This window comes from Nonlabens agnitus, assembly GCF_002994045.1.
Taxonomy (GTDB): Bacteria; Bacteroidota; Bacteroidia; order Flavobacteriales; family Flavobacteriaceae; genus Nonlabens; species Nonlabens agnitus.
In genome coordinates this window covers 2,144,973-3,067,718 of the sequence record NZ_MQUC01000003.1, presented here as the reverse complement: position 1 = coordinate 3,067,718, position 922,746 = coordinate 2,144,973, and the positions used below count along the sequence as shown (strand labels likewise).

The following is a 922,746-nucleotide window of genomic DNA, read 5'->3' as shown; positions in this document are numbered from 1 at the left end:
CAACACACGTATTGAATCCATTGCCTTGCACCGCATAGGTAACAAGAACAAAGGTGAAAAGCTACAAACCAGCAATGAAACCATTGAGCTCGATGACGAAATGCATTCACTGCTCAAGGAATATTTCCTAAAAGCATTTCGCTCTACAAAGGAAGAATATCAAGCCTTTTACCATGAAGAAGATATTGCCTTTCATGAAATGAATTCAATAATTCAATCCATGTTTGAGCGTACAGAATCCTTTGTAAATAACAGTCAAGCAATTGCCAGTAGGTTATACGATCAATCTGTTCACCCACATATACGCAGCGGTGAACTCTATGTTGTTGAATTTTCCAATTGTGTTGTTGATAATGAAAAATGTAACGCGATTGGGATCTTTAAATCTGAGGTAAAACAAGATTTCCTGCAGTTTGATGAAGGTGCTCCCAATATTAGAATGTTGTTGCAGCAAGGTGTGAACCTCAATAAACTTGATAAGGGTGCCATCATTTTCAATACCCCAAGCGATGGTCATAAGATACTAACTGTGGACAGCAACCGGTATGATGCAAAATACTGGCTGGATGATTTCTTAGGCGTTGATGTGTTTGAGGATTCCCATTTCTTCACTCGCAAGTATCTAAAGTTTTGCACTGCATTTGCAGACGACGTGATCCTGCCAGCTGAGGATAAGAAGGAACAAATCATGTTTATGAATCGCACGATCAACCATTTTGCAAAGAATGATGATTTTGACGAAAGCGCATTCCTGATTGAAGTATTGGATAATCCAGACCTATTGCCAGAATACCACCATTACAAATCTGAGGTAGGACCTAAATACAGTATTGAGGACCTAACCCACTTCCCTATTTCAAACACGGCCGTAAATGAATCTCGCAAATTGATCAAGGGAACGATCAACCTGGACACTAATATTTCCATTAAAGTAGGACACGTCAATAACGAGACAGCAGATAAATACCTCGAGAAAGGATGGGATGAAGATAAACAGATGTACTACTACCTAGTGTACTATAACCGTGAAGAAAAGAAGTGATGTGTAAAATAGAAATAAAGCCAATCAAAAGGCTCAATATTAAGCAGCAGAGATTATGTCTTTTAAAAATGTATGAAGACGAAATTGTTGATAATCTAAAATTTAGATCTGAAAGGTCTGAAGGGAGAATATCAGGAATTAAAACAGGGCTATTTATGATGGGATTCACACATAAAGACTTAAAAAATTTAAGAGAGCAAATAGAAAAAACTAATGAGCAATAACAACAATTCCTTATGGTTTAAAACCATTGTAATGATCATAATAATAATGGTCATGGCCGTAATCATTCTATCAACTAGTAACAACCTAACAACTACCACATGAGTTTACTTTATAAAGATCCTCAAAATTTTAAATACACGGTTGACATTGAGCAAAATGATGGAGAGGTCAACATGGTATTTTGGAGCGATAGCGGCAAGTTTGGAACTGATGAAATAGTTGATGAATACCATTTCACACCCAAAGAATTATTAGAGGTTCTACAAACCGAATCGAATAAAGATGTTGAACTCGATGATGAAACGCCACTATTATCAAAAGAAGAAAAGATCACGTTTGCCGTAATCCTAGCAGCTATCATAATAGGGTGGTACTGCAACGTGATTCTATCTAACTATTTAGACAAACAATAACCTAACAACTACCACATGAGCATGCAACTAGCAATTTTTGACAATCACAAAGTTGGTGAACAGCAAATAACATTTTTTGAACCCAACAACAATGAAACCTTTATAGGTGAGACTTTCCACGGTCGTGGCGGTGATTATACCATCAAAGAAATTATTAATCGAAGGGATTCTGTTGTTACTGGTCACCAATATGTGACAGCAATAGCAAATCGTACTCCTAACAAATTTGGTGTCAATTAAAACCAATCAACCATGGAAAAACTAACAATAAAGCAAGCGTTAAAAGAAGGTTACACTCATTGTGGCAGCCCTTCTAAAGAATGGCAGTCACTTCATAAAGTTGAAGAATTAACCATAGCAGATTTTGATCATCAAACTTTTGTTTTAGCAAGCAAAATACCTAAAACATTCACTTTTTCAAATGATCAAATCAAAGAACTCTTAATTGATGTTATCTCTGACAATGAAGCTGAGGAAAGTGGACGGGATGACGACAATGTGTATGAAGCATTAAAAGAGCTGGATTGTACAGATATATCTAATCAAGTGGATGCTATACTCAAAAAACATTGCTATTGGACTTTGACCGATATAGAATTAACCTTCTAAAACCACTACTAAATGAAAATATTGACACCAGCACATAGCTATTTCTTACAACACGATTCAAGCGCTGAATTTCCAGAAAATGGTCAACATTTAAGATTTGTTCATAAGACCTTCAATGATGATGGAACTGAAAAATATGTTTTTCCAGGTACCACTGATGAAGAGGTTTTGGATGTACTCATTGACCGCATAACCACTCTCAATGACAGAAATTACAGCGGTTACAACATAGAAGCATTAGTAGGACTTAAAAGAGCCAAAGCCGCTTTGCAACAGCGCACTAACGACCGCAAAGCGCGAGGCGTTGAAGGAACTTCAAAAGCATAACCATGGACTTACATTTCAACCTATCCTTACTCAACCTCATAAGTCTCGCCTTTATAGCGGTAATGATTGTACTATGCCTATTGAGCATAAGAGCAGAAAAAGTAAGGGTATTCACATTTCAAAACCAGTTCATCTATAAAGAGAAGCTGCGGCGTGATAAGGATCCTGAGCATTTTACAAAGTTCCTGGACTTTGTGGAGAATAGCCCAGGGTTTTATGAGATTCTGCTTTCGCGAAAGCGAATTAAAACGTCCAACTTCTATACAAAAGAGGAACAACAACAATATTTCGCATGATCATTGACTATAACATACAACTCAATCCAGCGGTATCGCTTAATGTGATCACCACACCAGCTACACTAGACGATCAACAACAATTCATCAACGGTGATCCCATGGCCAACTATGGCGAGATCTACATTACCAGCGCATGCCGGCAAGCTACCATTGATAATTACCTACTCTATGCACAGCAGTATAAGAGGTACGTCATGACTTATAACGCCATGGGCGACCTGGTTAATGAAAAGGTGCAACAACAACATGAGAAAGGATTGACGACCACGCAACAAACTTTCCTTAACGCATGGATCAGGAAGAACTGGAACAAACCGGTAAGGTGGAGCGATGACAAATGGAATCAGGCCACTTTTGACATGAAAAAGGCGATGAGCATCAAGCCTAAAAATGTTTACCTCTATAATCAGGCCGTGCGTGAGTTTAATATTGCACATGGGAACATACTGCCTATGGCCAAAGCCTATGCATTAGGTAAAACCCATAAGGACACGTTTATGACGTTGTTGTATTGGTATAGTGGTGCGATCAAAAAACACACTCAAACGTGGCGCAGGATTGCCAACAGGCCGCCAAAGGCATTGATCCCATTAGAGTTTAATTGTCATAACCTAAGTGTATCAAAAAGAGCCAATGGAGCGCTTAACAGCGATGTTTGCAAGAAAACCATGTACAACCACCGTCAACGATTAGAAGAAGCTGGCGTGCTTGTATATGGTGCTTTCCATGGCTCTAATGATGGTCGCAGTGCCTACATTAACAAGGAAATTTTGATCCTTTGGGATCCTTCGAGCTCTCAAAAACGCACCACTGATAATCAGTTAGTTAATTCTGAAAGTAAGAAAGAATTGCAAGATAGATGTGTAAGTACTTTTCTTAAAGATAATATTAAAAATAATGGAGCTCTAACGAGCTCTGGAAAGGATTCGCTACCGCTCATTCCTTCAAATGATTTTTACTTAAACACTCCTCTGCAAGATGTCAAAAAAATTGAAGCGCCAGCGACCACCGAAAAAAAAGAGGCGGTTTATCGCAATCCTAGGGAAAGAGAATTGGACCAGCTGCTTGCTGCAACAACAACCATCCCACAACTAGCAAAGGAACTGAGCGCTGGCCAGCACGATTACCACCAGATCATTAAGCGTGACCAGGTAGAATCGATGGTTAAAAATGACTTGATCAATGAGGAACGGTTAGCCATTTTCTTGAGCCAGGAATTTGCTCGTGCCGCTGCTCGTATCTGGATAGGTAAAACCGTATTCATGCCAGTGTGGATTACTGCCTTGAAGTTGATTACAAAGAATTTTTACCGTTCAAACGGTGATTTAGTCGGTAAAAACACAATGTTAGAACATTTTGCAAAGCACATGGAACGATTGCGCATTGTTGTTGACTTCATGAAAAACAACCCAAAATGGAACCCATTGTTCCCTTCAAAATACTTTGATCCCTTGCGCACCAAGCCAGATGATGGCGGTTATGTAGTCACCAACAAACTGCATCGATATGCCGAAAAAGAGAAAGAACAATCCCAAAAATTGAAAGAACAAAGGGAAAGTGAAGCACGTCGCCGCGTTTATCGCAGGTCCAGACGTACCAAAATGATACGGGTAACACGCAAATACCTACGCAACAAAATCACGTACAACGATTTCTATTACCACGTGAGTAAAAACCTAGCAGAATATAAAAACCGCATTCCAGAATTTGAACAGCAGGAACGCATTAATTTAAAACTTGAAGGATGATCCAGCAACCATTTACGGCAGCATCACTATTCACTGGATTAGGTGGTTTTGATATTGCTGCAGATGAAATGGATTGGGAAACATTATTTCAATGTGAAATAGATCCTTTTTGTCGTCAAATATTAAATCATTACTGGCCTAACGCAACACTTTACAATGACATCACAACAACAGACTTTAGATTTTGGAGACACAAGGTCGACATTCTTACAGGTGGTTTCCCGTGCCAACCATTCAGCCTTGCAGGAAACAGAAAAGGAACGACAGATGACCGTCACCTCTGGCCGCAAATGCGCCGCGCTATTAAAGAAATCATGCCGCCATGGGTTATTGCAGAAAATGTTGCTGGAATCACCAGTATGGTTTTCCCAACGGGTAAAACTCAAGTGGAAACCCAGCACCGTACTGGCGGCAAAGACCATTATAGATCAGTGGAACGAGAAACCGTCATCAACAGAATTTGTAAAGATTTTGAAGAAATGGGATACGAGGTCACACCGTTTATTATACCGGCTGCAGGTGTCAACGCACCGCACAAAAGAGATCGATGCTGGTTTATTGCCTACAGTAACGACGGATTCTGCAAACGAGCGAACTATAAACTACGCACAAGGCGGCCAGCCGCTTACCGTCGCAGCACAGTTACTACCTACAGTTCAAACACAAGGCTTGAAGCAATGCGACAAAGGCCAAAGCAAACCAATCGATTTGAGTTTACTTCCTACACCAACAACAACTGGCCAAGAAGGTTACAAAACACGAGCAGCAAGGCAAGGGCATTCCAAGGCCATGACTTACCTCGAGGCAAACGTAGAATATCAAATGGGAAAAGGATTGTTACCAACGCCATCAACCATGGATCACCGTACAGATGTAAGAAAGCCAGCAGAACGCAGCACGGCAGCAAATCAAGGAGGTTGCAGCAACTTGAGGGAAAAGGTTCACGAAATGTGGCCAACCCCAACGGTCAACGATTTCAAAAATATAACCTTACCACCATCACAAGCCAAAAGGCACGACAGCATTGTAGAACGCATTACAAAAATGGATCCAACAATTGGCGAGACTTCCCGACTGAATCCCCTATTTGTGGCAGAAATGATGGGATTCCCGACGGACTGGACGGTATTACCTTTTCAAAATGGCGACGTGAAACGATCAAAGGATATGGCAATGCTGTAGTGCCGTTAGAAGTACTAGAACTTTTTAAAATGATTGAAGAAATTAATAACCTAAAATTGTAAATTACAACCTATTAACCAGCGCACTACCACCATCGCGCTATAAAACAACAACAACACCTTAACCCTTCGACAATGACATCTTATTTAAAGCAAACGTGGCATTTCTATGCCACCATACTAGTCACGTTAGCTAGTGGCCTAGCCCTTATTCTCTTACGCAATCAACCTTTATCCTTCTGGCATTTGCTATTGTTGGTCACGTTGTTGTGCAGTTTTTCATTCTTTAGCTACATGTTCATTCGTGGCCTGGACACCTTTGCAAATCGTGATAAGCATATTGAGATCATGCATAAAATGAATCCAGATGTACAGGCACAATTGAATGAAGAACGCCGCAGGAAACATTATGCCAAAAGACAACCTGCAGACCAGCGTGAGATCTTCTTCTTTGGCAGTCATAAGCAGGTGACAATAACGGCACCAGATTACAAACGGGCGCTCAAGTACTTCTATACCATATCCCATGATCTACGTCGCGAGGGCGGCATATTTAAGTATTCACCGGTAGGTCATTCCACAAACAAATAGGATCATGGCAAAGAAGAAATGCGACCGGTGCGAGATAAGTTGCACCGTACACAGTGAATATAAAATGGGAATCATGCTACATGTGAAGGGGAAACACTTAAAGCATAATGGACATAATCCCTACCTCTTTTCCATGCTGGCACACAATGCCAAGGATTTTGAGTTCAACAAACAAAAGTTGCTCAAGTTCCTGCATGAGAAAAAAGCACACCTGTTGCCCTATACTAACTGGCTCTATTTCTATAACAATAGAACAGGTTCCTTTATTGAGAAAATCAAACCAGATAATGCGATAAGTACGCTTTCGCGAAAGCTAACCCACAACAATTAATATGCAAAGAGACAAGATCACCGTTACCCAAATCCCTAGAACATTACTCTACGACCTGCGTGACGTGGTAAAATGGAAAACCGTGCAGGTCAACAACCTACTGGCAAGTCAAAACACCTATGAGGGCTATATAGAGATCATCTACAGCATAGGCATACACCTATGGTATAACCTTAACGCGAGGCTCAATAAACGGTACCCACCTAATCAGTATCGATTGACCCTAGAGTTACACGATGCCCGGTTTATCTACAATGCCATTCTTGAATATCAAAAGTCACATGGATTGGATGCACAGCTTGACAAGTTCAAGAATGCAGTTCACTCACAATTACCGGTACATTATGAATCTATCCAGTTGTCAAAAGATACTCAACACCTACCGCCGCACCGTCAAGAAACGAATCGTGAACCTGGAACGATCACAAGCCTCTCCATTGGACCCATGGCACCGCATTGAACTGGATAACGAACTATCAATGGCTCAACAACAAAATGAAGTGCTTATTGATGCCATCGAGATACTACAACGTGAAATGAATAAAAGAGATAAAAAGGCGTAACAGTCGGCCATAATGGACTGTAATATTTAATTCAACAATCATGAGTACAGAAGAAACAACCCAGAAAAAAGAACCCAGATTCAATGCCATACGAGAGCATGGCCGCAATTGGGTACGCGATGGACTAACTAGGATCAAAGAGATACCTGGTGAGCTCAAAGATGCCAAAAAGGTAGCCAAAACCGCTAACAGCCGTGAAAACCTAGGCGACGATCGCGGTTTGAACTACTTGAAGAAACTCTAAAAATGAAATATCCAGCGCCAACAATGGCGCTGGATATTTTCAACAACAATAACCTTAATACTACCACAAATGAAATTTAAAGACACCGTTACAGCCGTAGGCAAAAGCATGTTATCAACGCTCGTACCCTATGAGATTGAAAAAAACATTGAAAAGCAATTCAAGACATTTCCTGATGTTGAAGAATTATCCATCATTGAAGAATACGAGATCCAGTTAAAAAAATTGCGGTACCGCTTTTCTGAATCTATAAAGTCTGCAGTAATTATAATGCTGCTATCCATAGGATCACTGCAGGCACAAAACAGCATTCGACCGCAAAAAAATGAGCAGTTTTTAATATCTACACACGTGGATCCAGTGGCATCGATCAAAGAAAAAGGTTTTAACCAGGCATTTGAGTTTGAGTATGCAGGTCCATGGATCTACACAAAGGCCGGCATTGAATATTTTACAGGTTTACCCGTGACCACCTATTTTGACTGGCACGGTGCCATAGGTATTAATGTTGTTGCTGGTTATGATGAGTTGTTGCGCTTCTATGCCGGCGGTCGTATAGGTCGCATCTATCGCGGTAGTTATGGAGCAAATCCCTTTAGAGGTTTTGAAATGGGCGGTACCATAAAGCTCAGCCCTTCATTTAGAATTGGATTACGTGGCACCTATGACCGCCGCAATGATCAAAAGCTATTCAACGACCCTGTTATCTATAGAGAAAGTGGCTACGTCACATTGACGTGGATGGTTAAAAATTTGAGGTGATGGATAGGATCAACGAACTCACAAAACTTGATAAGCCTATTAGCAAATTTCTGTAGCAGAAGATTAATGTTTCATTAGTGAACGAGATTTTTTGCTTACTTTTAAGTTCAAAATATATATTATGGCTGGTAAATATCTTTTCAAAGTTTGGCAGAACGGGAATAACAAAAAATATTATTGGAATGCCAAGTCAACTAACAATGGTGAAATTGTGGCCTCATCCAGTCAAGGCTTTGCTTCAAAACAAAGTGCGATCAGGAATGCTGGATTAAGTGGATTTAAACCCTGATTTTATTCATAAGCTAGGTTTTCATATAGTTTAATTTGCTTTATAGTCCTTTTGGATTTTTTACTATCATCATAGTCAGAACAACTATTTGAAATATAGTGCTTGACTCAATTATAGTAATTTGTGATAGTCCCTTAAAATTATGAAGATGACTTTTTCATCCTGAATCTTATACAAATACGTAATAGACTTGGACTATTTTATACAAAATCAGCCTTGATTTAGTTCCGAAAACGATTTTATTTTAATGCGCTATTACCAAAATATCTTTACTCAGGTTTACATATGAATTTAATGTTCAAATTCCTTATGAATTCAAAATCATCTATCCACTTAACATTCATATTATCGCAAACATGAGGGATTTTAATTTTAGTTGGTTTTTTAAATTGGTCCTTAATTTCCTTTGTGACTACCGTTGCATTCTCCTTGATCGCGTGAGCAATAACCCAAGGGTCAGCTAATGAGTGAATACCGTTGCTGGAAACGAGATATTTATGACTAGAATCAGAGGCATAAATTGATTTTAAACAGCTAGTAACCTCTTCGTCAATTTTTTTGATTGGAATATCACTATTTTTTAGCCAGTCAAATAGATTGTCTTCACCTTTCCCAATTTCTTCATAGACTAATTGGGGAATAAAGATTATACCTTTTCTACCTAAGTCATTCAAAATCTCCCAATAAGATGGACAAATTTCTGGTGAGTAATATTTTTGCCAAGCTTGAATCAGAATATTTGCATCAATACAATACACTACTTTTTCATCTTCAAACATTAGGCAAGCAGTTTTTCAAATTTTTGGAATTTATTAATCTGCGTGTTAAGAAGATTACTAGCAATAGTTGGCGACAATGAGCCATTATTGAAAGAGTCCATTACAATTCTCGTGAACAATTTACTGTTTTTATTTAGGCGTAGGAGATAAGTATCTGGCCCTCCCTCTCTTGCTCTTTGCTTTTCTTTTTTAATCTTTTCCTTCTCCAAAAACTTCTCAAATTGGTCTTGAGCACTTTGTTTCAAAATCTTATATTGAGGTTGAGAGATTAAATTTAAGTTTAAAGCTCGAACCAACAAGGCAAAAGAACTTATACCAAATTGTTTTGCTTGTTTCAAAATCAAGTCATTAGAATCAAATGAATCCGCACCTAACTGGATCATTAGCTCCCTAGGCATTAGCGAATTAGCTGCAACTTGATTGCAAAACATTTCTACAGGATGAAATTTTGATTTTGGCTTATCTGAAAAATCGAAATCAACCTCGTTTGATATACCGGATTTAGCTATCCATATATGTGCTAACTCGTGAACCAATGTAAACAATTGAGGAGCATTCCAATTTTTTGAGTTCACAAATACAAAAGGGGCAAAACTATCAGCAATCGCAAAACCTTGAATTAAGTCTCTATCTAGAACTAAACGCGAATGCAGGTAACTAGCGCGGGTTATGAATATACCTGCAGTCTCAGCCTTTTCAATCCAGACATTTATCGGTGCTTTTTGATAATTACCAGGATTAATTTTTAAGGTGTCCAATATATCCTTAGCAACAATTTCTGGATTATCATTAATAGAATATTTCCCGACAAAAGGAAGTTTGTCTTCACCAATTTCTTCGAATAATTCACTTATCCAATTCTGCTTTTCTTGTACATCACGAATTATGAATAATGACGCCGTATCCAACTCTTGCGCATCATTTCTTCGATAGTCTTGTAGAGGCTGAAAGTCCTTTGGTATTTCTGGTAAAAACAAAAGCGAAAATGGTCTCCTAAAGCTTTTTGATAAGATCTGAGCTTGTCTAATTGTTGGAAAGTCGTCACCATTTTCCCAAGACAAGTACCTTTCAGGAGATACAGGGACTTTTTTTGCAGCATCTATAACGGAGATATTAGCGGACTCTCTAGCCCATTTTAAAATCTCGGATGTTATGTATGCTTTATCAGCCATTACTTTTTAAACAAATGTAGAGTTTAAATTCCTAATGTAATCAATTCAACCTGTTGCTAACTCGATGAAAGATGTTAATAACGTCAAAATGACCCAAGGCATATTTATCGTAAATTGCGATGTAATTAACACCTATGCATTATGGACAAATTTTAGGGTAAGAACAACGCCCTTTTGAGTTGTTCAGTTTCAAGTTTAGCAAATGGCTAAAAATGAAGAAAGACGACCCTGGTGGATCGTCTTTAAAAAAGAGATAAAAATGTTTTTGCGTGGCTGCATCCATTTTATCTTCGACTGCTTGTTGTAGTTGATCACCAATTCCTGACCATCGTGGCAGGTCTTAAAAATGTTCAACCTTTAATTAAAAGCTCGTTGTTTCAGCAACGGGCTTTTTTTTGTTTAAAATATCAAATACAACTGTCGTGCATAGGATAGTTCAAACTCTTGAACAAATATAACAATACTTATAAAAGTAATTAGTAGTTGTACTAATTTAAATTAGTTAAAGCTTGAATAGAAATAAAATACAATCAGTTAATTATTTCAACTATACTTGATACTGTAATACATCAAATAGAAAGCTATATTTATAAGCAAACAAAACTACCTATGGCCTTAAATAATTTGTTCAAGATCAACTTACCCTATGGACTTTATGTTCTACAAGACGGCCGTATAGCCTTTTTTAATCGTGAATATCAACCGTTAGGTTATGGAGAAAGATATTTGAGCGGTAAAGAACAAAGAGAGATTTTTAACAGAATAGCAATTGATGTTCCTAAACTGACTATAGATCGGATCAGAAAGATTTTAGATGAATCTGAACTAAAAACCTCATTTAAATTACATGATGACGCAGATTACAAATATCAGGCACATTTTTATTTCGATGGTGATAACCCGGTAAATACTGAGAAAGCAAGTCATTACAAAGAGTACTTCAAAATTTTGAAGGAAATCACTAAGTATCAAGTTAAGAAATAGAAATTTCGACTTGGACTACATCGACATCAATAACGTATCAAATCAATAAATTTGTTCAAATATTAATTCTCATCAATATGCAATCATTTTTTAACAAGATTAAAGAATACCAAAAAGAATATTTTAATCAGCTGAATAACAACGGGTATTTCCTTTCTAAGAAGTACCACTTGGTTTTTGGGTTTAATATTGTTTCTCAAGAATCTGTTGCTTTGAAAAATGAAAAGCATCATGAAGTTACCTTTAGAGATGAAAAAGATTTAGAAGATTTTATAAACGAATTGAAGTTATATTCTCGTGATGAATTTAGGAATAGAGTAATGTCAAATACCAAGCAATTTCCGGTAATAATTCAGATAAAGAGAATACGAAATCTCGAAGCTCAAGAAGAGCAAAAGTAAAAAGGATAATTATGCAACATTTCTATCTATCATATATTTTTCTATCAACGGTTTTATTAAGTCCGTTGAATTTTTCGAGATAGGGAGTTCTATAAAGTAACCTGAGCTCAAAAGTTCTGAAGGCAGTATTCTTTTTAAATCACTATCATTATAGAGATCTTCAATAGAAATTGAGTGTAAAGATGCGTATGATCTCAAATACCTTTTCATCCTCTCCAGCCTAAGAGGTTTAAGAGTTAATAAGGATTCAAAACCCCAATCTTCCAACTTCAAATATTCTTGATTATTATAGAGGTGACCACGAATAACTTTGATGCAAAAGCCTACACAAGTTGTTATATCAAACTTTGCATTTTTCAAAAATGATTCCTTTGTGACTGAATCGTAATATGAGTCACTAAATGCAAAACCAAATAATGGGCTAATCCCTTTTTTCAAAAGTATCTCACAATGTGTCAAAAATGCTGGAACTTCCTCTTCAAAGATAATATCTAAAACCTTAATATGTAATTGATTAAGGGTTTCTTCCTTACCAGTAATTTCGACTAAAACAACGTTTTGTGAATCAAAGTGAAACGCATATTGCTTTTCATCAAAACAAATAAATAATCCAGCATGATCCGCAACACCATTAGTCATTGTACTGTAAATAGCTACGAAATCAACTGAAAAATCAAACTCATTGGCGCTTGTTAATTCATCATCAGTAAATAATTTTAATCCTTCATCCATCCTTAATAAACTTTACCAACTTGATTCTCTAGAATTTTTTCAATTTGTGCCAGAACTCCAGTCAAATCTTCTTCTTCACGCAATCCTTTAGAAATTGTCAAGATTATTCTTAAATAACTAGGTAGGGCAAAATCATTAATGAAACAACGAATAAATTTTTTTGCTTTTATATATTCTTTATTATCATAATAATCCATTAATTTCTCACTGATAGCATGGTATGGCTGAGTACCTTCCAATTGCTTTAATTTTTTAAAAAAAGAATCAAACTCTTGAAATAAATCTTCTGAAGAACCTACGTAAATATCACAATATTGATACTCTATATTATATTTCAATTGTTTAGCCCATGCAGATATATGAACCTTTCTATACAATAGGGTATTAATTTTTTGAGCTTCTTCCTTTGTACACTGAATTGTAAACGATCGATCATCTGGAAGTACTAAATGAAAATTAGGTTTGGAACCGCCATTCTCCTGAAGAACTCCAGAAATAAATTTAATATTGTAATTATTGGGTAGTTTTACTCTTTTCCTAGTCTTCCTAAACTTTTTGGAAAATAGCGGTTTGATACTTTCGGTTTTTTCATCAACCGTATAATTAACCTCAAATTCCTGGAATTTTTCAACATTATGAAGAACCTTGTTAAGCTTTCCAATGTAAAAATTATCACGATCTTCTTTGCTCTCAGCAGCAGTTTGAATTTTTTTAAAAACTACCTCTAGCCCTGGCTCCTTTTGTATTGTTGAATTTTCAAGAGTTGGACGATCGTAAAGAGCTATAGCGGCGCTTGATTTTTTTAATCCAATTTGAAGGTTCAAACCAGCTTCATGTTGTGCTATGGACAATAATGCGTCTAAAATCTCTCTAACAGCTAAAGTGTCAGCAATTGACATTCTGTTCAGATTTACATTATTTCCGTCAGCATCCTTTTTAAGGATAAACTCTATTTTGTCCATGAACCGATTTGGGAGTTTAAAAATATACCTTTTTTAAAATGCAAAACAACAATTATTGATAATATTTCATTTCTTTCCACTATTATACATACGACCGTAAGTAGGTTGTGGCGCTGCGGTACTTATAGTTACTCGCACTACTCCATTATAGGTGGTACTGAGGTATCGCACACGGCTATCATGTTCCTGCGGTACCAGATCCAGGTTGATAAGGCAATACAACAACGTGGACCGCTCATACCTAAATTCCCTAAACATATCCGCATTCATAGCCATGAGTTCACAAAGAAACTCAACATCTTTATTGGGTACTGCCATAGTTCTAACTTAATCGCCTGTACACCTCGAGAGCCTCACTATATTTTATAGCGTGTAGATTTTTGGCCTGTTCTTCGGTTATAGGCACCTTGTCATTTTTGCGATATTCAACAACAACTTCCCAGATGGTCGTTGCAACGTCCTTTTCACTCAGGTTGCTGAATTTTCTTTTGATTGTCTTCTTTTTGACGGCATTGTTAAACTCATCCAGATCGTTTTTAGGATCAGATGCATGAGCCGCATTGGTGGTACTTGCGTTCATATAATAAGGTTATTGTTGTCTCAAAAATACGGGATTTAGATGTTTTTCGCTTTCGCGAAAGCGAAATAACTGTGAGAAACTGTAGAAAACTGCGTGAAACTGTTTAAAGCTGTTCAAAACGTCCAACAACTGCCTAAAACTCTGATAACGTTATTGTTGTTGCCCTCATATTTGTCTTCAAGTTTTTGGTAGGACTAAGGTTAATAGGCGCATTTCCAAAACTGGCAATGCGCTTTATTTCTTAACCACCATAACTAAAAACACAGATCATTGACATGATGACACGCAATGAGGTTAATGCATTATTAAGAAGGGAAATCATACAGGATGGATCTTTGTACGATGCATTGATTCCAGTTACAGATTGCCAGGTATTTGCTCAAGGTTCAGGAAATCCCAAAAGGATTTTAAAAGAAATGGCAACATACGCCAGCAAGTACGCACACCAGATTGAAAAGGTAGCTAGAAAGCTGCAACAACAATCACTGGAACGCACTTGTGAGGCATTCTACCAGTTCCAGCGTGACTATTTCCAGTATGATGTTGACGGTAAGGCGCAACGATTGCGCACACCAGCATGTGCATGGGCAAATAGACGTGAAGGAATGGATTGTAAAAGTTTTGCAATCATGAGCGCTGCACTTTGTGCCTCTATAGGTATAAGGTCAAAAATGCGCCAGATCAAAATGGTAGAAACAGGCGACCGGATTAGTCACGTTTATGTGATTGTTCCCATAGATCAAAAAACTGGATCCCTCAACAGCGGTTATTATGTAATTGACGGCAGCGCACTAGAGAATAGAGAAGCGCCGCATTATTGGAACAACGATATGGAGATATTACCATTTTACGGGATGAATGCAGCACTGGCAGGTATGAACTGCGGTTGCAAAGAAAGTAACAACAATGCGCTAGAACTTACCTCTAACGAGTACCATCGACTACAAAATTTCATTCAAGAAAAAGTTGACAACGGTGCATGCCCTGAAATGATGCAGAAAGCAGCAGAAACCTGCTGGAATAAACTTACCAATAATATTACCCCTAAGGTCATCGCCACCGACACCTGTATAACAGTTGACGGTATGGCGTTCCCCTATAACTATATAGGTGACCAACATCAAGGAATGAACCTAGACCCCTTTACAATGAGCCTAATTGCAGGATCATTAGGCGGCGGTGGCGGTGCAGAAGGTGGCGGCACTGGTGGCATTCTAGGTGGTGCAGGCGGTTCTTTTGATTTAAGTCAATTAACTGGTGCATTAGATGGAATAGTAGGAATCTTTGACAGTGGTACAGGTGCCTGTGGTATTAGATTTGAAAACGAACGTAAAAAAGGTCACCCTTTCTTCCACGACAAGCGTGTTCACCTTAAATGGCGTGATGCAGAATTTGTATTGGCTCATTTTGGCGACAGCCTTTTAAAGCATGGATGGCGTACCAACCACTGCCCTAGTAGCAGCGCTCAAGGAGATTTTAAAAGAGCCGAGGATGCTTTCTGGACAGTTCTAGCAAAGTTTCTTGACGATGTTATTGCAGGTAAGACACAATTGCCAGAAAGTCTGGCAAACGATGATGATCTAGTCATCAGGGATTACATACTACAATTTGTAGATAAGTTGCCTCAAAACAACAATACTGGAAATGCCTATGTAGATCAAAATGGCAATCTAGGTGGTTTTGACAATCCTTACAACGGCTATGATGGTGGTGGTGTTGAGAATGGCGGTTCATGGTCAGGAAACCCATACAACAATTACAACCCTAATAACCCCAACAACATACCGCCTAAAACCGCAGGAATAGGTGGTAAGGAAGTATTGATAGGAATAGGACTCCTTGCAGCCGTAGGCGCTGGAGCCTATTATTTTAAGAATAACTCTAAGCCTACCGGCAAATCAAAATAATCACTAAAACCCAACGCTATGAAATTTGGAACTCCAGATAGCAAAACATTCAAAACCGACGGCGTGATGCTAGGCGGTATTGCTGTAGGTGGATTAGTTCAGGAACCAGCTCAACAGCTTATTACTGGAAAATTTCCACAGGCAAGCAAGAAATTAGTAAATATGGCACTGGCAGTCGCCGGTATAGGCGCAGCCCTAGCCATTAAATCAAAGGACACTACCAGCAATGGCCTTAAAGGTCTTGCCGCAGGTACAGGTGTTGCCGCTTTAATCGCTGTAGGACGTGAAATGGTTCCTGCAAGCACAAAGGCAGAAGTTGCCGCAGGTCAAAACGGCTTCATGAAATCCCTATTGGGAATGAATAGCACCTTCCAGTTTCCTACCATACGTCGCACTGCGCAACGTGAGGAACCTATTAGAAGAATCGAAAACCGTCAAACTAGCGAGAACCCATTTGAGGGAATGCGCATAGCACAATAACCCGTTCTACCACCGGACAAAAATTCAATTTAAACCTTCAACAATAATCTAAAAAAGTAAAAATGAGAACATTTGTATTACTAACAGCACTAATGAGTTTCTTCGGGAACCTAAGCGCACAAGGCGGCCTAAGTCCTAAAACCAAGAACACTCTAGCAGACTGGAAGCAAAAGAACGAGATTAACTACAACTCATTCATTAGTGATGAAGTGTATGTTAAGGCTTTGATAGGCCTCAATGGTACTGAAAACCTAATTGATGCCAATACCAAAAAAGTAGAAGGTATTTCTTCTACAGATGCTGGTGAACTTGCCAGAGCTCATAGGGTAGATGGTATTCAAGTCACTTATTCTGTACTCGCAGCAGCAGCAGCAGATGCAGGTGTACCAGCCTATACTGATGACCTACCCGTTAAATTGAAAAATGCGGTATTGATTTTCAAACAAGGTGGTAAAGTGTTACAATCTGGACTTGTGGAAAGCTATATCAATGCAGGATCAACTAACGTGAATGAGCGTTATACTGAGGTATTCCCTTTTGCACTTTCAAATAACACCCCATTGGAAATTGACATTAAGTTCCCACCTAATGGTGATGCAGATGCTAATAATTTCCACTATGTGCAGGTTAAGTTGCGTACCATCGCACTTGATGCATAATAATTAAGCTACCCTCTTTTCAATTCTAAAACGCCTAGCCTGTGTAGGCTAGGCGTTTTTTTATTAACGCTTTCGCGAAAGCGAATAATTCACAATCAGATGAACACACAACCTTTTAAATTATTCAATATTGACATTGCTGCCGGTACCAGATCAGGCCAGTCAGGTAATGTAAAATTGGATCCAGGTACATACGACCGCATTCACATCGTCAATAGGTTCAACAACAACTTGGACAAAGCGGCAGAAATTAAAGTAACAGATGCAACCGGCAGTGAGATCATGCCTAAGATTGATACTCGCGGCCTAGAGCAAACTGGTGGTGAATTTCTTGAGGCAAAGGCACCTTGTCATGTAGAAGGAAACCAGTCCATCAATATTGAGTTTACAACTCATGCAAACGTTGATGCTGATACTAGCTATCAAGTAATTTTTTGGAGAAAAGATGCTTGTAAAAGGTAGTAATAAGGTACAGCAGATAACTAGAAGTGGTTCATGGACCGCTGATAATTTCTTGAACCCAGTTTTCTATAATGCTGGTGGCACTGCAGTAACCGTCAAGCTATTGGATCTTAAACCTAATATTCCTTATGTAGGATTCACAAATGATAATCTCATTCTCAATGATGAGTATGACATAGAGTTTGAGGATCCTGCCAACCCTGATAACCTAGTCTTAGTGTATTACCAGTTGGTAAACGTTGACTTTGAGGCAATGCAGCCCAAGCCTAGTTGCCCTTAACCATTCATAACCTCGCATTTTATGAGTAATCGAATACAAGAAATAGAAGATTTTATTGCCAACGATCCCAAAGCATTGATGAAAATCTATGCTAAGGGTGATCGTAGCAAGAAATCTCCTATCAACAAGCCTAACGTTAAGGAAAACCCTGCAGAACCTAGCAATATCTACTATAAGGATTTTCTAACCACAAATAAGTCATTCAAGCAGTATCTGGATGATCTTATTGCGGTTCATGGACAACCTATATATATCCAGGCTAGAAAAAAAAACGGCAATACAACCACACCTTCCAGTATTCCAGTAATTGAATACTCGTTGGGAAATCAGGATAGCGCACCAAAGCAACAACCCAGCAACAACATGAACCACAATCAACAACCACCACAGCAATTTCAACAACCGGTTCAACAGCAACCACAAATGATGGATTTTCAATTTGGTGGAATGAATGCAGGAATGAGCGCCATGGTGAGTGAAATGGCAGATTTGAAGGCTAAAGCACAGCGCAGTGATGACTACCTACGTGATATGAACGACTTGAGAAAAGAGTTGTATGAAGAACGTACCAAAAATTTAAATCTGACTGCAGAGAAAAACGATCTGACTGTTTTTAAAAATAACGCAGAACGTGAAAAGGAACTGGCCATTGCCCTCTTGAAATCTGAAAACAAATCATTCATGGAAAGTGAAGGGTTTAAAACCATGATGGAGCAATTGCCAGGACTTTTACCATTGCTCGCTGGTAACGGCGGTCAAATACCTGAATATGCTCAAGGTCAAGGAAATCCCAACCCTAGACTATCTGAGGTCAAACAACAATTCATCGCAACGATTTCCATTCCACAAGTAAGTGATGGGCTTGTAGAGTTGCTGCAGGAAATAGCGCAACGATTGAATATTGAAGAATACTTAACAGAGCTCTATGCATTGAACGATAAATACCCTAATCAACAATGAGCGCATTAATTGAACAAAAAAACCGAGAGAAGTACGCCAAAAAGTTTGCTGAGCTCTCCACTGAGGATCAAAAAACGCTATACGAACTCGCAAACGTACCCAAAGGCATTGCCCTATTGCGTAAGAACAAAAGCAAGCTAATGATGTTTGCAAAATTAGGTTAGAATGAAAAACGAAGGAATGAATAATCCATTGGTGGTTGCATCAGCTGCTGAGGCTGGAATTGAAGTTGTAAAAGACAATTTTAAGCCCATTGTAATAACTGGTGCGGTTATTCTAGGTCTTATTTTTCTTCCTAAAGCCTACAAAAATTGGAGAGCTGGCGCATATGCAAGAGCCAACGCAGGTAGCCCAAATGTTGTTGCCGCTGGCATTATAGCTAATTCTTTTACAAGGTTTGAATTTCCAGGCACATTGAGTTGGATTCTTCCTGATATTAATATCTCTACAAATGAAACTGCATTGAATGATATTGCTAGTCGTGTCACAAGTTTCAAGGATGTAAGTGATGCTTACTATATACTATTTGATAGGACTTTGGATAAAGATATTCAGGAAGGTTTAGACACTGAGGAAATGCAAACCTTCTATGATATTTTAAGAGCAAAGCAGTACAACGAGGACACTCAAACCTATGCGATTGGAAGCGAACTATACTGTGCCGCAAAAAATGGAATACAAGTTTTTCAAGCTGTAAAAATTGGTAATGGATGGACAGGAACCGGTGAACTCTACGATAATTTCAAGTTTAGAGACTACGTAGGTAAAGTGGTTGCTTACGGCATAGTTCCAAAAGGTGATGCTAATGGTAATGATGGTAAAACTTACTACATAGTTGAGGATTGTTTCGCTTTTGGATTGGGATGCTCATTCGGTGTCGTTTTACAAAGTCAAATTAGTAATAAAAAACTGTAATGGACACAAGACAAATAGCATACATAAGTGGTTTTGACGATTCATTATCCATGGACGGGTTGAAATACCGCAATGATCTTAATCTAGAGAATAGTTTGATGGCTCAATCTGGAAACTATCAATTGCCTACCAATGATTTTGTAGTAGAATATCGATTACCAGTTCAACCAGTTTATAACATTGACACGGTTCCTTTAGAAAATCATGTAGTTGAGCATCGCCTACCTATTGAAAAACCTTTACAAGATGTATTGCTTGATAAGCCATTAACTATAAAACCTACTTATCAACCGCTAGTGAGCCATGTTGAATCACCAATCAAACAACCTATGATGACGATAACTGCACCTAAAATAAAAATCACTGGACGTATTGTTGATGCTTTTGGATCACCTATACCTAAAGCCCATATCTACGTTGATTCTAAGACAGGTACCGTTTCTGATAATTCAGGACGTTTTACACTGTACAACGTACCTCAAGATGCATTGGTAGAGATTAGTCACATAGGCTACACAACTGAGTTGAGAGATGCAAGCTCAAATATGGGCGATATCGTTCTTGATGTTTCATTTGAACAATTAGAACCCATTGAATTGACAAATGAAAAGCCAGTGATTACTTCTTCACCTTCTAAGCCTATCAACTGGAAACTTTATGGATTAATTGGAATAGGTGCCATTGCCATAGGTCTATTCATTTATTCTCAACCTAAGGTCAAAAACGTCTCAATGTAATGGGAGCAATAATAGGATTATTACCAGATACCGGTGGCGACCAAAACAACAAAGTAGAACAGTATTTTGTTGATGCGTTGCGCGTGCCTTTCGTTTCAGATGCAATGAATCTTGTAGGTAATCTGGAAGTGGCTGGCGATGAAATCTATATCGTTAACCATACCGTTGCGAGAGACGTGGTAGAAATAGGCGAACCACCTGCAGTGCAGCTGGTCCAAACGTCCTATTTATTCCAACCAGGTAAAGGAACGTATGGCGGTATCTTAGGCACTAAAACTACAGAAGCCGACTACTTTTTTCTTAAAGAAACTTCTACAGATCCTTTTCCCATTGCAGATGGAGTAGATCCAGAAAACGTTGAGATAAAAGAAATATTTATTGACGACGTGAATACACCAGTTGATGATCTTATCAATGAGGTGGTACCATCCTTTGGCCTAGAAACCTACGAGGTTGTAGCTGGTCAAGACTGGTATTTTAGAGTAACGCAATTTGCAAAGATCGCACCTAGACCCAGCAAAGTTTACAGATATGTAGGCGCTGCAGGAACCTATGGAGTAAATGGCGATCCAGTAGCACCAGAAGATTTTATACTGGTATCTGACAACTCAAATGTTGAAATCAAACGCGAGATCACAAAATTATCGCAGCTGCTTGATGATATTGGCGCAACAGAGCCAATAGTTAAAGACACTTTTTTTGTTGATAGGTTTATAGGTAACGATCTAACAGGACAATTTGAAAACGCTAACAAGCCATTTAGAACGCTGGATGCAATCTTTGATTTATTTACACGTAATTCCACGTCAAATGAAACTGTAAAAATTCAGATTTTATCTGCTGGGGATCACCCAATTATAAACCCTATTGGATATTATAATTTGGAAATTACATCTACCAAAGCGGCATTTGTTGATTTAACCAATTATGGCGATCCTGCCGGTGGCACACAAAACCTTTATTATGCTAGCAATGTTTCCGGGAGATACACCTTGCGATTGAATCTGCCAAACGGTGGAATCAAAAATTTATCCAATAATAATGGTGGTCATATCAGTTCAGAGGATGTTGATGCTTATATCAATTGCAATGAGATCTTATGGACTGCTGGCTTTCGAGTAATATCTGTAGCCAAAATAGTTATTGAAAAATTGAACATATTTGATTCAAACGGCATATTAGCATTACCAACAGGGTCTATAATTGAATTAAACGAACTGACTATTTCAGGCTCGGCAATTTTTGGTAATAATGAGATAACAGTTAAAGCCAATACCTTAAACATCATTGGGAGCATTTTTAATCCGTTAGGTAATAACAATACCTGGGAGTTAGGAGATATTAACGGAGATATAAAATTTTCATATTCTCATAATAAAAACCATCACATTGTTTTCAATAATTCCAATTTTAATGGAGATCTAAATTTTAGCCAGCAAAACGGTAAAATCACGTTATCGGGTACGGCAAACAATTTAAACATAACAGGTTCTACTGATAGTTATGCAGGACGAGTATTTGATCTGAACTTAATAAATTTCAATTGCTCCGACCTTACAGGGTATTTTAGGTTGACAGGTAATAGTTTCCCTAAAATAACTGCCGTTAATTGCTATATCCGTAAGTCTGACGCTTTACCCCTTTTTGTAGCGGATAACATCACAGATTTAACAGCAGTAATTCAAAAAACAATACTGATACAATCGGCTCCAGGCTTTTTATTACGCACTAATTTATCATCTGTTAGAACAAATATAGAGGTAGGTGGATTTGAAAGTAATTGCCAATCGATCACAAATGATCCTGCCGTAGGTGTTGATTTTAACGTGGCATCGTTTAAAGATAAATTACAGGAACTTGTCATTAGGTCAAAAACAGATTTGATAAATCGATCTTTAGATCTCAAAACAACCTATACCATTGATGGCGATCTAATTCTATTGGCCGGAGAATTTATAGAGGTGCCAGCTGGTGGAAATCTAACCATAAACGGCTACGGTCTTGAAGCGTCAAAAATAATTAAGAACGTTCCAGGCGAAAGTATTTTTAAAAGTCCTGCTGGTGGATCTGGTGGGCTGCAAATGCAGGGATTATCATTTACCACCACAGGCAGCGTTTTTGATCTTGTTGATGCAACAGGTTTTAATGCTATAGAGTGCAACGTTATAAATTTTGATGGTTGCAATAGCTTAGGTGTAATTAATGACTACAGACAGTTTTTAGGCACCACTATAGGGATTTATGGCTGTAACGATGGCTTTACATTATCTGGATCGTGGAACGGCTTTAAAATAACAAATACCAACGCCTTTGGCTTTGGTGCTGCTGGAACCTTGTTTAAAAAAGGTGTCGATCTAACTTTTTCAAGTAGATTTTTTGCGGAGTTAAATGTTTCCTTGCCAGCGGGTGCCATCCTTTCAGATTTTGATAATACTAATTTCCTATCGGACAATTTGTTTCAATTAAAAGACGGTCAATATACGTTAGACGGCAATTCTGATGCCGTGGTAAATACGCCGTTACTTTTGCCAAACATCACCGCAAAGGACAGTAAAACGCTATGGGAGCAAAACGTAGGTCTTGAAGATAGTTACGAGCCATTCACAAGGCTAAAAGGCGAGGACGGCAAATTTTATGAATTATTCATCACTGCAGCTGGTGTCATTGATAAACGAGAAATTTTATAACCCTTTCGCGAAAGCGAACTAAAAACAAAATAACCACAACCCATGAAATTAGCCTATGCCGTCTTACTATTATTAGGATCTGCGCTATTTGCATACTGTTACTTTTCGCGTAACAAGGCCATTGCAGACAGTGGTAGGTTTTGGCGTGGTTTGACTTTTATGTTTTTGTGCCTATCGATCAATTTTACACTACGTCATTTTGAATTGCACAACCCATGGTATCACTCGGTGATCTTTTCTGTTTTTGGCTACTACCTGCACGACACTTTTAAATCCAGTTACAAGAACATTAAAAGCAGCTGGGCCACTATGAAAAGCAAGGAACAGGTGGACGAGATCACCGCAACGCTGCAGGCCGAAAACCAACGGTTAAAGGAAAAAGTAAATCAAGAATTAATTAAGGCTAACGTATCGGCTCATGTAAAGGAAATGATCACAGTCGCAATAACAGAATAATGAAATATGAGCGAACCTGTTATCATCGCGTTGTTCGGTTCTTTAGGTGGAATTATAGCAGCGTTTAACTTACCTAAGATCCTGGAAGCCATGAGAGCCTACAGGGAAACCAAACATAAAAACCTAGTGGCAGAACTTGCCATTGAAAAGGAAAAAACAGAGCAGTTAAAAGTAGAACTGCAAAAAGTAAAAGAACAGTTAACTGAATTGCAAATAAAATTATCCATCGTGGTACCCATCGTCAAAAATTTGAATAAGGACGATAACGACACGCTGGAACTAATGAAGATCATAGAGCGCAACACAGGCATTAATCTAACACCAGAGATATGAATAGAGCCATTGATATAGCATTACAGGATTACGGCCTTAAAGAGGTGCCAGGTGCAAACCATGAGCAAAAGATCATTCAAATGTTCAAAGATGCCGGCCACAGCTGGGTGCAGGATGATGAAACGGCATGGTGTAGCGCATTTGTAAACAGCGTGCATCACAAGGCCTGTTTACCGCTTTCGCGAAAGCTAAATGCAATAAGCTGGCTGGAAATAGGCGAGCCGGTTACAGATCCAGTCGTGGGCGACGTGGTAGTGTTCTGGCGCAAGTTTAAAGGCAGCGGTTATGGCCATGTAGGTTTTTATATCAATGAGACTGACACGCACATAAGAGTATTGGGCGGCAACCAGTCCAACGAGGTCAACATAGCATTATACCCAAAGGATCGACTAGAGGGATATCGCAGGTTTAAGCAAATAGAGGAATGAGAAAAGTAGGCAACATTATACTAAAAGTCGTTTGTGCAATTCTATTGCTCTCATTTCTTATGGCCGGTACCAGCTGCAGATCTAAAAAGAAAGTGAGTGAAAAACTCATTGAAAAAACCACCGTTGACAAGTCCAGCGAAAGCATAAGCGAGAAAGAAACGGTTAAAAGTCTTGCCATTGAGGACCAGCAAACCATACCGGTACCAGCTGCAGATACTGGCGATCCTATTCTGGATAAAAAAGTGAATAAAGAAGTGGACCAGATCCTTAAAAAAATAAAGTCCAGAAAAACCAGCGGTTCCAATAGCAGTACCGTTGATTATGACGAGCAAAAGCGCGAGATCAACATTAATACAACCGTTGGCCCAACTGAAAGCAAAAAGCAATTAGAAGTAAAAAATGATAGCCTGGCCACCACTAAAAATAAGCTAGATCAAGGCACAAGTGAAACCGTGCGCACCGTCTGGCCGTGGTGGTTATGGGCTTTATTGATAGGCGGCTCAATTGTGCTATTAATCCGTATCTATTTAAAATACGGTACGCCTACAAACAGGATCAAATAATTAATCATAAAGAATCGAACTAATGAGCAACACACAAAAAGCCGTACTGGCAATAATAGGATTAGGAGCCGCTGGGTATGCTGCATGGTATTACTTCACGCCACCAATATTTAGAATTTTAAGATGGGATCATCAAAAACAGTCTGGTGAAATCCTCTTTAGTGGTAAAAGATACTGGCTTCTACCTATCGATGATGATGTAGAATCTAGGTTCCCTGGTCGTAATAATCACATGCTCGCCCGTAGGTTGGACAATGGAAAAACTGTTTTTACTATAGAGAAAAACGGTGAGCTTATTGAATTAGTCAATACGCAATCCCTATTGAGCTAGATATGAATCAAAAAGCGATCTATACCATTGCTGGAATTGCCGCTGGTAGCCTCTTACTCATGAGCGCCACCAGCGTTAAAAACAGTGCGCTTTATAAAAAGTCGCTAGCTGGTATGGAATCACTTGCCCGTAGTCAAGGCATTACGTTGACTAAAGAGCAAAAGGATAATCTGGCGTTGATTATCGCGGCTAACAATAAGCACAACCCAAAGGATAATGGGTCGCAGTTGGCGTATATCATAGCAACGGCATGGCATGAAAGTAAGTTGATGCCCGTGCGAGAAGGAACTAGAAGTTCACCACTCACAGATGCTCAAGCAAGGGCCTATGTAAATCGTCAAGGTTATGATTATGCCAGGGTTCTAAATGGCCACGTTTACTACGGGCGTGGTTTTGTTCAATTGACCTGGCTTGAGAATTACATAAAAATGGGATTAAGACTAGGTTATGATCTTGAGAACAATCCAGACCTAGCAATGAATCCTAAAATAGCAGCCGAAATATTAGTAGTCGGTATGCTCGAGGGAATTTTCACCGGTAAAAAACTAGGTAATTACGTTGGTAATTATGATTACAATGATTTCTACCAGGCACGTCGTGTGGTAAATCATTTGGATCGTGCTTCACTTATTCAGGATTACACAATAGAAATAATTAATGGCTCCATGGCCGCATAGAAAAATTTAATCACGCTTTCGCGAAAGCGTACTAAACACAAAAAGATGAATACAATAGTCTCAGTCGCATTAGGAGTTGGATTAGGAATTTGGTGGTGTAGATCAAATCATGATAAGGTTTCAGATATAAAAGGTGGCGCAGCGGTACCGCCCAATTTGCCTAAACCTGCATTCATTGAGGACACTTTTTTTATTCCTAAATCACTTGTAGTGAATGAAGGTTCAAGTGTTAATCCAATCGACTGTCAAAACATTAATCGATGCGTATCATGAGCATTTTGACTGGTGTGGTATCGTCCATTTTTATTAATAAAATATTGTCATGGTTGGATGGTCTAAGTTCAACCGGTGGTTTTACCTATGATATTTCCATGTTGGATCGTACTTCAACAAATGTATCTATGGAGTTTATTATTAAAAACGATACTGGCGATATCGCTCACATTCAACCTTCCTCAATAAAACTTTTTGGCATCAAATCCTTGCAGCAGGATCCTGAGCTCTTAGGTCAAAAGGATTTGCTTTTTGATAAAATCCTACTTAAACCCAACGAAAGCCATCTATTCACAAATATTGTTTTGCCATTCTCCATCGCTCCAGATATGGAACCATTATTTGAATTGAGCGGCGTTACTGGTGATAAAACCAAAATTTTAAAGCCTATACAATCGTTTAAAAGCCTAGCGGTATTTGATGAGCGTAATGCTCAAATCTATAAAAGCATCAATCATGAATAAATTATTACTAATAGGCGGTGCAGCTGCACTAGCGGTAACCGCTTTTTCATTTAAAAAGGTGACTGACTACAGTGACATCATTGACCAACTGGAATTTAAGCCTTTAGACATCTCTAATATTGATGTGGATTTTGAGAAGATTTCATTCAAATTAAAAATGTTGATCAACAACCCTAGTCATAAAAACTTGAACCTAGATACATTGGGAGCGATCACCCTAAAAGAACTGGTAATCAATAATTCATTAGGTAATCAAGTGGCGCGAGTTTTTGTAAATCAAAGCAATATCAACATACCGGCAAACGGTGGTTATCAAACTGGATGGCTACCAGTTAGCATACCACTGGCAAATGCTGCAAGCATGTTGCTAGGTGGTTTTGATTTTAATTACATGGCCTATGATTACAAGGGAGTTTTGACAGTGCCAGCAGTAGGAAATTTTGTAATAGGATAATATGAACTTGATAGAGCAATTTAACGCATTTGATGGCCAAAAGGTGAGCCGTGAAGATCTAGAGACATTCTCAATTAAGGCGCTCAACGCTGGATTGATTGTTGTTCCTAATAGAGTTATTGAGGTATTAGAAAATGATCCTGATGTAAAGTATTTCCGTATCGCGATCGATGAGCCGGTTACCATGACCCAAGAAATGGATTATGTGGATTTTGAAATTGAAGGCATGGCCGCGCTCTATCCTAATGCTGATCTAGTCAAAATTGATGATACAGAAAGCCCAGGAATGGGAAAAGCGGTATCACCAGAAGACATTTACAACTATATAACTGAAACGGTAATTAATACGATTCAGGAAGTAGGTCATCTACCCTGGCAAAAGAACTGGAATTCGTCTAGCTTATCCGCTGGTGACGTGGCCACAAACTTTGTCTCTAAAAAGCCTTACCGTGGCATCAACTTTTTCATGCTAAACTATGAGATTGTTCCAAGTGAAAAAGATCCTAGTAAATATTTGATGGTACCTAAAATATGGAATATTCCCTATTTCCTGACATTCAAGCAAATTGAAAAACTCAAAGGGAAACTAAAAAAGGGATCTAGCGGCCACCGTGTCATTTACTTCACCATGCTATACTCATTTTCACAAAAGGAAATGAATGGTTTTCCTGCACTGGATTTCTCAACCTACTCTCAAGAAAAGATGAAAGGATGGTTGAAAAAGAACAGATCCAAGATTAATAATTTCGGCCAAAAAGGAAGTACAATTGAAGAACTATCCAACAACTATATTCCCATTTTGAAATACTACAATGTTTTCAACGGTGAAGACATTGAAGGAATAGACTTTGGCGGTTATGAAGGAAATGACAATGCTGACAAGCCTCTAGTTGAGCGTATGGAGATTGGAGAAGCTATTGTTGATAGCTATCCTAACCCACCAGAAATTAGATATGAAGGTGATCAACCAGCTTATTTCAAACAAACCGATACCGTACTACAAACGCCTATAGAGGCGTGGAAGGATAAAGAAGAATACTACTCTACTCTATTTCATGAATTAGTGCATAGTACGGGTCACAATTCAAGGCTTAAAAGAGGTTCGCTATATCGTGATAATGTTGATAGTTCATTACAGAAATTCCTTAAAAAGAAAGAAGAATTGACTGCTGAAATGGGCGCAGTTTTTCTAAGTGCAGAAAGTGGAATTTTATTCAATATTATTGACAATAGCGCAAAGTATCTCAAATCATGGAATCAAGGTCTAGTCACTTTGATGAAAGAAGATAATAAGTTGTTTTTTAGAGCAGCTAGCGCGGCACAAGCTGCAGCAGATCATATTTTAGATCGCGATAAAAATGGAGATCCTGCCTATTTCAAAAAACTGAGCAAATCAGAAAAAATTAAAAAGGCTAAGGATTCTGAAAATGTGTCAGTTGAAAAAAGTGAGTCAATTGATGTGAAAAAGGAACCTTCAAAACTTTCTGATGTTGAGCTTCAAAAAGTTATCGATGTTTATAAGAGCGATATTCTTTGGAACGACGACATCAATCAATACATGAAAAAGGTTGCTGTTGAGTTCAAAAAAAGAAAAGTTGCTAAGGATAAATTGTATAAAGAAATTTTTGAAACAGATGAAAAACCTAAGTCAAGTCCTAAAAAGCCTATCGCTAATAAATCACGCAAGGCATCTAGCAAAACGTCAAAGACTACAAGACCAAAGGTTGTACAAAAAAGCAGAACGGCTAAGAAAACGAAAGCTAAAAAATCTTCCGACCCTAAACCTGTAAGTATAGACGATAACGGACAATATGGTATGCTGGGCCAGCCGGTTGTAAGTGAATCAGTTCAGGAACCTGTTATTCAACAACCCATAATTAATCAAGTACAAGAAATTAGCGAGACTACCTCGCAGGTACCAGTTAAGGCCGTTGCGAGGGCGGCCACTGGTACTAATTCTAAGTCCTTGAGACATTCTGGACCGTCTAATCCTTTATTTCCCTTAGTTGGTGCTACTAGTCAGTTCTTAGGAAAACTAGAACGTAAACCACAAGGATCCATCATAGTTGCACTTGATGCAAAGCAAGGAGCAGGAAAAACTACCACTGGATGGAAATGGCTCAATGATTTTGCAAGTGCTGGTAATCAGTGTTTGTTTGCCAGTCTCGAAGAGCATCCTACCAGCAACCTGTTTCAAGAGAAAATTGATAAGTATATAGACCCTTCAAATGAAGGTAGGATTGCAGTTGCAGATCATTTTGAAAATTTGAAGGATTTTCAAGATCAAGTGAACGCTGCAGATTTTATATTGATAGACAGCTGGCAGAAATTGGAAAAAATGATCAAAGATCTTGATTATGATGACCAGGTAAGGAATGGATTTGACGGTAAGGTATTTGTGATCATTTTCCAACAAACTACAACTGGTAGAACGAAAGGTGGTGCAGACAAAGTATTTGATGCTGATATCGTTGTAAAAGGCTATCCAGGTGAATCATTTGACCAGAATTACTTCATAGCTGAAAAGAATAGATACACTTTGATTGATACTTCAACTAATGCGTACAACGTGGCAGGTCATTATACATACGATCCTACTTTAGAAGAATCTGATGATATTATTGATTTTACTCGTAGTGAAAAAGTATATGGATAGTGCGCTTTCGCGAAAGCGTACTACAGATCAAACTTGAATCTGGATCCGTAATCTGGTGGTAGAAATGCTCCTATATCACGCAAATAACTGGAAAGGGATTCTTCATCCCTATGTCTGGTTATTGGAAGCATTTTTAAAACAGCCTCGCGTGGGGTCAAGCCATCTTTAATGAAACTGGTGTATAGCGCAAAAATAGCACTATGCCTCAAGGAATACCAGCCATAACGATGATCAAAGCCTAGAGCATCCTTCATCACCTTGAAACGGCGCTGGAAAAAGCCGTAGCGACCTTGAGCGCTTGCGTTATAAGGACCTGGCTTAAAATCTTTCGTAATTATAAAATCACTGGAATGTGTGGACTGTTTGATAATAGTATCAATAGTGGGTTTTAATTTGTCAATTATGCGTATAGTCGCATAGGAATCTGTTTTGGTTTCGACCTTTAATTGATCGCCGTTGCAGTCTCTCACCCTCAATCGAACCGTCTCAATAGGCCTGAGCAACGCAAAAACGATCAACCTTAAAGGAATGAGCATGTATGGCTCATTAACGGTAAACCAATCGACTACGTTTTTAAATTCTTCGGCAGTAAAAGGTGTGTTTTTCTCTGGCTTGCCCTTGGGAGTTTTTATACCAGCTGCAGGATTCTCTTTAATGTGATAATCTTGCACGAGTTTAGAAAATAAGGCACTAATACTGCGTTGATAATTACGCACACTAGTTTTTCCAGCACCTTCACTTGCGATTTGGTTAAGAAACGCCGCAAACTGTTTTTTTGTGAATTGATCTACCGGTAGTCCTGATATCAATTTGCTGTCGGTGTATTCAATAAACTTTGTTAGTCGATGTTCATAACCTTTGTACGTGGAATCCTTGACCCTTGATTTCTTGTGTGACAACGCTAATTTTAAGGCATTTTCTAATGTAAGAACTGGTGCGCTTTCAGTCTCATTTTGTTTGGTGTCTGGATTCCAACCACGTTCTAGCATGATCGTGTAGGCTGCTACCATAGCTTTTCCTACCCTACGTCGATCTTTTACCGTTTTGAGTTTATTGATGCCGTTTTTGAATGCGTAACGTTTGCCTTTATAGTTAAACCACACATACCATCGCGCTCCTGGATCCACTGATGCAACCTTGCGACCATCAACAATCTTTTTAGCCTCATATAATGCAGGAACGGTGTAATCTGGCATCTTAATAGCGATTTCAAATGTGTAACCCTTATCGTAACCCTTTTCCATTTTTCAATTGGTAAAAAAGTACAGACAAAAAACAAGGAAAGCCCTATTTAAAAGGGCTTTCAAGCTAAGTACCTCAGGCCGGAATCGAACCGGCACGCCTTGCAGCATTGGATTTTGAATCCAACGTGTCTACCAATTCCACCACTGAGGCATAAAATTGGGTTGGCAAAAGTAACAAATAATATCAATGCGCAATGCGATTTATATAGCTTTTTATCTTTCCTCACAGAAAATAGTTTTACATTTGCAGCCTTAAAATCAAGACCCTAAACCTTTGACAATGCCATATTCTATCTCTGAAGCAAAACTTTTTGGTTGTAGACAAAGCATGGATCTAGCAAAATCCATCGCTCAAGAGTATGGTGCTCCACTAGGTCAAGTAAACTTCACCACCTTTAGTGATGGTGAATTCCAACCTTCTTTTGAAGAATCCATAAGAGGTAGACGCATCTTTTTAATAGGCTCCACACATCCTAGTAGCGACAACTTGATGGAGTTACTGTTGATGATTGATGGTGCAAAAAGAGCCAGTGCAAGACACATTACGGCAGTCATTCCTTATTTTGGTTGGGCACGTCAGGACCGCAAGGATAAACCACGCGTCCCAATAGGTGCAAAAATGATTGCGAAAGTACTGGAAGCAGCTGGTGCGACACGCATCATTACCATGGATCTTCACGCAGATCAAATTCAGGGATTCTTTGAAAAACCGGTAGATCATTTATTTGCTTCTTCTCTATTCATACCTTATTTGAAAAGCTTAAATCTTGATAATCTTACCATCGCCTCACCTGATATGGGTGGTTCTAAAAGAGCTTATGCATATTCTAAAACATTAGAAAGCGATGTAGTGGTATGTTATAAACAGCGTCAAAAGGCAAATGTCATTTCCCATATGGAATTGATTGGTGATGTGACTGGTAAAAATGTGGTGTTAGTAGATGACATGGTCGATACGGCCGGCACACTTACTAAGGCAGCAGATGTAATGATGGAACGTGGTGCAAAGAGCGTTAGAGCTATTTGTACTCACGCGATACTTTCTGGTAAAGCCTATGAGCGCATTGAGCAATCAAAACTTGAAGAGCTTATCGTTACAGACTCTATTCCATTGAGACAACAAAGCGAAAAAATTAGAGTACTATCCTGTGCAGGCTTGTTCTCTGGCGTTATGAAGAGCGTCCAGAACAACGAGTCCATCAGCGATAATTTTATAATGTAATTTCAGATTAATAATTAAATAACCCAAAATGAAATCAATCACGATCAACGGATCTAAAAGAGAAAGCGTGGGCAAAAAGGCAACTAAAGCCCTACGTAATGCTGGATTGGTACCTTGTGTAATCTACGGAGGAGACGAGCCCATACATTTTTCAGCAGAAGAAAAAGCGTTCAAAGACTTAATCTACACACCAGATGCACACCTTGTGGTTATTGACCTAGGTAAGGACGGTAAATTCAACGCTATCGCACAAGACATGCAATGGCACCCAGTAAGAGAACTTTTGCTACATGCAGATTTCTACCAAATCTTTGATGACAAGCCAGTAACCATGGAAGTACCAGTGCGCAGCACAGGAACTGCTCGTGGTGTATTGAATGGTGGTGTACTGAGAAGAAACCTACGTAAATTACGTGTTAAGGCACTTCCAGGAAACCTTCCTGACTTTATCACGATGGACATCTCCAATATGAAGATAGGCCACAAAAAATATGTGCGTGACCTAAGAGTAGATGAGTATGAAATCATGCATGCCGACAATATCGTTGTATTGATGGTGAAAAACTCTAGAACTGCCGTCGCAGATACAGACGATGATGAAGACGTACCAGCAGATGAGGTACCAGCAACTGAAGTTAATGACGAGGCTGCTGTTAAGGAAGGAACTGACGAATAGTTCAATTCCTGAATATTATACAAGCCGTTCCCGCAATTGCTGGAACGGCTTTTTTATTTTTGACTCATGAAAACCTTATGGAACAAATGGTTTGGAAATTCAAATTCCAACGATGAACCGCTACAAGACGATCGCATGAAAAAATTCCTACTGGTAGGTCTGGGAAATCCAGGAGCTAAGTATGCAGAAACGCGCCACAACATAGGCTTTAAGGTTCTGGACCATCTGGCACAAGAAAAAGAAGTTACTTTTGAGACCTTAAAACTGGGCGATGTGGCCAGCACCACACATAAGGGAAAATCCATACTGCTTCTCAAGCCCAATACCTTTATGAACCTTTCTGGCAAGGCCATAAAGTATTATATGAAGCAAGAGAATATTCCAAAAGAGCAAATTCTCGTCATTACAGACGACCTAAATCTAGAATTTGGCACCATACGCATGAAGGGAAAAGGTAGTGATGGCGGCCATAATGGACTTAAAGACACACAGGTCCAACTCAACACGCCTAACTATCCACGATTGAGATTTGGGATTTCAGATGCCTTTTCAAAAGGCAGACAGGTGGATTACGTACTAGGAGAATGGGATGATGAGGAGCGCAAATCCCTTCAGGAGCGCATAGAAACAGCAGCTGCCGCAGCGCTGGCCTTTGTACATGGTGGTCTCGCAAATGCCATGAACCAGTACAACGGTAAATAAATGCAGTGGTGTTTGAGGTTAATTCGCTTTCGCGAAAGCGAACTAAAACAAACCGCCTTTTAGCTAACTTTAAACCTCACACTTTGCGTTATTTTGCAAGTAGTGACTCAAACTTTAAGTGAATTGAACACCTATAAAAACATTGATCAATACCAGGCTCAAAAAAAAGCAGTGGTCACCATTGGCACATTTGACGGTGTACATTACGGTCACCAGCAAATCCTAAAAAAGATGGTGGATCGCGCCCGCGCAGAAGATCTCACGACCATCCTACTCACTTTTTTTCCACATCCCAGAATGGTACTGCAGCCAGAATATGACCTAAAACTCATAAACACTATTGATGAGCGTGTTGATCTAGTGGCCCAAACTGGTGTGGAGCACATGATCATACACCCGTTTTCCAAAGAATTCTCCAGAACATCTGCCAAGGAGTACGTCAAGGATATCCTGGTGGATCAACTTAATGCCGGTGTAGTCGTGATAGGTTATGACCACCATTATGGCCGCAATAGAAGTGCAAACATCACAGACCTGCGCAAAGATGCGATTGAATATGGTTTTGAACTGATTGAAATCACCAAGGAAGAAATTGATGAAGTTGCGGTGAGTAGCACTAAAATACGCAGCGCCATCAACGATGGCGACGTGCAAACGGCTAACCAGTACCTGAGCAGGAATTTTAGCATTCATGGCACCGTCGTCAAAGGAAAACAAATAGGCCGTACCATAGGATATCCAACCGCAAACCTCAAGGTTGCTGAAAAGTATAAGTTGATACCTAAACTGGGCGTTTATATCACGAGTAGTATCATCGATGGTGAGACTGTCTATGGTATGACAAACATTGGTAAAAATCCAACGGTCACCACATCTGATGGTAGCATTACCATAGAAACCTACTACCTGGACTTTAATAAAGACCTATACGGTCAAGACATGGAACTTTTCTTTCACACGCGATTGAGGGATGAAGAGAAGTTTGAGTCACTGGAAGACTTAAAAAAGATCATGGCTCAAGATGAATTGAACACGAGAACCTATGCGAGCAACTCTTAATTCGTGGCTGTTTAAACAGGTAGATAATTCTGCTCTGGTCGCTTTTAGAATCATTTTTGGGTTGCTCTTGGCTTGTGAGGCTTTTGGATCCATTGCAACCGGAATGGTAAGACGCCAGTTTATAGAGCCTGAATTTACATTTACGTTCATAGGTTTTGAGTTTTTGGAACCGCTGCCCGGCAATTGGATGTATGTTTTTTACAGTGTCATGGGCGTTGCTGGTCTTATGGTAATGGTAGGTTATAAATACCGCATCGCCATTACCTACTATGCCATTACTTGGACTTATGTGTATTTGTTGCAAAAATCCAGCTATAATAACCACTGCTACCTATTGATGCTGCTCAATTATATTATGATTTTCTTGCCAGCGCATAGGTCGGTATCTGTGGACAGCACAATAGATCCAAGCATAAAAAGAGAACACATGTCGCGTGGTATCTATGTCTTTATCATAGGCTTGATATGGATCGTGTATGCATATGCTACGGTAGCCAAGTTTTATCCAGACTGGTTGGACGGCAGCTTCCCTAGATATTTGATGAGTACGCGTGGTAAGAACTGGGATATCCTTCAATATGAATGGGCGCATGAGGCGATAAAATATTTCGGGTTGACGTTTGATTTATTGATCGTACCCTTTCTTTTGTGGAAAAGAACCAGATGGATCGCCGTTGCGGCATCGATTTTCTTTCACTTGTTCAACAGCGTGGTGTTCAAGATTGGAATCTTTCCCTATATGGCACTATCGTTCCTATTTTTTTTCTTTTCAGTACAAAAGGTGCACCAGTGGTTCTTATGGAAAAAACCATTTTATGATAAGGGCGAGATCATCGTTCCAAAATATCGCAATGTCATTCTTGCTGCTGGAAGTATTTTTCTTGTCGTGATGCTATTGTTACCTCTACGTCACTGGACTATAAAAGATGACGTTTTCTGGACTGAAGAAGGCCACCGATTAAGCTGGCGCATGATGCTGCGCAGCCGTACCGGTCGCGCAACGTTCATCGTTCAAAATAAGGATACAGGCGATCGCAGCATTGTGAACCTTAGCAATTACTTGTCAAGTAAACAGGAAAGATCTGTACAAAGCAAGCCCGATTTTATGTGGCAATTTGCACAAAAACTAAAACAGGAATACAAAGCAAAAGGCGAGGATATTGCGGTTTACATTGACGCTCAAGTAGGCATTAATGGTAGGCGTCCCTCACAATTTACAGATCCTACTGTCGATATCGCCGCTACAGAATGGGACCAGTTCAAACACCATGAATGGATCCTACCGTCTCCTGGATATGATCGCCCAAAGCCACCAAGTAAGTAAAGCAGTGATTACCTGCTATTTTTCTTGATAGAAATAGTAATTTTGACACTTACTATTTAACGATTCCCATGTTACAGATTGCAGCCATTCGTGAGCATAAAGATGACTTTGTAAAAGCATTAAAAAAGAGAAATATCGACGCCGCACCGCTTCTTGAAAAAGCGATCGCGATGGATGAAAAACGTCGTTCCTTGCAAACTCAACTGGACGAGACGCTGGCAAAAAGCAATCTGTTATCTAAGGAAATAGGAAATCTATTCAAATCTGGAAAGGCAGAAGAAGCCAACAATCTCAAAGCACAAACCGGAGAACTAAAGGAAAAATCAAAGGACCTGAGCGAGCAGCTCAACAACGCCGTTGAAGGATTGCAGTCTGTTCTTTATTTAATTCCCAACATACCACAAGAAAGCGTTCCTGCTGGAAACAGCGATGAAGATAACGAGGTTGTTTCTCAACATGGCACGATTCCAACCCTGGTAGGGAACGCGCAGCCGCACTGGGAACTTGCAAAGAAATACGATATCATTGATTTTGAATTGGGTAATAAAATCACAGGTGCTGGTTTCCCAGTTTATAAAAGAAAAGGTGCCAGATTACAGCGTGCCTTGATCAACTATTTTCTGGATAAAAACACCGCAGCTGGTTATGAAGAAATGCAGGTGCCTCACCTAGTCAATGAAGAAAGTGGTTATGGAACTGGACAGCTGCCAGACAAGGAAGGTCAAATGTATCATGTAGGTATAGACGATCTTTATTTGATACCTACAGCAGAAGTTCCTATTACAAATCTATATCGTGGTGATTTATTGGAACAAAAAGATCTGCCTATTGCGATGACAGGTTACACACCATGTTTCCGTCGTGAGGCTGGTAGTTATGGAGCACATGTACGCGGACTTAACAGACTGCATCAATTTGACAAGGTTGAAATCCTCAGAATTGAGCATCCAGATCAAAGCGATAGCGCGCTTGACGCGATGGTCGTTCATGTCAAGGGAATTTTGGAAGAACTGGAGTTACCTTATAGAATTTTACGTCTTTGCGGTGGCGATCTAGGTTTCACCTCTACACTTACTTACGATTTTGAGGTCTACAGCACCGCACAGGAAAAATGGTTGGAAGTAAGTAGCGTATCAAATTTTAAGACCTTCCAGGCCAATCGTTTGAAATTGAGATACAGAAACGGTGATAATGGCACAGAATTGGCTCATACGTTGAACGGTAGCGCACTGGCGTTACCACGCATTTTGGCTTCCATTCTAGAAAATTTCCAAGAAGAAGACCACATCAACATACCTAAAGTACTCATACCCTATTGCGGGTTTGATCGCATAGATTAGAACTATATGAAGTATATCTTTCTTTTTCTCATAATGTCCTTTACCAATTTGGGTCATGCCCAAAACTTGCAACTGGCAGACAACTATGCAGATCAAGGAGAATATGAAAAAGCCTATGCCATATATGCAAAGGCGTATGCTACCAACAATCGGAATTTTAATATCCTATTTCGCATGGTAGGTTTCCAGCAACAGTTGGAAAATTATCAACGTGCAGATAGTTTATTGGACACAGGTGAAAAAACGGCCTACAACAAGCTCTTGTTCCCTATAGAAAAAGGTTACAACGCCAGTCTGCAAGGCAAAGACAGTCTTGCTAGCAATTATTATCAAATCGCAATACAGCAAATTGATTCCATTCCTAAATATGGATACAACATTGCACAGTCATTTGAAAGACGCAGTCTTCTTAAAGAAGCCATAGAAAGTTATGAGCGCACCATGAAAGTAGATCCCAGTATGGACTACAACTTCCAGACCGCAAGGCTGTATGGTGAGCAAGGTGAGCTGGAGTTGATGTTTGAAAAATACATCGACCTCATGGAAAATAATGAGCAGATCGTGCCGCGCATTCAGGCAGTGTTCTCACAGTATGTTACTGACGATGCTGCTACAGAAAGTAACCAGGCACTACGTAAAGCTTTGTTACTGCGCCTGCGTAAAGAACCCAAACTATTGTACAATCAGATCTTGAGTTGGCTGTTTGTGCAGCAAAAGGATTTTAACGCGGCCTTTATCCAGGAAAAGGCGATTTATAATCGGACTAAGGAAAATATTTTTGGCTTACTGGATCTGGCTGCCACAGCAAATGAAGAGAATGACGATCTAGCGGCACAAAATATTCTGCAATACATTATCGAGACCAGCCAGGTGGAGCGTATTAGATATCTCGCTCAAGTGCTACAACTCAAAATTGAAACGGCAAACACCCAAGTTACAGACTACACAGTAATAAAAACAAAGTATGAATCCATGCTGGAACAGTATGGTAAAGCAGAAGAATCCTTTTTACTACAGCTGGATTATGCCAACTTTATGGCGTTCAAATCTGGTGATTACCAGCAGGGAATTGATCTGTTGACAGCGCTGGAGCAACAAAAACTAGCCAGCTTTCAAAAGGCAGAAGTAAAAATGCTACTGGCAGATATTCTCGTGTTGCAGGAGCAATTCAATCGTGCCCTCATTTTGTACAGCCAGATACAAAATGACCTACCAGATTCTGAAATCGCCCAAGAATCCCAGTTCAAGGTGGCGCGTACCAGTTATTTTCAGGGTGATTTTAAGTGGAGCCTGACGCAACTCAAAGTCTTGCGTGGTGCGACCAGTAAGTTGATCGCAAACGACGCCATGCAATTAAGCCTGACCATAAGTGATCACTCTTTATATGACACGACGTTTGTTGCGTTGAAAGCTTTCGCGAAAGCGGAACTAAAACAATATCAAAACAAAAATCAGGAGGCCTTATCTCTCTACGAGGCCTTATTGCAAGAGCACAAAGGAGACGACATAGAAGACGAGGCGCTTTTACAACAGGCAAAGTTGTTTGAACTGGATGGGAAATGGCAAAAAGCACAAGAAAATTATAGGTCGATTATAGACAACTTCGGCGATGGAATCCTGGCAGACGATGCTCTCTACCGCTTGGGAATGCTGCTGGAAGAAGAATTGCAGCAACAAGAAGAGGCTCAAAAGATTTATGAGAAAATCATCTACAACCATGCAGACAGTATCTTTTTTATTGATGCCAGACGTCGCTACCGCAGGTTAAGAGGTGATTTTGAAACTAGCGAAATATAAGTACATGGTAATTTACAACGTGACCAGTAACATGGCACAATCACTGGAAAAAGAATGGCTGGAATGGACGCGTGAGCACATCGCACAGGTGTTGGGCACTGGCTTGTTTATGGACGCGCGATTGACTAGGGTCATGGTAGAAGAGCAAGATGGCAGCAGTACTTTTTCCATTCAATATAAAGCTTCCAGCCGTGAGGCATTGGAACTATACTATGAGAAGCACGCACCGGCATTGCGCCAGGAAGCCATCAAGAAATTTGGGGACAGAGTGCTCTCTTTTAGGACAGAACTGGATATGATCGATGAATATCGAGTGACTGGAAACATGAATTAATTAGGTTAGAAAACCAAGATTTGGCTAAAAAGCAATTTAAAAAATACACCACACAGGATAAAGGCGTTACCGCCAAAAAGCATCTGGGACAACACTTTCTCAAGGATGAAAACGTCGCCATACAGATTGCAGACTCGCTTTCTTATGAAGGCTACGATCAAGTGCTGGAAATAGGTCCTGGAACAGGTGTCCTTACAAAACACGTTATAAGAAAAGGCATTAAGGTTACCGCGCTGGAACTGGACAGCGAATCTGTGGTGTATCTCAAACATTCCTTTCCTATTGAGCATGCAAAAATTGTGACGCCTCAAACTTTTGAAGTTATTGAAACAGACTTTTTGCAAAAGGATTTGACGGAGATTTATGGTGACCAACCGTTTGCGATCATAGGTAATTTCCCATATAATATTAGTACTCAAATCGTTTTCAAAACAGTTGAAAATCGGGATCAGATTCCTGAATTTGGTGGGATGTTTCAAAAAGAAGTGGCGCAGCGCATTTGCGCGCAGCACGGCTCAAAAACCTATGGAATCCTATCGGTTTTGACGCAAGCTTATTATGATGCTGAATATCTTTTTACGGTAGGTCCAGAAGTTTTTGATCCGCCGCCACGAGTACATAGCGGTGTGTTATCGCTCAAGCGAAAGCCCAATCACGACCAGCTCTCCTGCTCTTATGACAAGCTTAGACAAGTTGTAAAACTGGCATTTAACCAGCGACGCAAGACCCTAAGAAATTCCTTGAAATCTATGGACTTACCAGATGATATGAGGGAACGTGAGATATTTGATTTGAGGCCAGAGCAAATATCAGTTCAGGAATTTGTGGATTTGACTACAGAAATTGAGGCCTTGTCCTAAAGGATCGGTGTATCATAACATTGATCGACCGTCTCAGCAGCAGCCTCATTGATGGAGCATTAAATCTGCGTTAAGCAGCGTGTTGATCTCAAGTTCATAGGTTACATTTAAGGTATGAGCAAATTTCTTTTCTACAAACTCATCCTAATCACAGCCACTATGAACTCTCAAGATCTTAAAACGCATCAATGGAAAAACCGATTGATTCTAGTATTCAATAATGGTTCAGATGCAACAGAGTACCGCAAGCAGATTTCTGATCTTAAGGAAGCCAGCGTAGGTTGTGAAGAGCGAAAGTTACTAATGTATCAAGTATTGCCCAGCGAGGTGAGATTGAACGATTTTACTGGAGCAAAATCTGAAAAATGGAATGCCACTACAGATCTCTTTACAGAATTCATGCAAAAGGATGATCGATTTAAAGTCGTACTCATTGGTCTAGACGGTACCGTCAAAGAGGAACGCGATGAACCCATCAGTTCAAAAGAATTATTTGAAATCATTGACGGTATGTCTATGAGACAGGCAGAAATGCGCCGACAAGAATAGCTTTTGAGATTACTATAGGTTTAGCGATTGTTTTTACCTTTCTTTTTGACTTAGCTGTGAATCAGCCATTATCTTTACCATTATGGATGCAAAGATTTATGATGTATTAATTATTGGAGCTGGACCTATAGGTATTGCTTGCGCGCTAGAGGCTAAAAAAGCAGGCCTAAATTATGTAGTTGTTGAGAAAGGTCCTATTGTCAACTCCTTATATCACTACCCTACAAATATGCATTTCTTCTCTACCAGTGAGAAACTGGAAATTGATGAAATTCCATTTATTTCTAAAGAAGCCAAACCCAGCAAACAAGAGGCTTTAGAATATTACCGCCGCATTGCTACCTCCAATAAGCTGAACATTTCCCTTTTTGAGAAAGCCCTTAAAGTGAACAACAACGATTTATTTGAAGTCATCACCGACAAAGGGAAATGGTACGCTCAAAACATCATCATTGCAACCGGTTTTTACGACATACCCAACAAACTCAAATTACCTGGCGAGGACCTCAAAAAGGTCACGCATTATTATGATGATCCGCATTTGTATGCCTTCCAGAAAGTAGCTGTCGTTGGAGCCAGTAATAGTGCCGTAGATGCTGCTCTTGAAATTTACCGTAAAGGTGGTGATGTTACGATGGTGATACGTGGTGAATCCATAGGAGAGCGAGTGAAATACTGGGTCAAGCCAGACATTGAAAACCGCATTAAGGAAGGTAGCATCAAAGCTTACTTCAATTCAGAAATTACCGAAATAAAAGAAGATGAAATCACCATTTCCCATAATGGAGAATCGATTGATCTGGAGAATGATTTTGTGGTGGCGTTAACTGGCTACAAGCCTAATTTTGCCTTTCTAACCATGATGAGAATCGACCTGCAAGGTGACAAGATGATACCTAAGTATGATGAGAACACCATGGAAACCAATGTTGAGAATGTTTATCTAGCAGGTGTTATTTGTGGCGGTAAAGAAACGCATAAATGGTTTATAGAAAATAGCCGTGTGCATGCTTCCATGATCATAGAAGATATCAAGACCAAAGAAAAAGCTGCGGTCTAAACCTTTAGACCACAGCTTCACTTTTCAATATTCTATCAAGTCAATCTCAAGATTACTTCGCGGCATAACCACTGGCTGCTCCTGTTGTTATGACTGTCTTTTTCATGATTTTACTTCTAATTAAGAAACAAAATAAAGGCAAGGCAGTTAAGGAACTTAGAAAATCTGATGTCTAGAAAATGATGGATGATGTATTCGCTTTCGCGAAAGCGAACTCTCTAAACAGTTTTCTGCAAAATAAAATCAACGGTTCTTTAAGCAGATTTGTGATCGCTCAACAAGGCCATCAAATCTGGATCCTGACCCAACAAAACAGCCTCGCTATTGATGCGACCTTCCATGGGACCGTTTTCTAATTTCAAGACACCACGTGGACACACGGCACTACAAATACCACAGCCTACGCAGCTGGAGCGCACGATGTTCTCACCTTTCTGGGCATAGGCACGTACGTCGATTCCCATCTCACAATACGTCGAGCAGTTACCACAAGAAATGCATTGACCGCCATTGGTAGTGATTCTAAATCTTGAGAACATACGCTGTTGAAAGCCTAGGATTGCCGCCATGGGACAGCCAAAACGACACCAAACGCGGTTCCCAAAAATGGGATAAAAGCCAGTACCTATCACTCCAGAAAACACAGCGCCTATCAAAAACCCGTAGAACTGATTAAGCTTCCAGGATTCAAACATAAAGAGTTTCCCAGAGCCATCCATATAAGTAAAAAGCAATAGTCCAATGACAATCACAAAGTAGGCAACGGCACCTATTTTAGCATCTTTGGCAAGCTGTTCCCGACGGAATAAAAACACTAGACCAAAAACCAGAGTCAACAATCCAACAACGCCCCAAACAAAGAATTCCTTGCTTAGCCAGACGTTATCATAAATGACACTTTCTGTACCCTTCTCGATGAAAATATCATCTTTACTGCGATCCATGGGTAATAACGTAGCCTGTTGTTGGTCCATGATCTGGGTAAGGCCTTGAGAATTATTTTCTTCCTTGACCACATCAAATGGGATGTTGATACCTTCTGTAGACTGTAATTCTATAGGCGTGTCACTTTCGGTGCGATCTAGATAAACCACACGTGATGCACCAGCTTCTTGTGCAGCAAGGACCACTTCATGAACTGGTTTTTGATCTTGAGCGCCTATAAAAACCACTTTGTTGCTAAAGTCATTCCAGCTACCTATACTGCTCGCCGATTCATTTCCTTTTAAATACGAGTACACTACTGCGGTCGTCATGACCACAGCAAATACGACCACGCTGTGAATGACCCATCGCTCGACGTTCCAAGCGTATTTCTTTTTATTGGATAGTTGTCTAAAGGAATCTCCAGCAGTTTCTGCCAGACCACCGCAGCCACAAACCCAGCTACAATACCAGCGTTTCCCGTATTTGTAGGTAAGAATAGGTGTGATCACAAAAATAGATGCCACACCAAAAATCAGCATCGCAACCCCAAAATTCCCAGCACGTAAAAACTCATCTATTTTATATCCATTAAACAGATCGTAGTTCAATGGCCAGATATTTTTAAAATCATAATACGGCTTGTTCAAACCTGTCATGATTTCAGGGATGATAAACGCAAAGGCTGTCTGGAAAAACATCACACTACCGGTGCGTATCATTTCATATCTATTGTGGCGGTATTTCCAGATAAACTTGATCCCAAAGGAAAGAATGGCAATCGTGTATAACGTACCGTAGACAAACCACTGGCTCGCTGGTCCACCATTTAGGAAATAGGACAAAGGATCAAACAAGGCAATCACTCCAGTGTTATCTCCATCTTGAACCAGTCCCAAATACTGCGGATAAAAATAGAGTATGACATAAAATCCGCTAAATGCGAGTATGGCACACCACGCCCAGAAACCACGACTGGAAATCGATTTGAACCAGACACCATCATTCTTGATTCCTGCGCTTTTGCCAGCATACGCAGACCAGGCAAACCCAACGACTCCAGCAAATATGCTACCTAGAGCAATGGACAGCCACAGCGTTTTATTGGGAAAACTCAGGTTGAAATTGGCTAGAATCAAAATGGCCAAGCCAAACAACCCTAAGGCTGTGAAGATCTTTTGACCAGCGGTGAGCGATTTAGGCGGCTCGCCGGTAAGCGACATATTACGTTGAAATATAGACATAAATGATATTTATAAAATGTGATTGGTAAAGCAGCAATGGTTTAATGCTAAAAGGCAATGACAGCTTCACCGTTATTGTGATCTAGGCTTCTACCGTTTTTTGTGATGTTGCAAAATCCTTTTTGATGCTTTCAAATGGTTTTTGATAGAACTCTGGATTGAAGCAGGATTTAGATAGATGCTTTACCACGTGATCTACAGACTGTTTCTCTGTAAGCCACTGGTCAAAAACCTCGTGCTTCATTCTAATGCCAAAGGTGTTGATCCCGATAAATACTCTTGAAGCTACATCATATTCTATGGTGATGGCGCGTTCATTTTTTTCGTCCTGCCAGTGGTAGTGCTCGTGACCTTCCTTTGGTTTGCTCCATACCCAGCCGTAGGTTTGATATTCAATATCCATAAACTTGGCACTATTGAACCAGTGTCCGGGATTCCATGGTGTAGGATTGCCGCATATGGTTTGAGCCAGGGTTTCTCCCATCATGCGACCGGTGTACCATACCGCTTCTACCGGTTTGCGCTCACCTACCGGCTCGCGTTGCTGGGCACAATCGCCTATCGCGTACACATCGGGAACATTGGTTTGTAGTAGGCGATCCACCAAGACACCTCTATCTGTGTCAATGCCGCTGGAGGCTAGAAAACCTATTTGTGGCTTCACGCCAGCACAAAGACCCACCAAATTACAATTTATCGTTTTTCCTGTTTTGGTTTTGATAGCTTTCACGCGACCATTTTCATCGCCTATGATCTCATCCAGTTCTTCTTCATGGCGCAGATCAATATGGTGTGACAAAATGTGATCAGAGATCATGGTAGCATCTGGCATAGGTAGAACACCACTCCAGAAAGCCTTTTCCCTAACTAGGAAAGTCACTGGAATTTTCCTGGTATGAAGCATTTCTGCAAGCTCCACGCCTATCAGTCCACCACCTATGATGACGGCTCTTTTACATACATCGTTATTGGGCGCATTTACTTCCAGTAGTTCCAGATCATTGCGAGTAACAAGACCTTGAACGCCATGCAGATCTTCACCTTTCCAGCCAAATTTATTAGGAACGCTACCCGTTGCAATGACCAGTTTATCATAAGAAAACTGCTCGCCAGATTCCAGCGACAATATTTTAGTATCGGTATGAACGTGTTTTACATAATCACGCTTGAGTTCGATTCTATTCTTTTCCCAGAACCAGTTCTCATACGGTTGCGTGTGCTCAAACTTCATGTGTCCCATGTATACGTACATCAAGGCCGTGCGTGAGAAGAAGTAATCCGTCTCGGCAGATATGACCGTGATGCGTTTGTCAGAAAACTTACGCACGTGTCTAGCCAGCGTGATTCCTGCGATCCCATTTCCTATGATAACAACGTGCTCCATACCTTACTTTGGTTTTGATTCAACAATGTAGCATTAAAGCTACAATAAATCACGATGAAACTAGCCGTAAGTCATGTTACATACTTCCGTGATTCGGGTTCATTTTTCCTGAATTTTAGCGTCGTAGTAAATGGCTTGATTGTTGTAAATTACTAAGGCGCAAGAGCGTGTAACAATCAATTTATGAGTTTAAAAATTAGAATGATAGTCTTGATGATTTTGGGGAGTTTCGCTTTCGCGAAAGCGCAATTATCCACCTTCTCCACAGCCACAAAAGAGTTGCTCAATAACCAAGTAGCCAATGGCAATGTGAACTATGCGGCCATCAAAAAGAATCCGCAGAATCTGGATCTGGCCTTAAAATCATTGGAAAAGATCGAGTTGGATCAATTGACCAACAATGAAAGTAAAGCACTGCTAATTAACGCCTATAATTTATTTGTTATCAAAGGTGTGGTAAATCACTATCCCATCAAATCGGTCATGGATAAGGCCAACTTTTTTGACGAAAAGGTCTATGGATTAGGAAGTCAGAAGGTTTCCTTGAATCAATTGGAGAAAGAAATACTGTTCAAAAAATTCCCAGACGAGCGCCTACATTTTGCGCTGGTTTGTGGCGCGGTAAGTTGCCCGCCATTATCCATGAAACCCTACACAGCAGAAAATGTAGAATTCATGCTCAAAAAAACGACCAAAGCCGCTATAAACAATCCCAACCTGGTAAAGCTAGACATGCATGAAAAAAAGGTCTATGCCTCCAAGATTTTCGACTGGTACAATTCAGATTTCACTAAAAACCAGACCTTGATAGAATACCTGAATCGCTACCGTGAAGACATGATACCTGATGGATTTACCGTTCAATTCATGAATTATGACTGGGCTTTGAACGGTAAGTAGCGGTTTATGGAGTAATTTTAAAGCCATTAGTAGCAAGCCTATTAAAATGACGATGTTACCTATGAATAAATTTCTATCGCTTTGCTTTTTAGGCATTTTACTTAGTGCCTGCAATGCTCAAACTGAACCACCTGCTGCGCCAGAATTAATTAGAGGTGTCTCTTTTGTGGCCACTAGAAATGCCATTACTGACGAGATCGTAAAACCTTTACTCAATTACAACGCCAATTATGTCGCGGTGCATCCTTACGGATTCATGCGGGATCTTGAGAATCCTGCCGTGATTCATAACAGTGAACGGCAATGGTGGGGCGAGCGTGTCGATGGCACCACAGCCACCATAGAAACATTTCAATCCAAAGGTTTGAAAGTCATGCTCAAACCTCAAATATGGATAGGCCGCGGTATCTATACCGGCACGATAGACATGCCAGACGATTCCAGATGGGATACTCTTGAGGTGACCTATGAGAAATTCATTCTGGACTATGCTCAAGTCGCCCAAAACACAAACGTAGCCATGTTCTGCATCGGGACTGAGCTGGAGTCTTTTGTAGCTGCGAGACCCGAGTTTTGGAACCGATTGATCCAGAAAATACGAGCCATTTATAAAGGCAAATTGACTTATGCCGGCAATTGGGACAGCTATAAAAACGTTCCTTTTTGGGATCAAATGGATTACATAGGCGTCGATGCTTATTTCCCGGTAAGCGACCAAAAAACTCCAGATGTTTCATCTGCCATGGAAGGCTGGAAGAAATGGATGGTTGAGTTGAGTTCGCTTTCGCGAAAGCATGATAAAAAAATCCTGTTCGCAGAATATGGATATGTCAGTGCAGATTATGCCGGTAAGGAACCATGGCTAACCGCAGATGAAACCAGAGAATCTAATGAGGAAGCGCAAAAGCATTTGTTGCAGGCTCAATACGATCTAGTCTGGAAACAAGACTGGTTTGCTGGCGGCTTTTTATGGAAACACCATTCAGAATATGGCAGGCGTGGCTTTGAGAAAAGATTTACGCCACAGGACAAACTGGCCCAGCAGACCGTTAGCGATGCCTACGGCGCCATGAAACCTAAAGAATAAACCTGTTCTCAAAGGAGAGCCTCAGGTTAATCAATAAATGATAGACATTTCCATATCCATCCAGAATAAGCTTTTAGTATCCAAAAAATGAAGAAACAATTTGCCCTTTTACTATTGATCATGAGCTGTATTACTATTGCAGAAGCTCAGGTACTGACCAATAAGTCCCAATTTACACATCAGGACACCTTGCGTGGCTCCATCACTCCAGAACGTGCTTGGTGGGAACTAACCTATTATCATTTAGATATCAAAGTAGCGCCAGACGGCAAGTTTATCTCTGGATCCAATACGATAAGTTACCAGGTCCTAGAACCTTATCAAACAATGCAAATTGATCTTCAAGAACCTATGCGCATTACAAAAGTATTGCAGGATGGTCAGGAACTAGAGGTGCGCCACGATGGTAATGCTCATTTCATCAACCTAGAGAAAGAGCAAGTCACAGGAGCTAATGATAGCATTCAGGTATTTTATGAAGGTCACCCGCGAGAGGCAAAAAATGCGCCTTGGGATGGTGGTATCTCTTGGGAAAAGGATAAAAATGGAAATCACTTTATTGCTTCTAGCTGTCAGGGATTGGGCGCCAGTGTATGGTGGCCTAATAAAGATCATATGTACCAAGAGGCTAATGGAATGACTATAAGCGTCAATGTACCCAGTGGTTTGATGAATGTCTCAAACGGTCGATTAGAATCGGTTGAAGCGCTGGAAGATGACACTACCACCTACACGTGGAAAGTAGAAAATCCCATCAATAATTATGGAGTCAACATCAATATAGGCGATTATGTCAACTTTTCTGAAACCTACAAAGGCGAGAAAGGTGATCTAGATATGAATTATTACGTACTGTCGTACAATCTCGAAAAAGCCAAAAAACAATTTACAGATGCGCCTAGAATGATGGAAGCATTTGAACACTGGTTTGGGCCGTATCCTTTTTATGAAGATAGTTTTAAGTTGGTTGAGGTTCCTTACTTAGGAATGGAGCATCAGAGTTCGGTCACCTACGGTAATCAATATGCGAATGGTTATCTGGGTCGCGACCTATCAGGTACCGGTTGGGGAATGAAGTTTGACTTTATCATCGTTCATGAAGCTGGACATGAATGGTTTGCAAACAATATTACAAACAAGGACATTGCAGATATGTGGATCCACGAGAGCTTTACCGCATATTCGGAAAATTTATTCCTGGACTATTACTATGGCAAAGAAGCCAGCGCAGCCTATGTCATAGGCACACGTCGCAGCATAGGCAACAGAACACCTATTATAGGAACTTATAACGTCAACAGTGAAGGATCTGGAGATATGTATTATAAAGGTGCCAATATGCTGCACACCATACGCCAACTGGTAAATGACGATGAAAAATGGCGACAGATCTTGCGCGGCTTGAACAAAGAATTCTACCACCAAACGGTGACTACAGAACAAATAGAGAGCTATATATCTGACCAAAGCGGCATGGATCTAAGTAAAGTCTTTGATCAGTATTTGCGCACGGTGAAAATACCGGTGCTGGAAGTACGACCCGATGAATCCGGAATTTCCTATAGATGGAACAATGTAGTGGAAGGTTTTGAAATGCCCATTGAAATAGAAGTCAACGGTAAAAATCAACGCATCATCCCAACAACTGAATTCCAAAATCTAGATCTTGACGGCAAAGAAGCAGACATTGCTGTAGATGAAGATTACTACGTGGAATTTGAAGTGATGAAAAGTTAGAATAATGAATACTGATCAACCCATCATTACAACCACCATCAACTTTGTCAAACAACAACTCGCTGATGCCGAAGGCGGTCACGACTGGTTTCATATCGAGCGTGTATGGAAAAATGCGCAGCTCATCGCGAGGAATGAATCTGGTGCTGATCTTTTGGTGGTCGAATTAGGAGCCTTGCTGCACGACATTGCAGATTCTAAGTTCCATAACGGTGATGAAACGGTTGGGCCTCGCGTTGCCAGTGAATTTTTAATGAAGCAAAACGTAGAAGTGGAAGTAATCAATCACGTGGTCAAGATCATTGAAAACATCTCTTTCAAAGGTGGAAATCAGTCCCAAAAATTCAAAAGCTTAGAACTAGATATTGTTCAAGATGCCGATCGATTGGATGCTCTAGGAGCGATAGGGATTGCCCGTACCTTTAATTATGGAGGCTTCAAAAACCGACCGCTGTACAATCCAGCCATTAAGCCAGACCTACATATGGATGTAGCAACTTATAAGAAAAGCAACGCACCTACCATCAATCACTTTTACGAGAAATTATTGCTTCTCAAGGATCGAATGAACACGCAAACAGGAAAGGATTTAGCTCAGGAAAGACACGCCTTCATGGAGCATTTTCTGGATCAGTTTTATCAAGAATGGAATGGTATGGTCTAGTCGATCTAATCAGATACTTGCTCTACAGCATCTTTAGAAACACCACACCATTTGAGATAATATTCATAAATCTCATCAATGCTGGAACCGCTACGTTTTTTCCAGTAGATGGTGAGGTAAAACCACTGTAACTTTAAAACACCTACTTCTTCGTAACGTCTCGCGCTGGTCGTGAGCCATTTCTGGATCACGTGATAGGTGTCGATCTCGTAAAGCTTGTTGATTAATAGGTAATCCTCATAAATAGGCACAGTAGTGTCATAACCGCCTATTTGATGATAAAGTTCGCGAGTAATGTATTGACTCTGGTCACCGCCACGACTAGCTTTCCAGCTAAATCTAGAGAACCAACCTATGATAATCAACCACCAATGCCAGCTCCTGAACCGCATACGGAAACAGCCTGCAGGATGGCCTGCAGCGATGGCTTTTAAAATATAGGAATCAAAATCCTTAGGTGGATGAGAGTCTGCGTGCAAGAAATAGAAAATATCGTGACTTGCGGCGAGTGAGCCATTGTGCAATTGCACGCCGCGACCTTTGGCAGAATCCACACACTTCACCGTTAGATCTTGAAATGAAGATGAAAAACGCTGCACCTCGCTAACGGTATTATCAATACTGCCACCGTCAACGACTATAAACTCAAGCTTTTGAGGATCACTAGCACGATCCTTCAAAAGTTCCAATAAATTAAAAATCCCATGCTCTTCATTAAGCACGGGAATAATAATGCTCATCATATGTTTAAATATACGATGAGCTTTTCAATATAGTTTTTGATTTTATGACTGTTTATTAAGAGACCAATCATAATCCTTGTAAGTCACCTTTGCACCAGCATTCAATCTATTACTGGCAAACTGATTGACATATTCAACAAGCGTCATCCCATTAGATGTAAAGTCGCTAGTGTAGAATTTGAAAATACTGCTCAATTTAGGATTGTTGGGGTCGCTCAAATCGTTTTTATCAGAATTCACAAACTCTGTAGCTGCGCGATCCATAAGTTCATCCACATTTTTACCGGTATAAGCCGTTCTCAACAGTTTAGGGCAAGAATAGCTTGCACAATTGATCGCAAAGTGAATTCTGGGATCGCCCATTTTTTGAAGAACACTTTTTTCAATATCGGCCAATGCGTATTGCTTTCCATTGACGGTGATAAAATCCTTAAGCCATACTTGACCCAGCGGTCCATCAATATCCTTGATACTGCCAGGCATGTCGTTGTCAATGATCAAATCTAGTGTCGATGCGTTGTACAGGTTGATGTAATAGGCAAATTGCTCTCCTGTTTCCCAGTCAGATTTTGGTGGGTTTACGCTCAAGTAAGTCAAATACGATTTTAGTTTTGCCTGTTCTGTCGCTAGGCCTTGATAGTCTACAAAGCCAGCCTCATTGACATATTTCTTCAATAACTCATCATAATTGGAGTGATCCAGCTTTGCTCTAGAGGTTTCCATTTGTTCACCATTTTGTAGAGAGTCGTAGTGTAATCCACCAGAACTCACGCAGGATGCTGCTATCAACAATACGGCTATTAGGTATGCAATCTTTTTCATAGTGTAGTTCGCTTTCGCGAAAGCGAAATAAGTTCCACTTTCAATCTTCATCTAAAAGTAGTAGGAAAACATGTCAACCCTGCTGGGCTTAACAACAGAATAACACTACAGCGACTCGATAAGACCCTTGAACAACTGCACCAGTTTAGGCTCTGCCTTGCCCGCGATTTCAATGATCTCTGGAACACTGATGGGTTGTAGATTCTCCGGATCGCACTCGTCTGTCAGGACGCTTACCGCACACACAGGAAGCTTTAGGTGGTTTGCAACGATCACCTCTGGAACGGTGCTCATTCCTACGGCATCTGCTCCTAGGATCTTGAGCATGCGATACTCTGCTCTGGTCTCTAGCTGTGGTCCTACCACACTGGCATATACACCTTTGTGTAAGGTAATATCGTGTTTTTGTGCCAGGCTTTTTAGAGTCTCGTTCATATCTTGATCATATGGTGCGCTCATGTCCGTAAAACGATCGCCGAACTCTGCAATATTTTTCAATGCCAGCGGGCTGCCGCCTTGTAAGTTGATATGGTCATCGAGCTGCATCAAATCTCCTTTTTTCATATCCAGGTTGACCGCACCTGCAGCATTGGAAATTAATAAGTTCTTGATACCAAGACCATGCATCACTCGTATGGGATAAGTAATGTCCATAAAATCATAGCCTTCATAAAGATGGAAGCGACCTTGCATCACCACTACTTTTTTGCCACCTAGATCGCCATAGATCAGTTTACCGGTGTGAAATTCAACGGTCGCCAGCGGGAACGATGGAATATTGTTATAGTGAGCCACCTTCTGATCCTCGATTTGATTTACCAATTGTCCTAGACCAGTTCCCAGCACGATACCTACGTCAGGATTTTCAAAGCCTTGTTGTTTAAGGTATTCTATGGAGTTGTTCAATAATTTTCTGCTAAGCATAATCTTAATTTAATAGTATTTGAAAATCTGGATGGTCCTTGATATCATCTTCTGTATCGACATCATTGCGCTCTTCCAGCATGACATAATCCAGGTTTTTTAAGTCTTTAAGTGTTTCTTCCAGTACGGTAGATGTTCCCCAATCTTTATTCTCAAAAATCCCTTGTGGTATTTTGTTCTTGAATCCCAGCAAATAATATCCACCATCTGTTGCAGGACCTATGATGGCGTCCTTTTCATTAAGCTTTTTAAAGGCATCATCGATTTCTAAGGCGCTCAAGTCGTACATATCTGATCCTATGATTATGACGCTTTCATGTCGTTCCAGCGCCTTTTCAAATGCATACTTCATACGTGCGCCTAAGTCTTCACCTTTTTGCTGATACTTTTCATAAGCCAAGTTATCCCAATCATCGTCTTCATGCACCTCTTCTGAATACCAGACTTGCTTCACGCCGTAAATATTCTTTGTAATCGATCGTGTATGCTCCAGCAAGAATTTATAGATCTCGAGAGCCTTTTCATCGCCTACTGTGGCAGCAAGTCGTCGCTTTCCTTTTCCTAATTCTGGGTTACGGGTAAATATGATAAGGCAGTTGGTCATGTTGCAGCTATACGTTAAATGCTTCTAAGTAAAACAAATTGCCATCTATTGGGGTTAAATCACTGTTATGATTGCTTCATAAAACAGAGATGGACAATTTTGATAAAGCTAAAGATTGAAAAATCGCTGTACTACTTTTTAACTCTTTTTTCGTTTTGTTTTACAAACGCAGCCCAACCTGTGTAGCTCTTGCCTACTTCAACCCTACCGCTGGAATAAAAGTGACAAACGGCTGCGGCGAGTCCGTCGGTCATGTCAAGGTTTTTAGGAAGTTCTTTGAGATTTAGAGTGCTCTTGAGCATTAGTGCCACCTGTTCCTTGCTCGCTGTTCCCTTACCCGTAATGGATTGCTTGATGCGTCGTGGTGCATATTCAGTAACTGGAATGTCTCTAGAAAGCCCAGCAGCCATGGCGACACCTTGAGCTCGTCCCAATTTGAGCATGGATTGCACATTTTTACCAAAAAAAGGTGCTTCTAGTGCGATCTCGTCTGGATGGTGCGTATCGATTAATTCTAGGGTACGCTCAAATATTTTTCGCAGTTTGACATAAGGATCGGTCACCTTACGCAGGTCCAATTCGTTCATCTGGATAAAAGACATGGTTTTTCCAGTGATCTTAATGACTCCAAATCCCATGATCGCCGTTCCCGGATCGATACCCAAAATGATACGTTCTCTTGCCAATTGTTGTAATTTCCAGCCGTGATAGCCGTGTCCCACAAATCTAAGCAATTCCTATGGCAGGCCTGCAAGATAGCAGTGGCGTTATTCACGGTAGGATACATTGTTTGGTACCTGCAACAAATCGATTTTCAAGAGCAGAATATCTTGGGCTATTTGAATTCACTGCCATTGTATTTCTGGATGCTATTACCGGTGTTTTCGATTTCCAGTTGGATGATGGAAACGATTAAATGGCAGCTGCTAGCAACGTCCAGCCAACGCCTCACTTTTACCCAAAGCCTTTACCAAAACCTTACCAGTCAAGCTGCCAGTTTTCTAACGCCTTTGCGGGCCGGAGAATTTGCCCTCAAGGCTTCCTATTTCCAACAACACCAGCGCAAGAATATCTTGAAGGCCGTAGCCTACGGCAACTTTTGCCAGATGACAGTTACCGTCATCTTTGGAGCAATCGGTTGGTGGTATTTAGCAGATTTGCCTTGGTGGATATTTTTTATAGGCATTTTTATTCTTCTCATACTTATGCACTTGTCGCCACGATTGCATCAACGGCTTTCCCTATCGGCTGGCATTGCTCCAATTTTGGGATTATCAGCATTGCGATATGTCTTATTTTCAAGCTGTTGGTTGCTTTTGTTAAGCTATTCCAGTACGTCGCCAACACCTACGGTAATAAGCTGTATTACAGCGATGTACCTTACCGTATCCATCGTTCCCAGCATGCAACTTTTTGATCTGGCACTCAAATGGAGCGTGGCTAGCTTTTTTGCAGATTCTTTGGCAATTCCCATGGAGTCCATGACCGCCATAGTTGCGGTGGTCTGGTTATTTAATACGGTATTGCCAGTTATTATTGGCAGCCTAATGTTGCCATTTCCTCAATTTCAAAAAGCTGCGATCTCATGAGTTTTGTGGTACTTCTCATCAGTTTTGGGTACTGTTTGATCCTATTAGGGCTCGCCATGCCAGCATTGAGGTATATGCCTAGTTCGCTTTCGCGAAAGCGAACTCAACACCATCATCGCTTTTCCATCATTGTCGTGTATCGAAATGAGGTACGTGCGCTGCCCCAATTACTGGAGTCCATCCGGCAAATGGATTACCCTAAAGATGCCTGCGAATGGTGGTTTGTCAACGATGAATCTACCGATGGAAGCAAAAGTCTGGTTCAGGATTTTGCTGCTGGAAATCCGTCCATACAGATTCATTTACTGGAACGACCCAAACGCAGCGCCAGTGCCAAAAAAGACGGGATCACGGCTGCGGTTTCACAATCCAGCTATGATCACATCATAACCACAGATGCCGACTGTCTCCTGCCTAAAACCTGGCTATTAAGCTTTAATAATCACTACCAACAATTTGCCGATGCGATGCTGGTTGCCGCGCCAATACAATTATCTGGAAAAGGCTTTATTGCAGCCATACAACAGCTGGAAATGATGGCACTACAAGCCATCACGGCTGGATCATTTGCCATGCGCCAACCTTTTATGTGCAATGGCGCCAATCTTTCCTTTTCCAAAAACGCTTTCAATCTAGTTGATGGTTATCTCGGGAACGACCAATTTTCAAGTGGTGATGATGTATTTCTTTTGGAAAAATTAGCCGCCGAAGATGTCTTACAGTGCCATTACCTCAAAAGCGAAGAAGCTATCGTAACCACACCTGCCAAAAGTTCTTTTAATGCTCTCATTGAACAACGCGCTCGATGGTCACGTAAGGGAAAGCACACTAAAAGCCTACTCAACAAACTGGTAAGCGCTCATGTATTCTTGATGAACCTGCTGTTTCTGGGCGTTCCCGTATTACTCTTACTGGATTTGATGGACTTCAAATTAGGCGTCATGGTCATCCTCATCAAGTTTTTTACAGATGCGGTAGTGCTACTGGTAGGCAACCAAGTGACACCATTTTTATGGGCGCGGTATTTTTTAATTCAGTTTTTTGTGTATCCGTTTGTTGTCATCGCTGTTGCGGCGCGCAGTCTAGGCACTATTGAATGGCATGGCAGATCTATTGATCAAGAGTAGTCCCAACGGGTTGCACCACAATAGGAACCAGATAGGACGATGACACTGGTGTGCCTTGCTTTAATGCACTATCGATAGTAGGCAGATCCTGAAATTTTTGCTGCATGATAGAATCCAGGTACTTTTTATCCAGATGGTTGGCACATCTGGAAATACTGTCGTAGGAAATACGTCCAATCTTATTCACGGTAAATTGTGCAACCAGACTGTCTTTTGCCTTGATCTCCATAGATAAGGTATCACTGGATAATCGGGACTTGATCAATTGGTGAAGGTTCTTATAAAAACAGTCTGATGAGGAGAGCAACTCATCGCAATCCTTAAATTGTGGATAGACGTCCACGGTAGTTGTATCCAGCTCTTGAAATCGCTTAGAGGCAATTTGAGCTGCTTCTCGATCCTTGTCCAACTCTGATTTACAAGCTGTGACGGATAGTAGCAATACAAACGCAAATGAGAGAGTAAAAGCGATATGTTTTGAAACTAGCCTCACTTTTCTATGTTCATGAAAATTTCCTTCTTGAGGTCATTAGCTCGGGATTCAGCGATCTCTGCATAATCACTGGACGTTCCAAATTTGTCAAGAAAACGCTCATAGTACTTCAGAATGGACTTTTTATCCTTAAAATAACGGTCTGCCGCAACAACTAATTGGTAAGCGGCGACATCATCTTCTGGATTTTCTTTGACAGCTAATTGCATCGTTTCAAAAGTACCTTTAAAATCCTCTCTTGCCGCCATAATAGATGCCATTTGAAGATATTCCTGTGCAATAGATGGCCTTTTATACATGATGGCATATTCAATGGCATCTTGAGCCTCATCATATTCCTGAAGTCTCAGGTGCGCTTTTGATTTTAGAAAATATAGGTCTGCATCCTTATCGTTATACTTCTCCAGAAAGATCTGAATGTTCTCAATGCCTTTTTGCCATTGAGCATCCTGGATGTAACTGATCGCCAGCGTACGGCGATTGAACTCTGTATCATTTCCCAATTCCAAAAGCCGCTCTAGGTGTTCAATGGCTTTTGAGTAGATCTTGGCGTGATAATAGGCCTGAGCAATAAGACTATTGAATTTGATATCATCAGGGTTTTCATTTAAAACCTCAATACAGTATTTGATCGCTGGTCCTGTTTCCCTGTTTTTAATTAACAATGGAACCAGTTCCAATCTTGCCCTGCGATAATCAGGATCCATTTTGAGGACATTCTCATAAACGTCCATGGCCAGATCATCTGATTTTAATTGTTCATGAGCTTGTCCCTTATAAAATAGATAGGTTGAGTTTTCTGGAAACTCTTCGTTTAACTGTTTGAATAACCAAAGGCTTTCAAAAACATTGCTGGTCCCTAAATATAAGCGCCCCAATTCAAACCGTGGTCGTATCGCTTCTGGTTCCATTTCTAGGCCTTGCTTGTAAGAGTTGATGGCTTGATCTGTGTCGCCTAATACGACGTATGCTCGAGCCGTCTTAAACGTATTGTCAGCAGTGGTGTCAAGTTCACGATAGGAATTTAATGCCTCACGGTAATTTCCTATTGCCATCAAGCTATCTGCTTCATACTCTTGAGCGGTCGTATTCAAGAAGTTTCCTAAATAAAGTACAATTAGAGTGAGGTAGGTTTTCATAGATATTAATTTAGGCATACTTATTGAACTCTCAAAAACCTAAAATACTACATTATGAAAAAAATACTATTACTATTAGCTATCGCCGTTGGTTTTGCTTCTTGTGAAGGCGACCAAGGACCTCCAGGATTTGACGGGCGTGATGGTCTTGATGGTCTGGATGGTCTGGATGCAGAAACCGCATTGATTTTTGAGACCACTGAGGATTTCACAGCACCAGATTATTCTGTACCTGTGAATTATCCTAATAATTTTGAACTTTTTGACACTGATGTAGTTCTTGCTTACATCTTGTTTGAACAAGCTAGTACTGATGATGGTCGTACCGTTGATGTATGGAGAGCTTTGCCACAGACCATTTTTAGCGATTTTGGAGATTTCCGTTACAATTATGACTTTACTATCGTAGATGCAAGACTATTTATCGACGGACCTATTTCTACTGATTTCAATAACTTGACAACAGCAGATCTGAACAATCAAACTTTTAGATTCGTAATTTTACCGTCAGAGGTTGCCAGCGATCCAAGACTGGATGTTAGTGACTATAACTCTGTTATCAATATAGCAAATCTAGGATCTGCAGATGTGATCCAGATCCAGAACTAAGTTGACAACTTATAAAAGACATCAAAAAGCGACCTACAGGGTCGCTTTTTTGTTGAGTATAAATTCCTCCAGCCATAGGGCCACGCCATCTTCTTTATGATGGGCCGTGACGTGATTTGCGGCCTGTTTGACCTCATCACGGCCATTGGCTACCGCAATTCCATATCCAGCGCCAGCGAGCATCTCAGTATCATTATAATTATCGCCAAAGGCTGCCACGCCAGACATAGCGATGGATGGATAATTGCGCTGGATCAATAATTCCAGGGCTGATTTTTTGGAGATGTTCTTAGGCGATATTTCAGTATAGGTATCTTTTGAGCGGTACAAATGAACCATTGAGGAGTGATGTTTTTCCGCTTTCGCGAAAGCGAGTTCCATACGATCTGCATTGCCCATGAACATGATCTTGTGGGCACCACCAGCATCTTGAGTTTTTTTGAAATACGCCATGGTATCTTCCAGATCCTGAACGGTAGGCTCTACACGCGTGTTGTTGATTTCCCTAAGTGTCCACTGGTCCCGTTGGGTTACAAACCACTCCTTGCCACGATACAAACTCACGTGAATATCGTGATCCACACCTATTGCAGCAAGATCCTTGATGATATCAAAAGAAATACTATCACTATGGAGAACCTCTTCTTGATGCAGCACTAAGGCGCCGTTATAACAGACGATAGGCAGCCCTTGAATATTAAGCGCTTCCTGCAGGTAGTACATGGCTTGCGGCATGCGCGCAGAAATGAGGATCTTAGGCAGCTCCAGTTGATTGAAGATTTCTGCAGTTTTTGCAGAAATAAAACGGTTTCCATCCAGTAGCGTACCGTCGATGTCTGTGGCGATGAGTTGTATCATGTTGTAAAACTACATCTTACCCATCAGGCGGCATAAGTATTTCAACTTTTTTCAAAAATCATGGGTAAGAACTTGCTAGATTAAAAAACCTAGGTATATTTGCATCCGCTAAAGCAGAAATGTGATAGCATCGTTCTATAAGAACACGGTCTGGTAGTTCAGCTGGTTAGAATGTCGCCCTGTCACGGCGAAGGTCGCGGGTTCGAATCCCGTCCAGACCGCTATCCCGATAGCAATCGGGAGCAATTCAAGTTGTGTGTCCCCTAACAAAATTGGGGATTTGAAGGCCTCGGTAAACCGAGACTTTTTGAGAAGCTTTTCCGAATAGGAGAGGCTTTTTTGTTTTTGGGTTAATTTGGTATCTTCTCAACCATAGTTGATTCAAAGTCATGTGCATTAAACATTATGTTTATGTAATTCACTCAAAAGCCATGGATTGTTATTACAAAGGCTACAGCCAGCACCCTGAAAATAGACTGGCACAACACAACGCTGCTCAAAGCAAGTTTACTTCAAGAGCAAATGATTGGGAATTAGTATTTAAAGAAGAGTTTCCAACTAAGAAAGAAGCATTGATAAGAGAAAGAGTCCTTAAAAAATATAGTAGATCCCAAATCGAGTATTTGATTAATTCAGACCGGAATATGCTTTGACCTGAAAGGGCTCACAAGTTATCTCCACCTAAATATTACGTGCTGCGCCTATAGTTAGGAGAAAAAATGACTTCCAATTTCAGATAGTACTTCTTTATAAGCTTGATGAAATCATCAGTAAACCGAGACTTTTTGATCCCCAAATTTTGGGGACGAATAGGAGAGGCTTTTTTGTTTTTGGGTTGATTGACTTATTAGTTGATTTGGCTTTCTAAGGAAAACCTTTTCTAAGTAGAGCGTTAGTGCGCAGCCATTGCTCGCAGGCTGCTGGCCAATTCCTGGCAGGCCCATCTTCATTGAGTCCAAAACCGTGTCCACCTTTTTGATACAGGTGGATCTCTGACGCTATATCGTGCTTTTGCAATCCTTCAAAATATATCACACTATTTTGGTATGGCACAGATGTATCATCTAAAGCGTGAATCAAAATCGTTGGTGGCGTTTGTTGGTTAATTCTGTTTTCAGTGGAATACATTTCAATTTGATCTGCAGTAGGGTTGTCACCTAGAAGATTGGATTTAGATCCTTGATGTGTAAATTCATCGTGCATAGTGATCACAGGATAAATCAACATAGAAAAATTAGGTTTTGCACTTACATAGCTATTCTCAATATACACCTCATCATCGTATCCAGTGGATAAGGTAGCGGCTAGATGTCCACCAGCTGAAAATCCCATGACCCCAATTTTCGCCGGATCAATTCCCCAAGTAGCAGCGTTGCTCCTTATGACTCTCATCGCCTTTTGAGCATCTTGTAAAGGACCAATGCTTTTTTCATCCATGATAACATCTGATGGCAGACGATATTTAAGAACAATTCCCGTAATGACCAAGGTATTCAACCATCGTGCGATCTTGGTTCCTTCCTTATGAATGGCAAGATGTTTATAACCACCACCAGGTAAAATGAGTATAGCCGTACCGTTGGGGTTTTCTGGCTTAAAGATGGTCAAGGTAGGTGCAGTCACCTGAGACGTTTTCATAAGCTCTTTGCCTTCTATTATCGGAGATTCCTGATAGTTTGGGTTATTGATAGCATTAGGGATATTAGTTTCCCATAAATCAATTTCAAAAGACTGTGCGATCATAAAACTGCTGCTTATCAAGGAGCAAAATAGAAAGGTAGAAGTGAGATAACGCATATTAATCTGCTTTTAAATAAACGGATAATACTGGTACTTTTTGTATCAGGCTGGCTACTGCCAGTCGCGCCACATGAGTGGCTCCCAAAACAGATAAATGTGTATCATCCTCGTTACCTTCTGGGTAATATGCTATTTCTTTAGGCTTATAATGCAGGTAAAGATCCTTTGAGTCTTCCTGACCAAAGGACTCCACCAATAATTCGGTTTGATATTGAAGGTCAATCAAAGGGACATTGTATTCTTGAGCCACCTGACGGACTTCTACTGGGTAATCACCATGTGTATCGACTAGGGTTCCGTTTTCATTGTAATTGCGTCTTACAATCGATGTGAACAAAATTGGAATGGCTCCTTTAGCTCTGCTATCCTCCACAAACTTGATGAGGTTCGCACGATATGCGGTATGCGGATTGGTATATCGTTTAGGATCATTTTCCTTTTGATCATTGTGACCAAACTGGATAAATACATAATCACCCATTTTTAAATTTTCGAATACTTTTTCCCATCGTCCTTCTATAATAAAGCTGCGTGTGCTCCTGCCGTTGACCGCATAATTTTCTAGGGCAATGTTACCCGATAAAAATCCTGGTAGCATTTGCGCCCAGCCGCGTTCTGGATTTTCATCTGGGTTCGGTTTTATCGCCATGGTAGAATCCCCAATGCTATGAATGGTAATTACCGAAGATCCTTCCACATGCTCTTGTGCTATTGCAAAGGAGCATGTCAAAAGCAGTAGCAATGCAAATTTGTTATAGAGTTTCATACCACTCCTTTTTTGATGATTTTTTATGTTCACCCAATATATTTTTGAGGTTGTACTTTTTAGCTTGGGACTTTTTCAATTGCTTGGACCATGAGACGCGGCGTTCTGGAGCAAATCCTTTTCCACGATTTTTGTATTCCGCATAAAAAGCTGTTTTTTCCGCTTCAGGTTTGGACCAATTATCCCAACCTACCGGTAATATGTGATCACCCATATCGCTATCCGTAAAAACAGTTTGGGCATAAATTCTCCATGGTCTGCCTAGGTAGACTTCATCTACGTTTTCAGCAGCAGTTAGCTTACAGTTTTTGAATACAAAACCAAAATCTGCCATCTCACCGGTAGAAGCGGCTGTGATATAAGAGTCCTTTTTACTGTGAATCTCACAGTTCTCAAAGAACGCCGTGGAGTTGCCAAAAATGAAATCCGTTGTTCCTTCAATAAAGCAATCCTTGAAATATTGCTTACCGTTTCCAGAGGCGTAAACCGTGTCTTGATTGCCTAACAAGTTGCAGTTGACTATCGCTACCCTATTTGAATTGATCGCTAATGCCACGGCTTGCCCAACTTCTCCAGCCGAATTTTCAATCGTCAAATTTTTCACCAAAACATCATCTGCATCTATGGATAATGTTGGTGTATGGAAAGTGCTGTTGCGGCCTATGGCCATTTTATCAAAATAGTCATCAAAAGTAATGATGGTTTGCTCCTTACTTTCTCCTATCAAATTGATGTGCGTATTCCATTCGTAGATTCTGACCTTTTCTTTATAAATTCCATTCTTAATCGTAATTGTGATCCTTTCATAAGGAAAGGATTTTGCATTATTAATGGCATCCTGAATGGAAGAATAGTCGCCAGTGCCATCTTTTGCCACCGTTACGTTAAAAGGATCCTTTGGCGCAGCGGTCTTGGCTTTTAATTTTTCAATCACATCATGAGCTTTCACCCATCGGTCATAGGTTTTAAGTACTTCTTTAGGCTCGTCAGTGTACCAACCGTAACCATTCCTGCGCTCTGCTCCTATCTCATCCAAAGAATATTTTTTGATTCCATCTCTATCACAAAAGAAAGGTCTATTGTTTTCCAGTTCCATAAAACGTGCCCACAATGTTGGTGCCTCTTCATCCTGAACTATTACTTTATTGATCACCTTGCCCTCATCATCATAGGTTCTCACTTCTCTCAAGCCTTCAATCTTTACACGTTGCAACCACGCGTGAGCGCTGGCAACAGATTCCATCACCGCGATCGATGGATTCTCGATGGACATGAGTAGAAGAACGATTTTAGCAGACTCCTTTCCGCTTAATGATGGTAATTCATAAGCTCTTCCCATTGCAGGTTCAAGAGTCACCTCATCATGCTGCGCACACCAGCCTGTCAATATACCATCCTGCACATATTGAGTTTGTAAGATGCAAGAGACACCTTTGTCAAAAGCTTTTTTGACCCGTTCCAAAGTCTCCTTGGGCGGCTGGATGGAATAATAGCCAGAATTATCTTTTACCTCTTTCAATACATTCAAAATATTGACCATGCTATCATCATTATAGGTGATGTGAGTAGCATAACCCTTCTTAAGCGGATAGAACTGAGGCCAGCCGCCATTAGGGTATTGTGCTTCTAGCAGGTAGTCCAACGCTTTTAAAAATGCAACCCTGTATCTTTCATCAGGCTGTTGCTCGTGAATCTTTGATAGGAAAAGCATTTCTTGAAAAGTGGCACCGTTATCGGTGGTGACCCCTTTGGCAGTGGATTGTAACTCTCTTAACTCTTGCTTTTCTTTAGTAGAGAGCACTTCCTGCATCTGGATATTTTTAGGCCAGCCACCTATATCTCTTTGATACAGCAAAACGTTTTCTGCTATTTCACGAGCTTCCGCAGACGCATACCATTCAGCGCTACTGTTTGTTATAATATCTCTCCAGGATTTGTCCAGGATTTGCGACTGTACAGCTTGAAAAAACAGGAAGCAAACTAATGACGTGAAAACTCTCATAAATTGATGATTTTTTTTGGCTATCCTAAGAAGGATGAATTTAAAGGTAAACGCTTGATTTTTATTTGCTTTATACAACTTTGGTGATTGATAATCGTCACATCCATGGACCACTTTTTATTAGGTGATTGATAAAGATCTCGCTTTCGCGAAAGCGAAATTCTTCAACCACCAACCTACTTCTCATCCTGAGTGGTATTCTTGAAGTTTACAGCAATATTATATTGTATTCAAATCCAAGATATCTAGCGTAACCTCATGAAACATCGAGATTGATTAGCCACTTAATTATTTTATTTTCAGTTGTTTGAACAATTTATATTCTAATGATAGCACGCTAAGGTAAAAAAATTATATTTACTAATGCAATCGATTACATTAAGAACGATGTAATCCTAAATGAATTGTTATGAAAACAGTTTTACTTTTTAAAATGTTTATGATGGCTTGCGCTTTGTCGACCGCCCAATCTGTCAATATCACGGCCGCTACAGGATGGCTGGAGTCTGCATATGTGACTTGGGAACCAGTGGCCGGCGCAAACCGTTATGACGTTTTTTACAGCGGTAATGGCATGACTGATCAACAGATCGACACCCAGCTCATACGCAGTTATGGCAGCTATTACCGTGCAGACATTATAGGTCTTGCCGCTGGAGATTATACGTTTAAAATCGTTCCCGTCACTTCAAACAATCCTGGAGCAGCAGCGGTCACTGGTGTGGTCACCGTTATGGCTCACGACCGCAATGGATTTGCCCATGAAGGTGGTTATGTACCTGGAGCCTATAATTTGGACGGAACATTAAAGGATAATGCTGTTGTTATTTACATTACTGAAAATTCTAAAAATACGGTCACTTTGAACGTTACTGGTGCCAATAGTAACCCTTGTGTAGGTCTACAAAATATTCTGGATGGATTTAAAAAAGGTCGCGATAATCGACCTCTCGCGATACGACTTATAGGTAATATTACAGACCTGGACTATATGATTAATGGAGACCTTGTCATTGAAAACGACAACAATGCTAATGGATCCATCACATTTGAAGGTATAGGATCTGATGCGGTAGCTAACGGTTGGGGACTTAGAATCAAACGAGGCACCAACATTGAAGTACGCAATCTTGCTTTTATGCTCACTGATGCCGCCGAAGGTGATAACGTAGGGCTACAACAAGATAACGACCATGTATGGGTTCATAATTGCGATATGTTTTATGGAGCGCCTGGTGGCGATGCTGATCAATCTAAAGGCGACGGTGCGCTGGATTGCAAACGTTCGACTTATGTAACCATGTCTTATAATCACTTTTGGGATACTGGTAAAAGCAATTTGCTGGGATTGAGCGAGGACACTACCACTGGTTTATATATTACCTATCATCACAATTGGTACGATCATTCTGATTCTCGTCATCCACGAGTTCGATTTTATTCTGCGCACATCTACAATAATTACTTTGATGGTAATTCCAAGTATGGCTCTGGATCAACTAACGGCTCTTCCTTATTCATTGAGGGAAATTACTTTAGAAAGTGTAAATACCCTATGCTTACTTCACGACAAGGAACTGACATCTCTGGCGGTTCTTCTGGTACCTTCTCTGGTGAAGATGGTGGCTTTATCAAAGCATTTAATAATACTATAAGTGGTCAACAACGTCTCGTTTATTATGACGCCGTCAATGCGCCAGTACAATTTGATGCCTATCAAGCTGCAGCTAGAAGCGAGCAAATCCCATCAAATCTCACCTCTTTCAAAGGAAATAATGCTTACAACAATTTTGATACCGACGCCAGCCTCTATGTGAATACCATTAGTATAGATACACCCGAAGACGCGCGTGACAAGGTCATGCAATATTCCGGCAGGGTCAGTGGTGGCGATATTACTTGGACTTTTAATAATGCGGTCGATGACAATGATTCTGGAGTCAATTCTGGACTTGCGGCTCTATTGCAGTCCTACAGCACCAGTGTTGTCTCCGTTCAAGGTGATCAAGGAACTAATCAAAGCGCTCAAACCTTGACAATCCCAAACAATAACGAACAAGCTGTAAATAGCGGTGAAAGTATTGAAGATATGGTATTTGTTTGGGGCGGCGATGCTACGTCTGCCAGCGTTTCAGGTTTGCCGAGCGCTGGGATTGTTTTTACAATTGATTCTTCTTCAAAGACAGTGACCATAAGCGGAACTCCTACTGAAAACGTGAGCTTTACAGTAACAACCACAGGTACAGCAGGTTCACCAGTTTCTGGAACTGGATCTATTAGAATTAATGGAGTCGCAGGTGATGATGAGGTCCACAATTTTACGGCCTCTGGTTTAACCAGTAATTTCTATTCATTTTCAGGTGCAAACATCAACTCAACAGCAGGATCTACCACTTATGATGGTCTTACTTTGACGACACGACTCAAAATTGAGTCTTCCACAAACATATCCTACTCAACATCTACAGAGTCAGAACTTACACTGGTATTTGACCTTACTTTTAACGGTACGATTAAACTAGACAACACGAGCTACACCGCATCAAATGGGTTGCTATTGATCCCTTCAATAAACAGCGGTTCACATCAGATCACCAAAGGCAGCGTTGCTAACTTATTTTATATTAAAACGGCTTACACGTTAAGTATGGGAAACATTGAAGAACTTGAAAATGTCAGCCTATATCCTAATCCTACATCTGGAATAGTCTCCTTAAAACATAGCTTAGATCGCATCGAGCGAATAGAGGTGTATAATGTTTTAGGATCACTAATCAATGCAATGGAAAACCCAATCGATACCGTAGATCTTAGGTCCTTTAGCGCTGGTATCTACTTGATGAAGATCGTTACTCCTAATGGATCGATTACCAAGCGGATGATTAAAAAGTAATTCGATTTCATTTATTTTAAATCGCCCTGCTAACACAGCAGGGCGATTTTTTGTGCCTACCATATCAAAAATATGCGTTCTTAGAATAGGTTACTATGCGGTACATGCGTTTGACACTTATTCCTAACCGTACTTAGAAGTAAAGCTTACAAACACAATTAATGTGTATGATTAGGATGCGCAGGATGTTGTCCTATTCTTGTTTCGCCTTGAAGGGTCGCGAAAACGAGCTCAAAATAAAAGGCCCAATGAAAGGAATCATTGGACCTTCTAAACTCTAATTAACAATGAAGCTATTGTACTTGTAGCTTGACAGACTTACTGCCAGCTGAAGTATTTATTTTTCCTATATACAATCCTGAAGAAACGTTGAAATCAAAACTAGCATCTTGATCAACACTTACAGATTTTACTAAAGCACCACTTAAATTATAAATCTCAATTTGAGTTTTTGCTGTAACGTTAGAAACCAAAACTTGGCCGTCACGACTAATTAAGGTAGTTGGTATTTTGATTGCATTGTCCACACTCAACAATCTGCTTGCTCCAGTTCCAGTCACTTCAATTTTGTGAAGGCTGAAATTGTTATCGCCATATACATATAGATCTGCGTCTGCACCTGTATAAGATACTTCAAAAATTTTAGGAACGTCTTGTTCTCCATCGGTTGGTAATGTGCCTAAAATGATAGATCCATCTGAAACGAAAAGGCTTCTTGCGCTACTTCCACCGGCAGCACACCAGATAGTAACGGTCACATCTCCTGAAACCGGTATTTTTAGATATCTACGAACTGGAAGTTCTGCTGTTCCTCCGGCGCTTCCATTAGTTCTAAATCTTAAGCTAGAAGTGAATCCATCAGAGAAATCTAGAACGCTAGTGGTGATCTGTCCCATGTTGTTATTGGACGTATGTGGTTGTATCACAAGATTATCCACTACCACAGGATTTGTCCCATCAGGATCAGCAGCATAACCAGGAAACCCATCGGTTTCTGGCCATCCATCAGAAAAGTTCCAGGTTTTAGTTTGAGCTGTTGTCATTGCACTTACAAATAGTAAAGGCAAGAAGAATAGTAAAGTTTTTTTCATGTTTTTGAGTTTAGGTTAATCGATTACATTGTAAATATAGAAGTAATTTTGAAATAGTTAATATTTTGATTGGCAATTCATTGCACCCTATTGATCACTCATATAGTTTGTACGTCCTTTTTACTAGAAAATTGACATAAATACATTCCAAGTCGTTGCTACACAAAATCAACATTGATCTTACCACCTACCTTTTCAAGGTTGAAATTGGTATATATTTTTTTCCGTCAAGCGAAAAAATGCTCAACGAAGATCCTTTTAGGTCTAGATCAACTAGTTCAAAAGATAAAAGACTTTCAATGGTTGTGGGATAAATTTGGAATTTTGGCGAATTGACATCGCCGTATCCCAGTTTAGGGCATTTAGAGCTTATCATACCAGAATTACTTATTTCTAAGTAGCTCTTGCTCCATATTTTTCATCCTTAGGAGTAGCAGAAAAATCCGCTGTCGCGAAAGATGTGTACGTAGAAACGGTCATTGGATCAGCATTTCCTCCACCTGTTTCTGCAGCACTAAAGCCTTATAGGTAATATTCGGCGTATTGCAGTGATCCACCTATTGTAGCACTGATTATTAAGATGCTATGGACAAAACTTTTCATAGAGTTAAAAAGAAATATACTTATATAATCGATTACATAAAGAACATTGTTAATTCTATTTTGGAAATCTGCAAATTTTATTTGTAGAAATCATATTGTTAGCTGACCTATCCAAAAATTAAGATTAATAAAAAGATTAAGATATAATTTGCATAATTCAAAATATGCAATACATTTGGGTAATCGATTACATTTCAGTAATAGTTTAATTAAATCAGCTTATGGTTTTTAATTTATTTCATTCGTTGTTATTCGGATCAAAGGAGAAAAGACACTCTCGTTTTACTCAAGGATTAGCAAGAACATTCCTTTTTGCAACCTTATTTTTATCTGCAAGTTCAGTGGTTCAAGGTCAAAACCTTATCACTGGAACGGTAAAAGCGGCAGATACAGGTGAACCCTTATTGAACGTGACCGTTTCTGTCAAAGGCAACCCTCAATTAGGGACTGTGACAGATTTTGATGGTAACTTTACCTTAAGTACGCCAACTGAGAATCCGATTCTGGTGTTCTCTTACGTAGGGTATTTGAGTAAAGAAGTTTCTATAGCTAATGAAAGCTCCATCACTGTCTCTCTTGATCCTAGCACTGAATCATTAGATGAGATTGTGATCATAGGATATGGCAGTGTTAAAAAATCAGATTTGACAGGTTCTGTGGTATCTGTAGGTGGTGAAGCACTGACTAAACAACCTATTTCTAATGTAGCTGAAGCCTTAACGGGACGATTGGCTGGTGTACAGATTTCATCATCAGAAGGTTCTCCAGATGCAGAAATCAACATTAGAGTACGTGGCGCAGGCTCTCTAACACAAGATAGTTCACCTTTAGTTATTGTTGATGGTTTCCCTATCAACAGTTTAAATGACATTTCTCCAACAGATATCGATACAATTAGCGTTCTTAAAGACGCATCTGCAACAGCAATTTATGGTTCTCGAGGAGCAAATGGAGTTGTTCTCGTGACTACCAAAAAAGGAAAAGCAGGAAAAATTAGTGTGAATGCTAATGCCTATTTTGGTTATAGTAAAATTGCTAATACTATTGATGTCCTTCAGCCTGATGACTTCGTTTTATGGCAACGTGAATATGCCTTGTTGAGGGACCTTCCAGAATCTTATGAAAGATTCTTTGGTGAGTGGCAAGATTATGATCAATATATTGGTCTTAAAGGCAATGACTGGCAAAAGCAAGTGTATGGCGAACAAGGTACACTTAATAGCAGAGACTTTGCCATAAGAGGCGGATCAGATGCTATTAACTTTAATTTCAACTATGCGCATTTTGATCAAAAAGCCATACAAATAGGATCTGATTTTAAGCGTGACAACTTATCGCTAGCCTTGAGAAGTGAAGCCAGTGAAAAAATTGATCTATCATTTACCATAAGGTATTCAGATACAGAGATCAATGGTGGTGGTGCAAATGAGCAGAATGAATTCTCATCTGCTGATGCTCGATTGAGAAACAGTGTTGGATACTCTCCTATTCCTCTTCCAGGAATTACGACAACTAATACTGATGAGGCGTTAGCTGGTTACCTAGTCAACCCATTAGTATCAGTTGCTGATAATCAAAGACAACAATTGAGAAGGAATTACAATCTGCTAGGAGGTTTAGGTTGGGAAATTATAGATAATCTTAAGCTTCAGTCTGACTTTGGTATAGATTTTAGAAATGATCAGGATTTCCGTTTCTACGGTCGTTCTACCTACTATTCCAATAACGTTCCTTCGGTAGAGAATCTTGGACTTCCATCCTTGATCTTTTCTGATCGCAAACGAGAATCGTTCAGAAATGCGAATACCTTAAACTATGATTTCGAAAAGTTTTTGAATAATGATCATCGTTTACAGCTATTGGTTGGGGAAGAAATCATCATCAATAAAGACACGCGTACTACAACAGAAATAAATGGCTACCCAGCTGATTTTGATTTTAATAATGCTGTGAGTTTAACCACTCAAGGGTCACCAAATCTAGTAGATAACTTCATTAGTGCAGATGATAAGCTACTATCCTTCTTTGGTCGCGCCAACTATAGTTTTCTAAATCGTTATTTGCTAACCGCTACTTTTAGAGCAGACGGTTCTAGCAAATTTGCTAAGGGTAATCGATGGGGTTACTTTCCATCAGCAGCCGTAGCTTGGAAGTTAGACCAAGAGAATTTTTTAAACGAGGTAGATTGGGTTGACAACTTGAAACTAAGAGTTAGTTATGGTGCTGTAGGTAACAACAACATTCCTCCTAATCAAGCAGTTCAAACCTTTGAATCTAACGACACAAACTACTTAAATAACATTACAGATTACTGGTCTACATCTCGAACATTGTTTAATCCAGATTTAAAATGGGAAACAACGGTAACACAAAATGCTGGTTTAGACTTCACACTGTTCAATGGTCGCTTTTCAGGAACCGCAGAGGTTTACAAAAATCTAACAAAAGATCTATTAGTTAATTTCCCAATACCTGGAACCGGATATATCAGTCAATTCAGGAATTTGGGAGAAGTTCAGAATTCTGGTATAGAGTTGACATTGAACTATACACTATTCAATGAGCAAGATTATGGAGCAGACCTTTCGTTTAACATAGGATTTAATAACAACAGGATCAATTCATTAGGAGGTGATCTAATAAACTTTGGAGCAAACACCAATTGGGCATCCTCTCAAATTGGGAACGATTACCTAGTTCAGGTAGGCCAACCCATAGGAATTATGTATGGTTATCAAAGTGACGGAAGATACGAGATTGACGATTTCACTTATGACCCAACTGCTGCCGAACCTTACACCTTGATTGATGGTGTTCCAAGCAATGAAGGTATTGTAGGAACTCCAAGACCAGGAAACATGAAGTTGAAAGATATCAACGGTGACGGAGTGGTAGATGTTGACGATCGAACGATCATAGGTGATGCAAATCCAGACGCCGTAGGTGGTTTTACTTTAAATGCCAATGCTTATGGTTTTGATTTAACCGCTGCTTTTAACTTCAGCATTGGGAATGATGTCTACAATGCCAATAAAATTGAATTCACAACATCAAACTTAAATAGTCAATATAGAAATTTAAGCACGATGCAAGCAGACGGTGTGAGATGGACTAATTTAAATCCTGAAACGGGTTTACTCGTACAAGATCCTCAGGAACTTGCAGCTTTAAATGCAAACACAACCATGTGGTCACCGTTCTCGAATAACTTTGTATTCAGCGATTGGGCAGTTGAAGATGGATCATTCTTACGTTTGAACACCTTGAGTTTAGGTTATACATTACCAGAAACGATCATTTCAAACTACGGGCTTACCAAGGTTAGGTTTTATGCTACAGCCAGCAACGTATTTATACTTACTAATTATTCGGGTCTTGATCCAGAGGTTTCAACTCGAAGAAGAACGCCTCTTACTCCAGGTGTAGACTTTTCTCCCTACCCTAGAAGCAGACAAATCGTGTTCGGACTTAATCTTAATTTCTAATTAAACATTTTACAAAAGATGAAATATATAAAACTTGCTATAGTAATATTTACCATCAGTCTTTTAAGTTCTTGCGAGGATGTTGAAGGAGAGTTTTTGGAAGCTCCAGCGCAATCGACCTTGAATGAATCCGTAATATTTTCCACGTTCGATTTGGCAAAGGGTGCTGTTGATGGAATATTGGAGCCTATGGGGCAGACCAACTCGTATAGAGGTAGGTTTCTACCATACTATGGATTTAATACCGATGCGGAATGGAATTATAATTCTGACGAAGCAAATAACCCAACGGGCGAATTGATGATCTATGATGCAGAACCTACCAATTCGCAGATGAATACCGAAAACAATGCGTGGGCTCAAATGTATTTGGGTATCGAGCGTGCTAATATTTGTATCAAAGGGCTTCGCAGCTTTGGGAATACTGATGTAAATGAGGATTTAGGTCAGCTTTTAGGTGAAGCCTTAACCTACAGAGCTGTTTATTATGCGGACCTAATGAAAGCTTGGGGTGATGTCCCTGCCAGATTTGAACCTATTACCCCAGAAACTCTATATCTTCCTAAAACTAATAGAGATGAGATCTACAAACGACTATTAGATGATCTCGCTGAGGCTTCGGAACTGGTAGCTTGGCCTAATGAAAATTCACTTACAACTTCCGTTGAAAGAGTGAACAAAGCTTTTGTAAAGTCTCTAAGAGCGCGCCTAGCGATGGTCGCTAGTGGATTTCAACAGTATCCTGATGGAGTAAGGAGATCCAACGATCCAGAGCTTTCGGTGACTAACATGTATACTTTAGCATTGAGAGAGGCAGACACAGTAATTACTAGTGGGCGAGTTCAGCTATCATCGTCTTTTGAAACACTTTGGAGAAATTATAATGAAGAAGTCTTGAGTGCAGGCAGAGAGTCACTCTGGGAAATACCTTTTGCGGCAGGTAGAGGCCGAATGCTTTTTTCTTTTGCGATTAGACATCGTGGAGTAGACCAACATACTGGTCAGGCACGTGGTGGTATCGCTGGCCCATTACCTAACCTATTCTACGATTACGATGAAGATGATTTACGTAGAGATATTACGTGTATTCCATACCAATGGGGTATACCAATAGATGGTTTTGCAAAACAAGAGCTTGTAGGACTCAACACGTGGTATTTTGGAAAGTATCGTTATGAATGGATGAATAGATATGTTACATCAACTAATGATGATGGAGTTAATAAGATTTACATGCGTTATGCAGAAGTCTTACTTATAGCTGCAGAGGCTGCCAATGAATTGCAAGGCCCAGGTGCAGCTGCTCCATACTTGAAAGAAGTTCGTAGAAGAGCATTCCCATCTGCTTTACAAGCGCAGAAAGTGGACGGCTATGTGGATAATTTAAATTCACAACAGGCAATGTTTGACGCTATCGTCCAAGAAAATAAATTTGAATTCACTGGTGAGGCAGAAAGAAAACAAAACCTCATTCGGTGGAATTTACTAGGTGAAAATTTAAGAGAAGCAAAAGTAAAATTAGGAAACCTTCAAACGCGATCAGGAGAATATGCAGATGTCCCGACCACGGTTTACTTTAGATATGCTGAGGATAATGAAACATTGGAAATATATGGACTAAACAGAGGTGAGACCCAACAACCAGGTCCAGAATTTTCAGCTTTTGATTGGACGACATTGACAGATGTAGAAGTAAACAGCTTGTTTAAGGAAGGTGTTGATCCAGATGACCGACAGTTCTGGCCTATCTGGCAAACTTTCATTGACGGTAGCAACGGTCAATTAACCAACGATTACGGATACTAAACGTCAACAAACTAATAACGAGTTATTATGATGAATAAAACCACAAAGGTCTTTAAAATCTTTTTAGGAGCACTATTGTTCCTTTTAGTGACCACCAATTGTACGGATGATGATGAATTAATCACAGAGCTAAACGTTAAAAGAGAATTTGCTCCTGTGAACGTTCGAGCTCAGATAAGAACTCAAACGACAGTAGAGCTAACCTGGAATGCGGACGAGAATGTAAATGACTACATTGTAGAGGTTAGTGAAGACCCTAATTTTGGTACGTTGACCGAATCTAGAGAAGTCACCTTTAACGAGCTTCCTGTTAGAATTCTACTAGCAGCAGAAACCCTTTATTATGTTAGAGTAAAAGCGGTGAGTTCTAGAGGGCTCGAGGATTCAAAATATTCGACGGCAGTTATCGCGCAAACCTTAACAGAGCAGATATTTTTACCTACCCAAGATGGAGACATCATGGCTAACCAAGCTTTATTGAGATGGGTTCCCAATAGTACCGTTACTACAATAATCCTGAACAGAGAAAGTAACAATCCTATTACTCGTGAAATCACACCACAAGAAGTGATTGAAGGGACAGCTATAATTACAGGTCTAACCGGAGAAACCCAATATAGAGCTACTCTTTTAAATGGAAATAACATTAGGGGAATTATAGACTTTACAACAGAGGTTGATGCCAATTCTGGAAACGTGGTAACTCCTGCTGATGATCTTTTTCAAAAAGTAGCTGATGCCAACCCTGGTGACGTTCTGCTTTTAGAAGCTGGCGATTACACAGATCAAGTAGGAACAATTACTCTGGACAAATCCCTGACCATTAGAGGTCTCCTAAGCTATGACAAACCGTTGCTCAAAGTAAGCATCTCTATTGTTGGAGGCGCAACTGATGTGAATTTAATCGACTTAGACCTATCTGGTGACATAGCCACAGATCTTACAGATACTGTACGATACACTGGCGCTGGTGCCTTTAATACATTGGTTCTTGATGGCTGTAATGTTCACGACTATAATAGGTCGTTTGTTGCAGGCAATCAAACTGGAGCGATCTTACAATCCCTTACCGTTAACAACTGTATAGTAACAGACGTTCTTACCTCAGGTGGAGACTTCATCGATTTTAGAAATTCAGATGTATTGGATACTGCTGTTACCAACAGTACTTTCAATAATTGTGCTCCTGGACGTGACTTTTTAAGGTTGGATGCTGCTGGTGATTCTAACGGCACCACTAACATCAACGTGCTTTTAGAAAACTGTACGTTATATGGCGTTTCTGACACGTCAGACAGAATTCTATACGTGCGCTTTGAAACAAACACCATAACCGTGAGAAACAATCTGTTTGCTCAAACATCGGCATACTACTCTAACCAAAGTAGAACAGACCCGAACACTCTATTTGACAACAACAATTATTTCAATGCAGAAGGTTTCTATGATGCCGGTAATACTGTTTTTGATGCTACTTCAACCTACTTTACTCTAGATCCAGAATTTGAGAATGTGGAAGAAGGAAACTTCAGCGTGTCTAACCAGACCTTAATTGACAATAATATAGGTGACCCTAGATGGTTGCGATAAATAATTTTTAAAATGAGTTAGCAATGAAAAGAGGTATCCATTTTATGCATACCTCTTTTTAATTAAGCTAATTTTCTAAAAGCCCATAATTGACAAAAAGCCCATGTTTAAAAACCAAACTTCTAATCTCAAGATTTATTTGTTGACCCTGCTATCGTTCCTTACGCTTTTAAGCTGTAAGACATCAATTACTAAAGACAATACAGCCGTCGATAATTTTGCTGCTGCAGATCAAATCATTGAGGATATCATCATACCTACCTTTCCTGAGGCCACCTTTAATATTTTGGATTATGGAGCCGTAGCAGATGGCGTTACGAAAAACACAGTTGCCATTAAACTGGCAATAGAAGAGTGTAACGCTGCCGGTGGCGGTACTGTCCTAATACCTAGCGGAAAGTTCCTGACGGGCGCCATTTATTTAAAAAGCAATGTCAATCTACACCTAGAAGATGGAGCTGTCGTTTTATTTTCTACGGAAACAAAAGACTTCACTCCATTGGTTCATACATCTTATGAAGGCCAGGAATTGATGAATTACTCGCCACTCATCTATTCCTATAAAGAGAAAAATATTGCCATTACAGGCAAAGGCGTATTTGATGGACAAGCGAATAACGCGAACTGGTGGAAATGGGCCGGCAAAGAAGAATATGGATATGTAGAAGGAGAACCTAAACAAGGTGACGATCATAACCTACCACGATTATGGGCATTCTCTGATAAAAACAAACCTGTCAGTGAGCGTGTCTTTGGTGAAGGGCATCAATTACGTCCGCAATTTATTCAGCCATTTGGTTGTGAAAATGTACTTATTGAAGGTGTCACGATTTTAAATGCTCCATTCTGGGTAATTCACCCTATCAAATCTAACAATGTTACGGTTGATGGAGTAACCATTAATAGTCATGGACCCAACAATGATGGCTGTGATCCAGAGTATGCAAAAAATGTTCATATCACAAACTGTACGTTTGATACCGGTGATGACTGTATCGCAATAAAGTCTGGTAGGAATAACGATGGGCGTCAGGTCAATATTCCCAGTGAGAATATTGTCGTAGAAAACTGCGACATGAAGGATGGACATGGTGGTGTTGTGATGGGCAGTGAGATATCTGCTGGAGTTCGCAATGTATATGTGAGAAATTGTACCATGGACAGTCCAGAGCTGGATCGAGCCATACGTATCAAAACCAATACTCTTAGAGGTGGTTTTGTAGAAAACGTTTTTGTAAAAGATATTAAAGTAGGCAAGGTTAAGGAAGCCATGCTTAGAATCAATGCTTATTATGGCACTTATGCAAATCAAGAAGGTGACTTTATTCCTTCCATTAAAAACATCCATCTAGAAAACATAACGGTGGAAGATGGCGGTAAATATGGAGTGCTGATCAAAGGGCGACCAGAAAATATTGTCAAAAATGTGACGCTTAAAAACATCACCATCAAAAGTGCAGATACAGATCTTTCGGTAGAGAATTCTGAGCCACTTCAATTTGAGAATGTGACCATCAACGGTAAAAAATACTAATTCAAGATCTTTTAGAAATGAAAAAAATATTGCTACCAGCTATGATTATCTTGATTACGCTTTCGTGTAAACGAGAACAAACAGAGCAGCAGGCTACCAACGAAAACCAAGAAGCAATTACAGCAAGCACGTCCTATGCAGAGATTTCTAGAAAGGAAGGTGGCTACTGGGAAGGCCGCGAGTACATGGAAGGCTACTTCAAAAACGTAGATACGCTCGTGGTACCTGCAGAGCATACAGACCACTCGTGGTTCATACGTTATGAAGGTCCAGGATGGGAAAATAACCAGATAGGTTACAGGCTATATCTTGACTGGCGCAATGCGATTGACATATTTGGAAAAAAGGTAGACACGCTTGTGCTACCGTATGTAGGTCAGGATGGATTTGACTCCTATCATGAAGAGCAACCCTGGGGACAGGACATCTTGAAGGCTGGTAAATCCATGGGAATAGGTGGTTACGGTCGCATCTTAAATGACACCGTTGCGCATTTTAGAAACGTTTCCAATACTACTGCGGTAATAGAAAATCTTGAAGGAAAATCAACCATTCACATTGATTATGAAAATTGGAAAACTGGCAACGACAGTATCAATCTCAGCACCCAATTAAGCATCCTAGCCAGTGATAGGTTTACTAAGGCCGTTTTGAAACCTTCTCGAGAAATTGAAGGCCTGTGCACGGGAATCGTAAAATTTGAAAATGTGCCCTTATCAAAAAAAGAAGGTGCAAAGTGGGCTTACATTGCCACATACGGGAACCAGACCTTAGTGAGTGATGACGATAAATTGGGCATGGCTTTGTTTTATCGTTTGGGTCAGGTAGAACAGCAAAAAGAAGGAGTCAACGACCACCTTGTCATTTTCAAACCTACCACTCAGGAACTCACTTATTATTTTTTGGGTGCTTGGGAACAAGAGCCTAATGGAATCAAAAATGAAACAGACTTTTTTGCTGACCTAGACCAGAAATTAAATACTCTAGAAAACACAAACTCCCTATAATGGACCGTACTGATTTTGCCCGATTGGGCCTGTTATTCCTTTTGTTCACCTCTATAATTGCCTGCAAACCTACCGACGAGTCTTCTAAGAGCAGTGCCACAGCTAGCAAATCGGCAGAGCTGACCGTGCCTAAAGATCTCAAGTGGTCAGAGCGCATGATGCTTTCTGAAATGGAACGTGTGCCAAAGGCTTCCATGCTAGATTTTCAAGAAAAGCCGCGTTGGAGCTATACTAACGGTTTAGTTCTTAGCGCTTGCGCGAAAGTGTATGAGCAAACAGGCAAAGAACAATATTATGACTACATCTATGCCTATGCAGATGAACTCATTGACAGTACAGGTACCATCGAAACCTATAAGTTATCCAACCAGAACCTAGACATGATCAAGTCTGGTGATGTGTTGCTTTATCTATATCCTAAGACAAAAGAAGAACGTTTCCTGCTCGCGATGCAAACACTGGATGATCAAATGGAATCACAACCCAAAACATCTGACGGTGGTTACTGGCACAAAAAAGTATATCCATACCAGATGTGGCTGGACGGTCTATACATGGCAGAGCCTTTCCATATAAGATATGCACAAGAATATATAGATGATGAGGCTGAAGTACAGCAAATCTATGACGACGTGGTGCTGCAATTTGATCTTATTCAAAAGCATAGCCGTGATGAAGAAACCGGATTATTATATCATGGCTGGGACGAGAGCAAAGAACAACAATGGGCTAACAAGGAAACAGGCAACTCACCTCATTTCTGGTCCAGAGCCATGGGCTGGTATGGTATGGCGATGGTAGATGTATTGGACTTCTTGCCAGAAGAGCATCCAGGTCATGCAAGAATAGTCACTTACCTCAATCAGTTTGCAGAAGCGATTACAAACGTTCAACACGAGTCTGGCCTATGGTATCAAGTGATCGATCAAGGCGACCGCGATGGTAACTATCTGGAAGCTTCTGGATCCTCTATGTTTACCTACACATTTGCCAAAGCGGTAAGTAAAGGCTACTTACCTGAAAAATATGAGGACGTAGCCCAAAAGGCGTATCAAGGGATTATCAACAACCTCATCACAGTTGAAGAAAATGGACTAGTCAATCTCAATCAGGTTTGTGGTGTGGCCGGACTAGGTGGTAACCCGTATAGAGATGGTTCTTACGAGTACTATGTTGGAGAAATCATTAGGCCTAACGACCCTAAAGGTACTGGACCATTCATTTTGGCAAGTTTAGAATTGAATCGCTAAAAAACTTGGAAAAGCTGTTAGAGTTTTAAGTTTTCATTAATCAAATCATTCATTTAAAAATGATGTTGATCTTTTACATTTAAATTTTGGCTCCATCGATCTTTAACTCAGGGCAATAATTAGAAGATTTAATGAAGATCCTATTTTATTGTTTAACTGTATCAAATCTATTGCTGGGGACTATAGCCAACGGTCAACAGCAAGAGCCAGAATTCAAGCCCTATTCTGCCGAATCCACTTTCCAAAAACTAAAAAAAGACCATCCGTTCATAAAGCCTATCAAATCCATCGATGGTACTCTTTTACGAAGTAAGGAAAATAAGACCTATAAAAAGGCAGGTGGAAATAAATTAAAACTCGATATCTATCGTCCTCAAAAAACTTCAAAAGACCGATTTCCTGCCGTCATTTTAGTTCACGGTGGCGGCTGGCTCACGGGAAGCAAGGAAAACCAACGAGCGATGGCGCAGCATCTATCTCAAAATGGATTTGTTGCGATCACCGTTGCTTACCGTTTAGGGCTTGAAGCTCCCTATCCTGCTGCTGTGCTTGACATAAAAGATGCAATCAAATGGAGCAGAAAGAATGCTAGAAAATATAATATTGATCCTGATCGTATCGCTATCCTTGGTGCTTCAGCGGGTGCGCAACTGGCCACACTGGTTGGAGAAACTGCAGACTCCAATATTTACGAAGTAAATCCAAAGGTTTCAGATAACGTGCAGGCTATCGTGAATATTGATGGGATTGTGTCTTTTATCCATCCAGAAGCCGCTGCAGAAGGTAAGATGGCAGGAATATGGCTCAATGGCTCTAAAGAAGATAATTTCCGAAATTGGAAAGAAGCTTCTCCTCTAGAATACCTGTCTCCCGAGTCACCTCCTACGTTATTCATAAATAGTACTCAGCCGCGATTTCACGCTGGTCGTGATGAAATGATTGCTTATTTGAAGCAGAACAACATCTATTACGAGCAATATACCATTCCAGGAACTCCTCATTCCTTCTGGTTGGTAGAGCCTTGGTTCCAATCAACTTTGGAATACACTATTGCCTTTTTGAATAACGTTTTTGAAATCAAAACTGAATAGCGCTAAACTATTCAAATTCAAAAGCACCTATATCAGGTGCAGGTCCATTGAACGGTAGACCTACATCAACTCCTTTATCGATCAAATCACTGCCAGCAATAAGTCTCAAGGCGTCTACTTTGGGCAAATTACCCTCTGCATCTCTAGCTGACAACAATAAGCTGATGTCTAAGTTTTTGAAGTCTTGGTCGTTAGTTACTAGTCCATTTTGCCATCCATTGTTAGTGATGTCCGTTTGTGTGGCGTTGTAGCTATCTGAGTTAGTACCGTCAAATGATAAGGAGTTCTTGATTAACAAGGATGCCGCAATATTAGTAGTACTGAAACTGAAGTTTCTTCGATTATCGTAAGCTGAACTATTGTAGATCTCTATGTTTCCTCGGTTGCTATTGTGATCAAAACCGTCCTGAGTATTTCCTACCGCTACACAGTTTTTGTAGATAGCATTATGTCTAAGTTGCTTGTCATCACTACCGCCAGTTTTAAAGCCGTTTCCATCACCAGCACCGACACTACCATCTTGCAACCTGCCGTTGTTGATGGACCAGCAATCTTCATGTGTTGTGGTTATATTATCGGTATTGCGTAAATAACCATCCCAACCGTCATCAAGATTTTGCCAGGCTCTACAACCTTTGAATTTATTGCCTGTTCCTGCATCGAGCTTACAAGCAAAACCATCTGCGTTTTCTAGGGTTGAATCTGCATTAAAATACGAGTCGCAGTTCAAAATAAAATTATTGCTGGCACCATTGTCAAGTTGTAATCCTGTATCCGCATTCTCGCTAAATGTGCAAAATTCAATGATGTTGCTGTCTCCAGTAATATGTATTCCGTTGTCTCCTGCGGCATAGACATCAATGCCTTTGACATGCCAAAAGTCTGCAGATAACTCAATGCCTCTATTGGACGAGTTTTCGCTCATAGCGGAAAAATCAAACTTAGGCCTTTCACTATCTAATGGATAGGCATAAAATATAATAGGATTGGTACTGGTTCCATTTTTTGTGATTCTGATAGGTGAACTAAAAGTATAAGTCCCACCACGTACGTATATTTCTTCACCAGGCGTTGCGTTAGCAAGCGCATTGATGATTTCTTGAGAGGTTTGAACGATCGTGCCCTCAATTGCTTGAGCAACACCTGAGATCGTAAATGTTTTGCTTCCGGACACATTTGAGCCATCCTGAGCTGTTACCGTGATGGTGACGTTACCATTTGACACCGCGCTAAGAACACCTGTTTCAGAAATAGTGGCGATTTGAGGGTCCGAGCTGCTCCAAGTGACTGTTTTATTGCTAGCATTGCTAGGAATAAAGCCTACAGACAGCTGGTTGGTGCCACCATCTGTTATATTTCCTCCATAGATTACCAATGTTTCAATCTTGATCTCAGTTTCCTCAGACATGCTTTCTGAATCATCAGTACTACAAGTGATCATTGTGAAGGCGATTAAGCACAATGACATTATTTTCAAGACACTTTTAAATCTCTTCATATTTTTTAAAATTGGAATCTATCCTTGTATCGAAGGTAATCGATTACATTAAATTAGTCAATCTAAAATCATATTATATTGTAAAGCTCCTCGCACTAATACCGCGAGTACACGACATATTTATTCCATATTAAAGTTTCGTATTTTTACCGACTACCTCCTTACCATTGATGAAGAAAAAAACGACTATTTACGATATAGCGGCAAAACTCAATCTTACCGCAGCCACTGTATCAAGGGCACTAAACAACAACAAAAAAATAAGTGAAAACACTCGAAAGCTTGTAAAGCAAACTGCTCTAGAAATGAACTATGAGCAAAACACGCTTGCTCGCGCTCTTAAAAGCGGTAAAAGCTTTAATGTTGGAGTGATTGTACCCAGAGTGGATAGTAATTTTTTTGCTTCAGTTATTAGAGGGATTGAAGAGGAATTATATCCTAAAGGGTATCATGTGATCATATGTCAAACCCACAATCAGGAAATACTAGAAACCAGCAATATTAACTCTCTGCTAAACGCTCAAGTAGATGGTGTTTTAATGTCTATAAGTAATGCAAAGACAAACATAGAGGTCTTTGACAGCCTACTGCAAAAACAGGTTCCTTTAATATTTTTCGATAGAAAAAGAGAAATGGACGGAATAAGCTCCGTAACTATAGACGACTTCAATGGTGCTTATACCGCTACAAAGCATTTAATTGATCAGGGCTGTAAAAAAATCGCACATTTATCTAATGACCGGTCCTTTGAAATATTCAAAGATCGTTATGCAGGTTACAAACAGGCTATTCTGGATCATGGGTTAGAATTTGATGAAAGTCTAGTCGTAGAATCTGCAAGTAAGATTGATGAGGGAAAAAGAATAACTAAGACCTTTCTAGAAATGCAGAATAGACCTGACGGAATCTTCTCTTCTAGTGATTTTACAGCCTTAGGTGCTATTCAAGAAATCAAAGCTCATGGGTTGAGGATTCCACAAGATATTTGTGTTGTAGGATTCAGTAATGAGCCATTTACTAGATTCATGGACTTATCTATCTCATCAGTCGATCAATCACCAATTGAAATGGGGCGACTTACAGCTCAAGCATTTTTAGAAGAAGTAAGTATTAAGAAGAAATTAAAGGTTCAGAAAAAAATTGTCCTTCAACCCGAACTAATAATTAGAAAATCTTCCACTAGATATTAATCTGAACACAGAATTTTATAAGATATATTTCGCTTAAAGCGAAACACCACGTTTCCACGGAATGAAATCATTTTGATTTAAAAGATTTGCTTTGGAAGGCACCTTACCTGAAGCAATTTCTATGATGGTATTGAGAGTTTCCTCTGCCATTTCTTCGATTGTTTTTTCTCCCGTAATAATACCACCGGTATCAATGTCGATGATGTCGCTCATTTTACGAGCTAATTCTGAATTCGAGGACACCTTTACAATAGGAGCAATTGGGTTTCCTGTTGGAGTTCCTAATCCGGTGGTGAACAAAACAATATTTGCTCCTGCACCTACCATCGCCGTAGTGCTTTCTACATCATTACCTGGTGTACATAACAGATTCAAACCTGGTTTAGTCACGTATTCACCATAATCCAAAACATCCACTACCGGTGATGTTCCGCCTTTTTTTGCAGCACCTGCAGACTTCATGGCGTCTGTGATCAATCCATCCTTGATGTTTCCAGGTGACGGGTTCATATCAAAACCAGAACCAGCATCTACCACAGATTTTTCAAATGCCTTCATTAAGTCTAGGAACTTATTGGCAGATTCTTCTGTCTCACATCGATTGACCAGTTCCTGCTCTACTCCACACAATTCTGGAAACTCTGATAATATTGCGGTACCACCTAATGCCACAAGCATATCTGATGTATAACCTAATGTTGGATTAGCAGAAATACCAGAAAATCCATCTGATCCACCACACTCTAATCCTAATTTAAGTTTTGACAGCGGTGCTGGTTTGCGTTCCAATGTATTGGCTTCTTTGATGGCCTCAAATGAACTCTTTATAATGCTATTAAGCATATCATCCACTGTTCCCATCTTTTGTTGCTCATACATCAAAATAGGTTTCTTGTTGTTGGGACTAATGGCTTTCAAGGCATTTTCAAAAACTTCTATTTGAAGGTTTTGACACCCTAGACTAAGTACCGTTGCACCTACCACATTGGGATTGTGTACGTAACCAGCAAGCAATCTAGCGAGGCTTTCTGAATCTTGTCGTATACCGCCACAACCTCCAGGATGCGTGATGAACTTCACGTCCACATTTTTAAAAACTCTTTCTGGTTCATCAACCTCTACCGTTTCTGTATCACCTCCATTTTGAACCAAGGATCTCAAAAGGTTGCGGTAGTTGTTTTTGGGTTGTGTGAGCAGTTCCTTTTCAAAGACTTCTTTAAGAGTCTCGATATTTCTGTTTTCGCAAAATACCAATGGGAAAAACAGCCAGACATTAGCTGTTCCTACTTGTCCATCTTCTCTGTGATATCCCATAAAGGTGCGATCCTTCCATTGCTCTACGTTAGGTGGATTCCAGCCTAAGGTAGCGGTCTTCTGAGAAACTTCAGCACTTTGGTGCTTGACGTTTTCAATCGTGAGTACAGCTCCTCTTTTAATGGGTGAACTCGCTTTACCTACGAGAACGCCATACATGAAAATATCATCACCTTCATCAAGGTCTACCAGCGATATTTTGTGTTTTGCCTTGACATTTGTAACCGCTACTATGGATTGATCTTCAAAAGAAATTAAATCGCCAGCAAGAATGTTTACTAAGGCTACGGCGACATTGTCTTCTGGATGTACCTTGATCAGTTTCTTTTGCATGATGTTTCTATTGATTACTGTTTTTTGTAGCGTAATTTTTAAATCCCTTTTCTATTCCGTGGGATTCGATTTCATCCAGGGCTAAAACGATGGCGTTAGATAAGTGAGGTACTTTTGTCAAGTCTTCATCCCAAAAGTCAGTATTTGATAAGGTCTGTTCCACCACTTGATTCAAGTCATTTGTTGACCAAACTTTTTTGAAAAAAGCAACCACCTCGTCACTATCTTTTATCGGCAGGTCTTCGCCTTTCCAGGTTCCTTTGTAGAACCTGATCAGACAGGCAAAAGCAAAGGTCAAATGAGTAGGCAATCGATTGTATTTCTCAACATATTCTAAAAGGCTAGGTAACACGCGTACCTTAAATTTAGAAACAGAATTAAGGGCAATATCTGCCAATTGATGTTTAATAAATGGATTTCTAAAACGATCTAAAATCTCGTTAGCAAAACTGTCTAGTTCTGCTTTATTCATAGGCAACACATTATTGATCTCTTCAAAAATCGCGTTATTCACGAAAGTACCCGTAAAATCATTGTCTACCGTTTCTTTCACGGTCGCATTTCCATAAAGTAATGAGAATGGTACCATTGCGGTATGCGCTCCATTTAATATACGCACCTTGCGCGTTCTATAAGGTTGCATATCCTTTACAATTTTGACATCTAGGTCAGTTTTATGGAAAGGTAATTTAGCCTTGAGCTCATCACCACCTTCTATCACCCAAAGTAAAAAAGCTTCAGCACTCACGATTAAGTTATCCTTATACGATAGCTGTGCGTTGTATGCTTCAATTTCATCCTTAGGATATCCTGGAACGATACGATCCACAAGCGTGCTGTGAAACGAACAATGGTTTTCTAACCATTGTTTAAAACTCTCATCAAGTTTCCAGTCTTCACAATATTTATAGATGATTTCCTTTAAAGTTTCAGAATTATGATTGATCAACTCACATGGGATGATGGTCAATCCTTTCTCTGGGTTCCCTTGGAAATACTGGAATCTCTCGTGCAATAAAACAGTAAGCTTTGCAGGAAATGATGATGGTGGCTTCATTTCCATCGAGTCTGTAGCGACATAAGCAATCCCAGCTTCTGTCGTGTTGGAAATAATAAATTGAAGTTCTTCTTCCTTGGCTAGACTCAGATAGTCTGCAAAATTCTTATAAGGATCTACGCCTTTTACAATATTGGTCATCAACTCTTGATGCTGTATTTCTTCACCTTTTTTGATTCCCTTTAAAAATAAGGTATAGAGTCCATCTTGATCATTCAGCATGTCGACCATACCGCGATCAATGGGTTGCACTACGGCGATGCCGGCATTAAAGTTTGTTTTTTGATTGAGTTTTTGAAAAGCATATTCAATGAATGCTCTTAGGAAATTTCCCTCGCCAAACTGCACCACCTTTATAGGCAATTTCCTGCCTGCATCGACATTGGTTCTGTTGAGTGCCGTCTTTTTTTCTACAACTTCAATCATGATTTTTGGTATTTTAGGTTGGAAGAGGTTCAATAGGTTCTATCCTATCACAGCTTCGCTGAGTGTTTTATCAACTTTTAAAATCAAAGTATTCGTTAGCGTTGTGGTAGCAAATATCAGACACCATCTTGCCTACTAGCTCCATGTCATGAGGCAACTCGCCTCGCTTCATTTCATCACCCAGTAGGTTACAAAGCACGCGTCTAAAATATTCGTGTCGTGGGAAGGAAAGGAAACTTCTGGAATCTGTAAGCATTCCAATAAAGCAGCTTATCAATCCCATATTGGATAAGGCATTCATTTGTTTGATCATGCCATCCTTTTGATCCAGGAACCACCATCCAGAACCAAACTGTACCTTACCCTTGACACTACCATCATTAAAGTTCCCAATCATGGTGGCGATCACTTCATTATCGGCAGGATTGAGGTTGTAAATAATAGTTTTTGTCAATTTATTGGTGCTGTCCAATCGGTTTAAAAAGGACGATAATTGCTGGGCTTGAGAGTAATCACCTATGGAATCCCAACCGGTATCAGGACCCAACAATTCGTGCATTCTTTTATTATTGTTGCGCAATGCTCCTAGATGGAACTGCTGCACCCAGCCGTGTTTGTGATAAGTCTCGCACAAGAAAATCAATAGAGCGCTTTCAAACTTCAAACGCTCTTGATCTGATAGTTCCTGACCGTTGCGTCTCTTTTCAAATATAGTTTTCACCTCAGACTGCGTAAAAGGAACTGAAGAAATCTGGTTGAGTCCATGATCACATAGTCTACAACCATGATCATGAAAATATTGTATCCTAGATTCTAGCGCAGCGCATAGATCTTCATAACTACGTATATCAGTATCTGCAGCCTTTGCCAAAGCATCGATGTATTCATTATAGCCGTCATTAGCAATCATGATCGCCTTGTCAGGTCTAAAAGCGGTGCTCACCGTGACCTTATAATCACTGTTTCTTAATTGCTTGTGATGCTCAAGTGTGTCGATGGGATCTTCTGTGGTACACACTACTTTAGCATTTGCCTTAACTAACAAGTTTCTGCAGCTATATTCTGGCGAGCTAAGTTTTTCCTGAGTTTGATTCCAGATACCTTCAGCAGATTTTTCATTGAGCAGATCATAAATATCAAAGTAACGAGCCAGTTCCAAATGTGTCCAGTGATATAGTGGGTTTCTTAGCGTATAAGGAACCGTTTTTGCCCATTTCATAAACTTATCCTTGTCAGAAGCATCACCAGTGATGAATTTCTCATCAATGCCCAGCGTGCGCATTGCTCGCCATTTGTAATGGTCACCATCGATCCACACATTGGTACAGTTGCCAAAAATATGATCCTCGGCAATCAGCTTAGGTGACAAGTGATTATGGTAATCAATGATGGGTTGATCCTTGGCAAACGTGTGGTACAACTCTTCAGAATAGGAGTTGTCCAACAGGAAATTCTCGTTTATAAATGTTTTACTCATTGCTATCTGCTATATAATGGATTACAAGTTTTAATGAATCTATCGCTTTCTACCTAGATTCCTATTTTGAAAATATAATTCACAGTAAGTTATCGTCCCGCATTATATTATTAAAAACAGCTTTGTAATCGATTACACAAATGTATAGATATTTTCTAACACGTTAAAATTTCTTAATAAACGTTTCCATTGGTATTAATGAAGAATAACCCTACAAAAGGAGAATGTTCATCATTAGATCAGTTCTTGGTGAATATCCTTTGAAGCACACTCGCAACGACTGCTGGACTATTTGATGCTGTTTGTCCCTGTAGAAAAGGATGGTAGATGTTTTCGCTTTCGCGAAAGCGAACTCATTAAAATCCAATCGTTAAAAGACCATCTCTCTTTATTACACCAAGGAATTTTCTGGTGGCGCTTGGGTTTTAACAATCAAATGGGAATCTGAAAGGCGTTGCCACGACCGATTTCTTTAATTTTAATATCAAAACTACATGCCAGAATTACCAGAAGTACATGGTTATAAGGTGTACATCGACAGCACGATCCTGCACAAGACGATCATATCTATGGATTGTCGGGACAAGAAGCTGCTCAAGAAAGCGTACGGTGATTTTGAAAAATTCCTAGTGGGCGAGCAGCTGACATTTACACGGCGTATTGGGAAATATTTGTTTGTCAACACGACTGGGCCTAAGGTGCTGGTGATGCATTTTGGCATGACCGGTAGGCCCAGTTATTATAAGGAAGCAGATGACCGACCTAAATTTGGCCATATCGTATTGGCCTTTGACAACGATTTTCACTTTGCGTTTGAAAACAAGAGAAAGTTCGGCTGGTGGGATTTGATAGATTCTATTGCAGATTATAAACAGGATCATGGCTTGAGCGATGATGCTCGCGAGCTGTCCTTTGAGGACTTTAAAAATTCCCTAAGCACCCGAAAAACCGACATCAAAAAAGTTTTGCTGGATCAGAGTGTTGCGGCTGGCGTGGGCAACTGGATGGCAGATGAGATCCTGTATCAGGCAAAAATGCATCCGCAGAAAAAGATCGAGAACATGACCGAAACTGACGTCAAAGCCGTTTTTGACGCCATGAAAAAGGTTATCGAGGTGGCCATTGAAAACGATGCGCATTACGACAGTTTTCCAGAGGATTTTCTCATGCATTTTAGAGAAAAGGAAGGCACCTGTTTCCACACCGGTGGACCCATTGAGAAGATCAAAGTAGGTGGCCGCGCGACCTATTTCTCGCCTAAGTGGCAAGAGAAATAGGACATACTAATTCGATCTCTTTAAAACTGAGTTTGATAAACAAAAAAGCCCTTCAAAATTGAAGGGCTTTTCTTGGTGCGGATGACAGGAATCGAACCTGCACGCCGTGAAGCACTAGATCCTAAGTCTAGCATGTCTACCAGTTCCATCACATCCGCATACTGGTATTCCCTATTTGGGACGGCAAATATACATACTTTCCCGATATTACAAATTCTTTGTAATAAGAAAATTTCCTGCTGCTTATCTTTACATCAAACTCCTATTGAATGAATACCAAAACGTACGTTGAACAGCATAAGGACAGATTCATAAATGAACTTGTCGATCTTCTCAAAATACCGTCCATAAGTGCAGACAAAGCCTATAAGGACGACGTCATAAATACAAGCGAAGTTGTAAAAACTGCTCTTGAAAAGGCAGGATGTGACCACGTAGAGATTTGCGATACACCTGGTTACCCTATTGTTTATGGAGAAAAAATTATCGATAAAGATCTACCTACGGTTTTAGTCTACGGTCATTATGACGTTCAACCGCCAGATCCTATTAATTTATGGGACAGTCCTCCTTTTGAACCGGTCATTAAAAAAACCGACCTACATCCTGACGGCGCCATATTTGCCCGCGGCGCCTGCGATGATAAGGGACAAATGTACATGCATGTCAAAGCCATGGAATTCATGACGGCTAATGATGCTTTGCCCTGCAACATAAAATTCATGATTGAAGGTGAAGAAGAAGTAGGTAGCGAGTCACTCGGTTGGTTCCTAGAACGCAATCGTGAGAAACTGGCTAATGATGTGATCCTTATTTCTGATACCGGAATGATTTCAAAGGAAAATCCTAGTATTACAACAGGACTGCGAGGCCTAAGTTATGTAGAGGTAGAAGTCACAGGTCCTAATCGCGACCTGCATTCTGGCTTGTATGGTGGCGCGGTGGCAAACCCCATCAATATATTATGTCAGATGATCGCTTCACTGCATGATGAAAACAACCACATTACCATTCCTGGCTTTTACGACAAGGTAGAAGAATTGAGTAAGGAAGAACGCGCCGAAATGGCCAAAGCTCCATTCTCTCAAGAAGAATACAACAAGGCGCTCAACATAGCCTCAGAACATGGTGAGAAAGGTTACACCACCAACGAGCGCAATAGCATACGACCAACGCTGGATGTCAATGGCATTTGGGGTGGTTATACTGGCGAAGGAGCCAAAACCGTAATCGCCAGCAAGGCTTTTGCGAAGATCTCCATGCGCCTGGTTCCAGATCAAAACTGGAAAGAAATCACAGAACTTTTCAAAAATCACTTTGAAAGCATCGCTCCAGACAGCATTACAGTAACGGTAAAACCGCACCATGGTGGCACCGCTTATGTAACTCCTATCGACAGCATAGGCTATCAGGCCGCCAGCGCTGCTTATAAAGACACCTTTGGGAAAACACCAATACCACAACGCAGTGGTGGTTCCATTCCTATCGTCGCGCTGTTTGAAAAAGAATTGAATTCCAAATCCATCCTGATGGGCTTTGGACTTGACAGCGATGCGATTCACTCGCCTAATGAGCATTTTGGTATATGGAATTATCTGAAAGGTATAGAGACCATCCCACATTTTTACAAGCATTTTGCGGCGATGAGTAAATAGATTTCGGTTAGAAGTCATTTTCAAAAAGTCTCTTTGATTATTCATAGGGACTTTTTTTATGAATGTATACTGGATAGAAGTTCGCTTTCGCGAAATTAAAACCGAAATTTTATTAGAAAATGGTCAGATTAAGAGAAACTGTTAGAACCCTACCACTACCACTAAATCTCTGAACCCAAACCTCAACATACTCTCCTGGTTCTAAATTAATTACACCTGTTATTGGGACAGCACCAAGGTCTCCACCAGTAATTACCTGTCTCCAAACACGAGTTTCGTTCAATACAGCCGCGGGATTTCCAGGTGCTGGACCACCTTTTGCTAAATAAAAAATAAACCGATCATTTGGCATATCACCTTGAAAAGATAAACTCGCATTAACATTAAAGAATCTTTCTTGTTTGCCATCGTAAACAATTCTATTGTTACCAGAAGGAATAAATCTAAAACTGTTATTTGTCGTTGTAAATCCTTCTAGTTTCTTAGGAATGTTACTTGTAAAGGTAGTGGGTGCTCCCGTAGTAGGTCCAAAATCAAAATTAAGATCTCCAGTAGCCTGTACGTCTGTTTCTGCAGGTATTCCAGAACAATTAACATTCCAATCATTTGTAAAATTAAAGCCTGTGTAGGAACCTACGGTATATCCTTCTACGAAAGTTCCATCACCCACAAAACTTAATTCAGCTAAAGTGGCATCGTTTACAATATTTGGATTAGCGCTCACATCAATTCCGATTTCTCCAGAATCTGTCACTACGCGACCTCCATTCATTTGAAGATCTTCGAAAGAACCTGTAAACTCCATAAAAGTACCCGTGTTTGTTTCTGTCCAAAAGATATTGCTAACAAAGAAGTTATCAATATTATCAATAGTAAGTCCATCCATATTAGAAATATACTGTGTGACGCTTAGAAACACTGTGCCTAAACCACTCAAGGTTCCTACCGTGCTGGCACCTGCAATGACGGTATTATTGATCAATAACAAATCTGTTGCGGTACCGGTGATGTCAAAGAGTTGCTTGCCGTTACCTGACAAGGTCAGGTTGCGCAAACCGCCACCACTAGTCCCTTCAAATAGACTACCACTGGAATTATTTACAAGTATATCTTCTGAAGAATCTACTCCTTCTATATAAGCGCCGTTCAAATCAATCGGGAAATCAAAAATGATGGTCCCGTTAATCTCATAAAGAAAATCTGTGTTTAATACATATTTAGATCCACTTCCTGCAGTAAGCTCATCGGTGAGATCTGCAATAGACTGGACGAGCTTGTAATTGGTTCTTTTCTTTACTGGGTCTAATGACGACCAGGAATCATCTTCATAAAAGAAAAAGCGATTCTCGTCTGTATCATAAACTAACAACCCATTGGCCGGTGAAACAATAGCTAGCCGTTGGGTAGTAGTCATTCTAGGAGCCAGCATTCCTTGAGTAGAAGAACTTATATCTAACAAAGCTGAAGGGTCTGGCATTGCCGTACCTATTCCCACTTGTGCGAACGAGATGACAAAACACAGAAAGCAAAAGATGAATAGGGACTTTTTCATAAATTCATTTTTATAAACAATTGCGAATCATTTTACTTTTAATCATTCTAATATATATTAATTAGACCCAATATTCATTATTTCAGCTTTATAAAATACTTTTTATCTTGTTTTAATTCTTTTTATCTGTTAATAGATTATTTATACCAGTTAATAAGGCATAATTTGATGCATAAAATAGGTATATGGTTAAATTTATCATCTCTATTTCGGCATAACTCTAGCAGAATTACAATCTTTTACTTCTACACTTGTAGAATCAAATTATTATTCTACATTTGTAGAGTGTATTCTAAAATTGTAGAAATGAAATTGTCAAAATCTGAAGAGGAATTAATGAATGTGCTTTGGAAACAAGAAAAAGCCTTTATGAAAGATTTGCTTGATGCTTATCCAGAACCCAAACCTGCCAATACGACTATTGCTACCATGCTCAAACGCATGACCGATAAAGGTTTTGTTGGATATGATATTTTGGGGAATAGCCGCCAGTATTATGCACTGGTAGAAAAGAGCACCTACTTCTCCAAACACATGAACGGTCTGATCAAAAATTTCTTTAACGATAGCGCCTCACAATTCGCATCCTTTTTTACAAAGGAGACCAACCTGTCTCAAAAAGAATTGAAGGAACTCAAGAAGATTATTGATGACCAAATTAAAGATCAATAGCCATGGAACACTTCTTAATCAATAGCTCAGTGTGTTTGTTCAGCCTGTGGCTGGTGTACAAACTCTTGCTGGAAAATACGAGTTGGCACCAGTTCAAGAGGTTTTATTTCTTGGCGGCCATTATCATTTCGGCCATAGTTCCTTTCGTGGTGGTCCGTACAGTAGTAGTTCCTTTAAATTACGGACCTGCACCAGATTTCACTACCGTAGAATTGAACCCTGATACCGTTGTAGACACTGGTTTCACACTGGACTGGAGCTGGATCTTATGGGGTGCTTATTTGATGGGAGTTTTGATTATGGGGTACCGATTTATGAGAAACCTATATGATCTACGCATCAAAACCGCTGATGAAGTTACTACTTACGCCACTTATAAACTGATTTTAAGGGAATTGGTTCAAGTGCCTCACTCCTTCTTCAGCAGTATCTATGCTTCAAAGAAGGATTACCACGCAGGCGATATTCCAGATGCCGTATTGCAACATGAAAAGGCACATCTGGATCAAAGACACAGCGTCGATATCTTATTTATTGAACTTCTTATTGTTTTGTTTTGGTTCAACCCGTTGTTGTATCTGGTCAAATATTCCATGAAACTGAATCATGAATTCCTCGCAGATCAAGCGGTGCTTTCCAGTGGCGTACCCACAAAAGCATATCAAGAAACATTACTCGCCTATTCTTCCAGCAGTCAACATCAAGCGCTAGCCAACACTTTTAACTTTCCCATCATCAAAAAAAGATTTACCATTATGAAAACACACACCACCACCGCCAGCGGACTCTTAAGAAGTCTTGCTCTTATTCCAGTTCTTGCATTGCTCATCATTAGTTGCGGGCAGGAAGAAATCGTAACAGAACCAGAGCTAATTGAGATTGTTGAGGAGCCTGAGGTCAATCTAGTTGATAAAAAAAATAAAATATTCATAATTGCTGGTCAAGAAAGCGGAATAGCCTTGATTGATAGAGCGAAGTTTATCTTTAAAAGAGAAAACGATCGTATTGTTATTTATGATAACGATGGTACTGTACAAAACTTTCAAGAACGAGGTTACGAGATTGTAGAAGTTGACGAGATCAGTGAAGAGATTGAAGAAGTTGAGATTGTCGAAGTTTTACCAAACATAACTGTAGAGGACATCACAGAATACAATCGCCTCGCAAAAAAACACGCAGCCATGATTGAACAAAAAGGTCACTCCATTTATTTCAAAGATGAAACAACACACATGCAAACCATCTGGAATACCATGAACGAAGAGCAACGAGCAAATGCCGAGCCATGGCCGTATTTAGGAATTGATGGTAATAAAGCGGGTGAGATTGCGCCACCTCTACCGCCAACGCCACCAGCGCCAAAAGTTCTAAGTATAGAAAAGAATAAGAATCAACGTTCAAATAGTTCTAATAAAGAACAATCACTGAGCCAATCTTTGAGTACATCAATCTATTCAGTTTCAAATGGAGATATAAATACTTTATACGCTTCAAATATAAATCAAGGCCAGGATTCAACTTTTGCAACAAAGGAAATGATGCAAGAATATAAGAAGCTTATGCAGCAGTCTTATAGAGGTGACAGCCGCATTTGGAAAAATTCTGATTTGGAAAGAATGCGAAATATTTATGTAAAGATGTCCCCAAAACAAAAGAACACCGTTGAGAAATTACCGATGCTTCCCTCTATTGATTTAAGCGAAGTACAGCCAATTAAACCTAACGATCAACAGTTTGAATCCTGGAAGAATTCTAAAAACTATGCGGTTTGGATAGATGGAAAAGTAATTACTGATTTGAAAGCTGGAAAATATCAGCTTAGCGACATTACTCACTATCATGTAAGCAAAGTTTATAAAAATGCTCAGTCCCAAAAATATCCACAACCTTTCCAGGTAAATCTTTATACGAAAAAAGGATTTGAAAATGCCTTTAGAAATAAAACAGAGATTAGATAAACGATATTGAAAACATAGTATTTAACAAATAAGACTCTAACCGCTATCACGCTATATATTTAAAAGCCACAAATATTATGGATTTGTGGCTTTTCATTTTTGATGTGATTATGCTATAATTTCAAATCATCCATGTAACATTTTACCGCCTAGAGCGTTATAACCTCCTAACTTAATGTTTTCATGCAATCATTTTTCATTTTTTGTAGCGGTGCAGATGCAGATCTGCTGGATAAGTGTAGCGCTGGAGAGCGCAACAAATACGCCGGTATAGGCGCCACCGTTTTCTTTACCGCGCTCATGGCCTTTTTTGCCTCGGCTTACGCGCTTTTTACCGTTTTTGACAGCTATCTGGTCGCTACGGCTTTTGGCCTGGTTTGGGGATTGTTGATTTTTAACCTGGATCGTTATATCGTTTCCACACTCAAGAAAAGCGACAAGAAAATCAACGAGATCTGGCAGGCGACGCCACGTATTTTGCTGGCCATCATCATTGCCGTAGTGATTTCAAAACCTCTAGAACTTAAAATGTTTGAAAAGGAAATCGACCGCGTGCTCCTTGCCGAAAAGAACGAGATGACCCTCGAGAATCAGGAGCAAGTTGGATTACTGTTTGCTGCTGAAGAGTCCGCTTTCGCGAAAGCGATACAAGATTTAAAAGACGAGGTCACCAACAAAGAGGCCGAAGTCGATGCGCTCTATGCCACCTACATCGCAGAGGCCGAAGGTACCGCAGGAACCAACCGCCTAGGGAAAGGACCAGTCTACAAAGAGAAGCGCGACAAACACGACGCAGCCCTAGCCGAATTACAGGCACTGAAACCCGTCAATGCAGAAAAGATCCTAGCGCTGGAAACCCAGCTCGCCGAAGTCCAGGAACGTGAAGCAGCACAGTTGCTCGCTACCCAACCCATCATCGATAACTTTGATGGACTTATGGCACGCATCAGTGCATTGAACAAATTACCGTTTTTGATTTCGTTCTTTATTTTCCTGCTATTTCTAGCCATCGAGACCTCGCCCATTATTGCAAAACTACTCGCTCCTAAAGGTGAGTACGACTTCAAACTGGCAGAGCGTGAAGAACTGGTCAAATCATGGGTCACCCAGCAAAAACAGCAGCAAACCGTCATGGTTCAAACCGACCGCGACCTGAACAATCGCGTCTATGCCGACATAGCCGATGAGGAAGAATTGTACAACTACAAAAAGAAAACCGCACGCCAGCTCATGCAAAAACAAGCCGATGCTTTTTATGAAAAGCAGAAAGGGATTTTGGGTTAGATTTCAAACCCTCTTGACAGGAAAATGGAATATAGATTATAGAACATAGACGTGAGTAGTAAGGCTACATCTATACTCCATATTCCAACAGCGAAGCGGTCCTAGGTCTGTCCCGTAAGTTAGTGTGCTGAAAAGATGCCATTTTTACTATAATATAAAGTAAGTACCATTGTAACTTGTAAAAATGTTTTTTTTACCTAAAGATCTAGACGACTATATCGTCAACCATTCACAAGATGAGCCGCAGATTCTAAAGGATCTGACTCGGGAAACGCATTTAAAAGTGCTGCAACCCATCATGTTGTCTGGCGCTTATCAAGGTCGCGTGTTGAGCATGATCTCGCATTTACGCGCTCCTAAACGTGTTTTGGAAATAGGTACGTTCACTGGTTATTCGGCGATATGTTTGATGGAAGGCATGCCGTCTGGCAGTGAATTGGTGACCATCGATATCAATGAAGAATTAGAGGATTTTGCAGGCAGGTATTTTTCTCGCTTTCGCGAAAGCATAAACCCTAAAATCACGGTGCATCAAAAAATAGGCGATGCCACCCAAATCATCCCGCAGCTTAAGGGAACTTTTGACTTGGTCTTTATTGATGCCGACAAACCCAACTATGTCACCTACTTACATCAGGTGATGGAAAAGGTGAGCTCTGGATCCTTGATCATTTCTGACAATGTGCTATGGCATGGAAAAGTGGTGGAAGAGGTACAGCCTAAGGATACCTCAACACCGGTACTGCTGGAATATAATAGACTGCTCAAGGAAGACCCTAGGTTACAAACGGTGCTCCTGTCCGTACGTGATGGTTTAACGCTTTCTCGTGTTCTCTAGCACCTCAAAGAGAAACAGCGTCAGCTTGTAAAAAGCATAGCCGGTGAGAAGCCCGACGATCATTCCCACGGTGACATCTGCCGGGTAATGCACGCCCACAAATATTCTGGAAAGCGCAAAAGTGATGGGCCAGATATAAAAAAGATAATACCACTTGCTGGGCTTATAATGCTGCAGCAATAGCACCACAATCGTTGTGGCTGCAAAACTCACGGCACTATGTCCGGACCAGAAACTAAAGTTTTCTGGCTTTTGTAGAATGTTGATGCTGTCCATCAACATGGGTTCATTGTTGGGTCGCAGGCGCTCCACATTATTCTTGACAAAATTGGTACACCACAAGGTAAAAACAGCAGTGGTCAACACCATGCCGATGCTGGCCAATCCTTTGCGCCAAGACATGGATTTGTAGAGTAAATAAAAGAAGAAAAGGTAAAGCGGTATCCAGTGTTCTATCTGGGTAACAAACAGCCAAAAGTCGGTAAATCTACCTATCCAAAGACCATTGATAAAACTGAATATATCACGATCTAACTGGACGAGTTCTTCCCACATTAGAACTTGCGTTTGATGGATCCAGAATCTTCAATCTGATCCTTGACTTGCTCAATTTGTTTGGTGATTTCCTTGATATCTTTTGAGAAACCGTGCTCATCGGCAGATTTGGTGATCTCATTTTTGATATCGTCAGTGGCATTACGCACGGTATTCATAGCCTTTGCGATACCTCGAACAATTTCGGGTAGCTTATCAGAACCAAATACCAAAATAATGACCAATCCTACGATCATCATTTCTGGCATACTTATAAAAAGGGGCAATGAAACCATGATGCAAATATACGATCCCAGCAAGATCTTAGATATTCAAAAGCGTTAATTAAGGCATGTAGATAAAAGTCTCTACCGTGGTTTGAGTACCGGTTGCCGTAGTGGACGATACGGTTCTAGAACTGGGAAAATCGTCTTCCTGCAAGGTGTAATCGTAAGACACAAACCTGCCATCTACAGGTGGACCGTTGGAATTGAATCGCTCTTCCAGCGTTGCCGGTAAATACCTGGTATAAGGAACGAACTCTTCGAAAATCAAAAACCTTATCACATCGTTCATATCCCTAAACGGATTGTTGTTGAATAGATAAGTAAGCTCTGTAGTGGATTCAATAGAGTTTCCCGTTGGTCTCAGATCGTTGATACGCTCCACATTGAAGTTTTGCGAGTACACGTATTGGGTTTGATCAGTGGCAGTTCTTGAGCCGTTAGTGGCACTATCAAAGGTTCTAACGAAGTTGATCCTGTTTTGAAAGTCAATACTTAATTCCTTTTGCTGTACGGTAGCATCTGGAAATGTTGTAGTCAAGGTGATGAGGTTATTATTATAATTCAGCGTGTTGCTAGTCGTTTGACCATTATGCACTTTCTCAAAGGCTATCAACCGATCATTAATCGCATAAGTCATCGTATATAAGGCGTTTTCCATGCCTGAGAACGTGATCTGCCTGATCAATGAATCTTCATCGTAATCAATCTCTATTTCCTGAATCACGGTAGCTGCATCGTCCTCTATTGTGATGCCCTGCAATCTCACAAGATCATCTACAGGCTCAATGACTTCGACCAACTCGTCATCACTAATGATATCATCATCACAAGCAACAAAGCTTAAAGCCAGAAAACTAACCACGATATAGAAAAAGTGTTTTCTCATAACGTACAAACATAAAAAAGCCAGATTCATTGTGAATCTGGCTTGATAATTATTCCATGAGAATTTTTAGTTTTTCATTTCTTCGAACTTGTCTACTGTAGCTTCTTGTGGCCATGCGTTGTTAGACACGTCGATATCTGCTGTTTCAAGATCTGGATCGATAACGATTTTAGTGATCTCCTTAGCAGAACCTTTAGACAAGGTTACCTGCTTATCATTGTATCTCCAAATTTCTGCTGGGTGCGTTACTTTTTCAGTAGAACCATCAGCATAGGTGTATTCTAAAATAATAGGCATTACCAATCCACCTGGTTTGTCAACAGTGATTTGGTAGAAGTACTTAGGGTTTTTAAGCTGTGCTCTTTCTTCTGGTGTGAAGTTGTCCATCAAGTATTCTTTCAAAGCAACCGCATCTTCTTTAGGATCTTGACCATTCATTTCGGCCTTATAGTCTTCAGAGTCTTTTTTGACCATGAATACCAAACCTTTGAATCGCTCAAGTGGTATGTTACGTTCTGCCGCTAATTCTTTCATCTCAGCATTTACTTCATTGGAAACGTAGTATTGATCAACACCACCTATCGCCATATCTGTATATTGAGTAGAATAGAACCAACCTCTCCAGAACCAGTCTAGATCCACTGCACTGGCATCTTCCATAGTACGGAAGAAATCCTCTGGCGTCGGGTGCTTGAACATCCATCTGTTGGAATACTCACGGAAGGCGTAGTCAAACAAGTCTCTACCCATGATCGTTTCACGCAAGATGTTTAGACCTGTAGCAGGTTTCGCATAAGCGTTAGAACCAAACTGATATGTGTTCAAACCTTTGGTCATAATAGGTGCGATATAACGCTGGTCACCGCCCATGTAAGGAACGATGGCTGCTGCTGGACCGCGACGTGATGGATATTTATCAAGATCTGTGTCACCCTTAAGGGCTTCTGGATAGCTTTCACCAAAATCTTGCTCTGCTACATACTGTACAAAAGTGTTCAAACCTTCATCCATCCAGGTCCACTGGCGCTCGTCAGAGTTCACGATCATCGGGAAATAGTTGTGTCCTACCTCGTGAATAATTACGGAAATCATACCATATTTCACACGGTCAGAATAAGAACCGTCTGGCTCTGGACGACCATAATTCCAACAAATCATAGGATATTCCATCCCTTGATTCTTAGCGTGTACAGAGATCGCCTTGTGATAAGGATAATCAAAAGTCATTCTTGAGTACGACTTCAATGTTTGTGCAACGGCATAAGTGGACCATTGTTCCCATAGAGGATTACCTTCTGGCGGATAGATGGAAACTGCCATCACATCGCTCTTACCTACTTTTACCGCCATCGCGTCTGCAATGTATCTTCTAGAAGATGTCCATCCAAAGTCACGTACGAAGTCTGCTTTTAACTTCCAGGTTTTGGTAGTCGTTGTGGTTTCTGCACTTCCTTGAGCAAACTTTTCAGCTTCTGCTTGTGTTCTAATGATCACAGGCTTCTCATAAGACTTCATCGCTCTTTCATAGCGATTCATTTCTTCTTTGGTATAAACATCCTTACGGTTAGTCAATTTACCGGTACCGTCTAACCAGTGGTCAGAAGGCACAGTGATATTCACTTCAAAAGAACCGAATGGCAATGCAAACTCATCACGTCCCCAGAACTGGCTGTTTTGCCATCCTTCAACGTCATTATAAACTGCCATACGTGGATAGAATTGAGCGATAACATAAGAGCGGTTCCCATCTGGAGTTTGCTCATAACCACTACGGCCGCGGCCGTTCACGTGATCGTTGATGTTATAATCCCATTCAATATCAAATTCAAAATCGTCACCAGACTCTAGTGGCTCTGGCATCTCTACACGCATCATGGTTTGGTTGATAGTGTATTTTAAGGGATTTCCTTTACTGTCCAAAACCTTGGTGATGTTGAAACCACCATCAAATGGCTGCTCCAAGAAGCTACCGGTAAATCCGGCTGGAGTTGCATAGGGATCGATTCTTCCACCTTCAATCAAAGGGGTTTTACTGTCCTTGGCACGCATATTTTGATCCAGTTGCACCCACAAATAGCTTAGGACATCTGGAGATTTGTTAGTATAGGTAATGGTTTCATAACCGTATAGGTGATGGTTTGCATCATCCAGGCGTACGTCCATTTTGTAGTCTGCGCGCTGTTGGTAGTACGCTGGACCTGGAGCACCACTGGCGCTACGGTATTCGTTAGGAGTTGAGAACTCCTGATACATTTGACGGAATTTGTTCTCGTTGTAGTGTTCTGGTGCTTTTTCTTCGGCAGGTGCATCTTGTGCAAAAGCGCCAAAAGAAATGAGCATCATACTCATGAACAAAAGTTTGATTGCTTTCATTAATTGGTGTTTTTTTCTAGTTGCTGCTAATTTAAGAATATTAGGATCTAATTACGGTATCCCTTTAAAAGTTTACGCGATCTGTAGGCGTATCCATGCTGTTAAGCAGTGATTTACGCTGGCTGCCCATTTTGAAATGCACAAGATTTTTTTGCTCGGGAAAAAGTTCGAACAAGGCCTTATAACTCACCTCAACAGTTTTGGGCTGTTTTGCGGCCGGTAATTCTATGTAGATGATAATTTGGTCAGCATCATATTCTGCACCTATAACGGTAGGATCTGTAGTGGTTCCATCGGCCTTAACACGCAGTCTACTATTGATGTAACGATTCAAGATCGGTTTGAGTTCTTCAAGACCATCGGGATTTCCCAGCGTGACCTTTTTATCCATGCGTTCATTGAGAACATCTTCTAGGTCATCAATAAAAAATCGGGAAACCATTTGCAGGGCCTTACTTTTCTCGTTGTATTTCACGTTGGAAACAGACAGATAATATTTGTGGTATTGTTGGATGAGTTCGCTTTCGCGAAAGCGAGAACCCTCAACAACTATGGGTAAATCAAAAGCCTCCTTGATAGTGGAAGCGGTGCTTGCAAGGGCACCAAAAAGAACCGTGATGATTACGGCTACTTTAGTCAATTTCATAGAATGTGTATTCAATTATGGCGATTGCCAATCTTTTTTGAGCAATAACAATGCCTAAAAATGAACCTTTTATTCTTTTGTAGCAATCCTTTTCTTGAATGTGGTCGCCTGCTCATCCAGGAATTGTAGCAATTGAAATTCATTTTCTGGCAACAACATGGCTTTATTCAAACCTTTTTCTTGAGCAAATACCATGAATTCAAAAAGTTTGTCCTCTGGAATGTCAAGGTAATCCACAAGATACTCGGTGCTGTACTCATTTTGAAGCAGCGTCTCTTTGAATCGAGTTTCTTGTTTGCTAGGTGCGTCCACAGATAGGTCGACGTTGCGCAATGCGCCTTCAATCAACAAACCACCCAGCAAACCCACAAGATTGAAGGAATTGTATCGCAGCTGGCTCTGATTGAACGCTGTATTTTCCAACGGGATTTCTTCTGGCTGGCGTATACGGTCAGAAAAAGTGTTCTCGATGCGGTCTACCGCAGCAGTTCTTATGTTGCGCTCGCTTACCTTGTCCAGTCCAGTTTCTGGCATTTCAGTCTTTTTGACCGCTACTACAATAGACTCATCGGTCACAACGACTTCATCCAGCAAGTTGACGCCTTGAGTAAAAACGAGCTGGGTTTTTCTGTTTTCTACCGTGGTTTCTGTCACGGTCAAGGTAAATGGATCGTATTGCAAAGCGCTGAAGGACAATTTGTCGCCCACACGCACATCCATATAAAACTTCCCGTCTAGATTAGTCACCGTACCTTCTAAGGTGTTCCCATTAAAAATGGTGATGCCGTCCAGCGGTTCTTTAGTCACGCCTAGGATGGTTCCTTCTATCTGGACGCGATCTTGTGCGAACGCAGCGCTGGTTATCAATAAAAAAAGTAAGAGATATTTCATGGGATGGGATTAAATACTAATATAAAGTTATAAAGAGTGCGCCGTGCATACTGCCTGAAAATTGTTAAATACCTTTGGTTAAAACCAACTCATCGCCATGAGAAATATGATTGTTGCCAGTACCTCGACGCTTTATGGCGGTGGCTATCTGGAGTATCTGACACCTTTCCTTTCCAAAAGATTAAAAGCAGCGTCTATCAAAGAGCTTCTTTTTATTCCTTTTGCAAGACCTGGTGGCATTAGCCATGATGATTATACCAGTAAGGTTAGAGCTGTTTTTCAAACGATGCATGTGAACGTAAAGGGTATTCATGAATTTGAGGATCCCATTAAAGCCATTCAAGATGCTCAAGGAATCTTTACTGGCGGCGGCAACACTTTTCAGTTAATCAAAATGCTTCACGATTTGCAGTTAGTCGAACCGTTGCGCAAAGTCATATATCAAGGTGTTTTTTATCTGGGCACTAGTGCCGGCAGTAATATTTGTGGGCTCAACATAAGAACCACTAATGATATGCCGGTCGTACAACCTTCCAGTTTTAAGGCTACTGGAGCTTTGGCCTATAATATCAATCCGCATTATCAAGATCCTATTGAGGGCGACCAGCACATGGGCGAGACTCGCGAGCAACGCATTAATGAATTTCACATATACAATCACATTCCAGTCATAGGGCTGCGTGAAGGTAGTTTTATCGATGTCCAAGGAACGACCGAAATCCTTAAAGGCACGCTCAAAGCCAGGCTTTTTCAGGCAGGAAAAGCACCCATGGAAATTGAACCAGAAACTGATTTTGCAACCCTTAACTTAAACCACTAAATTTATCTAGACACCATGAATACAGACAATATCCAACATAAACAGAACGACCGTCGCGGTATTTTTTACCTCAAGCAAGACGATCAAACCATTGCAGAATTGACCTACTCACTGGAAGATGGCGTGATGACCATTGACCATACAGAGGTACAGCCAGAACATGAAAATCAAGGCCTAGGCAGCAAAATGATTGAGGAGAGTTACGCTTACGCGAAAGCGAACCACTTAAAAATCAATCCGCTATGTCCATTTGCCGAAGTCGTTTTTGACCAGCATGAGGAATGGAGTGACGTGCGCGTGGGATGAATCTAAATTTTGAAACGGAAAGATTGTTGTTGCGTCCTTTTGAAAAAAGGGATGCTTCTCATTTCTATCTCATGAACAATGATGAGGAAGTGATGAGATATACTGGCGATGTGCCCTTTGAATCCATTGCCGCTGCAGAGGATTTTATTGAAGACTATACCAACAATCCAACGGGACAAATTCAAAAATATCACATGGGACGCCTGGCGGTAATTGATAAAACATCCAAAGAGTTTGTTGGGTTTTGCGGCATCAAAACACACGAGGCCTCACAGATTACAGACATAGGCTACCGTCTGCTAAGATCCCAATGGGGAAAAGGGTATGCCACTGAGGCTTGTCACAAAATGCTGAAATTTGCCTTTGACCACCATCAAAAAGATCAAATCATTGCTCATGTACATGAACAAAATATTGGATCACAACGCGTGGCCGAAAAGTTGGGGTTTCAACTAGACCATCGATTTTTATGGGATGGATTATTGCCTGGACGTTATTATAAATTGACTAGAGATGCCTATTACAATTAAGGAAATTACCACGTTAGAAACCTACAGCGTGCGCCATGCTGTTTTGAGAGTAGGACGACCGCTGGAGGAATGCGCAATGGACGGCGATGATTTGTCAACCACCTTTCATTTAGGTGCTTTTGATGGTGACCTGCATGTAGGTGTCGCGACCTTTTTGAAATCGGAAGCTGTGGATTTACCCATAAATTTCCCTGCAGAAACCACGTATTATCAATTGAGAGGAATGGGCGTTGTAGCAGACCACCAAGGAAAAGGCATTGGAGCAGACATAGTCACCCAAGGCATCCATCGCCTAAAAGAACTTAATATTGACATCCTATGGTTCAATGCACGCATCAAGGCCGTGCCGTTTTATGAACGTTTAGGTTTTACCAGTTATGGTGAGCCGTTTGAGGTCAAAAACATAGGCACTCATTATAAAATGTATGCAGCATTATGAAACTTTTATTAGCATTATTCTGTTTGTCTGGCTTCCTAACTACCGCTCAAATCACGCCAGCAGTATTGACTGGTCAATCTGTAAATCCATCCAACTCGTTAGAGAAAGAAACCCAAGCGGCATTGAAGGAAATGCAGGCGGCAGCGCTTAAAGACGGTATAAAAATAGAAGTGGCTTCTGGATACCGCAGCTTCAATCGCCAGCGTCAAATCTGGAACGGTAAATACTCAAAGTATGAAGCACAAGGCTTAACACCTGATGCCATTTTTGATAAAATCGTAGAATATTCGACAGTTCCAGGAACATCCAGACATCATTGGGGAACGGACATGGATTTGATCGACGGCAATGCCAAGTACAGTGGTTCTGTTCTTGTGACCGATAAATTTCACGGTGATGGCCCGTTTTGTAAATTAAAGGATTGGATGGATCAACATTCGACGGAGTATGGATTTGAATTGGTCTATACCATGAATAATAATCGTACAGGTTTTGAATATGAACCTTGGCATTATAGCTATGCTCCAGTTTCCAAAAAATACCTTGAGCAATATCTGAATCAAATAGACTTCGTCAAGTTTCTCCGCTCTCAAAATATCATGGGAATGGACGACATAAGCGATGCCAGGTTAGAACGCTACTATAAGGAACATATTCAAGGGATTAACGCAGCGCTACTTTTAGAAAAAGAGTAGATTTAAATTTCTAATCCATCTTATATGAAACGCCGCTCTGGTACCATTAGACTCTTCATAGGCCTAGCCATTGTGGCTTTTGCTGTATTTAAATTTTGTTCCAGTGAGACAACCAATGAATACACAGGTCAAAAACAATATGTAGATCTAACCGTAGAAGAAGAAATAAGTATGGGTTTGAGTGCCGCACCCAGCATGATGCAGCAACACGGTGGTTTACTTCAAAATCAAGCGGCTCAAGACCAATTGGATCGTATAGGTTATCAATTAGTGCAAAGTAGCGTTGCTAAAAACAGTAACTATAAATGGGACTTTCATTTGTTAGCAGATGACCAAACCATCAATGCCTTTGCATTACCCGGCGGCCAGTGTTTTATTACTGCGGCATTGTATGCACAACTTGAAGATGAAGATCAGCTTGCAGGTGTGATGGGCCATGAAATAGGTCACGTGATCGCAAGACACAGCGCAGAGCGCATTCAACAACAAGGACTGGCTAATGGTGTCATCACTGGTGTTTCCGTTGCTGCAGAAGGCGGCGGCGAGGCCGCTCAAGCGATCGCCCAGATGCTTACCATGAAATACGGTCGTGAAGATGAATTACAAAGCGACGAACTAGGCGTCAAAATGATGATCGATGCCGGTTATGATCCCTATGAAATGATAGGCGTCATGGAAATTCTTGCTGCCGCAGGCGGTCCTAACCGAGTGCCAGAATTCCAATCCACACATCCAGATCCAGAAAATCGCATCCAGAAGATCAAGGAAGCTATAGAGAAGTATCAGTAGAAAGAGGCAAGAGAAAAATTTAATGTCGGGTTGTCTGTTGCCCTGAATTTATTTCAGAGTCGTCCTTCTTTAAACAATTTTAACCAACACCTATGAGATGCTGAAACGAGTTCAGCATGACAGATGTTATTTTTTCAACTACAACCGATTCGACCTACAGTCGAGAAGGAGTGGTTCTTTAGCAAAAGAATGATTTCAGAACAACCATATCTCTACTGTCGCTCGATACTGGTTTACAAGCTTCGACTTTATAAAACCAAACATAGCCGCTTAGAGCGATAGTCCAGAATAAGCTTTGAATTGGCAACAACAATCTTGTCAGAAAAACCATATCTCGACTGTCGCTCGATACTGGTTTAAAAGCTTCGACTATATAAACGCAAACACAGCCGCTTCGAGTGATAGTCGAGCAGTTGTGTTGTGTCTGCAACAACAATCTTTTCAGAAAAGCCATATCTCCACTGCCGCTCGATACTGGTTGAATAAGATTCGCAGTCAATAAAAAGCACGTTCCTTTACTATTAAGCAATGATTAGATCTTCATACTGGTTTAAAAGCTTCGGCTTTATAAACCCAAATGCAGCCGCCTCGAGCGATAGTCGAGCAGTTGTGTTGTGTCTGCAACAACAATCTTTTCAGAAAAACCATATCTCGACTGCCGCTCGATACTGGTTTACAAGCTTCGTCTTTATAGAACCAAATACAGCCGCTTCGAGAGATAGTCCAGCAGTTGTCTTGAGTTTGCAACAAAAATCTTTTCAGAAAAACCATATCTCGACTGTCGCTCGATACTGGTTTAAAAGCTTAGGCTTTATAAACCCAAATGCAGCAACTTCGAGCGGTAGTCGAGAAGGAGCGTGTCTATGACACCTACTCTTTAATCGTCACACGCACGCCTTCACTGTGGCTGGAGAATTCTGGTGCGTACATGCATTCCAACTGAGTGATACCGTTAGAGAATTGGCCGGCGTTGTTGGCCCGTACATCGTATTCAAAAACGTAGGTTCCCGGTTTTAACTGGTCAAAGAAAAAGTGTGTGGCCACATCTTTGGTGCTTTGGTAGTAACCCAATCCATCCTGGTATTTGTATTGCGAGATCACGTCTACCGGCTCAAAACCGCTGGCGCGCATATCCTTCAAATGAACAAAATCCAAATCCTTGGTGGATCGTATCTCCATGCGTACGGTAACCAGATCGCCTATTTCCAATGCATCCTCTGTAGTAATTTCTACCAGTTTCTTGCCACCGTCTGTATTGACCTTCTTGAACAATCGTTTTTTGATCGACATGGGCAGGTCATCGTCAACGGTGATCTTGTCCAGGTTTTCAAAATATTGCCAGTACAACCCACCATATCCTGTGACTTCACTCTTGTTTTTTACCTCAATAGTGGCATAGACAGGCTTTACTGCTTCTTCATGGAGCGACACCTTGAAATAACCAGTTCCAGCTTCTTTTTTTACGTCCTTCATCAGCGATTCTGGGATAGGCTTGTCGCCCCATTTGATCACGTTACTTTCCTGGACATCGAGCCATTTGTTGCCCTGCAACAGCAATGCATAGGTAGCATCTGCCGTGGCTTTGGTAGATTTCCAGCGGTTGGTACGCTTGTTTTGCAGCAACCAGACTTTGAGTTCCTCGACATTTTTGAGATCATTTACCACCTCGCCAAAAGTCTCAATCGCCAATGCCTGTGTCTCAATATCGCTGGAATACCAGTTGTAACCGGTCACGTTTTCCTTCCAGTACATACCGTTTTCACGGCTGTTGACGGCGCTTTGGCGCAATCCTTCCACGATTTTTTGAGCGGTTGCCACATTTCCGTTGCGGTGCAGGCTTATGGACATCAACAACTGCTGGTAGATGGATTGTGAGGAGAATGAGGTATTCGCTTTCGCGAAAGCGAACTCACGACCAGCTTTCAAAACACCGGTCAAGTTCTTGTCCTTCTTGAAACTACGTGAATATTGATAATGCCAGTAACTCACACTATAGTTGAAATTCTCCAGGGTTTTGTTTCTCTTCAAGTGTTCATTGAAACTGTTTTCCCAAGAACGATCCAGCGCCTTGATGGCGTTTTCATAGATGCGGTCGGTTTGTGGGCGATCGCCATCGTTGACCTGCAACTGATTCAAATGACCTATTCCAGCGGCGATGTGACGGGTGATGTACTCGCTCATGCGGCCACCTGCAAACCACGGGAAACCACCATTGGGAAGTTGTTGCCCTTCCAATTTTGCCAGCGTTTTCTTTTTCTCTCGAGCCGTTCTGGCCAAATCAAACAAGGTAGCCAGACGCTTTTGCTTTTCGGCTTCTGACTGTGCGTCGCGCAGCCATGGCGTGTGGGCAAGAATTACGCTTTTTAATTCTTCGTTCTTCTCCAGATTGCTGGCAGGTATATCGTTTGCTGCCCAGGTGTCAAACACCTCTTTGACCTTAGGGTTGCTGTTCAAGATGTGCGCTGCCATAGCATTAGCATAATACCTAGAGAAGGTTTGCTCTGCGCAATCGTGCTCATACTCCATCAAATAAGGTAATGACTGGATGGCGTACCATGATGGGTTTGAGGTGTATTCAAAGGTCAACTGGTGGTTGGTTCTGGAATCTGACGTAGTGTTTGCCAGCTTGTCCATGGTAACGCTTTGGGTCTCGCCTGCTCGTACCCAAAGAGCGCGACTTTCCGTGACTAACATGCGGTTAGTGAGCACGGGCAGCGTATTTTCCTCACCATCAGAGAAGTTTCCAGATGTGGCGAGCACTCTATAGGTTACGGCTTGCGTGCCTTTAGGGACATGAAACGTCCAGTTGAGACTGGCGTTGCCACCAGTGGCCGCTTCAAAAGACTGAATGTTTTGAGTGTTGCCTAATTCTGCATCAATAGGCTGCATAGTTAACGCGTCAAATAATTGCAACGTTGCTTTACCGGTCATGGGTTTGCCAGAGAGGTTAGCTACTTTAGTAGAGAATCTGATGGTATCTGTTTCCCTCAGGAATCGCGGCGAATTAGGAACGAGACTCAGCTCCTTTTGAGTTTGCACCAGTGCTTCATACTGCGCCGTTTGCCCTTGCTTATTGTGCGCAAACAGTCTTAACTTCCATTGGGTTAAAGCCTCTGGCGATGTAAAGCTGAATTTTAAATTCCCATTTTCGTCTGTGTAGAGCTCTGGTAAGAAGAAGGCGGTTTCGTCTAGGTTTTTGCGGAGTTGTACGTTTTGCAATGCGAGATATTCATTGACAATGTCTGCAGTGGAAACTCCTTTTTTGGTGCTGATAATAATCACTCCATTGGCTCCACGGCTGCCGTAAATAGAAGTTGCAGCAGCGTCTTTGAGTACTGCCATTTCTTGAATATCATTAGGATTTATTGCTTGGTATTCTGACTGAGTTAAAGGAACGCCGTCTACTATGATCAACGTATTCACATCAATGCTTGAAGTACCGCGAATACGAATATTTCCATTTGCTCCAGGCTGACCTTTTTGATAAGTGACCTCAACACCTGCCGCTTTCCCAGATAAGGTTTCAGAAATCATGGCCGGCGCGATTGCATCACTGGACATCATTTCAGTTTCTTCCATAACCGTCACGGAAGACGTGCGGGATTTTTTAGTTTGAGCTGCATAGCCGACAACAACAACCTCATCCAATGAAGAATTTAAAGAAAAGTTCATGATTGAATTATCTACATCTTTATTTTCCGTTTCGTAACCTGGAAATGATACACGTATGCGATCTCCTTTCTTACCTTCCAACATATATTTTCCATCAAAGTCGGTCGTCGTGGATCTATTTGTGCCTTGAATTTTTACAGTTGCACCTAAGATGGGCTCACCAGAAGCATCAGTGACCTTTCCAACTATCTTACCTGCAATAGGTTTGACGGGTGTCAGCTTTCGCGAAAGCGAATTCTTATATGTTCTATAACGATATTCAAAATTTTGGAACGTCAATCCAAATAAATGTAGTTGTTCTTTTTCCAAGGCAAATACAGGATCGATTTGATAATATATTCGACTGTAAAGATTAATTATCGTTGCACCCGCTAGATCATTTGCAGATGACGGATAAAAATCGCGACCGCCGTTATAGAAGTTAAATCCACTCCAATAACTGTTTGCAAACTCATCCAGGCTCTTGTCGTACATGCTGGCGAGAACTTCTGCCTGCATGCCCGTGCTGTCCTGATCCTTAATGGTAAAAGACCACTCTTCTTCCACGCCAGGATACAACTTATTGCGGAAGGTTTGCGTAGTGATCGCAAACTGCTGAGTTGGTTTTACGGGTTTTTTGGCCTCAAAACTTCCAGACCTAAAGTCATTGTATTTATAGGTGTAGTATTGGAACTTCAAAGAATTTCCAATGGCCTGACCCATAGGAAACCTCATAGTGGTTTTTCCAGCAGGCAAATAGACCCATTGGGATTCTAGAACGCGTTTGCTGTCATAGGTTGTAAGGTAGATGTAGATGCCATCTGTACTGGTGTAGAAGTCAACAATAGCCTGATCTCCATCGACGTTTACATCTTGACTTACAATAGATGGTGTGGCTGGTACATCCTTATTGGCCCAGATTTGAACTTCTTGTTTTTCTTCCACATAATCTTTCTCGTCATCTAGACTTAGCTTTTTGTCTGCTTCAACAGCCTTTGCATAAAGGATATAGTTCCCATTCTTCCAATCCAGAGTAATTGGAATTTCTATGGTAGCGAGCGAATCTGTGGTAATCGTCTTTTTAAAAGTGATGGGTGTTTGTTTCCAGTCTTCTATCTTTTCTTCCCTGCGTAATTCGGCTAATGGGAACTGATCGCGGTACGCTTCCAGACCTAGTTCGTGAAACTCCGCATCCTTAAGGTTACTGTTGACGATGACATGATCGCTCTCGATATTCTCGCGCACTTGTATCTCAATAGTGGCATTGATGGGTTTACCATTAAGATTACGAGCGATTACTTGAAGCTGATTGTTTTGAACCGTGAGATTTCCTGTGGTAGAAATCTGTACCTCGATCGGTTTGTAGCCTACTCGCACACTGGTCTGTGCGGTTCTGGTCTCGCCATTCACGTCTGTGACGCTAGCCTCGATGCGGTAGTTGTAGTTGGATTCAATATCCTTAGCCACCAGCGTGGAATCTGGCAATGCTTTAAAAGGTATCGTAAAAGTTCCGTCTGATTTTGTAAGCGTAGTATCATTTGCCATTACTTGCTGGTCGACCGGCACATACCCGTATTTCCAGTAAGGTACGTTAGCTACTCGCGTTACGGTATAGACAACTTGGGCGTCTGTGATATTACTGCCTAATGAGGCTTTGGCAAATCCTTCTACTTTTACACTATCACCTATAATGTAGGTTTCAGTAATGTCTTTGAATTCTGTTTTAAATCTGGGACGTTTGTATTCTTCTACTTGGAAACTTATTCCGCCTTCGTCGAAATTATCTACACCATCCCAATAGCTTCCATCTTCATCAGATTCTAGATAAATGTCAAATCTTCCCGTAAGTACCTCAGACGGTAAAGTGAATGAACCATTGATACTTCCATATGCGTTAGTGGTAAGCTCCTGAGTGAAAACCTCTTCTCCATTGACGTCCTCTACTATGACCTTAAACTTTTCATTGGAAAGCACTCGAGATTTGTTATTGTCATTCTCCACTACAATGGACTTGAAATAGACCTTTTGTCCTGGCCTATATATCGCTCGATCTAGATAGATAAATGCTTTAACCTGTTTCTCTGAATCTGCATAGGAACCTCTATAGTAGCCGCGATTGACGTAAGTCGAAATCGTATCGCCATTTTTAGAAGCTTCTACTCTATTTCTGTAATAACGATCTGCAAACAAAAATGAAACCTGACCATTCTTATCTGTTTTACCTCTGTAGATGGTGGATTTATCATCCCCAAAAATCTTGACGGAAACATCTTCCATGGGTTTTCCTGTATTGCGATCTGTAGCTGTTATCACGGTTTTACCAGATACCGTATTACTCGTCAGCGCGATTCCTGAAACCGTCATGAACCTGCCAGAGGTGACTTCTTTTTGATCCTTTTCTCTAATCAACACAAGATATTTGCCGGCTTGCAATCCCGGAATCGCATATTCATACGTATGGGAAAAGGTGTCGTCGCCCTGCGGTAAACGTGTTTGTTCTATGTGGGCAAAGTCGTTGTTTTGGTTCGCTTTCGCGAAAGCGGCATTGTGAATGGAGTCTAGATTTCCCTGTACCTCATCAAAATCCTGAGCGACTTTGAGGTAATAAATCGAGGCGTCTCTGGCATTGCGATAGGATATCACACCACGACTGGGCTGGTTGGGAATGACATTAGTTTGCAATTGGGAACTTAATTCTGGCTGATAGATCTGTGACAATAGCCTCGTACATTGCAAGCTACCGTAGGTTTCTGGGTGCTTCTCGATAGCATCTTTGGCAATGCGTACGGCTTCTTTACGGTCAGAAAGTTTGTTGTCATTCTCATCATCGTTGGACCTTCCATAATAGTATTGGGCAAGGCTGTACTGTATCATGGTGATCGCACCATTATCCTTATACTGATCGATCAGATTCTCATAGATCTTTACCAACAGTGGTAAATCTTGGTCGTTACTTAATTGGTCTTTTGCAAATTCCAGTCGCTCATCAATGGCTGCGAGATAGGCTGGAATTTCCTTACGCTTTTTATGCAAGTTTTCCAGCTGTCCATAAAGCTGTAACACGTCATAGCTGGAATAAATGGTATCATTTACAGATCGTTTGAGTTGGATCAGTTCTTCAGTAGGTAGAAATCCGTTCTCCTTAGTGACCGTGAAATTTTCTCGTGGCATGGTAACGCCGTAGGCGCTGGTTTTATAAAATTCCAGCGCATGATGGGCAAGAACATCCAGTAAGCTGGGTCGCAACTCACGCCCTAGAGGTTTGATATGCAAAATCGGGTCGTAGCTGGCTACATTGATTTTGGAAAGCCTGTCACCATCAACTAACGATTTTTGGAAAACATCAGAAATCTCACTGTAAAATCGTTTAAGATCCCAAGCCATGAAATCATCGCCACCAGCATCAGTACTGGTGCGATTATTTATGCGGTATCTATTTTCCTGCAAGTATTGCTCAAAAAGCTGTCCTTTGATAGAATAATAGATGTTGCGCTCTGGGAATTTAGAAGCTGTAATGCGCTTGTCCAAAGCTGCGATGATCTTTTTCTGCGCATCTTCTTCATTGATGAGCCAGAATTTTGATTGAAAAATGAAGGCTTTGATAAGTTGTGCCTCGTCGTTTTTACGCGATGCTTTTTTAAAAACCTCATCGAGTAACTCTTGGGCTTCCTCAATTTTATTCTCTACTTCCAATTGTTCAATGGCGCGCCATTGCTCTTGATAATCTTGTCCAGAAACATTTTGAAATCCTAAAATAGTTAGGACGAGAATGATGAGATAGTTCTTCATAGCAGATTGGAATTATTTAAAGTTAGCCAAATTCTGGGCGCTCCTCTTTTAAAAAACACTCCAATTCCCATACCACAACTTAATTGGTATTCTTTTTGCTAGTTTTGCCACACATGAGACATCTATTGATCATTTTAGGGGTATTGGTTTGCACTGGCGTTAGTGGTCAGTCCGCTTTCGCGAAAGCGGAACAGCTATTCAAACAATCCAAGTACAAAGCAGCCTTGCCAATATATCTGGACCTATTGGAAGAAAAACCACAGGACCAAAAATTATTGCGCAAGACTGGTCAGACCTATGGCGAGATGGAACAGTTTGAAAAAGCCACGGCCATCTATAAACGATTACTGGCTACCGATGATACCAATGCAGATTATCATTTCTACTATGGTGGTTCCATGGGTTTATGGGCCAAGAATGCATCTAAATTCAAGGCGCTGGGATTGGTGGACGACGTCAAGTTCCATCTAAAAAAAGCAGCCGAACTTGATTCAAAACACGTCGACACGCGATGGGCGCTGGTCCAGTTGTATACAGAATTGCCAGGTATTATAGGTGGCTCACTAACAACTGCACGCAATTATGCAGACCAGTTGAAGAAAATCTCACCCGTCGATGGTTATCTGGCTCACGGTTATGTTGATGAGTATGACAAGGAATACACAGATGCCGAAACGGCTTATAAAAACGCGATCAAAGTAGGCGGCTCACCGCTTACTTACATGAAGCTAGCCACGCTCTATGCAGACAAAATGGATCGCACCGCAGATGCTAAGGCCATTTTAAAAAAGGGCTATGAAATCCATAAGGATGCCCAATTGCTGGCCCAGTTGGAGAAATTGGATTCGTGATTTGGAATGTTGCAATTAGAATCGTTTCATTTTTTCTAACCACATTTATATTATGTGATTTTCTTATTTTCTTGCGTATTCTCTTGAGGAACTATGGAGAGCCATTAAAAACTGAAAATATCAGAGATACCGTTCTGGTTTTAGGAATTGCAACGATTCTTCTTTTCTTATTAAAGAAGATATTGATTCTACTGGAGCAAAGGTATAAGTGACAACCATACTTCCGATTAATGTTTTTTACCTTTTTACGATCTTCTAGCTTTTATCAAAACCTTATTTTTACGGTAAATCCATAAGTAATGCGCGTACACTTTATCGCGATAGGCGGCAGCGCCATGCACAATCTAGCACTTGCTCTTCATCAAAAAGGGTATCAAGTAACAGGTAGCGACGATGCTATTTTTGAACCTAGCAAAACACGGCTTGAAAAAAAGAAGCTACTTCCTAAAAAAATGGGCTGGTTTCCAGAAAAAATTACTGCAGATCTTGACGCAGTAATCCTAGGCATGCATGCCAAAGCCGATAATCCCGAACTTCTCAAAGCTCAAGAACTTAATCTTAAAATCTATAGCTATCCAGAATATCTGTATGAGCAGTCCAAAGATAAAACGCGTGTCGTCATAGGTGGCTCGCATGGTAAGACCACCATTACTTCCATGATACTTCACGTGATGCATTATCATAACAAAGAAGTGGATTATATGGTAGGAGCGCAACTGGAAGGTTTTGACACTATGGTTCATCTTACTAATGACAATGAGTTTATTGTTCTGGAAGGTGATGAATACTTATCCAGTCCCATCGATCGCAGACCTAAATTTCACTTGTACCAACCTAACATCGCTTTGATTTCTGGGATCGCCTGGGATCACATCAATGTTTTTCCGGACTATCAGAATTATGTAGAGCAGTTTGAAGAATTTGTGGATCTCATGAAAAACGGTAGCATTCTGGTCTACAATGAAGAAGATCCAGAAGTGAAACGCATTGCAGAAGCCAGCACCAAACCTACCAGAAAACATGCCTACAACGTACCACATCATACGGTAGACAACGGCACGACTTATCTTGAAACACCAGAAGGTGATATGCCTATAGAAGTTTTTGGCAAGCACAACTTGAGCAATCTTGCTGGAGCCAAATGGATTTGCCAGCACATGGGAATTGATGAAGATGATTTTTATGAGGCCATAGCAAGTTTTAAAGGAGCTTCAAAACGTCTAGAAAAAATTGCAGGAAATCAGCGGTCGGTGATCTACAAAGACTTTGCTCATTCGCCCAGTAAGGTTCAAGCGACTACTAATGCCGTTGCAGAACAATACAGCGAGCGCAAAATCATTGCCTGTCTGGAATTACACACCTATTCCAGCCTCAACCCTGAATTCCTCAAAGAATATGCTCACACGTTAGACGCTGCAGATGTTGCCGTGGTGTTTTATAGCCCAGATGCTGTGGAATTGAAAGGTTTGGATCCCATTAGTAAAGATCAGATCAAGGAAGCATTTAACAATGAAGATCTTATCGTCATGACAGATCCTGCAGCTTTTAAAGAATGGTTGTACAAGCAAAAACTAGCCCATGCCGTTCTTTTGCTTATGAGCAGCGGTGATTACGGCGGTCTTGATTTTGATAAGCTGGGTAAACTACTTTAAACTATACCCATTTTCTTCAATAGAAAACTAGCATTCATATTAGTAGCGACGCCATACTTGAACGTATAGTCAAAGAACAATTCATCGTCAATGATTTGTGCGTCAAAATAATAGTTGGAAATATGCTCGTGATCTTTGGCGACTTCGGTCAGGCTTAAGTCATGCGTAGCGATGATGCCGGTTGCCTGATTGAGCGTTAACTTCTCAATGAGTTTTCTAGAGCCACTCGCCTTGTCGACACTATTGGTTCCTTTGAGGATCTCGTCCAGAACAATGAAATATTTTTCTTGTTCCATTTTGTCCACGATAAATTTCAAACGCTTCAACTCACTGAAGAAATAACTCTCATCGTCCTTTAAGGAATCGCTGGTGCGCATACTGGTAATAAGTTTGATGGGCGAATAAATCGCGGATTGCGCACAGATAGGCAAACCTGTATTTGCCATCACGATGGACATGGAAACGGTTCTTAGGAACGTGCTCTTTCCAGCCATGTTGGCACCGGTAATAATGAAAAACTCACCAGAATGGATATGAATCGGGTTCCCTACCGCTTTATCAGGATTAAGCAACGGATGCACCGCTTGAGCGGCTTGAAACTTAAAGTCGCCTGTTTTGATTTCAGGAAACACATAATTGGGATGGTTGTAGGCAAAATTCCCTAGAGAATTTAAAGCATCCATTTGTGCAACGGCTTCCAGCCATGGTGCGATGTAGTTTTTATTAGAAGTCAACCAGGCCTCAATACTGTGGACTTGCTTCAAATTCCACAACGCAAATGCATTGATAAACACACCGACGAGTAAATTACTGCCTTGGTCCAGCCTTACCAGTGCTCTTCCCAGATCGTACAGCCGTCGTGATGCCGGTTTGCCATCAGTTAGCACATTGCTCTTTAAGGTTTGCAGCACTTCTCCATTAAAGTCAGCCTTTTCAATAAGTTCCAGGAGCTTTCCATACTGGGTAAAGAAATCTTCCAACTCTGAAATGTACTTGTTGAGTTCAATAATCTTGGCAGCATAATTACCCGAGACCAATAAGCCCACTAGGAAAATACCCAGAAGCCACCAGCCACTTAGCACATCGATCGCATAAAGAACCCCAATCGCTACCGAAACCGCAAATTGAACATAACACAACCACGAGAACACATTCGGCACAAAATTTTGATAGCTCTGTATCCAGCTCTTGATGGCAGCTGGCTTCGTGTCGTTCTCCAGCAATCTTGCCGTCGCCTCATACTCTTGACGATAATCCAGCATTTTGGCTAGCTCTTGAACAGCATCTTGTCGCTTGGGAATATCGTGAATATCATTTGCCATCAAACGAGCAGCCAGCAACTTCTTGCCTTCTTTTAATGCCGTTCTATTCATGAACTGAAAAAACGAACCCATACCGAACAAGTCTATATCACGGCTGTAATCGTGATCGTCATCGTTAAATTCTGCTCCATCTGGAAGGTCTGTATAGTTGCCTTTGCCTACCTCAATTTCCTGCTCGTTAATGCGTAGCAACTCTTCATAATAGTTGCGCTTCTTTTTAAGATCCTCGTGACGTGAAACTAAATAAAGAAAAAGCGCAATACCGCCTACAGCAATCAATACAGCCGTCAAGGTAGAACTCCAGAAAAAATAAATTCCCGCAACAACGGCGATAAAGACCAGCAACCGGACCACACCGGAGATGCGCAACTGTTGATTGTATCGCTTTCGCGAAAGCGAAAACCCATCAACTCGGGCTTCATATATAGATAGTAGTTCCTTCAATCAGATGGTGTTTAATTGGGCTTGTAGTTTTTTAGTCAATCCAGCTACAACAAGTGCATAACTGTGGTCGATCCATTTCAGGACTTCAGCATCAGTCATGGACTGATTCAAATGTATGGTGTTCCAGTGGGTTTTATTCATGTGCCAGGCGCTGGTAACTACACCGTCATATTGCTCACGCAATTCAATGGCTTTTTGGGGATCACATTTGACATTAATGGATGGCTCGCCGCGTTCCCATCGTTCCAGTCCCAGCAGCATGAACATCTTCCCCATAACTTTAAATACCAGTGTCTCGTTGTCAAAGGGCATTTCTTGCGTGGTTCCTTTTTTTGCCAGGCAATAGTCCTGAAGCTGGTCAATTTCCACTATTCTGGTAGTTTTTTGGTGTCCATCGCCTTGTCCAAAATCAAGGCAGTGTAATCCAATTTCCAGCCTATGGTTTGCGCCAGTCCTTCCATGAGTTGGATGGTATTTAGGGCTTCTTTTTTAGCTTGTTCCATAAGACCGCTTTCTGGGATCTTATCGACGATGTGCTGTTTTGCATTGCGAGTGACCTCAGTCAAATCATCGCTGGTAAAATAGTTGGCCCAACCTTCGCTCTTGTCGTAGTAATTAAAATCGGTCTCGATACTCATGAGTTGTGGTTGTGGGAACTCGGTCAAGCGTATGATCTTGTTGTCAGTATCGCTCTCCATACGGATTTTTGTCAGGTCAAATCCTATGTGAGCTTTGGCATTGATAAGGATGATGGCTTTTTTCTTGCCCAGCAAGAAGTTGGCTATTTTGTCCTTGACATTTTGATAATGGTAGATTTCGGCAAAGTCACCTTCTACGGTGATGAATTTACAGACCGTCCTGATTTTTTCCATCAACACGACGCTTTGCTCCTTCCGGTTGTCTTTAGAAGATCCACCGAACCATCTAAAAATAAAGAATGCAGCTACTGCTCCTACTGCAAGACCTATGAATAAATACTCCATATGACAAAGTTAGGATTTAATCGCATATAGGATAGGTCGCGATGGCGCGGCGTCATTTTCAATTGGTGCCACCTGCAGGTCTAGAATATATTTCCCGTCAGCAACAGCGCTAGGCACGTAGATCAACTCTGTGATTGTGGCATTTAATCTTTGGTTTCCATCAAAATCCCAGAAGGCTTTATGAGCCAGCAAGGCACCGTTGTCTCTTTCTTTATCAACGCTGGGTAAATCGATGAGGACGTGTTGGATGCCGCTTTCGCGAAAGCGTAACATCACCTCTTCCATCAAATATGGCGGATTTGTATTGCTGTAATTCTTGCTTTTCTTGTCATCTGTGTTAGGCAGCGTACGTATGATCACTGCATCTACCTTATCTAGATCCTCAAACATAGCGGCCCTGATTACCTGGTCGCCATCACGATTTTCTGGAGTCACCGTGATCAGTTGAGCCGTGAAAAAGCTTTTTTCCAGCGCATTATTCACGCTATGAAATTCTTCGGTTATGTGACCTATGCATTCTGTATGCGTCCCATGACTGTGCGGGTTGAAAAACACATCATTGAAATTAGTGCTGCCGCCCATGGAAACCTTGCCCACATAACCGTCCACCTCAACATGTGTAATTTTGGGCTGATCGATGTACCAGGCGCCAACGCCGGCATTATTTTGTACCGCAAGACTAATGTCAATAGGATTGTTCAGATCGATCGATAACGGCTTGTCGTCGATGAATAAGGTAGTTTCCATAGGGTCGTTTTTTGTTGTGGTACAAGAGACCAACGTAGCCAGAAGGAATAGAGTTAAAGCTTTCATTAGTTCAGTGGTTTTTGGGCAACGCTAAATTCAATGTCCCAATGCGCCAGATATTCTGATAACGGGCCTAAGCCAACGGTGGCTCGTCTTGCGTCTACCGTTTCTGGATCTTGTAACTGGTACAACTCATAGATGCCGTCATTGATCAAAACTTGAGAACCGTAAATTTGAGGTTCATTCTTGTCCAGTAGCATGCGGTCCTTCATCAATGCGATGTCCTGCAAATCCAGATCGCCTCTTTGCGCTGCCTTTTCCAATAACGGAAAATATTGCTCACGTTTGTCGGCACCAGCGTGCTGGATAACCAGCCAGATGGCTTGAAGGGATTTGCTACTGCTGGTATCACTGGTAGGCATGCCGCACTTGTCCAGAATAAGCTCAATAGCTTCCAAATTGTTCTGGTCGATGGACTCGTCCATCAAATTATCGGTTCTATTTTGTTGATCGCGATCGTAGATCTCTTCAAGAATAGCATCAAGCCTGGCACAATCCACGTTATCGATGCTGGTAAATAAGGGCTCTTTCTTGCGACGTTTTCTTTCGGCATCAGAATCGTTTAATTGAACCTTAATGAGCTCCAACTCGTTATTGATATACCAATCTGCATAAAGCAGATCTTCAGACGCAGCTTCTCGTTCCTCTTCACTGAGCAATGTACCGTCCAGCCCATAATACTTCACATCATCAGGTAGTAACAATGCATTAGAAATGACTAGATCTGTCATTTGATCATAAGTCAACCTGGTAAGCTGGTCTTCTTCCTCAGTTTTACAAGATGAAAAGATGAATAAGGAAATGGAAAGGAGTAAGAAATATTTCATGAATTAAGGTTGAGCATGAAGAGTTCACTGGCGATACCATCACTTAGGAATTTTCCCTTGCGAGTGACGCGCAATGTATCATCATCTAAATATAACAAATGATCCTTGAGGTAGTTTGTGGATTGCTGTAAGAGGTACTCTTTAAATTTGGAACCGTATTCAAGTTCCACATGCGATAAGGAAACTCCATAAATGGTGCGCAGGCCGGTCATGATGTATTCGTTGTAACGATCTACTACCGTAAGCTCTTCTGTTTCCTGAGGCAAGTCTCCAGCCTCAATGGCTTTTAAATATTTGACATTGTTGTTGATGTTCCAGGCGCGCCTTTTACCGTCAAAACTATGCGCGCTGGGACCAATACCTATATAGGATTTACCTGTCCAGTAAGCGGTATTGTTGCGAGAGAAAAAGCCTTCTTTGCCAAAGTTTGAAAACTCATAATTCTCATAGGAATGCAACTGCATGGTATCCAGCAAAATATTGAATTGGCGTTGTGCCTGTTCATCGTCGACCTCATCAATAATTCCTTTCTCAATAAACGTCTTGAGTGCGGTATCATCTTCCACGGTAAGCGCATAACTTGAAATGTGCGGTACTTTCAAGTCAATGGCCTTGAAAAGATTTTCTCGCCAGCGGTCGTCAGTCAATCCTGGAATGCCATAAATAAGGTCAATGGATATGTTGGGAAATCGCTTTCGCGAAAGCGAGATACACTCCATCGCTTCTACCGCATTATGAGCTCTGTTCATTAACTTGAGATCTTCTTCAAAAAAGGATTGCACACCTATGCTCAATCTGTTGATTTTAGTCTTTGCCAGTGCGGCTATCTTTTCTGGTGTCAAGTCGTCAGGATTTGCCTCAAGAGTGATTTCTGGGTCAGCAATTACCTGATAATTGGAATAAACGGTCTCAATAATAGCATCGATAGCGGTGCTTTCCAGAACGCTAGGAGTTCCACCGCCAAAATAAATCGTTTCAATACTGGTATTTTTTGCCTCGCTGCTGCGCAGCCGTAATTCTTCCTGAAGCGCCGCTACTACACGATTCTTGTGTTTCATGGAGGTCACAAAATGAAAGTCACAATAGTGACAAGCCTGCTTGCAAAAAGGAATATGAATATAAATGCCGCTCATGTGCAACAAATGTAACGTTCAATCGTTAAAAGGATGGTTCAAATCATGGCCTAAGGATAAAAAGTGTTAAATGTTGGTTTTTAACGTTTTAAAACCATATCATTAAATACATTCGGCATGGTTTATGAATCTTTTAACATGAATCGAAAAACCCTAAAAATCAGTATGTTAAACAGAATTCTTATTTTTCTATTCCTAGCAGCTTCTTGGAATATGAGTGCAGCAGACGATGATGCACCGCTAGTAAACTTAGCATTGAATAATAAAGATGTTAAAACGTTTCAAAACACTACCCTACAACTCAATCTCAAAGCTCAATTGATGGCAAATCCTGACTGGAGGAAGTTGATCCAGCAAAAAAGGATGTCAGTAAGTCTAGTTGATCTTAATGATGCAGAGAATATAAAATACGCCAGTATCAATGGTAGCAACATGATGTATGCCGCCAGCCTTCCTAAAATTGCCGTTTTATATGCAGCAATGGACGCGATTGAAAATGGTGAACTAAAAGATACGCCTAAGGTTAGAGATGACATGTGGTTGATGATTTCAAAATCAAACAACGCGGCATCTACCAGAATGATTGATCGCGTAGGTTTTCAAAAGATTGAAGACTTGATGTGTGACCCTTCCAATCCATTTTATGACAAAGATGGTGTTGGTGGTCTTTGGGTAGGTAAAAGATATGCCGCTCAAGGAAAAAGAAATCCAGAACCTATAAGAGGTTTAAGCCACGCAGCAACAACAGATGCAGTAGCAAAATTCTACTATCAATTGGCTACCGGTCAATTGATCAACAAAACCAGAAGCAAGGAAATGTTGGACATTATGGAAAATCCATCATTGCACCACAAGTTTGTAAATACCCTTGATCGTATTGCGCCAGACGCACGACTTTTTAGAAAAAGCGGATCATGGAAAAACTGGCATTCTGACTCTATCCTAGTTTGGGGAGAAGATGGCAGAAAGTACATTCTTGTTGCGTTGATTGAAGATCCTAATGGTGAACAAATTATCAGAAATTTAGTACAGCCAGCAGAATTGGCATTACGCAAATCTGTTATCTTGCCTGTAGAATTAGAACAAGAGAATGAAGTGGTTGTCCGACAGGATACGTAAAGTTTTTGACATAAGGAGTGGCGAGCTTTCGATCTCGCTTCTCATGCAACTCTACATATTTTTAATTATAAGTGCGTTACTCGTAGTCAAACCTACGGTTAACGCACTTTTCCTTTCTGAACTGGGCGCAGATGCCCTAGCCGAAGCTTTTGTGATCATCGCCCTTGCTGCAGTTGCAGGATCATTGCTCTACAACAAGTCATTAGAGCGGTTCAAGCTCAAGTCACTCATACGCTACACATTGATGGTGTTTACCGTGATCTTTATGATCATGGGTGTCCTAATCGCTGTAGGTTACTTTAACGGTTTTCTAGCCTATTGTTTTTATACGATCGTTGCCTTGTTTGCCCTATTGGCTACCAGTCAATTTTGGGTCATGGCAAACGTTGTCTTCAATGTTAGAGAAGCAAAGCGACTTTTTGGTTTCATAGGTGCTGGTGGTATCGCTGGTGGTATTGTAGGTGGTTATCTCACGTCCCTACTGGCAGAACATGTAGGGAATGGCGCGCTATTGATACTGGCAAGTTTCATGATCATGGGCTGCATCTTTGTGATGAATTCCATCTGGCGCAACCGCGTTGATAAGTTGAGTTCTTTTAAACGTAAGGAACGTGCGACAGTTTCTAGCGAGAGCAGTGTCAAACTTATATTTAACTCAAAACACCTGTCTGCTCTGGCAGCAGTCATTGGGATAGGCGTTCTGGTGGCAAAGCTTGTGGACTATCAATTTAGCTACATCTCTTCGCGCAACATTCCAGACTCGCAAGAATTAGCTTCCTTTTTTGGATTTTGGTTTTCTACATTCAACATTGTTTCTCTGGTTATCCAGCTATTTATTACCAGACACATTTTATCAAAAAGTGGCGTAAGTACTGGTCTTGCCGCACTTCCTATAGGAATCGTATTTTGTTGCGTCATCTTATTGTTCATACCAGAATTATGGGTAGTGATTGTTCTTAAAGGCCTGGATGGTAGCTTGAAACAGTCCCTTCACAAAAGCGCGGTAGAACTACTCGCACTACCTATTCCTAGCGATGTAAAAAACAAAACCAAAACCTTTATCGATGTCGTTGTGGATAGCGTTGCCACTGGGCTAGCAGGTTTAATCCTGATATTCATCGTAAGGGCGTTTGATCTGTCGCCTGTTTTTATCACCATACTTATTCTGGTATTAGTGGTTGCATGGGTGGTCATGATCATGAAGGTACGTGATGCGTACTTTGGCACCTTTAAGGAAATGATCGTGAGCAGGGAACAGATCAAACTCGAGAAACGCTCGAACAGTTTGATACGAAACAACATGAAAGTAGTTTTTGAATCTGGTGGGTCCAAAGATATTCTATACATGCTGGATCGCGTCCCAGAACTGGCACATCGATCTCTCAAAGCCCCTATCATCAACCTTTTGGAACATTCAGATCCACACGTGGTGGCCAGTGCGATTGCTAACTTGAAGTATGTTGATCGAGGCCATCCCGTAGGTAAAGTTCATGACCTGATTTATACTGAAAATGACGAGGTCGTCCTAGCGGCGATGCAATACCTAATGAGCCAGGACACTAAATTCCCAGAGCAGTTTTTTGAGAATTACCTGGATCACGAGAGCGACTACATTTCTAGTGCAGCATTATTATGTCTTGCTCAGGAAACCGAAGACAATCCCAAACTGGCCGCAAAATATAACCTAGACCTGCGTATCAATCTATTTTTGGACGAACTGGACCGCAATGAAGGAAACTTCAGGAAAGAAGAGGTCATCGAACTGGTCAAGGCTATAGGGTATGCAAAAGGTGAAAACAGACACCGCTTTATCCTTAGGTATTTTGAAAATCCAGATCACGAGTTGCGCACTGCAGCCATACTTGCAGCAGGAAATACCGCTCATGAAAACTTTTTGCCGTTGTTGATCAATGAGTTGGATGATGCACGCTTTCGCGAAAGCGCCATTATAGCCATCTCCAATTATGGAAATAGCATTATTACATATTTGATAAAGCGTTACAAGGATCCAGTGGCTCCCAAAGCCGTTAAGAAATATTTGCCAGACATTCTTTTAGAACTAGGAACTACCAAGGCAGTGCGAGCTCTCTTGAGCCTGAGTCAGGAAGGCAGCCTGAAATTGCGTACGAGGATCACCAACGAGCTTTCGGTTTTCAAAAAGGTCCAAGGTGACCTTCACATTCCGCAACGCGTGTATTTTAAAATCATTAGGTCTGAATGTGAACAATATCGTCTCTTAGAAGCCTGCTATTACTGCCAGCGCATTGTAGAACGATCCAACTTACATCCAGAAAGGGTGATTGACATCCATGAGACAGGTTCCAGAAAAGAACTCATAATAGGATTGCGCAAGGCGCTAGACAATAACTTGAAGAGAATCTTTAATATCCTGGCGCTACATTTTAATTCTAGGGATGTTTTTATCGCCTATCGTGGACTACAAAGTGAAAAAAAGGAAACTCGTAGAGCCACCATGGAATTTCTAGAAGGGCTTATTTCACGTAATTTCAAAACCCAGCTGTTTCCTATCATTGAATCTTCCATAAGCAGCCATGATGCAAACCTATCAGAGATAAATGACCGCATTCATTTGCCTACTGAAAAGCAATGTTATCTACAATTACTAGAGCTACAGGATCGCGCTCTCAACAAACTTGTCATTCAAGTCATAGTAGATTCAGGAAACGAAGATTTCATGCCTTTACTGGTTAGAGCCACAACAAAAAAAGACCCCATAGTTGCTGCTGCAGCTAGTGAGGCCTATTTGAAAATACGCAACATTAGAAATATTGCGTAATCCTTATTTAATCTTCTGAGCGGATAGCTTTATCGATAGCACTTGCTAAATACATGTGGTCTCCAGCAGAGTTCTTACCCAAGATATTTGACATCAAACAAACAATGTAATTCGTTCCATCTGGATGTTCTACCATGATAACACTATTCATATAATTGAACTTTGTCCCTGCATATTTTACACCACCACCGCTGTAATAGCTTCCTGATTTAAAATATACAGAAGCATCGTTTAACCGTGAACTGTACGCATATCTTATACGGCGGTCTGTCATGTACATCAATCTTTTCAATTCAAGACTGGATTGACGATCTACAATTTGACCTTGTTCCAGCTTGATGAACCATTTCATCAATCCCGCAGGTGTTCCTATGCTTCCTCCAGTTGCTCTAGCAATACGGTCAGGACCATTAGTGAAGAAACTACCCAATCTCCATTCATCATGAGTGATGCCTAAATCACGTAAGGGTTGATTGACCAACTCTGTAGCAACCTCGCTCAACATTTTCTTATCTGCAGTTTCCCAGTACTCATCGGCCTCTTCTTGAGTGAGATCAAAGTACTCATCCCCAAATAGCTTCATCAACAAGGCCTCTCTCCAGACTATGCTGGCTGCTCCATTATTACTCACGCTTAACATATGGTCTACCCATTCATACAAGCTAAATTCATCACTGGCAATAACTTGTCTTTTGACTAACTTATCTTTTTCGATATTGTAAATAGGAACGGTATGGTGATCACCAACTCCCCAAATTCCAGAGCGTACCACTTTCTCACGCATCAGTTTTGTGCGTACTTCAAAGTCGTCTGGACACAGAGCTGCCAATTGTGTGAAGAAAGCAGTCGCTACCGCTAGTTTACCTACACTACCTGGCTGGAAGCCACTGTTCTCGTTCATCTCTGCATAACGCATGTTCTCAGGATCTGTAATATCCAATACGGTAATCGCATATCCACCGCGTCTGGGAAAGAGTCGAGTCATTTTGTTTTGAAAGTCCTCGTCGACGATCATGATACTGTCCGTCGCGACGGTGTCCTCGCACAACCATAGATTGATTTCATCTGTTTTTTTGAAGGAACCTGGTTTTAGATAATATTCCGTTATGGTGCTATCAAGTGTTTTTTCCAATCGCTTGAGGCGTTTTATTCTTGTTCTTTCATATCCATCTATGGGATAGATTGCCATAGTGATTACGGCAATGATCAAAATAGATGTGATGTAATAATGCTTTTTCAATTTCTTATATTTTTATTGAGATACAGCTCTGTGTTTAGATTTACATCACTGTCTATCGATGATAGATATTCTGAGTTTTTTGCTTGATTGTTTTCTACAAACGGTCTGATCTGGAAGAGATACAACTTACCATCCTTAAAGCCTAATTCAATATCCCAAGCTCCAGTATAACTACCGTTCTTGGAACCAGGCATGGTTTTATGAGCTTCTTCTGCAAATCTTTTAATCGTCTTTAAGTTTTCTGGAGTCAATATGCTAGAATTAAAATCTGCATGCTCCATGATAGAACCGCCAGTGACCGGTAATTTACGCTGCTTGTTTTCTCGTGCCGGTGATATGAGTTGGCCCATTCCGTCGTTATCGATGAGATAGGTTTCCGCAGATTGACCATCTACTGCACCACCAGCACCACGACTCATGGCAACGGTTACCCTATCATCACTATTATTGATAAAATCCTTAGTGATCAAAACACCGCTGTAGTCCACATCAACGGTTGGTATGATTAGGATCGATGGGTACACATTTTCTGGATTCTCTAGATAGGCTTGTCTCCATTTAAAACTACGTTCTGTATATGGAGATGCCCAGACGTCTCTGATACCTTGAATGATCTTATCACGCTCTACAGCATTGAAAACGGTAAGATTCAATCCAGCACCTGTAAACTCTTCCAGGTCTTCCATATTGGTGTCACTGCGCAAAAACACAGGAACAGTTCCTATTTTACCGTTAAGAATGGTTTTAAAATCACTCTCCAATTGACCTATGAAAGCTGGCTTCATTGGCATTCTATTGATCTCGGCTCTTAGCTTTGTAAATTCTGCTAGTTGATACTTGATCACTTCAGCCTCATCAACTTTTGCTTCACGCATAGATTTGGCCGTGTTGAATATTTGAGTGAGGTATTGCCAATACGTTTGATCTTGACCAGGTATCTGCTGATTCATATGATCCTTAAAGACACCAAAAGGAATCACAATGCCGTTGACCACATGTTCTGGAAATAATTGTTTGAGTTGTCCTAGATTAGCTGCTTTAGGGCCGCTCAATATGCCACTATCCGCACTAGAAACTTTACTCATATCAAGTGGCATAGTGCCATCTAACTTTAACTTACCTTCAGGAATGCGAATGGTCTTCTTCTCCTTTTTGTTATTGCTAAAGAGTGCTTTCTCAGTTTCAGACATCTCTTCAGCAGATTTGATCACTACCGTTCCACGACCACTTACAGCATAAAATATTTCCTTGCCATTAAATGCTTTCAAGTCGGCTAGGTTATCTGTAGAGATAGCTGCATTAGGAATCCCTAGATTTCTAGCTAATAATTGCACGTGCGACACTAAGTTACCTTCTGAGACGGTTGCGATTCCAGCCACTGGCTTCAAATCACTAGGTGGTCTATCAAAAATGTAGATCTTATTAGGGTCGACGGTCATGCCTTCTGCATTTCCTTCAACAACTACGAGTTTTCCTTTAGCATATCCAGCATTCAAACCGCGAACCGTTGATGGGTTACTTATCTTTTCGACTTGACTGGTCAAGCCTATTTGTCGGGAAACCAATCCACCCAAATCGCCAATAGCATCACCTAACGGCAGTAATAATGAACTGCGTATGCGGTCGTCATAGAATCCATAAGCCAAAGGTTCAAACTGCACATATTCTTCCACCACATCGCCATAGATGGCATTGACCATTCCTGTTCCCCATTCTACCTGACTGCGAGCTGCAGCGATAAAATCCAGTAACTTGCTTGTTTTAATGGTCTCACCTTCTGTTATGAAAAGCCTAGGTTCTACCGCATCCCATTCCCATTGTTCTACGTAACCACCAGCGGCTAAAGCCTCGCTGATTGCATAAATCTTGTCTAGATGTTCCTGTAGTGTATTCGGCTCCCAGTTGGGCACCGTTTGAAAAATCAATTCTTCTAACCTCAAGCTCAGTTCCAATGCAGAAGTCCTGCGTGTACCGCGCTTATCGTCCTTTATGTTGTTTCTGATATCACACATCAATCCAGCAGCTGCGGGAACTAAAATGGAAGGCTCTGTGTCGTTTGTATATGTAGAAGAAAACAATATTGCTTGCTGTCTTATGTAGGAATCTTTATCCCAGTCAGCCACCATTTTTTCTAGACCAGCTACTGGCACCGGTACAAAAAACTCCTGCATCACATCAATGAGTTTTTCAAATTCTTCACGCTCCTTAAAGCTCAACTCATCATTATGCTCTTTAACCCATTCGCGTGTGGAGGCAATGTCCTTAGCCTCTGGATTGCCATGAATCTTGATGCGCAAATCCATGAATTTGGGATGCTTTTCGGCAAGCGTTTTACTGATGCTACGTACTTCCTGCGCCAGGTTGGTATCGCCATCGTGTGGCAGATCGCGCAGGCTTTCTCTTAAAAGGAAAAAATCACGATCGATTAAATCATTGTCACCCAGCACGGTATAATAAAACTTGCGACCCCATTCCTCTTCGTCCTCAATTTGCTTGGCACCACGGTAAAATCTGGATTTTTCCTGGATCCAACCATTGTCTGCCGCCACTAGATAATTATTAAGCTGGTATTGCTTCAATCTAGAGTGGTCGTTGTCACCATCCCAAAAGCTCCACAAGTCTGCCGCTGCCAGAATCTCTCCAAAATAAATGTGGTTTCTCTTGGCAAGTTGTTCCACTTCGGTTTTATAGCTTGCATGCTGTATACCGCCGCCTATGGCGTCAGGACATGGATCCTTAGAGTCGCGACGCGTCCCATCTGCACAAAACCATTCGATTCTTTTATAGGGACCACGATCCAGATCGCGATACTCTTCTATCATGGCTGCAATACGGTCGTTAGTAAATTCTTGAGCTAGTGCTGGAGTGGATAAAAGCAGCACTGCAAATAGTAGTAGGGTAATGTTTTTCATTGTTCAAAAATAGGATTTTGAATGTAAGTAAATACTGTTTAAGAGCGGTTTAACTAGGTAAAAGTCAATTACCGTACCGTAATGATGAAGATGTTTTCGCTTTCGCGAAAGCGAAATTACCTACAAGCCTAATGATAACGAAGTACAAGTGACTGACACCAGCGCATCGACCTAATATTACGCTTTCATTAACACGGCGATGCTGCCCTCTAAAGTAAATTGAAACAAAAATTAGAACTATGTCCATTTTCAGTAAAATAAAGGGAACCATCGATTTGATGAAAAATATTGACCTAGAGAAACTCGCGGCGCTCAATGCCAAGGTGGACTTGTCAAAAGTGATGGATACAGTTGGTGAACTGGATGATCGACAACTTGCGGGATTGATGAAAATGCTGTCGACCAAAAAGAAAAAAGGACAACACAAACTGCCACCTATTGATGGTGATTTTTACAATCTAAGCCTAGAGTTGACAGAAAAGCAACGCGAGGTGCAAATGAAGGTGCGCAATTTTATGGAAGATGAAGTGCAGCCTATTGCTAATGATTACTGGAATAGAGCCGCTTTCCCGCACGATCTTATTCCTAAAATGGCAAAACTGAACATCGCAGGTATCGCCTATGAAGGTTATGGTTGTCCCGCAATGGACTTTGTGACTGAAGGTATCATTGCAGAAGAAATCGCACGTGTGGATGTGTCTATTTCGACCTTCTTTGGTGTTCATAGCGGTCTTGCCATGGGATCCATCTACTTATGTGGTAGTGAGGAACAGAAACAGGAATGGCTGCCTCAAATGGCCCGAATGGAAAAGATCGGTGCCTTTGGTCTTACAGAGCCAGAAACTGGTAGCGGCATCGCTGGTGGTATGGAAACCACTTGCAAATGGGATGGTGAGAACTGGATCCTCAACGGTCAAAAGAAGTGGATAGGTAACGCCACTTTTGCAGATGTGGTTGTGTTGTGGGCACGAGATGTGGACTCCAACCAGGTAAAAGGATTTTTGATACGTAAGGGCAATCCAGGTTTCCATGCAGAAAAAATGGAAGATAAAATGGCCTTACGCATCGTGCAAAATGCGATTATCACGCTAACTAATTGCGTGATACCAGAAGGTGATCGCCTGCAACAAGCAGAGAGTTTTAAAGACACGGCCAAAGTATTACGCATGACTCGTGCTGGTGTGGCATGGCAAGCAGTAGGATGCGCTCGTGGCGCCTATGAGAACGCGTTGAAATACACTAAGAAGCGAGAGCAATTTGGTAGACCCATCGCAAGCTTCCAACTGGTCCAAAACCACCTGGTAGAAATGATATCCAATCTCACCAGTATGCAGACACTTTGCTTTAGACTGAGTGTAATGCAGGATCAAGGAATTTTGAAGGACGAGCACGCATCACTTGCAAAAGTAATATGCTCTATGCGCACTAGAGATATCGTATCTCGTGCCCGTGAAGTTTTAGGCGGAAATGGAATCCTATTGGAACACAACGTCGCCAGATTTGTCGCAGATGCTGAAGCCATCTACAGCTATGAAGGAACGAAGGAGATTAATTCCCTAATTGTAGGTCGAGCGATCACTGGTTATAGCGCATTTGTGAGCTAAAGTATTAAGCTTAACATAAAACCGTAATAAGGTTGACTTAAAGACAACTCTTGTGCTCTAGTAGGATTGTACCTTCATAAGGTAAACAATCAAACGATAAACTATTATGAGCGATAAAGGAATAACCACCATCAATCCAGCTACGGAAGAAAAGCTAAGTTTCTATCCATACATGACAGACCATGAGCTAACTGGAGCTATTGAAAAATGTCACAAAGCTTTTTTAGAATGGAAAACCAAAACCGTTGAAGAACGTGGCGAAGTATTAAAAGCCATTGGTAAAAAATTAAAGGAACACAAAAAAGAGCTTTCCCAACTGATGACCGCAGAAATGGGAAAACTTTTGTCCCAAAGTGAATCTGAAGTCGATCTTTGTGCCGGTATTTGTGATCATACGGCGCAAATTGCCCCTAAAGAATTAGCAGATGAAAAGCGTGAGTTGCCCAATGGTGGTCGCGGATTAATCACCTATTCTCCTATTGGTGTTATTTATGGAATACAGCCATGGAATTATCCAGCATACCAAGTTATAAGATATGCAATTGCTAATCTAGCTGCTGGAAATGGAGTTCTACTAAAACATGCGGAATCAGTTACGGGATGCGGTGAGAAAATCAGAGAGATTTTTGAAGAAGCTGGATTACCTAAAAACTTATTTACCACATTAGTCATCAATCATGACCAGTCTGACAAGGTCATCAACAACGATCTAGTACGCGGTGTGACTTTGACTGGAAGTCCTGTTGCGGGAGAAATCATTGGGGAAAAAGCTGGAAAAGCCTTAAAACCTATGGTATTGGAACTAGGATCAAATGATGCGTATTTAGTACTTGAAGATGCAGACCTTGATGTAGCCGTGGAAGCTTGCGTGAAAGGAAGAATTTATAATAATGGTGAAACATGTATCGCAGCAAAACGATTTGTAGTGGTAGAGGCTGTCTATGAAGAATTCAAGAAAGGATTTGTAAAGGCGATGAAAGACATCAAGCATGGAGATCCTACTAGCGATGAATTTGACATGGGACCTATGGCTCGTAAAGATTTGAGAGATGACTTGCATACGCAGGTTAAAAATAGCGTCACTAATGGAGCCAAAGTATTATGCGGTGGTGAGATGCCAGATGGAAAAGGATTTTATTATCCATCTACCGTTCTAGAAAATGTTCATCCAGGACAGCCAGGATATGATGACGAACTATTTGGACCGGTTGCTTCATTGATCAAAGCAAAAGATGCTGAAGATGCTATGCGCATTGCCAATGATAGCCGTTTTGGTTTAGGTGGCGGAATCTTCACTAAAGATGAAGACAAAGCCTTTGAACTCGCCAGCAAGCATTTTGATACAGGTATGGTATTTATCAACTCCTTTGGACTAGCGCAGCCTAATATGCCATTTGGTGGTGTGAAGCGTTCTGGATATGGACGTGAGCATGGCGGGTTTGGTATCAAAGAGTTTGTAAATGCTAAAGCAATTATGAGATTAGAAAACTAATCTGTACTCACAGTAATAGAAAAGCCACAGCAATGCTGTGGCTTTTTTTTATGACTCATTTTGTGACTATTCTAGTGGATCCAATTCGTCTGTAGGGTCCCAGAAAATAGATTCAAGATCTTGTACCTGATCTTCCTTTACCTTAACGCCTTCACTCTCCAAAAGCTGCACCATTAAATTAGAACCTTGAAAATGGTGCTTGCCCGTCAATAGACCTTTGCGATTGACGACGCGATGCGCCGGAACATCTGTTTGGGAATGTGAAGCATTCATGGCATAACCTACCGCACGACAACTGCGCGGCGCTCCTAAATAAGCAGCTATGGCACCATAACTAGTTACTCGACCTGCAGGAATTTGTTTGACAACTTCGTATACCTTTTCAAAGAAATCTCCCGCCATTAGTTAATTCTTATCAAGGTAAAAACAGCAATTGCCAGCGTTAATGCCGACAATAGATAATGGATTTTTCTTGCAAAAGTGTCGCTGTCAAACTTTAGCCTCTTAACATACTTAATATAGGCACATAGCATTAAAAATGTTCCTGTTGTGGCTCCTATGATAAAGAGATGCGCCATGGGAAATTCAAAAGTAAAGGCATTCCTGCTCGCTAGAAAGGAGCTAAATCCTATATAAAATGGTATAGGAAATATATTGAGCGCCGAAAGAATAATTCCCTGACCAAAAACTTTATAATCTGACTTGTGAACCGTTTTAAATTCTGGTTTGCTATCTAGACGTGCGCGTATAAAAAAGAAGATGCTAAGACCAAAGAATATGATGATCGCAAAACGCTCTACCATCAACAACACATCTGGATTGAGACTTAAAAGCTTAGAAAAGAAAACACCTATGTAAACTTGCGCGATCACTACTGAAGAGGCTCCTATCGCAAAAATAATCGCCGCTCTTTTTCCACTCTTTACACTAATTTTTGCCGCGGTCAAATTAAGGAGTCCTGGTGGTATAACACCTATGAACCCTATGGTAAAACCGAACAATAAGTGTAAAAAATAGGTCATCTACGCAACTTGAACTTCATATAAGTTATGGCTTTGCCAGCCTCAAGGTACTGCTTTTCATAGAATGTTTGCGTTCCTATGACCTCATCAGGTGCCTCGGTATTTGTATAGATGTTATGGTGCGCATAAAGAATCTCTTCTCCTAGTCCTTCCAGCAAACCTAGTGTGTACCCATGCATGTACTCAGAATCGGTTTTGAGGTGGATGACGCCATCGGGCTTTAGGATGGTCCTGTATCGATCGAGAAATTCTGGATTTGTCATGCGGTGTTTGGTACGCTTGTATTTTATTTGCGGGTCTGGAAAGGTGATCCATATTTCTGATATTTCCGCTTTCGCGAAAGCGAGATCCACCAACTCAATCTGGGTTCTCAAAAAAGCAGCATTTTCTAGTTTCTCCTCTACAGCTGTTTTTGCACCACGCCAAAAACGAGCTCCCTTGATATCAATCCCTATAAAGTTGCGGTCAGGATACTTGCGGGCCAGCGCCACGGTATACTCGCCTTTTCCACAGCCCAATTCTAGTGTTATGGGGTTGTCATTCTTGAAGAACTGAGACCATTTTCCCTTCCATTCAAATCCGTTAACCATCTGTTCTCTAGAAGGCTGGACCACATTGGGAAAGGTTTCATTCTCCCTAAAACGCTTCATTTTATTCTTACTTCCCACAACAATTATTTAAAGGTTAGATAAAGTGCAATTTCCACACTGCACAAAGGCAAGGTGTATTTTTACTGCATGCAAATATCCAAAAACATTTTGGTTGCACCTCTTAATTGGGGTTTGGGTCACGCAACTCGCTGTATTCCCATCATAGAAGCCTTGCTGGATAATGGTGATCGCCCTATCATTGCCAGTGATGGTGATGCGCTGGAACTGCTTAAGAAGGAATTTCCCAATCTGGTTGCCGTTGAGCTTCCTGCCTATGATGTCGCTTATGCAGAAAAAGGCGAAAACCTCAAGCTCAAACTGCTCAAAGACTCGCCTAAAATTTGGAATGCCATACGGTTGGAGCATCAATTACTGCAACACCTTATTTTAGAACACGATCTACACGGTGTCATTAGTGACAATAGGTTGGGGCTTTATACAAGAACCATCCCATGTGTAGTCATGTCGCACCAGCTGCAGGTATTGTCAGGTGGTACCACGTGGTTAAGCACCCAATTGCATTTGCACTACATTAAAAAGTTTGATGCCTGCTGGATTCCAGACCATCAAACGGCACCTAACCTGACTGGAAAACTTTCTCTAAACACAGACCCTACATTACACAAAGTCTACCTAGGCCCCATAAGCCGATTCAAAAAATCGAACGATGCCAAGGTCACTTATGATTTGCTCATCCTTTTGTCAGGTCCAGAACCTCAACGCAGTATTTTAGAAAAGAAATTGTTGCGTCAAATAAAAGATTATCAGGGCAAAGTCCTGTTTGTCGCTGGTGTTATTGAGCCAGAGCAGCGCGTAGAAATAAAAGGTAAAGTCACCTATTATAATTATCTATCTACCAGCGGCCTTCAAAAAGCTATAGAAAGGTCCAAAGTCGTTCTATGCCGCAGCGGTTACACAAGCATTATGGATTTGTGTGAATTAGAGAAAAAAGCGTTTTTAATACCAACGCCAGGGCAATTTGAGCAAGAGTATCTGGCAAGACATCTTAAGCTACAAAGAGTTGCTCCTTTTGCCACACAAGATGAGTTTGAAATAGAAATGCTAGAGCAGCTAAATGATTATGAAGGCTTAGCTAAACTTCAAGATGATGCTGCTTCTTTAGCCTTTTTGATCGAGTTGACTTTTTCTAAAGTAAATGAAAACTCAGACCCTATTCCCAACTCGCTATCCACGTAGATTCTTTCCTGGTGTGCCTCTACAATGTGCTTCACGATCGCAAGCCCTAATCCAGAACCACCTTCACGCCTTGAACCGGTGCGGTCCACTCTAAAGAAACGCTCAAAAAGTCGTGGTATGTAGGTCTTGTCGATTCCCTCGCCGTTATCGGTAACTCTTAGGATAATCTTATTGTTGATGAGATCTTCAATAGCGACCTCTGTGGTTCCATTAGGCTTACCATACTTTATGGAATTCACCAAGAGATTAGAAATGACCTGCTGGATGCGTTCCTGATCTGCATGCACCATGATAGGTTTTGAATAGACCATGTCAAATACTAGAGAGATGCTCTTCTTTGCGGCTTTCATCTCAAACTGATCAAAAGTCTGTCTCACCAATTCTACAATATCAAAATCGGTTTTTTCAAGGTTCATGTCACCTATCTCCAGTTTTGTGATCATGTCCATATCGTTGACGATATAGGTAAGACGTTCCACACCTTTTTGAGCACGCGCCAGATATTTCTTGCGTATGGCCTTATCCTTATGCGCTCCTTCAATAAGCGTATCAATATATCCTTGAACTGTAAAAAGCGGAGTTTTTAATTCGTGTGAGATGTTACCCAGAAATTCCTTCCTATAGGCTTCACGCACCTTAAGTGTTTCAATCTCAATTTTCTTGTTGCGTGCAAATTGCTCTACCTGCCTGGTAAGTGTGCGCATGTCTGTCGCGATTTCACGATCTGCAAAGTTGGTAGACTCCAGTAAGGACACATCTTCGTAAATCTTTTTGATACGGCGGTAGATGAATTTCTGAACGCGATATTGAATGACCAGAAAGCAGATAATAAAAATCCCGGGAAGCATCACACCAAAGTGCCACACTTTAAACGTTGCCCCAAATAACTGAAGTGCCACCATCATTAGTAACACAATAAGCACTATGAAAATAGAGGATCTTAAAGCAAATCTATAACTAGGTCTGGTGCTGCTCTTATTTGGACTGGACATATTTGTAGCCTACTCCTTTGACGGTTTTAAAACGCTTATCGCCTAGTTTTTCACGTAGTTTTCTAATATGAACATCTATAGTTCTGCCACCTACTACGACTTCATTACCCCAGACGACATCCAGAATTTCTTCTCTTGTGTAGACCTTTCCCGGTTGACCCGTAAGTAAGGAAAGAAGTTCAAACTCCTTGCGTGGCAATATGAGTTCTTCCTTTTTGAAGAAGATTTTATACTGGTCACGATCAATGACAAGATCTCCCAGCTTCTTCACATTGTCTTCGGTTTCCTTCTCGGCCACGTTGCGTCGTAGTAGGGATTTTACTTTGGAAACCAAAACACGTGGTTTTACAGGTTTTGTAATATAATCATCTGCACCTGCGTCAAATCCTGCAATCATGGAGTAGTCCTCGCCTCTTGCGGTAAGGAAAGTGATAATGGTCTTATCCAGCTCTGGCATCTTGCGCATCTTCTCGCAGGCCTCGATACCATCCATTACCGGCATCATGACATCTAGAATCACAAGGTCTGGTTTTTTCTTTTTCGCCTTTTTGATGGCTTCCTCACCATTTTCGGCGGTATATACTTGATAACCTTCGTTTTTGAGGTTGTAGCTCACTATTTCCAGGATATCCGGCTCATCATCAACCAGTAGGATTTTTGCTTTGGATTCTTTCATAGATCAGATTAATAAAGGGCTAAGTTACTCAACTTTACAAACACTTAGGTTAGCATATGGTTAAGTGTCACATTGATAATTTATACCAGGAATTCTTGATGATATCGCTTTCGCGAAAGCGACCTACATCTCATCCCGTCGCCTAACAATGTAGTTTATCGAACATAGTGTTATCTAATCATTAAATCCAAAAAACCAGCATTCTATAATAATTTGAACCCCATATTTTTGTGAAAAACATATTCAAATGAAACAAACTTACTCTTTGATCGTGATGTTCTTTATGGCCGCGATCGCCTTTGCTCAACAACCAATTATCACTACGATAGTAGATGGTAGCTGTTCAAGTACACCCAAATTTTTCGAAATTTATGCTGATGTAGCGGTAGACCTGTCTCTCTATGCAGTTGAAATTCAAAGCAACAGCAATACTACATGGGCAAGTAATACCCAATTAGAATTCGCCTTTTCTGAACCGCGAACTACTAACTTTGTTTACGTCATCGCAAATAGTGCAAGCGCCACCACTTTTCAAGCTGAGTATCCTGACGTGGATACTGAAGCAACTTTGATATCTGGTGCTGCTAACTTCAATGGCGATGATCGTGTACGTATCATAGAAATCTCAACTGGTTTAGTGGTAGATCAATACGGTACAGATAATACTGATGGTACAGGGACTGAGTGGGAATATGAAGATACTTATGCAAACAGAATTGATGGAAGTGGTCCTGACTCTGGTTTTAATTCTGGAAACTGGTCTTACGGTACTTTGCAAGCTCTGGATTCACAAGGTATTTGTAACGGTGGTGGCCAAAACCTTCAAACCGTAACTCAAACAGGCACTTATTCAACCACTGCCCCTTCAGGACCTGCTCTTAATGTAAACGGTTCACCGGTAACAGGTCTGGACTACTTTGAAAACAACGGTCCATCCCAGGAAGGTCAATTCACGGTTTCTGGTATGAATCTGGAAGGTTCTGTTCTTGTTTCTTCAACTGTTTTTGAAGTTTCCTTAACGAGTGGCGCTGGGTTTTCTGAAAGTGTAGAAGTAGCTTTTCCTTCAAACGGTGAACTTCCTATTACAGATATATATGTAAGATTGCCTGCCGGTCTAACCGCAGGTGATTATGCAGAATCTATTGAGGTAAGTTCTGTAAATGCAACCACGCAAACGGTTGCCGTAGCAGGAACCGTTACCGCAGACGATCCATTTATTACTCTTGCAGGTAATGTAGAGGGATTAAGTTACAACGAAGGATCAGGTCCTTCTGGATTGGATGCATTTGGAGTATCTGGTATGTTTTTGACTGAAAGCATAACGGTTGCCGTAGATAACGAGTTTGAAGTATCCCTAGATGAAGAAGGTTCGTTTTCAAGCGCGGTTTCCATTGCACCAGTAGATGGTACAGTTGAAAATACAACAGTGTTTATACGTTTGAGGGCTGGTGAGACTGCTGGAGATTACACAGGTACGATAACAGCAACGTCAACTGGAGCTGAAAACCAGACTTTATCTGCTAACGGAAGTGTAAATGCAGCAGCAACCTGTGCTGCGGTAGGTAGTATTATTGTCACAGAGGTACTACCTAATCCTGGAGTAACGACCGATGGGAATGGAGAATTTTTAGAATTATATAATACTACAGACACAGATATTGATATCCAATCTTGGATTCTGAGAGACCAAGACGATGATACTCACACTATTACTGAATCTGTAATAGTTCGGGCAAACGGTTATGCATTACTTGCTAGAAGTGCTACCGAAAATGGTGGACTTTCACCTCTTTATATTTATGATTCATTTGCACTTGCAAATAGTGGCGATGAGATTGTTATTGAATGTGGAGGCACTGTAATTGATGAGATTGCATACAATAGCACAGATTGGCCATATTCTAATGGGATTTCTATGGAACTTGCTAATAATAGCTTAGACGCCACTGCAAACGACGACCCAAGCAACTGGTTTGCCGCTACTTCAACCTTCGGCGATGGTGATTCGGGAACTCCGGGAGCAGTGAATGATGCTACTCTCTCCAGTGATAGCATTGAAAATCCACAGTTCTCTATGTATCCTAATCCAGCAACTTCTGGAACGCTGAATATTAGTGTGACTAATGGTGGTAGTGTAGATGTAGAGATCTTCTCCACATTAGGACAAAGAGTCGTGAACCAAAAAGCAGTAACGACTTCTGTTAACATCAATGGCCTAAACACAGGTCTTTACATTGTGAAATTGACTCAAGGAGAAGCTTCCCAAACTAGAAAATTAGTAGTGAAGTAGTTTCTTTAAAACAGATTATATCAAGAGCGCCGCAGGATATCCTGCGGCGCTTTTTGTTTACTTTTGACTCAAAACAGTTCAAGTGAGGTTTCCCGTTTTTGATATTGAAGATAATGTTCAGTTCGAACAGCTCGCTTTGGAAATCTACCAGTATCAACTAGAACACAATACAGCTTACCAGCAATATTGTTCATTTTTAAGGAAACCACTGGCTAGTCAGGTTAGCGACATTCCTTTCCTGCCTATTTCCTTTTTCAAAACGCACAAGATAACTACAGAGCCAGAAAAAAAACCAGAAATAGTATTTACGAGTAGCGGCACCACAGGAACCTCAACTTCAAAGCACCTAGTCCACAATCTGGAAATCTACAATCAAAGCCTTGATCATAGTTTTAAAAAATTCTACGGCAATCCTGAGGAATACACCATCCTCGCGCTTTTACCCCATTATCTAGAGCGTACAGGTTCTTCATTGGTCTATATGGTAGATCGATGGATCAAACATTCTAATAATTCAAAAAGTGGTTTTTACCTGAACAATCTTCAGGATCTATCTGTGATCCTCAAAGAATTACAACAATTAGATCGCAAGGTAATTTTGATAGGAGTCACTTTTGCGCTTTTACAGCTGGCAGAGCAATTCCCAATGGCCCTTGATAATACGATCATTATTGAAACTGGCGGCATGAAGGGAATGCGAAAAGAAATCGTCAAACCAGAATTGCATAAAATTCTAAGCAGCGCTTTCCCAAAAGCGCAAATTCATAGTGAATACGGCATGACGGAATTGCTATCCCAAGCCTACGCTCCAGACGGCATCCACTTCAAACTACCACCATGGATGCAAGTAAGTGCAAGAGACACCAATGATCCCTTGAGCAGCATCGCTCATGGAAAAACTGGCGGACTCAACGTCATCGACCTAGCAAATATTGAATCCTGCTCTTTCATCGCCACTCAAGACCTTTGCAAAACGTATGCAGATGGAACTTTTGAAGTTTTGGGCCGATTCGACAATTCTGACATTCGCGGCTGTAACTTGCTAGCAATAGGCTAGCGCATCAATTTAATAATAACCTCATTTTGAAAGATGTAGCTTGGGTCAAGTAAGCTACTTTGTCTTTTTGATCACTAGCACGGCAAATCCTATGAATATGAGAAATCCTGCAAGCGCAGCAAAAGCCTGCCATGAACCTGGCTTGTCAAGCTGTTGGATGAAGAAAAAGCCACCAACAATACAGGCAGCAACCACCAGTATTCTTGCCATTATTGACTGTGATTTTTTCATGTTTGTTAGTCGACTAACACCAAGAAATAATTCTTTTTACCACGTTGCAATAATATCAAACTACCAGCAATCACATCGTCTAAGCCCACAACCTTATCGTCTTCAAACTTTTCCTTGTTAATGGCGAGACTATTTTCTTTTAAGGCTCTACGCGCTTCACTGTTGGAAGGTAAAAAGCCTGTAACGTCAGTGAGGAAAGGAACGATTTCAATACCTTTTTCAAGATCTGATTTTGAAATGGTAGTCTGTGGAACGCCTTCAAAGATTTCTAATAGGGTTTCTTTATCAAGCCTGTTCCATTGCTCCATGGACACTTTCTTACTGAACAAAATCTTACTGGCCTCTACGGCAGTTTCGTAGGCCTCTTGACCGTGAACCATGACAGTTACTTCTTCAGCCAGTCTTTTTTGTAAAATTCTAAAACCTGGATCCTTGGCGTGTTGCTCGATCAAGTCATTACAGGTTTTCTCATCCAAAAATGTAAAAATCTTGATCCAATTAATCGCGTCCTCATCAGTTGCAGTGATCCAGAATTGGTAGAATTTATAAACACTAGTCTTATCAGCATCCAGCCAGATATTACCAGATTCTGTTTTTCCAAATTTTGTACCGTCAGCTTTAGTCACTAATGGAGTCGTCAAAGCATAAGCCTTGCCACCAGTGATTCTACGAACTAATTCTGTTCCCGTCGTGATATTTCCCCATTGATCAGATCCACCTATCTGTAACTTGCAATTGAGGTTTTTATAAAGGTGTACAAAGTCGTAACCCTGAAACAATTGGTAGGTAAACTCTGTAAAACTCATTCCATCGCCTTCGCCAGAAACTCTCTTTTTGACAGAATCTTTGGCCATCATATAATTGACTGTGATATGCTTACCTATATCTCTGGCAAAATCAATCAAACTGAAATCCTTCATCCAGTCATAATTATTTACCAGTATGGCACGCGTTTCTTCTGGACCATCTTCAAAATCAATAAACCTAGAGATGACAGATTTTACACCAGCGATGTTTTTATCTAGAATTTCCTGAGTGAGCAAGTTGCGCTCTGCACTTTTACCAGATGGATCTCCTATCATCCCAGTCGCACCACCTATCAACGCAATGGGTCTATGGCCAGCACGTTGCAGGTGCATGAGCAAAATGATTTGGACCATACTACCTATGTGCAGGGAATCTGCCGTTGGGTCAAAACCTATGTAACCACTTACCGTTTCAGCGTTGAGTAATTCTTCCGTATCAGGCATGATATCGTGAATCATACCGCGCCATTGTAGTTCTTTTACAAAATCGTAGGACATAATCTAGCTTTAAAACCTGCAAATATATGGGCTTTACGCAACTTGCGGGCGCACAACGGCGGCTATTGTGTATTTTTACAGACATGATTCTAGTCACAGGAGGAACTGGTCTGGTAGGCGGCCATTTATTATATCGCTTTCGCGAAAGCGAACTAACCATTAACGCCATTTACAGGACCAAAGCCTCTATTGATAAAACCAGGCGCATCTTTGATTCCTATGAGGATGGAGCAGCCTCGCTGGTGGATAACATCAACTGGATCCAGGCAGATATTCTGGATTTACCCAGCCTTGAAAATGCGATGGAAGGTGTGAAGCAGGTGTATCACTGCGCCGCGGCACTGGATGCCGATTCCTTTGAGCAATTGAAAAAAGTGAACGTCACGGGAACCCAACACTTGATTGATCTATCCATTGCTCGTAAGGTGGAAAAGTTTTGTTATGTAAGCAGTATTGCGACGCTGGGAAATCCTCTAGGCGACCAATCCATCAATGAGGAGGATTTTTTCAATCCAGATGCTAAAAATACCGATTATGCCATTTCGAAATACGGCGGTGAGATGGAAGCCTGGCGAGCTTCGCAAGAAGGATTGCCAGTTATCATAGTAAATCCTGGAGTGATTCTGGGAGAAGGTTGCTACGATACGGGTAGTGGTCAATTGTTTAGCAAGACGGCCAATAACCAACCTTTTTATGTCTCCGGAAGTTCTGGTTTTGTGGATGTGAGAGATGTGGTGAGTATCATGCAGCAACTCATGGAATCCAGCATCAAAAATGAACGCTTTATTCTAATTGCAGAAAACCAGCTTTTTAAAGATTTGCTAGATCTTATCTCTACATCACTCAACTCAAAGAAACCCTATTTCAAATTGAGAAAATGGATGTTGTATACGGTCTACGCGCTTCTTAAAATCCCATCTTGGCTAGGTATTGTAAAGGGTTTAAGTATCGCTCAGATTGAAACGTTTACCTCAAGAACCATTTACAGCAATGATAAGGTAACCGAAGCCCTATCCTACGAATTTAAGGATCTCAAACAAACCATCGAGCGCGTTGCTTTAAATTACCAGAAGCAGAAAAATTAAAACGATTAATCGTTATCGGGATCCTCTTCTAAGGATACCTTAGGTTCCAGGCTTGCTGAACCTGATGTTTTTTGCGTGCTCATATTAGAGTCTATGGTATCCCGCAAAACTTCCATCTTAGTTTTTACCTGCTCCATCAACTCCAGATATTTGTCGTTGCGGTCTGTGTAATACTCAAGATTTTCTGCAAATGTGAGGCTATCTGTGTCGTATTTATCGTAGATAAATTCATGAGGCAGCACCTTTAAATCTGTAAAAGTTACTCGATTTGTAGTCATGGAAGCTTCCATTAGATAAAGATCTGCCATGATCTCAATCATCTTGTCATCGCCATAGAAATCATCAGGTTTAGGTGACTTTTCTATATTTTGACAGCCAGCCAACCATAACAATATACTACACGTCAATAATTTTCTCATCGCTTGAAAGTTAGAGCCTGAGCAGCTTTGTTTTCATTGACTTTGAAATTCTGATACACTACATGACCATTGACAAGCGTGTGTGAGATTCTGCTTTTAAAAGTGACTCCTTCAAAGGGTGACCAGCCACATTTAGCAAGGATGTTTTCTTTAGTCACCGTCCATGGATTATTTGTGTCTACAACAACCAGATCTGCTTTGAAACCTTCACGTATAAAACCTCGATCTGGAATATCAAATAGGATGGCAGGATTATGACACATTTTTTGTACAACCTTCTCTATGGTGATGCGTTCCTGGTGGACAAATTGCAACATAGCTGTAAGTGCATGTTGTACAAGCGGTCCACCACTAGGTGCTTTAAGGTATTTGTTGGATTTTTCTTCTAATGTGTGAGGTGCATGGTCTGTCGCAATAACGTCGATCCTATCGTCCAGTAAGGCCTTCCATAGCTGCTCACGATCGTCTACAGACTTGACGGCTGGATTCCATTTAATTTTTGATCCCTTTGACGCATAGTCTTCGTCAGTAAACCACAGGTGATGTATACAAACCTCTGAAGTGATTTGCTTGTCCTTTAGAGAGGCCTTTTTCTCAAACAAAGCCGTTTCCTTTCCTGTGGAAAGATGGAACACATGAATACGGGCTCCTGTCTTTTGTGCTAGTTTGATAGCTTGGGAACTGCTCTTGTAACACGCTTCCACATCACGTATTACTGGATGTTGATCAAACGGAATGTCCTCGCCATATTTATCAATGGCTTTTTGCAAATTAGCCTTGATCGTACCTTCATCCTCGCAGTGTAGCGCGATTCTTAACTTGACCTTTGAAAATATTTTCTTCAGGACTTCTACATCATCGACCAACATATTACCAGTTGAAGATCCCAAAAACAATTTGAGCGCTGGAATACGTGAGGTATCCGCTTTAAGGATCTCTTCTAGATTATCGTTTGTACCACCTAGCATAAAGGCATAGTTTGCATAACTATCTCTAGCGGCAATGTCCATTTTCTTTTGCCATTCTTCCATACTGGTGGTTTGAGGAATGGTATTGGGCATTTCCATGTAGGACGTGATTCCGCCAGCAACGGCGGCAGCGCTTTCACTAGCGATGTCACCTTTGTGTGTCAATCCAGGCTCTCTAAAATGCACCTGATCGTCGATCACTCCTGGAAGGACATATTTACCTTCTACATCAATGATGGATGTGTCACCACTTTTGGCACTGATGCTATCTGCTATCTCAACAATGGTGTCGCCTTCAATATATATATCACCATCGAACACTTTCATGTCTGTAACAATCCTAGCGTTCTTTATCAATGTCTTTTTCATATTTCCAACGTGCCTAAAAGGCTTTTCAATTTCATTTTCAAAATGCCGGTAACGGCTTCTCCAATAATACCTGTACTCATTTTTGATTGTCCTCTAGAACGGTCTGTAAAAATTACAGGTACTTCAATAATCTTTGCCTTCAACAAGTAGGCCTTAAATTTCATTTCTATCTGGAAGGCATAACCTACAAACTTAATCTTGTCGAGATTCAGCTTTCGCAAAAGCGACATTCTAAAACATTTAAATCCTGCTGTAGTGTCATGTATATCCATTCTTGTGATGAACCTTACATATTTTGAAGCCGTATAGGAAAGTAGTACTCTGGACATGGGCCAGTTCACAACATTTACTCCTTTTACATATCTACTGCCTATGGCCAGATCTGCACCGTGAACCGCGCAGGCTTCATACAAGGTTTGAATATCTGCCGGGTCGTGAGAGAAATCTGCATCCATTTCAAAAACATACTCATAATCTCTAGCCATCGCCCATTTAAAGCCATGAATGTAAGCAGTTCCCAATCCAGATTTTTTTGTACGGTTTTCAAGAAAAAGCCTATTAGGGAAATCCTGCATTTTTTCTTGCACCAATGCTGCCGTACCGTCTGGCGAATTGTCATCTACAATCAACAAATGAATCTCTGGATGGTCCCCTAAAATAGCATCGATAATCGGCTTAATATTCTCGCGCTCGTTATAGGTTGGTATAATGACTAAAGTGTGATTCATAGCAACCCACAAAAGTAAGAAAATATAGTGCCGCCTTATCCTCACGATTATAAAATCCTCTTATTTTTACGTTCCTATGGACGCGTTGTATCGTATTACAGAATCCCTTGACTGGATAAGCATCATCATCTTTATGTGCCTGCTTTCTTTTGCAGTCGCAAGGCAGTTTACGACGCTACCGGTAAGTGAATTCTTGAGCGTTTACGTAAGCTCCAGATTTATTAAAATTTCTAGAGATGGCAGGATAGACAATCACCATGGCTATAAATATCTGGGCTTGATCATTTATGGAATAAGCATAGCCTTGATTTTATTTAAACTATCCACAGTACAGAATGGCTCTCAATCCTTGACCAATTTCATCCTGATTCTTACAGCCGTAAGCACTTTTTTGATCTTTAAACACTACCTGTCAAAGCTTCTTTCAACTATCGCAAATTTTGAAGATTTATTGATTTCCATTGACCATGAGCGCAATCTTTACCGGGCAGCATTAAGTGTTTTATTGATGGTTATCGTGATCTCGATTTACTACATCTTTCCTACATCAAACGGCTTTATTCAAATCACGGCAGCCGTTGCTGGCGCTGTGATTATCGTCTATCATTTTTTGGTTTTTTATAACCATCGCAACGCCTTGTCTGCTTCATTTTTCTATTTTATTTTGTATCTTTGCACGCTTGAAATCGCACCCTACCTGCTTTTGTATAAGTATATTACAGTGTGAACCCTTTACTAATAAAGAAAATAGTGTATGAAAGTGAAAACGATTTTAGTTTCCCAACCTGAACCTAAAATGGAAAATTCACCTTACCAGAGTCTCGTTGATCGGACAAAGGTAAAGATAGATTTCCGCTCCTTTATTCATGTAGAAGGCGTGTCTGCAAAAGAGGTGCGTGAGCAAAAAGTGGACCTCAACAAATACACCGCCATAATTCTTACCAGCCGCAACAGTGTTGATCACTTTTTTAGAGTGGCAGAAGAGATGCGGTTCAAAATTCCAGACACCTTAAAATATTTTTGTCAGAGCGAGGCTGTTGCCTACTACCTACAAAAATATGTGGTCTATAGAAAGCGTAAGATTTACGTAGGGAAACGTACGTTTCCAGAATTGATGCCTCTTATCAAAAAGCATAAAAACGAATCTTTCCTATTACCTACCACCGACAAGCTCAAGGACCTTGTTCCAGAGCAGTTGGATGAGTTGGGCATCAAATGGAAAATGGCGACGTTTTTCAGAACCGTTATAAGTGACCTTTCAGATCTTGCAGACGTGAAGTATGATGTACTGGTATTCTTCAGCCCTAGTGGTATTGAATCCCTTTTCCAGAACTTCCCTGATTTCACGCAGGATTCCACAAGAATAGCGGTTTATGGCAACACAACCAGCCAGGCGGCAAAGGATAAAGGATTACGCATCGATATTCAGGCACCTACACCAGAGTCTCCATCCATGACCATGGCCATTGAAAACTACATCAAGTCCTTAGATAAGGCTTAGAATGTTTTCGCTTTCGCGAAAGCGAAACTTCTCAAAAATCATAGCATAAAAAAAGCGTCCCATTCAGCTGAATGGGACGCTTTACTTTTAAGGTATGTCTGATCTTATTTGAGTGGACCACCAGCGATAATCTCTGGAGATGCCTGCGCCTCAAACTTCTTGAAATTCTCTCTAAAGAATCTGGTCAGTTTTGCGGCGGTCTCATAGTAGCCGGTATCATTATTCCAAGATTTACGCGGGCTCAAGACTTCAGTCGGGACGTTAGGTACCACGCGTGGTTGCGCCAGTCCAAACATGGAGTGAATGTGGTAATTGTCCTTATTTGCAGCTTCTAATGAGCCATCTAAAGCGGCCGCAATCATCGCTCTGGTATATTTGAGTGGCATGCGGTGACCTACACCATACGGGCCACCGGTCCAACCTGTATTGACCAACCATACGGTAACGCCTTGCTCCTTCATCTTGCGACTCAACATCTGTGCATATTTAGTAGGATGCAACGGCATGAAGGGTGCACCAAAACAAGCCGAGAAACTAGGTTGAGGCTCTGTAACACCAGCTTCAGTTCCTGCGACTTTTGCAGTGTAGCCACTTATGAAGTGGTAAGCCGCCTGGCCTGGAGTTAGTTTTGAAATAGGAGGCAATACGCCAAAGGCATCTGCTGTAAGAAAGAAAATATTCTTTGGATTCTTACCTACTGATGGTTCCTTGATGTTATCAATGTGGTGTATAGGGTAACTCACACGTGTGTTTTGTGTGATGGAAGTGTCCTCAAAATTTACGGTTTTGTCATCATTCAAAACTACATTCTCGAGAATAGCACCTGGCTTTATGGCATTAAAGATTTCTGGCTCTTGCTCTGCATTAAGATTGATGACCTTTGCATAACAGCCGCCTTCAAAATTAAAAACTTCATTATTAGAAGTCCAGCCGTGCTCATCATCGCCTATCAATTCTCTTTCAGGATCTGTAGATAATGTGGTTTTACCAGTACCACTCAAACCAAAAAAGATAGCCGTATTCCCATCCTTCCCAACATTTGCGCTACAGTGCATAGGCAAGGTGTTTTTGTAGACTGGTAAAATAAAATTAAGGGCACTGAAGATTCCTTTTTTAATCTCTCCAGTATAACCTGTACCGCCTATAAGCGCGATTTTTTCGGTAAAATTTAGGATAGCAAAATTATGCTGGCGAGTACGATCCAGTTTGGGATCTGCCATAAATCCTGGCGCATTGATGATCGTCCATTCTGGTGTGAAAGATTCCAGTTCACTTTCTTCAGGTCTTAGAAACATATTGTGAGCAAACATGTTGGACCATGGATACTCATTAATGACTCTCAAATTCAAACGATAATCTTCATGTGCACAAGCATAAGCGTCTCGTACAAAGAGTTCTTTTCCATCCAGATAATCTGTCACCCGAACAAGTAGGTTGTCAAAATCTTTCTTATTGAATGGGATATTTACATTTCCCCACCAGACCAGCTCTTCAGTGACGTGGTCTTTGACGATAAATCGATCTAGAGGCGATCGACCTGTAAACTCACCTGTGTTGATGGCGAGAGTACCATTTTTTGTTTCTCTGCCACCATAATCTTCCAGAGAACGTGACTGTAACTCTTCTGGACTGAGTTGATAATTGATTTTTGAATTGTTGATACCAAAATTAGATAACGAAATCGTTTGCGTTGCTACCTTGTTAGAAGCCATGATTTAGTAATTATTCAAGTTGTTTTTGCAAAAGTAGAGATATAATGTGCTCTTCAACAACTATTCTACAATTTATATAGGCAAATTTTAACTATTCCATAAATCCAGCCTGAGATAAGGAGCAATCCGCCTAGAGGTGTAATGGGACCTAAAAAACTAGCGTCAATGCCATAAATAGAGCCCGTCGACAACAAGAATATACTCCAACTAAATAGGACCATACCCGTAGAAAACAAGATCCATAGCACTTTTTTTGAAGAATTCGATAAAAGTTTTACCTGGGAAAAAATCAATAAGGCCAGACCATGATACATTTGATACCTCACGCCTGTTTCAAAACTACGCAACTGATCGATAGTAAGATAGTTTTCTAAGGCATGGGCAGCAATGGCACCTAGAACGACTGCCATTAAAATGAAACCACAACCTGTTACCAATAACTTATTTTCCATTTGAAGGGTTATTAAAGTGAAGAATTTTAACTTCAACCAAAATTACGACAGGCATGCGTTACATTCTGATTATAGGTGCTGGAAAATCCACCGGAGTTCTAGTTGATTATCTTTTAAAAAAGGCAAAAAAGGAACAATTTCATATCACTCTGGCAGATAAATCTCTTGAGGCTGCTCAAGCACTTATAGATGGAAATGATAACGCCAAAGCTATGGAGTTGGACATCTTCAATGCAACAGCAAGAACGCAGATTATTGAAACAGCAGACATCATCATTTCCATGTTGCCAGCACGATTTCATATAGAAGTGGCAAGAGATTGTGTCAAACTGGGAAAAAGCATGGTTACCGCAAGCTACGTGAGTCCAGAAATGCAGGAACTGGATGGTCCAGCAAAAGAAAAGAAGCTGGTATTGATGAATGAAATAGGCGTGGATCCAGGAATCGATCATATGAGCGCCATGCAGGTGATTGATCGTATTCAAAACAAAGGTGGCAAAATGATTCTTTTTGAATCCTTTACCGGTGGATTAGTAGCGCCAGAAGATGATAACAACCTATGGAATTATAAGTTTACCTGGAACCCACGTAATGTCGTGGTTGCCGGTCAAGGAGGTGCAGCAAAGTTTATACAGGAAAATAAATACAAATACATCCCATATCACAGGTTATTCCGTAGGACGGAATTTCTAGATGTGGATGGCTACGGTCGTTTTGAGGCCTATGCCAATAGAAATAGCTTACAATATCGTGAGATCTATGGACTGGACGATATTGCCACGCTGTATCGTGGTACCATGCGTCGCGTAGGTTACAGCAAAGCATGGAATATGTTTGTTCAACTAGGAATGACAGATGACTCCTATATTTTGGACAATTCAGAGAACATGACCTACCGGGAATTTGTAAACAGCTTCCTGCCCTATTCGCCTACAGATAGTGTCGAGCTTAAAATGCGCCATGAACTCAAAATCGATCAAGATGACATCATGTGGGAAAAATTGATGGAACTGGACCTTTTCAATAACGAAAAAACCATAGGTATCAAGGACGCCTCACCAGCCATGGCGCTTCAAAAGATTTTGGAAGACAGCTGGACGCTCCAAAAAGGCGAAAAAGACATGATCGTGATGTATCACAAATTTGGCTACGAACTAGGTGGTGAGAAGAAGCAAATAGACAGCACCATGGTGTGCCTAGGCGATGGCGACCGACAAACGGCCATGGCCAAAACCGTTGGCCTACCTGTCGCGATGGCAGCCTTGGCTATCCTAAACGGCACCATCAAAACCTACGGCGTGCAGATCCCAATTTCTAGAGAGGTTTACGAGCCTATATTATCAGAACTGCAGGAATATGGAATTCGCTTTCGCGAAAGCGAAACTCCGTATCTGGGCTATAATGCTTTGAATCGCTAGCGTCTGCGCATATAAATCGACAGGAAATAAAGTAAGGTAGCAAGTGAACCAATGGCAGCGACCAAATAAGTGCGTGCAGCCCATTTGAGGGCATCTTTTGCACCAGCGTGCTCATTTTGAGTGAGCATGCGCTTATTTTCCAACCAGGCCAATGCTCTATTACTGGCATCATACTCTACCGGCAAGGTGATGAACGCAAACAGCGTTCCCATGGCATACATGATAATACCTATCAAGAGTAAGGTGTTACCAAAAGCGGTGCTGGCCGCAAGTGCAATTCCACCTATAATAACCCATTGGGAATACTTAGAGGCGATACTTACCACAGGAACCAGTTTTGAGCGCATTCCCAACCAGGAATAGGCACGCGCGTGTTGCACGGCGTGACCTACCTCATGTGCTGCAACGGCTGCTGCAGCAGCATTGCGCATGGAATATACAGGTTCACTTAAGTTCACCGTTTTATTGGAAGGATTATAATGATCTGTTAGTTGACCTTTTACAGAGATCACATCAACATCTGTAATACCATGGTCAGACAACATTTTTTGAGCGATTTGCGCGCCAGTCAACCCATTTTGCAGTTGTATCTGCGAGTATTTCTTAAATTTTGATTTGAGCTTATTGCTTACAAACGCACTGATCAGAAATACCAGTCCGCCAATTATATAATATCCTATCATGACAAAAAAATGAGTTTAAATGTAGCTCAATCTCACTGGATCTAATGATAATCTGTTCTTAAAACACTATTTCTAGCGATCAAATCCCCAATTACTGATGTCTGTTCGTATACCAAAATTGAACCAGGTTGTGGTGGCATCCTGGACCACGGCGTTATCAATCTCTGGCGATATGTTGCGATAAATGAATTGACCATAGACCTTCAAATTACTTGCTGGATTGATAAGGTAACCAGCCTCCAATTCCGCATAGGAAAAAGGTGCATTGTTACCTTGAGCTAGAGTGTTTCTATTGTCTGCGATGCGATCATCTTCAGTTCTATAGATATTACCACCATAATAGGCGTTATCACCGTTGGACAAGATGTCAAAACCTCGTTCACCTATAATCGCTTTGGCGATTCCATACCAGCGATCTTTAGTATATCTACTTATGAGTATGGCTTCATAAAAACTAGCGCCCCATGGATGCGCAAGCGCTTGATTGCTGTTCCCATAATTAAGCACGATGGTGTTGTGACTATACGTATAAGGTCGCACTCGGTTATATTCTGCCTGAAGCATCAAATTAGGAACTGAAAATGCATTCTGGTACTTAACACCTAATTGGTAGGCACTTTTATTTTGATAGCTTCCATCACCGCTAATGACAGAGCTGCTGGCAAATTCATCCAGTACCAATTGACCGTATGCCGTAACACGATCGCTTATCTTGTACTTACCAGTGATTCCCAGCAAGGCGTTTCCACCTCTGGATCCGGTTTCTAGTTCTACGGTTTGATAGAATATCAATGGATTGATGTAATTGAAATCAAAACCACGACCATTGTCGTCTTGCCATAAAACGCTCTCAAAAAAACCAAGTGTCAAACGTTTAGTAGCATTCCAACTCAAATAATGATGCGTCATATACTTCGTCCTGAAAGAATCGTCTGCCGTCACTTCAGGTCGTACATCTCTTAAGGAAGTGTATAACACCGTGTAGTCGATCTTCCAGAATTTGGCATTCACTTTTACGTATGGAAATGGTTGTGAGTTATCACTCAAGACCAAAGACCTGTAACCATCACCTATAAAGTGCTGCCCATGGCCTATTTGTAGATCAAAATATTTACTGGGCTTATAATTGACATAGCCTGTCGCTACTGGGTAGTCATAGATGTTCTCGCCGCCATCCTCGGCAATACCACGGCCAGGAACAATTCCAGGATTACCACCATCTGGAGCACGCTGCGTGATCTCGCGATTAAAATACTGTGCAAACCGTCCTTGGGATTCTTGAATGGTTGCACCAAAGGTAATCTGTTTGCCTACGCCACCGTTTAGGGCTACCAGTCTCGTGTTGTTAAAGGTATTGACATCTTCGCCAGTATCCTTTCCCAATTGTAAATCCACACCTGGATCGATAACAAACCAATAATCCTCGCCTGCCACTTCAAAGAAATGCTCATTCCAGAACTTGCGACCCAGCCATGTACCGCTATCCTTTAATAAGGAATTGCGTTCTTCTTCCATATCAAAATATTGATTCACATAGTTAAATGTGTAGGGTTTGACCGCTGTATGCGCATTATTTCCCACCTTATTCATCGCGGCCTCATAGCGATGATACCGCTGGTAAGAAAATGGAATGGTCGCATTGGACTTCAATTCTTGTCCATCGTATTTGTTAGATGTAATGCTGTTGTAATTGTTGTTCGCTTTCGCGAAAGCGATATCACTACCATCATCTTGACCAGCATTGGCCTTTACGTCCTCATTCTGATTGATAATGTAGAAAGATCCATTCTCCTTCATAGGCAACTGGACATTGACGATGAACTGCATAAACGTCGGGCTGCCATTGTAGACCGCAGGAGTGATAGGTTCCAGTTTACCGAAAGCCTCGTAGAGTGACTCCTTGAGAGCTGCGGTAGGCGCATCAAAAATGATAGGCTCAAATTTGCCCTCGCGACTTACCTCAAAACGCAAAGTAGCCTTACTTGAAGTGCTGTCCATAGCAGTCTGATCATAGGCTTGGTACAGGTTTTTGTATAGTTCACGGTAGAAGCATTGTTCCAGTGCAGCATCGTTATCTATTCGATCACAGGCCGGAAATATGGGAAAGGTCTCCAACTCGCTTTGAGCAACTGCAAAACATCCAAAAAAAAGAGCCCAAATGGCGCATATCATTCTCATAGAACATGGCAAATTTGGGCTAAATATACTGGAAATCCTTTGTGCAGTTGACATTAAGGCTTTGAATTCAATAGCAAAGGTATCGAATGTAGCACCTTACTCCATCCAGATTTATTCTACGATTGAATTGAAAGTGTCACCGTACAATTGTTTTTACTGTATCCTAAAAATGATAGGTAGGGCATAAGTCGTATTGACGTCTGCACCCTCAAATTTTCCTGGTGTCATTTTAGGGAGTTTTGAAACTATGCGATAGGCTTCTTTTTTCAATTCTTCGCTAGGCGCTCGCACAAGGATGTCTTTAGGTAAACCATCAGTCCCGATGGTAAAAACCACGGTGATATTGACTTGTTTTGTATTGTTTAACTCATTGGCAAGGCTTAAATCAAAACGTCTTTGAACAAACCGCTGCATTTTTTCATTTAAACAATTGATACGCTCTTCGTTATTCAATGAAGCACTACAACCTGGGAACAAAGGGACTTCGGTAACACTCATGACATTACGAGGCTCGTTGGAAACAGTTGCTGTTTTTGACGGTTCAGACGTGTTAGTTGTGGGTGAGTCTTCTGCAGGCTCGTGTAAAGGTGTATCGCTGGGCTCTGGATCTTCAGTTGGTTCTGGATCGCTATTGTCAACAATTACCGGTGGTTTGATTTTATTGACTTTAGGTTCTTGAACTTTTGGCTCTTTAGGCTGTTTTACAGGACGTGGCTCTGGCTGTGGCTTTTCAATCCTGAACCTGTCCAGATTTGACTCGATCACATAATCATCCCGTAGGCTTATGGTATATTCCCGATCGATTTTAGGAGTTTGTAATTCAATAACCACAAAGGAAAACATCATTACCGCACAGAGCCCGATAAGGAAGTTGATGGATGAATTGGTCTTGATGCTCACGGATTTCTTGTCCGCTCTACTGGTTCCAGTTGGTGTTGCAGCACCTACTTTGGAGTCTAGATTTCTCATAATAATGGTTTTATGTTATTTAAAACCATCTTCAAGAAACATACCATAAAAAAATCCGCTCCATAAACATGAAGCGGATTTTTGTTAATTCTTTAAAGATTCTTAGTCTTGAACCTCAAAAATGATAGGAAGTCCATAAATAACACCTACTGGTTTACCTCTTTGCTTACCTGGCGTCATTTTAGGTAATTTATTCATAACCCTTGCGGCCTCTGTCTGTAGTTTAGGATCCTTTGCTCTAGATACAATATTTACAACATCTCCGTTTCTATCAATTTTAAATTGAACGCTAATCGTTTGTTTTCCTGAAAGACCAACTTCATTTGCAATACCAGTATCAAACTCTTTTCTCACAAAACGTGTGATTTTCTCCTGCATACACTTTTTACGATCTGCATTGTTTTTCTCGCTTTCACAACCAGGATAAACAGGTACATTTTCAATTATTGCAAATGGTACGTCAGCAATTTCTTCTACAACACCAACTTCTTCAGCTACTTCATCGATTTCTACGATCTCCTCTTGCTCGTCAGTTTCAGTATCTTGAATTTCAACCTCTTCAATTTCTACTTCATCCTCAACAACCTCTATTACTTCGGGTGCTGGTGGCGGTGGTGGCGGTGGTGGTGGTGTATCCATCATCTGTGTGATAGGAATATCTTCCACTTCTTCCATAACCATAGGCTCATCGTAGATTTCTTCTACATCGACCTGCTTAGATTCATACTCTAGTCCTTGCCATGAGAGCAATAACATAAATGCTAAACCCATTAAGGCATAGATGGTAATGTTTTTACGCAAATCTGCGTTTTCTGATTTTTTTACTTCCATGATGGATAAAAATTAAAGGCTAAAAATATATAAATACTATTTCAAATAAAAGCAAATGAAGCTTTATCTAGGACTCTTCATTAAAGATATAACCCGCATTATCAAAACTGCAATTATAATGCCAGTCCCATTTGCTAGCATATCATAGCCGTCCATTGTTCTATTTTGCGAAATAAATCCCTGACCCAACTCTAAAAGACCACCTATAACTAAGGAAAAAATAGAAGCTGCCACAGCAATTGTTCTTGACCATTGCGACAGAATCATACCCAGATTGTATTCAAAATGAACCTGACGCTCTAAATATCTATGGTAAAAAAACAAATACCACACCACCATCATCAAAAAATAGGCGCCGGCATGATACGCTTTATCAATATTTTCAACATCAATAGAAGGAACTGTACTACTGGACAGAGAACCGTAGGCAATCAACGCCGTATAGAATGGTGCTATCCAGTAGAGAAGCTTTTGCATCTACCCGACTAATTCCTTATACGCGTCTGCGCTTAGCAAACTAGACAGTTGGGAATCATCTGAAATTTTCATTTTGATCATCCAGCCATCTCCATAAGGATCAGAATTCACCAATTCTGGTTCATCTTCTAGTTTCTCATTGAATTCCAGAATTTCCCCAGACAGCGGCAAGAAAAGATCAGAAACAGTTTTTACGGCTTCTACCGTACCGAATACTTCTTCTTGTTCAAGAGTTTCATCTATAGTTTCTACCTCTACATAAACGATATCACCCAACTCGCCTTGAGCGAAGTCCGTAATACCTACCGTTGCGATATCACCATCTATTTTGACCCACTCGTGATCCTTTGTGTATTTTAATTCTGCTGGAATATTCATAGTATAATTTGTATGAGACAAAAGTAAAAAAGTATAACGTTATTTAGGCGCTGTACCTCTTAATTCCCAAAAGTATATTGAAGGGTGATACCACTTCTAATGGTGGTTTGCGGGAATGCTGTAGAAATAGCAAATTCAGAAAACGTGTGATCGTAGTAAAAGAGCGCTTGAAATGCTCTACTAAAGGCATACTCTGCCGTGAATTTAGCGCCATAAATGGTTTGTCCAGCTGTTGCTTGACTGTTTTCCAGATCCAAATATCTTATGATCGTGATATTATCCCTGACGCGTCCATCCAACTGTAGGTTGAGGTCGCTTTTGATAACCCTACTGCGACCACCTACACTCGTTCTAAATGGCACGTCTTTGACCCGGTATCCTACACCCACAACAAGTTCATTACCGCTTATCTCCGTCAATAAGTTGTTGTCAAAGCTCAAGGATATCGCTCGATCTTTTCTCCACTCGGCTGCTATGGACAGCGAGTTTCTCATTTCAAAATCTACCTTGATCAACGGACTAAAACTTTCGGTTAAATTGATGTTGTAATACAAATTGGCAGGCTTATAATCTCCGTTTTGATTCAATACCTGCTGATTTTGCTGCTCATATTCTAAAACACCGTTTCCTGCAGAAAAATTCAAATTAGTCTGGAACCTGTTGATGGTATAATCAGAACGGTAACCATGTTGTAGGCTAAAGCGCTTGAAGGTTTTTCTAAACCAGGCCAACTTCATGAGACCTGTGTATTTGATATCCCAGTTAGGCAATGGGATATCCTTAAAGGCATTATCATCCTGGTCGTTGACATCACGACCTTCATAGGCCGCTAAAAATGATGGCAACAATACGTTTTGACTATTGCGGCTAAACCCGTTAGGGAAACCATCGCCATCACGTGAGAAATTATCAGTCCCGTAAAATTCTCTTGCAAGCCTGTTTGCCACCTGCAATCTATTGTCTCTAAACTGGTCAAAAGTCTGGGAATCCTCGATACTACTTTTAGAAAAAGCCGTCCCTAACATAAGTGTTGAAATACTGAAGTTACCAAAGGTTTGTGGCGTTAATGATTGATACGTCAGATCATCTGGATCTACTCTATAATTTTCATTAAAAGTCTCTTGGTACTGTCTGTTGGAAACGATGTCGATCTTAAGGTCTGGCAACAAATCCACACTAAAGTTCACGTTCAGTTTACGTCGCTCGATTTCTGCATATTGCTCGTTGAAGTCTTGGTACAACGTCAACCATCCACGTCTAGCGGCGAGATCCCTAATTTCGGCCTGACTACCAAAGGTAAATCCTGTACTAGGCCTTAAAGTCCCAATAAATCCGACGCTAGGTGTATATCCTGGCAAGAAAATACCGTTACCTTCTTCATAATTAATGGTCGCACGTTTTACGGATGTTGCGATCCCTATCAGCGTGTTGTATGCTTGGTTGGCAAAATTCTTCTTTGGGATTTTGATCTCTTCAGTTTTTTCTTGCTCTTCACCTTTTTCCTGTCTGGCTGTAGGCAGTCGATTGCGAGATCTACTTGCCGTGCGTTGCTGTGCTTCTTTACGCGCTGCGGCGCCAAATTTCTTCTTCTCCAGTCCTACGTAGGAATACAATTTACCCAAATCCAAATTACCATTGATACGGTGCGTATTAGCGTTCTGGACGCTGTTTCCTAAGTTGGGAATGCCGTCTAGCTGTGCAAATTGTTGTGAGTTACGCTGCCAGTTGAAATCTGCAGTATAAGTGTATGTCGCTTTCGCGAAAGCGAGAAAAGGAAACTTCTCGAAGGGCACCTCATAAGTCGCTCTAAACTGTCTGGTGTGCGAGTCTGGTATACCTTCATCCAAGAAATTAGTCCACAAGGTATAGCTCTCGTCAATGGTGTTGTCCTCTGTATTGATGTAACTACGTATGATGCGATCATTGTTAGCCGTCAGGTTCAAGTTCAAGGAATTGGTAAGGTCCCAAGTGATGGCATATTGATTGGCCAGTGTAAAATTACGATTGGTCAATGGTGCCAGAGCGATGTTTTGCGCATCTGGGATACCATCACCATCTAGATCTACTGGGTTGGTATCCAACTGTAAATCCCTGAAGGTTTGTGTGTTGAATTGACGACGTACGGTACCGCTGGCAGTAAACACATTAGGCAACAGGTTGACGTTGAAATCCCTAAGGAATTTGAAATAATCACCTGAGAATGTAGTGTCTGCCTTTACGAGTGGCTCAAATTTCAACTCAGGAAATGCGTAGTTATAAGTAGCATTCACATTCACGGATTGATCCTTGAACTCTTCGATTTCAAAATTGCGCTGGTCAGTCTGATTGTATGATCCAGAGAACACAAAGTTTTCTATATCATAAGGCATAGGCTTGCTGTCGCCTGTTCTGGCCTTACTGACACCTATAAGGTTGACGCTTTGTCTCTTTGTATAATCTTCTGACTGATTTCTAATCGCCTCACGTTCCTGGTCGCTGGTAGCATTTGCCAGTCTTGTATCCAACTCAATATCTTCAAACTGAGGATCAAATTGAGGTGTCACCGTTTCTTCTTCTATGCGATAGGAGAACGGCAAGTTCAATCCCCATTTTTGCGGGAACAACTGTCCTAGACTTAGACTTGTAGTGACATCATACTGGGTCACATCTTCACGACTGCGCTCATTGGGACCTTGTTCAATGGATCCAAAACCTATAGTACTGCGTCTACCGTTGGCACTTACCGTGGCAAAATCTGCCATGTTTGCATCCAGATTTAGAATGGCCGCATAACCACCTTGGTTTTGAAGTCCAGATAGGCGCAATTCATTAAACCATACCTCACCACTAATGGAGCTTTTGACATTGTTGCGCACACCCAACATCACCGCTCGCACATCTCCATAATTAGGATTTCCTTTAATACCATAGATCTGCTGGTTGGGTTCACCTGCAGAATCTGGATCAAGATCTGCCTGATTAAAGAAGTTTACCTCACTATTGATCAAAGCAGGATCACTCAATACTCTAGACTTAATCTCCTGCAACAATGAAAGATCGATGTCAAACCGGTTTGCGGCAGGCCAGATCTCTTCTGGACTAGTACTATTGAATGGTGTAGGCGTTAAGGGTAGTCGTATCTCGTAGTAATTTTCAGTAAAGTCAACACCTATACGTATAAAGGCTTCCAGTTCACCATCAAGAAGCGGCTGCTTGTCCACCATAGATTCTGCATGTACGAACATCTCAAGATTTTCGTACTGCCTCATGTCAATTCTAATGTTTTTGAAAACGGCTCTTCTATCAAAAGCCTCTAGATCTTCCACTAAAAGAGCTAGTGACTGCTCATTCTGGCGAATGTTTTGGTTTTGAGTTCTCAATTCTTCTCTGATCACACCTGGCGGCAATACATAAGGAATAGGTTCTCTTCTATCGTTATTCTCAATGTTGACGGCTTGAACTTCAAACGAGGTCTGATCATTATCAACGTTAGGATCATTAGGGTCTAGTGAAGCCGTATATCTACGATAATCACCACGAACTAAATCCATCGCTCCAAACCTCAAAAAAGTATCTACCTCAAAGTCTGACAGGTACATTCTCATAAAACGAATCGCCCTGAAATCTGCTATTTCTCCAATGGATTCACGAGTAGGATCATTCAATGGCACTCTAAATTGAACCCATCTAGTATCGATTGTAGAACCGTTAGGCAAGGTTGATGTGACAAGCCTTGAGTCTGATACATAAGGATTAGTACCTACTTGCATTCTGCCTGGTGCGATCTCAATCTCGTACTCAAAGTAACTGTCGATGGTATTCATCGTGTTGTCACGGTTGATGTCTTCCACATCTGGTTGAGTGGTAGATCCACGGTCTGTTTGGGTGACATCTGTAGGTGAGTTTCCTTCAGTATTGTTGTATCGTTTGTAGCGCTCCAAGATATTTCCATCTGCAGCGATGAAATATTCATAGTTATCTGCCGCAGGGTCCGGACCAAATTGAGGGAAATTTGCAATTTCTTCGGCATCGCTAAATCCATCGAGACCAATATCTTGATTGATACGTTCCTGACCTTCTGTATCAAAAGCATAAATCAGTGATTGGTTCAAGGGAACTTTTCCAAAAGCCGTTGAAACCGTCAAATCAGTGCCGCCATCTTCTGGCAACCCGTTTTCATATTGTTTACGGTTATCCTTTAAAATATCTTCAGAGATACTTCCCAAGTTGATGGAGATCGTTCCACCATCATTTGTTTGATCATACATGAATGGATCCATGACCCAAAACTGGATGTACTCCACATTAGTAGCCTCAAAATCTGTACTTAAGAAACTGCGTGTGATTCCGCCCCAACTGTCTGCTGGATTAGGAAGAATATCGGTTCCAGCTGCTGCAGGGTTGTAATTGTAGGATCCTCGTTCATCCGGATAGAAAGATAAGTCCAAGGTATTGATCACTTGAGTCTGTCCTTGCTGAATATCTACCTGTGGGAAAATCTCATCTATAAACACGCGTCTTGTACGGTAGTCAGAAACATCTGCATCGGTTATCTCATCAGGACGTTGATTACCATAAAATATAGGGTCAATAGTATACCAAGCCAGTCGACCACGAGAATAATTGTAGGCCAACGGGTTGGAAGGTGATCCTGCTCCTTCAAAGGCTACTGGTGTACTCGCTAGGTTCCAAGCTAATGGAGATAAGATATTTATGGATGTTTGAGATCCTTCAAAATCATCCACATAGGCTGCGGCTCTACCATCAAAATTATCACTGTCTGGTGATCCCGGAAATAAATACGCAGCTTCACCTCTAATGGATAAATTGGAGATGACATCCGTATCGATATTGGGTAACTTGTTGGCCAACCTTGTCAAAAACGGAACTTCTGTATTATAAAGAAAATTGGCACCTATGATCGTATTGTTGATAGGCTCGGTACCGTAGTTAGACTTTTGGGTAATAGGTCGCTCTTTAAGGTTCAAAAATGTTCCACCTACGATAAAGTTTTCATTGAAAGTATGCTCTACATTGATACCAGTAAATCTTTTGGTTTGCTGGTTAAACGTTGAGTTATTTTCGGTAGAAACCTGTATAGGAGTATTTGAGTTCAAGAGCGCTTGATCTAGAATGATAACGCTGCCTCGCGCATAATCCACTGTATAATCAATACCTTCTTGTAGCGTTCGACCACCAGCGGTCACCGTAACCGAGCCTCGTGGTATATTGAAACCACCTATGGGAATTCCCTGCTGACCTGTCGCTTTGTATTCACCCTTGATGAGATATTTATTCTTTTCGGCCGTTTGTAGTGCCTGTGCCTTGGTAGTACGATACATGTCTCTATAAACATATTTCGCTTGGTTCGCATTGTACGTATCTGGATTATTATACACTTCGGGACCTCCATTGGGCGTATTGTCCAGCTTATTAAAGAGGTATTCTCCAAAAGGTTCTACGCTGGTAAAGATGATTCGGCCTGTTTCAGAATCAATGGTGAGTCCTTCAACATAATCAAAGAATCCATCACCTTCTGGTTGCGGGTCGTTTTGCTTATTCAAACGGTCCAGATTAAATACACGTATCAGGGTCGTCTCTTCCACATCATCAGGCAGTGGCACTGCAGGATTTGCCAATGTACCTTCTGCTGGAGTGATGTAATTTAATTCTGGTGGGAATTGATAAAATATATTAAGTTTGAAATCTTCCTGAGATAATCTAGAACCTCCTAAGTTGTAAATATTCTTCATCATCAAATCCCAAATAGGTTCTGATACATTAGTAAGATTACCTTTCAATAACTTGACGACGAGATTTTGATTGGTTACCGCTTGCTCATTTGCAGCTGGATTCTGGTTGACCTCTGTGGCGTTGACACCATCATTGGCAAATTCACCTACTTGAAATACCTGACCGCCTACCGTGTATTGAAATGCTACGGCTACGATTTCATCATTACTCAGTCGTTGGTTCAAAGAAATGTAACCCAACTGTGTATTGAGTTTATATTCATTGGGATTAAGCTGGCGAGCATTTTCAAGAGTAACATAATCAAAGCCTTCATTCACCTGCACACTTCCAAAACCTTGCTCTACAGTTGCGATATCTCTTATTTGACGATTAAGAACAGTCTCACCGCCAGAATTAATTGCGATTGGATTAAAGTCATTATTCCCATTGCTAGGGAAACTACCAGCAGGAACATTGAGAAATCCTGGTGGCTGCTGGTCCAGACCTATATTGGTAGGATCTGATTCTCCAAGATCCTGGATCGCCACAAGATTACGAACGTCTTCTGTACGATTGCCACGATTAGTGATCCAAACTTCAGCTCTTGTGATCTGTATGTTGTTATTGATAAAGGGATAGTTGATCAGCGATTGATCGTAGGTATCTCTAAAATAATGCGCTAAAAAGAAGTGTCTGTTCTCGTCATAGTCCAGCGAGAAAAAGTCAAAATCGTTGACGGTGGCTCCACCAGCAGCCTGCACTGTACGGGATTCTGATTGCTGTTCTGAAAAGACGGTTGTGATGCGTGTTTTACCAAATTGCAAATCTGCCTTCACACCAAAAAGACTTTGAGCACCACGTATCAACTGGGAATTGAGCGGCATGCTCACATTACCTACTTCGATACCTTGAAGGATATCATCCTCAGTAGGCGTGTAGTCCAGTTTTATTTGATTTTGGAAATCAAAGGAACCTTGCGTGTCATAATTGGCGTTCACATTCAGTCGGGTTCCAACGGTTCCCGAAAGACTTAGGTTAATTCGCTGGTTAAAATCAAAAGTGACGTTTTGCCTATTTCTAGGAGAGAAACTAGGGTTATCTGTCTTGTTATACAGCACGCCCAGGTCGATCGCCACATTTCCCTGCGGAATAATACTGATCTCCGTACCGCCAAAGATGCTCTCAAAAAGATCAGAATCCACATAGAAATTAGGCAACAAATTCTTTTGCTTCTCCTTGTCTGCTTCAGTTTTACCGGCAAGAAGTTTTGATTTCTCTCTAAAGTAGGAACGCATCTGTTCCTTGATCACGATTTTTTGATATTCCTCACGGGTCAACGTGAATGGGTAATCGATACGATATTCTCCAAAACGCTGGTTAAAAATATACCGATCCAGATCTGCATCATAGATGTACAGCGAGGTGATGCTAGGAGGATCAGGCAAGTTGATTCTTCCTAACTGTATTTGAGATGCTGTGGTATCTGCAGGAGTGGTTGTGGGTTGTTGCGCTTTCGCGAAAGCGAAAACAATGAAACACATTACGACATATAAATACTTGCGTATCAGGTTAATATATACGTATCTCAAATCCTATAATTGTTTAAGTGCTTCCTTAATGAGTTGTTCTGTGCTGGCATCTGGATTGCTGGAAAGGATCTTATCGACCACCTTTTGAGCTTGTTTGCGCAGATAACCTAGGGTTTCCAATGCAGATAACGCCTCTTCGCGGCCCCTATTGCTCGGCAATACAGAAATCTGTGGATCTTCCAGTACTTGAAGAATTTTGTCGCGCAGGTCCAGAATGACACGTTGCGCCGTTTTTGCTCCTATTCCCTTGACACTTTGGATGGTTCTAACGTCACCATTTGCAATAGCTTGTGCGATCTGGGATGGATCTAGACTGGACAACATGGTACGCGCCGTGTTTGCCCCTATTCCAGAAACTGAGATGAGCAGTTTGAAAACTTCCCGCTCACTTTTTTCCATAAAACCAAAAAGTCGGTGCGCATCTTCCCGCACCAGCATATAGGTGTATAGCTTGACAAGGTCACCATCTGGAATTAAAGAATAGGTATGAAGCGATATCTCTACAAAATAACCTACGCCTGCACAGTCTATAATGACATCAGTAAGATTTTTCTCGACCAGCTGGCCTTGCAATTGGGCTATCATTTAACAGGATATTAGCAATCGATCAAATGTAACAAAATAAATACAAGGATGCCGATAATATCTACCGGCATCCTTGTGGTCCATGAGAAGATGGTATGACTATGCCGTCTTCCCGCTTTTAGAAAGTTCTGCTGCTCTTTTTTCCTTTTGTTGTGCATCGATCACGGCCACAGCGGACATGTTGACGATTTCATCAACACTAGCACCCAATTGTAGTATATGACAAGGTTTTTGCATACCCATCATGATAGGTCCTATGGAGTCAATGCCACGCAATTCTTTCAACAATTTGTAGGTGGAGTTACTGCTTTCAAGGTTAGGAAAAATAAGCGTGTTGACTTTTTTTCCTGCCAGTTTTGAGAAAGGAAACTTTTGCTGGAGCATATCGGCATTTAAGGCAAAGTCCGTCTGGATCTCTCCATCTACCACTAAACTTGGATAATATTGATGCAGGTATTTCACGGCGTCGGTCACCTTTGAAGCATTAGGGTGTTTGCTCGATCCAAAGTTAGCATAAGAGATCATGGCCATTACAGGATCAATACCAAACATGGCTGCAGTCCTGCCAGTCATTTGAGCAATTTTGGCCAACTCAATAGCGTCAGGATCTATATTGATGGAAGTGTCAGAAATGAACAACGGCCCACGATCTGTGATCATCAGGTTTGTCGTAGCGATTTTATCCACACCAGGAGCCATTCCAATAATTTCCATCATGGGTCGCACAGATCGCGGATACGATTGTGCCACACCAGTGATTAATGCATCTGCATCTCCTACCTTAACCATCATAGCTGCAAAATAATTGCGCTGTCGTATGGTTTTGCCTGCATCAAATTCGGTAACTCCTTTACGCTGGCGCAGTTTCCAGAATTCATGAGCATATCGATCACGTCTCGCAGACTCCTCATCGGTTTTAGGATCAATAATCAAACACGGCTGATCAAAATCCAGATCTGCCATCATCTCTTCAATGACATCTTTTCTTCCTAAAAGTATAGGTGTTCCTATACCTTCTTCCAACACGATTTGTGCTGCTTTGAGAACGTCAACATTATCTGCTTCGGCAAAAACAATTCTTTTTGGATTTGTTCTGGCACGATTAAGCAATAATCTTACGAGCTTATTGTCAGATCCCATACGGCTAAGCAATTGCTCCTCGTATTTTTCCCAATCTGTAATAGGCTCTTGAGCCACTCCAGATTCCATTGCCGCTCTAGCGACTGCTGGTGGTATGGTAGATATCAATCGTGGATCGAATGGCTTAGGGATAATGTAATCACGGCCAAAGTTGAGCTTCAACTCTCCATAGGCAATATTTACTTGCTCTGGTACGGCTTCTTTGGCAAGGTTAGCCAGTGCATAAGTCGCCGCCAGCTTCATTTCTTCATTGATTTTTGTGGCGCGAACGTCCATCGCACCCCTAAAAATAAATGGGAAACCCAATACATTATTCACCTGGTTAGGATGATCGCTGCGACCTGTAGCCATAATGATATCTTCACGAGCCGCCATGGCTAGATCATAATCAATTTCTGGCGTTGGGTTTGCCATCGCAAAAACAATGGGGTTATCGCTCATGGATTGCACCATCTTTTGCGATACAATATTACCTGCAGAAAGTCCCAAAAAGACGTCTGCACCTACCATAGCCTCTTCTAAAGACATCGCCTCGCGACTGGTGGCAAACTGCATTTGCATCGCCCCTAGATCTGTGCGTGATTTTGTGATCAAACCATCTATATCAAACATCATGATGTTCTCCAACCTCGCTCCTAGTTTCACGTAAAGTGATGTACAGGAAATCGCTGCACTTCCAGCACCAGAAACGATAATCTTGACGTCTTCAATGTTTTTTTCGGCGAGTTCTAGGGCGTTCAATAGCGCTGCACTGGAAATAATTGCCGTACCGTGCTGGTCATCATGCATGACCGGTATGTCCAGTTCTTCCTTGAGTCTGCGCTCAATTTCAAAAGCCTCTGGAGCTTTGATGTCTTCCAAATTGATCCCACCAAAAGTAGGTGCGATATTTTTGACCGTCGCGATAAACTCTTCTACGTCTTTGGTATCTACCTCAATGTCAAAACAATCAAGGTCTGCAAAGATTTTAAACAGCAGTCCTTTTCCTTCCATGACGGGTTTACTGGCCTCAGGACCTATGTCGCCCAAGCCCAAAACAGCGGTACCGTTACTGATCACGGCCACTAAATTCCCTTTAGTAGTGTATTTATAGACGTTTGCTTTATCCTTGACAATTTCCAGACAAGGCTCTGCAACACCAGGACTGTAGGCCAGCGACAAATCTCGCTGACTGCTATATTTTTTGGTAGGTACTACCTTGATTTTTCCAGGTGTAGGTTTGGCGTGATAAACCAGTGCTTCTCTTCTTCTGCTAGGTTTGCTGCTCATAGGTTGCTTTTTAGGCTGTGACAAAGGTAGCGATTATAGGGCTCAACCTGTTTTATCAAAACCGCATATATAGGTAAGAAATGAGTAGTTTATAAAGAATTCGCTTTCGCGAAAGCGAACTCATTTACACATTCATTTTCCTGGCAAACATTTGAACTAGCAATTCGCTAAGCTCTAACAGTGAAGGTGACAAGGGCGTTTTTGGGTCGTAAAGTGATCAACGGATGGTACTCGATGGTCTCGCCAATAGGCTTGAGATCATAGTTTTTCAGGATATTCTTGATGACCAAAGCCATCTCGTACATCGCAAAATTATTACCTATGCACATGCGTGGCCCAGCGCCAAATGGAAAGTATTGGTCGTTCCATTGCTTTTTGATTTCGGCATTAAAGCGTTCTGGCAGGAAGGTTTCTGGCTGCTCCCATAAATCCTGACGGCGATGCATCTCATAAAAACTGATGAGCCAGATGCTGCCAGCAGGTAACGAGATATCACCGCAAAAATCGTCTTCTACCGCCACGCGATCTGTCACATAAGCTGGTGGGTACATTCTCATGGTTTCTTCAAGGACTTGTCGTGTGTATTCCAGTTCCTTCATCTGGACCATGAGGTCATCGCTTTCCAGTTGGTCAATTTCGGTTCTAGCAACGGCAGCCTTATCTGGATGATGTGCGAGCAATTGCGTCGCAAAAGTCAATGCGTTTGCCGTGGTTTCATGGCCTGCGATAAAAAGCACAAGGATCTCGTCTATCAATTGTGGGTCGGTCATGTGGGATCCATCTTCATAGGTGGATTGCAACAGCATGTCCAGTAGATCGCCGTATTCCTTTTTCTCTGTCCTGCGCTGGTTGATGATTTCCTGCAAAATGGATCGTGCCTCTTCTATCAATTCCATGTGATAGGGAATGCTCGAGGTTCCTGAAAGCCATTTACTATTGAAGTACCAAAGCATCCACGGCACACGTAGTTCTTTGATCAACATTTTTTGAGCCGTCTCGGTAATATATTGCAAGCGTGCGATGCGTTCATCCATATCTTCCAGATAGAACAGGCTACGCGCGACTACTTTAAAAGCTAGATCACTGAATATTTCATGAATATCAACGGGTTTATCCAGAGCAATCCTGGACAGCTCTTTTTGAATCACCTGATCCATGGAATCCATGAGTGTGGCAATTTGTTTCTTGTAAAATGCCGGCTGGACCAGTTTACGGTTGGCACGCCATTTCTCGCCGTTTTCAGTTAATAATCCGTGACCTATGTATTTACCAAGGTCATCTGTTTGTAAGCTGGACTTGTTGTAATTGCGCTGATTGGTTTGCAGGATATGCTTTGAAAGCTCTGTATCGCAAGTAAAGTGGATGGTCAAGCCAGGCTTAGGACTTATCTTAAATGTATTGCCGTACCTCTGGAAATTCTCCCTATGAAAAGGCAGCGGATCTTTATAAATCTGCCTGGTTTTTGACAAAAACCGTAACGTGGGTACTTTTTCAATAGATCGCATAGGCTATTGGTCGAAAAGGCCACCCATTCTTGCATTAGGCGTTCTGCCTAGATGTTTGTAGGCATGCTCTGTCACTTCACGGCCACGAGGAGTCCTGATAATAAAACCTTGCTGAATCAAAAATGGCTCGTAAACTTCCTCGATGGTTTCCGCACTTTCTGAGACAGCTGTGGAAAGCGTGGTGATACCTACAGGTCCACCTTTAAATTTATCGATGATGGTTGTCAATATCTTATTGTCCATTTCATCCAGACCGTGTGCATCTACGTTCAATGCTTTAAGCGAATATCTGGAAATGTCCAGATCGATATTTCCAGTTCCTTTTATTTGAGCAAAATCACGAACTCTTCTAAGCAAAGCATTTGCAATACGCGGTGTACCACGACTGCGTCCCGCAATTTCAATGGCAGCTTCCTGATCAATTTGTACCTGTAGGATCTCGCTACTACGCTCGACGATGGTGGATAAAAGTTCTGTAGTATAATATTGTAATCTTGATGAAATCCCAAATCTGGCTCGCATGGGTGCCGTAAGCAAACCGCTACGGGTGGTCGCTCCAATAAGGGTGAAAGGTGCAAGATTGATCTGTACCGTGCGTGCATTGGGACCAGTCTCGATCATGATGTCGATCTTATAGTCTTCCATCGCGCTGTAAAGATATTCTTCTACAATAGGACTAAGCCTATGGATCTCATCTATAAAAAGTACATCGCGCTCGTCAAGATTGGTCAACAATCCAGCGAGATCACCTGGTTTATCTAGCACAGGTCCAGAAGTCACTTTGATGCCTACGCCTAATTCTGCAGCGAGAATATGCGCCAGTGTGGTTTTTCCCAATCCTGGAGGACCATGAAAAAGAGTGTGGTCTAAAGCATCACCTCGTTGATTTGCCGCCTGGACAAATATTTTTAGGTTCTCCAATATTTGGTCCTGACCAGCAAAATCGTCAAATGATAACGGCCTTAAAGCACGTTCTATGTCGTGCTCTTCATTAGAAAAATTATCGCCGCTTGCGTCTAGGTGCTCATTCATAGTTTCAAAGATAGTCGATAGTGAAATTGTTAGTCGTGTTTTTGCTTTCGCGAAAGCGTAACTATTCTCAACATTTTATCAATTAGCTTGAATTTAGTAGAAAAAGGAAAAGGCAGCGCTATATTGAAAATAAAAATATGAAACCTACTGAAAAAGTACCGCATCTAGAACTCGATCTCATAAACGATACCCAATGGTCTATGGCAAAGCAGAACCCAGAAAAGTATACTTTGATCTTATTTTATCGTGGCTATCACTGCCCAGTTTGCAAAAAGCAATTGGAATCTTTGAAAGATAAATTGACAGATTTTGTAGATCGAGGCGTGAATGTTATCGCGATAAGCATGGACACTGAAGAGCGCGCCAAAAAAACGGGTGATGAATGGGATATTGAAAGCATTCCTGTAGGATACAATCTAACGAAAGAACAAGCCCAAGAATGGGGTCTCTACCTATCTGAAGGTATTAGCGAGAAAGAACCTGAATTGTTCTCTGAACCAGGACTGTTCCTCATCAAAAAAGACGGAACGTTATATGGTAGTACCGTGCAAACCATGCCATTTGCTAGACCGCAACTGGATGATCTTTTAAAGGCAATCGATTTTATTGAAGATAAGGGTTATCCTGCTCGTGGAGGAGCTTAAGTCAAATTTCAATATATGACACAAAAAAGGTGGAGCGTTTGCTCCACCTTTTTGTATTTAAGATCTATAATTTCTTAGTGATTCATTTCTTCTTCCTTAGGCTGTAGTGGAATGTGCTGTGGCACATAATCCTGTCCAGCAATAACATACTCATCATCTTCATTAAGTTTTGAGTAGTCATAAGGCCATCTGTGTACATGAGGTATGGCTCCAGCCCAGTTACCGTGTATGTGCTTGTCACCAGTCGTCCATTCTAAGGTGTTGGATTTCCAAGGATTTGCTGGCGCTTTCTTACCAAAGAAAATACTCTTAACGAAATTATAGGCGAAGAACAACTGCGCAGCTGCAGTGAATAATGCGAAATAAGTAATCAAAGAGTTAGTATCTGCTAAGTCATCAAAGTAAGGGAAATTTGTATTGGTATAGTAACGTCTAGGTAATCCTGCCATTCCTACAAAGTGCATTGGGAAAAATACACCGTACGCTCCTATGGCAGTTAACCAAAAGTGTGCATAACCTAAATTCTTATCCATCATGCGGTTAAACATTTTAGGGAACCAATGGTAAACCCCAGCAAATAATCCATACAGTGCAGATATACCCATTACCAAGTGGAAGTGAGCTACCACGAAATATGTGTCGTGTACGTTGATATCCAGTGTACTGTCACCTAATATTATTCCTGTAAGTCCACCTGTAATAAATGTTGATACTAGTCCTATAGAGAACAGCATCGCTGGATTCATCTGGAGATTACCTTTCCACAACGTGGTGATATAATTAAATGCTTTAACTGCGGATGGTATCGCAATCAATAAAGTTGTGAAAGTAAATACAGATCCTAAGAAAGGATTCATACCAGAAATAAACATGTGGTGACCCCAAACAATTGTAGATAAGAATGCGATCGCAAGAATGGATGCAACCATGGCACGATAACCGAAGATCGGTTTACGAGAATTGGTAGCAATAATTTCAGATGTGATCCCTAATGCAGGTAGCAATACAATGTAAACTTCTGGGTGACCCAAGAACCAGAATAAGTGTTCAAACAATACTGGAGAACCACCTTGGTTTGCTAAAACTTCACCTTGGATATAGATGTCGGATAAGAAGAAGGAAGTTCCGAAACTTCTATCCATAATCAGCAACAAAGCTGCAGCGAACAGTACTGGGAACGAAACAATACCAATAATTGCAGTAACGAAAAACGCCCAGATGGTCAATGGCAATCTCGTCATTGACATTCCTTTGGTTCTTAAATTGATTACTGTTACTACATAGTTCAAAGAACCTAATAACGATGAGGCAATAAAAATCGCCATGGATACCAGCCACAAGGTCATACCCATCGCAGAGCCTGGCATAGCCTCTGGCAATGCACTAAGCGGCGGATAAATAGTCCAACCAGCAGCTGCAGGACCTAACTCAACGAATAATGAACCAATCATTATAGCGGAGGAAAGGAAGAACAACCAATAAGATACCATGTTTAAGAATCCAGATGCCATATCTCGAGCACCGATCTGTAATGGAATCAAAAAGTTAGAGAACGTACCACTCAAACCAGCAGTAAGTACAAAGAATACCATAATGGTACCATGAATGGTAACCAGTGCGAGATAAATACCTGGATCCATAACCCCATCTGGAGCCCATTTCCCAAGTAGAGCTTCAAAGATTACGTTTGGCTCTTCGGGATTGGCAATTTGCATTCTCATTAAAAGAGACATGGCAATACCAATAACACCCATGATTAACCCAGTAATAAGATATTGCTTTGCAATCATCTTATGATCCTGAGAAAAAATATATTTAGTTACAAAGGTTTCTTTGTGGTGGTGATGCCCATCGTCATGTCCGTGGTCATCATGTGCAACTGCAACAGCTTGTCCCATAAATACTAATTTTCAGCTTTCGCTAACGTTTGTTCAAATGTTTCCTGAGCAGCTAGCCACTCATTAAATTCTTCTTCAGTCTCTACAACTATTTTTGCTTGCATATTGTAGTGGGATTTTCCACAGATCTTATTACAAAGCAAATAGTATTCAAATTCATAAGGATCTAAACCAACATCTCCTGCGGCTAAAAGCTCCTTGCTTTTTTGTCGTCGTATCTCATTAATCTTACGAACTTTTTCAGTCATAAATTCTGTAGACCTATAATCTTCAGAAGTTACTGTTGGCGTGAATTTGAATTGCGTGACCATTCCAGGAACTACGTTCATCTGTGCTCTAAAGTGTGGCATATATGCAGAGTGCAACACGTCCTGAGAACGGAATTTAAACAACACAGGTCTATTTACTGGCAAGTGCAATTCTTGTGCAAGCGCGTCATCCATACCATCTGCATCCGTTGGGTCTATACCAACAAGGTTAGTACCTTCAATGAAACGGACGTTAGCATCTCCCAAGGTATTATCAGCGCCGCTATAACGAACTCTCCAACCAAATTGATAGGCATATACTTCAACGATCAAAGGATCATCATCTGTATTAGCATCCATGATATCATTCCATGAGAACAATCCCCATAAAATCAATCCAGCTAACACTACAACTGGTATTGCCGTCCAAATAAACTCCAGACGATCATTATCAGCATAGAATAAGGCACGTTGACCTTTCTTTCCGTGATATTTATAGGAGAACCAGTGTAACAATGCTTGAGTCAAGAACTGTACAATCATGATAACCACTGTTGTTAGTAACAGTAAGTTGTCATATTCTGCACCGTGCTCAGATCCAGCATCTGGTAAAAAATAGTCTTGATACCCTATGAAACAAGCTATCATCATGATGTACATGGCGATTACGAATAAGAGCATTCCTTGCCCGTTACGCTTGTTGTCATTGTCGTTAGCAACTTCGCTCTGATCCGTATCAGGATCTGGAGCCTTACCTAGTTTAACAATCTTGGATATTTGCCAGATCGAAACGGCAAGAAGTGCTGCAATTAATATGATTAGAAATGCTGTCATTACAGTTTTTTTCTATGAAATTTTAATAATGAAAATGTTTGCTCTCACCTAGGAAAGGATCTCCTTTAGCCAATAGCGGTGCCTTAGTCATGGTATTGAAAACGTATAGCAAGAATAGACCTGCAAAAAACATAAATGCTCCTATCTCTGGGAAACCAATAAACCAAGATGCTCCTACAGTACCTGGCATCACCATCACGTAAATGTCAAGATAGTGACCTATAAGGATGAAAATACCAGCCGTTACAACAAACCAATTCACACGTTTAAAGTCGGAATTCATCAGAATTAATAACGGGAAAAGGAAGTTAATTGCAACCATTCCAAAGAACAAAATGTTATAGTCGTTGATACGTGTAACAAAGTATGTTACCTCTTCTGGAATATTAGAGTACCAGATCAACATGAACTGTGAAAACCACAGGTAAGTCCAGAAAATACTGAAACCAAACATGAACTTTGCAAGGTCATGGATGTGGGAATCATTAACGAACTCCAAGTAACCTTTTCCTTTAAGAAATATAGTTACTAAAGCGATGACCGTTATAGCAGAAACCAACATGCTTGCTAGAACATACCATCCAAATAATGTAGAGAACCAGTGTGGATCAAAACTAAGGATCCAATCCCAAGCCATGATAGATTCCGTAACAATAAAGAATACTAAAAACATAGCACTGTGCTTAAATGCCTTCTTGTACCAAACGTTACCTTCTGGGCTCTCGTCTTGTTTTAAACTGAACTTGCGAATGTTCATTCTATAGATATTCCAACCTACCAAAAAGATACCAGCACGGATCAACCAGAATGGAACATTTAAAAATCCAGTCTTTCCGGCTACGATATGATCATAGGCTTCACTCGTTGGATCATCAATTCCTGGAGTCATCCAAGTAAAAATATGGTTCAAGCCTAGGCCTGTTACGAGTAACAATAAGAACATAAGGATACCACCAGGCAGTATGTAACTGCTGATTCCTTCCATCACTCTAAATAGTACCGGAGACCAACCTGCTTGTGATACTTTCTGGATGGCGTAGAATGCTAAAACACCCAAACCAATCATAAAGAAAAAGAAACAAGCTACATATACCGCAGACCATGGACGATTGACCAACTGGTGATAAACATGCTCTGCATGAGAACCAGCGTGATCTTCAGCTTCGTGTGGTGTCGTGGAATGAGCGTCGTCAGCATGAGCAACGTCGTTATCCGTAACATAACCCGTTTCCATGTGCATGTCTTCCGTATCATGAGACTCCATAGCATGATCACCAGCTGCACCTTCGTGTGTGGATCCAGAATGATCTTCACCGACTTGATGTGTTTCACCATGAGCACCGCTGTGAGCTGCTTCTTCTTTAGCAAGCATTTCTTCTACAGCTGCCTCATCTGCGGGAACAGCAAGAAAGCCAATAGCTGTAAACACAGCGCCAACAACCATTAGGATTATGGCAAATACTTTTAATTTAGTTGTAAGAGTATACATATATAATATCTTCTTGAATCCTTTTACTGGCCTTGGTTCATATTATCACTTTGAGCGTTCGCACTACCAGTTGTAGGCGGCACATCTGCTTCGATTTCAGAATCCTTATCAGTGTTTTGTGTAGAAAGTGAATCTGTTTCTTCTTGCGCGGCTGGAGTTTCAGGTGCTACCATCTTACCGTCTTCGGTTAAGACAGGTTTGCGAGCAACACCCATAAGGTCTGCTCTTAAGGCTTCCACATAATGAGTAATTTCCCAACGCTCTTCAATACTGGTTTGAGAAGCATAAGATCCCATATAGTTGATACCGTAATACATGACGTGATAGATGGACCCTTCCGTAATCTCACGAGCATCATAACTAGGGACACCTAAAATCTTCTCTGTAGTTACTAAATGACCTTGACCATCTCCTTTTGAACCATGACAAATCGCGCAGTATATACTGTAAAGGGCTTGCCCGTTCGTCAAATGAGCTTCAGTTAATGGTACTGGATTTTTTAAGTTCGCTTTCGCGGAAGCGTAACCATCATTATCATCTTCATAATCATAAGGCATCCAGCCTCTGGAAACCGTTCCTTCTACTGGCTTTTGAGCCTCGACATCTCCTGGGAAAATGTCGCCTTCCTGATAAGTCTCATAACCTACAGATTCATACATGTTAGGAAAGTACTGAACGCTACGGTCAGATTTAGGACTCACTTCCTTAGTGCTACTGTCTCCACAGGAAACAAGCACCAGAGCCAAAATGGCAATCAGAAATGTGTTTGATATCTTATTCATCAGTGATTTTCTTTGTCAATTAGTACAAGTTCTACAGCACCTGTATCATATAAAAACTTAGTAATGGAATCAATGTCCTCACCATGTGCATCCAGTTCCATCAAGAAGTGATCGTCTGTAGTTCTTACATCTGGATTCTCTGCCTTTTTGAATGGCCACAACCTACTGCGCAGGTAAAAAGTAATTACCATAAGGTGTGCAGCAAAAAATACCGTCAATTCAAACATGATAGGCACAAAGGCTGGCATGTTTTCCAAATAGGAAAAACTAGGTTTTCCACCTATGTTTTGAGGCCAGTCTTCAATCATTATATAGTTCATCATCACGGTTGCTACCGCAAGACCCACGATTCCATAAAGAAATGCGTTGATAGCTAAACGAGTGTCTGCAAGTCCCATGGCTTTTTCTAGACCATGTACGGGAAAAGGGCAAAAAACCTCTTCTATGTGATAATGTTGTTCTCTAATTTGCTTTACAGCACGCAACAAAACGTCATCGTCGTTGTATAAAGCATGTATTTTGTGTGTCGCCATATTAATTTACTCGCTAGGATGAGCTATCGGGTCACCGGAAGCTTTATCGTGATTAGACGTCATTTTACTTTCTCTCAATTCCTTGTACTTATTTCCACTGGATTTAAGAATGGATTTCACCTCTGCCTGAGCAATTACTGGGAATGTTCTAGAATACAACAAGAATAGTACAAAGAAGAATCCAATAGTACCTATGAAGATACCTATATCAACAAACGTAGGTGAGAACATCGTCCATGAAGATGGTACGTAGTCACGGTGCAATGATGTGACAATAATTACGAAACGTTCAAACCACATTCCTATGTTTACTACAATAGATATTGCGAAGGAGAACATAATACTTGTTCTTAACTTTTTAAACCACATGAACTGCGGTGAGAACACATTACAAGTCATCATTGCCCAGTATGCCCATGCATAAGGACCAGTTGCTCTGTTCAAGAAGGCGTATTGCTCATACTCTACTCCAGAATACCAAGCCATGAATAACTCTGTGATATAAGCGACACCTACGATGGATCCCGTAATCATAATGACCAGGTTCATCAACTCAATGTGTTGAATAGTAATATAGTTTTCTAAGTGACATACTTTTCTCATCACTATCAAAAGCGTATTTACCATGGCAAAACCAGAGAATACCGCACCAGCAACGAAGTATGGTGGGAAGATAGTCGTGTGCCATCCTGGAATAACTGATGTTGCAAAGTCAAAGGATACGATGGTGTGTACCGAAAGTACCAATGGTGTTGCCAAACCTGCAAGTACCAGAGAAACCTCTTCAAAACGTTGCCAATCCTTAGCTCTACCTGACCATCCAAAAGAAAGGATGCCGTATATCTTTTTGTTAAAAGGAGTTATCGCTCTATCGCGTATCATGGCAAAATCAGGAAGCAATCCTGTCCACCAGAATACCAGTGAAACCGAGAGGTACGTAGAGATCGCAAATACGTCCCAAAGCAATGGTGAGTTAAAGTTCACCCATAAGGAACCAAACTGGTTAGGTATAGGTAATACCCAGTAAGCCAACCATGGACGACCCATATGAATAATCGGGAACAAACCTGCCTGAATTACCGAGAAGATTGTCATCGCCTCTGCAGAACGGTTGATCGCCATTCTCCATTTTTGACGGAACAATAACAGTACCGCCGAAATCAATGTCCCTGCGTGACCGATTCCTACCCACCAAACGAAGTTGGTAATATCCCAAGCCCATCCAATGGTCTTGTTCAATCCCCAAACTCCAATACCGGTAGATATTGTGTAAGTAATACATCCTATTCCATAAAGAAAAGCAATAAGAGCGATGGTAAATACCAGCCACCATTGCTTATTTGCCGGACCCTCAACAGGAAAGGCAATGTCCTTAGTAACATCAGCATACGTTTTGTCGCCGGTTACCAGTGGTCTTCTTATGGACGCTTCGTAATGAGCCATAATGCGTTGATTAGTTTCTTAATTATTATACGTTTCTTACCTTAACCTGATACATCACGTTAGGCTCTGTTCCTACTTCTTCCAACAAGTGGTACATACGATCTTGTTGCTTCAATTTAAATATCTCAGACTCCTTATCGTTGATATCACCAAATTTGATAGCTCCATTGTAACAAGCGTTGGAACATGCTGTTGCAAATTCACCGTCTTTGATCATTCTTCCGTCTTTCTTGGCCTCTAGAATGGTCATTTGCGTCATTTGCATACACATAGAACATTTTTCCATCACACCACGAGATCTCACGGTAACATCAGGATTGATCACCATACGACCTAGATCATTATTCATGTGGTAATCAAACTCGTCATTGCCGTTATACAAGAACCAGTTGAATCTACGTACTTTATATGGACAGTTGTTAGCACAATATCTTGTACCTACACAACGGTTGTAAATCATGTGGTTTTGACCTTGACGACCGTGTGACGATGCTGCGACTGGACAAACCGTCTCACATGGAGCGTGGTTACAGTGCTGACACATCAAAGGCTGGAAAGCTACCTGCGGTTGGTCTGCTGGAATTTCCAACTCACCAAAACCACCTAGAGAACCATTCTCACCAAACAATCCTGAGAATCCATCTTTTTTGGATTCATCATCTTCAAAACTATCTGTGGATGAGTAATATCTGTCAATACGCAACCAGTGCATATCTCTGGATCTTCTTACTTCTGTTTTTCCAACAACAGGTACGTTATTTTCTGCATGACATGCTACAACACATGCACCACAACCGGTACAAGCATTCAAGTCAATAGACATATTGAAATGATGTCCTACTGAGCGGTCAAAACTTTCCCAAAGATCAACATCTGGTGATGTCACTGGAGTTTCAATGTGATTCAAGGAAACTTCAGGCATTGGGTTAAACTCATGCTGATCACCTGCAATATAAGTAGCTAGGTCTGTCTCACGAATAATATCGCGACCCATCATGGTATTTTGCAATTGTGTACATGCAAATTCATGAACTTCACCTGCAGCTTCAACACTTACAGATTGAACTGAAATCCCATCTTTATAGAAAGGGAAAGCATTAACACCGGTTTGCATTTCTTCTTGTATGCCCGAAGTTCTACCATAACCTAAAGCGATACCTATAGTACCTGGCGCTTGTCCTGGCTGGATCAAAGCAGGAATCTTACGTTCCACACCGTCCATTTTCACGATAGCATATGTACCATCAAGAGCACCGTTGGCAACGTTGAAGTTTTCAATACCTAAAGCATCTGCATCCTTTTGCGAGATGGTCAGGTAATTATCCCAAGTCGTTCTAGTGATAGGATCTGGTAATTCTTGTAACCATGGATTATTGGCTTGTGTACCATCACCCATTGATATTTTAGTGTACAATACCAACTCAAAATCACCAGCAGCGGTAGCTCCAGAAAGATCTCTTAAGGCAGAAGTATTATTTATGTTAGGAACTTGATCGCCAGAGGACAACGTTTCAGAGCCTGCCGCAGCATAAAAACCATCCTGTAAGGATTGATTCCATGAAGCACCATTTCCAGTGGAGAAGGTTTTGATATAATCTTTATAAGACACATCACTTCCAGACCACTTCAAAAGTGAATCTTGCATTTGGCGCGTGTCAAACAATGGCTTGATCGTAGGCTGCATCAGGGACACTGTTCCCTTTTTCATTTCTACATCACCCCAAGATTCCAGATAATGAGGCGTTGTAGCCACATACATCGACTCCTTTGCAGTTGCATCTAACCTAGATGCAAATGAAACGGTTAAGGGTACATTTTTCCACGCTTTCGCGAAAGCGTCACTATCAGAATAGCTATATACTGGATCAACTCCAGCTACAAAAACAGCACCTACAGCACCGCTTTCCATATCTTTTACTAATTGAGCTACGGCGCGACGGTTACCTTGACGGGTCATCACCGGCGCTGCTGTATCAATGATCGTACTACCCAATCGCTCATTGATTTCCAATGTCAATTGTTGGGCACCTTGATCAGGCAATCCACAAAGAACGACGGCTTTACTACCAGCTCTTCTCAATTTTTGAGCAGCTTCTTCAACTGCTTTATTCACTTTTTCAGAAAGGTTATTGTTAGCCGAACCGCCTACCAACTTGCTGTAAAGCGCAGCAATAATTTGTTTTTGCTCTGTAGGAGTTACAGGATAACGCTTGTCTGCATTAGCACCAGAAAGAGTCATGTTAGCCTCAAACTGTATGTGGTGCGACATTTTATCATTCTTGGGAACTCTAGACTGTGCGTAGTTGGTATCAAAACCACCACCTTGCCAGTCACCTACAAAGTCAGCACCTACACCTACAATACACTCTGCATCCTTAAAATCATAATCTGCAAGACCACGCTGGAAGTATTTTGCCTCAAATGCATCAAGAGCAGCTTCTTCACCAACAGTATCATAAATCACTTGACGTACGTTAGGATAAGCAGCTTTAAAGTCTTCAATAAGTCTAGCTGTTGATGGGCTAGCAAATGTCTGTGTCAAGAAAACAATTTGTTTCCCAGCATTGGCATTCAATTGCTGACGCACTTCTTTGTCAAGCTCTGACCAGGTTGCTTCTTTACCTTTAACTAAAGGAGTCTTTAATCTGTTGTTGTCATACAATCCCAAAACAGAAGCATGAACTCTTGCGTTTGCGTTACCACGTGCAGGAATATCACGATTCCCTTCAACCTTGATAGGTCGACCTTCACGTGTCTTGATGACAACACTGGCAAAATCATAACCATCTGCTATGGTAGTGGCATAATAGTTTGCCATACCAGGAATGATACGATCTGGTTGGTTCACATAAGGAACCGAGTGGATCACAGGACCTTCACAGGCAGCAAGTGATGCCGCTGCAGTACTGAACCCAACATATTTCAAGAAGTCACGACGCGTAGTGCTGGAGGCTTCCAACACTTCATCATTTCCTAAAAATTCTTCAGTAGGAATAGCTGTAGCAAACTCGTTTTGCTCGAGATTTTTAACCATCTCATTGCTCTCATCGAGTTGTGCTGTGCTCTTCCAGTATTTTTTAGTAGTAGCCATAAATTTCTTAAGCTATAATATTAATAGTGGCACTTACCACATTCAAGTCCTCCTAAGTCTGCGATAGTCAATTGGCGACCGCCACGCTTTTCAGATAACTCCTTATGAATCTCTTCGTAATACCCGTTTCCTTGTAAGTCAACATTAGTCTCACGGTGACAATTGATACACCAGCCCATGGTTAATGGTGAGTATTGGTACATGATTTCCATTTCCTGCACTTCACCATGACACGTTTGACATGCTATGTTACCCGCTTGTACGTGCTGTGCGTGATTAAAGTAGGCAAGATCTGGTAAGTTGTGAATACGCACCCATCTTACAGGCTCCTCTTCACCTACAAACGCTTGCTCTGCATCAGACCAACCCGTGGCTTTGTAAAGCTTTTGGATCTCTTTGTTATAGTCGATACCGTATTCTTCCATTCCTTCTGCATACGTAGATTCGGCAACCTCAGCGATGGACTTGTGACAGTTCATACAGACGTTAAGCGATGGAATACCTGCATGCTTAGATTCTCTTACACTGGAGTGACAATATTTACACTCTATCTGACTCACACCTGCGTGAATCCTGTGTGAGTAGTGAATAGGCTGCACTGGCGCATAACCTTGATCCACGCCTACACTCATCAAGCCGCCATACACAAAGTAGGCACTTGCAAGCAATAGAAACACTGCAGACACTAACACCAGGAATTGATTTTGTATAAATAATTGCCAAATAGGTGTACGAGCAGGCTTTTCTTCTTCAAACTCCGTTTGTATACCGTTAGCTGCAGCAAATCTTTTTAAAGTCGTGTTGACAGCAAAAAGAACAACGATCAAAACTACAAGAACTAAAGCAAGAGCACCCAAGACCAAATTGTTGGTCATCGTATTATCGACGGTTCCACCACCAACTTCTTCAGTTCTTTCGATTGTTGTAGCAACTGGCTTAGGTGTATCCGTATAGGCAAGAATATCGTCAATATCGCTGTTGCTCAATTGCGGGAAAGCGTTCATGTTGGACTGTCCCCATTCATTGTAAAGAGCTACAGCTTCTGCATCACCACTTGCGATAAGTGCAGATGAATTCTTGATCCATTTATACAACCACTCGCGATCGTGTCTTTGCGTCACATTAAATAACGCAGGACCTACTGCATCTTTATACAGCCTGTGGCAGGATGCACAATTAGCTTTAAATAGCGCTTCTCCTTGAGTCGCGTTTCCTCCAGCGCCTGAATCTGCAGGAGCGTCAGTGGCTTCTACAGGAGCTGAAGATTCACCATCAGAGGTCGTTGCATCCTCTTGTGCAGCCGCTCCAGAAAAGGAGAAAACCACAAAAAGGGAAGCGATAATAAACTGATATAGTGAAATATGTAATTTCTTTTTTGTCATCTCGTTCTATAATTATTACGATAACTTTGGCACAATATTTACAGTAGTCAACTGTTTCTTTAATGCCTTGCAAAAATAGGTCATAAATGGTTTAATTTTGAGAGGAGATAATGAAGAAATTAATTTATAAAGGTTCTAAATAGATGTTCGCTTTCGCGAAAGCGAATTCACCAAACATACTGCTATGATTAGAAAAACTATCAAAAACACATTATGCGCTGGCGCTCTGATTTTTACACTTCAGATGACCACGGCACAGACAACCGACAAGGTGAGCGAGAGCACTCTTGAGCGCTTAATTACCACCAAAATTTCCATGGATAAGGAAGGTGCATTCAACGATCGTTATACCATACACATCTTCCAAGGAGAAAATCAGCCGGCCAATGCCGCGAAGTCTAGATATGATGCTCTAGACCTGGTCTGGAAATCGGAATTAAGGTATGAGTCGCCCAACCATAAAGTTTGGGTAGGAAAATACAGTAGCCGATTAGAAGCTGACCGCGCATTACTGGAGATCAAAAAAACCTTTCCAAACGCTAAGGTTTTAAAGCCTTAAGAAGTTGATCATTTTAAAAATGACCTAGTGGCAGTGATCTGACAGAAATTGATAACCAAGCCACCTCAATAATTTCAAAGCATAAAAAAGCCGTTTCAAATACTTGAAACGGCTTTCTTTTTATAATGACCTCAAGGTTTTACTTGAGCTTCTTTCTTACCTCCACTTCACGGAAACTTTCTATCACGTCACCTTCCTGTAGGTCGTTGTAGTTCTTGATTTGTATACCACACTCATAGCCTTTGGCCACTTCCTTGACATCGTCCTTAAATCTCTTCAAGGTAGCGAGCTCACCTGTGTACACCACTACTCCATCGCGTATCAATCTCACGCCGCTGTTGCGGTAGATTTTCCCGTCTTGAACCATACAACCTGCGATGGTTCCCACTTTGGAAATCTTGAAGGTTGCACGAACCTCTGCAGATCCTGTGATCTCTTCTTTGAGCTCTGGAGAAAGCATTCCTTCCATAGCATCTTTAAGATCGTTGATCGCGTCATAGATGATGGAGTACATTCTAATATCGACTTCTTCCTGATCTGCAACTGATCTAGCATTCCCTTGCGGACGAACGTTAAATCCAATGATGATCGCGTCTGAAGCACTTGCAAGAAGTACATCACTTTCAGTGATCGCACCTACAGCCTTGTGAATAATATTCACCTGAATCTCTTCAGTAGATAATTTCTGGAACGAGTCCGTCAATGCCTCTACAGAACCATCCACATCACCTTTAAGGATCAAGTTCAATTCTTTAAAGTCACCTAGTGCAATACGTCTACCTATCTCGTCAAGAGACAATGTTTTCTGCGTTCTAACCGACTGCTCACGTTGTAATTGAGTTCTACGGGAAGCAATAGATTTAGCCTCTCTTTCATCTTCAAATACATGGAACTTGTCACCTGCCTGTGGCGCACCGTCCAGACCTAGTATAGAAACTGGAGTCGATGGACCTGCTTTTGCCACATCATGACCACGCTCATCCTGCATCGCTTTTACCTTACCATGCGTGCGCCCTGCGAGTACATAATCTCCAACTTTAAGCGTTCCTGCTTGAACTAGAATGGTAGATACATATCCACGACCTTTGTCAAGGAACGCTTCTACAACCGTACCTGTCGCTTGCTTATTAGGATTAGCTTTAAGATCCAATAATTCTGCCTCCAACAACACTTTCTCTAGAAGTTCTTCAACTCCTAAACCAGTTTTTGCTGAAATATCTTGAGACTGGATTTTTCCACCCCAATCTTCTACCAACAAATTCATGTTAGCTAAAGATTCTTTAATCTTCTCTGGGTTTGCCGCATCACGGTCCACCTTATTGATAGCAAAAATGATCGGCACATTAGCCGCTTGAGCGTGACTTATCGCCTCCTTAGTTTGAGGCATCACATCATCATCTGCAGCAATTACGATAATAGCAAGGTCGGTTACTTGAGCACCACGTGCACGCATAGCGGTAAACGCCTCGTGACCTGGTGTATCAAGGAATGCAATTTTTTGACCGCCTTTCAGTTCCACACCATAAGCACCAATGTGCTGTGTGATACCACCACTTTCACCTGCTATTACATTCTCTTCACGGATGTAATCCAGTAAGGATGTTTTACCGTGGTCAACGTGACCCATTACGGTAACAATAGGAGCACGAGAAACCAGATCCTCTTCAGAATCTTCTACCTCTGCAATACTCTCTTCAATGTCTGCATTAACGAAGTCCATTTCAAAACCAAACTCCTCTGCAACGATTGACATTGTTTCTGCATCCAGACGTTGGTTCATGGTCACCATCATACCTAATGACATACAGGCGCCAATTACTTGGTTCACTGGCACATCCATCATGGTAGATAAATCGCTTACGGTTACGAACTCTGTAACCTGTATTTTCTTGTCTTCTGCTTGCTCTTGTTCTTGAGCCTCCACTTTTTCACGGTGCGTATCACGTTTATCACGACGATATCTTGCAGCTTTAGACTTAGAAGATTTCCCTTGAAGCTTCTCAAGAGTTTCTCTTACCTGCTTTTGGATTTCTTCTTCAGTAGGCTCTGCCTTGACAATATTTTTACGACCACCACTTGGTGCGCCACGTCGATTACCCTTAGCACCACCAGCGGCAGCTCCAGGTTTTGTAATACGTTTGCGCTTACGTTTGTCGTCCTTCTTCTTAGGTTTGGCAAATTTGGAAAGGTCGATTTTTTGACCTGTCACTTTTAAGCCTCCTAATTTTTTGTATTCTGTTTTGATGACCTCAGACTCTCCTGATTCTGCGTCAGCAGTTGCAGCAGGCTCTTCTTTCACTGGAGTCTCAGCAGCTTTTGCTGTAGGCTCATCAGTGGTAATTTTTTCAGCTGGCTTAGAAGTCTCTTTAGATTCAGGTGCTTTTGCAGTTTCTGCTTTTGCCTCTGGAGCTGGCTTATCTGCTGCTTTCTTAGGCTTGTCCTTATCTAAATCAATTTTACCCTTGATGGTAGTTCCACCTGCCTTAGGCCTATTGGATACCACTTCTGGCTCTTGAACAGCTTCCTTGACGGCCTCAGCCATCTTTTCTTCAGGCTGCTTGTTGACCTCAACGTTATCCGTCGCCTTTTCAGGAGCCGTTTTTTTAGAGGCATCAAGATCGATACTTCCAACCGTTTTAGGGCCAGTAACCTCAGCCTTGGCCTTGATGACCTGTTGCTGCTTGCGCTGTCTCTCTTCCTGTTCCTGCTCACGTTGGATGCGCAGTTCTTCCTGCTCTTTCCTGCGTTCTGCACCAACTTCTTTGGAGGCTACTTTTTTGCTTTTGTCTGTTTGAAACTCATCAGCAAGTGCTTGATAGACCGTCGCATCTATTTTTGTGGTAGGACGAGCCTCGATCTCAATACCTTGGGCATTGAGATGTTCCACTGCGCGATCTAAGGAAATATTGAATTCCCTAAGAACTTTATTGAGTCTCATGTTTTTTACTTCGGCCATAAATACCTAAAAGTTGTCTTTAATTTCTAATCTTCAAATTCTGACTTGAGGATGTTCATCAATGCTACGATGGTTTCCTCTTCCAGATCTGTACGCTTTACTAAATCGTCTACATCCTGCTCCAATACACTTTTTGCAGTATCTAGACCTATTTTACTAAGTTCTTCTATGATCCATCCTTCGATTTCATCAGAGAACTCTGTCAATTCTACATCTTCCTCAACTCCTTCTCTTATCACATCAATTTCATAACCGGTAAGCTTACCAGCTAGTCTAATGTTATGACCTCTACGACCTATGGCCTTAGAAACCTCTTCTGGGTTGAGTCTAACTTCTACCTTCTTGTTTTCCTCATCGATCACCATGGAAACGATTTTGGCAGGACTTAAAGCACGTCCTATATATAATTGAGTATTTGCTGTCCAGTTGATGACATCAATATTCTCATTACCTAACTCACGAACTATACCATGAATACGGCTACCCTTAACACCTACACAGGCACCAACCGGGTCAATTCTATCGTCATAACTATCAACAGCAACTTTAGCCTTTTCGCCTGGCTCACGAACTACCGCTTTTACAGTAATCACACCATCAAATACTTCAGGAATCTCTTGTTCAAAAAGCTTCTCCAAGAATCGTGGAGATGTTCTAGAAAGAATAATATTAGGCTTGTTACCTCTTAACTCTACACTTTCAATGATACCACGCACACTTTCTCCTTTACGGAAGAAGTCTGAAGGTATTTGTCGGTCTTTAGGCATGATAATTTCATTACCGTCGTCATCCAACAAAATAATAGCGCGATGTCTTATGTGGTGCACCTCTGCATTATACAGCTCACCTTCTAATTCTTTAAAGTGCTTGAAGATGTTCGTATTATCGTGCTCGTGAATTTTGGAAATTAGATTTTGACGTAATGCCAGTATCGCTCTACGACCCAACTGGATCAGTTTTACTTCTTCTGCAACGTCCTCGCCCACTTCATAATCCGGCTCAATTTTTCTCGCTTCAGTCAATGAAATCTCAGAATTGTCATCTTCAACCTCACCATCTGCCACAACCACACGATTACGCCATATCTCTAGGTCACCTTTATCTGGATTGATAATGATGTCAAAATTGTCATCCTCACCATATTTCCTTTTCAAGGCACTTCTAAAAACGTCTTCCAAGATCGCCATCAACGTGACGCGATCTATCATTTTATCATCTTTAAACTCAGAAAAAGACTCGATCAGTGCGAGATTTTCCATATTCACTTTTTAATTAAATGTTATAACAACTTTTGCTTGCTTAATTTTATCGTACTCTATTGACCATTCCTTGTCAACGGTAACTTTGCCTTTTCCTACTGGTTTGGGCTCTCTAACTTTCCAGACGATCTTGATACCATTTTCATCGGCAGCTTCAAGGGTTCCTGTCTCCTTTACCTTCTCACGATCCAGAACTTCCAGCTTTCTACCAATGTTTTTGACAAATTGCCTGTGGTGCTTTAACGGTTTACCTACTCCAGCACTAGTGACTTCAAGAGAGAAATCTTCTTCTTCTCTATCTAGTTGATGTTCAACGGCGCGAGACACAAAAATACAATCTGCAACCTTAACATCCTGATCACCATCGATAATCACCTTAATGATATTTCCAGATGTGATATCCAGATCGATCAAAAACAGGTCTGGTCTTTCTTCAAATGCTGCGTCTAGCAGCTCACGAACTCTCTTTTCCAACATATTTTATAAAAAGAGGGGACTTTTTGTCCCCTCATATTGCTCAAATACCGTGCAAAGATAGTAATTTTTTAAGGTTCTGCAATAGGTCTGTAACGCATTGCTTTTTAAAGAGTTATTTTAGGTGGACAATTTTAAAAACAATGACGGTTTCAAAACGGCTGGAGATTATTTTTAGTTCGCTTTCGCGAAAGCGAAACCCATCAACAATCTACCTCATTCATCTTCTAGCTTCTCTGCAGGAAAGAGCTTTTGAAATGAGTTTGCTTAATGTGCAGCATTTTGAATAACAAACTACTTCCAACTTTTATGCTCGCCGGTCATAGAGGCACTCGCGGGCTCATGCCAGAAAACACCATTCCCAGTATGATCAAAGCCATTGAAGACGGCGCAAACGTGCTGGAGATGGACATACAATTTACTGCAGACGGAAAGGTGGTTGTAGCGCATGATCCCTTTATCAATCATCGTTATAGTCTCGATCCTAAAGGACAGGAAATACCCCAAAAGCAAAAACTTGTCATCTACCAAATGGATTACCAGCAGGTGCGTCAGTACGACGTGGGCAGCAAGCATTATCCCTCATACCCCAAACAGTGCAAATTAAAAACCCATATCCCAGAATTGGGTGAGCTTATTGATGCCGTAGAAGAATTTACAGAATCCAGCAAACGAGATCCTATTATCTATAACATAGAAATCAAAGCCAGCCCTAAAACCGATGGAATGTATCATCCATCTCCACAGCATATAGCTACTATGGTTGTATCTCTATTAAAACAAAAAAACATCAATAACCGATTCTACATTCAGTCATTTGATATACGCCAACTTCAAGAAGTGAGAAGGCGGGACAAGTCCATTCCTTTGGGTTTTCTGACCGAGGATAAAAGAAAGACCGTACAGGATCAAATAGATAGACTGGGTTTTAAGCCCAACTTTTATAGTCCTTACTACAAATTAGCCCATCAGGAACTGGTCAATGAGGTCCAATCGATGGGTATGAAATTCATTCCATGGACGGTTAACCAGAAAAAAGACATGAAAACGTTGCTACACATGAATGTAGATGGCATCATCACCGATTATCCTGGAATGCTGCACGAGATAATAACTGGTAAACAGTAAAAACCTGATCATATAAGCTTGAGTTTAGGTATCTCAGATACATGCAGAATCCATCAATGATTTTAAAGACCGTGGATTGAGGCAATAAACTGCTTACACAGCAACCGTCTGAAAGACAGTAAACTAATTAAAATAAACGCAACAAAAAATCCCGATTCTAAATAGAATCGGGATTTACCAGTTGTCCCACAAGGATTCGAACCTTGAATGACGGTACCAAAAACCGTAGTGTTACCATTACACCATGGGACAATTGCGGCTGCAAATTTAAAACAATTCTTTTTTTATGCAACTACTTTTAAATTTAATCTTGCATAAAATGAAAATAGACTAGCTGCGTTGTTATTACTCGTGTCCTTATAGTTTTACTATTTTAGCAGCTGTTAAAAATTCCCATGAACCTAAGTTACAATCAACTCAACAAAATATTAGGCTGGACGGTCTTCTTGATCGCCCTAACCATATACTGGATCACCCTAGAACCTACAGTAAGCTTCTGGGATGCTGGAGAATACATTACCACCTCAGCAAAATTAGAAGTAGGCCATCCACCTGGTGCACCACTGTACCAAATGATGGTAGCGACCGCAGCCATATTTGCCACAGACGTGACTAACATCGCTTACATGGTCAACTGGATGGCTGGATTTTCCAGCGCTTTGACCATTTTATTTATGTTCTGGTCGATGACATTGTTGCTCAAACGCCATATTTTGAAGGGAAAATTTGATACCACTGTCGTTTTGGGATCGGCATTTGTAGGTTCGATTGCCTTTGCGGTATCCGACAGTTTTTGGTTCAACGCCGTTGAGGCAGAAGTCTATGCACCAGCAGCGCTGATCATGAGCAGCATGTTCTATCTGGGCTTGTTGTGGGAACGCGACATGATGGAGCCGCGCGGTAATCGCTGGTTGATCCTCATGTCTTTTATTATAGGGCTATCGTTTGGAGTTCACTTCTTGGGGATTTTAACCATTCCTGCCATAGGAATGATGTGGTTCTTTAGACACTATAGAAAAGTCACACCACTCAATTTTACCGTGGCATTAATTGCTGTGGTAGCCGTGTTGCTGTTTGTCTTTAAATTGCTGTTGCCTACTACGCTCAGTATCTTCGGTTACCTTGAGGTCTTTTTTGTAAACGACATAGGGTTGCCCTTCAACAGCGGTACTATCATCGCCTTTATCATGATCGTGGCAGCTTTTGTGGGATTGATATCGCTTTCGCGAAAGCGTAACAAACCACTTCTCAACACCATCACTATCTGCGTCATGTTTGTCCTTATAGGTTTCTCTAGCTGGACCATGCTGCCTATAAGAGCCAATGCAGGAACACCTATTAATGAGAACAACCCTAATGATGCGCGTGCGCTGCTCGCCTATTACAACAGGGAACAATATCCATCGCCCGCATTATTTTTTGGAGAAGCCTTTACAGATATGTATGCCGGTCTAGATCCAGATGATCCATATATTGATGAAAAGCCCAAGTATGAGCGCGATTATGAGCAAGGAAAATATGTGATCGTCAACCAGTTTGAAAACGCGCTGCAAAACACGCATGACGATCATAAAGGCTTCTTTCCCAGAATGACAGATGCCAGTCGTGCCAGCAATTATGTAGAGTTTATGGGTGGTCTAGAATATGAAATCAAGCCAGGCTATCAAGGGAACCAAGAGCTCATAAGTGTGCTTGACGATTATGAGCGTCAATTTGATCGTGGGCGCATTAGTGCAGATGAGTATATACAGACCATCGCTTCCCTTTCTGAAGCTGTAGATATCAAGAAACCTAGTTTTGGTCAGAATTTAAGTTACCTATTTAACTACCAGATTAGTTACATGTACCTGCGGTATTTCATGTGGAATTTTACCGGTAGACAGAATGATATTCAGGGAATGGGTGATCGCTTTAATGGTAATTGGTTAAGCGGTATAGACTTCATTGACGAGCTGCATATAGGTTCGCAAGATGAATTGAGCGATGACATGCTTAACAATAAAGGTCGCAACCTCTATTATTTCCTGCCGTTGATCTTGGGTATTTTAGGCGCTGTGTTCCATGCCAAAAAAGATTGGAAGTCTTTTGTAGTGACCATGATGTTATTCCTCTTCACGGGTCTGGCGATCATCGTGTACCTTAACCAGAGCATGTACCAAGTGCGTGAGCGTGATTATGCCTATGTGGGATCCTTCCTAGTTTTTGCCATGTGGATAGGAATGGGCGTTTATGCGATCTATGAAGGCCTGCTGGAGTATACCAAAAGTAAAGTTGTCAAATTTGCCACGATAGCGGTGTGTTTTGCCGCTGTGCCTCTATTGATGGGCTTCCAGAATTGGGATGATCACGATAGGTCTGAAAAATATACGGCACTAGCCAGCGCCAAAAAATATCTGGACAGCTGCCTGCCTAACGCGTTACTGTTTACCATAGGTGACAACGACACATTCCCATTATGGTATGCTCAAGAAGTAGAAGGTTACCGCACAGATGTTCGCATCGTTTGTACCTCACTATTGAGTACTGATTGGTATATGGACGACATGAAGAAAAAGGCCTATGAGAGTGAGCCAGTGCCATCTACCTTGACGCATGACAAATATGTCTACGGTACGCGCGATGCCTTATGGTATACAGAAAAGGAACGCATCCAAGAACGCTTGCGTCAAGCCCAACAAAATCCAAACTATGTATTTCCAGACACCATGGATCTCAAAGACTGGATGGAATGGGTAGCGAGTGATAGCAAAATCACGCAAGAATTGATGCGCAACGATCACTACGAGCATACGTTCCCAACTAAATACATTCGCATTCCAGTAAATAAAGAAGCTGTTTTGAAAAACGGTGTGGTAGCTGCCAAGGATGCTAATAAGATCGTGGATGAGATTATAATCAACATAGAATCCGATCTGGTTTATAAAAACCGCATGTTTATGCTGGACATCATCAATGCTAACAACTGGGAACGACCGGTGTATTTCTCTGGTGGTGCCTTTGGAGATGAAGATTACATCTGGATGAAGGATTATTTGCAACTGGATGGAACCGCCTACCTATTGACGCCTATTTATACGCCGCCGGTAGATCAAAGGGATCCATTTGATATGGGACGCATCAATCCAGATAGAGCCTATAAAATCATCAAAGGATGGGATTGGGGCAACAGCGGTAGTCCAGACATCTATCATGATGTAGAGACCCGTCGCAACAGTGTTGGATATAGAAGTAATGTAACTAGAGCTGCGCAAGCGCTTATTGCAGACAACCAGCTGGAAAAAGCAGAAGAAATTCTTGACCTAGGTATGGAAAAAATGCCATTGGAATATTTTGAGCACTATTCCATGATCGAGCCTTTTGTAAGTAGTTATTATGAAATAGGCACTACCGCAAAGGCTCAGGACCTACTCAACCGTGTGGTCCTTAAATACCAAGATGAGTTGGATTATTATAAAGCCATGCCGCTGGAAGAGCAAAGCCTAATAAGTCGCGAAATCATCACCGCCATAGAGCGCTATCGTGGTTTAGTACGTACGGCGATCGACAATGATGATGACCTAATGATCGAGAAACACCTAGATGCTTTCAATAGTTATGTGAAGTCGTTCCCTAGGGTTTACAATGATAACGAGCAGTTGAGATTGCCTGGTGAGGTTGGAGATGAAGAGCTGATCAAGCTATTGGAGAGCGAAATCGACAATGCAGACGCCGAAAGAACAATTGAACCTGTAGGCGATACCGTTAACGAATAATGTGGTATCCAGATCGCATACCAGACTGGTTAAGCGGTTTGTTTCCCAAATATCACTGGCATGGTGACCGCAACAAATCGCAAGTGTACCTCACCTTTGATGATGGTCCTACACCTATGGTGACGCATTTTGTTCTGGAGCAACTAGAGCGTTTTGGATTTAAGGCCACCTTCTTTTTAATAGGTGATCGCGCCCAGCGTTTTCCCGGCCTAAAAAAGGAAGTCTTGGAGGCTGGACATTCCATTGGGAATCATACCTTCCACCATTTGAACTCATGGAAGGTTTCCAGTGAAATGTATTTGAAGGATATCGCTTTCGCGAAAGCGAACACCAGCAACAGCCTATTCAGACCACCATACGGCCGCATCCATAGAAAAGTTGCCCAACAACTCGTGGCTGATGGTTATAAAATTGTTCTTTGGGACGTACTATCAGGAGACTTTGACACCAGCAGATCTCCTGAAAGTAGTTTGAAAAGCCTTAAAAGACACACTAGAAATGGAAGTGTAGTCGTATTTCACGACAGTGAGAAAGCGTTTCCCATTTTAAAAGAGGTACTTCCAGAATACTTAGAATGGTTACAGGAGCAACAATTTGAGTGCCTACCTATTTCTTAGGACGCGTACTGCTTCAATAAATTGATGAGCGCCTCGCTATCCTGGGCACCGCTTTGTCGCCACTTCATCTCGCCCTGTTTGTAAATGATCAAGGTAGGCAAACCTTTGATGCGCAAGGCATCAGAGAGTTCTGGATTTTTATCTACGTTGATTTTTATGATTCTGGCGTTATCACCTATTGCGGCAGCTACTTCACGCAATACGGGATGCATGCTCGTACTTTCCTCGTTCCAATCTGTAAAGAAATTGAATAGAACAGGAACATGGGAACTGATTAACTCACCAAATTTTGACATAGAAAGCCGTGTTAGTATGGTAAATGTAATGAAATTGAATAATTATGCTGTAAACGTCTTCTTAACGGTATGATTTAAGAACCACACTGACCGCCATATTATGAATCTGTGCCCTTTCTTAATGTGATTACGGTAATCTCTGGCCAGATCCCAGCGCGGCCAGAATATCCCAAAAATCCAAAGCCTCGATTCACGTTCAAGAATCTGTCGTATTCCTTATAAATACCAGCCCATTTCTTGTAGACAAACCATGCCGGGCTCAGCTTGATCCAACCTGGGATCTCAATTCCCATTTGCATACCGTGCGTATGTCCGCTCAATGTCAAGTGAAAGTTAGTTGGATTATCCTTTACCTGTGCATCCCAATGGGTTGGGTCGTGAGACATCAATACTTTAAAATCTTGAGGCTGCAAACCGGCAGAAGCCTTCTTGAGATCACCATATTTAGGAAAACGGCCGCCGCCCCAATTTTGAACACCTACCAGCTTTAAGGAATCCGCACCACGATCGATGGAAACATTTTCATCAAGCAGCAATCGCCAGCCCATGGATTTTTGAATATCAAGAAGTTCTTGGAGGTTGGCTTTCTTTTCTGCTTCAGATTCCCAGGTGGCATAATCTCCATAATCATGATTCCCCAGTATGGAATAGACACCATCTTTGGCACTCAAGGAACCAAATAGTTCTTCCCAGCCATACATTTCTTCTGACACGTTATTGACTAAATCGCCTGTAAATAATATAACGTCAGATTTCTGTTTATTTACCAGGTTCAGTGCATAACCTACTTCTTCCCTATCATCAAAAGACCCTACATGGATGTCACTTATCTGGGTAATCTTATAACCTTCAAATGCATCTGGCAAGTCTTTAAAAGTCAATTCGTACTCACGTACCTGATAATCGTATTTGCCTTTAAAAGCGCCATACAGTATCGCACCAAAAGGCAGCGCCGCCACGCCCAATCCAACCATAGAAATGAATTTGCGCCTGCTGGAAAGAAAAGCATCACTTGTGGAGTCACCTTTGATTTTATGAAACAGACCTTCGGCCAGTCGATACAGGTCTTCTCCTAGCATAAAAATTGTGAAAATCACTTTAGCAAGTAGCAAGGCAAGAAACAAGGTTACTGCAAAATCTCGTGCTCCAGAGACTATGGTACGGTCTGGATGCAGATAAAATTGCAGAATTAAGTTTGCAAACACGCCTATGGATATGGCGAGGTAGACCCATTTCCACCAGTGGCCACGTGACAAGGTTCTGATAAGTTGAAACGAATAAAATTCAAATACAACTACAACTAATAAGGCTACAATCCATCTCATACTGCGAAACTACTAGGAACAAACCCTGCAACTACCTTTTGCTCACTTAAGTTTGTCATAAATCCATTCTAAAAATTAAAAATGCCCGCAGTACTTAGCGAGCTTTTACAACTAAAGAACAAAGATACAGCAAGATGAAAACCATTGTTCGCATGCTGGAACGATTACACGTCTCGTCGGTCATTGTTGCACACTACAAGGCTAGCCGGTAACCACTCGTGCGGTCAAAGATCAAAGTATCTCTAAAGTTTCATTTTTAATAGCCGCTTGTAAATTGTTTCGCTTTCGCGAAAGCGAACTACCTCAACATCAATCTTATAAATGTTAAAGTTGTTGACGTGCCTAGACTTTGAGTAACTTTAATGGTCTTAGTACAAATCACTGATATGAATAAGCAAGCCATATGGTCGCTACGGCTGGGATTCAGCACCGCGCAACAAGATTTGATTAGTGATTTGGGGCTTGCTGGATATCTTGCAAAATCCTTTGCCTATAACGATCCAATGGATATTCCAGAGTTTTTGGAAGGACAGCCCATGGATTTTCAATCGATCAGGTCTCGCCGCAGGGAACTGAACCAATTATCTCCAGAGCAAAAAGCCGAAGCCCGACGGGAACAACGGCAAAACCTGCGCAGTATAAGCCTTGACTGGATACAGCGCATGCAGGATGCCCAATTCCCTTTGCGCGAAAACATGGTGTGTTTCTGGCACAATCATTATGTGGCTACTTACCAGAAAGTCAAGGTAGCTCCATGGATTTTTGAACACTATACAGCACTGTATGAACAAGCCTTCGGCAACTTTAGGGAATTGACCAAAACGATGGTTAAGTCCAACGCAGTGATTTCCTATCTGGACAATGATAAAAACCGAAAGGGCAGCAATAACGAAAATTTGAGTCGTGAACTGTTGGAGCTTTTCACACTAGGCATCGGCAACTATACAGAAATAGATGTAAAAAGTGGTGCCAAAGCTCTGGCTGGACTTACTTATGGTAATCAAACAGGTAACTACCGCAATAGACAGCGAGAAAATGAAGAAATCACCTATTTAGGGCAAACTGGTTTTTTTGATAGCGATGCCATCGTGGATATTATTTTTGAACAAGAAGCCATTCCTTTTCTTATTACAGAAAAGATCCTCAAGTGGTTTGTATACGACAATCCATCTATTGCATTGATTAAGGAATACGGTGATTATTTTAGAGAGCAGGATTTTGAAATCCAACCGCTTCTTGAGAAAATATTCCTATCGGAATACGATAAAAACCCCATCGCTACTAAAGTAAAGGATCCATTACGGTTTGCACTACAAACCATACAGGAGCTTCAAGTTGAGGATCGTATAGAACCCAAACAAATTGTGACATTCCTGCGCGATCAATCCATGGATCTTTATAATCAACCGAATGTTAAGGGTTGGGAAGGCGGCAATTCCTGGATCACCTCTTCCATTTTATTAAGACGCAATCAAGTCGCTCGTATGTTAGCTTCTGGGGAACGCATTTCCAAGCGCAACATGATGAATAGAACTGAAGATCCTGAATTGCCCGATTTACAAATTCCAAAAGAATTGGAAAACAACAAGCAAATCATCGCGTACCTATTGGATCAGACCTTAACCATCACGACACCTACCATACAAGCAGATTTAGAAGAAATATTGAAGTATGACTTCCAACCCCATAAAGAAGGCTCAGAATTAGGGATTTTACGAGCCTATGAATACATCATCACCACACCAGAATATCAGGTGATTTAAAAGGCAACCTCATGAACAGAAGAAATTTTATGACTTTCACCGCTACCGCATCCAGCGGTGCCATGATGCTGCCCAACTTTTTAAAGGCAGCTGCCCATAAATATGCTTCTATGGGTGAGCAATCCTTAGTTTTTCTACAATTGGATGGTGGTAACGACGGGCTCAATACCTATGTGCCATTTGAGGATCCTTTATATCAGGAATATCGTCCTACCATAAAACTATCTGCAGATGATGTGATCAATAAAAACAAAGGAATGGGCTTTCACCAAGCATTGAAAGGCCTTGCGGCGATCCAGCAAGCTGGTGATTTAACAGTTCTTCAAAATGTGGGCTATCCAGAACCGGTGAAATCACATTTCCGTAGTCAGGAGATCTGGCAAACATGCAGTAAATCCAATGAATACCTACGCAATGGATGGTTGGGACGTTATCTGGATGTGCAGTGTGATGACATCATCCCAACCGCTGGTATGAATGTGGATCGCATCGATAATCTCGCTTTAAAAGGATCTGAACCCAACAGCATCACGGTACGAGACGTCAATAGATTCAAGACCAACCTGCAAACTGAAATGGACCTATCTGGTCATCCATCACTAGACTTTGTACGCACAATCGCGGCAGGAACTCAAGATGGAAGCAAGGAAATCCAGAAAGCATTGAAAAAAGCTGGGCAAGAATATGGTTATCCAAAATCAGCTCTTGGCGTACAGCTCAAATGGATTGCCCAACTTATCAAAGGCGAGTTGAATTCTAAGGTCTACTACACATCCTTGGGTGGTTTTGATACGCACAACAATCAATTGGGAACCCATGCGAGAAAACTAACTGAGGTAAACGATGCCGTATTTTCCTTCTATAAGAACTTGAAGAGTGCCGGACTTATGGAGCGCATCACGCTGGTGATTTTCTCAGAGTTTGGTCGTCGCGTCAAGAATAACGGCAGCGGTACGGATCACGGTACTGCCGCACCGGTATTTATCATAGGCGGCAAGAATCGCGGCCGCGTGCTGGGTAAGAATCCTGATCTCGCCAACCTATCTGATGGTGATCTCATTCATGACATTGATTTTAGAAGCGTTTATGCCTCTCTATTGAAAAATAAGCTAGACTTTGATCCGTCACTCATCGGGATTAACAATAGCGTTTACTCAGGAATTTTCTAAATATCATTCCATTTTTTCCTGCCTAAAAAGTAACAATGAACATGCTCGTGGGCAATTACTTTTTTGTTTCTAGAAACAACATCGATATCGGGATGTAACTCTCGACCACAGTAGATGTAGCACAAACACTTATTTCTTTGTAATTGATTTAATTTCGCATTCAAAAAAAATTCCACCTTGGCCAAAAACGATCCTTACGCAGCACTGCGATATAGAGAATTCAACATTTTCCTGCTCATGCGTTTTTTGCTGGTCTTTGGGTGGTCCATGCAATTTATCGTCATAGAATGGGAAGTGTATTCGTTGACTAAAGATCCGTTGTCGCTTGCCATCATAGGTTTGATGGAGTTTATTCCAGCATTTGGGATGGCACTTTTTGCCGGTCATATCGTGGATCAACGAGAAAAACGGAATTTACTGGCTCTCATCATTGGAGCATTTTCATTGATCAGTTTGGGTTTGTTTTTATTGACCTGGCCAGCATTTATTGATGGCTGGGAAACCAACACTATTTTATATTCTGTGTATGCGTTGGTGTTTTTTGGTGGCTTTTTAAGATCCTTTTTCGGTCCTATTTTGTTCTCGTTAATCGCGCTTATCGTTCCCAAAAAAGTCTACCCCAATGCAGCGACTTGGAGTAGCTCCTCGTGGCAAATCGCCTCAGTAGTAGGACTGGCCTTTTCAGGCTTTGCGATAAGCTGGTTTGGTGTGCACTGGTCGCTACTCATTGTATTTAGCCTCGTGATGCTGGCGTTATTAGCTGTCATGTTTATAGGCAAGAAACCCATCCTCAATACCAAAATCAACGAACCCATCAAACAAAGCCTTAAAGAAGGTTTGACCTTTGTATTTAAAACCAAATCCATCTTAGGCGCGCTCACACTAGACATGGTATCGGTACTTTTTGGTGGTGCCGTGATCCTACTGCCCATTTTTGCACAGGATATTCTTAAAGTAGGAAGTGAAGGTTTTGGCGTCCTGCGAGCGGCACCATCGGTTGGAGCGATATTGACGATGATTGCTACCGCTTACATTCCCATCAGTAAAAATGCAGGTAAGAAATTACTGGTAGCCATCTTTGGGTTTGGGCTTTGTATCATCGCATTTGGACTGTCCTCCATTTTTTGGGTGTCTCTGGTCGCGCTCTTTTTTAGCGGAGTCACTGATGGGGTTTCCATGGTCATACGCCAGACCATCCTGCAACTCAAAACACCAGATCACATGCGCGGTCGGGTCGCCAGCGTGAATTCCATGTTTGTGGGATCTTCCAACGAGTTGGGTGCTTTTGAAAGTGGCGTCACCGCGAAGCTTATGGGTACGGTGACCGCTGTTGTCTTTGGTGGTACTATGACGCTCATCACGGTGATTACTACAGCCGTGGTATCGCCTACTTTTAGAAATCTGGACTTGACCAAAGACTTTGAGGACAACGATAAGGATTGAATTATAAATCTGACTTTTAATTAGTTCGCTTTCCTGCCTGCCGGCAGGCAGGCGCGAAAGCGAGATAAAATTTATTTTCTCTTATTCGAGCTGCGTCGAGCGACTGTCGCTCGATACTGTTTGACAGACCTCAAGTTATTTTTTCCAGCCCAAGTTCGAGTTCAATTTCAAGTTCATTCTCGCAAGAGAATTTTATCTTAGCATTCCTAAAATCCACACACTTTGACAAACGACGGAACTGACGATAAAAGACTGTTTTTACTTGATGCCTATGCCCTAATTTTTAGAGGCTATTACGCACTCATCAAAAACCCAAGAATCAATTCACAGGGCATGGATACCAGTGCCATCATGGGTTTTACCAACTCTTTATTTGACGTCATACGCCGTGAGAAACCAGAATATCTTGCCGTTGCTTTTGATAAGGAAGGAAGCGCAGAACGTACCGAATTGTACGAGGATTATAAGGCGAATCGCGATGAAACTCCAGAAGCCATACGACTAGCCATTCCGTACATACAGCGCATACTCAAAGCCATGCACATTCCTATCGTCGTAGAAGCTGGTATCGAGGCAGATGATTTGATTGGGACACTTTCAAAACAAGCGGAAAAAGAAGGGTTTACCGTCTATATGGTCACGCCAGATAAGGATTATGCACAATTGGTTTCTGAAAAGATTTTTATGTACAAGCCAGCCCGCATGGGTAATGGCATTGAAATATGGGGCATTCCAGAGGTTCAAAAGCGATTTGAAGTAGAGCGACCAGAACAAGTGATTGATTATCTAGGAATGATGGGTGATTCCAGTGATAATATTCCAGGATTGCCTGGTGTAGGTGATAAAACGGCCAAAAAGTACATCAAAGAGTACGGCAGTATGGAAGCCTTGCTGGAAAATGCAGAGAATATCAAAGGCAAACTGGGCGAGAAAATAAGAGAGAATGCGGAATTGGGGCGTCTTTCCAAACAACTCGCTACCATTAAATTAGATTGTCCCGTCACCTTTAGTGCCGACAAATACACTCTGGACGATCCAGATGTGGAAGCCGTTCACGAGATTTTTGACGAGTTGGAATTTCGTAGGGCTAAGGAGACGCTAGCTAAGATTTTTTCTAAAGAAATCCTTGAATCTGCAGATTCAAATTCCAATTCAAGTTCAGATTCATCAGCAGGAGCTGGTCAGTTTTCCTTGTTTGATACGCCTGGTTCTGGAACCAAAGCCGAAGCCCAAGCCACTGGCAGACAAACGCTAGCTACTACAGACCACCTATACCAAGTCGTACAGGAAGGAATGGGAACCAAGTTGTTCCTTCAAACCCTCATGAAGCAAACCAGCGTCTGTTTTGATACAGAGACTACCAGTCTGGATCCACTAGCTGCAGAACTTGTTGGGATCGCCTTTTGCTGGGAAAAAGGAAAAGGATACTACCTGCCTATTCCTCAAGATCGCGAGCAGGCTCAAGCCGTGGTGGATCAACTCAAGCCATTTTTTGAATCGGCAGAAATTGAGAAGATTGGACAGAATTTAAAGTATGACATCAAGGTGCTGGATAAGTACCAGGTAGATGTTAAAGGACCCATTTTTGACACCATGCTTGCGCATTATCTCATCAATCCAGACATGCGCCACAACATGGATATTTTGGCAGAAACCTATCTCAACTACACGCCTCAATCCATCGTGGAGCTGATCGGTAAAAAAGGCAAGAACCAAAAATCCATGCGTGATGTGGACGTGGAAAAAGTCAAGGAATATGCGGTAGAGGATGCAGATATCACCTTCCAACTCAAGCAACATTTTACGCCAGAGCTCAAAGCCGCAGGCACCGATAAACTCTTTGCAGACATCGAGATCCCGTTGTTGAGAGTGCTTGCTGACATGGAAATTGAAGGAATCAATCTGGACGAGGATTATTTGAGTTCGCTTTCGCGAAAGCTAACAGAAGATATCGCTGCGCTGGAAAAAAACATCTATAAGGAAGCTGGCGAAGAGTTCAACATAGGCTCGCCGAAGCAGTTGGGAGAAATCCTTTTTGGGAAGTTGAAGCTGGTGGACAAGCCTAAAAAGACTAAGACCGGTCAATATTCCACCGCTGAAGATGTGTTGAGTTACCTTGCCAAAGACCACCAGATCATCGCAGATGTCCTGGAATATCGCGGTCTGGCAAAGTTGCAAAGCACCTATGTGGATGCCTTGCCTAATCAGGTGAATCCAGACACGCAACGCATCCATACCAATTACATGCAAACCGTGGCGGCAACCGGTAGATTGAGCTCGACAGATCCCAACCTGCAAAATATTCCTATCAGAACTGAACGTGGTCGACAGGTGCGCAAGGCCTTTGTCCCACGTGATGAAAATTACACGCTTCTCGCAGCCGATTACTCGCAAATTGAATTGCGCATTATCGCAGCGTTGAGTGAAGAAGAAAACATGATGGCTGCGTTCCAGAGTGGTGAAGATATTCACGCCTCTACGGCAGCTAAAGTTTTTGACGTCGCTCTGGAAGACGTGACTAGAGAACAACGCAGCAATGCCAAAACCGTGAATTTTGGAATCATCTATGGAGTTTCGGCATTTGGGTTGAGCAATCAAACCGACCTGGACCGCAGTGAAGCCAAAGAACTGATCGACACCTACTATAAAACCTATCCCAAGCTGCGCGCCTATATGGATGATCAGGTCGCCTTTGCGAGAGAGAACGGTTATGTGGAAACGGTGCTAGGCAGACGTCGCTATTTAAAAGACATCAATAGTTCTAACGCGGTCGTGCGAGGCGCTGCCGAGCGTAATGCCGTGAACGCACCTATACAAGGTAGTGCGGCAGACATCATCAAGATTGCGATGATCAATATTCATAAGAAACTTGAGGAGCTCAACTGCAAATCAAAAATGTTGTTGCAGGTACATGATGAATTGGTCTTTGACATTCACAATGATGAATTGGAAGACATGAAAAAACTGATTCAGGAAGAAATGCAAAACGCCTATAAAATGAGCGTACCGCTAGATGTAGAAGTTGGAGTTGGTGAGAATTGGTTAGAGGCGCATTAAATCTTGCCTAGGCGGAGATCTCTCTATTGGCTAGAGAAATGCGGAGTAGTTCAAAAAATCAAAAAAACCAGAAGCAGCTGCCTCTGAGTTTTATTATCATGAGTGATAATTAATATTTAATATTTGTAGGCTTTAAAAAGTACCACTAAATCTTCTCCAGAGATAAAACTTCGAACATTCAATGAGAATCCATTGACGTCAAAACTGGTCAGTTCAGCTTCCGTTACTCCTGCCTCTGTAATAGAACCATTTGTTGTACCTATAGGTAAACCGTTATTATTGACATAATAAGCCGCAATACAACGATCAGATGCAGAATAAGCCCCAATATTATTAATACTACTTCCATTATGTCCTTCTGCAATCGCTTGCTGTTGAATATTCCCTCCAACCAATGTTGCATAACCCGTTGAGTAACCAGCTGCCATTCTTAAGTCGTTAGAATTATTATTTCCAGATCGATATTTTACATTATAGGCAGAAACTTTATTATAGGCTGTAAATTCTATAGATTTCGGTCTAAAAGGAATTCCTGTGATCGTTTTTGAACCAGCTGCATCTATTATCATCTTACCAAAATAGACCTGTTGTTCGTTGTCAGCTAGCAATTGATTCCATTGACCGTTTTGCCAGTAATAAAAGCCCGCAGGCTGCAACGCTCCTAATCCTGTATTCCACACCATGGTGCCATCTACTAGAGATCCACCATTGGGATTAGTTACTGGAGCTGCGCTCGTCCTATTGGTTAATGTGATTCTAGGCAACAATACACCGGCATCTGTAGAGGCGACATCAAGAAAAGCTTCTGGAGTGATTGTATTAAGTCCTACCTGAGCCTTTACGACAATCAAGCTGAAACAAACTAATACAGCAATAAAAAATCTTTTATTCATTTTTACAAAACTTGTGAACAGCATAGATAAATCTTTTAATCGATAAAAAGCATTATTTTTCTGCTTAATGTACAAGATGAGAAAACATTTTTGCTTTAATGTTTTGATTTTACGTGGTTTATAAAATTTATTATCATTTGATAATTTAATAGATAAACTGCAAAATACTACGCTGTTGAAAGATGTAGTCGATAGAAAAGCAACAACTTACATCCTCAATTAGCAGGTGTCGAGAATTGATCGAATTTGTGTCAGACGTTTTATTACTATCTCGATCATTAATTTAAAAGTTGAAATGAAGCGATTAAGCAATAGATCACTAGCCAAATACTTGCCTATAAAAAAAGCCCAGAAACATTAGTTTCTGGGCTTCCTTATTAAAAATGGTTTTTCTTAATAAGTCACTGATGTGGTATCTACATTGATATACACCTCATCATCCTGTGATGCGTTCATCACATAGAACCCTAGATCTGTAATCATTTGGGTTTGACCTTGATGGTTAGTGAATACAATACCATCTGCAATGGTTTCAAACTCCATATCTGCATCATACTCGCTATTGTATGTCAAGGTGATTTTCTTATCATAAACACCATCGACATCTTTATCGATCCAAACGGTTTTGATGATTTTAGTAGGTGAACCATCTAGGTCCAATTCTTGATTGGTATCGTTAGCGTCTTCTTTTTTGAACTGTAGGTTTTTAATCTCTTCGGTAATTACTTTATATTCAAAGACTTTTTTGCCGTCCTGCATCACTTCTTTAGTGACGGTTTCAGTAGACTTGTCTTTAATCTGTTGACCGGTAGCGATAAATGAGGCACATAAAGCCACAAACACTGTTACAAGTATATTTTTCATAATCTTTCTGTTTAGTTACGCTAAAATTATAGATAAGCTGGATATAGCAATTAAGCTTTAACCACGTTTAACCTTGATTCACAGTATTTAACAGAACAAATCTTTAAAGAAAAACAGTTCGATTAAATTGATATTGGTCTTAAAATTTCACTATCGCGCCTGCCTGTCGGCAGACAGGAAAGCGAATCACTAAAGATATTTTACTTCACCATCAATCTCTTTGTGCTAGTTGCAGTTCCTGAAAATAATTTTACCAGATACATTCCACTAGACAGACTGCTGACTGAGAAGCTATTGTTTGACGTTTGCAATGTTTGAATTTTAGAGCCTAGTATAGAATAAATTTCTATGGTCTCAATAGGATTGACTGACTGGATGCTCACCAGGTCTGTGGCTGGATTAGGGAACAATTGTATTTTATTTAATTCTTCATCACCTATGCTGGCAGTGCCTTGTTGATAGACTCGCACATAATCGATTACCATAGGGCTTTCTGTAAAGTTAGGGTCGATGTTGCCGGCGATGCCTCCCATTGCAACATTCAGTAAAATGTATTGATCCTTTGTAAATGGATATGTGCTATCATCCTTGACTGTTGGACTGTAGGTGTAATAAGGAACATCGTCAATCAAAAAGGTGATTTGGTTAGGTGACCAATTCATGGAGTACACGTAAAAATTGTCTGCTACATTTTCTAAAATACGTTTCTTCACATTGACCGTATTTCCAAAACTACTAGGTGTGTGTAGCGCACTTGAAACTTCGTTAGGTGCCGCAAGACCGTGTTCCATAATGTCTATTTCTCCAGGAGCAGGCCAGTTCACCGTACCAAATTCATCATCCCAAAATCCACCATCTTCATTGATGTTTTTGCCTAATGTCCAGATTGCTGGCCAGGTACCATCACCTAAAGGCAGTTTTGCTCTCACGTCAACACGGCCGTAAGTAAAAGCAAATTTTGAATTCAATCTGGCAGATGTGTACTGTTTCGTTTCTCCTTGATCTGTAAAAGTCTCCCGTTTAGCATTGATGTACAAAAACCCATCTTCCATATAGGAATTATCAATGCGGTCCGTATAATGCTGTTGCTCACCATTAAACCAGCTACCACCAGCAGGCAATTGAGTTTGATGAAACCAATTCTCTGGATCGATAGGTTGCTTTGCTCCGGCAGTGGTTTCAAATTCATCACTCCACACTAACTGATCATAAACGATATCAATCATATTCTGACCTGTTGGGGTAGAACCGTCATCGATATCATCAATGAAGAAGGTTCCTGCCTTATTTTCATTAGGTTCCAAGAAAATGGTGAGTCGGTCATAAGAACCATTGGCATTTATTACCGTGTTGGTACCGCTTACTACTGCATTCCCAAAATCAAAGCTTAGATCTACCCAGCGATTTGCCGCTCCTGCTGGGATCCCTTTAGGGACTTCAATATCGTTATCTGTTCCGCGTTCTAATTTTAGAAGGATGCTGTGCGCTTGTGCATCTGTCACATAAACTCTTAGATTGATGATTTTATCTTCGTCAGTATCGATAGGACGATCTAAATCTATAAAGAAACCCTCGAAAGCCTGGTTCCCTGAATTTTGAAACCTGCCTACAGGATTTGAATTATTTTGAGGATCGTTTGCTTGCGAAAATACAGCTCCAGAAAAACCAGTGAAGACGTCTTCATCTTCTGAAAAATCAACCGGCATTTGCTGCGCCTGAGCAGATGAAAAAGCTAGTAAGACCGCAAAGAGAAAACTTCTATAAACAAACATGGAGTACAATTTTATCAAACTTAGAGCTTAGGCTAGCCATTTTCAAAGAAACCGACTATACATGACCACAACACCCTTTAAAGTTTAAGATATGATATTACAGTCGTAATAAAAGCGCTTTCTTTAAGATCCATCTTGACAAATGGTTGACTCAAATCAATCTCCATTTTTAAGGTGACGTCTGCATTAACCTTAATGGCTGTCGATCACATCCAGCAAACGATGCAGGTCATCCATCGAGTTGTAATAGGAAAAGCTCACGCGCAAGCCATCGCCACGCTGTGATACGATGATGTTTTGATCACTTAGACGTTCCATCAAGACCTCATCACCGCTAATATTAAAAATAGAAGAATGACGATCGCGTGCCGTTACTTCAGGCTTTAAAAGGTTACGTTGTGTAAAGGCATCCATCGCGGCATCAGTAAGGATTTTTATTTGCTTTTCAATGTGCTGCATACCGTATTCATCGCAAAACTCAACAGCTTTTTGCAAACCACCGAAGGCCATCATGTCCTGATGTCCAGGCTCAAAATGCCCCATAAAACTGCCGCGGTCGTTCTTGAAATCCTGCACGCTATTGAATCCGGTAAATTTTGGTTTGATCCGTTCCACCACATCTTCTTTGAAGGTGATAAAAGCATTACCGTCGCCAGCGTCGAGCCATTTATAACAGGATGCGGCGAGTATGTCTATTCCGCTTTCGCGAAAGCGAAATTCTTCCACACCTATATACTGGGTTCCATCTGCGATGATGATCAAGTCCGGAAATTGGACTTTTAGATCCTTCAAAAACTTCAAGCTTATCCTAATACCAGAAATATATTGGACTATGGACAATGCCAAGAAATCTGGCTGGTGTTGCTCACAGGCTTGCCATATATTTTCTTCTAAAGAGGCATTGAGGTCTGCATAACAGCATTGAAATTTACGAGCCTCTACCGGCCAGTTGACGGATGGGTAATCACCTTTGACCAGTAAAAACTTCTTTGTGGCTGGAATACCTTCCAGCAATGCATTGAACGCGAGTGAAAAATTAGATACTAGAGCCGTGAGATGGTAATGTGAATCAAGATAGCTGGAAAGACTGTTGCGCACTTCGTTCATAAATGGTGTGCGCCGCTCAGCAAAATAAGCTGGATGATGAAGTAGCTCATGATTTAGGGAAGCCTTATAATCTACCACCACGGTACTAATCAATCCATGAGCTGCGGTGTTGAGATAGGTGTAATCCTGGAGCGCAGGATAGTGCGTTCTTAAATTATACATAGGTTAAGAAAGTGAATGGCGTGTAACACGTAAATTTGATATAAATGTAATCCAATGTTAGGTAGTAAGAAAAGAGAACGTAAGGCAATCGATCCCGATCAAAAGGAGATGATTGAGAATGCGAGATTGCGCATCAAGCAAAAACGTAGATTATTCACGCATTTTGTGGTTTTCCTAATAGGATCAGTAGGTTTGATCATTGCGAGCCAGTTGTTAATCCAGGAAGAAATACCGCAGTTTCTAGGTATTGACTGGTGGATCTGGGTTATCATGGTCTGGTTCCTACTTCTTGCCTATCACGCCTTTAATGTATTCATCACTAAGAGAATTCTAGGTCCCGAATGGGAAAAGCGACAGTACGAGAGACTGGTTCAAAAGCAAGTGGACAAGATCCAAAAGCTCCAATCCAAAGTGGACAAAAATCATCCATTGCCTGAGGTGAAACTGGATAATCCCATGGCTCCACTTCCCAATAGCAAAACAATCACCATGATCGCGGCCGCTGGAGAAAATAATGAGCTAGGTAAAAATGGCGAGATCGTCTGGCATTTACCAGATGATTTCAAGAGGTTTAAAGCTTTGACCACAGGTCACCATATCATCATGGGTCGCAAAACCTTTGACAGCTTTGACAAGCCATTACCTAATCGTACTCATATCGTGATTACACGTGATAAAAATTATACCAGTGATCATGCCATCATCGTTCACGATATGGACACGGCACTAGCTGCTGTAGGTAATGATGCTAGTCCATTTATTATAGGTGGCGGCGAGATCTACTCGCTAGGTATGTCATATGCCAACAAAATCGAACTGACCAGAGTACATGGAACCTTTGATGCTGATGCCTACTTCCCACGCATCGACAAGTCCAAATGGAAACTGGTAAACAGTACTTCTCACGGCACTGATGAGCGCCACAAGTACTCTTTTGATTATGAGACTTGGGAGCTTCGTTAGTTCTTAGGTTGTTTGCATTACAACATTCAGGATTTAGTTGTTTTAGACGAGTATTCCTAGAACGGATAGCTAAAGCCAAACTCCAAATAATCCCTTAAATTTGAATTAAGAAAGTAATATATGAAAGCATACGTATTTCCTGGTCAAGGAGCCCAGTTTACGGGAATGGGAAAAGACTTATATGACCACTTTGAGGTGGCTCGAGATCTATTTCATAAAGCCAATGAGATTTTAGGCTTTGATATTTCTAAAATCATGTTTGAAGGCACTGCAGAAGAGCTCAAAGAAACCAAGGTGACACAACCTGCGGTTTTTTTACATTCGGTTATTCTAGCTAAAGTAATGGGTGATGATTTTGCTCCAGATATGGTCGCAGGTCACAGTCTAGGCGAATTAAGTGCTTTGACTGCCGTTGGCGCATTGAGTTTTGAAGATGGATTACGCATTGTTAGCGAACGCGCTCTTGCCATGCAAGATGCCTGTGAGATGCAGGCCAGTACCATGGCTGCCATATTAGGTTTGCAGGACGACATTATTGAACGTGTCTGTAGTGATACTCGTGGTGTTGTGGTTGCGGCCAATTATAATTGTCCAGGCCAGTTGGTGATTTCTGGAGAAATTCCTGCCGTTGAGGCGGCTTGCGAAAAACTCAAGGAAAAAGGCGCCAAGAGAACTTTGGTCTTACCTGTTGGTGGTGCTTTTCATTCTCCATTAATGGAACCAGCCAGAGAACGCCTTGCCAAAGCTATTGACGCAACAGAATTTGAGAAGCCTAAATGTCCCGTCTATCAGAATGTGACGAATCTAGCTACCACAGCTACAGACGATATAGTGACTAATTTGATCTACCAGCTTACAGCTCCCGTAAAATGGACGCAGTCTATTCAAGAAATGATCAAAGATGGTGCTACTGAATTTATCGAGGTTGGCCCAGGTAAGGCTTTACAAGGTATGATTGGAAAAATAGATCGCAACATTCCAGTGAGTCAAGCTTCAATTGCTGATAGGATTTAGTCTCATCTTAAAACCTACAACATCAAGCCATCTTGAAAAACCTACCGTTTTTCAGATGGCTTTGTTTTTTTACTGTATTAGTTGCTTTTGCCGAAAACAGCACTTTTTACTCCTTGTACACCAGGTTTCACCACAAAAACAGAACCTGCCAGAGGATATTTTTCAATCTCTTCATCTGTCATATCTTGGGTTGCGGTTGTGATGTAAAGCTCGTCCAGATTCTCGCCGCCAAAAGCGCAAGAAGTCACATTATGTGCAGGAACTTCAATTTTAGATAAAAGTTCGCCGCTTTTAGGGTCATAGTGGGCAACGATACCGCCGTTCCATAGTCCAATCCAGAGCTGGTCATTTTCATCAATCGCCATACCGTCTGGATTTCCCAATTCTTCCGGAACTTCAACAACGACACGCTCGTTACTTATGGTACTGGTAGCGACATCATAATCAAAAGCTCGCACGTTATTGAGCTTGGTGTCTATAGAATACATGGTCGATTTATCCTTTGCCCATACAATACCATTGGATATACCTATACCAGTAAGCATTACTGTTGCATTTCCTTCACCATCGATTTTATAGAGCTTACCCATTCTAGCTTCTTGATCCCATGGCATGGATCCTACCCAGAAATTCCCATTGGGATCTACTTTGCCGTCATTAAATCGACCCGGAACTTCAGTATCCGTGGTGTCTGAAAACAACTCAACAGCTCCAGTAGTTAAATCAATAGAAAAAATTCCCTCTACCAAAGCGACCATCACTTTCTCATCATTTACGGAAACTACCGTTCCTACAACCGATCCTGTATCATAGGTTTTGTCTGTATGGGTTACTGGATCAAAAACATGGAGTTCCTTTCCAAAAATATCGATCCAATAAAGCCTCTGCGTTGCGGCATCCCATAAGGCACCTTCACCTAGTTGGGCCTTATATTCATAGGCTAACTCGGCTTGATAGGTTTTTACCTCGTTTTCTGATTGTGGGATTTCTAGTTGCTTTTCAGGCTGATTTTCATTTTTGCAAGAGAAAAATAATACGGGTAAGATGAATAATAGGCACCTCATGTATTTGGATTGTTTTGAACGGCAAAATATACTGCGCCATTCCATGAAAATGACCTCAGCGTCTGAATTATTTCGCATTCTCGTCTGCAGATAGGCAGGCGCGAAAGTGAAAAAATAAAAAGCGACCTCGATTGAGGTCGCTTTTTAAACATATTTTATAGTAAAACCATATTTCGACATTTCGACACGCTCGGTGCGATGCTGTCGCTCTTTATTGGTTCAACAATATTTCTATAGCTCCAATGCCTTCTTGACATCGTTATCCATCAACAGCTCAATGGGATTTTCCAGTGCTTCTTTGATCGCTACTAAGAATCCTACCGATTCCTTACCGTCGATGATTCTGTGATCATAAGAAACCGCTAGGTACATCATAGGTCTTGCAACAATATCGCCATCAATAACCACTGGTCGCTCGATAATATTGTGCATTCCTAGGATCGCACTCTGCGGCGGATTGATAATAGGTGTACTCATCATGCTACCAAAGACACCACCATTTGTGATGGTAAATGTTCCACCAGTCATTTCGTCCACGGTGATCTCACCGTCACGAGCTCTTAGTGCCAGTCGTTTTACTTCTTGTTCTACACCTCTAAAAGATAGGTTCTCTGCATTTCTAATCACGGGAACCATCAATCCTTTAGGTCCTGATACAGCAATGGAAATATCCTTAAAGTCATAAGACACCATCTCCTTACCGTCGATCATAGAGTTCACTGCTGGATACATGTCTAATGCTCTGACCACTGCTTTTGTGAAGAAAGACATAAACCCTAGAGAAACGCCATGCTTAGCTTTAAAGGCGTCTTTATATTCTGTACGCAATGCAAAAATTGCGTGCATGTCTGCCTCGTTGAAAGTGGTAAGCATCGCTGTTTCATTCTTGGCACTTACCAGACGTTCTGCTACTTTTCTACGCAACATAGAAAGCTTGGAACGTGACTCGCCACGTGATCCATTTCCTGGAGTTCCCATAGATGCCTTTCCTTCTGCCTTTACAGCATCGTCTTTAGTGATGCGGCCATCACGACCAGAACCACTAACAGAATTGGTATCAATTCCTTTCTCATCAAGTACCTTTCTTGCAGCAGGACTAGGTGTGCCGCTGGCATAAGTATCTTTGGCCTGATTAGGCTGTGGTGCCTTTTCAGAATTCTTTTTGTCCGCAGTTTTGTCATCTTTTTTGGCGATCTCTTTTTCTGGAGCCTTGCCGCCACCTTCATCACCTTTACCCATGGACGATGGTGCTTTTTTAGCATCTTCTTCATTGCTATCTGCTTCAGACTTTTTGTCTGATGAGCCGCCAGCGTTAGGGTTTTCTGCTTCAGTATCGATAAGGCAAACGACGGCACCTACGGCAACAGCGTCTCCTTCTTCAGCTTTAAGCGTGATGATACCGCTGGCCTCTGCTGGTAATTCCAGTGTGGCCTTGTCGCTATCTACCTCTGCAATGGCCTGGTCTTTTTCAACCCAGTCACCATCGGCAACCAGCCATTCTGCTATTTCTACTTCTGTAATCGACTCGCCCGGTGAGGGCACTTTCATTTCTAGAGCCATAATGCTATTTGTTGGTATTAAATACGTCTTCTATTACTCGTGCCTGTCTAGCTTTGGATCTTGTAGAGCTTCCACTAGCTGGTGCGGCATACATGTTTCTTGAGCACACGCGCCATGTTCTGGTTTCTGGCATGTGCAACATTAAATGGGAATAAGCTCCCATGTTGCGCGGTTCTTCCTGCGCCCATACGACATCCTTGGATCCGTATTTTTTGATCACTTCCTTGATCTGCTCCACCGGTAGCGGGAACAATTGTTCCACACGTACAAGGGCAACATCATTGCGGTCGTGTTCTTCTCTATATTCCAATAGATCATAGTAGAATTTACCACTAGTGAATACTAGGGTTTCCGCTTTCGCGAAAGCGTCACCATCCACATCGATCACTTCTTGAAAATGACCATTGACAAACTCATCAATAGAGCTCACTGCACGTGGGCTTCTCAACAATGATTTAGGAGTAAAAACGGTCAACGGCTTGCGGTAGTTGACCAGCATCTGGCGTCTCAATAGGTGAAACATGTTTGCTGGCGTCGTACAGTTTGCCATCCACATATTGTCCTTAGCACACAATTGTAAATAACGCTCCATTCTCGCACTGGAATGCTCTGCGCCTTGGCCTTCATAACCATGTGGCAATAGCAATACCAGTCCGTTTTGATTTTTCCATTTGTCCTCACCAGCACTGATGTACTGGTCAATCATGATTTGTGCACCGTTTGAGAAATCACCAAACTGTGCTTCCCAAATGGTCAAGGTCTCTGGCTGTGCCATGGCATAACCATACTCAAAACCTACTACTCCATATTCTGAAAGGTGTGAGTTATAGATTTCCATCTTACCTTCTGCATCTAGGAAATTGTGCAGAATAAATTCGTTCTCATGATTCTCGGATTTTACTACCGCATGACGGTGAGAAAAAGTTCCACGTTCCACGTCCTGACCGCTCATTCTTACATTGTAGCCTTCTAGCATCAAGGAACCGTAAGCTAGGTGCTCGCCCATGGCCCAATCCAGTTTGTCCTCATCCCACATTTGCTGACGGGATTCTACAATCTTCTTGATCTTGCGGATGAAGTTTTCATCCTTAGGTAATGTTGATATAGTTTTAGTGATCTCTTCAAGGGTCTTTTTCTTCACGCCAGACTTGACGACCTTCATCATCAATTCTTCATCTGCCGTTTCATAACCTTCCCATTCATCCTGCATGAATGGCGTGATCACCGTGTTTTCTTGTTTTCTGGAAGTGATCAATTGATCCTCTAATTTGTCTTTGTAGGCCTTCTCTAGATCTGCCACTGTATTTTCCTCAATGAATCCAGCTTTCAACAATTTATCTGCATAAATATCTCGCGGATTCTCATGCTTGCTGATGGCTTTATACAATTGTGGTTGCGTGAATCGTGGCTCGTCACCTTCATTGTGACCGTATTTTCTATAACCCAACAGGTCGATAAATACATCACTCTGAAACTGCATTCTATATTCAAATGCAAAGTTCATGGCGTGTACCACAGCTTCTGCATCGTCTGCATTGACGTGAAGTACAGGCGATAAAGTCACTTTAGCAATGTCAGTACAATAGGTGCTTGATCTAGCATCCAGATAATTTGTAGTAAAGCCTACCTGGTTGTTCACCACTAGGTGAATGGTACCAGCGGTTTTATAGGCATCCAGTTTTGCCATTTGCACCACTTCATAAACTACACCTTGCCCTGCGATCGCCGCATCACCGTGCAGTACGATAGGCAATACTTTAGAAAAGTCGTCTGGCGTATGCATGTCTTGTTTTGCTCGCGCAATACCTTCTACTACGGCGCCTACGGTTTCTAAGTGTGATGGGTTGGGAACAATGTTGATGTTGATTTGATTCCCATTATCGGTTTTACGTTTGCTGGTATAACCTAAGTGATACTTAACGTCACCATCAAAAATATCCTGCTCGTAATCCTTACCATCAAATTCTGAAAAGATATCAGACACCGGCTTGCCGAAGATGTTACTCAACACATTCAAACGACCACGGTGCGCCATTCCCAGCACAAACTGATTCACGCCTTTATCTGCAGCGTTTTCAATCAAGCTGTCCAATGCAGGAATCAACGACTCGTTCCCTTCTAAAGAGAAACGTTTCTGTCCTACGTATTTTGTATGCAAAAAGGATTCAAAAGAAACTGCTTCATTAAGCTTCTTAAGAATCTGTAATTTTTGGGATTTATCAAAATCTGGGTGATTGTTGTTTCTATGCAACCAGCTCTGTATCCATTTGACCTGCTCTGGAGAACGCACATACATATATTCTACACCGATACTGTCACAATACACTTGCTTCAAGTGATTGACAATATTCTTCAAGGTGGTTTTACCTAAACCGATCAATTCGCCAGATTCAAACTCTGTATTCAAATCTGCATCAGAAAGTCCAAAGTTGGATAGTTCTAAAGTAGGCTCGTATTTGCGACGTTCCCTTACTGGGTTTGTTTTGGTAAATAAGTGACCACGAGTCCTGTAGCCATCAATAAGCTGGACCACCTCAAATTCCTTGCGCATCTTTTCAGACACGTCCACTGTTTTGGTCTCGCCTCTATCTTCATAAACTACCTGTACTTCACCATCACCAGCAGACTCCATTCCAAAATCAAAGCCTTGGAAAAATGCGCGCCACGATGGCTCCACGCGGTCTGGATTGATTAGATATTCATCGTAAAGTTGTGCAAAGAATGCAGTGTGTGCTGCATTTAGAAAAGAAAATTTATCCATAAATCTATCGGGAAAAGTCCCGTTTTCGATAATTACAGCAAAAGTAAAGAATTGGCTTTGTACGGCATAGCGTTTTGTATATTTATAACGATTGCACTATAACTTCAGACAATGGCTTCTATTTTTTCTAAAAATCTGATAATCACTTTACTTTTTGGGATCTCGATTTGCAGCGGCATGGTTGCTCAAGATGCTGGTTCAGACTTTTGGAATCGCGTGCGTTATGGAGGTAATCTAGGTCTCAATTTTAGCACTGGATACACCGCAATTCAAGTAGCACCGCAGGCAATCTATCAGGTCAATCCATATGTAGGCGTTGGCGTCGGTCTCAATGGTAGTTATGTAAAGCGCAATTTTGATAACCGCAATGGCTTTAACGATGGGCTGGATTTTACCAGCACCATTCTAGGTGGTAGCTTTATCGGTATCTTTCAACCCATTCGTGAGATCCAGCTTAGCTCTGATTTTGAATTGCTTAATGTAAATAGAAATTTTGAGGACGATCAATTTCTCGATGACAATTACTGGGTTCCTGCATTATTCCTGGGCGCTGGTTATTCTAATGGTCCTGTGGTCATAGGCGTTCGCTATGATGTATTGTTCAATGAGGATCGCAGTATTTATAGAAACGGGTTGCAGCCGTTTGTAAGAGTGCTTTTTTAAGAGTTCGCTTTCGCGAAAGCGAAATCATCCTACACATCCCAACTCCTTTCCATGCAGATGCTTCCCATCTCATGATCTCGGTATGTTAATTCGGTTTTAATGCGATAATAATATGTGTTAATTATCAAGCGGTATAGACTTCCACACGCTAGACTTATGATTAAATTAAGGGTAATTCCTACACAATGGTCGTATGTTGCTATTACAAAACCAAAAACTATGAAAAAGATATTTATAACAATGATTGCTGTTTCTCTAGCGATGACAGCATGTAAAGAAGAAAAAACGGATGAGACGCTCGTCATGGAAGTGTATGATGAAGACGACGCAACGGAAGATGATTCTGACGTCGTTGCTGTTGTAACCCGTGAGGATGCCGAAACGATGGCAAACGAAATGAAAACCAATGTAAACGTGGATAAGGATAACAACTTAACCATTACAGGTTTTGAGGAATATGGCCAATTGCAGAATGACATTAAAAATCTTTCTACAAGTCCCAATCTAAGAGACAAGATGAATGGTGAAAAAGCATACGCTTCTTTTGAAACTTTTGTAGCACAAATGCCGGCTTATTTAAAAACTAATCTGGTCATGAAGGAAGTGAAAGACGTAAGAAATAGAATGGATCGTTTAAACGCTACTTTAAGCAATGATAATGCTACAGAAGGTGCTATCAAAAGCCGTATTGCCGATGTAGAAGAAGCGGTGCAGGATCTTAACGAGGAGATTGTGGACATACGCTTAAGTCTTGAAAACGATACTTCCATAGATTATGATGCGTACAGAGATTTTGTAGACAATGTGAATTATGACGATACTGGATATGTGACCATCATCAATTTTGATAATTATGCTAAAGTACAGGATGACCGCATAGCCTTGTACGAAGCTGCAGACGACGAAAAAAATACCTATCAAAAAACCTTGAGAGCGAGTTTTAATGAGATGGTGAATAGAATGCCAGCTTACTTAAAAATTGACGATGTGATGGATGCTGTTGCAGACGTGCAAAAGGAGATGAAAGAGTATGAGATGGAGAAAAACAATGCCGAAACAGACCTTGATGAGAATCTAGAAAACCTAGAGGAAATTGACGAGGCATTATACGACCTAAACAAGGAATTGATCAAGTCACGTAAAAAATATGACGATCAAAAAAGTGATGCTATTGAAGAATTTATGGAAGAATTCAACAGCAATAGCAATCAGACTATGAGTGAGCGTATTAAAGATGCTACTGAAGAATATAATGAAGAGATGAACAATTAAAATTATTGTTGATGATTGGTTTGGGCTGGTACGCCAGCCCTTACTGATTCAATCGATACTTAATTTTGATCCATTCTCTGGATAAGAAACCTAGAACGATTCCATGTTCTAGGTTTTTTTCTTGGACATCGGCGAGATAATAGAGTTGCTTTAGCTTAGGGTCTCGATCTTCAATCGCCTCATTCAACAAGTCGATCAAAGCTCCTAAAAACTCTTGCGGATTATTCTCTACAATCGCATCATAACCAGATCGCTCCAGATCTTTATTCACCTGATTGCGGTACACCATAAAAATGTGATGTTTAGCTTCCAGCTGTTCTTGAATGCGCGCCAGTTCCATGGTTAACTTATTCTAGACGTAAGATCTTGAGAGAACTTTTTCAAGATGGTTTTGTGCTCTTTTTCCATATCGAGTGACTCAACGGTTTTGAGGGCTTTTTGAGTGTAATCTTCAATCGCTTCCAGTGTGCGATTAGCGCCACCACTATTGACAAAAAGTTCTTTTGCTCGGGCCTTTTTATCTTCAATTTCTTGATCAGTCAAGCTGCGGTAATCTTGAGCGAAAAGATCTTTAAGTTCTGCAGCAAAATCTTTGTTGTCAATAGATTTTAAGTACAAGTAGGTCTTCTTGTTTTCTCTAATATCGCCGCCTACTTCCTTTCCAAAAGTCTCTGGATCACCAAAGGCGTCCAGATAGTCATCCATCAATTGAAACGCCATTCCCAACTCGATACCATAGTTGTAGATTTTTTCCTGCTCCACAATATCTTTTTGCGCAATAATCGCTCCCATTTGCAGGGCACAACCCACTAAAACCGATGTCTTGAGCTTGATCATTAATAGATATTCATCAACAGTAACATCATCCCGAGTTTCAAAATCCACGTCATATTGCTGGCCTTCACAAACCTCAAGTGCTGTCTTTGAAAATAGTTTGTTTAGATCATAGAAGGTCTTAGGCTCATAGGATAGAAACTGTTGATAGGCCATGATCATCATCGCATCACCACTCAAAATACCGGTATTGACATCCCATTTTTTATGGACCGTGGCCTGGCCACGACGCAAGTCTGCAGCATCCATAATATCATCATGCAGCAAGGTGAAGTTGTGAAAAACCTCAACCGCTACGGCGGCATCCATGGCGCTAGTGACAGGCGCACCATACATCTGCGCGCTCATCAACGTCATTAATGGTCGCAATCGCTTGCCGCCTAGTTGTAGGATATAATGTACGGGATCGTAAAGCCCGGCAGGCTCTGTTAAAGTTACCTTTTGCTGTAGGTATTCTAGAAATTGGGATCGCAAGTTTTCCATTGATGTCATGGTTTCAAAAATAGGCAAGGTTACATACATCTTCTATGAAAAATAGTCCAATGTTAAATAAATATAAAACTTTGGAAACTTTATTAGTTTTTAAAGTTTCCTAGGTGTACTTTTGCAGCTTCAATTATGGAAACTAAAGAATTAATTTTAACAGAGTCGCTGGACATGTTCATCAACCATGGTTTCAAAAGTGTAACCATGGACGAGATTGCCAACAAGATGGGAATGAGTAAGAAGACGCTCTACACCCATTATAAAAACAAGAGCGAACTGGTCGCAGCCACCTCTCTGCACATGTGTCATCACATATGCAATGGTGTTGAAAAAATCTCTACCTGTGAGGACCGCAACCCCATTGAGGAGCTCTATGAGATCAAGAGCTATGTCATGCGGGAACTCAAAGGTGACAACACCTCTTCTATTTATCAGCTTCAAAAGTACTATCCAGAAATACACAAGCTGGTCAACAAACAGATGTACGATTTTATGGATAATTGCATTTATCGCAATGTAGAAAGAGGCATCGACCTGGGACTTTACCGCGATAATATTGACAAGACCTTTGTTGCACGCATGTATTTTATTGGCATTCAAGGAATAAAGGATATTTCCATTTTTCCAGTAGATCAGTTCCCACAAGACAAACTGTACGATCAATATCTGGAATATCACCTGCGCGGTATCGTCACGCCTACCGGACGTAAAATATTGAACCAACTAACCCAATCAAACCACGACTAAATGAACAGATTATCCTATGTGACGTTGATTTTGATGTTTTTCGCTTTCGCGAAAGCGAACTCACAACAAACCACAACTGGTCTGGAGAGTTATGCTTTCACGCTGGAAGAAGCCATCGATTTTGCGCTCAACAACAACTACCAAGCCTTGAATGCCAAGCGAGATATCGCTGCAGCGCTCAAGCAAAAATGGGAAACTACAGCAACTGGCCTGCCGCAAGTCACTGGTACGGCAGACTATCAAAATCAGCTGAAACAACCCATTACGCCACTACCAGGAGAGATTGCTGGCGGCGAACCTGGAACTTTTGTTCCCGTAGCATTCTCGCCTAGACAGAGTGCTAATCTTACGGCCACTCTTTCCCAGATCATCTTTGACGGTAGCTACATTGTGGCGCTAGAAGCCTCAAAAACGTTTCTGGATTTTTCTGAAAATGCCAATAACAAGACTAAACTGGAAGTGCGCAAAGGTGTCATCAACGCTTATGGTGGCGTGCTATTATCCCAAGAAAACGTAGATATCGTGACCCGCAATCTTGAGACGGTAGAAAAAAATCTCAACGAGACTCGCAAGATTTACGAGAACGGACTTACTGAAGAAGAAGATGTCGAGCAATTACAAATCACATATTTACAGTTGACCAACCAGCTCAATAGCGCGCGTCGACAAACTGAAATTGCGATGAATATGCTCCAACTGGCTTTAGGAATTGATCTTAAGGAAACCATTACCCTAAAAGATGACTTGGAAAGTCTTGCCTTAAAAACCATCGATCCTGCGCTAACCAATGAGAATCTCAACCTGGAGCAAAGTGTGGATTATCAAATTGCTAGAAACCTTTCTGAACAACGCAGACTGGAATACAAACTGGAACGCAGCAAGGCGTTGCCTAAAGTCACTGCCTTTGTGAATTATGGGACGCAAGCATTTGATGATGATTTTGTGTTCTTTAATAGCAACACGCAATGGTTCCAACAGTCCATAGCTGGATTGAGCATCAACTGGCCCGTGTTTACTTCTTTTGGTAGAAAGGCACGAGTGGACCGCGCAAAGATTGCATGGGATCAAGCATTGACAGATCAAGTACGTGCAGAACAAGAAATTGAGTTGGAATATGAACGTGCCGTCAATGAATATCAACTGGCGATAGACACTTATTTCACCAGCAAACAAAACCTGCAGCTCGCAGAGCGCATTGAAAACAAGAACGAAATAAAATTTACCGAAGGTATCGCTACCAGCTTTGATTTGAGACAGGCACAAACCCAACTTTATGAAGCACAAAGCGAGTACCTCAACAGTATGTATCAGGTCATCACTAATAAGGCTGCCCTAGAGACCGTACTCAATACACCAGAATATCTAACCAACAATGACCAAGACTGATTCCATTATGAAAACTAAATATTTATACCTGCTGTTATTGCCTGTAATCGTTGCCTGTGGTAGTGGCGAGCCCAGTGTGGACGAACTTATTGCCAACGGTGATACAGAATCGATCTCCCAAAAGAAAACAGAATTACTCAACCAGAAGAAGGAACTGGAAGATGAGATCAAAGCCATTGAATCCTACCTGGACAAAAACAGTGTAAAAAAAGAAGGATCGCTCGTGAGTGTGGAACCTATTGAGGATACGTTGTTCAACCACTATATCGAACTTCAAGGTAGTGTAGATACTAAACAAAACATCACCGTAAAGGCAGAAACTTCAGGAATACTGCAGCGCGTCTATGTGACTGAAGGTCAAAAAGTCTCTAAAGGACAAACTCTTGCCAAAATTGATGACGGTGGTCTCTCTCAACAGATCGAACAAATGAAAGTCCAGGCGCAACTCGCTAAAACGACATTTGAAAGACAAAAGAGATTGTGGGATCAAAACATAGGGTCTGAAATTCAATATCTACAGGCAAAAGCTAACTATGAATCCCAACAAAACGCGATTAATTCCATGCAACAGCAACTTGCTAAATCTATCGTAAAAGCACCATTTGCTGGAGTAATTGACAATGTAATGACAGAACAAGGCAATGTCGTGTCTCCTGGTATGACAGAACTTTTCAGACTTGTCAACCTAGATAACATGTACATCGAGGTAGAAGTGCCAGAAACCTACATTGCATCCATCAATGAAGGTACTGATGTGCAAATTGAATTCCCGGTTTTGGGTGAAAAAATGGACAGTAAAGTGCGTCAGGCCAGTTCATTTATCAATCCTGCCAACCGTTCGTTTTCTATTGAAGTTCCCGTAAAGAATGAAAAGAAGAACGTGAAGCCTAACCTAACGGCCAAACTAAAAATCAACGACTACACCAATAAAGAGGCCATTTTGATTCCTCTTGCCGTGATTAGTGAAAATCAAGATGGTGAGCAATATGTGATGGTAGCCGTAAATCGTCAATCTGGAGATGATTTTGATACCGCTGTCGCGAAAAGGAAACTGATTAAAACCGGTAAAACAAGCGACAACATGATCGAGATCGTAAACGGTCTGGAAGTAGGCGATGTCATTATCGTTGAAGGAGCACGTAGTGTGAAGGACGATCAACAAATTAGAATAAAAGCATAACAATGGGAAAGAAAAGCGAAAAGGAATTTGGTCTCTCCTCATGGGCGATCAATAATTCCACAGTGATATGGATCATAATAGGCTTGGTTCTCGTGCTGGGAATTCAAGGCTATTTTGCCATGCCTAGAGAAGACTATCCAGAGGTAAAAGAAACGAAAATCTACATATCCAGCGTCTACCCAGGTAACACTGCTGAAGATATTGAGCGGCTCATCACAGAGCCATTAGAGGACAAATTAAAAAACCTCTCTAATGTGGTGGAGATTCTTTCTACCTCACAAGAGGATTACTCCATCATCACGGTAGAGTTTGATGAAAAGGTAAGCGTTGAAGAGGCTAAACAAAAAGTAAAAGATGAAGTTGATGTAGAGACCTCTAATGAGGACTGGCCTACTTTCAATAATGCCAAGATCGAGCCCAACATTTTTGACCTTAAGCTGAGTGAAGAAATGCCTATCATGAACATCAACTTGCGTGGTGATTATACAGTACGTGACCTCAAGGAGTTTGCAGAATACCTGCAGGATGAGATTGAAGGTCTGGACCAGATCAAAGAAGCCAGTATACGTGGTGCTCAAGAACTAGAGGTTGAGGTTGCCGTAGATATCTACAAAATGACGGCAGCTCAAGTGAGCTTTGATAATGTAATCAATGCCGTTTCTGGTGGTAATGCTACCATGAGTGCCGGTAATATCAAAACCGAAAGTCAGCGACGTACCATCCGTATTTTAGGAGAAATTACTCGACCTGACCAGCTGGAAAACTTTGTGGTCAAAAATGAGAAAGGCCCCATTTACCTTACTGACATTGCAGAGGTTCGCTTTCAAGAAGAAGATAAAACAACCTTCGCACGGGAATTTGGTGATCCAGTGGTGATGATTGATGTGAAAAAGCAGTCTGGTAAAAACACCATTGAAGCTGCAGAAAGCATTCGGGAAATCATTGCCGCATCACAAGAAAACGACAGGATTCCAGATGATGTGGAGATCACCATCACGAACGATGGTTCCAGCCGCACGCTCAATCAAGTAGACGACCTTGTAAACAATATCATTTTTGGGGTGATTCTCGTGGTCACGGTGCTGATGTTCTTCTTGGGCTTTAGAAATGCCTTATTTGTTGGTTTTGCGATCCCTATGTCCATGCTTATGAGTTTTATTATTCTAAGCTTTTTAGGATACACCTTAAACACAATGATCCTTTTTGCCATGATTATGGGACTAGGAATGCTTGTGGATAATGGTATTGTAGTCGTTGAGAACGTCTACAGATTGATGGATGAAGAAGGAATGTCACGCATTAAAGCGGCAAAAATTGGTATTGGTGAAATCGCCGTGCCTATCATCATCTCGACATTGACTACCGTGGCGGCTTTTGTCCCAATCGGTTTATGGCCTGGCGTCATGGGAGAATTTATGAAGTACTTCCCTATCACACTTTCCATTGTGTTAGGTAGTTCACTGATAGTGGCCATATTCTTCAACTCCATGTTAGTGTCCAAGTTCATGAGTGTGGACGAGAAAAAGATTCCTTTCACGAACTTGATATACATCACGGCCATCATGGGCGGCATAGGAATACTCATCATGATTTTTGGTGGTGCGATACGTGGTATTGGATCTGTGATGGTGGTGACCGTTATTCTTTTATGGCTTTACAAATACGTGGTAAAAGGATGGACTCTAAGATTCCAGAAGAACACGTTGAAAAGACTGGACAATGCCTATGAGCGCTTTTTGAAATTTGCCTTGAGAGGTAAGAAGCCCTACTATCTTACAGCAGGTATGTTGGTCATGTTTGTAACGGTGTTGTTCCTATACTTTGGTGTATCTGTAGCCAGTGGTAGAACAAAAGTGGAATTCTTCCCAGAAAACAAACCCAACCAGATCATCGTTTATATTGAGTATCCTGAAGGTACCTCTATTGCCAAGACCAATAAGACTACCAAAGAGATTGAAGATGTCGTTTATGAAGTTCTTAATGATCCAGAATACATTGAAGACGGTGAAAACTTCCTCGTAGAAAGCGCTGTTTCACAGGTAGGTGAAGGTGCTGGTAATCCACAAACCGATGGCGGTAGCGCTGCCGAAATGCCTAACAAAGGGAAAATCACAGCTTCCATGCGAGAATACAAATATCGCAATGGAAAAGACAGTGAGGTACTGCGTAAAAAGGTCCAAGAAGCCGTTCAAGGCAAGTTTCCTGGTATCGCTATAAGTGTTGAAAAAGACCAAGCAGGACCACCAGCAGGTTATCCTGTGAATATTGAACTGCAAGGTGAAGATTATGGTGAGCTTATCGCAACGGCTAACCGTATGGTGAAATTCTTGAATGAGAAAAACATCGCACCGGTAGACGAACTTAAAATCGATGTGAACAAAAGCAAGCCTGCTTTACAAGTAAAAGTAGATCGCGAGAAAGCAGGAGAATTAGGCATTAGCGCTGGACAAGTAGGACAGCAATTGCGCAGATCTATTTTTGGTGAAAAAGCTGGTGTCTACAAAAAAGATGGTGAGGACTATGACATCTATGTTAGGTTCAATGACGAGAACCGCTATGATCGCAGCGCGCTATTCAATCAGCGTATTACCTTTAGAGATATGGCGAGCGGTCAGGTGCGTGAAGTGCCTGTAAGTGCAGTGACTACACAAGAGAATGTTAGTGGCTTTAGTGCCATCAAGCACAAGGACAACAAACGTGTAGTAACCGTGTACAGTGCGCTCAAACCAGGTTATACCGATGCTGGCGCCGCTGTGGCACAGATACAGAATGAGATGCTGGATTTTGAAAATCTTCCAGATGATATTAAAATCGACTATACTGGGCAGCTAGAAGAGCAAAACAAGCAGCAAGCCTTCTTGATGACGGCTCTTTTAGGCGGACTGGCTCTGATTTTCTTCATTCTGATCTTTCAGTTTAGCGGTATTTCAAAACCTACCATTATCATGATCTCCATCTTCCTAAGTTTTATTGGAGTATTTCTAGGCTTGATGATTACAGGATGGCCATTTGTGATCATGATGACCATGATGGGAATTATCTCGCTCGCTGGTATTGTGGTAAACAATAGTGTGGTTCTTATTGACTACGTGGACATTCTAAAACTTAGAAGACGTGAAGAGCTGGGAATCGATGATGACAAATACCTTATAAGTAAAGAAGATTCATTTAACGCGATCGTTCAAGCTGGAAAGGCCCGTTTGCGACCTGTATTGCTTACTGCAATCACAACAGTTCTAGGACTTATACCACTGGCCATAGGTTTGAATATTGACTTCTTCTCGCTATTTAGTGAGTTTGACCCTAATATTTACATGGGTGGTGACAACGTGATTTTCTGGGGACCACTGGCCTGGACGGTAATCTTTGGATTATTATTTGCCACATTCCTGACGCTTATCATCATACCAGTATTGCTTTACTTGGTACACAGAGCAAAGCTAAGATTCCGTAGGAAGTTTGGGGATCAACCTGAAGAAGGTGAAGAAATCCCAACCCAAACGGCAGCATAACTTAAAAGTGCTTAAAAAGTAAATCCCAACCGGTTCATGGTTGGGATTTTTTTGTTGTCCTGAATTCGGCAATGTGAGGTACTGTGTTTGTAGCAAAGAGGTGTTGAAGTAGTTCGCTTTCGCGAAAGCGAACCCTATTCAATCCTTACTGCGTTTACTCGCTTTCCTCGTTATCGAACCTACTGGCGTCGTACTCTGAATAGTACTGCTCTGCCACCTGAATGGTTACATTCATAAGGTCTCTGGTCTCGAGCAACAAACCGAAGTATAACGTGGTGTTTTTAGGAGACTCGTCAGTATTCTTTGTGCGCTTGACCTGTTTTTCAATCTTGCTGTCGACCAGTTGTAGCAACTCGCGCTTCTCATATATGATCTTCTCAAGACCGCTAAATTCTTTAGACTTAAAGATCTTTTTAGAGTCGTCAAAAATCTTCTGGATGCGCTCAATGATCTCTTTTAAGTCCTTGATCTGCGTAAACTTAAGGCTCTTGTGATTGTTGTTGATGTGGTCTGTACTGGAACGCGAGATGTATTCTAATGACTGGGAAATGTCTTGTAAATGTCCCAATACGTCGATGTAGAATTTACTTGCACCTATACTTTTTTCATCAAGGTTTTTGATAAAAAAGTAGATATTGTTGCGCAAACCATCAATTTCTACCGCCAGCTTTTTGGTGGCCTTGCGACCCGATTTAAGACTACCCAGATCTTGGGTAATCAATCCTTCCAGCGTGTTGCTATACATGTCTCTGGCGCGTTTGAAGACGGTAGCGACCGTTTCAGAGCTTTCCTCAATGATTCCTTGAATGGTGTTGCTTTCGGCCTTTTGAAGCTCGTCAGTCACCTTTTGTTGTGTCTGTGATCTCTTGTGCATGATAAAACTGCGTGTGATCAAGACCACGGCAAGAACGACCAATCCTATAATAGCATAAAAGCCACCCCAATAAATGATATAAGCAAATATCGCAGCTGCGGTAAACGCGCTAAAGGCAGTAAAGAACCAACCACCTATAACGTTAAGGACTCCAGCAATACGGTACACCGCGCTTTCTGTTCCCCAAGCTTTATCTGCCAGCGAGGTTCCCATAGCCACCATAAAGGTCACATAAGTCGTGGATAATGGTAACTTATAGGATGTTGCCAAAGAGATAAGTATACTCGCCACCATAAGATTCACGGATGCTCTAACGTAGTCAAAGGCCGGTTTGTCTGCATTTTTTGAAACAATTCCCAGCGATGGTGCCTTCTCAAATCTTTTTGAGATGTAGGCACTTGCTTTTGCAGGCATGATGCGTTGAACGCCTTCGGCCGCTAAAATGGAGTAACGTACAAGGTATCTAGACAAGGCGTTAGATTTGAAACGCTCTGTACCGCTGTCTTGTCTCGCGAGGTCTACAGAGGTTTTCACTACCGCTTGAGCTTTGGATGAAAACCATAAGGTCAATACCATTACAACACCCGCGAGTAGTAATAACCATCTCTGGCTAGGCAGTTGACCTGCAAGTGCATCCATGGCAAAGTCTGCTGGTGAACCTGCTGCAGACCATACGTTGTAAGCATCATAAGCACCTATAGGCACACCAATGAAATTCACAAGGTCATTACCGGCAAAAGCCATCGCAAGACCAAAGGTTCCCAAAATGATAATCAATTTATAGATATCCCATTTCAAGACGTACACATAGATCAAACTGAACACCAACCAGAATATGAATCCATAACCTAAAGTGGTATAAACCTCTGTCGTGTAATCAAATATAAAATTAAGCGCGCCCAGGTCTGCACCTTTAAGTCCTTTGACAAGGATGAAGTAATACAAGCTGGTTAGGGAAAGACCACCAAAAATACCGGCCAGAAAAGCGGGTCTTTTGCTATAATTAAAGGTCAACATCAATCGCGATAAAAACTGCACCAGCGCACCTATGGTAAAGGCGATAACCACCGATAGTAGTATACCGCTCACAATCTCTATGGCCGTATCACTAGCGATATACTTGCCCAGATCCAGAAAAGTCTCTGTCTCGCTCTCGCCTATCTTGAGTAACGACATACAAACCGCGGCACCCAGCAATTCAAAAACAATAGAAACCGTAGTGGATGTAGGCAATCCCATACTATTGAAAAAGTCCAACAAGAGGACGTCTGTAATCATCACAGCCATGAAAACGATCATGATCTCGTCAAAATAGAACTCACCTGGATTAAAGATTCCCTTACGTGCCACTTCCATCATACCGCTGCTGGATAGCGCGCCCAGCGCGATTCCCAGACTGGCAATGATCATGATGGTCTTGAAGCTTATGGCCTTGGAACCTATGGCACTGTTCAAGAAGTTTACCGCATCATTACTAACACCAACGACAAGGTCAGTGATCGCCAGACCGGCAAGAATAATGAGCATGTAGATATAAATGTCTCCCATTTTTATAGAAATATTAATCCGCAAAAATGGTCTTTTGCTGGAACTTGTACGTTATGATAAGGTTATAAATATAGGAGTGTTTTAGTTCGCTTTCGCGAAAGCGTATTCCATACCAGCTTTACCGCAATAAAAAAGCTGCCCGTTTGAGGGCAGCTTTCTTTAAATTTACATGCAGGATGTCTTTATTGATACTTAGTTTCTAGTCCAACCTGCACCCCAAGTAGCATAATCTGTACCTGTTGCATTTGCAGAGGTACCTTTTATAACATCAGCTTGAGTTGGTGCTGGGTTTGCGGTTCCTACTCCAGCTTCAAATCCATAAGAATACTCTGTAGTCACGTTTGTAAAGGCTACATCAGTAAACAATAAGTCGTCTGGTATGTTATCGCTTGTTCTAAAGGCAGACTCGTCATCTTCTACTACAACACCTCTACCTGTGTTTGATATTAAGACATTTGTGAAGATCCCGCCAGATCCTGCACGAACTCTAAATGCTCTACTGTTGTCATTGTTACCAACAATACTTACGTTACTCACGGTTGGTCTTGATAGTAAAGAAGTGTCTTCTAGAGAGAAATCTGTATTGAATCCATCCATTTCAAATCCACTGTCTCCATCTGCACTAGCTAGCTGCTCTACATAAACGTTAGACAAGTTACCTCTATAACCTTCTGTCCAGTCAATAGAATCGTCCTCTGCTCCAACTACTGAAACAAAATCAAGATTTACAGTACCACCAAAGAATTCGACACCATCATCAGACCCTAAGTAAACCTGGACGTGATCGATACTTGTTCCATTTCCAACTGCATATAAAGAAAGACCGTTCAATTCTGCATTTCCATCGATTGCTCCACCCGCATATTCAATACGTAGGTAAGAAATAGTTCCAGAATTATCTGCTACTTCATTACCACCATAAGAAAGTTGTCCAACTTCAGAAGTTGCAGTGTCTGTAGAACCAGCAGCAGTCGAATTGATAGGTGCATTTCCTAATATGATCAAGCCACCCCAATCTCCAGATTGAGGATCTGCTGCTGCAGAAGTCAATACGATAGGATTGCTTTGAGTACCGCGAGCATCAATTCTTGCTCCTTGCTGTATTGCGATATACGCATTAACACCTACTGGCTGTGCTTTAAGTGTAGTACCTGCAGGAATTGTAAGCGTAGTACCTCTACTCATCAACAATGGACCATTGATAAGATATTCTGTGTTTGCATCAAGTGTTAAGTTCTCGGTATAGACACCGCTAATATTCACAGCACCACTCGTACCTGTACCGCCATTATTTATGTTGATTACGATATCTGCAGTATCATCGCTCGTACAATTAGTAAGTGCAATAGCAGATAAAAACAGTATTAAAAGTTTATTCAGTTTCATTGCTTCAGTTTTTATTGATTATTTGATTGTTTTAGAATTTATATTTAAGACTCATGCCTAAGTTCACACCAACTTTAAAGCTACTTATGGTAATATCACCACTACTGGTTTCTTCTCTAACATACTCGATGTCAGGATTAAGTAGGTTTTTAGCGCTAAATTTCAGACTTAAGTTTTCAGATAAAGGACTGCTCCATACAAAATCAAGAGTTGTCACTGATTTTTCTACTATATCTCCCAATGAACCAGCACCAATCGCAGAAATACGATCACTAAAATAGGATGCCACTAGTGATGCTGTAGGCTTGTAGGTATTGAAAGTTGGAGTATAGGTCAAGTCTGCATTGAATATAAATGGAGACGCGCCTTGCAGTTCAATCTCATCACGGTCAAAGGACGTGGTATAAGTCACGTTATCTCCTGATATATTTTTAAGATCCTGAGTGGTATGCGTATAAGCCATGTTAAGGCCAGCAACTAATACATTGTCATCCTCTTGATCTTTGATGACTCCAATTCTAGTTTCCAATTCAACACCTACAACATCTGCACTATCACCAGTCCTGAAATAACGCTGTGTCCCAGTAGCATCTGCTGCAACAACTCTGTTGACAGGATCGTTAATTTGTTTGTAAAAACCTCCAACAGACAGCACTTCTGACTTATTGAAAAACCATTCAAACTTTAAGTCAACATTGTTAATGGTTGAGTAAGTTGGGCCGCTGCCATCTCTACCACCAAGTAAGTCTGGGTTACCACCATATCTAACGGTTACATCTTCATAGACAAAAGGTGCCACTTCTTTAAACTCTGGTAATGAGGCTGTCTGACTGTATGATCCTCTCAAGTTGATATCATCAGTTAAGGCATATTTCAAGTTCAAGCTAGGTAACAAGATGTTTTCATAAACACTTCTCAAGCCTGGATCATTAGGTGGTAAATTCACTACGTCGTAAGTAATACTTTGATCCCACGTTTCAAAGCGTAATCCTGGGATTACTAATAATTTACCTATGTTGATTTCTGCATTTGCGCTAACACCTTGGTAGCTCATCTCACCGTTATAGATATTTTCTGGCAGTCCTGGAACATTCGTGTTTCCAATTTCATTAGAAATAGGATTGAGTACTACAGTATTATAAACACCATTCCCATCTGTATTTAGGTTATTCAAGTTGAAGATCGCATCAAGATTATTGACGTCAAGAACTGGAACGTCGCTTCCATTAAGTTCTACCTCATACCCATATCTATAAGACGTAAAATCTCTCTCCTTTACCTTACCGCTATAGCGCAGATTAAGCTTGACTTTATCATTTAATTTTTTCTCTACGTTAAGGAAACCAGTCCATTCGTCATCCTGAACTGCCTGAGTAAATCTCTGGTTATCAAAGGCAATGTTTGAGAATAAATTTGGATTTGTTGTAGGGTCATTATCAAGGGCAAACTGATAATCCTCAAGCGTATTTCTACGTCTGTCTGGTTCGTCAGAAAAAACTTTGTTGTACGCAGCTCCCCAATTGATTGTCCAACTATCTGTCACTTCATGCTCACCTAATAATTGGGTTACGTGAACTCTGTCTTGGTTGAACTGTGTGTTTCTTACAAAATATCCATCTTCACTATCGTTAGCATCACGATTAAAACCTAAACCATTGATACCATAATTAGAAACCTCATTTGCTGATTTGTTTACAAACAAATTCACCAACTTAAATCGATTATAGCTATCAATACTAAAATCAATGTTAGCCTGTGCGGTAGTTCTTGCCGTATAACTAAATTCTTCGACTGCAGGAAAGTCCACCTTTAGAACGTTTGTATAATCGCGCGCTACACCAGTCTGGAAATAAGAACCATTAGAAAAACTTGCAGATCCATAAATACTCAATCTCATATCGTTATTAAACTTAATGGTATGACCACCATCAATACTCGCGTCAATGTTCACTGGAGCATATCCATCTACTGGATCAAGACCATGGGATAATAAAACAGCAAATGGATCATTGTCATATTTATTGTAGTAACCAAAGAAACTCGCGCCATCCATTCTTAGAAAATCCTCTCCTATGGCATTAGTATTTGCACCACTTCCCAGTGAAATGTTGATGAAACTATTACCCGTATGTTTTTTAGATCTTACATTCACATTTCCTGCAGAAAAATCTCCAAAGAAACGGACGTCATATGCCTTACTCACATCAATACTCTCAATAACATCAGAAGAGAAAATATCAAGATCAATGTTTTTTTTATTCACATCAGTTGATGGAAGTGATAAACCATTTAAGGAGGAGTTTTGGTAGCGGTCACCTAAGCCTCGAACATAAACATTGCTGCTGCTTTCCTGTTTTGATACTCCAGATATTTTTGCAACTGCTCCAGAGGCATCACTTACCCCTTTTTGAGAAAGCTCTTCTGCACCAATAGACTGTACGATCGTTACTGATTTCTTTTGCTCTTGTAGCAAAGCCTCTGCGCTCTCGCGGGATTTCGTCACTGTTATGGATACCGCATCTAGAGATGCAGCCTCTGCACTCATCGCTACATCAACGGTTGTGGTAAATCCGTTTCTCACGACCACATCTGGGATCTCCACTGTCTTCATACCTACAAAGGAAACTACAAGAGTGTAAGTTCCTGCAGGAGCTGTGATGGTATACTTACCATCAATATCTGATTGAGCGCCATAGTTAGTGCCCTTTAATACCACAGACGCAAACGACACTGGTTCATCTGCAGTTTGAGAATCTTTGTCTGTAAGCAACCCATTTACCTTACCTGTTTGGGCAGAAGCCACCACAGTTATAAAAAAAGATAAAATGAAAATCAATCTGTTCATTACGCTTCGTTTTGAGGTTACAAAAAAACAATCTTAATGCACTTGGATAGGTTATTACAGTATTAGCTTTATGATCGGGATTGTTAAGAAACGGTTAAGCCATGTTATGCTCTTGATTTACCTCATGGTACTTATCTTGCAACAAAAAATAATATGAACTGGCTACAGCTCCTTTCCCTTAAAAAACATGGCGATACCATGCCCAGGCACAGAAAGGATCAGGACGATTTGCGACTGGGATTTGAGGTGGATTATGACCGTATTATTTTTTCCTCACAGTTCCGCAGCCTGCAGGATAAAACGCAGGTAATTCCTTTAAGCCAGACGGGTTTTGTGCATACGAGGTTGACGCATAGCTTAGAGGTTTCGGTAGTAGGGCGATCCTTGGGTCGTATGGCTGGAAAGCACCTGCTGGAAAAGCATCCAGAATTACAGGAAAACGGGTATCAGCATCAAGATTTTGGCGCCATTGTGGCAGCAGCAGCGCTAGCTCACGATATAGGAAATCCACCCTTTGGTCACAGTGGTGAAAAGGCTATAGGCAGTTATTTTGCCAATGAAAAGGGAAATGCTTTAATGAGTTCGCTTTCGCGAAAGCAACAACAAGACCTGCTTGATTTTGAAGGAAATGCCAATGGATATCACCTACTTAACAAAACGGTAGCTGGATCTCCAGGTGGTCTTAGACTTTCATATGCGACCTTAGGAGCTTTTGTGAAATACCCGAAAGAGTCTTTGCCAAAGAAGCCCACCACACACATATCTCAAAAGAAATATGGGATTTTCCAGGCAGATGTGGAACATTTTAACGATGTCGCTCTAGAACTAGGACTTAATTCCACAGATGAAAATCAGCCATTTCATCGCCATCCATTGACCTATCTGGTTGAGGCTGCAGATGATATTTGTTACACCATTATTGATTTTGAGGATGCCATCAACTTAGGCCACATTGCCGAAGATCATGCACTGGAACTGCTCATCAATCTGGTACGTGACAACATAAAAACGGAAACCTACACGGCCCTGACCACCACGGCTGATCGCATCGCATATTTAAGATCTCTCGCCATCGGTAGCTTAATAACGGATTGCGTAAATGTGTTTATGGAGAGGCAAGATGCTTTATTGACTGGCAGTCTCACTACATCTCTTACAGATTTGTCCAGGTTCAAGCCACAAATTGAGGACATACTTTCCATTACCAGAGAGCAACTGTACCGCCATCCAGATGTGGTGGAAAAGGAAATTGCGGGATACAAGATATTGACATCTATCCTTGACGCCGTGATCACAGCAAGTGTCAATCATTTGAATAGTCAAGTCTCCAGTTATGATCGATTGATTTTGGAAATTTTGCCCGCATCGGCATTAGTTTCAGAAGATCTATACGACAGATTACTAGCGGCTTGCTGTTATGTAGCATCACTCACTGATACCAAATCTTCCCGATTATTTCACATCATCAACGGGAAAATTTAACGATCAACTTGTAATCACTATAAATTAATCGGCTCCAAATAAAATTTTAGTCAATTTCTTAAAAAGAGGGCTTAAACTGTTGCTTTCCTCTTCTCTAATCTGCTTGAAAACATAATTTAGTTATGGTACATTAAAATTGAAATAATAAGTCTTTCTAACTTTTTTCCACCAATGATTTTGATAGCGCGAGTCCTACCTGGACACCTTCTATCAACGGTATGACTAATGTTCCTGTTTACGACTTAGACTTAAGAACTGCAGACAATACCGTTCTAGCGACCACACATGGAAGAGGCTTATTTACCGGTAAGTTCACTGCAGATACTGCCAGCATCACGGCGCCTTTGGATGAAAATCAGTTAAAGGTGTTTCCAACTCAAGCCACCTCAGAGATATTTATTTCTACTAAACTGAACTACAACAACGCAGATGTTACCATTTTCAATCTTAATGGCCAGCAAGTGTATCAGCAAAAGAAATCCTTGTCTTCCAGCCGTCAACGCATTGACGTTTCTGGATTAAGCACTGGATTGTATCTATTGAAGGTGCACGGCAACGGCATCGACCAGACCGTCAAATTCGTTAAGGAGTAATAATTATAGGCTTTTGATAAGGCTCAACAAGGTCCCACGATCGATTTCTGCTATTTGTTGCAGGTCGCTTGTGGGACCTTGTTCTATAAAAGAATCTGGTAAACCTAGTTTATGGATGGATCCTTTGTACGCTTTCGCGAAAGCGTAATCTCCAACAGCACTACCCATTCCACCTACCATGGTGCCATCCTCAATCGTGATAACATGATCATGATTTTCAAAAACTTCATCCAGCTGACTCTTATCCAACGGCTTTAAAAACCTTAAGTCTACGTGCGTGACTTCGAGCTTTTCTGTTTCTATCAGCTCCTGTACCATTACTCCTATCGTGCCTATACTAATAACCACAATGCGATTGCCAGTAGTTAATAATCTAGACTGGCCTATTTCCAGTTTTGAAAAGGGTCGTTGCCAGTCCATAAGATGACCGCGACCTCGCGGATAACGTATAGCAATAGGAAAGCCCAAGCCCAATTGTGCAGTGTACATCATATCGCGCAGCTCAATGGCGTCCATAGGTGCAGCGATGGTCAAATCTGGAATACAATTAAGAAAGGCAAGATCAAAGGCACCGTGATGCGTCGCTCCGTCTTGGCCTACCAGACCAGCACGATCCAGACAGAAAACGACCGGCAACTTTTGCAGTGCCACATCGTGTATCACCTGATCGTAGGCGCGCTGTAAAAAGGTGGAATAAATATTACAAAAAGGAATCAGTCCTTGGGTTGCCATTCCAGCTGCGAGCGTGACCGCATGTTGCTCTGCAATGCCTACATCAAAAGCACGATCTGGATAGGCATCCATCATTATTTTCATGGAGCTACCCGTAGGCATGGCAGGAGTGATACCAACGATCCTTTCATTTTGCTGGGCAAGTTCTACTAGCGTATGCCCAAATACATCTTGAAATTTAGGCGGTAACTTACTGTCATCTTTGGCAGGAATGTCGCCGGTAATTTTATCAAACTTTCCAGGAGCGTGGTACCGCACTTGATCGAGTTCAGCTTGTTTGAGGCCTTTGCCTTTTGTGGTTCGCACATGCAACAGTCGCGGCCCATCAAGAGTTTTTTGCCTTTCTAATTCCTTGATCAAGGCTGGTAGATCGTGCCCATCGATGGGTCCTGAATAATCAAAATTGAGCGATTCAAAAATGTTATCGCGACCTGTTTCTTTACCGCTTTTGGTTTTAGTCAAATAATCTTTGAGCGCACCAACCGCTGGATCAATCCCTATCGCATTGTCATTAAGAATCACGAGCAAATCGGCACTGCTCACACCGGCATGGTTGAGCGCCTCAAAGGCCATACCGCTGGCAATACTCGCATCGCCCACCACGGCAATGTGTTTACGGGATTCGGCTTTTAATTGGCTCGCCATCGCCATTCCTAGCGCAGCGCTAATGGCTGTAGAACTGTGGCCTACACCAAAGGTATCGTACTCACTTTCAGATCGTTTTGGGAAACCAGAAATACCACCTAGTTCACGATTAGTGTGAAACACATCGCGCCGACCCGTCAATATTTTATGCCCATAAGCCTGATGACCTACATCCCAAACCAGCAGATCTTGCGGTGTATCAAACACATAATGTAACGCAATGGTAAGCTCGACAACGCCTAAACTAGCGCCCAGATGACCTTCCTTTGCAGCCACAGCGGCGATGATAAACGCTCTCAATTCTTGAGCTAGAATGAGGAGTTCGCTTTCGCGAAAGCGTCTTAAATCAACCGGTGAATCAATCTGGGAAAGTAGGTCTTGTGCCATGATTCAAAGGTAATTCTTATTGAAACTGAATGCGAACTCCTACCTGAAATTTGAATTTCTTATTTGAGAATCCTGTGGAAGTTGTAATTACACGTACTTTTATATCATGTTAGAACCTTTTGACGATGCCTATTTCATGAAGAAAGCCCTGCAAGAGGCAGAAGCTGCACTGGATCGCGGAGAAATTCCTGTGGGTGCCGTAATCGTCAGCGATAACCGCATCATCGCCAAAGGTCACAACCTCACAGAAACCCTAACAGACGTCACGGCTCATGCCGAGATGCAAGCCATCACCGCTGGTTCAAGCTTTCTAGGCGGAAAATATCTAAAAGATTGCACGCTCTACGTGACGCTGGAGCCTTGCCAGATGTGTGCTGGTGCACTTTACTGGTCACAGATTTCACGAATCGTCTTTGGTGCCAGTGATGACCATCGCGGGTATCGTAAAATGGGAACGCAACTACACCCTAAAACACAAGTTAGCCATGGGATTCTAGCCAGTGAATGTTCTAAAATTTTAGATGATTTTTTTAAGGCTAGAAGACGGTTGAACTAATTCCACCTGCTTTTATCATCCCAATCCTCATCTTGTTCCTCTTCCTGCTCTTCTTTACTCTTGTTATTGAAGTTGAATTTTGACAAATCCTTGTTCTTGTATCGCACTACAATAAACGCTGGCATCAATATGAGAAACATAAACAAGGTAGAAAAGCCTACAAGTTTGTTCCCTAAAACAGGATCGCCATTATTGACAAAGTAAAATCCCAATCCTATCACGCCTAGCGTGCATAGAAGAAGAATTCCAATAAATTTTGTGGCGTTCAAGTTAGGCTCAGGATTTATTTAGACGGTCACTTTTAAGTTGAGTTCCTTCAACTGCTCATCATCAATTTTTGAAGGTGCGTCAATCATGACATCGCGGCCATTATTGTTTTTAGGGAACGCGATAAAATCACGTATGGTTTCCTGACCACCCAGAATGGACACCAGTCGGTCAAAGCCAAAAGCTAATCCTGCATGCGGTGGCGCTCCATATTCAAAAGCATCCATCAAAAAGCCAAATTGCGCTCGAGCTTCTTCTGGTGTGAATCCTAGATGATCAAACATCAAAGACTGTAGTTTTTTATCAAATATCCTGACAGATCCACCACCTATCTCGTTACCATTAAGGACAAGGTCGTAGGCATTTGCTCGCACATTGCCAGGATCTGTCGATAGTTTCTCGATATCTTCTGGTTTGGGCGATGTAAATGGATGGTGCATCGCGTGGTAGCGGTTGGTTTCTTCATCCCATTCTAACAACGGGAAATCCACTACCCATAACGGAGCAAATTCATCAGCGTTTCTTAGGCCTAGACGCTCTGCCATTTCCATTCTTAGGGCACTCAATTGCGCTCTAGTTTTGTTAGCTGGCCCAGAAAGTACACATATCAAGTCGCCTGGTTGTGCGCCAGTGGCTTCAGCCCATTGGGCTAGGTCGTCTTGATTATAGAATTTATCTACGCTGGATTTAAAGGTGCCATCTTCGTTGTATTTGGCATAGACCATTCCCATAGCTCCTACCTGCGGGCGTTTTACCCAGTCGATCAATCCGTCGATTTCCTTTCTGGTCATGGATGCACCGCCAGGAACTGCGATGGCGACAACTAACTCGGCTTCATTGAAGATTTTGAAGTCTCTCGCTTTCGCGAAAGCGGAAATATCACCAAACTCCATCCCAAAACGAATGTCTGGTTTATCGTTACCGTACTTCTCCATCGCCTGCTGGTAGGTCATGCGAGGAAATTCTGTCACATCCACATTTTTCACTTTTTTAAGCAAGTGGCGTGTCATCTCTTCAAATATATTGAGCACATCTTCCTGCTCTACAAAGGACATCTCGCAGTCGATTTGCGTAAACTCTGGCTGGCGATCTGCTCGCAAATCCTCATCTCTAAAACATTTCACAATCTGGAAATATTTGTCCAATCCACCTACCATAAGCAGTTGCTTAAAGGTTTGTGGCGATTGTGGAAGGGCATAAAATTGGCCTTCATTCATTCTGGATGGCACGACAAAATCACGGGCACCTTCTGGAGTGGATTTGATCAGCACTGGTGTTTCCACCTCAACAAAATCCTTACCTGCAAGGAAATTACGCACCTCCATCGCCACCTTGGAACGGAAGATCAGATTCTCACGCACAGGATTACGGCGTATATCTAGATAACGGTATTTCATACGCAGTTCCTCACCACCATCGGTTTTATCTTCTATGGTAAAAGGTGGCGTTTTGGACTCGCTCAATACTTTAAGTTCTTTTACAAGAATCTCGACATCGCCAGTAGGCATTTTGTCGTTTTTGGATTCACGTTCAATAACGGTCCCTTTGACCTGAATCACAAACTCGCGTCCTAGTTTTTGGGCTTGTTCGAGTACGGCTTTGTTGGTACGTTCTTCATCAAAGATCAATTGCGTGATGCCGTATCGATCTCTTAAATCTACCCAAACCATGAATCCTTTATCGCGGCTCTTTTGAACCCAACCGGCAAGTGTAACTTCCTTATTGATATCGCTGGAGCGCAAGCTGCCACAATCGTGTGATCTGTACATAATTAATTCTTGTAATAAGCCTGCAAAAATAAGCCGATTCTACCCATTTTATAGCTTAAACCTACAGAGAATAGCTGCCAAAATAGTTCAAAGCCCTATTTAATGGTATTTAATATTTATGTTTATTTACTGATTGTTAGATGTTTATATAAGTAATGTAAATTTAATGTTATCTAATAATGTATTTAATGTATATTTATGTTTAAATTTGAATGAATTAAACGGCATAACTATGAAGAATTTATTGATCCTATCTGTGATGATGTTAAGCATGATCACATTTGCACAAGAAGTTAAGCCCAAATTTGACCAGTTAAAAGATGGCAAGATTGCGGCAACTTATTTCCACGAAGATGGAACCATAGCCCAACAAGGCTTTTTCCTGAACAACAAACGACACGGTGAGTGGATAAGCTACAACAAAGAAGGCCAGAAGACAGCGCAAGCAGAATTCGACAACGGCAAGAAAACGGGTAAATGGTTTATCTGGAACGGTGATGAATTGACTGAGGTTGATTACCAAAACAACCAAATTGCATCTGTAAACACGTGGATCGATAAAGATCCAGTAGCAAGCAACAAGCCATAATCGGTAAAACACATTTTGTAAAAACCGCCTTTCTTGTTTGAAAGGCGGTTTTTTTATGGAATCGTTTTAAAAACGATACAGCGCACTGCAATTTATACGCACTTTTAACGACTTAATCTTAACACAGTTTTGTTTAATAAAATATACAGAAACATTAAACAGACTGTATCTTTACCTAAAGATTTGATATTATGGCGACTGTGAAGAAAACCACAACAAAAAAAACAACCCCAAAAAAGGAAATCAATCGTCAAGATGTGATTACCGCTTATATGGAATATGTGCTTGAGCATGAGAAGACACCTAAAAGTGTCTTCAAGTTTGCCAAGGATAATAATATGACTGAAGCTGATTTCTACGGTTTTTTTGGAAGTTTTGAAGGTTTACGCAAAGAGATTTGGAATACCTTCTTTACCATGACGATGGATGTGGCTCATAAAAGCGAGGATTACCACAGCTTTTCCAACCGTGAGAAAATGCTCACCTTTTTCTATACTTTCTTTGAATTGTTGACACTCAACCGCAGTTATGTCCTGTTTGCATTGCAAGAGAATCAGCACATGATGAGCAAGATGGAACAGCTTAAAGGTTTGCGCAAGCACGTGAAAGGTTTTGCCAAAGAATTGATTCAGGATCGTAACGAGAATAAAACCAACATACTTCTAGAACGCTCTGAAACTATATATAGCGAAGGTGCATGGGTACAAATGTTATTCCTACTCAAATTCTGGATGGACGACGACAGTGCTGGTTTTGAGAAAACAGATATGGCGATCGAGAAGTCGGTCAACACCATTTTTGATGTTTTTGATAACACACCACTGGATGCTGTCTTTGACTTTGGAAAGTTTTTGTGGAAAGAGCGAATGGCCTAAACCTAGGTCCATCGGCTAAATTTTAAATATTACTGACTGTAGGTTGAAAATGATTTTTGAAAAGTTCGCTTTCGCGCCTGCCTGTCGGCAGAAAGGAAAGCGATAACATCAACCAACAGCAGCACAAGATTCAGTGATCTGAATTCATAATCAAGCAATGAAAACACTAGATAAAATACCCACCAGCAAAATAGGTCGCACAACAGAGCTTGTGAAGACTGGAGTGAAAATAGGTGGGAATTATCTTAAATATTATTCCAAGAAGGCTGTTAATCCAGGCATGGATCGCAGTGAGCTGGATGAAAATAATGCCAGCGATATTTATGACGGCTTGAAGAGTCTTAAGGGCAGCGCGCTCAAGGTCGCACAAATGCTGTCCATGGATAAGAGTTTATTGCCTGGCGCGTATGTGGAAAAGTTTAGCCTGGCTCAGTTTAGTGTGCCACCACTATCGGCACCGCTGGTACGCAAAACGTTCAAGCGCTATCAAGGAGCTTTTCCTGAAGAGATCTACGATACTTTTTCTAAGGATTCCATCAATGCCGCGAGCATTGGGCAAGTTCATAAAGCTACTAAAAACGGTAAGGAGCTCGCAGTTAAGATTCAGTATCCTGGTGTTGCAGATTCCATAAGTAGTGACCTTGCGATGGTAAAGCCTATTGCTATCAAGATGTTCAACTTAAAGGGTGAAGATTCCAAAAGATACTTTGCCGAGGTTGAAGACAAGCTCCTAGAAGAAACCGATTACAATCTTGAAGTTGAGCAAAGCATCGCTATAACTGAGGCTTGCTCGCACATACCTCATTTACATTTCCCTGAATACTACCCAGATCTATCCAGTAAACGCATTATCACGATGGACTGGATGAACGGCCAGCACTTGAGCGAATTTGCCCTAACCGAATTTGCTCAAGAAACTGGCAACAAACTGGGACAGACGTTATGGGATTTTTATATGTTCCAGATGCACGGCCTAAAAGCAGTTCATGCAGATCCACATCCTGGGAATTTCTTGATCTCAGAAAACAATGAGTTGATTGCGATTGACTTTGGTTGTATCAAGCAAATTCCAGATGAATTTTATCAGCCGTACTTTGAACTAGCGGTTCCTGCAAGTATTAATAATCCTGAAATCTTTGAGCAGAAACTCTATCAATTAGAGATTTTACGTGAGGACGATAGCCAGAAGGAAGTCAAGTATTTCTCTGCGTTGTTTCATGAGATGTTGAGTTTGTTTACCAAACCATTTCAAGAAGAAACCTTCAATTTTGCAGATGAATCCTTCTGGGATCAGATCAGTTCGCTAAGCGAGAAGTATAGCAACGATAAAGAGTTGCGTAAAATGAACGGTAATCGTGGTAGCAAGCACTTTTTGTACATCAACCGTACGTTCTTTGGTCTTTATAATTTGTTACATGATCTAAAGGCAACCGTGAATACTCGGGATTATGTGCAGTATCTAGTAGACAAAGGATTCAAGAACCATCCAGCTTTGTAGAGTTCCTATTGACACAAAAGTTTTTACATAAACTTATTACTGTTAAGTGTATTTAATCTCATAATAATTTATTTGACTTTATAATCATTAGGCTTAAAGCAATGCATTAAATACTTTTAGCGCCTAAAGTTTTTATTGAATTGACCGTGAGGCTATATCAAATTTTTGTCCTGATTTCTGTGAATGTACTGAACATCCTGTCATTATATTCACAGAGTTCACATGAAGAAAAGTATATGGACCTAGCAAGCAAAGCGATTGATGCTAATTATCGCTTGGCAGAAAATTACTTAGATTCTATTGCTAAACCTCTGTCTGATAATATAAAGGGACATCTAGCTTGTTATTACAAGTTGAGAGTAATAATTAATTCTAGAAATCAAGAAACAGCTCAACAATATCAGAATACTATATTGGCAATGAAATATGCTGAATCTGAAAAGAACTATGATATAGCTGGTTGGGCTTCTCTAGAACTCTTTTACAATTTATACGTAATAAAAAAAGATTCTAGCGCATATCACTTTTTAAATAAAGCTCATAACTATTATAATTTGGCTGGTAATAGCCAAGGACTAGCTGAAGTTACCCAAATGGAAGCTTTAGATCAATTAAACAAAGGAAACTTTATTAATAGTAATAACATATTACTTGATAATTTAGAACATTATAAAAGTTTCAAAGATGATGGTTATTATCAATTGTACGGCTTGTTTTTAATAACAACTAATTATCTTGAATTAGACAATCTAGCAGAAGCTCACGTTTATTTCAATAACCTTAAAAACTTAAAGGACGATTCCAGTATAACACCTGCATTATATAAATCACATTTAGCGACCCTTTATGGAGATTTTGGGGAATTTCATTTCGATAAAAAAATGATGGACTCCACTCTTTTTTATCTTAATAAATCCAAGAGGGTTAAAGACGCTATGACTGATGAAGATAAAAGAAACTATTTTAATCTTTACGCAGACTATTTTGATTACAACAAGGATTATCAATCCAAAAACAAGTACATAGATTCTTTGCGCTTCTTAGAAGATAATATCTTGAGAAAAACAATGGATGCGAGTTTACTCATCGGAGATGTGTTATTACAATCTGAAAATGAATTAAATGTAGAAAAAAGAAAAAAAGAATTAAATAAAACATGGGCCTTATCGCTTTCCGCAGTTTTACTTCTAGGTTTAAGTTATTATCTAATTAAGAATAAAAGAACTAAGCAAATAATTCGAAATTTCAAAAAAATAAAGATGAGTTTGCCTATTTAAAAGATAATCACGAGAAATTAAAAGTAAAGGTAAAAGGAATTGAAGGTTACCTTTCAGAGATAAAAATGGAAATAAAAAATATTGCAGCTATTTCTGAATTAAAGGAGCAACAAAACAGAGTCAAAGAGTTGTACAAAAAGATTCAATTAAACTCTTCAACGCTATTTTCGAGTGGCGAAGATCATTTAAATTTAATAAATGATCTTAACGTAAACTTTTTCAATCAACTTTCTACAAAACATCCAAAACTAAATTCATCAGAAAAAATTATATGCTATTATTTGTTTATGGATTTTACAAATAAAGAAATCAGTTCATTTACAAATTCTTCTGTCAGGGCTGTGGAAAGTAAAAGGTATAGAATTAGTTCAAAACTTAATCTAAAGCAAAATAATATTAAGCTAAGTGATTATTTAAAAGACTCATTTTCCTAAAGATCAAAAGAATAAGAAATTTCTATGTAGGAGTAAATTAATTTATGAGTAGTACTTGCGTAGTCTTTTTGTTAATGCTTTCTTAACGCTTATTTACATTTGTAGCCTAAACTTTTAAACACATATCTAGGTTATGAAACATTTATACCTAACTGCATTAACATGTCTGTTTTCATTGTTGATGTTTTCTCAAGGCGACAAAAGCTGGTCTAAAATGGCTGCTAGTGAAAAATCGTTTTATGAGCTTCAAAAAGAATTTAATAATTATTGGTCTAACAGAATACCTGAAAAAGGTCAGGGATATAAAATATTTAAAAGATGGGAAAATCAGATAGCAGATAAAGTTTATCCTACTGGAGATTTATCTTTACCTTCTAATACGTACCCTAATTTCATTCAGTGGCAGAAAGAATACAATAATGAGTTAGCAAAAGATGCAAATAGTCAAATGAAGGCTACATCAGCAACTTCTAGTTGGACGACTTTAAATCAAGGTACAGTAGCCTCAGGTTATGATGCGGGATCAGGTAGATTAAACTTCATCACATTTGATCCTCTAAATCCCACAACAACTATGTACGTAGGTGCGCCAGACGGTGGACTATGGAAGACAACAAATGGTGGTGTATCATGGTCTACTAATACTGATTACTTATCAATCATAGGTTGCTCTGGTTTAGTGATTCATCCTAGTAACCCTAATTTAATGTACTTAGCAACGGGAGATAGAGAAAGCGATAGACGAAGTATAGGGGTTTTAAAATCGACAGATGGTGGTGCTAACTGGCAAACCACTGGTTTAGTCTGGACGGTAACAGATAATTACAGAATATCCAAAATAGTAATGGATCCTAACGATCCTTTGGTTATGATGGTCTCAACCGATGGTGGTGTATTTAGAACAACAGATGGCTGGGATACAGTATCTTCTCACACACTACCTACTAAGGCTTTGTCTGATGTTAAGTACAAGCCAGGAAGTTCAACAATTGCATATGCCGCAGGTAAGCAAATTTATAAATCCACTAATGGTGGAATTAGTTGGATAGCAAACACTTCTACTGGCTTACCTAATCCAGTCGATGTTGAGCGTATTGAAATGGCTGTAACACCAGCTGATGTTAATTACGTTTATGCAATTATAGGTAAAAGCAGCGATCAAGGATTTGAAGGGTTTTACCGTTCCACAGATAGTGGTAATACATTTACTAAACAATCAACGGCGTCTACACCAAACATCTTACACTCCAGTGCTCATCCTACTGCTGACTCTGTTGGTGGGCAAGCTTTTCATGATTTGGCTATTGCGGTCTCTCCTGTTGATAAAAATAAAGTAACCATAGGTGGCGTTAATCAGTGGCAATCAACGGATGGAGGCGTAAATTGGACACGGATTACTTATTGGCTGGGTGCAAACCCAGCTTATCCAGGTCAGAACACTGAACCAGAGCCCTATATTCATGCGGATATACAATATATAGCATATATGCCTGGAAGCAGCACTACATTTTTTACAACTTGTGATGGTGGTGTTTCAAAAACTACCGATGATGGCGTCACCTGGACTGATATTACAAATAACATTGCAGTAAGTCAACAAACTAATATTGCTTTATCTCCTTCAAGTCAGGATTTTTTCTTTGCTGGTTTGCAAGATATAGGTTCATTAAAATACGACGCTGGGTCATGGTCGGTATTGAGCGGTGGCGATGGTGAAGACGGTTTTATAGATCACTCTAATGACAATGTTTTGGTCTCATCTACTGTAAATGGTCAATTTTTTATATCAATGGATAGAGGTTTGACTTCTAGTAATTTAACCTTTACACCTGCATTACCTAGTGGTGATTGGTTCACACCGATAAAACAAGATCCAGTAGATGCAGATAAGATTTATATAGGAAGCGGGAAAGATTTATATGTCTCAAGTAATTGGTTTACAGCAAACCCAACAGCTTCAAAAACAGGAACTACGGCACCAGCACCAATAAATGAGAATATTTTGAAATTTGAAATAGCCCCAAGTAGTTCTAGCACTATTTACGTTATTAAAGATAATATCATTTCAAAATCAATTAATTCGGGATCCACTTGGTCAGATATTACAAATGGTTTACCCGTGGCTTCTGCCAAACTAAAGAATCTAGCAATTTCAAATACTGATGCTTCAAAGATATGGGTAATATTTTCTGGCTATGCTGCAGGTGAAAAAGTTTATAAGACGACAGATGGTGGTAACACTTGGATAAATGTATCAAATGGTCTACCTAATATACCTATGAATACGATCGTTTATCGAAAGAACAGCCCAAATGATGAAGTATATATTGGTGCAGATATAGGGGTTTATGCTATTGATAATTTAACAACCTCAGCTGTGCCATTTCTTACGGATTTACCGAAATGCGCGGTCACTGATTTAGAAATATTTTACCCAACTTCTTCTACAGGTATACTTAGAGCTGCAACTTATGGTAGAGGTAGTTGGCAAACTAGCTTGAGTAATCAATCTCTACTTAGCATAAACGATGTATCCAATATTACTGCCCCTATTTTATTTCCTAATCCCATAAACAATGGTGTTTTAAATGTAGAAATCAGTAATTTTAATAATGAGTATACTTTTCAAGTATATAACTTACTAGGTGAACAAATCTTGACTGGTGATCTTAAAAGGTCGAAAACCGAAATATCTATGAATGAAATAGGATCCGGTATGTACATCATAAAAATTATGGATGAACGTAATGTTTACACTCAGAAAATAATTGTTGAGTAAAACTGAGATTAACTTAATTTTTGAAAAACGTTTGTAACTAAATGCCGTGGAATGACTCCACGGCATTTATATTTTGAAGTAATTCTAAAATCATTCTTTCTGAGCAAAATACTTCACTAAAGTTTAATTCTACGGTAAGATTCTCATTGACGCAACATTTAAAAAGCTAAGCTGGTTCGACAAACCATTACTAAAACTATCACTTGGTTTCGCTATAGAATCTCTCTGGGACGTTATCCCATCATTAAGCAAAAAGTATAGTATGATTAAAAGTTGCGTAAAATGAATGGTAATCGTGGTAGCAAGCACCTTTTATACATCAACCGTACGTTCTTTGGTCTTTATAATTTGTTGCATGATCTAAAGGCAACCGTGAATACTCGGGATTACGTGCAGTATCTAGAAGACAAAGGATTCAAGAACCATCCAGCTTTGTAAAGGATTTATTTATAAAACAAGAAACGCCGCGATTCGCGGCGTTTCTTGTTTTAGCGGAATTCAAGTTTTTTTTGAACTAATCCTTGTAAACTTTACCGTCTTTCATCACAAACTTGACGTCATTAAGTGTAGCCACATTCTTTTCAGGATTATCGGAAACAGCGATAATATCAGCAAAAAAGCCTTTTTGGACTTGACCTATCTGATCTTCCATCTGTAGGATTTTCGCAGGTGTGATGGTCGCACTTTGAATCGCTTCCATGGCGGGCATTCCTGCTTCTACCATATAACCAAATTCCATTGCGTTTTTACCATGCTTAAACACGCCTGCATCAGTTCCAAAAACGATAGGCACTCCACGTTTGTAAGCACGACCAAAAGTTCCTTGAATTTGCGGACCAACTGCTTTTGCTTTAGGCACAACAATGTCTGGATAGAAACCGTCTTCTTCGGCTTTCATAGCGACTTCCTTTCCAGCTGTGATTGTGGGAACTAAATAACAGTTCATTTTTTTCATGAGGTCCATAGTTTCCTCGCTCATATAAGTACCATGCTCAATGGTCCTAACGCCACCTTCTACCGCGCGACGCATTCCTTCATCACCATGTGCATGTGCCGCCACGTGAAAACCATAATCTGCTGCGGTACTTGTGATGGCTTTGATTTCTTCAACAGTAAATTGCGGGTTGCTACCATTTTTTGCAACGCTCAAGACGCCACCAGTAGCGGTAATCTTAATACAATCGGCGCCATTTTTATAGCGGTGACGCACAGCTTCACGAGCTTGGTCAGCACCATCGGCTACTCCTTCACGTGGTCCAGGATTTCCCATAAATGCTGCATTACCACCATTAGTAGGATCTGCGTGACCACCAGTAGTAGCGATGGATTTACCAGCCGTGAAGATTCTAGGACCTACCAGCTTTCCTTTATTGATGGCATCTCTCAAACTAATGTTGATACCGCTACCGCCTAAATCACGTACAGTAGTAAATCCTTTCATCAAAGTAGTTTCTGCAAAAGCGACCGAGTTGTATGCGACGTCTGCTGGATCGTCTACAAATTTTGAGATGTACGCCTGTGGATTATATTCTGTTTCCATATGGACGTGCATATCAGTCAAGCCTGGCAGCACCCATTGGTCTTTCAAATCAAAATATTTGACATCTTGAGGTATGGCGGCATAGCCTTTAGAAACATCTGTAATTTCAGTACCGCTTACCTTGATCGTCATCTCATCCATCCACTTACCAGATTTTGTGTCCAGTAAATGACCTGCATGTATAAATGTAGTGGTTTGTTGGGCAAACGCAGTAAAACTGAGCATTACCGAAAAGAGAAGCGCAAATAGATGTCTCATAATAGGATTTTAAAGTTTAGTTATAAGGTTGTTTATGAGTTCGCTTTACCGTCTGCAGACAGGCAGGCGTGAAGCGAATTAAAAACTACCCATTTACAAAGTCAATAACGGTTTTAGTAATAAAGGCGATCTGCTCGTCATCCAGCTCTGTATGCATAGGCAACGAGATACATTCTTGAACCAGTTTGTTCGTAACAGGGAAATCTGCCTCGTTGTAGCGCTCGTCCTGATACGCTTTTTGTTTGTGTAGTGGGATTGGGTAATAGACACCACATGGAATCCCTTTTTCATTCAAGTGCTTGACCAGTGCGTCGCGGTCTGCATCCTTGATGGTCAAGGTATATTGATGGAACACATGGCAATCGCAATTATCGCAAATAAGCGGTGTGATGATTTTTTCTTCCTGCGCAAAAGCAGCGGTGTATTTTCTTGCTGCACTGCGTCTCGCGTCATTGTAATCGTTCAAATGGCGCAACTTAATGCGCAACACGGCCGCCTGCATGGAATCCAATCTTGAATTGACACCAACCACATCGTGGTGGTATCGCTCATACATACCATGGTTGACGATCCCACGTATGGTGTGCGCTAGATCATCATCGTTGGTAAAAATAGCACCACCATCGCCGTAACAACCTAGATTCTTAGAAGGGAAAAATGAAGTCGTTCCTGCATGGCCTATGGTTCCCGTTTTGGACTTAGAACCGTTGGAATGCATGAAATTGGCACCTATTCCTTGAGCGTTGTCCTCAATGACATAAAGATCGTGCTCTTCGGCAAGCTTCATGATCTCGTCCATATTTGCTGCTAGACCAAATAAATGCACCGGTACAATAGCCTTTGTTTTAGGAGTAATAGCACGTTTAACGGCCTCTATGTCAATATTGAAATCAAAAGGGTTCACGTCGACTAGAACCGGCGTGAGTTGTAGCAATGCGATGACTTCTACCGTGGCTGCAAACGTAAAATCTGCCGTGATGACCTCGTCGCCGGGCTTGAGCCCTAATCCCATCATGGCAATTTGCAAGGCATCGGTACCATTGGCACATGGAATCACGTGTTTAACGTTGAGATATTCCTCGAGTTCCTTTTGAAAAGCGTGTACCTCTGGTCCATTGATAAAGGCGGTCGTCTCAATGACATCCATCACGTTTTTATCAACTTCTGGTTTGATCTTTTCATACTGACCTTTTAGGTCTACCATTTGAATCTTGCGCATGCGATTTTCTAGATTAACAGCTGTAAACAGCGACATTATTGTAAAAATACGATATAAGTAGCGCATCACCCAACGGCTATTTTATGCTATTTTTACTGCCTATGCCTATTTTAAAAAGTTTGTATGATACGGGTTCCGCTTTCGCGAAAGCGGCACTTCCCATCGCCGGTTTCTTTAACAAGAAAATGAAGCTGGGATCACAAGGTCGGGAACGATCCTGGGACATTCTGGACACCAAAGTAAAGAGCACGATACCAAAAATCTGGGTGCACGTGGCCTCTCTAGGTGAATATGAACAGGTGGTCCCGATCTTAGAGAAATTGAACCGAAAGAAATATCAGGTGGTGCTCACCTTTTTCTCACCATCTGGATACGAGAATAAAAAGAACACCCAACTTGCTGATGTGGTTTGTTACCTACCTATTGATGCAGTCTCAAACGTTTCAAAGTTCATGGGTCTGGTCGAGCCATCGCTGGCCATAATGGTCAAATATGAGTTCTGGCCCAATTATTTGAATGCGCTCAAGTCACATAAGGTTCCCACCATCCTGGTAAGCGGAATCTTTAGAGAAAAGATGAGTTTCCATAAATGGTACGGCTCGTGGATGACCAGCTCTTTAGAAGCCTTTGACCATTTTTTCCTGCAAAATGAATCGTCCTTAAGAGAGCTCAAAAAGCTGGGTTTTGAAAATGCCAGTGTAAGTGGCGACACGAGATTTGATCGCGCCAGCCAGCTTATTGAACGAGATAATCGTATACCGGCATTGGAAAAGCTCATCAATGGCAAGCCTTGTCTTGTGGTAGGCAGCAGCTGGCCCAAGGATATTGAGGTGATGAAAAAATGGCTTGTAGGGAATGACCAGACAAAAGAGATCAAAGTGATTATCGCACCGCATGAGGTGCATGAAGAAAAGGTTACAGAGTTAGAAAATAGTCTGCCCTTTGACACCTTGCGATGGACGGAAACCAAAATTCACGAGAAGTTACTGACTTCCAACAAGAGCGTTCTTGTCATAGACACCATAGGATTACTCACAAAAATATACAGCTATGCAGATGTCGCCTATGTAGGTGGCGCCATGGGTAATTCTGGCCTGCATAATATTTTAGAGGCAGCCACCTTTGGCGTTCCTGTGGTGATAGGTAAGAATTATGACAAGTATCCTGAAGCTGGAAAACTGGAAGATCTAGGTGGACTTTTCTCCATATCTAACGCGCAGGATTTTGCAGATACAGTCAACAAACTATTTGAGGATGATTTTTTAAGGGAGAAAACAGGCATGGTTTGTGGGCATTGGGTCAATAGCAATACTGGCGCGACAAATCACGTGCTCGAACAATTAAAAACCATTGATGAAGAACTTATTACTTCTTAGCCTACTATGCACTGCGGTTCTCTCGAGCGCACAAAAGATCACACTCTTGGACTCGATTTCAAAGGAGCCAGTTTCTTTTGCGACCATCAGCTTTGGTAATGGGAAAGGCACCTTTGCAGATGGCGATGGAGTGTTTACGCTTTCGCGAAAGCGATATCCAGACGTAGATTCTCTAACAGTATCATCCATAGGTTATGAAGACTTGAAGGTTGCTACAGTAAATGTGGTTGATAAGCTGTACATGAATCCATCAACAGCGCAGATGGATGCGATCGTGGTACTCGCAAAACTGGAAGGAAAATTTAAGGAAGAAGAGATTGATGCGATCGTTCATGACAATTATTTTGATTGCTGGCTGCCTACCGTAGAATCTGAAATTGCGGTAAAATTTGAACGACAGGATGGACGCCGCACATTAATCAAAACCCTACAAATACCGGTTGTTCTTGAAGAAAGTCAGGCCAGTAAAAAGGGAAAGTTGCGAGCATTTTCTACTATGTTTAGGGTGCAATTCTACAACGTCAACGGCGATGGATCGCCCACGAGACAATCCAATTATCCTGCGCAAACTTTTGTAATCACTCAAGAAACCGACGAGATCCATGAACTGGATGTAGAGGAACTGGGAATTCAGATTCCTGAAAACGGAATTTTTGCCGCCATTCAAGTGTTGGGATACACTTATCCAGACGGCAGATTGATAGACGCCAAAAAATATAGAGAGATCAAAACCCGCCGCGGTATGGAAAAAGTATCCACGACCTATAGGCCACTCTTACCGTTTACCGATGAAATTGATGGTAAGCAAACCTGGGTACGTCGTATTTTTTTCAACAACAAAACCTGGCAGCTTTTTGACCTGACTTACAATCCTAACAGCAAGCTGGTACGATCTGGTCATGACAATTACGGAATGGGTGCGGTTCTTAAAGTGTACGAGCCAAAAGATTAAACTGTCACGGCCTTATTCAAATATTTTCTAAAGGGCAACATTTCCTTGTATATCTCTACACATTTTTCCTTGAAATCATCCTGCATGACTTCTTTTTGGGTCACGTCATGTTTTACTGCAAAACTTTTACGTCGTAGTAGATCTATGTGTTCATGATCTTGTGAATAGCCTTTGGGCGAGGTCTTGAGTTTATTCTCATCTTCAATCATTTCACCAAAGGTTTCTTTGAAAGACTTTTTAGCCATGATCTTTTTGAATTCGGCACCATTATAGTCGATAGCGTCGCGTATGGAGTCAAGAGTTTCCTTTTTGGGATTGTAAAAACCGCCAGCGATAAAGGAGCCGTTGGTCCCTAGATGAATGTAAAAATCACCTTGTTTGCCATTTTCTGATAGATCCAGTCCAGCGCCAAAATGGTCTTTGTAGATAGGTTTATTGGGATGATAAAGTAGGTTGTTGTTGATACGGTTGATGGCTCTTTTGCCTTCGGTAGAATGATAGTCCTTGTCAATTTTGCCTAGTTCTGCATCCAGCTCATTGAGCCAAGATTTATACCAGTCGCGCACTTCTTCATAGGTGTCGCGATGTGCATCCATCCATTCCTTATTGTTATTTTTTTGTAGCTCTCTTAAGAAAGAAAACATTTTATGAAAACTCATCTACTTTTTGCTATAAAGATAGAAATGAGCCAATTAAATTGTTAATAAGTTATGAGAACATTAGTAAAAGTTTTGAGCAAAAAAAATACTTTTGCCGCTTTAATCATTTAATCATCAACAATGAAAAAAGTTGTATTAACCCTAGCGGTATTTGCTACATGTGCTACTGCATTCACCTCTTGTCGTGAGACTGAAACTGAGACTATCGTTAAAGAAGTAGAAGTTGAAACGGAAGAGGCTGCTGAAGAAGCTGGCGGTATTCTTGAAAGAGCTGGAGAAAAAGCTGATCAAGAAGTAAACAAAGAAATCGATCAGGCTATCGACGAGATAGGCGACGATAACTAATTGATCGTAGAATCTTGCCGCAAGGCAATGATTTTGATCAACTATTATATATTTATCATCATTTAACTTAAAAACTATTACAATGAAAAAACTAAATTTATTATTTATCGCTCTTTTTGCAGTTGCTTTATTCACTACTTCTTGTAGAGAAGAGACTACAGTTGAAGAAACTAACATCGAAGAATCTATGGAAGAAGTAGGTGAAGATATGGAAGATGCTGCAGAAGATGTAGAGGACGCTGTTGAAGATGGCGCTCAAGAAGTTGAAGACGAAGTAGAAGGAAACGATGACGCTGCTTAATTAGGCGTTTACCATCTTATACTTAAAAGCTGTCTCAAAAGGACAGCTTTTTTAGTTTAACAAAAATCCTTTAAAACGTCTCAATATTTTATATTTACCTCTTAACCAAAACTTTTTAATTATGAAAAAATTAAACCTACTCTTCATTGCGCTATTCACAGTGGTGTTATTCACTACTTCTTGTAGAGATGAGGCAGATAGTGCAGAAGAAAAAATGGAGCAAATGTCTGACGACATGGAAGATGCTGCAGACGATGTAGAAGAGGCAATGGAAGAGCGTGCTGATGAATTAGAGGAGCAAGCTGAAGAGGTTGAAGACGCAATGGACGATCGCGCTGATGATTTAGAAGATGCAGCAGACGACATGTAAAAACCACGTGTTTTTATAATCCTTATAGAAAAGCTGTCTCTCGAGACGGCTTTTTTGCTTTTGTTACTATTGGTTTGCCCTACAATAATTTATATTTAGCATTGTTGGGGTTGATCACTATCGTGATCGATTATCAAACTGAATTATATTTAAAATAAACAAAACTTTCCAATTACTAGAAATTAAAAACCGTGACGAGAACGACGCACAAAAATTAAAAACATGAAAAGACTATTTATTGCTTGCGCATTATGCGCGATACTAGCACCGGCATTGAACAGCTGTCGTGAAGAAAAAGAAATCGAGGTAGAAACATTAGCACCAGATGCAGATGATAGCAGCGATGATGGCTACGACACAAACCCTACACCTAGTGATCCAGATTAAATAAAATCATAGATAACAAAGAAGGAACCTAATCAGGTTCCTTTTTTTATGCTTGCAATCTCGTCTCTTAGACTATCGAGTCCTTGTTTGAGCGATATCATCGCCTCTTGGCCTTCATGAACATCCAGGTCAAAACTCAATTTTGAATTGACTTCCCAAAGTTCAGATATCTCTGCCACGTCCTGCTCGATAATAGGATATTCATTGTTCAGGGAAATAAGCATCACGCGCTCTTGTGAATCTTTACGCAACTTCTTGACGACGACAGTGTCACTGGTAACAACGACATAGATCTTACCGTCGTTTGCCTGGCGTAAGCTTTCTACCGCACGACCCATCACCCATTCATTAGGCTGTAAAACGGGCAACATGCTGTCGCCCTTTACCTGGAATGCGCGATAACTTCCTTCTCTATATTGTGGCAACGGTATATTAAAAGCTGGCAACTCATTGAACCAGTCCGTATCCTGTAGATTGTTGGCATAACCGGCACTGGCTTTGATAGGCACCATGATCATATTCTCACGCTCACTTACATCCATGGTGATGATTTTGGGAGCGGTGCTTTGACTAGTTTCTAGGTGCTTGTTATAACTATTTCCATACAGCCATAAAGGGTTGATGTTGAACTGGCGTAACAGCTCGGTCACAATCTTACCCGTGATCTTCTTTTTACCACGTTCAATGTCTGCCGTGGATGATCCCGCATCCAGCATTTGTGCAAACTCGGCCTGCGTTTTGCCTAGACCTTCACGTACGATTTTGAAGCGCTGTGCCTCTATAGAAATATCTTGTCCCATAGTTCAAATATACTCCTTTTGGGAATTATTCCAATTTTAACACTGGAATATTTCCATATATTAGGAATTATTCCATACTTTTGAAGTGTAAACAGAACTATTCCTAGGAATATTTCCAAAATCGAAAGTTATGTGTGGAAGAGCATCAGTTATAACACCAGCAGCATTGTTGGAGCAGCGTTTTAATGCCGCTTTCGCGAAAGCGGAACAACTATCAGAAAATGTGAACATAAGTGCCGGCAATAAAATACCGGTGATCACCAGTGCAAGACCCAACCATATACAGATGTTTACCTTAGGTTTTACGCCACACTGGGCACACAAGCAAACCTACATGATCAATGCCAGGGCAGAAGGAAGTTACAACCCTAACAACGACCCTAATTATGATGGACCGGCAGGCATCTTTCAGAAGCCTATGTTTAGACACGCCATCAAATCACAACGATGCCTTGTACTTGTAGATGCTTTCATTGAAGGTCCTAAACTGGAAAAACTCAACAAACCACATCTGGTTTATCCCAATAAAGATCGTGGGCCGTTTGCACTAGCTGGTATCTATGATGTATGGCAACATCCCTTAACTGGTGAGCAGCATCATACCGTTGCCATAGTGACCACGGCGGCTAACAGGCTTACACAACGTATAGGTCACCATCGTGCACCAGTGGTATTGACTAGAAAACAAGAAGAAGAATGGCTGGATAAGGATCTTTCCATGGCAAGATTGACAAGTATCATGAAGCCATTTGATGACAAAGGATTCAATGCCTACCCTATCTCGCAAAAGATCAAGAATCCAGAACAAAATGGATTGGAGCTCTTAAAGCCTATAGGCGAGAAACTCTTTAAGGATTATGACCGCAGTTTGTATGAGCGTTTGAAGTATGTGGAAGAAAAACCATTTACCATACGCGAGGAGCGACTCGTGGCTGGAGATCAATTTGTATTGTTTTAAATAAAGATGATGGACATTGAGCACATAAAAGCAGATCTAGCCCTAAGAGTCCAGAACTTGATGGCTTCCAGGCGCAAAGCAAACTCCACTATTCCACTTAAAACCTGGAAGGATAAAGTGGCAGATGCAAACAACCTTGTCAAAAAAGTATACGAGACTCTGTATGAGGTGTTACAGACGAACGGTATCGAGTTCTCCAGCAATAAAGAGCTGGATGGATTGATCAGTATGCTGGAGCCCAGCGTCAACGATATCATCATTAAAAACATAGAGGACTAGAACCACCTCTCATTATTTGAAATACCGTCAACCTCACAGTTTTTACTGTGAGGTTTTTTGACCACTTATTTTAAAAATACCAATACCGAGTAACTATCATGGCTGACAAGAATATCATGCATATTGATCTGGATACATTTTATGTTTCGGTAGAGCGTAAGATGGATGCACGGCTTAAAAACAAACCGCTTCTAGTAGGTGGTACCAGTGATCGTGGTGTGGTGGCAGCCTGTAGTTATGAGACGCGTGGTTATGGCGTCCATAGTGGTATGTCTATGAAACTCGCACGCCAGTTATGTCCAGAAGCCATTGTCATACGCGGTAATGCAGGTACCTATTCAAAACATTCTGACGAGGTGACTGAAATCATCAAAGAGCAAACACCGCTCTTTGAAAAATCCAGCATTGATGAGTTCTATGCAGACCTCACAGGAATAGACAAATTCCACGGCTGCTATAAACTAGCCAGTGAGGTGCGCAGCAAAATCATTAAAGAGACTGGTTTGCCCATATCTTTTGGACTGTCTATCAATAAAGTGGTTTCAAAAATTGCGACTGGTGAGGCAAAACCCAATAACCAGCTTATGATAGAGCACGGGCATGAAAAACAATTCATGGCACCATTATCCATCAAGAAAATACCGCAGGTAGGCGATAAAACCTATCAAACATTAAGGCATCTGGGCGTGAGAAGAATTCACACGATCCAGGAAATGTCAGAAGAGATGCTCATCAACGTACTGGGCAAAAACGGTAGTCTTATCTGGCGCAGAGCGCAAGGTGTCGATAATAGACCCGTGATTGCATTCAATGAGCGCCAGTCCATCAGTACAGAACGTACGTTTGACAATGACACCATAGACGTCAAAAAGCTCAAGTCCATATTGATTGCGATGACAGAAAACTTGGCGTATCAATTGCGCCGTGGTGATAAACTTACGGCATGCATTAATGTGAAAATCAAATACTCTGATTTCAATACCTATTCCAAACAAATGCGCATTCCCTTTTGCAGTGCAGACCACATATTGATTCCTAAAATATTGGACCTTTTTGACAAGCTGTACAACCGCAGAATTTTGGTGCGTCTTATTGGGATACGCTTCTCGCATCTTGTAAGCGGTCATTATCAAATCAACTTATTTGAAGATGACGAAAGTGCGTTGAATCTATATAGTGCCCTAGATAAAATCAGGGAAAAGTACGGCGACCGTATGGTTGTCAAAGCCGCTGGAATGGAAGCCAAAACCATAGGTAGAATGGTCAACCCATTCAACGGTTTGCCGCCAGTAGTTCTGGCGCATAGAAAACAGTAGAGAGTAGAGCGTAAGCAAATGCTTGCTCGAGCGTAGTCGAGAACTGCCTAGAAGTAAAATATTTAAGCCATTTGTCCATTGTAGATAAGCTTGTTTTTAAAAATGTACCTGAATAACCACACCTATTATTCCATGCGATACGGCACCTTTGATGAAGAGGCGCTCATCGACCTTGCGATAAAAAGTGGGCTGGAAACCATTGTACTAACAGACATCAACAACACCAGCGCCTGTCTCAACTTTGTGCGCCTGCTGGAGAACAAGCCGCAAAAACCGGTAATAGGCATCGACTTTCGTAATGATCACCAGCAGTTGTATGTAGGACTTGCAAAAAACAACGCTGGCTTTCAAGAACTCAATGATTTTTTGTCACCGCACCTTCACGGGAAGACAGCCCTGCCAGAGGTAGCGCCTGCATTTGAAAATTGTTTTGTCATTTACCCACTGGAGAAAGTGGTAGCGTTGAGGAAAACTCGCTTTCGCGAAAGCGAATTCATAGGAGTCTCCATAACAAGCCTACGTAAACTACCCTTTACCGATTATCTCAAGTACAAGGATAAATTGGTGATCCTGCAGCCTGTTACGTTTAGAAACAAGAAGGATTTTAACGCACACCGATTGCTGCGCTGCATCGACCTGAACATTCTCTTGAGCCAGCTGCCCACACAACAACAAGGCACTGAAGCCGATAAAATGATTCCTGTTGATGAACTGGAAGCCCTGTTTAGCGAATATCCATTCATCATTGAAAACACCAAAAAACTGCTGGACCAGTGCAGCATAAGTTTTGATTACGACAAGTCGCAACTCAATGCCAACCAGAAGACCTACCACCGCGACGGTACACCAGAAGAAAACTCAATAGCAGATTTCAAACTGCTCCAGCAATTGGCTCAGGAAGGAATCCCATTGCGGTACGGCGCATCAACACCAGATATTGACGCACGCATTGAAAAGGAAATCACCACTGTGGTAAAAAAAGGATTTGTTGCCTATTTCCTGATCAACTGGCGCATTTGTCAATATGCTCGTGAGCAAGGTTATTTTTATGTAGGCCGTGGTAGTGGCGCTAACAGCATCCTTGCCTACCTATTGCAAATCACTGAGGTCGATCCCATTGAACTGGATCTATATTTTGAGCGGTTTATCAATGATTACCGTACCAGCCCACCAGATTTTGACCTTGATTTTTCATGGGACGATCGTGAGGACATGACCCGATTCATCTTTGAGGAATTCGGGAAGCGAGCTAATGTCGCGTTGCAGGGAACCTATGTCACTTTTCAATATCGCGCGGTACTGCGAGAATTGGGTAAAGTATTTGGGTTGCCACGAGCAGATATTGACATGCTCACCTCTGGAAGTTGGAATTTTGCGCTACTGGATCACATGCACCAGTTGGTGATCAGGTATTCCAAATATTTGATGGACATGCCCAACTATACCAGCATTCACGCTGGTGGTATTCTCATTACAGAGCGTCCCATTCACTATTACAGTGCCACCAACCTGCCGCCCAAAGGTTATCCTACCGTACAGTTTGACATGCATATTGCAGAGGATGCCGGCATCCATAAGTTTGACATCCTGGCACAGCGCGGTCTGGGAAAAATAAGGGACGCCATCCAGATCATTAAGAACAATCAGCCAGATGCTGTACTGGCAGATGTGCGTCGTGACGTGAAAAAGTTTATGAAGGACGAGAGCATCAACGCCATGATCTCACGCGCAAAATGCATAGGTTGTTTTTACATCGAGTCACCAGCGATGCGCATGCTTTTGAGTAAACTGGCCACCAATGATTACATAGGACTGGTCGCAGCCAGCTCTGTCATCAGGCCTGGCGTGGCGCAAAGTGGTATGATGCGCGAGTTTATCCTGCGCACGCGCTATCCAGAAAAGCGTGCCGAGGCACATCCCATCCTACAAAGTATCATGCCAGAAACCTATGGTATCATGGTCTATCAAGAAGACGTGATCAAGGTGGCTCACCATTATGCAAAGCTCGACCTGGGCGAGGCAGACGTGCTGCGACGCGGTATGAGCGGTAAATACCGTTCTCGAGAAGAGTTCCAAAAGGTGGAAGAAAAGTTTTATAAAAACTGTCGCAAAGAAGGTCACGATCCAGCAGAATCCCAAGAGATATGGAACCAGATCAAGAGTTTTGCTGGGTACGCTTTCGCGAAAGGTCACTCTGCCTCATACGCCGTGGAAAGCTACCAGAGTTTGTACTTAAAACGATATTTCCCGCTGGAGTACATGACCGCAACACTCAACAATGGTGGTGGTTTCTATAAACCAGAACTCTACGTACACGAGGCAAGAATGTGCGGCGCCACTATTGAAGCACCTTGCATCAATAACAGTGATGTGGCAAATGTGATCAAAGGGACCTCGATATACTTGGGTTACAGCTACATCAATGAACTGGAGAAAAAAGCAATGTTGTCCATTGTAGCATCCAGATGGCGAGATGGAGAATTTACATCGCTGGATGATTTTATCAATAGAGTCGCGATAAGCATAGACCAGATGAGTTTATTGATACGCATTGATGCCTTTAGGTTTACAGGAATAGATCGATATGAACTCTTGTGGCAAGCACATTTCAAGATGGATAAAACACCTAAAAAGGCGTTGCAAAAACAGCTGTTCGTGCCCAAGTTTAGACAAGCACATATTCCTAAATTGACGACCACACAACAAGAACTGGCTTTTGAGCAGATAGAACTTCTAGGGTTTCCCTTGTGTTCCCATTTTGACTTATTGGTAGATGAGCCGCGCAACAATCATACGTGCAAGGACCTATCGAGATATCTCAACAATAAAATCTTGATTTACGGCTATGTGGTAAACATCAAAACGACACATACGGCCAAAGGCAAGCGCATGCAGTTTGGGACCTTTCTGGATCGAGACGGTCATTTTTTCGATACCGTAATGTTTCCACCTGTGGCGGCAAAAATCAGCTTTCGCGGCAGCGGTATTTATGCAGTATATGGCAAAGTAGTTGAAGAGTTTGACTTCTGTTCCATAGAGGTTGAGGACATGAGAAAAATGGATTACATACAAGATCCACGGTATGCAGAGGATAATCCGCAAACCATGCAGCGGCTGGATAAACAGGCAAGCCTGCGCGATCGCCGCATGGGAAACGGCAATGGGTACCGTCGCTTGGAACTGCCGCATGAGAATGCAAACATTCATCAGCCTGGTGCTGGTCGCAAACCAGGTAAGGTTAGAGAATGATGGAGTCACTGATGTTCTTTCAAGGAGCGTTGAGATCACTTCTAACCAGTGCCACTATGCGGCGGCGTGACATAAAGAAGATTTGAACTAAGCAAAAACACTCACATACGTGGGCAACGATTATGAATTACGAGAGAATAAAGGAAAAACTGGAGATACTGGCAGATGCTGCAAAGTATGACGTGAGTTGCAGCAGTAGCGGCAGCAAACGACAGAACAAAAACAAAGGACTGGGCGATTCCAGCGGTATGGGAATTTGCCATAGCTATACTGAAGATGGTCGTTGTGTATCACTGCTCAAGATTCTATTGACTAACGTTTGCATCTTTGACTGCGCCTACTGCGTGACCCGTAAATCAAACGATATAAAACGTGCTGCATTTACCGTTCAAGAAGTGGTAGATCTTACCATCAATTTTTACAGACGCAATTACATTGAAGGCCTTTTCTTGAGCTCTGGAATCTTCAAGAGTCCAGACGCCACCATGGAACGGTTGATACGTGTGGCAAAAAAACTGCGCCTGGAAGAAAACTTCAACGGCTACATTCACCTCAAGTCCATACCTGGCGCGAGCGATGAGCTGATGCAGGAAGCAGGATTGTATGCAGATAGGCTATCAGTCAATATTGAGATCCCAACAAAAGCTGGCTTGAAATTACTGGCGCCAGATAAGGACCACAAGGATTTTATACAGCCCATGAAAGCAGTTCAAAACTCGATCCAGATTTATAAGTCAGAAAAAAAGATCATCAAGAGCACGCCAGTTTATGCACCTGCTGGGCAAAGTACCCAAATGATCGTGGGCGCCACTGGTGAGAGCGATCGCGATGTTATGTACAGCGCCAACTATTTTTATAACAAGTTCCAGATGAAGCGCGTCTATTATTCTGGTTACGTGCCGGTAGCAGATGACTCCAGATTGCCTGCCCTAGGAACTGAAGTTCCCATGATGCGTGAGAACCGACTCTATCAAACGGACTGGCTATTGCGGTTTTACGGTTTTGACGTGCGGGAAATCCTGAACGACCAGCACCAGAATCTAGACATGGATATTGATCCTAAACTTTCGTGGGCACTACGCAACCTTGATCAATTCCCTGTAGACATCAACAAGGCAGAAAAGAGAATGCTCGCTCGCATTCCTGGAGTTGGATTAAAATCAGTAGGCAAAATATTGAGTGCACGTCGTTATAGAAAACTCAACTGGGAACACTTAAAAGCCATTGGGATCTCCATGAACCGTAGCAAGTATTTCATCACGTGCAATTCAAGGGAGTTTGAGACGCGAGACCTTACGGGCATACAAATAAAGAACCAGATCCTATTGTCAGGCAGTAGCAAGTACAGCAAGAACTTCACCAATCAATTAAGCCTATTTTCATGAACAATGTCTTGACTTATGATGGCTCTTTCAATGGTTTTTTGACCACGGTTTTTACCATTTATGCCCACAAGATCAAAAGCCCCATCATCCAGCCAGAATCGCAGGTGCAGAATCAGCTGTTTGGTGAGGCACATACCGTAATTACAGAACACGACAAGGCAGAACGTGTTTTAAAAAAACTGCAGGAACTCACCAGCAAAAGCGATTTTTACGATCTCTATCGCGCCTTTTTAAGTGAGATCATTGGGATCGAGAATACGCTTTTTGAGTATTGCAGGACCACCTTTGAGAATAACAAAGCACCGTCTGGAGATTACGGGAACTCCACCGTTTTGAAAATTTCGCAAGCTGCCAAAATGGTAGGCCGCGAGAAGCACCGCATGGAAGCCTTCATACGCTTTCACCTGATTGACGGCGACGTGTATTATGCTAATTGCGAGCCAGATTTTAATGTGTTGCCGCTCATAAGCAGCCATTTTAAAAATAGATATGCAGATCAAAAATGGATCATTTACGATTTGAAGAGAGATTTTGGGATCTCGTATGACTTGGAAAAAGTAGAAGAGATCACCATAAAATTTGACGATCCTATAGCAAAAAGAGGCGTAACCAATAAGTTAGCTGGTCAGGAATCTCGCTTTCGCGAAAGCGAAAACAACTACCGTGATCTGTGGAATCAATATTTCAAGAGCGTCAACATAGAATCGCGCAAAAACATGAAACTGCACCTGCAACACGTCCCAAAACGATACTGGAAATACTTGAGTGAAAAAATAGACTGACCCATTCATATTCAGAAAGGTAAAAGTCACAATCGTAACCTCACAATCAAAAAGCTGAAATTGATGGCTGGAAGCGTGCTTTCACGTTTAAGAATAATGACCTAGATTTAGTCATCCATTAAACAACATTATTATGAGAAAAATATTCCTAAGCAGCGCTGTCCTAGGTTTGTTACTGGCGACCACTTCTTGCCGTGAATCCACCGCTGAAAAAGCAGAAGATGCCATCGAGGCCGCTACAGAAGATACTGAGGATAACCTAGAAAAAGTAGGTGATGAAATCGAGGAACTGGGCGACGAGATCGAAGAAGAAATACAGGAAGAGCGCACTGATGCAGATGATAATTAATCAGTGAGCCTTTAATTTATAGAATGCAGCGGTAATCGCTGCATTTTTATTTGCGTAGGTTTTTATAAGTATGCGCTTTAGCGTTTGCCAGTCGGCAGAAAGGAAAGCGAACTCTAATGTATTGCTAAACAGTAACAGATCTAGTCGATTCTCGTTTTACCAGTGCGGTATCCAGCACTTTGATTGTGGGCGGCAATTGCTTTTTTGACTTGACGGCCTGCATTTCTTTGTACAAACGTTTGAACGCTACTTTACCCATCTCAAAACCCGGCTGATCAATGGTGGTCAACGATGGAGAAATCGCCGATGACATGAACCAGTTACTAAAACCTACAATGGATATTTGACCAGGAATATCGATTCCCATATCTCTAAGTCTGGTGATGGCGCCTATGGCAACCATATCTGTATTGATAAAAACACCGTCGACATCTGGATGTTCCTTGACCAACTGCTCTGCATAATTACCACCTTCTTCATAGCTCATGTCGTTGCATATATAGACTAAAGACGGGTCGTACTCCATATGGTTATCACGCAGTGCCTTGCGATATCCCAAGAACCGGTCGATAGAGTTTTGAGGCAACAACGGCCCTCTAAAATGGGCAATGCGTTTACAACCGGTATCGATGAGATGCTGTGTGGCAGTCTCTGCAGCCTTGCGATCATCAATGATGATTTTTGAGCAGTTGACAATCTTTGCCACTTTATCAAAGAGCACTAAAGGTTTTCCTTGTTCCATAAAATTGGTCAAGTGATCAAAGTCTGCTGTGGCATTTGCCAAAGAGATTAAAAGTCCATCCACATTTTTGTTAAGCAGCAACTCCATTTGCTTTTTCTCTAGGACGTAGGATTCATCGCTTTGTAAAATAATGACCAGATAGCCCTTCTTTTCTGCCTGGCTAATGATTCCTTTAATGACACTTGAGAAAAAATGATGGACAATCTCAGGGATGATCAGACCTATGGTTTTGGATTCCTTGGTACGCAAATTCACGGCAAAGGAATTAGGCCTGTAATTCATGGTGACCGCGAGTTCCTTAACCATGGCTTTGGTCTTCTTGCTTACATCAGGATAATCCTTTAAAGCTTTAGAAACCGTAGTGATGGAAATGCCTAGGATTTCTGCTATTTCTTTGAGTGTGGTAGGTTTCATAAATGATGCGTTGATCGAATTTAAGAAAATTTATCGAAAACGTTTTCGGTACTTTCGAAAACGTTTTCGTTTTCTATTTCGCTTTTTTAACTGCCTAATGCCAATAGATTAGCAACCACAATAGGAATTATTCACAAATCCATAATGCATCATGAAAACAAATACTTCAATTCATAAGATTGCCTTTCTACTGGCATTCTTTGTTTGTCTAGTAGGTTTCTCACAGTCCAAGATCACTGGGAAAATCACAGACGCGAGCGGTACGCCATTACTTAATGTCAATGTTGTACTACAAAACACTACAAAAGGAGCTATTACAGATTTTGATGGGAACTACACCATTACTAATGTAGAAGACGGCGATTACATTGTTGTTGCCAGCTCCATAGGTTACACCAAAGTAGAAAAGTCCTTAAGCATTATAGGTGTTGACCGTGTGCTCAACTTTGAACTTGCCGAAGATGCTGCTTCCCTAGACGCCATCGTCGTTACTGGTGTGGCAAACCCAAAGTCAAAATTAGAATCATCTGTATCGATCACTACCCTAACGCCTACAGTGATAGAACAATCTGCACCTAGAACAACAGCAGAGATCTTCAGAACCATTCCAGGAATACGCGCAGAATCCTCTGGTGGAGAAGGTAATTCCAACATTGCTGTTCGTGGTGTGCCGGTTTCTTCTGGTGGATCAAAGTATGTACAGATTCAGGAAGATGGTTTACCGGTGCTGCTTTTTGGGGATATGTCTTTTGCAACTGCAGATATTTTTACCAGATACGATTCCAACATCGCTAGAATTGAAGCCATACGTGGTGGATCTGCATCAACACTTTCTTCAAATTCTCCTGGTGCCATCATCAACTTGATTAGCAAAACAGGTCGTGTAGAAGGTGGATCTCTAGGGACAACCTTTGGAGCAGATTACAATAGTTTTAGAACTGATTTTGAGTACGGCGCTCCTATCGCCGACGGACTGTATTTTCACATGGGTGGTTTCTACCGTGTGGGTGAAGGCATACGAGATGCTGGTTATACGGCTAACAATGGCGGTCAGTTTAAGTTTAATATCACTAAAGAATTTGAAAAAGGATACGTAAGACTATATGCTAAACACCTAAACGACAAGGCTATTGCTTACTTGCCTAACCCTATTGCTGTTTCTGGAACAAACGCCGATCCTGATTTTAATGACATCGCAGGATTTGATGCTAATGGTCAAACATTACACACACCATTCTTACGTCAAAATGTAGGTCTAGGCGACAGTGGAGAATTGAGAAGATCTGATGTGGCAAACGGTATGAATCCTATTTCAAGCTCAGTAGGTGTTGAGGCTTCCTTTGATCTGGTAGACGGTTGGAGATTTGATAATCGCGGCAGATTTTCCTTCAATAAAGGTGGATTCAACTCACCATTTCCAGCGAGCGTCTTGACGGCCAACGATTTTCTTGCCGGTGATTTTGCTACCTCACGTGACTATGCAAACTTGACTTTTGCAAACGACGGCAGCCCAGTTCCTGGCAACACCATTCTTGCTCCAACGGTATTGTTTGATACACAGCTCAATAACTTCAACAACTTTATGAATGATGCGAGGTTGTCCAAATCATTTGACAATATCGATATCACCTTGGGATACTTCAAATCCTATCAAAATGTAAGCATGTCCTGGTTGTGGAACTCCTATTTGCTGGAAGCATCTGGTGACCGTGCTCGTTTGATCAACGCTACAGCGGCTAATGGCGACGCTCGCAGTGAAAACGGACTTATTGGCTATGGCGCTACCCTATTCGGTAACTGTTGCCAGCGCAACTACGACACTGATTATAATGTGAGTGCTCCTTATGTGGACGTTTCCATCGAGGCCAATGAAAATCTCAACTTCAATGCAAGTGCTCGTTTTGATAAAGGTCGTGTAGATGGAACTTTTGCAGGACCAGTTCAAACCACTTATGACGTGAACAATGACGGTGAAATTTCGTTTATCGAGCAGTCTGTTTCTGCTATTGACGTGGCAAACCCTACCACTGTAGATTATGACTATGACTATTTCTCTTATTCCTTAGGTGCTAACTTGAAGTTGTCAGAGTCTCAAGCTGTGTTTGGAAGATATTCTAGAGGCGCTTCCGCGAAAGCTGACAGAATACTCTTTGCGGGACTCAATTATCTAGATGGTGATGCGATCAACGCATTGGACTTTATCAACCAAGCAGAAGTAGGTTACAAACAAGGATTTGAAAACGGTGCATTGTACGCAACTGCTTTCTATGCAAAAACAACAGAAGAAGGTGGTTTTGAAGCAACCTCACAGCAAATTATCGAGAACGATTATAAGTCCATAGGTATTGAACTAGAAGGTACCTACAGATTTGACAACCTCAACCTGCGTGGTGGTGTAACCTACACCAATGCCGAAATTGACTCTGGTGACAATGCAGGAAACACTCCTAGAAGACAGCCAGACTTTATCTATAACTTCTTGCCATCCTACAGCTTTGGTGCTGAGTCACAAAATAATGTAGGTCTAAGTTTTATAGGACAGTCTAAGGCTTTTGCACAAGACAGCAATCAGTTGGTATTACCTGCATTCTTAATTGTTAGTGGTAACGTGAACTTCCAGATCGCAAACAACTTGACGGCAAACCTATCTGCCAACAACATCTTTGACACCTTAGGGATCACAGAGTCTGAAGAAGGCGCAATTACTGAAGGTCAAACCAATTTCATTAGAGTACGTCCAGTACCTGGAAGATCCATTTCATTAGGATTAGGATACCGATTCTAAAAATTAGCCTTTTTACTTTAGTTTAGATCAGTACCTTGGAGTTGCTGAAAGCGAGGTTTTCAGCAACTCTTTTTACCTAAAGCCTTTCTCATGAAATCCCTTTTTGTCTTACTCTTCTTGTTCACAACGGCGCATGCGTTCTCACAAACCGAAACGTCAACGCAGCAAGAAACCCAGCTCATCGTTTATGGAATAGACGACTGTCATTACTGTCACGATTCAAGGGCTCTACTGGACAAAAACAAAGTGGAATACACATTTTATGATGTGGATACGAATGTTGCCAAAAGAAAGGAAATGATCGAAGGGTTGAAGGCAGCGTCCATTGACCTAAAAAACTTAAACATGCCAGTGATCAAAAAATCTGGCGAATACCTCATCAATGACGGTGACTTTGACCAATTTCTTGAAAAATTAATCCCTTTTACAAAAGATAATGTTTCAAAAAGCTAAACTAAGTTTCTGGCAAATCTGGACCATGAATTTTGGATTCTTCGGGATTCAATTCAGTTTTGGGTTGCAACAAAGTAACATGAGCGCCATTTATAAATATCTGGGTGCTGAGGAAAGTGAGATTCCCATTTTGTGGCTTGCCGGTCCTGTAACCGGATTGATCTTGCAACCTATCATAGGTGCCATAAGTGATGGTACCTGGTCGCCACGATTTGGTCGTCGCAAGCCTTTCTTTTTGATAGGTGCGATCTGTGCCAGTGTAGCGCTTTTATTTATGCCCTACTCGCCTTCCATCTGGATTGCGGCAAGTTTGTTATGGATACTTGATGCAGGAAACAATATAGCCATGGAACCCTACCGGGCTTTTGTTTCTGATATCTTACCTAAAAAGCAACATTCTCTTGGATTTTTGATGCAGAGCTTTTTTACCGGCTTAGGAACCACGTTAGCCAATTTCACGCCAGCTATCTTGATCTCCATAGGTTTCTTTGCTTTGACAGACACCATGGATAACGGTATACCAGTAGCGACGTACTGGGCTTTCTTCATTGGTGCCTTTGCCTCCATTGCCAGTATTCTGGTATCGGTTTATACTACCAAAGAATACCCACCAACTCCAGAAGAGCTCGCTGCGATTAAAGCCGAAAAAGAACACGGCAATATCCTGACAAGAACCTGGAAGGATATCGTCACGGCCTTTAAAGAAATGCCACTCACCATGAAGCAATTGATACCGGTAAAATTCTTTACTTGGTACGCTATGTTTTGCTATTGGCAGTACTTGACCTCTGCAATGTCTTTATCGTTTTTTGGAACGTTAGATACCGATACGGCCGGTTTTAAAGAAGCCCAAGTGCTGACAGGTCAAGTGAACGGCTCCTATAACATCGTTTGTTTTATGGTGGCTTTTGCGTTAGTACCGTTAGCATACAAAATTGGAGCAAAAGGAGTTCATTTCTTTGCTTTGATCCTAGGTGGTATAGGTGTGTTTTGTATTCCATACTTAAGTGTTACAGAAGTTTTGTTCTCGATCCCTAACCCATTCGGTAGTGGTGCGACGCCTATTTACACCTTGTACCTAGCAACCATAGGCTTAGGTATCGCTTGGGCATCGATGCTGGCAATGCCTTATCAATTACTAGCCGGATCCATTCCAAAAGAGAAAACAGGAGTCTACATGGGTATTTTCAACATGTTCATTGTAATTCCTATGATCATCCAGATTTTGACCATGCAGGGATTTGTCTATGAATTGTTGGGTAGCAACCCTATCAACGTTATCAAAATGGCAGGTGTGTTTCTGGGACTGGCAGCGGTATTTACCCTATTTATCAAAGTAAAACGCAAGAATCAAGTAGTTCAATAATTATGGAAATCACTCAAGATCCATCAAGTCTTTTGGCCGCTGCACGATCAGATCGCGGTTTTCTCGCCAGCGCTTCAGATATTTCCAACTACAAGCGCATCTGGGCTAGAGACGGCGTTATTTGTGGACTTGCCGCATTGCTGGATGGTGACGACTCGTTGATCGCGACCTTTAAGTCTACGCTAGAAACCCTAGCCAGCCACCAGCATGAATTGGGTCACGTACCTTCAAACGTCCACTTTAAAGAAGATGGAGCTAGTGAAGTAAGCTTTGGCGGTCTTGCCGGCCGTGTTGATACCATTTCCTGGTTTATTATAGGAGTCTGCAATTATGAATCACATACTGGTGAAAAGGACTTTTTTAAAAAAATGCTTCCCAAAATTCATAAAGGACTCCAGCTACTCAAGGCTTGGGAATTCAACAACAACCATTTGATTTACGTTCCCAGATCAGGAAACTGGGCAGATGAATATATTACGGAAGGTCACATCTTCTACGATCAGGTATTACGCCTTTGGGCGTTACGCTGCGTCCATATTTTGGAACCTTCAAGTGCCTTGGAAGAACAAATTAGTACGATCACTACGATACTGGAAGGCAACTATACCGCAGGAAATTTTGAGCATCCGTTTCATCCTAGGGCTTATAAATCAATGGAAGACAAACCTTATTGGATGGCTTCCATCAATCCGTCGGGTTATCAGACCATGTTTGACGCCTTGGGAAATTCCATTGCTTTGTTACTGGGATTGGGTTCAGTTCGCTTTCGCGAAAGCGTCATTACCTACTCAGAACAGCTGCGCTGTACCTTGCCGCTCAACTTGTTACCAGCTTTTTGGGAACCTATCCAGGAAGGCGACAAGCATTGGGAATTATTGACGGACAATTGCAAGTATGAATTCCGCAACCATGCTTATGAATTCCATAATGGCGGCACCTGGCAAATGGTCAACGGCTTTTATGGAATGGCACTGGCCGGACAGCATGAAAACAAGAGCCAAGAAATCCTAGCTCACATTAAACAACTCAACAGCGCCGAAGATTACGGCTATTACGAAAACTTCAATACGCAGACGACAGCCGCGATAGGAATCAAATATTGCACCTGGAGCGCTGCTGGAGAGATTCTCGTGAGAGAATACATGAACGGTAAAAGACTGCTATCCTGATGAAAGACAACAATAAACAAGTCATTTGCATAGGCGAGATCCTGATCGATTTTATAGGCTTGCACCGCAGTCCAGACATCGCCCATACAGCAGAATTCAAGCGTTTTCTAGGTGGATCACCAGCAAATGTGGCGATGAATCTCACCAAGCTGGGTTTTACGGCTACGCTGGTAGCAACCATAGGAGACGATGGTTTAGGGGATTTTCTATTGCAGGAAATGCAATCGCTGGGCATGAATCAGGATCATGTGAGAAAAGTAACTGACGTTCCCACGAGCACCATACTGGTCTCAAAAACTTCTGAAACTCCAGACTTTATAGCCTATAGAGAAGCAGACTGTGAGATCATCAACTCACAACTTCCTGACGATGTCATCAAATCAGCCGCTGTATTTCACACGACTTGCTTTGCTTTAAGCCGCAATCCGGCACGTGACACTATTTTAGAAAAGGTCAAGGTGGCCGCTACTGCAGGTTGTTTGATAAGCATCGACCTCAACTATTCTGCGAGGATATGGCCCGATAAGGATCAGGCGATCAAAACGATTAAGGAATACTGCTCCTACGGCGCCATGATCAAGATAAGTATGGATGACATGCAGCGTCTGTATGGCAATGCGATGACCAGCAGTGAGCTTTTTGAAACACTTCACGGTTACGGCGCAAATTTGATCTGTCTTACTCGTGGCAGTGATGGAGTAATTGTTTCCCGTAAAGATCACGCCTTACTTGAAATGCCTGCCATTCCCATCACATCTGTAGAAGATGCTACTGGTGCTGGTGATGCATTCTGGTCTGGATTTTTATGCGCCATGCTGGAGAATCGCAGTTTAGAGCAGTGTGTTGAATTTGCGCTTAAAGTAGCTTCCATCAAACTGACTACCATCGGCGGCTTACCTGCAAACTTATCGCTACAACCGTAGATTAATATTGTGAAAAATGTGTCTTTAGTTCGCTTTCCTGTCTGCCGACAGGCAGGCGCTAAAGCGAAATTCATCATCAACCTCATCTATCAAACACCTAGTATTTTACTCAAAAAGGTCTGAAGAAAGATAACGGTCGCCGCGGTCACAGATGATACTCACGATCACGCCGCTCTCCAGTTCACTGGCCAGTTTCAAGGCTGCTGTAGTGGCTCCACCACTACTCATCCCAGAAAAAATGCCTTCTTCCCTAGCGAGACGTCTGGCCATAGCTCTTGCTTGCTCTGTACTTACTTCCATCACACGATCTACTTTTGAGGCGTCAAAGATGGCGGGCAGGTATTCTTTGGGCCATTTACGTATTCCCGGAATGCTGGAGCCATCTGTAGGTTGTACGCCGACGATCTGGACGTTTTTGCTTTGCTCCTTCAAATAGGTAGAGGTTCCCATGATCGTTCCCGTGGTTCCCATCGAGGAGACGAAATGCGTGACCTTGCCATCTGTGTCTGCCCATATTTCTGGGCCAGTGGTTTTGTAGTGCGCCTTCCAGTTGTCCTCATTAGCAAACTGATTGAAGGAAAAATATCCTTCTTTTTCTACTTTATCTGTGGCATAATCTCTCGCGCCTTCAATGCCATCTGGATGCAGGGTAACTTTTGCGCCATAGGCTTTCATGGTTTGCACACGTTCTATTGTGGCGTTCTCTGGCATGACCAGTTCTATATCCAGTTGATAGATCCCAGCGATCATGGCTAGAGCGATACCAGTATTGCCGCTGGTTGCTTCAATTAGTTTGGAATTCTGATCAATCTCACCTCTTTCCAGCGCACTCTTGATCATGTTAAATGCAGCTCTATCCTTAACACTGCCACCTGGATTATCACCTTCCATTTTAAAATAGAGTGTGACGTTGGGATTTGTATTAAGTACCATGGATTTTACCAGTGGCGTGTTTCCTATCTGATCTAGAATCGAGTGACTCATGAATGTGTTTTTTGGGTTGATGTTTTTACCTGTGCGGTATAGATCGCCACCGTGTTTTTATCTACAGACGAAGTTATCCAAGCGTTTCCACCAATGGTACTATGTGCGCCTATTACGGTATCGCCGCCTAGAATAGTAGCGTTAGCATAGATAGTGACGTGATCTTGTATGGTAGGATGTCTTTTTTGATCTTGAAGGGATTTTTTTACCGTGAGCGCGCCTAGTGTTACCCCTTGATAAATCTTTACATGATCATGGATCTCTGCCGTCTCGCCTATGACGACACCTGTACCATGATCAATGAACAAAGATGCTCCTATGGTTGCTCCTGGATGGATATCGATTCCTGTAAGCTGGTGCGCATATTCGGTCATGAGCCTAGGAATAAGTGGTAAGCCTAGTTTGTAAAAAACTCTAGCCATTCTATAAATAGCAATGGCAAAAAATCCAGGATAGGCCAAGTAGATTTCTTCCAGAGATTTTGCTGCTGGGTCATTCTCATAAATGGCAGTAGCATCCTTTTTTAAACTGCAGAATAGATCTGGTATCGCGACCGTAAAGTCTTCCCAAGTCTTGCAGGGCTTGCCTTTGATATCTGGACAGGCTAGATTTCGTATGACCAGAAAAAGATCTTCCAACTCTCTTAATGCAGCAATGGTATCTGTTTCTGAATCAAAGAATACATGGAACAGTAGCTGACTAAAGCGTTGTGATTCGCTTTTTAATCTCATGGAAACCGAAACTTCCTTCTTTTGGGCGGTGATCGCGTCTATGAGTTGAGTCGAAAGCATGTTTTATTAAGTTTTGAGTGCAGCGGTCAGCTAGGTAATCAATTAATCCAAAATCGTCAAATGATCGAAAACCATTTGCATATCCCATTTGAGTTTACCACTAGCTATTGCTGTAAAGATAATATAGCACTAAGTTTTGATAAGAAGCTGGCTGAGAATGTTACGTTAAGATTGGACCATTTGTTTGGGGTAAAGATATCAGGAGCAGACAACTTATATTTCTGCGTACAAGCGAATATCAATCTCAAAAGAAGTTTTAAAATCGAAAAAAGCATTGTTAAACCTAACGAGCTACTGTCTTGAACCTCATAATAACTTGATATCAAATAAGTATCTTTATGATTTAAAATAGGATGGAGATGAACTTATATAAAAGGTTGAGAATTAAAGACTATCTATACACTTTCTGCTTTTTTGCACTTGCCCTAGCAAGTTGCGAGGAGCAGGAAAAAATGAGTTCCGTCAATCCAGAGAACTGGTCCAAAAGAGCTGCTGATACCTCTCAATTAGATTCTTTAGAAATTGGAAAGACTTATCTTTCTATCTATTCGCAGATTTATAACCTATCAGAACATAAGCGTATCAATCTTACCGCCACGGCAAGCCTGCGCAACACCAGCGATACGGATTCTATTTACGTACTCAGTGCCAAATATTTTGATACGCATGGTAAAATGATCAGGACCTATTTTGATCAGCCCATCTATCTAGCACCTATGGAAACTGTGGAAATTATCATAGACGAAGAAGACGTCACTGGTGGCACAGGATCAAATTTCCTTTTTGAATGGAAAGCCTCAACAACGACTCCAGAACCTATGTTTGAAGGTATCATGAACTCTACCAACAGGCAGCAAGGCCTTTCCTTTACCACACAGGGAAAAAGAGTGCAGTAACATGACAGAAATCATCACCACCATTTTATTCCTGATTGCGGTAATTGATCCGTTGGGATCTGTACCTGTATATCTGGAAGCTACCAAAAACTTTGACAAGAAACACAAACGTAAGATTGCCCTGCGAGCATCCTTCATCGCCTTCTTGATCCTATTGTTTTTCATAGTGGTAGGCCAACTTATACTGGAAGGAATGGAAGTCTCCTTGAATGCCTTTCAGATTTCAGGTGGAGTTATTCTGTTTCTTTTTGCCTTGACCATGATTTTTGGAGAAGGAAAACCCGAAAGCGAAAAAAGTAAAATCACGGACTATAAACACGTTTCCATCTTTCCCATTGCGATCCCATCCATCGCATCACCTGGTGCGATCATGGCCGTGGTACTCATGACCAACAACAACCTGTATAGCATAGAGCAACAAGCCATAACCACGGTCCTCGTTCTTATCGTCATCACTTTAACAAGTCTACTGTTGATTGCTGCAAATGCCGTTCAAAAAAGAATAGGTTCCTACGGGATTACAGTCATCAGTAAAGTGATGGGTTTGATCCTCGCATCCTATGCGGTACAAAGCATTCTTACCGGATTAAAGGATTTCTTCACCGTCCTTAATTAAGCTGAACTTAAGTTTATAATCCACCTCGATTTGAGCATTGTTTTGGTTAATTATTTCGCTTTCGCGAAAGCGAAAACCCAATACACATTACACCTTCCCGTTAAAGAGGCTGCAGTTGAAAACTAAGTAGGAAAAGATGCGAGTGAAGCCGAGTAATTATAAAATGCAACAAAACTAAAAAAGCCTCTCTAAAAGAGAAGCTTTTTTGTACTCGAGACGGGACTTGAACCCGTACGAACATTACTGCTCATTGGATTTTAAGTCCAACGTGTCTACCAATTCCACCACTCGAGCGATTGTGTCAGCGACACATCATTGGTATGATCAAAAAAGCCGACGTTGAATCGGCTTTTTCTAGAGCGAAAGACGGGATTTGAACCCGCGACCTCCACCTTGGCAAGGTGATGCTCTACCCCTGAGCTACTTTCGCATTATTGTATTTCAAAATTTGAAGAACAATCACTTTCAAACTAAGTTTCAAAGCGGATGCAAATTTAATAACTTTCCTTATTCTGCAAAGGATTTAATGTAAAATTATCCTGTGGCTTTATCCTTTCCCACAAGCATGCGTTTTATCTCGTTCAATTTCATCAATGCCTCGACTGGCGTTAAGGTGTTGATGTCAACTTGCAGTATTTCATTGCGCACTTCCTCCAACAATGGATCATCTAGGTTGAAGAAACTCAGTTGCATTTCTTCATCTTGCACCGCTTTCATGGCAGCTTTAGAGTCTTCTCGTTGATGCGACTTTTCAAGAGTTTTTAAAATCTTTTGAGCTTTATGAATCACTTGTTGAGGCATGCCCGCCATTTTTGCTACGTGAATTCCAAAACTATGATGACTACCGCCAGGAATGAGCTTGCGCATGAACAGCACTTTATCCTTCAATTCTTTTACCTCAACATTATAATTTTTGATGCGGTCAAACTGTTCGGTCATTTCATTGAGCTCGTGGTAATGGGTAGCAAATAGGGTTTTTGCTTTAAATGGATGCTCATGAAGATATTCTGTGATGGCCCAGGCGATGGAAATACCGTCATAGGTACTGGTTCCACGACCTATCTCATCCAGCAAAATCAAACTGCGATCGCTAACGTTATTTAAAATGCTGGCACTCTCGTTCATTTCTGTCATGAAGGTGGATTCACCTTGAGATATGTTATCGCTGGCTCCAACTCTCGTAAATATTTTATCTACGATTCCCATCTTGACCTCATCTGCAGGAACAAAACTTCCTATTTGAGCGAGTAGGACAATCAATGCCGTTTGTCTAAGGATCGCACTTTTACCACTCATATTGGGCCCAGTGATCATGATGATTTGCTGTTCCTCACGATCGAGTTGTACATCATTAGGAATATAAGGCTGATCTGCGGGCAGCATTTTTTCTATCACTGGATGCCGTCCACCTTTAATGACCAATTCATCAGTCTCTAAAATCTCTGGTCTCGTGTAATTGGACGCCACAGCATGATCTGCAAAGGACAACAAACAGTCCAGCTGGCCGATCAAATGTGCATTGTTTTGAATGGCCTTGATAAAAGGAATGATTTCTTGAACGACCTTTTCAAACAATTCTTGCTGCAGCGCATGAATACGCTCTTCAGCACCCAGTATTTTTCCCTCATATTCTTTGAGCTCCTCGGTGATGTAACGCTCTGCGTTGACAAGGGTTTGTTTACGTGTCCAAGATTCTGGGACTTTATCTTTATGGGAATTGCGGACTTCTATGTAATAGCCAAATACATTATTGCTGGATATTTTTAGGCTGGAAATACCAGTTTCCTTACTGTGTCGATCCAGCATCTTATCTAGATAGTCCTTTCCAGAAGTTGCTAGACCACGCAGCTCATCCAGCTCTTCATGAAAGCCATTAGCGATGGTTTTTCCTTTTAAGATGTTGACAGGTGCCTCTTCATCCAATCGTTCTTGAATGAGTTCAACAAGATGCTTACAGTTGTTGAGGCTCTCTCCCAAGACCTGTAATGAACTGTCTGGAGCTTCCATTGCCAGTTTTTTGATGGGAGCTATGGCCAACAAACTATTCTTCAATTGAATCACCTCTCGCGGACAAATCTTACCGACCGCCACTTTTGAAACTAACCGCTCAAGATCATTCATACTCTTGAGCTGAATCTTGATAGCTTCTCTGGTGTGAGGCTGAGCTTTGAAATAAGCGACCACATCGTGTCGCTTTTTTATTTGATCTGCATTTTTAAGCGGGAATGCCATCCAGCGCTTGAGCAAACGAGCGCCCATGGATGTTGTCGTCTGGTCAATGACATCAATCAACGTAACGGCACCAGAACTGAGAGCCTGATACAGCTCCAAATTACGCACCGTGAATCGGTCCATCCAGACGAAGCCATCATCTTCTATTCTAGAGATAGTAGCAATGTGATCAATTTGATGGTGTTGTGTTTCTGCGAGGTAGTGTAGTATGGCTCCTGCTGAAATTAGGGCTTCATCCAGCTTTTCCACTCCATAACCTTTTAAGGAATTTACCTTAAAGTGTTTGAGTAGACTTTCTCTGGCATAATCAATCTGGAACACCCAATCTTCTAAGTAGAAAAAAGGCAAGTCATAAGGAAAGTCTTGAGCCAGTTGCTTTTTATCGCTGCGAGATACCAGAACCTCACTAGGATTGAAGTTCTGCAATAGTTTATCGGCTTCTTCTTTGGTGCCTTGGCTGATCAAAAACTCACCGGTTGATATATCCAGAAATGCCACGGCATAGACATTTCGCGAAAGCGATATTGCTGCCAAGAAATTGTTACTGCCAGCTTGCAAGACCTCATCGTTGAGGGAAACGCCTGGAGTGATCAACTCTGTAACTCCACGTTTAACGATGTTTTTAGTCTGTTTAGGATCTTCCAGTTGATCACAAATGGCCACGCGTTCACCAGCACGGACAAGCTTAGGCAAATAGGTGTTCAAGGAATGGTGCGGGAAACCTGCCAGCTCTGTGCGCTCGCCACCGTTGTTCCTATTGGTCAATACAATATTGAGGATGCGAGCGGTCTTGACGGCGTCCTCTCCAAAAGTCTCGTAAAAATCACCCACACGGAAGAGCAACAAGGCATCAGGATATTTTACCTTGATCTTGTTATATTGCTGCATTAAGGGTGTGACCTTCTTACTTTTGGCTGCCAATGTGCTTGATTTTAGGAGGTTTAAAAATACAATTTAGGTAAGGGAAGCGCGATGGCTCGTCCCTAGACTTTTCAACAGTGGGCAGAAGTTATTCAAAAATCCAACGAGGCAATTGTAGCATTTTCTACAGGCTGAATAAGCTCTTCCAGAATCGTAGGATCTGCATTCGAAAAGAGCCGATGCTGTCCTGAGTCACTACTTGTATTGAGAAGATTCTGCTCTTGTAAAACCGCCAAGGTCTGCCTTGCCACGGCTGCACCAGAATCTATGATCTTAACGTTTTTAGGTAGCAATTCCTGCAAGGTGGTTTTAATATATGGGTAATGACTACAGCCCAAAACCAGGTAATCAATGCCGGAGGTCATGAATGGCTGTGTGATTTCCTGCAGCAGGGATTTCATCTCACGACTGTCTTTCTTACCAGATTCAATAAGTTCCACAATGCCGGTACCCGTGACTTCAATCGTGGCAATATCTCTTGTGAATTTTTCTTGTGTGGTTTTAAACAACTGGCTGGACAAGGTACCTTTAGTAGCTAAAATGCCAATTTTTTTGGTATCAGAATTTAGGGCTGCGGGCTTTATGGCCGGTTCTATACCTATAAAGGGAACGTTATACTTAGCCCTCAAATAATCAATGGCATTTGTGGTTGCCGTGTTACAGGGAACGGCAATCAACTTACAACCTTGGGCAAGCAGATACTCTGTGTTCTTAATGCTTAAATCAATGATCTCTTGCCTGGATTTAATGCCATAAGGTGCATTTTTAGAGTCGGCGAGATAGATAGTGTTCTCATGTGGCAAAAGCTGAACCACTTCTTTCCAAACTGAAGTGCCGCCAACGCCGCTATCAAAAAAACCTAAGGGAGCCTTACTCAAAATGATGTGTTGTTTGAGATCTTAATTTACGCCAAAAATAAAACCGCCTCTACATTGTAGAGACGGTTTCTTATATATTTAAGCGTATTCCTATTGGATACCTAATGCTTTCTTCACGTCTGGCATCAAATCATAACCGTCTGCCATGATCACACCAGTTCCCGTAGTAGAATCAAGAACATAGTCAAAACCTTTTGCTCTAGCTACTTTAAAGATCGCTTGTCTTGCCTCTTCATAAACTGGCTTTAATAGATCCGTTCTTTTTTGAGAAAGAGACTTTTGAGAATTGGTATAAAACTCTTCGATAGTCTTGCGGTCTGCCTGGATTTGCTCCAAGATACGCTGGTTCTCCTCATCAGTACGTGTTGGAGCTTTTTGCTGTGCTTCTTGGGACTTCGTCTGTAAAGCTTTATCCATGTTTACAAGCTCTGCCTCATAGGTTTTTGCAAGGTTTCTCAATTGCTTCTCGGCTGCTTTTGCCTTAGGCATGATTTCAACCAATTCTTGAGATGCAATGTGACACACTTTTGAAGCGGCTGTCTGCGCGGTCGCTGTAAAAGTTCCTGCAACTACAAATGCAGCAATGGCTATTAAATTTCTTACTTGTTTCATTATCAACTTTATTATTTTATTTTATGGTAACGGGCTGCAAATATAATGGGTTTGAAACCTTTATTTATTGTCTGGAGGATTGTTATTTTCCTTCTTTTCTTTATCTGCCTTGCGAGCAGCTAGAATACTATCTTTTCTACGTTGACGCTCTTTGATACTCGCTTCTCTACGTTCCTGATATTCTCTTGCTCTTGCTTCTTTTATACTGTCTCTAAATCTTATTTTTTCGGCTCTAGCGGCTTGCTTCTCGTCAATGATCGCCTCTTTTGCAGCTACTTTTTCCTGACGATCTGCAGCTTCTTGTACTGACATATACGGCTCGTCCTTGACATCCTCAACTGGAGTGTTCCTGGTCTGATTTCTTTCTTCACGATCTGCCTTCTTGCCAGTACGACCTATGGCTCTTAATACATCATCACTCAAATCATGACGGTCATCGCTGTAAAGCATGGTCGTCTCTGATCGCTCAAGGATCATGTCATACTTCTTTTGCTCACCTATCTTTTGCATCTCATTGAATACCTGATCTTGTACGGGTTGAATCAACTGTTGTTTTTGCTTGATGAAATCACCTTGAGCACCAAATCTTTTTTGCTGGTAATCATTCAGAGCTTGTCGCTTGATGCCTATTTCTTCTTCACGCTCCTCTATCAATTCCTTAGTCAACAAAACGCGTTCGTTCTTGAGAGAGGTTTCCATTTGGGCAATTTCAGACTCCATCTTTTCGATTTCGGTCTTCCATCCTTGCATGCGCTGCTCTAATTGCTCTGACGCTTTCTGGTATTCTGGAACGCTTTCTAAAATGTACTCCATATCAACGTAACCAACTCTTATGCCTCTTTGCGCTTTCGCGAAAGCGAAACATAAAACCATCATTGACAGTAAAAGGTAATTCTTGATTCTCATGATTATATCATTTAAAGAAATAACCGTGCCATTTTAAAATTGTTGCCCGATTATAAAGTGAACATTCCAGCCACTAGGATCTGTACTGTTTGAAATAGGTGCTGGATCAAATCCATAACCGAAGTCAATACCCAACAAACCGAAGGCTGGCATAAATACTCTAAGACCTGCACCTGCAGATCGCTCTACATCAAACGGATTATAACTCCTAAAAGTATCGTAGGATCCAGCAGCCTCTGCAAAGGTCAACACATAAATGGATGCCGCCTGCTCTAGCGTGATGGGATAACGCATCTCTAAAGAGAATTTGTTATACACGGTATCACCATCTGCACTGGTGGTCAACGCACTGTTGTCATAACCACGCATTCTAATAATATCGCGACCGTCTAACGAGAAAGCTCCCAATCCATCACCACCTACAAAGAATCTCTCAAATGGGACTAGACCGCGATCGTTGTTGTATGCTCCCAAAAATCCAAATTCTGACTTAGTCTGCATAATTAATTTGTCATAAATCTGAGTATACCAAGTTCCCTCAAATTTGATCTTGTAGTATTCCAAGAAACGGAAGCGTTCCTGATCGATCTTGGCAAGGTCTGGCGCTCCATTCGTCTGGAAGTTAGGGTCGTTTTCTAGGTTCTCATAATCCACACCATTCCATAAAGAGTAAGGCAAGGTCATTTTGGCCGTAAGGGCAAAACGCGAACCATAGGTAGGGAAAATGGGGTTGACACCTACATTATCTCTAGTAAGGCCTAAGGTATAAGCAAAGTTGTTTGAGAAACCATTAGGGAAATTAAATAGATTGGTCTGGTAGTTTTTCAAGTTATAGTGTTGGAATGATAGCGCTTGTGAAAACTGGAAGTATGGATCTGGCCACTCCAGCCTTTTAGCAAGTCCTATGGTAGCCCCAGAAATCAAGAAGCGCTGGTTTCTATCGACCTCTCTAAAGTTCTGAGCATTTACTCTAAACTGCTCACTATGCGAGAAAGAAACGTTGAAGGAAACAGGTTTTCTACCACCTAACCATGGCTCTGTAAAATTCAAAGAGTACGTACGGAAAATAGTACTTGCCTGTGCTCTCAAGGCAAGTGTCTGTCCATCACCTTGTGGTACTGGTTGATAAGCCTCCTTATTGAAAATATTACGTAGCGAGAAATTGTTGAACCTCAAACCTAGAGTTCCCACAAAACCACCACCACCATAACCACCTTGTAATTCAATCTGGCTGGCACCAGCCTCTTCTAGCTCATACTCTACATCTACGGTACCATCTTGTTGTGATGGGTTCAAAATACGCGGATTGATATTTTCTGCATTGAAAAAACCTAGCTGTCCCAATTCCCGTATGGAGTTGATGATAGCTGCTTTTGAGTACTTATCGCCAGGATTGGACTGTATGTTACGATAAATCACATGGTCATTAGTACGTGTATTACCTTTAACGCTAATGTGATTGAAGTAGGCTACATTATCCTCAATAATGCGAATTTCAAAATCAATGGTATCGTTTTCTACTTTAGTCTCGACGGCATTGATGCGTGAGAAAAGGTAACCGTTGTTTTGGTATTCATTCTCTAAGGTTCTCGCATCTGGATCTGCAGGATCAGAGATTTGATTGTCAAAAGCAACTCCATTGTAAACATCTCCTTTTTCAACTTTCAATAAGCGCTGCAGATAATCATCTGAATAGACCGTATTCCCAATAAATTTGATATCTCCAAAATAGTACCTGTTCCCTTCTTCTACTTTGATGTCCAGTGCGATGGTTTTATCATCGATTTTAGTAAGTGTGTCACCTACTACTCGCGCATCTCTAAATCCATTTTCCTTGTAGGTTTCCACCAAGTTTTTTAGATCTTCTTGATAGTCTTCTTCTACATACTTGGATCTTTTTAAAACACGCAAGAAGTTTTTCTGCTTCGTGTTTTTCAAGGCCTTTCTTAACTTTTTATCAGATAATTGCGTGTTACCTTCAAAGTCAATGCTCTTAATTTTTACCTTTTCATTCTTATTTACCTCGATCTTCATATCGACGTAATTGTTCCCTAGCGTATCCTGCGCATCACGTGTGCGTACCAACGCATCTGCATATAAAAAGCCTTTGTCTTGATACTTTTTCTCTATGAAATTGCGCGTCGTAGTAACCAGGTTTTCATTTGCCTTAGTTCCTTTTGAAAGATTGAGCTCTTTCAATAGATCTTTAGATTGGTTCTTTTTTAAACCATCAATCTCGATTTTATTCAAGGTGGGCACTTCAATGATATTGAATTCAAGATCAATCGTATCCACAATGTCGTCATTAGGGTCACCTTTAATCCCTACGGCGTAAACTCTAATATCACTAAACAATTTAAGATCCCAAAGCTTTTTGACGACTTGACTCAAACGCTCGCCTGGAACGAAAATGCGGTCGCCTTTACGTAGGCCTGTAAAAGCAACAACAGTGTTTTCATTATAGCTTTTAGTACCAGTGACGGTGATGTCTCCCAATATATATTCCGTAGATTCTCCTATAGGAATATCGCCTGGTCTTTGTGAAAAGGAAATGGCACTTGTGAGAAGTAGTATTACTAAAAGTAGCTTAGGTGCTAACTGTTTTGTCATGTTGTTATAATTGTTCACTCGTTTTACCGAATCGCCTTTCGCGATCTTGATAATTTTTTAAGGCCATCATCAAATCTTTTTTACGAAAATCTGGCCACAGCGTGTTTGTAAAATAGAGCTCTGCATAGGCTATTTGCCAAAGCAAAAAGTTGCTGATCCTGTGCTCACCACTGGTACGTATCAATAAATCCACGTCTGGCATATCCTTGGTAAATAGATAGTTCTCAATGGTGGACTCTTCTATTTGTTCAACTTCTAGGTCACCTCTGACCACATCTTTAGCTATTAGTTTAACAGCATTTGTTAATTCTTCCCTAGATCCATAGCTTAAAGCAAGGACGAGATTCATCTTATCATTGTCTTTAGTAAGTTCGACAACCTCGGCAAGTTCCTTTTGGGCTTTATCAGGCAATTGGTGCAATGACCCTACTGCCTTAAGTCGGATGCCATTCTCTCTAAGAGTAGGTAATTCCTTGCGTAAACTGGAAACCAAAATTCTCATTAAAGTATCCACTTCTAACTTGGGCCTCTTCCAGTTTTCTGTACTAAAGGCATAGAGTGTCAGGTATTTGATACCTAACTTTGCACAAGTCTTTACGGTCTGACTCACAGCTTTCGTACCTTTTTCATGGCCACGCACTCGCATCAAACCTTGATTTTTTGCCCAGCGGCCGTTACCGTCCATAATGACAGCAACGTGTTTTGGCAATTTAGTCTGATCAAGTAAAATTTCTTCCATTTCTAAAAGTTGCAATAACATGGTTTGCGTCCAAAGGTATAAGTTATGGTCACTCCACTAAAGACATACCAATCATTGTTGTTTAAATTCCCGAATTTTAGTTCTTCAAATTCATCCTTTGATTCATCTGGATTACTGCCATCGAGGTTATCTGTAAAGGTATATCTTGCTCCTATTTCTGCAGCTAGAATTAGATGCTCTGTTAAATTTGTCTTTACACCTAAGATAAATGGAATAGCAAAATCTATTCTTCTACTGTATCGTTCTAGTTGATTGTTATTGGTATTCTCATTTAGTGCCAGGCTTCCATAACTATAGGTTGAAAATCCTGTATACATATAGGGAGTAATGTGTCTCTTTCCAGAATACAGTTCCCATTCCCAAAATGTGTATTCCACACCTAGTGAGGCTTCCAACATACTGTACTCGTATTCCAAGCCTCTCAATTCTCTAGACCTATCATCACTCTTGCTATCATCACCATTAAGCCTGGTGTAAATTAAGGAACCTCTAAAACTATGTCTATTACTGCGATTCCATTTTGCCACGCCACCTATGGCTATCCCAGATGGATTTACATATTTTGTACTCCCAACATCACCAATCACGTTTGAACCACCAGCCCATACACCTAACTCGTAGGTCTGCGCTTTAGCGAAAGCGAAAACAAAAAAAGCAATCAATAATAGTACTAACCGCATTGGTTTTTTTTCAAACGTGCAAATATAACAATTCTCACAAGGCAGCATAGGTAAACGCCGCCCATTGTGACTCATGTTAAAACAAAGGAAGCGTCAAATTATTGTCTAATTGCGCTTATCTTCTCCCCATAACAATTTATGGCGTAGCGTTTCTATAAAGCTTTGATCTTCCAACTCGATGAGATCGATGGTGAAATCTGCCTTTTGCAATGTGATTTGGGTGCCGTCTGGATAAGAAGCGATGCGATTGTCTAGTGATGCGAGAAATTCATCTTCACGACCTATGACCTTGACTTTGATTACGGTAGTATCAGGAATAACAAGCGGTCTCGCATTTAAATTATGAGGCGCGATGGGTGTGATGACAAAAGCATCTGTATCTGGAGAAATAACGGGACCACCACAACTCAAACTGTAACCGGTAGAACCAGTTGGTGTAGAAACAATCAATCCATCTGCCCAATACGAAGTGAGAAACTCGTCATTCAAGTAAGTTTCAATCTCGATCATAGAGGTCGTGTTCATGCGGCTTACCGTGACCTCGTTAAGCGCAAAATTATTTGGTGGCAAGTGGTTCTCTTCATGTTTTGAAGACGCAGTAATGAGAGATCTTTTGGATAGCTTATAATTTCCATCCATCACTCGCTGCACGACTTTTTCCACCTCGTCTTGCTGTACCGTGGCGAGAAAACCCAGCCTACCCGTATTAATACCTAAAATGGGAATATTGAGACGGCCTATGTAGGTCACGGCTCTCAAAATTGTTCCATCGCCACCTATGCTTATGAGCAAGTCATAGCTTTCATCCAGCTGTTCAAAACTATCGATGGGTTTACTTAATTCTAAGTCGTTAAGAATACCTGCAAATTTTGATTCTATTTTTACATCGCAGGATCGCTGGAGCAATGCCTCTACCATACTGCTTACCGTTTTATGTGAACCGGTATGCAGATATTGTCCATAAATGGCGATTTTCTTCATCAAATATTGAGGTATTTATCCAGGTAATCTGACCGCTCTTTGAGAGCATCCAGATAGGAGTCATCTTCTGCAGCACTTACCACTACATAACTGTAGCGTCTAAAGGTTTGCAGTAGTGCGTTGATGTTATTGGGACTAACTTTAAGGGTAATCTCTGTGACGTGATCTTTATAGTTGCTAACAAAACAGCCATAGACCTTACAGTCATTGGATTCTACAATCTGGGCGATCTCGCTAAAACTATAGTCTGTTGCACCTTTCTCCAGCACAATCACCGCACCAGATTCATATAAGAAAGGAGAATCGCTAAAATGCTGCATGATGTCCTTCAACTCATAATAACCCAAATATTCATTTTTGTCATCGAGCACCGGCATAACATTGGAATTGTGCTGCGCAAATGCCTCAAGCACGTCTAGCCAGTGCGTATCTGGTTTTACCATAAAGGTATCCAGCGAATATTTGACGTCCCGTAGCGACTGACCGTCTTCAAAACAGTATACATCAGTTTCTGATACGCAACCCTGATAAACTTCATTATCCATGACAGGTAAATGCGAAAACGTGAGCTGCTGGAAGAGCTTCTGCGCCTGGCGCACATCGTCATCCATTTTTAAGGGTGCTACATCGCTTATGATATACTCCTGAATATTCATAACTGGCTTTTCCTGCAAATTAAACATTTCTCCAGTTATAGGGTGCAGCCTTAGTTTGTATTTTTGATGTTCTAAACTATTGTTATGGCTATTTTAAGCGTGAATATTAATAAGATCGCAACCTTACGTAACTCAAGAGGTGGCAATGTTCCAGACCTACTTCAAGTAGCGATGGATCTTGAGAGATTTGGTGCGCAAGGCATTACGATCCATCCACGTCCAGACGAGCGTCACATCAAGTACCAGGATGCACGAGATCTCAAAAAAATAGTCACTACAGAGCTTAATATTGAAGGGAATCCCATTGACAGTTTTGTAAAACTGGTCGATGAAGTGCGCCCAGCACAGGTAACATTGGTACCAGATGCACCAGACGCCATTACCTCAAATGCAGGTTGGGACACCATCAAGCACGCCGATTTTCTCAAAGACATGGTCGCACATTTCAAAAGCAATGGCATACGCACCAGTATTTTTGTAGATCCCGTAGAAAAAATGGTAGAAGCTGCAGCACAGACTGGTGTTGATCGTATTGAGTTGTATACTGAGGACTATGCGCGTCAATACAGTACCGACAAAGAAAAAGCTATCGCTCCTTATATCAAGGCTGCACAGGTGGCCACTCAAGTAGGATTGGGCATCAATGCGGGCCATGACTTATCGCTAGAGAACTTAAAATACTTTAGTGAGCAGATTGTTGATTTGAAAGAAGTAAGCATAGGCCACGCATTAATTTCTGAAAGCTTGTACTTAGGCCTTGAGAATGTGGTCAACATGTACAAACATAGACTGGCATGATATTACACAGCATAATATTAGGACAAGGCAAGCCATTTATCATCCTTCATGGGTTTTTAGGAATGGCAGACAATTGGAAAACACTAGGTACACAATGGAGCGAATCTGGATTTGAGGTTCACCTACTGGACCAGCGCAACCACGGCCGCAGCTTTCATAGCGATGAACACAACTATGATGTGATGGCAGCAGATCTTAAAGTGTATTGCGACCATCACAACCTTGAAAACATCATTCTTTTAGGTCACAGTATGGGCGGTAAGGTCGCCATGCGCGCTGCCGTATTGTATCCAGAATTGATCGATAAACTCATCATTGCAGACATCGCACCTAAACCATACGATCCACACCACAGCGACATCATCCATGCGCTCGAATCTGTCGATTTTACTACGGTCAATTCTCGTAAAGATGCAGATGCAGCAGTAGGCCGCACCATTAGCGACAAAGGAACCAGACAGTTTCTACTCAAGAGCCTTTTCAGAAAAGACAAGACCAGTTATGGCTGGCGTTTCAACTTACCGGCGTTGTCTCAAGCCCAAAGTATGGTAGGCAGCCATGAGCCTATTGAAATTCCCGTTCAAATTCCAACCATGTTCGTACGTGGTGGTAAGTCTGGTTACATTCTGGATAGCGATAAGGCTGTTATTGATCATGCTTTCGCGAAAGCGGAACTCCACACCATCCCTAATGCGGGACACTGGTTACATGCCGAGCAACCTGATGAATTTAACAGACTCGTTGAGAATTTCGTAAAATAAATTTGTTATGCTTGCATAATGATTACGAAAACGCTTGCGTAATATTAATTTAATATTAAATTTGGTCAATAATAATCCTTATCCCTTTTTAAACAACTGAATATGAACAAATTAAAAGTTTTTGCTGTGCTTTGTTTGGTTTCTGCCCTTTCCTATGCTGGTGGTTACCGTGTAAGTACGCAAAGTAACAAGCAACTTGCGATGGGACACACTGGTGTGGCTGTCGTTAATAGTGCAGATGTACTATTCTTTAACCCAGCAGGTCTTGTACATTTAGAAAATAAACTTAATGTGAGTGTAGGTGGTTTTGGAGTATTTTCAGATGTGAATTATCAAAACTCTGACACAGGAGCCTTTGCCGAAACAGAGAGCCCTGTAGGAACTCCTTTTTATGCTTACGCAAGCTATGCATTGAGCGATAAGTTTGCAGTTGGATTAGGGATTTATACTCCTTACGGTAGTAATGTTACCTGGCCTACAGATTGGGAAGGTTCACATTTGGTAAATGAAATCGAGTTACAAGCGATTTTTATCCAACCTACTCTTTCTTACCAAATTTTTGAAAATGTAAGTTTAGGTGTTGGTGCCATGATTGCTATAGGTTCCGTAGACTTTAATAGAAATGCTTCTAGATCATTGACTGACGAGCAAGGTAACAGATCAAACGTTGCTATTAGTGACAGTGGTGTTGTAGGTGTAGGCTGGAATGCTGGTATAATGTTCACGCCAACGGATAACCTATCCATTGGATTTAACTATCGTTCCCTAATCGACATTGAAAGTGAAGATGGAGAAGCTACGTTTTCCAACTTCCCAAATAGCCCACTAGTTCCAGCAAATGGGACACAAGGGTTCACGGCTACACTACCGTTACCAGCTGAAGCTACTTTAGGTATTGCATACTCCTGCGACAAGTGGTTATTTGCATTTGATTACAATAGAGCCTTCTGGAGTGAATATGAAAACCTTGATATTGACTTTGAAAATGGCACTTCATCCATCAATCCTAGAAATTACAAGGATGCTTCATCGTACAGATTAGGTGTACAATACCTAGCAACAGACGCATTGACCTTGAGAGGTGGTTGGTATTTTGATGAATCACCGGTTCAATCTGGATTCTTTGCTCCAGAAACACCGCGTAATGATTCTGTAGGTTACACAGCGGGATTATCATATTCCTTCTCTCCAAGATTCTCGATCGATGCTTCATTCTTATACTTGAGGTTTAAAGAAGTTACAGAGTCTTATGACTTCTACGCAGATCCAGGTGGACAACCAGCACCATTTAGAGGTTCGTACAAGTCCAGAGCACTTATTCCAGGGATAGGTATAACATATAGTATGTAATGAAAAAGATAAACATGAAAAACAGTATAAAATATATAGCTTTATTTGCAGCAGCTGCTGTTTTGGTAAGTTGTGAAAACGAATTTGACGAATCTATAGAAGACGGTGGCGTTTATACCGCTGGAGAAGCTGATTTTACCAAATTCGTAAGTGTTGGTAACTCGTTAACTTCTGGATTTGCTGACAACGCGCTCTACTTAGAAGGTCAGCAGAACTCCTTTCCAAATATTATGGCTCAACAGTTTGAGCTCGTTGGTGGTGGCGAGTTCAATCAGCCATTAGTAAATGACAACATAGGTGGTCTGTTATTTAATGGAGCTCAATTACCTGGGTTTAATACTAGGTTAGTCTTGACTGCAAACGCAATGGGACCTGTTGGACCATCAAATATTGCTGGAACTCCTACGACTGATATTTCAAACGTTTTTGACGGACCATTGAACAACTTTGGTGTTCCAGGAGCAAAAAGCTTTCACTTGGGAGCCTCTGGTTATGGTAATCCACAAGCACTACCTAATGCAAATCCGTTTTACATTCGTTTTGCCTCAACTCCTGATGCAACGATCATACAAGACGCTGTGGATGCTGATGGAACTTTCTTTACGTTATGGATTGGTAACAATGATATATTAAGCTACGCAACCTCTGGAGGTTCTGGTGTAGATCAAAATGCAGCAAACAATACTGATCCAACTACATATGGCCCAAATGACATTACTGATGATATTGTATTTGCAAGCGTTTATTCTGGCTACGTTCAAGCATTAACAGCTAACGGTGCAAAAGGTGCTCTTATCAACATACCAGATGTAACTTCAATTCCGTTTTTTACCACGGTTCCATTTGCCCCATTTAGCCCACTTAATCCAGATTTTGCGCCTCAGATTCCTGCTTTAAATGCCTTTTATGCAGACTTGAACCAAGCATTTACAGCATTTGGGTATCCAGAAAGATCTGTTACTTTCTCAACAACTGCCGCAAGTCCAGCCGTTATATTTGACGAGACTTTAGATGATATCACTCCGCAATTGACGTTAGCTTTGACACCTCAATTCGGTCCACTAGCGGGATTAATTGCTCAGCAGTTCGGGCAGATAAGACCAGCGACTGCAAACGATTTGATCACCTTCCCAACAGCACCTATCTTGGGACAAGTAAATCAAGCAAGATTTACGCAACTTACAGGAGCTGGTGTTCCAGCAGCAACGGCTGGCTTATTATCAGCTAACGGTTTGACTTTTGCTCTACAAGACCAGTCTACCTTGACGCCAAGTGAGCAGGCTAGCGTCTCAGCTGCACAAGCTGCTTACAATGCGACGATCGCCGCTTTAGCTCAAGCAAACGGTCTAGCCCTAGTAGATGCTAGAACTGCGTTACAAGGTGTGGCACAAGGTGGTGTTGCCTTTAACGGTGGTACGCTAACGAGCACTTATGCTTCTGGTGGTGCGTTCTCTTTAGATGCGGTTCACCCTACACCTAGAGGTTATGCGTTTACTGCAAATACAGTTATCAATGCGATTAATGCTACCTATGGTTCGACTATACCTACGGTAGATATAGGTCAATACAAATCTGTACAGCCTAGTAATAGTGTAGCTCAATAACTCATACTCCCATTTTTCAAACATCCGCTGGAATGTATTTTCCAGCGGATGTTTTATTTTTATAAAAAACCAATCCCATGAAATTTATTCTCAAGTTGCTTCTTACCGCAGTATTGGTGATACTCTTGTCCTACATTTTACCTGGTGTTTCTACAGATGATTTTCTAACGGCGGTCTTTGTGGCGCTCGCCTTGTCTATACTCAATTTTATAGTAAAACCTATATTGGTCATCCTTACTTTACCCGTGACGGTACTTACTTTAGGGATATTCCTTTTATTCATAAATGCTTTCATCATCATGATTGCAGACTGGTTAGTGGACGGTTTTCAAGTGGATAATATTTGGTATGCGCTCATCTTTGCATTTCTATTGGCCTTGGCTAGATCTCTTCTTTTCAAGACAACAGAAAGCGAAGATTAACTCACAGTCACCTATCGTTTTGATAACATGCAAATAAAGACTAATTTTGCAGCCCGAATTTAACAGCATAAAAGTCTTTAAATGAATATCAAGCGCACTGACTCAGACGCACTTAATGCTACTATCACCATTGAAGTGGCACAGGCAGATTATAAAGAAAAGGTGGACAAGATTCTTGCAGATTACCGCAAGACAGCAACCATTCCAGGTTTTAGAAAAGGACACGTTCCAGCAAGCCTGATCAACAAAAAATATAGAACACCAGTATTAGTTGATGAGATCAACAAAATCATTCAAGAACAATTGAATGAATACATCACTAAGGAAAAACTAAATATTCTGGGGAATCCGCTTCCTGTAGAACAAGAAGAAATTGACTGGTCCAGCGACGATTTTAAATTTGATTTTGAAATAGGCCTTGCTCCAGATTTTGAAGTGGATGTAAAAGGAAAAAAATCAGTAACGCATTACCAGATCAAAACCGATGATGAAACGATCAACAAGCAGATCGATCGCATTAGACAGCAATATGGTAAGCTCGTAAGTAAAGAAGTTGTTGAAGAAGGTGATCAAGTGACTGGTATCTTCCGCAACGACGATGAGGACATCAATACTGATGCTACTTTCTCAATAGATAAGATCAAAGGTAAAACCAATACCAAAAAATTCATTGGCGCTAAAAAAGGGGACTCTTTAGAGCTGAAGACAAAAGGTCTTTTTGAAGACGATCATGATTTGATGTCCAACCTTAAAATCGAACATGATAAGGCGCATGACCTAGACGTACCTGTAACTTTTGAAATTACAGAAGTCAACAAGCGCGAGATGGCAGATTTGAATCAAGAGTTCTTTGATAAACTTTTTGGTCCAGATGTAATCAAAAGTGAGGATGAGCTTAGAGAGCGACTAAGAGAAGACGCTAAGAAGCAGTTTACGCAACAAACCGATCAAAAGCTTCTTACTGATATCACTGAAGGTCTGATAGAAGACACGAAGTTCGACCTTCCTGCAGACTTCCTGAAGAAATGGATCGCAAACAATGGCGAGAACGAATTGACAGAAGAAGAAGCTGCAGCAGAATATGAGCGCTCTGAAAAAGGATTGAGATATCAATTGATTGAATCCAATATCCTAAAGGCAAATGAAGACCTTCAACTCAAGTTTGAAGAGCTTAAGGATTATGCCAGCGCGCAGATAAGAGAACAGATGAAGCAGTATGGACACACTAACGCTACTGATGAAGAAGTAGACCAAGTAGTGGCCCGTATCATGCAAAATCAAGAAGAAGTAAAAAGAATGAGCGAGCAACTTCAAAATGAAAAAATGTTGAAGTTCTTCAAAGACAATGCAAAGCTCAAGGTTAAAGAGGTTACTTATGAAGATTTCATAAAAGAGGCTTACGACGCCTAGGCGCTCTTTAATCATTATCTTTAGGCGTTGACTTTACAATTAGGTTAACGCCTTTTTCATTCATTAAAAAGTAATATTACGGTTATGGATATAGCTAAGGAATTTGAAAAATATGCGGTTAAGGATCGTGGTGTAAATCCCATGTATTACGATAAACTAGTAGGCAGCATGACGCCTACTAACCTCACTCCCAACATTATTGAAGAACGTCAAATGAACGTTCTCGCCATGGATGTCTTTTCACGATTGATGATGGATCGCATCATCTTTATGGGAACCGGCGTGAACGACCAGGTGGCAAACATCATACAGGCACAACTTCTATTTCTTGCCAGTACAGATGCAAACAAGGACATACAGATCTACATCAATTCTCCAGGCGGTAGCGTCTATGCAGGATTGGGAATCTATGACACCATGCAATTCATCAAGCCAGATGTGGCAACGATCTGTACGGGAATGGCAGCCAGTATGGGCGCTGTTCTATTGTGCGCCGGTGAAAAAGGAAAGCGCAGCGCGCTACCTCACAGCCGTGTAATGATACATCAAGTGTCCAGTGGCGCTCAAGGTCAGGCATCTGACATTGAGATCGCCATTAAGGAAACCATCAAGCTCAAAGAAGAGTTGTACGAGATCATCGCAAAGCACTCTGGAAAGACATACGAGCAGATCAACGAGGATAGCGACCGTGATTTCTGGATGCGCGCAGACGAGGCAAAGGAGTACGGCATGATCGATGAAGTACTAACGAGAGATAACTAATAGTACCGCGGTTGATGACAGGTTCGCTTTCGCGAAAGCGAACTCATCCATCAGCACCCATGCAATAAGAAAGTCATTATAAAGGTTTTCAACATTGTAAAAACGCAACATTTATGAGTAAGGAACAACTAGAATGTAGCTTTTGTGGCCGCAATAAAGCAGAAACCAATCTGCTCATTGCCGGTCTAGATGCGCACATTTGTGATCGATGTATTGAGCAGGCGCACGGCATTGTTATAGAAGATAGCAAGGATGAGGAAAGTGGCGTGTCAAAGGCAGATTTGACCCTTAAAAAACCTAAGGCGATCAAGGATTTTCTGGATCAGTATATCATTGGTCAGGAATTCACTAAAAAAGTGATGTCTGTAGCGGTATACAACCACTACAAAAGACTTTTGCAACCATCAACTGACGATGATATCGAGATCCAAAAGTCCAACATCATGATGGTGGGACAAACAGGAACCGGTAAGACACTTATTGCAAAGACCGTTGCCAAAATGCTTAACGTGCCTCTTGCCATTGTGGATGCCACAGTGCTTACCGAGGCTGGTTATGTAGGTGAAGATGTGGAAAGCATCCTTACCAGGTTATTGCAGGCTGCAGATTACAACCTTGAAAAAGCACAAACAGGAATTGTTTTTATCGACGAGATTGACAAGATCGCCCGTAAGAGTGATAATCCATCGATTACTCGCGATGTTTCTGGAGAAGGCGTACAGCAAGGATTATTGAAACTGTTGGAAGGAACCGTTGTGAATGTACCGCCTAAAGGTGGTCGCAAGCATCCAGATCAAAAGTTCATTGAAGTCAATACAGAAAACATTCTGTTTATTGCTGGTGGTGCCTTTGACGGTATTGAAAAAGTCATACGCAAGCGATTGAATATGCAGGCCGTAGGTTATGCCGCCATTAAGTCAAACGACCTTGTGGCAGATCAAGAAAACATCCTGCAATATATTATCCCTAAGGACATCAAGGATTTTGGGATGATTCCAGAAATCATTGGACGTCTTCCAGTTCTCACGCATATGAATCCGTTGGATGCTGGAACGTTGAGAGCTATTCTAACCGAGCCTAAAAACGCCATTATCAAACAATATGAAAAGCTGTTTGAAATGGATGGTATTAAATTCACGTTAACTGATGGTGCCTTGGATTACATCGTTGATAAGGCTATTGAATACAAATTAGGTGCTCGCGGACTGCGATCTCTATGTGAAGCCATCCTAACAGATGCTATGTTTGACATGCCCGGTAGTGAAGAGAAGGAATTTAAAGTCACAAAACATTACGCAGAATCAAAACTAGATAAGAGCGGCATTCAAAAATTGAAAGCGGTATCTTAAGCTACTTATAGGCAAAGGTTCAACCGTTAAGGACTCCATTCTTAACGGTTTTTTATTTTTAATAATTTTCACGCAACCTTTATCAAATTATTGCATCTGGTTAATAATAGGGTTAAAGATTTATCTATGAAATTATTTATGTCAACAAAGATTCTGACGATATTACTTTTTGCAATGTTCCTTTTATTTTCATGTTCCGATACAGATGACGATATTATCATCATTGATTCTGGTGGATCATCAGAGTATTTTTTAAATAATCAAACCAATAAAAGAATCATAGCCATTTTCCAAAAATCTGAAAGCTTAGGGCTGGGAATCGACACCACAGACATCTTAGAGATCAATACATCTAAAGAAGTCTTTCAAGATTTTATGATTGGTGTAAATCCAATGCCCACTGATTCATTCAACGAAATAAAATTTTTTGAAGCTGACGATTTAGACAATCCAATTCTGATTTTATCACCAATTCAAAATCAGGATTGGACACTCAAAAGCCAAGATTTGAACGATTCAGGTTACGGTTTATCAACTTTTGAATTTACAATTACCAATTGAATTCATTTAAAAGGTGTAGACTATCAATTTGAATTGTCTAAGCTCTAGGAAAACACCTATGCCTTATCCAGCACGATTTCAAAAGTCGTCCCTTGATCTGGTTTGCTTTCCTTAACCCGCAACTTTCCTTTATGGTAGTCGCTAATGATGCGTTGCGCTAGCGATAGACCTAAACCCCAACCGCGCTTTTTTGTAGTGAATCCAGGGTTGAAAATGCGTTTCCACAAACGTTTAGGGATTCCTTTACCGGTATCGCTCACAGTGATGTAGACTCTACCGGCGGCGTCTTTCAAACGCACCACAATATTTCCTTTACCGCGCATGGCATCAATTCCGTTTTTGATCAGATTTTCAATGACCCAGGCAAAAAGTTGTTCATTCACCATGACGTCAATGCTTTTATCAGGCACTTCAATAACAAATTTGATCAAATTGGAAGATCGGGATTCAATGTAATCTGCTGCACTTTTAGTTTGCTGGACAATGTCTAGCTTTTTTAGGGTTGGTATGGATCCTATTTTTGAGAATCGCTCAGTGATCATCTGCAAACGGTTGATATCCTTGTCCATCTCATCCACATAACTGGGATCTACGTCTGACTCTCTTAAAATAGCAGTCCAACCTACTAAGGATGATAGTGGTGTTCCTATCTGGTGAGCACTTTCTTTGGCCATTCCAGCCCAAAGCTTGTTCTGTTCTGATGCCTTGGTGGATCTGTAAAAAAACAAAACCACGGCGCCAAAAAGAAATATGATCAACAACAACGCTAGCGGGTAATACTTCAGCTTATTGATAATCACACTATCACCATAGTAAATCGTGTTCAAGACTTTACCTTGAAACGTTGTCACGATGGGCTGGTTTTGACTTTTATACTCAATGATGAGTTCCCGCAGTTTAGCGGTGTCTTTCATCACTTCTTCAGGAAGATTACGTGCGTTAAGTTCTCCTTTGTAATCTTCGCTTATGATGGGTGCACCAGTAGTGTTCCCAGCCACAGTCAACCCTAACTCACCTATATCTGCATCCAGCGACTGGTTACTCAAGTCCTTGAGCATGATCGCATATTCCTGCATATTCTTACGCTCAGATTCCTTCAGCTTTTGAAAGAATAGATAGGTATTCCATAAAATGATTGAAGTAATAAATATGGCAAAAGCAATGATGATCCATCGCAGTATATTCCTGTTTGAAGTAAAATTCATGAAGTGAACTATCCTATTTAAGGGCTGCCTCAAGCTGCTGTGCCTGCCTATGCCCTACTAAAAATACAACTATTCCATTAACGTGATAATCTCTTCAAAAGTACATGCAACTATCGCAGTTGATATTGCAAACAGCTTACAGAATCTGTACCTTTGAAATCTTGCAGCAACCGCATGAAAATTAGACCAGAAGATATCGAGAATCCGCAGTTGTATGGCCACCTTGTAGGTGCCGTACAGCCACGACCTATTGCGTTTGCGAGCACGGTTGATAATGATGGCAAGGTGAATCTATCACCATTTTCATTCTTTAACGTGTTTAGCGCAAAACCGCCTATACTTGTATTTTCACCGGTGCGCCGCGGTCGTGATGGAACGGTAAAGGATACGCTCATCAACGTCCAGCAAAATGCCGAGGTGGTGATTAGTGTGGTCAATTACAACATGGTACAGCAAATGTCGCTTGCCAGTACAGAGTATGCTACTGGCGTTGATGAATTTGTAAAGTCTGGTCTTACTGCTGTAAAAAGCGAACTGGTCAAACCACCTAGAGTTGCAGAAAGTCCCGTTCAATTTGAGTGTAAAGTCATTGACATTAAAGAATTGGGAGACAATGGTGGCGCCGGAAGCCTCGTTATTTGTGAAGTCGTGATGATTCACATTGACGACCAAATATTGGACGAGAACGATAGCATCGACCCGTTCAAGATCGATACGGTCGCGCGCATGGGCGGCAACTGGTACTGCCGTTCTAAAGATGCCATGTTTGAAGTAGAAAAACCTACCAGAAATCATGGCGTAGGCGTTGATGCCTTGCCAGAACACGCTAGAAACAGCGAGGTACTTACCGGCAATGACCTGGGCAGACTAGGAAATTTGAGTGAAATACCTGAGGATGATGAGGTTCTCGCTTTCGCGAAAGCGGAAAACCTTTCACACCTCAACACAAAAGATAAACATAAGAAAGCAAAGGAACTGATCGCTAAAAACCAGATCGCCGATGCTTGGAAAATTTTATTATCATAACTATGGAAGTTCAAGGAAAAATCAAACTAATAGGAGAAACCAAAACTTATGGATCGAATGGTTTCCAGAAACGCGAGATGGTCGTAACGACTGAAGAGCAATACCCACAACCCCTTATGATTGAGTTCGTACAGGACAAAACGAGCCTGTTAGACGCCTTCAATGTAGGCGACCCAGTAAAGGTTGGTATCAATTTACGCGGTCGTGAATGGCAAAGCCCTCAAGGCGAGATCAAATATTTCAACTCCATCACAGGATGGCGTATTGAGAAAGTAGGTGCAGCTGCGCCAGGCGCTGGTGAAGTACCACCGTTTGATGAGTATGAGCCCATCAAGAATTCTAGCGATGAAGATCACGACGATCTTCCTTTCTAGATAAATAAATTATTGAAATAAAAGCTGCTTCACGATGAGGTTGCCTATGTTGTGTCACGAGTTGCTCATCAATTTTTTTGATGGCGATCGCAGCACGCTAGGGCAAACATTGAGAAGCAGCTTTTTTTATTAACCACACTGTTTTAGACATTTAAGTAACCATGAAAATTTTAGGACCTGATCTTGAATTCCCGCATCCCAACACGGCAGATGCTCACGGTCTACTGGCCATAGGCGGTGATTTGAGTGTAGAGCGCCTGATGCTCGCCTACAGGTCTGGAATTTTTCCCTGGTACAGCGACGGTGATCCTATCTGCTGGTGGTCTCCAGATCCCAGAATGGTTTTTGACCTCAAGTCTCAAAAACCCATGAAGATTTCAAAATCTCTAAGACAAAGCCGCAGAAACAAAAGATATCACATCAAGGAAAACACCTGTTTTGAAGACGTGATGCGCGCCTGCATGAATGCCAAAAGAGGTTTACATGAAGGTACCTGGATCAATGAAGAGATGATTACCGCATACACAGCACTACATAAATTAGGAATGGCAAAGAGCATCGAGGTTTTTGAAAATGACCGGTTGGTAGGTGGTTTATACGGTATAGACCTTAAAACTCAAAAAAATTTTTGTGGTGAGAGCATGTTCTCCCATAAAACCGATGCTAGTAAAATAGCGCTATGGTATCTGGTAGAGAAATTGGCCAAAGACGATTATAACCTGATCGACGCACAACTGTACAATGATCACCTCGCCAGCTTAGGCGCCATGGAGATCGATAGAAAGGTTTTTCTATCCTATCTATAGGCTGGCATAAAGAGCCACATTCAAAAATAAAGATGTTGTCGTCGCAGCTGTTATATCCAGCCATCGATACTGTGTGTTGAGTTGTAACTTGTAGCTAGACCCGATTTGCCTACCTATTCCTAAACCGACGCGCTGTTCATAGATAGGGCGTAAACCATCTTCCGCAATGAATAAGGTTTCTAGATGGGAAACCACATAATATTCTGACGGATTCAAGTCATTACCGTTGAGAGGTATAGATCCTGAAAGACGATAACGCCAGCGATGTGTCAAACGATCACCTCGCAAACGCTGGTCCCAGCGCAGTCGATGAGCTAGTTGTAATTGATTGTATTTTTTAGTGTAAACATATTGTCCCATGAACCGTACTTCCTCAGGCAGGTTGTCATCAAATAATTCTCTATACATCACGCCTATTCCTATCAGGGAATAAAAACCTACTTCATACTGTCCAAATTGAGTGAGCTGCATACTAATAGCTTGGGCATCATCATTAATCTGCGTTCTTTGTTCTACCGCTGTGTTAAAGCTCCATCTGGAAGCTGGGTTCCACGAGACTTTGATCGCTGGCTGAAAGACCACTTGATCTGCCACCTGACCTAAGACCAGCGTAGGCAGCAAGAATAGAAGAACCCTAAAAAAGTAGGAAGTCATAAGCTATTCTTTTTACGTCTCTGGATTGTATTAAAAACCCGTTAGTGTCAAACAATAATTCCTTTCTGTATATTTTTCCATCTGTTTTAAAAGCTACGATAAGCTCGAGATTGTCAAAGGTGCGTTGATCGATATTTTGATTTAACTGCGATATGCTTGACTGTGGCAAATATTGCTCTTGCATCTTCTCGATGCGCCAGCGACTTGCAATACTATCCAGCCTAGTAGTGATGGCAGTACGTAGGTTTTCATCCAACGATTTTTTATCCACCTCAACTTCTACATCTTCCAGTATTCCTGTGACATTGAATTCTGCACTGTACCGGTTACCTTCTTTTTTGAATTTACCTTCAAAGCTTACTCGATCGTCGTCTGTTTCTTTATAGTATTTGACGTTAGTGTCTTTGGCTAGATCTGCAATGGTAGCAATGATGGGTGCTGGAACGTCAGATTGATCAATGCGTTCTTCCTTTTCGATTTTTACTTGAGAAGATTGCGCTTGTAATGAGTTCGCTTTCGCGAAAGCGATTACCATAAAAAACCACCAACTATACTTCATCATAACGGTAACAATTGATCTCGTGATCGTTAACCATTCCTGTCGCCTGCATGAAGGCATAGACAATGGTGCTGCCTACAAACTTAAACCCCATTTTTTTAAGGTCCTTAGAAAGTTGGTCTGAAAGTGGTGTGTTTGGCGGGATGTCCTTATAGGTTTTCCAGTGATTGGTAATGGGTTCGTGATCGACATAGGACCAGATAAATTTTGAGAAACTGCCGTGTCTTTGCTGCAGGTCTAAGAATATCTGCGCATTTGTGGTGATGGATTTTATCTTGAGCTTGTTTCTTATAATCCCAGGATTTGAGAGTAGTTCTTGATGCTTCTCATCATCGTATTCGGCAATTTTTACAGCATTAAAATGATCCAACGCTTCCCTATAATTTTCTCTCTTTTTAAGAATGGTAATCCAGCTTAATCCTGCCTGCATGGTCTCTAGAATAAGAAATTCAAACAGCCGCTGGTCATCATAAACGGGAACGCCCCATTCTTGATCGTGGTATTGTTGATACAAAGGGTCTTGCCCGCACCAGCCACAACGATGTTTTTTATTGTTGATTTCCATGGTATGAAAATACCTTTAATTATATTGAACTTCAATTTATCGATATGAGATCTTTTCTTTTTGCAGCATTCCTCGCGTTTTTCATCACTGGCTGTTCAAGCTATCAAACCATACCTGAAACTCAAGTGAACCAGGTCATAGATCAATGGCACGAAGCTGCTGCTAATGCGCAATTTGAAACCTATTTTGATCTTATGTCAAATGATGCCGTTTTTATAGGAACTGATGCAACAGAAAACTGGCAACTAGAAGAATTTAAAGCATTTGCAAAGCCTTTTTTTGATAAAGGAAAAGCCTGGTCTTTCACCTCGCTGGAACGTAATATTTACAGCGTTAATGGTGTCACTTATTTTGATGAGCTGCTGGACACACAAATGGGAGTATGTCGTGGTAGTGGCGTGATTAAAAAGCAAAATGGCAAGCCTGTCATCGCTCATTACGTTTTGTCCATCGCGGTACCCAATGACAATGTAGCTAGCCTGACTGAAATGAAAAAAATCTGGGATGCTTCCTACATCAAAGAATTGAAATCCCGATAAGGCACAAATTAAGACTCTTGTGTCAATCGCCGATGAAGGAAACCTTTTCTCTGGTCACCTGAAACCACTCCAAAGTCTTATTATACAAGAGTTTCAAAACGCATCCCGATTTTTATTAACACATTTTAACACTTGATTTCATCGTTTAACGGACATCTACACGCACCTTTAATCGAGTATTGTTGCCATTGAACTCATAACGCTACTTGCTACAGAATAGTGAAAACCGTACGCCTCTTACAGGAGTATATTGCTTGAACATTGAGCACAGATTTATGAGAATCATTACTTTAATTATCCTACTAGTATCTTTTACGGTTTCGGGCCAATTGGGAACCGATGCTCCATGGATGAAAGACATCGCGGTACAAAAAAGTACTGGCGAGATCAAGTATGATCAGGTCAAAATGGCTGGAGAACAATACTGGTCTTCTCATAACAAAAACGCCAAAGGAAGTGGTTACAAACCATTCCTAAGATGGCTTGAAAGAGCAAAACCTTACGTAAAACCTGATGGTACTGTACAGTCAGGTCAAGAAGTAGCTGAGCAACTTCTAGGGTTTGTGCAACCCAAAGATGGTCACGTAGATACATCCAACTGGAATCCAGTTGGACCTTTTACTTATGAAAACACTTCTTCCTGGTCACCTGGTCAAGGAAGAATAAATACTATAGCGGTAGATCCTAATAACAGTGATGTGTATTATGTGGGCGCACCTTCTGGTGGCTTGTGGAAATCTACCACTGCAGGTCAACACTGGACTCCACTAACTGATTTTCTTTCCCAAATAGGAGTTAGCGCTATCGCAATTGACGCTACTGATTCTAACGTTGTGTATATAGGAACTGGTGATGATGACGCTGGTGATTCTTCAAGCATAGGAATGCTTAAGTCTACTAATGGTGGCGACAGCTTTACAACAACTGGACTTACTTTTAATGATCCTGGTGCCAATATAAGCGAGATTTATATTGATCCATCTAACAATGACAACCTCTACATTGCATCCAACAAGGGATTGTTCAAATCCATGAACGCAGGAACTACCGTGAAGAAAATTTTTAGCGGTAACGTAAAGGATGTCAAGATAAATACGAGTAACCCCAACATTATATACCTAGCAACGCCCAACTCTTTCTTTAAGTCGGTTGATGCTGGTGAGACTTTTACCCAAATCAATTTAGGATTACCTACGGGCATCACTAGAATGGTGATAGGTGTTACAAAAGCAGATGCGTCAGTAGTCTATATTCTGGCAGCAGGTGTTGAAAACAGCTTCATGGGCGTTTACCAGTCTACTGATGGTGGTGATTCTTTTGCTAGAAAAGACGATGGTGTTGATATTCTTGAGAATAAACAAGCTTGGTACAACCTAGCTTTGGAAGTATCACAATCTGATGCCAATGTAATTTATACTGGAGCACTCAACGTGTGGAAGTCTGTTGATGGCGGTAGTAATTTTGATCGCATCAACACTTGGAACAATCCAGAATCACCTACCTACACACATGCAGACATTCACCAAATAAGAGAGTTTAATGGTGAGCTGTTTGTTCTTTCTGATGGTGGTGTTTATAGAAGTAGTAACGAGGCCACCTCATTTACAGATCTGACCAGTGGTCTTCAAATAGGCCAATTTTATCGTATCGCTGTAGGGTCTAAATCCAGTAGCAATATCACTGGTGGTTTACAGGATAATGGTGGGTTTACTCGCAGTGGCAATACCTGGAAAAATTTTCATGGAGCTGATGGGATGGATGCTGGTATAGATCCTAACAACTCTGATGTACGTTACAGTTTTACACAGTTTGGTTCTGGTCTTTACATTACAGACGACGCTGGATCATTTAAGAAGAAAATAGAAGGACCTACACAAGGGAACTGGATCACTCCTCTTAAAACTACCAGCACAGGTGATATCTATGCTGGTTATAACAAATTATACAAAGTAGACGGCGATAGGTTTGTAGCCGTATCCTCAAGCTTTACGGGTAATATCGATGTTTTGGAAATCGATCCTATCAATGAAGATATCATGTATGTGGCGGTTGATGCGCAATTGTTTAGAAGTACAGATGGTGGTAAGGAATTTACCTGGATCAAAGAACTTCCTGGAGAAATCACAGCGATTGAAGTAAACAACAATAACGATAATATCCTTTATGTAGCTACCGGATCAGCTTATGGTAAAATAATGATGAGCAATGATATGGGTGCTAACTTTGAAGACATTACTTCTAATTTACCACACTTAGGTAAAAACACTTTGGCTCACCTGGCAAACAGTGCAGACAATGCCTTATTTGTTGGAACAACGGTAGGTATTTTCAAATATCTGGAAGCGTCTGGAAATTGGGTTAAGTTTTCCAATAATCTTCCTAATGTAAATGTTCGTGACATCGAGATCAATCCTAATGATATGATCATGACCGCTGGAACCTATGGTCGTGGTGTATGGCAAACTAAAGTAGAGTTTGTACAACCTATGGATGACATTCGCATGAAATCTGCCTCTAACAATGATGGTGGTTCCATCGATTGTGGCAGTAACATCGTAGATGTTCTGCTTGAGAATACAGGTATGAATCCTATCAACAAAGTAACTCTTACTTATTCCATCAATGGTGGTGCAGACCTATCTAGAAATTACGAGCTAGAAATCGACCCTCAAGAAGAAGTAATCGTCACTATTGATGATTTAAATCTTGAACCAGGATCGTACACTCTTAGATTACAAGTATCTGCAGACAACGATGAATTTTTGAGCAACAATTTCAAAACATTGACCATCGTTCAAAACAATTCTGCAAATCTTAACCGGAACTACGGTTTTGAACAAGAAACTCTGGTTACTTTAAATGAGAAAAGCGCAAACGTCCTTTGGGAGCGCGGTACTCCTAAAGGCAGATTGTTGAATAAGGCGGCAGATGGTCAACAAGTATATGCCACAAATCTAGATGGTAATTATACAGACCTAACCGTAGCCTACCTATACACTGGATGCTACAACCTAGCTGATGTAGATACGGCCCAGTTCAAGTTTGATATGGCCTATGACCTAGAGCAGGATTGGGATATATTCTATGTGCAATACTCGACAGATAATGGGAATAACTGGAACCTACTAGGCAATGCAGATGATGAAAACTGGTACAGCTCAAACAAATCAAATGAAGGCAATAACTGCTTTAGCTGTCAAGGTGGACAATGGACAGGTACTAACAGCCAGATGACCACTTACAAGACCTCACTGGACGATCTTGTAGGTAACGAACGTGTCATTTTTAGATTTGTGTTTCACTCTGATCAGTCGATCAATCAAGAAGGTGTTGTGCTTGATAATGTTATGATCACAGGAAAAAACACCAGCACAAATGCAAAGCAGGAGCTTCAGTACACCGTTTATCCTAATCCATCCAACGGTATTTTCAACCTTAATTGGAAAATGGATAGTGAATATAACTATCAGGTAACAGACATCACGGGCAAGCAAATCTTGCGATCTGCAACGATCGACAATAAAAAAGAAACATTGGACCTTACTGGTTTCGCACCAGGAATGTACTTCTTGACCCTATCATCTAACGGCGACTCGACAACTCAAAAACTACTAGTACGCTAACAACGCTTTATTTACTCTACATTGAAGAGCTTTCCATAGAGGAAAGCTCTTTTTTATTGTAACAAATCCTAGTCAAGATGCACCTATAGATTGGAAAGTATCGCTTTCGCGCCTGCCTGTCGGCAGACAGGAAAGCGAACTCTACTACAACCACTCCATTACAACCACATTGTTAAATCCGTTTAGTAATGTTGTTGCAACGGTGGAAAACAAATTACATTTATCACACTAAAATTTCAATACAATGAAACACCATTGGAGCGCTGTTAGATCACTTATGATCATAGCCATAATCACCGTTTTCGCATCCTGTAAAGATGAAAAGGAAACCGAAATCGCTGAAAACAACACCTATCCCGGCATAGACTTTACCGCCATGGATACCTTAGTGAGTCCTAAGGATGACTTTTATAGATATGTCAACGGTACCTGGATCGATTCAACCGAAATTCCAGCAGACCAAACCGTTTGGGGCGGCTTCAACAAGCTGCGCAAGCAAACAGACGCAGACGTACTTGCCATTCTAAGAAAAGCTGAAAAAGATGAGAATCTAGACCCAGCGTCTGACCAGGCAAAGGCTGTGTACCTGTTTCAATCCATCGTCGATACAGAAAATCGTGACAACACGGGCTACGAACCTCTTCTTCCCTATTTACAGCAGGTCGATGCGGTGACTAACATCAACCAATTGCCAGAATTGCTAGGTGATCTTTCCGCTTACGGGATTAACGGTTTGATATCATTCTATGCATCACCAGATGCCAAGGACACCAACATCAACGTTGCACAATTAGGAACAGGTAGCCTAGGAATGGCACGTGAATACTATGTGGAACAGGACGAAGATAGCAAGCAAAAGCTTGAAAAATACAAGCAACACGTGGCTCGCATGTTGAGCCTAACAGGAACGGATAGTCTTGCTGCAAAAACCACCGCTGCAGAAATTGTAGCCTTTGAAGGGAAATTAGCCAAGCCTATGATGAATAAGGTTTCTAGTAGAAACCCTTTGCTATCTTACAATCCTATGCCTAAAGAAAACTTGAAAAAACTGGTTCCAGCGATGGACTGGGAACGTTATTTTGAAACCTTAGGTGTAAAGGATTTTGATACCATTATCGTTTCACAACCAGATTATTTGAAATCCCTACAGCCTATGATCGCGCAAAAGAATCTGCCAGTGATCAAGGATTATTTAAAATGGACCATCATCAATCGATCGGCCAGCAGCTTGTCCAGCACCTTGGAAGATGCCAACTGGGATTTTTACAGCAAAACGATGCGCGGTGCCGTAGAACAAGAACCTTTGGAAGAACGTGCCCTAGATGTGGTCAATGGAACTGTTGGTGAAGCTTTGGGTAAACTGTATGTAGATGAAAAATTCCCTAAAGAAGCAAAGGACAAAGCTTTAGAGATGATCGACTATGTCAAGAAAGCTTATGAAGTGCGCATCAATGCCTTAGACTGGATGAGTGCAGACACCAAGAAAAAAGCCATTGACAAACTTAACGGCATGACGATCAAAATAGGATATCCCGACAAGTGGAAGGATTACAGCGCTCTGGAAATAAAAAGCCCAGAAAATGGCGGTACTCTTTTTGACAACATGATGGCGGTAAGCAAATGGAACCGTCAAGATAACCTCAACGATTTAGGCGAGTCTGTGGATAAGACAGAATGGTTCATGTCTCCACAAACAGTGAACGCCTACTACAATCCATATTATAACGAGATTGTTTTCCCGGCAGCGATTCTACAACCACCCTTTTATGATTATAACGCAGATGCGGCGATCAACTTTGGCGGTATGGGCGCAGTAATTGGCCACGAGATCTCTCACGGTTTTGATGACAGTGGCGCTCGTTTTGACGCATCTGGAAACATGACCAACTGGTGGACAGACGAGGATAACACAAAATTTGAAGGATTGGGAACCAACCTTGCAGACCAGTACAGCGCCATTGAAGTAATGCCAGATGTTTTCATCAACGGTAAGTTCACTTTAGGCGAGAATATCGGCGATCTAGGCGGTGTGAATGCGGCCTATGATGCCCTACAAATGTGGCTGGACGATAAAGGCAGACCAGAAGAAGATATTGATGGATTTACTCAAGAGCAACGCTTTTTCATAAGCTGGGCAACGGTATGGCGTACCAAGATGCGTGATGAGGCACTCCAACAGCGCATCAAGGGTGATACTCACTCACCTGGTATGTATCGTGGCTATGTGCCGCTTCAAAATATCCAGGCGTTCTATGATGCTTTTGACATCAAAGAAGGCGACGGAATGTACGTCAAACCAGAAGATCGCGTGATAATCTGGTAACACCATTTGAACACTCAAGAAAGGTCTCCTAGTTGGAGGCCTTTTTTTGTCGCATTGACTATCTTTAAGCCATATCTATTTCTTATGAAAAACATTTTCGTTACCGTATTGTTGGTTGTTGGGTTCGCTTTCGCGAAAGCGCAATCCTCATCCACCTATGTACAAGACAATTACACTAAAACCGTACAATACATTCCGATGCGTGATGGTGTGAAGCTGTACACCGTAATCTATGCGCCAAAGGACACCTCAAAAAAATATCCCATAATGATGCAACGCACCTGCTATAGTGTGGCGCCTTATGGTGAGAATGAATTCAAGAGATCATTGGGTCCCAACAAATACATGATGGAAGATGGCTACATTTTTGTCTATCAAGATGTGCGCGGTCGATGGATGAGTGAAGGTACCTTTAACAACATGACACCTAATATTCCAGGGAATGATATCAAGAACACTAAGGATATCGATGAAAGTTCAGACACCTATGATACGATTGACTGGCTGGTGAATAACCTTAAGAACACCAATAAGAAAGTAGGTCAATGGGGTATTTCCTATCCAGGATTCTACACCGCAGCGGCCTTGCCAGATGCGCATCCGGCACTAGTGGCCTCATCACCACAAGCACCTATTGGTGATTTCTTTTTTGATGACTTTCATCACATGGGCGCCACTTTGCAAAGCTATTTGATGGCCTATCCAGTATTTGGACATCAAACGGAAGGACCAACTACAGAGAGCTGGTACAACGATAAATGGGAAGCCATGCGAGCTGCAGGAAACACAAAGGACTCTTATGCCTATAACATGGCGTTGGGCCCTTTAAAAAACGTGACCGAGAATATTTATCCAGACAACGAATTCTGGAAGCAAGTAACAGAACATCCCAACTATGACGAGTTCTGGCAAAAAAGATCCATCGTCAATCATCTGGAGAACGTGGACCATTCGGTCATGACCGTAGGTGGATGGTTTGATGCAGAGGATTTGTATGGACCGTTAACCATCTATAAAAATGTGGAACGCAACAATCCAAAAAACAAAAACAACACCATCGTGATGGGTCCATGGAGCCACGGTAACTGGGCTCGTGAACCAGGCACGCAAATGGTTAACCACATCGTTTTTGGTGACAGTATCTCGACATTTTACCAGCGTAATATTGAAACACCATTCTTTGAGCATCACTTAAAAGGTGCCAAGAATCCGCAGTTGCCAGAAGCTTATATGTTTGATACAGGCTTGAAGCAATGGGAACAGTTCAATGTATGGCCGCCTAAACAAGAGCAGATCGTTTTTGGTTTTGGCAAAAACGGCAAATTGTTGATGAACGAAAAAGAAGACGAGACCGCTAGCTTTGATTATGTTAGCGATCCTGCTCATCCAGTACCTTTTCGTAGTGAGGTAACGCCGGTGACTTTCACGCCTCGTGCCTACATGACAGACGACCAGCGCCATGCCTCTAGAAGACCTGATGTGCTTACTTTCCAGACAGACGTCCTAGAAGATGACACCAGACTTGCAGGCGAGATACAAGCCAATCTGGACGTGATTCTCAAGGACATCACAGATGCAGATTTTATCGTCAAGGTCATCGATGTCTATCCAGACACCATGCAAAATGAGGAAAAGACTCCAGACCATGTGACTCTCGCGGGATACCAACAATTGGTACGTGCAGAGACTTTTAGAGGCCGTTTCCGTAATGACTTTTCAAAGCCAGAAGCTTTTGTAAAAGGTCAAAAAACATCAGTGAACTTTCCATTGCAGGATGTACTGCATACCTTCAAAAAAGGGCACCGCATCATGATCCAGATTCACAGCACCTGGTTTCCATACATTGACAGAAATCCACAGAAATACGTGGACAACATCTTTGACGCGACCGAGGAAGACTTTACAGCAGGAACCGTTCAGATTTTGGGTTCTAGCGAGGTAAGCGTAGGCAAGAGACCAAACTTTGAGATCACGCCTTCCAGCCCTAAAAATTAAGATGATGGTTTCAAAAATATACCTCGTTGCAGTAGTGTTTTTGGGAAGTTTCGCTTTCGCGAAAGCGCAAAAATCCACCAACCAGTTCACTAAAGAACAGCAAAGCATGATCATGGATGCTGGAACGACAGTACCCATGCGCGTTTTCAAGATTACCAAAGAGTCTGACTCGCTGCTGTTGCGCAAGAATAGTATCGCAGTTGATGTCGATCCCAAGGATGCAACCCTTAAAAGACTGGTGGATCGCATGTACGCCACCGTGCGCGATAGCCTGTCGCTAGGTGCTGGTATCGCCGCGCCGCAAGTTGGGATTTTAAAACGTATCGCTTGGGTGCAACGTTTTGACAAGCCTGATTTCCCGTTTGAGGTAATCTTAAATCCAGTGATCAAACAGTACTCTGAAAAGAAGCAAGAATGTGCAGAAGGCTGTCTTTCCATTCCTGATCGACGCGAGACGCTTAATTCACGAGCCTACGCGATCCTGGTAGAATATGATACGATGGATGCAGGTCATAAAATCGAGATGGTAGAAGACTTTACCGCGGTGATTTTCCAGCATGAGATTGACCACTTGAATGGAATTCTATATCTGGATCACCTAGCGCAGGAACAGCGTGATGCAGAGCGCTCCAATTAACATATTATGTAGATCAAAAGTGCTTTTAATCGAATAATTATGCACTTATACTGTTTTATTAGGTTTTAATTATGATATTAGAGCTTCCTAATCACAAAATTATATATCGTGCAAACTTCCATTCAAAAACCCAATAGTATTGTTTCTACCTTTAGATTTATTAAAGGTCTTTGTAAGCTAGTGGCGCGAACGTTTTTTGCGTTTTAGGCTGTTGCTTTCAAATTCAAATCCCATCTAGGAATACCGCCTGGATGGGATTTTTATTTGGTAGAATTCTTAGGGAATTGCTTCAATAAGCTTTTTGGTATATTCTCTTTGCGGGTTTGAATAGAGTTCATCTGCCTCGTTTTGCTCCTCGATTTTTCCTTTATTCATCACGATCACCCTATCGCAAAAATACTTGACCACGCCTAGATCGTGTGAGATGAAAATATAGGAGAACCCAAGATCTTCCTTAAATTCATTGAGCAGGTTGAGCACCTGTGCTTGCACACTTATATCCAGTGCACTAACAGACTCATCACATACAATCAATTCTGGTTCTAAGGCGACCGCTCGTGCAATGCCTATGCGTTGTCGTTGACCACCACTAAATTCATGCGGATAGCGTTCAAAATAGCCGCTGTCGAGCCCAACACGCTCCAGCAACTGCTCGACACGATGCCTGCGGTCCTTATCGCTGGATCCTATGCCGTGCCACTTCATGGGCTCCATAATAGCATCGCCTATCTTCAAACGCGGATTGAGCGACGCAAATGGATCCTGAAAGATGATCTGGATCTTTTTGCGCAATTTTCTCAACGCGTTAGAAGAAATCTGACTCAAATCTTGATTTTCAAAAACAATCTGGCCGCTTGTTACGGGAAGCAGTCCCAGAATCATGTTGCCCAGCGTACTTTTACCACAACCGCTCTCACCTACCAGTCCAAGGCTTTCGCCCTTGTAAAGTTCAAAACTGACATGATCTACCGCTCTAAAATATTGCCGTGGCTGGAACAGCTTTTTCTTAAGTGCATAATCCTTCACAACGCTATCTACTTTTAAAATAGGAACGCCGCGATACATCTCGTGATGCCGTTCCTTACGTTGGGAAGTACTTTCTACTTGTTCCACCAGTCGCTTTTCCATAAAATCCCTAATGGTAGGCAGTCGTTTTAATCGACGATCTGTTTCTGGTCTGGCAGCTATCAATGCTTTGGTATACAGTTCTTGTGGATTTTGAAAAAGATCTTGAGCATCCTTGGTTTCTACGAGACGACCTTGATACATCACCATGATACGATCTGCAATGGATCGCACCAGCGATAGATCGTGGGAAATGAACACAATACTCATTCCATATTCCCTTTGCAGCGATTTGAGTAGTAAGATGATCTCTCTCTGGACCGTAACATCTAGCGCCGTGGTAGGTTCGTCTGCGATCAAAATTTTTGGTTTGCAGGCCACTGCCATAGCGATCATGACGCGTTGCATCTGGCCACCACTTATCTCATGTGGGTATTTTTGGTACGTGACCTCGGGCGATGGTAGCTTGACTTTCTCAAAAAGTTCCAACACGGTTTGGTGCCGTTCCTTAGCATTGAGCTGGGTATGAATCTTCAATATTTCGGCGACTTGTTGACCGCAAGTGATGGTGGGATTGAGCGAACTCATGGGTTCTTGAAAGATCATGGAGATCTCGCTTCCGCGAAAGCGAGCCCATTCACCAGCATCCATCTTTAACACATCTTTTTCTAGTACAATAGACTTTTTTGCATGCACCTGAATCTGCCGCGTGTCCAGCAAGCCCATAAGTATTTTACTAGTAATCGATTTACCGCTACCGGATTCTCCTACAATCGCGAGTATTTCATCCTTGTGTAACTGGATATCGACATCATGCAGCACTTGCGTGAATTGGTTACCGTTTTTGAAGGAAAGGTTCAATCCCTTCACATCAACCTGGAGGTTATTTGGAGATGATCTGGTCATCCTGCAGTAGGTTTTCATTGCGCAATTTGAGAATCACTTGCGCGACTGCGATCACGTCACGCTCGCAATAACGTGTGATGCGATCGAGATCCTTTTCTTTGTAATAAACGTCTCGTACTTGGGAACCGTCTATATCATCCTTGGGCGATTCTATACCTAGAATACGAGTGAGTAATTTAAGACTGGTGAAGTGTTTATAGTCGCCAAACTTCCACAACTCCATGGTGTCCAGATGCGGTATTTCCCAAGGTTTTTTCCCGAATAGATTAAGCTTAGTAGGCAATTCCAAACCGTGAATGATCATACGTCTAGCGATAAAGGGAAAATCAAACTCTTTGGCATTGTGACCGCAGAGTAGATGTTCATTTCTGGAGAAGTGTTCTTCCAGCATCTGAGCAAATTCCTTCAATAATTGAGATTCTTCACCTTTATAGCTGTGGATCCTGAAAGTCCTTTTAGATCCAGTATCCCTAAAAAACCCAACTGAAATACAGATGATCTTACCAAATTCTGCCCAGATACCAGCACGGTCATAGAACTCGGCCGGCGTGAATTCTTCCCGGCGTTGATACTGTGTTTTTTGAGCAAATAATTCTTGATCCAACGACTCTAAGTCCTCAAAGTTTTCATGTTGAGGAACTGTTTCTATATCCAAAAAGAGGATATTCTCAAGAGTCAGTTTGTGTATCATAATTACATATCTAGCTCACCACCATCATCTTCCTCGGTTGGACTGCCATTTTCTTGTTGATAAACGTCACAATCTGTTTGTATAGAGAGGTTGGCTGGTCTTGGGAAGCTTCCTTTAGAAACTTCTAGGTTTTCATTTTTGTACACACCTTTCATATAAGATCCCCAAATAGGCAATGCCATGGAAGCTCCTTGACCATAAGTAATGGTAGGAAAGTGAACGGCGCGATCTTCACCACCAACCCAAACTCCAGTTACTAGATTAGGTACCATTCCCATGAACCATCCATCACTTTGGTTTTGGGTTGTTCCCGTTTTACCGGCGATATCATTTTCAAAGGCATAAGGATAATCAGTCAAAATACTAGCATAGGATTGATTACCACGCCATTTGTCGCGCAATCGTGCACCACTACCAATTTGAGTAACACCTTCCATCAATTTGACGGTGGTATAGGCCACTTCTGGGTTCAAGACATCTTTAGAATCTGGCATGTATTGATACAATACCGTTCCATTTTTGTCCTCGATACTAGTCACTAACACAGGCTCATTATAGATACCACCATTAGCAAACACACCATAAGCCGCTACCATTTCATAAAGGCTCACGTCTTCCGTTCCCAAAGCTAGTGCTGGTTGAGCGCTCATGTTGCTCGTATCGATGCCCAACGTTTTGACTCTGTCAAGCACTGCTTGTGGACCAACGTCATCCATTAACCTTGCAGAGACCGTGTTCACAGAATTAGCCAAAGCATCTTTCAAAGTTCTCATATTTCCATAACCACCGCTGGAATTTTTAGGTGTCCAGTCTCTCATGTTTCCATATCTACCTGCTGGAATGGTGTATTCTCCATCACTAAACTCTCGACATGGTGAATATTTAAGTAAATCTATGGCCGTGGCATATAAAAATGGTTTGAAAGTAGAACCTGGCTGGCGCTTTCCTTTTTTGACATGGTCAAACTTGAAATTTTCATGATTGATACCGCCAACCCAGGCTTTAACGTGACCTGTTTGCGGCTCCATAGACATCATACCAGCTTGCAAGAACTTTTTATAATACCTAATACTGTCAATAGGCCTCATGAGCGTGTCGATAGGTCCGTTCCATGAAAAGACAGTCATGTCTGTTTTCTCGAGGAAGCTGTCCTTTATTTCTTGATCACTCTTGCCATCTGCTTTAAGAATTCTCCATCGCTCTGATCTGCGCATGGCAGATGCTAGGATCTTCTCGTCCACTTCTTTCTCTGTAACATCTCTAAATGGTGCCGTCTTCAAGTTTCGGTTTTGATAATCAAACTCGGCTTGTAGGTTTTTCATGTGATCCTTAACCGACTTTTCTGCGATGGCTTGCATGCGGCTATCAATGGTCACGTTGACTTTAAGTCCATCGCGGTAGATGTTGTACTTCTCACCGTCTGCAGGATTTGGGTTATCCTCTATCCAGTCATCCAGCCAGCTTCTTAGGTATTCCCTAAAGTAAGTCGCCATTCCATCGTTATGGGTTTCTGGGCTAAAGTTGAGTTCAATAGGTTGTTCTCTAAGGCTATCTTTCATAGCCTCAGTCATCTTATCATTACGCACCATTTGCACAAATACCTGATTGCGGCGTTGGAAAGATTTCTCTTTGCTTATTTCCCTACGCGGATTGTACTGTCGCGGATTTTTAAGCATGGCAACGATGACCGCACTTTCTTCCACATTAAGGTCTTTGGGCTCTTTTCCAAAATAAATCCTTGAGGCAGATCTAACACCATCTGCATTGTATAAGAAGGTGATCTGATTCAAATATTGAGCGATGATTTCTTGCTTGGTGTACTGTTTTTCCAGCCTAATGGAAATGATCCATTCCTTCAGCTTTTGACCTATACGAGCAACGATATTAGTAGCTGGTTTCTCTGTAAAATAGTTTTTAGCCAGTTGTTGTGTAATGGTACTAGCACCACCGCGCTGTCCTAAGAAAACGACCGCTCTCAGGGTTCCAAAACCATCAATACCACTATGTTCAAAAAAACGCTCATCTTCTGTAGAAACGAGCGCGTCCACCATGTTTTGCGGTAAGTCCTCAAAATTTACTGGCGTACGGTTATCCTTGTAGAATTTACCTAACGTGATACCGTCAGATGCGACAATCTCTGTAGCGAGGTCTGTATCTGGATTTTCCAGTTTTGTGTGGTCTGGCAAGGAGCCAAAAACGCCCCAACTGGTCAATAAAAATAGGAGCACCAGCAATCCTATTGCCGTACCGACGAGTTTCCAGAACAGAATCACATTAGCTCGCAAGTCTTCTTTGCGCTTTGCTTCCTGGGCTTTACTTACTGCCATTTTGTATTTCTTTTTCAATAGTATATCCTACGTCAAGCACGCCTTCCAGCTGTTCCAATGGTTGGGCACTACCGCTTTTTCTCATGGCTTGTTGTAGGGTAAGTTGATATGTTCCGCTTTCGCGAAAGCGAAATTCTTTCTTATATATTAATTTGTTTTCCACCACATCGCTACCGGTACCCAAAAATGCACCTCTAGCATCTGCCATGGCATACTCCAATGTATCTGTAACGATCTTTCCCTGCGGAAATTTCATTTGAGTGATCAACCAAAGGTTTTTATACGCATAACTCTTGTTGTTGCGCATATTCAAATATATCTGAAAATCAGTAACCGTATCAACCGGTTCGATCAAAAACTGGGCTGGTTCACTAGCGGGCCAGGATGCGCCATCAAAGGACTTACTGTCTGTAGCCACCAGATTGTCGTCACATCCTATGATCACCGGGATCGCCAATAAACCGAAAGCAAGTCGACGTACCAGATTCATTTATTTCTTCTCGTTATTGTTGTTGCCACCCTTAGTTGCGCGACGTTTATTCCTGCGAGGTTTGTTGGGTTTGCTCTGGCCGCCTTTGCTGGCTGGCTTAGGAGATGTCTTGGCAGCCGTTTTTGCTGCTGGAGCATTTCCTGCTGGCGCTTTCTTCTTATTGCGGTTGTTGCGACGCTTTTTGCGTTTATTCTTGCCACCGCCAGATTTATTGTCAAAACGGGTAAGGCTGTCTTGACCTACCACATTCTCAAAACTTACTTTTTCTTCTATGACCAGTTCACGGGCGTATTCTTCAATACCAGCTACCTTTTCCTTGGCCTTATTTTTAGCCACAATCTCGTGAACCTGTTCAATGGTTAAGGTGTGCCAGTTCATCCACTCGCCATCGTAACAATACCACATGAGGCCTTTGAAAATATCAACCTTTTGGCACAAAGCAACTCCTTTCTCTGTGTAGAGCTTTTGATTTTGCTTAGGGAATGTACTTAATGCATCCAGATAGGAATCCAACTCGTAATTCAAACAGCATTTCAATTTACCGCACTGACCCGCCAATTTTTGCGGATTGAGCGACAGGTTTTGATAACGAGCAGCGCTGGTGGTAACAGATCTAAAATCTGTCAACCAGGTGCTGCAACACAATTCGCGACCGCAAGATCCTATACCGCCCAATCGAGCCGCTTCCTGACGCAGCCCTATTTGACGCATCTCAATACGCGTACGGAATGTTCCAGCATATTCCCTAATGAGCTCTCTAAAATCGACGCGCTGATCTGCCGTGTAAAAAAAGGTGGCTTTAGAGCCATCTCCTTGAAACTCAATATCTGAGATTTTCATTTTGAGCTTTAATCGTATAGCGATTTCTCTGGCCTTAATCTTCATCTCATCCTCACGATTGCGGGCTTCTTTCCACTTGTCTACATCGTTTTGATTAGCAATGCGATAAATTTGTAGCACCTCTTCACTGTCAGGCTTGACGCGCTTGCGCTTCATCTGTACACGTACTAGTTCGCCGGTAAGTGTCACGATACCTACATCATGACCCGTTGCGGCCTGGGTTGCTACTACATCGCCAATTTTCAAAGGCAGGTTCTCGTGATTGTGAAAGAACTCTTTGCGGCTGTTCTTGAAACGAACTTCAACATAAGGGAATTGTTCTTGTCCTTCTGGCAATTCCATGTTTGCCAGCCAATCAAAAACGGTGAGTTTATTACATCCTGAGGTACCACAGGTACCGTGATTCTTACATCCACCTGGCGCACTATCGCCAGTTCCACAACTATTACAGCTCATTCTCCTATGTTATATATTGAAATCCAATTACTTGAGTAATGGATTGAAAGTTTTTGCACTAATCGTAAATATAGGGAATCTGAAAATGGTATTGAAGCCGCAGTTTTCAAAAATTGAGATCACTTTAAACCGTTACCATCATCAACTTTCTAGTTCAGCCCCAACAAAAATCCCAACCATTGCTGATTAGGTTTTTGTTCTTTTTTCCCGATAACCATCGGGACAGACAATAGGCTTACCGTACCATATGCGGCAGAGGCTTATTGCCCAATATGTTGCACAAAAAAACCAGCCTTTTCAGACTGGTTTGTTTTGCTCCTCTTCTTGGGCTCGAACCAAGGACCCTCTGATTAACAGTCAGATGCTCTAACCAACTGAGCTAAAGAGGAATGTGATATACACATGCTCAAGCTATTTGCTTAAGCGGATGCAAATATAATAGGTTTTGGATTTTACGCCAATATTTTTCAATAAAAATAAAAGGTTGATTTTTATCCAAACAACCATTTGTAAACGTCGTTCCCGTTTGCATATAGCATCAAGACTAATAAAATCAAGATCCCAATGATCTGTGCGCGCTCCATAAACTTATCTCCAGGCTTGCGTCCCGTGACTATTTCATACAGCAAAAACATCACGTGACCACCATCCAGCGCAGGAATAGGCAAGATATTCATTACCGCTAGAATGAACGAAATCAAAGCTGTGGTACCCCAAAATTCAATCCAATTGAAGGTATCTGGATATAATTTGGCAATGGTTCCAAAGCCACCCAATTGTCCAGCACCTTTTTTAGTAAATACATATTTGAACTGTGCGATATAGTCATGCATGGTCCAGTAACCACGGGAAACACCCGCAACCAGACTTTCACCTATGCTGTAATCACGACGTGTGAATCTAGCAAAATCATCATCTGTAGACCGCATTGTTATACCAAACCCATTGGCCATTTCAGCTTTGGTGAGCGTTAATTCAATATCTCTTTGACTACCGTCAGATAGAATAGAGAGAATAAACGGTTGACCTGGTTTTACAATATTATTCATGGCATAGGTAACATCGGTCTGAAATTCTATAGGAGAACCTGCTAAAGCAATGATCTCATTTCCTTTTTTTAATCCTAAGGAATCAGCTAGTCTACCAGGAGCAATAGAATCTATAGCAAACGGATATCTAAATTCTGGTCTTCCCATAATACCATCCTCAAACATTCGGTCGCCTATGTCTTCAGGAATGTTGATCTCTACAGGTGCGCCATTTCTTAAAACAGTAACAGTCTCTACATCTCTAAAAACAAGCATTTTATTGAGGTCCAATGCATTTTCAAGCGTGTCACCATTGATGAGCATAGGTTGGTCTCCTTGCATGAAACCTACTTCTTCCAGTGTTTTTGAATACCCAAAACCGTACTTAAAATCATCACCATGAGCTACCTGTGTTCCCTGGGAATACATGATCCCGGCATAAATGATAAATCCTACGAGCACGTTAACGATCACACCACCCAGCATCACGATCAATCGCTGCCACGCCGGCTTGGATCTAAATTCCCATGGTTGCGGTGGTAGCGCCATTTGCTCCTTGTCCATGCTCTCGTCGATCATTCCAGCGATCTTGACATAACCACCTAGTGGCAACCATCCTATTCCATAAACGGTCTCGCCTATCTTTTTCTTAAAAAGGGAAAATTTGATGTCAAAAAACAAGTAGAATTTCTCGACTTTGATTTTAAAAAGTCGGGCTGGTATAAAATGACCTAATTCGTGAAGAACGATGAGTAGGGAAAGACTCATCAAGAAGTTAATAATCAATACAATCGTGGGATGCATGTGTCTAATCGGTTTTCAAGCGGCAAAAATAAGGGATTCGGCTTTGTAAAAGCAAAAATCTCAAAACTAACAGATAACATCATCCATGCCGCTGTTGATCTTCCTGCCACACAGGTGATTTTTTTTAAAAGTTTGATTGTGGTTAGTTCGCTTTCGCGAAAGCGAAATTCCCATCATCTACCCTACTAGTTCCGGCCTCAATAGGAGCCATAATTATGTTAGGAAAGCCTTATACACACCACTAAACTTACAATAAGGTCGTAATTTTGTATTTAAGCTAAACGATGAAAGAATTTTTGATACATAATAAGTGGCGCATCCTGTTTATGGTGGTGCTTTGTGGTGGGATTTTGGCGGCATTTCAATATGCGCTTACTCCAGATCGCCAGCTTGCCGTGCTACAACCAGACCAGTTTGATCCTTCATTAGTGGACGACAGCATGCTTTTTGTCAAGAAATACCACAAAATTGCTCCGTTTAAATTGATCAATCAAAATGGAGACACGATTACCCAGGCAGATTATCAAAACAAAATCTACGTAGCCGATTTCTTCTTTACCACATGTCCCAGTATTTGTCCCGTGATGACCAAAAATATGACGATGCTACAGGAAGAATTTAAAAATGATCCAGAGGTCTTGTTACTCTCGCACAGTGTCACTCCAGAGATTGATAGCGTCCAGGTCTTAAGAGAATACGCAGATCGCAAAGGTGTGATCGATGCCAAGTGGAATCTGGTCACAGGCGATCGCAAACAGATCTATGATCTGGCAAGAAAATCCTACCTAGCTGCAAAAAAGAACAAATATGGCGGCGAGAACGCCATGATACATACAGAGAATTTCTTGCTAGTGGATAAAGAAGGTCGCCTGCGTGGTCGTTCCTATGACGGCACTGATGAAGAAGATATCAAAGCACTCATTGAGGATATTTATGTGCTTAAGGAGAGTTATCAAGTTGAGGAATAAGAACATTTTACAAAGCGTTGAAAGCCGTTAGTGTATTCCTTATTTTTGCGGGCTAATTGTATCCATGAGCTTTTTCGGTTATATTTTTCTTTTCTTGGTACTGCGATGGTTGTACTCGCTATTTGTAAATAGTTCCACTACAACCCAGCGTACTGGAGCACCTTTCCAGCAGCGCTCTACCACAGTAAGTCCAGAGGATTTTGAGCTGCACTTATTGACACTTTCCTCCATCGTCATGAAGGCTGATGGCAAGGTCACGCAAAACGAGATGCAGTACGTACAACAGTATTTTGTAAGCAGCTATGGTAAAGATCGCGCTAATGCGATTTTCAAGGTATTCAATGAGGTTGTCAAAAAAAGGGAAATCAATCCTGCTAGGGTTTGTCAATACCTCAACGCCAGGACCCGATATGAGTCCAGGTTGCAGATTCTGCATTTTCTATTTGGTATTGCGCAAGCAGATGGCCATGTAAGCTCTCCAGAAGTGAACATGCTACAGCAAATTGCCGGTTATTTGAGATTAACGCAGCGTGATTTTATCTCCATCAAGGCCATGTTTGTCAAGGATCAGGACAACGCCTACAAAATCCTTGAGATCGACAAATCTGTGCCCGATCATGAGGTGAAAAAAGCTTACCGTACCATGGCCAAAAAATACCATCCAGATAAACTTATCGATATGGACGAGGCTTACAAAAAAGGCGCCGAGGAGAAATTCCGCAAGGTGCAGGAAGCTTATGAGACCATCCAGAAAGAACGCGGAATGGTGTAAATCTTAATAGCTAATCACTTCAACCTTAATCATTAATCGATTAAGGTTTTTATTTGCTACTATTTTTAGACAAGACTAAAAATATGTTTTTACCGTTCAAATTAATAATTTACCTTTACCGCATGCACTCAGTATCAGAAGAGAACTATATCAAAGCCATTAATCACCTGCAGCAGGGCGATGAGCTGGTATCTACTAATGAAATTGCGGGACAGATGAATACCAAAGCCTCATCTGTTACCGACATGCTCAAAAGACTAGCAGATAAAAATCTTGCCGAATACATTCCTTACAAAGGTTCCAGGCTCACAAAATTAGGAATGGATCACGCTAACCAGATCGTGCGCAAGCACCGGTTGTGGGAAGTGTTTCTGGTACAAAAACTAGGTTTTAACTGGGACGAGGTTCATGATGTGGCAGAACAGCTGGAGCATATACAGTCCCGCAAACTCATTGATGAGTTGGACAAACATTTAGGCTTTCCCAGAAAAGATCCACATGGTGACCCTATTCCAGACCGTGATGGGAATTATGAAGAGGTGCAGCAAGTTCCTTTGTCCAAACTTGTGAAGGGCGATCATGGCGTTATCACTGGTGTTGTGGACACCTCTCGCAAGTTTCTAAAGTATCTGGACAAACACCAGATAGAGCTAGGTAGTAAGGTAGAGGTTTTGGAGCGTGAGGAATTTGATGGGTCGTTTCTTATCAAAACCGACCATAAGACGCTCCACATTTCAGAAAGTATCGCCAGCAATATCTATTTAAAAACAACATGATGAAAAAACTATTATTTCTAATTACTCTTACTATAAACCCTGCGGTCTTTGCGCAGACGACAGATGACGTGGATGGCGCACTTATAACTGACAGACCAGACGCGACAGAATCACCTAGTCTTGTGCGCCGTGGTTATCTTCAAATTGAAACAGGCGGATTTTATATAGATAGTGAAGAAAACGGCGTTGACATTAAAGAAACTACATTCAACACAACCTTGTTACGATACGGGCTGCTCAATAATCTCGAATTACGATTAGGACTTGATACGCGCCGTACTCAGTTTGAAATTGACGGTCGAGAGCTGGAAGGCGATCTAAGTGGCACCTCGCCATTACTTTTAGGAGCAAAAATTGGTATCGCGCCAGAAAATGGCTGGATGCCACAAATTGCTATTTTGGGGCATTTATACTTACCATTGACCGCTAGCAGCGATTATCAGCCTGAAACGACCGGAATGGACTTCAGGTTTGCCTTTAACCATACGTTATCAAACAGGTCTGGACTTGCATATAATCTAGGTGCCAGTGTTGGTCCCAACAATCCAGAGTTGAGTTATTTATACACCATTGCCTACGGTTACAGTCTTACTGACAAGATCGGTTCCTATATAGAAATATACGGTGATTTCCCTGAAAACAGTAGCGCTAATCACCTTTGGGATGCAGGCTTTACCTATCTCGCAAACGATGATTTGCAATTTGATGTCACTTTTGGATCTGGATTTACAAACGGCCAAAATCTTTTATTAAGCGCTGGCTTAAGCTACCGCATTAGAAACTTATAAACATTATATAGGGACCGCGGCGGCTCATAAATTAGCTTTCGCGAAAGCGAACTCACCCAACAACCACATTACCTATGAAAAACATTGTTTACATCCTATTAGCTTTACTGCTCATTTCCTGTGGCAACCAAAGTGACAGCAACGATAAATTGCTAATTGTCACCACCACCACCATGATTACTGATATGGTAGAAAACATAGGTGGTGATAAAGTAAACGTACAAGGATTGATGGGTAGTGGCGTGGATCCACACTTGTACAAGGCGAGCGAAGGCGATGTTTCCAAACTATTTAATGCAGACATCATTTTTTACAGCGGCCTGCACCTGGAAGGAAAGCTGGTAGAGGTTTTTGAGCAAATGGCTTCACAGGGAAAGAATACGATCGCCATAAGCGATGCGCTGGACAAAAAGACTTTGATAGGCAGCGAGTATTTTGCCAGCAATTACGATCCACATATTTGGTTTGATGTGGATTATTGGACTACGATGACCGCATATGTTAGCCAGCAGCTATCAAAAGCAGATCCAGAAAACGCCGATTATTATGCCGCTAACCGTGATGCCTATCTTGAAAAAATCCAGCAATTAAAAACAGAGCTTACCGCCAAAATCAATGAGTTACCTCAAGACAAACGCATTTTAGTTACTGCACATGATGCCTTTAATTATTTCGGGAGGTCGTTTGACTTTGAGGTCGTGGGACTGCAAGGCATCTCAACCGCAACAGAAGCTGGTGTGCAGGATGTACAGCGCATCACTCAATTCATCATCGATAATAAAGTAAAAGCCGTTTTTATAGAAAGTAGCGTGCCACGACGTACGGTTGAGGCCTTGCAAGCCGCTGTAAAAGCCCAAAACCATGAGGTAAGCATAGGCGGTGAATTGTACAGCGATGCGCTAGGCAGCGCAGGAACCGCAGAAGGTACATATGTGGGAATGTACAAACACAATGTAGAAACCATAGTTAACGCCTTAAAGTAATGGAAGATAAAATCGCAGTTGCGGTAGACGATCTAACCGTCGCCTACAATTACAAACCAGTGCTTTGGGACATCGACCTTTCCATTCCAGAAGGTGTGTTGATGGCTATTGTAGGACCTAATGGCGCTGGTAAGTCTACTCTAATCAAGTCCATATTAGGCATCATCGATCCCATTGCGGGATCTGTCGCTATTTATGGAAAACCCTATGTAAAACAACGCGATAAAGTCGCTTATGTACCTCAAAAAGGTAGCGTGGATTGGGATTTCCCTACCACGGCACTGGATGTGGTTATGATGGGGACCTACGGCTCGCTAGGCTGGATCAAGCGACCTGGTGCCAAAGAAAAGAAACAATCCCTGGAAGCATTAGAAAAAGTAGGTATGCTAGCATTCAAAAGCAGGCAAATAAGTCAGCTTTCTGGTGGGCAGCAACAACGCATTTTCTTGGCAAGAGCTTTGGTTCAAAATGCCGCCATCTATTTTATGGACGAGCCCTTTCAAGGTGTGGATGCCACGACAGAGATTGCCATCATCAACATTTTGAAGGAGTTGCGCAAGGCTGGAAAAACCGTCATTGTGGTGCATCATGATTTGCAGACCGTTCCCGAATATTTTGATTGGGTAACATTCCTCAACGTGAAGCACATCGCGACCGGACCTGTCAAGGATATTTTCAATGATGATAATTTGACAAAAACATACGGTATCAATTACAAAGTGGCCGTACAGCAATAAAGATTAAAGTTGGCAGGCCTTGTATTAAAATAATTTCGCTTTCCTGTCTGCCGACAGGCAGGCGCGAAAGCGAGAATACAACTATCTAATTGAGCACGTAGATGCTGAAATGAATTCAGCATGACAGAGAAAAAGGGTAAAACTTAAAGATTAAAAAAACAGAGTGGACATCACACAATACTTCACGGACTATACACTACGTACCATCACACTGGGAACAGCTGTGCTGGGCGCTATTTGTGGTATGCTGGGTAGTTTCGCTGTGTTGCGCAAGCAAAGTCTATTAGGTGATGCCATCTCTCATGCCGCTTTGCCTGGTATCGCTATTGCCTTTTTAATTACAGGTGCCAAGGACTCAAATGTGCTCTTGTTAGGTGCTCTAGTGAGTGGATTGGTAGGTACTTGGTGGATTCGTGGGATCACCACAAAAACTCATTTAAAAACCGACACAGCTCTAGGTCTGATTTTGAGTTTGTTCTTCGGTTTTGGAATGTTATTGTTGACCTATATTCAAAAGCAACCCAATGCCAATCAAGCTGGACTGGATAAATATTTGTTTGGACAAGCAGCAACTTTAGTAGAAAGTGATGTGATGCTTATGTCGGCAGTTACGAGTATCAGCTTGATTGTGATGTTACTGTTTTGGAAGGAATTCAAATTGCTATTATTTGATAAGAACTATGCCATGACTTTAGGCTTCAACACAAAGTTTATCGATGGTCTGATCAGTTTCTTTATCGTGCTGGCGATTGTTATCGGTTTGCAAACCGTTGGTGTGGTGTTGATGAGCGCGATGTTGCTGGCGCCAGCGGCAGCGGCGCGACAGTGGACCAACAGTTTAAGCGTTATGCTCTTGCTGGCGGCGATTTTCGGTATGTTTTCAGGAGTGTTTGGAACGGCCATAAGCGCGAGTCAGCCTAATCTTTCTACGGGTCCGGTTATAGTTTTGGTGGCCGCTGTTTTTGTGGCAGTTTCATTCATCTTCTCGCCAGGTCGTGGGATTCTTTTTAAACAATTGCGTCTGTTGCGCAACCGCCGCGAACTTGAACTGCAAAAAACACTCTATTTCATGTATACCATCGTACGCAAGCACGATGATATTTCCAGACCACACGCCATTAAAATCCTGAACAATTTCCAAGGCTTTACTAAAAACACCTTGTCCCAACTGGAGCAAAAACACTGGATAGAAATCAAGGGAAACCAATGGTCAATGACCCATTCTGGTTTTGAAACCGCATCCAATTTGTACAATACTAATCTTCCAGAATCATGAATCCTTCGATAGAAATACAACTTATCGCTGCAGTTACCGCTGCTGCCTGTGCGATTCCAGGAGTTTTTCTAGTGTTGCGAAAAATGGCATTGATAAGCGATGCGATAAGTCACTCGATCTTACCGGGAATCGTGATAGGTTTCATGATCACGCAAGATCTTGCCTCACCGTGGCTAATTCTTTTGGCAGCTGTGAGCGGTATCATTACCGTTGTACTGGTAGAAATGATTCAAAAAACTGGACTAGTCAAAGAGGACACCGCTATTGGCCTCGTTTTTCCAGCGCTGTTTAGTATAGGTGTGATTTTAATCGCCCAAAATGCCAATGACGTTCACCTAGATGTAGATGCCGTATTGTTGGGTGAACTGGCATTTGCACCCTTTGATAGATTATACATAGGCGGAACAGATGCAGGACCTAAAGCTCTTTGGGTTATCTCAACGATTTTGTTGATTACTGTTGGACTCTTGCTCGCCTTCTACAAAGAATTAAAACTGAGCACCTTTGACATAGGACTTTCATCAGCATTAGGATTCTCGCCGGTGGTTCTGCACTATGGTTTGATGAGTGTGGCCTCTGTAACTACCGTTGCAGCCTTTGATGCGGTAGGCGCGATCCTAGTGGTCGCCTTGATGATCACACCAGCTGCTGCGGTCTATTTGTTGACCACAGATTTGAAAAAGATGCTGTGGTTGTCTTTGCTATTTGGTGTTGGTAGCGCCATCGGTGGTTATTGGTTTGCAAAATGGCTGGACGCGTCTATTTCTGGCTCCATCACCACGGTGTTGGGAATATTATTCTTTGCGATTTATCTCTTTGCGCCCAGTAAAGGATTGATCGCCGTACTGTTACGTCAAAACAGACAGCGCAAAGAGGTTTCACTATTGACATTTCTATTGCACCTTAATAACCATGATAGCCTGGAAGAGCGCCATGTCTCACATTTGCAAGAACACATCAATTGGCGCAAAGTAAAAGCAAAATCAGTACTCGATCTCGCCGAACAAAATAATATGATCACCATAGAAAATCAGGTGGTCTCCTTAACAAAAAAAGGCTTGGAATTTACCGAGAAAGCGCTGGAGTACATCATCACCAACAAGGATGAGAAGATCGAAGATATGAAGGACGATTTCTTCTTATTTAGGGGTTGATGTATGTTTCGCTTTCGCGCCTGCCTGTCGGCAGACAGGAAAGCGAACTAAAACTCGGCTTTACGCTTTTCCAAAAAGGCTGTGGTTCCTTCCACAAATTCATCAGTCCCAAAGCAGCTCCCAAAATTGTCGATCTCTACCTGGTAACCATCAGTGCCATCGACAAAGCCGGCATTAATCGCATCAATGGCCGCCGCAATAGCCATAGGGCTGTTGCGCATGATTTTTTTGGCGATGCTATAGGTAAAGTCCAATAGTTCTTCCTGTGAGACCACATGATTGACCAGACCGTATGTCAACCCCTGGTGGGCATCGATCATTCCTGCCGTCATTACCATTTCCATAGCGCGGCCTTTACCAACCAATTGTGGCAAACGCTGCGTACCTCCATAACCAGGAATGACGCCTAAAGAGGTTTCTGGCAAGCCTAGCCTCGCATTGTCACTGGCTACTCTAAAATGCGCTGCCATGGCCAGTTCCAGTCCACCACCTAGAGCAAAGCCATTGACGGCTGCAATTACTGGAGTGGAACAATTTTCAATCACATCAAAAAGATCGTTCTGACCTTTACCGGCTAGTTTTTTTCCTTCCAGCTCATCAAAATCTGCAAACTCAGAGATGTCTGCACCCGCGACAAAAGCCTTCTCGCCAGATCCAGTCATGACAATGACGCGTACATCTTCGTTTTCTTCCAACTCGCTAAAAGCCGTTCCCAATTCTTCAATAGTTTCCTTATTGAGCGCATTGAGTTTATTGGGCCTATTAATGGTAATCGTGGCAATCTTGTTTTCTATATCAACGATGATGTTATTCATGGTGTTCTATTTTGATTCTTCTCAAAAATACAGAGAATTTGATAGTTCCGAGTTGGGGATTTGAGACTTTATCACAGGCGATTAAGTGCTGCTTTAATGAAATCAACATGGATTCTTCACATGTGGCTCACCTATTTACTTTTGGGCAGGCAAACGGTAAAGGTCGTGCCGTACCCATAATCCGTTTGCATGGCGATGTTCCCGTTGAAGTTTTCTACGATTTGTTTGACCATGGCAAGACCCAAGCCCATACCGCTATTCTTCGTGGTGAACTTAGGCTCAAAGATCTTGAATTCATTTTCTGGCGAGACGCCGGTACCATTATCGGTTACTTTGAGGTAAATATTGTCCTTATCATGAGTGACTGATACAATAATTTTGGGATCTCGATCTGGATGTGATGCCTGTATAGCATTTTTCACGAGGTTAGTAACCACGCGTATCAATTGCGTGCGATCAAATATCGCGAACAGTTCTTGTGCGTCCTCGTAATATTCTATATGTGAATCGTTGAAGATGTCCAGCGCCAGCTGTGTGATTTTAGGGACATTAGTCTCTTCAGACTGCTGTGCCGGCATGGTGGCATATGTGGAAAAGGCACTCGCGATGTTGCTCATCACATCAATCTGTTCAATGAGTGAGTTGGAGTATTCGGCTAGTTTTTCCTTTGCTTCTGGATCTTGAGGATCAAATCTGCGCTCAAAACTTTGCACGGTCAAACGCATGGGCGTCAATGGGTTTTTGATCTCGTGCGCTACTTGCTTTGCCATCTCTCGCCAGGCCTGTTCTCTCTCGCTGGTCGCTAGTTTGACCGCACTTTCTTCCAGCTCATCCACCATGCCGTTATAAGATTCTACCAGTGTGTTGATTTCTTCAGTTCCAGAGACATCCACATCAATCTTTTTGTTGCGTTTGGCGATGCTTAAATTCTTGATGCGTTCGCTTATTTCCCTAATGGATTTTGTAATGTATTTTGACAACACATATGCGATCAATATGGAAAACAGAATCATCAAAATATAGACGATACCTATGCGGTACAGAAACTCTCGCAATTCATAGTCTATAAAATCATCGTTCTCCAAATATGGCAAGTGAATGATCGCAATATTCTTGAATTGGTTGTCTTTCAAATAGGTATAACTGGAGCGATAATTTTCATTATGATCCTCAAATTGCGTTGTATATCTACCAGAATCAGAGTTCTTGAGTTCCCTAAGGATTTCTGCATCGATATGGCGGCGTAGGCTATCTGTAGTGAGTTCCCTGCTGCTGGTCTTGATCAAGTTCCCACGCAAATCATACATATTGATGGGCAGCTCATGAATGTCGCTTATATCAGATATCAAGGTCCGGAAAATAATGGGCAAGTTGGCCGTGTTGACCACAAAGTCTGTTTTTCTAAGCTCATATTTGAAACTCTCCAGCACCGCTGCTTCCTTACGTTCCAGTCGCTTGTTATGGTAATCTTTCCCTTGTTCAGAAAACTGGTAGATCGACATCCCAGCAATCAGGATACTGGAGATAAGAGTCAGCAGGATCATGGAGAAGAAGATCCTGTTGCGCAGGCTGTTTCGGTACATTTTCATGGCTTTAAATGTAGCAATTATTGAGCCAGTCGTGCGTCGATGGTGGATTTGAAAATTTAAGATGGCTTTTAGTCCGCTTTCGCGAAAGCGAAACTATCTTAAACCAAAAAACAAGATTATGGCTTTGGAACGATACTATACTTTGGGAAATACGGGACTGCGCGTGAGTAGGCTTGCGCTGGGAACCATGACCTTTGGTAAAGAATGGGGTTGGGGAAATGAGAAAGCAGACGCCAAAAAGATTTTTGATTATTACCTGGATCATGGCGGCAATTTTGTGGACACAGCAGATATGTATACGGGCGGCAGCAGCGAGGAATTTTTGGGAGATTTTATGCACGCGCGAAAGAATCGCGAAGAAGTCGTTTTGGCGACAAAATTCACATTCAATACCAGTCCCAACGGACACGTTAATGGTGGCGGCAACTCGCGTAAAAACATACGCCGCACCCTAGAAGAATCTCTAAAACGACTCAAAACCGACTATATCGACCTATACATCATGCACTGTTGGGATCGCATGACGCCTGTAGAAGAAGTGATGCGAACGCTCAATGATTTAGTGAGTGAAGGCAAAGTCTTGCATTATGCGTTTTCCAACGTACCAGCATGGTATGCCAGCAAGGCGCAGATGATCGCACGCTACAATAATTATGAGCCTATAAGTGCATTGCAGCTGGAATATTCCATGATTCAGCGCACGATCGAACATGAATATATCGACTTGTGCCAAGACATGAATGCTGGTATCATGGCGTGGTCGCCTCTAGGTGGTGGATTACTTTCTGGTAAATACAAACCCGGCATTGATGATCAAAGTGATGTAGAAGGCCGTCTTAAACATATTACCGAAAATGGTGGCGAGGTAACTTCCAAGGACAACGAGCGCAACTGGAATATTGTCAAGGCGCTGCACGAGGTAAGCGAAGAAATCAATCAGCCGATGGCGAGCGTGGCATTGAACTGGACGGCCAATCAACCAAGTGTTGCGAGTGTCCTTGTAGGCGCCACTAAAATGAGTCAGATAGAGGCCAACATGAAAGCGCTGGATTTTAATATTCCAACCGAATTAATGAAGAAGCTAAATGATGCGAGCGCTCCAGATATTCCTTATCCGTACACATTTTTCCAGCCCAAAATGCAGGAACGCATCTATCCAGATACTAAGGTGGGCTTGAAACCCGATGGCTATTGGAAGGATTTGAGGATTGGGTAGTGTTGTGGTCACTTCGACTTCGCTCAGTGACCTTAAACTCTTATAAAAGCAAAAGGCTTAAATTAAAAACTCCCATCGAGGCTAGCCTCGATGGGAGTTTTTGAGCTTATCCTTCTTATGAAGAATTGTAATTATGATACCAGCGCCGGCTGTACCCATTTAAATTTATGGGACTCTGCTGGGATTTTCATGCGTTGTGCGATTCGTTCCATACGTGCTGGTAATTTCATCAAGTAATCACGGGCTTTCTCTGCATCTTCAGTAAGGTCAGACATCTTTCCAATTTCCCACTGATCGATAAGATTTTGTAGGATGTCAATATAGTCTTGAGCGGTGTAAACACCTATGCGCTGTGCACTGTTTGAGAAATCTTCAAATGCGGCACCTATGGACTGTCCAGATTCACGCAAAAAGTGTGCTGGCATCACAATCTTATGTACCATCATTTCTTTAAAGGCGATCATCATATTGCTAGGATCAACCTTAAAGATCTCATCCACAAAGGTGGAATAAGCTTTATGGTGACGCATCTCGTCACCAGAAATGATTCTACACATACGTGATAGAGCGGTATTGCCGTACTCACGGGCCATTTTTGCCACGCGGTTGTGTGATATGTAAGTCGCTAGCTCTTGGAAGCTAGTGTATACAAAGTTTTTGTAAGGATCACGATCTGTACCTATGTCAAAGCCGTCTGCGATCAAGTGTTGGGTAGTCACCTCAACCTCGCGCATGTTGACACGACCAGATAAATAAAGGTATTTGTTAAGTACATCACCGTGGCGATTCTCTTCAGAGGTCCACTGGCGCACCCATTTAGACCAGGCATTGCCTTTTCCTTCCATCTGGTTGATGCCTTCTACATCCATTAACCAGGATTCATAGGTAGGAAGTGCTTCTTCTGTAATAGTGTCGCCCACGAGCGTCACCCAGAAATCGTAAGGTAGCTCCTTAGCCAACTCTCTCATTTCCTTAAGCTTGTCTAGAAATCCGTCTGCCTGGGAATCTGGAAGAAAGTCAGTAGGTTGCCAAATTTTCTCTACCGGAATCAGGAACTTGTCCATGAAGGACTCCACCTTGGACTCCAGTGATTGCATTACTTCTATGCGAATATTTTTTAAGGGTTGAACCATTTTAAAAATTTGATTTGTAAAGGTAAGATTTTGAGCTTGGTACGCTTTCGCGAAAGCGAAACATTAACAACTATACTGCACTTAAACGGCAGTACTCGTGATACTGCTATGTACCACAGATTGTGCCGCTTCTATAATTTCATTAGGATCTGCGCCCGCTATAGGCATAGGTTTATGCACCGTAACGCTTATATGGTTGCCTATCCCAAAGGGAAACTTACCATATCTGTCGACTTTCCAGCTATTGTTTACAGTAACGGGCACAACAACGGCATCTGGCACATGACTAAAAATAGTCAATAATCCACCACGCTGGAAAGGTTTAGGCACGCCAGTACGGCTGCGGGTTCCTTCTGGAAAGATGACGACGCTGCGTTTTTTTCATGGACATTTTTTGCAAACGCCGTTAACGCCTTCAAGGCTTGAAGTCGATCCTTGCGGTCAATGGCGCAGTTCTCTCCTATTCTTAAATTTAGGGAAATGCTAGGAATGTTTTTTGCTAATTCCTTCTTTGCCACAAACTTAGGGTAATACTTTCTTAAATAGTAGATCAACGGTGGTATGTCAAACATACTCTGGTGATTGCTGGTAAAAATATATGACGGCCCTACAGGTAATTCCTGCTCATAAGTAATGCTGAAGGTGTTGAATAATGGTAGTTGCGTACCCATCAAACACAGGTTGAGGAGTGCCACGCTTTTTTGATGTAGGTTATGACCACCTATCCAGTGACAAATCAACTGGATGGGATGAAAAATCAGTAGCATCAGGAAAAACAACACCAGATGTATGACTGACAAAGGGTACGAAAGAATTTTCTGCATCAGGCAAAGATAGGATGCTTTGAGATGCGCGATATCGATTGCGTCATGAATCAGTATGCATGCATAGTAAATTGTGGAGACTTATTCTTACTTAAAAAATGATTAAAGACTTGTACCGCAATTCACACAAACATACTCTCGTTTATCAAAAGCACGGTATGAGATTTTTTTGCAGTTTTCCGTCGTGCATTTCTTCACATATTTTGAAATGAAATCATCTAGGGATATAGAATTGCAAGCGTATCTTGCAAAGCGAATATCAATGAATGCATATTCGTTAACTGCTCTTTTATTACGGCGATTTACCAATCCAATTTTTTGTAACCAACCTGCTGTTTGCCAAGGTCTGATAATATTTCTAATAGCTGCGCTATCCGCTGCAACTTTAGAACTTACCAACTCTTCGATAGTAAATGATGCTGAATTAACTTTGCTCAAATGACTCAAATTACCTCTATTGTCAATCAATTCTTGTACTTTTTCCTTTGAAAATAAATCAATTGCAACATTGGTTGACCATGCGAATAGCTTTCGGGATTCCTTGTCTAGTTTGAACTGTTCTGATAATATCCGATTACAAATTCTAATACAATCTCTGGGAGAAAGTTCAGAAAATAAAATAACCCTTCCTAAACTTTTTAGTTCATGAAAAAGAGCTTTAGCGTTACCTACATTGCCATCGCTATAGGCTGAAAGTCTTTCATTTAACATCTCTTGTAAATCAGCAGATTTCCATTCTAGTTTGTACGAAAAAACTCGGTCTGGTCTTGCAAATCTTGCGCAGAAAGGTTCAAGTTTATCCCATAGAAAGAACTTAAAAGCCATACCAGGAGTTTCTAGTAATTCCAAATCTTTGATCAAATCAGCTATCAAGTCATAGCTTGCCTTTGGGTCATTCCCGGTTAAGCTTTGCTCATCAACTTTATCGATTAATACATAAATAGTAGTAAGTCCTAGACGATTTAATAGCTGACGAATATTATCGAAATTGTCCTTGTGGGACATTTTTAATTTTTTATCTAAATCAATTTTAGAAATATCAACCTCTAGGCCTTTTGCCTTAGTGATTTTTTTTATGATCTCCGAAATAGGAGTCTTAAACTTATTCCAGACGTCTACGGCTCTATCCGAGATCGTTTTAAGAGAGTTAATGGCTTGTTTAGGAAATGAAGCAGGTGTTTCGTAAAGGTATATTCTGCACAACTTATAAATATATTGCCTCTCTGAGTTAGAAAATTCAAACATATACCGGAAATCATCCAAAGAATTTAATCTATCAAAAAAAGCAAGTAGCATTAATCTATTAAGATATTCTAGATGATATAGTAAAGTAACATCCGAAGCCGTTTTAAAGGATGTTAAGTCATGATTAGTGTATGTTATAGTTAAAACATTGTCATGTTGCAATGCTCTTTCTTCAATCATTAGTCTTTGTGCAGTCTTACCACCACCTCTAGGTGCGTAAATGATGTTTGAAACGGGACTGTCTATATCTCCCCATACATCTTCAAAATAATCTGGTTGGATAAAATATTTAGATAGATAGTCCTTTTCCTTATCCGCATTAGTATGTTGAAAAGGATTTTCTTGAAACCCTAAACCAGTGATATATTCTTTAAATGTCATTTTATAATTATTGCTGCATGGTAATTTACTCACAAATAAATATAGACTAAAAAAACGCATCCCTTTAAAGGATGCGTTTCTGGAATTTAAAAGAATGGCCTGTTTTAGCAATTCTCGTTGTAGGCTTCTTTAAGGTTTTCTGCAATCATTTCTGCAGGGCGACCTTCAATGTGGTGACGTTCCAACATGTGGACCAACTCACCATCCTTGAACAATGCCATGCTAGGTGAACTAGGTGGAAAAGGCACCATGGCAGCTCTTGCTGCATCGACGGCCTCACGATCCACACCTGCAAATACGGTCACGATATGGTCTGGTTTCTTATCATTTGCAAGAGACATTTTTGCTCCTGGTCGTGCATTTGCTGCGGCACATCCACAAACAGAATTTACAACCACTAGAGTTGTTCCTTCTTTATTGATGGCTTTGTTTACTGCGTCTGCTGTATATAAGTGTTCAAAACCTGCGTTTCCTAAATCGTCACGCATGGGTTGAACTAATTCTGCTGGGTACATAATTTAAATTTTTACAAAGTTATGGATTGATAGAGAGTCTGCGATTACTGTACCATCGTTTATAACTATGACACATTAGCACTTGACTTATTCCTCGTCTTCGTCTTCTTCAAGTAATTCGTCCAGCTCCTTTTTGTAGAGGGTTTCTGCAAGATCTTCTGCAGTGCGCTCATAAAGGTTCTCGATCTCTGGATCTGCTCCATGCTCGATAAGCTGGCGCACGAGTCTAAAGTCACCTTTAGAATTCATTAGAGCTACCCATAATGGACCATTCTCATGCTCGTCCAGTAGATTGGGATCTGCAAAGTTGTTCAAGAGGATCTGTGCGGTGCCGGTTTGCTTTTCCAAACTGCAGTGATGCAAGGCGCTATAGCCTATCTTGTCTTGATGGTTGACATCTGCACCACGCTTGATCAATTCTTCCAACAATTCTTCCTTGCCAAAAAATGAGGCGTGCATCAATGCCGTTCTACCGTCCGAATCCTTGGCATCTACGCCGTGGTCATCCAGTAATTGTTTTAATTCTTCTGTCGCATCGCGGTCCACGAGACTGCGCATACGTCTCAACGCATCGTAGGGGACCAATGGTTGTTTGTCTTCTGCCATTTTTATTTATAACTATTATTAAATCGTTCCTGCACTCGATCTGCAATGTCTTGCATGGTTTCTTTATCGAGTGAAACCTTGTTGGAAAACCTCATGTCTTCCATATCTCTCAACGGTATCAAATGAACATGCACGTGAGGTACTTCCAGTCCTATGACAGACATGCCTATACGCTTGCACGACACTTCTTCTCGCAGACACAACGCCACTTTGCGAGAAAATTGCATGAGTTCATTGTACGTTTTTTCGTCTAGGTCAAATAATTTGTTCACTTCCTTCTTGGGAACACACAAGGTGTGTCCTGGTGCATTAGGATTGATATCGAGAAACGCAAAAAAGTCGTTAGTCTCTGCCACCTTATAGGATGGAATCTCTCCAGAAATGATTTTAGTGAATATGCTCATTATTAGTCTCTGCTTATTTCAAGGATTTCAAGCTTGATGGTTCCCACGGGAACGGTAACCTCTGCCACATCGCCTACTTCCTTACCCAGCAATCCTTGACCTATAGGGGAATCCACACTTATGTGACCCTTGGAAAGGTCTGCCTCACTTTGCGCTACCAGCTTGTAATTCATCACCATATTGTTGTTATGGTTTTTGATTTTTACCGTACTATGAATCAAAGCTTTAGATAAATCTAGTGTATTTTCATCAATAATACGTGCATTTGAAACAATAGCCTCCAATTTTGAGATGCGCATTTCAAGCATTCCTTGAGCTTCCTTGGCCGCGTCGTATTCTGCATTTTCACTTAAATCGCCCTTATCGCGGGCTTCTGCGATGGCTTGTGAGGCTGCTGGTCTATCGACGTCCTTCAATTGTTTAAGTTCGTCTTTAAGCTTTTTAAGTCCTTCTTCAGTGTAGTATGAAACGTTACTCATGATCAAAAAATATTAAGATGTTTGCGGGATGATTAGGCTTTCTTACCATGATGGTGCAAAGCGTGAACATTTTGTTTAGTTCGCTTTCGCGAAAGCGAAACAACCATCCCAACTTCCCTTACAAAGACATAGGTCTCTACAAAACAGAAAATCCCACGATTGCTGCGGGATTTCTATGCAAATATACGAAATATGGAAATGAACGTTATATTTTTAGCATCTTACCGCTGTGCCTTTATGAAAAAGATCCTTTTTGCGCTTGCCCTAATATGTATTCTTGCCTGTCAAAGTGATGACGATGCAAGGCGCAATCCCTTTTTGATCGATCTTTCCTTTCAAACAGCTTTGAACACAGACTTACCGCAATATTCCAGTCTCAATTTTGCAAATAACTATGTTGTGGTGCGTGGTCAAGGCATAAGAGGTATCGTGGTGTACCATCTAGGGAACGACCAGTTTGTGGCCTATGAGTTGAGTGATCCCAACCACTCGCCCAACTCCTGCTCGTCCATGAATATTAATGGAATTATTGCCACTTGCAGCTGTACAGATGACAACAACACGTACAACATTATTGACGGCAGGCATCAAACAGATCCCGAATTATTCCCTATGAAACCTTATCGTGTCTCGCGTGTAGGTAATAACGTTGTGGTGTCCAATTAAAGGAATGCTTGCGGCGAATAGCATTTTGAACACCTTAGTTTTCACAACGGTTTCCTGAAAAATGTATGCATAAAAAAATCCGATCATCAGCGGCGCTGACCATCGGATTTCCATGTTTATAACTTGTGCAGTCTATTTAATACCGCATCTTAAAAGGTAAACGTCACACCTGCTAGAAAATTAATTCCCGCTTGCGGATAATATCCAGCTCCTTCTTGTGTGGCAATAGTTCCTGGGTTTGAAAAATCATCATCAAACGTGAAGTAATAGCCGTTAGAGACATATTGCTCATCAAAAATATTGTTGATCAATCCTGTGAAAACGATGGTGTCAAAAATAGATTTGGGCTGTATGGTATATATTAGATTGATATCGTTCACAAAGTAGTCAGCGAGTTTTGAAGCTCGAGCCTCTGTATTGCTCATGAACTGCTCACCTACATATTTACTCAATAAAGAAACCTGAAAATCCCTCACTGGCTGGAACACGATGGCATTGGCTGCGATAACATTAGGAGAAAAAGCAATGTCAGTACTGCCTAGATTTTGAAGACCGCCATCAAAAGAGCGTATGGTCTCCACATTCTTGTTGCTACTCAAGGTAAGATTGGGCTGCAAGGTGAGTTGTCTGGTGACAGGTATAATTGCTTCCAACTCTACTCCTAATCGATAGCTTTCACCGCTATTGGTTCTCAAAGGTGCTCCTACATCATTGATCTCGCCACTCAAGGTCAACTGCTCTTCATATAGCATCAAGTATCCATTGGCATTAAAGGTGAAGTTCCCTTTGTTGTGACGCCATCCCAACTCAAAATCGTTGAGCTTTTCTGGTTTGATATCTGGATTGCTTTCAAAATCATTCCTGTTAGGTTCTCTATTAGCTCTAGCATAGGACAAGTAAAGATCATTGTCGTCGTTCAGTCTATAAGTAACACCAGCTTTAGGATTGAAAAATGTATAGTTCTCATCCACTTCAAGTTCCACAAGGTCAGACGTGATACCAGATGTCTCATAATTCACATTTCTCACCTGTAGATCTCCATAAAGTTGCACACGATCATTGAGTTTATAGGTCGCTTTCGCGAAAGCGGAAAAATCGTTTTTCTTTCCATTACCGTCGTAATAGCGATCTCTTATCTCGCTTTGGCTCGCAAAACGCGCCCAGATAATCTCACCAAAATGATCTCCATCATAATGACTAAATGAGGTCCCAAAAATCAAATCAATCTCGTTGTTTTTATAATTGGCACTGGCATTAATCACATAGTAGTCATTGTCCAGCCATCTGCGGCGTATAAGATCTGTAGTGTTTACTGGCTGGCCATTTACTGTAAGTGGATCAAGGCCATAGGTGGCAAAATCGTCATCTTCTCGATACTGCTCAAAGAAACCGCGACCATAGGTATAGTTCAAACCTACGTTTGTGGACCAGTTTCTATTGTAACGTTCGTTCCAGTGCAACTGGTAGTGATCCTGACGGTAGTCGTCTACTTCATTGTCATAAAATCTGGTGATCCCATTCTCATCTTCATATTGTCCTGCAGGATTGAACCTGCGATCGTCACGCAACTGGTCCCTATCGATACCAAACCACGATTGATACGTGACATTGTTACCTCCAAAGAGCACTGCCTTGATCAATCGATTATCATCCACATAGGAACCTTGCAGGAAATAAGATTTTAAAGAAGTGCTGGCTCGATCTATATAACCGTCAGATTCTATGTTAGAAAGTCTACCGGCGATTTCAAAATGATCATTCATCAATCCGGTAGAATATTTAACCGTGTGTTTTCTACTATTGAAACTACCAAAGGAGTTAGCAATCTCTCCTGTAGCTTCTTTTGAAAAAGCATCGGTCAATAAGTTGATACTCGCTCCAAAGGCTCCACTACCATTAGTACTGGTACCTACACCACGCTGTACCTGCAGATTTTCTACAGATGATGAAAAATCGCCCAGGTTTACCCAGAAAGTACCTAAAGACTCTGCATCAGAATAAGGAATACCATTGATGGTCACATTAGTAGATTGCGAACTCACACCTCTTATCCTCAATCCTGTGTATCCTATTCCAGCACCAGCGTCACTGGTGGTCACGACAGATGGCAAGAAGTTGAGGAGAATAGGAATGTCCTGTCCCAGATTGCGCTTTGCAATTTCTTCCTTGGAGAGGTTGCTGTGTGTGATGGGCGAGTTGGCATCTACACGCACGGCTTTTACCAGCACCTCATCAAGCTTCTCTGCCTTGGTGGTGTCTTGTGGTTGTTGGTTTTGTGCTGTTACCGTGCTGGATAGTGTTAACGCAACGGCAATTACAGCGACTGAAAAATGTTTCATATGAACTTAAATTAGTTCAAATAAAAGGGGCATTTATTCGGTCTTGGTTAAAATAAAATGTTGAGAGGATTCTCGTTTATTGCCATAAAGTCATTCTCGACTGTCGCTCGAATCGGCCTTATGTCAAATCCCTTGGCAGCATTACCTGCCCAGGTTCCTCGGGTATAATCTCAGCCCTTTTTAAGAAGCACCCCTTGAGATGGTGCAAAAGTAGTATGCAAAATGAAAACTACCGTAAAAAGTGAAGATAATTTGTGTAGGTTTTCGCTTTCGCGCCTGCCTGTCGGCAGACAGGAAAGTGAACTAAAAACAGCATCAAAAATCCTAAAAAACGGTTTAGCAAAAGTTAATTGCTGCTGTAAATTTCTGGCAGAGATTAATTTTATAGAAATTGATTGAGCTATGTATTCTGCGCCCATTTTCTATATCATGCCTTTATTTATAGTGTTGTGGATCTACTGTGTTTATGACATCGTGACTCATAAATATCAGAATGATAGGGACAAACTGATCTACCTATTATTGGTAATCGTGGTGCCCGTGATAGGCATCCCTTTGTATCTCATATTCTGGAGGACTAAAAAAACGGGTAAATTGAACAAGTCGATCTTTTAATTCCCAATTTACTTTAATCCCATATCTTTAATTTGAAGAACAGCTAAAACTCTGCCTCAAGTTTCTATCCATTTAATTTTTTAAAGATGTCCAACACGGGTTTGATTATAGAAGAGCGCAGTCGCGACATAGGCGACTTTTTAGTAGGTAGGTTGATACCATTCCGTAAGAAGCGCATGGTAGGTCCCTTTATTTTTATTGACCACATGGGTCCTGAGGCGCTGGGTCCTGATAAATATATGGATGTGGATCAGCATCCACATATTGGACTATCAACATTGACCTATTTGATGGAAGGCCAGTTGCAACATCAAGACGGTATAGGCACAGATCAAACGATCTTGCCAGGATCAGTCAACTGGATGGTAGGCGGTAAAGGCGTCACGCATACGGAGCGTACACCGCAAACCTTGCGCGACTCCAAAACCGAATTCACGATGCATGGTTATCAGATTTGGGTAGCGTTGCCTAAAGATCTGGAAGATTGCGAACCCGAATTTCATCATATCGAGGCAGATGCCTTGCCTACCTGGCAAGATCAAGGAGCAACTTTTACATTAGTTGCTGGAAAAGGCTATGGCAAAGAATCGCCAGTGCCTGTGCATTCTGAGCTTTTTATGATCGACATCAAAACCACTGCAGATTATCCCTTTCACGCTGCTGGGAATCTGACGGGTGAAATAGGTATCACAGTTGTCACTGGTAGTGTGACTGCTTGCGGTGATGTGATAGAAGAAGGAAATATGCTGGTAAGTAAAACCGAGGACGTTTGCGATCTGGTCATCGCTGCGGGTAGTCACATCTTGATTTTTGGCGGTGAGCCGTTCCCAGAAGAGCGCCATATCTATTGGAATTTTGTGAGTCATTCCAAAGAAAAGATTGAAGCCGCTAAAGCCGCTTGGAAAAACAAAACGTTCCCCATGATGGCGAACGATGATAGTTATGTGGCTTTGCCGGATTGATCTCATCAGGTTACTCGAAATCTTTATCTTTTATTTTATTTTTATTTAAAATTTTTTTCAAATGATTCCTGCCTCTTTTATTATCATCATCGGATTAACTTTTATTGGTTTATGGGTGTACTGCATCGCAGACATTGCTAAAAGCAGGTTTGTGAATGAAAACAATAAATTGATTTATATCCTGGTAGTGGTACTTGCACCAGTAATCGGAATTCTGCTCTATCTAGCCATGTGGCAAAAAGAAAAGGTGACAATACCAAGGGACATTTAAAGCATGTGCTTCATTATGAAGTGCCATTTGATCCTGTTTATGTTGATCTCATTTTTGAGTTTTGCCCAAGAATCTCAGACAGACCATAGTTATTACGACTCTGTTAATCTTCAAGTTGGGTACCAATTCAGTTTCGAAGGACCCAACGAACGGAATTACCATTTACTTGAAATAGGTGTCAATAAATTACATTATGGCGGTCGTCACGGTGGTGGATTTCAATATGGGATAGGTTCAGAAATAGGTTTGAATACAGAAGATTTTCTTCTAGGTCCCAAAATAGGCGGCGTGATTTACTATCAGTTTGTGGTTTTAGGAAGTGAGTTAGTTACCTATACTAATTTCGATTCTTGGACTTTACGATATGTGCCAATTATTGGCTTGGGCGGTAATGGATATTCTCTCACTATAAAACCGCAAGTCATTTTAACAAACAAAAATTTCAATCCTATTAATAAAGTCAGCGTACAACTAAGCGCTAGTATTCCGCTGTGGAAGGAAAAAACAGATCGTTGAGAATTATGAGATGATAAAGTATTGTTAGCAACCACGTGTACTGGCATTCGTTTCTTTAACTTGTAGGAAATTGCTGTAGAGCGATGAACTAATTAAAAAAGAATACTATGAAAACGCCAAACTTTGAAGAAACAAAAGGAAAACACCCAATACCTCACGCTAAAGGAATTGCCAAAGACGATAACCTAGAGCCTAAATCCATCAAGACTGGTGATGATGCAAAAAGTGAGGAAGAGTAGTTAAAACTATTTCTTAACACATAAAAAAGGCGCAGAATTAATTCTGCGCCTTTTTTATTTTTAAAATTTACGTTTGAGGTAAACTATCTTTCCTCTACATATTTAAACTTTTCCCATTTCTCAGGAAGCTCATTGGTGACCTCTAATTTGTTGGAAGTTATATTTGGTTTGATCATAATAACTTTAGTTTGTGAATCCACGGTCACTTGATGCGAACTTCTCATATTCACCATATCTAGGTGCAACACATCAAATTTATAATCACCATCAGCAAGGTTGATAATCACGTATTCACTACCTCGTAACTGCCCTAGAGCTTTATCGTTGATATGAATATTTAGCCTTTCTGTATTATCGGCTTTATGAAATACATTGGATCCATTATAGATCATCACCTTTCCATTTCCAAGTTGATCTAATTCAACATTTTCAATTTTTTGATATTCCATTTGAGATGGAATAGGCTTCAAGGCACAAGAAGTCAACAGAACAAATGAAGCAATTAGTAGTAAGCTTTTAAAATTCATAAATCAAGATTTATTTTAAATCTACGCTATCGTCGCCCCATTCACAATCGCATCATCTGGATTGACAAAAACCAATTTCCCATCTGGATCTTCGGCGAGTAGAATCATTCCTTGAGATTCAACACCCATTAGTTTTCTGGGCGCGAGGTTGGCAAGGACGGTTACTTTTCTGCCCACCAATTCTTCAGCCGTGAAGTGTTTTGCGATACCGCTCACGATGGTTCTTTTGTCGATGCCTGTATCCACTGTCATCACCATTAGTTTGTTGGACTTCGGTAGTTTTTCAGCAGTCAGGATTTCTGCGACACGCAGGTCCATTTTCATGAAATCATCGTAATTGGTTTCTTCTTTTTGTGGCATAAGATTAGGTGTTGTGGATTTGTTGGAGGCTTTAGTAGCTTCTAGTTTGGCAAGTTGTGCTTCTATTTGTTCGTCCTCTATTTTAGAGAAAAGTAATTCGGCTTTATTGATTTTATAGCCGTGATGGAATAGCTCTTGTTTTTGAGCGATGTCGTTCCATTCAATCTTTACTAGATCTGCACGCAATCGTGCAGCTGGATTAGAAGCGATGTTGAGCATGTCCTGTAATTTCTTTGCGGTATGTGGCAAGAATGGTTCTGCAAGAACGGCAAGCGCTGCAGCGATTTGAAGTCCAACAAACATCACGGTTTTTACACGTTCTGGGTCGGTTTTGATGATTTTCCACGGTTCTTCATCGGCTAGGTACTTGTTTCCCAATCTTGCAAGATTCATGAACTCGTTGGCGCTTTCGCGAAAGCGATATCTCTCCAGACTGCTTTCTATACTGGCTGGAAAGGCATTGACAGCGTCTAGTGTCTCTTGATCTACCTGTGTAAACGCACCAGGCTCTGGCACGACTCCATCGTAATATTTGTGTGTCAACACCAGCGCACGATTGATGAAGTTCCCAAGAATGGCGACCAATTCATTGTTGTTGCGCGCCTGGAAATCCTTCCAGGTAAAGTTATTGTCTTTAGTTTCTGGAGCATTAGCAGTCAACACGTAACGCAATACGTCTTGTTGACCCGGGAAATCCTCTAGGTATTCATGCAACCAGACCGCCCAATTACGCGAGGTGGATATTTTATCATCTTCCAGATTCAAAAATTCGTTTGCTGGCACGTTGTCTGGCAAGATGAACTCGCCGTGCGCCTTGAGCATCGCCGGGAAAATGATACAGTGAAAAACAATGTTGTCCTTGCCTATAAAATGAAGGAGTTTGGTATCCTCATTCTTCCAGTAATCTTCCCAATTCTTGCCTTCACGAGCTGCCCATTCCTTAGTAGAGGAGATGTAACCGATAGGCGCATCAAACCAGACGTACAACACTTTGCCGTCTGCACCTTCTACGGGAACAGGAATTCCCCAATCCAGATCTCGAGTTACCGCGCGTGGCTTTAAACCATCTGCGATCCAGCCCTTGACTTGCCCTAATACATTGGTTTTCCAGTCGGCCGCATGGCCATCTACGATCCATTCATTGAGCCACTCGCTGTACTGGTCCAGTGGTAGGAACCAGTGTTTGGTCTCGCGCAATTCTGGGACGTTGCCGGTGATGGCACTTTTAGGCTCGATCAAATCGGTGGCATTGTGGGAAGTCCCGCAACGCTCGCATTGATCACCGTAAGATTCTGGATTGCCGCACTTGGGACAGGTTCCCACGACAAAACGATCGGCTAGAAACTGGTTGGCCTCTGCATCATAAAGCTGCTCCGTAACCTGCTCGATGAACTTGCCATCGTTATATAATTTGGTGAAAAAATCACTGGCCGTATCATGATGGATGGGCGCGCTGGTGCGGCTGTAATTATCAAACGAGATCCCAAATTCTTCAAAGGAATCACCAATAATTTTATGGTAGCGGTCCACAATTTCTTGTGGGGTGACGCCTTCTTTTTTGGCCTTTAAGGTAATGGGCACACCATGCTCGTCACTACCGCAAATAAAGGCAACATCTGCACCTTTTAGTCGCTGGTAGCGCGCATAAATATCTGCCGGGACATAAACGCCTGCTAGGTGACCTATATGGACTGGACCGTTAGTATACGGCAATGCCGCTGTAATCGTATATCGTTGTTGATGGTTCATGAAATGGTTTCAAAGCCACAAATTTACAATAACTGTCGCAGCTTTAATGTTCCATTGGGAGCAGTAAAGCTTGTAATTTGTTAGCTTTCGCGAAAGCGAACTACTCAACGATCCCCATGAAAAATCATATTCTTCTTCTTACCGTTGTGCTGATTGCTATAAGTTGTAAAAACCAAGAGCGACCAGCGCTGGAACCAGCCATACCTATTGCAAAAATCCCTGAAGATGCCGACTACTGGACGCTGGAACACCTTGCGGAATCCCTGAAGGACGGCTCCTACCTTGACATTTATCAAGAGCTGGACATGAATGAGACCAGCATGCAATTTGAAGAAGGAAGCGTGAGACGTAAAGTAATGTTTATGGGTGAAGGAACGTCTAACGAGCTTTTTATATCCTTTGAAAATGAGGCACCTTTTGAGATTTTTGTCTTGAAACGCGGTCCATGGCGCACTAGGGATGGTTTAAAGGTAGGCAGCTCCATTGAACAATTGAACGAGATCAACGGTGTGCCGGTACAATTTGCAGGTTTTGAATGGGATCATAGTGGTTATGTGATTCTAGGTGGTGGCTTCATTGACGCAGATCGTTACTCGATTTCCCTGTCGCCCAGTTATGTCGATATACCAGAAGATGCTGTGAATGAGTTTATAGGAGACCAAATTTATGATTCAAAAGATCCAGATGTTGAAAAACTACAACTTTACGTAGATCGTATAGTCTATAAGTTCTAAAAAGCACGGCTATATTTGCAACTGGTAAAATGATTTCATGAAAAAGATATTGCTCGTATTTATAGCTATTGCTATTATTTCCTGTCAAAACGATAAAGAACCCGCTAACCCATTTGATGCGCAACAGCTGGTAGAAGCAATCTCTACCAATCCTGATTGGGAAGAGGAATACAGCGATGCCAACATAACCAAAGAAACCAAATTTGTAGACGAATACAACGGCATTAGAACGGTTGTGACCCTATATCCCGAAACGCTTGACGAATTGAAGGTCATCTACAATGATTCCCTACCACAAGAACTATACTGGGATAAATCTGGTCAGTGGACTACAGATTATGGTAAAGTAGGTGATCCCATCGAAGTATTGGAAAAAGCCAATGAAGCGCCTATTGCTTTCTATGGCTTAGGATATGATTTGCCAGGTAAAGTAAAAGCGGACAAAGGCATTCTTGCCGATAAGAAGATCACGTACACCGTTAGACCAACATCTGACATGATCCCAGCAGAATATTACAGTTATGATCTTTTTGATCTTTCTTCTGCAGCGTCCAAAGATTTGAAACTCTACATCAATAGGATTCAAATGGAGATTCCTAAGCCTGGAACTTCCACTGCCGTCGAATAACTATATTGTCTTAATTGATTTAGATTGCTGATTGCAAAGTGATTCACAGCCTTTGTGCTTCTCGCACAAAGTGTTTTCATTTATTTTATCGCTGCTATTATTTCCAGTACTTTTAGAGGAAAGCTTGAGGCATAATCCAATCCATGTAGTCTATTGAAGACCGTCCTTTTATGAAAGCATATCAACCATTTCCATCGCTGTGTGAAGGTGACCATATTAGGATCTTATGTACAGCGCGATCTGTTGAAGCGGTAGACTTACAGCCAGCTACAGAATGGTTAAGCTCTTTGGGTTTTCAAGTTAGTTTAGGAAAAACCATTGGTAATAAAGATCACCAATATGGTGGAACCAATGAGAAACGTCTACACGATTTCATGGATGCCCTGAAAGATGAGAACGTCAACGCTATATGGATTGCTCGTGGTGGTTATGGCACGGTTAAAATTGTGGATCAAATTGATTTGAACGTTTTGAACGGCAAGAACAAACTCTTGATAGGCTACTCTGATGTCACTCATCTTCATGGTTTATGGCAGTGCAACGGCCTTCAAAGTATGCATGCTTTTATGCCTAGGGAAATAGGAGAAAAGTCTAAAGCCGTTCGAGAAAGCTTTCAATACGCAGCTACCCAAAGTCCACAAAACTATACAATACCAAATACACAACATCTAAAGCCTGTCACTCTCAAGGCGCCGATTGTAGGCGGAAATCTATCTGTCCTAGTAAGTATGTTAGGTTCTGCTACGTTTCCTGAACTGGATGGACATTTTCTGTTTATAGAAGACCTTGATGAATTGTTGTATCACGTGGACCGTATGGTCACCGTCTTAAGTAGAGCTGGAAAACTAGCCCACTTGAAAGGTCTTATCGTTGGCGGCTTTACCGACATCAAGGATCACGACACACCATTTGGAAAAACGGTGGAAGAGATTATTCAAGAGCACACGGCAGACTATTCGTACCCTGTAATCTACGGGTTTCCAGCTGGCCATGTGGTAGATAATTATAGCTTTGTTCTAGGGAAAGACATTACAGTAGCTATCAAAAAGGAAAACATCACTATCTCGCAATAATCTTTGATATGGCGCAGCACAATGAATTAGGTTCTGTAGGTGAAGATCTTGCGGCTGCACATCTTCTTAAAAAAGGATATCAAATATTGACGCGTAATTACACCTATCAAAAAGGTGAGATCGATATTATCGCCAGGTTGGATGACCTGATCGTGATTGTCGAGGTGAAGACAAGGTCCACACCAGATTTTGGTGATCCACAAGATTTCCTGAAACCACTACAAATCAAAAGGCTGGTAGAGACTGCTCATCATTTCGTAGAAGAATTGGAAGAGCCCGATGTTGAGGTACGCTTTGATATCGTTGCCATCATAAAAAACAAGGCAGGAACGAGGATAGAGCATCTAGAAGATGCCTTTTACCATTTCTAAAAAACAATGCGCTCAAGGAGCGCATTGGTTTTAAGGACTAGGCCTTGAATAAATATCGTATTTCTAGTGCTAGTCGCGATCTACGTTGGTTTGATCGTCATTAGTTATTTCCTTGACGACATACACATATACAGGAAAGTGGTCGCTAAAACCACCTGTAAAAGTGCTCCCTAAAAAGCTTCGGTAAGGATAACCTTTATATTGTCCCGTTTTATTGCTCATAAAACTAGGATTATAAATATGGGATTGCCAGTACTGATAACCGGACTGGTTCGCCTCCATTAGCATAGGATAAGTAAACATAATCTGGTCAAATAGGTTTCCCGCATCTCTGTAGAATAGTGTAGAATAACCATCTCTATGCATTTGTAGATAGGGATTATAGATCATTTGTGGCTTTACCTCTTCTCTATTTTCTTGAGCATTGAGGATATCCTTGACGCTTTCATTTGTTGGGTCGTCGTTAAGGTCACCCATAACAAATATCTTAGACATAGAATCTATACTGTGCAGACTGTCAATAATGGATTTGTTAAGTTCTGCAGCTGCATTTCTTTTACTTCGGCTTTTTTGCTCTCCACCACTGCGTGATGGCCAGTGATTAACGATAAAGGTCATCTTGTCACCATTGAGCTCGCCTGTAACGATAATCGGGTCTCTGGTATAAATACGATCTCCATCTACAGGATCGTAAATCAACAGTTCTTTAAGGGTACTATTCAACACCTTGAATTCGCGCTTTTTGTATAAAAAGCCCGTATCAATACCGCGACGGTCTGGAGAATTGAAATGTTCTATACCGTAATCAAACTCTCGCAGCAATGGATGATTCACCAAGTCTTCAAGAACCTTACGGTTTTCCACCTCGCAAACGCCTAGAATGGTAGGTGCAGATTGAGATTTTTCTGCTCCTATTTTGCGGATGACTCTGGCCATGTTAGACAGCTTCTTTTGATACACTTCTTCACGTATACCTTCGTCCATCTCCATAATAGGGCTAGCCTCATCAAAAATGGTGGTATCATCTTCAGTGTCAAAAAGGTTTTCCAGATTGTAGAAGGCAATGGTTTGAACCTTATACTGCTTGGCTTCAGTGGTTTGTGCGGTTGTCGCTTTCGCGAAAGCGAAATAAGCCAAAGCACTCATTATCAAATATTTGTACATATCTTGAATAGTTCTAAGTTTATGTTTGTGTAAAATCTAAACCAAACGATAGGCCAAAGGTACGTTAGCCAATATAATTATGTAGTTTTGCCCGCTCATACATAACGTTATAATAATATTAACTAAAAATGAATCAATTCTACTCCAGATTTTTACTGGCTGTCATGATGCTCACTTCTACTCTAGGGATGGCACAAGAACTGCTTAAAGGTCGCGTCATTGACGAGACTACCGAAGAACCCATTCCTGGTGCCATCATCACGATAAGAGGTTCAAACCAACAAGCAACTACAGACGCGCAGGGATATTTTGTTTTTGAACAGGACCTTGAAGAAGGTGACCAAATGGTGATCATCGAGTCCAATGAATACCTAACCCGCAACATTCCAGTGGTGATCATTAAAGGTTCCATAGTAAATCTAGATCCTCTTTATTTAAAGGTGGATAACATACAGCAAGAACAGGCTCAAGGAATCGTTTCCCTGACAGAGAATGACCTCGCTGATGACGATAACGCCGCAAACAATGTTTCTGGATTATTACAAGCCACGAGAGATCAATTTTTAAGAGCAGCTGCTTTCGATTTTAGCGCGACATTCTTTAGACCTAGAGGTCTTAATAGTGAAGATGGTAAGATTCTTATCAACGGTCTTGAAATGAACAAGCAATTCTCTGGTAGACCACAGTGGTCCAATTGGGGCGGCATCAACGATCTGCAACGCAACCAGACCTTTACCATGGGACTGGCACCTGCAGACGACACTTTTGGTGGATATGGTGGTGTACAAAGTATTGACATGAGAGCTTCACAACAACGTGCAGGTTCACAGATTTCCTACGCCAGTGCCAATAGAAGTTACCGCGCCCGCTTTATGGGAACCTATAAAAGTGGTTTGCTTAGCAGCGGTTGGGCTTATGCGATTACTGCTTCCAGAAGAAGCGGTGAAGAAGGTTTTGTAGATGGAACTTTATACGATGCAAATTCAGTCAGTCTTAATGTAGAACGTAAGCTGAGCGAGAATCACTTCTTGAATTTTACCGGTATCTATGCCTCTAACAGACGTGGACGTAGAACTGCGATTACAGAAGAGATCAAAGACCTTAAAGGTATAGAGTACAACCCATTCTGGGGACTACAGGACAATGCACAACGCAATTCCAGAATAAGAGAGATTGACGAGCCTATCTTGATGTTGAACCACTACTGGACAATCTCTCCTAAAGTACAGTTACAGACCAATGCTTCTTACCAGTTTGGTAAAATTGGAAACACCAGAATTGATAATGGTGGTACTAGATTGGACAACACTCTAGGCCGCGACGTTTATATAGGTGGCGCACCTAACCCTAATCCAGATTATTATCAAAATCTACCTAGCTATTTCTTGAGAAATGGAAATACTTCTTTTGACCTTGCCTCTGCGTTCAGAGCAGAACAGGAGTTCATCAATGATGGGCAGTTGGATTGGGAAGATTTATATAGGCAAAACTTGACTGTTCGAGAAAATGGAGGAAACTCCATTTATGCAATTCAAGAAGACAGAATCGATGACAATCAATTTCAAGCTAGTACCATCCTTACAGCAGACCTAGCAGACAATATCTTACTTACTGCAGGTGCTAATTACAGAAAGCTTAGAAGTGAAAATTATGCATTGTTACAAGACCTCCTAGGCGGAACTGGTTTTCTAGACGTAGATTTCTTTGCAGAAGAAACCGCTAACATAGATCAGGTACAAAATGATGCTGCTCAATCTGATGTTAGAAACCCTAATAGAATTGTCACCGAAGGTGACCGTTATAAATACAACTATATTATAGATGCTAATGTAGTCAACGCATTTGCACAAGCACAGTTCAAGACCAATAAAATCGATTACTTCGTAGCAGGATCTGTAACTCAGACAGACTACCAACGTGATGGACTTTATGAAAATGGAAACTTTTTAGGAAACGAATCTTTTGGAAAAAGTGAGAAGGTTGACTTTACGAACTTTGGTGTAAAAGGTGGTGCTACCTACAAAATCAATGGTTTGAACCTACTTAACTTCAATGGAGCATATATAACAAGAGCACCTTACATAAGAAACACCTTTGTTAACGCTCGCCAAAACAACCTTATCGTTGACGGTCTAGAGTCAGAGAAGAGTTACAGTTTTGACGGTAGTTATATCTATCGTTCTCCTATTCTAAAATTGAGAGCTACCGGTTACTATACCCAGTTTGAGGATGGAAATGATATCAATTTCTTCTTTACAGAAAATTTTGTTGGTGAACAAGGTGGATTTATTCAAGAGGTAGTGACTGGAATTGATAGAAGAAACTATGGTCTGGAACTAGGTATTGAGTATCAAATCACTCCTACCATCAATTTGAAAGCTGCGGTTGCGGCAGGACAAAATATATACTCTGACGATGCACAAGTATATTACACTACTGATGATCAATTACGAGAAGATTTATTTGGAGGTGGCATCGTTCGAGATGGTAACAGAGTAATCTATGGTGATGGATCTGTAAATCTAAAAAACTACCATGTAGCTGGCGGTCCAGAAACAGCAGCACAAATAGGATTTGAATATCGTGATCCAGAATATTGGAACATTGGAGTTACTGCCAACTATTTTGCTAATGGCTACATAGACCCAAGCATCATAAGAAGATCTGACAGATTCAGACTTGACGAGGACGGGCAAGAGTTCAATGATTTTGATCCTGTGCTTGCCAAAGAACTTTTAAAGCAGGAACAATTTGATGATTATGTCCTAGTGAATGTGATTGGTGGAAAATCTTGGAGAATTGATGACAAGTACGTAGGGTTCTTTGCTACCATCAACAATGTATTTAACATCGAATACAAAACAGGTGGATTTGAGCAGTCTCGTACTACAAACTTTCAATCTGTACGAGACGACAGAAACAACCCAACGGAGGTCTTTGCACCAAGATACTTTTTTGGTAATGGGGCTACCTACTATCTAAACGTTTACCTAAGATTCTAAAAAAGCTTTAATGAAATTTATAAATAACAGAGAAATGAAAAATTTAAACAAACTCTTTGCTTTGCTAGCAGTAGTTGCGATCTCTTTTTCTTGTGTGGAAGATGATGATTTTGCAATACCAGATTTGAATGAGGTTGTGGTAGAAGCTCCTGCCGGCACCGCTAATCTCACCACAATTATTAACCAGTACGAGAACACCTTTGGTGGGCAAGATCCAGAGCCTATCACATTTGATGCAACAGACGGCTTTGTTGAAGGTTATGTCGTTTCTAGCGATGAAGGTGGTAATTACTTCAAAGAATTAGTGATCCAGAATGCTCCTGAAAATCCTACCGTTGGTGTAAACGTTCAGGCAGATCTTAGTCCTTTGTTCACCCGTTTTAACTTTGGTCGTAAAGTGTATATCAAACTAGATGGTTTGACTTTAGGAGAATCAAATGGTGTGTACACACTAGGTATAGGCGAGGATCTTGAAAGAATATTTGCTTCAGAAGTTTTGAATACCATCCTGCGCGATGAAGAAACAGCGGCTATTGTTCCCAAGGAAGTTACTTTGAACGAGGTTAATGAATCACTAGAAAACCAATGGGTAAGAGTTTCTAATGTTCAGTTTTTAGATTCTGAATTAGGAAAGACATTTGCGACAGAAAGAGGTGACACCTTTGACGGTGACCGTCTGATTCAAACCTGCGAAGACTTCTTTGCAACACCTTTAGTTTTTCAAACTTCAACCTTTGCAGATTTTAAATCTATCAGAGTTCCTGAAGGTAGTGGCTCCATCGATGGGCTTATCTTGAGAGATTTTAGAGATGAGTTTTTTGTATTGAAAGCAAATGCTCCATCAAATTTTGATTTTGATCCAACTACTCGTTGTGAGTTTGACGTGGTTGCCTGTGGCACTGCTAATGGACCTGGAGCTAATTCGTTAATTAATGAAAACTTTAATGGTGGTGTGAATAATACTGCCACCATGCCAGCCGGCTGGACCAATTATGTACAAGCTGGTACCGTGGAATGGGAATCTTATTTTGACGGCGATAGAAACAGCCCTGCAACAAGAGCTACTACATTTAGAAGTGGTGATGAGAGCTCTATCGCATGGTTGATCACTCCACAAATAGACTTTGATGCACAAACCGGTGAGGTACTCAACTTCTTTACTTCAAATGATTTTGCAGATGCTTCGACTCTAGAGGTTCTTTTCTCCAATGACTGGGATGGAACACCTGCAGGTGTTGAAACCGCGACATGGAGCGCATTGGCAGACGCCACTGTAGTTCCCAACAGCGAGTTTTTTAGAAACTTTGTTTCTTCAGGAAATATTTCTCTTGACTGTGTTGACGGTACCGGTGCGATTGCATTTAAGTACACGGGCAACGATGTTGATGGCGGTACGGCAAACGGTGGTTATCAATTAGATGATGTTACCATTACCAGCAACTAAGACTTGATGGATTACGCTTTCGCGCCTGCCTGACGGCAGTCAGGAAAGCGTAACAAATACAAAGAACCACTGCTTTGATGGCAGTGGTTTTTTTATGTAATCAATTACGTCTCAACACGGTGTACACAGGAAAGTGATCACTATATCCACCAGCATACCTACCACCAGCAAAAGTGCGTGCTGGCTGCCCGCGGTATTTTCCTTTCCACTGGCGCAACATAATGTCGTCAAAAATATCTGCCTTATGGACAAACAAATCGCCAGGTATATCATTGTGGAGGTTCTCACTTACCATGATCTGGTCAAAAAGATTCCATTTGAACTTATGGTTGAGCGACCCACGATGAAAGTTCTTGAGAGGTGCTGTTATATTGTCAAAACCATGCGGTAAAATACCTTTGGAAATACTGTCGTTTTCAGGATCGTCATTAAAGTCACCCATGATGATGATAAAAGTATTGTCCTTTTCCAGTCGTTGCCTACGGTTTCCTGCATCGTCTATCTGGTCTATGTGTTGCATGAGCTGTTGGGCAGCAAGTGCCCTTTTGTACTCTGTCGTTCCAGAACCATCACGCCTGGACGGCCAGTGATTCACATAGATATGTAGCGTGGTGCCTGCAAGCTTGCCTTTCACATACAGAATATCCCTAGTGGTGTCCCTTATTCCCATATCATCTTCAATCAACAAAGTGATAGGTCGTGATTCCAGGACTTCAAAAACATCGGTCCTATATAGTAGGGCCACATCAATACCGCGTTCATCCGGACTATTGAAATGCACGTAGCTGTATTTATGATTACGTAGCTTGGGTTGTTGGATCAAGTCGTTCAGGACTTTTTTATTCTCTACCTCGGCAACGCCCAGGACCGCTGGAAGGTTACCGGTATAATCAGCACCTATCTGGCTTATGGCATCACTTATTTTTTGGAGCTTCTTGTTGTACCTATTTTCATTCCATTCATTACGACCTAGTGTGGTGAAGTCGTCATCGAGGATATGTTGGTCATTCTGAAAATCAAAGAAGTTTTCTAAGTTGTAAAACCCTACAGTATATTGCTCAAATGCTTGTGATGGAATGCTCAAAAAAACCGATTTATGTTCAAATCTAAGGATTATTAAAATTGCCCACCTTAAAAGATGAACGGCAATAGCGAGAGAAGCCTAAGTCGCTCAAAGCTAAGTTTAGCGTTATATCCCATGTCCATCTCAATCCAGATTATCTTTGCCCTATGACGCATGACAGACTTCTTACACTTCAATGCCTGCCTAAAACAGGTCCTACCATCCTATTCCTTCACGGCTTTTTAGGGAGCAGCGATCAATGGAGCAGGATGGTCGAGCACTACAAAGAGTCGTATCAAATACTACTGTTGGAGTTGCCGGGTCATGGCGACAATTCTTGTGAGAAGAAGTACACGCTAGATGACCTGGCTCAAGAGATCCATCAGGTATTGTTGCAATATGCTGTTGACGAAATTCACTTTGTGGGTCATAGCATGGGCGGCTATGTGGGGTGCGCTTTCGCGAAAGCGTACCCTTCAAAGCTTCTGTCACTCACATTAATCAACAGTTGCGCTACAAATGATTCTACCAGTCGCGTGGAGCAGCGCGACAGATCTTTAACATTGATCCAGAAATATCCACAAGCATTTACTAAAATGGCCATTTCCAATCTTTTCACCACGACCGAAAGGGAAAACTATAAGGCAGAAATAGAATCCATGAAACAACAAGCCGCTCGTATTTCCATGGCCAGCATTAGTAATGCTCTCATTGCCATGAGAGATAGACCATCGTTTTTACCAGTTCTCGAAGACACTTCCATCCCACTTCAGTACATATACGGTTCACGTGATGAGATCATACCACCAGCTACTATTGAAGTGGAAATAGAAAAATTAAAGGCTATTAACTACGAGCTGGAATCAGGACATATGAGTTTAGTCACGCATCCCAATGAAATAATAAAATTGCAGTTAGTCGAAAAAACAGTTCGTTAAACGTAATTTGTGAATAACTTTCTCTAGATTTAACAATCCTTTTAAATCAGAATTACCTCCAACTCCAAAAAACGACACATGCAAAACCCCTTTAAGCGTCTGGTCTGCTTCATTTCTGGGCATCAAATGGAAATTTCTCACGTGGTCAATGATCGCGTCAATGAATGGTGTTGCACCAAGTGCAACAAGCAAGTTACTAACAATATCTATGGTGAGACCGTACCGCTTAATGACATTTATGAGCGTATCAACAAGTCACTAGCACAGCTGGCTCGTAAAAAAGCCGGTCGCCCAGCCAGAGTTATTCAAAAGGCAAAAGCGGCCTAGCTTTCAAAACTGTTCCATCCCATTGCCTTAATGGCAACCTGCTCGCCGCCTCGCGTGACCAGGTGTATACCATCACTTTGAGGTAAAACGTGCCCTATGATGGATAGGTTAGGATTTGCTTTAATCTTAGGGAAATCTTCCTGCTTCACAGTAAACAATAGCTCATAATCCTCGCCACCACTCAAAGCCACGGTTGTACTATCCAGATTGAATTCTTCACAAGAACTAATGACTGTTGGGTCCAGCGGGATTTTATCCTCATAGATTTTCATCCCAACACTAGATTGCTTGCACAAATGAATCATTTCAGAGCTTAAGCCATCACTTACATCAATCATGCTGGTAGGTAATACGTCCAGCTCTTCTAATAGTTTAGGAATATCCTTTCTAGCCTCAGGCTTGAGTTGACGCTCAATCAAATAACTGTACGCCTCGATATCTGGCTGGTTATTTGGGTTAGCTTTAAACACAGCTTTCTCGCGCTCAAGGATTTGCAATCCCATGTAAGCCGCACCTACATCGCCAGAAACTACCAGCAAATCACCATCTTTAGCACCAGATCTATACACAATCTTGTCTGGTTCCTGTTCTCCCAGCGCAGTTACTGAAATGATCAAACCACTATTGCTGGCCGTAGTATCACCACCTATAAGGTCGACACCATAATTTTGACAAGCCAGTGCGATACCATCGTACAATTCTTCTACCGCTTCTACAGGAAAACGGTTGGAAATGGCAATGGAAACCGTCACTTGTGTCGCGATGGCATTCATGGCATAGACATCTGACAAATTGACCATCACTGCTTTATAACCCAAATGCTTGAGAGGCACATAACTTAAATCAAAGTGGATGCCTTCCACAAGCATATCTGTTGTGACAACCGTGTGCTTATCGTGCTTGATGACGGCCGCATCGTCGCCTATGGCTCTTACGGTTCCCGCATTTTGGGTCGCAAAGTTTTTAGTAATATGGTCTATCAAACCGAATTCGCCCAGTTGCTCAATCGGTGTTCTTAAGGGATTTTTATCTTCAATCATGCTACAAAATTACAATTATGATTCGGGATGGACTAACGATCTGACAAGTGCGTTCATAGGCATAGTCTTTGCACATACTACCATATGAGATTATCATTGCATCCTAGCGTTTACCGCTGTTTGTATCGTATCTTTGTACACATTTATTTAATCAATTAGTACTATGATTAATGTTTCTGAAACAGCAAAAAATAAACTAACCTCGCTCATGAGTGAGGAAGGTTACTCCATCGACAAGGATTTTGTTCGTGTGGGCGTCAAGAGTGGCGGTTGCAGCGGTCTGTCCTATGATTTGACCTTTGATAAAAATACCGTTGAGACTGACAAAGTATTTGAAGATAACCAGGTACGCATCGTTGTTGACAAGCGCAGCTTTCTGTATCTAGTAGGAACGACCCTAGAATTTAGTGGTGGTTTGAACGGTAAGGGTTTTGTTTTCAATAATCCCAATGCGCAACGCACCTGTGGATGTGGAGAAAGCTTTTCTCTATAACAATAGAAGTAGAATGAGTTCGCTTTCGCGAAAGCGAAACACGCCTTAAGCTATCAGGTAAAACAATGAATAGCACCTAGGTCCTAGTTTTGGACTTAAAATAAGCAACAGATTATGGCAAAATATACTGAGGAAGAATTACAAAAAGAACTCGAGACTAAGGAGTACGAGTATGGATTCTATACAGATATTGAATCTGACACCATTCCCGTAGGCTTAAGTGAAGATGTGGTGCGCATGATAAGCGCTAAGAAAAATGAGCCGCAATGGATGACAGAATGGAGACTTGAGGCATATCGTCACTTTGTAAGCATGCATGAGCCAGAATGGGCAAACGTGACTTATGAAAAACCAGACTTACAAGCCATTTCATACTATTCTGCACCTAGTAAGAAACCGAAATATGAAAGTCTTGACGAGGTTGATCCAGAATTGCTGGACACTTTTAAAAGATTGGGTATTTCCATTGATGAGCAAAAAATGCTTGCTGGTGTAGCGGTAGATATCGTGATGGACTCGGTTTCTGTAGCAACGACATTCAAGAAAACACTCGCCGAGAAAGGCATTATCTTCTGCTCCATTTCTGAAGCTATTCAAGAGCATCCAGAATTGGTAAAGAAATACTTGGGAACCGTGATCCCGCAAAAAGATAATTACTATGCGTCCTTGAATGCAGCCGTATTCTCTGATGGTTCTTTCTGTTACATTCCTAAAGGCGTACGTTGTCCTATGGAATTGAGCACCTACTTCCGTATCAATCAAGCGGGAACAGGACAATTTGAAAGAACCCTTGTAGTGGCAGATGAAGGTAGTTATGTGAGTTACCTAGAAGGTTGTACTGCACCATCACGTGATGAAAACCAATTGCATGCGGCTTGTGTGGAATTGATTGCCCTTGATGATGCAGAAATCAAGTATTCTACCGTACAAAACTGGTATCCAGGAAACAAAGAAGGAAAAGGTGGCGTCTACAATTTTGTAACCAAACGTGGTATTTGCGAGAAAAACGCTAAGATCTCTTGGACACAAGTAGAAACTGGTAGTGCCATCACATGGAAATATCCTAGTTGTATTTTGAAAGGTGACAACAGCGTTGGGGAATTCTACTCTATCGCGGTAACCAACAACTTCCAGCAGGCAGATACGGGAACCAAGATGACGCACATTGGTAAAAACACCAAGTCTACGATTATCTCAAAAGGTATCAGTGCCGGTAAATCGCAAAACTCTTATCGTGGCCTAGTACAAATCAACTCAAGAGCCAGTAATGCCCGTAACTTTTCACAATGTGATAGTTTGTTGATGGGTAACGAGTGTGGTGCACACACGTTTCCGTATATCGAGACTAAAAACAACAGTGCCAAAGTCGAACACGAGGCAACGACCAGTAAAATAGGTGAAGACCAGATTTTCTACTGCAATCAGCGTGGTATCGATACTGAAAAAGCAATTGCACTTATCGTCAATGGCTTTTCCAAAGAAGTATTGAACAAGCTACCAATGGAGTTTGCCGTAGAAGCACAAAAACTACTAGAAATAAGCCTAGAAGGATCTGTAGGATAGAAGATTCCAATTATTTCAAAATCAATCAAAAAAAACCAAAAACAATGAAAAACATAATTTACATTATTGCAACAGTGTTGTTGCTTACTTCATGTAACGACTTCAAAAAAGGTTTTGAAGAAGGAATGACAAATGCAGAGGCTGAGGCAGCCCAGCAAGATAGCCTTGCCAATCTACCAGAGGTAAAACTCCACATTTTTGATGGTGGTAGTGTTTTGGCAAAACAAAAAGTCATGTTCTCTGAAGGTGATCGTTATGAAGGAGAATCCATCCAACTAGCGGCACCGTTTTATATCATACAGCACCCAGAAGGAACTTTATTATGGGACACAGGTCTTCCAGAAGGACTTGTAGGTCAAGGCGATGTCACTCCAGAAGGTGACGCGTTTACCATTTCACGCAGTGAGAAAATTGTTGATCAATTAAAGTCGGTAGGATTAACTCCAGCAGATATTGACATGATTGCGTTTTCACACGTACACTTTGATCACACTGGTGCTGCAAACAATTTCCCAAATGCAAAATGGTTAGTACAACAAACTGAGCTGGATTTTATCAATAGCGACGCCATCAAAGGCAATCCGTTTTATGCTCCAGATTCATTTAGCGAGTTGAAAAACACGCAAGTGCTTAATGGAGACTTTGATATCTTCAACGACGGTAGTGTGGTGGTTAAATCCTTTCCAGGTCACACCGCAGGACACCAAGCGCTATTCCTTAGCTTAAAGGAATCTGGTCCGACCCTATTATCCGGTGACACGTACCACTTTGAGCAAAACCGTGAGGATGCTGTCGTTCCACAATTTAACTATGACATTCCAGAGAGTAAGCAAAGTATTGAAGAGTTTGAAGCTTTCGCGAAAGCGAAAAACGCAACAGTCATTATACAACATGACCTAGATGACTTCAAAAATACAGTCGCCAAAACACCGCTTAAGTAATGAGAAGCCTTCTCCTTTCACTCTTCTTATGCATCGGTCTACTGGTAGGTTGCAAGAATGAATCTGAACCAAAAAGTACAGAGGAAAACGTGCTTACCTATGATGAGCCACGGTACAAAGGCGATTTCATTTATCTAGCAGATGCGGCGGTACTTTCCACCAGCGACGATATTTATGCGGTGAAAATTGACGAAAAGGCAACAGAGCTGGCCAGCAAGGCCAAAGAGTTTCAAAGAACACCATACGATATGGTACAAGTAGTTGTGACTGGCGAACTAGTTCCGAATCCACTAAAGGCAGAAACCGGCGAAGGCTGGGATCAAATGCTGGTCATTGATAAAATTATAGAAGTGCGCAAATCAAAATCATCCAGTGTGATTCAAGCGCAAGAACAAGAAGATAACTAACAGATATGTTGAAAGTAAAAAACCTGCACGCCACTATCGACGGCAAGGAAATATTAAGAGGAATCAATCTAGAGGTAAAAGCTGGAGAAGTCCACGCGATCATGGGACCTAACGGTTCTGGAAAATCTACGTTAGCAAACGTGATTGCCGGTCGTGAGGAATACGAAATGTCAGAAGGTGAAATCTCTATGAACGATGAAGATATTACGGAGCTTGATCCAGAAGAAAGAGCACACAGAGGCGTTTTTCTATCCTTTCAATATCCTGTAGAGATTCCTGGTGTAAGCGTCACCAACTTCATGAAAACGGCCATCAATGAGACGCGTAAGGCTCAAGGTAAGGACGAGATGCCTGCAAAGGACATGTTGAAGATGATACGCGAGAAGTCAGAACTTCTTGAAATCGATCGCAAATTTCTTTCCAGATCATTGAATGAAGGTTTTTCTGGTGGTGAAAAGAAGCGTAACGAGATATTCCAGATGGCTATGTTAGAGCCTAAACTGGCCATTCTTGACGAGACTGATTCTGGTCTTGACATCGACGCTTTACGTATCGTTGCTAATGGTGTCAACAAATTGCGCAGTAAGGACAATGCGACTATCGTGATTACTCACTACCAGCGTTTGCTTGATTATATCGTTCCAGATTACGTACATGTTCTTTTCAATGGACGCATCGTGAAATCTGGTGGTAAAGAATTGGCGCACGAGTTGGAAGAGCGCGGTTACGACTGGATCAAAGAAGAAGTAGAAGCATAGATTGAATAAGTAAAGCTTTGATGATTTTGCTTTATCGCTTTGCTGTCTACCAACAGCGAGGCACGAAAGTCAAATCATCATCCAGCTTAAAAGTAAAACTATATGAGTTTTAAAGATAACATCCTTTCCTCTTTTATGGCCCTTGAAAATGAGGTCGATACAGATAGCTATGTGCATGAACTGCGCAACAAGGCCTTATCTGATTTTGAGGAAAAAGGACTGCCGTTACGTAAGGATGAGGCCTACAAATACACATCCTTAAAAGCGCTTTTCAATAAAGATTACAGCCTATTCCCTAAAAAGGAAGTCACGCTGGATTATGCAGAGATCAAAAAATACCTCATCCATCAAATCGATGCTTATCGTGTGATATTTGTTGATGGTGTTTACAGTTCGCAGCTTTCTCAAACCACACACGAGCAGTTTGATGTGTGTTTGATGTCCAGCACGTTGAACAATCCAAAGTATGCTCCGATAATTGAAACCTATTATAACCAGTTAGCAGGTAAGGATAGCTTAACGTCTCTCAATACGGCTTTTGCCAGAGAAGGTGCCTATATCCATATCCCTAAAAACATAGCCGTCAATAAGCCTATAGAGATCGTTTATTTCTCCACAGGTAGTGAGGCAGCTATGATGGTCCAACCACGTAATCTTGTAGTAGTAGGTGAAAATTCACAAGTACAAATTATAGAGCGCCACCAAAGCTTGACTGAAAACAATGTACTAACTAACAGCGTAACTGAAGTTTTTGCAGATCAACGCTCTTTAGTGGATTACTATAAGATTCAAAACGACCAACAAAGCGCATCCCTTATTGACCATACCAACGTGCAGCAACAAACCAATAGCGAGGTGCGTTTGCACACGTTCTCATTTGGCGGTGCTTTGACACGTAACAACTTGAACTTTTTCCAGTTGGGTGAGCACTGTAACTCACTGCTCAATGGTGTGACGATTATAGGTGATAAGCAACATGTGGATCATTCCACGTTAGTGCACCACACCGCGCCTAATTGTGAGAGTTATCAAGAATACAAACAGATTTTTGATGATCGTGCTGTAGGTGTCTTTAATGGTAAGGTACTGGTAGATAAAATTGCCCAAAAAATCAATGCCTTCCAGCAGAATAACAACATTTTGGTTAGTGATAAAGCTACTATAAATGCCAAGCCGCAACTGGAAATATTTGCAGATGATGTGCGCTGTTCACACGGTTGTACTATAGGACAACTGGATGAAGAAGCGATGTTCTACATGCAGTCTCGCGGTATAGGTAAAAAAGAAGCTAGAGCACTATTGATGTTTGCTTTTGCAAATTCAGTCTTGGAAAGCGTCAAGATTCCTGAAATCAAATCGCGCATCACAAAATTGATCGCCATGAAATTAGGTGTAGAGATTGGGTTTGATTTATAGATTCAAATCAACATAAATTTAAAGCCCGATCTGTTGATCGGGCTTTTGTTTTCAAGGTTATGAATGCATCACATCGTACCTTTACATTATGCTAGACATCAAAAAAATACGTGCCGATTTTCCCATTCTCAACCGTGAGGTGAATGGACAGCCTTTGGTTTATTTTGACAATGCAGCGACTTCACAAAAGCCATTGCAGGTCATTGAAAAAATCACGGAATACTACACACTTTACAATGCCAATATCCATCGCGGTGTTCATGCCTTAAGTCAGGAAGCCACAGATCTATTTGAAGCTTCCCGAGAAAAGTGTCGCGCATTTTTCAACATCCCAACCGCTAGACAGTGCATTTTCACCTCGGGAAACACACATAGTATCAACGCTGTTGCTAGTGGTGCACATGTGTTTGTGAAAGAAGGTGATGAAGTCATCGTTAGTGCGGTTGAACATCATTCCAATATCGTTCCATGGCAAATGCTGTGTGAACGAGTTGGTGCTTATTTAAAGGTCATTCCAGTAATGGATAACGGCCAGCTGGACATGAAGGCCTATCACGATTTGTTGAATCCCAAAACCGCTTTTGTCGTTGTCAATCACATTTCTAATGCCTTAGGTGTCACAAATCCAGTAAAAGAGATCATTGCTGGCGCTCATAAACATCAAGCTAAAGTGCTTATCGATGGCGCACAATCTTGTGGTCACATGAAAGTTGATGTGCAGGAACTCAATGCAGACTTTTATACCATGGCAGGTCACAAAATGTGCGGTCCAACAGGAATAGGACTACTTTATGGAAAAGAAGAGGCATTAAACGAACTCCCACCATATCAAGGCGGCGGCGAGATGATTGATCAGGTGAGCTTTGAAAAGACGACTTATGCAGGATTACCTCACAAATTTGAGGCTGGTACGCCTAATATCGCTGGTGGTATCGCCTTAGGTGCTGCAGTAGACTACCTCAATAGCATAGGCATGGATGCAATCGCTGCCTATGAACATGAATTACTGGTTTATGGGACAGAGCAAATTAAAACCATTCCAGGAGCTACCATTTACGGTGATGTGGCTGACAAAGCGGCGGTAATTTCATTCAATGTTGATGGGATTCACCCATATGACATAGGAACGATTGTTGACAAGTTAGGTATTGCTGTGCGCACGGGCCACCACTGCGCGCAACCAGTGATGGATCGCTATCAAATAGCAGGAACCATAAGAGCCAGCTTTGCATTCTATAATACAAAGGAAGAGATAGACGTTATGGTACAGGCTTTGCACCGTGCAGTAAAGATGTTATCTTAACATCATTAACCTATGCTAATTGAATAGCTATGAAAACTAAATTTCTACTTTTTGGGATGATGATTTTGACACTTGTTGCCTGCGATGAGCTGGAAGATATCAATGGGTCTTATGAGGTCGTTACCATTGATGGTCAAAATATGGCCGGTCAAGGCATCACTATCAATATAGATATGTCAGAAAAAGAAAATCGTATCTCTGGAAACAACAGCTGTAATGAATACAGCGGTACGTTTGAAAATCCAGAAGCAAATAATGTGGACATTGGAATGATCATGGCAACTAAGATGTACTGTGAAGAAAAGGCAAAAACAGAGCAGTTATTCATGAATCAGCTGGCGTTAGTCAAAAAAGCAGAATACAAAAACGATCACTTGAGATTGATGGATGAAGATGGAATGGTATTGATCAAGGCAAAAAGAGTCAATGAGTAGCATAAAAGAAATACAAGAAGAAATCGTAGACGAGTTCGCCATGTTTGACGACTGGATGCAACGCTATGAATACATGATCGATCTAGGTAAAAGTTTGCCCATTATTGATGAGCAATACAAAGACGAGGATCACATCATCAAAGGTTGTCAGTCTAAAGTATGGGTTCACGCAGATCTTGACCAAGACAAAGTCGTTTTTACCGCAGACAGTGATGCCATTATAACAAAAGGGATAATTGCTATTCTCATACGTGCCTGGTCCAACCAAAAACCGCAGGATATTCTGGAAGCAGATACAGATTTTATTGATGAAATAGGCCTTAAAGAGCACTTATCTCCTACTCGAGCAAATGGCTTGGTATCAATGATCAAACAACTTAAAATGTACGCAGTGGCGTATCAATCACAACTTAATTAAACCATGGAAGAAATCAACGGACAAGAACTAGGTGAAAAGGTCATACGCGTTATCAAAACCATTTATGATCCAGAAATTCCAGTGGATATTTATGAACTGGGATTGATCTATGACGTGATGGTAAGTGAAGAAGCAGAGGTAAAAGTGCTCATGACTTTAACATCACCCAACTGCCCAGTAGCAGAATCACTGCCTGCCGAGGTTGAGGAAAAAATTAAGTCTCTTAAAGAAGTCAAGGATGCAGAAGTGGAGATCACTTTTGATCCACCATGGAACAAGGACTTGATGAGTGAAGAGGCAAAGCTAGAACTGGGAATGCTCTAAAAATGAGAGAAGAAATCATCAATCGTGTTGCAAATTCCAAGCTCAAGAATTTTGACCTTGAGGATTATTATGTCGCAGGACCGCGCACAGAGATTGATATCTCGCAATGGTTGATGGAAGGATTAGTGTTGATGGAAACTCGCTTTCGCGAAAGCGTAAAAAACACAGACTTCACGGTCTATAAAAATCATCACGTTGCCCTTAATTGCAGTACAGACGCCATAGTGCCGCCGTGGGCATGGATGTTACTGCAATCTCAATTGACTGGAATAGCCGAGACCGTAGTCCTTGGAACTCTTGAAGACCTGGAGACTCATTTGTACCGCAATGTAATGGCTCATATTGATCTGTCCAGTTATAAAGACCTGCCGGTAATTGTAAAAGGCTGTTCTAAAAAGCCAGTTCCCGTTGCAGCATACCTAATGATTACAGAGAAGCTTCAAGGCATCGCCAGCAGCGTGATGTATGGAGAAGCCTGTTCATCGGTTCCTGTTTACAAAAAACGCCGGTAGCACGCGTCTTAAGCCTTTCCACGCCACAGCTTTCATTTTTCTATTTAGGATTTATAAAAAGAACCTTAGTTTTGGGATTTACTTAAACTAGGTTATATGAAAAAACTTCTACTTTCTGCCCTGTTGCTAGCAATGATGGCAACCACACAGGCACAAGATGCAGATCCTGATGCTCAACCACAAGGTTGGTCAAAAGGCGGTACGTTTCAATTACTGTTCAATCAATCTGCCTTTAATGCAGAATGGACTGGTGGCGGTACTTCCAGTATTGCTGGAAACGCGGGAATCAATTACGATTTTAATTACCTAGATGGTCGCACCACTTGGGACAGTAAGATCATTGCAGAATACGGTATCACTAAGCAAGACGGTGATGACTTCACTCGCAAGACCAACGACAGGTTGGAATTCAATTCGGTTTATGGGTATAAAGTGTCTGAGGAAAGCAAGTGGTCTTATTCCTTCTTCTTTAATGCACTTACTCAATTTACTAAAGGATACACATTTAGTGAAGATCCTGATACTGGCGAGACGATACGCACCGAGCGTACCCATATTCTTTCTCCAGGATACTTCCAGGCTGGTCCAGGTATGTTATATAAGAGAGACGAAAACTTCTCTGTAAACATCGCACCTGCAACTGCAAGATTGATCGTTGTTGACGATCAGTTTACATCTGGAGTTGATTATCAGGATGGTGCATACTTTGGTGTAGATGCAGGTGAGAGTTCCAGATTTGAATTTGGTGCCTCTGTAAATGCATTGTACAAATTTGATATTGCAGAAAACATCACCATGGACAATGTTCTATTGCTGTACTCCAACTACCTGGACAAACCAGGAAATGTGGACATCAACTACTCTGCAGCAGTAAACATGAAAGTCAACGAATGGCTAAGTGCCAACTTGATTTTCCAAGCAATTTATGACGACAATGCCGTTGGAGCCTTCCAGATACGTGAGGTGTTTGGATTGGGACTTAACTACAAACTATAGCTTTGTATTCTACAGAGATATCAAAAGCACCCTAATTGGGTGCTTTTTTGGTTTTGGTACATCAAAAAATCCCAGAAGACACAAGAAGTCCAAAAATCATTCGTTTTTAGAAAAAACAAGAAGATTCTATCTTTGCCAAAATCGAAAACCACCACCTATGAGAATATTGATGTGCCTTTTACTTTTTCTAACCTCGATGGTAAAGCTACAGGCTCAAGATGCTGGAGATGATGATGTGAATCAAAACGGCTGGAAAAACACCGGCAAACTCCAGTTTCTATTCAATCAATCTGCCTTTAATGCAGACTGGACCGGTGGCGGTACATCCAGTATTGCGGGCAGTTTTGCAGCAGACCTTGATTTTAATTATACAGAAGATCGCATCGCATGGGAAAACAGCATTAGTGCAGAATACGGTCTAACCATTCAAGAAAATGAGAAGTTTACCCGCAAGACCAATGATAGAATAGAGCTTAACAGCGTCATAGGCTATGAAGTCAATGAAAATGACGACACGGCCTACTATTCGTTCTTTATCAACGCAATGACGCAAGCGACTAAAGGCTATGTCTATGCCACAAATGAAGATGGTGAGATCACAAGAACAGAGCGCACTAACATGTTTTCTCCAGGGTATTTTCAAGCCGGCCCAGGATTTTTGTACAAAAAGAATAAGGTGCTTACGCTTAATGTAGCGCCATCGACTGCACGATTGATCATGGTGGATGACATGTTTACCAGTGCAGAAGATTATGAGGACGGCAGTTACTTTGGCGTGGCAGCTGGAGAAAGTAGACGTTATGAACTAGGCGCCTCCATTAATGCGGTGTACAAGCTCAAGATCATGGACAACATTACCATGGACAACAAGCTGCTCATATATTCTAATTACTTGGATAAACCAGGAAACGTCGATATCAATTATGCGACTAACATCAACATGAAAGTCAACGATTATATTAGTGCCAAGTTGATCTTTCAAGCCATCTATGACGATAACGCCGTTGGTGCCTTCCAGATACGCGAGGTTTCAGGATTAGGGTTGAATTATACCTTGTAAAGAGTATTAAAAGAGTTCGCTTTCGCGAAAGCGAAACTTCTCTAAGTCATCGTCTTAATCAAGGCCGATAGAATACTGATCCACACAAAATTGAACACAGATTGCGTCTTGTTGCGGTCTGCTTCACCATTTCCCTCACGATATTTCTCACCGTTTTTACGGCTATCATTAGCAACAAATAGATTGGCGATACCAGAGAGCAACTTATTGATTCCTGTACCATCCTTTTTCATCAGGTCGATCTTAAAGTCTTCATAGGCCATTTTCATCGCGGTCTGTGAGCGGTTATTGTTCCCTGAAATGTCAAAATAGATTTCCTGCAGTGTGCCTTCAAATCCTACATTGAGGTTGGGACCTGTGAAAGAATTGATATTTGCAGCAGGCAGTTTCCCTAGATTTCCACTAAATCTAAAGGCATCACTGGTGTCATGTACATCAAAAGCCCAATCCACATGCAGATTGCTTTGTTGGAAAAGACCATCGGCTGTGATTTTTGTGAGCTCTCCAGCGTGTTGCGTGTTACCTACGGTGGACATATTCAAATCCAGATTTGTGAATTTGATGGAGCCTGCAGGTTGATCTGCCTTAAGCTTTTCTTCATAGGTAATCACACTGTTGGAAACCGTGATGCTATCTACCATGAGATCCATATTTAAATCTCTCAGCAATTTACTGTACAGAGGTTTGAAGCTTGGATCGTCTGCTACCAGCTTATCTCGATATATGGATAACTCTGGTGTTTCTAGATGGATCTTGTCCACCTTAGTAAACAAGGTTGAGCCATTAAACCCGAAGTTGTAGCCTAGAAGTTCAACGACCGGAACGTCAAGAACGGTATAATCGCGTTCCTTATCAATAAGTCTTTTGTACTGCGTTTTAGAGAATTTAGGTTTGATGGAAAGCCTATCGATCGTGATGTCTTCTTGGGTCAAACTCATATGCCCGACACTAAGCGTTTCAAAAGGGCTGATTTTTAAAAATAATGAGTCGCTTTCCAAATGCACGTCCTCGTAAGTAACAGGAATACGTTTGCGTATGGTTTTCCCATCAGTACGAACGTCTCTCGCTGCAAATGCAGCTTTGGCAACATGCAACACCACAGAATCTTTGGAAGAGTCATAAATAGTAAATGATGTAGCTCCAATATCCACATTCTCGATAAGTACGCTTTTATCCAGCGTCGCCAGCGGATTTGCCTTTATCGTGTCAATTTGCGCAGTAGATTTGAATTTATCCTTGAAATAGACAATGTTGTTTCTATCAATATTGATTCTCTCAAACTGGATTTGATCCTTGACAAAAAACTTCCAATAGCCAAAACCAGATAAGGACAACTTATCTACGGTAGCTCTGGTGTGTACTAGAGTATCGGTTTGATTGGAGAGTTCAACATTGATATCCTTAATCGAGATGGTTCCTGTGAAGGTACTCATATACAGATCTCCATATTGAAAATCAAGTTCAGGTGAAAGCTGTTCTGCTAGAAAAGATTCCAGCTTGCTTTTCACAAGATAATTGGCATAGAAATAACCTCCAACCACCACTGTCAAAAGGCCTATAAAAACGTACAGTAGTGTTTTTTTCATGTATTTCTAGCTATAAATGGGACCTTTTACTCTTCTTCTCCCATAATATCGGGATATAGAAAAGCATTGTATGGGAATCGAGAAACGTGTATTTCTCTCACTTTATCATACACCTTCTTCCGAAACTGCTCCATATTCTCCTTCTCGATAGCGCTTATAAAAATCACATCGTCGCCAGTTCTCGACATCCAGGTGTTTTTCCATTCTTCCAAAGAATAATGAACTGAGGTGCGCTCTACCATAAGATCAGCTTCATCATAATCTTCTGGTTGGTATTTATCGATTTTGTTGAACACCATAATCGTAGGCTTATCAATGGCATCAATCTCATCCAAAATTTTATTCACTGACGCTATGTGATCTTCAAAGGACTCGTGTGAGATATCAACCACATGCAACAGTAAGTCAGACTCTCTTACCTCATCTAGAGTTGATTTAAAGGACTCTACCAGCTGTGTAGGTAGTTTGCGTATAAACCCAACCGTGTCTGTTAACAGAAAAGGTAAATTCCCGACTACCACTTTTCTCACGGTGGTATCCAGCGTTGCAAACAGCTTGTTTTCGGCAAAAACATCGCTTTTTGATACCACATTCATCAATGTGCTTTTACCAACGTTGGTATATCCTACTAAGGCAACACGCACCAGTTGACCGCGATTACCGCGTTGAGTGGCCATTTGCTTGTCAATCTTAATCAGCTTTGCTTTGAGTAAAGTGATTCGGTCCCTTACGATACGTCTATCTGTTTCAATTTCTGTCTCACCTGGACCACGCATACCTATACCACCTTTTTGTCTTTCAAGGTGAGTCCATAATCCCACAAGTCTAGGTAAAAGGTATTCATATTGAGCCAGCTCCACTTGAGTACGTGCATAACTGGTTTGTGCGCGTTGGGCAAATATGTCCAGGATCAAATAGGTTCGATCAATGATTTTTGCCTCCAGTGCTTTTTCAATATTGCGTTGTTGAGCCGGCGATAGTTCATCATCAAAGATGACGGTATCTATATCGTGGGCCTTGACATAGGCTTGTATCTCTTCCATTTTTCCAGTCCCAATAAAGGTCTTAGGATTGGGCTTTGCCATTTTCTGGCTAAATCGTTTACGCACCGTCGCACCTGCCGTATAGGCAAGGAACTCCAGCTCGTCCATATATTCATTGAGCTTTTCCTCATCTTGTGATTGCGTGATCACACCTATGAGAATGGCTTTTTCGTATTCGTGATTATCAGTTTCTAGCATATGTATAAAACAACTTATCTCAAAGATACCTTTATAACGAAGCTTAAAGGTGTCTTTGAGATAAGGTTAAGAGTTTGTAGGAAAAGTTATGAGTTGGCCAGCAACTCTTCTGCATTTTTAATTGCGGCTTGCGTGTCGTTCTTCACCTTTATTATTTCATTATAAGATGCTTGTAGGATAGGCATCTTCTCTTCCAGTTCTTCTATGGTAGATGGAGTTTCTGCTTCATAAGGAAACTTTTCAGAATAGTCTTTCATCCAGTCCATCATGGCATCGTGAGCCTCATCCAGCTGTACCTGTGCGTCAAACAGTTGTTCTACTTGAGCGTCGCTTAACGCTGCATCTTCCATTTTTGAGTCAATTTCAATGCTCAAGTCCATGAGGCGTCCCATTTCTGGCATGACTTCATCGTGGACTTCCATGGTTTGTTCTGTCAATTGATCAAAAGATGCGATTTCTTCTTCTAGCGGATCTTCTGCAACGTTTTTACAGGAAAATGCGATCATCACTATCGCAAACAAATAGATTATTTTTTTCATAATTTAGAATTAGTACCAGCTGCAATCTCAATATTTAAAAAACTCACTGTCAACATTTTGAGCTATTACAAGAGTTCTGTTTAAGTTACCACAAAGGTACTGGCAAAATCGTTGCCTATCGAATTTATCAATTACAATCTTCTTAAGTCTTTCCATATTTTCAAGGCTTAATTTTGTAAACACTGTCGCTGGTTAGCTGTTGTGATCAATCACGACCATTAATAGCAGTTTGCCGTATTGAATTCCAAATTGTACATCCACTCGCATGCTTCCTATCGCATTTCATCCTATTTATAAGCATCCGTTACCAGAAGGGCATCGATTCCCCATGATCAAATATGAATTGCTGCCAGAGCAATTAAAATTAGAAGGTATTGCAACAGAAGCCGATTTTTTTGAACCCAGCAAGTTGTGCGAGGATGTTGATGTCCTACGGGTTCACACGGCTGATTACCTGGACGACCTTAAAAACTTGACGCTGGACAAGCGTGCCGCGCGCAAACTGGGCTTTCCTTTAAGTAAAGAATTGGTCAGTAGAGAATTGCGCATCGCTCAAGGCACTATTGAAGGCTGTCTCAAAGCTATCGACCACAAGGTCGCCATGAATATTGCTGGTGGCACGCACCATGCCTATACAGATCATGGTGAGGCGTTTTGCCTGCTCAACGATCAAGCCATTGCTGCAAGGTATTTACAACACCATGGACATGCTGAAAAGATTTTGATCGTGGATCTGGACGTACATCAAGGAAATGGAACGGCAGAAATCTTTACCGGCGACGACAGCGTGTTCACTTTTTCCATGCATGGCGCGAGCAACTATCCGTTTAAAAAGGAAACTTCAGATCTGGATATCGCCTTGCCTGATGGTACCAATGACGAGGCTTTCCTGAAAGAGTTACGCCACCATCTACCAGATTTGATTGCACAACAAAAACCTGACTTTATCTTCTACCTCGCTGGCGTTGATGTGTTGAGCACTGATAAACTGGGCAGATTGGGCCTGACACCTCAAGGTTGTAAGATGCGCGATGAGTATAGTTTTTCCGCTTTCGCGAAAGCGAACCACATTTCAAAACCCTTCATACCAGTACAATGCAGTATGGGCGGAGGCTACTCACCAGAAATCAAGATCATCATAGACGCACACACTAATACCTATCGCGCTGCACGAGATATTCTATTGTAATCTATGCGATCCAATTTTTCCACTTGCTATAATGGGTGAAAAACAGCAAGGTCAAATCAAAGAATAGGATGATATATAAAACATCCCAATTGTAAAGGCTATTGTCCACCAGGCTGAAGGCAAATTGAGTGAATGCAACATCCATGATTACAGCCACAAATGAAATGGAGGCCAGTAGTGCAGCTATCTTTTTGCGCATGATGAGAAATATGCTGGATGCCGTACCAGTGACGATCGCAAAAGCCAAAACCCCAACATACCATAGTGGCAGTTCATCATTAGCAACATTAGTTACAGAATTGTTATCGAAAGATGGCGGGTTTGCCATAAAAGTATCCAAAACAAAAACGGTGAGGTCTGCGACACTCCACAACAGCATGAGAAATGAAATAATCCAAAATACGGTAGGTGGTGCTGTTCTTGTCGTCATTGAAAATTGATCTTATGTATTTCTAAAAATAAGGATGTTCCTGTAAAAACAATTCATGACCATTTAGATATTTCATATAATCGGCAACGGTCTTAAACGATCCAGCGCTTTCTTGTGGCAAACATGGCAAAAAGCACCAATATAAAACCGAAAACAAATACGAGATAAAACAAGACTTTATCAGACATTCCAACGAGATCCAAGGCGCCAGAATAAACAGTATAACCTGTACTAATAAGCACCGCTAAAAAAGAAAAAATGGCCAAAGTAACGGCAAATTTCTTGCGCGCGAGCAACATAATACAAGAGAAAGTGCCTGCAAATACGGCTATGGCAAAATTGTACATGTACCACGATGGCCGGTTATTGTACATTTCTAGTTGTTCTTGATTAAAGGTTTCTGTCATGAGTTGCGGCGCAACGGCTTCAGTTAAGAAGGCCAGAAGCCCCATGATATTCCAAAGGAGTAGCAGCACGGCAACGATCCAGAACCAGACTGCTGGTTTTTTCTTGAATTTCATCGGTTCAGTTGGTTTGGTTTGGTTTACCTTAAAACTACAGAATTTTTTCAATTCGTATCAATTACAGTTTTTGGACGTTATTGCTTTGGCACTCTTTTCGCAGGTCAGGTTCTGTTATATTTGAAACTATCTATGAAATACCTTTTCACCATTTTACTCGCAAGCTTCTCTGTGGTAGCTGTGGCTCAAAATAAAGTCTCCATGAGCATTGACAAGCCGCAAAGCTGTGGTGATGTACAAAATGAAATCATGACCTTTCTTGTAGATGGATCCCTGCAAAGCGCTGCCGTGGTAAAAAGAGAAGTATCCAGGTTGAGTTCCTGCGGTCTTGACGAGTATGACATTCGGTTTTTTGGTCGTATTGAGGCGCTATCAACACTACTCAAAAAGCTAACTAAGGACAAGCTTATCGACAACTTGACTTATGGAGATCTACTCACCGGCATCAACGATATGAAGCAAACTACCAACTATACAGAGTTGAAACAGATCGCACTCCTAAGTCAAAAACTTGCTGAAACCAAAGGAGATATAAGAACCTGGGAAACCGACGTTCGTTTATTCCAAGAATTGGGAGCCTCACAACAGGTGATCGATAAAGTGTACAAATACTTGCGAGAAAATCCAGAAAATGAATTGTCGTATCAGGAATTGCTTATGCAGATTAGGAATTAGATTTAATTTCTAATTTTAAGACGTGACCTACATTCGACTTAAATTATGGTTTGCCGTTAGAGTAGCCTTCTTCTCTGCGGTGATTTCCTTTCCAACTTTAGCAAGTGCTATGCCTCAAATAACGCTAGCAACATTTGCTACTTTTGGTATTCCTATCGGTATTCTTGCCTATCATTATTTCTATAAACAAGAGCGTTTTGTGTTCCAAAATCTCGGGATTAGAAAACGGGAATTGTACTTGTTTGCCTCTGTTTTTATTTGGATCATCACGATACCATTGTGGGCCTTAGTGACTTTGATATATGGATAAGCATACACTTTATATCAAAAACCTTCAACTTTCCTACGGTCGCAAAACGATTCTAGACCAGATCGATTTCAAATTAAAAACCGGTGACATCCATGGCTTGTTGGGTTTAAATGGTGCTGGAAAGTCTTCGCTCATGCAAAGCCTCTCTGGCAGTAACAAAAAAGCAGATTACCATGCGTTTGTTGACGAGCACTCGGTTGATTTGACCCAACAGCATCTGCAGCATGTAGCTTATTTACCGCAGGATCCGTTTGTGATAAAAGGAGTCAAGGTGACAGATGTAGTTCAATTTTGGTATCCAGATCACGAAAATCAAGACAAGATCCTCTACGAGCCCATGTTGCATTCCATGCACCACAAAAAAGTGGGTATTCTTTCCATGGGCGAGCGCCGCTTTTTAGAGTTTTTATTGGTGTTCTATTTGCCGCATCCATTCCTGATGCTGGACGAGCCGTTTTCTGGACTAGCACCTTTACAAATCCAGCGCGTGCAAGAACTCATCAAAGAAAAAGGATCCCAAAAAGGAATCCTTATATCTGATCATTACTATAAAAACATTCTACAAATCACCTCACACAACTGGATGTTACGGCATGGGAAATTATCCTTGATAAAGACAGATGAGGTTGACAAGGTTTACCGCAAGAAATAATCAATCCGCCGTCACATATTTCTTAGGCGTCGTTCCATATTTCTTTTTAAAGGCACTAATAAAATGGCTGCCGGTACTGTATCCTACCTTTAGACCAACTTCATTGACATTGTGCTGACCGCTGTCCAGCAACTGGCGTGCATATTCCAGTTTATGATCCAGCAAAAATCCATAAACCGTGTCACCGTACACTTCCTTGAAACCTTCTTTAAGTTTCTTGAGCGACAAACCTATTTCCAGTGCCAGGTCTGATAGTGATGGTGGATCTGTCATGCGCTCGATGATGATGTCTTTGGCCATCTTGATTTTGGCCATGTTTTTTTCATCGACTAGAAATGGGCAGGACTCTGTATCTGGATCATCTTTAGTATTGAAATACAGCGAAAGCAATTCATAGGATTTTCCCTTAAAATACAAACGCTTGATCGCGTCGTTCAAATTATAATTCATCAATTGGTGTAGCGCCACAGCCATAGATGGTGATACCTTTCCATCCACATAATATTTTTTGTCCCTATTTTCTGTACTTAAAAAGCTCACGTGATCTGCATCTGGCGAGAACAACGAGTGAAATTTTTTGATGGAAACCAGCACAACGATTACCCAGCTATTGGTCGATACATCGATGTTTACTGGCAAATCCCTGGTAGGATTGTACAACAAATAAGAGTTTTGTTCTAAAAGTGGCAATTGATAGCTGCCCTCGTTAAAAGCCAGCTGGACGTTACCTTTCAAACAGAAGTGAAACTGTATAAAAGTACGGTCCACGGCATGCTCAAACCTCACATTTTCAATGGTTTCATTCTTGATGCGCACCACTTGAAACCCATCTTCAATATGCGTTACTTCTGCAGCTCCTTTAGCGGTATTTTTCATAGATATTTTTATTTGTAATGATTATAAATAGCACGCTTTCGCGAAAGCGTAACTTCTCAAAACCATTGTTAATAGTGATAATACACCATTTGACATCAAAATTAGCACATTGCGACGAAAATGAAACCTCTAGCGTTATTTTTAACGAAATGCTACCATTAATTTTGCGACTTATTGCAAAAGCAATCCATGCCGCAAGTTTCGGGAAAATCTTATAAGTTCTATGCCATAGGCATCAGTTATCGCAAAGCCGATGCTGAGATGCGTGGTTCGTTCGCATTGAGCGATACCGGCATATCCAACTTATTGGAGCAGGCAAAAGAAGAAAAAATCCCATCACTTGCTGTCATTTCTACCTGTAACCGTACAGAGCTATATGGGTTTGCCCAGCATCCCAATGATTTGATTCAGTTACTTTGTGCCCATTCCCATGGAACCATGGAAGAGTTTGAGCAAGTAGCCTACATTCATGAAGAAGAAGCTGCAATCCAGCATCTATTTCAAGTAGGAACAGGTCTAGACAGTCAGATCTTAGGTGATTTTGAAATCATTGGACAGCTTAAGATGACTTTTAAAAAGTCCAAAAAATTGGGCTTGCTCAACGCCTATATGGAGCGTTTGATCAATGCGGTGATACAGGCCAGCAAACGCATCAAAACCGAAACCCAATTAAGCAGTGGCGCGACATCGGTTTCCTTTGCCAGCGTTCAATATATTTTGAATGAGGTAGAGCGCGCTCAAGAGAAGAAGATTTTGCTTTTTGGAACAGGAAAAATAGGTCGCAATACCTGTGAGAATCTGATCAAACACACGCAAAACAAACAAATCACACTAATCAATCGTACCAAAGATCGCGCAGAGCGCATCGCTGGTAAGTTTGACCTGGTCGTGCGAGATTATGCACAATTGGAAGAAGAAATCGCAGGAACTGATATTATGATTGTCGCTACTGGCGCACAAAACCCTACGGTTTCTAAAAATCTTATTGTTACCAATAGGCCTTTATTGCTATTGGATCTTTCCATACCACGCAATGTAGATCCTGATGTAAGCGAACTGGAAAATGTGACGCTTATTCATCTGGACGAGCTTTCTCAAATCACCGAAAGCACACTCCAAAACCGAGAGCATTTTATACCACAAGCGCAAGAAATCATTGCAGAGATCACGGCAGAGTTTGACGCCTGGCGCGAGTCTCGCAAGTTTGCGCCTACCATGTTTGCCCTCAAGAATAAACTGTCCTTACTCAAAGAGGCAGAAATCAAGAGCAACCGCACCAAAATTGACAACTTCAATCAAGAACAAGCCGATGTTCTTGCAGATCGTATCATTCAGAAAATTGCAGGTCATTTTGCTAACCATTTGCGCGATGAAGATGAAAACACACAGCAAGCCATTGAATTGCTCAACAAAGTCTTCAAACTAGACGCACAGACCATTGCGCATGACTAAACAGATACGCATAGGAACTCGCGATAGCGAGCTGGCCATGTGGCAAGCGCGCACGGTTCAAAACGAATTGGAATCACGAGGACATCAAACCCTACTTGTTCCCGTAAAATCCCAAGGTGACCTCAATCTGGACGAGCCGCTGTACGAGATGGGAATTACAGGCATCTTTACCAAAACACTGGATGTTGCTCTTGTTAAAGGTGAGATCGACATTGCCGTTCACAGTCTTAAGGACGTGCCTACACAGCTGCCCAAAGGCATGATCCAGGCAGCGGTCCTGGAACGCGCTGACCAGCGCGATATCTTGGTTTATAAATCGACCTTCAATCCTGACGATCACATGACGATCGCAACGGGTAGTTTGCGCCGCAAGTCACAGTGGCTCAACATGTATCCTTTGCACAAGGTGGTGGATTTGCGCGGTAATGTGAACACTAGGCTTGCAAAACTTCAAAACAATACCGACTGGCATGCTGCTATATTTGCCAAAGCTGGTCTGGAACGCATCAATATCCTCAAGAATTTGCGCGGTTCCTATAGTCTAGAATATTCACATCTAGATAGTTTTATCCCAGCACCAGCGCAAGGTGCCATGATGGTAGCCGCGATGAAGGAAAACACAGATGTGGTAGATGCCGTGGCACAGCTCAACCATCTCGACACTCAAAAATGTGTGGATGTAGAGCGATTCTTTTTACGCCGTCTGGAAGGCGGTTGTACGGCGCCCATAGGTGCATATGCGGTCATTAAACAAGGTAGATTGCATTTCACGGGCTGTTTGTTGTCGCTTGATGGAAAACAACGCATTCAGACTACCGGTATTTCAGAAAGCTTGGACTGGCACGATTTGGAAGAGTTCGCTTTCGCGAAAGCGGAACACATCCTCAACAATGGTGGTTTGAAGTTGATGGCAGATATTAAGGAGAGTTTGAAGTAATATTCCTGTCGCATTCTACAACACTTGAAATAGGTAATATTCTGCAAACGCTATGGTCACTTTCAGCTTGTCTGAGCAAAATTAGCGGTAAAGTATTTTGAATAAAAAACAATTATATACTTAACGATAAATCTAATCCGCTTATCTTCTATTCCTCTATTCTTCATACCTACGATCAAGCTTTACAATAAATGTGTTACCGCATACCTAGTACCTATTGCCTCATGCCTTTTATTATCTTAGCAATATGAATTGGTTAGACATTGCATTATTGATATTTCTATTGGTTGGATTCTGGAAAGGATACCTCAACGGCTTTTTTGTAGAATTGACCTCGCTGGTCGCTCTTGTAGCAGCCATTTACGGGTCCATTCACTTTTCTAATTATGCAGGCGACTGGCTCATGTCCCATACGGAATGGGATGATTCTACCATCACCATCGTGAGTTTTATCATCACGTTTGTGGTGATCATTCTGGTTGTGACCTATGTTGGTAAGCTGGTGACCAAGCTGGTCAAAACCGTCCAGCTCAGCTTTCTGAATAAGATTGCTGGTGGCGCATTTGGGCTGGTAAAACTAGCCTTTATCGCCAGCGTGATTTTGATGTTTGTCAACAGCGCTGCCGGTGAGATCCAAATCATCGACCGCGAGGTCAAGGAAGAAAGCCTAGTATATCCTTATGTTGAACCAGTGGCGCCGTATTTACTTCCTAAAATTCTAGAACAAGCTGACGAACTGGATCGTAAGATACGCGGTGAAGAAAAGGAATGGCGCACTCAACGAGATACCGTGCAGCCTGATACAATTTATTAATTATTCCCATTCCTCAAAGAATCGCATTCTATCATAAGGTGCAGAATTAATGCCGCACCTTATGATACGTCTGATTTGCAATAATGCGATTAAACATTATTCAAATACATCCAAGAATTTTAATCAAACCTCATCAGGTCCAACCGTATCTGCAACGTTTTGCGACACCCAACCTACACATTCTTCATAGGTGTCAAATACATGATCATTGCTAATCAAATCTGGTATGATGTCAATAGCCTCCAGTCGGTAGCGTGGTTGTTCCTTCAAACCAGCAAGTAAAGGCGTAACACCTTGCTTGATCAATGCCTGTGAGACATCTTCAAACGCAAACAATCCTGATTGATCCATGAAAGGTACTTTCTCCATCCTTATGATCACGTGCGTGGCTTTGGGCGGAATGATTTGTGACATGGCCTGAAAGTCTTTGGTAGATCCAAAAAATAATGGCCCATCCAGCTCTTTGATAAACACCTCTTCGCGTAGGTCCAATGGTACTAAGGAGTAATCCTCGTTAGTGTATTCATCCTTTCGCGAAAGCGTTTTTATTTTACTTTTTGCAGCATTTGCGTCTCCCATTTTTTTCATGAAAATTAAACTGGCAATGACCAGTCCTATTCCAACGGCATAAACCAGATCCCAAGTAACGGTCAAAATAAGCACGATAAACATGATGATGACGTCGCTTTTAGGGATGGATCTCAACGCTTTCAAACCTTTGTAATCCATCACGCCTATACCAACGGTAATCAATATTCCTGCTAGAACTGCATTGGGAATCTCACTGGCAAAACTGCCTAAAGCGACCACAATAATGAGCAATAAAACGGCGGCGATCATTCCCGATAGTTTGGTCTTACCACCAGAATTGATATTGACTACGGTCCTAATCGTGGCACCAGCGCCTGGAATACCTCCAAAAAGCGATGCGATACTGTTCCCTATTCCTTGACCTATCAATTCCTGATTGGGGTTGTGTTGGGTTTTGGTCATGTTGTCTGCAACAACGCTGGTAAGCAAAGAATCTATGGCGCCCAATAGGGAAAGCGTTAGTGCGGTGAGAATATAGGGTGAAACCTCTGCAAAACTAAAACCCGTGATGATCTCAAAATTGGGCATGGGAAAACCTGACGGAATCTCACCCAATTTCATCGCGTCCACATTTAAAAAGTACACGGCTCCAGAAACACCCAACAAGGCTATTAAAGTAGACGGAATGGCGGTAGTGATTTTCTTGAATCCAAAAATGATCACGATGGTAACGAGCGCAGTGATTAACTCTGTCCAGTTGATATTTTGTATCGCTCGCGGTAAGGTTTTAATAGTACCTATAACGCCTTTACTGGAGCTTTGGGCCATGGATTTGGCTTCGGCAGCTATTTCCTCATCGGTGATATTTTGGGCACGTGCAATTGCCGATTGAAAGTCATCGATGACGAGTACGTCCTCATCGACCTCATCTGCTAGAATACCATTGAGAATGGATTCTTGAGCGACAGGCTCAAAGGTTCTCACGTATGCTTCATCTGCTCCTGCATTATAACCTATGGCTGGCAGAATTTGGGTAATCAAGATGATCACACCTATTCCTGTCATAAATCCAGAAACCACTGGATATGGAATGTATTTGATGTATTTACCCAACTTGAGCGCTCCCAAACTTACCTGGAAAATTCCTGCCATAAGAAAGACGGCAAGTATTGCTGGTAAGGCATTCTCAATACTGCCTTCGTTCAATTGTAGTATTCCCGCAATAACCACCATACTTACGGCAGTCATGGGCGCTGTAGGCCCAGAAATCTGCGTGTTCGTGCCACCAAATAATGATGCGAAGAATCCAATGAATATAGCGCCGTATAGTCCTGCAACAGCTCCCAATCCAGATTGAACCCCAAAGGCAAGCGCCAGCGGTAATGCGACAATACCTGCGGTAAGACCTCCAAAAAGATCTCCTTTAATGTGACTAAATAGCTTCATGAATTAAGAAGATTTAAAACAGGTTTGTGTAAAATAGAATTAAGATATGTTCCTTTGATTATCAGAAAGATGCAGTTTCTCCTGCTCAAAGAACTGAAAGTAATTTTCAGGATCTTTTAAAGTACCGCGTTCAGAGACAAGAGTAATATTAATATTACGATTTATGGCTTTTTGCTTAAAGTCCTGTAATATTTCAATAATATCGTAGTCCATGTACGTGGTCTTTGTGATATTAAGTTCTAACTGTGTTCCTTCTGGAAGTTCTTCAAGCTCTCTCTTAATAGCAGCTTTATTGAAGAAAGTCACCTCTTCTGCTAGCGTCATTTTTAATCTGGGACCGCCTTGATCAGGATCTTCTTTATGCAGGAAGTGACTGTTCTTATAACTTTGATATAAGGTCATTACAATTCCCAGAGCCAATCCAACGCCTATTCCCCAAAGCAAATCCTTGAATACAATAATAATTACTGTAACTATAAAGGGTACGAATTGTTTTAAACCAGCATCCCACATAGCCTTGAAGGTGGATGGCTTTGCGAGTTTATAACCCACAATAAATAAAATCGCGGCAAGAACCGATAGTGGTATCATATTCAACACCACAGGAATGAGTACTACACATATCAATAAAAGAAAACCATGAATAATCGCACTCATTTTGGTCTTTCCGCCAGATTGTATATTGGCACTACTTCTCACAATTACCTGAGTAATGGGAATACCTCCTATCAATCCAGATAGAATGTTTCCAGTACCCTGCGCGTACAATTCGCGATTTGTAGGTGTGATGCGCTTTTCTGGATCCAGCTTGTCGGTAGCTTCGACACAAAGTAAGGTTTCCAAACTGGCTACGAGCGCAATGGTAAAACCAGTGATCCAGACTTCTGGCATGCCTATCACACTAAAATCCGGAAAGGTAAATTGACCTATAAAAGAGTTAATACCATCAGGAATAGGAACATTTACTAAGTGTAAACTAGATATCTCTAATGATTTGCCAGTAGTCAAGGCGTAGAAAATGATTCCTAAAACCACCGCTACCAGTGGTCCTTGAATCAAGGTGAAAAATTTACCTTTTTTAGACAAAACATTAGACCATAGGATCAGAGTCAACAATGCAATCACCGCTATCAAGGTGCTTCCCCAACCTATGCTGTCGGTTATATTGAAAATTTCAGTAAACGTATTCTCACCATCAGGCTGATTGAATCTAAAATCGCCTTCTGGATCCTTATCAACTCCAAAAAAGTGCGGAATCTGCTTCAGGATAATGATGATACCTATTCCCGTAAGCATTCCCTTGATCACTGAAGACGGAAAATAATACCCAATAACACCAGCGCGCGCGATACCAAAAACAATCTGAATCACGCCACCCAATACCACGGCAACCAGGAACTTCTCATAGCCCAAAGAGGCAATGGCAGCCAAAACAATGGCAGCAAGACCGGCAGCTGGTCCACTCACACCTACTTGCGAGCCGCTAATAGCTCCAACTACAATACCACCTATGATACCTGCAATCAATCCAGCAAATGGAGGCGCGTCACTCGCAACTGCAATACCTAAACAAAGCGGCAATGCCACAAAGAAAACGACGATACTGGCAGGAATATCCTTGGCAAGATGTTTAAACATAGAGGAAGCTTTAAGAAATAATAGTAATACTATTAGGCAATATCCTAAAATTTTTTAGGAATTCTTAAAGATCGGTTAAGAAAAGAAGAAAAACTTTAGAAGTGACTATAACTTTTTTAAGTCTGCAGACGGTAGCCAGGCTCTAGATCCATTGGCCACCTCGATGTGAGTCCAACCTTCATATTCTTCCAGCACCGTTACCTTAGTGCCTTCATGAATGGTAAAACTCGCCGTTCCGCTGTCCTTGGGCTCTGTTCTAGTGATGGTTTCTTGAGAATAGATGATAGCTTGCTCATTATCTTCCATCAAATTCTGGGAATAATTAGCCGCTACAATCGACAGCGTCATCAGGATTAAACCTATCAAGGCTAATGTAAAAAACAAACGTTTCTTGCCCGTAGTCATCGCATAATGATAAAGTAGAAACATCAAAATCGTTACTAATGCGAGCATGATGCTTACATAAGCCCAGTTGTCGACCGATAATGATCCCGCAAGATTATTGAGAAATTCCTGTACTGGGTTCTTTGCTGCATCTTCCACCGCATCCACTCGCAATTGCTCGGCAAATTTCAAGTTATTTTTGAAATCCTTGTTGGACGGCTCCATTTGCAACGCCTTTTCATAATTGTAGATCGCAGGACCTACCTGATTAAGCTTGTAATAGGAATTACCAAGGTTGAAATACACCTCTGCGCTGTGCTGGCCGGATTGCAGTATGGATTCATAGGCATCGATGGCTTCTTGATAGTTTTCTGCAGTGTAGGATGAGTTCGCTTTCGCGAAAGCGGAATCACCATCAACACCATTGCTGTTCTGTGCCATGGTCACCTGCATCAAACCCACAAAAAATATGTACATCCAGAATCTCATCGCCCTAATTTATTTGTTTGTCCAATTGATTGATCACCTTGCTCGCCTTGTCATAATCCTGCTGCATTCCTGTTGCGGTTGACGGCGCATATCGTGCCATTTCTGCGGCAGAAAGCAACGAGATAAACTCTACACGAACGTCGTCCTGTACACGTCGTTGTTGCAGCAATTCATCCACGCGCTGCTTAGTCATTTCGGCAGTGGTGATCTTGAGTTTTGACTTCAGGAAGTTGTGTAGTGCGCGTTCCAGACTTTCATAGAACAGCTCTGCATTTCCTATATTTCTACGAGCCTCAGACAGGTATTTCTTGCTCAGCTTATTGGCCGTTTTGACCTTTCTTCCCTGTACGTCAGATTCCAATACCTCACGTCGTTTCTTAAACAGTAACACTACCGGAATAAGCAAAAACAGACCGCCCAAAACCGCCCAATATACCGTTGTGCCGAAAAAGCGTTCCTGCTCAATCGATTCCAGTTCCGTATTTGTTTTGATAAAAGCAAAGGTATCGCCAGCACTTAAAACGTTAGTCCCACCAGAACTATTTGCAGTCACCGCTGGACCGCTTACCTCAATACGGTTCTCACCGCTATTGATGGTTTTGTACCTGCCGGCCGCTGGATCAAAGTAGCTGAACTCAACATCTGGCAAGGTGAACGTACCTCCAGATTGTGGCACGATCGTATAATTATCTGCGATGCTGCCGCGCACGCCACTGTATGTGGTTTGGGTTTTATCAACACGTTCTGGTTCATAGACTTCCAGTTGTGCGGGAACGTCCAGTTTAGGCAATTGCATGAGTTGCAAATTACCAGTGCCTTTGACCTCAACACTGGCCACAAGGCTTTCACCAGATTCCAACTGTGCACGTGTCAAATTCACTCCAAAATCAAATTGCCCAACTGCACCTGTAAAACTCGCAGGTCGCCCTTCTTGTGGTAAGCCTTTGACATTAATGGCGCGTGCTCCAGCAGTCACACGCAACTTCTCGGTCGTCATGAAGGACCTTCCAAAGAAATCTCGCCTACCCGATGGCACCTGAACATTGACATCCAACACCAGCGGCTCGATGGTCAATCGTCCCGTTTTCTGCGGATATAAAATGGCTTCCCTCAAGACCAAATATCTATATTCCTGGCCTTGATACGTGCCGGTACGCACCTGCTGGTCGCGCTTATCTATATTCTGTGACCAGAAATCAGCATACTTGGGACTGTCGGTTTCTGTCCAGCCGTTGATTCCAGAATTGTTGGACACGTAGAGTTTATAGACCACTCTAATGGCTTCGTTCAAGTAAGGTGATGCGTTGGAAACCTCAGCTACCAAATGAATGTTTTGTTCTGCTATTTCACGAACAGGCTCATTTCCCGTAGTTTCTCTGGGTTCTTCAATAGCCTTGGTAACGCTCACGGTGAACGGTGCGGTAGAAAATTCCTCACCTTTGTAATTCATGGTAGCTGCACCTATGGTTTTGGTGCCTGTACTTTCTGGTGCGAGGATATAGGTGTAGGATTTTGTAAAGGTTCCTTTCCCGTTGACGTAGCTTTGAGAAATTCCCTGAATAGGACCACTGGCCACTCTAAATCCAGCAAAGTTGGGTGGCGAGAAACTGTCGCCATCCACGTTCATTTTAAATTCAACTCGCAACCTTTCATTTAACGCAATAGCATCTCTAGTCGCCGTTCCCGTAAAGGAAACTTGCGCTTGCACCGTAGTTGCTATCAACCATAATAATAGAAATGCTAGTCTTTTCATTTACCAGTCCTTCTCTGTTTTCTTCTTGGTTCCCTTTACTTTTTGAGCATTGATCTTATCCTGAATCTTCTGCTCTTCATTATTCATGGCTTCCAGAATCTGGCGTATTTGCTGTGGCGTCATTTGACCTTCCACACGTTGTTGCGGCTGTTTGCCTTCTTGCTCCTTAGGCTTGCCATCACCGTCTTTTCCTTCTTGGTTCTCACCTTTGGGGTCGTCCTTACCTTCTCCTTGATCGCCTTTATCCTTGTCGCCTTCTTTTTCTTTATCTCCTTCATTGTCGCCACCAGACTTATCGTCTTGATCGCCATCCTTGTTGTCGTTCTGGTCCTCGTTATCTCCCTTGTCTTTCTTGTCCTGATCATCGCCGCCACCGCCGCCACCTTGCTTTTCTTCTTCCTGTTTGGCAAGTGCTAGATTGTAGCGGGTCTCATCGTCTGTTGGGTCGTTTCTTAAAGCGTTTTTATAGGCTTCTACCGCTTCAGAGAAGCGTTTGTTCTCCATAAAAGTGTTGCCCAGATTATGAAACGCCTTGTGTTTTTCGGCCTTGGTTTTGGCCGTTGTTGCCGCTGTGGTATAATTCTCTGCGGCGTTGTAGCCTTTTTTGTTTTTATAGTAAAGGTTGCCCAGATTATAGGAAGCCTCAGTACTTTCCGGTTGCAATGCTTTGGCCTTGCGGTAGGATGCTTCTGCTTTTGGGAAATTATTGTCTGCGGCATAGTCCACGCCTTGTGCCATCGCAGATTCATAAGCTGTGTTATCAGGTTGTTGTGATTGCGCTTTCGCGAAAGCGAAACACATCAAAAACATCCCTAAAAAGCCAATATATTGTTTCACGTTATTCATTGAATAAATTCAGTTTTTTGATCCAGCCCGTTTTGCGGTTGGTGTAGATCATCTCCAGCACCAAAAAGAACAAACCGATGCCTAAAAACCACTGGAATTGCGAGGCAAAATCTGCATATTGTTGGGACTCAAAGGCCACCTTATCAATACCAGAAAGCTCGTCCTGCAACGCCTCGATAGCATCTGCAGTAATCGTACCATCGATGTAAACGCCATTGCCGGCGTCTGCGATTTCTGACAAAGTTTCAGTATTGAGTTTTGTGATGACGGTGTTGCCATCGTTGTCCTTTTTGAAGGACTGCGTGACGCCGTTGCGCTTGATGGGAATGGTGCCTCCTTTTTCTGTACCAACGCCTATGGTGATGATGCGCACGCCGTTGTCTGCAGCATCCTCGGCCATGCTTATCGCCTCGCCTTCATGGTCCTCACCATCGCTGATGATAACGAGAACTTTGGCGGCTTCACTGTTATCGCCGTAGTAGCTTTCGGCCAGCTGGATTGCCTCTGCTATGGCGGTTCCTTGACTGGAAATGAGGTCTGTGTTGAGTGCTTGTAGGAACATTTTGGCACTTCCGTAATCGGTCGTGATGGGCAGTTGCGGTACGGCACTACCGGCATAAGCGATCAAACCAATTCTATCACTCGCCAGGCTATTTAAAATCTGGGTGACGAGTTGCTGGGATTTTTGCAACCTATTGGGCGCAATGTCTTCGGCCAACATAGACTTAGAAACGTCCACGGCAAAAACGATGTCCACACCTTCACGATCGACGGTTTCCAGTTTGGTTCCTGCCTTAGGATTAACCAGCGCGATCGTGATGAACAAAATCGCCACACAAACGGTCACCAATTTCAAAATAGGCTTGAACCAAGATCGATCTGGAATCAAATGATCCAACATCGCCTTTTCTGCAAACTTGCGCTGCGCACGCACCTTCCAGAACGAAAGTCCCAAGAATAACAGCACAATCACGGGAATCGCGAGGAGTAGCCAGAAGTATATTTTTTGTTCTAGGATCATTTAGTTGTTTCTATTCTTTTCAATCATCATTGTTTTCACTCATGCGCAAGCCCCATTGTCCTACGGACATTTCCCCAAAGGGGAAAATTTACTCTTTCTTTTTTCTTGTCTCTTGTTTCCTGTTTCTTCGTAACTAACTGTTCTCGACACTTCGACTAGCTCAGTGCGGCACTATCGCTCGAACTGACATTGTCATTGTTTTCAATACAACCGTCTTTGTACTAAGTACTAAACACTTGATACTATCATCACGCCGCCGTCCTAAACAACGTATACCTTAATAACAATTCCAATCCCAACAATCCCAAGGCGATCAACACCAATGGCCTGAACATCTCCTGCACATTATAAAACTTGAATTCTTCGATCTCTGTTTTTTCCAGCTGGTCGATCTCTTCATAGATTTCTTCCAGTTTGCTGTTATTAGTCGCTCGATAGTATTTCCCGCCAGTGTCTGTAGCGATTTGTTTCATGAGTCCTTCATCAATTTCTACGGGCGTCATGGCAAATCTAAAAGCACCGGTACGCTGGTCTTGTCCAACCGGCGACATCGCGTTGCCGTTGGTTCCTATTCCTATGGTATAGACTTTAATGCCAAATTCAATCGCGAGTTCTGTAGCGATTTTAGGATCTATGAATCCGCTATTGTTGACACCATCGGTCATTAAAATGATCACTTTGCTGTCGCTGGTGCTTTCTTTCAATCGGTTGACCGATGTGGCGAGTCCCATTCCAATAGCAGTACCGTTTTCCAAAACATTGCTGTACTCGATGCTCTCCACGGCGCGCAGCGTGATGCTTTGGTCTGTGGTGATAGGTGTTTTGGTATAGCTTTCTGCAGCATACACCACTACGCCTATTCTATCGCTGGGTCGTCCTTCTATAAAATCCAGTGCCACTCGTTTTGTGGCTTCCAGTCGGTCGGGTTTGAAATCTCGGGCCAACATACTCGCACTTACATCGACCGCGAGGACGATGTCGATACCTTCAGTAGAGCTTGTTTTTGTATTGACATCTGTGGTTTGTGGTCGCGCCAGGCCTACAATGATAAATGCCAAGGCCAGCAGTCGCAGCACCAGCAATACAGGTCGCAATCGCGCCAAAAACGAATCAGATCCTTCAAAACCTTTAAGTGATGAGATACGCACATCTGCATTTTGCTTTTTGCCTTGCCAGATGTAGTAGGCGATGATCAACGGCAACAGCAGCAACAGCCAGAAAAATTCTGGGTCCACAAACTCCATCTTATTCCACCATTGTATCATTCTTGATCTTTTTTAGCGGGTTGTGGTTTGTTCAATTGTATGGAGCTAATGATTTGCTCGCGCAGCAATCTGCCATATTCCTGTTCTGGAGATTTTGCCTCAAGATCTGCCGTGCTTATGATGATCGCTTGTACAGCATTGCCATTCAAGTAAATAAAGGCTTCATACTTAAATTCATCGCCGTCACGATCATAGCTTCCTTCTACCTTAGTTCCCTTCACGCCATTACGTTCGATCTCTTCATCCAGCGTGGTGATATTGGTGGCACCAACTTGCTCCAGTTCCTTCAACAATGGCGAAATCATGACGGATGCGCCAACCTCAGCTCCTTTTTTAGCCGACTCTTCATCCAGCTGCAAGGTCGCGACCATGATGTAGAAATCATCTTCCAGATCACCAGCGGTAAAGGCATTCAAGGCATTTGCAGATTCTGCTGGAATTAAATCACTGGCAAAATCAATATCACGTTCCAAAATAATAGGTGTAGTGATCGTCACTTCTGGAATACCATATTGACTAGTGTAGCGCTCGCCTTCATAATATTCACGCAACTCATTCCCAAAAATCTGATCCTTGACGTTGTCGTACCCAACAATCACGATCCAGGCTGCGATCGCAATCGCCAGTCCTAGAACGACACCAGCCACGTACATGAGTATTTTGCGTATTCTCGCCTTACGTGCCTGCTCCTTGCGGTATTTGACATCCAGTAACAATTCTTCCTCGCTAGGTGGCGGCAACACTTGATGGATGTTGTAGATAATATCGTTGATCGCCTCACGATCTTCTTTAGCACTAATTCCATCGCCAGACATTCCCGCAAACTTGATCAAGTCTGCTTTTTGCAGGACGGCTTCCAGTCGTTGCTTGGTTTTATCGGTGATGGACACGCCTTTGGCAGCGGTTTCTCTTTCAATGTTTTGGATCAGCTCTGCCGTGGTGCTCTCCATGGCATGTCCATAGACTTTGTTGTCAATATAGCGGCGCACGATGTAGGATAGCTCTGTGTAGTACGCTTTCCATGCACGATCTTCGACCAGATTGCTTTCGGCCAGCTTGTTCAAACGGTATTTTGACCACTCATAAGGTGGTAGTGTTTGCTCGTATGTTTTTTGAGTTCGCTTTCGCGAAAGCCACCAAAACAAAATCCCCAATGGTATCCACAACAGCAGTAATATCAAGCCTTTCCAGTTGAATGGTCGCTCGTATTCATTCTCAATATCGGGTTTGATATCATACATACCTTGCACGGTTGTATCGGTTTGCACCTCGCGCACCTTGACCAAAAGGCTGTCTGTAAAACGCTCCTTGTTGTTGATGAACAATTTGAGACGCGGCACGTAGTAATCACCACTGTCAAACTGCGTGATTCCATACTGTTTGAACAATCTGTATCTATCATTCTCGCGTATCGTATCTACCGGATAATCCTCAATCACTTCCAGCGCGCCCATCGCCTGCTGGATAGGAAAAATGATCAGGTCCTGTGGCGTGGCGTCCACGGTGATCTGCAACTTGATTTCTTCACCCATCATGATGGAATCACGATCCACTTTTGTGATAAGGCTATTGGCAGTTTGCGCTATTGCAGGAATAGCGGCTAGAAAACATAACATGTAGGATAGCTGTCTGATCATCTTCTTTTAAAGTATCCCAATAATTTTGTGGTGTAATTATCTCTGGTTTCTAAATCGATGGCGCCGGCATCTGCCTTAGTAAAAGCGGTTTTGAAATAGGCGGCGTTTTCTTTGTGATAGGCCGCATATTTGGTACGTACCGCTCGAGAACTAGTATTGATAATGCGTTGCTTGCCCGTTTCCTGATCCACAAAAGGCACCAATCCCATGGATGGAATTTCTTCTTCACGCTTGTCAAAAACGCGAATTCCCGTCACGTCGTGTTTGCGCCCAACAATCTGTAACGCTTTTTGATAGCCGGTACTCATAAAGTCTGACATCACAAACACGATAGCTTTTTTCTTCAGGACACCTCCTAGATATTCCATGGCGGCACCTATGTCTGTAGTATTTTTTTGTGGTTTGTATTCCAGCAGCTCGCGTATGATTCTCAAGATGTGGAACTTCCCTTTCTTGGGCGGAATGAACAATTCTACCTGATCAGAAAACAGCAGCAATCCTACTTTATCGTTGTTCTGCAAGGCGCTAAAGGCCAGTGTTGCGCTGATCTCGGTAATGATTTCACGCTTCAACTGTTCCTGCGTACCGAATAAGGTCGAGCCGCTCACATCTGCCACCAGCATCAACGTGAGCTCACGCTCTTCTTCAAACACCTTTACAAAAGGCTCTGAATATCTCGCTGTCACGTTCCAGTCAATATTACGCACATCGTCGCCATACTGGTATTGACGTACTTCACTAAAAGTCATCCCACGACCCTTGAAGGCACTGTGGTATTCACCTCCAAAAACGGCATCGCTCAACCGCCGAGTCTTGATCTCGATCTTGCGTACTTTTTTAAGAAGTTCTTTAGTGTCCATTGCTCGCTGCGCTCGCAGTATTTAGAATGTAGTAGTTAGTAATTAGATTTTTTGCTTTCATTCGAACAGCTTCTCAACTGTCGCTCGGTTTGATTGTTTTGATTTGTATCAATGGTACTTTCCTCTTGTCCTGAAGCGGACTGCGCATATGTGCTGTAAAAGCAAGTTCGTATTTTAATCATTCTGTAATTTTCATTCCTTCCGTTCTGTGAAAGTCACATGACTATTCCACTCAATTACACAATTTTCATATTTAAAAGACCATTCTATCCAGAAATTTTCTTTCTCCGTGCTATACATTCCATCTAGTTGAATTTGATTCGATACTTCATCAATTTCAGTGTTAGCTATTTGTTCCCATGAATTCACAAAATCAATTGGTTCAGATATAGGTTTCCATTTCGTTCCATCAAAATAACCTCTGAATTTTTCTTTTGAAATTCCCTTAATTCTCAATTTTGTTTCACCTAAGACTAAACCATCATCAATCCCACTTTCATTAAAGTTTTCCAACTTAGCCCAGTCAAATATTAATTCAATATTATTTCCTAAACGCTCCACATTTTTAAAATGAGAATCGTGTAAAGAAAGTCGTTTGATATTTGAACTAATATTCAATGGTTATGGTTTTCTATTCTTTATCATTATTGCAAACCGCTTCTCGACTGTCGCTCGAAGTGTTTCAAAGCATTATTGGGATTTGAGATTTGGAGCTTGGAATTTGAAAACTCTGAACTCATAACTCCGAACTCATAACTTGCTACGGTACCTCAATCGTATTCACGATCTTGTTCACGATATCTTCCGTGGTGTAGTTCTCGGCTTCGGCCTCGTAGGTGATGCCTATACGGTGACGTAATACATCTAGAACAACGGCGCGTACATCTTCTGGGATGACATAACCACGTCGCTTGATAAAGGCATAACATTTTGCCGATTTCGCTAAACTAATGGATCCACGCGGTGATGCACCAAAGCTGATCAACGGCTTCAAGTCGGGCAGGTTGTATTTTTCTGGATAACGGGTCGCAAATACAATATCAAGAATGTATTTCTCGATCTTCTCATCCATGTAAACCATTTCCACCGCTTCCTGAGCGCGTAAAATTTGCTCTGGCGTCACTACTGGATTAGGTTTTGGGAATTCTTTCTTGAGATTGGCCCGCATAATGAACTGCTCGTCTGCAATAGTTGGATAATCGATCACGGTCTTGAGCATGAAACGGTCCATTTGCGCTTCAGGCAATGGATAGGTTCCTTCTTGATCTACTGGGTTTTGTGTTGCCATTACCAAGAACGGTTTCTCTAGTGGGAACGTGGTGTCGCCTATGGTGACCTGCTTTTCCTGCATCGCCTCCAGAAGTGCCGACTGTACTTTGGCCGGTGCACGGTTGATCTCATCTGCGAGAACAAAGTTGGCAAAAATGGGTCCTTTACGTATGGAGAAATCGGCGTCCTTCATGTTGTAGATCAAGGTTCCCACAACGTCTGCCGGTAAAAGGTCTGGTGTGAACTGTATTCTTGAAAAACTAGCGCTCACGGCTTGTGATAGTGTGGTGATGGCAAGTGTTTTGGCCAGACCAGGAACACCTTCCAGCAATATGTGACCACGTCCCAGTAACCCTATCAACAAACGGTCGATCATGTACTGCTGTCCCACGATTACCTTATTCATCTCTGCCACAAGCGGCGCTATAAATGCGCTTTCTGCCTGGACTTTGTCATTGATACTGGCAATATCTACTGCCGTATTCTCTTGATTCATATGTTCCACTTTTATAATCGTTTCAACTCCTAAAAATACTTTTTCTTGTACGGTTGCTCCCTAAAATGGGCATAAAATTAAAAATCACTTACAGATCTAACAATCTATAAATGAAGTCCCTTTAAAGCAACGACCAGCGGTGCGCGATATGTCCCATACCATGTGGTTCATGGCATAGATGGCGCTGTTTTGGATGTTCTCTTTCGCACCTCGAAACTTTGACCGGTAAACCGCAGGCGGCGCTCAATGTGAACTGACTTTTACTTATTTCGCTTTCGCGAAAGCGAAACAATCAAAAATAAAGCGATTCCATACACCATCTTCAATCCTTCACGCATACGGCAGTTGGACAAAAAATCATGCCAAAAGTTTAAGCCGTCACCACTGCAATCGCATTCTTTTTACCTTTACAAAAAACGAGTCATGAAAACTGTATTGATTACTGGCGCCACGAGCGGTATAGGCCTGGCCACTGCCCAACTGCTGGCCCAAAACAATTACCGACTGATCCTATGTGGTCGCAATGCTGAAAAATTGGCAGAGCTTGAAAAGGAACTGGGCGCTCAAACCGCTATCACCACGCTGGAATTTGACGTACGTGATAAAGAAGTTGTGGCAGAGAAAATCAAAAACCTGCCAGCAGATTTTGCCACGATCGATGTGTTGATCAACAATGCGGGTAATGCCCATGGATTAGACCCTATTCATGAGGGTAGCATTGAAGATTGGGATGCGATGATGGATATCAATGTGAAGGGTTTGCTGTACGTGAGCCATGCGGTGATTCCACAAATGAAGGAGCGCAAATCTGGCCAAGTAATCAATATAGGATCCACGGCTGGTAAAGAAGTATATCCTAACGGCACGGTTTATTGCGGCAGTAAACACGCGGTAGACGCTATTACTACTGGTATGCGCATGGATCTAAATCCCTATTCCATACGTGTAGGCGCTGTGAATCCGGGACTGGTGCATACCAATTTTAGCGAAGTGCGATTCAAAGGAGATTCTGAGCGCGCTGAGAAAGTGTATCAAGGTTTCCAGCCCTTGTTGCCTGAAGACATTGCTGATGTCCTGCATTTTGCGATAAGCAGACCACCACACGTCAACATTGCAGATTTGACCGTGATGTGTACCGCACAGGCGAGCAGTAAGGTCTTGAATAAGGATTGATGTTTTGATGGGTTGATTTGATAACGTATTGATTAAGGTATGTGGCAACTCCAGCTAGAGTGGAATGAGAACAAAAGCGCTTGACCAAGCATTGAAATTTAAAGTATGAAAAAGTTAGTCCTTTTCTTAAGCGTCATCCTGACGGTATCCTGCCAGCAGGAATTGGAACCCAATGTTGAAAACATCAATTCGATTTTTGAGACTCAGGATTTTCAAATCAAGTTCACGTTAGCCAACGGCGATGAATATCGCATGGGATTCCTGAATAATGAGATGGCGTTTTTTAGTCCTAAGGAAACCATAAGACGTGAGCTTTCTTATAAAGATGCGCAGTTGATCAATACCTTTGTGGAGTTTCGCTTTCGCGAACTTGAACTTGAACGTGAACTTGAACTTGAATCTGAAAATGATGGGACCATTGCAGAGCCAAGTCAAATAGAAATCTATAACGACAGTAAAAAAGTAGTTTTTGAAACACCAGACTATGACGCTGATTTTCAACAACTACTCACACAATTAAAACTACCCTATGTATCCACTGAGAAGAAATAGAAGATTACGTACAAGTGAAGCCATCAGGTCGTTAGTGCGTGAGACCAGCATCACACCTAATGACTTTATCGTGCCGTTGTTTGTTGTGGAAGGAAAAGGAATACAGGAAGAGATTGCGAGCATGCCTAACTATTATAGGTTCAGTCTGGATTTGCTGGTAGATGAAGTTCGCCTGCTGTGGAAGATGGGATTGAAAAGCGTCTTGTTATTTGTGAAAGTACCGGACAACCTAAAAGACAACAAAGGAACGGAAGCCTTGAACAAAGACGGATTGATGCAACGCGCCATCAAAACCGTAAAAGATGCCGCTCCAGAAATGTATGTGATGACTGATGTTGCACTGGATCCTTATTCCAGCTACGGCCATGACGGCATCGTGGAAAATGGCAAGATCATCAACGATGCCACGAGTGAAGTTCTAGCACAAATGAGCGTTTCCCACGCACAGGCAGGCGCCGACATGGTCGCACCCAGCGATATGATGGACGGCCGCATTCTTTATATTAGAGAAGCCCTAGAAGAAAACGGATTTACCGATACTGGCATCATGAGTTATAGTGCCAAATATGCCAGTGCTTTCTACGGCCCATTTAGAGATGCGCTGGATAGCGCACCAGGTTTTGGCGATAAGAAAACCTACCAAATGGATCCTGCCAACAGATCTGAAGCCATCAAAGAATCCCTAATGGATATCGATGAAGGTGCGGACATTCTAATGGTAAAACCAGGATTGTGTTATCTGGATATCGTTCGAGATCTACGCAACGAAATTGAACTGCCCATTGCCGTGTATCAAGTAAGCGGTGAATACGCCATGCTCAAAGCGGCTGCAGAAAAAGGCTGGTTGGACCACGATGCGGTGATGATGGAACAGGTCACCGCCATCAAACGTGCTGGCGCTGATTTGATAGCTAGTTATTTTGCTAAGGATGTGGTGAGGACGATTTCCTAACAGAAAAAACAATCCATCTTCTATCATTAAATTTCATCAATCCATCCAGCTTCATACTTCATTACTCTGCTATCAGAAGTTTTCTCATAGAAGTACATCTTATAAAAGGCTTGATGTTTTTAAGCCTAGATGAATGATTCGTAGAGGTTTAAATTGGAGATGCAGTTGTTATATTGTTTGGATTACCTCCATATACACTTTTAAATTTCAATTCATTTTCACTAACATTAATTAGCTCTAAACAAGATTTTTCAGATATAAGATACTTTCCGCTTAATGTGTCACCTACATTATTTTCATTAAATCCATTGGGAGAACAATCGTTTAAAGTAGTAGAGAAATAATATTCCAGTTCACCTATCAGCTCATTATTATGGTGAACAATTATCGCAGTGTTGGTAAATTTAATTTTATAAATATTTTCAACTCCATAACCGTCAATTTTCCAATCTTTGGAAGTTAAGATTTCTTTAGCATTAGGAGGTACTGATTGTGCTGCACAACTAAAGCTGAGCATTGAGACAAGTACGATATATAATATTTGTATTTTTTCATAATTATAATTTTTGATTGATTTAGTAATTTATCTTACTCCAGTAATCATACCTCCATAGCTAAAATCGTTAGGAAAACTTGATGGTGGTGCTTCTCTAAGCGATCCTGCTAGAGGATCCATAAATATATAATCTCCATTCGGGTGATAACCCACAATAATAACCATATGGCCATCTATAAAAATATTACCTTCAGCATCTACAGTTCTGGATAATTCGATATTAGTTAAATATGGGTTTCCAGCATCAATAGCTTCTTTTATACCTATAAAAGGGCCAGTTGTTAAGTAATGGCTTACAAGTATAGATACTTTATCAAATGGCACTCCTTGTATAGGTATCATTATTTTAAAGGTATTTAAAAACCAATTATCAATCTCGTTTCGAGTAGTTTCTCCTCCCAAAACATTTGCAACGTACTCTATTGAGGAACTTACACAAGATGCACCAACTTGTTTAGACATAGTTGTTGGTATATCAGATAATACAAATACGTCATCATCATTCGGAACGTAAGGATCGCCTCCAGGAGTATTATTAGTGCTACCAATAATAATATCATTTGTTGGATCATCATCAATTGGTTCTAAATTATCCTGAGCGTCATAACAACCACCTTCGGTTAAACTCAATGGATCTTGCTCGCAGGGTGGATCAGGTACAGGTGTTGTGACATAGTTGTGCTCAGGATCTCCTATATTACCTACCCATGGTGATCCATCATGATAGAAATTACCAGGTTCCGTTCCATCTCCATTGGTTGTACCACCTGTAGTACCTGACCCTTCATTTAATGAGATATCAATTATTTTGTCCCCATCGGGACAAAAGGTAAACCGCATGGAGGAAATAAATGCAGCGGTACAATTAGCTCCTGCAAAATACAAACCGCCACCTTCATCAGGGTCCACCCAACTGCAAACTAAAATATCAATAGGGTAACAACTAGAGGTTTTAGCAAATAGATCTATATTTTGATCAACACTTATTATTTGTAGCTGGCCATAGAATAAAATTCCAGATTTTCGATTTTCCAAATCATTAAACCCTAAATCCCCTTTATATTTGAAAATATGTGACTTGACCAATGTATCATTTTCATAGCTCAATACAAGGTTCGATAATTGATCTTTTTTATTTGTGGCCTGCTTTATTGGTAACGTGTAGGTTGTTACTTCATTAAGTGTTACAGATATTATTTCAAAACTCTCAAATAATTCAAATTGAACATCAGTATTTGCACCAGAATCTTTTGTCCTGCTACTATTTACAATTGCTGAAAGCTTCTCCCTTAATATTGGAAGGTCGTTAATGCTATGAGATTGCAGAACGTCGCTCTGGGAGGCATTATGCTTGCAATTATCATATTCAACAACAAGATCCTTTTCACAACCAAATAATGATGCACTTAATACGATCAAAAAGACAAATGTAATATACCTAAAATATAATTTTCGAATCATTGGTTGGATTTAATTCGAGCAAACTAGGGAATTAGGGAATTAGGGAATTAGGGAATTAAATCTTAAAAATTCAATGTTATGAAATTGTTAACAAAAAAATTCTTACGCTATCAACTATACATTGTTTTCTATTTCCCAAAAACTTAACGAGCACCACCACAAGGTTTTCCTATTTTTACCGTAAAACCAACTTCTATGGGATTACTAATCCTTTATGCAGTAGTATCGATATTTTTCTCATTTATGTGTTCCATACTTGAGGCCGTACTGCTTTCCATCACTCCTACGTTTATCAAAATGAAAACGACTGAAGGAGCCAGCTACACCACAGCATTGACAAACCTTAAGAACGATGTGGACAAGCCGCTTATCGCGATTTTGACACTCAACACACTGGCACATACAGTTGGTGCGATTCTCGTGGGTGTACAGGCAGAAAGTATGGTGTCCGACGGTTTTCAAGCGGCAGTATTTGGGATTCCTCTTGTAGGTGTTGTATCTGGTATCATGACGATTTTGATTTTAGTGGTATCTGAAATCATCCCTAAAACCATAGGTGCTACCTACTGGCAAAGTCTGGCAGGCATTTCTACTCGCATTTTGGTAGGAATGGTAGCCTTTTTGAAATACACAGGTATTCTTTGGGTACTTCAATTAACGACAAGAGCCATTGGTAAAAGCGCGCATATGAACACCATGACGCGTGAAGAGTTTCTTTCCATTACAGAAACTGCCGAGGAAGAAGGCGTATTCCATCCTTCTGAAGGTCAGTATATCAAAAGCTTGATGAACTTTAACAAGATTGAGGTGAAGGACATCATGACGCCACGATCTGTGATGTTCATGGCGTCGCAAAAGATGTTGATCAAAGACTTTTTTGCAGCAAATCAGGAATTGCGATTTTCACGCATACCAGTTTATGGAGCTAATCGCGACGACATCACGGGTTACGTTTTAAAAGACGCCATTCTTGCAGATATCATTCACGATAAACCCGCCGAAACCCTGGAAGATCTGCGCCGTGAAATCGCGCTCGTTCGCTTTGACATGCCCATCACACAGCTTTTTGACCAGATGATAGCCAGCAAGGAACATATTGCGCTGGTCCTGGACGATTATGGTAGCGTGCAGGGTCTTGCCACCATGGAAGACGTGATTGAGACCATGTTGGGTCTTGAGATAATGGATGAAAGCGATAATGTCGAGGACATGCAGTTACTCGCTCGCAAGAACTGGGAAAAGCGCAGCAAACAACTGGGCATGGAAACCCAATCTGAAGAAGATCTTCCCGCAGATTCCTAATCTTAAATAGCGATTAGAATTTTTTGTTCTCAAATGGTTTTTTTGAGAAGTTAGGCTTGAGGTTAATTCGCTTTCGCGAAAGCGAACTCCTTTAAAATCTGGTTACCTATAAACCATCAATCGATCACGCCAGCGTCCATCATGTAGTTGACGATCGCCTCTTTCATAAGTAGGGACTGCTCACCAGCCTTGAGCGCAGGTAATTTTTGGACCACGGCATAATGCGGCCATTTTTCTTCGTCAAAATGGGAAAACTCATAATACCCATAGGGTTCCAGCACCCGACAAATGGCGATGTGCATCAACTGGTATTTTTCATCTTTCTGGAATTTGCGGTGCAGCTGTCCCAATTCCTGTACGCCTATCAAAAACAGGATGGCATCCAGATCCATTGCCTCGCCATCGCTAAAACGCTCCTGAAAAAAAGCCGTTGTACGTTCCCATCGATCCCTAAGTTGCTCGTCTCTCGCCATGGCTGCAAAGGTACACCAACCTTAAAATGCCAGACAAGAATATAGGAGGCTCTTTTTGAAGGGCTTGATCAAAAAGAGTTTTCTTATTTTTTACATTTGGTGAAAATTCAAACATGAAAACATTACGCTTTTTGCCTATCGCGCTTTTACTCATCTTGAGCAGCTGTAAAAAGGATAAATCCCATACTGATATTGAAAACACCACTACAGAAAATAGCACTGCGAGTACGGCTAGCCAGGAAAAGGCCAATGTGGATCCCAATAAAACGGTCAATAGCAAAAGTCTAAATAGCGGTACCACCTTGAGTTATCAATCTGCAGTGTTGACGCCTACTTCCATCAACTTTGTAAAAAGTGACGGCAGCCAGGACATCATTATGTTTGGAAGAAATGAAAACATGGTACTGGAAAAAATGAACGCCTTGATAGGTAGTCCCAGCATCACAAAAATTATAGATGACTGTAATGGGAACCCGGTAAAAACCTTTTACTGGGATGAAAACTTGACGCTTAACTTTAATAACCGTGAAGCCGAGTGGCGTCTAGGTGGCTGGAACCTTCAATCTCGAGACAGTAAAGCTTCAAATTATCAACTGGCCAGTGGACTTACCGTCAATCGCAAACGTAAGGATTTGAGCAAGCCATTAACGGTCAAAGCCAAGAAAACCAATCTAGGATATTCTCTCAATCTTGATGGTGTTACGGCTGTTCTGGACAGCGATGCAGATGATGCTACGGTAACCTATGTGTATTCTGGAGTAAACTGTAACAACCTCAAAAGCGGCGTGACTCCAGAAGGAGAAATCGATTACTAGTCCTTTTCAAGACAACACATAAAAAAGCCAGTGCTTTGATAAGCACTGGCTTTTTTTATATAGAAAGAATATTATTGATTCATTAAATCTTCAATTTCATCAGCTTCAATAGGAATGTCACCCATCAAATTTTTGGGACTGCCCTTTTCTTGAATCACTACGTCATCTTCCAGTCGTATCCCAAAGCCTTCTTCTGGAATGTAAATTCCAGGTTCAACGGTAAATACGTTGTTCGCCTGCATAGGTTCCCATAGTAAACCATAATCATGCGTGTCCAGACCTATGTGGTGTGATGTCCCGTGCATAAAGTACTTTTTGTAAGCTGGCCATTCTTTGTTTTCGTTTTGAACATCAGCCTTATCCAGTAATCCTAATTGGAGCAGCTCTCGAGTCATGATGTTTCCAACCTCTACATGGTATTCCTTCCACAAGGTTCCTGGAACGAGCATTTCGGTAGCTTCGTTTTTGACCTTGTTGACTGCGTTGTAAACCTCCTTTTGGCGTTTGGTAAACTTTCCACTTACGGGAATCGTACGTGTCATGTCTGCCGAATAATTTGCATAGGTTGCCCCAACATCCATGAGGATCAAATCGCCTGCCTTGCACTCTTGATTGTTCTCTATATAATGCAATACATTAGCATTGTTGCCGCTAGCTATGATAGGCGTATACGCAAAACCATCGCTGCGGCTTTTGATAAATTCATGCAGGTATTCTGCTTCTATTACATATTCCATGACGCCTGGCTTGACAAAGTCCATCACCCTACGGAAACCAGCATTTGTAATGTCACAGGCTCGCTGCATCAATGCCAATTCAATAGGATGTTTGACGGCACGCAATCGCTGCATGATGGGTGCGCTTTTGGCATAATTGTGCGCTGGATATTGCGCTTTGGTCTTTAGAATAAATCGATCTTCACGAGTCTGCATCTCTACCGCTTGACGGTAATGCTCATTAGTGTTGAAATAAATCGTCGACGCCTGCGTCATCATTTCAAAGAATTTCTTGTCAAACTCCTTGAGCCAGTAAACGGTCTCGATTCCAGAGATTTCAGTCGCCTTTTCCTTAGTCAACTTCTCGCCTTCCCATACGGCGATATGGTCATTAGTTTCCGTCACAAAAAGAACCTCACGGTGCGCTGGGTCTGGACAATCAGGAAATAGCACTAATATGGTATCTTCTTGATCTGCACCGCTTAGATAAAAAATATCTCTGTGCTGTTTGAATGGCATGGTGCTGTCTGCACCTGTTTTGAATACATCGTTGGAGTTGAACACCGCAAGGCTTTCTGGCTTCATCTGTGCCATGAAATTTTTACGGTTGATCTTGAAAAGTGTGTTGTCGATGGGATCGTATTTCATAAAAATGGATTGTTTTGAAGCAATTGAAGAGGTTGTGTTAGGATTCGCTTTCGCGAAAGCGTAAACATTATATGCCTTTCTCGTTTAAAACAAGATGGACTCTAATCCTACATGCCATTTCCCAAAATTAAGAATATGTGCCGCTTATCTTGTTATAATATTTGTAAATGACCAGGTTTCCATAAGTATGATGGCTTGCGTATCTTCACGGCACTAAAGATTTTCACATGAAGCATACCTTACTACTCGCGACCCTATTTGTATCTATAGGCGTAATGGCACAGCAGCCCACCAGCGCTGAAACTTACATCAATGACCTGAAGATGCAGCAAGAGTCTGCCTCAACTTCTCTGTATAAGAACCTAAAATTTGAGAATGTAGGACCTACCATCATGTCGGGCCGTGTGGTAGATGTGGACGTCAACCCTACAGACCCTACTGAGATGCTCGTGGCTTATGCCAGCGGTGGTCTATGGCACACGACTAACAACGGCACCAGCTTTACTCCTATTATGGACAACGCGATGACCATCAACCTGGGCGATATCGCCGTTGACTGGAATTCCCGTACCATCTGGGCAGGAACTGGTGAGAACAATTCAAGCCGCAGCAGTTATGCAGGAATAGGACTTTTAAAATCTACTGATTGGGGAAAGACCTGGAGTGAGCCCATGCTGCCAGCATCACATCATATAGGTCGCATTTTGATCGATCCAGCAGATACTAATCACGTCGTGGTTGCAGTAACTGGTCCTTTGTATAGTTTGAGCGACGATCGTGGGATCTATACTACCATGGATGGTGGCGATAGCTGGAAAAAGACGCTTTTTGCTACTAATATGGCTGGGTTTATCGACCTGGCAGCAGCTCCTGAAAATTTCAATGTGATGTATGCCGCAAGCTGGGAAAAGGATCGCAAAGCCTGGAATTTTGATGGTGATGGTGAAGCTAGCGCAATCTATAAGAGCACAGACGCTGGTCAGACCTGGAATAAGATCTCTACTGCCGCAAGTGGCTTCCCAACTGGTTCAGGTGTTGGAAGAATAGGTCTTGCCGTGTATGATGAGAATACAGTGTATGCCATTCACGATTCTCAATTTAGAAGAGAGAAGAGTGATGATGATTCCGCTTCCGCGAAAGCGAACTCCAAAGACATCCTTACCAAAGACGATTTTCAAGGAATGACCATGGACGCCTTTTTGCAACTGGAAGACAAAACACTAGACAAGTATCTCAAAGAGAATGGCTTCCAGGAAAAATATCGCGCCCAAAATGTTAAAAACATGGTGCGCAGCGGTACCGCAAAACCTGCAGATCTTGCATTGTACCTAGAGGACGCTAACACTCAATTATTTGATACACCTGTCAAAGGAGCAGAATTGTACCGCTCTAACGATGGCGGCGCTACCTGGTCTAAAACCCATGAAGGACAGATTGACGATGTGTTCTACAGTTACGGATATTACTTTGCTCAGGTACGTGTCGACCCAAAAGATGTCAATAAGGTGTATGTCATGGGTGTGCCCATTATCAAATCTGCCGATGGTGGAAAGACGTGGATCAATATCTCAAGAGAAAATGTGCATGCAGACCATCATGCCCTATGGGTTGATCCTAACGACAGCGGTCACCTAGTAAATGGAAATGATGGCGGTTTGAATATTTCTTATGATGATGGAGAAACGTGGATCAAAAACAATTCGCCTAGTGTAGGCCAGTTCTATGCGATCAACTATGACCTAGAAGAGCCCTATAATGTATATGGTGGTTTACAGGACAATGGTGTATGGGTTGGTGCTCACAATGCTCGTGAGAACCGCGCATGGCAACAGCAAGGTCAATATCCATGGGAATCCATAATGGGTGGTGATGGTATGCAGATCCAGATCGATTCTAGAAATAGCGATATTGTATACACTGGATATCAATTTGGAAATTACTACAGAATCAATAGGGAAACAGGCGATAGAACCTACATCCAACCCAAGCATGAGTTAGGTGAATCTCCTTATAGATTTAACTGGCAAACACCTATACTGCTAAGCCCACACAACCAAGACATTCTTTACCTGGGCGGTAATAAACTACACCGCAGTTTCAATCAGGGAACTGATTTTACTGCGATCTCTCCAGATTTGACTCAAGGTATCAAAGAAGGTAACGTTGCCTATGGCACTTTGACGACCATAAGCGAATCTCCGTTTCAATTTGGGATGATCTACACTGGATCTGATGATGGATTGGTACAATTGACTAAAGATGGTGGTGTTGAATGGGAGAATTTAAAAGGTCCATGGCCAGCAAATTTATGGGTGAGCCGTGTCGTTGCCTCGCAACATAAAAAAGATCGTGTATATGTGACTCTAAATGGCTACCGTAACGACGACTTTACTCCTTACGTCTTCATGAGCGATGACGCTGGTGCAACCTGGAGAAGCATTGCAGTGCAGTTGCCAGCGTCACCTGTGAATGTCATTATAGAACACCCAAAAGATGAGAACATGGTGTTTTTAGGGACCGACAATGCCGTGTGGATTGCAGAAAATGGCGGCGCATGGTCACTATTGAATCCAGACATGCCACCTGTAGCCGTTCACGATCTAAAGATCCAACCAAAAGCCAATGACCTGCTAGTTGGAACGCATGGTCGTTCTATTTATAAAGTAAATCTAGATGCGCTTACTCTTGTAAAAGCAGGGCCAGCAGAGAACGCAATGGGCTACTACAGTAAAAAGATCCGTCTAGCTCCTATCGATGGTTTTAGAGCAAGCAATCGCTATGGTGCCGTTAGATTCTTAAGTGATGAAAGTCCAGAGCCATCCGTAGAAATCGCCTTTTATAGCCCTGAAGCTGGAAAAGTCAAAATGGAAGTCCTCAATGCTGACGGTAAAACCATACAGGAGAAAACCATTGATGCCATTGACGGCCTTAATTTCTATGAATACAATGGATCTGTTTCTGAAGCTGGTGTAAAGCGTTTTGATAAAAAAGACGCTCCTAAAAAAGCAGACAACGGGAACTATTATCTACCCGCCGGGACCTACTCTATCAAACTTTCTGGAAAAGGTGGTAGTGCCAGTGAGAAATTTGAAGTGAAGTAAACTACCATACCATATTTATCAAGGGAAAGATCAACTTCTTTCCCTTTTTTTATGCCGTAGATTCTGGCTTCCGTTGGGATTTAGAAAGCTTAGAACCCACAAAATCTTTTCAAATCAGACCTTTTTATCTCAAAATAGATCGATAGATCTAAACTATTAGTAGTAGTTCGCTTTCGCGAAAGCGAAAAAAATACACGCAAATTCACGATAAATTTCTAAACTGACGATGTCGCAATGTTATCGTGTAATATTTACCAAATACGTTTAAATACGGCTGATGAAATAGGATATTCTTGACTTCCAGCAATCAAACACGTTTAAATCGTGCCTGTCGTAAGTTCTGCTGATTTTCTTGACGAACTATACATTACCTCATCATGCAGCTAGATTATGTTAACAACACAAAATTTAATTTGGCTATATTTAGTTGTTTTTCAATTGTTTAACTACGTTTTTTAAACTTTACACTTTGTTGCACTTTTTTATAGGTGCTTTTGCGTGAGGTCAAGTAGAAATCTTAATATTTTTATAAAACTTTACTACAACGTTGTAGCTAACCAAACGTTCACTAATATCAATTTCATGAACAAATTAACTTTTTTACTCATTTATCTTATTGCGTTAGTAGGCATTGCTCAGGAAAATATTATTACAGGAAAAGTTCTAGAGGAATCAACTGGAGAGGTTTTGCTAGGTGCAACCGTTCAAAACCTTACTAACAACAACGCGACGACCACTGATTTTGATGGTAATTTCTCCATTCCTGCATCCAGCGGTGATGTCCTTAAAATCTCCTACATAGGTAAGGTTGCACAGCAGATAACAGTCTCTGACAATTCTGTTCTTACCATTAGATTAATGGACGATGTAGCTTCCCTAGGTGAAATCGTGGTGGTAGGTTATGGAACCCAAGCGGTGAGAGAGATTACTGGTGCGGTTAGTATTGTAGATAGTGAGGTAATTGAAAACCTCAAACCTACCCGAGTAGAAGAAGCGCTGCAGGGTCAAGTTCCTGGTGTCAATGTTACTTCTTCATCTGGCTCGCCTGGAGCTGGTTTAAATATTAGAATACGTGGTATCTCCACAAATGGTGATAACCGCCCATTGATTTTAGTTGATGGAAATATTATAGAGGATTTGAGTGTTATCAATCCTGGAGATATTGAAAGTATCTCTGTATTAAAAGACGCCACTGCTGGTATTTATGGGGTACGAGCGGCGAATGGGGTAATTATCATAACTACCAAAGGTGGTCGCAAAAATCAAGACTTGACAGTAGAGTTCAATTCTTGGGGTGGTTTTCAAGAAACTTCTAGAAGGCTACCAACCTTGAATGCACAACAATATGCTCTTTTAAAGAATGAAGCTTTTGCCAACAATGGTGAAGCGTTACCATTTACAGACATTTCCAACCTTAACAATACAGACTATCAGGATGAGGTTTTTGACAATGCGTTCATCTTAAACAATGATGTGTCTGTTAGAGGTGGAACTGAGAAATCTGTCTATGCTTTTGGCATGGCTGCTTTACTTCAGGACGGTATCGTTGGAAGCGATAAGTCAGATTTTGATCGATTCACTTTACGTGGAAATTTTGACCACGACTGGACAAAAAATTTAAAAATGAAGACCGGTTTTTTATATTCTCATACCAGTAATAAAGGAATTAATGAAGGTGGATTAGGTTCTGTTCTTTTTAATGCATTGAACATGGCGCCTACCATTCCTGTTCGTGATGAAAATGGAGACTTCTCAATTGCAGAAGGCTTAGGGAATGAAGTCATCAATCCCGAGGCACAGCTAGCAAATACCTTCAATAGAAATTATGTTGGGAAAATCAGTGGTAACTTTGGTCTTACCTATTCCTTCTTGGATAATTTTGAGGCTACGGCGAGGATTCAAGCCAATTACTCAGAAGCTACTGGAAACAATTTTAATCCACGAGCATTCTACGGATCTGGAAAAGTGTTCAACTTAACAGAAAACGTCTACAGCGAGTATGAGAACTTTTTCAGTGATTATACTTATGATGCCTTTGTAAAATACGACAACACCTTCAACGATCTACATAATGTAGAAGCTACCGTTGGTATGAGTGCGTTTAGAACTCGTGGAGATTTCAATGGTTTTACAGGTTTTGGAAATGTAAGCAACGACTATAATGAGGTGAGTCTTCAAGATGCTGATCGCGTTATTGATGGTGATGAAAATGGGGCGCGCCGATTTGACCAGCGATTATTATCGCACTTTGTACGAGTTCAATATGATTACGATGGGAAATATTTATTTTCTGGAGTTTTACGTCGTGATGGTAGTACCATTTTTGGTCCTGAAAACAGATTTGGTTACTTCCCATCTGCCAGTATAGGTTGGGTAGCTTCTGATGAAGAATTCTTAGCAGACAGCGAAGTATTTGACTTTTTGAAATTTAGAGCATCTGCTGGTATTATAGGGAATGATAGAATTCCAGCTTTCGGTTATGTATCTCTTTTAAACGGTGAAGGTCAATATGTGTTCAATGGTCAAATTGTAAATGGAACCGCTGGCGGAGCGTTAAGCAACCCTGAAATCAAATGGGAAGAGCAGTTCACGACTAACGTTGGTGTTGATATGCAGTTCTTATCCAACAAGATGAATGTTACCATTGATTACTTCAATAGAGAAACCAATGATTTATTAATTGCTCCTGCCGTTTCAGGAGTATTGGGATCTGGTGCTCCTGGATCTAGTGCTCCGTTTATTAATGGTGGTGATATCAGAAACCGAGGTCTGGAGTTTTTGATTGGATATTCAGACAAGTTATCTGACGATTTTAGCTTTAATGTTAGTTACAATTTTGCCACGTTAGATAATGAAGTCCTATCGGTTAACAATGACAACGGCTTTATTGAGGCTGGTGGTTTTGGAGTAGGTCAACCTCCTATCACTAGATTTCAAGAAGGATTTCCAATAGGATATTTTTATGGATTCCAGACTGATGGTATTTTCCAAAATACCGCCGAAGTAGCAGCTCATCCTTCTCAAATTGCGCTAGGAGCAAATGCGCAACCTGGAGACATTAGGTATCTAGACTTGAATGAAGATGGTATAATCAACCTTGACGACAGAACTGAATTAGGCAATCCAATACCAGATGTTACAATGGGTATGAATTTGAGTTTCAATTACAAAAATTGGGATTTCCAGAGTTACTTCTTCGCCTCTATAGGCAATGACATGGTGCGCAATTATGAACGTAATCAGGCACTCACAAACTTAACAACCAACGCCTTGAACAGATGGACTGGTGAAGGCACTTCTAACTATTTTCCCAGAGTTACTACAGGAGCCACGGCTAATCAAGTGTTCTCTGATTTTTATGTAGAGGACGCATCCTTCGTTAGAGCCCAAAATATACAATTGGGATACACTCTTAATGAAGGTTTATTAGATAACTTACAACTTAGCAGCTTGAGAGTCTATGCTTCAGTGAGAAATGCTTTTACATTGACAGAATATAGAGGTTATGATCCTAGTGCAAGTTCAGGAGATCCATTAGCAAGTGGTATCGACAACGGCTTCTACCCAGTAGCTAGAACATTTTTAGTAGGATTAAATGCAAAATTTTAAAAATATAAAGATGAAAATTTACAAAATTTACATTCTATTATTTCTTGCGGCGTTAGTATTTAACGCATGTAGCGAAGACTACCTAGAAATCGAAAGTGAAGACGCAAACTCTGAAAACTTCTTCAATTCCCAAGCTGATTATGAGAACGCTCTGGTTGCAGCTTATGATTTATTACAATCCACTTACTTGAATGTGATGTTGGGAGAAATTGCTTCAGACAACACATTAGCCGGTGGAGAAAGTGCTACGGACACTCCAGGAATACAGCAAATTGATGATATGATTCATACACCAGTGAACGATCAGCTATCTGATATATGGAGATGGATGTTTGCCGGCGTCAATAGAGCAAATTACATTCTGGAGTTTCAAGACAAAACTGATTTTCCAGACAAGCCAAGAGTTCTAGGCGAGGCAAGATTTCTAAGAGCATATTATTATTTTGAATTGGTAAAGTTCTTTGGAGATGTTCCACTGGTAGTGGACCAGCGTTTATTATTTGGCGATCAGTTTGCAGTGGATCGCACTCCTAAAGAAGAAGTTTATGCTCAGATAGAGCTTGATTTACAATATGCGATCGACAATTTAGAATATTCGACTCCTGATGTGGGTAGAGCCACTAAGGGTAGCGCTCAGGCATTATTGGGTAAAGTGTACCTATTCCAACAAAAATATGGTGATGCAGCAGATGTTCTTGACGATTTGATATTATCCAATCAATACTCACTAGTGGAAGACTATTCCACGATTTTTGAAAATGATAATGAAAACAATTCAGAGTCTGTGTTTGAGATCCAGTATTCTGATTTAGAAGGTGCGGGATTTGGATGTTTACAGTGTAGCGAAGGTAACGTTGCAGTAGGGTTTAATGGAATAAGAAGTTATGATGGTCCTCTTTTTGAGTCTGGATTTAGCTTTAATGTTCCGACGCAAGAGGTGGTCGATTTATTTGAATCAGAGGATATTAGAAAAGAAACAGCCATACTAGATATTGATGCTTTTGCCGCAGCCAATGGAGCAACGTTTAGCGTAGGTTTTGAGCACACTGGATATTATAACAGAAAATATATCGCAAGAAAAGGAGACCTCAATACAGGTGACGCTAACTTAACGAATCCAAATAATTATAGAGCAATACGGTTAGCAGATGTATACCTTATGGCTGCCGAGGCTTACAATATTGGCAATCTGGGCGATGGCACAGCTCGCGAATATTTGAACATAGTTCGTAGAAGAGCTAATCTAGATGATGTGGATCTCTCTGGTACAGCATTGCGGGACGCTATTTTTAAAGATCGTCGCCTAGAGCTAGTAGGTGAAGGCCATCATTTCTTTGATCTGGTAAGAACCGGTAGAGCGGCAAATGAAATTGACGGATTTGTGCCTGGCAAACATGAGGTGTTTCCTGTACCGTTGGAAGAGATACTGCTAGCGGGTAATCGCTGGGAACAAAATCCTAATTATTAAAAAAATTGAAATGAAGAATATTAAATATTTTCTAGTTGCATTCATAGCAATAGGTAGCAGTGTTTTTTACAGCTGTGAAAACGATGATGCAGATGATCTTTCATTAGATTTTCAGGCTCCATCCAATCTTGATCTAACCTTCAATATTTCTCAAGATAATAGCGGTTTAGTGATCATATCGCCTTCAGGTACAAATGTTGGTAGCTTTGAGGTGTTTTATGGAGACGGGACAGGAGAGTCTGTTATACTTCCTTTAGGCGATAATGCACAGCGCAACTATCCTGAAGGTTCGTTCACTGTTCGTGTTGTTGCTAAGAGTTTAGGCGGGCAAACAGCCGAAATCGTGAAAGACCTGTCTGTTTCTTACAGAACCCCTGAGAACTTGCAAGTAACAGTCACTGAAAGTACCACTTCAAATTTTGGAGTCATCGTGACCGCCACAGCCGATTTCGCGTCTTCTTTTGAAGTTACTTTTGGCGAAGACCCTACACTAACACCTATAACATTTACAGAGGATGAGTCTGCCTCGTACGAATACTCGGCAATTGGTGAGTACACAATTACAGTGACTGCATTAAGCGGTGGTGCAGCAACTACTCAAACCACAGAAACGATAACTATAGACAATCCACCAGAACCAATCCTCCTGCCACTAGATTTTGAAGATGACAGAAGGCAATATGATATAGGAACAAATAATGGGTCGTTCTCCATCGTACCTAATCCTGTTCCAGGAACAAATAATAACTCATCGACGGTTGGACAGTTCGATAGAAATCAAACAGGTGGTAATAACTTTGCTTTGGTTGCTATAGTTATTGATGAAGCTCCATCTTTTGACGCTAACACCACATTTACTTTAAAGGTGTATTCTCCTAGAGCAGGCTTACCGGTTTGGCTTAAGATTGAAAGAGTTGGTAACAACAGTTTGTTTCAGGAAGTGACAAACGTCACAACAACAGTAGCAAACGCTTGGGAAACACTAACGTTTACAAACTTTAGCGGTAACACTACCGAAGATCTTAGGAACGTAGTCATTTTCTTTGATCCACTGGGAGCAACCTCAGCGGCAGAGACGATCTACATTGATGAATTGATACAAACAAACTAAAAGACATTGCAATGAAAAATTATTATAAGCTATTGTTGATGTTGGTACTAGGAATTTCCATCCAGTCCTGTCAAGATGATGATACTGAGTTTGGAGAGATCATCACTCCTAGCAATCTTAATATAAGTGTTTCCATACAAGGTCAAAGCGTCGCAGATCCTAATGGTGACGGTACTGGTATTGTTGTCTTTAGTGCCGCAGCAGACAATGCATTGAATTACACCTACGACTTTGGTGATGGGCGTACAGGTTCTACCTTCAATGGTGTTATTGAACATCGATTTGTACAATTGGGTGTTATAAGTTATAACGTGACAGTAACGGCGACTGGAACTGGCGGTGCTGCTTCAACAGAAACCATCGTTATCGATGTATTGAGCACATTTGACGATGCCGAAGCCAAGCAATTCCTGACTGGCGGTACAAGCAAAACTTGGTACTGGTCAGTGGCAGAAAGTAGCCATTGGGGTGTTGGACCTAGTAGTCCGGATCGAATTGCAGATCAGGCTCCAGCAGCTTATTATACACCAGCCTTTTTCTCTGTTCCAGCTTTTGGAAGGTATTGTAATGATTTAACGGAATGCTTCTATGAAGATGAGATGACCTTCACACAAGATGGAATTGATGTCATTTTTGAGTTGAACAATTTTGGGAGCACATACTTCCATAACTCATACCTCAGTCAATTTGGCGGGCCATCTGCAAATAATCCAGATAATGCAGATGAGTGTTTACCATTTGATGCGCCAGCGCCAGGAGTGATCACATTCGTTCCTACAACAGACACCGTTGTTCCAGTGGAAGAGTCCAGAAAAACCACCATGATTTTACCTAATGACAATTTCATAAGTTGGTACGCTGGTAGTAGTGAGTATGAAATTTTAGAGATTTCTGAAAATAGAATAGTATTGCGATGCATCCAAGGAAACAATCCTGACCTCGCTTGGTATCATACGCTTACCACAGATGTTCCTGTGAACCCTAATCCCACTTGTTCTTAATAAAAATTTAGTCCCATTTAAAAGCCGTTCTTGATAGAGCGGCTTTTTTTATGTTCGCTTTCGCGAAAGCGAACTGCTTCCAACCACCTTATCTATCGATAAACTGTAATTGTATTAGGAGATCACCGACTTAAATTAGGCAAAGTAGAGTCAGTTTTTATTTAGATTATTAAGATTGAATCAAAATAAAGCCGGTAGTTATGATATTACAAAAGCCTTAATTGAATATAGCAGCTTTCCCAACTATCTTTGCGGCAATTTAAAAATCGATACATGAGCGCATTAGTTAAATCTTCTCTTGCACGTAAATGGGTAATGGCACTTTCAGGTTTATTCCTGGTAGTATTTCTTACCCAACACTTTACCATCAATATCACATCGGTCATCGCTCCTGATACCTTTAATGAGTGGTCCCATTTTATGGGATATAACCCATTGGTACAGTTTGTACTGCAGCCTATCTTGATCGCTGGTGTCGTTGTACACTTTGTGATGGGAATCATTCTCGAAATTAGAAACAGTAAGGCCAGACCTATCAAATACAAGAAATTTGATGGTAATGCCAACTCTTCATGGGTCTCTAGAAACATGATTTTGACAGGTGCGGTTGTACTTGCTTTTTTGGGATTGCATTTCTACGATTTCTGGATTCATGAAATCAACTATAAATACATTGCAGTAGGCGTTGAGGATTCCACACGCTATTTACCTGAATTGAAGGAAAAATTTGTGGATCCAGTGAGAACTTGGATTTATGTAGGTTCGTTTGTTCTACTAGCACTACACTTATGGCATGGGTTCAATAGCTCATTCCAGTCCATGGGTGTGAAAAGCGTCAAGAAAGGTGATGGCTTGAGAAAGTTCACTTATGCATGGTCAGTTTTGATCCCAGCTGGATTTATTTTCATTGCTCTTTATCACCATTTTAATCATATAACAGCATAATTATGGCAGTTTTAGATTCTAAAGTACCTGAAGGACCATTAGAGGAAAAATGGGTCAATCATAAAAACAATATTAACCTGGTCAATCCAGCGAACAAACGTAACATTGACGTGATCGTTGTGGGAACTGGACTTGCGGGAAGTTCTGCTGCTGCGACTCTAGGTGAGTTAGGTTACAACGTTAAGACATTTTGCTACAATGACTCGCCACGTCGTGCACACTCCATTGCGGCACAAGGCGGTATCAATGCTGCAAAAAACTATCAAGGTGATGGTGACTCTAATTATCGCTTGTTTTACGACACCATCAAAGGTGGAGATTACCGCTCAAGAGAGGCTAACACATATCGCCTAGCCGAAGTTTCTTCCAATATCATTGACCAGTGCGTGGCACAAGGTGTTCCTTTTGCACGTGAGTACGGTGGATTGTTGGACAACCGTTCCTTTGGTGGAGTTCTTGTTTCAAGAACTTTCTATGCTGCAGGACAAACTGGACAGCAATTATTGCTGGGAGCATATTCTGCATTGAATAGACAAATCAATCGCGGTAAAGTACAGCCATTCAACCGTCATGAGATGTTAGATCTTGTGGTTGTGGATGGAAAAGCTCGTGGTATCATCGCTCGTAACCTTGTTACAGGAGAAATAGAGCGTCATGGTGCACATGCCGTAGTGATCGCCTCTGGTGGTTATGGAAACGTATTTTTCCTATCTACTAATGCGATGGGAAGTAACGTGATGGCGGCATGGAGAACACACCGCCGTGGTGCTTTCTTTGCAAACCCATGTTATACTCAAATTCACCCAACTTGTATTCCTGTAAGTGGTGAACACCAATCCAAATTGACCTTGATGTCAGAATCATTGAGAAATGATGGACGTATCTGGGTTCCTAAGAAAAAAGAAGATGCCGAAGCTATCCGTGCAGGAAAGCTTAAAGGTGTCAACATACCTGAAGAAGATAGAGATTACTACCTAGAACGTCGTTATCCAGCCTTTGGTAACCTAGTGCCACGTGACGTGGCTTCTAGAGCGGCCAAAGAGCGTTGTGATGCTGGTTATGGAGTGAACAAAACGGGTCAAGCCGTTTATCTAGACTTTGAAGCAGCCTTCAAACGTTATGGTAAAGTAGAGGCCTTGACGCGCGGTCACAAAAATGCCAGTGAAGAGGAAATGATCAAGCTAGGTAAGGAAGTCATCAAGAAAAAGTATGGTAACTTATTTGATATGTATCAGAACATCTCAGATGACAATCCATATGAGGTGCCTATGAAGATTTTCCCTGCGGTTCACTACACCATGGGTGGCCTTTGGGTAGATTATAACCTACAAACCACCATTCCTGGTTGTTTTGCAGCTGGTGAGGCTAACTTCTCTGACCACGGCGCCAACCGTCTAGGAGCAAGTGCATTGATGCAAGGTCTAGCAGATGGTTACTTTGTACTTCCATACACCATAGGTGATTATTTGGCTAACGAAATACGTACCGGCGAAATCTCTACAGATACTCCAGAATTTGAACAAGCAGAAAAAGACACTAAGGAGCGTATCGAGAAATTGATGAATGCTTCTGGAAAGCACTCTGTGGATTATTATCACAAGAAACTGGGTCTAATCATGTGGAACAAATGTGGAATGTCTCGCAACGCGACAGATCTACAAAAAGCCATGGATGAAATCAGTGAGCTTAGAGCAGACTTCTGGGCAAACGTGAGAGTGACCGGTAGTGCAGATACTAAGAACCAAGAGCTTGAGAAAGCTGGCCGTGTGGCAGACTTCTTGGAGCTAGGTGAATTGTTTGCAAAAGACGCCTTGGACCGCAACGAGAGCTGTGGTGGGCACTTCCGTGAGGAGTATCAAACGCCTGAAGGTGAAGCCTTGCGTGATGACGAGAACTATGATTATGTGGCCGCATGGGAATACAATGAAAACCCACGTGATGCCAAGCTCCACAAGGAAGAACTCGTCTTTGAAAACGTAGAATTAAAAACTAGATCTTATAAATAAGATTGTAATTAGTTCGCTTTCGCGAAAGCGAATTATTCAAAATAACACTGTGGTATCAACAGCAGTTGCACACCACGACTAACAGACAGCAGATATGAAATTAAACCTAAAAATCTGGAGACAAGAAGGACCTAACGTAAAAGGAAAGTTGGTAGATTACCCGCTGGACGGCGTTGATGGTGACATGTCTTTTCTTGAAATGATGGACATCCTTAATGAGGAGTTGATCAACAAAGGTGATGTCCCAGTAGAGTTTGACCACGATTGTCGCGAGGGAATCTGTGGGTCTTGTAACATGATGATCAACGGCGAGCCGCATGGACCGCAAAAATTGACCACAACGTGTCAATTGCACATGCGTAAATTCAATGACGGTGATACCATTACCATCGAGCCATGGAGAGCCAAGGCTTTCCCTGTGGTAAAAGACTTAATCGTGGACCGTTCTGCTTTTGATAGAATCCAGCAAGCTGGAGGTTACATTTCTGTCAATACTTCTGGTAACACTCAAGATGCTAATGCCACACCTATTGAAAAAGAAAAGGCAGATGAGGCGTTCTGGTCTGCAACCTGTATAGGTTGTGGAGCCTGTGTAGCGGCGTGTAAAAATGCAAGTGCTATGCTGTTTACCAGTGCAAAAATTTCTCAATACGCTTTATTACCACAAGGAGAGTTAGAAGCTACTCAACGTGTAGAAGCGATGGTGCGCCAGATGGATGAAGAAGGTTTTGGTAACTGTTCTAACACTGGAGCCTGTATGGTAGAATGTCCTAAAGGAATCAAACTAGAAAATATTGCCAGAATGAATCGTGAATACCTCAAAGCTGAAGTTGTAGGTTAAACCATCATTCAAATCATTTAAAAAACCCGATTCTTTAAGAATCGGGTTTTTTGATATTAACCAGTGCTTTTGTAATCAATCCCTCAAAAACTCCTGCGCATCTACGACATTATATCTAGGGCTATTCTTCATAAACTCATGGAAGAACGCCACGTGTGCGCCGCCGTTCAATACTAGGACACGATCCTCTGGCGTGATCTCAAGTCGGTTGATGTTTGCAAAAATCCTTAGGTTTCTTTTATAGAAATCTGCTGCGGTATCGGCGCCTTCAAAGTTGTCATCTGTATTAACATAGGTCATGAGATCTGCATTCACGTTTTTAAGAAAGCTTAAATATTCTGGTGTATTGGTAAAACGATACAACTGTTTAGTACTCGCTGTTTTTTCTAATTGCTGTGCTTGTCCTAATACAGGCATGAGCTGCCCATAATAATCCTGCATAATGGTATTTCCAGTAGCCGCTGCTAGTTGAGCAATACTATTATAGTCATACCCCATTTTGTGATCTATGGCATGTAGCGTTGCACCGCTAGCTCTGGCAATTTGAAATGCTAGAAGGCCAACCTCGCCATGATAGGTGCTTATTTTCTTGGGATTTTTAAGGTACGCGGCATATAGAGAATCCATAGTTTGCTGCTCTTCAGGAGTTACTTCAACCAATATTTTAGTGGGTTTGAATTGGCTCGCAAGTTGAACCGCCAGTTCGGCTATTTCATCTCTTCTTTGAGGCAAACTAGCGTCATAACTTGATTTATTGGCATCGCTTGTGTAGCCCATGTGCCAGGTGCCCAATAATAAAACGTCTGCACCGTCAAACTGGAAAGCCTCCTTGCTTTGTTGTAAAAATTGCTCCTCATTAAAGTCTTGGGCATAAGTTGTGAATGTTGCGGTTGCGATAAATGCGATGGATAGAATAAGTGTTCTCATGATATGTTGTTTTTGTTTGTTGAGCCAAATCTATCACCACATCAAAGCGTCCAAAGAGCCAACTCTATCAAGCCTTGAATTGACTCGACCAAACCCCTAAAAAGAGAGCTGCCCATTTCATAGACACAATCCTCGAGTTCATAGATACTCGCGCTGCGTTTCCCTTACACTTTGCTAACTTCACTTCATGAAATTAAGATTGGGACGTTTTATTGCATCGTTTTTTGGATTCTTCCTCATTATGGAAGCGCTACGTGATTTGATGCGCTCACCAGAATACTGGCAAAGATTTTTGGAAAACCCCATTGAATTCACGCTATCCATACTGCAGTCTGCACTGCTATTCATTTGCTACGCGCTTTTTTCTTACCTATTTCTCTATTCCCGTTACAAAAAACAACCTAAGTGGATTACCGTTGCCGGTATTATTACGATCGCTTTGGGCGTCATTGGGCTGCGTTACCTGGTAGAAGAAGTCATCCTCAAGGCCATCACTGGTTATGGCAATTATTACGAGGGCACGACCGCGCTTTACTACATCAGCGACAATCTATATTATGCGATTTTGTACACCGCATTTGGGGTTTGTTGGTTCTTTGTCAACTATGCCGTGATACGCGACCAGCAGCAACAGGAATTAGTTCTCGAGAACAAAAAGTCTGAGCTGGCCTTTCTCAAGTCGCAGATCAATCCGCATTTTTTGTTCAACATGCTCAACAACATCTACTCCTTGATCAATATGGGTTCTGACAAGGCATTGGCAGCTACCGAGAAGTTAGGCCAATTACTTCGGTACAGCCTTTATGAGACCGACAAGCTGGTGACGATTAGTGAAGAACTCGATGCTGTCATGGGTTATGTAGAGTTGGAGAAGTTACGCTTTCGCGAAAGCGTACAAACCACCATCCACTGCGATCCACAAGCACTGCATCTTCAAGTAACGCCATTTCTGCTCATGCCACTCGTGGAAAATGCCTTTAAACACGGCGTGGTAACCAATCCTAATCTGCCGATTACCATTCATATAGGTTTGGAACAAAAAATACTGCAATTAAAGGTGTCCAACGCGATCGCACAACGCGAAAAAGACAGCGTAGGCGGCATAGGTGTAGAAAACCTGCAAAAGCGCTTACAACTTACCTATGGCAGCGATTATAGCTTTGAAAAGACGATTGCGGATGAAGTCTTTACCGTTGTCATCAAAATCCATTTTCCATCATGATCAAATGCATCCTTATAGACGATGAGCCACTTGCGCTAGAATTGCTGGAATCGCACATCAAACGCACGGATGGTGTTGAGTTGTTGCAATCGTTTACCAATCCTATTGAAGCGCTGCAAGAACTGGAACGGCTACAACCAGATCTTATTTTTTCTGACATTCAAATGCCAGAACTTTCTGGCGTGCAGTTCTCTAAAATCGTCGGGAACAAATTTCCCATCATTTTTACAACTGCCTATGATCAATATGCCGTGCAGGGATACGAACTGGACGTGGTGGATTACCTGCTAAAACCCATCTCTCTGGAGCGCTTCCAGAAATCTGTTGCTAAGTTTCAAAGCCGTAACACAACCACAGCTACCGTTCATGCCGCCAGCGTACCAGACTATATTTTTGTAAAAAGCGAATATAAAACGCTCAAGATCAATCTTGCAGATATTCACTACATCAAGGGAATGGCAGATTATGTGACCATCGTCACGGCAGATAAAAAAATCCATACGCTGGAAAACCTGAAGTATTATGAGAAGACCTTGCCTGCAACAAATTTTATGCGTGTGCACAAAAGCTTCCTCATCGCCATGGATAAGATCGAGTTCATTGAGCGTAACCGAGCTGTGATTTTAGGAGATTACATTCCCGTGAGTGAGACCTATAAGAAAGCCTTTTTTGATAGGGTGAATGGGTGATTATCTCTTATTTTTATGGGATGACTCGCTCTAAACTTCCAGAAAACCCTAGATCCATTTTCGCCGAAATGACGCAACTGGCGATCCAGCATGGTGCACTCAATATGTCACAGGGATTTCCCAGTTTTCCAGCAAGTCAGGAACTTAAAGAGCTTGCTTCACAAGCCATTCTAGAGGATCATAATCAGTACGCGCCCATGACGGGTTTGCTGGCCTTGCGTGTGGCCATAAGCCAGATGTTTGAATCACAACATCAAGCATTTTACGATCCCAATCAGGAAATCTGTGTCACGGCTGGCGCTACACAAGGGATTTTTACGGCCATTCAGGCTACCGTTTTTAAGGGCGATGAGGTCATATTGTTCACGCCAGCTTACGATTGTTATGAACCTGCCATAAAAGTGGCTGGTGGTATTCCCGTAAAAATTCCCATGAGGCTGCCTGATTTTACCATCGACTGGGATCAGGTGCGAGATGCTATTACTTCCAAGACAAAGATGATCATCATCAACTCGCCGCACAATCCCAGCGGGAAGTTAATGACCCACGAGGACATGCTCCAGCTGGAAAAAATTGCCGTAGAAAACGATCTAATTGTTTTGAGCGATGAGGTTTATGAGTTCATGGTTTTTGATGATCTCGAGCATCGAAGCGCTAGTCGCTATCCAGGCTTGAAAGAGCGCAGTTTTGTTATGGGTAGTTTTGGTAAGACGTTTCACGTTACCGGTTGGAAAACCGGGTTTTGCCTAGCGCCGCCAGAACTTATGAAAGAGTTTTTGAAGGTGCACCAACAGGTTGTTTTTTGTGTCAATCAACCCATACAACATGCGATTGCCCATTATTTAAAGCAACCACAGCATTATCTGGATTTGGGTGAATTTTACCAGCGCAAACGCGACCTGTTTCTCAATCTGATTAAGGATAGCAGGTTCCAATTTACGCCTTCAGAAAGTACCTATTTCCAATTGCTGGATTACTCCGATATTACAGATGAAAGTGATCTCGCTTTCGCGAAAGCGATAACCGTCAACCACAAGATTGCCAGCATTCCTATATCGGTTTTTATGCAAGGTCGTGATCCTAAAATGCTGCGATTTTGCTTTGCCAAAGAAGATGAAGAGCTGGTTGCAGCCGCTAAAATTTTAAATGAATTGTAAAAGCTATGTCTGAAAAACTAAAAGTATCTCTGATCCAAACTACGTTGATTTGGGAAAATCCAGAAGCTAACCTCAACGCTTTTGATCAAAAGCTAAAGGCGCTTTACGGCAAAACAGATCTTGTGATCTTGCCTGAGATGTTTACCACAGGTTTTTCCATGAAACCAAAAGATCTAGCGCACTCCTATTCCATCTATGACTGGTTTAAGGACCACGCCATGGCCGGCGACTTTGCTATTTATGGTAGTGTCATGTTTGTAAAAGACAATGGTGGTTACTGCAATAGGGGTGTTTTTATGAAACCTGACGGTGATTTCACATTATATGACAAGAGGCATACGTTCACCCTAGCTGGTGAACATGAAGTCTTTGACGCTGGTCAAAAACCTGTCATCGCAACCTATAAAGACTGGAAATTTAATCTGCAGATTTGTTATGATTTGAGGTTTCCGGTTTTTGCTCGTAATGTACAGGATTATGATGTTCTGCTTTATGTGGCTAACTGGCCCGTACCAAGAGTGAACGCCTGGGATGCATTATTGAAAGCACGTGCGATAGAAAACATGGCCTATTGCATAGGTGTCAATCGAGTAGGAACCGACGGCACAGGTATGGACTACAGCGGTCATTCTCAGGTTTATGATGTATTGGGTCATGAATTACTGGATCATCCCTGGGAAACCGAAGACGTTAAAACCGTCGAATTGGACAAGGAAAACATTCATTACAATCGTAATAAACTAAGATTCTTAGAAGATCGTGATGGCTTTACTCTAGCTTGACCGTAGTGATATAATCCCAATTGGCCTGTAATGGTATCAACTCTGGATAGTACACGACTTTTTCAGGTTGCCGGTTCAGTAGCCAGTTGCCTGGATCGTAGCGTCCATTATTGTTACTGTCGTAGATGACTCTTATGTAATAATTGTTGGGGTCTAGGTATTCAAAGTTATAGGTGTCGTTCTTTGATGCCGTTATGGAGGCTACGACATCCAGCTTTTCTGTGACGATTTGTATGATTACGGGAAATTGCGAGCCACCTTCTAATGTGACAGGAATATTCCCAAGATCTGATGCCGCTTTAGTCGTGTACACGCTCGTTATGGTATCGTTGGTATAGCCATAAAAATCAGTGACCGCGCCTGGAAGCAACCTCAAGTTATAACGTTGCTCTGGCTGGACATTAAACGAATACGTCATTACATTTTTAAGGGAATCCAATCGTATCCCAAAATCCTGCGGAACCGAATCCTTATCGATCAAGTCCATCAACAATGGGTTGATATCTGCAATAGGCGTATTGGCATTTAATTGTAATGGCGAGCTTAATTTAAACTGTCCATACTTTTGAACGGAAAGGCTGTCGACGTCTAGATTTTCTTTCAATCTAGCCGTTAACGTGTCCTGAAAACTACCATAGGATGCCAGTAATACCAGACTGTCCTGCTCAATTACCGGTTTGTACCAGTATTCTAAAGTGTCTGTTTTTTCAAGTTTTGTGATTCTGCTTTCACTAATTAACGACTTATCCAGTGGTTCGACATTCAGGCTGTCCAGCTCTCCATAATAACCAATTTGTATACGGCTCTGTCCCACATGAGTGGCACGTCTCAATGCTTTGTCCTGAATGGGCTCATACATCTGGATATTATAGATCTCATCAGTTGGTACGGTGATAGGTTCGCTAATGAATCCTATCTTATCTCCTTGAGGATCAAATTTTAAATTACTGGATTTTTCCTTAAGCGCTACCAGCCTATAGGTGCCCGCTTTTAAATTTTCCATGGTAAAAGTGGTGAGACTGTCCAGCGTATTCACGACATACCTAGGCGTTTCTTTATAAATAACAGAATCTGTATAGGCACTATCCACTTCATACAACATGACATTGACAAAATCATCTGCCTTGTTATTAAGCGCATCACTTATGCTTCCACTCAATTTTAAGGAGTCAATGTAGCTTCCCGTACTAAAAACATATTTGAAAAATGGGTATGGATTACCTTCTGTATTATCAACGATACTCTGGCCGAAATTGAGTACATAAGTCGTATTCTCCAACAAGGTATCTGTAATCTCGATCGTCAATTTTTTAGACACACCACCTTGAGGTCGTATGAGTGGACGATTCTTGAGCGGTGGCGAGATGACCAGTTGCTTTTGTAAATCCTTCAGTTTGATATATTCATCAAACGTGATTTCAATCTTCTGGTTCGTAAAATTGACCGTGTAATTATCTGGAAAAGCACGCAGGATCTCTGGCGGCGTCTCGTCGATAGGACCACCGCTGGGCGATCCGCGTTTGGCACACTGCACCAGTAAAATGGCGATGGCAATGGTCCACAAGTAATGGCTGTATTTCTTTCTCACAATTTTCAAAACGCTCGCAAGTTAACAGATATTTTATACTGATATTCCCATAGTCGCCATAGAAATGCGCGTGCCCTTAATTTTAAGCAATTCACGTGCACACAAGGTCAAGGTCGTTCCCGTGGTGACCACGTCGTCGACTAGTAAAACGTGCTGGTTTTCTGCAATTTCTTCAGCGATGGCATAGGGTGATTGGGTCTCGTCACTGCGATGTCTCTGGTCCAGTTGTGCTTGTTTGATGGTATTGCGGTTTTTGGTGAGCACGCTTTCGCGAAAGCGAACTCCCAACCCATCTGCAATACATTGACCGAACTTTGTCACCTGATTATAACCTCTCTCACGCAACCTTTTGGAATGCACCGGTACGGCAACTACCAGATCCACTTCTGCAAATCGTGGATCAGTTGCCAGTAGACTGCCCAGCCATTCACCCATAAACGTGCCTATGTGTTCCTGTTTTTGGTACTTCAAGGCATGGATCAACCGTTGAACGGTGCCTATCTTCTCATAGTATAGAAGGCTCGTAAGATGTAATATAGGGATGCGTGCATAAAACAATTCCCGCATTTTGTCGTTTTGAATCAAGTCGTGGTAAGCGACCGGCAAAAGCATGCGGCAACGCGTGCACAAGGTTTCTTCGCCAGCAGATAGTGATATATCGCAGCCCGAACAGGTTTCTGGGTACAATAGATTAACAAAATCCCGAACTAACGACTGCATAAAAATTAATAGCTTAGCATACTAAAGATAAACAAGCTCATGGCATCTACCCAAGACAATCGTTTTCTCAAGATATTTTTTGCGGTCATCGTACTGCTACTCGTCCTTCTCGCCTACTGGTCCTACACCACATACCAGGAGAATGAAGAAATCAAAGGCAGCCTTACCCAGGAAAAGGAGCGCATTGAAGAAGAACTCAAGAACATCTCTCTGGAATACACTGCCGAAATTGAAAAAGGCAACATGCTTAGCAACGACCTGATCGATGCCAGACAACGCATCACAAGGTTGCGCGACAGCGTGATCAACCTTGAGGGCAGCGTGGCAGTTATGTCCCGTTTGCGCCAGGAATTGAGTCGCATCAAAGAAGAGCGCATCAAACTCAACAACCGCATTGCAGATCTTGAAAAAAGCAACAACTATCTCGTGCGTATCAATGACAGCACGCTGGCAGCGCTAAATCAAGAGATCATCAAGGCCGAGCTGCAAACTGAAACGGTCAATTCCCTGAGCAAAGAAGTAGAGAAAGCAGCTACACTCATCCCTACGAACTTTACCATGGAAGGCGTCATCATAAGAAGGTCTGGAAGACAGATCGTGAACGATAAGGCCAGCCGCGTGGACGATTTAAAAGTGTGTTTCACCTTACCAGAAAATGGCCTCGCGCCCAAAGGTGTCAACAAATTCTACCTGCAGGTCATCAACCCAGAAAACAACGTGATGGGCGTGACTAAAACCGTAAGCTTTGAAACGCAAACACTTACCTATTCCAAAATTGTGGAGTTCAATTATCAAGGTAAGGAACTGGACATTTGTGAGCTGGTAGAGGCAGATGTCGATAAAATAACCAAAGGTTCCTATCGTGTCAACCTCTTCAATGGACCTGTGCGCGTATCGAGCAGTGAGGTGGTTTTTAGATAGATTTCTTTTGGAAAAATGAGTGCTGTTGATGTTTTCGCTTTCGCGAAAGCGAAATAATTCTCATCCAACTACTTCAATCCAAGCCTTTTTTTAACTTTGCCAGCTATGGCAAACAACGATCAAGATCAGTTCAAAAAGGTACTCTCACACGCAAAGGAGTACGGTTATGTATTCCAATCCAGTGAGATTTACGATGGCCTTCAGGCTGTCTACGACTACGGCCAGAATGGAGCCGAGTTAAAGAAAAACATACGTGAGTATTGGTGGCAGGCGATGACGCAGCTCAACCAGGATATCGTTGGGATCGATGCAGCCATCTTTATGCATCCCACAACCTGGAAAGCTTCTGGTCACGTGGATGCCTTTAACGATCCATTGATCGACAATAAAGATTCCAAAAAACGCTATCGCGCGGATGTGCTTATCGAGGATTATTGCGAGAAGCACTTGCAAAAAGCGAATAAGGAGATTGAGAAAGCAGCCAATAGATTTGGTGATGACTTTGACGCAAAGCTCTACAGCGAGACCAATCCTCGTGTGGTAGGCTACCTCAAAAAATCCAAAGAACCGGTAGAGCGCCTCGCAAAATTACTACAAGCCGAAGATCTTGCCGGTGTAAAGGCCTTGATTGAAGAACTAGAAATCGCAGATCCAGATACGGGTTCTAAGAACTGGACAGATGTACGTCAGTTCAACCTGATGTTCGGGACTAAGATAGGTGCCAGTGCAGACACTGCGACTGATTTGTATTTACGTCCAGAAACAGCTCAAGGTATTTTTGTCAACTTCCTGAATGTTCAAAAATCAGGACGCATGAAGATTCCGTTTGGGATTGCGCAGACTGGTAAAGCGTTTAGAAATGAGATAGTTGCGAGACAGTTTATATTCCGTCAGCGAGAATTTGAGCAGATGGAAATGCAATACTTTGTCAAACCAGGCACGGAACTGGAATGGTTTGAAGTATGGAAAGAGAAGCGTATGGCGTGGCACAGCTCACTAGGTTTAGGAGCAGATAATTATCGTTTTCACGACCATGAAAAGCTGGCGCATTATGCCAACGCAGCGACAGATATTGAGTTCAATTTCCCTTTTGGGTTCAAGGAATTGGAAGGCATCCACTCCAGAACAGACTTTGACCTCAAGGCTCATGAAGAGTACAGTGGTAAAAAATTAAAGTTCTTTGATCATGAAGAGAATAAGAACTACGTTCCTTATGTGATCGAGACGTCCATTGGATTAGATAGAATGTTCTTAGCGGTCTTCTCTACTGCTTTAGTAGACGAGACCCTAGAAGATGGATCTGAGCGTACCGTTCTGAAAATTCCAGCGGTATTAGCACCGGTAAAAGCTGCGATCCTACCATTACTCAAAAAAGACGGATTACCAGAAATCGCTGAGGAAATCATCAATGATCTTAAATGGTCCATGAAAGTCCAGTATGATGAAAAAGACGCCATAGGACGCCGCTACAGAAGACAGGACGCTAATGGGACACCATTTTGTGTAACCATTGACCACGATACAAAAGAAGATCAAGCCGTGACCGTGCGCGATCGCGATACCATGACCCAAGAACGCATTGCTATTAAAGATTTGAAAACGTATCTAGAAAAGCGTGTGGCTATGAGTGAGTGGTTGAGGAGGATATAATCGTCATCACACATTAAACGATTTTAAAAAGGGTGAACTTGAAGTTTACCCTTTTTTGTTTCTTGAATAAATGAAATGTTTGCACTTGGACCTGTCCAGATCTATGGACAAATTATTAAAAATAAGCCTTCAACTGCACGCTACCCGTATGTACTGTCCGCGCCGTTTCAGAATTACGGCCTTGATAGCTTAGGTTGAGGTCTATAAAATTAGTGACCTTTTTTTGGACCAGTAGGTTCCAAGTAAGATTTTGACCAGCCTGCAGTCCTTCCAACATCTGGAATCCTACCGGAGAAAAGGCCTGCCCAGTAAAGTCGTTGTTTACATAACGCAACTCACCATTGATAGCATACTTCTGGCCATTATTAAAACTCCAACCCAAGCCTAGGTTTTGCTGGTCCAGCGTCGCGGCATCATTGATCTGGTTGTCCTTCTTTTGGTATTCATAAAACACATCGACCCTATTGCTTTCTCCAAACAAATACGAAATCTGTGGCTTCAATAAATTCTCATCGATCTCGAAATTTCTATTGGCAAAATTCTCACTGCGGCTGGCATTAAAACCTGTTTGCCCGTTAAAAGTAAACAGCCAGCTATCGGCTATTTTATGGAGAAAAGTGATCTGGTGGCTTTCCAGTTCTGACTCGATGCTGCCTATGCTTTGCAGGTTTTCTGTAGTCGTACTCAAATAGGTGTAGTTGGTCGTGTAGCGCTGCTTGCCTCGGTTGAAAAACAGACTATTTCTAAAGCTAAGGTTCAAGCCCAACTGGTCGCCACGATCATCAAACGGATTCAAATCAAAGCGCTCGCCTTCTCTCACAACCTTTCTATCGATCAAATAACTGGTCTGATTGTAAAACTGCGAAAGCACTTTTTTCAACCCTTCTTCACCAGACCAGGAAATAGGATTGAGCGTAATGGTCTGGCTAAATTTATTCTGGTGAATGGGTATAAAAATCTGATTGGGCAGTAAGATCCTCACATATCGCGCCTGATCCTGGAATTGTGCCACTTCAAATTCATTCAAATCCTGGATGCCGTCGCCATTATAATCAATCCACGTAAAAGTTCCCTGTCCAGGGTTGACTTCCAGATAGGTAAAATCCTGTTGTGGAATGGTACCGCTGTTGGTCTCATAAGTCGTGTTCCACAAAATTTTGTTCTTGAACAGCTTGCGATTGTACAACACGCGACCATTCAACGACACTTCATTATCAATCGTGGGATCTTCACTTTTGAGAACCCTGTAATTGGCATAAATCAGCAGGTTTTGAACCTCATCTTTGATGGGCTGTGACCTGACATAGTAATTATTGCTGCGGTTCACACGCTGCAAATCACCAGCGCGCAAGCTGTCATTGACCCTATGTCGGTACCCTATTTCCACAAAAGTAGCTGTGGAATCACCACGACCGGCATACACCTCATATTCCGTGAAGCGCTGCGATAATGCAGTAAGCTGCCCAGTCGTCTTATCCATCTGCTCATTGTCTTCCAGGTTGAGTCGCGCGCCTGCCCAATTCTTTTGGAATCGTTTGATAACAGAGGCATCTGCCCTATTGAATGTAGATTGTTGTGTGTTAGAGTTGGTGGAGAGTATGCTTCCGCGAAAGCGAGATAACCATCCATCACCCTGCAAACGACCAGCCACATTGTGTCGATTACCATTGTAACGGTCAGAAAACTCCAGATGCTGAAAGGTGTAATTTGCCGTGATGGTCGTGTCGCGCACATAGTTGATCCCAGCATTGGTAAACAATTGATCACCAACGGTGCTGTCCAGGTTCCAGTCGCGATTGAACTCGATGTTGTAAACACGCTCGACATTGCGGAAATCGGACTGGATAAAATCAGTATTTGCTAGAATCTTTAACGTCTGTGTAGAATCCTGCTGAAACAGCACCTGCTCTACTCCTAGTTTTGCAGCTACACCAGTATTGTTGTTGTCATCAATGGCAGAAAATCGGTTCAGGTCATTATTGCTTGCGGCAACCTCTGTATTGATTTGTGTTGTATTTGCGAGTTGGTACTGCGCTTTGAGACCTGCAATGGTCAAGGTTTCTGGAGCAAACAGCTGTATAACGGGTTCAAAACTACCTTGCGGGACGCCATTGACAGGCTCTCTATATTCATAGATGTTAGAGATCGCCTGACTGTCTATAAGCACATAATTTCCTTGATTCTCGCCCACAAAACTAAACCGCACGTTAAACAATTCTGCTTGTGGATCCTGTGAAAAAATAAATCTAGGCACGCCATTGATCACCTGGCGTACGTATTGGATTCGGTTTTCAGAAAAGTCTGCCCTTACGGCACTGGGCGCAATCGCTTGATTGGGATCATCGCCGGCAGCAGCAAGAATATTCACTTGATCCTCATTCAGGTCTTGCTGTAAGGGTTGGTTTTTGGCATCACTTTCTGTGTAGGCATAGGTGTCAATTTTGAGCCTTTCGCTCTGAAAACCGCCGGTAGCATAGCCTATAAATCTGGTAAAATTGCGTTCGCTATATTGATATTCAATGGAAATACGCATCTCGCTTGTTATGGGAAAGGTTGGGTTAAAGCGCACCTCGCCGGCATTGTAATCGATGATGTAATCTGCATTTTCACCACGTGTGAGCAATACACCATTCACAAAAACCCGTTCACTTCCAGAAATCACCAAAATAAACAACTCGCCTTGTTGACCCACTAATTTATAAGGTCCTTGATTACCTTCTTGACCCGTAAACCGACTGGTATTAAAGGTACCGCGAACCAGAGCTCCAGCCGCACCGGCATAGCCTGTGGACTCATCACCGTCAAATTTGATTTGTCCCGCAATTCCTTGGACTCGTTTTGTGAAGTTATTGAACTGATAATCTGTTTGTTGAAGGTCCACATCGCCAGCTCGTATGTTCCAATTGTCGCTAAATAGTTCGATGAAGATTTGGTCAAATTCATCGAGGCGTTGGGCATAACCGTTTTGGGTTTGAGGCACATTAGCGTCCTGGATGGAAGCGCGTAGGGACACTTTTTCTGATAACTGACCGGTGATGCGCAAATCGAGCTCAGAATCTACCACGCTGTTTTGGTTGTTTCCTACTCTTATACCACGAGTTATACTACCCGAAACCTGTAAACCATCAAACGGAACAAACGTGGGTTTGTAAGTAGGTTTTTTCAATGCTACCAGCTGCTCCTGTCGGCTGTTTTCTCCTAAAATGATGGACGTATCGTATAATTTGTATGATCTGGTAAGTAAATCGTCCAGTGGCAAATACTGGACATCAATGCTGTCTGTGGCTATAGTGGTCGCATTCTTTAAAATGATCAAGGCGTTGGAATAATCAACGCGGTAAGATGTCGTGTCGATAGGCTTTCCTGTCTTGTCCTTGATTCTGATGAAATTAGGGTTGACGCTTATCTCATGAAAGGGAATCGTATCGCTAACCACCAACCTCTTTTTTATCACGCCAGCATATTCCTGGGCATGCGCAAGCCAGCTACCTGCAATGAATAAAAAAAGTAGCTTCCACTTCATGTATTGATAGAACAGTTTATGCTCGAAAATATTTTAAAATAGTAAGTTGAGCCTATCATAGATAACCCGAACACAAAAATCAATGTTTTATTTTTGATAGGGTATGCCAACTCCTTTACTCATGAAAAATATCATTTACCGGTTTCTAGCACTTGCTCTGATATTTTCTTCTTATTCCTGCTTGCAGAATACACCAGAAGAAACAGTCCTACCCGATGGCATGTCTTTAGATCAATTTAGAAATTTAGACGTCACGGCATTCCAACACTCTATCAATGGTCGCGACGATATTGAAAGTGGACTTGATGCACTGTGGGTTCACGATTCCAATCAACATGAAAACAATCCAGGGAATACATTCACGATGAAGAGTTTCAAAAACAGCTTCGGGAATAATTATTTGTTCTACCAACAAGAAGTTTTAAATGATGATTCTCTACAAGCTATTGCATTCTTTATGGAATACTCCAAATCATTGACTGGAAAAATAAAAATTATACAGCTCAAAGAATCATTCAAGTGTTCTAAAGGTCGAGGACAGCAAGAATGGTCTCCAGATCTATGTTTGTGATTTATCCTAATATTTCCCGCAACCGTTCTACAACCGCTGTACAGTCGATAGTTTCCATCACGTTCTCATATCCATCAGGTATTTTGTTTCCATAAATGGAAGTGGGAACTAAAGGAAATTGCTCTCTATCTACCGTGATTTGATTCTCTTTAGGTTGTGCAAAGGGAACAAATCCAGCATAGGGATGAGTGTTGCCCCAAAGAGTAATTATAGGAACACCATACATGGCTGCTAGATGGCCGTTACCGGTATCTACCGCAATCATTGCGTCTAGATTGGATATCATGGCAAGTTCTTCTTCAAAACTCATGAAACCAGCCAGATTGAACACATTAGACTGAGTTCCAGCAACAATTTCCAACTGCTTGCATTCCGCAGTTCCACCACCGAAGAGTACCAGTTTTACATTCCCCAAAGCCAATAATGACGATGTAAGCTCCTGAGCCTTATGGAGTGAAAGTGCCTTTGACGCATGTGCCGCAAATGGAGCAATTCCTATCCATCGATAGTCGTGATCGCCTACGAGGCTGTTCACCTTCATCGGGATGGATTGCCGCGGCAGCACATCAGTCGCCAAAAGCTCAACCGGCAGTTGAAGTTTTGACAAGACGTCTTGATAACGTTCGATGGTTGATTTGAGCGGTTGGAAAAATTGAGGATCATTCACCAACTTTTTCTTTTCCGCTCTTCCTTTATCAATGGTTGATTTGATGGGTTTGCGCATGAAGGAGCGCAATATTTTGGTGCGTAGGACATTGTGAAGATCTGCTATCGCATCAGGCTCTTGTTCCTTCAGTTGCTTGGAAAGTCGGCGCAGTCCTAAAATTCCTTTATGATCACCCTTCACATCTGCCTCGATCAACGTGATGCCCGGTATTTGACTGAGGAAGGAAAGGAATCGCTTTCGCGAAAGCGAAATAACTTTGACCTCTGGGTACGTTCTACGCAGCGCCAATAGGACAGGAACAGTCATGGCCACATCGCCCATCGCACTAAGGCGTATTGTCAAAAGTCGTTGCGGCCGTTGCATTATTTTCTGGAGCGCAATACTGGGTTGAGCTCGTCATCATTGTACATCTTCATCTGCTTGTAGACCTTCATATACTTATTGCCGTGTTCAATGTCACTAAGCAATTGGTCCAAAGCTTTGGACAAATCGACTCGTTGCTCCAATAAGATATCGAGTTTTGCCTGACAGGCAGCCTTGTGAGCGGCGCTGGCATCAGCTCTATTAGCTTCTTCTTCCATATGGTAGATCTTGAGTGCGAGAATAGACAGTCGATCTACGGCCCATGCTGGACTTTCGGTATTAATGGTGGCGTCGCTTTTAGGGTGCACATCTGCATATTGATCCAGAAAATAACTATCGATATATTCTACCATATCTGTGCGGTCTTGATTGCTGGCATCAATTTGACGCTTTAGGCTAAGTGCCGCCACAGGATCAATATTAGGATCGCGTATGATGTCCTCATAATGCCATTGAACCGTATCGATCCAACATTTGCGGTACAGCAAATGTTCAATTAATTGGGAAGAACGGTCATAAGGATTCTCAAAAGGCTGATCAACAGTATTGACCTCATGATACGTATCGATGGCTTCCTGGAAAATAGAATTGGCTTTTTTTGAGAACATGTTTACAATTTAGATTGCAAATATAGAATTTCTCTACCTACTGTCTATCGCAGCAGCAACGCTAGAACCATCAACAACACGGGTAAAATAAACAGTAGTTCACGTCCTATCTTATGGCGTATCACCTCAATGGATCGCACTAGAAAAATGGAAAGAGCTGGTACTAGCAGTATGATGAAATAAGATTGTAATAAAATGGTAACGGCGAGCGCACAAATCCCAGAAAACACCAAAACAGAAAATCTAGGGCGCACCCGTTGCTGAATATCGACCAGCTTGATGATATAAATCAACAAACCTATGACGCCCGCAAGAGCTAATAGCCAATACATTGTTTTTATAGGTGCCCAGACATTCCATAAGAACGACAGGTCATAAAGTGCAGGGTCCCAAAGGGATGACAATAATTCGTAATCCATATAAACCTCTGCCGTGTAGGTAAGCAAGCCTACACATGCCATGGCTAGAAATGGTATGACCCAATGGTTCCACTTGTTCCTAGCAAAAAGAAAAACGGCAACGAACACCACGATGATAAAAACCACCATCAAAGGGTTGACTAGAATGGCGATACTGATCCAGAAACTCCCATCAAATATCTTGCGAATGCTCTCAGTCCCTTTTTTTAAACTCAAAAGACGCCTTAACGACAAGAGTAATAGAAAAAGGCACAGAATCATTTGCCACGACACACCAGCAATGACCATGGTTAACAGCAACATGGTAGTCGCAAAGAATCCAAAAGAGTTTTGTCCCGTGAGTTCGTTTTTAACAATGATGAATTGTACCAGCAACAGTGATAGCGGCAGGAAAATCGCATAAATCAGAAATTCCCATTTCCACTGTGATTCCATAAAGACCAGCAACAACAAGCTGCCTAAACTTAACAGCAACATTCCCATCAAGTAATGAAAAGGCTGTGATGTGCTAAAAAATCTGGAAAGCATATTGTTTTTTCACTATTTTTGTGGCCTTAAAGCAAGTTACTGCAATGAAAGATTTATTTGAGGCCATCGCCTATTTATTCGAGAACATTTTAATGGTGCCATTTAACCTGTTGCGCGAGCTAGAACTAGAGAACTGGTGGCTGGCAAATACACTTACATGGGTAGCCATTATTGTATTGATCCTTGCATTGGGTTACTGGATGAAGCAATTGCGCATCTTTGACCAGAATGATGAAGAAGATCGTTCACAAACAGCACACTCCTTTTTAAAATAAGCCTATAGGTCAAAGCCTATATCGGTTCTATAATACATCCTATCAAAACCTAGTTTATCTATGTTTTCATAGGATTTTTTTGTGGCCTCGTGGAAGTCATTGCCAAAACTGGTCATAGCGATCACGCGTCCACCAGCAGTAAGGACTTTGCCATCCTTTTCTGTAGTACCGGCGTGAAAAACTATACTACCGTTCACGTTTTCAAGTCCGGTGATTTCCTTTCCTTTTTCATAGGCTTCTGGATAGCCTCCAGAAACGAGCATGACCGTAGCAGCACTGCGCTGATCGATGGAGAGTTCTTCTTTGTGTAGTTCCGCTTTCGCGAAAGCCTGCAAATGAGAAAGCAAGTCACTAGACACCAACGGTAGGACCACCTCAGTCTCTGGATCGCCCATTCTCACGTTATATTCAATTACTTGTGGCTCACCATCCACAATCATCAAACCAATGAAAATAAAGCCTTTGTAGGTGATTTTTTCGGCTTTTAAGCCATCAACGGTAGGTTTGATAATGCGATCCTCAACCTTTTTCATCAAGTTCTCATCTGCAAAAGGTACTGGAGAAATAGCGCCCATGCCACCAGTGTTAAGACCTGTATCGCCTTCACCTATTCTTTTGTAATCCTTGGCCGTAGGCAAAACCTTGTAACTATTGCCATCTGTCATCACAAAGACACTCATCTCTATACCATCCAGAAATTCTTCAATCACGACCTTGTTGGACGCTGCGCCAAATTTCCCGCCAACCAGCATTTGCTCGAGTGATTCCTTAGCCTCATCTGCATTTGGGATGATCAGGACGCCTTTACCACCAGCAAGACCATCTGCTTTTAATACAAATGGTGGTTTGAGGCTGTCGATAAACTGCATTCCTTCCTTGAGCGTGGATGCGGTAAAGCTTTGATATGCCGCCGTAGGCACCTTGTTGCGCATCATGAATTCCTTGGCAAACTCCTTGGATCCTTCCAGTACTGCGCCTTTTTTAGACGGCCCAATAACGTTGACGTGGTTGAGCTGCTCATCCTGCTGGAAAAAGTCATAGATCCCTTCTACCAGTGGAGCTTCAGGACCAACGACTACCATTTCAATATCGAGTTCCAGCACTTTGGTCTTTATGGTGGCAAAATCAGTGACTGAGAAATCTAGATTGGTTGCCAATTGCGATGTGCCAGCGTTACCTGGCGCGACGTAAAGTTTAGTAAGTAATGGACTTGCAGCAATGGATCTTGCAAAAGCGTGCTCGCGACCACCGCTACCTAATATCAAAACATTCATAGGAAGGTTGTTAAGGTCGCAAAAATATAGAAAGCAGTTCGTAACTTAGAACCTAAGTCCGTGATATATTCGCAGGCAGGATAGAAAAACTACTTGTCATTTTTAAACCACTAAAAATAACAACTATGATCTTGTATAGAAAAAGTCTGTTGAGAGCACTACTTGCTGTTGGCATAGTGCTTTCCATACCATTGATAGCGATGCAGTTTACTGCTGAGGTCAATTGGTCCTTATTTGATTTTATGGTGATGGGATTGATGGTGTTTTCGCTGGTCATCGTCTTTGAATTTATAAGATCCCGATGGAGAAATAAAAAACAACTGATTCCATTTATCCTACTAGCTCTAGTGGCCTTTCTATTGCTTTGGGTGGAGCTTTCTGTTGGGGTTTTTGGATCGCCCATAGCTGGATCATAGACAAGATTCCTTAGATTTAGAAAAATTCAGATCACAAATGCCATTACAGCTGTTTAGAAAATCCCTGCAATGGCAAGGCTATGATTTGAAAAAGGCGCATCAGGTGTTGGCGACCGCCTTGAAGTGGACTCATGAGGATCGGTTGCGGCAAAGGGATCTTATGGTGAAGCACCACCTAAAAACCAACGCCTTTTACAATACGCACGTCCAGGAAAAGAATGTTCCCTGGGAAGCGCTGCCTATTCTCACTAAAGCAGATTTACAGCAACCTCTACACCAGCGGTTGAGTAAAGGCTACTCGACCAAAAACGTTTTTAAAGGCAAGACCAGCGGTTCCAGCGGTCATCCATTCTCTTTTGCCAAAGACAAGTTTTGCCACGCCTTGACCTGGGCAGCTTTTGACCATGCCTACCAGCAACACGGCATCGACCTGGACCGCTCACTGGAAGCTCGGTTTTACGGTATCCCGTCCAGCGGTTTGCCTCGATTCAAGGAGCAATTGAAGGATTTTGTGGGAAACCGGCACCGATTTTCCATTTTTAATATGAGTGATGGTGTATTGAAGGGTTATTTAGATCGCTTTCGCGAAAGCGAATACCATTACATCAACGGCTATACCAGCAGCATTGTACTTTTTGCAAAATATTGCCAGCAACAAGATGTGGTTCTCAAAGAAATTTGTCCATCGCTGAAAGTGTGCATCGTCACTAGCGAAATGCTCTTTGAAGACGACCGAACCTTGCTAGAATCTGTACTGGGAATTCCTGTGATCAATGAGTATGGCAGCAGCGAGACCGGACTAATCGCCATCCAGAATGCAGATGGGGATTTTACGCTTAACAACTCTACCCTTTTTATTGAGGTCGTAGACGACCAAAACCAACCTGTGCCAGATGGAACCGTAGGCAAGATTTTAATTACCGATTTGTTCAATAAAGCGCATCCTTTTATCCGATATGAGATAGGCGACCTAGGCAGCATATCAACTCAAAACGGCTTTCAAGTTCTCATGCAACTACAGGGTCGCACCAGTGACATCGCCAGATTACCCAATGGTAAAGTCATCCCAGGACTGACCTTTTATTACGTGACTAAAAGTGTGATGAGTGAATCCAACAACGTCATTGAATTTATCATCATCCAGAAAAAAGCCTTGGTTTTTGAAGTGCAATATGTCGCCCTACAAGAGCTTACCGCGCTGGAAAAAGAAAAAATCGCAAAAGCCATGGCCACTTATGCAGATGCATCCATTGAAATCGTTTTCACTAGAATGGAGCGTCTGGACCGCAGTAAACGTGATAAGTTGAAGCAATTTATGAGCGATATTTCCTAATTATTGATCTTATGCCTCATTCTGTTTTTTACAAAAAACTGCTCAAAGGAAAACAGCAGCATACACCAGCAGCTTTTCACAAATCCGTAGCCTAGGTGGTCTCGATACACGGTAAAGTTGTATTTGATCAGGTCAAGTTTTGAAGAAGATAAACCGTCACCCAATCGGTAACTGGCGAGCGGTTCCTGGATGCCTATCGCAGGACCACCTTTTTTGAGAACGTCGAGCCACATAGACCAGTCTTGCCGTTTTCGCATGTTGGAAATAGAGATTTTACCGATGACTTTTACATCATAAATTCCCGTGAGATTTCCTAGATAGTTAGTTTTATGAAGCTTTTCAAAAGTCAATTTCTCAAAAACACGCTGGATGGCAATAGGTTTTGAAGAATGCTCATCAAAAATCTCATAAGCCGAATAACAGACAGACCTGTCGCTAGATTTCATCGCCTTTAACTGCGTCATTAGCTTATGGGGCTTCCATAGGTCATCAGCATCTAAAAAAGCGATGTAGCGGCCTGTAGCATGCTTTAAAGCTTCGTTGCGGGTGAAACCAGCGCCCATGTTTGCAGGATTCTGTTGTACGATAAAGTTGATGTCTTGTTGTTGGTTTTGTTGGGAATACGCTTTCGCGAAAGCGTAACTACCATCACTACTCTGATCATCTACAATTATAATTTCAATAGGCCGATAGTCCTGCTTCAGAATGCTATCCAGCGTCTGGTCTAGAGTTTTAGAGTTGTTATAAACGGGAATGATGACAGAGACAAGATCCATCTAGTAGGCCTTTTCCTCACCGCTGAAGATGTTGAGTACGGTCCTGAAAATAATGCGTAGGTCCATCATTGTGCTCCAGTTCTCGATGTAGTAGATGTCATTGCGCACACGGCCTACAATGTCCTCATCGCTCTCGACCTCGCCACGGTAACCACTTACCTGAGCCAAACCTGTGATGCCAGGTTTAACAAAATGGCGCACCATGAATTTATCGATACGCTCTGCATACATGTGCGTATGGCTCACCATATGCGGTCGTGGTCCCACGACACTCATATCGCCTTTCAAAACGTTGAAAAACTGCGGCAGCTCATCTATACTGGTCTTGCGCAAAAACTTACCCATCTTAGTGATACGATGATCATTGCGCGACACCTGATGCAGGTGAGCCGTTTTGTTGGGCACCATGGAACGAAACTTATAGCACTCGAACTCTCTATAATCCAAACCATTACGTTTTTGCTTGAAAAAAACGGGTCCTTTGGATTCTAGTCGTATGAGAATGGCAAGTATAGGCGTGAGCCACGACAAAATTCCGATTATAACTATGAGTGAGAAAACGATGTCAAAGACGCGTTTTGCGAGCTGGTTAACGGGATCATCAAAAGGGATCTTGCGTAAAGATAGTATAGGTGTCTTGCCGTAATAATCGTACTTGAGGTGTTTGGCAAGAATGGTTTCTGGGTTGGGCAGGAATTTGAGGGTTCGCAGATTGTTATCGGCGTAATCTGTTAGTTCCAATAGTTCATCATTATTGAGCTCCTTAACGGAACAGAAAATCTCGTCCGTCTTGTTTTCTGAAATAAATTCTTTGATTTGGTCCAGATCAAATCCAGCAGATTTGACGTCAAACATGTTTTGGAGTATATAGCCAAAGTCAGGATGCTTCTCAAAAAACCTTCGTAATTCCTGTGTCTCCTTGTTGTCCCCAATAAGCACAATGTTGCGCAGGTTACCACCAAAATAGCTGCGGTAATTTTTGAAAACAAAATAGAGCGCTATTTTTAAAATAGCGATCGTAGTAAAAACAGCACCTATGTATTTGAAGACATAACCGCTGGTACTATCGATCTGGTAATAGTATCCAAAAAAGGCGAACACCACCAAGATAAAAAACACCAGTTGCTTAAATAGCTTACTGATGAGTGTTGCAACCTTTGTATTTCTATGTATTTGGTAGAATCCTAATTGCATGGACACCACGATCCAACAAATTCCGATAAATATTGAAAAGGATAAAGTGTCAAAATTGGATTCAAAAAAGAAGGCAGATCCATAGATGATGATCGCCAGATCAATCATGTATGAAATGGGCCTGATAAGACTGGAATACCGGCCATCACGATAACTAAGGTTATCGTCTGCTATGCTTTCTAAAGTCTTTGTGTTCACTTTTTTTAAGTTCTTCTGGCGAGAGTTGTTTGAAATAGTCGTAGGTAAGCTTCATGCCTTCCTTGCGATCTACCTTAGGTTCCCATCCTAAAATTTCTTTGGCCCTTGAAATGTCGGGCTGGCGTTGCATAGGGTCGTCTTGTGGTAGTGGTTGATAGACTATCTTTTGGTCCGTTCCCGTCAATTCTATGATTTCCTGAGCAAAGTCCTTAATAGAGATCTCGTGTGGGTTGCCTATGTTCACTGGATCTGAATAATCACTGAGCAGCAACCTATAGATTCCTTCCACTTGATCATCTACGTAACAAAAGGATCTTGTTTGGGATCCATCGCCAAAAATGGTGATGTCCTCACCTCTTAAAGCTTGACCCATAAATGCCGGTATGACACGTCCATCATTCAACCTCATCCTAGGACCATAGGTATTAAAGATACGCACGATACGTGTTTCTAAACCATGATACCTGTGGTAAGCCATGGTCATAGATTCTTGGAAACGCTTTGCCTCGTCATACACACCTCGTGGCCCTATGGTATTGACGTTACCATAGTAGTCTTCAGTCTGTGGATGGACCAGTGGGTCACCATAAATCTCTGATGTTGAGGCAATCAACAACCTGGCTTTCTTTGCCATGGCGAGACCCAATAAGTTATGTGTTCCCAACGAACCGACTTTCAAAGTCTGAATGGGAATTTTAAGATAGTCTATAGGACTGGCAGGTGATGCGAAATGCAATATGTAATCAAGATTACCCGCTACATGGACATATTTTGAAACGTCGTGGTTGTAGAATTCAAAATCCTCTCGTGGGAAAAGATGCTCGATATTTTTCAGGTCACCAGTAATGAGGTTATCCATGCCTATTACATGATAACCTTCCTTAATGAACCGGTCGCATAGGTGTGATCCCAGAAACCCTGCAGCACCTGTAATGAGTATTCTTTTTTTCATAGAAAACAACGTCTAGAGTGTAAATATAGAGAATTGCTAAGGTACCAGCGAGGCTAGTTGATCAATCCACTGATCGAGTATTTGTGATCTAGAGAAATGTTTTTTGACATAGCTTCTGGCTTGCATGCCCACTTGATGAGGTACATCTGGATGCTCCTTCCAGTTTAATAGGGTTGCGACAGCACCTTCTACTGTGTAATCTGACGTGTAAACACCACCACTAGAATCCTCTAAAACATTGCGCACTTCAGATGCTGCGTTTCCCAATACTAGCGATGGCTTCCCGCTAGCCATCATGCCCAGTAGTTTTGAAGGCATCACGGTGTCGATGACGTCTTCCTTTTGGAAGAGAAAATGGGCGTCAGCGCTGGACAGTAGCCATGGCAGGTCTGCATAAGGAACTGGATCGTGGTAGTGAACATTGTCCAGTTGCACGTTTTCTTTGAGCCACTGCATTCTGGAACCGGCACCAACTATGATGATTTCAAAGTGTTGGGATGGGATCGCTTTCGCGAAAGCGAGGAAAAATTCCCAGTCCTGCTTGTCTCCAACATTCCCACTATATAAAAGCTTAAACTTTTTACTCTGCAGATAAGTGTGGTTTTCTCTGGAGTCATCAATTTGAAAGCTGTCTGGATCAATCCAGTTGGGCAGATAATAGGTTGAGGTTTTGGTTTTTGATTGTAGCTTTTTGATCATGAGGTGGCTTATGGTGCTCACCGTCGACGCCTTGTCCAGTATTGACTTTTCAATCTTGAACAGCTGTTTAAAAACTTGCTTCTTGCTCCCACCAGAAACGCCAGATTGCAATGCGGCATCGAATTCAAAGTCTTGAATGTGGATCCAGTGTGGCACCTGGTGCTTATGCGCGTGCCTACCTCCTAAATATGCAGAAGTGGTAAACGGAATAATACTGATGACAAGGTCTGTCTTTTTGATTTTTTGCAGATTGCGCCAGCTGCCATAGGTAAAGCTTAAGATATGGAATACGCGTTTTAAAAAGGTAGGAGTCGCTGGAACGTACTGTTTGTACCTATAAACGTTAATGGTTTCGTTCTTCTCGGCTAGATAATTTTCAGCAGTGTCATAAGGCTTCTGGATCTTCCATTGTGGATAGTAGGGCATCGCGGTAACTACATTCACATAGGCACCAGCTGCTACAAGTGCATCCACCATTTGGGTAGAATATAGCCCTATGGCCGTATCTTCTGGGGCATAGTTCAAGCCTATAAAAGTGATGGTTTTTCCTTCTATCATAGTTTTAGTCGATATTCTGATCGCATGACTAGTGAGAGTTCATGCAAACAGCGCTAAAATACCCTTTTAAACCAACTCTTAAAAAACTTATATTTGGATTCCTTATCAGCTATATAAACCGTAAAGCTTAAGAATGAAAGATATTTATAGTGGCGAAAACTCAGAATACTTTAAGCTCAAAAAAGATTGGGATGTAGGCGATTCTCCATGGAAAGCAAAATATGCTTTTGACATAATAAATAAGAATAACATCAAGCCTAAATCAATAAACGAAGTCGGTTGTGGTTTTGGAGAGGTCCTACTCAATATGGATAAGTTGTATAATGACGTAACCATGAATTATAATGGCTATGACATTGCAATAGATGCTATCAATGTTGCGAAAAAAAAAGAAAAAAGCAATGTCAAGTTCTTTCTAGATAACCTTGCTGAAAAGGATGTTTACTCTGATGTGCTGTTGATAATTGATGTTTTTGAGCATGTACCTGACTACTTAGGTTTTATAGAAGATTGCTCAAGGCGCGCAAAATACAAGGTTTATCACATTCCTCTAGATGTCCATATTAGTGCCATATTAAGAGGTAAGATGATTGATGCTAGAAATGAAGTAGGTCATTTACACTATTATACAAAAGAAACTGCTCTAGCAACTTTAGAAGATACAGAGCAGAAGGTTATTGACTATTTCTATACATCTGGCAATATTAAAACACCGAACAAATCTTTAAAAATGAAAATAGGCAACGTTGCCAGAAAAGTTCTTTTTTCAATAGCTCCTGATTTTACAGTAAAACTATTAGGTGGATATTCCTTGATGGTCATCACTGAGTAACTATGGTTTTTTAATACCATCATTATATAATCAAAACTAATATTACGCAGTTTATGTTTCATTTCATAACTGACTTCTAAATAATAAATAGTAGAGCATTATGATGTAATAAAATTATAGTGGTTGACTGTTCAAAATTCACTCTTCCTCAGGTGTTATTTTGCTTGATTTATGATCTCGAGAAAGCGTATTTTGAAACTGGAACGGCTAAAAAATTCGGAATATTTTCTATTGTTTTTTTCTACAATAATCAAGTTATTTCGATTTTCAGTAATCTTTGCTATCGAATTTTTGATGTTTTCAGATGTCGGCTCTATCAATTCACCATTTTTTGGTGAGAGCACATCAGATATTCCTGGTACATCTGATGCGATTATATAGCATCCATGGCTCAATGCCTCGAGAATTACTAGTGGCTGCCCTTCCTGTTTATTTAAAGTAGGCATACAGAAAATATCTGCCCAATTATAGAGTTCGGATTTTTTATCATCTGCTACGACACCGCAATATTCTATCTGTTGGTTTGTTTCTATACGTTTCAAAATATCCAGTCTGTCGGTGGATGCGGCTCCGGCTATTTTAATATTGATCTTATGGTCGCTCGCGATTAAATTTTCCACTGCATCAAGGAAGGTCTCAATACCTTTTGCTGGTAATAAGTTGCTCAAGAACAGAATATTTATCCTTTTACGGGTCTTTACAGTTGATTTAATCGGTTGTACTGGTGAAAAATTCCAGCATACCGATATCTGGTTTTCCTTGAGAAATGGAGTGAAGTTAGCTTTCATTGAACATGATAAAACTATTGCCTTATCAAATTTAGAAAGAAGGTGTCGGGAAATTACTTTTTGCAACTTATTGAAGCTTTCATAATTATCCTTCAAAGCATTACCATGCAAGTGAACCACCTTTTCCTTTCCAAGGGCAGAAGCTAGGATTATAAATGGAGCATATTTCACAATACCAAGAAATGATTGGCCGATACTACAATAAACTATATTACTAGATAGAATATAATGCAGTTTTAAATATCTCTTAAAAATAGCGAGCTTATACCAGGTAAACTTTCCTATAGTTTGATCCAACTTCCTATTAATCTCCATATCGATGGACCTAAGCTTCCAACCATCAGATTTTATAACCCTAGCGACCTCAACATTTACAAGGTTGTTTCCAGTCACTGGCGGTGGTACTGGCCCTATTAAAACGAAGGTTTTATTTTTTTTCATGATTGAAAATACAAGGCAGATTGATGGAGAACTCTAGAATACGAGCAAAGTAACAAAATACATAACTCATCTGAACGAAAAGCCAAACCTATGTTTTAGGGAATTTCATTGATGTTTGAGACAACGCATTTATATATGTCTTTAGAGTCTAATACAGTTGAGGGAAAACTAAATGGATCCTGAACTGTTAGGTCATCGTTGATGAATTTGAGTTTTTTGCAATGCGCAATTAAAACTTATTTTATTAAAATTTTTGAAAATATATTTTTTTCCGGTGGTAAAACAGATAGGCAAAGCTAGTCCGACATTTTTTCATTAATGCGGAAAGACTCCTCAACTTCAGACGGTCGTGCTGCTGTAAAAGCAACGTAAAGAAATGCAGAAAAATAACTAAAGTAAAGAACTCCATTCTCTCGCTCGAGTATGTTTTCAGAAAACATGACCAACAAATAAAATAATATTAGAGAAATAGCGATATATCCCTTATTCTTTTTGAGTCCTAGAATTAGAAAAATTATATACATTGCAAACAGCAGCAGCCCTAAGAACCCAGCCCGTAAAATGATACTTAGGTATTGATTGTGCGAATTGTATTTGTACAATGCAAGATTCTCATTAGTCTCTATATAGCAATCCAATAACTTTTCTCTCGCATCACCGACACCAAAACCCAATATACCAGCCTGCGGTATTATTTCCTTTCCGCATTTATAAATTTCCATCCTAATATTTGTTGAGCTCATAACGGAATTGTCTTGTGCTCCTATTTTTAAGAGTTCTGAGAATTTACTGTTCACTTTGGGATGTATTATGATTACTGATGCAAATATGAGTGCTATAAGGCCCAGAACAGTCCAAGTTTTTGAGTTCCCAGCAGAAATAACATAATATAATCCCGCAATAATTAGAGACAGAATGGGTCCCTTCTTTATTAGAATAAGCATAAATGCAGCAATAATTATATTGCTGACAATCAAAATGATAATTACTTTGGCAGATTTAGTTCTACTGAGTAGATGCAGGGACATAAGAATAGCAATCGCACCATGCATGCTCAAGTAGATAGGGTGAATATTATAAGGTCCTAGATCATTGTCGATAACGGTAGGGAAATGCTGGAATAGTGACATCCCATAATGTTCCCAAAATATGCAGAAAAATACTATAAAGGCCAGTGTTACTGACGTAATAAATATGGAGAAAAATATATGAATCTTTGACCGTAAAGATTGTTTAACAACATCTGGCATAAAGCTGAATAGCAACGGCATTACTATAAGTGAAACCCCTGTTTCCAGTTTTTTAAAACCGACATCGACGTTCTCTGTGTAAAACATGCTTACCGCATAAAGTATATACAAAGAAGATCCAAAGATGGAGAGTTTATAATTAAATTTCGTCTTAGTTTTTTTATCAAAAAGGCAGAAAATAGTCAAAACAGCGATACCAGCTATAACTACATTTCTAAGAAAATTAGGGAGGATCGGCATAGCAAATGCCACCAAGCAGACATACAGATATGATTTTTCCAATCTATTCAATACCATCTGCCGTGCGCTGATTTTTATTGGAGAACATCAAAGTTTTCAATAAAGTGTGTGCTAAGGAAGGTAAAATATACAGACTAATCATAGCTCCTCCCATATACGCCATACCATTGGTAAAGTCACCTCTTAAAAACATAATGAGATGGAGTGAGAAATAGATGGCTGTGCATTGTTTAAATAAATTAGCTGACCTGAGCCAGTCTACAAATAAGATAATCACAAAAACTAAAATAATTGAAAATATAATTATCCCGAAATATCCAAAATTATGATATGCCTCTGAAACAAACGGGTTAGAAACATTAGTAAAGTTAAATCCGTACTCATTTTTAAGGGTTTCTCCTACAATCGTCCCTGAGGATGTTGGCTTAGATTGCCATATAAAACGCGGTATAAAAAATAAGATCCCACTGAGCATTTGATAACCATAACTTAAGCCTGTGTCTGCGACATGGTTTATGATTACACCAATATTTAAAAAAGCGTCATAATTTAAGCTATAATAACCGTTAGTTAAAACACCATTTTCTATAGCTACAAGAAGAAGGCTAGGGTCTGAAAATAGCTCCTGTGCACCATAGTTTACATGTGTCAACAACTGTGCAAGCGGGAAACCTACTAGCATCGCGATAAAAATCATACCGCACACTTTAAGGTTTGTGTTAATTAACCTGGGAACAAATAAAAATAGCAAGACAAAAAATATAGGCCCTAATTCATGTCGTTTAGCAAGTAAAGGGTTTTTTAAAATAAATAATTGAACGAAAAATAAGAAAAGGGTAATATACATAAGCCACTGGTTTGATATATTTAAACTAGACCTTAAAGCTTTTGTCGTGATTATTATACCTGATAAAGGAATAACAAACAAAATTTTAGTTTTAATTAGACCTTCAACAACACTCGCATCTGGAGATTGCCAAGATGGACGATTGAATTCAGAAATTATAAAATCAAAATTTGTGAGTATAATTATAAAGCCTACAGATAACCATAATAGAGCGAGAACTGGTAGGCTTCCGCTCCCTTTTTTTGAAGAGTTTTTATAGCTAATAGCCCTTTTGAAAGCTAGTGTTTTGAACTTCAGATAAAAAACAAAAAAGCTAATATTAAATATCAGAATTAAGACTAGCGTTTTTAATATTAGATTCTCTTGTAATGGAAATTTGTTTAAAAAAGTTAACTGCTCAGTTCCTACAATTTCTGTTATTTGACTCATTGGAGCAACTAAGAAAAAAAGATAGTTAAATACTAAAAAGGTAGAGAGGAATGGACTGTAAGCTTTTTCAATATAAATATGATATACCATGATAGTAGAAATCACTATAAAATTTAAACCAAAAAAAGCATATATGTAAACGTTTTCTGGACTAAAATTCCAAAAATGAAAAAGGCTGACCAACAGGTAAACCATGAAAAAAAGATCTCTCCATTTGATCATTTAATGCAGCTATAGGTTTTTACAAAATTGACCATAACATTATGTTTTATGATCAAAATACTGAAGTTTCTTTTTCAAGCTTTAGATCATATAACACATAGGTTTATTTAGTTAATTTATTAAAAAGACACCGTTTTTTTTGAAAAATCCGGATGTAAATAGTAAATTAAGAGTTTCAAACATTTTTTTAATGGTTCTGATAATGTAATTACGTTAATTTTTATAAGGTAGTTGCGTTTTATATCATCATTCTATCGTTTAAAAAAAGTAGAGTTCCTTAATCTCTAACTGCTGCCAAATATGCTTTCTAAGATTATTTATTTAAACCAAATTAATAAATGTTTGAGCCATTGCTTCTACTGAGTATTGCTCTTTACAATTTTCGCAAATAGCGTTGCGCCTTAATAAAATATCATCACAAATTTGAAAGACTTTATTTATTTTTTGAGAAAGATCGTTTGAATCATTTTCGTTAAAATAGTAACTGTTATAACCTTCATTAGCAGCTTCAATCTCTGGACCATGCTTTTCATTTTTTGCGATTATCATAGGAACTCCAAAACCCAAGCTTTGTGTTAGTCCTAAACCTACCCTGCCGGGTGAAACGCTAACCAAAGAGCTGAAATAATATTGTGCAAGTTTTTCAACATTTGTAATTTCACCTAACAGAATTACACGGTCATTAAGATTTGAATTAGCGATATAAGTCTTCAAATTTGAGACTTCAGGACCGTCGCCTATTAAAAGTAATCGTGAATCTCTTGGTATATGGGATATACTTTTTTCAAAAGCTTTGATTAGTAATAGGGGCTTTTTATTCGTAGCCATGCGGCTTACAAATATTATATCTCTAGGGTTATGGTCATGAGCGCTCGTCATTTCTGACTTATGATATATTGCATTGGGAGCAACATGGATATTCTTTTTGCCCATTTTCAGTTTCAATTCCCTTTTTTGTGTATTTGTATATACGATAATCTCATTCCCCAATGAGCGCATGGCGTGCCTTAAAACTTCACTAGTTGTATTTTTACCACCTTTAGACCAAGCGTGTCCCCATAAAAAAGTTTTCTTCCTAACAGCCTTTCTTATAATCAAAGCCACCCAATTAGAAAGAACTCTAGGGTTAATGGTCAATACCATTATATCATCTCGCAGCACATGCTTTAAGAGTCCGGACTGCCATAAAATTTTGTTATTTAAAAAAAATCGGTTTTTGAGAAATATGTCTGGTTTGAATTTTTCATCTCTTTTTATGGAAGGATCAAAAAATCTGCCTCCACAAAAAACTTCAAGCCGGGCCCCTAGATGATTTCGTATCACATCTATTAAAGCTAATCTATATGAGGGTAAAGAGGTTTGTATTATAAGTAGCTTTTTAGCCATTTAATTGATCTTTTCTGTAAAAGTATGCGGCGATAAATAGTAATAGTAGCTCTGTTGAAATTGCTGCTATAACAGTTCCTTGCAATTGAAAGTAAGGAACTATTATTAAACTCAAGGATATATTGAAAATTCCCGAAATCAACATCATATACATACGTTGATCAAATAATTTTCTAGCTGGCGCATACAATGAATGAAAAAGCGAGCTTAATCCTGTAAAAAGCGTTATAAGTCCCATCCATTTGAACAAGTATACATTTTGGTGAATTTCAATATTTTCATAGATTAGATTAACTACCCATTCTCCTACAAATAGGATCAATAAAAAAACAATACACCCAAATATGGTAACGGTAGGAATTAGCTTTTTCATCGTTCCCTTTTTTTCATAAAAAGATTTTCTAGCCAAATAGGGATACATGGCATGATAGAATGGTAAAAACATCTTTCTAACCGCAATTATCAATTTATCAAAAGCACTGTAAATTCCAACAACCGCATCTCCAGCAAAAATCCCCAAAATCAAACCATTAGCTGCATAACTTAACTGCGAGGAAATATTAGAAATATAAACTTGAAAGCTTTCCTTATAAAACAGGCTACTGTCCTTAAAGTTTGGCCATTGCCAACTAACGTATTTCATACTGACAATGAACATAAACAACCCTGCGGTCATAAACCCTATAGAGTTAAAAATAGGAACATAATGATAGTCTGCCGGTGAAGAAATGAAAAGAAATAATAATAATGTAAACAAGATCTTTGCTCCAACATTTACAATTGTCAAGAATTTCATCTTTTCTATTCCTAAAAAAAACCAATCTGGTAATAAAGTTTGACCCATAACCGCACCATAGCTTAAAAGATAAATATGCCATTCTACCTTAAAACGAGGCACAGTAAATACTATTAGGCACAACAGCATAAAAACGATCAATAATAAGATTAGTCTAGCCCAAAAAACTTTAAAATATAAAGTTGAGTAATCCCCTTTTTGATTTTTTAAAATAGAAATTTCTCTGGTAGCGGTAACATTAAATCCAAAGTCCGTAGCCGCAACACAAAAAGCCATTAAATATTGAGCAAGCATCACCAGTCCGAATTTCTCAAGGCCCAACTGCCTTTCTAAAAAAGGAATTATGAGCAAGGGAAGAACATAATTCAAACCTTGTAGTACAACCAGAGAGCTATAATTCTTAGCGACAGTTTTTTCTTCTCCAGAATAATTTTTGAAAATATATCTCATCCCTAAAAACACTTTTTAGTGTAAAATTCTGAATATTAAAATACTTATGTCACCTAAGAAATATTTTAAATTGATTAAAACCTTTACCTAAAGCGTATTCAAATAGTCATAGTTTGAAGAATATATCAAAGAGACAAATTTATCACCATAATACGTTGTGGATCCATAAGATACACCCTTTTGTTTTATTTGTTTACACATAGCTTTAAAAGTTTGGTGCTCTCCTTTGCGTTGTGTATCATCAAAAACTATTATGAAATTTTTAAAATCAACAAGCGCTTCTAGATGTTGCAGGACATCATTCCGAGAGTATTGTTTTGTTCCTAATGGACCGTCTATAACAATCATTTGAAATTTTCCTGATTTACCTAACTGTTCAAAACCAACATAATTACAGGATCTATATTTGTTGAGGTAACTTCCTTTTTTTACTTCAAACATCTGTATTTCAGAGCATTCTGAGAGTGCAAATTTTGAGAAATGCGTGACCCAATCCTTGTCGTGTTCTACAATAATATGATTACAAGTATTGTGCTCATGCTTCAAATAGGTTGATATAAACTTACTGGATTCTCCTAATCCTAATTCTAATAATCGCTTAGGGTTAGATATATCAATGATTCTGTGTAACAAATACAAAAGAGTATAATTTGCAGAAAACCTTCCTACATTGAGCGATAATCTATCTAAGTATGCATATTGTTTGATGCTATCATGAAACACGTTAGCCCATACCGATTCATTTACCTTACGTACAGTGGGAAATTGATAATAGCATCTTTTAATAAGATCCCTCATGAACTCAACATTTTGTATTGGGTAAAAACATTAGACAAAGCCGTGCAAGCTTTTGGACTTTCATAATTAAAGACTTTTTTTATTAAACTATAATCTAACGTACTGTAATCTGGTCGCTTTGCAAGCGTGGAAAACTTATTTGTTTTAGTGATCTTATTATTCAATCCAGCCTGTTTAATAATCGCTTTCGCGAAAGCGTACCAAGTCATACTACCTTCATTGCTAAAGTGATAAGTTCCATGTTTTTTAGGGTCATTCTCAATAACGTGTTTCACAAAACTGGCAACGTCCAGAGCACTTGTAGGACAGCCTGTTTGGGTATCCACAACCTTCATTTCTTCAAGATCATTCTCTAGTACCCACTTGAAAAAATTCTTTCCGTGTGGTGCGTAAAGCCAAGAAATTCTAAAGATGTAGTGTTTCGCTCCAGAGCGTTTTATCAGTATTTCCCCAAGTAATTTACTTTGGCCATAAACATTGATTGGGTTTACAGGGTCAGTAGGCTTATAAGGTTCAGTAGCCTTACCATCGAACACATAGTCGGTTGAAAAGTGAATGATTGTGGCATTGATCTGTTTTGCAAGAGAAGCAAGCATTCCTACCGCGCTACCATTAATCTTATGGGCTTTTTCTGGCTCCCTTTCCGCCAGATCTACTGCCGTATAAGCCGCACAATTGATGATATATTCTGGTTGATGTTTTAGAAGTTGTTGTCTAACTTTTGAATAGCAGGTAATATCAAGGTCCTCTTTCTCTAGAGCCACCACATCAAACCCGGCTAATTCATGAACCATACTAATGCCCAGCATTCCACCTGCGCCTATGATCATTACCTTTTTCAACTCGATTTGTTTTAAGGGTTTTTAGCTGAATAGGTGTTTAAAAACCTCCATAAAAGTGGTATGCTTGCAACAAAGATTCCTAAAAAGAAAAACACAAGTATCAGCTTTAACTTTATGTGTTCATTCTTTACATTCCCTTTGACAATGTATTCTGAGACGACATTGACAATGTTTTCTGATGCATATTTATCCTCTCTTAACGCCTGTAAATCTTCTAGCAACGTTTGCTTTTGATAAAACAAATTCGCCAGATTGTCAGATGAGCGCTGGTCTCCTACAAAAAGATTGGTGTTTCCACCGCTAGAGGACTTCTCTGTGGATATCATTTTTTGATAGGCTGCTATCAAAGAATCGATTTCAGACAATTGGTATTTCTTTGCTTCAATATCAAACTCTGTATTCTCAAGATAGGAGAGTCTAGCAGCTTTAATTCCAGAGTTTTCCTTTATGTCAATAACCTTAGGTATTGCTTTTTCAAGAATCGCTCTGGTTTCAGCCTTGGCAATGATCTCATAAAATTCATAATCAATTTCTCTTTTGGCTTCTTTGAAACCTTCAAAGGTGAAATTGTCAAGAGCCATAGTATCTGAATCTCTTGCCAATCGATCATATTCTGCAAGTAGTTCCGTATCGTTGTAGCTTTCTTCAATGGAGAAGGACTTCAGTTTCTTTGCCTCATCCAAGGACAATCCTAGAGCATTAGCAAGTCGATCATAATCGCCTTCATCAGTAAGCGAGTTGTAGTATTTGATATTTGAAATAAGCTGCGAGGAACTATTAAAGTTAGGCTGCACTCTCAATTGTGCCGTATAATTAGACTTTCCTGCAGAATCAAGGTAATATCCTAGCCCAATTCCCACCAAAATAAACAAGCCAATGAGAATGATGTTCTTTTGCAAAAAGATTAAGAAAAGGATAATCGCATGCCCTATCGCCTTAAAGAAATTTCCAATCGCTCTAAAAAATCCTTTGATTCCATCGCCTATCCAGACAAACACAGGAACTAAGTCTACTTCCTGCTCCTCTCTATTTTGAGGGTCGTTTTGATTCATATCTACTTTTGTTAATGAAAACCCAAATATAACGTAACTAGGCGCGTTTTATTGACTTGCCTTTTCAGATTCCGTTTTGGGTAGGCTTTCCTTAAGGATCTGCTCCAGAATCTTTTCTGTAATCACATAAACGGGTTTGACACCGGTTAGACCCAAACCACCGCTAGCAAGCGTATGGCCTGTTTTTAAAGGATTATCACTCGCATAGTACGCATATCTTACTCGCACCTTTTTTGAGATGCTACGTCGCACCTTAGAGGCTGCTTGAATGGCCTTTTGATAGTGTGCACCTTCCATTTCAAGACCTATCACGCGCCAGCTGGAGTTATAGAAATACTCCAACACATCCTTATTTTGTAGTGATGTTCCCAGAACCGTGACCATCGATCCAGAAACCACGTTAAGCCCTTCAGTGGCGAGATCCTTTTTGGAAAGTCGGTTTTTGAACGGATAATTATCTGCCGTTCCCTCAAATACGTGGGCATCTGGGACCATGATATCACCTTTCTCGCCTTCAAGTATTCCTGCCTTACCCATGATACTGACACTTTTGATATTCATGTGTCTAGGGTTACTACCGTCGTTGTAAGGCTTTAGCAGTTCGTCCAATGTTTCATAGGCCTGCTCGCCAAAAGCGTAGTCCATAACGATAAGAACGGGCTTGTGGTTGTTATCGCTTTCGCGAAAGCGATCTTCACAAAAGCCTACGTGCTCAAAGGTTGTTTTAGCCGTGTCAAAAATCTGCACATCAATGTTGGTCCCGCTTTGATCCTGAAGCTCCTGCATTCCATTTTGCAAGGCATATTTCTTAATGGCATCACGGTTCTTTTTACCAGCGGCCTCACTCAACGAGGCAAAAACCTCCATGCGTCCTTTTTTGCTTATCTGTGCCGCAAGTACCTTAGGTCCATAAACGGAATTCATAACGGAGTGCAAATTTGCACTGATGATGTGTAATGGACGTTCAAATAAATTGTTGTCTATCAAGTGTTTCTTGATGCGCATGGCCCATCGATCACCATGGATATGGTGTCCCAGTCGCTCCCGTAACACAGGAGAAAAAGTGATAATGCGCTTTTGCTCATCCATTATCTCGTGTTTGCCTAGGAGTCCTAGATAATAAATTGTACTCAAAAACTGATTAGGATTCTGTGGCGTGGCAAAGGAGCCGTACACCTGCATGACCTCATCAAAGGTTCTTCCCAGAATGTTTGCGGTATGAATTACGGCAACTTCCTTCTCTTCTTGGGTGAGTTCATCTTTAGCTACAGCATCTTCCAGACACTTCCAGTCCCGCGTGGTGCTGCCGTCATCGCCTATGATCACACGCTTCATGATCTTGTGGGATTCAACCATTAAGAAGGTAAGGTGTGTCAGTATATCGTAAATCTCTGAGCGACCGCGAGTGATTTCGATATTCATCTGGTGTTTATCAATGCGGTAGCAGTTACGACGGCGTTTTTTAGGTATGATAGCCTTGAAATGTGAGCCGCTATAGCCTTCGTCACTGGTTAGGTTGATATAGGTACATTCTTCAATTCCCATAGGTAGCCTATCCATAACGTATAATAAGCCACTCAGTTCAATTTTATCCTCTGCAATAGAACCATATATTTCTGGTCTTATTGTCAGCAAAGATTCTCTCAAGGACTCACCGCTCACGCCCATGGGCTTATAAAAACCACGGTTGAATAAATGCCGCATGGTAATGTACATGCGTTCAATAGCGTTTGTGCTTTCCTGTGCTCTGGTTCTGGGCTCTACGTTGATGATGGGCATAAATGGTAATTTCTTTACAAAGATAGCAGTATAGCTCTATTTAAGCAGGTTATGGTGTATGAAGAAATGGTAACAAAAATGGTTGCTTAAGAGTGATTCACTTTCTCCAGATAGCTAGCAATCTTCCTATCGTTGGAAAGTCTCGGCAGTTTGTTTTGACCGCCTAATTTACCGATGCTTTTCATGTATTCCTTGAAGGCGCCTGTTTTGAGTACTTGAATCTGAAGCGGTTGTAGCACTTTTCCTTTAATAAGGTCGTCGTAATAACTGTTTTGCTGGCGCATTTCAAGGTCTAGCTGGGCGGCAAATGCTTTAAGTTGTGCTTTATCTGGTGAGGTGTCCATCTCGACAAACCACTCGTGAAATGGCAACTCACCAGCTGGCGGATCCAGTTGTGGTGCTACCGTAAATTCATTTACGACTAGGTTTGTATGTGATATAGCAGCCTTCATCGCTTCTTCTACCTCTTTCCCTATCACATGCTCACCGCTGGCACTGATGTAATGCTTGATTCTTCCCGTTACCACTACGCGATACGGGTCTGTTGAAGTGAAAGCTATGGTGTCACCTATGTTATAGGCCCATAAACCTGCGGTAGTTGATATGATCATCACATAATTCACACCTATCTGGACGTCGCCTATGGTCAGTCTAGGCGGGTTTTCTTCATGAAACTGATCTGCTGGGATGAACTCGTAGAAAATTCCCGCATCCAGCAGCAGGAGCATTCCTTTTTCGGTTTGTTTGTCCTGATAGGCAAAAAACCCTTCGCTGGCTGGAAACAGCTCAATACTATTGATAGGTCGCCCTATTAGAGAGTCAAATTTTGCTTTATAGGGCTCAAAGTTGACGCCACCATAAATTAATAGTTCCAGATTTGGGAAAACCTCGCCCACTTTCTTACCGGTTCTTGCCACGATACGTTCAAAATACATTTGCAACCAGCTGGGAATTCCAGAGATTACCGTCATGTTTTCCTTTAGGGTCTCATCAATCACGGCCTCAACCTTTGTTTCCCAGTCCTCAATGCAGTTAGTTTGCCAGCTGGGCATACGGTTACGTTGCAAGTAGTCTGGCACATAATGAGCGACGATACCGCTTAAGCGTCCCAATTGTATTCCATTTTTTTCTTCAAGTTCTGGGCTGCCTTGAAGAAAGATCATTTTCCCATCCACAAACCTCGAGTTGCCTGTCTCATGAATGTAGCTCAAGATCGCATTGCGAGCGGCCTTTATGTGCTCTGGCATGGATTCTTTAGTCAATGGTATGTATTTGGCACCGCTGGTAGTTCCAGAGGTCTTGGCAAAATAGAGTGGCTTGCCCGGCCATAAAACGTCTTCTTCTCCGGCCACTACTCGATCCACAAAAGGCTTCAGCTGCTCATAATCGCGTATGGGTACTTGATTGATGAAGTCTTGGTGCGTTTTTATGGTGGAGAACGAGTGCGCTTTCGCGAAAGCGGTATCTCCAGCCATCTTGAGCAAATCATGAAAAACCCTTTGCTGTGATTTGATTGGGTTGCTAGCCCATTTTTGGGTTTTCTTGTGGACAGCAGCCGCAAAAACCTTTGCTGCAATGGACTTAATGGACATTACTCAAAATTTATAAAGTTGATGGGATCCAGCGCATAGCCATCACTCCAAAGCTCAAAGTGTAGATGCGGCCCATTTGTGAGTTCGCCGGTATTGCCCACACTTGCAATGACCTCGCCAGCCAGGACCTTATCGTTTTGGCTTTTAGTAAGAGTACCGCAATGTTTATAGACGGTGAGCAGTCCATAGGAATGCTCCAGTAAAATGGTGTAACCGGTTTCTGCGCTCCAACCTGAGAAGATAACCGTTCCCGCGGCTGCGGCCTTGATAGGTGTATTGACTGCTGCGGTGACATCAACACCATAGTGTTTTTCTTTTGGGTTGTAACCGTTTGAAATCTTACCCTTTAATGGATTAAAAAAAACAAAATTGGTTCTGGCTTTAGCGCCTTCAATCAGGTTGTATTTATCCTCGCGAGCGACTTCTTCCCGTAGAAGGCTATCTTCTTTGCTGGGTGCAAAATCTGATAAGGATATAGTAGTTTCCACCTGCGCAATGCTGTCAATACGGGCATATTCCTCACTGGTGATATCACCACTCAACACCATTTTTATACGGCTGTATTGCTGCTCATTCAAAGCCAGCTTTGCTTTGAGAGAATCTGTTTCTCTCAATAAGGCGGTGGTTTCATTGCGCACCTCGCTACTGGAATAACCTGGAATAAATTCACGGATAGGTGTAAATGCAATAAAAAAGGTGGTAAGCCCTACCAGCAAAACGGCGCTCACTAAAGTTACCGTGAATACATTAAGCCTGGTAAGCTTGAGGCTAAAACGCTCTTCAAAGGTATCGTCATTAAGCACCACAAGCCTATAATGATTGCGCCACTTGCCTTTGTATTTCTTTTTAGGTTTTTCCATGAGTCTTTACAAATATAACAAACGCACCCATCGATAATGGATTGTTTAAGCGGTCCAATTATTGAATGTTAAGGGTAATGATTAGAAGTAGGTCGTTTTGTATCTTTGTAATCTATAAAAAATGGAAATTATGATAACTGGTTTTATTTTGGGAATGTTCGGCGTGTGGCAGGTAGTTCTTATCGTGCTGGTTTTGGTACTGCTTTTTGGCGGTAAAAAAATACCCGAATTGATGCGCGGTCTAGGCGGCGGTATCAAGGAATTCAAGGATGCCACTAAAGAAGATGAAAAAGAAGATTCTACTAAAGGAATCAATTCTAAATAAAATTTCATCTACATAACAATACTTAAAAAGCCCTAGAAAGTGATTTCTAGGGCTTTTTTATTGGAATAGATCTATGAGTTATTCTACAAAGTCAATGCTCTTCAATATGGCTTCCAGCTCAAAAAGGTAGTTGCGCTGTTCTGCATTAGGAGCAGATACATAGCCTTCTATAATAAGCCAGTTCTCTTTGGATTCATTGTATACGGCATAGTTTACAAAAGGACCCGCCATAAATTTATTTTTGACATACCAAGTTCCCTTAGTTTCAAAGGCAAACTTGCCATCAATCTGTGTTTCATTTACAAAAGGAGAAAACGCAGGCTCTGTTAAAAACGTCCCATTATCTACTGGAATTTTTCTGCTGCCTATAGAATCTCTTACTCTAACAATATCCTGTACTACTGTGCTGTCTCTGTTAATTTCATTTAAAGGAACTTCATAAATCATGATGTCCATGGTTCCTTCTGGTATCGGACGTCTAAGCCAAACAAAATCAGGATCTTCTCGTTTTGCTTCAAAATACGCTTGAGGTACAGTAATCACAATGCCAAACCGATCTTTGATACCGTCTGTATTTAATTGCACTTGCTTTATAAGACGCTGTTTTTCCGCTATCTCGCTGTCGTTAAAAATGTTGATGATATCGTCTGCATTGTCACTTATAGCCGTGGCAATGGCTTGTGTGTTGGGTCCTCTAATGATAACGCCCAACTGAGGCATCGCATATTTATCCTTTCTTATCGCAACACCAGTACTGTCTGATTTTTGAATAAACAGGTAGTTGCGGGATTTTTTAAGCATGCCGCTAAACGACTCTGGCTTAACCTGATTAAGCGTAAACATAGGCTCCTCACGTACAATACCATCAATAGGTCTCGCGAGCACCGCTCTTATGCTGTCGCCTATCTGACCGTCCCAATTATCACTGTCAATAACGACCAGTATGTCGTTAAGTTTACCGGCACTGTCATTAATACGTACCGATTTCTCATTACAAGAAATCATGATTAAAGACGATAATAAATAGATGTAATATTTCATGTTGTTACTTTAAGTTGAGAGTCATTCCAGGCCTTAGGGTTGACGTTTTATCAGGGTTGAGCTTTTTGAGCTGCGCCACACTCACACCGTGCTTCTTACCTATTTCCCATAGACTATCACCACTTTTAACCTTGTACGTGCTGCTGGTCGATGCCGTTGTGGCGACCGAGCCACGTGTCATGATCTTAAGGCGCTGGCCTATTTTTAGATTATTACTGCGTAAACCGTTCCACCTTTTGATTTGGCTCACGTTCACCCTGTATTTATTGGCGATTTTACCCAAATAATCACCCTTTCGCACCGTGTAAGTAATGCTGGATTGAGGTACCAATAGATTAGGGTCTGGCTTTTCTGCTTTATCAGATTCCGCTTTCGCGAAAGCGTACACTTTCTCCTCATTGCCCACAAACGAAGCGATTTGATCTTTAGGAAGTCTCAAATAATGCGGTTTTCCTTCAATCACTGGGATAATATCCAGTTTATAACTCGGGTTGTAATATTGAATCATTTCTGTATCCACATCCAGAGCCTGTGCAATGTGGTCAAAATGAATCTTTTTCTTGACCAGCACCGTATCGGTTCCCATCATCAATCTGGATGGACGCTGTGGCTTGAATCCATGCTCTGCAGCATAGGTGTACAAATACATCATCGCCTGGAACTGTGGCACGTAGTCTGCCGTTTCACGTGGCAAATAAGGTCTCAGGTTCCAATAGTTCTTGCGGCCACCGCTGCGTCGTATCGCTTTGTTGACATTTCCTGCGCCGCTATTGTAGGCAGCAAGTGCTAGATCCCAATCTTCATAAATATCATAGAGCTTGTTAAGATATTTACAGGCCGCAATGGTAGATTTCATGGGGTCCATACGCTCATCCACGTAAGAATCTACCTCAAGACCCATCAAGCGTCCCGTAGGCAACATGAACTGCCACAGTCCTGTCGCTCCTACCCTACTTTTGATTTTAGGATCCAGAGCGCTCTCTACAATCGCGAGATATTTCATTTCTAGCGGTACATCAAACCGATCCAGCTGTTCTTCAAACAGTGGAAAATAATAATCGCTCAAGGTCATGATGCGTTCTAGATAAACACGGTTGTACTTGAGCTTTTTCTTGATAAGGTTCTCAAGTATAGGGTTGTAATCTATCTGGAAAGGAGTGCCTTGATTGATACGCTGCAACCTAGCTTTAAGCGTGTCTGTTGACAATTCAACATCACTCAAATCCAGGTCCACAACCTCGTCTTCTCGGTCAAACATATATTCAAAACCGTCGTGACTGTACAAGAGTTCTTGAAATCGCTGGTCATAGGTGTCAACCTCTGGGAACGTTGCCATTCCCAAGGTATCACTAGCTTTTACCGGTTGGATCTCAAGGTTACCTTCCAGTTGTTTTATTTGAATCGTGTCCTTGAGTACGGTTTCAACGGCCGGCTGTTGTGCGGTTGCCGCAAACATGGAACAACCCAAAACGCATAGAGATACTTTTTTGATTCTATTCATGAAAATTGATTGATCAATGTTCCTGCCATTTTTACTCTTGGATGGCTTTAATTCCTGATAAAGTTTTTCCTTCCAGCATTTCTAGCATCGCGCCGCCGCCAGTAGAGACATAACTTACCTTGTTTTCAAACCCAAATTGCTTCACGGCACTTACCGAATCTCCACCACCAACTAGAGAGAATGCACCATTTGCGGTAGCCTCTGCTACGGCATCTCCCAATGCGATCGTTCCATGTGAAAAAGGTTCCATTTCAAAAACTCCTGCTGGACCATTCCACAAGATGGTCTTGCAATTTTTAATTACTTCAGCAAATTGCTTTCTGGATTGCTGGCCTATGTCCAATCCCATCCAGCCGTCAGGAATGTTGTCGATAGGTGCCACATCGCGAGTGGCCTGCTCAGAAAAGGCATCTGCTGTAATAGAGTCAACCGGCAAGTGGATTTTCGTATTCAGCTCTTCGGCCTTTTTAAGAATTTCTAACGCTAGTTCCTGCTTGTCTTCTTCCACTAGCGAGTCGCCTATATTTCCACCTTTGGCCTTGATGAATGTATAAGCCATACCACCAGCTAGAATCAAGTGATCCACTTTTTCTAGGATGTTTTCAATTACCGTTATTTTAGAAGAGACCTTGGCACCACCTAGAATGGCAATTACTGGTTTTGTAGGTGTTTCCAATACTTTGTTGAGGCTATCAATCTCTTTGGACATGAGTTTGCCGTAACATTTTTCATCAAAAAACTGTGCTACAACGGTGGTCGATGCATGTGCTCTGTGAGCCGTTCCAAAAGCGTCGTTGATGTAGACATCACCTAATTGAGCAAGTTGCTTTGCAAATTCTTCATCACCGTCTGTTTCCTCTTTATGGAATCTTAGGTTTTCAATCATCAAAACCTCACCAGGATGTAGGTTTTTAGCTTTTTCCCTTACCGCTTCTCCAGTGCTTTCTTCAATAAATTGTACTTGTACACCTAAAATATCAGATGCCGTGTCCACAATATGTTTCAGGGAATATTTATCCTGAACCGTTCCATCAGGTCTTCCCAGGTGTGACATCAGAACTACAGATCCGCCATGTTCCAACACATGGATGATGGTGTCTTTTGCAGCCTGAATACGAGTGGTATCAGTCACCTTTAAGTCCTCATTAAGAGGCACATTGAAATCCACTCTAATGAGCGCGGTTTTATTATTAAAAGATATTTGATCTATTTTCATGTTTAAGTCGTTTTTGTGCGTCTCACAAATATAACCGATATGGCTCAACCTGCTTTCCAGACTTCTATATTTGCATTATGCAGGAGCACGATATCATAGGACTGGAACATCTTAAAAAACACTTGCAGACCACCGTTGCAAAAAACCGCATTGCACATGCGCAGCTGTTTGTGGGACCTTCTGGTAGTGGCGCATTACCTTTAGCTCATTACTATGCTAATTTGATTTTGTGTGAGCAAGGTGATCAAGTATGTGACAAAAGGGTGCAAGATCTTTCACATCCAGATCTTCACTTTGCCTATCCAGTAGCCAGCACTTCAAAATCTTCTACAAAACCGGTTTCTGATGACTTTGCTTCAGAATGGCGGCAATTTTTACAATCCAATCCCTATGGAGCTATGGAAGATTGGTATCAATTGGCAGACATTGAGAAGAAATCCTGTGAGATTAGGGTGCATGAAGCCACAGACATAAGTCGTAAACTGAGTCTTAAATCCTATGAAGGTGGCGCCAAAGTCTGCATTATTTGGGGTGCAGAGTTCCTAAATACGGCCGCTTCCAATAAACTATTGAAGCTCATTGAAGAACCACCAGCTGGCACCGTTCTTATTTTATTGACTGAAAATGAGAACCTTATACTTAACACCATTAGGTCTCGCTGTCAGGTGTTGCATATTCCAAAATTATCTACTACCGCTATTGCGAAAGCGTTACAAAACGAAAAGCAGATAAGCGAAAATCAAGCCTATATCGCTGCTAGACAGTCTAATGGTAGCTATGGTCGCGCGCTGAAACTCGTTGAAAACGATAGTGAAGACGTGCTTTTTGAAGAGTGGTTTGTCCATTGGGTACGCACCGCATTTAGTGCCAAAGGGAAACCTAGCGCAATTACAGGTCTCATTGAATGGGCCGAAACAATTGCCGCGGTAAACAGAGAAACACAAAAGCGCTTTTTAAACTTTGCCCTAGAATTGTTCAGGCAAGCGATGTTGCTTAATTACCGTGCAGAGAGCGCTGTATATTTTGAAACCAAAACCGGATTTGATTTGTCAAAATTCGCTGCTTTTATTGACGGTCATAGATTAACCGAAATAAGCGAGAGTTTTGAAATGGCATTAATGCATATCGATAGAAATGCTAATGCAAAAATTGTATTCACGGATTTGAGCATAGGTATGACTAAAATCCTACACAAAAAGGCCTAAAATCGACAAACGGTAACATTTGTGTCATTTTGCTACGTATTCATCTGTAAGGCAATAGATTTGCGGCAATTATTATCTAGATGAATATTTCTCACGCAGGACTGATCCTTATCTTGTTCTTTCTATTGATCACTTACATCATATCTGCATATGAGAAGATCAATGGTTGGAAATCTACTCAAGAGAACTTCAAGTTGATGTATGCTAAAACGCTAATAGGAAAAGCAATTATTCCCATCATCACGTTTATCATCGCGTTTGAAATAATTATCGTCACATTGGCCGCATTAGGAATATGGGATATTATTTATGCAGAGGATTTTGAAATCGCCAGAAGCACATTTTTAGGTTCTAGTATTCTTTGCTTAATATTTTTAATTGGCCTTAGAATGATTGATGACTATAAAGGTGCATCCAGAGTTGGGATTTACTTCCTTGTTTCCATTTTTGGCCTATACTGGCTGGAATCGATAATATCTATCGCTTAGAAAATCACTATAAAGGTCTTGAATTAAATTTGGCTTTATTATAAAGCGATTGCCCACGTTTCTCGTTTTAGGCAGCAAATCATACGCTGCGACTTGAAAAACAGCTTTAAATCGCTTTATTTTGATTTTTTGAAGGCATAAATCCTTGAAGAAGGCTCTGAAGACAGCAAGCTCATGATATTCGAGCAGATTCCAATAAAAATCCCACATAGAAATGCTAGCGGTAGTTTTTTGTATCGTGCCGAAAGTATGGACACGTAAAAACTATCAAACCACATAGGTCGCTTTTCTATAAGATTGAATTTTGATGAAGTAAGATTGGAAATCCCTTTTTCATTGAAATGATATAAGTGCCTGGGAACATCATATCCTGCCCAATAGCTTTTAAAAATCTTTGCGTCCAGACTTTCATAGTTGGGCAATGCAATTATTAAAATCCCGTCATCGGTCAACATTGAGTAAAGATCATCCAATAATTTTTGAGGATCCTTTACATGTTCCAGTACATGAAACATCTGGATGACCTGATAATGTTGTTTGTTACGAACCGGCAAGTGGTCTAATAAACGCACCCCTTTTTGATAGGCAACTTTTCGAGCTAATTCACTTGGCTCATAGCCTTGAGCGTCTAGTCGTTCTTGAACTAGATATTTGACAAGCTCTCCATTCCCTGCACCTACATCGAGAATACGACCACCAGCATCGTATTTAGAAATGAGTTTAAATTTTGACTTAATGTTCAGCTTTCGCGCAAAGCGATATAATCTTGCAAATAATGAATTATTGGAATCATCATGGGATAAGTATTCTGAGGTGTCATAATACTTATCCAGATCTCTAGGTTGCGGTGTTGTGATTAACAAACCTTCTATGGAAGTTTTACTAATCTCAAACCTCTTTTGGGTTAAGAAATGATCACGCGTCTCTAAATATAAATCGGTTTTTTTAATCATTGTTTCACGTGAAACTATCGGCCCATGTGAACCAATAAAACTGAAATATCATTAGGGTTTACACCAGAAATTCTAGAGGCTTGAGAAATAGTTACAGGCTGAACCGCCTTTAACTTTTGGCGCGCTTCAATAGAAATAGACTGAATTTTGCTAAAATCAAAGTTCTCTGGAATCTTGATGTCTTCCAATCGATTCAATTTATCAGCGTTCTCTTTCTCTTTATTTATGTAACCAGAATATTTGACTTGTACTTCTACTTGTTCCAGAATATCCTCATTGAGATCATGCTCCTGAATGTAGTTTTCAACCTCATCAAATCTTCTTAAATCATCCATACCGATTTGTGGGCGTGCAAATACCTTGAAAAATTTATCGTCCTGAGTCACTGTGGCCGAATTTTTCTCTTCCAAAAGTTCATTCATTTCAGGATAACTATAGCTGGTATTTCTAAAAAACTGAATCATTTTTTCAGTTTCCTCCTTTTTGCGCTCTACTGTTCGTAGTCTATCTTCACCAACGATTCCTAACTTGTAAGCAGATGGAGTCAGACGTAAATCAGCATTATCCTGGCGCAAAAGTGTTCTATATTCCGCTCGCGAGGTAAACATTCTATAAGGCTCTTCCGTACCTTTAGTAATCAAGTCATCAATAAGAACTCCTATATAAGCATCATCTCTACGTAAAATAAAAGCTTCCTCTTCCCTTATTTTACGTACCGCATTGATACCGGCCATCATTCCTTGAGAGGCAGCCTCTTCATAACCAGTAGTGCCATTAATCTGACCTGCGAAATACAGATTCTCAATAATCTTGGTCTCCAGCGTATGTTTTAATTGCGTAGGCGGGAAGTAGTCGTATTCTATAGCATATCCAGGACGGAAAAATTTCACTTTTTCAAAACCTACGACAGAGCGTAAGGCTTTAAACTGGACATCTTCTGGCAACGACGTACTAAAGCCATTTACGTAAACCTCTACCGTATCCCAACCTTCGGGCTCAATAAACATTTGATGTCTATCCTTTGTTGCAAAACGGTCAATTTTATCTTCGATAGATGGACAATATCTAGGACCAACACTTTTAATTCTACCATTAAACATTGGGCTGCGATCGAATCCTTCCCGCAACAAATCATGGACCAATGGACTCGTGTAAGTCATGTGACAATCTCGCTGTCGCGAAAGCTTATTAGAACGATCCGTGTAACTAAATTTAGAAACTACATCATCACCAGGCTGAACGCTCATTTTTGAATAATCCAACGACCTACCGTCCACACGTGGTGGAGTTCCCGTTTTCATCCTACCCGATTCAAAACCTAAATCAATGAGTTGTTCTGTTATACCAGTACTATTACGTTCTCCTGCTCTACCGCCACCAAACTGCTTTTCACCAATATGGATAAGCCCATTTAAAAAGGTGCCGTTTGTCAACACTACAGATTTAGCTCTTATCTCAATTCCCAAAGAAGATTTCACGCCTACCACTTTACCTTTTTCGATAATCAAACCAGAAATCATCTCTTGATAAAAATCCAAGGTTGGGATAGCTTCCAATTCTTTTCGCCATTCCTCGGCAAATCTCATACGATCGTTTTGAGTACGTGGAGACCACATCGCAGGACCTTTCGATTTATTAAGCATCTTGAATTGTATCGCACTATTGTCACTAACAATGCCGCTTAATCCACCTAAAGCGTCTATTTCTCTAACAATTTGACCCTTTGCAATGCCACCCATAGCAGGATTGCATGACATCTGCCCTATAGTTTGAAGGTTCATGGTAACAAGTAGTGTAGTTGCACCCATATTGGCCGCAACAGCAGCAGCCTCGCTACCAGCGTGACCAGCACCCACTACAATTACATCATATTTATCTTGGAACATATCTATTGTTTCACGTGAAACATTTGTAATGCTTCATTTTCTAAGGCTCGCATTTTTGCCTTCTTTTCTGTGGTGTCATCATCATAACCTATCATATGAAGCAGACCATGACACATTACTCTGCGCAACTCAGTATCAAAATCCTCACCTAAATCACTAGCATTATCTTCTACTCTATCGATACTAATATAAATTTCACCTTCAAGGACAGTATCCGTTCCATAATCAAAAGTGATAATATCTGTATATGTATCGTGATCTAAATGTTGCAGATTGATGGAGTGAACGTATTCATCATCACAAAAAACATACCCTAAAACATCAACAGTAGCATCATGAAAATCGGCAACTTTATGAAGCCAATGAACGTGATCCTGCTCATGTTTTAACTGGAAATCCTTCTGGTATGAAAAATCAATCATCTGTCTTAAAGTACTCCTTTACCTTACTGCGGTATTGTGGCTGCAAAGGTAATACTTGTCGGTTGAGAATCTCCTTATTATTGAAGTATCGCTGTATAAGCTCTTCATCTAGCTTTAAAGGGTTTTCAAACTGATTGAAATTAGTTTCAGATTGGCGTTGATTTTCCTCGCCTTGCTCTGCATTCGCATCCTTCAACTTTAAAAGATCATGAATAATCTCACTCATTTGTTGTTGTACTTCTCTATTGTGGCCTTGATCCAGTAACTTTCGTTCAACACCTTTCATGGCGCCTGTGATCTCATCTACCTTCTTTTGAAGACCTTCATTAATAATCATGTCCTCAAGCTGATTGCGCAATTCCTGTTGCTGCTTGTAGATTTCATAAATACGTTGGCTTTCCTCTTCACTTTCTCTATAGGAATTTTCTTCCTCGCCATCACCATCATTGGATCCATTTCCTGACCCTTTTCCATCGCCATCTTTTCCATCGACTTTAGCTCTAGTTCCATTTTGACCATCGCTGCCTTTGCCATTAGATTCCCCAGACTCTCCTTCACTGGCAGACCCTTCACCAGATTTGCCGTTAGTTCCTGTCGTTCCTCTTGAACCTTGCTGTCCAGCTTTGCCCGATTGACCTTCCTGCCCAGACTCACCTGGTTTTCCTTGACCCGGTTTATTACCTTGTTCTCCTTTGTTGCCTTGCTTTCCTTCCTTTCCTTGTTGACCTTGCCTTCCTTTGTTTCCTTCCTTGCCCTCTTCACCTTCCTTTTGGAGACTTTCCTGTTGACGAATCAAATCAGGTAACTGGAATCCTGCTCCTTGACCAGATTTACCTGGTTGTCCAGGGCCAATATTAGGATTGTTGGCACTATCCAGAACATCACTAAGTAAGACAGCTAGCGTATTAGCGCTTCCTAAGGTAAACTGCTGGGAAACCTGACCTTGATTAAGGTCAAACTCTGCGAGCTGTTCCATGGACTTATCCATGTAATAAAAGATATCCACGACTTCTTCATTGATTTCTTTGCCTAGATCTGCGTTGCGTGATGAAAGAGCAAAAAGGCTATCGTCGACGTGTTTAAAAGCAAGCTCCAACTCCTTTTGAGATCTAAGGCTCTTGCCTAATCTTGGACTGTTGGATTTCAAAGATTTTACATCTTCTAAAACAGTCTCTTGGGACTGAGAAAACAACACCAAATTATCCAATATTTGTCTTAACATTTCCAGATCCTCTTCCATTTGCTCGCCTTCCATGGAATTCATGTCCTGTTCCATGGCAGCGGCTTGCTTTTTCATCTTATCTGCTGCACTTTTTTGTTTACGCTTGGCTTGTGGCGCATTCTTGTTTTTTAAAGATTCTGAGGCTTCATTTTGATCAGATTTTATATCCTCAGATTCCTGTGGATCAAATTCTAAGTCCATAGGCTTCTGTAAGTCGTTATTCTCTTTCTCTAACTCACGCAGCTCCTTCTCCCATTGTTCATATTCTTGATTAAGCTTGTCTTGATCTTGCCTGGTATTGCCAGCAGCATCCTTCTTGGATTGTTCTTCTTGACGTTCTGCCATCTCCATAAGTTTGCGACTCAATTGCTCATACTTTTGGGCTACGTAATAACGTTTAGTCAATTCCAGCAACTGTTTTAAGCTTCGTTGTTGTTCCCTAGTTTTCTTTTGGGATTTTTCAAGTTGCTCTTGAAGCTCCTCTTTAGAAAGCTTGTCTTGATACTCCTCTATTTGTTTAAGTAACTCTTCATTCTTCTTGGATTCTGCGGCGGTTTCTTGAAGGCGTTCCTGCAGTTTTGCCTTTTTGGGATCATCCTTGGGAGCTGTCTTATCTAGTTGATTCTCCAACCGATTGAGCTGTTTTTGAATGTCCTGTTCCTTCTTTTGCTGGTTCTTGACCGCTTGATCTAATTTACGCTTATCATTAAAGCTGCGATCATCCTTTTCAATCTGATCTTGAGACAACTCTTTAATAACATCTTGTTCCTTTTGTTGCTCCTTTAGCGCCTTCTCAAGATTGGATAAGGATTCCTTTTGTTCTTGAAGCTGCAAGTCCTCTTCTTCGTCCAAAGTGGCCTTATTAAAGCTATAAACCTCTGATTTTGTGGATTTAAAACGATTAACCGCATCATTATCAATGACTTCAAAATAAAAATTGTAGGTATTGCCTGGTTCTAATGCTAGGTTCCCGGGAAAAGATTGCACAAATTGCTGATACGTACCGCCAGAGTTAGGCAATGCAATAACCTTCTTGTCATTGGCTTGGTCATTCTTATAGTACACCAGCTGCAAGGTTCGAATTCCATAATCATCAGCAGCTTGACCTTTAAAGTACATGATGCGGTCGTCTAGAGAATCGCGCTTCATTTCCATGGAAAGTTCTGGATACTCGTCTGCAACTACCTCGATCTTGAAATCCAGCTGTTCATGATCTCGTACCTTGTTGTTTGAAGTCACAATGGAGTATGATAGCGGTTGGGATATCGCTTTCGCGAAAGCGAACAAACCACCAGCCTCATTTTCAAAATTGGAGTTTTTATCTGCTGTTCTAAACTGCACTAGATCTGTGGCAGTAGTATTAACACGCCAAGTAATATGGGTACCTTGAGGCACCAGCGCATTTCCGGTACTTTTTAAAATCTCATCTTTCTTACCCGTGTAAGATGGATAGTCCATATGCAGCTCAAATCCTTGTATGGTAGGTACCTTATCTACATTGAGGACATAATCTGGACTACGCACCTCATTAGCCATCAGGTAAAACGACGTGTTGGAGGTCGGTCGCTCAAATGTGAACGAATACGTCTCTAAATCCTGCTGATTCAAATAAAAGCTCTGACCATCTACTACGATAGATGCGTTTTCTGGCAATCGAGTACCGGCAACCTTTACGTTTAATATAAAAGGAGCGTTTTCCAGAGCATCTAGGTTCTCATTAGTTACTTCAAAGCGAAAAGGTGCTGGCGGTATGTAATCGGTTTTATAATCTGCGACTCTTGAGGCACTTGTAATCACATCATTGTTTCCCGTGGCGATAAGCGCACCTATGATGATAATGGGAACAGCCAAATATTTGAGATACTGCTTGTTATTATTAAAATCGATCGCGAGGCTAAAAGGAATGGGCTTGAGATCCTCGCTTTTTTGATTGATACTTGCCCATGTGAGTTCGTCATCACCACCATTCGCATGCAGCTGTAGTACATTAACCAGCTTATCAGAAACTTCGGGAAAATGATTGCCTATCATCTCGCTAGCGTCGCGGAAATCTATACCTGAGAAAAGCTTGACCAATCGCGCAATAGGAATCGCCACAAACTTGAAGAGCAGTCCCAACTCTACCAGGATAAACAACCAGAATAAAATGGTGCGTCCCAACTTATTCAACCAGAAAAAATATTCTACTACCGCAACGGTAATGAAGTACAATAAACCTATCGCTAGAAACAAAATCACACCACGTATCAATTCATTCACATAATACTTGCGTATGAAGCGGTTGAGTTTTTGTTCTATGATCTGGAAATTGGTCATTCCTTAATTAGATTTTCTATTTGTGCCAGTGTTACACAAGTATAGCGCATATCTAGCTGGCATACAATACGCTATTACAGTCGTTTTAGTAGTGTATTACTTAAATGCTATTACTCTTTCATCTATTTGAGCTACCATATCGATAGCTTCAAATATCTTACCGATTATGCATTTGTAGAGACCTTTCTTTACACGCCATGAAGTTTGATTCCTTTCCATCTCTACTACCTATCTTTGCAACCTCAAAAATTGCCTAAGTTATGAGTACCAATGTACGTGTAAGATTTGCTCCTAGTCCAACTGGACCTTTACATATAGGTGGTGTACGCACTGCCCTATTCAACTATTTGTTTGCTAAAAAACATAACGGAACCTTCATCCTACGTATTGAAGATACCGACCAGAATAGATATGTTGAAGGAGCCGAAGATTATATCGTTGAATCTCTTAACTGGTGCAACATCCCTTATGATGAAGGACCAGGAAAAGATGGTGGACACGGACCGTATCGTCAAAGTGAGCGCAAGGACCGTTATAAAAAATACGCCCTGCAACTCATTGAAAATGGCGCTGCCTATTACGCTTTTGACACTGCAGAAGAACTCGCAGATGCCAGAACCACTGCTGAAGCGAACAAAGAGACCTTTATCTATAACCATCACAATAGATTGCAGTTCAAAAACTCCCTAACACTTGCCGAAAGTGAGGTACAGGAAAGAATAGATCGCGGTGATGATTACGTGATACGGTTCAAACCAGAGATCAAGACGCTCTTTATGTTTGACGAGATACGTAAGGGCATTGAGATCGATACCAGCTTATTGGATGACAAAGTCTTGTTTAAAAGTGACGGTATGCCTACCTACCACCTGGCTAATATTGTAGACGATCATGAGATGGAAATCTCGCATGTGATTCGTGGAGAAGAATGGTTGCCTAGCATGGCACTACACGTTTTACTTTATGAGAGCCTAAAATGGGAAGCTCCTAAGTTTGCACATTTACCATTGATCCTTAAACCGACCGGTAAAGGAAAACTAAGCAAGCGCGACGGTGATAAAATGGGCTTTCCCGTATTCCCATTAGAATGGAATCCAGAAAACGGTGAGAAGAGCAGCGGTTATCGTGAGGATGGATACTTACCAGAAGCCGTTGTGAACATGCTGGCCTTTTTAGGTTGGAATCCTGGAACCGAACAAGAGATTTTCTCTTTGGAAGAATTAGTACAGGCGTTTTCCCTAGAACACGTCAACAATTCTGGAGCTAAGTTTGATCCAGAGAAAACCAAATGGTTCCAGCAGCAATGGTTTGTGCAGCAGGATGATGCTGTTGTGGGTGACGCTTTCGCGAAAGCGTTACAATCCAAAAACATTGAATACGGTTCTCAAGATTATGTCAACATCGTCGTTGGTCTGGTAAAAGAGCGCGCTGTGTTTGTGGAAGATCTTTTTGAACTGGCCGGATTTTTCTTTGTTGCTCCCAAAGAATTTGATGAGAAAGCCGCTTCTAAATCTTGGAAAGACGACACCTCAGCAATCATGAAAAATGTCATCGAAGTAATCAATAATACAGACGACGATAGTGCGGTAGGATTGAGTGATGCCGTAAAAGGATGGATCAAAGAACAAGAAATGGGCTTTGGCAAAGTGATGATGCCATTGCGTCTATCACTCGTGGGAAGTCTTATGGGACCTGATGTTTTTGAAATCGCAAGTCTGATAGGAAAGCAGGAAACCGTTTCTAGAATTTCCAATGCCATTGAAAAGCTTGGGTAAACTTCAGTCCTTTTTTTAATAGAAAGATTTAGAAGTAAACTCTTAGACCAGCGCTTAGGTAACCTAAATTGCCCTCAAGCTCGTTCCCTAAGGTATCTACGCTATCCAGCGCGTCGAACAAGGCGTAATGGTAATGTGCGGTAAGTCGTATGCCATTAGTTCCTGCACTAAAACCAACGACACCATTAAGATTGATAGGATTGGTTTTCTCAAATTCTTCCAGTGTTACTGGTACATCTGTGCCTACTAATTTAGAGCTATCGACATCGTCTAATTTGAACTCACCATTAAGCATCAATGCTGGACCAGCTTCAAGCGTGAAATACTCGGTTTGAAAAGGCCTAAAAGCAGCTAAAAGTTTGATTTCTGCACCTAACATGCTGGACGAAATCGTCTGGCTAGTGCCAAATTCTTCAAAATCGATATTATGATTAAAGATCCCGATGGAATACACCACATCAAAAAACCTGTTGAATTCCCCACGAGTATCAAAATAACCCGCGTAGCCTATTTGAGTTTGACTGGCAACTTGATCGCTATCTAATTGTAAAAAGGTCGCATCTGCACCTAAACCTAGACGGTTGATTTTACTAGAAAACCGTTGGGCATTGATTTGATTTAAAGCGAGAAACGCGATGATCAGGACTAAATAGGGCTTCATAAAGTGTTACTATTTGGGTAAACATAAGACTAATCATATGTATATTAACGCTAATCAAATCTAATTTCTATGGACTTATTTATTTTACCGGTCATTGTTGTCATCGGTATTTTTTTATTATTCAGCGTGTTTTTCACGGTGAAGCAGCAGACGTCTGCCATCATTGAACGTTTTGGAAGATTTACTAGCATTCGTAATTCTGGACTACAGTTAAAGGTTCCACTGATTGACAAAGTAGCCGGACGCATCAATTTGAAAATTCAGCAACTGGATGTAATTGTAGAAACCAAAACTAAGGATGACGTATTCGTTCGTTTGAAGATTTCTGTACAATTCCAGGTACGTCGCGAGAAGGTGTATGATGCCTTCTATAGATTACAAAATCCGCACGATCAAATTACAGCTTATGTATTTGACGTGGTACGTGCCGAGGTTCCTAAAATGAAACTCGATTATGTTTTTGAAAAGAAGGATGATATTGCGATTGCCGTAAAACGTGAATTGAACGAGGCCATGATGGATTATGGTTATGACATCATTAAAACGCTTGTAACAGACATTGATCCTGATGTACAGGTCAAGGCTGCTATGAACCGTATTAATGCCTCAGAACGTGAAAAAACAGCTGCAGAATATGAAGCAGAAGCAGAACGTATCAAAATCGTTGCAAAAGCTCGCGCAGAAGCAGAATCCAAACGTCTACAAGGTCAAGGTATCGCAGACCAGCGTCGCGAGATCGCTCGTGGTCTTGAAGAGTCTGTAGATGTACTGAACAATGTAGGTATCAACTCACAAGAAGCCAGTGCGCTTATCGTTGTTACCCAACATTATGATACGCTACAATCGATTGGTGAGCATACCAATTCCAATCTTATCCTATTACCCAACTCGCCACAAGCCGGTAGTGACATGTTAAACAACATGATCGCCAGCTTTACAGCAAGTGCTCGTATAGGTGAAGAAATGAAGAAAGAGAACAGCAACAAGGGAATTGAGGCAAAACCGAAACGCAAGCAGCAACCACCAGCTGAGGAATCTGGATATGATGACTAAATAAACATGGTCATTTCTTATAAACAAAAAAACCGCTGATCTCTTGATCAGCGGTTTTTGTTTTATAGTAGTTAAAAGTCCTATTTCCCAATAAGTTTATTAGTCAACTTAAGAATCAAAGCATTTTTACCTATGCTTCCCAAAGCATTTGTGACCATGGTAATAGGTGAAAAACTCCTTTTAACATCCTCAATATCCATCTTCATCTTCTCAAATTCGATCTTACGTTCAAGTTCAAGAATCTGTAAATCCCTATCAATCTGTTCAAAATTATCGTAGATCTTCAAGCTCATTCGTTGGTTTTGGAAATGGAGAAATATCGTCAATACCTACTTCTTTCTTATCGTTGAAGTAAGCGATACTTGCTCTCGTTAAAATTAGTTTTCTAAGAACTGGTTTAAGGAAAATGGCACAAAGTATCATAATACCTACATACAAGATCCCAATAATCAAATATCCTAAGGCCTGACTGTTGAGTAATACACCTAGGTACAATGCTCCAGCTACACTCATGAATAAAAGTGCTATCAATAAGAAAAATGCTAGTACAAACTTGTGAGCACCATCAATTGCAAACTTCATGCTTTTCTTAAAAAAGTCCAGCCTGTAATAAGCAATCGACGACTCAATATAAGTTTGAGCCGTCGTTGTTAAATCCTCAAAATTTTCTTTAATGCTTTTGCTCAAATCGATGGCTTATACGTTAGCTTTTACCTTGTCTACTGCTTCTTGTACAGTACCTGGCTTTTGCAATTTCGCGTTTTTTGCTCTTAATTGTTCTAGTTTGTCTTCTAGAGCAACAATAGCATCATCTGCTTTGTAACTAGCGCTAGATAAAGCACTGTCGATACGCTCGCTTACGGTTCCTTTCAATTCAGTGGCCTTGTGGGTCAAACTGTTGTAAGTCTCACGAGTTTTCTTCTCAATATCAGATTGAGTCTTCTTTGCTTGTTTCGTTAATTTTTTTCTGGTTTTCTCACCACTATCTGGTGCATATAATAAAGCTGCTACTGCTCCTATTGCAGCACCTGCTGCTAATGCTATAATTGCGTTTCCTGACTTTGCCATTTTTGTGATATTAAATTGATTAATTGTTGATTACAAAGATAAAGTAGACAAATGCGGCGTTCGTTAATGCGTCGTTAACCTTACATGCAAAAACTATTAAATCAATCCCAAAATTCAGAATTACCTAAAATTCTTGTTAAAACCCAACGGATTTTATCACAGGTTATCATCAAAAGCCTTGTACAGCAAGAGCTAGAGAATGACGGAATGAAGAACTCAACCCGTTGAAATAGTGGAATGTTTGAGCATGTATCGCTTTCGCGAAAGCGAACTCACTTTCAATAATAGCTACATTAATCAGCGTTCTCGACTTTTGCCCAAGTATCACGCAAGGTCACCGTACGATTAAACACCATATGGTCTGCAGTGGTGTCTGGATCCACACAGAAGTATCCCAAACGCTGGAACTGGACCGTTTCTCCTACTTTGAGGTTCTTCATAGCAGGTTCTGCCATTGCGGTGATCGTTTCTAGAGAATCCTTATTGACAAATTCCATGAAATCCTTTTCCTTATCGGTATCTGGTGATGGAACCGTGAATAATCGATCGTACAGGCGTACCTCTACTGGTACGGCATGTTCTTTACTTACCCAGTGTAAAGTTCCTTTCACACGGCGCATGCTGGCCTCTGTACCGCTACCACTTTTAGAATCTGGATCGTAGGTAGCATGGATTTCTGCGATGTTACCATCAGCGTCCTTGACACAGGATTCTCCCTTGATAATGTAGGCATTTTTGAGCCTGACCTCTTTACCTATGGAGAGTCTAAAATATTTCTTGTTGGCACTTTCTTTAAAGTCCTCACGCTCGATGTAGAGCACTTTGGAAAAAGGGACTTCACGGTAACCGCGAGACTCGTCTTCCTGGCTGTTTTCTGCCTCAAGCATTTCGGTCTGTCCATCTGGATAGTTAGTGATCACCAACTTTACTGGATCCAGCACACACATGACGCGATCTGCTTTTTTATTAAGGTCTTCTCGCAAATGAAACTCTAGGTGATTCATATCTACCAGGTTCTCTCTTCTAGCGATACCAACAGATTCTGCAAAGTTCTTAATGGCATCTGCCGTGTAGCCACGTCTTCTCAAACCACTAATAGTGGTCATTCTAGGGTCGTCCCATCCATTGACAACGCCTTGCTCTACGAGCTGCTGTAACTTGCGCTTGCTTGTTACCGTATGCGATACGTTGCGTCTGGCAAACTCACGCTGTTTGGGTCTTATTTTATTAGGATCTACCAATTGATCGAGAAACCAATTGTACAATTCTCTATGTGGTAAAAACTCTAGGGTACAAAAGGAATGTGTAATCTGCTCAATGTAGTCGCTCTCGCCGTGAGTCCAGTCGTACATAGGATAGATTTTCCAGTCTGTTCCCGTACGGTGATGTGCGCGGTCTACCACGCGATACATGATGGGATCCCGCATGAGCATGTTGGTGGATTTCATATCGATTTTGGCACGCAACACGTGTTCTGACTCACCATACTTGCCATTCTTCATGCCTTCAAATAGCTCCAGGTTCTCTTCTACACTACGGTTTCTATATAGGCTATCCACACCAGGTTCAGTAGGTGTTCCTTTTTGCTCTGCAATGGTGGCGCTGGATTGGGAATCTACATAGGCTTTTCCATCCTTGATAAGCTGTACCGCCCAATCATATAACTGCTGAAAGTAATCTGAAGCATAGCATAGATTGTCCCATTTGTAACCCAACCATTCCACGTCATTCTTGATGGCGTCGACAAATTTGGCTTCTTCCTTTGCAGGATTAGTATCATCAAAACGCAAATTGACCGGCTGGCCGTACTTCTCTCCTAGCCCAAAGTTGAGGCAGATGGCACTGGCATGTCCTATGTGAAGAAAACCGTTAGGTTCTGGTGGGAATCTAAACCGTATTTTTTCCTTTTCAAGGCCATTTTCTAGGTCCTCGTCAATGATGTCTTCTATAAAATTGTTGCGCTTTACCGTATCGCTCATAACCGTGACGTTTAACTTACAAAGTTAAGGATTAGCATATTGATATTGGAGCGTTTCAACCATCACTTCAGCGACTCTTTTTGAGGTCCATTTTTATGAAATGAAAGCGATGTTCGGAGAAAACTAAATCTTTTCTCGTGTGTGTTTGTTGGAGAAAAAGTTCGCTTTCGCGAAAGCGAACCACTTCTACCCTATTTCCATTCTTGTAAGGCTATTGATTCTCATTTCTTGATTCTATCTTTACCACATGCATAAAATTATCCTGAACAACGTTCGCGTTTATACAAACCACGGCTGTCTGACAGAGGAAGAACTAATAGGCAGTGAATATCGAGTAGATCTTGAAGTTACCACAGATCTTACCAAAAGCTCGCAAACAGACGACTTGAACGATACCGTGGATTATGTGTACCTCAACAAAGTCATCAAAGAAGAAATGGCGGTGCGTTCCAAACTACTGGAACACGTGGCCCAACGCATCATCAATCGAATTTTTACCGACGAAAACATGGTGAAGGAAATACAGGTAAAGGTTTCAAAACTGAATCCACCACTAGGCGGCGATGTGGAGATGGTCACCATACAAATGGAGCAATCGCGTTAGATATTTGCGGTATTTTAAAATATCTATCTCGTGCCATCACGGTACATCTATATAATTTACTACTTTTGCAGTCCCAATAATTTAGGGCGTCATGGCCGAGTGGCTAGGCAAAGGTCTGCAAAACCTTGTACAGCGGTTCGAATCCGCTTGACGCCTCTACAGAAATCCCTAGTCTTACGGCTGGGGATTTTGTTTTGTACTATCTATAAGTTTTAGGATGTCGTCCTCTTCTTCCAGCGGGATTTCTGGTTTATTGCCTTGGGAACTAGGATCAAAAACAGATTCTTGATCTGTCTTGGTTTCTGGGACTTTGGAGGCCGGTTTTTTAACCTCTTTCTTTTGTTCTAGTTCTTCCTTCATGGCGTCTTCGATCTCATTCAATTTTTCAGGATCCACGATGTCTGGCATGATATGAATACGATCTTCAAATTGCTCTGTAGTTTTTGGAAAAACGCCTTTGAATATCAATACGGCACCGCAAACCATCATAATGATGGCAATGATGCGCTTTAACCAAAAGATGCGTAATGGAGTTAGGTATCTATTTAGACTTTTGGCGAGTAAAATCTTGAAGATGTCCACAATGAAATAGACAATCAATGTCGTTGAAAAGAAGATCAAAATTCTATCACCATCACCTTCCAACTGCGGACTAAAAACCACAATCAATCCTAACCAGAAACCCAACACACCAACGTTGATAAAGTTGAGCAGAAATCCTTTCATCGCTAATTTGAAATAATTATTGTTCTGCACAATGAGAACATTGGGATCTACTTCTTTAAGATAGGATTTACGGGTTTGGGCAAAGGAGATCACGCCATAAGCAGCGAGTATACCACCACCAAATATGAATAAACTTGGGTCGTCCTTGAGTTTTTCCAATATGGAAGATGTCATGAAATAAGCCACCATCAAAAAAATGATGTCTGCGACGATAACGCCTATATCAAAGGCAAGCGCAGCCCTAAAACCTTTTATGGCGCTTGTTTCCAACAATGCAAAAAATACCGGACCTATCAGGAATGCGATAACAAATCCTAACGGTATAGCGCTAATAATATCTTCTACCATGTAGTCATAAGGCTAGACTACCAAAGGTATGCATTAGCGCTTAAAATGAAGAAAGCTATGTGTGCTTATCTATTTGATGACGATGTCACCACCAAATGTGGTCTTCTTGTTGACATTTGTAGGATTACCATACACAATGATATCACCACCAGCACGAACCACAGCATCTACTGATGCACTGGCATAAACTTCAACCTCACCACCAGCTTGTACCTTAACATCTGTAGTTTCTGATTTGAGATCTCTATTCTCTACAATACCACCAGTATTGACGACTACATTCTGCTTAATGACTTTTCCTGAAAGCTCGACAATGCCTCCAGTTACCGCACGCACATCTACCTTATTGAGATCGATACCTGCCACTACTCGCGCGCCTTCTTGAGTTCTGATTTCTACTGCGTCCTGTCCAGAAATATCTTTAACATAGATCTCTGCACCTTCATTAGCATCAATGGTTTTGATGTTAGTGTAATAAACCGTCACGTAGGTATTGTTACCATCAAATATCTTGTCTGTATCCATGCGTAGCTTGAGCAATCCATCCTTAAAAACATAGGTCACATTCTCTGAATCCTTTCCTTTTATTTCCAACTTATTGACATCAGATTTTATCAATTGAACATTGATAAGATCAAAGGCTTTAATCGTGTGAAAGTTGTCGATGTTGATTTCTCTTTCGCTTTGAGCGGTAACCGCAAATGAGATGGTTAATGCTAGTATGGCAAGTATGTTTTTCATGATAGGTGTTTTATTAAAGATGTAACTCCTGGAAAGTTGTTACAGTATACAGTGTTTAATTTTTTACAAATGCAAAATCGATAGACCATTCTGCATTGCGCACTATGGCTTTAAGTGTATCCTGCTGAATGTAATATTTGATATGTGTAGGGAACTCATTTTTAAGGTTTACCACTGTAAAACTAGAATCCGTGTAATCTTGTAAACGAAAAACAGTAGGTTCTTCATTCACACCAGTGACTTCTAGCGCCCAATTTTTAAAGTTGGCTCTATCCGATTTTCCAACCGGTTTAAGGGCAAGTCGCTCTTGAAAAACGGTATCATTTTGTGCTAAGGTATAGCCATGACCCAAGTAGATCCCAGCGTGCGTAGGCAACCACTTTTCATAAGTGATTTTTCCTTCTTCATCATTGATGCGTTGCCAGTCGCCTATGAGCCATCTAAAATTGGGAATATCTGCAGACGACTGTTTTGTATCAGATCCTTCTGGTTTACAAGCCACGAAAAATACCAGGACGAAAAGTATGTAATACCTCATATCTCAATGTCTGTAACCTTTCCAGGTGCCGCCATATCTGTAATCTGGTAACGCCTGATGGCGCTCCGTACACGACTTGCAACAAAAAATCCACTCACCACCTTTTATGATCTGGATGCGATACAAAGTAGTATGCTCTTGATGACAAGTATGGCAGGTTTTTGTTTTCAAGATTGAAATATCAAGCTACGGTAATTAAAATAGTAAAATCCATATCAACGTCATAACAATTCGTAGTTATGTAAACCTTCTTTTAATTCTTCCATTGTATAAAGCGCTTTTCGTTCTAAATGATTGAAACCATAGGCGTTTGACAGAAGAAATGCTGGAACAAATTTATCCTTTACCTTTAGAAGTAAACCAACATCAATAAGATTTGAAAATTCTTTCTTTATAACTTGAGCTTGTGGTGCTTTTGGGTTACAAATGATCTCATCATGATAACTACTGGAACCACTTTCAAACATTTTATCTATTCTACTCCTTCTAAGCCCACTTATTTTGCTTAAGATTTTATTCCATTGGGAATCAATTTTTTTTGTCTCTACAGGATCAGTAATCGAATCAGTAAAATATAGAAGTGTACGAACCCTTTTAATTTCAAGAATGCTTTGATTTTCTACGATGACTTTAGCGTGTTTGCAAGGCTCATAGGTATTTTCAAATTTCCTTATTTTGACTGTCATGGCTTCATCAGCATCGTTTTGAGAATCAGCTACTTCAGGAATACATTCTAGCTCTACGTAATAATCTTTAAACTCTATAACTATTTTGATGAACTGCGTCCAAATTCTTTCTGGATTAGAATTTTCTAGGGTATCAATAATTGCTTTCTCCTGAGGATCAAAGGTATAATTCAAAATATTTAAAAGTTCAATGGTTTAAATTCACTATCTATAAATATCCATTTTCGCTAATAAAAGCTTCTTCGCTTTCATGTAAGTTTTTCAAACTACTACTTCTCCACCTCAGCTCTTGATCCTACCATCCAGAAATCCAGGTGCTTCTTCACAAGATCTGCATTCTTGACTTTTACATAGACTTCATCACCTAGTCGGTAGGCGTTTTTAGTACGTCGACCTATTACGGCATATTCTTCTTCTACAAACTCATAAGAATCATCGTCTAGATCGCCCAGACGTATCATTCCTTCACATTTATTGGAAAGGATTTCTACATAAATTCCCCAATCAGTCACGCCAGAGATTACGCCTAAGAATTCCTCATCGGCATGATCTTTCATGAACTTGACCTGCATGTATTTGATGCTGTCGCGTTCTGCCTTTGTCGCCAGAATTTCCATCTCAGTCGAATGCTGGCATTTCTCTTCATACTGCTCTTCACTCACTGATTTCCCACCATCCAGATAATGCTGCAACAAACGATGCACCATCACATCAGGATAACGTCGTATGGGACTGGTAAAATGCGAATAGTAATCAAAGGCGAGACCGTAGTGGCCTATATTATCTGTGGAATACACGGCTTTAGACATCGTCCTGATCGCCAGTGTGTCGATCATGTTTTGTTCTTTTTGACCTTTGACATCATCCAATAATTTGTTCAAGGATGAGGTTATCGTCTTGCGATCACGCAGGTCCAGTCGGTGACCGAAACGAGTCACAAACTTTGACAACGCACCCAATTTTTCATCATTAGGCTCGTCATGAATCCTGTAAATGAAGGTTTGTTTAGGATTACGTTTTCCTATGAACGCCGCTACCTTTCTATTGGCCAGCAACATGAATTCTTCAATGAGTTTATTGGCATCTTTTGACGTCTTAAAATACACGCCAGTTGGGACCGCATTGTCATTGAGCTCAAATTTGACTTCCGTTTTATCAAAACTTAACGCTCCATCACGCATGCGCTGCTTACGCATTTTCTTTGCGATAGAATCTAGGGTTAAAGTCGCATCAACGATTTCAGGTTTGATGGCAGTTCGCTTTCGCGAAAGCGATATATCCTCAGGTATTTCTCCTTTACCAGTTTCAATGATGTGCTGCGCTTCTTCATAAGCAAATCGCTGGTCTGAATGGATGATCGTACGACCGAACCATTCTTTATACACCTTGCCATTATCGTCCATGATAAACACGGCCGAAAACGTCAATTTATCCTCATGCGGATTCAACGAACAAACGCCATTTGAGAGTACCTCTGGCAACATGGGCACCACACGATCTACCAGATAAACCGATGTAGCACGATCATAAGCCTCATGGTCCAGAACACTGTCCTGCTCCACATAGTGCGATACGTCTGCAATGTGAATTCCTATCTCGTACTTACCGTCTTCCATTCGTTTGAAGGAAAGGGCATCGTCAAAATCCTTTGCATCTGCTGGGTCAATCGTATATGTGAGTGTATCACGCATATCGCGACGCTTGGAAGTTTCTTGCTCAGATATGGAAGTATCCAGTTTTTCTGCATATTTCTCTACTTCTGGTGGGAATTCATACGGCAAACCATATTGTGCTAGGATGGCGTGGATCTCTGTGTCGTGCTCGCCTGGATCACCTAGAATGGATTTGACTTTTCCTGTTGGTGAGTCTTGTTTATCGTTCCAGTCCAGAAATTCTACCAGGACTACTTGACCGTCTTTGGCACCGTTGATATACTTTTTGGGTACGAAGAAATCGGTTTGGATTTTATGGTCCGTAACGTTGACAAAAGCAAACTTTTCATGGATTTGAATGGTACCTACAAACTCAGTTTTGGCACGTTTTATAATTCTGGTAATCTCACCTTCTGGTTGTTGACCGCGACGTCTATGGTAAACAAAGACTTCTACTTCATCACCGTTAAGTGCTTGTCCCAACGACTTGCGTGGTACCATGATATCTTCCTGTAGCTCGTTGGTAATGACATAGCCAGTACCTCTAGAACTCACATCAATCTTACCGGTATAGTGATCAATGGCCTTGATAAGCTTGAACTTACCGCGGTCGATTTCTTCAATCTTACCTTTTGACTTGAGTTGGTGTAATTTCTTTATGACTTGATTGCGTGTGCTGCTATCTGTAATTCCCAGCCTTGAGCAAATCTGCTTGTAGTTATAGGTAGTGTTCTCATCAGACTTTAAAACGTTGATGATGGACTGCGTAAGATTTTGAAACTTAGTCTTACCGCTTTTTTTCTTCTTCTTGTTATTCATACGATAGCAAAGTTAACCTATTCAAACTGGCATAGTTAATAAGAAGATATTAAAGCATTTTGGTAAAGTATTGTTGACCTTTAATTAACTTTATTTTAGGAAATTATCTTAAATTTGTTAAGCTTTTGTTTAAAGTTTTAAAGGCGAGCATTGACGATGAAGACCAAGAATCTATTTACCGTATCTAATTTAGCGATACTCTTATTTGTTTCCATTTGGATTCTAGGAATACTCGCGTTCTATTTTGTAAGCCTCAAATCTATCTAAACACTCAACCATTATTCAATACGATACAGTCTCCTTATCAAGGGGACTTTTTTGTTTTCAACATTTATATATATCATATTTTCTTTTTCTAATTTTTAAAAATAAAAATGATGATGATGATGTAATGTGGATAGCGGTATAAGTTTATGCCTTAATTTTTGCTTTAGTCTTTCACATGACTTTATGAGCAGTTATACACAGTTTATAAGAATCATACACTTATAATTTTCAGTAGATTACTCATTTTCATCCACAGTTGTCAATAACTGCTATTCACGGTTTATTGTTTACAAATCTGAAAAAATATCTTTGTTAACTACGATCATTTTACCGCTGAAAACTCACTAGAAAAAACCAAGGTTATCTTAAGGTTATCTGGATGTAAATTTTCATATGTTTTTTTAATTGGATAAAGCAAGAACTTTCTTTTAGTTTTTCTTAACAAGTAATGCAAGGGTTGTTGCATCCTGTTAATCATTCGTTGTTAATAACTGTAAAACGTTGGCCAGCCCTTATTTTTGTGGTTTAAAATGAACAAGACATGAATATATCCATAGGTAACGATCACGCAGGACCAGACTATAAAAAGGCTATTGTCGCATTTCTTGAAGAAAAAGGCCATGTGGTAACAAATCACGGTACAGATTCATCAGACAGTGTGGATTATCCAGACTTTGCACATCCAGTAGCAAAAGATATTGTTAACGGTAAGGCAGATCTTGCTGTAGTTATTTGCGGTAGTGCGCAAGGTGTATCCATGACAGTGAATAAGTACGCAGAAGTACGTGGCGCGGTATGCTGGTCTAAGGAAATAGCATTTCTAGCCAGACAACATAATGATGCTAACATCATTTGTATTCCTGCGCGATTTACTTCCATACCACAAGCAGTTGGCCTGGTAGAAACCTTTATCAACACACCTTTTGAAAGTGGAAGACACGATCGTCGTGTCAAAAAAATAAGTTGTTAATATCATGAAGCGAAGTGATCTGGAGCAACAATACAAGGAGTTGGGCAACCAGCTCCCATTGCAGTATCCAAACCTTAACTTCAAAAACCATTGCTACTGGCGCATCGCGCTAGATCAAGCAGTAGGTGACCAATGGAACCAGCATATTTCCAGTCCAGCGTATAAAAATTTGAGTGATCAACAATTGGAAGATGTGGTAAGTCATTTGAAAAGCTATGAGCAGGATGAGAAGCTGCTTGACCAGCATAATCGCGCCAGTTTAAAATGGCGTGGAAAATTATAGATCTTGACATGCTCGTCTAGCATAGAAAATAGACACACCACACTTTATAAATGAAAATCGCCGCTACCGCGGCTGCCAAAGATGAAAAAAGAAGCCTCCATCATTATACATCAGCTGCGTACGGCTGTACATCCGGAAAAAAAACTCATGGAAATCTGGCGAGAATTGGAGCTCTACGAGGATGATGAGAAAGAGGAAACTCTAGCCGATCTGGACACGAAACGCCAAGAATTCATGGCGCAGGGCGATGAGGAATTTGGCAATATGCTAGAAAAGATCATCACTGATATTAGGATAGGCATCAAGCCGCCGCAGCCTAAAAACGTTCCAAAACGCTTCTAGACATGGACATATCCATTAAATCTTTTGACCAACTCAACACCACAGAATTGTACGATCTCTTGCGATTGCGCAGCGAGGTTTTTGTGGTAGAACAAGACTGTGTCTATCAGGATGTGGATGGAAAGGATCAAAAAGCCATGCACATCTTGGGTCATGAAGGCGACCAGCTTGCTGCGTACACGCGCGTTTTTAAGGCAGGCGATTATTTTGATATGGCGAGTATAGGTCGTGTGGTGGTGAGCCCACAACATCGACGCAAGGACTATGGCAAAGAGATTATGAAGGCTAGTATGGAGTTCGCTTTCCTGCCTGACCGGCAGGCAGGCGCGAAAGCGAAACAGCCCATAAAGATATCTGCACAGGTCTATCTCAAGAAATTCTATGAAGATTTAGGCTTTGAAGAAACTGGGAAAAGATACCTGGAAGACGGCATCCCACACATGGAAATGGTTGCAAATCCTGAGTAGTTTTGATACCAGTATAATTACTTTTCTAAGGTTCGCACACTACAATCCTGTTGATTTACTTCCATTTCAATGGTGAGATGTTCAAAGTCATAAGCGTCCAGAGAGTCTAAAATCTTTTTCTTCACGCCTGACATCTGCTCTAGCGTTTCCACGTTTTCTAGAATCACGTGTGTGCTAAAAACGTGATGCTGCCCATCTTGCGACCAGATATGCGTATGGTGTAAGGAGCATACATGATCAAGACCAAGCAACCCAGATTTTATTTGTTCCAGATCCACATCCAGTGGTATTCCTTGTAGAAAGAGGTATACCGTTTCTCGCAGTCTTTTAAAGGCATTGAACAAGATATAGGCCGTGATTAACAAGGATAAAACAGGATCTATGTATTGATTTTCATAGAAATAAAGAACGATTGCTGCTATGAGTACCGCAGCCCAACCCAGCACATCCTCGATCATGTGCCATGACATAACTTTCTCATTCATGGATCTACCGTGAGTCAATTTATAAGCTGCATATCCATTGACGACAACTCCTATTAAGGCAAAAATGATCATCCCTTGGGCATCACTAGGTTCTGGATTTCGCAGTCGTTTGACAGCTTCATAGATCACATAAGCGCTACCTATAATCAGTACTACACCATTGATTAAAGCTCCTAAAAGGGACAATCTGCGATATCCATAACTGAATTTTTGGTCAGATTTCTTCTCGCTTTTATGTTGTAGATACCAACTGCTGCCCAGCGATAGGGTATCGCCCAGATCGTGAACCGCATCACTTACTATAGCGATGCTATTGGTATAAATACCACCAATAATTTCTAAAATGGTAAACCCTAAATTGAGGAAAAAAGCAAAGCGTATGTTGCGGGTAGAACTGTGATCGTGCGAGTGGTTGTGACCCATTGCTTAAAGGTAACATTTGTACGCAAAATGGATTCTAAACTTAATTTAAGTTTTGCTTATGGGATAATATTTCCCTTTCAACCAAAACGAAAATCTTACCAATAAAATTAGCGCAGGAACCTCTACTAAAGGTCCTATCACGCCTGTAAATGCCTGCCCAGAGTTGATCCCAAAAACGGCAATCGCTACAGCAATAGCCAGCTCAAAATTATTGCCTGCTGCGGTAAAGGAAATGGCAGCATTTTCATCATAAGTAGCGCCGTTCCATTTACTCACAAAAAAGCCAATCAGGAACATGATCGCAAAGTAGATCATCAATGGTATAGCAATCAACAACACATCAAACGGAATTTCTACCATCATTTTTCCCTTCAAGGAGAACATCACAATGATGGTAAACAACAAAGCGATAAGTGTGATAGGACTAATAAATGGCAGGAATTTCTCCTCATACCAGGTTTTTGAAAATGCGGGCACCAAAATTAATCGGCTTAAAAAACCTAATGCAAAAGGTATCCCTAGATAAATGAGAACGCTCATGGCGATGGTAGAAAGTTCAATATCTACAATCGCTCCTTCCATTCCAAAATAGGGTGGCAACACCGTTATGAACAACCAGGCATAAAAGGAATAAGCAAACACCTGAAAAATACTGTTGAGCGCCACCAGCGCAGCGCCATATTCCTTGTTGCCATCTGCAAGATCGTTCCAGACGAGCACCATAGCAATGCAACGTGCTAGGCCTATCAGGATCAAGCCTATCAAGTATTCTGGGTGATCTTGAAGGAAGATCATCGAGAGAATAAACATCAAGACCGGACCTACAACCCAGTTGAGCACTAGAGATATGCCGAGTATTTTTAAGTTGGTAAACACCTTAGGAAGCAGTGCATAATTCACTTTTGCCAATGGTGGATACATCATCAATATTAAACCTATGGCAATTGGAATATTGGTCATTCCATAGGTGAACCGGTCTATAGATGCCTCGATTTCTGGAATGATATTGCCCAGTAGGACGCCTATTACCATCGCGACAAAGATCCACAGTGTCAAATACCTACTTAAAAAGTCCAACTTTTTTAATTGCGCCATTTCTTATTTGATCTGAGAGAAGACGTATTTCATTTCGGTAGCGATTTGAAGACTGCGTTCCAAATAGGTTTCCTTTTGATGATCCGTTCCATCAGAAACTTTAGGGTCTTCATAGGTAAGTGCGATGCGCTTGTCAGTTCCAGGGATGAATGGGCAATCTTCATCGGCTTGTGAGCAGGTCATGATGGCTGCAAAATCTTCGGTGGGATTACTTTCATCATCGTACGCCTTTGAAAAAAGGTATAAAGCATCGTCCTCGCCATAGGCCACTTCGTATAAAGGATTCTCAGATTCGTCCACCATGGTAACCTTAAAGTGCTGAGACTCGAGCGTCTCAATAATCATAGGGAAAACGGCGGTAGTTTCGGTGCCTCCAGAGAAGGTAAGCACCTCTGGAATTTTATAATATGAAGCCATGACTTGAGCCCAGACTTGTCCCAAATGACTGCGTCTGGAGTTGTGGGTGCAGATAAAATTGAGGTTGATAGGCTTATCTTCCTTCTGTTGATAGATCATGTAGGCAGCCAGTTGGTCTAGAACCTCTTTACGATTTTCTGAAACTGTACTCGCATCAATCTGATCGATATACTGTTTTAATGTTGGAAACATAGGTAGGGTCTTAGCAACAACCAGAACCTGGTGCGCAGGAGTTGGCTTGTAATTCAGAAAATTTGATTTTTGATTTTTCACTTTGGCTTTGCTCGGTGACCGTGGTTTTTGGATTTGGAATTCCGCAGGCATCCTCGGCAAGGCAAGCTGTTTGTTTGTTGGTAAGAATAAAATGACCTTCTTTAAACTCAAGACCGTATTTGCCTATGGTACCAGCTTGATATTCTACTTCTATTTCGGCATCTGGTAGGTTCAAACGCTCTTTTGACAATGCTACAATTTGAGCCAGCTTTTCTGGGTGTAATCTGTGATCATAATCATTAGCGTTCCATAATTGGAAATTCACCACCGTTTCCTCACGTTCCTTGCCACCACAATCGATAAAATGACGGTGCACTTTACCAACTTCGGTTACATGAAAATGGCCAGGAACTTCTGTTCCATCTTCCATCTGAAAGCTGATGCGGTTGAGATTACTGAGTTGTTCTGTAAATTGGGATAGTTTCATAGTTTTTTTCTTTAACAACAATTAATAGAGCAATGCTCGATACTTAATAATTGGGACTCCAGCTGACTTTTTAAATCGTTCCAGCGTTCCATATTCATGCAATAACAAGTGCTGGTACCTTCTACGCTTCCTTTAATGATGCCTATTTCCTTAAGTGCCTTGAGGTGTTGCGAGATGGTAGCTTGAGCAAGATCAATCTCATCCACAAGATCTCCACAAACGCAGGTCTGCCTACTTAACAAATGCTGAATGATAGCTACACGAGCTGGATGTGATATCGCTTTCGCGAAAGCGGCCACCTCATTAAGCTCTTTAGAGAAAATGGATGTTTTGGTAGTTCCCATATTGATCGTAATATTACGATGAATAATTCTAAAAAAAGGGTTTTAGTCCACTTTTGTGATGTACAGTTCTACGCGACGGTCGTCCTTATCGCTGCCGCCTAAAGGTTTTGTGCGGCCATAACCCGCAAATGACATGCGACTGGGATCGACTCCATATTCTGATAGAATGTTGTAAATCAATTTTGCCCTGGCATATGACAAGTCTGATCTCATGGTGTTGCGATCCAGTGCGTCATCAAACATGGGATTGATGCAGCACACATGGCCACGTATCTCAAAATGGATGTTGGGACGCGCCACAAGTATCTCAATCACTCGCTTCATCAACGGGATGGATTCTGGGTTCAATGTGGATCTACCTCTCAAGAAATGAATGTCTTTAAGAATGATGACCTCGTCAGTCTCAATGTTCTTGCGTAATAATGACCTAAAAGGTTCTTCCCTACCATTCACTGGCGGACTTATACTGGTGGGAACCTCAATGTATTCTTCCAGATCGTCAATAGTGATCAAGTCAGCACTACTCTTTTTCTTGCGCACTTGATAAATGACTTTTTCCTCATATTCATCAATCACGGCTTTTTGATCTGGTGTGAGTTGGCTTTTTTGAAGGGTACGCATGGCAAGTCTACTGGCTGCAGGCTCTTGAAGTGTAAAAGTTACATCTACTCGCCTGTTGCGAGCTCTGGTCTGGATGATTTCCATGCGATTGCTGGCATCTGCCAGTGCTATCTCACCTTTTCCAGCTACCTGCTTGTAGATGTTCATCATGTTGATGTCGTGATCCAGCAGCCACATGGCTACGGTTTCTACCCTATTTTCTGATAGCTTTTGATTGTATTCAAGTGTGCCGCGATCGTCACAATAGCCTAAAATCTCTACCTCTAGAATAGGCAGGTAGATCAAATCATTGAAAAAGGATTCGAATGCTTGAAGCTCGCTGCTCTTGAAATCATATTTGTCAAGATCAAAATAAATGCTGTGCTGCACGGTGAGTTGAGCCGCAGTGGTTGCCACAAAACATATGGTAAATAGATATGTGGCAAGGTGTTTCATTAGCTCAAAATCTTGCGATATCTGGTCTCGTCATTCAATACTTTAATGGCCTCTTGAATCTCTGGACTAAATTTCAACTGGTAGTTGTATAGACCTTCACGATAGAAATAGCGCTTCACGATTTCATCGGTAAGAAGGGACATGAGCTCTTCTTTTTTGTCACGCATGTCTTTCTTTTTGGTGTTTTGAATGGCCTGCATCATGCCTTTATAACTGGTGGCGATGTCGTCGTCAAGTTCTTCATTGACTGCGGTTTTGTACGCTTTCGCGAAAGCGGACTCCGTAACCGTCTCAAAGTCAAACCCACGAGCTTCTACCCAAGTGATAAAATCGTTGAAATCTGCATCAGTAAGTTGGATCTTTTCAAGATCGTCGTATTGATGAGCGTAGTAATACTGTGTGGCATAGTCAAAAATGGCATTTTCACGCAGTAAGGATGTGGTAATAGGAGAATAAGCGGCACTTGCCAATTTGATATCTGGATCCACGCCACCACCATCATAAACGGTACGACCGCTGTTGACCGTTTTAAAAGCCTTGTAGTCTTCCTTTTTAGTTCTTACGGCATTGCCTTCTGCATCGCGGTTCCAGTAATCCAAAGCCTGTATGCAACGACCGCTGGGCGTATAGTATCTAGAAATGGTAATTTTTACTTGCGTTCCATAACTCAATTCTTTGGGACGCTGGACAAGACCTTTTCCAAAACTGCGCGCACCTATCACCACTCCACGATCATAATCCTGGACGCTACCACTCACGATCTCACTGGCACTCGCACTGCGGCCATTGATCAAAACGGCTAGCGGTATGTCTGCATCAAAGGCGTTGCGTTTTGTGAGGTACGTCCTGTTGAATTTTTCTATACTGGATTGCGTGCTGGTGATGAGCTTGTCCTTTTCAATAAAAAGGTTGGAAACATTGACTGCTTCGCTCAGCAAGCCGCCTGGATTACCTCTTAAGTCCAGGATAATTTTAGTCGCGCCTTGTTCCTTAAGCTGTTTGATGGCTTCTTTAGTCTCTCTGGAAGCTTTTTCGTTGAATTTAGAAAGTACGACATAGCCTATGCTAGGTGTAGCCATCTCAAAAAATGGCACTGCTTTTATTTCTACCGCAGCCCTTTTGAGCGTGGCCTTCATCTCCTTGCCTTGTCTTAAATAAGTTACTTCCACTTGAGTATCTGCAGATCCTTCCAGCAATTGGCCTGCGTTCTCGTCATAATCCGAAACCTTGACGCCGTCAATGACGATGATTTCGTCACCAGCTTTAAGACCAGCTTTATCTGCTGGATAATCTTTCCAGGGCTCCACTATAATGAGTTTGTCTGCTCTGGAACTCACATTAGCACCTATACCGGTAAACTCGCCACGCGAATTGATCTTGGCACGTTCAACTTCTTGCTCTGTCCAGAAAGTGGTGTACGGATCTAGATCTGATAACATTCCTTCTATCGCGTTATCCATGAGTTGCGCAGGATTGGTTTCATCTACATAGTTCATGTTGAGCTGCTTATACATCTCTGTAAAGATTTCGATCTGCTTGGCGATTTCAAAAAAGTCATTTTTGAAACTGGCTAATGATAGAAAAAATACAGCCCCTAAAACCGGAACCAGAATTTGTCTTTTGATCTTATGAAAAGTAGATGCCATAAAGGATTGTGTGCTAAAATGTTATACTAATATACTCAAAACGAGCTTACACTAATTTTAGTGCAATTATGATTCCGTAGTTGTGGAGGTATGGGATTTATGCAATTGCTTGATAATTCCCTGCAAAAGCTGCTTGACATGGTCCTGATCTGAAAGTTTGTGGGATTGATAGATCCACATAAAATGGAAGTGCCTGTCTTCTAACTGAGGTAAATTGTGCTGCTCCAAACGGTACGCTTCCCGCAGCAGTCGTTTTACTCTATTGCGGTCCACGGCATGCTTGAAGAATCGCTTAGGCACACTGAAACCCGATCTATGTACACCAGGTTCTTCTTTTACGGCATATTTAAGCAACAGCGCACCTTTCCTGATGGTTGTACCTTGAGCAAAAAGCTCTGTAATGGCTTTTTTGCTTTTTAGTTTTTTGTCTTTGCCTAGTGTGTAGCGCATGCCGCAAAGATACTGGAGGCATTTTTGAAACCAGCAATAAAAAAAAGGCGCCCCAGTCGAGACGCCTATTCCATAATAAATTAAATGCGTTTAATTATTCTGCATCAGTGTGAACACTTGGTACTTGTTGTTTTCTCTGTCAACATCTGCCATCATATTCTTAGGGTCGATAGTTACATTACTAATGTCTTTTTTGCTCAATCCACTTAATTGAAGTTCATAAGTTGGGTAAGCCCAAGCCCAATCTGCTGCCACAGTCCAGTCTGCAGGCACTTTTTTCTGATTGTACATGAATTCCAGTGGTACATAGTACATTTTGCTGGTGCCATCATTCATGGTCACTTGAATGTCCAGCGGCATGGGCATAAGACCCTTTCGCGAAAGCGATACAGTAGCCACTCCATTTATATCTTGCAAATCATCAATCGCATAGTCAATGGTATTGGTTGTCTGAGTAAAGTCAATGAGATACCAATCCAATTCAAAGCCGCTTACACGCTCTGCAACGCGTTTGAAATCATTAGGATTAGGGTGCTTAAATTTCCAGGTGTTGAAATACTCTTTGATGATCTGGTCACGGACGTCCTCGCCCACAATATAACCTAGTTGTGACATGAAAACCGCACCTTTGGAATACGCTGTTGTTCCATATGCGGCGTTGCGAGCATAACGGTCTGCATGAGTGGTTTGTGGCTGCTCAATTCCAGAATTTGCGAGTCTGATGTAACCACTGTAGGATCCTGCATTAGGATTTTCCTTGTTCTCATTATAGATCTCATCCATCGCGAGACTGGAGATATAGGTGGTAAAGCCTTCATCCATCCATTCATGTTTTGCCTCGTTAGTAGCTAGGATATGGTTGAACCAAGAGTGTGCGAACTCATGTGCGGTAACGCCGGCAAGGCTGCCGTAGCTGCGCTCGCCTGTAATTAACGTTGCCATGGCATATTCCATACCACCATCACCACCTTGAATCACAGAATATTGTTTGTAAGGATACAACCCTACATTTTCATTATAGAACTCCAACATCTTGTTGGTATCTGGCTGTAGTTTTTTCCAGTTGGCCTTGATCGCCTCGTTGTCTTTGTAAAAGAAGTGAAGGTCGACTCCATTTGCTCCTTTGTAGATATCATGTATGTAATCAGGATCTGCGCCCCAGGCGAAATCATGTACCATAGGCGCCTTGAAGTGCCAGGTCAATTTACCATCCTTACCTTCTGCAGGGCCAGAATTAGGGCGATCATAACCATGTCCTATTTCTTTAGGGTTTTGGAGGTAGCCTGTACCACCAACTGTGTAATCCTTATCGATAGTGAGTTTTACATCAAAATCTCCCCAAACGCCATGAAATTCACGACCTACATACGGCGTTGCATTCCATCCATCACGATCAAACTCCGCTATCTTCGGGAACCATTGTGTCATGGAAAGTGACACACCTTCTGCATTATTACGACCGCTGCGGCGTATTTGTACGGGTACCTGACCGTTAAAATCCAGTTCAAATGTGGTGGATTGTCCGGGCTTCAAAGCTTTGGCGAGCGGTACAATAAGAATGGTACCTTCTTCCATTGGGTTTAGCGGTACGCCATCCTGCATCATGTTTTTCACGTGTAATTGTCCTTGCTCGTTAGGTTGTAAACCTGCAATTCTAGAACCTACACGACGATCTGGATCTGCAATGGTGCGGGAACGCACGTCCATCTGGCTGCCTGGCTGGAACGCGTTGAAGAACAAGTGGTAATACACACGGTCCAAAGTTTCAGGTGAGTTGTTGGTATACACCAATTTTTGCTTACCGGTATATTGATAATTGTCAACATTCATATCCACATCCATGGTGTAGTCAACATGTTGTTGCCAGTAACCAGGTACAGAAGAGTCTGTTGTATTTGTAGGTTTGGTGTTTTGGGTAGAGCTACAGCTGGCTAGAAAAACACCAACGGTGAGCATTAAAAAAATCCTTTTCATGTATAATTTTTAGTAAGAGATAAAGATACAAATTTGAAAGCACTGTTTTAAGGCACAAAAGATACGCACTATTTAGTGGGCGTTCCCTACGGTCAGGCTTTACGCTGCCATCTTTTTGAGCCCAAATGCAACACTGCAGAGGCTCAAAAAGGATGTACGCTTCAATCCTTAACGCGTAACTATGTTTCAAACATTTTATTGCTATTCTATCGTTACTGCGGTTTGACGGCTTGAAAATCAAAATGATATCTGAAAACCAAGATTTGTTTAAGTAGGCTCATAAGCTAAGAGCATCGTTTAATGCGAAAAGTATGAGCAAAAAAAAGACCCTAGCGATTGCTAAGGTCTTTGTTGTGGGCCCACCTGGGCTCGAACCAGGGACTTTCTGATTATGAGTCAGATACTCTAACCAGCTGAGTTATAGGCCCTCAAAATATCGCAGCGCGATATACTGATTTAAAAGTCTGCAAATTTACACTATCCGCTCGTTTCACCAAACTATTCATTGATTTCCTGACATAGTTCTACCAGTACTCCATTAGTCCCTTTAGGATGCAAAAAGGCAACGAGTTTATTGTCAGCTCCTTTTTTGGGCTCTTTGTTTAGTATGGTAAAGCCTTCATTTTCCAGTCGCGTCAACTCTTTTTTAATATCCTCTACCGCAAAGGCGACGTGATGAATGCCTTCACCTCGCTTTTCTATGAACTTTGCAATCGCGCTTTCAGGATCTGTGGCGGCTAGTAGCTCTATCTTGTTCTCACCAGCTTTGAAAAAACTGGTGATCACATTTTCGGTTTTGACTTCTTCCATTTTATAGGATGCGGTTCCCAGCAGCTTTTCGTATAGATTATTGGAAGCTTCTAAATCCTTGACGGCAATTCCTAGGTGTTCAATTTTTCCCAGCATGGTATTGTTTTCATCAAAAATAATGATTTCAGAAATTGGCAGCTCTTGATTTGTCCTTGATGGAGTCCACAATACTCAATGTTCAACCTATGAACTTTAAATGGTAATTAAAACATCAAACCTGCGTTAGGGACAGTAGCGTAAATCCTTTTCCGGCCTTCTTCATAGTCAAGCTGGGCTTGAAAAGATTGTAGCGCATAGCCCGACGGCAACCTTGAGCGCCAGGGAAATTTTGCCGTAACGCCCTAATCATTATAATTATAGAATCTAGTTACCTTTGTAGCATGGAAGAAACTCAACGTCAGAAGAAAATCGCCGGTATCCTGCAAGAGGATATCTCGAATGTGTTGCAGGAGAAAATGCGGGAGAATGCCGTTAAAAATCTGCTGGTGTCTGTTACTAAGGTAACGGTCACGCCAGACCTGGGTTACGCCAAGGCTTTTATTTCAGTTTTCCCGCCAGAAAAGGCAGATGCTGTGGTGAATGAGATCAAGGAGATGACGAGCGATATACGGTATGAGGTTGCGGCAAAGGTGCGCCACCAGTTTCGTCGTATGCCAGAGCTGCAATTCTACAATGACGATAGCCTGGAATATATGGACCAGATCGATAAGGAGTTGAAGGGCGAGAACAACCCTATTGAAAATCCTGATATCCTGCCACGACGCAAGAAGTCATAAGTGAACTTTTCGTTTTACATAGCGCGACGTTACCTGATTTCCAAGAATGGCAAGAATGCCATCAACATCATCAATATCCTCAGCTTTATTATCACAATCGTTGGGACCACGGCATTGTTTATTGTGCTTTCTGGTTTTAGCGGGTTGAAGGAGTTTAGCACCAGTTTTAGCGGTTATTTTGATCCAGACCTTCAGGTCACGGCGGTGCAGGGAAAAACGTTGAATGTTCCGCTTTCGCGAAAGCGTGCTCTCGAAAACATCACTGGTATCCAAGTGCTCTCTGAAGTCATTGAAGAAAAGGCCTTTTTAAGCTATTCTGAAAAAAATGACATTGCCTATATAAAAGGCGTGCCAGACAATTATGACCAGATCGTGTCGCCAGATTCCATTCTAATTTACGGTAGCTGGCTTACTGACAATGATCCCCAAGTGGTCATGGGTGCAGGAATTGCAGACGACCTTTCTATATCTGTCAACGATTATTCAACCTTTATGCAAATCATGGTGCCGCGACCAGGTACCAATGCGATCAATGCGATGAATTTAAGCCGTTCTTTTAGCACGCTGGATGCGATTGCCACGGGACAATTTAGCGTTAATGAAGATCTAGACAACAAGTATATTTTCATGCGGCTGAGTGCTGCTCGAACGTTGCTTAGTTATAGTGACTCCACGGTCACGGCGCTTGAAATCAAGCTTACCGATCCTGACATGGAAGATGAGGTGCGTGAAGAGATCACTGCTCTTTTTGATGTGGATCTTGAAATCAAAAACAAGCTGCAGCTTAACGGTGCGCTCTACAAGATGTTGAACAGTGAGAATCTGGCGGTGTATTTGATTTTTACACTGGTGTTAATCATTGCTCTTTTTAATGTGGTAGGTTCTATCATCATGATGATTTTAGACAAGAAGAAAAACCTCAAAACCCTGGCAGATCTAGGCGCTGAGGTAGGTCAACTACGCCTTATATTCTTTTTACAGGGAACCCTAATGACGCTCTCTGGCGGCATCATCGGTTTGTTGATAGGTATAGGGTTTGTATATGGCCAGATCCATTATAACTGGATCTACATTGCTCCAGGTATACCTTATCCTTTTGCGATGGAGCTTTTGAATGTCTTGGTTTCTTTATTGACGATTGCCGTACTGGGAATTATAGCCAGTTATGTAGGTAGCCGCAGGATCAACGACCGGTTGCTTTCTCAAGCGAAGTTGTAAACCGATTTTCTTCTGTCATGTTTTTGCATGTTAGCATCCTTTTTTGCGATGCTTAGATGATACCAATATTCTCACTAAAGGCAACTTATTTGCGATCGAATTTTAAATCACCATTATTTTGCGCTTACTTCTAACAGATCCAGAAACGAGTTCAGGGTGACAGGAATATTCGAGTTGGTGATAATTAAAAGGAAGAGTTGGGTAAAGCAGTAATAATTAAGCTTTAAGCAAAGCTATAATCACCAAATTCCTGCAACACTTCTTCAAAAGCGGCAAAAACTGATGCACTATCATCGCTAGTGACCATTTTCATGCGGTGTTCTTTGAAGTTGGGAATCCCTTTGAAATAATTAGTATAGTGACGACGGGTTTCAAAAACGCCTAGTTTTTCTCCTTTCCAGGCAATAGCCATTTCCAGGTGGCGTCTCGCTACCTCCACACGTTCTTGCATGGTAGGTGGATCCAAGTGCTCGCCGGTCTTGAAAAAGTGCTTGACTTCTCTAAAAAACCATGGATAACCTATACTGGCCCGACCTATCATAGCGCCGTCAAGTCCATATTCATCACGCATTTCTACAGCACGCTCTGGTGTGTTGACATCGCCATTCCCAAAAACCGGAATATGCATCCGTGGATTGTTCTTAACTTCTGCAATAGGTTTCCAGTCGGCATCGCCTTTGTACATCTGGGCTCGCGTGCGACCGTGAATACTAATGGCCTTGATACCTACATCTTGCAAACGCTCTGCTACTTCAACGATCTTGATGGAGTCGTGATCCCAACCCAATCGTGTTTTTACGGTAATAGGCAAATTGGTGTGCTTGACCATGGCGGCAGAAAGTTGCACCATCAGGTCAATGTCTTTTAGAATTCCTGCGCCGGCACCTTTAGAAACTACCTTTTTCACGGGACAACCAAAGTTGATGTCAATCATGTCTGGCTTGGTGCGCTCCACGATCTCTACAGACTGTAGCATGGATTCCATATTGGCGCCAAAAATCTGGATACCAACAGGTCGCTCCGTTTCATAAATGTCCAGTTTCATGGTGCTTTTTGCGGCGTCTCTTATGAGGCCTTCGCTAGAAATGAACTCTGTAAAAACGACATCTGCACCATTTTCCTTACACAACGTACGGAATGGTGGATCACTCACATCTTCCATAGGTGCGAGAAGTAATGGGAAATCTGGTAATTGAATGTCGCCTATCTTAACCATGCTGCAAAGATAGGGCAGTTGTTTGACAATTTATGATGCGTAGAAATTTGTGGAAGTTCGCTTTCGCGAAAGCGTAATTTTCTAAAATCCGACACCTTTAGCATTGGTCCGCTCTTGGTCATCTGGAGTTGATACATCACGATTACTCAGTCTAAAGTTCCCAAATTTATAAGTGAACCCTATTGTAATCAGATTTGTTTCTGGTATGGCGAGGAATTCATTATCCTGATTTTGATATCTGGACCTGAGCGGCTGATTTTGACTTAAGAAGATGTCACTATAATCTAATGTTACGAAAGCGCGATTATTCCATAGGCTTTTGTAAAAGCCAATCTTTGTTTCTAACCTATCTTTAAGTTCGTACGATCCAGCGAGATAGTTTGACAGATAACTGGTGTTCACATCTAGACTTAAGGTTCGATCCTTTGAAAGAGTGATTCTACTAAATGCGCTAAAATAAAAACCAGTAATATTCAGTTTTTGTAGTTCCTTTTCAGACTTCAACGCTCTAAATTCATTTTCTTGATGATAGAGGCTTGTTTGAAGCTGTACAAAAATGGATTGAGTAAGATATTTATAAGTAGAAAAGTCAAAACTATACTGACGTTCGTATTCCATATTGACATTTTGTGAATTCAGGACGTTAGTTTGGTTATCCTGAAAAGGTAATATGGCTAAAGCACCCTTAGTATTGACATAATATAAATCAAAGGAATATTGATTTTTAATCGTCCAGTTAAGGTCCAAACGGTTTGTGAAAGAAGGTCGCAGGTTAGGATTTCCTGTGTTCACATTATTATCATTTATAAAATACGTGAACGGATTCAAACTCTCATATCGCGGTCGCTCGATAGAGCGTCTATAACTCAAGGTTAAGGAGTGGTTGTCGCTTACTTGGTTCGTCACAGAAAGGTTAGGGAATAGCTCAAAATATTCCTGCGTATTGACCTGACCCAAAGAGCGACTGTCGCCTTCTACATCTGTTTGTTCTGCGCGTAGGCCTAGCGCCATGGCCCATCTATCCCAATCGCGATCTACCTGGAAATAGGCGGCATAGATATTTTCGTCATATATAAAACGATCTGAAAGAGCGGCGTTGAACTGGCGTGAGCCCGTATCTGTATCAAAAAAGTCTAGTTGGCTGGTAGAGCTTACATCAGAGAATTTGGCACCAGCCTTAAGCAGGTAATTCCCGATGGTGTTTTCGTAGTCTGCTTTCGCGACAGCGATATCAATAGTCTGGGCAGCATCTGTAAAGAAACTGTTGGTAGAAGTAGTGGCACCGTTTTGATCGAAAAAATTACTCAATAAATCTTGTGTTTTGTCACGATCTGTAAAAATGTAGTTTCCTTCAAGAGAGAAACGACCAGCACCTTGATTAAAAGAGTTGTTCCAGGCTGCGTTTACAAAACCTGTGGTACGGTCAATAGCCAGGTCGCTGTTGGTGTCAAAACCATCAAAACTCATGGAGCCGCTGGGCAAAATGAAGGTTTCCACATCTGTTCTTACGTCTTGATTATTGTTGGCACTGTAATTTGCGGAAATGCTGATGTCGTTGCTGTCGTCAAGTGTAAAATCGATGGCCGTGTTGAGGTTGTGCGCATCACTTTCTGTCACCTTTTCAAAATCTGTAAACCATCGCGAGCTGCGAGAGCCGTCAGGATTGAAAAAGCCTACTTGAGCCTCGTCCAGTTTTAAGTCTTTACGTGGATTGTAACTGTAGTTGGCATAGATATTTACCCAGTTGTTCTTGTAGAATTGTGAAGTTCCAATCTGATACTTGGCAAGTTCATCAATAGAATAACTACCGTTTATGGAACCTTTGTAACCTAGAGACACGCCTTTACTGGTGTTGATGTTGATCACGGCAACACCTTCTGCATCATAATTGGCTGACGGGTTTGTGATGACCTCGACGCTCTTGATATTATCACCGCTCTGACTTCTTAAAAAATCGTTGAGCTCGTCTTGTGTAATGTACACGCGTCTGTCATTTATGTAGATTACTGCCGTAGCGTTTTGTACCATGTAGGAACCGTTCATTTCAAAAACACCAGGTGTGTTCTTCAAAATATTTGCGGCATTACTGGTGCTTAGCGAGGTGTTTACTACGTTGAAAATCAATCGGTCGGGACGTTTTTCAATCGTGGGACGCCTTGCGGTGACGGTGACGCCGTCTAGCGATTCTGTTGCAGTGGAAAGAAGGAGATCGTTTAAGTTCGTGGTGTTGTTGATGGTCAGCTTTCGCGAAAGCGTTACATATCCTATATAACTCGCTGCAAAAGTATAGTCGCCCGTTGCAATGTTTTCCATCTTAAACCGACCATTATCATCTGTAGTAGTGCCTTTGTAATAAGTGCTGTCAGGCATTTTGAACAACAGTGCATTGGCATAGGCTACCGGCTGGTTCTGTTCATCTATTAGGTTTCCTTGTATGGAATGTTGAGCTGTGATTTGAAGGCTCACGAGCAGCACCATAAGCGTAATAATTTTCATACAGGAAAGTTGTAATTCGTAAAAATAATAAAACCCACCTGTTTAAAGGAAGATTATAGCGCTTAACCTTTTAGATTATATTTGTACCGATAAAATTTCTATGAAAAACATACGCAACTTTTGTATTATCGCCCATATTGACCACGGTAAAAGCACGTTGGCAGATCGCCTGCTGGATGCCACCCAAACAGTTACCGCACGAGAGTCAAAGGCGCAGTTGCTTGATAATATGGATCTGGAACGTGAGCGTGGTATCACTATCAAATCCCATGCGATCCAGATGGACTATATCGCACCTGACGGCGAGAAGTATATCCTAAACTTGATTGACACGCCTGGACACGTGGATTTCTCCTATGAGGTTTCCCGTTCCATTGCGGCTTGTGAAGGCGCCCTTTTAATCGTGGACGCGGCACAAAGCATACAGGCACAAACGATTTCCAACCTTTACCTAGCGCTGGAGAATGATCTAGAAATCATTCCAGTCTTAAACAAAGTGGATCTTCCATCTGCTAACGTAGAGGAAGTTACAGATGATATCGTGGACCTATTGGGTTGCGACCCTAGCGAGGTGATTCCCGCAAGTGCCAAAACCGGCCAAGGAATCCAAGATATATTAGATGCGATTATTGAACGCGTTCCCGCACCTAAAGGTAATGTGGATGAGCCTTTACAGGCTCTAGTTTTTGATTCACAGTACAACCAGTTTAGAGGTGTTGAGACCATCTTTAGAGTTATCAACGGCTCGATCAAAAAAGGTCAACACATCAAGTTTGTGGCAACGGGCGAGAGCTATTATGCAGACGAGATAGGAACCTTGAAACTAAATCAAGTTCCCAAGCAAGAAATTAAAGCGGGTGATGTAGGATACCTGATTACCGGTATCAAAGAAGCCAAGGAAGTTAAAGTAGGTGACACGATCACAGACCATGAACACCCAACTACAAACCCCATCGGCGGATTTGAAGATGTAAAGCCTATGGTTTTTGCAGGAATCTATCCAGTGGATACTGAGGACTATGAAGACCTGCGGTCCAGTATGGAAAAGTTGCAGCTAAATGATGCTTCATTAGTATTTCAAGCAGAAAGTAGTGCGGCGCTGGGATTTGGTTTTAGATGTGGATTCCTGGGAATGCTGCACCTTGAAATCATTCAGGAACGACTGGAGCGTGAGTTTGATATGACCGTGATCACCACGGTACCTAACGTTTCCTATTTTGCGTACACTAACAAGGAGCCTGACGTGCCACTTATCGTCAACAACCCGTCAGACCTTCCAGAACCGTCCACACTCAATAGGGTAGAAGAACCATACATCAAAGCCACGATCATTACAAAATCTGACTTTGTTGGTAACGTGATGTCCTTGTGTATCGAGAAACGAGGAATCGTGACCAATCAGACCTATCTAACTACAGAGCGTGTAGAGTTGACATTTGACATGCCACTTGCTGAGATCGTCTTTGACTTCTACGATCGTTTGAAAACCGTTTCGAAAGGTTACGCATCTTTTGATTACGCACCTATAGGTATGCGCGCTTCAAAACTGGTAAGAGTAGATATTTTATTGAATGCCCAAACGGTCGATGCCTTAAGCGCCTTAATCCACTTTGACAATGCCTATACCATAGGTAAGAAAATGGTGGAAAAACTCAAGGAACTCATACCGCGCCAGCAATTTGATATTCCAGTACAGGCGGCCATTGGAGCAAAGATCATCGCTCGTGAAACCATCAAAGCCCTGCGTAAAGACGTAACCGCAAAATGTTATGGTGGTGATATCTCGCGTAAACGTAAACTTCTTGAAAAGCAAAAGAAAGGTAAAAAGCGCATGCGCCAGGTAGGAAATGTGGAAATCCCACAACAGGCGTTTATGGCGGTTCTTAAATTGAACGATTAAGTTTGTGAGGAGTTCGCTTTCGCGAAAGCGAACTAGCTAAAACCCTCAAGCCTTTACTACAGTCATTTCAGGAGGAATGATTTATTCTTCCACATTTTCCATGGTCACCTCTCCACTGGCTTGTTCTACAATTTGTTTACCCATGTAAACGAGTAGGCTACCTTCTTCAATCTCAATTTCCAAAGAATTAGAAGGAATCAAATCGATCTTTTTGCCGGTCCTGATAAATAGAGGAACGATGTCGGTATCGGTTTTAGTGATCTCAATCAACCCACGAAAATGCTCTGTGCTATGAAGTTCGATCTCATGGATATCGCCGTAATGACGGGCAACTTCCATCAGGTTAACATAATCGTCTGTAGCAGAAAATAATCCAGCATCTGGATTCTCATTGGGATTGCTTATTTCACTGGAGTGCACCAATCTGAAGGCGCCATTTTCTCCATATAGTTTACCAAATCTCTCTATCGCATAATCATTGATTTGCGAGTTACCGGTAAGCGCCAGCAGGTATCCTATATTGTTGAATTCAATATCGTCCGTCAAGGCATCGCTGTAGATATCCGCAACCTGGGCATCAAGGCCTCTTTCTTTTGCGGCGCGTATGTTATTGTTGTTGGTATCTATTAGAACGACACTTCTACCATGTTCTTTAAGATATTGGGCGATAAGCCTTGAGAATTTAGAGGCGCCCACGATCATGATACCTTCAGATTGCTTGAGGAATACGCCTACGATTTTGGCAAATAATCTGGCTGTAGTTGCATTTAAAAGAACGGTTCCTAGAACGATCATGAACACTAATGGCGTGATGTACTCTGCTCCAGGAATACCTTGGCTCACCAGCTTGGACCCAAATAGTGAAGCGATACCAGCGGCAACGATACCACGCGGCCCTACCCAAGAAATGAACAGCTTCTCATTCAGGTTGAGCCCACTATTGATGCTACTCGCAAAAACTCCCAACGGCCTGATGACCAATACGACCACACCAAATAACAGTGCAGTTCTCCAATTATAAAGTAATTCTAGGTTTGCCATGTCAATATTGGCCGCAAGCAGAATAAATAGAATAGAGATAAGAAGGACACTAAGCGACTCTTTGAAGTAAAGCAACTCTTTAATATTAGGTAAATTGATGTTACCTAACACCATTCCCATAACTACAACCGCAAGAAGTCCAGACTCATGAGCAAAAGAGTCGCTCAAAACAAAAACACCCAGAACCGTTGCCAGTGTAAAAACATTTAAAAGGTAGTGAGGTACTTGCTTTGCTTTTATGATAAAAGCAAGACCATGAGCAAATGAGAAGCCAAAGGAGAATCCAAACAATACAATTTTACCAAACTCTTGAAGCGCGACCACGGTAAACTCGCCTCCAGCATTTGCACTAATAAATTCAAAAACCAAAACGGCAAAAAGCGCCCCAATTGGGTCTATCAATATTCCTTCCCATTTAAGAATGGAACTTATGTCCTTTTTGAGCGGTATGTTACGCAAGATAGGCGTGATTACCGTTGGACCAGTCACAATGATAAGTGCACTAAACAGCAAGGAAATCTCCCAGGACAATCCAAAAATGAAATGAGTCGCCACACCAGCACCTAAAAATGTGATGATCACCGCAACAGAAATCAATTTACCTATCACAGGTCCGGTGTTTAAGATCTCGGCGCGTTTAAGAGTCAATCCACCTTCAAAAAGGATGATGCTAATCGCCAGAGAAACAAAGTAATACAGGCTATCTCCAGGGAAAAGCCCCAACTCAGACTCTAGGTCAAAAACAGGTTGGATAAGCTTGGTATGTTCTGCGGTAAAAAGTGTCGCAAGTGGACCCACTAAAAGTCCTATGATGATCAATGGTAAAATGGCAGGAATTTTGAACCTCCAGGCGGTCCATTGCGCCAGTATTCCCAATATGATGATTCCAGAAAGTTCTAACATGGGCTATTTATAAGGGCTGAAATTACAACCTTTTGATGAGGTTGAAAAGTAGTAAGTTCGAGTGTAAGCGCGATAAGCATATAACATTGGGTATAATTTGACCTGTAAAAACATAACTGCAATTATGTATCAATTCAAATATACCCTGAATAGGGTATAGGTTTTTAATCTCATGGACAATAGCTTTAAGCTCAAAATCCAACCAGATGCAAAAAGCAACTTTCCTATTCGTAATCATAGTGCTGTTTACGGTCACTATTACCACAGCACAAAACATTACAGCAGTAAAATATTCTTTGTTTGAGAAAACGACTAACGATCACTGGCTTAGAATAACACCCAATACTTTTGATGGTAACGTTTCAGAAACCACCAAGACCTCTGGAGTTTATGCAGTAATGATCTGCTATACTTTCAATGGTAAGGAAAAGTCGGTTTTTCAAGATGTTACTTCAAAATTTGTCAATGGAGAGGATTATATCTACACTTTTTCATTTGGCACGGCCAGCCTTGATAAGCTCAAGCTTAATAATGTCACTTTCTTTAGAAGGGACAAGTCTAAGGAAACATGGCCTAGCAAAGACGGCTGTAATGACGGTCAAGTTTTGACAAGCGCAAATACATTTGCAATAAGCAGTCTGTATAACCGCTAGAGTATTAAACAAGTCATAATATTAAGGGCCAGTTTAACGTCTACCTAACCTATTTTGTATTTTGCAGGTATATGAATATCTATCCTGTAGAAGCTGGAAATTTTAAATTGGATGGCGGTGCTATGTTTGGCGTGGTGCCTAAGTCATTATGGTCTCGCACTAACCCGGCAGACTCCAACAACATGATCGATATGGCGGCGCGCTGCTTGTTGATTGAGAATGGCGACAGACTCACGCTGCTGGATACAGGAATGGGAAATAAACAGTCTGAAAAGTTCTTCGGCTACTATTACATGGATCATAAATATGATCTGGATAGCTCCCTCAACAAATTAGGTTTTTCCAGGGATGATATTACAGACGTGTTCCTTACCCATCTGCATTTTGATCATTCTGGTGGTGCAATAGTTTATAATAAGGAAAAGAAGATTTATGAGCCCGCTTTCGCGAAAGCGAAATTCCACACCAACCACAACCACTGGAAATGGGCTACAGAACCTAACGAAAGAGAAAAAGCAAGTTTCCTTAAAGAAAATATTCTACCCATTAAAGAAAGTGGCCAGCTCCATTTTATAGATCAAACCTCAGAATTTCAAGAGCGTGAAGAGATGGATTTTGGCATTTTGTTTGTGGATGGTCACACTGAAAAGATGATGATCCCACACCTGGAAGTTGACGGTAAAACCTTCGTTTATATGGCAGACCTTTTACCTACTGCAGGTCATATTCCTTTACCATACGTAATGGGCTATGATACTAGACCATTGTTAACTCTTGATGAAAAGGCAAAATTTCTGGACAGGGCAGCTACACATAACTACTATTTGATCCTGGAACACGATCCTTTTCATGAAATCATCACTGTAAAACATACTGATAAAGGTGTGCGACTGGATAAAGTCTTTACCTTCAAAGAATTATTTGACAATTAATTTAATCCTATACTAATGAATAAAAACTTTTTTAAATACACTTTTCTTGCTGTAGTAGCAGCTAGTACACTTGCTGGTTGTGGAGGTAGCAGCTTGAACATTGCTTCACCACCTATTGAAAATATAGATCAACGACCACTAAAAGTTGGAGAGCTTTCTGAAGCTGAGGCAAAAAACTGGAAGGATCTGGATCTTGCCATGGACACTGTTCCTGGAATGTCTGTCGATAGAGCTTATAATGAACTATTGACTACTACCGTAAACGGTAAAACAGTCGTGCGTAAAGGTGAGCCTGTTATTGTAGCCATTATTGACTCTGGTGTAGACATTGAGCATGAAGATCTGGATGGTGTTATCTGGACTAATGAGGATGAAATCCCTGGAAACGGCATTGACGATGACAAGAATGGTTATGTGGATGACATTCACGGCTGGAATTTTTTGGGAGACATCGTGGATGAAAACCTTGAGTACGAGAGAATCGTAAGAGACAAGGCAAAATTACCTGCAGACATCGTTGCAAAAGCTCAAGCTGAATACGATGAGAAAGTTGCCGAGGCTAGCCAGACCAAAATGGTTTATGAGCAAATCCTACAGCAAATCAATCAGGTTGATGCAACGCTTGAGAAATTCTCTGGCAAGGATGACTACACCAACGAGGATATTGAAAAGGCTGCCAAATCTGATGATCCTCAAGTGCAGCAGGCAGCTGCTACCTTGAAAGCCTATATGGCGCAAGGACTAGAATCTGCAGACCAAGCTAAAGAAGAGTTGACCAAATTGATCAACAGCGCTACAAGTCTTATGAACGGCGATAAGCTTAAAACCAATTATCGTAGAGATATATTAGGTGATGATCCTTACGTTTGGGATACGGGTGTTTATGGTAACAATGAATATTCTGGACCAGATCCTAAAAAAGCCGATGCTTTTCATGGGACTCACGTTGCAGGTATTGTTGCGGCAGAGCGTAATAATGGTTTAGGCGTTAATGGCGTCGCCAACAATGCGCAGATTATGGTATTGAGAGCCGTGTCTCAAGCAGATGAGTACGACAAGGATGTTGCAAAAGCAATACGCTATGCAGCAGACAATGGCGCTAAAGTCATTAATACAAGCTTTGGAAAGTATCATTCTCCTAATCCAGAATGGGTATGGGATGCGATAAAATATGCCGCAAGCAAGGATGTGCTTATTGTAAATGCAGCTGGAAACGAGTCTATAGATACTGATTTCACCCAAGTGTATCCACAAGACCAAGAAGGAACAGGAGCCAACATTTCTGATAACTTCTTGACCGTTGGCGCACTTGCACCTACTTACGGTCCAAAGATGGTAGCTAATTTCTCCAATTATGGAAGATCTTCTGTTGACATCTTCGCTCCAGGAGTCGCTATATATTCTACGGCACCATTAAATGAGTACAGAAATGCTGATGGTACTAGTATGGCCTCACCAGCAGTAGCAGGAGTGGCAGCGGTGATAAGATCTCAGTTCCCAAAATTAACAGCGGCACAGACTAAGCAAGTCATTTTGGACAGCGGTTTGACAACCAGTATTGATGTAGTCTTAGGTGATGAGAGCAAAAAAGGCTTTGATGAAATTACTGTTTCTGGAAAAATGGCAAATCTTTATAACGCTTTAGTATTAGCTTCAAAGATGAAATAAATTGGATAAAGTGTAAGAAAAACCTCGGAATGTAATATTTCGAGGTTTTTTTTGTTATTGGTTTTAACAGCATTAGTTAAATTGCCGATAAGTTGTGTTTGTTTAAAAAATGTTGATAACATTAGTTAACATATACGACGTATAACATACAAAAGACGATATACGAACCAAAAATCCTGTTTTTACGTACTTAACTACAAGAACTCCCTATTTTTGACCTTAGTTAATTATTAAATGCTAATACAGTTTTACATTTTGGTTACAGCAATCCTGTTGCAGGGTTCGGCAGATTCGCCACCAGTTCCCAAAAATCTGGCGCCACCAGTAGGAGACCCTGTTCCTATTGATGAGTCTATTTTGGTATTAGTATTAGTCGCTATATGTATTGGGATTTGGCATCTTTACTCCAGCAGGGTAAAAGATTTCAAAAGAAATTAAAGAGACATCAGTCTCTTGACATACTTTCCAATAACGTCGAACTCCAAATTCACTTTATTTCCTACCTCTAGACGTTTAAAGCCCGTATTCTCATAAGTATAAGGAATAATGGCTACGGAAAACGAAGACTCTCTTGAGTTAACAACGGTTAAGCTAACACCGTTGATACAAATACTGCCTTTCTCAATAGTGACATTATGTAAGCCAGGATCATATTCGAATGAGAAAATCCACGAACCATTTTCTTCACTTTTTTCAGTGCAGGTGGCTATCTGGTCCACATGACCCTGCACGATATGACCATCAAGCCGGGCATTCATAAGCATGGCTCTTTCCATATTTACCAGATCACCAACTTTCCAAGTGCCTAAATTGGTCTTTTTCAGGGTTTCATTGATCGCTGTTACCTTATATCGTTTACCCGATAATTCCACAACAGTCAAGCAAACCCCATCATGACTGACGCTTTGGTCAACTTTCAATTCTGACGCGAGGTCATTTTCAAGTGTGAAATGCACGTTGGACTGATCTTGATCAATCTGTATAATTTTTGAAGTAGACTCTATGATTCCTGTGAACATAAGTAGTTGAAAACCGTTATTTTTAGACTTTCAAAAATACAGCGAAAAGCGCTCACTTCATGGCAAAGCAAAAGAACATTAAGGTAGGTATTAGTATAGGTGACCCCAATGGGATAGGTGGTGAGATTATATTAAAAGCATTTGAGGATCCATTGATGCTTGAGCTGTACACACCGGTCATTTTCGCAAGTACCAGACTCTTCTCTTTTTACCTTAAAGAATTTGATTTGTCTAACAAGATTCACGGCATTAAATCTTTGGATGATGTTGTTCTAGGTAAAATCAATGTGGTAAGATTGCTGGAAGATGATTTTATTGTGGAATGGGGAACCGTTAGCCCAAAGGCTGGCGAGGTTGCCATTAAAAGTCTGCGAGCTGCGGTTGAAGCCTTAAAGGAAAATCAAATCAATGTTTTGGTGACTGCGCCTATACATAAAGAAGCTATTCAGTCAGATGACTTTAAATTTCCCGGACATACAGACTACTTAAATCAAGAGTTGGAAGGCGAGAGTTTGATGTTTATGATATCTGAGAGCCTTCGTGTAGGATTAATCACAGACCATGTACCTATTAGTGAAGTAGCTAACCAAATAACGGGTAAGCTTATAAAATCCAAAATCGGAACGATTAAAAAGTCTCTGAAAAGAGATTTCGGCATCACAAAACCAAAAATTGCAGTTTTGGGAATCAACCCACATGTGGGAGATAATGGTGTCATTGGAAGGGACGATCAAGAAAAACTGATTCCTGCGCTGGAAGAATTGAGGGAAGATGGTAATATTATTTTTGGCCCGTATGCTGCAGATGCCTTTTTTGGCAGCGGCAACTATAAAAACTTTGACGCTATTTTAGCAAGTTACCACGACCAAGGCTTGGTGCCTTTTAAGACCTTGAGCTTTGGATCTGGAGTTAATTACACGGCTGGTTTGAGCCATGTTAGAACCAGCCCTGATCATGGTACTGGGTTTGATATTGCTGGAAAAAATGAAGCGAACCCTAGTTCTATGATCGCTGCGATACATGCTGCGGTTGCGATATACCGCAACAGAATGAGCTATGACAAACTGACCTCAAATCCATTAAAATCTAGCTCTCGAAAACGCAGAGAATATTAACAAGGCTTTTTTAATAACTTTTATTATCTTTGCCCGCTCTTTGAAAAGAGAATATTATGGAACTCAAAGAATTCAAAATCGCCTTTGCTGGACTTAAGCAAGGTAAACATGAGTTTTCCTTTGAGCTTGATAATGAGTTTTTTGAAAGTTTTGGATACGATGAGTTTAATTCTGCTGCAGTAATTGCTAATGTAGAATTGGATAAAAGATCAACCCTCATGGACCTTCATTTAGTAGGTTCAGGTAGCATTAATGTCAACTGCGATGTTACTAATGAACCTTTTGATATGCCTGTCGACGCCACAATGGATATTGTGGTAAAATTTGGAGAGCGCTTCAATGATGATAATGAGGATATTTTGATCTTACCTCATGGGGAATATGAGTTGAATGTGGCTCAATACCTTTATGAAATGGTTGTTTTATTCATACCACTTAAAAAAACACATCCAGGATTGGAAGATGGTTCTTTAGAATCAGACGTTCTGGATAAATTAGAAGAATTGAAATTGTCAAGTCCTGACGAGTCAGAAGAAGGAATTGACATTGATCCCAGATGGGACGCATTAAAAAAATTAAAAACGGATAATAATTAATAGCCATGGCGCATCCTAAGAGAAAAATCTCGAAAACGAGAAGAGACAAAAGAAGAACGCACTACAAAGCATCTGTTCCGCAAATCGCAACTGATAGCACAACTGGTGAGGCTCACTTATACCACCGTGCTCACTGGCATGAAGGTAAATTGTACTATAGAGGTAATGTCCTTATAGACAAAACTGAGGTTGCTGAAGCATAACATAAAACCTTAGAGAACACTGCTTTCTAGCGGTTTTATATCGAATTTGATAAAAAATGACACGTTTTTCCGAGAAAATGTGTCATTTTTTCTTGTTTTTTAGTAGCTTTCGAAGTTGAAGTAATACTTCTAGTAATTAAGGTATGATAGATATGAAAGCGGCCATAACTGCCGTAGGCGCTTATGTCCCTGAATATAGACTTACCAATTCCATCCTGGAAACCATGGTAGATACCAATGACGAGTGGATCACCACTCGCACAGGTATAAAAGAACGTCGCATACTCAAAGATCCAGATAAAGGATCTTCATTTCTCGCTATAAAAGCAGCACAGGATCTTTTAGGTAAATCTAACACAGATCCTTCCACCATAGACTTAGTAATTGTTGCGACGGCGACACCAGATATGCCAGTGGCATCAACTGCGGCTTATGTAGCTACAGAAATAGGTGCTACCAATGCCTTTTCCTACGACTTGATGGCTGCTTGCTCCAGTTTCCTTTACGGTATGAGCAATGCCGCAGCTTACATTCAATCTGGGCGATATAAAAAGGTGTTATTGATTGGTGCAGACAAAATGTCCAGCATCATCGACTATAAAGACCGCGCCACGTGTATCATTTTTGGAGATGCAGGTGGCGCGGTTCTTTTTGAACCCAATGAGGAAGGATTTGGGCTTCAAGATGAGATTCTACGAACAGACGGTAGCGGTAGGGATTTCTTGCGCATCGAGGCTGGTGGCTCACTAATGCCGGCAAGCTTGGATACGGTGAAGAACAACCAACACTTTGTCTACCAAGATGGTAAGAATGTTTTCAAACATGCTGTTTCTAATATGGCAGATGTGTCTGAACAGATTGTAAAAAGAAACAACCTTACTAATAACGATATTGACTGGCTTGTACCTCATCAAGCAAATAAGCGCATCATAGATGCCACGGCCAGACGTGTGCAGCTTCCAGAAGATCAGGTGATGGTGAACATCCATAAATATGGGAATACGACCAGTGCCACCTTACCACTTTGTCTAAACGATTACGAAAAACAACTCAAAAAAGGAGATAACCTTGTATTTGCTGCCTTTGGTGGTGGTTTTACATGGGGATCCATTCTCTTGAAATGGGCCTATAATACTAATTAATAATAACCATTAACTTATGGAACTTAAGGAAATACAGAATCTAATCAAATTTGTGGCAAAGTCAGGCGCCAGTGAGGTCAAGCTAGAAATGGATGACATCAAGATCACCATCAAAACAGGATCTGATGAGCCTAACATCACCTACATGCAACAGCCCATGGCACAGCAGGCCGCTCCAGCACCTGCACCAGCCGCAGCTCCAGCTGCTACTGCAGCGTCTAACGAGAGCGCCGCACCAGCTGCATCTGCATCAAGTGATGACAAGTACATTACCGTCAAATCTCCTATCATAGGAACGTTCTATAGAAAACCTTCTCCAGAAAAGGACACTTTTGTTGAGGTAGGCGATAGCGTTAAGGTTGGTGACACCTTGTGTATCATCGAGGCCATGAAACTATTCAACGAGATTGAAAGTGAGGTATCTGGAACGATCGTTAAAGTTCTTATCGATGATATGTCGCCGGTAGAATTTGACCAGCCATTATTTTTAGTAGACCCATCTTAGTTCTACAGCTAGACTAGATTGTAAATGTTGTGGTGATGACGCTTTCGCGAAAGCGATATCTCCATAAACACACTCACTAAAAACAAACATTATGTTTAAAAAAATATTGATTGCAAATCGTGGTGAGATCGCATTGCGTGTTATACGTACCTGTAAAGAAATGGGTATCAAGACCGTGGCGGTTTATTCTACGGCAGATGCTGATAGTCTCCACGTAAAATTTGCAGACGAGGCCGTTTGTATTGGGCCACCACCCAGCAACCTATCCTACCTAAAAATGTCCAACATTATAAGTGCTGCAGAGATTACAAATGCAGACGCGATACATCCAGGATATGGTTTCTTGTCAGAAAATGCAGATTTTTCTCGCATTTGTGATGAGCATAAAATCAAATTTATAGGCGCGAGTCCAGACATGATCGCCAAAATGGGAGATAAGGCAACCGCCAAAGCTACCATGAAAGTCGCTGGAGTACCTTGCGTACCAGGATCTGAAGGTATCATTCCAGACTTTGAGACCTGTAAGAAAATCGCACTGGAAACAGGTTATCCTGTCATGCTCAAAGCTACTGCCGGTGGTGGTGGTAAAGGTATGAGAGCGGTCTGGTCAGAAGATAAACTGCAAGCCGCATGGGAAAGTGCACGCCAGGAAAGTAAGGCCGCTTTTGGCAATGATGATATGTACATGGAAAAACTCATTGAAGAGCCGCGACATATCGAGATCCAAATTGTGGGAGACAGCTTCGGTAAAGCATGTCACTTGAGTGAACGCGACTGTAGCGTTCAACGACGCCACCAGAAGTTGACTGAAGAAGTACCATCACCTTTCATGACTAAAAAGTTGCGTAAGGACATGGGAGAAGCAGCTGTCCGTGCCGCAGAATATATCGCATATGAAGGTGCTGGAACCGTAGAATTTCTTGTGGATAAACACCGCAACTTCTACTTTATGGAAATGAATACCCGTATCCAGGTAGAGCACCCTATTACGGAACAAGTGATCGATTTTGACTTGATACGCGAGCAAATTTTAGTGGCCAGCGGTGTCAAAATCTCTGGTAAGAATTATGAGCCTGCATTGCACTCGATTGAATGTCGTATAAATGCAGAGGATCCATATAATGGCTTTAGACCATCTCCAGGTAAAATCACCACACTTCATGCGCCTGGTGGTCATGGAGTACGATTGGATACTCACGTTTATGCGGGCTATTCCATTCCGCCTAACTATGATAGTATGATTGCTAAGTTGATAACTACTGCACGTACACGTCAAGAGGCGATTGATAAAATGAAGCGCGCCCTAGATGAGTTTGTGATTGAAGGTGTGAAAACCACCATTCCATTTCACAGACAATTGATGGACGAGCCTGCTTATGTAAAAGGTGATTACACCACCGCATTCATGGACACTTTTGTCATGAAACCGTTAGAGGACTAACAATCTATATAGAAATAAGTAAGCGCCACATGAATCATGTGGCGCTTTTATTTTTAGGATTATTGACAATCCTTTTGCGCGTCGATGGTGCCTTGGAGTCCCCAAGAAGGTTCAAAGCCAGTTGCAGTTTCTTCACCAAATAGAGCAACAGCTTTTTCTAGGCCACTGCAATAGGGCGTTACATCTTTATTAAAATAACGGGCACTACCCATCAACCACTGTGCACGATTGCTCACTACTCTTGGATTGTCTGGCGCCATGGCATAAGCCTTTTCATAGAGGGCGCTCGTGGCTGCAGAAAGCTTCATTCCATAAATCGATTCATCATAGTTGATCCAGCACGTATTGAGTAGTCCTTGAAGTACCATAACCTCTGGATTGTTGGGAGATAATTGATCGGTTAGGGTGATGTATTCTTGAGCTTGTTTCATGGTTGCGAGCGTTTCTTCTGGGCCGTGTTGTCCCCAGGAACTTCTGATGTTTGCCAGAGCGACATAATAGGCAGGCAACCAGTTCTCCTTTTCGGCTTTTGAGATGCGTTCAAATTGTTGAGCGGCCGCCTTGTTGTCCGTTTTTAATAGTTCCAAGGCGTTGCCCATCGCTTTTTCATAGGGTGTCTGTGCCATGCTTAGTGCTGTGAATAGTAATAATAGAGTAGTGGCTATAGTCTTCATAATGGTTTGATTGTTATAAGTTTAGTTCAAATGTCTAGGTAATTTCGCTTTCGCGAAAGCGAAACAAACCCAACTGTCATTTTACCTATCTGAACTGTATTACAAATTGTCCAGCTGATTATCCTTACCGCCAATAGTCCAGAAGAAGCCGATGAAAATGAACCGGTCTGCGGCCTGACCTATCGTGCGTCTGTCAAATTGACCCTGCACATCTGGTGTGTTGCTGTATTGATACCCAAAGACGTTGTCACGACCCAATACATTACTAATGGATAGATACAGAATCTTTTGGTCATCGATAAGGTATGCCCAGTTAAAATCTAGGCTTTGGAATGATGCTGCCGTGTCGTTTAGGAATCCGTTCTCATTGGCATTTGTAAAGGGTCTACCGCTGGAATAGTTGTAAGTGAACCCCACTTGTGACTGAAGATCTTCCATCCAGTATTTTGTCACGATGCTCAAATTGTGGTCTGTCGCAAAGGCAGGCGTTGCGGTTTCAGGATAATTGCGATAAAGTCGCTCTGTATCCAGATAGGAATAGCTTATCCAGTATTCTAAGTTTTTAATGGACTGCTCATCTCTCCAGAAAAGATCCAAGCCTGCTGCATATCCATTGCCATCGTTGGAGTAGGAGCTGTCAAAGCTAGGCATGGCAGAGTCGTAGGTCAATAGGTGATCGTACTTTTTATAGTAAGCCTCGGCACGCAGCATGCGATTGTTTTTCTTGTGCAGAAAATTGAGGATGTAGTGTTGGGCTGTTTCGGTTTCTAAACTAGAATCGTATTGAAGGATACTATTATCAATTTGCTGGTGAAACATCCCATAGGCTGCAGATAATTGCGAACTCTCGCTCAAACTTATAGCGGCACTCCATCTAGGTGATAGGGTCGCTTTTTGTGTCGTATTAAAATAATCAGCACGGCCACCTATTTTAAAGGCTAGTTCTTTAGACGCAAAGATTTCAGCTTCTGCAAAAGCACCAGTATTGTATTGGCTGATCCTTGTATGGAAGGGTTGGTTTTCAAATAAAACTTTTTCATTACTATGGATGGCAAACTGTTCTGCTCCAAAGAATAGTTTGAAATAATTATTATAGCGCTTGGAAAGTTTAAGCTTTGCATGAGCTGCAGTTTCTGCATTTTCTAATGTAGTTGTTGTAATGTTCAAATCGGTATGATCTCTTGAAACACTCAAGGCCGCCTGCACATCCCAACTTTGTGAAAGTTCGCCGTTATAGTTGAGATTGCCGTAATAATTGCGGTTGCGCAACCCAAAGAAGAATCCATCCTCAATATCAATATCTTCTTGAATCAAGCTAAAATCACTGTATGAAAAGGCGCCGTAGGCTTTAAACAGACCCTTATCTGTTTTGTGCCTATAAACAGCCTCGCCATTGAAGCTTTGATATGGATCAATGAATTGATTGTTTTGTGGTACAAGATCGTTGTAAGGCGCTAGATTGATATACGTGGCGTTGACGCTCAAGCTATTGTCATCCCAGATTTGAGTATTACCGCCACCAAAGCCTACACTCATCAATTGTACTTCGGTTTCTTCTTGGGTTGGGAAATTGATGGTGTTGAGCAGTAAAATAGAGGACAAAGCGTCTCCATACTCTGCGCTATAGCCGCCGGTAGAAAAGGTGATGCCATCAAATAAAAATGGCGAAAACCGGCCTCGAGTAGGTATATTTCCAGTCGTAGGAATGTATGGACTAAATACTCGATTCCCGTCAATGAAAATCTGGGTTTCATCTGCGGTACCACCTCGAACGAAGAGGCGACCATCGTCTGGATTTGCCGTGGTTCCCGGTAATGTTTGCAATGCGCCCAGAACATCTCCAACGGCACCAGCGGTTGTGACGATGTCTAGAGGTTTTAGAGCGCTAGCTTTTGAACTGTCGCCAGCGCTAAAACTACCGGCACTCAATACAACAGTATTGAGTTCATTCATGCTTTCCCTAAGTGATATGGTCACCTTGTTTAAGGTAGAAACATCTGCCTCACGTCTAAACTCCTCATAACCTACAAAACTGGCGAGAAGAATCACCATTCCAGTTTCTGAAGTCGTGAAGGTAAAATTCCCATCAACATCAGACATGGCACCGTCATAGGTTCCTTCTAGATAGACGTTCACGCCCATCAATGGCAGCTTCTTTGAATCCGTAATGGTCCCAGAAATTGTTGTTTGCGCAGTCGTAGCGGCTGAAATTAGAAGTATAAACAGTATTAGCTTTTTCATGATTGTCGGTTTGATGTGACAAACATGCGGCGGTTTTACACTGTGCTCAATTTTAAGCTACCCAACTGTAAAATCCAGTTCCTGAAATGATTTAACTACTTGATTTTTAAATAAACTATTGAAGAATTGGAGAGCTCCTTCTGTGATTTCACCCAAAATGTACGCTCTGCAGACTTGCATTCAATCAAATAAGATTTGCCTTTGAAATAGGAATTAACCACTAAGCTTTCATATCCAGCATTTGCGATCTCTAATTGATGTGGATATAACAAAAGATCTTTTGTATTTGACATCACACCAGACGGCAGCACGTTGATATCATCAAACAAAGTAGCTCCGTAAACGTCTTTTGGGTCATGGTATACTTCTCTAGTAGATCGATGATCTACGATGTGACCTGCTCTCATAATGATGGTTTCATCAGTAAATGAAAGCACATCGTCGCGATCATGTGTTGCGATAAGAGCGCTAATATTTTCATCCTTTAAGTGTTTGAAAAGTCTGCGTCTTAAGGTGTTTTTCCTAAAATTATCCACGTGGCTGAAGGGTTCGTCAAGCAATAGTAGTTGTGGTTGTTGCGCCAGTGCTTTGGCAATGGCGACACGTTGCTTTTGACCACCAGAAAGAGTTTTGACCTTACGGTCTGCATAGGTTTCCATTTCTACGACCTCTAAAAGTCTGTGGATAGTTTGTGCACGATCATCCAGTTGTATGGAAAGGTGCTCGCCCACATTTTCAAACACTGTAGTGTAGGGCATGAGGTCGAATTCTTGCGGTACGTATTTCATCATGGGATGCCCGGGAACGAGATGATGGTCTGGACCCAGTAATTCTTTGCCATTCCATAGGATTTTACCAGTATCAGGCTGCAAGATCCCATAAATGAGATTGAGTAGGGTGCTTTTCCCGCAGCCGCTCTCGCCCATTACGGCAACAACAGCGCCTTGTTCCAACTGTAAGGAGATGTTTTTGAGGGTTTTAGCTTTCGCGAAAGCGAAATCTATATCAACTAGTTGCAGCATCCAGCAAAGGTACTGCCCATAGAGCCTGTTCTACAAGAAAGCACTGCCAAATTGATGCCAGTCATTACTGGACTTAATACCTAATTTCTTTACTATAGACTTCCTATGGGTAGCTACCGTGGACTCTGATAAAAAGAGACGCTCTGCGATCTCTCTATTTACGTCGCCACGACAAATAGCTTTTAAAATTTCTAGCTCTCTTAAAGTTAATTGCTCGAATTTTTCCGTATGGTTTATTCTAAACTGAAATTGCTCTTTCAGCTTATCCAAGTGTCTGATAGCGTGTGGCAGTTGTCTGTGATGGACTTCTAACGTGATTTGAGTAGCATCTATAGATCGATTGATCTCATAATTGATGTCTTCCTTTTCTTTAGGGAAATCACCTTCTAACAGCAACCTTATGGCTTTGTCCCTACATACAAAATATCTAGGTTGCATGACGCTGTTTACTTTATTAAAGGAATCGATGATGGAGATATGTGCCTCTTGATCTTTGGGAATGGTAAATGCCAACCGGCGTAGTCCAAATTTATATTGTGGCTCTAATATATTTTTTTCGATCCAGTCGTGCAGCTCATTAGGAATATCCAGGGTAAACCTTTCTTGAAGCCAAAGCACTCCTTTTAGTCGGGATTTTTTAAAAAGCCATAAGAAATTCTTTAATTCTCTCTTGAAATGATCTACAGTCAACTGCTTTCCAGTCCATTCTTGAATTAGAAGTTCATCTGCTGTATGGATATTTAGAAAATCGGACTGATAAAGCTGTGTCATTTTCAAAATTTTTGAGTGGAGACCCTAATCTAAAGGCCATGTCAAAAATGAAAAAAAAATCGCTAATTGCTTGAATATTATGCGTTTTGTCATGAGTGACATCATTATCGTCATGAATGACCGAGTGGTATCTGTTAAAAGTTAAAGTTCAGCATTTCTTCAACTTATAAGATAAGTCAAATCTTGATCTTCTATCAAAACATCTAATCTCAGTAAATAGACAGCTATAATGGCTTTCGCATACTATTTATTTGAAATCATCTTCTTCTATAAACGATGATCCTATCAATAAAAAAACCGCCAAGCATTTAGGCTAGGCGGTTCATAAAAAGTGACCTGTTATTCTTACATTTTTACATCATCAACAGGTTGTGGTAACTCCTTATAACCCATGTTATAGAGCGTGAAACCGTAGATGTCTGTTTGTTCCTCAATGATTTTACTGGTAGGTTTTCCCGCGCCATGACCAGCATCAGTCTCAATGCGTATAAGCGTTGGGTTGTTGCCTGCTTGTTTTGCTTGAAGCTCTGCCGCAAACTTGAAGGAGTGAGCAGGTACTACACGATCGTCATGATCACCAGTGGTAATCAATGTTGCTGGGTATTGTGTACCTTCCTCAACGTTATGTAAAGGCGAGTAGCCTTTAAGGTAGTCAAACATTTCTGTATTATCCTCTGCCGTTCCATAGTCATAAGCCCAACCAGCACCAGCGGTGAACTTATTATAGCGCAACATATCAAGTACACCTACTTGTGGAATGGCTACGGCAGCTAGGTCCGGACGTTGCGTCATAGTTGCACCAACTAGCAAACCACCGTTGGATCCACCTTGAATGGCCAACTTTTCTGTGCTTGTATACTTTTCGGTTTTTAGGTATTCTCCAGCAGCGATAAAGTCATCAAAGACGTTTTGCTTTTGCATTTTAGTACCTGCATCGTGCCATTTTTTACCGTATTCACCACCACCACGCAAGTTGGCTACGGCATAAATGCCGCCCATTTCCATCCATGCAGCTCGGGTTACAGAGAAACCAGGATTGAGTGAAATATTAAAGCCACCATAGCCATAAAGAATGGTAGGATTGGTACCATCCTGCTGCATTCCTTTCTTGTAAGAGATGATCATAGGGATTTGTGTACCGTCCTTTGAAGTATAGAAAACCTGCTTGCTTTCATATTCCTCTGGGTTGAATTTTATATCCGGTTTGCGATATAACTCTGAAGTCCCTTTTTCTATATTGTAGATGTAAGTGCTGCCAGGTGTCACATAGTTAGTGAAGGAATAATAAAGGGTCTTGTCCTCATCCTTAGCGCCAAAACCGCCTACATTTCCTACTCCAGGCAACTCTACATCGCGAACTAAGGTGCCGTCCAGATTGAATTGCTTGATCTGTGATACCGCGTCGACCATATATTCTGCAAATATGTAGCCGCCACCGGTAGAAGGTGATAGTACATTATCGGTTTCCGGAATCAAATCGACCCAGTTGTCTGGAGTTGGGTTGGAAATATTCGTCGTGACCACGCGCTTGTTGGGAGCATTGTAGTCAGTTACCAACCATAGTAAATCACCATCATTATGTAATACATAAGTGTTTGTGTCAAAATTGTCCAGTATTGTCACCAGCGGTGCATTAGGCTGGTCCAAACGTTTCATGAACAGCTTACCGCCATTCGTACTCGTGCTTGCCGAAATAATCAGCAGCTTTTGATCGTCTGTAACATTACCACCTATGTAACGGTATTTTTGATCTGGAGTACCGCCAAAGATCACTTTATCTTCACTTTGTGGGGTTCCCAGTTTATGGTAATACAGCTTGTGCTGGTCTGTCATGGCGCTTAGCTCGCTTCCTTTAGGCTTGTCATAACTGGAATAATAGATGCCTTCATCCTTATACCAGGAAAGACCAGAAAATTTCACATCTTGAATCGTATCGCCTATGATTTCTTTAGTTGCTGCATCCATCACAATAATCTTGCGCCAGTCACTGCCGCCGGTAGAGATAGCATAAGCAAGTTTAGAGCCATCTTCAGTAAAGCTCATGCCGCCCAATGAAATCGTACCATCTGCTGCAAAACTATTGGGATCCAGAAAAACGGTCGCCGTTGATGGGTCTGCATCTTTTTCATACCTGGATAACACAGATTGGTTTTGCAAACCATCATTCTTGTAATAATAGGCATAGTCACCTTCAATAAATGGTGCGCCTATTTTCTCATAGTTCCACAACTCAGTAAGACGCTTATTGATCTTGTCGCGATAGGGAATTTGTGAGAGATAATCCTGTGTGACCTTGTTTTGTGCCTTGACCCATTCACCGGTTTCCTCGCTACGGTCATCTTCCAACCAGCGATAAGGATCTGCTACCTCATTGCCAAAATACACATCAGTCGTATCCACTTTCTTAGTTTCGGGATAGGTCATTGCCATAGCCGTTTCTTCATTGTTTTCCTGCTTACAAGCTGCTAGGGCCACAAAACCCAAAGCCGCGATATAGATGTTATTAAATCTCATAATTAATTTTTAAGCACTGGTAATGATTGCATTCCCAGTGGTGTTGTGATTTTCAATAGATATAAGCCTGTAGGCAAACCTTCCAGCGATAAACTGTGAGAAGGCTGGAATACCTTGAGGCTTTGACCGCTTAAATTAAACAATTCCAGATTCAAAACACGGTCTGTACCAGAGATGTTAAGCTCATTTCTTGTAGGATTGGGATAAAGGGATATCGCTTTCGCGAAAGCGAACTCATCACCAGCACTAAGTACATCTCCAACATATTTGAAAACACCAGTCGTATTTGTATCACTGGTAAAACCACCACTATAACCTGCCGAAGTATTCAAAAAGGCAACGTCCACGTGCTGTTTAGTGTCAATATTCACCCAAGTCACACCATCGTTAACAGAGTAGGAGCTACCTGCAAAATTAGGATCAGAGCCTACACTCACGATATAGGAAGTGAATGGAAGGTAAGCAATGTTGTCGCCGTAAGGTGTTCCCGTGCCGCTGGTCACTATCTGTGTCCAGGTCTGGCCTGCATTTGTCGTACTGTATAAAATTGCGACATTGGTTTGTAGAATTCCTTTAGAAGCATCTGCAAAACTGATGTCTCCAGAAACTTCACTGCCGCCAAAATCACTAATGGGCGACTGATACACATTCCAGTTCAAACCACGGTTTGTGGAATGAAATATCCGACCTGTACTCGTCGTAAACCATATGGAGTCGCCGCTGGCGGTGTTTTGTGCCAGATATCCGGTTTCATTAGTTTGCGGCGCAGGAATATTGGCCGCTGGAACTGGCGTAAACGTCGACCCACCATCTGCAGTGGTGTAAATCTCCCAATTGCCATTCACAGGATCGCCAGTGACAACCCCATTATCTGCATCAAAAAAATGGATCGTATTGGGAAAACTTCCATTAGAGGTAAACTCTGTCTGGCTTATTTTAGCCCAGGTACCGCCGCCATCTTCCGTTTTCCAGACACCACCATTTTGTCCAGCGATTCTGGGATAGACCGCTATAAAAGCGGTTTCGCCATCGATGGCAGCAATGTCACCTATTCCCAAATTGGTATTTCCTACGGCGATGGAACCCGCGTTCCAGGTGGAACCAGCATCTGTAGTTTTAGAGAACTGCTGGATGTTGTTTTCTGGATTAATGCCGTTGTAGCCTATTCCCCAAGCCACATTTTCATCAACGATGCTAAATCTTGAAATACCGGTGGATTCTGTTGGGAAGTCAGAATCGACTTCACTCCAGAACTGTGCCTGCAGGTTCCAAGTGAAAAGAGCAGCAATGCATGCAAGTAAAAATTTATTCATAAGGATTTCTCTAGAACGATAAATGTAGAGAAAATCCAGCGGTGGCACTCACAATTAAGCGCTTACCAGTTCGTTTTTGATCAAATACTCGGCTATCTGCACAGCATTGGTAGCAGCACCTTTTCTCAGGTTATCTGCAACGATCCACATATTGAGCGCGTTAGGCGCAGAATGGTCTCGTCTTATTCGTCCCACAAAAACGTCATCTTTCCCGTGTGCCATGAGTGGCATAGGATATAAGTTGACATCTGTATTGTCCTGTACCGTTACACCGTCAGTATCTGCGAGGATGGCGCGTACTTCAGATTCTGTAAAGTCGTTATGAAATTCTACATTTACAGATTCTGAATGACCACCAACTACTGGTATTCTTACTGCAGTTGCTGTCACGGCGATGGTTTTATCGTCTAGAATCTTTTGAGTTTCTCGTACTAATTTGAGCTCTTCTTTGGTATATCCGTTTTCTTCAAAAACATCACAGTGCGGTAGTGCATTCCTGTGGATCTGGTATGGATATGCCATGGCACCTTTAGTATTGGTGTATTCATTTTCCAATTGTTCCACGGCTTTGACACCTGTACCCGTAATAGACTGATAGGTAGAAATCACCAATCTTTTGATACCGTACTTTTTGTGCAAAGGCGCTAGTGCCATTACCAGTTGTATGGTTGAACAGTTAGGGTTTGCAATGATCTTGTCGTTTGTGGTAAGCTGGTCTGCGTTGATTTCAGGAACAACCAATTTCTTATCTGCTTCCATGCGCCATGCGCTGGAGTTATCTATAACGGTCGTACCTACTGCTGCAAATTTGGGAGCGTTTTCTAGACTCACGCCACCACCAGCAGAAAATAATGCAATAGCTGGTTTCATGTCGATAGCATCCTGCATGCTCACCACCTTATAGGGTTTGCCCTTAAAAACAATTTCAGTACCTACAGATTTCTCTGATGCTACAGGAATCAATTCAGTTATTTCAAGATTGCGTTCTTCTAGAACCTTGAGCATCACTTGACCTACCATGCCGGTAACGCCCACAACAGCTATTTTCATTGTCGTAAAATTTAAGTTAGCAAATGTAAGCGTCAAGTATTTATAAACCCAACTCTTACAAAAGTTAAGAATAGAAAAAGCCGCTTCTATCATAGAAACGGCTTATCAATTTTGAGCAATTTTCAGAATTAGTTTTGCGCCTTGATGGCATCTCTTATTTCTATAAGCAATTCTTCTTGAGTAGGACCTTTTGGTGCCTCAGGAGCGGGCTCTTCTTTCTTCTTGGTTTTGTTATAAGCCTTCACGATCATAAATAAAACAAAGCCTACAATGATCAAGTTGATGATTGTATTGATCCATTCTCCATAAAGAATAGCATTTTCTGGCGTCTCAATAGTACCATCTGCAGCTACCACAGCTTCACTTAGGACTACTTTGAATTCTGAAAAGTCAGTTCCACCCGTAAAGTGCCCAACGATAGGCATCATGATAAGTTTTACAAATCCGTTAACGACAAGTGCTGTCGCACCAGCAAGCAATACGGCAACGGCTAGGTCTATGACATTTCCTGTCATGATAAATTTTTTGAACTCTTTAAGCATAATGGTTAGATTTAAAATATTGGATGGTAAACTTACTAGATTAACAGGAATTTAAGAATCAAAGGGAATAGGAAAAAATGGTCTTTCGATCAGTTTATTTAAAAATCAGACGATTAGCTGTTTAAATAAATTCTAGGAACTCGTTTTTGTATTCCTGTTAAAAGTTCGTAGGATATTGTTCCTGCTTTTTCTGCCATGTCTCTTGCAGGATGCGTTTGATCAAAAATAATGACCTCGTCACCTGTCTTACAATCTATTCCAGTGACATCTACCATGAACATATCCATACAAATAATTCCTAGAGTAGGCGCCCATTTACCATTGACCAATATGCTGGATTTACCATAACCATAAATACGGTTGATACCATCGCCGTGGCCTAATGAGATAACGGCATAGTCCATGTCCTGAGAAGCTTTGTGGCTGCGATTGTAACTTACGCTTTCTCCTTTTTTGATATGTCTGATCTGGGAAATGTTGGATTTAAGGGAAGCCACTGGTTTCAAGTGAGCGTCAAACTTGAGGTCATTCCCGTAACCATAGAGACCTATCCCAGAACGCACCATGCTGTAATGTGAGTGGTTATAATTGAGAATACCACTAGTATTATCGGTATGTCGCAGGCATTGATAGCCTATTTGACCCTCTACTTTGTTGCATAGGTTTTCAAAGGTCTCGATTTGTCTAAGGGTAAAATCCTTCTCGCTCAAATCTTCACTGGCGGCAAGATGGGATTGCAGTCCGCAAACTTTTATTGCATCGGTAGCTTTGACAATAGCAATCGCTCTGTCAAGGTCATCAGGATCTATTCCTATACGATTAAGTCCCGTATTGAATTCTAAATGGATAGGATAGGATTTTTGGGAATTCGCTTTCGCGAAAGCGATAAAAGCTTCCAGCATCTCAACGCTATAAATCACGGGCTCCAGACATCGATCGATGCATTGCTGCAAGGTGTGTACCTGCGCGTGCAGCACCAGAATAGGTTTTGTAATGCCGGCATCGCGCATCTCAACACCTTCTTCTACATAAGCCACCGCAAAATAATCGGTCCCTAAATCCTGAAGTTTACGGGCAATGGTTGTGATACCATGACCATAGGCATTTGCCTTGACCACGCTCATAAAAAGAGTTTCGGCCGGAATTTTTGATTTTAAATACTGAAAATTATGGGCGAGCGCCGCCAGATCTACTTCCAGTCTGGTGCCTTTTGATTCCATTTAGGATCCTGTTTTGTTTTTGATTTCCTGTGCATCTTTGACAGGAATATCCTTGACCTTGCTAGAAAGCATGGCCTTGTAATATGCGCCACGGCTCAAGGGTTCATATTCTTGATGTTCACCTAGAACCACAACGTTCTCGTCACTTGATTTGCGGTAGCTATATTGAGCAAGATTACCGGTGCGTGTGCAAACGGCATGGACCTTAGTCACATACTCTGCAGTAGCCATAAGCGCTGGCATAGGGCCAAAGGGATTACCTTTAAAATCCATATCCAGGCCGGCGACAATCACGCGTATGCCTCGATTTGCCAGATTGTTGCAAACGGCGACAATCTCGTCATCAAAAAATTGTGCCTCATCTATTCCTACTACCTGGCAGCCGGTAGCGAGCAATGGTATGTTTGCTGCCGCGGGCACTGGAGTGGAATGAATCTCATTGGAATCGTGAGAGACCACTTTTTTTTCATCATACCGCACGTCTATAGCGGGCTTGAAGATTTCAACTTTTTGATTGGCAAATTTGGCGCGTTTTAACCTGCGAATCAATTCTTCTGTTTTTCCAGAAAACATGGAGCCGCAAATCACCTCGATCCAGCCGAATTGCTCCTCATGATTAACTGTATTTTCTAGAAACATTTTGTAATTTACAGGCTCTAGCAGGATGCCGTATCGTTCCTGCCTTGATTCCAAAAATACAAAGAAACACACGGCATAGAAACCCAATATGAAAAAGAAAATAGCGGCAGACCTTACCAGCCTCGCACATCGTGTACTACAGATCAAAGACAAGGAAAATGTAGAGGAGTTGCAAGCCATCGCCAAAGAATTATACGAGAAACTAACAGTGCTGGTATTTACTGAAAAGCACTTTTCTGACATACAACCTACTGCAGGAAACCGCGAGGTAGAAGACAAGCTCAAGCGTGCCTTTGAAGAGGCACAGCAAGACGTTAAAAATGTGGCAGACGATGTGGAACAAGTCATGGAAGAAGCGCAACAGCAAGCTCGCGAAACCTTTTCTACCAATGATTTGAGCGACCTCTTTGTTCCAGAAGAAGATACTCGTGAAGAAATGGACCTGCCTGGAATTTCTACCATAAGTAAAATGGTTACAGAAATGCCAGAAAGCGCTCCACAAACACCACAACCAGACCCATCTGAAAAAGAAGATTATCGAGCTACAGGCAAACTACCTAACCGCTACAGAGACTCGTTTACTACCAACAGCTTGAACGATCTAGAAGTCCCAGAAGATGATGATCGTGAAGAGATGGACCTACCGGGAATCGCGACCATCAACAAAATGGTTACTGAAATGCCAGGCGATGAGCCCGTAGAGCCCAAGCCTAAACAACCTAGTCCACATTCCAAAACCGACCTCGAGCAGCTCACCGTTGATTTTCAAACGATGCCGGTTTTTGAGCGCAAGTCTGCCGCGCAAGAAAGCGATAAGCCTCAATCCCTCAATTCAAAATTGAACACTGGACTCAAGATAGGAGTGAACGATCGCATGGGTTTTGTAAAGCATCTTTTTAATGGGAACAACCAAGATTTCAACAGAGTGATCTCGCAGTTGAATACTATTGACAATTTTGATCAGGCTCAAAACTTTATCCATACCATGATCAAGCCAGACTATAATAACTGGGAAGGCAAGGAGAGTTTTGAGAACCGGTTTTTAGAGCTTATCGAGCGCAAGTACCAGTAGGGTTGCCGTTATGAAATATGCCTACTGGATCGTCACGGGACTTGTGAGCCTGATCCTATTAGCTTCCGCTGGATTTTATGTTTTTGAAAACGCTCAGGTTTCTTCAGAGTTTGTGAAGCTGGGCTTTCCCACTTGGGTCATTTATCCATTAGCCTTTGCAAAGGTTGCCGCTGTTTTGGTGATTCTTTTCAGAAAAAACAGATCGTTGACTGAATGGGCTTATGCTGGATTATTCTTTGATATTCTACTCGCAGCCATCGCCCATTTGACCATTGCAGATGGTGGGCAATGGACCGCTGTTGTAGCACTATTCATGTTGATGACTTCTTATTTTTTGGGTAAGAAAGTGAGATCGTTTGAATAGTTCGCTTTCGCGAAAGCGAACTACACATCGAGCCTTTTCTTCTCATCATCCCATAATTTTAGAAGGAATCGGGTTGCAATGATTTCAAAAAATCAAGTTCTTTTTTGATTTGATTTGTGATAAGGAAGCCAATAACGAGCAGCGATACGATGGCGCTAACGATAAGATAGATATAGAAACCCTTGGAGAATTCGGCTTTGAAATAGGGAAACAACTGGATCAAACCTAAAACATAAACAGCAAAGCATATAGGTGTAATGATAAAATGAATGCGCTTCCTGCGTTTGTAAAAGCGCTTCAAATACTGCAGGTACATCTTGCCATCCAACTCTAAGAGCCTGGTTACTTTACTATTGCGAGATGCTACTTCAATCAAAATTCTAATGATGAGACTACCTATCATCAGGAATAATCCTAAGATGAATGTATTGAAATGATTAGGTAGCTGCCAGACAGTATATGCCGTGAGAATCACTACCGTCAGGCTCATCACAAGAACGCCTATTTTTTGTTTACGTCGTTGTGTTGTGGCCTTCTTGATTAATTGTTGAGGTGTGACTGGATTTGCGCCGGTATCCTGCCGTTGCCAAATGTTATCTATGATGTTATTTTCCATGAGTGATACATTTTAAAAGTGCTTCCCTAATTCTAGACAGTCGCGTGCGAATAGATCCATGGGAATAGCCCAAAGTGGTCGCTATTTCATCTTGTGGTATTTCTTCCAATTCCATCAAGATGACGGTTTTGTTAATAGGTTTGAGTTGATCAATGCAGCGGTAAAGCTGCTCTATAGTTTTGGGATTCTCTTCGGGTAATACACTATCGTCCACCATTTTTGTTTGATCGCGAATGTCGATATTGGTAGGCTTTTTCTTTTTTAGATGGCCTAAACAACAATTCACGGCAATGCGATAGATATAGGTATCTATTTTAGAGTTGCCCTTAAAGGACTTCCTGTGGTTCCAGACGTTGATGAATGTTTGTTGACAAAGTTCACGAGCAATCTGTTCGTCACCAGTAACATAGCCCAAACAAAGCCGATAAACTTTAGGGTGTAAATTGTTGTAGGTAGTGGTGAATTCCGCTTCTGTCACGATCGATTATTTAAGTGCAATCTGGATTTGTTCCAGAAACCATTCTGGTTGGTCCATCATGATAAAGTGAGCGCTGTCTTCATTCATCTTGAGGTCATATTGCTGCAAGTTCTGATATTGATTAGTATAGTTTGCTCTAGCTGTTTCAACTCCATACGGCTTGCCCGCACCCAGAATAGTTACTGGAATACTAATATTTCTCAGGTCTTCGCGCACATCAAACTTAAGGTAATCTGTATATCCATACACATAAGTCTTGCGATCTGTTGCTTGCATCCAGTTTGCGATTTGTTTTTGCCCGTTAACATTAGAGGTCATCCCAGCAGCCATTCCTAGGGACATTTGAGTAAACTCATTTTCATTCATAGCTAGCATTTGATCATTGTATGGGCTTTCATATTGAAAGCGTTCTGGTTTGAAATCGGGCATCATCATGGCTCCCGTAGCGGGCAACGCATCCACAATAATCAGTTTTGAAATGTCTAATTCTTTATTTGCAGCGAGATGGATACCTATGGTGCCTCCTAGACTATGACCTATAACTATAGGTTTTTTAAGGTTTCTATTTTTGATGTACTCTTCAATCGCGGTTATAACTTTTGGCAACCATGGAAAAGCTACAGGTTCCATTCCAGCAAATCCAGCATAGTTTACAATGTGGCATTCGTAATCTTTGGTAAGCAATTCGGTGGTAGATTGCCAAGCCTCATCACCATTAGTTGCAAATCCAGAGAGTAAAAGGATGGGATCACCTGAGCCAGAAACAGTCACTCTTATGGGATCATTTTGTGCATTACTATACAGGCAAAGTAAAAAGATACAGTAACAGAATAAAGATGTTGTTTTCATCAGTTAGGTTTTATGATTTACCTTTTAGATAATCAACTCACAAAATGTTACGATTATAAATCCTCTTTTTTTGTGCTTGTTGGTGCCGTATTTGACGGGCGATAACCAATCGCTAAAAGTTTTAAAGCATAAAAAAACCTTCTAGAGTTCCTAGAAGGTTTTTATGGAGATCCAATAAGCTGATTTGTTTTCTTATTCAGATGCTGAATCGAGTTCAGCATAACAAGAAAATTTTAATTATTCAAGGCTTCCGCACCACCTACGATTTCAAGAATCTCGTTGGTAATGGCTGCTTGACGCGCTTTATTGTAAGTCAATTTCAATTGATCTCTCAATTCTGTGGCGTTGTCGGTTGCTTTGTGCATGGCGGTCATACGAGCACCGTGCTCGCTTGCCCATGAATCACGCACACCTTTGTACAATTGCATTTTCAAAGACTTAGGAATCAGCTGCTCTATGATTTCTTCCTTAGATGGCTCATAGATGTATTCTGTCGCATTTGCTGGCGCTTCACCTTCCACTTGATCCAGAGGCTTTAAAGGCAGGAAATCCTCACTCATGACTACCTGTGTGGCTGCGTTTTTAAAACTGTTGTAAACCAAAACAATTTTGTCAAACTCACCAGTAACAAATAGCTCCATCAATTCTTCTGCGATGGCAGAAACCTTATCAAAGGAAATGTCGTCAAACAAATCACTTTTGTTGGATTGAATGTTGGATCCTTTCTTGGCAAAGTCATTGGCTTTTTTACCAATAGTCATGTAAGAAACCGCAACACCTTTCAAATCTTCCTTGTTGAGTCTGATTAACTCCTTAATAATATTTGAGTTAAATGCTCCTGCAAGACCACGGTTAGAGGTAATGGCTACCACTAATGCTCTTTTTACTTCACGCTGTTCGGCATATTTGCTACCAGCGTCACCTTCCATGGAAGCGCTCAGATTTTGAAGCAACTCTGTTAGCTTATCAGAATAAGGACGCATCGCTGTAATGGCATCTTGTGCCTTCTTAAGCTTCGCTGCGCTCACCATCTTCATAGCAGATGTAATCTGCATCGTTGAAGATACTGAGGTTATTCTATTACGTATTTCCTTAAGATTCGCCATAGTTTATGAGGTTAGAGTATGGAGTATAGAATATGGATGTCTATACTCTAAAATCTATATTCTTAGTAACGAGAAGAAAGATCCTTTGCCACAGCAGTCAACGTATCGATCACCTCGTCTGTCAACTTACCTGCCTTAAGCGTGTCTAGTGTACCTCTATGCTTAGCATTCAGAAGTTCTAGATAATCTCTTTCAAATTCTTTTACTTTTTCAATCGGTACATTTCTCAACAAGTTTTTAGAACCTGCATAGATAATTGCGATTTGGTTTTCTACTGGATAAGGATTGTTTTGAGCTTGTTTCAAGATCTCCACGTTTCTCTTTCCTTTCTCGATAACACTTAAAGTCGCAGCATCTAGGTCAGAACCAAATTTTGCGAAAGCTTCCAATTCACGGAAAGCAGCTTGATCCAACTTCAAGGTACCAGCCACTTTCTTCATCGATTTGATCTGTGCGTTACCACCAACACGAGATACAGAAATACCTACGTTAATCGCTGGACGTACACCAGAGTTGAACAAGTCACCATCTAAGAATATCTGTCCATCTGTAATCGAGATCACGTTAGTTGGGATATAGGCAGATACGTCACCAGCCTGAGTTTCGATAATAGGTAGTGCCGTTAATGATCCACCACCTTTAACGATAGGTCTTAAGCTATCAGGCAAGTCGTTCATCTCTGCAGCAATTTTGTCATCGTTTATGACTTTTGCCGCGCGCTCCAATAATCTTGAGTGCAAGAAGAAAACGTCACCTGGATAAGCCTCACGTCCTGGTGGACGACGTAGCAATAGGGACACCTCACGGTAGGCTACCGCTTGTTTAGACAAATCATCATAAATGATCAATGCAGGACGACCTGTATCACGGAAGTACTCTCCAATCGCAGCTCCAGCAAATGGTGCGTACACCTGCATAGGTGCAGGGTCTGATGCATTTGCAGCAACAATAGTAGTATAGGCAAGAGCTCCAGCCTCTTCAAGAACCTTTGCAATTAATGCAACGGTAGAAGCTTTTTGACCTATGGCCACATAGATACAATATACTGGCTCACCAGCATCATAGAATTCCTTCTGGTTGATGATGGTATCGATACACACGGTAGACTTACCCGTCTGACGGTCACCAATAACCAACTCACGCTGTCCACGTCCTACAGGAATCATGGCGTCGATGGACTTGATACCGGTCTGCATAGGCTCGGTTACCGGCTCACGGTAGATAACTCCTGGAGCTTTACGCTCAAGAGGCATCTCATAAAGATCACCTTCAATAGGACCTTTACCGTCGATAGGCTGGCCTAAAGTATTTACAACTCGACCTACAATTCCTTCACCAACTCTTAGGGAAGCAATTCGCTCGGTTCTTTTTACTGTATCACCTTCTTTAATCTCGATGGATGGACCCAAAAGTACCACACCAACGTTATCTTCTTCAAGGTTCAATACGATACCTTCCATACCGCTCTCAAAAGAAACAAGTTCTCCATATTGTGCGTTTGAAAGACCATAAACACGTGCGATACCATCACCTACGGTAAGAACGGTTCCCACTTCATCAAGGGATGCCGTAGCATCAAAACCTGATAATTGTTGCTTAAGTATTGCAGATACTTCTGCTGGATTTACTTCTGCCATGTTGTTCTATTTATACTATTGCTTCGGTCTTTTGGGACCTAATATATTATTGTTGTTTTCGCTTTCGCGAAAGCGTACTGTTCAAAATTTGTTTTACTCTATCGAGTACTTGTATGCAAATTCTCTTTTTAGATCACCCAAGGTGCTGTGAACACTGGCATTGATTTCTTTATCACCAACGCGCAGGATGAATCCACCAACGATACTAGGGTCAATTTTCTTTTCAAGAGTTATTTCCTTGCCTGCCAGTTCTGTAGCCTTAGCAAGAATTTTAGCTTCCAACTCTTTTGAAATCTCTACAGCCGTGGTAACAGTAGCTACCTCACGCTTGTTCATTTCATCAAAAAGCAGAATGTACTTAGTAGCAATATCACTCAGGATATCTGCACGTTGATTGTCAACGATCAAGTCAAAAGCTCCCATGGTGATACCACCAACCTGGCTAAAAACTTGACGCAACGCACCGCGCTTTTGTTCTGTTTTTACCACAGGACTTTTCAAGAAATCCTGAAGCTCTTTGTTTTTATGAACCGTCGTAAGGACAGATTTCATGTCTTCATTCACGGCAGCCGCTTCCTTCTTGTCGATCGCTAGATCTAGGATGGCTTTGGCATATCGGGATGCTGCTCTTGAAAGTTTCATAGTTGTTTTCTAGATGTTTGCGTCAGCTAGCATTTTGTCAATGAGAGCAAACTGCGCCTCTTTTTCAGAAAGTTCCTTGCGGGTAACTTTCTCTGCAATGGCAACAGATAGGTCTGCTACTTGCGACTTGATGTCTGCTAGAGCTGCTTTCTTTTCTGCTTGAATAGCTTCTTGAGCGCTTGCAATAATCTTGTCTGCTTTTTCCTGTGCGGTTGCTGCAGCGTCCACGAGCATTTTCTCCTTGATCTCACGAGCTTCCTTGATGATCGCATCACGTTCTGCGCGAGCTTCTTGAGCGGCAGCCTTATTGGATTCTTGCAGTAGTGCCATTTCAGCTTTAGCCTTTGCGGCAGCGTCAAGTGCATTTGCGATTCCTTCTTCACGCTCACTTAGAGCAGCTAGGATAGGCTTCCAGGCATATTTTCCTAGAAGTAATACCAGTATAATCAATATAATGGCCTGCATGATAAACAAGCCTGGCGAAAAATCTTCTAACATAATCTTCTGTCTAAATTAATTCTGATTGCTGTTTTAAAAACACAACTTGCAACCAACCGTTACAAGTTGTGCCATAAATTTTTTGGTTTGCTACCTAGAGTACTTGACCCAAGATAAGTGCACCAAAACCAAGTCCTTCAAGAAGTGCTGCGATAATGATCATTGCAGTTTGGATTTTTCCAGCTGCTTCAGGTTGACGAGCGATAGCTTCCATCGCTTTTCCACCTATTTGACCAAGACCGATACCACCACCGATAACGACAAGACCTGCTCCAATTAAATTGTACATAACAATCGATTTAAAAATTAATAAAAAACTCTACTATATAAAACGTTCTCTTACTTCATCAATATCATCTTCTGGTGTGTGTGCATGTTCTTCATGATCATGCTCTGCAACAGCCATTCCTATAAATAGGGCAGACAACATTGTGAATATAAAGGCCTGTAGAAAAGCAACCAGCAATTCTATAACCATGATAAATAAGGCTAAAAACAAGGATACTCCAGTAGAACCTATGGGTCCAAACTGTGCTTTAAGTGTAATCATCAAAGCAATAAGACTCATCAATACAAAGTGACCTGCGGTAATGTTTGCAAATAGACGCATCAAGAGTGAGAAAGGCTTGATCAACAAGAAACCTACTAATTCAATAACAGCAAGAATAGGCTTGAAAATCACAGGAATACCTGGCATCCACAACATGTGCATCCAGAAGTCTTTGTTACCACTTGCTAGATAGATCACTAGAGTAAATATCGCTAGACATGCGGTCACAGCCAGCTGACCTGTAATGTTGAATCCAAAAGGGGTCAATCCTAAAAGGTTGGCAATCCAGATAAGGAAGAATACGGTAAGTAGATATGGCATAAACTTCTTATGCTTGTGCTCACCTATATTAGGTCTAGCAATCTCGTCTCTTATGTAGATAACCAATGGCTCCAACACACGGCTAAATCCAGTTGGGATGCTCTTCTTCTTGTATTCTTTTGCAAGTCTACCAAAGAAAATCACCAACAGTAAACCGATGAACAAAGTCCCAAAAACCGATTTGGTAATAGAAAAGTCCAATACTTTGTGTGCATTCGTTGGGTGGTGCTCTTCATCAAAACTCAAAGCGTTTGCTCCAGCATCCAGTTCGTAAATCTTGCTGTGTAGTTTTACCAATCTTGCTCCACCAGACTCAACAATCACCTCACCAGCATCGTCGTGGTGAAATTTAGAGGACATAAAAACCTGAAGACCTTCCGTAGTCCAAACCATTACTGGTAAAGGGAAACCTACATGTTTTCTCTCACCTTCATCACTGGTATAAGAAAAGACATGAAAATCATGCGCATCTTTTAGGTGATGCTGGATGTACTCATTAATTTCTTCAGACGTATTGATGCGGCCGCCATCGTTATCCATGACTTCTTCATGCGCAGGACCGTGTTCGGTTTCTGAAACTTCTTGAGCATTCACGCCCATGGAAGTGAAAAATACCAAGGATAGCAATGCTGTTATAACGTACGCTTTTGACATGTGAAACACCTTAAAAAATTGGGTCTTTTAATTCGGGTGCAAATGTATGACAAAAAACAATCTTAAAATAGTCCTTTTATTTAGATTAATTTCTTGAAACTGTTGTGGGTTCGCTTTCGCGAAAGCGAACCCAATCAATTATCATTGAGCCATTTGATGACGATCACTACTTCAATGAACAGGAATATGAAATAAGGCACTAGAAACCCCAAAACCTCCATCAAATTCAATCCAGAGTTTTTCACGATCAATTCTGGAAAACAAACGATCGCCAAACCGCATTTCACAAAGATCGCGGCCATGAATGCATACCCTAATTTCTCTGGAACATAAAAGTGTACAAAGCGCAGCGCACTTACCGTAACAAACGTTGCGGTTCCTAGAAAGTTGTACGTTCTCGCAAGCGGGATTGCGGGATCGACAATCCACCAGCTGTGCAAGAAATATGCAGCGACCGTTAAAAAGGCGACGATGAGAAAAGTCTTGAGGTAAAATTTCAAAATAAGCGGACTGGTTTTAAATAGTTATGATGTGTGGCTATTGTGAATGTTGATGCGTTTTAATGGAATGAACACGACATATATAGAAAGACAGACACCCAACATTACGCCTAAAATGATAAGGATTTTATTAAAGACCCAAGCGTCACAACCTTGCCAGAACAGCTATGATTGCCAGCATCTGGATCGCTATCCCTTAAAAGATCCCACAAGTCCTAAGCAGATTTTCCCTGCTGGCCATTTGCAATGGACTTCACGCCACTATCCATGGTACAGGATGCGTTGAAGGTCGCGCCAGGTTCTACAGATAATTTGCCGGTGCTTACATCGCCTTCAATAATAGCCGTGGATTTTAAAGACAATAGGCTACTTACTTTAAGGTTACCAGAGAAGGTACCTTCAATATCTGCATTGGTACATTCAAGTGTGCCGTCAATTTTCCCGTCTTTCCCTATCACCACTTTTGCAGGTGTGGTTAAGGTACCTATGATTTCACCATCGATTCTAAAACCAGCCTCGCTATTGATATCACCTTTAATGACGGTTCCTTTGGCAATTCTGTTTTGAGAGTTGCCCATTAGTTCTGTTGCTTTGTTTGATTTCATATGGGGAATGGTTATGGGATCTGTATCATGTAATCGTTGAGGCTCTTGTAAACCTGTATGATCTTGTAGTTTTCTGACGATATGGCTACCGGCATGGAAGGTAGCTCGACGCCTTTCAGATTTTCATCCAGATAGGTGGCCACTTGTGCTGCTCTATCTTTGGTTTTCATACCATGAATGACGAGCAGTGACTGTTGCGGTGTGTAAACATCTATGGAATAAGTGATGTCGCTACCTAATGCTTTTGCTGGTTGTTCCAGATTGAGTTTTAAGTCATTGATAAGCTGCTCATTTGCCGCATCGACGGTATAGACCAGCTTAAAGTTATTGCTGTTTTCCTCTGGTGCAAATTCACTTGGGATCACTAGTTTTTCTGCATCTGCCGCTAGAACTGCGGCTTCCTTACCTACTTCTGTACTGGGATAGTTCAATGCAATAAAATCAAGACCTTCTTTATAGGCCTTGAATCCATATAGTCTACCCGATGCATAGGTCTTTAAAAGTTCCAACTTTGGAATGATGGGATCGCCCGCAAAACGGATGATTTGATTGTTTGCCTGTTCAATAACAGCAGCATAGTTTTCTTGCTCGTACTGTTTGAAGATGCGATTATAGACACCTTCTGCAGTTTCACTGGTGTCAAGTTTGCCGTCAGGATTTTGAAGGATTTGTGCGTATCTGGTTTCAGGATATTGTGATATGATGGTGGATTTGTATTGTTCCGCTTTCGCGAAAGCGATATCACTACCGTCATTTGAGCCGTCACGACCCATTAAGTATAGATTGTACAGCGTAGGAAGCAGCAGCTTTTCTTCTGGCTCAAAGGTCAAAAGCGTTTCAAACCTATCGATCGCAAGGTCATTGCGCTTGAATTTCTCCTTATACAAAACACCCAACTGATAGTAGGCAAAATCGCGAGCTCCCGCAATGCTATCCAATGCCACTTGACCTTTTGGTAAGCGGTCAATGTAGTAGGCTGCTTGATATTCTGGAGCTAGATCGCCGTTTTCTATGGCGGTGACACTACCGTCTGTCGCCTCATCGATCAGGTTGCTGTTCACGCTCGCCAGATTCCAATTATCCTTGAGGGCGCGATTTCCCCAAATAGCCCTAAACTGCAACTTGCCTCTTGCCACCGTTGCCGGTATATAAAAATAGAAACCACTGTTGGTGCTTGTTGGACCTGAATCATTTATGGTAGCACCACTAGGTGGCCCCAATCTGTTATTAACGGAATTGTTGGTCTGGATGGTCGCAAGGGCTGTTTTTTGCTGGGCAAGATTTGCTTCTTCTATGGCTGCCTGTTCGGCTAGCTGTGCCTCGCGCTCTTTTAGTTCTTCTATGTAGTTGTTGTAATATTCTACTCGTTCGCCGTCGCTCATGGCAACGATACTCAAGAGACTGTCAGCACTGCGGCGATTGCTCTCGTAAAGAATAATATCTGCCAGATTTTCTCTCTTCTTGATAACCGCACGCTGTTCTCTGGATTTATCCTCATATCTGGTAGATGCGCTATCAAAATATTTTCCAGCTGTTTCAAAACGGGCATCGTCAAAACTGATGCGGCCCAAAGCATCATAGATGTTTCCCTGTAAATATGGATCTCTATCGCCGGCTTTCAAGGACTTGTTATAATAAGCCACGGCGCCGTCTACACTGTCGATAGTTTCCAGGTATATGGCCTTGCGATAATTGATGATATCCAGCCATGGCCTATTTTCCCTGTTTTCTTCCAGCTCATTGAACACTTCTAGAAACTCATCATCAGACTGTTCTACCGTATCTCTAAGTTTGATTTTTTCTATGAAGGCGTTGACGTAGTAGTTGCGAGGTATTTTCCTATGTAATTCAATGACCTCGTCAAAATGTGCAATGGCACTGTCTCTTTGACCTGCCTTTGCAAAAAGCTGTCCGGCAATGAATTTGTAACGACCTTCAGTGGCTCGATCCTTTGTTTTTTGGGCAGCGCGGTTCATATAAATAAGCGCACTGTCAACTTTATCCACATTAAGATAAGCCTGAGCCAAAGTAGCATTAGCAAGAATCAATTCTTCACGCTCAATCTCGAGACTGTCTTCTTTGATAAGCTGTTGTAAATTTTCAATGGCAATTTCATTGTTCTCCAGGCGCATGTTGGTCTTCTCGCGCCAGATTTTTGCCATTCTAATCTCATCAGATTCTGGCATGAATTGCAATACATAGTTGAAAGCTTCTAACGAAGGAATAAAGCGCTGATCATAATAACGGGCTTTTCCCAGTAGCATATAGGCCTCGTCGATTTGTGGGTTCACTTCTTCACCGTCGATAAGCATGCTGTGTTTTTGAACTGCCTTGACGGCCTTTTCTTCGGCTAGTGAAAAGTTGGGATCAGACCGGTCGTCTGCACTAACTCTTATTTCGTCTTTGACTGTCAGGCGCTCTACGGGCAAGATATCCCAGTAGTTGTCCCTATAATTTGCCTCTATATTATCCAGTCCAGCCTGTAAAGCAAGATTGCCATTATAGAGCGTATTATATTCTGTACCAACCGCATGCAGGTTGCGGCTAATAAAAGAATCATTCTTACGGCTACAACTGGCGAGAACTAGCAGCAGGCAAAAAATGATGGCAGTAAAAGCAAAAAGATTTTTCAAACGAGCTCTTTTTTCTAGCTATCATAACTGTTGTAGGGTTATGATATTGTGATACCGTTCAAAAATAAGGAATTATGTGTCGAGCCCGCAAATAACGACAATTAGCTCTAAGCTTATCTCGGTTTTTTTGAGAAGCTTGATGTGAAGATTTTTATGATGGATAGAGGTGTTTCCTTTTCATTATAAACCGCCCGCATTTATCTAAGAATTTTTTCCATGGTACGTCCCTTAGCCAGTTCATCTACAAGTTTATCTAAATATCTAACCTGTTGTGTCAAAGAATTATCGATTTCTTCAATTCTATAGCCGCATATCACGCCCTTGATCAAGTGAGCATTAGGATGTAGCTGTGCGTTTGCAAAAAAGTTTTGAAAAGTAGCATCACCACTGCTATAGTCGAGTAATTGCTCCTCATTGTAGCCTGTCAACCACTGGATCACCTCATGAAGCTCTGCTACGGTTCTTCCCTTTTTTTCAATCTTGGAGACATAGTGAGGATATACTGAAGAAAACTTCATGCTAGCTATGCGTTCATTATGTTGGGCTGTTGGTTTCATTGACTCATCAATATAAATTAGGGGATCAACACAGGCGAAAAATTATTTGATGTGAATGATCTTCTTAAAGAAAATACTCTTCAAACCATACTGCCGTCCAGATTGGGTTTCTTCAATGTGTGGCTTGGGCGCCAGTATCATTCCTACACCTAGCGGAATAAAAGTGAGCCACATACTAGGTTCTGGATAAAACTGTACTAGAATAAACCGCGTAATAAGAAACACGAGCATGAAGCTAATGCCGTAGATTAGGAATACTTTGATTTTTGGGGACATTTCTTTTTCTTATTTGAGAATGTAGCGCTTCTTGGAGAAAATACTTTTATAACCATACTCTTTTCCATTAGCAGTTTTTTTAACACGAGGTCTAGGAGACAATATAGCTGCAATAATTATTGGGAGGTAATGGGACCAAAGGTTTTGCTCCTCCACAATAAAACCTAAGAGAAACTTAGAAACCAAATACAGGACTATAAAACAAACAAAATAAATAAGGAACGCTTTGATATTAGGTGACATTTCTATTCTTCTTCAGAATTAGCAATCATGGTATTTTCTTCGGCTGGAATTATATGAAGTTCACTAATTCCCATAAAGTACTTTTCCAGCTGGCCAAAGGTAGCTGCATCCTTCACTTGATCCATCACGACCTTACCCTTTTCTAACAGTACAACGCGTTGCGCCACCTCGGTCACGTGAATCAAATCGTGGCTTGAGATAAGCATGGTGACATTAGGGTCGTTAGACAGATCCTTTATGATCGCTTTAAGCCTTATCTGTGTTGATGGGTCCAGATTGGCAAACGGCTCATCCAGAATGATCACTTCAGGGTTCCCTATAAGAGCAGCGATAATCCCAACTTTTTTCTGGTTACCCTTAGAAAGGTCACGCAGGTATTTTTTTTGACCTATCGCCTCACCGTTGAAGAAATCGGCATGCTTTTCCATAAGAGCATCGATATCTGCTTTGTTCTGTCCGCGCAGCTCGCCTATGAAATAGAAATATTCCTCTGGCGTCAAGTAGCCTATCAAGAAACTCTCATCGACAAACGCGCTGGTGAAAGGCTTCCATCCTTCGCTTTCATTGACCTGAATATCATTGGACATGATATGTCCCGTGGTAGGTTCAATCAAGTCCAGCAATAGGGAAAACAACGTGGTCTTACCAGCACCGTTGTTCCCAACCAGCCCGACAGCCTGTCCTCTAGGAATTTGCAGGCTTTCGATATCAAGAACTGTGGTGTCGTTGTATTTTTTGGAAAGGTTCTGTATGTGGATCATTTCAAATGTTTTAGTGTTGGTTAAGAGTTTTGGTAGGAGTTCGCTTTCGCGAAAGCGAAATAGTTCAAGCCATTTTCACATCAATCCTTTTGCGCATAGGCAGCAATTGTATCGTATTTCTCGTTCTTATACACATTCTCTACAATAGTCAAGATCTTATCCCGGAAAAGCAATCCCAGCAGCCCAGTTGCCGCAATGGCAATAAATCCAGCCTCGCTATTAATGGTTAGAGAAAATGCATAATATATAATCACGGGCAAGATCATTTTAGGAATGGTAAGCAAGAGCGTTTTGACATTGAAGGCCTTACTGTCGCCAAAGGCTTTCTTATTGCTCGTCAAATCGATGGGCGTTTTTACATAGGCACCACCCAGCAATGTGATGGATGCATTGAGTCCAATGTTGTAAACGGCGCCGGCAAGAATGGCATAAAGCCACTCGATACCAAAATAGACATAGAAGCAACTAAGCAAGGTGCTAAAGCCGGTCACAACCACCATGAGCCACCATTTGCTCAAAAGAAACTCACGATAGGGAATATTCTGCGCCATCATCAATTTATAGTAGCTGCTATCCCATGACGGCACCAGACCACCAAAACTGAATAGGAAACCACCTGTACAAAACAATGCGGCAAAAACCTTCATCCATTCGCCTTGACCTACAGCAATAAAATAAAGGCCGTAGAACATAAATAAGAATCCCATGATAAAAGTGGTCCTAGCTCGTTTGTTGCGGCGTATGAGCTTCACATCATTCTTAAGGTAAGTTGACATTTTCCCAAAGCGATTGAGAAAATCCAGATTTTCTGTGGTAGCGGTTTCATGTTTGGTTTTGAGTCCTGCATCCAGATACAGCTGTTTTTTAAAATAGACATAGGCATATTGGCCACTAAAAACGGTCAGCGCCAGCGGCAAGACAAAACTCCATGGCTGACTATAGAAAAAGTCAAACATAGGCTGTGTGTAACTGGTGATATCAAAGTAGCCGTAGTATTGTATAGCGGCAAGACCTGCTATAAGGATCACTACTGGATAGAATACCTTATCTAGATTATTAAGAAAAATATTCAAAAAATTGAGCAATAATGTGATGGACAGCATCGCAAGATGCCAGCTTATCACGCCTATAGGGTCATAGCCTTCTATTAATAGGACAATGGAAAATGGAATAAAAAAGAATGCCGGTAGAATATTAAAAAACGAGATCACCGTTTTTCCCATCGCATATTGAACGATCTTTCCTTTAGTAAAAGGTAAATAGAGAAGTGGCTTGATATTAGCCACAGGCATTTTTTGGAAGAAATATCTAAATATGAGATCAACCGCAAACCAATAGATCAAGAATTGGTTAATTACCGCTAAAGGATCAGATGCTAGGATGTCGCCGTCCTCAATAAAATTTTTCAGGATATAGAAGCTTCCAGCGCCCAAAGCGGCAAATTCCAGCAAAAAGAGAACAGCAAAAAAACCTATAAATATCTTGAAGAAAAGATTTTGCTTGAAGGCAGCAGATCTAAAGAAACTTTTCCATTCTAGACTAGCAAAGAGTTTGAACATGGTAGTAAGGTTAGTTGCTGGATTAGTGAAGATAAAATTAAAAATGTTACAACTCTTTCTCTGTTTCTTATTTTTGCAGCCCAATTAATCGACACATGGTTTTTCACGAATTACGCATTGAACAAGTCACTAAGGTTACTTCTAGAGCCGTTGAAATTATTTTTGAAATCCCTGGCAGTCTCCAGGAAGAATTCCGATATCAGGCAGGTCAGTATTTGACACTTAAAGCCACGATTGATGGCAATGAGGTGCGTCGCGCTTACTCCATAAGCAGCGCTCCTGACGACGACCAATTAATGGTGGTGGTCAAGGCGGTAGATCTGGGCGTTTTTTCAAATTATGCTATGAAACTGCGAGCTGGCGATACCTTAGAAGTAGCGCCGCCAGATGGGTTGTTCATTCATGAGAAGCAAGAAAAGGGAACCTTTTTGATGGTTGCAGCAGGTAGCGGTATAACGCCTATCATGTCGATCTTGAAAACCGCACTAGCTATCGATGCTGACAATAAAGTAGCATTGATTTATGGGAATCAATCAGAAAGTCAGGCCATTTATCTCGAACAGCTCAATGACCTTAAAGACCAGTACGGTGAGCGATTTACGTTGAAATACTGTTTCAGCCGTGAGGAGCGTCAGGATGCCTTGTTTGGTAGGATAACAAAAGGCAACTTGAACTATTTTTTGAAGAATGATTGTGAAGGGTTCGCTTTCGCGAAAGCGTACTTATGCGGTCCTGAAGAAATGATTCAAATGATCCAACTCAACCTCATAGAAAAGGGATTGCTGGCTGAGGAGAACATCAAATTTGAACTATTCACATCAACTGAAAGTGATGTAGAAATTACCGAGGACAGTCACCTTTCTGAAATTACCGTCATTCTGGATGACGAGACGCACACGTTTACCATGCGACGTGATGAAGTCATGCTGGACGTGATGCTCAAGAATGATATTGATGCACCTTACTCTTGTCAAGGTGGTATTTGCTCCAGCTGTATAGCACTCATTGAGGAAGGTGATGTCAAAATGCGCAAGAACTCCATTTTGACAGATGAGGAAGTCAGCGACGGTTTTACGCTCACTTGTCAGGCTTGTCCTACCAGCGCAAAAGTCAATGTAAACTTTGACGAGGTTTAAGTAAAAAATCTTGCTTAACTTTTTTGACTGGCCTTCAAATGGTTAGTTAGTCAATCACTGTGCCTTATTTTCAATAAGTGGAAAACTGTATATGTAGTGCGTGATCGTTTCGTGCTTTGAACCACCGTTCACTTAAAACTCTCAAGTATTTCGTATTTTCATAGCAAAGAAAATTTGCATGATTAATAGAACAGTAGCAAGTGTGAAAGAAGCACTAGCTGGCGTAAAGAGTGGTATGACATTGATGGTTGGTGGATTCGGTTTATCAGGGATTCCAGAGAACAGTATTGCCCAATTGGTGGAGTTGGGAGTCAGTGATTTGACCTGTATTTCCAACAATGCTGGAGTCGATGATTTTGGACTAGGGTTGTTATTGCAGGGCAAACAAATCAAGAAAATGATATCGTCTTATGTGGGTGAGAATGATGAGTTTGAGCGCCAGATGCTTAGCGGTGAACTGGAAGTAGAATTGATCCCACAAGGAACGCTGGCCGAGCGTTGCCGCGCCGCACAAGCAGGAATTCCTGCCTTCTACACACCGGCAGGCTACGGAACAGAAGTAGCCGAAGGAAAAGAAGAGCGAGTCTTTAATGACAAACCTCATATTCTAGAGCACGCCTTTAAGGCAGATTTTGCTTTTGTCAAAGCATGGAAAGGAGACACTGCAGGAAACCTTATTTTTAAAGGAACTGCCAGAAATTTCAATCCAGTCATGTGTGGCGCTGCCAGCATTACCGTGGCTGAGGTAGAAGAACTAGTTCCCGCAGGTGAGCTCGACCCCAACCAGATCCACATTCCTGGAATATTTGTCAAACGCATTTTTCAAGGTGAGAAGTATGAAAAGCGTATTGAGCAGAGAACTACGAGGACTCGAGATTGATTTGTTAATGTTTGAATTTGTCAATTTGAAAACTGGAGGAAACGGATAAAGCATTTTATAAATAGAAGGTTTCATGAGGAATTTTAACAGCAATCCTATTGTAAATATGACTTTCAATTTTTCTTTAGACATTATTGAATTTGTACAGAAATTGAAAGCACAAAAAGATTGGGATCTTGCCTCACAATTGTTCAGATCTGGTACAAGTATAGGAGCAAATGTTTGGGAAGCACAAAACGCTGAGAGCCCCAAAGATTTCATTCATAAATTCAAGATCTCAGCTAAGGAGTCTGATGAAACAGAATATTGGATGGAAATATGTAAAGCTTCCAAACACCTTCCAACTCCTGACGAGAAGTTGTTTAAAGACCGTGATTCAATTTCAAAAGTATTATCAAAGATCATTGGCACCACTAAAAGAAATATGAATAATGGATGATATGGGTTGTAAATTATTAAATCAACACATCATCAAATTACCAAATTATATATGTTAGATAAAATAGGCATCGCAAAAAGAATCGCGCAAGAAGTGAAAGACGGTTACTACGTCAATCTAGGTATTGGTATACCAACTCTAGTGGCAAACTATGTTCCAGAAGGTATCGATGTAGAGTTCCAGTCAGAAAACGGCGTGTTGGGAATGGGACCTTTTCCCTTTGAAGGTGAGGAAGATGCAGATGTCATCAACGCAGGAAAGCAAACCATCACCACATTACCAGGCGCAAGTTTCTTTGACAGCGCAACCAGTTTTGGGATGATACGTGGTCAGCATGTTGACCTCACCATTTTGGGCGCCATGGAGGTAGCCGAAAATGGTGATATCGCCAACTGGAAAATACCTGGTAAAATGGTCAAGGGAATGGGCGGTGCCATGGATCTTGTCGCCAGCGCAGAAAATATCATTGTTGCCATGATGCATACCAATCGCGCCGGCGAGTCAAAGCTGCTTAAAAAATGTAGCTTACCGCTTACAGGTGTCAATTGTATCACTAAAGTTGTTTCTAATATGGCCGTCATTGAAATAACAGACCAAGGTTTCAAACTGCTGGAAAGAGCACCTGGCGTCACCGTTCAGGAGATTCAAGCAGCTACCGAAGGTACACTTATCATAGAAGGCGACATCCCAGAAATGGTCATCTAATGGCATTCAAAAACCTTCTCGATCCACGATATGCATCTCAGGACTATTTCCCTATGGATCTCTCCGTGCACAACCCATATTGGGACAAAAACGATGTGAGTGATATTGCCGTGATGGAAAAATATCTTGAGGATCATCGCCATCAAACAGGCAGATTTGTTGCTCACGGCGGCTACAAAGAACAGCGAGCACTGTATCGCAAATCTGCGAGATTTCAGGATGGTGCGGTGCGCGACGTCCATATGGGAATTGACCTATGGGCACCTGCTGGCACTAGTGTTCACGCGATTATGGATGGAAAAATCCATTCTTTTGCAGATAATGATGACGCTGGGAATTATGGACCAACACTAATTTTAGAGCACGATTACAATGATGGCAAGTTGTACAGTCTTTATGGCCACCTTTCTAAATCTGATATGCAAGCGTGGAAAATTGGAGTTCGCTTTCGCGAAAGCGAACAAATTGCAACTCTAGGCACACCACAAGAAAACGGCGGTTACTCGCCACATCTACATTTTCAATTGATGACTACCATGCAGGAGTATCGCGGTGATTTTCCTGGAGTTCTTGCCGAAGGCGATCTCAAGGCTTTTGAAAAAATCATTCTGGATCCTAATCCTTTTATTTTTGGGTAATGGATCAACAAGAGCTGCTCTCACTTCTTGCCTTAAAAAAGGCACCACTTATAGGCGATATCATGGCCAAAAAGTTGATTAGGACTTTTGGCAGTGCGGCAGCAGTCTTTGAACAACCTTACCGTGAAATTGCCGCCATCGAAGGCATAGGTGAGAAAAAAGCCCAATTTATCAAAGCAAAAGACCTTTTCCAAAAGGCAGAAAACGAGCTCAAGTTTATTGAAGAAAACAAGCTCAAGTATAGGGTTTACTATAATGACGACTATCCAGAGCGATTGCAGTATTGCGTTGATGGACCTATCATCTTCTTTGAAAACGGAAACATCAACTGGAACAATCCATACACCTTAAGTATTGTCGGTACACGCCAGATTACCAGTCAAGGCAGCGCTTTTCTGGAAAAATTCATGGCAGATATTGCTCCGCTCCATCCTACCATTATTAGTGGTTATGCATATGGTGTAGATATTCTGGCACATAAACTTTCTATCGAGCATGGCCTGCAAACTGTGGCAGTCATGGCGCATGGGCTGAATCAGACCTATCCTCGCAACCACGCCGCACACAATAATGATGTCAAGAAAAACGGCGGTTTTGTTACTGACTTTTGGAGTACGGACACTTTTGATCGTAAAAACTTTTTGGGTCGCAACCGTGTTATTGCTGGATTGAGTGAAGCGACTGTGGTCATTGAAAGTGCAGAAAAAGGAGGCTCTCTGGTCACTGCAGACCTGGCCAGCGGATACAATCGAGAGGTTTTTGCTGTTCCAGGCCGAGTGAATGATAAATATTCTTCAGGTTGTAATAGTCTGATCAAACAAAGTAAGGCACACTTACTTACGACCGCAGCAGATATACCATATATACTAGGCTGGCAACAAAATGAAGTGGCCGTTCAAAAGCAGTTATTTGTGGAACTGGACAAAGACGAAAGAGCCATCTATACCGTACTCAAAGAACAAGAAAAGGAATTGCTAGATATTATTGCGCTACAGGTGCACATGCCGGTTCATAAAGTAGCCTCTTTGCTGATGTCCATGGAGCTTAAAGGTGTGGTGAAGCCATTGCCAGGCAAGCTGTTTATGTTGACCTGAAATATTTAATAGGTAATTAGAATGGATAATGTTTCTTTCCTGCCTGTCCGGCAGGCAAGCGCGAAAGCGTAACAATCCTCAATACTATGGAACAAAAAAAGAGACCCTTGATGGGTCTCTTCTCTTTTCTACAATCTACTCTACAAATTGCACTTGAAAAATCGTTGTATGTTATTCTACGTTAAGGTAGATGCTTGAGATTCCTGAAACGGACTGCTGCATCTTAGGTTTTGCGTTGCCTACGGTAGTAGTATCGAATGATAAAGCCATGCCACCGTTGGTGCTGCGCTCTGCCGCATAGAGCACCTTTCCTACGTTATCGTATTCCAGGTCTACCGGGTTGCCCAACATCGTCTCTGAACCGCTTACCGTAGTCACATCGGTGATGGTGCCGTAAGCCTCAAGACCGCTGTAGATCACTGAGAAGTTCTTGATCGTGTGGATCGCTCCGTCGCTGTCGTTCAATGGGTTTCTGACATCGGCAAGGAAGAGTTGGTCCTCTACCTCGTCATAGGTGATTCCTCTTAGGGACTGTGCACCTTCAATGGTGATCTGGTCGTCTGCAGTAAGCTCACCACTATTGTTGGAGAAGAAGTCGTTGTAAACGGCTATTCTACCACTGTTGTCCACGGCTGCATAAAGAGTGTTGCCGGCAAGGAAGATTCCCCAGTGCTGGTTACCCGTCTCATAGATGTTGACCAATCTTACAGAGTTAGGCGTGGACTCATATACATAGAACTTATTGCTGTCGCGTGGCCCCACTGCATCTGCAGATACCACGATGCGGTTTCCAGAGATGGCAATATCTCTTGGGTTCTCCACCTGTACGTCAGATCTAAGTGATGGAGCAAGTGCCGCTCCGGACTCGTTATTGTTTAAGTTTTCAAAGACCAATACGTTACTCTCTGATCTTGATGCCTCAAAAAGACAGTCATTGAGTGGATCGTAGTGGATGCCATTACCATCGGTACTGGCGCTCTGGAAAGATTTGTTGGTGATGTTGTTAGAATCGGTAAGATCGAACATGTTGATCTTACCAGATGTGTTGCTGCCTGTAAACAAGGTCACTTTGGGACCGCTTACCGGTGCGCTGGTATCGTCGATACCTTCAGAATCTGTGGAGCAGGAAACAAATGTTGCTGCGGTAAATAGGATAGCTGCTGTTAGGGTAAATTTTTTCATTTTGTAGAGGTTTTTGATTGTTATCGTTTTAATAATGGTTTAAATATGCGAGGTTTGAACACGATAAACAAACGCAAAACATCGATGAAATGCATTAAATACCTCTAATAAATTGTATAATAGTAGATTATAGCGTGGCCTTAAAATTATCTTAATATACATTTAAACAGGTAATCGTGTATTTGAACGAGATAAAAGCAGGTGGTAAACTACCATCAGTGATTCTAACACCAAGAAATAGTAGACATCTAGGCACAGAATATGGCATCAGAATGTTGCTATGGAAAGACTAATGAAAAGTTTGCGCCAAGGATTTAGGTCAAACTATTATAAACAAGTATATCCAAAAGAAGAATCGTCCACTTGAAAGATAAATTCAGTAGACTTTTGCGTGCAAAATAACAAGAAGGAAGTTTTTTAGAGCTTCTAGTTAATAGCCCAACTTTTCACGAACTCTGGAAAGCACGTCGTCCGCAACAAGTTTAGCTTTTGCCGCACCTTCTTTGAGAGCAGCATCTATTTCATGTTTATTGGACATATAGTGCTCAAAACGTTCCCGATTCTTTCCAAATTTGAACAAGATCAATTCAAACAGTGCTTTTTTAGCATGTCCATAACCGTAATTTCCAGCTTCATATTTTTCACGCATTTCTGCGGTTTGCTGGGCCGTAGCAATCAGTTTGTAAATCGCAAAAACGTTACAGGTGTCTGGATCTTTAGGCTCTTCCAGCGGCGTGCTATCCGTTTCTATGGACATGACTTGTTTTTTCAACTGCTTTTCAGGTAAAAAGATATTAATCAAATTACCACGGGATTTACTCATTTTCTCACCATCTGTTCCTGGAACATACATCGTATTCTCTTGGATTTTGGCTTGAGGCTCTATAAGCGTATCGCCCATTTGATTATTAAAACGTCCTGCCACATCGCGGGCCATTTCAAGATGCTGCAGTTGGTCTTTTCCCACAGGCACAACTTGAGCGTCGTACAACAAGATGTCTGCTGCCATTAACATAGGATAGGTGAATAATCCAGCATTCACATCATTCAATCGGTCTGATTTATCCTTGAAACTGTGAGCCAGTGTCAACCGTTGATAGGGATAAAAGCAATTAAGATACCAGTTAAGCTCTGTGACTTGTGGGACATCACTTTGTCTATAAAAAGTGGTACGACTAGAATCCAGTCCACAAGCCATCCAGGCAGCAGCTGTGGCATACGTGTTTTCTCGCAAAGTCTCGCCATCCTTGATTTGCGTCAAGGAATGAAAATCTGCAATGAACAGGAAGGAATCATTATCAGGTTGTGAGGCCATTTCTATCGCTGGCAAGATGGCGCCCAATAAATTCCCTAAATGTGGTATTCCCGTAGATTGTATTCCCGTAAGTACTCTAGCCATTGGTATAATTTAGGGGACAAAGATAATTCCTTAAGAGCTTAAACCACAAGAAGCAGATCAAGGTGTTGTGGCCTGTTTTAATTCTGCTATTTTTGGAACTCATGGAATGGATACGATATATTGTAATGCCTCTTTATAGAGTTTGGTTTTATGTGCTACTCGCCATTCCTATTTTGGTCATGTTTCCGTTTCTGGTGTTGGCGACTATTTCAGAGAAAACCTACGGTATCTTTTTCAAGATGGCTCAAGCATGGGCTGCGTTTGTTATCTATGGGATGTTCTGGTGGCCACAAATATATAGGGATGCTCACATGCAGAAGGGACAAAGCTATATGCTGGTGGCCAACCATACGAGCATGGCAGACATCATGCTCATGCTGCTGGCAGCAAAAAACCCCTTTGTTTTTGTAGGTAAAGCAGAGCTTTCTAAAATCCCCATTTTTGGTTTCTTCTATAAGCGCACGTGTATTCTTGTAGATCGCGGTGACCCGCAAAGCCGCAAGGCCGTTTTTGAAAGCGCCAGCCGCAGACTGGATGATGGTGTTGGAATATGTATTTTTCCAGAAGGTGGCGTGCCGTCAGACCGGTCGATACTGCTGGATCATTTCAAGGATGGTGCCTTTAGACTGGCCATAGAGCACCAAATTCCCGTAGTTCCCATGAGTTTTTATGACAACAAGAAGCGTTTTCCGTTCTCCTTTTTTAATGGATCACCGGGACGCATGCGTGCAAGAACCCATGAGATCCAACAAACTGCCGGCTTGCAGTTGCCTAGAGATAAAGTTCGCTTTCGCGAAAGCGTAAGAAATATCATCTATGAAGATCTTGTCAGGCAACAGAATTCCTAACCTATCCTTCTTTAAGACGCATAAAAAAACCGTCCTGCATAGCAAACAGGACGGTTCCACTCTTTTTCATTGCATTTAATTGAGTTCAATGATTAACCAACCTCAATCTCTTTTTCATATACCCACAAACGCCTGCAATGACAACAATTTGTGGTTAAAATCTATACATCAAACCAGTATATACACCAACGGTGTAAGGCCTGAAGTCACTTGTGTTTTCTTTTAACGAGTTCAACTGATATTTAAACGTAGGCTCTAGTGTTAGTCCAATATTTTTGGAAAACTGATAGTCCAGACCTATACCAAAATTGGCACTCTGGTTAAAGCTGTTGAAATTTTCATCACTGCCCAGGTCCAACCTGCGGCTATCGTTTACAATACTTACATTATTGTCAGTGAGAAACAGCGCACTAAAACCACCCAAAACATTCACTCCCAATTTTTTGTCTACCAGCCTATAAGTCACTTCAAAGGGCATTTCCAGATAACCCAATTGCTGGCTTATCTCGCCTTTAAAACTGGATAGAATCTGGGCATTTCTCAACTCCTGATTAAAGCTACTAGCACTGGAGAACATCGCCGGCGCTGGCGCATTGACGGCGCTAGGGTCAAAGATGGCCATGGCTTCTGCATTGTTAAGAATTAGGGTGTTTGCATTCAAACCATAATTGATATCCTGGTTGTTGTAGTTCATGTTGACTTGATGTAAGCCGGTACGAACACTCCAACGGGAATCGATCGCATAAGAGATGGCTACTCCATAACTTATGTCGGTTTGGGCGTTTTGATTTTCTCTGGAAATGCGATCACTAATAGATGATCCACTTAAGCTACTAGCATAAACAGGTGCGACAACGGTGGCAGCACTCCATTTCTTTCTAGGCATTGGTTCATCCTGTTGGGTTATAGTATTTGCGGCAGCAATGTCTTCCAGACTTTCTAATTCAGTTTCTTCCTTTTCTTGGACATCATCGACTTTACTTTCTTGGTTCATCGCGATGGCATCTCCAACGTTTTCATTTACCGAATTCTGGAATGAATCACTTGACAATTTTGAATCAGCAGCATTTTGTGGATCAACATCATTACCATTTGCCCTTGAATACAATGGTTCTCTAGTTTGCTCGCTTTGAGCTATAAAATCTTTTTGCGCCTGACTAGTGACCTTATTCTGTGGCGTAGATTCTTTGGTTTTGGGAGATTTACCACCGTTTGACTTGCTACTACTGGGCATGGCGACTGCATCTTCACCAGTATTCTCTACTACACTTTCTTGAGACTGTTCAGTTTGATTTGGATTGGAATCGGTGGAGTTTGACTGTTGATCTGTTATGTTATCAGGTTGCTTTTCCTCATTAGCAATACCTTGATGAAGTTCTGTTTCTTCAGAAGATGGTGCCTCTTCTAAAGCCATATTCTCAACAGGAGTAACCTCGTCAGAATTCCACACAAATACAGATAAAAGAACTGCTAGAACTGCAGCGACGCCGGCAAGTTTCCACCATAAAGGTAGCACTGCTGGTCGCTTTTTAGCTTGATCCAGTTTTGACTCAATGGCATCCCAAGATCCAGCTGGAGCAGCTGGTTTGAAATCCTGGAATTTCTTCTGGAACAATCGGTCTATGTTCTTTTCTTCTTCCATTGTATTATACGGCGTCACTATTCATTTTTCTGCGCCACGCCTGTACCATTTGTTGTAAGCTAGCCCTGGCTCTGGACAAATTGGACTTGGAGGTTCCTTCGCTTATGTCCATTAACTCTGCAATTTCTTGATGACTAAATCCATCTAATGCATAAAGAGAAAAAACCATTCTATATCTATCAGGCAACTGTTGTACCATCGCTAATAAGTCTTCCAGCCCTAATTGTTCCAAATACTCGACCTCAGGCATTTCTTCCACTAATTGCTGCTCGTCTTCCAACAAGTATACTTTGGCGCCTCGATAGCGCTGCAAAGCAGTATTAATAGCAATTCGTTTGCACCATCCTTCTAAAGATCCTTCATTCTTGAATTGCTGGATCTTTTCAAAAATGGTTATAAAACTATCTTGTAATATATCTTGAGCTTCCTGCGCGTTAGAAGCGTATTTTAAACAACATCCGTATAAGGAAGCAGCATATTGATCGTAAAGCGCCCGCTGCGACTTACGATCTCCTTTCCTACATCCCTCAAGAATTTGTTGTTGTACCACATTTAAAAATATCCTATTCTACAACATCCACTTCAATTTCTAAAAACTCTTGATTTCCAGCAGCGTCTAATCCTGTGAAGAACTTGAATACAAGTGTACCGTTGGTATTTCCAGGAAAAGACAAAACTTGCTCTGTTGATAAATTATTGTCCTCACAAGATGCACCATCTACTAAAACGTTAGCAAACACAGTAACCTCATAAATATTCAAATTATTTTGAATTTGAAATCCTTCAAACCTATGACAAGACGACGGGTTGTTATAACGTATTACGATATCATTATCTTGGCCAAATAAAAAAGGGTCTGGTATTTCAACATCTGTAATACCTAGAGCTACCAATTGTATTTGAGGTTGATTATCGTCACTCAATTCGCAGGAACTTATTCCAAGGGCAATAAATGCCAGCAACGCGATAAATTTAAATTTCATAATCTTCTTCTTTACTTTCTAGATGCGATATCCTTGAAAAGGTTGCGTCCAAAACATAAAAAAATCGCTTTGAATTCATCAAAGCGATTTTTTATTATTCCAATCAATTGAAATCTAGCTGCTTGCGAGCTTGATGGATTCCATGATTTTCACTTCCAGTTCGTCCATCAAGTCTGGATTATCCATCAGGATGTTTTTAACGCTGTCGCGACCTTGACCTAGTTTAGTATCTCCATAAGAAAACCAGCTACCGGCCTTGTTGATAATTTCATAATCAACACCTAGATCGATGACCTCACCTATTTTGGAAATTCCTTCACCGTACAAGATATCAAACTCTGCCGTACGGAATGGCGGCGCCACCTTATTCTTCACCACCTTGACACGAGTCTTGTTCCCTTGAACGCTACCATCAGTGTTTTTAATTTGGGTGGATCTTCTTATGTCCAGTCGTACCGATGCATAAAACTTCAACGCGTTACCACCAGTAGTCGTCTCTGGATTACCGAACATCACACCTATCTTCTCACGCAACTGGTTGATGAAAATCACGGTACAGTTCGTCTTAGAAATGGTACCCGTCAATTTTCTCAAGGCCTGAGACATCAAACGAGCATGCAGTCCCATTTTAGAATCACCCATCTCACCTTCAATCTCACTTTTAGGAGTCAATGCAGCAACCGAGTCAATCACGATAATATCGATCGCTCCAGAGCGTATTAGGTTCTCAGTAATTTCAAGAGCTTGTTCCCCATGATCTGGCTGTGAAATGATCAGGTTTTCCAGATCAACGCCCAGCTTTTCTGCATAGAATCGGTCAAAAGCGTGTTCTGCGTCAATAAACGCAGCGATACCACCAGCCTTTTGCGCCTCGGCAATAGCGTGTAGCGTCAATGTTGTTTTACCAGAAGATTCTGGTCCATAGATTTCAATCACACGGCCACGTGGATAGCCGCCTACACCTAGAGCTGCATTCAACGCCAGTGAACCTGTAGAGATCGCCTCTACATCAACCACCTGGCGGTCGCCCATTTTCATTACCGTACCTTTCCCGTATGCCTTATCCAGCTTGTCCAGCGTCAATTTGAGCGCTTTCTCCTTTGCTGCTTTTTCTTTATCGTCTGCCATTGTAAATATTTTCTGTAAAAATAGGCTTTGAAAGCGCCGTTTCCAATAGCGTGATGCAATGGTTATTAACGATAGGATGGTTCGGAATTACGCTTTCCTGCCTGCCGGCAGGCAAGGCGCGAAAGCGAGAAAACTTTTATCACAATCATTTGGGCGTTCCCTCTAACCGTCGCTATCGCTCCTGTTTTCGGTCGGGCTTTTCGTTGCAATCTTTTGAAGCGTAAAAAGCTTCAAAAGGATTTTCACTTCAATCCCTAACGCATAAGCAATTCTATATTCTATCTTCTAACAGCGCAGCGATCTATTATCTATAATCTAACTACCTTTGCAACTTCAACACTCAAATGTTTATAGCATGCAACTGTATAACAAATTAAGTGCTGAAGAAAGACGCGAATTGATACGTGAGGCCGGTAAGGAACGGCTCACGATTTCTTTCTATCAGTATGCCCGCATAGGGAATCCACATTTATTTAGAAACCATCTTTTTGTTGCGTTTGACGCGCAAGAAGTGCTGGGTCGCATTTATGTCGCCCATGAAGGGATCAATGCCCAGCTTTCCATTCCAGCAGACCGTTTTGACGAGTTCAAGGATTTTCTGGATGGGATCTATTTCTTGGAAAATGTCCGACTCAACATCGCTAGGGAACACGATAATGAGAGTTTCCTAAAACTAAAAGTCAAGGTGCGCCACAAAATTGTCGCCGATGGATTGGAAGATGAGACTTTTGATGTGACTAATAAAGGTGTGCATGTGGACGCGGCTAGGTTTAACGAGCTTATCTCAGATCCAGATACCATTCTGGTCGATATGCGCAATCATTATGAGAGCGAGATAGGCCATTTCCAGAATGCCTGGACTCCAGATGTAGATACCTTTAGGGATAGTTTGCCGATTATCGAAGAAGAAATCAAGGAGCATAAAAAGGACAAAAAACTGGTGATGTATTGTACGGGCGGCATACGCTGTGAAAAAGCCAGTGCCTACTACAAGCATCGTGGTTTTGAAGATGTGTACCAGCTGGAAGGTGGTATCATCGAGTATCATCGACAGGTAACTGAGCAAGGCTTAGAGAACAAATTCCGTGGGAAGAATTTTGTGTTTGACCACAGGTTGTCAGAGAAAATCAGCGATGAGGTGATATCCAACTGTCACCAGTGCGGTAATCCTTGCGATACGCATACCAACTGTGCGAATGAAGCATGTCATTTATTGTTTATCCAGTGCGAGGATTGTAAATCTAAATATGAGAATACCTGCAGCACAGAATGTCATGAGATCATCCAGCTACCTTATGAAGAGCAAAAAGCATTGCGTGCCGGCAAGTATAACAGCAACAACATTTTTAAAAAAGGAAGATCAGAGAAACTAGAGTTCAAAAAGCATAAGGTTGAGTAGAAGCATTCCTTATTATATGGTGGACTCGTTTACCAGCGAGCCGTTTAAAGGGAATCCTGCTGGTGTTTGCTTGCTGGACAAGCCACTGTCCAATGACTTTATGCAATCCATCGCGATTGAAGTCAATTTATCAGAAACTGCTTTTGTGCAGGATCAAGGCGATTATTTTTCTATAAGGTATTTCTCGCCCATCATGGAAATACCATTGTGCGGTCACGCGACCCTGGCGAGCGCCAAAGTGTTGTTTGATCAAAATCAAGATGTAAACGAGATCCATTTCAAAACTGCGGAAGGTCTAGAATTACAAGCTTACCGTAACGGTGAAAAAGTTTCCTTGAAATTCCCAAACTATGGCATTGTCGATCGAGATGCGCCACAAGCATTACTGTATGCTATGGGAATTGACAGTATTTTGAATTCGGCTTACAATTATGAAAATCTTGAACTCATGATTGAATTAGAAGACGCTGATGAACTTAGAAATCTGCAACCAGATTTTGACGCTATGAAAGCCTCCATCAGTGACATCAATGGTGTTGTAGTCACCGCAAAATCAAATCAACCAGATTTTGATTTTGAATCAAGATATTTCTGGCCATGGAGCGGCGGCAATGAAGATCCCGTGACTGGAGCTACGCACACTTTTTTAACCGGGTATTGGGCAAAAAAATTAAGCAAAACCAAGTTGCGCGCTTTTCAATGCTCTGCTAGGACTGGCGTTTTAGAGCTTGAAGTGTTGAGCGAAGAACAGATTTTGATTACAGGTGATGCGAGAATCATCCTCTCAGGCGAGATGACTATTTAGCAAGAGCCACCTTGTATTTGCGTCAATCAAACTTATTTTTCAAATGATTTTCTGAGATTCTTTTCTGGATAAGGATTAAACTCATAATGACTATTGAGCATATTCCTGCTACGAGAAATCCATATTTAATTAATCCTGAAACTAGAAATGCCCGAAAACCATTGTAGCCACCACCTTTTGATTGTTTGACTTCCTCTGCAATAAAATCTGAATTATCTAACCAATAGAAAGAGACCAGACATACTAAGCCAAAGAAGTAAAACCCTACAATTTTTAAAACTCTCTCATTTCGATTTGATTTCATAATGAAGCTTTTTATCGGGTGCTTATTTTCCACCTAACACCACAACAAACTCACCTCTAGGCTTGTTTTCTGTAAAATGCTGGATGGCATCTGCCACGGTGCCGCGGTAATGCTCTTCAAACATCTTGGTGATTTCTCGAGAAATGGAGATTTGGCGATCAGCGCCGTAATGCATTTTAAAATCTTCCAGGGTTTTGAGCAATTTGTGGGGCGACTCGTAAAAAATGATGGTTCTGCTTTCTTCGGCGAGTTCTTTGAGTCTGGTTTGGCGGCCTTTTTTGACGGGTAAAAAACCCTCAAATACAAATTTATCAGATGGCAGCCCACTACTGGTAAGCGCTGGGACAAAGGCTGTAGCACCAGGCAAGGATTCTACCGCTATGTTTGCGGCAAGCAACTTTCGCGTAAGCAAAAACCCAGGATCACTGATACCAGGCGAACCGGCATCTGTGATGAGTGCCATGGTTTCACCGCCTTGAATTCTGGAAACGATGTTGTCTGAGATCTTGTGCTCATTGTGCATGTGGTACGACAACATGCTTGTTTTGATCCCATAATGGTTAAGCAGTTTACCGCTGGTTCTGGTATCCTCGGCAAGGATTAAATCCACGCTATTCAGGATTTCTACGGCACGATAGGTCATGTCTGCAAGGTTGCCTATGGGCGTTGGGACCAGATAGAGTTTCATGGGTGCGGTTTAGGGCAAAGATAGGAAAATGGGTTACCTTAGGATTGTCGTATTACACTTTGGAATAGCTTCAAAAACCTTTAATTCTTAATTCCCTTTCCTTGAATCCATTTCTCGCTAATATCTTGATTAATACCACTAAAAAATTTAGAAAGGGCAATCTGCCAGAACAGAGGCCGTCAGAATACCGTCTGGCCAAAAAATATAAGCAGCTGGTAACAGCCGTAAAGCGTAATATTAAGAACTTCATACTAATCGTAACAGGAATCTTTTCTGCCTCGTTCGGTTTTAAGGGTTTCTTATTGACTAACGATTTTATCGATGGTGGTGCTACTGGAATATCTCTTTTACTAGCTGCATTATCAGATATACCGTTATATGTTTTCCTCATTTTAGTCAACCTTCCATTCATTGCTTTGGGATATAAGATCATGGGTAAACAATTTGCCGTGATGACCATGATGGCGATCATTGGGCTGGCACTATGCGTGGCACTGGTGCCGTTTCCTAATGTGACTGACGATGATTTGCTGGTGGCGGTTTTTGGCGGATTTTTCTTGGGTGCTGGGATAGGGCTATCCATAAGAGGCGGCGCTGTCATTGATGGAACAGAGATTCTTGCCATTTACTTGAGTAGGAAGATAGGTCTAAGTATAGGCGATATCATTATCGTTATTAACGTCTTTATTTTTTCAGTAGCGGCTTACTTACTTTCTATCGAGATTGCGCTGTACTCTATGATCACTTACATTGTCGCTTCAAAAACATTGGACTTTGTTATTGAAGGAATCGAAGAATATATAGGTGTTACGATCATTGCTTCACAAAGCAGCCGCGTCAAAGAAATGATCATTGAAAAATTGGGCCGTGGCGTTACTATTTATAAGGGCCAAGGCGGCTACTTAAAAGACGGCATCGCTGAAGAAAAGGACATCATATATACGGTCATCACACGCCTGGAACTCAATAAACTCAATACTGAAATTGAAAAGATAGAGCCTAATGTTTTTATTGTCATGAACACCATTAAGGACATTAAAGGCGGTATGATTAAAAAGCGCCCACTTTCTCATTAGCAAGCAGCTATGAGCAATAAGGCATAATAAATGCACATCATTTTAAAATAAAGGATTATGAAATACATTTCTCTGCTATTGGTAATCGTTATCATGGGTTCTTGCAATTCCCAAAAAATTGACAACACACTCAGCAGTTTTGAAGAAGGCTATCAACCGTATGCGCAATCCTGGACTGGCGGCATACCAGGATCTGGTAGTGGAATAAACCTATTTTTACCATTAGACACTACCGTAATGCAGCAAATGGAAGCCGTTTATTTTAAAGGCATGATCACTCAAACCTTTGACATCAAGGATCCCAACGGCTACATTATCGCTAGGTTCAAAACCGACTTTAACAACAAGCCAGACATGAACATGAACCTAGAGTACGAAGAGGAATATGGCAATAAGCCACCCGCAAATCAAAAATTCCCCTTTGAGCTTGAGGACAGTGAAGCGGTAGTGAAGTTCTCGCGTGATGGTAAAACCACCTATACCTTAATTACGGGAATACAGACGCGACCTTCTATGGACTTACCGTCCAGACCTCAATAAACTAGAAACCTACAGAGACAAGGCTGCAATTCTTAACTTAGAAATGCAGCCTTAATTGTACCTTTGAACCTCAAAACCAACTGTCTTTGAGTTCCATCAACCGTCTTTTTAAACACACCTTTGTGTATGGTCTGGCGACCGTTTTGCCTAGACTGTTGACTTTTTTATTGACTTGGGTTCTCACTACTTATTTGGACACAAGAGCAGATTTCGGTAACGTCACCATTATCTTTTCTTGGATCATTTTAGCTAATGTGGTGTTGACTTATGGTATGGAGACATCATTTTTTCGCTTTCGCGAAAGCGGAAACGACAACAAGCTATTAAGCACATCACTTTTATCATTATTGGCAACTACCATTGTTTTTGTTGCACTTGCTTTTCTTCTGTTGGATCAAGTTGCTTCATGGTCAGGCAAATCGGCTAATTATTGGAAATGGGTAACAGGCATTCTTGCTTTTGACACGCTCATGGTAATCCCTTTTGCTTACTTAAGAGCACGCGGTAAAGCAGTGAAATATGCAGTCATAAAAATGATCAATGTGGTCATATCTTTTTCCATGACCGTTCTTTTCTTAGTCTATTTAAAAGATGTTCCAGCACTTAATCAATGGCTGCCAGCAGATAAGGTCGAATTATATTTTATCGCGATGATGAGTGCGAGTTTTGTAACTCTACTGGTAGTTTGTGGAGTCTATTTTCGTAAATGGGAATTTGATTTCGCTCTATGGAAGAGAATGCTTACGTATGGCTACCCTATTTTGATTGCTGGAGTTGCCTTTGCCATCAACGAGACCTTTGACAAGATTTTATTGGAACGATTGCTCACAGAAAATGCAACAGCACAAGTAGGATTATATGGTGCTTGTTACAGAGTTGCATTAGGGATGACACTTTTTGCAACAGCGTTTAAATTAGGTATTGAGCCTTTCTTTTTTAGCGAGTCCAAAAGCGAAAACGCCACCGCAACCTATGCCATGGTTACCAAAATGTTCGTGGTATTAGGCTCTGTCGCCTTGGTTTTTTATAGCGTTTTCATAGATGTGATCAAAATTGCAATAATTGATGAAAAATACTGGGAAGCGCTCGATATTGTGCCCATTGTTCTGGTCGCTTATCTGTTTTTTGGGATTTATCAAACGCTTTCGGTTTGGTATAAAGTAACCGATCGTACTAGTTATGGCGCTTGGATTTCAGTTTTGGGAGCTGCCGTTACCATAGGATTCAACATCTGGCTCATACCCATCATAGGTTACATGGCGAGTGCACTTACGACTTGTGCCGCTTATGGGTTGATGATGGTGGTGTCGTACTTATTGGGAAGAAAACACTATCACATACCTTATGAAGTTGGGAACATGCTCTTGTATCTCGCAATTTCTATTGGCGCAACAACTTTCTTCTTTTACGGAATTAGAGATTACTTTGGACCCAACACATGGCCTATGTACGCTAGTGGTATCGCACTGGCTGCACTTGTTTCCTTTTTCATTTTGGGCCGTGAAAGGACCTTTATTAAATCATTACTCAAACGATCATGACCGTTAAAATCATCAACAAATCTGCTCACGACTTACCTGCGTATGAAACCGTTGGTAGTGCAGGAATGGATATTCGCGCTTCAATCAAGGAAGCTATCACATTAAAACCACTGGAACGCGCCATTGTAAAAACAGGTTTGTTCATAGAATTACCTGTAGGAACTGAAGCTCAAGTGCGTCCGCGCAGCGGCCTGGCTGCCAAAAAGGGAATCACCGTACTCAATGCACCAGGCACCATTGATGCCGATTATCGCGGTGAGATAGGCGTGATTTTAGTGAATTTATCTAACGAAGATTTCACCATAGAAAACGGCGAGCGCATCGCACAACTGGTTATCGCAAAACACGAACAACCCACATGGGAAGAAGTAGAAGTGCTTAGCGATACTGCTCGTGGTGCAGGCGGTTTTGGGAGTACTGGAGTTAAGTAATAAATTTATGCATGTGCAGGAATCTGTTTTTAATATTGTGAGGTAGTAACTCCGCCGTTTTTCTATATCGCTTTCACGAAAGCGAAACAATCATCTTTATTTGATCTTATAATTACATAACTTTAGATCAAACCCATTAATTATGAGATTTGTTGTTCTACTTCTACTAACCATTGTATTCTTTTCATCCTGTAAAAATGATCATTCCGAAACTCCTGAAGAAGAAAAGCAATCAGAGCCCGAATGGGTAATGAGCGACAGTATCACGTTTAAAGTTGAGTTAGCGCCAGAAGAAAGCCTGCTTTTAAATCTAGAAGACCAATACTTTGACCATTTTTTATTAGAATGGGAAAATGAATCTGATAAGGACTCTGTTTTTACAACAACGATTCCAAGATATCATAAAGTTCAAAAGATAGATTATGGCTATGGTATGTGGGATTCTATCCAGAAGAAAGCAAGCTTCATCAATCAGGACTTTATAATTGATAGCATCACAGACCTCGTTCACTTAAAAGTCTTAGACCGAAAAATTGAATTAGTTGATCAAAGATCAACGATGGATATTACAGGAATGGAAAATGCGTACGAAGACCTACGAGCTCAAATTTACAAATGGAAAGGTGATGATACTAAATTCATAAAACCGCTAGACAGCCTTAAAAACTATTACGATTCTATGTATAGTAAAGAGTCGGCGGGTTTAAACAGAACGTTGAATGAGTTCGAGTACTTTGATAAATTACATGGAATAGATCCAGCATTAGTTCCGCTAGATTCATTAATGCGCTCTAATGACTTGATGATCGCCAGATCTGCTGGACCTTTCTTAGTATTCAAATACATCGATAATAATATGAATTCCATCGGTTTTGAATTGATGAATCCTTCTGGCAGTAGCGAGGCATCTAATGGAAACGATATTATTTATGAAAGAAACTTAGCTTATGGAGTTTTGAGGTATTTAAGATACAAAGACAATAAAGGCAACAACCTCTATCCAGAAGCAAGAAATTGGCTCAAAAGAACCAAGTTCTATCAAGACAATAAAGAACAAATTGATAGTCAGATTGAACAATTGGATAACACAGAGTTTAAAAAATTACTGAGTAACATAGAACTGGTTGATTTGAATTTGGATAAGGTAACCATGAGCCAAATCATTAAAGAAAATCCATCTCCATACTACCTCATTGATTTATGGGCGACCTGGTGCGCACCTTGTTTAAATGGAATGAAACTCATGAAAAAAATGAATTTTCCTAAAAATGTAACTGTCATAAGCATTAGTACAGACTATGAAAAAGATACGGCTTTATGGCAAGAACAATCACCAGAACTAGACCTTAAATTGAATTACCTTATGAAAGTCAAAGGTGAGAATAGTCAAAAATTCATTGATTTTATTGAGATGAACTCTGTCCCAAGGTATTTGTTGATGGACAAGGATTTGAACATTATCGATGCTGCTTTTTATCAGCCTCATGAGCCCAACTTCATAAACAAGTTAAGAGATGTGAATAACCATACGAGTTGGTGATGCTACATCCGTTTATTTATTCAATCATTAAGAACTAAAGTTTTTACCTTAGCGGCTTAGTAATCAAACCAACAGATTCCTGCCTGCGCAGGAATAGTATTTGCCTATGAAAATCATCGTACCCATGGCCGGTCGCGGCTCCAGATTAAGACCTCATTCTCTTACGGTTCCTAAGCCTTTAATTCCTATCGCTAACAAACCTATCGTACACCGATTGGTGCGTGACATTGCGCGTATTTTAAGCGAACCGGTAGAAGAGATCGCCTTTATATTGGGAGACCCAGCATTTTTTGGTGATGAGGTCGTAAAAAGTCTGGAAGAGTTGGCTCAAAGCCTTGGTGCCAAAGCCAGCATCTATCGCCAGCTGGAGCCATTAGGGACTGGACACGCCATCATGTGTGCAGAGCCATCACTTTCTGGGCCTGCCGTGGTAGCTTATGCAGACACCTTGATTCGAGCCGATTTTGAACTAGACCCAGCTGCAGATGCCGTGATCTGGACTAAAGAAGTCGACCAGCCTGAAGCCTACGGCGTGGTTAAACTCAACGATAAGGAAGAAATCATAGAGCTGGTAGAAAAGCCTAAAGAATTTGTGAGCAATCAGGCCGTGATTGGGATTTACTACTTTAAAGAAATTGCAGACCTAAAAAAGGAATTGCAATACGTGATCGATAACGAGATCATCAACGGTGGTGAGTATCAAATCAACGACGGTATCAAGAGATTGATGGCCAGCGGCAATATCTTCAAGACAGGAACCGTTGATGAATGGATGGATTGTGGGAATAAAGAAGTGGCCATAGACACCAACACACGCATCATGAAATTCATGGTTAAGGATGGCAGCGATGAGTTGGCTACAAAAGCAACACTAGAAAACTCAAACATCATTGAGCCTTGCGTGATTGCAGACGATGTAGTCATTAAAAACTCTACCGTTGGACCGCACGTGAGCATAGGCGCTGGGACCACGATCACAAATTGTAAGATCAGCAATAGTTTGATACAGAACAATTCCGTGATTAAAAATGCCACCTTGGACGAGGCGATGATAGGTAATCACGTCAAGTACAACGGCAACTTTAAATACATCAGCATTGGTGATTATTCTGTAATGGAATAATTGTTGAAGCCTCAGACCTTTATGAAACACCTTTTGATCCTGGCGATGTTCCTCAGTTTTTCTGGCCTTTGGGCGCAGGAAGAAGTGGCCGCTGTTGAGGTCAATGAAGATGATTTGGGCGAGGTTTCTGACGGCTTCAAAGAGAACTTTTTTGATGCATTGTCAGAGAAGGCTCGCGAGAACCACGACCGTGCGATCGAGAAACTGCTCATTTGCGAGCGCCTGCAGCCCGACAATGGTGCGGTACAGTTTGAACTAGCAAAGAATTACATGGCGAGTAACGCTTTCGCGAAAGCGGAAACCCATCTGCTCAATGCTCTTAAAATCTCTGGCGATAGGGAATGGCTGCTGGACACCTTGTTGGAAAATTACAACCAGCAGCAGGAATTTGACAAAGCGGTAAGCGTTCTGGAAAGACTGTCGCGTATCAATGAAGATTATGAGGAGTTGTTACCGGTTGCCTATTTGCGGGTCAACGATACGGCTAAGGCGTTGGAAACCATCAAAACGCTAGATCGCAAGCTGGGAAGAAATACACAGCGCACTGCACTTAAAAACCGTCTGGAGCGCAACAGCGAGCAACAAGAAGTCATTGCTGACAACCTAGAAGAGCTGGAACAACAACTCGCTGCCGACCCAAAAAATGAGCAGCTCTACATCCAGTTGATCTATGGTTACAGTCGTCAGGGTAATCTGGAAAAAACACTGGAATTTGCTGAAAAATTGGAAGAAGAAATTCCTGGAAGCGACAAGGCACAACTGGCGCTTTACAAGATTTATCTGGACACCGGCGATGTAGAAAAAGGACTGGAAAGTATGAGTAAGGTGTTTGCTTCCAGTCAATTAGAAACCGTCTCAAAAACTGAGGTTCTTAAGGATTTTATCCAGACATCGACTACTAATGTATCCTTGCAACCATTACTGGAAAGTGTCATCGATGATTTCTCAATCCAAGTGGAAGATCTGGAAGCCTATAAGGTTTTGGCAAGTTATTTTAGGCAAGAGAAGCAACTTGCCGCAGCACTAAAATTTTATGAATTGGGTATGGAACTTAACGACCAGGATTTTGAATTGATTAAGAACACGGCATTATTGTATCTAGATACGGGCGCTTTCGCGAAAGCGGAACAGCTATCCAGCAACGCTCTAGAAAGTTACCCAGCACAACCTTTATTGTATCTCATCAACGGTGCGGCGCTCAACCAGACCGGCAACCCTAAAAAGGCGGTTGCACAACTGGACGCTGGATTATCCTACTTACTGGACGAGCCACAATTGGAACGCGATTTGTACGGTCAACTCGCCATTGCCTATGAAAAACTGGGCGACAACAAAAAAGCAGCAGATGCTACTGCAAAAATGAACGCGATCTCAAACTAAAACAAGATGATGAAAAGAATATATGGACTGGCGCTGGCGATGATACTCATCTCTTGTGGTGGCTCTCAAAAAGCCACAGAAAACGCTGTGACCACCGCAGCAGCAACTAAGATTATCAAATCACATAACGCAGCAGCCATTGATTTCAAAACCATGCAATCTAGGTTGGGTGTGAACTATCAGGATGAAAATAGATCGCAATCAGTCACGGTGGATTTGCGTGTGGAAAAAGGTAAACAGATCTGGATGAGTGCTCGTGTTCTGGGCTTTACTGTAGCAAAAGTTTATATCACACCAGATCGCGTCCAGTTCTATGAAAAGCTTCAAAAACGATCTTTCGACGGCGATTTTAAATTGATTTCTAGATTTTTGGGAGAAGAACTCAATTATGCCCAGTTGGAAAACCTTCTATTAGGTCAAGCCTTAGAGCCTTTGAACGGTCTGGATTATGCTGTGGTGGACAATCAGTATCAGTTTAGAAAAGAAGGCGTGATCGCAAGACTGTTCTCCCTACGACCTGCCGATTTCAAAATGGCACAACAATCCATTAGAAAGCCTTCAGAAAACACCACGCTGGACGTGAAATACCTGACCTATCAAACGGTAGAGAACCGCATCCTGCCAGAAGATATTACGATCAACGCAAATGCTCAAGGGAAATTGGTACAGGTAGAATTGGATCTTAAGAATGTGGAATTTGATCAGGAATTAAGTTTCCCGTTTGAAATACCATCGGGTTACACACAAATGGAGCTGTAATGAAGTCATTTTTATACATAGGTCTTTTCTTAAGTTGTTTAGCCGTCAGCGCTCAGTCAGAAAAAGCTAGATTAGAACAACAACGTGCCGCTATCCAGGCACAGATTAATCAGTTTGATAAGTTGTTGACAGGTGCCAAAAAGGAAGAGCGATCTGTCCTTTCTCAGGTTCAAACCATAGATGCAAAAATTTCCAAAACTCAGGAAATCATCAACATTACCAACAAGCAGGCAAACCTGATCACTCGCAGCATCAATACTAATGCCGAAGAGATCAAGAAGCTGAACGCGGAGATCAAGGAGTTGAAAAAGGATTATGCCGCTATGATCGTCAAGTCCTACAAGGCAAAAAACGATCAAAGCCGTTTGATGTTTCTGCTGTCTTCAGAGAATTTTCTCCAGGCCTATAAACGCGTACAGTACCTCAATGCCTATGCAGATTACCGTAAAAAACAGGCAGACGAAATCACCGTAAAAAGCAACATGCTTGCAGAGAAGAATGCCGAGTTGGAAAAGGAAAAGGCTCAAAAGAAAGAAATCCTAGCAGCCAATGAAAAGCTGCGTAACGAACTTAAGAAGGACAAATCAGAACAAGTGGTCCTGCTGGAAGAAGTGAAGAAAAACGAGAAGCAATACGCTGCAGAGATTCGCACCAAAGCTCGAGAGCGTGATAAAATCGACCGCGAGATACGCAAGATTATAGAGGCAGATATCGCGGCTTCCAACAAAGGAAAAGTAGGAGCGACTAAAGGCAAATTCTTCCTGACTCCAGAAGCTAAGGAACTAGCAAGAAGCTTTCAAAACAACCGCGGTAAATTACCGTGGCCAGTGGCAGAAGGTGTGATCACCAGACGCTATGGCGTGCAGCCGCATCCCGTATTGAAAAACCTACCTATACAGAGCAGCGGTTACAGGTTCCAGACACCTAATGGCGCTAGAGCCAGAGCCGTTTTTGATGGTGAGGTCGTTCAGATTGTAAAGGCTAACAACGGTATTCTCATGGTACACGTGCGCCATGGTAACTTTACCACCAGTTATGGAAATCTCAAAAATGTGAGTGTTCGCAAAGGCCAAAAGATCAACACATTGACGGAGCTGGGCGAGATCTTCACAGACCGCGATGGCATTACAGAACTGCATTTTGCCATTTTGGAAGAGACCAAAACTCAAGACCCAGCACGCTGGTTGTTGAGTAAATAAAGTTTTAGCATGTTGATTAGGGCGTTCCCGCCATCTTTCGCTATCGCTCAAGATGTTGGTCGGGCTTTCCATTTCAATCTTTTTAAAACCTCACATGACGTGTGATCTTTTAAAAAGGATTTCCATTACAATCCCTAACGCATTGGAAAAGATGAGCATCTGAAGTTTAGATGGCTAGAATATATTTTCCTCAATCCCTGATAGAGCTTGTAGAATCTATCTGAAAATATAAGCTGTGGAAATCAAAAAAATTATTCAAACAAAGCTGCTAATTCTGTAGCATCTTTGGCTTTCATTTTACCGGCTAGAACTAGGCTTAACTGCTTGCGTCTCAAAGCAGCGTCATAGCGCTCTTTTTCAACTTCTGTTTCTGGATGAATCGGCGGAATGGTCACTGGTCTACCGGTATCGTCAACGGCCACAAAGGAATAGATGGCTTCGTTGGCTTTGGCGCGATCACCGCTCTCGCGATCCTCGATCCATACGTCCATATACACTTCCATGGACGATTTGAAAGCTCTGGAAACTTGCGCCTCAATCGTCACCACACTTCCTAAAGGTACACTGCGGTTAAACGCTACGTGATTGACAGATGCGGTTACCACAATACGGCGACAGTGGCGTCTGGCTGCAATACTTGCCGCACGGTCCATACGAGCCAGTAATTCACCACCAAAGAGATTGTTCAGCGGGTTGGTCTCGCTGGGCAATACAAGATCAGTGACGGTCGTAAAGGATTGTCTAGGCGTTAATTTGTCCATGGTCGATTTTTCTGCAAAGGTACGTTGCAAAGTAGATTTACCGTGATCGCTAGTAGGATCTAGGTTTTATTTAACGCTTCCTTCCTATACCGCACCGAGTTTATCTGTATTCATGGAACTGCTCGTTGTTGGTATCTGATAAATCAACTATCAATGCTAATAATCTAATCCCTTGAACAATGAAAATCTTAAACGTATTGATTCATGAGCGTTGAATACATATTTCATAGCAGGCATGTAAAGTCCAAGGCCATACATATGGACTTCATTACGTGATAAAAAATAAAGGGTAATTATTTTTTGAGCGTCCCACTCAACAACCAGGCTCCATCATTGCCTAGCTTGCGTACACGGTACAGCTCATTGATGGCGTCGTTGCGATCTGCAAAGCTGGCGTAAGCAACATTGTGCAAGCCATATTGATTAACCCCAATACGCTGGGCATCAAATCCTTGAGCCTTAAGTTGAGCCACTTTTTTATCTGCGTTGGCTGGGTCTCTAAAAGCACCTGCCACCACATGGTGGTTCTTCACGACAGGAGCGACTTCCATAGTGACGCTGGGCAACGGCGTTGGAATAAAGAAGCTGGCTTCCTGTATTTTGGATTTCAATTGCTCATTAGCCATTTCTTCTACGGCCACGGCATCGTTGAATTGTTGTGTTTGGTAGCTGTTAACACCTAAATAACTACCAGCGACCAAAATGGCAACAGCGGCAGCAGCACGTACCCAAGCAGCAGATTTGCTCGCAGGAGTTTCCAATTGGATTACTGGAGTATCAATAGGTTCGGCGGTTTTAGTTGCTACAGATTCCTCGGTTGTAATTGCCGTTGCAGGTTGTGGAGCGACAGCTGCCGTTTCTATCGCTGTGCGATCGATGGCATAAACTTCCTGCATACTCAACCCAAATGCCTCTGGTAAATAGTTGACCAGATACATAGGAGTGAATGACAGTGCCTTTTCTGCATTTCTAGTAAAGCGACCTACCTTATGAATCGTGACCTCACCTTTTTCATCAATTTCATGATCCAGAAATCGCACATAATTGCGTATTTCCTGCATGGCATCCTCATACGGCAGCTTTTCTACCGTAGAGATATAATTGACTAGCAACCCGTCATTTTGTTGGATCTGCTCATTAAAGGACAATCCCTTTTTAGGCGGATACAGCGTGTGCGTGCTCGCAAAATGTTGTGCGGGAACTCGTCGTGATATAAACGCACCAAAATTGGGCACCACGACACATTCATGGCGGTACAACAAATCAGATATGTAAGCTGCTATTTGCATAGAACAAACATAGAAATTTTGGCAAAACGATCAAGCCTGCTTCTACAATAGTTATTAAGAATTGATACGTTTGAAGGGTGAACCCTTGATTTTGAAAAGGTTCGCTTTCGCGAAAGCGAACTCATAATAATCTTCAAGATTGTAAGAATCTGCCTTAATTTTACCATCCAAAGTCAACGAGATGAACCTTGCATTTATTCTACAAGAGGTCAACGATAGCGGTCCTATTTACAGGGAAACGCTTATGGAACGTTTCCCGGTAGAGCCTTTCAATACGTTGAGCAATCTCATCTTCCTGGCTGTCATCATATACTTTTTTGTTAAGGTCTGGAAATCGGCAAAGCATCATTATTTGATCAAGTTCATTCTGCCTATTTTCTTTATAGGTTACATAGGTGGTACCATTTATCATGCGACGCGCAGTGCAGAAATCTGGTTGCTTATGGATTGGGTACCTGTCGTGATTCTTTGTGTGGTATGTGCGTTCTATTTTACGTTTAAAGCGACACGTCGCTGGCCTGCCAGGTTGGTATTGCTTGCGGCTATCGTGGCACTCAATATTTTGCCCAGATGGATTTCCTTTCCTGTAGGCTATCGCAACTCCATAGGTTATATAGGTAGTGCGCTGGCGATCTTGTTGCCCATTGTTATTTATGCCTATCGTACCCATTGGCATCGTGCAAGACTCTTGGGATATGCCTTTTTGTCCTTTTTTGTTGCTGTATCCTTTAGGACACTGGACAAGAAATTTGACATTGAATTTTTATGGATGGGAACACACTGGTTATGGCACTTGCTAGGCGGCATTGCTGTCTTCTGGACCATGCTTTATATCTATGAGGACATCGAGCACGAACAGGAACTGGAAAAGTAGAGAATATCGTAAATTTGCAGGTTCAATTTAAGGAAACGACATGCTGGAGAACGTAAAGGAACATATTGCCAAGGTTGATTCATTCACTGCTGATAATGCTGATGCCGTAGAGCAGTTCCGTATTCAATATTTGGGAACCAAAGGATTGCTCAAAGAGCTTTTTGCGGCTTTCAAGGAAGTTCCCAACGACCAAAAGAAAGAATACGGTCAGGCCATAAACGAGCTCAAGCAAAAGGCAACTGACAAAGTACAGCAGCTCAAGGAACAGCTGGAGAATAAGGAAGAAGAAGGCGGCATTTTAGGAGATTTAACCAGACCCGGTTACCCTATGGAAATAGGCGCACGCCACCCTATCTCGCTGGTTAAAAATCAGATTATAGAGGTCTTTTCTCGTATAGGCTTTAACGTGAGCGAAGGTCCAGAAATTGAGGACGACTGGCACAACTTTACCGCATTGAACTTACCAGAGCACCATCCAGCTCGTGATATGCAAGACACGTTCTTTATCCAGACAGATCCAGATGTATTGCTGCGTACGCACACTTCAAGTGTCCAGGTGCGTTATATGGAAAACAACAAACCGCCCATCAGGACCATTTCTCCAGGTCGTGTGTTTAGGAATGAGGCGATAAGCGCCAGAGCACATTGTATTTTTCACCAGGTTGAAGGTTTGTACATTGATAAGGACGTGAGTTTTGCCGACTTGAAACAGACCTTGCTCTATTTCACGCAAGAGATGTTCGGGAAGAGTAAGATACGGTTGCGACCTTCCTATTTTCCTTTTACAGAACCTAGTGCAGAGGTTGATATCTATTGGGGTCTTGAAACCGAAACCGATTATCGCATCACAAAAGGTACCGGCTGGTTGGAAATCATGGGTTGCGGTATGGTAGATCCAGCCGTATTGACCAATTGTGGTATCGATCCAGAAGAGTACAGCGGTTTCGCCTTTGGAATGGGAATTGAACGCATCGCAATGTTGCTGTATCAAATAGGTGACATTCGTATGTTTTTTGAGAACGATGTGCGTTTCTTAAAGCAATTTTCTAGCGCGCTGTAATGCGCATTGACAAACTCATTTTTGTTTACAATGCCAATTCTGGCACCATCAACGCATGGCTGGATAGCGCCCATAAAGTGGTGAGTCCATCGACTTACCAGTGCAAGTTGTGCGAGTTGACCTATGGTGTTTTAAAGGAGATTGTGGAATGGGCACGCTTTCGCGAAAGCGAACTCATCCAAAACCACGTGCAGGAATTAGAGTTTTTGCATAGGGATGAGTTTAACAAGAATTATAATTCTAAATGGCTGCCTAAATATGAATATCCGCTAATTTTGATGGCCAGTAGCCAAGGCCTGGAAGTTTTCATGAGTGCGCAGGAAATGCACGAGATAGAAACCACTACCGACTTGATAAGTGCTATAGAATCTAAATTAAAGGCATTATGAAATACGTCTGGGCATTTATAATATTTGTAGGTCTGATTCTTGCGGGAATCGTTTCCATTATTGGTGAGCTGCTGGAGTTCGCTTTTGGCGTGGCTCTTACGGGAATAGGTATCATTGCGGCGATTGGTCTGTGGATCTACATAAAAGTGAAAAATTAGATTGAAGAAAGATATTGTCATACCAGTAGTAAAGGATGTGCATATAGCCGTTGTCAAGGAATGGAATGCAGATTTCTCTTCACATGACTGGATCATTTACCTTATAAATAATTTAAAGGGACCCCTGGAATCTGTTATGATCATGAGCCGCGGTAAGCACCGTGATGGTCGCAAGACTTCAACGTTTAGGCATGCTTTTAAAGTAGTTCCCGCAAAAAGCTCCATTAAGGTAGAACTGATCATGGAGAATGTGTTCCCATTTATGAACGAGTTTGTGCTTACTTATTTTTTGGGATCTACATTGTATGATAAAACCTTTATGGCGCCACCTCATTCTATAAGTGAGGCGAATCTTAAGGACCTACCGGTCATGGATGCGCAAGGTGTGTTATTGGATTGATCCAATACCGCAACAATTCTTGATTACTTCTCTTTAAAATTACTTCGGGTACTCAGTTCTTTATCTCATTAGGATAACCCTTCCCAACTTAAGTTATCCGTAATATTTTGAGGTAAAAACGTACAAATCTGTGTGTTTTGTAGGATTTGTATGAGAAAAGCTAATGTTTCCTAATTAAAGCCATATCAGGTTAATAATCTGTTAACCAGAGTTAGGTTTAAAACCACACAGATACTAAGCGAGTATATGTAACCTAATTAATAATAACCTAATACAATACCCAATGAATTTTCAAAAAATCACAAGTATCGCAGCTCTTGCACTCGCCATGGTCGTTGGATCAAATGCATTTGCACAAGAATCAAAAACGTACGGTAAGGAAAAGACCGTAATGGTAGGTGGTGCAGAAATGTATCCAAGTAAAAACATTGTCGAGAATGCTGTGAACTCTAAAGATCACACAACATTAGTAGCAGCTGTAAAGGCAGCAGGATTAGTAGAAACACTATCTGGTGAAGGCCCGTTCACAGTATTTGCCCCAACTAATGCAGCATTTGATGCTCTTCCAGAAGGAACAGTAGCTACACTAGTGAAGCCAGAAAATAAAGAAACACTAACTGGAATCCTTACTTATCATGTAATTGCGGGTAAAGTAAACGCAGCAGATGTAATTGCTTTAATTAAAAAGAACAATGGAAGGGCTACTGTACCAACCGTTCAAGGTGGTTCATTAACTTTTTACCTAAGTGGTAGCAACGTTAAAATCGACGATGAGAATGGAAACACAGCAACAGTAACGATTGCAGATGTAAATCAATCCAATGGTGTCATACACGTTATTGATACCGTATTACTACCCAAGAAGTAAACATTAGGAATCCCTAATACTAATGTTGATCCCGAAACTCTAATCGAGTTTCGGGATTTTTTTATCCCACAAATCGCTTATCGGTTTCCATTACGGTACCGCAAATGTCGCAGGTACGAAGCTCTTCACTTTCAAAAAACTCTTTGAATCTGGGCAAGAAATCCTTTTCTATATCATCAAGTTTAAAGTATGTCTCGTGCAGCTTGTGGTTGCAATTATCGCAATACCAAAGAAGGCCATCCACAGCATCTTCACTGATCCGTTTGCGTTCAATTACTAATCCGATGGAATTTTCATGACGCACTGGAGAATGCGGCACTTTTCCAGGATGTAGGTACATATCGCCTGGACCTAATTTCATGGTGCGTTTTTCACCATTGTCCTGGACATGCACTTCAATAGTGCCTTCCAGTTGGTAGAAGAGCTCTTCCGTTTCATTGTAGTGGTAATCCTTTCTAGCGTTGGGTCCAGCGACGACCATCACAATATAATCACCGGCATCTTTGTAGAGGTTCTTATTTCCTACGGGTGGCTTAAGGCTATCGCGATTTTCTTCAACCCACTTATTCAGGTTGAAAGGAGCTTTTATAGGCATAACAAATTTTTATTTTAAAGGTAGCAAAAACGATAGAGATCGCTCCATTTAAGCGTTACCATTGAGGCTATTTATTGTAAATTGTAGAAAAATTTTACCAACATGAAAAAACTTTTATTTCTAGCCGCCTTGATTCTTATCGTTTCCTGTCAGGAGAAAAAGGCAGACACACCAGAAGCTGCTGAAACCACGCCTGCGTCAGAGCAAGTCAACGAATTTGCCATTGTCATTCATGGTGGTGCAGGTACCATTTTAAAAGAAAATATGACTCCAGAGTTGGAGCAGGAATACAACGCAAAACTGACTGAAGCGATCCAGACCGGCCACGAGATCCTCAAGAATGGCGGCAGTAGCATGGATGCGGTAGAGGCGACCATACGCGTGATGGAGGACTCGCCACTGTTCAACAGCGGTAAAGGCGCTGTTTTTACTCATGATGGTATCAACTCACTCGACGCCAGTTTTATGGATGGACAAACACTCAATGCTGGTGCTGTGGCAGGAGTGACGACGGTAAAAAATCCTATTTCGCTAGCGCGTAAGGTGATGACAGACTCAGAGCACGTTTTGTTGAGCGGTGATGGTGCAGACGCTTTCGCGAAAGCGTTACAAGATCCAAACATCGAGATCGTATCCAACAGTTATTTCTATACAGAAAACCGTTTCAAAAGTTTGCAGAGCGTCCTCGAAAGAGAAAAGGAAACCGAAAACCAAACTATCGAAGAGAACAAAACCGCCATGCGCCAGCTGGAATTGAAAGACCCCTATTTCAACGATTCAAAGTACGGTACCGTAGGCTGCGTCGCACTAGACAAAAACGGAAACATCGCAGCAGGAACCAGCACTGGCGGCATGACCAACAAAAAATACGGCCGCATAGGTGATGCACCTATCATAGGTAGTGGAACATATGCCAATAACGCAACTTGTGGAGTGAGTAGCACTGGTCACGGCGAGTATTTCATTAGAGCTCAAGTTGCCTATGACATCAGCGCATTGATGGAATACAGCGGTTTGACCTTAAAAGAAGCAACTGATAAAGTCATTCAAGACAAGCTGGTCAAATTGGGCGGTACCGGCGGCGTTGTGGCTCTAGATCACTACGGGAACATTTCCATGGATTTCAACACACCAGGCATGTATCGCGCCATGATGAATGACAAAGGCGAGTTGGTTGTTGGGATGTACAAGGATTAGATTTTAAGTTTAAACTTAAACTTAAACTTGACTTGAACTTGAATCTAAATCCAATTGTACGTTCGTCTTGATTAAAAAGCTAACTATTGGCTAACGCTCGTGATGCCATGCTTTTCCAATCTTTGTAACCAGTATCGAGCGAGAGCCGAGATATGTTTTGCCCGAAGACCAATTCTCACATCATCACATTAATAAATTACCAAATTAAATTATGAAAATCATATCCTATAACGTTAACGGCATACGTGCCGCCATGAAAAAGGATTTTATAGAATGGCTTACCGCTGCAGATCCTGATGTGCTATGCTTACAGGAAATCAAGGCTATGGAAAATCAAATCGACACTGAGGCGTTCAAAGAAGCAGGTTATGAATATCAATATTATTACAGCGCACAGAAAAAAGGATATTCAGGTACTGCGATAATTTCTAAAATCAAACCTAATCACGTTGAATACGGTACTGGGATTGAAACCATGGATCAGGAAGGCCGCAACCTGCGAGCCGATTTTGACAATTTGTCCGTCATGAGCATGTATTTGCCCAGCGGTACCAGCGATGCGAGGCTTGATTTCAAGTTTCAATACATGGAAGAGTTTCTAGAATATATCACGGAATTGCGCAAGGAAATTCCAGAACTACTTGTCTGTGGTGATTACAATATCTGTCATAAGGCCATCGATATTCACGATCCTGTGCGTTTGAAAAACACCTCTGGATTCTTACCAGAAGAACGTGAGTGGTTTGATCGATTCGTTGAAAGTGGCTTTGTGGATACCTTCAGGCTTTTTAGTGATGAACCTGACCAATATACTTGGTGGAGTTATCGTGGCGGCTCCAGAGCAAGGAACAAAGGCTGGAGATTAGATTACCATATGGTCACGCCTCAGTTGGTTCCCAATGTAAAACGCTCTGTGATATTAAGCAGTGCGGTTCATAGTGATCACTGCCCAGTCTTGATTGAAATTGAGTAGAATCTTTACTCTATCCATTACCATTTCATTGCTGATATTTGATATAAGAAAAGCACGCCAATTAATACCTGATAAAGAAATAGCAGCTTTTATAGATTCAAAATAGCTACTCTTCTATCAGTCGTATCATAGATTTATGAGCGAATCCGGCTAGACTATCTGCGGTTCGTATATGATACCAGTCGTTGCTGTTTCCCAAAATGATCAACGTGTCATTTTGAATATTGCGAATCAGTCCGCCATTAGCATTAGGTTGAGATCGCAGGTTAGCACCAGTTCCAGAACCTATGGCTACAGGACGTAGAGGTAAGCTTTGAGAATCTTCAGGAATGGGAACTTGCCAAATGTAGGGTTTGGGATCAACGGCGCCACCAGTTTTATAAATGCCAAAATGTAAATGCGGTGGTGTGGTTCTCGCATTACCAGTATTGCCTACCAACCCTATCGTATCGCCTCTAGAAACTCGCTGTCCAGAAGTAACGAGTTGTGAGTCAAGATGAGCATAGTAGTGACTGGAGTTGGTAAGATTGTCCCTCAACCAGATTTGCTTACCGCCAAGACCACGATCTCGTACAGAACTTATTCTGCCATCTGCTGCCGCTACAACTGGATGGCCGCGGTCTGCAAAGATATCGTTTCCTTCATGTGACCTGCGACCACCGTCACGAGCCACACCCCAAAAGGACTGGATCGCATTATTTCCTTTGCCAGCCAGCGGGAATTCTAATAAGGGTTGCTTATAAACCTTTAGCTGAACAGTATCAGTGATATTTAAAAAAGACTGAACAACAATTTTTAGCCTTTGTGCCTCGCCGTTTTTAATATGCAGACTTAACATAGAGTCGTTTGCTATGGCGCTTTCAAGTAACATTCCATTATTGTTATAGGCTTCTAGAATCCAAGATGGCTGGATGCTGTCCATGGAGATGGTGGCGAGCAAGCTTTCGCCTTGAGCGATATTTACCATATAGCCAGCGGCAAATGAGTTTTGAGCGGTTGATGTTGCAATTTCGCTATAGCTATCACCACTCAAAACGCTATCATTGATCGCCATTTTACTTAATCTATTCCAACGTTCGAGTTGGTCTGGATATTTTTTCAAATCGCGCTCATACAGGCTGCGCGCGGATGGCTGGACGATAAAATCAAAATATTCTGGCTTGTAGAAATAGGTCAGTACTGCTGCTGTGATGCAGCCTATGACCGTTAAGGAAACAATATTTCTACGAAAGAACGACAACCTATTGCTCAATGAGTAGTTGAAGCGTAGACTCTAGGTTTTCGTTGGTAGGCGCCATAGCGTTGTTATCGATGAGCTTCCCTTTTCTGTCATAAAGCATGAAACGTGGTAGCGCGACAAAGTCATACTCTTCGGCAAAATTGGAGTCTTCAAAACCTCGCGCTATATAATTGTGCTCAAGAGTAGTGATCCTTAAATGCTGTTCAAATGGCAGCATGACAGCGTCCAGGCAGATGTTTATGATTTTAAAATTTTCTTTAGGCATCTCTTTTTCCAATTTTTCAAGCGCTCGCATGGACTCTTTAAACCCAAACTCATAACTGGCCCAAAAGTTTACATAAACCACTTTACCTTGACTGGCTTCTATAAGATCTTCCAACGAGTAGTAATAATCGTCAGGGTCTGTTAAGTGTAGAACATCTTTTGAAGAGGTGTCTACATCTGCATATCGCAAGGGTTTTTGTGGTCCTTCTTTACAGGAAACCATTAAAGCTAACAAGGTCAAAAACAATAGATTTTTCATGATTCTAAGCAAATAAATATTTTACAAGTTCTTCAATACGAGAAACGGCCTGGATTTGCGTTCCCTTGTCTTTTAAAGCGGTCTTTGATGGTGCTACAAAAATCTTTTCAAAGCCCAGTTTTGATGCTTCATTGACGCGTTGCTCCAAGCGGCTGACGGGTCGTATCTCACCACCTAAACCAACTTCTGCACTAAAGCAATGTTGCGAGGAGATTTCAATGTCAAAATTAGAGGACAGCACGGCAACCACTACCGCGAGATCAATCGCAGGATCGTCTACATTGATACCACCAGTAATATTGAGGAAAACGTCCTTTTGGCCCAATTTGAAACCGGCTCTCTTTTCCAACACCGCCAAGATCATATTGAGGCGTTTCAAGTTATAACCAGTGGCACTGCGCTGTGGCGTACCATAAACGGCCGTACTCACTAGAGCCTGCACCTCTATAATTAGCGGTCTCATGCCTTCCATAGTGGCAGCAATCGCCGTACCGCTCAAACTGGAACCACGCTGAGAAATCAATAGCTCGCTGGGATTAGTGACTTCACGCAGCCCATGTCCCAACATTTCATAGATTCCTATTTCATGGGTAGACCCGAAACGGTTTTTGAGTGCCCGTAAAATTCTGTAGGTATGGTTGCGATCGCCCTCAAATTGAAGCACCGTGTCTACCATGTGTTCTAGGACTTTGGGTCCAGCGATATTCCCGTCTTTAGTGATATGTCCTATCAGAATAACTGGCGTGTTGGTTTCCTTAGCAAACTTGATCAGTTCGCCAGTGCATTCCCTTATTTGTGAAACGCTACCAGCGGTGCTTTCAATATGATCAGTTTGCAGCGTTTGAATGGAGTCGATGATCAACGCATTAGGCTGATTTTCTGCCACCTGACGGAATATGTTTTGCGTCTTGGTTTCGGTTAGGATGTAGCAATTGTCGACGTCTTTTTTGATGCGCTCTGCCCGCATTTTGATTTGTTGCGCACTTTCCTCACCAGAAACATACAGTGTTTTAAAAGGCAGGTTCAAGCACAGTTGTAATAATAGGGTCGACTTCCCAATTCCTGGCTCTCCACCCAATAAGGTCACAGATCCCGGCACGAGTCCACCGCCTAGAACCTGGTTGAATTCGGCATTTGTGGTGTCCATGCGTGGACTTTCAGTCGCATCAATTTGAGAGATGCGCTGTGGTTTTTGAGTGCGCTTTCGCGAAAGCGTACTCTCATCAACACTTTGCGACCAGTCTTTCTTAGTGGGTTTCTCAACGACCTCTTCTACCAGCGTGTTCCATTCCTTGCAGGCCGTGCACTGGCCTTGCCAGCGAGCGTGTTGCGCGCCGCAATTTTGACAAAAGAATGTGGTTTTGGTCTTGGCCATGGGAACTTTTTTGGAAAGATAAAAATTAAGAGGTGTAACCTAACGCAAATTTACTTGCGCATTGAAAAAAGCACAAAACATAGCAGTCCAAAAACGATGACCAATAGGGTTTGCGATAACCAGACAATCCAGCCAAAAGCGGTTCCCACCACGGCGCTGTAACCAAACAACAGCAACACCTGGCTGATCAAATAAGGATATGCGCCCAAGCCACCATTAGTAAAGGCAACCGCAAAACTACCTGCCACAAATGCGCACAAAACGGCACTTACGGGCATGGAATCTGTGTCTGGAATGGCAAAAATGCAAACGTAAAACATCGCTAGGTACATGAACCAGATGAACAATGTGTGCGCTAGATACCGCCACTTTTTTTCCATGGTCCAGATCGTGGTGAAGCCATCTTTGATGCCGGCTAGAAATCCCTTAACCTTTTGGAAAAGCTGCAGTTTTTTGAGAAGGTATATTCCCAAAACAACGATGATCACTAGAATGATAAGATATGTGGTGATTTTGATGGGGTTCGCTTTCGCGAAAGCGACCTCAATACTTTCCTTAAAGAATTCCACGATCTCGCCACTTGCCGTAAGCATTGCGGTTGCGGTTATTGCCAATAAAATGATGAAGTCCAGTACACGCTCTGCAATGATGGTTCCCAAGCCTTGATCGACGGGAATATCGTCTGTGCGATTCACGATCACGGCGCGAGTCACCTCGCCGCTGCGCGGTATGATGAGGTTCATCGCATAACCAGAACCTATGGCGATGATATTGTTGAGGTAAGTGGGTTTCTTGTCCAGTGCTGCAAGCATGTAGTTCCATCGCCAGGCTCTGGAAAGATGGCTTAACATGGCTAGCACCATGCCTAGAGCAATAAAACGGTAATCGGCATCACGCAAATAACCTTTGATTTCATCCAGCTGTTCTGTCGTGAATTGAGTGTAGGATATGTAAATCAAAAAAGCTCCCAGCAAAAATGGCAGTAGAATCTTTGCGATCTTGATGAGCGTTTTTTTCAAGCTCAAATTAGGTAAGTGTGTTGTCCTTCTCGTTAGGGAACAGTAGGCTAGGTTTGAAGTTACGAGCTTCTTCTATGGTCATTTGAGCATAGGTGATCAAAATAAGCACATCGCCTACCGCAACCAGGCGTGCGGCTGCACCATTAAGAGTAATCTCACCACTACCTCGCGGCCCTGGGATGGCATAAGTTTCCAGTCTATTACCGTTATTATTATTGACGATTTGAACTTTCTCGCCTTCAACAATATTTGCACCGTCCATGAGGTCCTCATCTATGGTAATACTACCTATATAGTTAAGGTCTGCGCCAGTTACTTTGACACGGTGAATCTTAGATTTTACTACTGTGATTAACATGCGGCAAAGATACGATTTGTAGATATTATCAAAATACTAATACATGGGAATATTGTCAATAAGACGAACGCCCTGTAGGTGCACAACGATAAAGGCGCGGTATTGTTTTTCTGGATCCTTGGCGCTGGCTGGCACAAGGGTTTTCTCGTCTGCTATCGTGTAGTATTCCAATGTAAAGCCTGATATCGCCTCTACTTGCTCTTTTACAAACTGTTCTGTTTCTTGAATATCGTGGTTTTTAAAATATTCTTTTGACTGGGTCAATATGCGATAGATGTGAGCAGCCTTTTCAAAATTTTCTGGAGTGAGCAAGCCGTTCCTGGAACTCATGGCGAGACCACTTTTCTCTCTGTGAATGGGACAGCCTATAATCTCTAGCTCAAGATCCAAAATGTCCACCAACTTTTTGATGATTTGTAATTGTTGAAAATCCTTCTCACCAAAATAGGCACGATCTGGGCGAACTGCTTTGAACAAAAACTCCAGAATGGTACCAACACCATCAAAATGTCCTGGTCGTTGGGCGCCTTCCATGACATTCTCCAACTCTCCGAATTCATAGTTTTTTGCCTTGGCATTAGACCCGTAGACGTCTTCTACTGCTGGAGCATAGAGGACAAAACGGTCTTCTGGAATATGAGTCTTGATTTTTTTGAGGTCCTCTTCTAGAAGTCTTGGATATTTTTCAAGATCTGCCTGATTGTTGAATTGCGTGGGATTGACAAATATGGAGGTGACGAGTAAGTCATTTTCCTCAAGCGCCTTATTCATCAAAGCCAAATGGCCATCATGGAGCGCGCCCATAGTGGGAACAAATCCTATGGATTTATTACTTGACCTGAAGTCTTTGAGAAATTGGGAGAGCTTTTTATGAGAGGTAAAAACCATTTGAGAATAGGGTAAATAGCCTACAAACATAAGGTTTACAAGTGAATGTGCAAGAAAAGACGTATTTTTGCATTCTGCTAGAAGAAAGGCGACAAAAATCGATCTATGAAGGAAAAAAGAGTATTATACGTATCCTCAGAAGTTATTCCCTATTTACCAGAAACCGAAGCATCCTCCATGTCTTATTTTGCACCAAAGATGGTGAATGATCGTGGTGGACAGATTAGAATTTTTATGCCGAGGTTTGGTAATATTAATGAAAGACGTCATCAACTTCATGAGGTGATTCGATTAAGTGGGATGAATATGGTGATCAATGATCTTGATATGCCATTGATTATAAAAGTAGCTTCTATACCTAAGGAGCGCATGCAGGTGTACTTTATCGACAACGATGAGTATTTCAAACGCAAGGCAACTTTAACTGATGAAAATGGTGATCTCTTCGACGATAATGACGAGCGAGCCATGTTCTTTGCTAAAGGTGTCATTGAAACGGTTAAGAAATTAAATTGGGCTCCAGATATTATTCATGTTCATGGATGGTTGGCAAGTTTATTACCGTTATATCTAAGAAACTATTACGGTACAGATCCTTTATTTGAGGAAAGTAAAATAGTCACATCTGTCTACAACCAATCCTTTGAAGGAACGTTAAACGAAGAAATGTATGAAAAACTACAGTTTGACGCGTTGGATGATGAGGTGATCAGTACGTTTAAAGAGCCTTCTTATTTAAACCTTATGCGTAGTGCTGTAGTCTACAGTGATGGAATCATCAAGGGAAGTGAAACCCTAGACGACGAATTGGAAAGTTTTATTGATGCTCAAGATAAGCCTGTACTGGACTATCAATCACCAGAAGATTTTGCTGACGCCTATGAGGAATTTTACCTTGATAAGATCCTTAACGTAAAAGAAGAAGCTTAGTAATGAAGAATTTATTGAAGTATGGAACGATGGTAATTGCCATCGTTTTTGTTCTAATTAGTTGTGATACAGACCCAACCGAATTAGGAGGTGAGTTTTTAGGAATTGATGTTGATAATACGATTATTGAAGAGGACTTTGAGGTTACCGCATATAGTGCGAGGCTTAATCCTGTGCAGACAAATAATTTTGGATCTGTTCAACTGGGTACATATAATGATCCAATTTATGGTAAAACGACCTATGACTTTGTAACTCAATTAGGCATTAATTCTGCAGGAATAAGCTTTGGAGAGAATAGAAGAGTCGATAGCGTGATTTTGACAATTCCTTATTTTTCAAGAAGTACAGGTCAAACAGGTGAGGCAACCACATATCAACTCGATTCTGTTTATGGGAATGAGCCGATTAATTTTAAGATTTTTAGGAACAACTATTTTTTAAATAGTTTTGACCCTGAGAATGTGGAGCAAGCTGCAACATATTTTTCAGATTTAGGCCCTACTGTTAATGATATTAAGGGTGAAGCTATTGAATTCATTGATTTAGAAAACCCTTCTAATCCAGCATTTGAAGAGGTTACTAATTTTACTCCAAGTCCTGAAGAGGTCCTTTTAACAGCTCAAAATAGTGACAATGAAACTGTTGTTTCGTCTAGATTATCCCCAAGGTTTAGATTAGCATTAGAGCCTAATTTTTGGAAAGATTTGATAGTCGATAATGAGAATGCTGAGTATCTTGATAGCGATAGCAACTTTAGAAACTTTTTTAGGGGTCTCTATTTTCAGGTTACTTCATCGACAGGTAATGGTAACCTGTCATATCTCAATTTGACCGATGCTACCATTCAAATTTTTTACACTTCTGATATACCAGATGTTCAAGAGAATCTTGCAAGCTCATTTATTCTAAATCTTACGGGAGGTAGGGCAGTGATGTTGAACAATGAATTACCTAGCGGCATCCAAGATCAAATATCAGATTCCTTTAATCCAGAAAATGGTTCTGAACGTTTATACCTAAAAGGTGGACCTGGTGCAATATCATTGATTGACTTATTTGGCCCTGACTTGATTGGTGGTTCTGACGGAGGTCCTGATGGTGTTCCTGATCAATTGGCAAGCTTGAGGCGTAATGATATTCTAGTGAATGAGGCTAACTTGGAATTTTATGTAGATCAGACAGCATTTGCTAACGCCACATCAGTTTCGGTAGAACCTGAAAACATTTTACTTTATAATTTATCAAACAGATCTATTATAGGTTTTGGAACCCTTCAAAGAAATGATAGCTCTGGACCAGGTATTAAATATGAGGTATCCCTCACACAATATATATCAGATATTCTCTCTGGTACAATTGAGATAGGTCAACTAGGCATTTGTGTTACTCAAAATTTATCTGCCGTTGGAGCGTCTAGGGTTAAAAATCAAACCCAACCACAGCTTATAGAAAGTATTCCTATTGGTAGCGCGATTTCTCATGAAGGAACCGTTTTACACGGTAACCTTTCTAGTGACCCAGAGAAGCGCCTTAAATTGAAGATTTTTTATACTGAAATAAATTAATAAAGCATGTGTGGAATTGTAGGCTACATAGGTAAGAGAGATGCTTACCCTATCGTTCTAAATGGTCTAAAGCGACTGGAATATAGAGGTTATGATAGTGCAGGAATTGCGCTATTTGATGGTGAAGACCTCAAGGTTTGTAAGACTAAAGGAAAGGTAGCAGACCTTCAGGAAAAAATGGAAAACGAGATTTCCATTACCGGTAACATAGGAATAGGTCATACCAGATGGGCTACTCACGGTGTACCAAACGATATCAACTCTCATCCTCATTACTCAAATGATGGTAATCTAGTTATTATCCACAATGGTATTATTGAGAACTACGATCCTCTAAAAAAGGAACTTACCAAACGTGGCTACACGTTCAAATCAGATACAGATACAGAGGTACTGGTAAACCTTATTGAGGATGTTCAAAAACAACAAGATGTCAAGCTAGGTAAGGCAGTACAAATAGCTCTTAATCAAACTATTGGTGCATATGCAATTGCCGTTTTTGACAAGAGAAAGCCTGATGAGATTATTGTTGCAAGATTGGGCTCACCTCTAGCCATCGGAATAGGCGAAGATGAATTTTTTATAGCCTCTGACGCTAGCCCGTTCTTAGAATTTACAAAGAATGCGATTTATCTTGAGGATGGTGAAATGGCGATAGTGCGAACGCACAAAGAAATCAAAGTAAGAAAGATTCATGATGATTCTCTGGTAGACCCTTATGTGCAGGAATTACAAATGAATCTGGAAGAAATTGAAAAAGGTGGTTACGACCACTTTATGTTGAAAGAAATCTATGAGCAGCCACAGGCGATAAAAGACACCTTTAGAGGCCGCATGCTTCCAGATCAAGGCATCATTAAGATGGCTGGTATTGACGAGCACATGAATAAGTTTTTGAATGCGAAACGCATTATCATAGTAGCATGTGGTACCAGTTGGCATGCAGGACTTGTTGCAGAGTATATCATTGAAGAACTTGCGAGAGTTCCTGTAGAGGTGGAGTATGCATCAGAGTTTAGATATCGCAATCCTATCATCGATAAGGATGATATTCTAATTGCTATTTCTCAAAGTGGTGAGACCGCAGACACCATGGCGGCTATCAAGCTTGCCAAAGAAAACGGCGCTTTCGTTTTTGGTGTATGTAACGTGGTGGGAAGCTCCATTTCTCGTGAGGCTCATGCTGGAGCATACACACATGCCGGTCCAGAAATAGGTGTTGCATCCACTAAGGCATTCACAACTCAAATTACGGTTCTTACTCTTATTGCACTTCAACTAGCCAAGAAAAAAGGTGCTATCTCACGCAGTAAGTTTCACGAATACCTAGTGGAATTAGACAGCATTCCCAACAAAGTCAAGAAGGCATTGGAATCCAATGATCTTATCGAGCAGATTGCCCACGTATATAAAGATGCAAAAAACTGTCTTTATTTAGGTCGAGGTTTCAATTTCCCAGTGGCTCTGGAAGGCGCTTTAAAGCTTAAAGAGATAAGCTACATACATGCAGAAGGTTACCCGGCGGCTGAGATGAAGCATGGTCCTATCGCCTTGATTGATGAGCAAATGCCTGTGGTGGTGATTGCGACAAGAAAAGGTCATTACGAAAAAGTAGTGAGTAACATTCAAGAGATCAAATCTCGTGAGGGCAAGATCATCGGGATCGTTACAGAAGGCGATGTGGATGTACGCGACCTCGCAGACCACGTCATTGAGGTGCCAGATACACTTGAGTGCTTGACACCGCTTTTGACGACCATTCCGTTACAGTTGTTGTCCTACCACATTGCCATCGCGTTGGATAGAAACGTGGACCAACCGCGTAACCTAGCAAAATCAGTGACAGTAGAGTAATCTTATTTGTATAAATCATCAAAGCCTCATTCTAGTAATGAGGCTTTTGTTTTTTACGCTTTCGCGAAAGCGAAACAACCACAATCTCGCTACTAAATATCCTATCAGAAAAAAGTAAAAAATCAATTAATTAAATAAATGTGAATGCAGTATCTTTGCGCCACTGAAAAAAGGCTTTATAAGCCAAGCTTTTAAGTTTTAAAAAAAGGATAGAATGTCTCAAAGTACAGGTAAAGTTTCACAAATCATCGGCCCGGTGGTTGATGTAACGTTTGATAGCACTCAAGGTGCGTTGCCCAACATTTACGATTCACTAGAGATTGAATTGAAGGGAAATAAACTAGTTCTTGAAGTGCAATCACACATAGGTGAGAGCACTGTTAGAACCATATCCATGGATTCTACTGATGGATTGAGTAGAGGTACAGCTGTAGTGGCTACCGGTAACCCTATCAAAATGCCTATAGGCGACGACGTTTATGGTCGTCTATTTAATGTTATAGGTGACGCGATCGATGGTCTGGGAAATCTTCCCAAGACTGGTGATGATGGACTTTCTATTCACAGATCTGCACCTGCATTTGAAGACCTTTCTACCTCTACAGAGGTTCTTTTTACCGGTATCAAGGTAATCGACTTGATTGAGCCTTATGCAAAAGGTGGTAAGATTGGACTATTTGGTGGTGCTGGAGTAGGTAAAACAGTATTGATTCAGGAATTGATTAACAATATCGCAAAAGGTCACGGTGGACTTTCTGTTTTTGCAGGAGTTGGTGAGCGCACACGTGAAGGGAATGACCTTCTACGTGAGATGTTGGAATCAGGAATTATAAAATATGGAGATGCATTCATGCACTCTATGGAAGAAGGTGGATGGGATTTGAAGTCTGTCGATAAAGAAGTGATGAAGGAGTCTAAAGCGACTTTCGTTTTTGGACAGATGAATGAGCCACCAGGAGCACGTGCTCGTGTGGCACTTTCTGGATTGACTATTGCAGAGTACTTCCGTGATGGTGGTGCAGATGGTCAAGGAAAAGACGTTTTGTTCTTCGTTGACAACATCTTCCGCTTTACACAGGCAGGTTCTGAGGTTTCAGCGCTTCTAGGACGTATGCCATCTGCGGTAGGTTACCAACCAACATTAGCAACTGAAATGGGTGCGATGCAAGAGCGTATCACGTCTACCAAAAAAGGATCTATTACATCTGTACAAGCGGTTTACGTACCTGCAGATGACTTGACTGACCCGGCACCAGCGACAACTTTTGCTCACCTGGATGCTACAACAGTATTGTCTCGTAAGATTGCAGAGCTAGGTATCTACCCAGCGGTAGACCCACTAGATTCAACATCACGTATCCTTACGGCAGATATCCTTGGAAAAGACCACTATGATTGTGCACAACGTGTAAAAGAGTTGTTACAGCGTTATAAGGAACTACAGGATATCATTGCGATTCTAGGTATGGAAGAGCTATCTGAAGAAGATAAACAAGCGGTTTACCGTGCTCGTAAAGTGCAGCGATTCCTTTCACAGCCGTTCCACGTGGCAGAGCAGTTTACAGGTCTTAAAGGAGTTCTAGTTGATATCAAGGATACCATCAAAGGATTTAATATGATCATGGATGGTGAGCTTGACAATCTTCCAGAAAGTGCCTTTAACCTTAAAGGAACTATCGAGGAAGTGATCGAGGCTGGAGAGAAAATGATGGTAGAAGCCTAAAATTAATTCTGAATGCAGAATGCAGAGTTTTGAATTACTTCAATTCGATTCTGAATTCATCATTCATCATTCTTAATTAGAAAAGATGTTTTTAGAAATAGTAACTCCAGAAGAAACACTTTATAGCGGTGAAGTAGAGTCTGTATCTGTTCCAGGTATGGAAGGTGACTTCCAGATGCTGGACAATCACGCACCTATAGTTTCTTTATTGACTCGTGGTACCGTCAAAATGTACGGTAACATTACCCTTGATTCATCTGTGGCTAATAAATTCAGTAAAGGAAACGGCACTACTGATTTTAAGATCCAAGGCGGTGTACTGGAAATGAAAGACAATAAAGCTATCGTATTAGCGGACTAGTTTCTTGAGATTATAATATTCAGAAAAGCCTCGATTCCATGGATCGAGGCTTTTTTTATTTTGTTCGCTTTCGCGAAAGCTTAGGTCTGCTTTAGCTTAGAATAATAAATTAGAGCACATCAAACTATGGACGCATAAAGCGCTATATATTAATGGATTCCATTCAGCAATGAAGCTTGCTTAAACATATTGAAGGTCTGGTTAGCAGCTTCAACGATTTCCTTGGATTCTTGAGGTGTGAGATCTATGGAGTTCATATGAGCAACGTAGTTGCGCCACCGTTTTGCCCGTTCTGGACTGCCTGCTGCATAGAATTGTTGTGGCGGTAGGTTTTCTATCGCTGGACATTTAGTGAGATGCTGGGCGATCATGGCGCCGCCTAGGAGTGATCCTTCTATGACATATTGTACGCCTAGTTTACCTAGGTTGGAATCTTGAACAGTGACTTCTTCTTTTGAATTAGGCACTTCTGCGCGAGCGGCTTGTAGGTCTTGCTTGATCCATGCAGCTATGGATTCATTTTGTAAGGGTACTAGTTGTGATTCCGCTTTCGCGTAAGCGATATAATTTGCCTGCAGAATTTTTACATACTGTTCTAAGTTGATCGTGTGATCCAATATTTTGGCGGCACCGCTCACCTGTTCCAGCTCTATATGTGCATCACGGGTTTCTTTGCGCAATAATTCCAGTATGGTCATGCTATTTGATAATCGTCTTGATGCGGTCGCCTATGTTAGCTAGTATCTTTTGGTAATATTCTTGGGTGGATTCTGCACTATCTTCTGATAAAGCGGCTTCTTTGAGAAGGCTTTGTATTTCTTCTAATTTTTCTCTTTCTCTTCTTTCTTTTTCAAGTCTGGCAAATAACTGGGCTTTCTCATCCAGTATCCTTGTAAGCATGGGCTCAAGTCGCTCGTGAAGTTTTGACATGTTGCTTTTAAGCAAAAAACCAGAGGCCCCACCTAGCACTGTTTTGGCGGCAAGCTCTTCATCATTTAGGGTTCCTGTTACGACAATGATAGGAATATTAGGATAAATTTCCTGAACGTTCTCAATTACTTCCATTCCCGTGAAACCTACTAATTGGAAATCAGTAAATACGACATCTGGAATAAAGGTCTTTACAGCGTGTCTGGTCTGGATGATCTTGTCACTTACTACAATTTCTGGATCCTGTACGCACTTTTTAATTTGTCGCTGTAATAGAGCAACATCTGTAATGCTATCCTCTACGATTAATATTTTTAATGGCTCTTTAATCATGGTTAGTTGGTGTTTGTGTACAGCCAGTAATCGACAACACTTTTTAATTTAATTTTTAGATCGCTATAGCTGCCCGGTTTGATGACGTAGCTATTGGCTTTATAGGAATAGGCGGCATCAAGATCTTTGTGATGGTCACTGGAGCTTAACACAACTCTAGGGAGTTTATTATATTCTTCCTTTACAGACAATGCTTTAAGTAAATCAATACCTGAAACTTTAGGCATGTTGATGTCTATGAGCAACAAGTGTGGCCTGGATTTTTTTAGGTCACCACTTGTGATTTTTTTGAGCAGGTCTTCAGAATCTGGAACGGCCACCAGATTGACGTTGTCAAATTGTCTGGAGATGGCTCTGGTGATGAGCTCCATGTCTTCAACCCTATCTTCAATAATGAAGATGTTCTTGCTATTGCATGTATTATTGACCTGGTCCATTTGCTAGGTAAAAATTAAAAGTTGCTCCTTTGCCAACCTCGGTATCCACCCAGATTTTTCCATGGTGTTTAAAAATTATACGGTGTACTATTGCTAGTCCAACGCCACTGCCTTCATATTCGGTCGTGAATAATCGGGTAAAAACTCCAAATATTTTATCCTGATATTGTGGGTCAAATCCTATGCCATTGTCTTTGACGTAATAAATGGTTTTGTTGTCTTTATTGTAACTGCCTATTTCAATTTTTGGGTGATCAACTTTTGATGAGTACTTAAAAGCATTCGTTATCAAATTGGAAAATAGTTGTAGCATCATCGTTTTGTCACCGTAGATAGATGGCATGGAATCCTGAATGCTAACTGTGGTGTTGGGATATTTTTCCTTTAATCTATGTTCCACAATGATGGATTCACACAAGCTCGCAGCATCTTGATAATCGCTAATAACCTCTACACTGCTTAGACCGCTGTAACTCAAGATGTCATCCATGAGTCTGTTCATCTTCTCTGCACTTTGAATGATGACTTTAATGGAGTTTTTCCCGTATTCATCCAGAGTATCTGCATAGTCTTCCATCAAAATTTGAGCAAATCCATCAATACCTCTTAATGGTCCTCTTAAATCGTGACTTACACTATAGCTAAAGCTTTCCAATTCTTGATTGAGACTTTCCAATTGTTTATTCAAGCGATTGACCTCGCCATACCTAGAGACAATAACACTTTGTAGATCATCTACAAAAGCGCTAGCGGCCGCTTGTTCAAAATCCTGCCATTCCACGCTGGTGTATCGCAACTCTTCAGTCCATTTTTCAAAGGATTTGCGAGGCGAAAGTCGCTCGCTTTTTTCTTTTTGATCCTGCTTGTCGTTTTTTCCGCCCCAAGTAACATGAGCTCGTTGTTCTTTTCTAAACCACATGACAGCTTCTTGATCATCCACACCTATTTTATGACACAACAGACCCGAGAAATCAGCTGCAAGTGGCTCCATCCATTCAAAATCTTTTACTAGACTGTTGGATGCATAACATCGCTTCTTTGACAATTGATGTTCCAGTTCTTTCATCAGTTGCTCTGTAACAGATCTCGTTGGGCAGTGACCAACGGTACGGTATTCATTATTATAAATGATGGCAAAGCCATCGCAGTTAATTAGATCCTTTCCCGTGATTTTGTGGTCACAAACACCAGCCACGAGGTCCCAGTTTTTACTGATATGCTTGATGAGTTTAGCTCTGGTATTTGTAGAGTCATTGACTTTTTTCAATACCCATTTTGTATTCTTGACCGTTAGTTGATTGCTAAACATCTCTGCTAGCAATTGACAGGATTTGCGTTTATGAAAATTGACAAATTTAGCTGAGTAATGATGACAGGCGATGAGACCCCATAACTGCTCGTCTTTGACAATAGCGCAATTTAAAGTGGCATCGACCTTCATGTTATTTAGGTACTCAATATGTATAGGCGATGATCCACGCAAATGGGACTGACCGGTAGGAACCAAAGATTTTAAGACTGGATTCACGGTAGGAACAATGTCACTGTAAGTGGACGACACATCACTTAAAATACGCACGCCTTGCTCCAGGAATAATTTACGGGCATTGGCTGGAATATCTCCTGCAGGGTAGTGTAGGCCTTTCCATGATTCCAGATGATCTTCCTTAGATTCTGCTACAACGGTACCGTTCCAGTTCTCGTCAAATTGATAGATCATCACACGATCATAGCCCAGCAACTCTTTCAGTAAGGTTGCTGCCATACCAGTTAGTTCAGACTCATTGTTAGCGGTATTGAGCTGCTTCAAGGTATCGAGCATTTCCTGCTGGAAGGCAAAAGAATCCCAATCGATGGCGATGGGTTCCAAATCCATATACGTCATATCCTTGATGGCGTGAGGTATGGCGGTAAATTCCTTACCAGATGATGAAAATGTAAAGGGAACGTGAGAACGCTTATTTATTTTCCACTCTTGTAACAGACGCTGCGTTGATGGTTCACAGATGGTCCCAATGTGGCTGTTTAAAACCTCGTCAATTTCGACCTCTAAAAAGCGATTGATGTTATCACTTACCTGGATGATTATATCCTCTTTATCAAGAACAATGACAAACCCGTGTTGCTGGATCTTAGGGATAAGATGGATAGGTTCTTGCTCACAGGTTTCCAAATCTGTTTTACTGGGATAACGGGTCAATTGCATGCGAGAAAGATCTTAAATTAACTAGATAGGGTTGGAAGTCTTTTCCTACCTTTAATAATATTTTAACATATATGGAGTCTCGAACAATCAATTCTTACACCTTTCCCTATTTTAGGGAACTAAAGAAGCTATTTCCATTATTTTTGGACCCATGATTCCAGAAAAGCTTCTTATCAAATTAGCCCAGCGGCATGCTAATCAAAGTATGCGCGAACTCAAGACCACAACTGGGCTTATTGACTTTTCGTCAAACGATTATTTAGGCTTTTCAAAAAAACTCAAACCTGTCCAAAGCGAACACCACGGCGCAACCGGTTCCCGATTGCTAACCGGACAGACTAAAGACTTCCAGGATCTGGAGCAAAAGATCGCAGATTATCACAAAACAGAATCGGCATTAATATTCAATTCTGGATATGATGCTAACTTAGGATTGATAAGCAGCGTGGCACAACGTGGCGACCTCATTTTGTACGATGAGTACGTACATGCCAGCATACGTGATGCGATCAAGCTAAGCGACGCACGATCGCTTAAATTCCGTCATAACGATCTGGGTCACCTAGCTATCTTACTGGATAAATTTTCCAAAGAAGAAAATCAAGAAGTCTATATCATTACAGAAAGCGTCTTTTCCATGGACGGCGATATGCCCAATCTAATGGAGTTGATCGAGCTTGTGAAGAAAAAGGTGAACGTACATCTCATTCTGGACGAGGCTCATGCTCTAGGAACTGTAGGCAACGATGGCGAAGGTCTGGCACAATCCCTACAGCTTGAAAATGAGATTTTTGCTCGCATCGTTACCTATGGCAAATCAATGGGTTCTCATGGCGCAGCGGTTTTGGGAGGATTTGACCTCAATCAGTTTTTGGTCAATTTTGCCCGTAGCTTTGTGTACACCACAGCCTTGCCGCAGCATTCTTTGAATTGCATTTCAAATGCCTACGATCTTCTCATTCAGGATTCTCAAGAGGTGGAAAAGCTACAGATGCTCGTGAAGCAATTCAATAGATTAGTGATACAAAGTGGGTTGAGATTACGCTTTCGCGAAAGCGTGACACCTATTCAAACCTGTATCATCCCAGATAATAAATTGGTCAAAAATGCCGCGATGCAACTACAGGAAAAAGGCTATGACATAAGACCTATCTTGTCACCTACCGTTCCTGCTGGCGAGGAACGATTGCGCATATGCCTGCATAGTTTCAATACTGCTCAGGAATGCGAGCAAATGCTTCATACCTTAGCGGGAATACTCAAGAAGCAATGAACAAATTCCGCACCGTGGCGACCTTTTCTTACCCGGCAGAGGCAGCTGTAATCAAGAGCAAACTTGAGAGCGAGAATATAGAAGTGTTCTTGCGTGATGAGTTTACTATTGCATCAGATCCCTTTGCGACAAACGCCATAGGTAGCGTCAAAATGGATGTTTATATAGAGGATTTTATCAAGGCACTTGCCATCATTGAGAAATCCTCACCAGAATTATCGCAGCGTATCACAGATTATATCATCTGTCCCAATTGTAAGAAGCGTAAAGTGCGAGAACAGCAAGATATCAATAGCGCCAGCGGCTTTATAGAGGTCATCAAAGCGATTACCTATAGCCTGCTGCCACTTAGAAAACATAAATTGTATAAATGCACGAATTGTGCTTTTGAATTTGATTTACATGAGTAGTTATTTTATTACTGGAATAGGAACCGATGTAGGCAAAACTGTAGCCGCAGCCATTGCAACCCTAGCGCTGGATGCAGACTATTGGAAACCCATACAAAGCGGCCTCACCGAAACCGATCGAGGTACCATAAAAGAGTTGTTGCCAGATCATACCGGTACTTTCCATCCGGAATCTTACCGACTCAAAACGCCCATGAGTCCGCACAAAGCTGCAGAAATTGACGGTGTAAGCATCACGTTGGACAATATCAAAAGACCGCAAACCTCAAAAAACCTAATTATTGAAGGTGCTGGCGGGCTACTCGTTCCTATCAATGATCAACACACCATCGCAGATTTGATGCTGCCTACAGATAAAATTGTTTTGGTAAGTTCTGGTTATCTGGGCAGCATCAATCACACATTATTGAGTATTTCTTATTTAAAGTCCAAAGGACTAAAATGTGCTGGTATTATCTATAACCATGTAGATTTAGACGGTACGATTGATATCATAGAAAAAATGAGCGGCGTTCCCACCATAGGTCATATGGAAAGACATGAAGCCATTACACCGCAATTAATCAAAGATTACGCTCAAGAATTCAAGGCAAAACTAGAACAGTTATGAATGCCAGCGACATTCTAAAAAAAGATGCGCAGCAAATCTGGCATCCGTTGACGCAACACAAAACCGCATTGGCGCCGCTTGCCATTTCACATGCGCGAGGCAATTATCTTTATGATCATGAAGGCAATCGTTATTTTGATGCAATCTCCAGCTGGTATACCTGCAGTTATGGACACTGTAACACTACACTGATCAATGCGTTACAAAAACAAGTCGAGCAATTGCACCATGTAGTTTTTGCTGGGATGACCCATGAACCAGCAGTAGTTTTAGCGGAGAAACTACTCAATATTTTGCCTCATAATCAAAGCAAGCTGTTCTTTTCAGAAAATGGATCTACTAGCGTTGAGATTGCTCTTAAAATGGCATTTCAGTATCATTTTAACCGTGGAGAGAAGCGACTCGCCGTGGTAGCGCTGGAAGGTGGTTTTCATGGTGACACTTTTGGTGCGATGAGCGCCTCGGGACTTTCGGTATACAACGGTCCTTTTGAAGACCTTTTGATTGAGGTCATTCGCATACCAGCGCCCACATTAGAGAATGTGGATTCGGTTTTGGAGCAGGTTGATCAGCTCATTGATGATCATGAAATTGCCAGTTTTATTTATGAGCCGCTCGTGCAAGGTGCTGCTGCCATGCAAATGAATGATGGTAGTGCGTTATGCCGTTTGATAAGACGCTTTCGCGAAAGCGGAATTCTTTCCATTGCAGATGAGGTCATGACAGGCTTTGGAAAAACCGGAAGTTATTTTGCAAGTGACCAGATGCTCAATAAGCCGGATATTATTTGTCTATCCAAAGCATTGACAGGTGGCATCATGCCTATGGCGATCACTAGTTGTACACAAGAGGTGTACGATGCCTTTTTAAGTGATGAGACCAGTCGCGGCTTTTTTCACGGGCATACCTATTCTGGAAATCCGTTGGGATGTGCGGTGGCAGCTGCCAGTATTGACCTGTTGACTTCTTATGAAATCCAAGAAGGAATTGCAAGGATCAAAGAATCACATGATGCTTTTAAACCAACTTTGGAAAAACATAAGTTGGTAGCACAAGTGCGTCATTGCGGCGTGATTCTGGCTTTGGATCTTGACCTAGAAATGCAGCGCTACGGGAATGAGCGCAACGAGATTTTCCAATGGTTTTGGAATAAAGGAGTTTTCCTGCGACCTTTAGGTAAAACAATCTACTTGGTACCGCCTTTTACGACCACATGGACAGAGCTGGATTTTCTTTACAAAACCATCATGGAATTTCTGGATTCACGGTTAGTTTAGACCATTCAAGGTGTCATTTTTCATGGCTTTTCCTCATTTTTGCAAGCCGAAATCTATTCATTGAAAAACCCCATTTACATACACGATGCATCGCTCGTTTCTCCATTAGGCGAAAACGGTTTTGAGTCGGCTAGTGCTTTATTTTGTCATCATGAGGGAACTGCGGTAGGAAAGGTTGATCAAGCCACAGAGCAAGCCATTACTGATTTGCGCGAGGAAAACGCTCATTATCAAAAGCTGGATCGATCAACGATTCTAGCCATGCTGGCGGCACGTCAATTGAAATTGGTAGATAAGGATGTAGCGATCAATGTAGGTTCCAGTCGCGGTGCGACAGGAATCTGGGAAGAGTTTCATGCCGGCTTTGTAAAAACCGGTCAGGTTCCCGTGCCTACGTCACCATTGACAACCTTAGGTAACATCAGCAGTTGGATTGCCCAGGATCTAGGAACACAAGCTGCGGCGTTTTCTCATTCCATCACTTGTGCCACGGCAGCACATTCCATTCTAAATGCTATTGCCTGGCTGGAAAGTGGTATGGCTACAGCTTTTATCGCTGGTGGTGCCGAAGCGCCTCTAACCGATTTTACCATTGCGCAAATGAAGGCGCTACGCATTTATTCACAGGAAAGTGGTGATTATCCTTGCCGTGCTCTGGACATGGAAAAAACCAGCAATCAAATGATTCTGGGAGAAGCTGCTGCCTGTTTTGTGTTATCCAAAAAACCAGCTAGTACCAAGATCAAAATCACAGGTTACGGTACTTCCATTGAGAACCTGACCAGTGCGACTTCAGTCTCTAATGATGGCATTGGGTTCCAGCATACCATGAAACAAGCGATGGAAGATCAGAAATTGCAGGATATAGATGCAATTATCACGCATGCACCGGCAACGCTTCAGGGCGATCGATCAGAATTGGCGGCGATAAAGGCTGTTTTTGGGGAACTTCATCCGCAATTGTGTAACAATAAATGGCAAATAGGGCACACACTGGGCGCTAGTGCTGCGGTCAATTTGTTCATGGCAGTACAGATGTTGACCACTGCACAGATACCTGCAATCCCTTATGTATCAGATAGTTTTGTGAATCCGCGAGAGAGGTCTGTGATTCCTCGCAAAATATTGATCAACGCTAGTGGTTTTGGCGGCAACTGTGTGAGTATCCTTGTAGAAAAGGAATTGTAAGCAATCAAGAAGTGGCCTGATTTTGTTTTATTTTTGGTTTTGCCCAATTGGTAAACTTTCAAGCGGTGTACCCATGAAAATGAGATGTGTTTTATTGATTTTGATCTGTTCCGCTTTCGCGAAAGCGCAAACAGACCCAAATATCTTTGATAAATTCAGCAGTGAGTTTATCACCATCGATGGGTACAAGATCAACTTGGAGGTCAAAGGTGAAGGCGACCCAATTTTCTTTTTGCCTGGTGGTCCTGGAAACTCGCATGATTATATGCAGGGAAATTTTGGCCAGTACCACACTTCCAATAAAGTGGTATTTTTTGATTGGTTGGGTAGAGGCAAGTCTGACAATGCCAGCAATAAAGAAGAGTACACGGTTGAAGCTGATGTCGAGATGATCGAGAAGATTAGGAAGCATCTCAATCTTGATAAGATTTCATTAGTAGGACATTCTTATGGTACTGTTCCCGCGCAAGCCTATGCTATCAAGTACGGCGATGAAGTAGAAAAAATGGTGCTTATCAATGGCTTTCATAGTGGTGCCATGTGGCAGGCCAACTGTGATAGCTATAACCACTATGCAAAAACACATTTTCCGGAAAAATGGGTGAAGGTGGATTCTTTAAGAGCGCTAGGTTATGTCTCGACAGACCAGCCGCTACAGGATCTTTATGCTACCTTTCCTACTAAGTATATCTATTACCACAACACCAGCTTGCAACAAAACGTTCCTGATACCGATTATCGCGGTTGGGCAAACGAGGTCTATGAACAGATCATAGGTCCTGATGGTGATTTTGATGTGAGCGGTAGTATGATTGAACAAGATTACCGTAGAATGTTGAAAGATGTCAAAGCAAAAACACTGATCATAGCCGGTAGATATGATGGCGTCTCTACACCAGAATTTGCAGTACAATACAAAACCTTTATGCCACAGGCACAATTTGAAATGTTTGAGAATAGTGGGCACAATCCCTATCTTGAGGAACCCCAAAAGTTCTACAAGCTATTCGAAGAATTTTTTGAGATAAACAAATAACTATGCTAACAAATACCCGACACGACTGGACTAAAGAAGAAGTTCTAGCCATATATAATAAACCTATTATGGAACTGCTTTATGATGCAGCTACTGTACATAGGGAATATCATAATCCCAATCAGGTGCAGGTTTCTACTTTGCTATCCATAAAAACTGGTGGTTGTCCAGAAGATTGTGGATACTGTCCACAGGCAGCCCGCTATCATACAGATATCGAAGGCAATGATCTAATGTCTGTAAGTCAAGTCAAGGCGCAAGCCTTACGTGCCAAATCCAGCGGTAGTTCCAGAGTTTGTATGGGAGCAGCATGGAGAAACGTCAAGGACGGTCCTGAATTTGATCAAGTTCTTGAAATGGTACGGACCATCAACAAACTAGATATGGAAGTGTGCTGCACACTTGGTATGATTACAGAAAATCAAGCCCACAGACTTGCAGAGGCTGGTTTGTACGCTTACAACCACAACCTTGACAGTAGCGAGGAATATTACAAGGAAGTAATTTCCACTCGTGGTTACCAGGATCGTCTGGATACCATAGGGAACGTTCGTAAGACCAACGTCACTGTTTGTAGTGGTGGAATCATCGGAATGGGTGAAAATGTAGAGGATCGCGCAGGAATGCTTGTCGCACTTGCGAGTTTAAGTCCGCAGCCTGAAAGTACGCCTATCAACGCACTGGTGGCTGTTGAAGGAACACCTCTGGAAGAGCAAGAACCAGTTTCCATTTGGGAAATGATCCGTATGGTGGCGACTACAAGAATTGTGATGCCACAAACCCAAGTGCGATTGAGTGCCGGTAGGACGAGCATGAGCCGTGAAGGACAAGCCATGTGTTTCTTTGCGGGTGCTAACTCAATTTTTGCTGGGGATAAACTTCTCACCACGCCTAATCCAGACGTGAACGAGGATATGGAAATGTTCAAGATGTTAGGATTGGAACCGATGAAGCCTTTTGTAAAAAAGGCACAACCAGAAACGGTAGAAGAGCAATATTCTAAGTATAAAGATCAAGGTGAAAAGCCACGTTGGTCACGTCCAGATCACAAGATTGAGCGTAACGAGCAAGCCAAGGAAATGGCCAAGGCTGCCAAAGCAAACTAAATTATCACAGTAACTTGAGTTCATTAAACCTCACACAAATACCGCGACACAAAACACTGTCTAAAGCAGAGTTTGTCAAGAATTACCTAAAACCACAAAAGCCGGTCGTTATCGAGCGGTTGACTGAGGAATGGCCGGCTTATGAAAAGTGGAATCTGGAATATATTAATCAAATTGCTGGCGACAAGACCGTGCCGTTGTACGATGATCGCCCGGTAAAACACGATGAGGGTTTTAACCAGGCACATGCCGAAATGAAGATGTCTGAGTACATCGACCTGCTCAAAAAAGGACCGACTAACTTCAGGATCTTTCTTTATAACATCATGAAAGAAGTGCCACAGCTGCAAACCGATTTCAAATATCCAGACCTGGGCATGAAGTTGATCAAGGGACTGCCTATGATGTTCTTTGGCGGGACAGACTCAAAGGTGTTTATGCACTATGATATTGATTTTACCAACATCCTGCATTTCCATTTTCATGGGAAAAAGAGATGCATCATCATGGCACCAGACCAGTCAAAATATATGTATAAAGTGCCCAACGCCTTAATCACTCGTGAGGATATCGATTTTAGCAATCCAGATCTGGAAAAATGGCCAGCACTCAAAAAAGTGCAGGGATTTGTATGCGATCTTAATCATGGTGAGATGCTCTACATGCCAGAAGGTTACTGGCACTACATGCATTACCTAACACCAGGATTCTCCATCAGTTTGCGATCGTACCCACGTAAGATCAAGAATTTGAGCAAGGCTTTGTACAACATTTTTATCATGCGTCATTACGATAATTTGATGCGCCGCTGGAAAGGTCAGGACTGGATCGATTATAAGAATGAAAAGGCTATTACGCGCACTAACGATCGGCTTTAATCGTCTGGTATAAGCTCTTTTGCCTTGGCATAAACCAGGTGTGATTCCCAACCGCGATAGAGTAGATAATCTGCTAGTTTCTTGCGGCGTTTGTACTTATCAGTTTCTGTAAGTTGGTTGTTTCGCTTTCGCGAAAGCGTGTCAAATGTCAATCTGTATTGCTCCTCAGGAATCTCTGCAAGCCCGATGTCGATGGTTTTTTTATTGAGGCCACGCATCTTAAGCTCGCGCACGATTCTCACACGACCCCATTTCTTGATGCGGAATTTCCCACCAGCAAACACCTTTGCAAATCTAGTTTCATTCAAAAAATTGTGCTGCAACAAATGCGGTATGATCTGGTCGATAGCATCCTGAATCATTCCCATCTTTTTAAGCTTACGCTCCACATCCTGATGGCAACGCTCCTGGTAGGCGCAAAAACGCTCGGCCGCTCTTGTGGCCTCTTCTACAGTAAAAGACTCTTGTTTCATTTGCATTGCACTACAAATTTACGGATTGTAGAAATAGTAAGATAGGTATTGACTTTATAGACAATAGGTGCGAATAGATCAATGTAGAGTTTTACTCTTGAGATTTCGCAGTTTCTTGTGAGCTACTTTTTCAAAAATGGGATGTTTTATAACATTTTATCAGCTATATCCATAGCAATATGCCTATTGAATAATAGCAATACAAGTAAAACTAATAGTATCACTATTAAAAATAAGTTAATGACTATTATAAATAATCTTTATGAGTATATGTTTGTTGAATGATATTTTAAAAAAATTAAACAAAATGAAAAAGATACTGAGTATTGGAATTGTATTAGCCTCATGTTTGGCTACTGCTCAAACTTCAAAAATGGACAAACTGCTTAACCTTGAAAAAGACGCCTATTTCGCAGATCGTGATAGTGCTTACGTTGATCCTTATTATGGACTTAAAAAACTAATCTATGGAAACAAGCGCTTTGCCCAGAATAAATCTATTAGCCCACGACAGACTGAGGCAGATTTGAAAAACACAAAACTGGGTCAAAAGCCATTTGCAACCATTATTGGTTGTGCAGATAGCCGTGTTCCTAACGAGATTATTTTTGATCAAGGTGTAGGTGATCTATTTATAACAAGGACTGCTGGACAAGTAATGGCTGAAGCTTCTTACGGTACCATCGAGTATGCCAGCGTAGCTTTAAATACAAAGTTGATTGTGGTACTTGGTCACCAAAGCTGTGGTGCTGTAGATGCTGCCATGAAACTTCCAGAAAACCCACCAGGACACGTGGTAACTTTAATCAATGCGATTAAGCCGGCAACTATCAAGGCAAAGCAGGCTAATTTATCTGATTCTGAAGAATTGGACCTCGCAGTTACCGCAAACGTGGTAGAACAAGTAAATCTATTACGTAACCTTGAGCCACTGTTGAGCCGTAGGTTTGAGTCTGGAGAGCTGCTCATTGTAGGTGCCGTTTATAACATTGAATCTGGGAAAGTAGAGTTCATTGAAGAAACCATCACGAGCTTGCCTAAATTCAAAAACATGGCATACAACGATTAAAAATAAGTTAGATGAAAAAACGACTCATATTATTTTTGAGCATTCTAGGAATCCCAATTTTTGGACTGGCACAATCTCCGGCTGATGATCAATTAGGAGCCTGGTATATGTACTTTTACAATACCACTTTTGAGAATTCTAATTGGGGAATACAAGGAGACTTCCAGTACCGTGACTGGCGAGGTTTGGGTGATCGTGAACAGCTACTTTTACGTTCTGGTGTGACATACACACCTACAGATTCAGATGTCAAATTTACATTTGGTTATGCTAACGTGACTTCAGGAGAATTTGGAACCGAGATTGATAACCCTAGTGGAGAAAACAGGATCTACCAGGAAGCTCTTTTTAGCAATACCATTTTAAAAAGGGTCTTTCTAACTCATAGACTACGTTATGAGCAGCGCTGGGTGGAAGATCAAGATTTTAGAACTAGATATCGTTATAACCTATTTGCAAATATTCCTTTGAATAAGCCCTCTTTACAAAAGAATGCATTTTACGTCGCTCTTTACAATGAGATATTTATAAACGGTGAACGTTCTATAGGTGGTGGTCGCGAGGTAGAGTTATTTGACCGTAATCGTACTTACTTAGGAATGGGTTATGCTTTAAATGATTCCATAAGATTCCAGTTAGGCTGGATGGAACAAACCACAAATAGTTTTCAAAAAGGTCAATTACAATTTAGTATGCACCATACCTTTTAAATAGTTGGATTAGTTTAGATGAGAAGGTCTGTAGCATATTCGTTTCAGACCTTTTTTACGTTCAAGCTTAGTTGAAAATTTGATGTAAAGCGGTAGATTGAAACTATTACTAAAAGAAAACGCCTACAAGTCTGGCCTGTAGGCGATTTATGGTTTTAATGCTCGTTAGGACAATTTCTTACTATTTTAATCTGTGAAATGAAATTCTAATGGTGTGATTGCCTGCAGTTATAGCGATGATCAACTATCGATATTGTAAAAATCTTTAATTGGTATAATCAGGCTTCTGTTCCTATTAAATCGTGTAATAAAAATAGAAGAGTACTTAAAACTAAATATCGCCTATATGAATGCGAATTTATTTTCTCACCGTGATCTATTTATAAATAGAATCTGAGTATTGATAATGTCAATTTACAAATAGTTGACAAACTTTCTAGTTCAACATCAAAGGACTATCAATATCCATGATAGTGAGTTGTTCTTTTAGAGGCTTCTCGTGATTAACGAGACTTTTGAGTTCCATAAATTCCCGATGGTTGAACATCAAAATTAAGTTTTGTTGTCTTGTATGAAGAGGAATTTTACGTTTTAAGTGATAATTTTCTTTACAGGAACTCCAGTACTTAACAGGTACATCATTCAAATAATTTTTAAATTTTATGAATTCACTGTGAGAAAAGGTGAACGAAAGAACCGAAAAATTCAAGAAGTAGCATTTGCTCTCCTTGCAGTAGGTAAGATGTCCAGATTTATTTTGACTTAAGGTTTTAAGAGTCTGACTCATAGGGCTTAATTACTCTACAAATATAGTTATCCTTAACCGTTCTAAATAAAAATAACAAGAGTTCTTCTGAAGTTTAACAATTATATTTATTTGTTCTAAATATAATTAGCTGCCATTCAGTAAATTATGATTTTTTTATTGATGTCATTCTGTATCTTTAAGAAACCAAAATAACGTATTATGTCAATTAGATTAGGAAATAGTTGCGGAAACTGCGAGCACTTAAGTAGCGAGCACAAATGTGGTGTGCACGATGTTTTTGTGAACGCACATTACACGTGTCATAGTTTTAGCTTAAAAGCAAAAATGGAAGATGATAGAGGTTGCACCAGTTGTGCTCGCTATGGGAAGCCATCTTGTCCTCATTCAGAAAAAGCTACAGCAGGAATGATGTGTAATTCTTGGGCTCCAGAAAAAGTCGCGGTATAACATGTGATTCTTATTAATGAATCATCATTGCGTAAATAGCCTAGAAGATATATTTTATGATCAACCTTGGTATTTGTGTTTATGATTAATGTTTTACGCTTTCGCGAAAGCGAAAAAAACCACCCACAAAAAAACGCCTACAAGTCTAGCCTGTAGGCGTTTTATGTTTTAATAGTCGTTAGGACAATTCCTTACCATCTTTATCTGTGAAATGAAATTCTAGATAGGTGTAGGCATCTCTAGGCATGACCTTGATCCACTTGCGGTGTTTTGCAAACCACTTTGACCTAACGGATGGGTATCCTTTAGTTATAAAAGCGGCAACGAAAGGATGCGCATGTAGCGTGATCTTTTTCTTTCCTGCTTTTAAGTGGCGTTCCAGTTCTTCAGTGATCTTTTGAATTACGAGAATAGGTGCTTGTATCTCTCCATCGCCGTTGCCATCTGGATTTTCTTCCCGGGTTTTGATGTTGACTTCTTGACGCACGCGCTGGCGTGTAATTTGTATCAAACCAAATTTTGAAACGGGTAAAATCTTGTGTTTGGCACGCTCGTCAGCCATTTCATCACGCATGTGCTCATAGAGCTTTTTGCGGTTTCCTGCCTGGCGCATGTCGATAAAATCGACAACGATGATACCGCCCATATCGCGCAATCGCAACTGTCGCGCAATCTCAGTCGCGGCGATCATGTTGGTTTCTAGCGCAGTGTCTTCTTGACTGTCTGCTTTGTTGGAACGGTTTCCTGAGTTGACGTCTATGACGTGCATGGCTTCAGTATGCTCGATGACGAGATACGCGCCTTTACTCATGGAGACTGTACGGCCAAATGAGGTCTTGATCTGACGCTCGATTCCATATTTCTCAAATATGGGAACGCGTGGGTTGTGATATTTTACGATATTTTCTTTATGTGGAGCAATGGTCTTTAGGTAATCCTTGATTTCATTGCATACTTCCTCGTCATCCACAACAATGGATGTGTAGCTGTCATTAAAGACATCTCTCATGAGGGAATTGGTGCGACTAACTTCTGACATTACTTTGGTAGGGTAGCTTGCTTTATGCAGTTTGCTACACATGTTTTCCCAGCGAGTCATTAGATTAGTTAGATCCTGATCCAGTTCTGCTACTAATTTACCTTTGGCAACGGTGCGCACAATGACACCAAATCCTTCAGGTTTAATACTTTTTACAAGTCTTTTAAGTCTACTCTTTTCTTCTCTATCCTCAATTTTCTGGGATATAGAGATTCGGTCAGAGAAAGGTACTAGAACGACATAACGTCCAGGAAGGGAAAGCTCTGCACTTAGGCGAGGTCCTTTTGTGGATATGGGTTCTTTTACTACCTGTACAAGGACAGGTTGGTTGGGAGCGACGACATCTGTAATAGAGCCGCTTTTCTCGAGTTCTTTCTCGATCTTTATGTCTTTAAGAGCGTAGTTTTTGAGTCTACCGCTTATGACTTGTTTGGTGAATTTAAGTTGGGTGAGGTATCCTGGGCCTAGATCGTGATAGTGTAAAAAACCATCTTTTTCATATCCTACATCAACAAATGATGCGTTAAGACCGGATAATACCTTGCGGGTTTTGGCGATAAAAATATCGCTTACCGCAAACTTGTTTTCATCCTCATCTGCATGTAATTCAATTAGCCTTCCCTGTTTAGTTAGGGCATAATCAATTTTTGTAGCACCGGAACGGATAATAATTTCTTTATCCATGATTCCAATTGTTTAATCACCTCTATGGATAGATAGACGTGATAAATTATACATTAAGTTGGACACACCTTTAATAGGTGCATCTCCCGAACGAGCTGTACGACGCAGCCCTATGTCAAAGAACAAAAAAAGAAAAAGTAGTACTAGACTACTTTTTCTTCTTGTGACGATTAGCGCGACGACGCTTTTTACGTTTGTGGGTCGCTACCTTATGTCTTTTTCTCTTTTTACCGCTTGGCATATCTCTTATATTTTACTTTACTTTTACGTTTGATTTTACACCTTCAACAAATACTTTGGCAGGTTTAAATGCTGGTATGTTGTGTGCGGGTATTTTAATTGTTGTGTTCTTGGAAATGTTACGGCCAGTTTTTTCAGCTCTAGTTTTCACTATAAAGCTACCAAAACCACGTAAATAGACGTTCTCGCCAGTCTCTAGGGATCCTTTCACTTCATCCATAAAGGATTCAACCGCTGCTTGCACCTCGGTCTTCTCCATTCCCAGTTTATCTGAAATTTTTGATACGATATCTGCTTTAGTCATGTTTACTGTTAAATTTTATTATTAGGGTTTCTGAAACAGGGCGCAAATATAGTTCATTATTACAAATTAAATTTCCCTAATTGATTAAATTTTAAGAAGATATATCATCACAAGAGGCATTTTTGCACCCTATGAATTTTTCTAACAAGCTCATTTCTTGGTATCAACTGCATAAAAGAGACCTGCCGTGGCGTCATACCAGTGACCCGTATTTCATCTGGTTAAGTGAGATTATTTTGCAACAAACCCGTGTTAATCAGGGCTTGCCGTACTATTTACGCTTTGTGGAGGCATTTCCCAGCGTGCAGGATCTGGCCGCTGCACCACAAGAAGACGTGCTAAAATTATGGCAAGGCCTAGGCTATTATTCCAGGGCAAGAAATCTTCATACAGCAGCTGTGCAAGTGGTCGATAACGGTGATACGTTCCCTAACAACTATAAGGAGTTGCTCAAATTGAAAGGAATAGGCGACTATACCGCTGCGGCAATCGCTAGTTTTGCCTACAATGAACCAGTTGCCGTAGTGGATGGAAACGTTTATCGAGTTCTGTCAAGAATCTTTGGGATCTCAACGCCCATCAATTCTACAGATGGTATTAAGGAGTTCAAAAAGCTTGCTCAAGAACTCATCGACCCAAAACATCCCGCGAGTCATAACCAGGCGATCATGGAATTTGGTGCGATGCAGTGCGTACCTAAAAATCCAGATTGTAACATTTGCCCGTTCCAGAAGGATTGTGTTGCCTTTCAAGATGAACGCATAACAGAACTTCCCGTAAAGATCAAGAAGACTAAAGTTCTCAACCTGCACCATCATTATATGGTCACTGTCACGCCATCTGGGAAAACCATTCTTCAGGAGCGGCCGCAAAGTGGAATTTGGGCTGGACTATACGAGTTTCCGTTTGTAGAGGCAAAAGGTGCCTTGCTGCCGTCAGAGCTTACCACAGCGGTTGATTATGAGAATGTATATAGTGGAGTTCGCTTTCGCGAAAGCGTATTTAATCAAGAGCCCATCATACACAAGTTGAGCCATCGCAAGATCCACGCCTATTTCTGGATCATCCACACAGAATCTGAACTAGAGAACGCGATCACCATTGAAGGAGCTAGAAGTAAGCCCTTGCACGTTCTTATGGAACGATTTATGACCCAATTCTGGCCCTTAAAAAGCTAACGGAAACTACTGTTTAACACGATATTATCTAGGTGTATCACAGGTGCTTTTTCTATATTTGTAGACTTTTTTAAAATCAATACAGACTAATTATGGCAGGAACGTTAAACAAAGTGATGCTTATAGGCCACACTGGTGATGAGGTCAAAATGAAATATTTTGAAGGTGGCAATTGCATAGGCCGTTTCCCACTGGCGACTAATGAAGAATACGTAAACCGCAACACTGGCGAGCGTGTTTCTAATACAGAGTGGCACAACTGCGTGGTGCGCAACAAAGCTGCCGAAGTCTGCGAGAAGTACCTGCACAAAGGTGATAAAGTGTACATAGAAGGTCGCATCAAGTCCAGACAATGGACTGGCGAGGACGGCCAGCAACGCTACACGACTGAGATACAGGTGCAGGAATTTACATTCCTCACGCCCAAGAATGAAAACGCAGCGCCCGCAAACAACGCTGCGCCGTCATCATCGCAGCCTGCTCGCAACCATGCTCCAGCACCATCCAAAGCGCCAGCACCGCAGTCCATGGACGACGATGAGGATGATGACCTGCCGTTTTAAATTTCACTAAAAGAACTTATTGATCTTGGATCCAGACCCATTGCCCTTAATGCAATTGCTACTCGTATATCAACCAGAACAGTTGATGTATCTAGGTGTTTTTATTCTTCTTTTAATTTTTAGTGCACTGATTAGTGGTGCAGAGGTTGCCTTGTTTTCGCTAAGCAATACAGAGCTGGAAGAGGACAATCCTTCTTTTCCCAAGCAAGCTATTGTCGCCAAACTTTTGGATCGGCCTAAAAAGTTGCTGGCGACGATACTTATTGCCAACAACGCCATCAACATTACATCCGTACTAATCTTTAGTATTCTTGCTGAAGTTTGGTTTGGTGGGCTGGAGACAGAATGGCTTAGGTTCTTGCTAGAAGTAGGCGTCGTTACCTTTTTGATATTACTTTTTGGGGAGATTTTCCCTAAGGTGTATGCCAATAGAAATCCCATAGGGTTTGCTAATTTTATGGCGTTGCCTCTTAATGTGTTGGATAAACTCTTCAGTTTTATGAGTTTGCCCATGAGGTATATCACCTTGCTTATTCAAGACCGTCTGGGCAGCAAGAAATCAAACATTACCGTATCGCAACTCTCTCAAGCACTGGAACTCACAGACGAGAACGACACCACAGATGAAGAGCAACAGCTTCTTCAAGGCATCGTTAGCTTTGGTTTGACAGATACTAAAAACGTCATGCGCAACCGCACCGATGTTTTTGCGCTGGATGAAAGTTTGACCTTTAAGGAAATCGTACCTCAAGTAGTGACCAATGGATACTCACGCATACCCGTATTCAAGGAAAGCATCGACAACATTACGGGTATTCTATATGTAAAGGACTTGTTACCTTATATAGACCGCAAAAATTTTGAGTGGACCAAGCTGCTGCGAGAAGCATACTTTGTCCCAGAAAACAAAAAACTGGACGACCTGTTGCAGGACTTCCAAGAGCAGAAAAAGCACCTTGCTATTGTGGTAGATGAATATGGTGGTACCAGTGGTTTGATCTCGCTGGAAGATATCATTGAAGAGATTGTAGGAGACATAAGCGATGAGTTCGACGATGAAAATCTAATCTACAGCAAGCTGGATGATCGCAACTATATCTTTGAAGGTAAGACATCCATCAAGGATTTCTATCGCATCTTAAAGTTGGAAGAGGACGCCTACCAACTGTTTGAAGATGCAAAAGGCGAATCTGAAACGCTTGCAGGATTCCTGTTGGAGCAAACCGGACATTTCCCTAGAAAGCTGGATAAAATAATCTTTGAAGGCTACACGTTTATCATAGAGTCCATGGACAAGAAACGCATCAAACAAATCAAGTGTACGACACCATAAAATTTGTCATTTTCATCTTCATTCTGACCCTACTCGCTAGTTGTGGTGGCGATGGTCCTGTACCTAAACCAGATGCACAGCTCGCGCTCAATTATTCCAGTCCAATCTATAAGTCACTCGACAAGTCATTGCCTTATACTTTTGAGTTTAATGAGTTCGCTTTCGCGAAAGCGAATGACGACAAATCTTCATCCATTACATATCCAGAGCTGGATGCAAAAATCTACTTGACCTATCGCGCCGTGGATACCAACTTGAGACAGCTGCTTATTGATGGGCAAAAATTATCCTACAACCACAACCAGATGGCAGACGCCATAAGTGAGACTCCATTCATGAACACCCAAAAGAGCGTCTATGGTATGTTGTATGGTGTGGAAGGGAATGCGGCGTCTAACGTGCAGTTTTATGCTACAGACAGCACACGTCATTTTCTAACGGCCGCGCTCTATTTTGATAGAGAACCCAATTATGATTCCATCCTTCCAGCTGTGGACTATATCAAAAAGGATATGATCAAGATGATGGAAAGTCTTGAGTGGCGATAATTTTTCAGTGTATTCCTAACATATTATGTAAGACCTTTGCGGTATGCCTTTCAACATACCCAATTCCCGACTCAAATACATCTACCTTGTCATTTTAAGCATCATTTGGGGTACCTCATTTATTCTTATCAAAAAAGCTTTAGGCCAGGACCAGAGCGGTAATCTCGTACTGCAACCGCTTCAATTGGGCGCGCTGCGTACCATGATTTCTGGAGTGATATTGATTTCTATAGGGTGGAATTCTTTTGCCAAAACAAATCGTAAAGACTGGAAATGGCTCGCCTTATCTGGCTTACTGGGAACCTTTTTTCCTGCATTCCTTTTTGCCTATGCACAAACTGAAATCGATAGCGCCGTTAGTGCGATTCTCAACTCGACCGTACCATTGATCACCTTGATTCTAGGAGCGGTACTGTTCGGGATTAGTTTTTCTAAAAGACAGTTACTGGGTGTTATTGTTGGATTGAGTGGTGCCATAGGACTCGTTCTTGCAGGTATGGAAAACAATCCTGAACAGAACTACTTATTTGCTGGCCTTGTACTTATCGCCTGTTGCTGTTATGCCAGCAATGTGAATATCATCAAGCGCTACCTGCAAAACATCAAACCGCTGGCTATAGCGACAGCCAATTTTGTATTCATACTACCGCTAGCGATTATTGTGTTTTTCTCAGCTGGTGGTGGCAATCTTGAGTTTACCTCTACAGAGGTACTGCGCAGTCTTGGTTTTATTTTGGTGCTTTGTGTTTTTGGGACCGTTGCGGCCAAAATCATGTTCAATAAACTGGTGCAAATGACATCACCGGTTTTTGCGAGCAGCGTCACATATCTAATGCCCGTTGTGGGATTGATATGGGGAACACTGGATGGCGAGGATTTCTCGCTTTGGCAAGGACTAGCCACTGGCGTGATCATTTTTGCGGTCATTCTGGTAACTCGTGAAAAGAAAAAACCAGCCTTTGATTAGAGACTGGTTCTTTGATTTGTAGAGGAGAATTATGATGTTTTCGCTTTCCTGCCTGCCGGCAGGCATGGCGCGAAAGCGAACTCTCTATCCATCTAATACTTATTCAAAGTCAGCGTCAACGACACCTTCATTCACACGTACGGTATTGATATCAAACCTCATATCACGACCTGCCATTTGCTGGATGATCGTCATAGGGTATTTAACACCTTTTACCTCTTTGTAATTGTCATATTTGATCATGGTCTTGAATTCTTGACCTTGAGCCTTTATCGTATTTTCCTGACCCAACAACAATCCTGAATCCATGTCGTAGAACGTTTTCTTTGTGTCAGACCACTTGATGACGTAAGCATTCCTGTCACCTATTTTTTCTGCTCCTACAAGTTCACCTTTGTCTGGGAACGTGTATTCTGGGAATAGAACTGCTTCATCTGCCACAGCAGCAAGTTGCTCGCCTTCCAGCTCTGCATTTCCTTGCATGCCGCCCACTCGACCTTTACCGTTAGCATACACTTGTTTAGAAACAATGTTACCACCAACGGTGATGGTTTGACTAAACTTATTGTCATTGGTCTTTTTCACATTAAGAACAATCTCACCCATAGGTGATGAGCTAGATCCTATCAATGCAGTTGATTTAACGGCGGCAACATTATCGCGACCTCCAATAGCTTTGATGTAATCTGCAAACACTGTATTTACCGTAGTTCCCGCAGGAATTGAAATGGTAGATGGACGGCTTGTAGGGTTGGCTTCCTTATCATAGAATTTGATAGGCAACGTTTTACCATTAATTTTCATTTTCTCAAGGTTCTCCAACACGTCACTAGCTTTACCTACCAATACGACTCTCATGTTGTCTGTCTTGAAGTATTTGTTAGCTACACGCTTCACGTCTTCTTTAGTCACTGCATTAATGTTTGCAATGAAGTCTTTATAGAAATCCTCGTCAAGATCATTAGTGCGAATCGTGATCGCACGATTAGCAACTACAGATTTATCTTCTGACTGCATGATGAAATTCCCTAGGAATTTAGCTTTAGCATTTGCCAAGTCTTCATCAGATACGTAGGTTGTTTTGATGCGGTCCAGTTCTTTGAAAGTCTCCACAATGGCGCTGTCAGTTACCTCGTTGCGTACTTTGGTTGTTGCTCTGAAGGTAGATTTGTAATCTCTGCCAGCTCCTAATCCAGATCCCGCACCGTAAGTATACCCATTTTTCTCACGTAGGTTCATATTAAGATATGACCCAAATCCACCACCAAAAATATAGTTGGCTACCAATGCTGCGTGATAATCATCATCGCTCATCTTTAATTCAGATGTATTGTAAACGGCAAGCTCTGTTTGAACAGCATTAGGAACGTCCACAAAGTCAATCTCGGTTGTTGCAACGTCGGTTACTTCTGGCAAGTTTGGCTTTGGAGCCTCTTTTGCCTTCCAGTCTTTGAAGTACTTTTCAACTAGTTTTTTTGCTTCCTTTTTATCAATGTCACCGCTAATCAAGAGGTAGGCATTGTTAGGAACGAAGTAGTCATTATAAAACTTCTTGACATCGGCTAGAGTTACATTGTTGATAGTCTCTTCTGTAGAGAATTCTCCCGCAGCGTGATCTTTACCATAAACTAATGCACTGCGCACTTTGCCAGCGATGGCTGCTGCACTGTTTTCTCCAGATTTGATACCTTCAATTAATTGTGATTTTTCTGTATCCAACTCTTCTTGAGTGAAATTTGGATTAAGAGCTGCCTCTGCAAAAAGTCCCATTACTTTGTCAGTATACTTTGATAACGTAGAGACATAACCGCCACCAGTGCTAACGCTTATGACCGCACCTAAGTAATCCACTTCTTCATTGAATTTTTCTTTAGGCGTTTTTGTAGTTCCTTTTCCCATAATGGAACCTGTCAAAGACTGGACACCAGCTTTATCTCCTTCTACAATAGGAGGATTGTTGAGGTCCAAACTCATCGAGATGGTAGGAAGTTTACGGTCTGTAACTACTAACACTTGAAGGCCGTTGTCCAATTCAAAACTGTCAGGCTCGCCTAAGTTGATTTCTGGAGTTGGTCCAGAAGTAGGAATTTTGGAACGATCTATTTGTGCTATGGCACTTGTCCCTATAAAGAGAACGGCCATTAATATATTGATATGCTTTTTCATTGTATTCAATTATTTTTTGCTGATAGTGAACTCAGTTCTTCTCGATTGCTCATACTGCTCTGATGTACAGTCCATGGCGCTACAATCAACAACTGGATTTTCCTCGCCACGTCCTATTCCTTCCAGACGGTCTTTAGAAATCCCTTTTGCAACAAGATAACCTATAACCGCTGCAGATCTTCTTTGGGAAAGATCCAAGTTATAAGAAGCGCTACCTCTACTATCAGTATAAGTTTCTGCTTTCAACATTAAGGTTGGATCTTGTTTCATGACTTGCGCCATTTTATCCAATTCCTTTTTTGAGGATGCTGTCAATGTTGCTTTATCATAATCAAAGAAAATCTTGTCAGACATTTTATCAGTACCAGTGGCCATCATTTCTTCCTTCATTTGCTCTACTTCATCCTTGGCATCTTCAGTATCAGTTGGAGCTTGTCCTGCAAGGTAATCTAGTTCTAATCGTTGGTTAGGCTTCAAATATTGGTTTGCAGCTCTTTTGATGTCTTCTCTGGTAACACTTTTGTATATCTCCAATTCCTTATTGATACGATCTGTGTCGCCTTGAAGCATGTTATACGTTGCGAGGGAACTTGCGATACCTTGAACTCTAGAGTTAGAGTTGATGTACTGAGCTTCAAATTGGTTTTGCAATTTTTGGTATTCACGTTCTGTGATAAGCGTGGTTTGAAGTTTTTTGATTTCCTCATCCATAACCTTAGCAAGAGTGCTTAGTTCTGTGTCACCTTTCGCAAGAGCGCCCATAGTATAAGTACCATAATCCTGGTTGGCAGAGTTGAAAGCTAATACCTGGAATGCAATTTTCTCATCCTCTACCATACGCTTTTGCATTCTGGAACTCGCACCGCCAGTCAGAACTTGAGAAATATAATCCAATACATAAGCGTCACGATCTATGGACTTAGGTGTTACATAAGAGAAAATCTTAGCAGGAATCTGGATGTTAGCGTCATATTCTGTTGCATAGCGCGTCTCTGTAATAGGGTCTTCAACGATGACAGTTCTGTTATTACGAGGCGCCTTGTTTTCAATCGGGCCAAAATAATCCTCGATCATTTTCTTCGTGTCCTTAATATCAATATCACCTGCAACTACTAATGTAGCGTTGTTGGGGTTGTAGTATTTGTCATTGAATGCACGGAACTCTTCTAGTTTTGCTGCATTCAAATCGTCCATGGAGCCAATTACTGATTGACCGTATGGATGTTTTTTAAATAAGTGCTTGTCGATACCTGTCCTATATATAATCGCTCCATAAGGTGCGTTGTCGATTCGTTGGCGCTTTTCTTCTTTCACGACTTCGTTTTGAGTATCTACGCCTATCTGTTCAATCTTAGGGTGTAGCATACGCTCACTTTCCATCCATAGACCTAATTCCAACTTATTGGACGGAAACGTCTCATAATAGTAGGTACGATCTTGTGTTGTGTTGGCATTGTTGCTACCACCATTGGCAGCTACGATATTGAACCATTCACCGCGCTCGATATTTTCGGTACCTTCAAAGAGAAGGTGTTCAAAAAAGTGAGCAAATCCAGTACGTCCTGGTTCTTCATCCTTGGCACCTACTTGATACATGACACCTACGGTCACCACAGGAGCAGCATTTTCCTGATGTAGAATAACGTGCAGACCATTGGGTAGGTCATATTCAGTGAATTCTACCTTTTGAGCAAATCCAGTAGCGCTTATAAAAGCCACCACAAGACCTAATACGATTTTGTTCATTTGATTATTTTTACATTTATAGACTATAAGTATATCACTCTCTTGAAATGTTACACTTAATTTTGAATACTAATATTAGGGAGTTCTATCGACAAATACCGTTAAAGTAAGTTCAAAACACTAGGAAAGGATTTCTTTTAAGTCTTATTTTTACCTCATACCAACTACTTTTACGATTTATGAAAAATACTTTCAAATACGGACTTTATATAGCAGCAACCTTAATTGGCTATTTTTTAATCATTGATATTTTAGGACTTGCTGAAGAGGTTTATCTGTCTTTCTTCAATGCGATCTTAACTGGTGGATGTATATTTCTTGCCATTAGAGATGTCTACCGATTAGAAAAACACCGCTTTAATTACATGGAAGGTTTTCAAGCAGCATTATTGTCTGGCTTAGTAGGCACAACAATCTTTACCTTATTTATAGCTGTTTATCTATTTGAAATACGCCCTGAGCTTGCCACAAGCTTAAAGGAGAAAATAACCATCGCTGGTAGCGGGATTGAGTTTGCCTTAATATTATTTGTATTTCTATCTGGTGTAGCTACCACGGTAGTCAGTGCTTTAGTGATCTTACCTCTTTATAAGCAATCATGGAATACAAAGAAGGTGCGCAAGGAGCAAAACCCTATGCACGACAAGCACTAACACTCAGGCTGTTTAATAATTGTGTATAACTTTGGTTATTTGACCAATAGCAGTATATTTGCAGCCCGAAATTATTCACATTAATTAATCATTATGTACGCAATCGTAGAGATAGCAGGGCAACAATTCAAGATCGAGAAGGATCAGAAGTTGTTTGTACATCGCTTGCAAGAAGACGAAGGAGCCACGGTTTCCATCGATAAAGTTCTTCTAGTAGGTGACGGCGACAACATCACACTCGGCGCCCCAGCTATAGAAGGAGCATTTGCAGAGGCAAAAGTTCTGGGACACCTAAAAGGTGACAAAGTAATCGTTTTTAAGAAAAAACGTAGAAAAGGATACCGCAAGAAAAACGGTCACAGACAATACATGTCTCAAATCCAGATTTCAAGCATTTCCTTAAAAGGTGGTAAGAAGAAAGATTCTTCTGAGTCCGCTTCCGCGAAAGCGAAAACAGAAAAGGCGACTCCTGTAAAAGCAGAAGAAGCTCCTAAAGGAAAAGTCGAAACATCCAATGATGTAGATTTAAGCTCAAACACAGTTGCTGAGCTTAGAGAAATGGCTAAGGATAGAGGACTAGAAGGATATTCAGCACTTAAGAAAGCTGAGCTTATCGAGTTACTAGAAAATAACTAAAGTTTAATTATTCCCATCATTTTGGGAATGCCTAAAATAAATTATCATGGCTCACAAAAAAGGAGTAGGTAGTTCGAAAAACGGAAGAGAATCAGAATCAAAACGCTTAGGTGTTAAGATTTTTGGTGGACAAGCGGCAACCGCTGGTAACATCATCATCCGTCAGCGCGGTATGGAGCACCACCCAGGTGAAAACGTATATGCTGGTAAGGACTTTACCCTACATGCACAAGTTGATGGTGAGGTAAAATTCACTAAAAAGAGAAACAATAGATCTTATGTGTCTATTGTACCAGTAGCTGAGGCTTAATAGCCCAACTATTTATCTTATTAAAAATCCCATCTCGGTTTGACTGAGATGGGATTTTTGTTGTGGTTCAGTCTAGCTATTTAGCAAATCGACCTATATGCCATAATATACCTGATGGGTCATGCAAAAAGAACTCGCTGCCCCAATCGTTGTGCACGATCTCTGACAGCCTTACTTTTTTAAATTTGCTTGGCAGATCAAGAGATTTAAAATGCTCCAACGTCTTTTCCAAGTCCTCTATCTCTAGAAAGAGCATGCTGTTATTGATCCAGTCCTCTACATGTGCATCCTGCAAGTAAAAGCCAAAGCCACCTAAATCAAAGTAACTCATCGTTGTGGAGCTCCAGTTTTCAGTAAAGCCTATAAGGCGATAGAAATCCTTTGATTGCTCAAAATCATCAGAACCTATAAATGGTCTTATTCCCTTAGGTGTCATAAGTGCTTAATTGATCAACCCATTTTCTGAAAACACGTGAATCAAGGAGTCTACAAACTCTCGTTGTTCCAACTGGCCTTTGTTAGCAATCTGTATTGTGTAAACATCAGTAATTTTGCCTGGTGTGGCGATGGCTGTGTCCATCACGTTCTTTAATGACTCTGTAAGCTTTGAAATAGGCCAATTGGTCATTTGTATGGAGTCTTGGGTAATTTTTAAACCAGCATCACCGTAGACACCCAGAGCGTTTCCGGATTCTATGAAGCCGCTCAAGTTTTCGGTTTCAATGGTTCTTCTTTGAAAATCGCTGGAACAGGAGACAATGAATAACGCGACGGTTAAAAATGTAAATAAATAGGTTTTCATGATAGGTATTAGGTAGAGATAACGATCAAGCGGTTCTAAAATTATGAATGGTTGGGACATAAAAAAGCCCCAATATAAAATTGAGGCTTTTTAGATTTATGGACGTCCCTTGAGACGCTTTTCTATTTTTTGCTTTTTGGCAGTTAGACGTTTCATCAAGTCCATGATTTCATCGTCTTTAGTTTCCTTGAATATTTCATTCAATGCCAGTATGAGTTCCTTGCCCTTACGTGAAGCATGTACGCGATCGCTCGTGGACATGTTACTCATGGACATGTTCTCATATTCCAGTGCTTGTTCTTTTAGTTCCATTAATTATATTTATTAAGCTTTCGCGAAAGCGAAATCGCAATATTCTTGACTTATCGCGGAATATAGGATAAAAATCTTAATATCTGTAATATTCCGGCTTGAATGGACCAGTAACTTCAACACCTATATAATCGGCTTGATCCTTCTTCAATTCAGTTAATTCTGCGCCCATTCTTGACAGGTGCAATGCCGCTACTTTTTCATCAAGATGTTTAGGCAACATATACACTTCATTTTCATAAGCGTCTCTGTTGTTCCATAACTCGATTTGAGCCAGTGTTTGATTTGTAAATGAGTTACTCATTACAAAACTAGGGTGTCCAGTCGCGCAACCTAGGTTGACTAGACGACCTTCGGCAAGTAGGATGATGTCTTTGCCATCAATGGTATACTTATCCACTTGTGGCTTGATTTCTACTTTAGTATCACCGTAATTCTTGTTGAGGAAGGCCACGTCAATCTCATTATCAAAGTGTCCGATGTTACATACTATAACCTTATCGCGCATCGCTTTGAAGTGCTCGCCGCGTATGATGTCCTTGTTACCTGTGGTAGTAATCACCACATCTGCATTGCCAACAACGCTTTCCAATTTTTTCACTTCAAAACCATCCATCACGGCTTGTAGAGCACAGATAGGATCAATTTCAGTTACTGTAACGATAGATCCAGCGCCTTTAAATGATGCCGCAGTACCTTTTCCTACATCTCCATAGCCACAAACGACTACTCGTTTACCAGCTAGCATGGTATCTGTTGCACGTCTTACGGCGTCTACAGCACTTTCGCGACATCCGTATTTGTTATCAAATTTTGATTTGGTTACAGAATCATTCACATTGATGGCTGGCATAACCAGAGTTCCGTTTTTCATGCGCTCGTACAATCTGTGTACTCCAGTAGTAGTCTCTTCAGAGAGACCGTTGATACCTTTAGCCAGCTCAGGATATTCATCAAAAACCATGTTAGTCAAATCACCACCATCATCAAGGATCATGTTTAACGGCTTGCGATCTTCACCAAAGAAAAGCGTTTGTTCAATACACCAGTTGAATTCTTCCTCATTCATTCCTTTCCAGGCATAAACTGGAATTCCTGCAGCAGCAATAGCGGCAGCAGCATGATCTTGTGTGGAGAAAATGTTACAAGAAGACCAAGTTACATCTGCACCTAGAGCTACAAGAGTCTCGATAAGTACGGCAGTCTGGATCGTCATGTGCAGACAACCCGCTATGCGTGCTCCTTTAAGTGGTTGGGACTCTCCATATTCCTCACGCAAGGCCATAAGACCTGGCATTTCTGCCTCGGCAAGCTCTATTTCAAGACGGCCATATTCGGCAAGGGAAATGTCTTTTACTTTATAGGGAATGTATGGAATCGTTTCTGTGCTCATAAATGATTTTATCTTGGTAACTTCGTCGTTGAGTTGGTTAAAAATCAACAATTTGTAACCTTTTAATTATTGTTAAATTGCGGTTGCAAAATTACAAAAAATCGTCCAGCTATAATGCCTGTTATAAAAACCATAACAAATCGATTTAATACGAGGGTTTTTGTATGGCAGGTCTCCGAGTCTGAAGCATGGCTGAGATCTGGCATCGACTTATCCCAAAACTCTATCAATAGACTGGTCACGATGAGTTCAGAAATGCACCGTCGTGGTTTCTTGAGCATACGCCATTTGCTGTTGCACGCTGGTTATACAGACAAGGATTTGTACTATGACGAACTAGGGAAACCCCATCTTGACGGCGAGTGCTATATCTCCATCACGCACAGTTATGAGTTGACCGCCATCATCATAAGCGACGCCACCACTGGTATAGATGTAGAGAAAAGACGTGATAAGATCTTGCGCATCGCAAAGAAGTTCGTGAATTATGAGAGCGATTTTGTAGAGAACCAAGAAAATAAAACTAGCGCACTTACGGTCATTTGGGGCGCCAAAGAATCCATGTACAAATGTCTTGGACAAAAAGGCCTGGGATTTTATGACCATTGCAAGGTCGAGCCTTTTGAGCTTGCAAGCCACCACACGGTTTCAAGAATTGATTTTAACGAGATCCAGCTTTCCTACGACACCTATTTTGAGGAAATTCTGGAATATACACTCGTTTACATTCTCCCATTGTCATGATGGAAATCCTCAAAAGTATCCGTGAGTTTGAAAGGACTTTGGGAATTCTAGTGGATCCTGAGAAGTTAAAAGTAAATGATTTTTCCGCTTTCGCGAAAGCGATAACTTCAACAGCCTCCATACTTACCAAAGATTTAGGTCTAGATCAAATCATTCTATTAATAGGTGGCAGCACCATGGAGCATGTGGGTCTTGAAGCCTGGTTAAGCGCATTCAGGCAACAAATCGATTTTAAATTAGTGTTGTTTCCAGGATCAGCACAACAAATTTCTGAACGTGCCGATGCTCTGCTCTTTCTCAACTTGATCTCTGGACGCAATCCGGAATATTTGATAGGGCAACAGGTAGAAGCTGCCAAAAAGCTAAGGAATTCAACGCTGGAAATTATTCCTACTGCATACCTTTTGCTTGATGGTGATCAACAAACCGCGGTGGAACGTGTGTCAAAAACCCAGCCCATACCACAAAGCGAGGTAGACCTCATTACGGATACGGCTCTTGCTGGCCAACTCATGGGAAATAAGCTTATCTACCTAGAGGCAGGAAGCGGTGCCAGGACGACTGTTAGTATAGAAGTGCTCAGGAAGGTGGTGGAAACCGTTCAAGTCCCAGTGATTGTAGGTGGTGGCTTGCGCTCCCTAGATGAGATTAAAAAAAGGTTTGAAGCTGGAGCCAAAATGGTGGTCGTGGGAACCGCCATGGAAGAAGATCTCAACTGGAAAGGTTAGCTTTGTGGGAAAACAAAACCCTATGGAAGTTTCCATTGAATTGACCATGTCGCCCTTACAGGACGATTTTGAATCCCATATTATTGACTTTATCAAGGCCCTGCGCGCCTCAGAATTTGAGGTGCTTGAAAACCCCTTATCCACCCAGATTTATGGGGAATATGGCAAGCTTATGCCGTTTTTGACTCAGGCTATTGAGAAAAGCATTTCAAAGCAAAAGTCGGTATTGATCTATATGAAAATGGTCAAATCAAACCGTGCAGACTACAAGCCACATTTCTAGATGGAGGTTTGGGATTTCATTTTTGGCCAGTACAGCGAGTATTCTACAACACAAGTAATCATTGAAGTCATTGCGATTATTATGAGTGTGATAAGCGTTCTGTTTTCCATGCGCAATAGTGTATTAGTATTTCCTTTTGGAATTATTAGTACGCTGCTTTTTGTCTATTTGCTCTACCAGTGGAACTTATTGGGTGATATGGTCATCAACGGCTATTACTTTATTATGAGTGTATATGGATGGTATTACTGGTTGTCAAAGGGAAAAAACAATCAGGAAACACCCATCACGAGAACGCTAAGGCAAGAATGGATAACCGCAACAGCTATAGCAATTGCCACAGGTATTGCCATATTTTTCCTTTATTTTTTTACAGAAAGGCTCGAGAGTTGGGTTTCCTACATCGATATGTTAACTACAGGAATATTCTTTGCAGGGATGTGGCTTATGGCACGACGCAAATTAGAACACTGGCTGGTATTGATGGTAGGGAACATCATTTCAGTGCCGCTGTATTTTTACAAGATGCATGATTTGTATGGTTCCTTTAGCCTTACGGCGGTACTGTATATTTTCCTTTCAATCATTGCTTACATAGGATATAAAAGATGGATAAAATACCTAGACAAACCCATTTTGACGGTTTAAGAGTCGTGCTCTACGGTCCTGAAAGTACTGGCAAAACGACGTTAGCTCATCAGCTTGCAGCGTACTATCGTGAGCCACAGGTGGCAGAGTTTGCTCGGGATTATCTTCAGGAGCTTTTTGATAAGGACGGTCATATCTGCACATTTGAGGACATCCTGCCCATTGCTGTAGGACAACGAGCTGCAGAGAATATCGCTTCCGCGAAAGCGAAAAAAATACTCTTTTGCGATACAGACATACTGGAGACCTATGTCTATTCCATAGCTTATTTTGACAAAGCACCTCAAGAATTGCTGGAAGCATTGCACAAATCCAGTTATGATCATTACTTGCTGCTGGACATTGACACACCATGGGTTAAGGACGATTTAAGAGATAAACCCGATGACCGTAAGGAAATGTTTGATAGATTTGAGCAAGCCCTCAATGATTTTGGTCAACCTTATTCTAAAATTTCTGGGTTGGGCGACCGCAGATTGAAGCACGCCATCACTGCTATAGATCAATTATTATGATAGAACTCACCGCCATACAAAAGGAACAACTTAAGGAAAAACGAATCTCTCAAGAAACCCTGCAAAAACAAATAAGCAGATTTGTCAATGGATTTCCAACGGTGAAACTTAAGAAGGCTGCCACGGTAGGCGATGGGATCGTACGTATTCCAGAATCAGAAATTAAGGAATACGTGGATTTTTATGAATCCAAAAGAGAGCAGCTTGATATTCTCAAATTTGTTCCAGCTAGTGGTGCCGCTACCAGAATGTTTAAGTTTTTGCATGAATTCCTTCAAGAATACGATGCCAGTGTAGAATCCATCAACTCCTTTATCAACCGCAAAAATGCTAGAGACCTATTTACCTTTTTTGTTGGGATTGAAAAGTTCCCATTCTATGATGCGGTCATCAACTCATTAAAAAAGGATGTAGATAACTGGCAAAGCCTCACTGACCGAGATAAAAAGGAGCGTTTTGTACGTAAAATGTTGTTCAAGGATGGCTTTAATTTTAGTGCGATGCCTAAAGGTTTAGTTCCGTTTCACAGTTATGGCGATCACAAAGTGACTGCTTTTGAAGAGCATTTACATGAGGCTTCTGGATATGCGGCTACTAGAAATGTAGCTTGTTTACATTTTACTATCGCACCGGCTTATCAAAACCATTTTGTCAAAGAATTTAACAGAATTGAAGAGGCTGTAGAAGCAAAAACCGGTAAGAATTATGAAATATCATTCTCCTATCAAAAGCCAAGTACGGACACCATAGCCGTCGATATGCAGGATCAACCTATCGTTGACAAAGATGGAAAGCTGTTCTTTAGACCTGCTGGTCATGGTGCTTTACTTGAGAATCTTAACGATCAGGATGCAGACATTATCTTTATCAAGAACATCGATAATGTGACCGTTTCCACGATGGATGAAGATGTGAGCGTATACAAGAAAATGCTTGCTGGAGTATTGCTAAAGCTTCAAGAAAAAGCCTTTGCCTACTTGAATGAACTTCAAAAAAATTCCGTTGACCATGGTGCTTTTGATGAGATGGAACAATTTATAAGCGATCAATTGTTGCGCCGCTTGCCGCGAGATTACCATAAGTACACCAAACAGTACAAACGTGAAGCGTTGATTGAGGCGTTAAACAGGCCGTTGAGGGTTTGCGGTATGGTAAAAAATGAAGGTGAGCCTGGTGGTGGCCCGTTTTGGGTAACCAATGAATTTGGTCAGAGCAGCCTGCAAATCGTCGAGAGTGCACAAGTGGATAGCGATGATTACCGTCAGCGTAAAATCGCGGCCAATTGCACGCACTTTAATCCGGTAGATCTGGTGTGTGGCGTGCGTGATTTTCAAGGCAATAAGTTTGACCTGTCGCAATTTAGAGACCTTGAAACCGGATTTATCACCCATAAATCCAGAATGGGTCATGAACTAAAAGCCCAAGAACTTCCAGGATTATGGAATGGTGCCATGGCGCACTGGAATACCATTTTTGTAGAGGTGCCGCTTATTACTTTCAACCCTGTCAAGACCGTCAACGACTTACTCAAGCCCGCACACCAGGCATAGATGGACATCGACCAGCTGCATCGTGAGGTAAATTACACCGCAACAACTTCCAGTGGCGCTGGCGGGCAGCATGTCAATAAGGTAGCCACTCGAGTGCAATTGGATTTTGATGTGGAGCAAAGTATCGCTTTCGCGAAAGCGGAACACGAGAGAATCCTGGAGGCCTTAAAAAACCGACTTACCAAAGATGGACGCTTGCAGCTAAGCTCCCAAGACACTCGCAGTCAAGCCACCAATAAAGAAAGAGTCTTCCAGAAGCTTATAGACGTCTTGAACAAGGCTCGCAAGCCCAAAAAAGTGCGCAGGAAACGAGTCGTGCCAGCTTCTGTAAAGCGCAAGCGCTTGAACGATAAAAAGAAGCACAGCGAGAAAAAGGCAAATAGGAAATATCGCGGCTAGATCTTAAAAACTAGAAAACGACCCTTTCAAAGAAAAGGTCGCTTTCACACATCAAAACAGGCTTGTCATTAGGCACAAGCCGGTTTTAGGATGAGAAATCTCTATAAAAAAGATACGTAATCGCCACCGTTACAAAGGCAGTTAGAACTAAGCTGACCACCACCGTCCATTGAAAGGGTTTTTGTAAAAGCATCCAGATGGATGTTATTAATAGTACTGGAGCAGCAATGATCATAGGGATCATTAGAAGCTCATGAAACACGCCTGCAATAACCCAATCTATTTCAAAGACATAGGTTAGATAAACCCAAATAAAAAATAACGCATTACCTATTGACGCATAGAAAACGGCCGTGCCTTTCTCATAACTCTCTTTCATTTCCTTTACCATTAGTCGGCACCGTTTTCATCAAGAAACTTTATATCCCTGGTGTTTTTTTGAACGGCAATCGCTGCAAAGAGGCTTAGAAGGAATGACATGGCATAGAAGCCTTTTTCGCTCAGCCACAAATCGGCATTCCACAATCCTATGATTAGTAAAACGATGGAAGCGATCGTCACAAACCAGCTAATACCATAATAAATATCTGTAACTGCAATGCCTTCTTGTTTGTCTCTCACTGCTTTTTGCACTGAAATAACCGAGAATAATCCAAATAGCAGTATCACAAAGTAGTAACCTTTCTCGTTAAGCATCATTTCTGCATTCCACAATCCCACGCAGTAGGATATCATTCCTACAAGTAGCGCCGTCCACGAGGCTGCGATAAATGCTGCCGTAGGCTTGCCGTTAAATACGGTTGGCTTTTTGAGATTTTCTTTTTTCTCTGTAGAATAATTAATTTGATTTTCCATGTTTTTGTTTTGATGGGTCAAAGTTGCGACCTCATAAACGTTTGGAATGACCTATTTTAGTGGATTATGTACGATTGGAATGTAGTTATCCAATACCTAAAACACTAAAAGCCAATAAAAAAGGAATTTGTAATGAACGATTTAATAGAATTGATTAGATCGATGCAAAGTGATGAAGCTGAAGATTTTATCGCTTTCGCGAAAGCGAAAAACCAGCGATCTGATGTAAAAAACATCATGTTGTTTGACCTCATAAGGTCTGGCGTACGCCGTGATCTGGACCTAAAAATCTATGGTAAAGGGAATAAAAACGCGCTGAATGCCCTAAAAAACAGGTTGAAGGAAAACCTGATAGACTTTACGGCCAGTCGTGGTTTTAGCAACGAATCATTGGAAGAATTACAATTGCTCAAATTGTTGCTAGCCGCCAGAATATTTTTGGAAAAGGAGCAGTTCTCCATGGGTTTTAAAACGCTCCATAAAGCGATTAGATCGTCTTCTAAATTGGAATCCTATGCCATCCTTCAAGAGTGCTATCATACCTATGTACAATACGCGCATCTAGATCCTAAATGCGATCTAGACCAATTAATTGCAGCTTACAACCGTAACCAGTCGCTTTATGAAACTGAAATCAAATGGGTGAAGCTGTATGCGATTCTAAAGAGAGAACTTACCCAGAATCCAGCAAACATCTTTGATCTGATAAAAGAAAAACTAGAAGAATATGATCTACAAATAGATGCAAGCTTGTCGTTTAAAACGCTGTTTCAGATCATGAACATCGTGACAGATGCAGCAACTCTTAAATCAGATTATGCTGGTGTATCACTCTTCATGAACCACGTCTTTGAACTGGTTAAAGTCAAGAAGCATCTTGCAGATAAACATCTGTACTATCATTGTGAGATTCTCTACCTTATGTCAGGAACCTATTTTAGAAATAGGGACTTTATAGCATCTCAAAAAACTCTAACAGAACTGGAAGTGCAGTTGTTAAAGCAACGAGGTGCTTTTGAGTCACAATTTAGAGAACGTGTTTTATTGTTGAAGGCTTTGAACTTTAACTATACCAACAGGCCTATAGAAGCAATGCAATTGATTACCCATTTAAAGAAGCCCACTACAAGAATTGTGGTAGTTCACGCAATGCTTTTATTTCAACAAACAGAATTTAACGCCGCACGCAGGAAACTCAACGAGCTCAAGCATACCGATCGATTTTATGAGAGAAAAGAAGGCCTGTTGTTTGTTCTGTACAAAAATATATTGGAGATCTTGATCTATATGGAACTGAGTCAACCAGATCTCGTAGAGTCTAAAATGCGCAGCTTTAAAAAGCGTTATAAGAATTCACTGCTTGGTATAAAGGAGGAACGAGTAATTACCTTTATGAAACTGCTTCGTAATTATTTTGACGAGCCCTATCTGGCGACACAAAAAACTTTCAAGAATAAAGTAGAACAAGCCTTCATCTGGAAACCAGTTGACCGTGAAGATATTTTTGCAATGAGCTTTTATGCCTATCTCAAATCAAAAATGGAGCGAAAAACCATATTTCAAGCCACCATAGATTTAGTTGCCCAAGGCTCTAATAGTTAACAATAGGAAGAATGTATCAGTTTAAATGACCGCTAAAACCTTTCTGCGAGATTTCATGAGCTTACTTTTGTAAAATGGAATTAGAACAAATTATAGAGAAGTCATTACAGAACACCTTATCCTATCAACAATACAGAGCTTTTGTGGAGGCGCACGTGGTCAATGGCACCAACAGCGGCGCTGAGGTGACACCAGCACTAACAGAATATACAAAGCTCAATCACCAGCGCATGAAGCGACTGGACAAAACCATGAAGCTAGAGCCAGAAATCCAGGACTTTTTGAATCGGTTTGATAAAAAAATTAGCTTTTTGATTATTACCGAAAGCTGGTGCGGCGATGCTGCTCAAACCATGCCCATGATCAATAAAGTAGGTATGGCAGCTGGAATAGATCTAAAAATTGTTTTGCGAGACGAAAACTTGGAATTGATGGATCACTTTTTAACGAATGGCAGTAGATCCATAGCAAAGCTGTTGGTACTGGATGCGAGCCATACAAAAGTTCTATCCCAATGGGGTCCAAGACCTAGCAAAGCAACAATCCTTGTGGCGCAAGAGAAAGCACTAAAAGGAGAACTGTCGGCAGAATTCAAGCAAGAGTTACAAAACTGGTACAATGAGGATAAGGGAAAGAACACCGAGAATGATCTAATGCAATTGCTTGAAGCTCTTTAATGGCAGTACCTAGATGAACCTATCGTTTATATCTGCTTCTTTTCAATTTCCATCACATGATGATGTTTAACAGTTTGTTTATGGATATTATCAAAATCTGTTATTTATTTGTACATACAATTAAAATACCTACAAATATGAACATTCTAAGAATTGATAGCAGCCCAATGAAGGAAGCCAGCATAAGCAGAGAGCTGAATGACGTGCTTCAAAAGAAGTTGGAATCTCAAGGACATCTCATCACAGGAACTCGTGATCTTTATTATGATGAGCTCGTTAGTTTAGGTGATAAAGAGCGCTATTCTGCTTTTTTCACACCTTCTGAAAATCTTACAGATGTACAAAGAACCGAAATAGAAGGTAGCAACGAGCTGGCGATCGAATTTGCAGCAGCAGACGCCTACATTATTGGTGTACCTATGTATAATTTTACGGTAACCGCAGCTTTAAAAACCTATATCGATTTGATTTCCAGAGCGGGAATTTCATTTAATTATACTCCAGAAGGTCCTGTAGGATTACTGAAAAACAAAAAAGTATACGCCATCATCTCAACTGGCGGCACACCAGTAGGTAGCGAGGTAGATTTTGTGTCACCTTATTTAAAAACTTTATTTGGCTTCTTAGGAATTACTGACGTTACATTCATTGCTGCAGACTTAACCAGTCAATCAAGAGAAGCAAGCATAGAAAAGGCCACTAAAGCCATTGATGCTTTGTAATAGAAATAGGCAAATCATGAAAAAACCCAATCCAGTGCTGGATTGGGTTTTTTTGTTTCAATTAATCTAGAAATGCTTTTGTGTTTGCTATTTCGACAATCCTTTACGCAGGACTTCTTTGATACCTTCTAGATTTTCAGTAAAATCCATCATCTGACTCAAGACCTGTGACATTTGATTCTGTCCGCCTAGGCCGTTGAGTTTGTTGTTTTTTGCAAAAATCTTCTTGATATTTTCCCATCGTTGCTGTTCCTCAGGAGTGATGGTGTTGACTAGTTCTTTATATTTCAAAAGATTTGCTTCAGCGGCGCTGGTTAAGGTTTGTGATTCACTTTCATAGTGTGATAGTAGTAAGGTTTGTAATTCCTTATCATCCATGATTGGGACAACCTTTGCGACCAGTTTATTCATGTCTCGATAAGATCCTTGTAGTTTAAAACTAGGTTCTGTACGATACGTATCCTCCATTCCTGCGCTGGCGATATAAGTTTCATTGACTTTGAGAACCGTGTCTCTAATCTTTAACACTTTTTCAATTACAGCTACATAATCTGCAATTTCTTGATTGCTATGGTTGCCTTTTAGTTCATTGTCGGAAGCTCCATTTTGAACCCGATCAATCAGAGCGTACACATCATCAAAATGTTTATTACTCAATTGTTGCAGCACAGGATTGCTGGTCAACGCATTTTCTATCAGACTCAGCTCAAATAAATGCGCTGTATCGCCTATGATATCTCCTAGGTTGTAGATATCGGCACGGTTGGCGAGCATATCTGGAATCTGGAATTTATCTCCACTTTCAGTATATGGATTACCAGCCATGATTATGCAAAATTTCTTACTGCGCAGGTCATAAGTTTTGGGCTTGCCATTGAAAACGCCTTCAATCTTACGCGTACCATCAGACAGGCTGATGAATTTTTGTAAAAACTCTGGATTACAGTGCTGAATATCATCCAGATACAACATCACGTTGTCACCCATTTCAAAGGCAAGATTCAGTTTCTTGAGTTCTTCTCTTGTGGCTGCATTTGACGCTGCTTCTGGATCAACTGATGTGATATCGTGACCTATTGCTGGCCCATTAATTTTCATAAAAATCAATCCCAGTCGGTTTGCCATGTACTCCATCAAGGTCGTTTTACCGTAACCTGGTGGTGATATCAATAGCAACAACCCCATGCGGTCGGTACGTTTGGTATCGCCTACCGTACCTAATTGTTTGGCAAGATTGTCTCCTATTAATGGGAAATATACCTGGTCGATTAATTTATTACGTACAAACGAGCTCAACACGCGTGGCTTGAATTCTTCTAATCGCAAGGATTCTTTCAGCTCCTCAGTTACTTGATGTTTTGCGGCTCTAAAAGTCTCGTATGCAGGTACTTTTATCGTTGTAAAATGCTCTAGTGTTGCTACAAAATCATGATAATTGAATTGGAAAGTTCCTTCTTCTATCGTTGCATGCGCTCCTTTTAAGTTTTGGATGGTTTCTTCCGGTGATACGGCTACGGTTTTATCTGCCGTCAACTCACCGTAAAGAATATTTGCCACACACTCGTCTATGTAAGGCAATAAAGCTTGTTTTGAGTTCGCTTTCGCGAAAGCGGAAACCCAGTGTCTCACTAATTCTATTTTATCTTTTTCATTATCGCAGGTCTCCAGACTTTTCTTGAATTTCAAATCGGCATTTTGAGCTTTGATTTTCTTTTCAAAAGCTTCCTTTAATTGAATGGCGCTGTGGCTCACCGTAAAGTGATCATTATCCTTGAGCTCGTCAAATAAATATCTAGCTACTGATAGATTATCAATCAATTTCGAAACATTGAAAATCTCTTCTGTCAGCTCGTCGATAATAAAATTATACTCTTTACTATCTGGAAAAACAGATAAAACCTCACCAGCACTTTTTAGCGTGCGGTTAAGATGGAGGCGTCGTTGATCATCAAGACTATTCCAGAAAAATTGCGCTTGTGCACGTACTTGTGGCGCATAGGTGAGTAATCCTAAATCATGGTCCTTATGTAAAAGCACACTTAAGATCTGTGCGGCATCATGATCATGAACACCTTTTACATAACCACCAGAATAGTTCCCACCAGCTATTTCTTGAACGTGAACTAGTAAGTCTGCCGGACTCATCATCCTGAGGACTTCTTTATCTCCATTTTTGAAAATTGAGTAGGCTAGGTAGGCAGATCGATATACCTGTGCGTTTTCTGAAACCAGTTCTTGATTCCAGATTCCTTTAGACTGTGTCAGGATTTCATTGTGTAATTCTTGATAAAAATCTGTACCAGTAAGATGGTAGAATAGCGCATTATCCTTGAAGACGATGGTTAAATCCAGCTGTTGTTTATTGACGCCAAATTTGTGCTTACCCAGCTTGATGATATTATCACCATCTTCATAAAGCTCGTTCTTATCCTTAAGTTTTCTCAAGGCATCTTCACGAGCTACTTTTAGGGCGGTTTCAATAGCTTCCGCTTTACCAGCGTCGTCCAGCTCCTTTAATTGCGCGACAATGTCTCGCACCTTATTGATCATTAAATCGCTGGCAAAATAACCATTGATTTCTGTGATGCTATCTAGTGATTGCGCTCGTTTTTGGACACCTTTGATGATGCGTTCTGCAGCATTTTGATAAGAAATAGCTTTCTTATTACGTGCTTCTACCAGGCTGCTCTTACGGTTATCAAAAGCGGCATAGACTTCTTCACGTTTAGCAATAATCTCTGTGATATACTCGTCATAATCTGCAAACTTTCCTTCCAGCTCTTCTAGCTGAATAGAAATTTTGGTCAGGAATTCATCACATTTTTCTGGTGTGTTGGCAATATCTAGATAATTGATGATACTCTGATCGATCAACTTTAACTGTGCTGCAAAATCGGCTTGTGCTTCTTTTTTACCTACGGTTTTAATCTTATTCTTAATAGCAGCCTTTACCTGATTGATGGTCGCAAAAATCAAAGAGATGTTCTCAATTATTTTGGTTGAATGCGAGGTGTCCTCAATATCTAGGTTAGAAACTATTTCTATGAGTAGCTCAAGATCTTCAGCGATCTGATTGACCTCTTTTTCAAGGTTTTTAATCCCGATGACTTTTTTAGTGTCGTCTAGTGCTTTTTGCTTTTGGGCAACCGCATCGTGGTATGGAGCTAGTGCTTTATCATCCAGCAAGAAAGTTACCGCACGACGTGATATCACCTCATTCTGCTCAACGATCTGCTCCTCAATTCCCTTGATGAAATCGGTATCTACATATCGTATTTCATATAGACCTATCGCCTCACCGCGCAAACTGCGCAGTTGGGTCAAAAGCTCTACAAAATCATTAATGGATTTGAACGACGTACTTTTTACTTTGCTGAAAAGTGCTTCGGCTTTTTTTGAAATATCTTTAGTGTCGGCAGCGGCTTGTTTGCGCATTTGCTTGACTTTCTCAAACTCATCAATCGCTGCGTTAGACGCTTTGTTGATTTCAAGAAGCGGTATGTTGATTTGCTGGGTTTCATCTTCAGACAACCAGTAATAGGCATCGAGAATATCCTTAGAGGTACGAGCGATATCATCGTACAAACCGGCATAACTATCTTCCTTGTTTAATAGCGTCAAAAGCTCATTGGCTTCGGCCATGGCTTTTACAATGTCTTTGTTACCAATTTTATAGAGCATAGTATCTTGATGCTCAGACGGCATGATATCACCTTTCAAATAGGGTGTTTGCCATATTTGCATGATGTGATGCTTAGTCTGCTCTTCTCCAGCTCTAAAGTAACACAGCTCACCACGTTCCAAAATCGTAAAACCACTGCAGATTATAGGTGTCTTGACCGTCTGGTCAATCACGTTATACGACATCAATGCATACAACCCTTGAGCGGCATTGTAGAATACATATAAATGATCCTCGCCATTAGGTGACGCTATCTTTTGCTCAAACTTTAGTTTGCCAGCGTCGCTGGGAAATACGTTGTATTCTCCAGTTTGTAGGTAATAACCGCTAGGAAATATAATTCCTTGCTCGTCTGGAAGCAGTACAGCTGCCTGCGCAATGCTGTCTATTTTTTGAACTTCTTTGATCTTGTGATTGTAGACAAAATAGCGTGGTTCTTCCTGGAAGGGTTTGATCTCAAGAATTATCAAGTTGCCTAAATCTGCATAGCGGTACTGACCATCGTCCAGTGTCTGGTCGCGATGTTCTACGTCCTCGCGGTAAATCCCTTGACCATCATCTGTATTATCCTCGACCTTAATCGTGAGGTCACCACCTATGGTTTCTACAAAAACCTTGTCCAAAATAGACACGTGACCATGCCTTCCAGATCGCTGATTGTCACGTCCGGCTTCCTTCCATTGAAATCCATATTGCGGCGGAAATCTATACTCGTGCTCGCTGCGATTGTCTATGTATTGTAGTTCGTTTTCCTTAATCAACCATTTAAAGGTCTTGATATCAGTCACGGAATCACTAAGCTGAAACACCATGTGCAAGTAATTCCCAACAATGGCAAACTTGGAGAATATGGTATTGCGGTAGTATTTGTAAAGGTTTTCAAAATCGGTTTGAAAGATAGGATCCGAAATGATTTCTAGACCTTGACCAGCTTCCTGCCTGCCGGCAGGCAGGTCGCGAAAGCGTAATGCATCACCAGCCTCACCATCACGATCAAACTCATAGACATTAAAAACGTCGCTCAACTTGATCTCTGTACGCAGGCCAAAATGTACGTTGTACCCAAAGAGGCTGTAATTGCCTATGGTCACAATATCACGAGCGATACAGTTATTCTCTGTATTGACGCGATCATTTGCAATAAGCCGTGTCTCTAGCGAACCGAAGACTTTTTTACGCTCGTCATTGAGTGCTGCCAGACGCTGCTGCAAGTCATTTTTTTGCTTGAGCAAACGACTCTGGATGATCTCATAGGTTCCTGAGTCCAGTTGGGTAGTGTTAGATGTATCTTTTTCTGCCATTGAAATGGTAGGTATTTTATTAGTTAATCCTGAAATTCAAACAAAGGATCATTTTCTCTTCCATCTTCTTTTCTGATATTAGGATGTACATCATTAAATATTTGAACTATATCAATATCTGATACAAGCAAACTTTCTCTGATATTATGGATCATTCTATAATCAGTAAAGAACTTATGATTTGAATTTTCCCAATTATTTCCATAGTCAGCGTGCCAATTGTAGAATAAAAGCACTTGTTCTTCATTTGAAAGTTGAGCTCTCAATATTCTTAAGTAATTTCTCTTATCCTCATATTTCAAAAGTTCTCTTCTTTGATTACAGACAAACTTTACAGTTTGATAGAGATGTCTGTAATAGTGTGACAACTGTGATGAATGACCTTTAAATACATCAATCCTCAAGTCTTCAATTGATAATCCTTTAACTAATCTCAACTTATTAACCCAAGAACTCAAACGATAATACTTTGATTCTTGATAGACCTTTGAAACATCATATAAATCACCATTCAAATTTGGCTCTTTCAAGTTGATTATTGAATTAATATTAGTTTGGTCTTTAAGTATATGTGGTACTAAACTTGCGCCGTCATAAAAGATTGAATATGCAGATTTGAATTGATTAAAACCAATTGATGTTTCTTTATAGAAGGATGCTATTTGGTAAATAATATTGAATTCCTTCAAATAAATATCAAATACTTCTCGTCCAGTGATTACTCTATGATCATTTGATTTATCAGGAATTGGATGAGAGTACTGGATAATCTTCATTTCATTTACATTTTCCTTATGTAAACGAATCATTTCATAAAATTGATTTTCAAATTGAGTTCGCTCAAACTGTTTTCTTTGCTCCTCTAATTCTTCTGAAAATTGTCTTTTATCTTCTTTTAATTGCTGAGTAAACTGCTCTCTTTGCTGCTTGTTTGCCTTGAATTGCATATAAAATGCAAGAAAAGTTAGAATAGCTGCACCAATTGCGATAAATGGATTCATTATACCACCAAGTGTATCGCCGAGTGGACTATTATCGCTTAATATCAACCATGAGAATTCAGTAAATATATAAGGAGCAAAAAATGAAAAAACGATAAATAGAAAAGCGATTACAATCAATATGATTGAAAATGTGCTTAGTTTGCCTGAATAATTATTTACTTCTTCTGCCATTGAATTTAATATTTTGTAATCCCTGCTAGGGATAGCAGCGACATCCTTTTGAGATCTCACAGGTTGTTAAAACCTGTGAGATATTCAAAAGATAAAGCGGATAGCCCGACACTATTCTTTCCCAAGAAAGAATAGTGGAGCGTCCTAAAATGTACCTAGATATTCCCCAACTTTTTGTTGGATAATCCCATTCCCTTAGCAAGGTTCATGAGGTTGGTCAACATGTTCTGGTCTTCATTATTGTCAACTCTGGCTTGTAGATCGATCAACAAATTAGCAATCGTCAGGTTCTTGATATCTTCAGAACTGATGTCATAACGGTCTGCAAAGTCCTTTACTTTATCGAGTAGGTTTCCTTTCACATCGTCGCTTCCTAGAATGGCATCTTTGACCTCAGATACGGTTTCAGAATGTTTGACCAGTCTGTCGTAGCCTTTAGCCTTAGTGATTTGACCTATGATTTGTTCAAAGAACATGGTCTCACCACCTACAATGTCAATCTTAGCTGCTTTTAATGCATCTCCTATCACTTGCGCTTGTGCGTCTGCAATATCTTTCTGGATATTGATTTGTGCCAGGTCTACTTGAAGTTCTTTATCCAGACGTAGTTTGAACTCTTCATGGTCCTTACCTACACCGTCCAGTTTCTTCATGGCATTTGCTTTCTCTTCAATACCAGCGGCATCTGCAAGGGCTTTTTCTTTGATTACTTCTGCCTCTGCCAGTCCATCTTGACGTTTTGCAGCAGCTTTGGCGGTAATTCCGCTGGCTTCGGCTTCTGCTTTTTTCTGGATTATGAGTGCATCTACAATTCCTTGACGCTCGCTAGCCTCTGCTTTTGCATGCATTACTTGTGCTTCAGAAAGACCTACGGTAGCTTCTTCTTTAGCTTGCGCCTCAGCAAGAATCTTACGGGCATCTGCCTCTTTTTCACTAGCTTCTTTGTGAGCCAAGGCTTCAATGTTGATCTCTTCTGCTTTTTGAATAGCCGCTTGTTTAGAAGCCTCTGCAGCAATGGTAATTCTTATTAACTCGTCCTGCGCTTTGGCCTCTGCATTAGTGATGGCCACTTGTTTTGCACGATCTGCAGATTTGAAAGCCTCGATGTCTTTCATATTTTCCTGCTCTTCTACCACTCCTTTTTCCAGAACCACTCGATCTCTAATGACATCCTGAATGTTCTTCTTCTCAACCTCAACTACTTTTTCTTTCTCGATTTGAGCTAGAGTAACGACTCTTTCACGTTCTGTCGCTTCTAGTAATCGGTCTTTTTCTACACGCTCAGTTTCAACCGCATCGGTACGTTGCTTGTTCTTTTCTGCCACGATAATCTGCCGCTGCATGTTCTCTTCGGCAATTTTTACCTTTTCCTCAGTTGCTATACGAGCAGTTTCTGATTTGAGTCGTTCTTCTTCAGAGACTTTTAGGGTTTCTGCTTCCTCACGAGATTTTATGTTTGCAATCTCACGTTTTTGTTGCTCTTCTTTTTCTGCCAGTTGTTTGTCCAGTTCAAGGATGGCTTCACGCGCTTCTACATCTTGTTTGCGAATGGTTTTTTCTTCATCGCGTGTGATCAAGTTGGCCTTGATGTTTTGAGCTGCCGTTAATTCAGTAATCTTCTTGATACCTTCTGCATCCAGAATGTTGTCTTTTTTCAAGAATTCTACACTGGTTTGCTCTAAAAAGTCAATGGCACAGTCTTCTAACGTGTAGCCGTTCAGGTCAGTTCCAATGATATCAACAATCTCGTCACGGAACTCGCGACGTGCTTCATACAAATCGATAAACTGGAACTTCTTTCCAACTGTTTTAAGCGCTTCAGAGAACTTGGCTTCAAAAAGATCTTCTAGCGTTTCAATGCGAGAGGCACGTTGCACACCTATGGTTTGCGCCACTTTCTTGATGTACTCTACCTCGTTATTGACGCGTACAAAAAAAGCTACTTTAATATCGGCTCTCATGTTGTCCTTACATATCAAACCTTCCACGCCCATTCGCTCAATCTGGATTTTCTTAACCGAAATATCCATGGTCTCCACACGGTGGAAAACCGGCACTACATACAACCCTTTGTCTGTAGCGACTTTTGTACCTCCAAAACCTGTACGCACCAGCGCCTGTCCTTGATGTACTTTTTTGTAAAACATCGCAATGATTGCGAAGTAAACGATGACTAGGAAAAGGAGAATTCCCAGTCCTGTTACAATAATTCCTAAAATTCCGTCCATAGTTGTTTTTTGGTTGTGCAGAAGGATTTCTGCGGTGGTTATTATTAATTAATTTTTTAATTGTGAAATGTCTTCGACAAGCTCAGACTGATATGTTGATGGATTACGCTTTACTCACTAAAAAATAGTTTTTATCGTCTGATTGCTTGATGATGAGCACGCTTTCGCGAAAGCGTAATTCTGATCCATCCAGCGACTTGACATAAATACTCATAGGGTTTCCATCGGCAAGCACTTCTGCATTGCCCAATTTATCGCCAGAAATGGAGGACATCAAGATAGCGCTGCGACCCAAAAAGTCCACTGCTTTGTCTCCATCTTTATTCAAGTTTTTGAAAAAGGCCTTAAAAGGCGTGGTCAACACTTTAGTCACAAATAGCGCTGGAATGATCGCTGCCAGCACGATGATGAAGCCAAAAATGTTGTCATAGCTTCCCGTAACGGCCGTGGTTAAAACGCTCATGAGCCACCATATGAAGATCCAAAAGGTAAAGGTGAACATGAACGGCAAACCCACAAAATTGAAGTAGATTAAGATGATTTGCCACCATTTGAGCTGGCGCGTGCGCTTATTGACGACGTGCTCGCGATCTACCTCGGCATTAGCAACATCTTCAAAATCAAGGTTACCACCTTCAATGCTGTCAAAATCCATGTCCAGATCTGCATCTACATCGATGTCAACGTCTACATCCAGGTCAAGATCAATACCGCTAATCATGGTAAAAATCCAATAGACAATGAGGATGAGCAGCAGCACCGTAAGTGTGATGTTCACTTCAGAAAATAGTATGTTGAAATAGTTTTCCAATGGTTGGTTGTTAATGGTTAGAGTTTTCTTGTCACTCTGAGCACTTCGATAAACTCAGCACAAGCCTGTCGAGTTGGGACTGGACAAAAACTTGTTGCTTAACGACACGTCTTAGAAATGCTTAGACTGACAACTTGCGCTGGCAATAGAAACCTACGCCTCATCTTTTTTAATACCTAGTTGCTCTTTCAACTTGGCAAGATCATCTTCTACTTTGGTCTGCTTTGTATCTGCCGCAGCATCGATCTCATCATCTACACTTGTTTTAGAGCCAGCCATCTCGCTGTAGGCTTCGGCAAGAGCCTCGTCTTGTGCTACCTTTTCCTTCATGCGTTCCAGCATGCTTACCGTGCCAGTGCTGTCCAGTTCTGCCATTTGCTTGTTGACATTTTTTGTAGCATCGCTCACTTTGACACGTGCCTTCAATGTTTTTAATTCATTTTCCCAGTTGGTGATGTTTGACTTGATCGTGTCAATAGTCGATTTTAATTGACCCACGTTGTTTTCAAACTTCTCACTTTCCTTCTGGGCGCGTTCCACATTAAGCTGTGCTGCCTCTTTTTTGGCAAGTGCTTCTTTTGCAAGGCGATCTGCCTCTGCACTATCTATCTCGCCACTTTGGGCTTTTTTGAGAATGATAATCGCTTTTTGTTCATAATCCTTTGCGATAGCAGCATGCTCTTCCTTGTCATTTTTAGAGCGTATGGCGAGTGCCTTGACCTGTGCCATTGCCTCGACACTTTTGTTGAGGTCTTCTTTCATGTCAAGAATTCCTTGTTCGGTCATTTTGATGGGGTCTTCCATGTTGTTGACCGCTGCGTTTGCTTCTGCCTGTCCTATTTTGAAAAGTCGTTTGAATATGTTCATGATGTTCGTTTTTAGTATTTTGAAAATTTAATAATCTGGTCAGAGTACTCGCTTAAGAGCAAGCTTAACGAGTTAAGAGTGCCTTCAAGCTCATTCAGGTCGATGTTTTCTATTTGTAGCGTGTCCCTAAAGATGACTTTAGTTCCACTCTCGTCCAGGACAAAAGCGCCGTGAATGATGTCTCTATTTTTTTGAAGCAGGCTTTTAAACACCTCTTCGTTTTTATTATTGATCTTGAAAATGTATTGCTCCATAATTAGAATGGGTGGCGCGATACCTAGAATAAGGTTCTTGACGCCTACACTTTCTTTTTCAATGACAAGAATGCCGTCAGTCCGGTTTTCTCTGGTAATCTCAAAATTAAGTTCCTGTAAGAAATCCTTAATTGTATTAAAATAGTTGTCCATAGGCATTTTTATTACTGGTTTAATATTACGAAAAGCTCTTGCGAGATCACAGGAAAACCGTAAGGCATTCTTGAAGGTAAAGTAGAATAAGTGTGGTCATAGATGTAGTTTTAAGTTGGATAGATTTTTTAACTTTTACTATTTCGCTTTCGCGAAAGCGAACTCTGCACTGGCCTATTGCATCGTTCTACTTTGTTGATCAATAACAGTCATATAGGTACATTAATGTTCAAATAATTAGCAACATCCAATATATATTGCTAATATTGTTAGTGTAAATATATACAAAAAGTTTTAATTGCAAATAAAATTAGCAAAATAATGTCGTTTTTTGGTAAAAACATTAAAAAGATACGTGGTGTTAAGGGTTTGTCTCAACAGGCATTTGCCGATATGTTTGACTTAAAGCGCGGTACTTTAGGGGCTTATGAAGAAGGTCGTAGTGAACCAAAGATCGAGACCATTATCACGATTGCTAATTATTTTAGCATTTCAATAGACGACATGTTAACTGCCGAGTTAACGGTGAACCAATTATTACGATTTAATGATCAACTTACCGTTTCTCCCGAAGAGCTGGAGCGTGAGAAGTTTGCCAGTGTGCCCTGCATCACGCCTAATAATGCTGGCGATTACCTAGAATACAGCCTGAATGAGCAATTTATGCAGGACATGCCGCAGCTTCAATTACCTATTAATCTAGATAAGAAATTCATTGCTTACACCGTAGATAGTCTGGAAATGACAAGCCGTGATGAGGGCTTGTTCCCTAAAGATATTGTGATTGCCGAGTTTGTTCCCGCTAACGTTGTTTCTAAACTTAATGCTGGCACCATGGTCCTGGTCGTGACAGCAGATCAATTTATTTTGCGTAGAATGTACCTTACCGGCAAGAAGTTGACCTTAAGGGCTGACCACAATAAGATTGAAGACATGACGCTGGAATTATCACAAGTCAAGCAAGTATGGCGCGCACGTTATGTCTTTTACCGTCGACTGCCTGAAATTGCTAATGATATATCGAGCAAAATGAATGCCCTTCAACAACAGATGGAGGAATTACGAAAGTTGACGAGTTGATTTATCCTTCTTTAGATAGATCATCGTCATAAAATGCAATGGAAGTTTTAGTGCACTGGCCAGTTGCATCTGTATTCTCAATTTTGGAGCAGGCTTTACCGTCTGGTATGCAACCCTTTGAACTGGAACTTGAGGTGCAAATAGTGTTGCCTGTATAATAGGCTCCTTTTTCAGAATTATAATCAATCGCTATGGTAGTAATCTTTCCATCTTCTCTGTACAATCTCAAAAACCTATTCCCATCAATGGTTTCTATCTTGTAGGTATAGGAAACTAAATTGCCGTCGTTACTCTCCATAATAAATTTAGTTGCGGCATTTAAAAGAGATGATTCTGTTACTGCCAGCTGAAAAGTCGAAGCGTCGCCAACACCTATTTTAGCCTCGGCAAACCGACTCATTTCTTCCAGCTCTGGTGTTTGTGCTGTCGTGTCGTTTTTTTCTTGAGTCTTGCATGCAGTTATCCCGACGCAAAAGGCAAGTACATAGATCAATTTTAATCTCATAGCTACTGAATTATAGAAGGTTAAGATAGAATATTTTGTAATGCTATTCTAAGAAGAAAGTAATTTCTCAAACTCTTCAAGACCCATCGCATCCTGTACGTTGTAGTCACCAATTTTGGTTTTGTGTAGTGCGTTCAGACCTAATCAGAATAAAATATGCCTTATTTAAAATGTATTTTAATGAAGGCATATTTTAAGATAAAATGAATCTATTTACATTTAATAATCACTTCACGGCACACATGCACCTAAAAATACCTGTTTCGCTCTCTGATGATGATTGCGTTAGTTCAAGAAATTTGCGATCACTAAAAAGTATGAACTTACCTCGATCATAATATTTTCTAAGTTTCAAACCTTCAACATCCAAAGGTCCCTTATCGATAATTTTGAGTTTTTTTGATTCTGTAAATTGCTCTTTCGCTACTTTTAATACTTCACTCGTGGATAAAAAGTAATTAAATTTACTATAGGGTAACTCACTATACCTACTGTCGTTTTTTTGCAATAAATAAAGCATGTTCGTTCTCCAGCTACAAAATAATCTTGCTTGCTGTTGTGTAGCCATCGTAACAGGGTTTCTCGAATATTCAACGTCGCGATAATAATATTTTGAATAATCTTGTTTTTGTAAATCTTGATAGAACCAATCTTCAGGATAAACTAGATTTAGAAAAACTTCACTTTTCAAAGTATCCATCGGTATGTCAATGATCTCTTCCATACTTAAGGAGTCACGCTTAAGAATCAGATCGTAATTCCAACCTTTTTTGATGGTCTCAATCATTTCCAAATACATGCTATGTGTGACTGGAGATTTATCTATAAATAAGCTATCATTAATCCTAATGGTTCCTGGCGGTATATTAGTCAGCTCATCTGGCATGTTTGTTAAAAACTCCATTTGACCCATGGAAAGGTTTGAAAAAATTATAAGAAGTAATAAAGCTTTTTTCATTGTTATGTTTCTAAAAATTTCTCAAACTCCTCAAGATCCATCGCATCCTGCACGTTGTAGTCACCAATTTTGGTCCGGCGCAACGCGCTCAAGTGACCACCATTATTTAAGGCAGCACCATAATCATTTGCTAGTGACCTGATGTAGGTTCCTTTACTACAGGAGATTCTAAAATCTACTTCGGGCAGTTCTATTTTAGTGAGTTCAAACGCAGAAACATGAACCGCACGAGTTGGAATCTCGGTTGTTTTTCCTTCTCGAGCCAGCTCGTACAATCGCTTTCCTTCTTGTTTTATAGCACTGAAAATGGGCGGTCGTTGCTGTATATCACCAGTGAATGGTACGGTGGTTGACTGTAGTAGCTCTTCTGTTAAGTGGTCGGTAGAAAAGGTTTGATCAATCTCGGTTTCCAGATCATAACTAGGTGTGGTAGCTCCCAAAGTTATGGTTCCTGTATACTCTTTTTCTTGAGCTTGATAGGTAGTGATGTTTTTGGTTTCCTTTCCTGTGCATATAATCAGCAAACCGGTCGCTAGTGGATCCAACGTTCCAGCGTGACCTACCTTGATTTTCTTCAATCCGTAGCGCTGTTTGATCATCCAGCGTACTTTGTTGACCACTTGAAAAGAGGTCCAGTTTAAAGGCTTGTCAAATAGTAGGACTTTACCAGTGAGATAGGGATTGTCAGGAACTTGGGAACTCAATACTTTAAATTTCTAATGAATAGTTGGGCTGCAGTTAGGCAGCTAGGCTACCGGCGATGATGGCTATAATACCTACTGCAAAACAATAATAGGAGAAGTAGTGCAGCTTAGCCTTCTTGACTAAAGAGATCATCCAGGTACATGCGATCAAACCAGTGATAAACGCCGCAATAAATCCAAAAAGCAATGGCAAGCTGGCGCTGCTTTCATAATTGAGGTCGCCGCTCATCACGTCTTTGGCAATTTTACCCAAGATCAACGGTACTACCATCAAAAATGAAAATCGAGCTGCTTTGGTACGATCGTTTCCTAATAATACCGATGTAGAAATGGTGGCACCACTACGTGAAACGCCTGGCAAAATAGCAATCGCCTGAGCCACACCTATAATAACAGCATCTTTCCAGGTCACGGCTTTGCCCGTGTTTTTTGCTCGGCCAGCAAGAAACAGTAGCAAACCTGTCACGATTAGCATAAAGCCCACCAGCAAGACGTTACCGCCAAAAAGCGACTCCAACTCTTCTTCAAATAATAAACCGACGAAAACTGCTGGAATCATCGACAGCACGATTTTTGCGGCAAACTGGGTTTCCTCATTCCACTGAAAGGAGAAAACACCTTTCAGCAATTTTAGAATGTCTTTTCTAAAAACTACAATCGTACTCAATGCGGTCGCAAAGTGCAGCACCACCGTAAACATCAGACTTTCTTCAGGAACCGAGCTATCGCCTAGAATGGCTTTGCCTAATTCTAAATGGCCGCTGGAAGAAACCGGTAGAAATTCCGTTAATCCTTGAATAACTCCTAGGATCATCGCATCAATAGCCTCCATTATTTGTCAGGATCTAAAAGGATCGCATAAACTTGTATCCCAAACCCAATAATCACTAGCGCTGGCGCCAGTCGTATACGTCGCCAGTGAAAGATACCTGGATTGAAAACAGCAGGATCATCACTGCCACCGCCTATCATTAATATAAATCCAAGCGCGATCACGGCAAGACCTATGATCATCCATGTGTAATTTTTCTTCTTGAACACAAAACCAAAAACCGGCTTGACATAATCAGGCTCGTTGTTTTGGACAGGTTCGTTCTTTTTGACTTTTTTACTCATAATGCTTTTTAAAATTCCGCTTTCGCGCCTGCCTGTCGGCAGACAGGAAAGCGATATATCCACACCACACTTCAATAATAGGTCTATGCTCCATATTCTTGCAGCGCAGCGGTCTTGCTTCCTATTCTCAAGAGTGGTCAATAATACAACTCATCCGCTCTCAAATTCAAATATCTGGTCGTTGCAAAAAAGGTACTGATCAAACTGATCAATACACCAAAAACCAAAACGCCCACAAACAAGATCGCCAGCATTTTATAGTTCTGTAAAATCTCCAGTTCTGGCACATAACCATCCATCCAGTAGACCACGGCGCCCAGCGCTACCAGTGCCAGCAACGCACCTATAATGCCCAGTTTGATGCTGGTCAGGATAAAAGGTTTGCGTATAAAACCTTTGGTCGCACCTACCATTTGCATGGTTTTGATGGTAAAACGCTTGGCATAAATCGATAACCTGATGGAGCTGTTGATTAATAAAAATGCGATAAAAATAAAAACACCACTCACGATCAACATCCAGAAAGAGATGCGCTTCACATTCTCGTTAAGCAAAGAAACCAGCGGCTTGTCATAACTCACTTCCTGCACAAAATCCTTAGCGGCAAGATCATCAGCGATTTGTTGGATCTGGCTATCATCCACAAAGCTAGCGTTCAAACGCACGTCGATGGAATTGGGAATAGGGTTAAAACCATCCAGTTTTGCCACAAAATTCTCGCCCAGATCTTCCATGGTTTGTTTTGCGCCTTCTTCACTGCTGACGAAAACAGCACTCTTGGTATAGTCTGCCATTTGCAGGGATTTCTCCAGTTGTTGCATCTCTACATCCTTGGCGCTATCCTTAAAATAGATGGACATAGGCACCTGCTCGCGGAAGTAATCGGCCAACTTCTGGCTATTCAGCAAGAAAAATCCTTGCAGGCCCAACATAAAAAGTACCAAGAAAACACTGATCACGACCCAAAAATAGGAGCTGAACAAGCGGCGTTTTTGATAGGAAGAAGAGGATGCCATAAATCGCTGTTGCAATGAATTAAGAGAACAAAAATAACAAAGTTCCCGAGCTGTCTGGGTTTACAACGCTATAAGTTTCCTACTTGTTGCAAAGGGATTATTTTTGCGCCTTACAAAACCACTCGCATGCTACTGTACGACCACAAGGAAATTGAGAAGAAATGGCAAAACTATTGGGCTCAAAACGGCACGTTCCACGCTCAAAACCACTCTGACAAGCCTAAATTCTATGCGCTGGATATGTTCCCATATCCCAGTGGCGCTGGACTGCACGTGGGTCACCCATTGGGTTACATTGCGAGTGACATCGTCTCCAGATACAAGCGCCACACAGGCTTCAATGTCCTGCATCCCATGGGTTATGACAGCTTTGGCTTGCCGGCAGAACAGTACGCGATCCAGACCGGACAGCATCCAGCCATCACGACTAAGGAAAACATTGCGAGATACCGCGAGCAGATGGACCGCATCGGTTTCAGTTTTGATTGGTCGCGCGAGGTCAAGACCAGTGATCCCAGCTATTACAAGTACACCCAAGAGATTTTTATCCTGTTGTTTGAGAGCTGGTACGATAACGATTTGAATAAGGCACGTCCTATTGAAGAATTGGTAGCTCGCTTTCGCGAAAGCGGAACAACCTCCATCAATGCTGCAACAGACGAAGATCTGAAACAATTCACAGCTGCCGAATGGAACTCGTACACCGATCAGGAGCAACAAAAAATCCTACTCGATTATCGCCTGACATTCCTGGCTGATACCGAAGTGAACTGGTGTCCAGCACTGGGAACCGTGCTGGCAAATGATGAGATTGTCAATGGTGTGAGCGAGCGTGGTGGCCATCCTGTGGTGCGCAAGAAAATGCGCCAATGGATGATGAGAATTAGTGCGTTTGCAGAGCGTTTATTGAACGACCTGGAAGACCTGGACTGGAGTGAATCCATCAAAGAAATACAACGCAACTGGATTGGAAAATCCATTGGTTCCATGGTTTCTTTCAAACTTGAAGGGAACTTTCCCTTTAGGGGAAATACCGCAGGCAATGGGGCTAAAATTGATGTATTTACAACTCGTCCAGACACCATTTATGGAGTTACGTTTATGACGCTAGCACCAGAACATGAACTGGTTGACATCATCACAACCCCAGAACAAAAAGAAGCGGTCGAGGCCTACAAAAAAGCCACCGCAGCACGATCAGAGCGCGAGCGTATGGCAGATGTGAAGACGATTTCTGGAGTATTTACGGGTTCTTATGCCACGCATCCATTAAGCGGTGAAAAAATACCGGTCTGGATAGGTGATTATGTTTTGGCAGGATATGGGACTGGAGCTGTTATGGCCGTACCATGTGGTGATGAGCGCGACCATGCGTTTGCCAATTTCTTTGCCGGTCAAAACGGAATGCCCGAAATCAAAAACATTTTCAAAGATGTAGATGTAAGCGAGGAAGCTTATGCCGCTAAAGACGATACCAAACTCACCAACAGCGATTTCCTTAACGGAATGAGCTATGCTTCTGGTGCGATGGCAGCTGCTATTGACAAATTGGAAGAAGTCGGTGCTGGAAAAGGAAAAACCAATTATAGATTACGCGATGCGGTGTTCTCCAGACAACGCTATTGGGGCGAGCCGTTCCCAGTATATTATAAGGACGGTTTGCCACAAATGATCGACCGCAAGCATTTGCCGCTGGAATTACCAGAAGTTGACGAATACCTACCTACTGAAGATGGTGCGCCACCACTTGGTCGTGCGACCACTTGGAGCTGGTGTACCAAAGAAAACAAAGTGGTTTCCAATGATGACGATCGCGACTGCGTGTATCCGTTAGAATTGAATACTATGCCGGGTTGGGCAGGAAGTTCTTGGTACATGTTTAGGTACATGGATGCCAATAACGAGAACGAAATGTTCTCTAAAGAAGCACAGGAATACTGGCAAAACGTCGATCTATACATAGGCGGTAGCGAGCACGCTACGGGCCATTTGTTGTATAGTAGATTTTGGGTAAAGTTGCTGCACGATTTAGGAAAAGTCACAGTCAACGAGCCGTTCCAAAAGATGATCAATCAAGGGATGATACTTGGGGAAGGAAATTTTATATCCAAAATCGTGCTAGCCAGAACGGCTTTTGCTGGGAAATCAGGATACTCTTCGAAACAAATTGAATATTTCAATGAATTGGCTGCTAGGCTACCAGATGCTTACGTAAGCTTTAAAATGTTAATGGATAATAATGGTAACAGCCCTTCATTCAACGAGCTCATTGAAAAATATAAACTAGAAGACTTCAAAAACTTTCTTGAAGAAATAGATGATGAGATAATTCATCCGAGTTTATTGTCAACAGCTATCAACGATGTCAGAATTGATATATCCTTAGTTAAGGATTATGAATTAAATTTTCAAAAACTAGATAAGGCTAGACCAGAATTAGCTTCTGGTTATTTTCTTAAAGAAAAAGATGGAACATTTAGAGTTTCTGGTGAAGTAGAAAAAATGTCCAAGTCCAAATACAACGTTGTGAACCCAGACGACATCTGTGATCAATATGGAGCAGATACCTTGCGTTTGTATGAGATGTTCTTAGGTCCGCTGGAGCAGGCCAAACCGTGGAACACGGCAGGAATCACAGGGGTTTACGGTTTTATGAAAAAACTGTGGAAGCTCTATCATGATGAGAATGGGTTTAATGTTTCTGACGAGAAAGCATCGCCAGACAGCATGAAAACACTGCATAAGACCATCAAGAAAACCCGCGAGGATATTGAGAACTTCTCGTTCAATACCAGCGTGAGCAGCTTTATGATCGCAGTGAACGAATTGACCGCTCAAAAATGCAACCACCGCGAGGTGCTGGAACCACTAGCGATACTGGTTTCACCTTACGCACCGCACATTGCCGAGGAACTATGGTCATTGTTGGGACATAACGAATCCATCAGCAAGGCGCCGTTCCCAGTTTTTGAGGAGAAATATTTAGTCGAGAGCAGTAAGACCTATCCTATTTCGTTTAACGGTAAGATGAAATTCACGCTGGATCTACCGGTTGACATCTCTAAAGACGATCTAGAAAAAATGGTATTGGAAAACGAAAAAGTCCAAGAGCAGTTGGAAGGAAAAGTGGTACGCAAGACCATCATCGTTCCCGGTAAGATTGTGAATTTTGTGGTAGGATAACCAGTGTTGTCACGCAAATCACCAGCCGCTTCAAGTCAATAAACGAACCGTCACGCTGAATTTATTTCAGCGTCTCGCGGATCTTAGGTGGAACGAGTCATGGGAACAATAGTGTATCAGATCCTGAAACGAGTTCAGGATGACAGCTAGTGACTGGGTTTATGGAAAAACCATGTCTCGACTGCCGCTCGACACTGGTTTAAGACTATTGTAGTTTCGCACAATGTAAGCCGCTTCGAGCGGCAGTCGAGAAGGAGCGATTTGCTTGTTATGAAGATAGTGCAAGAACCATGTCTCGACACTTCGACAGGCTCACCGCAACGCTGTCGCTCGACACTGGTTTAACGGCATTGTTGTTTCGCACCATGTAAGCCGTTTCGATTAAGTATACGAATTGTTACGCTGAATTTATTTCAGCGTCTCGTGGATCTTGAGTGAAGATGTCATGGTAACAATCATCTAAGAGATCCTGAAACGAGTTCAGGATGACAGGTGGTGACTGGGGTTGTGCAAGAACCATGTCTCGACTGTCGCTCGACACTGGTTTCATGATCATTGCAATGTTGACGTTCGATGTAATTTACAGGCATTAGTTTCACACTTGGTAAGCCGCTTCGAGCGGCAGTCGAGAAGGAACGATTTCAATACGTCATTCTTGTCACTTGCAAATAAGCTTGTTCATTCCTCGCTTTCGCGAAAGCGAAAACATCTTTTAACAAGACCTTTGAAAGGCTGTTAATTGCTTTGCTACAAAGTGGTTGTAGGGTATCTTTGCAAACCCTTAAAAACGACACTTTTGAGTGAGGCACAAGCCATAGCGAAATCTCCCGGAATGCTGGCAAACTATGTGGAAATCACAAAGCCACGCTTGTCTATAGTCGTGGTGTTTTCTTCCATTGCTGGGTACTTTTTAGGCGCCGTGACCTATGACTGGTTGACGATTGTCTTACTTTGTATAGGCGGCTACTTTCTAGTAGGATCTTCAAATGTTTTTAATCAAATCATTGAACGTGATCGTGATGCGCTCATGAAACGCACCATGAACCGACCTATTCCCACGGGTCGTATCGCTGTGAATCATGCCTGGATTTTTGGGTTGACCATGGCGCTTACGGGCGTTTACTTATTGTATTTGATCAATTGGCCTACGGCATTTTTTGGCGCGCTTAGTATCATTCTTTATGCTGCTGTGTATACACCGTTAAAGACTAGAACACCGCTTTGTGTCTTTGTGGGCGCATTTCCTGGTGCGATTCCCTACATGCTGGGTTGGGTGGCTGCGAGCGGCAGCTTCGGCATTGAGCCTGGAACTTTGTTTATGTTGCAGTTTTTCTGGCAATTTCCGCACTTCTGGGCGATAGGATGGATGCTTGAGAGCGACTACAAAGCAGGTGGTTTTAAAATGTTGCCTACCGGCGGCGCAGACCGTGGAACGGCGATACAAATTATTTTATATACCATCTGGACCATCGCGGTATCGTTGATACCAGCCTTTGGTGTGACAGGTTCTTTATATATGACGATATGGAGTGCAGCGATCATTTTGCTGCTGGGACTTTGGTTTCTATACTATTCGGTCAAATTGTTTAGAGAACGAACTAATGCGGTCGCACGCAAGCTGATGCTGGTGAGTGTGAGCTATATAACTTTAATACAGATCATCTACGTAGTAGATAAATTTTTAAGATAATGACAGACGTAACGGAATTACCCATTGAGCAAAAGTTAGCTCGATCCAAAAAACAGATGATGTGGTTTGCCATAGCAAGTCTTGTTATGATGTTTGCGGGATTGACGAGTGCTTATGTGGTAAGTAGTAGTAGAAGAGACTGGGTTGATATTGATATGCCGTCGGAGTTTTTCTATAGTACAGGTGTAATTTTATTAAGTAGCTTGACCCTGTGGTTGGCTAAAAATCTCATTAAAAAGGACAATAAAAGTGCTGCGATGATTTTTACCATCGTGACTTTTGTCCTGGGAACCACATTTGTGGTCATGCAGTTCATGGGATTCAACTCCATTATCGAGATGGGTTACCGCTTTACAGGCGCGGCAAGTAATGTAAATGCGTCTTTTATCTATGTGATTGTAGTCGCGCACCTGGCACACATTGTAGCTGGATTGATATGCCTACTGGTAATGACCATCCAGACCATAAGAGGTAAATATACCAGTGAGAGCTTGTTAGGTTTTGAGTTGGGATCCATGTTTTGGCATTTTGTAGATGTACTTTGGATCTATTTACTATTGTTTTTAGTTTTTGCTAAAGATATTTTTTAGACCTATTTTTGCCACTTATTACAACTAATCTGAAGATATGGAAACGACAGTAGCTGCTACTGGTACAGAAGGCCAAAAATGGGGTGGCGGCACACGACCACTCAACGCGAGTTATGGAAAGATGATGATGTGGTTCTTCATCCTGTCTGATGCACTTACCTTTTCTGGATTTCTAGCCGCATATGGTTTTTCCAGATTTAAGTTTATCGAGGAATGGCCTATCGCAGATGAGGTATTCAACCACTTCCCATTCATGCATGGTGTAGACGCACCTATGTTCTATGTGGCATTGATGACGTTTATCCTTATCGGTTCGTCTGTAACTATGGTGCTTGCCGTAGATGCAGGACATCACATGAACCGTAAGAAAGTGGCCTTTTATTTATTATTGACCATTATAGGTGGTTTGATTTTCGTTGGCTCACAAGCTTGGGAATGGAAAAACTTCATCGCTGGTGAGTATGGTGCAGTAAAAACAAAAGGAGGAAAAATTCTTCAGTTTGTTGACGCTCAAGGCGAAAGAGTAGCTCTCGAAGAGTTCGTAAGTGTTGGACCTAGAGAAGTGACCCCTTATGGTAAGAGTGAAGGAATCTGGTATGAGTCATCTGGATATGAGAATGCCAGCTATACACTTGCCGAAGTACAACAAGGATTTGCCGCACGTCCAGATCTATTGATCCGCACGCAGCAAATCATTGTAAATGAAGAAACTGGGGCGTCAGAAAAGACTATTTTATCTAGAGAAGAATCTGAATTCAAACTAGAAAATCAAGCTGTAGGTGTTGTAGAAGGTGCTAATTTGACCGAAAACGAATACGGTGCGCCGTTGTTTGCAGATTTCTTTTTCTTTATCACAGGCTTTCACGGCTTCCACGTTTTCTCTGGAGTTATATTCAACCTCATTATTTTCTTCAATGTTTTGTTGGGAACCTATGAGCGCAGAGGTAGCTATGAGATGGTAGAAAAGGTCGGTTTATATTGGCACTTTGTAGACCTTGTATGGGTATTTGTATTTACATTCTTCTACCTCGTTTAATTTTTTAAGATATCAAGATGGCAGATCACGCATCACACGCAGAACATAACGAACATAAACTGGCAATCTTTAGAGGTAGATTGAAGTTTAAGAATAATGTGCAGAAAATTTGGGGAGTCCTAATATTTCTTTCCATTGTGACCACGGTAGAAGTAGCTTTAGGATACATCAAGCCTGACTTTTTGAACGGTCAATTTTTAGCTTTGAAATACTTGAATTGGATATTTATCATCCTGACTTTAGTAAAAGCCTATTACATCACTTGGGACTTTATGCACATGAGAGATGAGGTAAGCGGCTTGCGTCGTGCCGTTGTCTGGACAGGAGTTTTCCTTATCATTTATTTGATAGCGATCCTACTGGTAGAAGGTGATTATATATATGAAGTTTATAAGAACGCCGCTGTAAGTTTTGACTTCTAGGCGATACTAATTACAAACATATAAAGGACGGTTTTTCCGTCCTTTTTTATACCACAACATGTCAGCAAAAAAGGACACTTACGATATCAAGAAAACGAATCCGTTTGCCAAGTATTTTGTCTTGGTGGTATTGTTTGCGCTACCATTGGTAGCTTACTTATTCTTTTTGGGAGGAAAGCATCATTTTGATACGCTTCCTGTAATGAATGAATCTGTTGGTTCATTAGAGAATTTTAGAACCTTGGAAGGTGATAGAGTCCAGCTTCAAGATAGTGTTAGTGTCATCACGTTGTTAGGAAGTAATCCTTATACCAGGTTGGGATACGTTTCGAATATTAATGAGAAGATCTATAAGGAGTTTCACGAGTTTGACACCTTTCAAATGATTTCTATCATACCACAAGATGGTGTTGCAGATATTGAAGAGATGCGTTCCCAGATGCGCGGCACTACAGACATTGAAGACTGGCATTTTGTAACGGCAACGGACCAACAAATCAAGGACTTTTATGCATCCTTAGATTCTGGGCTAGAGCTTAATGAAGATCTTTCATCCAACTACGCTTTTATCTTTGATAAAAATGGCGCATTGCGCGGTCGTGAGGCAGATGATAAAGATCCAGCACTTTACGGATACGATACAGAAAGCATCGCAGCATTACAAAAAACAATGATCGATGATATGCGAGTGCTGCTGGCAGAATATAGATTTGCCTTCAAGAAAAATCGCGACGATCAAATAAAGGACGATGAGTAAAGAAAACAATACGCCTTATTATATAGGACTTGGGATCATTATTTTGATCTTCGGTTATTTTGCCGTTACCAACATTATAGATTACGTCCAGAAGGATAAAGTCGTGGACAGCAACCGCAGCGAGGACCGTGACCCAGTCGCAGACAAATTTCTATACAAGTTCAATAAGGTTCCAGACTTTGAGTTTATCAATCAAAATGGAGATACTATTACCAATGAAACACTCTTAGGTAAGGTATATATTATTGATTTTTTCTTTACTACTTGTCCCACTATATGCACTCCTATGAGTCGTAACCTATCGATCGTTACAGAGAAGCTCGCCAAGTATGATGATTATAGATCTATTTCTATAAGTATAGATCCAGAAAACGATACTCCAGCAGTTTTGAAAGAGTACGCCGCGCGCTATAATGCTAATGATTCGATCTGGTATTTTTTGACAGGAGATAAGGCAGCGACCTATCAGCTTGCTCGAGAAGGATTCAGCTCCTTTGTTGCGGAAAGCGACGATCCAGCCATACGGTTTGAGCACAGCGGTAACTTTGCACTTGTAGATCAGGAAGGTTATATAAGATCCCGTAAGGATGCTTTTGGTAATTGGATCAAAGTATATAGCGGTATTGAAGAAAATGGCTTTCCTGCCATGATCAAGGAGATTACAGAAGACGCAGAAACCCTTTTGAATAAATAATCATGTTAGAAAAACGTGGCCCAGCGATCATTATCGCAATTTCAATCATCGTACCGCTAGTTGTGGTCGTGCTCATGTTCATGCCAGAACGTTACAACTTTCTAGGAGTAGAATCTGGACTGTTCCCATTGTTCCACGCCATTTTAAATGGTAGTACCGCAATTTTGCTCATCACGGGTCTGACCCTTATCAAATCAGGCAATCGCAAGGCGCACCGTGCCGTGATGACAACAGCTTTTGTATTGAGCGCGATTTTTCTCGTGAGCTATGTCATCTCAAAAATAAGCAATGAACCTGTTGCCTATCCAGAAGATGCACCGTTGCGCATGGTGTATCTGTTTATCTTGATCACGCACATAGTATTATCAGGTATCATCTTGCCACTCGTATTATATACCATGTATTTTGCATGGAACAAGCGATTTGAACGACACAAGAAAATAGCACGTTGGACCTTTCCTATTTGGCTATACATTGCCATTACCGGTGTTTTGGTTTACGTGTTTATGCAACCTTATTATTAAATACCTTGAAAAAGCTCGTTACTCTTATTGTAGTTCTTCTTTTTTCCGCTTTCGCGAAAGCGCAATGTGCCATGTGCCGTGCCGTTATTGAAAGTGGCGGTAGCACTGCCGAAGCTGAAGGATTGAATAACGGAATCACCTATCTCATGATTTTCCCATACCTACTGGTAGGCGGAATTATTTACATGATCTATCGCAGTACCTCACGCAAAAAGGTGAATTAACGCATATTTAACAGCCATTATGTAACTATTGGATTTAATTGGAGTCTATATAGGTGCACTTTTGTGCGCTGAAATATTTGCCCATGATTGAAATCAAAGACCTCCATAAGTCCTACAAAACAGGTAGTAACTCGCTACACGTACTCAAGGGAATCAATTTTAGCGTTAAAGAAGGTGAGTTGGTCTCCATCATGGGGTCTTCAGGATCTGGTAAATCAACACTGTTAAATATTCTGGGAATGCTGGATGAGGCAGATGAAGGCAGCTACACACTAGACGGTACACCCATCAAAAACCTTAACGAAAAGATCGCAGCGCGTTACCGCAACAAATTCTTGGGCTTCATATTTCAATCCTTCAATTTGATTGGCTACAAAAATGCAATCGATAACGTTGCTTTACCGCTATATTACCAAAAGATCTCTCGTAAAGAACGAGAAGAAAAGGCCATGCATTATCTGGAAAAAGTAGGCCTTGCAGAATGGGCAGACCATCTACCTAACCAACTTTCTGGTGGACAAAAGCAACGTGTTGCCATCGCCCGAGCACTGGCTAGTGACCCCAAAGTACTACTCGCAGATGAACCTACTGGTGCCCTTGATACCAAAACCTCTTATGAAGTTATGGATTTGATCCAAGGAATCAATGAAGAAGGTCGTACGATTCTAGTCGTTACCCACGAGCCAGATATTGCTCAAATGACAAAGCGCATCGTGAACCTTAAAGACGGTCGCATCATTGACGACACTATGGTGGATCAAGTAAAAGCCTTGGCTCATGTTTAGTATAGAAAGCTGGCAAGAAATTTTTGAAACCATACGCAAGAACAAATTACGCACGTTCCTCACGGCGTTTTCTGTGTTTTTGGGAATTTTTATTCTAGTCATTCTCATGGGATTCTCCAATGGTATTGAGAATGGCGTGAAGTCAGAATTTGAGAGCGATGCCACCAATAGAATATCCATACGTACGGGAACCACAACTAAAAGTTATAACGGTCTCAATCCTGGCAGAAACCTGCAGTTGCGTAACGGCGATTATGATAATTTGAGCCAGCGGTATGAAGACCAGATCGAGTATAAAACGGGTACATACTCCACTTGGGGTGGCCAGGTAAATTATAAGCAGCAGCAAGGTAATTATCGTATCGAAGGTGCAAATGCCGACCAGCAATTCATAGAAAATCAATCCATGGTCGTCGGTCGTTTCCTCAATCAAACGGATCTCGAAGAAAAGAAAAAGGTTGCCGTCATCGGTAACCAAATGAAACTGGATTTGTTTAAAGACGAAGATCCTATCAACAAAACCATTTTACTGAATAACAACATCAACTTTAGAGTGGTAGGTATTTACACAGATCCAGGCGGCAATCGAGAAGAGTCTAGATTGTTTATTCCTTTGACTACTGCACAGCAAGTATTTAATGCTGGAGATAACATACGCAGTATTGCGTACACGGTAAAAATGAGTGACAACTTTGATGAGGCTGTGGATTTAAGTATGGCAATGTCACAGTCCATTGATCAGGATTTGAGAAGCAGATTTTCTGTCTCACCAGACGACCGCTCTGCAGTACGTGTGGACAATACTTTAGAGCAGGCACAAAAAATCTACGGACTTATCGATACTATTAGAGCCGTGTTCTGGTTCATAGGAATTGGAACGATCATCGCTGGTATTGTAGGCGTGAGTAACATCATGCTGATTATTGTAAAGGAACGTACTAAGGAAATAGGTATACGTAAGGCTTTGGGAGCACTGCCATCGGCCATTACGGGAATGATCCTTCAAGAAGCCATTTTTATCACGGCTATAGCAGGATTCATTGGATTGTTTGCTGGTGTTCTTGCCATGGAAGCTATTGGACCTTTAGTAGAGACCGATTTTCTCAAGTATCCTAAAGCAGACCTCAAGACATCATTAACTACGGTAATTATTTTGATTATAGCTGGAGCGATCGCAGGATACATTCCAGCCCGTAGAGCGGCAAACATTAAACCAATTGAAGCTTTAAGAGACGAATAATATGTTTAGCAAGGACCGATGGAATGAAATATTAGAAGCGCTCAACGCAAATAGGTTCAGGACCTTTTTGACAGCATTTGGTGTATTTTGGGGTATCCTCATTTTAGTGTTATTGCTGGCCATGACTAATGGTCTTAAGACTGGTGTTAGTAAAGATTTTGGTGACTTTGCTACCAACTCCATGTTCATGTGGGCTCAAAGAACTTCCATGCCCTACAAGGGTTTTGAGAAAGGACGTCGTTTTGATTTGAAAATAGGCGATGTAGATGTGCTCAAAAGAAAATTCCCAGAACTTAAATATGTCTCTCCTAGATTTAGATTAGGTGGCTATCGTGGCGCTAACAACGTTACACGCAATGAAAAAACGGGAGCTTTTGAGATCAGTGGTGATTACCCAGAATTTATCAATCAGCAACCTATGGATATCATTAAGGGTAGGTTCATTAGTTACTCAGATATCGATAATAATTTAAAGTCTGCCGTGATAGGTGTGGATGTAGTAAAGACTCTATACGATGTAGGTGTAGATCCTATAGATACGTACATTTCCATCAATGGCGTCAATTTTAAAGTGGTAGGCGTGTTTCAAAACCCTAACAGTTCAGGAGACTCTGAAGAAGAGGCTAATACCATTTATCTACCATTTACCACATTTGCAAAATCCTTTAATTCTGGAGACAATGTTGGATTCATGGCGATTACCGCTTATGATGACTATAATATTACAGAGCTCAAACCACAAATACTGGCTACCATCAAAGAACAGCGCAGTGTGCATCCTAATGATGAGCGTGCCCTAGGGAACTATGATATCGCCGAGCAGTTTGCCAAAGTAAACGGCCTGTTCAATATTCTATCGTTTGTTGGCTTTTTCGTTGGCGGATTAATCTTGATTTCAGGTGGTATAGGAATCAGCAATATTATGTTGATTGTCGTTAAGGAAAGAACTAATGAAATAGGTGTACGTAGAGCATTGGGAGCAACACCTTGGGATATCAAGGCACAGATCCTGCAGGAAAGTGTCGTCCTGACATTAGCTGCTGGTTTTGCAGGAATTGCTTTTTCTGCTGGAGTCATTTGGATCATGAATTTCGTCCTGGATCAGAATGGTCCTGTGGAGAATTTTGCCAATCCAACCGTAAATATCAATGTCATTTTCATCGCTTTGACCATTTTGGTAATCGCTGGTTTGCTAGCTGGATTCATACCAGCATCTAGAGCGACACAAATGAAGCCAGTAGACGCATTAAGAACAGAATAAATAAACAAAAAGAATAAACTCAACTAGAAATGAAACGAAAAGGAACCATCATACTACTGTCCGTTATCGTGCTCTCAGTCATCGCTGGAATATGGTACATCGTCGTTAAAGACCTGGAAGATCCTGTAGAATATGCTACAGAAATGCCAGAGCAAAGAACGATTGTAAAAGAGACGGTTGCCACAGGAAGCATTGTTCCTAAGGAAGAAGTCAACATTAAACCCAACATTTCTGGAGTTATTGAAACGATTCACGTAGAAGCTGGTGAATATGTCGAGGCTGGAGACCTTATTGCAGATATTAAAGTGGTACCTAATGTAAGTTCTTTGACCAGTGCTAAAAATAGCATTGCCTCTCAAAGAAACGCTGTGGAAACAGCAAAACTGGCATTTGACAATCAGACCGCGATCTATAATAGACAAAAGGAACTTTTTAATAAAGGAGTGATTTCTGCAAACGATTTTGACATTGCCCAAAACAACTACAACAATGCTAGACAACGCTTTGAACAAGAAAAAGTTGCCTTGACTGGAGCTAGTCAAAACTATGACATCATACGTACGGGTACCACCGCAGGATTGGGAGAATATGCCAATACCAATGTGAGAGCCACAGTATCTGGAATGGTCCTAGACGTACCGGTTAAAGTTGGTAACCAGGTCATAGAAGCAAACAACTTCAATGAAGGTACAGCGATCGCACTTATTGCAGATGTTAATAAAATGATATTTGAAGGAAAAGTTGACGAGTCTGAAGTAGGTAAAATCAAAGAAGGATTACCACTGGAAATTACCGTTGGTGCCTATGACAACAAAAAATTTGATGCCGTTCTTGATTACATCGCTCCTAAAGGTGTTGCGGAAAACGGCGCCATACAATTTGCTATAAAAGGAACATTAAAGCAAAGTGAAGATAATTCCTTTGTACGTGCAGGCCTTAGTGCAAATGCTAGCATCATTCTGGATAAGGCAGAAGATGTTCTCGCGATCAAAGAAGCTTTGGTACAATACGACCCAACTACCAAAAAGCCATTTGTAGAAGTAGCCGTTGGAGATCAGGAATTTGAAAAGAGAGACATAGAGTTAGGATTGAGTAACGGTATTTATGTAGAAATCAAAAGTGGTATTACCAGCAACGATCGTATCAAAGTCTGGAACGCCTTGAAACCAGCGGCAACAGCAACTAATTACGGCGGTTAGAAAAATCTTGTAACAAATACCAATTAAGAACTACCTATAGACATTACCAGATTATGAAGAACTTAATTATTTGCATGGCAGTTTTTGGTTGTTTCGCTTTCGCGAAAGCGCAAACCCCAACAGCCTCTACTAACAATAAGCAATGGACCTTGAGCGAGTGTGTGCAATACGCACTGGAAAACAACATATCCATCAAGCAAAGCCAGCTGGACATAGAATCTGCAGATGCTGATAGACTTAACGCCTTTGGAAACTTTTTGCCTACAGCAAATGCTTCAGGTGGCGTTTCAGAAAATACAGGTCTTAGTTTTAACCCGGTGACAAACAATGCTCAAACCACGACGTTTCTATCTGTTACTGGTAGAATAAATGTAGGTTACACGTTATTTGATGGTTTGAGAAATGTGAGACAGCTACAACAAGCTAAAATCGCTCAGATCGCTAGCTTGTACAGGCTGGACAAAATGAAGGATGACATCTCATTATTTGTGGCAAATAGTTATTTGGAAATTCTTACCAACAAGGCAAACCTGGAAGTTCTTCAATCTCAAAATCAAGTAACTCTAGATCAAATCGAGCGTACAAAGGAATTAGTAGACGCTGGACAATTGCCTAAAGGTGATCTTCTTGAGATCCAAGCGACCAACGCATCAGAGCAGCAGCAAATCATCAATGCTCAAAATGCCGTTACCATAAGTAAGATAAGTCTGGCGCAATTACTTCTCATAAAAGACTACGAGACTTTTGACATCGCAGACGATGATTATGAGATTATTGACGAAAGTATTGCTAGCAAACCTGTAAGCGAAATTATTGCTGGAGCAGAAAGCAATCGCTCTGAAGTTAAAATCGCCGAAAAGGAAGTTGAGCTTGCAAAAAAATCTTTGCAAATCGCCAAAGGAGCCTATTATCCTAGTTTGAGCGCGTTCTTTGGGTATGATACACGTTACACTGATGCAACATCTTTTACTCAAACTGTAGATCCAGACAATCCTGTTTCTATAGAACAGATAGGTGTGGTTCAAGAAACCGGACAAGCTGTGGTTGGTGAATTTCCCAACACCATAGCCACCTTACGTGGTGCTGATCCATTTATTGACCAGTTGTATCAAAACGATGGTATCGCTTATGGTTTCCAATTAAGCATTCCCATATTCAATGGTTTCAGTGTTCGTAGCAACGTGCAGCGCAACCAAGTAAACCTTAAAAGAACGGAATATCAATTAGAGCAAGCAAAGCTGGATCTTGAAAGTAACGTTTATCAAGCTTATGTAGATGTGAAAGGTGCACGCGAGTCCTATGAAGCAGCAAAAAAGGCAGTAGAGTCTCAAGAACTGGCTTACAACTATGCCACAGAACGATATGATGTAGGGTTGACGAATGCTTTTGATTTCAGCCAGAGTAAGTTGAGATATGACAATTCAAAAATCAATCTGAATCAAGCCAAATTCAATTACCTATTTAGACTTAAAGTGCTTGAATTGTTCTTTGGTATTGAACCAACAGATTTAAAACTATAGAAGATGAATAGAAAATTACTAATAGCATTAATTATTGTTGGAGTACTGGTAATCGGGTTTGGTGCGCTTAAGGTTTTAGGTGTCATAGGATCTTCAGATGAAGGTACTAAGGTAGAAACCATGATCGTTGAGAAAATGGACGTGACTGAAACCGTTAGCGCTACTGGTAAAATCAAACCAGAAATTGAGGTAAGTATATCACCTGAAGTTCCTGGAGAAATCATTCAGTTAAATGTAAAGGAAGGCGAGGCTGTAGAGAAAGGTCAGTTGCTCGTTATGATCAACCCTGATTTGTTGGAGTCTAGTGTTAACAGATCAAGAGCAGGTCTTTCCAATTCTAGATCTAACTATGCACAAGCTCAGGCCAGTCTTACAGAAGCTAAAGCCAATTTTGAGCGCAGCTCAAAATTATTTAAGAAAGGCGTCATATCGCAATCAGATTACGATACTGCGCTAGCTAATTACGATCGTGCTCAGGCAGCAGAACGTTCGGCTTACTTTAGCGTTCAAAGTGCGGCAGCAACCGTAAATGAAGCTGCAGATAATTTGGGACGTACCAGTATTTATGCACCTATGACAGGTACCGTTTCTCTTCTTGCCGTTGAATTGGGTGAAAGAGTAGTGGGAACTCAGCAAATGGCTGGTACTGAATTGTTGCGGGTAGCAGATCTTTCCCAAATGGAAGTTGAGGTAGATGTCAATGAAAATGACATTGTAAAGATCAATGTAGGCGACAAAGCCATTGTGGAAGTTGACGCGTACCTTAAAAAGGAATTTGAGGGTCAAGTAACTGAGATTGCAAATACGGCAACAGGAACGCTTACTGCAGATCAAGTGACGAACTTTAAAGTTAAAATTAGAATCCTTTCTGAATCCTATAAAGATCTCACCGAGGGAAAACCAGACAATTACAGTCCTTTCAAACCTGGAATGACGGCTACTGTGGATATTATTACAAAAGAACGTAAAGATGCTATTGCCGTGCCTATAAGCGCGATTGTAGTAAAAAATGACACCACAAGCTCCTACAAAAAACCTGAAGTCACATCGAACACTGAAAAGTTTGAATGTGTCTTTGTTGAGGAAAATGGTAAGGCAAAATTGAAGGTGGTCAAAACAGGAATTCAAGACGATAAAAACATTGTCATCATTTCTGGTTTGGAGCCTGGTGAAACAGTGATCACAGGTCCTTATAGAACAGTTACAGATGTTCTCAAAAGCGGAACCAAAGTAAATGCCAAGTCTACGCCAGATAAAAAAGCAGCTGAGACTGAATAATCATTTGGTATGCCTTTGATTCTTTGCTTGGAAACCTCTTCTACCAATTGCTCTGTTGCATTAGCAACTAATCGAGGTAGTTTTGAAAATGACTTAGGCGTAGTGAACTGCTTGGATCTTAATGAAGATCAAAGCGACTCTTACAGCCATGGAGAACGACTTCACGTTTTTATTGACGGGATACTCAAAAGGAATGAGTTATCAACCACAGACCTTGATGCTATAGCCGTAAGTAAAGGTCCTGGTTCTTATACGGGTTTACGAATAGGAGTCGCAAGTGCAAAAGGCTTATGCTTTGCGTTAGACATACCATTAATCGCCATCGATACATTGGAGTCACTTGCCTTGCAAGCTCCTCAACCATCTAATTACGTGATCCCGATGTTAGACGCTCGTCGCATGGAGGTTTATACCAGTGTTTTTCAAAACAATAAAAAGATCAAGGAAACGACAGCTGCCATCTTGGAACCTACCACATTCCAGCAAATTTTAAATGAAAATAATGTTACTGTCATAGGTTCTGGAGCCTTGAAATTTAAAGAACTCAACAAGGATCATAAGAACACTTATGTTGATGCCTTACCGACCGCCTTAACTATGTGTGATCTTGCCATGGCTGCCTATAAAAAAAGCGATATCGTAGAAGACATCGCTTATTTTGAACCCTTTTACTTGAAGGAGTTTAAATCAAATTGACCTTTTTTAAGGTAGATTTTGAATTTACTTTTTATTCAAAAACCTTATTAATTGTAACTTGAGAATATTACTAAGTAATACGCATAAATGTTTGGAGACCAATATTTACCCATTTATCGCCACAACTCTATTGATTTTACCTGGAATCATTTCTTTCAACATCGTTTCGATTCCATTTTTTAGGGTCATGGTTGAACTAGGACAACCGCTACAAGCTCCTTGAAGTATGACATTTACCTCTTGGGAGTTTTCATCATAGCTTTCAAAGGCTATGTTACCACCATCACTCGCTACAGCTGGTCGTATGTACTCATCTAGTATTTCTACGATCTTTTTTGAGACCTCACTCAAATTCTCAAACTTAGGCAAGCTCATTTCCTCGCCTTTCTCTTTGGAAGTGCCCGCACTGTATTTGGAAACACCTATCTCTTCGCCGTTTTCAATGGACTCTTTTATAAATGACCTGATTTCATTGGTGATTTCTGGCCACTCAACTATATCATGCTTTGTGACTGATATATAGTTCTCATCCACAAAGATTTCTTTTACAAATGGAAAGGTGTACAGCTTTCGCGAAAGCGAACCAGATTCAGTATCCTCAATTGTTTTAAACTCCTGACTGGTGACCGTCAGCTTCTTATTAGCGACATACTTCATCACGGACGGATTAGGAGTAGCCTCTGCATAAACAGTTACTGGAACCTTCTTGACTTCGCCTTCTTCTGGTAGTAGAGGCTTGTCGCTGTTGAGGTATTGTTCGATTTGTTCTGCGACCTCATCCTGTACATCGCTCCATTCAACAATGTCATAGCGTTCAATAGCAATGAAGTTTTGGGCGATATAGACCGTTTTCACAAACGGCAGGTAGAAAAGCTGTTGTGCTAGTGGTGATGGCTTTGCCTCATCAATATTTTTAAACTCATAACTGTGATTCTTCACTAAAAACTGGTTGCTTTCAAACTTAACGATAGCATCATTTGTAGTGGAAACGACTTTTATGGTGTGTGTGCTCATAGCTTAATTATTATGCTTGCAAAGATAGAGCGATCATAGATCAATCGGCTTTATTTGTAAATGCATTCTTTTATGGTTCAATGGTCAAATACAATCGTTAACCTAGACTAGATGCCTTGCCTGATTGTTGCTATTATATGATATATTTGAAGCAATGGACAATAACAGGCAAAATGTATTTGTCGCGATAAAACAAATAGTACCGCCTTGCGTTATTTCTGTAGAATTTACTTGATGAAGCATTTTTTCTTTTTCCTCTCATTTGTCTGCCTTGTTAACTTGAGCACTGCTCAAGAAGGAATACCGGTGTATCAGGATTATTTGATGGACAATCTGTACCTATTACATCCATCCATGGCGGGTGCTGCAAATTGCGGTAAAGTAAGAGCCACGGCAAGACAGCAATGGTTTGATCAAGAGGATGCTCCTAACTTGCAAACCTTGAGTTTTAATACCGCGATAGGACAAAATAGTGGTATAGGTGCGATTGTATTTAATGACAAAAACGGGTATCACTCACAGACAGGTGCCTACTTATCTTATGCATATCACTTGCAAGTAGGTGGTGGTTATGAGGATTTGAACCGATTGTCTTTTGGCGCAAATGTAGGATTGGTACAAAGCCGCCTGGATGAGACCAGCTTTGACCGTACGAACTTTGACCCTATTATTACTGGCGTTCTCGTTAGTGACTCCTATTTCAACATTGATTTTGGGATGTCTTATCTGTACAAGGATTTCTTTGTTCATGCCACGCTGAAAAACCCCATTTTTCAAAATCGTGAGATATACTCAGAAGGTTTTGAGAGTACCAACCAGCTGCGCTACATCGTAAATGCCGGCTATTTGATCGCTCCCAGAAAATCTGACTGGCAATTTGAACCATCTGTATTGTACCAGCGTACAGATCGTACCAAGGAACAATTTGTGGACCTTAATGCCAAAGCTTTCTATGACTTGAATGAGGATACAACCCTTTACATGGGACTTTCCTATCGTCAAAGTTTTGAAGGAGCCGAATTCCAGAATGGAGCCGATATCCAGCAACAAAACCTATCCTTACTGTCACCCTTCATAGGAGCAAAATTTGACAGCTTTACCGTAGGCTATACCTATAGCCAGCAATTTGGCGAGGTTCAGTTTGCGAGTGGTGGTTTTCACCAGATCACGTTGGGAATTGACTTCTTATGTACCAAGGATCGCTGGAGCTGTAATTGCCCGGCGGTGAACCTATAAGCCTTACCGTTTTGTCCAAAACCAGAAAACTTCTCAATGACGAGCTGGATAGGCTGTCACCAGATCGCTTTCGCGAAAGCGAAAAAACACCACTCATCATCGTTCTTGACAATGTTCGCAGTTTGAACAACGTGGGAAGCGTTTTCCGCAGTGCAGATGCCTATCGTGTAGAGAAAATATATCTGTGCGGTATTACCGCGCAGCCACCGCATCGAGAGATACGCAAGACCGCACTGGGCGCAACCGAAAGTGTCGCTTGGGAATATGTAGAAAATACCATAGATGTCATCAAAACACTCAACGATGCTGGTTATACCACATGCGCGATCGAGCAGGCAGAACGCTCTCAAAACCTCTACAATTTTTCACTATCTAAAGGTGATAAGGTCGCCGTCGTGCTGGGCAATGAAGTCAAAGGTGTGCAACAAGACGTGGTAGATGCCTGCAAGGAAGTGATTGAACTGGATCAATTCGGCACCAAGCACAGTTTAAATATTTCAGTTTGTGCTGGGATCGTGATGTATGATATCTTTAATAAGATTAGTTGGCTACGATAGCTTCACTTATTTGTTCTAAAACCTTGATGTAATCTGCTTGATTATTCACAAAATCCAGATCTGTCACGTCAATGACTTTTATCTTTAGGTCCTTCTGCGATCTGATGAAGTCAGAATACCCTTGTTGTATCTGCGCTAAATAACTGGCTTCAATATTTTGTTCATAGTCGCGACCGCGTTTCTTGATGTTTTCGAGTAATCGTTCCTCGGTTTGATAGAGATATACGTAAAGGTCTGGCTTGACCAGTTCCTTATACATCATATTGAAGAGACGCTTGTAAAGCGCGTACTCTTCTGAATGTAAGGTGATTTTACTGAAAATCAATGACTTGATTACATAATAATCTGCCACGGTAAAGTTGGAGAACAGCTCATGCTGTGCCACATCATCACTAAGCTGTTGGTAGCGATCTGCTAGAAAGGACATCTCTAGCGGAAAGCTGTAACGCTCTTTATCTTCATAGAAAAGTGGTAAAAACGGGTTGTCCGCAAAACGTTCCAGTACGCATTTACCTTTAAAATCCTCACTGATCTTATGGGCCAGGCTGGTTTTTCCAGATCCTATATTTCCCTCAATCGCAATAAAGTTGAGCTGATCAATGGGAAATCTATTCAAGGCAAGATGATCGTTGTCCAGGCTGCTTTTATTCTTGGAAATAAGATTGTCGAGAATCTGTTTTCGCGAAAGCGATATTCCACTTTCCTCCACCAAATGTTCTAGTTCTTTTGAAAATGCCAGTGAACCTATCGTTTTTTTGAGAACAGGATGTTCTACATCACTGGCGATGGCGCTTAAAGGTTTCAGGACAAAATCTCGATCCAGCATATGTGGATGCGGTACCGTGAGCTGTGGATCGTCCATGATCACATCGTCATAAAGAAGTATGTCCAGATCAATAACTCGGTTTTCATAGCTCTCACCAGTTTTGGGCAGTCGTCCCATGGACTTCTCGATGCCCTGCAAGATTTCTAGGGCTTCCGCAGGTGTTTTGATCGCATGCACCAGTATGCAGCTGTTCAAAAAGTCATTGCCGTCAAAACCCATGGCAGGAACTTCATAAACCGGCGCCACTTTGATGATGAGCCCCAATTGCTGCTCAATAAGATCTACGGCGTCGCATAGGTTCTCAAACCTATCGCCTAGATTACTTCCTAATGCTATGAAAATCTTATGGTTATGATGTAGCGTGATGGCAATTACTTTTGCAGCAAATTAAGGAATATTAGCGAACTGCTTTGGTACTTTTGCAGCATTATGAAACAGCTCATAGGCAAGGATTTACGACTGGCTCACCGTATTTATCTGGTGCTCGCCGCCTTGTTTATTTGCTCGCTGGTAGTATCAAATTTGATCTTCCAGAAGTTCTTTTACTGGAATCCCTTTGGGTGGTTCAGGTTTGAACTCTCGGTTGGTTTACTGCCATATCCCATTACTTTTTTGATTACTGACCTCGTGAGTGAGATCTATGGCAGGCGCAAGGCAAACGATCTGGTTCTAGCAGGAATCTTTGCATCGGTCTTTAGTTTAGGGATTATTCATGTGGCGGATATTGCACCGGCGATTCCGGAAAGTGCCATACAGGACGATGTGTTTACAAAGGTCTTTGGCGCTACCACGCTGGCCGTAATCTCCAGCATGATGGCTTATTTGTTTGCCCAATTTGTGGACATACAGATCTACCATTTTTGGAAAAGGGTTACAAAGGGAAAGATGCTATGGCTGCGTAATAATTTGAGCACGTTCTTCTCACAGTTTGTAGATACCATGTCGGTACTGTTATTGCTGTGTTATGCAGGAATATTGTCTTGGGATAAGTTCTGGCCATTATTGGGCGCTGGTTTCTTTTTTAAAGTGCTCGTGGCCTTGTTTGACACACCATTGCTATATGCCGGTGTCTATATATTTAGAAGACTGTTTCGTCTGGAACAGGCTCAAGAAATTCAAATTGATTAATACATTTTAAGTGATATGAAAAAGTTTTTTAAGATTCTGGGAATCGTGATTCTAGTACTGGTTCTGGCCATCGTTGCCGCTCCATTTTTATTTCAGGATCAAATCGCGCAGGCTGTCAAGGACAAGCTCAATGCATCTCTGGATGCGCAGATTGAATTTGGCGAGGTGGATTTGAGCTTTATCAAAGCCTTTCCAGACGCACGTCTCAACATTGAGGATTTGTCCATCATCAACAAAGAGCCATTTGCCGGCGACACCTTGTTCTATGCCCAGCAAACCTACCTGGACCTGCCGCTTTTTGACGTGTTCAATAAGGCAGACGAGCCCATTCGTATCAATGAGCTTATTGTCAATAATGCTGTTTCACGTTTAAAAGTCAATGAAGAAGAAGTGGCTAACTGGGATATCGCTTCCGCGAAAGCGGACTCCCAACAACCTCAAGACACCTCTTCAGGCTTCACTTTTGACCTTAAACATTACGAGATCACAAATTCTGAACTCTCCTATGAAGATATCAGCACTAAAAACATATTGGTCCTAACTGATCTGCAACACAGCGGTAATGGTGATTTTTCACTGGCGAGCAGTACGCTGGATACAGAAACGTCTGCACTTGTGATCTACAGTCTGGATGATATTGAATATTTATCAGGACAACGTGTGCAACTGGATGCAGATATCCTGATGGATCTGGACAATCAAAAATATACGCTCAAGGACAACAAGGCACTGGTCAATGATCTGGAACTGGAACTACAGGGTTTCATTGATCTGGAAGAAGAATCTACCATTGTAGATCTTACCTTTAATGCACCGTCATCTGATTTCAAGAACTTCTTTGCCATCATTCCAGAAACTTACAGGTCTAATCTAGATGGAATCACCACCACAGGTGACTTTACAGTGAACGGTTCTATAAAAGGCCAAGTGACAGATGAGTTGATCCCATTATTGGATATACGAGTTAAATCTGATAATGCGTCTTTCAAATATCCAGATTTACCACAAAAAGTGACCAATATCTATATTGACGCTCAACTCATGAACACAACGGGTAAAGTCGATGATACTTATCTGAATATTGCCAATACTTCTTTCAACATAGGTAAGGATCGCATGCAGGGTAACGCCATGATCACGGCACTTACCTCTAATATGAATGTGGATCTCAATGCTCAAGGAAATCTGGATCTAGGTAACCTTTCACAATCCTTTCCATTGCCAGAGGACATAGATCTGGATGGTAGGCTAGCGCTGGATATGGCAGCTCAATTTGATATGGAAAGCATTGAAAAGGAACGCTACGAACGAGTAAGAACTAAAGGAACCGCATCATTAACTGACTTCAAATACATAGGTACTGCGTTTAAAAATCCATTTTTGATCAATAGGGCAGATATAGATTTGAATACATCTACCATAAAGCTTAATGCTTTTGATGCCATCACTGGTAACACAGACATTAAAGCTAGTGGGACCATCAATAATTTGATAGGTTTCTTGCTACAAGATCAAGGTTTGAAAGGAAACTTCAACTTGAGGTCCAATAGTTTTGACGTTTCTGACTTTATGGAAGAAACTACTGAAGTCGCCAGTGCTAATCAAACTTCTACAGCAACCACTAGCGAGGCAGTGAAGATTCCTGCTTTTCTTGATGCGCAACTGGACTTCAATTTAGGCCAAGTGCTATACGATGGATTGACTCTTAAAAATGTAAAAGGAATCGCAATGGTGCGTGATGAAACCTTGACATTGAACAATACCAGTACGGATATTTTTGGTGGTGCGATCACGGTAGCTGGATCTGTGAGTACAAAAGGTGCGACACCGCAATTCAACATGAATTTGAACATGGCCAGTCTGGATATTGCGCAGTCCTTTCAAGGTTTTGAGATGTTCCAGACCTACGTCCCTATCATTCAAGCCTTACAAGGTAAAATCAATACCAATATTGACATAAAAGGAAACTTGACAGATGACCTGTCACCTATATTAACTTCCATAAGTGGTGATGCCCTAGCCGAATTACTTACCAAAGAAATTTTACCTGGATCTGCGCCATTACTGGATAAACTGGATGAAAAATTAAGCTTTATTAGCCTCAAAGACATCGATCTTACCGACCTTAAAACCAAATTGAGGTTTCAAGATGGTGCGGTACAGGTAAGTCCGTTTGATTTTAAGGTCAAGGACATTGTCGTGACGGCTAGTGGTAGACACAGCTTGACTAATGAAATGGATTACACCATGAACCTAAAAGTACCTGCTAAGTATTTGGGTAAAGATGGCGCTGCGCTGCTTTCAAAACTTCAGGATAGTGAAATTGAGAATCTAACCGTGCCTGTTCCTGTGCGTTTTTCAGGATCTTTTGCGGCTCCTAATGTTCAAGTGAATTTGGAATCTGCGATTACCAATTTGACCAATCAAATCGTAGAAATCCAGAAGCAGAAACTTAAGGATCGAGGTGAGAGTGCGCTAGGCGGAGCGATAGATGACTTAACTACTGGCAAAAATCCACTAGGTGGTATTAAAGATGTGCTTACCGGTAAAAAACCAGCGGCTGAAGATACTACCGCTATTAAAAAACCAACAGACTCTGTTGCAAAACCAGCACCCAAAGAACAAGTCAAGGAAACCGCCCGCAATCTTTTGAACGGTTTGCTGAAGAAAACGAAGGATACTACTGGGAAGAATTAGTTGTAGTTCGATAATGAGCTGATATCAGTTATATGTATAATTATTTTTAAATACAATTTTGAAAAAGGGAACTATGAAAAATGCGGTGACGATTTGCATCATTAGTTTAGTATCGATGATATCAAATGCTCAAGATAAAATTGGAGTATTTGCAGGTGTTAGCGCTGTATCCTTATCTGATGGCCTCTTAGAAAGGGTTGGAATAACTAGTAGCAACTCTTTCGTTTTCCATGCTGGGGTGAATTATGAAACAGTTGTTACAGACAAAATATCATTCGCACCTAAATTGGTTTATTCTCAACAAGGTGATCGTGAAGACGACATAAGAGGTATTCAATATTCTACCTCTTACATCAATGCCCCATTGAATTTTAAGTTCTTTAATCAGCCATATATTCTCGCTGGACCGCAAATAGGTTTCTTGATAGACACAGATAAAAGAGACCGCGATTATGGAGATTTAAAGACTTTAGATTACGGTCTTAATTTAGGAGTTGGTTGCGACATTAAAGACTTTTTTATTGAACTCAACCTATATCAAGGATTTAATGAACTGATCGATGTCCAATTTGAACAACGCAATCCATTTAGGGATATTGACTTGCAAGCGACCAATACGCTAATCCAGTTGAGTTTGGGGTATCATTTTGACTTGTAACTTTAGTCAAAGGCCATAAACTTACCATTTAGTCCACCTTCAAATCCACCACAAAGCCTTCATGGCTGCGTATGTTCATGACTTTGCCGCTTTCAAAAATGAAGTATTGACCTTTGATACCTATCAACTTTCCAGAATGTTCAGGTGTTTTTGAAAGATTGACGCTGGATACTTTTTTTGGGTATTGCAGTACGGGAAAATGAATATGCGTTTCTTCCTTTACGGGTAGAATAAACTCTCGGGCTTCTTCTGGGATGAGGTCGAGCACGCTTTCGCGAAAGCGTAATAAATCAACATCCTCAATATCATTAGTGAGCATTTTTCTCCAATTGGTCTTGTCGGCAACTTTTTCTTTTAAAGCTACCTCTGTGATTCCGGCGAGGTAACGATTAGGTGCCTCGAGAATCGCAACGGCCTCGTGGGCACCTTGATCGATCCATCGAGTAGGAATTTGGGTCTGACGAGTGACGCCTACCTTGATGTTGCTGGAGTTTGCCAAATAAACGATGTGAGGCTTGAGTTGTACTTTCTTTTCATATTCCAGATCGCGATCTTCCTCATCCAGATGGGCGCGGCTCAGTTCTGGTTTCATGATCCAATCACCCGCTTGAGGTATGCTGGAAAAACAGTCGTAACAAAATCCCTGACGCCATATTTTCTTGTCCAGCCCGCAATTGAGGCACTCGTTTGCCACGTGTTTGATCGTAATATGATGGTCGAGTAACTGGTTGGCATGCACAAACTCATCCCTAAAAACCATATAGTATTGAACGGTTTCCTGAAGTTCTGTTTGCATTTTACGAATGGTGCCGCTTACAATCATTTTAGGTATAGGTTGAAAGAAATTGAATTATATTGCCCCAAAAATACCCTAAACCCAGTAGAGCGTGGCCATACCTTTAGTCAATTCTGTAGTTTCCTGGTTCTTGAAAAAGAGAATTCACGACATGGAGTTGTTTATGAAACACCCACAAGAACTGCAAAACAACTTATTGCTGGAGCTGGTGCAGCAGGCCAAGAATACCGAGGTTGGGAAAAAATACGGCTTTCAATCCATTACCAGCTATGAACGATTTAGGGATCAAGTGCCTATTTCAAATTATAGCGATGTACAAGAAGATCTGGAACGTACCCGTCGTGGCGTCAACAATATATTCTGGCCAGAAGAGATCAAATTTTTTGCGATGTCCAGCGGTACAACCAGCTCTCGCAGCAAATTCATACCGGTAAGCCAGCAGTCATTACAGGACTGCCATTATGCAGCAGCTAAGGACCTGTTATGCATGTACCTTAACAACAATCCAGAATCCAGATTGTTTACGGGTCGTGGTTTACGATTAGGCGGCAGCAAGACCTTGGATAAAAGCTCTGGCACATCAGCTGGAGATTTGAGTTCCATTTTGATAGACAACATGCCGTTTTGGGCAGATTATAGTTCTACGCCTACTAATGAGGTCGCCTTAATGGCCGATTGGGAAACCAAAATGCCAGCGATCGTTGCAGAAACGATTAAGGAAGACGTCACAAGTCTTGCCGGTGTGCCTTCATGGATGATGGTGCTGCTCAATAAAGTACTTGAGACGACAGGAAAAGATCATATCCTACAAGTATGGCCGCACATGGAAGTGTTTTTTCATGGTGGCGTAAGCTTTGAGCCTTACCAGGAACCTTTTAAGAAATTACTACCTAGTAGTGACATTAAGTACTATGAAACTTATAACGCTAGCGAAGGGTTTTTTGCCATACAGGATCAAAATGATAGTAAAGAATTACTGCTCATGCTGGATTACGGCATCTTCTATGAATTCATTCCCATGAAAACCTATGGAACACCTGATGAGATAGCCATTCCATTGGAGCAAGTCGAGATAGGTGAGAATTATGCCATCATCATAACCACTAACGCTGGGTTGTGGCGCTACAAAATAGGTGACACGGTTAGATTCACCAGTACCTCGCCATACCGTATAAAAGTGACCGGTAGAACCAAGCACCACATCAACGTTTTTGGTGAAGAGTTGATTATTGAAAATGCAGAGCAAGCACTGAAAAAAACGCTTAAAAAAATCCCTTGTGTCATAAAAGATTACACGGTAGCGCCGATCTTCATGAAAGACAAAGAGAAAGGTGCGCACGAATGGCTTATAGAATTTGACCAACTTCCAGAAAACGAAGAGGCTTTTAGGGAGCTGCTGGATCATCATTTGCAAGAAGTCAACAGCGACTATGCCGCAAAGCGCTACTTAAACACCACCTTGCGGGAACCTACCATCCATTTTGCACAACCAGACCTGTTTTATAATTGGCTCAAGTCCAAAAATAAATTAGGCGGGCAGCATAAAATTCCAAGACTTTCTAATACCAGAGTTTATCTAGACGAGTTGATGGAAATGCAAGACCACGTTTAACACTTTGAACCCTTAAGATTTAGCGGTTAATATTTTCCTATTCCTTGATTGCGTAGTACTTTTGCTTATTCAAAATAATTCTAAATAAGGTTTGGAAAAGACCATTGCACATCTAAAGCGCGGCGAGATCGCGATCATTAAAAATTTTAAGGAGACCGACGTTCCCTTAAAATTGTTAGAAATGGGTTGTCTGCCTGGCAATCTAGTGACGATGATGCAGAGTGCACCTTTTCAGGATCCGATTTATTTGAATATCAACGGTACGCATCTAGCCATTAGACGGGAAACTGCGGCAAAGATAAATGTCGATCCCTATGTCTAGATCTATTAACGTTGCACTTATAGGTAACCCAAATACGGGTAAAACTTCCTTATTTAATAGGTTAACAGGACTTAACCAGAAAGTTGGAAACTATCCTGGCATCACGGTAGAGAAAAAAGAAGGTGTCTGTAAACTAGATCGTGGACTTAAAGCGCATATCCTTGATCTTCCAGGAACTTATAGTTTGAACACATCATCGCTGGATGAAAGTGTGGTTGTGGAAACATTACTCAATAGGAATTCTCGAGACTTTCCAGATGTTGCAGTAGTGGTGAGTGATATTGAAAATCTTAAGCGCAACCTTCTTCTCTTTACCCAAATTAAGGACCTTGAGATTCCTACCATTCTCGTGATCAATATGGCAGACCGCATGGAGCGCAAAGCCATTACCTTGGACATCGAACAGATGGAAATTGAGCTCAATACAAAAGTGGTATTGATAAGTGCTCGTAAGAACCGAGGTATTGATGACCTAAAAGATGCTATCACGCAATATAAAACGCTCAAAACAGATCCTTGTGTCAATGCAAGCGTTATAGATCCTGAATACTTTGAGCGTCTAAGAAAAGCTTATCCGCAACAGCTGGTTTACAAGTTATGGCTGGTGATTACCCAAGATGTAAATTTTGGAAAAGTAGATCGTAACCGTGATTTTGATCAACTCAAATCAGGTTCATTCAATATAAAGTCTGAAGAAGATTTAAAACGGTTACAGCACAAAGAAACCGTAGTACGTTATCAGTTTATCAATGGGTTACTCAAAAAAGTACTTACCGTAGATCAACTGCATGCTAAGGATTTACGCAGTAAGTTAGATCGTGTGCTATTGCACAAGGTTTGGGGTTACCTCATTTTCTTCTTGATCTTGCTGGTTATTTTTCAAGCGATTTATGATTGGTCTTCCTACCCAATGGATTGGATCGATCAATTATTTGCATCCTTCAGCGCCATTACAGCGTCAAGTTTGCCTGCAGGACCACTAACCAGCCTTATTGCCGAAGGTATCATTCCAGGATTGGGTGGTATCGTGATTTTTATTCCACAAATTGCTTTTCTATTCTTCTTTATTTCGCTGTTGGAAGAAAGCGGTTACATGAGTCGTGTGGTGTTCTTGATGGACCATATCATGAAAAAATTTGGATTGAGTGGTAAGAGCGTTGTACCGTTGGTTTCAGGAACTGCTTGTGCTATACCAGCCGTTATGGCGACCCGCAATATCGAGGACTGGAAAGAGCGATTGATTACCATTCTGGTGGTACCATTTACAACCTGTAGCGCGAGATTACCGGTATATTTAATCATCATCGCGCTCGTGATTCCAGATCAAGATTTGTGGTGGATTTTCAACCTACAGGGCTTGACTTTGATGCTGTTGTATTTATTGGGATTTGGTGCGGCTATTTTTTCAGCTTGGGTACTGAATAAAGTACTTCCTATTAAGAGAAAGACCTTCTTTGTCATGGAAATGCCAGCCTACAAATTACCTATGGGCAAAAATGTATTGATCACTGTTATCGAGAAAACGAAAAGCTTTGTTTTAGGTGCTGGTAAGATCATTATGGCCATCAGCATTGTTTTGTGGGTACTTGCCAGTTATGGTTTAGGAGAGCAATTCACAAATGCCGACGAAATCGTCACCCAGCAATATGCAAGTCAGAACTTATCTCAAACTGAACTGGATCAAAAAATTGCATCTCACGAACTGGAACACAGCTTTATAGGTTACATAGGCAAAGCGATAGAGCCAGCCGTTAGACCACTGGGTTATGACTGGAAAATTGGCATTGCGATCGTGAGTTCCTTTGCCGCGCGTGAAGTTTTTGTGGGAACACTGGCGACTATTTACAGTGTTGAAAGTAGCGAAGAAGAAACCATTAAAAACCGCATGCAGGCAGAGACCAATCCCATTCTAGGTGGTCCATTGTTCACTTTTGCCAGTGGTATTTCCCTGCTGTTATTCTATGCCTTTGCCATGCAGTGCATGAGTACGCTGGCGATTGTCAAACGGGAAACTAATGGCTGGAAATGGCCTGCGGTTCAATTCACGGCAATGACCTTGATCGCCTATTTTGCGGCGTTGGGTGCCTTTCAAATCCTGCAGTAATGAACGTCTTGTTGCAACATTTCATGTTATTAGTTCGCTTTCGCGAAAGCGAATTACAAATCTATCTGCAGTACGGTATCGTTATTTTGCTATTGATTGCAGCCGTGGTGTGGCTGTTTAGAAAAAAATTATTCCCGTCACGTTATAATTCCAATAATTGCGGCGATGGTGATTGTGGTTGTCATTAGCATTTGAAGCACAACATCAACACATAAAAAAAGCCCGTTCAACGAACAGGCTTTTAGATGTAAGAAATATAAATATGTATTACTGGATAACTCTAACGTTAACAGCATTCATCCCTTTTTTTCCTTCTTTTTCTTCGTATTCCACTTTGTCACCTTCTCTAACCTCATCGATTAGTCCAGTTACGTGCACGAAGCAGTCTTGATTTGTTCCATCTTCAACGATAAAGCCGAAACCTTTTGACTCATTGAAAAATTTTACGGTACCTTGTTTCATTATAAAAAATTGTAATAATTAAGCCACAAACATAATAAGATTCTTTGAACCAAATTGTTAATAACTTAAATTATTTACTTTTTCCAGTATTGATGGGCTTTTATGATGGTAATTTAGGTGAGCCATCGATGTAAATGGTTGTTCCTTTGACACTTCGGTCATACATTACGATGCTGCCAGCCACAGAAACATTGAGACTTTTAGGCGTCATAAACTTGATGAGATGGTGTGACTTTTCAACCGCTTTTTTGCTCAATCCGTGATCTTCTGCACCTAGCAAATACACCGCATTACGTGGATGGTGAAACTCTTCCAACAGGGTTGCTTGATCTGCCAGCTCAACACCTATGAGCATGGCACCTTTAGGAAGATGCTTATAAAACTCGTCAAAAGTTTTGTAGTGAAAATAGGGAATGGCATTGACGGCATTGTGAGTGTCGCTGGCTTGTTTTGCATAACGATTCCCAATGGTAAAAATAAAACTCGCTCCAAAATTCTGAGCACTGCGCCACAGCACACCTAGATTTTCTGGCGTCTTTCCATTTTCTATCCCAATACCAAAAAAGCTATTCTCTAATGGATCTATCATCGCTGTGGTTCCATGGTTCTAGTTTCAACAACGGCCATTCCCAGGTGCAATTTTCCATAACCTATTTTACCATCAAAGTAGTCAAAAGCCGGTTTCATCGAACGGTCCTTTTTGAAGTTGGGCAGCATGTTTTCCAGCTTTTCTAGGTCAACACCATCCAGTAATGGATCCACTTCTACATCACGGTGTGATGCATAACGTTTACCTAGGTGTGATAGAATGGTATCTGCTTTTAGGGAACGTTCCTCTGCAATTTCTTCAATGGATTTTCCAGCCCAGAAAGCTTCCACGCTCTCCATCACCGTATCTGATAATCCGCTGATATTGGAGCGTTTCTTCTTTTTCTTTTTAGTTGCCGCACGATAGATAAAGCTAGATGGTCTAGATTCTTTGTGTTGTTCTACTACTTTTAAAAATTGTTGACTGTATTTATCATGTTTATGGACACCAACTCCAGTAATATCTGCAAACTCGTTATCATCTAGTGGTAATCGCGCTGCCATATCCTTAAGTGTTGCGTCACTAAAAACCATATACGGCGCCAGATTTTCTTCCTTGGCAAGGCTTAAACGCAATTCTTTTAATTCTTTGAACAACTCCTTGTGAACCTCTTCGGGCAATTCCTGTAATTGCGCTGCGGCAGCTCGCTGCTCTGACTTGGGAATTACTGCTAGTCTAACGGGCTTGTCCTCAAACAATACCTTTTCAGATTCAGGAGTAAGTTTCAAATGGTTGTTTTCATGAAACGCGATCTCCAGTAATCCCTGATTGATCAATTGGATGATATACTGTTGCCAGTCGTTCCATGAAGTTTCTTTTCCTGCACCATAGGTCTTGATCTTATCAAAGCCACTTTCCATGACGCCAGCATTATTGGCACCTCGTAACACATCTACCAGCAAATTAAGAGTAGCTCTTTGACCCATGCGGTACACGGCACTCAAAGCCATTTGTGCCTGTCGTGTACCATCCATAAAATCTGGCTTGTTGAGGCAAACATCGCAGTTGCCACAATCTTGTTCCAGAAACTCATTGAAATAGGACAACAACATGCGCCTGCGGCAGGTGAGCGCCTCGGCAAATTGTTTCATTCGTTCCAGTTTTGCGATCTGCACCTCGCTATTCCCGCTACCTTCTGCAAACTTGCGCAGCTGGATCACGTCTGCATAGCTGTGAAACAGTAAAGCTTGCGATTCAAGACCGTCACGACCGGCACGTCCTATTTCTTGATAGTAGCCTTCGACGTTTTTAGGCATGTTGTAATGGATGACAAAACGAACGTTGGACTTATCGATTCCCATCCCGAAGGCGATCGTCGCCACCACAATCTTGACCTCGTCCTTTATGAATTGTTCTTGTACGCTTTCGCGAAAGCGATTTTCCAATCCAGCATGGTAGGCAGCAGCAGAGAACCCTTGTCCCTTCAACTTTGCTGCAATATTCTCGCAGCTCTTGCGGCTCAAACAGTAAATGATCCCTGAGCTTTCTTTATGATGGTTCAAAAACCTAAAGATTTGCGTCATGCGGTTGTTGCCGGGACGCACTTCCAGCATGATATTGGGCCTGTCAAACGACGCGACAAACTCTCTTGCATTGTCGATAGCCAGTTGCTTTTTTATATCGGCTCGAGTGGCACGGTCAGCGGTTGCGGTGAGTGCAATGAGACTGGCTTCTGGAAAGGATTTCTTAAGGTAGGAAAGTTGCGTATAGGCAGGCCTAAAATCATGTCCCCATGTTGAGATACAGTGTGCCTCATCCACAGCGATAAGTGAGATTTTGACTTCGTTTAAATGATTTTGCAACAGCGAGATGCTTTCTGGAGCCACGTATAGAAGTTGTAGCTGATTGCTTTGCAGTTTTTTAATCACCTCATCTTGGTCTGCTGTATCCTGTGAGCTATTGAAAAATCCAGCTGCAATGCCATTTGCATTAAGCGCATCTACCTGATCCTTCATTAATGCGATGAGTGGTGAAATCACCAGCGTAATACCGGGTAGAATGAGTGAAGGCAGCTGGAAACACATGGACTTACCGCCACCTGTAGGCATTACCACCATCAGGTCATTGCCGTCAATAACGTTGTCGATGATCTTTTCTTGAAGCGGTCTAAAGCTGTCGTACCCAAAGTGCTTTTTGAGTAATTCTAATTTTGTCATGGCGTGAATTTGTTGATCTGGCGTTGAAGCAATACAAAGGTATAAAGTTAGTCAAACGGCACAAAGATTGAGTATGCTTTTGCACGATGGTGTTCATCACATGATAAGCAATCCATTATCTTTACCTACTCTTATTATAAATAGATTTTTGATATGAAGAAACTGATAGCTGTACTCTTTTTTTCCTGCTTTTTTTATGCAGGCGCACAATCGATTAATGATTACAAATATGTGGTGGTCGATAATCAGTATGAGTTTCAAAATGAGGCAAACGAGTACCGCTTAAATGAGTTGATGGTTTTCGAATTAAAAAAATATGGGTTCAATGCCTATCGCAACTCTGAAATTTTACCTGCCGACTTGAATCGCGGGCTTTGTAACTCACTAAAATTAAATGTGTACAAATCTGGCTGGTTGTCAACGGAATTGTATGCAGAATTAGTAAACTGCGGTGGAGAGGTTCTTTTTACTACACCATCCGCTCGCAGCAATACAAAGGATTACCGTAAGGATTATTTTTCCACTGTTCGTGAATCCTTTAAGTCATTTGAAGATCTGAATTATCAATATACAGGTGATGATCAATATATCGCACCTACCAGACTACTTACCATTCAAGAAGAGCAACAACTCAAAAAGGCTAAAGAAGTAAAGTCAAAAGAAAATAAAACGGTAGATGTTACTGCTGAGGAAAAAGCGGAGACTACACCAGACAATCTAAAGGAAGTATCTAGCGCGTTGCCCGAAGCCATTAAAATGGACTATGAAGACGTCAGCATTACTGGCTTATCGATCAAATTCGACAATTCAAAGGATACCTTCCAATTATTCAAGAATGGAGAAGTAGTGGGTTCTGGGCGTAAATCTGCTGCTGGGGTTTACCTTATCACTGCCGAATCTTTTACAGGCCTCGGCTTTCAGGACGGTAATAATTTTGTGATTGAATTTGATCAAAATGGTACTACCCAACGTATCGTGCTTGCCAAAATATAATCACTGATGCTTTCCTACCTCAAACCTGTGTTTTCTTAAAAATTGCTTGCCACTGTCAATGGCATCATCTTCTAGCGTGGTCGCCGTGTTATCGTTCCGCCGGTTGAGGTAACCAAAGAGTGAGATGACACCCAGCATTTTTACGATCTCACCGTCGTCCCAAAATTCATGCAAGTTCTTCTTTATACTAGCATCTACGGCATTGGGAATTTGGCTCGCTGCAAGGGAAAAATCTAGTGCCGCTCTCTCCACTGCAGAGAACCCGGGATATGTTCTATATTCCCAGATATTATCAAGCTGTTTCTGTTCTGCGCCGTAACGTTCTGCTGCTCGAATGGCGTGTGCCTGACAATAGCGGCAACCCTTAGCATTACTGGAAACCCAAGCGATCAATCGGTTCAAGGCGCTGGTAACGCGACCTTCATTTGCCATAACGGCCTTGTTGAGGTTTATGAATGTTTTTGAGATCGCTGGCCTACGTTGCATGGTCCATACTGAGTTAGGGCAAAAGCCCAAAGTCTCATTAAAAAATACAGCAAGTTCTTTAGTTTCTGGATCGTGACGTGATCTGGCGGTAATGGAATTACTGACAACATGTTTCAATAGAATGATCCGGAAGTAAGAGAAATTCTTTAATTCATTTTTTCACGTTTACCTTTAAGCATCTAAATCACTATCATGAGAAATAGGCTGACTTTATTCTTAGGTGTATTCTTTTTGATTGTAGGTACTTTATGGCGGCCTATCCTATCACGGATGAATTCCTTGACGGAATTGGACTTCTTGAGATTTGCCAATCAAAGCCGCAACTTTATCATTCTTGGCTTAGCATTCCTATTTGTATTCGTCCTGCGCAAGATCAAAAGTAAATTCCTCCAAAGATTTGATATTCAAAAGGAAAACAACCTTAGAGCCAGAAAAGTTCATACCCAAGTTGGCATCCTTGAAAAGATCCTCATATTTATAACTTTTCTAATAGCAATTGGTCTCATATTACTTTCTTTTGAAAATATAAAGGAAATAGGAATAGGCCTTTTTGCATCTGCTGGTGTGGCTGGTATCATCATAGGTCTATCTGCCCAGAAAATGGTAGGTGCCTTGCTTGCAGTCATACAGATAGCCATCACCCAACCGTTTAGGCTTGGTGATGCTGTCGTGGTAGAAGGTGAATGGGGCTGGATTGAAGAGATCAACCTTACCTATGTTGTCGTTAGAATATGGGACAAGAGAAGGCTGGTATTGCCATCCAGCTACTTTTTGGAAAAGCCATTCCAGAACTGGACTAAAAATAGCGCAGACATCATAGGCACCGTCTTTTTATACACAGACTATAGCGTTCCTTTTGCAGAGCTGCGTGCAGAGCTCACCAGAGTATTGCAGTCAACCGACTTATGGGACGGCGAGGTGAATGTATTACAGGTCACAGACTCCAAAGAATTTTCTATTGAATCCAGAATTCTTGTAAGCGCTAAAAACTCGCCTACAGCCTGGGATTTGCGGGTTTTTGTGCGTGAAAAGATGATTGAGTTCATTCAAAAGAACTATCCAGAAAGTTTCCCCAGAACGCGAGTGGAACTCAAGGATAAGAAGGCAGATATTCAGGCCAGTTGATAAATGAACTTATCTTTGATGTCTTAAAACACCATTTTGCGCTGGACACTCAAACCACCACCAGATCCTGAAAAACAGGAACAACTAGCCCAAGATCTCAATATTGATCCGGAGCTGGCGGGTTTGCTGGTGCAGCGTGGTATAGACGCTTTCGCGAAAGCGAAATCCTTCTTCAGACCATCTCTTAAAGAATTGCACGATCCATTCTTAATGGCAGATATGCAACTTGCGGTGGATCGTATTCTGCAAGCTGTAGAAAACAGTGAAAACATCATGGTTTATGGCGATTATGATGTCGATGGAACGACTAGCGTTGCGCTCATGTCCACTTTTTTACAGAGCTTTTATCCTCAAGTATCGACCTATATTCCAGATCGTTATGATGAAGGTTATGGCGTTAGTTTCAAAGGGATTGATTATGCTAGTGACAATAATTTCACTCTCATCATTGCCCTGGATTGCGGCGTGAAAGCAATAGATAAAGTGGCCTATGCGCGAGAAAAGGGAATTGATTTTATTATCTGTGACCACCACAGGCCAGGTAAGGAATTACCAGATGCGGTAGCTGTATTGGACCCAAAGCGAGCAGATTGCAACTATCCGTTTGATGAATTGTGCGGTTGTGGTGTTGGCTTTAAATTGTGCCAGGCGATCGCAAAGGTCAAAGGATGGGATTTTGAGATATTGATTCCTTATCTGGATCTAGTAGCCACCGCGATAGGCGCAGACATCGTTCCCATGGTAGATGAAAATAGGATACTAACCTATCATGGGCTGCATGTGATCAATACCTGTCCACGACCAGGATTTCAGGCGATCATTTCCCAGCTCAACAAAAGCTCGCTCACATCTACAGATGTTGTTTTTACCATTGCACCACGCATCAATGCTGCGGGAAGAATGAAACACGGTTTGTTCGCCGTTGAATTACTCACTGCCGAAGATATTGACACAGCAATAACGCTCGCCAAAGCTATTGAACAAAACAACACAGATCGCAAAGAAACCGATAAATGGATCACCGATGCAGCGCTGGATCAGATCATTGCCAATGAAGAGAAGAATGGTTTCTCTACGGTCGTTTATGATCCCAGCTGGCACAAAGGTGTTATAGGTATTGTAGCTTCCAGACTTATAGAAACCTATTACAGACCTACCGTCGTCTTTACTAAAAGCGGCGATAAGCTGGCAGCCAGTGTACGTAGCGTCAAAGGATTTGACGTTTATAATGCGCTAGAGCAATGTGCTGAATTTATTGAACAGTATGGAGGTCATAAATATGCGGCTGGATTGACCATAAAGGAGGAACACTATGAAGGTTTCAAAAAGCGATTTGAAGAAGTAGTTTGTGCCACCATCAAAAATCAAGATCGCACTGAAGAGGTCACTATTGACATGAAACTGCCGTTAACATCGATCTCACCTAAGTTCTACAGGATCCTGAAACAAATGGAACCTTTTGGTCCTGGTAATATGACGCCCGTTTTTTTTACCGATAACGTAATGGACACTGGTTATGCAAAAGCGGTTGGCGCAGATGGAAAACATCTCAAGGCCTGCATTACTACGGGAAAGAATTCTGCTGTAAAATATAATGCGATAGGATTCAATTTAGGAGATAGAATAAGTTTGATCAATGAAAATCAAACGTTTAAAATGGCTTATTCCATTGATGAAAACACCTGGAATAATGTGACCAGTTTACAACTTAGGTTAAGGGATATTCATTAATGACTCGGCATGTGCAATCAATTGTAAGAGCGCATTTATGGTAACTGGTTTTACCACAAAGTCTTTGATGTCCTCGTACTTTTTAGCTTTGATCCGGTCATTGGGATCAATGGATGAGCTGATTAAGTAAACGATAATTTCTTTCTTGTCAGCAAACTGTGAGAATTCATCCATAAACTGCCAGCCGTCCAGAATAGGCATATTGATGTCCAATAAGATGATATTAGGATAAGGCAAATTATTTTCCTTGCGGAAATCCAGTTGCTGCTTTGCCTCTAGGCCATTTGAAAACGTGTCAATGCGATGGGTTAAATGATTTAACTCCAACATCTTCTTTATCGTAAAGGTAAAGATGTCGTCATCATCTATGATCCACGTGTAATCTATTGCCATCTCTACAGAGTGATATTAAATTTAGTACCTACATTTTTTTCACTCTCGACTCTAATCGTTCCGCCCATGGCTTCTACCTGATTTTTTGTCATATAAAGACCTATACCTCGAGCATCTTTGTTCCCGTGAAATGTTTTATACATTCCAAAGATCTTATGTCCATTAAGCTTCATATCAATACCTATACCATTGTCTTCAAAGATGATTCTAGATTTCCCTTTGTGTTTATAGGCTTTGATGGTGATTCTACCGGGCACATCTTTTTTTCTGTACCTGATACTATTGGTAAGCAAATTTAGAATAATACTTTCAAGGTAAGCTGGTGATGCTGCTACTGTAAAATCATCATCCATTTCTACATCTACATTGATGTGATATTCCTTAATCTGGGAAGATATGTTTTCCATTACCTTAAAAATGTTTTCCTTAAGATAGATGGGACTCAATTCTATTTTCTTGGTATTGACCGCAACCACATCGTTGAGGTGACTTATGGTTTCAGCCAGTTGAGAACTGGAAGAAGATAGGAGCTTGATGATGTTATTTTGATCCTCAACATCCGTTTCTTGATGATATAAGTTGAGCAAGACTTCAAAATTACTGGAATGGGATCTCAAATTGTGGGAGACAATATGTGCAAAATTGAGAAGCCTTTCATTTTGTTGCTCTACGTACTTGGTAAAGGCTCGCAATTCTTCTTCTTTCTTTTTGATCCCAGATATATCTATGACTTGGATCACTAGGTCGATAGGGTTACCTTGATCGTCATCGATCAATGTCCCAATTACTGAACAAATCACAAACCTTCCTGTAGACTTCTTCAAGTGAATGTCCAGTTCAATACCGTCAATTTTATTATTTAAAAGATCAGTGACGGAATTGAATAATTTTGGGAAATCTGCTTTGAGGACAAATCTTTCAAGAGAAGAAGTTTTGATATGGTCGCTATGATAATTGAGCAGCTCACAAATCTTTGGGTTCACTTCAGTAATGCTCAAATCAATAGGATCTACGACCATCATCCCAACTCCAGAGGCTTCAAAAACATCATGAAATTTGCGTAGCGCGAGCTTATAGTTTTTTTCAGACACGACTTTATCGGTGATGTCTTCAAAAGTTCCGTATTGTCTAATGCATTTGCCGTCAACTATTTCTGCCTTCATAACACTGCGCACCCATCTCTCTTTGCCTTTTGCGGTAATGATCTGCAACTCGACTTCAAAACGTTCTCCTGTTTTGTACGATCTTGCAAATAAGTCAGAGACTATTTCCTGATTAACTCCTGGTTTGTAAAAATCAATACCAGTTGCGATATCAGGAACAAAATCTTTATGAACCTCATGTATCTTTTTTGTTACCATTGACCAGTATAGCTCGTTGGTAATATGATTCATTTCCCAAGTTCCTATTTTTGCCTTGTCAGCAGCATCTAGGAGGAGTTGGTGCTCACGATCGACCTTACTTTGAAGTTTTAAAGTCTCGGTAATATCCTCTGTGGACATTACTAAACCGCTGATTTCACCATTTTGATTAAAAGTAGGTCTTACAGCCCATTTGATCCATTGATGACTGCCATCAGACCTTACGAATAACTCGGCAGGATTAGATTCGATATTACCGTATTTAAGAATACGTTGATGCTTCTGTTTCCATTCTTCACCTATTTCAGGAAAAACTTCGTAGTGGCTCTTTCCTATGATATCTTCTTGTGGCAACTTATAATCACTTAACCACTTTGCAGAATAAGCGATGTATTTGAGATCAGTGTCTAAATAGGCTATCGCAATAGGAGCCTGCCAAATAGCTTTAAATTGAATAGATTGATCCATTTTTAGGGGTGTTTTCCTATTAAAGGTAAAAAGTTTCGACCGATAAAATCTACGTAATGATCACCTAAACGGATTTATAGATTAAAAGTAAATAAATGAGACTAAAAACACAATAGAAATGTTAAAGAAGGCCGATGACCGACTCTTTAGTCCTTAAAACGCTTTAATTTGAAGGATTGCCCACCAAATTCACCATAAGTATAATAAGAGATCCAGTCACCTAGATTGTAGTATGTGGCATTCTCAGAAATGGAGATTTCCATAGGTAGATGCCTGTGGCCAAAAATGAAATAATCAAAATGCTCCTGCTCCGTTTTACGCTTGGCGTATTGCGCCAGCCATTCTTTCTCTTCGCCCAAAAAAACCGCATCATCATCGCCAGAGATCAATTTGTTCTTTACAGAAAGATGCCGCGCCAGCCTGATGCCTATATCTGGATGGATCCACTTAAAACACCATTGAAAAAAAGGACTTGTAAAAATCTTTTTCATGCGTTTGTAACCCTTATCACCAGGTCCTTTACCATCACCATGACCTATAAAAAACTTCTTGTCGTTAAACTCGAAAACCTGTGGATCGTGATAAACGGGAATGCCCAGCTCTTCTTCAAAATACCCGAACATCCATAAGTCATGGTTACCCACAAAAAAATAAATGGGTATACCGCTATCGCGTATTTCGGCTAGCTTGCCCAGTACACGCACCTGTCCTTTGGGGACCACTGTTTTGTACTCAAACCAGAAATCAAACAAATCACCCAGTAAAAAGATCGCGGCAGCATCCTCCTTAACCATATCCAGCCATTGCAGGAATATTTTCTCACGCGGTTTGCTCAGCTCCTGTGTAGGTGCTCCCAGATGATTGTCACTGGAAAAATAGATTTTTTTACCTTCTGGAATCTGCATGGGTTCAAAGATAGCAATCCCGCAACATATCTAATGGCCCATATTTTGCCTACAGTTACCATAGTGTTAAGAGGTAGTTCGCTTTCGCGAAAGCGATATCAATTTCCATCTCCTTGAACTATATTTAAGTCCATGATCAATAAGCGACTTCTTGTTAAGAATCTACTCGCTCATAATGACGAGAATAGCTTTTATGACAAGAAATTTCGAGTGGATTTGTCTACCAAAGAAGGCAAGGCTAAGTTTCTCAAACACATTTGTGCGCTCTCAAATTCAAACCCTGCAAACAACAGTTACATCGTCGTGGGCGTGGACGACCGCAAGAACGAGATTGTAGGTGTCGACTTTTTTGACGATTCAAAATTGCAGAACCTCATCAACGCCTATCTGGACAACCCGCCACTGGTCATGTATGAGAATGTGCCTTTCCCGCATTTACCGGTAGATAAAGTGGTAGGTCTTGTGACCATACGCGCGCAAAAGGGCGTCGTGGCGCTGCGCAAGAATATCTGGAAATATTATGGTGGCGCCGTGTTCTTTAGGGATGGCAGCATGTCCATGCCTAAGGATTTCGGGATCAGGGCAAGCGATGTCAATTCGCCCATCGTGAATGAAATCGAGAAAAATGCCAGCAATAATATTGAACTCACGCTGGACCGAGTTCAAGATTTCATGAATAGGCGTGAGAATGGTTTGGAAGCTTTTTACAAAGTGTTCAAGGAACAGTTTGTCATTTGCTGGTCTGGAAAAATCAAACGCAAAAAAGATCGCGAGTACTATTATCGCGTCGATATAGAGATGGTCAATGAGCAGGTACGCTTGTTTTATAGCGCCCTGGATGAGGTTCAAATCTCCTATGACGAGGATAGTTTTAGCATCCTGGAGTTTGTGGAACTGGGATTAGGCGACCGCCATTCTTACCATCCACTGGAGCGTCAAACGTTGCGATTTTTCCCTAATGGCACCTATAAACTGGAGAGTAAGATTTTATTCAACCCACCATATTACGATCGTCGCACCTTGCATCATATCTACAATACCAATTTGTCACTGCTCAATAAAATCAGCAATGGTGTGCAGCTTAAGGAACAATCCTTGGTCGATTTGCGCAATTTGCCAGAAACCATGCTCATTTGCCACTTCAACAATGTGGGCGAGCCTATAGAAAAAATGAAGGCGGCACGCGCGCACCTCAAAAATTTTCCAGATACCTACAAGGCATATAAGGAGTCCTTGCGTATATTGAGAAAAGTAAAATACAATTCTTGAGAACATTAGCAATAGGAGACATACACGGTGGCCATAGAGCCTTGACACAATTATTAGAAAGAGTAGATCCACAACCAGACGACCGTCTCATATTCCTAGGCGACTATGTAGACGGCTGGTCACAAAGTTATGAGGTCATTGAAGAGTTGATATCGCTCAAGCGAAAACGTGCCAAAAACAATCATACTGCACCCATCTACCTTAGAGGCAATCATGACGAGCTCGTTCTCAATTTTCTGGTAAAGGGACAACAGAATAGACAGTGGTTATTCCATGGCGGCAGCAGCACCGTCACCAGCTATTCCAAACGATCCGATCAAGATATTGCCAGACATGTGGCCTTTCTAACCGAAGAATTGGAAGATTTCTTGGAGCTGGATGGCAATGGCTATTTCCATGCTGGTTTTCACAATTTGAATGGACCGCATCATGAGTACTATAAAAATCTGCCTTATTGGGATCGATCGCTTTGGGAAATGGCACTGTGCATAGACCCAAATCTCTCAGAGGACGATCCCAGGTTTCCCAACCGTCTTAAATTGTACACAGAGATTTTTATAGGTCATACGCCTACCACACGATTGGAATCCACTAAACCCATTCACGCTGCCAACATCTGGAATGTCGATACTGGAGCTGCGTTTACAGGACCTTTGACCGCATTATGCGTGGAAACTAAGGAAGTATGGCAAAGCGACCCGTTGCCAGACTTGTATCCCAACGAGGATGGTCGCAACTAGGGTTTTAACTATGACACCTTCTTGTCTACCGATAGGTAGATTCAAAAGCGTAACACTTTCTTCTAAATTTCTACTAATAAACGTAACTTGAAGTGTAGAACCTTAAAAATCAACCAATATGGGAATCTTTGATAAGATAAAAGAAAAGCTCAGTCAAGAATTTATCGACATTGTCGAATGGCTGGATTACACAGATGATACCATCGCCCACCGTTTTGAACGCTATCAAAATGAGATTAAAAACGGAGCAAAGCTTATTGTGCGTGAAGGGCAAACTGCTGTTTTTGTCAATGAAGGACAACTAGCCGATGTCTTCAAACCAGGAACCTATGACCTGACCACTCAAAACCTGCCTATTCTTTCCACGCTTAAAGGATGGAAATACGGATTTAATTCGCCATTCAAAGCAGAGGTTTATTTTGTGAACACCCATCTATTTACAGATGAAAAATGGGGTACTAAAAACCCGATTACTCTTAGTGACGAGCGATTTGGTTTGGTCGAGATTAGAGCGTTCGGGACCTATGCGTTCAAAATATCAGATGCTGGTAAGTTCATCGTGGATATCGTAGGAACCGATAACAACTTCACCAATTTTGAGATCAATGAACATCTCAAAAGTCTTATCGCCACTAGATTTACAGATACCGTAGGTGAGGCCAATTTGCCAATAGAACTATACGCTGCAAACACTTCAGAACTTTCTGAAACCTGTCAGGAAGTGATGCAACCAGAATTCTTAAGCGTAGGAATTTCATTGGAGAAATTCTACATAGAGAATGTTTCCATGCCAGAAGATCTTAAGAAAGAGATCTTTGAATATAGCCGTATCGATAAAATCGACCTTGACAAATTAACCAAATTCAAAACAGCTAAAGCAATTGAAGCCGCCGCCGCAAATGAAGGCGGAACCGCTGGTGCCGGTATGGGAATGGGAATGGGATTTGTGCTCGCGCAGCAAATGGGCGGCATGATGAATCCTCAAATGGGTGGACAGCAAGCCACTACACAACAGCAAGCGGCGGCAGTGCCGCCACCTATGCCTCAAGCGGTTCAGTATTTTTATGCGAGTAATGGTACACAGGCCGGACCAGTTCCTTTTGAACAACTGCGAGCCCTTTTTGCAGGTAGAACAATAAATAGAGACACACTTATCTGGAAAAGTGGTATGGAAACCTGGAAGCCGCTTAATGAGGTTGAAGAGCTGAAAACGTTCTTAGGCGGCAACACGCCACCGCCGTTACCATAATTCTAAATCTTCTTATTCTTGATTTGATGCGCAAATCGCGATTAGAATATTGTCAAAGAGTTTGCAAAGGAAACATTAAAGCAGCATAAGGCATTCAAGTTTTTAAAAACTCAAGCGTAATAAGGAATCGACAAAGAGGTTCTGCAAACTATAGCCAAATCAAGAATTGGGATTTTTTGAACTCTATATTTCTTACTCAACAGCAAAAGAATAAGTAATTATCATTATTTGAACCCTAAGGCCACATCAATTTCCGAACGAAAAAAGTCCTGTGTCAACTGTGGCGCAGAGCTTACCTATGAACCTGGTACTGATACGATCACTTGTGACTATTGCGGTCATGTGGAGCAAATCGATCAAGAAGTTCAGCCGTTTCAGGAACTAGAGTTGTTGAAATATCTAGAATCCATGGGTGCGCAGTCGCACTCTATGGAATTGACCATGTTGCAATGCAATAACTGTGGCGCTACTCAGCATATCGAGGACAATTACAAATCATTGCATTGTGTGTATTGCACGATGCCATTGATCATAGAAGACCAGTATACTGAGGAATGGATCCTGCCAGGAGCTGTGCTGCCATTTTCCTTTAAGGTAGACAAGGCACACCAGATTTTCAAAACGTGGGTCGATGGTTTGTGGTGGGCGCCCAACAATCTGCAACGCGCCAGTTTAAGTCCAGAGTACACAAAAGGTTTGTACGTTCCCTATTGGACCTTTGACGCACAGCTCGCGTCCAGTTATTCTGGACAGCGAGGTGATTATTATTATGTCACCGTGACGCGTGGGTCTGGAAAGAACAAACGCACGGTTCAAGAACGTCGTACGAGATGGTCTAATGCATCAGGAAATGTGAGTGGTTTTGTGGACGACACGCTGGTTAAAGCGACAAACAATCAGAAAATAAAAATACCTAATGCTATCGCCAGCTGGAAATTGAGTGACCTCAAAACCTTTGATACTCGATACCTGGCAGGCTATGTCACTGAAAAGTACACGATCCCTTTAAAGGACGGCCATTTAGTAGCTACCGATAAAGCAGAGGAAATTGCCAAAAACTGGATACGCCGCGACATAGGTGGTGACGAGCAACGCATCACCAGCATGAATATGGATCTTACACAGGAAACGTTCAAGCACATTTTACTGCCGCTTTATATTAGTTCCTATAATTACAACGGCAAGCGTTACAATTTTTATGTCAACGGCCAGACCGGTGCGATTCACGGCGATCGACCTTACTCGTTTTGGAAGATATTCTTGGCGGTTTTGGCAGGGTTGATCCTGATTGCCGTCATCGCTTATGTTGTGAATTTGCAATAAGGATGGAATGAGTTCGCTTTCGCGAAAGCGATAAGATTGAAAATCTTGGTTACGCAGATAGATCTTTCAACAAAAAAACGCTTGGTTTAAGCCAAGCGTTTTTTCATAAAATGCATTACGATCCTAGTCGGTATAGCCCAATCTTCTGCTTGCCTTGCGCATCAAGGTATTGATTAAATCATCAGGACCACTGCCCAGACCTCCGCGAACTTTCTTGTTATAGTTCCATAGAAGAACACCGTCAGTTGCATTGTATATTTCCATATTGACGATGGCGTTGTTTGTGTTGCCAAAACCTATAAGCAATGTCGTGACGACGGCAGCGCCCTCGCTCATGGGCTTGTTGGTCTCAAGATTACCCATTACGACAGCATCAACACCCAGCATAGCAGCAATGTCTGTAGGTGATTGTGAAGATAAATCGTAAATGTCCAGATTATTTTTGAGTAGGATAGAATTTGTAGTGCGAGGTGGTTGAACGTCTACTTGCAGACTACCTCGCTTTTTTCTTTTCAAGAACCACGAGTACATGGCTTCTTGTATATTCTCTCCTTCCTTCTGTTCCATGCTGGTAAGCTGATCTTGGGAGAGTTCCTTCATCTGCTTTGGCCGCAATTTTATGGTAGCATCAAAAGGTAAAATGGCAATGGTTTTGTGATCTGCCGTTATTTGATCAAAATCTTCATGTTGATAAAGATGAGTCTGCGCGAATGCAGTGAATGTAATAAGCATTGCTAAAATGCTAAAGTAAAATTTACTCATGGTTGGTGGATTAAAATGTTTTCGTTGATTTTCAAAAATAAAACCCTTTTACCAGTATTACTACTGATGAAAGGGTTTTCAATTTTTTCTGGTTTAAACGAGGCTATAGATCAAACTTAATACCTTGCGCTAGAGGTAACTCGGTCGTGTAGTTAATGGTGTTAGTTTGTCGTCTCATGTAAACCTTCCAAGCATCACTACCAGATTCACGACCGCCACCGGTATCTTTCTCACCACCAAAGGCACCGCCTATCTCAGCACCGCTGGTTCCTATATTGACGTTTGCAATACCACAATCAGATCCTGCAACGCTTAGGAAACGTTCTGCTTCTCTTAGGTTATTCGTCATGATGGCGCTAGATAGACCTTGATTCACACCATTTTGAAGTTCCAAAGCGTTTCCTACATCGCCACTGTATTTTAATAAATATAAAACAGGAGCAAAGGTCTCGTGCTGTACAATCTCAAAAGAGTTCTCAGCTTCGGCGATGGCTGGTTTTACATAGCAACCACTTTCATAACCAACACCTTCTAAAACACCACCTTCTACGATGATTTTGCCGCCTTCTTCAACCACTTTAGTCAAGGCATTTTGATAGCCTTTAACCGCATCTTTATCGATCAACGGTCCTACGTGGTTTTTCTCATCCAGTGGATTTCCTATTTTCAATTGCTTATAAGCATCTACCACTGCGTTTTTCACCTTGTCATACATGGATTCATGAATGATCAAACGACGCGTTGAGGTACAACGTTGGCCAGCCGTTCCCACCGCACCAAATACGGCACCTATTACCGTCATTTTAATATCTGCATCTGGAGTGACGATGATGGCATTGTTACCACCTAATTCCAGTAAGGACTTACCTAATCTTTCACCAACCTTGCTTGCAACGATTTTACCCATACGAGTAGAACCAGTGGCACTGATTAAAGGCACGCGCTTATCTGTAGTCATCATTTCGCCTACTTTATAATCACCATTGACTAGACAAGAAATACCTTCTGGAAGGTCATTATCCTTAAGCACTTTTGCGATAATGTTTTGACAGGCGATACCACAAAGCGGTGTTTTCTCACTTGGCTTCCAGATACACACATCACCACAAACCCAGGCAAGTGCCGTGTTCCAAGCCCAAACCGCTACTGGGAAGTTAAAGGCGCTAATGATGCCCACGATTCCCAATGGATGATATTGCTCATACATTCTGTGACCTGGACGCTCACTGTGCATTGTGAGACCGTGCAATTGTCTGGAAAGACCTACGGCAAAATCACAGATGTCAATCATTTCTTGAACCTCGCCTAATCCTTCTTGGTAGGATTTCCCCATTTCATAAGAAACCAATTTACCTAACGGCTCTTTTAATCTGCGTAGCTCTTCTCCAAACTGACGAACAATCTCGCCACGCAACGGTGCTGGCATCATTCTCCAGTCTTTAAAAGCACCTTGAGCGGCGTTTACGGCTTTCTCATAATCGGCTGCAGTCGTGGTGGTCACTCTTGCTATTTCCTGACCGTCTACTGGTGATGAAGAAATGATTTCTTCTCCGCTTCCAAAATGGTGATTACCAGTTGAAGTTCCTTTATTTGTGTTTTGAACACCCAATTGTTGGAGCGCTTCTTCTATACCAAAATCCTTGGCTACGTTTGACATTTACTTTGATTTTAAAATTTAGTCCAGCTTTTCAGCTAGTTTTTTGAAGATCTTTTTTGGATTCTTGTTTTCATATAAGATGTCGTGAACGGCATCTAGAATAGGTGTTTTGGCACCTTGTTTTTGATTGAGCTCATAGGCACTTTTAGTGGCGTAATAACCTTCGGCAATCATGCTCATTTCTAATTGTGCACTACGTACGGTGTACCCTTTTCCCAACATATTACCGAATAATCGATTACGGGAAAAAACAGAATAACCTGTCACTAGCAAGTCACCTAGATAGGCGCTATCATTGATGTTGCGCTTCATTTTGTGTACTTTTTTGATATAGCGCTTCATCTCTCTTATGGCGTTTGACATCAACACGCTCTGGAAATTATCACCATAGCCCAATCCATGCGCGATACCTGCGGCAATGGCATAGATATTTTTGAGTACGGCAGCATATTCAGTACCTATGATGTCATCGCTTATCTTACAATTGATGTAATCGTTCTCAAAATATTCGGCAAGCTCTTTTGCCTTGGTCTCATCTGCGAAAGCGACGGTGAGATACGAGAGTCTTTCCAGAGCCACTTCTTCTGCATGGCAAGGTCCAGTCAGGACGCCTATATCATCCATGTCCACGTTTTGATGTTGATTAAAATATTCACCTACAATAAGACCGGTTTCTGGAACGATACCTTTAATCGCAGACACGACGCGTTTTCCCTCAAAAGAAACGGTTAGCGCAGAAAGCTCTGAATGCAAAAATGCACTGGGAATCGCAAAAATGCACACATCTGCGTACGCCACAATTTCATTGATGTCATTGGATAGCTTTAGCCGGTCCACATCAAATTCTACACTGCTTAAATAACTGGGATTATGATCGTTGCGCTTGATGTGCTCGATGGCATACACACTGCGCATGTACCACCCAACTTCATCCATACTTTCGGTAAGCATTTTTACAATTGCTGTGGCCCAGCTACCGCCACCTAAGACGGCTATTTTGAGTGTTTTTTCCATAGAAAAGTGTGTATTTGTAAAGATACCATTTTTGAAAGTACTGTTTTTTGAGAATTTGTCAACCTATGGAATGGTTAAATGAGGCGATGGAGATAGTTCGCTTTCGCGAAAGCGAAACAACCATACATAACTCTCAGAATATCAATACGATATAAAAATGGCACAATTTTCGAAAACGTTGTAGTGAACTTTAAAAGGATACCGATATGAAATCAATAACTACTCTCTTAGGCGGATTTGCCCTTGCCATCACCTTTGTAAGTTGTGATGCAGAACTTATCATAGGCGATCCAGTGGTGGAACCCACACTTAATGAGGTTCTTTTTTCTCACGATGTATGGTATCTGGACTTGAATAGTGCCCAAGGTAACCTGGACATTCCATTCATGACTCGTGCCTTTACCTTGACATTTGAATATGGAACGCTCTATGCCAACAATAATCTTGTGGGATTGGGTCGTGCAGGATCTGGAATAGGCATTGATGTAGGTGTTTATGATACTTACTTTGATACGTTGACTATTGATCACGACATTGATGGGGTTCATGAATTTGATGTGTATGTCAACAGCTTTAACCGCATTGAACTTAGGGATACCTATAGCGGCACGCGATACTTTCTCGACGGGTACAGCACGAGTACGTTTGACTATGACAAATTATTTTACAACAACATCCAGTATTTCTTGCAAGAGTATGGTGCGTGGGAAAAAACATATACCAGCAATGCAGGTGCGATCAATGAATTTGACCAGGAAAACTACTTAAGATTTAGACCTGGAACCAATGCAGATGTATTCCAGAGCTCACAAGATCGTAATGCGATGACGACTGGAAGTATATTTTGGGATTACAACGGTGAATACTGGGTTGAGGACGCCTCAGCAGGCTCACTTAACAAGCATTTAACGCTCGATTATGATTTTTTAGGCAATGATTATTTCGACCTTTACGTGATCGATGATAAAACGATAGAATTGTATCATGTATTATCTGGTACTACCTATGAATTCAAGGGTAGAAACTTTATACAATACAAGAGTAGTGCGGCTACAAAATCTAGATTACTGGATGTGGATCGCGCAAGGAAAGAAAAATAAAAGTTTCTAATTAAGAAACTGAAGATTTGGTTGGTTGGAAGCCGCCTGTAAACCTTTCAAAAGGTTGCGGGCGGTTTTTTATTTGTAGAAGTTCATCTCTGTGATGTAGGTGTATACTTCTTGATGCAAGAAGTATCTAAGGTCTTGGCCACTGGCAATCCCTTTTCTAATCATGGTAGAAGAAATCTCCATGATAGGAGCATCAATTTTTTGTATGCTGGGATGGTCGATCAAGTCCAACGGTACCTCGCCAGGAGATATTCTAGGATAAACAATGATGCTGTAGTCTTCTAGGAGCACTTTGTAATTCTTCCACTTAGGTAGGCTCTTCAAATTATCTTCACCCATGATCAGGACAAAATCTGTATCTGGATATTTTTCCTTTAGGTGTGCTAAGGTGTTTACCGTGTAATTGGGCTGTGGTAAATTGAACTCTATCTGACTGGGCTTGATTTTTAGATAATCGTCTACGGCAAGATGTACCATGTGCAGCCGTTGATAATCATCCAATAAGGTACTCTTCTTTTTTAAAGGATTATGAGGTGTGACTACCATCCAGATTTCCTTCAAATCGCTGTTTTCCACCAAGTAATTTGCAATGGCCAAGTGGCCTATGTGAATAGGATTAAACGTGCCAAAATAGAGTCCTACCTTACTCTTCTTCATCTCTAGGTACTGGTTGATTGATAAAGTCTTTTACTACTTGAACGGCGCGTTCTTTGGCTAAATTAAGATCGTCATTCTTAATAATGATATCAAACTGCGGTGCGGTGGCCATTTCTGTACTGGCTTTTGCAACGCGCATAGCAATTTTTTCTGGGGTTTCGGTCTTACGCTTTTTGAGTCTTATTTGAAGCTCATTTATAGAAGGTGGCTTTACAAAAATGGCCAAAGTACGTTCTGGAAATTTTTTCTTAAGCCTCAACCCACCTACTACGTCTATGTCAAAAATAACATGTTTACCTAAGGCCCAAATACGCTCTACTTCTGATTTCAACGTACCATAGAACTGATCTCTATAGACTTCTTCAAATTCTAGGAACTCTTCTTTTCTTATCCTGCTTTTAAACTCTTTCAAGCCAAGAAAGTAGTAATCCTTACCATCAATTTCTCCTGTTCTAGGTTCTCTAGAGGCAGCACTGATAGAGAAAGCGAGGTTGAGTTCCTTTTGTTTTAATAGATGCCTTACGAGAGTTGTTTTTCCTGCTCCTGACGGTGCGCTAAACACGATTAATTTTGGCTGTATTTCCATTACAATACGTTAAGCATTTGTTCTTTGATCTTCTCCAGTTCATCTTTCATTTGAACCACTTTTTGCTGCATGGACGCATGATTTGCCTTACTACCTATGGTATTAATTTCGCGACCTATCTCTTGTGAAATAAAGGCTAATTTCTTGCCCTGAGATGTGTCTGCCTGCATGGTTTCCTTAAAATAGTTGAGGTGGTTGTTGAGCCTCACTTTTTCTTCTGTAATGTCATATTTCTCTAGATAATATATCAATTCCTGCTCAAACCTGTTTTCATCAACTTTCTCTTTTAGGTCAACTACGGCTTTTTCAAGTCTGGTACGTATGCCGTCAAGTCGTTCCTTATCGTCAACGATGACTTCATCCAGCAACTGTGCGATGTTATCAATACGATTGGTAAACTCTTCTCTTAGGATTTCGCCTTCGTTTTTGCGATAATCATTGACCGCATCAAGACCTTCTCGAACTGTTTTTAGAACGACATCAAATTCAGAATCTTCCACTTCTTCTTGAGTTGTTAGAAAAACATCTGGAAAGGTGGAAGCGATCTGTACGAGTGGTATTTTGTTATCGGAGTCTAGATTTTTGATCTGAGACAGTTGATCAATGTATTGCTCGATTTGATCAATATTCAAAGTTTGTCCTGTCTTGCCGCTGGTGTTTTCTATGTGCAGAGCAAGGTCGATCTTACCTCTTGAAAGCTGGGCGGCAGCTATTTTTCTAATATCTAACTCCTTCTCACGATAGGCGTTGGGAATCCTTAGATTAAGATCAAGGTTTTTGCTATTTAAGGTGCGTATCTCTACGGTAATCTTGCGTTGTGGTAATTGCTGTACAGCTTTACCGTATCCAGTCATGGAAATAATCATGCGCTCATTTTAGGCCAGCAAAGATAATGAATGCAAATGCTTAGTGCATATCTACACTCTCAGGGTCCAGCTTACTGCGCAGACGACTTAAAGATTGTTGTCTAATTCCCAAATAAGAAGCGATGTCTTTAAGTGGTAGGCGTTCTTCCATATCCTTGTAACGCTCCATAAATTTTAGATAGCGTGTGGTCGCGTCATTGGTAATCATACGAGACTTTTCATCCAGTAGGTTATGGTACCTTTTGAGCATGAGCTTTTGAAATGCGGGAAGCAATCCTGGATAAAGTTTGTTGATGTAGATGAAGTCTTGATGGTTAAAGCACAATACCTCTCCAGACTCAACGCATTGGATTTGAATGTTGGAAGGTGTCTGGTCCACAAAACTATACATGGATGTCATCACATCGTTCTCTGCCACAAATCTGGTGGTATGTAAATCTCCATATTCATCAATGATAGAGCCCTTAAGTATTCCGGACTTGATAAAGTAAATGTTGTCACAAACCTCACCTAGATGAAGCAAGACTTGTTTCTTCTTGATTTTTTTAACCTCAAGCATGCTGAAAATTTCAGTAGCATACTTGATTGAAGGTAAATCTTCTCCTCCAGTTAAATTATGTAGGAAATCTGGTAACTCCATTGTACTCATCTTTATCTTTGTAAATATCGCTTTTACTTAGTGTATATGCAACTAAACTAGGCGTTTAATACAGAATATTCATATTTCAATTGCGCCTATTATCCAATAGGCAATAGTTTTTCTTTTATTCCACACTAGCCTTGATCTTTTCTTCAAACCTTTAAAAACACTTATGTTTAAAAGGAATAAAGGCGTAAAAATCAGTACAACTAGAATTGGTTTTAATGCCATCTAAATCTATAAAATGTAGGAAAACATAACTATGAAAAGATGAGCAAGTTTTTAAAACCATTGGCCTAAGTCTTGAGAATAGCGCTATGGCTCAGACATAAAAAGCCTGTGTTGTATACTAATTTCACAGTAAAAATCATACATACGCAACTGGTCCATGTTTGGTTTTATTAAAATTGTTGAATGATTGATTCGTAATTTTACTCCAACCTTGATATATGATCGCCACAATACTTTCTACTAAACAATTGACTTTACCGCAACAGCAATTGGTATTGCACAGCGGTATAGGATTAGTGCATTACGACATTCTAAAAACAGAAACCCTAAAGGTTGACACGGGTTTAAATAACTTGGCACACGTCATCATCACCAGCAAGAACGCTTTGCCAGCCTTACAACCCTATCAGGATCAAGTGGGTTCCGTTTATTGTGTTGGATCAAGTACAGCTCAAGCGCTTGAAAATATGGGTATCAAACCTCGAATTGTCGCAAGCAATGCGGCTGAATTAGCAATGCAGCTGATCAACACACTTCCTAATATGCAATTCACCTATTTGTGTGGTGATCACCGCCGTGATGAGTTGCCAGACCTTTTTAAAAGCCATAAGATCACGTTAAAAGAGGTGATTGTTTATAAATCTGCCATCGTGCACAAAAGCTTTGATCGTATTTTTGCGGCAGTTTTGTTCTATAGTCCTCGTGGTGTTTACGCTTTCGCGAAAGCGAACAAACATCAACCCCAATGCTCCATTTGCATAGGCGAGACAACGGCAACGGCAGCAAGAGAAAAATTCTCTAGCGTGCTGGTTGCCAAAAAACAAACCGTAGAAAACGTGCTGGTGACGGCCATAAAAAAATTGAGAGATGATAAAAAATGATTTGTTCCTACGTGCATTAAGAGGCGAGACCGTGGAAAGACCACCAGTGTGGATGATGCGTCAGGCTGGAAGGTATTTGCCAGACTTTATGAAGCTTAAGGAGAAATATGATTTTTTTACCCGTTGCCAAACGCCAGAACTCGCGACCGAAATTACGGTCATGCCTATTGACCAAATAGGACCAGATGCCGCGATCTTGTTTTCAGATATTCTGGTGATTCCTCAAGCGATGAATATTGAGGTGCAAATGAAGCCAGGCGTTGGACCATGGTTGCCCAACCCTATTAGGTCTGCCGCAGATTTAGATCGAGTAGTGGTTCCAGATGTAGCAGACTCCTTAAGCTATGTGATGGAAGCTATCGATATGACAAAGGATGCTCTTGCTAACCGAGTTCCTTTAATAGGTTTTGCGGGATCGCCGTGGACTATTTTGTGCTACTGTGTGCAGGGTCAAGGCAGTAAAAACTTTGACAAAGCTAAAGAGTTTTGCTTCACCCAGCCAGAAGCGGCTCATGAATTACTACAGCGCATTACAGATACGACGATTGCTTATCTACATGAAAAAGTGAAACATGGCGTGAATGCCGTACAGGTTTTTGATTCATGGGGTGGCATGTTATCGCCAGTAGATTACCAAGAGTTTTCATGGAAGTACATACAGCAAATTATCAACTCCTTGCGACCAGTTACTGAGGTTTTGGTTTTCGGAAAAGGTTGCTGGTTTGCCTTGAACGAAATGTCAAAAAGTGGCGCCGCTGCACTAGGTGTGGACTGGACGTGTAGTGCGCGCAATGCCCGCTATCTTTCTGGTGGAAATATCACCCTACAAGGTAATTTTGATCCCTCAAGATTATTCTCGCCGCCAGCGATGATCAAAAAAATGGTGAAGCAGATGATTGATGATTTTGGGAAGGATAAATACATTGCCAATCTAGGTCATGGAATCCTACCTAACATACCTGTAGAAAACGCCCAGGCATTTGTGGATGCCGTAAAGGAATACTAATGTGAAAAATTACGTCAAGAAGTATTACAAGTTCCTGATTGGGTTAACACCACAGCGCAATCTGGTGTATGGATTTCTTCTTTATAACGTGATAGGAGCCTTGCTTCTTTGCTTGCCATTTTCAAGAAAGGGCGATATTTCTTTTATAGACACTCTTTTCACCTCAACTTCTGCGATATCTACCACTGGTTTGATGACCGTTGGGCTTACAGATCAGTTTACGGTTTTTGGCCAGTTTGTGGTCATGTTGTTGTTTCAGATAGGCGGTATAGGGTACATGACATTTACTACTTACATACTCTTAAACACCAGTCACCATACGGCAAAATGGCGGGAACGTATCTTGAATGCGGCTTTTGCAATACCAGAAACCATCCAGTTAAGACCGTTTCTTAAATCGGTTATTATTTTTACGATCCTATTTGAAATCGTTGGGACAATTTTGTTTTACATAGGTTTCGCAGATCAAGAATGGGGTTTTTGGGAACGCTTGTGGAACAGCATTTTTCACAGCGTGAGTGCTTTTTGTACCGCTGGTTTTAGCTTGTTCAATTCTGGATTTGTCGATTTTGTGGACGATGGCCTCATCAATTTTACCGTTTCCTTTCTGGCAATAGCTGGTTCGTTGGGCTTCATCATATTTTCTGATTTCTATCTCAAGTTTGCCCGTAAAAAGCATGAAGTAAGCTATACCTCAAAATTGATACTCTCTGGATTTTTGATTTTGCTCTCATTGGGTACGGTTGCCATATATTTTACGGAGCCTAGTATCATGATTTTAGAAGGTAAAACGAGATTCTACGCGTCGTTCTTCCAGTCCATGACAGCCATGACCACGGTAGGATTTAATACGATCGACAATGGGGTAATGATCTTACCAGTAACTATGATCACCATTTTGCTCATGTATATAGGTGCCTCACCATCGGGAACCTCTGGTGGTTTAAAGATTACAACACTGGTGGCAACCGTAGCCTACTTGCGTAGCAAGCTTAAAAATTGCAAAGACTTCTTGTTTTTCAATACCAAAATTCCCGATGGTAGGGTTGATGCTGCGGTATCGACCTTTATCTTTTATCTAATCGTGAGCTTTTTTGGAGTTTTGCTTCTAACATTTTCTGAAGCAGACACACTGGATCGTATTGCTTTTGAAGTTTTATCTGCTTTAGGAACCGTAGGTTTGTCGATGGGAATCACAGGTGGCCTCACCTTTTTTGGAAAGGCTGTCATCATTTGTATCATGTTTATAGGTAGGCTAGGTGTGTTGACTTTTGGGCTCGCCATAAGCAGAGCCTATGTTCCTGATGAGCAGGAAGCCGAAGATGAGGAAGATATAGCGGTTTGATATGATCAAGAATATTTTCAAGGCACTTAAGGATTATGCGGGTAGTTTCAAGCTCATGTCGCAATTGGGTCTGTGGAAGTACTTTATGGTTCCCATGGCGATTAGCATTCTTTTTGCTGTCACGATAGGTTTTACCGCCTATGGCTTGTCAGATAATCTGGCCGGTCTACTTACTAAGCTGTGGATCTGGGAAACCGGTGCAGATGCCTTTTTCGCTTTCGCGGAAGTTCTTAGCGCAATCATTATCATCATTTTAGGCTTATTGGTATACAAACACTTTGTCATGGCCTTGAGCGCACCCTTCATGTCTCCAGTGTCAGAAAAGATTGAAAAACATCTGTACCCCGAAGTGTACGATGCTTCAAACTACAGGGACACTTCAAATGCTTCACAACTATCTCGCGGTATACGTATTAATATTCGTAATCTTTTTTATGAATTACTGCTTACCATTCCTCTTTTGTTACTTAGTTTGATACCTGTTATAGGGATTCTATTTTGGGTCGTTGGATTTTTGGTGCAATCCTATTATGCCGGTTTTGGTAACATGGACTATACCTTAGAACGTCATTTTAAGTACAGAGCCAGCGTTGATTTTGTCAAAAATCATAGAGGTTGCGCCATAGGGAACGGCATCGTATTCAACGCTATGTTGTTGATCCCGATTATAGGAATCATTCTGGTACTGCCTATATCTGTCACCGCAGCCAGCAAGACCACCTTAGAGCTCTTACGTGGCCAAAAATTACTTACAGATCAAGCCACATAGATCGTTGTATAAAGTAACTTTGCAAGCAGATTTTTTCTCATGGATTCTCAAAAAGACACCTTTTATTCCTTTATCAAGGAACTTCAAAACACCATCACTTCTCAATTAGAAACGCTGGATGGAAACGCCCAATTTATTGAAGATGAATGGGTAAGAGAAGAAGGTGGTGGCGGTTTTTCAAGAGTTATACAAGATGGAGATGTTTTTGAAAAAGGCGGCGTCAATATTAGCGCTGTACATGGAGCATTGCCACCGGCCATGCAAAATTACTTTAATGTCCGGGATGCAGATTTCTATGCCACGGGAATCAGTCTCGTGATCCATCCGATAAATCCTATGGTGCCTACCGTTCATGCAAACTTCAGGTACTTTGAAATGTATGACAATCATGGTCAGCTTGTTGACTGTTGGTTTGGTGGTGGGCTTGATCTAACACCGTACTATTTATTTGACGAAGATGCTCAACACTTTCATCAAGTTTGTAAAGAAGCCTGTGATCGCCATGACGTAGCAGATTACCAACTTTTCAAGAAAAAATGTGATGAGTACTTCCACAATGCACATAGGAATGAAGCCCGCGGTATAGGCGGATTGTTTTATGACTATTGCCGCGCTAGCGATACATCTACCATGAAAGATTGGTTAGAATTTCAGAAAGATATGGCTTCCCATTTTTTGGATGCCTATGTGCCTATTGTAAAACGTCGAAAGGATCTTCCTTATACACCAGCTCATCGTGAGTGGCAAGAAATACGTCGTGGTCGTTATGTGGAATTCAATCTGGTCCACGATAAGGGTACTTTGTTTGGACTCAAGACAAACGGTAGGATAGAAAGTATCCTTATGAGTCTACCGCCAGCCGTACAATGGAAGTACGATCATCACCCAGAAGCTGGTTCTAAAGAAGCAGAACTCGTTGAGGTATTGGAGAACCCACGTGATTGGGTGTAAACGATATACCTCTTTTAATAAATAATTCTAGTAACTGAATTTATTCGGTCAAGATTTTTCGAAAAGCACTGCAAGACGTTCGAGCAGGCGTTTTCAGCGTTTACTAATTATCACTCGCAAACCACTCTGCATAACTGGTTTCAGTTTCACGTAGGCGCAGTGAAAATAACTTGATGTTATCAGGTAGGCGACCAGCGATCTTTTTTGCAAAATCCTGAATCATCATTTCGCTAGTAGGTTGGTAATCGGCGAGAATGACTTCATGGCCGCGGTTTTCCAGTTCTTTGGCAAGTTCTACATGCGGCGAATTCTTGTTAAAAACTGTCGCATGATCAAAGGGATCCACGATTTCTTCTTTCACGATCTTTTTCAAATCACCAAAATCGATCACCATTCCATATTTCACATGATCAGCATCCATAATAGGTTGGCCTATAACGGTCACAGCAAGCTTATAACTGTGTCCATGTACATTACGGCACTTGCCATCATACCCATATAGCGCGTGGCCTGTTTCAAAAGTGAACTCTTTAGTAATGCGTACCGTTCCCATTATCGATTCTTAAAAAATTTCTTGTAAATAACCACGACGACCAGAATAATCCCTATCACAAGAAATATCCCAACGCCACCCATAAAACGGGACAGTTGGATAAACCAGTTTTCCTCTTGAAGTAGAACAAGCATGCCTATTAATTTGAAGCAAAGATACTATTTGTCCAGCACAGAGCTCGCGTTAGGGATAGAAGTGAAAATCCTTTTTGTGGGTGCGCAGCATCCCAAAAAGATTGCAACGTATAGCCCGACCTCGATTAACGAGGTAACGCCCATAAAAATATTGATGAGGAAAATATTCGCTTTCGCGAAAGTCGATCACATCATCCTTGCCAGTCTATTTCTAAATTTGAGGTGTAGAAAAACCGCTCTGCCTATCATCCAGGCAAAGAACGCCAACCAGATGGCTTTGAGTTCAAAGCCAAAATAATCCAGCACCAGCAATACTGGAACGAAGACAGCCACCGTCACGACAAGAAGCAAGTTGCGCAGATACGGCGCCTCGCCCCAACCTTTAAAAATACCATCGTAAACAAATGCCACGGCATTGATGGGCTGCATGAGCAAGATGATAAAAAAGGTGTTGACAAATAGCAAATCCACTTGTGGATCGTCTGTAAACCAGCCACCAATTACGTTGTAAAACAAAGCGCAGATTAAAGCAAGAACTACCGAAACACCTATGCCAAAGGTGTTGGTTTTGAGCGCCAGATACCGTAGAGAATCGCGATCGCCAGCACCCAGTAGCTTGCCGCCTATGGCGTTTCCTGCATTTGCAAAACCGTCGATGAAGAAGGAAAAGAACAGCCAGATATTCATTAAGATGGCATGCGTTGCGGCCTCTTCCACGCCATAACCGTTAGCGAACCGGTAGGAAAGGTAGATGCAGATGTTGATCGCCAGTGTACGTAAAAAGAAATTTACCGTGAGTTTAATATGCTGCCGTAACAACGCGTGCGGTTTCCAACGTTGTATGAAAAGCGTAAATGGCGTGTTTTTGAAAAAATAAAACAGAGCTATAAGGAGCATTGTAGTTTGGGCAGCTAGACTGGCAAGGGCAGCACCAGTCAGGCCCAAACCGTCCAACCAGCCATCAATTCCATACACCAGCAAGTAGTCCAAGGCCACGTTGACAACCGCGCCAGAGATGCTGGCAATCATCGCCCAACTGGTGTTTTGTAAACCGCGGAAGATTCCAAAAATAGCAAACGCACTAAGTGTTAATGGAAAGCCTAGCGCGCGTATCTGGTAATAGGATGCCGTCAACTCTAGAACCTCACCTTGAGCGCTGTATAAATCAAATATAAATGTCGCCAGTGGTGCCGTCACCGCGTAAATGACTAATCCCATCAAGATGTTGATCCATATGACTTGAGGAATAAGATCATTAATTTTGTCCAGGGATTTGTTACCCAAGGCTTTTGAGACGATGCTGGAAATAGAGGTTTTGGTTTGTGCCAGTGTCCAGATCACCGTACTTAAAAATGCGCCGGCAAGGCCAACGGCGGCAAGAGCATCTACACTGTCGCCTTCCATATTTCCAATGATCGCGATGTCTGTGATGCTTATGACGGGTTCTGCTATTCCTGCAATAATTGCTGGAAAGGCGAGTTTGAGAATATCATTGGTAGAAATATTGATGCTGGATTTCACGTTGCAAACTTAGCAGTTATGAATTTGATTTATCGTTATGAAATGATGGGAAAGTGTATATTTGCCGTCTAAATTTTGGGGGATTAGCTCATTTGGCTAGAGCGCTTGCCTGGCAGGCAAGAGGTGACCGGTTCGAATCCGGTATTCTCCACATAAAATAAAACGCAACCTTTCAGGGTTGCGTTTTTTGTTAAGACTAGAGAGCGTCTTTGTTTGGAAAGATCAATTACTCCTTAAAAAATTGACGGTGCATTGTACGACTTGTCTCAAGTCTTTAGGCATCAAATCTTGTTCCCATGGATGGGACGCTCCAAAAACGTGATCTGCACCTCGTATCAAACTTAGTTGAGCATGTTTGCTCCTATCTCGCAAACGATAGGCATCGTTGACGTCCACGGTTGGATCTTGCGTTCCATGCACGATTAAGTGTGGTATACTCAAACGTGAGGCGGCATCTAGAATATGTAATTCCTTCTCATTTTGTTTAAAATCTGTATAAAGCTGGTAATTGAAAGGCATATCTTGATGGGTACGTCCATTTTTTGCATAATAAACGCCGTCCTGCTTCCATTTTTCTAGCTCGTCGTCTTTTGGGAGTCGCTCTTCATAATCTGCCACACCAGCAAGTGTTACCAGACGTTTGATACGGTCGTCTTTTGACGCCGTAATCGTGGTGATGCCGCCAGCTCTGGAATGACCTATAAGATTGATTTCATTACGATTTATTGGTAAATCAGATGTTTCTAACCAGTTCAGTATACGTTGCAGATCTCTCAGCTCCAGGCTGTAATTATTGTTTCCAAAAGCTTCTAGATCTGGAAAATCGATGGGCTGTTCAGGAGTACCGCCATTATGAGAGAAGTTAAATTTGATGAATAGGAAGTTCGCTTTCGCGAAAGCGGAACCCATTAAATCCCATGCGCCCCAATCTTTAAAGCCTTTCAACCCATGACAAAAAATAACCACCGGTAAGTTGGAGCCTTGGTCTTTATATTCATAATCTAGAAGAATTACTTTGCCTTTTTCTGATGCTATCTGGATGTTATTCTTTTTCATACTTCTTTCTCAGTTAAAGGTGTTGCAGGGTCAAATAACTCTTTGATCAAGGCAATTAGTTGTTTTTCAAACTGGTCTAAAATGTCCTGGTCAATTTCTTGAGGCTGATAGCTGCGACCGTTTTTTATCCCAAACGGAATAAAGCCATCGCCAAAGTTTTTGAAGCTTATGATTCCAGCCTGCAAGGTATCCACAGGATGATTTTTTGCGTACAGATAGGCGTACATCAATACTTGAAATGCCTTGGATTTTTCATAATCTTGGATCATGACCTCGTAACCGTCTTCTTCAATACCAACGTTGCCTTTTGAAACGCTGCCGGTTTTATAGTCTATGATTCTAAGAGTACCATCAATCATGTCCACTCGATCAACTTTACCATGTAGTTTTACGAGGCCTATTTCTGGTAATTCTATTGTTGTTGACAAGTCTTGCTCTACGCTCTTGATGATAAATTCGCTGGATTTCTCTACCGTTGTTTTATCCAGAGCAATCATTTTCTTGATGTAATGATGCGATACCTCATAAATGATCTTGTTTTTACCCAAAGGATTGGATGTAGAATTATAACATCCTTTATAGGCTAGATCCAGCTCGGTCTTGATTTGACTTTCAATTTTTTTGAAATCCTCAAGGACTAAAATTTGATTTTGATAAGGTTGGTACAATTTATCCAGCGCCTCATGTATGATGGATCCCATGGTGTTGAGAGCGATGTCTTCTTCCACATCTTCCAGGTCTGAAATCCTAAGAATCTTGCTAGAGAAGAAATCTATGGGATTACGTACATAGCTGGTTAATGCAGACGGTGAGAATCCCTTTGAGGCTATTTCTTTAAGTCGTTCAAAATAGATAGGTTTTTTGATGATTTCCAGCAGTTCCTTATTTATTGCATTTACTTTATGAAAGTAATTCGTGTGTGTTATCTGGTGATGCGTGTTCTCATCACGCTCCAGCTGTAGCAAGAATCGGCTTTTCTCGCCACCACCTAAAGTATCAGACTCTGCATTATTGATAAACGTTGCATTCTCGCAGCGGTGTAATAGACGGTAAAAGTGGTAGGCATAGACGCTATCTTTTTCAGTATAGGTAGGCAGGTCAAAAGCCCTTTTCATCTCATGAGGTATGTAAGAACCAAATGATTTGCCTGCTGGTAGCGTTCCTTCATTTACTGATAGCATCAATATATTCTTGTAATCTAGAGCGCGTGTTTCCAGCAGACCCATAATCTGTAATCCTTGGACCGGTTCTCCAATAAAATCCAGCTTTTTAAGTGGCAATAGCTGTTGTAACAAATATAGATAGGTTCGCAAATCATTGATTCCAGAATTATTGCGCACTAGATCTTTTAGCTCGTCGATCACTTCTACCATTCCTAATAGTTGCTCTAGCTCGAGCCTGCTATTTTCGGTTTTGGTGAGTACTTTTTTCAATTCAACCAATATGTCATTGGTGAGATCAAGAATTTGTTTAGGATGTTCAAGTTCTACAAGGATCTTGTGAATAAACGGATATTCTTCTTTTTCAAAATCGCTTTGCTGTACTTGAATGAGGTTATACTCTCTGATCTTTTGAAGCGCCTTTACCGACTGTGTAGGAGCCACAAGATTAGCAAAGGAAGACTCCAAAAGACTCGTTAGATTTTTGTAATAGAAAATTCCTTCTGTAGCTTCTTTGTGGAGCTTAAAAAGATCGGTAAAAAATGAGCTTATAGGCAACTGGTCCAGGCTCAATCCCATAGTGACATTGAAGGCATCCACATTATCGGGCAAAGCGCTTAGTAGTGGCAGCAGCAACTGTTCATCTGCGAGGATCACGGCAGTGTCGAGTAATTCACTAGATTCTAACTGCGAGAGGTATTTTCTCGCTGCCTGAACCATCCCTAGGTTTCCCGTGGCACTAATAATCTCTATGCTTTTAGAATCCCTATAGCGAGACCCTATAATCTCAAGCTCTCGATTCTTATAATAGGTCCAATTTGTCTGATGACTCCTTATGAATTTGCCAGCTTCATGAAATTTGTTTTCTAAGAAATAGTGGTCGGTATCCCAATATATCATTGCTTGATCTTGTTCCAGTAGTTTCTGGATGATTTCAGATTCGGCAGTATTTAAAGCGTTGAGACCTAAAAAAACGATAGGATTGTCTGTATGGTTGGACGTGGATGAAGATTTCGCTTTCGCGAAAGCGAACCTATATGCCATTCCTTGATAGGCGACTTGGTTTTGTTGCAAAACATCACGTAGGGATTCATAATATCGATAGAGTTTTTTCCAAAAATCAAGGTATTGGGTGACCATTTGGGTAGGATTAGCATCCAGCGACCAATGGCGATCTGTATCCAAGGCCTTGAAATTGCCCAAGTATCCAAAGAATTGTTGTGGATCAACAAGGTATCGATCTACTTCATTGAAATCTTTTAGAATGGTAGGCGCCCAACCTATAAATGCGTCAAAGCTGTCTCTATGGTCTTCTGGTTCTACATGGCAATAGGCTTGATAAAAAAAAGGAAGTATATCCAGGTCTGACAGTATGTTCAATCCTGAAAGTTGTTGAATGTAATCTTCTATACTCAACGCTATGGGACCCAAAATAGGCGCATCATGCCTCCTTGCTATTTCTTTATTAAGAAATAATCCTACCCTGCGACTGGGAACAATGTATTGAATCGTCTTGAGATCAAACCCTTTGCTGGCTAGACTGTCTAGAATGGTACTAATGAAAGTTTCCTGCATGAAAGATTTTTACGACTTCTAAAAATAAGGCATAAAAAAACGCCATCTGTTGAGATGGCGTTTCTATTTTAAGATACTTAGGTCTCCTTAAAAATTACTTTTTCAAGTTGATTTCAGTACGTCTGTTTTGTTGTCTTCCAGCTGCAGTGCTGTTAGTTGCGATAGGCTTAGACTCACCAAAACCTTCTGCAGACAATCTATCTGGATCAATACCACCATTTACTAGGTACCTAAGTACAGAATTAGCTCTTTCTTCAGAAAGCTTTTGGTTGTAAGCTTCAGAACCTTGGCTATCTGTGTGACCATCGATAGAGAATTCAGCTTCTGGGTACTTTTTCAAGATATCGATGATATCAGATAAAGTTTGAGCAGATTGCGCTTGAATATCAGATTTGTTCAATTCGAACAAGATCGTTTTAGCATATGCATTTAATTGCTCTTGCTCTTTTACAGTTGGTACTGCTGGACGTGGACATCCTTGAAGTTCAGCTATACCAGCTTCATTAGGACATTTGTCATCTTTGTCAGCGATTCCATCACCGTCAGAGTCAGGACAGCCGTTGAATTTAGCAAGACCAGCTTCATTTGGACACTCATCATCACCATCAGCGATTCCATCACCGTCAGAGTCAGGACAACCCATCAAAGCAACTAAACCAGGAGTTTCTGGACATTTATCATCTTTATCAAGAACAGTGTCTCCATCAGAATCAGGACAACCGTTTGTTTCAGCTGGACCAGCATCATTAGGACACTCATCTTCGCTATCTTTTATTCCGTCACCATCAGTGTCTGGACAGCCATTAAATTGCTCTAAACCTGGGGTTTCTGGACACTCATCTTTGCTGTCTGGAATTCCATCACCGTCAGTATCCACAGCGCCCCAAACGAATTTCACACCAGCCACATGTTGAAAGTGCTTAGGATTATCATCTTCAAATGCATGCTTGTAAGTTGTTTGAACATTAAAATAAACATTTTCTGCCATTTTGATATCAAAACCAATAGTACCATTAAATGTTCCGAAAGAGATGTCTTCAACAAATTGATAAGACCCACCAATTCCAAGGTATGGATTGAACACGTCACTTCCATTATAGATCTCTCTTAAATTATATCTCAGGCCTCCATCTGCGCTCAAATATGTCATTTCATCAACTCGCAAATCTCCGACTCGATCTATTCTATTTACCGATCCAGCAATTGTAGCGACAATACCATCACCGATATAATAACCAACTTCCACCCTACTAGGAGCTGTTAGGAAATTATAATGTTCAGTATTAAAAAATTCGTCAAAATAGCCTCCTAATCCTTGGTCTTCTTCACCAACTGGATATAGATCAATGGCATTCACACCTAATGCAACAGACCAACGGTTGGTCTCGTCTTGAGCTTGAACCAACGATGCAGACAAAAGCAAAGCGCTGGCAAAAAAGAGTTTAATAAAGTTTTTCATGTTGGGTTTTTTAGATTTACAACGACGCAAAATTAATTCGTTCCCTGTCAATTACAAGGTTTAAACAATAAAATTATCCTAATACCGCAAGTATGCGCTGAATTAAATGTTAATTTTTGATAATTCCTAAGGATTCACCCACCTTTTTAAATGCTTTGATAGCTTTATCTAAATGTTTTTGCGAATGTGCTGCACTCAACTGCACTCTTATACGTGCTTTTTCCTTCGGAACTACGGGAAAGAAGAAACCTATCACATAAATACCTTCCTCTAGAAGCATATCTGCCATTTGCTGTGATAGTTTAGCATCATACAACATTACAGGGACAATGGCACTTTCTCCATCTATGATATCAAAGCCAAGTTCTTGCATTCCTTTTTTAAAGTAAGCTGTATTTGATTGAACCTTCTCTATAAGATCTGTGCTGGTGTCAATCAACTCTAGCGCTTTGATGGATGCACCAACAATAGACGGCGCTAACGAATTAGAAAACAAATAAGGCCTAGAGCGCTGACGCAATATTTCGATAACTTCTTTTTTGGCACATGTATATCCGCCCATGGCTCCACCTAATGCTTTTCCTAAAGTTCCCGTAACGATATCTATACGTCCCAAAACGCCTTTCGCCTCTAAAGAACCACGGCCTGTATCGCCTAGAAATCCAGCAGCGTGGCATTCATCTACCATGACCAAGGCGTCATATTTATCGGCTAGGTCGCATATTTTATCTAACGGAGCTAAAACTCCATCCATGGAAAAGACACCATCGGTAACAATAATTTTATGTCTTGCGCCATCTTCATTCGCTTGTTGGAGCTGCTTTTCTAAGTCCGCCATATCTGCGCTGGCGTACCTGTAGCGCATCGCTTTACATAAACGAACGCCATCAATAATGGAAGCATGATTTAAAGAATCTGATATGATGGCGTCTTCTTTACCCAGTAATGGTTCAAAAACTCCGCCGTTGGCATCAAAACATGCAGCATATAAAATGGTGTCTTCCATTCCGTAGAATTCCGCAAGCTTTTGTTCCAGTTCTTTATGGATGTCTTGAGTTCCACATATAAAACGAACGGAGCTCATTCCAAAACCATGAGAATCCAACGTGTCCTTTGCAGCCTGGATCACTTCTGGATGTGAGCTTAAGCCCAAATAATTATTGGCACAAAAATTTATCACCTCGCTACCATCATCTAAGGTAATCACAGCATCTTGGGCAGATGTTATGATGCGTTCCTTTTTATAAAGTCCAGCATCTTTTATTTCTTCAAGTTCCTTTTTAAGATATTCTCCTATTGCTCCGTACATAGTGTGTTTTCGTTTTACACAAAGGTAAGAACTCTGTAGGATCTAGTCCCATTGTACGATATTGAGATCGTCTGTATAGATCAATATCTTTTTCTTGATGTCATAATCCATTTGAGATAACAAATCTGCATATCGATTTACTTGGGTAATATGCTTGGTATTTTCTGTGCCGGTTTTGTAATCCATCACTGTGACGTGTTTTTCTTCAAAGACAAGACGGTCTGGTATAGATGTGCTGCCAGTGTTGCTTAAAATTGCTCTTTCATTGATAGCCTCGACATTCGGTAGATAATACTGGGCAATCTTTGGCAGATTTACGATTTGCTGGATCTTTTCAAATAAGCTTTTACCAGCGTTGTCATCTAGGGAACGATCTAGGTCAATAGCTATTTTGACTCTATCCAAATCCTCGACATTTTGAATCATAGATAGGTAGTCGTGCAGTTGGGTACCAGCATCAATAGCTTGAATGGCGTCGCTTGCCCATAACATCCCTTTTCTGGTAGCAATATCGATGCGTTTTGTTCTGGAGCTGACAAAGTAGTCATCCATAAGAATACTGGCCGTAGTTTCTTTAGACTTTGAAACTCTAACTGGATTCCCATGATTAGCCGATTTAAAATCGGTTTGCTGCTGTAGCGTCCAGTTGGATTTCTCCACAAACTCCATCAATACTTTACTATAATTATTCTTTTCCTTCTGGTTCTCAAAACAGCTTATGTACAATTGCTCCTTAGCTCTTGTAAAAGCTACATATAAGGTATTGATTTGATCCATTTGCGCCTTGGCCAGTTGCTCGCTATACATCAAAGGTACAGGTTCTGGATAGAGCATGCATTCCTTTTTTAAGGAAATGTATAAATGTTCAAAGCCAGAATAATTTTCGGGAGCAACAGGCATCCAACCGGTCGCGTCTCGCATTTCTTCCAGTAAAACGTCGCAATAGGGAACGATCACCACAGGAAATTCCAAACCTTTGGATTTATGGATCGTCATGATTTGTATGGCGCTGGGATCTTCTGCCGCAGGTACGCTCAAGCTACTCTGTTTATTTCCCCATGATTCCAAAAAACTGGATGCGGTCTTGTCATAGCCGGTACCAAATTCAAAAACATGTTCCAGGAAAGCCTGCAGCCTCATGTCGTGATCTTCAAACAATCCCAATGCTGCCGCCGCTTTTTCTGTGGCTTGAAATAAGGGCGCTTTCGCGAAAGCGAGATAAATATCATCTGCATCTTCTAACAATGTCTTGGTCAACTCATCAATGGCCTTATCAAGATTTTCCTTTATAAACTGATGCAGAAGCGTTTTCTCTTTCAAAATCGCATAGTGCAGCAAAAATTCATAGCGCGGCTGTTGCTGTTCTGGATAGAGGCACATGCGCATAAACTGTACGAGCAGCTGTACGCGTGGCGATGCAGCGACCAACAAACTATCTGCAGAAACCACGCTCATGTCCTGACGTACCAGATAACGCGCGATCTCATCACCTTGTTTCTTTTTCCTTACTAAAACACAGATCTCGCTAGGTCCAAAACCGCTGGCAAGAGCCTGGTCAATCTGCCGTTTTACATGAATAGGGTAGATGCTGTTCAATTCCGGATCGTCTTCTAGATCCTGATTTCCATCACTATCCAGAAAGTCAATTTGCACATAACCGCCAATTTTTGGATTAGGTTCTTGATGTAGGTAATTGAGATATAAATCCTGATATAATTCGCTATTCAAATAACTCCCATAATGTTCAAAAAGCTGATTGTTGAACTTGATGATGGTATCATAACTGCGCCAGTTGGTATCCAGTGTCTCGTTGCGTTTATCCTGGAGAAATAATTGACCACTGCCCAAAATTCCCAAAAACTGATCTGCATCGCCACCACGCCAGCGATAGATGGACTGTTTTGCATCACCTACCAGCATAAGGCTACCCTTAGTACCATCATCACGCAATTGCACCAGCGGATTCTCAATCAATGGCATCAGGTTTTCCCATTGCATCTTGCTGGTATCTTGAAATTCATCAATGAAGTAATGCCGGTAGCGCTCGCCTATACGCTCATAAATAAAAGGCGCCGGCTGGTCCTTGATCTGTTTGGAAAGGATGCCGTTAAATTCATAGATGGGAACGATTTGCTCCTCTTGTTTGATCTTGTCAATTTCATGCATCAACTCATTAAGCAACGATAGTGCGGTGATGGATGACAGCGCATTTTGATGCAATGCAATAGTTCCAGAGTTTTCCTGGAAGGTCTGTATCAAATCTACCAAGTCATTTTGTACGGCATCAATGGTAGTTTGATTAGAGGTGCTCGTAGTACCGGCAATAGAATCGGTTAGGGCTTTTTCTAGATATTTTTGTTGCCCGTTTGCCGGGATATTTCCAGTGGCGATCTTTTGAATCCAGCCGTAGATGCCGCGTGATTTTCCCGTGAAATCATCTTGAGTCAGCCCGTTAGAGGTGTAATAATCAATAAGCTTCTTTGCTTTCGCGATAAGATCAGCTTCTGCAGTTTTTATGGTAGCTCGCAGTTGTGTGCGCAGCTGCAGAAAGTCTGCAATGGATTTTTCCTTGAGTTGTTCCAGATAGTTGTAATGGGACTCACTCAATATAAGCACCGCTATATTGTGCAGGTCATACTCAATATCCCAACTTTTACCGTCGTCAATTTTTGACAGTGAGAAATCCACCAGCAAATCGGTGAGTTGTTTTTCCTTTCCAGCTCTCGCCAGTAGGTTGTGAATGGCTTTGGAAATCAACCTACTGCTGTCCAGCTCGATTTCAAAGCCATCTGGTAATTCTACCTCACGCGCAAAGGTGCGCAGGATCCTGTGATTGAAACTATCGATGGTCACGATGTCAAAAGCCGCATAATCGTGAAGCAGTTTCTGCTCGATTTTTGTCGCTTTATTGATGATGCCAGCGTTGTCCAGTCCAGTTTCTGCCTTAATATGGTCTCGTATGGGAATGAGATCTTCAGGGATTTCAGGTTTGGTTAATTCGTGCAGGTTTTCCAGGATGCGTTGCTTCATTTCTGCCACCGCCTTGTTCGTAAAAGTGATCGCAAGGATCTCGCGGTAGCCGTTGTGGAATGCGCTTTTAAATAGCAGCGTTAGGTAATCTCTCGCCAGTGTATAGGTTTTTCCAGATCCTGCGCTTGCACTATAAAACGTGGTGGGTTGATGTGCCATGCTCAAAGTTAGGACAACCGTTGATATTAGTAGGCTTTCTTTTTTGGTAGATCTCGCTTTCGCGAAAGCGAACCCAACATCAAAATCCTGCTAGAAAACTAGCTTATCAATAGGTGACAATTCCTACGATTGCTTTTAGCTGAATTAGCGGTCTATCTTTAAGTATATTATAACACCAGCGATTTTATTACAGCGCGTTCCTACACTAACTTTATAGTTCAAAGAATTACTAACTAAAAACTTAATATAATGGCTTTTGAATTACCGAAGTTAGATTATGCATATGATGCATTAGAACCACATATAGATGCTAAAACAATGGAAATACACCATACAAAGCATCACCAAGGATATACCGATAAATTGAACGCTGCGATTGAAGGCACCGATCATGAAGGGAAAACCATAGAGAATATCCTGAGCAATCTGGATATGAAAAATAAAGCAGTACGTAACAATGGTGGTGGATATTACAACCACAAATTGTTTTGGAATATCATGTCACCTAATGGTGGCGGCGAGCCTACAGGAGATCTTGCTAAAGCAATTGATTCTGCTTTTGGAAGCTATGCCGATTTTAAAACAAAATTCTCTGAAACTGCCAAAGGACAATTTGGTTCTGGATGGGCATTTTTATGTGTGCATGAAGGCGGAAAAGTAGAAGTTTGTGGATGTCCTAATCAAGACAACCCATTGATGCCAGATACTGGTTGTGGTGGAACGCCTATTCTAGGATTGGACGTATGGGAACATGCTTACTACCTTAACTACCAAAACAGAAGACCAGACTATGTTGAAGCATTCTTTAACGTCATCAACTGGGAAGAAGTTTCTAAACTATACGCACAGAACAAATAAGCTGTAGCTTATTAAAATCTAAAAATCCCTTCAACGTGAGTTGAAGGGATTTTTTTTGTTCAAAATCTCACTTTAATATTTAATAAGCTCGTTCATCATTGCCTTCATAGAAATTGATAAAGGCACGATTTACAACACGGTTACCACCATCTGTTGGGTAATCGCCAGTAAAGTACCAGTCACCAAGGTTTTTGGGACAAGCTTTGTGTAGATCCTCTACTTTTTGGTAAACGATCTCGACTTTGGCGTTGAGGTCATCATCAGATAGTAATTCTGCGATTTTATCAGATATTTCTTCGTCGGTAAACGGTGCATAGAATTCCTGTACATAATTCTTTACATCACGGTCTTCATATTCCAGTTGGGTCTTACACTTCTCATAGATCTCATCAATGATATTTTCAGTGCCTCGATCCTTATGTAAGTGCAATGCCGCCTGGAATGCGATTAATCCTTCCAGTCGTGCCATGTCTATACCATAGCAGTCTGGATAACGTATTTGTGGCGCACTGGAAACGACTACAATACTTTTTGGATTGAGTCGGTCCATCATTTTCAAGATGGATTTTTTAAGCGTGGTACCACGTACGATAGAGTCATCGATGATGACCAGATGATCCGTAGGTTTTACGACGCCATAAGTGACATCATACACGTGCGCTACAAGATCGTCCCGCGAGGAATCCTCTGTGATGAAGGTTCTCAATTTGGCATCTTTGATCGCAATCTTTTCGGTTCTCAGCTTTCGCGAAAGCGTCTTCTCAACCTGCTCTGCAGTGAGGTTTCCTTCACCTGCAATGATCGCGTCTCTTTTTTGCTCGTTCAAGACCTGATGCGCCGCTTCTATCATCCCGTAAAACGACGTTTCTGCTGTATTCGGAATATAGGAGAACACAGAATTGTCGATGTCATTATCGATCTTTTCCATGATCTTAGGAAAGAGAAGTCTGCCCAGCATCTTACGCTCCTGGTAAATCTCTGCATCGCTACCACGTGAGAAATAGATGCGCTCAAAAGAACAGGCCTTGCGCTCCAGCGGCTCACTAATCTGTTCTAAAGAAACAGTCCCGTTTTTCTTGATGATGATGGCCTTACCTGGATCCAGCTCGTGTACGTCCTCAAACTTTGCATTGAAAGCGGTTTGGATCACTGGTCTTTCACTGGCTACGACCACGACTTCGTCATCTTTATAATAATAGGCAGGACGTATTCCTGCAGGATCACGCAATAAAAATGCATCACCATGGCCCATTAAACCGCCCATAGCATAACCGCCATCCCAGTCGCGAGCACTCTTGCGCAGGATTTTAGCAACATTGATTTCCTCGGCGATCTTGGGTGAGGCCTCCATTTTGGAAAGGCCAGCGTTTTTAAATTTCTTATATAATTTGCGCACCTCATTATCCTGAAAATGGCCCACTTTTTCCATGACCGTCACGGTGTCTGCCATGTCTTTAGGATGTTGACCTAATTCCACCAGCTTATTGAAAAGCTTGAATACATTAGTCATGTTGAAGTTTCCCGCCATGATCAGGTTGCGGTGCATCCAGTTATTTTGACGCAAGAATGGATGTACAGATTCAATAGAGTTTTTTCCAAATGTTCCATAGCGCACGTGACCCATAAGGAGCTCACCTACATAAGGAATACTTGTTTTTTGAGCAGCAACATTATCCTTTAATTTAGGATTTGCAGCCATTTCATCATTGATGCGATTATTGATTTGATCAAAAATATCCTGAATGGGTTGCGCAGCATTACTGCGCACTCTGGAGATGTATCGTTGCCCAGGTTTTACGTCCAGTTTGATGCTGGCAAAACCAGCGCCGTCCTGACCACGGTTGTGCTGCTTTTCCATCATAAGGTACATCTTGTTGATACCGTAAAATGCGGTACCGTACTTTTCCTTATAAAATTCCAGCGGCTTCAATAACCTGATTAGGGCAATACCGCATTCATGTTTTAACTGGTCACTCATATCATTTCAAGGGCAAAAGAATGAATAAAAAAAGCCCGAGAGTTTCCCGGGCGTTATGTTTTAGTTGTTTATTTCAAATTTAGTGAGCGCTTTAAACTGCTCTAGTCGTTTGCTTATTTCATCGTTGGTGACTGTTTGCATTCTCTCCGTACCAAATTTTTCTACGGCAAAAGACGCAAAGTTGGATCCATAGATAATCGCACGTTTCATGTTCTCAAAACTATAGTCACGGCTGGAAGCTAGAAAGCCTGCAAATCCACCGGCAAAAGTATCTCCAGCACCAGTAGGATCAAAAACTTCTTCTAACGGCAATGCTGGTGCAAAGAAGATTTCATCATTATGAAACAGCAATGCTCCATGTTCTCCCTTTTTGATCACCACATATTTAGGACCCATTTCGTGGATCTTTTTAGCAGCAGTAACCAGACTGTATTCGCCTGACAATTGTCTAGCTTCTTCATCATTGATGGTAATGACATCAACTTTGGCAATCACTTCTTTCAAAAGATCCAATGCACTATCCATCCAGAAATTCATGGTATCCAGAATATGCAAATCAGCATCTTTTGTTTGTTCGATAACACCTAACTGTACTGCTGGGTGCAAATTCCCTAACATGACTACATTGGCATCCTTGAAATGTTCCGGCACGACAGGATTGAAGTCTGCGAGAACATTAAGCTCAGTGGCAAGCGTGTCGCGCGTGTTCATGTCGTTGTGGTATTTACCACTCCAGAAAAAGGTCTTACCGTCTGTAACGATCTCGATGCCTTCTATGTTCATGCCGCGGTCTTGCAACATGGTGAGGTAGTTTTCTGGAAAATCACCACCTACGACGCTTACCAGTCCAACTTCAGTATTAAAATGCGATGCGGCCAGTCCTATAAAGGTCGCGGCGCCACCTAAAATTTTATCGGTTTTGCCAAAAGGTGTTTCAATGGCGTCAAATGCAACAGTTCCTACTACTACCAACTTACTCATGAAGATCAATTTTGATGCAAAAATACGCCATTTAGTTGGCAATATTTCATGCTGGAATCATAAGGATTTATGACTTCTTGGTCACGATTTCCTTTAACTCGTCACTTTCAATTCTGGACTTGGGATAACCGTTAACGGCGATTTCAATCATCGCTTGTGAGATCACCGCAGGCTCAATGGTTCTATATTTTTTGAGACCGCCCACCAGTAATGGGTCGATGAATTTTTGAAATTTTTTCCAAAGGCTCTCAAACGTGCGCTTCTCTTCACGCTCACCACCTATAAGTGCCGGTTGGACAAAATAGGCCTGTTCAAAACCCAGTTGCTCCAGGTCACTCTCCATCTCGCCTTTTCCTTTGTTATAAGAGAACCTACTATCTGGATCTGCACCTAGAGCCGATATGGCTACCATAGTAGCAACATCATTCTTAAGTGCCACGCGAGCCACCGTGAGTGGTAGATCATGCTCGATGCGATAGTACTTTTTTGGATCTGGCGTTTTGGCTTTGGTCGTACCAGTGCAGATAAACAAATGATCGCCTTTTAAGTGATGCTCATAGGTAACAGGATCGAAAAGATCTGCCTCAAAATTGAGTAGTTTGGGATGCTCTTTTTGAACTCGCTTTCGCGAAAGCGTAATCACCACATCATATCTACTATCGTCCAGCAACTGTTCTAATAATGCAGATCCAGTGAGTCCAGTGGCGCCTATTATAACGGCCTTTAATCCTTGTTTTTTCATCTGGGTAAATTACCATAGTTCGAAGGAATTGTTTCTTAGATTTTAGCTAAGATTTTAAGATAGCACCGCAAAACAATCCACTAATTTTGCATTATGGAGTTGGAAGACCGCAAAATCATACATGTGGATATGGATGCCTTTTACGCATCAGTAGAGCAGCTCGATGCACCAGAATTGAAAGGCAAACCTCTCGCTGTAGGCGGCAGCAGTAAGCGCGGTGTCGTGGCAGCAGCAAGTTATGAGGCGAGAAAGTACGGTGTGCGCAGTGCCATGCCCAGCGTGACCGCTGCGCGATTGTGTCCAGATTTGATTTTTGTCAAAGCTCGTTTTGAAAGGTATCGCGAGGTCTCTAACCAGATACGAGAGATTTTCCTGGACTATACCGATCTGGTCGAGCCATTATCCCTAGACGAGGCCTATCTGGACGTCACTGAGAACAAACTGAATTATCCCAGCGCAACCATCATCGCCTACGACATACGCCGTAGGATTTATGAGACGACTGGTCTAACTGCCAGTGCTGGAATCTCCATCAATAAATTTATAGCCAAGGTTGCCAGCGATTACAACAAACCTAACGGACAGAAGACCATCACTCCAGATGAGGTATTAGAATTTCTGGAGCAGTTGGACATTCGTAAATTTCATGGGATAGGCAAGGTTACTGCAGAGAAGATGTACCAACACGGCATCTTCAACGGTGCTGATTTAAAATCAAAATCCAAGGAGTTTCTCGCAGAGCATTTTGGCAAAAGTGGTGTGTACTATTATGACATCGTACGTGGCGTTCACAAAAGCGCAGTAAAACCAGACCGAATTAGAAAATCATTGGGAGCAGAGCGTACTTTTTCTGATAACATCTCCAGTGAGATCTTTATGATGGAACGCCTGGACCAGATTGCCGAAGAAATTGAAAGGCGTCTGGCAAAAAGCGATGTTGCCGGTAAGACGGTCACGCTTAAAATAAAGTACAGCGATTTCAAAATGCAAACGCGTAGTAAAACGGTTTCCAACTACGTCGATAAGAAAGAACAGATCTTAGAAATTGCCACAGAGCTGGTGCGTCAGGAATCCTTTCGCGAAAGCGTACGTTTGCTAGGATTGTCCTTGAGCAATCTTAATACAGAGGACAAGGACGAAGAAGAGCCGGTTGAGGTACAGCTGGAGTTTGAGTTTTGATTGTTGTTATCAGAAACTAAAAAAGCTGGAAAAACAATAAAGTCTTTCCAGCTTTTTAAATATATGAAATGAGATGATGATTACTCTACCTCACTAACTCTCAAAGTGTTTACCATTCCTTTTTCTGTCACTGGCATAGCAGCTAGATTGATAAGGAAATCTCCTTTTTCTACAAATTTCTTGTCTTTGGCAAACTTGTTCACGTCTTCAATCGTTTCGTCTGTACTTACAAATCGATCATAGTTAAACGCTTGAACACCCCAAAGCAAACTAAGTTGTGTCAAAATACGGCTGTTGCTGGTAAAGGTCAAGATATGCGCCGCTGGTCTCCAGGCACTGATCTGGAATGCGGTGTAACCAGAATTGGTCATGGTTGTGATGGCCTTGGCGCTAATTTCGTCAGCCATTTTAGCGGCGTGATAACAGATAGATTTGGTGATATACCTTTTAGTCTTGATATGAGGTGCCGCATGTGGGACTTTGATAAGCTCACTATCTTCTACAGCGCGACAAATGCTCGCCATCTTTTCAATCACCTGAACCGGATATTGCCCTACAGATGTTTCACCAGAAAGCATTACCGCATCAGCACCATCCATAACGGAGTTTGCTACGTCATTCACCTCGGCTCTGGTTGGTGTCAAACTTGTGATCATGGTTTCCATCATTTGCGTGGCAATGATCACAGGAATTCTAGCGTTTTTAGCCTTAAGCACCAGTTGCTTCTGGATAAGTGGTACTTCATGCGCTGGAATTTCAACACCTAGATCACCACGAGCTACCATGAGTCCATCACAGTAAGCAACGATCTTGTCGATGTTTCTTACGGCTTCAGGCTTTTCAATTTTGGCAACGATTGGGATTTTATGTTCAGAGTGCTCTTTGATCAGATCTTGCAACTGTATCAAATCGCGACTGTGACGTACAAAGGATAGTGCCATCCAGTCTACTTGAAGTTCACAGGCAAATTTTGCATCAATGATATCCTTTTCAGTCAACGCTGGTAAGGAAACATTGGTTTGAGGTAGGTTGACACCTTTTTTGGACCTTAGTGGGCCACCTTGAATCACCTTAGTCAGTACGTTTTTCTCACCGTCTGTCTTGACCACTTCAAAAATCAATTTACCGTCATCCAATAGAATGCGCTCACCAGCCTTAACGTCTTTTGGGAACTGATCGTAGTTCATGTAGACATTCTCGGCCGTTCCCTTAAAAGGTTTACCGGTCGTGAAGGTGATTTGATCACCAGCCTTGACGACTACTTCTTCACTCATGACACCTACACGCAATTTAGGGCCTTGTAGGTCTCCTAAAATTCCGGTTGCAAATCCATGCTCTTTGTTCAGGTCACGTATCATTTGAACACGTTCCCTAACGGCCTCGTGATCTGCGTGTGAGAAGTTGATTCTAAAGACATTCACACCAGCGCGTATCATGTCGAGTAAAACTTCTTTTGTCGCTGTTGCAGGCCCTAGGGTAGCAACTATTTTGGTCTTTTTAAGGGTACTATTCATTATTCGAAAATTAAATAATCCGTATTTTTAATCGAGGTTGCATCAGCTTGATAGACTGATATAACTTGTGGTATCTCGTTAAGTTCGCTCAGCAATTTTTTTAATGGGAAATGTTCTGGATCCTTCTCAATCTTAAGTAAAAAATCCACTGTTCGATACTCTTTTATCAATGTTGTTTTAATCTCGTCCACTTGATGGGTAGCAAACAAACCAGCACTGGATGTTGATTTGATTTGAGCCCGGCAATGGTTGGGAATCAAATATAAGGAAGCATTTTGATCCACATCCTTGTAATGATACACTGGAAATCTGGCAATGTATTCCTGTAACGTGATATCTTGATCCTTTTCTTGCCTCTTAAAAGAAACCTTGAGGTACTTATTTATAAAATAAGCCATCCTGTAGGGTTCACAAGTGGAATGGATGCCTATGAGCACAAACGGCTCATCTTCCATATCCCAATCAACTAATTTGTGAGTGCCCATAGTAATCAATCTACAAAAATAACCTAACACTGCTTGAAAGGTGACGTTGAAGATGGTAAGTTTAATTACGCAAACGTTTTCGTTAATAAGTAAAACATTGATTTTTATGGATTTCGCTTTCGCGAAAGCGGAATAATCACAAACTTGATGAACAAGATCCGTTATGGTTATTTCTTCGCAATACGGTCCTGCAATGCAAAAAATGCTCGCTTACTGGCTTTTTCTTCTGCTTTTTTCTTTGATGTTGCTCGAGCCTTTGCAATGACTTTTTTATCAATGGAAAATTTAACCGCAAAGTGTCTTACTTCATTAAAGCCCGTATCCTCATAGACATCAAAGTCAAAAATTTTCTTGTTTTTCTGACACCATTCAATCAACAAGCTTTTATATGAGATGACCTTTCCTTCCAGTTTATGGATATCTACATAAGGCTCAACCACTTTTTTGCAGATGAACTTTTTACAAGATACGTAACCTCTGTCCAGGTAAACCGCACCTACAAGAGCTTCAAAAAGATTCCCGTAGATGTTGTTCCCAAAATTTTTAGGCGGTACTTGGGTTTTGGCAAACGCGAGCAGGCCAAAATCTTGTCCCAGTTCATTGAGATGTTCGCGACTCACTATCTTGGAACGCATCTTTGTTAGATATCCTTCATCACCACTGGGAACCTCGTTGTAGATGTACTCTGCGATGATGGCACCCAGAATGGCATCGCCTAAAAATTCCAGGCGCTCATAGCTTATGACATTGCCATCCTCGCATTTGAGTCCCATGGACTTATGCGTGAAAGCAGTATGATAGATATTGATGTTTTTAGGAGTAAGTCCTGTAATTGCTTTAATTCCTTTTTGTAGCCTTTCTGTATCTAATATTAAAGGTGTTGTTTTACGAGAGGAAAAAAGACTTTTAATTCTATTCATCTGATCGTTTCAGATTCTAGATTTTTCTAAAGGCAATACAACAGTTGTGACCTCCAAAACCGAAGGTATTGCTCAACGCAACTTTCACCTCGCGTTGTTCTGGTTGATTAAGAATAAGGTGTAGGCTAGGATCAATGTTTTCATCAACCGTCGTGTGGTTGATGGTAGGTGGCACAATGCCGTGATTGATCGCCATTACACTGGCAATAGACTCGATGGCGCCAGCAGCACCCAGTAGGTGGCCTGTCATCGATTTTGTAGAATTGATACTGATTTTGGGAGCGTGATCACCAAATACGGCTTTAATCGCCTTAAGTTCTGCCACATCACCTAATGGTGTGGAAGTCCCATGTGTATTGATGTGATCGACATCTTCTGGCTTGATGCCAGAATTCTCCAATGTGTTTTTCATTACGGCAATCACTCCTTTTCCTTCTGGATCTGGTGCGGTAATGTGGTAGGCATCGCTGGAGAATCCACCGCCGATGACCTCAGCATAGATTTTTGCTCCGCGAGCTTTGGCATATTCATAACTTTCAAGAACCAATGCGCCAGCGCCTTCACCCAGAACAAAACCATCTCTGGTCGCGTCAAAAGGTCTGCTTGCTGTTTCAGGACTCTCGTTGCGAGTCGATAGGGCATGCATGGCATTGAAACCACCCATTCCAGCCTGCGTTACCGCAGCCTCTGATCCACCGGTGACAATAACGTCACAGTGGCCCAATCGTATATAATTCATGGCGTCGAGCATAGCATTTGCACTCGATGCACATGCAGAAACCGTAGTATAGTTAGGTCCCATAAAGCCATACTTGATGGAAATGTGGGCCGGAGCGATATCTGCAATCATTTTAGGGATGAAGAAAGGGTTGAAACGTGGCGTACCGTTGCCGGTTGCAAACGCCTTAACCTCTTCTTGAAAAGTTTCCAGGCCACCTATACCGGCGCCCCAGATAACACCGACTCTATTCTTATCAATAGAGTCGGTATCAAGTCCGGAGTCAGCTATCGCCTCGTCGCCTGCTACCAGCGCATACTGGGCAAAACGATCCATGCGTCTAGCTTCCTTACGGTCTATGAAATCTTCGACTTTGAAGTCTTTGAGTTCACAAGCGAACTTTGTCTTGAAATGTTCCGTATCAAAATAGGTGATGTCGGCACAGCCGCTTTTTCCTGCTTTCAACGCTTCCCAGTACTCCTGTAGGTTGTTACCTATAGGTGTTAGGGCGCCCATTCCTGTAATGACAACTCGCTTTAATTCCATGTACTCTTAATTAAGCTTTTGCTTCTTCTATATAGGAAACAGCTTGACCTACAGTAGCGATGTTTTCTGCTTGATCGTCTGGGATTTGAATATCAAATTCCTTTTCAAATTCCATGATCAGCTCAACGGTGTCAAGTGAGTCAGCGCCCAGGTCATTTGTGAAGCTAGCCTCAGTTACAACCTCATTCTCGTCCACGCCTAGTTTGTCAACGATAATCGCTTTTACTCTTGATGCAATGTCAGACATAATAATCTTGTTTTAATTTTTAATGAATGGCAAAAATAACAAACTTTGCGACAAAACCACGGTTATTAAAATTATGTGAAGATCAAATACTGATTTCATTTATGCCTAATGAACCACATTCCTATATTTGATAAATGAAGAAGATCGTAATTTTTGCAAGTGGTAGCGGCAGTAACGCGCAGGCCATACTGGATTATTTTAAGGACTCTGCAAAAATAAAGGTGTCGCTTATTTTAACAAATAACCCTCAAGCTGGTGTACTGGATCGCGCTAGAAAATCTGGTGTTGCAGCGATGAGTTTTAATAAGTTCGCTTTCGCGAAAGCGAACTCCATTCATCAAATACTTAAAAGTATAGATCCAGACCTGATCGTCCTCGCTGGATTTTTATGGAAGTTCCCAGAGCATCTCGTGATCGATTTCCCCAATAAAATCATCAATATCCATCCGGCATTGTTGCCTAAATATGGAGGTAAAGGCATGTATGGAATCCATGTGCATCGAGCCGTGGTGGAAAATAAAGAGAATGAGAGTGGCATCACCATTCATTACGTCAATGAGAACTATGACGAAGGCGCCATTATCCATCAAGCGGTCTGCCGACTCGATTCCACAGATGGACCTGAGGATGTAGCCCGCAAGGTTCTCGAGCTGGAGCATGAGCATTTTCCCAAAACTATCGAAGGATTATTGAGCTAATGGATCAGGTACATATATATACAGACGGTAGCTCACGCGGTAATCCAGGACCTGGCGGTTACGGCATTGTCATGGAACAGGTAGGACGCAATTTTAAAAAGGAATTTGCTCAAGGCTACCGTAAGACGACCAACAACCGGATGGAACTGCTGGCCGTGATTGTAGCTTTGGAAAAAATCAAAAAGCCAGAAATTCCCATCACTGTTTTTACAGATAGCAAGTATGTAAGTGACGCGGTCAATAAAAAGTGGATCGACGGCTGGATAAGACGCAAATGGAAGAATGTCAAGAACGTCGACCTCTGGAAACGATTTATAAAGGCTTATAATCAGGCGCCAGCCAAATTTGTCTGGATCAAAGGACACAACGACCATCCTCAAAATGAGCGTTGTGATCAACTTGCTGTTTATGCGGCAACGCATCCAGAGCATCATCTCATAGATGAAGGCTTTGAGGCTGCTGGAAAGGATTTATTCAAAAAGTAAATGCAAGAAATAGAACGCAAATTCTTGATTGAGAACGCCGATTTCCTGAAGGGCTTAAAAGGCTTTAAAATCGTACAAGGTTATTTGAGCGATAACCCAGAACGCAATGTGCGCGTGCGCATCAAAGGCGATCAAGGCTTTCTTACCATCAAAGGAGTTTCAAATGATTCTGGTACCAGCAGGTTTGAATGGGAAAAGGAAATTGATATTCAAGACGCCCAGCAGCTTTTAAAATTATGCTTGCCAGGCGTGATTGATAAAACCCGATTTGAAATTCCTGTAGGTAAACACATCTTTGAGGTTGACGTTTTTGATGGTGAAAACAACGGACTCATCATCGCAGAGGTAGAACTGCAAAATGAAAATGAACCTTTTGAAAAACCGGAATGGCTAGGTCAAGAAGTCACAGGCGATGTGAGGTATTATAATTCCTATCTAGTAAGTACTCCATTTACAAAATGGTAGAAACTACTTTCTTCCCAGCAGAATTACCTTCATCAAAAGTAGGTGCTTCCACGTTGAAGGTATCAGCCATTTTTGTGTAATAGGACTCTCTTGACTCGTGAGGTTCACTTATGGCGTGAATTATAGGTGCGTGTAGGTCACCTACTATGACGCTAGAAATCACATCGATCAAATAATCCCGATCAGTCATGTTAACTGGCGCAGCTGGGTTGGATACATTGTTTCTGCCAGCCAGTATCTTGATAGGATGGCGCTTGCCGCCTATGAGTCCGCCAGGTCTTATGATAGTTGTATTGGCGTTAGCTTTTTGAATCACCTTTTCTGCGGCAATGAGTTTTTTACCTTTTGAATCTTGGGCGTTAGGTATTGCATCTTCATGATATACGGGAATGTCCAGTTGATCCTCAAAAACTGAAGTCGTTGAAACATAAATCAGTTGTTTGATGCTGGAATATGCTTCAATATTTCTAACCAGCAATTGAATCCTACCGGCATAATCACTTTGCGGACTGGACCTCAAACCCGGCGGAATGTTCACCACCAAGACTTCCAACCCTTCCAAAAAAGCTTCAATGCCACCATCGATATAGGTTTCTCCTAGATCCACTACATAAGGATCGATGCCTGCGTCTCGTAGTTCCTCTAGTTTGGAAATACGGGTCGTAGTTCCTTTAACTTCAAAATTCTGTTTCAGGAGCTGAACCGCTAGAGGTTTTCCTAACCAGCCACAGCCCATAATGCCTATCAATTTACTCATCAGCTGGCGTTGGGTTTGTGGTGATATGTTTTTGAACAACTACCGCATCGTTCAATACAAAAGGCATAGGCATGGTATTTTCAGGTCGTTGTGATACTCCAAAAACAGGTTGCTCCGACAAGTCAAAACTGGCGGCATACACATCAAATTCTGGAGATTGCGAGGCGTCAAAAGTCAATTCCATCACTAGCGGTGCCTGATTGGAAACATAATAGGAGATGATTCTGTTGCCTCGTCTATAGGTAAAAGGCATCCCATTTTCATCCATGGGAACCACTACGCCATTGACGACCGCCTTGCTAAACTGAAACTCAGGATCACAAAAAACTTCCCATCGGTCTACCTTGCGAACGCTACGTACGAGAAGTTTGATCGTTCGCAAATCATTGATTGTGGTGTCTACCGTGATTTGGGATTCTACGGGTGGCAAGTTGATCGCTGCGGCTTCTTTTACATAGGTGAATCGGCCATTGTATTTTGAATCAATGGTTTTGGCATCGCCGGCATCTGCTGGTTGCGGGTCGTCACCTATTTTTTCCTTGGTCCAGTCGCTCAAATGATGGTCATAGGTAGCCCATTGCGCGGTTTGTGAGTCTGCATCAAGAAGATAGACCAAGCTGGTTTTTTGTGGAGTGGTTGGAGAGAATTCCGCTTTCGCGAAAGCGAAATAAACAAAAACACCACATATCAAAAATGACAGCATAGCCAGCAACTTTTTCTTGCGGTAATGTCCCAAAATAGGAATGAGCAGGCCAAATACCAGAACGCTCAAAACGGCGGCGACAAAAAGAATATTCATGCCCAGCGCCACAGGAAAGGCCACCACAAAAGGCACGAAAATAAAGATCGTTGGAATAGCGAGTAGCAGCATGATGAGGTAGCTGGGACGTTTTTGGTAGATGTTGAGCCATAGCAAAAACAAGCCACAGATCAACGGAATGATAAAGAATCCAGCGCCTGGCAAATAGGCCGCAGGCACTAACCCAGAATCACCTATGGGAAACGCTACGAGTAGGCAGATAATCCATAAAAAGATCAGCGGCGCCACGCTATGACTGGCCACTCGTGTCTTGTTATAAAAGAAATGATAGAGTAGAAAGGCGATGGCGATTCCAAAAAATGCGGTTGCTGCCACCCATAAATATCCTGTTGCGGGAAAAACACTGGATTGCTCTACATAAAAAGGACTGGTCTTTATAGCTTGCCAGGTGTAGGTTGGTACCAGATAACCTAAAGTTAGACTTCCCAAAAACGGTATAAACCCAACCAACAATTGACCTAAGGAAATGCGCTTTTTGGAAATGCCGTAAATGATTAAACCCAATAATAAAATCCCACTAACGATGATCAGGATGGACATCCATGAAAAGGGAAAACTAACCATTCCCAAAACCGGCAATGGGAAATAGATATCATCCATACCTACTTGTGCCTTGAGACCATCGCTTAAGTCTGTGGCGGCAAAATAATCCAGCAGCGGCATGAGGTAACTGCCCTGGTGAGCCAGTGTATTGCGATCGAGGTTCTCATAATTGTCCAACTGTGTATGATAGTCGATATGATCACCTATAAAGGCAAAGTTGAGACCGTTGATATCACCATCTTCACGCATGACGGTAAGATCTGTATCGTTGGGTAGTTTTTTGTAGATGCTGTAAGCGAGTGAATTAGCTACAGGATATTCAACATCAGCCGCTTTAAAGGCATCGATGATTTTGCGATTGCCTCCATTAGTTTCTACCAGCATATAGCTAGGACCGCCGCTACCACGAGATTCAAAATTGAGGATCATTTTGATATCCTTTGCATAGCGGTGGTTGTTTACAAAGTAATCAGCACCGTTAAGGCCTAACTCTTCAGCATCTGTAATGATGATGATGATGTCGTTGACGGGTTTTTTATCTGTGAGATAGGCGCGAATGCCTTCCAGAATGGTCGCAACTCCAGAGGCGGCATCGCTGGCACCCAAAGAACTGTGCGGATCGCTGTCATAATGCGTCATCAAGGCAATGGCGTCACCCGTGTTTCCGGTTCCAGGAATGCGAGAAATGATGTTGCTGGGTCGTGCTAGATTTCCGTACTCATCAATAGTGAAACCGGTCTGGATCTCTACTTTGAGCCCCATTTTTTCCAGCTGACGTTTGATGTAGATGCGGTTTTCTTCGTGGGCTTTACTGCCTACGTAGTGAGGTGCTTTGGAAAGTTCTTTGACGTGAGCCAGTGCTCTGGCGGTAGACCATTCATTTGCAGGAAGGTTGTTCTCAACACTACCGTTGGGCGTCTGGCTATGAAAGGCATACCAGATCATTGCGATAAGTACAAATAAGGAAAAAGCAGACGTCACATGGGATTTGGCTCGCATAATAGTTGGTTGGAGTTAAGTATCTCGTTTTACAATCAGGTAGTTGTCCTCGTCCATGGCTAGATATCCTTGGTCGTATATAAAGTAGTAAGTAGCACCTTTTTTGGTCGTATAAATGCTGGTAAAAAAAGTGAAGTCAAAACCTTTGGACAACAACTTATTGCGGGTCGTTTTTATTTTGCCAGATGGGTTGAGCTCATTAAGCACGCGCCAGTTCTTGCGCAGCCTGTTGTTGATATTGCGCATGAGCGCACTGCTGTCGCGATTGAGTTTATTGTTCGCAACATTGCGGCAATAATCGCTGCAAAAACGTTTGTCTGCACGACCTCGTACTTCTTCACCACATTCTGGACATGCACGTTTTGCCATGGGAATTGTTTGGTTAAATGTACTCAACTATTTGTAAACGGTTTGATGCCGTACGGAAATTAAAAGAATCAAGTTTAAAATCGTAGATGCGTGTTTGAGATGGCAGCTTATGAAGGTTTCTGTTCCTGACATGATCTGGATGCTTGTTTTTGTGCATTAGGTTGAGGTTGGTTACGCTTTCCTGCCTTACCGGCAGGCAGGCGCGAAAGCAAAATCCATAATAACATTTGATATAACCATAGACATTGAGGTAATGAATCTACTTAAACACCGACCATAAAACAGTTATTTTTGTACAAACACAGCTTATGAAAAAAGGAGTCTTACTTGTCAATCTAGGATCGCCAGACACACCAGAACCTAAGGACGTGAAACGTTATCTGGATGAATTTCTTATGGATGAGCGTGTAATTGATCTTCCTTATATATTAAGAGCCATTTTGGTTAAGGGAATCGTACTCAACACCAGACCAAAGAAAAGTGCCGAGGCGTATTCAAAAATCTGGTGGGAAGAAGGCAGTCCATTAATTGTTTTGTCTGAGCGTTTACAGGAGAAAATTGATACCTATACTAGTGTTCCCATTGCGCTGGCCATGCGTTATGGCGGCATGACCATAGAAAAAGGAATGCAGGAATTGCATGATCAAGGAGTTACTGAGGTGTTGCTAGTACCTCTATACCCTCAATTTGCAATGGCCACTACAGAAACTATTGTGGTAAAAGCCGAAGAATTGCGCAAGGCAAAGTTCCCACACATGAACTTTACCCAAATGCCACCTTTCTATAATCATCCAGATTATATACGCGTGCTATCGGAATCCATAAAGGAGTCTCTCGAAGGAAAGGACTATGAACATTTATTGTTTTCATACCACGGTGTTCCTAAAAGGCACATTAGAAAAAGTGATATTACTAATGGACATTGTAAAATGGACGGCAAGTGTTGTGCAACGCCATCACCGGCACACCAGTTTTGTTACAGCCACCAGTGCAAGGAAGTGACCCGGCTGGTAGGTGAGTATCTTGAGATGGAAGATGGCACGTATTCTACCACGTTTCAATCCAGATTAGGTTTTGATCCATGGTTGACCCCATATACTGACCGTACCATAGAACGCATGGGACTAGGCGGAACAAAAAAACTGGCGATAGTCACGCCAGCTTTTGTAAGTGACTGCCTAGAGACACTAGAAGAAATCGCTATGGAAGGCGAGGAAATCTTTCACGAGGTAGGTGGTAAGGAGTTTCACGTCATACCTTGTTTGAACACGCGAGAAGATTGGGTCAAAGTCTTGAGCCGCTGGATTGACGAATGGGCCATAAGCGAACCAGTCGCGGTTTAATCCTTAGAAAACACCTCGGCTAATAGGTCTTGAACGCGGTTCCAAGAATCTTTATCTGCTTCTGCATCATAATCTAGCGGCAGGTCATATTTCTCAGCCTTGGCATTTGCGTTTTTGTTGGTGTAGGCATGTTTGACTCCAGGATAGGTGACATATTCATAGTTCACGTCGATGGCATCCATGGCATTTGTCCAGGCCTCAATACTTTCTTCTGATACAAAAGGATCTTCAGCGCCGTTTGCAACGACGATTTTTGCCGTAAGCTTCTCGTTAGGCATAATGGGAAGCTCGACTTTGGAATGAAAGGCCATCACAGCTTTAAGTGGTAATCCTGCGTTGGCCATGCTCAATGCCATCGCACCTCCAAAACAGTAGCCTACAGCAGCCGTGTTTCCTGCATCTACTATGGATTCCCTATGGAAAGCATCCATGGCTGCTTGAAATAGAGCCACTGCGTGATCTGGATCATTTTTTACTTTTTCTGAAAGCTTTGTAGCTTCCTCGGCATCTTTTGCGACCATGCCATTTCCATAAAAATCAACGACAAGAGCAGCATAACCTAGAGCGGCATATTCATCTGCTCGCCATTTGATGTAATCTGTCATTCCCCAAAATTCTGGACATACCATTACACCTGGTTTAGGTGCGACGGCGTCATCTGGTAGGGAAAGGTATCCTACATATTTCTGATCCTTATATTCATAGGGTATTTGAATCCCTTGAAGTTCGCTTTTATTTTTCATCTTTTTATTTTCAAGATATTCATTTTTAAAAGGCACAGTTTTTAAAGAACCGTTAATCCTTAATATACTGCTGCTTTGTAATTAGCTTTGCGGAAAGATTATCTTTTGGCCACACCCAATCTATCCCAAGAAAAAAGCGCCCTTCTAGGAACCGAATCGATTCCTAGTTTGCTGGTCAAGCAAGCCGTGCCGGCTTCGATAGGTATTCTGGTCATGTCCCTTAATATTTTAGTGGATACCATTTTTGTAGGCAACTGGATAGGATCTGTAGCCATCGCAGCCATCAATGTGGTTTTGCCCGTATCGTTTTTTATTGCCGCCTTAGGTATGGCAATAGGAATAGGCGGTGCGAGTATTATCTCTCGAGCATTAGGTGCTGATGATCGTGCTAAGGCTAAGCGCACCTTTGGTAACCAGCTATCCTTGACGATTGTCATCACGACGGTGCTGGTGATTTTGGGGCTGTTTTTTATCAATGATCTGGTTCCGGCATTTGGCGGTAAAGGAGATATTTTTGAACCTGCCAAAATCTACTATCGCATTGTTCTTTATGGTGTTCCCATTCTCGCGTTGTGCATGATGGGCAACAACGTTATACGTGCCGAAGGCGCTCCAAAACACGCCATGATCGCCATGATGATTCCATCTGTCGGGAATTTGCTGCTGGATTACATATTGATCAACAGGCTGGATATGGGCATGGAAGGTGCGGCATGGGCTACCACAGTAAGTTACGGTCTCTGTTTTATATATATCGCCTGGTTCTTTCTATCCGGTCGCAGCGAGTTGATGCCATCTTTAAAACAGCTTTTGCCGGACTGGGTGATTCTTAAGGAAATAGGTGGTCTAGGTTTTGTCACTTTAGGTAGACAGGCAACCACAAGTGTTTTGTACCTCATTTTGAATAATATTCTGTTTGAACTGGGCGGCGAGGACAGTGTATCGGCCTTTGGGATCATAGGTCGTTTGATGATGTTTGCGATCTTTCCGGTGCTAGGAATCACGCAGGGTTTCCTACCTATTGCAGGCTATAATTATGGGGCACAGCAATGGAAACGCGTGCGTGCCGTGATCTACACGTCTATAAAATATGCCTGCATTTTAGGGGTGTTAATTTTTGTGCTGCTATTTGTTTTTGCCAGTGAAATTGCTGGAGTTTTTATCGATAATCAGGTAGTTATTGATCAAACCACAGTAGCGATACGCATCGTGTTTTTTGCGGTTCCCATCATTGCGATTCAGCTCATAGGTGCTGCTTATTACCAGGCGATAGGTAAAGCCCTGCCAGCATTTTTACTTACCACACTGCGCACGGGAATTATCTTGATACCTTTATTGCTATTGCTCAGTCATTATTATGGGATTGACGGCGTGTGGATCAGTTTTCCTATTGCAGACATTTCCAGCACGATCATTACCGCATACTTTTTATGGAAGGCGATGCAAAAATTGTACGAGGCTCCAGAGAAGAATAATCCTCTAGATACTGAAGAAGTTTAAGAAGAGTTCGCTTTCGCGAAAGCGTAATTATCATAAGCTTTTTTAAAAATTACCAGCTGTCAAGCGCACCTTTTCTACCTTGCGCGTTTATTTCAATTTTATGTATACCAAAAAGTTTGACGTACGCTGGAGTGATCTGGATGCAAACCGTCATATGGCAAACAGTGCCTATCAAAATTTTATGAGCCATACCCGTATGGCGTATTTGATAGAGAATGGTTTTGGTCAACAGCAAATGCAGGAATATCAAACTGGACCTGTCATTTTTAACGAAAACATATATTATTTCAAGGAAATCCACCAGGGTCATCCCATAACTGTAAGTTGTGAGTTAACTGGTATGAGTGAAGACGGTAGTTTGTTTAGCTTTAGGCATAATTTTTATGATCATAAAGGAAAGAATCTGGCTCGCGGATTGATGACTGGTGCCTGGATGAATCTCAAGGAACGCCGCATCACAGCGCTGCATGAAGATCTTTATAGGATGATTGATCATTTACCTAAATCTGACGATTTTAAAGAAATTCACCTTAAAGAAACCAGGTCTCACGGTCAATTGCCAGAAGATTTAGATTATAAATCGTAAACCGGATTTTTCTTATGCCATCCATTGAGAACACCATATACCGTAAACATATCTTGAAGAAGCTGGAATTTCGGTTTGGTGAGTTTTACTTGTGTAAGGATTTTATCGTGTCTGAAGTTTATGAAGGTTTTGTTTTTGGCGCAGAAGAGGCCGCGCAAGTGGTGGATGAGAGCGTTGCATATTACGATAAAATGGAACTCTTCCATAAAAAGCTGTACATCGCTAACCGCATCCGAAAATATTCTGTAAAACCTACTGGCTGGCTCAAATTTGGTCACCTTAGGAAATACTTATATGGTTACTGCGTCGTTGATGACACGCAACATGGTATCATGAGTGCTATTCTGGAGTCTAAATTTGTGCCTATAGCGTTTAAATCTGTAACAAGCTTGAGTGATGCTATTGATTGGGCACATGCACGACACGTAAAATAAAAGCCAATATATTGATCTTTAATAAAATAACTGGAGAATTGTGCTGTTCAGTGTTTTTAAACAATAAATAACACATAGAAGCTGCTATTTTAAAGGGTTTTTTATTTTTGACCAATGATTTCTATTGAAGAGTCCGACTATCGCCACTTGATTCTACATAAGTTAGAATTTGACTTTGGCAACGTTTATTTGATGGAAGATATTCTACTCACAGAGCTTAAAGAAGGTGTAGTAGGATCAGCAGAGCAAGTTTACCAAGTTCTTGACAAAGCCTTGGCATATTACGAAACATACAATGTGGTGAAGAGAAGAGTATGGATCGCCAATCGTACACGAAAGTATTCTGTCAAACCGGTCGAATGGATCCGGCTAAAAAATCTTGCTATTAAGTACTTAAGCGGTTATTGTGTGGTAGATAATACGACCAATGGAATCACTAATGCAATTTTAGAATCAAGATTTGTTCCTATAAATTTTAAGTCAGTCACAGATTTAGAAGAGGCCATAAAATGGGCTACACTTATTCAAGCAAAGCAGAAACAATAACCGTTTCTTGATTTATACTCCAACATTCTCGTTTGAATTGCTTAAGAGTTTTTCAGACAATTCTCTTTTGGATTTCTTTCCCGCCAGATACACACCCAAAAATATTACGGCACCAGCTGCCGCTTTCACCCAAGTAAGCTCATCAGTTCCCAATGCTACTGCTATAAGTGCCGCAAGTAAGGGTTGCAGATACACAAAAACTGCAACAACACTAGGTTTGAGCGTGCGTATGGCAATTATGTTGAGCATATATGTACCAAAGGTCGCAAAGATGACCACATAGGCGATATTGAGAATCACGTGACTGGAGGCATTAGAAACATCAAAACCTAAACCTTGCTGGATCCCAAATGGTGTTATGAATAACACGCCAAACAGATACAGCCATTTCATTAGCGTGAATACGTGGTATTTTTTGGTGAGTTTTTTGGCTAGTAAAATATAGAAGGAGTAAGACAGCGCATTCAAGAAAATAAGAATGTTCCCTAAAAAGGGATCTGCCGCCACCTGATTGGGCGTTGAAGAAAGAAATATTAAAAATGCAGCACCGCTAAAACCGAGTCCTATTCCCAACACTTTCCAGAAGTGTAGATGCTCTTTTAGAAAAATAGCGCTCAACACTGCTACGATGATAGGAGTAGTGACCATTAATACAGATGCAGTTATGGGCGTGGTTAACGATAAACCCCACATAAAGGTCACCATGTTGAATCCTACACCACAAAACGCAGCTAATGCGATAAGAGGCAACTCCTTAAAAGGCACTTTTTCTTTGGGGCCAGCAAATAAAGATATGGTCCAGAATATCGCGCAGGTAAAAATCACTCGATACCAAGTCAATCCAAACGGACCTATATGTTCTGGCGTGACTTCTTTAGCAGATGAAAAATTAATCGCATAGAATAACGCGACGAGTGTGGCGCAAACGAGCGCTACCTGGCGTTTAGTCATTAGCTAATGCCTTTTTTGCTTCTGCTACAACTTTCTTTGAATTACCTATGTATGCTTGATCCTTATAAATAAGTATAGGGCGCTTGATAAATGTATAGTGATCCAGTAATAGATCTTTATAATCAGCTTCACTCAGGTCTTTTTCATGCAAGTTGCGACCGCGATACAATTGGGCGCGACGATTAAACAATGATTCATATGAATTACTTTGTTCCTTAAGGTACTCGAGTTGCTCTTTTGTGATAGGATGTTCCTTTGTGTTTTGTAAAGTCACAGTATCTGGCAACTCCAATTCTTTCAAAATACGCTGACAGGTATTGCAGCTGTCTAAATAGATAAATAGATTTTCCATATGGCAAAATTACGACAGCACTCACATTTAAATGCAATAAGCTAACACCAATCCTAAACCCGAACACATCGAAATAAAAATGGGTAGCCAACTTGAGAAGGCCACCCATTAGATATTGATATATAAGTTCTATAGATCTGTCCCGTTAATTAAGTAAGGAGTTTTACCATCTGTGATAATGACTTTACTATTATTGGATCTAGCTAATTCTAAAAAAGCTTCAATACTACGTATTTTGATTATTTCAGGTGTAAGACCTTCCGCAAGTATTTTTTGAGCATCTCTTGCACCAGTTGCCTCAATAATCTTCCTTTCAGCCTCTAGCCGTTGCGTTTGAAGTATAAATTCCATTCTCATGGCGTCTTGCTCTGCTTGTAGCTTTTGCTCAATAGATAAGGAAAGTCCGGCAGGTAATTGTATGCTTTTCATTAATACCGCTTCTATGATGATACCTTGAGGTGTGAGAGTTTCTTCCATTTTTGTCTTGATGGCCTTCTCAATATCTGCCCTTTTTCCAGAGTGCATATCTTTTGCGTAAAATTGTGCGCAAACATCAGAACTTGCAGATCTAAAAACAGCAGACATTACATCTTTATAATCAGGACCAATATTCCTTAATACCGTTGGTATCTTATCAACCTGAAGGCGATAAAGAATTGATATTTCAGAATCTACACTCAATCCTTCTTTGCTTGGTAGTCTCAATGCTAACTTGTGATTGTTTGTCTGGGTAGATTCCTTTATAACCTTAGTAGTAAAAGGGTTAAAGGTTACTGTTCCTTGGGTGATTACTTTGTCATCTAGTTCTCCCAATTTTTGTTTAATACCTGCTTCACCAGGTCTGATCACAGCACAGCTTGTTAGAAACAAGCTTACTGTGCCTAGGATTAATATTTTTTTCATAGTATTGCTTTTATATGTTGAAAGTATTAGTCGCTAATCAAAATTTAACAAACACGATTCATTGTTATAGAAATCATAATTTTAAGGCATCCCTTGAACTTTTTTGAAAAGCTTTAAAGATTCAGTTTTCCTAAAGAATGGTGTATTGAGATTTTGGGCTCCTAAGGAGATGACTAAATGAACTAGATTGCAGCGAGTATTTTCAATACCATGAAAAACAAAACGATGAAATTTAACACCAAGACGATTCACGGCGGTCAAGAAAATATTGATCCAGCCTACCATAGTGTGATGCCACCTATTTACCAGACCAGCACTTTCAAACAAGAGAAAATAGGCCAACATCCAGAGTTTGCATATGCACGCAGTGGTAATCCCACACGAGCAGCTTTGGAAAAATCGTTGGCCAGTTTGGAAAATGGCACGTATGGATTGGCTTTCGGATCTGGATTGGCAGCGATTGACGCGATACTCAAATTATTGAAGCCAGGCGATGAGGTGCTTTGTACGAATGACCTATATGGTGGTTCCTATAGATTGTTTACTAAAATCTATGAGGATTTTGGGATCAAGTTTCGGTTTGTGGGTATGAGTGATGCGAGCAAGATAGGGTCTTTTGTAAATGAAAGTACAAAGCTCATCTGGATCGAGACACCTACTAATCCCATGATGAATATCATTGATGTCGCCGCAGTAGCTCAGATCGCTAAACGTAATAAATTGTTGCTGGCGGTTGACAACACCTTTGCCACTCCATACTTACAGCAACCACTGGACTTAGGTGCAGATATTGTGATGCATAGTGCTACAAAATATCTGGGCGGCCATAGCGATGTAGTCATGGGTGCGCTAGTGGTAAAGGATAAAGCTCTTGCAGATAGGCTATACTTTATCCAGAACGCCAGTGGTGCCGTTCCAGGACCTCAAGATTGTTTTTTGACGTTGCGAGGTATAAAAACTCTTCACGTAAGAATGCAGCGTCATTGTGAGAATGGAAAAGCAGTAGCTCATTTTCTAAAGTCTCATCCCAAAGTGGATAAAGTGTACTGGCCAGGTTTTGAAGACCATCCCAACCATAATATTTGTTCAAAACAGATGACGGGTTATGGTGGTATGGTGTCCTTCACCACAAAAACAGGTGCCAGAGAAAGCGCCGTCCAGTTGGTAGAGCGTTTGAAAGTCTTTACGCTGGCCGAGAGCCTAGGCGGCGTAGAATCGCTTGCTGGTCATCCCGCGACAATGACGCACGCCAGTATTCCTAAAGAAGAGCGTGAAAAAACAGGAATCGTGGATTCCTTGATCCGCTTGTCTGTTGGAATTGAGGATATTGACGATCTAATTGATGATTTGAAACAGGCATTGGCCTAGATCAAATTAATAATGAAGTACGTGGATTTTAATGGATTCGCTTTCGCGAAAGCGATACTCTCTAAAAGCACTACTACAATCTTAAAAGCTATCTACAAATAATATATGAATCCTATGTTGAACCACCAGATCCAGTCGTCATTGCGATTGTTGGGATTGTTAGGACTCAAGCCGTCCACATAGTTGTCATCATAATAATGCCAGGCAGAGGAGATCAACAAATCGCTCAATGGAGTCAATTTGTATCTCACGCCTAGATCTGCCACATAAGCCAGTGTGCTGCCACGATCGGTATCGATACGATCGATGAACGTGGGAAATGTAGTGATACTGTTGCCTAATGGTCCTAGAGAACTTTCCGCTTCTGGTTTGTAGTTGGCATAGTGCAAGCCTAAGCCTATATATGGAGCCCATTTGTAACCGCCATTTTGGAAATCACGAATGCTAAAAGGATAATACTCTAGGTGTGCGCCGGCTTCAAAGACCTTAGCCTTACCTTCCATAGAACGTAGCTGTAAACCACCTATACTGTTGCGTTCTGAAAGTTCGCTCAAGTGATTTAAGGTGGTCACGTGATAGGCGAGTTGGGATCTAATTTTGAAATGGTCGTTCCAGTAGGTGTCACGGCTGTAGCAATTACAGTCTGCACGGTAGGCAAAGTTGATGTAGTGAACCAGCCCTATTCCTATACCAACATTTCCTTTATTAGTATCAAAGTCATAACGTTCACCATAATCGCTTTGAAAAGCAACTGGGCCGGCGATAACGCCTACTTCATGAGAAAAACCTAGTTGCGCCTGTGAAATATTCATGCAGGTGCTCAAGAAGAGCAAAAAAAGTATTCCAGCAAACCTGCTATTCATCGATTAATTGTTTGATGCAGCGCCAAATATAACAAATTACATTTCTTGCCCTACGATGAAACGCAGGAATATCAGATTTAGTCTACTCGTTAATTACACCTATAAATTATTGCGATGTAGGCATGCTTAAAATAATGGTAATTAAAAGTTAAGTGAATTGGATAATTTTATCTTTGTAGCTTTAACGAAAACGTTTTTTGAAACGCTTATTTTATAAATAATGGAAAAAAACATCCAAGATTTTATCGATTTAGTAGAAAAAAGGAATCCCAACGAGCCTGAATTTATTCAAGCCGTCACTGAGGTGGCCGAGGTTGTCATTCCTTTTATTGAAGAAAATCCAGAATATGGTGCAGACAAGTTACTGGAGCGCATGGCAGAGCCAGAGCGCGTGACCATGTTTAGAGTGCCATGGACAGATGATAATAACGAGGTGCAGGTAAACCGTGGTTACCGCATCCAGATGAACAGCGCAATAGGTCCTTATAAAGGTGGTTTGCGTTTTCACCCATCGGTAAACTTGAGCATTCTTAAATTTCTTGCCTTTGAGCAAACGTTTAAGAACAGTTTGACAACGCTACCTATGGGCGGTGGTAAAGGTGGATCTGACTTTAACCCAAAAGGGAAGTCTGACCGTGAGGTGATGCGTTTTTGCCAGTCCTTTATGACAGAACTGCAACGTGTCATAGGTGCCGATACTGACGTACCCGCTGGAGATATAGGTGTAGGTGGTCGTGAGATAGGTTACATGTTTGGCCAGTACAAAAAAATCAGAAATGAATTCACTGGAATTCTTACCGGTAAGGGAAGATCATACGGTGGTTCATTAATACGACCAGAAGCTACCGGTTACGGTAACGTGTACTTTGCAGAAAACATGTTAAAGACCAGAAACGAAAAAATCCAGGACAAGACGGTCGTCATTTCTGGATCAGGAAACGTGGCGCAATACGCTGCAGAAAAGATCATACAATTAGGTGGTAAAGTAGTCACCATGTCAGACTCTGATGGATTTATCCACGACGAGGCTGGAATCGATGGAGAGAAGTTAGCTCACATCATGTATATCAAGAATGAGAAGCGTGGTCGTATCAAGGAATACCTAGATAAATATCCAGATGCAAAATTCCATGAAGATGCAAGACCGTGGTCTATCAAGTGTGATATCGCCTTACCATGTGCCACTCAAAATGAGTTGAATGGTGACGAGGCAAAAACACTTGTTGAAAATGGATGTATTTGTGTAGGTGAAGGCGCTAACATGCCTTGTACGCCAGAGGCTATTGAACACTTCCTAGACAAGAAAATCCTATTTAGCCCAGGAAAAGCCAGTAACGCTGGTGGTGTTGCTACTTCTGGACTAGAGATGTCTCAAAACTCTTTGAGATACAGCTGGACTGCCGAGGAGGTTGACAATAGATTACATACAATCATGAACGACATTCACGAGGCATGTGTAAAATATGGAACTGACGAGGACGGTTTTACAGATTACGTAAAAGGCGCAAATATCGCTGGCTTCGTAAAGGTTGCAGATGCAATGTTAGCTCAAGGAGTCGTATAGTAGCATTCTGATTATAAAGATTTCGCTTTCGCGAAAGCGTAATAAAATAATAGCCTCTGATCATTTCAGAGGCTTTTGTTATAAAGAAAATCACTCATGAATCAGAAGTGGTAGTAAGTAATGAATTATGTTTTGTATGCTCAAGAACTCCAATAAATAGGAATGGGATACAGAATAAAAAATAGGAGACATCTATTTTACTCTCAAAAATTGCATTACTATAACCATGCTGGGTCACCATGTAACCAGAGTAAAAAAATATAGAAAGAAATAAAGTAAAGCCAGCGTAGATAAATCTTTCTGACAAATTTTTAGCGAAAATTCCAAATCCTATCGCAATTATAAAAAGGATAGGCACAAAGTGCGCAGGAAGTAAAAATGAGGATTGAATTATAAACGGATTTATTTCATAAAACTCATTGGGGAAGAAAATTATAAAAGGCAAAAACGTAAGTGTAAATACTGCGAGAATCATTGTTGCAAGAAATGAAGCTTTCAAAAACGTCATACTTGAAGTCTTTATTAAGGATAAAAAGAATACGATGTAGGCTAAGGAATAAACACTGCGTGTTGATAGTAATAGACCTAGAGCTACAACAATCAGAATCATTCTCTTCTCAGGTTTCATTATCGATTTTTCAAAATATAATAGAGCTATCGCTACTAATACTGAAAAACTAATGATATTACTCAATGAGAATATTTCCCATAGCATAAAGATGGAAATAATAGTTAAGATTAAATAACTTGAGTTATAGGTCTCACAGTAGAAACGTTTGTAAAAAAACCCTAATGCGATGAATCCTAAAGCACTTAATAGGCTGTAGGCTTTGAAAAAATCGAATGGTAACGCGATAAGAAAATAAATAGGCATTGGCCCAGGAGGGTTTCCAACGTGTGATATGGCACTATATGGATATCTTCCATTTAACAAGTTTGTTAAAAAGGAATTAATCACACTCCATCTATCAACATTTAATTGCTCAGGAGAAATGTACACATAACTCAATAGAGCTAGAAAAAACGGAATAATGATCAATGTATTGATAACAATGCTTTGACACGTTTTAAAGGCCGTAATTTTGTTTATGAAAACAATGATCGTAATTTGACCTATCAAATAAAATAAAGTTAGGAGTTCGTATTGATCAGTATATCTTTCAGAATATTTATAACAGAAAAGGCAATTGATAAAGATTAATACAGCAAATGATAAGTATTTAATCATTTAAAAAAATTAATGATTTTACTTTAAAATTACGGTGTAAAAAGTACCTTATAGATACTTCAATTACACCTATTCCATACTTGACGCTTCTTGAAAAATTAATTGAGGATGCTTCTTCAAAATATTTTGTGGGACAGGTTATTTCGGCTATTTCATAATTCATCATGCAAATTTGTGCTAACAACTGATTATCAAAAATAAAATCATCAGAATTTTTCTCGAAATTTATCTTTTGTAAGATACTTTTTGAAAAGGCACGATAACCAGTGTGGTATTCGGCAAGTTTTTGATTCATCAAAATATTTTGAAATAGAGTTAACCATCGATTTGCGACATATTTATACAAAGGCATACCGCCATTGAGAGCACCTTTCCCTAAAATCCTCGATCCTAATACTACTTTATAAACGTCATTTGCTATAAGAAAAGCCATTGAGTGAATAAGCTTAGGTGTATATTGATAATCTGGGTGCAGCATTATAACAATGTCAGCGTTTAGTTCTAAAGCGGCATTGTAACAACTCTTTTGATTAGCACCATATCCTTTATTCTGCTTGTGTCTTAGTATATTTTTAATTCCTAATTTTCTAGCAAAGTCAGTCGTTCTATCAGTACTATGATCATCCACTAATATGACCTCATCAACAATGTCAAATGGAATTTCGTTGAATGTTTTTTCAAGAGTCTTTTCTGCGTTGTAAGCAGGAAGCACCACAACTATCTTTTGATTGTTTATCATTGTAACGAATATAATATTACTATTTGTAATTGAGTTTGAACTGTTGGTGATCATGTATTTTATAAAATCTACAGGATTCAGCATAATACAGATTGACAAATTATTTTTCAATGGATCACCATAGATTATGAAAGCAAACGTTTGTTGTAAATGAAATATATAATTTGAGAATTAGCATAACCTCTGGAGAATTTCAGAGGTTTTATATGTCCTAATAAATTCGACCTATTTTTGTCGTCCTATCAGATGCCCAGTAATTATACGTTATAAGATCATGAAAATTAGATTACTGTTTTTATTACTGTTTACCAGCCTTGCTTCTTCACAGGATTTTAGCAGTCAATGGACGGGACTTTTCTCCTTTACTCGCATCATAGATATTGAGCAAACGGATGAACGTATTTATGCGGCGAGTGAGAATGCGGTTTTCGTTTATGATATTCTTTCTCGTACGTTCACCAAGATCACCACGGTAAATGGTTTAAGTGGTGACCCTATTTCGCAAATTTATTATCGAGAAAGCGATGACCAATTGGTCATAGGGTATGAAGATGGTTTATTGCAAATCGTACAAGACGATGTCGTTCTGGATATAGTTGCGATAAGAGATAAACAGGTCATCAATCCTGACCGCAAACGCATCAATGAATTTAAGGCAAATGACCAGTTGCTGTATATCGCTACAGATTTTGGCATCGCCATTTACGATCTAGATCGATTGGAATTTAATGACACCTATTTCATAGGTGACAATGGCGCCCAATTGCGCATTAAGTCCATTGAAATTTTTGATGGGTTTCTATATGCCGCAAGTAGTGGTGACGGTATACGTCGCGCTGATATTTCAGACCCTTTTTTGATTGACTTTACCAATTGGTCCCAAACCAACATGGGTTCCTATGATGAGGTTGTAGCGCTGGATTCTCAGATTTATGCCATTGACACGGCAGGTGCCCTCTTCAGGTTTGCCGCGACTTCTTTTGTCTCTACAGGATACCGTTTTCCATCACGCAGTGTTGACGCGACAGTGACAAATAACCAGCTCACCGTGACTGGATCCAATTTTTTACAAATCATTGATGTCAACGAGAACCTCTTAAATGATGTTAGAGATATTAATGGTGACGCCTATGTCTTTACCGCAGGAGATTCTAATGGAGATACTATTTATATAGGAACGACTACAAACGGATTAGTACGATTGGACCGTGCAGATTTCTCAACTGCCGAGTTTATTGTGGCAGATGGACCATCACGCAATCGTGCTTTTTCACTTACCACAGCGCCTAATACCTTATGGGTAGGTTATGGTGATTATAATTTGTTTTTTAACCCGTTCCCGTTAGAGCAGTTTGGTGTTAGTAGATTAGTAGAAGAAGAATGGACTAATTTTACATTTGATGAGGTACTTAACATCAATAGTATTTCCAGCATCACGATCCATCCAGAAATTCAAGATGAAGTATATATCAACAGTATGCACAATGGTGTATTGGAGTTTGTGGACGGCATGGCAGAAACATTGTATGGAGTTAACAACAGTTCTTTGACCAGCATATTGCCACCAGCGACCGACTTTGTACGTATTCCAGATAGCAGGTTTGATAGAGAAGGTAATCTTTGGGTTCTTGCAAGTCTTGTCGACGAGACACTCAATCGTCGTTCTCCAACAGGTCAATGGACTGCCATCGACGTCTCTCAATTTGTTCCTACAATTAGTGAAACCGGTGGTGCGACAAAAATGACAATCACTAATGCTGGTAATATCATATTCGGCACTATTGATTTTGGTGTTATTGCTTTTGATCCTGCGGAGAATAAATTTGGTGACCTTAGAGAAGATATTCAGGAAGGCAATCTTGTGAGCAATTACGTGAGCGAGGTGACTCTAGATTTAAACGAGCAATTGTGGATAGGTAGTAATCGAGGATTGCGTGTACTCTTTAATGCTAATAGCATATTGTCTGAGAACCCACCAGATGCAAGACCCATAATCATTGAGGATCAGAATGGAATCCCACGGGAATTGCTTAAGGATGAGGCAATTCTAGATATTGAGGTGGATGGGAATAATAGAAAATGGGTTGCGACTGCAAGCTCTGGTGCGTTTTTATTCTCACCATCAGGCCAGGAAACTATCTTTCAATTTACTAAGGATAACTCACCGCTACCTTCCAATGGTGTAAATGATATTGCTATTGATAATACAACGGGCCGCGTCTATTTTGCAACAGATAATGGTATTGTAGCATTTCAAGGTGATCGCACCAGCCAGCCAGCAGAGGATCTAGAAAATGTCTTTGCATTTCCTAATCCTGTAAAACCTGGTTTTGATGGTAATGTTACCATAGATGGATTAACTGATCGCGCACGCATCAAGATCACTGATATAGAAGGAAATCTTGTTTTTGAAGTCGTATCACAAGGTGGTAGTGTCCAGTGGGATACCACGAGCTTTAACGGCAACCGCGTTGCTTCTGGAGTATATATGCTGCTCATTTCTACTGATGATAATGTGGAAACTACGGTTTCCAAAATCATGATTATTCGCTAGATGATCGTTCGCACACCAGCTATTGTGTTGTCAACCATCAAATATGGTGAGGCAGATCTTATCGCGAGAATCTATACCAAGAAGCTAGGAACCCAAAGTTATATGCTCAAAGGAATTCGTAAATCCCGTAAGGGAAAGCTGCGAGTTTCTCTGTTTCAGCCATTGACGCAACTGGAGATTCAGACGCAACATAAGGGAAAAGGAACTTTGGAATATATCAAGGAAGCTTCAACCGCCTATACTTATGTGAATATTCCGGTTGACGTGGCAAAAAGTTGTGTAGCCCTTTTTTTTGGAGAAGTACTCTCACAATTGTTGACGGAACAACAGCCAGATGAGCAGCTGTTTGATTACCTAAGTACCATATTTGAGTATCTGGATCAGACCGATCATGTGGCCAACTTTACGATCAAAACCTTGCTGGATATGACCGAGTTAATGGGATTTGGTATGGATCGATCGACTATGGATTTTCCATACTTTAATATGCTGGACGGCAGCTTTGACAATCATGGAATGCAACCGCATCATTTAAATGAGGAAGAAAGTTCTTTGTTCAAGCTGTTCATTGGTACAAATTTTGATGCTATCCATTCCATCAAAATCAACCGAAACCAACGTACGGCGCTTCTTAATCTTGTACTGGATTACTTTAAAATTCACCTGCACAGCTTTAAAAAACCCAACTCGTTAGACATCTTGAAACAGCTTTTCGATTCGTGAAAATTTTTACTTTCCTTCTTCTTCTTATAGTCACAGCATCAACGCTCAACGCACAGCAAATACAAGTTTTAGATGCCGCCTCTGGTGAGCCTATTGCCAGTGTCGCGATTTATAATAAAGACAAACAAAAATCCATCATCACTAACATTGATGGTTTTGCAAGTCTTGACAAGTTTTCTGAAACAGAAAGCATCTACTTTCAAACCTTCGCCTTCAAAACTTTGAAAACCACAAAGGAAAAACTGTCTACTAATGACTACAAGGTAAAACTGGAGCCTAGATCTGAAGCGATGAATGCCGTGGTTCTTTCGGTTTCAAAATTCCAACAACGACAACAGGATATACCACAATCGGTCGTGAGTGCTAGCAAGGAAGAGATCGTCTTCCAAAACCCACAAACCAGTGCAGATTTGTTACAGCAAACCGGTCAAGTGTATGTTCAAAAAAGCCAGCAAGGTGGCGGCAGCCCATTGATAAGAGGCTTCTCTACCAACAGATTGCTACTCACGGTTGACGGTGTGCGTATGAATACGGCCATTTTTCGCGGCGGTAATCTTCAAAACATCATCTCCATAGATCCATTGAGCGTGGAGCGGACTGAGGTGATTCTAGGGCCAGGCAGTGTTGTTTATGGTAGCGATGCTATAGGTGGCGTCATGAATTTCTTCACGCTGTCACCTCAATTTTCAGATACTGAAACTGCTGCTGACTTTACAGGAAACGGCATTTTACGCTTTGCAACCGCAAACAATGAAAAGACAGGTCACGTAGATTTTAATTACGGCACTTCAAATTTTGCAAGTGCCACCAGCATTAGCATCAATTCTTTTGATGATTTAAAAATGGGGTCCAACGGTCCTGATGACTATTTGCGAGAACGTTATGCCGCACGTCGCAACGGTCAAGATGTTGTGATAGAAAATAAAGATCCTGAGGTGCAGGTGCCCACGGGTTATGACCAGATCAACCTGCTGCAAAAATTCAGTTACAAGCCTAGTCTGTATTGGAAACTGGATCTAGGATTGATTTATACAGCAACGTCAGACTACAGCCGCTATGATGCTTTAGATCGCTTTCGCGAAAGCGGAAACCCAAGAAATGCAGAGTGGTATTATGGACCTCAAAAGTGGTTTATGGTCAATGCCAAAGCCCAGCACCGCGGTAGTGGTACCTGGTATGATAAAATGGTCATTACTCAGGCATTCCAAAGGTTTGATGAGAGTCGCAATGCCCGCAGTTTTCAATCGCCTGATCTTTTTGAAAATGACGAACAAGTCGACGCCTGGAGCACTTCTGTTGATTTTGAGCGCCGTAATCGTGAGGATAACATCTTGTTTTATGGCGCAGAATATGTTCATAACAAAGTCGGTTCTACAGGCAGTGTCTTTGACATTGAGACCAGACAAAGAACAGATGCAGCCACCAGATATCCAGACGGTTCTACATGGCAATCGCTCGCCGCTTACGTAAGCTATCAATGGAAAGTTGCTTCTAATTTCACCGTACAATCTGGCGCTCGATATAATCACATCTGGCTAGATGCAGACTTTGACAATACTTTTTTTAATTTCCCATTTGATGATGCCATGGTCAACACTGGTGCATTGACTGGTGGCATAGGCGCAACTTACCTGCCAGATCCTAGTCTCGAACTGCGAGCCAATTTAAGCACAGCCTTTAGAGCGCCTAATATTGATGATGTAGGTAAGATTTTTGATCCTAGTCCAGGCACGGTGATCGTACCCAATCCAGACCTAGAATCTGAATATTCCTATAATGCAGAATTAGGTCTCAAGAAACGCATAGGCAATGATTTGACGGTAGAAGTAGCTGGCTATTACACTATTTTAAAGGATGCTTTGGTTCCCAGAGATTTTACACTCGATGGTGAGGACATGATTGTCTATCAAGGAGAATTAAGCCAAGTGCGAGCCATTCAAAATTCAGAACGCTCTGAAATTTACGGAATTGAATTAGGTGTCGATTACAAATTATCAGATCATTTTAAGCTGTACGGTCACTACACCTGGCTGGATGGAAAGCAGGAAGAAGAAGATGGCAGTGAGGTTGCCGTTAGACATGTGGCACCAGCTTTTGGTGATGCCCACGTGGTTTATGATCAAGGCAAGTTCAAGCTGGACGCGTTTACTATTTTCAATGGTCAGTTTGATTTTGACGAGTTGGCACCAGACCAACAGGATAGGGATTATCTATATGCCAGTGATGTGAATGGGAATCCGTTTTCTCCTTCATGGTACACGGTCAACCTAAGATCGCAATATCAGTTTACGGATAGCTTAAGCGCGATTGCGACATTAGAAAATATCACAGACCAGCGCTATAGAACGTACTCTTCTGGAATAGCGGCTGCCGGGCGCAACTTGATTCTCGCTCTTAATTATTCTTTTTAGAACAATGAGTGATAGTCTCCAAGTAACTCTTCACAATCAGACCTTTCATTTACATAGCACTGGTGCCTGCTACTGGCAGGAACAGGATGTTGTTTTATTGGCAGATGTTCATTTGGGTAAAAGCGCCCATTTTAGAAAGCATGGAATGGCCGTGCCATCGCAGGCAGATGACAATGAATATGATAAACTCAATGCTGTGATCGATTATTTCAAGCCTTCACGGCTTTGGTTCTTAGGAGACTTATTTCACTCTTATCAAAATGCAGAGTGGCATTTTTTTGAACAATGGTCCCGCATGCAAAGTATTGAGCTCACGCTGGTCATGGGAAACCACGACCTTATATCAAGCGATCATTTCAATATGCTGGGAATAAAAACGGTACAGCAATTACAAATGGGCGATGTACTGCTCACCCATCATCCCTTAGAAAGGGAAAACGTCTTCAACATTGCTGGGCACATACATCCTGCGGTAAAATTGACCGGAATAGGTAGGCAACGTTTAAAAATGCCTTGTTTTTTCTGTACAGATTATGGTATGATAGTACCAGCTTTTGGGGATTTTACGGGAACCTATGCCATGAAACCTCAAAAGGGCAATCGCATTTTCGTTTGTGTGGAGAATGAAGTGGTAGAGTTATCCTAAAAACTACTGTATATTTATTCCCACAAAACCTAGCCATGTACAAACGTCTGATCAGCATACTCAACCTTTTCATCGTTATCGTTCTTATTGCATGGAATGGCTACGCAAACACGGGAAACTTCAACGGTAGAACCGTAGGTGATCTAAGTGCAGAGTACAATAACCTGTTTACTCCAGCCAGCTATGCCTTTTCGATTTGGGGTCTTATTTTCTTAATGCTATTGGTGTTTGCTGGATATGGTGTGTATTCCGCTTTCGCGAAAGCGAAATCCCTACAACCTCGCAGCTATAGGACCAACTTTGTGATCACCACTTTCCCTTATTTTCTAGCGGCCAATATATTTTGTTCTGTTTGGGTCGCTTTGTGGCTGGAAGAAATGATCGGAGCATCTGTGCTTTGTATGATAGGAATACTGGTTTGTTTACTGCTTTGCGTCAAGCAGCTGGACATGGAATTATGGGATGCGCCATTTCCAATTATCGCCTTTGTATGGTGGCCTTTATGCTTGTACTCTGGATGGATAAGTGTCGCAATTATTGCAAATGTCGCGAGTTATTTGAATGGTATGTTTGATATACCAGAAAATCAACAGGTACTTGCCACGATAGGAATTATTGTGGTTGCAACGATTATCAATTTACTGATGGTTTGGTATCGAAACATGCGTGAATTTGCAGGAGTTACCGTCTGGGCACTGGTGGCGATTTATGTGAGACACACGGGAACCATGGATGATATTGCCTATCTAGCGTTAGGCGCAGCTATATTGATAGCGATCAATTGCATGATTCATGGGTATCAAAATAGAGCTACCAATCCAATGCTAAAATTCCAGCAGTGGCGTGCCAGTAAAGCTTAAAAACTTTTGAGGTCGTTAGCCCAGCTGGGATAGGTAAATACCGTTTGCTGCAAATGCTGGAACGTGATATCGTGATTCATTGCGACAGAAAATAGATTGATAGTTTCTCCAGCCTCGTGAGAAACGATATGCGCACCTAGAACCATTCCTGTTTCATCATCTACCAAAACCTTATAAGCATAAGTGCCTGCATTCATACGGCGTGTATTGAACCAGCCGCTGGCATCGCCTTTAAGGACTTTGAACTTTTTATTTTGATTCTTGGCTTGCGCCTCGTTCAAACCTATGCTGGCCACTTGCGGGATGGTAAAAGCAACGCTAGGAATGTCTACGGGAACGAGTGGATGCTTGCCTTCAATAATATTTTTTGCGGCGATGGCGCCTTCTAGGTTGCTTAACGGCGTCAAAGGTAGATTCATGTTAGTGACATCTCCACAAGCATAGAATCGCTCATTGGTAGTGCTTTGCAAACAGTCATTGACGACCACACTACCTTGATCAGTTACCACACCAGCTTTATCAAGGTGCAAAGATTTTGTGGACGGTACACGACCTGTGGTGTTGTATACTACATCTGTAGTGATTTGATGGATGGAACCTTCATTTCCATAGTGGACCACAAACCTGCCATCTTTCTTTTCTACAGATGATAAGGTAGATTCCAACTTAATGTCGATACCTAATTTGATAGAATCTTCCATTAAATAATCTGCCACAAATTTTTCAAAGGGTGATAAAATCTGGTCGCCTTGTTCAATGATGGTCACCTTGACGCCAGCCCTGGCCATCATGTGACTAAATTCCATACCTATATAACCACCACCTATGAAAACCATCTTTTCTGGAACATCCTTCATTTTAAAGAAATCCTCACTGGTAAGAAGATGATCTGCACCTGGAATGGTTAGCGGTCTAGGTTGCATGCCTGTAGCGATAACAAAGTAATTTGCTGTTATGGTGGTATCGTCAAACACAAACGTTTTTTCATCTACAAAACTACCGTCACCGTGATAGCAATCGATACCGTTTTCTTTCAGGCTAGATTCTGTATTGTCAGGGATGTTTTGGGTGTATCGTCGTATGTAATTGTAGGCATCTCTCCAGTTGATGTTTACTTCTCCTTCCACGCCGTCACCTTGCATGTTTCTGGCATAATCCACGGCTTCACTGCTGGCCAGCAATAACTTCTTAGGATCACAACCTCGCTGTGAACAAGTGCCACCGTATTCTCTATTATCTATGATGCCGACCTTGAGTCCTGCATTTTTACATCTATTGGCAACCAGTTTGCCAGCTGTACCAGTTCCTAAAACAAAAACATCATATTTTTTCATGTTCTAAAAATAGGTGGTTAAGATCTTTAGGCTGTGAAAGAATTCTCAATATTTGGGATCAGGTAGTGTCGCAGTCTATCTTTGCAGCTAACTGCATTGCAAGTGTCTTATCCACAAATTTTAGAATCTTACAGTAACGCAAGTCCATCCCTCAAACTTAGGGATCATGTATCATTACCTAACGGTAGGTGCGAGGTCAAGGGACTTATGGGAAGCGCCTTGTCCATGGTACTCACAAATATGTTTGGGTCCACTGATAAGCCATTTCTTTTTGTGCTCAATGACAAGGAAGAAGCTGCCTATTACTTGAACGATCTGGAAAAAATGATAGGTGAAGATCACGTGCTTTTCTATCCAGGCAGTTATCGCAGGCCCTATCAAATAGAAAAAACAGACAACGCTAACATTCTATTGAGAGCTGAGGTACTCAACCGCATCAATTCCCGTAAAAAACCAGCGGTCATCGTTACCTATCCAGATGCTCTTTTTGAAAAGGTGGTGACTAAAAAAGAGCTGGATCGCAACACGCTCAAAATAAGCGTAGGTGACCAGATCTCCATCGATTTTGCTAATGAAGTGCTTTTTGAATATGCCTTTAAGCGCGTTGATTTTGTGACAGAACCTGGAGAGTTTTCGGTGCGTGGTGGTATTTTGGATGTGTTTTCATTTTCAAATGATGAGCCTTATCGTATCGAGTTCTTTGGAAACGAGATCGACTCCATCCGCATTTTTGACGTGGAGACACAATTGTCCAAGGATCAAATTAAGAAGCTGTCCATTATACCTAATGTCGAGAACAAACAGTCCTCAGAAAAAAGAGAGAGTTTTCTAAAATATCTTCCATCCAAGACAGTCGTGATCGCGAGGAATGTCGAGATGATGTATGGTAGGATAGATTCGCTTTTCGCGAAAGCGGAACAAGCATACAGCGAGTTGCAAGGAGAAATTAAGCAGCTGGAACCAGAAGATATTTTTAGCAAATCGGCACTGCTAAAAGAGCAACTCGCGGAATTCAACCTAGTGGAATTATCTGGAAATCAGCCAGACATTACTTTTAAAACCGTACCGCAGCCATCCTTTAATAAACAGTTTGAGTTGCTTATCGATAACCTGAAGCAAAATGAAGCTGACGGTTATAAAACCTACCTGTTTTGCAGCACGGCACAGCAGGCCAAAAGATTCAAGGATATTTTTGACGACATGGGCGCTAATGTCGCCTATGAAACGGTTATCATGACACTGTATCGTGGTTTTATGGATCACGATTTGCGCATCGCGTGTTACACAGACCACGAGATTTTTGATCGCTACCACAAGTTCCAGTTGAAGAATGGTTATGCTAAAAAGCAGGCCATCACGCTCAAGGAGCTCAACACGCTCGAGAAAGGTGATTATGTGACCCATATTGATCATGGAATAGGAAGATTTGGCGGGCTTCAAAAAATCGATGTTAACGGTAAGATGCAAGAGGCAATCAAGCTGTTTTACGGCGAGCGAGACATCTTGTATGTTTCCATCCATTCACTGCATAAGATCACGCGCTATTCCGCTAAGGACGGTAAAACTCCTAAGATCTATAAACTGGGAAGTCCGGCCTGGAAAAAGCTCAAGGCCAAAACAAAAACACGAGTCAAGCAAATTGCGTTTGACTTGATTAAACTATATGCTAAGCGTCGTGCCAACAAAGGCTTTCAATATGCGCCTGACGGTTACTTACAAAATGAACTTGAGGCCAGCTTTATCTATGAGGACACGCCAGACCAAAGCACGGCCACGCAAGATGTCAAAAATGACATGGAAAGTGAGCGCCCTATGGATCGTCTTGTTTGTGGTGACGTAGGCTTTGGCAAGACTGAGGTAGCCATACGTGCCGCTTTTAAAGCCGCTGTTAATGGCAAGCAAGTAGCTGTTTTAGTTCCTACTACGGTTCTAGCCTTTCAACATGCCAAGACTTTTAAGGAACGTCTGGCAGACATGCCTGTGAAGGTGGATTATCTAAACCGATTCCGTACGGCAAAGGAAAGACGCGCCGTTCTGGATGGGCTTGCAGATGGCTCTATTGACATTGTTATAGGTACGCACCAATTGGTCAATAACTCGGTCAAATTCAAGGATATTGGATTGTTGATTATTGATGAGGAACAAAAATTTGGGGTTGCCGTAAAGGACAAGCTCAAGACACTCAAAGAGAACATAGATACGTTAACCTTAACGGCAACGCCCATTCCTAGAACCCTGCAGTTCTCTCTAATGGCAGCTCGTGACTTGAGTGTGATCAAAACCGCACCACCTAACAGGCATCCCATAGAAACGCAAATTGTTCGTTTTTCTGAAGCGACCATTAGGGATGCGATTAGCTATGAGATTTCTCGTGGCGGCCAGGTGTTTTTTGTTCACAACCGTATCGAAAATATTAAGGAAGTTGCTGGAATGATCCAGCGATCAGTACCCGATGCAAGAGTAGGCATAGGTCATGGACAAATGGATGGTAAAAAGTTGGAAGAATTGATGCTCGCATTTATGAATGGCGAGTTTGATGTACTTGTGAGTACCACCATTATTGAAAGCGGACTTGATGTACCTAATGCCAATACCATTTTCATCAATAATGCCAATAATTTTGGACTATCTGACTTGCACCAGATGCGTGGTAGAGTAGGTCGTAGCAATAAGAAAGCATTTTGCTACTTCATAACTCCACCTTACGATATGATGACAGACGATGCCAGGAAGCGCATGCAAGCCATTGAGAGTTTCTCAGAACTGGGTAGTGGTTTTAATATCGCGATGAAGGATCTTGAAATACGCGGTGCAGGTGATATTTTAGGAGGTGAGCAAAGTGGTTTTATCAATGAAATAGGATTTGATACCTATCAAAAAATTCTCAGTGAAGCCATAGAAGAACTCAAGGAAAATGAGTTTGCTGATTTGTACCCTACTGATGCGACTAAAAAGAAACACGTTGGTGATGTTACCATCGATACTGATTTTGAACTCTTGTTCCCAGATGATTACATCAACAGTGTGACAGAGCGACTGGCACTATATTCTAAGCTTAATGATATAGAGGATCAGGCTGGGCTTGATACGTTCAGAAAGGAGTTGGTAGACCGTTTTGGCGAGTTGCCTGATCCAGCAGAAGATTTGCTCACCAGCATTAAACTCAAATGGATTGCGAGTCGTATGGGACTTGAGAAAATCGTCATGAAGCAAGGCAAGTTTGTAGGATATTTTATCGCAGATCAAACCAGCAAGTTTTATCAAAGTGAGACCTTCAATTTCTTGATAAAGTCCATGAGCCAACGTGGCAGTAAGATGCACATGAAAGAAAAACAAACTAGGTCTGGTTTGAGACTGTTGCTAAAAATGGATCACATCACAAGTGTCGATAAGGCGTTTAAGATCATGAACGACGTGCTGCCGTTAGAAACTGCAACGGTGGAGCAGGAATAGGTTAGTGGTTGTTTCGCTTTCCTGTCTGCCGACAGGCAGGCGCGAAAGCGAACTCCAATTACAGTAACGTATTAAAAACAAAAGCGGCGGAATTACATTCCGCCGCTTTTGTTTCATGTAGTTAAATCTTCTACATCCACTGATCCCATGGAAGTCTGCTTAGCACTACCAAGAATGCTAGTGTGTAAAATATTGAAAGCATTTTAAACTTGCCGTGACTAACTATCTTCTTCTTGTGCTTTGAATATCCTATAGTCAATAGTGTAACTGCAATAATCACCATTAATGGATGTTCCACAGCGAGCAACCTTAAATTATCATTTCCCATAACTTCAGACGGATTTGAAAACAGCGCGCTGCTGTAAGGCGATAAAGCCCATAAGGCAAGTCCTAAGAGCAATTGAATGTGCGTAACAATTAACCCGACAAGAGCTAGACTAAAGTCCTTATTGCCAAAATCCTTTTTAGCAAACAAACCTATAAGCGCATTAACAGTCGCGATGAAAAGAACGATAAGAAGTAAATAAGCCCATCCAGAGTGAGCAGCTTTAAGAATGTTGTACATAGTAAATATTTGTGGTCACAAAAATAGTCCAAAAACAAAGAACCCGATGCGCGAGCATCGGGTTCTAATCTTTATTTGTAAATAGTTACTAGTTGAAAATGTATCTAGCACCTATTTGCATTTGCCATCTTGAAGATCTGGTACCAAAATCATCTATTTGCTCAACATTATTATTATTGATGCTAGGGTCAAATGTAAATGTTGGGTTTGGACCACCAGATTCAGTTCTAATCAACTCAACTTCGTTGAAGTTAGGAACCTGTGTGATTTCACCCCAATCTTTATTTATTAGGTTTGCTACGTTGAAGATGTCAACAGAAAGCTGTAAAGTGTTTCTCTTGTCTTTATTTGCACCTGTATAAATTGAGAAGTCTTGAAGAACTTTAAGGTCAATGGAGTGATTCCAGGAAGCACGACTACCGTTACGCTCTGCATATTGACCTCTTCTTGATCTTAAATACTCGTCATTCTCTATAAAAGCATCAAGAGCAGCATACTGATCTGCTGGAGTAAAGATTTGACCGTTTGATACCAAAGGAACAAGGTTGATCTCACTAGCATTAGCTGGTACATAGATAGAAGCGTTATCTCTAGAGTCATCACCTAGCAATAAGGTGTTCTCTTGATCATAGATGTAAGAGATACGAGCACCATTCTGACCTGTATAGAACAATCCAAATTGAGTGCGGATATTTTCATTCCAGTTTAATTCATAGGTTGCACTTGCCGTAATACGGTGTCCTGTGGCAAATTGAGAGTTAGTTAAGCTAGCTTGGTTTTTACCGTTAACTGTGACAAGGTTTCTCCATTGACTAGAGTTTTGTGAAGATGTGTTGTCAAATAATTCTTTACCATCACCATAAGTGTAAGAAGCACTAGCGCCAAAACCATTTTGTACTGGTTTAGTCAATGTAAATGTCGCGTTGTAGGAATATCCTTTGTCAGTGTTGGTTCCCAGATAGATTGCTGTATAATCTCCAACAATTCTATTTCTACTATAAAATGGACGGTTATCAGCGCCGTTAAGAGTCCCAATCGGTTCAGCTATATTGATGTTTTCGTATTGAACGTTGGATAATACATCATTATAAAGGAAATCTGCTGAAGCAATTAACCCCCAAATTCCTATTTCTTGATCAACACCTATGTTGTATTTCAACACCTGTGGTAATTTAAAGTCTGGTGCAAAAAGATCAATTTGACCACCTAACTGTCCGCTACCAGGAGCGGCACCATTACCAATAGGTTGATTTGCAGGATCTGCTAAGAATTGAACACCTCCAGGGAAGTTTCTTTCATCAACACCACCTACAGAAATACCGTTGTTGTTGTATGTCCCACCAGGCCATACTAATGGGATTCTAGAAGTAAATACACCTAAACCACCTCGTATTTGAGTTGAATTATCACCGTTTACGTCCCAGTTAAATCCTAGACGTGGAGCCACATGAATCTGACTCTTGATAGGCTTGCCAACTCTAGCACCTTGAAGGTCCTTGCCAGCAGCTTCAAGTACTGTAACGGCATTGTTGTTGAAGTCTTCATTTACCGTTCCGTCAGAGAAGAATGGTACGTCAAAACGAACTCCATAAGTTAAACGGAAGTTGTTAGTCAAGTTCCATGCATCCTGAGCGTAAACTCCTATTTGAGAATAATTGAAAGCTGCTGCGGCTGCCTGAATATTGTCACCAGAAGTTCCTATTGGATCTAGCAAAGAATAACTGTAGTCATAAAATCTTGCGTTAGCTTCGTTTCCTGGTATACCATCGAGATAAGTGGTGAAATCTGCTAGACTGCTGAAGTTATAACTTCCAAAATTTTCACGAACAAATACGTTTCTTACATCGAAGTTTTCAAAGTTAGCTCCCACGGTAATATTGTGAGCTCCTGATTGGATCTCAAAATTATTGGTAACAGTAAATACTTCCTGTTCAAGAATATTACCTGTTGAGAATGCTTCTGAACCTAAATTGATTCCGCCAGGACCATCGCCTATTGAAACACGTGGAAATGGATTACCAAGTGGATCACGGTTATCATTTACAGTGGTATAACCTATAACCAAATTATTAGACAGATTTGAGCCATTGGTGGTTCTCCATTCAAGTGTTGAAGAATTAGTTTCTGACGGGAAGAAGACACCTGCGTTGCTAAAGTTAATACTACGTGGACTGCTTAAGCTCGGACTTGAGTTTTCCGCATTTACGTAGTTATGCTTTAATGTAAAAGTGTTTTTGTCATCCAGATTATAATCAAGACGTATAGTAAATTTATCAGATGTCAAAGTCTCTGTGCTATTCCCAAAAGTCCCTGGATTATAACCGTATGTATCGATCAAGCCCTGACGTAGAGCTTGGATATCTGCTAAAGAAGCGTTTCCTTGGTAATCATCAAAGTTGAAAAACCTAGGGGTTTCTTCATCTTGTCTCTCATAATTCAAGAAAAAGAAAAGTTTGTTTTCAATGATTGGACCACCAATTCTGGCACCAATCAAAGTAGCTGTGAATTCGTCTAACTTTTCACGCTCATCAAGATCAAATCCTCCTGGAGTTTTTCCTGCAAGATCTTCATTACGGTAATAACCGTAAGCAGATCCAGACCATTCGTTAGTACCTGAACGAGTAATTGCGTTTATCGTACCACCAGCGAAACCAGATTGACGTACGTCAAATGGAGCAAGATTTACCGAGAAAGATTCGATAGCATCCAAGGAAATAGGGTTGACACCTACTTGTCCTCCATTCGTTCCTGTTCCGGATAAACCAAAAGCATCATTTTGTACTGTACCATCGATATAAAAAGAGTTATATCTGTTGTTTTGTCCAGCTAGAGTTATGGCACCACCTTCACTAACATCAGCTTGTGGAGTTTTTCTCAACAAGTCAGAGATGTTACGAGTGGTAGTAGGTAATGTATTGATCTCACGAGTTGAGATGTTTGTTTCAGGACCTGTTTTACCACTGTCAAAGATACCGTTGCGCTGCGCCTGTATAACGATCTCGTCAAGAGCGTTGGTAGACTCAGCTAGGGTAGCGTTGATTTGCTCTGATTCTCCTAACTGTAGGAAGATATTGTTTAGAGCAAGATCCTGCTTACCTACATAGGTAATTGTGATGTCATAAGGACCTCCTACACGCATGTTGTTGATACGGTAGTAACCTTCAATGTCTGTTACAGAACCGTACTTTGTACCTGTAGGCGTGTGAACTGCAACAATTGTTGCTCCTAAAAGAGGTTGGTCTTCTCCTTCAAGAACACGACCATTTATGGAAGATGTTGTAACACCTTGTCCCATCGAGGCCATCGAGCTTAAAATAATTCCTAGAAATAGGAAAATCTGTAAAGATTTGTTCATTATTGAAACGTTTTAGTTTAGATGCGGCAAAAGTAATCCGTTTAAAACATTTCCAACATTAAGATAACATTAAGTATTCGTTTTTTTATGAACCTTAACGTGTTGATAAACTTTGAGTTACCCTAATTTAGAGTCAAAGCGCTTAAGAAGCGCAGTGGTTGAGGCGTCATGTCCATTAAACTTTTTGGACTTTAGGTCGTCGTTTATCCTATCTGCAAGAACTTTACCTAGTTGGACACCCCATTGATCGTAACTGTAGATGTTCCAGATCACACCTTCCGTGAAAATTTTGTGTTCGTACATCGCGATGAGCTTGCCTAGACTTTTTGGAGTCAGTTCATCGATTAAAATAGTGGTGGTAGGCTTATTACCTTCAAAAACTTTAAAAGGAGCCAGTAACTTCTGCTCTTTTTCAGTCAATTTACTTTTCTCTAAATCTTCTTTCACTTGATCCATGGACATGCCGTTCATAAGCGCCTCGGTCTGTGCAAAGAAATTTGCCATGAGTTTTTGATGGTGATCAGGATGATTGTATTTCGCTTTCGCGAAAGCGATAAAATGAGCTGGAATAAGTTTAGTTCCCTGGTGAATCAATTGAAAAAAAGCATGTTGGGAATTGGTTCCAGGTGCTCCCCAAATAAGATTTCCTGTTTGGTAATCAATGGGTTTTCCATCTCTATCGATGCTCTTCCCATTACTTTCCATGATCGCTTGTTGCAAATAGGCAGGCAGTTGTTGCAGATACTGTGTGTAAGGAATGATGACCTCACTTTCTGCCTTGAAAAAGTTGTTGTACCATATGGTAAGCAGCGCTAACTGTACTGGGATGTTGTCGTCCAGCTTAGCATCTCTAAAGTGAACATCCATTTCGTGAGCGCCGTCTAATAGCGCCTGAAAGTTGGCCGTACCTATTCCCAATGCGATGGACATCCCAACGGTGCTCCATAAAGAAAAACGACCACCTACCCAGTCAAACATAGGGAAGATGTTTTCTTTCTCCACACCAAATTCTATCGCGCGCTCTACATTACTGCTCACTGCAATGAAATGTTTGCCTACAGCATCTGTGGATACCTCTTTTGAAAACCAGTCCCGCAGGGTCGTAGCATTGGTCAAGGTTTCTTGAGTGGTAAATGATTTAGATACGATGATAAACAACGTGGTTTCAGGGTTGATCTTTTTGAGCGTTTCCTCTACGTGATCACCGTCCACATTGGAGACAAAATGGACTTTTACCTGATTGTGGTAGGCTTCTAAAGCGGTATAAACCATCATAGGCCCCAAGTCGCTACCACCTATGCCTATATTAACGACTGTGTCAAATGGTTGACCATCATGGGTGGTACGAGAGCCATCTAAGATCTCATTGACATACGCAAACATTTTCTCCTTACTGGCCAGCGCATCTTTTACATAGCTTTTGATTTTATCATTTGCTTTGTCTAGAGGCGTTCTAAGAGCTGTATGAAGAACCTCACGATACTCTGTAACGTTAATAGGTTGATCGCTGTAATAGGACTCAATGGCTTTCTCCAGATCACATTCCCTAGCCAGTTGGGTCAATACATCTTTTGTAGAGGTGGTCAAAAGGTTTTTTGACATGTCTACATAAAAATCATCGTTGATGATCGTGAAATTATCGACCCGATTAGGGTTTTTTACAAAGGATTGCTTAAGGTCAAAATCCTTGAGGTTTTTATAGTGTTCTTTCAGGGTTTCCCAAGAAGTAGTAGTGGTTGGGTTGATATTTTTCATGAGACGGAATCTTCTTCTTTATAGGATAGACTGTCAATTTCTTTTTTGAGTGGTTCAATGAAGTTTTTGTAAACATCCATTTGATCTTTTGGCAATGGATCTGCGCTAGGCAATTTCTGGCGGTATGGATCTACTTGTTTTCCATTTACCCAAAATCTATAGCACACGTGAGGTCCAGTCGCTAGGCCAGTACTACCTACGGTACCAATAGTTTGTCCTTGATCGACGCGTTGTCCTACTGTAACAAGTCTTTTGGTCATGTGCAGGTACTGTGTCTCATAGGTGTTGTTGTGACGTATCTTGACATAATTCCCATTACCACGCGTGTATCCAGATTTTGTTACCACACCATTTGCAGTAGAAACAATAGGTGTCCCATAGCCTGCAGCATAGTCCGTTCCTAAGTGTGCCTTCCAGCGCTTTTGTACGGGATGGAATCTGTTGCCACTATAACGGCTAGAAATACGGGTATAATTCACTGGAGCTTTTAAAAAGAAATTGCGCAGTGTTTTACCTTCATCATCATAGTAGTCGCGAACTCCTTTTATAGAATCTGTTACATAATTAAACGCATAATACGGCTTGCCACGCGTCTCAAAAATGGCAACGTCAATGGCTTCAATTCCATCATAAATTGTGTCGTTGATATAACGCTCTTGATAGATCATTTTGAATCGATCACCTTGTTGTAACTTAAAAAAGTCAATCGTCCATTTATAAATGTCGCTCAATTCCCAGATAGCACTCATTCCTAGGCCTTCTTCTTCCATAGCTTCAGACAATGTGGAATTCACAACACCAGTAGCCGTCTTGCGTCTAATGGTTACGGGATGTTCATCCTTGATGGCTTGCATGCCATCAGTCAATTTAAGAATGACAAAATCCTGGCGACTGGGTTCATAAATAAAAGCTTCTGGTGTGCGCGCCGCATCTTTGCGCTTCAAGATCTTAAAGGGTTTGCCAGCTTGAATCTTGCGCAACTCATAAACGCTATCCATGGTCATGGCAGCTTCATAAGCACTTTGACCTTGAACCAGATGCGAGGCAATAAGGTCGTTAAAGGTATCTCCAGATTCTACGGTATCTTCTACAACCGTGTAATTATTGAGGTCGTATCCATAAAGAACTTTGGGTACGATTTTAATAGGGTCTGCAATTGCTAGGTCTGTATGTTCATCTACTTGTTCACATGAAAATAGACATAGACATGCAGTTGCTAGGGCAATTAATTTCTTCATTCTATGGTAGAGGTATTAAAAGTGTGGTCAACCCATTGTTTTCCCCATTCTGCATGCTCTTGATCAGACCATAATGAAGGGAAAAATGAGATGCGCTGGAAACTGGGCGGTAGAAATTCCTTCCAGTTGGTGCCACCTGTAGCTTGAACCGTACCGCTTTCCTTACGCAGATAGCGGTGGGCTGCTCCCATGTGCATGAGTAACCAGTTAATATTGACGTTTTGATCCATTTTACGTAATTCTTCCTTTAGTTCTGGTAATTTCTCAGATTCAGGAAGTTGTAGGTATCGCTGGTAGATATTGCTGTGTTTGACCTGCTCTGCAATTCTAAGGAACCTAGGTGTGTAACGTTTCTCAAACTGTTTTAGTGTAAGTGTCTTTTCGCCGGTGGTTTTGTCAATGCCGCCTTTTTTCCAGTAAATATGTTGGAATAATTCTGGAATGCTTGTGGTTGTTTCGCTTTCGCGAAAGCGAACTCTATCATCATAATGCACCAGATGATCCACATTTGTTGCATACAGCTCTATCATACGGAACTGTGCGCTCTGGAAACCACTCGCTGGCAACAACGACATCCTGAATTTAAGAAACTGCTCGCGCTCCATACCTTTGATCATGACCTCAAAACTGTTGATCATCACATTAAAGTACCGATTGATGCGCTTGATTTTTTCCAAAAAATAAGTGCCCGTAAGCTGTTCCTGCTCGATTACCTGAAGCTGCTCGTGGATTACGAGTTTAAAGTACAGTTCTGTGATTTGATGATATCCTATGAAAATCATCTCATCTGGAAATGGCGTGGACGGCACTTGTAAACTAAGCAAAGTGTCCAGTCTTATGTAATCCCAGTAGGTAATGTATTGATCGTAAAGAAGGCCGTCAAGGTAGGAAAGCATGTCCTGCCCAGAGTTTTTGAACTTCTTTTCTAGCAGTTGGATGCGTTCTGCAATTTCTGGAGAGATCTTGTCCGGCATTTATGGGCTTTATAAGCTGGCAAATGTAAACAACATAAGGGATTTGAGTCCATTACCTTGCGTTTAATCCTAATTTTTAAACCTGTTGCTGTTAGTCAACGATTTTTTGAAAGGAATGGCTCAATCCTTTAAAGGCATCTAAATCAGCTGTTAATGAACCTACGGCTAGTTTTGCCTGTATTTTTAAAGGGATTTTATTCTCATCATCACTAATCCATACGGTCAAACTCTCTTCTTCTTCAAACACACGGCCTGACTGTACATAAGGTCTGAATTTAAGTGCTTTGATCTTACCAAATTTTGTCTTGACGACTTCACGTTCCAAAAACTTCATTTTGAAATCATAGTTCTCATCATCAAAAAACATAGGCAATACAAATTCATCTCCTACTTTTAGACTGTTGTGATCTACAATATTGCGCAGGTGATAAAATGAGGAAACCATGTCCTGGGTACCAGGTTTGATGTCCATAGTCTTGATCTCTTTGTGCTTTTTATCATTAACGACCGCTTTGCGTGTGTCGTGATTAAAGTCGATCTGGATATCCTTGGTATGTCCACCTTCATCTATGTCGCGAATAAACCTATAGGGTTTTCCCGTATTGCGATCTACATAGCTTTCATAGCGATCATCTACTTTGAAAAATAGGTGGAGTAAACCTGTAGATTCACCTTTTCCTTTAAGATGGTACACTGGTTTGCCATTAAGGGTTTTACTTTCTACTCCTAATGTGGCAAAGCTGGCGTTGAACATCCCATAATGAATACGAAACTTGAACCACTCACCAGATTTATAGGCTTGTTCTATTTTATTGTTGGAACTAGGTGGTATATAAGCAACACTCACTAAAGAGATCGTCATTAATAAGAGTACAATTTTTTTCATGGTGTTTTGCAACTTACCGTTTATGGTGCTACAAGTTATCATTTACAAATGCCATTCCAAAATTATTATAGTGTGCCTCGCAATGCCTGCTCACGTTCTATAGCTTCAAACAACGCTTTGAAATTCCCTACGCCAAAAGATTGAGCACCCTTGCGCTGGATCACTTCAAAGAACATGGTAGGACGGTCTACAATGGTTTTGGTAAACAGTTGTAGAAGATAACCTTCTTCATCGCGGTCGATCAGGATGCCGTGTTTTTTAAGTACCTCAACATCTTCATCAATCTCACCAACTCGCTCCAACAGATCGTCGTAATATTCGTCTGGAACATACAGGAACTCAACGCCTCGATCACGCATAGCGCTTACTGTTTTTACGATATCATCTGTAGCGACCGCGATATGCTGTACGCCTGGTCCATTGTAAAAATCTAGATATTCTTCTATTTGGGACTTCTTTTTTCCTTTGGCGGGTTCGTTAATCGGGAATTTGACGCGACCATTGCCATTGCTCATCACCTTGCTCATAAGAGCAGTGTATTCTGTAGAGATATCATCATCTGCAAAAGAAATGATTTGTGCAAAGCCCATTACTTCTCCATAGAATTTACACCAGGTATTCATTTGATCCCAGCCTACGTTTCCTACCATGTGGTCGATAAACTTAAGACCGACCGGTTCTGGATTATAGTGGCTTTCCCATTTTTTAAATCCTGGCAAAAAAAGACCTTCATAATTCTTGCGCTCCACAAACATGTGAACGGTTTCACCATAGGTGTAGATTCCAGAACGTACTACTTCACCATGTTCATCTGTTTCCTTAGTAGGTTCCTGGTATGGTCTTGCGCCTCTTTTTGTGGTTTCCTCAAAAGCTTTTGTAGCATCATCAACCCACAAGGCCACGACTTTAACGCCATCGCCATGCTCATCAATGTGTCTATTGATGTCACCGCCTTTTTGAAGTGGTGTGGTCAAGACCAGACGTATTTTTCCTTGTTGAAGCACGTAGGAAACTCGATCCTTTATTCCTGTTTCCAGTCCTGCATAGGCGAGCGATTGAAAGCCAAATGCGGTCTTATAAAAATGTGCCGCCTGTTTTGCATTACCTACATAAAGCTCTACATAGTCTGTACCTAGAAGCGGCAAAAAATCTTCGGCTTCCTTGAATAGCTTTTTTAAGCTGTATTCTGTATTACTTAAATCTTTGAGGTTTTTGATTTCTGCTGGCATGATGTGTTTTTTAAAAATTAGAATTGATATGGTATACTCTTAATTGCAGTTACCACATCGCTCTTGTTTGAAATGCCATATATGTTTTAACCTCTATCATGTATTAAATGGAATCGTTGTATTGTTCGTATTCCTCTACTTCTATGACCTCATCACCTGCGGTAGTGCTATCTACAGCATCTTCATATCTCCAGGTGTCGATTTCTTCGTCGGTAGTAGTATCATCAAAAGAATTATCTTCATTCATGTCATCCACTTCAACATTGAATTCGCCATTCTCAAGTTGTTCAAAGAAGTTTTCTGGATTGTTAAACATACTACCGAACCAAATCATGGATACTACTAGCGCAATGGCACTAAGTACAAGAGCTATAATGTTCAAAATCTTGGCGGTTTTGATGGCATTGTAGCTTTTGGCAAGATAGGATTCTGGTGATTGTTTATAGGTATTACCACTTTTTACGGCCCAAACCAGACCTATGATACTCATAATGACCGATGGTATGGCAAGGATACCACAACAGCATCCTGTAATGCTTATGAGCAATGCGATGATTCCCAAGACGGTGGCGCCTGGATCAGCTGATAGTTTTCTTTGAATGTCGTTCACGTAGTTTATTTATGGTTGGTTATTAATTTGCTATTCATGATCTAGCCAGCTTTTATGATAGGAATCGTCGGCGATTTCTAGGCCGGCTTTGGTAACCTTCAGGGGTTTGAAGGTGTCCACCATAACGGCTAGCTCCTCAGTTTCTGTCTGTCCTATACTGCGCTCCACAGCTCCAGGATGTGGTCCATGCGGTATGCCCGCAGGATGCAATGAAATGTGTCCTTTTTCAATATCGTTACGGCTCATAAAGTCGCCATCTACATAGTAAAGAACTTCATCGCTATCGATGTTGCTATGGTTGTATGGTGCAGGAATACTTTCTGGATGATAGTCATATTTTCTAGGCACAAAACTACACACAACAAAAGCATCTGTTTCAAAGGTCTGGTGTACTGGTGGCGGTTGGTGAATGCGACCCGTTATGGGTTCAAAATCATGAATGGAAAACGCATAGGGATAATTATAACCATCATAGCCCACCACATCAAAAGGATGTGATGCATATACCATATTGAATATTTCATCCTGTTTCTTGATCTTGATCAAAAACTCACCTTTCTCGTTGTGTGTTTCCAGAGTTTCTGGTCTTCGCAGATCACGCTCGCAAAATGGTGAATGTTCCAGAAGTTGACCAAACCAATTGCGATAACGTTTAGGCGTATAAATAGGTCTGCGACTCTCTACGATAAACAATCTATTCACGGCTGTGTCAAAATCAATCTGATAAATCACACCTCTAGGGATCAATAAATAATCACCGTAAGAAAATTTAAGGTTGCCCAGGTGTGTGCGCAATACTCCAGATCCTTGGTGCACAAACAACAGCTCGTCACTATCGGCATTTTTGTACCAGTAATCCCTTAAGGATTCTTGGGGCGCTGCCAGTAAAATCTGCACGTCACTATTCATTAAAATGCAGGTTCTACTATCAAGATAATCTGGTTGTGGCGGCACTTGAAAACCTTTAAGGCGATAGGATTTCAAGTGGTTTTCAAGGGCTATTTCTGGCTTTACAGAGTAGCTTCCTTTGATTTCCTTGACCATCGTTGGCCTATGTTCATGATAGGAATTAGTGTACATTCCATCAAAACCTATCGTGCCAAAAAGCTGTTCATAGTACAGCGAGCCATCTGGTTTTTTGAAAACCGTGTGACGCTTGTGCGGTATGGAACCCATTTTATGATAGAAAGGCATAGGACAATGTTTATACGTAAATTTCGGAAATTCTCCAGACCATTCCATAGAAATGACTGCTAATTAGATGCAAAAGTCTATGATTTGTTACGATGGGAAGGGTTTTTTCGCTTTCGCGAAAGCGAACTTCATTTAAAATTAGAACGCAAATCCTAGTCGTACATAGAATTCACTATCGTCTCGTTGTGGGCTAAAGCTGTATTTAAGCTCTACCGGACCCAGAAACGTTTCAATGCCATAACCAATCGCATAGCCTGAGTATTGTGCCTCGCTAAACCAGTCGTCTTTTTCAAAAAGATCATCGTCCAGGCTGGCAAAATTGGCACTCAAGGTCACGTGATTCTTGCGAAACACCTCATAATCCACCTCAAATAAGGATTTGATCATGGAATTGCCGCTAAGGCTTATAAAATCATAGCCATAGAAGGGCAGGATATTATTGATGCGTCTAGCGCCATAACCACCCAGAACAAAATCCAGTGATGAGGTTTGCGGGTTACCTATCGAGACGCCCACGTGAGCCATCGCCTGGAGGCTAAGCTTCCCAAAGGATCTCGCATGACCTACCTGCAGTTGTGCGATGGAATATTCACTAAATTCTTCTTGAAACATATCGTTATAGAGATACAGGTGAAAATCACCATCCACAAACCATCCTGATGAAGGGAAAAAGGCATTATCATAAGTGTCTAGCAATAGCTTCCCATAAATGCTACCGGTGGTACTGTTTTCAAAATCGGTACGTGTGGTCAATACATTACCAGTGGTAAGTGTATTGGTAAAAATATCCAAAGCCTTAACCTCGATTCCAGCCGTCACATTAAAACCACGATCCAATCGGGTTTGGAGGTAGAATTGTTGTGTCCAGTCATTGTATTCAAAGTCTAGACTATTGATGTTGGGTGGTATGGGACGACCTACCGTTTCAAGAAAGCTGGTAGGGATTCCTTTTTCAAACTGGGTAAATTCACTGTGTAATCCAACAGACCAGTATTTACCCTTATCAATATAATAGTCTGCACTGTAACGCAGGTTGTCACCAAGTATGGCATCAAAAGAAACCTGATCGTTGCTAAACAAAACACTCTTGCGACTCAAATTAACCAACGCCGCGCTGCGCAGCAGCTCGTCATAATGCAGACCCAGGCGCAAATAATTACGCACCGTAGATTCTTCTACCATTACGGCTAGTTGGATGCCGTTGATGTCTGGTTTGAGTTCGTAATTGATTTTTGTAAAGTTATTGGTGGCCTGCAGATTGTTCACACCATTTTTGATACTCTCATAAGTGGTAAAACCTGGAGTGTTGATCTTGAATTTACCTATGATATAAGACCTGGTATAGCGATGATTGCCTTCAATAGTGATACCAGACAAGTATAATCGATCTTGAGACTGGACCTTTAAAGCGGGACGTTTGTAACCACCGGTAGCCAGCGTAGTGAGTGTATCTATACTTTTTCTGGTTGCGATAGCTCCTTCATTAATGATAGCAGCACCTTGGTCAAAAGAAATGACACTATAATCCTTAATATTAGGTGTGATGTAGACATCTGTTTTGGGTGCCTTGACCTTCATGTCGTTGATGGTCCTAAAGTTGTTGATTTGCGTAAGGATGCTAAAGGCACTGTTCAACTCGTCCAGGGATTTCAAATCATCTTGTACATCAACACCTATGATAACGTCCATTCCTTTGGCCCTAAGCTTCTCCACTGGGTAGTTATCAGTCACGCCGCCGTCGATCAACATCTGGTCGTTGATTTGTACCGGTGCAAATAGTGATGGCAAAGCGCCGCTGGCATTTACAGCTCTAGGCAAGTATCCAGAATCAAGGACCACCTCTTCACCAGTGGCGATATTAGTTGCGATGCAAAAAAACGGAATGGGCAATTGTGAAAAGTCATCTACATCATTGACGTGCGACAGCAATTGCGACATTAAATTATAGACATTTTGCCCTTTGCTAAGCGAGCTGGGAAGACTAACTTTAAAATCTTTAAATGGCAAGGTCACCGCATAACGCTCATTTTGCTTGCGTTCATAATAAGTTTTGGCGCTGCGAGGTATCTCGTCTGCAATCAGGTTGTTGAAGTTGGTGACTTTAAATATGGAATCAATTTGGTGACCTGTATAGCCACTGGAATACAATGAACCCACAATGGCGCCCATGCTGGTTCCAGCCACATAATCCACTTTGATTCCCAAAGAGTCAATGACTTTAAGCGCTCCTATGTGAGCGAGTCCTTTGGCGCCACCACCAGAAAGTACAAGGCCTATTTTTTGTTCTTTAAAAGACTGGGATTGTTGCGCTTGTAGGTAGTTCGCTTTCGCGAAAGCGAGAACCATCAACAATAATGCTATCCTACTCTTCTTCACTATAGAAGTTAATTATTTTTTGTGCCCTGATGGTTCCCACTACAGATTCCAGTTCTTGCTTAGTAGCTTCCTTAACGCGTTTGACAGACCTAAAGTGTCTCAACAGTTCTACCGTGGTTTTCTCACCTATTCCTGGAATCTCGTCCAGTTCTGTCTCTATGGCTTGCTTGCTGCGTTTGTTCCTGTGGTGATTGATACCAAAACGGTGCGCCTCGTTACGCATTTGCTGGATAACTTTCAATGTTTCAGAGCGTTTGTCCAGATATAAAGGTACGGGATCGTTGGGATAAAACAGTTCTTCCAGGCGTTTTGCAATACCTATAATCGGCACCTTGCCTCTCAAGCCCAGTCGTTCCAAGGCAGTCACGCCACTGGAAAGCTGTCCTTTACCACCATCCACAATAACTAATTGTGGTAGAGGCTCATCTTCTTCCAGTAACCTGCGATAACGGCGATAGACGACTTCTTCCATACTGGCAAAATCATCTGGACCATCAACGGTTTTAATGTTGAAATGACGGTAGTCGCTCTTGCTGGGCTTTCCGTTTTTGAAAACCACGCAGGCAGCCACAGGATTTGTTCCCTGTATATTGGAGTTGTCAAAACACTCCATGTGTCGTGGCTCCTCATCCAGACGTAAATCGGCCTTCATTTGTGCCATGAGTCGGTTGACATGACGATCTGGATCCACTATTTTGATGGTTTTGAACTGCTCCTGACGGAAGAATTTTGCATTGCGCTCTGATAATTCTACCACGCGCTTTTTATCGCCCAGTTTAGGTACGGTCACTTTTATCAAATCACCTAGATCTACTGGAAACTGAGTATACACTTCGGTGCTTTGGGAATCAAATCGGGTTCTTAATTCTACAATGGCAAGCTCTAAAAGCTCTTTATCGGTCTCGTCCAATTGCTTTTTGAGTTCCATCGTGTGCGATCGCGTAATGGAACCGTGATTGATCTGGATGTAATTGACATAACCGGCAGCCTCGTCACTAACGATGGTAAAAATATCCACGTTGGAAATGTTAGGATTGACGACCGTTGATTTAGTCTGGTATCGAGTTAGAATATCGAGCTTGTCTTTGATGCGTTGGGCATCTTCAAACTCCATATTTTCTGCATGCTCTTTCATGGAGTTGTGAAAGTGGTTCACCGCATCCTTAAAATCACCTTTCACAATGTTGCGTATCGCCTCTATGTTGCGATTATAGGCCGCTTCATTTTGCAGCCCAACGCAAGGACCTTTGCAATTGCCTATATGATATTCTAGACATAGCTTGTATTTGCCGGCCTGAATCTTTTCTTCTTGTAAGTCGTATTTGCAGGTGCGAATGGGATAGAGACTCTTGACCAATTCCAATAATGTACGTACGGTACGTACGCTGGTATATGGCCCGTAATATTCGCTGCCATCCTTGATCATTTTGCGAGTCAAGAAGATTCTAGGAAAACGTTCGTTTTTAATACACAGCCATGGATAGGTCTTGTCATCCCTAAGCATGATGTTATACTTAGGAGATCTGGATTTGATAAGACTGTTTTCTAGAAGAAGCGCATCCGTTTCTGTCTGGACGACGATGTGCTCGATGCGTGCTATTTTTTTGACCATCGTCCTAATACGATAGCTGTCATGACTTTTGGTAAAATAAGAGGAAACCCTTTTTTTGAGTTTTTTTGCCTTACCTACATAAAGCAATCGATCTGTTTTGTCAAAATACAGATAGACTCCTGGCGATAAGGGCAAGGTTTTTATTTGAACCTCTAACGGCGGTACTTCCATAGCATGGTAAAGGTATCAATTTTAATTACTGGGGCTTTTAAATTTTTACTAAGCTGTGGTTTTGAAATGGCATATGCATTCACAACTTCTATTAGGATGAACTTTTAATTCTTAAATAAATATTACTAGTACCAGTCGTGAGTCTGGCTTTGTGTATTTTGTGTAAAATGACAATGCTATGGCAAAATTCAGCGAAATAATTGCAGATGACGTTCCTGTTCTCGTGGACTTTTATGCGACCTGGTGTGGACCATGTCAAACCATGATGCCGGTGCTGGAGCAATTAAAAAAAGACCTAGGTGAAAAGGTCAAAATCATTAAGGTTGATGTAGATAAAAACCAGCCGCTTGCCGCTCAATTTAACGTGCGCGGTGTTCCAGCTTTTATGATTTTCAAAAATGGAAAGCAAGTCTGGCGTGGTAGTGGCGTACAACCCATTACCGAATTAAAACATCAAATACAAAAGGCATAAAAATGGACCAAAAGAAAAATATTCTAGGAGAACCGCTTATGGCCTGTTGTACAGATCCCATGACAGGATTCTATCGCGATGGTTATTGTAGAACTTCAAATGCAGATACAGGAACTCATGTCGTCTGCGCCATCATGACGGCAGAATTCCTGGAGTATACAAAAGCTCAAGGCAACGATCTATCCACGCCTATACCGGCTTATCAATTTCCTGGACTTGTGCCTGGTGATAAGTGGTGTTTGTGCATAAGCCGCTGGCTAGAGGCAGAAAAAGCTGGTGTAGCACCATTGGTAGATTTAAACGCAACAGATCAAAAAGCACTGGAATACACAGACATCAACGTCTTGAAAACCTATGCAGAATGAGCCGCGGATTTGTAAAAGAAGGTGACCAGGAAGAGCCAGTAGTAATCCCGCCAAGAGCGATTTTACCAGATGGCGTCATTAACTATGTTACACCTTATGGACATCAACAGCTTTTAAATAAGTTGGAAGCATTGGAAAATGAATTGGGCACTTTATCTAATGAAAATGAAACCGACCTACGCAGGTCTCAAACTTTGATTCACGGCAAGATCAAATTGCTCAAAGAACGTATCGCCAGCGCTAGGATTTTAAAACCAGAAGATCAGGCACAGGATGAAGTGCGTTTTGGAGCCACCGTAAAATTCAAAAATACATCTGGTAATGCTGTACAAACCATTCACATTACAGGCGTGGACGAGGCAGATGTTTCCCAAGGCAAAATTGCATTTACCACACCTATCGCACGCGCGCTAGCTGGTGCACAAGAAGGCCAAGAAGTGGATTTCAAACTAGGCAATGAAGTTCGTAAACTAAAAGTGCTGGAAATTAACTATTAGAAATTATCTCCAGTGGTTCTTCTTTAGGTTTGTGGCGGCGATAATCACGTCCATCCTAGAGATTTGACCTATCAATTTTCCGTTTTCGGTAACGGGAAAACGGCGGTGCCCAGATTTAAGAAATCTTCCAGCGGCATCAAAAATATCAGCCTCGGCATCTATGGTCGCTACTTGAGTGCTCATGAGATCACCTACGGTACGATCGCCTACAGGCATATTGTGGTAGCGGCTGTCGCCTATGACCTGCATGAGATCTGTATCACTTATGATTCCTATAAGATTGCCGTTATCGTCTGTCACTGGTCCACCAGTGATGCGTTGTTTGAGAATGATCTCCATCACCTCGTTAATGCTTTGGTCAATAGAAAAGGTAATCAGTTTGCGTTTCATGTAATCCTTGACACGTATCGCTTCTCTTTTATCTTCTTTGACTTCAGACCTACGGCCCATAAAACTTTTGATACCCATAATGAATTATTTAAAAACAGAACCAGTAAGTTAGCAAATCTTTAGATATGCAGTGAAATAATTACCATATCTATTTATAATTAAGAGGAATAGTGTAGAGTTCGCTTTCGCGAAAGCGAAACTACCACATCATCAATCACTACCTATTTCCCTCTTTATATAATTTAGAATCATTTCCAATACGTCTCTCTAGACCTTATCTTTGTAATAATTGAAAGTCACATGAAAATAGAAAAAAGCGCAGTCCTTAAAGTTCTGGAAACCATTAGTGTTCCCGGCGAAGGTCAGAATATGGTAGAGAGTGGTGCGGTTAAAAACGTTCTGGTTTTTGGCGATGAGGTTATCGTGGATATTACCATTACAAATCCTGCACTGCAGGCCAAAAAGAAAACGGAAAGCTCCATCCAGCAGGTCATCAAAGAAAAGATTACAGACAAGGCTCAGGTAAAAGTGAACCTCAAGGTAGAAGCTCCTGTAAAGTCAAACAATGCTCCAGAAATTAAGGGAAAACCCATTCCTGGAATTGATAATATTATTGCTATAGCCTCAGGAAAAGGTGGCGTTGGTAAATCTACAGTGACCGCAAATCTTGCTGTGACCCTTTCTAAAATGGGCTTTAAAGTTGGTTTACTGGATGCAGATATTTACGGTCCATCGGCTACCATTATGTTTGATGTGGTCAACGAGAGACCACTGTCTGTCAATATTGATGGCAAGTCAAAAATGAAGCCTGTAGAAAGCTATGGCGTAAAGATTTTGAGCATAGGCTTTTTTACAAAGCTGGATCAGGCAGTCGTATGGCGTGGACCTATGGCGTCTAAAGCGTTGAACCAGATGATCTTTGATGCTGACTGGGGAAAATTGGATTTTTTGCTGGTTGACTTGCCACCAGGAACCGGTGATATCCACTTGAGTATCATGCAGGCCTTACCGTTAACTGGAGCCGTTGTGGTTAGCACACCGCAAAATGTTGCGCTTGCAGATGCTCGTAAAGGGGTTGCCATGTTCCAGCAGGAAAGTATCAATGTGCCTGTTCTGGGAATTATTGAAAATATGGCGTATTTCACACCACCAGAATTGCCAGAAAATAAATATCATATTTTTGGGAAGGACGGCGCGAGACATCTTGCCGAAGATTTGGACATTCCTTTTCTAGGTGAATTGCCTCTTATCCAAAGCATACGCGAAGCAGGTGATGTAGGCCGACCAGCAGCTATGCAGGATGGAACTATGATAGAAAAATCCTTTATAGATATTACAAGGAATGTGGTAACTGAAACTGTACGTCGCAATGATCAAATGCCTCCAACTGAAGCCGTAAAGATCACCACCATGGCTGGATGCAGTCCCGTTAATAAAAAATAGATGAACGCAACTCAATTAAAAGCAGCTGTCGAGGCAGGACTTGAAGAAATAAGACCCTTTCTACAAAGAGATGGTGGCGACATAGAATTAATCAGCATTACCGATGGCGTGAATGTAAAAGTGCGCTTACTGGGTACTTGCGTGGGATGTCATGTCAATCAAATGACCCTCAAGTCTGGTGTCGAGCTTACCATTAAGAAACACGCACCACAGATACAAACTGTGGTCGACGTTTCAAATATGGTAGAAAAAGAAGATTATCGCGATAATCTTGATGCAGAAAACTAGATAATTAGTCCAGACGCTCTAGAATACCACTGAATAACTCATATCGACTTTCCAAAGCTTGCTGGCTCACGGCCGTGGCTTCCTTCCATTTGGTTTCATCATCACCACAAAGTAGAGCGACCATCTTGTGCGCCATGGGTCCATGTTCATCACCGTCCAGTTCTATGTGACGGTCAAAGTAGTATTTGATTTTTGAGAGATCAATAGAGACCTCAGATTTTTCCAGGCCAGCAATAATTTCAGTAAACATCTCTGGTATAAGATCCTCGCGACCGTAGGTAAAAGCGGCAGCGATCTCGTGCGCCTTGCCTCGTTTGATGACTGTAAAAGTGTTGTTTAAAAATTGGCTCACATGTGCTGGTAACTCATCTGTTTCTGTAACCTCAAGAACTTGATTGACAGACATCCAGTTGGAGATTTGGTTTTCTACCTTTTCGGTAGTGATGCCGGCCGCCTGCATGGCGTCAATATACATTTCATAATGGCTCAAGCGGTGGCCATCCATGTCTTCATCGGTTTCTTCGGCGAGTACTATTTCATTGATCAAATATCGCAATTGGGTGTCGCCCACAGGTCGCCATGGCAAGGTCGTACACGTCAATTGTTGCTGGAGCGCCTTTAACAACGACATGAAATCCCATACCGCATAAACATGAGACTTCATAAAAGTCTGTAAATGAGAAGTGGTGTTTATCGAGGTGTAAAGCGGATGTTGTAATAATCGCTTTCGCGAAAGCGAGATAGCCTCATTCAACATTTTCATAGCATCACTACTAGAACTTGGAACTGTTTGATTAACGGGCTCTTGTATCATCTTTTTTTTTACAAAAATAAAGGCTGGTTGTAACAAACAACCAGCCTCAAAAAAGTTTAGGATAGGATTAACTAGAAGGTGTACCCTAACTTCAAGATCAACTGTCCAGCGACTTCTTCTTGTTGAAAATCATAACCCAATCCTGTCTGGAAGTTGAGGTTGAAATGTTTCCAGTAGGTACGCTGGATGCCATAGGCACCTATTAACGCTGAGCCAGGCTCTACACGAACGTCATCATTTTCTGCCTCAAAAACATTAGCAAAACTCAAAGCGACATAATTACCACTATTATTTTCAATGGTTTTGCCCTTTTCTAACCTGCGATTGAAGTTAGTGTAATACCTTGTGGCTAGTTCGATCTGAAATGGGAATATAAAATTACCTTCTCGTTCAGATAATCTGTAAGAGTTATAATACCCAATACCGAAACCAGCGCTAGCTAAAATTGAAATATCTTTTGTGACATCTTTTTCAATTTCTAGGTTAGGTGTTAAAAGAAGGTTGACCCTGTAAATCGTTTCATTTTGAAAATCGGTCTTTGAGCGATTTTGATCTGGAATCTGTGCAAAAGTAAAAGCTGACAGCAACAATGCTGTTGCCGTAAAGAGAATTTGTTTCATGTTGGGAAGGTTAGTTTAGGGAAAAATTTCATCAACTATAGTACCAAATAGCATTAGTTGAACGCATTCTCACCCGTGATATCCAGTCCTGTAATAAGCAAATGTATATCGTGCGTGCCTTCATAAGTGATCACACTTTCTAGATTCATACTGTGGCGCATGATGCTGTACTCGCCAGTAATTCCCATACCTCCCAAAATCTGTCGGGCTTCACGAGCAATATTGATGGCAATCTCGACATTGTTTCTTTTGGCCATAGAGATTTGTGCGCTGGTGGCTTTTCCTTCTTCACGGAGTACGCCTAATCGCCAAGCGAGTAGTTGGGCTTTGGTGATCTCTGTGATCATTTCTGCGAGTTTCTTTTGTTGCAATTGGAATCCTGCAATAGGTTTCCCAAACTGTTTGCGTTCCTTGGCATATCTCAATGCGGTGTCATAGCAGTCCATCGCAGCACCTATGGCGCCCCATGCAATGCCAAAACGAGCACTGTCCAAGCAGCTCAATGGAGCGCCTAAACCGCTGCGACCTGGTAAAATATTGGCTTTGGGAACCTTGACATCCTGAAAGATCAGCTCACCGGTGGCACTGGCACGCAGCGACCATTTGTTATGGGTTTCTGGCGTGCTAAAACCTTCCATGCCACGTTCCACGATCACACCGTGAATGCGATTGTTTTCATCTTTTGCCCAGACTACGGCCACATCACAAAACGGACTGTTGGAGATCCATAATTTAGCACCATTGAGGATCACGTGATCGCCAGCGTCTTTGAATCGGGTCACCATACTGCCAGGGTCAGAACCATGATCAGGTTCGGTCAATCCGAAGGATCCCATAAACTCGCCGCTGGCAAGTTTGGGTAGGAATTTTTGTTTTTGCTCCTCGCTACCATATTTCCAGATAGGATACATCACTAGTGATGACTGCACGGATGCTGTAGATCTTACACCACTATCGCCACGCTCCAGTTCCTGCATGATCAATCCGTAAGAGATTTGATCCAGTCCAGGACCGCCATATTCTTCTGGAATATATGGGCCAAAAGCGCCTATGGAAGCCAATCCAGGAATGATACTTTTAGGAAATTTGGCATCTTGGGCAGCCTGCTCGATGATAGGCGATACATCACGTTTTACCCATGTGCGAGCCGCATCGCGTATCATTTTGTGTTCCTCAGTCAATAAATCGTCTAACTGATAATAATCCGGTGCTTCAAATAAATCTGGTTTCATAGGTAGATGGAATGATATATTGTGATTTCCTTAATTTGAAATATAAGTTATTGCTAAATCGCTAATCAAGGTAAAAATAGCAATCCTAACAAGGAATCTGGTACAATTGGTCGTAATTGTTGATCGTCCCTAGCTACATTTTCAGGTAAAAATCTTTGGTAAGATTCACGTAGTCATCGGTATAGTAATGGCGGGATTTCTCAATGATGAGATGACTTATTACGGTTGGCAGGTTGCTGGTAGTCTTTTCGCTTTCGCGAAAGCGAAATTCCATCAAAACTCTCTTGACAGGAGCATCTGCCGTACCTTTCACATAAGTCTTGCGAACTGGCACAAGCTGAAAATGATCTGTGATTTTAAGGAAGGCTTGTTCACGATCTGACGGAATGATGCAGGCAAAAGTCCCATCATTCTCCAGTAGTTGATAAACACCATACACCAATTCATCAAAGGGCAAGGCGTCGTCAAATCTCGCTTGCTGGCGTTTTTGATCCACGATCTGGTCGTCACGCTCTAGATTACCATCAAAAAATGGCGGATTTGAAATGATGAGAGCATAACGTTCCTCAACTTCTTGATAGAATTCCTGAAATGACGCATGATAACAAAACAGTCGATCTCCATAAGGACTGTTCTCAAAATTAAAGGTCGCCTGCTCAAAGGCAGCATCGTCAATCTCTATCGCATCGACTTGAGAGCTGGAGAATCGCTGCGCCATCATCAAAGCAATTACTCCAGTACCAGTACCAACATCGAGCACGGAAAAAGGTTGCTCTTTTGGATCTGCCCAAGCGCCTAACAGCACAGCATCAGTTCCAATTTTTTGCGCGCATTGATCTTGAGCAACTTCAAATTGTTTGAATTTAAAAACGCTCATGAATCAAAGGTTTGGGAAGTGATATGGAGTTTATATGATCTCCGCCAGCGCGGTTGAGATAAAAATAACCGCTGAATAAGTATTAGGAGATGTAAAGGTCAATCAAACCTTCTGGAGTATTAACGGTGATGGTTTTATTCTCACGATCTACTTTTTCAATAAACTCATCGTTGATAGGAATAAGAACCTCGTCACCATCATGGTCAACTTCAAACAAAGCTTGTGATGTGGTGTCGTTCACACCAGTGATGGTCCCAACAGTTCCATACTCTGTGTCGATGATTTCAAAACCTATCACCTCGTGAAAATAGAATTGAGTCCCTTCTAATTTAGGCAGAACCGTCAATGGTAGATACAGTTCTCTTTTCATGAGACTGTCTGCCATGGGTTCATCGTCGACATCTTCAAACTTGACCCGTAACAATAAGGATTTGTGTAGTTGACTGCGTTCAATAAAAAATGGAACCAAGTTTTTACCGATCTCGATAAAAACTGATTCCATTTCTAGAAAAAGTTCTGGCTCATCTGTGTCAAGCTTGACTAGGAGTTCGCCTTTAAAACTAAATTTATTGACAATAGTGCCTACGTAGAAACAATCTTCTTTACGCATGGCTTATTGATTTATTCCTCTTCTTTAGAAGCATCAGCTTCTGCAGCAGGTGCTTCTTCAGTAGCAGGCTCTTCAACAGCTTCTGGCTCTGGAGCGTTAGCAGCGATACGAGCTTCATTTACTGCTTTTTCTGCAGCAAGTGCCTCAGCAGCTTTTTTCTCTTCATCTTTAGAAAGACCAGATGCTTTTGCAGCAATCTTAGCTTCTTTCTCTTCCATCCATGCGTTGAATTTCTCTTCCATCTGCTCTTCAGTGAAAGCGCCTTTCTTCACACCACCTTTTAAGTGTCTCTTCAACAACACACCTTTGTATCCTAGGATCGCACGAGCAGTGTCAGTAGGCTGTGCACCATTTTCCAACCATTTTACAGCACCATCTACATCAAGGTTGATTGTAGCTGGGTTGGTGTTAGGGTTATAGGTTCCTATCTTATCAAGATATTTACCGTCTCTTTTTGAACGTGCATCTGCAGCAACGATCCAGAAAAATGGCTTTCCTTTTTTACCGTGTCTTTGAAGTCTGATTTTTACAGGCATAACATTAATTTTATGGGTTCTCGACCCTGGTTATTAATTTGAGGTTGCAAAAATACTATTAATTTAATTATGAGCAACCAGCAGTACTATTTTATTTACTTTTGAGTTATAACCTGGAACAACGAGTTGATATCTATGAGAGCGACATACCTATTATTATTGATCACTTTGGGTCTATTCATATCTTGCGAGGAGAATCTGGATAAGGATAATGTCCCGGCACTACAGGCTTCCCGTAATGGAGAATTCTTTGGAAGTGATCAAGTAAGTGTGACGAATAATGCAGACGGTACTGTTACTATCGCTGGTGAGAATCCGCTGGAGAGACTTCGTTTTGTTTTGACATCTTCCAATCCTGGAGTGTATCCTTTAGGCCAAGGATCTCCTAACGAAGCGATTTATACTTTTAACAACCAGCAACAATTTAGCACTCGTACAGGTGAGAGCAATGGTACTGTGGTTTTATCTGCCAATAGCCCAGAAGGAACCGTGAGTGGTGATTTTAGCTTTGTTAGTTATACGCCTAACGCTCAAGATACCTTGACCATGCGTAAAGGTGTCATTTATCAGGTGCCGTTTGGTACTGAGGTAGGCTCTGATATTGTCAATACCGTTCGCGCCATGATCAATGGAACCGCGCTTAACCCGACAACAGTAGCAACTAATGCGGCATCTGGAGTTGTAATTGTAAATGCCAATAATTCCAACACAACCCTTCTTTTGAGCTTTCCTCAAAACGTTACCGTGGGAAGTTATGACATAACAGCCACAGGAAACTATCGTGCAAGCGTCACTAATAATGGTACCACGGCAGATGCCATTGATGGTACATTAGACATTACCATTGTGAATGCTGCAAGACGACAGTATAGTGGGATTTTTAGTTTTGTAACTGGACCGCCATCAAACGTCACCGTGACCCAAGGCTCATTTACCGTGACCCTATAATTTAAGGAAGATCCATTTGCCGCGATAATCGATAACCGCTTTGCTGGCAATGAGAAAATCTGCTCCCAGTAAACCTTGAATCGATCTCATGCCTTCGGCTTTGAGTGCGCTGTTCACAAAGCTCATGTCCATGGAAAGTACGGTGGTATCTTCATCACTCCAGTCGCCCAATTCTAAGGTGTTATTGTGAGAAATACGAGGCCGTAAAGAACCACTAGCTGTACCTATTTGCTTATCCATAAACTCTGTCGTCAACTGGAACTCCTTATAAAGCAGTTGATCCACACAGGTAGCACTTGCACCAGTGTCGATGATGAATCTACCTGAGTAGCCGTTGAGCGATACTTTGGTTACAATATGTCCACTTTTTTTTGCTATGCGCAACCGATGTGCGATATATCCTTGTTCCAAAAGTGTTTTCTTGATCGATGCCATGGCGCTAGTTAAGAGATCAAAGATAGGTTCGCTTTCGCGAAAGCGAAATGAAAACCAGTCATTGTCCATCTTTAAAGAGAGAGAAATCCAATTTTTATACTCACGCCATTTTTCTTTTTGAGCTTGCTACCTTTGCCGCATGAATTTGACCGATACGCATACGCATTTATATAGTGAGCAATTTGATGAGGATAGACATGCCATGATCCAGCGGGCCATGGGTGCCGGCGTGAATCGTTTTTTTCTACCAGCTATAGATTCTGAAACTACAGAAGCAATGCTGCAGTTACAACGAGATTTTCCAGAGCACATTCATTTAATGACTGGCCTGCATCCTACGCATGTTAAAGAAAATTATGAAGCAGAATTGGATCACGTGCTTCAGCAGTTGGATAAAGAGAAGTATGTCGCCATAGGCGAGATAGGAGTGGATTTGTATTGGGATCAATCTACTAAGGACATCCAGATGCGTGCCTTTCACCAGCAAATTGAATGGGCGCTCGAGCGGGATTTACCTATTGTAATCCATTGTAGAGATGCTTTTGATGAAGTTTTTGAGGTATTGGAACGTTTTGACGGGCAAGGTTTAAAAGGGATTTTTCATTGTTTCACAGGTACGCTGGAGCAGGCACATCGTGCCATCAAATGCGGTATGAAACTGGGAATAGGTGGCGTTGTTACTTTTAAAAACGGTAAAATTGACCAGTTTCTAAATCAAATAGATCTAAAGCACATTGTTCTGGAAACTGACGCTCCTTATTTGTCACCAGTTCCCTATAGAGGAAAACGCAATGAAAGTGCCTACGTAAAATTGGTCGCAGAGAAGGTCGCCGAGTTATTCAACAAGAGCGTTGAGGAGATTGCTAGGATCACAACGTCAAATTCATGTGAAGTGTTCGGTGTCTAGCGATTAAGATGCTTACTTTTGAAATTCTAGAATATTGAGATTTGGCGATTTACGACGATATACGGTTTTTTAATGATGAAGAGGTTTCCATTGCGTTGCAAAGTGCGGTGCGTCACCCAATGATTAAAACCCTTTTTAAATACACGTTTCCTGACAAGACAGAAGACGAGATTAAGGACATTGTCTTGTCTTGCAGATCTATCAACGATTTTCAACGAGATGTGATTTCTGTAACGGTAGAACGCATTCTGGAAGAAACCAGTGCTGGATTGACGACGTCAGGTTTTGAAGATCTTGAGGAGTCACAATCCTATCTATACATTTCCAACCATAGAGACATTGTTCTGGACACTTGTTTGATTAATCTTACTTTGTTCAAACATAATTTGATACGCACAGCTAGCGCCATAGGCGATAATCTGGTGCAACGACCTTTTGTGAACGCCTTGAGTAAACTTACCCGTAATTTTATCGTGAAGCGTGGTGGCACACCTCGCGAGACTTTAATGAGCAGTAAGAAGTTGAGTGAATACATAGAATATTTGCTCAAAGACCAGCAACAAAGTGTCTGGATTGCCCAACGTCAAGGACGTACCAAAGACGGTAATGACGTTACCGAGCAAGGTGTGCTTAAAATGATTGCACTGGCTGCAGGTAAAAGATCTGTCATAGAATATTTGAATTCGCTTAAGATCGTACCGGTTTCCATTTCCTATGAATATGACCCTACAGATATACTAAAAGTGCCAGAGCTGCTTGCCAAAAAAGCTCAAACAGAATACATAAAATCAGAAAATGAAGACTTCAATAGCATTCTTAAAGGAGCATTGGGTCAAAAGAAACACATTCACATCACGGCTTCAAAGCCTTTATCGCTGGAAGAATGCAGTGATGAGGCTACCAACCAGGTGCTGCAGCAACTGGTCACAAAACTGAATGACATTATCCAGAGCAATTATAAGCTGTGGCCTACCAATTACATTGCATACGACCTATTGCGTGATACGAGAGAATACGAGAAATTTTATAGCAAGAAGGACCAGGCACAGTTTGAGCGCAGGTTGCGCATGCGTGTGGACATGCAAGATCCCGAAGCCGTAAAAAGCTTTTTGAACATGTATGCACGACCAGTGATCAACAAGCAAAAATTGGAGCTAGCCTATGAAGCCTAAGATCCTACTCATCTATACGGGTGGAACCATAGGAATGATCAAGGATCCAGCTACCAAAGCGCTTAAAGCCTTCAACTTTAAGGAATTATTATTACATATTCCAGAGCTTAGACAGTTGGAATGCGAGATTACCACACTATCTTACGACCACCCAATTGATTCATCAAACATGAACTTGTCGCACTGGCAAGAAATGGGTGCAACCATCAATACACATTACGACGATTTTGATGGGTTTGTCATTTTGCACGGCAGTGATACCATGGCATATACCGGTAGCGCCCTTAGCTTTATGTTTGAGCATTTGACTAAGCCTATCATCCTTACCGGCTCCCAGTTGCCTATTGGCGATCTGCGCACAGATGCTAAAGAAAATCTCATCACCACCATAGAACTCGCTTCCCAAAGGGAACAGGGCGGGCCTATCATCCAGGAAGTTTGTATCTATTTTGAATACCAGCTGTATCGTGCTAATCGTACGGTTAAAGTAAGCGCAGACCGCTTTGAGGCCTTTGCATCGCCTAACTATCCGCCACTGGCAGTGAGCGGTGTGCATTTGAAGGTGGATCGCGGTTTATTGTGGCAGCAGGGCTATGATGAGTTCGCTTTCGCGAAAGCGAAACCATCCAAAACGTCCATCACGCAACAGCGCATGAACTACCGTCCAGACTTTGTCAAGGATGTAGTGGTTCTCAAAATATTTCCAGCCATTACCCAAACCGTAGTCGAGGCTATATGTAACATTCCTGGGTTGAGAGGTATCGTATTAGAAACTTACGGTAGCGGAAACGCGCCCAGTGAACCTTGGTTTGTAGCTCTCATGAAAAAAGCGCTGGATCAAGGAATCTACATCGTAAACGTCACCCAATGTCGTGGAGGCGCCGTTGATATGGGGAAATATGAAACCAGTATCCAGCTTAAAGAAATAGGATTGGTGTCTGGAAAGGACATCACGACAGAATCTGCGCTGGCCAAAATGATGTACTTGCTCAACTATACCAGCACTTTGGAAGATTTCAAACATTATTTTGAAAAATCCTTGCGAGGTGAATTAACTGTATAAATTGATTCTTGCACAGAGCGACATAAAGTCGTAATCTTGCAATCTTAAATTAGTGAGGTGGCCGAGCGGTCGAAGGCGCACGCCTGGAAAGCGTGTAAACGGCAACGTTTCGAGGGTTCGAATCCCTTCCTCACTGCATCAAGAAAGCCTGAATTCCAACTGTGAATTCGGGCTTTTATTTTTTGATCACTAGTGCTATTAGGGCACCATCACGCAAAGATTGCCGGGTAGAATAGAAACTTTAACTTTGGTCTTCTCGCTGCAGTATTCTCCGTCAATTTGAAAACTCACTGGTTTCTCAGTAGTAACAATGGCTTCTTGGGTCTTAATTATTTCTACAAATTCTGAATCCAGTGGTATGCTGCCCATCATAGTTTTGACTACATCTATAGGGTCTAGATTTTTGAAGATAAGTACTTCAAAATAGCCGTCTTCCATACTGCTGTTAGGATTGACGGTAACACCGGTACCAAATTTCTTGCTATTTGCAAAGGCAACCATGACGGCCGTCACTTCCCTGGTTTCATCCTTAGTGATGATTTTGAATTTACAAGGCGTCTCACTTTTCCATAAAGTAGGAATGACTTGTAACGCATATCCCAGATGACCTCTAATGGTACCGCTGTCATATTCTCTAATCAATTCTGCATTGAGTCCTATGTCGCTTATATGCAGGCCTAATCCATCGTTGATGTATAGTGTGTCGATAACCTTAGCATTGGAGCCCAACGCAATCTGGATCGCTGCACTTTCTTCCATGGGTATATCAAGATCTGTAGCGAGACCGTTAGAAGATCCAGCAGGCAAGATGGCAATGGGGATTTTATTGGTAACAATTTCAGCGGCTAGTTTGATGGTGCCATCACCACCCATAACCATGATGCGATCTGGCTGATAATTATCGATGACATCTTTTATACTGGAAGCATCGTTCTCTCCAGTCGTGTAAAAAACCTCAAGGGTCCACCGATGCTCTATCAGTTTCTTTACCGTATCAACATATGCAGCTTTATCTGTCCCGCCGGCGATGGGGTTGACAATGAGTAACAATTTATCTTGAGAAGAAAGCGTGTTCATAAGTAGAGTACTTATATTTAAAAGTAGATAAATTGCGGTACCGTCAATGAAATTAAAACTTAAAGTATATAGAGGCTTTGTCAATGATAATCACCTTTATACCAGTGGACACGTTTTTAAGAAAACCGATCCGTCCAGTTTTAATCTTGAACACAGTTGGTTAAGATATGCCTACTATATGTGGCGTACTTTAAGTATAAAGACCTTATCAGGTATTTCTGTCACTCTTGAATTTAAAGGCATCACGCAAACCGTTGAAACCGACAAAAACGGGTTTTACGTTTTCAATCTGCAGCATCAACTGGACATTGAGGCTGGATGGCACGAAGCCACCGTTACGGTGAATATGGGTTCTGAAAGAATAGTTTCCAAAGGCTCTTTATTGAAAGCCGCGTCAGGTTATGGGATCATTTCAGATATTGATGATACCTTTTTAGTGTCCCATTCTGGAAATATATTTAAGAAGATCTACATTCTATTGACCAGAAATATCAACAAGCGTAATTTCTTCAAAGGTGTGGTCCAGCATTACAGGGAACTTGCACACATCGATAAGCCAGATTTGCAACCAGCACTGTTCTTTTATGTTTCCAGTAGTGAATGGAATCTATATAGTTTTATTGAAAAATTCACCATTCTCCATCAGTTTCCTAAAGCTGTTTTTTTTCTAAAGTCGATAAAAAGTGGTGTGTTTGATCTACTGGCCTCTGGCGGCGGCAATCACGATCATAAATTACATCGCATAAATGATATTCTGGAATTCTATCCAGATCGGTCGTTTGTATTGTTGGGCGACGACACCCAACAGGATCCTTATATATACAGTGAGGTTTTTAAAGAACATCCCAAAAGGATCTTAGCCGTTTACATTCGACAGGTAAGTAAATCTAAAAGAGGAAAAGTTTCCTCTTTACTTGAAGAGATAATGGCTGCCGGTACGCCTGTGTGTTATTTTGAGAATAGTGCAGAGGCCAGGCAACACTCCAAGACCTATTTGGATACATAAAAATGACCTAGGCTTTTTGCCCATTTCAGTTTCCATGAAGCTGCCCAGACACTTACGATGGCTTGAATCCTGCGCTCATTTTTTATAGCCAAAGTTGTAAAACGCGCAGCCAGAAATTAGTAGGATAACAATGGTGGATACGACATCGATCTTAAGTAGCTGTTGGCTTGAGAAGTTAGACTTGATTCAAAAGACTTAAATAGTATGATTCATAAAGTTTAGGCGAACACTAGAAGGCAACTAATGACGTTGTACTAAACAGTCCCAAGTTTTTTGCAGAAATATGTTGGTGTCTAGTTCGCTTTCGCGAAAGCGAATACCTCAAAATCAAAGTCGCTAATAATCACAAATTGTTCTTTCTAATTGATATGTAGCAAACTAGAACAGCAAGGCCAGTGAAAGTGCCGATTTCTTAACCCTCGTAAGCAATTATTAAGGATTGTCCTAGTAGATCTGACCTCAAAAAAATATTGGTTAAAATCTTATAGAAATAGGTTTGCGGTTCGGTTTTACCACAATAAATTATATATTTAGCCCTTTATTAGAAAAATCATATAATCAATAAATCTTCAAATGAAACGATCACTTTCAATTTTGTTCATGGCAGTTGTAATGATACTAGGAATGTCAACTACTGCAACGGCAACTACAACGACTACTAACACAGCGGTTACTGCACTTGTAGCAGCCCAAGATGAACCAGAAACTGTGGAAACAGTTAGTTTTCATCAAGAACTTAAAAAACGATTTATAGAAGGTGGACCTCTATTTATGTCTATCGTACTAGTTTGTTTGATCTTAGGACTTGCTATAGCTATAGAAAGAATTATCTACTTAAACCTTTCTACTACAAACTCTAAGAAATTAGCTGCAGATGTAGAAGAGGCTCTTAAAAGCGGTGGTATTGAAGCTGCCAAAGATGTGTGTCGTAACACAAAGGGTCCTGTTGCATCTATCTATTACCAAGGTCTTGATAGAGCTGACGAAAGCGTAGAGGCTGCTGAGAAAGCAGTTGTAGCTTACGGTGGTGTTCAAATGGGACAACTAGAGAAGAATGTATCATGGGTATCCCTATTTATCGCTCTTGCTCCTATGCTTGGGTTCATGGGTACGGTAATAGGTATGATCAAGTCCTTTGATAGTATTGCAGAGGCTGGAACTATGGAACCTGCACTTGTTGCAACTGGTATTAAGGTAGCACTTTTGACGACTGTATTTGGTTTGATCGTTGCGATCATCCTGCAGATTTTCTATAACTATATCGTTGCTAAAATCGATAGTATCGTGAACGATATGGAAGATGCTTCTATTACTCTTATCGATATTCTTGTAGATTACAAGAACGGTAAGCTGTAATTAACCCTTAATCAATACTTAATCATGATTTTACATAAAGTATTAAAATATTTATCAATGGCGTTGTGCCTTATCGCAGCCGTATTCTTTATATACGCGCTTAGTGTAGGTGACGATCCCATCCAGATGGACGAAGACGGCGTTCAAGGTATGACCGTAGTCCCTATGATGTACATTGCTTATTTGGTGATGCTCATTATTTTGGTCTTGGTTGCAGCATTTGTAGTCATCAATTTATTTACAAAACCTGGTGCTCTTAAGAGTGCTGCCGTATCAGTTGGCATAATGCTTGTTATCATTTTATTGGCGTATTTCGTATTTGCTGATAATAGCACACTAGATCCAGCAACAGGAAAACAAGTGATGCTTGATGACGGTGAAGCACTTACCGTTGGCGATTCACAATGGATCGGCGCTGCGCTCTGGACATTCTATATTATCGGTATCCTAGCGATAGGATCGATCTTGTGGGCTGGAGCAACTAAACTTGTAAAAAAATAAATTATGGCTAAAAGATCTGCACCCGAAGTTAATGCTGGATCTATGGCAGATATCGCATTTCTTCTATTGATATTCTTCCTGGTTACTACAACCATTGAAGTAGATAGTGGTATTCAGAGTAAACTACCGCCACCTGTGCCGGATGAGGTTACTCCACCTAAGATCAAGCAGAAGAATATCTTCCAAGTTCTAGTTAACCAAGACAATCGTCTTTTGGTTGAAAATGAGGACATGGAGATCAAAGATTTAACTGCTGCTGCAGTAAAGTTTTTGGATAACGGTGGTGGTGAAGGACCTGCTGGATGTGCTTATTGTGAAGGTGAGCGTGATCCTGAAAGTTCAGACAATCCAGATAAGGCTGTAATTTCTTTGGTAAATGACCGTCAAGCAACGTATAACACGTACGTGACTGTATATAACGAATTGGTTCGTGCTTACACAATCTTACGTAATAGAGAGTCTAACAAGAGATACAACGAATCTTATGAGGATATGTATCTACGTTACAAGGAATGGCCTGAAACCGAAAAGGAAACTCCAGAATACGAAAAGTTAGAAGAGCAAGTCAACTTGATCCGTGATCTTTTTCCATTGAAGTTGTCTGAAGCTGAACCACAAGAATCATAAATTATGTCAAAATTTAAAAAACAAAAAAGTGGTGACTTACCTGCGATCTCTACAGCATCGCTTCCAGATATCGTTTTCATGCTTTTGTTCTTTTTCATGGTAGCAACCGTGATGAGAGAAGATGAGTTGAAGATTGAGAATAAGTTGCCTAATGCTAATCAGGTTGAAAAACTAGAGAGCAAGAATAAACTGATATACATCTACATAGGAAAGCCTAGTGCACAATACCAAAAAACCTATGGTGTTACTGACGTAATTCAATTAGGAGACAAGATTTCTACAGTTGAAGAGGTTCAAACGTATGTAAATACAAAGCGTAACGATATGCCTGAAGATATTCAGGATGAAATGATGGTTTCTCTTAAGGTAGATAGTGGCTCTAAAGTTGGAGTACTTACCGATGTGAAACAGGAATTGCGTGAGGCTATGGCGTTAAAAATTAACTACACCGCAAAGAATGGTGATCCTATGCGTAACCTTAAGAAATAAATAGTGATTCAATTATTAAAAAACCATCCTGATTTTCAGGATGGTTTTTTTGTTTAAAGTAACTGCGAGTTAGTCTATATTTAAGTAATGAAGTCACTACTGTTTACATTCTCGTTTCTTTTCATCAGCCTATCGTGGGCGCAGCCAGCAGATCTTCCTAGCGATGAGAATGCGATTCCAGAAGTGGTAGATAGTTTGTATCGAGAAGATCAATTCTATTTAGGACTATCGTTCAATCTGGTGGTGAATGACCCGTCTAGTTTTTCCCAAAATGGTTTTTCTGGTGGGTTGCACTTGGGTTTTATTAGAGATATGCCCATCAATCAACGACGTAATGTTGCTCTTGGAGTTGGGTTGGGTTTATCTTCTAACACCTATAACTCCAACTTGGTTATTTGTGAGACCATCAACGAGCGAACCGTGTTCAGGACGATTGAAAACATTCAGGACAACTCTGATGCCAATAGGTTCAGTACTAATTTGGTAGAAGTTCCCATTCAATTTAGGTGGCGTACATCCACTCCTACGACATTTAATTTTTGGCGTATCTATCCTGGTTTTAAAGTAGGTTACATGTACTTTTTTAGATCTACTTTTAAAGATGGCGATGTGTTAATTCGTCAGACTGATGTTCCAGAACTTAATAGATTGAGATACCATGCAACTCTGGCTATAGGTAATGGAAGTTTCAATGCCTTTGTCAATTATAGCCTCAATGATATGTTTGATAAAAATGCAGTCACTGTTGATGGAGACGATGTAGGACTGCAGATCATCAAATTTGGTATCGAGTTTTATTTCCTTTAAACATAATATGCGGCTACCACCACCTGAACCGCAATACCCATCACGGTACCAAAAATCAATTCTGCTGGAGTGTGTGCTTTCATGGATAGTCTTGAGGTTGCTGTCAATCCTGTAGCAATTGCGAGGCCTATCACATAATAGATCAAATCTACTTTAAGATAGAATCCCAATAGAATTACAAATGCCAACGCTCCAGCCATTCCCATCATGTGCAAACTGATCTTAAACTGGAATAGTGCCAAAATAAGCGCGATAATGGTGGACATCAAGATGCCAATAAAAAAGAAGTAAAGAGGCATGAACATACCATCGTCGAAAGCTAATTTTACAATGGTAATAATTAATATTCCATATATCAGTAATGGGATCAAACGCTCCTTTGTAGAAGATAGATGAATGCTATCTGCTAATTTTAAGGAGTATAATACGGCATATAAAAGTAATGGTATGCCAACAGTAAATAAGGCGATGATGTAAAGCTTAAGCTTTATAACAGGATCTGAAAAACTACCTGCATAACTCAAGAACCAAATGGAGATTGCCAGTGGCACTAACAATGGACTTGAAATAAAACTCCAGACCCTCAAGAACCATTTCATTGTAGATTAAATTTCTTTGCGTAAACGCGCTACGGGAATATCGAGCTGCTCTCGATACTTGGCAACGGTCCTACGGGCAATGGGATATCCCTTTTCCTTGAGTATTTCGGCGAGACGTTGATCGGTTAGAGGTTTTCTTTTACTCTCATCACCAATGACCGTTTCCAGTATTTTCTTGATCTCACGAGTGGAGACTTCTTCTCCATCTGTGTTAGTCATGGACTCGGAGAAGAATTCCTTAATCAATTTTGTTCCGTAAGGTGTGTCCACATATTTGCTGTTTGCAACCCTAGAAACGGTAGAAACGTCCATTTGAATCTCGTCTGCAATATCCTTGAGAATCATGGGTCGCAAATTACGCTCATCACCGGTCATGAAATACTCCTTTTGATAATTCATGATGGAGGACATGGTCATAAACAAGGTTTCTTGACGTTGCTTAATAGCCTCTATAAACCATTTTGCGCCATCAAGTTTCTGCTTGATAAACATGACCGCATCTTTTTGCGACTTGGTCTTTTCCTTTGCTTCTTTATAACCTTTCAACATATTGGAATAATCGCGGCTCACATGCAATTCTGGAGTGTTGCGACCATTAAGGGTCAGTTCCAGCTCACCATCTTTAATTCTTATGGTAAAATCTGGTACGACTTGTTCTACAATACGAGTGGAACCACCAGCGTAGGAACTACCAGGCTTAGGGTTCAAATGACTTATTTCTTCAATCACGTCGCGCAGATCATCTTCTGTGATATGATATTTCGCGATCAGTTTTTTGTAGTGTTTCTTGCTAAAAGCATCAAAGGAATCTTTAACGATTTTAAGAGCAAGTTCGGTAGCTGGGTTGTTACGCTTTCGCGAAAGCTGAATCACCAGACATTCTTGTAAATCTCTAGCACCAACACCGGCAGGATCTAACTGGTGAACAATCTTGAGCACTTTCTCCACCTTTTCTACCGTAGTATAAATATTCATGGTAAAGGCAAGATCATCTGTAATATCCTCGAGGCTGCGTCTTATATATCCGCTATTGTCAATGCTTCCCACGAGAAACTCTGCAATGCCTTGATCTTCTTCACTCAATCTTCTTGTATTGAGCTGATCTTTTAAAGACTGTGTAAAGGACTTTCCTGAAGCGTAAGGTATGCTGGTCTCCTCATCATCAGAGCTGTAGTTGTTAGCTCTCGTGCGGTATTCTGGAATCTCATCGTCACTCAAATAATCATCCACATTGATGTCTGGCTCTGGAGCATCATCGTATTCATTCTCGTTGGAAAATTCATCATACTCATCTTCGCTTTTTTCCTTGCCATTATCTAACGCAGGATTCTCTTCCAGCTCTGATTTGACACGTTGTTCAAAAGCCTGCGTGGGCAGCTGGATCAACTTCATGAGTTGGATCTGCTGCGGCGATAGCTTTTGCGAAAGCTTAAAATTTAAGGACTGTTTAAGCATGATAGATGTACTTGACTAGTAAAAATAAAGAAACCCAGTTTTATAAATCCCATTGAAACTATAAATGTTAAGGTATGGAATTGCTCAACATAAAAATAGCCTGTCACTGACAGGCTATTATTTCTATTCGTTTCTCGTTATTAAAAAGCAGCATTGCCAGGCGTACGCGGATAAGGAATCACGTCCCTGATATTTGTCATTCCAGTCACGAATAACACCAATCGTTCAAAACCTAGTCCAAAACCACTGTGTGTCACACTACCAAATTTGCGCATCTCCAGATACCACCACAATTCCTCTTCTGGAATGCCCATGGTTTCCATTTTCTTCTTTAAGACATCATAACGTTCCTCACGCTGGGAGCCACCTACGATTTCTCCTATTCCTGGGAATAGAATATCCATAGCTCTTACAGTCTCGCGTCCATCTTTATCCTTCTCATTTAATCGCATGTAGAATGCTTTGATTTTGGCAGGATAGTCAAATAAAATCACCGGACACTTAAAATGCTTTTCTACAAGAAAACGCTCATGCTCAGACTGTAGGTCTGCGCCCCATTCTTCAATTAGGTATTGGAACTTCTTTTTCTTGTTGGGCTTAGAGCTTTTTAAGATCTCGATGGCCTCAGTATAGGAAACTCTCTTGAAATTGTTTTTAAGGACAAATTCCAGTTTTTCACGCAATGGCATCGGGCTGCGATCTGCTTCTGGTTTTGATTTTTCTTCTTGCGACAGACGGTTTTCCAGGAACTCAATGTCCTCAGCGCAATTTTTCATGGCGTATTCTATGACGTCCTTGATAAAATCCTCGGCAAGATCCATGTTGTCCTGCAAGTCATTGAAGGCGACCTCTGGCTCAATCATCCAGAATTCTGCCAGGTGGCGTGAAGTATTGGAGTTTTCTGCTCTAAAGGTTGGCCCAAAAGTATATACCTGTCCCAATCCTATCGCATAGGTTTCGGCTTCCAGCTGTCCAGAAACGGTCAGGTTGGATTCCTTGCCAAAAAAATCTTGTTTGTAATCCACCTTGCCATCTTCAGTCAGTGGCGTGTTTTTGGGATCGAGCGTCGTTACTCTAAACATTTCGCCAGCACCTTCGGCATCACTACCGGTTAGGATAGGTGTGTGGGCTTGATAAAAACCCTTTTCCTGAAAGTATCTGTGAACGGCAAAAGACAACGCTGCACGCACGCGCATCACGGCACCAAAGGTGTTGGTACGCACTCTCAAGTGGGCTTGTTCTCTTAAGGTCTCCAGATTGTGACGCTTAGGCGACAGCACGGTTTTCTTGACATCCTCTGGGTCTGCAGGTGCCAGGATTTTGACTGCTGTGGTCTGCAACTCTACTTTCTGGCCGCTACCGGCACTTTCTACCAGCGTTCCTGTCACAGCTACCGCTGCGGCAATATTTATTTGATCCAACAGTTCGCGATCAAAATCATCTGGCTCGATCACACATTGTAGATTTGCCAGACAGGAGCCATCATTTAAGGCGATGAAACGGTCGTTTCTAAAACTGCGCACCCAACCTTTAACGGTTATCTCGTGCAATGATGGATCTGATTTAAGTAGCGCGTCTATTCTCTTCATGGTTGATTTTTCTCGTGCCGACAAATATAAATTTTATGAAAGCTATAATCAACGTAGAAAGCTATAAATCCTGCGATGGGATCCTGTAAAAGAGTAATGAGGTGGATGATGTATTCGCTTTCGCGCCTGCCTGCCGGTCAGGCAGGAAAGCGAACTCACTCAGCGGCTATTCTTCTTCATCACCATCCTTGGCAATGATGGGAAATGCCGGCTTTTTGATGGTTTCCTTATTACTGAACTGGCGCTCAAAGGAAAGCAGCATACTGGGCAGAAGCAGAAGGTTTGCCAGCATCGCAAATAGGAGCGTGGCACTGACCAAAGCACCCAAAGCTACCGTACCACCAAAACTAGATATTGTAAACGTGCTAAACCCAAAGAACAAGACGATGGACGTGTAAAACATGCTCACGCCAGTTTCCCGCAAGGCACCGTAAACCGATTTCTTGATTTTCCAGTCATTGGCAATGAGTTCCTGACGGTATTTGGCCAGAAAGTGAATGGTATCATCCACAGAAATCCCGAACGCGATAGAGAAAACCAGAATCGTCGATGGCTTTATGGGAACGCCTATAAAGCCCATCAAACCTGCGGTTATCAATAACGGCAATAGGTTGGGAATGAGCGATACCAAAATCATCTTATACGAACGAAACATGAATGCCATAAATACAGCGATCAAAATAATCGCAAGAGAAAGAGAAATGATCAGGTTGTTGATCAGGTAATTGGTTCCTTTTTGAAAAACCAGCGCCTTACCGGTAATTAGCGTATCGTAGCTTTCTGCTGGGAAAATGGTGTTCACCTGTGCAATCAGGTTTTCTTCCACACGTTCCATACGGTCGGTGCCCATGTCTTTCATAAACGTGGTCACCCTAGCGATTTGGCCTGTACTGTCCACATAACTCGACATAAGACCGATGTCCGTGCCGCTGCTTTGCATCAATGGCGCCATAAACATACGTTCATTGCTGGTAGGTAAATCATAGAATTCTGGATCACCACCATAGAATGCCTGTTTGGAATACTTAACGAGACTTACTACGGACAATGGTCTGGAAAGTTCTGGAGTTTCTATGATATGTTCCTCGAGACGTTCAAGTTTTTTAAGGTTCTTGGATTTGGTAACACCTTCTTTGGATCTAGTGTCCACTAATATTTCCACTGGCATGATGCCGTCAAAACTTTCTTCAAAGAATTTGATGTCCTTATAAAATTGTGCGCCTTTAGGCATGTCTTCAATCAAGCTACCAGATATTCTAATCTGATACATTCCTATAAAACTGGCAATCAACACGGCCACACTGGAAATGTAAATGGCGATTCTATGATTGCGCACCATGTTTTCCATCCAGTCTACAAAGGCACCTATCCACCTTTTTCTTAGATGTTCTAAGTGGCGTTCCTTAGGTAATGGTAAATAACTGTAGATGATGGGAATCACCATCAAGCTAATAAGGAATATGGAAATAATACAGATCGAGGCCACGACACCAAATTCCTTAAGCAGTGTACTTTCTGTAAAGATGAAGGTGGCAAAACCGCTGGCCGTAGTGATATTAGTCATTAGCGTGGCGTTACCAATTTTGGTAATTACGCGTTGTAGAGATTTTGCTTGGTTCCCGTGTTTTTTGATCTCTTGCTGGTATTTATTGATCAGGAAAATGCAGTTGGGAATTCCAATCACGATGATCAACGGTGGTATCAAAGCCGTCAGGACGGTGATCTCGTATTGCAGCAATCCAAGTATCCCGAATGCCCACATCACACCTATGACTACGGTAATGATGGATATAAATGTGGCTCGCCAGGACCTAAAGAAAAAGAAGAAAATACCCGATGTAATCAGCAATGCCGCCAGAAGGAAAATGCCAATCTCATCAACGATGTTTTTTGCATTAAGCGTCCTAATGTACGGCATACCAGAAACCTTAATATCCAGATTTTGTGCGTCTATAAGCGGTTGTAGGTTGTCCAGCACAAAATCCTTGCGTGCCTGCGTGTTGACGATTTCCTTTTTAAGGTAAATCGCTGTCCTTATGACACTATCCTTTTCAGAATAAATCAGATTTTTATAAAAGGGTAGCTCACTGTAAAGCTTTTTCTTGATGGTGTCTAGCTCCTTATTAGAGGTGATCCTGCGATCGACAAAGGGTTGTATCTCAAAGGTGGATCCATCTTCAGATTTTACGAGCTCTGGAAGATTTGCGGTGGAAAGTACGAGATCTACTTCAGGAAATGTAGCGATACTATCTGCTAACTGGTTCCAAGCGTTGAATTTATCAAAGCTATTCAGTTGGGAATTTTCCACACCCAAGATGATGAGATTGCCTTCTTCACCAAATTGTGCCAAAAATCGATTGTACTCCACATTTACAGGATGATCGTCGGGTAATAAGTTGGCTTCAGTATGAGTGAATCGCAGGTTTTTCCATTGCGTGGATAATGCAATGGTGGCAATTCCTAGAACCACTAGAATAAGGATTCTATTGCGCAGGATCAGTCTTGCGACATAATTCCAAAAACCAAAACTTAATAACTTATGCATAGATAAAAGCAGTATGCAAAGGTACTGCTTAAAGCAATGCTAGTGTAGTACGACTGGCAGAATTATAAGGTTTACCACTAGGCTTAGAGCTCTAGGTAAAAGGTGAATTTGATGGAAAGATTATCTTCAAATTCTGGTAGGTGATAGGCGCCATACCTGTAGGCGGCACTTAGACCAAAACCAAATAAGAGCTTGTTAAGTTCAAATCCACTTTCCAGATAACCTTTCTCCAAAGTGTCGAACTCAATATTGAGATGTTGTTGTTGATCATTTAATTGGCCTATGGCATATCTGGTAATCAACACCAGTTCTGGCTGTAGGTAAGGAGCGATCTTAAACGCCGCAAACTCATGCTTGACTTGTCCTATCGCGATTTTATCAGAGAAAAACTCATTGAAATACATGGTCTCAAAACTGCGGCGACCCGCTACTGAAAATCGCTGGAAAAGAGCATCTTTATTAGGTGCGTTAGGATAGGCGTGAAATAAATGCGTTAAAGGAGCCTCGCCACTGGCATAGTGACCTTCCACTGAAAATTCTGTACTGGAATTGTTGGAATGCAGCCTAGTGTAAGAAGCTTTTGCTGACACCTTTACATAATTAAAATCAGATTCCAGCACGTCCTTAAATCCTTTAGTGAGTTGTGCACTTAATACCGGGAAACCTTTGACGCTTTCTTCATAGCCATTGGGTGTTCGCATGAATTCACTGTACGGACTCCATCGCGCCCCAACTTTCAGCTCTGTTAATGCATAGCGATCAAAGGGTACATCATCAGGCTGAAAAATGTAGGCTGTGGTTTGATCTATTCGCTTTCGCGAAAGCGAAACTTCACTAATCACTGATGGTAACAATCGTTGCTGTAGGGATAAACCATACTCGCGATACAAGTAAAAAGTAGGTATGTTGACCAATCGCGGTTCAAAGAGCGAATAAACTCTAGCATCTGTCAGGAAGGATTCTGCAGCAAACTCTGTAATGTCATCTGTGCGATAAACGTTAAGCCAGGTATTTTTTTCCTTATTGATTCTATAACCGGCGTTGAGATTGTACTTGAACGTCTGATCCTTTGTACCATAGGCAACATAGCCACCTAGGCGGTAATGCTCTGATAACTTTTCGTTAGTCGTTCCACCTATTCCTAATCTAAAGGCCTCGTAATTGTTGTACTTAATGAGGTATTTGAGATCAATGTCAAAGAATCCAACGGGATAGTAGCCTATTTTGAACTTATCTAGGGTTTCCAGTTTTTTGGTAATGTTTGTCGCCACCACGACGCTATCGATGTTTTTGTAAGAGGCAAACTCGTCATCTGTATTATTGGCTCTATCTCTGTAGGGTTCCCAATATTCTGGTGACTTATCGATAGCTTCATCGAGTACTTCTTTGGTAAGACCTCGGCGACCGTAATCTTGGTTCAATTGGTTGGTGAAGTTGTAATTGATGGCTTTGATGAATACATAGAGGTCTTCATTTTTCGCTTTGGCCTTGTCGGTTTTTTCTATCCCAACTTCTAGTCTCGCACCGAATAATTCCAGTTCCTTTTTATCCTTTTCCTTCTTGATTGATAGAAAACGCTCTGTATTGAACCACAAGTCCAGATCTTCCTGATATTCAAAATTGTGAATGGCCTGTACGTTAAGATCGTTGGAAATACTGTAAACCGCTTTTGCAATTGCAAGAGTTTCTTTATCAATGTAAAGATGGCCTTCCAGTGTTGTTTTGTTACGCTCGTTTGCTGGAATAAAACTAAGTTTTATCACTGGGCGATTGTGGATGGTGGAATCGTTGCCTATGGCATATAGATAATTATTTAGGCCTTTTGCACTTATAGGGTTGATGTACTTGTTGTCAAAGATGATATATGGTGACTGGTAAGCACTGGACGATTGAAAGTTGATGTTGTAAATAGGGTAGACAGGCTCTGCAAAACCGGGCATATCTGCAGCGGTGATCTGTTCTTTAAGGCCGTATTTTTGAGAGTAGATGTAGCTGGATGTCTTTTCTGCATAGAAAACCTTAGTCTGCTTGATGGTTTTGCGCAGTTCGGTTTTCTTGTATCCTGGACCAGTGATGGCCTCTGGGTCACCAGTGATCTTTAGATTCTCATAGCTCTCATATTGAAACTCAGAAAAGCGTAACTGTGGATTGTTTCTCGCCTTTGCCTTAATGATGTCGTTGATAAACCCAATTTCAGAACTTGAAGCGAGATCTTGTTGACCCATACAAAAACAGCTCACCAGTAGACTGAAAAACAAAAAACAGAACTTCATAGGGAAATTTACAAATGTGATCAAAGCTAATTAAACGCTTAGGATCAGCGGCTTATTATAGGAAGATATTGTGATGTGGCATGACCAAAAAAAAGCTGGCGACAGCCAGCTTTTACTTGATGAATATTAAAAAATCATACGGTCATGATCTCTTTTTCTTTTACCACGAACATCTCATCGATCTTGGCAATGTATTTATCGGTCAATTTTTGAACATCGTCTTCTGCATTCTTCAAAAGATCTTCAGAGATGTCCAGCTTCTTTAATTCATTCATAGCCACCTTGCGGTCGTTACGCACGCCTATTTTTGCTTCTTCGCTTTCAGCTTTTGCTTGTTTTGCGAGCTGTACGCGTCGCTCCTCTGTCAATACAGGAACATTGATGATCACGCTCTCGCCATTATTCATAGGGTTCAAACCTAGATTGGCAATCATGATTCCTTTTTCGATTTCTGGAATCAATCCTTTTTCCCAAGGCTGGACACTTATCGTGCGAGCATCAGGAGTGTTCACGTTAGCTACTCTGGAAAGTGGCGTCTGGCTACCATAGTAATCTACCATTACACCACCTAGCATGGCTGGGCTGGCTTTACCGGCGCGTATATTCAATAATGATTTCTCTAAGTGAGCGATAGCTTTATCCATGTCCTCTTTGGCGCTATCCAAAACAAAATCTACTTCTTCGTTCATGTTATTCTTTTTATAAAACCTGCGGCAAAAGCTTTGCCATTTTTACATCTGTACTTTAGTTCCTATGGATTCTCCTTTGATCAATTTAACCAGATTCCCTGGTGTGTTCATATCAAAAACGATGATGGGCAACTCATTTTCCTGACTCAAGGTAAAGGCTGTGGTATCCATCACTTTAAGACCTTTAGTAAGCACATCATCAAAAGAGATGAAATCAAACTTAGTTGCAGAACTGTCCTTTTCAGGATCTGCTGTATAGATACCGTCAACTCTGGTACCTTTTAGAATCACATCTGCTTCTATTTCAATAGCTCTTAAAACTGCGGCACTATCTGTTGTGAAATAAGGGTTTCCAGTTCCACCACCAAAGATCACCACACGACCTTTTTCTAAGTGACGCATTGCTTTTCTTCTAATAAAAGGTTCTGCGACCTCATTGATTTGAATGGCGGTTTGCAATCTGGTAGGTATGCCAGCGTCCTCACAGGCACTTTGTAATGCCAGACCATTGATGACGGTCGCCAGCATTCCCATGTGATCACCTTGAACGCGATCCATACCATTACTGGCTCCTGCGACACCTCTAAAGATGTTACCGCCGCCTATCACGATTGCTACTTCTACACCTTGATCTACTACTTCCTTAATTTCATGGGCATAGTCTGCGAGGCGTTCTGGGTCGATACCGTATTGACGATTTCCCATAAGGGCTTCTCCAGATAGCTTGAGTAATATGCGTTTGTATTTCATAGGATGTGTTGTGTGCGCTGCAAATATAATTTAATCGTACAGAATCAATTCAAACTAGACTTATTCAATTTTGAGCGTCATTTTATAAAGTTGGCCATTGGTTTTGGCCTCGTCTTCACCCAGTTTCAAGTTGACGGCCTCGCTGCTCAAGTAATAAACTTCGTCATTGCCTATCGTCTCAAAATAGGTGATCGCTTCTATTTGCGCTCCATTTTTCACCGGTAATGTTATACGCTGCACAATTTGCAAGGTGCCGTTTTCCAGTTTCAAAATGGCAATAAAGGGATTCAAGCTACTATTATAACCACAAAGAACGACGCGATTGGATCCATTAAACGTCGCACCTGTCACCAATCCATTCACATCAAGATTTTGAAGGCTGGTAACGTTCTGTTTTTCTTTTATGGGCTCGATTGCATACACATCTGTATTGAAATTGATCCAATCCTTAGAAAACAGCAGCAGCCGATCTTTCGCATAAACAATCGCCTCACCATCAAAAGAATGTCTTTGGTTCTGGCGTGTAAAGCTTTGCTGTCCATCATATTCAAGAGCCAAGATTTCTGGCTGTACGGCTGGATTTTGAATTTCTGAGATGGGGATTTTATAGATTTTCAAATCCTTACGGTCACCGTAATTATTACCAATATCAGCGATGTACAAATCTGTGTCACTTATGGCGATGTCTTCCCAGTCGATGTTTGTCATTTCCCGATACTCGATTTGAGACTTAATAATTCCATTAGTATCTAGAAAGTAGATGACGGGTTTTGCGTCACTATCGTTATGGGTTAAAAGATGACCGTTATAAGTCTCCAAACCTGAGGTTTCGGTGATTTCTAAATTCAGATTGGACACGACTTCAAACGATGATAAAATGGTCGTGGACGCTGATGATGGAACAGCCTTATCGATGGTGCTGCAAGAATAAATAAAGAGAAGGATTACAACTAGAAAAATCATTTTCAAATTCGTGTATCCCATCGTTACCATATGTTTGAGAAAATTCGGGATTTTCATATAGTTACTACGATTTATAGGTATTTCGCTTTCGCGAAAGCGAACTTATTTTATTCATTCCACTTCAATTCATAAAGATGCGCTGGTAGTACGATCTGGTTGCCGGCAAAGGATCTCGTGAACTGCTCACTGGTCAAGTAATAGGTCGCGACGTTATCGATCATTCCAAAATAGGTGATGCCTTCAATTTGAGAAGCATTAGCAAGCATGCTGGTCAGATTGATTTTGCGTTCCAAAACCGGAGTCTCGCCTTGAATGTTGACGCGTCCCACAAAGGGTGAAAGGGTTGGGCTGTAACCTGTAATAATTATGTCACCTTCTGGACTGCTGGTCGCACCGGTTACCAGGCCGCCTACGTTCAATGTTGCCAGCGGCTGTAGGGCATAGGTTCCTGGTTCCTTGTTTAACTTGTAGATATTGCTGTTTAAGTTGAGCCAATCTTTAGTGAGTATATACAAATCGTTGTCGATGGCAACCAGTGCTTCTAGATCATAGCTGGTTTGGTTCAATTCTGTATTGTCAAAGTTGGTTTGATCTGCAAAGGAAAAGGTGATGGTTTCTACGGTTGGATTGGTGTTGTTCAAGTCTGCCCTTTTGATCTTAAAAATCTTGAGGTCGGTTTTATTGCCTAGATTATTGCCTATGTCACCTATGTACAGAAATTCTTCATCGATGGTGATGTCTTCCCAGTCGCGTATGTCTATATTTTGATAGGTTGTTGTACTACTTATAGAGCCGTCCTTGAGGATCTGGATCAATTCTGCCTTGCCTCTAATGTCGCTGTGTGTATATAGCAAATCATCAATGGCCACAATCCCTGAAGATTCTGTAATACTGGAATCAAGTGTTGCAATTTGATCTATTTTGAAAACAGGTTCAATGATAGCCTGTGCGGTCTTTTCATCAGACTCACAGCTGGCAACTAAGGCTATAAAAAAGAATAGTCTATACATCATACCGCAAGATAGGACGGCTTGAAATGATAGATGTTAATTTAACTTGAAAGCGGCTACAAAAAAATCCCGTTCCTAACAAAAGGAACGGGATTTTAATATTTATGAATGTATGACTTAAGCTAGAGAAACTCTCTTGAAGCCTACTACATCTGCATTTTTAGAATCAACATATTCTGCAACTGTTTTCTTGTCATCCATGATAAAATTCTGGTCCAAAAGTGCCAACTCCTTATCAAGAGTAACGTTGTCAGAAATGAATCGCTCAATTTTACCTGGAATAATTTTGTCCCAGATCGCTTCTGGTTTTCCTTCTGCTTTCAATTCTTGCTCAAAATTAGCTTTGGCATCTGCGATAGCAGCGTCAGTCAATTGAGATCTAGAGATGAACAATGGTACATTGATCAAGTTCTTACCTAGACGACCTCTTTCAATATTGTCCTTTTCGATCGCAGCGATGCGAGCTTCAGTTTCAGACTTTACGAATTCTGGATCAAAATCTTTATAAGACAATGTAGTTGCTCCCATGGAAGCTACCTGCATGCTTACAGATTTTGCAACTTCTTCCTTGTTTTCGCTCTCTGTAGAAAGACCGGTTAATGCACCAATCTTGCCACCGTGAACATAAGCTCCAACATAAGGTGCTTCAAAAACTTCAAAGCCTCCTATTTCTAGTTTTTCACCTATGACACCAGTTTGCTCGATCAACTTTTCTTCAACGGTCATCCCATCAAAGTCTGCTGCAAGAACTTCTTCTTTAGAGTTTTTGTCCAAAGCGATTTCTGCGATTTTATCAGCAAGCTCTACGTAAGAGTCATTTTTTGCAACAAAGTCAGTCTCACAATTCAAGGAAAGTAAGATACCTCTTGTATTGTCGTCGTTGATTTTTGCTACAACCACACCTTCAGATGAATCGCGGTCTGCTCTCTTTGCAGCAACTTTTTGTCCTTTTTTTCTAAGGATATCAATTGCTTTATCAAAATCACCATCTGCTTCTACAAGGGCCTTTTTACAGTCCATCATACCAGCACCGGTAGTGTTTCTTAGTTTACCTACTTCAGCGGCGGTTATTTTTGCCATTTTGTACGTTTTTTTAATTCTGTATTTACAGAGTTATTTATTCTTCTTCTTCAGATGCTACAGCTTTCTTGGCCGCTTTTTTAGGAGCGTCCTTTTTGTCTGCTTTACCTTCTTTCTTTTTTGGTTGATCGTCATCACCTTTTTCGTTCTTACGATCTTCCAATCCAGCTTTTACAGCATCAGTAACAGATTTGATGATGATTTCAATAGATCTGGATGCATCATCATTAGATGGGATCACATAATCGATATCACGTGGATTTGCATTGGTATCTACCATTGCAAAAATTGGAATACCTAGATTCAAGGCTTCTGCAACAGCGATGTGCTCACGTACGGTATCAACGATAAATAGAGCTGCTGGCATGCGGGACATGTCAGAGATGGAACCTAAGTTCTTCTCTAATTTTGCACGCATACGGTCTACTTGAAGACGCTCTTTCTTAGAAAGAGTCTCATAGCGACCATCTTTTTTCATACGGTCAACAGTAGCCATCTTCTTAACTGCCTTACGGATAGTTACAAAGTTGGTCAACATTCCACCAGGCCATCTTTCTGTGATGTAAGGCATGCCAGCATCTTTTGCATGTTCTGCAACGATGTCCTTGGCTTGCTTCTTAGTAGCTACAAAAAGGATTTTGCGACCAGATGCAGCGATCTTGCGCAATGCAGCGTTAGCTTCATCCAGTTTTGCACTGGTTTTGTAAAGGTTGATGATGTGAATCCCGTTGCGTTCCATATAGATATATGGTGCCATGTTGGGATCCCATTTGCGGGTTAGGTGTCCAAAGTGTACACCTGCGTCAAGTAGATCCTTGACCTCAATAGTATTTGCCATTTCTTAAATAGTTTACGTTCTGTCAGATAGCAATGGATTAGTGGTCATTCCATAAGGAAATCGCCTGACCCATTTAGATGCTAAACTAGCACTCGACGGCAATCGAGTTGACAGCAAATTAAAATAATAAATAAAGAACAAAAGTATCGTCCCGCAGTTGCGGGACGATAAAGATTGTGTTGTATTAACGCTTGGAGAATTGGAATTTCTTTCTCGCTTTCTTTTGACCAAATTTCTTACGCTCTACCATTCTTGGGTCACGAGTCATAAGACCTTCAGCTTTCAATAATGTTTTCTTGTCTGCATCGATTTCTACAAGGGCTCTTGAGATCGCTAGACGTACAGCTTCTGCCTGTCCAGTGATTCCACCGCCGAAAACGTTTACACGAACATCATAACCATCCACATCGTCAGTCAACATAAACGGCTGCTTCACTTTGTATTGAAGCATTCCAGTTGTGAAATATTGATCTAATGGCTTGTTGTTGATCGTTACAGCGCCTTTACCTTCTGTAAGGTAGACTCTTGCTACGGCAGTTTTTCTTCTACCTATTTTGTGTACTGTCTCCATAGGTTTACTTTACCTCGTTAAGATTGATTGTTCTAGGTTGTTGTGCACCTTGCTCATGCTCGGCACCAGCATATACTTTAAGGTTGCGATAGATAGCAGCTCCTAACTTGTTTTTAGGCAACATACCTTTTACGGCATTTTCTACTACTCTTGCGGGATCCTTATCATAAAGCTCCTTTGCGGTAAGGCTACGCTGTCCACCTGGGTAACCCGTGTGGCGTATGTAACTCTTATCGTTCCATTTGTTACCGCTTAATTGTACTCCAGCAGCATTTATAATGATCACGTTATCACCACAGTCAACGTGCGGTGTATAATTGGTCTTATATTTACCTCTCAAGAACTTTGCGGCGATGGAAGCCATGCGTCCCAATGGTTGATCAGCAGCATCTATCAGTACCCATTCCTTGTTTACGGTAGCGCTGTTAGCTGATACGGTTTTGTAACTTAAAGTATTCACTGTGAAATAGTTTTAATTTCTTAGGCGATTTTACTAACTAAAATCGGGCCGCAAATGTACTATTAAAAATTTGATTGACAAGCCCTAGCAAATAATTTTACACAACTTATTTACAGGCACTGTGACTCTCGCGACTTTTGGAAGTCGTATTTTTAAGGCATCGCTTTACCGGCGGCAAAGATACCTATTATATGAAGTTGGTTTTCACATTGTTGGGAAGTTTATTTTTTTTCGCTTTCGCGAAAGCGCAATCCATACCATCTACCAGTACTACAGCATATTCCCTGCAGGCAGATGCGTTCTATGGTGTCGATGATTTTGAAAACCTGTACTACGGCAAAGACAACGTGTTCTATAAATCACCCATCGATGGCCGTGCCAGTGTCCCAAAACAACAGTTTTATGATGTGCAGTTGGGCGACCTGACCAGTGTGGATTTGATCAATCCGCTTAAGATTTTACTATTTTATAAGGACACACAAACCATCGTATTGCTGGATAATCGGCTCAATGAAACCCAGCGTGTGGAACTCAATCAATTGCAACCTTATCGGTATTTTGATTTTGCCGGTCTCGCTGGTGAGCGTCGTTTGTGGCTTTACAACCTGGATCAGCAGCGATTGGAATTGTACGACTATATCAATGACAAACTAGTGGTGAGTTCGCCAGTTATACAAAACCAGGTCACGCAAATGTTGACCGATTATAACTACTGTCATCTAGTAAGCGATAAAGGAGTCGCCAGCTATAACAATTATGCGAGCAAGACCAGCGAACTGAAACTTGACAACATCCATCTTGCCGATTATGATTTTGAACAGCTGGTGGTGCAACAAGACGATGCCTTCAAGATTTTTAAATTCACCGCAGATTATAAGTTCACTCCTATGGAAAACGACCTGAACATTGAACCACAAGAGCCGCCAAAATCACTTTACCTAAAGAACGGAAAACTCTATCTTTACAGCCGCGCTCGCCTGAGCGTTTTTACGACTAACCAGAAGAAGAACTAAACATGCACATCGCCGTCGCAGGAAACATAGGAGCAGGAAAGACTACACTCACAAAACTACTTGCCAAACACTATAAATGGACACCGCAATTTGAGGACGTTCTTGAAAATCCCTATCTGGAAGATTTTTATCAGGATATGGAGCGCTGGTCCTTTAACCTGCAGGTGTATTTCTTGAACAGCCGTTTTAGCCAGGTGTTGGAAATACGTGAGAGTGGAAAGAAGATCATCCAGGATCGTACGATTTATGAAGATGCGAGCATTTTTGCGCCTAACCTGCATGCTATGGGATTGTTGTCCCAGCGTGACTTTGACAACTACAGCAGGTTGTTCAACCTCATGGAAAAATTAGTGGCAGCTCCAGACTTGTTGATCTATTTGCGCAGTTCTATCCCAAACCTTGTGAACCAGATCCACAAACGTGGCCGCGATTATGAGAATTCTATCTCTATTGATTATTTAAGCCGCTTGAACGAGCGCTATGAAGCATGGATCCATGGTTACGACAAAGGGAATCTGTTGATTATTGATGTGGATAACATCGACTTTGTCAATAACCCTGAGGATCTAGGAGATATCATCAACAGGATCGATGCAGAGATGACTGGGTTGTTTGCTTAGAGTGAAGTATTTAGCTAAAAAAATTTTATTAGTCAATTTGTTTTGCATTCAACTTGAAATAATATTAGCTATGTTTTTCTGCTAATTAAACAAAAAGCGGAAAAATCTGGCAATTCAAAGTAACGCAACGCAAAATGGATCAAAAACCACACTCTCAACAACATGTAATTTGTTGAAAAGCAAAATGAAATTGATAATATATTCATTCTTTGTTCAATTGAACAGAGCTGCAACTTCTTACTTTTTAATAATATCAATTAAAGATTTTTGCTAGTTTGCTGGGATATAAAAATCTGAAAACAGTAAAATTATATTAACGGAATAAACTTTTTGGTTTTTTAAGTATCAAAAGGTAAACTCATAACGACACATATTATCTGTTGTCTCAGAATTTCTGCTAAAAAGTTGAGTGGCAATCTAAAGCATTTTCTTGGGTTTGTAAATTTATCGGATTTTTAAGCTACGAAATCCCATACCAAATTATGTTGTGAAAAGACGTAAAAAGCGATATTTATAAAAGCGATAAAATGAAAATAGTAAGAGTGTTTATTTGTTTTGCAATTATCATTTTAATTAATAGCTGCGCCGTTAACAAAGCAGAGAAATATCTCAAACAAGGAAAAACAGTACAAGAAAACTTCAAAGAAACTTTTCCATTCGAGATAAAAAATGGATTTATAATTGTACAAGCAAAAATAAAGGATGAAGATTACGATTTTATTTTAGATACCGGATCATCAAATGTAATATCCAAAAAATTCGCTGAAAGTTTAAATTTAGAGATTATTGGTAGAGAAAACATATACGATGTTTACAACAAATCTCAACTAAAAGAATATTGCAGAATAGACACAATCCAGATTGGAGGAATAGAATTTGTTGAAACTATTGGAGCTATCCTTGACTTTAACTCTGTTCCAACTTGGTCTTCTATGAATATCTCTGGATTCATTGGTTCTAATTTGATGCAACACGCCATTTGGGATATTGATTTCAAAAAAGGTCAAATTACTATAACTGACGATGAGTTGAAATTGAACTTACCAAAACAAACAATTGAGAATAAATTATTTGTTGGTTATGCGGGTATACCCTCGATAGCATGTAAAATAAATAATGAAAGAGTTTGGAACTTTACTGTGGATTTAGGATTTAATGGTGGCATAGTGATACCGTTTTCTGAATTTGAAAAACAAATAGAAGATGGGAAAATAACGGAATTCAAAAAATCGATAACCAATGGTGTAATTGGAATTTATGGCGCAGAAGATTTGTCAAGGCAATCCTATAAAGGAATAATCAATGAAATTGAATTTGGAAATTCTGCTTTAGGAGAGGAAAAAGTATATTCCGAAAAGTATCTAGAGCATTTATTCGGTTTGGATTTTTTCAAAAACTATCGCACTGTTATCAATTGGGATGATAAAAAAATAAAATTAATTGAAAGCCAGGAATAAGTAAAATAATAGCGTCAAGTAAACTTGAGATGTATTAAAATAATGTACTCAAGAGCTTAACATAGCGGTTAAAGCATTTTGCACAGTCTCTGAGTACCTAGCTAATAATTTCTGCACCTATTTAATTATACCTTTCATGAGCAAGTTAAACACAACTTAAAAAATTAATATGTTGAAAATTACAAAGATAATTACTGGACTACTGATGTTTTTAACTTTTACATCTTGTAGTGATGACGATGCTATCATTGACAACAATCAAGATTTGAAATCATACGAATTGGTTGATATACAATGGAGGTTAACAGAAACGGACGGTCAAAGAATAATAGAAGAACAGATACCTGAATTTAGTTTTGAAAATAATTCAGATACGGTGATGGAAATAGTGATTGAGCCTCTTAAAGACCTGAAAGGTTTTTCAATATTTAAGTTTGAAGATTCAGAAGCATTTTCAGTAATCAATTATGAAGAAATTAAAGTATCCATTCCAGAGGAAATTAGTTTCTTATCTGAAGGATATTCAAACTTAATTGGAGGCATCAAAGTTCCTTTAACTAATGAAAAGTCATCCTTTCCATTTTCAACGACAGTAAAAAACTCTACTAATCTTCAGCCTAACTCAAAATTGACTTCAAACTATACTGTATTCCTCCGAGAAAATAAAGCTAGTTTTTTAGCTACGTTTAAGGAAATGAACACAGGTGAAATACTAAAACTAAATGGAGGTTGGACGGGTTTGTTTTTTAATAACTTGGAAGTTGAAACAGTAACAAATCCTATAGATTAGATATTTAGTTGGCGATACGGGAAATATAATCGGCTTTGTCTAGTAAATAGAGTTATCCATAGGTATGAAAAGAACGTTTACGATAATTTTTCTGACTCTTTCGATAATCGCTAATTCTCAAAATATCTATGATTACGAGAAAGAAATAGGTAATCGGGAAAACTATATTTTTAGCGAAATTGATTTTCAAAACGAAGATGAAAATATAAAACTATCAGGAACTTTAATAACACCTAAAACCAAGTTTGATACAATAATTTTGATTGTTGCTGGAAGTGGTCGTGATTCTCGACACACACATTTTGTTTTAGCGGAAGAGTTACTTAAACACGGAATAGCTGTCTACCGTTTCGATGAACGCGGAGTTGGTAAATCAAAAGGGGAATATTCAGAATTAGTTAGAGACCTGTCAAATGATTTGGGATTTGCATTAAAAAAAATACAACAAACGTACTTAGATAAAAAAATTGGAATAATCGGACACAGCATTGGAGGAATTGCAACTCTTAATGCTATTAATGATGATATAGATTTCATCGTTTTGATTGAAACTCCTATCGCCAAAAACGGAGCGTTTCTGGTCAATCAATTCAAGATGAATTATGAAAATAGCCTTCCAGAAGTAATGCGCAAGGGAAAAACCAAAATAGAAATCACGTCATTCCTAGAAGGATACATAGATATAATAAGTAAAAGTGAACCTAATGCTACTAAAAAAGAAGTAAAAAAGTACATTAAAGAAAAAGAATTTAAAAAAGATATATTTTATTATTGGATGACACTTTTTTAATAGAAATGGCAAGAACTAATTTAGAAGATACGCTCAAGAATCTTTCTTTAAAGGCTTTATACCTTACGGGAACAGAAGATAAAATTATTAATCACGCGCAAGAAGTCGATTTAGTAAAATCTTTTAAAAATCCTAATATTGATATAAGAGTGTTTGATGGTCTAAATCATTATTTAACCGATAGAAATGGCAAAGTTGGCTCGTCACTTTACGAAATGGATAAAGAACCGCTCAATTTGATTATTAATTGGACATCGGAAAAATAACTGTGGGTCAACATGGGATATCGAAAATAGTGCAAGTTGTTTCTAACACCAAGGTTTGGGCGTTCATTGCAAGTAGCCAAATTTTAAATTTGGATTGTTTTTATTCCGAAAAGCTGTAGCTCAATTTCATCTCTACTTTTCTTATACGGCGATAAATAATTCTTAACCGTAGGTTACTTATTTAATTAGGTGGTTCACTTTCATAAGTTGAAGATTGAGTTTCTTCAAACAGTTAAACTCATTCCACGCGCATGTTGGATCGACTCGCTGGATTCTTTTACTCATAGTACCGTAAATACTTTAAAGACATTTGCCATTTCTTTGATGTCGGCTTTTTTAGCATGATTCAATAAAAGTGTAGTTGAAGTAATAAGGATTTCACTTTATTAACAAATAAATTAAAACTCTTTAAACTTTTAGTCTCAAAGTACCATCAAAAGAAAGTACACCGCAAGTAGATCTCTACTTTTTGGAGGATAAGCTTTAAAGGATTTCATAGCTTTTTAAATGTTTTATCACGAATAAAATTAACCGGAATTAATTGCTTCTTAAAACGTAAAAAACAACCCGATGAAAAATACTTTGTTAATCTCATTTGTATTTGCAGCCAAATTGATTTTCTGTCAAACGCTGAATAATGAAAAAGAGATAAAAAATATTTCGGACTTTGATTTAATAGAGGTAAGCTCTAAAATTGATAATGACATTACAATTTTCGGAACGCTACTTAAACCAAAATCGGAATTTGAAAAATTACTCATCATCGTATCTGGGACTGGAGAGATCTCCCAAAAAGCTCACAATTACTTAACTGAGTATCTTTTAGAAAATAATATCGCCGTATTTCGATTTGACAAACGAGGTGTTGGAAAATCTACAGGTACTTATGATGACCGCCTGGAAACTTACACCAATGATTTTACGGCAATATATCATGAATTAAGGGCGGTTAATTCTGTCCAAAATAAAACCATTGGTTTTTTAGGACATAGCTTAGGTGGTTTGGTCACTATTCAAGTTATTAAAAATGGTGTTAAACCCAACTTTTTAATACAATGGGCTTCACCAATTGGAAAGCCTAGGGAAATAGCAAAATATCAGATTGAAAATGGTTTTAATAATTATGATAAATATATTTCGGCTAAATCCATCAAAGAGAAAACAGAGATTTTAGAATTCGTGCATGGAGTTGTAGATGAAAACGTTGATTTAGGGACATGGGATATGTGGAAAACGATGCTCAAAGAGGCTCGAAAAAAGGGATTTAAAAGAAAGCAATTTAAAAACTACATCTCTAACTACTTTGTTGATTTTGCAAAGATTGACAACACTAATACATATAAAAATATTGATCTCCCTACTTTAATTATCATTGGTCAAAAAGATCTATTAGTTGACCCAAAACAAAGTAAAGCTGACTTGCTAGAAATTGAAAATCCAAATATAGTCTTCAAACAAATCGAAGAATTAGGTCATTTTATGACAGACATAGAGACTGACCAATCCACAAATGACATATACGATGTTGATCCATCATTTAAGGAGTATCTAGTCGACTGGGTCAACAAAATAAATCTTTAGCTTTTACTATAGATGATAATTTTTTAGTACCGTCGTCCTCTATAAATATGCTTATTTCAGATGAGTATTGTTCTTAAGAATAACTTGCTAAAAAAGGTCGCCTATCACACGTACTCGTGTTAATGAGATCGTTTATGCGATACATAATTTAGAATTGATCCTTGATGCTACCTAACTATGGTCTAGGTATGTAAAAAAAATTCACTAAAATTTATATTAGTTAATAAAGTATTTAAACAATCCATCCCATTCCACGCGCATGTTTAATCGCCTCGCTGGACTCTTTTACTAGTAAAACCGGACATATTTCAAAGGCATCTGCCATTTCTTTGATCGCCGCCATTTTTTTGGAATGGTTCACCGCTCTAATGTAGATCGCTTTAACGCGTTCAGGATATTCTGTCGCGGCATTGGTATAATAGGTGGTATCGTGCTCACCGGCATCGCCTATAAGTATGAACTGCTGATCTGGATAATGCTTTAAAATATTAATCAGTTCGTGTTCCTTGTGTGGTCGCTTTTTTTTAGGTGTACGATCCCACGGTGTTGGGAAATCACGCAAGAGAATAGGTCCTTTTGGGAATCCGTGAAAATCCACGAATTTTTCTAGATAACGATATAAATTCCATGGGCTATTGCTCAAATAAAACATGGGGTTTTGATCCTTGCCAGATGGCCCACGATGCAACAATTGGTAAAAACTCGCGGCATCCTTAAACGGCGATCGTTGGTCAAAATTCTTAAAGAACGTATTGAAGGCCACCCGCAATTTCAAGAAGCTGGTCACACCGGTTTTCATGATCGTGTCATCTATGTCACTGATCACGCCATAGGCCGTCGTGCTGGGCGGCACGAGTGTCTCACCGGTGAATTTATTGATGGATATTCTTTGTTCGGATTTCGCTTTCGCGAAAGCGGAATTCTTCTCATCAAAAGAAATAGTGATTGGCACATAGCCTTCCTCATCTGCGATTTCCTGCAAGTCGGTTTTGGTCTGTATATCAAAAAGGAAATACCCTTCGCTATCCGTAATAGCTTCAAAAAAGTTTCCATTTGGCAACGTGAGTCTGACGGGAACCCTTCTTATTTCGTCCGTTTTAAAGGCGCGCCAGGTGTTGCGCAGGGTTTGATAGAAGGTCTGCTGCTCATAAAGTTTCAACGGCTGGTCCTCAAGCGCCCGACCACGAACGTACAGGTGAAAATCACCACTATATGTACGGAAAACGTCGATGATCCATGGATCGCGCTGGAATAATGCCATAAACTAATTTGAAATTGAAATATACAATCTATGTAAATGAGTTCGCGGTAGATTCTCTTAAAAACAAAAGCCGTCCTGAAAACAGAACGGCTTTAGATCTTGTATGATGAAGTCGTCTAACGTAGTGCCAAAGGATTTAGAGCGCGCTCTGCCGCATTTGCTGGCTTGAAGTAATACATACCAGCATCGCAGGCGATGGATAATTCTTCGTTTTGGGCAGTTTCCAGTTCGTCTTGATTTTCTAGCTGAATCTCCGTAGGAACAACAGCAGTCTCTACCTCATCGCTGTGATTTCCTAAAATAGGAGCAATCACCAGTCCTATCAAACAAGTCAGCTTGATCAAGATGTTCATGGATGGACCTGAAGTGTCTTTGAATGGATCACCTACCGTATCACCGGTAACGGCCGCTTTGTGCGCGTCAGATCCTTTATAGGTCATCTCGCCATTGATCATCACACCAGCTTCAAAAGACTTTTTAGCATTGTCCCAGGCACCACCGGCGTTGTTCTGGAAGATGGCCCATAGCACACCACTCACGGTAACACCAGCCATGTAGCCACCTAGCATTTCTGCAATCGCTAGCGGATTCATACCAAAAATCATCGGCACAAAAGCAATCACCAATGGGAAACCTATGGTCAGTAGACCTGGCAACATCATTTCTTTCAAAGATGCCTTGGTTGAAATATCCACACATTTATCATACTGTGGTTTTCCAGTTCCTTCCATAATACCAGGAATCTCACGGAACTGTCTTCTCACTTCTTCCACCATTTCCATGGCTGCTTTTCCTACCGCATTCATCGCAAGTGCGCTGAAAACTACAGGCACCATACCGCCTACAAACAACATCGCAAGAACTGGCGCTTTAAAAATGTTGATACCGTCAATTCCCGTAAACGTCACATAGGCTGCAAAAAGCGCTAAGGATGTCAAGGCTGCTGAAGCAATGGCAAATCCTTTACCCGTTGCCGCAGTCGTGTTTCCAACAGAATCCAAAATATCCGTACGCTCACGCACGATAGGTTCCTGCTCGCTCATCTCTGCAATACCACCAGCATTGTCAGAAATAGGGCCGAAGGCATCAATGGCCAGCTGCATCGCCGTGGTTGCCATCATGGCGCTGGCCGCTAGAGCCACACCATAGAATCCTGCAAAAGCATAAGATGCCCAAATAGCACCAGCAAAAAGAATTACCGAAGGAAAAGTAGAAATCATACCCGTTGCAAGACCAGCGATAATGTTAGTCCCAGCACCAGTAGACGATTGCTGTACAATTTTAAGGATAGGTTTTTTACCTAGTCCTGTGTAATATTCAGTTACTGATGAGATTACGGCTCCTACGATAAGACCTACGAGCGTTGCGTAAAACACATTAAGCCATGAAATCGTCATTGCGCCTTCTCCATAAAAATTCATGGTCATGGTTTCTGGAAGTAGGTAGTAACACAGTCCAAAACAAGAGAGAGCTACCAGAATAATCGACGTCCAGTTCCCTACATTGAGAGCGCCCATCACTTGAGCTTCCTTAGCATCGTTACTGGAAATCTTCACCAGCATCGTACCTATCACTGAAATAATAATCCCAAAACCGGCAATCGCCATAGGTAACAAAATAGGACCTATCCCGCCAAAACCTTCATTTACAATATCGCCGCCCATATCACGTATCACATAATTACCCAACACCATCGCCGCAAGAACAGTCGCCACATAAGAACCGAATAAGTCTGCGCCCATACCAGCAACATCACCTACGTTGTCACCTACGTTATCTGCAATGGTTGCAGGGTTACGAGGATCATCTTCTGGGATTCCAGCTTCTACCTTACCCACAAGGTCAGCGCCTACGTCGGCTGCTTTTGTGTAGATACCACCGCCAACTCTGGCAAAAAGTGCAATACTTTCTGCACCTAGTGAGAAACCGGCAAGAGTTTCAAGCACTATAGTCATTAACTCGCCAGGTGTTTTCATGACTCCGCCAAATTCTGCTGGAGCCCATTCACCATTCATGAAAACGTGAAAAAATATGATAAAGAATGCCGTTAATCCTAAAACCGCAAGAACTGCGACACCTAATCCCATCACCGTACCACCGCCAAAGGAGATTTTTAAAGCCTTAGGCAAACTGGTTTTAGCTGCTTGTGTGGTTCTAACATTGGTTTTGGTAGCAATTTTCATCCCTATATTTCCTGCATAGGCAGAAAACAAGGCTCCAAAAATAAAGGCCACAAAAATCATCCAGTGTGTGGTAGGCACTACAAAGGATACTACCGCCAGTAGTATGGCTACAACGACAACAAATATGGATAGCAGTTTATATTCTGCTTTTAAGAATGCCAGCGCGCCCTCATAAATATGATCAGAAATCTCTTTCATCTTGCCGTCGCCGGCATCTTGTTTCATGACCCAGGACTTCTTGGTCAGCATAAATACAAATCCTAATGCGGCCAGAGCGAGTGGCGCATAAATAACTAATTCTTCCATGTGTTAATTGATTGTTTTTAATTGTCGCTAATGTAATAAAATTCTGTTAACGATAATATGAACTGTCAATATCTAAGAAAACGATGCTTCCAGCCATAAAAAAATAGGATTGTGATAATTCTAGAGTAAAAGGAAGAGATTTTGGCTACCACAAGATAAACCAGCAAGATTTTGATGAACCTAACATGCTTAAATAGAAAAAGCTGTGGGTTTTAGTGCAGTTCGCTTTCGCGAAAGCGAACTCAAAAAAACATATGTACAAAACAGGAACCTAGAAACTAAACCCGAAGCTGCCAGTAATGGCAAAGGTGCGTGCATCTGGAAGCTCGCGATAGTTGCCTCTAAAACTTGCGTCAATCCTCAAGATGCGAAAGATGTTACCTATCCCAAAACTATATTCGTAGTAGATGTCTTCTGGTGCTCGATAATCGATACTGCTGCGGTTGATGGCAATATTATCATCACTTATGGTACCATAAACGGCTTTAAATCCTACCAACTCGCGCAGGTCGAGTTGCTGCAATCTAGGAATACGAGAGAAAATGCGTCCATTGAAATTGTGGTCCAGATGTAGGGTCACGTACTCATCTGTTACAAATTCATAAAAATTCATCGTGTTGAATGCTCCAGAGATATTGAAGAGCGTCTGGTTACCTGGAACTACATTCAGTAATGCTAATGGAACGGTTCCAAAGGTTTTTCCAGCCTCGACACGCGCTCGCAATCTACCATAACCACCTATTTGTAAAGGATGTTCATAATAGAATTGCATTTTGTCATAATTGAAGTCACTATTGAGAACACCTTCCAGACCTCTAGTGTAATTGGCATATAGAATAGGGTACTGAAACGAGTTGATAATGGTTCTATCCACGCCATAGTTGGAGGTCTTGCGGCCTGGTGTGTAGGTCATGGAAAGTCCAATATCACTTTGATTGACCTGTCCATTGATCATACCGTTATCGTCGAGATAATCGAGACTAAAGAAATCTGGGTTTGCGGTTTTGATGGTTCTATAACTTCCACCTAAACGAAACTCCAAGTTGTACAATGGCTCAAAACTCAAACTTACCGTCGATAGGTTGATCGAAGATAACCTGCCGTTATTTCCTGTACTGATCAATGCACTAGACGCAAGACTACGACCTAGTACGTCATTGGTATTGGTTAAGCTTGCGGCAAGCTGTTCAATGTCTCTACGGTTTCCTGCTTGTACGGTAAGGCGACTGCGTTTATCCAGTAGGTATTTTCCAGAAATTCCATACTTGACCTGGTCATCTCTAAAACCATAGGCAAGATATCCTTCTAATCGCCATGGATCATTTGCCGTAAAATAGGTGCGTCCACCACCGCGTAATCGTAAACCCTCCACATCATTAAATCCAAAAATTGAAAAGACCGGACCTATGTCAAAATTGTCCACTTCATAGTAACCAGAAGCGAGAATAGAACCTATGTTGTAAAGGCGATTAAACTTTTTGTTTTGGCGCAAGGTGTCCAGCATGGTGTAGATTTGCTTTTCATCCTTGTTCAGTTTTTCCAAACGGTTTTCATCCCAATATGCCTCGCTACGGTTATAGGTTTCTGGATCGTAGTCATTGACGCGACGACGGTAGAAATCTTCTTTTTTAGCGATATCAAATTGATATTTATCGAACAGTGTTGTGCGTTTTCCATACACACCTTTGGCTTCTTCCTTTTTTCTAAAAGAAAAATCGCTTTGAAAATAATCGCGTGTGATCAAAAACAAACTGTCGCCTAGAACATCATATTCCTGTTCGATATAAATATCTTTTACCCAGTTGACGTTGGCACTTTTAGTGGCCTGCAGATTAATCTCTTTTATGGCAAAAGTGGAGTCGGCTACCCAGAAATCTCCTTTAAAGGTAAGCTCGCCCTTGCGACGTGGATAGTATACGATATTAAAGGCACGCACACCATCTACATTTGCTGTATCACGCAGTACATAATTATAGGTGTCAATTCCAGCTCGACCTATGGGACTCACAAAACTTTTATCAAAAAATTTAAGGTGTCGATCATAGATATCAATATCTGTATAAAGGTCTTTTACCAGCGCAATTAAAGTCTGGTTATTGGAGAATCCAGAGTTCTTATTGGCCTTTACATTCTCCTTTTCTTTATTCAGTAAATTGTCTCCATATACTGTAGAAAGGGATTCATTGATAAAAATGGGTAGATAGGTCTTACCACTAACAGCACTTGTGTCTGCATAATCAAAGACAAACTCCATTCCCTTAAAAAGATTTGAATTGATCATGGCGCTGTCGATGGTGTTTAAGTCAAACTCCAGCTTTTCATATTTCTCATACTGGTACTGTTTGAATTGGCTTAACCCATTCTTACGCCTATTTTCCCAGATCTTTCGCAGGATGTCCAGTGCTGGATTGTTTTTCTTTGAGGTCTTGCCAGAGTAAACGACGACTGCATTAAGTTGCGCTTCATCACTTTCCAGTGTGATGTTAAAATCTAGTTTAACACTACTCTCCAGATCTATAATTTTGGTTTTGTAGCCTACAAAGGAAATTTCGATCTGGTTATAGGACTCGTCTGACTGCAGATAGAATCGACCGTCATCATTGGTGATCGTACCTTCATAAGTTCCAGGAAAGATCACATTTGCAAAGGGAACCGTCACGCCATCTGTGTCATAGACAACACCACCAACTTTAGTTTGTGCCGTCAATGTGAACGAGCAAAGTAAAACGGTAAAAATCGCTAGAAACGATTTCAAATTAAATAGATAATAGTTATCTGTCATTGCGTGGATTACAAGAGTCGAAGATATGACGACTCCACCAATCTTAGTGTTATGAAAACAAAAAATCGAGCCAGCTTCCCTACAAGCAGACTCGATTATTAATAAGGATTAAACCCTTATTAATTTTCAAAACTTACGTAAAATGGGAACTACTGGTTTTTAATCGTATTGAAACTGAAATTATCTGTTCCAAAAAATGGAAATAGGTTAATCGGGAAGCGGATGAGTTAAGGAAGAAATCTGCGTTATTTCAAGTTCGCTTCCCTGACTGACCGGCAGGCTTTCGCGAAAGCGAACTCATCTAACTCCAATTTTACAACACAAAAAATCCCAACTCGCAGGAGCTGGGATTTAATATATGGGAAGAAAGTTTTTTTACTTTCTGTACATTACTTTTTTGACACCTTCTACGACATCGTCACTGTTAGGCAACCATTCTGCTAGTAATACTGGAGAATAAGGCGCTGGAGTATCTGCGGTGTTGATCTTATAGATAGGAGCATCCAGATAGTCAAAAGCTTCTGCCTGCACCATGTGGGAAATCTCAGTCGATACATTACCAAATGGCCACGCTTCCTCAAGAATAACAAGTCTGTTGGTTTTCTTGACAGATTTTAAGATGGCTTCTTTATCATAAGGGCGCACGGTTCTCAAGTCGATGATCTCGCAAGAGATGCCGTCTTTTTCCAATTCTTCAGCAGCGGTATAGGCTTCTTTAATGATCTTACCAAAAGATACAATCGTCACATCGGTACCTTCACGTTTGATTTCTGCCACACCTATAGGTAGGATGTACTCATCTTCAGGAACTTCACCTTTATCACCGTACATCTGCTCAGACTCCATAAAGATTACAGGATCGTCGTCGCGTATAGCGGCTTTAAGCAATCCTTTGGCATCGTATGGGTTTGAAGGTACGATGACCTTAAGTCCAGGTGTATTTGCAAACCAGCTTTCAAAAGCCTGTGAATGCGTTGCTGCTAGCTGTCCAGCACTTGCGGTAGGTCCTCTAAAGACGATAGGACACTTTAATTGTCCACCAGACATCTGGCGTATTTTTGCTGCGTTGTTGATGATCTGATCGATTCCAACTAGCGAGAAGTTAAATGTCATATATTCCACAATAGGACGGTTGCCGGTCATGGTAGACCCTATGGCAACACCAGCAAATCCTAGCTCAGAAATAGGAGTGTCGATAACGCGCTTAGGGCCAAATTCATCGAGCATTCCTTTTGAAGCTTTATAAGCACCATTATATTCCGCAACTTCCTCACCCATAAGGTAGACGGACTCATCACGTCTCATTTCTTCACTCATCGCTTCGCAAATCGCCTCGCGGAATTGTATTGTCTTCATAAAATTATTGATCTTGTACTACGAACAAAAATAGGCCTTAAAGAACTATCTGCTTAAAAAGTCTAACAAAATTTTATTATGCACGCATAGTTTATTGTGTGATTTTTAATTAATTTCGTGGACATTGAATTATTGATAATAAAACACCTCATAAAATGAAGATATTAGTTTGCATCAGCCATGTGCCAGATACAACCTCAAAAATCAATTTCACAGACGATAACACTCAGTTTGATACTAATGGTGTGCAGTTTGTGATTAATCCTAATGACGAGTTTGGTCTAACTAGAGCCATGTGGTTCAAGGAAAAGCAAAACGCGAGTGTGGATGTGGTTACTGTAGGTGGTGCGGAAGTAGAACCTACCTTGAGAAAAGCCCTAGCTATAGGTGCAGATCAAGCAATACGAGTGGACACGCCAGCCGTGGATGGTTATGCCGTGGCAAAAGAACTCGCAGATGTTGTAAAAAACGGTGGTTACGATCTTGTTATTGCTGGTCGTGAGTCTATTGACTATAACGGCGGTATGGTACCAGGAATGGTAGCTGCCATGACTGGATCCAGTTTTGTAAACACTTGTATTTCCTTAGAAATTGATGGTGATACCGCGACTGCAACCCGTGAGATTGATGGTGGTAAAGAAACAGTAAAAGCAAGTCTACCACTTGTGATAGGTGGCCAGAAAGGTCTGGTTGAAGAGAGCGACCTTAGAATACCAAACATGCGTGGAATCATGATGGCTCGTAAAAAGCCACTCGATGTCAAGGCTCCTGTTGGTGCGAGTACAGAGACCAGTACGGTTTCTTTTGAAAAGCCTGCACCTAAAGGAGAAGTTACTTTGGTAGACGCAGACAATCTTGATAAGCTGATTGATCTGTTGCACAACGAGGCAAAAGCGATCTAGAGATTCTCTTTTTTCGCTTTCGCAAAAGCGAACTAAAAAGAAGTTTATGCCGCACCTGATGCGGCAGGAAAGCGAACCAATTATAAACCACAGTGGAACCTTCTTATATTAGATTCCACATCAAAATTTAAGATATGTCAGTTTTAGTATATACAGAATCAGAAAACGGAGCCTTTAAAAAAACGGCTTATGAAGTGGCGAGTTATGCCAAAGGAATTGCAGACATGCTGGGAACAGACGTTGCGGCCATCTCTTTTAACGCCACAGACGCGGGCGAGCTGGGAACTTATGGTGTAAGCAAATTGCACAATGTCAAAGAGGCCAAGCTTGACAAATTCAACGCAGGCGCTTATGCAGACGCCATTGCTCAAGCTGCCAAGGCAGAAGATGCAAAAGTGATCGTGATCAGTTCCAGTGCAGATTCCAAGTATTTGGGATCTCTATTGAGCGTCCATTTAGACGCTGGATACGTTTCAAACGTAGTGGCTTTGCCTTCAAGTGCAGATCCGTTTACTGTTAAGAGATCTGTTTTTACCAATAAAGCTTTTAGCAACACACAAATCTCCACCGACCGTAAGTTAGTTGGATTGTCCAAAAACGCATATGGCCTTAAAGAAAACCCAACTGATTGTACCGTAGTTGACTTTGCACCATCCTTTAACGATGATGACTTTAAAGTAGAAGTGCAGTCTGTCGACAAGGCTACCGACAAAGTAACTATTGCAGATGCAGAGGTTGTCGTGAGTGCTGGTCGTGGTATGAAAGGACCAGAAAACTGGGCAATGATTGAAGAACTTGCAGATGTTCTGGGAGCAGCCACCGCTTGTTCCAAACCAGTAAGCGATATGGGATGGAGACCACATGGAGAACACGTGGGACAAACTGGTAAGCCTGTAGCTTCCAACTTATATATTGCGATAGGGATTTCTGGAGCGATCCAGCATCTAGCAGGAATCAACTCTTCTAAAGTAAAAGTAGTTATCAATACAGATCCAGAAGCGCCGTTCTTTAAGGCAGCAGACTATGGAGTCGTTGGTGATGCTTTTGAAGTGGTACCTGCACTCATTGAGAAATTGAAGGCATTTAAGGCAGCTAATGCCTAATACCTAAAGAAATATTAAATTTAAGGCTGTGCAATATGAGAAAATGCTCATTTTTGCACAGCCTTTTTCTATTTAAGTCCATTTATAAATAATGAGTCTAAAACGACTTAACATACGCGGAATCTCCTATAGCCAGACACAAAATGGTGCGTATGCGTTGATCCTAAAAGAATCTGGTGGTAATCGACAGTTGCCTATAGTGATTGGTGCTTTTGAAGCACAGAGTATTGCTATAGCACTGGAAAAGGAAATAAGCCCACCACGACCTTTGACCCACGATCTTTTCAAAAGTTTTGCAGAGCGTTATGGTATCGTCGTGAAGCAGGTTATCATTCATAAATTGGTCGACGGTGTGTTCTACAGTAGTTTGATTTGTGAAAAGGACAAAATTGAAGAAATTATTGATGCGAGAACAAGTGATGCTATCGCTCTAGCAGTGCGCTTTAAGGCGCCTGTGTTTACCTATGAGAATATTCTTGACGAGGCAGGAATCCAACAGCAAATTTCAGCAGACAAGGATTTGGTGGATGAAGATGAAGATAGTGATGAGCTTATAGAAGAATTGATCAATACACCTATAAGTGAGCAAAACGATTACAGCAGTTTGTCCATGGACGAACTCAATAAAATGCTCCAGGAAGCAGTGAGTAATGAGAATTATGAGCTGGCTGCCAGCATTAGAGATGAGATCTCAAAAAGATAACCTATCATTTTATATGAAGATTTTAAACCCTGCGCTGACCGGCTTTTTTCTGTTTGTTTCTTTATTATACTCTACTCTTGTCACTGCGCAGACAGACCAGATTTCAATTGAGGGAACCTGGAAGATCAACTCTACAGATCAAAATTATAAGCCTGCCACTTTTAAGGGTGCTGCGATTGATTCGGTAGCATTCGGGAAAAACAATTTCACCTATTATCTGGCGTCAGATTCCCTACAACAAGCAGCGGGTAATTATTTTTATGACGAGAACGAGTTGACCCTATATTTTGTAGAGCCAAACGATAATGCAAAACGTTACAAGGTTGACAATTTAACCAATGATCTGCTGGTCTATTCCAGCGATACAGAATCCTTTGACTTTTCCAGAAATACAGAACCACTTGAGGTTGCTCCAGATGATACCGTACAGCAAGATTTTGCTGTGGATCCATCCAAAGGATTTGGTTTTACGTTCACTAGTTTGTACCGCGGCCTTATTGGTATCGTTTTTATTATAGGACTTTGCTTTTTATTGAGTGCGAACAAAAAGAAAATCGACTGGAAACTGGTCGCTACTGGATTGGGCTTGCAAGTGGTTTTCGCTGTATTAGTCTTGAAAGTACCGGCAGTAGCCTACGTTTTTGACTGGATTTCTAATAAAGTAGTAGATTTCTTAAATGTTTCAGAAGCTGGAGCAGACTTCGTTTTTGGCGATTTAATCGATGTCAACTCCAGTTTAGGCTACATATTTGCTTTCAAAGTCCTGCCTACTATTGTATTCTTTTCGGCATTTACCTCGCTACTTTATTACTTAGGCATCCTTCAAAAAATCGTTTACGGTTTTGCATGGGTGATGAGTAAAACCATGCGATTAAGTGGTTCTGAATCCTTAGCGGCTGCTGCAAATATTTTTATAGGTCAAACAGAGGCACCGTTAGTGGTGAAACCTTACTTGGATAAAATGACCAAGTCAGAAATGCTTTGTCTTATGGTGGGTGGTATGGCAACCATCGCCGGTGGTGTTCTTGCTGCATTCATCGCCTTTCTAGGTGGCGATAGTGATGCTGAAAAAATTATTTTCACAAAACACCTGTTGACGGCGTCCATCATGAGTGCGCCAGCAGCTATCATCATCGCAAAAATCTTATTCCCAGAAGAGAACAAAGACGACATCAATAGAGAATTGGATATTTCTAAGGAAAAAATAGGATCCAATGTTCTGGATGCCATCTCTCGAGGCACGACAGATGGATTGAAACTCGCGGTAAACGTTGGTGCGATGTTACTTGTTTTCACAGCGATCATGGCAGTTTTGAATTGGATGCTGGGTGATCTAATAGGCGATCCTACAGGCTTGAACGACAAGATTGTTCAATGGACTGATGGTAGATACCAGTCTTTTTCCATGCAATACATCATGGGTAATCTATTTGCTCCTGTAGCCTGGCTTATCGGTGTGCCGTTTGAAGACATTGTTGCCGTAGGTCAATTGTTAGGTGAAAAAACAATTCTCAATGAATTCTTTGCCTATGCATCATTAAGTACCCTAAAAAATACGGGTGTTCTTGTAAATTATCGATCTATAGTGATTGCTACCTACGCTCTTTGCGGGTTTGCAAATTTTGCCTCGATAGGTATTCAAATAGGTGGAATAGGAGTTCTGGCACCATCGCAACGCGATGTTTTGGCAAAGTTTGGAATTAAGGCTTTGATAGGTGGTACTTGTGCTGCGCTACTTACTGCTACCATTGCTGGGATGCTTTTTGGATAGTCAAAACGTGACTAATATTTCTTTGCTTTTTCAAGTTTATCACAAATAATTGGTTTCCATTTAACCTTTATTTAGTATTACGTTATACATTTACCCAATAATTAGTTAAGGAGAAATATGTCTCAAGTAGAAGTGAAAAAATTTGATTTTGGACAGATAGAGTTTTATGACAACTATGTTATTAGCACTCTCCTACCTAATACCACGGTTACCACTTCTATTGCTAAGGCTATTTTAACATCCATCAAGGATCATTTTGGAAACAAAAAAATGGTATATATCTCGAATCGGGAATTTGGCCATGAAGTGGATCTTTCAGTTTATAAAATGGTGAACCCTAAAAAAATGGTGGGCATTGCTATGGTTTCTAGCCAGCGAGAAGAACTGGTGCGATCGGTTAGTAAGGAGCAAGAAGTGTATTCTGGTTCATTTGGAGTCTTCAATTCTATAGAAAGTGCTGTTTCCTGGGCAAAGTCCTTTCTTGAAGAACAAGAAGACTAATTCTAATAACACGTTGAAAAATTAGCTGGATCAAATTCTTTATTCAATTTGGTTCATCATTCTATTTCTTATTTTTCAACTTTAGTTAAAGTGTTTTCGTTTACGCTGAAACAGACAAGCATTTCTCATGAAGCAATATCACAACCTTTTACAATACATACTGGATAATGGTAACGACAAAGGTGACCGTACGGGCACTGGTACGCGCAGTGTTTTTGGCCAGCAATTGCGATTTGACCTTCAAGAAGGATTCCCTTTAGTAACTACAAAAAAAGTACATCTCAAAAGCATTATTTATGAGTTGCTGTGGTTGCTCAAGGGAGATACTAATATCAAGTATCTACAGGATCATGGCGTGCGTATCTGGAATGAGTGGGCAGACGAAAATGGAAATTTAGGTCCTGTTTATGGGCACCAGTGGCGCAACTGGAACAGTGAAGGTGTTGACCAGATAAAGGACGTGATCCATACCATCAAGAACAATCCCAACAGCCGTCGCATGATGGTCACCGCATGGAATCCCAGTGTAATGCCAGATACCAGCAAGAGTTTTGCAGAAAACGTTGCCAATGGCAAAGCGGCATTACCACCATGTCATGCCTTCTTTCAGTTTTATGTGGCAGATGGTAAATTGAGCTGCCAGCTCTACCAGCGCAGTGCAGATGTATTTTTAGGCGTTCCCTTCAACATTGCAAGCTACGCCTTGCTTACCATGATGGTTGCTCAGGTTTGCGGGCTGGATTACGGTGATTTTGTGCACACTTTTGGTGACGTGCACATCTATTCCAACCATCGCGAGCAGATTGACCTGCAACTCTCCAGAACACCACGCGATTTGCCTACCATGAAACTCAATCCAGAAATCAAAGACATATTTGATTTCAAATACGAAGACTTTACCTTGGAAAATTACGATCCCTATCCGGCGATCAAGGCTGCTGTGGCGGTGTAATATTGTTAGAAATATTTTGGTGGAGGTTTCGCTTTCGCGAAAGCGAAATCACAAAAAACATCATTTATATTTTATAAATTGCTGGTTTCAGCGGTCTGTTTAACTAGAAGTTAACTCAAACAGGAATCTGCTTACAATCAAAACCACTTAAATTTGAGTAGTGAATCAAGATCAACCACTTCTCGAACTTTTCAATCAAACCAGAGCCGACTCTGAAAACATCTGTAAACCGCTGGCTACAGAGGATTATGTGGTACAGCCTATTGTAGATGTATCACCACCTAAATGGCATTTGGGACACACGACCTGGTTTTTTGAAGAATTCCTGCTTACCAAATATCTATCGGGCTACCGAAGATTTGATGAGCGATATGCCTATGTATTCAACAGTTACTATGAAAGCATGGGAAAACGTGTCGTGCGAACAGATCGCGGTAATCTATCACGTCCCAGCGTTTCTGATGTCTACAGCTATCGAGCGCATGTCACCAATGCAATGATACAGTTGTTGTACAGCGAGCCAGCTGCAGAGGTTCTAGAGGTGATAGAAATAGGGATCCATCACGAGAAGCAACATCAAGAATTGTTGCTTACAGATATCAAATACATTTTAGGCAACAACCCATTGCAGCCTATTTATGGAGCGCAAAAGAATGAGGTTTTTGTAGAGCACCAGCCTGCACAAATGATTCCCATTGATGATGGAATTTATCATATAGGGCATGACGAAGACACTTTTTGTTATGATAATGAACTGCCTAGGCATCGGGTTTTTGTAGAGCCGTATGCTATTTCAAATAAGCTGGTGACGAATGGAGAATGGATGCAGTTTATTGAAGATGGCGGCTATACCAAGGTTTTGCTTTGGCATACAGAAGGTTGGGATTGGGTTCAAAAAAACGACATAAACGCACCTATGTACTGGTTTAATGACAACGGTACATGGAACAACTATTTACTTTCGGGATCCCTAGAAATAGATAAGAATGCAGCCGTCACTCATATTTCCTACTATGAAGCTTATGCCTTTGCACAATGGAAAGGTTTGAGACTACCTACTGAATTTGAATGGGAAATAGCTCAAGATAAATTCAAATGGGGTGAACGATGGGAATGGACAGAAAGTGCTTACCTACCTTATCCCAATTACCAGAAACCAGATGGTGCTCTAGGCGAGTACAATGGTAAATTCATGGTCAATCAAAAAGTATTAAGAGGTAGTTCCATTGCCACTGCAGCCAACCATGCACGTCCTACCTACCGCAATTTTTTCCATCCTTATTTGAGATGGCAATTTACAGGCTTAAGACTAGCCCAATCTTTATGACTAAAAAAGAGACCTTTCAAAAGGAATTTGAAGACCATGTCAAAAAAGGACTGACTTCATCTCCTAAATACTTGAGTTCAAAATATATCTATGATGATAAAGGCGACCGTCTATTTCAACAAATCATGGAGTTACCAGAATACTATCTCACAGGAGCCGAGTATAATATTATAGATTCCTATAAAACAGATTTACGCAAACTATTAACCATTGATGGCGGCTTTGATTTGATCGAGTTGGGTGCCGGTGATGGTAAAAAAACAAAAGTGTTGCTCAAGGAATTGTGTGATCATCAAACTGATTTTACATATAAACCCATCGATATTAGCCAAAATGCGATTGATCAATTGGCACAGGATTTATTGCAAGTGTTTCCCAATCTAGATGTGCAAGGCGAGCAAGGAACCTATTTTAAGGTGCTGGAAGAACTTGCCCAGTACAACAAAAGACCCAAAGCGATTTTTGTCCTAGGCTCCAACATAGGGAATCTTCAACATCCAGAAGCCATTGATTTTTTAAGTAAGCTAAGAGAAATCATGAGCAATAAGGATGTCTTGTTTATGGGGTTTGATCAAAAGAAAGATCCGTTAACGATTCAAAATGCTTATGCCGATTCCCAGGGCATCACACAGGAGTTCAATAGAAATCTTTTGCACCGCATCAATAAAGAAATGCAGGCTGATTTTCCAGTAGATGTTTTTGAACATTGGGAAGCATACGATCCACAAACAGGAACGGCAAAGAGCTATCTACTTGCCACGGAACCTTGTACGGTTGACGTGAGGCATTTAAACCTACAAGTTGAGTTTAAGAAATGGGAAACCATTCATACCGAGATTTCTCAAAAATATGATGATGATACTGTGGAGTGGCTTGCGCAGAAGGCAGGTCTGTCTATCGCAGGTATTTACGAAGACGATCGTGAATATTTCAAGAATTATCTTTTTAAAAGAGATTCGTAATTTCCTATTCATACTTTCTTTTAAACGTATATAGTTGATTTTGAATTATATTTATGTTTATGAAAGCCATCTGGAACAATAAAGTCATAGCAGAAAGTGATACAACCGTAGTGGTGGAGAACAACCACTATTTCCCAAAATCTTCATTAAAACAAGAGTTCTTCAAACCCAGCGATAAAACTACCTCTTGTCCCTGGAAAGGAACAGCCAGCTATTATTCATTAGAGGTTGAGGATAAAACCAATAAGGATGCCGCATGGTATTATCCAGACCCTAAAATGGCCGCCAAAGAAATTGAGGGACATGTGGCATTTTGGAAAGGTGTTGAGGTTACTAAATAGAGTAAGCGTTTAGTACTTGATTTTAATTTATTCGCTTTCGCGAAAGCGAAATATGAAACAATCATCATATAAGATGCTTATATCTATCGGCACAGCAATTTGTAACCATAACCTCTAACGTTCACGATTTCCAAAGCTTCATCTTTAGCAAGCTTCTTGCGCAACTTTGTGATAAAAACATCCATGCTGCGGCCAGTAAAAAAATCGTCACTGCCCCAAAGCTTTTGTAAGATATAACTGCGATCCAGTACCTTGTTTTTATTCTGTATAAGGTGATAGAGTAAGTGGGATTCCCTATGTGTAAGCTTCACGGGTTCGTTCTCTTCAAAACTCAACTTTTGCTGCGGAAAGTTGAAAAGATATTTGCCTATACTAAACGTATCAGCTGATTGCTGTACATTTTTACGTTCCAGAAGATTGTGAATGCGTACAATCAATTCTTCCATAGAAAATGGTTTTTTCAAATAATCATTACCTCCTACATGAAAACCTTTAAGGACATCTTCTGTCTGTGCTTTAGCCGTTAGAAAAACGATAGGGATCGACGGGTTGTTTTTTCTGATTTTGGTCGCAAGTTCAAAACCATCCATTAAGGGCATCATAACGTCCAGTACTAATAGATCAAAATCATCGCTTAAAAAGGAGTCGTAGGCTTTCTGACCATCTTCACAAAGAGTGACTTCAAAATCTCTGGTTTCGAGACTTTCCTTTACAATCATGGCGAGCGAGGGCTCATCTTCGGCAAGAAGTATTTTGATTTTTGAACTATTCATGCGGTAATTCTATGGTGAAAGTAGTAGGCTTGAGGGTTAGATTTATGGTTCCGTTGTGTTTCTCTATGATGGCTTTAGTGTAAAAGAGACCTATGCCATGACCTTTAGTATGATGTTTATTGCCATCTGTCACGCGGTAGAATTTTTCAAAAAGATTCTTCGCATTTCTGTTGTTGAGTTGTGTGCCATCATCAATGATTTTTATGATAAGGGATTGCCCTTTCTTAGATATGGTGGCGGTAATGTTATTTCCACCGTATTTAATGGCGTTGTCCATTAAGTTGTTGATGGCATTCTCCATATGGAACTCGTCTCCGTAAAAATCTATTTGGGTCATGTCGCTTTCAAATTGGATATTCTTTTGAGTTTGCGACTGGAAACGCTTGACAGACTCTTTCAATAACATCTTAAGGTCAAATCTCGTTTTTTGAAGGGCCAGTCGCTCGTTGTCAATCATAGCAGTTTCTAGGAGCTTTTCCACCATAAGATTAAGTTTCCCTAGTTGCTCGCGCCCAACGTTCAGGTATCGGTTGGATTTTTCTGTATCTCCAGAGACTGTAAAATTCTGTACGCCTTCTAGGGCAGCGCTCGCTGTGGCAATAGGCGTTTTAAACTCATGAGTAATGTTGGATATCAAGTCGTTTTTGATCAGGCTTAATTGCTTTTGTTTCCTAATGATGAATAATAGGTAAAATAGGCAGAGTATGATCCCACAAACCAAAATGAAGGAAAGCAAAATACTCACCAGGTTGCGCTTGAATAGAGTAGCCTCTTGTCCTTGATATATCAATTTGAGATTGGTATTCTTATATAGTTGTGGGCTCTTGCTGTCCATGACCTGTGAGCCTGCAATATTTCCTACCTCAAAATCATCTTCACCATCATTGTATTTAAAACCATACTCAATGTCGATATTATTTTTTTCGAGCGACTCGCTCATCAAGGAGTCCAGCGATTCAAGATCTAATACATTAGTGGTGAATGAAAATATGATCTTGTCAGACACCTCTTTTAATTGCCCAGAAAGTAGGCCTTCAGAGTCGTCTGTAAAACTCATGTTGGTGACCTTAGCGTTTGAGGTCGAGTCACCATTGGATTTTGACTTAAAGAACCTAGTCAAATTTAGATCCTCATTCTTTTTGTAGACCGCAGTATCTGCATCAAGACCTTTGAATACGGTAATCGCCTTTATATTATTTTCAGCAGGAGTTTTTGACAGCCAGTCATTACCTTTTTGCGAGGGAATGATACTGTCAATTTTCACATTGTTCTTTTTTGAAGACTTCGCCTTTTTTGCAAAAGTGGTAATGTTGCCTAGCAGCGAGTCAAACTCACTTTCACTCCATTTTTCATTGGCCTCGTTAAAAAAACTAAGGGTATTTCTTTTAGCGCTGGTAGTGTAGTAATCCTCAACACTCAAATCAAATGACGTTCTAATATCACGTTCTAGTTGGCGCTCACTTTCCTTATAATTTTTGAATACCCAGTAGGATTGGATACCTAGAGTTATTAGGATCACGGCGCTTATCAGCACTAATAAAAATCTATATTTATGATGATTCATAAGGTAAAGGTGCTCATTTAAAACATTACAGGAAAGCCGGTTAACACTAGTTAACGCTCGTTAACCTAGTTCAACGCACAATCTTGGCATCTTTGGAAAGAATTACAAAACCAATATATCATGAAGAATTTTAAATGGACCGCGTTGATTGTTGTTTGTATCGCTTTCGCGAAAGCGAATACATTACAAGCCCAAGAAAACTTCAAGGCCATCGCACATTACATCGTTCAAACTAAAATTGACCTTAAGGACGATGAGGATAAGGAAAAGGAGGCAAAGGATGAAGCCGAAGACGCCAGAACCTCTGAAATCATGGCTAAGTTAAGAGAGGCTATGGCTAAGGGTAACCAGCAGGAATATGTAATGGAAATCACCCCAACTGAATCTTCTTATAATAAGGTTGTAGAACTTGCCAAACCTAAAAAAGCTGGTGAAATAAGCGTGAGCTTTACCGTCAACAATGGATCCACGAGCAGTGTTTACAAAGACTTAAAAGAGCAAAAGTATTATAAGGAAGATGAGATCATGGGGAAAGAGTTCCTGATCGTTGATGATATACCATCGTATGCATGGCAACCTGTCAATGAAACTAAAAAAATAGGAAACTATACCTGCTACAAAGCCACCTACACACCTGTCCTTACCGAAGAAGAAAAAAAGGAACAGGAAGAAAAGATGGAAAAGGCCTCGCAAGGTAGTTTGCTGGCCATGATTCCTGAGCAAGACAGAACGATCACGGCATGGTACACTCCAGAAATCCCTATAAGCAACGGTCCAGGAGAATATCAAGGGCTTCCCGGATTAATTCTCGAGGTACAAGAAGCTAATACGGTATTGCTATGTACCAAAATTGAGATCAATCCAGAAAAAGATCTTGATATGAAAAAACCTAAATCTGGTAAGAAAATCAATCAAAAGGATTTTGACGAGTTAAGGGAAAAGAAAATGCAAGAACGCATGGAGCGAAATGGAAATAAAGGCTTCATTATCACTAGAACCACTAGCAACTAGTTCTACATTATTTCACCACAGGTTCACAGCTAGGAATCACTAACCTTAATTGTTATAAAAACGTTAATACTATCAACGCGATTGCAACCATATCTGTTTTTTAAAGTCATAAAGCGCAAACTGTAACTTAACCATCATATAAGTTACTAACTCAAAAAAATAGAAATGAAAAACATCATACTTTTTGTCGCTTTGATAGCCGTGACTTCTTGGTCTACTGCTCAAGATATCTATGGCGAGGCGACATACTTCTCAAAAGCTTCCATAGACAAAAGCTTTCTCGAAGGCAATAGAGACATAAGTCCAGAGCAGCGCAAACGCATCGAGGAAAACCTCAAAAAGGCAAGTGAGAAAACGTTCATCCTAAAATTCAATAGAAGTGAATCCTTGTGGACAGAAGAAGTGGCTCTTGCAACACCAGGTCAAAGTGGCGGATGGGGAAATTTCATGGGAAGTTCCATGGGTGGTGATAAGTACAAGGACATGACATCCAACACGTTCACAGAGCAGCGTGATATGATGGGTAAGACTTTTTTGATTAAGGATGACTTGCCGCAGTTGGACTGGCAAATTACTGGAGAGACACGCCAGATAGGAAACTATACTGCCATTAAGGCCACTGCTGTAAAGAAAAACGACGCCTTGGACATGAGCGCCTTTAGAAGAAGACGTGACGATAACAAGAAGAAGGAAGAAGATGGCGAGACTAAACTTACAGACATGATTGAAAAGGATGAGAACACCACGGTAACGGCGTGGTTCACACCTCAAATTCCAGTACAGCATGGTCCAGCAGAGTATGGTGGACTTCCTGGACTTATTCTCGAGCTAAATGCGAATAACACAACAATGCTTTGTACAAAAATTGTTTTGAACCCAGAAGATCGCAGCGATATTGAGCCGGCGACTAAAGGTGAAGAAATCAAACTGGAGGCATATAACGCCACTTTCCAGCAAAAAATGGAAGAGATGTCGCAGCGTTTTCGTGGTAGAAGTCGCGGTAGAAACTAAATACATTATAAAATAAACCTACAAACAGTTGAGCGAGGTTGTCATACCTCGCTTTTCATTATCTAAAATAATTCAACCAACTGATGAATAAAATAATACTTCTCATTGTATCACTCTTTCTTACCGCAATAGTGGCGCATGCACAATCAGTAAAAATTACGGGTACCGTTGTGGATAGTCTAGGTACACCAGTACCTATGGCAAATATTATTGCCTATGGCTCCAATAATACCATGGGAGCTTTTGGTATTACAAATACAGAAGGTAGATACCAGCTTCTCAATCTTAAAAAGGACAGTACCTACGTTCTCAAAGTTTCCTTTTTAGGCCTAAAACCTATTGAAGAAACGGTAAGTAAGATCCAGGCAGATATGGTCAAAAACTTCATCATGCTGGATGGAGCAGATCAATTAGACGCCATCAACCTGGTTTATGAAATGCCGGTAACCATCAAAGGTGATACGATAGTTTACAATAGTGATAGTTTTACTAATGGCACTGAACAAAAGCTGGAAGATGTATTGAAAAAACTACCAGGAATGGAGGTTAATGAAGACGGTGATGTTCAGGTAGAAGGTAATACTGTAGAAAAGGTTTTCATAAATGGAAAGGAATTTTTTGAAGGAGATACGAGATTGGCTACCAAAAACATTCCTGCAGATGCTATTTCAAAAGTTGAGGTATTGAAAAACTTCAATAATGTAGGTCAGCTTAAAGGCATTGGGAATGACCAGGATCGTGTGGCCATCAATATCAGACTCAAGGAAGGAAAAGAGAAATTTTGGTTTGGAGAAATTACTGCCGCTGGCGGATATGGGAATGATGAAGCTCGTTATCAAGTCCAACCCAAAGCTTTTTATTACAGTCCAGATCTTTCTATAAACGTACTGACAGACTTTAATAATTTAGGTATTCCTGCATTTAGTTTTAGAGACTTCTCGCGATTTACAGGTAGGAGCTTTAGCAACACAAGAAATACGGGATCTAACATTGATACAGATACTGGTGGTCAAGGTATTTCTTTGTTTAGAGCAAATCAGGCCGTAAATATTGAAAGTAAGTTTGCTGCATTGAATACCTCTTTAAAAGCTAGCGAAACTCTAGATTTAAACGGTTATGTCATCCTTTCTAGCACAGATACTGAAGATAGAGCCGATTCTCGCCGGGAATTTATCAGTTCAGGTTTAGTGGATGAGTCAGAAACTTTTTCCACACAACGCAATCAACAGGCACTTTTCAAATTAGGTGCTGATTATAAGCCTAATGCTAACTTCACACTAGATTACAATGGTCAGTTAAACATCACTGATGTAGAACAATTATCGGACAGGTTATCATTAAGAGCAGAGCCACAAGAAGACGGTAGTATCAATAATATTGTTGAGGACATTGATCAAGTGAACTCACAACGTCCTATTGTTATCGACCAAAACCTAAACATGTATTATACTGGCGGTGAGCGCAGCATATTTTCTTTTGAAGGTCGTTATGTTGATCAAGAAGAAGACCCGTTTTACCAAGCTATACGTAATATACGTGACACTCAAGATCCAGAGCCTTTCGATGGTAGATTAGGGCTAGCACAACAAGATCCCTATAATATCAATCAAGGAAATTTAGTGGATACAAAGAGGTTGGATGCAAAACTTGATTATTGGTACATACTTAATAAGATCAGTAACATCAACTTAACGGTGGGAACAATATTGACAGACCAGAGTTACAACTCAAATATCTTTCAAGTCCTGGAAGATGGTACCACAAACAATCTAACTCAACAAGAAGCGGTTAATAATGTAGATTATAACTATACAGATCTATATGCTGGATTACATTATAAGATCATCAAGGGAAAATTTACAGTAACACCTGGTTTTCATATTCATGATATCACAACTAGGGATGAGCAAAATGGAATAGTGAACGAAATTCAAACAACAGCCTTTTTACCTGATTTCAATGTGAGATACGATATCAAATCTTCACAGAGCTTAAATCTTGATTACCGACAAACCATACGTTTCTCAGATGTGGAGAATTATGCACAGGCACTCGTATTCAATAATTTTGACCGTTTGAATAGAGGTAACAATCAGTTGGAAGGCGCTATCGATGACGTTTTAAGTTTGAATTATCGCAACTTCAATATGTTTAATTATACGACCATCTTCGGTAGAATAAGCTATACTAAGCAGCGCGATGCCATCCAGAACAACCTTACTTTAGATGGTATCAACCAAGTTTCTGCGCCCATCAACTCCATATTTGACCAGGAGAATATAAGTGGTAGTGGAACATTTAGCAGAGAGTTTGGTAGAATACGAACAGGTATATCTAGTTCGATAACTTACTCGACCTCAAATAACATCATCAATGATGAAGTTCTTGAATCTAATAACTTAATACATAGTTATACTTTAAGCACACGATCAAATTTTGATAAAGGTGTCAATTTTGATGTGAGTTATTCTATATCATTTCAAGACACAGAAAACGGGACTATAGAAAATCAATTCACGACACAACGATTTGATATCAATGCAGACTGGCAAATAGGAAAATCTTTAAGATTGGAAGCAGACTATAACTTAAGTCTTTTTGATGCAGATGCTGGGAATCAGAACTTTGACTTTCTAGAAGCTAGTTTGTTTTACCAGAAGCCAGATTCTAAATGGGAATACAAAGTGGCTGCTACGAACCTATTGAATACTGAGGCTATTGTAAACGCTAATTTTGGACAGATTACAACCAGTGTCAATCAAAACTTTGTATTGCCTAGATACTTTTACCTTCAGGTGAGGTACGATATTTAAGTTTAGAAATATCATTTTTTGTAAAGGGTATCAAGTCAATTTGGTGCCCTTTTTTATTTCGCTTTCGCGAAAGCGAACTGTTTCGAGAACTAGGTTTACAGCTTCCTCTTGTTTTCAATTGAGATTCTGGAGCCGTGCGCCATCATCACGCTATCGGGTTCCAGAGTGTCCAGCAAGGCAAACTCTTTACCATAGGTCTGTTCAAAATTGACGTTGATCTGATAGTCAGTGACTTTGTAATGCTTCCAGCTGGCGTGTCGCACCTCATATTCATAGGTGGTCTGTGGATCATAAGATGAATAACCGAAGTATCGTTCCAGGATAAATTGCTCATTACTGCCGTCTTCAATAGAAAGAGCAGCTGGCTCGTAATTAACGGTCATTTCCTGCCAATCTTTGGGCTTCCATTTATAATGCACGTGATGAAACTCTTTATCCTCTTCAAGCTGGAAGTCCAGCGGCATGGTGTCATAGCGTTCATTGTAGAGTTTGTTGGCCACTAGCGTGATCAAAGGTTTGTCCACAATTTCTTTAATGAAAACCACGCCTCGCCTGTTGGTTCCCGTTTGTTTCACATATAATCTTAAGTTAATCTCGCTAAAGTTGATGTGAAATGGAACAGGTAAATTAAGGATGCGCGTGTTTTCAAAACGCAGGCCTACCAGGCTAATATCTGCCAGATCGCCTCGCAGGTCCAGTTGAGTGCCTTTGGGTAGATAGGGCTTTAAAAGTGCCGGTGGCACTTTATAATTTGCAAAAGGAAGATAGCTCCAGGTTGAGGTTAAAAATGACATATGGTAAAAATAGTGACGAACGTCAACCATTACGTTAAAGCCGTCATAACTAGGGAAAACCTAAAAATATTTTAAAAAAGTAAAACTAGGCAAAACCATTCAGCGATTAAATACGTAGATTATCGACATATTGATGACGATGAAATTAAAATCAGTTTACCTTATCATTTATCCCATGCTATCTTTTCTATTTTTGGGCATGAATTCCTGTGCGATCAAAAAGCATACAGACATTGATTACGGCAGCCGCATTAGCGGTGTGAAAGACCATCCACATCTCAATATTTTCTCCAGTAAAAATGATACAGAGTCGCTCAAACCTGTCTTGATTTTTGTCTATGGTGGCAACTGGAATAGCGGTAGGAAAGGCTTGTATAATTATGTAGGTAGAAACTTTGCCAAACAGGATATGATCACGGTCCTACCAGATTATACAAAAAGTCCGCTAGTCAATGTGGATCAAATGACCACACAAATTGCAACAAGTATCAAATGGGTGCGCGATAATATTGCTAAGTACGGCGGCGATCCAGAAAAAATTTACCTCACGGGTCACAGTGCAGGTGGTCATCTGGTAGCGCTCGCCGCCATGAATCCCAAATACGGTATCGAGGCAGGCACGATCCAGGGCATCATTCTCAATGATGCTGCAGGACTTGACATGGCAACTTATCTTGCAAACCATCCACCAACGGCAGATGACGACTATCTCACGACTTGGACCAGCAATCCAGAGTTCTGGAAACAAGTGTCGCCCATCAATTTTATCAATGAGCAAACGCCTAGAATCAAGATCTACGCCGGCAGCAACACGTACAATTCCATCATCTCCAGTAACCAGCGATTTCTGGAAAAGTTGAAAGAGCATCAACCTGACGCCAGCATAGAATGGCTGGACAAATCCCACATTCCCATGGTGTCCCAACTGTTTTGGCCATGGAATGATAGGTTTAAAGAGGTGCGCGATTTCATGAATGAGTAATTGATGCCATATAAAAGTGATCGTGTTTTTAATGGAGTTCGCTTTCGCGAAAGCGAAATACCAACACATCCTTTTAATAATACATAGGCAATCTTACCCAAGAAACCTTTGTACCTTTCGCCTTTAAAAACGAGGGCGATCAAAAGCAATAAAATTATCATAGGCCGCACCGATAAGGCTGATTTTCCAAAACTCAACTTTGAAAATATCGATATCAAGATCGATACTGGTGCCTACACATCCAGCATTCACTGCAAGGACATTGAAGAGAACGATGGCGTTTTGTGTGCCATATTTCTGGATGAATCCCATCCACAGTTTCACGGGCAAAAGATAGAGTTTAACGATTACCAGATCACTACGGTGCGCAGTAGCAATGGTATGCTGGACCAGCGCTATGAAGTGCAGTCCAACATCAGATTGTTCAACCGATTGTTCAAAATATCGCTCACGCTTAACAATAGGGAAGAAATGAGGTTTCCCGTACTGCTGGGTCGCAAGTTTTTATCCAAAAAATTTATAGTAGATCCTGAGCTGCAGGATATTTCATTTTTACAGACGAATCATGAAGATTGATATACTTTCAAGAAGTAAAAACATATACAGTACTGCCCGCATGGTGGAAGAGGCTACTAAGGCCGGACACCTGGTAAGAGTGGTAGATCCACTCAAGTGTGATATAAAACTAGAGAAACAAAAGCCTACCGTTTATTACAAAGGAACCCGTCTGGAAAAACCAGATGCGATCATTCCTAGGATAGGTGCCAGCATTACATTTTACGGCACGGCTATCGTGCGGCAGTTTGAAGCCATGCATTGTTTTACTACGGTTAGCTCGCAATCATTGGTGCGCAGCCGTGATAAGTTGCAAAGTCTCCAGCGATTGAGTAGTTCTGGTGTTGGAATGCCTAAAACGGTATTCACCAACTTTGGAAAACATACGTCTACCATTCTTGAAATGGTCGATGGTCCGCCATGTATCATCAAGGTCCTGGAAGGTACCCAAGGAATAGGCGTGAATCTCGCAGAAAATTTTGAAAGTGCCGAAGCCATTATGGAAGCCTACAACACCATGGAATCCAGAGTGATTGTTCAGGAATTTATTAAAGAAGCTGGCGGTGCGGATCTAAGAGCCTTTGTCGTAGGAGATAAGGTCGTGGGCGCGATGAAACGACAGGCGCAAAAAGGAGAATTTAGATCCAACCTGCACCGTGGAGGAACGGCAACTAAAATCAAACTTTCCAAAGACGAAGAATACACCGCTATCGCGGCGGCTAAGTCTTTAGGATTAGGTGTTTGTGGAGTAGATTTACTGCAAAGCAGTCGTGGTCCACTAGTGTTGGAAGTCAATAGTTCTCCAGGATTGGAAGGCATTGAAGCGGCTACACAACACAATATCGCTAAGGAGATCATCAAATACATAGAAAAAAGTACCTAGATATGAAAAAGGAGATCGTTATTCTGGATACCATCATTAAACCAGGCACCAGTCATACGCTCAATTTTAACATGGCAAGGCTGTACACCACCACAGTAGTGGATGTACCGGTAATTATTCATAGGTCTAAGAAGGATGGACCAGTGGTTCTATTGACCGGTGGCGTGCATGGCGACGAATTCAATGGTGTAGAAGCGGTACGACAATTAATCTCCAAAAAGGTGGCCAAGCCTAAAATAGGAATGATCATCGCGATGCCAGTGGTGAACATATTTGGCTTCCTAAACATGCAACGGGAATTTCCCGACGGTCGTGATTTAAACAGAGTTTTCCCTGGAACTAAGAACGGCTCCCTTGCCAGTAGGTTTGCCTATCAAGTTACTACCAATATTTTGCCTCATGTAGATCTTATTATGGATTTCCATACGGGTGGCGCGCAAAGGTTCAACGCACCTCAAATAAGAGTGGACCCATCAGAGACGGAAAGCCTAGAACTAGCCAAAATTTTTCATCCGCCATTCTTGATGCACAGTAGAAATTTAAGCAAAACCTTCAGGGAAAGTTGTGGTAAGTTGGGTAAGAAGTATCTCTTGTTCGAAGGTGGTAAATCTCAACAAAGCGATAAAGGAATCACAGGAGTCGCGGTGAACGGTGCGATTAGAGTTCTAAATCATCTGGGAATGCTATCACAACCAGATCTATTAGTAGAACCTAATTTTCCAACCATTGTTATAAAGGAGTCTAGCTGGCTCAGGGCAAAATATAGCGGTTTGCTGCATCCTAAGGTAAGTCACGGGAAACGAGTTGAAAAGGGCGAATTTTTGGCGGTTATAACAGATCCTTACGGTACCATGCGTCATAAGGTAAAGTCGCCAAATGCAGGATATATACTCAATGTGAATCACAGCCCACTAGTGTATCAAGGTGATGCTATTTTCCATATAAGCAAGGATGAAAAGCAAAAGAAGCCTTCGTAAAGAATATCAAGATAAACGAGAACAGCTAACGGATGATGATATTCACAAGCTTAGTCTAGATATTGCAAATAATATCTTGGAGCTGGATATCTGGGGTTATAAAAATTTTCATTTGTTTCTACCTATAGAAAACAAAAAGGAAGTGCAGACAGAATATATTATGCAGGTGCTTCAAGGTAGAGATAAAAATATAGTCTTATCCAGAAGCGATTTTAAAACCATGGAAATGAGGCACTTCCTGCTGACAGATCAAACGGTTATTAAAAAAAACAATTATGGTATTCCAGAACCAGAAGGAGACGATTTTGAAGTAGATCCGAAACAATTGGACGTGATCTTCGTACCTCTTCTTGCAGTAGATCATAACGGATCCAGAATAGGCTACGGTAAAGGTTTTTACGATAGGTTTTTACATCTATGTCGGCCAAATGCATTAAAAATTGGTGTTTCGTTTTTTGAGCCGCTAGACGAAAAAATTCCTATTGATCAAAATGATGTTTCTATAGATCAACTAGTTACACCTAATTCGGTCTCCGTCTTTTAACCTAGTTGTCAGAAATTCTTTATTGCAATTAATTTTATATGATCCTTTAATCGATTTTTAGTTTATTTTCACATTTCAACCCAAAACTAAACTAACATACTTCCCTTAAGATGTTGGATAATCCTGATTATTTCAAATCCAGCCTTGAAGACAAGGCCTATTTTCTAGAAGAAGTTGCTGCAGCCACTAAAACTGGGGTATATGCAATTAATTTTAAAGAGAACCAATTCTTTATTGACGCTATAGGAAGATCTATTCTTGATATTCCAGATGCGCTAAACCCAACCATTTCAGAAGCTTCAAAGCTGTTTTTTGAAAAGCAAGATTTTAAAGATTTATTAGAGACTTGTCTAGCGGGAGAATTTTTAGAAGCTGATATTCAGATGATATCCTGTAACAAGGAAAAAATTTGGATGCGATTTACAGGTAAACCCAAGTATAACAACAATCATGAAATAGTAGGTATTAGGGGAATATTCACCAGTATTGATAAATACGTAAGAGAGCGTGAAGAAGTCGTTAGGCACAGTAAGGTGATTGAAGCGCAGAATGAGAGACTATTGCATTTTGCCCATATTGTATCTCATAATTTAAGATCTCACAGTAGCAATCTAGAACTAACATTGGAACTCTTTAACGATATAAAACATGACGACAGGTCCTCTGTATTTTATTCTTATCTAGAAGAAGTTTCCCTTAACCTAAGTGCTACCTTAAAGCATTTGAATCAGGTTGTTACTTTAAATTCCCAAGCTACCAATAGAACCGTAGTCAAGATTGACGAAATCGTGAATCAAGTGCTGGAAATCTATAAAACGGAATTACATCGAATTCTAGCTGAGGTAGAAATAAACGTTGATCAACTTAACTCTATTGAATATGTACCTGCTTTTTTACACGGTATCTTGGTAACGCTCGTCTCTAATGCGATCGAAAATCGTTCTCAGGCACGATCATTGAAAATTAGTATTTCCACAAAAATTTCTAAAGACAAAAAATTACTTGTCGTTCGCGATAATGGATCAGGAATGGATTTGACCGGCGTTGGCTCAAGTCTTTTTAAAGTACATCATAAAGAGCATCCAGATGGTAAGACCAAAGGATTGGGCTTATTCTTGGCAAAAAATCAGGTAGAGGCAATGGGTGGCGATATTGTGGTAAAAAGCAAGAAGGATCAAGGAGCCACGTTTACCATCAAGCTATAATCATGGAAAAAACGTTAGTACGCAAGGTCTGTATTATTGATGATGATCGCCTCTATGTGAGTTTAGTAACGATGATGATCAAAAAGAACTCCTTTGCTAACGAGTTGTTGGTTTTTCAAAACGGTCGCGAGGCTCTCGATTATTTTAAAAATGCCATCGACGACCCTAATGAGATCTTACCAAGTATTATTCTCTTAGACCTCAATATGCCTATCATGAATGGTTGGGAGTTTTTAAAGGAAATTCAGCCTTATGCAGACAAGATGTTAGAGCGTGATATAAAATTGAACATTGTGAGTTCTACTATAAATCCAGAAGAGGTCAATCGCGCTGAAAATCACGATATCGTGCACAACTTTATCACAAAGCCAATATCTAAAGAGGCCATTGTTGAGGCCTTCCTTAACTAAATCAATTCCTCTTATTAACGTTTGTCAGGGAAAGCTTTCTTGCTAAAAAGAATCAGAAGGATGACGCCTATTGTGATGGCACTGTCTGCCACATTAAATACGGCGTTGAAAAAGGTAAACTGTTGTCCACCAACACTAGGTACCCATTCTGGCCATGTGCCGTCAAACAATGGGAAATATAACATATCGACAACCTCTCCATGAAACCAGGTTCCGTAGCCGCCATTTTCGGGTAGGAATGTGGCAACACTATTGGTGCTGCTGGAAAATATTTTCCCGTAAAAAACACTGTCGATTATATTACCAAATGCTCCAGCAAAAATTAGGGAAATACAAACAATTAATATAGAGTGACTTTTTTCCTTAACACTTTTCCATAACCAGTATCCTATGCCGCAAATAGCAAAGATTCTAAATACCGTTAAGATAATCTTGCCATAATCTCCTGGCAATTCAAAACCCCAAGCAGCACCTGGGTTTTCATAGAATAAAAGCTGGAATTTATCCCAATCTACTATGGGATTTCTGGAATCCCTAAGCATATAATTAAGCTTGATGTAAATCTTACTTGCTTGATCTATAAATAGAACGACAACAATAATGAGTATTGCTTTGTATAACTTCATTAATAGGGACTGTTTTGGTACAATATACTTAAAAAAGTCATTGTATTTCTATATTGCCATTCACGCTTTCAACGGTCATTGTGTAGGCTGGATGATTCTTTTTTGAGCTTGCAGAAACCTTACCATTTCTGCTGCTGGCGGTGACTTCATAGTTTCCCAATTGGAAACCTGCAACATTAGCATTGATTGTAATGATTTCTACGTTTCCAGAAACGGAATCTAGCCAGACAGAACCATTACTTACGTTGACTCTCAATAGCTGGTAATCTCCTGTTATTTCCGCATTGGAATGTGCCATGCTAATCAAGACAGACTTATTTTTTGGGATTTTGATATTGGCTTTGGAATCCGTGATTTTATGAGCACTTAGTTTATCCTGTGGCAGTTCAAATACAGGACTCATCACATCCTCAAAAAACAAGGTGTCGTTGGCAATAAAGGATTTAAATATCACGGCATCGCTGTATTCTCCAGACTGTTTTTCGTTGATGGAATAGGTGTCTAACTCGTTGCTACTATCCAAACGCAACTCCACGAAGTGAGACATCTATACCACAACAGTATGAAATGAGGTTTCTAGTTTTTGAGAATGGCCTAATGCCAAAAATAGCATTGACATCCATACCAGGAAGGAATGGCCAATGCTATTCTTTAGATTCATTAGTTGCTTAATCCTGCATGTTCTTTGCCTCGATACTCAAGGTCGCATGAGGTACCAGTTCTAGTCTAGCTTTTGCGATAAGCTTTCCTGTAACACGGCATACACCATAAGATTTATTCTCGATACGAATCAAGGCATTTTTCAAGTCACGGATGAATTTCTCCTGGCGTATAGCCAGCTGTGCGTTAGCTTCCTTACTCATGACGGCACTACCTTCATCAAAGGCTTTAAACTGCGGTGCCGTATCATCAGTACCGTTGTCTGCATCGTTCATGTAGGCGCTCTTGATCAATTCGTACTGCTCAGTGGCCTCAGCGATTTTGTTTTTTACTATTTCTTTGAAATGAGCTAGATCCTTGTCGCTGTATCTTACTTTTTCATCTGTAGATGTACTCATAGTTAAATCTTTTTAATTCGAATAACCGTTCTTAATTCGTCAAAATCAATTTCCGTACCGTTATCCAGTTGGTTTGAAATTTCAATGCGATCTGCAAGCGTCTCATCTTTGATATACTGCTCATTACTGTGAACAGCTGCATCGATTTCTTCCTGCGATTGCAACTCAATATTGATGCGGTCCGTAACCTCTAGTCCAGAATCCTTTCTGATGTTTTGGATTCTATTGACCAGTTCTCTAGAAATCCCTTCTTTTTTGAGTTCTGGAGTGATAGATACGTCGAGAGCGACCGTTATTCCTGACTGATTAGCAACTAGCCAACCTTCTATGTCTTTGGACGTTATCTCTACATCATCGAGGCCCAAAGTAATTTGTTTTCCATCAACCTCAATAGATTTTTCACCAGTTTTTTCTAACAAAGCGATGTCTTCTTGTTGAAAACTATTTATCAATCCAGCCACCAGTTTCATGTCTTTTCCAAAACGTGGTCCCAATGCCTTAAAATTAGGCTTGATCTCTTTCACAAGTATGCCGCTCGCGTCGTCGATGAGCTCTACTTCCTTGACATTTACCTCGCTTTTGACCAGGTCTGCGATGGCTTCAATCTGCTTTTTATCGTGATCTCCCAAAACTGGAATCATAATGCGCTGTAGCGGTTGACGTACTTTGATACTTTCCTTTTTACGTAAAGAAAGCGTCAAACTTGAGATGACTTGCGCTTTGTGCATTTTTTCTTCCAATTCAGGATCGATGATGGTTGCATCAAAAGAAGGAAATTTCGACAAATGCACACTTTCGACCGCATTTTCTTCACAAACACTAGTCAAGTCACGGTATAATTGGTCCATAAAGAACGGTGCAATAGGTGCTCCCAGCTGCGCTACGGTTTTCAAACAAGTGTACAAGGTTTGATAGGCAGCGATTTTATCTTGTTGGTAATCACCTTTCCAGAAACGTCTTCTACACAAACGCACGTACCAGTTGCTCAGGTTTTCGGTCACAAAGGTCGTGATCGCTCTTGCTGCTTTGGTAGGTTCATAATCTTCATAGAATGCCGTTGTGTCTTTGATTAACGTGTTCAATTCTGAGAGAACCCAACGATCAATTTCTGGACGATCTGCTAGAGGTATTTCGCTTTCGCGAAAGCGGAACCCGTCAACATTCGCGTACAAGGCAAAGAAGCTATAGGTGTTGTACAAGGTCCCAAAGAACTTGCGTTGTACCTCAGTAATCCCATCAAGGTCAAACTTCAAGTTATCCCAAGGGTTGGCGTTGCTCACCATATACCAGCGCGTGGCATCTGCACCAAATTTGCCTAGCGTATCAAAAGGATCCACGGCATTGCCTAGACGTTTGGACATTTTTTGCCCGTTCTTATCCAGTACAAGACCGTTACTCACTACATTTTTATAGGCTACATCGTCGCTTATCATGGTAGCGATCGCGTGTAGCGTGTAGAACCAGCCGCGTGTTTGATCCACACCTTCGGCAATGAAATCTGCCTTGCGCAGTTGGTTTTCTACTTCTTCTTTATTCTCGAACGGGTAATGCCACTGGGAATAGGGCATGGAACCTGAGTCAAACCAGACGTCAATCAGGTCTGCTTCTCTGGTCAATTTCTCACCATTTTGCCCAACGAGATAAATGGCATCCACCACATTTTTATGGAGATCCACTAGATCATAGTTGGCATCGCTCATATCGCCTGACTTGAATCCAGCAAACGGATTTTCACTCATGAAACCAGCAGCGATGGATTTCTCGATTTCAGTTACTAATTCCTCGATGGAGCCGATGATTTTTTCTTCGGTTCCGGTCTCGTTTCTCCAGATAGGTAATGGGATTCCCCAAAATCTGGATCTTGAAAGGTTCCAATCGTTAGCATTGGCAAGCCAGTTCCCAAAACGTCCTTCTCCGGTAGATTTAGGTTTCCAGTTGATTTGCTTATTCAGCTCGTGCATGCGGTCCTTGAACTCGGTCACCTTGATGAACCAACTGTCTAATGGATAGTACAATACAGGCTTGTCCGTTCTCCAACAATGTGGGTAACTGTGCACATATTTCTCGACCTTAAAGGCGCGGTTGTCTTCTTTTAATTTGACGGCAATGTCCACATCTACAGATCGCTCTGGTGCTTCACCTTCTGCGAAATATTCATTCTTCACGTATTTTCCACCTATAAACGGCAGCTCATCACGGAATTTTCCCTGAAGGGTGACCAGTGGTACCGGATTTTTATATTCATCGAGCACCAACAAAGGTGGAATAGGCGGGTTGGCCTGTCTGGAAACCAGCGCATCGTCTGCTCCAAAGGTTGGTGCCGTGTGTACGATTCCGGTTCCGTCCTCTGTAGTTACAAAATCACCTGCGATGACTCTAAAAGCGTCCTGTGCGTTTTCATAAGGCTGCGCATAATCCAACAATTGCTCGTAGCGTATGTTGACCAGATCGGTTCCCTGGCAGCGTCCTAGGATTCTGTACGGTACTTTCTTGTCAGAAAGTTGGTAGGCTTGTTTCGCTTTCGCGAAAGCGGACTCATCTTCCACATTCTGGTACTTTTTACCAAACTGGTAGCTCACGAGCTTTTCGGCAAGGATCACTTGCATAGGCTCGCCTGTGTACTGGTTGAAAGTGTCCACCAGCACGTAGTCGATCTTGGGACCAACTGTAAGCGCTACATTGGATGGCAGTGTCCACGGCGTGGTCGTCCAAGCGAGGAAAAAGACCTCGCCGCTCGCTGCAAACGGCAATTTTGACGGGTCTACCACTTTAAATTGAGCAGTTACAGTGGTATCTGTAACATCTTGATAGGTTCCAGGCTGGTTCAACTCATGCGAGCTCAAACCGGTTCCTGCGGCTGGAGAATAGGGCTGGATGGTGTAGCCTTTATAGATCAAATCCTTGGAATAGATCTCTTTCAATAACCACCATACAGACTCCATATATTTAGACTTGTAGGTGATGTATGGATCATCCATATCTACCCAGTAGCCCATGTCATCAGTGAGTTTGCTCCAAATGTCGGTGTACTTGAGAACGGCTTTTTTACATTCCTCATTGTACTCTTCTACACTTATTTTGGTACCGATGTCTTCCTTAGTGATTCCCAGTGCTTTTTCAACGCCTAGTTCTACCGGTAGACCGTGCGTATCCCAACCAGCCTTGCGGTTGACTTGATAACCTTGCTGCGTCTTGAAGCGGCAAAAGAGGTCTTTAATGGTACGACCCATCACGTGATGGATCCCAGGAAGGCCGTTAGCAGATGGTGGTCCTTCAAAGAAAATAAAAGGTTCATTTCCCTCACGAGTCGTTACCGACTTATTGAAAATATCGTTTTCCTTCCAAAAGGCTTTAATGCGTTCATCAACTTCTGGTAGGTTCAACCCTTTGTATTCCTTGAATTTAGTACTCATTCTACTGCTGTTTTACGGCTGGCAAAAGTAAGGAAAAAAGGGAAGTTTTTTGTTCCAAAATATGAAGCAAGACTCATAGTTGACCGTTACTTGAATGGATGATCAAAAAATATGACGTACGATGACTTTTGTCATCGTTTGCAGCGAGGAGCTACCGATACCTTTGAACATCATTTTAAAATAAAAATCATGAGCACTTTGTATCTAAAAATCAATCAGGACTGGAACCAGAACTTTGTAGGCTACTCTGCCATCGCAATCATTGTATCAACTTGCCTGGGAGCATTTGCCATCATGACCAGTATGATGGGTGAAACGGGAAAGCTTCAAATGTTCTTGGTTTTCATAGTGGTCGCTGCTTGTAGCATTCATAACGCATCCATCTTGACGGTTCAAAAACCAGATACCGTTTTAAAATTGCTTATTGCAAGTGTGGTCATAAGCATCGTAGTTATCCTGACTAACTTGTTTATCTTGTAGCCATTGAAAGATGGTCATTTATGTCATTAAAAAACCAAGATTCACGTTGCGAAAACTGTATCGTTAGACAACTTAACTCGTTAAAAGTGTTGAGCAAGGACGAGTTGGTTAAGATCTCAGAGAGTAAAACTACCAGGTCGCTCAAAAAAGGAGAACCTATTTTTCAAGAAGGCGATCGTGTTGATGGTGTTTACTGTGTGCGCAATGGCGTTTCTAAGGTGACAAAATCCAGTATTAACGGCAAGGATCAAATTATAAAACTAGCGAGTAAAGGGGAATTGCTAGGTCAACGCTCCATGGTTGTAGATGAAAACTCCAACCTTGGAGCTGTTGCGCTTGATGATATGGAAGTGTGTTTTATTCCTAAATATGTTATGGACCAGTCCATTGATAATAACGCACAGTTCATGAAAGCGGCTTTACAATTTATGGCCACGGAACTTAAAATGGCAGATGGAATCATTGCAGACATGGCACAAAAAAATGTAGAACAACGCCTAGCGTCTGCTCTCTTATACCTAAAAGATCAATATGGTATTGATCAAAACGGATACTTATCTCTCATTCTAACCCGACAAGATATTGCTAGCATAGTTGGCACAGCAAAAGAAGTGTGCATACGCAAGCTTATGATGTTCAAAAAAAAGGGATGGATAGAAACAGAAGGAAAGAAAATTAAGGTTACAGATACTAACGCGCTTTTCAGAATTGTAGAAGACTTTAGTTAAGGCTTATTCCCACTGCAACTGCATCCTTTTAATCCTGTCTGCTAGCTTCTCGCTACTTAATTTTTCGCGTAAGCGGTCTGTGATGATGGGAAATGAAAATGGTGTTGGTTTCTCGCAAGCTTTCCAGACAATTTCTTGATTCTGGATACGCTGTAGCGCATCAAACAATCGGTACTCTTCAATTGCTTGTTCAAAGGTTTCTGTGTACGCTTGTCTGAACAGCAAATTTTCGGGTTCGTTGTCACGAAAGACTTCAAACAACAATTGGCTGCTGTTTTGAAGGTGCTTGGTCTTGATCAATTTATTGGGATAACCCGTAAATACCAGTCCAGAAATAACCGCAATATCGCGGAATTTCCTCCTTGCCATTTCCGTAGCATTCATGCTGGATTGCAGGTCTTGCGACAGCATTTCTGGCGTGAGCAGATTATTGTCCAGTACTTCCTGCATGTCAAATTCCTGATCGCTCAAGATTTCAAAGCCGTAATCGTTAAAGGCGAGCGAGAACGTGATAGGTTTCAATAAACTGATGCGATAGGCAATTACACCGGCCATCGCTTCATGCACAAATCGGCCTTCAAACGGATAAAAAACCGCATGATAACCTTCGCGGGTTTTGAAAGTCTCAATCAAGAATTGATCTCGTTGCGGGATGATGCTTTCGCGCTGCTGGCGTGTAATAATATCTCTTAACGCCTTGACTTCTGGTGTACGCTTTTTGCCCGTTTGGAAATTGATCATTTCCTCACGCAGCAGTTCGCCCAGTTGGGCGCTCAAAGGCAGCTTGCTGCCTTGCCAGTTGGAAACTTGAGCTCTTTTTCTCGTGGAGTTACGCACTTGCGCGACCATGCCTTTCAACCGAATGAATTCCAGCGTGCGTCCAGCAAAAACAAAAACATCACCACGAGAAAGTTTGCTTATGAAGTATTCCTCAATCGATCCTATATAACCACCAGTCACATACTTCACTGTCACATCAGTTGCTGTGACGATGGTGCCCATTTGTAGGCGATGGCGCATGGCGACCTTGCGATCTGTAATCACATATTTCCCATCGGGTTCTACCGTCACGCGTTTGTACTCATCATAGTTTTGTAGCGATGAGCTGCCGTGAAAGATCAATCGCAGGCACCAGTCCCATTCTTCATCAGTTATGCTGGCATAGCAAAAGGTATTCTTGACTTCGGGATAAATTTCGCTAGGGTAAAATCCGCCAGAAACGGCGAGCGTACACAAATACTGTATGAGCACATCATAACATAAAATGTACGGCAATCGATCTTCTACGGCTTGAGTGGAAACGGCTTTTTGTAGCGCGCTTGCCTCGATCAATTCCAGCGCGTGCGTCGGTAAAAAATGAATCACACTGGTCTCGCCAGGTCGGTGGCCAGAGCGACCGGCACGTTGTAAAAATCGGGCAACACCTTTGGGTCCACCTACTTGAATAATGGTTTCCACAGGTGCAAAATCCACACCTAGATCCAGCGATGAGGTGCACACACAAGCCTTCAAACTCTCGTTTCTGATCGCATTCTCTACCCAAATCCTTGTTTCCTTATTGATCGATCCATGATGCATGGCGACCTCGCCGGCAAGCTCTGGGAAATTGGTCATCAGGCCTTGAAACCAAAGCTCACACTGTGCCCGCGTGTTGGTAAAAATGAGCGTGGACTTGCTGTTGTTAATGATTTCCACCACTTCTTTCATCAAGTGCAATCCCAGATGACCGCGCCACGGGAACTTGTCCATTGAGGCCGGAATTATGGACTTGACCTCGATATCTTTTTTCAATTGTGCTTTGATGAGTACGCTTTCGCGAAAGCGAACTTCATCCACACCTAACAACACTTGACGGGCTTGTTCCAGGTTGCCGATCGTTGCGCTAATTCCCCAAACCCGAAGTTTTTTGCTCAAGCCCAATAATCGCGAGATGCCCAGTTCCATTTGCACGCCGCGTTTGGTGCCTAGCAGCTCGTGCCACTCGTCCACCACGATGGCGTTGAGGTTGCCAAAAAACTTTTGATGATCCTTGGACGCCAGTAATAAATGCAGACTTTCTGGCGTGGTGATCAACAGATCTGGCATGGATTTGATCTGTGCCGCACGCTCTTTAGTAGACGTGTCGCCAGACCTAATTCCAACCGTAAATGGCAAACCAATCGCGTCCACAAAATGCTGGGACGTCTGCTCAATCTCGTTGGACAGCGACCGCAATGGCGTGATCCAGATCGCTTTCAAGCCTTTTTTGGGTTTGGTTTTGTAATCTGGATTTTGCTTGATGTAGTTGAGAACGATAGCGACCCACAAGGCATAGGTTTTCCCGCTACCAGTAGGCGCATTGAGTAAACCGTGTTTGCCTGCCAAAAATGCTTCCCAGGTTTTTTTCTGGAAAGGGAACGCTTCCCAGCCTTGCTGCTGGAAAAAATCTTCGGCGATATGGAAGAGTTCTTTTTTGGTCAAACTCCTTCAGGTCTTACATATGAAATAGCCTCCTTGTCTCCCCAAAGTATTAGCAATGTATCCTTGGTTTGCTTTAATAGTCTGCCTTTGGGCTGCGTGTTTGGATAATACAACCAAATACTATCCTTGTTGATAGTATACCTACCATTGCTCGTATCAGCGGTGCTGAAATGGCCATCAGACTTGAAGTTTATGTAGGAATATGTTTCTCGTCGAGAATTAGTTAGCCATTTACCAAGTAATTCATTGTTATCAAATTGATCAGTCATCGATTGGTAATCTTTAGTTTTTGAAATAAATGATGAAGCACAAGATGCAACAAGAGTTGATATAGCTATAGTGAACAAATATTTCATAATTAGGTTTGTTTTCATATTACAAAAATTCGCCATCTGTAGGAATCAAGGCCTTTAAATCATCTAGCGTGTTGGCCTCTTCTATGGGTTTGTCTTTTCTCCAGCGCACGATGCGCGGGAACCTTGTCGCCACGCCAGACTTGTGTCTTTTGCTGGGTGCGATCCCTTCAAAGGCAATCTCAAACACGTGATGCGGCGTCACTGATCGTACGGGTCCAAAACGCTCCAAGGTATTTTTCTTGATCCACGCATCCACTTTTCTAAACTCGGCATCCGTGAGTCCAGAGTAAGCTTTCGCAAAAGTGACCAATTCGCCATCTTGCCATAACCCGAAGGTGTAGTCGGTAAATAAATTGGCTCGGCGACCGTGACCTCGCATGGCGTAAGTCAATACAGCATCGACTGAAAATGGGTCAACCTTCCATTTCCACCAGTCGCCTTTTTTGCGACCTACTAAATATGGACTGTCCTTCTTTTTGAGCATTAATCCTTCAGAGCGACGCTCTTCTGCTTTGTTGCGTTCTGCAGCCACTTCTTCCCAGGAGTTGAAGTGCATGGTTTCTGAGAGCATGAGAGGTATAGATTCATTCAAAACCATATCTCGACTGTCGCTCGATACTGATTTCGAACTAGACTTGTTATCCTGAACTTGTTTCAGGATCTGCTGGTCGCCACCAGAATGCTTAGTAGTATCACCATCCGTATCTCGACTATCGCTCGATACCGGATTATTTTTCTGAACTTTTTTCACCAATTCCTCCAACAACTTCCTGCGTTCTATGAATGGCAATTCTCTAATGTCTTTACCTTGCCATTCCAACAAGTCGTAGGCAACGACCACCACAGGAACGTCCTTCAGTAATTTTTTACCGACTGTTTTGCGGCCTATCCGAGTTTGAAGGTCGTTAAAGTTCATGATCTCGCCGTCCTTGTAAGGCAATATCTCGCCATCGATAACGGTACCGTTGGGAATCACATCGAGGAATTTTTGAAACTCGGGATATTTATCGGTGACCAATTCTTCACCGCGTGACCAGACGAATAATTCGCCAGCCCTAATGATGGTTTGAGAACGTATGCCGTCCCATTTATGTTCTGCACTCCATTCGGCAACATCGCCTAAATCTGATACATCACCTTCTACCGCATAAGCCAGATAAAACGGATAAGGTTTGCCGCGCATGGCGACCTCGTTATCTTCATAAACCAATTCTTGAAAGGTAGTATTCTCACCAGTCCAGCTACCCATCAGTTTATGCGCTAAAACACCTTGATCAATACCTGTGGATGCTGCGAGTGCACGTGTCATTAATTTCTGTGAGACGCCAATTCTAAATCCGCCAGTCATGATTTTATTGAAAACAAAACGCTCATAGTAATTCAGTTTGAGCCAGTTTTCCTGTAAGTATTCCTTCTTTTCTTCATCTGTTTTTTTGTGCAAGGCAATCAATTCGTGAATGATTTGCGATAAGGATTTATCGGATGGTTCGCTGGTCGTAGGTAGGATGAGCGCGATCGTTTCCGCGAGGTCACCTACAATGTGATAGGATTCTTCAAACAGCCATATGGGAACACCGCTAATGTCTGTCGCCCATTCCCGCATGAGCGTGGTATTGACCGGTCGTTTGGGTCTCCTATGGGAAAGAATCGCAATGGTCCACAATTTATCCTCTTCAGGTGCCGTGTTGAAATATTCGGTTAAGGCAGCGACTTTGAGCGTGGTCTTGTTGGTACCATCGATGGTTCTTATGAGTTCTGCGAATTGTTTCACGTTCCTAAATTTAAACTTAAGTCAAAATCAAAACTTAAATTATCGGTCGCGACCAATGCACTTTGAAACTTGGATAAGTTGGTTTTTGATGTTTTAGATGAGCGCATGAGTAGTTCTATAATTTGAATTTAAGTTTGGATTTAAATTTATCATTCAGTTTCGGCCTCGATTTCAGGTTCAGATTCATTGACCGTTTCGCCTTCGTACTGCGTGCGCTCGCTAATGGCGTTGAGGCCTTTCTCTTCACGTAGGTATCTGGCAAAAATATCTTGATAACCGTGTGTCGTGATCACATTCTCACAAGCAGTGGCATCGATGCTTTCCAGTAAACCATCCCAATCGCAATGATCTGATAAAACAAAACCTTTGTCAATGGCTCGCCTGCGGCGAGCACCTCTAAAAGTCATCCAGCCGCTAGCACTAGCCGTAGCATAAGGCACAAATTTGCGCATCCATGCAGATCCATGAGCGCTAGGTGGCGCCACCACGATATTACCTTTCAGTTCTTCTTTAGTAGTTTCTCGAGTAACCAAGGTTGTTTCTGGGAAATCGATGAGTTCGCGCAATACTTCAGTCATTTTATAGACCGCGCCATGGCAGTATATTTTCATTTGTGATGTGTCTAAGTGCTTGATCAGTCGCTGGGCTTTCCCTAGGGAATAGGCAAATAGGATGGAGGTTTTACCTTCGGCATGATTTTGAGCGCACCATTCGTTGACATCGTGCATGACTTCGCTTTGTGGTCGCCATTTGAAGGCTGGCAACCCAAAAGTGCATTCCGTTATAAAGGTGTCACACTTAATGGGAACGTAAGGTGTGGAAATCCCATCATCTTCCGTTTTATAATCGCCGGTAAAAACCCAGACTTCGTCTTTATGTTCCACCCTAATCTGGCAAGATCCCGGAATGTGTCCCGCAGGATGGAATGAAAACTTGACGTTGTTGATGAGCAGGCTTTCGCCATGAGCTACACCAGAAACATTAATATCTCCCAATCTGTGGGAAATAATAGGCACATTGTCGTGATGCGTGATGTATTTTTTGTGGCCCCAACGGCTGTGATCTGCATGGCCATGAGTGATGAGCGCCTTGTCTACCGGTTTCCATGGATCTAGATAAACACCTGCAGCATCACAGTAGATACCATTGTCTGTAAATTGTAGTAGTGGCTTGCTCATTGCCTAAAATTAGGCGCCTACCAGTGAATTATCGATCGTTTAAGAGAAGTTTATAAGCCGATGGAATCATTGGGAACGCCATCCAGATCTCGCAGGTCTGACTTCAGTTCTTCTATTAGCTGCTGCTCAAGGTCGTCGACATAGGACTTCTCGTTGAGCTGACCGTTGAGGTTGTCCAGTGCATCTATAATGTTGCTGTAATATTCCTTGTACTCGTTGGCAGATTTGCTGGTGTAGCCTAAAAAGGAAGCGTATCGCCTCAATCTGGTCTCCAGTACCAGGATTCTGGAGCGTATGGGTTGACTGTCAAACTCTGGTATCATGTTCGCACGCAAATTACCAGCCAGCGTTGCCAGACGCTGCGTGGACGCTTTACTGTGATCATAATTCTCAAAAGAAGTTTGGAAGGTCGTGTAGGCTTCCCATTGCGAGGCGATTCCTTGTGCCTCGCCCACGAGCGCCACTTGGGTTTCTGGAAACTGGATTTGAGAAACATCAACCTTGTCTGCCTTGACCGTATCACGTTCTTCTTCCTGACAGGAAATTAATACTAGGCTGAAAAATAGGAAAAGGATATAACGCATAGACAAGTCAAAATTAAACAAAAAAAGCACCTCTTTATTGTTGTAAGTTCTAGGCTAGTGAAAAGCCCATTTTTGGAAATAGTGACAGATTTCCACTTTAAAAAGCTGATTGGTTTGAGTAGTCCCATTTTATCATTCGCAACCAAAATTAAAATACTATGTGTAAAAGACCGATTCTTAACAGTGTTGTTGAGAATACATGGATGATTGATGAGTTCGCTTTCGCGAAAGCGAAATATGTATAACCATCGCTACCTATCATCCATAGCTTGTAGGTGTCCACTATATTTGCAGGAAACTTAATCGCATAATGCCAAATAAAATTCTAGTCATAGGTGCCTGCGGGCAGATAGGAACTGAATTAACCATGAAGTTGCGTTCCCTCTATGGAAACGACAACGTCATAGGCGCAGATATTAGGGAAGGAAATAAAGAGTTGATGCAATCTGGTCCTTTTGAGATACTGGATGCGATGGATAGAGAAAAGGTAAGCCAGGTTTGTGAATCCCAGAAGGTGGATGAGGTGTACCTTATGGCGGCGATGCTAAGCGCTACTGGTGAAAAGTTTCCAGATAAAGCCTGGAAGCTCAATATGGATTCTTTGTTTATCGTTCTGGATCTGGCTAAAGAAGGAAAGATCAAGAAAGTGTTCTGGCCATCGAGTATTGCGGTTTTTGGACCTACAACGCCCAAAGAACAAACGCCACAGCATACCATCATGGAGCCTACCACGGTTTATGGCATAAGCAAACAAACCGGTGAGCGCTGGTGTGAATATTATCATCGTAAATATGGTGTTGATGTGCGCAGCATACGCTATCCTGGACTTATTTCATGGAAGACCTTGCCAGGTGGTGGCACGACAGACTATGCCGTCGAGATTTTTCATAAAGCCATAAAAGAAGGTACTTATTCCTGTTTTTTGTCCAAAGACACAGCTTTGCCTATGATGTATATGGAGGATGCCATAAGAGCCACTGTGGACATCATGAAAGCTCCAGCAGAGAACATCAAAGAACGATCCAGCTATAATTTAAGCGGTATGAGTTTTACACCTCAAGAAATGGCTCGTTTCATTGAAAAACACCTGCCAGATTTTGAGATAACTTATGAGCCAGACTCCAGGCAGCAGATTGCTGACAGCTGGCCATCGTCCATTGATGACCGTCAGGCACGTGCCGACTGGAACTGGAGTGCGGCTTATGACCTTGAAAAAACAGTTGCTGAAATGCTGCAACATCTATCCTAGAAAAATCTGATAGCAGCTCCATATTATTATATTTGTACCTACTTATCAAAAACGAATTATGTCATTTTCATCATTATTTGAATCTGGAGAAAGCGCCAGAAATAAAAGTCATTTTGCAACAATTGTTTCCCTTGCACACTCCTCGGGATTAAAGGATGAGGAGAAAGTGATGTTACAGCGATTCAAGAGTGTGCTGGACATTTCAGACGCTGATTTTGAGGATATCATGAAGGATCCCAGCAAATATCCCGTAACGCCACCTAACACAACTGAAGAACGCATACAGTGGTTGCACGACCTATTCAAAATTGTTTTTGCAGACCATAGAATGGACGAGCCAGAACACAGACTGTTGCGCAAGTATGCGGTCGCTCTAGGTTACAATGATGCAGATGCAGAATACCTTGTAGAACGCTCGATTGAAATATTCAACGGACACTTAAATCTGGAAGATTACAGGTATCTTTTGAATAAAAATAGATAGGAATTTTTCCCTTGAATAAAAAAAGAGCTTTTCCAGATGGAAAAGCTCTTTTTTTTGAAGTCTATTTTCAACTGTTTGCCCTAGCGATAAATTCTTCGGCTTTTTCTACCATTTTCTTGCTGCCGCAAATAAAAGGCACGCGCTCGTGTAACTCGGTAGGTTTTAGTTCCATGATGCGTGTGGTACCATCGCTGGCTTTGCCACCTGCTTGTTCTACAATAAATGCCATTGGGTTGCATTCATAAAGCAATCTTAGTTTTCCTTTGGCGGCTTTAGAACTTTTAGGATACATATAAATGCCGCCTTTGATCATATTACGGTGTATGTCACTGACAAGGCTACCTATGTAGCGACTGGTATATGGTCGGTCGCCTTCTTCCTTTTGGCAATATTTGATATAATCCTTGATCCCTTGTGGGAAGTGTACATAATTTCCCTCATTCACACTGTAGATGTGACCTTCTTCAGGAAACTTCATATTGGGGTGCGATAGGTAATAGGTACCCAATGCTGGGTTAAGTGTGAAACCATTGACACCATGTCCAGTCGTATAGACCAGCATGGTGGATGTACCATAAACAATATAGCCTGCGGCTACCTGCAGGTTACCAGGTTGCAAGAAATCCTCTACTTGTACTGGTGTTCCTAATGGCGTTACCCTGCGATAGATCGAGAAAATGGTTCCAACGGACACGTTCACGTCTATGTTAGAACTTCCATCCAACGGGTCGATCAACACCACATACTTATTCTTGTGATCACTATTGGATCCAGAAATGGTGATAAAATCTTCATTTTCCTCACTGGCGATTCCACAAACGATCTCTCGATTGGTTAGGGTTTGTATAAATACGTTGTTGGCAAATACATCAAGTTTTTGCTGATCTTCACCTTGAGTGTTGATCTCACCAGCGCTACCAGTAATATCCACCAGACCGGCTTTATTAACTTCATGATTGACCATTTTTGCGGCAAGACGTATGGAATTGATGAGTCTTGAAAGCTCGCCGCTACTGTAAGCGAACTCACCTTGATTTTCAATTATAAATTCTCCTAGGGATTGGTTGATACGTGCCATGTAGCTTTTGGTTTGCACAAATATATAGCGTTGGTTAAACTATAACGTTATCGTTACCCACTTTTTGCCTTCTGTTGTGTGCCTCTAATATTTTTTGACTTTTCTTTGTTGTCATGATACACGTACGACCAGCAAGAAGTGAGGATTATCCTAGAGTTCTGGAACTTATTACAGAACTAGCCATTTTTGAGAAGGAACCAGATGCCGTTGAGGTGACGGTAGAAGAGTTGCAATATCACGCCTCTACAAAACCACCGTTGTTCACGTGTTTTGTAGGTGAGTATGATGGCAAGGTAGAAGGCATCGCCTTATGCTACCCAAGGTTCTCAACCTGGAAAGGAAAAACGATTCACTTAGAGGATTTGATCGTTACGGAAAAGATGCGAGGCAAAGGCCTAGGCAAGGCATTGTATGATCGCGTACTCACTCACGCGCAGGAACAAAAAGTCAAACGCGTGGAATGGGTGGTTCTGGAATGGAACAAAAATGCGGTCGAATTTTATGAAAGCACAGGCGCCACCATCATTCCTGGATGGCACCTGGCGCAAATGGATGGAACATCACTAGCAGAATATTTAGGAAAATGAGAATTTACAAATTTGGAGGAGCATCAGTAAAAGATGCCGATGGAGTACGCAACGTTACTAAGGTTTTAAAAACCATGGGAACCCAAAATCTGGGCATCGTGGTTTCAGCGATGGGCAAGACTACAAATGCGCTGGAGGCGGTCATTGCCAGCTATGAATCTAATGACAACAGCTATCTCAAGCTTATTGATCATTTGCAGGAGCAACACTTGGAGATCATTGAAGACCTAGAGAAGAATGCGGATGGTGTTGAGGACGGTTGGGTAGTTCGCTTTCGCGAAAGCGATATAAAAAAAGACCTCAAAGCTATTGTAGAGTCACTCAAAGGCGAAATGCTGCGCAACAAGAGCCGCAACTACAGTTTTCTTTACGATCAAGTCGTGAGTCATGGAGAATTAATGTCTACTAAAATCGTGGCCGCCTATCTGAATTCCTGCGATATTCCCGTGGTCTGGAAAGATGCGCGTCAACTTATCATGACTGATAATAAGTATAGGGACGCCACGGTAGATTGGGAGCATACCGAGGAGCAAATCCAAAAAGAATGTAATGAGGAATTGTTTATTACACAAGGATTCATAGGATCTGATGAGAACGGCTTTACCACAACCCTAGGTCGTGAAGGTAGTGACTACACGGCGGCGATTCTTGCCTATAGTCTCAACGCTAGCGAGGTAACGATCTGGAAGGACGTTCCAGGTGTTCTCAACGCAGATCCACGTGTCTTTCACGATACCGTATTGTTGCAACAAATACCTTATGATGAAGCTATTGAGTTGGCTTTTTACGGCGCCAGTGTTATTCACCCTAAAACACTGCAGCCACTTCAAGAGAAAAGCATACCTCTTAATGTTAAGTCGTTTATAGATCCTAAAGCAGATGGGTCCACCATTACTTCCAGTGAAAGCCTGGTGCCTACTACACCTTGTTTTATCGTGAGGAAGAATATGGTGTTCCTACGTATCGCGTCCAGGGATTTCAGCTTTATTGGTGAAAAGAGTATCTCAAAGATCTTTGACGAGCTTAGTGAGAATAAAATACAGGTAGGACTTTTACAAAACAGTGCAATTAGTTTTTCCCTTTGTGTAGAAGATAAATATGCCAAGCTGGAAGAATTACTCGATGGACTGCAAAAGGATTTTAAGGTCAGTCACGTGAGTGGTGTGTCGCTGTATACCATACGCCACTATGCTGGTGATACCATTCAGGAAATGGAAGACGGCAAGGATGTTTTACTAAAACAACGTACCCAGGAAACGCTCCAACTGGTCGTCAGGGAATGATGCGTTGTCGTTGTGTTATATTTGTTGGTAAACGTAGGTAATTGATTTATGAGTCTGGTAAATGCAAATGAAGTAGCAAAAGCAATCCATATCGACAAATATGGTGTGCTGGGACGCATAGGCGGCTGGTCGCTTATGAAGTTGCTACGCATTTCTACACTCAACAAAATTTACACACGCAACAAGGATAAACAAGGCACGGTTTTTTTGGATGCGATCCTGGATGATTTAAAAATTGATTTTGAAATACCAGAGGACGATTTAAAACGCATTCCAAAAACTGGCGGATTTGTTACTATTTCCAATCACCCATTAGGCGGCGTTGATGGAATTTTGTTGCTGAAGCTATTGCTGGATAGAAGACCTGATTTTAAGATCATTGCAAACTTTTTGTTGCACCGAATTGAGCCACTTAAACCATACATTTTACCTGTAAATCCATTTGAGGATCATAAGGATGCCAAATCATCAACAGCGGGTTTCATGCAGGCGATGCGTCATTTAAAAAGCGATTTACCTTTAGGAATTTTTCCTGCTGGCGAAGTGTCTACCTATCGCGATGGCAAACTTGTGGTAGACAAACCATGGGAACCAACCGCTATGAAATTGATACAGCGAGCTGAGGTTCCTGTGATTCCCATTTATTTTCACGCAAAGAATAGTAAGTTATTTTATAGACTGGCCAAGATTTCTGACACTTTCAGGACCGCAAAATTACCGTCAGAATTATTGACCCAAAAAAACAGAACCATCATTGTTAGGATTGGAAACCCAATCAACGTCGCAGCGCAAAAGGAGCACTCTTCACTTGATGATTTTACAGAGTTTTTGAGAAAGAAAACCTATTTACTCTCCAAAGCTTACGATAAGGAAACGGTCAAGCTTAGAGATATTCCCAAGAATATCAAACTGCCTAAACCACCACCTAAAAAAATCATAGAGACTGGCGATAGCGCCAAAATGATCAAAGAGGTGGATCAATTGCGCCAGGATGAAAAACGCTTGCTCATCTCCAAAAATTACGAAGTATTTCTTGCCAAGGCCGACAAGATCCCGAACATTTTACGTGAATTGGGTAGATTGAGAGAGATCACTTTTAGACAGATAGGAGAAGGCACTAACAAGTCCATTGATCTGGATAAATATGATGAATATTACCACCAGATGTTTCTATGGGACAGCGATGCCAATTGCATCGCCGGCGCCTACCGCATGGGAATGGGTGAAGAGATTTTTAAGGAATATGGTATTGAAGGTTTTTACCTCAATGAGCTTTTCAACATAGATGTGGATGCCCATAAGATGATGTCTCAAAGTATTGAAATGGGACGCGCCTTCATCATTCCAGAATATCAGCAAAAGCCGATGCCATTATTCTTATTGTGGAAAGGCATCGTGCATTGTACGTTAAGGTTTCCCAATCATAAGTATCTTATTGGTGGCGTGAGCATAAGTAATAAGTTCTCCAATTTCTCTAAGTCTCTCATGATAGAATTCATGAAGTCCAATTATTATGATCCTTATCTAGCCCAGTTTATCAAGCCTAAAAAAGGTTTTAAAGTAAAGCTGGAAGATGCCGATAAGGACTTCATTTTTGACGCCTCAGAAGCTGACTTGAACAAATTTGATCGTCTTATAGACGAGCTGGAGCCAAATGAATTGCGTTTACCTGTTTTGATTAAGAAGTATGTCAAGCAAAACGCCAAGGTCATTGCTTTTAATGTAGATCCGTTATTTAATAATGCGATTGACGGGTTGATGTACATTAGGATAGCAGACCTTCCAGAAAGTACGGTAAAACCGGTCATGGAAGAGTTTCAAGCCGAAATGGAAGAGAAATATTTCAAATCCAACGACGATGCCTCTGCAGCAAAATAGTATTTTCCACCAGGTCATTTTGGTGTTCTTCCTTTCTTTTTTCACTATTACCCAGGTAAGTGCCCAAGAGCAACTGATAGAAGGTAAAGTGGTAGATGCCATTACTAAAGAGCCCTTGATGGGAGTTGGCGTTTATCTGTCTGGAACTTCTACTGGTGTGGTAACTGCTCTAGATGGTAGCTATTCCATCAAGTACGATCAGGAAATGAAAGCGCCTTTAGTTTTCGCTTATTTGGGATACGAGACGCGCACCTTTGTCAATCCATTACAAGAAGATTTAAAACTGGTTTTGTTAGCTCAGCAGGAAAATGAATTGGAAGCCGTGGTGATTAATCCAGATCCATGGGATCGTGCGACCAAAGAAGGTCTTTTTCTAGATCATTTTTTAGGCCTTAGAAGCCTCGAGGATTCTGAAATACTCAATTTGAAAGATGTACGATTAAGGTTTAATACAGATTCTAAACAACTCACAGCCAGCTCTCGCAATCCCATCATTATCGTGAATAAACATTTGGGATACCGCATTAAGTATGATCTGATCGAATTCGAAATTAATTTTAGATTTTTCAAACCTACACAAGGAATAGAGCGTAGGTTTGAGATCGAACACGCTAGGGAAAATTATAGGGTTGAAAGTTCCTTTGTTTCGGGAAGTTCTTTTTATCAGGAGCTTGAAAAGGATCGACCTAGTGAGAGAAGGAGAAATAGGCGTCGTGAGAAGGCCTTTGAAATATCACAGCTGCTTTTCTTTCGATCCTTGATCAACAAATCATTAAGCGAAAACAAATTTGAGCTCTATCATAAAGGCTTCCGGGTGAATCCAGAAGATCATTATAGAGTTCGAGAAGAAAACGGTCTTTATAAAATAACGTTTAGACATCTCAACTATTCCGTTAGGGATCGTGATGGACATCAAACCGATTTGACGCTGCACGACCATTTTATTTATGTGGATTCTTTTGGTAATAATCTATCTGCAAGAGAATTGATGTTATCAGGATATTTGCCTCAGCTAGGTGTTGGCGGCATGCTGCCATTGGATTACAACACAAACTCAGACGAATAAAAAAGTCGCCCTAAAGCGACTGAGTGGAAGTGAATTTCTAAAGATTAAAACCAAGGTTTTTTTCCAACCTGATAGGTTTGGTAGAACTCCTCGTCAGACTTAGTCAGATAGATGATACCTTCAATAAGACCAATGATACCTCCAAATCCACAGGTTAAAACACTGATCACGATCTGAATAATTCCTGCTTGAGTGTATCCTAAAATAAATTTATGGATACCCTAAATACCCTAAAAAGATACCCAGCAAACCTGCGAGAACCTTTTTGTTTTCCTGACCGTTTACAATGTCATTAACGCCACGCTGGAACTCTCTGGCGCTTTCCTTGGCAGCCTCTTTAGCTTCCTCAAAACTCTCGTTTCTTTTGGTGCTATCATAACCTTCTGTACTCATGTGTTTTATTTTTGATTGGTTGGAATAAAAATAAATTTATTTTTCAAATAACGATTCGTTTTTTGGTTCCCATAACTCAACTTTCCTATCATCAGCATCGAGTATCCACGCAAATTTACCATACTCAAATTCTTGGGGTTCACCGACTATCGTCACACCTTGTTCTTTTAAATCGATGAGCAATTTACTAAGGTTTTTAACCCTATAATTTATCATGAACTCCTGTTGCGATGGTTCAAAATAATCCGTGTCTTTCTTAAACGGGCTCCATTGCTGGCTCGTCTTGTTTTCAGGTCTCTCCACATCTCTATTCCAAAATGTGTGGCCATACGTGTCATGATCAATGCCTAGATGCTTTTGGTACCAGTTTTTAGTTGCCTGCACGTCTTTGCATTTAAAAAATATACCGCCTATCCCTGTTACTTTTTTCATGATTTCAAATGTTTGATCATTTTATCTGCGATGACTTCGGCCAGTTTGAATTTTGACTCTACCGTCCAACCCGCCACATGCGGACTCAAAATGACATTTTCCATTTGCATCAATTGGTTCAATGCTTTTGGTATATCGCTTTCCTGCCTGTCCGGCATGCGGTTGCGAAAGAGTGATTCAAAAGAACTTTTCTCATATTCCAAAACATCCAATCCAGCACCCAGCACCTTACCATTCTCCATGGCGGTCACTAGATCCTCAGTCACCACTGCAGATCCTCGAGCTGTATTGATGAGGTAAAATGGATTAGCAAAATCTGAGATTAACGCAGTGTTTATCATTCCAATAGTTTCAGGAGTTTGTGGTGTGTGTAAACTAAGCACCTCTACTCTAGATTGCAGCTCGCTTAGCGAAACCTGAGTGGCATTTTCATCGCCTACACCATCTTTAATATCATGACATAAAACAGTGCAATCAAAACCTCTGAGTTTTTTGGCAAAGGCTTTCCCCATATTACCATACCCTATGATACCTACCGTTTTGCCGTCTAATTCTAGTCCGCGATTTCCTTCACGGTTCCATATACCTTGACGCACTTCTTGATCTGCTTTGTTCAACTTATTAAACAAAGAGAGCAGCATTCCTAGTGCATGTTCGCCTACCGCATTGCGATTTCCTTCAGGAGCATTAAAACAAGAAATGCCTAGTTCTTCTGCCACCTTTAGGTCGATGTTTTCCAGACCAGCGCCTACACGTCCAATGCACTTTAAGTTGCTGCACTGCTCAAGAAAGTGCTTATCTATTGGGAACCTACTACGCACCACGAGGCCATCATATTGACCTATGACTTTTTCAATTTGTTCCTTGTTAGAGGTGTAATCGTGGTGGTTGCTAAAACCAGCATCGGCTAGTTTTTGTTCCAAAATCTCGTGATTACTGTCTAAATGAAGGATTTTCATGAATATAATTTAGGAAAAATTGTTAGTAGTCAATGTCATTAAGCTCACGCTGGTAGTCATATTGTAGATCTTCATGAAGCGTAGAAATCCGGACTTTTACCAGCACAATCTGTCGCTTCACAACGTCCCTGATGATTTTGTTACTCATCAATTTAGGATGTGTCTCCTGAAGGCTTTTGCAAAAATGAATCAGTAAGGCGACTTCAGTTTCTTTATGGCCAGAATACCTTATAAATTTCTTGGTCTCTTTGAGAAGTCGGCGTATTCCTTTTTTGGCATAATATCCATTACTGGTGTTGATTTCCAGCAACTTCTCATCGATGTACGATTTAATGGTCTGTATGTACTCATCTTCATGATGCGCCTCAAAAAGCAGGTAAGACAACAATTCTTTGTTTTCCTTTTTAAATCGGGACAACCTTAATACGATCTCGCGCAGCTCGGCTTCCGTGCGGTCCTTGAGTTCATCGCGTATTTCTTTGGCTGTTGCAGCTTTCATGTAGTGAAGATAATGGGAAATGAGCTTTCAAGCTAGTACAGGAGCAGCGTTGACGTTTATTTAATATTGCTTTCGCGAAAGCGAACTTATCAATATACCGCCTGGAATTCTAAATGCCTATAATCGCCTTTGCGAGCATGAAGTAAATCAAGATCCCGCAAATGTCGTTGCTAGTCGTGATAAAAGGACCTGTCGCCAGTGCAGGATCAATGCCGCGTTTGTGTAAAATAATTGGAACCGAGGTGCCTATGAGACCAGCCACAATGATCACCACAAACAAAGCCGTTGAAATAGCTACTGATACCAGCAGGTCACCCTTAGAAAAATAAGTGTAGGCAAATAGCAAGATGCCCAGAATCAAACCGTTGAGCATGGCCAGCAGCACTTCTTTAATCAATCGATTGCTGATGCTTCCTTTCAAGTCATCATTAGCAATTCCCTGCACGATAATTGCGCTGGACTGGACACCTACATTACCGGCCATTGCCGCAATAAGTGGCGTAAAGAGGAACAAAATTGCATGTTGGGCCATGAGCGGCTCAAAAAGCCCCATGATAAACGCAGCCCCTATACCGCCAAAAAGTCCCAAAACCAGCCACGGCAATCGTGCTCTGGTCAGTTCCCAGATGCTGTCGTTAGCCTCTACGTCTTGAGAGATACCTGATGCGAGCTGGTAATCTTTTTCTGCCTCTTCTGTGATAAAATCTACAATGTCATCAATGGTAACGCGACCTACCAGACGATCCAACTCGTCTACTACTGGAATGGCTTCAAGGTCATACTTACGCATGATACGTGCAACCTCTTCACCAGATGTATTGACGGTGACGTAGTCCACTTTAGGGATGTACACTTCTTTTATGGGCGTGTTTTCTGCACTGGTGAGTAGATCTTTTAGGGAAAGTCTGCCTTTCAGTTTTTGGTTGTTGTCCACCACATAAATAGAGTGGACTCTGGTGACGTTTTCGGCTTGTGCGCGCATCTCGCTCACGCAACCGGTAACCGTCCAGTTCTCATTGACCTTTACCAATTCTTTGGCCATCAATCCACCAGCGCTGTTTTCATCATAACGCAAGAGGTCCACGATGTTTTCCACGTGTTCCTCATCTGCCATCGCACTTATGATTTCCTGTGCGCGCTCGTCTGATAGATCGTTAAGGATATCTGCAGCATCATCAGTATCCATTTCTTCCAACTCATCGGCAATTTCTTGAGGCGACAAGGCGCCCAGGACCCGATCACGCTGGTCCTCGTCCAGTTCCATCAAAGCCTCACTGGTCGTCTCACTATCCAGTAACTTGATAATGAAAATCGCCTCTTCCAGATTGAGATCGTCGATGATCTCTGCAATGTCTGCAAAGTGAACATCTTCTAGAATCGATTTTACCTGCTCTGCATCATTCTGTTCAATGAGGTGCTGTAGGTTCTCGATAAAATCGTCTGTAAGTTGGAATTGCATAGAAAAAGTTACTTATCCACAAATATAATTGGATTAAGCGTAGTAATCAGAGGAGTGTTTGAACTTGAATAGATCACGATCAACTGTTTTACTATGTATTGCAGTCTACCCATCACATTTGACGGTCTACTTACAGAGCTTTAAGAATTTGCTAGTTCACGCAATTCTTTAATGGTCTTTTCTTGATCTGCCGATTTGAATACGTAAGAACCTGCGACTAGTACATCTGCGCCAGCTTCTACCAATTGTTTCGCATTCTTGTCCGTCACGCCACCATCGATTTCGATCAGTGTTGAGGCACCTTTACTTTTGATCAATTCTTTCAATTCCTTGACCTTATCATAGGTATTCTCAATAAAACTTTGTCCACCAAAACCAGGATTCACGCTCATCAAACAGACTAGATCAATATCCTTGATAGTATCTTTCAAATGATCAACACTCGTATGTGGATTCAACGCTACACCAGCTTTCATGCCATTAGCTTTGATGTTTTGGAGAGTGCGGTGCAAGTGAGTGCAAGCTTCAAAATGTACCGTGAGAATATCGCAACCTAGATCTGCAAAAGTTTTTACATAACGATCTGGATCAACGATCATGAGATGGCAGTCGATGGTTTTGGTCGCGTGTTTTGCAATGTCACGCAAAACTGGCATCCCAAAAGAGATGTTGGGTACAAAAACACCATCCATGATATCGATATGGAACCAGTCTGCGTCACTGCGATTCAACATTTCACAATCGCGTTGAAGGTTGGCAAAGTCGGCAGCAAGGACAGATGGAGCAATAAGTTTTGACATGATGAAGTATGTTTTTTGCAAAGATAAAATTTTGAAAAGGCCTCAACCGAATTCTGTCCTCGTAATTTTTGGATTAAATTTATTCCATGAGCTCCAGACCAGCATCTAGATCCCGCATCAACCAGTTGAACATTGCCTCCATGGTAATTTTGCTCATCATCCTGATATTTTTTGTGCTTAAGGATACGTTTCCGTTCCAAACTCAAAAATGGATTTACCTCATTTTGGGTATTTTGCTCATTGTCGTGGACGTATTACGAATTAGGGAAGTCTACAAATTGGGACATCGCAAGCTTTTGCTCGTCAGGATAGTGACCACACTTATGGTAACAGGTTTCGTTGGTTACTGGTGGTATTTACACTTTTAAAAAGATTGGAATGAGAGTTCGCTTTCCTACCTGTCCGGCAGGCAGGCGCGAAAGCGAACAAAAAGTCATCATTACTCAATCATGAATCTGCATTCAAGGATGTGAAATGAGTATCAAACTCAAAGATCTCGAGATCAAAATAGGGAACGGCTGCCATGGCGTGATCAAAAATATCGGCCATGATGTATTCATAGTTTGCCCAGCGTTTATCACTGCTAAAGGCATAGATCTCTAACGGCATGCCTTGTGAAGTAGGCGGCAATTGCCGGATCATGATCATCATTTCCTTATTGATGGCAGAGTGGCTGCCCACATATTCCTGAAGGTACTTTCTAAAAACGCCTATGTTGGTCAAGTTGCGACCGTTGATCAAGACGCTTTTGTCTATTGCATTCTGCTCGTTAAAGGTGTTTATTTCTTCTTGCTTTGATTTTAGATAATCGGTAATCAGACTTATTTTTTGCAATCCTTGTAGATCCTTGTTTTCTAGATAACGTATGCTCCTAGATTTGATAATGATGGCTCTTTTAATACGCCTACCACCAGAATCGGTCATGCCACGCCAGTTTTTATAGGCATCAGAGATGAGCGCATAAGTTGGTAAGTTGGTAATCGTATTGTCAAAGTTTTGCACCATGACCGTAGAGAGGTTGATCTGTAATACCTCACCATCAGCGCCATATTTTTCCATCGTGATCCAGTCACCTATACGTACCGTATCATTTATAGAAACTTGAATACTGGCTACAAAACCCAGAATCGTGTCCTTAAAAATCAACAGTAAAATCGCCGATGCCGCTCCTAGCGTAGTGAAAAACTTGATAAACTCAATATTGGCCACGATCGCAAGTATAGAGGCAAAAGCCAGTACCCAAAGCACTAACATGATCACTTGAATGTAACTGTCTATAGGTTTATCTCTAAATCGTACGGTAAGTTTCAAAAACTCGTTGACAGTACGTAAAACGCTCCTGAAAATGAAAATGATCAAGAACACAAAAATGACCCACAATAAGGTTTGAAAACCACTTTCCAACCTTGGGTAATCAAAAAACAAGTAAGGAATGCTTCTATTTAATAAAACAACAGGAACCACCAAAGAGGCCAGGCGAGGTGCGCCGTGTTTGACTAAGAGGTCATCAAACTGAGTTTCGGTGCGTTTTGAAAAGGCTTTGAATGCTGTAATGATGGCACGTCTAGTGACCCAGTAGATGGCAAATAAAACAATGGTAAATAATAATCCCAAGACGAGAATGTTACCCAACTCTGCCAGGCTTTTTTCCCAACCTAGATCTTCTGTGAGCCAGTCATAAATGAATCTTCTATATTCTATCATCATCTTCAAAATTTATGGCAAAATTAGAGCGATTACTTTACAAACCCGCCTTGGATGGAGTTCATTTCAAGACGGCTAAAAACCGCCAATAAAAAAACCGTCGCTAGAATCTCTAGCGGCGGTTTTGCATTTGTGCTCCATTCAAGCAGATCCTGAAACAAGTTCAGGATGACAAGGATGGATTAATCCTCAGATTTATCGTCATCATTGCTGCGACGTGGGCGATCGTTAGATCTGCGGTCATCGCGACGGCCACCACTACGGCGATCATCACGGCCACCGCGACTGTCGTCACGCTTGCGTGGTGGACGTTCTGTCCAGCCTTCTGGTTTAGGTAATGTTTCCTTACGGGAAACTTTTTGCTTCTTGGTACGTGGATCTACACCCATGTATTTAACATCTAGAGTATCGCCTACTTTAAGTACCGTAGAAGGATCTTCAATACGCTTGTAATCAAACTCACTCACGTGAAGTAACGTTTCTTTGCCAGGCTTGAATTCTACCACTGCACCAAAGTCTAACATCTTCACCACTTTTACATGGTACGTCTCGCCAACTGTTGGTTCAAAGATGATGTTCTGGATACGCTCAAGAGCGTCCTCGATCTTGGCACGGTCTGTACCAGCGATCTCGATAATACCCATCTCATTCTCTTCCTTGATGTTGATGACCGTATCGGTTTCTTTCTGTAATTCTTGAATTACTTTTCCGCCAGGTCCTATCACAGCACCAATGTACTTACCTTCAATCTCCATAGATTCCATCTTAGGAGCGTGTGGCTTCACATCTGCAGCAGGAGCGGCAATCGTGTCAGTCAGCTTTCCTAGAATGTGCATACGGCCTTCTTTAGCCTGCATCAGTGCATTGGTTAGGATTTCATAGGAAAGTCCTTTTACCTTAATGTCCATTTGACAAGCCGTGATACCGTCTGCAGTACCAGTAACTTTAAAGTCCATGTCACCCAAGTGATCTTCATCACCAAGGATGTCAGACAATACCGCATACTTATCACCTTCTGTAATCAATCCCATGGCAATACCAGAAACTGGTTTCTTCATAGGTAGACCAGCGTCCATCAATGCCATGGTACCAGCACAAACCGTTGCCATAGAAGAAGAACCGTTAGATTCCAAAACTTCGGACACCACTCTTACCGTATAAGGTAGATCTGATGGAAGCATTCTTTTCAATGCACGTTGCGCCAAGTTACCGTGACCTATCTCACGACGGGAAGTTCCACGTAGTGGACGAGCTTCTCCAGTAGAGAATGGTGGGAAATTGTAGTGTAAGTAGAAACGCTCTTCACCTTCTTGTGAAGCCATATCAATGATATTGGCATCTCTTGAAGTTCCCAGTGTTACTGTGGCTAGAGCTTGTGTTTCTCCGCGAGAGAAAATCGCACTACCGTGAGTAGATGGAAGGTAATCTACCTCACACCAGATATCACGTATGTCTGTCGTCTTACGACCATCTAAACGTATACCTTCATTCAACAATACATCACGTACTGCTTTCTTGTGGGTCTTATTGAAATACTTAGAGATCAAATCACCGTTAGCTTCTTGATCTTCTTCTGAGAATTGAGCCTTGATTTCTTCCTTGATCTCGCTGAAGGCCGCGCTACGCTCGTGCTTAGCACTTCCCAGTTTTGCAACATCATAGACTTTTTGGTAGGCAAGTTCTGCTACTTTAGCCTCGATATCTGCATCCTCACGCTCGCCTTCGTACTCACGTACTTCTTTTTTGCCTACTTGCTCAGCAAGGGCAACTTGGGCAGCACATTGGTCTTTAATAGCTTCATGAGCGGCTTTAATGGCAGCGATCATATCTTCTTCAGAGATCTCTTCCATTTCACCTTCTACCATCATCACGCTGTCTGCGCTCGCACCTATCATCATTTCAAGATCTGCTACTTCTAGTTGTGCATAGCTTGGGTTGATCACGAACTCGCCATCAACACGTGCCACACGTACTTCAGAAATAGGGCATTCAAAAGGAAGGTCAGAAAGCTGAATTGCAGCACTAGCGGCAAGTCCTGCCATAGCATCTGGCATTACCTCATCGTCATGAGACATGAGTTGGATCATTACCTGTACCTCTGCATGGTAATCTTTAGGGAACAATGGGCGCAATACACGGTCTACAAGACGCATGGTAAGAACCTCACCATCATTGGGACGTGCCTCACGTTTAAAGAATCCACCTGGATATTTACCAGCTGCGGCAAATTTCTCACGGTAGTCTACGGTAAGTGGAAGGAAATCTAGTCCAGTAGATTTGTAGCTGGACACTACAGTTCCTAGAAGCATTGCTTTACCACATGTGATCACAACAGATCCATGTGCTTGTTTTGCAAGCGCTCCAGTTTCAATAGTGATGTCTGGCCCATTGGCCATCTTAATCACTTGTTTAAAAACTTGTGGTTTCATTTTGATTTGTTAAACGTTAATCTCAAGTTGTGTGTGGTGAGAAGGCGTTTACTTACTGAGAAACCAGCTTTTGTTATGTCGCGATAATTATTTTTATTACGCTTTCGCGAAAGCGTAAACAGCATGAACCGCTGCGATATAAAATAAAAAAGGGGACACGCAGTCCCCAGTTTATTACTTTCTAATACCTAGTTCCTTAATCAACTCACGATAAGCAACAATGTCTTTCTTCATTTTGTAATCAAGAAGAGAGCGACGCTTTCCTACGAGTTTCACAAGGCTACGCTCTGTGTTGTAGTCGTGGCGATTGTTCTTAAGGTGTTCTGTCAAGTGGTTGATACGGTAGGTAAACAATGCGATTTGCGCGTCTGTGTTACCGGTATCGTTTGCTGATTTCCCGTACTTTGAGAAGATTTCAGCTTTTTTTTCTGGTGCTAAATACATGCCAAAATTATTTGAATAATGAATATTATGTATGTCAGTCGATCTGACGATGCTTTGAGATTCACTCTCTTAGCGGCTGCAAAGATACGTTTAAAAAATAAAAGTAAACCGAAAAAGAAAATCAAACTTAAGATAAGTCAACCGTTGTAAGACAGTAGTAACTTTTAATTCATAAGAATGATTTCACATCTTTCTGCAAGCTGCGACTAAAAACCTCTCTAAGCCACCTTAACCTCTCGGTTCAAGATCAAGTCTAGATATTGATTTACTTTTTTCTTTAACTGTGGGCGTGGTACGATAAAGTCTAGGAAGCCTTTTTCCAAAAGAAACTCTGCTGTTTGAAAACCTTCTGGCAATTCCTTACCAGTAGTGTCACGAACGACACGTGGTCCAGCAAAAGCAATCAATGCGCCAGGTTCACCTATGTTTATGTCACCCAACATCGCAAAAGATGCTGTCGTACCACCAGTAGTTGGATCAGTACACAATGAAATGTATGGTATGCCAGCGTCAGAAAGCTGGGCGAGTTTTGCGCTGGTTTTAGCCAGTTGCATCAGAGACAATGCTGCTTCCATCATACGAGCACCTCCAGATTTAGAGATGATCATAAATGGAATATTGTTTTTAAGCGAATAGTCTGCAGCACGGGCTATTTTTTCTCCTACCACGCTTCCCATGGATCCACCAATAAAAGCAAAGTCCATACAAGCCACCACAAGATCATGACCGTTTGATTTACCTACAGCAGTACGTACCGCATCTTTCAATCCTGTCTTGGACTGGGCAGCGTCAAGTCTGTCCGTATACTTTTTAGTATCGGTAAACTTCAATGGATCTTTTGAAGTGATGTTAGGGTTGAGCTCTTTGAACTGGTTGTTGTCAAAAAGGATTTCAAAATATTCCTTACTGCCTATTCTAACATGATACCCGTCTTCTGGACTCACATAAAAGTTGTTTTTAAGCTGTTCAGAATCTACGATTTTACCGGTAGGTGACTTATACCATAAACCTTTAGGCGTGTCTTTCTTTGCCTCAGTAGGTGTGGTAATTCCCTTTTTCTCTCTTTTAAACCAAGCCATATGAATTGTAATGAATTAGAAGTAAAATATAGAGTAGCGCAAATGTGTAAGATTGCGATGCTCTATTTTTACTTTTGTTTCTTCTTAAAGTGTTCCTACATTATTTAAATCTTCAAAGGCTTTTTTCAAGCGCTCTTTGAAAGACTCTTCTCCTACGCGCAACCATTTGCGTGGATCGTAATATTTCTTGTTAGGGGAATCTGGACCTGTTGAATTTCCTATTTGGGATTTTAGGAAGTCGTCGTTGCTGTCCATATATTTTTTGATGCCGTCAGCAAATGCCCATTGAAGATCTGTATCAATGTTCATTTTGACTACACCATAACCTATTGCTTCACGTATTTCTTCTACTGTAGAACCAGAACCACCGTGAAATACAAAGTCAATGTGATTGTGCTCCACACCATATTTTTTGGTGATGTATTCTTGAGAGTTCTTCAAGATTTTAGGAGTAAGCTTTACGTTACCTGGCTTGTAAACTCCATGAACGTTACCAAAGGCTGCTGCCACCGTGAACTTATCACTCACTTTGCTTAGCTCTTCATAAGCATAAGCGACTTCTTCTGGTTGGGTATATAATTTTGACTCGTCAACATCGCTGTTATCAACACCATCCTCTTCACCACCAGTAATCCCTAGCTCAATTTCAAGCGTCATGTCCATTTTTGACATGCGCTCCAGATATCTTTTACAAATCTCGATGTTCTCTTCCAGTGGTTCTTCACTTAGGTCTAACATGTGCGAGGAGTATAAACTTTTTCCGCTTTCGCGAAAGCGTGCCTCACTAGCATCCAGCAAACCATCAATCCATGGCAATAGATTCTTTGCACAGTGGTCTGTGTGTAGAATTACCGTTGCGCCGTAAGCTTCTGCAAGTTCGTGTACATGCTTAGCACCGGCAATACCACCCAAAATGGCCGCACGCTGGTTCTCGTTGCTCAAGCCTTTACCGGCGTTAAATACAGAACCACCGTTGGAGTACTGTATAATGACAGGTGACTTAAGTTGTGCAGCAGTTTCCAAAACCGCGTTTACAGAGCTGGATCCTATCACATTTACCGCTGGTAATGCATAGCCATTTGCTTTTGCATGATTGAATATTTCTTGAACTTGATTGCCTGTGGCAACGCCTGGCTTGATGTTGTGGCTCATAGTTTTATTTGTTGGACTAACAAAAGTAAGCAAATTATAAAAGCTGCGAATATTCGCAACTAGAAAGGATAGTTGATTCCCACGTTAAGAACAGAGTTGGCAAAATTATATTCTGTAAACCATCTGCGATCCTTAGATAGCGCTGGATTGTATGTTTTGAATCCTATATCAAATCGCAGTACGAAAAACCCAAAGTCATATCGCACTCCAAATCCAGATCCTATCGCTAGATTCTCCAGATCTTGAAACTCGTTAAATACAGCTCGCGGATCTTCCTCACTGTCTGCCACGTTCCAAATGTTTCCAATATCAGTAAAAATGGCGCCCTTAAATGCTCCCAACAGCTGGAATCTATATTCTGCATTGAAGGCGAGCTTCATATTGGCAACATTAAAATCGTTGAGCCCACCAGTGCTTCCTGGACCTAGTTCATACGCTTGCCAGGCGCGATTATCGTTGGGACCACCAGCAAAAAAGGACCTAATGAAGGGAATGTTGTCTGAATTGCCATAAGGCACAGCGATACCGCCCAAAGCTTTTATAGCTAAAACGTTTTTATTATCATATTCCCAGTGCTTGATGTACTCAATTTCAGGCTTTAGATATTGCGAAAACTCTACACCAAAAACGCGTCTATTCCCATTCTCATTGCGGTCTGCGTTGAGTAGGCTCGACACTCCAGCAATCAGGTTACCTGCACTTTCCAGACGCACGCTAAATCTTGAATAGTCCTCGTCGTAAATTCCTTGCTTGTTGTTTCTTATCCAGTTGTAGGAACTTGCTATAATCAAATTGTTCTGTACCAATCGATCACGTCGCTCATTAATATTTCTAATGTCTTCCAGCTGTGATGCGTTTGTGTTGAAGTTTCCTTGCAGGGCATCGTTGATGAATTGGTTAGTACCTTCAGGAACGCTGAGGTCATTTTCATCATTTACATAAGTAGGATCTGTAATGTTGAGATCCATGGCGATATCATTAAGGCTGGTGTAACTGCTGCGATAAACGTTGAAAAAATCCTGCGGATCTAGATTGCGTACATACTGGGCGTTGATCAAATCAAACCTCGTACTCTTGATAGGTGTTTGCTGCCATCGATAGCTCAAAGCGCCGTTCACGCTTTGGCGGTCCAGACCAATATTGGTTTGGGAAACAAAACCAAGGGAAAGATTGGTGGCAGGAGACATGTATTTAGGAATAACTCCATCAGTTTCCAGTGGGAAGAATAGTCTAGGGAATATAAGGCTGGCATCTGCTCCTAATTCCTGAAGGTCAAAAAACCTAGAATCGCCGGTAGCATTGTTGGAACTTGCCCCTATGTTACCCCTAAATGTGATGCTCAATAACTCACTGCCTTTAAAAACATTCCTAACTAAAAAAGATGAATTAAGACCAACTCCAAAAGATTGGATATTACTGTGTGAAGCCTCAGTACCAAAAACGAGGTTATACTTTTTCTTTGAAGTAAGTAATATGTTTGCGATCAGATTATTTCCAGTAGAATCTGCTGGATCCTCTACATAGGTAATACTGGGATATAGGAAGCTGTTCAGTTCCGTTATTCTTTTGTACGTGCGGTCTCTATCTAGGTCTCTATAAATAAAATCTGGCTCAAAGAAAACAGCGTCTGTCAACACACGATTGCTATATTTTAATTTGCTGTTGCGTATGATTTTATAACCCTTGTAATGAACAGTATCTGGTATAATACTGTCTTGTTCCCTTTGATAATCGGGAAGAATGTGAACCTGACTTATTTTATGTAGTTGGAAAGGGACTCTTACTGTGGAATCAGCATCTTCAATTTCGCGATCTCTGATGATCAAGGTAAGATTGGCTTTGTGATCTGTGTTTACGGTATCGCCTTCAAATTTGATAAATTCCTTTTCCATATGGATGGCGCCATTGTTACGGAACAGTTTGTAAAGCCTATCACGCTCTGCATTGATGTCTCCTGTGTAATATTGCCTTCCTTTTTCCAGTAAGCTAATGTTCTTATTGGCTTCATATAAAGAGTCAATGACAGGAGTGGAGATCTTGCTGTTGATGCTGTCAACAATATACGGTTGGTGACGTTGTACATAATAATTGACACGAGCTCGTTTTTCTCTTTTGGCATCAACGGTTTCTTCGTTAACTTCTGTGTTGAACCAACCTTGATTCCAATACCATTGTCTGAGACGCTCTGACGATTTTTTACTTGTATTTTCATCCACCAGCACAGGTGCTTGACCTGTACGCTTCAACCACTGGTTAAAAGCAACCAGCCCTTCACCCAGTTGCATGGTTTGTTTTTCAGATAACAAATCAATTCTTCTCTCCAATTGCTTAGGATTTTCTTGCATCCATTTAAGGTATATGGAATCACGGTGCGGTCTGGCGAGATTATAAATGTGAAGTCTCAAAGGGAAAAACCCTATGCCTTGATTAGGCTGCTGTATAGGTAGATTTGCCACACGGTCATCTTCAGGAGCAAGGCTGTCCACGATAATGTTGTTCTCTAAAAGAAGCTTACGACCATCGGGAACTCTTCTGATCGTGCTACACGATACTGAAAAAATAATAAGCGTAACAATTAAGCCTATTTTTGCGTGAAGTCGTTTTATTCCCATAGGTAGCGGCTCAAAAATACGATGATAATGATTACCAAAAATAAAATTAAACAGATCAAAAGCCTGGCAAGAAAAAAGCATCGGGATGAGCTGCGGCTATTTATTGTAGAAGGCTATAAATCCATAAGAGAACTCAAAAATGCTGGACTTGGTATAGAAGAAATCTTTGTTACCAATGAGGCACAAAAGCTGGATGACCTTCACCCAAAAACCATTACCGCAGCAGAGATGAAGTCCATTTCTAATTTGAAAACACCGCCAGGATATCTCGCCGTGGTAAAAATGCCTGAGCCGCAGGCTTTACCCAATGAAGGCTTGATTCTCGCCCTTGATAATGTTCAGGATCCAGGTAATTTGGGAACTATTATTCGGCTAGCAGATTGGTTCAATGTCAAGAATGTGGTTTGTAGTTCTGCAACGGTGGATTTGTTCAATCCTAAATGCATTCAAGCTACTATGGGCTCTATTGCTCGAGTCCATGTGCATTATACAGATCTAGAAGATTACCTTCAAAAAAGCGACCTGCCTATAATGATTGCCACCATGAGTAAGACTAGTGTCTACGATATGAGCTTGCCTAATAATGCCATCCTTGTAATGGGAAGTGAGTCTCATGGAATTTCTGAAGAACTCTTGAATCTAGGTTCTGCGATTTCAATACCTCAATATAGTCCTGAAAATGATAAAACGGAAAGTCTCAATGTTGCTACCGCAACCGGAATACTGTTAGCAGAATGGCGTCGATCTACTGGAATGTAAAGTTTAAAAACACACCTCTAGAGAGCATGCTATCCACGCTACCCGTGTATGGGCTGTCTGGATTTTCATCTCTCACCAGCTCGTCACTAATGGCAAATACACCTCTTATGGATGGTGTGAACTTGAAGTAAGGCAGGTAAATATCCACTCCTAATCCCATTTCATAATTGAAAACTCCAGTCGTTTGCCTAAACTGACCAGCGCTGTTGTCATCAGGATTGTCTTCATTACTGGAAAGATTGTGCGAGTATGACGCACCGCCAATTACAAAGGGCTTCCAGTTGTTCAATCTTTTTGTGGAGACTTTGAGCAATAAGGGTAATTGAATGTAGGTAGAACTCACTTCTCTTATGGACTGCTCTGGAGCGGTAAAAGAAGGATCGGTGAACATAAGATTACGTTGTACAAAAGCAACTCCAGGCTCAAATCTTAAATTGAGATATTCATTGATTCTTAAATCGCTTAAAACACCTACATTAAATCCAACGGTTGTCTCGGTCTGGATTTCATCTACAATTTCGTTGTAGTCAAACTTATAATCATAGGTATTAAGACCCATATAAAAACCAAAGGTCAAGATCTGCTTGTCAAAATTCTCACGGTTTTTGAGGCGCTCCTTTGTGAAAAGTTGTGCAGTGGCAAATGAACCTGTGAGGCAAACAAGAATTAAAAAGGTAGTTCTCAACGGTAATTATTTAATGGCTTTGTAAATGGTTGAGGCGCCGTGAAACTGTAAATGGCTCTCCACATCCTTAAACCCAACTTTCTTTAAAATATTGTTGAAACGCTCTCCATAAGGGAATTTTGAAGCACTTTTTGAAAGATATCCGTATGCCTTGCGATCCTTAGAGAAAATTTTGCCCAGCGTTGGTACTACTAAATTGCTGTACACGTAATATCCTTGTCTAAAGGGAAATTTTTGAGGCACGCTGGTTTCAAGAATGACTAAGATCCCGTTGGGTCTTAAAACGCGCAATATTTCAGAAAGGCCTTTTTCAAGGTCTTCAAAATTACGAACACCATAGGATACGGTTATTGCGTCAAACGTGTGGTCTTCAAACTGTAGGTTCTCAGAATCACCCAGCACCATTTCAATGCGATCGTCCAGTTGTTCCTGTTTCACCTTGATTTTTCCCACTTCAAGCATACCGCTGGAAATATCTAGACCCACGAGTCTGGAAGCCTTAGTTTTTTCAGCCATTTTGATCACTAGATCACCGGTTCCTGTTGCGATATCCATGATTGTATCAGGCTGGTGCGCGGCGACCATATCCACGACGTTGTCACGCCATTTTTGATCCAGTCCTAGAGAAATCAGACGGTTCAGGCCGTCGTACTCTCCGCTTATGGTATCAAACATTTCGGTGACTTGCTGCTTTTTTCCGGCGGCATCGTCCTGATTTGGTTTTACTTGTTCAGACACGGTTTGTGGTTTGTGTCAAAGATACAATGGAGCGTTGAGGTAATTGTTATTTCGCTTTCGCGAAAGCGTATTTATCAACCATCCCATCAATATTAGAGCGACTTTCTTACCTTATTATGACCTTATTGGTATATTTGAATTCCACAGAATCGATTTTATGAAAATCATTATTGCTGGCGCTGGCGAGGTAGGATTTCATTTGGCCAAGCTGCTTTCTTATGAATCTCAAGATATCACCCTTATAGATCCCGTAAAGGAGAACCTGCATTATGCAGATACCCATCTGGATATAAGGACAATGAGAGGCGACGCCACATCTATCAAAACGCTCAAGGATTCTAATGTAGATGAAGCTGATCTAGTTATTGCTGTAAGCAGCAGTCAGGCGATCAATATTACGATTGGGGTACTGGCGAAGCAGTTGGGAGCCAAAAGGACCATCGCTAGAATTTCAAATACAGAGTTCCTCGAGGAGCAACAAGCCATAGGTTTTAAGGGATTTGGTATTGACGAATTGATTTCACCAGAATCGCTTGCCAGTAAAGAGATTGAGCTGCTTCTCAATCAAAGTGCCTTTAATGATAGTTATGAGTTTGAAGATGGAGCGCTTACCATGGTAGGAGTAAACCTTACCCGTACCGCACAATTTGTAGGTAAGTCTGTCCAGGAAGCTGGCGAGATTTTCCCTGAAGTTCATTTCATGCCTATTGCCATACAGCGTTTTGGGACCCAGTATACCTTGATACCACGTGGTGATACCCAATTCAAGGAAGGTGACCAAGTTTATTTTATTACCACCACTGGTGGCGTGGACGAGCTCTATAAACTTACCGGCAAGACACGACGCACCATGAAAAACGTTATGATCTTAGGCGGTAGCAATATAGGTGAACAAAGTGCCCGTAATCTATCAGCTGCTGGGATGAACGTAAAACTAGTAGAAATCGATCCTGAAAAGGCTTTTGACCTAGCGGATAAATTACCAGAGGTTCTTGTGATAAGCGGTGATGGACGCAACGTGGAATTGTTGCAGGAAGAAAGTATTCACGAGATGGATGCTTTTATAGCAGTTACCGGTAATAGCGAGACCAATATTATTTCTTGCCTTATGGCAAAAAGCAAGAGCGTGCGCAAGACCATATCGCTGGTGGAGAATATGGATTACTTCCAGCTGTCACATAGCATAGGGATCGACACCTTGATCAATAAAAAGCTTCTTGCGGCAAACAATATATTTAGATACATACGTAAAGGAGAAGTGGTCGCGATGACCAAGCTCAACAACATGAATGCCGAGCTGCTTGAATTCATCGTGAAGGAAAACAGCGATTTATGTAATAAGAAAATCATGAATATCAATGTGCCTCGCAGCGCTATCATTGGTGGTGTCATACGTGAAGGTAAAGGAAACATTGTATTAGGTAGCTTTACTATAAAAGCAGGTGATAGAGTAGTGGTTTGTTGTTTGCCGCGCTCTATTTCCAAAGTGGAAAAACTGTTCCAATAATGCCAAGACTCAACTACAAGATCATTACTTATATCATGGGATTACTGTTGGTTTTCAACGGTGGTTTTATGTCTATTAGTTCGCTGGTAAGCGCTTACTACAGCGAGAATGAATCGCTGGAAATTTTGCTGGCAGCGGTAGTGGCGATCACTCTAGGATCGTTGATGATGTTGTTAACCAGAAACCACATTAAGGAATTGGGAAAAAAGGAAGGATACCTCATTGTTACCTTGGGCTGGTTGTTTATGGCTTTTGCTGGTACCATGCCCTATTTATTTACAGGTGCCATAAGTAACTATACCGATGCTTTTTTTGAAACCATGAGTGGTTTCACCACCACAGGTGCCAGTATCATGAACGATATTGAGATCATGCCTAAAGGTGTACTCTTCTGGCGCAGCACAACGCACTGGATAGGTGGAATGGGAATTATAGTACTCGCGGTGGCGATCCTACCTTTATTAGGAATAGGTGGTATGCAACTTTTTGCTGCAGAGGCGCCTGGTCCCAGCGCAGATAAACTTCATCCAAGAATTACTGATACTGCCAAACGTCTTTGGCTTATTTACGTTGGCTTTACAGGGATCGAGACTGTTCTTCTTAGAGTAGCGGGAATGGGATGGTTTGATGCTGTGAATCACGCCATGAGTACACTTTCTACTGGTGGTTTTTCTACAAAAAACGCCAGTATTGCTTACTGGAATGATAATCCATGGATCCAGTGGATTATTACACTATTTATGTTTATTGCTGGGATGAACTTTGTATTAAGCTATTTTGGCTTTAAGGGTCAGTTTAAAAAGATATTTAGGGATACAGAATTCAAATGGTACGCAAGCTTTGTTCTAGGTTTTTCTATCATTGGAGCACTGCTGATATATTTACAGGCAGATGTTTCAATCTCGTCCATAGCGCATCCTATGGTTTGGGGTGAATTGGAAAGCGCCGTGAGGCATTCATTTTTTCAAGTGCTCGCGGTGATCACCACTACTGGATTTGTATCTGCAGACTATACCATGTGGACGCCATTTTTGACCATCATGTTCTTTGGGTTGTTCTTTTTAGGTGGTAGCGCAGGATCCACCTCAGGTGGTATTAAAGTGATGCGACACATCATCTTGATACGTAATGGTATTATGGAGTTCAAACGCACCTTACATCCCAATGCTATTTTACCGGTACGTTACAACGGCAAGGCGTTGTCCAACAATATTGTGTTTAACATTCTGGGCTTCTTTATCCTTTACATGCTTTCCTTTATAGTGGGTTCTGTTGGATTAGCAGCGTTAGGTTTGGATTTTGACACGGCAATAGGTGGAGCGCTTAGTAGTTTAGGTAACGTAGGTCCTGCTTTTGGGGATCTGTCACCCGTTAACAACTTTGCCGGCTTACCTGATTTAGGGAAATGGTGGTGCGCCTTTTTAATGCTCATAGGAAGGTTGGAGTTGTTTACTGTTTTGATATTATTGACTCCGTTCTTCTGGAGGAATAGGTAGAACATCTATCTCATCCATATTACGCTATCCAATGATTCTCTAGCTTCTTAAGGCGAGTATGTCAGTAGCTGTTATCTTTGCAACCTCAATAAATGATATATGTTTCAGTTAGGGAAAACCATCGTGTCTGATGATGTTCTGGATAAGGATTTTGTATGCAACCTCACAGCTTGCAAGGGCATTTGCTGCGTTGCTGGCGAGGCTGGTGCACCGCTGGAACAAAAGGAGCCCGACATCCTTGATGCGGAGTATGAGAAGATCAAGCCTTACCTAAGACCAGAAGGTATCACAGCGATTGAATCCCAAGGCACCTGGATCGAGCGCGAGAACGGCGAACTAGAAACGCCTCTAGTCAACAATAAGGAATGCGCCTACGCCACTTTTAAAGATGATGGCACCGCGCTTTGCGGTATTGAGGCTGCATATCGTGATGGAGCTACCCAATTTTACAAGCCTATTTCCTGTCACTTATATCCAGTGCGCCTACAGGAATACACTGACTTCACAGCGGTGAATTATCATAAATGGCAAATTTGCGATGACGCCTGTGAGCTAGGTGAGGAGCTGGGCGTTCCTGTCTATAAATTTTTGAAGGAATCGCTTACGCGAAAATTCGGTAAGAAGTGGTACGCAGAACTTGAAGAAATTGCCGAAATGAAATCACATAAGTAAGATCCAAGACCGCTGCGCTTTAAGATAATAGATTCGAGACCAATCAAATTATAATCACTAGGGCGTCACCAACCCATCATTATACGTAACTTTTTGTCATCCTGAACTTGTTTCAGGATCTTCTGTTTTTTCTATTTCAGTAGTCTAAACTTGGTTGAAATGACCTTTTAGCAGGTTATTGTAATGCGATTTTTTCAAGTAGATGATCGATGTTTCAGCATGACAATTTTTTATGTTGCGTGAGGGATAGTAGTGGAAATCCTTTTTGTCACGCGATAGCGGGAAAAAAGATTGCAACGTATAGCCCGACCGAGCGACAAGCGAGGTCACGCCCTAAAGCTTAACCGCAACAGAATAAATAGAAAAGCCGCCTGATCAATAGTGACCAGACGGCTTTCCAACATTATTATAATAGGATCTTTACGCCTCGCAGCTCACGCACTCTTTCTTTTGCTTGAACTTTTGTGCGGCGTTCATACTGTGCTGGTAATACAGGGATTTCAATCCCAGTTTCCATGCGGTAATGTGGATCTTGTTCACATCTTTAGTCGCCATGTCTGGATGAACGATGATGTTCACGGACTGACCTTGGTCAATGTGATTCTGACGGTTTGCCGCCTGATAGATGATGTCCATCTGGTCGAGTTCGCTGTAGGTCTGGAAAACGGCTTTTTCATTCTCTGTCAAGAAATCCAGGTGCTGCACGCTACCATCGTGGTTGCGTATGTCATGCCATACTTCTTGAGTATTCATTCCCTTTTCTTCCAACAATTCCACTAAGTAAGGATTCTTGATAGTGGTCTTGATTTTGGCAATGTCTTTCACATAAATATTGGACCATATAGGCTCAATACCTTGGGATACTTGACCCAGGATAAATGCGCTAGAAGTGGTAGGAGCGATCGCATTAAGCGTCGCGTTTCTACGGCCATAACCTTTTAACAATTCTGGCTCACCGAATTTTTGCGCTAACTCTTCGCTCGCTTTGTAACTCTTTTCTTTCAGTGCCTTGAAGATCTCGCTGTTTAAATTGAAGGCTTCCTGGCTGCTGAATGCCAATCTTTTTGACTGGAGTAAAGAGTGCCATCCTAAAGCTCCTAAGCCTAGGGAACGGTTGTCTTTTGCAAACTTATACGCGCGCTCCATAAACAGGAACGTCTGACGGTCGTCCAATTTATCAGAGTCACGATATGCTTCCAGTTTTTCCAAGAACTCTGTAATCACAGCGTCAAGGAAGTATACCATAGTTTCTACGGCGTCTGTGTCCTTCCACTTGTCATAATGCAAAAGGTTGATGCTGGACAATACGCATACGAAAGAGTATTCATCGCTGGATGGCAACATGATCTCTGTACACAGGTTGCTTGCATAGATAGGCATCTTTTTATCCTGGTAAACATCTGCCGCGTTGTTGTTGGCATTGTCTGTAAAGAAGATGTATGGATAGCCCATCTCACCACGAGACTGCAGTACACGTGCCCAGATGGTACGCTTTTGCTCATCACCAGCGATCATTTGCTCCATCCATTCATTAGTCACGGTCACACCGTGCGTCAATTCCTGGATAGGGTTTCCTTCAGTTCCTATCTCCAGAAACTCGTTGATGTCTGGATGTTCTACAGGTAGGTAAGGAGAGAAACGTCCACGACGTACAGATCCCTGACTTACTACATCTACCATAGATTCAAACAATCTCATGATATGAACCGCTCCAGAGGCCTCTCCATTATTTTTAATGGCAGCACCGCGATGACGTATTTTACCAAAGTAACCAGATGTACCACCACCTAGTTTTGACATCATCCCAACTTCTGATTGTGAGTATAGGATATTACCTATATCATCATCAATGTGGGAACCAAAACAACTGATGGGCAAGCCACGACGCTTACCGAAGTTAGACCATACTGGTGATGCCAGTGAGTAAAAGCCTTCACTCATGTAACCATAGAACTTGTCTGCATAGCCTGGAATTTTCAGGATAGCCTCTGCGCGCTCTGCTATTTCACGTATGCGCCCTTCTGGTGTTGCGCCAGGTGTTAGGTATCCAGCTTCCAAAAAGTTGCGGCTGTTCTCGTTCAACCATTCAAAACCTTCCTTAGATGGTTTTGCAGAGTTGAGAGCTTCTTTTCTTGCGTCAACCAACTTCTGGTTGGCATCAACCTTTTGTTGTTGTTCTACTTGTGTCGTGGTATTCTGTTCTTTCATAATTAAAATAGGTCGTCTTTGGTTACACTTTGGGCTCTCTTGGTATAGTTGATGGATCGCTTCACAAAGAAGTCTCCATGTTTAGTGGCAATAATTTCATCGTCAAACCATTCCGTTTGCGCGATGAGGTCTTCGTCAATTTCAAATACCTTCTCGATGCCTATACTGGCGAGCGAGTTGTTGAATCTGTTTTTGATAAATTCGTTGACTATGGCTTTAGGCAAGAAGTCCAGTTCTCCTTCTTCAAAGATCCAGTCCACAAGGGCGCTTTCTGCCTCAAAGGATCTTCTACACATGTTCTGGATGCGCTCGTGGTATTCTTCTGTAAACCAGCCTGGCTGCTCGTCACGTAGGATTCTGATCAAGTCGATACCAAAATCACCGTGAATCTGCTCTTCCTTACTGGTAGCTTCTACCACATTAGAAATTCCCTTCAACATGTTCTTGTGCTTGTTAAAGCCCATGATGATCAAGAACTGTGAGAACAAGGATACGTGCTCAATGAAAAGGCTAAAAAGCAATACAGCTTCTGCATAGCTCTGGTTGTCGTCTGCTTTAGAATTGCGCAACGCAGTTTCCAGATACTGCACACGCTTCATGATCACAGGTTTCTTTTTTAACGCCTTGAATTCTTCATTAAGTCCCAGGATCTCGATAAGGTGCGAGTAGGCATCTGCGTGACGTACTTCACTTTCTGCAAAGGTGGAACCTACAGCGCCTATTTCTGGTTTAGGCATACGGTGATACAAATCACCCCAGAATGATTTCACGGCTACCTCAATCTGTGAAATGGCCAACATCGTGTTTTTGATGGCACTTTGTTCTACCGGTGTCAATCTGGATTTGAAATCCTGGATGTCGCTGGTAAAATTATACTCTGTGTGGATCCAGTAGGAATGACGTATCGCTGGAACATATTCGTATAGTTGTGGATACTCGTAAGGCTTCAAGTTGACGCGCTTCTCAAAAATATCCGTCTTGCGCTCCATGGCGCGCTGATTTCTATATAGGATGTAAGCTTTTGCCGCCTCGTGAAATTCGGTTTCCATCAATTTGTTCTCGACGATGTCTTGAACCTGCTCGATGGTAGGAATATAATTAGGATCGATATCCTTCCTTTTCATCAGGGTTTTATATACCGCTAGGGCAACGTTTTGGGCGTCTTCTTGGGTTCCAGAATTTACGGCAGATAGTGCCTTAAATACTGCATTTGTTATGTTGTTGAGATCGAACGGCTTAACGCTGAAGTCTCTCTTTCTGATGTGAGTGATTTCCATGGGCAAACTTTAAATGACTTGAATAATTTAAAAGTCGTCATAGATCAGGGAAATTTTCAGTGAAATCTTGGGACGTTCTCCACATGGTTATTAACATCGTTTTAGGAGCAGATTGAGACTGAAAAAAACAGCGATAAGTAAGCTAATTCCTACTCTTGAAAGTCCCATAAGTTCGTTGGGTGTTAAAATGATTTTGCGGTTTTCGCTTTCGCGAAAGCGTCATTTCAACTTCTTCTAACCTCAAAAAGGCTTCTAAAAACGGGTATGCTTTTTACAAATCAGGAATGAAAAACTTGAAACAGAAAAACCGTGTTTTTTGAGTCGTTTTTGTGTCAGTTTCTATTGATAGGAATTATCATGTCGCTCTCAAACGTACACCGTTAATATCTTAACGTATTTGAATAGTTGCTTTACACAATCGTTAATAGCGGCCTAAACTTAAGCCAAACCAATCCCAAACGACGTACGAAACAACCCACATAGCAGTAAATTAGAGTCATAATTAATCACTTAAAACAACTATCATGAGCTATACAGATGAAGTAGGAAAAAAATTAAACGCATTATTGGAAAAGAACTATGATGCAGAAGCTGGTTACAAACTGGCTAAAGAGAAAGTAGAAAACTCTGCTTTAAAGAATTTCTTTGACCAGCAGCAAAAGTCACGTTATGATTTTGGTCATGATTTGAAAGCCGAGTTGAAGAGCTTTGGACAGGAACCTGATAAAGGAACCAGTCTAGCAGGTGATGCACACCGTGCATGGATGAATATCAAATCCACATTTTCTGCAAACAGTGCAGACAGTATTCTTGAAGAAGCCATACGCGGTGAGAAGTCTGCAGTGGAAGAGTACAATGAGATTATCAACGATAGTACATTACCTCCATCTACAAAAAGTGTGTTGACCAAGCACCGTGATAATATCCAGACCGCTCTAACTAATGTAAAGGCAATGGAGAAAACTTGGTAACAAGTTAAGCGACGTCTTTTTAAAGACACGCTAATCAAATCCCAACAGGTGTTGGTTTTGACCAATTACTCTTGGGATTTTTTGTGTTTCGGAATATCGCAGCAGTGTGCTCGTTAATTAAATTAACAGAGTCAGGTAATTAGGTCTTCTAACGTTAAGTCGATGGTAAGATTAAATTAAAGTATTGGTAATCGGTGTTTTTTTTAAGGTGTTATGTTGTTATATTATAGTATTACGAATTACAAACCATACAAACTAATATTATGAATTACACAGACAAGATAGGAAACAAATTAAATGAGTTATTGGAAAAAAACTATGATGCCGAAGCTGGTTATAAGCTGGCCAAAGACAAAGTAGAAGATTCCAGATTGAAAAGTTTTTTTGATACACAACAAAAGGAACGTTATGATTTTGGACATCAATTAAAAGCCGAGATGAAAACATGGGGACAAGAACCTGATAAAGGAGCCAGTATTAAAGGTGATTTACACCGCACATGGATGAATATCAAATCCACATTTTCTAATGATAATGAAGAGGCCATTTTAGAAGAGGCCATACGAGGCGAGAAAAAAGCGGTTGAAGAGTATAATGAGATTATCAACGATACGACCTTACCAATTTCCACAAAAAATATATTGACCAATCATAGAAACCGTATTCAAGAAACCTTGAAAACGATCAATATGTTGGAAGCAGCTCACTAGAATTTAAGTGAACTACTCTACAAATTTAGATCCCATCTCAATTGTGAGATGGGATTTTTTATTGTGTATAAATCAAGCATACTTGTGGATAAGTGATCTGATTAGAAACAAGCATTTGAACTATATTTAAACTTCCCGAATTTTTCAATTTCGATAATTCAAAATACAGATAATCAGTTATTTGTAAATCACCGTTCAAACGCCACACAGCCTTATGTACTTAATATTTGATACTGAAACCACTGGATTACCTAAACGTTGGGATGCGCCTTATACAGATGTTGACAACTGGCCACGAGTGGTGCAAATCGCCTGGCAGTTGCATGACGATATGGGCAACATGGTGGACCATCAGGATTACCTGATCCAGCCCGATGGTTATGATATTCCCTACGATTCAGAGCGCATCCACGGTATCTCTACCGCGCTAGCTCAAAAGGAAGGAAAACCATTGCTGGAAGTGCTGGAGAAATTCAACAATGCGCTGGCGATGACCAACTTTGTCGTGGGACAAAATCTACAGTTTGACCTTAACGTGACCGGTGCAGAGTTCATCCGTGCGCAAATGGAGAACAACCTGCAGGAAATCCCGGTGCTGGACACCTGTACAGAGCATACCGCGCAGCTTTGTCAGATTCCTGGTGGACGCGGCGGTAAGTTCAAGCTGCCCACGTTGACAGAGCTTCACGAGTTTCTTTTTAAAGAACCCTTCGGCGAGGCACACAACGCCACGGCAGACGTAGAGGCCACTACTCGCTGTTTCTTTGAACTGGTAAGACTGCAGCAATACACGGTGGCACAATTAAAGCAGGATGCAGATTATTTAGTTCGCTTTCGCGAAAGCAACCCAACCACCATCCAACCTGCAGGTATCCCGCATACCAACCTAAAAGAGGCATCGGCTAGACTGGTCTCCAACGATGAGCCGGAAATCTCAAAAGCAGAGATCAAGGAGAATCTGGATGAATTGAGCAGTGCGCCTTTTGCTCATTTGCACAACCACAGTCAGTTTTCCATACTACAATCCACGGCAAGTGTTCAGGATCTGGTACAGGCAGCAGCGGCAAACGATATGCCTGCCGTGGCCATGACAGACCATGCAAACATGATGGGCGCCTTTCATTTTGTACGTGCGGTAAAAGCCCATAATGCCAGTCTTGCTGGTGATCCAGACACACACCTCAAACCCATCAAGCCTATTATAGGTTGTGAGTTTCAGGTTTGTGAGGACATGAACGATAAGTCGGTCAAAGACAACGGCTACCAGATCGTCATGCTCGCCAAAAACAAAAATGGGTATCACAATCTCGCCAAAATGGCGAGTAAGGCCTATACAGAAGGATTTTACTACGTGCCACGTATTGATAAAAAATTGGTGGAACAGTATAAAGATGATCTTATCGTCCTGACGGGAAATTTATATGGTGAAGTACCATCCAAAATTCTTAATGTAGGAGAAAAGCAGGCCGAAGAGGCATTGCTGTGGTGGAAGGAACATTTTGGCGATGATCTCTATGTAGAAATAATGCGTCACGATCAAGAAGATGAGCAACGTTGTAACCAGGTCTTGCTCGAGCTGGCTTCAAAACACGAGGTAAAAATTGTTGCTACCAACAATACCTATTACATCGATAAGGCAGATGCTAATGCGCATGATATTTTATTGTGTGTCAAGGATAATGAAAAGCAGGCAACGCCTATAGGTCGCGGTCGCGGCTACCGTTATGGATTGCCTAACCAAGAGTACTACTTCAAATCCAGCGATGAAATGAAGCAGCTTTTCAAGGATTTACCAGATGCGATCTTAAATGTTCAGGAAGTTATTGATAAGGTAGAAGCTTATGAACTTGCCCGTGACGTATTATTGCCGGCCTTCCAAATTCCTGAAGAATTTGTTGATCCAGACGATGCGGTGAACAAAACCAAAAATGGTGAAAACGCCTATTTAAGGCACTTGACCTATGAAGGTGCTAAGCTGCGTTATGGAGAAGATTTTAGTGATGAGATACGTGAGCGACTGGATTTTGAGCTTGAGGTCATCAAAAATACCGGTTACCCAGGTTATTTCTTGATCACATGGGACTTTATCAAAGCCGCGCGTGAGATGGATGTTGCTGTTGGCCCAGGTCGCGGATCTGCTGCTGGTAGTGCCGTAGCCTATTGTTTGAAGATTACTAATGTGGATCCTATCCACTACGATCTACTTTTTGAGAGGTTCCTGAATCCGGATCGTGTATCCATGCCAGATATTGATATTGACTTTGATGATGAGAATCGGTATAAAGTCATGGATTATGTTATCGAGAAATATGGTGCCTCACAAGTTGCACAGATCATTACTTATGGAACCATGGCGGCAAAGTCATCCATAAGGGATTGTGCCAGAGCTCTGGATTTACCACTTCAAGATGCCGATCGCGTTGCTAAATTGATTCCGGATTTTGCAAAACTCAAGAAGATATTTGCACTCGAGGACAATGAAATTAGTGGGAAATTTAGAGGTGATGATGCAGACATGGTTAGGGAATTGCGCGAGCTGGCCGAAGGTGATGATCCAGTAGGCGAGATGTTGAAGCAAGCTAGAATCCTGGAAGGATCTGTAAGGAATACAGGAGTTCATGCCTGTGGTGTGATCATTACACCAGATGATTTGACCAACTTTGTTCCTGTTGCCACAGCAAAGAATTCAGATCTATATGTGACCCAGTTTGACAATGAAGTCGTGGAAAGTGCCGGGTTGTTGAAAATGGACTTTCTGGGCTTGAAAACCTTGAGTCAAATCAAGGATACAGTGGCCATCATTAAGGAGCGACATGGCATCTCATTGGATATAGAATCGATACCTCTGGATGATGATAAAACGTATGAGCTGTTCCAGCGTGGTGAAACCACCGCAATATTTCAATATGAAAGTGTTGGGATGCAAAAATACATGCGTGAACTCAAACCTACCCAGTTTGCCGACCTTATTGCCATGAACGCATTGTATCGTCCAGGTCCATTGGAATACATTCCAGAATTTATTGACCGCAAACATGGCCGTAAAGAAATAAGCTATGATCTAGATGCAATGGAAGAATACCTCAAGGAAACTTATGGTATTACCGTGTATCAAGAGCAGGTAATGCTACTATCCCAAAAGCTGGCCAACTTCTCTAAAGGTGATGCAGACGTTTTGAGAAAAGCCATGGGTAAAAAGCAAATGGCAACCCTGCAAAAAATGAAACCTCAGTTTCTGGATGCAGGAGAAAGCAATGGTCATGATAGAACCATTTTGGAAAAAGTATGGAAAGACTGGGAAGCATTTGCATCTTATGCCTTTAACAAATCGCACTCGACTTGTTATGCTTGGATTGCTTATCAAACAGCCTACTTAAAAGCTAATTATCCGGCAGAGTTCATGGCGGCCACGTTGTCCAACAACATGAACCAGATCAAGGACGTCACTAAGTTTATGGATGAATGTCGTCGCATGGGACTGGAAGTATTAGGACCGGATGTGAATGAATCCAATTATAAATTTACGGTAAACCCTAAAGGAGCCATACGTTTTGGAATGGGCGCTGTCAAAGGTTTGGGATATAATGCCGTCATGACCATTATTGAGAACAGATCAGAAAAGCCTTATATCAGCATATTTGATATGGCAAAACGTATCGATCTACGAGCAGCCAATAAAAAATCCTTTGAAGCACTCGCCTTGAGTGGTGGTTTTGATGGACTCAATGGAGAGAATAGAGCACAATACTTTCACGAGGCAGATAACGGCCAGATGTTCCTGGAACAAGTAGTAAAGTATGCCCAGAAGTTCCAAGAGAATGAGAACAGCGCGCAAGTAAGTCTCTTTGGTGAGGCTAGCGACGTACAGATTCCTGAGCCACAATTACCTGTCTGTGAGGATTGGGGCACCATGGAAAAACTAAAGCGCGAGAAAGAAGTTGTTGGGATCTACATTTCTGGTCACCCGCTAGATGATTACAAAAAGGAAATCGACTTCTTCTGTAACTCTAACTTGTCGGCGCTTAATGATCTTGAATCACTCGTCAATAAAGAACTCAGCTTTTGCGGTGTGATTTCAGAGTGCAAACATCTTGTGAGCCGGGCAAACAAGCCATTTGGTAGTTTTATTCTTGAAGATTACAACGATAGTTATGAGTTTAGACTATTTGGTGAAGAATACTTGAAGTTTAGACACTTTCTGGTTCCCAATACATTCTTGTATGCTAAAATCAAGATCCAGCAAGGCTGGATGGATAAGAACACGGGTAAACCGCGAGATCCTAGAATCCAGTTCACCCACATGCAACAATTGCAGGATGTCATGGCCACCAGTGCAAAATCCTTGATCATAGAATTTCACGTGACAGAGCTTATGGAAAAACGCGTGGAGCTGCTCAAGGAAGTATTGGAAAAACATAAAGGCGATCACAAGTTGCACTTCAACCTCAAGGATCATGAGGAGAAAATATCACTGGATATGTCCAGTAGGTTGCACAAGGTAAATGTCAATGCAGAGCTACTTTCCATGCTGGACGAGGCAGAGATAAGTTATGGTGTCAAAGGATAATCACATAATAACATACTTATATAAGTAACTCTAATATAGGTTTAAGAAAACTGGCGCGAGTTTTGCCTAAATTTGTAAATAATTAATAATATAGAAATCATGGCATTAGAGATAACAGATGCAAATTTTGAAGAAACAGTCCTTAAAAGTGACAAACCTGTTTTGGTTGACTTTTGGGCAGCATGGTGTGGACCATGTCGTATGGTAGGTCCTATCATTGATGAAGTTTCTACTGAATATACAGACAAAGCCGTTGTGGGTAAACTAGATGTTGATGCAAATCAAGAGTTTGCAGCAAAATATGGTGTACGTAACATACCAACAGTTTTGGTATTCCAAAATGGAGAAGTGGTAGGTCGTCAAGTAGGAGTTGCTCCTAAGAATGCCTACACAGACGCATTAGACGCACTTTTGTAGAAGTTTCTGCATAACAATAAAAAACCCGTTTTGTTTTTTTCAAAACGGGCTTTTTTATGCAATATCAATTAGGATATCTTTCTTAATCGCCTGCCTATCGCAAGACAGGAAAAGAAAATATAAACCATGTCTTTCATCAAGCGACGGAGCTAATCGATTGCAGACATTAATCAGACAATAGAACAGTTAAGCCGCTCTTTTCACACTAGCGCCAGCACGCAATTGAGTGGTGATGATCGTTTTCCACTTTTCTACGCGTTGCACTTCATAATCCTCTGCGTCATTGTCGTCCAGATTGTAGAAGTTCAATAATTGAGAAGTTCCATTATTAAGATGGATTTGAAGGTCCAATCTTTCCAAAACAGCATTGGCTTTATTCCCTTTTCTATGTTCAATCACCAGACAGTTTTTGACATGAGCCAAGTTTAATGTCTGAACCGTATCTTGAGATACAGCGTTTTCAGCAGTTGCAGACTTTAGAAACATCAAGACCTTTTGCTGTGTGTCGATCCCGATGTATTTATGGTTCCAGCGCTCGTCTTGATTGATTTGCAGGTTGTTTTCTAAAACCACTTTTCTGATTTTTAATGCTATTTTTTTGGTCTCGCTAGTTCCTGCGCTGATAAATAGGTAATAGGGAATAGCAACTAAGCCTACAACGATAAGGCTCACGATAATGAATGAATGATCCATTTGATATAATTTAAAATTGATATTTTTTGAAAACGACTCTCTTACATGCTCGAAGTACGGCATAGAGAATCTAGGAAAGTCTTAACCTTCCAAAGGATGACCTAGTAAGTCCTAAATCAGGGAAAAAGATGAAAAGGGAAACCTATGCGATGACTGTCAAGCCTCAATTCTATACGGCTTGCATAGATAAGATAGGAGCCTAGTATGGCACAGTCTAGACCTAAGCTAGATTTGCCATTAGTAGGTTCTAAAAATATAGGATTAGGGAACGATCTTAAAAAGGTAGAAAGCGTACTGCTTTCCACGCTTTTTTCAATGTCACCTAGCAGATGCTGATAGTGGTTGTTATCGCTTAAACTCTCGCCAGCGCCTTGCTCGCTAGCGACAATAATAGGACTGACCGTGACTGTAGATGCGAGCGCCAGCGCATTGCTGCCTAACAACATCATCAGGATAAGAACTCTAAGCCCTATCATTTTAAGCCTTCTAATTATCCATCAAACGTAATACATTCCTGCGTTAATCTGGAGTTAAAAACAAGGGCAACGCGCATTTACTTTTCGACGTTTTTTTCATTCTAATTTCACTCAAGTTCTATATCAAAGCCGAATATTTCAATGTAAATGAGCAGCTTTTAATTTGTATCGCTTTCGCGAAAGCGAACTATCATCAAGCATTGTTCATCTATACATCATTTTTAACGTACGTCGTGACAAGTTTAAGACCGTTCTAAGAATGGCGAATAGGGTAAGTCTTAACTTCATAAAAAAGCGAAGACGATGAAAACAATACTTTTAAAAAATAGACCGAAGGGAAAACCACAAACATCTGATTTTGAATTTACAGAATCTGAAAAGCCTGTCCCACAGGATGGTGAGGTATTGCTGGAGACAAAATATGTGTCGGTAGATCCTTATTTACGAGGACGCATGCGCGATGAGAAGTCCTATATAGAGCCTTTTAAATTGAATGAGCCGGTGGAATCTGCTGTGGTAGCTGAGGTTGTGGAAAGTAAAAACGAGAAATTCAAAAAAGGCGACTTTCTAACGGGAATGCTACAGTGGAAGGAATTTCAAACCAATACAGGCAAAGGATTGCGTAAGGTCGATAAAGACAAGGCATCGTTAAGTGCTTATCTGGGTGTTTTAGGTTTGACGGGTTTGACCGCATACTTTGGCCTCAAGAGAATAGGAGAGCTTAAGGATGGTGAAACTTTACTTGTTTCTGGTGCTGCCGGCGCTGTAGGTACCGTAGTTGGGCAAATTGGAAAAATAATGGGATGCACCGTTGTAGGAATTGCAGGAACTGATGAAAAGGTCACCATGCTTACCGACGAATACGGATTTGACGCAGCCATCAATTATTCCAAAACCGATGATATGACAGCTGCCATCAAAAAGGCCGCGCCTGATGGTATTGATGTCTATTTTGACAATGTAGGTAGCTATACGCTGGATGCCGCCATGAATAACATCAACCGATTTGGTAGAGTCGTAAATTGCGGAGCCATCTCGCTTTACAATGAAACCGAGCAGCCCACGGGACCGCGATTGGAAACCACTATTGTTAAGAAGAGTATCAAGATGCAAGGATTTATCGTGCGCAATTTTGAAGAAGATTTTCAGGAAGGAATACAGCAATTGGGAAGCTGGCTGCAAGAAGGAAAATTAAAGCACGAAGAGACTATCGTCGATGGTTTTGAAAAGATACCTCAGGCATTTATCGATCTTTTTGATGGGAAAAACAAAGGTAAAATGGTAGTGAAAGTCTAGTGGCAAAAACAAAAGAGCCATGTAGGTTTTCAATATCTACCGACAAAGGGATTTGCATGGCCTATGAAGTTTTTCTACCGTAAAGCTAAACATCGAAAGATCCTCATTTTGAATACTGAATACTGAAAACTGCTTCTTATCTTCACTACATGGATCTTCAAAAAGAACTGAATAAAACATCCGGATTTAAAAACCTCGCCTTGCTCGCCAGTCAGATCGTAGAAGGTTACATAAGTGGTATGCATAAATCGCCTTTTCATGGCTTTAGTGCAGAGTTTGCCGAACATAAGATCTATAACCAAGGTGAAAGTACCAGACACATCGACTGGAAACTTTATGCTAAGACCGACAAATACTACACTAAAAAATATGATGAAGAAACCAATCTAAGGTGTCACCTGATTGTTGATAATAGTGCTTCCATGCATTATCCTGAAGTAAAAAAGCAGGAGTTGGGAAGTTTGAATAAAATAGGATACGCAACCCTTGCAGCAGCAAGTATTATGAATCTGCTCAAGAAGCAACGCGATGCGGTTGGCTTGAGCGTTTATTCTGATTCATATGAGTACTATGCACCAGAAAAGGGTAGTGATCGTCACCATGCTATGTTGTTGGATCAGCTCAACTCCATAAGCGTGGAAAAGGGCACCCGAAAATCCACAGATACTTATACCTATCTACACGAGATTGCTGAAAACATTAAAAGAAGATCCCTAATCATTCTTTTCACGGACATGTTTCAAAATGATAGGCAGGAAGAAGAGCTTTTTGAGGCCTTGCGACACTTGAAATACAATAAGCATGACGTTGTATTATTCCACACCTACGATAGCGATACCGAAGTTGATTTTGATTTTGAAAACAGACCTACTCGTTTTATTGATGTTGAGTCTGGAGATCACATCAATGTTTATGCAGATAATGTGAAACAAAGCTATAAAGAAGCAGTAGGTCTTTATTTTGAGCAGCTCAGAATCAGGTGCGGTCAGTATAGGATCAAATATATACCTGTCGACATTCAAAAAGACTTCAATGTGATTTTGACCACATTTTTATTGGAGCGTCAACTTTTCAAATAAAAAAACCGATTTGCTGGGAAGCAAATCGGTTTTATCGTCTAGGGCATCTTAGGGATTAAGAGTTGTCGTCTGTTTTGATTTTTTCAACGTTACCATTATCATCATATTTGATTTTGGTTTCGCTTCCATCATTGTTTTCAATTTTGACTTTGTCTTCTTTAACTTCGACATTGTCTCCATTATCAATCATTTCCTGAGCAGTTTCCTCAGTAGTCATTTCTTCATTTTCTCTACAAGAAGCAAAGGATACAACCATTGCAGCTGCGATAAAAGTTACTTTTAAAAGAGTTTTCATTTCGTTTTGATTTAGGCTGTAAAAGTATATGATTCAGTTATTTGTACATCATAAATAAAACAAAAAACCTGTCTTATAGAAGACAGGTTTTGTAACCGTAATTTGTTGAAAAGAGTAAAGGTTACTTGTTTGATAAACGCTACGTTTAGGGATTATAACGTTTACATGCCGATAAAAATAATGACTATATCGCTTACCGCAAACAAACCCTTTAGAAACGATGCAATAACATTAGTTTTTAATCAATTTTATCGACGAACGGTTATTCTCTAGGTCAAACGCATCAATAATATACATTCCAGTAACCAGACTGGAGATATCGTATCGAGCCTGCATTTTATCAAAGATTTTTACGGTCTGTCCTGTGATAGATCTTACTATCACTTTCTTAACAGGCACATTGAATTCAAATGTGTCTTGAGTAGGATTAGGATACAGCTGTATGTTAGATACCGTTCTTGTGGTATCGCCACTGCTTGCTGTGGTATTGATCTCCTTGCTGGTAAAGATTTTATAACCACCAGCAGGAATACTTACGGTCGCATTTTGGTTGGTCACGTTAGAGCTGGTTCCTTCAAAGTAATCGTACCAAGTTCCCGTTTTAGTATACTTAGGAGCGATCTGCTTAGGCATTACGTCAAAGTTTGCTAGCACGATAGCATCAAACTCTGGGCCTCGTAATTCAATGCGCTTTACTAGGCCTCCACTTAATTCCAAAACGTTGTTCGTACTGTTGAAGGTCTCTGAATATTTCACTTTTAGCTTGATCATTTCGCTGGTCTTCTCATACAAATCCAATCGCTGTGCATCAGATGCATAGCCATTAGTAAAAGGAACAGGTTTTCTATCGGTACGACAAGTAGTACAAGTTGGGTTTGAAGCACTAGCATTAATAGAAATGTCATAGCCCAATTCTCCAAATTGCCATAGCATTTTAGGTCCTGGAATACTGTACTGAATGGCAGCAATGGCTTCTTGTCTGTCTAATGCTACGGGCAAACTGCGAACTTGATAGTTCGAGAAGGCATTGTTACCGTTTCTTAAGGTTTCGTACATGATGCGTTCTTCATCATGACTCTCTGCATAAGAAACTAGGTGCTGCTCATTGAATCCACGAGATGTGAAATAAGCCCTTTGTAAGCTTGAATTGCTGGAGTAACCTAAAGAGTTCTGCTTGTATTCTTCACTCATTTTCCCCCATAACATAAATCCAGAATCTGCTAATATCTTCTCTTCTTCGTTATCAGATAGGTGTTCCAGAATGAGGTAGATGTCATCATCATTGTTTGCTAGCAGGAAAGACTTATACTCATTTAAAATAGCGATTCTGGAATCATCACGACGTCCCCAAGCGCCAACATCATTGCCGGTGTTAGTTTGCGTGAAACCCTTAGAAAGATCAAACCTAAATCCGTCAAACTTATACTCATCTAGAAAATATTGCATGGTTTGCTTAACGTATTGTTTGGTCCATGGACTTTCATGATTGAAGTCTGTACCTACATTAAATGGGTGTCTTGCATTTTGATTAAGATATGGGTTGGTTGGTCCAGCATTAAAGCCGCCGCCATCTGGCCACATCTGTACCAATGGACTTTGTCCAAAAGAATGGTTGTAAACCACATCTACAATAGCTGCAATACCATTAGCATGTAACAGATCAATCAATTCCTTCAATTTTGCTGGCGGTCCGTACGCTTTGTCTAGTGCACCATGAAACTTAGGATTATAACCCCAACTATCATTGCCTTCAAACTCGTTGAGAGGCATGAACTCTACGGCATTTACCCCTAAGTCCACGATATAATCAATGTTGTCAATGATGGATTGATAACTATCATCTTCTGAAAAGTCACGCACCAGTAATTCATAAATCACTAAGTTTTCATTATCAGGTCTTTGAAAATCAGTGACTGTCCAGTTGTAGGGTGTGGCTTGATAAGTGTACAAAGTCACGTCATTTACCGTTAATCCCGTGGGATATTCTGGAAGGTTGGGATAATTACTATCGCTAATAAAGGAATCATTAAATGGATCCAAGATCAACGTGCTAAAAGGGTCTGCTATTCTAATATCATAGTCGATTAGATATTGGTACTGAAAAGAAGTGTTTGCAGTAAAGTTGTCTGCAGGCACCGTAATCCAAAAATAGTCTCCATCTTTATTCATCTGGAAGTCCGTATTCAAATCCCAGTTGGTAAAGCTACCTATAAGAACCGCATCACTTTTGAGTGGTGCTGCAAGTAAAAACGTCACACTTCCATCTGCATTTTCATTAACTCCATTTTTTAGACCAGTAGGTCTTGGTTTATTTACCGTTTCATTAGGTACAAATACGCTAATAGAATTGGTCGCTGTTTCACTTGCAGTCGTGGCAGCGAACTCAATAGTGTAGTTTCCAGTGGCAGGAAAAGTATAGGAGCTAGAAATGGATGTTCCAGTTACCGCAGCAATCTGGTTACCGTTAACACTCAATGTTAGGTCTGCTGATTGAGAACTCTCTGCGGTTATGGTGGTAGATTGATTGACCTCAAAAATAGTATTTCTCTCTGGTGAGGTAATCAAGGCATTCAAACCTGGTTCAAAAACAGGCAAAAAGATATCTGGCCTTGTCTGGCGTGAGCCATTGGAATTTCTTACCACCAAGAAAATCTCTGTTACAACATCACCTTGCTGGACGTTATAAAACTCATTAATACTTGGGGTAATATCAAGTTCGTAGGTATTTGCACCGGTCTTTGTGAATTTAGGTGCGCCATTATTTTCAAAAAAATCGTCCACTATAATATTCTGGAACTTTTCTCCATTGATGGTGAGCCCAGTATAAGCATATAAGTCTGTAGTAGAGTTTTCAAGTTCCGTTCCTACCGCATTGAACACTAGCTTCACAGCGTCTGTCTGGGTTGGTGTCGCTGGAACTGTTGTTACTGGTGATTGCGCTTTGGCGAAAGCGAACACCAATAGAGCAGTGAGTAAAATTCTAAATTTCATATTGTTTTTTTAAGAGTTAAGCAAAAAAAAGGGCTGCGAACAGCCCTAATTTGTTGACTAATTTCAATCTATTCTTCTACAGGAATGAATAGGTAGCTACCATCCAAATCACTGAAGAAAATATCATAAGTACCAGCACTCGTGGGAACGTTAGGACCGCCCATAGAACCCTTTCCTGTATAAATGGTGTCTGATCCCCAATTGTTATCCCATGAATCATTAGCTCTAAATTTCATTTCTCCAGAACCTACTACAACACTTCTTGCAACCCAAAGGTGTGGATCAAAGTTTGACTGACCTTGTGGTACAAACAATTCCATGTTTATGTCTTCACTCGTATCAAAAGGGGCATTTGAAAACGAACTTCCCAACATACCAATTGATGTATAAGTTGGAGCACTAGCAGCATTGCTGGCAGGCTCCAAGCTGTAGCTTCCATCTCCAGTAGATGTACCTGTAACACCTGAGATATCGATAGTCAAAGTATAATAACCATCAGAAGGTACGGTAAATGGTTGGGGCTCGTCACCTCCTTCATTTAGCGTGATTGGGTTTGCGGCACCTCTTGAACCATATTGTGGTTGCCATGCTCCTACTTGAGGTAAGATTTTAAAACCGCTACCAGCAGCAAATCTACCAGTAAAGCTGTATACGTTGGCATCATCAGGATTTATGAACAATGGAGGGTTGATACCACTGTTGCTATCACCATTATTCCACTCTCTTAATGGTGAAGATTCACCTACAAAATAAAGTGGGTCAAATGGATAACCTACAAATGGAGTTATAGTTATTGAAACATCCTCTGAGACGATAGGTTCCATGGTCACGTCTGCTGTTGTACCAATTACTCTTGCTTTGTATGATGCAGCAGTCCCATTCTCACCGCCTAAGGATAATGCAGCATCATTTAATTTACCGTAGGTAATTGGAGCGTCAACTCCAGGTGATTGTGCTAGAACAAATGGTGCGGAGTAATCCCCATCAATTACATCCATTTGGACGGTGTAGTTGATGGCTACGGGAACATTTCCTTCAACATCATCCCAATTAAAACGCTCTGCAAGTTGATCTTGATTAGTTTCAGTCACTACAAAAGTTCCTGAGGATGGTGAAAGCTTTAATTGAGCGTCTGAATTTGTGTTTAAAAACAGTTCTTCATCGTTATCAGAACATCCTGCGATGACGCCAGCAATAACTGTAAGCCCCATCAATAAGCTATAGATTTTTTTCATGATTTTAATTTATGATATTAGTATCCAGGGTTCTGGATTAGATTTGAGTTTAAGTTTAGTTCTGTTGTAGGTACTGGAAATAAATTCCTAAATGCAGGAGTGGTTACACCTGATTGAACGTTACCTTTCCATTCCCATATACCGTTGGTAGAAAATTGGTTGAACCTGATCAGGTCCTGACGTCTGTGTGCCTCCCAATATAATTCTCTTGCTCTTTCTTCCAGTACAAAGTCAAGCGTTAGATCAGCTGTGCTTATGTTATTGCTGGAATTTCCATAAGCTCGCTCTTGAAGAGTATTGATATAATCAACCGCTTGAGTCATGCTACCGCCGCCACCTCTCAATACAGCTTCGGCATACATAAGATAAGCATCTGCTAAACGAAACATAGGAAAATCAGTATCAACAAATAGTTCATTAGCACCAGGACTACCGTCGCTTTTGATGTTTTGGAATTTCACGATAGCAAACCCTTCGGTAAAATCTCCCACGTCACTAATGCTTTTGCTTTGACCGTCGGTAAAGAAATTTTCCCTTTGGTCCGCTGAGTTTTCCTCACCTTCAAAAAGTTCCACAAATTCAGGTGTAGTTCTTAAACCGGCCCATCCAAAGTCCAAACCATAATTTGCAGGAACCATCTTGCCACCGACTGGAGCATGATTTAAGAATGTGGCAACCCCTACGGTTTGAGTACTGTTTCCATCAAAGTTTAAGGTCCAGATGAATTCAGATTGTGCTCCATTAGAATTATTGTCAGCTAAAAACCCGTAGGAATATGGGATTGAGGTATCGATAGTATAACCATTACCAATCACCTGCTGTACATAAGTTAGCGCATCTGTATAGCGTGGCGTACCTGTGTAGACTTCAGCATTTAGGTAAAGTTTTGCCAGTAACATTTGTGCCGTAGCTTCATTAACTCTTCCATACTCTGTGCCTTGACCTGACTGTAAATCGTCTATTACATCGAGGAGTTCAGATTCAATGAAAGTAAAAAGATCTTCTCGTGTGATCAATGGTAAAAGTGCAGAGCCGTCCGCAGCAGTTTCTTCTGTAGCAAAAGGCATGGAACCAAAAAGATCGATCCCGTGATAATAGGATAGGGCTCTCAAAAAGCGAGCATCTGCCGCGTAGCTGCGTACCATATCTGCTTCAGAACTACTTAGACCTGCACCTGCTATTCCTGACTCTGAAGCATTGCGTAAAAAATCATTACATAGAGCGATCTGATAGCTCAAACGAGCGTACATGGCACCAATAAACTCGCTATCAGCTGTCCAGTTTTGCCAGTGTAAATCTTTGATGGTTCCATCATTCCAAGCTATGATCGCCTCGTCTGTGGTTAATTCCTGCAGTTTCCAATACAAACGCATGTACGTAGAAAAACCACCGTTGATACCTTGAATATCAGCATTGTTATCTTCACGCTCTTGTCCACCCACAATTAAACCTGCATAGAGTTTTGCCCATCTTCCTTCAAAATCTTCAAAGGACTGGATCTCACCGCTTGTCGTGTTACCTCTAGGTTCTAGATCAAGTGCATCATCACATGCCACAAAGACAGTAGCTGCAATGAATAAGACTAAAATAAATTTATATGTTTTCATAATTACTTTTTTTTAAAAATCAAAATTGAGTCCAAAGATTAACCCGCGACTTCTTGGATATATCGCTAAATCTACACCGTTACCTATCTCGGGATCTAAACCACTATAATCTGTGATAGTGAAGAGGTTGGTGCCTGTAACGGAAGCTCTTATGTCAATGCTTTTGGTATTAAAAGTGTAACCCAACGATAAATTGTCTAAGCGTAAAAAGTCTGATTTTTCGATATATATACTTGAGAAAAGCAAAGGTTGCGCAGCGCTCTGAAACCTATCCTCTAGAATTCCAGAAGTGGCATTGTTAAGATATGGAGACGGATTTTCAGTAATCCTATCTGCATTTTCTCTAGCCGCTCTTACACCATTGTAATTGTAGCCACCTACAGATCCTCTAAACGTAAAGTTCATATCAAAACTCTTGTAGCTCATGTTTGAAGTAAATCCAAAAAATGCATCTGGATTCCCTTTTTTATAACGCACCCTATCTTGACTATTGATCACGTTATCACCATTTCTATCTACAAAAACTCCATCAAGCGGGTCTCCATTAGGACCATAAACCTGGCGATACACATTGAAAGCCGTTGGGTCGCTTCCTACAGCCCATTCTTGTATAAAGTTGTTAAATCCAGAGCCTATGTCTGTTTGAGGTACAGGTGCATCATTGTCTCCTAGAGCCAAATCAGTAATCTCAATTTCATTAAAAGTAAGGTTCCCGCCTACATCCCAATTAAAATCTTCTGATCTTACAAGCTCAAGATTTGCGGCTAATTCAATACCTCTACTTCTTGTAGAACCAACATTTTGCAAGGAAAAGTTGCCTAGGAATCCGGCTGGAAGAGGACCGAATTGTAATAAATCTTTGGTGTCTCTTGTATACAAGTCGACAGATCCTGTTAAACGATCGTCAAAGAATCCATAGTCTAGTCCAACGTTCCATTGGCTGGTTTCTTCCCACTTAAGATTCGTGACTAGTTCTGGTCGTATGGTAGTAACAAAACGGTTGCCTATCTGCACACGAACTTGATCGGTACCAGGTGTGGCACGTTGCAGGAACAAAAAGTCCTGTCCTATGTCTTGCTGTCCAGTTACACCATACCCACCACGTAGCTTAAGCTGTGATACGATAGCGCTGTTCTGAATAAAATCCAGATTTGTAAGTTTTAGACCAGCACTGGCGCCACCAAAGGTTCCCCATCTGTTCTCACTAGAAAACCTAGAAGTCCCGTCACGTGAAATGCTTCCAGAAAGGACTAGTAGATCATTTAAATCAAAGGTTGCTCTACCAAATACAGAAATCAATCGATTTTGATTGAAGCCAGCGATGATTACATCTTCGCCTTGATTGTTTCTACTAAAATTGTCACTTTCTCTTCTAAAGTTTTGGTAGCTGCTACCAACCGTAAGCTCTAAGGTTGAGTTGATATTTTCTAGATCTGTCTTGTAATCCAGTCTACCATTTAATAATTGATTTACTCTAAACCCATTAGCGCTAGTTCCTAGGAATGGATTGCTGCTGGCTAAAAAAACTGCAGAACCTGTTGTTCTTCTCGAGAATTCATCAAATTCATTGTAATCTATACCAGCGGTTCCAGAAAATTTCAATCCATCTAGACCTGGAATGTTATAATCCACCTGTAATGTTGTTCTAATTTGATTGTTATCATTTTCAGCGTCTAGGCTTTCCAGTAGACCTACTGGGTTTCTAGGTGCAAGACCATCAATTTGACCATTTTGGAAGTACTCAAATAATCCATTGGGCCCATTCGGGTCAAAAACTGGTTGTGTTGGATCAAATCCTATCGCAGATCCAATAGCACCTTGATCTGCAAAACGACGTTCCTCTATAGCCCCTTGAACTGTCAAAGTAAGTTTAAGGTCTCTATCTAAAAGATTCTGAATAACACTAGCGTTGATACTAGCTCGTTCATATCCCGAGCTTTTCAAGGTTCCATTCTGATTGGTGTATCCTAGATTAGCTCTTAACGCCGTTGTCTCAAAGCCTTTTTGAAAGGTGAAGTTATGAATCACTTGTGTCCCGTTTTGATAGATAAGGTTTTGCCAGTCTGTGTTCGCATCTCCTAAAAGTGCGATATCAGCTGGTGAACCAAATTCATTGACTATGCTTCTGAACTCATCAGCTTTCAAAACATCAACTTGGTCTGTATTTTTATTAATGGCAAACTGTACATTGTAACCCACTTTAAGATCACTGTTCAATTTTCCTTTTTTGGTAGTGATTAAAATCACACCATTAGAGGCACGATTACCATAAATCGCTGTAGCACTTGCATCTTTTAAGATTGTGAAAGACTCTATTTCTGCAGGGTTAATAGAATTTAAATTTGCATTTCTCGCGTCAAGTGGTATTCCATCTACTACATATAAGGGATCTGCATTTGCGCTTAGCGTAGATCCTGCGCGAACTCTAATTCTTGGACCTCCGCCGGGCTCTCCAGTAGCTGCGGTCACTTGAACACCAGCTGCCTTACCTGCAAGAAGTTGACCTGGAGATACTATGGCACCTTTATTAAATTCTTCATCGCTAATTGTAGTTTGTGCCGCAGTAACATTTTCTTTCGTGGTTGAACCATATCCAACAAGAACGATAGCATCAAGTTGGGAAGTATCTTCAGCAAGGGCAACATTTAGTGTTTCCTGGCCCGTGTAAGGAATTTCTTGAGTGGCATACCCTAGATAACTTATGACAATGGTCGCGTTTTCTGGGACGTTGTTGAGGGTATAATTCCCGTCAAAATCTGTTGAGGTACCGTTACTGGTTCCTTTGACAACTACTGATGCTCCCAGAACCGGTAGGTTGGTAGAGCCATCCGTTACAGTTCCTTTTACCGTTTGCGCAAGGGCAAATAGCGGTAATAAGAGTAGTAAGGTTGCAATTTTTAATTTTTGATTCATTTCTGAAGTTTGAGTTAATGATTATAAAACGGTCTTCTTCTCACACGGGATAAAACTATGTAAACAAAACGTTAAGGGAAGGTTTTGAATACCTGTTTCTACGAAAACGTTTTCGGCTTTTTGTAGTTATTATAGTTGAAGTATATTTAGCTTTCGCGAAAGCGAACTCCTTAAAATCCCAATAACTAATAATGGCTCAAAAACTTACCCTAAAGAAAATTGCACAGGACTTGAATGTGTCTATTTCTACCGTTTCCAAAGCATTGAGGGATTCTCACGAAATAAGTGTAGAGACTCGAGATAAAATCAAGGACTATGCTAAAAAATATAATTATAAACCCAACAACATCGCCTTAAGTCTTAAGAATCAGAAGACTAAAAAAATAGGAATCATTATTCCAGAGATTGTTCACCACTTTTTTGCCACCGTGATTTCTGGCATAGAAAAGGTGGCTAATGAAAAGGGCTATCAAGTGATAATTTGTCTATCTGGAGAAAGTTTTGATAAGGAAGTTGTCAATATGGACATGCTGGCTAACGGTAGTATCGACGGTTTTATCATGAGTCTATCAAAGGAAACGCTTGAAAGACAAGACTTTCACCATCTTAGGGAAGTGCTCAATCAAGGTATGCCTATCGTGATGTTTGATAGGGTTGTGGATTCCATTGCTTGCGATAAGATTATTATCGATGACGTTGCGGCCGCTCAAAGCGCCACCGATTTTCTCCTGCGCAAGGGCAAGAAAAACCTAGGAATCATATCTACCGTTGATTATGTAAACGTAGGTAAATTAAGGACTCAAGGGTTTAAGGATGCGCTGCTCAAAAGAGGTATCAAGTTCAAAGAGTCCAGCGTTTTAAGGATCGAGGATGCTGAAAACTGTACGAAAAGTATTGAAAAATTCCTGAAGCAAGGTAACTATGATGGCGTTGTTGCGGTCAATGAACTTTTTGCCGTCACGGCTAGCAAGGCACTCAAAAAAATGGGTAAATCCATTCCTGACGACGTTGCCATCATCGCATTTACAGATGGAATGTTAAGTAAGTATGCCAGTCCAACATTAACTACCATAGGTCAAAAAGGTGAAGATATGGGCGGCCTTGCCGCTGCAAAATTGATCGAAAGACTGGAAAGTAAGCACGATATGGAGGAGAGTTACGAAACCGTTATCGTAAAAACTTCGCTGGTAGAACGTGAATCTACGCCCTGATCATCTTATATTTGAATCGTGATTTTTAGAATCACAACACTTATCCAAAACTTGTTTTCTTCTCACACACCAAGTTTTGATAAGTCATAAGGCTTATCGTAATTAACAATTATCGATATGCAAAAGCCTAAGTTAGGTTTCTGGGATATCTGGAACATGAGTTTCGGGTTTCTCGGTATTCAGTTTGGTTTTGCCTTGCAAAATGCCAACGTTTCTAGAATCTTTTCCACGCTCAATGCTCCTGTGGAGGATTTAGCCGTTTTCTGGTTAGCAGCGCCATTGACAGGCTTGATTGTGCAGCCTATAATCGGTTATTTTAGTGATCGTACCTGGACAAGATTGGGGCGTAGACGACCCTACTTTCTGGTAGGAGCCATTTTATCTTCACTGGCCTTGGTTGCCATGCCTAATTCCAGTTCCTTATGGATGGCCATAGGTGTGTTGTGGATTATGGATTCCAGTATCAATATTAGTATGGAGCCTTTTCGTGCTTTTGTAGGTGACAATTTACCGCAACGTCAACGAGCCCTAGGTTTTTCCATGCAATCCTTCTTTATAGGTATAGGCGCCGTAGTGGGCTCGCTATTGCCATATATGTTTACCAACTGGATGGGAATAAGCAACACTGCGCCAGAAGGTGTCATTCCAGATTCAGTTACCTATTCCTTTTATGCAGGCGCAGCAGTTTTTTTGATCGCCGTACTATGGACCGTATTTAATTCCAAAGAGTATTCTCCAGAAGAAATGGCACAGTTTGAGCAATCTGATATTGCCAAAAAAGTTTCTAGAGACACGCCAGAAGATCTAAGAGCCAATATCAATTGGCAATTTATCAACGGTGTGATTATGTTATTAATAGGTATTGCTGGTGCCTCATGGGTATACTTTAATGAACTTAAAAACGACCTATACATTCTTACGGTAGGTCTAGTAGTTGCTGGACTTCTATTTATAGTCGTTGGACTGCTTAGAAAGCAAAATATCAAAAACGGCTTCACCACCATCATCACAGATATGCAAAACATGCCCATCACTATGAAGCAGTTGTCCATTGTCCAATTCTTCTCTTGGTTTGCACTGTTCTCCATGTGGATCTATATGAATGATACGGTCACGGGTCACGTGTTCAACTTTTTTGACAAGACCTCTCAAGGCTACAATGATGCGGCAGATTGGGTACCCGTAATGTTTGGTGTTTATAATGGCGTTGCGGCGGCCGTAGCCTTTTTATTGCCGGTCGTGGCAAAGAGAACTTCTAATAAAGTCACGCATATGCTGGCTCTTATCTTAGGTGGATTAGGCTTGATATCCGTTTATTTTGTGAGCGATCGCATAGGATTGGTCATGAGCATGGTAGGTGTAGGCGTGGCCTGGGCAAGTATTCTTTCCATTCCATACGCTATGTTGTCGGGTTCATTGCCGTCAAATAAGATGGGTTATTACATGGGAGTTTTCAACTTTTTCATTGTGATACCACAATTGGTTGCCGCCAGTATATTGGGATATTTAGTAGGAACTGTCTTTAATGAGCAACCTGTTTATGCCATTTTAATTGGCGGTTGCTCCATGATTCTCGCAGGTTTGCTTACCTTAAATGTCACTACCGCCAGAACCGTAAATATTCCTGAAACCCCATTAAGACCACAGTAATGAGTAAAAAAGCATTCATATTTGATTTGGATGGAGTCGTAGTCGATACCGCGAAATTCCATTTTGTTGCCTGGCAAAAACTGGCGGCAGAATTAGGTATCGCTTTCGCGGAAGCGGAAAACGAACAGCTCAAAGGAGTATCCAGAGTTCGTTCCCTTGAAAAGATCCTCGAATGGGGAAACAAGTCCATCGATCAAGAGACCTTTGATCGAAAACTCATTCAGAAAAATGAGGAATATCTCGAGATGGTAGAAACGCTTACCCAGGATGATATCCTACCTGGCGTGCATGAATTTTTATTACGCTTACGCGAAAGCGAACAACCCATCGCCCTAGGTAGTGCCAGTAAAAATGCCAGACCTATACTCAAAAAACTCGGGATCCATGATTTGTTTGACGCCATCGTAGATGGTACTGATGTAAGCAAGGCAAAGCCAGATCCAGAAGTGTTTCTTAACGCCTGTGAACTGCTCAACATGCCAGCAGCAAACGCCATCGTTTTTGAGGACAGTATCGCAGGAATCCAGGCCGCCAATAATGCTGGAATGATTAGTATAGGTTTAGGCGAAGCACAAAATTTAAGTGAGGCAGATGAAGTTTTTGAGAGCTTCCTAGATATGCCTCAAGATTATCAACAACAGTTATTGAATAAAACGAAGTAATGAGTCGAGAGTATATCAAACCAAACGCGTGGTCCATCATTGAAGAAGGCTGGAATCCAGATTTAGTAAAATCTAGTGAAAGCCTATTTTCCATAGGTAATGGAGCGATGGGACAACGAGCAAATTTTGAAGAATCCTATTCTGGAGAAACCTTCCAGGGAAGTTACCTCGCAGGTGTCTACTATCCAGACAAGACCAGAGTTGGATGGTGGAAAAACGGCTATCCAGAATATTTTGCCAAAGTCCTTAACGCACCTAATTATATAGGTATTGATATTTTCATCGACGGTGAAACGCTCGATCTTGCCGCATTTGACAGGAAAGACATTCGCAACTACCGTCGCGAGCTCAACATGAAAGAAGGTTGGTATGAGAGAACCTTCGAAATTGATCTGTCTGAAGAAAAAACGATCAAGGTGATTGCGCGCAGATTCTTATGCATGAATCTTGATGAGCTTGCCACTATAAATTACAGCGTTAAGGCCATTAAAGGTCAAATGCGCATTTCTTTCCAACCTTACATTGATGCTGGCATCACCAATGAAGATTCCAACTGGGACGACAAGTTCTGGGATATAGAAGAGTTACAATCTACAGATCATCAAGGATTTATACGCAGCCGTACGAATAAAACCAACTTCTACGTCTGTACCTTTATGCAATCAGAATTGTATAAAAATGGAGAGCATGTCCAGTATGCAGATCATTTTGATAAAAATGACACCGTTGTTAGACATAAAGTCGCTACGCAGATTTCTGAAGGAGAAACAGCAACATTGATCAAATATGCGGGTTATACATCAAGTCTTAACTATGAGCATTTTGAGATTTTGGACGCCGCAAAACGTGTTCTTCACACTGCGGTAGAAAAAGGATATCCTCAATTATTGCAGGATCAAAAAGAGGCTTGGGCTCAAATCTGGTCCATGGCAGATATTGCGATAAAAGGAGATTTGAAGGCCCAGCAAGGTATAAGATTCAATATTTTCCAGCTCAACCAGACGTATTCTGGAAAGGATGCACGCTTAAATATTGGCCCTAAAGGTTTTACAGGTGAAAAATATGGTGGCTCTACCTATTGGGATACTGAGGCATATTGCATACCTTTCTACATGGCTACCAAAGATCAAAAGGTCGCCAGAAATTTACTGAAATATAGGTATGAGCAGCTAGACAAGGCCATTGAGAATGCCGAGAAATTGGGATTCTCCAATGGAGCTGCTCTGTATCCTATGGTAACCATGAATGGCGAGGAATGCCATAATGAATGGGAAATTACCTTTGAAGAAATCCACCGCAACGGTGCGATGATTTTTGCAATCCACAATTACCTTAAATATACCGGCGACTATTCCTATGTTCCAGAAATGGGTCTGGAAGTCATGATAGGCGTTGCCAGATTCTGGCACCAGCGTGCAACGTTTTCCCAGCGTGCTAAGAAATACATGATTCTGGGCGTTACAGGTCCCAATGAATATGAGAACAACGTCAACAACAATTGGTACACGAACTATCTAGCAAAATGGTGTATTGAGCAGGCAGTTAATCATTTGGACAAAGTAAAGAGCGGTCATAAAAAGGACTATGAGCGCATCGTTGGCTTGACTAAAATTTCTAATGGCGAGGTCGCATCATGGCTGGAAGTAGCACAAAATATGTACGAACCCTATGATGAAGAGTTGGGCGTTTACTTACAGCAAGACGGCTTTTTGGATAAGGAAATCATTCCAGTTTCTGACCTCAAACCTTCACAACGACCTATCAATCAAAAATGGTCTTGGGACCGAATCCTGCGCAGCTGTTATATCAAGCAAGCAGATGTACTTCAAGGATTTTACTTTTTTGAAGATCATTTTAGCAGGGAACAACTAGAAAAGCATTTTGACTTCTACGAGCCATTGACGGTGCATGAGAGCTCGCTATCGCCATGTGTTCACAGCATACAGGCAGCCCATTTGGGTCGCATGGATCAAGCCTATCAGTTCTATTTAAGAACCTCTAGATTAGACCTGGATGACTATAACCATGAAGTAGAAGAAGGCTGTCATATCACCAGTATGGCGGGAACATGGATGAGTATTGTAGAAGGTTTCGGTGGCTTAAAGATCATCAACGATATTCCTAGTTTCACTACAAGATTGCCAGAGCAATGGGATTCTTTTAGCTTCAAAATCAACTTTAGGGATCAAATCTTAAAAGTGCACGTGACAGCAGATAAAACTACCGTAACTCTAGAGGGCGAAAGCACTCAAGACGTCATTATCAATGGTAAGCAAATACATCTAGAACCAGAGACGGTCAAAATATAACATATGAAAATGTCAAAATTTGTAGTGGTGTTGTTAGTGGGTTTCGCTTTCGCGAAAGCGATACAAGCACAAACCCTCAAATCACCCAATGGAGCTTTTGAAATGCAGTTTACCTTGGACAGCAACGGTACACCGCAATATCAATTGCAGCTTAATGGTGAACCTGTCATCAAGAAAAGCAGCTTGGGATTTGAGCTTAAGAACGATGAAAAGTCACTGAAAAATGATTTTTCAGTGGTGGCGACAGACCGTAGTAGCTTTGATGAAACCTGGCAGCCGGTTTGGGGTGAAGAATCACAAATACGCAACCATTATAATGAGATGGCCGTTACCCTGAAACAGGCTGGTACAGATCGCATTATGGTAATCAGGTTTAGATTGTTTGATGATGGTCTAGGATTTAGATATGAGTTTCCACAACAAGAGTTTACCTATTTTGTTATCAAGGAAGAGTTGACGCAGTTTGCCATGACCGGCGACCACACGGCTTACTGGATTGCTGGTGATTATGATACACAAGAGTATGATTATACCACTTCTAGATTATCCCAAATAGGAGCTTTGCATAATTCGGCTATTTCAGATAATGCTTCACAAACTCCGTTTTCACCTACAGGCGTTCAAACCGCTCTCATGATGAAAACAGATGATGGGTTGTACATCAATATTCACGAGGCTGCCCTTGTGGATTATAGCGCCATGCACCTTAACCTTGATGAGGAGACCATGGTTTTCACATCTAAGTTGACACCAGATGTCAATGGTGATATGGCTTACATGCAAGCGCCCACTACAACGCCATGGCGCACGATTATCGCCAGTAAAAATGCTACTGATATCCTGGCGTCTCGCATGACTTATAACCTAAACGAGCCACTCGCGCTTGAAGATACATCGTGGATCAAACCCACAAAATATATTGGTGTCTGGTGGGAAATGATTACTGGTAAAAGTTCCTGGTCGTACACTAACGATTTACCAGCCATCCAATTGGGTAAAACCGACTACTCAACGCTCGAGCCCAATGATACACATGGAGCCACAACGGCCCACGTAAAGGATTACATTGACTTTGCAGCACAACATGGTTTTGATGCTGTCCTAGTAGAAGGCTGGAATCAAGGCTGGGAAGACTGGTTTGGGCACTCAAAGGATTACGTATTTGATTTTGTAACTCCTTATCCAGATTTTGATGTAAAAGGAATTTACGAATATGCCAAATCCAAAGATGTCAAAATGATCATGCATCATGAAACCTCAGGATCGACCCGTAATTATGAGCGTCATCTGGATACGGCTTTTCAGTTTATGAAAAAGTATGGTTATGATGCCGTCAAGACGGGTTATGTAGGCAACATTTTGCCTAGAGGTGAGCATCACTATGGCCAGTGGACGGTCAATCACTACCAGCACGTTTTGGAAAAGGCGGCAGAGTATGAGATCATGATCAACGCGCATGAGGCCGTGCGTCCCACGGGAATCGCACGCACTTACCCTAATTTGATAGGAAATGAATCTGCTCGCGGTACAGAATTTCAAGCTTTTGGCGGGTCAAAACCCAATCACACGACCATCCTTCCATTTACAAGATTGATAGGTGGACCTATGGATTACACACCTGGAATTTTTGAAATGGATATTTCTAAAGTCAATCCAGACAATGATTCTCATGGGAATTTCACGCTGGCAAATCAGCTGGGACTTTATGTGGTGATGTACAGTCCACTACAGATGGCAGCAGACCTTCCTGAAAACTATAATCGCTTTCTGGATGCTTTTCAATTTATAAAGGAGGTTCCCGTAGATTGGGAAGTTTCAAAATACCTGGAAGCAGAACCTGGCGGGTACATCACCATTGCAAGAAAGGATAAGAATTCCAGCAGCTGGTTTGTGGGAAACTCTAACGGCACAACCGCACGAACGGCTACAGTTGATTTTAAATTTCTGGAAAAGGGAAAAAAATACAAGGCCACGATTTACGCAGATGCAAAGGATGCTCACTACAAGAACAATCCGCAGGCGTATAAAATCACCACTAAAAATGTGACCCATAAAACGAAGCTGGATGTGTTTACAGCACCTGGTGGCGGTTTTGGTATTAGTGTCGTAGAGGTTGAATAGAAAAACATGATGATGAGATATTGGTTATTGGGATTGATTTTTTTCGCTTTCGCGAAAGCGAGTACCGCACAAATCCAACGTATGGAACCACCCAATTGGTGGACCGGCATGGAGCACTCGCAAGTAGAGGTCATGCTCTACGGAAATGATATTGCCAATCAAGGCGAAGTCGCCTCTGATTTGCCTATCGTTAATATCACCAAACCCGAAAATCACAATTACCTTTTTATCACCGTGGAAACCGCAGGTAAATCTGCTGGGAATTATAAAATATCAGTCGGGAAAAAGAAGGCCAATTCCAAGACCTTTAGGTTGGAAAATCGAGAGTCTGGATCCAAAGAACGTGAAGGATTTGATTCCAGCGATGTGATTTACCTAGTCATGCCAGATCGATTTGCTAACGGTGATCCCAGCAATGATTCAGTAGATTCAATGGCAGATAAGTTGAATCGATCTGATAGAAACGGCCGTCATGGTGGCGATATTCAAGGGATTATAGATCATCTGGATTATATTGATGACTTGGGTGCTACCGCTATCTGGAGCACGCCATTGCTGGAAGATAATGACGCTAGAACTTCTTATCATACCTATGCGCAAAGTGATTTGTATAACATCGATCCACGTTATGGAACGAACGAATTGTATCGCAAACTTGCCGATGAATTGCATGCGCGTGAGATGAAATTGATCATGGATGTGGTTCCCAATCATTGGGGCGCCACACACTGGATGATGCAGGATCTACCCATGAAATCATGGATCCATCAATTTGATGACCATCAAGACAGCGACCGTGATTTCCCAGTGGACGGTTATGCAAACTCTTCTTATCGACAGTCGGTTCAAATGGATCCCAATGCTAGTGAATATGATATGCGGTATGCAGAAAAGGGTTGGTTTGTAAGTACGATGCCAGACCTTAATCAGGAAGAGCCATTGGTATTGAACTACTTGATCCAAAACACCATCTGGTGGATAGAGTATGCCGGTTTGGATGGGTTGCGTGTAGATACATATGCCTACAATGAGAAGCAAGGTATTGCGGACTGGACCAGAGCCATCATGAAGGAATATCCGAATATTAATATTGTGGGAGAAACATGGTTGCATGATCAGGCGCAAATTTCCTATTGGCAAAAAGACTCGCCAGTGGCGGCCATCCAAGACTACAATACAGAGCTGCCCAGTGTGATGGACTTTACATTACATGATGCAATCATGGAAGCCTTTAAAGAAGAAGAACAAGGTTGGGACAAAGGAATGGTACGCATGTATGAGAATTTTGTCAATGATTTCTTGTACGCAGACACAGATAACTTGCTGGTGTTTATGGCAAACCACGATACCAACAGGTTTAGTGGCTCTGGTGTTTACAACAATAATGAGGCAAACTATAAGCTTGCATTAACCTTAATATTGACTACACGCGGTACTCCACAAATCTATTATGGAGATGAGATAGGAATGATGGGCGATAAGTCTAAGTTGGGCGATGGTGATATACGCCGTGATTTTCCTGGTGGCTGGAAAGGTGATGCACAAAATGCCTTTATAAATCCAACAGCCGAGCAAAATGAATATCAAGTTTTTACCAAAAAGCTATTAAACTACCGCAAGAATAAATCAGTCCTGCACACAGGAAAGCTCCTACAATACGTTCCCGAGCAAAATTGCTACGTGTATTTTAGACATAATGACAATAGCCGTGTGATGGTGATCATCAACAATAATCTCGAAGCGGTTTCTTTAGATATGAGCCGTTTTGCTGAAGGTCTAGGTAAAGCAAAAAACGGTTTGGATATTTTGTCAGATTCTGAAATTGACCTGTCGGGAACATTGCAAGTAGCTGGAAAAACGAGTCATGTTATCGATTTGGACAATTAGTATTTACCGATGCAGCTTTATGGGGTGCTATTCAAATTATCATTTGTCATAATAGTAAACTGATTTTTCATTCGGACCTAATTTGATAAATATTTTGAAGCCTATTCCATCGAGAATCGGGCAATGTCAAAAATGGTAGATGAAAAATGCACGCTTTCGCGAAAGCGAAATAATCCAATCACTTCCAAACACGACAATCAACAGGTAAGTGCAGGCAAGAAAATTTAAAATTATCTATATCAGAAATCGAAGTATCAATAAATAAATTTAATCATGAAAAAATACATCTGGTCACTTTTTATAGTGAGCTTTTTAGTCGCTTGTAAAGAGGCGCCTAAAACAGAAGAAACCGTCCAGGAAGAAACCATCGTGACCAATGAGGCCATCACCGATGAAGATCTGGAGAATGCGATTATTTATGAAGCCAACATCAGACAATATTCTGATGCTGGTACCTTTAATGAGTTTACAAAAGACATCCCGCAGCTTAAAGAGTTGGGTGTAAAAATCATCTGGTTGATGCCTATTTTTCCTATTTCTGAGAAAAACAGAAAGGCCAAAGGTGATCTTATGGTAGAAGATATTGAAGATGAAAATGAGCGCAAAAAATACTTGGGCAGCTATTACGCCGTGGCAGATTATACGGCCATCAATCCAGACCTGGGCAATGAAGAAGATCTGGATAATCTTATTGAAACGGCTCATGAGAACGGCATGTTTGTCATTCTGGATTGGGTTGCCAACCACACGGGCTGGGACAACAAATGGATTACAGAACATCCAGAATACTACACAAAAAATGAAGCTGGAGAGATCATCCATCCAGCAGGAACAGACTGGACAGACACGGCAGATTTAAATTATGACAATCCAGAGTTGCGTGAGGCGATGACAGCTTCCATGAAATACTGGGTAGAAAAGCATGATGTGGACGGTTTTAGATGTGATGTCGCTCATGAAGTTCCAACCGACTTCTGGAATGCTAACAACGCAGAACTCGAGACCATCAAACCACTATTCATGCTTGCCGAAAGTGAGAAAAAAGACCTTTTTGAATCGGCATTTGATATGGGATACAATTGGGAAGGTCATCATATCATGAATGAACTTGCCCAAGGGAAAATGGATGTGGCAGATTGGGATGCTTACATGAAAAAGATTGATACGATCTATCAAAAGGACGATATCCTTATGAATTTCATCACCAACCACGACGAGAACTCTTGGAATGGAACGGTGACCGAGCGCATGGGCGATGCTCAAGACGCCATGTTGACCTTTCAGTATGTAATTCCGGGAATGCCTTTGATCTATTCAGGTCAGGAATATGGCATGGATAAGCGCTTAAAGTTTTTTGAAAAGGATTCCATCCCAAAAACTAAAGGTCGTGTATGGGAACAAATGGAAAAATTAGGTGAGATCAAGGTGAACAACCCAGCACTTCATGGTGGTAAAAATGCAGCTGACTATAAACGCTTAGAAACACAAAATGAAAATGTTTATGCCATCCAGCGTTCTAAAGATGGTAAGAAAGTAATTTATATCGCTAACCTATCTGGAAATCCTACTAAAATGTCAGTAACTGGAATGAATGGCTCCTTTAGGGATTTAATGTCTGGCGCCACCGTAAATCTTAATGAAGGCGAGGCGACGGCCATGAGCCCGTATGCTTACATGTTACTGGAACCGACAGAATAATTTAGGACATATCACAAAATAAGAAGCTGCATCCATGGATGCGGCTTTTTTTATGGTAAAAATGGACTAGACCTGATCCGTATCCTTGCGGTACTTGATTAGGGAAATCCCTGCAAAAAAGAAGATAACTCCTAAAATAATGGATGGCCACTGGCCAGCTCCCAACGCAAGACTACCAAAGGCAGATAAGGTTCCTAAAATTAGGGCGATCGCACCGCCTACAGTCATAATTAATCAAAATATCTTGATCATAATATGGTTGATTTTTGGGTAAATGTATAAGAATCAATTCTAGTCGTTCACGCGTTTAACTGATTTTTAATGAAAGCACATGGAAGCTTTTAACACCGACATGATGAATAGAATTATTAGATTTTAAGAAGAGTTCGCTTTCGCGAAAGCGGCATTATCGTAAATTGTCCAACAAAATACAAAGACATGGATAAGACCTATTACGACCCAAAAGACTTAAGAAAATTTGGTAAGATCACTGAGTGGAGCGAGGAATTGGGAACCAAATTTTTTGACTATTACGGGAGCGTTTTTGAAGAAGGAGAACTCACCGCAAGGGAAAAATCGCTTATAGCACTAGCTGTATCGCACGCCGTTCAATGTCCTTATTGTATCGATGCTTATACCAGCGACTCATTAAAAAGAGGTGTGACTAAGGAACAAATGATGGAGGCCATTCACGTTGCTGGCGCTATAAAAGGCGGCGCTACCTTAGTTCACGGTGTCCAGATGATGAATAAGGTCAACAAGCTGGAAATGTAAGATCGTTGAGATTCTTGCAAAGCAAACCCAGTGATTTTTCAACACAGCATTTCATAAGCTTTACAGCAAACCTGAAGACACGCTTATACTAATGGATCTTCTTGTTATGTAAGTGTGGTTTCATTGAGCCAGTCTATCAAAGAATTCCTTGGAATGTAAAGATCATCCATCATTAATGACTAACATTTCATTGTAAGATCCGTTTTTGTTTGGATCTTAAGCGCTAGAGAATTGGTTTACAGTCCAGAATAGGATTTTAAACTATAATGGCAGGGTCATTGCAAAACTTCAGTGACATTTTTATCGTAATTATGTAATGTCCTTTGGACAACATCAAAATTAAAACTAGAAACACACGCATGAGTGTAGCAGTTAATACAAAGAAATCCCTTCACAAACGAGATTCAGACCTCGCAAATATCAATAAGCAACTTGAAATCCTGAACGGCGAACCGTTTTCAGATGGTGAGTTGCCATCCTTTGCAAAAAAGATCAAGGAAACAAATCAGTTTCCCTTGCGCCCTAAAAAGCTGGAAATCCTTCAGGTCAATGTAGGTTATATGTGCAACCAGGTTTGCGCGCACTGTCACGTGGACGCTGGACCAGATCGCAAGGAGATCATGACCCGCGATACCATGAGGCAAATCTTGGACGTAATCAAAACTACTGAAGCGCACACGCTAGACCTTACCGGTGGCGCGCCAGAGATGAATCCAGATTTCCGCTGGTTTGTGGAAGAAGCTGCTAAAGCTGGAATCCAGGACTTTATCGTTAGATCGAACTTGACTATTATAAGAGCAAATCCCAAGTATCACGATTTGCCAGACTTTTTCAAAAAACACAACATTCACGTTGTTTCTTCCATGCCGCACTGGACTAAGGGAAAAACAGACAAGCAGCGTGGTGACGGAGTTTTTGATAAATCCATTAAAGCCCTACAAGAACTCAATGAGCGTGGCTATGGCATGCCAGACAGTAACTTGAGACTTGATTTAGTTTACAATCCTAGCGGTGCTTATTTGCCCGGTGATCAGGCCAGTATGGAAAAGGAAATGAAAGCTGCCTTGATGGAAGATTTCGGGATTCACTTTCACAACCTTTTTGCGATTACCAATCTACCTATCGCAAGATTCCTGGATTATCTGGTAGCCAGTGAAAATTACGAGGACTATATGTACGCTCTCGTAGAGGCCTACAACCCGGCAGCGGTTCAAAATGTCATGTGTACCAATACCATTTCCATTTCTTGGGATGGTTGGTTGTACGATTGCGATTTTAACCAGATGCTTGATTTGAAAGTGGACAACAAGATCCAGCACATCAAAGATTACAATGAGGACCTTCTCAACGACCGTAAGATTCAGATTTCCCAACACTGTTATGGCTGTACGGCTGGTGCGGGAAGCAGTTGTCAAGGTGTTGTGACTAATTAACTAATTTATTTTTATTTCGCTTTCGCGAAAGCGAACAAACCAACAAATTTCCTAAACCATGAGCTACCTAAACGCTACTGAAGAACTTTATAGAGATGCCGCATTGGTGCCAGATGTTGGGCTGTGTTGTACGACCAATCCTGTTTGGGAATTGCCTGGTCTCAAGATTCCTAAGATCATGCAGGAAATGAATTACGGTTGTGGTTCTACTGTGCATGCGCGCGACTTAGGGAACAGTCCTAGAATACTATACGTGGGCGTTGGTGGTGGTATGGAACTATTGCAGTTTGCCTATTTCTCTAGACAAAAAGGTGGTGTTGTAGGTGTTGATGTGGTTCCAGAAATGCTAGAGGCATCCCGCAAAAATTTCAAAATCGCCGAAGAGGAAAACCCGTGGTTTAAAAGTGAGTTTGTTGAACTTCACAAAGGCGATGCTTTAAACCTACCAGTAGCCGATAATTCCATCGATGTCGCTGCGCAAAACTGCCTGTTCAATATCTTTAAGGAAGAAGATTTGAAAAAGGCAATTGAAGAGATGTACCGTGTCTTAAAACCTCATGGTAGATTGGTCATGAGCGACCCAACATGCGAGCAGGAAATGAACGATGCTTTAAGAAATGACGATCGTCTAAGAGCTTTATGCTTAAGCGGTTCATTGCCTATCGATCAATATGTAAAAGCCTTGACAGATGTAGGCTTTGGAACGATTGAAATAAGAGCGCGCAAACCGTATCGTATTCTCGATCCTAAAAATTACCCTACAGACGAATTGATCTACATTGAATCCATTGAGGTGGCAGCGATAAAGGATCCCATGCCAGAAGATGGACCATGTATCTTCACCGGTAAAGCCGCTATTTACTATGGTGACGATCGCCAGTTTGACGACGGTAAGGGACATGTGTTGTTAAAGAATCAACCACTGGCTATTTGCGATAAAACAGCACAAGCACTAAAGGATTTAGGCCGTGACGATATCTATTTTAGCGAGTCCACGTACCATTATGATGGTGGCGGTTGCTGTTAGAACTTGAATAAAAGTATATTTCACCTCTAATCCTGGTATCTAAGATCATTACAAGTCATTCAAATACTGCTATTCTCATCTTTGCACAAAATGCAGAGGCAGATGCTCAATACAAATCACTTGCTGCTAACCAGCAATTGATGGATGTCTTGAACAGTAGAGTCATTCAGCAGGTGGAAAAGAGTGGTCTTGATTACTTCCATTTTACAGAGAAGGAACAAGAAGGTATTGGGTTTGGTAAGCGATTTTCAAATGCCATTCAAAGGGTAATCAAAAAGGGATACGATCAAGTTATTTGTGTAGGTAACGACACACCACAGCTTTCCTGCGACCATCTTTTAAGAGCTGCAGATTCATTGAATCAAGGTAAAGCGGTCAACGGTCCATCGCTGGATGGTGGTTTTTATTTGATGGGTATTCACGCTTCATCTTTTGATGCTATTAGTTTTGAAAACCTGCCATGGCAAACCGGTCATCTGGCAACAAGTTATATGGAGCTGCTGGAACGGCAGTCTAAATCAGTCGATGTACTGGAACACCTTCATGACCTAGATGATGAGGACGATATCCATCAGCTTTTTAAGGGAAAGGATCTAAGATGGCACCTGGCACAACTCATTCTTGAAACACTTTATTTCAAGCCTGTCACATTTTCTTTAGAATTCTCAAATACCGAATCAGTTTCTCTGGAATCACCATTGAACAAAGGCTCGCCTATCTCTATCGCAGCTTAAGATTCGTTACCCTAATCAGGGTTTTTATTTCACTTTTTTTATTGATTACATGAAGAGAATTACTCTTGTCATGCTCCTGCTGTGTTGTATCACGAGTTGGGCGCAAATTACAATTACGGGAACCGTCAACGATGTGACAGGAACTCCCATAGCCTTTGCAAACGTTGCAGAGCGCGGTACTGAAAATGGTACGACAACTAATGTAGATGGAAGGTATTCCATTACCGTAGCTAATGATGCTGTTCTGGTATTTTCATACATAGGCTATCGAAGTCAGACGATTCCAATTAACAGTTCTACTGTTTTGAACATCACTCTACAAGAAGGCGATGCGCTTGATGAGGTTGTGATTACAGCTTTAGGAATCAAACGTGAAGAACGAGAGTTGGGATATGCCGTACAAACCTTGGATACAGAAGATATCCAAGAAGTAAAGTCGGTCAATCTGGTCGATAACCTTCAAGGTAAGGTGGCTGGTATTACCGTCACACCTGGCGCGACTGGCGTTGGTTCTTCGTCTAAAATAACCATACGTGGCGAGGCGAGTTTCTCTAACAACAATCCGTTATTTATCGTGGATGGAACGCCAGTCAATAACAACTCGGTTTTTAATTTTACGAATGAAGCCGCTGCTGGTTTTCAAGAAGTAGATTTTGGGAACGGAGCAGGTGAGATCAACCAAGATGACATCGCCAGTGTATCTGTACTCAAAGGACCTGCAGCCGCAGCACTTTACGGCACAAGAGCTGCCAATGGAGCCATTATCATAGAAACTAAAAGCGGCGGCAAAAAAAGAGGATTGGGTGTTTCATACAATACCAGCTTCTTTGTGGATAGTGCCTTCAAACTCCCAGAATTTCAGAATGAATTCGGTCAGGGAAACAGCGGTCAGTTTGAATACGTCGATGGTTTAGGTGGTGGTATCAATGATAACATATCCTATTCTTGGGGACCACGATTGGATCAAGGCACGTTGATCCCACAATTTGATAGTCCAGTGACTCTGCCAGATGGAACGGTAGTTCGCGGTGGTGATACCGCTTTATACAGCGGTCTGGACATCACGCCTACTCCTTTTGTGAGCCATCCAGATAATTTGAAGGATTTCTATGAAACTGGTTATACTGCGATCAACAATATATCGGTAAGCAATGGTTTTGAAAAAGGAGACTATCGATTGAGCTTTACAGATCTGCGCAGTGAGAGCATTATTCCTGGTGTGAATCTGGACCGTCAGACCGTTGCTGCAAAACTTAATTTTAGACCTGACGACCGTACAAGAATCAACGCCAGCATCAACTATGTGAATAGTGCATCAGACAATAGGCCGTCCAACGGTTATGGTAGTGAGAACGTCAACTACTCATTGGTCGCATGGGGACCACGTTCTTTAAACATTGACAGTTTGCGCGACTACTGGCAGCCTGGATTGGAAGGCGTGCAGCAGTACTCGTTCAACTATACGTTTTTTGATAATCCCTATTTCATACTCAAAGAAAACCGCAACAGCTTTGGTCGGGACAGGCTTTTTGGAAACATATCGCTTTCGCGAAAGCTAACTCCAGAGCTAACCGCAACCATACGATCTGGAATGGATTACAGCAACGAGAAGCGACGTTTCCTGCGCAACTATTCTTCCAATAGGTTTAGAAATGGAGCCTATGCAGAACATGACGTTTTCTACCGTGAGATCAACACAGACTTCCTGCTCAATTACAAAAAGCAATTTGGTGACATTAGTTTTGATGCCAGTGTTGGTGGTAATCGTTTGAACCAGACGGCGCAAACCACTCAAGTACAAACCACTAGCCTCGCACAACCAGGAATTTTCTCCTTGAACAATGCAGCGAGCCCTATTGAAACCTTTGGGTTTACTTCAGAGAAAAGGATTAATAGTTTGTACGCTTTCGCGAAAGCAGGCTACAAAAATTTCCTCTATCTGGACATCACAGCCCGTAACGACTGGTCCAGCGCGCTGGCAACACCATTCACGGCAGATAATACTTCATTCTTTTATCCATCCATATCGACCAGTTTTATCTTGAGCAATGTGGTTGAACTACCTAGAGTGATTGATTTTGCCAAAATACGCGCCAGTTATGCAGAGGTTGGTAACGATACCAATCCGTACCAGACTCAAGGAACTTTCCTGTCGCAAACGCCTGTAAATTCACAGCCTACGTTTACCAACCAGGATTTTATCCCAAATGCCAATTTGAAGCCAGAGACGACCTCAAGCATCGAGTTAGGTTTTGATGTGCGTTTGCTTAAACAGCGATTGAACCTTGATTTCACCTATTACAATGCCGTGACAGATGACCAGATACTTTCCTTGCCTATTGCCATCTCATCTGGATTTAGCCAGCAGGTTGTCAATGGAGGCTCGGTTAGAAATCAAGGCGTCGAAATTATTTTGAACGCCATTCCTGTTCAAAATGACAATTTCCAGTGGAGTTCCACCGTGAATTTTGCCAGCAGTAGAGCCATTGTTGAGAGCCTGCCGCAGGAAGATGGTCGTTTGACCTTGGGCTTTTCCAGAGTCTATGACAATGCCGACCAGACCGTTTTTCATCAAGTGGAAGAAGGTGGTCGCGTGGGCGATTTATATGGAACCGGTTACACACGCAATGAAGACGGCGAGTTTATTTTGACTCCAGCAGGTCGTTTTATCGCAGATCCAGAACTTAAAAAATTAGGTAACTACAATGCAGATTTCACTGTAGGGTTGACCAATTCATTCCAATACAAAAACTTTGATGCATCGTTCTTGTTGGACTGGAGACAAGGTGGGATTTTAGTTTCACGAACGCTGGCACTAGGTGCTGTTGGTGGCCAGTTGAACGACACCTCGTTTAGGCCAGAAGCTGGAATTGTTGCCGATGGAGTAGTCAATACAGGAACAGCGCAGAATCCAGTGTATGTTCAAAATACCACAGCGGTCACTGCAGAGAGTTATTACCGTCAGTTTTATGACCGTAACCATGAAGAGAACAATGTGTACGATGCGAGTTATTTGAAACTGCGTCAGTTCTCTATAGGTTACAATTTTGAATTGAAGGAAGGTGCTTTTGGCATCTTCGGCGATGGTGCAGATTTGCGCATTTCTTTGATAGGTAGAAACTTATTTGCCTTTAGTGAGATTCCACATTTTGATCCAGAGCAGCTGGCCGTGCAAGGCCAAGGCTTCGTCAATGGTGTCGAGGACATGTCCTATGCATCGACAAGAAGCATCGGTTTGAAAGCTGGTATCAATTTTTAAATTTTTTTCGCTTTCCTGCCTGCCGTCAGGCATGGCGCGAAAGCGAACTCAACCCATAATACATCCATGAAGATGAAACATATAAAACATTACAGCCTTATGATGGTGGCTTTTCTAGGTCTTGCCATTGTGTCCTGTACCAACGATTTTGAAGAATTAAATACAAATCCTAACGCTCCAGTAAGCGTACAGCCCAGCTTGCTGTTGAGACAGGTGATCTACGACTACGGCGAGCAAATGTCCTATGAAGGTTTTGTGGCTGGTGGTTTGTTAAGCCAGCACTTGACTGCACTGGATTTTAATCTCTTTGACCGCCATGCGTTGAAAAGTCCACAACTAGGTGGTGATCCATGGCCTATTTTTTATAGGAATTTGAGAGACAATGAAATCATTATCGAGCAGTCGCAAACCACGCCTGCCTTTGCGGTTTATGAAGGTCCAGCCTTGATTTTCAAAGCATACATGACCGCTGGCTTGACAGATATTTTTGGAGACGTGCCTTATACGGAAGCTTTTAAAGGACTGGACGGCACGGTGCAACCGGCTTATGATCTACAGGAAGATATCTATCTCCAGGAAAACGGAATTCTGGATAATCTAGATAAAGGTATTGCAGCCATTCAAGCTTACAACGGTTCGATTGCATTAGAAGGTGATGTGCTTTTTAATGGCGATCTGGATGCTTGGGTGCGATTTGCCAATAGTTTGAAGATAAAGGCACTGGTGCGTATCTCTTCAAAAGAGAATGTGAACGCAAGGTTACAAGCTGTTTATGCGGCACAGAATTACATTAGTTCCAACGATCAAAATGCAGTATTCAATTTTACCGATGGTGAGCCTAACAACTTTCGTATGGCGCGATTGAGAGCTGGTGACTTCAATAACTTTGTGATGAGCGAAACCATGGAAGAGGTTCTGGAAGGTTTGAATGATGATCGTATCAATGTGCTTTTTAGACCGCGAGCCAATAATGGCAACGGTGATGATTTTGAAGGATTGATCAACGGTATCGATGCCTCTTCTACCTCAGTAAGTCTTGCAGATTATTCTCTTGCAGGCACCATCTTTAGAGAAAATACGGGAATGCTGGATGCCAATTACATGACGGCATGGGAAACTAACTTTCTTTTAGCCGAAGCTGCTCAAAAGGGACTCATCACGGCACCAGCACAAGAATTGTACGAAACTGGAGTGGCACAAGCCTATGAATATTGGAATACGCCTTTACCAGCAGACTACCTCGCCACAACAGGTGCGTATGCGGCTAATGGCAACGATCCCATTGAGCAAATCATCACCCAAAAATGGATTGCCAATATGATCAATGGCTATGAAGGCTGGATTGAATACAGAAGAACAGGTTTTCCTGCATTGAAAAATGTTTCTGCCAGCTTGAATAACGGTTTAATTCCGGTAAGAATGCCTTATCCTGCAGAGGAAGCTGCCTTGAATGCTGATAATTATAGCACCGCTGCCACTGCAACAAATGACAACAGTATTAACGTACCAGTCTGGTGGGACGAGTAAGATGTAACGTCCCAAATTTTTGATTGAAGATTTTAAAAATTGGAAGCAAGCTGCTTCGAGCGACAGTCGAGAAGGAGCGGATAAACTTTTACAAATATTAGACTGAACAGTAATTGAAGATTTTAACACGCTAATTGTTCTCGACTGCGCTCGAACTGACATTTTACTAACTACTAACTACTAACTACTAACTACTAAACTTGGAATTCCTCACTCAAACATCAACATTACAATGGCTGCTTATTATAGGCAGTAGTGTGGTGTTTTTCATATTGGCACCTTACGCCAAAGATGTGGCGACCTTTTTTAAGGCACAGCATCGCGGTAAAGAACCCAATATGTTGATGTTGACGGGTAGTTTAATTATCTCTTGGATTTTTGCAAAGAGTATTACCAATGCGGCTAATCTTGGATTGGAATTTGGTCTGGTTGGCGGTGTGGCTTATGCAGGCTATTATTTGTCTTTTGCGGTAGCTGGACTTATTATTTATCAGCTGCGTACGGTTGGTGGTTATACCAGCATACATCATTTTCTGACTGATAAATATGGGCGCAGAGCTGTTGGTTTGTTTTCCATATTGATCAGTTTTAGGTTGTTTAATGAAGTGTGGTCCAACACGATGGTGATAGGAACCTACTTCGGTGATATGGGCAGCACGCCATACTATACAGCGATCATTGTTTTTACATTGCTAACGCTGGCCTATACCTTAAAAGGTGGTTTGAGTAGTTCCATATTTACAGACGTGATACAGATGGTACTATTTTCGGTGCTACTTATGATCATTCTCGGAGTCATTTTTGCCGAGCCGTCTGCTGATGTAGGCGAAATGATGACCAGCGGTACCTGGTCCATGGAAATGGGGTTGAACTTGTTTTTTGCGGCTGGACTGCAAAGCTTTAGCTATCCATTTCATGATCCCGTTTTGACAGATCGCGGATTTATCACCAGTCCACGCATCACAAGAAAAAGTTTCTTGTGGGCAGCTTTATTAGGCGGTTTGTGTATTGTTCTTTTTAGTTTAGTTGGTGTCTATGCACAACAAGCAGGATTACAGGGTCAAGCGGCTGTTGAGGTGGCTAAAAAGTTGGGAGTCGTTCTGTTGCTCATCATCAATTTTATCATGATCACCAGCGCTGCAAGTACGCTGGACAGCACGTTCTCCAGTTTTTCTAAGCTGTTAACGCTTGATTTAGGATTGGGTACTACCGTAAGTTTTGGACGACTCATGATGATTTTAGTAGCATTGTTGGGAACTATTCCTGTATTTCTGGACGCCGAAATCCTGAGCGCTACAACCATAAGCGGAACCATGGTGATAGGATTGACACCAGTCTTTCTTTTATGGAAGATGAAAGTGCCACAGATCAGTTATTTTTTGTCCGTAATTTGCGGCCTTATTTTCGGACTATTATTAGTATTTGAATGGTTCCCAGAATCACTCATCTACACAACAGGAAAATATGCATCCCTTTTATGGATCAACATTTATGGAGTTCTTCTTAGTTTCATCTTATTCTTATTGCCCACATGGATAAGAAGATCATAGAGTTAGGTCAAAAGACCGGCAGGATGCTACTATTCGGTGGCGTTTATAGCAATTTACAAGCGCTCGAAAGTTTGATGGAATTGGCACAAAGTCAAGGTATCACGGCAGAGAACTGCATCTGTACCGGCGACATCATAGGTTACTGCGGGCAGCCACAGGAAACCTTGGAGCAATTTCAAAAATGGGGCGCTCATAGCATTCTGGGTAATGTAGAGATCCAGTTGCGCGACGATCAGGAAGATTGCGGTTGCGATTTTACCACAGGCTCTAGATGCGATGGATTTAGTGAGATATGGTTCGCTTTCGCGAAAGCGAATCTTCACACCAGCTCAAAAAACTATTTCAAATCCTTGTCAGACCACATAACATTTAACTACGCGGGCAAACAGATAGCGTTGGTTCATGGAAGTTATGATCACGTGTCCCAATTCGTTTTCAAGTCCACAGACTGGACGCAAAAACAGACAAGTTTTGATGGATTAAAAGCGGATGTGATCATCGCAGGCCATTGTGGCTTGCCATTTGCAGATGATTATCAGGAAAAGCTATGGCTCAACGCTGGAGTGATAGGTATGCCGGCAAATGATGGCTCTGCGCAGACCTGGGCAATGATCATTGATGACAGCAATGGTTTTGAATTTGAGCATGTTCAGCTTTCTTATGATTATCAAACGGCCATGCAACAGATGCAAAAAAATGAGCTACCTATGGAATATGCCGCTACACTCGCTACAGGAATTTGGGACAATATGGAAATTCTTCCACCTGCCGAAAAGCAACTGCAGGGCAAAAAAATAGTATTGAATGAAATCACACAGCACTTTTAAAATGACGACTAAGAAACAGATTCTGGTAGCTGTGATGTTTTTTATGGGTGTGGCCATAGGCGCGGCGCAGTCCATCGATGAGGTTCTCAAGAAATACAATACCCAAAGCGTTCCCTACATAAGCGTACAAGAGCTCAAGATGAACTATCAAGATTATATCATATTGGATACTCGAAAACTCGAGGAATTTGAAGTAAGTCATTTGCCCAATGCCATCTGGGCTGGTGAATCGTTGAAGGATTGGAAAGGGTTGGCAAACACGGCAAATAAAAACAAACCTGTCGTGGTTTATTGCACAGTAGGTGTGCGCAGCGAGAATTACGGTGAAAAACTACAGGAAGCTGGATTTAGCGATGTCAAAAACCTTTACGGAAGTATATTTGCCTGGAAGGATGCCGGTTATGAAGTAGTAGATCAACAGGGCAAACCGACTGAGAATGTTCATACGTATTCAAAGGCATGGGCAAAATATTTGAAAACGGGAAACAAGTTAACTGGTAAGAACTAACACTATGGAAATCCCCAAATGGTTCTGGAAGATTTTATTCTACACTAGTTGTGTGGGAAGTGGCTACGTTCTTTTCCTTATGGCTACTGGAGATAGAGATCGTGGTTATATATGGTATCTCTTTTTGTTTTTGATGGCCTTGTGGTTTGCGATGCGACAGATGCGCAAATCATAATTTCATCATCAAATTGGAATCAATAAAAAACCCCAAGCCTTGGCTTGGGGTTTTTATTTTGGTCGACCATCAATTACAAGCCGAATGCTTCTTTTACCTTGTCGACAAAGTCAAGCTTCTCCCAAGTAAATAGCTCTACCTCTTTTGTGATTTTACCATTGTATGGGGATTCAAAAACTTTAGTCACCGTTTTGGGCTCGCGTCCCATGTGTCCGTAAGCTGCGGTATCTCTATAAATAGGATTGCGTAGTTTCAATCGGGATTCAATAGATGCAGGTCGCATGTCAAAGATGCTGGCTACTTTTTTTGCAATCTCTCCATCTGTCATATCTACAGTTGCGGTTCCGTAAGTATCCACGTGAATGGAAGTAGGTTCAACCACGCCTATCGCATATGAAACCTGAACTAACACCTCTGTGGCAAGTCCTGCTGCAACAAGGTTTTTGGCCACGTGTCTCGCAGCATAGGCTGCACTGCGGTCTACTTTTGATGGATCTTTACCAGAGAAGGCACCACCACCATGCGCTCCTTTGCCACCATAGGTATCCACGATGATTTTGCGACCGGTTAGTCCGGTATCACCATGAGGTCCGCCTATTACAAATTTACCGGTTGGATTGATATGGTAGGTAATATCGTCATTAAATAGTTTTTGCGCATAGGCAGGAAGCTGTTCCTGAACTCTAGGAATAAGAATCTCTACAAGATCCTTTTTGATCTTGGCAAGCATTTTATCATCATCTGCGTCAAATGGATCGTGTTGCGTAGAAATCACGATCGCGTCAATGCGTTGCGGGACGTTATCATCGCTGTATTCAATGGTGACCTGTGATTTTGCATCAGGTCTTAGATAGGTAATGTCCTTATTTTCACGACGTAGCTTTGCCAGCTCGATCAAGATTTTGTGTGAGATGTCCAACGCCAGCGGCATGTAATTCTCTGTCTCGTTAGTCGCATAGCCGAACATCATACCTTGATCACCGGCACCCTGTTCCTCTTTACTCTCACGATCGACACCTTGATTGATGTCTTGTGACTGCTCATGTATCAAAGAAATGACGCCACAGGAATCACCAGAGAATTGATATTCACCTTTAGTATATCCTATTTCATTGATGATCTCACGGGCGATGGTCTGAACATCCAGATAGGTATCAGATTTCACCTCGCCTGCAAGTACGACTTGTCCCGTGGTAACTAGAGTTTCACATGCTACTTTGGATTCAGGATCAAAAGCGAGAAAGTGATCCAGTAAGGCATCACTAATCTGGTCTGCAACTTTATCTGGGTGACCTTCACTCACAGATTCTGATGTAAATAAATAAGGCATATAAGTATTACGCTTTCGCGAAAGCGAACTCACTATAAGTTCTCTAACGTTTGATTAATAAATATAAAGGAAGGTAGACTGTGCGGGAAATACTTCTGGTTTAGCATTTGTGTCTTACTGAAATAAGACGAGGTTGCAATCAGTCAAATCAATCCTCTTTCAAGAGTCAAATATACATATTAGCAGTTGGCCACCATGGAACTCATCATACTTTTTATGACAGGTTTATGTAATATTCATTAAGGTAGTTCAATTGCAGTAGGTTGTTCCTGAGTGAAAATCTGGACTCCTAATTTTTAACAGCGAAATATTGTCATCACTTCTACACTATGAAGCCATCCAGTAGCAATAACGTCATTTCTATTATTATTCAAACCTAAACGAGTTGGGAATGGCTATTTTATATATAAAATAGTTTGAAATGAAATGATTGAACATCATACATTGAAATGGTATAAGTGTCTGTAAAACAATGATATAATTAAACATTGCCTAGTTTGAACGAACTTGAACCGTATGACACTAGATATCTAGAGAAAACGCATTCAATAACTTTGATCAATACAGTATGCAAACACTACCCATGAATACATCAAGAAGTATCAAGACTTCGTTTAAACCAAGCGTATGTCTTTAAACAAATACAGTAAAACCGTAACACAGGATCCAACGCAGCCGGCTGCACAAGCCATGTTGCATGCCATAGGTCTATCTAAGGAAGATTTGCAAAAACCTTTTGTCGGGATTGCCAGTACAGGTTATGAGGGAAATCCCTGTAACATGCACTTAAATGACTTGGCAAAACTGGTAAAGCAAGGAACCTTGGAAAAAAACCTTGTTGGTTTAATATTCAATACCATTGGTGTTAGCGACGGTATTTCTATGGGAACACCTGGAATGCGTTACTCATTACCTTCCAGAGATATCATCGCAGATTCCATGGAGACAGTCGTACAGGCCATGAGCTATGATGGACTTGTAACCGTGGTGGGTTGTGATAAAAATATGCCAGGAGCATTGATGGCGATGATAAGATTGGATCGTCCCAGCATTTTGGTGTACGGCGGTACCATAGATTCTGGTTGCCACAATGGCCAGAAGCTGGATGTAGTATCTGCTTTTGAAGCTTGGGGCAGCAAGGTTGCTGGTACCATGCAAGAAGAAGAATATCAAAGTATTGTGAAGAAAGCTTGTCCTGGCGCTGGTGCCTGCGGTGGCATGTACACGGCAAATACCATGGCCAGTTCTATAGAGGCACTTGGGATGGCCTTGCCTTACAATTCATCCAACCCTGCATTGAGCAAGGATAAACAACAAGAATCCATTGACGCAGGAAAAGCAATGCTCAACTTGTTGGAAAAGGACATCAAGCCATCTGATATCATAACTCGCAAATCATTAGAGAATGCGGTAAGATTGGTAACTATTTTAGGTGGATCTACTAATGCCGTACTTCACTTTCTTGCGATTGCCAGAGCGGCACAAATTGATTTTACACTTAAGGATTTCCAAAATATTAGTGACAACACACCATTCTTAGCAGATTTAAAACCTAGCGGGAAATACTTGATGGAAGACATCCACCGCATAGGTGGTATTCCAGCCGTCATGAAGTATTTGTTGAGTAAGGGATTGATCCATGGCGACTGTATGACCGTAACTGGAAAAACAGTTGCAGAGAATTTGAGAGATGTGCCAGATCTAACAGCAGATCAAGATGTGATCAAAACGGTAGAAGAACCCATCAAGGTTTCCGGTCACTTGAGGATGTTGTACGGCAATCTGGCAAGCGATGGTAGCGTTGCAAAAATCACTGGAAAAGAAGGGTTGCAATTCACAGGTAAGGCCAAAGTTTTTGATGGCGAGTATGCCGCAAACGACGGCATTCGTGATGGCCAGGTAAATAAAGGCGATGTTGTCGTTATAAGATATGAAGGTCCTAAAGGAGGTCCGGGAATGCCAGAAATGCTTAAACCTACAGCGGCCATTATGGGTGCGGGTTTAGGTAAGGAAGTAGCCTTGATAACTGATGGTCGATTCTCTGGCGGTACGCATGGCTTTGTGGTGGGACACATCACTCCAGAAGCTCAGGAAGGTGGCACCATCGCCCTCGTAAAAGATGGAGATACCATTACCATAGATGCCGTTTCCAATTCCATTATTCTGGAAGTATCAGATGAAGAATTGGAACAAAGAAAAAAACAATGGAAACAGCCACCACTCAAGTTTTCAAGAGGTGTGCTCTATAAATATGCACGAACAGTTTCAAATGCCTCAAAAGGCTGTGTGACTGACGAATTTTAAATAGCTGATTATGAAAGAACAAACAGCAACTCAAACCGCGCCCAGCGCCACCACGACAGAAAGAATGTCTGGGGCAGAAGCTATTATCAAATGCTTCCTTGCCGAAGGTGTGGATACCGTTTTCGGCTATCCTGGTGGTGCCATCATGCCGCTCTACGACAAGTTCTACGGCTATCAAGATCAGCTTAAGCATATTTTGACACGTCATGAGCAAGGTGCCACACACGCCGCACAAGGCTATGCACGTATTTCCAATAAAGTAGGCGTTGCCATTGCAACCTCTGGACCAGGAGCTACTAATCTTATCACTGGACTGGCAGACGCCATGATCGATTCCACACCATTGATTTGCGTCACGGGTCAGGTAGGGTCACACCTGCTGGGAACCGACGCGTTTCAGGAAACTGATATTGTTGGTATTTCCACACCAGTTACTAAGTGGAACACACAAATCACCAAGGCGGCAGATATCCCAACCGTTTTTGCCAAAGCCTTTTATATCGCACAAAGTGGCCGTCCAGGTCCAGTCTTGATTGATATTACTAAAGACGCACAGTTTGAAGAGTTTGATTTCGCTTACGCGAAATGTAATTCAATCAGAAGCTACGTACCTGTTCCAGAAACCACGCAAGGATCTATTGAAGCTGCTGCAAAAGCCATTAACGAAGCCAAAAAACCACTGATCGTTTGGGGTCAAGGCGTTGTGTTGGGCGAGGCAGAAGAAGAATTACTAGCAGTTATCGAAAAAGGTGGTATTCCAGCAGCCTGGACCATATTGGGAGCGAGTGCCGTTCCAACCTCACATGAACTCAACGTGGGAATGGTAGGAATGCATGGCAATTATGCACCTAACCTATTGACCAATGAGTGCGATGTGCTTATCGCCATCGGTATGCGATTTGACGACCGTGTGACCGGCGACTTATCGCGATATGCAAAACAAGCCAAAATCATTCATTTTGAAATTGATCCAGCTGAGGTCAGTAAAAATGTCCACGCAGATATTCCTGTTTTAGGTGATTCCAAAAAGACACTGGCCGCACTGTTACCTCTATTGGAAGAAAAAACCTATCCAGAATGGCGCCAGCAATTTGCTGATTTGTATCAAGTAGAGCTGGATAAAGTCATAAACGACGACATGAACCCAAAAACCGAAGGGTTGACCATGGCAGAGGTGATCCAGCAGATCAATAAAAAGTCTGCGAGTAAAGCAGCCATTGTTACTGATGTAGGACAGCATCAAATGGTGGCATGTCGTTATGCCGACTTCAAACAGACGCGCAGTAACATTACATCTGGAGGTTTGGGAACCATGGGCTTTGCCCTGCCAGCAGCCATAGGTGCAAAAATGGCCGCGCCAGATCGTCAAGTGGTGGCCGTGATAGGCGATGGTGGATACCAAATGACCATTCAAGAACTGGGAACTATTTTCCAGACTAAGGTGCCGGTCAAGATCGTCGTACTCAACAATGAATACCTGGGCATGGTGCGTCAATGGCAGCAGCTGTTTTTTGACAAGCGCTATGCCAGTACAGAAATGATCAATCCAGATTTTATCAAGATTGCAGAAGGTTATAACATCAAGGCAAAACTCGTGACAGACCGCAAGGATCTCGCTAGTGCCGTTGAAGAAATGATGAAATGTGACGAGGCCTATTTCCTTGAAGTACGAGTAGAAAAAGAAGGGAATGTTTTCCCTATGATTCCTACTGGTGCTGCGGTTTCAGAGATTCGATTGGAGTAAGAGAAGCTTGAACACATCAAGGATGAACAGCAAAGAAGGAAAGCTGGACGATATATCGCTTTCGCGAAAGCGAACCCATCAAAATGCACGAGTAAAAGAGAGTCAGTAAGGTCGTCTCGTCACGCCTTGAAAACATTAATTGTATGGAAAACAAAGAACAACTATATACCGTATCCATTTATACCGAGAATAATATTGGGTTGTTGAATCGCATATCTGCCATATTTCAACGTCGCCATATTAATATTGAAAGTATAAATACCAGTGCTTCAGAGATTGAGGATGTTTCTAGATGGACGATTCTAGTCAAGATGACTGAGGTCCAGATCAAAAAGATCATAGGCCAGATTGAGAAACAGGTAGAAGTCATCAAGGCATTTTATCATACTGAGGATGAGACCATCTATCAGGAATCCTGTCTTTTTAAAATCAAATCAGACCTTCTTTTTGAAGAGCGTCAAATACAAAATATCATCAAGGACAGCAACGCACGCATCGTGACGGTGAATAAAGAATATTTTGTGTTGGAGAAATCTGGCAGGCGCAGCGAGGTCGATCTATTATATCGAGAATTGAGTGCTTTTGGCATTCTTCAATTCAACCGTTCTGGACGCATTGCCGTCACTAAAGATGCCATGGAAATAACTAAAATGCTAGCCGCATTAAACTCATAAAAACCAAACAATGTCAAATTACTTTAACACCTTATCGCTTTCGCAAAAACTGGAACAACTCTCCAAATGCCGCTTCATGGAGCAGGCAGAATTTGAAAATGGTGTCGATGCCCTTAAAGGAAAAAAAATAACCATCGTAGGTTGCGGTGCTCAAGGATTGAATCAAGGTTTGAACATGCGTGATTCTGGTCTTGATATTTCTTACGCACTTAGAAAAGAAGCTATAGAACAACAAAGACAATCCTATAAAAACGCTACAGAAAACGGCTTTACCGTTGGGACCTATGAAGAACTGATACCACAATCAGACCTCGTACTCAATCTAACGCCAGACAAGCAGCACAGTGCTGTGGTAAAAGCGGTAATGCCGCACATGAAAAATGGTGCCACGCTTTCCTACTCGCACGGTTTCAACATCGTGGAAGAAGGCCAAAAAATCAGGGAAGATATTACCGTGATCATGGTAGCACCTAAATGTCCAGGATCTGAGGTTAGAGAAGAATATAAGAGAGGTTTTGGGGTTCCTACCTTGATTGCCGTACATCCAGAAAATGATCCAGAAAACAAAGGTTGGGATCAAGCCAAAGCTTACGCGATCGCCACTGGTGGTCATAAAGCTGGTGTATTGGAATCTTCTTTTGTGGCAGAGGTGAAGAGCGACCTGATGGGCGAGCAAACCATTTTATGTGGTGTGTTGCAAACGGCCTCTATTTTATTGTACGATAAAATGGTCGCACAGGGAACGCCAGAAGGCTATGCATCAAACTTGATCCAGTACGGCTGGGAACGTATTACAGAGGCACTCAAACATGGTGGTATTACCAACATGATGGATAGGCTGGACAATGTTTCAAAGATTAAGGCCTATGAGCTTTCTGAAGAATTGAAAGACATCATGAGACCTCTATTTGTCAAGCATCAAGACGATATCATGTCGGGTCATTTTTCACAAACCATGATGGAAGACTGGGCAAATGATGATAAGAACCTCTTGAAATGGCGCGCCGAAACTGAAAACACCGCATTTGAGAAATCCACAGCGACGGGCGATATCAAGGAGCAGGAATATTTTGATAACGGTGTTGCTATGGTAGCCTTTATAAAAGCTGGTGTAGAACTTGCGTTTGAGACGATGGTTGCCTCTGGGATCGTTGAGGAAAGCGCTTACTATGAGTCTTTGCACGAGTTGCCATTGATCGCAAACACGGTAGCTAGAAAGAAGCTGTTTGAGATGAACCGCATCATTTCTGACACGGCAGAATATGGCTGCTACTTGTTTGACCATGCTGCAAAACCTTTATTGTCTGATTATGTCAATGGACTGGATAAAGCTCTTATAGGTAACGCTTTCGCGAAAGCGGAACGCATCGACAATCACAAACTCATAGCCATAAACAAAGCCATTAGAAACCATCCTATTGAAAGCGTAGGCGCAAAGTTGCGCGACTCCATGACCGCTATGAAATCCATCTAAGATGATTGAAACGCAGGTGTATTATCCAAAAATGGAGGACATCAAGGCTGCCGCAAACCGTTTACAGGACGTGGCTTCCTTGACGCCACTACAATTGAATGAATTGTATTCCAACAAGTATGGTTGCCAGGTGTACTTTAAGAGAGAAGATCTGCAAACGGTACGTTCCTATAAAATAAGAGGTGCCTACAACAAGATTTCTACCTTAAGGGAAGACCAACGTCCTAATGGGATTGTCTGTGCAAGTGCGGGAAACCATGCGCAAGGTGTGGCAATGTCTTGCAAAGTGTTGCAAATTCATGGAACGATCTACATGCCGTCGCCCACACCAGTTCAAAAAATTGATCAGGTAAAGATGCATGGCGGTAGGTTTGTCGATGTGATCCTGCACGGTGATACATTTGATGATGCATACGCCGCTGCAGTCGCAGAAAATGAGAAGCAAGGCAAATGTTTTATCCATCCTTTTGATGATGAAAAGGTGATTGAAGGTCAAGCGACCGTAGGACTTGAAATTATGGAACAGACTGCAGTGGATATTGATTACCTGATCATGCCTATAGGTGGTGGTGGTTTATCAGCTGGTGTTTCTGCGGTATTTAAAGAGCTTTCACCAGCTACCAAAATCATAGGTGTAGAACCTACAGGAGCACCTTCCATGGGTACTTCCATTTTTAATAGACAAAACACTACACTGGATAACATAGAAAGCTTTGTGGATGGTGCCGCTGTTAAAAGAGTTGGTGAACGCAACTTTGAAATTTGTCAAAGAAACCTGGAACGTGTTATCAACGTTCCAGAAGGTGCTATTTGCCAGACGATTTTAGATCTATACAATCAACAAGCTATTGTAGTAGAGCCTGCAGGCGCTATGAGCATCACCGCATTGGAACAATTGCGGGACGAGATTAAAGGCAAGAACGTGGTCTGCGTGGTAAGCGGTAGCAATAATGATATCACTAGAACGGCAGAGATTAAAGAGCGTGCTTTACTGCAATCACAACTCAAACATTATTTTATCGTGCGATTCCCGCAACGAGCTGGTGCTTTACGAGAATTTGTTGAAAAAGTACTAGGTCCCAATGATGACATCACTCATTTTGAGTACACTAAAAAAACCAATCGCATTAATGGAAGTGCCGTAGTAGGCATTGAACTCAAATCTACCGAAGATTTTGATTCACTCCTAGAGCGAATGAAAGCACTCCATTTTTATGGGGACTACATCAATGATAACCCAACCTTATTCGAGTTTTTGGTTTGATATAACATCAGCGTAAAACTGTATGAATAATGAGGTGTTATCTTCAATATTTAAAACCTAACCAATGAGCCAAACAACAATACCACAACAATTTCAAATCACGTCACAGCTGCACCAAAACAGTTATTTGGTAGGCGGTCAACTTATAGAATGGCAAGGCGAAGTTTCTGAGGTATATTCTACCATATCGTCTACAGATAACTATGAACCTACGTTATTAGGTACGATTCCTACATTAGGAGAAAAGGAAGCTTTGGACGCACTTGATGCCGCAGTGGTGGCATATGATAAAGGGAAAGGTTTGTGGCCTACCATGAAAGTAGTGGATCGCATCAACTGCATGGAAAAGTTTGTGGCACAAA

The 922,746-nt window shown here is 41.3% G+C and carries 844 protein-coding genes, 11 tRNA genes and 1 pseudogene (2 of these 856 running past the window's edge); 449 read left to right on the top strand and 407 right to left on the bottom strand.

The window, feature by feature from the left end; all coding sequences use genetic code 11:
• From BST86_RS14105 to BST86_RS14765, 15 genes are all read left to right on the top strand, one after another.
• Positions 1-1,042: the 3' portion of a nucleoid-associated protein gene (locus BST86_RS14105; RefSeq protein WP_105983808.1), read on the top strand. Its footprint begins 14 nt before the window's first position; the window shows 1,042 of its 1,056 coding nt (coding positions 15-1,056); its start codon lies beyond the left edge, outside the window; the stop codon is at positions 1,040-1,042.
• On the top strand, positions 1,042-1,266 hold the full coding sequence (locus BST86_RS14775; RefSeq protein ID WP_146126779.1) for a hypothetical protein: 225 nt from the start codon (positions 1,042-1,044) through the stop codon (positions 1,264-1,266). Before BST86_RS14105 ends, BST86_RS14775 begins: the two co-directional genes overlap by 1 nt.
• A 99-nt stretch (positions 1,267-1,365) precedes the next feature.
• On the top strand, positions 1,366-1,680 hold the full coding sequence (locus BST86_RS14100) for a hypothetical protein (RefSeq protein WP_105983807.1): 315 nt from the start codon (positions 1,366-1,368) through the stop codon (positions 1,678-1,680).
• A gap of 15 nt (positions 1,681-1,695) precedes the next feature.
• Complete coding sequence (locus BST86_RS14095; protein ID WP_105983806.1) at positions 1,696-1,920, top strand: hypothetical protein; 225 nt, start codon at positions 1,696-1,698, stop codon at positions 1,918-1,920.
• Between the two features lie 12 nt (positions 1,921-1,932).
• On the top strand, positions 1,933-2,289 hold the full coding sequence (locus BST86_RS14090) for a hypothetical protein (protein WP_105983805.1): 357 nt from the start codon (positions 1,933-1,935) through the stop codon (positions 2,287-2,289).
• 12 nt (positions 2,290-2,301) lie between these two features.
• Positions 2,302-2,616, top strand: coding sequence for a hypothetical protein (locus BST86_RS14085; protein ID WP_105983804.1), 315 nt, complete (start codon positions 2,302-2,304; stop codon positions 2,614-2,616).
• Positions 2,617-2,618: 2 nt separating this feature from the next.
• Complete coding sequence (locus tag BST86_RS14080) at positions 2,619-2,912, top strand: hypothetical protein (RefSeq protein ID WP_105983803.1); 294 nt, start codon at positions 2,619-2,621, stop codon at positions 2,910-2,912.
• Positions 2,909-4,663, top strand: a complete 1,755-nt coding sequence (locus tag BST86_RS14075) for a hypothetical protein (RefSeq protein WP_105983802.1) — start codon at positions 2,909-2,911, stop codon at positions 4,661-4,663. The genes BST86_RS14080 and BST86_RS14075 overlap by 4 nt, the downstream gene beginning before the upstream one ends.
• The gene (locus BST86_RS14070) at positions 4,660-5,907 is read left to right on the top strand and encodes a DNA cytosine methyltransferase (RefSeq protein WP_105983801.1); all 1,248 of its coding nucleotides are present in this window, start codon (positions 4,660-4,662) and stop codon (positions 5,905-5,907) included. The genes BST86_RS14075 and BST86_RS14070 overlap by 4 nt, the downstream gene beginning before the upstream one ends.
• A 72-nt stretch (positions 5,908-5,979) precedes the next feature.
• Positions 5,980-6,435, top strand: a complete 456-nt coding sequence (locus tag BST86_RS14065) for a hypothetical protein (protein WP_146126778.1) — start codon at positions 5,980-5,982, stop codon at positions 6,433-6,435.
• A gap of 4 nt (positions 6,436-6,439) precedes the next feature.
• The gene (locus tag BST86_RS14770) at positions 6,440-6,766 is read left to right on the top strand and encodes a hypothetical protein (protein ID WP_146126777.1); all 327 of its coding nucleotides are present in this window, start codon (positions 6,440-6,442) and stop codon (positions 6,764-6,766) included.
• A gap of 1 nt (position 6,767) precedes the next feature.
• Positions 6,768-7,226 carry a hypothetical protein gene (locus tag BST86_RS14055; protein WP_105983798.1) on the top strand — a complete coding sequence of 153 codons (459 nt, stop codon included), beginning with the start codon at positions 6,768-6,770 and terminating at the stop codon, positions 7,224-7,226.
• A 143-nt stretch (positions 7,227-7,369) separates the two neighbouring features.
• A complete protein-coding gene (locus tag BST86_RS14050; RefSeq protein WP_105983797.1) occupies positions 7,370-7,573 on the top strand; it encodes a hypothetical protein in 204 nt (67 codons plus the stop codon).
• Positions 7,574-7,642: 69 nt separating this feature from the next.
• Positions 7,643-8,335, top strand: a complete 693-nt coding sequence (locus BST86_RS14045; RefSeq protein WP_105983796.1) for a hypothetical protein — start codon at positions 7,643-7,645, stop codon at positions 8,333-8,335.
• Between the two features lie 121 nt (positions 8,336-8,456).
• Positions 8,457-8,624, top strand: coding sequence for a DUF1508 domain-containing protein (locus BST86_RS14765; protein ID WP_146126776.1), 168 nt, complete (start codon positions 8,457-8,459; stop codon positions 8,622-8,624).
• A 269-nt stretch (positions 8,625-8,893) separates the two neighbouring features.
• Here the strand turns inward: BST86_RS14765 and BST86_RS14040 are convergent, their stop codons facing one another.
• Positions 8,894-9,403: a DUF4411 family protein gene (locus tag BST86_RS14040; protein ID WP_105983795.1), complete on the bottom strand. Its 510-nt coding sequence runs from the start codon at positions 9,401-9,403 to the stop codon at positions 8,894-8,896.
• A complete protein-coding gene (locus BST86_RS14035; protein WP_105983794.1) occupies positions 9,403-10,575 on the bottom strand; it encodes an ImmA/IrrE family metallo-endopeptidase in 1,173 nt (390 codons plus the stop codon). The genes BST86_RS14040 and BST86_RS14035 overlap by 1 nt, the downstream gene beginning before the upstream one ends.
• A gap of 609 nt (positions 10,576-11,184) precedes the next feature.
• On the opposite strand from BST86_RS14035, the gene BST86_RS14030 reads away from it, so the two are divergent.
• Both BST86_RS14030 and BST86_RS14025 read left to right on the top strand, forming a co-directional pair.
• A complete protein-coding gene (locus tag BST86_RS14030) occupies positions 11,185-11,559 on the top strand; it encodes a hypothetical protein (protein WP_105983793.1) in 375 nt (124 codons plus the stop codon).
• Between the two features lie 77 nt (positions 11,560-11,636).
• The gene (locus BST86_RS14025; RefSeq protein ID WP_105983792.1) at positions 11,637-11,960 is read left to right on the top strand and encodes a hypothetical protein; all 324 of its coding nucleotides are present in this window, start codon (positions 11,637-11,639) and stop codon (positions 11,958-11,960) included.
• Positions 11,961-11,969: 9 nt separating this feature from the next.
• On the opposite strand, the gene BST86_RS14020 is transcribed toward BST86_RS14025, so the two are convergent.
• From BST86_RS14020 to BST86_RS14010, 4 genes are all read right to left on the bottom strand, one after another.
• Positions 11,970-12,692, bottom strand: a complete 723-nt coding sequence (locus BST86_RS14020) for a hypothetical protein (RefSeq protein WP_105983791.1) — start codon at positions 12,690-12,692, stop codon at positions 11,970-11,972.
• Between the two features lie 2 nt (positions 12,693-12,694).
• Complete coding sequence (locus BST86_RS14015; protein WP_105983790.1) at positions 12,695-13,654, bottom strand: hypothetical protein; 960 nt, start codon at positions 13,652-13,654, stop codon at positions 12,695-12,697.
• 66 nt (positions 13,655-13,720) lie between these two features.
• Positions 13,721-13,972, bottom strand: a complete 252-nt coding sequence (locus BST86_RS14760) for a hypothetical protein (protein ID WP_146126775.1) — start codon at positions 13,970-13,972, stop codon at positions 13,721-13,723.
• Between the two features lie 4 nt (positions 13,973-13,976).
• Positions 13,977-14,234, bottom strand: coding sequence for a hypothetical protein (locus BST86_RS14010; protein WP_105983789.1), 258 nt, complete (start codon positions 14,232-14,234; stop codon positions 13,977-13,979).
• A 275-nt stretch (positions 14,235-14,509) separates the two neighbouring features.
• Here BST86_RS14010 and BST86_RS14005 point away from each other — a divergent pair, with 275 nt between their 5' ends.
• From BST86_RS14005 to BST86_RS13920, 19 genes are all read left to right on the top strand, one after another.
• Positions 14,510-16,141 carry a hypothetical protein gene (locus BST86_RS14005; RefSeq protein WP_146126774.1) on the top strand — a complete coding sequence of 544 codons (1,632 nt, stop codon included), beginning with the start codon at positions 14,510-14,512 and terminating at the stop codon, positions 16,139-16,141.
• A gap of 18 nt (positions 16,142-16,159) precedes the next feature.
• Positions 16,160-16,621: a hypothetical protein gene (locus BST86_RS14000; protein WP_105983787.1), complete on the top strand. Its 462-nt coding sequence runs from the start codon at positions 16,160-16,162 to the stop codon at positions 16,619-16,621.
• Between the two features lie 62 nt (positions 16,622-16,683).
• A complete protein-coding gene (locus BST86_RS13995) occupies positions 16,684-17,280 on the top strand; it encodes a hypothetical protein (RefSeq protein ID WP_146126773.1) in 597 nt (198 codons plus the stop codon).
• Between the two features lie 99 nt (positions 17,281-17,379).
• On the top strand, positions 17,380-17,742 hold the full coding sequence (locus BST86_RS13990) for a hypothetical protein (protein ID WP_105983785.1): 363 nt from the start codon (positions 17,380-17,382) through the stop codon (positions 17,740-17,742).
• Positions 17,726-18,022 (top strand): hypothetical protein, encoded by a 297-nt coding sequence (locus tag BST86_RS13985; RefSeq protein WP_105983784.1) that lies wholly within the window; start codon positions 17,726-17,728, stop codon positions 18,020-18,022. The genes BST86_RS13990 and BST86_RS13985 overlap by 17 nt, the downstream gene beginning before the upstream one ends.
• 21 nt (positions 18,023-18,043) lie before the next feature.
• Positions 18,044-18,982, top strand: coding sequence for a hypothetical protein (locus tag BST86_RS13980; protein WP_105983783.1), 939 nt, complete (start codon positions 18,044-18,046; stop codon positions 18,980-18,982).
• Positions 18,979-19,146: a hypothetical protein gene (locus BST86_RS14940; RefSeq protein WP_172443358.1), complete on the top strand. Its 168-nt coding sequence runs from the start codon at positions 18,979-18,981 to the stop codon at positions 19,144-19,146. The genes BST86_RS13980 and BST86_RS14940 overlap by 4 nt, the downstream gene beginning before the upstream one ends.
• A 1-nt stretch (position 19,147) precedes the next feature.
• Positions 19,148-19,897, top strand: a complete 750-nt coding sequence (locus BST86_RS13975; protein ID WP_105983782.1) for a hypothetical protein — start codon at positions 19,148-19,150, stop codon at positions 19,895-19,897.
• On the top strand, positions 19,897-20,634 hold the full coding sequence (locus BST86_RS13970; protein WP_105983781.1) for a carboxypeptidase-like regulatory domain-containing protein: 738 nt from the start codon (positions 19,897-19,899) through the stop codon (positions 20,632-20,634). Before BST86_RS13975 ends, BST86_RS13970 begins: the two co-directional genes overlap by 1 nt.
• Positions 20,634-23,321, top strand: coding sequence for a hypothetical protein (locus BST86_RS13965; RefSeq protein WP_105983780.1), 2,688 nt, complete (start codon positions 20,634-20,636; stop codon positions 23,319-23,321). The genes BST86_RS13970 and BST86_RS13965 overlap by 1 nt, the downstream gene beginning before the upstream one ends.
• A 42-nt stretch (positions 23,322-23,363) precedes the next feature.
• A complete protein-coding gene (locus BST86_RS13960) occupies positions 23,364-23,777 on the top strand; it encodes a hypothetical protein (protein ID WP_105983779.1) in 414 nt (137 codons plus the stop codon).
• Between the two features lie 6 nt (positions 23,778-23,783).
• Entirely contained in the window at positions 23,784-24,110 is a 327-nt protein-coding gene (locus BST86_RS13955) for a hypothetical protein (RefSeq protein ID WP_105983778.1), read from the top strand.
• A complete protein-coding gene (locus tag BST86_RS13950) occupies positions 24,107-24,538 on the top strand; it encodes a TIGR02594 family protein (protein WP_105983777.1) in 432 nt (143 codons plus the stop codon). The genes BST86_RS13955 and BST86_RS13950 overlap by 4 nt, the downstream gene beginning before the upstream one ends.
• The gene (locus tag BST86_RS13945; RefSeq protein ID WP_146126772.1) at positions 24,535-25,101 is read left to right on the top strand and encodes a hypothetical protein; all 567 of its coding nucleotides are present in this window, start codon (positions 24,535-24,537) and stop codon (positions 25,099-25,101) included. Before BST86_RS13950 ends, BST86_RS13945 begins: the two co-directional genes overlap by 4 nt.
• Before the next feature lie 22 nt (positions 25,102-25,123).
• Entirely contained in the window at positions 25,124-25,432 is a 309-nt protein-coding gene (locus BST86_RS13940; RefSeq protein ID WP_105983775.1) for a hypothetical protein, read from the top strand.
• Positions 25,433-25,434: 2 nt separating this feature from the next.
• The gene (locus BST86_RS13935) at positions 25,435-26,109 is read left to right on the top strand and encodes a glycoside hydrolase family 19 protein (RefSeq protein ID WP_105983774.1); all 675 of its coding nucleotides are present in this window, start codon (positions 25,435-25,437) and stop codon (positions 26,107-26,109) included.
• A 260-nt stretch (positions 26,110-26,369) separates the two neighbouring features.
• Positions 26,370-26,846 carry a hypothetical protein gene (locus BST86_RS13930; RefSeq protein ID WP_105983773.1) on the top strand — a complete coding sequence of 159 codons (477 nt, stop codon included), beginning with the start codon at positions 26,370-26,372 and terminating at the stop codon, positions 26,844-26,846.
• Entirely contained in the window at positions 26,839-27,300 is a 462-nt protein-coding gene (locus tag BST86_RS13925) for a hypothetical protein (RefSeq protein ID WP_105983772.1), read from the top strand. Before BST86_RS13930 ends, BST86_RS13925 begins: the two co-directional genes overlap by 8 nt.
• A 1-nt stretch (position 27,301) precedes the next feature.
• Complete coding sequence (locus BST86_RS13920) at positions 27,302-29,956, top strand: zincin-like metallopeptidase domain-containing protein (RefSeq protein WP_105983771.1); 2,655 nt, start codon at positions 27,302-27,304, stop codon at positions 29,954-29,956.
• A gap of 20 nt (positions 29,957-29,976) precedes the next feature.
• Here BST86_RS13920 and BST86_RS13915 read toward each other — a convergent pair whose 3' ends face one another.
• On the bottom strand, positions 29,977-31,200 hold the full coding sequence (locus BST86_RS13915; protein ID WP_105983770.1) for a site-specific integrase: 1,224 nt from the start codon (positions 31,198-31,200) through the stop codon (positions 29,977-29,979).
• Positions 31,201-31,269: 69 nt separating this feature from the next.
• Positions 31,270-31,351: transfer RNA gene (locus tag BST86_RS13910), tRNA-Leu, on the bottom strand.
• A 129-nt stretch (positions 31,352-31,480) separates the two neighbouring features.
• Between BST86_RS13910 and BST86_RS13905 the strand changes: the two genes are divergently transcribed.
• From BST86_RS13905 to BST86_RS13855, 11 genes are all read left to right on the top strand, one after another.
• Positions 31,481-32,422, top strand: a complete 942-nt coding sequence (locus BST86_RS13905) for a ribose-phosphate pyrophosphokinase (protein WP_105983769.1) — start codon at positions 31,481-31,483, stop codon at positions 32,420-32,422.
• Positions 32,423-32,450: 28 nt separating this feature from the next.
• The gene (locus BST86_RS13900) at positions 32,451-33,098 is read left to right on the top strand and encodes a 50S ribosomal protein L25/general stress protein Ctc (protein WP_105983768.1); all 648 of its coding nucleotides are present in this window, start codon (positions 32,451-32,453) and stop codon (positions 33,096-33,098) included.
• Positions 33,099-33,164: 66 nt separating this feature from the next.
• Complete coding sequence (pth, locus tag BST86_RS13895; protein WP_105983767.1) at positions 33,165-33,800, top strand: aminoacyl-tRNA hydrolase; 636 nt, start codon at positions 33,165-33,167, stop codon at positions 33,798-33,800.
• 102 nt (positions 33,801-33,902) lie between these two features.
• The gene (locus BST86_RS13890) at positions 33,903-34,859 is read left to right on the top strand and encodes a bifunctional riboflavin kinase/FAD synthetase (protein WP_242446546.1); all 957 of its coding nucleotides are present in this window, start codon (positions 33,903-33,905) and stop codon (positions 34,857-34,859) included.
• Positions 34,843-36,183 carry an HTTM domain-containing protein gene (locus BST86_RS13885; RefSeq protein ID WP_105983765.1) on the top strand — a complete coding sequence of 447 codons (1,341 nt, stop codon included), beginning with the start codon at positions 34,843-34,845 and terminating at the stop codon, positions 36,181-36,183. The genes BST86_RS13890 and BST86_RS13885 overlap by 17 nt, the downstream gene beginning before the upstream one ends.
• Before the next feature lie 68 nt (positions 36,184-36,251).
• The gene (serS, locus tag BST86_RS13880; protein WP_105983764.1) at positions 36,252-37,523 is read left to right on the top strand and encodes a serine--tRNA ligase; all 1,272 of its coding nucleotides are present in this window, start codon (positions 36,252-36,254) and stop codon (positions 37,521-37,523) included.
• A gap of 6 nt (positions 37,524-37,529) precedes the next feature.
• Positions 37,530-39,320 carry a tetratricopeptide repeat protein gene (locus tag BST86_RS13875; protein WP_105983763.1) on the top strand — a complete coding sequence of 597 codons (1,791 nt, stop codon included), beginning with the start codon at positions 37,530-37,532 and terminating at the stop codon, positions 39,318-39,320.
• Between the two features lie 4 nt (positions 39,321-39,324).
• Positions 39,325-39,654, top strand: coding sequence for a DUF4286 family protein (locus BST86_RS13870; protein WP_105983762.1), 330 nt, complete (start codon positions 39,325-39,327; stop codon positions 39,652-39,654).
• 20 nt (positions 39,655-39,674) lie between these two features.
• Complete coding sequence (gene rsmA / locus BST86_RS13865) at positions 39,675-40,514, top strand: 16S rRNA (adenine(1518)-N(6)/adenine(1519)-N(6))-dimethyltransferase RsmA (RefSeq protein WP_105983761.1); 840 nt, start codon at positions 39,675-39,677, stop codon at positions 40,512-40,514.
• Positions 40,515-40,628: 114 nt separating this feature from the next.
• Positions 40,629-41,063 carry a DUF4174 domain-containing protein gene (locus BST86_RS13860; RefSeq protein ID WP_105983760.1) on the top strand — a complete coding sequence of 145 codons (435 nt, stop codon included), beginning with the start codon at positions 40,629-40,631 and terminating at the stop codon, positions 41,061-41,063.
• Between the two features lie 82 nt (positions 41,064-41,145).
• The gene (locus BST86_RS13855) at positions 41,146-42,123 is read left to right on the top strand and encodes a YpdA family putative bacillithiol disulfide reductase (protein WP_105983759.1); all 978 of its coding nucleotides are present in this window, start codon (positions 41,146-41,148) and stop codon (positions 42,121-42,123) included.
• A gap of 254 nt (positions 42,124-42,377) precedes the next feature.
• Here BST86_RS13855 and BST86_RS13850 read toward each other — a convergent pair whose 3' ends face one another.
• Positions 42,378-44,291 (bottom strand): 4Fe-4S binding protein, encoded by a 1,914-nt coding sequence (locus tag BST86_RS13850; protein WP_105983758.1) that lies wholly within the window; start codon positions 44,289-44,291, stop codon positions 42,378-42,380.
• 82 nt (positions 44,292-44,373) lie between these two features.
• Positions 44,374-45,675: an NAD(P)/FAD-dependent oxidoreductase gene (locus BST86_RS13845; RefSeq protein ID WP_105983757.1), complete on the bottom strand. Its 1,302-nt coding sequence runs from the start codon at positions 45,673-45,675 to the stop codon at positions 44,374-44,376.
• Positions 45,676-45,858: 183 nt separating this feature from the next.
• Here BST86_RS13845 and BST86_RS13840 point away from each other — a divergent pair, with 183 nt between their 5' ends.
• The 4 genes from BST86_RS13840 (at position 45,859) to BST86_RS13825 (ending at position 50,063) form a co-directional block, all read left to right on the top strand.
• A complete protein-coding gene (locus tag BST86_RS13840) occupies positions 45,859-46,575 on the top strand; it encodes a DUF547 domain-containing protein (protein ID WP_105983756.1) in 717 nt (238 codons plus the stop codon).
• A 61-nt stretch (positions 46,576-46,636) separates the two neighbouring features.
• Complete coding sequence (locus tag BST86_RS13835; RefSeq protein WP_105984057.1) at positions 46,637-47,662, top strand: glycoside hydrolase family 113; 1,026 nt, start codon at positions 46,637-46,639, stop codon at positions 47,660-47,662.
• 87 nt (positions 47,663-47,749) lie between these two features.
• The gene (locus BST86_RS13830) at positions 47,750-49,399 is read left to right on the top strand and encodes a M1 family metallopeptidase (protein ID WP_105983755.1); all 1,650 of its coding nucleotides are present in this window, start codon (positions 47,750-47,752) and stop codon (positions 49,397-49,399) included.
• A 4-nt stretch (positions 49,400-49,403) separates the two neighbouring features.
• On the top strand, positions 49,404-50,063 hold the full coding sequence (locus BST86_RS13825) for an HD domain-containing protein (RefSeq protein WP_105983754.1): 660 nt from the start codon (positions 49,404-49,406) through the stop codon (positions 50,061-50,063).
• 5 nt (positions 50,064-50,068) lie between these two features.
• Here BST86_RS13825 and BST86_RS13820 read toward each other — a convergent pair whose 3' ends face one another.
• From BST86_RS13820 to ruvC, 5 genes are all read right to left on the bottom strand, one after another.
• Complete coding sequence (locus tag BST86_RS13820) at positions 50,069-50,806, bottom strand: TIGR04283 family arsenosugar biosynthesis glycosyltransferase (RefSeq protein ID WP_105983753.1); 738 nt, start codon at positions 50,804-50,806, stop codon at positions 50,069-50,071.
• A 42-nt stretch (positions 50,807-50,848) separates the two neighbouring features.
• A complete protein-coding gene (locus BST86_RS13815; protein ID WP_242446545.1) occupies positions 50,849-51,679 on the bottom strand; it encodes a DUF547 domain-containing protein in 831 nt (276 codons plus the stop codon).
• A gap of 54 nt (positions 51,680-51,733) precedes the next feature.
• On the bottom strand, positions 51,734-52,552 hold the full coding sequence (locus BST86_RS13810; RefSeq protein ID WP_105983752.1) for a purine-nucleoside phosphorylase: 819 nt from the start codon (positions 52,550-52,552) through the stop codon (positions 51,734-51,736).
• Positions 52,553-52,556: 4 nt separating this feature from the next.
• Positions 52,557-53,156 (bottom strand): TIGR04282 family arsenosugar biosynthesis glycosyltransferase, encoded by a 600-nt coding sequence (locus BST86_RS13805; protein WP_105983751.1) that lies wholly within the window; start codon positions 53,154-53,156, stop codon positions 52,557-52,559.
• A gap of 131 nt (positions 53,157-53,287) precedes the next feature.
• Positions 53,288-53,842, bottom strand: coding sequence for a crossover junction endodeoxyribonuclease RuvC (gene ruvC / locus BST86_RS13800; protein WP_055411828.1), 555 nt, complete (start codon positions 53,840-53,842; stop codon positions 53,288-53,290).
• A 27-nt stretch (positions 53,843-53,869) separates the two neighbouring features.
• Between ruvC and BST86_RS13795 the strand changes: the two genes are divergently transcribed.
• Both BST86_RS13795 and BST86_RS13790 read left to right on the top strand, forming a co-directional pair.
• Positions 53,870-54,745, top strand: coding sequence for a hypothetical protein (locus BST86_RS13795; RefSeq protein WP_146126771.1), 876 nt, complete (start codon positions 53,870-53,872; stop codon positions 54,743-54,745).
• Positions 54,742-55,872, top strand: a complete 1,131-nt coding sequence (locus BST86_RS13790) for a glycosyltransferase (protein ID WP_105983749.1) — start codon at positions 54,742-54,744, stop codon at positions 55,870-55,872. Before BST86_RS13795 ends, BST86_RS13790 begins: the two co-directional genes overlap by 4 nt.
• Here the strand turns inward: BST86_RS13790 and BST86_RS13785 are convergent.
• Together BST86_RS13785 and BST86_RS13780 are read right to left on the bottom strand one after the other, a co-directional pair.
• Complete coding sequence (locus BST86_RS13785; protein WP_146126770.1) at positions 55,856-56,365, bottom strand: hypothetical protein; 510 nt, start codon at positions 56,363-56,365, stop codon at positions 55,856-55,858. The two genes, BST86_RS13790 and BST86_RS13785, sit on opposite strands and share 17 nt — an antisense overlap.
• On the bottom strand, positions 56,362-57,504 hold the full coding sequence (locus BST86_RS13780) for a tetratricopeptide repeat protein (RefSeq protein WP_105983747.1): 1,143 nt from the start codon (positions 57,502-57,504) through the stop codon (positions 56,362-56,364). Before BST86_RS13780 ends, BST86_RS13785 begins: the two co-directional genes overlap by 4 nt.
• Positions 57,505-57,558: 54 nt before the next feature.
• Between BST86_RS13780 and BST86_RS13775 the strand changes: the two genes are divergently transcribed.
• Positions 57,559-58,113, top strand: a complete 555-nt coding sequence (locus BST86_RS13775; RefSeq protein ID WP_105983746.1) for a dihydrolipoamide dehydrogenase — start codon at positions 57,559-57,561, stop codon at positions 58,111-58,113.
• 33 nt (positions 58,114-58,146) lie between these two features.
• On the opposite strand, the gene BST86_RS13770 is transcribed toward BST86_RS13775, so the two are convergent.
• Positions 58,147-58,971 (bottom strand): HAD family hydrolase, encoded by an 825-nt coding sequence (locus tag BST86_RS13770; protein ID WP_105983745.1) that lies wholly within the window; start codon positions 58,969-58,971, stop codon positions 58,147-58,149.
• 147 nt (positions 58,972-59,118) lie between these two features.
• Here BST86_RS13770 and BST86_RS13765 point away from each other — a divergent pair.
• Together BST86_RS13765 and BST86_RS13760 are read left to right on the top strand one after the other, a co-directional pair.
• A tRNA-Asp gene (locus tag BST86_RS13765) sits at positions 59,119-59,192 on the top strand.
• 168 nt (positions 59,193-59,360) lie between these two features.
• Entirely contained in the window at positions 59,361-59,624 is a 264-nt protein-coding gene (locus BST86_RS13760) for a GIY-YIG nuclease family protein (RefSeq protein ID WP_262497928.1), read from the top strand.
• A gap of 211 nt (positions 59,625-59,835) precedes the next feature.
• Here BST86_RS13760 and BST86_RS13755 read toward each other — a convergent pair whose 3' ends face one another.
• Genes BST86_RS13755 through pelA form a run of 3 tightly spaced genes read right to left on the bottom strand, consistent with a single transcriptional unit; the run spans position 59,836 to position 63,539 of the window.
• Positions 59,836-60,768 (bottom strand): alpha/beta hydrolase, encoded by a 933-nt coding sequence (locus BST86_RS13755; protein WP_105983744.1) that lies wholly within the window; start codon positions 60,766-60,768, stop codon positions 59,836-59,838.
• Position 60,769: 1 nt separating this feature from the next.
• On the bottom strand, positions 60,770-61,537 hold the full coding sequence (locus tag BST86_RS13750; RefSeq protein WP_105983743.1) for a rhamnogalacturonan acetylesterase: 768 nt from the start codon (positions 61,535-61,537) through the stop codon (positions 60,770-60,772).
• Positions 61,524-63,539: a pectate lyase gene (gene pelA, locus BST86_RS13745; protein WP_105984054.1), complete on the bottom strand. Its 2,016-nt coding sequence runs from the start codon at positions 63,537-63,539 to the stop codon at positions 61,524-61,526. Before pelA ends, BST86_RS13750 begins: the two co-directional genes overlap by 14 nt.
• A gap of 409 nt (positions 63,540-63,948) precedes the next feature.
• Between pelA and BST86_RS13740 the strand changes: the two genes are divergently transcribed.
• A complete protein-coding gene (locus BST86_RS13740) occupies positions 63,949-66,432 on the top strand; it encodes a pectate lyase family protein (protein WP_105983742.1) in 2,484 nt (827 codons plus the stop codon).
• Between the two features lie 293 nt (positions 66,433-66,725).
• Here BST86_RS13740 and BST86_RS13735 read toward each other — a convergent pair whose 3' ends face one another.
• A complete protein-coding gene (locus BST86_RS13735) occupies positions 66,726-67,523 on the bottom strand; it encodes a T9SS type A sorting domain-containing protein (RefSeq protein WP_105983741.1) in 798 nt (265 codons plus the stop codon).
• Between the two features lie 848 nt (positions 67,524-68,371).
• On the opposite strand from BST86_RS13735, the gene BST86_RS13730 reads away from it, so the two are divergent.
• From BST86_RS13730 to BST86_RS13700, 7 genes are all read left to right on the top strand, one after another.
• The gene (locus BST86_RS13730; RefSeq protein ID WP_242446543.1) at positions 68,372-71,611 is read left to right on the top strand and encodes a SusC/RagA family TonB-linked outer membrane protein; all 3,240 of its coding nucleotides are present in this window, start codon (positions 68,372-68,374) and stop codon (positions 71,609-71,611) included.
• 18 nt (positions 71,612-71,629) lie between these two features.
• Positions 71,630-73,417: a RagB/SusD family nutrient uptake outer membrane protein gene (locus tag BST86_RS13725; protein ID WP_105983739.1), complete on the top strand. Its 1,788-nt coding sequence runs from the start codon at positions 71,630-71,632 to the stop codon at positions 73,415-73,417.
• A 27-nt stretch (positions 73,418-73,444) separates the two neighbouring features.
• Positions 73,445-75,007 (top strand): DUF5123 domain-containing protein, encoded by a 1,563-nt coding sequence (locus tag BST86_RS13720; protein ID WP_105983738.1) that lies wholly within the window; start codon positions 73,445-73,447, stop codon positions 75,005-75,007.
• Between the two features lie 103 nt (positions 75,008-75,110).
• Positions 75,111-76,541 (top strand): glycoside hydrolase family 28 protein, encoded by a 1,431-nt coding sequence (locus tag BST86_RS13715; protein WP_105983737.1) that lies wholly within the window; start codon positions 75,111-75,113, stop codon positions 76,539-76,541.
• A gap of 17 nt (positions 76,542-76,558) precedes the next feature.
• The gene (locus BST86_RS13710) at positions 76,559-77,548 is read left to right on the top strand and encodes a DUF4861 family protein (protein WP_105983736.1); all 990 of its coding nucleotides are present in this window, start codon (positions 76,559-76,561) and stop codon (positions 77,546-77,548) included.
• A complete protein-coding gene (locus BST86_RS13705; protein ID WP_105983735.1) occupies positions 77,548-78,798 on the top strand; it encodes a glycoside hydrolase family 88/105 protein in 1,251 nt (416 codons plus the stop codon). The genes BST86_RS13710 and BST86_RS13705 overlap by 1 nt, the downstream gene beginning before the upstream one ends.
• Before the next feature lie 131 nt (positions 78,799-78,929).
• The gene (locus BST86_RS13700; protein ID WP_105983734.1) at positions 78,930-79,889 is read left to right on the top strand and encodes an alpha/beta hydrolase; all 960 of its coding nucleotides are present in this window, start codon (positions 78,930-78,932) and stop codon (positions 79,887-79,889) included.
• Between the two features lie 7 nt (positions 79,890-79,896).
• On the opposite strand, the gene BST86_RS13695 is transcribed toward BST86_RS13700, so the two are convergent.
• Positions 79,897-81,357 carry an Ig-like domain-containing protein gene (locus BST86_RS13695; protein ID WP_172443357.1) on the bottom strand — a complete coding sequence of 487 codons (1,461 nt, stop codon included), beginning with the start codon at positions 81,355-81,357 and terminating at the stop codon, positions 79,897-79,899.
• 200 nt (positions 81,358-81,557) lie between these two features.
• Here BST86_RS13695 and BST86_RS13690 point away from each other — a divergent pair, with 200 nt between their 5' ends.
• Entirely contained in the window at positions 81,558-82,577 is a 1,020-nt protein-coding gene (locus tag BST86_RS13690; protein ID WP_105983732.1) for a LacI family DNA-binding transcriptional regulator, read from the top strand.
• Between the two features lie 33 nt (positions 82,578-82,610).
• Here the strand turns inward: BST86_RS13690 and BST86_RS13685 are convergent, their stop codons facing one another.
• The 3 genes from BST86_RS13685 to uxaC form a co-directional block, all read right to left on the bottom strand.
• Positions 82,611-84,224 carry a UxaA family hydrolase gene (locus BST86_RS13685; RefSeq protein WP_105983731.1) on the bottom strand — a complete coding sequence of 538 codons (1,614 nt, stop codon included), beginning with the start codon at positions 84,222-84,224 and terminating at the stop codon, positions 82,611-82,613.
• Positions 84,225-84,231: 7 nt separating this feature from the next.
• A complete protein-coding gene (locus tag BST86_RS13680) occupies positions 84,232-85,707 on the bottom strand; it encodes a tagaturonate reductase (RefSeq protein ID WP_105983730.1) in 1,476 nt (491 codons plus the stop codon).
• Between the two features lie 70 nt (positions 85,708-85,777).
• On the bottom strand, positions 85,778-87,184 hold the full coding sequence (uxaC, locus tag BST86_RS13675) for a glucuronate isomerase (RefSeq protein ID WP_105983729.1): 1,407 nt from the start codon (positions 87,182-87,184) through the stop codon (positions 85,778-85,780).
• A 494-nt stretch (positions 87,185-87,678) separates the two neighbouring features.
• Here uxaC and BST86_RS13670 point away from each other — a divergent pair, with 494 nt between their 5' ends.
• The gene (locus BST86_RS13670) at positions 87,679-88,461 is read left to right on the top strand and encodes an Fpg/Nei family DNA glycosylase (RefSeq protein WP_105983728.1); all 783 of its coding nucleotides are present in this window, start codon (positions 87,679-87,681) and stop codon (positions 88,459-88,461) included.
• A 73-nt stretch (positions 88,462-88,534) separates the two neighbouring features.
• Here BST86_RS13670 and BST86_RS13665 read toward each other — a convergent pair.
• A tRNA-Leu gene (locus tag BST86_RS13665) sits at positions 88,535-88,619 on the bottom strand.
• A gap of 111 nt (positions 88,620-88,730) precedes the next feature.
• On the opposite strand from BST86_RS13665, the gene BST86_RS13660 reads away from it, so the two are divergent.
• A complete protein-coding gene (locus BST86_RS13660; RefSeq protein WP_105983727.1) occupies positions 88,731-90,116 on the top strand; it encodes a dipeptidase in 1,386 nt (461 codons plus the stop codon).
• Between the two features lie 112 nt (positions 90,117-90,228).
• Here BST86_RS13660 and BST86_RS13655 read toward each other — a convergent pair whose 3' ends face one another.
• On the bottom strand, positions 90,229-91,668 hold the full coding sequence (locus BST86_RS13655) for a cell wall anchor protein (protein ID WP_105983726.1): 1,440 nt from the start codon (positions 91,666-91,668) through the stop codon (positions 90,229-90,231).
• Between the two features lie 306 nt (positions 91,669-91,974).
• Here BST86_RS13655 and BST86_RS13650 point away from each other — a divergent pair, with 306 nt between their 5' ends.
• The 4 genes from BST86_RS13650 to BST86_RS13635 all read left to right on the top strand — a co-directional run bounded on the left by BST86_RS13650 (position 91,975) and on the right by BST86_RS13635 (position 96,420).
• A complete protein-coding gene (locus tag BST86_RS13650) occupies positions 91,975-92,340 on the top strand; it encodes a BlaI/MecI/CopY family transcriptional regulator (protein ID WP_105983725.1) in 366 nt (121 codons plus the stop codon).
• 2 nt (positions 92,341-92,342) lie between these two features.
• Positions 92,343-94,298 carry a M56 family metallopeptidase gene (locus BST86_RS13645; RefSeq protein ID WP_105983724.1) on the top strand — a complete coding sequence of 652 codons (1,956 nt, stop codon included), beginning with the start codon at positions 92,343-92,345 and terminating at the stop codon, positions 94,296-94,298.
• 183 nt (positions 94,299-94,481) lie between these two features.
• Complete coding sequence (locus BST86_RS13640) at positions 94,482-95,582, top strand: DUF4407 domain-containing protein (protein WP_105983723.1); 1,101 nt, start codon at positions 94,482-94,484, stop codon at positions 95,580-95,582.
• A gap of 184 nt (positions 95,583-95,766) precedes the next feature.
• Positions 95,767-96,420, top strand: a complete 654-nt coding sequence (locus BST86_RS13635) for an O-methyltransferase (protein ID WP_105983722.1) — start codon at positions 95,767-95,769, stop codon at positions 96,418-96,420.
• Here BST86_RS13635 and BST86_RS13630 read toward each other — a convergent pair.
• The 6 genes from BST86_RS13630 to BST86_RS13605 all read right to left on the bottom strand — a co-directional run bounded on the left by BST86_RS13630 (position 96,397) and on the right by BST86_RS13605 (position 102,037).
• Positions 96,397-96,975 carry a phosphatase PAP2 family protein gene (locus tag BST86_RS13630; RefSeq protein WP_105983721.1) on the bottom strand — a complete coding sequence of 193 codons (579 nt, stop codon included), beginning with the start codon at positions 96,973-96,975 and terminating at the stop codon, positions 96,397-96,399. The genes BST86_RS13635 and BST86_RS13630 overlap by 24 nt on opposite strands.
• Positions 96,975-97,250: a Sec-independent protein translocase subunit TatA/TatB gene (locus tag BST86_RS13625; protein WP_055411767.1), complete on the bottom strand. Its 276-nt coding sequence runs from the start codon at positions 97,248-97,250 to the stop codon at positions 96,975-96,977. The genes BST86_RS13630 and BST86_RS13625 overlap by 1 nt, the downstream gene beginning before the upstream one ends.
• Positions 97,251-97,299: 49 nt before the next feature.
• Entirely contained in the window at positions 97,300-98,127 is an 828-nt protein-coding gene (locus tag BST86_RS13620; protein WP_105983720.1) for a hypothetical protein, read from the bottom strand.
• 66 nt (positions 98,128-98,193) lie between these two features.
• Entirely contained in the window at positions 98,194-100,500 is a 2,307-nt protein-coding gene (locus BST86_RS13615; RefSeq protein ID WP_105983719.1) for a M1 family metallopeptidase, read from the bottom strand.
• A gap of 64 nt (positions 100,501-100,564) precedes the next feature.
• Positions 100,565-101,146: a DUF6702 family protein gene (locus BST86_RS13610; protein ID WP_105983718.1), complete on the bottom strand. Its 582-nt coding sequence runs from the start codon at positions 101,144-101,146 to the stop codon at positions 100,565-100,567.
• Between the two features lie 69 nt (positions 101,147-101,215).
• Positions 101,216-102,037, bottom strand: coding sequence for a carboxypeptidase-like regulatory domain-containing protein (locus tag BST86_RS13605; protein WP_105983717.1), 822 nt, complete (start codon positions 102,035-102,037; stop codon positions 101,216-101,218).
• A 97-nt stretch (positions 102,038-102,134) separates the two neighbouring features.
• Here BST86_RS13605 and pepE point away from each other — a divergent pair, with 97 nt between their 5' ends.
• The 6 genes from pepE to BST86_RS13575 are packed head-to-tail and all read left to right on the top strand — an operon-like array spanning position 102,135 to position 105,616.
• Positions 102,135-102,857 (top strand): dipeptidase PepE, encoded by a 723-nt coding sequence (pepE, locus tag BST86_RS13600; RefSeq protein ID WP_105983716.1) that lies wholly within the window; start codon positions 102,135-102,137, stop codon positions 102,855-102,857.
• Positions 102,858-102,872: 15 nt separating this feature from the next.
• Complete coding sequence (locus tag BST86_RS13595; RefSeq protein ID WP_055411761.1) at positions 102,873-103,163, top strand: GNAT family N-acetyltransferase; 291 nt, start codon at positions 102,873-102,875, stop codon at positions 103,161-103,163.
• Positions 103,160-103,693 carry a GNAT family N-acetyltransferase gene (locus BST86_RS13590; RefSeq protein WP_105983715.1) on the top strand — a complete coding sequence of 178 codons (534 nt, stop codon included), beginning with the start codon at positions 103,160-103,162 and terminating at the stop codon, positions 103,691-103,693. The genes BST86_RS13595 and BST86_RS13590 overlap by 4 nt, the downstream gene beginning before the upstream one ends.
• Complete coding sequence (locus tag BST86_RS13585) at positions 103,677-104,132, top strand: GNAT family N-acetyltransferase (protein WP_105983714.1); 456 nt, start codon at positions 103,677-103,679, stop codon at positions 104,130-104,132. Before BST86_RS13590 ends, BST86_RS13585 begins: the two co-directional genes overlap by 17 nt.
• Entirely contained in the window at positions 104,129-104,827 is a 699-nt protein-coding gene (locus BST86_RS13580) for a M15 family metallopeptidase (RefSeq protein ID WP_105983713.1), read from the top strand. The genes BST86_RS13585 and BST86_RS13580 overlap by 4 nt, the downstream gene beginning before the upstream one ends.
• Positions 104,828-104,851: 24 nt before the next feature.
• Positions 104,852-105,616, top strand: a complete 765-nt coding sequence (locus BST86_RS13575; RefSeq protein ID WP_105983712.1) for a M48 family metalloprotease — start codon at positions 104,852-104,854, stop codon at positions 105,614-105,616.
• A gap of 870 nt (positions 105,617-106,486) precedes the next feature.
• Here BST86_RS13575 and BST86_RS13570 read toward each other — a convergent pair.
• Positions 106,487-113,056 carry an alpha-2-macroglobulin family protein gene (locus tag BST86_RS13570; protein ID WP_105983711.1) on the bottom strand — a complete coding sequence of 2,190 codons (6,570 nt, stop codon included), beginning with the start codon at positions 113,054-113,056 and terminating at the stop codon, positions 106,487-106,489.
• A 113-nt stretch (positions 113,057-113,169) separates the two neighbouring features.
• Between BST86_RS13570 and BST86_RS13565 the strand changes: the two genes are divergently transcribed.
• Together BST86_RS13565 and BST86_RS13560 are read left to right on the top strand one after the other, a co-directional pair.
• Complete coding sequence (locus BST86_RS13565; protein ID WP_105983710.1) at positions 113,170-113,907, top strand: tetratricopeptide repeat protein; 738 nt, start codon at positions 113,170-113,172, stop codon at positions 113,905-113,907.
• Between the two features lie 299 nt (positions 113,908-114,206).
• On the top strand, positions 114,207-115,559 hold the full coding sequence (locus BST86_RS13560) for a UDP-N-acetylmuramate--L-alanine ligase (RefSeq protein WP_105983709.1): 1,353 nt from the start codon (positions 114,207-114,209) through the stop codon (positions 115,557-115,559).
• On the opposite strand, the gene BST86_RS13555 is transcribed toward BST86_RS13560, so the two are convergent.
• From BST86_RS13555 to hemW, 6 genes are all read right to left on the bottom strand, one after another.
• Positions 115,556-117,325 carry a MutS-related protein gene (locus BST86_RS13555; protein WP_105983708.1) on the bottom strand — a complete coding sequence of 590 codons (1,770 nt, stop codon included), beginning with the start codon at positions 117,323-117,325 and terminating at the stop codon, positions 115,556-115,558. The genes BST86_RS13560 and BST86_RS13555 overlap by 4 nt on opposite strands.
• Positions 117,326-117,694 carry an MmcQ/YjbR family DNA-binding protein gene (locus BST86_RS13550; RefSeq protein ID WP_055411753.1) on the bottom strand — a complete coding sequence of 123 codons (369 nt, stop codon included), beginning with the start codon at positions 117,692-117,694 and terminating at the stop codon, positions 117,326-117,328.
• On the bottom strand, positions 117,694-118,308 hold the full coding sequence (locus BST86_RS13545; protein ID WP_105983707.1) for a DUF4230 domain-containing protein: 615 nt from the start codon (positions 118,306-118,308) through the stop codon (positions 117,694-117,696). Before BST86_RS13545 ends, BST86_RS13550 begins: the two co-directional genes overlap by 1 nt.
• Before the next feature lie 9 nt (positions 118,309-118,317).
• Positions 118,318-119,055, bottom strand: coding sequence for a cyclase family protein (locus tag BST86_RS13540; protein ID WP_105984053.1), 738 nt, complete (start codon positions 119,053-119,055; stop codon positions 118,318-118,320).
• A gap of 65 nt (positions 119,056-119,120) precedes the next feature.
• A complete protein-coding gene (locus tag BST86_RS13535) occupies positions 119,121-119,942 on the bottom strand; it encodes a DUF6624 domain-containing protein (protein ID WP_242446542.1) in 822 nt (273 codons plus the stop codon).
• A complete protein-coding gene (gene hemW / locus BST86_RS13530; RefSeq protein WP_105983706.1) occupies positions 119,939-121,075 on the bottom strand; it encodes a radical SAM family heme chaperone HemW in 1,137 nt (378 codons plus the stop codon). The genes BST86_RS13535 and hemW overlap by 4 nt, the downstream gene beginning before the upstream one ends.
• Before the next feature lie 165 nt (positions 121,076-121,240).
• Between hemW and BST86_RS13525 the strand changes: the two genes are divergently transcribed.
• A complete protein-coding gene (locus tag BST86_RS13525; RefSeq protein WP_055413668.1) occupies positions 121,241-122,194 on the top strand; it encodes a serine hydrolase in 954 nt (317 codons plus the stop codon).
• Entirely contained in the window at positions 122,166-124,991 is a 2,826-nt protein-coding gene (locus tag BST86_RS13520; protein WP_105983705.1) for an Npt1/Npt2 family nucleotide transporter, read from the top strand. Before BST86_RS13525 ends, BST86_RS13520 begins: the two co-directional genes overlap by 29 nt.
• Before the next feature lie 7 nt (positions 124,992-124,998).
• Here BST86_RS13520 and BST86_RS13515 read toward each other — a convergent pair whose 3' ends face one another.
• Together BST86_RS13515 and BST86_RS13510 are read right to left on the bottom strand one after the other, a co-directional pair.
• Positions 124,999-126,231, bottom strand: a complete 1,233-nt coding sequence (locus tag BST86_RS13515; protein WP_242446541.1) for a serine hydrolase — start codon at positions 126,229-126,231, stop codon at positions 124,999-125,001.
• Positions 126,228-129,143 (bottom strand): PEP/pyruvate-binding domain-containing protein, encoded by a 2,916-nt coding sequence (locus BST86_RS13510; protein ID WP_105983703.1) that lies wholly within the window; start codon positions 129,141-129,143, stop codon positions 126,228-126,230. Before BST86_RS13510 ends, BST86_RS13515 begins: the two co-directional genes overlap by 4 nt.
• A 239-nt stretch (positions 129,144-129,382) precedes the next feature.
• Between BST86_RS13510 and BST86_RS13505 the strand changes: the two genes are divergently transcribed.
• Both BST86_RS13505 and BST86_RS13500 read left to right on the top strand, forming a co-directional pair.
• Positions 129,383-130,747 carry an acyl-CoA dehydrogenase family protein gene (locus BST86_RS13505; RefSeq protein ID WP_105983702.1) on the top strand — a complete coding sequence of 455 codons (1,365 nt, stop codon included), beginning with the start codon at positions 129,383-129,385 and terminating at the stop codon, positions 130,745-130,747.
• Positions 130,748-130,853: 106 nt separating this feature from the next.
• On the top strand, positions 130,854-132,239 hold the full coding sequence (locus tag BST86_RS13500) for an NAD-dependent succinate-semialdehyde dehydrogenase (protein WP_105983701.1): 1,386 nt from the start codon (positions 130,854-130,856) through the stop codon (positions 132,237-132,239).
• A 66-nt stretch (positions 132,240-132,305) separates the two neighbouring features.
• Here the strand turns inward: BST86_RS13500 and BST86_RS13495 are convergent, their stop codons facing one another.
• From BST86_RS13495 to trmB, 3 genes are read right to left on the bottom strand one after another with little or no spacing between them, the layout of a single operon-like run.
• Positions 132,306-132,641, bottom strand: coding sequence for an MGMT family protein (locus BST86_RS13495; RefSeq protein ID WP_105983700.1), 336 nt, complete (start codon positions 132,639-132,641; stop codon positions 132,306-132,308).
• Positions 132,641-133,261, bottom strand: a complete 621-nt coding sequence (locus BST86_RS13490; RefSeq protein ID WP_105983699.1) for a LysE family translocator — start codon at positions 133,259-133,261, stop codon at positions 132,641-132,643. Before BST86_RS13490 ends, BST86_RS13495 begins: the two co-directional genes overlap by 1 nt.
• A complete protein-coding gene (gene trmB / locus BST86_RS13485; RefSeq protein ID WP_105983698.1) occupies positions 133,258-133,929 on the bottom strand; it encodes a tRNA (guanosine(46)-N7)-methyltransferase TrmB in 672 nt (223 codons plus the stop codon). Before trmB ends, BST86_RS13490 begins: the two co-directional genes overlap by 4 nt.
• A 69-nt stretch (positions 133,930-133,998) precedes the next feature.
• Here trmB and BST86_RS13480 point away from each other — a divergent pair, with 69 nt between their 5' ends.
• On the top strand, positions 133,999-135,108 hold the full coding sequence (locus BST86_RS13480) for a glycosyltransferase (protein WP_105983697.1): 1,110 nt from the start codon (positions 133,999-134,001) through the stop codon (positions 135,106-135,108).
• Here BST86_RS13480 and BST86_RS13475 read toward each other — a convergent pair.
• Together BST86_RS13475 and BST86_RS13470 are read right to left on the bottom strand one after the other, a co-directional pair.
• Positions 135,012-135,956 carry a sensor histidine kinase gene (locus BST86_RS13475; RefSeq protein WP_394340897.1) on the bottom strand — a complete coding sequence of 315 codons (945 nt, stop codon included), beginning with the start codon at positions 135,954-135,956 and terminating at the stop codon, positions 135,012-135,014. The two genes, BST86_RS13480 and BST86_RS13475, sit on opposite strands and share 97 nt — an antisense overlap.
• Positions 135,957-136,083: 127 nt before the next feature.
• A complete protein-coding gene (locus BST86_RS13470; protein ID WP_055411740.1) occupies positions 136,084-136,776 on the bottom strand; it encodes a response regulator transcription factor in 693 nt (230 codons plus the stop codon).
• A 247-nt stretch (positions 136,777-137,023) separates the two neighbouring features.
• On the opposite strand from BST86_RS13470, the gene BST86_RS13465 reads away from it, so the two are divergent.
• Positions 137,024-139,066 (top strand): lamin tail domain-containing protein, encoded by a 2,043-nt coding sequence (locus BST86_RS13465; protein WP_105983695.1) that lies wholly within the window; start codon positions 137,024-137,026, stop codon positions 139,064-139,066.
• Between the two features lie 82 nt (positions 139,067-139,148).
• Positions 139,149-140,123, top strand: coding sequence for a LuxE/PaaK family acyltransferase (locus BST86_RS13460; RefSeq protein ID WP_105983694.1), 975 nt, complete (start codon positions 139,149-139,151; stop codon positions 140,121-140,123).
• A 54-nt stretch (positions 140,124-140,177) separates the two neighbouring features.
• Here BST86_RS13460 and BST86_RS14935 read toward each other — a convergent pair whose 3' ends face one another.
• Together BST86_RS14935 and tyrS are read right to left on the bottom strand one after the other, a co-directional pair.
• A complete protein-coding gene (locus BST86_RS14935) occupies positions 140,178-140,333 on the bottom strand; it encodes a hypothetical protein (protein WP_172443356.1) in 156 nt (51 codons plus the stop codon).
• Positions 140,334-140,359: 26 nt separating this feature from the next.
• Positions 140,360-141,658, bottom strand: a complete 1,299-nt coding sequence (gene tyrS / locus BST86_RS13455; RefSeq protein ID WP_105983693.1) for a tyrosine--tRNA ligase — start codon at positions 141,656-141,658, stop codon at positions 140,360-140,362.
• Between the two features lie 26 nt (positions 141,659-141,684).
• Between tyrS and BST86_RS13450 the strand changes: the two genes are divergently transcribed.
• Entirely contained in the window at positions 141,685-142,743 is a 1,059-nt protein-coding gene (locus BST86_RS13450; RefSeq protein WP_242446540.1) for an NAD-dependent epimerase/dehydratase family protein, read from the top strand.
• A gap of 5 nt (positions 142,744-142,748) precedes the next feature.
• Here BST86_RS13450 and BST86_RS13445 read toward each other — a convergent pair whose 3' ends face one another.
• The 3 genes from BST86_RS13445 to BST86_RS13435 are packed head-to-tail and all read right to left on the bottom strand — an operon-like array spanning position 142,749 to position 145,227.
• Positions 142,749-143,162 carry a DUF4296 domain-containing protein gene (locus BST86_RS13445; protein ID WP_105983691.1) on the bottom strand — a complete coding sequence of 138 codons (414 nt, stop codon included), beginning with the start codon at positions 143,160-143,162 and terminating at the stop codon, positions 142,749-142,751.
• Entirely contained in the window at positions 143,159-144,499 is a 1,341-nt protein-coding gene (locus tag BST86_RS13440) for a dihydroorotase (RefSeq protein WP_105983690.1), read from the bottom strand. The genes BST86_RS13445 and BST86_RS13440 overlap by 4 nt, the downstream gene beginning before the upstream one ends.
• Entirely contained in the window at positions 144,496-145,227 is a 732-nt protein-coding gene (locus tag BST86_RS13435; protein ID WP_105983689.1) for a polyprenol monophosphomannose synthase, read from the bottom strand. The genes BST86_RS13440 and BST86_RS13435 overlap by 4 nt, the downstream gene beginning before the upstream one ends.
• Before the next feature lie 76 nt (positions 145,228-145,303).
• Between BST86_RS13435 and BST86_RS13430 the strand changes: the two genes are divergently transcribed.
• Positions 145,304-145,954, top strand: a complete 651-nt coding sequence (locus tag BST86_RS13430; RefSeq protein WP_105983688.1) for a DUF4271 domain-containing protein — start codon at positions 145,304-145,306, stop codon at positions 145,952-145,954.
• 27 nt (positions 145,955-145,981) lie between these two features.
• Positions 145,982-146,728 carry a uroporphyrinogen-III synthase gene (locus tag BST86_RS13425; RefSeq protein ID WP_055411732.1) on the top strand — a complete coding sequence of 249 codons (747 nt, stop codon included), beginning with the start codon at positions 145,982-145,984 and terminating at the stop codon, positions 146,726-146,728.
• Between the two features lie 104 nt (positions 146,729-146,832).
• Here BST86_RS13425 and pckA read toward each other — a convergent pair whose 3' ends face one another.
• Together pckA and BST86_RS13415 are read right to left on the bottom strand one after the other, a co-directional pair.
• Positions 146,833-148,440, bottom strand: a complete 1,608-nt coding sequence (gene pckA / locus BST86_RS13420; RefSeq protein WP_105983687.1) for a phosphoenolpyruvate carboxykinase (ATP) — start codon at positions 148,438-148,440, stop codon at positions 146,833-146,835.
• 65 nt (positions 148,441-148,505) lie between these two features.
• Positions 148,506-148,892, bottom strand: coding sequence for a DUF423 domain-containing protein (locus BST86_RS13415; protein WP_105983686.1), 387 nt, complete (start codon positions 148,890-148,892; stop codon positions 148,506-148,508).
• Between the two features lie 53 nt (positions 148,893-148,945).
• Here BST86_RS13415 and BST86_RS13410 point away from each other — a divergent pair, with 53 nt between their 5' ends.
• On the top strand, positions 148,946-150,310 hold the full coding sequence (locus tag BST86_RS13410) for a saccharopine dehydrogenase family protein (RefSeq protein WP_105983685.1): 1,365 nt from the start codon (positions 148,946-148,948) through the stop codon (positions 150,308-150,310).
• On the opposite strand, the gene BST86_RS13405 is transcribed toward BST86_RS13410, so the two are convergent.
• The 11 genes from BST86_RS13405 to ruvB form a co-directional block, all read right to left on the bottom strand.
• Positions 150,307-150,993 (bottom strand): zinc metallopeptidase, encoded by a 687-nt coding sequence (locus tag BST86_RS13405; RefSeq protein ID WP_105983684.1) that lies wholly within the window; start codon positions 150,991-150,993, stop codon positions 150,307-150,309. The genes BST86_RS13410 and BST86_RS13405 overlap by 4 nt on opposite strands.
• 72 nt (positions 150,994-151,065) lie before the next feature.
• On the bottom strand, positions 151,066-153,171 hold the full coding sequence (locus tag BST86_RS13400) for a capsule assembly Wzi family protein (RefSeq protein WP_242446539.1): 2,106 nt from the start codon (positions 153,169-153,171) through the stop codon (positions 151,066-151,068).
• A gap of 153 nt (positions 153,172-153,324) precedes the next feature.
• Positions 153,325-154,140, bottom strand: coding sequence for an energy transducer TonB (locus tag BST86_RS13395; RefSeq protein ID WP_105983683.1), 816 nt, complete (start codon positions 154,138-154,140; stop codon positions 153,325-153,327).
• Positions 154,141-154,242: 102 nt separating this feature from the next.
• Positions 154,243-154,971 carry an energy transducer TonB gene (locus tag BST86_RS13390; RefSeq protein WP_105983682.1) on the bottom strand — a complete coding sequence of 243 codons (729 nt, stop codon included), beginning with the start codon at positions 154,969-154,971 and terminating at the stop codon, positions 154,243-154,245.
• Between the two features lie 63 nt (positions 154,972-155,034).
• The gene (locus tag BST86_RS13385) at positions 155,035-155,448 is read right to left on the bottom strand and encodes a VanZ family protein (protein WP_105983681.1); all 414 of its coding nucleotides are present in this window, start codon (positions 155,446-155,448) and stop codon (positions 155,035-155,037) included.
• Positions 155,449-155,826, bottom strand: coding sequence for a glycine cleavage system protein GcvH (gene gcvH / locus BST86_RS13380; protein WP_055411724.1), 378 nt, complete (start codon positions 155,824-155,826; stop codon positions 155,449-155,451).
• A gap of 59 nt (positions 155,827-155,885) precedes the next feature.
• Entirely contained in the window at positions 155,886-163,079 is a 7,194-nt protein-coding gene (gene sov, locus BST86_RS13375) for a T9SS outer membrane translocon Sov/SprA (protein WP_197709252.1), read from the bottom strand.
• Between the two features lie 51 nt (positions 163,080-163,130).
• Positions 163,131-163,712, bottom strand: coding sequence for a Holliday junction branch migration protein RuvA (ruvA, locus tag BST86_RS13370; RefSeq protein ID WP_105983679.1), 582 nt, complete (start codon positions 163,710-163,712; stop codon positions 163,131-163,133).
• Between the two features lie 99 nt (positions 163,713-163,811).
• Positions 163,812-166,121, bottom strand: coding sequence for an NADP-dependent malic enzyme (locus BST86_RS13365; protein WP_105983678.1), 2,310 nt, complete (start codon positions 166,119-166,121; stop codon positions 163,812-163,814).
• 167 nt (positions 166,122-166,288) lie between these two features.
• Positions 166,289-167,626: a cytochrome P450 gene (locus BST86_RS13360; protein WP_105983677.1), complete on the bottom strand. Its 1,338-nt coding sequence runs from the start codon at positions 167,624-167,626 to the stop codon at positions 166,289-166,291.
• A 3-nt stretch (positions 167,627-167,629) separates the two neighbouring features.
• Positions 167,630-168,658 (bottom strand): Holliday junction branch migration DNA helicase RuvB, encoded by a 1,029-nt coding sequence (gene ruvB / locus BST86_RS13355; protein WP_055411719.1) that lies wholly within the window; start codon positions 168,656-168,658, stop codon positions 167,630-167,632.
• A 137-nt stretch (positions 168,659-168,795) separates the two neighbouring features.
• Here ruvB and BST86_RS13350 point away from each other — a divergent pair, with 137 nt between their 5' ends.
• The gene (locus tag BST86_RS13350; protein ID WP_105983676.1) at positions 168,796-169,302 is read left to right on the top strand and encodes a peroxiredoxin-like family protein; all 507 of its coding nucleotides are present in this window, start codon (positions 168,796-168,798) and stop codon (positions 169,300-169,302) included.
• A gap of 74 nt (positions 169,303-169,376) precedes the next feature.
• Here the strand turns inward: BST86_RS13350 and BST86_RS13345 are convergent, their stop codons facing one another.
• Genes BST86_RS13345 through BST86_RS13310 form a run of 8 tightly spaced genes read right to left on the bottom strand, consistent with a single transcriptional unit; the run spans position 169,377 to position 181,002 of the window.
• A complete protein-coding gene (locus BST86_RS13345; protein ID WP_105983675.1) occupies positions 169,377-171,200 on the bottom strand; it encodes a cytochrome c oxidase subunit I in 1,824 nt (607 codons plus the stop codon).
• Positions 171,201-171,205: 5 nt separating this feature from the next.
• Positions 171,206-172,282 carry a cytochrome c oxidase subunit II gene (locus BST86_RS13340; RefSeq protein WP_105983674.1) on the bottom strand — a complete coding sequence of 359 codons (1,077 nt, stop codon included), beginning with the start codon at positions 172,280-172,282 and terminating at the stop codon, positions 171,206-171,208.
• Between the two features lie 22 nt (positions 172,283-172,304).
• Positions 172,305-173,771 (bottom strand): quinol:cytochrome C oxidoreductase, encoded by a 1,467-nt coding sequence (locus BST86_RS13335; protein WP_105983673.1) that lies wholly within the window; start codon positions 173,769-173,771, stop codon positions 172,305-172,307.
• Positions 173,772-173,794: 23 nt separating this feature from the next.
• The gene (locus tag BST86_RS13330; RefSeq protein ID WP_172443355.1) at positions 173,795-174,553 is read right to left on the bottom strand and encodes a c-type cytochrome; all 759 of its coding nucleotides are present in this window, start codon (positions 174,551-174,553) and stop codon (positions 173,795-173,797) included.
• Positions 174,553-175,086 (bottom strand): DUF3341 domain-containing protein, encoded by a 534-nt coding sequence (locus BST86_RS13325; RefSeq protein WP_105983672.1) that lies wholly within the window; start codon positions 175,084-175,086, stop codon positions 174,553-174,555. The genes BST86_RS13330 and BST86_RS13325 overlap by 1 nt, the downstream gene beginning before the upstream one ends.
• Before the next feature lie 6 nt (positions 175,087-175,092).
• The gene (gene nrfD / locus BST86_RS13320; protein ID WP_055411713.1) at positions 175,093-176,529 is read right to left on the bottom strand and encodes an NrfD/PsrC family molybdoenzyme membrane anchor subunit; all 1,437 of its coding nucleotides are present in this window, start codon (positions 176,527-176,529) and stop codon (positions 175,093-175,095) included.
• Positions 176,530-176,554: 25 nt separating this feature from the next.
• Positions 176,555-179,620 carry a TAT-variant-translocated molybdopterin oxidoreductase gene (locus BST86_RS13315; RefSeq protein WP_105983671.1) on the bottom strand — a complete coding sequence of 1,022 codons (3,066 nt, stop codon included), beginning with the start codon at positions 179,618-179,620 and terminating at the stop codon, positions 176,555-176,557.
• A 20-nt stretch (positions 179,621-179,640) separates the two neighbouring features.
• Positions 179,641-181,002 (bottom strand): c-type cytochrome, encoded by a 1,362-nt coding sequence (locus tag BST86_RS13310; RefSeq protein WP_105983670.1) that lies wholly within the window; start codon positions 181,000-181,002, stop codon positions 179,641-179,643.
• 184 nt (positions 181,003-181,186) lie between these two features.
• Between BST86_RS13310 and BST86_RS13305 the strand changes: the two genes are divergently transcribed.
• Positions 181,187-181,561 carry a translation initiation factor IF-2 gene (locus tag BST86_RS13305; protein ID WP_242446538.1) on the top strand — a complete coding sequence of 125 codons (375 nt, stop codon included), beginning with the start codon at positions 181,187-181,189 and terminating at the stop codon, positions 181,559-181,561.
• A 139-nt stretch (positions 181,562-181,700) separates the two neighbouring features.
• Here the strand turns inward: BST86_RS13305 and infB are convergent, their stop codons facing one another.
• From infB to rimP, 3 genes are read right to left on the bottom strand one after another with little or no spacing between them, the layout of a single operon-like run.
• Positions 181,701-184,517, bottom strand: a complete 2,817-nt coding sequence (gene infB, locus BST86_RS13300) for a translation initiation factor IF-2 (RefSeq protein ID WP_105983669.1) — start codon at positions 184,515-184,517, stop codon at positions 181,701-181,703.
• Between the two features lie 26 nt (positions 184,518-184,543).
• Positions 184,544-185,776, bottom strand: a complete 1,233-nt coding sequence (nusA, locus tag BST86_RS13295) for a transcription termination factor NusA (protein ID WP_055411709.1) — start codon at positions 185,774-185,776, stop codon at positions 184,544-184,546.
• Between the two features lie 9 nt (positions 185,777-185,785).
• Positions 185,786-186,253, bottom strand: coding sequence for a ribosome assembly cofactor RimP (gene rimP, locus BST86_RS13290; protein ID WP_055411708.1), 468 nt, complete (start codon positions 186,251-186,253; stop codon positions 185,786-185,788).
• A 140-nt stretch (positions 186,254-186,393) separates the two neighbouring features.
• Between rimP and BST86_RS14930 the strand changes: the two genes are divergently transcribed.
• Together BST86_RS14930 and BST86_RS13285 are read left to right on the top strand one after the other, a co-directional pair.
• Positions 186,394-186,540, top strand: a complete 147-nt coding sequence (locus BST86_RS14930; protein WP_172443354.1) for a hypothetical protein — start codon at positions 186,394-186,396, stop codon at positions 186,538-186,540.
• Positions 186,533-187,378, top strand: a complete 846-nt coding sequence (locus tag BST86_RS13285) for a glycerophosphodiester phosphodiesterase family protein (protein ID WP_172443353.1) — start codon at positions 186,533-186,535, stop codon at positions 187,376-187,378. The genes BST86_RS14930 and BST86_RS13285 overlap by 8 nt, the downstream gene beginning before the upstream one ends.
• 181 nt (positions 187,379-187,559) lie before the next feature.
• Here BST86_RS13285 and BST86_RS13280 read toward each other — a convergent pair.
• Positions 187,560-187,630: transfer RNA gene (locus BST86_RS13280), tRNA-Gln, on the bottom strand.
• A gap of 143 nt (positions 187,631-187,773) precedes the next feature.
• Between BST86_RS13280 and BST86_RS13275 the strand changes: the two genes are divergently transcribed.
• Both BST86_RS13275 and BST86_RS13270 read left to right on the top strand, forming a co-directional pair.
• The gene (locus BST86_RS13275; RefSeq protein WP_105983667.1) at positions 187,774-191,130 is read left to right on the top strand and encodes a glycosyltransferase family 117 protein; all 3,357 of its coding nucleotides are present in this window, start codon (positions 187,774-187,776) and stop codon (positions 191,128-191,130) included.
• Positions 191,130-191,747 (top strand): polysaccharide deacetylase family protein, encoded by a 618-nt coding sequence (locus BST86_RS13270; protein WP_105983666.1) that lies wholly within the window; start codon positions 191,130-191,132, stop codon positions 191,745-191,747. Before BST86_RS13275 ends, BST86_RS13270 begins: the two co-directional genes overlap by 1 nt.
• Here BST86_RS13270 and BST86_RS13265 read toward each other — a convergent pair.
• Positions 191,744-192,043, bottom strand: a complete 300-nt coding sequence (locus tag BST86_RS13265) for a thioredoxin family protein (RefSeq protein ID WP_105983665.1) — start codon at positions 192,041-192,043, stop codon at positions 191,744-191,746. The genes BST86_RS13270 and BST86_RS13265 overlap by 4 nt on opposite strands.
• Positions 192,044-192,141: 98 nt before the next feature.
• A complete protein-coding gene (locus BST86_RS13260; RefSeq protein WP_105983664.1) occupies positions 192,142-193,368 on the bottom strand; it encodes a metallophosphoesterase in 1,227 nt (408 codons plus the stop codon).
• A 386-nt stretch (positions 193,369-193,754) separates the two neighbouring features.
• Here BST86_RS13260 and BST86_RS13255 point away from each other — a divergent pair, with 386 nt between their 5' ends.
• The 4 genes from BST86_RS13255 to polA all read left to right on the top strand — a co-directional run bounded on the left by BST86_RS13255 (position 193,755) and on the right by polA (position 200,800).
• Positions 193,755-195,131 carry a DUF1800 domain-containing protein gene (locus BST86_RS13255; RefSeq protein ID WP_105984048.1) on the top strand — a complete coding sequence of 459 codons (1,377 nt, stop codon included), beginning with the start codon at positions 193,755-193,757 and terminating at the stop codon, positions 195,129-195,131.
• A gap of 11 nt (positions 195,132-195,142) precedes the next feature.
• Positions 195,143-196,300 (top strand): DUF1501 domain-containing protein, encoded by a 1,158-nt coding sequence (locus BST86_RS13250; protein ID WP_105983663.1) that lies wholly within the window; start codon positions 195,143-195,145, stop codon positions 196,298-196,300.
• A gap of 177 nt (positions 196,301-196,477) precedes the next feature.
• Positions 196,478-197,743 carry an MFS transporter gene (locus tag BST86_RS13245; protein WP_105983662.1) on the top strand — a complete coding sequence of 422 codons (1,266 nt, stop codon included), beginning with the start codon at positions 196,478-196,480 and terminating at the stop codon, positions 197,741-197,743.
• 222 nt (positions 197,744-197,965) lie between these two features.
• The gene (gene polA / locus BST86_RS13240; protein ID WP_105983661.1) at positions 197,966-200,800 is read left to right on the top strand and encodes a DNA polymerase I; all 2,835 of its coding nucleotides are present in this window, start codon (positions 197,966-197,968) and stop codon (positions 200,798-200,800) included.
• A gap of 116 nt (positions 200,801-200,916) precedes the next feature.
• Here polA and BST86_RS13235 read toward each other — a convergent pair whose 3' ends face one another.
• From BST86_RS13235 to BST86_RS13220, 4 genes are all read right to left on the bottom strand, one after another.
• Entirely contained in the window at positions 200,917-201,693 is a 777-nt protein-coding gene (locus tag BST86_RS13235) for a hypothetical protein (protein WP_105983660.1), read from the bottom strand.
• A 393-nt stretch (positions 201,694-202,086) separates the two neighbouring features.
• Positions 202,087-202,557, bottom strand: a complete 471-nt coding sequence (locus tag BST86_RS13230) for a hypothetical protein (RefSeq protein WP_105983659.1) — start codon at positions 202,555-202,557, stop codon at positions 202,087-202,089.
• Positions 202,558-202,757: 200 nt separating this feature from the next.
• Positions 202,758-204,329: a family 16 glycosylhydrolase gene (locus tag BST86_RS13225; protein WP_105983658.1), complete on the bottom strand. Its 1,572-nt coding sequence runs from the start codon at positions 204,327-204,329 to the stop codon at positions 202,758-202,760.
• A gap of 192 nt (positions 204,330-204,521) precedes the next feature.
• A complete protein-coding gene (locus BST86_RS13220; RefSeq protein ID WP_105983657.1) occupies positions 204,522-205,598 on the bottom strand; it encodes an aminotransferase class V-fold PLP-dependent enzyme in 1,077 nt (358 codons plus the stop codon).
• Positions 205,599-205,652: 54 nt separating this feature from the next.
• Between BST86_RS13220 and BST86_RS13215 the strand changes: the two genes are divergently transcribed.
• Both BST86_RS13215 and fabD read left to right on the top strand, forming a co-directional pair.
• A complete protein-coding gene (locus BST86_RS13215) occupies positions 205,653-206,561 on the top strand; it encodes a dihydrofolate reductase (protein WP_105983656.1) in 909 nt (302 codons plus the stop codon).
• A gap of 120 nt (positions 206,562-206,681) precedes the next feature.
• Positions 206,682-207,575: an ACP S-malonyltransferase gene (gene fabD, locus BST86_RS13210; protein WP_105983655.1), complete on the top strand. Its 894-nt coding sequence runs from the start codon at positions 206,682-206,684 to the stop codon at positions 207,573-207,575.
• A 77-nt stretch (positions 207,576-207,652) separates the two neighbouring features.
• On the opposite strand, the gene BST86_RS13205 is transcribed toward fabD, so the two are convergent.
• From BST86_RS13205 to BST86_RS13195, 3 genes are all read right to left on the bottom strand, one after another.
• The gene (locus BST86_RS13205) at positions 207,653-208,639 is read right to left on the bottom strand and encodes an SMP-30/gluconolactonase/LRE family protein (RefSeq protein ID WP_172443352.1); all 987 of its coding nucleotides are present in this window, start codon (positions 208,637-208,639) and stop codon (positions 207,653-207,655) included.
• 231 nt (positions 208,640-208,870) lie between these two features.
• Positions 208,871-210,199 (bottom strand): 2-oxoglutarate dehydrogenase complex dihydrolipoyllysine-residue succinyltransferase, encoded by a 1,329-nt coding sequence (gene odhB / locus BST86_RS13200; protein ID WP_105983653.1) that lies wholly within the window; start codon positions 210,197-210,199, stop codon positions 208,871-208,873.
• A gap of 4 nt (positions 210,200-210,203) precedes the next feature.
• On the bottom strand, positions 210,204-212,960 hold the full coding sequence (locus BST86_RS13195; protein WP_105983652.1) for a 2-oxoglutarate dehydrogenase E1 component: 2,757 nt from the start codon (positions 212,958-212,960) through the stop codon (positions 210,204-210,206).
• A 111-nt stretch (positions 212,961-213,071) separates the two neighbouring features.
• On the opposite strand from BST86_RS13195, the gene BST86_RS13190 reads away from it, so the two are divergent.
• Both BST86_RS13190 and BST86_RS13185 read left to right on the top strand, forming a co-directional pair.
• Entirely contained in the window at positions 213,072-213,623 is a 552-nt protein-coding gene (locus BST86_RS13190) for an alpha-ketoglutarate decarboxylase (protein WP_242446537.1), read from the top strand.
• Positions 213,624-213,842: 219 nt separating this feature from the next.
• Entirely contained in the window at positions 213,843-214,895 is a 1,053-nt protein-coding gene (locus BST86_RS13185; protein WP_146126768.1) for a V-type ATP synthase subunit I domain-containing protein, read from the top strand.
• Positions 214,896-214,935: 40 nt separating this feature from the next.
• Here the strand turns inward: BST86_RS13185 and BST86_RS13180 are convergent, their stop codons facing one another.
• The gene (locus BST86_RS13180) at positions 214,936-215,235 is read right to left on the bottom strand and encodes a hypothetical protein (protein ID WP_105983650.1); all 300 of its coding nucleotides are present in this window, start codon (positions 215,233-215,235) and stop codon (positions 214,936-214,938) included.
• A 2-nt stretch (positions 215,236-215,237) separates the two neighbouring features.
• The gene (locus tag BST86_RS13175) at positions 215,238-216,221 is read right to left on the bottom strand and encodes a polyprenyl synthetase family protein (protein ID WP_105984046.1); all 984 of its coding nucleotides are present in this window, start codon (positions 216,219-216,221) and stop codon (positions 215,238-215,240) included.
• 126 nt (positions 216,222-216,347) lie between these two features.
• Between BST86_RS13175 and BST86_RS13170 the strand changes: the two genes are divergently transcribed.
• The 4 genes from BST86_RS13170 to BST86_RS13155 are packed head-to-tail and all read left to right on the top strand — an operon-like array spanning position 216,348 to position 223,040.
• Positions 216,348-216,962, top strand: coding sequence for a TetR/AcrR family transcriptional regulator (locus BST86_RS13170; protein ID WP_105983649.1), 615 nt, complete (start codon positions 216,348-216,350; stop codon positions 216,960-216,962).
• A complete protein-coding gene (locus tag BST86_RS13165) occupies positions 216,963-218,348 on the top strand; it encodes a TolC family protein (protein ID WP_105983648.1) in 1,386 nt (461 codons plus the stop codon).
• Positions 218,349-218,355: 7 nt separating this feature from the next.
• Positions 218,356-219,528 carry an efflux RND transporter periplasmic adaptor subunit gene (locus BST86_RS13160; protein ID WP_105984045.1) on the top strand — a complete coding sequence of 391 codons (1,173 nt, stop codon included), beginning with the start codon at positions 218,356-218,358 and terminating at the stop codon, positions 219,526-219,528.
• Between the two features lie 2 nt (positions 219,529-219,530).
• The gene (locus BST86_RS13155) at positions 219,531-223,040 is read left to right on the top strand and encodes an efflux RND transporter permease subunit (protein ID WP_105983647.1); all 3,510 of its coding nucleotides are present in this window, start codon (positions 219,531-219,533) and stop codon (positions 223,038-223,040) included.
• Between the two features lie 154 nt (positions 223,041-223,194).
• Here the strand turns inward: BST86_RS13155 and BST86_RS13150 are convergent, their stop codons facing one another.
• The 3 genes from BST86_RS13150 to BST86_RS13140 form a co-directional block, all read right to left on the bottom strand.
• On the bottom strand, positions 223,195-225,462 hold the full coding sequence (locus tag BST86_RS13150; RefSeq protein ID WP_105983646.1) for an inorganic phosphate transporter: 2,268 nt from the start codon (positions 225,460-225,462) through the stop codon (positions 223,195-223,197).
• A 192-nt stretch (positions 225,463-225,654) separates the two neighbouring features.
• Positions 225,655-226,848: a multidrug transporter gene (locus BST86_RS13145; RefSeq protein ID WP_105983645.1), complete on the bottom strand. Its 1,194-nt coding sequence runs from the start codon at positions 226,846-226,848 to the stop codon at positions 225,655-225,657.
• 31 nt (positions 226,849-226,879) lie between these two features.
• Positions 226,880-229,693: a TonB-dependent receptor gene (locus BST86_RS13140; protein WP_105983644.1), complete on the bottom strand. Its 2,814-nt coding sequence runs from the start codon at positions 229,691-229,693 to the stop codon at positions 226,880-226,882.
• 153 nt (positions 229,694-229,846) lie between these two features.
• On the opposite strand from BST86_RS13140, the gene dgt reads away from it, so the two are divergent.
• Together dgt and BST86_RS13130 are read left to right on the top strand one after the other, a co-directional pair.
• Positions 229,847-231,175, top strand: a complete 1,329-nt coding sequence (dgt, locus tag BST86_RS13135) for a dGTP triphosphohydrolase (protein ID WP_105983643.1) — start codon at positions 229,847-229,849, stop codon at positions 231,173-231,175.
• Between the two features lie 218 nt (positions 231,176-231,393).
• On the top strand, positions 231,394-231,768 hold the full coding sequence (locus BST86_RS13130) for a T9SS type A sorting domain-containing protein (RefSeq protein WP_105983642.1): 375 nt from the start codon (positions 231,394-231,396) through the stop codon (positions 231,766-231,768).
• Positions 231,769-231,771: 3 nt separating this feature from the next.
• On the opposite strand, the gene BST86_RS13125 is transcribed toward BST86_RS13130, so the two are convergent.
• Positions 231,772-233,532, bottom strand: coding sequence for a 1-deoxy-D-xylulose-5-phosphate synthase (locus BST86_RS13125; RefSeq protein ID WP_105983641.1), 1,761 nt, complete (start codon positions 233,530-233,532; stop codon positions 231,772-231,774).
• Between the two features lie 106 nt (positions 233,533-233,638).
• Between BST86_RS13125 and BST86_RS13120 the strand changes: the two genes are divergently transcribed.
• Entirely contained in the window at positions 233,639-234,088 is a 450-nt protein-coding gene (locus tag BST86_RS13120; RefSeq protein ID WP_105983640.1) for a nucleoside deaminase, read from the top strand.
• Here BST86_RS13120 and BST86_RS13115 read toward each other — a convergent pair.
• On the bottom strand, positions 234,085-234,357 hold the full coding sequence (locus tag BST86_RS13115; protein WP_105983639.1) for a hypothetical protein: 273 nt from the start codon (positions 234,355-234,357) through the stop codon (positions 234,085-234,087). The two genes, BST86_RS13120 and BST86_RS13115, sit on opposite strands and share 4 nt — an antisense overlap.
• Before the next feature lie 18 nt (positions 234,358-234,375).
• Positions 234,376-236,124, bottom strand: coding sequence for an aspartate--tRNA ligase (gene aspS, locus BST86_RS13110; protein ID WP_105983638.1), 1,749 nt, complete (start codon positions 236,122-236,124; stop codon positions 234,376-234,378).
• Between the two features lie 232 nt (positions 236,125-236,356).
• Between aspS and BST86_RS13105 the strand changes: the two genes are divergently transcribed.
• From BST86_RS13105 to BST86_RS13075, 7 genes are all read left to right on the top strand, one after another.
• The gene (locus BST86_RS13105; protein ID WP_055411679.1) at positions 236,357-236,713 is read left to right on the top strand and encodes a toxin-antitoxin system YwqK family antitoxin; all 357 of its coding nucleotides are present in this window, start codon (positions 236,357-236,359) and stop codon (positions 236,711-236,713) included.
• Positions 236,714-236,904: 191 nt separating this feature from the next.
• Positions 236,905-237,588 (top strand): TetR family transcriptional regulator C-terminal domain-containing protein, encoded by a 684-nt coding sequence (locus BST86_RS13100; RefSeq protein ID WP_105983637.1) that lies wholly within the window; start codon positions 236,905-236,907, stop codon positions 237,586-237,588.
• 157 nt (positions 237,589-237,745) lie between these two features.
• Positions 237,746-239,086, top strand: a complete 1,341-nt coding sequence (locus BST86_RS13095; protein WP_105983636.1) for an ABC1 kinase family protein — start codon at positions 237,746-237,748, stop codon at positions 239,084-239,086.
• A gap of 236 nt (positions 239,087-239,322) precedes the next feature.
• Positions 239,323-240,363: a hypothetical protein gene (locus BST86_RS13090; RefSeq protein ID WP_105983635.1), complete on the top strand. Its 1,041-nt coding sequence runs from the start codon at positions 239,323-239,325 to the stop codon at positions 240,361-240,363.
• Between the two features lie 65 nt (positions 240,364-240,428).
• Positions 240,429-240,797, top strand: coding sequence for a helix-turn-helix transcriptional regulator (locus BST86_RS13085; protein WP_105983634.1), 369 nt, complete (start codon positions 240,429-240,431; stop codon positions 240,795-240,797).
• A 133-nt stretch (positions 240,798-240,930) separates the two neighbouring features.
• Positions 240,931-243,576, top strand: a complete 2,646-nt coding sequence (locus BST86_RS13080) for a T9SS type A sorting domain-containing protein (protein WP_105983633.1) — start codon at positions 240,931-240,933, stop codon at positions 243,574-243,576.
• Between the two features lie 282 nt (positions 243,577-243,858).
• Positions 243,859-244,014 (top strand): hypothetical protein, encoded by a 156-nt coding sequence (locus BST86_RS13075; RefSeq protein ID WP_394340891.1) that lies wholly within the window; start codon positions 243,859-243,861, stop codon positions 244,012-244,014.
• 76 nt (positions 244,015-244,090) lie between these two features.
• Here the strand turns inward: BST86_RS13075 and BST86_RS13070 are convergent, their stop codons facing one another.
• Both BST86_RS13070 and BST86_RS13065 read right to left on the bottom strand, forming a co-directional pair.
• Positions 244,091-245,374: a metal-dependent hydrolase family protein gene (locus tag BST86_RS13070; protein WP_105983632.1), complete on the bottom strand. Its 1,284-nt coding sequence runs from the start codon at positions 245,372-245,374 to the stop codon at positions 244,091-244,093.
• Between the two features lie 85 nt (positions 245,375-245,459).
• Complete coding sequence (locus tag BST86_RS13065; protein WP_105984044.1) at positions 245,460-246,593, bottom strand: DegT/DnrJ/EryC1/StrS family aminotransferase; 1,134 nt, start codon at positions 246,591-246,593, stop codon at positions 245,460-245,462.
• An 83-nt stretch (positions 246,594-246,676) separates the two neighbouring features.
• Between BST86_RS13065 and BST86_RS13060 the strand changes: the two genes are divergently transcribed.
• The gene (locus tag BST86_RS13060; RefSeq protein ID WP_242446536.1) at positions 246,677-247,969 is read left to right on the top strand and encodes a 3-deoxy-D-manno-octulosonic acid transferase; all 1,293 of its coding nucleotides are present in this window, start codon (positions 246,677-246,679) and stop codon (positions 247,967-247,969) included.
• On the top strand, positions 247,947-248,921 hold the full coding sequence (locus tag BST86_RS13055) for a carboxypeptidase-like regulatory domain-containing protein (protein WP_105983630.1): 975 nt from the start codon (positions 247,947-247,949) through the stop codon (positions 248,919-248,921). Before BST86_RS13060 ends, BST86_RS13055 begins: the two co-directional genes overlap by 23 nt.
• Here the strand turns inward: BST86_RS13055 and BST86_RS13050 are convergent.
• Positions 248,918-249,580, bottom strand: a complete 663-nt coding sequence (locus tag BST86_RS13050; protein ID WP_105983629.1) for a DUF2461 domain-containing protein — start codon at positions 249,578-249,580, stop codon at positions 248,918-248,920. The two genes, BST86_RS13055 and BST86_RS13050, sit on opposite strands and share 4 nt — an antisense overlap.
• Before the next feature lie 120 nt (positions 249,581-249,700).
• On the opposite strand from BST86_RS13050, the gene BST86_RS13045 reads away from it, so the two are divergent.
• The 4 genes from BST86_RS13045 to BST86_RS14925 all read left to right on the top strand — a co-directional run bounded on the left by BST86_RS13045 (position 249,701) and on the right by BST86_RS14925 (position 250,983).
• Complete coding sequence (locus BST86_RS13045) at positions 249,701-249,925, top strand: hypothetical protein (protein ID WP_105983628.1); 225 nt, start codon at positions 249,701-249,703, stop codon at positions 249,923-249,925.
• A gap of 82 nt (positions 249,926-250,007) precedes the next feature.
• Positions 250,008-250,226: a hypothetical protein gene (locus BST86_RS13040; RefSeq protein ID WP_055411671.1), complete on the top strand. Its 219-nt coding sequence runs from the start codon at positions 250,008-250,010 to the stop codon at positions 250,224-250,226.
• Between the two features lie 121 nt (positions 250,227-250,347).
• Positions 250,348-250,596, top strand: a complete 249-nt coding sequence (locus tag BST86_RS13035) for a hypothetical protein (protein ID WP_105983627.1) — start codon at positions 250,348-250,350, stop codon at positions 250,594-250,596.
• A gap of 222 nt (positions 250,597-250,818) precedes the next feature.
• A complete protein-coding gene (locus tag BST86_RS14925; protein ID WP_156339991.1) occupies positions 250,819-250,983 on the top strand; it encodes a hypothetical protein in 165 nt (54 codons plus the stop codon).
• Between the two features lie 32 nt (positions 250,984-251,015).
• Here BST86_RS14925 and BST86_RS13030 read toward each other — a convergent pair whose 3' ends face one another.
• Positions 251,016-251,783, bottom strand: coding sequence for a LexA family transcriptional regulator (locus BST86_RS13030; RefSeq protein ID WP_105983626.1), 768 nt, complete (start codon positions 251,781-251,783; stop codon positions 251,016-251,018).
• Between the two features lie 130 nt (positions 251,784-251,913).
• On the opposite strand from BST86_RS13030, the gene BST86_RS13025 reads away from it, so the two are divergent.
• From BST86_RS13025 to BST86_RS12995, 7 genes are all read left to right on the top strand, one after another.
• Positions 251,914-252,741 (top strand): SOS response-associated peptidase, encoded by an 828-nt coding sequence (locus BST86_RS13025; RefSeq protein ID WP_105983625.1) that lies wholly within the window; start codon positions 251,914-251,916, stop codon positions 252,739-252,741.
• A 6-nt stretch (positions 252,742-252,747) separates the two neighbouring features.
• Positions 252,748-253,020: a hypothetical protein gene (locus BST86_RS13020; protein WP_242446535.1), complete on the top strand. Its 273-nt coding sequence runs from the start codon at positions 252,748-252,750 to the stop codon at positions 253,018-253,020.
• A 98-nt stretch (positions 253,021-253,118) separates the two neighbouring features.
• Entirely contained in the window at positions 253,119-254,336 is a 1,218-nt protein-coding gene (gene dinB / locus BST86_RS13015) for a DNA polymerase IV (protein WP_105983624.1), read from the top strand.
• 102 nt (positions 254,337-254,438) lie between these two features.
• The gene (locus tag BST86_RS13010) at positions 254,439-257,585 is read left to right on the top strand and encodes a DNA polymerase III subunit alpha (protein WP_105983623.1); all 3,147 of its coding nucleotides are present in this window, start codon (positions 254,439-254,441) and stop codon (positions 257,583-257,585) included.
• 122 nt (positions 257,586-257,707) lie between these two features.
• Positions 257,708-258,970 (top strand): putative DNA modification/repair radical SAM protein, encoded by a 1,263-nt coding sequence (locus tag BST86_RS13005; protein WP_105983622.1) that lies wholly within the window; start codon positions 257,708-257,710, stop codon positions 258,968-258,970.
• The gene (locus tag BST86_RS13000) at positions 258,967-259,752 is read left to right on the top strand and encodes a TIGR03915 family putative DNA repair protein (RefSeq protein WP_105983621.1); all 786 of its coding nucleotides are present in this window, start codon (positions 258,967-258,969) and stop codon (positions 259,750-259,752) included. Before BST86_RS13005 ends, BST86_RS13000 begins: the two co-directional genes overlap by 4 nt.
• 133 nt (positions 259,753-259,885) lie before the next feature.
• Positions 259,886-260,101: a hypothetical protein gene (locus BST86_RS12995; RefSeq protein ID WP_105983620.1), complete on the top strand. Its 216-nt coding sequence runs from the start codon at positions 259,886-259,888 to the stop codon at positions 260,099-260,101.
• A gap of 124 nt (positions 260,102-260,225) precedes the next feature.
• Here BST86_RS12995 and BST86_RS12990 read toward each other — a convergent pair whose 3' ends face one another.
• A complete protein-coding gene (locus tag BST86_RS12990; protein ID WP_105983619.1) occupies positions 260,226-261,257 on the bottom strand; it encodes a LacI family DNA-binding transcriptional regulator in 1,032 nt (343 codons plus the stop codon).
• A 151-nt stretch (positions 261,258-261,408) separates the two neighbouring features.
• On the opposite strand from BST86_RS12990, the gene BST86_RS12985 reads away from it, so the two are divergent.
• The 5 genes from BST86_RS12985 to BST86_RS12965 all read left to right on the top strand — a co-directional run bounded on the left by BST86_RS12985 (position 261,409) and on the right by BST86_RS12965 (position 267,953).
• Entirely contained in the window at positions 261,409-264,042 is a 2,634-nt protein-coding gene (locus tag BST86_RS12985) for a TonB-dependent receptor (RefSeq protein ID WP_105983618.1), read from the top strand.
• Positions 264,043-264,132: 90 nt separating this feature from the next.
• A complete protein-coding gene (locus tag BST86_RS12980) occupies positions 264,133-264,495 on the top strand; it encodes a glutaredoxin family protein (protein WP_105983617.1) in 363 nt (120 codons plus the stop codon).
• 25 nt (positions 264,496-264,520) lie between these two features.
• A complete protein-coding gene (locus BST86_RS12975; RefSeq protein WP_242446534.1) occupies positions 264,521-265,861 on the top strand; it encodes an MFS transporter in 1,341 nt (446 codons plus the stop codon).
• A 2-nt stretch (positions 265,862-265,863) separates the two neighbouring features.
• Entirely contained in the window at positions 265,864-267,030 is a 1,167-nt protein-coding gene (locus BST86_RS12970; RefSeq protein WP_105983615.1) for a glycoside hydrolase 100 family protein, read from the top strand.
• On the top strand, positions 267,030-267,953 hold the full coding sequence (locus tag BST86_RS12965) for a carbohydrate kinase family protein (protein WP_105983614.1): 924 nt from the start codon (positions 267,030-267,032) through the stop codon (positions 267,951-267,953). Before BST86_RS12970 ends, BST86_RS12965 begins: the two co-directional genes overlap by 1 nt.
• Positions 267,954-268,058: 105 nt before the next feature.
• Here BST86_RS12965 and cysM read toward each other — a convergent pair whose 3' ends face one another.
• Positions 268,059-268,937: a cysteine synthase CysM gene (gene cysM, locus BST86_RS12960; RefSeq protein WP_105983613.1), complete on the bottom strand. Its 879-nt coding sequence runs from the start codon at positions 268,935-268,937 to the stop codon at positions 268,059-268,061.
• Complete coding sequence (gene epsC / locus BST86_RS12955; RefSeq protein WP_105983612.1) at positions 268,934-269,728, bottom strand: serine O-acetyltransferase EpsC; 795 nt, start codon at positions 269,726-269,728, stop codon at positions 268,934-268,936. Before epsC ends, cysM begins: the two co-directional genes overlap by 4 nt.
• A 359-nt stretch (positions 269,729-270,087) precedes the next feature.
• Here epsC and BST86_RS12950 point away from each other — a divergent pair, with 359 nt between their 5' ends.
• Positions 270,088-270,624 carry a DUF3124 domain-containing protein gene (locus BST86_RS12950; RefSeq protein WP_105984042.1) on the top strand — a complete coding sequence of 179 codons (537 nt, stop codon included), beginning with the start codon at positions 270,088-270,090 and terminating at the stop codon, positions 270,622-270,624.
• 1 nt (position 270,625) lies between these two features.
• Positions 270,626-271,240 (top strand): MarC family protein, encoded by a 615-nt coding sequence (locus BST86_RS12945; RefSeq protein WP_055411653.1) that lies wholly within the window; start codon positions 270,626-270,628, stop codon positions 271,238-271,240.
• 208 nt (positions 271,241-271,448) lie between these two features.
• Here the strand turns inward: BST86_RS12945 and BST86_RS12940 are convergent.
• The 11 genes from BST86_RS12940 to BST86_RS12890 form a co-directional block, all read right to left on the bottom strand.
• Positions 271,449-271,534, bottom strand: a tRNA-Leu gene (locus BST86_RS12940).
• Positions 271,535-271,598: 64 nt separating this feature from the next.
• Positions 271,599-271,670, bottom strand: a tRNA-Gly gene (locus BST86_RS12935).
• Positions 271,671-271,774: 104 nt separating this feature from the next.
• Positions 271,775-274,393 (bottom strand): DNA mismatch repair protein MutS, encoded by a 2,619-nt coding sequence (gene mutS / locus BST86_RS12930; protein ID WP_105983611.1) that lies wholly within the window; start codon positions 274,391-274,393, stop codon positions 271,775-271,777.
• A 92-nt stretch (positions 274,394-274,485) separates the two neighbouring features.
• Positions 274,486-275,274: a glutamate racemase gene (gene murI, locus BST86_RS12925; RefSeq protein WP_105983610.1), complete on the bottom strand. Its 789-nt coding sequence runs from the start codon at positions 275,272-275,274 to the stop codon at positions 274,486-274,488.
• An 87-nt stretch (positions 275,275-275,361) separates the two neighbouring features.
• A complete protein-coding gene (locus BST86_RS12920; RefSeq protein ID WP_105984041.1) occupies positions 275,362-275,883 on the bottom strand; it encodes an OmpH/Skp family outer membrane protein in 522 nt (173 codons plus the stop codon).
• A gap of 60 nt (positions 275,884-275,943) precedes the next feature.
• Entirely contained in the window at positions 275,944-276,789 is an 846-nt protein-coding gene (locus tag BST86_RS12915; protein ID WP_105983609.1) for an OmpH/Skp family outer membrane protein, read from the bottom strand.
• Between the two features lie 33 nt (positions 276,790-276,822).
• A complete protein-coding gene (bamA, locus tag BST86_RS12910) occupies positions 276,823-279,399 on the bottom strand; it encodes an outer membrane protein assembly factor BamA (protein ID WP_105984040.1) in 2,577 nt (858 codons plus the stop codon).
• A 4-nt stretch (positions 279,400-279,403) separates the two neighbouring features.
• Entirely contained in the window at positions 279,404-280,138 is a 735-nt protein-coding gene (locus BST86_RS12905; protein ID WP_105984039.1) for an isoprenyl transferase, read from the bottom strand.
• Positions 280,139-280,140: 2 nt separating this feature from the next.
• Positions 280,141-280,839, bottom strand: a complete 699-nt coding sequence (porG, locus tag BST86_RS12900; protein WP_105983608.1) for a type IX secretion system protein PorG — start codon at positions 280,837-280,839, stop codon at positions 280,141-280,143.
• A gap of 105 nt (positions 280,840-280,944) precedes the next feature.
• A complete protein-coding gene (locus tag BST86_RS12895) occupies positions 280,945-281,820 on the bottom strand; it encodes an NAD kinase (RefSeq protein WP_105983607.1) in 876 nt (291 codons plus the stop codon).
• Positions 281,820-282,503 (bottom strand): CBS domain-containing protein, encoded by a 684-nt coding sequence (locus BST86_RS12890; RefSeq protein ID WP_242446533.1) that lies wholly within the window; start codon positions 282,501-282,503, stop codon positions 281,820-281,822. The genes BST86_RS12895 and BST86_RS12890 overlap by 1 nt, the downstream gene beginning before the upstream one ends.
• A gap of 57 nt (positions 282,504-282,560) precedes the next feature.
• On the opposite strand from BST86_RS12890, the gene BST86_RS12885 reads away from it, so the two are divergent.
• The 9 genes from BST86_RS12885 to BST86_RS12845 all read left to right on the top strand — a co-directional run bounded on the left by BST86_RS12885 (position 282,561) and on the right by BST86_RS12845 (position 291,493).
• Positions 282,561-283,274 carry a pyridoxine 5'-phosphate synthase gene (locus BST86_RS12885; protein ID WP_055411645.1) on the top strand — a complete coding sequence of 238 codons (714 nt, stop codon included), beginning with the start codon at positions 282,561-282,563 and terminating at the stop codon, positions 283,272-283,274.
• Positions 283,271-284,035: an alpha/beta fold hydrolase gene (locus BST86_RS12880; RefSeq protein ID WP_197709231.1), complete on the top strand. Its 765-nt coding sequence runs from the start codon at positions 283,271-283,273 to the stop codon at positions 284,033-284,035. The genes BST86_RS12885 and BST86_RS12880 overlap by 4 nt, the downstream gene beginning before the upstream one ends.
• A 102-nt stretch (positions 284,036-284,137) precedes the next feature.
• Positions 284,138-285,385, top strand: coding sequence for an OmpP1/FadL family transporter (locus BST86_RS12875; RefSeq protein WP_105983606.1), 1,248 nt, complete (start codon positions 284,138-284,140; stop codon positions 285,383-285,385).
• A 14-nt stretch (positions 285,386-285,399) separates the two neighbouring features.
• Entirely contained in the window at positions 285,400-286,989 is a 1,590-nt protein-coding gene (locus tag BST86_RS12870; protein WP_105984037.1) for an SGNH/GDSL hydrolase family protein, read from the top strand.
• A 77-nt stretch (positions 286,990-287,066) separates the two neighbouring features.
• A complete protein-coding gene (locus tag BST86_RS12865) occupies positions 287,067-287,411 on the top strand; it encodes a phage holin family protein (RefSeq protein ID WP_105983605.1) in 345 nt (114 codons plus the stop codon).
• 81 nt (positions 287,412-287,492) lie between these two features.
• A complete protein-coding gene (gene tig / locus BST86_RS12860; protein WP_105983604.1) occupies positions 287,493-288,821 on the top strand; it encodes a trigger factor in 1,329 nt (442 codons plus the stop codon).
• An 84-nt stretch (positions 288,822-288,905) separates the two neighbouring features.
• On the top strand, positions 288,906-289,583 hold the full coding sequence (locus tag BST86_RS12855; protein WP_055411640.1) for a ClpP family protease: 678 nt from the start codon (positions 288,906-288,908) through the stop codon (positions 289,581-289,583).
• 113 nt (positions 289,584-289,696) lie between these two features.
• Positions 289,697-290,932 (top strand): ATP-dependent Clp protease ATP-binding subunit ClpX, encoded by a 1,236-nt coding sequence (gene clpX / locus BST86_RS12850; RefSeq protein ID WP_105983603.1) that lies wholly within the window; start codon positions 289,697-289,699, stop codon positions 290,930-290,932.
• A 126-nt stretch (positions 290,933-291,058) separates the two neighbouring features.
• Positions 291,059-291,493 (top strand): hypothetical protein, encoded by a 435-nt coding sequence (locus tag BST86_RS12845; RefSeq protein WP_146126767.1) that lies wholly within the window; start codon positions 291,059-291,061, stop codon positions 291,491-291,493.
• Between the two features lie 56 nt (positions 291,494-291,549).
• Here the strand turns inward: BST86_RS12845 and BST86_RS12840 are convergent, their stop codons facing one another.
• On the bottom strand, positions 291,550-292,698 hold the full coding sequence (locus BST86_RS12840; protein WP_105983601.1) for a sensor histidine kinase: 1,149 nt from the start codon (positions 292,696-292,698) through the stop codon (positions 291,550-291,552).
• A gap of 174 nt (positions 292,699-292,872) precedes the next feature.
• Between BST86_RS12840 and BST86_RS12835 the strand changes: the two genes are divergently transcribed.
• From BST86_RS12835 to aat, 3 genes are all read left to right on the top strand, one after another.
• Positions 292,873-293,724, top strand: coding sequence for a flavin reductase family protein (locus BST86_RS12835; RefSeq protein ID WP_105983600.1), 852 nt, complete (start codon positions 292,873-292,875; stop codon positions 293,722-293,724).
• Positions 293,725-293,726: 2 nt separating this feature from the next.
• Positions 293,727-294,098 carry a DUF3127 domain-containing protein gene (locus tag BST86_RS12830; protein ID WP_055411635.1) on the top strand — a complete coding sequence of 124 codons (372 nt, stop codon included), beginning with the start codon at positions 293,727-293,729 and terminating at the stop codon, positions 294,096-294,098.
• Positions 294,099-294,259: 161 nt separating this feature from the next.
• The gene (aat, locus tag BST86_RS12825; protein WP_105983599.1) at positions 294,260-294,904 is read left to right on the top strand and encodes a leucyl/phenylalanyl-tRNA--protein transferase; all 645 of its coding nucleotides are present in this window, start codon (positions 294,260-294,262) and stop codon (positions 294,902-294,904) included.
• On the opposite strand, the gene BST86_RS12820 is transcribed toward aat, so the two are convergent.
• From BST86_RS12820 to BST86_RS12810, 3 genes are read right to left on the bottom strand one after another with little or no spacing between them, the layout of a single operon-like run.
• Complete coding sequence (locus BST86_RS12820; protein WP_105983598.1) at positions 294,899-295,558, bottom strand: DUF2490 domain-containing protein; 660 nt, start codon at positions 295,556-295,558, stop codon at positions 294,899-294,901. The genes aat and BST86_RS12820 overlap by 6 nt on opposite strands.
• Positions 295,539-296,120, bottom strand: a complete 582-nt coding sequence (locus BST86_RS12815) for a hypothetical protein (protein WP_146126766.1) — start codon at positions 296,118-296,120, stop codon at positions 295,539-295,541. Before BST86_RS12815 ends, BST86_RS12820 begins: the two co-directional genes overlap by 20 nt.
• On the bottom strand, positions 296,107-296,682 hold the full coding sequence (locus tag BST86_RS12810) for a DNA-3-methyladenine glycosylase I (protein WP_105983596.1): 576 nt from the start codon (positions 296,680-296,682) through the stop codon (positions 296,107-296,109). Before BST86_RS12810 ends, BST86_RS12815 begins: the two co-directional genes overlap by 14 nt.
• A gap of 44 nt (positions 296,683-296,726) precedes the next feature.
• Between BST86_RS12810 and BST86_RS12805 the strand changes: the two genes are divergently transcribed.
• From BST86_RS12805 to def, 5 genes are all read left to right on the top strand, one after another.
• Positions 296,727-297,221 carry a nuclear transport factor 2 family protein gene (locus BST86_RS12805; protein ID WP_105983595.1) on the top strand — a complete coding sequence of 165 codons (495 nt, stop codon included), beginning with the start codon at positions 296,727-296,729 and terminating at the stop codon, positions 297,219-297,221.
• A gap of 275 nt (positions 297,222-297,496) precedes the next feature.
• Positions 297,497-300,844: a T9SS type A sorting domain-containing protein gene (locus BST86_RS12800; protein WP_105983594.1), complete on the top strand. Its 3,348-nt coding sequence runs from the start codon at positions 297,497-297,499 to the stop codon at positions 300,842-300,844.
• 244 nt (positions 300,845-301,088) lie between these two features.
• Positions 301,089-303,167, top strand: coding sequence for a M13 family metallopeptidase (locus BST86_RS12795; protein ID WP_105983593.1), 2,079 nt, complete (start codon positions 301,089-301,091; stop codon positions 303,165-303,167).
• An 84-nt stretch (positions 303,168-303,251) separates the two neighbouring features.
• On the top strand, positions 303,252-305,162 hold the full coding sequence (locus BST86_RS12790; protein WP_105983592.1) for a CocE/NonD family hydrolase: 1,911 nt from the start codon (positions 303,252-303,254) through the stop codon (positions 305,160-305,162).
• A gap of 1 nt (position 305,163) precedes the next feature.
• Entirely contained in the window at positions 305,164-305,799 is a 636-nt protein-coding gene (def, locus tag BST86_RS12785; protein ID WP_105983591.1) for a peptide deformylase, read from the top strand.
• Between the two features lie 276 nt (positions 305,800-306,075).
• Here def and BST86_RS12780 read toward each other — a convergent pair whose 3' ends face one another.
• The 7 genes from BST86_RS12780 to rseP form a co-directional block, all read right to left on the bottom strand.
• Entirely contained in the window at positions 306,076-307,770 is a 1,695-nt protein-coding gene (locus BST86_RS12780; protein ID WP_105983590.1) for an ABC transporter ATP-binding protein, read from the bottom strand.
• Positions 307,748-308,461 carry a 3'-5' exonuclease gene (locus tag BST86_RS12775; RefSeq protein WP_105983589.1) on the bottom strand — a complete coding sequence of 238 codons (714 nt, stop codon included), beginning with the start codon at positions 308,459-308,461 and terminating at the stop codon, positions 307,748-307,750. Before BST86_RS12775 ends, BST86_RS12780 begins: the two co-directional genes overlap by 23 nt.
• 2 nt (positions 308,462-308,463) lie before the next feature.
• Positions 308,464-310,788 carry a penicillin-binding protein 1A gene (locus BST86_RS12770; protein ID WP_105983588.1) on the bottom strand — a complete coding sequence of 775 codons (2,325 nt, stop codon included), beginning with the start codon at positions 310,786-310,788 and terminating at the stop codon, positions 308,464-308,466.
• A complete protein-coding gene (locus tag BST86_RS12765; RefSeq protein WP_105983587.1) occupies positions 310,775-311,278 on the bottom strand; it encodes a gliding motility lipoprotein GldH in 504 nt (167 codons plus the stop codon). Before BST86_RS12765 ends, BST86_RS12770 begins: the two co-directional genes overlap by 14 nt.
• On the bottom strand, positions 311,279-312,574 hold the full coding sequence (locus BST86_RS12760) for a PSP1 domain-containing protein (RefSeq protein ID WP_105983586.1): 1,296 nt from the start codon (positions 312,572-312,574) through the stop codon (positions 311,279-311,281).
• 315 nt (positions 312,575-312,889) lie between these two features.
• Positions 312,890-312,963, bottom strand: a tRNA-Asn gene (locus tag BST86_RS12755).
• A 102-nt stretch (positions 312,964-313,065) separates the two neighbouring features.
• Positions 313,066-314,406, bottom strand: a complete 1,341-nt coding sequence (rseP, locus tag BST86_RS12750) for an RIP metalloprotease RseP (protein ID WP_242446532.1) — start codon at positions 314,404-314,406, stop codon at positions 313,066-313,068.
• A gap of 284 nt (positions 314,407-314,690) precedes the next feature.
• Here rseP and BST86_RS12745 point away from each other — a divergent pair, with 284 nt between their 5' ends.
• From BST86_RS12745 to BST86_RS12710, 8 genes are all read left to right on the top strand, one after another.
• Positions 314,691-315,374: an SCO family protein gene (locus BST86_RS12745; protein ID WP_105983585.1), complete on the top strand. Its 684-nt coding sequence runs from the start codon at positions 314,691-314,693 to the stop codon at positions 315,372-315,374.
• Positions 315,375-315,438: 64 nt separating this feature from the next.
• On the top strand, positions 315,439-316,146 hold the full coding sequence (locus tag BST86_RS12740; RefSeq protein WP_105983584.1) for a tellurite resistance TerB family protein: 708 nt from the start codon (positions 315,439-315,441) through the stop codon (positions 316,144-316,146).
• A gap of 122 nt (positions 316,147-316,268) precedes the next feature.
• The gene (locus BST86_RS12735) at positions 316,269-316,922 is read left to right on the top strand and encodes a metal-dependent transcriptional regulator (protein WP_105983583.1); all 654 of its coding nucleotides are present in this window, start codon (positions 316,269-316,271) and stop codon (positions 316,920-316,922) included.
• On the top strand, positions 316,922-317,710 hold the full coding sequence (locus BST86_RS12730; protein ID WP_242446531.1) for a transporter: 789 nt from the start codon (positions 316,922-316,924) through the stop codon (positions 317,708-317,710). Before BST86_RS12735 ends, BST86_RS12730 begins: the two co-directional genes overlap by 1 nt.
• A 74-nt stretch (positions 317,711-317,784) precedes the next feature.
• Complete coding sequence (locus BST86_RS12725; RefSeq protein WP_105983581.1) at positions 317,785-318,693, top strand: metal ABC transporter solute-binding protein, Zn/Mn family; 909 nt, start codon at positions 317,785-317,787, stop codon at positions 318,691-318,693.
• Entirely contained in the window at positions 318,693-319,430 is a 738-nt protein-coding gene (locus BST86_RS12720; RefSeq protein WP_105983580.1) for a metal ABC transporter ATP-binding protein, read from the top strand. Before BST86_RS12725 ends, BST86_RS12720 begins: the two co-directional genes overlap by 1 nt.
• Positions 319,431-319,593: 163 nt before the next feature.
• Entirely contained in the window at positions 319,594-320,706 is a 1,113-nt protein-coding gene (locus BST86_RS12715) for a metal ABC transporter permease (protein WP_105983579.1), read from the top strand.
• A complete protein-coding gene (locus BST86_RS12710) occupies positions 320,703-321,860 on the top strand; it encodes a metal ABC transporter permease (RefSeq protein WP_105983578.1) in 1,158 nt (385 codons plus the stop codon). The genes BST86_RS12715 and BST86_RS12710 overlap by 4 nt, the downstream gene beginning before the upstream one ends.
• 47 nt (positions 321,861-321,907) lie before the next feature.
• Here BST86_RS12710 and BST86_RS12705 read toward each other — a convergent pair whose 3' ends face one another.
• Together BST86_RS12705 and BST86_RS12700 are read right to left on the bottom strand one after the other, a co-directional pair.
• Positions 321,908-322,675 (bottom strand): enoyl-CoA hydratase/isomerase family protein, encoded by a 768-nt coding sequence (locus BST86_RS12705; protein ID WP_105983577.1) that lies wholly within the window; start codon positions 322,673-322,675, stop codon positions 321,908-321,910.
• Positions 322,676-322,806: 131 nt separating this feature from the next.
• A complete protein-coding gene (locus BST86_RS12700; RefSeq protein ID WP_105983576.1) occupies positions 322,807-324,264 on the bottom strand; it encodes a sensor histidine kinase in 1,458 nt (485 codons plus the stop codon).
• A 118-nt stretch (positions 324,265-324,382) separates the two neighbouring features.
• Between BST86_RS12700 and BST86_RS12695 the strand changes: the two genes are divergently transcribed.
• Positions 324,383-325,480, top strand: coding sequence for an aldo/keto reductase (locus tag BST86_RS12695; protein ID WP_105984035.1), 1,098 nt, complete (start codon positions 324,383-324,385; stop codon positions 325,478-325,480).
• Positions 325,481-325,611: 131 nt separating this feature from the next.
• Here the strand turns inward: BST86_RS12695 and BST86_RS12690 are convergent, their stop codons facing one another.
• The 8 genes from BST86_RS12690 to greA form a co-directional block, all read right to left on the bottom strand.
• Positions 325,612-326,613 carry an acyl-ACP desaturase gene (locus tag BST86_RS12690; RefSeq protein WP_105983575.1) on the bottom strand — a complete coding sequence of 334 codons (1,002 nt, stop codon included), beginning with the start codon at positions 326,611-326,613 and terminating at the stop codon, positions 325,612-325,614.
• An 81-nt stretch (positions 326,614-326,694) separates the two neighbouring features.
• Entirely contained in the window at positions 326,695-326,943 is a 249-nt protein-coding gene (locus BST86_RS15105; protein ID WP_262497925.1) for a hypothetical protein, read from the bottom strand.
• On the bottom strand, positions 326,910-327,437 hold the full coding sequence (locus BST86_RS15100) for a lysophospholipid acyltransferase family protein (RefSeq protein WP_262497924.1): 528 nt from the start codon (positions 327,435-327,437) through the stop codon (positions 326,910-326,912). The genes BST86_RS15105 and BST86_RS15100 overlap by 34 nt, the downstream gene beginning before the upstream one ends.
• Before the next feature lie 102 nt (positions 327,438-327,539).
• Entirely contained in the window at positions 327,540-329,063 is a 1,524-nt protein-coding gene (locus tag BST86_RS12680) for a P-loop ATPase, Sll1717 family (RefSeq protein ID WP_105983574.1), read from the bottom strand.
• 104 nt (positions 329,064-329,167) lie between these two features.
• Entirely contained in the window at positions 329,168-329,578 is a 411-nt protein-coding gene (locus BST86_RS12675; protein WP_055411592.1) for a BrxA/BrxB family bacilliredoxin, read from the bottom strand.
• Positions 329,579-329,665: 87 nt separating this feature from the next.
• A complete protein-coding gene (locus BST86_RS12670; protein ID WP_055411591.1) occupies positions 329,666-330,184 on the bottom strand; it encodes an ankyrin repeat domain-containing protein in 519 nt (172 codons plus the stop codon).
• A 2-nt stretch (positions 330,185-330,186) separates the two neighbouring features.
• On the bottom strand, positions 330,187-330,591 hold the full coding sequence (locus BST86_RS12665; protein WP_172443377.1) for an HIT family protein: 405 nt from the start codon (positions 330,589-330,591) through the stop codon (positions 330,187-330,189).
• Positions 330,591-331,067 carry a transcription elongation factor GreA gene (gene greA / locus BST86_RS12660; protein ID WP_055411589.1) on the bottom strand — a complete coding sequence of 159 codons (477 nt, stop codon included), beginning with the start codon at positions 331,065-331,067 and terminating at the stop codon, positions 330,591-330,593. The genes BST86_RS12665 and greA overlap by 1 nt, the downstream gene beginning before the upstream one ends.
• A gap of 237 nt (positions 331,068-331,304) precedes the next feature.
• Between greA and BST86_RS12655 the strand changes: the two genes are divergently transcribed.
• Positions 331,305-331,733: a Rieske (2Fe-2S) protein gene (locus BST86_RS12655; RefSeq protein ID WP_105983572.1), complete on the top strand. Its 429-nt coding sequence runs from the start codon at positions 331,305-331,307 to the stop codon at positions 331,731-331,733.
• Positions 331,734-331,882: 149 nt separating this feature from the next.
• Here BST86_RS12655 and BST86_RS12650 read toward each other — a convergent pair whose 3' ends face one another.
• Positions 331,883-334,072 carry a TonB-dependent receptor gene (locus BST86_RS12650; RefSeq protein ID WP_105983571.1) on the bottom strand — a complete coding sequence of 730 codons (2,190 nt, stop codon included), beginning with the start codon at positions 334,070-334,072 and terminating at the stop codon, positions 331,883-331,885.
• Positions 334,073-334,242: 170 nt separating this feature from the next.
• Positions 334,243-334,491: a hypothetical protein gene (locus tag BST86_RS14920; RefSeq protein WP_172443351.1), complete on the bottom strand. Its 249-nt coding sequence runs from the start codon at positions 334,489-334,491 to the stop codon at positions 334,243-334,245.
• Between the two features lie 10 nt (positions 334,492-334,501).
• Between BST86_RS14920 and BST86_RS12645 the strand changes: the two genes are divergently transcribed.
• The 5 genes from BST86_RS12645 to BST86_RS15095 all read left to right on the top strand — a co-directional run bounded on the left by BST86_RS12645 (position 334,502) and on the right by BST86_RS15095 (position 336,675).
• Positions 334,502-334,687 (top strand): PLDc N-terminal domain-containing protein, encoded by a 186-nt coding sequence (locus BST86_RS12645; RefSeq protein WP_172443350.1) that lies wholly within the window; start codon positions 334,502-334,504, stop codon positions 334,685-334,687.
• Positions 334,688-334,773: 86 nt separating this feature from the next.
• Positions 334,774-335,649 (top strand): pirin family protein, encoded by an 876-nt coding sequence (locus BST86_RS12640; protein ID WP_105983569.1) that lies wholly within the window; start codon positions 334,774-334,776, stop codon positions 335,647-335,649.
• Between the two features lie 61 nt (positions 335,650-335,710).
• Positions 335,711-335,920 (top strand): PLDc N-terminal domain-containing protein, encoded by a 210-nt coding sequence (locus tag BST86_RS12635; protein WP_105983568.1) that lies wholly within the window; start codon positions 335,711-335,713, stop codon positions 335,918-335,920.
• Between the two features lie 39 nt (positions 335,921-335,959).
• Complete coding sequence (locus BST86_RS12630) at positions 335,960-336,436, top strand: hypothetical protein (protein WP_242446530.1); 477 nt, start codon at positions 335,960-335,962, stop codon at positions 336,434-336,436.
• A gap of 107 nt (positions 336,437-336,543) precedes the next feature.
• Positions 336,544-336,675, top strand: coding sequence for a hypothetical protein (locus BST86_RS15095; protein ID WP_262491928.1), 132 nt, complete (start codon positions 336,544-336,546; stop codon positions 336,673-336,675).
• A gap of 83 nt (positions 336,676-336,758) precedes the next feature.
• Here BST86_RS15095 and BST86_RS12625 read toward each other — a convergent pair whose 3' ends face one another.
• Positions 336,759-337,202, bottom strand: a complete 444-nt coding sequence (locus tag BST86_RS12625) for a hypothetical protein (RefSeq protein WP_105983566.1) — start codon at positions 337,200-337,202, stop codon at positions 336,759-336,761.
• Positions 337,203-337,223: 21 nt separating this feature from the next.
• Positions 337,224-339,311 carry a methionine--tRNA ligase gene (gene metG, locus BST86_RS12620; RefSeq protein ID WP_105983565.1) on the bottom strand — a complete coding sequence of 696 codons (2,088 nt, stop codon included), beginning with the start codon at positions 339,309-339,311 and terminating at the stop codon, positions 337,224-337,226.
• A 116-nt stretch (positions 339,312-339,427) separates the two neighbouring features.
• Between metG and BST86_RS12615 the strand changes: the two genes are divergently transcribed.
• The 4 genes from BST86_RS12615 to BST86_RS12600 all read left to right on the top strand — a co-directional run bounded on the left by BST86_RS12615 (position 339,428) and on the right by BST86_RS12600 (position 342,117).
• A complete protein-coding gene (locus BST86_RS12615) occupies positions 339,428-340,045 on the top strand; it encodes a hypothetical protein (RefSeq protein WP_105983564.1) in 618 nt (205 codons plus the stop codon).
• Between the two features lie 37 nt (positions 340,046-340,082).
• The gene (locus tag BST86_RS12610) at positions 340,083-340,673 is read left to right on the top strand and encodes a hypothetical protein (protein ID WP_105983563.1); all 591 of its coding nucleotides are present in this window, start codon (positions 340,083-340,085) and stop codon (positions 340,671-340,673) included.
• A 170-nt stretch (positions 340,674-340,843) separates the two neighbouring features.
• On the top strand, positions 340,844-341,746 hold the full coding sequence (locus BST86_RS12605; protein ID WP_105983562.1) for a S66 peptidase family protein: 903 nt from the start codon (positions 340,844-340,846) through the stop codon (positions 341,744-341,746).
• Positions 341,747-341,754: 8 nt separating this feature from the next.
• Positions 341,755-342,117 (top strand): YraN family protein, encoded by a 363-nt coding sequence (locus BST86_RS12600; protein WP_105983561.1) that lies wholly within the window; start codon positions 341,755-341,757, stop codon positions 342,115-342,117.
• Positions 342,118-342,186: 69 nt separating this feature from the next.
• Here the strand turns inward: BST86_RS12600 and BST86_RS12595 are convergent, their stop codons facing one another.
• Positions 342,187-343,263 carry an endonuclease/exonuclease/phosphatase family protein gene (locus tag BST86_RS12595; protein ID WP_105984034.1) on the bottom strand — a complete coding sequence of 359 codons (1,077 nt, stop codon included), beginning with the start codon at positions 343,261-343,263 and terminating at the stop codon, positions 342,187-342,189.
• Between the two features lie 146 nt (positions 343,264-343,409).
• Here BST86_RS12595 and BST86_RS12590 point away from each other — a divergent pair, with 146 nt between their 5' ends.
• The gene (locus tag BST86_RS12590; protein ID WP_105983560.1) at positions 343,410-346,283 is read left to right on the top strand and encodes a carboxypeptidase-like regulatory domain-containing protein; all 2,874 of its coding nucleotides are present in this window, start codon (positions 343,410-343,412) and stop codon (positions 346,281-346,283) included.
• Between the two features lie 34 nt (positions 346,284-346,317).
• Positions 346,318-347,727, top strand: coding sequence for a DUF5689 domain-containing protein (locus BST86_RS12585; protein WP_242446529.1), 1,410 nt, complete (start codon positions 346,318-346,320; stop codon positions 347,725-347,727).
• A gap of 100 nt (positions 347,728-347,827) precedes the next feature.
• On the opposite strand, the gene BST86_RS12580 is transcribed toward BST86_RS12585, so the two are convergent.
• Complete coding sequence (locus tag BST86_RS12580; protein WP_105983558.1) at positions 347,828-348,811, bottom strand: endonuclease/exonuclease/phosphatase family protein; 984 nt, start codon at positions 348,809-348,811, stop codon at positions 347,828-347,830.
• Positions 348,812-348,957: 146 nt separating this feature from the next.
• Between BST86_RS12580 and BST86_RS12575 the strand changes: the two genes are divergently transcribed.
• Together BST86_RS12575 and BST86_RS12570 are read left to right on the top strand one after the other, a co-directional pair.
• Positions 348,958-349,728, top strand: coding sequence for an alpha/beta fold hydrolase (locus tag BST86_RS12575; protein ID WP_105983557.1), 771 nt, complete (start codon positions 348,958-348,960; stop codon positions 349,726-349,728).
• Positions 349,729-349,806: 78 nt separating this feature from the next.
• Positions 349,807-350,055, top strand: coding sequence for a hypothetical protein (locus BST86_RS12570; RefSeq protein ID WP_105983556.1), 249 nt, complete (start codon positions 349,807-349,809; stop codon positions 350,053-350,055).
• On the opposite strand, the gene thiL is transcribed toward BST86_RS12570, so the two are convergent.
• On the bottom strand, positions 350,052-351,095 hold the full coding sequence (gene thiL / locus BST86_RS12565) for a thiamine-phosphate kinase (protein WP_105983555.1): 1,044 nt from the start codon (positions 351,093-351,095) through the stop codon (positions 350,052-350,054). The two genes, BST86_RS12570 and thiL, sit on opposite strands and share 4 nt — an antisense overlap.
• Before the next feature lie 163 nt (positions 351,096-351,258).
• On the opposite strand from thiL, the gene BST86_RS12560 reads away from it, so the two are divergent.
• From BST86_RS12560 to BST86_RS12500, 13 genes are all read left to right on the top strand, one after another.
• Positions 351,259-351,588 carry a HesB/IscA family protein gene (locus BST86_RS12560; protein WP_105983554.1) on the top strand — a complete coding sequence of 110 codons (330 nt, stop codon included), beginning with the start codon at positions 351,259-351,261 and terminating at the stop codon, positions 351,586-351,588.
• A gap of 114 nt (positions 351,589-351,702) precedes the next feature.
• A complete protein-coding gene (sufB, locus tag BST86_RS12555; protein WP_055411568.1) occupies positions 351,703-353,151 on the top strand; it encodes a Fe-S cluster assembly protein SufB in 1,449 nt (482 codons plus the stop codon).
• Between the two features lie 44 nt (positions 353,152-353,195).
• Positions 353,196-354,092, top strand: a complete 897-nt coding sequence (locus tag BST86_RS12550; protein ID WP_105983553.1) for an N-acyl homoserine lactonase family protein — start codon at positions 353,196-353,198, stop codon at positions 354,090-354,092.
• Positions 354,092-354,499: a component of SufBCD complex gene (locus BST86_RS12545; protein ID WP_105983552.1), complete on the top strand. Its 408-nt coding sequence runs from the start codon at positions 354,092-354,094 to the stop codon at positions 354,497-354,499. Before BST86_RS12550 ends, BST86_RS12545 begins: the two co-directional genes overlap by 1 nt.
• Before the next feature lie 5 nt (positions 354,500-354,504).
• Positions 354,505-355,257 (top strand): Fe-S cluster assembly ATPase SufC, encoded by a 753-nt coding sequence (gene sufC, locus BST86_RS12540; protein ID WP_105983551.1) that lies wholly within the window; start codon positions 354,505-354,507, stop codon positions 355,255-355,257.
• Positions 355,258-355,359: 102 nt separating this feature from the next.
• A complete protein-coding gene (gene sufD, locus BST86_RS12535) occupies positions 355,360-356,673 on the top strand; it encodes a Fe-S cluster assembly protein SufD (RefSeq protein WP_105983550.1) in 1,314 nt (437 codons plus the stop codon).
• Positions 356,674-356,761: 88 nt separating this feature from the next.
• Positions 356,762-357,976 (top strand): aminotransferase class V-fold PLP-dependent enzyme, encoded by a 1,215-nt coding sequence (locus BST86_RS12530; protein WP_105983549.1) that lies wholly within the window; start codon positions 356,762-356,764, stop codon positions 357,974-357,976.
• Positions 357,977-358,005: 29 nt separating this feature from the next.
• Complete coding sequence (locus BST86_RS12525) at positions 358,006-358,410, top strand: META domain-containing protein (RefSeq protein ID WP_105983548.1); 405 nt, start codon at positions 358,006-358,008, stop codon at positions 358,408-358,410.
• Positions 358,403-358,828 (top strand): SufE family protein, encoded by a 426-nt coding sequence (locus tag BST86_RS12520; RefSeq protein WP_105983547.1) that lies wholly within the window; start codon positions 358,403-358,405, stop codon positions 358,826-358,828. Before BST86_RS12525 ends, BST86_RS12520 begins: the two co-directional genes overlap by 8 nt.
• Positions 358,829-358,831: 3 nt before the next feature.
• On the top strand, positions 358,832-359,152 hold the full coding sequence (locus BST86_RS12515) for an SUF system Fe-S cluster assembly protein (protein ID WP_055411560.1): 321 nt from the start codon (positions 358,832-358,834) through the stop codon (positions 359,150-359,152).
• Between the two features lie 2 nt (positions 359,153-359,154).
• Positions 359,155-359,664 carry a DUF2480 family protein gene (locus tag BST86_RS12510; RefSeq protein ID WP_105983546.1) on the top strand — a complete coding sequence of 170 codons (510 nt, stop codon included), beginning with the start codon at positions 359,155-359,157 and terminating at the stop codon, positions 359,662-359,664.
• A 96-nt stretch (positions 359,665-359,760) separates the two neighbouring features.
• Positions 359,761-360,660, top strand: a complete 900-nt coding sequence (locus BST86_RS12505; protein WP_105983545.1) for a DUF3078 domain-containing protein — start codon at positions 359,761-359,763, stop codon at positions 360,658-360,660.
• A gap of 157 nt (positions 360,661-360,817) precedes the next feature.
• Positions 360,818-361,720: a DUF3078 domain-containing protein gene (locus BST86_RS12500; RefSeq protein ID WP_105983544.1), complete on the top strand. Its 903-nt coding sequence runs from the start codon at positions 360,818-360,820 to the stop codon at positions 361,718-361,720.
• A gap of 41 nt (positions 361,721-361,761) precedes the next feature.
• On the opposite strand, the gene BST86_RS12495 is transcribed toward BST86_RS12500, so the two are convergent.
• The 3 genes from BST86_RS12495 to BST86_RS12485 form a co-directional block, all read right to left on the bottom strand.
• A complete protein-coding gene (locus tag BST86_RS12495) occupies positions 361,762-363,306 on the bottom strand; it encodes an AsmA family protein (RefSeq protein WP_105983543.1) in 1,545 nt (514 codons plus the stop codon).
• A 26-nt stretch (positions 363,307-363,332) separates the two neighbouring features.
• Complete coding sequence (gene hflX, locus BST86_RS12490; protein WP_105983542.1) at positions 363,333-364,547, bottom strand: GTPase HflX; 1,215 nt, start codon at positions 364,545-364,547, stop codon at positions 363,333-363,335.
• 86 nt (positions 364,548-364,633) lie between these two features.
• Positions 364,634-365,086: a hypothetical protein gene (locus tag BST86_RS12485; protein WP_105983541.1), complete on the bottom strand. Its 453-nt coding sequence runs from the start codon at positions 365,084-365,086 to the stop codon at positions 364,634-364,636.
• Between the two features lie 265 nt (positions 365,087-365,351).
• Between BST86_RS12485 and BST86_RS12480 the strand changes: the two genes are divergently transcribed.
• Positions 365,352-366,275 (top strand): histone deacetylase family protein, encoded by a 924-nt coding sequence (locus BST86_RS12480; RefSeq protein WP_105983540.1) that lies wholly within the window; start codon positions 365,352-365,354, stop codon positions 366,273-366,275.
• A 1-nt stretch (position 366,276) separates the two neighbouring features.
• Here the strand turns inward: BST86_RS12480 and BST86_RS12475 are convergent, their stop codons facing one another.
• Positions 366,277-366,705 (bottom strand): hypothetical protein, encoded by a 429-nt coding sequence (locus BST86_RS12475; protein WP_105983539.1) that lies wholly within the window; start codon positions 366,703-366,705, stop codon positions 366,277-366,279.
• 92 nt (positions 366,706-366,797) lie between these two features.
• Positions 366,798-367,226: a hypothetical protein gene (locus tag BST86_RS12470; protein ID WP_105983538.1), complete on the bottom strand. Its 429-nt coding sequence runs from the start codon at positions 367,224-367,226 to the stop codon at positions 366,798-366,800.
• Between the two features lie 132 nt (positions 367,227-367,358).
• Here BST86_RS12470 and BST86_RS12465 point away from each other — a divergent pair, with 132 nt between their 5' ends.
• Genes BST86_RS12465 through BST86_RS12455 form a run of 3 tightly spaced genes read left to right on the top strand, consistent with a single transcriptional unit; the run spans position 367,359 to position 368,863 of the window.
• Positions 367,359-367,901, top strand: coding sequence for a hypothetical protein (locus tag BST86_RS12465; protein ID WP_105983537.1), 543 nt, complete (start codon positions 367,359-367,361; stop codon positions 367,899-367,901).
• Positions 367,902-367,923: 22 nt separating this feature from the next.
• Positions 367,924-368,211, top strand: coding sequence for a hypothetical protein (locus tag BST86_RS12460; protein ID WP_105983536.1), 288 nt, complete (start codon positions 367,924-367,926; stop codon positions 368,209-368,211).
• A complete protein-coding gene (locus BST86_RS12455; protein ID WP_105983535.1) occupies positions 368,204-368,863 on the top strand; it encodes an ATP-binding cassette domain-containing protein in 660 nt (219 codons plus the stop codon). Before BST86_RS12460 ends, BST86_RS12455 begins: the two co-directional genes overlap by 8 nt.
• On the opposite strand, the gene BST86_RS12450 is transcribed toward BST86_RS12455, so the two are convergent.
• Complete coding sequence (locus BST86_RS12450; protein ID WP_105983534.1) at positions 368,864-369,739, bottom strand: helix-turn-helix transcriptional regulator; 876 nt, start codon at positions 369,737-369,739, stop codon at positions 368,864-368,866. It lies immediately after the preceding gene.
• Positions 369,740-369,928: 189 nt separating this feature from the next.
• Here BST86_RS12450 and hemA point away from each other — a divergent pair, with 189 nt between their 5' ends.
• The 3 genes from hemA (at position 369,929) to BST86_RS12435 (ending at position 372,942) form a co-directional block, all read left to right on the top strand.
• Positions 369,929-371,191: a glutamyl-tRNA reductase gene (gene hemA / locus BST86_RS12445; protein ID WP_105983533.1), complete on the top strand. Its 1,263-nt coding sequence runs from the start codon at positions 369,929-369,931 to the stop codon at positions 371,189-371,191.
• Complete coding sequence (hemC, locus tag BST86_RS12440) at positions 371,184-372,128, top strand: hydroxymethylbilane synthase (RefSeq protein WP_105983532.1); 945 nt, start codon at positions 371,184-371,186, stop codon at positions 372,126-372,128. Before hemA ends, hemC begins: the two co-directional genes overlap by 8 nt.
• A gap of 247 nt (positions 372,129-372,375) precedes the next feature.
• A complete protein-coding gene (locus tag BST86_RS12435) occupies positions 372,376-372,942 on the top strand; it encodes a CvpA family protein (RefSeq protein WP_105983531.1) in 567 nt (188 codons plus the stop codon).
• A gap of 123 nt (positions 372,943-373,065) precedes the next feature.
• Here BST86_RS12435 and BST86_RS12430 read toward each other — a convergent pair whose 3' ends face one another.
• From BST86_RS12430 to BST86_RS12380, 11 genes are all read right to left on the bottom strand, one after another.
• Positions 373,066-374,919, bottom strand: a complete 1,854-nt coding sequence (locus tag BST86_RS12430) for a SulP family inorganic anion transporter (RefSeq protein ID WP_105983530.1) — start codon at positions 374,917-374,919, stop codon at positions 373,066-373,068.
• 39 nt (positions 374,920-374,958) lie between these two features.
• Positions 374,959-376,557, bottom strand: a complete 1,599-nt coding sequence (locus tag BST86_RS12425; RefSeq protein ID WP_105983529.1) for a SulP family inorganic anion transporter — start codon at positions 376,555-376,557, stop codon at positions 374,959-374,961.
• A gap of 105 nt (positions 376,558-376,662) precedes the next feature.
• Positions 376,663-377,430: a tetratricopeptide repeat protein gene (locus BST86_RS12420; RefSeq protein ID WP_105983528.1), complete on the bottom strand. Its 768-nt coding sequence runs from the start codon at positions 377,428-377,430 to the stop codon at positions 376,663-376,665.
• 4 nt (positions 377,431-377,434) lie between these two features.
• Positions 377,435-379,183: a BatD family protein gene (locus tag BST86_RS12415; protein ID WP_105983527.1), complete on the bottom strand. Its 1,749-nt coding sequence runs from the start codon at positions 379,181-379,183 to the stop codon at positions 377,435-377,437.
• Complete coding sequence (locus tag BST86_RS12410; protein WP_105983526.1) at positions 379,184-380,029, bottom strand: tetratricopeptide repeat protein; 846 nt, start codon at positions 380,027-380,029, stop codon at positions 379,184-379,186.
• Positions 380,022-381,050, bottom strand: a complete 1,029-nt coding sequence (locus BST86_RS12405; RefSeq protein WP_105983525.1) for a vWA domain-containing protein — start codon at positions 381,048-381,050, stop codon at positions 380,022-380,024. Before BST86_RS12405 ends, BST86_RS12410 begins: the two co-directional genes overlap by 8 nt.
• Positions 381,051-381,298: 248 nt before the next feature.
• Positions 381,299-382,315, bottom strand: a complete 1,017-nt coding sequence (locus tag BST86_RS12400) for a VWA domain-containing protein (protein WP_105983524.1) — start codon at positions 382,313-382,315, stop codon at positions 381,299-381,301.
• Positions 382,312-383,952 carry a hypothetical protein gene (locus BST86_RS12395; protein ID WP_105983523.1) on the bottom strand — a complete coding sequence of 547 codons (1,641 nt, stop codon included), beginning with the start codon at positions 383,950-383,952 and terminating at the stop codon, positions 382,312-382,314. Before BST86_RS12395 ends, BST86_RS12400 begins: the two co-directional genes overlap by 4 nt.
• A complete protein-coding gene (locus tag BST86_RS12390; protein WP_105983522.1) occupies positions 383,949-384,812 on the bottom strand; it encodes a DUF58 domain-containing protein in 864 nt (287 codons plus the stop codon). The genes BST86_RS12395 and BST86_RS12390 overlap by 4 nt, the downstream gene beginning before the upstream one ends.
• A 192-nt stretch (positions 384,813-385,004) precedes the next feature.
• Entirely contained in the window at positions 385,005-385,430 is a 426-nt protein-coding gene (locus BST86_RS12385) for a hypothetical protein (RefSeq protein ID WP_105983521.1), read from the bottom strand.
• A 142-nt stretch (positions 385,431-385,572) separates the two neighbouring features.
• A complete protein-coding gene (locus BST86_RS12380; protein WP_055411531.1) occupies positions 385,573-386,577 on the bottom strand; it encodes an AAA family ATPase in 1,005 nt (334 codons plus the stop codon).
• Between the two features lie 423 nt (positions 386,578-387,000).
• Here BST86_RS12380 and BST86_RS12375 point away from each other — a divergent pair, with 423 nt between their 5' ends.
• The 3 genes from BST86_RS12375 (at position 387,001) to hemB (ending at position 389,254) form a co-directional block, all read left to right on the top strand.
• On the top strand, positions 387,001-387,750 hold the full coding sequence (locus BST86_RS12375) for an SDR family NAD(P)-dependent oxidoreductase (RefSeq protein WP_105983520.1): 750 nt from the start codon (positions 387,001-387,003) through the stop codon (positions 387,748-387,750).
• A 105-nt stretch (positions 387,751-387,855) separates the two neighbouring features.
• The gene (locus BST86_RS12370) at positions 387,856-388,302 is read left to right on the top strand and encodes a hypothetical protein (RefSeq protein ID WP_105983519.1); all 447 of its coding nucleotides are present in this window, start codon (positions 387,856-387,858) and stop codon (positions 388,300-388,302) included.
• On the top strand, positions 388,280-389,254 hold the full coding sequence (gene hemB, locus BST86_RS12365) for a porphobilinogen synthase (protein WP_105983518.1): 975 nt from the start codon (positions 388,280-388,282) through the stop codon (positions 389,252-389,254). Before BST86_RS12370 ends, hemB begins: the two co-directional genes overlap by 23 nt.
• A gap of 148 nt (positions 389,255-389,402) precedes the next feature.
• Here the strand turns inward: hemB and BST86_RS12360 are convergent, their stop codons facing one another.
• Both BST86_RS12360 and BST86_RS12355 read right to left on the bottom strand, forming a co-directional pair.
• Positions 389,403-389,771: a hypothetical protein gene (locus BST86_RS12360; RefSeq protein WP_105983517.1), complete on the bottom strand. Its 369-nt coding sequence runs from the start codon at positions 389,769-389,771 to the stop codon at positions 389,403-389,405.
• Positions 389,772-389,837: 66 nt separating this feature from the next.
• A complete protein-coding gene (locus tag BST86_RS12355; RefSeq protein WP_105983516.1) occupies positions 389,838-391,271 on the bottom strand; it encodes a C39 family peptidase in 1,434 nt (477 codons plus the stop codon).
• Positions 391,272-391,466: 195 nt separating this feature from the next.
• Between BST86_RS12355 and BST86_RS12350 the strand changes: the two genes are divergently transcribed.
• Positions 391,467-392,573 (top strand): CNNM domain-containing protein, encoded by a 1,107-nt coding sequence (locus BST86_RS12350; protein WP_105983515.1) that lies wholly within the window; start codon positions 391,467-391,469, stop codon positions 392,571-392,573.
• Positions 392,574-392,689: 116 nt separating this feature from the next.
• On the opposite strand, the gene BST86_RS12345 is transcribed toward BST86_RS12350, so the two are convergent.
• Positions 392,690-393,046 carry a hypothetical protein gene (locus BST86_RS12345; protein WP_105983514.1) on the bottom strand — a complete coding sequence of 119 codons (357 nt, stop codon included), beginning with the start codon at positions 393,044-393,046 and terminating at the stop codon, positions 392,690-392,692.
• Between the two features lie 113 nt (positions 393,047-393,159).
• Between BST86_RS12345 and BST86_RS12340 the strand changes: the two genes are divergently transcribed.
• Positions 393,160-393,861, top strand: a complete 702-nt coding sequence (locus BST86_RS12340; RefSeq protein WP_105983513.1) for a hypothetical protein — start codon at positions 393,160-393,162, stop codon at positions 393,859-393,861.
• Positions 393,862-393,932: 71 nt separating this feature from the next.
• On the opposite strand, the gene BST86_RS12335 is transcribed toward BST86_RS12340, so the two are convergent.
• Positions 393,933-395,225 carry an aminopeptidase P family protein gene (locus BST86_RS12335; RefSeq protein ID WP_105983512.1) on the bottom strand — a complete coding sequence of 431 codons (1,293 nt, stop codon included), beginning with the start codon at positions 395,223-395,225 and terminating at the stop codon, positions 393,933-393,935.
• Between the two features lie 227 nt (positions 395,226-395,452).
• Between BST86_RS12335 and BST86_RS12330 the strand changes: the two genes are divergently transcribed.
• From BST86_RS12330 to BST86_RS12295, 8 genes are all read left to right on the top strand, one after another.
• Complete coding sequence (locus BST86_RS12330; protein ID WP_105983511.1) at positions 395,453-398,326, top strand: VPS10 domain-containing protein; 2,874 nt, start codon at positions 395,453-395,455, stop codon at positions 398,324-398,326.
• A gap of 582 nt (positions 398,327-398,908) precedes the next feature.
• Positions 398,909-401,935, top strand: a complete 3,027-nt coding sequence (locus BST86_RS12325; RefSeq protein ID WP_105984033.1) for a SusC/RagA family TonB-linked outer membrane protein — start codon at positions 398,909-398,911, stop codon at positions 401,933-401,935.
• A complete protein-coding gene (locus BST86_RS12320) occupies positions 401,922-403,403 on the top strand; it encodes a RagB/SusD family nutrient uptake outer membrane protein (RefSeq protein WP_105983510.1) in 1,482 nt (493 codons plus the stop codon). The genes BST86_RS12325 and BST86_RS12320 overlap by 14 nt, the downstream gene beginning before the upstream one ends.
• Before the next feature lie 10 nt (positions 403,404-403,413).
• On the top strand, positions 403,414-404,514 hold the full coding sequence (locus BST86_RS12315) for a hypothetical protein (protein ID WP_105983509.1): 1,101 nt from the start codon (positions 403,414-403,416) through the stop codon (positions 404,512-404,514).
• 11 nt (positions 404,515-404,525) lie between these two features.
• The gene (locus BST86_RS12310) at positions 404,526-405,515 is read left to right on the top strand and encodes a PKD domain-containing protein (RefSeq protein ID WP_105983508.1); all 990 of its coding nucleotides are present in this window, start codon (positions 404,526-404,528) and stop codon (positions 405,513-405,515) included.
• 273 nt (positions 405,516-405,788) lie between these two features.
• Entirely contained in the window at positions 405,789-406,460 is a 672-nt protein-coding gene (locus BST86_RS12305; RefSeq protein WP_105983507.1) for a succinate dehydrogenase cytochrome b subunit, read from the top strand.
• 2 nt (positions 406,461-406,462) lie between these two features.
• The gene (locus tag BST86_RS12300) at positions 406,463-408,466 is read left to right on the top strand and encodes a fumarate reductase/succinate dehydrogenase flavoprotein subunit (protein ID WP_105983506.1); all 2,004 of its coding nucleotides are present in this window, start codon (positions 406,463-406,465) and stop codon (positions 408,464-408,466) included.
• A 94-nt stretch (positions 408,467-408,560) separates the two neighbouring features.
• Entirely contained in the window at positions 408,561-409,307 is a 747-nt protein-coding gene (locus BST86_RS12295) for a succinate dehydrogenase/fumarate reductase iron-sulfur subunit (protein WP_105983505.1), read from the top strand.
• Positions 409,308-409,382: 75 nt separating this feature from the next.
• Here BST86_RS12295 and BST86_RS12290 read toward each other — a convergent pair whose 3' ends face one another.
• Positions 409,383-410,234, bottom strand: a complete 852-nt coding sequence (locus tag BST86_RS12290) for a DUF5694 domain-containing protein (RefSeq protein WP_105983504.1) — start codon at positions 410,232-410,234, stop codon at positions 409,383-409,385.
• Between the two features lie 187 nt (positions 410,235-410,421).
• On the opposite strand from BST86_RS12290, the gene BST86_RS12285 reads away from it, so the two are divergent.
• From BST86_RS12285 to BST86_RS12270, 4 genes are read left to right on the top strand one after another with little or no spacing between them, the layout of a single operon-like run.
• The gene (locus tag BST86_RS12285; protein WP_105983503.1) at positions 410,422-411,456 is read left to right on the top strand and encodes a sensor histidine kinase; all 1,035 of its coding nucleotides are present in this window, start codon (positions 410,422-410,424) and stop codon (positions 411,454-411,456) included.
• Positions 411,453-412,145: a LytR/AlgR family response regulator transcription factor gene (locus tag BST86_RS12280; RefSeq protein WP_105983502.1), complete on the top strand. Its 693-nt coding sequence runs from the start codon at positions 411,453-411,455 to the stop codon at positions 412,143-412,145. Before BST86_RS12285 ends, BST86_RS12280 begins: the two co-directional genes overlap by 4 nt.
• 20 nt (positions 412,146-412,165) lie before the next feature.
• Positions 412,166-413,302 (top strand): methionine aminotransferase, encoded by a 1,137-nt coding sequence (locus BST86_RS12275; RefSeq protein WP_105983501.1) that lies wholly within the window; start codon positions 412,166-412,168, stop codon positions 413,300-413,302.
• A 5-nt stretch (positions 413,303-413,307) separates the two neighbouring features.
• On the top strand, positions 413,308-414,084 hold the full coding sequence (locus BST86_RS12270) for a nitrilase family protein (protein ID WP_105983500.1): 777 nt from the start codon (positions 413,308-413,310) through the stop codon (positions 414,082-414,084).
• On the opposite strand, the gene BST86_RS12265 is transcribed toward BST86_RS12270, so the two are convergent.
• Both BST86_RS12265 and BST86_RS12260 read right to left on the bottom strand, forming a co-directional pair.
• Entirely contained in the window at positions 414,071-415,672 is a 1,602-nt protein-coding gene (locus BST86_RS12265; protein WP_105983499.1) for an Ig-like domain-containing domain, read from the bottom strand. The genes BST86_RS12270 and BST86_RS12265 overlap by 14 nt on opposite strands.
• 33 nt (positions 415,673-415,705) lie before the next feature.
• The gene (locus tag BST86_RS12260; RefSeq protein WP_242446528.1) at positions 415,706-416,239 is read right to left on the bottom strand and encodes a ComF family protein; all 534 of its coding nucleotides are present in this window, start codon (positions 416,237-416,239) and stop codon (positions 415,706-415,708) included.
• Positions 416,240-416,431: 192 nt separating this feature from the next.
• Between BST86_RS12260 and BST86_RS12255 the strand changes: the two genes are divergently transcribed.
• A complete protein-coding gene (locus BST86_RS12255) occupies positions 416,432-417,313 on the top strand; it encodes a hypothetical protein (protein WP_105983497.1) in 882 nt (293 codons plus the stop codon).
• A 105-nt stretch (positions 417,314-417,418) separates the two neighbouring features.
• On the top strand, positions 417,419-418,963 hold the full coding sequence (locus BST86_RS12250; RefSeq protein ID WP_105983496.1) for a glycine--tRNA ligase: 1,545 nt from the start codon (positions 417,419-417,421) through the stop codon (positions 418,961-418,963).
• 115 nt (positions 418,964-419,078) lie between these two features.
• Here BST86_RS12250 and BST86_RS12245 read toward each other — a convergent pair whose 3' ends face one another.
• A complete protein-coding gene (locus BST86_RS12245) occupies positions 419,079-422,486 on the bottom strand; it encodes a hypothetical protein (protein ID WP_105983495.1) in 3,408 nt (1,135 codons plus the stop codon).
• A gap of 121 nt (positions 422,487-422,607) precedes the next feature.
• Here BST86_RS12245 and BST86_RS12240 point away from each other — a divergent pair, with 121 nt between their 5' ends.
• Positions 422,608-423,057, top strand: a complete 450-nt coding sequence (locus BST86_RS12240) for a hypothetical protein (RefSeq protein WP_105983494.1) — start codon at positions 422,608-422,610, stop codon at positions 423,055-423,057.
• A gap of 1 nt (position 423,058) precedes the next feature.
• Here the strand turns inward: BST86_RS12240 and BST86_RS12235 are convergent, their stop codons facing one another.
• The 3 genes from BST86_RS12235 to BST86_RS12225 are packed head-to-tail and all read right to left on the bottom strand — an operon-like array spanning position 423,059 to position 425,642.
• The gene (locus tag BST86_RS12235) at positions 423,059-424,087 is read right to left on the bottom strand and encodes a glycosyltransferase family 9 protein (RefSeq protein ID WP_105983493.1); all 1,029 of its coding nucleotides are present in this window, start codon (positions 424,085-424,087) and stop codon (positions 423,059-423,061) included.
• The gene (locus BST86_RS12230; protein ID WP_105983492.1) at positions 424,087-424,695 is read right to left on the bottom strand and encodes a DUF4254 domain-containing protein; all 609 of its coding nucleotides are present in this window, start codon (positions 424,693-424,695) and stop codon (positions 424,087-424,089) included. Before BST86_RS12230 ends, BST86_RS12235 begins: the two co-directional genes overlap by 1 nt.
• Positions 424,696-424,739: 44 nt before the next feature.
• Positions 424,740-425,642 (bottom strand): hypothetical protein, encoded by a 903-nt coding sequence (locus BST86_RS12225; protein ID WP_146126765.1) that lies wholly within the window; start codon positions 425,640-425,642, stop codon positions 424,740-424,742.
• A gap of 44 nt (positions 425,643-425,686) precedes the next feature.
• On the opposite strand from BST86_RS12225, the gene BST86_RS12220 reads away from it, so the two are divergent.
• A complete protein-coding gene (locus tag BST86_RS12220; protein WP_105983490.1) occupies positions 425,687-425,917 on the top strand; it encodes a DUF6341 family protein in 231 nt (76 codons plus the stop codon).
• 2 nt (positions 425,918-425,919) lie between these two features.
• On the opposite strand, the gene purD is transcribed toward BST86_RS12220, so the two are convergent.
• Positions 425,920-427,191, bottom strand: coding sequence for a phosphoribosylamine--glycine ligase (gene purD / locus BST86_RS12215; protein ID WP_105983489.1), 1,272 nt, complete (start codon positions 427,189-427,191; stop codon positions 425,920-425,922).
• 125 nt (positions 427,192-427,316) lie between these two features.
• Here purD and BST86_RS12210 point away from each other — a divergent pair, with 125 nt between their 5' ends.
• Both BST86_RS12210 and BST86_RS12205 read left to right on the top strand, forming a co-directional pair.
• Entirely contained in the window at positions 427,317-427,607 is a 291-nt protein-coding gene (locus BST86_RS12210; RefSeq protein WP_105983488.1) for a hypothetical protein, read from the top strand.
• Positions 427,608-427,644: 37 nt separating this feature from the next.
• Entirely contained in the window at positions 427,645-428,940 is a 1,296-nt protein-coding gene (locus tag BST86_RS12205; RefSeq protein WP_105983487.1) for a phenylacetate--CoA ligase family protein, read from the top strand.
• Here BST86_RS12205 and BST86_RS12200 read toward each other — a convergent pair.
• From BST86_RS12200 to BST86_RS12185, 4 genes are read right to left on the bottom strand one after another with little or no spacing between them, the layout of a single operon-like run.
• Positions 428,937-429,716: a glycosyltransferase family 2 protein gene (locus BST86_RS12200; RefSeq protein WP_105983486.1), complete on the bottom strand. Its 780-nt coding sequence runs from the start codon at positions 429,714-429,716 to the stop codon at positions 428,937-428,939. The two genes, BST86_RS12205 and BST86_RS12200, sit on opposite strands and share 4 nt — an antisense overlap.
• The gene (locus tag BST86_RS12195) at positions 429,717-431,108 is read right to left on the bottom strand and encodes an undecaprenyl-phosphate glucose phosphotransferase (protein ID WP_242446527.1); all 1,392 of its coding nucleotides are present in this window, start codon (positions 431,106-431,108) and stop codon (positions 429,717-429,719) included. It lies immediately after the preceding gene.
• The gene (locus BST86_RS12190; RefSeq protein WP_105983484.1) at positions 431,071-432,060 is read right to left on the bottom strand and encodes a UDP-glucuronic acid decarboxylase family protein; all 990 of its coding nucleotides are present in this window, start codon (positions 432,058-432,060) and stop codon (positions 431,071-431,073) included. Before BST86_RS12190 ends, BST86_RS12195 begins: the two co-directional genes overlap by 38 nt.
• Positions 432,061-432,096: 36 nt before the next feature.
• Entirely contained in the window at positions 432,097-433,317 is a 1,221-nt protein-coding gene (locus BST86_RS12185; protein WP_105983483.1) for a WcaI family glycosyltransferase, read from the bottom strand.
• Positions 433,318-433,450: 133 nt separating this feature from the next.
• Here BST86_RS12185 and BST86_RS12180 point away from each other — a divergent pair, with 133 nt between their 5' ends.
• Positions 433,451-434,149, top strand: a complete 699-nt coding sequence (locus BST86_RS12180; RefSeq protein ID WP_105983482.1) for a class I SAM-dependent methyltransferase — start codon at positions 433,451-433,453, stop codon at positions 434,147-434,149.
• A 155-nt stretch (positions 434,150-434,304) separates the two neighbouring features.
• Here the strand turns inward: BST86_RS12180 and BST86_RS12175 are convergent, their stop codons facing one another.
• The 11 genes from BST86_RS12175 to BST86_RS12125 form a co-directional block, all read right to left on the bottom strand.
• Positions 434,305-435,378 carry a glycosyltransferase family 4 protein gene (locus BST86_RS12175; protein ID WP_105983481.1) on the bottom strand — a complete coding sequence of 358 codons (1,074 nt, stop codon included), beginning with the start codon at positions 435,376-435,378 and terminating at the stop codon, positions 434,305-434,307.
• Between the two features lie 296 nt (positions 435,379-435,674).
• Positions 435,675-436,508, bottom strand: coding sequence for an O-antigen ligase family protein (locus BST86_RS12170; protein WP_146126764.1), 834 nt, complete (start codon positions 436,506-436,508; stop codon positions 435,675-435,677).
• Between the two features lie 403 nt (positions 436,509-436,911).
• Positions 436,912-438,366: an O-antigen polysaccharide polymerase Wzy gene (gene wzy, locus BST86_RS12165; RefSeq protein ID WP_105983479.1), complete on the bottom strand. Its 1,455-nt coding sequence runs from the start codon at positions 438,364-438,366 to the stop codon at positions 436,912-436,914.
• A 321-nt stretch (positions 438,367-438,687) separates the two neighbouring features.
• The gene (locus tag BST86_RS12160) at positions 438,688-439,752 is read right to left on the bottom strand and encodes a glycosyltransferase family 4 protein (protein WP_105983478.1); all 1,065 of its coding nucleotides are present in this window, start codon (positions 439,750-439,752) and stop codon (positions 438,688-438,690) included.
• Positions 439,745-440,998: an oligosaccharide flippase family protein gene (locus BST86_RS12155; RefSeq protein ID WP_105983477.1), complete on the bottom strand. Its 1,254-nt coding sequence runs from the start codon at positions 440,996-440,998 to the stop codon at positions 439,745-439,747. Before BST86_RS12155 ends, BST86_RS12160 begins: the two co-directional genes overlap by 8 nt.
• Positions 440,999-441,085: 87 nt before the next feature.
• Complete coding sequence (locus BST86_RS12150; protein WP_105983476.1) at positions 441,086-441,796, bottom strand: hypothetical protein; 711 nt, start codon at positions 441,794-441,796, stop codon at positions 441,086-441,088.
• Positions 441,793-442,638, bottom strand: coding sequence for a dTDP-4-dehydrorhamnose reductase (gene rfbD / locus BST86_RS12145; RefSeq protein WP_242446526.1), 846 nt, complete (start codon positions 442,636-442,638; stop codon positions 441,793-441,795). Before rfbD ends, BST86_RS12150 begins: the two co-directional genes overlap by 4 nt.
• Positions 442,639-442,649: 11 nt before the next feature.
• Complete coding sequence (locus BST86_RS12140) at positions 442,650-443,690, bottom strand: hypothetical protein (protein WP_105983474.1); 1,041 nt, start codon at positions 443,688-443,690, stop codon at positions 442,650-442,652.
• A gap of 48 nt (positions 443,691-443,738) precedes the next feature.
• Positions 443,739-445,469, bottom strand: a complete 1,731-nt coding sequence (locus BST86_RS12135; protein ID WP_105983473.1) for a DUF6909 family protein — start codon at positions 445,467-445,469, stop codon at positions 443,739-443,741.
• Positions 445,470-445,555: 86 nt separating this feature from the next.
• Positions 445,556-447,061, bottom strand: coding sequence for a GH3 auxin-responsive promoter family protein (locus BST86_RS12130; protein WP_105983472.1), 1,506 nt, complete (start codon positions 447,059-447,061; stop codon positions 445,556-445,558).
• The gene (locus tag BST86_RS12125) at positions 447,061-447,921 is read right to left on the bottom strand and encodes a M23 family metallopeptidase (protein WP_055411481.1); all 861 of its coding nucleotides are present in this window, start codon (positions 447,919-447,921) and stop codon (positions 447,061-447,063) included. The genes BST86_RS12130 and BST86_RS12125 overlap by 1 nt, the downstream gene beginning before the upstream one ends.
• A gap of 130 nt (positions 447,922-448,051) precedes the next feature.
• Here BST86_RS12125 and tatA point away from each other — a divergent pair, with 130 nt between their 5' ends.
• Positions 448,052-448,246 (top strand): twin-arginine translocase TatA/TatE family subunit, encoded by a 195-nt coding sequence (gene tatA, locus BST86_RS12120; protein ID WP_055413647.1) that lies wholly within the window; start codon positions 448,052-448,054, stop codon positions 448,244-448,246.
• 78 nt (positions 448,247-448,324) lie between these two features.
• Here the strand turns inward: tatA and BST86_RS12115 are convergent, their stop codons facing one another.
• The 3 genes from BST86_RS12115 to BST86_RS12105 are packed head-to-tail and all read right to left on the bottom strand — an operon-like array spanning position 448,325 to position 452,004.
• Entirely contained in the window at positions 448,325-449,287 is a 963-nt protein-coding gene (locus BST86_RS12115; protein WP_105983471.1) for a DUF4837 family protein, read from the bottom strand.
• 4 nt (positions 449,288-449,291) lie between these two features.
• Complete coding sequence (locus BST86_RS12110) at positions 449,292-450,788, bottom strand: LysM peptidoglycan-binding domain-containing protein (protein ID WP_105983470.1); 1,497 nt, start codon at positions 450,786-450,788, stop codon at positions 449,292-449,294.
• Between the two features lie 31 nt (positions 450,789-450,819).
• The gene (locus tag BST86_RS12105) at positions 450,820-452,004 is read right to left on the bottom strand and encodes a phosphoglycerate kinase (protein WP_105983469.1); all 1,185 of its coding nucleotides are present in this window, start codon (positions 452,002-452,004) and stop codon (positions 450,820-450,822) included.
• Positions 452,005-452,081: 77 nt separating this feature from the next.
• Here BST86_RS12105 and BST86_RS12100 point away from each other — a divergent pair, with 77 nt between their 5' ends.
• Positions 452,082-453,209 carry a DNA polymerase III subunit gene (locus tag BST86_RS12100; protein ID WP_105983468.1) on the top strand — a complete coding sequence of 376 codons (1,128 nt, stop codon included), beginning with the start codon at positions 452,082-452,084 and terminating at the stop codon, positions 453,207-453,209.
• An 80-nt stretch (positions 453,210-453,289) separates the two neighbouring features.
• Positions 453,290-453,697 (top strand): hypothetical protein, encoded by a 408-nt coding sequence (locus tag BST86_RS12095; RefSeq protein WP_105983467.1) that lies wholly within the window; start codon positions 453,290-453,292, stop codon positions 453,695-453,697.
• Between the two features lie 116 nt (positions 453,698-453,813).
• Here the strand turns inward: BST86_RS12095 and BST86_RS12090 are convergent, their stop codons facing one another.
• Genes BST86_RS12090 through BST86_RS12075 form a run of 4 tightly spaced genes read right to left on the bottom strand, consistent with a single transcriptional unit; the run spans position 453,814 to position 460,496 of the window.
• The gene (locus BST86_RS12090; protein WP_105983466.1) at positions 453,814-454,650 is read right to left on the bottom strand and encodes a class I SAM-dependent methyltransferase; all 837 of its coding nucleotides are present in this window, start codon (positions 454,648-454,650) and stop codon (positions 453,814-453,816) included.
• Between the two features lie 14 nt (positions 454,651-454,664).
• The gene (mnmG, locus tag BST86_RS12085; RefSeq protein WP_105983465.1) at positions 454,665-456,536 is read right to left on the bottom strand and encodes a tRNA uridine-5-carboxymethylaminomethyl(34) synthesis enzyme MnmG; all 1,872 of its coding nucleotides are present in this window, start codon (positions 456,534-456,536) and stop codon (positions 454,665-454,667) included.
• 2 nt (positions 456,537-456,538) lie between these two features.
• A complete protein-coding gene (gene ybeY / locus BST86_RS12080) occupies positions 456,539-456,958 on the bottom strand; it encodes an rRNA maturation RNase YbeY (RefSeq protein ID WP_105983464.1) in 420 nt (139 codons plus the stop codon).
• Positions 456,951-460,496, bottom strand: a complete 3,546-nt coding sequence (locus BST86_RS12075) for a DUF4175 family protein (RefSeq protein ID WP_105983463.1) — start codon at positions 460,494-460,496, stop codon at positions 456,951-456,953. Before BST86_RS12075 ends, ybeY begins: the two co-directional genes overlap by 8 nt.
• Positions 460,497-460,756: 260 nt before the next feature.
• Between BST86_RS12075 and gltX the strand changes: the two genes are divergently transcribed.
• On the top strand, positions 460,757-462,271 hold the full coding sequence (gene gltX / locus BST86_RS12070) for a glutamate--tRNA ligase (RefSeq protein WP_105983462.1): 1,515 nt from the start codon (positions 460,757-460,759) through the stop codon (positions 462,269-462,271).
• Positions 462,272-462,299: 28 nt separating this feature from the next.
• Here the strand turns inward: gltX and BST86_RS12065 are convergent, their stop codons facing one another.
• Complete coding sequence (locus BST86_RS12065) at positions 462,300-462,932, bottom strand: hypothetical protein (RefSeq protein WP_105983461.1); 633 nt, start codon at positions 462,930-462,932, stop codon at positions 462,300-462,302.
• A 69-nt stretch (positions 462,933-463,001) separates the two neighbouring features.
• Here BST86_RS12065 and BST86_RS12060 point away from each other — a divergent pair, with 69 nt between their 5' ends.
• A complete protein-coding gene (locus tag BST86_RS12060) occupies positions 463,002-463,985 on the top strand; it encodes an SPFH domain-containing protein (protein ID WP_055411469.1) in 984 nt (327 codons plus the stop codon).
• A gap of 80 nt (positions 463,986-464,065) precedes the next feature.
• Here the strand turns inward: BST86_RS12060 and BST86_RS12055 are convergent, their stop codons facing one another.
• From BST86_RS12055 to BST86_RS12040, 4 genes are all read right to left on the bottom strand, one after another.
• Positions 464,066-464,278 carry a DUF6327 family protein gene (locus BST86_RS12055; RefSeq protein ID WP_242446525.1) on the bottom strand — a complete coding sequence of 71 codons (213 nt, stop codon included), beginning with the start codon at positions 464,276-464,278 and terminating at the stop codon, positions 464,066-464,068.
• A complete protein-coding gene (locus BST86_RS12050; RefSeq protein ID WP_055411467.1) occupies positions 464,256-464,672 on the bottom strand; it encodes a phage holin family protein in 417 nt (138 codons plus the stop codon). The genes BST86_RS12055 and BST86_RS12050 overlap by 23 nt, the downstream gene beginning before the upstream one ends.
• A gap of 9 nt (positions 464,673-464,681) precedes the next feature.
• On the bottom strand, positions 464,682-465,053 hold the full coding sequence (locus BST86_RS12045) for a YtxH domain-containing protein (protein WP_105983460.1): 372 nt from the start codon (positions 465,051-465,053) through the stop codon (positions 464,682-464,684).
• 293 nt (positions 465,054-465,346) lie between these two features.
• Positions 465,347-467,032: a glutamine--tRNA ligase/YqeY domain fusion protein gene (locus tag BST86_RS12040; RefSeq protein ID WP_105983459.1), complete on the bottom strand. Its 1,686-nt coding sequence runs from the start codon at positions 467,030-467,032 to the stop codon at positions 465,347-465,349.
• A gap of 247 nt (positions 467,033-467,279) precedes the next feature.
• On the opposite strand from BST86_RS12040, the gene folB reads away from it, so the two are divergent.
• Positions 467,280-467,636 carry a dihydroneopterin aldolase gene (gene folB / locus BST86_RS12035; protein WP_105983458.1) on the top strand — a complete coding sequence of 119 codons (357 nt, stop codon included), beginning with the start codon at positions 467,280-467,282 and terminating at the stop codon, positions 467,634-467,636.
• An 85-nt stretch (positions 467,637-467,721) separates the two neighbouring features.
• Positions 467,722-467,792, top strand: a tRNA-Cys gene (locus BST86_RS12030).
• An 18-nt stretch (positions 467,793-467,810) separates the two neighbouring features.
• Here BST86_RS12030 and BST86_RS12025 read toward each other — a convergent pair.
• The 5 genes from BST86_RS12025 to rnr all read right to left on the bottom strand — a co-directional run bounded on the left by BST86_RS12025 (position 467,811) and on the right by rnr (position 473,146).
• Positions 467,811-468,710: a LysE family translocator gene (locus BST86_RS12025; protein ID WP_105983457.1), complete on the bottom strand. Its 900-nt coding sequence runs from the start codon at positions 468,708-468,710 to the stop codon at positions 467,811-467,813.
• A 69-nt stretch (positions 468,711-468,779) separates the two neighbouring features.
• Positions 468,780-469,451: a head GIN domain-containing protein gene (locus tag BST86_RS12020; RefSeq protein WP_105983456.1), complete on the bottom strand. Its 672-nt coding sequence runs from the start codon at positions 469,449-469,451 to the stop codon at positions 468,780-468,782.
• 55 nt (positions 469,452-469,506) lie between these two features.
• Positions 469,507-469,989: a DUF6265 family protein gene (locus tag BST86_RS12015; protein WP_105983455.1), complete on the bottom strand. Its 483-nt coding sequence runs from the start codon at positions 469,987-469,989 to the stop codon at positions 469,507-469,509.
• Between the two features lie 221 nt (positions 469,990-470,210).
• Complete coding sequence (locus BST86_RS12010) at positions 470,211-470,849, bottom strand: hypothetical protein (protein ID WP_105983454.1); 639 nt, start codon at positions 470,847-470,849, stop codon at positions 470,211-470,213.
• A 95-nt stretch (positions 470,850-470,944) separates the two neighbouring features.
• A complete protein-coding gene (gene rnr / locus BST86_RS12005) occupies positions 470,945-473,146 on the bottom strand; it encodes a ribonuclease R (RefSeq protein ID WP_105983453.1) in 2,202 nt (733 codons plus the stop codon).
• Positions 473,147-473,954: 808 nt separating this feature from the next.
• Between rnr and rpiB the strand changes: the two genes are divergently transcribed.
• From rpiB to BST86_RS11985, 4 genes are all read left to right on the top strand, one after another.
• Entirely contained in the window at positions 473,955-474,383 is a 429-nt protein-coding gene (gene rpiB, locus BST86_RS12000; RefSeq protein WP_105983452.1) for a ribose 5-phosphate isomerase B, read from the top strand.
• 4 nt (positions 474,384-474,387) lie between these two features.
• A complete protein-coding gene (locus tag BST86_RS11995; protein WP_105983451.1) occupies positions 474,388-474,666 on the top strand; it encodes an acetyltransferase in 279 nt (92 codons plus the stop codon).
• A 147-nt stretch (positions 474,667-474,813) separates the two neighbouring features.
• Positions 474,814-475,008: a hypothetical protein gene (locus tag BST86_RS11990; protein WP_146126763.1), complete on the top strand. Its 195-nt coding sequence runs from the start codon at positions 474,814-474,816 to the stop codon at positions 475,006-475,008.
• 2 nt (positions 475,009-475,010) lie between these two features.
• Entirely contained in the window at positions 475,011-475,475 is a 465-nt protein-coding gene (locus tag BST86_RS11985) for a GNAT family N-acetyltransferase (RefSeq protein ID WP_105983450.1), read from the top strand.
• A gap of 17 nt (positions 475,476-475,492) precedes the next feature.
• Here BST86_RS11985 and BST86_RS11980 read toward each other — a convergent pair whose 3' ends face one another.
• From BST86_RS11980 to mce, 11 genes are all read right to left on the bottom strand, one after another.
• Entirely contained in the window at positions 475,493-476,383 is an 891-nt protein-coding gene (locus tag BST86_RS11980) for a cation diffusion facilitator family transporter (protein WP_105983449.1), read from the bottom strand.
• A 45-nt stretch (positions 476,384-476,428) separates the two neighbouring features.
• Entirely contained in the window at positions 476,429-477,478 is a 1,050-nt protein-coding gene (gene arsB / locus BST86_RS11975; protein ID WP_105983448.1) for an ACR3 family arsenite efflux transporter, read from the bottom strand.
• A 3-nt stretch (positions 477,479-477,481) separates the two neighbouring features.
• Positions 477,482-478,087 (bottom strand): arsenate-mycothiol transferase ArsC, encoded by a 606-nt coding sequence (locus tag BST86_RS11970; RefSeq protein WP_105983447.1) that lies wholly within the window; start codon positions 478,085-478,087, stop codon positions 477,482-477,484.
• Positions 478,088-478,097: 10 nt separating this feature from the next.
• Positions 478,098-478,595 carry a DUF6428 family protein gene (locus tag BST86_RS11965; protein WP_105983446.1) on the bottom strand — a complete coding sequence of 166 codons (498 nt, stop codon included), beginning with the start codon at positions 478,593-478,595 and terminating at the stop codon, positions 478,098-478,100.
• A gap of 11 nt (positions 478,596-478,606) precedes the next feature.
• On the bottom strand, positions 478,607-478,939 hold the full coding sequence (locus BST86_RS11960) for an ArsR/SmtB family transcription factor (RefSeq protein ID WP_105983445.1): 333 nt from the start codon (positions 478,937-478,939) through the stop codon (positions 478,607-478,609).
• 42 nt (positions 478,940-478,981) lie between these two features.
• Positions 478,982-479,995 carry an OmpA family protein gene (locus tag BST86_RS11955; protein WP_105983444.1) on the bottom strand — a complete coding sequence of 338 codons (1,014 nt, stop codon included), beginning with the start codon at positions 479,993-479,995 and terminating at the stop codon, positions 478,982-478,984.
• Positions 479,995-481,641, bottom strand: coding sequence for a S41 family peptidase (locus BST86_RS11950; protein ID WP_105983443.1), 1,647 nt, complete (start codon positions 481,639-481,641; stop codon positions 479,995-479,997). Before BST86_RS11950 ends, BST86_RS11955 begins: the two co-directional genes overlap by 1 nt.
• Before the next feature lie 66 nt (positions 481,642-481,707).
• Positions 481,708-482,091 (bottom strand): ribonuclease P protein component, encoded by a 384-nt coding sequence (rnpA, locus tag BST86_RS11945; RefSeq protein WP_105983442.1) that lies wholly within the window; start codon positions 482,089-482,091, stop codon positions 481,708-481,710.
• A 90-nt stretch (positions 482,092-482,181) separates the two neighbouring features.
• On the bottom strand, positions 482,182-484,065 hold the full coding sequence (locus tag BST86_RS11940) for a M1 family metallopeptidase (protein WP_105983441.1): 1,884 nt from the start codon (positions 484,063-484,065) through the stop codon (positions 482,182-482,184).
• A 354-nt stretch (positions 484,066-484,419) separates the two neighbouring features.
• Positions 484,420-484,493 (bottom strand) — tRNA-Ile (locus BST86_RS11935).
• Between the two features lie 70 nt (positions 484,494-484,563).
• Complete coding sequence (gene mce / locus BST86_RS11930; protein WP_105984031.1) at positions 484,564-484,971, bottom strand: methylmalonyl-CoA epimerase; 408 nt, start codon at positions 484,969-484,971, stop codon at positions 484,564-484,566.
• A 284-nt stretch (positions 484,972-485,255) separates the two neighbouring features.
• Here mce and rbfA point away from each other — a divergent pair, with 284 nt between their 5' ends.
• Together rbfA and BST86_RS11920 are read left to right on the top strand one after the other, a co-directional pair.
• Complete coding sequence (rbfA, locus tag BST86_RS11925; RefSeq protein WP_055411446.1) at positions 485,256-485,651, top strand: 30S ribosome-binding factor RbfA; 396 nt, start codon at positions 485,256-485,258, stop codon at positions 485,649-485,651.
• Entirely contained in the window at positions 485,652-486,869 is a 1,218-nt protein-coding gene (locus BST86_RS11920; RefSeq protein ID WP_105983440.1) for an ABC transporter permease, read from the top strand.
• Between the two features lie 223 nt (positions 486,870-487,092).
• On the opposite strand, the gene dusB is transcribed toward BST86_RS11920, so the two are convergent.
• Positions 487,093-488,085, bottom strand: a complete 993-nt coding sequence (dusB, locus tag BST86_RS11915) for a tRNA dihydrouridine synthase DusB (RefSeq protein WP_105983439.1) — start codon at positions 488,083-488,085, stop codon at positions 487,093-487,095.
• A gap of 81 nt (positions 488,086-488,166) precedes the next feature.
• Positions 488,167-490,581, bottom strand: coding sequence for an outer membrane beta-barrel protein (locus tag BST86_RS11910; protein WP_105983438.1), 2,415 nt, complete (start codon positions 490,579-490,581; stop codon positions 488,167-488,169).
• Positions 490,582-490,681: 100 nt separating this feature from the next.
• On the opposite strand from BST86_RS11910, the gene lepA reads away from it, so the two are divergent.
• Positions 490,682-492,481: a translation elongation factor 4 gene (gene lepA / locus BST86_RS11905; protein ID WP_055411440.1), complete on the top strand. Its 1,800-nt coding sequence runs from the start codon at positions 490,682-490,684 to the stop codon at positions 492,479-492,481.
• Positions 492,482-492,562: 81 nt separating this feature from the next.
• Here lepA and BST86_RS11900 read toward each other — a convergent pair whose 3' ends face one another.
• A complete protein-coding gene (locus tag BST86_RS11900) occupies positions 492,563-494,425 on the bottom strand; it encodes a cation:proton antiporter (RefSeq protein WP_105983437.1) in 1,863 nt (620 codons plus the stop codon).
• A gap of 206 nt (positions 494,426-494,631) precedes the next feature.
• On the opposite strand from BST86_RS11900, the gene BST86_RS11895 reads away from it, so the two are divergent.
• The 3 genes from BST86_RS11895 (at position 494,632) to BST86_RS11885 (ending at position 497,678) form a co-directional block, all read left to right on the top strand.
• Positions 494,632-495,078 (top strand): hypothetical protein, encoded by a 447-nt coding sequence (locus BST86_RS11895; protein WP_105983436.1) that lies wholly within the window; start codon positions 494,632-494,634, stop codon positions 495,076-495,078.
• 71 nt (positions 495,079-495,149) lie between these two features.
• Positions 495,150-496,010: an MBL fold metallo-hydrolase gene (locus tag BST86_RS11890; protein WP_105983435.1), complete on the top strand. Its 861-nt coding sequence runs from the start codon at positions 495,150-495,152 to the stop codon at positions 496,008-496,010.
• Between the two features lie 15 nt (positions 496,011-496,025).
• A complete protein-coding gene (locus tag BST86_RS11885; protein WP_105983434.1) occupies positions 496,026-497,678 on the top strand; it encodes a S8 family peptidase in 1,653 nt (550 codons plus the stop codon).
• Between the two features lie 434 nt (positions 497,679-498,112).
• On the opposite strand, the gene BST86_RS11875 is transcribed toward BST86_RS11885, so the two are convergent.
• Positions 498,113-498,697, bottom strand: coding sequence for a riboflavin synthase (locus BST86_RS11875; RefSeq protein ID WP_105983432.1), 585 nt, complete (start codon positions 498,695-498,697; stop codon positions 498,113-498,115).
• Positions 498,698-498,756: 59 nt separating this feature from the next.
• On the opposite strand from BST86_RS11875, the gene pdxA reads away from it, so the two are divergent.
• The 6 genes from pdxA (at position 498,757) to accC (ending at position 503,699) form a co-directional block, all read left to right on the top strand.
• On the top strand, positions 498,757-499,812 hold the full coding sequence (pdxA, locus tag BST86_RS11870) for a 4-hydroxythreonine-4-phosphate dehydrogenase PdxA (protein ID WP_105983431.1): 1,056 nt from the start codon (positions 498,757-498,759) through the stop codon (positions 499,810-499,812).
• 56 nt (positions 499,813-499,868) lie between these two features.
• Positions 499,869-500,408 carry a YceD family protein gene (locus tag BST86_RS11865; protein WP_105983430.1) on the top strand — a complete coding sequence of 180 codons (540 nt, stop codon included), beginning with the start codon at positions 499,869-499,871 and terminating at the stop codon, positions 500,406-500,408.
• Positions 500,409-500,413: 5 nt separating this feature from the next.
• Positions 500,414-500,611 carry a 50S ribosomal protein L32 gene (rpmF, locus tag BST86_RS11860; protein WP_015361852.1) on the top strand — a complete coding sequence of 66 codons (198 nt, stop codon included), beginning with the start codon at positions 500,414-500,416 and terminating at the stop codon, positions 500,609-500,611.
• Positions 500,612-500,754: 143 nt separating this feature from the next.
• Positions 500,755-501,753, top strand: a complete 999-nt coding sequence (locus BST86_RS11855) for a beta-ketoacyl-ACP synthase III (RefSeq protein ID WP_105983429.1) — start codon at positions 500,755-500,757, stop codon at positions 501,751-501,753.
• Between the two features lie 16 nt (positions 501,754-501,769).
• A complete protein-coding gene (accB, locus tag BST86_RS11850; RefSeq protein WP_105983428.1) occupies positions 501,770-502,258 on the top strand; it encodes an acetyl-CoA carboxylase biotin carboxyl carrier protein in 489 nt (162 codons plus the stop codon).
• 91 nt (positions 502,259-502,349) lie between these two features.
• A complete protein-coding gene (accC, locus tag BST86_RS11845) occupies positions 502,350-503,699 on the top strand; it encodes an acetyl-CoA carboxylase biotin carboxylase subunit (protein ID WP_105983427.1) in 1,350 nt (449 codons plus the stop codon).
• 59 nt (positions 503,700-503,758) lie between these two features.
• On the opposite strand, the gene BST86_RS11840 is transcribed toward accC, so the two are convergent.
• From BST86_RS11840 to BST86_RS11795, 10 genes are all read right to left on the bottom strand, one after another.
• Positions 503,759-504,373, bottom strand: a complete 615-nt coding sequence (locus tag BST86_RS11840; protein ID WP_105983426.1) for a hypothetical protein — start codon at positions 504,371-504,373, stop codon at positions 503,759-503,761.
• Positions 504,374-504,472: 99 nt separating this feature from the next.
• The gene (locus BST86_RS11835; protein ID WP_105983425.1) at positions 504,473-506,614 is read right to left on the bottom strand and encodes a TonB-dependent receptor; all 2,142 of its coding nucleotides are present in this window, start codon (positions 506,612-506,614) and stop codon (positions 504,473-504,475) included.
• 95 nt (positions 506,615-506,709) lie between these two features.
• The gene (locus BST86_RS11830) at positions 506,710-507,636 is read right to left on the bottom strand and encodes an ABC transporter ATP-binding protein (RefSeq protein WP_105983424.1); all 927 of its coding nucleotides are present in this window, start codon (positions 507,634-507,636) and stop codon (positions 506,710-506,712) included.
• Between the two features lie 30 nt (positions 507,637-507,666).
• Entirely contained in the window at positions 507,667-508,407 is a 741-nt protein-coding gene (locus BST86_RS11825; RefSeq protein ID WP_105983423.1) for a response regulator transcription factor, read from the bottom strand.
• 345 nt (positions 508,408-508,752) lie between these two features.
• Positions 508,753-510,921 (bottom strand): prolyl oligopeptidase family serine peptidase, encoded by a 2,169-nt coding sequence (locus BST86_RS11820; RefSeq protein ID WP_105983422.1) that lies wholly within the window; start codon positions 510,919-510,921, stop codon positions 508,753-508,755.
• Between the two features lie 2 nt (positions 510,922-510,923).
• A complete protein-coding gene (locus tag BST86_RS11815; protein ID WP_105983421.1) occupies positions 510,924-512,234 on the bottom strand; it encodes a T9SS type A sorting domain-containing protein in 1,311 nt (436 codons plus the stop codon).
• 54 nt (positions 512,235-512,288) lie between these two features.
• The gene (locus BST86_RS11810) at positions 512,289-513,284 is read right to left on the bottom strand and encodes an aspartate-semialdehyde dehydrogenase (protein WP_055411421.1); all 996 of its coding nucleotides are present in this window, start codon (positions 513,282-513,284) and stop codon (positions 512,289-512,291) included.
• A gap of 128 nt (positions 513,285-513,412) precedes the next feature.
• Positions 513,413-513,826 (bottom strand): large conductance mechanosensitive channel protein MscL, encoded by a 414-nt coding sequence (gene mscL, locus BST86_RS11805; protein WP_105983420.1) that lies wholly within the window; start codon positions 513,824-513,826, stop codon positions 513,413-513,415.
• Positions 513,827-513,939: 113 nt separating this feature from the next.
• Entirely contained in the window at positions 513,940-515,046 is a 1,107-nt protein-coding gene (gene alr, locus BST86_RS11800; RefSeq protein WP_105983419.1) for an alanine racemase, read from the bottom strand.
• The gene (locus tag BST86_RS11795) at positions 515,047-515,685 is read right to left on the bottom strand and encodes a thymidine kinase (protein ID WP_105984030.1); all 639 of its coding nucleotides are present in this window, start codon (positions 515,683-515,685) and stop codon (positions 515,047-515,049) included. It lies immediately after the preceding gene.
• An 88-nt stretch (positions 515,686-515,773) separates the two neighbouring features.
• Between BST86_RS11795 and BST86_RS11790 the strand changes: the two genes are divergently transcribed.
• Together BST86_RS11790 and BST86_RS11785 are read left to right on the top strand one after the other, a co-directional pair.
• The gene (locus BST86_RS11790; RefSeq protein ID WP_105983418.1) at positions 515,774-516,757 is read left to right on the top strand and encodes a hypothetical protein; all 984 of its coding nucleotides are present in this window, start codon (positions 515,774-515,776) and stop codon (positions 516,755-516,757) included.
• A 10-nt stretch (positions 516,758-516,767) separates the two neighbouring features.
• Entirely contained in the window at positions 516,768-517,121 is a 354-nt protein-coding gene (locus BST86_RS11785; RefSeq protein WP_105983417.1) for a DoxX family protein, read from the top strand.
• A gap of 58 nt (positions 517,122-517,179) precedes the next feature.
• On the opposite strand, the gene BST86_RS11780 is transcribed toward BST86_RS11785, so the two are convergent.
• From BST86_RS11780 to BST86_RS11700, 16 genes are all read right to left on the bottom strand, one after another.
• The gene (locus BST86_RS11780; RefSeq protein ID WP_105983416.1) at positions 517,180-517,737 is read right to left on the bottom strand and encodes a hypothetical protein; all 558 of its coding nucleotides are present in this window, start codon (positions 517,735-517,737) and stop codon (positions 517,180-517,182) included.
• Entirely contained in the window at positions 517,727-518,215 is a 489-nt protein-coding gene (locus tag BST86_RS11775; protein WP_172443349.1) for an RNA polymerase sigma factor, read from the bottom strand. The genes BST86_RS11780 and BST86_RS11775 overlap by 11 nt, the downstream gene beginning before the upstream one ends.
• Before the next feature lie 6 nt (positions 518,216-518,221).
• Positions 518,222-519,064, bottom strand: a complete 843-nt coding sequence (locus BST86_RS11770; RefSeq protein ID WP_105983414.1) for an alpha/beta fold hydrolase — start codon at positions 519,062-519,064, stop codon at positions 518,222-518,224.
• A gap of 233 nt (positions 519,065-519,297) precedes the next feature.
• Entirely contained in the window at positions 519,298-520,170 is an 873-nt protein-coding gene (atpG, locus tag BST86_RS11765) for an ATP synthase F1 subunit gamma (RefSeq protein ID WP_105983413.1), read from the bottom strand.
• Between the two features lie 62 nt (positions 520,171-520,232).
• Entirely contained in the window at positions 520,233-521,807 is a 1,575-nt protein-coding gene (gene atpA / locus BST86_RS11760; RefSeq protein ID WP_055411415.1) for a F0F1 ATP synthase subunit alpha, read from the bottom strand.
• A 93-nt stretch (positions 521,808-521,900) separates the two neighbouring features.
• A complete protein-coding gene (atpH, locus tag BST86_RS11755) occupies positions 521,901-522,449 on the bottom strand; it encodes an ATP synthase F1 subunit delta (protein ID WP_105983412.1) in 549 nt (182 codons plus the stop codon).
• A gap of 9 nt (positions 522,450-522,458) precedes the next feature.
• A complete protein-coding gene (gene atpF / locus BST86_RS11750; RefSeq protein WP_105983411.1) occupies positions 522,459-522,947 on the bottom strand; it encodes a F0F1 ATP synthase subunit B in 489 nt (162 codons plus the stop codon).
• A gap of 94 nt (positions 522,948-523,041) precedes the next feature.
• Positions 523,042-523,236 carry an ATP synthase F0 subunit C gene (gene atpE / locus BST86_RS11745; RefSeq protein WP_055411412.1) on the bottom strand — a complete coding sequence of 65 codons (195 nt, stop codon included), beginning with the start codon at positions 523,234-523,236 and terminating at the stop codon, positions 523,042-523,044.
• A 33-nt stretch (positions 523,237-523,269) separates the two neighbouring features.
• A complete protein-coding gene (gene atpB, locus BST86_RS11740; RefSeq protein ID WP_394340890.1) occupies positions 523,270-524,472 on the bottom strand; it encodes a F0F1 ATP synthase subunit A in 1,203 nt (400 codons plus the stop codon).
• A gap of 134 nt (positions 524,473-524,606) precedes the next feature.
• A complete protein-coding gene (locus tag BST86_RS11735; protein WP_105983409.1) occupies positions 524,607-524,972 on the bottom strand; it encodes a hypothetical protein in 366 nt (121 codons plus the stop codon).
• A gap of 215 nt (positions 524,973-525,187) precedes the next feature.
• On the bottom strand, positions 525,188-525,577 hold the full coding sequence (locus tag BST86_RS11730) for a bactofilin family protein (protein ID WP_105983408.1): 390 nt from the start codon (positions 525,575-525,577) through the stop codon (positions 525,188-525,190).
• 11 nt (positions 525,578-525,588) lie between these two features.
• Positions 525,589-528,210: a type IX secretion system periplasmic lipoprotein PorW/SprE gene (porW, locus tag BST86_RS11725; RefSeq protein WP_105983407.1), complete on the bottom strand. Its 2,622-nt coding sequence runs from the start codon at positions 528,208-528,210 to the stop codon at positions 525,589-525,591.
• A 197-nt stretch (positions 528,211-528,407) separates the two neighbouring features.
• Positions 528,408-528,767: a DUF2200 domain-containing protein gene (locus BST86_RS11720; RefSeq protein WP_105983406.1), complete on the bottom strand. Its 360-nt coding sequence runs from the start codon at positions 528,765-528,767 to the stop codon at positions 528,408-528,410.
• Positions 528,768-528,809: 42 nt separating this feature from the next.
• Positions 528,810-529,043, bottom strand: coding sequence for a hypothetical protein (locus BST86_RS11715; RefSeq protein ID WP_105983405.1), 234 nt, complete (start codon positions 529,041-529,043; stop codon positions 528,810-528,812).
• A gap of 245 nt (positions 529,044-529,288) precedes the next feature.
• Positions 529,289-530,047, bottom strand: coding sequence for an ABC transporter ATP-binding protein (locus BST86_RS11705; protein ID WP_105983403.1), 759 nt, complete (start codon positions 530,045-530,047; stop codon positions 529,289-529,291).
• Between the two features lie 80 nt (positions 530,048-530,127).
• Positions 530,128-531,606: a DUF5687 family protein gene (locus BST86_RS11700; RefSeq protein ID WP_105983402.1), complete on the bottom strand. Its 1,479-nt coding sequence runs from the start codon at positions 531,604-531,606 to the stop codon at positions 530,128-530,130.
• Positions 531,607-531,701: 95 nt separating this feature from the next.
• Between BST86_RS11700 and BST86_RS11695 the strand changes: the two genes are divergently transcribed.
• The 6 genes from BST86_RS11695 (at position 531,702) to BST86_RS11670 (ending at position 536,498) form a co-directional block, all read left to right on the top strand.
• Positions 531,702-532,742 carry a ferredoxin--NADP reductase gene (locus tag BST86_RS11695; RefSeq protein WP_105983401.1) on the top strand — a complete coding sequence of 347 codons (1,041 nt, stop codon included), beginning with the start codon at positions 531,702-531,704 and terminating at the stop codon, positions 532,740-532,742.
• A 178-nt stretch (positions 532,743-532,920) separates the two neighbouring features.
• Entirely contained in the window at positions 532,921-533,622 is a 702-nt protein-coding gene (locus BST86_RS11690) for a CoA transferase subunit A (protein ID WP_105983400.1), read from the top strand.
• 73 nt (positions 533,623-533,695) lie between these two features.
• Positions 533,696-534,061 carry a four helix bundle protein gene (locus BST86_RS11685; RefSeq protein WP_105983399.1) on the top strand — a complete coding sequence of 122 codons (366 nt, stop codon included), beginning with the start codon at positions 533,696-533,698 and terminating at the stop codon, positions 534,059-534,061.
• A 51-nt stretch (positions 534,062-534,112) separates the two neighbouring features.
• Entirely contained in the window at positions 534,113-534,766 is a 654-nt protein-coding gene (locus BST86_RS11680) for a CoA transferase subunit B (protein WP_105983398.1), read from the top strand.
• Complete coding sequence (locus BST86_RS11675; RefSeq protein ID WP_105983397.1) at positions 534,766-535,404, top strand: peptidoglycan DD-metalloendopeptidase family protein; 639 nt, start codon at positions 534,766-534,768, stop codon at positions 535,402-535,404. Before BST86_RS11680 ends, BST86_RS11675 begins: the two co-directional genes overlap by 1 nt.
• Positions 535,404-536,498 carry a DNA-processing protein DprA gene (locus BST86_RS11670; RefSeq protein ID WP_105983396.1) on the top strand — a complete coding sequence of 365 codons (1,095 nt, stop codon included), beginning with the start codon at positions 535,404-535,406 and terminating at the stop codon, positions 536,496-536,498. Before BST86_RS11675 ends, BST86_RS11670 begins: the two co-directional genes overlap by 1 nt.
• A gap of 171 nt (positions 536,499-536,669) precedes the next feature.
• On the opposite strand, the gene BST86_RS11665 is transcribed toward BST86_RS11670, so the two are convergent.
• Together BST86_RS11665 and trpS are read right to left on the bottom strand one after the other, a co-directional pair.
• The gene (locus BST86_RS11665) at positions 536,670-537,680 is read right to left on the bottom strand and encodes a hypothetical protein (protein ID WP_105982555.1); all 1,011 of its coding nucleotides are present in this window, start codon (positions 537,678-537,680) and stop codon (positions 536,670-536,672) included.
• A 430-nt stretch (positions 537,681-538,110) separates the two neighbouring features.
• The gene (trpS, locus tag BST86_RS11660; RefSeq protein ID WP_055411398.1) at positions 538,111-539,079 is read right to left on the bottom strand and encodes a tryptophan--tRNA ligase; all 969 of its coding nucleotides are present in this window, start codon (positions 539,077-539,079) and stop codon (positions 538,111-538,113) included.
• Between the two features lie 101 nt (positions 539,080-539,180).
• Between trpS and BST86_RS11655 the strand changes: the two genes are divergently transcribed.
• Entirely contained in the window at positions 539,181-539,927 is a 747-nt protein-coding gene (locus BST86_RS11655) for a lysophospholipid acyltransferase family protein (RefSeq protein WP_105983395.1), read from the top strand.
• 154 nt (positions 539,928-540,081) lie between these two features.
• Here BST86_RS11655 and BST86_RS11650 read toward each other — a convergent pair whose 3' ends face one another.
• The 4 genes from BST86_RS11650 to recA all read right to left on the bottom strand — a co-directional run bounded on the left by BST86_RS11650 (position 540,082) and on the right by recA (position 543,680).
• Positions 540,082-541,569: an outer membrane beta-barrel protein gene (locus tag BST86_RS11650; protein ID WP_105983394.1), complete on the bottom strand. Its 1,488-nt coding sequence runs from the start codon at positions 541,567-541,569 to the stop codon at positions 540,082-540,084.
• 4 nt (positions 541,570-541,573) lie between these two features.
• Entirely contained in the window at positions 541,574-542,119 is a 546-nt protein-coding gene (locus tag BST86_RS11645; protein WP_105983393.1) for an RNA polymerase sigma factor, read from the bottom strand.
• Between the two features lie 13 nt (positions 542,120-542,132).
• Positions 542,133-542,552, bottom strand: coding sequence for a hypothetical protein (locus tag BST86_RS11640; RefSeq protein WP_105983392.1), 420 nt, complete (start codon positions 542,550-542,552; stop codon positions 542,133-542,135).
• Positions 542,553-542,666: 114 nt separating this feature from the next.
• The gene (gene recA, locus BST86_RS11635; RefSeq protein ID WP_105983391.1) at positions 542,667-543,680 is read right to left on the bottom strand and encodes a recombinase RecA; all 1,014 of its coding nucleotides are present in this window, start codon (positions 543,678-543,680) and stop codon (positions 542,667-542,669) included.
• Positions 543,681-544,035: 355 nt separating this feature from the next.
• Here recA and trhO point away from each other — a divergent pair, with 355 nt between their 5' ends.
• Positions 544,036-545,079, top strand: coding sequence for an oxygen-dependent tRNA uridine(34) hydroxylase TrhO (gene trhO / locus BST86_RS11630; protein WP_105983390.1), 1,044 nt, complete (start codon positions 544,036-544,038; stop codon positions 545,077-545,079).
• Complete coding sequence (locus BST86_RS11625; protein ID WP_197709229.1) at positions 545,072-545,884, top strand: PhzF family phenazine biosynthesis protein; 813 nt, start codon at positions 545,072-545,074, stop codon at positions 545,882-545,884. Before trhO ends, BST86_RS11625 begins: the two co-directional genes overlap by 8 nt.
• Positions 545,885-545,906: 22 nt before the next feature.
• Here BST86_RS11625 and BST86_RS11620 read toward each other — a convergent pair whose 3' ends face one another.
• Together BST86_RS11620 and rsmI are read right to left on the bottom strand one after the other, a co-directional pair.
• Positions 545,907-546,188 carry a hypothetical protein gene (locus BST86_RS11620; RefSeq protein ID WP_146126762.1) on the bottom strand — a complete coding sequence of 94 codons (282 nt, stop codon included), beginning with the start codon at positions 546,186-546,188 and terminating at the stop codon, positions 545,907-545,909.
• Between the two features lie 22 nt (positions 546,189-546,210).
• Positions 546,211-546,876: a 16S rRNA (cytidine(1402)-2'-O)-methyltransferase gene (gene rsmI / locus BST86_RS11615; RefSeq protein WP_105983388.1), complete on the bottom strand. Its 666-nt coding sequence runs from the start codon at positions 546,874-546,876 to the stop codon at positions 546,211-546,213.
• 101 nt (positions 546,877-546,977) lie between these two features.
• Between rsmI and BST86_RS11610 the strand changes: the two genes are divergently transcribed.
• From BST86_RS11610 to BST86_RS11570, 9 genes are all read left to right on the top strand, one after another.
• Complete coding sequence (locus tag BST86_RS11610; protein ID WP_105983387.1) at positions 546,978-547,952, top strand: YitT family protein; 975 nt, start codon at positions 546,978-546,980, stop codon at positions 547,950-547,952.
• A 57-nt stretch (positions 547,953-548,009) separates the two neighbouring features.
• Positions 548,010-548,492: a hypothetical protein gene (locus tag BST86_RS11605; protein WP_105983386.1), complete on the top strand. Its 483-nt coding sequence runs from the start codon at positions 548,010-548,012 to the stop codon at positions 548,490-548,492.
• An 86-nt stretch (positions 548,493-548,578) separates the two neighbouring features.
• Positions 548,579-550,033 carry a lipopolysaccharide biosynthesis protein gene (locus tag BST86_RS11600; RefSeq protein WP_105983385.1) on the top strand — a complete coding sequence of 485 codons (1,455 nt, stop codon included), beginning with the start codon at positions 548,579-548,581 and terminating at the stop codon, positions 550,031-550,033.
• On the top strand, positions 550,030-550,464 hold the full coding sequence (gene dut / locus BST86_RS11595; RefSeq protein ID WP_105983384.1) for a dUTP diphosphatase: 435 nt from the start codon (positions 550,030-550,032) through the stop codon (positions 550,462-550,464). The genes BST86_RS11600 and dut overlap by 4 nt, the downstream gene beginning before the upstream one ends.
• A 142-nt stretch (positions 550,465-550,606) precedes the next feature.
• On the top strand, positions 550,607-552,004 hold the full coding sequence (locus tag BST86_RS11590) for a TlpA family protein disulfide reductase (protein WP_105983383.1): 1,398 nt from the start codon (positions 550,607-550,609) through the stop codon (positions 552,002-552,004).
• Between the two features lie 106 nt (positions 552,005-552,110).
• Complete coding sequence (locus BST86_RS11585; protein ID WP_105983382.1) at positions 552,111-553,127, top strand: sugar phosphate nucleotidyltransferase; 1,017 nt, start codon at positions 552,111-552,113, stop codon at positions 553,125-553,127.
• 21 nt (positions 553,128-553,148) lie between these two features.
• On the top strand, positions 553,149-554,507 hold the full coding sequence (locus BST86_RS11580; RefSeq protein WP_105983381.1) for a tetratricopeptide repeat protein: 1,359 nt from the start codon (positions 553,149-553,151) through the stop codon (positions 554,505-554,507).
• A 6-nt stretch (positions 554,508-554,513) separates the two neighbouring features.
• Positions 554,514-555,266, top strand: a complete 753-nt coding sequence (locus BST86_RS11575; RefSeq protein WP_197709228.1) for a lipoprotein insertase outer membrane protein LolB1 — start codon at positions 554,514-554,516, stop codon at positions 555,264-555,266.
• Positions 555,266-556,465, top strand: coding sequence for a murein hydrolase activator EnvC family protein (locus BST86_RS11570; RefSeq protein ID WP_105983379.1), 1,200 nt, complete (start codon positions 555,266-555,268; stop codon positions 556,463-556,465). Before BST86_RS11575 ends, BST86_RS11570 begins: the two co-directional genes overlap by 1 nt.
• A 251-nt stretch (positions 556,466-556,716) precedes the next feature.
• Here the strand turns inward: BST86_RS11570 and BST86_RS11565 are convergent, their stop codons facing one another.
• A complete protein-coding gene (locus BST86_RS11565) occupies positions 556,717-557,226 on the bottom strand; it encodes an acyl-CoA thioesterase (protein ID WP_055411381.1) in 510 nt (169 codons plus the stop codon).
• A gap of 293 nt (positions 557,227-557,519) precedes the next feature.
• Positions 557,520-558,515 carry an HU domain-containing protein gene (locus BST86_RS11560; RefSeq protein WP_105983378.1) on the bottom strand — a complete coding sequence of 332 codons (996 nt, stop codon included), beginning with the start codon at positions 558,513-558,515 and terminating at the stop codon, positions 557,520-557,522.
• A 181-nt stretch (positions 558,516-558,696) separates the two neighbouring features.
• Between BST86_RS11560 and BST86_RS11555 the strand changes: the two genes are divergently transcribed.
• From BST86_RS11555 to BST86_RS11535, 6 genes are all read left to right on the top strand, one after another.
• Positions 558,697-559,389, top strand: coding sequence for a hypothetical protein (locus tag BST86_RS11555; protein WP_105983377.1), 693 nt, complete (start codon positions 558,697-558,699; stop codon positions 559,387-559,389).
• A 40-nt stretch (positions 559,390-559,429) separates the two neighbouring features.
• Complete coding sequence (pheS, locus tag BST86_RS11550; protein WP_105983376.1) at positions 559,430-560,449, top strand: phenylalanine--tRNA ligase subunit alpha; 1,020 nt, start codon at positions 559,430-559,432, stop codon at positions 560,447-560,449.
• Entirely contained in the window at positions 560,449-560,838 is a 390-nt protein-coding gene (locus tag BST86_RS11545; RefSeq protein WP_105983375.1) for a GTPase, read from the top strand. Before pheS ends, BST86_RS11545 begins: the two co-directional genes overlap by 1 nt.
• The gene (locus BST86_RS14915; protein ID WP_172443348.1) at positions 560,835-560,996 is read left to right on the top strand and encodes a hypothetical protein; all 162 of its coding nucleotides are present in this window, start codon (positions 560,835-560,837) and stop codon (positions 560,994-560,996) included. Before BST86_RS11545 ends, BST86_RS14915 begins: the two co-directional genes overlap by 4 nt.
• A 1-nt stretch (position 560,997) precedes the next feature.
• A complete protein-coding gene (locus BST86_RS11540; RefSeq protein ID WP_105983374.1) occupies positions 560,998-561,396 on the top strand; it encodes a hypothetical protein in 399 nt (132 codons plus the stop codon).
• A gap of 283 nt (positions 561,397-561,679) precedes the next feature.
• Entirely contained in the window at positions 561,680-562,264 is a 585-nt protein-coding gene (locus BST86_RS11535) for a fasciclin domain-containing protein (protein ID WP_105983373.1), read from the top strand.
• A gap of 61 nt (positions 562,265-562,325) precedes the next feature.
• On the opposite strand, the gene BST86_RS11530 is transcribed toward BST86_RS11535, so the two are convergent.
• The gene (locus BST86_RS11530) at positions 562,326-562,859 is read right to left on the bottom strand and encodes a 3-hydroxyanthranilate 3,4-dioxygenase (protein ID WP_105983372.1); all 534 of its coding nucleotides are present in this window, start codon (positions 562,857-562,859) and stop codon (positions 562,326-562,328) included.
• A gap of 102 nt (positions 562,860-562,961) precedes the next feature.
• Between BST86_RS11530 and BST86_RS11525 the strand changes: the two genes are divergently transcribed.
• Together BST86_RS11525 and BST86_RS11520 are read left to right on the top strand one after the other, a co-directional pair.
• A complete protein-coding gene (locus BST86_RS11525; protein ID WP_105983371.1) occupies positions 562,962-564,056 on the top strand; it encodes an isoaspartyl peptidase/L-asparaginase family protein in 1,095 nt (364 codons plus the stop codon).
• Between the two features lie 211 nt (positions 564,057-564,267).
• Positions 564,268-565,029, top strand: coding sequence for an exodeoxyribonuclease III (locus tag BST86_RS11520; protein WP_105983370.1), 762 nt, complete (start codon positions 564,268-564,270; stop codon positions 565,027-565,029).
• Between the two features lie 106 nt (positions 565,030-565,135).
• Here the strand turns inward: BST86_RS11520 and BST86_RS11515 are convergent, their stop codons facing one another.
• The 6 genes from BST86_RS11515 to panC are packed head-to-tail and all read right to left on the bottom strand — an operon-like array spanning position 565,136 to position 570,462.
• Positions 565,136-566,281: a peptidoglycan DD-metalloendopeptidase family protein gene (locus BST86_RS11515; protein ID WP_146126761.1), complete on the bottom strand. Its 1,146-nt coding sequence runs from the start codon at positions 566,279-566,281 to the stop codon at positions 565,136-565,138.
• Positions 566,271-566,792 (bottom strand): TlpA family protein disulfide reductase, encoded by a 522-nt coding sequence (locus tag BST86_RS11510; RefSeq protein ID WP_105983368.1) that lies wholly within the window; start codon positions 566,790-566,792, stop codon positions 566,271-566,273. Before BST86_RS11510 ends, BST86_RS11515 begins: the two co-directional genes overlap by 11 nt.
• Before the next feature lie 4 nt (positions 566,793-566,796).
• Complete coding sequence (radA, locus tag BST86_RS11505) at positions 566,797-568,167, bottom strand: DNA repair protein RadA (protein WP_105983367.1); 1,371 nt, start codon at positions 568,165-568,167, stop codon at positions 566,797-566,799.
• 50 nt (positions 568,168-568,217) lie between these two features.
• Positions 568,218-569,192 (bottom strand): lysylphosphatidylglycerol synthase transmembrane domain-containing protein, encoded by a 975-nt coding sequence (locus BST86_RS11500; RefSeq protein WP_242446524.1) that lies wholly within the window; start codon positions 569,190-569,192, stop codon positions 568,218-568,220.
• Position 569,193: 1 nt separating this feature from the next.
• Positions 569,194-569,544, bottom strand: a complete 351-nt coding sequence (gene panD / locus BST86_RS11495; RefSeq protein WP_105983365.1) for an aspartate 1-decarboxylase — start codon at positions 569,542-569,544, stop codon at positions 569,194-569,196.
• A 36-nt stretch (positions 569,545-569,580) separates the two neighbouring features.
• The gene (gene panC / locus BST86_RS11490; protein WP_242446523.1) at positions 569,581-570,462 is read right to left on the bottom strand and encodes a pantoate--beta-alanine ligase; all 882 of its coding nucleotides are present in this window, start codon (positions 570,460-570,462) and stop codon (positions 569,581-569,583) included.
• Positions 570,463-570,537: 75 nt separating this feature from the next.
• Here panC and BST86_RS11485 point away from each other — a divergent pair, with 75 nt between their 5' ends.
• The 5 genes from BST86_RS11485 (at position 570,538) to BST86_RS11465 (ending at position 576,868) form a co-directional block, all read left to right on the top strand.
• Positions 570,538-571,362, top strand: coding sequence for a glycogen/starch synthase (locus tag BST86_RS11485; RefSeq protein WP_105983364.1), 825 nt, complete (start codon positions 570,538-570,540; stop codon positions 571,360-571,362).
• 2 nt (positions 571,363-571,364) lie between these two features.
• Positions 571,365-572,930: a DUF4270 domain-containing protein gene (locus tag BST86_RS11480; RefSeq protein WP_105983363.1), complete on the top strand. Its 1,566-nt coding sequence runs from the start codon at positions 571,365-571,367 to the stop codon at positions 572,928-572,930.
• A 6-nt stretch (positions 572,931-572,936) separates the two neighbouring features.
• Positions 572,937-574,784 carry a glutamine--fructose-6-phosphate transaminase (isomerizing) gene (gene glmS, locus BST86_RS11475; RefSeq protein WP_105983362.1) on the top strand — a complete coding sequence of 616 codons (1,848 nt, stop codon included), beginning with the start codon at positions 572,937-572,939 and terminating at the stop codon, positions 574,782-574,784.
• Between the two features lie 214 nt (positions 574,785-574,998).
• Complete coding sequence (atpD, locus tag BST86_RS11470; protein ID WP_105983361.1) at positions 574,999-576,507, top strand: F0F1 ATP synthase subunit beta; 1,509 nt, start codon at positions 574,999-575,001, stop codon at positions 576,505-576,507.
• An 85-nt stretch (positions 576,508-576,592) separates the two neighbouring features.
• Positions 576,593-576,868, top strand: a complete 276-nt coding sequence (locus BST86_RS11465; RefSeq protein ID WP_105983360.1) for a F0F1 ATP synthase subunit delta/epsilon — start codon at positions 576,593-576,595, stop codon at positions 576,866-576,868.
• A 149-nt stretch (positions 576,869-577,017) separates the two neighbouring features.
• On the opposite strand, the gene BST86_RS11460 is transcribed toward BST86_RS11465, so the two are convergent.
• From BST86_RS11460 to BST86_RS11445, 4 genes are read right to left on the bottom strand one after another with little or no spacing between them, the layout of a single operon-like run.
• A complete protein-coding gene (locus BST86_RS11460) occupies positions 577,018-577,566 on the bottom strand; it encodes a biliverdin-producing heme oxygenase (protein ID WP_105983359.1) in 549 nt (182 codons plus the stop codon).
• A gap of 1 nt (position 577,567) precedes the next feature.
• On the bottom strand, positions 577,568-578,131 hold the full coding sequence (locus tag BST86_RS11455; RefSeq protein WP_105983358.1) for a response regulator: 564 nt from the start codon (positions 578,129-578,131) through the stop codon (positions 577,568-577,570).
• A gap of 2 nt (positions 578,132-578,133) precedes the next feature.
• A complete protein-coding gene (locus BST86_RS11450) occupies positions 578,134-578,568 on the bottom strand; it encodes a response regulator (RefSeq protein WP_105983357.1) in 435 nt (144 codons plus the stop codon).
• Positions 578,552-580,774, bottom strand: coding sequence for an ATP-binding protein (locus BST86_RS11445; RefSeq protein ID WP_105983356.1), 2,223 nt, complete (start codon positions 580,772-580,774; stop codon positions 578,552-578,554). Before BST86_RS11445 ends, BST86_RS11450 begins: the two co-directional genes overlap by 17 nt.
• Positions 580,775-580,925: 151 nt before the next feature.
• Between BST86_RS11445 and BST86_RS11440 the strand changes: the two genes are divergently transcribed.
• From BST86_RS11440 to BST86_RS11405, 8 genes are all read left to right on the top strand, one after another.
• Positions 580,926-582,047, top strand: a complete 1,122-nt coding sequence (locus BST86_RS11440) for an aminotransferase class I/II-fold pyridoxal phosphate-dependent enzyme (protein WP_105983355.1) — start codon at positions 580,926-580,928, stop codon at positions 582,045-582,047.
• Entirely contained in the window at positions 582,044-582,457 is a 414-nt protein-coding gene (locus BST86_RS11435) for a putative signal transducing protein (RefSeq protein ID WP_105983354.1), read from the top strand. The genes BST86_RS11440 and BST86_RS11435 overlap by 4 nt, the downstream gene beginning before the upstream one ends.
• Complete coding sequence (gene bioD / locus BST86_RS11430) at positions 582,450-583,067, top strand: dethiobiotin synthase (RefSeq protein WP_105983353.1); 618 nt, start codon at positions 582,450-582,452, stop codon at positions 583,065-583,067. The genes BST86_RS11435 and bioD overlap by 8 nt, the downstream gene beginning before the upstream one ends.
• Positions 583,064-584,344 (top strand): adenosylmethionine--8-amino-7-oxononanoate transaminase, encoded by a 1,281-nt coding sequence (gene bioA / locus BST86_RS11425; RefSeq protein WP_105983352.1) that lies wholly within the window; start codon positions 583,064-583,066, stop codon positions 584,342-584,344. The genes bioD and bioA overlap by 4 nt, the downstream gene beginning before the upstream one ends.
• 60 nt (positions 584,345-584,404) lie before the next feature.
• Positions 584,405-585,532, top strand: coding sequence for a beta-ketoacyl synthase N-terminal-like domain-containing protein (locus tag BST86_RS11420; protein WP_105984027.1), 1,128 nt, complete (start codon positions 584,405-584,407; stop codon positions 585,530-585,532).
• 73 nt (positions 585,533-585,605) lie between these two features.
• Positions 585,606-586,568, top strand: coding sequence for an alpha/beta fold hydrolase (locus BST86_RS11415; protein WP_242446522.1), 963 nt, complete (start codon positions 585,606-585,608; stop codon positions 586,566-586,568).
• A gap of 2 nt (positions 586,569-586,570) precedes the next feature.
• Positions 586,571-587,674, top strand: coding sequence for a biotin synthase BioB (bioB, locus tag BST86_RS11410; RefSeq protein WP_105983351.1), 1,104 nt, complete (start codon positions 586,571-586,573; stop codon positions 587,672-587,674).
• Between the two features lie 14 nt (positions 587,675-587,688).
• Positions 587,689-588,552 carry a cupin-like domain-containing protein gene (locus BST86_RS11405; RefSeq protein WP_105983350.1) on the top strand — a complete coding sequence of 288 codons (864 nt, stop codon included), beginning with the start codon at positions 587,689-587,691 and terminating at the stop codon, positions 588,550-588,552.
• On the opposite strand, the gene BST86_RS11400 is transcribed toward BST86_RS11405, so the two are convergent.
• Complete coding sequence (locus tag BST86_RS11400) at positions 588,549-589,025, bottom strand: regulatory protein RecX (protein ID WP_105984025.1); 477 nt, start codon at positions 589,023-589,025, stop codon at positions 588,549-588,551. The genes BST86_RS11405 and BST86_RS11400 overlap by 4 nt on opposite strands.
• 307 nt (positions 589,026-589,332) lie before the next feature.
• Between BST86_RS11400 and BST86_RS11395 the strand changes: the two genes are divergently transcribed.
• Positions 589,333-590,094: a carbonic anhydrase gene (locus BST86_RS11395; RefSeq protein WP_197709227.1), complete on the top strand. Its 762-nt coding sequence runs from the start codon at positions 589,333-589,335 to the stop codon at positions 590,092-590,094.
• A gap of 11 nt (positions 590,095-590,105) precedes the next feature.
• Entirely contained in the window at positions 590,106-590,804 is a 699-nt protein-coding gene (locus BST86_RS11390; protein ID WP_105983349.1) for a DUF2490 domain-containing protein, read from the top strand.
• Positions 590,805-591,240: 436 nt separating this feature from the next.
• Here BST86_RS11390 and BST86_RS11385 read toward each other — a convergent pair whose 3' ends face one another.
• A complete protein-coding gene (locus BST86_RS11385) occupies positions 591,241-591,591 on the bottom strand; it encodes a DUF6686 family protein (RefSeq protein WP_105983348.1) in 351 nt (116 codons plus the stop codon).
• Positions 591,592-591,771: 180 nt separating this feature from the next.
• Here BST86_RS11385 and BST86_RS11380 point away from each other — a divergent pair, with 180 nt between their 5' ends.
• On the top strand, positions 591,772-592,020 hold the full coding sequence (locus tag BST86_RS11380; RefSeq protein WP_105983347.1) for a hypothetical protein: 249 nt from the start codon (positions 591,772-591,774) through the stop codon (positions 592,018-592,020).
• A 178-nt stretch (positions 592,021-592,198) separates the two neighbouring features.
• On the opposite strand, the gene BST86_RS11375 is transcribed toward BST86_RS11380, so the two are convergent.
• Positions 592,199-593,743, bottom strand: coding sequence for an Rne/Rng family ribonuclease (locus BST86_RS11375; RefSeq protein ID WP_055411338.1), 1,545 nt, complete (start codon positions 593,741-593,743; stop codon positions 592,199-592,201).
• A 253-nt stretch (positions 593,744-593,996) separates the two neighbouring features.
• Entirely contained in the window at positions 593,997-594,287 is a 291-nt protein-coding gene (locus BST86_RS11370) for an HU family DNA-binding protein (protein WP_041495415.1), read from the bottom strand.
• Positions 594,288-594,418: 131 nt separating this feature from the next.
• On the opposite strand from BST86_RS11370, the gene mutY reads away from it, so the two are divergent.
• The 5 genes from mutY (at position 594,419) to BST86_RS11345 (ending at position 598,876) form a co-directional block, all read left to right on the top strand.
• Positions 594,419-595,465: an A/G-specific adenine glycosylase gene (gene mutY / locus BST86_RS11365; protein ID WP_105983346.1), complete on the top strand. Its 1,047-nt coding sequence runs from the start codon at positions 594,419-594,421 to the stop codon at positions 595,463-595,465.
• 92 nt (positions 595,466-595,557) lie between these two features.
• A complete protein-coding gene (locus BST86_RS11360; RefSeq protein WP_105983345.1) occupies positions 595,558-596,028 on the top strand; it encodes a single-stranded DNA-binding protein in 471 nt (156 codons plus the stop codon).
• A 25-nt stretch (positions 596,029-596,053) separates the two neighbouring features.
• On the top strand, positions 596,054-597,361 hold the full coding sequence (locus BST86_RS11355; protein ID WP_394340896.1) for a gliding motility-associated protein GldE: 1,308 nt from the start codon (positions 596,054-596,056) through the stop codon (positions 597,359-597,361).
• Entirely contained in the window at positions 597,346-597,909 is a 564-nt protein-coding gene (gldD, locus tag BST86_RS11350; RefSeq protein ID WP_105983343.1) for a gliding motility lipoprotein GldD, read from the top strand. The genes BST86_RS11355 and gldD overlap by 16 nt, the downstream gene beginning before the upstream one ends.
• Before the next feature lie 43 nt (positions 597,910-597,952).
• The gene (locus BST86_RS11345) at positions 597,953-598,876 is read left to right on the top strand and encodes a DMT family transporter (RefSeq protein WP_242446521.1); all 924 of its coding nucleotides are present in this window, start codon (positions 597,953-597,955) and stop codon (positions 598,874-598,876) included.
• A gap of 99 nt (positions 598,877-598,975) precedes the next feature.
• Here the strand turns inward: BST86_RS11345 and BST86_RS11340 are convergent, their stop codons facing one another.
• Both BST86_RS11340 and BST86_RS11335 read right to left on the bottom strand, forming a co-directional pair.
• Positions 598,976-601,042 (bottom strand): insulinase family protein, encoded by a 2,067-nt coding sequence (locus tag BST86_RS11340; protein ID WP_105983342.1) that lies wholly within the window; start codon positions 601,040-601,042, stop codon positions 598,976-598,978.
• Positions 601,043-601,051: 9 nt separating this feature from the next.
• Positions 601,052-602,788, bottom strand: coding sequence for an insulinase family protein (locus BST86_RS11335; protein ID WP_105983341.1), 1,737 nt, complete (start codon positions 602,786-602,788; stop codon positions 601,052-601,054).
• 179 nt (positions 602,789-602,967) lie between these two features.
• Between BST86_RS11335 and BST86_RS11330 the strand changes: the two genes are divergently transcribed.
• From BST86_RS11330 to rpmA, 3 genes are all read left to right on the top strand, one after another.
• Positions 602,968-603,441 carry a DUF4199 domain-containing protein gene (locus BST86_RS11330; protein ID WP_242446520.1) on the top strand — a complete coding sequence of 158 codons (474 nt, stop codon included), beginning with the start codon at positions 602,968-602,970 and terminating at the stop codon, positions 603,439-603,441.
• A 93-nt stretch (positions 603,442-603,534) separates the two neighbouring features.
• Positions 603,535-604,077 (top strand): 50S ribosomal protein L21, encoded by a 543-nt coding sequence (gene rplU / locus BST86_RS11325; RefSeq protein ID WP_105983340.1) that lies wholly within the window; start codon positions 603,535-603,537, stop codon positions 604,075-604,077.
• A 46-nt stretch (positions 604,078-604,123) separates the two neighbouring features.
• Positions 604,124-604,387, top strand: a complete 264-nt coding sequence (gene rpmA, locus BST86_RS11320; RefSeq protein ID WP_055411329.1) for a 50S ribosomal protein L27 — start codon at positions 604,124-604,126, stop codon at positions 604,385-604,387.
• Positions 604,388-604,463: 76 nt separating this feature from the next.
• Here the strand turns inward: rpmA and BST86_RS11315 are convergent, their stop codons facing one another.
• The 4 genes from BST86_RS11315 to ahcY form a co-directional block, all read right to left on the bottom strand.
• Complete coding sequence (locus tag BST86_RS11315; protein WP_105983339.1) at positions 604,464-604,823, bottom strand: VOC family protein; 360 nt, start codon at positions 604,821-604,823, stop codon at positions 604,464-604,466.
• A gap of 6 nt (positions 604,824-604,829) precedes the next feature.
• Positions 604,830-605,189, bottom strand: a complete 360-nt coding sequence (locus BST86_RS11310) for a hypothetical protein (protein WP_105984021.1) — start codon at positions 605,187-605,189, stop codon at positions 604,830-604,832.
• Between the two features lie 96 nt (positions 605,190-605,285).
• Positions 605,286-605,501, bottom strand: a complete 216-nt coding sequence (locus BST86_RS11305) for a hypothetical protein (RefSeq protein WP_055411326.1) — start codon at positions 605,499-605,501, stop codon at positions 605,286-605,288.
• A gap of 76 nt (positions 605,502-605,577) precedes the next feature.
• A complete protein-coding gene (ahcY, locus tag BST86_RS11300) occupies positions 605,578-606,894 on the bottom strand; it encodes an adenosylhomocysteinase (RefSeq protein WP_105984020.1) in 1,317 nt (438 codons plus the stop codon).
• A 243-nt stretch (positions 606,895-607,137) separates the two neighbouring features.
• Here ahcY and BST86_RS11295 point away from each other — a divergent pair, with 243 nt between their 5' ends.
• From BST86_RS11295 to arfB, 7 genes are read left to right on the top strand one after another with little or no spacing between them, the layout of a single operon-like run.
• A complete protein-coding gene (locus tag BST86_RS11295) occupies positions 607,138-607,638 on the top strand; it encodes a 4'-phosphopantetheinyl transferase family protein (RefSeq protein WP_242446519.1) in 501 nt (166 codons plus the stop codon).
• On the top strand, positions 607,635-608,366 hold the full coding sequence (locus BST86_RS11290; RefSeq protein ID WP_105983337.1) for a geranylgeranylglyceryl/heptaprenylglyceryl phosphate synthase: 732 nt from the start codon (positions 607,635-607,637) through the stop codon (positions 608,364-608,366). Before BST86_RS11295 ends, BST86_RS11290 begins: the two co-directional genes overlap by 4 nt.
• Positions 608,367-608,388: 22 nt before the next feature.
• A complete protein-coding gene (locus tag BST86_RS11285; protein ID WP_105983336.1) occupies positions 608,389-608,649 on the top strand; it encodes a thiamine-binding protein in 261 nt (86 codons plus the stop codon).
• Complete coding sequence (gene pnuC / locus BST86_RS11280) at positions 608,650-609,297, top strand: nicotinamide riboside transporter PnuC (RefSeq protein WP_105983335.1); 648 nt, start codon at positions 608,650-608,652, stop codon at positions 609,295-609,297.
• Positions 609,258-609,812: an AAA family ATPase gene (locus tag BST86_RS11275; protein WP_105983334.1), complete on the top strand. Its 555-nt coding sequence runs from the start codon at positions 609,258-609,260 to the stop codon at positions 609,810-609,812. Before pnuC ends, BST86_RS11275 begins: the two co-directional genes overlap by 40 nt.
• Positions 609,809-611,362: a DUF4301 family protein gene (locus BST86_RS11270; protein ID WP_105983333.1), complete on the top strand. Its 1,554-nt coding sequence runs from the start codon at positions 609,809-609,811 to the stop codon at positions 611,360-611,362. The genes BST86_RS11275 and BST86_RS11270 overlap by 4 nt, the downstream gene beginning before the upstream one ends.
• Positions 611,363-611,761 (top strand): alternative ribosome rescue aminoacyl-tRNA hydrolase ArfB, encoded by a 399-nt coding sequence (arfB, locus tag BST86_RS11265; protein WP_055411319.1) that lies wholly within the window; start codon positions 611,363-611,365, stop codon positions 611,759-611,761. It begins immediately after the preceding gene.
• A gap of 85 nt (positions 611,762-611,846) precedes the next feature.
• On the opposite strand, the gene BST86_RS11260 is transcribed toward arfB, so the two are convergent.
• Together BST86_RS11260 and yiaA are read right to left on the bottom strand one after the other, a co-directional pair.
• Positions 611,847-612,140, bottom strand: a complete 294-nt coding sequence (locus BST86_RS11260) for a hypothetical protein (protein ID WP_146126760.1) — start codon at positions 612,138-612,140, stop codon at positions 611,847-611,849.
• A gap of 11 nt (positions 612,141-612,151) precedes the next feature.
• On the bottom strand, positions 612,152-612,616 hold the full coding sequence (yiaA, locus tag BST86_RS11255) for an inner membrane protein YiaA (RefSeq protein WP_105983331.1): 465 nt from the start codon (positions 612,614-612,616) through the stop codon (positions 612,152-612,154).
• A gap of 132 nt (positions 612,617-612,748) precedes the next feature.
• Between yiaA and BST86_RS11250 the strand changes: the two genes are divergently transcribed.
• The 3 genes from BST86_RS11250 to BST86_RS11240 all read left to right on the top strand — a co-directional run bounded on the left by BST86_RS11250 (position 612,749) and on the right by BST86_RS11240 (position 615,617).
• On the top strand, positions 612,749-614,218 hold the full coding sequence (locus BST86_RS11250) for a hypothetical protein (RefSeq protein WP_146126759.1): 1,470 nt from the start codon (positions 612,749-612,751) through the stop codon (positions 614,216-614,218).
• A 74-nt stretch (positions 614,219-614,292) separates the two neighbouring features.
• Positions 614,293-614,895, top strand: coding sequence for a thioredoxin family protein (locus BST86_RS11245; RefSeq protein WP_105983329.1), 603 nt, complete (start codon positions 614,293-614,295; stop codon positions 614,893-614,895).
• A gap of 137 nt (positions 614,896-615,032) precedes the next feature.
• A complete protein-coding gene (locus BST86_RS11240; protein ID WP_105984019.1) occupies positions 615,033-615,617 on the top strand; it encodes an FMN-dependent NADH-azoreductase in 585 nt (194 codons plus the stop codon).
• 87 nt (positions 615,618-615,704) lie between these two features.
• Here the strand turns inward: BST86_RS11240 and BST86_RS11235 are convergent, their stop codons facing one another.
• The 6 genes from BST86_RS11235 to BST86_RS11210 form a co-directional block, all read right to left on the bottom strand.
• On the bottom strand, positions 615,705-620,600 hold the full coding sequence (locus BST86_RS11235; protein ID WP_105983328.1) for a DNA repair ATPase: 4,896 nt from the start codon (positions 620,598-620,600) through the stop codon (positions 615,705-615,707).
• A 23-nt stretch (positions 620,601-620,623) separates the two neighbouring features.
• A complete protein-coding gene (locus BST86_RS11230; RefSeq protein WP_105983327.1) occupies positions 620,624-621,775 on the bottom strand; it encodes a putative phage abortive infection protein in 1,152 nt (383 codons plus the stop codon).
• A 155-nt stretch (positions 621,776-621,930) separates the two neighbouring features.
• Positions 621,931-624,003 carry an SPFH domain-containing protein gene (locus BST86_RS11225; RefSeq protein WP_055411312.1) on the bottom strand — a complete coding sequence of 691 codons (2,073 nt, stop codon included), beginning with the start codon at positions 624,001-624,003 and terminating at the stop codon, positions 621,931-621,933.
• A 103-nt stretch (positions 624,004-624,106) separates the two neighbouring features.
• Positions 624,107-624,814, bottom strand: a complete 708-nt coding sequence (locus BST86_RS11220; RefSeq protein ID WP_105983326.1) for an OB-fold-containig protein — start codon at positions 624,812-624,814, stop codon at positions 624,107-624,109.
• Positions 624,815-624,967: 153 nt separating this feature from the next.
• Complete coding sequence (locus BST86_RS11215; protein WP_105983325.1) at positions 624,968-625,681, bottom strand: PspA/IM30 family protein; 714 nt, start codon at positions 625,679-625,681, stop codon at positions 624,968-624,970.
• A gap of 11 nt (positions 625,682-625,692) precedes the next feature.
• The gene (locus tag BST86_RS11210) at positions 625,693-626,088 is read right to left on the bottom strand and encodes a YbjN domain-containing protein (RefSeq protein ID WP_055413636.1); all 396 of its coding nucleotides are present in this window, start codon (positions 626,086-626,088) and stop codon (positions 625,693-625,695) included.
• 321 nt (positions 626,089-626,409) lie between these two features.
• Here BST86_RS11210 and BST86_RS11205 point away from each other — a divergent pair, with 321 nt between their 5' ends.
• Positions 626,410-627,168 (top strand): helix-turn-helix domain-containing protein, encoded by a 759-nt coding sequence (locus tag BST86_RS11205; protein ID WP_105983324.1) that lies wholly within the window; start codon positions 626,410-626,412, stop codon positions 627,166-627,168.
• Position 627,169: 1 nt separating this feature from the next.
• On the opposite strand, the gene BST86_RS11200 is transcribed toward BST86_RS11205, so the two are convergent.
• The 6 genes from BST86_RS11200 to BST86_RS11175 all read right to left on the bottom strand — a co-directional run bounded on the left by BST86_RS11200 (position 627,170) and on the right by BST86_RS11175 (position 631,467).
• The gene (locus tag BST86_RS11200; protein ID WP_105983323.1) at positions 627,170-627,673 is read right to left on the bottom strand and encodes a hypothetical protein; all 504 of its coding nucleotides are present in this window, start codon (positions 627,671-627,673) and stop codon (positions 627,170-627,172) included.
• Positions 627,674-627,899: 226 nt separating this feature from the next.
• On the bottom strand, positions 627,900-628,631 hold the full coding sequence (locus BST86_RS11195) for a hypothetical protein (RefSeq protein ID WP_105983322.1): 732 nt from the start codon (positions 628,629-628,631) through the stop codon (positions 627,900-627,902).
• A 2-nt stretch (positions 628,632-628,633) separates the two neighbouring features.
• On the bottom strand, positions 628,634-629,335 hold the full coding sequence (gene truB / locus BST86_RS11190; RefSeq protein ID WP_105983321.1) for a tRNA pseudouridine(55) synthase TruB: 702 nt from the start codon (positions 629,333-629,335) through the stop codon (positions 628,634-628,636).
• Between the two features lie 34 nt (positions 629,336-629,369).
• A complete protein-coding gene (locus BST86_RS11185; RefSeq protein WP_105983320.1) occupies positions 629,370-630,167 on the bottom strand; it encodes an undecaprenyl-diphosphate phosphatase in 798 nt (265 codons plus the stop codon).
• Positions 630,167-630,451 carry a DUF3098 domain-containing protein gene (locus BST86_RS11180; protein ID WP_105984018.1) on the bottom strand — a complete coding sequence of 95 codons (285 nt, stop codon included), beginning with the start codon at positions 630,449-630,451 and terminating at the stop codon, positions 630,167-630,169. The genes BST86_RS11185 and BST86_RS11180 overlap by 1 nt, the downstream gene beginning before the upstream one ends.
• Positions 630,452-630,588: 137 nt before the next feature.
• A complete protein-coding gene (locus BST86_RS11175) occupies positions 630,589-631,467 on the bottom strand; it encodes a cell division protein FtsX (protein ID WP_105983319.1) in 879 nt (292 codons plus the stop codon).
• 126 nt (positions 631,468-631,593) lie between these two features.
• Between BST86_RS11175 and BST86_RS11170 the strand changes: the two genes are divergently transcribed.
• From BST86_RS11170 to tsaB, 16 genes are all read left to right on the top strand, one after another.
• The gene (locus BST86_RS11170) at positions 631,594-634,650 is read left to right on the top strand and encodes a leucine--tRNA ligase (protein ID WP_105983318.1); all 3,057 of its coding nucleotides are present in this window, start codon (positions 631,594-631,596) and stop codon (positions 634,648-634,650) included.
• 832 nt (positions 634,651-635,482) lie between these two features.
• On the top strand, positions 635,483-636,340 hold the full coding sequence (gene cyoE / locus BST86_RS11165) for a heme o synthase (RefSeq protein WP_172443347.1): 858 nt from the start codon (positions 635,483-635,485) through the stop codon (positions 636,338-636,340).
• Positions 636,340-636,930 (top strand): cytochrome c oxidase subunit 3, encoded by a 591-nt coding sequence (locus BST86_RS11160; protein ID WP_242446518.1) that lies wholly within the window; start codon positions 636,340-636,342, stop codon positions 636,928-636,930. The genes cyoE and BST86_RS11160 overlap by 1 nt, the downstream gene beginning before the upstream one ends.
• 37 nt (positions 636,931-636,967) lie before the next feature.
• On the top strand, positions 636,968-637,966 hold the full coding sequence (locus BST86_RS11155; RefSeq protein WP_105983316.1) for a cytochrome c oxidase subunit 3: 999 nt from the start codon (positions 636,968-636,970) through the stop codon (positions 637,964-637,966).
• 17 nt (positions 637,967-637,983) lie between these two features.
• Entirely contained in the window at positions 637,984-638,388 is a 405-nt protein-coding gene (locus tag BST86_RS11150; RefSeq protein WP_055411300.1) for a cytochrome C oxidase subunit IV family protein, read from the top strand.
• Between the two features lie 58 nt (positions 638,389-638,446).
• Positions 638,447-639,145 (top strand): membrane or secreted protein, encoded by a 699-nt coding sequence (locus BST86_RS11145; RefSeq protein WP_105983315.1) that lies wholly within the window; start codon positions 638,447-638,449, stop codon positions 639,143-639,145.
• Complete coding sequence (locus BST86_RS11140; protein ID WP_105983314.1) at positions 639,138-639,839, top strand: SCO family protein; 702 nt, start codon at positions 639,138-639,140, stop codon at positions 639,837-639,839. Before BST86_RS11145 ends, BST86_RS11140 begins: the two co-directional genes overlap by 8 nt.
• Before the next feature lie 2 nt (positions 639,840-639,841).
• Positions 639,842-640,363, top strand: a complete 522-nt coding sequence (locus BST86_RS11135; protein WP_105983313.1) for a DUF420 domain-containing protein — start codon at positions 639,842-639,844, stop codon at positions 640,361-640,363.
• A 5-nt stretch (positions 640,364-640,368) separates the two neighbouring features.
• Positions 640,369-640,587, top strand: coding sequence for a hypothetical protein (locus BST86_RS11130; protein WP_105983312.1), 219 nt, complete (start codon positions 640,369-640,371; stop codon positions 640,585-640,587).
• Between the two features lie 83 nt (positions 640,588-640,670).
• On the top strand, positions 640,671-641,372 hold the full coding sequence (locus tag BST86_RS11125; protein ID WP_055411295.1) for an ABC transporter ATP-binding protein: 702 nt from the start codon (positions 640,671-640,673) through the stop codon (positions 641,370-641,372).
• On the top strand, positions 641,365-642,612 hold the full coding sequence (locus BST86_RS11120; RefSeq protein WP_105983311.1) for an ABC transporter permease: 1,248 nt from the start codon (positions 641,365-641,367) through the stop codon (positions 642,610-642,612). The genes BST86_RS11125 and BST86_RS11120 overlap by 8 nt, the downstream gene beginning before the upstream one ends.
• A 1-nt stretch (position 642,613) precedes the next feature.
• The gene (locus BST86_RS11115; protein ID WP_105983310.1) at positions 642,614-643,873 is read left to right on the top strand and encodes an ABC transporter permease; all 1,260 of its coding nucleotides are present in this window, start codon (positions 642,614-642,616) and stop codon (positions 643,871-643,873) included.
• Positions 643,874-643,902: 29 nt separating this feature from the next.
• Entirely contained in the window at positions 643,903-645,072 is a 1,170-nt protein-coding gene (locus BST86_RS11110) for an efflux RND transporter periplasmic adaptor subunit (protein ID WP_105983309.1), read from the top strand.
• A 53-nt stretch (positions 645,073-645,125) separates the two neighbouring features.
• Positions 645,126-646,592, top strand: a complete 1,467-nt coding sequence (locus BST86_RS11105; protein ID WP_105983308.1) for a TolC family protein — start codon at positions 645,126-645,128, stop codon at positions 646,590-646,592.
• A 3-nt stretch (positions 646,593-646,595) separates the two neighbouring features.
• On the top strand, positions 646,596-647,870 hold the full coding sequence (locus BST86_RS11100) for an efflux RND transporter periplasmic adaptor subunit (protein WP_105983307.1): 1,275 nt from the start codon (positions 646,596-646,598) through the stop codon (positions 647,868-647,870).
• 9 nt (positions 647,871-647,879) lie between these two features.
• A complete protein-coding gene (gene tsaB / locus BST86_RS11095; RefSeq protein WP_105983306.1) occupies positions 647,880-648,566 on the top strand; it encodes a tRNA (adenosine(37)-N6)-threonylcarbamoyltransferase complex dimerization subunit type 1 TsaB in 687 nt (228 codons plus the stop codon).
• Between the two features lie 105 nt (positions 648,567-648,671).
• Here tsaB and BST86_RS11090 read toward each other — a convergent pair whose 3' ends face one another.
• The gene (locus tag BST86_RS11090) at positions 648,672-649,580 is read right to left on the bottom strand and encodes a NifU family protein (protein WP_105983305.1); all 909 of its coding nucleotides are present in this window, start codon (positions 649,578-649,580) and stop codon (positions 648,672-648,674) included.
• 234 nt (positions 649,581-649,814) lie between these two features.
• On the opposite strand from BST86_RS11090, the gene BST86_RS11085 reads away from it, so the two are divergent.
• Both BST86_RS11085 and BST86_RS11080 read left to right on the top strand, forming a co-directional pair.
• Positions 649,815-650,816, top strand: coding sequence for a PorP/SprF family type IX secretion system membrane protein (locus BST86_RS11085; RefSeq protein WP_105983304.1), 1,002 nt, complete (start codon positions 649,815-649,817; stop codon positions 650,814-650,816).
• A gap of 11 nt (positions 650,817-650,827) precedes the next feature.
• Entirely contained in the window at positions 650,828-651,373 is a 546-nt protein-coding gene (locus BST86_RS11080; RefSeq protein ID WP_105983303.1) for an RNA methyltransferase, read from the top strand.
• Here the strand turns inward: BST86_RS11080 and folK are convergent.
• Complete coding sequence (gene folK, locus BST86_RS11075) at positions 651,357-652,535, bottom strand: 2-amino-4-hydroxy-6-hydroxymethyldihydropteridine diphosphokinase (protein ID WP_317046556.1); 1,179 nt, start codon at positions 652,533-652,535, stop codon at positions 651,357-651,359. The genes BST86_RS11080 and folK overlap by 17 nt on opposite strands.
• A 93-nt stretch (positions 652,536-652,628) precedes the next feature.
• Here folK and BST86_RS11070 point away from each other — a divergent pair, with 93 nt between their 5' ends.
• The 3 genes from BST86_RS11070 (at position 652,629) to BST86_RS11060 (ending at position 656,682) form a co-directional block, all read left to right on the top strand.
• Positions 652,629-653,327, top strand: coding sequence for a queuosine precursor transporter (locus BST86_RS11070; protein ID WP_105983301.1), 699 nt, complete (start codon positions 652,629-652,631; stop codon positions 653,325-653,327).
• Between the two features lie 15 nt (positions 653,328-653,342).
• The gene (locus tag BST86_RS11065; RefSeq protein ID WP_105983300.1) at positions 653,343-656,024 is read left to right on the top strand and encodes an AsmA family protein; all 2,682 of its coding nucleotides are present in this window, start codon (positions 653,343-653,345) and stop codon (positions 656,022-656,024) included.
• Positions 656,025-656,097: 73 nt separating this feature from the next.
• A complete protein-coding gene (locus BST86_RS11060; RefSeq protein WP_105983299.1) occupies positions 656,098-656,682 on the top strand; it encodes a porin family protein in 585 nt (194 codons plus the stop codon).
• Between the two features lie 28 nt (positions 656,683-656,710).
• On the opposite strand, the gene BST86_RS11055 is transcribed toward BST86_RS11060, so the two are convergent.
• The gene (locus BST86_RS11055) at positions 656,711-657,505 is read right to left on the bottom strand and encodes a DUF2797 domain-containing protein (RefSeq protein ID WP_105983298.1); all 795 of its coding nucleotides are present in this window, start codon (positions 657,503-657,505) and stop codon (positions 656,711-656,713) included.
• Between the two features lie 64 nt (positions 657,506-657,569).
• Between BST86_RS11055 and BST86_RS11050 the strand changes: the two genes are divergently transcribed.
• The 4 genes from BST86_RS11050 to BST86_RS11035 all read left to right on the top strand — a co-directional run bounded on the left by BST86_RS11050 (position 657,570) and on the right by BST86_RS11035 (position 661,704).
• Complete coding sequence (locus BST86_RS11050; protein WP_105983297.1) at positions 657,570-659,090, top strand: GH3 auxin-responsive promoter family protein; 1,521 nt, start codon at positions 657,570-657,572, stop codon at positions 659,088-659,090.
• Positions 659,091-659,181: 91 nt separating this feature from the next.
• On the top strand, positions 659,182-659,412 hold the full coding sequence (locus BST86_RS11045; RefSeq protein ID WP_105983296.1) for a FeoA family protein: 231 nt from the start codon (positions 659,182-659,184) through the stop codon (positions 659,410-659,412).
• Positions 659,405-661,516: a ferrous iron transport protein B gene (gene feoB, locus BST86_RS11040; protein ID WP_105983295.1), complete on the top strand. Its 2,112-nt coding sequence runs from the start codon at positions 659,405-659,407 to the stop codon at positions 661,514-661,516. Before BST86_RS11045 ends, feoB begins: the two co-directional genes overlap by 8 nt.
• Positions 661,516-661,704 (top strand): hypothetical protein, encoded by a 189-nt coding sequence (locus BST86_RS11035; protein ID WP_242446517.1) that lies wholly within the window; start codon positions 661,516-661,518, stop codon positions 661,702-661,704. The genes feoB and BST86_RS11035 overlap by 1 nt, the downstream gene beginning before the upstream one ends.
• Positions 661,705-661,783: 79 nt before the next feature.
• Here BST86_RS11035 and BST86_RS11030 read toward each other — a convergent pair whose 3' ends face one another.
• The 3 genes from BST86_RS11030 to recQ form a co-directional block, all read right to left on the bottom strand.
• Entirely contained in the window at positions 661,784-661,978 is a 195-nt protein-coding gene (locus BST86_RS11030; RefSeq protein ID WP_055411274.1) for a cold-shock protein, read from the bottom strand.
• Between the two features lie 100 nt (positions 661,979-662,078).
• Entirely contained in the window at positions 662,079-662,567 is a 489-nt protein-coding gene (locus BST86_RS11025; RefSeq protein WP_105983294.1) for an RNA methyltransferase, read from the bottom strand.
• The gene (gene recQ, locus BST86_RS11020) at positions 662,564-664,723 is read right to left on the bottom strand and encodes a DNA helicase RecQ (protein WP_105983293.1); all 2,160 of its coding nucleotides are present in this window, start codon (positions 664,721-664,723) and stop codon (positions 662,564-662,566) included. Before recQ ends, BST86_RS11025 begins: the two co-directional genes overlap by 4 nt.
• A 153-nt stretch (positions 664,724-664,876) precedes the next feature.
• Here recQ and BST86_RS11015 point away from each other — a divergent pair, with 153 nt between their 5' ends.
• Positions 664,877-665,716 (top strand): hypothetical protein, encoded by an 840-nt coding sequence (locus BST86_RS11015; protein ID WP_105983292.1) that lies wholly within the window; start codon positions 664,877-664,879, stop codon positions 665,714-665,716.
• On the opposite strand, the gene BST86_RS11010 is transcribed toward BST86_RS11015, so the two are convergent.
• Positions 665,717-666,319, bottom strand: coding sequence for a carboxymuconolactone decarboxylase family protein (locus tag BST86_RS11010; protein ID WP_242446516.1), 603 nt, complete (start codon positions 666,317-666,319; stop codon positions 665,717-665,719).
• Positions 666,320-666,394: 75 nt separating this feature from the next.
• Between BST86_RS11010 and BST86_RS11005 the strand changes: the two genes are divergently transcribed.
• A complete protein-coding gene (locus BST86_RS11005) occupies positions 666,395-667,327 on the top strand; it encodes a mechanosensitive ion channel family protein (protein ID WP_105983291.1) in 933 nt (310 codons plus the stop codon).
• A 36-nt stretch (positions 667,328-667,363) separates the two neighbouring features.
• Positions 667,364-669,058: a single-stranded-DNA-specific exonuclease RecJ gene (gene recJ / locus BST86_RS11000; RefSeq protein ID WP_105983290.1), complete on the top strand. Its 1,695-nt coding sequence runs from the start codon at positions 667,364-667,366 to the stop codon at positions 669,056-669,058.
• Here the strand turns inward: recJ and BST86_RS10995 are convergent.
• From BST86_RS10995 to BST86_RS10985, 3 genes are all read right to left on the bottom strand, one after another.
• Positions 669,041-669,451 (bottom strand): response regulator, encoded by a 411-nt coding sequence (locus BST86_RS10995; protein WP_105983289.1) that lies wholly within the window; start codon positions 669,449-669,451, stop codon positions 669,041-669,043. The genes recJ and BST86_RS10995 overlap by 18 nt on opposite strands.
• A gap of 2 nt (positions 669,452-669,453) precedes the next feature.
• Entirely contained in the window at positions 669,454-671,280 is a 1,827-nt protein-coding gene (locus tag BST86_RS10990) for a PAS domain S-box protein (RefSeq protein WP_105983288.1), read from the bottom strand.
• Positions 671,281-671,426: 146 nt separating this feature from the next.
• On the bottom strand, positions 671,427-672,185 hold the full coding sequence (locus BST86_RS10985; protein ID WP_105983287.1) for a UDP-2,3-diacylglucosamine diphosphatase: 759 nt from the start codon (positions 672,183-672,185) through the stop codon (positions 671,427-671,429).
• Between the two features lie 132 nt (positions 672,186-672,317).
• Here BST86_RS10985 and BST86_RS10980 point away from each other — a divergent pair, with 132 nt between their 5' ends.
• From BST86_RS10980 to BST86_RS10965, 4 genes are all read left to right on the top strand, one after another.
• Positions 672,318-673,454: an ATP-binding protein gene (locus tag BST86_RS10980; RefSeq protein WP_105983286.1), complete on the top strand. Its 1,137-nt coding sequence runs from the start codon at positions 672,318-672,320 to the stop codon at positions 673,452-673,454.
• Positions 673,451-674,194: a metallophosphoesterase family protein gene (locus tag BST86_RS10975; RefSeq protein ID WP_105983285.1), complete on the top strand. Its 744-nt coding sequence runs from the start codon at positions 673,451-673,453 to the stop codon at positions 674,192-674,194. Before BST86_RS10980 ends, BST86_RS10975 begins: the two co-directional genes overlap by 4 nt.
• A gap of 118 nt (positions 674,195-674,312) precedes the next feature.
• Positions 674,313-675,443, top strand: coding sequence for an SPFH domain-containing protein (locus BST86_RS10970; protein WP_105983284.1), 1,131 nt, complete (start codon positions 674,313-674,315; stop codon positions 675,441-675,443).
• A 228-nt stretch (positions 675,444-675,671) separates the two neighbouring features.
• A complete protein-coding gene (locus BST86_RS10965; protein WP_105983283.1) occupies positions 675,672-676,766 on the top strand; it encodes a TFIIB-type zinc ribbon-containing protein in 1,095 nt (364 codons plus the stop codon).
• Positions 676,767-676,889: 123 nt separating this feature from the next.
• Here BST86_RS10965 and BST86_RS10960 read toward each other — a convergent pair whose 3' ends face one another.
• From BST86_RS10960 to BST86_RS10950, 3 genes are all read right to left on the bottom strand, one after another.
• A complete protein-coding gene (locus BST86_RS10960) occupies positions 676,890-677,528 on the bottom strand; it encodes a hypothetical protein (RefSeq protein ID WP_105983282.1) in 639 nt (212 codons plus the stop codon).
• A 103-nt stretch (positions 677,529-677,631) separates the two neighbouring features.
• On the bottom strand, positions 677,632-679,185 hold the full coding sequence (amaB, locus tag BST86_RS10955; RefSeq protein WP_105983281.1) for an L-piperidine-6-carboxylate dehydrogenase: 1,554 nt from the start codon (positions 679,183-679,185) through the stop codon (positions 677,632-677,634).
• Between the two features lie 18 nt (positions 679,186-679,203).
• Positions 679,204-680,199 carry an NAD(P)H-dependent glycerol-3-phosphate dehydrogenase gene (locus BST86_RS10950; RefSeq protein ID WP_105983280.1) on the bottom strand — a complete coding sequence of 332 codons (996 nt, stop codon included), beginning with the start codon at positions 680,197-680,199 and terminating at the stop codon, positions 679,204-679,206.
• 206 nt (positions 680,200-680,405) lie between these two features.
• On the opposite strand from BST86_RS10950, the gene BST86_RS10945 reads away from it, so the two are divergent.
• Positions 680,406-681,299, top strand: a complete 894-nt coding sequence (locus tag BST86_RS10945; RefSeq protein WP_105983279.1) for a nicotinic acid mononucleotide adenyltransferase — start codon at positions 680,406-680,408, stop codon at positions 681,297-681,299.
• A 78-nt stretch (positions 681,300-681,377) separates the two neighbouring features.
• On the opposite strand, the gene nadD is transcribed toward BST86_RS10945, so the two are convergent.
• The 4 genes from nadD to BST86_RS10925 are packed head-to-tail and all read right to left on the bottom strand — an operon-like array spanning position 681,378 to position 684,066.
• The gene (nadD, locus tag BST86_RS10940) at positions 681,378-681,965 is read right to left on the bottom strand and encodes a nicotinate (nicotinamide) nucleotide adenylyltransferase (protein WP_105983278.1); all 588 of its coding nucleotides are present in this window, start codon (positions 681,963-681,965) and stop codon (positions 681,378-681,380) included.
• Positions 681,952-682,551, bottom strand: coding sequence for a guanylate kinase (gene gmk, locus BST86_RS10935; protein WP_105983277.1), 600 nt, complete (start codon positions 682,549-682,551; stop codon positions 681,952-681,954). The genes nadD and gmk overlap by 14 nt, the downstream gene beginning before the upstream one ends.
• Complete coding sequence (locus BST86_RS10930; RefSeq protein ID WP_105983276.1) at positions 682,551-683,417, bottom strand: YicC family protein; 867 nt, start codon at positions 683,415-683,417, stop codon at positions 682,551-682,553. The genes gmk and BST86_RS10930 overlap by 1 nt, the downstream gene beginning before the upstream one ends.
• A gap of 40 nt (positions 683,418-683,457) precedes the next feature.
• A complete protein-coding gene (locus tag BST86_RS10925; protein WP_242446515.1) occupies positions 683,458-684,066 on the bottom strand; it encodes a Crp/Fnr family transcriptional regulator in 609 nt (202 codons plus the stop codon).
• A 440-nt stretch (positions 684,067-684,506) separates the two neighbouring features.
• Between BST86_RS10925 and BST86_RS10920 the strand changes: the two genes are divergently transcribed.
• Genes BST86_RS10920 through hemF form a run of 5 tightly spaced genes read left to right on the top strand, consistent with a single transcriptional unit; the run spans position 684,507 to position 689,240 of the window.
• Positions 684,507-685,169 (top strand): uroporphyrinogen-III synthase, encoded by a 663-nt coding sequence (locus BST86_RS10920; protein ID WP_105983274.1) that lies wholly within the window; start codon positions 684,507-684,509, stop codon positions 685,167-685,169.
• Entirely contained in the window at positions 685,156-686,175 is a 1,020-nt protein-coding gene (gene hemE, locus BST86_RS10915; protein ID WP_105983273.1) for a uroporphyrinogen decarboxylase, read from the top strand. Before BST86_RS10920 ends, hemE begins: the two co-directional genes overlap by 14 nt.
• Position 686,176: 1 nt before the next feature.
• Positions 686,177-687,520, top strand: a complete 1,344-nt coding sequence (locus BST86_RS10910; RefSeq protein WP_105983272.1) for a TrkH family potassium uptake protein — start codon at positions 686,177-686,179, stop codon at positions 687,518-687,520.
• Position 687,521: 1 nt separating this feature from the next.
• On the top strand, positions 687,522-688,289 hold the full coding sequence (locus BST86_RS10905; protein WP_105983271.1) for an EI24 domain-containing protein: 768 nt from the start codon (positions 687,522-687,524) through the stop codon (positions 688,287-688,289).
• A gap of 39 nt (positions 688,290-688,328) precedes the next feature.
• On the top strand, positions 688,329-689,240 hold the full coding sequence (hemF, locus tag BST86_RS10900) for an oxygen-dependent coproporphyrinogen oxidase (protein WP_105983270.1): 912 nt from the start codon (positions 688,329-688,331) through the stop codon (positions 689,238-689,240).
• Between the two features lie 103 nt (positions 689,241-689,343).
• Here the strand turns inward: hemF and BST86_RS10895 are convergent, their stop codons facing one another.
• From BST86_RS10895 to BST86_RS10890, 3 genes are all read right to left on the bottom strand, one after another.
• On the bottom strand, positions 689,344-689,793 hold the full coding sequence (locus tag BST86_RS10895) for a 6-pyruvoyl trahydropterin synthase family protein (RefSeq protein ID WP_105983269.1): 450 nt from the start codon (positions 689,791-689,793) through the stop codon (positions 689,344-689,346).
• Positions 689,793-689,927: a hypothetical protein gene (locus BST86_RS15090; RefSeq protein WP_262491927.1), complete on the bottom strand. Its 135-nt coding sequence runs from the start codon at positions 689,925-689,927 to the stop codon at positions 689,793-689,795. The genes BST86_RS10895 and BST86_RS15090 overlap by 1 nt, the downstream gene beginning before the upstream one ends.
• Positions 689,928-690,113: 186 nt before the next feature.
• On the bottom strand, positions 690,114-691,448 hold the full coding sequence (locus BST86_RS10890; RefSeq protein ID WP_105983268.1) for an MATE family efflux transporter: 1,335 nt from the start codon (positions 691,446-691,448) through the stop codon (positions 690,114-690,116).
• A gap of 77 nt (positions 691,449-691,525) precedes the next feature.
• On the opposite strand from BST86_RS10890, the gene BST86_RS10885 reads away from it, so the two are divergent.
• A tRNA-Ala gene (locus BST86_RS10885) sits at positions 691,526-691,599 on the top strand.
• A gap of 71 nt (positions 691,600-691,670) precedes the next feature.
• On the opposite strand, the gene BST86_RS10880 is transcribed toward BST86_RS10885, so the two are convergent.
• From BST86_RS10880 to BST86_RS10860, 5 genes are all read right to left on the bottom strand, one after another.
• Positions 691,671-692,504, bottom strand: coding sequence for an alpha/beta hydrolase family protein (locus BST86_RS10880; protein WP_105983267.1), 834 nt, complete (start codon positions 692,502-692,504; stop codon positions 691,671-691,673).
• Positions 692,501-695,239 carry a PD-(D/E)XK nuclease family protein gene (locus BST86_RS10875; protein ID WP_105983266.1) on the bottom strand — a complete coding sequence of 913 codons (2,739 nt, stop codon included), beginning with the start codon at positions 695,237-695,239 and terminating at the stop codon, positions 692,501-692,503. The genes BST86_RS10880 and BST86_RS10875 overlap by 4 nt, the downstream gene beginning before the upstream one ends.
• A 94-nt stretch (positions 695,240-695,333) precedes the next feature.
• Positions 695,334-696,698, bottom strand: coding sequence for an OmpA family protein (locus tag BST86_RS10870; RefSeq protein WP_105983265.1), 1,365 nt, complete (start codon positions 696,696-696,698; stop codon positions 695,334-695,336).
• A gap of 109 nt (positions 696,699-696,807) precedes the next feature.
• On the bottom strand, positions 696,808-698,007 hold the full coding sequence (gene kbl / locus BST86_RS10865; protein ID WP_105983264.1) for a glycine C-acetyltransferase: 1,200 nt from the start codon (positions 698,005-698,007) through the stop codon (positions 696,808-696,810).
• 42 nt (positions 698,008-698,049) lie between these two features.
• Positions 698,050-701,196, bottom strand: a complete 3,147-nt coding sequence (locus tag BST86_RS10860; RefSeq protein ID WP_105983263.1) for a UvrD-helicase domain-containing protein — start codon at positions 701,194-701,196, stop codon at positions 698,050-698,052.
• Positions 701,197-701,445: 249 nt separating this feature from the next.
• Between BST86_RS10860 and BST86_RS10855 the strand changes: the two genes are divergently transcribed.
• Complete coding sequence (locus BST86_RS10855; protein ID WP_055411240.1) at positions 701,446-702,054, top strand: superoxide dismutase; 609 nt, start codon at positions 701,446-701,448, stop codon at positions 702,052-702,054.
• A 79-nt stretch (positions 702,055-702,133) separates the two neighbouring features.
• On the opposite strand, the gene BST86_RS10850 is transcribed toward BST86_RS10855, so the two are convergent.
• The 3 genes from BST86_RS10850 to BST86_RS10840 form a co-directional block, all read right to left on the bottom strand.
• Positions 702,134-704,032, bottom strand: coding sequence for an amidophosphoribosyltransferase (locus tag BST86_RS10850; protein WP_105983262.1), 1,899 nt, complete (start codon positions 704,030-704,032; stop codon positions 702,134-702,136).
• A gap of 60 nt (positions 704,033-704,092) precedes the next feature.
• The gene (locus BST86_RS10845) at positions 704,093-705,013 is read right to left on the bottom strand and encodes a PfkB family carbohydrate kinase (protein ID WP_105983261.1); all 921 of its coding nucleotides are present in this window, start codon (positions 705,011-705,013) and stop codon (positions 704,093-704,095) included.
• A 67-nt stretch (positions 705,014-705,080) separates the two neighbouring features.
• Positions 705,081-705,755 carry an NAD(P)H-binding protein gene (locus tag BST86_RS10840; protein WP_105983260.1) on the bottom strand — a complete coding sequence of 225 codons (675 nt, stop codon included), beginning with the start codon at positions 705,753-705,755 and terminating at the stop codon, positions 705,081-705,083.
• 93 nt (positions 705,756-705,848) lie between these two features.
• Here BST86_RS10840 and dinB (BST86_RS10835) point away from each other — a divergent pair, with 93 nt between their 5' ends.
• The gene (dinB, locus tag BST86_RS10835) at positions 705,849-706,934 is read left to right on the top strand and encodes a DNA polymerase IV (RefSeq protein WP_105983259.1); all 1,086 of its coding nucleotides are present in this window, start codon (positions 705,849-705,851) and stop codon (positions 706,932-706,934) included.
• Positions 706,935-707,014: 80 nt separating this feature from the next.
• Here dinB (BST86_RS10835) and pyk read toward each other — a convergent pair whose 3' ends face one another.
• The 5 genes from pyk to BST86_RS10810 form a co-directional block, all read right to left on the bottom strand.
• Positions 707,015-708,448 (bottom strand): pyruvate kinase, encoded by a 1,434-nt coding sequence (pyk, locus tag BST86_RS10830; RefSeq protein WP_105983258.1) that lies wholly within the window; start codon positions 708,446-708,448, stop codon positions 707,015-707,017.
• A complete protein-coding gene (locus BST86_RS10825; protein ID WP_055411232.1) occupies positions 708,448-708,933 on the bottom strand; it encodes an IPExxxVDY family protein in 486 nt (161 codons plus the stop codon). Before BST86_RS10825 ends, pyk begins: the two co-directional genes overlap by 1 nt.
• 167 nt (positions 708,934-709,100) lie before the next feature.
• A complete protein-coding gene (rnc, locus tag BST86_RS10820; RefSeq protein ID WP_105983257.1) occupies positions 709,101-709,853 on the bottom strand; it encodes a ribonuclease III in 753 nt (250 codons plus the stop codon).
• Between the two features lie 16 nt (positions 709,854-709,869).
• Entirely contained in the window at positions 709,870-711,117 is a 1,248-nt protein-coding gene (gene fabF, locus BST86_RS10815) for a beta-ketoacyl-ACP synthase II (RefSeq protein WP_105983256.1), read from the bottom strand.
• A gap of 10 nt (positions 711,118-711,127) precedes the next feature.
• Positions 711,128-711,364, bottom strand: a complete 237-nt coding sequence (locus tag BST86_RS10810) for an acyl carrier protein (RefSeq protein ID WP_015361896.1) — start codon at positions 711,362-711,364, stop codon at positions 711,128-711,130.
• A 134-nt stretch (positions 711,365-711,498) separates the two neighbouring features.
• Between BST86_RS10810 and purN the strand changes: the two genes are divergently transcribed.
• From purN to BST86_RS10795, 3 genes are read left to right on the top strand one after another with little or no spacing between them, the layout of a single operon-like run.
• Positions 711,499-712,062, top strand: a complete 564-nt coding sequence (gene purN / locus BST86_RS10805; RefSeq protein ID WP_105983255.1) for a phosphoribosylglycinamide formyltransferase — start codon at positions 711,499-711,501, stop codon at positions 712,060-712,062.
• Positions 712,062-712,547: a ribonuclease HI gene (rnhA, locus tag BST86_RS10800; protein WP_105983254.1), complete on the top strand. Its 486-nt coding sequence runs from the start codon at positions 712,062-712,064 to the stop codon at positions 712,545-712,547. The genes purN and rnhA overlap by 1 nt, the downstream gene beginning before the upstream one ends.
• On the top strand, positions 712,548-713,012 hold the full coding sequence (locus BST86_RS10795; protein WP_105983253.1) for a CYTH domain-containing protein: 465 nt from the start codon (positions 712,548-712,550) through the stop codon (positions 713,010-713,012). It begins immediately after the preceding gene.
• On the opposite strand, the gene BST86_RS10790 is transcribed toward BST86_RS10795, so the two are convergent.
• Genes BST86_RS10790 through BST86_RS10780 form a run of 3 tightly spaced genes read right to left on the bottom strand, consistent with a single transcriptional unit; the run spans position 712,999 to position 716,500 of the window.
• Positions 712,999-713,769 carry an NAD(P)H-binding protein gene (locus BST86_RS10790; RefSeq protein ID WP_105984014.1) on the bottom strand — a complete coding sequence of 257 codons (771 nt, stop codon included), beginning with the start codon at positions 713,767-713,769 and terminating at the stop codon, positions 712,999-713,001. The genes BST86_RS10795 and BST86_RS10790 overlap by 14 nt on opposite strands.
• On the bottom strand, positions 713,762-716,131 hold the full coding sequence (locus BST86_RS10785) for a M28 family peptidase (protein WP_105983252.1): 2,370 nt from the start codon (positions 716,129-716,131) through the stop codon (positions 713,762-713,764). Before BST86_RS10785 ends, BST86_RS10790 begins: the two co-directional genes overlap by 8 nt.
• Before the next feature lie 15 nt (positions 716,132-716,146).
• Positions 716,147-716,500, bottom strand: a complete 354-nt coding sequence (locus BST86_RS10780; protein WP_055411225.1) for a DNA gyrase inhibitor YacG — start codon at positions 716,498-716,500, stop codon at positions 716,147-716,149.
• Between the two features lie 308 nt (positions 716,501-716,808).
• On the opposite strand from BST86_RS10780, the gene hemH reads away from it, so the two are divergent.
• Positions 716,809-717,843, top strand: coding sequence for a ferrochelatase (hemH, locus tag BST86_RS10775; RefSeq protein WP_105983251.1), 1,035 nt, complete (start codon positions 716,809-716,811; stop codon positions 717,841-717,843).
• Here hemH and BST86_RS10770 read toward each other — a convergent pair.
• On the bottom strand, positions 717,840-718,586 hold the full coding sequence (locus BST86_RS10770) for a dienelactone hydrolase family protein (protein WP_146126758.1): 747 nt from the start codon (positions 718,584-718,586) through the stop codon (positions 717,840-717,842). The two genes, hemH and BST86_RS10770, sit on opposite strands and share 4 nt — an antisense overlap.
• A 105-nt stretch (positions 718,587-718,691) precedes the next feature.
• On the opposite strand from BST86_RS10770, the gene BST86_RS10765 reads away from it, so the two are divergent.
• The 4 genes from BST86_RS10765 (at position 718,692) to BST86_RS10750 (ending at position 721,652) form a co-directional block, all read left to right on the top strand.
• Positions 718,692-720,086, top strand: coding sequence for an MATE family efflux transporter (locus BST86_RS10765; protein WP_105983249.1), 1,395 nt, complete (start codon positions 718,692-718,694; stop codon positions 720,084-720,086).
• 100 nt (positions 720,087-720,186) lie between these two features.
• Complete coding sequence (locus BST86_RS10760; protein WP_105983248.1) at positions 720,187-720,672, top strand: acyl-CoA thioesterase; 486 nt, start codon at positions 720,187-720,189, stop codon at positions 720,670-720,672.
• A gap of 14 nt (positions 720,673-720,686) precedes the next feature.
• Positions 720,687-721,106: a hypothetical protein gene (locus tag BST86_RS10755; protein ID WP_105983247.1), complete on the top strand. Its 420-nt coding sequence runs from the start codon at positions 720,687-720,689 to the stop codon at positions 721,104-721,106.
• A 114-nt stretch (positions 721,107-721,220) separates the two neighbouring features.
• On the top strand, positions 721,221-721,652 hold the full coding sequence (locus BST86_RS10750; RefSeq protein ID WP_105983246.1) for a hypothetical protein: 432 nt from the start codon (positions 721,221-721,223) through the stop codon (positions 721,650-721,652).
• Between the two features lie 12 nt (positions 721,653-721,664).
• On the opposite strand, the gene BST86_RS10745 is transcribed toward BST86_RS10750, so the two are convergent.
• The 3 genes from BST86_RS10745 to BST86_RS10735 all read right to left on the bottom strand — a co-directional run bounded on the left by BST86_RS10745 (position 721,665) and on the right by BST86_RS10735 (position 723,858).
• Entirely contained in the window at positions 721,665-722,603 is a 939-nt protein-coding gene (locus BST86_RS10745) for a DMT family transporter (RefSeq protein ID WP_105983245.1), read from the bottom strand.
• Positions 722,596-722,955, bottom strand: a complete 360-nt coding sequence (locus BST86_RS10740; RefSeq protein ID WP_105983244.1) for an arsenate reductase family protein — start codon at positions 722,953-722,955, stop codon at positions 722,596-722,598. The genes BST86_RS10745 and BST86_RS10740 overlap by 8 nt, the downstream gene beginning before the upstream one ends.
• 129 nt (positions 722,956-723,084) lie before the next feature.
• Positions 723,085-723,858 carry a prohibitin family protein gene (locus BST86_RS10735; RefSeq protein ID WP_105983243.1) on the bottom strand — a complete coding sequence of 258 codons (774 nt, stop codon included), beginning with the start codon at positions 723,856-723,858 and terminating at the stop codon, positions 723,085-723,087.
• 210 nt (positions 723,859-724,068) lie between these two features.
• Here BST86_RS10735 and BST86_RS10730 point away from each other — a divergent pair, with 210 nt between their 5' ends.
• Positions 724,069-725,226, top strand: coding sequence for a cystathionine gamma-synthase (locus BST86_RS10730; protein ID WP_105983242.1), 1,158 nt, complete (start codon positions 724,069-724,071; stop codon positions 725,224-725,226).
• Between the two features lie 92 nt (positions 725,227-725,318).
• Here BST86_RS10730 and BST86_RS10725 read toward each other — a convergent pair whose 3' ends face one another.
• Complete coding sequence (locus BST86_RS10725) at positions 725,319-726,089, bottom strand: THC0290_0291 family protein (protein ID WP_105983241.1); 771 nt, start codon at positions 726,087-726,089, stop codon at positions 725,319-725,321.
• 220 nt (positions 726,090-726,309) lie between these two features.
• Between BST86_RS10725 and gdhA the strand changes: the two genes are divergently transcribed.
• Entirely contained in the window at positions 726,310-727,653 is a 1,344-nt protein-coding gene (gene gdhA / locus BST86_RS10720) for an NADP-specific glutamate dehydrogenase (protein ID WP_105983240.1), read from the top strand.
• Positions 727,654-727,747: 94 nt separating this feature from the next.
• Here gdhA and BST86_RS10715 read toward each other — a convergent pair whose 3' ends face one another.
• Positions 727,748-728,881: a hypothetical protein gene (locus BST86_RS10715; RefSeq protein WP_105983239.1), complete on the bottom strand. Its 1,134-nt coding sequence runs from the start codon at positions 728,879-728,881 to the stop codon at positions 727,748-727,750.
• Entirely contained in the window at positions 728,874-729,620 is a 747-nt protein-coding gene (locus BST86_RS10710) for a glycosyltransferase family 2 protein (RefSeq protein ID WP_105984013.1), read from the bottom strand. Before BST86_RS10710 ends, BST86_RS10715 begins: the two co-directional genes overlap by 8 nt.
• 274 nt (positions 729,621-729,894) lie before the next feature.
• On the opposite strand from BST86_RS10710, the gene porZ reads away from it, so the two are divergent.
• Genes porZ through BST86_RS10685 form a run of 5 tightly spaced genes read left to right on the top strand, consistent with a single transcriptional unit; the run spans position 729,895 to position 736,814 of the window.
• On the top strand, positions 729,895-732,174 hold the full coding sequence (gene porZ, locus BST86_RS10705; RefSeq protein WP_105983238.1) for a type IX secretion system anionic LPS delivery protein PorZ: 2,280 nt from the start codon (positions 729,895-729,897) through the stop codon (positions 732,172-732,174).
• Positions 732,175-732,897 carry a DNA repair protein RecO gene (recO, locus tag BST86_RS10700; protein WP_105983237.1) on the top strand — a complete coding sequence of 241 codons (723 nt, stop codon included), beginning with the start codon at positions 732,175-732,177 and terminating at the stop codon, positions 732,895-732,897.
• Positions 732,894-735,308, top strand: coding sequence for a TonB-dependent receptor (locus BST86_RS10695; RefSeq protein WP_105983236.1), 2,415 nt, complete (start codon positions 732,894-732,896; stop codon positions 735,306-735,308). Before recO ends, BST86_RS10695 begins: the two co-directional genes overlap by 4 nt.
• A gap of 4 nt (positions 735,309-735,312) precedes the next feature.
• Positions 735,313-735,954: a ligase-associated DNA damage response endonuclease PdeM gene (gene pdeM, locus BST86_RS10690; RefSeq protein WP_105983235.1), complete on the top strand. Its 642-nt coding sequence runs from the start codon at positions 735,313-735,315 to the stop codon at positions 735,952-735,954.
• Positions 735,955-735,989: 35 nt separating this feature from the next.
• Positions 735,990-736,814, top strand: coding sequence for a hypothetical protein (locus tag BST86_RS10685; protein WP_105983234.1), 825 nt, complete (start codon positions 735,990-735,992; stop codon positions 736,812-736,814).
• On the opposite strand, the gene BST86_RS10680 is transcribed toward BST86_RS10685, so the two are convergent.
• Positions 736,811-738,148 carry a dihydrolipoyl dehydrogenase family protein gene (locus BST86_RS10680; protein WP_105983233.1) on the bottom strand — a complete coding sequence of 446 codons (1,338 nt, stop codon included), beginning with the start codon at positions 738,146-738,148 and terminating at the stop codon, positions 736,811-736,813. The two genes, BST86_RS10685 and BST86_RS10680, sit on opposite strands and share 4 nt — an antisense overlap.
• A gap of 102 nt (positions 738,149-738,250) precedes the next feature.
• On the opposite strand from BST86_RS10680, the gene mfd reads away from it, so the two are divergent.
• Positions 738,251-741,601, top strand: a complete 3,351-nt coding sequence (gene mfd, locus BST86_RS10675; protein WP_394340889.1) for a transcription-repair coupling factor — start codon at positions 738,251-738,253, stop codon at positions 741,599-741,601.
• Positions 741,602-741,731: 130 nt separating this feature from the next.
• Here mfd and BST86_RS10670 read toward each other — a convergent pair whose 3' ends face one another.
• The 11 genes from BST86_RS10670 to uvrC form a co-directional block, all read right to left on the bottom strand.
• Positions 741,732-742,166 (bottom strand): hypothetical protein, encoded by a 435-nt coding sequence (locus tag BST86_RS10670; RefSeq protein WP_105983231.1) that lies wholly within the window; start codon positions 742,164-742,166, stop codon positions 741,732-741,734.
• Positions 742,167-742,254: 88 nt separating this feature from the next.
• The gene (locus BST86_RS10665; RefSeq protein WP_105983230.1) at positions 742,255-745,521 is read right to left on the bottom strand and encodes a TonB-dependent receptor; all 3,267 of its coding nucleotides are present in this window, start codon (positions 745,519-745,521) and stop codon (positions 742,255-742,257) included.
• A 117-nt stretch (positions 745,522-745,638) separates the two neighbouring features.
• Entirely contained in the window at positions 745,639-747,276 is a 1,638-nt protein-coding gene (gene pgi / locus BST86_RS10660) for a glucose-6-phosphate isomerase (RefSeq protein ID WP_105983229.1), read from the bottom strand.
• On the bottom strand, positions 747,273-748,514 hold the full coding sequence (locus tag BST86_RS10655; protein ID WP_105983228.1) for a peptidoglycan DD-metalloendopeptidase family protein: 1,242 nt from the start codon (positions 748,512-748,514) through the stop codon (positions 747,273-747,275). Before BST86_RS10655 ends, pgi begins: the two co-directional genes overlap by 4 nt.
• Positions 748,511-749,488 carry a tryptophan 2,3-dioxygenase family protein gene (locus BST86_RS10650; RefSeq protein ID WP_105983227.1) on the bottom strand — a complete coding sequence of 326 codons (978 nt, stop codon included), beginning with the start codon at positions 749,486-749,488 and terminating at the stop codon, positions 748,511-748,513. Before BST86_RS10650 ends, BST86_RS10655 begins: the two co-directional genes overlap by 4 nt.
• A gap of 91 nt (positions 749,489-749,579) precedes the next feature.
• Complete coding sequence (locus BST86_RS10645) at positions 749,580-750,374, bottom strand: DUF3108 domain-containing protein (protein WP_105984012.1); 795 nt, start codon at positions 750,372-750,374, stop codon at positions 749,580-749,582.
• Between the two features lie 65 nt (positions 750,375-750,439).
• Complete coding sequence (gene hppD, locus BST86_RS10640; protein ID WP_105983226.1) at positions 750,440-751,603, bottom strand: 4-hydroxyphenylpyruvate dioxygenase; 1,164 nt, start codon at positions 751,601-751,603, stop codon at positions 750,440-750,442.
• Between the two features lie 103 nt (positions 751,604-751,706).
• Positions 751,707-752,213, bottom strand: coding sequence for a CCC motif membrane protein (locus tag BST86_RS10635; RefSeq protein ID WP_146126757.1), 507 nt, complete (start codon positions 752,211-752,213; stop codon positions 751,707-751,709).
• 30 nt (positions 752,214-752,243) lie between these two features.
• Positions 752,244-753,407, bottom strand: a complete 1,164-nt coding sequence (locus tag BST86_RS10630; protein WP_105984011.1) for a homogentisate 1,2-dioxygenase — start codon at positions 753,405-753,407, stop codon at positions 752,244-752,246.
• Between the two features lie 138 nt (positions 753,408-753,545).
• The gene (locus tag BST86_RS10625) at positions 753,546-755,783 is read right to left on the bottom strand and encodes a patatin-like phospholipase family protein (RefSeq protein WP_317046548.1); all 2,238 of its coding nucleotides are present in this window, start codon (positions 755,781-755,783) and stop codon (positions 753,546-753,548) included.
• Positions 755,770-757,566 (bottom strand): excinuclease ABC subunit UvrC, encoded by a 1,797-nt coding sequence (uvrC, locus tag BST86_RS10620; protein ID WP_105983223.1) that lies wholly within the window; start codon positions 757,564-757,566, stop codon positions 755,770-755,772. The genes BST86_RS10625 and uvrC overlap by 14 nt, the downstream gene beginning before the upstream one ends.
• 178 nt (positions 757,567-757,744) lie before the next feature.
• Between uvrC and trxA (BST86_RS10615) the strand changes: the two genes are divergently transcribed.
• The 3 genes from trxA (BST86_RS10615) to BST86_RS10605 are packed head-to-tail and all read left to right on the top strand — an operon-like array spanning position 757,745 to position 758,900.
• Positions 757,745-758,038, top strand: coding sequence for a thioredoxin (gene trxA / locus BST86_RS10615; RefSeq protein ID WP_105983222.1), 294 nt, complete (start codon positions 757,745-757,747; stop codon positions 758,036-758,038).
• Positions 758,039-758,040: 2 nt separating this feature from the next.
• A complete protein-coding gene (locus tag BST86_RS10610) occupies positions 758,041-758,403 on the top strand; it encodes a DUF2237 family protein (protein ID WP_055411195.1) in 363 nt (120 codons plus the stop codon).
• The gene (locus tag BST86_RS10605; RefSeq protein WP_105983221.1) at positions 758,400-758,900 is read left to right on the top strand and encodes a GreA/GreB family elongation factor; all 501 of its coding nucleotides are present in this window, start codon (positions 758,400-758,402) and stop codon (positions 758,898-758,900) included. Before BST86_RS10610 ends, BST86_RS10605 begins: the two co-directional genes overlap by 4 nt.
• Before the next feature lie 3 nt (positions 758,901-758,903).
• Here the strand turns inward: BST86_RS10605 and BST86_RS10600 are convergent, their stop codons facing one another.
• Entirely contained in the window at positions 758,904-759,368 is a 465-nt protein-coding gene (locus BST86_RS10600) for a CBS domain-containing protein (RefSeq protein WP_105983220.1), read from the bottom strand.
• A 222-nt stretch (positions 759,369-759,590) separates the two neighbouring features.
• Here BST86_RS10600 and BST86_RS10595 point away from each other — a divergent pair, with 222 nt between their 5' ends.
• Positions 759,591-760,733 (top strand): Mrp/NBP35 family ATP-binding protein, encoded by a 1,143-nt coding sequence (locus BST86_RS10595; RefSeq protein ID WP_105983219.1) that lies wholly within the window; start codon positions 759,591-759,593, stop codon positions 760,731-760,733.
• A complete protein-coding gene (locus tag BST86_RS10590; protein ID WP_105983218.1) occupies positions 760,734-761,021 on the top strand; it encodes a NifU family protein in 288 nt (95 codons plus the stop codon).
• A 4-nt stretch (positions 761,022-761,025) separates the two neighbouring features.
• Here the strand turns inward: BST86_RS10590 and BST86_RS10585 are convergent, their stop codons facing one another.
• From BST86_RS10585 to BST86_RS10560, 6 genes are all read right to left on the bottom strand, one after another.
• Entirely contained in the window at positions 761,026-761,835 is an 810-nt protein-coding gene (locus BST86_RS10585; RefSeq protein WP_242446513.1) for a DUF3050 domain-containing protein, read from the bottom strand.
• 71 nt (positions 761,836-761,906) lie between these two features.
• Positions 761,907-762,455 carry a DUF3575 domain-containing protein gene (locus tag BST86_RS10580; protein WP_105983217.1) on the bottom strand — a complete coding sequence of 183 codons (549 nt, stop codon included), beginning with the start codon at positions 762,453-762,455 and terminating at the stop codon, positions 761,907-761,909.
• A gap of 53 nt (positions 762,456-762,508) precedes the next feature.
• The gene (locus tag BST86_RS10575; RefSeq protein WP_105983216.1) at positions 762,509-763,687 is read right to left on the bottom strand and encodes an acyl-CoA dehydrogenase family protein; all 1,179 of its coding nucleotides are present in this window, start codon (positions 763,685-763,687) and stop codon (positions 762,509-762,511) included.
• A gap of 133 nt (positions 763,688-763,820) precedes the next feature.
• Positions 763,821-764,564, bottom strand: coding sequence for a tRNA1(Val) (adenine(37)-N6)-methyltransferase (locus tag BST86_RS10570; RefSeq protein ID WP_105983215.1), 744 nt, complete (start codon positions 764,562-764,564; stop codon positions 763,821-763,823).
• Positions 764,565-764,646: 82 nt separating this feature from the next.
• The gene (gene rimM, locus BST86_RS10565) at positions 764,647-765,174 is read right to left on the bottom strand and encodes a ribosome maturation factor RimM (RefSeq protein ID WP_055411187.1); all 528 of its coding nucleotides are present in this window, start codon (positions 765,172-765,174) and stop codon (positions 764,647-764,649) included.
• An 11-nt stretch (positions 765,175-765,185) separates the two neighbouring features.
• Complete coding sequence (locus BST86_RS10560; RefSeq protein WP_055411186.1) at positions 765,186-765,710, bottom strand: 30S ribosomal protein S16; 525 nt, start codon at positions 765,708-765,710, stop codon at positions 765,186-765,188.
• A 135-nt stretch (positions 765,711-765,845) separates the two neighbouring features.
• Between BST86_RS10560 and BST86_RS10555 the strand changes: the two genes are divergently transcribed.
• A complete protein-coding gene (locus BST86_RS10555) occupies positions 765,846-766,658 on the top strand; it encodes a DUF6252 domain-containing protein (protein ID WP_105983214.1) in 813 nt (270 codons plus the stop codon).
• Here BST86_RS10555 and BST86_RS10550 read toward each other — a convergent pair.
• Positions 766,653-767,162, bottom strand: a complete 510-nt coding sequence (locus tag BST86_RS10550; RefSeq protein WP_242446512.1) for a retropepsin-like aspartic protease — start codon at positions 767,160-767,162, stop codon at positions 766,653-766,655. The two genes, BST86_RS10555 and BST86_RS10550, sit on opposite strands and share 6 nt — an antisense overlap.
• 70 nt (positions 767,163-767,232) lie before the next feature.
• Here BST86_RS10550 and BST86_RS10545 point away from each other — a divergent pair, with 70 nt between their 5' ends.
• The 4 genes from BST86_RS10545 (at position 767,233) to BST86_RS10530 (ending at position 770,371) form a co-directional block, all read left to right on the top strand.
• On the top strand, positions 767,233-768,000 hold the full coding sequence (locus tag BST86_RS10545; RefSeq protein ID WP_105983213.1) for a TatD family hydrolase: 768 nt from the start codon (positions 767,233-767,235) through the stop codon (positions 767,998-768,000).
• A gap of 41 nt (positions 768,001-768,041) precedes the next feature.
• The gene (locus tag BST86_RS10540; RefSeq protein ID WP_105983212.1) at positions 768,042-769,172 is read left to right on the top strand and encodes a 1-acyl-sn-glycerol-3-phosphate acyltransferase; all 1,131 of its coding nucleotides are present in this window, start codon (positions 768,042-768,044) and stop codon (positions 769,170-769,172) included.
• Positions 769,162-770,235 carry an asparaginase gene (locus BST86_RS10535; protein ID WP_105983211.1) on the top strand — a complete coding sequence of 358 codons (1,074 nt, stop codon included), beginning with the start codon at positions 769,162-769,164 and terminating at the stop codon, positions 770,233-770,235. The genes BST86_RS10540 and BST86_RS10535 overlap by 11 nt, the downstream gene beginning before the upstream one ends.
• A gap of 51 nt (positions 770,236-770,286) precedes the next feature.
• A tRNA-Ser gene (locus BST86_RS10530) sits at positions 770,287-770,371 on the top strand.
• A 62-nt stretch (positions 770,372-770,433) separates the two neighbouring features.
• Here the strand turns inward: BST86_RS10530 and BST86_RS10525 are convergent.
• Entirely contained in the window at positions 770,434-771,312 is an 879-nt protein-coding gene (locus tag BST86_RS10525) for a diacylglycerol/lipid kinase family protein (protein ID WP_105983210.1), read from the bottom strand.
• A gap of 46 nt (positions 771,313-771,358) precedes the next feature.
• Here BST86_RS10525 and BST86_RS10520 point away from each other — a divergent pair, with 46 nt between their 5' ends.
• The 6 genes from BST86_RS10520 to BST86_RS10495 all read left to right on the top strand — a co-directional run bounded on the left by BST86_RS10520 (position 771,359) and on the right by BST86_RS10495 (position 776,098).
• Entirely contained in the window at positions 771,359-772,318 is a 960-nt protein-coding gene (locus BST86_RS10520) for an App1 family protein (protein WP_105983209.1), read from the top strand.
• Positions 772,319-772,891: 573 nt separating this feature from the next.
• Positions 772,892-773,674 carry a MotA/TolQ/ExbB proton channel family protein gene (locus tag BST86_RS10515; RefSeq protein ID WP_055411179.1) on the top strand — a complete coding sequence of 261 codons (783 nt, stop codon included), beginning with the start codon at positions 772,892-772,894 and terminating at the stop codon, positions 773,672-773,674.
• Positions 773,675-773,731: 57 nt separating this feature from the next.
• Complete coding sequence (locus tag BST86_RS10510; protein WP_105983208.1) at positions 773,732-774,175, top strand: hypothetical protein; 444 nt, start codon at positions 773,732-773,734, stop codon at positions 774,173-774,175.
• Positions 774,176-774,178: 3 nt separating this feature from the next.
• Positions 774,179-774,802, top strand: a complete 624-nt coding sequence (locus BST86_RS10505) for an ExbD/TolR family protein (RefSeq protein ID WP_105983207.1) — start codon at positions 774,179-774,181, stop codon at positions 774,800-774,802.
• Between the two features lie 3 nt (positions 774,803-774,805).
• Positions 774,806-775,291: an ExbD/TolR family protein gene (locus BST86_RS10500; protein WP_105983206.1), complete on the top strand. Its 486-nt coding sequence runs from the start codon at positions 774,806-774,808 to the stop codon at positions 775,289-775,291.
• An 87-nt stretch (positions 775,292-775,378) separates the two neighbouring features.
• The gene (locus tag BST86_RS10495) at positions 775,379-776,098 is read left to right on the top strand and encodes a porin family protein (protein ID WP_105983205.1); all 720 of its coding nucleotides are present in this window, start codon (positions 775,379-775,381) and stop codon (positions 776,096-776,098) included.
• On the opposite strand, the gene BST86_RS10490 is transcribed toward BST86_RS10495, so the two are convergent.
• The 13 genes from BST86_RS10490 to rplM form a co-directional block, all read right to left on the bottom strand.
• Positions 776,095-776,697, bottom strand: a complete 603-nt coding sequence (locus tag BST86_RS10490) for a hypothetical protein (RefSeq protein WP_105983204.1) — start codon at positions 776,695-776,697, stop codon at positions 776,095-776,097. The two genes, BST86_RS10495 and BST86_RS10490, sit on opposite strands and share 4 nt — an antisense overlap.
• 6 nt (positions 776,698-776,703) lie before the next feature.
• Positions 776,704-778,152, bottom strand: coding sequence for an RNA polymerase factor sigma-54 (gene rpoN / locus BST86_RS10485; RefSeq protein ID WP_105983203.1), 1,449 nt, complete (start codon positions 778,150-778,152; stop codon positions 776,704-776,706).
• A 140-nt stretch (positions 778,153-778,292) separates the two neighbouring features.
• Positions 778,293-779,741 carry an asparagine--tRNA ligase gene (gene asnS, locus BST86_RS10480; RefSeq protein WP_105983202.1) on the bottom strand — a complete coding sequence of 483 codons (1,449 nt, stop codon included), beginning with the start codon at positions 779,739-779,741 and terminating at the stop codon, positions 778,293-778,295.
• A gap of 166 nt (positions 779,742-779,907) precedes the next feature.
• Positions 779,908-782,286 carry an efflux RND transporter permease subunit gene (locus BST86_RS10475; protein ID WP_105983201.1) on the bottom strand — a complete coding sequence of 793 codons (2,379 nt, stop codon included), beginning with the start codon at positions 782,284-782,286 and terminating at the stop codon, positions 779,908-779,910.
• 83 nt (positions 782,287-782,369) lie between these two features.
• Positions 782,370-784,559 carry a DUF5686 family protein gene (locus BST86_RS10470; protein WP_172443346.1) on the bottom strand — a complete coding sequence of 730 codons (2,190 nt, stop codon included), beginning with the start codon at positions 784,557-784,559 and terminating at the stop codon, positions 782,370-782,372.
• A gap of 134 nt (positions 784,560-784,693) precedes the next feature.
• The gene (gene frr / locus BST86_RS10465; protein ID WP_055411169.1) at positions 784,694-785,248 is read right to left on the bottom strand and encodes a ribosome recycling factor; all 555 of its coding nucleotides are present in this window, start codon (positions 785,246-785,248) and stop codon (positions 784,694-784,696) included.
• Positions 785,249-785,290: 42 nt separating this feature from the next.
• A complete protein-coding gene (gene pyrH / locus BST86_RS10460; RefSeq protein ID WP_105983199.1) occupies positions 785,291-785,998 on the bottom strand; it encodes a UMP kinase in 708 nt (235 codons plus the stop codon).
• Between the two features lie 60 nt (positions 785,999-786,058).
• Positions 786,059-786,982, bottom strand: a complete 924-nt coding sequence (locus BST86_RS10455) for a hypothetical protein (protein WP_146126756.1) — start codon at positions 786,980-786,982, stop codon at positions 786,059-786,061.
• Positions 786,983-787,068: 86 nt separating this feature from the next.
• Complete coding sequence (locus BST86_RS10450; protein WP_146126755.1) at positions 787,069-787,974, bottom strand: hypothetical protein; 906 nt, start codon at positions 787,972-787,974, stop codon at positions 787,069-787,071.
• Between the two features lie 114 nt (positions 787,975-788,088).
• A complete protein-coding gene (gene tsf, locus BST86_RS10445) occupies positions 788,089-789,051 on the bottom strand; it encodes a translation elongation factor Ts (protein WP_055411165.1) in 963 nt (320 codons plus the stop codon).
• Between the two features lie 37 nt (positions 789,052-789,088).
• Positions 789,089-789,889 carry a 30S ribosomal protein S2 gene (rpsB, locus tag BST86_RS10440; protein WP_105983196.1) on the bottom strand — a complete coding sequence of 267 codons (801 nt, stop codon included), beginning with the start codon at positions 789,887-789,889 and terminating at the stop codon, positions 789,089-789,091.
• 184 nt (positions 789,890-790,073) lie between these two features.
• A complete protein-coding gene (gene rpsI, locus BST86_RS10435) occupies positions 790,074-790,460 on the bottom strand; it encodes a 30S ribosomal protein S9 (protein ID WP_055411163.1) in 387 nt (128 codons plus the stop codon).
• A gap of 4 nt (positions 790,461-790,464) precedes the next feature.
• Complete coding sequence (gene rplM, locus BST86_RS10430; protein WP_105983195.1) at positions 790,465-790,920, bottom strand: 50S ribosomal protein L13; 456 nt, start codon at positions 790,918-790,920, stop codon at positions 790,465-790,467.
• A 191-nt stretch (positions 790,921-791,111) separates the two neighbouring features.
• Between rplM and BST86_RS10425 the strand changes: the two genes are divergently transcribed.
• The 7 genes from BST86_RS10425 (at position 791,112) to BST86_RS10395 (ending at position 797,437) form a co-directional block, all read left to right on the top strand.
• Positions 791,112-791,933: a hypothetical protein gene (locus tag BST86_RS10425; protein WP_105984009.1), complete on the top strand. Its 822-nt coding sequence runs from the start codon at positions 791,112-791,114 to the stop codon at positions 791,931-791,933.
• Positions 791,934-791,935: 2 nt separating this feature from the next.
• The gene (locus tag BST86_RS10420; protein WP_055411160.1) at positions 791,936-792,553 is read left to right on the top strand and encodes a deoxynucleoside kinase; all 618 of its coding nucleotides are present in this window, start codon (positions 791,936-791,938) and stop codon (positions 792,551-792,553) included.
• Between the two features lie 527 nt (positions 792,554-793,080).
• The gene (locus BST86_RS10415; RefSeq protein ID WP_105983194.1) at positions 793,081-794,010 is read left to right on the top strand and encodes a retropepsin-like aspartic protease; all 930 of its coding nucleotides are present in this window, start codon (positions 793,081-793,083) and stop codon (positions 794,008-794,010) included.
• Between the two features lie 169 nt (positions 794,011-794,179).
• The gene (locus BST86_RS10410; RefSeq protein WP_105983193.1) at positions 794,180-794,800 is read left to right on the top strand and encodes a hypothetical protein; all 621 of its coding nucleotides are present in this window, start codon (positions 794,180-794,182) and stop codon (positions 794,798-794,800) included.
• 64 nt (positions 794,801-794,864) lie between these two features.
• Positions 794,865-795,590: an alpha/beta hydrolase gene (locus tag BST86_RS10405; protein ID WP_105983192.1), complete on the top strand. Its 726-nt coding sequence runs from the start codon at positions 794,865-794,867 to the stop codon at positions 795,588-795,590.
• Positions 795,572-795,856, top strand: coding sequence for a hypothetical protein (locus BST86_RS10400; protein WP_105983191.1), 285 nt, complete (start codon positions 795,572-795,574; stop codon positions 795,854-795,856). Before BST86_RS10405 ends, BST86_RS10400 begins: the two co-directional genes overlap by 19 nt.
• Positions 795,857-796,426: 570 nt before the next feature.
• Positions 796,427-797,437, top strand: a complete 1,011-nt coding sequence (locus BST86_RS10395) for an alpha/beta hydrolase (protein WP_105983190.1) — start codon at positions 796,427-796,429, stop codon at positions 797,435-797,437.
• Between the two features lie 232 nt (positions 797,438-797,669).
• Here the strand turns inward: BST86_RS10395 and BST86_RS10390 are convergent, their stop codons facing one another.
• The 4 genes from BST86_RS10390 to BST86_RS10375 all read right to left on the bottom strand — a co-directional run bounded on the left by BST86_RS10390 (position 797,670) and on the right by BST86_RS10375 (position 805,325).
• On the bottom strand, positions 797,670-798,698 hold the full coding sequence (locus BST86_RS10390) for an App1 family protein (protein WP_105983189.1): 1,029 nt from the start codon (positions 798,696-798,698) through the stop codon (positions 797,670-797,672).
• A gap of 116 nt (positions 798,699-798,814) precedes the next feature.
• Positions 798,815-801,187 (bottom strand): sodium-translocating pyrophosphatase, encoded by a 2,373-nt coding sequence (locus tag BST86_RS10385; RefSeq protein WP_105983188.1) that lies wholly within the window; start codon positions 801,185-801,187, stop codon positions 798,815-798,817.
• 271 nt (positions 801,188-801,458) lie between these two features.
• A complete protein-coding gene (locus BST86_RS10380; RefSeq protein WP_105983187.1) occupies positions 801,459-803,969 on the bottom strand; it encodes a DUF5686 and carboxypeptidase-like regulatory domain-containing protein in 2,511 nt (836 codons plus the stop codon).
• A gap of 375 nt (positions 803,970-804,344) precedes the next feature.
• Positions 804,345-805,325, bottom strand: coding sequence for a pyruvate dehydrogenase complex E1 component subunit beta (locus tag BST86_RS10375; protein WP_105983186.1), 981 nt, complete (start codon positions 805,323-805,325; stop codon positions 804,345-804,347).
• 155 nt (positions 805,326-805,480) lie between these two features.
• On the opposite strand from BST86_RS10375, the gene BST86_RS10370 reads away from it, so the two are divergent.
• The 9 genes from BST86_RS10370 (at position 805,481) to BST86_RS10330 (ending at position 813,887) form a co-directional block, all read left to right on the top strand.
• Positions 805,481-806,227 carry an electron transfer flavoprotein subunit beta/FixA family protein gene (locus BST86_RS10370; RefSeq protein ID WP_105983185.1) on the top strand — a complete coding sequence of 249 codons (747 nt, stop codon included), beginning with the start codon at positions 805,481-805,483 and terminating at the stop codon, positions 806,225-806,227.
• A gap of 134 nt (positions 806,228-806,361) precedes the next feature.
• Positions 806,362-807,330, top strand: a complete 969-nt coding sequence (locus tag BST86_RS10365) for an electron transfer flavoprotein subunit alpha/FixB family protein (RefSeq protein WP_105983184.1) — start codon at positions 806,362-806,364, stop codon at positions 807,328-807,330.
• Between the two features lie 91 nt (positions 807,331-807,421).
• Positions 807,422-808,033 (top strand): bifunctional nuclease family protein, encoded by a 612-nt coding sequence (locus BST86_RS10360; RefSeq protein ID WP_055411153.1) that lies wholly within the window; start codon positions 807,422-807,424, stop codon positions 808,031-808,033.
• A gap of 13 nt (positions 808,034-808,046) precedes the next feature.
• Complete coding sequence (locus BST86_RS10355) at positions 808,047-809,804, top strand: nucleoside transporter C-terminal domain-containing protein (protein WP_197709226.1); 1,758 nt, start codon at positions 808,047-808,049, stop codon at positions 809,802-809,804.
• A gap of 117 nt (positions 809,805-809,921) precedes the next feature.
• Positions 809,922-810,305 carry a thymidylate synthase gene (locus BST86_RS10350; protein WP_105983183.1) on the top strand — a complete coding sequence of 128 codons (384 nt, stop codon included), beginning with the start codon at positions 809,922-809,924 and terminating at the stop codon, positions 810,303-810,305.
• Between the two features lie 127 nt (positions 810,306-810,432).
• Positions 810,433-811,257: a thymidylate synthase gene (locus BST86_RS10345; protein WP_105983182.1), complete on the top strand. Its 825-nt coding sequence runs from the start codon at positions 810,433-810,435 to the stop codon at positions 811,255-811,257.
• Between the two features lie 160 nt (positions 811,258-811,417).
• Entirely contained in the window at positions 811,418-812,584 is a 1,167-nt protein-coding gene (egtB, locus tag BST86_RS10340) for an ergothioneine biosynthesis protein EgtB (RefSeq protein WP_105983181.1), read from the top strand.
• A complete protein-coding gene (locus BST86_RS10335) occupies positions 812,581-813,546 on the top strand; it encodes an L-histidine N(alpha)-methyltransferase (RefSeq protein WP_105983180.1) in 966 nt (321 codons plus the stop codon). Before egtB ends, BST86_RS10335 begins: the two co-directional genes overlap by 4 nt.
• Before the next feature lie 59 nt (positions 813,547-813,605).
• Positions 813,606-813,887: a DUF427 domain-containing protein gene (locus BST86_RS10330; protein ID WP_055411146.1), complete on the top strand. Its 282-nt coding sequence runs from the start codon at positions 813,606-813,608 to the stop codon at positions 813,885-813,887.
• Positions 813,888-813,970: 83 nt separating this feature from the next.
• Here the strand turns inward: BST86_RS10330 and BST86_RS10325 are convergent, their stop codons facing one another.
• Both BST86_RS10325 and BST86_RS10320 read right to left on the bottom strand, forming a co-directional pair.
• The gene (locus BST86_RS10325; protein WP_105983179.1) at positions 813,971-814,660 is read right to left on the bottom strand and encodes a response regulator transcription factor; all 690 of its coding nucleotides are present in this window, start codon (positions 814,658-814,660) and stop codon (positions 813,971-813,973) included.
• Entirely contained in the window at positions 814,653-816,224 is a 1,572-nt protein-coding gene (locus BST86_RS10320) for a sensor histidine kinase (RefSeq protein WP_105983178.1), read from the bottom strand. Before BST86_RS10320 ends, BST86_RS10325 begins: the two co-directional genes overlap by 8 nt.
• Positions 816,225-816,344: 120 nt before the next feature.
• Here BST86_RS10320 and BST86_RS10315 point away from each other — a divergent pair, with 120 nt between their 5' ends.
• The 3 genes from BST86_RS10315 to BST86_RS10305 all read left to right on the top strand — a co-directional run bounded on the left by BST86_RS10315 (position 816,345) and on the right by BST86_RS10305 (position 821,059).
• Complete coding sequence (locus BST86_RS10315; protein WP_105983177.1) at positions 816,345-817,235, top strand: GLPGLI family protein; 891 nt, start codon at positions 816,345-816,347, stop codon at positions 817,233-817,235.
• Positions 817,236-817,400: 165 nt separating this feature from the next.
• Positions 817,401-818,246 (top strand): GLPGLI family protein, encoded by an 846-nt coding sequence (locus tag BST86_RS10310; protein ID WP_105983176.1) that lies wholly within the window; start codon positions 817,401-817,403, stop codon positions 818,244-818,246.
• An 83-nt stretch (positions 818,247-818,329) separates the two neighbouring features.
• Positions 818,330-821,059, top strand: a complete 2,730-nt coding sequence (locus BST86_RS10305; RefSeq protein WP_105983175.1) for a carboxypeptidase regulatory-like domain-containing protein — start codon at positions 818,330-818,332, stop codon at positions 821,057-821,059.
• 95 nt (positions 821,060-821,154) lie between these two features.
• Here the strand turns inward: BST86_RS10305 and BST86_RS10300 are convergent, their stop codons facing one another.
• A complete protein-coding gene (locus tag BST86_RS10300; protein ID WP_172443345.1) occupies positions 821,155-821,853 on the bottom strand; it encodes a YqjF family protein in 699 nt (232 codons plus the stop codon).
• 139 nt (positions 821,854-821,992) lie between these two features.
• Here BST86_RS10300 and BST86_RS10295 point away from each other — a divergent pair, with 139 nt between their 5' ends.
• The 7 genes from BST86_RS10295 (at position 821,993) to BST86_RS10265 (ending at position 827,409) form a co-directional block, all read left to right on the top strand.
• Positions 821,993-822,835, top strand: a complete 843-nt coding sequence (locus tag BST86_RS10295; protein ID WP_105984007.1) for an alpha/beta hydrolase — start codon at positions 821,993-821,995, stop codon at positions 822,833-822,835.
• A 108-nt stretch (positions 822,836-822,943) separates the two neighbouring features.
• Complete coding sequence (locus tag BST86_RS10290) at positions 822,944-823,411, top strand: ATP-dependent zinc protease family protein (protein ID WP_242446511.1); 468 nt, start codon at positions 822,944-822,946, stop codon at positions 823,409-823,411.
• Positions 823,401-824,273 (top strand): 30S ribosomal protein S6--L-glutamate ligase, encoded by an 873-nt coding sequence (gene rimK / locus BST86_RS10285; RefSeq protein WP_105983173.1) that lies wholly within the window; start codon positions 823,401-823,403, stop codon positions 824,271-824,273. The genes BST86_RS10290 and rimK overlap by 11 nt, the downstream gene beginning before the upstream one ends.
• Before the next feature lie 2 nt (positions 824,274-824,275).
• The gene (locus tag BST86_RS10280) at positions 824,276-825,250 is read left to right on the top strand and encodes a succinylglutamate desuccinylase/aspartoacylase family protein (RefSeq protein ID WP_242446510.1); all 975 of its coding nucleotides are present in this window, start codon (positions 824,276-824,278) and stop codon (positions 825,248-825,250) included.
• Positions 825,225-825,794: a 5-formyltetrahydrofolate cyclo-ligase gene (locus BST86_RS10275; protein WP_105983172.1), complete on the top strand. Its 570-nt coding sequence runs from the start codon at positions 825,225-825,227 to the stop codon at positions 825,792-825,794. The genes BST86_RS10280 and BST86_RS10275 overlap by 26 nt, the downstream gene beginning before the upstream one ends.
• A gap of 110 nt (positions 825,795-825,904) precedes the next feature.
• Entirely contained in the window at positions 825,905-826,999 is a 1,095-nt protein-coding gene (locus BST86_RS10270) for an ATP-binding protein (protein WP_105983171.1), read from the top strand.
• 2 nt (positions 827,000-827,001) lie between these two features.
• A complete protein-coding gene (locus BST86_RS10265; protein ID WP_105983170.1) occupies positions 827,002-827,409 on the top strand; it encodes a response regulator in 408 nt (135 codons plus the stop codon).
• Between the two features lie 14 nt (positions 827,410-827,423).
• Here the strand turns inward: BST86_RS10265 and BST86_RS10260 are convergent, their stop codons facing one another.
• The 4 genes from BST86_RS10260 to ileS all read right to left on the bottom strand — a co-directional run bounded on the left by BST86_RS10260 (position 827,424) and on the right by ileS (position 832,506).
• Positions 827,424-828,035, bottom strand: coding sequence for a lipoprotein signal peptidase (locus tag BST86_RS10260; RefSeq protein WP_105983169.1), 612 nt, complete (start codon positions 828,033-828,035; stop codon positions 827,424-827,426).
• A gap of 37 nt (positions 828,036-828,072) precedes the next feature.
• Positions 828,073-828,582, bottom strand: a complete 510-nt coding sequence (locus tag BST86_RS10255; protein ID WP_105983168.1) for a DUF4097 family beta strand repeat-containing protein — start codon at positions 828,580-828,582, stop codon at positions 828,073-828,075.
• Positions 828,583-828,703: 121 nt separating this feature from the next.
• The gene (locus tag BST86_RS10250) at positions 828,704-829,093 is read right to left on the bottom strand and encodes a TraR/DksA family transcriptional regulator (protein WP_055411131.1); all 390 of its coding nucleotides are present in this window, start codon (positions 829,091-829,093) and stop codon (positions 828,704-828,706) included.
• A gap of 2 nt (positions 829,094-829,095) precedes the next feature.
• Positions 829,096-832,506, bottom strand: a complete 3,411-nt coding sequence (gene ileS / locus BST86_RS10245) for an isoleucine--tRNA ligase (protein ID WP_105983167.1) — start codon at positions 832,504-832,506, stop codon at positions 829,096-829,098.
• 189 nt (positions 832,507-832,695) lie between these two features.
• Here ileS and BST86_RS10240 point away from each other — a divergent pair, with 189 nt between their 5' ends.
• Both BST86_RS10240 and BST86_RS10235 read left to right on the top strand, forming a co-directional pair.
• A complete protein-coding gene (locus BST86_RS10240; protein WP_105984005.1) occupies positions 832,696-832,986 on the top strand; it encodes a hypothetical protein in 291 nt (96 codons plus the stop codon).
• A gap of 20 nt (positions 832,987-833,006) precedes the next feature.
• A complete protein-coding gene (locus BST86_RS10235) occupies positions 833,007-833,714 on the top strand; it encodes a Crp/Fnr family transcriptional regulator (RefSeq protein WP_105983166.1) in 708 nt (235 codons plus the stop codon).
• A 3-nt stretch (positions 833,715-833,717) separates the two neighbouring features.
• Here the strand turns inward: BST86_RS10235 and BST86_RS10230 are convergent, their stop codons facing one another.
• From BST86_RS10230 to BST86_RS10210, 5 genes are all read right to left on the bottom strand, one after another.
• Positions 833,718-836,174, bottom strand: a complete 2,457-nt coding sequence (locus BST86_RS10230) for a ligase-associated DNA damage response DEXH box helicase (protein WP_105983165.1) — start codon at positions 836,172-836,174, stop codon at positions 833,718-833,720.
• Positions 836,171-836,548: a hypothetical protein gene (locus BST86_RS10225; RefSeq protein WP_105983164.1), complete on the bottom strand. Its 378-nt coding sequence runs from the start codon at positions 836,546-836,548 to the stop codon at positions 836,171-836,173. The genes BST86_RS10230 and BST86_RS10225 overlap by 4 nt, the downstream gene beginning before the upstream one ends.
• A gap of 1 nt (position 836,549) precedes the next feature.
• On the bottom strand, positions 836,550-838,301 hold the full coding sequence (locus BST86_RS15040; protein ID WP_105983163.1) for an ATP-dependent DNA ligase: 1,752 nt from the start codon (positions 838,299-838,301) through the stop codon (positions 836,550-836,552).
• A gap of 149 nt (positions 838,302-838,450) precedes the next feature.
• Positions 838,451-839,479 (bottom strand): ligase-associated DNA damage response exonuclease, encoded by a 1,029-nt coding sequence (locus tag BST86_RS10215; protein ID WP_105983162.1) that lies wholly within the window; start codon positions 839,477-839,479, stop codon positions 838,451-838,453.
• Positions 839,480-839,529: 50 nt separating this feature from the next.
• A complete protein-coding gene (locus tag BST86_RS10210; RefSeq protein WP_105983161.1) occupies positions 839,530-840,063 on the bottom strand; it encodes a hypothetical protein in 534 nt (177 codons plus the stop codon).
• 310 nt (positions 840,064-840,373) lie between these two features.
• On the opposite strand from BST86_RS10210, the gene BST86_RS10205 reads away from it, so the two are divergent.
• On the top strand, positions 840,374-841,312 hold the full coding sequence (locus BST86_RS10205) for an NAD-dependent epimerase/dehydratase family protein (RefSeq protein WP_105983160.1): 939 nt from the start codon (positions 840,374-840,376) through the stop codon (positions 841,310-841,312).
• A 58-nt stretch (positions 841,313-841,370) separates the two neighbouring features.
• Positions 841,371-841,796 (top strand): tellurite resistance TerB family protein, encoded by a 426-nt coding sequence (locus tag BST86_RS10200; protein WP_105983159.1) that lies wholly within the window; start codon positions 841,371-841,373, stop codon positions 841,794-841,796.
• A gap of 67 nt (positions 841,797-841,863) precedes the next feature.
• On the opposite strand, the gene fbp is transcribed toward BST86_RS10200, so the two are convergent.
• Positions 841,864-842,874, bottom strand: a complete 1,011-nt coding sequence (gene fbp / locus BST86_RS10195) for a class 1 fructose-bisphosphatase (protein ID WP_055411122.1) — start codon at positions 842,872-842,874, stop codon at positions 841,864-841,866.
• A 113-nt stretch (positions 842,875-842,987) separates the two neighbouring features.
• On the opposite strand from fbp, the gene BST86_RS10190 reads away from it, so the two are divergent.
• From BST86_RS10190 to BST86_RS10175, 4 genes are read left to right on the top strand one after another with little or no spacing between them, the layout of a single operon-like run.
• Entirely contained in the window at positions 842,988-843,461 is a 474-nt protein-coding gene (locus BST86_RS10190; protein ID WP_105983158.1) for a GNAT family N-acetyltransferase, read from the top strand.
• Entirely contained in the window at positions 843,458-844,744 is a 1,287-nt protein-coding gene (locus BST86_RS10185) for an aspartate kinase (protein WP_105983157.1), read from the top strand. Before BST86_RS10190 ends, BST86_RS10185 begins: the two co-directional genes overlap by 4 nt.
• Positions 844,745-844,792: 48 nt before the next feature.
• Entirely contained in the window at positions 844,793-846,622 is a 1,830-nt protein-coding gene (locus tag BST86_RS10180; protein WP_105983156.1) for a GNAT family N-acyltransferase, read from the top strand.
• On the top strand, positions 846,603-847,688 hold the full coding sequence (locus BST86_RS10175; RefSeq protein ID WP_105983155.1) for a carboxypeptidase-like regulatory domain-containing protein: 1,086 nt from the start codon (positions 846,603-846,605) through the stop codon (positions 847,686-847,688). Before BST86_RS10180 ends, BST86_RS10175 begins: the two co-directional genes overlap by 20 nt.
• A gap of 44 nt (positions 847,689-847,732) precedes the next feature.
• Here BST86_RS10175 and BST86_RS10170 read toward each other — a convergent pair.
• From BST86_RS10170 to rpe, 6 genes and pseudogenes are all read right to left on the bottom strand, one after another.
• Positions 847,733-848,081 (bottom strand): annotated as a pseudogene (locus tag BST86_RS10170) (TM2 domain-containing protein).
• 36 nt (positions 848,082-848,117) lie between these two features.
• Positions 848,118-848,513 (bottom strand): VOC family protein, encoded by a 396-nt coding sequence (locus BST86_RS10165; protein ID WP_394340888.1) that lies wholly within the window; start codon positions 848,511-848,513, stop codon positions 848,118-848,120.
• Positions 848,510-849,472 (bottom strand): 2-hydroxyacid dehydrogenase, encoded by a 963-nt coding sequence (locus BST86_RS10160; protein WP_105983153.1) that lies wholly within the window; start codon positions 849,470-849,472, stop codon positions 848,510-848,512. Before BST86_RS10160 ends, BST86_RS10165 begins: the two co-directional genes overlap by 4 nt.
• 22 nt (positions 849,473-849,494) lie before the next feature.
• Complete coding sequence (locus tag BST86_RS10155) at positions 849,495-849,971, bottom strand: hypothetical protein (protein ID WP_105983152.1); 477 nt, start codon at positions 849,969-849,971, stop codon at positions 849,495-849,497.
• A 109-nt stretch (positions 849,972-850,080) separates the two neighbouring features.
• Positions 850,081-851,430, bottom strand: a complete 1,350-nt coding sequence (gene mgtE / locus BST86_RS10150; RefSeq protein ID WP_055411114.1) for a magnesium transporter — start codon at positions 851,428-851,430, stop codon at positions 850,081-850,083.
• 140 nt (positions 851,431-851,570) lie between these two features.
• On the bottom strand, positions 851,571-852,233 hold the full coding sequence (rpe, locus tag BST86_RS10145) for a ribulose-phosphate 3-epimerase (protein ID WP_105984004.1): 663 nt from the start codon (positions 852,231-852,233) through the stop codon (positions 851,571-851,573).
• Positions 852,234-852,316: 83 nt separating this feature from the next.
• On the opposite strand from rpe, the gene BST86_RS10140 reads away from it, so the two are divergent.
• Positions 852,317-852,598 (top strand): hypothetical protein, encoded by a 282-nt coding sequence (locus BST86_RS10140; RefSeq protein WP_105983151.1) that lies wholly within the window; start codon positions 852,317-852,319, stop codon positions 852,596-852,598.
• A gap of 79 nt (positions 852,599-852,677) precedes the next feature.
• On the opposite strand, the gene BST86_RS10135 is transcribed toward BST86_RS10140, so the two are convergent.
• The 6 genes from BST86_RS10135 to tamL form a co-directional block, all read right to left on the bottom strand.
• The gene (locus BST86_RS10135; RefSeq protein ID WP_317046547.1) at positions 852,678-853,937 is read right to left on the bottom strand and encodes a mechanosensitive ion channel family protein; all 1,260 of its coding nucleotides are present in this window, start codon (positions 853,935-853,937) and stop codon (positions 852,678-852,680) included.
• Positions 853,938-854,116: 179 nt separating this feature from the next.
• Positions 854,117-856,363: a polyribonucleotide nucleotidyltransferase gene (locus BST86_RS10130; protein ID WP_105983150.1), complete on the bottom strand. Its 2,247-nt coding sequence runs from the start codon at positions 856,361-856,363 to the stop codon at positions 854,117-854,119.
• A gap of 174 nt (positions 856,364-856,537) precedes the next feature.
• Positions 856,538-856,807, bottom strand: a complete 270-nt coding sequence (gene rpsO, locus BST86_RS10125) for a 30S ribosomal protein S15 (RefSeq protein WP_055411110.1) — start codon at positions 856,805-856,807, stop codon at positions 856,538-856,540.
• Positions 856,808-857,025: 218 nt separating this feature from the next.
• A complete protein-coding gene (gene accD, locus BST86_RS10120) occupies positions 857,026-857,886 on the bottom strand; it encodes an acetyl-CoA carboxylase, carboxyltransferase subunit beta (protein ID WP_105983149.1) in 861 nt (286 codons plus the stop codon).
• Positions 857,887-857,970: 84 nt separating this feature from the next.
• The gene (fbaA, locus tag BST86_RS10115) at positions 857,971-859,038 is read right to left on the bottom strand and encodes a class II fructose-bisphosphate aldolase (RefSeq protein ID WP_105983148.1); all 1,068 of its coding nucleotides are present in this window, start codon (positions 859,036-859,038) and stop codon (positions 857,971-857,973) included.
• A 59-nt stretch (positions 859,039-859,097) separates the two neighbouring features.
• Positions 859,098-861,650, bottom strand: coding sequence for a translocation and assembly module lipoprotein TamL (tamL, locus tag BST86_RS10110; protein ID WP_105984002.1), 2,553 nt, complete (start codon positions 861,648-861,650; stop codon positions 859,098-859,100).
• A 27-nt stretch (positions 861,651-861,677) separates the two neighbouring features.
• Between tamL and BST86_RS10105 the strand changes: the two genes are divergently transcribed.
• Positions 861,678-862,409 (top strand): TrmH family RNA methyltransferase, encoded by a 732-nt coding sequence (locus tag BST86_RS10105; protein WP_105983147.1) that lies wholly within the window; start codon positions 861,678-861,680, stop codon positions 862,407-862,409.
• On the opposite strand, the gene porT is transcribed toward BST86_RS10105, so the two are convergent.
• Together porT and ubiE are read right to left on the bottom strand one after the other, a co-directional pair.
• Positions 862,396-863,094 carry a type IX secretion/gliding motility protein PorT/SprT gene (gene porT / locus BST86_RS10100; RefSeq protein WP_105983146.1) on the bottom strand — a complete coding sequence of 233 codons (699 nt, stop codon included), beginning with the start codon at positions 863,092-863,094 and terminating at the stop codon, positions 862,396-862,398. The two genes, BST86_RS10105 and porT, sit on opposite strands and share 14 nt — an antisense overlap.
• Positions 863,095-863,100: 6 nt before the next feature.
• Complete coding sequence (gene ubiE, locus BST86_RS10095; RefSeq protein ID WP_105983145.1) at positions 863,101-863,832, bottom strand: bifunctional demethylmenaquinone methyltransferase/2-methoxy-6-polyprenyl-1,4-benzoquinol methylase UbiE; 732 nt, start codon at positions 863,830-863,832, stop codon at positions 863,101-863,103.
• A 148-nt stretch (positions 863,833-863,980) separates the two neighbouring features.
• On the opposite strand from ubiE, the gene trkA reads away from it, so the two are divergent.
• The 3 genes from trkA to BST86_RS10080 all read left to right on the top strand — a co-directional run bounded on the left by trkA (position 863,981) and on the right by BST86_RS10080 (position 867,507).
• Positions 863,981-865,339: a Trk system potassium transporter TrkA gene (gene trkA / locus BST86_RS10090; RefSeq protein WP_262497934.1), complete on the top strand. Its 1,359-nt coding sequence runs from the start codon at positions 863,981-863,983 to the stop codon at positions 865,337-865,339.
• The gene (locus tag BST86_RS10085; RefSeq protein ID WP_105983144.1) at positions 865,339-866,835 is read left to right on the top strand and encodes a TrkH family potassium uptake protein; all 1,497 of its coding nucleotides are present in this window, start codon (positions 865,339-865,341) and stop codon (positions 866,833-866,835) included. Before trkA ends, BST86_RS10085 begins: the two co-directional genes overlap by 1 nt.
• A 99-nt stretch (positions 866,836-866,934) precedes the next feature.
• A complete protein-coding gene (locus BST86_RS10080; RefSeq protein ID WP_105983143.1) occupies positions 866,935-867,507 on the top strand; it encodes a DUF3109 family protein in 573 nt (190 codons plus the stop codon).
• 420 nt (positions 867,508-867,927) lie between these two features.
• On the opposite strand, the gene BST86_RS10075 is transcribed toward BST86_RS10080, so the two are convergent.
• Both BST86_RS10075 and BST86_RS10070 read right to left on the bottom strand, forming a co-directional pair.
• Positions 867,928-869,715, bottom strand: a complete 1,788-nt coding sequence (locus BST86_RS10075) for a ribonucleoside-diphosphate reductase subunit alpha (RefSeq protein ID WP_105983142.1) — start codon at positions 869,713-869,715, stop codon at positions 867,928-867,930.
• A gap of 2 nt (positions 869,716-869,717) precedes the next feature.
• Complete coding sequence (locus BST86_RS10070; RefSeq protein ID WP_105983141.1) at positions 869,718-870,992, bottom strand: ribonucleotide-diphosphate reductase subunit beta; 1,275 nt, start codon at positions 870,990-870,992, stop codon at positions 869,718-869,720.
• Positions 870,993-871,516: 524 nt separating this feature from the next.
• Between BST86_RS10070 and BST86_RS10065 the strand changes: the two genes are divergently transcribed.
• The 4 genes from BST86_RS10065 (at position 871,517) to trxA (BST86_RS10050) (ending at position 877,657) form a co-directional block, all read left to right on the top strand.
• Positions 871,517-871,963 (top strand): ferritin-like domain-containing protein, encoded by a 447-nt coding sequence (locus tag BST86_RS10065; protein ID WP_105983140.1) that lies wholly within the window; start codon positions 871,517-871,519, stop codon positions 871,961-871,963.
• 263 nt (positions 871,964-872,226) lie between these two features.
• Positions 872,227-872,673 (top strand): ferritin-like domain-containing protein, encoded by a 447-nt coding sequence (locus BST86_RS10060; protein ID WP_105983139.1) that lies wholly within the window; start codon positions 872,227-872,229, stop codon positions 872,671-872,673.
• 214 nt (positions 872,674-872,887) lie between these two features.
• The gene (gene dnaE, locus BST86_RS10055; RefSeq protein WP_105983138.1) at positions 872,888-877,240 is read left to right on the top strand and encodes a DNA polymerase III subunit alpha; all 4,353 of its coding nucleotides are present in this window, start codon (positions 872,888-872,890) and stop codon (positions 877,238-877,240) included.
• 99 nt (positions 877,241-877,339) lie between these two features.
• Positions 877,340-877,657, top strand: a complete 318-nt coding sequence (gene trxA / locus BST86_RS10050; protein ID WP_055411095.1) for a thioredoxin — start codon at positions 877,340-877,342, stop codon at positions 877,655-877,657.
• Positions 877,658-877,843: 186 nt separating this feature from the next.
• On the opposite strand, the gene BST86_RS10045 is transcribed toward trxA (BST86_RS10050), so the two are convergent.
• On the bottom strand, positions 877,844-878,350 hold the full coding sequence (locus tag BST86_RS10045; protein WP_105983137.1) for a hypothetical protein: 507 nt from the start codon (positions 878,348-878,350) through the stop codon (positions 877,844-877,846).
• A gap of 116 nt (positions 878,351-878,466) precedes the next feature.
• Positions 878,467-878,826, bottom strand: a complete 360-nt coding sequence (locus BST86_RS10040; RefSeq protein ID WP_146126754.1) for a hypothetical protein — start codon at positions 878,824-878,826, stop codon at positions 878,467-878,469.
• A gap of 303 nt (positions 878,827-879,129) precedes the next feature.
• On the opposite strand from BST86_RS10040, the gene BST86_RS10035 reads away from it, so the two are divergent.
• Both BST86_RS10035 and BST86_RS10030 read left to right on the top strand, forming a co-directional pair.
• Positions 879,130-880,122 carry an NADP-dependent oxidoreductase gene (locus tag BST86_RS10035; protein WP_105983135.1) on the top strand — a complete coding sequence of 331 codons (993 nt, stop codon included), beginning with the start codon at positions 879,130-879,132 and terminating at the stop codon, positions 880,120-880,122.
• Between the two features lie 149 nt (positions 880,123-880,271).
• A complete protein-coding gene (locus tag BST86_RS10030; protein WP_105983134.1) occupies positions 880,272-881,201 on the top strand; it encodes a DUF58 domain-containing protein in 930 nt (309 codons plus the stop codon).
• A 55-nt stretch (positions 881,202-881,256) separates the two neighbouring features.
• On the opposite strand, the gene BST86_RS10025 is transcribed toward BST86_RS10030, so the two are convergent.
• The 5 genes from BST86_RS10025 to BST86_RS10005 all read right to left on the bottom strand — a co-directional run bounded on the left by BST86_RS10025 (position 881,257) and on the right by BST86_RS10005 (position 890,242).
• Positions 881,257-881,496, bottom strand: coding sequence for a hypothetical protein (locus BST86_RS10025; RefSeq protein ID WP_055411090.1), 240 nt, complete (start codon positions 881,494-881,496; stop codon positions 881,257-881,259).
• A gap of 231 nt (positions 881,497-881,727) precedes the next feature.
• Positions 881,728-884,487: an alpha-amylase family glycosyl hydrolase gene (locus BST86_RS10020; RefSeq protein ID WP_105983133.1), complete on the bottom strand. Its 2,760-nt coding sequence runs from the start codon at positions 884,485-884,487 to the stop codon at positions 881,728-881,730.
• 68 nt (positions 884,488-884,555) lie between these two features.
• The gene (locus BST86_RS10015; protein WP_105983132.1) at positions 884,556-885,722 is read right to left on the bottom strand and encodes a SusE domain-containing protein; all 1,167 of its coding nucleotides are present in this window, start codon (positions 885,720-885,722) and stop codon (positions 884,556-884,558) included.
• 17 nt (positions 885,723-885,739) lie between these two features.
• Positions 885,740-887,329 carry a RagB/SusD family nutrient uptake outer membrane protein gene (locus BST86_RS10010; RefSeq protein WP_105983131.1) on the bottom strand — a complete coding sequence of 530 codons (1,590 nt, stop codon included), beginning with the start codon at positions 887,327-887,329 and terminating at the stop codon, positions 885,740-885,742.
• Positions 887,330-887,341: 12 nt separating this feature from the next.
• On the bottom strand, positions 887,342-890,242 hold the full coding sequence (locus BST86_RS10005) for a SusC/RagA family TonB-linked outer membrane protein (RefSeq protein WP_105983130.1): 2,901 nt from the start codon (positions 890,240-890,242) through the stop codon (positions 887,342-887,344).
• Positions 890,243-890,433: 191 nt separating this feature from the next.
• On the opposite strand from BST86_RS10005, the gene BST86_RS10000 reads away from it, so the two are divergent.
• The 7 genes from BST86_RS10000 to BST86_RS09970 all read left to right on the top strand — a co-directional run bounded on the left by BST86_RS10000 (position 890,434) and on the right by BST86_RS09970 (position 901,780).
• The gene (locus BST86_RS10000) at positions 890,434-891,453 is read left to right on the top strand and encodes a LacI family DNA-binding transcriptional regulator (RefSeq protein ID WP_105983129.1); all 1,020 of its coding nucleotides are present in this window, start codon (positions 890,434-890,436) and stop codon (positions 891,451-891,453) included.
• Between the two features lie 117 nt (positions 891,454-891,570).
• Positions 891,571-893,103, top strand: coding sequence for an MFS transporter (locus BST86_RS09995; protein WP_105983128.1), 1,533 nt, complete (start codon positions 891,571-891,573; stop codon positions 893,101-893,103).
• On the top strand, positions 893,103-893,765 hold the full coding sequence (gene pgmB / locus BST86_RS09990) for a beta-phosphoglucomutase (protein WP_105983127.1): 663 nt from the start codon (positions 893,103-893,105) through the stop codon (positions 893,763-893,765). Before BST86_RS09995 ends, pgmB begins: the two co-directional genes overlap by 1 nt.
• Positions 893,765-896,074: a glycoside hydrolase family 65 protein gene (locus tag BST86_RS09985; RefSeq protein WP_105983126.1), complete on the top strand. Its 2,310-nt coding sequence runs from the start codon at positions 893,765-893,767 to the stop codon at positions 896,072-896,074. Before pgmB ends, BST86_RS09985 begins: the two co-directional genes overlap by 1 nt.
• Positions 896,075-896,083: 9 nt before the next feature.
• Positions 896,084-898,195: a glycoside hydrolase family 97 protein gene (locus tag BST86_RS09980; RefSeq protein ID WP_105983125.1), complete on the top strand. Its 2,112-nt coding sequence runs from the start codon at positions 896,084-896,086 to the stop codon at positions 898,193-898,195.
• Between the two features lie 9 nt (positions 898,196-898,204).
• A complete protein-coding gene (locus BST86_RS09975; protein WP_105984000.1) occupies positions 898,205-900,082 on the top strand; it encodes an alpha-amylase family glycosyl hydrolase in 1,878 nt (625 codons plus the stop codon).
• Positions 900,083-900,355: 273 nt separating this feature from the next.
• The gene (locus tag BST86_RS09970) at positions 900,356-901,780 is read left to right on the top strand and encodes an alpha-amylase family glycosyl hydrolase (protein WP_105983124.1); all 1,425 of its coding nucleotides are present in this window, start codon (positions 900,356-900,358) and stop codon (positions 901,778-901,780) included.
• Between the two features lie 66 nt (positions 901,781-901,846).
• Here BST86_RS09970 and BST86_RS09965 read toward each other — a convergent pair whose 3' ends face one another.
• Positions 901,847-902,008 carry a hypothetical protein gene (locus tag BST86_RS09965; RefSeq protein WP_242446509.1) on the bottom strand — a complete coding sequence of 54 codons (162 nt, stop codon included), beginning with the start codon at positions 902,006-902,008 and terminating at the stop codon, positions 901,847-901,849.
• 210 nt (positions 902,009-902,218) lie between these two features.
• On the opposite strand from BST86_RS09965, the gene BST86_RS09960 reads away from it, so the two are divergent.
• The 10 genes from BST86_RS09960 to BST86_RS14910 all read left to right on the top strand — a co-directional run bounded on the left by BST86_RS09960 (position 902,219) and on the right by BST86_RS14910 (position 913,594).
• On the top strand, positions 902,219-902,554 hold the full coding sequence (locus BST86_RS09960; protein WP_105983123.1) for an arsenosugar biosynthesis-associated peroxidase-like protein: 336 nt from the start codon (positions 902,219-902,221) through the stop codon (positions 902,552-902,554).
• Between the two features lie 359 nt (positions 902,555-902,913).
• Positions 902,914-903,987 carry an arsenosugar biosynthesis radical SAM (seleno)protein ArsS gene (gene arsS, locus BST86_RS09955; RefSeq protein WP_105983999.1) on the top strand — a complete coding sequence of 358 codons (1,074 nt, stop codon included), beginning with the start codon at positions 902,914-902,916 and terminating at the stop codon, positions 903,985-903,987.
• A 58-nt stretch (positions 903,988-904,045) separates the two neighbouring features.
• Positions 904,046-905,014: an arsenosugar biosynthesis arsenite methyltransferase ArsM gene (arsM, locus tag BST86_RS09950; RefSeq protein WP_055411074.1), complete on the top strand. Its 969-nt coding sequence runs from the start codon at positions 904,046-904,048 to the stop codon at positions 905,012-905,014.
• 140 nt (positions 905,015-905,154) lie between these two features.
• Complete coding sequence (locus tag BST86_RS09945; protein WP_105983122.1) at positions 905,155-905,748, top strand: TIGR04282 family arsenosugar biosynthesis glycosyltransferase; 594 nt, start codon at positions 905,155-905,157, stop codon at positions 905,746-905,748.
• A gap of 49 nt (positions 905,749-905,797) precedes the next feature.
• Positions 905,798-909,007, top strand: coding sequence for a SusC/RagA family TonB-linked outer membrane protein (locus tag BST86_RS09940; RefSeq protein WP_105983121.1), 3,210 nt, complete (start codon positions 905,798-905,800; stop codon positions 909,005-909,007).
• Positions 909,008-909,079: 72 nt separating this feature from the next.
• The gene (locus BST86_RS09935) at positions 909,080-910,534 is read left to right on the top strand and encodes a SusD/RagB family nutrient-binding outer membrane lipoprotein (RefSeq protein WP_105983998.1); all 1,455 of its coding nucleotides are present in this window, start codon (positions 909,080-909,082) and stop codon (positions 910,532-910,534) included.
• A gap of 200 nt (positions 910,535-910,734) precedes the next feature.
• The gene (locus BST86_RS09930) at positions 910,735-912,084 is read left to right on the top strand and encodes a sodium:solute symporter family transporter (RefSeq protein WP_105983120.1); all 1,350 of its coding nucleotides are present in this window, start codon (positions 910,735-910,737) and stop codon (positions 912,082-912,084) included.
• On the top strand, positions 912,066-912,911 hold the full coding sequence (locus tag BST86_RS09925) for a metallophosphoesterase family protein (RefSeq protein WP_105983119.1): 846 nt from the start codon (positions 912,066-912,068) through the stop codon (positions 912,909-912,911). Before BST86_RS09930 ends, BST86_RS09925 begins: the two co-directional genes overlap by 19 nt.
• On the top strand, positions 912,889-913,419 hold the full coding sequence (locus tag BST86_RS09920; RefSeq protein WP_242446508.1) for a rhodanese-like domain-containing protein: 531 nt from the start codon (positions 912,889-912,891) through the stop codon (positions 913,417-913,419). Before BST86_RS09925 ends, BST86_RS09920 begins: the two co-directional genes overlap by 23 nt.
• A 4-nt stretch (positions 913,420-913,423) precedes the next feature.
• Positions 913,424-913,594 carry a hypothetical protein gene (locus BST86_RS14910; RefSeq protein ID WP_156339967.1) on the top strand — a complete coding sequence of 57 codons (171 nt, stop codon included), beginning with the start codon at positions 913,424-913,426 and terminating at the stop codon, positions 913,592-913,594.
• 73 nt (positions 913,595-913,667) lie between these two features.
• Here the strand turns inward: BST86_RS14910 and metK are convergent, their stop codons facing one another.
• On the bottom strand, positions 913,668-914,924 hold the full coding sequence (gene metK / locus BST86_RS09915) for a methionine adenosyltransferase (RefSeq protein WP_105983117.1): 1,257 nt from the start codon (positions 914,922-914,924) through the stop codon (positions 913,668-913,670).
• Between the two features lie 627 nt (positions 914,925-915,551).
• Between metK and ilvD the strand changes: the two genes are divergently transcribed.
• From ilvD to BST86_RS09885, 6 genes are all read left to right on the top strand, one after another.
• Positions 915,552-917,228, top strand: a complete 1,677-nt coding sequence (ilvD, locus tag BST86_RS09910; protein WP_105983116.1) for a dihydroxy-acid dehydratase — start codon at positions 915,552-915,554, stop codon at positions 917,226-917,228.
• A gap of 10 nt (positions 917,229-917,238) precedes the next feature.
• Positions 917,239-918,972, top strand: coding sequence for a biosynthetic-type acetolactate synthase large subunit (gene ilvB / locus BST86_RS09905; protein ID WP_105983115.1), 1,734 nt, complete (start codon positions 917,239-917,241; stop codon positions 918,970-918,972).
• A gap of 143 nt (positions 918,973-919,115) precedes the next feature.
• Positions 919,116-919,646, top strand: a complete 531-nt coding sequence (gene ilvN / locus BST86_RS09900; RefSeq protein ID WP_055411064.1) for an acetolactate synthase small subunit — start codon at positions 919,116-919,118, stop codon at positions 919,644-919,646.
• A 10-nt stretch (positions 919,647-919,656) separates the two neighbouring features.
• The gene (ilvC, locus tag BST86_RS09895) at positions 919,657-921,120 is read left to right on the top strand and encodes a ketol-acid reductoisomerase (RefSeq protein WP_105983114.1); all 1,464 of its coding nucleotides are present in this window, start codon (positions 919,657-919,659) and stop codon (positions 921,118-921,120) included.
• 1 nt (position 921,121) lies between these two features.
• On the top strand, positions 921,122-922,384 hold the full coding sequence (gene ilvA / locus BST86_RS09890) for a threonine ammonia-lyase IlvA (protein ID WP_105983113.1): 1,263 nt from the start codon (positions 921,122-921,124) through the stop codon (positions 922,382-922,384).
• A gap of 64 nt (positions 922,385-922,448) precedes the next feature.
• Positions 922,449-922,746 carry the 5' portion of an NADP-dependent glyceraldehyde-3-phosphate dehydrogenase gene (locus tag BST86_RS09885; RefSeq protein WP_105983112.1) on the top strand. It continues 1,289 nt past the right edge of the window, so 298 of the gene's 1,587 nt are visible here — the first part of the coding sequence; its start codon is at positions 922,449-922,451; its stop codon lies off the right edge, out of view.

Bases quoted from the DNA above. Each gene is read 5' to 3' on its own strand.
- BST86_RS10925 (WP_242446515.1), bottom strand. From the start codon at position 684,066: ATGAGTACAATGGAGTTACCAGATTTCCTACATAATTTAACTGGAGGA.
- BST86_RS13105 (WP_055411679.1), top strand. From the start codon at position 236,357: ATGAAGAATTTATTGATCCTATCTGTGATGATGTTAAGCATGATCACA.
- BST86_RS13545 (WP_105983707.1), bottom strand. From the start codon at position 118,308: ATGGAGTATTTATTCATAGGTCTTGCAGTAGGAGCAGTAGCTGCATTC.
- BST86_RS11875 (WP_105983432.1), bottom strand. From the start codon at position 498,697: ATGTTCACAGGAATCATAGAGTCTACTTCAAAAATTATACAGATTGAT.
- BST86_RS11450 (WP_105983357.1), bottom strand. From the start codon at position 578,568: ATGGACCAGGTCAATAATACATGCAATAGCAAGAACATCTTCATTATT.
- BST86_RS12115 (WP_105983471.1), bottom strand. From the start codon at position 449,287: ATGAAATATTACATCTATTTATTATCGTCTTTAATCATGATTTCTTGT.
- BST86_RS12415 (WP_105983527.1), bottom strand. From the start codon at position 379,183: ATGAAAAGACTAGCATTTCTATTATTATGGTTGATAGCAACTACGGTG.
- BST86_RS13340 (WP_105983674.1), bottom strand. From the start codon at position 172,282: ATGACAGCATTTCTAATCATATTAATTGCAGCACTTCTTGCCGTTTCG.
- BST86_RS13490 (WP_105983699.1), bottom strand. From the start codon at position 133,261: ATGACCTATTTTTTACACTTATTGTTCGGTTTTACCATAGGGTTCATA.
- BST86_RS11105 (WP_105983308.1), top strand. From the start codon at position 645,126: ATGAAGAACTTAATTATTTGCATGGCAGTTTTTGGTTGTTTCGCTTTC.
- BST86_RS11380 (WP_105983347.1), top strand. From the start codon at position 591,772: ATGTCAATTAGATTAGGAAATAGTTGCGGAAACTGCGAGCACTTAAGT.
- BST86_RS13705 (WP_105983735.1), top strand. From the start codon at position 77,548: ATGGACCGTACTGATTTTGCCCGATTGGGCCTGTTATTCCTTTTGTTC.
- BST86_RS13640 (WP_105983723.1), top strand. From the start codon at position 94,482: ATGCAATCATTTTTCATTTTTTGTAGCGGTGCAGATGCAGATCTGCTG.
- pgi (WP_105983229.1), bottom strand. From the start codon at position 747,276: ATGAAAAATATCAACCCAACCACTACTACTTCTTGGGAAACCCTGAAA.
- BST86_RS13565 (WP_105983710.1), top strand. From the start codon at position 113,170: ATGAGACATCTATTGATCATTTTAGGGGTATTGGTTTGCACTGGCGTT.
- BST86_RS10365 (WP_105983184.1), top strand. From the start codon at position 806,362: ATGTCAGTTTTAGTATATACAGAATCAGAAAACGGAGCCTTTAAAAAA.
- BST86_RS10550 (WP_242446512.1), bottom strand. From the start codon at position 767,162: ATGGACAATGACTGGTTTTCATTTCGCTTTCGCGAAAGCGAACCTATC.
- BST86_RS12965 (WP_105983614.1), top strand. From the start codon at position 267,030: ATGAAAGACAACAATAAACAAGTCATTTGCATAGGCGAGATCCTGATC.
- BST86_RS10995 (WP_105983289.1), bottom strand. From the start codon at position 669,451: ATGGCAATAGATTACACGTGGATCATAGATGATGACGACATCTTTACC.
- BST86_RS09995 (WP_105983128.1), top strand. From the start codon at position 891,571: ATGCAAAAGCCTAAGTTAGGTTTCTGGGATATCTGGAACATGAGTTTC.
- lepA (WP_055411440.1), top strand. From the start codon at position 490,682: ATGAAAAACATACGCAACTTTTGTATTATCGCCCATATTGACCACGGT.
- BST86_RS13770 (WP_105983745.1), bottom strand. From the start codon at position 58,971: ATGATACAACTCATCGCCACAGACATCGACGGTACGCTACTGGATGGA.
- BST86_RS12605 (WP_105983562.1), top strand. From the start codon at position 340,844: ATGAAAGCATATCAACCATTTCCATCGCTGTGTGAAGGTGACCATATT.
- dgt (WP_105983643.1), top strand. From the start codon at position 229,847: ATGAACTGGCTACAGCTCCTTTCCCTTAAAAAACATGGCGATACCATG.
- BST86_RS10840 (WP_105983260.1), bottom strand. From the start codon at position 705,755: ATGAAAAAACAAGGATTAAAGGCCGTTATAATAGGCGCCACTGGACTC.
- BST86_RS11055 (WP_105983298.1), bottom strand. From the start codon at position 657,505: ATGATTGTAAGCGGCACCATTCGTAAAATGCAAACAGAACTTCAGGAA.
- BST86_RS11160 (WP_242446518.1), top strand. From the start codon at position 636,340: ATGACAGACGTAACGGAATTACCCATTGAGCAAAAGTTAGCTCGATCC.
- BST86_RS10395 (WP_105983190.1), top strand. From the start codon at position 796,427: ATGAAAAATACTTTGTTAATCTCATTTGTATTTGCAGCCAAATTGATT.
- BST86_RS13590 (WP_105983715.1), top strand. From the start codon at position 103,160: ATGAATCTAAATTTTGAAACGGAAAGATTGTTGTTGCGTCCTTTTGAA.
- BST86_RS11200 (WP_105983323.1), bottom strand. From the start codon at position 627,673: ATGAGATTAAAATTGATCTATGTACTTGCCTTTTGCGTCGGGATAACT.
- BST86_RS11830 (WP_105983424.1), bottom strand. From the start codon at position 507,636: ATGCTGCAACTAGTTGATATAGATTTCGCTTTCGCGAAAGCTAAAACC.
- rnpA (WP_105983442.1), bottom strand. From the start codon at position 482,091: ATGCGCTACACACTAGGCAAAGACAAAAAACTAAAAAGCAAAAAAGCC.
- BST86_RS12975 (WP_242446534.1), top strand. From the start codon at position 264,521: ATGAATTTTGGATTCTTCGGGATTCAATTCAGTTTTGGGTTGCAACAA.
- BST86_RS10570 (WP_105983215.1), bottom strand. From the start codon at position 764,564: ATGAGCGTTTTTAAATTCAAACAATTTGAAGTTGCTCAAGATCAATGC.
- purD (WP_105983489.1), bottom strand. From the start codon at position 427,191: ATGAATGTTTTGATATTAGGTAGCGGTGGTCGCGAGCACGCTTTTGCA.
- BST86_RS13495 (WP_105983700.1), bottom strand. From the start codon at position 132,641: ATGGCGGGAGATTTCTTTGAAAAGGTATACGAAGTTGTCAAACAAATT.
- BST86_RS11780 (WP_105983416.1), bottom strand. From the start codon at position 517,737: ATGGAAAATAACATCATAGATAACATTTGGCAACGGCAGGATACCGGC.
- BST86_RS13395 (WP_105983683.1), bottom strand. From the start codon at position 154,140: ATGAGAAATCTAGACTCCAAAGTAGGTGCTGCAACACCAACTGGAACC.
- BST86_RS12865 (WP_105983605.1), top strand. From the start codon at position 287,067: ATGAAATTTATTCTCAAGTTGCTTCTTACCGCAGTATTGGTGATACTC.
- BST86_RS12325 (WP_105984033.1), top strand. From the start codon at position 398,909: ATGAACAAATTAACTTTTTTACTCATTTATCTTATTGCGTTAGTAGGC.
- BST86_RS12610 (WP_105983563.1), top strand. From the start codon at position 340,083: ATGAAAAAGATATTGCTCGTATTTATAGCTATTGCTATTATTTCCTGT.
- BST86_RS11770 (WP_105983414.1), bottom strand. From the start codon at position 519,064: ATGAAAACAACATCTTTATTCTGTTACTGTATCTTTTTACTTTGCCTG.
- BST86_RS11360 (WP_105983345.1), top strand. From the start codon at position 595,558: ATGGCAGGAACGTTAAACAAAGTGATGCTTATAGGCCACACTGGTGAT.
- BST86_RS13100 (WP_105983637.1), top strand. From the start codon at position 236,905: ATGGCGACTGTGAAGAAAACCACAACAAAAAAAACAACCCCAAAAAAG.
- BST86_RS13040 (WP_055411671.1), top strand. From the start codon at position 250,008: ATGAAAAAACTAAATTTATTATTTATCGCTCTTTTTGCAGTTGCTTTA.
- BST86_RS13270 (WP_105983666.1), top strand. From the start codon at position 191,130: ATGTGGTATCCAGATCGCATACCAGACTGGTTAAGCGGTTTGTTTCCC.
- BST86_RS12920 (WP_105984041.1), bottom strand. From the start codon at position 275,883: ATGAAACAAGTAAGAAATTTAATAGCCATTGCTGCATTTGTAGTTGCA.
- porG (WP_105983608.1), bottom strand. From the start codon at position 280,839: ATGCGGTTAGTACTATTATTGATTGCTTTTTTTGTTTTCGCTTTCGCT.
- uvrC (WP_105983223.1), bottom strand. From the start codon at position 757,566: ATGGAAGTACCGCCGTTAGAGGTTCAAATAAAAACCTTGCCCTTATCG.
- dnaE (WP_105983138.1), top strand. From the start codon at position 872,888: ATGTACTTAATATTTGATACTGAAACCACTGGATTACCTAAACGTTGG.
- BST86_RS13685 (WP_105983731.1), bottom strand. From the start codon at position 84,224: ATGCAAAAGAAACTGATCAAGGTACATCCAGAAGACAATGTCGCCGTA.
- rnr (WP_105983453.1), bottom strand. From the start codon at position 473,146: ATGAATAACAAGAAGAAGAAAAAAAGCGGTAAGACTAAGTTTCAAAAT.
- BST86_RS13670 (WP_105983728.1), top strand. From the start codon at position 87,679: ATGCCAGAATTACCAGAAGTACATGGTTATAAGGTGTACATCGACAGC.
- dinB (WP_105983259.1), top strand. From the start codon at position 705,849: ATGGAGTTGGAAGACCGCAAAATCATACATGTGGATATGGATGCCTTT.
- BST86_RS12775 (WP_105983589.1), bottom strand. From the start codon at position 308,461: ATGATACACAAACTGACTCTTGAGAATATCCTCTTTTTGGATATAGAA.
- BST86_RS13265 (WP_105983665.1), bottom strand. From the start codon at position 192,043: ATGTCAAAATTTGGTGAGTTAATCAGTTCCCATGTTCCTGTTCTATTC.
- BST86_RS11370 (WP_041495415.1), bottom strand. From the start codon at position 594,287: ATGACTAAAGCAGATATCGTATCAAAAATTTCAGATAAACTGGGAATG.
- BST86_RS10780 (WP_055411225.1), bottom strand. From the start codon at position 716,500: ATGGCAAAACGTGCATGTCCAGAATGTGGTGAAGAAGTACGAGGTCGT.
- BST86_RS09970 (WP_105983124.1), top strand. From the start codon at position 900,356: ATGAAAAAATACATCTGGTCACTTTTTATAGTGAGCTTTTTAGTCGCT.
- BST86_RS12795 (WP_105983593.1), top strand. From the start codon at position 301,089: ATGAAACACCATTGGAGCGCTGTTAGATCACTTATGATCATAGCCATA.
- BST86_RS13440 (WP_105983690.1), bottom strand. From the start codon at position 144,499: ATGAAAAAGACATTGATAAAGAACGCTAGGATTGTTACAGACATGAAA.
- BST86_RS10795 (WP_105983253.1), top strand. From the start codon at position 712,548: ATGCAAGAAATAGAACGCAAATTCTTGATTGAGAACGCCGATTTCCTG.
- fbaA (WP_105983148.1), bottom strand. From the start codon at position 859,038: ATGAGCCACAACATCAAGCCAGGCGTTGCCACAGGCAATCAAGTTCAA.
- BST86_RS13710 (WP_105983736.1), top strand. From the start codon at position 76,559: ATGAAAAAAATATTGCTACCAGCTATGATTATCTTGATTACGCTTTCG.
- BST86_RS10980 (WP_105983286.1), top strand. From the start codon at position 672,318: ATGATCAATAAGCGACTTCTTGTTAAGAATCTACTCGCTCATAATGAC.
- BST86_RS11415 (WP_242446522.1), top strand. From the start codon at position 585,606: ATGAAAATGAGATGTGTTTTATTGATTTTGATCTGTTCCGCTTTCGCG.
- BST86_RS12835 (WP_105983600.1), top strand. From the start codon at position 292,873: ATGAAAATTAGACCAGAAGATATCGAGAATCCGCAGTTGTATGGCCAC.
- hemC (WP_105983532.1), top strand. From the start codon at position 371,184: ATGACTAAACAGATACGCATAGGAACTCGCGATAGCGAGCTGGCCATG.
- BST86_RS11155 (WP_105983316.1), top strand. From the start codon at position 636,968: ATGGAAACGACAGTAGCTGCTACTGGTACAGAAGGCCAAAAATGGGGT.
- BST86_RS10575 (WP_105983216.1), bottom strand. From the start codon at position 763,687: ATGAAACCAGATTTATTTGAAGCACCGGATTATTATCAGTTAGACGAT.
- BST86_RS10875 (WP_105983266.1), bottom strand. From the start codon at position 695,239: ATGCAGGAAACTTTCATTAGTACCATTCTAGACAGTCTAGCCAGCAAA.
- BST86_RS14015 (WP_105983790.1), bottom strand. From the start codon at position 13,654: ATGGACAAAATAGAGTTTATCCTTAAAAAGGATGCTGACGGAAATAAT.
- BST86_RS12635 (WP_105983568.1), top strand. From the start codon at position 335,711: ATGATTCCTGCCTCTTTTATTATCATCATCGGATTAACTTTTATTGGT.
- panC (WP_242446523.1), bottom strand. From the start codon at position 570,462: ATGTTTGTAGGCTATTTACCCTATTCTCAAATGGTTTTTACCTCTCAT.
- BST86_RS12560 (WP_105983554.1), top strand. From the start codon at position 351,259: ATGATTAATGTTTCTGAAACAGCAAAAAATAAACTAACCTCGCTCATG.
- BST86_RS11530 (WP_105983372.1), bottom strand. From the start codon at position 562,859: ATGCCTATAAAAGCTCCTTTCAACCTGAATAAGTGGGTTGAAGAAAAT.
- BST86_RS11060 (WP_105983299.1), top strand. From the start codon at position 656,098: ATGAAAAATGCGGTGACGATTTGCATCATTAGTTTAGTATCGATGATA.
- BST86_RS13205 (WP_172443352.1), bottom strand. From the start codon at position 208,639: ATGAGGTGCCTATTATTCATCTTACCCGTATTATTTTTCTCTTGCAAA.
- metG (WP_105983565.1), bottom strand. From the start codon at position 339,311: ATGAACCATCAACAACGATATACGATTACAGCGGCATTGCCGTATACT.
- rsmI (WP_105983388.1), bottom strand. From the start codon at position 546,876: ATGAAACTCTATCTGGTCCCAACGCCCATAGGCAACCTTGCAGACATG.
- BST86_RS13080 (WP_105983633.1), top strand. From the start codon at position 240,931: ATGAAACATTTATACCTAACTGCATTAACATGTCTGTTTTCATTGTTG.
- BST86_RS11070 (WP_105983301.1), top strand. From the start codon at position 652,629: ATGAAACAGCTCATAGGCAAGGATTTACGACTGGCTCACCGTATTTAT.
- BST86_RS13660 (WP_105983727.1), top strand. From the start codon at position 88,731: ATGAATACCAAAACGTACGTTGAACAGCATAAGGACAGATTCATAAAT.
- BST86_RS12995 (WP_105983620.1), top strand. From the start codon at position 259,886: ATGAGAAAAATATTCCTAAGCAGCGCTGTCCTAGGTTTGTTACTGGCG.
- arsS (WP_105983999.1), top strand. From the start codon at position 902,914: ATGAGTGTAGCAGTTAATACAAAGAAATCCCTTCACAAACGAGATTCA.
- tsf (WP_055411165.1), bottom strand. From the start codon at position 789,051: ATGGCAAAAATAACCGCCGCTGAAGTAGGTAAACTAAGAAACACTACC.
- cyoE (WP_172443347.1), top strand. From the start codon at position 635,483: ATGCTGGCAAACTATGTGGAAATCACAAAGCCACGCTTGTCTATAGTC.
- BST86_RS12110 (WP_105983470.1), bottom strand. From the start codon at position 450,788: ATGAATAGAATCAAAAAAGTATCTCTATGCGTTTTGGGTTGTTCCATG.
- BST86_RS10920 (WP_105983274.1), top strand. From the start codon at position 684,507: ATGATCGCCACAATACTTTCTACTAAACAATTGACTTTACCGCAACAG.
- BST86_RS13020 (WP_242446535.1), top strand. From the start codon at position 252,748: ATGATGGACATTGAGCACATAAAAGCAGATCTAGCCCTAAGAGTCCAG.
- BST86_RS14760 (WP_146126775.1), bottom strand. From the start codon at position 13,972: ATGGCAGTACCCAATAAAGATGTTGAGTTTCTTTGTGAACTCATGGCT.
- BST86_RS12450 (WP_105983534.1), bottom strand. From the start codon at position 369,739: ATGAAAAATACCGCTAAAGGAGCTGCAGAAGTAACGCATATTGAAGAT.
- BST86_RS12520 (WP_105983547.1), top strand. From the start codon at position 358,403: ATGAGTAGCATAAAAGAAATACAAGAAGAAATCGTAGACGAGTTCGCC.
- BST86_RS10730 (WP_105983242.1), top strand. From the start codon at position 724,069: ATGAAAAACAAAACGATGAAATTTAACACCAAGACGATTCACGGCGGT.
- BST86_RS13250 (WP_105983663.1), top strand. From the start codon at position 195,143: ATGAACAGAAGAAATTTTATGACTTTCACCGCTACCGCATCCAGCGGT.
- BST86_RS14005 (WP_146126774.1), top strand. From the start codon at position 14,510: ATGATGACACGCAATGAGGTTAATGCATTATTAAGAAGGGAAATCATA.
- hemW (WP_105983706.1), bottom strand. From the start codon at position 121,075: ATGAGCGGCATTTATATTCATATTCCTTTTTGCAAGCAGGCTTGTCAC.
- BST86_RS12455 (WP_105983535.1), top strand. From the start codon at position 368,204: ATGGATAAGCATACACTTTATATCAAAAACCTTCAACTTTCCTACGGT.
- BST86_RS11150 (WP_055411300.1), top strand. From the start codon at position 637,984: ATGGCAGATCACGCATCACACGCAGAACATAACGAACATAAACTGGCA.
- BST86_RS13575 (WP_105983712.1), top strand. From the start codon at position 104,852: ATGAAACGCCGCTCTGGTACCATTAGACTCTTCATAGGCCTAGCCATT.
- BST86_RS10210 (WP_105983161.1), bottom strand. From the start codon at position 840,063: ATGCGTTATATCCTTTTCCTATTTTTCAGCCTAGTATTAATTTCCTGT.
- BST86_RS10140 (WP_105983151.1), top strand. From the start codon at position 852,317: ATGAGCTCCAGACCAGCATCTAGATCCCGCATCAACCAGTTGAACATT.
- BST86_RS11895 (WP_105983436.1), top strand. From the start codon at position 494,632: ATGCAAAAAGCAACTTTCCTATTCGTAATCATAGTGCTGTTTACGGTC.
- BST86_RS10410 (WP_105983193.1), top strand. From the start codon at position 794,180: ATGTTGAAAATTACAAAGATAATTACTGGACTACTGATGTTTTTAACT.
- BST86_RS13000 (WP_105983621.1), top strand. From the start codon at position 258,967: ATGAACAATGTCTTGACTTATGATGGCTCTTTCAATGGTTTTTTGACC.
- ileS (WP_105983167.1), bottom strand. From the start codon at position 832,506: ATGAGTACTAAATTCAAGGAATACAAAGGGTTGAACCTACCAGAAGTT.
- BST86_RS13775 (WP_105983746.1), top strand. From the start codon at position 57,559: ATGAAAAAAATACTATTACTATTAGCTATCGCCGTTGGTTTTGCTTCT.
- dut (WP_105983384.1), top strand. From the start codon at position 550,030: ATGACCGTTAAAATCATCAACAAATCTGCTCACGACTTACCTGCGTAT.
- BST86_RS14935 (WP_172443356.1), bottom strand. From the start codon at position 140,333: ATGGCAAGAATACTGGTGGTTGCTGCCTGTATTGTTGGTGGCTTTTTC.
- BST86_RS10305 (WP_105983175.1), top strand. From the start codon at position 818,330: ATGAATAAAATAATACTTCTCATTGTATCACTCTTTCTTACCGCAATA.
- BST86_RS11705 (WP_105983403.1), bottom strand. From the start codon at position 530,047: ATGATCCACATACAGAACCTTTCCAAAAAATACAACGACACCACAGTT.
- BST86_RS12770 (WP_105983588.1), bottom strand. From the start codon at position 310,788: ATGGCAGTAAGTAAAGCCCAGGAAGCAAAGCGCAAAGAAGACTTGCGA.
- BST86_RS11525 (WP_105983371.1), top strand. From the start codon at position 562,962: ATGAAAAAACTTTTATTTCTAGCCGCCTTGATTCTTATCGTTTCCTGT.
- BST86_RS12725 (WP_105983581.1), top strand. From the start codon at position 317,785: ATGAAAAACATTGTTTACATCCTATTAGCTTTACTGCTCATTTCCTGT.
- hemB (WP_105983518.1), top strand. From the start codon at position 388,280: ATGTATCCACTGAGAAGAAATAGAAGATTACGTACAAGTGAAGCCATC.
- BST86_RS12015 (WP_105983455.1), bottom strand. From the start codon at position 469,989: ATGAGGTATTACATACTTTTCGTCCTGGTATTTTTCGTGGCTTGTAAA.
- hemE (WP_105983273.1), top strand. From the start codon at position 685,156: ATGATAAAAAATGATTTGTTCCTACGTGCATTAAGAGGCGAGACCGTG.
- BST86_RS12075 (WP_105983463.1), bottom strand. From the start codon at position 460,496: ATGACCAATTTCCAGATCATAGAACAAAAACTCAACCGCTTCATACGC.
- BST86_RS13805 (WP_105983751.1), bottom strand. From the start codon at position 53,156: ATGACCAACTGCCTTATCATATTTACCCGTAACCCAGAATTAGGAAAA.
- atpB (WP_394340890.1), bottom strand. From the start codon at position 524,472: ATGTCAAAAGCGTACGTTATAACAGCATTGCTATCCTTGGTATTTTTC.
- BST86_RS13980 (WP_105983783.1), top strand. From the start codon at position 18,044: ATGAGTAATCGAATACAAGAAATAGAAGATTTTATTGCCAACGATCCC.
- BST86_RS13630 (WP_105983721.1), bottom strand. From the start codon at position 96,975: ATGTGGGAAGAACTCGTCCAGTTAGATCGTGATATATTCAGTTTTATC.
- BST86_RS10960 (WP_105983282.1), bottom strand. From the start codon at position 677,528: ATGAGTAAATTTTACTTTAGCATTTTAGCAATGCTTATTACATTCACT.
- accB (WP_105983428.1), top strand. From the start codon at position 501,770: ATGGAACTTAAGGAAATACAGAATCTAATCAAATTTGTGGCAAAGTCA.
- BST86_RS13850 (WP_105983758.1), bottom strand. From the start codon at position 44,291: ATGTCTATATTTCAACGTAATATGTCGCTTACCGGCGAGCCGCCTAAA.
- BST86_RS10495 (WP_105983205.1), top strand. From the start codon at position 775,379: ATGAAGTCACTACTGTTTACATTCTCGTTTCTTTTCATCAGCCTATCG.
- BST86_RS12310 (WP_105983508.1), top strand. From the start codon at position 404,526: ATGAAAAATTATTATAAGCTATTGTTGATGTTGGTACTAGGAATTTCC.
- epsC (WP_105983612.1), bottom strand. From the start codon at position 269,728: ATGCTTTCGACTCAACTCATAGACGCGATCACCGCCCAAAAGAAGGAA.
- gmk (WP_105983277.1), bottom strand. From the start codon at position 682,551: ATGGAAATACAGCCAAAATTAATCGTGTTTAGCGCACCGTCAGGAGCA.
- BST86_RS12260 (WP_242446528.1), bottom strand. From the start codon at position 416,239: ATGCGGGAATTGTTTTATGCACGCATCCCTATATTACATCTTACGAGC.
- BST86_RS12830 (WP_055411635.1), top strand. From the start codon at position 293,727: ATGGAAGTTCAAGGAAAAATCAAACTAATAGGAGAAACCAAAACTTAT.
- BST86_RS12040 (WP_105983459.1), bottom strand. From the start codon at position 467,032: ATGAGCGATACGGTAAAGCGCAACAATTTTATAGAAGACATCATTGAC.
- BST86_RS10555 (WP_105983214.1), top strand. From the start codon at position 765,846: ATGAGAGCGACATACCTATTATTATTGATCACTTTGGGTCTATTCATA.
- BST86_RS10750 (WP_105983246.1), top strand. From the start codon at position 721,221: ATGATTTCTATTGAAGAGTCCGACTATCGCCACTTGATTCTACATAAG.
- BST86_RS13170 (WP_105983649.1), top strand. From the start codon at position 216,348: ATGGAAACTAAAGAATTAATTTTAACAGAGTCGCTGGACATGTTCATC.
- BST86_RS12225 (WP_146126765.1), bottom strand. From the start codon at position 425,642: ATGCTTTCCAGATTTTTTAGCACATCACAGCCTTTTCATTACTTGATG.
- BST86_RS13945 (WP_146126772.1), top strand. From the start codon at position 24,535: ATGAGAAAAGTAGGCAACATTATACTAAAAGTCGTTTGTGCAATTCTA.
- BST86_RS10535 (WP_105983211.1), top strand. From the start codon at position 769,162: ATGAAGCCTAAGATCCTACTCATCTATACGGGTGGAACCATAGGAATG.
- BST86_RS13610 (WP_105983718.1), bottom strand. From the start codon at position 101,146: ATGAAATTGACTAAAGTAGCCGTAATCATCACGGTTCTTTTTGGTGCC.
- BST86_RS10010 (WP_105983131.1), bottom strand. From the start codon at position 887,329: ATGAAAACATATAAATTTATTTTAGTCTTATTCATTGCAGCTACTGTC.
- BST86_RS11790 (WP_105983418.1), top strand. From the start codon at position 515,774: ATGAAAAAGAAAATAGCGGCAGACCTTACCAGCCTCGCACATCGTGTA.
- radA (WP_105983367.1), bottom strand. From the start codon at position 568,167: ATGGCCAAGACCAAAACCACATTCTTTTGTCAAAATTGCGGCGCGCAA.
- BST86_RS13960 (WP_105983779.1), top strand. From the start codon at position 23,364: ATGAAATTAGCCTATGCCGTCTTACTATTATTAGGATCTGCGCTATTT.
- BST86_RS11120 (WP_105983311.1), top strand. From the start codon at position 641,365: ATGTTTAGTATAGAAAGCTGGCAAGAAATTTTTGAAACCATACGCAAG.
- BST86_RS12545 (WP_105983552.1), top strand. From the start codon at position 354,092: ATGAGAAGCCTTCTCCTTTCACTCTTCTTATGCATCGGTCTACTGGTA.
- BST86_RS14085 (WP_105983804.1), top strand. From the start codon at position 2,302: ATGAAAATATTGACACCAGCACATAGCTATTTCTTACAACACGATTCA.
- BST86_RS10630 (WP_105984011.1), bottom strand. From the start codon at position 753,407: ATGCCTTTCTATCATAAAATGGGTTCCATACCGCACAAGCGTCACACG.
- BST86_RS10255 (WP_105983168.1), bottom strand. From the start codon at position 828,582: ATGTCTCACTTCGTGGAGTTGCGTTTGGATAGTAGCAACGAGTTAGAC.
- BST86_RS10810 (WP_015361896.1), bottom strand. From the start codon at position 711,364: ATGTCTGACATTGCATCAAGAGTAAAAGCGATTATCGTTGACAAACTA.
- BST86_RS13095 (WP_105983636.1), top strand. From the start codon at position 237,746: ATGAAAACACTAGATAAAATACCCACCAGCAAAATAGGTCGCACAACA.
- BST86_RS11170 (WP_105983318.1), top strand. From the start codon at position 631,594: ATGCTACTGTACGACCACAAGGAAATTGAGAAGAAATGGCAAAACTAT.
- BST86_RS14765 (WP_146126776.1), top strand. From the start codon at position 8,457: ATGGCTGGTAAATATCTTTTCAAAGTTTGGCAGAACGGGAATAACAAA.
- BST86_RS12395 (WP_105983523.1), bottom strand. From the start codon at position 383,952: ATGATCAGACAGCTATCCTACATGTTATGTTTTCTAGCCGCTATTCCT.
- BST86_RS11205 (WP_105983324.1), top strand. From the start codon at position 626,410: ATGTCGTTTTTTGGTAAAAACATTAAAAAGATACGTGGTGTTAAGGGT.
- BST86_RS11885 (WP_105983434.1), top strand. From the start codon at position 496,026: ATGAATAAAAACTTTTTTAAATACACTTTTCTTGCTGTAGTAGCAGCT.
- BST86_RS11335 (WP_105983341.1), bottom strand. From the start codon at position 602,788: ATGAACAAAATCGTATTAGGTCTTGTGGTGGCTTTTATAAGCGCTACT.
- BST86_RS13145 (WP_105983645.1), bottom strand. From the start codon at position 226,848: ATGAAACTGAATAAACTTTTAATACTGTTTTTATCTGCTATTGCACTT.
- BST86_RS10595 (WP_105983219.1), top strand. From the start codon at position 759,591: ATGAAAATAGAAAAAAGCGCAGTCCTTAAAGTTCTGGAAACCATTAGT.
- BST86_RS11640 (WP_105983392.1), bottom strand. From the start codon at position 542,552: ATGAAATTTAAATTTATCGCGTTGCTGGCATTTATTGCCCTTGGAATA.
- sufC (WP_105983551.1), top strand. From the start codon at position 354,505: ATGTTGAAAGTAAAAAACCTGCACGCCACTATCGACGGCAAGGAAATA.
- BST86_RS11585 (WP_105983382.1), top strand. From the start codon at position 552,111: ATGAAAATCATCGTACCCATGGCCGGTCGCGGCTCCAGATTAAGACCT.
- BST86_RS12420 (WP_105983528.1), bottom strand. From the start codon at position 377,430: ATGAGATTCTGGATGTACATATTTTTTGTGGGTTTGATGCAGGTGACC.
- BST86_RS13875 (WP_105983763.1), top strand. From the start codon at position 37,530: ATGAAGTATATCTTTCTTTTTCTCATAATGTCCTTTACCAATTTGGGT.
- rpsO (WP_055411110.1), bottom strand. From the start codon at position 856,807: ATGTATTTAGCACCAGAAAAAAAAGCTGAAATCTTCTCAAAGTACGGG.
- BST86_RS14930 (WP_172443354.1), top strand. From the start codon at position 186,394: ATGACGGTTTCAAAACGGCTGGAGATTATTTTTAGTTCGCTTTCGCGA.
- BST86_RS11215 (WP_105983325.1), bottom strand. From the start codon at position 625,681: ATGAACATATTCAAACGACTTTTCAAAATAGGACAGGCAGAAGCAAAC.
- BST86_RS13260 (WP_105983664.1), bottom strand. From the start codon at position 193,368: ATGAGATGGATTGTAGCCTTATTAGTTGTAGTTGTATTTGAATTTTAT.
- rpiB (WP_105983452.1), top strand. From the start codon at position 473,955: ATGAATATATCCATAGGTAACGATCACGCAGGACCAGACTATAAAAAG.
- BST86_RS15095 (WP_262491928.1), top strand. From the start codon at position 336,544: ATGAAAACGCCAAACTTTGAAGAAACAAAAGGAAAACACCCAATACCT.
- BST86_RS13540 (WP_105984053.1), bottom strand. From the start codon at position 119,055: ATGGAAACTACCTTATTCATCGACGACAAGCCGTTATCGATCGATCTG.
- BST86_RS13520 (WP_105983705.1), top strand. From the start codon at position 122,166: ATGAAGTGGTTGTCCGACAGGATACGTAAAGTTTTTGACATAAGGAGT.
- BST86_RS11225 (WP_055411312.1), bottom strand. From the start codon at position 624,003: ATGGACGGAATTTTAGGAATTATTGTAACAGGACTGGGAATTCTCCTT.
- rimP (WP_055411708.1), bottom strand. From the start codon at position 186,253: ATGTTGGAAAAGAGAGTTCGTGAGCTGCTAGACGCAGCATTTGAAGAA.
- BST86_RS12435 (WP_105983531.1), top strand. From the start codon at position 372,376: ATGAATTGGTTAGACATTGCATTATTGATATTTCTATTGGTTGGATTC.
- BST86_RS13075 (WP_394340891.1), top strand. From the start codon at position 243,859: ATGAATGGTAATCGTGGTAGCAAGCACCTTTTATACATCAACCGTACG.
- BST86_RS11065 (WP_105983300.1), top strand. From the start codon at position 653,343: ATGAAAAAGTTTTTTAAGATTCTGGGAATCGTGATTCTAGTACTGGTT.
- BST86_RS12220 (WP_105983490.1), top strand. From the start codon at position 425,687: ATGAAAGATTTATTTGAGGCCATCGCCTATTTATTCGAGAACATTTTA.
- BST86_RS09960 (WP_105983123.1), top strand. From the start codon at position 902,219: ATGGATAAGACCTATTACGACCCAAAAGACTTAAGAAAATTTGGTAAG.
- BST86_RS13005 (WP_105983622.1), top strand. From the start codon at position 257,708: ATGAATTACGAGAGAATAAAGGAAAAACTGGAGATACTGGCAGATGCT.
- BST86_RS13510 (WP_105983703.1), bottom strand. From the start codon at position 129,143: ATGAAAAACATTACCCTACTACTATTTGCAGTGCTGCTTTTATCCACT.
- BST86_RS13580 (WP_105983713.1), top strand. From the start codon at position 104,129: ATGAAACTTTTATTAGCATTATTCTGTTTGTCTGGCTTCCTAACTACC.
- tig (WP_105983604.1), top strand. From the start codon at position 287,493: ATGAATATCAAGCGCACTGACTCAGACGCACTTAATGCTACTATCACC.
- BST86_RS12630 (WP_242446530.1), top strand. From the start codon at position 335,960: ATGTTGATCTCATTTTTGAGTTTTGCCCAAGAATCTCAGACAGACCAT.
- BST86_RS10240 (WP_105984005.1), top strand. From the start codon at position 832,696: ATGAGCACTTTGTATCTAAAAATCAATCAGGACTGGAACCAGAACTTT.
- BST86_RS12845 (WP_146126767.1), top strand. From the start codon at position 291,059: ATGAAATTATTTATGTCAACAAAGATTCTGACGATATTACTTTTTGCA.
- BST86_RS10610 (WP_055411195.1), top strand. From the start codon at position 758,041: ATGGACCAAAAGAAAAATATTCTAGGAGAACCGCTTATGGCCTGTTGT.
- BST86_RS11950 (WP_105983443.1), bottom strand. From the start codon at position 481,641: ATGGCATCTACTTTTCATAAGATCAAAAGACAAATTCTGGTTCCGGTT.
- BST86_RS11235 (WP_105983328.1), bottom strand. From the start codon at position 620,600: ATGGCAGAAAAAGATACATCTAACACTACCCAACTGGACTCAGGAACC.
- BST86_RS12515 (WP_055411560.1), top strand. From the start codon at position 358,832: ATGGAAGAAATCAACGGACAAGAACTAGGTGAAAAGGTCATACGCGTT.
- BST86_RS13735 (WP_105983741.1), bottom strand. From the start codon at position 67,523: ATGAAAAAAACTTTACTATTCTTCTTGCCTTTACTATTTGTAAGTGCA.
- arfB (WP_055411319.1), top strand. From the start codon at position 611,363: ATGGACATCGACCAGCTGCATCGTGAGGTAAATTACACCGCAACAACT.
- BST86_RS11390 (WP_105983349.1), top strand. From the start codon at position 590,106: ATGAAAAAACGACTCATATTATTTTTGAGCATTCTAGGAATCCCAATT.
- BST86_RS13995 (WP_146126773.1), top strand. From the start codon at position 16,684: ATGAGAACATTTGTATTACTAACAGCACTAATGAGTTTCTTCGGGAAC.
- BST86_RS10860 (WP_105983263.1), bottom strand. From the start codon at position 701,196: ATGGCACATCAACCCACCACGTTTTATAGTGCAAGCGCAGGATCTGGA.
- BST86_RS11125 (WP_055411295.1), top strand. From the start codon at position 640,671: ATGATTGAAATCAAAGACCTCCATAAGTCCTACAAAACAGGTAGTAAC.
- greA (WP_055411589.1), bottom strand. From the start codon at position 331,067: ATGAGTAACGTTTCATACTACACTGAAGAAGGACTTAAAAAGCTTAAA.
- thiL (WP_105983555.1), bottom strand. From the start codon at position 351,095: ATGATTGAAGATAAAAATCCCTTAAGAACACCGATTGAGCAACTGGGC.
- BST86_RS12125 (WP_055411481.1), bottom strand. From the start codon at position 447,921: ATGGAAAAACCTAAAAAGAAATACAAAGGCAAGTGGCGCAATCATTAT.
- BST86_RS12065 (WP_105983461.1), bottom strand. From the start codon at position 462,932: ATGAAGCCCTATTTAGTCCTGATCATCGCGTTTCTCGCTTTAAATCAA.
- BST86_RS12950 (WP_105984042.1), top strand. From the start codon at position 270,088: ATGAACTTATATAAAAGGTTGAGAATTAAAGACTATCTATACACTTTC.
- BST86_RS13560 (WP_105983709.1), top strand. From the start codon at position 114,207: ATGCGCGTACACTTTATCGCGATAGGCGGCAGCGCCATGCACAATCTA.
- BST86_RS11535 (WP_105983373.1), top strand. From the start codon at position 561,680: ATGAATTTTCAAAAAATCACAAGTATCGCAGCTCTTGCACTCGCCATG.
- BST86_RS10300 (WP_172443345.1), bottom strand. From the start codon at position 821,853: ATGTCATTTTTAACCTCAACCTGGAGCTATCTTCCTTTTGCAAATTAT.
- BST86_RS12745 (WP_105983585.1), top strand. From the start codon at position 314,691: ATGAAAGAATTTTTGATACATAATAAGTGGCGCATCCTGTTTATGGTG.
- BST86_RS12815 (WP_146126766.1), bottom strand. From the start codon at position 296,120: ATGATGAAGTATAGTTGGTGGTTTTTTATGGTAATCGCTTTCGCGAAA.
- BST86_RS10060 (WP_105983139.1), top strand. From the start codon at position 872,227: ATGAATTACACAGACAAGATAGGAAACAAATTAAATGAGTTATTGGAA.
- BST86_RS12600 (WP_105983561.1), top strand. From the start codon at position 341,755: ATGGCGCAGCACAATGAATTAGGTTCTGTAGGTGAAGATCTTGCGGCT.
- BST86_RS10845 (WP_105983261.1), bottom strand. From the start codon at position 705,013: ATGAGTAAGTTGGTAGTAGTAGGAACTGTTGCATTTGACGCCATTGAA.
- BST86_RS13845 (WP_105983757.1), bottom strand. From the start codon at position 45,675: ATGGAGCACGTTGTTATCATAGGAAATGGGATCGCAGGAATCACGCTG.
- BST86_RS13940 (WP_105983775.1), top strand. From the start codon at position 25,124: ATGAGCAACACACAAAAAGCCGTACTGGCAATAATAGGATTAGGAGCC.
- ilvD (WP_105983116.1), top strand. From the start codon at position 915,552: ATGTCTTTAAACAAATACAGTAAAACCGTAACACAGGATCCAACGCAG.
- BST86_RS10200 (WP_105983159.1), top strand. From the start codon at position 841,371: ATGTCATTTTCATCATTATTTGAATCTGGAGAAAGCGCCAGAAATAAA.
- BST86_RS11650 (WP_105983394.1), bottom strand. From the start codon at position 541,569: ATGGAAGAAGAAAAGAACATAGACCGATTGTTCCAGAAGAAATTCCAG.
- BST86_RS10355 (WP_197709226.1), top strand. From the start codon at position 808,047: ATGAAGATTTTAAACCCTGCGCTGACCGGCTTTTTTCTGTTTGTTTCT.
- BST86_RS12155 (WP_105983477.1), bottom strand. From the start codon at position 440,998: ATGAGATATATTTTCAAAAATTATTCTGGAGAAGAAAAAACTGTCGCT.
- BST86_RS10025 (WP_055411090.1), bottom strand. From the start codon at position 881,496: ATGAAAACTCTTTTAAAAGTAACTTTTATCGCAGCTGCAATGGTTGTA.
- uxaC (WP_105983729.1), bottom strand. From the start codon at position 87,184: ATGAGTAAAACATTTATAAACGAGAATTTCCTGTTGGACAACTCCTAT.
- BST86_RS12130 (WP_105983472.1), bottom strand. From the start codon at position 447,061: ATGTCCATTAAGTCCATTGCAGCAAAGGTTTTTGCGGCTGCTGTCCAC.
- BST86_RS12350 (WP_105983515.1), top strand. From the start codon at position 391,467: ATGGGATTACTAATCCTTTATGCAGTAGTATCGATATTTTTCTCATTT.
- BST86_RS13310 (WP_105983670.1), bottom strand. From the start codon at position 181,002: ATGACAAAAAAGAAATTACATATTTCACTATATCAGTTTATTATCGCT.
- BST86_RS11785 (WP_105983417.1), top strand. From the start codon at position 516,768: ATGAAATATGCCTACTGGATCGTCACGGGACTTGTGAGCCTGATCCTA.
- BST86_RS12240 (WP_105983494.1), top strand. From the start codon at position 422,608: ATGAAAAATATCATTTACCGGTTTCTAGCACTTGCTCTGATATTTTCT.
- BST86_RS13050 (WP_105983629.1), bottom strand. From the start codon at position 249,580: ATGAGTTTTCATAAAATGTTTTCTTTCTTAAGAGAGCTACAAAAAAAT.
- BST86_RS10350 (WP_105983183.1), top strand. From the start codon at position 809,922: ATGTCTCAAGTAGAAGTGAAAAAATTTGATTTTGGACAGATAGAGTTT.
- BST86_RS13470 (WP_055411740.1), bottom strand. From the start codon at position 136,776: ATGAAAGAATCCAAAGCAAAAATCCTACTGGTTGATGATGAGCCGGAT.
- BST86_RS10315 (WP_105983177.1), top strand. From the start codon at position 816,345: ATGAAGAATTTTAAATGGACCGCGTTGATTGTTGTTTGTATCGCTTTC.
- BST86_RS14020 (WP_105983791.1), bottom strand. From the start codon at position 12,692: ATGGATGAAGGATTAAAATTATTTACTGATGATGAATTAACAAGCGCC.
- BST86_RS14065 (WP_146126778.1), top strand. From the start codon at position 5,980: ATGACATCTTATTTAAAGCAAACGTGGCATTTCTATGCCACCATACTA.
- BST86_RS12175 (WP_105983481.1), bottom strand. From the start codon at position 435,378: ATGAAAAAAAATAAAACCTTCGTTTTAATAGGGCCAGTACCACCGCCA.
- rnhA (WP_105983254.1), top strand. From the start codon at position 712,062: ATGGATCAGGTACATATATATACAGACGGTAGCTCACGCGGTAATCCA.
- BST86_RS13025 (WP_105983625.1), top strand. From the start codon at position 251,914: ATGTGTGGAAGAGCATCAGTTATAACACCAGCAGCATTGTTGGAGCAG.
- BST86_RS12740 (WP_105983584.1), top strand. From the start codon at position 315,439: ATGAGCTTTTTCGGTTATATTTTTCTTTTCTTGGTACTGCGATGGTTG.
- BST86_RS13780 (WP_105983747.1), bottom strand. From the start codon at position 57,504: ATGAAAACCTACCTCACTCTAATTGTACTTTATTTAGGAAACTTCTTG.
- BST86_RS10490 (WP_105983204.1), bottom strand. From the start codon at position 776,697: ATGAAATGGTTCTTGAGGGTCTGGAGTTTTATTTCAAGTCCATTGTTA.
- BST86_RS10310 (WP_105983176.1), top strand. From the start codon at position 817,401: ATGAAAAACATCATACTTTTTGTCGCTTTGATAGCCGTGACTTCTTGG.
- BST86_RS12680 (WP_105983574.1), bottom strand. From the start codon at position 329,063: ATGACATTTAAAGAATATATCACTGGTTTAGGGTTTCAAGAAAATCCT.
- BST86_RS10280 (WP_242446510.1), top strand. From the start codon at position 824,276: ATGAAAAAGGAGATCGTTATTCTGGATACCATCATTAAACCAGGCACC.
- BST86_RS10045 (WP_105983137.1), bottom strand. From the start codon at position 878,350: ATGGATCATTCATTCATTATCGTGAGCCTTATCGTTGTAGGCTTAGTT.
- BST86_RS12735 (WP_105983583.1), top strand. From the start codon at position 316,269: ATGCACTCAGTATCAGAAGAGAACTATATCAAAGCCATTAATCACCTG.
- BST86_RS11665 (WP_105982555.1), bottom strand. From the start codon at position 537,680: ATGAAAAAATTTACCCTAACAGCAGCTATCCTATTTACCGCAGCAACA.
- BST86_RS14090 (WP_105983805.1), top strand. From the start codon at position 1,933: ATGGAAAAACTAACAATAAAGCAAGCGTTAAAAGAAGGTTACACTCAT.
- BST86_RS10680 (WP_105983233.1), bottom strand. From the start codon at position 738,148: ATGAAAAAATATGATGTTTTTGTTTTAGGAACTGGTACAGCTGGCAAA.
- BST86_RS11330 (WP_242446520.1), top strand. From the start codon at position 602,968: ATGAAAAATACTTTCAAATACGGACTTTATATAGCAGCAACCTTAATT.
- BST86_RS10585 (WP_242446513.1), bottom strand. From the start codon at position 761,835: ATGATACAAGAGCCCGTTAATCAAACAGTTCCAAGTTCTAGTAGTGAT.
- BST86_RS10165 (WP_394340888.1), bottom strand. From the start codon at position 848,513: ATGAAAAAAGTAACAGGGATAGGCGGTATATTTTTTAAATGCAAAGAC.
- BST86_RS11305 (WP_055411326.1), bottom strand. From the start codon at position 605,501: ATGGAACTAAAAGAACAAGCACTGGAATATGAGAACATGTCCATGAGT.
- fabD (WP_105983655.1), top strand. From the start codon at position 206,682: ATGAAAGCATACGTATTTCCTGGTCAAGGAGCCCAGTTTACGGGAATG.
- BST86_RS10685 (WP_105983234.1), top strand. From the start codon at position 735,990: ATGTACAAACGTCTGATCAGCATACTCAACCTTTTCATCGTTATCGTT.
- BST86_RS12985 (WP_105983618.1), top strand. From the start codon at position 261,409: ATGAAAACAAATACTTCAATTCATAAGATTGCCTTTCTACTGGCATTC.
- BST86_RS12135 (WP_105983473.1), bottom strand. From the start codon at position 445,469: ATGCCCATCATCAACGTAGAGCCCAGAACCAGAGCACAGGAAAGCACA.
- BST86_RS13125 (WP_105983641.1), bottom strand. From the start codon at position 233,532: ATGGCACAAGACCTACTTTCCCAGATTGATTCACCGGTTGATTTAAGA.
- trxA (WP_055411095.1), top strand. From the start codon at position 877,340: ATGGCATTAGAGATAACAGATGCAAATTTTGAAGAAACAGTCCTTAAA.
- BST86_RS14040 (WP_105983795.1), bottom strand. From the start codon at position 9,403: ATGTTTGAAGATGAAAAAGTAGTGTATTGTATTGATGCAAATATTCTG.
- BST86_RS11940 (WP_105983441.1), bottom strand. From the start codon at position 484,065: ATGAAAAGGATTTTTTTAATGCTCACCGTTGGTGTTTTTCTAGCCAGC.
- BST86_RS10895 (WP_105983269.1), bottom strand. From the start codon at position 689,793: ATGGGAACGGTACGCATTACTAAAGAGTTCACTTTTGAAACAGGCCAC.
- BST86_RS10260 (WP_105983169.1), bottom strand. From the start codon at position 828,035: ATGAAGTTATACAAAGCAATACTCATTATTGTTGTCGTTCTATTTATA.
- BST86_RS10590 (WP_105983218.1), top strand. From the start codon at position 760,734: ATGAACGCAACTCAATTAAAAGCAGCTGTCGAGGCAGGACTTGAAGAA.
- BST86_RS12320 (WP_105983510.1), top strand. From the start codon at position 401,922: ATGCAAAATTTTAAAAATATAAAGATGAAAATTTACAAAATTTACATT.
- arsM (WP_055411074.1), top strand. From the start codon at position 904,046: ATGAGCTACCTAAACGCTACTGAAGAACTTTATAGAGATGCCGCATTG.
- BST86_RS11285 (WP_105983336.1), top strand. From the start codon at position 608,389: ATGGAAGTTTCCATTGAATTGACCATGTCGCCCTTACAGGACGATTTT.
- BST86_RS13810 (WP_105983752.1), bottom strand. From the start codon at position 52,552: ATGCTTAGCAGAAAATTATTGAACAACTCCATAGAATACCTTAAACAA.
- BST86_RS14100 (WP_105983807.1), top strand. From the start codon at position 1,366: ATGAGTTTACTTTATAAAGATCCTCAAAATTTTAAATACACGGTTGAC.
- BST86_RS11185 (WP_105983320.1), bottom strand. From the start codon at position 630,167: ATGGAGGCTATTGATGCGATGATCCTAGGAGTTATTCAAGGATTAACG.
- BST86_RS12405 (WP_105983525.1), bottom strand. From the start codon at position 381,050: ATGATCCTAGAACAAAAAATATACTTCTGGCTACTCCTCGCGATTCCC.
- sufB (WP_055411568.1), top strand. From the start codon at position 351,703: ATGGCAAAATATACTGAGGAAGAATTACAAAAAGAACTCGAGACTAAG.
- BST86_RS10990 (WP_105983288.1), bottom strand. From the start codon at position 671,280: ATGGATCAATCTATTCAATTTAAAGCTATTTGGCAGGCTCCTATTGCG.
- BST86_RS09920 (WP_242446508.1), top strand. From the start codon at position 912,889: ATGAAATCACACAGCACTTTTAAAATGACGACTAAGAAACAGATTCTG.
- BST86_RS10080 (WP_105983143.1), top strand. From the start codon at position 866,935: ATGTTTCAGTTAGGGAAAACCATCGTGTCTGATGATGTTCTGGATAAG.
- BST86_RS11545 (WP_105983375.1), top strand. From the start codon at position 560,449: ATGCGCATTGACAAACTCATTTTTGTTTACAATGCCAATTCTGGCACC.
- BST86_RS10560 (WP_055411186.1), bottom strand. From the start codon at position 765,710: ATGCCTGTAAAAATCAGACTTCAAAGACACGGTAAAAAAGGAAAGCCA.
- BST86_RS12670 (WP_055411591.1), bottom strand. From the start codon at position 330,184: ATGGCAGAAGACAAACAACCATTGGTCCCCTACGATGCGTTGAGACGT.
- BST86_RS13585 (WP_105983714.1), top strand. From the start codon at position 103,677: ATGCCTATTACAATTAAGGAAATTACCACGTTAGAAACCTACAGCGTG.
- BST86_RS12020 (WP_105983456.1), bottom strand. From the start codon at position 469,451: ATGAAAAACATACTTGCCATACTAGCATTAACCATCTCATTTGCGGTT.
- BST86_RS11820 (WP_105983422.1), bottom strand. From the start codon at position 510,921: ATGAGATTTAATAACATCTATATCGCGGCTTTGGGTTTTGTGGCCCTA.
- BST86_RS12915 (WP_105983609.1), bottom strand. From the start codon at position 276,789: ATGAGAATCAAGAATTACCTTTTACTGTCAATGATGGTTTTATGTTTC.
- BST86_RS09965 (WP_242446509.1), bottom strand. From the start codon at position 902,008: ATGACTGTAGGCGGTGCGATCGCCCTAATTTTAGGAACCTTATCTGCC.
- BST86_RS12045 (WP_105983460.1), bottom strand. From the start codon at position 465,053: ATGGCAAAGTCAGGAAACGCAATTATAGCATTAGCAGCAGGTGCTGCA.
- nadD (WP_105983278.1), bottom strand. From the start codon at position 681,965: ATGAAGAAGAGTAAGGTAGGACTCTATTTTGGCACGTTTAATCCTATT.
- serS (WP_105983764.1), top strand. From the start codon at position 36,252: ATGTTACAGATTGCAGCCATTCGTGAGCATAAAGATGACTTTGTAAAA.
- BST86_RS11670 (WP_105983396.1), top strand. From the start codon at position 535,404: ATGGATCAACAAGAGCTGCTCTCACTTCTTGCCTTAAAAAAGGCACCA.
- BST86_RS13480 (WP_105983697.1), top strand. From the start codon at position 133,999: ATGCAAATATCCAAAAACATTTTGGTTGCACCTCTTAATTGGGGTTTG.
- BST86_RS12880 (WP_197709231.1), top strand. From the start codon at position 283,271: ATGATATTACACAGCATAATATTAGGACAAGGCAAGCCATTTATCATC.
- BST86_RS10205 (WP_105983160.1), top strand. From the start codon at position 840,374: ATGCCAAATAAAATTCTAGTCATAGGTGCCTGCGGGCAGATAGGAACT.
- atpF (WP_105983411.1), bottom strand. From the start codon at position 522,947: ATGTTAGAAGATTTTTCGCCAGGCTTGTTTATCATGCAGGCCATTATA.
- BST86_RS10850 (WP_105983262.1), bottom strand. From the start codon at position 704,032: ATGAGTGACCAGTTAAAACATGAATGCGGTATTGCCCTAATCAGGTTA.
- BST86_RS13760 (WP_262497928.1), top strand. From the start codon at position 59,361: ATGTGCATTAAACATTATGTTTATGTAATTCACTCAAAAGCCATGGAT.
- BST86_RS10515 (WP_055411179.1), top strand. From the start codon at position 772,892: ATGAAACGATCACTTTCAATTTTGTTCATGGCAGTTGTAATGATACTA.
- BST86_RS13930 (WP_105983773.1), top strand. From the start codon at position 26,370: ATGCGTATCATGAGCATTTTGACTGGTGTGGTATCGTCCATTTTTATT.
- BST86_RS12150 (WP_105983476.1), bottom strand. From the start codon at position 441,796: ATGAGGGATCTTATTAAAAGATGCTATTATCAATTTCCCACTGTACGT.
- BST86_RS12340 (WP_105983513.1), top strand. From the start codon at position 393,160: ATGAAAACATTACGCTTTTTGCCTATCGCGCTTTTACTCATCTTGAGC.
- BST86_RS12870 (WP_105984037.1), top strand. From the start codon at position 285,400: ATGAAAAACAGTATAAAATATATAGCTTTATTTGCAGCAGCTGCTGTT.
- tsaB (WP_105983306.1), top strand. From the start codon at position 647,880: ATGCCTTTGATTCTTTGCTTGGAAACCTCTTCTACCAATTGCTCTGTT.
- BST86_RS12355 (WP_105983516.1), bottom strand. From the start codon at position 391,271: ATGATTCGAAAATTATATTTTAGGTATATTACATTTGTCTTTTTGATC.
- bamA (WP_105984040.1), bottom strand. From the start codon at position 279,399: ATGACAAAACAGTTAGCACCTAAGCTACTTTTAGTAATACTACTTCTC.
- BST86_RS10945 (WP_105983279.1), top strand. From the start codon at position 680,406: ATGAAATCAATAACTACTCTCTTAGGCGGATTTGCCCTTGCCATCACC.
- mutY (WP_105983346.1), top strand. From the start codon at position 594,419: ATGAATTTTTCTAACAAGCTCATTTCTTGGTATCAACTGCATAAAAGA.
- BST86_RS13215 (WP_105983656.1), top strand. From the start codon at position 205,653: ATGTTAGGTAGTAAGAAAAGAGAACGTAAGGCAATCGATCCCGATCAA.
- BST86_RS13920 (WP_105983771.1), top strand. From the start codon at position 27,302: ATGAACTTGATAGAGCAATTTAACGCATTTGATGGCCAAAAGGTGAGC.
- BST86_RS10605 (WP_105983221.1), top strand. From the start codon at position 758,400: ATGAGCCGCGGATTTGTAAAAGAAGGTGACCAGGAAGAGCCAGTAGTA.
- BST86_RS11510 (WP_105983368.1), bottom strand. From the start codon at position 566,792: ATGAAAAATCTATTGTTTTTGACCTTGTTAGCTTTAATGGTTTCCTGT.
- ybeY (WP_105983464.1), bottom strand. From the start codon at position 456,958: ATGATTGATTTTTCATACCAGAAGGATTTCCAGTTAAAACATGAGCAG.
- mnmG (WP_105983465.1), bottom strand. From the start codon at position 456,536: ATGTTCCAAGATAAATATGATGTAATTGTAGTGGGTGCTGGTCACGCT.
- BST86_RS10870 (WP_105983265.1), bottom strand. From the start codon at position 696,698: ATGAAAAACTTTATTAAACTCTTTTTTGCCAGCGCTTTGCTTTTGTCT.
- BST86_RS11980 (WP_105983449.1), bottom strand. From the start codon at position 476,383: ATGGGTCACAACCACTCGCACGATCACAGTTCTACCCGCAACATACGC.
- ruvA (WP_105983679.1), bottom strand. From the start codon at position 163,712: ATGATAGCCCAATTGCAAGGCCAGCTGGTCGAGAAAAATCTTACTGAT.
- BST86_RS14915 (WP_172443348.1), top strand. From the start codon at position 560,835: ATGAAATACGTCTGGGCATTTATAATATTTGTAGGTCTGATTCTTGCG.
- BST86_RS11250 (WP_146126759.1), top strand. From the start codon at position 612,749: ATGAACGATTTAATAGAATTGATTAGATCGATGCAAAGTGATGAAGCT.
- BST86_RS13035 (WP_105983627.1), top strand. From the start codon at position 250,348: ATGAAAAAATTAAACCTACTCTTCATTGCGCTATTCACAGTGGTGTTA.
- BST86_RS10450 (WP_146126755.1), bottom strand. From the start codon at position 787,974: ATGATGTATAGACTATTCTTTTTTATAGCCTTAGTTGCCAGCTGTGAG.
- pelA (WP_105984054.1), bottom strand. From the start codon at position 63,539: ATGAGAGTTTTCACGTCATTAGTTTGCTTCCTGTTTTTTCAAGCTGTA.
- BST86_RS12765 (WP_105983587.1), bottom strand. From the start codon at position 311,278: ATGAATCTGGTACGTCGACTTGCTTTCGGTTTATTGGCGATCCCGGTG.
- BST86_RS14010 (WP_105983789.1), bottom strand. From the start codon at position 14,234: ATGAACGCAAGTACCACCAATGCGGCTCATGCATCTGATCCTAAAAAC.
- BST86_RS11795 (WP_105984030.1), bottom strand. From the start codon at position 515,685: ATGTTTCTAGAAAATACAGTTAATCATGAGGAGCAATTCGGCTGGATC.
- BST86_RS13635 (WP_105983722.1), top strand. From the start codon at position 95,767: ATGTTTTTTTTACCTAAAGATCTAGACGACTATATCGTCAACCATTCA.
- BST86_RS13815 (WP_242446545.1), bottom strand. From the start codon at position 51,679: ATGAAGATTGAAAGTGGAACTTATTTCGCTTTCGCGAAAGCGAACTAC.
- BST86_RS13090 (WP_105983635.1), top strand. From the start codon at position 239,323: ATGGACCTAGCAAGCAAAGCGATTGATGCTAATTATCGCTTGGCAGAA.
- BST86_RS12525 (WP_105983548.1), top strand. From the start codon at position 358,006: ATGAAAACTAAATTTCTACTTTTTGGGATGATGATTTTGACACTTGTT.
- BST86_RS10160 (WP_105983153.1), bottom strand. From the start codon at position 849,472: ATGAAAATCCTTCATTTAGACAGTAATCACGAGATTTTGGAACAAAAA.
- BST86_RS13155 (WP_105983647.1), top strand. From the start codon at position 219,531: ATGGGAAAGAAAAGCGAAAAGGAATTTGGTCTCTCCTCATGGGCGATC.
- clpX (WP_105983603.1), top strand. From the start codon at position 289,697: ATGAGTAAGGAACAACTAGAATGTAGCTTTTGTGGCCGCAATAAAGCA.
- BST86_RS14030 (WP_105983793.1), top strand. From the start codon at position 11,185: ATGGCCTTAAATAATTTGTTCAAGATCAACTTACCCTATGGACTTTAT.
- BST86_RS12500 (WP_105983544.1), top strand. From the start codon at position 360,818: ATGAGAATATTGATGTGCCTTTTACTTTTTCTAACCTCGATGGTAAAG.
- BST86_RS14050 (WP_105983797.1), top strand. From the start codon at position 7,370: ATGAGTACAGAAGAAACAACCCAGAAAAAAGAACCCAGATTCAATGCC.
- BST86_RS12250 (WP_105983496.1), top strand. From the start codon at position 417,419: ATGGCAAACAACGATCAAGATCAGTTCAAAAAGGTACTCTCACACGCA.
- BST86_RS13330 (WP_172443355.1), bottom strand. From the start codon at position 174,553: ATGAATAAGATATCAAACACATTTCTGATTGCCATTTTGGCTCTGGTG.
- BST86_RS11290 (WP_105983337.1), top strand. From the start codon at position 607,635: ATGATGGAAATCCTCAAAAGTATCCGTGAGTTTGAAAGGACTTTGGGA.
- alr (WP_105983419.1), bottom strand. From the start codon at position 515,046: ATGGAATCAAAAGGCACCAGACTGGAAGTAGATCTGGCGGCGCTCGCC.
- BST86_RS10035 (WP_105983135.1), top strand. From the start codon at position 879,130: ATGAAAACAATACTTTTAAAAAATAGACCGAAGGGAAAACCACAAACA.
- dinB (WP_105983624.1), top strand. From the start codon at position 253,119: ATGGCTGACAAGAATATCATGCATATTGATCTGGATACATTTTATGTT.
- BST86_RS13535 (WP_242446542.1), bottom strand. From the start codon at position 119,942: ATGAAATATTTCTTACTCCTTTCCATTTCCTTATTCATCTTTTCATCT.
- BST86_RS11900 (WP_105983437.1), bottom strand. From the start codon at position 494,425: ATGTTAGAACTTTCTGGAATCATCATATTGGGAATACTGGCGCAATGG.
- BST86_RS10405 (WP_105983192.1), top strand. From the start codon at position 794,865: ATGAAAAGAACGTTTACGATAATTTTTCTGACTCTTTCGATAATCGCT.
- BST86_RS12990 (WP_105983619.1), bottom strand. From the start codon at position 261,257: ATGAAACCTACCACACTCAAAGAAATAGCAGAAATCCTAGGCATTTCC.
- gltX (WP_105983462.1), top strand. From the start codon at position 460,757: ATGAGTACCAATGTACGTGTAAGATTTGCTCCTAGTCCAACTGGACCT.
- BST86_RS09925 (WP_105983119.1), top strand. From the start codon at position 912,066: ATGGATAAGAAGATCATAGAGTTAGGTCAAAAGACCGGCAGGATGCTA.
- BST86_RS12645 (WP_172443350.1), top strand. From the start codon at position 334,502: ATGCCTTTATTTATAGTGTTGTGGATCTACTGTGTTTATGACATCGTG.
- aspS (WP_105983638.1), bottom strand. From the start codon at position 236,124: ATGTACAGATCACACGATTGTGGCAGCTTGCGCTCCAGCGATATCAAT.
- BST86_RS11145 (WP_105983315.1), top strand. From the start codon at position 638,447: ATGTCAGCAAAAAAGGACACTTACGATATCAAGAAAACGAATCCGTTT.
- BST86_RS13065 (WP_105984044.1), bottom strand. From the start codon at position 246,593: ATGCGCAAGATTCAAATGGTAGACCTAAAAGGTCAGTATGAAAAGATC.
- BST86_RS10360 (WP_055411153.1), top strand. From the start codon at position 807,422: ATGAGTCTAAAACGACTTAACATACGCGGAATCTCCTATAGCCAGACA.
- gdhA (WP_105983240.1), top strand. From the start codon at position 726,310: ATGGAAAAAAACATCCAAGATTTTATCGATTTAGTAGAAAAAAGGAAT.
- BST86_RS09935 (WP_105983998.1), top strand. From the start codon at position 909,080: ATGAAACATATAAAACATTACAGCCTTATGATGGTGGCTTTTCTAGGT.
- BST86_RS13620 (WP_105983720.1), bottom strand. From the start codon at position 98,127: ATGAGAAAACACTTTTTCTATATCGTGGTTAGTTTTCTGGCTTTAAGC.
- BST86_RS12695 (WP_105984035.1), top strand. From the start codon at position 324,383: ATGGCTTTGGAACGATACTATACTTTGGGAAATACGGGACTGCGCGTG.
- BST86_RS14075 (WP_105983802.1), top strand. From the start codon at position 2,909: ATGATCATTGACTATAACATACAACTCAATCCAGCGGTATCGCTTAAT.
- BST86_RS12810 (WP_105983596.1), bottom strand. From the start codon at position 296,682: ATGGAAATCAACAATAAAAAACATCGTTGTGGCTGGTGCGGGCAAGAC.
- BST86_RS12495 (WP_105983543.1), bottom strand. From the start codon at position 363,306: ATGAAAAAAACACTACTGTACGTTTTTATAGGCCTTTTGACAGTGGTG.
- trhO (WP_105983390.1), top strand. From the start codon at position 544,036: ATGCAACTGTATAACAAATTAAGTGCTGAAGAAAGACGCGAATTGATA.
- BST86_RS11005 (WP_105983291.1), top strand. From the start codon at position 666,395: ATGAGAAATAGGCTGACTTTATTCTTAGGTGTATTCTTTTTGATTGTA.
- BST86_RS13885 (WP_105983765.1), top strand. From the start codon at position 34,843: ATGCGAGCAACTCTTAATTCGTGGCTGTTTAAACAGGTAGATAATTCT.
- recO (WP_105983237.1), top strand. From the start codon at position 732,175: ATGATCGTTCGCACACCAGCTATTGTGTTGTCAACCATCAAATATGGT.
- BST86_RS14080 (WP_105983803.1), top strand. From the start codon at position 2,619: ATGGACTTACATTTCAACCTATCCTTACTCAACCTCATAAGTCTCGCC.
- BST86_RS12885 (WP_055411645.1), top strand. From the start codon at position 282,561: ATGGCTATTTTAAGCGTGAATATTAATAAGATCGCAACCTTACGTAAC.
- BST86_RS10580 (WP_105983217.1), bottom strand. From the start codon at position 762,455: ATGAAACAAATTCTCTTTACGGCAACAGCATTGTTGCTGTCAGCTTTT.
- atpG (WP_105983413.1), bottom strand. From the start codon at position 520,170: ATGGCGAATCTTAAGGAAATACGTAATAGAATAACCTCAGTATCTTCA.
- BST86_RS12235 (WP_105983493.1), bottom strand. From the start codon at position 424,087: ATGCAACGGCCGCAACGACTTTTGACAATACGCCTTAGTGCGATGGGC.
- BST86_RS12295 (WP_105983505.1), top strand. From the start codon at position 408,561: ATGAAATTAAACCTAAAAATCTGGAGACAAGAAGGACCTAACGTAAAA.
- BST86_RS10030 (WP_105983134.1), top strand. From the start codon at position 880,272: ATGGATCTTCAAAAAGAACTGAATAAAACATCCGGATTTAAAAACCTC.
- BST86_RS13165 (WP_105983648.1), top strand. From the start codon at position 216,963: ATGAACAGATTATCCTATGTGACGTTGATTTTGATGTTTTTCGCTTTC.
- BST86_RS13860 (WP_105983760.1), top strand. From the start codon at position 40,629: ATGAGCAAATTTCTTTTCTACAAACTCATCCTAATCACAGCCACTATG.
- BST86_RS12705 (WP_105983577.1), bottom strand. From the start codon at position 322,675: ATGAATAACATCATCGTTGATATAGAAAACAAGATTGCCACGATTACC.
- BST86_RS13435 (WP_105983689.1), bottom strand. From the start codon at position 145,227: ATGAATCACACTTTAGTCATTATACCAACCTATAACGAGCGCGAGAAT.
- ilvC (WP_105983114.1), top strand. From the start codon at position 919,657: ATGTCAAATTACTTTAACACCTTATCGCTTTCGCAAAAACTGGAACAA.
- BST86_RS11680 (WP_105983398.1), top strand. From the start codon at position 534,113: ATGTTAGATAAAATAGGCATCGCAAAAAGAATCGCGCAAGAAGTGAAA.
- BST86_RS11590 (WP_105983383.1), top strand. From the start codon at position 550,607: ATGAGATTTGTTGTTCTACTTCTACTAACCATTGTATTCTTTTCATCC.
- BST86_RS10070 (WP_105983141.1), bottom strand. From the start codon at position 870,992: ATGGAAATCACTCACATCAGAAAGAGAGACTTCAGCGTTAAGCCGTTC.
- BST86_RS10415 (WP_105983194.1), top strand. From the start codon at position 793,081: ATGAAAATAGTAAGAGTGTTTATTTGTTTTGCAATTATCATTTTAATT.
- BST86_RS13390 (WP_105983682.1), bottom strand. From the start codon at position 154,971: ATGGAAGTAAAAAAATCAGAAAACGCAGATTTGCGTAAAAACATTACC.
- BST86_RS11865 (WP_105983430.1), top strand. From the start codon at position 499,869: ATGGAACTCAAAGAATTCAAAATCGCCTTTGCTGGACTTAAGCAAGGT.
- BST86_RS11245 (WP_105983329.1), top strand. From the start codon at position 614,293: ATGGAATTAGAACAAATTATAGAGAAGTCATTACAGAACACCTTATCC.
- BST86_RS12170 (WP_146126764.1), bottom strand. From the start codon at position 436,508: ATGTCACTATTCCAGCATTTCCCTACCGTTATCGACAATGATCTAGGA.
- rpoN (WP_105983203.1), bottom strand. From the start codon at position 778,152: ATGCTTAAACAGTCCTTAAATTTTAAGCTTTCGCAAAAGCTATCGCCG.
- BST86_RS10505 (WP_105983207.1), top strand. From the start codon at position 774,179: ATGGCTAAAAGATCTGCACCCGAAGTTAATGCTGGATCTATGGCAGAT.
- BST86_RS13715 (WP_105983737.1), top strand. From the start codon at position 75,111: ATGTTTAAAAACCAAACTTCTAATCTCAAGATTTATTTGTTGACCCTG.
- BST86_RS11970 (WP_105983447.1), bottom strand. From the start codon at position 478,087: ATGTTTCCAACATTAAAACAGTATATCGATCAGATTGATGCGAGTACA.
- BST86_RS12875 (WP_105983606.1), top strand. From the start codon at position 284,138: ATGAACAAATTAAAAGTTTTTGCTGTGCTTTGTTTGGTTTCTGCCCTT.
- BST86_RS11035 (WP_242446517.1), top strand. From the start codon at position 661,516: ATGAACGTCTTGTTGCAACATTTCATGTTATTAGTTCGCTTTCGCGAA.
- BST86_RS15100 (WP_262497924.1), bottom strand. From the start codon at position 327,437: ATGCAGAAAATTCTTTCGTACCCTTTGTCAGTCATACATCTGGTGTTG.
- BST86_RS13225 (WP_105983658.1), bottom strand. From the start codon at position 204,329: ATGTTTGTTTATAGAAGTTTTCTCTTTGCGGTCTTACTAGCTTTTTCA.
- BST86_RS11445 (WP_105983356.1), bottom strand. From the start codon at position 580,774: ATGCAATTGACCCGTTATCCCAGTAAAACAGATTTGGAAACCTGTGAG.
- BST86_RS10215 (WP_105983162.1), bottom strand. From the start codon at position 839,479: ATGAGCAAGCCACTACTACAATTTACAGACAATGGTATCTACTGTGAT.
- arsB (WP_105983448.1), bottom strand. From the start codon at position 477,478: ATGGCGCAATTAAAAAAGTTGGACTTTTTAAGTAGGTATTTGACACTG.
- BST86_RS14045 (WP_105983796.1), top strand. From the start codon at position 7,643: ATGAAATTTAAAGACACCGTTACAGCCGTAGGCAAAAGCATGTTATCA.
- BST86_RS10390 (WP_105983189.1), bottom strand. From the start codon at position 798,698: ATGGCATTATTCCAGCGCGATCCATGGATCATCGACGTTTTCCGTACA.
- BST86_RS11180 (WP_105984018.1), bottom strand. From the start codon at position 630,451: ATGAGTAAAAAAGTCAAAAAGAACGAACCTGTCCAAAACAACGAGCCT.
- BST86_RS10345 (WP_105983182.1), top strand. From the start codon at position 810,433: ATGAAGCAATATCACAACCTTTTACAATACATACTGGATAATGGTAAC.
- BST86_RS10085 (WP_105983144.1), top strand. From the start codon at position 865,339: ATGCCAAGACTCAACTACAAGATCATTACTTATATCATGGGATTACTG.
- BST86_RS10155 (WP_105983152.1), bottom strand. From the start codon at position 849,971: ATGAAAGCTGCAACAGCCAAAGAAATACGCGATGAACTCAAGGACCGC.
- BST86_RS13140 (WP_105983644.1), bottom strand. From the start codon at position 229,693: ATGAACAGATTGATTTTCATTTTATCTTTTTTTATAACTGTGGTGGCT.
- BST86_RS12300 (WP_105983506.1), top strand. From the start codon at position 406,463: ATGGCAGTTTTAGATTCTAAAGTACCTGAAGGACCATTAGAGGAAAAA.
- BST86_RS11890 (WP_105983435.1), top strand. From the start codon at position 495,150: ATGAATATCTATCCTGTAGAAGCTGGAAATTTTAAATTGGATGGCGGT.
- BST86_RS12390 (WP_105983522.1), bottom strand. From the start codon at position 384,812: ATGGACACTAAAGAACTTCTTAAAAAAGTACGCAAGATCGAGATCAAG.
- BST86_RS10670 (WP_105983231.1), bottom strand. From the start codon at position 742,166: ATGTACAACATTCTTAAAGCTGCTCACTCTGGATGGGCTTATTTACTT.
- BST86_RS10130 (WP_105983150.1), bottom strand. From the start codon at position 856,363: ATGAAACCACAAGTTTTTAAACAAGTGATTAAGATGGCCAATGGGCCA.
- dusB (WP_105983439.1), bottom strand. From the start codon at position 488,085: ATGGTTAAGATAGGCGACATTCAATTACCAGATTTCCCATTACTTCTC.
- nusA (WP_055411709.1), bottom strand. From the start codon at position 185,776: ATGGAAAATCTCGCACTGATCGAGTCTTTTTCTGAGTTTAAAGATGAT.
- BST86_RS13820 (WP_105983753.1), bottom strand. From the start codon at position 50,806: ATGATGAGCATTATTATTCCCGTGCTTAATGAAGAGCATGGGATTTTT.
- BST86_RS11340 (WP_105983342.1), bottom strand. From the start codon at position 601,042: ATGAAAAAGCATATCAATATATTAATGGCCGTTCTCTTTATAGGGACA.
- BST86_RS13255 (WP_105984048.1), top strand. From the start codon at position 193,755: ATGAATAAGCAAGCCATATGGTCGCTACGGCTGGGATTCAGCACCGCG.
- BST86_RS13130 (WP_105983642.1), top strand. From the start codon at position 231,394: ATGACTAATGTTCCTGTTTACGACTTAGACTTAAGAACTGCAGACAAT.
- BST86_RS13825 (WP_105983754.1), top strand. From the start codon at position 49,404: ATGAATACTGATCAACCCATCATTACAACCACCATCAACTTTGTCAAA.
- BST86_RS12615 (WP_105983564.1), top strand. From the start codon at position 339,428: ATGAAAAATCATATTCTTCTTCTTACCGTTGTGCTGATTGCTATAAGT.
- atpH (WP_105983412.1), bottom strand. From the start codon at position 522,449: ATGAAACTTTCAAGAGCAGCATCCCGATATGCCAAAGCCATCCTAGAT.
- mgtE (WP_055411114.1), bottom strand. From the start codon at position 851,430: ATGCAATTCCAACTTACAGACGATTTTATCGAGAACCTACAGCACCTC.
- BST86_RS11955 (WP_105983444.1), bottom strand. From the start codon at position 479,995: ATGAAACACCTTGCCACATATCTATTTACCATATGTTTTGTGGCAACC.
- kbl (WP_105983264.1), bottom strand. From the start codon at position 698,007: ATGTACGGAGCAATAGGAGAATATCTTAAAAAGGAACTTGAAGAAATA.
- BST86_RS12245 (WP_105983495.1), bottom strand. From the start codon at position 422,486: ATGAAGTGGAAGCTACTTTTTTTATTCATTGCAGGTAGCTGGCTTGCG.
- BST86_RS11840 (WP_105983426.1), bottom strand. From the start codon at position 504,373: ATGAAGACTATAGCCACTACTCTATTATTACTATTCACAGCACTAAGC.
- BST86_RS11730 (WP_105983408.1), bottom strand. From the start codon at position 525,577: ATGAAATCAAACAAAGCAACAGAACTAATGGGCAACTCTCAAAACAGA.
- hemA (WP_105983533.1), top strand. From the start codon at position 369,929: ATGCCGCAAGTTTCGGGAAAATCTTATAAGTTCTATGCCATAGGCATC.
- BST86_RS12485 (WP_105983541.1), bottom strand. From the start codon at position 365,086: ATGAAAAAAATAATCTATTTGTTTGCGATAGTGATGATCGCATTTTCC.
- BST86_RS12640 (WP_105983569.1), top strand. From the start codon at position 334,774: ATGTCCAACACGGGTTTGATTATAGAAGAGCGCAGTCGCGACATAGGC.
- BST86_RS11700 (WP_105983402.1), bottom strand. From the start codon at position 531,606: ATGTTCAAACTCTTTGCTAGTCTAGAATGGAAAAGTTTCTTTAGATCT.
- BST86_RS13190 (WP_242446537.1), top strand. From the start codon at position 213,072: ATGGCTTCTATTTTTTCTAAAAATCTGATAATCACTTTACTTTTTGGG.
- hppD (WP_105983226.1), bottom strand. From the start codon at position 751,603: ATGCCAGCAGAAATCAAAAACCTCAAAGATTTAAGTAATACAGAATAC.
- BST86_RS10735 (WP_105983243.1), bottom strand. From the start codon at position 723,858: ATGAAAAAAATATTAATCCTAGGCACAGTAAGCTTGTTTCTAACAAGC.
- BST86_RS12970 (WP_105983615.1), top strand. From the start codon at position 265,864: ATGGAAATCACTCAAGATCCATCAAGTCTTTTGGCCGCTGCACGATCA.
- BST86_RS13475 (WP_394340897.1), bottom strand. From the start codon at position 135,956: ATGCTTCCCGGGATTTTTATTATCTGCTTTCTGGTCATTCAATATCGC.
- BST86_RS13405 (WP_105983684.1), bottom strand. From the start codon at position 150,993: ATGATAGGATATTATATAATTGGCGGACTGGTATTTCTGATCAGTGCG.
- BST86_RS11995 (WP_105983451.1), top strand. From the start codon at position 474,388: ATGAAGCGAAGTGATCTGGAGCAACAATACAAGGAGTTGGGCAACCAG.
- bioD (WP_105983353.1), top strand. From the start codon at position 582,450: ATGAGTAGTTATTTTATTACTGGAATAGGAACCGATGTAGGCAAAACT.
- BST86_RS11520 (WP_105983370.1), top strand. From the start codon at position 564,268: ATGAAAATCATATCCTATAACGTTAACGGCATACGTGCCGCCATGAAA.
- BST86_RS13060 (WP_242446536.1), top strand. From the start codon at position 246,677: ATGCTATTTTTACTGCCTATGCCTATTTTAAAAAGTTTGTATGATACG.
- recA (WP_105983391.1), bottom strand. From the start codon at position 543,680: ATGGCAGACGATAAAGAAAAAGCAGCAAAGGAGAAAGCGCTCAAATTG.
- BST86_RS09985 (WP_105983126.1), top strand. From the start codon at position 893,765: ATGAGTCGAGAGTATATCAAACCAAACGCGTGGTCCATCATTGAAGAA.
- BST86_RS12060 (WP_055411469.1), top strand. From the start codon at position 463,002: ATGGACTTATTTATTTTACCGGTCATTGTTGTCATCGGTATTTTTTTA.
- BST86_RS13505 (WP_105983702.1), top strand. From the start codon at position 129,383: ATGTCCATTTTCAGTAAAATAAAGGGAACCATCGATTTGATGAAAAAT.
- BST86_RS12840 (WP_105983601.1), bottom strand. From the start codon at position 292,698: ATGAATTTTACTTCAAACAGGAATATACTGCGATGGATCATCATTGCT.
- BST86_RS10040 (WP_146126754.1), bottom strand. From the start codon at position 878,826: ATGATAGGGCTTAGAGTTCTTATCCTGATGATGTTGTTAGGCAGCAAT.
- rbfA (WP_055411446.1), top strand. From the start codon at position 485,256: ATGGAAGAAACTCAACGTCAGAAGAAAATCGCCGGTATCCTGCAAGAG.
- BST86_RS10785 (WP_105983252.1), bottom strand. From the start codon at position 716,131: ATGCGAGCCAAATCCCATGTGACGTCTGCTTTTTCCTTATTTGTACTT.
- BST86_RS13425 (WP_055411732.1), top strand. From the start codon at position 145,982: ATGAAAGTGAAAACGATTTTAGTTTCCCAACCTGAACCTAAAATGGAA.
- BST86_RS13950 (WP_105983777.1), top strand. From the start codon at position 24,107: ATGAATAGAGCCATTGATATAGCATTACAGGATTACGGCCTTAAAGAG.
- BST86_RS10855 (WP_055411240.1), top strand. From the start codon at position 701,446: ATGGCTTTTGAATTACCGAAGTTAGATTATGCATATGATGCATTAGAA.
- BST86_RS12205 (WP_105983487.1), top strand. From the start codon at position 427,645: ATGCCATTACAGCTGTTTAGAAAATCCCTGCAATGGCAAGGCTATGAT.
- trxA (WP_105983222.1), top strand. From the start codon at position 757,745: ATGGCAAAATTCAGCGAAATAATTGCAGATGACGTTCCTGTTCTCGTG.
- purN (WP_105983255.1), top strand. From the start codon at position 711,499: ATGAAGAAGATCGTAATTTTTGCAAGTGGTAGCGGCAGTAACGCGCAG.
- BST86_RS13385 (WP_105983681.1), bottom strand. From the start codon at position 155,448: ATGCAAAAGCTTCTCTACTGGATAGCACCATTCTATACGGCGTTGATT.
- BST86_RS10015 (WP_105983132.1), bottom strand. From the start codon at position 885,722: ATGAAAAAAATCTATAGCTTATTGATGGGGCTTACAGTTATTGCTGGC.
- BST86_RS13695 (WP_172443357.1), bottom strand. From the start codon at position 81,357: ATGTCATTGTGCTTAATCGCCTTCACAATGATCACTTGTAGTACTGAT.
- BST86_RS11275 (WP_105983334.1), top strand. From the start codon at position 609,258: ATGGATAAAATACCTAGACAAACCCATTTTGACGGTTTAAGAGTCGTG.
- BST86_RS12100 (WP_105983468.1), top strand. From the start codon at position 452,082: ATGCAGGAGCACGATATCATAGGACTGGAACATCTTAAAAAACACTTG.
- hflX (WP_105983542.1), bottom strand. From the start codon at position 364,547: ATGCTAGAAACTGATAATCACGAATACGAAAAAGCCATTCTCATAGGT.
- ahcY (WP_105984020.1), bottom strand. From the start codon at position 606,894: ATGAGCACAGAAACGATTCCATACATTCCCTATAAAGTAAAAGACATT.
- BST86_RS12470 (WP_105983538.1), bottom strand. From the start codon at position 367,226: ATGAAATTCAAGAAAAAACCAGCAGTCTGGTTCTGGATCGTTGCCGTG.
- BST86_RS12180 (WP_105983482.1), top strand. From the start codon at position 433,451: ATGAAAGATATTTATAGTGGCGAAAACTCAGAATACTTTAAGCTCAAA.
- BST86_RS11460 (WP_105983359.1), bottom strand. From the start codon at position 577,566: ATGACCATACTGGAATTATTGCGCAAAGAAACCCGTGATGCACATATA.
- BST86_RS13120 (WP_105983640.1), top strand. From the start codon at position 233,639: ATGTTAGAACCTTTTGACGATGCCTATTTCATGAAGAAAGCCCTGCAA.
- BST86_RS11990 (WP_146126763.1), top strand. From the start codon at position 474,814: ATGGAAATCTGGCGAGAATTGGAGCTCTACGAGGATGATGAGAAAGAG.
- BST86_RS12375 (WP_105983520.1), top strand. From the start codon at position 387,001: ATGAAAACTGTATTGATTACTGGCGCCACGAGCGGTATAGGCCTGGCC.
- BST86_RS11230 (WP_105983327.1), bottom strand. From the start codon at position 621,775: ATGGCAGAAGAAGTAAATAATTATTCAGGCAAACTAAGCACATTTTCA.
- BST86_RS12185 (WP_105983483.1), bottom strand. From the start codon at position 433,317: ATGATAGAAGGAAAAACCATCACTTTTATAGGCTTGAACTATGCCCCA.
- BST86_RS09940 (WP_105983121.1), top strand. From the start codon at position 905,798: ATGAAGAGAATTACTCTTGTCATGCTCCTGCTGTGTTGTATCACGAGT.
- BST86_RS10715 (WP_105983239.1), bottom strand. From the start codon at position 728,881: ATGATTAAATACTTATCATTTGCTGTATTAATCTTTATCAATTGCCTT.
- BST86_RS11835 (WP_105983425.1), bottom strand. From the start codon at position 506,614: ATGAAAAAGCTAATACTGTTTATACTTCTAATTTCAGCCGCTACGACT.
- BST86_RS10375 (WP_105983186.1), bottom strand. From the start codon at position 805,325: ATGAAGACAATACAATTCCGCGAGGCGATTTGCGAAGCGATGAGTGAA.
- BST86_RS13055 (WP_105983630.1), top strand. From the start codon at position 247,947: ATGAAGAACTTATTACTTCTTAGCCTACTATGCACTGCGGTTCTCTCG.
- BST86_RS10545 (WP_105983213.1), top strand. From the start codon at position 767,233: ATGAATTTGACCGATACGCATACGCATTTATATAGTGAGCAATTTGAT.
- BST86_RS10950 (WP_105983280.1), bottom strand. From the start codon at position 680,199: ATGGAAAAAACACTCAAAATAGCCGTCTTAGGTGGCGGTAGCTGGGCC.
- BST86_RS13570 (WP_105983711.1), bottom strand. From the start codon at position 113,056: ATGAAGAACTATCTCATCATTCTCGTCCTAACTATTTTAGGATTTCAA.
- BST86_RS11580 (WP_105983381.1), top strand. From the start codon at position 553,149: ATGAAACACCTTTTGATCCTGGCGATGTTCCTCAGTTTTTCTGGCCTT.
- BST86_RS11965 (WP_105983446.1), bottom strand. From the start codon at position 478,595: ATGAAACTATCCCAATTTACAGAACAACTCAGTAATCTCAACCGCATC.
- BST86_RS10325 (WP_105983179.1), bottom strand. From the start codon at position 814,660: ATGAATAGTTCAAAAATCAAAATACTTCTTGCCGAAGATGAGCCCTCG.
- BST86_RS12475 (WP_105983539.1), bottom strand. From the start codon at position 366,705: ATGACGACAAGAACAGCACCACCTACCGTATTTTGGATTATTTCATTT.
- BST86_RS10105 (WP_105983147.1), top strand. From the start codon at position 861,678: ATGATTACCAAAAATAAAATTAAACAGATCAAAAGCCTGGCAAGAAAA.
- BST86_RS12105 (WP_105983469.1), bottom strand. From the start codon at position 452,004: ATGAAAATAGATCAAATATCTTTTAATAATAAAACCGCGCTCATTAGA.
- pepE (WP_105983716.1), top strand. From the start codon at position 102,135: ATGAGAAATATGATTGTTGCCAGTACCTCGACGCTTTATGGCGGTGGC.
- BST86_RS10175 (WP_105983155.1), top strand. From the start codon at position 846,603: ATGCCTCTGCAGCAAAATAGTATTTTCCACCAGGTCATTTTGGTGTTC.
- BST86_RS13450 (WP_242446540.1), top strand. From the start codon at position 141,685: ATGGGCTTTACGCAACTTGCGGGCGCACAACGGCGGCTATTGTGTATT.
- BST86_RS13465 (WP_105983695.1), top strand. From the start codon at position 137,024: ATGAAACAAACTTACTCTTTGATCGTGATGTTCTTTATGGCCGCGATC.
- BST86_RS10275 (WP_105983172.1), top strand. From the start codon at position 825,225: ATGAAAAGCAAAAGAAGCCTTCGTAAAGAATATCAAGATAAACGAGAA.
- BST86_RS11175 (WP_105983319.1), bottom strand. From the start codon at position 631,467: ATGGCATCCTCTTCTTCCTATCAAAAACGCCGCTTGTTCAGCTCCTAT.
- pth (WP_105983767.1), top strand. From the start codon at position 33,165: ATGAAAACCTTATGGAACAAATGGTTTGGAAATTCAAATTCCAACGAT.
- sov (WP_197709252.1), bottom strand. From the start codon at position 163,079: ATGTGTTTCATTGTTTTCGCTTTCGCGAAAGCGCAACAACCCACAACC.
- BST86_RS10235 (WP_105983166.1), top strand. From the start codon at position 833,007: ATGTCATTAAAAAACCAAGATTCACGTTGCGAAAACTGTATCGTTAGA.
- atpD (WP_105983361.1), top strand. From the start codon at position 574,999: ATGTCTCAAAGTACAGGTAAAGTTTCACAAATCATCGGCCCGGTGGTT.
- nrfD (WP_055411713.1), bottom strand. From the start codon at position 176,529: ATGGCTCATTACGAAGCGTCCATAAGAAGACCACTGGTAACCGGCGAC.
- BST86_RS11465 (WP_105983360.1), top strand. From the start codon at position 576,593: ATGTTTTTAGAAATAGTAACTCCAGAAGAAACACTTTATAGCGGTGAA.
- BST86_RS09945 (WP_105983122.1), top strand. From the start codon at position 905,155: ATGGATGTCTTGAACAGTAGAGTCATTCAGCAGGTGGAAAAGAGTGGT.
- BST86_RS10250 (WP_055411131.1), bottom strand. From the start codon at position 829,093: ATGAGTACATCTACAGATGAAAAAGTAAGATACAGCGACAAGGATCTA.
- frr (WP_055411169.1), bottom strand. From the start codon at position 785,248: ATGAACGAAGAAGTAGATTTTGTTTTGGATAGCGCCAAAGAGGACATG.
- BST86_RS11605 (WP_105983386.1), top strand. From the start codon at position 548,010: ATGAAATACATTTCTCTGCTATTGGTAATCGTTATCATGGGTTCTTGC.
- BST86_RS14055 (WP_105983798.1), top strand. From the start codon at position 6,768: ATGCAAAGAGACAAGATCACCGTTACCCAAATCCCTAGAACATTACTC.
- BST86_RS12720 (WP_105983580.1), top strand. From the start codon at position 318,693: ATGGAAGATAAAATCGCAGTTGCGGTAGACGATCTAACCGTCGCCTAC.
- rimM (WP_055411187.1), bottom strand. From the start codon at position 765,174: ATGCGTAAAGAAGATTGTTTCTACGTAGGCACTATTGTCAATAAATTT.
- BST86_RS11030 (WP_055411274.1), bottom strand. From the start codon at position 661,978: ATGAAACAAGGTACCGTAAAATTTTTCAATGAGTCAAAAGGTTTCGGC.
- bioB (WP_105983351.1), top strand. From the start codon at position 586,571: ATGCTAACAAATACCCGACACGACTGGACTAAAGAAGAAGTTCTAGCC.
- BST86_RS12690 (WP_105983575.1), bottom strand. From the start codon at position 326,613: ATGGTTCAACCCTTAAAAAATATTCGCATAGAAGTAATGCAATCACTG.
- BST86_RS11395 (WP_197709227.1), top strand. From the start codon at position 589,333: ATGAAAAAGATACTGAGTATTGGAATTGTATTAGCCTCATGTTTGGCT.
- BST86_RS11815 (WP_105983421.1), bottom strand. From the start codon at position 512,234: ATGAATAAATTTTTACTTGCATGCATTGCTGCTCTTTTCACTTGGAAC.
- rpsI (WP_055411163.1), bottom strand. From the start codon at position 790,460: ATGGAGACAGTACACAAAATAGGTAGAAGAAAAACTGCCGTAGCAAGA.
- trpS (WP_055411398.1), bottom strand. From the start codon at position 539,079: ATGGCTAGAGTACTTACGGGAATACAATCTACGGGAATACCACATTTA.
- BST86_RS12505 (WP_105983545.1), top strand. From the start codon at position 359,761: ATGAAAAAACTTCTACTTTCTGCCCTGTTGCTAGCAATGATGGCAACC.
- BST86_RS13720 (WP_105983738.1), top strand. From the start codon at position 73,445: ATGATGAATAAAACCACAAAGGTCTTTAAAATCTTTTTAGGAGCACTA.
- BST86_RS12280 (WP_105983502.1), top strand. From the start codon at position 411,453: ATGATCAAATGCATCCTTATAGACGATGAGCCACTTGCGCTAGAATTG.
- BST86_RS12305 (WP_105983507.1), top strand. From the start codon at position 405,789: ATGAGCGCATTAGTTAAATCTTCTCTTGCACGTAAATGGGTAATGGCA.
- BST86_RS13680 (WP_105983730.1), bottom strand. From the start codon at position 85,707: ATGATTGAAGTTGTAGAAAAAAAGACGGCACTCAACAGAACCAATGTC.
- BST86_RS13345 (WP_105983675.1), bottom strand. From the start codon at position 171,200: ATGGGACAAGCTGTTGCAGTTGCACATGATGACCACGGACATGACGAT.
- BST86_RS12890 (WP_242446533.1), bottom strand. From the start codon at position 282,503: ATGTTTAATTTGCAGGAAAAGCCAGTTATGAATATTCAGGAGTATATC.
- BST86_RS11855 (WP_105983429.1), top strand. From the start codon at position 500,755: ATGATAGATATGAAAGCGGCCATAACTGCCGTAGGCGCTTATGTCCCT.
- BST86_RS10455 (WP_146126756.1), bottom strand. From the start codon at position 786,982: ATGGGATACACGAATTTGAAAATGATTTTTCTAGTTGTAATCCTTCTC.
- BST86_RS10270 (WP_105983171.1), top strand. From the start codon at position 825,905: ATGTTGGATAATCCTGATTATTTCAAATCCAGCCTTGAAGACAAGGCC.
- BST86_RS12200 (WP_105983486.1), bottom strand. From the start codon at position 429,716: ATGGATCTTGTCTCTGTCATCATTCCCGTTTATAACAACTCTAAAACT.
- BST86_RS10500 (WP_105983206.1), top strand. From the start codon at position 774,806: ATGTCAAAATTTAAAAAACAAAAAAGTGGTGACTTACCTGCGATCTCT.
- BST86_RS13905 (WP_105983769.1), top strand. From the start codon at position 31,481: ATGCCATATTCTATCTCTGAAGCAAAACTTTTTGGTTGTAGACAAAGC.
- odhB (WP_105983653.1), bottom strand. From the start codon at position 210,199: ATGGCTCTAGAAATGAAAGTGCCCTCACCGGGCGAGTCGATTACAGAA.
- BST86_RS13350 (WP_105983676.1), top strand. From the start codon at position 168,796: ATGAAACCTACTGAAAAAGTACCGCATCTAGAACTCGATCTCATAAAC.
- BST86_RS12550 (WP_105983553.1), top strand. From the start codon at position 353,196: ATGAAAAACATAATTTACATTATTGCAACAGTGTTGTTGCTTACTTCA.
- ilvB (WP_105983115.1), top strand. From the start codon at position 917,239: ATGAAAGAACAAACAGCAACTCAAACCGCGCCCAGCGCCACCACGACA.
- BST86_RS10180 (WP_105983156.1), top strand. From the start codon at position 844,793: ATGAGTCTGGTAAATGCAAATGAAGTAGCAAAAGCAATCCATATCGAC.
- BST86_RS15090 (WP_262491927.1), bottom strand. From the start codon at position 689,927: ATGCTTGTTCTACTTCAAGAGGAAAACTGGTTTATCCAACTGTCCCGT.
- BST86_RS12805 (WP_105983595.1), top strand. From the start codon at position 296,727: ATGAGATCTTTTCTTTTTGCAGCATTCCTCGCGTTTTTCATCACTGGC.
- mscL (WP_105983420.1), bottom strand. From the start codon at position 513,826: ATGCTTAAAGAGTTCAAAAAATTTATCATGACAGGAAATGTCATAGAC.
- pgmB (WP_105983127.1), top strand. From the start codon at position 893,103: ATGAGTAAAAAAGCATTCATATTTGATTTGGATGGAGTCGTAGTCGAT.
- BST86_RS13830 (WP_105983755.1), top strand. From the start codon at position 47,750: ATGAAGAAACAATTTGCCCTTTTACTATTGATCATGAGCTGTATTACT.
- metK (WP_105983117.1), bottom strand. From the start codon at position 914,924: ATGCCTTATTTATTTACATCAGAATCTGTGAGTGAAGGTCACCCAGAT.
- BST86_RS12980 (WP_105983617.1), top strand. From the start codon at position 264,133: ATGAAATCCCTTTTTGTCTTACTCTTCTTGTTCACAACGGCGCATGCG.
- BST86_RS13790 (WP_105983749.1), top strand. From the start codon at position 54,742: ATGAGTTTTGTGGTACTTCTCATCAGTTTTGGGTACTGTTTGATCCTA.
- BST86_RS12025 (WP_105983457.1), bottom strand. From the start codon at position 468,710: ATGGTAGAAGATATTATTAGCGCTATACCGTTAGGATTTGTTATCGCA.
- BST86_RS14925 (WP_156339991.1), top strand. From the start codon at position 250,819: ATGAAAAGACTATTTATTGCTTGCGCATTATGCGCGATACTAGCACCG.
- rplU (WP_105983340.1), top strand. From the start codon at position 603,535: ATGTACGCAATCGTAGAGATAGCAGGGCAACAATTCAAGATCGAGAAG.
- BST86_RS10475 (WP_105983201.1), bottom strand. From the start codon at position 782,286: ATGCATAAGTTATTAAGTTTTGGTTTTTGGAATTATGTCGCAAGACTG.
- BST86_RS10740 (WP_105983244.1), bottom strand. From the start codon at position 722,955: ATGGAAAATCTATTTATCTATTTAGACAGCTGCAATACCTGTCAGCGT.
- BST86_RS10335 (WP_105983180.1), top strand. From the start codon at position 812,581: ATGACTAAAAAAGAGACCTTTCAAAAGGAATTTGAAGACCATGTCAAA.
- BST86_RS12625 (WP_105983566.1), bottom strand. From the start codon at position 337,202: ATGAATTTTAAAAGCTTACTACTAATTGCTTCATTTGTTCTGTTGACT.
- BST86_RS13700 (WP_105983734.1), top strand. From the start codon at position 78,930: ATGAAGATCCTATTTTATTGTTTAACTGTATCAAATCTATTGCTGGGG.
- BST86_RS10770 (WP_146126758.1), bottom strand. From the start codon at position 718,586: ATGAAAAATAAAAGCGAACTTCAAGGGATTCAAATACCCTATGAATAT.
- BST86_RS13045 (WP_105983628.1), top strand. From the start codon at position 249,701: ATGAAAAAAGTTGTATTAACCCTAGCGGTATTTGCTACATGTGCTACT.
- BST86_RS10425 (WP_105984009.1), top strand. From the start codon at position 791,112: ATGAAGTTGGTTTTCACATTGTTGGGAAGTTTATTTTTTTTCGCTTTC.
- BST86_RS10520 (WP_105983209.1), top strand. From the start codon at position 771,359: ATGAAATTAAAACTTAAAGTATATAGAGGCTTTGTCAATGATAATCAC.
- BST86_RS12400 (WP_105983524.1), bottom strand. From the start codon at position 382,315: ATGATACAATGGTGGAATAAGATGGAGTTTGTGGACCCAGAATTTTTC.
- BST86_RS12425 (WP_105983529.1), bottom strand. From the start codon at position 376,557: ATGTTTAAACATCTTGCCAAGGATATTCCTGCCAGTATCGTCGTTTTC.
- rnc (WP_105983257.1), bottom strand. From the start codon at position 709,853: ATGAATAGAATTAAAAGTCTTTTTTCCTCTCGTAAAACAACACCTTTA.
- BST86_RS13755 (WP_105983744.1), bottom strand. From the start codon at position 60,768: ATGCGTTATCTCACTTCTACCTTTCTATTTTGCTCCTTGATAAGCAGC.
- BST86_RS11480 (WP_105983363.1), top strand. From the start codon at position 571,365: ATGAAGAATTTATTGAAGTATGGAACGATGGTAATTGCCATCGTTTTT.
- BST86_RS11810 (WP_055411421.1), bottom strand. From the start codon at position 513,284: ATGAAAATAGCTGTTGTGGGCGTTACCGGCATGGTAGGTCAAGTGATG.
- BST86_RS13750 (WP_105983743.1), bottom strand. From the start codon at position 61,537: ATGAAACTCTATAACAAATTTGCATTGCTACTGCTTTTGACATGCTCC.
- BST86_RS10905 (WP_105983271.1), top strand. From the start codon at position 687,522: ATGATCAAGAATATTTTCAAGGCACTTAAGGATTATGCGGGTAGTTTC.
- BST86_RS10825 (WP_055411232.1), bottom strand. From the start codon at position 708,933: ATGGGCACTCACAAATTAGTTGATTGGGATATGGAAGATGAGCCGTTT.
- BST86_RS12510 (WP_105983546.1), top strand. From the start codon at position 359,155: ATGAGAGAAGAAATCATCAATCGTGTTGCAAATTCCAAGCTCAAGAAT.
- folB (WP_105983458.1), top strand. From the start codon at position 467,280: ATGCATAAAATTATCCTGAACAACGTTCGCGTTTATACAAACCACGGC.
- BST86_RS11485 (WP_105983364.1), top strand. From the start codon at position 570,538: ATGAAGGAAAAAAGAGTATTATACGTATCCTCAGAAGTTATTCCCTAT.
- BST86_RS10985 (WP_105983287.1), bottom strand. From the start codon at position 672,185: ATGCAGATTCCAGAAGGTAAAAAAATCTATTTTTCCAGTGACAATCAT.
- BST86_RS13655 (WP_105983726.1), bottom strand. From the start codon at position 91,668: ATGAAAAAGTCCCTATTCATCTTTTGCTTTCTGTGTTTTGTCATCTCG.
- BST86_RS10655 (WP_105983228.1), bottom strand. From the start codon at position 748,514: ATGAAGAAATTAATTGCCCTAGCAACTGCATGTCTATGTCTATTTTCA.
- BST86_RS13150 (WP_105983646.1), bottom strand. From the start codon at position 225,462: ATGGGAGACATTTATATCTACATGCTCATTATTCTTGCCGGTCTGGCG.
- BST86_RS13400 (WP_242446539.1), bottom strand. From the start codon at position 153,171: ATGAGAATGATATGCGCCATTTGGGCTCTTTTTTTTGGATGTTTTGCA.
- BST86_RS12140 (WP_105983474.1), bottom strand. From the start codon at position 443,690: ATGAATCAAAACGACCCTCAAAATAGAGAGGAGCAGGAAGTAGACTTA.
- BST86_RS13985 (WP_105983784.1), top strand. From the start codon at position 17,726: ATGCTTGTAAAAGGTAGTAATAAGGTACAGCAGATAACTAGAAGTGGT.
- BST86_RS13220 (WP_105983657.1), bottom strand. From the start codon at position 205,598: ATGTATAATTTAAGAACGCACTATCCTGCGCTCCAGGATTACACCTAT.
- tamL (WP_105984002.1), bottom strand. From the start codon at position 861,650: ATGGGAATAAAACGACTTCACGCAAAAATAGGCTTAATTGTTACGCTT.
- BST86_RS14775 (WP_146126779.1), top strand. From the start codon at position 1,042: ATGTGTAAAATAGAAATAAAGCCAATCAAAAGGCTCAATATTAAGCAG.
- BST86_RS11825 (WP_105983423.1), bottom strand. From the start codon at position 508,407: ATGACACAGCTTTATCAGTCCGATTTTCTAAATATCCATACAGCAGAT.
- BST86_RS10190 (WP_105983158.1), top strand. From the start codon at position 842,988: ATGATACACGTACGACCAGCAAGAAGTGAGGATTATCCTAGAGTTCTG.
- BST86_RS11685 (WP_105983399.1), top strand. From the start codon at position 533,696: ATGAGGAATTTTAACAGCAATCCTATTGTAAATATGACTTTCAATTTT.
- recQ (WP_105983293.1), bottom strand. From the start codon at position 664,723: ATGACAAAATTAGAATTACTCAAAAAGCACTTTGGGTACGACAGCTTT.
- BST86_RS12790 (WP_105983592.1), top strand. From the start codon at position 303,252: ATGAAAAACATTTTCGTTACCGTATTGTTGGTTGTTGGGTTCGCTTTC.
- BST86_RS11195 (WP_105983322.1), bottom strand. From the start codon at position 628,631: ATGAAAAAAGCTTTATTACTTCTTATAATTTTTTCAAACCTTTCCATG.
- BST86_RS13445 (WP_105983691.1), bottom strand. From the start codon at position 143,162: ATGAGAAAATTATTGACGTGTAGTATATTGTTATGGTTGGCTGGCTGT.
- fabF (WP_105983256.1), bottom strand. From the start codon at position 711,117: ATGGAATTAAAGCGAGTTGTCATTACAGGAATGGGCGCCCTAACACCT.
- BST86_RS12465 (WP_105983537.1), top strand. From the start codon at position 367,359: ATGAAATACCTTTTCACCATTTTACTCGCAAGCTTCTCTGTGGTAGCT.
- pyk (WP_105983258.1), bottom strand. From the start codon at position 708,448: ATGAATAGTACCCTTAAAAAGACCAAAATAGTTGCTACCCTAGGGCCT.
- BST86_RS12855 (WP_055411640.1), top strand. From the start codon at position 288,906: ATGGATATAGCTAAGGAATTTGAAAAATATGCGGTTAAGGATCGTGGT.
- BST86_RS11270 (WP_105983333.1), top strand. From the start codon at position 609,809: ATGATAGAACTCACCGCCATACAAAAGGAACAACTTAAGGAAAAACGA.
- amaB (WP_105983281.1), bottom strand. From the start codon at position 679,185: ATGTCAAACGTAGCCAAGGATTTTGGTATAGAAGAAGCGCTCCAACAA.
- BST86_RS12410 (WP_105983526.1), bottom strand. From the start codon at position 380,029: ATGAATAACGTGAAACAATATATTGGCTTTTTAGGGATGTTTTTGATG.
- BST86_RS10000 (WP_105983129.1), top strand. From the start codon at position 890,434: ATGGCTCAAAAACTTACCCTAAAGAAAATTGCACAGGACTTGAATGTG.
- BST86_RS11085 (WP_105983304.1), top strand. From the start codon at position 649,815: ATGAAGCATTTTTTCTTTTTCCTCTCATTTGTCTGCCTTGTTAACTTG.
- BST86_RS13235 (WP_105983660.1), bottom strand. From the start codon at position 201,693: ATGAATAAAAGATTTTTTATTGCTGTATTAGTTTGTTTCAGCTTGATT.
- BST86_RS10330 (WP_055411146.1), top strand. From the start codon at position 813,606: ATGAAAGCCATCTGGAACAATAAAGTCATAGCAGAAAGTGATACAACC.
- BST86_RS11090 (WP_105983305.1), bottom strand. From the start codon at position 649,580: ATGAGCACACACACCATAAAAGTCGTTTCCACTACAAATGATGCTATC.
- BST86_RS12760 (WP_105983586.1), bottom strand. From the start codon at position 312,574: ATGAGCTGTAATAGTTGTGGAACTGGCGATAGTGCGCCAGGTGGATGT.
- BST86_RS13605 (WP_105983717.1), bottom strand. From the start codon at position 102,037: ATGAAATATCTCTTACTTTTTTTATTGATAACCAGCGCTGCGTTCGCA.
- wzy (WP_105983479.1), bottom strand. From the start codon at position 438,366: ATGATCAAATGGAGAGATCTTTTTTTCATGGTTTACCTGTTGGTCAGC.
- BST86_RS12255 (WP_105983497.1), top strand. From the start codon at position 416,432: ATGGCATCTACCCAAGACAATCGTTTTCTCAAGATATTTTTTGCGGTC.
- BST86_RS09975 (WP_105984000.1), top strand. From the start codon at position 898,205: ATGATGAGATATTGGTTATTGGGATTGATTTTTTTCGCTTTCGCGAAA.
- BST86_RS13935 (WP_105983774.1), top strand. From the start codon at position 25,435: ATGAATCAAAAAGCGATCTATACCATTGCTGGAATTGCCGCTGGTAGC.
- BST86_RS13315 (WP_105983671.1), bottom strand. From the start codon at position 179,620: ATGGCTACTACTAAAAAATACTGGAAGAGCACAGCACAACTCGATGAG.
- BST86_RS13835 (WP_105984057.1), top strand. From the start codon at position 46,637: ATGAATAAATTTCTATCGCTTTGCTTTTTAGGCATTTTACTTAGTGCC.
- BST86_RS12370 (WP_105983519.1), top strand. From the start codon at position 387,856: ATGAAAAAGTTAGTCCTTTTCTTAAGCGTCATCCTGACGGTATCCTGC.
- BST86_RS13925 (WP_105983772.1), top strand. From the start codon at position 26,839: ATGAATAAATTATTACTAATAGGCGGTGCAGCTGCACTAGCGGTAACC.
- BST86_RS10710 (WP_105984013.1), bottom strand. From the start codon at position 729,620: ATGATAAACAATCAAAAGATAGTTGTGGTGCTTCCTGCTTACAACGCA.
- BST86_RS11555 (WP_105983377.1), top strand. From the start codon at position 558,697: ATGAACCTTGCATTTATTCTACAAGAGGTCAACGATAGCGGTCCTATT.
- BST86_RS13690 (WP_105983732.1), top strand. From the start codon at position 81,558: ATGAAGAAAAAAACGACTATTTACGATATAGCGGCAAAACTCAATCTT.
- BST86_RS10295 (WP_105984007.1), top strand. From the start codon at position 821,993: ATGAAATTAAAATCAGTTTACCTTATCATTTATCCCATGCTATCTTTT.
- rpmA (WP_055411329.1), top strand. From the start codon at position 604,124: ATGGCTCACAAAAAAGGAGTAGGTAGTTCGAAAAACGGAAGAGAATCA.
- BST86_RS12820 (WP_105983598.1), bottom strand. From the start codon at position 295,558: ATGACTTCCTACTTTTTTAGGGTTCTTCTATTCTTGCTGCCTACGCTG.
- BST86_RS11110 (WP_105983309.1), top strand. From the start codon at position 643,903: ATGAAACGAAAAGGAACCATCATACTACTGTCCGTTATCGTGCTCTCA.
- porZ (WP_105983238.1), top strand. From the start codon at position 729,895: ATGAAAATTAGATTACTGTTTTTATTACTGTTTACCAGCCTTGCTTCT.
- cysM (WP_105983613.1), bottom strand. From the start codon at position 268,937: ATGAGTCACTCGATTCTAGATCAGATAGGAAACACGCCACTGGTAAAA.
- BST86_RS13180 (WP_105983650.1), bottom strand. From the start codon at position 215,235: ATGGAACTGGCGCGCATTCAAGAACAGCTGGAAGCTAAACATCACATT.
- ilvA (WP_105983113.1), top strand. From the start codon at position 921,122: ATGATTGAAACGCAGGTGTATTATCCAAAAATGGAGGACATCAAGGCT.
- tatA (WP_055413647.1), top strand. From the start codon at position 448,052: ATGATAACTGGTTTTATTTTGGGAATGTTCGGCGTGTGGCAGGTAGTT.
- BST86_RS11400 (WP_105984025.1), bottom strand. From the start codon at position 589,025: ATGAAACAAGAGTCTTTTACTGTAGAAGAGGCCACAAGAGCGGCCGAG.
- BST86_RS12650 (WP_105983571.1), bottom strand. From the start codon at position 334,072: ATGAAACATTTTTCAGTCGCTGTAATTGCCGTTGCGTTAACACTATCC.
- BST86_RS11310 (WP_105984021.1), bottom strand. From the start codon at position 605,189: ATGAAAACCTATTTATTTACATTTTTAACCGTCGCGTTATTCATTGTC.
- BST86_RS12230 (WP_105983492.1), bottom strand. From the start codon at position 424,695: ATGTTCTCAAAAAAAGCCAATTCTATTTTCCAGGAAGCCATCGATACG.
- bioA (WP_105983352.1), top strand. From the start codon at position 583,064: ATGAATGCCAGCGACATTCTAAAAAAAGATGCGCAGCAAATCTGGCAT.
- BST86_RS13275 (WP_105983667.1), top strand. From the start codon at position 187,774: ATGAACCTAAGTTACAATCAACTCAACAAAATATTAGGCTGGACGGTC.
- BST86_RS11385 (WP_105983348.1), bottom strand. From the start codon at position 591,591: ATGAGTCAGACTCTTAAAACCTTAAGTCAAAATAAATCTGGACATCTT.
- BST86_RS14025 (WP_105983792.1), top strand. From the start codon at position 11,637: ATGCAATCATTTTTTAACAAGATTAAAGAATACCAAAAAGAATATTTT.
- BST86_RS12210 (WP_105983488.1), top strand. From the start codon at position 427,317: ATGATCTTGTATAGAAAAAGTCTGTTGAGAGCACTACTTGCTGTTGGC.
- BST86_RS09980 (WP_105983125.1), top strand. From the start codon at position 896,084: ATGTCAAAATTTGTAGTGGTGTTGTTAGTGGGTTTCGCTTTCGCGAAA.
- BST86_RS10725 (WP_105983241.1), bottom strand. From the start codon at position 726,089: ATGAATAGCAGGTTTGCTGGAATACTTTTTTTGCTCTTCTTGAGCACC.
- rpmF (WP_015361852.1), top strand. From the start codon at position 500,414: ATGGCGCATCCTAAGAGAAAAATCTCGAAAACGAGAAGAGACAAAAGA.
- aat (WP_105983599.1), top strand. From the start codon at position 294,260: ATGAAAATTTTAGGACCTGATCTTGAATTCCCGCATCCCAACACGGCA.
- BST86_RS11440 (WP_105983355.1), top strand. From the start codon at position 580,926: ATGATTCCAGAAAAGCTTCTTATCAAATTAGCCCAGCGGCATGCTAAT.
- BST86_RS11260 (WP_146126760.1), bottom strand. From the start codon at position 612,140: ATGAAAGAGAGTTATGAGAAAGGCACGGCCGTTTTCTATGCGTCAATA.
- BST86_RS11025 (WP_105983294.1), bottom strand. From the start codon at position 662,567: ATGATAGATCCATTAGAGAATAGCTTTTTTGGTATTGGGATAGAAAAT.
- rseP (WP_242446532.1), bottom strand. From the start codon at position 314,406: ATGCATCCCACGATTGTATTGATTATTAACTTCTTGATGAGTCTTTCC.
- BST86_RS10665 (WP_105983230.1), bottom strand. From the start codon at position 745,521: ATGAACAAATCTTTACAGATTTTCCTATTTCTAGGAATTATTTTAAGC.
- BST86_RS12730 (WP_242446531.1), top strand. From the start codon at position 316,922: ATGAAAAAACTATTATTTCTAATTACTCTTACTATAAACCCTGCGGTC.
- BST86_RS12190 (WP_105983484.1), bottom strand. From the start codon at position 432,060: ATGAAAAAAAGAATACTCATTACAGGTGCTGCAGGGTTTCTGGGATCA.
- BST86_RS11140 (WP_105983314.1), top strand. From the start codon at position 639,138: ATGAGTAAAGAAAACAATACGCCTTATTATATAGGACTTGGGATCATT.
- BST86_RS10370 (WP_105983185.1), top strand. From the start codon at position 805,481: ATGAAGATATTAGTTTGCATCAGCCATGTGCCAGATACAACCTCAAAA.
- BST86_RS13195 (WP_105983652.1), bottom strand. From the start codon at position 212,960: ATGGATAAATTTTCTTTTCTAAATGCAGCACACACTGCATTCTTTGCA.
- BST86_RS11560 (WP_105983378.1), bottom strand. From the start codon at position 558,515: ATGCAAATAGCAGCTTACATATCTGATTTGTTGTACCGCCATGAATGT.
- ruvB (WP_055411719.1), bottom strand. From the start codon at position 168,658: ATGAATGAGCACCTAGACGCAAGCGGCGATAATTTTTCTAATGAAGAG.
- pckA (WP_105983687.1), bottom strand. From the start codon at position 148,440: ATGGCTTCTAACAAGGTAGCAACGCAAACGATTTCGTTATCTAATTTT.
- BST86_RS12590 (WP_105983560.1), top strand. From the start codon at position 343,410: ATGAATCAATTCTACTCCAGATTTTTACTGGCTGTCATGATGCTCACT.
- hemH (WP_105983251.1), top strand. From the start codon at position 716,809: ATGAAAAAAGGAGTCTTACTTGTCAATCTAGGATCGCCAGACACACCA.
- BST86_RS13915 (WP_105983770.1), bottom strand. From the start codon at position 31,200: ATGGAAAAGGGTTACGATAAGGGTTACACATTTGAAATCGCTATTAAG.
- BST86_RS13525 (WP_055413668.1), top strand. From the start codon at position 121,241: ATGTTAAACAGAATTCTTATTTTTCTATTCCTAGCAGCTTCTTGGAAT.
- BST86_RS12275 (WP_105983501.1), top strand. From the start codon at position 412,166: ATGACTCGCTCTAAACTTCCAGAAAACCCTAGATCCATTTTCGCCGAA.
- BST86_RS12360 (WP_105983517.1), bottom strand. From the start codon at position 389,771: ATGCTCAGCTTTAGTTGTGCAGCACAATCAGTACCTCCTAATGCTAAA.
- BST86_RS11455 (WP_105983358.1), bottom strand. From the start codon at position 578,131: ATGATTAAAGAGCCATTAAAAATATTAATCGTAGAGGATAGCATTACA.
- BST86_RS10185 (WP_105983157.1), top strand. From the start codon at position 843,458: ATGAGAATTTACAAATTTGGAGGAGCATCAGTAAAAGATGCCGATGGA.
- rpsB (WP_105983196.1), bottom strand. From the start codon at position 789,889: ATGGCAAATACTATTGAGGTCAAGGATCTACTTGACGCAGGTGTACAC.
- pheS (WP_105983376.1), top strand. From the start codon at position 559,430: ATGCTGGAGAACGTAAAGGAACATATTGCCAAGGTTGATTCATTCACT.
- BST86_RS11345 (WP_242446521.1), top strand. From the start codon at position 597,953: ATGCCTTTCAACATACCCAATTCCCGACTCAAATACATCTACCTTGTC.
- BST86_RS13840 (WP_105983756.1), top strand. From the start codon at position 45,859: ATGAGTTTAAAAATTAGAATGATAGTCTTGATGATTTTGGGGAGTTTC.
- BST86_RS11910 (WP_105983438.1), bottom strand. From the start codon at position 490,581: ATGAAAATTATTACGCTTATGGTGCTGCTCGTGAGCCTTCAAATCACA.
- BST86_RS13500 (WP_105983701.1), top strand. From the start codon at position 130,854: ATGAGCGATAAAGGAATAACCACCATCAATCCAGCTACGGAAGAAAAG.
- sufD (WP_105983550.1), top strand. From the start codon at position 355,360: ATGAGTTTTAAAGATAACATCCTTTCCTCTTTTATGGCCCTTGAAAAT.
- BST86_RS10755 (WP_105983247.1), top strand. From the start codon at position 720,687: ATGCCATCCATTGAGAACACCATATACCGTAAACATATCTTGAAGAAG.
- BST86_RS11575 (WP_197709228.1), top strand. From the start codon at position 554,514: ATGATGAAAAGAATATATGGACTGGCGCTGGCGATGATACTCATCTCT.
- accC (WP_105983427.1), top strand. From the start codon at position 502,350: ATGTTTAAAAAAATATTGATTGCAAATCGTGGTGAGATCGCATTGCGT.
- BST86_RS13970 (WP_105983781.1), top strand. From the start codon at position 19,897: ATGGACACAAGACAAATAGCATACATAAGTGGTTTTGACGATTCATTA.
- BST86_RS13955 (WP_105983778.1), top strand. From the start codon at position 23,784: ATGAGCGAACCTGTTATCATCGCGTTGTTCGGTTCTTTAGGTGGAATT.
- BST86_RS13175 (WP_105984046.1), bottom strand. From the start codon at position 216,221: ATGACATCAATGGAAAACTTGCGATCCCAATTTCTAGAATACCTACAG.
- BST86_RS13085 (WP_105983634.1), top strand. From the start codon at position 240,429: ATGGAAATAAAAAATATTGCAGCTATTTCTGAATTAAAGGAGCAACAA.
- BST86_RS11985 (WP_105983450.1), top strand. From the start codon at position 475,011: ATGGACATATCCATTAAATCTTTTGACCAACTCAACACCACAGAATTG.
- BST86_RS11315 (WP_105983339.1), bottom strand. From the start codon at position 604,823: ATGACACCTAAGGGAATAAGACCATTTATAGGTTCTGATGATTTTGAG.
- BST86_RS13365 (WP_105983678.1), bottom strand. From the start codon at position 166,121: ATGAGCAGCAAACCTAGCAGAAGAAGAGAAGCACTGGTTTATCACGCC.
- BST86_RS13415 (WP_105983686.1), bottom strand. From the start codon at position 148,892: ATGGAAAATAAGTTATTGGTAACAGGTTGTGGTTTCATTTTAATGGCA.
- BST86_RS11115 (WP_105983310.1), top strand. From the start codon at position 642,614: ATGTTTAGCAAGGACCGATGGAATGAAATATTAGAAGCGCTCAACGCA.
- BST86_RS13410 (WP_105983685.1), top strand. From the start codon at position 148,946: ATGCGTTACATTCTGATTATAGGTGCTGGAAAATCCACCGGAGTTCTA.
- BST86_RS11695 (WP_105983401.1), top strand. From the start codon at position 531,702: ATGGTTTTTCACGAATTACGCATTGAACAAGTCACTAAGGTTACTTCT.
- BST86_RS13595 (WP_055411761.1), top strand. From the start codon at position 102,873: ATGAATACAGACAATATCCAACATAAACAGAACGACCGTCGCGGTATT.
- ilvN (WP_055411064.1), top strand. From the start codon at position 919,116: ATGGAAAACAAAGAACAACTATATACCGTATCCATTTATACCGAGAAT.
- BST86_RS10075 (WP_105983142.1), bottom strand. From the start codon at position 869,715: ATGAAAGAACAGAATACCACGACACAAGTAGAACAACAACAAAAGGTT.
- BST86_RS11960 (WP_105983445.1), bottom strand. From the start codon at position 478,939: ATGGGAACTACCAAAACATCCATTTTCTCTAAAGAGCTTAATGAGGTG.
- panD (WP_105983365.1), bottom strand. From the start codon at position 569,544: ATGTTAATCACAGTAGTAAAATCTAAGATTCACCGTGTCAAAGTAACT.
- BST86_RS12090 (WP_105983466.1), bottom strand. From the start codon at position 454,650: ATGATTAAAAAAACCGATTTATATTTAGAGACGCGTGATCATTTCTTA.
- BST86_RS12585 (WP_242446529.1), top strand. From the start codon at position 346,318: ATGAAAAATTTAAACAAACTCTTTGCTTTGCTAGCAGTAGTTGCGATC.
- infB (WP_105983669.1), bottom strand. From the start codon at position 184,517: ATGGCCGAAGTAAAAAACATGAGACTCAATAAAGTTCTTAGGGAATTC.
- BST86_RS13900 (WP_105983768.1), top strand. From the start codon at position 32,451: ATGAAATCAATCACGATCAACGGATCTAAAAGAGAAAGCGTGGGCAAA.
- BST86_RS13855 (WP_105983759.1), top strand. From the start codon at position 41,146: ATGGATGCAAAGATTTATGATGTATTAATTATTGGAGCTGGACCTATA.
- BST86_RS10380 (WP_105983187.1), bottom strand. From the start codon at position 803,969: ATGACAGATAACTATTATCTATTTAATTTGAAATCGTTTCTAGCGATT.
- BST86_RS13740 (WP_105983742.1), top strand. From the start codon at position 63,949: ATGAAAACAGTTTTACTTTTTAAAATGTTTATGATGGCTTGCGCTTTG.
- BST86_RS13870 (WP_105983762.1), top strand. From the start codon at position 39,325: ATGGTAATTTACAACGTGACCAGTAACATGGCACAATCACTGGAAAAA.
- BST86_RS11570 (WP_105983379.1), top strand. From the start codon at position 555,266: ATGAAGTCATTTTTATACATAGGTCTTTTCTTAAGTTGTTTAGCCGTC.
- BST86_RS13650 (WP_105983725.1), top strand. From the start codon at position 91,975: ATGAAATTGTCAAAATCTGAAGAGGAATTAATGAATGTGCTTTGGAAA.
- BST86_RS13230 (WP_105983659.1), bottom strand. From the start codon at position 202,557: ATGAAAAATATACTTGTAACAGTGTTTGTGGCTTTATGTGCCTCATTT.
- BST86_RS10470 (WP_172443346.1), bottom strand. From the start codon at position 784,559: ATGAAGTTCTGTTTTTTGTTTTTCAGTCTACTGGTGAGCTGTTTTTGT.
- BST86_RS12570 (WP_105983556.1), top strand. From the start codon at position 349,807: ATGCAAAACCCCTTTAAGCGTCTGGTCTGCTTCATTTCTGGGCATCAA.
- mce (WP_105984031.1), bottom strand. From the start codon at position 484,971: ATGCTGGGAAAAATTGAACACCTAGGAATTGCCGTCAAGGATTTAGAA.
- BST86_RS11435 (WP_105983354.1), top strand. From the start codon at position 582,044: ATGAACAAATTCCGCACCGTGGCGACCTTTTCTTACCCGGCAGAGGCA.
- BST86_RS13160 (WP_105984045.1), top strand. From the start codon at position 218,356: ATGAAAACTAAATATTTATACCTGCTGTTATTGCCTGTAATCGTTGCC.
- gcvH (WP_055411724.1), bottom strand. From the start codon at position 155,826: ATGAATATTCCAGCAGAATTAAAATACACAAAGGATCACGAGTGGGTC.
- BST86_RS10225 (WP_105983164.1), bottom strand. From the start codon at position 836,548: ATGAAAACAAACCTAATTATGAAATATTTGTTCACTATAGCTATATCA.
- asnS (WP_105983202.1), bottom strand. From the start codon at position 779,741: ATGAAGAGAATAGACGCGCTACTTAAATCAGATCCATCATTGCACGAG.
- BST86_RS13975 (WP_105983782.1), top strand. From the start codon at position 19,148: ATGAAAAACGAAGGAATGAATAATCCATTGGTGGTTGCATCAGCTGCT.
- BST86_RS13360 (WP_105983677.1), bottom strand. From the start codon at position 167,626: ATGCGATCTATTGAAAAAGTACCCACGTTACGGTTTTTGTCAAAAACC.
- BST86_RS14035 (WP_105983794.1), bottom strand. From the start codon at position 10,575: ATGGCTGATAAAGCATACATAACATCCGAGATTTTAAAATGGGCTAGA.
- atpE (WP_055411412.1), bottom strand. From the start codon at position 523,236: ATGTACAATTTAATTGGAGCAGGTCTTGTCGTTATCGGTGGTGGTATC.
- BST86_RS13070 (WP_105983632.1), bottom strand. From the start codon at position 245,374: ATGAGACATCTATTTGCGCTTCTCTTTTCGGTAATGCTCAGTTTTACT.
- BST86_RS14000 (WP_105983787.1), top strand. From the start codon at position 16,160: ATGAAATTTGGAACTCCAGATAGCAAAACATTCAAAACCGACGGCGTG.
- BST86_RS10760 (WP_105983248.1), top strand. From the start codon at position 720,187: ATGTATACCAAAAAGTTTGACGTACGCTGGAGTGATCTGGATGCAAAC.
- BST86_RS13430 (WP_105983688.1), top strand. From the start codon at position 145,304: ATGGACGCGTTGTATCGTATTACAGAATCCCTTGACTGGATAAGCATC.
- yiaA (WP_105983331.1), bottom strand. From the start codon at position 612,616: ATGGAAAATCAAATTAATTATTCTACAGAGAAAAAAGAAAATCTCAAA.
- fbp (WP_055411122.1), bottom strand. From the start codon at position 842,874: ATGGCACGTATCAACCAATCCCTAGGAGAATTTATAATTGAAAATCAA.
- BST86_RS12675 (WP_055411592.1), bottom strand. From the start codon at position 329,578: ATGTACCCAGCAGAATTAGTTCAACCCATGCGTGACGATTTAGGAAAC.
- def (WP_105983591.1), top strand. From the start codon at position 305,164: ATGATGGTTTCAAAAATATACCTCGTTGCAGTAGTGTTTTTGGGAAGT.
- BST86_RS13305 (WP_242446538.1), top strand. From the start codon at position 181,187: ATGATTAGAAAAACTATCAAAAACACATTATGCGCTGGCGCTCTGATT.
- hemF (WP_105983270.1), top strand. From the start codon at position 688,329: ATGGATTCTCAAAAAGACACCTTTTATTCCTTTATCAAGGAACTTCAA.
- BST86_RS11675 (WP_105983397.1), top strand. From the start codon at position 534,766: ATGGCATTCAAAAACCTTCTCGATCCACGATATGCATCTCAGGACTAT.
- BST86_RS13990 (WP_105983785.1), top strand. From the start codon at position 17,380: ATGAACACACAACCTTTTAAATTATTCAATATTGACATTGCTGCCGGT.
- BST86_RS12575 (WP_105983557.1), top strand. From the start codon at position 348,958: ATGACGCATGACAGACTTCTTACACTTCAATGCCTGCCTAAAACAGGT.
- tyrS (WP_105983693.1), bottom strand. From the start codon at position 141,658: ATGTCCTACGATTTTGTAAAAGAACTACAATGGCGCGGTATGATTCAC.
- BST86_RS13965 (WP_105983780.1), top strand. From the start codon at position 20,634: ATGGGAGCAATAATAGGATTATTACCAGATACCGGTGGCGACCAAAAC.
- rimK (WP_105983173.1), top strand. From the start codon at position 823,401: ATGAAGATTGATATACTTTCAAGAAGTAAAAACATATACAGTACTGCC.
- BST86_RS11565 (WP_055411381.1), bottom strand. From the start codon at position 557,226: ATGGACAAATTAACGCCTAGACAATCCTTTACGACCGTCACTGATCTT.
- pdeM (WP_105983235.1), top strand. From the start codon at position 735,313: ATGAGTGATAGTCTCCAAGTAACTCTTCACAATCAGACCTTTCATTTA.
- BST86_RS10790 (WP_105984014.1), bottom strand. From the start codon at position 713,769: ATGAGTAAATTGATAGGCATTATGGGCTGTGGCTGGTTAGGAAAACCT.
- BST86_RS12285 (WP_105983503.1), top strand. From the start codon at position 410,422: ATGAAATTAAGATTGGGACGTTTTATTGCATCGTTTTTTGGATTCTTC.
- BST86_RS11715 (WP_105983405.1), bottom strand. From the start codon at position 529,043: ATGTCCCCAAAAATCAAAGTATTCCTAATCTACGGCATTAGCTTCATG.
- BST86_RS10385 (WP_105983188.1), bottom strand. From the start codon at position 801,187: ATGGAAGAATTAGTTATTTATGCGCCACTCGCTCTGGCCGCATTAGGA.
- BST86_RS13625 (WP_055411767.1), bottom strand. From the start codon at position 97,250: ATGGTTTCATTGCCCCTTTTTATAAGTATGCCAGAAATGATGATCGTA.
- BST86_RS12655 (WP_105983572.1), top strand. From the start codon at position 331,305: ATGAAAAAGATCCTTTTTGCGCTTGCCCTAATATGTATTCTTGCCTGT.
- BST86_RS12700 (WP_105983576.1), bottom strand. From the start codon at position 324,264: ATGAAAATGTACCGAAACAGCCTGCGCAACAGGATCTTCTTCTCCATG.
- BST86_RS10005 (WP_105983130.1), bottom strand. From the start codon at position 890,242: ATGAATCAAAAATTAAAAATTGCAACCTTACTACTCTTATTACCGCTA.
- BST86_RS10135 (WP_317046547.1), bottom strand. From the start codon at position 853,937: ATGATGATAGAATATAGAAGATTCATTTATGACTGGCTCACAGAAGAT.
- BST86_RS12330 (WP_105983511.1), top strand. From the start codon at position 395,453: ATGAAGCATACCTTACTACTCGCGACCCTATTTGTATCTATAGGCGTA.
- BST86_RS14910 (WP_156339967.1), top strand. From the start codon at position 913,424: ATGGAAATCCCCAAATGGTTCTGGAAGATTTTATTCTACACTAGTTGT.
- BST86_RS13030 (WP_105983626.1), bottom strand. From the start codon at position 251,783: ATGGGACAAGATATTTCTATAGAGGCACAGCGCTTCAAAATCGTACGT.
- BST86_RS12315 (WP_105983509.1), top strand. From the start codon at position 403,414: ATGAAGAATATTAAATATTTTCTAGTTGCATTCATAGCAATAGGTAGC.
- BST86_RS12530 (WP_105983549.1), top strand. From the start codon at position 356,762: ATGCTAGACATCAAAAAAATACGTGCCGATTTTCCCATTCTCAACCGT.
- BST86_RS10320 (WP_105983178.1), bottom strand. From the start codon at position 816,224: ATGAATCATCATAAATATAGATTTTTATTAGTGCTGATAAGCGCCGTG.
- accD (WP_105983149.1), bottom strand. From the start codon at position 857,886: ATGGCTTGGTTTAAAAGAGAGAAAAAGGGAATTACCACACCTACTGAG.
- BST86_RS14920 (WP_172443351.1), bottom strand. From the start codon at position 334,491: ATGGGCGCAGAATACATAGCTCAATCAATTTCTATAAAATTAATCTCT.
- BST86_RS10265 (WP_105983170.1), top strand. From the start codon at position 827,002: ATGGAAAAAACGTTAGTACGCAAGGTCTGTATTATTGATGATGATCGC.
- BST86_RS11720 (WP_105983406.1), bottom strand. From the start codon at position 528,767: ATGAAACCAACAGCCCAACATAATGAACGCATAGCTAGCATGAAGTTT.
- BST86_RS11620 (WP_146126762.1), bottom strand. From the start codon at position 546,188: ATGAAATCAAATCGAAATGAGAGAGTTTTAAAAATTGTAGGGTTTTAC.
- BST86_RS13645 (WP_105983724.1), top strand. From the start codon at position 92,343: ATGGAACACTTCTTAATCAATAGCTCAGTGTGTTTGTTCAGCCTGTGG.
- BST86_RS10970 (WP_105983284.1), top strand. From the start codon at position 674,313: ATGGGAATCTTTGATAAGATAAAAGAAAAGCTCAGTCAAGAATTTATC.
- BST86_RS11690 (WP_105983400.1), top strand. From the start codon at position 532,921: ATGATTAATAGAACAGTAGCAAGTGTGAAAGAAGCACTAGCTGGCGTA.
- BST86_RS10065 (WP_105983140.1), top strand. From the start codon at position 871,517: ATGAGCTATACAGATGAAGTAGGAAAAAAATTAAACGCATTATTGGAA.
- BST86_RS10650 (WP_105983227.1), bottom strand. From the start codon at position 749,488: ATGCCGGACAAGATCTCTCCAGAAATTGCAGAACGCATCCAACTGCTA.
- BST86_RS12270 (WP_105983500.1), top strand. From the start codon at position 413,308: ATGTCTGAAAAACTAAAAGTATCTCTGATCCAAACTACGTTGATTTGG.
- BST86_RS11240 (WP_105984019.1), top strand. From the start codon at position 615,033: ATGAACATTCTAAGAATTGATAGCAGCCCAATGAAGGAAGCCAGCATA.
- pdxA (WP_105983431.1), top strand. From the start codon at position 498,757: ATGGCAAAGCAAAAGAACATTAAGGTAGGTATTAGTATAGGTGACCCC.
- BST86_RS10020 (WP_105983133.1), bottom strand. From the start codon at position 884,487: ATGAAATTTAGAATTTTACTCACTGCTCTATTGGTGTTCGCTTTCGCC.
- BST86_RS13725 (WP_105983739.1), top strand. From the start codon at position 71,630: ATGAAATATATAAAACTTGCTATAGTAATATTTACCATCAGTCTTTTA.
- BST86_RS12055 (WP_242446525.1), bottom strand. From the start codon at position 464,278: ATGAGCTTGAAGATCTACGATAATTTTGAACAGATTGATAGGGATTTA.
- BST86_RS11210 (WP_055413636.1), bottom strand. From the start codon at position 626,088: ATGGACAACTATTTTAATACAATTAAGGATTTCTTACAGGAACTTAAT.
- BST86_RS12780 (WP_105983590.1), bottom strand. From the start codon at position 307,770: ATGACCAGATCATCTCCAAATAACCTCCAGGTTGATGTGAAGGGATTG.
- BST86_RS14940 (WP_172443358.1), top strand. From the start codon at position 18,979: ATGAGCGCATTAATTGAACAAAAAAACCGAGAGAAGTACGCCAAAAAG.
- BST86_RS10930 (WP_105983276.1), bottom strand. From the start codon at position 683,417: ATGATTATTTCCATGACTGGATACGGTAAAGCTGTACAGCAATTACCA.
- BST86_RS12335 (WP_105983512.1), bottom strand. From the start codon at position 395,225: ATGAAATACGATCCCATCGACAACACACTTTTCAAGATCAACCGTAAA.
- BST86_RS12945 (WP_055411653.1), top strand. From the start codon at position 270,626: ATGACAGAAATCATCACCACCATTTTATTCCTGATTGCGGTAATTGAT.
- BST86_RS10880 (WP_105983267.1), bottom strand. From the start codon at position 692,504: ATGAAAAAGAATAACATCCAGATAGCATCAGAAAAAGGCAAAGTAATT.
- BST86_RS13185 (WP_146126768.1), top strand. From the start codon at position 213,843: ATGAAAAAGATATTTATAACAATGATTGCTGTTTCTCTAGCGATGACA.
- BST86_RS13325 (WP_105983672.1), bottom strand. From the start codon at position 175,086: ATGGCGACACACAAAATACATGCTTTATACAACGACGATGACGTTTTG.
- BST86_RS12290 (WP_105983504.1), bottom strand. From the start codon at position 410,234: ATGAGAACACTTATTCTATCCATCGCATTTATCGCAACCGCAACATTC.
- BST86_RS10525 (WP_105983210.1), bottom strand. From the start codon at position 771,312: ATGAACACGCTTTCTTCTCAAGATAAATTGTTACTCATTGTCAACCCC.
- BST86_RS11135 (WP_105983313.1), top strand. From the start codon at position 639,842: ATGTTAGAAAAACGTGGCCCAGCGATCATTATCGCAATTTCAATCATC.
- BST86_RS10420 (WP_055411160.1), top strand. From the start codon at position 791,936: ATGCACATCGCCGTCGCAGGAAACATAGGAGCAGGAAAGACTACACTC.
- BST86_RS10745 (WP_105983245.1), bottom strand. From the start codon at position 722,603: ATGACTAAACGCCAGGTAGCGCTCGTTTGCGCCACACTCGTCGCGTTA.
- BST86_RS12160 (WP_105983478.1), bottom strand. From the start codon at position 439,752: ATGGCTAAAAAGCTACTTATAATACAAACCTCTTTACCCTCATATAGA.
- BST86_RS12905 (WP_105984039.1), bottom strand. From the start codon at position 280,138: ATGGAAGAAATTTTACTTGATCAGACTAAATTGCCAAAACACGTTGCT.
- BST86_RS12800 (WP_105983594.1), top strand. From the start codon at position 297,497: ATGAGAATCATTACTTTAATTATCCTACTAGTATCTTTTACGGTTTCG.
- BST86_RS12595 (WP_105984034.1), bottom strand. From the start codon at position 343,263: ATGAGTGCTTTGGCTTATTTCGCTTTCGCGAAAGCGACAACCGCACAA.
- BST86_RS14095 (WP_105983806.1), top strand. From the start codon at position 1,696: ATGAGCATGCAACTAGCAATTTTTGACAATCACAAAGTTGGTGAACAG.
- BST86_RS11100 (WP_105983307.1), top strand. From the start codon at position 646,596: ATGAATAGAAAATTACTAATAGCATTAATTATTGTTGGAGTACTGGTA.
- BST86_RS11015 (WP_105983292.1), top strand. From the start codon at position 664,877: ATGAAGAAACTGATAGCTGTACTCTTTTTTTCCTGCTTTTTTTATGCA.
- BST86_RS12710 (WP_105983578.1), top strand. From the start codon at position 320,703: ATGAATCCTTCGATAGAAATACAACTTATCGCTGCAGTTACCGCTGCT.
- BST86_RS12895 (WP_105983607.1), bottom strand. From the start codon at position 281,820: ATGAAGAAAATCGCCATTTATGGACAATATCTGCATACCGGTTCACAT.
- BST86_RS10645 (WP_105984012.1), bottom strand. From the start codon at position 750,374: ATGAAAAAAATTGTACTCTTATTAATGACGATCTCTTTAGTGAGTGTT.
- atpA (WP_055411415.1), bottom strand. From the start codon at position 521,807: ATGGCAGAAGTAAATCCAGCAGAAGTATCTGCAATACTTAAGCAACAA.
- BST86_RS10510 (WP_105983208.1), top strand. From the start codon at position 773,732: ATGGCGTTGTGCCTTATCGCAGCCGTATTCTTTATATACGCGCTTAGT.
- BST86_RS12480 (WP_105983540.1), top strand. From the start codon at position 365,352: ATGCTTCCTATCGCATTTCATCCTATTTATAAGCATCCGTTACCAGAA.
- BST86_RS11375 (WP_055411338.1), bottom strand. From the start codon at position 593,743: ATGGATAAAGAAATTATTATCCGTTCCGGTGCTACAAAAATTGATTAT.
- pnuC (WP_105983335.1), top strand. From the start codon at position 608,650: ATGGAGGTTTGGGATTTCATTTTTGGCCAGTACAGCGAGTATTCTACA.
- BST86_RS11655 (WP_105983395.1), top strand. From the start codon at position 539,181: ATGGAATGGATACGATATATTGTAATGCCTCTTTATAGAGTTTGGTTT.
- BST86_RS14770 (WP_146126777.1), top strand. From the start codon at position 6,440: ATGGCAAAGAAGAAATGCGACCGGTGCGAGATAAGTTGCACCGTACAC.
- BST86_RS13615 (WP_105983719.1), bottom strand. From the start codon at position 100,500: ATGAAAGCAATCAAACTTTTGTTCATGAGTATGATGCTCATTTCTTTT.
- glmS (WP_105983362.1), top strand. From the start codon at position 572,937: ATGTGTGGAATTGTAGGCTACATAGGTAAGAGAGATGCTTACCCTATC.
- BST86_RS13335 (WP_105983673.1), bottom strand. From the start codon at position 173,771: ATGTATACTCTTACAACTAAATTAAAAGTATTTGCCATAATCCTAATG.
- BST86_RS13010 (WP_105983623.1), top strand. From the start codon at position 254,439: ATGTACCTGAATAACCACACCTATTATTCCATGCGATACGGCACCTTT.
- feoB (WP_105983295.1), top strand. From the start codon at position 659,405: ATGTCTAGATCTATTAACGTTGCACTTATAGGTAACCCAAATACGGGT.
- BST86_RS12380 (WP_055411531.1), bottom strand. From the start codon at position 386,577: ATGAATCAAGAGAATACGGCAGTAGATATTGCCAGTATCAATGACAAA.
- BST86_RS12430 (WP_105983530.1), bottom strand. From the start codon at position 374,919: ATGAAGCTATTTAGTCACATTAAAGGAGATCTTTTTGGAGGTCTTACC.
- BST86_RS12345 (WP_105983514.1), bottom strand. From the start codon at position 393,046: ATGGCGAGAGACGAGCAACTTAGGGATCGATGGGAACGTACAACGGCT.
- pyrH (WP_105983199.1), bottom strand. From the start codon at position 785,998: ATGAAATACAAACGCATATTACTCAAGCTATCTGGAGAAGCCCTTATG.
- BST86_RS10600 (WP_105983220.1), bottom strand. From the start codon at position 759,368: ATGGGTATCAAAAGTTTTATGGGCCGTAGGTCTGAAGTCAAAGAAGAT.
- BST86_RS14070 (WP_105983801.1), top strand. From the start codon at position 4,660: ATGATCCAGCAACCATTTACGGCAGCATCACTATTCACTGGATTAGGT.
- BST86_RS11295 (WP_242446519.1), top strand. From the start codon at position 607,138: ATGAGTTCAGAAATGCACCGTCGTGGTTTCTTGAGCATACGCCATTTG.
- BST86_RS12095 (WP_105983467.1), top strand. From the start codon at position 453,290: ATGAATATTTCTCACGCAGGACTGATCCTTATCTTGTTCTTTCTATTG.